Consider the following 922,746-nt stretch of genomic DNA (forward strand, 5'->3'; position numbering starts at 1 on the left):
ACCAGTTGTTACAAATCCGAAAAAAGCATCTCAAGCACTTCGAAAAGTAGTAAGTGAAATGGAAAGGCGATATGAGTTATTTTCTCATACAGGTACTAGAAATATTGAGGCTTATAATGAATTAATACGCCAAAATAACAATATGTTGGATGCGAAACAACCTCTATTACCATTTATTGTCGTCATTGTCGATGAGCTTGCAGACTTAATGATGGTAGCTTCAAGTGATGTTGAAGATTCAATAACTCGTTTAGCACAAATGGCTAGAGCGGCTGGTATTCATTTAATAATCGCAACACAAAGACCATCAGTTGATGTTATTACTGGTGTTATTAAAGCAAATATTCCTTCACGAATCGCCTTTAGTGTTTCTTCGCAAACAGATTCTAGAACCATTTTAGATTCAGGCGGTGCTGAGAAGCTTTTAGGTAGAGGAGATATGCTTTATCAACCAATCGGAGCTTCCAAACCAACTCGTGTACAAGGTGCTTTCTTATCAGATGATGAGGTTGAGCGTGTTGTAGAATTTACAATTTCACAGCAAAAAGCACAATACCAAGAGGAAATGATGGTAAAAGAAGAGAAAGATGGAAAGACTGAAGTAGATGATGAACTGTATAATGAAGCAGTTGAATTAGTTACAAATATGCAATCTGCATCAGTTTCTTTACTACAAAGAAGATTTCGGCATTGGTTACACAAGAGCAGCGAGATTAATTGATGCAATGGAAGATAATGGAATCGTTGGCCCTTATGAAGGAAGTAAACCAAGAGAGGTATTAGTTAGTAAACCAACAGAAGATGAACAAGCGTCATCATAATCTTTTGAAAATTTGCTCGAACTTTATTGACAGTTTTAGACAAGAAATGCTATTATTTTCTTCAGATAGATGTAAGTCCTCATATAAATTCGACATTATGGGTCGAAAGTTTCTACATTGCAACCGGTATTTGCAATACTATGGGGAAAAAGCATTATTATGGAGAAAATGAGATCGTATACTAGAATCATTGACTCTTATAATCTAGCTTTTTCACTGTGTGAAACTGGGGGATTATAAGAGTCTTTTTTATGTGTATTAAAGGGGAATCCTTACATTTCGACAAATGTATTAAAGCGTTTACAAAAAATATACAGAAAGTATTGAAAAGATTTAAAAATAACAGTATAGTAAAGAAGGATTATACGACAGAGGTCTAACAACTGATGTCTGAAATCCAAGTTTGGGGGATGGAACATGAAAATTAAAACAGACTCCAGGTTACTCTATCTCCAAGTGATGGATCGAATAAAACAAGATATAGATAATGGAATTTATTTGCCACATCATAAGTTACCTTCAGAGTATGAGTTGTCTAAGATATTTGGAGTAAGTAGAGCAACGTTGCGAGAAGCATTAAGGGTATTAGAAGAAGAAAATATTTTGGTTCGAAGACATGGAGTAGGTACTTTTGTAAAACCGAAACCGATCTTTAGGACAGGCATCGAACAATTGAATAGTGTTTCTGAAATGATTGTTGATGCAGGTAAGGAGCCTGGTACAATCTTTTTATCTTCTAAACTATTAGTTCCTACTAAAGAAGATTTAAATAATTTCAATATTACTGAAGATGATCGTATTCACGTCGTTGAACGCATACGTACTGCAAATGAGGAACCGGTTGTTTATTGTATAGATAAACTACCTACTAATTATTTCAAACAAGTACCTTCATTTGAAGATCATTCATTTTTTTCATATATCAAAAAAGTGACAGGTCGAAACATAGAATACTCAAGTGCAAGAATTGAACCAATTGGTTATCACGATAAAGTATCACCTTTACTACAGTGTGAACCAGAAGTATCACTTTTATTAATTGAACAGCTACATTTTGATGATTTAAATCGAGCTGTACTTCATTCTTACAATTATTTTAGAGCGGACCAGTTTAGTTTTAACGTTTTGCGTAAAAGAAATTAACTGCATATACAAAAGTAATTTAAGAGAAAATAAAAAAGGCTGGTATTTCTAAAAAAAACTGAAAATTTCATAAAAAAATTATTAGGGAGGTGGATCGTTAAGTAAACGATTATATACCAAGCTAGTACAAATGTAAATAAATTTAAGGGGGCAAAATTTATGAAGTTAAAAAAAGCTGGTCTTATTCTTTCAATGGCTTTAGCTGCAGGTACAATTTTAGGCGCTTGTGGTAAAGATGGAGGAAAAGATGTAGAAGGCGCATTTAAAGTAGGTATGGTAACAGACTCAGGTACAATTGACGATAAGTCATTTAACCAAGGTACTTGGGAAGGTATTAAAGCTGGAGCTAAAGATTTAAGCTTCAATGAGAAAAAAGATACAAAATACTTAAAGCCATCTGGAAGTACTGAAGCAGACTACTTAAAAGAAATTGGTAACTTACACGATGCTGGTTTCAAATTCATCGTAACGCCTGGTTTCAAATTCGAAACAGCAATTTTTAAAGCGCAAGATAAATATAAAGATGACAAATTCGTTATCATCGATGGAACTCCACACTCTGGTGATTTCAAACCTGTAGTTAAAGATAACACAGTTTCAATTTTCTTCGCTGAGCATGAAGCTGGTTACTTAGCAGGTATTGCAACTGCAGTTCAATTAAAAACTGGTGATGTTGGATTTATTGGTGGTATGGAAATTCCTGCAGTTCAAAAATTTAACTGGGGATTCCAACAAGGTGTTAAATATGCAAACGAAAACCTTGGAACTAGTATCTCTTTAAAAGCTCAAAACGTAATTTATCAAGGAAGCTTTGATAACGTAGCTGCTGGACAACAAATTGCTGCTCAAATGTATGACCGTGGTGTTAAAGCGATCTTTACTGCTGCTGGTGGTGTAGGTATTGGTGCAATCACAGAATCTAAAGCTCGTGCAAAAGCTGGTAAAGAAGCTTGGGTTATCGGTGTAGACGTTGACCAATATTCTGAAGGTATCTACGAAGGCAACAAATCAACAATTTTAACTTCTGCTATGAAGGATGTTTCTAAAGCAGCTTCTGATATGATGAAAGCTGAAAAAGACGGAAAATTCCCTGGTGGACAAACTTTAATTTTCGATGCTAAAAACGATGGTATTGGTTTACCAAAAGAAAATCCAAACTTAAGCAAAGAAACTTTAACAAAAGTTGAAGAAGTATTTGGAAAAATTAAGTCTGGTGAAATCGTTGTAGCGAGTGAAAAAGGCGATTTAATCAAGTAATTTTTAAAATGATTCGATTCATTGAATAGTTAAAAGAAGAAGCATAAGGAAAGGAATTCCACCTTTTTGTATGCTTCTTCTACAACTTTCAAGGAACATCATGCCTTAATCAAATGTAAGCACTTAATATGGTAAAGTTTACTTTTGATTAGGGCATGAGTAGTGGGTGAGTGAGAGACCCTCCCTAAAAAATATAAAATAGGTAAATATTTCGAACTCAAATAAAAACGTATTAGTGAATAAATGATTTCGTAATATAAAAAGGAGGAAAATTATGGAATATGTAGTGGAAATGTTAAATATAACAAAAGAATTTCCTGGAATTATAGCGAATGACAATATTACACTACGATTAAAAAAAGGTGAAGTTCACGCTCTATTAGGAGAAAATGGAGCTGGAAAATCAACTTTAATGTCCGTCCTTTTTGGTATGTATACTCCTGAAAAAGGTACGATCAAAGTAAGAGGGAAAGAAGTTAAAATCGCTAACCCGAATGTTGCAAATGAACTTGGAATCGGAATGGTTCATCAACATTTTAAACTTGTTGCAAACTTTACAGTTACTGAAAATATTATTTTAGGTCTTGAACCAAAAAAAGGTCTAGTCGTTGATATTAAAACTGCAGCTAAACGTATTGAAGAATTATCTAAAACTTACGGTTTAAACGTAGACCCGTATGCGAAAATTGAAGACATTTCTGTTGGGATGCAACAAAGGGTAGAAATTCTGAAAACGTTATATCGTAATGCAGAAGTTTTAATCTTAGACGAACCAACAGCAGTACTTACGCCTCAAGAAATTCAAGAATTAATGAACATCATTAAAAATTTAATTAATGAAGGCAAATCAATCATAATCATTACTCATAAATTAAAAGAAATTAAAGCTGTTGCTGATCAATGTACTGTTATTCGTCACGGTAAATATATCGGTACTGTAGATGTTAAACAAACTTCTGAGTCTGAAATGGCATCTATGATGGTCGGACGTCAGGTATCTTTTAAAGTTGATAAACAAGCTGCAACTCCTGGTGAAGTTGTACTAGATGTAAATAACTTAAGTGTTAAAAACAATAAAAAAGTACTAGGTCTTAAAAATGCTTCACTTCAAGTACGTGCAGGTGAAATTGTTGGTATTGCTGGTGTAGAAGGCAATGGCCAATCTGAACTTGTAGAAGCGATTACTGGTTTAAGACCGATTGAAGAAGGAACGATTCTTCTAAAAGGACAAGATATTACAAAAAATAGTATCCGTGAAAGAATTCATAATGGAATTGCGCATATCCCAGAAGATAGACAAAAAAGAGGTCTTGTTTTGGAATATACGATAGAAGAAAATGTTGTTTTAGAAATTTATAATCAAGAGCCATATTCTAAATTTGGTATTTTAGATAAAGCTGCAATTGCCAAACATGCAAAGAAAATTATTGAAGAGTTTGATGTTCGTTCAGGTGAAGGAGCTAAAACAGTTGTAGAATCAATGTCTGGTGGTAATCAGCAAAAAGCAATTATTGGTCGTGAAATTGAGCTACAACCAGAATTATTAATTGCATGTCAACCAACTCGTGGATTAGATGTAGGTTCAATCGAGTACATTCATAAAAGATTAATTGAACAAAGAGATAGTGGAAAAGCTGTTCTACTAATTTCTTTAGAGCTTGATGAAGTCTTAAATCTTTCTGACCGTATTGCAATTGTAAATGGTGGGGAAATCATTGACATTGTAGATGCAAAAAATACGAATGAAGATGAATTAGGACTTATGATGGCAGGTATAAAGAGGGGTGAAGGGGCATGAAAAAGGACGGAATCATTTCTTTAATTGCCATTTTATTAGGATTAATTGCTGGTGCAATTCTAATTGCAGTAACTGGTAATGATCCAATTGAAGGATTTACGTATTTATTCCAAGGTGGTTTACAGAATTCTGAACGTATCGGTAATACATTAGCTACAGCTACACCATTAATTTTAGCCGGTCTTTCTGTTGCATTCGCATTTAGAACTGGTCTATTTAATATCGGTGCTGCTGGACAAATGTTATTTGGTGGATTTTGTGCAACTGCTATTGGATTGACACTAGATTTACCATCAATCGTTATTGTTCCTTTAATGGTTATTGTTGGATTTTTAGCAGGTGCTTTATGGGCATTTATCCCAGGTCTTTTAAAAGCTAAATTTAATGTTCATGAAGTTGTTTCTACAATCATGATGAACTGGATTGCTTATTGGACAATTTACTATTTAGTTCCTCAGTATTTTAAAGGTAATACTGAAACTGAATCAAAAAATCTTCCAGATAGTGCTACATTAAAAATGCACTGGTTATCTGATTTATTCGGTGGATCATATATAAACTTTGGTCTATTCCTTGCAGCTATTATGGTAATTGTTATTGCATTTATCATTAATCGTACTGTACTAGGTTATGAATTAAAAGCAGTAGGTTATAATCGTAGTGCAGCAGAATACGCAGGTATTTCTGTAAATCGTAACGTAATCTTATCAATGATGATTTCAGGTGGATTAGCAGGACTTGCAGGGGTTGTTCAATATGCAGGTAATGCTTCAACAATCCAAATTGGTATTTTACCATCTGTAGGATTTGATGGAATTGCTGTTGCTTTATTAGGTATGAACACACCGATCGGTGTTTTCTTCTCAGCAATATTCTTTGGTCTTTTATACTCTGGTAAAGGTTTTATGAGTGCAATGACTGCAATTCCACCAGAGATTGCTGATGTTATTATTGCAATCATTATTTATTTCGCTGCGACTAGTGTCTTAATTAAAAAGGTAACGGATTACTTCGGTAAGAAACGTAAGTATAAAAAAGAAGCAGTTGAAAGCAATGTTGGAGAGAAGGTGAAATAAGGCAATGGATACTATCATACAAATTTTCCCATATGCGATTGCCTATACGATTCCTTTATTAATCGTAGCGTTAGGTGGACTATTTTCTGAACGAAGCGGTGTTGTAAATATCGGATTAGAAGGTCTTATGGTTGTTGGTGGCTTTGCAAGCGCATTAACAATTTCAAAATTACAAGAAACAAACCCAGGTGAAGCTTGGGTAATCTGGGTAGGTCTTTTAGTTGCAGTTATTGCAGGTGCCTTATTCTCATTATTACACGCATTTGCTAGTATTAATTTAAATGCAGACCAAGTTATCAGTGGGATCGCAATCAATATGATTGCGGGTGCATTAACAATATTCTTAGCTAGAAATTTAACTGGATCAGGTAATATTCGTGTGAACGGGTTGGATCGTGGAGATGTTTCATTCTTAAGTGAAATTCCTATAATCGGTGACCTATTCTTTAAAAATGCTTACGCAACAACATGGTTAGTATTACTTATTCTAATTGTTAGTACTTTTGTTATTTATAAAACAAGATTTGGTTTACGTTTACGTGCTTGTGGTGAATATCCTCAAGCAGCAGATGCAGCTGGTATTAATGTTTATCGCATTCGTTATTTAGGCGTTATCATTTCTGGTGCATTTTCAGGCTTAGGGGGAGCAATCATTTTAGTAACATATTCTGGTGAGTTTACTGGAAGTGTTGCCGGCTTAGGTTTCCTTGCAATCGCCGCATTAATCTTTGGTCAGTGGAAGCCACTGGGTATTCTTGCAGCAACATTATTCTTTGGTGTTGCAACAACAGTTGCAAACGTTTCGCAAGTAATTCCAAGCTTGGCACAAATTCCACCACTAGCATTAAAGTTATTCCCATACGTAGTAACACTTATTGCGTTAGTTATCTTCTCTAAATCATCTCAAGCACCAAAATCTGTTGGTGTTGCTTATGAAAAAGGGAAACGTTAATATATTCTCGGGGAAGCTTCCTGTCAGCAGGAAGCTTCTTTTTTGTATGTAAATTTTTAGAAGTTAACAAATGTAGTTTTCATATCTACGTTATTCCGAATAAAGACACACCAACTCCGTCTAAAATGGCTAGTCTTTCGCCAGGAATCAATACTTTAATTTTAGAAATTTGGGTAAACTAAGCTGTAGGTTTAATTTTTGGTAAAATTAGAGATACAATGAAGATATTGGAAATAAATATATATAAACACTTTTTGACTAAGGAGGGTTTTTAAGTGAATTTGCTACAGTATAAAAACAGTGAAATAAATGGGATTAAGCTACATGTCATCACAACAGAAAAATTTAAAACAAATTCTATCACATTAAAAGTTCGAGGAAAGCTTGAAGAAGAAACAATTTCTTACAGAGGTATCTTACCTTATGTTTTACAAAGTGGAACTCAGGAGCTTCCTACAAATGGTGAAATTCGTAGAAAGCTTGAAGAATTGTATGGAGCAACGTTTTTTGTAGATGTCTCAAAAAAAGGTGACTCTCATGTCATGTCTTTTTCCATTGATATTGCAAATGAAAAATACCTTTCAAATCAAAGTACACTATTAAATGAAGCAATTGCTCTTATATCATCGATCTGGCAAAATCCTTATTTGGAAAATGGAAGCTTTTCTTCAAAGCATCTTGAAACTCAAAAGCGCAGTCAAATCCAACGAATTCAATCAATTAATGATGATAAGCTTAAATATGCAAATCAGCGTCTAGTAGAAGAAATGTTTAAAAACGATCCGTATGCTCTATTAGCGAATGGTAAAACAGAAGCCGTTAAATCAATTACGGCAGAAGAGCTTTATCAATATTATCAAACATCATTACAACAGGATTTAATTGATTTATATATCGTTGGGGATGTTTCATTCGAACAATGCCAAGCACTTGTTGAGGAAAACTTCAAAAATACAAGTGCTGAACAAAAAGGTTTTGATACAGTTAAAGCTAGTGCAATTGAATCTCCTCAAGAAGTTATCGAAGAGCAGAAATTAAATCAAGCAAAATTACATATCGGATATACAACAGATGTATCAATTCAAGATCCAGAATATTTTGCTCTGCAAGTATTTAATGGATTATTTGGTGGATATTCACATTCAAAGCTATTTATCAATGTTCGTGAAAAAAATAGCTTAGCTTATTATGCTGCATCACGATTTGAAAGCCATAAGTCGATTCTAATGGTGATGTCAGGTATTGCAAACGAAAATTACGAAAAAGCAACGACGATTATTGCCGAGCAGCTAGAGGAAATGCGAAAAGGTAATTTCACAGAGGAAGAAATTGCACAGACAAAATTAGTCATTAAAAATAGTCTTTTAGAAGGTATGGATACTGCTTATGGCATTATCGAAACACTATTTAATGACCACGCAGGCGGTAATGAGCGTGCAATAGAAGAATGGATACCAGCGATTGAAAAAGTTACAAGAGAAGAAATTATTCAAGTTGCAAATAAAATCAAACTTCATACAACATACTTCTTAAAAGGTCAGGAGGGAGCATAATGGAAAAGCAATATTTTGAACAACTCAATGAAACACTTTATTTTGAGGAGATGGACAATGGATTAAAAGTCTATATACTCCCGAAACAAGGGTACAACAAAACCTATGCTACCTTTACGACCAAGTATGGTTCAATTGATTCTGAATTTATCCCACTTGGAAAAGATGAGAAGTTAGTTGTTCCAGACGGAATTGCTCATTTTTTAGAGCATAAGCTTTTCGAGAAAAAAGATGGAGACGTATTCCAAGTTTTTAGTAAACAAGGAGCATCTTCTAATGCATTTACTAGCTTTACAAGAACTGCATATTTATTTTCAGCAACGAATAATGTTGACCAAAATTTAATTACCTTATTAGACTTTGTGCAAGATCCATATTTCTCCGACCAAAGCGTAGAAAAAGAAAAAGGGATCATTGGTCAGGAAATTAAAATGTACGAAGATAATCCAGACTGGAGACAATACTTTGGAATGATTGCGTCTCTATACGGAAAACATCCAGTTAGAACAGACATAGCTGGAACTGTAGAATCTATTTCTAACATTACAAAAGAATTATTATATACTTGCTATGAAACGTTCTACCATCCAAGTAATATGCTGTTTTTCGTCGTAGGACCTGTTGATCCTGAAAAAACAATGTCTCTTATTAAAGAAAATCAAAACAAAAAAACATTTAAAGATGCAAATGAAATAAAAAGGTTCTTCCCGGAAGAAACAGCAAGTTCAGCAGAAAAGAAGAAAGTGTTACATATGAATGTTCAATCTTCCAAAGTTTTAGTCGGTGTAAAGGATTTTAATGCGCCGAAAAAAGGTCCAGAATTATTGAAACATGAGCTGACTGTTTCTTTATTACTCGATTATTTATTTGGAAAAGGATCAAATACGTATCAAGAAATGTACGAAGAAGGCCTAATAGATGACACGTTCTCGTATGATTACTCGGCAGAGAATGGATTTGCATTTGCGATCATCGGTGGAGACTCGACTTCACCAGAAAAACTATCAGCAAAAATCAAAGAAGTCCTATTAGATACAAATTCACTTCAATGGGAAAAAGAAATCGTAGATCGAGTTGTGAAAAAGAAAATAGGTGGATTTTTACGTTCACTTAATTCACCAGAATATATCGCAAATCAATTTACAAGATATGCATTCTTAGATATGAATTTATTTGACATCGTAAGTGTGCTACAATCTATTACAGTAGAGGACTTAAAATTAAGTGTTAGTCATTTAATAAATGAAGACTATATGAGTGAATTCTTCGTACTTCCTCATTAAACTAGAAGGCATCCTTTATAGGATGCCTTTTATTTGAAAAAAGGAAGGCGTTTGCTTTGCTCCGACAAGAACTAGCCGAAGACTAATAAAGGTGGTTTTTATCTTTGGTTTTCGCTAAAAACGGGCTTTTGGCAGTAAAACTCCAAGTTCTTATGTCCCTATCGTTAATTTATAGAAGTCTTACAATTGGAGAAAATAAAATGAGAAAAAGAATTTTGGTTATTGGGGCAAGTGGAGATATAGGACTAGCGATATCTCAAAAATGTATTGAAGAAAATTATGATTTGATTGCACATTACAATCGGAATGATCAAAGTGTCAAAAAGATAGTAGAACTAGCAAAAGAGAATGAAGTTGATTGTCAAATTGTCCAAGCAGATTTATCAAATGAATTAGGTGTTAATGATCTGTTATCAAAAATAGATAATCACTCTAAAATAGATTCAATAATTTATGCGTCTGGACAATCTATTTTTGGATTAATTACGGATGCTAGCGATGATGAAATTGATAAAATGACACAATTACATATTAAAAGCTTGATTAAACTAGTAAATCATTTTATTCCAGAAATGGTTTCAAAAAAAACAGGTAGTATTGTTGTTATTTCTTCTATTTGGGGTCAAATTGGTGCATCATGTGAAGTTTTATATTCTACTACAAAAGGTGCTCAAAATGCTTATGTAATGGCATTAGCAAAAGAGCTAGGACCAAGTGGGATTCGTGTGAACGCTGTTGCACCTGGTGCTGTAAAAACGAATATGTTACAGACGTTTAGTGAGGAAGAATTACAAAGTATTGCAGAGGAAATTCCATTGAATAGATTAGCCATTCCAAACGAAATAGCCAATACCGTTACATTTCTTATTTCCGAACAATCTTCCTACATAACTGGTCAGATTCTAGGAGTAAATGGTGGGTGGCATACTGCCTAGTAAATTTAAGTCTTGAAAGTTTGCTAATTCACATATTTTACCTTTTCTATTAGGGTAAAATCGTTTATTATAAAAGGTAGAGTAAAAGTAGTTATAATAAGGGGGTATAAGTATGCAGTTAGTTGAATGGTACTTTGAGTATGAAATACATAAGAATCGCCCTGGACTACTTGGAGATATTGCTTCACTTATTGGTATGTTAGGGATTAATATATTAACGATTAACGGTGTTGCTACAATGAAACGTGGAATGCTACTTGGTTGTGATAATGATGATCAAATTACTAGATTTGAATCAATTTTAAATACAATGGACAATATAACAATAATTAAACTAAGAAAACCGACACTTAGAGATCGTTTAGCGGTTAGGCATGGTACATATATTCAACGCGATGAAGATGATAAAAAAACATTTAGATTCGTTCGTGATGACCTAGGTATGTTAGTTGATTTTATGGCTGAGTTATTTAAGATGCCAGGACATAAGCTAATCGGAATTAGAGGAATGCCACGTGTTGGGAAAACCGAATCAATAGTAGCGGCAAGCGTTTGTGCAAATAAGCGTTGGTTATTCGTATCTTCAACGCTAATAAAGCAAACTTTAAGAAGTCAATTAATAGAAGATGAGTATAATTCAGAAAATGTATTTATTATAGATGGAATACTATCTCATAGAAGAGCAAATGAGCAACATTGGCAATTGGTTCGTGAAATCATGGCGATGCCTTCTGTAAAAGTAGTAGAGCATCCTGACGTATTTGTACAACAGACTGAATATTCATTAGAAGATTTTGATTACATAATAGAACTAAGAAATGATGAAAACGAAGAAATTAAATATGAACTAGTAGACCAAAATAAAGATGGACACAACTCGTTCTCAATGTTTGATTTTTAAAGTTAGTTGGGGTGTAAATTGTGACAGAATTAGGAAAAATATTACGAGAAGCTAGAGAAGCTAAAGGTTTATCGATCGATGATGTGCAAGAATTAACAAAGATACAAAAACGCTATTTAGAAGCGATTGAAGAAGGTAACTATGAAATATTACCTGGACAGTTTTATGTGCGTGCTTTTATACGTCAATATGCAGAAACAGTAAATGTTGATGTCTCGAATTTCTTAGTGGAAAAACCGACAGTAGAAGACGCTGAAGAAGGTTCAATTCAAGCAGAAGAAGTTAAACATGAGGAAATACCTACACGTTCTTCAAAGCTTAAAGAACCATTAGGTGTAAATGTGAAGTCATCACGCGTGATGGATTATTTACCAAAAATATTAATTGCCATTCTTATTATAGGCATTTGTATTCTAATTTACGTGATGTTCCCAACGAAAGATAACAAAAACAATTCTGCAAATACAAATCAATCTAATGCAAATTCAGAAATCGAAAAACCTGACAATAATGCTTTAGATGAAACAAATAAAGATGATGAAGCAACAAACGAAGATACGAAAGATGATGTTACTCAGGATGAAGAAAATCAAACTGAAGAAACAACACAAAAAATTACTGTAGATTCGGCTGAAGGTAAATATACAACTGTTTCATTAACTGGAACTGATGTATTTAAACTAGAAGTAATTGGTGCTACTGGCGATGTGTATTTAGGGATTAAAAATAAAGCTGGGTCGTCACTGTTCGCAGGTATGATCAATGAATCTAAAAATCAAACTTTTGATTTTACCGATGAAGAAGAAGTAACATTAAATATTGGTGCAACACAGGCTGTTGAATTAAGAATCAACGATGAAGTATTTGAGTTTCCTGTAAGTCCATCGGAATCTGTACACCAATATATTACGATTAAAAATTTAAAAATGAATCAATAGTCATCTTCAAGATGGCTTTTATTCATTTCTCATAAATTAGCTTCATTTTTTAGAAAGTTTTGGAGGTTTTTACCATGAATTTACCAAATAAGATTACAGTATCAAGGGTATGCTTAATACCACTATTTATGATTGTTGTGTTAATTGACTTCGGATGGGGGAATGTTACTTTACTAGGTGACTCTATACCAGTTAATCATCTTGTAGGGGCGGCTATCTTTATTCTAGCATCCGTTACTGATTTTATAGATGGTCATTTTGCACGTAAGTATAACTTAGTAACAAACTTTGGGAAGTTTTTAGACCCTCTTGCAGATAAGTTACTTGTTTCTTCTGCTTTAATTATTTTAACTGATTTTCATTACGTACCAGCATGGATCACAATAGTGATTATTAGTAGAGAATTTGCTGTAACTGGATTAAGAATGATTTTAGCTGGTTCTGGAGAAGTTCATGCTGCAGCAATGCTAGGGAAAATCAAAACTTGGGCACAAATTGTTGCGATATCTGCCTACTTCTTACATGATTTCCCATTAAACTTCTTACCGTTTTCAATTGCTGATGTATCTCTTTGGGTTGCACTATTCTATACAGTGTATTCTGGTTGGGATTACTTCTATAAAAATAGAGAAGTTCTTATTAAATCAATGTAACATGTATTAATAGGAGGAAATGATATGAAAAAGGCTGAAATTATTGCGGTTGGAACCGAGCTTCTCTTAGGTCAAATTGCGAATACAAATGCTCAATTTTTAGCTAAACAATTGTCTACACTTGGTTATCACCATCATTTCCAAACTGTTGTAGGAGACAATGCTGAACGATTGAAGCATGTGTTAGATGTTGCTACAACACGCAGTGATCTTATCATATTAACAGGTGGGCTAGGTCCAACTAAAGATGATCTAACAAAAGAAGTTGTCGCTGAATTTCTAACCGAAACATTGGTCATTCATGAACCTTCGTTGCAATTTATAGAACAATATTTCATAAAAGTTAACCGACCGATGACTGAGAATAATAAAAAACAAGCTTTAGTTATTAATAACGCACATGTTCTAATGAATCATAATGGAATGGCTCCAGGGATGGTTTACGAAGGTGAAAATAAACAATTCGTACTGTTACCAGGTCCCCCAAAAGAAATGATTCCAATGGTAGAAAATGAGTTAATTCCTTATTTCTTAAAAGGAAAGGAAACTAACACAATTGTATCAAAAGAACTTAAGTTCTTTGGCATTGGCGAGTCTATTTTAGAGACGAAGATTATTGATTTGCTTGAAAATCAGTCGAACCCAACGATCGCTCCATTAGCGAGTGAGGGTGAAGTTATGCTTAGAGTTACTGCAAGTGCTGAGGATGAAGTTGCTGCTAATAAATTGATTGAACAAGCTGAACATCAAATTCGAGAACGAGTTGGACAATTTATATATGGCTCAAATGGAGATAATCTGTTTATCGTCCTTTCAAAAAAATTAAAAGAACACAATCTATCAATTTCAGCTGCTGAAAGCTTAACAGGTGGATTGTTTAGTAAAAGAATGACAGATATTCCAGGTAATTCGTCAATCTTTAAAGGAAGTATTGTTTGTTATTCAAATGAAGTGAAACAAAATCTATTAAATGTGCCTAAAGAATTACTAGAAAAAGAAGGTGCAGTAAGTATAGAGTGTGCTAAGTCGTTAGTTGAAAACATTCAAAGTGTCTCACGTAGTGATGTTTCAATAAGTTTTACTGGGGAAGCTGGACCAATTGCAAGTGAGGAAGTACCAGTAGGTAAGGTTTATATTGGTATAAAAATTGCTGATTCTCCAGCTATTGTCAAAGAATTCCAATTTAGCGGTAGTAGAGAACAAATTAGGCTATCTAGCGTAAAAAATGGAGCAAGTCTATTAGTGAAATTAATTGATGAAAGTCAAGACTTATAAATTATAACTGTATATTTTATAATAAGAAAGCTCGGTTAAATTGGCCGAGTTTTTTAATTTTCACATACTTAATTTAATAGATTTTTAGTTTTATAGGCGATAAAATACGAAACAAGCGTTTCTATTCCGAGAAATTCTTGTTTAAATACAAAAAATATCGAATAAATGTTCTATTTTTTTGTTGGCAAACGAACAAAAAACAGTTATGATAGATTTATAAGATATATAAATGGATGTAATTTGAGGAGGAAAACAAATGAGTGATCGTCAAGCTGCTTTAGAAATGGCTTTAAAACAAATAGAAAAACAATTTGGTAAAGGTTCAATTATGAAGCTTGGAGAGCAAACTGATCGCCAAATTTCAACTATTTCTAGTGGATCGTTAGCACTAGATGTTGCTTTAGGTGTAGGTGGCTATCCTAGAGGTCGTATTATTGAAATTTATGGCCCTGAGAGTTCAGGTAAAACAACTGTAGCGCTTCACGCTATTGCAGAGGTTCAAGCTCAAGGTGGACAAGCGGCATTTATTGATGCTGAGCATGCATTAGATCCTATTTATGCGCAAAAGTTAGGCGTTAATATTGATGAATTATTATTATCTCAACCAGATACAGGGGAACAAGCACTTGAAATTGCTGAAGCACTAGTTCGAAGTGGTGCAATTGATATTATTGTTGTCGATTCAGTAGCAGCTTTAGTTCCAAAAGCTGAAATTGAAGGTGAAATGGGAGATGCTCACGTTGGTTTACAAGCTCGATTAATGTCACAAGCATTACGTAAGCTTTCTGGTGCAATCAATAAATCAAAAACAATTACAATCTTTATTAACCAAATTCGTGAAAAAGTAGGGGTAATGTTCGGAAACCCTGAAACAACACCAGGTGGACGTGCCTTAAAATTCTATTCATCTGTACGTTTAGAAGTGCGTCGTGCTGAACAATTAAAACAAGGTAATGATATTGTTGGTAACAAAACGAAAATTAAAGTTGTTAAAAATAAAGTAGCTCCTCCGTTCAGACAAGCAGAAGTGGATATTATGTACGGAGAAGGGATTTCTAAAGAAGGAGAAATTCTAGATATCGGTTCTGATTTAGATATCGTTCTTAAGAGCGGTGCTTGGTATTCATATAACGAGGAACGACTTGGACAAGGTCGTGAAAATGCTAAGCAGTTCTTAAAAGAAAATAAAGATATTCGTGATACTGTTAAAGCATCTATTCGTGAGCACTATAATTTAGATAAGCCAGTAACTGTACCTGATGAAGAAGAGGATCAATTTTCTTTATTAGATGAGTAAGCTTTTATAACGATGAATTAAATAAATAATGTATCTTAATAGTTAGTCGTTTAATTTAGTAAAAAGCGGGTGCTTCCAATCAGCACTCGCTTTTTTTGATAGCTTTTTGGATTTGAAACTAGATGGTGAAGTTACTTGCTACTGAAGACTCATTTTAGTAGTAGGAGTCTCGCTAATAAGCTTGGTTGTGATTTCATACAATCTAGCAAATGAAAGGATAGATTTTAAATTATATTGAATAAAAAAAGACGAATATTTTTCAATATATTTTTCTTTTATAGTATAAAATTTTAAATTCTATGTATGAAATCTAGTAAAAATGTAATAAATATTGATAAATCAAGCAAGTAAGCAGGTTACAAGGCTTGACATCATTTGGTAAGAGATTTAATATTTAAGTGTATATTCTAAAAAAATATTACTTTGAAATGAAAATTGAATTTTAATGTGCTGTATGTTGATGCAATTTATTAATACAATATACCAGCCGACAAAAATGAAACTAATTAAATAGCAAGAGGAGGTGAAATCATGGGTGCACAAGAAATAATTTGGATCATCTTCGTATTGCTTGCTCTCGGAGTCGGTTACGTTGTTGGATTTTTTGTTCGTAAGTCCATTGCAGAAGCTAAAATTAATGGCGCAACTAATCATGCAAATCAAATTATTGAAGATGCTAAACGTGATTCAGAATCGATTAAAAAAGAAGCTTTATTGGAAGCAAAGGACGAAATCTTTAAAATTCGTACAGATGCAGAAAACGAAATTCGAGATCGTCGTAGTGAAATACAGAAGCAAGAAAATCGTTTGATGCAAAAAGAAGAGAATCTTGACCGTAAAGATGATGGACTTTCTAAACGTGAGTCTGTACTTGAAAGAAAAGAGGAATCTCTTGTTTTAAAACAACAGCAAGTAGAAGAACTGGAAAGCAAGATAGAGGCATTAATTGCTGCTCAGCAAGAAGAGTTAGAACGTATTTCTAGCTTAAATCGTGAAGAAGCAAGACAGTTAATTCTTTCTAAAGTCGAAAATGAGCTATCCCATGAAACAGCAATTTTAGTAAAAGAAACAGAAGCTCGTGCAAAAGAAGAAGCTGATAAGAAAGCGAAGGATATCTTATCATTAGCAATCCAGCGTTGTGCTGCAGACCATGTTGCCGAGACAACAGTATCTGTAGTAAATCTTCCAAATGATGAAATGAAAGGTCGTATTATCGGTCGTGAAGGTCGAAACATACGTACTTTAGAAACATTAACAGGTATTGATTTAATTATTGATGATACACCTGAAGCTGTTATTTTATCAGGTTTTGATCCAATTCGTCGTGAAACTGCGAGAATTGCATTAGATAAGTTAGTACAAGATGGTCGAATCCATCCTGCTAGAATTGAAGAAATGGTTGAAAAATCTAGACGTGAAGTAGATGAGTACATACGTGAAGTCGGTGAACAAACTACTTTTGAAGTTGGCGTTCATGGAATTCACCCAGACTTAATTAAAATATTAGGTCGTCTGAAATTTAGAACTAGTTATGGTCAAAATGTGTTAAAACACTCAATGGAAGTTGCAAATCTAGCGGGTCTAATGGCAGCTGAGCTTGGCGAAGATGCTAAATTAGCTAAACGCGCAGGATTACTTCATGATATTGGTAAAGCAATTGACCATGAAGTAGAAGGTAGCCACGTTGAAATCGGTGTTGAATTAGCGACCAAGTATAAAGAACATCCAGTAGTTATTAATAGTATCGCATCACACCACGGTGATACTGCTCCTACATCAATTATTGCTGTATTAGTAGCAGCTGCTGATGCATTATCTGCAGCTAGACCTGGTGCAAGAAGCGAAACATTAGAAAACTATATTCGTCGATTAGAAAAGCTTGAAGAAATTTCTGAATCGTATGAAGGTGTTGAAAAGTCATTCGCTATTCAAGCTGGCCGTGAAGTACGAATCATGGTGAAACCGGATACGATTGATGATTTACAAGCTCATAGATTAGCAAGAGATATAAGAAAACGTATAGAAGATGAACTGGATTATCCTGGACATATCAAAGTTACGGTTATTCGTGAAACTCGCGCTGTTGAGTATGCAAAATAAAGTGGCAATTGCCACTTTATTTTCTTTTATGTGAAATAATTGGAGCTCCAACTAAACAATCTGATCTTTATCATGGATGAAAGATTTAGATTGTGCTAGTAAAGGAGCTTTTCATATTTTTGGGTAATATATAGGTAAGATATTTGTATGTTCTATAAAAAGAATATGCAAATTTGGAAGGATGTAAGAAGATGAGAATTTTGTTTATTGGTGATGTAGTAGGTTCAAATGGTAGAGATATGGTAAAGACTCATTTACAGTCTTTAAAAAGAAATTTTAGTCCTTCAGTAACGATAATAAATGGGGAAAATGCAGCACACGGTAAGGGAATTACAGAGAAAATTTATCGTGAATTTTTAGAATTAGGAGCTCAAGCAGTTACGCTTGGTAACCATGCATGGGATAAAAAAGAAATATTTGAATTTATTGATAACGCAAAGTATCTTGTAAGACCTGCAAATTATCCGGAAGGAACACCAGGAAATGGTTTAGTATTTTTAAACTTCAATGATGTTGAGATTGCAGTAATAAATTTACAAGGAAGAACATTCCTACCTGCAATCGATTGCCCGTTTAAAAAGGCAGATGAGTTAATTAAAATTGCAAAGAAAAGAACAAATATCATTTTTGTTGATTTCCATGCGGAAGCTACAAGTGAGAAAATTGCAATGGGATGGTATTTAGATGGTCGTGTAACGGCGGTAGTAGGTACACATACACATGTTCAAACAGCAGATGAAAGAGTATTACCTGAAGGAACTGCATTTATAACTGATGTTGGAATGACTGGTCCATATGATGGTGTGCTTGGCGTTACTAAGGAAGCAGTCTTAAAGAAATTCTTAACGAATCTTCCAGTACGCTTTGAAGTGGATGAAGGAAGAGGCCAGCTAAGTGGTGTAATCATTGAATTAGATAAGAATTCTGGAAGAGCAAAATCAATCAAACGTATCCAAATTAATGATGATCATCAAGCGTTATTATCTTAATTAAAAGAATAGTAAAAATTTTTAAAAAACTTTAAAAAATTAGCAGGAATATCTTCTTGTTATCAAGAATAGTTTTTATTGTACACAATAATAGCTTTTTTAGTAACAAGGAGGATCTAGGAATGGAAATATTAAAAGTTTCAGCAAAATCAAACCCTAATTCTGTAGCAGGAGCACTTGCAGGTGTATTAAGAGAGCGTGGCTCGGCAGAGATTCAAGCAATCGGCGCTGGTGCATTAAACCAAGCTGTGAAAGCAGTTGCAATTGCAAGAGGATTTGTAGCACCAAGCGGAGTGGATTTAATTTGTATCCCTGCATTTACAGATATTCAAATCGATGGGGAAGAGCGAACAGCGATCAAATTAATCGTTGAACCTCGTTAATAATAACAACCTGTAAGCAACATGCGAGCAGGTTGTTTTATTTTGCATTTCTATAAAAAAACATTCTCGTTATGACGAATATGATAGAATAGTGTAAAAAGTCTAATAAATCGGAAGGAAGTTACGATATGAAAATATTTGATGCACATTGTGACGTATTGATGAAACTATTAGAAAAGCCTTCAATCAATTTTCATAATGGTGAGAATCTGCAAGTTTCAGTAGAGAAATTAAAACAAGGAAATAGCAAAGTACAATGCTATGCAATTTATATTCCTGAAAGTATACATAAATTAATCAAATTTGATGCAGCTTTGCAATGTGTTACTCTTTTTTATGAAAAAATTGCAACTTCTGAGAATAATATTAAAGTAATTCGGACAAAAGAAGATGAGGCGACTTTACTATCACATGAAATGGGTGCAATTTTAACGTTAGAAGGTTGTGACGCATTATTAGGTGATATTAATCGATTAAAAATTCTTCACCGTCTAGGCGTACGTAGCGTCGGATTAGTGTGGAATTTTGCTAATGAAGCAGCAGATGGTATTCTTGAGGAACGAAATGGTGGTCTAACGAATTTTGGAAGAAGTGTAGTTCATTACTTAAATGAGCATAATATGTGGTGTGATCTTTCTCATTGTAGTGAAGCAGCTTTTTGGGACGCATTTCATCAAGCGAAATATCCAACTGCTACACATTCAAATGCAAAATCAATTTGTAAAAACCCAAGAAACTTAAATGATGAGCAATTAAAAGCAATGTTTAGTCGAAATGCAATAGTAGGTATTAATTTTTATCCTCCATTTGTTGTAGATGAAGGTACTGCAACAATTTCTGATTTGATTAAGCATATTGATTATATGTGTGCACTTGGTGGCGAAAAATGTATTGCGATGGGCTCTGATTTTGATGGAATCGAAATTCATCCAACGAATTTACATCACGTTGGACAATATCAAAATCTTACAAATGAACTCCTTAAATTTTATACTGAAGAACAAGTAAAAGGCTTTATGTACAACAATTATTCATCCTATATTCATTTTAAATAATGGGTTATTTGTTCAGAATAATAAAAATATAAAAATTATAGGAATAATTTGTGCTAAAATCATTGATTTTTTTGAATATAAGGTCTAGAATTGAAAGCGAATTAACTCATATCAAAAGATATGTTTTAAATCGCTTTCATTCTTTTTATAAAAAAATGAATGATATGCAAATATGCAATATTTTAATTTTTAATTTACTACGAATGAGGGCATTCAAAGGGGTGTAGGAAATGATAGAACAACTTTCATGGAAAGTTGGAGGACAACAGGGTGAAGGTATCGAAAGTACAGGAGAAATTTTTGCAATTGCGTTAAACCGTTTAGGTTATTATTTATACGGTTACCGCCATTTCTCTTCACGTATTAAAGGTGGTCACACAAATAATAAAATTCGTGTAAGTACAACTGAAGTTCGTGCAATTTCAGATGACTTAGATATTTTAGTAGCCTTTGACCAAGAAACGATCGATGTGAACTTTTATGAATTACGCAAAGGCGGTATCGTAATCGCTGATGCTAAATTTAATCCAACAATTCCAGATTCAACGGATGTAACACTTTATTCAATTCCATTTACAGACTTAGCAACTGAACTAGGTACTTCATTAATGAAAAACATGGTTGCAGTTGGGGCATCAAGTGCAATTTTAGGTTTATCTATTGATGTATTTAGAGAAGTAGTTGATGAAATTTTCGGTAAAAAAGGTCAACAAATTGTAGAGAAAAACATTGAAGCAATCGCACGCGGAGCAGAAGAAATGAGAGAAATGCTTGGCGTTAATGTAAATAAAATGCAATTATCTAGCGCAGACGGTAAAAAACGTATGTTCTTAATCGGAAATGATGCAATCGCAATGGGTGCACTTGCTGGTGGTTCACGTTTTATGGCAGCGTATCCAATTACTCCTGCTTCTGAGATTATGGAATACTTAATTAAAAAATTACCTAAGTTCGGTGGAGCTGTTATTCAGACTGAAGATGAGATTGCTGCATGTACAATGGCGATTGGTGCAAACTACGCTGGTGTACGTACACTAACTGCATCTGCAGGTCCTGGTCTATCATTAATGATGGAAGCAATTGGTCTTTCAGGTATTACTGAAGTTCCATTAGTAATCGTTGATACACAACGTGGTGGTCCAAGTACTGGTCTTCCTACAAAACAAGAACAATCAGATTTAATGGCTATGATCTACGGTACTCACGGTGAGATTCCTAAAGTAGTAATCGCTCCAAGTACAGTAGAAGAAGCATTCTACGATATGGTGGAAGCGTTTAACGTAGCTGAAGAATATCAAGTTCCTGTTATCTTAATCACAGACTTACAGTTATCTTTAGGTAAACAAACAGTAGAACCACTTCAATTTGATAAAGTTCAAATTCGTCGCGGTAAGTTTGATTACAACATGGAGCTTCCTGTATCTGAGAATAAAGAATACTTCAAACGTTATGAAGTGACAGAAGATGGCGTTTCTCCACGTGTAGTACCAGGTATGAAAGGTGGAATCCACCACGTAACTGGTGTTGAGCATGATGAAACTGGTAAGCCTTCTGAATCACCAATTAATCGTAATCAACAAATGGATAAACGTATGCGTAAGTTAAATAACCTACGTTTCCCTAACCCTGTATTAGTAAATGCAAAACATGAAGATGCTGATGTATTATTAGTAGGCTTCAACTCAACTCGTGGTGCTATAGAAGAAGCTATGGTACGTTTAGAGCAAGATGGTATTAAAGTTAACCATGCTCATATTCGTTTAATTCACCCATTCCCAACAGCAGAGCTTTTACCAGAACTGAAAAAAGCTAAACGAGTAATCGTTGTTGAGAATAATGCTACAGGTCAATTAACAAGCATCATTAAAATGAACTGTGGTCATGCAGAAAAGATTTCAAGCTTATTAAAATATGATGGAAATCCTTTCCTACCAAAAGAAATTTACAACACTTGTAAGGAAGGAGTTGTTCTAAATGGCAACATTTAAAGAATTTCGTAATAACGTTAAACCAAACTGGTGTCCTGGATGTGGAGATTTCTCTGTACAAGCTTCAATTCAACGTGCAGCAGCAAATGTTGGTTTAGAACCGGATAACCTTGCAGTTGTATCTGGTATCGGATGTTCTGGTCGTATCTCAGGATATATTAATTCTTACGGTTTACATGGTATTCATGGTCGTTCACTTCCAATTGCACAAGGTGTAAAAATGGCTAACCGTGATCTAACTGTTATCGCTTCTGGTGGTGACGGAGATGGATTCGCAATTGGTTTAGGTCATACAATCCATGCAATTCGTCGTAACATCGACATTACTTATATCGTAATGGATAACCAAATTTACGGATTAACAAAAGGTCAAACATCACCTCGTAGTGATGTAGGCTTCAAAACGAAGAGTACTCCACAAGGTTCAGTTGAATCAGCACTTTCTGTAATGGAAATGGCGTTAACTGCTGGTGGAACTTTCGTTGCACAAAGTTTCTCTAGTGACTTAAAAGAATTAACTTCATTAATCGAGCAAGGTATCCAACACAAAGGATTTTCTTTAATCAACGTATTTAGCCCATGTGTTACTTACAATAAAGTAAACACTTATGATTGGTTTAAAGAAAACCTAGTGAAGCTTTCTGATGTTGAAGGATATGATCCATCAAATAAAGAAATGGCTATGCAAACATTAATGCAAAATAAAGGTTTAGTAACTGGACTTATCTACCAAAACAAAGAACAAAAATCTTACCAAGAATTAATTTCTGGTTACAGTGAAGAACCACTAGTAGAATCTGATCTACAATTAGAAAAAGATCAATTCGAAAAATTAGTTGCTGAATTTATGTAATATAAAAAACTCCTCATTTTTGAGGAGTTTTTTGTTTTGATTCCATATTAATTGAATATGGATTTCAGTTTCTTTAAATAGTATTCAGCTATGATAGCTTTTATTTTTTATATTAATTAACATTAATTTAATTTCATAAAAAAGAATTAAATAAATCATTATTTAATACCCAAAATGAAAGCGGTTTAAAGTGAATTGTTTTTAGATAAAATTTTTTTAAGATAATACTTGCTGATTAGACCTTTCTTTTTGCGTCACGTAGATTGTATATTGTAGAATAACGTTATATACTAGAGTAATGTGTAATGTTGCGATGAAAGGAGATTGTTAAATGAATGAACAACAACGCCTTCAAGGCACTAATATAAATAATTCAAAAGATCAAACTGATAAAGATTATAGTAAGTACTTTGAAAAAGTTTATCAAGCTCCTTCCTTAGCTGATGCAAAACGTCGTGGTAAGGAAGAAGTAATGTATGATAGAGGCTTTGAAATACCAGAGGAAATGAGAAATTCAGGTGCTGGTAAAAAGTTTTTAATTCGTACTTACGGGTGTCAAATGAATGAGCATGATACAGAAGTTATGGCCGGAATCTTAACAACGATGGGATATGAAGTAGCAACTTCTGTGGAAGATGCAGATATTATTCTTTTAAATACTTGTGCGATTCGTGAAAATGCAGAAAACAAAGTATTTGGAGAGATTGGACACTTAAAACCACTTAAACTTCAAAGACCTGATTTATTAATCGGAATTTGTGGCTGTATGTCACAAGAGGAAGCTGTAGTAAATCGTATTCTTCAAAAACATTCTTTCATAGATATGGTTTTTGGTACTCACAATATTCATAGACTACCATTTATCATTCAAGAAGCTATGTTTAGTAAAGAAATGGTTATTGAAGTATGGTCAAAAGAAGGGGACGTAATTGAGAACCTTCCAAAAGTTCGTCGTGGCGAAATAAAAGCTTGGGTTAATATAATGTATGGTTGTGACAAGTTCTGTACGTACTGTATCGTACCTTATACGCGCGGTAAAGAGCGAAGTCGTAAACCAGAAGATATTATTAATGAAGTACGCGAACTTGCTCGTTTAGGCTACAAAGAAGTAACACTTTTAGGGCAGAATGTTAATGCATATGGTAAAGACCTTGAGGATGGGAAATACGGACTTGGCCATTTAATGGATGAAATCCGTAAAATTGGTATTCCCCGTGTTCGCTTTACGACAAGTCATCCTCGGGATTTTGATGATCATTTAATTGAAGTATTAGCTAAAGGTGGCAATTTAATGCCACATATTCACTTACCTGTTCAATCAGGTAGTTCAGAAATACTTAAATTAATGTCACGTAAATATGATCGTGAACATTATCTTGGTTTAGTGAAAAAGTTAAAAACTGCAATGCCAAATATCTCGTTTACAACAGATATCATTGTAGGTTTTCCAAATGAAACTGATGAACAATTTGAAGAAACAATGACTTTATATGAAGAAGTAGGTTTCGATTTAGCATTCACGTTTATTTATTCACCGCGTGAAGGTACTCCAGCTGCGAAAATGATTGATAATGTACCAGAGCATGTAAAAAAAGAGCGTTTACAACGTTTAAATGCTGTTGTTAATCAAAAAGCAAATGAGTTTAATAAACGATTTGAAGGTCAAATTCTTGAAGTATTAGTTGAAGGTGAAAGTAAGAAAAATCCTGATGTACTTGCAGGCTATTCTCCTTACAATAAACTTGTTAATTTCAAAGGTCCAAAATCAATTGTTGGTCAAATCGTAAAAGTTAAAGTTACAAATGCTAAAACATGGTCATTAGACGGTGAATTAGTAGAAGAATCAGTAGAAGAACCAGTAGAGGTGAGATAATGGGAAAATTTACAAAAGAAGATATCGTTGCACGTGCTAAAGAATTAGCTGTCATGATTTCTGAAACAGAAGAAGTAGACTTTTTTAAACGAGCTGAAGCTCAAATTAATGAAAGCCAAACAGTTAAAACACATATAGAACAAATTAAATCATTACAAAAACAAGCAGTAAACCTTGAGCATTGGGGCAAGAAAGAAGCATTGAAAAAAGTGGAACAAGAGCTTGAAGAGCTTAATGTACAATTAGAATCAATTCCGATTGTTCAAGAATTTCAATCTTCTCAAGTAGAAGTAAATGATTTACTTCAACTAATTGCACACACAATTTCTAACGGTGTAACAGATGAAATTATTAAATCTACTGGTGGAAACTTATTAAGTGGTGAAACTGGTTCAAAAATTGCAAGCAATGCTGGCTCAAGCTGCTCAACAGATAGCTGCAGTCATTAATAAAAAGACACAACGTGCAATCTAATGAAATTGCTGTTGTGTCTTTTTTTGTTAAAATTCTTGTCCAAATACTATATTTATATTTCATATTCACTAAATTGATTGAATACACTTTGAAAAATCTCCTCTAACATTTCAAAATCATATTCTAAACGATGACTTTATAGTCAAACTATTTTTCTTCACAGTTTTCTTGTGAATTCTTCGAAAATACATTTTAAAATCTGTTTAAAACATAGACGTGATGCGATATCATCATAATTTTTTATGATTATTTTTTAATTTCTTTAATAAACAGTCAACTTTATTGGGCACTCGTCATACAATTTATCATCACATGTTTTTTTAACTTGTATAAAAGAATTTTCATGTCATTAACACATTCCGCTAATGTCACGCATAGAATGAAATGAAAATGGAACGAGGAGGGTCACACCTATGTCTGAATACAGAGAGATCATAACGAAGGCAGTCGTAGGAAAGGGCAAGAAATACAATAGAAGCACTCATACAATCACACCAAGTCACACACCATCAAGTATACTAGGCTGCTGGGTTATTAATCATGTATATGATGCTAAAAAAGTAAAAGAAGGAGTAGAGGTATCAGGTAAATATGATATCAATATTTGGTACTCCTATAGTGACAATACGAGAACAGAGGTTGTACAAGAATCAGTAAAGTATCATGAACTGGTGAAATTAAAGTACAGAGATGATAATTATACTGGAGAAGATTGTGAAGTAATTGCAAAGTCATTAAAACATCCAAATTGCTTAGATGCAGTTATCTCACCAAATGGCAATCGCTTTATCGTTACTGTCGAAAAAGAGGTATTAGTTGAAGTAGTAGGTGAAACAAAAGTGGTTGTTGTCGTAGCTCCAGATGGTGCATACGACGGTGAAGATTTCTATGAATTAGATGATGAATTTGAAGATTTAGATCCAGATTTTATTTTAGATGGCGAAGAAGAATAAACAAGGCTAGGAAGGTGACACTTCCTAGCTTTTTTATTGTTCAAAATAAAAGAAACATTTAACTTTTGCGAGTAAGTTATCAAAAAGCCTTCGCCAAAATGTGATATAATATGCAAAGAATGTTTTGATGGAGAGGATAGTATAGTATGGCAACTTATACGCCTATGATAGAGCAATATTTAAATATAAAGAAACATTACCAAGATGCTTTTTTATTTTTTAGACTTGGTGATTTTTATGAAATGTTTTTTGAAGATGCAATTAAAGCATCTAGAGTTTTAGAAATTACGTTGACTGGACGTGCAGGTGGATCGGAAGAGAAAATACCGATGTGTGGGGTACCATATCACTCTGCAGCAGGTTATATAGAACAATTAGTAGAAAAAGGATATAAAGTAGCAATTTGTGAGCAAGTAGAAGATCCATCTGTTGCAAAAGGTGTTGTTCGCCGTGAGGTTGTTCAACTAATTACACCGGGCACTCAAATGGAAGGAAGAACAATTGAAGAAAAACAAAATCATTATATTTCCTCGTTGATGGAATTTACACCTACATCTTACGGGTTAGTTTGGATTGACCTTACGACTGGTGAAGGAAATGCAATGTTATTAAAAGGGTCATTAGATGAGGCGGTATTAAAGATCGCTGCTACTGGTACGAAAGAGGTCGTTGTTGCTGATCAGTTTTCAATGAAGGCCATTCAAACTCTTGAAAAAAGTTTTTCAATTACGGTGTCGATTGAAACAAATGATATGTTAACTGAAGAGTTTACAAATGTAGTCAAAACAATTGAACGAGTTGAACTTCAAAAAGCAACTGCAAGATTATTAAACTATTTATCAAAAACGCAAAAACGTACGCTTTCGCACTTACAACCAATCATTGTTATCCATCAACATGACTTTTTAAATATGGATATGTATTCAATGAGAAATCTAGAATTAGTTGAAACGCAACGTTCTAAAAATAAACAAGGATCATTGAATTGGTTATTAGATGAAACAAAAACGGCAATGGGTGGACGTTTACTGAAAAAGTGGATTCAAAGACCGTTGGTAGATGTTAAACAAATAGAAAAACGCTTAACCCTTGTTGAACTATTTAATGAAAATTACTTTGTACGTGAAGATATCAAAGAACTATTAAAAGGTGTTTATGATTTAGAAAGATTAGCTGGAAAGGTTTCATTTGGTAATGTGAATGCGAGAGATTTATTACAACTAAAACGTTCACTTCAAAATATTCCAGCGATCAAAGAAACACTAAAAATGATTGATCATGATGAAATTCATTCGTTACTAAACCAAATTGACACTTGTGATGAACTAGAGGAGCTTTTAGAATCATCGATTGTAGAAGATGCGCCTTTATCGATTAAAGAAGGTAATATTATTAAAGATGAATTTCATAAAACACTTGATGAATATCGTTTTATTAGTAAAAATGGGAAAAACTGGCTAATGGAGCTAGAACAACGTGAGCGAGACATTACAGGAATAAAGTCACTTAAAATAGGCTATAATCGTATTTTTGGTTATTTTATAGAAGTAACAAGGTCTAATCTGTCGCAGCTACCAGAAGGGCGATATGAGCGCAAGCAAACACTAGCCAATGCTGAACGGTTTATAACAGAAGAATTAAAAGAAAAGGAAACATTAATTCTTGAAGCAGAAGAGAAAATGATTGGTTTAGAATACGAATTATTTATCTCGATTCGTGAGCAAGTAAAGCAATATTTAACAAGACTACAAAAACTTGGACAAGTTATTAGTCAAATAGATGTTTTACAAAGTTTTTCAGTCATTAGTGAGAAATATGGATATGTAAAACCAACATTTACAACTAAACGTGAATATATGGTTACAAATGGACGCCATCCCGTTGTAGAACGCGTTTTATCCGATACTGAATATATTCCAAATGATACAAACTTGGATGAATTAACACATCAATTATTAATCACTGGGCCAAACATGGCTGGTAAAAGTACGTACATGAAGCAAGTTGCAGTCATTAGTATCATGGCTCAAATTGGATGCTTTGTACCAGTTGAGTCTGCAAAGTTACCGATCTTTGATCAGATATTTACACGTATTGGCGCAGCGGATGACTTAATTTCAGGTCAAAGTACATTTATGGTTGAAATGCTAGAAGCCAACTTTGCAATTACAAATGCGACTGAAAATAGTTTAATATTATTTGACGAGATTGGAAGAGGTACATCAACTTATGATGGAATGGCATTAGCGCAATCGATGATTGAATATATTCATGATCATATTGGTGCGAAAACTTTATTCTCGACACATTACCATGAACTAACTGTATTAGCAGAACAATTAGTACATTTAAAAAATATTCATGTAGCTGCCAAAGAACAAGATGGGAAAGTCTTATTCCTTCATAAAATATTTGAAGGAGCTGCAGATCAAAGCTATGGTATTCATGTTGCAGAGCTTGCAAACCTTCCTAAAGATGTCATCTCTAGAGCTAAGGAGCTATTAAATGACTTAGAATCAAATGAGAGACCGATTATAAAAGAAGAACCAAAAAAACAAGCTAATCTTTCTAGTGAAATAGTGAGAGAAGTTAATCAAAATGATCAAACACCTGTGGAATTGAATGATGATTCCAACGCACAGTTAAGCTTTTTTGATGTAGAGAAACCGAAAATGAAAGAAATGAAAAAAGATCATCCTGTTATTGATCAGTTGAAAAAGGTAAATTTATTAGAATTGAATCCAATGGAAGCATTTAATTTATTATATGAACTACAAAAAGAAGTAAAGAAATAATAGTAAGGCCGTAAGGGGCCTTTCTTTTTATTTTTGGAAAGGAGGAAACGTATGTCTAAAATTAAAAAATTGGATGAAATCCTTGCCAATCAAATTGCAGCAGGTGAAGTTGTTGAACGTCCTGCATCTGTTGTAAAGGAATTGCTTGAAAATTCAATTGATGCAAAAAGTACACGTATTTCAATAGAAATAAATGATGGTGGACTCTCTAGAATTTTCATTAGTGATAATGGAGAAGGGATGTCAAAAGAAGATAGCATTCTCGCTTTTGAACGTCATGCAACCAGTAAAATAAAAAATGAAAATGACCTATTTCGAATTCGAACACTAGGATTTCGTGGGGAAGCATTACCTAGTATTGCATCAGTTAGTTATGTGACTGTTAAAACATCAACAACTGATGGTCCAGGTATTGAAACTGTTCTGAAAGGTGGCATTTTACAATCCCAAAAAGAAATTGCTAAATCAACAGGAACAAGTATAGATGTTTCTAATTTATTTTTTAATACACCGGCTCGCTTGAAATATATGAGAACAGTCCAAACTGAATTAAGTAATGTGACTGATGTGGTTTACAGACTTGCACTAGCTAATCCAGCTATTGCAATTGATTTAAAACATAATGATAAATACATGTTTAGAAGTAATGGGAATGGAGATGCAAAGCAAATCCTAGCATCATTATACGGACTGCAAATTGCTAAGAACATGGTTCACTTTGAAGCGGAATCATTAGATTTTCAAGTAGATGGTTACTTATCGATGCCTGAATATACTCGAGCTTCAAGAAACTATTTATCAATCTATGTAAATGGTCGATATGTTAAACATTATGGTGTTAATAAAGCAATTTCTGAAGGGTATCATACATTACTTCCAATTGGTAGATTTCCTATTGTCGCACTTTTTATTAAAATGGATCCTCAATTAGTAGATGTAAACGTCCATCCTACAAAGCAAGAAGTACGCTTTAGTAAGGAAGAGCAATTATATACTTTAATCAGAGAAAGTATCCAAAAAGTATTTAGAAGTAGATCGTTAATTCCAGAAATAACAAGATCAGCACCCAAAGAAAAGGTTTTAAGTGAACAATCTACATTTGCTTTTGAACATACTACGAAAGATGATGTAGAAAAGAGCATGCCGTTTTCATTACAAAATGATTCTATGAAACGTTCTAACCAGCAATCAGAAAAGATATTTGAGGAATCATCAAGTAGTCCTGACACAAATGATTTCATTGAATCAGAAAGTCAGGCTGATTATGAAAGCCAATATTTTCAATCGTTTTATTCGAATGAAAACGATAATGGTGAACTTAAAAGTGATGAGATACAAAGTAAAACTGAGGAAACAACTGTCTTCATTAGTAATGAACTTGAGATAGAAGAAGTACAACAGATTGATCAATTACCACCTCTTTATCCAATCGGACAAATGCATGGTACGTATATTGTTGCTCAAAATGAAAATGGATTGTATTTGGTTGATCAACATGCTGCACAGGAACGAATTTATTATGAATATTTTAAAGAAAAAATTGGTGAAATTGCAGCGGAATTACAAACCTTATTAATCCCAATTACATTCGATGTCTCTCCGGAACAAGCAATTCTGTTAGATCAATATACTGAAGAACTAAGAGAAGTTGGTTTGTTTATTGAGAAATTTGGTAGCAATAGCTATGTAATTAGAGAACATCCAAATTGGTTTCCACAAGGACAAGAAGAAACATTAATTGATGAGATGATCCAAGAGTTATTAAAACGCGGGACAATTAATATTAAAAAACTTCGTGAAGAAAAAGCAATCATGATGAGTTGTAAAGCTTCAATTAAGGCGAATCAATTTATCACGAATGATGAAATATTTAGATTGCTAGAAACACTAAGAAAATCAACAAATCCTTTTACTTGCCCACATGGCAGACCAATTGTTATTCATTTTAGTTCGTATGAGCTTGAAAAAATGTTTAAGCGCGTAATGTAAAACGACTCAAGATATTGAGTCGTTTTTTTTTATAAATAACTTGAGTAAGGAAGCATCATTTCTATTTGCATATTTAATATCTACATTATTTCCATGCATCATTGTTTTGTCAAAACCTGTTTGATATACTAAATTTTGTCAGACTATTTTTAAATAGAGGGGTACATTTTAAATGATTAATAAAATTGGTAAAGTTACATTATATGTACAAGATCAAGAAGCAGCGAAGGATTTTTGGATAAATAAAGTTGGCTTCGTATTAAAATATGAGATGCCAATGGGTCCAAATGCTAAGTGGATTGAAGTTGGTCCAAGTGAAAGTGAATTTACAACATTAGTTTTATATTCAAAATCATCAATGGAACAACATAAACCGGAAAAGGTAGCACATCCATCTGTTTTATTCAGTACGAGTGATGTTGAATCAGCTTATAAACAAATGCAAGACAATGGTGTAAAAGTTGACGAAATGTTAAGAATGCCATTTGGAACGATGTTTTCATTTTATGATCAAGACGGAAATGATTATATATTAAGAGAAGACAAATAACATTATTCATTATAAAAGATACATACAAAAAAGAGTTGCCTATCTGAATTGGCAACTCTTTTTATATGTTAAATTAGTTTTTCAAAATTAACACGTTTATTTAAGTAATACATAATAGGAATACCGATTACCATGACAACAAATTCTCCAACAGCAGTTGTTAAATATGTGAGTGGGAAAGGTAATCCATATGCTAATTTTAGTTCAATCGCAATTAGGAACATTGAAGCGGTAAAGATGATTGTATTCACGATCATACGTGGAATGATGCCTTTGATCAATTTTGAAGTGATGATTGTAATGAACAATGAAATAACAGTTTGTCCGACTCCAAAGATTAAATCATAAGCAACTATTGGTGAATAGAAAAAGTTGGCAAGAATAACGCCTACCACAATTCCTATGAAATATTTTTTATTAAATACAATTAGGTGGTTAAATATTTCTGAAAGACGGAATTGTATATTCGAAAATCCGAATGGTTGTACAAAAAAGGTAACTGCAATATATAAAGCAGCAAAAACGCCGTTTATCGCAATCGTTTTTAATTTCATATTATTTCTCCTTAGTTCTTTTTCGTGGGAGGGTTACGAACCACGTAATTTAACAAACAAGAATTTATTTTATCTGTATGTATAGTATACGTCAAGGGCTAAATGAATTAATTATTAGTAAAAACAAGATTTTCTATTAATAAATGAATGTGTTTTATGGTATATTTAAATAATGTATATTATTAATTTTTTATGTAAGTGAGAGGAATGAAGGTATGACCAAAAGTAATAACCCTTATATATTAGTTTTTTGGGGTTTCAATATGTGATATTATCGGGTTTACCAAAAAAAATTATCGCCCTTATGATTCGAACCCAGGTAGTGTGAAAGTTTCATTTGGTGGCGTTTGCAGAAATATTGCAGAAAATATGGCGAAAATCGGATTAAATACAAAATTTATTTCAGTCGTTGGGAACGATATGAATGGAATGAATATGATCGAACATTCCAAAAAAATTAGTATGGATATGAGTGAAAGCTTAATCATTGAAGGAGAAGCTACTCCAACTTATTTAGCTATTTTAGATGAAAGTGGCGAAATGGTTTCCGCAGTAGTAGATTTAACAATCACTAACAATTTTACAAAAGAATTTATTCTTTCGAAAGCCGACGTTATTCGTGGTGCTGACTATATGGTAGTCGATGCAGATAATCCAAGCACACTTCAATTTTTATTATCAGAATTTCATCAAGAAACAAAGTTTATTCTTGATCCAGTCTCTGCTGCAAAGGCTTGCAAAATTAAGGATACGATTCAATATTTTCATACAGTTAAACCGAATCGACATGAAGCGGAAGTATTATGTGGTTTTGAAATTGTTTCGATTTCTGATGTTAGAAAAGCTGGTGAATATTTTAGGCAAAAAGGTGTCAAAAATGTATTTATTAGTTTAGATGCGGAAGGAATCTATTATCATAATGGTGTAGAAGAAGGCATTTTAAAGGCCAAAGGAGTTTCTGTAGTGAATGTCACAGGAGCAGGAGATGCACTTGTTGCTGGAATCGGATATGGCTATATGAATCAAATGAGTATGGCTGATACAGTTAAATATGCTGTGACTATGTCATCGATTGCTATTTCACATGTTGATACAATAAATCCTAAAATGTGCACGGATTATGTTTTAGAACATATGAACGAATTAGAGTGGGAACATACTTCATTTTAATTGAAATTACCTCATCTTACACCTCATAGAAAACGAACATCCAGAAGTGAGTTTCAATACGCTTATATAACAAAAAAATACCCTTGCGACTATGCAAGGGTATTTCTAATTTAATTTTCATTTTTCAGCTTCAAATTTAGGGCGTTTGCTTGTTGAATCGTGTTTGAATCTAATCTAATATCACCAGGAGAATTTGCTTTTCCGATAATATATCCCTCAAATGATGCACCTACAAACTCAAAAATATGCTTAAACTGTAAAATGAGCGGTAATGCTTTTAAACTTGGATTATCTCCACCAACGATGACGACATACATTTTTTTTGTTTTCATTTTTTTTGCAAAATGTAATTCTTTATCTCTTAAGCTTTGAGACCAGCGATCAATAAAATTTTTCATATGTCCACTCATGCCATACCAATATAAAGGAGTCGAAAAGATAATAGTATCATGTTCGAGCATTTCCTTACTAATTTGCTCATAGTCATCATCAACAGGTTGAAAACCTAATTCCGCATGTCTTTGATCATTGATTGGTCTTATGTTTTTTGTTCGTAATTGAACCTCCGAGACTGAAATACCCTCTGTAATCATTTTTGTTAGTTGCTCTGTATTTCCATTTTCTCTAGAACTACCGTGAATAATAAACATGTTTATTTCACTCCATTTCCTTCAGGTACTTACATATATTTCCTAATTGATATTATGAACTAAATAAGAAGTAGAATAAAGTAATGTAGCTTAAAGATTGTAAACAAAGTTAAATTTTTGAATAATATAAAACGACAGAAATTTCATTTAATTTATTTTTTTTTGAAGGAATTACAAAAAAGATGTAGAACTTCTTGTATTAGTTGCTACTATAAAAAAATATAAAATGTATCATTGACGGATTCAAATATTCATATAGTAGTAAAGGTTGTTTGTTAGAAAAAGGAGGAATGTCCATATCATCATAAATGATACTCTTTTGAATAATCATACAATGAATATGTTTTTTTTATGTAGTTTATTTGTTTTGTAAGCGTTTACTTAAGGTTTGTACATAGTTTTTTTCTTCACAAAAATCGTAATTTATAGGAGGAAATCAAAATGAAACAAAATGAATTAACACAAGCAAAAAATAGCTATGATATTTTTCCGGTTCAAGAAGTGCATCATTTAGAAATGTATGTGGGTAATGCTAAACAAACAGCTTATTTTTTTGCGAACACTTTTGGATTTACACCAATCGCTTATTCAGGATTAGAAACAAAAGTACGTGACAAAGTTTCTTATGTTTTAAAACAAGGTAGCATTCGTCTTGTGATTACAGGAACTTTAAAAGAAGATTCAAAAATTGCTGAATTTGTAAAAAAACACGGTGATGGCGTTAAAGATATCGCATTAATCGTAGATGATATCGAAAAAGCGTATCAAGGTGCTGTTAGTAGAGGCGCTATTAAAATCTTACCTCCAACTGAAATTAGTGATGAGTATGGTACAGTGAAAAAAGCTGTAATCGGTACTTATGGCGATACAATCCATACATTAATTGAGAAAAAAGACTATAAAGGTGTATTCTTACCAGGATTTAAGGCATCGTGCGTTTACAATCCCTGTAAATGAAACAGGTTTAGTTGCTGTAGATCACGTTGTTGGAAATGTTGAAAAAATGGAAGAGTGGGTATCTTATTATGAAAATGTAATGGGATTCCAATCAATGATTCATTTTGACGATGATGATATCAGTACTGAATATTCTGCACTAATGTCTAAAGTTATGACAAATGGAAGCCGTATCAAATTCCCAATTAACGAGCCTGCTGAAGGCAAACGCAAATCACAAATTCAAGAGTATTTAGACTATAACAATGGACCTGGTGTTCAGCATTTAGCTCTTTTAACTGAAGACATTGTTGATACTGTTACAAAGCTAAGAGCATTAGGTGTTGAATTCTTAAAAACGCCAGATTCATATTATGATATGTTAACAGAACGCGTAGGCAAAATTGATGAAGATATTGAAAAGCTAAGAGAATTAAAGATTTTAGTAGACCGTGATGATGAAGGCTACTTATTACAAATTTTCACTCGTCCAATCGTTGATCGCCCAACATTATTTATTGAAATTATTCAACGTAAAGGTGCTAAAGGTTTCGGTGATGGAAACTTTAAAGCCTTATTTGAATCGATTGAGCGTGAACAAGCAATGCGAGGAAATCTATAAGGGGTTGTCACAATGGAAATTAGACCGGATACTTTACCATGGCAAGATGCTTATAAGCTATTAATTGGTTCAGTTTTACCACGTCCAATTGCTTTTGTGTCAACAAAGAATACTGAAGGTGTAGCGAATGTTGCACCTTTTAGTTTCTTTACAGCAATTTGTGCTGATCCAATGCTAGTTTGCTTTGCTCCAATGATTAGAGGAACAGATGGAGATAAAAAAGATACACTAAAGAATATCGAAAGCACAAAAGAATTTATCATTAATATTGTGAGTGAAGAAATTTGCGAACAAGTAAATCAAGCTGCAACTGATTTTGCTTATGGAGTAGATGAATTCGAAATGGTTGGACTTACAAAAATTGATGGTATAACTGTGAATGTTCCAAGAGTGAAGGAAAGTTTAGTAGGTCTAGAATGTGAACTTTTTGAGTTATTACATTTTGGTGAAAACAAAGGTGCTGGTAGTTTAGTAATTGGTAAAGTTGTCAATGTTCATATTAATGATGAATTATATGAAAATGGCAAAATCAATACTGAAAAATTAAATCCAGTTGGACGTTTGGCTGGTCACTCATATACAAAAGCAATTACAGACACATTTGCGATTGAGAGAAAAAGGTGAATTATGAAATTTATTACATTTTTATATGAAGGAAAAGAAAAAGCAGGAATATTAGTAGATGACCAGGTGCTTGATATAAATAAATTAAGCAATGGCAAAATACCATCCGATTTACTATCTATTCTAGAAAACTATGATGAATATAAAAATGATATTGCTGAATTAACAGGAGCAGGAATTCCACTTTCTTCTGTTGAATTGCGATCACCACTTCCAAAGCCGTCTAGTATACGTGATTTTTATGCATTTGAGGAACATGTTAAAACATCTCGAGGTAGACGAGGTTTAGAGATGATTCCTGAATGGTATGAAGTACCAGTATTCTATTTCACTAATCATAGAGCGGTAATTGGACCAGAGGATAGTGTATTTATTCCCTCTAATTGTAAGCGAATGGATTATGAACTAGAAATTGCTTGTATTATCAAAAAAGCAGGAAGTAATATCTCAGTTGAAGAAGCAGATGATTATATTTTAGGATACACAATTATGAATGACTGGAGTGCTAGGGATCTTCAAGCACATGAAATGAAGGTCGGTTTAGGTCCATCTAAGGGTAAGGATTTTGCAACATCACTTGGGCCATGGATTGTAACCAAAGATGAAATTGAACAATATAGAAAGAATAAAAGCTACGATTTGCAGATGACTGCCACAATAAACGGAAAGGTCATTTCTAGTGGTAATTTTTCTTCAATCTATTACTCATTTTCAGAATTAATTTCACATGCATCAAAAAATGTCACCTTATATCCTGGGGATGTAATCGGATCAGGAACAGTTGGTACAGGGTGCATTTTAGAGCTAGGTGAAGAGAAGCATAGATGGTTAGAAGATGGAGATGAGGTAGAACTTCATATCACCGGTTTAGGAAAGCTAAGAAATATCGTTAGAAAGTGAGGGGAAGATATTGTATTATCGCACTTTAGGTAAAGTACCAAGAAAAAGGCATATTCAATTTAAAAAAGAAGATGGAACACTATTTAGAGAACAGGTAATGGGGACAAAAGGATTTTCCGGTACTCAATCCATTTTGTATCATCACCATATGCCTACATCAGTAAGTGAAACTTCATTTTACAAATCACTTAATATCGAGTTTGAAGAGCAATCCTCTTTACAACATCGTCATATTAGAACAAATAATATTGAGAAGACTGGCGATGCATTAGAAGGAAGAATGTATGTTTTAGGTAATTCAGACCTATTAATCGCTGTTTGTAATGTTACGGTAGAAAGCCAATATTTTTATCGCAACGGTGAAGGTGATGAAATGTTATTCGTACATTACGGCACTGGTGAACTTCAAACGATGTTTGGAACAATTAGGTACCGAAAAGGTGATTATTTAATGATTCCGATTGGGACAATATACAAGCTTGTGCCAACTTCGGATACAAAATTATTAATTGTTGAGTCAAACTCTCAACTTACAACGCCAAGACGCTATCGTAATGAATATGGACAAATGCTTGAGCATAGCCCATTTTGTGAGCGTGATTTTAGAGGACCTGAAACTTTAGAGACATTTGATGAAAAAGGTGAATTTACAGTATTAACGAGAGCGAGAGGAAATTTATATAAACATGTATTAACACATCATCCATTTGATGTAGTTGGTTGGGATGGTTATTTATATCCATGGGCATTTAATATTGAGGATTTTGAACCAATTACTGGTCGAATTCACCAACCACCTCCTGTCCATCAAACATTTGAAGGACATAATTTTGTCGTTTGCTCATTCGTTCCAAGATTATACGATTACCATCCAGAAGCAATTCCTGCGCCTTATGTCCATAGTAACGTAAATAGCGACGAAGTACTTTACTATGTAGAAGGTAATTTTATGAGTAGAAAAGGGATTGAACAAGAATCAATCACTCTTCATCCGTCTGGTATTCCACATGGACCTCATCCAGGAAAAACTGAAGGAAGTATTGGCAAAAAAGAAACATTAGAACTAGCAGTTATGATTGATACATTTAAACCACTTTATGTCGTGAAGGATGCTCATGCCTATGAGGATCCAGCTTATATGAGTAGTTGGATAGAAAAGTAGAGTCTTATGATTCTACTTTTTATTTAGAAAAGCGAAAGCAAGCTCATCCAGTTCTGAAGGGAATATCTCCATATATCTGAATAAGTGGTGGTTTATCCACTTCAAAGAAATATGGAATATTACCGAAGAGCTAGCTTGTGGAGCTAGACCGAATGAAAGGCGAAAACAAGCTCGTCCAACTCTGCAGGGTGGATCTACATCTTTCTAGAAGATTCCCGAAGAGATAACATATAAAACTAATTTTTAGAAAACTCTAGCAAATAAAACTAGATAAACGACATATGAATATGATAAACTAGCAACATTATACAAAAAATTTGAATATGAAAAGGAGATTTTTGCATGTATGTGAAACCACAAATTTTGACACTTCAAGCTTATAAACCAGGAAAACCTAGTGAAGTAGTCATGAGAGAATATGGTCTCGATAAAGTTGTAAAACTTGCTTCAAATGAAAATCCGTTTGGTTGTTCTCCTAAAGTATTTGAAGAATTAAGAAATGTAGTCAGTAAATTTGCCATTTATCCTGATGGTGCAACAGAGGTTTTAAGTGAAAAAGTAGCAAATTTTCTTGGAGTAGCTCCTAATCAATTAATCTTCGGAAGCGGTGCTGATGAAGTCATTCAAATGATTAGTAGAGCCTTACTTACAAAAGAACATAATATTGTACAAGCTGCTTTAACTTTCTCACAATATTCACATCACGCAGTAATTGAAGGAGCAGAAGTTAGAAGTGTACCACTTGTAAATGGCGTACATGATTTAGATGAAATGCTTGAACAAGTTGATCAAAACACGAAAATAGTATGGATTTGTAATCCAAATAACCCAACAGGTACATACATTCATACACGCCAATTAACAGCGTTTTTAGAAAATGTCCCATCATCAACATTTGTTGTAGTTGATGAAGCGTACTTTGAATATGTATCTGCTTCAGATTATCCTAAAACAATCTCATTATTAAATAAATATGAGAATTTAGTTGTCTTACGTACTTTTTCAAAAGCATACGGCCTAGCATCTTTCCGAATCGGATATGGTGTAGCAAATAGTAAGCTAATCGAAGAAATTAATATTGCTAGATTACCGTTTAACACTTCTATGGTTGCACAAGTTGCAGCAATAGCTTCATTAGAGGATCAAGTATTCATTCAAAATTGCGTACAGCAAAACAAAAAAGGTATGGAGCAATATACTGCATTTTTTGATGCATATGGCATTGAATACTATCCATCTCAAGCTAACTTTATCTACATCCCAGTTTCAAATAGCCAAGAAATCTTTACTCAACTAGAATCAAAAGGATATATTATTCGCGCATTCCCGAACGGAATCCGCATTACAATTGGAACTGCAGCGGAAAATGAAGGATTAATTTTACACTTAAAAGCGATCCTAACAGACAAGTCTGCTATTAAATAAGAACTCAACTTCTCTAAACCAATAATGTATTAGGTTGATTAAAAGAACAAAAATATAATTTAATAATTAATTTGAAGACCAAATCGAGTATGATTTGGTCTTTTTGTTATTTTGACTATAACTATAATAAGACACAGAACTTCACATTCGAATTAAAAATTCATAGACAGTATTTTAAGAAGTATATTTTGATTTATTCAATTTATATTGATTTCTAAATTAAAAAAGATATCCAGGTGTGCAATCACAAAAATTGAAAAAAGTAGATTTGCACTTTTTAAGTGTTTATGAATGCTAGGAGTATAAAGATAGTTTTTCTTAGAGTCCACCCAATATCACAAAATGATTCGAACGGAAGGTGCTCGTCTCCTGTGAGAGTAGCGGGACAGCTGGCGCCGAGGAAGCTCAGCGCACGCCCCACGGAAAGCGAGCATCCTGGAGTGGAAATCAACGCATTCTCTATTTTTCAGGCACCTCTTTAATTAAAATTTGATACGAAAGGAGTATTGATACTATTAAAGGAATATTTTACCAAAAGTAGAATGTTTAATTTAGGAGGGATAAAATGTCTAGTAATTTAATAATCATTTTAATATTGTTAGCAAACATACTATGCGTAAATTTAATTGCATTTTTTATTTATAGAAAATCAAAGAATCTATACCTAGCAGCATTGATCATCTTTGTTCTTGCATGTATTTTAGCGATTGTTGAAGGAATCATCGCTGTGATGATTATTCAAGATGGCTTCGCATTTTTCTTCGGATTAAATGTCGTTGGTTATTGTTTAATGATCAATAGTATAATTGTTTTTCTTTTGGCAATTTTAATGTCAATTGTTAAATTTTTTAAAAGACTAAATTAAGTAAATATTACTGAACAAGTGGTGTGGAGTTGCGATTGCAGCTCCTTTTGAACGTTAATTGGGTATGAAATATACGTACAAAACATAAAGACTTATAATATTCCAAATTATTACAAAAAAGGGTATTATTCTATCTTTGTAGTATTATTTATGATGGGAAAAAAATCCATTAGTATATTAGTAGAGTAAATCGTTTTTACGATCCTGAGATCTGACTAATAGAATAAAAGGAGAAAAGATGGTGATTCGTGTTTTAAATTGAGTTCAAATTGAAAAGAAGATTTCTAAAAAAGCATTTGTATAGAAAACAATAAGTAACTATGAAAATATTTTTTATAAGTTTTGAAAGGTAGGAAAAAAAGATGGCAAAAGAGTATCGTTCACGAGAAGAACGTAAACGAATGGAAAAGCCTTCAAAAGGAACTCCTAAAAAACGAGAAGGTTTATTAAAGAAAATAATCCTCATCATTTTAACATGTGGTTTAGTAGGCTTATTAGGCGTTGTTGGTACATTTTACTACTTAATTAGTGATGCACCTAAATTAGATACAAAGAAGCTTCAAGTTCCTTTATCATCAACTATATTAGATAAAGATGGAAATGTAATTGCTGAATTAGGAAAAGAGCGTCGTACGAAAGTTTCTTATAGTGAGATTCCTAAAGTTGTAGAAGATGCGTTTCTTGCGACAGAAGATATACGTTTTTATAAGCATAAAGGTGTAGACACTCGCCGTGTCGTTGGTGCTGTTTTAGCAAACATTACTGGCGGGTTTGGTTCTCAAGGTGGTAGTACCATTACCCAACAGGTCGTAAAAAATTCATTTTTATCACCAGAAAAAACGATCAAACGTAAGGTACAAGAATGGTATTTAGCATTCCAATTAGAACAAAAATATTCAAAACATCAAATTTTGGAACTGTATTTAAATAAGGTTTATTTTTCAAACGGTTTAAAAGGTCAAGGTGTATATGGAATTGCAAAAGCAAGTGAACGATATTTTAGTAAGGACTTATCAGAAATTACATTACCTGAGGCAGCAACTTTAGCAGGGATGGTACAAAGTCCAAATAACTTTAATCCTGCTAAGCATCCTAAGGCATCTGAAAATAGAAGAAATATTGTTCTTAGCCAAATGAAGAAATACGGATATATTACAGAGGATCAATTTACACAATCAAAAGCGATTCCTATGGAGAAGTTAATCAAAGTCCAAGAAGATGAAAGTGTAAAGTATCATTCATTTTTAGACGTTGTCATTGATGAAGTAGAAAAAAATGGAGATGCAAATGTTTATACAGACGGATTAATAATTGAAACGACGCTAGATACTAAGGCCCAAGATAAGGCTGATGAAATCATTAATCGCGGAAAAGAATTTTATCCAAGTGATGAGTTTCAAACAGGATTTGTATTAACTGATACGAAGACAGGGGAAATCAAGGCAGTTGGAGCTGGTAGAAATACAACATCAGGTGGTTTAAATTTTTCAACAGATATAAAAAGACAACCTGGGTCTACGATCAAACCAGTTTTAGATTATGGACCAGCAATTCAAAATTTAAAATGGTCAACAAATCACCAAATTGTTGATGAGCCTTATCAATATTCTGATGGAACACCAATTAGAAACTCTGACAAAAATTACAAAGGGCAAATATCAATCCGTGAGGCTCTTACAAGATCAAGGAATATACCGGCTTTAAAAACAATTCAAGAAGTTGGCTTAGATCGTTCACGTGAATTTGGTAATGGGCTTGGTTTTAATTTCGAAAAAGATACATTTTACGAGTCTCATTCAATCGGTGGATTTACTGGTGTGTCCGCAATGGAAATGGCTGGAGCTTACGCTGCATTTGGTAATGGTGGAGTGTATATCAAACCACATGCAGTAACAAGAATCATTTATCAAGATAAAACAGAAAAAGTGTTAACACCAGAACCAAAGCAGGCTATGAGTGATTACACTGCATATATGATTACAGATATGCTTAGAGATGTTGTTAAATCGCCAAGTGGAACAGGTGGTTTGGCAAATATTCCTGGGCTTGATATGGTCGGAAAAACAGGTACAACAAATTATCCAGATGATGTAAAAGCTAAATATGGTTTTCCATCAAATGCTACACGAGATAGTTGGTTTGTTGGCTATACGCCAGATGTAACAGTGTCTGTTTGGACGGGCTATGAAAAAAATAAAAAAGACCATTACTTAGGACAAAGTTCTGTAAAAATTGCCAAATATATCGCAAAAGATATGTTACAAGAAACAGCAAATTCATCTTCAAAATTCCAAAAGCCAGATTCAGTAGTGGAAATTCGTGATGAATTGTTTATTAAAGGTGAAAAAATGGATGAGGTTCCTAAAGATGAATTATTGGAACCAGCACAAAAAGTTACTTCAAAATTTGATGAAACAACAGGAAATATTTTATTGAATTGGCAATATCCATCAGACTTATTACCATCAACTACATTTGAAGTAAGTTATGAAGCAAATAAAGTTGCAGGACAAACGCAAAAAGTTCAAGGAACTACAGCAACCATTTCTGGAATTGTGCCAGGAGATATTGTAAAAATTAAAATAGTTGCAACTAGTGAAGAAGGAAAGAGTAATCCTGTAACAATTACTGTAGATTTAACATCGGCAGTAGAACCAACTACCCCAACAGATGATGACACTCAAACTGGTGATGACAATGGTAGTGGGGATAATGACGACACAGAAGATGATAATGATGGTATAGATAATGGAAATGGTACTGACGATGGAAATGAGGATGATAATGGTGATCCGATAACGCCAGAGACTACAGATCCAAATAAACCTACTGTACCTACAAACCCAACAAAACCAACAAAACCACAAGAAAATGGTGGCATTAAAAATTCAACATCATTTTACTTAGATTCAGAAATGAATACAAAAAATTTCAGGGTTTTATCATAATAGAATAATAATATTGAAAAAAAGGATAGGAATGCAGGAGTGTTATCTGCATTTCTATCCTTTTTTGTAACTCAAATGACCACATATACAACTATATTTTTTTGAGTCCTTCTTACTAAACTGAATTATTTTATAGATATATATATATCAACTTGACTATTATTCGGATCAATTGAACGTTCATCATATAATTCAAAGTCCGTTGTAAATGCTCTTTTATTTGTTTTGGACCATTCCCATATATGTTGCCAAGCTTCGACGACCACTTCTTGAACGGGTCCTTTTCTTGTGGTAAATACAATATATTGATTAGGTTCAATCGTATAATTTTTCATTCCATCAGGAATCTGTTCAATATTACTTACTTCTGCTCCAATGGCAAAAGAATATAAACCATTTTCATCAGTTTCATAATTTGTGTAGAGTGCTAGAATGGTTGCGTTCTTTTTTACTTTGAATTTGGTTTGCTAATTGATTTGAATAAAATTTTTCCCACTGTTTAGGGATTAAAGCATTTTCACTCATTTCAATTTGATTTGTTGTTGTAACAAAGTCACCAATGAAAAACATGGGTTCATTTTTTATGAATACTCTTTCAGTTGTAGTCATCATATAATTCCTCCGATTGGAAAATTTTCTCAATAAAAAGAGTTCGTGATTCTTGTCTTGAATCCCTTTAATTTAAACGGTTTTTGATCTCTTGATTTGAGAAATAGGCAAAAGGTAGTTTTTTAAATATTTAATAAAATAAAATGAAAAGGATTGACAATCCAAACATAATTCTTTAATATTTAAAAAAATGATAACAAGAAGGAGACATAACTATGTTTTTCGCACGCACGATAAATGGGTTACAACATCATCATCCACCCAGGGTTTGAATCTATGGACAAAAATTGACCGTAGATACAAGCCCTCTTCGTGTTACGAAAAAGGTGCTTGTGTCGTGCCAGAAGGCCATGCAGGCATTAACCTGTATGGCCTTTTTATTTTTCCGGAAAGGGGTAGTGAGAAAGTGAATGGGAAATTATTACAAGCTTTGAAAAGCTACGAGTATAAGCGAAAAATGGAAGATTACGTTATAGATCGTGGATATATACCTTTCGAACCTCAAGTCTTCGAGGAATTTGAACATTTTGCCATTCAGAATCCGCGACTACCACGTGAAGAACTAGTCGTTTTACTTTCAGGCAAACAGCAAATTCTTTTATTAAGACCAGATATTACGAGTGCATTAATGAAAGAAATATATCCGATCGCCTTAAAAGAAGAAAAATGTAAGATTTTTTATCAATCAATCGTTTATAGAAACAATGAAGAAGGGATCAAAGAGATCAATCAATTTGGAATAGAGAATTTTGGTGAAATAAATGATTCTACTGAAATTGAAATCATTGTAATGGCAATAGATTTATTAAGTAAACAACCTTTTATTTTGGAAATAGGGCATACAGGGTTTTTAGAAGGATTATTTAATGAATGTGATCTTTCAAAAGAACAAAAAAACTTAGTCAAACGACTTATTTACTTGAAAAATTCAGATGAATTAAAAATATGGTCTGAAAAAACAATTCTTCCAAAAGAAGTAAAGCGTGTCCTAAACGAATTATTTAATTTACAAGGAAAGGGGAAAGAAATAAGTTCGTTGCTAACCAGTTGTATTTTAAACAAGCAAATGAATGAAGCAGTACATAAAATTTTACGATTACAAGAAATAAGTCCAAATATACATGTTGATTTTTCGATAATAAATGAACTTGATTATTATGATGGAATTGTGTTTAAAGGATATTATGATCGACTAAATAAAGAGGTATTAAGGGGCGGACGCTACAAAGTGATTTCTGAAGATTCGGAAAAAACGATGGATGCAATTGGATTTTCGATTGATACGAATGCTTGGATAGAATGTCAGGAGGTGGCATACAAATGAAATGGCTCATCATTGCGGTTGCAAAGGGGAGATTGGAAGACGAAGTAAAAAAGATACTAGCTCAAGCTGGACTTGGCAATGTAATTGATTCCGACTCAAGAAAATTAATTTTTGAAGATGATATAAATCGAACTAGATACTTGGTCGTCAAGCCAGTAGACGTGGCTACTTACGTTGAAAGTGGTGTTGCTGATTTAGGATTCGTTGGAAAAGATGTTTTATTAGAACAAGAAAAGGACGTTTATGAACTGATGGATTTAGAATTCGGTAAATGTATATTTGCTGCAGCAGGGTTTCCAAACACTTTGATTGATAAGGGTGAAGAACCATTAAGGATTGCGACAAAATATCCAAATATCACGACAAATTATTTTCGAGATCGTCAAAAAATAGAATTAATCTATTTAAATGGTTCAGTTGAGCTTGCACCAATCGTTGGTCTATCTGACATCATTGTAGATTTAGTTGAAACAGGTAGTACTTTAAAAGCAAATGGTTTAGTCATCTTAGAGGAAATGATGACAATCAGTGCTAGAGTTATCTCAAATCGAGTTAGTTATCGATTTCAACATGATCGGATACAACAATTTTTAGACGAAGTGAAGAAAGGGAAGATGGTGTATGCTGGAAATTCTATCAATTGAACAAAAAAGCGAAAAGCTTAATCAAATTCTACATAGAACGGTTCTTCCAACGGCTCAGATTGAAAAAAGAGTTGAAGAAATTCTTTCAGATGTGAAAGAAAACGGAGATGCTGCAATTCGTAAATATTCCATCATGTTTGATGAAGTAAACTTAGAAACTTTTGAAGTATCTGAGGAAGAAATATCACAAGCATTGAATGAGATAAATGATGAATTAATGGAAGCACTACTTGCTGCAAAAGAAAATATAGAACGGTACCACGAAAAACAATTACAAACAGGTTACAAAATCGAAAATGAAATATCATCAATTCAACAAATTATTAATCCAATTGAAAGAGTAGGAATTTATATCCCAGGAGGTAAAGCAGCGTATCCTTCAACCGTTCTAATGAACGCGATCCCTGCAAAAATTGCTGGAGTAAATGAAATCGTCATTGTAACGCCTCCAAATAAAGAAGGTAAAATTAAAAGTTCAATTCTAGTTGCAGCGAAATTAGCTGGGGTTTCAAAAGTATTAAAAATAGGTGGTGCTCATGCAATTGGAGCACTAGCCTATGGGACTGAAATGATTCAAAAAGTCGATAAAATTGTCGGTCCTGGAAACTTATATGTAGCTTTGGCTAAGAAAAATGTTTCTGGAATTGTTGGTATTGATATGGTTGCTGGTCCTACTGAAGTGGTTATTTTAGCAGATGAACATGCAAATGAAAGATTTATCGCTGCAGATTTAATGGCGCAAGCTGAGCATGATGAAATGGCATCAAGTATTGTGATTACTACGTCAAATGAATTAGCTGAGAAAATCCAACAAGCATCATATGACTTAATAGAAGAACAACCACGTAAAGAAATCATTCAAAAAGCCTTTGAAAACTATGGGGCGATCATAAAAGTCAATTCAATAGAAGAAGGGCTCAAACTTGTAAATAAAATTTCACCAGAGCACGTTGAAATTTTACTTAAGAATTCAGAAGAATATGTGACAAAGATTAAAAATGCTGGGGCAATTTTTGTAGGAGAGTATACACCAGAACCTGTAGGTGATTATTATGCGGGAACGAATCATACATTGCCTACAAGTGGAACAGCTAGATTTACGTCACCATTGTCGGTTAATGACTTCCAAAAGAAAACATCAGTTGTTCATTACAGTAAGGAAGCACTAAAAGATGCTAGAAATTATATTGAGACAATTGCAAATGAAGAAGGATTATATGGACATAAAAAAGCAATCAGTATCCGTTTTGAGGAGGAATGAAATTGAGAATAGCTAATATTTCAAGACAAACAAAAGAGACGAATATATATTTAAAATTGAATTTGGACGGAGACGGTAATAGTAATATTTATACTGGAATTGGTTTTTTAGATCATATGTTGACGTTATTTTGCTTTCACAGCGGGGTCGATATGGAACTTAATTGTGTTGGAGACCTAGACGTCGATGATCACCATACAACAGAGGATGTAGGGATTACAATCGGGAAAGCATTGTTGGAGTCACTTGGTGAGAAAATTGGGATTAATCGTTATGGATCTAGCTATATCCCAATGGATGAAACTTTAGCAAGAGTAGTGATCGATTTTAGTGGGAGACCCTATCTTGTTTACAATGCCCGATTAGAGCGAGAGAGAGTCGGGACAATGGATACTCAAAATATGAAAGAATTTTTTAAAGCACTAAGTTCAGAAGCTAAAATGAATTGCCATATGGAAGTTTTATATGGGGATAACGACCATCATAAAATCGAGGCATTATTTAAAGCTTTTGGCAGAGCGGTTAAACAGGCAATTGAAGTCAATTCTACTAAATTACCTTCCACGAAAGGACTGCTCTAAAATGAATATCATAATCGATTATGGCGTTGGAAATTTAGATTCATTAAAAAGAGCATGTGAAGAAGTAGATTTCCAAGTGGTTGTTAGTAATAAAGTTGAGGATATCAAACATGCTTCTTCTATAATTCTACCTGGTGTAGGTGCTTATGAGGCAGCTATGAAGGAATTAAATAATCTTAACTTAGTAGACATGATTATAGAAAAAGCAAACAATGGAATACCAATTTTAGGAATCTGTCTTGGCATGCAATTATTATATGAATTTAGTGATGAGAATGGTGGATTTGAAGGACTGGGGCTTCTTAGAGGTACAGTTAAACAAATACCTAATTTTGTGAAGGTTCCACATATGGGATGGAATAAATTATTCTTTAACAAAAACATAAATCTATTAAAGTACGTAAATGAAGAAGAGTATGTATATTTTGTTCACTCATATTATGTAGCTTCTACAAATGAGGAAGTAGTAGCTTTTAGTGATTATGGTGTGAAAATCCCAGCAATTGTGAATCAAACTAATATAGTAGGTATGCAATTTCATCCAGAAAAAAGTAGTGAGACGGGGTTAAATCTATTAAAAGCATTTAAGGAGCTGTGTTTATATGATTCTATTTCCAGCAATTGATTTGAAGGATGGTAAATGTGTACGTTTAGAACAGGGTGATTTTTCAAAACAAGAGATTTATAGTCGTTCTCCTTTAGAGGTTGCATTGGCATTTGAAAAAGTTGGGGCAACTGTACTTCATATTGTTGATTTAGATGGGGCAAGAACTGGTGAAAGACGAAATGCCTCAATCGTTAGAGACATAGTAGAAAATACGAATTTAGACATTCAATTAGGCGGCGGTATCCGTTCCTTAGAAACAATATCATTTTGGTTGGAGCTTGGAATTAAAAACGTGATATTAGGAACAATTGCAATCGAAAATATGAACATTGTAAAGGAAGCAGTGGAACGCTACGGGGAACGAATCATTGTCGGAGTTGATGCAAAGAACTCATTTGTTGCAACTAATGGCTGGGAAAAAGCTACTGCTCAAAATAGCTTTGAATTCTGTAAAAAACTTGAAAAATTAGGTGTGAAATCAGTCGTTTATACAGATATAGCGAAGGACGGAATGCTTAGTGGACCAAATATAGAAGCATATAAAAAGCTGTCTAGTGAAACGAATTTACAGATTATTGCATCCGGAGGAGTAAGCTCAATTGATGATTTACTATCACTTCAAAAACTACATCTTTATGGGGCAATTTCAGGTAAGGCTTTGTATGAGAAGAAGTTTTCTTTAGAGGAGGCGCTAAGATGCTTGCAAGAAGAATCATACCTTGCTTAGATGTTCGAAATGGGCGAGTAGTAAAGGGGAAGCAATTTTCAAGCATTCAGGATGTTGACTCTCCTACAAAGCTAGGGAGATTTTATAGTGATCACGGAGCGGATGAACTTGTTTTTTACGATATAACTGCTTCAAATGAAGAGAGAAATATTTCATTACAATTCGTTTCAGATGTAGCAAAAGAATTGAGAATTCCCGTTTTGTGTTGGTGGTGGCGTTCGAACAATTGATGATTTTACAATGCTTTTAAGAAATGGTGCTGACAAAGTGTCGATTAATTCTTCGGCAGTTATGGATCCAGATTTAATTAAGGAAGCATCGGATCGATTCGGTTCTCAATGCGTCGTCTTATCAATCGACGCGAAGAAAAATAATGCTGGCGTATATAAGGTATATATAAATGGTGGTCGAAAAGAGACGGATTTAGAAGTAGTTGAATGGGCTAAACGCGGAGTTGAACTTGGTGCAGGAGAAATTGTCATCAATAGTATCAATGAAGACGGAATGAAATCTGGCTATGATATAGAGCTATTACAAAAAATAACAAGTACAGTCAACGTTCCAGTCATCGCATCTGGTGGAGCTGGGAAACTAAATGATTTTTATGAAGCTATTGAAGAAGCAAATGTAGATGGTGTTTTAGCAGCGTCCGTATTTCACTTTGGTGAGATTCAAATAAGCGATCTAAAAGATTATTTAAATAAGAAAGGTATTTCTATTCGATTATAGGGGGAGTAGTATATGTTTCAGATTCATAACATTCAATTTAATGAAAAAGGATTAGTTCCGGCAATTGTCCAAGATGTTAAAACAAAAGACGTATTAATGCTTGCATATATGAATGAAGTATCGATTCAACAAACTTTACAGACAGGATATGCAACATATTATAGTAGAAGTCGTCAAAAACTTTGGGTAAAAGGTGAAACATCTGGAAATCGACAGGCAGTAAAATCTATCGCATATGATTGTGATCAGGACACGATTTTAATGCAAGTAGAGCAAAATGGTGTAGCTTGCCATACAGGAAACTGGAGCTGCTTTCATGAAAAGACTGATGTAAGTAGCTCTGATGTGAAATATAATCTAAATATCTTAAATGAACTGTATCAAACAATCGTTAATCGAAAATCAAATCCTGTTGAAGGTTCTTATACTACATACTTGTTTGATAAAGGTATTGATAAAATTCTAAAAAAAGTAGGAGAAGAATCGAGTGAAGTAATCATAGGTGCAAAAAACGATGATACGAATGAACTTGTATATGAAATAAGTGACTTAGTTTATCACGTAATGGTACTAATGGTTGAAAAAGGTGTGAGGCTGGACGAAATTAAAGAAGCGCTAGTAAATAGAAGAGAGAAGGTTCGCTCTTGAAGATTGATGGTCATACGCATACCCATTATTGTCCACATGGAAGTGGTGACAATGTTGAATTAATGATTCAAAAAGCAATAGAATTAGGTTTTGACGAATATCATATCACCGAACACTCTCCAATTCCTTCGTCATTTAAAAGCAGTTTGCAACCATTGGAAGTTATCGATACTTTAGCAATGAATGAGGGAGAAGTAGATGGTTATGTAAAAGAAATGATCGCCTTAAAAGGAAAATATAAAGATAGAATAACAGTAAAAGTTGGTTTTGAATTAGATTACTTACCCATGGATACAGAGTGGACAAAACATTTTCTGAATGAATATGGAAAATACTGTGATACGGGCGTATTATCTGTGCATTTTTTAGAAGGAATAGATGGTTGGCGTTGTATTGACTATCAAGCAGAGGATACACTTGAAGGACTAGTAAACTATTATGGTAGTACCGAAGATTTCCAATTAGCTTATTATGAAATTGTAAAGCAATCAATTTTAGTAGATTTAGGTCAATATAAGCCAAAAAGAATTGGTCATATGACTTTATGTAATAAATTTAAACAATTTCTACAGTGTGAGGAAACGAACGAAATAAAACAGAATCAAATCGATATCTTACATCTAATCAAACAAGAACAATATGAACTGGATGTAAATACTGCTGGATTATTTAAACCATATTGTGGGGAAACATATCCTCCAATTAATGTAATTGAATATGCAAGACAATTAAGAATTCCCCTCGTTTACGGTTCTGATTCTCATGGTGTGAAGGATATTGGTAGAGGTTATGAAATGGATAATTTAGTGTAATGATAAAAACAGCCGATCCTAAAGTGGTCGCCTGTTTTTTGTTTTGCGCTATGATCTTACATATATGAATGAACAAATGTCGTTTCTAAAAATGAAATACATGATTTAATAAACAACATACTAAACGTAAGAACAAACATAGTGAACAAGGAAATTAAACTTTAAATGCCGAAATAAATAGTAAGAAGAATTTATTCTACAATATAAATTTGTAAATTTGAAAGAAGGATTATCGCATGGCAGAAACATATAAAATGAAAGTTTCCAATCAACATTTACATGCTTCATTTAGTAAAGATTACGAACCAATTATGACAATACGTTCTGGAGATTCTATTGAATTTAATACGATTGATATAGGCTGGGGAATTAATGAAAAAAGCGGGGAAAGAATTCGTTATCAATCAAGGGAACAAGAAGAAGCCTGGGGCCATCCAATGGTGGGGCCTATTTATATTCAAGATGCAAAACCTGGTATGACACTCGAGGTGAAAATAAATAAAATAATAACAGGCTGGTACGGTTGGAATTGTGCTGGAGGTAAAATAAACTGGCAAAATAATGTTTTAAATATAGCAGAGTCACCTGAAGTAACATTAAATTGGACGATAAATGAAGAAAACAAAACCGCGAAAACACATGTGAAAGATCAAGAATTTACTGTTCCACTTAAACCATTTTTAGGTGTATTGAGTACATCGCCAAGTGAATCAGGTATTCATTCAACCATCCCGCCAAGATACTGTGGTGGAAATATTGATTGTAAGGAATTAGTTGAGGGAAGTACAGTTTATCTTCCTATTACTGTAGAAGGGGCACTGTTTTCTGCTGGAGATGGACATGCAGCCCAAGGAGATGGTGAAGTTTCTGGTCAAGCGATTGAATCTCCTTTTGACCAAGTAAATCTTACACTGACAGTTATTAAAGACTTACAATTGAAAATGCCTCGAGCAAATACTCCATTAGGTTGGATTACTTTTGGTTTTGATGAGGATTTAAACATTGCTACAGAAATAGCTTTAGAAGGAATGATTGAGTTAATGCAGGAAATCTACCAGATAGAAAAAACGGAAGCAGTTGCTTTAGCGAGTGTATGTGTAGATCTTAAAATTACCCAAATTGTTAATCAAGTAAAAGGCGTTCATGCAATTTTGCCACATAATCATCTTTTTTCATCGTCTGTAGACAAAAGTAAAGAGTAGAAAAAGGTGCGTTTCTGTCTTTAACAGGAGCGCACTTTTCCATCATAAGTAAAATAGTATACAAGGTAAGATCAAACAGACAATATACCATTTAGTATTGGAGGCAACAGAGTTGAGTCAGCTAAATTCTTTATTTCGAAAAAGGATTGGGTTTACAGAAAGTAACAAAATATCATTCTCTGACTTAGAACATATCCTAACGAAAACTGCATTTAACATACCATTTGAAAATATATGCATTATTAATAAAAATTCAAGTGAGATCACAAAGGATAGCTTGATTCAGAAAATTTTATTAAAAAATGAGGGTGGTCTTTGTTATGAACTAAATGCCATTTTGTACCTCTTCTTAATCGAAAATGGTTTTAAGGCGAGTCTTGTAAGTGGAGTTGTTTATGATCCTGTAAAGTCTGAATACCAAAATATTGGAAGAACACATGTTACGATTCTTTTATCACATGAAGATCAAACATATTTAATTGATACGGGTTTTGGAGCGAATTTACCTTTAAAGCCAGTGCCATTAAATGGGGATATAGTCATTTCTCATAATGGAGAATTTCGTATAAAAAAAGAAAAAACAGCAAATGGCGACTATATTTTGGAAATCAAATTAAAACATAAAGATATTGACTGGAGAATTGGTTACGCGTTTGATTCAGAGAAAACGATCGATGAGATTTCAGATTTAAATGAGATTCAAACGATTATCAAAGAACACGAGAAGTCTCCATTTAATAAGAATCCGTTAATCACAAAACTATCAAATGAAGGCAATATGACATTAACAAATACTTCATTTACTCAATGGAAAAATGGCACAGTTTTGAAAGAAGATATTGATAATGAGAAATTTAAAGAGTTGATGAAGAAGATTTTTAATCATAAAGAATAGAGTTTTGAGTTACAGGGGTTGCATAGGCAACCTTTTCAATTTTGTAAGGAATGCAAAAAAAAGATATTGACTATATTTTTTTGGGTTGGCAATTTTCCTAATAACTGTTATTCTAATTAAGCGAAAAATTAGAAATGGGGGAATTTTCATGCAAATTATACAACAATCAAATCAAGAAGAAACTGACTATATTAGACAGAAAGTTATTGAATATAACATGTCTAAACTCCCAGAAAAACTATTGAAGCCAGTCGAAAAAGTAAGTTTCATCCTTAAAGATGAACATGAAGCGATCCTTGGAGGTATCACCGGTACGATTAAATATAATCATTTACATGTTGATTTTTTATGGGTAGATGAATCCCAACGTGGAACTGGTTATGGAAGGAATTTATTACATAAAATTGAAGAGCTTGCAAAAGAGAAAAAATGTAAATTGATTGTACTAGATTCATTTAGCTTTCAGGCACCGGAATTTTATAAAAAACATGGATATAAACAATTCGGCGTATTAAATGATTATCCAGAAGGGTTTAGTCAGCATTTTTTTGAAAAGAGATTAAATGACGAATAATTGTAAGAATCTGTTTTACAGTTTAATAATTTAATAGAGAAACGAAGGTAGAATAATAATGGAATTACTAAAATTTCACAAAAACATTAAGATTCGACTACTCGAATCTTTTTTGAGTTCAGCAATTGGAAGTATGATTTTTCCCTTTATGGCAATTTATTTATCTAAACATTTTGGTGTGAAATTAGCTGGATTACTTTTACTAGTTAATGTATTTATCGGGATTGCAATGAACTTTTTCGGAGGTTATTTTTCAGATCAATTTGGTCGAAAAAAAACGATGGTCTTTGCAGAAACATTAAGATTATTTGCTTTCGTAGCGATGATGTTCTGTAATTCGCCATGGTTTTTTTCTCCAATCATTACATTTTTCATGATGACTGTTAATAGTATTTGTTGGGGATTAGCAGGACCTGCAAATCAAGCAATGTTAATTGATGTTAGTAAACCTGAAGAACGAAAACTGATGTATTCTATTATGTATTGGTCAAATAACTTATCAATTGCAATTGGTGGAATTATGGGAGGCTTTTTATTCAAAACGTATTTATTTGAACTATTATTGGCTCTTTCAATTGCATCATTTATAACATGGTTTTTAATTACATTTTTCGTTGATGAAAGTATGAAAACACAAAAATCTGAGATGAAAACAATTAGACTGCATGTGAATAAAATGTTTTCGAATTACCGGGATGTATTTCAAGATAAGCTCTTTATTCTTTATGTTATGGCTGGTTTACTTGTCCTTTCAATGGAATTTCAATTAACAAATTATATTAGTATTCGAATAACAAATGAATTCCAAACACAGCAATTGATGGATTGGCATTTTGGAGGAATCGAAATGATTGGATTCCTACGAACTGAAAATACAATTCTTGTAGTGATTATGGCATTATTTGCTACAAAAATTGTAAAGAAAATGAATGATCAACAAACACTTATTTGGAGTTGCGTGGTATTTGTATTTGGGTATGCAATCATTTCATATAGTAATTCTATTTGGTTACTATTTGCTGCGATGTTTGTAGCAACAGTAGCAGAAGTGTTACGTGTCCCTGTACAACAAAACTATATGGCTCATTTACCTTTAGAAGAAACAAGAAGTTCTTATATGGCCGTTGCTGGTTTAACGTTCAACTTAGCTATGCTAATCTGTTCGATAACAGTTGCAATTAGTGCATATTTATCTAGTTTTGCAACATCACTTTTTCTAACAAGCTTAGGTGTTATTGGTATCATTATTTTTGTTCGCATCATACCAGCATTAGAGCGACGTGTAAATGGAGAAACAATATATGTTCCAAGTAAGTCAGTCGAGAACAATGCTTAAAAATCTAATTGAAGTTTTATGTTACTGAGTTGCTATAGGCAACTCTTTTTTTGTAGGTTTTGGAAGAAGATTTTGTAGAGTTGGTATTGGATAGTAGGGTTTTCTTGGCATTTGTCGTTTTTTAGTAAATGAAAAGAACTAAATAAATCATTTTAATGCCAACTAAATATGTTAAAATATGGAAAAGGGTTAAAGGTGTGAGGATATTGAAAGAATTGAGATACATAACAATTAGTTCACTATTCCTTCTGGCGATTTTACCATTATCTTTAGTTGGTTATTTTTTTGCAGTGCATAATGAATCTTTATTTTTTATTTATGAATGGCTACTTTCAATCATTATTGCTGGTGTTTTCATCTTAGCAATTATTGGGATTGTAAAAATTCAGAGTAAATTAAAATGGATTTCAATCTCGATCCTTGCTTTTATGATTCAATTTTCAGTTCTTAGTTTATTTTTAGGACCTTTTACAAAATATCCTTTATTTATTCTATATTATTTTATTGCTGCGTTTGCTTTTGTTCTATTTATTTTAGCAATTAGAAAAGTAGACAAATTTAAGTTCATCCCAATTATTTTTACTGTTTTATCGATTATATTAACGCTTTATATGATTTTGCTAAATAATTTATGGGGTAAGGATTTAAGCTAAGCAATTAGAAATGGAAAATAAAAAAGAGTAAAAAAATGATTAAATGAACAAATTAATTTGGTGAAAATAACATCAATAAATGATCAAACCTGAACAAATTTTGGAGGCAATTAAAATGGGCAAAGTATGGGCAAAGTAATACGTTTTGAATTTCAAGTTCCAAATCCAGTAGAAGCGATCGAGTTTTATTCTAAAAGCTTTGGATGGACATTTGAAAAGATGACTGGACCGGTGGATTATTGGTTTATTACAACTGGGGAGAGTCAAAGGCAAGGTATTGATGGTGGAATGATGAAATCACCAGACGGAGCAACAAGAACAACGAATTCGATAGAAGTACCATCAGTAGATGAATATATTAAAAAGGTAATAAATAATGGGGGACAAATTGTCGTTCCTAAAACTGCGATGCCTAATATGGGATACTTTGCTTACTGTTTAGATAATCAAGGACTATTATTTGGAGTATCTGAGGTCAACCCAGAAGCTAAGTAAGAAATTGTATGGTTAAGAGTTGAAACAAAAAACGACTGATTTCAGTCGTTTTTTACTTTTTAATAATGTCTTTCACTCTTCCAACTTGGCCGTCTTCTAACCTAACTTTAATGCCATGTGGATGAGAAGGAGATTTTGTTAAAATGTCTTTGACGATTCCAGACGTTAGTTTACCTGTACGTTGGTCTTGTTTTAAAACAATTTGAACTTGATCTCCAACTTGAATATTAGTACGAATTTGTCCGTTCATTATACGCCCATACGTTTGCGTTGATTATTTGGCTTTTTCGTAATTTGATTTTTTTTCGTCATATCTTTAACAGCATTTAATCCTGTATTACCTGAGGATTGCTGTTGTTTCTTACTCGCAAGTTTTTGTTTCATTAGTTCTTGCAAACTAACTTTCTTTGGTTCATTGATATTTTCACTCATTTAATGTTTCCTCCAATTATATCTTACTTTTATAATGACTTGTTGAAGGAAAATAAGCAAGTCCGTTTGAAGAGAATACATAAAATATAATTTTTAGCTTTGTTTTTCTTTGTTTTTTTCATGAAACTCTTCCATTTTTTTACTTTTTGAATAAGCTGATTCTTCAGAATGTCCAAATTGATCAACTGATGATTTTTGTGGTCCTTTATTTGTATGTCCTTTTGCCATTTCAAATCCCTCCTTTTTACTTATTATGTGCTACATTGTCATTTCTTATTTTGAATAAACTTTCTATAGATATGGAAATCTAATCATGAATACAGGTTAAGGAGGAGAAGAAATGACTAGTAGAAATGGAAGTAAAGGTAGCAAAAATCAAAACGCACCAGAATTACACGGACAAGCTACACAAAGTGGAGATAATAACAAAGGTACAGATTATCGTTCTAAAAAAGGTAGTAAATCAAAAGTTGAATTACACTAAAAAGACGCCATCAGACTGTTGACAAACGCTCGCTTTCTTGGTTGTTTGGCCTGTCTGCGGTGCTCATTACCGTCGAAGGTAACTTCGCCCCTCGCCTGGCTTTACGCCTCGAAAGGCATGCGTTTTCAATCAGTCTGAATCTCTAATTTTTATACATTGTCTACACACAGAGACGCCCTTTTAGGGCGTCTCTGTGTGTAGACGGCGTTGTAAAAAAGTGAGTTCAATGGAATTTTTTTTAATAAAAAGCGCTCCAAAATACTGGAAGCGCAGTTTAATTATGTCTATTTCATTATTCTTTAAAACTAAAGCCCTCTTCGTCTAAATATTCAGCGGCTTCACCATAGCTATTGAATGTGCCATCAAGATTTTCACCAGCATATACATTCCACATATCCATTTCTGAAACTAGCTTTAAAGTCTGTCCACTTGTATTCACCCATAATTCTTCTACTTCTTCTTCGTCTTCTTCAAAATTAGGTTCAAACGATAATTTATCGATTGATTTTGTAATAATAGAGCGCAGTTCATCTTCACTGAAATCTCTAATATTAACCATGCCTTTGTCGTTAGTTCTATAACCTTTTATTCCTTCTGCATATACAAAACCATTCCCATTCGGATGTAAATGGAAGACTACATTCTTTTTTTCTGTTACACTTTCTTCGTACTGAAAATTTATACGACCAAGTGATACAGGTTTTTTTGTTAATTCTGGGAATGATTCGATAATTTCAAGTTTTTGTTCGTAAGTTAGCATATTGCCTCCAAAAATTAATGTTATTTTTATATGTTTTGTGAGTATCGTAACAAATATAACAAAAATGTATAAAAAAAGACATCTAAATGTCACATTTTATGCGTCATTAATTTGGTAGAATAAGACTGCTAATCAAAAGGTGCATAGTATCCTTTTCGTCTTATACTCAGAAATAATACAATTTATTATACATAGTAGGTGATCAACATGACAGTAAAGCAACAATTTATTAATAAGGAATTTTATAAAACGTTTTTAAATGATAGTGATAAACAACCGATTGCTCAATTAGCAAACTTATTTAGAACGCCTGATGAAGAAATCGACCTTTCATCAGTTCGCTTTGCACAAGGTGAAGTATACTTTGAAAATAAGGATTTTGAGACAGCAGTTTTTAAATGGGAAAAAGTTGAAAATCAATATAAAGATTGGGCGCAGAAAAATATTGCAGACTCTTATTACGAGGTTGGTGCATTCGATACAGCCGAAAAGCTATATAGAGATGTGAAAACTGAAAGTAGAACGTTAACTTCGGAAATTTTTCTTCAATTATTTTCATTGTACATTGATATTTCAAATTATGAAGAAGCAGATCGTATTATTAAACAAGCAGTAAAATATAATCCTGATTATCCAAATGTGACGAAAATCGCTCGTAAATTTTATGAAAAAAACCATGATTGGAACAGTGCGGTTGATTTAGCTTCAAATGAATCGATTCGTACAGAAGATTTAAAATGGTTTATCGTTTTAAGAGAATACATAGAAAACGGTGCAACAAAAGAAATGTCACCAAGTTATTTTATGGGGGCATTATTATCATTAGCAAAAGTTGATTTAGAGCATTTTGAACTGATGGTTGAAGCGCTTTGGAATTGTTACAGAGAAAGATCTGAATATGTAAACTGGTTACAAACATTTAATGAAATGTTATTCCAAATTAATGTAGAAACAGGGATTAAATGGAAACGACTACCTTTCATTTACTCAAATACTTATAAAGAATTAATTGAAAGTAATTATTTAGTAGCACAACTAGAAGAAATGATGCCAAGTTTCTTAACGAATTGGTTAAGAATTACTGATTTTGATGGGGCAGTTTTAGCAACAACTGCTACGCTAGCATGGGACCGTTTATTCCCAGGCAGATTAGATTATCAAATTGTTGTGGATGCTGAAATGGCATTTGAACAATTACAACAAACGCCTGATTGCTTTGAAAATGGAAAAGAATTATTTGAAAATATTCTACAGTGGGCATTAATAAATGAAATTGAAGTTGGCAATCGTTTTGTTTGGTGGACGAACCAATTAACAAACTTTGATCAAACAACGATGCTAGTAGCTGGAACAATTGGAAATGGAAAATCATCATTTGTCAATTCACTTTTAGGTGAGAAAATGATGGGTTCATCAACAACAATGCCAGTTTTATTTGAGCAAAGTGTTGATACGAACATTACAGTGTATTCGAAAGAAGGGGAAACTGCCCTTGCTGAATATGCAGACTTCTATGATTTAACAACTGTAGAAAATGAATTGTTAAAAGGCGATGAGTTAGTTCATTATCAATTATCGAATCCTTTCTTACAAAAACACAAAATCTCAATTATTGATACGCCAGGTATTGATGGAAATGATTTAAATACAAAAGCACTGCTTCAATCAGTGAAGCTTGCTGATCGTCTTGTTTATGTGTTAAATGCAACTGCTCCTTATACAGAAACTGAAAGATCATTATTGATTACGATTCAGAAACAATTACCGACATTACCGATTCATTTCATTTTAAATAAAATGGACTCAATTTATAGTAATGATGAAGTTGATCGTGTTCATGCTGAAATTGAAGAGAAAATTAAGTTAGATTTCCCAACTGCGAAAGTTCTACCTTATTCTTCAATCTACAGTAATCAAGATCAATTTAGTGAACTTGAAAGTTTCATTGAAGCGAATGTATTATCAACAACTGCAAACTCTAAACAATCAGAGAAATTATTATTAGCAGTTCGTAAGTTAATTAATTTCTTATTAGAAAAACGTGTTGAAAAAGAAAATGAATTACATGCAAATGTTCAATGGAACGAAGTATTAGATGAAAAATTAAACGGCTTACTTCACTCTTTAAAAGATAAAGAGATGGAACATGCGCAAACTATTTCAAGCACATATCGTGAGCTAAAAGATGAAATAAAATATGATTTAAAGCTAAGCATTCCTGCTATGTTAAAAGAATGCAAAGAGTTAATTAAAGAAGACAGTGATTTTAATTCAATCCTAGAAACTTTAAATGAAGAGATGAATAATCGAATTCAAGAATATGTAAGACAATCAACATTGCCAAAGTTAAATACTGCACTTCAAAATTGGATTAGAGAATCTGGTTCTTTACTCGAAGGCACTCAAAGCTATTTAGCTGATATGTGCGATTCATTAAACTCGTACATTGGAAGTGAACAGTTAAGACTTGAATGTGATTTTAAAGTATTAGATGACTGGCGCCGTGATGCAGATCGTATGACAAGTATGATTCAATTAGATGAGATGAATATTTTATTGAACTCTTCACCATCACAGTTCTTGTTAAAAAGCTCAGGCTTAATACTAGGTCTATTACCTCAAAACAAATCAAAACTTGTTGCTCAATATCAGAAATATGTTGATAACGTTAATTATGATGAAGTATCTTCATTGGTATCGACTAGATTCTTTTTACAGTTTGAAATGTTTGAAAAAACTTTACCAAGAGACTTATCAATGTTCTTACAATTACCATATGAACATTTATATGAATTAGTAGATCAAACAAGAGAATCAATTTCAAATTATGTAGCAACACTTGATGAAATGAAAGCAAATCCAAGTGGATACTTTGATCCAATCACTTTCTATACAGTTCGATTAAGACAACTAGAATTTTTAACTTTACGCAAATAATATAAAAGAGTGTACCAAATAGGTACACTCTTTTTGTAAGTTATTCATCCTCAGTGTCTTCTTCATATGGAACATAAACGACGATTGTTTGGTAACCTTCCTTCACTTTTACTTGACCTCCATAAGGGATGTCGTGAATGATGATGCTTCCTTTTTGGTCAATCGAAAAATGTGCAATTTTATCATGATCTTCATCTAATAATACTATTTCATGATCATTTCCTAGAATTCTTACGCCGTCATTACAATCAACTTGTATTTTCCAATTTCCTAGTTTACTTAATAAGAAATGTTTCATCGTTTTTTTCTCCTATTTTGATCTTTAATAGTTACGCGTATAAATGAAGTGAATTTAGAAGAATCATGAAATAAAGTAGTGATCTTAATAAAATGTAAAACGCTGATTTAACAGCGTTCTATTTGATTTGTATATTATTTTTATTCATTATTATTTCGGAATATTCCAGTCTTGGTATTTCTTCATTGCTTTACGCGCGATAAAAAATCCAGCTACTAGTATGATTAACCAGATGATAATTAAGACAGAGTTACCGATAATGAATACTGTAGTATTTTTGAATCCTGTTGAGATATTTTTAAGATTGTCCTTAAATTTAGCAGTAATTCGGTCACTTACTGTTTTAGGTGGAGTAGTATCTGTTATTTCCGCTACTTCAGTAACAGAAAGATTGATCGTACTATAATTAATTAATGAATCGTACGTCTTTATTGTTGTTGTTAAACTTTCAATTTCATATCGAACGGTTGAAAGTTCTTTTTCAAGCTCTATGATATCACTTAACGAACCTGATTTTTTCAATAAGTTTAGTAGTCTTTCTTCTTGTATTTTTAAAGATTTTATTCTAGTTTCAGTATCAAAGTATTGGTTTGAAATATCTTCAGTTGAAATCGATTTAGAAGTCACATTTCCAATCGTGTTTATTTTAGATAAATAAGCATTTAGTTTATTAGTAGGAATTCGTAAAGTATATTGGGCAGTTCTTGAAGGGAAATCATCAATATTGTCTTCATTATATTTTTCAAGTATTGACGTACCAGTTATATGATTAGACTCGATATAACCATTAAACTCACTGACAGATTTTTCAAGTGTATCGATCGTTTTTTCGAATTTTTTTGTTTCAATCTCAAGATTAGCGGTTTTAATTAATTTACGTACGATTGCTGTTGTTGGTTTAGTACCTTCCTTAGCATCACTTTGATCGACAGTTTGTAGTTCTGCTTCTTGATGTGAAGATTTATCCAATTGCATAGATTTTTCACTTTCAATACCAGTCGAATTTGAACAAGCAGATACAAGAGAAATGACAAGGAGAAACAAACCAATTTTTTTAAAAACTTGTAAGTAATTCACCATTCATATTCACCTCTTTTATTTAATCGAACCTTTTTCATGTGTGACATTCTAAATATTGTTAAAATTTTCTAATTCAATCAACTATATCATAAGTAATCTATACTTCAAATAATGTAAGGAGCTTATCTAGGACTTTAGTTAGAAAAAAATAAATATTTTGACTATTAAATCGAAATATGACAAAATAATGAAAACTAAATAGTGGGAATAGGTGTGAATGTTTAATCGCAAGTATTAAACATTTGCTTAAAAGGGAAGTTTGGTGAAATTCCAACACGGTCCCGCCACTGTAATTGAGGAGTAAATAAATACATACCACTTATCTATTGATAGGGAAGGTTTTTATTTACGATGATCCAAAAGTCAGGAGACCTGCCTATTCTAACGACGCTGTTCGACCTACGAGAGATAGGGAGGTGCCTTATGTATTGGAAACTAACATGTAAGTATTCTGTTCATTTGTGTTTTCCTACTTAAGAGCATTTTTATCTCTATTAGATAAAAATGCTTTTTTATTTTCAAAAAAGGGAGTGTTTTATATGGTAAACATAAGTAATCTAGGATACCCAAGAATTGGTGAAAACCGTGAATGGAAGAAGACATTAGAGTCATTTTGGAAAGGAAATATCACAGAAAATCAATTTGAGAGCGAAATGAGGTCAATTAGACTTCAGTCAATCGAAAAGCAGCTTCGTTTAGGGATCGAGATTATTCCTGTAAATGATTTTACGTACTATGATCATGTTTTAGATTTTGCAACAATGTTTGGCTGGATTCCTACTCGTTTTGGAGACCTGTCTGAGCAACCTTCTTTGCATACATATTTTGCATTAGCTAGAGGGAATAAAGACCTAGTAGCATGTGAAATGACTAAATGGTTTAATACGAACTATCACTATATAGTCCCAGAATATCAATATGATCGTAAATCAAAATTATTATATAATAAACCACTAGCGTCATTCCTAGAAGTAAAAAATGAATTAGGTATCATAACGAAACCTGTTATTTTAGGTATTTATACGTTCACTCAGCTTTCAAAAGGATATAAAAAAGAAGATAAATATGCTGTCGTAAAAGAGTTATTACCGGTTTATATTCAAATGCTAAAAGAACTAGAAGATGCTGGAGTAGAATGGGTACAAATTGATGAGCCTGCTTTTGTGTTAGAAGAAACGAATGAAGATTTTCAGTTGATAAAAGAAATTTATTCTGAAATATGTGAGGCTCTTCCATCATTATCAATTATGCTTCAAACATATTTTGAAGGTGTTGAACAATATCATGAGCTGATCACAATCCCTGTTAAAGGAATTGGATTAGACTTTGTACATGGTAGAGAAGAAAATGTAAATGCATTGAAGAAATATGGATTTCCAGAAGATAAGGTATTAGCGTGCGGAATTGTGAATGGGAGAAATATTTGGAGGAACGATTTAGAAGAATCAATTCAATTGATCGAAACACTAAAATCACATATTCAACCAAAGGATTGGTGGATTCAACCTTCTTGTAGCTTATTGCATGTCCCAGTCACAAAGAAAAAAGAAGATTCATTAGAACCTACCGTACTTGCTGCATTAGCTTTTGCAGATGAAAAAATAGAAGAGTTAGTCGTGTTAAGGAAAGCATTAGAGTTTGGTAGTGATGCCGTAAAACAAGAAATTGAAAAAGTAAAACAAAGCTTCGAACATCTAAATAAACTAAATACCAAGTCAAATGACATAAGAAGTTTAAGTGAAGAAGATTTTAATAGAGCAATACCTTTTAAAGAACGATATCAGTTCCAAAAGGAAGCTTTGAATTTACCATTATTACCTACAACAACAATTGGTAGTTTCCCACAGACAAAAGAAATCAAAATTGCTAGACAACAATGGAGAAAAGGAGAGCTTTCAGAATCCGACTATCGTCATCAAATAAAATTGAAAATTAAGGAATGGATTGAACTTCAAGAATCGTTAGACTTAGATGTATTGGTACATGGAGAATATGAACGAACTGATATGGTAGAATATTTCGGTGAAAAGTTAAAAGGTTTTGCCTTTACTAAAAACGCATGGGTTCAATCATATGGTTCAAGATGTGTTAAACCACCGATTATACATAGTCGTGTAGAATTTATGAAACAAATGACTGTCGATGAGACTAGCTATGCACAAAGTTTAACGAAAAAGCCTGTGAAGGGGATGTTAACAGGTCCTGTAACCATTTTGAACTGGTCATTTGTTCGTGAAGATCATGCAAAGGAAGATATTGCAAATGAAATTGCGCTTGCTTTAAGAAAAGAAATAAAGGCACTTGAAGAATCGGGTATCTCTATTATCCAAGTAGATGAACCAGCGATTCGTGAAGGTTTACCACTGAAAAAACGAAACTGGGAAGCGTATTTAAACTGGGTTACTCGTGCATTTCGCTTAACTACAGCAGGGGTTCAAAAAAAGACCCAAATTCATACCCATATGTGTTATAGCAGTTTTTCTGACATAATGGATGCGGTCATTGAACTAGACGCAGATGTTATATCAATTGAACATGCAAGAAGTCACGAAGAGTTTTCTTCCTACTTAGCTGAAAACCCGTATCCATTAGGTATTGGTTTAGGGGTGTATGATATTCATAGCCCACGTGTTCCATCGGTTCAAGAAATGGAGCAAAATATAGTTGGTTCTTTAAAAGTGTGTGATATTCAACAATTTTGGATCAACCCAGATTGCGGATTAAAAACACGAGATGAAAAAGAGGTTATTCAAGCTCTTTCTAATATGGTGATTTCAGCAAAGAAAGTACGCGAACACTATTATTCAATTCTTTCGTAATAGCACGAAAAGTCATGGTAGAACATAAAGTATAAGTGTAAATCGAGATGCATGAATGACAAAATTTAGTGATATATTAAAAATTAAGTATTGAAATGTACTGAAAAGTAAGCTACTATTTAATTAATATTTTGAAGGAGGCATCAAATTTAGACACTATGTACATGATCCGATAACTTTTAAGCTAATTAATTTTATAGCAAAAAAAGTACTCTGCCTGAAATCAGAGAAATTGGATTAGTCTGTCTATATTTAGTGCCGTGAATATTAAATAACGTACCATATGAAATGTATATATCGTGGTTTTATTTAATCGCACCTTTTTTAGGCATACATGTATTAGTTTTTTCAATAAACTAATACCATTAACGATTCGTCCATTTACACACAGGCAGATGCTTGTGTGTTTTTTATTTTTTAAGCCCTGTTACAGTTCACTTTCGGTGTTGAACTATTCGTAAATTTTTACTAAAAATGAAAACAGGGCCATCTTTTAAATCGGATGGAGTGATTTGTATGTTTATTATAAAAGCAAATAACGTAAGTATTGAATTAAATGGTTTACTGATCTTTGAAAATGGAAACTTAGACATTAAAGAAGGCGAACGAGTTGCATTAATCGGAGAGAACGGTATTGGAAAAACAACTTTTATTAATGCATTGATGGGTAGATTACCAATTCAAAAAGGGAGTCTGCAAATTGAGTTTAAAAAAGATGAAATTGGCTGGCTATTAACTGATGAGAATGAAACTGAGCAGATGACAGCAAAAGAGGTAGTAGAGTCTGCTGATGAAAAGCTTTTCTTTATTAAAAGAAAGATAGATCAATTATCAAAAGATTTGTCGAGTGAACAGATCTTAAATGAATTTAATCAATATTTAAGTGAGTATCTTGAATTGAATGGATATGAGTGGGAATCAACGATTGAACAATCACTTAAAAAATTTCAATTACCGCAATCAGTATGGGAGATTCCTTATTCTCATTTAAGTGGTGGTCAGAAAACAAAAGTTAAATTAGCTAAAATTATGTTGAAGCAACCAAGACTATTAATCATGGATGAACCTACGAACCATTTAGATAGTGAGTCAATTGACTGGTTAACAAATTGGCTAAAATCTTATAGGGGCACAGTGCTATTTATATCTCATGAAAGGCAGTTTATTGATGATGTTGCAACAAAAACTGTTGAATTAACTGAAAATGGAACATATAAGTATAACGGTGGTTATTCTGAGTATAAAAAGCAAAAAGAACATGAAAGAATAACGAATCAAGCGTTATACGACAAACAAGAGGCAGAGAAGAAAAAATTAATTGAAACAATTAATCAATATAAACAATGGTTCTCGCAGTCACATAATGCAGCAAGTGAACGTGATCCATTTGCGAAGAAAAAAGCGGGTAAAAATGCATTACGATTTAAGTCTAAAGAAAAGGATTTAGAAAGACTTGAGCAACGTAAAGTTGATAAACCAAAAGAAATAAAATCCATTTCAGCTATTTTTGAAAGTGAGTCATTTACAGCAAAACATATGATTTCGTTTCATCAAGTCAACTTTGGATATGAAACTGAGAAGAATATTTTTGAGCAGTTAAACTTTATATTGAATCGAGAAGATCGTTTAGCTGTCATTGGAAAAAACGGATCTGGTAAAACAACATTTTTAAAATTATTAACTGGATTGTTAGAGCCTAATGAAGGGTCTGTACGTCATAATCCTCAATTGAAAATAGGGTATTTTATGCAAGAGCTTGAAACACTTAATGAAGATACTACGATTTTAGATGAAATATTATCTCTTCCAAATATGACTGAAACGGAAGCAAGAACGATTCTTGCATGTTTCTTGTTTAGAAAAGAAGATGTATATAAAAAAATAGGTCAGTTAAGCATGGGAGAAAAATGTAGGGTTGCTTTTGTGAAACTTTATTTTTCTGATTCAAATTTACTTGTTTTAGACGAGCCAACAAATTATTTAGATATTCATACTAGGGAAAGAATTGAGGAAGCATTAGCGGTTTACCATGGTGCAGTTGTAGTCGTTTCACACGATCCATTTCTACTAAAGAAAGTATCAAATCGTGTAGTCCATATAGAAAAGGGTACTTTTTATGAATTTAAAGGTTCATATGTGGAATGGAATGGAAGGCAATCAATTACAAACGATCAACAGAGCTTGTTAAATGACCGTACAAGACTCGAACTTGAAATATCAGCAATGATCGCTGAGGAACTTGAAAGTGAAGATGAACATTCTTTCCAACTATCAAAAATTGTTGCACTAAAACAGCAACTTGCAGACATTGAGTTGAAATTGAAAAGTGTATAGTTAAACTAAGCCAAATTAAAAAAGTGTGTTTCACCCTAATGGTGGAAACACACTTTTTTTATACACTTGGTAAAGTAAATCCTTCACCAAATACGTCACGTACATCATGGATGACAACAAAAGCCTTTGAGTCGATACCATGAATAATTTTCTTTAATTCAAATAGCTCTTGCTTATTAATAATGATATAGAGCGTTTCTTTTCGTTCACCTGTAAAGTGACCTTTCGCTGGAAAAATGGTAACGCCACGGTTCATGTCATTCGATACCAAAACTGCTATTTCATCTGCTTTGTCCGAAATGACAGTAATCGCTTTTTTAGGGTTCAGACCTTCAATTATATAATCAATTACCTTAATTCCTATATAAATAGAAATAAGTGTATACATTGTTTTTTCAAATCCTATTACAAAATAACCACCTGAAACAACGATTAAATCAAATGCTAAAAGTGTTTTACTAATACTCCATCCGAAGTATTGATGAAAAATCTGGGCAATGACAGTAGTGCCGCCAGTTGTACCCCCAGAACGAAAAACGATACCTAAACCAAGGCCGATGAATATTCCTGCAAAAATAGTTCCTAATAATGTTTCCTTCGTTGGAACACCTAAACCTTCAGTTAAGCGTATAAATAAAGAACTTGCTACGATTGAGATGATTGTATAGAGGATAAGTTGTTTTTTTAATAACTTATATCCAATGATCAAAAGTGTGGCATTTAATATAAACATGACGATACCAGGTGACCATTCAAAAAGGTAATAAGTAATCATCGTAATTCCTATAAATCCACCTTCTGCTAATTTATTAGGAATCGCAAAGAAGTTAATTCCGATTGCAAAGATCGCTGAGCCGATTAATAGTCCAATTATTTCAATGATGTATTTACGCAACTTTACCCCTCATTTTTTAAAAAATTTTAATCATAACTATTATTCTATCTAAACCAATTCATTGAAGCAAAATATTTTTAATTAAATAGATTTCTAGTCATATGATTGTATACGCTTTCATATTTTTGTATAGACAAGCTATATAAGGAGGAATGGAAAATGGTATATGCAACGCCTGGAAAAACTGGTTCATTAATTACGTTTAAAAATCGTTATGATAATTTTATTGGTGGTGAATGGGTTCGACCTGTACGTGAACAATATTTTGGTAATGTAACGCCAGTAACTGGACAAGTATTTTGTGAGGTTGCTAGATCAACTGAAGAAGATATTGAACTTGCATTAAATGCAGCACATCGTGCAAAGGATAAATGGGGCAGAACAAGTGTTACAGAGAGGTCTAATCTTCTACATAAAATTGCAGATCGTATGGAAGAAAATAAGGAATATTTGGCTGTTGCGGAAACTTGGGAAAACGGTAAACCAGTAAGAGAAACACTTGCTGCCGATATTCCATTAGCAATTGATCACTTCCGTTATTTTGCAGGCTGTATTAGATCACAAGAAGGATCACTCGGTGAAATCGACGGAGATACAGTTGCGTATCACTATAAGGAGCCATTAGGAGTAGTAGGTCAAATTATTCCTTGGAACTTCCCAATTTTGATGGCGGTTTGGAAGCTTGCTCCAGCTTTAGCAGCAGGGAATTGTGTTGTATTAAAGCCAGCGGAACAAACACCAACTTCAATCCTAGTATTAATTGAATTGATTCAAGATTTATTACCAACTGGTGTAGTCAATGTTGTGAATGGATTTGGGCTTGAAGCTGGTAAACCGTTAGCATCAAGTAATCGTATTGCAAAAATTGCTTTCACTGGTGAGACATCAACTGGTCGCTTAATCATGGAATATGCTTCGAAAAATCTAATTCCAGTTACGCTAGAACTAGGTGGTAAATCACCAAATATCTTCTTTGAAGACGTAATGGATAATGAAGAATTCTTTGATAAAGCACTTGAAGGCTTTACGATGTTTGCGTTAAATCAAGGTGAAGTATGTACATGTCCATCTAGGGCATTGATTCATGAATCGATTTATGAAGAATTTATGGACAAAGCGGTTAATCGAGTAAAAGCTATTAAGCAAGGTAATCCACTAAATCCTGAAACGATGATTGGATCGCAAGCATCACAGGAGCAACTAAATAAAATTCTTTCTTATTTTGAAATCGGTAAAAATGAAGGCGCAGAAGTATTGGTTGGTGGTAGCAGAAATGTTCTAGAAGGAGAACTTCGTGACGGATATTATGTGAATCCAACAATCTTCAAAGGAAGAAATGATATGAGAGTTTTCCAAGAAGAAATTTTTGGTCCAGTTGTTTCTGTTACGACATTTAAAACGAAGGAAGAAGCGTTGCAAATCGCAAATGATACTTCTTACGGTTTAGGTGCAGGGGTATGGACTCGTGATATGGATACTGCTTACAGATTTGGACGACATGTAGAGGCAGGTCGAGTATGGGTTAACTGCTATCATGCATATCCAGCACATGCGGCATTTGGCGGTTACAAAAACTCTGGCGTCGGCCGTGAGAATCATAAAATGATGTTAGATCATTACCAAAATACAAAAAATATGTTGGTAAGCTATTCACCAAGTAAACTAGGATTCTTTTAAGAAAAGAAACACCTTAGCGTTTTTTAGCTAAGGTGTTTTAGTTTGTGACTTTATAGCATGATTATTTCTTAAACGCATTCAAAATGCGTAAAATGTCTAAGAATAAATTAATAAAGTTTAAATATAGGTCAAATACCGCCGCAGGAACATCTTTCTCAGTAAATGTATCTTTTTTCATACGAGAAACATCATATAGAATGTAACCAGAGAAGATTACAACTCCGACCCAAGCTAGTACAAGGTAAAATAAATCAGATCCAATGAACATTCCTACGATGCTCACTAGAATTAAAGCTAGTAGTGAGAAAAATAGAATACCTCCTAAGAAAGTAAAGTCTTTCTTTGTGAAGTATGTGTATAAGAACAGGCCACCAAATAATGCAGATGTAATACCAAATGCAACGATGACCATCATAGCACCCATTGAATCAACATAGTAATCGATAACTGGATAAATACTGATACCCATTAACAAGGTAAACAGGTAAACAAGCCACATAGGTAATACCATTCCGTAGGCACTTAAGCCTTTACGTCGTTTCTTTCCACTACCAAAAATGGACTTTAGAAGTAGTGCAATTAAAACAATTAGAGGAATAAATCCAATTGCCATTGCTATACCTGGTGGAATAAAGAATCCACCTAAACCTGTACCAATAAATGAGATTAATAAGGCAAAAAAGAACCTTGGTAGTACGTGTGTTGTAATTAACGATTTTCCTACTTGCATAAAAAAATAACTCCCCCTTTATTATCCCTACTATAGCATGATTATGCTGTTCTGAGTAAAATTTGACGTGTAGTTTTTATAATTGTTTAAAAGATTAGTAGTACATAATTCTTTACGTACGTTTTAGTATCTTTTATTAAAAAAGGAGTAAAGTTAAAATTATTTATACGAATCAAAATAAAAAATTGAAGCCTGAATCTAAGCGGATTCTGACATTTTATTCAAGAGACTTCCTTTAAAATGTTAATAAGAGTCGGAGGTGTTACTATGTGGATTGGAGTATCGTGCTTAATCTTGTTTGTAGGGGTGATTTCGACCATGCAAATATTGTTGAATAGAAATTGGAAATGTATCTATACCGCTTATGGTTATCAAAACTATTTTAAAATCATCGGACAATTAAAACAAAAGGGAATTGCCTATAAAACAAAAATACCTATGAATCTAAGAGTAGGGCGATATTTTGACAATACACAGTACGATATATATGTTAAAAAAGAACTAGAACATAAAGCAATAGAAGCGTTACATCATCAATAATCAAATTTTTTGTATCATTCCTTCATATGTAAATTGATATAAAAACTAAATAAATGTATGATAAATTCATTGGTGTTGATTTTAATTAACTTTAGAAACAAGGGGATTGGATATGGATATCAGAATTAATAAGGAGTTTGTTCTTAATACTGCTAAACAATTACTTGAGTTTAATAGTCCTAGCGGATTTTGTTTTGAAATTATGGAGTTAATTCAGTCTTGGACAAAAAGTTTAGGTTATCAGTTTGAGACAACGAACAAAGGCTGTGGAGTTATTACAATTCCAGGTAAAAGCAATGATCAAGTAGTTGGTTTATCTGCTCATGTTGATACATTAGGTGCTATGGTTCGCTCTGTAACTGCAAAAGGTACGTTGAAATTTACTGTAATTGGTGGTCCAATTGTTCCAACGTTAGATGGCGAGTATTGTCAAATAAGGACTCGTGATGGCAAAATTTACAGCGGAACGTTTTTATCAACAAGTCCATCAATTCATGTGTTTGAAGATAGTAAAACAAAAAAACGCGACCCTGAAAATATGGAAGTTAGAATAGATGAATGTGTAAAAAATAAAGAAGATGTGGTCAATTTAGGCATTGGACCTGGTGATTTTATATTCTTCGATCCAAAAACAACGATTACGGAAAGTGGATTTATTAAATCTCGTTTTATTGACGATAAGGCAAGTGTTGCTTGTTTATTAGGCTTATTAGAACTGTTTAAAAGAGAAAATATTGTTCCAACTTATACGACAAAATTATTTATTTCTACTTATGAAGAGGTAGGACATGGCTCATCGTATATTCCTTCTGATATAACAGAGTTAATTTCTGTTGATATGGGATGTATCGGAGATGATTTAAGTTGTACAGAGTATGACGTTTCAATCTGTGCGAAAGATTCAGGCGGCCCATATGATTATAATATGACAACTGATTTAGTCAATTTAGCAAAACAAAATGACTTAAATTATGCTGTTGATATTTATCCAATGTATGGATCAGATACAGTTGCAGCACTTCGTGGGGGTCAAGATATAAGGGGCGCATTAATTGGTCCTGGTGTGCATGCCTCTCATGGTATGGAACGTACACATTATCAAGCAATGGAAAATACAATGAAATTATTGTATTTATATGTTACAAAGTAAATAGAGTCAAAGCTGTTTAGAGGATATTCTCAAACAGCTTTTTTTGTGGCTAAAAAATTATGAGTTATCATTACAAAAAAAAGACAATGTATGCTATTGCATAATGTCTTTTCGCTATATTTCATACTAGTAAAATATTAATAAGTCAGACGCTGAACGCCGTTTAAATCATTGTCATTTCTTAGAACACCATTTGCATTGATCTTCTTCAAGGTAAATGTAAAAAAATAAGCAGAGAGCGCATCATCACGTTTATTTTCTTTTAGCAAATCTAACAGTAATTGTTTCGTCCCAGCTCCAACTACGCCATCGACATTTAATTCATGATTTTGTTGGAATACTCGAACTGCAAAATCCGTTCCTTCTGCAAAATAGCCATCAATCCCATTAGTGGAATAACCAAGTTTTGTAAGAGTTTCTTGAAGCCATTCAACCTCACTTCCAACACTACCAAGTTTTAAACTAGTTGGGATATCATTCGGTTTTGTGACAACGATACTTCCTGAATCATCATTAAATAGTTGATTAGCCACCGCTATGTCATTAAAGGATTTATTAGATGACGTAATGAAAACAGTCGTATTTTTTTGTACGTGATCAAACAACCACTCGACTTCTTCATCATACATTCTGACGCATCCACTGCTTGCATAAGTCCCAATTGAAGCTGGGTTACTATTTCCATGGATCGCATAGGTTGTACCCCATGTCCCTCTTGCGTTTAATCCTAACCAGCGATTTCCTAATGGATTACGTGGGTCACCACCAGGAATATTCTCTTTATAATAAGGCCTGTTTACAATTTTGTTCACTATTTTAAACTTGCCTTCAGGAGTTAAATCTTGGCTCCTCCCAGTAGCAACTTTAAATTCTTTTACTAGCTTACCATTTTCATAAAATGCTAGTCTATTAATCGCCTTATTGATAATAATCAACTGAGAAACTTGTTTTTCTTCGGCAAATGCCTGAACAAAGTTGGAACATAAAAAACATAAAATAATCAAACTAAACAAAAAAACGCGCTTAAACAATTTTTTCCCCCCAACAAAATAATAAATAAGTAACCTTAATATCTTATGTACGTATGGCTTGTCCTATATAGTGAAACTTTGAAAATGAGAAAAAAGATAGAGGGAAATAGTAAAATTATGTAACAGTACTAAATATAAAGATGTTATTTCTTATAATTGATTCATTCCTTGTTGATATGTAAATAAAACTTTAAAAATGTTGAAATAAGAATCAATTATTTGTATAACTTAACTATGAACATGAATTGAAGGGGATTAAAATTTGAGAGCAACTATTAAAGATGTAGCAAAACTTGCAGGTGTGAGCGTTGCATCTATTTCCAGATATTTAAATAACAAAGGATATATTAGTGATGTTACGAAGGAGAAAATTAAACAAGCAATTCATGAATTGAATTATCAGCCAAATGAAGTTGCTCGTGCATTATTTAAAAGACAGACAAAAACAATTGGTGTCATCATTCCTAATATACGAATTTACTTTTTTGCTGAATTAGTTAATTATATTGAATACTTCGCAAGTAAAATAGGATTTCGCATAATGCTTTGCAATACGGATTATTCTTCTGAAAGAGAAAAAGAGTATTTAGAAATGCTTAAAAATCATCAAATAGATGGCATTATACTAGCTAGTCACACATTACCCGTTGAAAAATATAAGAGTCTACAACTTCCAGTCGTTTCGATTGATCGTTATTTAGATGATACGATACCACTCATAACAAGTGATAATGAGCTTGGAGGAAAACTTGCAGCAGAAAAATTATATCAATCTGGTTGTAGAAAAGTTGGGTATTTTGGGCTAATGAATGATAAACAAAATGTAACAACCATTAGGTATGAATCTTTTAAAAAGTATTGTGATGAGTTTGGATTAGAAGTAATTGCAGAACAACCAGAATATAAGAAAGATATCAACGGACAAAAACATTCTGATTTAGAATTAGTTAGAAATTATTTGGCATCACATAAGAAGCTTGAAGGATTATTTACCGTAGATCCATTAGCATTGGCAGCAATAAGAGTTTGCCAAGAAAACGGAGTAAAGATTCCTACAGATTTTCAAATTATTGGATATGATGATTTAGCTTTTGCAGAAATGACTTTTCCTTCAATCACAACGATAAAACAACCGATTTCGCAACAGGCTGAACATGCCATTTCTAAACTATTACAATTAATGAATGGAGAAGAGGTTCCTAGTCGAACAATTTTACCAGTAGAATTAATTGAACGTGAATCAACAATAAATATTTAATAAGGGTTGCAAATCGAATGTAACTTGTTAAAATAAGATATGTAACCGGTTACCTATTGTTTCATAAGATGGGTAATCAATATATAAATTAAACCAAATTGTGCATACGGTTGCTCTGTGGGAACTAAAAAGTGAAACCGTTTGCAAGTTAAGGGTAAAGGAGATGGAATTATGCTTGAAAATTCTAGTTTTTCAGTTAAACCTGAATTATTTTCAGAAGCAAGTCAATTAATTGATGTACTACAAATTCAACAGATTACAACCTACTCAAAAGAAAAAAATACATGTGTGTTTACTGTTAACAAAGGAAATATCACAGTAGAGTTTCCAAGACCTGATATCGTAAGACTAACTGTTAACCATACAAGTGAAAATTTCACGCACCATAATAGCTCAATCGAAACATATGAAGGCTCTGAGTTTACAATCAGAGAAACTGAAGAACATGTTTTAATGCAAACAACAGAAGTAGAATTTTTTCTACATAAACAAAATTGTAAATTTATTATTAAAACTGCTAAAGGCGAAGTTTACAGTAATGGTTTTTATTTGACTGAAGAAGGTACGATTTCTCTAATCGGAGCCCAAGAAAATGAATTTATTTACGGACTTGGAGAGAAAAGTGGTTGGTTAAATAAAAAAGGTGAGCGTTTATCAATGTGGAATACGGATGTTTTTGCACCTCATACACCAGATATTAGCGAGTTGTATGAATCAATTCCTACTTACTTATCATTTACACCGAATTATTCTTTTGGTTGTTTTTTAAATAATACAGGCCGTACCATTTTTGATTTTAAAAATCGCAAGGAAGAGCACAAATTAGAAACTGAAACAGGCATCATTGATCTGTTTATCTACACTGGACCATCGATGAAAGAAGTACTTGAACAACATACCTTTATAACTGGACGTCCATATCTTCCACCTAAATGGGCACTTGGATATCATCAATCAAGACATAGCTATCAAAATGAAGAGGAATTAAAGTATATTGTTGATTCTTTTGAGGAGCTAGAAATTCCAGTAGATGCAGTTTTCTTAGACATCTTATATATGGACGGATACAGAGTATTTACGTTTGATAAAGAACGTTTCCCAAATTATGAGACATATCTTCCTCAATTACTTGAAAAAGGAATTCATATTGTTCCAATCGTAGATCCAGGCGTGAAAGTTGCTGGACAATATGATGTTTTCATAGATGGCGTCGTAAAAGATGCATTCACTAAAATGCCAGATAAATCACTTTATATTGGTGATGTATGGCCAGGGAAAAGTGCTTTACCAGACTTTAGTCAGCAAAAAGTAAAAGACTGGTGGGGAGAATTACACGAGTTTTATACAAAGCTAGGTATAAAAGGAATTTGGAATGACATGAATGAGCCAGCCATATTCAATGAATCAAAAACGATGGATTTAGATGCTGTTCATGACAATGATGGAAATCCAATTAGTCATAAAGAATATCACAATTTATATGGTTATGAGATGAGTAAAGCTACTTCAATCGGCATTCAAAAATTAACAAATGAACGTCCATTTGTACTAACTAGAGCAGGATATGCAGGCATTCAAAAATATGCAGCTGTTTGGACAGGTGATAATCGTAGTTTTTGGGAGCATTTAGCGATGACGATTCCAATGTGCTTAAATCTTGGATTATCTGGTGTTACATTCTCAGGCCCAGATGTGGGCGGATTTATGAATGATACAGAAGCAGAGTTGTTGACTCGTTGGATTCAAATGGGGACATTTTTACCGTACTTTAGAAATCATTGTTCAATTGGTATGGATCGACAAGAACCTTGGGTTTTCGAAGAGAAATTTACAGATATAAATAGAGATTATATTCAAATGCGTTACGAATGGATGCCGTATCTATATCAACAATTTATTGAAGCAGAAAAAACAGGTTTACCAGTTATGCGTCCATTAGTACTTGAATATCCAACAGATCAACGTACATTTGACATGAATGATGAATATTTAGTAGGAGAAAATCTATTAGTTGCTCCGATTGTTACACGCTCAGCGAGATCTCGTTCGGTTTATTTACCAGAGGGTATTTGGTACGATTACTGGACTGATCAAGTATTTGAAGGTGGAAAAGATAGTTTAATTGATGCGCCACTAGATAAAATACCATTATTTTTGAAAGCAGGAAGTATTATTCCTTTAACAAATAAAAAGAAAAAAGCGAATCAAAAAGATGATGAACTTTACTTACATTTGTATTCTCAAGAAACTGGAAATGTAAAAACAATCATTTACGAAGACGATGGACTTACAATGAATTATCAAACAGGTGAACGCTTTGAATTACATGTAAATGTAGATTTTAATCATGAAAATGTAAACGTTAAGCTAGAAAGTAAAGGAGATTTTAAACCTAGCTGGAATAAAATCACGGTCTTTTTACATGGAAACAAATAGAGAATTACGCATCGAAGGTCATTTAGAATTCGAGACAAGATCAGGTAAGGAGCTAATGTAATGGAGAAAAAATGGTGGCATAATAGCGTCGTTTATCAAATATATCCAAGAAGTTTTATGGATAGTAATCAAGATGGGATAGGCGACTTAAACGGTATTATTGAAAAGCTTGATTACTTAAAATTATTAGGAATAGATGTTATATGGTTGAGTCCAGTATATAAATCACCTAATGATGATAATGGCTATGACATTAGTGATTATTGTGACATTATGGAAGAATTCGGAACGATGGAAGATATGGACCTACTAATTTCTGAAGCAAATGATAAAGGAATTAAAATTGTAATGGATTTAGTGGTCAACCACACTTCCGATGAGCATCCATGGTTTATTGAATCTCGAAAAAGTAAAGATAATCCTTATCGCGATTATTATGTTTGGCGAGATCCTGTTCAAAATGCAGAACCAAATGGTCTACAATCAGTTTTTAGTGGTAGTGCCTGGGAATTTGATGAAGAGACTGGTCAATATTTTCTTCACTTATTTAGTAAGAGACAGCCTGATTTAAATTGGGAAAATCCGAAGGTTCATGAAGAAGTATATAATATGATGAATTTTTGGTTAGATAAAGGCATTGGTGGTTTCCGCATGGACGTTATTGATTTAATCGGAAAGCTACCAGATCAAGAGATTACCGGGAATGGTCCTAAACTACATCAATATTTACAAGAAATGAACTCAAAAACGTTTGGAAATCATGATGTTTTAACTGTTGGAGAAACTTGGGGTGCAACTCCGGAAATTGCAAAATTATATTCTGATCCAGAACGTAATGAATTAAGTATGGTCTTTCAATTTGAGCATATTAGTTTAGATCAACAAGAAGGGAAAGAAAAGTGGGATTTAAAACCACTAAATCTACTTGATTTAAAAGCTGTATTCAATAAATGGCAAACACAGTTAGATGGCAAAGCTTGGAATAGCTTATTTTGGAATAACCATGATTTACCTCGTATCGTTTCTAGATGGGGAAATGATCAGGAGTACCGAAAAGAAAGTGCGAAGATGCTAGCAACAATCCTTCACTTAATGCAAGGTACACCTTATATTTATCAGGGTGAAGAAATTGGTATGACAAATGTTCGATTTGATAAAATAACTGATTATGATGATATTGAAACTCGTAATATGTATCATGATCGTATTTCAAAAGGATATTCTCATGAAGAAATAATGGAATCTATTTATACTAAAGGAAGAGATAATGCACGTACGCCAATGCAATGGAGCGAAAGTGAGCATGGCGGTTTTACGAGCGGAACACCGTGGCTTTCATTGAATCCTAATTATAAAGAAATTAATGTGTCAGAATCGATCAAAGACCAATCCTCTATTTTTCACCATTACCGCAAGCTAATCGAACTAAGAAAACAACTTCCAGTCATTGTTTACGGTTCATTTGACATGTTAGCAGCGGATGATGAAAATGTATTTGCTTATACACGTGAGTTAGAAGATGAAAAACTGTTGATCGTAGCTAACTTTACAAGTAATAAAACAAGCTTCCATTATACAGAACAATATGAAGATGCAACAATTTTACTAAGTAACTATGAAGAATCTGGCCTACAGCTCGACTCAATTAACCTTAGACCATATGAAGCGATTGTCTATAAAATAAAATTGTAAATAAATTAAAAATTGTTTGACATTTATTTTGTTAGTCGTATATGATGTTATTATCAAATAAAAAAGGAGGTAGGTTGAAATGATGATTGTAACAATTAAAGCTAAAAAACACTACAAGTTAATAATGAACATGAACCCTATCTCTGCGCAGGACGGACCACGTTAAAACGAATTATTTAGTGACAATCTAGCCATGGGTTTATATTCCCCATGGCTTTTTTGTGCCTAAAATAAGCTAATGTTTATTTTGGTACAGAAGATTTTTTATGGCCATGGGGTATGGAAAATATTCCCATGGCTTTTTTTGTCAAAATTGTGGAGGGTTGCGTAGAGAATAGGTTGATTGATACAAAGGAGGTACAAGAGTGTTACGAATTTTAAAATATGTTTATAGACACAAATTATCATTATTTATTGGATCTTTATCAATGCTACTAGTAATTGGGGTAGACCACTTAATCCCATACTTACAAATGGTATTGGTAGATGATGGAATTATTAAAAAAGACGGATCGGTGATTCTTCCAATCATTGGTGGAATTTTAGCGATTACATTAATCAAGTCAGTTCTTGGATATGTAAAAGAATATTTATATGATTTAGTTGGCGCAAAAGTTCATGAAGATATTAAGAACGAAATGTTCCAACATATTCAAAGCTTCGAGTTTAAATACTTTGATTCTATGAATACAGGTGAATTACTTTCGAGAATCGGTGAAGATGTAGAGAATATTTGGCAAACAATAGGTTTTGGTTTGCGATTATTCGTAGAAAACATCATCTATTTTGTTGCTAGTACAATTATTTTATTTATTATTGATTGGAGATTAGCTCTGATTTGTTTAGCAATTATGATTCCAATCGGATATATGGGTACAAGGTTAAATCGATTATTAAATGCAGGATACGGTAAGATTAGTGACCATACTGCTGAAATTAATACAACTGCTCAACAAAATATCGCTGGGGTAAGATTAGTAAAAGCCTTTGCACGAGAAAAACATGAAACATTGAAATTTTTAAAAATGAATCGTGGTTACTATGATTTAAATATGGCTCAAGCGAAAACAATGCGTAAATACTTTCCTTCAATTGAGTTTTTAACAAATATTGCATTAGTTGCTATGATCATTGTTGGAGGATATTTCGTACTTCAAGATACGATGACACTTGGTGAGTTAGTTGCATTTAGTGGTTATATTTGGAACTTAATTTGGCCAATGAGAATGCTAGGTTGGTTGACAGATATTCTTTCTAAAAACCAAGCATCTGCTAAGAAGATTTTTGAAATTTTAGATCGTAAAACAGAAATTAAAAATAAACCTGACGCTTATACACCAAGTCTTGTTGACGGTTCAGTGGAGTATAAAAATGTTAGTTTTAAATATAATGATGAAATGGTCTTAAAAAATATTAATCTATATATTCCAAGTGGAAGTAAAGTAGCGATTATGGGTACAACAGGAGCGGGTAAGTCATCAATCCTACACTTAATTGGACGTTCTTATGATGTGGCAGAGGGAGAATTATTAGTAGACGGGGTTAATGTGAAAGATTTTAACTTAACTAGCCTTCGTACAAATATGTCACTAGTATCACAAGATACATTTTTATTCTCTGACACGATTGAAAACAATATTAAACTAGGAAATCCTGAAGCAACAATGGATGAAATTCGAGAAGCTTGCCGTATTGCATGCTGTTTAGATTTCATTGAAGAGCTTGAAGAAGGATTTAGTACAGAAATTGGAGAGCGTGGAATCGGATTATCAGGTGGACAAAAACAAAGGATTTCAATTGCACGTGCTCTATTACGTAAAGCACCGATTCTAGTACTTGATGATGCAACTTCTGCATTAGATATGGAAACAGAATATGAATTATTACACAACTTAAATAAACGTTTTTCTCATAGTACAACATTTATTATTGCACACCGTATTTCGGCAGTTAAAAATGCTGATATTATTTTGTTTGTTGAAAATGGAGAAATTATTGAAAAAGGAAATCATAAAGAATTACTTGCTCTTAAAGGAAAATATTATGAAGTATATGAGGAGCAGTTTAAAGATTTTGAAACAGTAGAAAGCGGGGTGGTCTAATGGCACAGAATACTATTAATCGTGATGAAGACCAACTGAATCGTAGTAAAGTCGAGATTATTCTCAGACTTGGAACTTATTTACAACCTTATAAATTTAAAACCTTTATTGTTATATGTTTAATGTTATTTGTAATGATCGTTGGTATCTTAAACCCGTACTTATTGAAAGTAGCAATTGATACGAATATCAAAAATAATGATGTAAAAGGTCTTATGGTGATCGGCGGCGTTTTACTTGTATTAAATTACTTAGCAATGATGTCATCAAGAATTCGATGGACAATGATAAGTTCTGTTACAAACAACATCTTGGTGAATATTCGTCATGAACTATACACACATATTCAAAAACTATCATTTACATTTTTTGATAATCGCCCAGTTGGTAAAATTTTAGCTCGTGTAATGGGTGATGTTAACGCACTTCAAAACTTATTTAACCAAAGTATCCAGACTTTAATTCCAGAATTATTAAGTTTAGTCTGCGTTACGGTTGTGATGTTTATTTTAAATGTGAAGTTAGCTTTAGCGTCTGTTTTAATTCTTCCTTTTCTTGCAGCAGCAATGTTCTACATTGAAACTCGTGCTAGGAAGAGATGGGATGTATATCGTAAAAAACGATCAAATCTAATCGCTTTTATTCATGAAGATTTTTCAGGAATCAAAGTTGTTCAGTCATTTGCAAAAGAAAAGGATAAAGAAAAAGATTTTAAGGAAAAAGTTTCTGAACTAATGGGAGCATTCATGAAAGCAGTTAAACTAAATGACTTTTTCTGGCCTTTAGTTGAACTTTCTTGGGGAGTAGGAACAGTAGTTGTATTCTACGTTGGTTACAAACTAGTAATGAGCAAAGAAATTGAAGTAGGTACGTTAATTGCCTTTTCAATGTACATCGGAATGTTTTGGCGTCCAATTATGAACTTATCAAACTTCTATAATACTTTAATTTCAAACTTTTCTGCGGCCGATCGTATTTTTGATATTATGGATATTGATCCTGATATCATAAGTCAAGAAAATGCACAACCAATTGGCCATATTAATGGAGAAGTTAGATTTAATAACGTCACATTCGGATATGATGAAAATTCAACAGTCTTACGAAATGTTAATTTCACAATCAATCCTGGTGAAAAAATCGCCCTAGTTGGAGCAACTGGTGCTGGTAAAACAACGATTGTTTCCTTACTAAGTCGTTTTCTACGATCCAACAAATGGTGAGATATTAGTAGATGGAAAAAATATTAAAAATGTAGATTTAGAGTCATATAGAAGTCAAATGGGAATCATGCTTCAAGATACATTCTTATTTTCTACATCAATCATGGAAAATATCAGATATGGTAAATTAGATGCAACAGATGAAGAAGTTATTGCTGCAGCAAAAGCTGTTCATGCCCACGACTTCATTATGAAAATGGAAAATGGTTATGATACAGACGTAAATGAACGAGGTTCAAGACTTTCTTTAGGTCAAAGACAATTAATTTCATTTGCAAGAGCACTACTTGCCAATCCGCGAATTTTAATTCTAGATGAAGCAACATCTAATATTGATACACATACAGAAAAGCTTGTACAAAATGGTATTGAAACATTATTAGAAGGAAGAACTTCATTTGTCATTGCACACCGACTATCGACAATTCGTGATTGCGACAAAATCATGGTAATTGGTAATGGAAATGTTGAAGAAAGTGGTACTCACGAACAATTACTACAATTAAAAGGCCACTACTATAAACTATACATGGCACAATATAGCTTCATTAACGATGGAGCATAAAATGAAAAGAGCAGATCCCTTTGATTTGCTCTTTTTCTTTTTTTATTCGTATTAACATATTTTAAAGGATTTTGATTCTCATAAGTAGAATATGGATTTGAGCAAAGGAGAGAGTGAAATATGATTACAAATCAATCAACTAATAAAATACAACAAAATTTACAAATAGATAAAACAGAAAGATTAAACCCTTTGTATAAGTATGTTGAAGATATAAAATACAAAATTAAAGCTTCAGCTAGTGCAGTATATGTGATACAAGAAAATAAGGTAATAGGAGAATGGTATTTTGGTTTATGTCCTCTTACAAGTCGTGAAATCGTAGAAGCTTCTCGATTTAATATATATTCTGCTCGTAAAAGTTATATAGGATTGGCAGTTGCTATTCTTATAAATGATAAGAAAATTCTTAATCTAGATGATGAAGTAAGAAATTATTTAGAAGAAATAGATGAGGTTATTTGTAATGGGATTACATTACGTCATTTGGTAACTCATAGTCATGGATTAAGATTTGAGAAAGACAAATTTGTGAAAGTTGCTGCCCCAGGAACCATTTGGGAATATAATGATGCTGGCCTTGTTTTATTATATAGTATAATTAAGAGAGTTTCAGGTAAGGATGTAAATCAAATTATTAGAGAATATGTATTTGAACCATTAGGATTTACTGAGTCTGGCTGGGAAATCACAAATAATAATAATCTTGTAGCAGATATTTTTGAGTCATTTGAAAATCCTAAAGTTAGATTAGATGATCCAACTGGATTCGAAAGAAATTTATATGTCAGTGCAAGGGAACTTGCACATTGGGGCTATTTACATCTCAACAAAGGTAATTTAAATGGTAAGCAGATCTTACCCAAAAAATTATTTGAATTAACAACAACAACTCATACTCCAAAAGAAATGATTAATACACACCAAAATGGATTTTTTTGGTTCAAGAACGAAAATCAATATATTGAAAGTGAACTGGGGGAAGATGTTCCACCAAAATCCTACCAAATTTTAGGGGCTTCTGGTTGTGCATGCTTAGTAATGCCCGAATATAATGCTGTAGCAGTAAGAATGTACAATAAGAGAGGAAATCCTGATGGATATGATTATTTAAGAGATATAAAAAACTTTGGTAATTTAGTAAGTACTTTATTGAAATAAAGAGAGTGAATTTAACTAAGATAGACTACTACTTAAGTAGTCTCTTTTTTTTTTGTAGAGGTAGAACATAGTAATTGAAAAATTCATGATCAAATAAATGATAAAATAGCAATCTATGAAAGATATGTTTTAATACCAACTAGAAATATGAATAAGTAATCAGTAAAGGGAACACTAAAATGAGGTGTTTTCTATGATACGATTTATTTGGTTAATGTTAGTTGTTCTTTTAATTATTCCCCAATCAGCAAAAGCCCTAACTGATGATTACGTAAAAGTATCAAGTTTAGACAAGGAAAATATAACCTTGTATGCTAAAAAAGGTGGGGGCATGTATAAGGAATTTAAAATATATTTTAAAGGTGAAACATACTTTAGACCTTTCTGGATGAATGTAACAAATCCTACTTATGCACCCAAAATTTTCTACGAAGATATTAACAAAGACTCAATGAAAGAGTTAATCATTACTTTAACCAAAGGCTATGGTACAGGTGTATTAGACGAAGAGGTATATGTTTACAGATATACCAACGGATTGATAGACGAACTTGTTGATAATCCAATCGCTATCATTTATAAAAATGTTAAAACAAAGTTAACCACTGAAAAAGCCGAAGTTAAGATCGGAGATAAAGTAACCACTGTTGATACGAAATCGATTGAACCATCACATCTTTTTGAAGATATAGGTTTTGGGGGGATAATTGATTATGAAGTAATTAACAAACGTCTGATGGTAAGAGTAGCTGGCCAAATCACACCAGCAATGTTTATTGGAGATATAATAATTGTATATGAACATCGAGATAAAATGTATCAAGTGAAAACAATTGAATATATACCATACAACGCTGAAGAAAAAAATCCTTTTTATGGTCCACTAGAATTCATTTCTGGAGCGATGAAATGAATAAAAATAACTCTGATAATAGGCTTCTTAATCAATTAATTAAGAACAGACATTTAATAGTAATATTAATATTTATTATCATAATCATCACAAATATTGTCTGTAAAAATAAAGTGTTTGGGTTTGAAGATATCATTACTATTCTTGGTTTTATATGTGTTTTATTCATAATTATTTTGTCTAAAAAGTATAGTCATAATAAGTAAAAAAGTTGAACTAAGTAGACTACTTCGGTGGTCTTTTTTGGTTTCTTTACTAAAAGATTTTTTTATTTTAAAGACAGAAGTTGATTACAACGGAAGGTGCGAGACCCCGCAGGCGTGCCGATGAGGCTCAACTTTCGCCCCACGGAAAGGGAGCACAACCTGGAGTTGTAATCAACTAACGCATTCTCAATTTATAACAAAGGCTTTGATCTGCATGGTTAGTTTTTTATGTTTCTCTTAAAAATATTTGTTATGTTTAAACATTCTTATTGAATATACATTAATAAAACATTAAGGAGGTCTGTTTATGGCAATTGTTTCAATTTATACTGTAGGAAGACTTAAACACCCGTATGACCACCCAGCCTCTCGTGATTTTTATCGAGTAGGCAATGATGTATTTCGTCAGGCAATTAAATCAGGACAACTCATAGAGGACTTTTCTCCAATCGGGGTCACAATCCCTGAAGAAATCAAAAAAGGTGAGGGAGAGCCTGCCATTACACTAACGGTGTGGAGCAGTCTTCAATCTTTATTCAAATTTACATATTCGGGTAATCATATGCAAGCGTTAAAAGATCGAAACAAATGGATGGAGTCTTATCAAGATAAACATCAACCATATGTTGTGTGGTGGTCTGAGAATTTGAATGATGTATCTTGGGCAGAAGCTTTTAAGCGTTACGATTATTTCATACAAAATGGACCATCGCCTTTTGCGTTTAATTTTAAGAATGCATTTGATGAAAAGGGCGAACCATTCTTGATAAAGTAGTAGGGGAGTTATTTATATCATATAGTCCATTTTATGAAAGACTACTTTGATTTAAGAAGGATTGAAGGTATTATTTTTTGTGTTCGTTGATAAATAATAATGGATAGTCTAATGTAAATTAAACATATTTTACGTAATGTTTTTGCAGTTCAGTAGCATAAGAAAAGGATATTAAATAATACAAGATTTGAGTATAATTGAATAAAATACAAATATGTTACTAGTAAGAAGGATTTACATAGGCATTAAATAGAAACTCCTGCTTAAAGAAGGACAAGTTAAATTGAACGAATGCATGCATTGGTTGAAAGAGGAAGACTATTTAAAATTAAAAGTTAATATAATTGCAGGGGGATGTTATGGGTTTATTTGGGGGAAGTAGTAAAGGGATTCGTTTTGAGGCGTTTGGTACAAGTCATTTAATTGTAATAGGTTTATTAGTACTGTGTATGATAGGTTTATATATAGGTAGAAATAAATTAAAAGAATTGAATCTAAGAAAAGTAGAGTTTGGATTTGCTTGTTTACTTATTGTGGCTGATCTTTTATATAATATATGGATGGTAAAAAATGATATATGGAGAACGAGTGATTCGTTACCATTGCAATTATGTAGTATAAGCTTATATTTAGTCATCTTATTATTGTTAACAAGAAATAAGCTAGTTTATGAGATAGTATTGTTCACTGGAATTTTAGGTGCGATGCAAGCAGTTTTAACACCGTATTTATTCTTTGATTTTCCACATTTTAGATTTATACATTTCTTTGGAACACATAGTTTAATTATATTAGTGCCATTATATTTTACATGGGTAATAGGCTATCGCCCGACGATCTATTCTATCGGTAAGGTATTTTTGTTTTTAAATATCCTTATGCCATTTATTATGTTAGTCAATAAAAAGACTGACGGAAATTATATGTTCTTAGGTGGAAAACCTGAAACAAAAAGTGTGTTGAATTATTTAGGGGAATACCCGTATTATATCGTTTCGTTAGAAGGCGTATTATTAGTACTGAGTTTATTATTATGGGTAGGATTACGTGAGAAGAGTAAGAAATTACGTAAAGAAACAGAAATTAGTATGTAGTATGTTTTGAATGAATGAATGAATGAATCAATAGAATCAAGATCCTACAAAGTGATATTGGAAAAAGGATAGTATGACAGAATAAATATCTGCCATTACTATCTTTTTTTTTGTACTATTGAATTGATTCTTATCTAAAGTTTTTAGAATAAGATCATTGTTTATAGTTGTGAAATGGGTAAATTAATGATTAGTTATTGCTACACAATAAAAGGATAATCACGACAGAACTCTTCTCTTGAAATTTGGTTAATTATAGATGAAAACTCAATTGAAAATAGATAAACAAAATTAGTTTTAAAAATAATAAAAAAAGAATTTACAAAATTTTGTTTCAATGATATCCTCAAAAATGAACGGAGGTTCACGAATGCAAATCTTAAAAGAAGATATTAAGAATCGAATTATTGCTGCAGCTCTGGAGGAGTTTAAGGAACAAGGGTATCTCGGAGCTTCCATTAGAAATATCGCAAGTAATGCAGGCATTGCTTTAGGTACTATATACAAATATTTTAAGAATAAGGAAGACCTTTTTAATTCTTTAGTAGAACCAGTTTATAATGATGTGCTACTGACGCTTAAAGATTCCATTGATAGTAGTATTAACCCAATCTGTACAGTAATAGATATTAAAGATGTCATTTTAGATATTTTTAAAGTGAAAAATAAAGAACTATTAATTCTCTTTGATAAGAGTAAAGGCTCAAAGTTTGAAAACTTTAAAGAAGAGATGATCTCAGTCATACATATTATTCTTCAAAAGGAGTTAATGCAGCAATTGAAAGAAAGGGATATTGAGGTTAAAGATCCATTTATTTGCTACGTTCTCTCGACGACCTTGCTTGAAGGAGTTTATACTCTGTTAAGAACTCAGGAAGACGGAGTTAGAATAAGTATCTTAGTTGACCAGTTAATTCATATCATTTTTACGGATATTGAAAAGCGATTTGAAGAAATGTCTCACATCTTTTGATGTGACTATTCTTTGTCTATTAGTGAACTAATGTTCATTATTGTATTAATTTGTATAGCCATTACTTAAGTAAGAATTCAAATAACTAAAATGTATAACTTTTTTTTACCTATTGGTGAACAATTGTTCATTTTTAAACAAATGCAAAATAGTCATTTACTAATTTATAAAAATAGGAGGCTTCAAATGAGAAAGATTTTAAAATTCCGTTGGATTATATTTTCAATCTGGATTGTTTCAACAGTTTTATTAACAGTTTTTCAACCAGATATAAATGAAATTCTTAGACAAAGAGGGCAAGGAGAGTTAAGTAATGACAATCCTTCCAAAATAGCGAACTCAATTTTAAGCAAAATGAGTACGGTCAAGGGGAATAATGAATTAATTGTCTTTTACGACGAGAATAAATTATCAACAGAAGACATGAATCAGATTGAATCAGGAATCAAAGCGATTCAAAACAATAAGGAAGAGCTTGGGGTCGATGAGATTATTGATCCATTTAGTATACCTGATGCAAAAAGCTCTTTAACCTCAAAAGATGGAACTACTTTATTAGTATCTTTCAAGCTTAATATTAATGGAAGAGACATAGATGAAATAAAAAAAGAATTTAATAATAAGCTAGAAAAAGTAAAAGTCACTTACTATTTAACAGGAGAAGACTTTATTAATGATGATTATACAAAAGTATCGATCGCAGGAGTAGATAAGAGTGGAGCATTAACGATTATCTTTATTCTTGTTGTATTAATCATTATGTTCCGTTCGATTGTGACTCCATTAGTATCCTTACTTGCAGTTGGTATATCTTATCTGTGTTCGATGGGAATTGCTGCTCAGCTGATTGAAAAGCTTCATTTTCCAATAACAAGTCTTACACAGCTACTCCTTATTTTAATTTTATTTGGTGTAGGAACGGATTATAATATATTACTATTTAACCGATTTAAAGAGGAATTAAGTAAAGGCTATTCAGTTGATGATGCCATCGTGAATACGTTTAAAACAGCAGGTAAAACCATTTTTTATAGTATTCTTACAGTTTTTATTGCCTTTGTAAGTTTAAGCTTTGCAAAGTTTTCAATCTATCAATCAGGTACAGTTGTTGCAATTGGAACGGCTATTTTCCTTTTAGAAATACTAACGTTTACGCCAATTTTAATGAAAGTACTTGGTAATAAACTATTTTGGCCATCAAAAGGTGCTTCAGGTCATGGAGAAAATAAATTATGGGCTAAACTAACGTCGGTTTCTGTTAAATATCCTGTGCTTGCTACACTAGTAATTCTTGCTATTACGGTACCTTCAATACTTTTTAATACACAAAAACTAACATTTGATACTTTGAAGGAATTAGGTGATTCGACGCCAGCTTCAAAAGGATTTAATATTGTAGCTGAGCATTTTGATAAAGGTCAGGCGATGCCGACCACAATTGCAATTGAAAGTAAAAATCCAATGGATTCTAATGAGTATTTAGCGGTAATTGACAATCTTACAGAAGAAATTAAAGACATAAAAGGTGTTAAAAAAGTATCCAGTGTAACGCAACCAACTGCTGAGCAAATTGAAGATTTTTATATAAGCAGTCAAACAGAAGCTGTTACAAATGGAATGGATGCTACAAAAGATGGTGTGAACAAGATTAGTAATGGGTTAAACCAGATGAGCTCTAGTTTAACAACACCGGACTTCTCAAGTGTGAATGATCTTGTAAAGGGCACTGGAGGAATCCAAACAGGACTTGGTAGTATTAGCGAAGGACTAACAAAAATTGATAATGGAATCATACAGGGGGCGGATGGTGCTGCTGGGATCAGTGATGGCATTGGCAAAGTAAAAGTAGGCATAGAAACAATTAGCAGTAAAACGAATGAGGTTGCGAATGGGCTGTCGAGTCTTCAAATTGGTTATACAAAATTAAGAGATGGATATGAAGGTATCGAGCAACAACTACCAATGTTGCAACAGAGCCTTGGAGGAATGAATCAGTTAATCGATGTACTTGGTGAAAAGTATCCAGATCAATTAGCTTCTGATGAACAATATAAAACTCTTAAAGAATCTGGTAACTCGTTAGCCACTGGATTAGCTCAGGTTAATGGCGGAATTTTGGAGTTAGGTAAAAACTACGACACATTAAATGCTAATTTTAAGAAAGCGAATGATGGATTAAAACAACTTGCCTCTGCTCAAAAACAGATGGTAAGTGGATTGGATGAGTTACAAAAAGGTGCAGCATCACTTTCAGATGGGTTAAAGCAAGGTAGTGCTGGACAGAAAACGATTATCTCTAGTATGGCACAATTGAATTCCGGCGTTGAAAAAATAAAAAATGGTCAAGAGCAGCTTAATGACGGTTTATCAAAGCTTTCTGGTGGAATGGGTCAGCTTAAAGGTGGAATCGATAAAAGTGGTAACGGACTTGATGATATTGCAGAGGGACTTGGTAAGACAAACAACTACTTGACGCAATTAACAGATTATAAAACGTTTTTTATACCGAAAGACGCATTAATAAATAGTGATTTTAAGAAATCAATGGACAATTACATGTCTCGAGACAGAAAAATTGCAAAAATTACAGTTGTTTTAAATGACGATCCTTATTCTGCAAATGCACTAAAAACGATAGAGAAGATTAACAATACATTATCTTCTGGCCTAAAAGGAACAGTTCTATCTGATGCGAAATTTGGAACTGGAGGTCCAAGTTCGAATACAAATGATATGAATAAGGTCCTAAAAAGTGATTTAGACCGAACGAAAGTCATTATTTTAATAAGTGTATTTCTAGTACTGGTTTTAGTCATCAGAAATATTTGGATTCCACTTTATATTGTTGGATCATTAATCGGGTCTTATTATATAGGGATGAATGCAATGAACTTTGTTGTATATGATGTGCTTAAATTAGATGGCATTTCTTCATTTGCTCCATTTTTCGCATTCATCATTATTGTCGCTATGGGAGTAGATTATAGTATCTTCCTTATGATGAGATACCAGGAATATCCTGATCTTTCGCCTAAAGATGCTATTGTGGAAGCTTCCAAACATATCGGCGGAGTAGTAATCTCTGCAGGAATAATTCTTGCAGGTACGTTTGCTACGCTTATACCTTCAGGTTTGTCACTATTAATTGAATTAGGAACAGCCGTAATCGTAGGGATTGCAGCGCTGTGCTTGGTATTCTTGCCAATATTTGTACCTGCACTGATTGCGATACCAGACTTTTTGTCTAAACTTCGATTGAATAAAAAGAATGATGAAGGTTTACAAATAAAAGACGTTCAAAATTTGTAATCTAGATCATTTACAAATAATGAGGAGACAGGTGTTGTTATGTGACAATGCCTGTTTCTTTTTTCTTGAAGAAAATGGACTAAATATATAAAATTATCAAACACTTTTTAATTTTGTCACATAAGTTCGTGACAAATACCAATATTCATTTCATTGTTTTGTAAGTGTAAGCGTTTTAATATTTAACTATAAAGATGAATGGGGGGAAAAAATTGAGTATAGAAAAAGGAAATAACATAAAAGTAAAAATTCAAAGATTCGGTAGTTTTTTAAGTGGAATGGTAATGCCAAATATAGGGGCATTCATAGCATGGGGATTAATTACTGCAATGTTTATTCCAACAGGCTGGATACCAAATGAAAAATTAGCAGAATTAGTTGGTCCAATGATTACTTACTTATTGCCATTACTGATTGGTTTTACTGGTGGAAGAATGGTCCACGATATTAGAGGTGGAGTTGTTGGAGCTATCGCAACAATGGGGGTAATTGTCGGTGCAGAAATGCCTATGTTCTTAGGGGCAATGGTTATGGGACCTCTTGGAGGATTGTGTATCAAAAAGTTTGACCAAGTGATCCAAGGAAAAGTTAAGTCAGGATTTGAGATGTTAGTGAATAACTTCTCAGCAGGTATTTTAGGAGCAATTTTAGCAATCATTGGTTTAATAGGTGTAAATCCTGTTGTGTCAACTCTTACGGAATTATTAGCTAATGGTGTAGATTCCATGGTAAAAGCAAATGTCATTCCATTAGCAAATATTTTTATTGAACCAGCAAAAATTTTATTTTTAAATAATGCAATTAATCATGGAATCTTAAGTCCAATTGGTCTTGAACAAGCAAAATCAGTTGGAAAATCTCTCTTATTCTTATTAGAAGCAAATCCTGGACCAGGTTTAGGCGTTTTATTAGCATATACGATATTTGGCAAAGGTGCTGCAAAACAAACAGCACCTGGTGCAGTTATTATTCATTTTTTAGGCGGGATTCATGAGATTTATTTCCCATATATCCTAATGAAGCCAATCTTACTTTTATCAGTTATTGCAGGTGGTATAGCAGGTACATTTACATTTAACATTTTAGGCGCAGGTCTAGTAGCAGCAGCTTCTCCGGGAAGTATAATTGCAATATTAGCAATGGCTCCTAAAGGTGGGTACTTACCAATCCTTGCAGGTGTAATTGTAGCAGCAGCCGTTTCATTTATCATTTCTGCAGTCATCTTAAAAGCATCTAAGTCAGCAGTATCAGATGAAGATTTGGAGGCAGCGGCTCAAAAGACAAGTGACTTAAAAGGGAAAGAAAGCAAAGTAGCTAATCTAATTCAAATTGAGAAAGAAGTAGCAAGCTCTCTAGTTGTTGATAAGGAAGTAAAGAAAATTATTTTTGCCTGTGATGCTGGAATGGGCTCTAGTGCAATGGGGGCTTCTATTTTACGAAAAAAAGTAAAAACAGTTGGATTAGATGTAGAGGTTACAAATGTAGCAATCAATAATCTTCCAAATGATGTAGATATTGTTATAACGCATAAAGATTTAACAGATCGAGCAAAAAGTAAGGTTCCAAATGCAGTTCATTTATCTGTAGAAAACTTCTTGAACAGTCCAAAGTATGATGAGTTGGTGAATTCTTTGATAAAATAAATAAAAAAAGATTAATAGAGGTATGTATGTATATTTCAGCTAGAGAAAGAGAAATCATTCACTTGATATTAGAGAATCCGAATGGAATCAACGTTCATGAGATTGCAGCGCAGATACATGTTAGTAGTCGTACCGTACATCGAGAATTAAAAGGAATTGAAAAGATTGTTGAAGCTCATCAACTTCATTTTAAGAAAGTATCGGGAATTGGAATGACGATAGAGGGAACTCATGAGCAGAAAAATGAGCTTCAAATTACAATCTTGAAAAGCGGCCAAGAGTTTACGCAAAAAGAAAGACAGGAATTAATTCTCTGTGCCTTATTGAAAGAACCAGAATCTATTAAATTAAGTTCATTGGCAAATGATCTACATGTCACTGTTGCTACAGTTAGTAATGATCTGAATAGAGTGGAAGAATGGTTAAAGGCGTTCGATTTAAATCTTATTAGAAAAAAAGGTTACGGTATTGCCTTACAAGGATCTGAAAGAAGAAAAAGAAAGGCATTTGGCCATCTAATCGCACAGCAATTAAATGAATATGAGTTTCTATCTGTAGTAGAAGATGAGTTTGAGGCGAGTAATAGACTATCAAATGAACTATTAGAAATTATTAAACTTGAAAAACTCACTATGATTGGAAAAATGATTCGTGATATTGAACAACGATTGCCATACTCCTTAGCTGACAATGCATTTATGACTTTTACAATCCATTTATCATTAGCCATTGAAAGAATTATTCTAGGCGAAGTCATTGAAATAGACCAAGATGTACTAGAAGAGTTGAAAATGTCTAAAGAATTTCTTATTGCCGGTCAGATTGCTACTGAATTAGAAGAAGTGTTTAAAATTCATATTCCAGTTGCAGAAAAAGGCTATATTACGATGCATTTGTTAGGTGCGAGGCTACGCCATGAGAAAAATGATTGGTTAGAGGAAAGTGATACAGAGATTGTAGAAGGTTCAAAAAAGTTAATACAATATGTATCGAAACAGCTTGATATAGACTTTGAGAAAGACGCTGCTTTATTTGAAGGTCTAATAACGCATATTGAACCAGCTATTTATCGTATTCAAAAAAAATTAGAAGCTAACAATCCTTTAGCAAGTCAAATTCAAAAGGATTATCCTGTCCTGTTTAACCTCATTCAAGAAGGGTTAAAATTAGCATTTCCAGCTGTTTCTTTCCCAAAAGAAGAAATTGCTTATCTAGTATTGCACTTTGGATCATCACATGTAGTCTATGAAAATAGTAAAGAGGTTAGAGCGCTAGTATTATGCTCTAGTGGAATCGGTTCATCAAAAATGTTAGCAAGTCGAATAAAAAAAGAGATTAAAGAAATAACAGACATTGACGTATCATCATTAGCAAACTTAAAGAATATTCAATTGGGACAATACGATATTATTTTATCGACTGTTGATATGCCTGGTTTTTCAAAAAACTATATTACAGTAAATCCTTTATTGACAAAAGAAGAAGTAGAACAAATTCGTGAAGAAATAAAACGTATTTCTCTAACGACTGAAGCAGCTTTATTAAAGAAAATTCAACATAAAAAGCATCAAAAACCAAGAATACAGGAAACCACAGAAACAATAAAACAAAAGATGGAACTAGTACATCAATATACAGAAACTGTACTTCACATTTTGAATACCTTTGAAACGATTTCTTTACCGTTTATTCCAACGTCATCTATTTTATTATTAGAAGTTTGCAAGCAAGTAAATATGAGAGGACTAATCGGTGATTATTTTGAGGTATCTAATGAACTAATGGAGAGAGAAAAGAAAGGTGGACTTGGAATACCTGGAACAGGTATAGCTTTATATCATTGTCGATCTGAATATGTGATGAAACCAGTATTCTTGTCCTTTCAACTTCATGAATCAATGTTTGTAAAAGCAATGGATCAGTCAACAGTTAAAATCAATTCATTGTTATTATTACTCGCTCCAGTAGATATACAAATGGGGCAATTAGAGGTGCTAAGTACAATCAGTTCAGCAATTATTGAAGATGAAAAATCAATAAAAATATTTTCGTCAAATAACTATAGTGATATTTATGAAACTCTAAGCAAAGTATTGTATGAAAACTTACAGAAAAAAATTTAAGAATTGAGGGATTTTGATGATCCAGACCGTATTACCAACAGATAATATTTTATTGAATGTAGAAGCAAAAACTAGTGAAGAGGCAATCCGATTAGCTGGAAGTGTTTTAGTAAAAAACGGCTACGTTGAAGAAACCTACATTGAAAAGATGATTGAAAGAGAACAATCCTTAACAACTTATATGGGGAATTATATTGCGATTCCCCACGGTACAGAGGAATCAAAGGAAGAAGTTATTACATCAGGAATATCAGTCCTACAAATTCCAAATGGAGTAGATTTTGGGAATGGAAATATTGTAAAAGTTGTTTTTGGAATAGCTGGAAAAAACAATGAACACCTTGATATATTATCTCAAATCGCGATTCTTTGTTCAGAGGAAGAAAATGTCGATAAGTTAATTGCTGCTTCATCAAAAGAAGAACTAATCAACATGTTTAGTGAGGTGGAGTAAGATGTTAGCAATACACTTTGGTGCTGGAAATATCGGTAGAGGTTTTATCGGTCAATTATTGCACAATGCAGGATATGAGATTTGTTTTGTTGATGTAAATGAAGAAATTATTAACGAACTAAATAAGAAGAAATCTTACACAGTCATATTAGCGGATTGCACACAAGAAAAAATAAAGATTACGAATGTAAGAGGGATTAATAGTCTTAAAGATCCTCAAGAAGTGACTAAAATTATCGCCAAAGCTGATATTGTCACTACAGCAGTAGGACCAACAATCCTTCCAAAAATAGCAAAGCTAATTGCAGATGGACTAATAGAGAGAGAGACTAATCTAGAAAAACCTTTAAATATTATTGCATGTGAAAATATGATAGGTGGCAGCAGTTATTTAAGAGATGAAGTGTATAAATATATGACATTTTCTCAGAAAGAAAAAACTGACCAATCAGTTTGTTTCCCTGATGCAGCCGTAGATAGAATCGTTCCAATTCAAAGCCATGATGATGCTTTATTAGTTGCAGTGGAACCGTTTTATGAGTGGGTTATCGAAAAGTCGAAAATGAAAGGTGATATCCCTGTGATTAATGGGGTAACTTATGTAGATGATTTACTACCGTATATTGAAAGAAAGCTATTCACTGTAAATACAGGTCATGCAGCAACTGCCTATCTAGGAAATTATTATGGTATTCAAACAATTAAAGACGCCATAGCTAATGAAAATATTAGACATATAGTTAGCCAAATCATGAAAGAAACTGGTGCATTATTAGTAAAGAAATATCATTTCGATCCCGAAGAACACAATTTATACATTGAAAAAATATTAAATAGATTCGAAAATGAATACATTTCAGATGAAGTAACTCGTGTAGCACGTTCACCAATTCGTAAATTAGGAGCAAATGACCGTTTTATAAAACCAGCAAGAGAGTTAATGGAGTTTGGAAAACAACCTAAATATTTAGCTAAAGCAATTGCTGTTGCAATGTCATATAAAAATAACGATGATCAAGAAGCGATTGAACTACAAAGTTACCTTAAGGATCATTCTGTGGAACAGTTGCTTGTTAAATATTCAGAATTATCAGACTTTAAAGAGTTGATTAACTTAATTATTAAGGAATATGTTCAAATAGAAAAAGACTTATATATTCAAATGTAATAATTTTACTAAATCAAAATTTACTTATAACCTATTCTTTTATTACAGGAAAAAAAGCTGCTTACATGCAGCTTTTTTTGTTATAAAAGGCACTTAGTAATAAAGACTCAATTTTTATCTCATTACTGATTGATGAAGGTAATGAATTTAAAATATAGAAGATTAGATAGGACTAGATTTCATATGTATAAGGGAGAATGATAGCGATGAAAAAGAAATTATTGGTTTTAGGTGCTGCATCGATTCTGTTATTGACAAGTCCATCTGTAAGTTTTTTTAATGAAAAGGCTTATTCTGCAACATCAAGAACTATTATTCCAGGAGCACATGATGTAAAAGTTACGCAGTTTGATGGTGTAAGTGGCAATTGGCTTACAACAAAAAATCCAATTCAATATAATGCTGCGATTGAGTTTGGAAACCTGGGATTAACGCCATATAACTGGGGAAATAAAGATGCAGGAACTGGTTGGTATAAAATGTATAAACCTGCAGAAGTAAAGGGTACTCAAATTAATGGTATGTTTGAAGATTCAAAGTTTTTAATTCGTGTTCCTGAAAATTGGAATGGGAAATTGGTTGTTGCAGGAATCCCAGCGACTCGAAGTGAAACCGCAACAGATTTATTATTTAGTGATTATGTCCTAGCAAAAGGATATGCATTTGCAGCTTCAGATAAGGGAACACAAGGTGAAGTTGACCCATTAGATTCTTTAGCAAAATCTAAAAATGCATTATCGGATGAAGAAGATAGTGTTGCAGAATGGAATAAAAGATTCCGAGAAGTGACAAAAGCTGCTCAAAAATATTTAATTGAAAATCATGCAGACAAACTAATTGATAAAAATGATAAGCATAATCCAGCAAGTAAACTCGTTCACAAAAAACATAAAATACCAACGTATGCGATGGGAATTTCAAACGGTGGATATGTAGTCCGTTACGCTCTTGAAAATGATGGGAAAAAGAAAACCGGAGAACCAGCTTTGTATGATGGAGGAATCGATTGGGAAGGCGTTCTATGGAGAGCGAATGAACCTAATTTAATAAGTTCCTTAACACCAGTCGTAAATAATGCCGAAAAAGCATTGTATGGAACAGGTACTGAAAAAGAAGAGGCAATTCAAGAAATGTATAATTCAGGATTACCGAAAGGCTCTGAACAACTATGGAATTATCATGATCAAATTTATTGGTTTATTACATTAAATATTTATCGTGATGAGTTTGATCCGAGCGCAGAAAATCGTATCCCATGGAAAAATTATTTGAACTTTACAAACGGCCTTAGAGACCGACAATATGATTGGATTTTTAACAACTATAACTATCAATCTCGTCCATCATCAGTGAAAGAAAACGTCAAGAAAATAGAAAATACTGGAGATATAAATGTACCTTTAATTAGCCTAACTGGTTCACTTGATACACTTATTTTTCCATCAGTCCATGCAACACCCTATGAAAAATTGGTAAAAGAATCAGGAAAAGCCAAAAATCATCGTCTTTATACGATTGAAAAAGCCAACCACGTTGACAGTCTTGTTTGGAACGCAGCTACCGACCAAAAGAAAGAGCTACAACCACTTCTCCCTTATGTTTATCAATCTTTTGATTTACTTGAAGAATGGGTAGAAAAGAAAAAACAACCACCAAACAGCAAATCAATACCAGTACCTTCTAATTCTACGAGAGTGATTGATTTAAAAACTGGACATGAAGTCGAACCTTTAACGACAGAGAAAAAGTAAATTATTAATAGAATACTATTAAAAAAGTTAAATAATAGAAGAGCATGTTTTATGAATCTTTATTAAAACATGCTCTTCTTGTTAACACCTAAGATAGTTATACAAGGTTTAATAGTAATTTAATCAAGTGGTTGAATGTATCCTTTTTTAAAATTTTTGATCAATATAAGTTTATAGAAGCAAATATTCAAGAATATCCGACTTTTTATAATGAATATCTCTTACATGAAAAAATAAGAATTTATATTTTGCATAACTTATTTCTAGAAAAAAGTTATAGAACTTAAACATACAATTACTTAGGAGCTGAATTTGATTCAGCTCCTATTTTATTATCAGGCGAGATAGTTAAGGAGGAAAAGTATATTATTAATAGAATTAAATTATTAATATAATTCTAAGGAGATAATTAATGAGTTACATTATGGATTTAAGAAAAGTAATTGGTAGTCGTCCTATTATCATGACTGGTGCAAATGTTATTCTATTGGATCAAAATAATAGATTGTTATTGCAACTAAGAAAAGATAATAACTCATGGGGATTACCAGGTGGTTCATTAGAAATGGGAGAGACTTTGGAAGAAGCAGCAATAAGGGAATTAAAAGAAGAAACTGGTTTAACAGCAGTATCACTTAAACTATTTAATGTTTTTTCTGGGGAAGAATTTTATTACAAATATCCTCATGGTGATGAGGTATATAATGTAATTTCAACTTATATATGTACGGAATATCAAGGGAAAATGGAAATAGAAGAAAGCGAAGTGCAAGAATTGCGTTTTTTTAACTTAAATGACATTCCGTCAAATATTAGTCCACCTGAACTACCGATAATTAGGTTGTTTATTGATTCCATATTAAAGAACTAATGCATTCTAAAAATAATTAATCTAAGGAGCTCATTTCAGCTCCTTATTTATTATTTTGCATATATCGATTAAAAAAAGGACGAAATAATTTTGAATTATAAGAGGTGGGGAAATGTATAGTTCAGAAGAAAGAGAATTGTATTTTATCAGTCTAGTAAACAAGCTAAAGCAGTCAGTCTCAATAGAGGGAATCATCCAATTAGGTTCAGGTGTGACTGGATATAGAGACAAGTATTCTGATATAGATTTAATGGTCTCAACAGCAGTTGCTGTAGAAAGTGCAAAAGAAATTATTATTCAGACTCTTGAAGAGCTAGGTTCATTTTTTATTAAAGAGGTAACACTTCAAGAAGGAATATATTTGCTAATTGCTTTTCTGAAAAATGGACTTGAATTAAATGTTTCAGTTTTAGCAACAAACGATTTAAATGTGAAATCACCCTTATGGAAAATTGTTTTTGACCGATCAGGTCTGGTGGAAAGAAAAATGATTGATGAACACCGCCAGTTTATAGAAAAACCCATAAAATATAAAATTGATAATGACATTGTATTCAAATTTTTGTACTTTCGAAAGAAATGTAACATCGAGGTAAAAAGGAATAACATAATCTATGCACTGCAAATGCTAGAGGAAATGAGAAAGCTTACACTAATAGTCCAAGCTTTCAATGAAGAAAAAAAACTCCATCAATTTAAAGCTTATGAAACATTAGAGTCAAATTTTATTAACTCATTTTTGGATACTTATCCAAAAAATACTACGAAAGAAGCTGTCATCGAATCAGCAGATGAGATAAAAGATTTATTTTTCTTTATCTTGAAAGAAAGTCCATTTAAACCGAATGATGAAAATTATCATTTGCTGATGAATGAGTAATATAAAAGGGGAAAGAAATATGCAGTATTTTATTGGTATCGTACCTCCAGAAGACATAAAGATAAGAATATTAAAATTCCAACAACAATGGAAAAATAATGATCTTTTCAATGTTGTTGAGCCACATATTACAGTAAAGGCTCAAGGGGGATTAACCTCAGACAAAGATTGGTTAACAAAAGTGAAAATAGTATGTAAAAGTTTTTCATCATTTCACGTATCATTAAATGAACCAAAATACTTTGGAGAGAGTGTGCTTTATTTAAGTGTAGATTCAGAAAATATTTATGAATTGCACCGAGAAATTGTGAACGTAGTTGCTCCAGAGCATAATTTAATTAAAAAGTATATGGAGTTAGAGGATTATGTACCACATCTTACATTAGGACAAACAAACTTTGGATTAACAAGTACGGAATTAAAAGATATGGATGAAAATGCGGGTAGAGAATTAAGTCCTTATCCGACATTCGAGGTTAATTTTATTAGAGTATATCAAGAAGTTGAAGCAAACAAATACATAAAACATTTAGATATTCATTTACAAAATAGTTTATAAATTATTCAAATACAAAATGATAAAAGGGGGACGCCAAAATAATAAAACCTTCAGTTATCTTAGGGGTATTTTCAGGTTTGATCAGTATGATCTTGTGGGTCATTTTAACCTATTTTAATCCTTACTCAAATGTTAAAGAAATAGGTGTAAGTATAAGTACACTATTTTTGTTGTTACTTCCTGCCTGTTTAATGATTTATGCATCCTTAAATTCCAAGAAAAGTTTTATGTTATTTGCTTTTATTTGGTCGATCCCATTTAGTTTCTATTTTGCAATGACACCTGGAATATTTGCCATATTTGGAATCACCAGTCTGAGCTATTTAATTAGTTATTTCTTTATAAGAATAGAAAATAATCATTTATCAACCACTTCCAAAACGTAAATAGGGAGCTGTTTTCACAGCTCCTAAGACATTATATAATTCATTTTAGAGTTAGTTTTAAACCCTAATATCCTAACATCTTACATGTTTACGTTTAAACCCCTTCAAACCTCTATCTAGATCCTTTTGAATATTTTGAGAAGCATGGAGGATACCGTTCTTTTTGTTTTCACGCTTGATTTCGATTGGTCCTATTTCCATAGCGGTTTCTACTGCTTTATCATGTTGTGGTATATATGAAATAGCGACTGTGTATACAAAATTATTCATTGCCGATTTTGTTCGATCAGGAGAATCTAGTATCGTGTTTTTTACTAAATCAAGCATATCTGAAATCTTACTAGCACTGAATTCCGTGTCTGGGCGATTACCTAATAGCCAGCAGTAACAGCTCCAACCCGCTGACATTTTTAGTTCTTCTCCACTTGCAATCCACTTATCTGCAACTTCTTGAGCAATATCGGTTTCTGCTAAGGTTACAGCAACTACATAGTCAGATAGCATATAGAAATATGCAGTATCAATCCATCGCTCAAAATCTGTTTCTGTCATGACCATTGGATCGGCAATGACTCCCGCAAAATACATGGCATCGTAGTTCCCGGTATCATAAAGCTGATCAGCTAAAGGTTGGTTTTTCTTTATTTTCCTTGAAAGTGGCTTCATTGCGCCTGTAGCTACTCCAAAAAGTGGTTCATGTGCACCATTACTTATGTAAGTTTTTTTTGTACGTTCTTTACCGAGTGCCTCCAATTCCTGCATAACTATTTCAAAATCCATCTTTTTGTACATCCTTTCTAAACTATTACCTATTTTATTTACATATATTTTATCATTTCTTTTTTAACTATTCTGCATGTTAATACAAAAATGATCTAATAGGAGAATTAATTGAAATGATACCAAAATTATGTGGCACAAGTCCTGAGCAGTTAAGTGTGCAGAATTAAGGAAGTTAAATCTTTGAAATCATGACAGGATTTAAAAGTGATCTGTTCTGTTTAATACGCTACGAAAGTATATTTATAGATAATGAGAAAGTAAACATACCTATACTTCCTTATATGATATTAACTCCATTTAATAGGGGTAATGATAAAGGAGAATTATGATGGTAAAAAGAGTATTATATTTTGGAGATTTTGGCATAGATGATACGGTCGCACTGACTTATGCCCATCTGACAGAGGAAATCGAGGTAATTGGAATTGTTGCAGACTATGGAAATGTTCCAAAAGAGGAAACGGTTCGAAATGTACGTTTTTTACTGAAAAGCGTTGGGAAAGAATATATAAAAGTATTTGGTGGCGCTGATAAACCAATGACAGCAAAGGGAGCAACCTTTTATCCTGAAGTTCACGGACAATTTGGCCTAGGACCAATTCAACCACAATTGGGGATTACAAAGTTCGAGAATTTCTTTGATATCATTGAGTTGATTGAGGAATACAAAAATGAAATTATCATTGTAAATACTGGAAGGTTAACCTCATTGGCAACTTTATTTCTCTTATATGAAGAAACAATGAAAAATGTCCATTCTTATTATATTATGGGTGGTGCTTTTCTGTATCCAGGCAATGTTACGCCAATAGCAGAAGCTAATTTTTATGGGGATCCAATTGCTGCTAATATTGTGATGAAATACGCAAAAAATCTATCTATTTATCCATTAAATGTAACCCAAACTGCTATTGTTACACCTGAAATGGTCAATTATATTCATTCAAAAGGTAAAACTAAGTTTTTAAAGACTTTACTAGATTATTATTATTATCAATTTTATCAAAAAATGGTACCTGGTATAAAAGGAAGTCCTGTCCATGATGCTTTAACGATGATTGGAATCAAGCGAGATGATATTTTTTCATATTTCTCTTCTTCAGTATTAGTTAACACGGTTGAAGAAAATAGAGGACAAAGTATCGGTGACTTTCGAGTTACGACAAAACCAGATACATTCGGAAATCGTCCAAAACATAGAATTGCTGTTGGTTACAATTACGAGAAATTCTATAAAGAATTTATGACTGTTATGACCGGTGAACAATTTTAAAACATATATAACGGGTTACCATGGAGAGGAATACAATAATCTATCTTTAAAACTATCTAAATTAATAAATATTCATTTAATTTAGAAAATACAGAAAATACCTTTACTTCAATTTTCAAAGTGCTAAGATAGACTTGTATATTCCTAAATAAGGAGGAAAGTAGAATGTCAAAACGTCCAATTACCGCAGAGGATTTATGTAAATTTAAATTTGTTGGAGATCCCCAATTATCCCCTAAGAAAGATAAGCTTGCCTATGTTTTAACACATGTTGATCAAGAAAAAGATGGGTACTATTCATTTATCTACATAACTGATTTAAAAGGGGAAGGTCGCAAGTTTACTTCTCATTATGTAATAGAGAGTTTAGTAAAAGATACATCACCAAAGTGGTCACCTGATGGATCAAAGCTTGCATTTCGTTCTAATCGGACTGGAAAAAATCAAGTTTGGCTTTTACATATTGATGGTGGTGAAGCAATCCAATTGACAGACGTTAAGCAAGGAATTAGTGATTTTACATGGTCACCAGATGGAAATCAGCTTGCACTTACGATCAATGGAGTATTCAAACTTTCAAACGAAGAAGAGAAGAAGGAAGAAAAAAGTGATGTAAAGGTAATTACTAGACTTCGATATAAAGGTGATGGAGCTGGTATCTATAGTGATGAACATAAGCATGTGTATTTATTTGATATCGAGTCAAAGGCTTATCGGAAGATTACAGATGGGGAGCATGATTTTTCACAACCTCGTTTTACCCCTGATGGGAAAAGCGTATTCTATATTGGTACGAAAGCAGAAGATAAAGAGTGGGGTTACCTTCCTGCGATATGGAAGTTTGATATTGACTCAAAAGAGGAGACACTCTTCTATCAAGCAAATGGATTCATTATGGCACCTTCACTTTCACCAGACGGAAAATGGCTAGCTGTTGTTGGGCATGCTCGCGGTGAAAGAAGTCAGGGGAATGCGAATGTTCTACTGTTTTCTATTGAGACGGGTGAATTGACAAATTTAACAGAAACATTTGATTACACAGTTGGAAATCTTGTTGGTGTTGATGCAAAGTATGATACAGCAGAGCAACGACTTATTTGGGACCAGGCTAGCTGTGCTATTTACTTTAATGCAACCGTTGGTGGAGATTGTCAGTTATTTAGTGTGAATTTGGATGGTGAAGTTTCATCTCCACTTTCTCCAAATGATTCAGTCGTTACTTCATATGATATCGTAAATGATGACAAAGCTTTACTTGTCCTTGCTACTCCTCATTCTCCAGGAGACCTGGTTACTCAAGATTTACATAATATGAATAAATTTAGTAAATTAACTGATTGGAATCAAGAACTTTTTGCGGAAGTATTTTTAAGTTCTCCTGAAAATTTCCAATACAAAAGTACAGATAATAAGGAAATTGAAGGTTGGATTCTGAAGCCTTATGGTTTTGAAGAAGGAAAAAAATATCCATTGATCCTTCAAATTCATGGTGGACCCGCAACAGCTTATGGAAATGGATTACATCATGAAATGCAATTAATGGCTTCTAAAGGATATGTAGTACTATATACGAACCCAAGAGGAAGTCAAGGCTATGGCCATGAGTTTGTTAATGCTGTTATAGGTGATTACGGTGGCATGGATTATGAAGATATAATGGCGGGTCTAGATTATGGCTTAGAAAACTATGACTACATCGACCATGATAATTTATTTGTGACAGGTGGCAGTTACGGTGGATACATGACCAACGTGATTGTTACACGTACAAATCGCTTTAAAGCAGCTGTTACGCAACGTAGTATTTGTAATTGGCATAGCTTCTACGGTACAAGTGATATTGGCTTCTTCTTCACAGAATGGCAGCATGGACATGCTGATTTATGGGACAATGCGAATAAGCTTTTAGAGATATCACCACTTCATCATGCACGTAATGTGAAAACACCGATCCTAATCATGCACAGTGAACAAGACTTACGCTGTCCAATGGAGCAAGCAGAACAATGGTATGTTGCTCTAAAACGTCTAGGAGTTGAAACAAAACTAATACGTTTCCCGGATGAAAATCATGATCTTTCTCGCTCTGGAAAACCAAAACACCGCTTAGAACGCTTGCAGCATTTAATCGGATGGTTTGATGAACGTCGCAATTAAACTTGATAAGTATTAAAAAAAAAGCAACAACTCGCTTGGGTTGTTGCTTTTTTAGTTGAAAGTTAATTAAAGTTAAGGGAAAGTATTCGGTGTTATAATGAGACAATAATGAAAATAAGTAATATTACTTTTGACTACTCCAATAAGTAGCTTATTATTTTTTCCTTATTTTGTAACATGCTATATAGTATAAAACAAAAGATAAAGATAGAAGAATTTTAAATTAAACTACATACATTAATAAAAAAAACTTTTGACCCCGTATCTTTTTATCCTTCTTGAAACGTTAATAGGATAGAGAGTGTGATAAAGGAGTGAACATGAATGTCTAGTAAGCTTGGCCTGCACAGCATAGAAAAGGGAATTCAGGATGAAAGGTCTGAGGAATATTATTGGATGGAACACTATCCAAAATTGCAGCGGTATTGCCGTTTTCTCACTCAAAATGAATGGGATGGTGACGATATCGCACAGGAAACATTTTTTAAAGCAGTAAAGTACTATGAACGTGAAAAAATGACTTCAGCTTTATTAAATAAAATTGCTTACAATCATTGGATTGATACTTTACGTAAAAGAAAAGATGAAACAATTAGTCCTGATATCGATCATTCGCAAACTGTAGTAAATGATCAATTCGCAGATAAAATGAATAGTGTGGATCTTCTACTTCAGCATTTTACGCCAAAACAAGCAGTAATCTTCTTTCTAAAAGAAGCATTTCAATATCAATCAAAGGAAATTGCTGATATTTTAGATACATCAGAAATGGCAATAAAATCTAGCCTACATCGTGCAAAAAAGCGATTAGAAAAAACAAATAAAGAAGAACAATCCCTTTCTGTTGAATATTTCTGGGATATTGAAGACCGCGAACAGCTGGATAAACTTTTTCATGAAGCGTTGGAAGTTCAGGATCCTACTGTTCTAATCCAAGCTATTCCTTCTTTAGATTGTATTGTTGAAAGTCCTAAAATGTTATTACGTAACTTCCAAGCATGTCGAACTCAAACTCCTTCAAGCACTCTCTGTATGGCAGCATAGCCAATTAAAGCTTTTAAGGAGGATTTATAAATGAGTACAATTCCTTATGTTATTGAAAATTCTAGTCGTGGTGAACGTTCATATGATATTTATTCCCGTTTGTTAAAAGATCGAATTATTATTATTGGCGATGAAATTAATGACCATGTTGCAAATAGTGTTGTGGCGCAATTATTATTTTTAGCTGCTGATGATCCTGATAAAGAAATTTCTCTGTATATAAATAGCCCTGGAGGATCGACCTCAGCAGGATTTGCCATTTATGATACAATGCAATATATTAAGCCAGAAATTAAAACAATTTGTACAGGAATGGCTGCCTCATTTGGTGCAATGCTTTTGCTAGCAGGAACGAAAGGTAAACGATACGCTCTTCCAAACAGTGAAATCATGATTCACCAACCATTAGGAGGGGCAAGAGGCCAGGCAACAGAAATTGAAATATCTGCACGTCGAATATTAAAGTTACGTGAGCATCTTAATCAGATCATTGCCGACAGAACAGGTCAACCAGTTGAAAAGGTTGCCAAGGATACAGATAGAGACTACTTCATGAGCGCAGAAGAAGCAAAAGAATACGGAATTATTGATGAGATTCTTTATCCAAAGAATTAACTAATTTTATAATAGGGTTTTAAAACTAAGAAGGTTAGCAATGCTAACCTTTTTTTTAATGCTTAAATGGAAAGCTTTTAGATAGGTAGTTAAAAACTTTTAAAGATGTGTGTAATAAAATTGAACAACGGCGTTTATTTCAGAAATTAATAGTAGCTAGCCGTTTTAGTTTAAAAAGGTACCACTAAGTCACTTTAAAGTAACAAACTAATAAACTAAACATAGAATATTAGTGGATTAGGACAATCATTCTTAAGAAAACAATCGTTACATAGGGAGGGTAGCTATGAGCATTGAAATTTTTTCGCTGGCACCGACTTCTTTTCAGGTGTTGAAAGCAGGGGAATCAAATCCTAAAAAAGTTAAGCGAATTATTTATGGACAAGCTACATCCGACGCAAATGGTGTAGCGACATTATATTTTACAGATAATGGATTAGCGAGTGGTACTCCATTATTAACAACAATCGATTATGCAGTAGCAAGTGTATATTCCACAAATCCTTCAATTATCGCAAGGCCAAGAGTGCAAATGCGTGAGAAAAATGTTTCTGGAAAATTTGTTTCTGCAAATGTCACGAATATTAGTGGTGTTACCGTTCTAGGAATTAATGTATTAGGATCAGAAAATCCAATGAGCGGTGTTCTTGTAGATTTTATGATATTAGGTAGTTTTAATAGTTAGTAGTAAGAGACTAAAAGAGAAATTCAATTAGTTAGATGAATACGTGTGAGACACAGAGGTGACTCTTTTTCTTTATTGTCTCATATGACAGAATATTATAAAAATGTTAAAATTAGTGAAAAAACAAAAAGAGGAAAAATATGTTAAAATCTACAGTTATTCAATCCATTCTATTTTCATTGATGGTTCATCTCATTATTTTATTAATAAATATAAAATTAGTATTAAGTCTATTTCAACCAAAATATAACCCCGGTTTTGGTTTTCAGGATAGTTATTTTGTTGTATATCATGGAATCTTTGAAAATCTTCCGGTAGTTGGAATTATTATTGGATTGACTATTACTTTTATTTTCATTGCGATCGTTTATATTATTATTAAAAGGTTATGTAATTTTATTTTGAGGTTAGTAGCTTAACAGACTATTAGATGATTTAAAGTGAATTACAGAGAAACAAATAGAATGACCAGGCAATGAATCGTAGGTTTTTCAAAATTTGTTGAAACGCAAGCAGACAATCAAATTTATAAAAAGGATAAAAGGTGTAGTAATAATGCCAATGCGTCTTTATGAAAATGGCGAGTTTCCAAAATATATTAAGAAATAATGGACTTCAAAAAGTTGTCATCCACGAGGTGGAAAATGGATATGGTGTAGGCGCATCATTTCATGTTTTTGAGTGTTCTACCCATTAAGTGAATGTGATTGGTTTAATTTTAAAAAGTAAAGACTGCAGATTGCAGTCTTTCTTTGATTTGGAGTACGAATGTTAAAAAATAAAAAATGAAAGGTACCATTTGAATGTGTACTTTTCGGGTATGAAAATGGTAAATACTTCAAATACTTCCTTTAAAGGTTTATTTAATATCACTTTTCATTTTCTAAAACATGGCACAATCGTACAGGCAGTCAGAAAGGGCGAAAACAAATGCATTGGTATGAAAAACTGAATCAATATTTTCCCATAGAAGAAATGAAATCAAGGGAGCACATGGAAACTTTATTAAAAGATCGGTCAGATATTTACCATAAGGATGAGGGCCCGCATCATGTTCTTATGTATGCGGAACTTGATGATTTTGTATTTATTGATTATTTATTTGTTTCCAAGGATGCACGCGGACAGGGTTTGGGTAATAAACTACTTGATCAGCTAAAAAAGAAAGGCAAACCGATTATTTTAGAAGTAGAGCCGGTTAATTATGATGATACTGATACAGAAAAGAGACTGCGTTTTTATAAAAGAGAAGGATTTGAGCATGCCCAATCAATTGGATATAGTAGACGATCACTCGCAACGCAAGAAATAAATTCAATGGAGATCTTATATTGGTCACCTAATAATGAGAGTGAAGATCTCATTTATAACGCCATGAAAAAAACATACAACATGATTCACACGTACAGAGACACGCATTTTTACGGTGAATCCTATCAGCCTGTTCATGAAGTACTTACCTTTAATGAAAATAAAGAAGGTCAAAACATGTTAGAAGACATATAAGTCTAATAATAGTATTTTAGAAAATAGAATATAACAACCGGAAAGTAAGCCAATGGAGTTTCACACTCACTTGGCTTTTTGTATTTTAACTTGGTTCAATATATAAAATTATATCAATGTGACAAAAGTTTTTTAGGTTCTGCTTCTTAAACATACACCATTCAATTATTAGATAGGAAGGAATTGGAAAATTTATGCAGAAGTATTCTGATATAAAATATTCGGGGGGAATTTGATGTCAAATATAACTTTGTTTGCAATTGGGGCGATATTATTGAGCGTTATAGATTATTCAATGTTTCATTTTGAAAGCAAAGGGTGGAAATGGTTAAAAAAAAGAACTAAAATACAAAAGGTTGGTTTATATAGTACTGTTTTTATAGTGTTAATCCTACTGAATTATGTAACTTCTTAATAAATTAATCTAAACTTGGATAATAAAGTTTCTTTTTAATTTTTTCAGATAAGTAGTAATAACTGATACCGTTCATTGCTAATATATTCCATTTTAAAAGTGAACATATATATTCCTTTTTAAAAATGATAAATTGGTTATAATTGTAACTTTTAAAATAGGGGATTTTAATATGTTAAAGGCAAAAATTGGAATTATTTTATGTTCAATCATTGTATGTGTCTATTCATATCAATTTATGACACAAAATTCAGATGCTGATATTTATGGCAATGATAAAGAGTCAATTATAAAATCAATACAACTAAGTGAGCGAGGTATGAATCAAGAAGACATTGAAATTTTAAAAATTATAGATATAAAGAATAATCGGATATTTCCTTATCTTTATAATAATAAGCCTGGTTTCATTCATTTTACGAAAAGAATTTCAGGAAACTACTTAATATCAGATTACGATAATCATTCAGATAGTTCATTGGAAGCTTATGTACTTGATATAGAGAGCGATGATTCAAATCAGTTGTTATTAATAGTAAGTAATGAAGCAAATGACAAATCGAAATTAAAAGTAACAGTAGATAATCGTACAATTGTAAAAGCATTAAAAATAGGTGAGAAAAACTTTTCAATTTCTAAGATACCTCGTTCGAAACATGACAGTTATAGTTTTAAATTAATAGATTGAACTAATTTGGACAGCAATAGTGGGGAATAAAAATACTATTTCTTACTGGTATTTTAATTGATGAACAAAGAACAAAGTAAAAGGCTATAGTGTATTATTAATCACTAAGGAAAAATGAAAATAGGAGAAATCATTCCTAATCAAAAATCTTTTAAAGAAAAATTTAAACTAATAGTTCATATTACGAACATACTGGTAATTATTTCTAAGTTGAACATTGAAAAAGACCCGTGGAATCTCCACGAGTCTGTTTTTATTTAATAGACTTTTACAATTGTACTAGCGCTTTTGTTTTTTGCACTGTCGATTGCATATACTGTTAGCTTCGAGTTTTTTTGTTGTTTGGCAACTTTAATTCGAACATTCCCTTTTGAATCGGCTTTTGCTTTTCCAAGGTATTTCGAACCTCGGTACACATAAACAGTTGAATACTTTTCTGCTTTCCCTGTGATCACTGTTGTTTTGTTCGTAACTTTGTTCACCACTGGCTTTGCCGGCGCGATTTTATCTAGCACCTTCAAACTAGTTGGAGCACTTTGAACATCATTCTTTTCAGCAATGATTTGGACGGTTTTTCCTGCTGTTTGTTTTGCAATCGAAATGGCAAATGTTCCATCCGCTAACGCTATTTTTTCCCCAATTGTTTTTGTACCGACTTTTACGGTAACCTTGGCATTTGGGAGGGTTTTCCCTTTTATACTAGTATGTGAATTCCAGATTGGACTCACAACAGGTGAAGCAATATAGTTTATATTAGAGACGACGAACGTTTTCGTCGTTTGATTACCTGCTAAATCTACTGCGATGAAGGAAACAGTTCCGTTATTGTTCACTGAGAACGTTGCATTCCCTGTGTTTACTTCTGTTCCGTCTGGTAGTACAATTTTTGCAATCCCAGATGCGTCACTTGCTTTTACTGTTAATAAGACATCATTCTTTGTCGGTTCAGTCGTACTTGGAACGATATCAAGTGTTGGACGCGTGGTATCAATGTTTGTAATCGTTACATCTTTTTCAGTAACATTTCCGTAATAATCGGTTGCGACAAAATGGTATGTTCCATTTTGTGAAACAGAGTAGGTCGACGTGTCGCCACGAACGATTTGATTATTTGGTAAACGAATTGAATCAATTCCGACATTATCGGTTGCCGTAGCGGTAATGGTCACCGGTTTGTTTGTTAATTCGTTTGTACTTTTTGTTAGTTCGAGTGCTGGACTATAGTAATCATTTACCGATTGATATATTTCAGCAGAACGTTCATATGCGATGGTTGACCCCTTACTTCTTGTCAGCACTTTAAAATGGAAAGTTCCTTTTCGTGTTGGAACCCATGTCAAGTTCGCTGTTTGACTGTATCCTTGAAGCACTTTCCATATACCGTTTTCTTCAATTAAAAATTGATATTCTGGATCTTGTCCACCTGTTGCACTTGCAGTAAACACATAAGATTTTGGTTCGTTTTGCGTATCTGCATAAAGTGTCACATTTGTAATCGCTGGCATTTTGGTTTTGAATGAAAAGGTGTAAGACGATTGTAAAGGTTCGTTTAAATACCCTGTTAGGGCATTTTGCTGAATGGTTAAAGTATAATTTGTCAAGGTATCCAGTTTCTCTGGTTGAATCAGTAAATAGCCATGATCACTTTCCGCTTCAAACGGTACATTGCCGTTTGGTCCTGTTAGTGTGATGCCATTAAAATCAGCAATTCTTACCGTTTGTGGAAATTTTAGCATGAACAATGAGTTCACTGGTACACCTGTCATACCGTTTGTAAGTTTCGGCGGTGTGGTAGATAACTCCGTATCGATATCAATAACCGCACTATCACTTAACGCAAAAGGTGCTGGTTTAATCTCTTTAACATACTCAAGAAAATATTTGTCTTTTTCATCACTGTACACCACTATTAGCCCGTTGTTCTGGAATGCTAATTTCTCGGGATAGATCTCGTCTTTTAGCGTATATAATAACTCATCTGTATTGTAGGTAAAGACATCGATTCCGCCATATGCATTCGCTGCGAATGTTAACTGATTTTCTAAACTAAATGCGAAATCATTGTAATCTTCGCCCATTCCAAGCGAGTATTGCATGTCTCCTGCTTGAAGTGGTGTAAGATCAAAAACGCCCCCGTGATGGTTGTATAGATGTAACCCATCAGGAGTGATATTTGATTCTTCTTCGAGGTCGTAATCCCCATGATAAGGAGAATCATATGAATTGATTATTTGTCCTTTGTCCACTTCAAACGCTTGAATATCTCTTGGCGAAACAGTTGTATCAATTGTATAAAGTTTAGAATTTTCTTTACTATAAAAAATTGATGATTGGGCATATAAACTGTAGTAGAAATTTGGTGTCGTGATTTCATTAAAATCATCCAAATGATAGACTTTCAATTTCACCCATTGGCCCGAACCAGGCGTGATATAGAGATACCCATCTTTGTCAATTGCAATGTCAAACGGATCGACATTCACATTGACGCTTTTTGTTAATGTCAGTGACTGACGGTTGATGACTGCGATTCCGCCATTTCCACCACTGTATGCGTTATGAGAGACTTTTTGGAGTGTGGCATACACATTGTCTCCATATATTTCCACATGCTCGGATGGAAACGGCAATGCGATTGGTTTGATAACCCCAGTCTCATAATTGACTGCGTATAAATTTTTACTGCCTGTTTTGGTTAGATAAACGATCGGATAATCTGGATCGGCTACCATATCACTTGGAGAAAATCCAATTGGAATTGGACTTGTTGCTGCTTTTACTGATTTGTCGAGCATCTTGATTGGCAATAGACTGCTAATTACAAGACTAAACATCAGTAAAATGATGTTAAATTTCTTCATGTTCTTCCCCCTATTCTAAACGTGGTCTTCTTTCTCCATCGACCATCTATTATTCTAGCATAAGGGTGTTGTTTAAAACATAAGAAAAGAGCCATTGAATATGTTAATAAATGGAAACGTGTTGTGGCTTTTTTTTCAAATATTTGGCAAAGAAGTTAATTCAACAGAAATAGGCTACATCTATATGTAGTCTATTATTTATTGTGTATAATGTTAGTTGAACAAAAAGGAAAATTTTGGATAAAAATAGAATTCTTCTAATAGAAAGTTTTTAAGTATATGAGGTGAATTAGTTGGAATCTATTTTTAAAGAAATTGTACAAATTATGCATCACGATTATTCTGGTTTTAAAGACAAAAAAGGCTGGGATAACCCTGAACACTTTTTACAGAAAATTAAAGATTTAAAAGTGAATAATAAACTAACTAAGGAATCCTTTACTGAGATTGTTAAGGACTATTTATTAGATTTCAAGGATCAGCACGTATACTTCTTACAGAACGATGCAGTTAAAACTAGAAAAAAAGAAATTGGTTTTCAAGTACGCCGATATGATGATAGATTGTATGTAACTGAGCTTAGTAGTGAAAATAGGCTAAAATGCGGTATGTTCTTCAAATCTTTAGAAGGCTTAACAGTTCCTGAATTGGTTGAATTACATAAAAGATTGTTGTTCGATGAATCTGCCGAACGGGAAAATTGGACGCCCATCCTTTCTTTATATAAGTATGGGGAAATTGAAGATTTAAATGGTAATCAAAGATTTTTTCAATTTAACTTATATGAAAAACCTCCCTATTCTCCTACGTATTCAGTTAGGTCAATATCTGAGAATATTTTAAAAATGACGATGACAGATTTTATGGATCCTGAAGCAATTTCAAATATGTTAAAAGAAAATCATAATTTACTAGAATCAACTGAGCAGTGGATTATCGATGTTCGAACAAATTACGGAGGTAGTGATGCTAGTTTTTATCCACTTCTTACTTATGTAATGCCTGAAGAAGGGGTGGATCTGGAAGATTCAGAAGAGAAGATGCTATTCAATTGTACGAATGAAAACACAAAACGCCAATTGATTGAACTTGATAGAGACATAGAAAATACTCAAGATAAACAAACACTATTATTTTTAAATGTCATGAGGAAAGAATGGGAAAGAAATAAAGGAAAAGGGTTTGTAGAATTTAATTTTGAAGAACTGTTTTCTTCGACTATTTTCAAAGGGAAAAAAACACCCAATAAGATCGTTATATTAACAGATTGTATGTGTGGTAGTTCAGGAGACTCCTTTGTAGAGATTTGCAAGCAATCTAGCAAGGTAACCGTTATTGGAAGACCAACAAAAGGATTAAATGATTATACCAATTTAGTTAGTATGAAATGGAATAATGAATTTGAATTACTGTATCCTACTTCCCGATTATCACGAATTGACAATGGGAAAGGAATGTCAGGAATAGGGATTCAACCAGATATTTATATTCCATGGAGTCCTAAGCATATAGAAGATGATATTGATTTAAAAACTGCAATTTCAATGTTAACTTCATTAGGTGTGTAAAATAACGAAGAAAGTTAACATATCTTGTGAACGCATGCATTAACAAATAGAGGTTAATCATTTCATGATCCTCTACTTTATGAAAAAGCACTAATTAACTGTAAAAAAGAATAATAGAATGAAGGTGTGTGAAAAGCTTTAAAATTGAGGGGGTACAGATGAGACGATTAAATAAGTTTTTAGTATTATTTATCTTATTGCTATTTCTATTAGTAGGTTGTCGATCTAATCTACTAGGTGGTCAAGCAGTCATTGATTGGATTGACTTCGTGAAATGGGATGGTATACAGTACGAAGGAATCCGTTCGGGTATTTTAGCTGATGAGCAGTTCATTGGTGAAAAAATAGGGGAAGTAAAGTTTAAAGTAGCAGACAATGTCACGAATTCGGGGTACAAGATCAAAAATGGAGATGCTGCATTTCATGAGAAAGGAACAGAAATTTATTCAATTGAAGGTAACCCTGACTTACTCGCATTAAAAGACAAGAATACTATAAATGGATATAGCGTTTATTATGCAAGAGATAAAACTAACTATCGATGGCATTTTAAGAATGTACCAATTGAAAAAGTGAATGCGATAGAAATCTATCAAGGTTATGCACCTAATTCGAAAATGATTACGGAGATACAAGATACAGGCAAATTAAATGCTTTCCTAAAAATTTTGAGTAGTAGTAAAGAAAATCCAAATTTCATACATGAAGAAACAATAGGTGACCCTGCATATTTTGAAATTATTTTATATACAGGCGAACCAATAGCTTATCAGTTTGATATGCAATTTGACGGGGAAACTTATTTCTGGCATCCAGGGAATACATCTATATTATCAAGTGAGTTTGAAGCATTTATTCCAAACTAATATTCAGTATTCTTTGTTCACCTTACACATGCTTTAGTAGGATTAGACATATGTAAATAAGCAGGTTATATATTCTTCTAAAATGATTGTTTTTTAATCTTCCTCTCCTTATATTATTGTCAATGCTAAACGATCTGACAGGGAAGATCAAAAGCTCATTGTTTCATCCAACTAGAATATGAATATAATAATCAATCTAAATCTAAAAAAGGTGGATTTAAAATGGATAAAAGAGTTCAATTTGACTTTGAAAACGAGTTTACTAATGGTGGAGGCTTACAAGGACAGGATTTTCGTCTTGATATTGACGGAGATGACATTTCTGACGAAGAGTTAGCCAAATATATAGTTGAAGATATGAGATTGCTAATGGTTGGCGAAGTTAGAATACTTAACAAAAAAATAATTAATGAAAAACATAAGAGAATACAGACCGATGAGAGCTTTGATAAATAAGTAGAATTTAAGATAGAGACTGTCTAAATTTAGCAGTCTTTTTCTTATTCATTTTTAAAAGTCCACTTTTTAAAAAGGTTGTTAATGTTCGGATTTGAAACATTAAACATTATTCCTTCATTCGATTTTATTTATAAAGCGAACATATGATCACTGTTTGTGGTAAAATATAATAAAAAAGGAGTGTACTCAGAATGGAAAATATGATAAAAGTATCTGTACGTTCGCTAGTTGAGTACGCTCATAAAAGCGGAAGTATTGATATAGGGTATCAAAATACTGTTTCATTAGTAGATGGAACAAAAGCACATCAAAAAATTCAAAATTTATATAATGAGTCAGATTTTAAGGAAAGAATGACTTCTGGAACAATTAAATATGAAGATTTAACGTTTCAAATAGAAGGTCGATGTGATGGTCTCTTGTTTAGAAATGAAAAATATATAATAGAAGAAATAAAATCAACTGCAAAAGATCTAAGTTTATATCATGAAAACTCTTATCCCGTTCATTGGGCACAAGCAAAAGTTTATGGTTATCTTATTTGTAAAGAATTAAATCTTGAATATATATCGATCCAGCTAACGTATGTAAATATTCATACTGAAGTGAAAAAGAGGTTTTTATTAGCCTTTTCTCAGCAAGAATTGTACGAGTTCGTTCAAAATGTGTTCAAAATTTATTACCCATTTGCTAAATGGAAATACGATCACATCGAAAAACGGAATGATTCTATAAAAGAATTGAGATTTCCATTTCCATCCTTTAGAAATGGTCAAAGAAAGTTAGCGGGAGCTGTTTATCAATCGATACAAGATGGAAATAATTTATTTGCTGTCGCTCCGACAGGAATTGGAAAAACAGTTTCTACTATTTTTCCAGCAGTGAAAGCAATTGGTGATGCCACAACGAATCGGTTATTTTATTTAACGTCTAAAACAATCACTCGTACAGTTGCAGAAGAAGCATTTGGCCGGATGACAAAACAAGGTTTATGTATGTCATGTACAACACTAACAGCCAAAGATAAAATATGTTTCAAAGAAGAAACAATTTGTGACAAGGATTATTGTGAGTTTGCAAATGGCTATTATGATCGAATTAATGAAGCTGTGTTAGATATTTTATCTAATGAAAAATTGCTAAGTCGAGAGAAGATAGAAGCATATGCAAGAAAACATACAGTTTGTCCTTTTGAATATTCACTAGATTTAACAAATACAGCAGATGCGATTATTTGTGATGTGAATTATATATTTGATCCAAGAGTATCACTTAAAAGATTATTCGATGAACATAAACGAAATTCAGTTTTATTAATAGATGAGGCGCATAATCTTGTTGATCGCGCTAGAGACATGTATTCTTCAAGTTTATATAAGTCAAAGTTTCTTGAATTAAAAAGGCAATATAAAGGAATAAATGTATCACTAGTTGAGAGTGTGAGTATTATCAATCAATCCTTCATTAATCTTCGAAAAAAATGGCAAGATCAAAAAATGCCAGTCTGGGGTAATTTAGATGAAGAATTTGTTGATTTAATAAGGAAGTTTGTAGAGATTGCAGAATTAAGTCTACCAGATGAAGATGATCCTGAACGTAAGCAATTGTTGTTAGATACATATTTTGAATCCCAAAATTTTGTAAAGATTGTTAGTTACTATGATGAAAAATATGTTTCGTATTTAGAAATGTTTAAAAGTGAAGTTCAAATGAAACTATTTTGCATTGATCCATCAACAATTGTAAATGATGTGATCAAAAAATTTCACTCTACAATTTATTTTTCAGCAACGTTAACACCTCTTCAATATTTTCAAGATATGCTTGGTGATATTGAACGTGATTATACAATAAAAATAGACTCACCATTTTCAAAAGAACAGTTAAAGGTTGATGTAAATCCGATTTCAACAAGATTTAATGACCGTTCAAAAACATTAGACCAATTAGTATCATCTATTTATGAGAATATTAGCGCTAAAAAAGGCAATTATTTAGTTTTTTTTCCATCTTATCAGTATTTGAGCCAAAGTGTTGAATTGTTTACTGAGAAGTATGGAGAAGTCGAAATAATTATCCAAGAAAATAGTATGACTGAAGAGGAACGAGAAGATTTTTTACTTAAATTTGATCAAAATAATGCAGAAACACTTGTAGGATTTGCTGTACTTGGTGGAATCTTTTCAGAAGGAATCGACTTAAAAGGTGATCGATTAAATGGAGTAGTAGTTGTTGGTGTAGGCTTACCACAGCTTTGTTTAGAAAGAAATATTTTAAGAGATCATTTTAATGAAGTTGGTAAAAACGGTTATTATTATTCATATGTGTTCCCTGGGCTGAATAAAGTAATGCAAGCTGGTGGACGTGTCATACGTTCTGAAGAAGATGAAGGTACATTATTATTAATCGATGATCGATATCAAAGTATGCTTTATCAAAATTTAATGCCTGACGAATGGAAATAAGTAGGTAATAATGCATTAAAAAATAAAAAATTCAAATAATGATTGATAATTGTCAGATTTATTAATATACTTGTAATTATAAAATTAAATATTCTTATCAAGAGCGGTGGAGGGACTGGCCCGACGAAACCCGGCAACTCTAGTTTTATACTAGAAAGTGCTAAATCCTGCAGGTATAAACCTGGAAGATAAGGACGATATGTTTATTTTGAGACATAACCACTTCTTATTTTTTAGGAAGTGGTTTTTTGTTTTGAATTGTAGAAGGCGTTCGCTCAGCAACGAGAAACATTAGATGAAGATCAAAAAAGGTTGTTTTAAAACCTTTACTGAGATTTTGGCTAATGACCCCTCGAGCTGCTAACGTCTGGAACTAGACAGTTTGATAAATGGAGGATTTCAATATGACAAATACGAATGTGGTTTCAAAATCGAAACAAAAATCAATTGAGACGGTTGCAGTACATGGTAGTAAAGGATATGATCCATTAACAGGTGCAATAAGTTACCCAATTTATCAATCAGCAACATTTAAACATGAGGGACTTCACCAATCAACCGGATATGATTATGCTCGTTTACAAAACCCTACTCGAGAAGAAGTTGAAAACACAGTAGCAAAATTAGAAAATGCAGAGTTTGGAGTAGCATTTTCTACAGGTAATGCTGCTGTCACTGCAGTACTTAGTTTATTTAAAAAAGGCGATCACGTAATTGTTTCTGATGACTTATATGGTGGTACATATCGATTATTTGAAGAAATTTATTCGCCGTATGGGATTGAGCATAATTTTGTTGATACTACGGAAATTGATAATATTCTAGACACTATTAAAGAAAACACAAGAGGTATTTTTATTGAAACACCTTCAAATCCAATGATGAAAGTTACTGATTTAAAACGAGTTGTTGAAATTGCCAAAGAACGAAATATCGTTGTGATCGTTGATAATACTTTTTTAACGCCGTATTTCTTTAGACCAATCGAATTAGGAGCAGATATCGTTGTTCATAGTGGTACGAAATATTTAGGTGGTCATAATGATACTTTAGCGGGATTTGTAGTGACAAACTCGGAGAAAACAAATGAAAGAATTCGCTTTTATCAAAAATCAACAGGCGCTACTTTAGCTCCATTTGATTCATGGCTTATTTTAAGAGGAATTAAAACATTACATGTAAGAATGGAATATTGTCAAAGAAATGCGATTACTCTTGCAGAGTTTCTAGAAAATCACCCAAATGTAACAGACGTATTTTACGTAGGACTTCCAAATCACAAAGGATATTCAATTATAAAAGAACAAGCAAGTGGCTTTGGCGCGATGATCTCGTTTAAAGTGAAAAATGTAAGTATTGTAGAAAAAGTGCTTAGCAGTGTAAAAGTCATAACATTTGCTGAAAGTTTAGGTGGGGTAGAGTCACTGATTACTTACCCACATACACAAACTCATTCAGAAATGCCAGAGGATTTTAAAAGAAAACTTGGTCTAGATGACCATACATTAAGATTGTCTGTTGGTATAGAACATATAGATGATTTACTAATCGATTTAGAGAATGCATTAGGGTGATGAATATGAAATTTGGTACGAAATTAATTCATAATGGTAATGAAGTTGACCCTTATACAGGTGCTTTAAGCATTCCGATTTATCAAGCATCAACTTTCCATCAACCCAATATTGAAAATATAGGTAAATATGATTATGCAAGAAGTGGAAATCCGACGAGAGAAGCTTTAGAAAGTACGATTGCTCAATTAGAAAACGGCGTTAGAGGATTTGCTTTTTCATCAGGAATGGCAGCTATTTCCTCAGTTCTCTCTCTTTTTTCAGCAGGAGATCATATTGTTATTTGTGAAGATGTTTATGGAGGAACGTTTCGTATAGCGACTAAAGTATTCAATCGATTTGGAATTGAATTTACATTTGTTGATGCATCAGAAATTAGTGAAATTGAATCAGCAATCAAGTCAAATACAAAGGGACTGTATTTAGAAACGCCTTCAAACCCATTGCTGAAAATTACTGATTTAAGGGAAGCAATTAAGATTGCGAAAAGAAATGATGTAATTGTAATTGTTGATAATAGTTTTCTGTCACCTTATTTCCAAAAACCTTTAGATTTGGGTGCTGATATCGTCGTTCATAGTGCGACGAAATTTATCGCAGGACATAGCGATGTAATTGGTGGTTTAGCGGTTGTTAAATCTGAAGAGTTGGCAAGAGATTTATACACTATACAAAATTCATTTGGTGCTGTTTTAGGTCCACAGGATTGTTGGTTAACATTAAGAGGTCTGAAAACATTAAAAGTTCGGATGGATGTATATGAACAAACCGCACAGAAATTAGCAAATTGGTTATTAACAAATGAATGTGTTGAAGAGGTATACTATCCAGGTCTGAAAGAACATCCAGGACATGATATACATTTTGAGCAAGCAAGTGGTGGGGGAGCGGTATTGTCATTTACTTTAAAAACAATTGATCAAACAATTCGTTTTTTACAAAAAGTAGAAAATGTCGCAGTAGCAGTGTCTCTTGGTGGCGTAGAAACAATTGTTTCTTATCCTGTGAAGATGTCACATGCAGCAATTCCAAAGGATGTTAGAGAAAGACTTGGTGTGAAGGATACATTAGTTCGTGTTTCAGTTGGTTTAGAGGATGTTGAGGATTTAATTGAAAGTTTCCAAAAAGCATTAAGATAAAGGAAGAAGTATGGAATAAACATTATTCCATACTTTTTTTGATTTATCAAATAACGGATGAAAACGTAATGGAAATTACTAATATATGTAAAAAATTGTATATAAATTATTTATTAACGAATATTTAGTAATGAAAATATAAAAATGTTCGTATTTTTACTTGAAACCGTTTCATAATGATGGTATTCTATTTTAGGTTGATCAGAACTTAACTTAAAATTAAAAAAACTCAGACCTTAAATGGGGGTATAAATATATGTATGATGTTATAGTGGTTGGAGCAGGTCCAGCAGGAGTATTTACTTGTTATGAATTAACGTTAAAAATGCCGAACGCAAAAATTTTATTAGTCGATAAAGGTCATGATATATACGCAAGACATTGTCCAATTCTACAAAAGAAAATTGAAAAATGTCCGCCAGCAGCAGGTAAAAAAGATTTTTCTGGTTGTTTACCAGCATGTTCAATCACAAATGGTTTTGGTGGAGCAGGCGCATACTCAGATGGTAAATTTAATATCACTAGTGAATTTGGTGGTTGGATGACTGACTACTTATCACCTTCTGATGTAGTAGACTTAATTAAATATGTAGACGATATCAATTTACAACATGGTGCAACAGAGTCAATTACAGATCCACTTACTGATGAAGTAAGAGATATTGAAAGACGTGGTTACGCTGCAGGATTAAAATTATTACGTGCTCAAGTTAGACACTTAGGTACAGAACAAAATCTTGAGATTTTAAAAAGCATATTTGAATACTTAAAGACGAAAATTGATATGAAATATAAAACAGAAGTTGAAGATTTAATTACTGAAAAAGTAGATGGTTCTCATGTTGTTAAAGGAATCAAATTAAAAAATGGTGAAGAACTTTCAGCTGAGAAAGTTGTCATTGTACCAGGTCGAGACGGATCAAAATGGTTAACAGAAGTAATGAAAAAACGTCGTCTAAAAATGACTACAAACCAAGTAGATATTGGTGTACGTGTAGAAACTTCTGATATTGTAATGGAAGAGATCAATAAGCATTTATATGAAGGTAAATTCGTATTTAATACATCAGTGGGGACAAAAGTCAGAACATTCTGTAGTAATCCGTCAGGTCATGTTGTAGTCGAAAACCATTCGGGTATTATGACAGCTAATGGTCACGCATATAAAGATCCTAAGCTTGGAAGTCCGAATACTAACTTTGCACTTTTAGTATCTCACCAATTCTCAGAGCCATTTGATAAACCAAATGAATATGCTCACGAGGTTTCAAGATTGGCTAACATGCTTTCACATGGTGGCGTTATCGTTCAAAAATATGGTGATATTTTAAAAGGAAGACGCTCTACAGAAAAACGAATTAAAGAAGGCTTCTTAGAGCCAACATTAAAAGAAGCTGTACCTGGTGATTTAGGGCTAGTCTTACCTTATAATACAATGAAGAGCTTAATTGAAATGGTAGAAGCATTAAACCAAGTAACACCTGGTATTGCATCAGAACACACATTATTTTATGGTGTTGAAGCAAAATTCTACTCAGCTCGTCCAAAATTAAATGAACACTTTGAGAGCGAAATCTCTGGTCTTTACTTAGGTGGAGACGGAGCAGGAGTTACTCGAGGTCTTGCACAAGCCAGTGCATGTGGTGTGTGGATTGCACGTGATATCGTAAAAAAAGCAAATGTAAAAGAAAAAGAATTAGTATCAGTTTAATCATCAAAAAATAAAACCTCTAATGAAAATAAACATTAGAGGTTTTATTTGCGATTAGGGGGTATTTGGAAATTTATGTTAAAATATAAAGAGAAGAATATTAATTCTTGTTCCGTTTACGGGCAGTTTAATTGCGTATGCTGTTCATAAAATGAGGTGATGAAATGAACAATCAGTGGAACGGGTTGATATATAAACTTTGGTCCCCTGTATACGATAAGTTTTTTAACACAGGGCTATTTCTCAAAGCACGAAAAGAGATATTTCAAGAAAAGCAATTTGCTAGAAATCAAAAACTACTATTCGTTGGAGTTGGAACAGGGGCAGATTTGGAACTGATTGATCACAATGGATTGGAAATTATAGCAATTGACCATTCTGATGATATGCTTAAAATGGCTAGAGATAAATTTAAAGACTCTTCAATACAATTCATTAAAATGGATGCTCAAGCTATGGATTTTAGTAATAGTCGTTTTGATGTAGTTATAGCAAGTCTTGTGTTATCGGTTGTTCCAGATGCAGATAAGTGCCTTAAAGAGATGTTGAGAGTTTTGAAGCCAAATGGAGAAGTTATCATATTTGATAAATTTACACCAAAAGATAAAGTACTTTCTCCTTTAAAAAAAGCAATTAGACCGTTCATTAAATTATTAGGTACTGACATAGGGATTAACTTTGAAAAATTGTGTGAGAAAAATAAAGATACTTTATCTGTTAAAGAAAATAATCCAGTAATGTTTAATGGTATGTACAGAAAGATTATCCTCAGCAAAATTAACGCTTGACGATAATCTTAAAGAAGGCTTTTATAAAAATAAAACTTATACAAAGTAAAGCTCAGAGTCATATAAATACTCTGAGCTTTTTTCGTTGTTGTTTACTGTGAAATAAAATGTAATTTTATATTTTAGTTTTATCCATAGTAACAGAGTTACTAATTCAAATTAGTTCTCTTTTTATATTTTTTATCTTCTAATACGAATTTCCAATTCTTGTAATTTATTTGTTAAGTTATCTTCATTAATACTTAACTTTAAGTCCTCAAATGTATAATCTTCAAAATGAGGAATATCAATCATGATTGCTGATAATTCTTTACTAATAATGGTTGAATCTTTACCGGCAATTAATTTCTTTTTATAACGATTAAATTTAGGATCTAGATTTTCCATATTTTCATATAGTTCTTCAACTGATTGATATTGTTGAATTAATGGAATAGCTGATTTTTCACCAACACCAGGGCATCCAGGAATATTATCACTTGAATCTCCTAATAACGCTTTTACATCAACCCATTGTTTAGGATGAATTCCATAATCATTGTTAAAATGCTCGATAGAATAAATGATTTCACCTGTTTTTTGGGCGATTATTTGAGAAGTATGTTCATTTAATAATTGTAGTAAGTCTCGATCGTTACTATAAATATAGCATTTATTTTGAATCGAATGACTCCATTTATTAGAAAGAGTACCGATTAAGTCATCTGCTTCATATGGTGACATTTCTAATTGGGCAATACCTATTTCTTCTAAAACTGTCTTTAAAGTCAAAAATTGCTCAATAAGTGGCGTCGGTAGTTCTCCGCGAGTAGCTTTGTAAAAATCATACTTGATTCTACGATCAGTTTCTTCTCTTTTTACATCCCAAGTAATTGCTACATGACTAACTTCATGTTCACGAATCAGGCTAAATAATTTTGGAATAAACACGCGTAATGCGTTTGTATATACACCGTCTTTTGTTTTAGAAAGCTGATCATCACTTCTGCCATAAGATGTAGCAAAATAGCCTCTACTTAACAAATTGAAACCATCAATTAATAATAAAGTATGATTATCCATATTTTTATATCCACCTATAAGTTTATATTTTCATATAAGAATCATAGCATATTACATCTTAAAAGATAACATTACGATTGATTTCATAAGATTAAATATATTTTATTAATAAAATTGTAACAAAAATATTGAATTTTCTGTTTATTATTCTTTTAACTTTTACTATAATGGAGATTATATAAAATTTTGAACCCAATAAATTGCAAAGGGAAGGTAGTAAAATGGAAAAAGTAAAAAGCACAGTCAAGATCGAAGAAATTTTAGTAGCTTATAATACGTTAAAAGAGGTAACAAACAAAACTCCTTTGCAGATTAGTGACATGCTAAGTGAAAAATATGATAGTCATGTGTATTTAAAAAGAGAGGATTTACAGATCATTCGATCTTTTAAGCTTCGAGGTGCCTATTATAAAATTAGTAATTTAACCGAAGCTCAAAGACTAAATGGCGTCGTTTGTGCTAGTGCAGGGAATCATGCACAAGGAGTAGCTTATACATGTAATCAACTTCAAGTACATGCCAAAATTTTTATGCCAACAACAACTCCTAATCAAAAAGTATCACAAGTGAAATTCTTCGGTGGTGCTTTTGTAGAAGTTATTTTAGTTGGTGATACGTTTGATATAGCAAATCAAAATGCTCAAGACTACTGTGACGAACAAAACATGACGTTTATTCATCCATTTGATGATTTAGATGTAATTGCTGGACAAGGAACAGTAGCAGTTGAAATATTAAATGAGATTGATCGACCTGTTGACTATTTATTTGTTGCAATTGGAGGCGGTGGATTAAGCGCCGGTGTTGGAACTTACATAAAAGGAATTAGTCCTTCAACAAAAATCATTGGTGTTGAACCACTCGGTGCTGCGTCAATGGCAGAATCAATATCTAATGGGCAAGTCGTAAAGCTTCCAACAATTGAAAAATTTGTAGATGGTGCTGCCGTAGGGCAAGTTGGGTATATGACGTATGAGATATGTAAGGAAGTGTTAGATCAAGTTGTTGCTGTTCCTGAAGGAGAAATATGCACAACAATTTTAGAACTTTACAATAAAAATGCAATCATCGCTGAACCAGCAGGTGCACTTTCTGTTGCAGCTTTGGAACTATTTAAAGACGAAATAAAGGGTAAAAATGTAGTTTGTATAGTAAGTGGAGGAAATAATGATATTGATCGCTTACAGGAAATAAAAGAGCGCTCCTTAATTCATGAAGGCTTGAAGCATTATTTTATTATCAATTTCCCACAGCGTTCTGGGGCATTACGTGAATTTCTTGATCAAGTATTAGGACCAAATGATGACATTACAAGATTTGAATACACAAAGAAGAATAATAAAGACAATGGTCCCGCTTTAGTTGGGATTGAATTGGCATCAAAATCTGATTACGCTGCATTATTAGATCGAATGAATTTGCATGGCATTCAGTTCATGGAAATAAACAATAATCCTACACTGTTTAATTTACTAATATAATATTTAAGGGGAAGCTGAATGGAAATCCATTCAGCTTTTTTTAGTGTTTAATAATCTTAATGTTCTGAATAAAATATCAATTGTTCGGAAAAATCTGTTGTTAATACTAAGAAAAACAATAAATATAAAAAAAGTTGATTTATTTCTTATAAATTTAGACAAAAGTATTCCTAATGTTAGTTCTCCGATTTATAATTGTATTCGGAACGCCTCGAGAAAACGGTTTACAAGTTGATTTTTATTTTAGGTTATACAGAAATTTGGAAAATAAATAAGCGCTTTATTCATTATTTTTTTATATTTAAATTAATTAAGTATAAAATAAACAAAAAAGAGGCTAATCCTAACAATTAAACTAAAAAATAAATGAATCAATTACGATGAAGGAGCTGGTAATATGTCAAGTAAGACATTAGAAGCATTTTTAACTCCACAATTACAAGAGTTAAAAGAGAAAGGGCTCTACAACGAGATTAACCCACTTCAAGGATCTAATGAATCGAAAATTAAAATTGAAGGCAAAACATTTATTAATTTATCTTCAAACAATTACTTAGGCTTTGCTACTGAACCACGTTTAATAAAAGCTGCATTAGATGCTACTGAAAAATACGGCGTTGGAGCAGGTGCTGTTCGTACAATAAATGGTACGATGGATATTCATGATGAATTAGAAAAAACAATTGCTAAGTTTAAGAAAACAGAAGCTGCTATCGCTTTCCAATCAGGGTTTAATTGTAATATGGGTGCAATTTCAGCAGTAATGAGTAAAAAAGATGCAATCCTTTCTGATGAATTAAATCACGCTTCAATTATTGATGGTTGCCGACTTTCTGGTGCAAAAATCATTCGAGTAAAACACCAAGATATGGATGATTTACGAGAGAAAGCAAGAGAAGCAACTACAAGTGGACAGTATGAAAAAGTAATGTACATAGCAGATGGCGTTTTTTCAATGGATGGAGATGTAGCAAATATTCCTGAAATCGTAAAAATTGCAGAAGAATTCGGTTTAATTACATATATAGATGATGCTCATGGTTCTGGCGTTATGGGCAATGGAGCCGGAACAGTAAAACATTTTGGTCTATCAGATAAAATTGATTTCCAAATCGGTACACTTTCTAAAGCAGTAGGAGTAGTTGGTGGATATGTTGCGGGGTCACAACAATTAATTGACTGGTTAAAAGTTCGTGCTCGTCCGTTTTTATTCTCAACTTCTTTAACACCTGCAGCAGCTGCGGCATGTATTGAAGCTATTCGAATCATGTCAGAAGAGCCAGAGACTATCGAAAAACTATGGGAAAATGGCAATTATTTAAAAGCAGGTCTATCAAAACTTGGATTTAACATTGGAGATTCGGAAACACCAATTACTCCATGTATTATCGGGGATGAAAACCTTACTCAAACATTCTCTAAACGTTTATATGAAGAAGGAGTATATGCTAAATCAATCGTTTTCCCAACAGTTCCACTTGGTACAGGACGAATTCGTAATATGCCGACTGCAGCTCATACGAAAGAAATGCTTGATGAAGTATTAGCGATTTATGAAAAAGTTGGACGCGAACTAAACGTAATTCAATAACATATACAATAATATTACTAGTTGTTTATCATAGTTAAAGGTGGAGTAAGTGAATGAAAAAAATATTAATTACAGGTTGTTTAGGCCAAATTGGTTCAGAATTAACCACCCGTCTAAGACAAGAATACGGAATTGATAATGTAATCGCAACGGATATCCGTCGTATTGAAGGAAGTCCGATTACTGAAACAGGTCTTTTTGAGATATTAGATGTGATGGATCAAGATAAAATGTTGGAAATTGCTAAAAAATATGAAGTTGATACATTCATCCATTTAGCTGCATTATTATCTGCAGTTGCCGAAGCGAAACCGAAATTAGCTTGGGACTTAAACATGGGTGGCTTAGTGAATGCATTGGAAGTTTCAAGAGAATTAGGATTAAAATTCTTTACGCCAAGTTCAATCGGTGCATTTGGACCAAGTACACCAAAAGATCAAACACCACAAGACACAATTCAACGCCCAACAACTATGTATGGTGTAACTAAGGTAGCTGGAGAATTACTATGTGATTATTACTTTGAAAAATTCGGAGTTGATACACGTGGGGTTAGATTCCCAGGATTAATTTCTTATGATACAGTTCCAGGTGGTGGAACGACTGATTATGCTGTTGATATTTACTATGAAGCATTAAAACATAAAAAATATACTTCATTTATTTCTGCAGGAACTTATATGGATATGATGTATATGCCAGATGCAATCGAGGCTATTATTAAATTAATGGAAGCAGATCCTAAAAAATTAAAGCACCGAAATGCTTTCAATATTACGGCAATGTCATTTGAACCAACAGAAATTGCGGCTGCAATTCAAAAGAAAATACCTGATTTTACAATCGACTTTGATGTAGATCCGATTAGACAAGGAATTGCTAATTCTTGGCCAAATTCAATCGACTGTTCTGCTGCAAAAGAAGAATGGGGCTTTGATCCAAAATTTGATTTAGATAAAATGACTGAAGATATGTTAGAAAAATTAGCAGTGAAATTATCTGCAAACGAAGTAATTTCTTAATTAAATGTTTGTTAAAAGAAGGAGAAACTGTTCTCCTTCTTTTTTTATGTCTCGAATGGTTTGTCCGGTTTTGAAGCAAACTGAATGTATATGCTATTTTTTGGTAAATAAAAAATGATGAAAGGGTGTATTTCGTGTCGTCAATTTCAGAAAAAAATCTTTCATTAACGATTAAAGATATTAAAAATGCACGTGAAGTTTTAAGTGGTAATGTACGGACGACTCCATTAGTAAAATCTTTTTATATGACTGCAAAAACCGGTGGAGAAGTGTATTTAAAATTAGAAAACATGCAATTAACAGGTTCATTTAAATTTCGAGGTGCCTATAACAAAATTAAACATTTGAAATTAGAAGAAAAAGAACATGGTATCATTGCTTGCTCAGCAGGAAATCATGCGCAAGGAATTGCATTATCTTCAAAATTACTAAACGTGAAAAGTAAAATTGTCATGCCCGCAACAGCTCCAAGAGCAAAAGTTGAAGCTACTGAGGGGTATGGGTCAAATATTGTTTTATATGGTGAGACCTTTGATGACGCAAAAGAAGAGTGTGCAAGAATTAGAAGTGAAACTGGAGAAACATTCATACACCCATTTGATGACTTATATGTGATGGCAGGTCAAGGAACGATTGGCTTAGAAATTTTAGACGAGCTTTGGGATGTTGACACAGTTATTGTTCCAATCGGCGGTGGAGGAATGATTGCTGGGATTGCAGTAGCGTTAAAGTCGTTTAATCCTTCAATAAAGATTATTGGTGTACAAGCGGAAAATGTTCATGGAATGAAAGCTTCTGTTGATGCAGGTGAGATCGTTAGTCATTATGTTGCACCGACAATCGCAGATGGGTGTGCAGTTAAGGTACCTGGTAAAATGACGTTTGAAATAGTAAAAGAACTTGTAGATGATATTGTCATAGTAAGTGAAGATGAACTTGAAGTAGCAATGAAAGACTTACTTCAACGAGGGAAAGTTGTAGTAGAAGGAGCCGGCGCATTAGCAACGGCTGCATTACTTTCTGGGAAAGTTGAGCGATATGTTAAAGACAAAAAAGTAGTTGCAATCATTTCTGGAGGAAATGTTGATTTAGAAAGAATATCTAGCGTTTGTGAACATTTCTTTGGGAACGAGATTAAATAAAATTTTAGTAGTCAAACGAGAAGAGGGATTAGATGACTGAACAAGCTTTAAAAAAAGAAATGGGTTTTCTTGCAGCGTTAACTACTGTAATTGGAACAGTAATTGGAGCAGGGGTATTCTTTAAAGCGACAGCCGTTTATGGTTCAACTGGTTCAGCAAGTCTAGGATTACTAGCATGGTTGTTAGGTGGAATTATTACGATATGTGCAGGATTGTCAGGAGCAGAATTAGCCGCTGCGATCCCAAAAACAGGAGGCATGATGGCCTATTTAAAGCATACATATGGAGACCTTACAGCATTCTTATTAGGTTGGGCACTAACAATCATTTATTTTCCTGCAAATATTGCGGCTCTTTCAATCATTTTTGGCACACAAGCAGTAACGATTTTTGGATTGAGTGCGGATGAACATAAATTTAAGGTCACTATCGTAGCGGTTATAGTTGCAGCATTCATTACTTTTATGAATTTTTTAGGAGCAAAAACAGCAGGTGGAATACAAACCATTTTTACGATTTGTAAGCTTATACCATTGATTATTTTAATTATCTTTGGCTTTCTACACAAAGGAACTGTACCATTTCAATTATTTCCAATCGAATCAGGAACTGACCAATCTTTTTTGACAGCATTAGGTTCAGGACTACTAGCAACGATGTTTGCTTACGATGGATGGATACATGTTGGAAATATTGCAGGAGAAATGAAAAATCCAAAACGAGATTTACCAAAAGCAATTGTTTTTGGTTTGTCAGCTGTAATGGTCGTTTATTTATTAATTAATATTGCCTTTTTAATGGTAATGACTGCAGATCAACTAGCAGCAACAACAACTCCCGCATCAGAGGTTTCTAAAATATTGTTCGGACAAATAGGAGGGAAAATCGTATCCATCGGTATTTTAATTTCTGTATTTGGAACAATTAATGGATACACGATGACTGGAATGCGAATTCCATATGTGATGGCTCGCGAACATAAATTACCTTTTAGTACATGGTTTGGTAAACTTACAGAAACCGGTGCACCTTCTAATGCAGGATTGTTTATTTTATTAGTAGCGATTATTATGATGTTACTAGGTGGGTTTGAAGTATTAACGGATATGCTTGTGTTTGTAATTTGGATTTTCTATACGATGACATTTATTGCAGTTATCATTTTACGTAAAAGAGAACCAAATTTAAACAGACCATACAAAGTACCTTTCTTTCCGGTTGTCATCCTAGTAGCGATCATTGGAGGGGTATTTATCGTAGTCAATACTTTATTCACTCAAACCATGTTGGCTGTTTATGGGATTGTATTAACATTAATTGGATTACCAATTTATTATTCGTTGCGTAATAAGCATTTAAAATCTGTGGATTAAAATACAAAAAAGCTGAGTATAATCTCAGCTTTTTATTTTGTCATCCAAAGTATAAATGTTGGAAAACGATTCGCCCATGCAATTTCGTTATGTTTAGCATTTTCTTCAATGACAAATTTCATATCATCTTTTAATTGACCCAAAGTGAGGAATAAATCATTTAGTTCAATTGAATCAGAAACATAAACATTTGTGCCAGATATGTCATCATTACTTCCTTCATTTCTACCAATGTCTAAATAGATTTTCGAAGATGTTTGCTCGAAATGGTCTTTCAAGAATTGAAATAGTTCTTCCTTTGCAAACCACGCTGCAGTTGAAAATGCTCCGATTTTCGTAAAAATGTTAGGGTATAAAAATCCGGCAACTAATGAGATGACAGCTCCCATCGAGCTTCCTGCAATGATTGTATTTTCTTTATTAGTGTTTGTTCGGTAATGTTCATCAATATAAGCCTTAACAGTTTTAACTAGGAATTCTACATATTGAAAACCTTCACCGCCAGCTGACGTTTCTTCTCCAAAAAATTGACTCAAATTAGAATTGACCCAAGGAGAGTATTCGTCAAGTCGTTTGCGGCTTTGTTCTTCAAGATTACAATCAATCCCGACTACAATATATCCTTTTATCTGATTAGATATTTGAAGTGCATTTAGTGTTTCTGGCACTTTCCAATGATGTCCATATGATGAAGTTTTCGGATCAAATAGATTTTGAGCATCATGCATATAGATTACATCATATGTTTTCATTTTATCTGCATCATAGTCTAAAGGTAAAAATACTCTGATTGTTTTCATTCGATCCAATTCTGGACTATATATTTCAAAAATCTCTAATTGATTCATTGAATGCCTTCTTTCTTCTTTATTTGGATTGGTCTTTTAGATGGAAAAACTGATAAGACATCACCAATCCAGCTATTAATAATAGCAGTGCAACGATAGGGGGGAGAAGATGGATAAAATCTGTGTATCCTATTAAAATATGAACACCAATTGCTGTGATAAAGGCTGGTAAACTACCAAAAAGTAATGTCCACCAAATCCATCTCTTCCCTTGTTGAAATCCCCATAAAGAAATCATTAAAACGAGTAATCCAACACTAACAAGTGATCCACCAAAACCAGCCCGGTCATGTGAAATAACAGGAATTAAATTCAGGTTGAATTGATCAATTTGTGATGGACTTATACATAAATAAGCTAAATCTGTTTCAACAAATGTAGTCGTCATGCCGATTATAGAGATGATGCTGCCTCCTATTAAAAGAGCGAAACCTAGTATAATAAAAGCGAGCTGACCTATTAAACTATTTTTCCAACATCGATGATTATGTAAATTTTGTGAGTTTGGCTTCCTCTTTAGTTTTCGCGTTTTTTTATATCCAATCAGAAAAGGTGGTAATAAAAATAACCAAAATAATGCATGCAACCAATCGAAATACTGAAAACCAATAAAAAGGAATATCGCCATAAAACCAATAATGGCACTAATATTAGAGGCTTTAGTAGCCCAATGATAGCCTGGACGGATTCCAAATCTTGCTAGTGACATAAATAGAATTCCTCCGGACATGATCGTACCTGATAGAGTCATCCGGTCATGTGACATAAATGGTAGAATCCTATTATTAAACTGGATAATGCTCTCTTTATTTGTATTTAAAAAATATTCATCATATGGAAGAATAATAGTTGTTAAACTAATCAATAATGCAATTAAACCACCAACAAACATGATGAACCCAAATAAGAAATACCAATTCCAATCCTTGTTATGCTGGATTGGTTGATCTTTACGATGGAGAATTGCTTCGTTTATTCGTTTAGGAAGTCCTGGACCACTTAAAACATACCCATGAGATAAAAATACTAGTTTTGCACCTGCCTCTAACAATTCAACTGCATCAATTGGTTCAGAAATTCCCCCAGAAGTGAAAATTGGTTTGTCATAGCCGTTTGCGTGTAATTGATTAATCGCCTGAATGAGCAACTGTTTATTTTCTACATCCGATAAAAGTGGATCACTTTGTATCATGATTGAGTCAAACAGCTTGTTCATTTCTTCAAATGATAAATCAGCTAATGAACCCACATCAATCGAGAGACAAATTGGTTTTGAAGCTAGCCATGAATTTTTATCGTATTGTTTTAATAGAGTAAGATCAACAACATAAACATCTACAAATTTTGAAATTTGAGAATCTATTAATTGAAATTCATCTACTGTACATTGAACTTTTGCAATTAAAGGATGTGTTTTTTTAACCTTTGAAAGTTTTTGAATCGTTTCTTGTAAACCTAGTGTTTCTTCTAGATGAAAATCTTTTAAAAGATTTTGCTTTAATTGAATGTTTGGTGTTGGATGAAATTCTGGATTCACTGTAATAGGCCCAATTTCAATGCAACCAAACCCTAAATTCATAAATGCATTTGTTCCATTAAGTAATGGGTCAATGGAAGCAGATAAACCAACTGAATTCTCGAATATAATAGAATGTATTTCTTGTTCTAATATTTCATCAGTTTTCATATGTCCTAAAAATTCTATTAATTTAGTTCCAAGTGGGTTTGAAGAAATGAATCCCATACTCTGATGAATAAATTCTCGAGATCTTTTAGCAGGAAGATTTGATAATAAAGGTTTAAACAATGTGTGATAAGACCAATCTGGCATAATTGACTCCTCATTTTTCTAGTTGTTATTAATAACAGTTTAATTTGAAGTTGATGATAATTAAATAGAAATGTTCAAAAATAATATATTTCATGGTTATTATTTAGAAAATTACAAACATGTGATATTTCATAGACTCCTGGAATGAAAGTAAGTGGAGCAATGTATTTATTAATACGAAATATGTTCTTTTTCTTATTTAACTAAATGCAGATAAATTGAATAAGGAAATCAAAAAAATTACCAATATTTAGTATTAAATGACCTAATTCATGTTACGATTTATGAAAAAGAGGATGTGATGAATAAATTGCAAAAACTAATACTAATTTTCATGTTGATTTCATCACTACTTTCCGTTGAAAGTTGTAGTAATAATGAAGATAAGTTAATTCGAAAAATTGCTTATGAAAGTATGACAAGCTCTTTAACAGAAGGTATCAGTAATAAAAATGGAGTAGTTAAAAAAATAGAAACTTTACCAGAAAATGCAACCATTACAGATGAGAATTATGATAAAAATAGTATATATTCTGTCACTTTTAAAAATGATTACATTGAGGATGATATTGTAATTTTTATAGATGCAAAAAACAATAAAAAGATCGGGGTGGTAATGATTAAATGATTCTTGTTCAACTAACGAGAGCGTTAGTTTGATAATATGACCGACAATTTAGTTCTTCCTTTTTTATTTTGCTATCTATAATTCAGAAGAAAATATACCAAAGTTAGATAAACTAAGAATGATTTGGAGTTTTTTAATCATTAAAAATAATTCTTTTCAGCACGTACTTCATTACTGTAAAATAATGGGAATATTTTAAGTTGAAAGCTTATTTAAAAGGGGGAAGAACTATGATCAGAAGATTAACTCAAAATGATCATGAGGCTTGTTTTAATTTATTAAAGCCTAGAAGTGCTGAAAATTTATTTATAATTGGTGATATTGAGGCATACGGATATAACCAAGAATTTCAAAAAGTTTGGGGAGAGTTTAACGATCGTGGCGAACTTGTTGCTGTGTTGTTAAAATATCAAGAAAACTATATACCATATGCATCAAATTCATTTAACGCTGAAGGATTTGCAGAGATTATATCAAATGATCCTAATTTTAAATTCTTGTCTGGGCTAAAGGAAATCACTGGAAAAATTGAGCCATACTTAAACAAACAATTAAAAACAAAAAGACAAACATATTACGCTAAGTGTGCAAAATTAACTTCGATTAAAAATAATCTTACCAATGTCGAGCAGGCATCTCCCCAAGATGCAGAAGCTCTTGTAGAATTATTAAACTCTGTTCCAGAATTTAATGATTCTATCATTACAGTAGAAAGAAAACGTCGAACTTTGAGTGATGGTACCTCACGTTCATTTTTTATTAAGGAAGACGAAAAAATGGTATCAACAGCTTCAACTGCAGCAGAAAATTCTTTGTCAGCAATGGTTATAGCGGTCGCTACGCTAGAAAACTACAAGAAGAGGGGATATGCAACAAAGTGCATGCTTGTGCTTTGTAATCAACTTTTACAAGAAGGTAAAGAACTATGTTTGTTCTATGATAATCCTTCAGCAGGAGCAATTTATAAGAGAATAGGATTTGAAGATATTGGTTATTGGATGATGTATACATATATTTAAAAGAAGTGTCTGGAGATTACTAAAAGTACAACACACGAAATTTAATAAACGAATAAAATTAATAAGATTATAGGTTTAAAATTCACCTTATTCAACTAAAGAGAGTTTCATTAGATCATTATTTAAAGTTTTCGAGAGGGGAAATTATATGAATCCAATTTTATTAGATGTTCCGTTACAAATAGAAACAGACAGACTAATTCTTCGAGCACCACTTCAAGCTGGTGAAGGGAATGTAGTAAACCAAGCTATAGAGGATTCAATTAGTGAGTTAAAGCAATGGTTACATTTATTCCAGTCAATTCCTACTGTTGAAGAAATGGAAATTCTCCTTAGAAATGCCCATATAGATTTTTTGAAAAGAGAAAGCTTTCGCTATCTTATCTATCATAAGGGTACTAATGAATTTATTGGAACTGCTAGCCTTCACGGAATTAATTGGAAGATTTCTAAATGTGAAATTGGATATTGGATTAACACGAAATTTAGTGGCAATGGATATATGACAGAAGCAGTAAGTGAGTTAACAAACTTTGGCTTTCAGCTTCTCAAATTTAGAAGGATTGAAATACGATGTGAATCTAAAAATACTAAAAGTCGTTCGATCCCTGAAAAACTAGGTTTTGAGCTTGAAGGGATATTACGAAATGAAGATCTTTCAGCTGACGGTAAAACACTAACTGATACCTGCATCTATGCAAAGGTAAATTAGACTAAATTTTAATTTATCAGATCATAAGTGGATTACCATATTATTAAACTAAAAACATGAGATTGTTGAATAACAATTGGATTCAGATGAAGATTTTATAATATGACATGTAAAAGCTGAATTATCTCATGTAAAAGATATAACGAATCATCATTGATTATTAATAAAATGGTTCACTTAAATGCCAATATCATCATAAGGTGAGAAAAAAATGTCATTTGAACGCATATTTTTAATGTTTTTGTCATAATACTGTAAATCCAGGTAAATACCCATGTAACTTTAGGATGATAAAATCATAAAAAAGGTTTTATCGGAGGGTAATTTTTAAATGAAAAAGATTATAGCATCATTTGTAGTGACGGGAGTGTTATTGTCAAATCCATTGATAAGTAATGCAGCATTAGGTGATCGTACGTTAAAAAGGGGAATGACCCATACAGAAGTAAAACAATTACAAGAAGTTTTAAAGAAAAAAGGGTTTTTTAATACAAATTCAACTACCTATTTTGGAACAGTCACTAAAGGTGCAGTCATAAAGTTTCAAAAAAGCAAAGGCTTAAAGCCTGACGGTATTGTAGGTAAGAATACATATAAAGCATTGGGCGTTAAAAATCAGATTCAACCTGCTAAAGTGGGTTCAACCAATAAATCTACAGTAATAGTTAAAAAAAGCAAAAAGTATTTAAATGTACCATATGTATGGGGAGGGAGTACGCCAAAAGGTTTTGATTGCAGCGGGTTCATAAAATACGTTTTCGACGAAAGTACTGATGTCAATTTACCTAGAACGGTATCGGAAATATATAAAAAGGGGAAAAGGGTTTCCAATCCAGAAGTTGGAGATCTGGTCTTTTTTGAAACCTATAAACCTGGTGCTTCACATGCGGGTATTTATATCGGAGGTAATCAGTTCATACACAGCTCCTCATCAAAAGGTGTAACGATTTCCTCTTTGGAAAATATTTATTGGGAAAAAAGATACTTAGGAGCGAAAGAAATGTAAAAAAGCTAAAGAACAGTTATTTTATAAATAAACTGTCTTTATAGTTTTGGAACATAGAAGGTTCTTCATTAATGAAGAACCTTCACTTTTTTTATTGTAGTATATGGCAGTTAAGTTTATTAAGGTGATTGATTGGTATATGCCACAAAATATATCTATTAAATTAGGGTGAACAACGTAAATAACCTTAATGCTATTGACTTCAATTTGTGAATAGATGTTTTACTAACAGAAATTTCCATAAAAGTATATGCCATTTATGGTGACAGGGTAGATGCAACCGCCATTGCCAACGCCGGTAAACATCGAAGCCAAAATCATCACACCTAAATCATCTGAAAAACTATCTTTGGCGGACATTGCTCCATGGAGAGCGAAGGAAGAAAGTCCGAAATGATTCGTGATGTATACAAGCAAGATGTGCCAAAAGGAATGGAGGAGCTCGTCGGTTCAAAGCTGCTTCATTTATTTTCGGATGCAAAGATTGAAGAGGATATGGCTGTAACCGTATTAATCTTTGAGAAACCGATTGTGTAATTCAACTTTTTATTTTATCTATTTGTATTCTATTCGAATAAAACAGTTTGTCAGTGCTTATTTCTTAATAAACCATTGAGACAAAGCATGCGTTAGTTGTATAAATAGGAAAACGACTGTCCAATTTAAGGACAGTCAGGTTTTTGGAATATTCTTCTAGTAAATCTATTCGTAGTTTAGTATTATCTCTCTCCAATCAATCATAAAATGAATAACTCATATTTATTTTGATTTTTGGAGGGTACTATGAACAAAACTATTTTATGGTTACGAGAATATGCTGATGAGATAAAACGTGGCTTAATTGGCGGATTTACTATTTTTGGTCTCGCTACTATTTTTTTTACAACTGATTCATCAATTGAACCAAGTAATAATGCTTGTTTAAAATGGAAATATAACAATTACGAAAAGATTTATATTTGTTCAATTTATAAGACGGATGAGTTACAAACAGTTCCATATGGATCAATTATTAGTTCGGATCGTAAATAGATAAAGGTAAACTAACAACAAGAATTAATAAACATCTTAGCATTGGAGTAACGCTAAGCTTTAGTTCTACAATGATTAACTGCTTTTGCAGTTCTTTTTTTATTTTACAAATTGGCAGTTATTGCAATAAATAACCTCGATTAGAAAATATAAGGCTTGTGGCAAATGACATACATAGAACTATCCAGAACTTCGGCTCATTGCATTTTATCTTTTTTTATATTTCATGAAAGTAGAATAAACAGCACTTATTTAAAAATGTAGTTGACACTCTCAACTGTAAATAATAAAATTACAGTATACTCATTAAAATTGAGTATAGAGTTTAATTTGATTTGATAATACATTATTATTTTTTATCAGAACTGTAATTATATTTATTACATTTTAAATATAAGGAGTGTGTAAAAGAATGGTAAATCTATATGTCACACCAAGCTGTACATCATGTCGCAAAGCAAAAGCATGGCTAGATGAACATCATATTGAGTATAATGTTAAAAATATTATGAATGAATCACTTACACTTGAGGAGATTAAATCTATTCTTCGCATGACAGAAACTGGTACGGAAGAGATTATATCGAATAAATCAAAAACGTATCAGGAATTAAATATAAATATTGAATCGCTCCCGCTTAATGAATTATATAAATTAATAATAAATAATCCCAAAATGATACGTATGCCAATCATTCAAGATGAAAAAAGATTACAGGTTGGTTATAATGAGGATGAAATTCGTAGTTTTCTTCCTCGTAAGCTAAGAACAATCTCATACAATAAATTACAAAAAGCAGCTAATTAATAAATAACTTTGATAAAATAAAAATGTCAGTAATCTTGACAAACAATACTGTAACACATAGTATTACAGTACTAATTAATATAACCAAAGATTTAAAGAAAATTTTTAGGAGGCAGGCCATGAACAGTGATTTCACACTTGCCATTCATAGTTTAACTTATCTTGCGCTGCAGCCGGACCGGATGTCTACAAGTGATGCAATATCAGTGAGTGCCTGTGTTCATCCAGTACGTATTCGTAAAGTGCTTAGTTTGTTAAAAAAGCATGGATTTATAAAATCGAAAGAAGGAACTGGTGGTGGATTTATATTTGCCTCAGATTTAAATGAAGTGAATCTATGGGATATTTATATGATCACCTCAGAGGGGGCATTGCAGCCTAAGTGCCCCGAATCAAATGAAAAATGTCTTGTTGGGGCAAATATGCAAAATGTTCTGTTTAATATTTTCATAGGTGCAGAAGAACATCTTGGTGGATATCTAAAGCAATTCACTATTAAGGACATTGTCGATCATATTAAATTTGAGAAGTGAGTAAAAAGTGGAGGCTAAGCCTTCTTGTAATCAAAATGTAATAAAAAATATTACAGTTATATTTAAACACTGTTATGGCAACAAGTTTTATTAATCTAAATCAGAAGGTGGAAAAAATGAACTTAAATAATGAAACTATTTTAAAAACAGGGGACTGGATTAAAGGTAAATCAGTGGATGGAGAATTAGTAATAGGTTATATTGAATCACTTACTATTCTTAATGAAATAGTTAAGGTAAATGTAATAACTTCAGATAATAAAGCGACGATTGGGAAAACGATTCAAATGAGAAATAAAAACGTAAAGAAAATGCCCGATTCGAAAGTGATAAACAAAGAACAGATTAGCTTTCTAATTGACTTGGCCCTCTCAACGGGGGATGAGGATTGGTTTAATGAGCTATCTTCTCAGTTAAACTCAATGAGGGAACTCGTTAATGGCATTAAATAAGGATTAGTATGCCTTGTTATTCTAAGGAAAACATTTATAGTAATACGCAAGACCTCATTATTATAGATGGTTTCGAATCGATGATAATGTATATAAAAACAAGTTCAAAAAACTAAAATAGTAAAAAACTTATTAAACTAATGCATGCGTTAGTTGTAAAACAAGAAATGGAAAGGCTGTTAGCAGCCTTTTTATTGTGTTAATTGGCAGTTTTGAATTAGGAACAACTTCTCAATTAAATATTGGAAATTTAGGAGCACATAATTTATATTCGAGTTTAGGCTTTATTGATCATGGTGACAGATTTGGTAAAGAAATGGCGGTAGTTTTAGTTATTTTGAATAACAAATAAATATTCCTATGTAACTAACGCATGTGATTGTTACATAAGAAAACTATAAAAAACGATTTCCATATATGGGCATCGTTTTTTTTGTTCGTCTCGATTTACTTTCTCAATATTGCAGGGAATACAACAATAGTATATTGTTTTTTGTACAATAGTTCGTCAACTTAAACGATTAAACTAATTTGTGGAGGAATTTAATTGAATGAATAAACATGACCAACTAAATACAATTAAAGAGGATTTCATAAATTGTCAAAAAGTGCTATTGGCGATTGGAGATGAAACTCGTCAATCAATCTTATTAGTGTTAATGGGTACCGATTGTCAATCAGGATTGCGTGTAGGTGAAATCACTAGGCAAACACATCTTTCTCGTCCTGCTGTGTCACATCATCTAAGAATCTTACGAGATGCGGGTGTAATTTTAATGCGAAAAGAAGGGACAAAAAATTTTTATTTTATTGATGTACGTACAAAATTAGGTTTATTAAAAGATCTTGTGAAACATATCGAAGAGTTAATGCAAAAATTTTATTGAAATGAATTTATATGGAGGGATAGGAAATGAAAGCAATGGTTATTGAACGGTATGGGAAAACGCCGATGCGTATGGTGGAAATGCCGTTACCGGACATAGGGGAAAATGAAGTACTTGCAGAAATACATGCAGCTAGTATTAATCCTGTTGATTTTAAGATACGCGATGGAAAAGTGAAATTGTTACTAAAATATAAAATGCCGCTTATCCTTGGGAATGACTTTTCTGGTGTAGTGGTGAAGGTTGGTGCTAAAGTAACTCGTTTTAATGTTGGGGATGAAATTTATGGACGTCCTCGTAAAGAGAAAATGGGCACATTTGCTGAATATATTGCAGTTCATGAAGATGATATAGCGTTAAAACCTAAAAATTTGAGCTTTGAGGAAGCAGCATCAATTCCACTCGTTGGATTAACCTCATATCAAGCCTTGCATGACATCCTTCAAATTCAGAAAGGACATAAGATTTTGATTCATGCTGGATCTGGCGGTGTCGGTACGTTTGCTATTCAGCTCGCAAAACTAATGGGTGCTACTGTTGTAACTACAGCAAGTTCAAAAGGGACGGATTTGGTAAAATCTCTAGGTGCAGATGAAGTTATCAATTACAAAAATACAAAATTTGAAGAAAAATTGAAAAATTATGATGCGGTATTTGATACACTTGGGGGAGAGACACTCGAAAAATCATTTAGTGTTATAAAAAAAGGTGGGAAAATTGTTTCCGTTTCAGGATTGCCAAACGCTCGGTTTGCAAAGGTATATGGTTCAGGATTTTTAAAAACAATCTTATTTTCAGCAGCAAGCTATAAACTTACTATGCTTGAAAAAAAGTATAATGTTCAATATTCGTTTTTGTTTATGAAGCCAAGTGGCGATCAATTACGTATTATTTCAAACTATATTGAATCAGGTAAAATTAAACCCATAATTGATAAAGTTTTTTCTTTTAAAGATGCTCAAAAGGCGATGGAATATTCGGAATTAGGAAGAGCTAAAGGGAAAATAATTTTAAAAATTAGATAGTTAGCAAATTCTTCAATATCCAAGTTTGATGTAAGTTATGAACTGGGAACAAGGTTTAAGGAGATCGATCTAATGAAAAAAGTGTTAAAAAGATAAGTCCTAATGGAACTAACTCATGCATCAGTGCAATAAGAAAAAAAAGATCCTTCACAATAAGGATTTTTTTGTGTTAATTAATACAATTAGTTAAGAACTTTTTTCTTTTTCTGTTAAGAATATTATTGCTCAAACCTTAGTTGCATATAAAAAAGCATAAAATACCTAATTTAGGTCATTTTAAGCTTTTTGTATGTTTTATAATATTACTTATTTTAATACTAACTCTGCACTTACTGGGTTATGGTCACTATTCTCAAAACCTAAATCATGTCCTTTTACATTTTTAACTGTAATATTAGGAGAAACTAAGAATCCATCAATAATGGCTTGGAAATTTCGCCCCTCTTTATAGGGAAAGTCATTTGAACGAGATGTAGGAATCGTTTTATCTGTAACCCATTGGAAGCCTTCTGGTTTAAATGTAGAAGGAAAGATTTGTAGCCAATCAGGCCATTTTTCTGTTGATTCAAATATGGTAGGGTCTGTTGTTGGAATTTCGTGATTCCAATCTCCACCTAAAATAAAATAGTTTCCTTTTTTTATTTCTTTCTCTAGGTAAGTTGATAAATACTTCAATTGTTGCTTACGAACTTTTCCACCTTTATCATAAGCTGATAAATGAAGGTGGATTAGGATCAGATCTTTTCCGTTTTCTACTGGTATTCTACTTTCAATAAAAGCACGATCTAATTCAAATTGTTGTCGAGGCCAACTTTCTTGACCTGCTAGTTTATATCGATGGCTATTTTTAATGTTGAACTTAGATAAAGTCAATAAACCACTATTTGCTGAACCCATTGGGCGCAATATTGGAACAGGAACCCAAGGGACTTGATAATTTACTGCAAATGTATTACTGTAGTCTGGTAATTTTTTTGTAAGGTAGTTTACTTCGTTAATATGATAGCTACGAGAAGAGTTCATATCAATCTCTTGAATTAAATTAATATCAGATTCTTCATTTTTAATAAATGAAGTAATTGCCTTTAAATTTGTCGATGTTTGCTTTTTACTACTAGACCTAGACATCGTTCCGCCATCCATAAAAAAGTCCTGGTTTTTATCTAATCCTGCATATCCGATATTAAATGTAGTAATCGAAAATGGTACCCCTTTTTTTAAAACCTGTTCTTTATTTTTTTTGATAGTAAGCGGTATTACTTCAGATGGCTTATAATCTGTAAAAGTTACATATGCTAAAAAACCGGCAAATAGTAATGTAAAAATAAGAATTAAATACATAACTCCTTTTAAAGTTTTTACAATCATTGAATTTCCCCCTGATACATCTCTATGTAAAAAAAATTTAAATCCAGTTTAAAAGAACCTCTTTTTCCATTAACGTGCAGCCCAAGCTTCTATTTCAATTTTAATGTCAGGATTAGCTAACGCAGTGACGTAGGCTAATGTTGTAGCAGGCGGATTTCCATTATGGAATTCATTCCATTTTTCAATATAAAATGTACGGTCAATCGTTTCAGTTAACCAAAAATTAATTTTAAAGATATTTTTTACATCAACATCTTCACTCTCAAGTATAGCTTTAATATTTTCTAATGCATTTGCAAACTGATTTTCAATATCTTTAGGTAAAATTCCATCTTTGTCATTGCCGATTTGTCCAGATAATACTATTAAGTCAGCTTCTTTTGGTATTACAGTTACATGATGATATGCAGCAATTGGCGGTGAAACATTATTAGGATTAGCTTTCTTGATTTCCATTGTAAATCTCCTCTAACATTATGATTTTGTTTATTTATATTATACTAATTTTTGAACATTCTATAAATTACCAATCTAGGAAACTTTGATGAAATACGTTATGTCATTAATTGGTGTGTACGTTCCAAATTTTACGTTATTATAAATAATGTGATATATTTCACAAATATTTGGAGTTTTTGTATAAATATGGTATAACTAAAGTAAGTTAAGTATTTAAAAAAATGATAAAGGGTATAATGCAATAGGTTGTATAGAAAGGCGTATATGTGATTACAATGGTAAATATGCAAAAAGTAATAGTCATCGTAGGACCTACTGCTGTAGGAAAAACTAAATTAAGTATTGAATTAGCAAAAGCTATTAATGGTGAGATTATAAATGGAGATGCAACACAAGTATATAAAGAATTGGATATAGGAGCTGCTAAAATTTCCGAATCAGAAATGGAAGGTATTCCACATCATTTAATTGATTTTCTAGATCCAAAAGCTTCTTTTACAGTTGCAGACTTTCAAACATTAGCACGTGAAAAAATAGATGAAATTACAAAAAGAGGGAAAACACCGATTATCGTTGGTGGTACTGGTTTATATATTCAAAGCGTTCTAACGAATTATGAATTTGCAGAGCAAGAAGGCGATGAACACCTTCGAAATCAACTTGAAGGTTTTGCAATGGTTAAAGGAAATCGAGCATTGCATGATCAGTTAAAAGAGGTTGACCCAGAAAGTGCTAAACAAATACATATGAATAATGTTAGAAGAGTGATTCGAGCGATTGAAGTTTTTAAATTAACAGGTCAAAAATTTTCGGATACGGCTTTTAACAAAGAACCGGAATATTTATATGATGCTATAATGATTGGTTTATCAATGGACCGAGAATTACTTTACAGTCGAATTAATTTAAGAGTGGATATGATGATGGATGCTGGCTTATTGAATGAAGCAAAAATGCTTTATGAAAAGGGTATTCAAAATTGTCAATCTGTTCAAGCAATTGGATATAAGGAGCTTTATGATTATTTTGATGGTATTCTAACTGAGGATGAAGCCATTAATTTAATCAAACAAAGTTCTAGAAGATATGCAAAAAGACAAATGACATGGTTTAGAAATAAAATGAACATTCATTGGTTTAATATGGATGAACATAATTTTAATATAAAAAAACAGGAAATTTTCGCTCTACTTGAAGGAAAGGGTTATTTTATCTCGAATAAATATAGGTAGAGGTAGAAGAGGAGGAAAAGGACATGAAAACATCAATCAATATTCAAGATCAGTTCTTAAACCAATTGCGTAAAGACAATCTAGCAGTCACAGTATTTTTACTAAATGGTTTCCAAATTAAAGGGAAAGTAAAAAGCTTTGATAACTTCACGGTATTGTTAGATGTAGAAGGAAAACAACAATTAATTTATAAACACGCAATTTCAACATTTGTACCTTCAAAAAACGTACAAATTGAAATGTAATATAAATTGTACAAAAAAGAGCATTGATCCTATGGTCAATGCTTTTATTTGTTGATTCCAGGATTTTGTTTAAAATCGAAAAATAGTTTTGATCGCCTCGCTCAATATTTTTATTAATTTATGAACAATAGAGTGATAACATTATTATGTAAACTAAAAAATGACAGGGGGGCAATGGGTGTATATTCCAAAAGAATTTAAAGAAGAAGATATGAAGCAAATGATTAAGGAAATAAAACAAGCAGGATTTGGTATTTTACTATCTAATAGTCAAGATCAAGGAAATAGAATTGCTGCTACACATTTACCATTTATCGTTCAAGAAGAGTTAGATAAATTATATTTGATTACCCATTTGGCAAAACCGAATCCTCAATGGAAGACATTAGAAGGGGAAGAATGTTTAGTCATTTTCCAAGGGCCACATGCATACGTTTCTGCATCTTGGTATGAGGAAAAGAATACGGTGTCTACATGGAATTACACTGCGATTCATGTTTATGGGAAAGTAAGTGTTATTAATGAAGTGAATAAAATGAGAGAAATCGTCTTACATACTACTGATTATTTCGAAAAAGACTTTGCTGAAAAATGGCAATATGAAGAACACCAAGAATATGTTGAAAAATTATTATCTGGCATTGTGTGTTTGAAAATCGAAGTAACTGAATGTCTTGGAAAGAAGAAATTAAGTCAAAATCATTCATTTGATCGAAGAGAAAAAGTAATTTCTGCATTAGAAAATGAAAAGAAATACCAATCAAAAGAAATTGCAAAATTAATGAAAGAAAGACTTTAATGTTGAAAAAGAGTTATGAATATACAGATGGTAAAAGTACCATTTGATATTCGTAACTCTTTTTATTAGTTTATTAATTTGTCGTCTTCTAAATATTGAAAGTATCGCTTTAATGATACTGACGTTTTAAATCCAACTAATTGTTTAATTTCTTCTAATTGCAGACCTTCTTTCATTTTCCGAAGAATAAACGTATTACGAAGGTGCTGCGAACATAAACCTTTCCTAAGTCCTGCTCTTTTCACTTCAAGTCTTAACATTTTTTGAAAAGCAATTTCAGTAAGTGCTTTCGGGGAATCATCATCATAGACCCAGTGAAAAGTCATACGGTTAAAATCAAATGCCACAAAAAGTGGATGAGTTGAATGGTAATGAGGTCTTACTGGCTCTGGAATCGTTACAAAATATTGATACAAGCGGATGCGATCTTCCTTTTCTAAACGAATTAACCTCTTTATGCCATCTTTACTATGTACAGTTAATTCATTTTGCGCAAAATTTATATCTCTCATTTGGAGGTCGATACATTCTTTCAACGATAATCCATAATAGAGCATAAGTCGAATCATAATATCATTTCGATCCATTAAATAAGGTCTTGCTTTTAACTGTTTGTCTGATAAATCTGTTGTTGACTTGAGAATATAAAGTAATTGTTTTTCTTCATTTTCCGAAATAAAATCGTCCATAGAAAGGGCTCGAGATGGTCCAGCAGAATAGTTTGTGAAGGGAATAATGTTTTGAAAGGATGGATCATTTAATTGTAAGAACTTATAAAACTGATTTAATACAACATAAATCCGATGCATTGTCTTTTCGTTATAATGACGATCAGTTATTAAATATTGAAAGTATTCATTAAAATGGCTAATAGTAAGTGCATCAAGGCTTATCTCTTTTTTTCTAAAATATCGAAAACAATCTTCTAAATCATAACAATAGCGTTTAATTGTAGATTCTTTCCTACCTTTACTATTTAAGTGAGAGGCAAATTGCAAGATGACATCTTTACTGTTTATCTTTAATTGATTTGTCAACGTCAAATGGATCAACTCTTCTCTTTTTGCTTTATTATAACAAATTAAGTGGAACAATTAGTAAAGTTTAGAAAACTTATCCAATAAATCTCATTGTTTGAGAGAATAATTGTCTTGAAATGTAATTTTCATACATATAATAGTAAAAACGTAAATAGGAAATTTCTCGGGAAAGCGCAAAAAACGATACTTTATGAGTTGTTTCGAGAAAATATCATAAACAAAATCAGATGTTGTCGGCAGAATAAAGAGAGGTGTCATGTTTGGAGCAACCTATTCGTTTGAAGGATAACGGTCAAATAAATGTTGTGCTAAATACAATGAAAAGAGGAGAGGTTTCTCCAAATTCTATCGTTGAAACAGTTCAAAAGCCTAAACATGAATTATTGGTTGAAATTGATGAACAACTAAGACATTTAATTGGAATGGAAGAAATTAAAACAATGATTCATGAATATATATGCTTGGATTTATATTAATAAAAAAAGGGAAGAATTGAATTTAAAGGCTGAAAAACAAGTGTTGCATATGCTGTTCAAGGGAAATCCAGGAACAGGTAAAACTACCGTTGCGAGAATCATCGGTCAATTATTTCTTAAAATGGGCGTTCTTTCAAAAGGACATTTAATAGAGGCAGAAAGAGCGGATTTGGTTGGAGAGTATATTGGACATACTGCTCAAAAAACACGTGATTTAGTCAAAAAAGCAAATGGTGGAATCCTATTTATTGATGAAGCATATTCGTTAGGCCGAGGCGGAGAAAAGGACTTTGGCAAGGAAGCGATTGATACGCTTGTAAAGCATATGGAGGATAAACATGGAGACTTTGTATTAATATTAGCCGGTTATTCTTCTGAAATGGACTATTTTTTAAGTCTCAATCCAGGGTTAAAATCAAGATTCCCTTTTATATTAGAATTCCAAGATTATAATGTAAAAGAATTAATGGATATTTCCAAAAAGATGTTTGTTGATCGAGAATATATTTTATCTCGAGAAGCAGAATTTCGTTTAAGGGATTTTATTTCAAAAGCAAAACTTGAGAACCGACAGCATTTTAGTAATGGTCGTTTCGTTCGAAATATAGTTGAAAAATCAATACGATCTCAAGCAACAAGATTGGTTTTAGAATCTGAATTTAATCGTGAAATCCTAATGAGAATTGAAGAAAAAGATTTAACGGTTAGCGATAAAAAAGAAAGTATTTAGTTAATATAAGAGGCAATTAACTAAAAGAATTTGCTTTTATAATTTGAAACTATAAAGACATCAGTTGATGACAACGGTAGGTGCGGGAACGGTGAGCCCCCACAGAAAGGGAGCATCCTGGAGTTGTAAAACACATTTTTACATTACTATAAACTTAGAAATAACTCATATTAAAAAGACAGTCACCACTAAAGGTGACTGTCTGTGTTTACACTAGTATTTTGAAAGTTAGATCGTTTTGGTAAACTCCATTTATAATGTACTGACAGTAGTCTCAATATAAATATTGCAAAAAATAAAATTAATTGTTGAAGATTACCCGTTATAAACTCATTTCCAATTAATACACCGACAATAATTGCCCAAAATGCATATACTTCTGAATGTAATACCATTGGTTTTCTTTTTGCAAGTAAATCACGAACGATTCCGCCACCAATCCCTGTTAAAACTGCAGCAACAATGACTGCGCTAACAGGTAGGCTTAATTCCATAGCGTAGTTCGCACCTAAAATAGCAAAAGCTGATAATCCAATTGAATCAAAAAGTATTTCTAATTTTTTGAACGGTTTAATTGAAAGATGTGGAAAGAAAAATATGATTGTCATAGCAATAAGTGCTATCGTAAAATTGGTTGTTTGATTCCATAAAAAGTTAATTGGATAACCTATTAATAAATTACGAAGCGCACCGCCTCCAAAGGCAGTAGCAAAGCCCAATATATAAACGCCGAATAAATCGTAATCTTCTTCCATAGCAACGACCGCACCACTTAAGGCGAAGGAAATAGTTCCAATAATACTAAAAAGTTCCCATGTTTCCAAGAAGCAATTCCCCCGATAGAATAAATAGATGAAAATTAATCCAGATATCATTATAATAAAGAGACAGTTAAGAGTAAAGAACAATTATTAGTTTGACAATTGTTTACAGAAAGAAGGAATTTTGTGTCTAATGAATCGAGAGAAAGAGCCATATTAGTTGGATGTCAGCTTCAAAATGTAGATGACGAAAGATTCCACTATTCGATGGAGGAATTAGCATCATTAACGAAAACTGCAAATGGAGAAGTTGTTCTTGTAACTTCTCAAAAAAGAACTAAATATCATTCAGCTTTATACATAGGTACTGGTAAGGTAGAAGAATTAGAAGCGGCAATTGAAGAGCTAGAGCCTGAAGTCGTTATTTTTAATAATGAATTAACGCCTTCTCAAATTCGCAATCTTTCAGCCAGATTAGGTACAAGAGTAATCGACCGTACACAACTTATTTTAGATATCTTTGCACAAAGAGCCAAAACGAAAGAAGGTAAACTTCAAGTAGAATTAGCTCAGCTTCAATATTTAATGCCTAGATTAGTTGGGCAAGGGACAGAGCTTTCTCGTCTTGGTGGTGGGATTGGAACAAGAGGTCCTGGTGAAACGAAACTAGAATCGGATCGTCGTCATATACGAAAACGAATCGATGATATCAAGCAGCAATTAAAAGTTGTTGTGGAACATAGAAAAAGATACCGTGAACGTCGTAAGAAAAATGAAATGTTTCATATTTCATTAGTCGGATATACAAATGCAGGTAAATCGACTTTATTTAATCGACTAACGAAATCAGATGTTTATGAACAAGATTTACTTTTTGCTACATTAGATCCAACAACTCGTAAATTTGTCTTATCAAACGGGATGACAACATTACTTACAGATACAGTAGGATTTATTCAAGATTTACCGACTTCTTTAATTGCAGCATTTCGTTCAACTTTAGAAGAAGCAACAGAAGCAGATTTTATTTTACACGTTGTTGATGCGTCACATGAGAATTATAAAAGCCATGAGATCACAGTTTCTAAATTATTAAACGATTTAGATGTTAAAAATATTCCAATTCTCACAGTTTATAATAAAATCGATCAAGTACATGAGGACTTCGTTCCTTCTCCTCTTGAAGGTTTTATCGAAATGAGTGCACTAAGTGAAAATGATCTTGAAAAACTTCGCCTTAGAATTGAATCAGATTGCAAGCAATATATGGAGTACTATGAGGCTTTTGTTCCAGCAACTGAAGGCAAGCTAATACATGATATGAAAAAACTTACATTAATCGATGATATTACATTTGATGAAGAAAATGAAATTTATCAGTTAACAGGTTACGTGTTTAAAGAACACTCAATATATGACACAGTAAAAAGATATCGAAATTATAAGGAGCAATAATCGAATGCTAGAATTTTTAACACATGGGGAAAAACTTGCACCATTAGTAGCAGACGTAGAAAAAATGATTTCAGAACGTCATAAAGAAATAGATGAGGTTATTGAGTATAACCAATTTAGAGTATTACAAAGTTTCCGTAAGCATAAGGTAAGTGATAGTCATTTTATCCCAACAACTGGTTATGGATATGACGATATCGGGAGAGATACATTAGAAGAAATTTTCGCTGATGTTTTAGGAGGAGAAGCTGGTTTAGTAAGACCTCAAATCATTTCTGGTACACATGCTATTTCTACTGCGCTTTTTGGTGTGCTTAGACCTGGTGATGAATTACTTTATATCACAGGGAAACCTTATGATACACTTGAAGAAATTGTTGGAATTCGTGGTGAAAGTGGAAATGGATCATTAAAGGATTTCGGGATTGGTTACGAAGCAATTGATTTAGTTAATGATCGTCGAATCAACTACGAAAAAGTAGCCAATAAAATGACAAGTAAAACAAAGGTAATTGGGATCCAAAGATCAAAAGGGTATGGCACTCGTCCATCTTTTACAATTGAACAAATTAAGGAAATGATTTTATTTGTAAAAGAAATCGATCCAAATGTAATTGTATTTGTAGATAATTGTTATGGTGAATTTGTAGAAAAGCTAGAGCCATGTCATGTTGGAGCTGATTTAATGGCGGGATCACTAATCAAAAATCCTGGTGGGGGATTAGCTAAAACAGGTGGTTATATTGTTGGGAGGAAAGACCTAGTCGAAAAATGTGGCTATCGTTTAACTTCTCCAGGTATCGGTAGAGAAGCCGGCGCATCACTATATGCATTACAGGACATGTATCATGGCTTCTTTATGGCTCCACATATCACTGGTCAAGCATTAAAAGGAGCTATATTTACAGCGGCATTTTTAGAAAAGCTAGGAATGAATACAAATCCTTCATGGGATGCTACAAGGACAGATTTAATTCAATCTGTTCAATTTGATGATAAAGATAAAATGATTGCATTCTGCCAAGCAATACAAGCAGCTTCGCCAATCAATGCACACTTTACACCTACTGCAAACTATATGCCGGGATATGAGGATGATGTTATTATGGCAGCAGGTACGTTTATTCAAGGTGCAAGTATCGAACTGACTGCTGATGGTCCAATTAGACCTCCGTATATTGCCTATGTACAAGGTGGCTTAACCTATGCACATGTTAAAATTGCGATTTGTTCTGCAGTTAATTCTTTAATCGAGAAAGAATTATTAATGATGAAATAAATATAAACAGCCCATTCTCCCTTTTGAAGAATGGGTTGTTTTTTTATGAAAATAAATGGGGGGCATACTTTCATAAGTTTGTTTCAAAGGGTTAAACTTTATATTTAGTATCTTACATAAGAATTCTTAATTTTTCCTTAACTGATATAAAAGAGTTGATTTGTAAACAGACTTGTCAATTTTCATAGATTATGACAGTATAGAGAAGATTAATTAACGCTGAATTGTTCTATTTAATGATATATTTATTTAATTACCGGAGGACTTGAAACTATGTTAGAATTACCAAATTGCCCAAAATGCCAGTCTCAATATACATATGAGGATGGAAGTTTATTAATTTGTCCTGAATGTGGCCATGAGTGGACTCTTGATCAAGCAAATGAAAATGATGAAGTGAGAGTTGTGAAAGATTCGAATGGAAATGTATTAAATGATGGAGATTCAGTAACTGTCATCAAGGACTTAAAAGTAAAGGGTACTTCATTAGTCGTGAAAATCGGAACAAAAGTAAAAAGCATTCGTTTAGTAGAAGGTGACCATGACATTGATTGCAAAATCGAAGGATTCGGTGCAATGAAATTAAAATCTGAGTTTGTTAAGAAGATATAAGGATAATCAGACTGAAATAAGACCACTTTAAGTGGTCTTATTTTTTATGAATCTTTACGCTATATTTTTATGTTCGTGAGACTTTTTTCTACTTCTAGTTAAGATAAGTAAAGCTAATATAGAAAAGAAAATTGGTCCTGCAATCATCCAAATAGTCGAGTTGTAATCTCCGTCAATCATTGGTTGGATGATTGTAAAAAAGTTTGCAAATCCAACGACTAAAATGACAAGGATACTTGCAAATAAAGCTGAAGAGTAAGATTTAAAAATTTCAAATGGTTTTTCAATCTGTTCATTCTTCTTAAACATTGGATAGGCTATGCCTAAAAAGATATAAGGTAGAGTCATTGAGACGTTTGTCATTAATGTTAATTTATTAAAAAATGAAGATGCACCTTCTCCTCCAAATGAAGTTAGAAGAATGATCATTGCGACGATTGAAAATTGTACCCACATTGCATTGACTGGCATGCCAATTCGATTCGTTTCTGATAATTTTGAAGGCCATAAATACTTCGGTGTACCTTTAATAATTGTTTTCAATGGAGCATAAATAAGTGTGAAAAACGCACCTGTATATGCAAAAAACATTGATAATCCTGTTATTCTTGCAAACCAAGTTCCAACTAAATCTGCTGTTCCAGTTGAGAGGTTTAAAGCATTTCCAAATTCTAAGCCTAAATTATACATTAACACATAGGTTATGTTTCCTAAATTAGTCGTTTCTGCACTTAATGCGCTTGTCCAGTTGATAAAAATACCACACAGGAAAATCCCAAGCGAATACCCGATCGAAATAATAATAGCCGAAATTGTAATTCCTTTAGGGAAGTTTCGTTCAGCATTTTCTGTTTGATCTACTAATCCACCGATTGCTTCTAACCCTCCATAAGCAAAAATAGCAAAAACAACAAATGATAAAACAGCTAACGTCGAAAGATAATTAGGATTTGGAGAATGTGTGAAAGCTGAAAAGTCATTGATTGGTTGCGCCAATTTTCCGCCATTTAATATAAAAATGATAAGACTTGTAATCAATAACACTAAATTTAATGAGGTAACGGCGACTCCACCAATAGATGTCACTTTACTAATTTTTTCGATTCCTTTTGATGCGAAAAATGTAACGATAAACATCCATAGTAAAGCTAATAGACCGATAGACTGAGTCGATGAAAGACCAAGAATTGATAAATTTTGTGTTCGGTCTGCCCCAAAAATAAACGTGGACAATGGAATCCACACCTTCGAAGCAACGCTAACCATCCAAATGACATAAGAGGAAAACCACATAAATGTCCCGATAAATGCAAATCTTGGACCGACTGAATCTGACATCCACGTATAAATCCCGCCTTCAGATTTTTTATATGCAGCACCAAATTCTGCCATCATAAAAGCGAAGGGGATAAAGAATGTAATTGCAGAAATTAAATACCATGGAATTGCGCTATATCCCATCAAATAAAATGCGGTTGGAATATTGGCAAATCCATAAACAGAAGTAAACACCATTAAAATTAAACCAAGTAACGAAAGTTTTTTACTCAGGGAGAATCACCTCAAAAGTACAAATTGTCCTGAAAGATATAGGAGTAAGCTTATTTTCTTCAAAAAAATTGAAAAAATACAAAGAGGGCATGTGAATAGAGAAAAGAAAGTGCTTATTAAAAGAGTTCGAAAAGAAGTGGAAAAATAAAAAAGGGAATAAGTTCAAGATCATTTCGACCTTAAACCTTTTCCCGAATTTTAACGTACAATTTTTTTATTAGCCTTGTGTTACTTGCTCTTCATAAATTGGTACCCATCCTTCAGTAGTAACAAACAGTCTAACTGCTACAACTTTGCGATCTTCAGCTAGCGTGAAGTAATGGCGTACATTTGGTGGTACTGAAATTAAGTCACCAGGGTTTAGGTTAACATGGAAGAACCCTTCGTTACCTTCAATGATAAAAGTACCATGACCACTTACAATAAAGCGCACTTCATCGTCAGTATGGTGATGCTCACGATTGAAATTCTTTAACAACTCATCCAAGTTTGGAGTTGCATCTGAAAGTGAAATGATATCACTTGCTAAATAGCCGCGACGAGTTGAAATACGATCAATTTCAGTTTTAAAAGTTGCAAGAATTGAAGATTTTTTCTTCATCAGAAAGAATGAATTTTTCTCTTAAAGATGGATCTAATTGTTCAATATTCCAGTTTTCATAAATAACACCTTGTTCTTCTAAATAAGACGTAACCTCAACATCATTTGTAATGTGAAAATCCTTTTTCTCTACCCAAATATTTGCCATTTTTTATTCCTCCATTAGATTCAATTTTTTATCAAAAGATTATTTAAACTTCCTTGTAATGCATATTGAAATAAAAATTCATAAGCCTCTAAGTGTTTTTTTGCTTCAAAAGCTGAAGTACCCCAAACTGTAATTCCATGATTATGGATGAGAACAGCTCCATGATCATTTTTAATATGAGGTAGAAATTCCTCTGCTAAAGTAGGGATATGAGCATGGTTTTTGATAATCGGAATCGTTATTTCCTCATCTTCCTCCCATAAACCTAAAGCCTTGATAATTTCAATTCCTGAAAATGATAATTCTTTTTGCGCAGGAAAATCCTTTGTGATCAGATTGTTTGCGATTGTATGAACATGTAAAACACAAGTCGCATTAGTGTGCAAATAGATTAATCGATGCAAAATGCTTTCTGCAGATGGTTTTTTCGTTTCATCCCAAATGGATTGATCAAATTCGTTTAAAAGTAAAAAGTCATCATACATATGTTTTGTTTTATCTTTTCCGCTTGTCGTGACTAAGAAATTTAAAGGTGCATCATTTACCTTGATTGATAAATTACCACTCGTACCTAAAAACCAGTCTCTTTTTGCAAGAGTTTGTTTTATATCACGAATTTCATCGTAACGTTTGAAAAATTCCTTCAAACTAAAACCTCCTTGTGTAACGCCGTTTGAATATCATGAAAATTTGTAAAGGGAATATAAGGTAGACTTAATTCCTCACATTTTTCTATTAAGAAGTCTCTTGCAAAAATTAAGTTCGCCTCTTTAGCAATTTGTAAATCGGTAATGGAATCACCAATTACAATAATGAAATCATCTGAACTACTAAACTTTCTCATAACTGAGGGCTTACACATACCACAATCATTTGAACAATGCGTATCACAAGAATGATCCCAATGGATGATCACGTTTTCGCCCGAAAAATCAGTTCGATTACATAACACATCCGAAGAGGGGAGGTAGTCAGCTAAAATGGGATGAACAAAAAAGTCTAAACCCCCACTTACAACCTTTAAATCATAATCGCTTTGTTTCACAAATTGAATGAAATCTTGAAAACCCTCTCTAATCTTCGTACTTTCTGTAACAAACTTAGTCATTTCTTCTTTTTTTGATGAAGGGATTGTAGAAAACATTTTTTCTACGCCTTCACGAATCGATATTTTTCCGCTTAAAACATCTGATGTTAAGACTTTTGCTGATGGTGAAGCGAATTGCTTAATTAAAGTTACGATGTTATCGCCTTCAGTGATTGTTCCATCAAAGTCACAAAATATTTTTATTGCCATTCTTTTACCCCCATAGTTGCAAAGCCTTTTGAAGTGAAGTGTCTGGAAGTGCATATTCATTTAATTTAATTCCAGAAAGTGTTGCGGTAATAGCTTCTCTAAATGCATTCCCTCCGCCAATCGGACCATCTGGATGCCCATGAATTCCACCGCCTGCATTTATAACTTGGTCAATTCCGAAATCTTGAATTAAACTTGGAACTAAACCTGGATGAATACCAGCGGATGGAACCGGGAATGTTTCTTTTAACCCATTTTGTACCGTAAGATTTTCTGCAATTTTTAATACAGTTTCTTTTTGTAAAGCAACAGACCCGTAAGGAGAAGGGAATAAGCTAAAGTCTGCTCCAGCAACACGTAATAATTTCCCTAATAATAAACCTGCATCAATCCCGTAAATAGGGGAAGCACTAAACGCTCCCGATACAGCAGGATGTGCCATGATCGGTATTTGAATTGATGGATCCTCGGCTAAACTTTGAAGAACATCAATTCCATATGAGAAAACATTTAATAAGAATACATCAGCACCAGCTTCTGCAGCTTGTTTTGCTTTTTCTTTTAATTCGTATGTACGACCAGTTAAATTAACCGCATATAAGGTTTTATGACCAGTTTTTTCATACACTTGCTGTAAGACTTTTTTACCTTGCGTAACTCGTTCTGTTAATGAAGTCACTGTATCAAATAAAATTTCATCGTCTTTAATTAGATCTACTCCACCTAATGCTTGTTTTTTTAATTCCTCTGAAATGTATTGTATATCTCTACCGATCACTGATTTGAAAATACTCATCAATAACGGACGATCATACACATCAATTTTTTCTCTGATCCCACTGATCCCAAATTTTGGTCCTGGGAATTGCTTTAAAATATCATCAGTAAAATTCAAGTCTACTAATTTAATTTCTCCATCAAGTGATAATTTTCCAAAAACAGTAGTTAAGATTGCTGGAATATCCAATGAAAAATTTAAACTAGGATAATAGATTTCTATAAAGCCTTTTGTTGGTCTATGACCAAAGTATTCGGTAATATTGTCTTCACATTCGACTTCACGAATTGAAAGTACCTTACCTTTATGTTTTTGTAATTGAATTTGATCATTTTGAGGCAAAGATGTCCAAGAACCAACTGTCAATCCAAGTGCTATGGACTCTGCTTTTTTTTCTAAATGATGATTTTTGTCATAAACCTGGTACGTTGCAATTACACCACTCATTTCATGACCTCCTCGGGTAATTAGTGAATAAAAAACAAAAAACCTCTCACAAGGAGAGGTATACCTACACCTTATCTGTCAGCAAAATGCTGCGAGAATTAGCACCGTGCTATGCAATATAGCCGGTTGCCGGGTTTCATCGGGCTCGGTCCCTCCACCTACTCTGAATAAAGTAAATATTTAATTTTGAATTTTTAACATAATCGCATTATTTCACGAACAATTGGAATTGTCAAACATTAATTGTTTAAAAATATCTCAAGATTTTTTAAACGTGAAATGGCTTCTTCTAATCTACTAGTGTCAGTCAACAGACCAACTCTAACGTAGCCTTCTCCAAATTCACCGAAACCATTACCAGGCGCAACAGCAATATGAGCCTTTTCTAGTAATAGATCTGCAAATTCGGATGATGTAAATCCATTTGGTACTTTAAGCCAAGCGAAAAATGAACCAGCAGGGGCAGTTACATTCCATCCGATTTCTCGGCAACCATTGATGAAAATATTTCTTCTTTCTTCGTAAAGCGATAATAATTCTTTCACACTATCCTGTGATTCAGTTAATGCAGCAGCGGCTGCTTCTTGAATTGCAGGAAATAAACTAACATAAAGATGGTCTTGCAATAAATTAATCGCTGAAACCACTTCTTTATTTCCAACGGCAAAACCAACTCGCCAACCTGCCATATTATAAGTTTTAGAAAGTGTGTAAATTTCAATACCACACTCCTTTGAATCAGGAGTTTGTAAAAAACTGATTGGCTTTTTACCATCAAATCCAAAGGCTCCATAAGCGAAATCATGGCAAACTGTTATTTGATTATTTTTTGCTAATTGAACCGTTTCTTCAAAAAATTCTGATGTAGCAACTGCACCAGTAGGATTATTAGGATAATTTATAAATAATATTTTACTAGCTTCTAAAACTTCTTGAGGAATCTTTTGATAGTCTGGTAAGAAATGATTTTCCTCAATCAACGGTAAAGTATATGGTACTGTTTTTGAAAGGGCAATTCCTGATAAATAGTCAGGATATCCTGGATCTGGAACTAAAATTGTATCGCCTTCATCACATAAACATAATGGCAATTCAACTAAACCTGCTTTTCCACCAAATAAAATGGCAACTTCTTCCTCAGGATCTAGATCAACATCATACTCGCGTTTATAAAAATCAACGATTGCTTGTTTTAAACTGCTAATTCCTCGAAATGGAGAGTATTTATGAGTAATAGGATTTTCTACTGAATTTTGTAGAGCTTTTATAATATGATTTGGCGTTGGTTGGTCTGGATTTCCTTGACCAAGATTAATAACATCATGACCATTTTTAATAGACTCATTTACCTTCATAACGAGAGAGGCAAAGAATTGCTTTGGTAGATTTTCTAATAATTTACTAGGTTTCAAGTTCATCACTCCAAAAAAATATAGTTCATTGATTTGTATGACTACAAGACTTACATTTCAAACAATGAATATTGCAATAACTTTCACCATCATATATGCTCATTTTAAAAATGTCTATAAAATTTAGAATAGGGTGAATATAAATTGATTAAGATTGCATGTATACAATCAGACGTTGTTTTAGGGGATTCTATTACTAATTTCATGAAGATGAAAGGCAAAATCATTGAGGCAATTAATCAACATGCAACAGTAATTGTGTTGCCTGAACTGTGGACGACCGGATATTGTTTAGAAGAAATTACGAAGCATACAGGTCAACAGGAATCTATTATTTCTGAACTTCAAACGATTGCTCGAAATAATCAAGTGACAATCATAAGTGGTTCATTTCCAATTGAGCGTGAACATGGCGTGACAAATACATTAATCGTGATAAACAATCAAGGTGATGTGGTGAAAGAATATGACAAAGTCCATTTGTTCCAGTTGATGAACGAGCACCACTATTTACAGTCTGGAACTGACAATGGTTTATTTACCATCGATGGCTTAGAGGTAGCTGGATTTGTTTGTTATGATTTACGTTTTCCGGAATGGATTCAAACTCATGCTGTAAATGGTGCAAAGGTTTTGTTTTTTGTTGCTGAATGGCCTATTCAAAGAATGGAGCATTGGGAAACTTTATTAAAAGCTCGTGCAATAGAAAACCAATGCTATGTAGTCGCATGTAATCGTGTTGGGAAAGATTTAGCGAATACATTTGGTGGAGGCTCGGTGCTGATTGATCCTTGGGGTGAAGTTTTAGTGAAAGGTTCTACCGAAGAAGAAATTATTTATGGAGAAATCGACCGAGGAAAAGTAGAGGAAATCCGCAATACCATCCCAATTTTTGAAGACAGAAAAGATGGAATTTATAAAAGTTTCAAAAAAAAACGTTTGACAAACTAAAAAATAATCATCTACAATACGGTTATAAAATTTAATATGCGAACTCTTATTTCGAGTAGGCGGAGGGATTTGGCCCGATGATGCCCAGCAACCGACCATAATACCATTGTGAAATGGGGCGTGAATATACGCCTGAGCTTAAATGCTCAGTAAGGCACGGTGCTAATTCCAACAGAAAAGAAATTTTCTGGTAGATAAGAGACGAAAGCCAATTTCCGATTGCCCCTTTTCGTCTCGAGAAGGGGCTTTTTATATTGTAAATTTTAAGGGGGATGAATAGTAATGACTGTCATTCAGAAGAAAGAATATAGACCTTTAACAGAGGCAACATCAATCACTTACTTACAAAAATTGGGTTATTTTACAAATCAAATATGTGAAAGTGTTGAAATTGGGGACGGAAATTTAAACTTAGTTTTTAAAGTAAGACCTGTTGGTCAAGAGCAAGGATTAATTATTAAGCAAGCATTACCATATGCAAAAGTAGTTGGAGAAAGTTGGCCACTAACATTAAAAAGAGCAACAATCGAAAGTAATGCAACAAAAATTTATAATGATTTAATTCCAAATCTAGTTCCGAAAATATTTGCACATGATGAAGAACAAGCAGTAACTGTTATGGAAGACCTTTCTCATTTACAAATCTTACGTAAAGGATTAATCGAAAAGAAAAGCTTTCCATTTTTTGCAGAACACATCGGTGAGTTTTTAGCAAATTCATTATTTTTCACTTCTGATTTCGGAACGACGCCTGCCAAAAAGAAGGAGCTAGAGCTTACTTTTAATAATCCTGAGCTATGCGATATAACGGAAGATCTAGTATATACGGATCCATTTTTTAATAGCGAGACAAATAGTTTTGAAGAGGAACTACTAGAAGATGTTCAAGCTTTATGGAACGATAAAGTGCTACAACTTGAAGCTGCAAAACTGAAACTTGATTTCTTATCAAAAAAAGAAGCATTATTACACGGTGATTTACATACAGGCAGTATATTTACATCAGCAACTGAAACAAAAGTAATCGATCCAGAGTTCGCATTCGTTGGCCCAATTGGATTTGATTTAGGGCAAATTCAAGCAAATCTATTATTCCAAATATTTAGTAGAACTGAGCAAAAAGAAGAAATACTTGATCAGCTTGTTACGATTGAAAAAGTTTTCAATGAAACATTTATCAGGCTATGGGAAGAGCATAGTGTAAGACCGTTTAACCAAGTCGAACTTATAAAAGAAAAGCTTGAAGGATATTGGATTGATGCAATTGGCGTAATTGGTTGTGAATGTATTAGACGTTCGATTGGTTTAGCACACGTAGAGGATATTGATTCGCTTGAACTAGACCGTAAAATTGCAATTAAAAAAGAGATCCTCGCGTTTGGGGCGAATTGCATAAAGAATAGATTTACTATTGGCAATATTAAAAATTTAATTTCTGATTGGAGCAACAAATCATGACTACATTACAGCAAATACCTGAATCATTACAATGGAACGGTGAAATTTTAAATATTCTTGACCAAACAAAATTACCACTAGAAATTGTTTATATAGAAGCAACCTCATTACAAGATGTGAGAGAAGCGATTGTAAAGCTACAAGTGAGAGGAGCTCCTGCGATTGGATTGGCAGCTGCTTATGGCTTATATCTAGGCGTGCGTGACATTGAAACAGACAAAGTAGAAGAATTTCGCGAGCAGTCAAGACGATTTGCTGATGAATTAATTAGTGCAAGACCAACTGCAGTAAATTTAGCTTGGGCTGTAGAAAAGCTTCTTCAACTTAGCTTGGATGCACAGTCAGTAGCAGAAGCGAAATTCATCATTATAGAAGAAGCGATTAAATTACATTTAGCTGACGAAGCTACGTGTAAAGAAATTGGAGAAAATGCATTAACACTTTTACATGATGGTGCTGCTGTATTGACACATTGCAATGCAGGTAGTATTGCAACAAGTCGATATGGAACCGCACTTGCTCCGCTTCATTTAGCAAAAGAAAAGGGTTGGGAAATTTCAGCGTTTGCTACTGAAACTAGACCAGTCTTTCAAGGAGCGAGGTTAACATCATGGGAATTAAAGCAAAGTGGCATTCCTGTAACGCTTTTAACAGATAATATGGTCGGCTATTTATTACAAAATAAAAAAGTTGATGCCATTATCGTCGGTGCTGACAGAATTACGGCAAATGGTGATACGGCAAATAAAATTGGGACATTACAATTAGCAATTTTAGCAAATTATTATCAAATCCCATTTTATGTAGCAGCGCCACTTTCAACTATTGATGTTTCTATTGAAACAGGCAAAGAAATTGTGATTGAACAACGTGATCGTAGCGAGGTAACAAATATTGGAGATTTACAAATCGCTCCAGATGGTATTGATGTCTTAAATCCGGCATTTGATGTTACGCCAAATGAATTAATTACGGCAATTATTACAGAAAAAGGAATCGTAACAAGTAATTATCGCGAGACATTTTTACGATGGGGGAATGAAGAATGAGAAAAATCATTGCAACTTTATCAATTGCATCAATCTTATTGACAGCCTGTGGGAATGAGCAAAATGCAGTTTCGAATCAAAAGTCACAAGTGACAAGTACAACTGAGAAAGAAACAAATACAACAAATACTGCTGCTGAAATTCCAGCAGCAGTAAATAAAAAATTAAAAATTGCTTTAGTAATGGAATTCTCAATCGGAACATTCTCATCGCAATACATTGATGGAGTTAAAAGACAGGTAGAGAAATTTGGTGGAGAAGTTCAAGTATACAATGCAGATAATGATTTAGCGAAAATGGCTGCAAATTTAGATACAGCAGTTAATGCAAAGGTAGATGGCATTTTAATCGATCACGGTCGTAAAGAAACATTAGAAAAAGGTGTGAAAAAAGCACTAGAAGCGGGTATACCTGTTGTTTCATTTGACAGTGATTTAAATCTTCCTGGTGTAACAGTTATTGACCAAGATGATTATAGTCTTGCTTGGAAAAGCTTAAAATGTCTAGCTGAAGATTTAAATGGTAAAGGTAAAATCGCAACAATTTGGGTTGGTGGATTTACACCGATGGATCGTAGAAAAGTAATGATTGAAGCGTTCTATAAACGATACCCAGCTATTAAAGAGGTTGCTAGATTTGGAAAAGCTAGTAGTAATACAATGTTGGATACGCAAGCACAAGTTGAAGCGCTTTTAAAGAAATACCCTAAAGGCGAACTAGATGCCATTTTTGCAACATGGGATGAGTTTGCAAAGGGTGCAACTAAAGCAATTCAACAAGCAGGTCGTACTGAAATAAAAGTATATGGTATTGACTTAAGTGATGAAGATTTACAGTTGATTCAACAACCAGATTCTCCATGGGTTGCATCAGCTGCAAGTGATCCAGGAGAAATTGGAGAAGTTCAATCTAGATTCCTATATCAAAAAATAGCAGGTGAAGAAACACCAGACATATATTCATTGGAACCTAAATTAATAGAAAAAGAGGATTTACCAAGTACTCAGGTTAAGGTGAGTGACTTAAGTAAATATAGTAAAAATTGGACACCAACATCAGCTGCAACATCACCTTGGATGGAGCAATTTGAGAAAGGGAAATAAACATGACTATTCAACTAGAAAACGTATCTTTTAGTTATGGAGACACAGAAGTACTAAGAGAAATCAATTTGAATGTCGAATCTGGTAAAGTAGTTGGATTTGCTGGGTTAAATGGTGCTGGTAAAAGTACTTTATTAAAGCTATTTGCAAAACGTCACTTACCTACAAGTGGAACGATTTCATGGAATGAATCAAGCTCAGTGGCATATGTCCCTCAGGAAGTAGATGAGGGACTAGTGCAAGGGTTAACAGTCATCGAAAATTTAATGCTTGCGATTCACCGTGAAAATAAACATGTATTTTTTTCGAAAAAGAAGAGTATAGAGTACGCGACTAAAAAATTAACTAGTTGGAACCTATCATTACCTTATTTAAAGACAGTTAATGATTGTTCTATTTATGAAAAACAACTGATTTTAATCGCAAAAGCTTTATTAAATGATGCATCGCTGTTTTTATTTGATGAACCAACTTCTTCATTAGGAAAAAGTGAAAAAGAACAATTCTTCTCATTTTTAAAGGTGCTTAAAAAACAAGGAAAATCAATTGTTGTTATTTTACACTCAATTGAAGAGATCTTGTCACACTGTGATGAAGTAGTCGTTTTAAAAAATGGTGAAATCAATCAGCAATCTCAGGCTAAGATTCTTTCAAAAGAAATAATCGTAGAGAAAATGTCTTCGTCTACATTTTCTTTTAATAAGAAGAGAAAGTTCCAAGATGAACTTGCTTATCAGTTTCATAATATCAATCTTGTTGATTCTAAACCTTCTATTAATATAGAAATAAAAAAAGGTGAAGTTATTGTTATCTATGGAGCGAATGGAAATAAAAAATCTACCCTAGCAAAAACGCTTTGGGGAGATAAAAAATCATACGATTTGATCAAAGAAAATAAAACTGTTTCAATTCATTCTCCAATCAGTGCTAATAAACAAGGGATTGCGTTTGTGCCGGAAGACAGAAGAAAAGAAGGAATCTTTCTTCATCATACAATTCGTGAAAATGTATCAATTCATGAACATGGTTGGATTAAGAAAAATCTCGAGGTCGTGAAAACAAACTCTTTTATTCAGTCATTAAGTATTTTTCCAAAAGACACTGAAAAAGAAGTGATTCATTTGAGTGGTGGAAACCAGCAAAAGGTTAGCATCGCAAAGTGGATAACACCAAATACACGCTGTCTAATTTTAGATGAACCATTAAAAGGTGTAGATATTTACGCAAAACAACATATTTTCCAATTTATTGACGATTTTTGTTCAAATGGAGGATGTGTTTTCTATTTTACAAATGACATTGAGGAAGCAAATGTTATTGGTGATAAACACTTTACCATCGTGCAAGGTGAATTATTGGAGGGAATCAAGTGACACAGTGGGCCCAAACACAAGGTAAAAGGATCGTTTTAGATTTTGGAGCAATTTGGCTTCTACTTCTTGTTATTGTATTTTTTTCAATGACATCTAGTTCATTCTTATCTTATAGTAATATCTCAGATATTTTAAGATCAATTTCAATCGTTACCTTATTAGCGATCGGTGTAACGTTTAGCTTAATTATTGACGGTTTAGATTTATCAGTCGGATCAACAGCAAGTATAAGTACGGTTTCGGCAGCATATTGTTTAATCGTTTTAAGACAGGAATTATGGGTTACATTACTCATAGCAATTGTCATTGGATTAATCATTGGACTTGCGAATGGTTTATTCATTACAAAAGGGAAATTACCAGATTTATTAGTGACATTGGCGATGATGTATGTAGTTAATGGATTACAATTAACATTAACAAAAGGTTCTTCTATATATGAAGGCATGACGTTTAATAATGAAGTAACAACTGGGCATTTTATTCCATCCTTCTTATATTTGGGGCAAGGGTCTTTATTTAATATTCCTGTGGCTGTCATCATCATGGCTGTATGTATTCTAATTTCTCATTTGTTTTTAGAGAAAACAACATGGGGTCGTGTATTTTTCTTTATTGGTGGAAATAAAACTGCTGCTCATTTATCGGCAATGCCAGTTAATAAATATCGTGTATATGCTTATGTAATTAGTGGATTATTTGCCGCATTAGGTGGGATTTTACTTGCGAGCCGCGTAGGTACTGGGCAAGTTTCAGCAGGTACACCTTTATTAATGGATAGCATTACAGCGGCGTATATTGGAATTGCGATGTTTGGTAAAGGGAAACCTAATATTGTTGGGACATTTTTAGGTGCGTGTTTAATGGGAATCTTATTAAATGGATTTACGATGTTAAATGTTCCTTATTTTGCTCAAGATATTATTAAAGGTACTTTATTAATAGGTGCCATTTTCCTTGCCAAAAAAAACAATTAATTATTTAGAAAGAATCTCCCTAAACAGGAGATTTTTTTTATTTTAATAGTAGAAATTAAGCAGAAATAGCATAGAATAAAAAAATTATACTTTTCATGTTAGATTTCCTAACATTGTGTTGACACTTTTTCTGACATGGAATAAAATACTATTAGATGAACGAAAGGAGCACTGCTATGAATGATCAAGTAAGACGCTCAACGCCACTTTTTCCGATTGGAATAGTCATTTCGTTAACTGAATTATCAGCAAGACAAATTAGATATTATGAAGAACATGATTTAATTCATCCAGCTCGTACTGAAAGTAAACGTAGATTATATTCATTTAACGATGTAGATCGATTATTAGAAATAAAAAAATTTATCGAACAAGGTTTAAACTTAGCAGGAATTAAAGAAGTGCTACAACTTAAAGCTCAAGATCCATCAAAAGAGACTGTTGTTCAGCAAGTGATTGTTGAAAAATCGATTTCAGATGAACAGCTTAGAAAGATGTTACGCCAGGAGTTATATCAAACTGGTAAGCTAGGCAAAACATCACTAAGACAGGGAGATATGTCGAGATTCTTTCATTAAATTATTATTTAAAACTGGTTTTTTCTGACTTTTATATTTATACAGGGGGAAATATAAATGAAAAAAGAGACGATTTTAAACAGTGTTGAAGAACATGGTCTTGAATTTGTTCAATTATTTTTCACGGATGTGGAAGGGGTATTCAAGCATTTAGAATTACCGATTACACAAATCGAAAAAGTACTGAATAATGAAATCATGTTTGATGGTTCAAGTATTAATGGTTTCACAAAAATTGAAGCAAGTGACATGATGTTATTTCCAGACTTCAGTACATGGAAAGTTGATACAGATGAAAAAGTTGGATTATTTATTTGTGACGTCTATTACCCAGATGGAACTCCATTTGAAGGTGACCCTCGAAATGTTTTAAGACGTGCAATTGATCATGCGACTGAACAAGGCTTTTCTTCATTTAATGTAGGACCAGAGCCAGAGTTCTTCTTATTTAATAAAGAAGGAAATAATTTAGTACCAAATGATAATGGTGGATATTTTGATGTTGCCCCACTAGATAAAACTGTAGCGATTCGCCGTGAGATAACAAAATCACTTCAACGTTTAGGTTTAGAAGTAGAGGCGTTACATCATGAAGTTGCGATCGGACAACATGAAATTGACTGGAAATATGCACCAGGCTTACAAACTGCTGATAATATTCAATTATTTAAATATACAGTTAGAAAAATTGTTGAAAATCACGGTTTAGTGGCAACATTTATGCCAAAACCTATTTTTGGAGAAAATGGTTCAGGTATGCATTGTCATATGAGCTTAGGAAATGATAATGGTAATGCCTTTTATGATGAAAATGATGCAATTGGATTATCAGAAACAGCACGTCAATTTATTGCAGGTGTATTAACACATGCTCGTGCCAATGCTTCAGTTACAAATCCAACTGTTAATTCATATAAGCGATTAGTACCAGGCTATGAAGCACCAGTTTATGTAGCGTGGTCTCGCAGTAACCGTACTTGTACAATTCGTATTCCAGCTGCTCGCGGAGCAGGTACTCGAATTGAAGTACGTAATCCAGATCCATCTGCAAATCCATACTTAGCTTTAGCTGTTTTATTATCTGCAGGTTTAGATGGAATTAAGCGACAATTAACTCCTCCAATTGAACGAGCTGAAAATCTATATTTAATGGATGATGTAACTCGTAAATCGGAGGGAATTGATACTTTACCAGGTAGTTTACAAGAAGCATATTCAGAATTAGAAAACAGTGAATTTTTACAGCAAGTATTAGGAAAACACGTTTATTATTCATTCCTACAAAACAAAAAAGATGAGTGGGATGCATATCGTTTACGTGTATCAGAATGGGAAAAAGAAACATATTTAAACTGCTAGACACTAAAAATTTAAATAAAAAAATAGAAAAGTGGGAAATTTCTACTTTTCTATTTTATAGTGTGTTAGACTAATTTTGTTTGATACATACGAAAGGGGAACTTTAATAATGGCTAAGTTTACAAAGGAAGATATTTTCAGAATTTCAAAGGAAGAAAATGTTAAATACATACGTCTTCAATTTACAGATTTACTAGGAATTATCAAAAACGTTGAGATTCCTGTAAGTCAGCTTGAAAAAGCATTAGACAACAAAATGATGTTCGACGGTTCATCAATCGAAGGGTTTGTTCGTATTGAAGAATCAGATATGTATTTATTCCCTGATTTAGATACTTGGGTTGTATTCCCTTGGACTGCTGAAAAAGGAAAAGTAGCTCGTTTAATCTGTGATATATATAATCCAGATGGCACTCCATTCGAAGGAGATCCTCGTAATAACTTAAAACGTATGTTAAAAGAAATGGAAGCTTTAGGTTTCACAGATTTCAACTTAGGACCTGAGCCAGAATTCTTCTTATTCAAATTAGACGAAAAAGGAGAACCAACACTTGAATTAAATGATAGTGGCGGTTACTTCGACTTAGCACCAACAGACTTAGGTGAAAACTGTCGTCGTGATATCGTTCTTGAGCTAGAAGAAATGGGCTTCGAAATTGAAGCATCTCACCATGAAGTAGCGCCTGGACAACACGAAATTGATTTCAAATATGCTGGTGCAATCAAAGCATGTGACGATATTCAAACATTCAAATTAGTTGTAAAAACAATCGCTCGTAAACATGGTTTACACGCAACATTCATGCCAAAACCATTATTCGGTGTAAACGGTTCTGGAATGCACTGTAACTTATCATTATTTACAAATGGCAAAAATGCATTTTATGATGAGTCTGGAGAGCAAGGCTTAAGTGAAACAGCTCGTCACTTTATCGCTGGTATCTTAAAGCATGCACCAAACTTTACAGCTGTAACAAACCCAACTGTAAACTCATATAAACGATTAGTACCAGGTTACGAAGCTCCTTGTTACGTAGCATGGTCTGCAAGAAACCGTAGTCCACTAATCCGTATTCCTGCATCACGTGGATTAAGCACACGTGTAGAAGTACGCTCAGTTGACCCAGCAGCTAACCCATACTTAGCATTATCAGTATTATTAGCAGCAGGATTAGACGGAATCAAAAACAAATTAGAAGCTCCAGCTCCAGTAGATCGCAATATCTACGTAATGTCTAAAGAAGAACGCGAAGAAGTTGGTATCATCGACCTTCCAGCAACTTTAGCAGCGGCACTTGAGCTATTAAAAACAGACGAAGTAATCGTAAACGCTTTAGGTGAACACCTATTTGAACACTTCGTTGAAGCAAAAGAAATCGAATGGGACATCTTCCGTACTCAAGTTCACCCTTGGGAACGTGACCAATACATGTCAGTATATTAATAAAATCACCCCTTGACGCTGAAGCGTTGAGGGGTTTTTATTTTGGTCAGAACTTATAGGGGAGGTGGAGGAGTTGATATGATCAAAAAATTTTATTTAGATAGTATTCATAATTTTTTAAAGAATCCTGATTAATTTTGTCACTAAAATGTGAATACACATCAGAATTAATTGTAATACTTGATTACTTTGGATGATGTAGTTCATCATATTGTTGAGATTAAAGCAGATTGGTCAAAGAGATTGGAAAAGAAGAACCTTAAGGCAATGTGTCATGGATGTCATAACAGACAAAATAACCTAACTAAATAAAATTGAAATGAGGCTAATATACCTAATTCTAGTTTTATTATTAGGTATATGTAGTTTAATAGAATACTAAATATCGACATACTTATCCATTTTTTGCTACTATTATATAAGTTTATAACCTTAGTTATAAATAAGGCATCTTAGAAAGAGGTAAGATTGATGACAAAAAGGCTTAAATTATTTATTGCTACAGTATTTACATTAACTATGTTTGTAGGAATCGCAGGTAATGCAGAAGCTAGTACATCTCAGGCAAGTTACAAACTAACAGCATACAATAGTAAAGGAAAAAAAGTTAATGTAAATGCACCGAAGGGATTAGTCGTGACTTGGTACAAAACCGGTTGGTACAAAGGTACATATAAATACGCGAACTATACTAAGAAAAATGGTAAATGGGTAAAGGGAACTAAATCTGCTACTATATTTGTCCAATCTAGTAAAGTTAAAAAATATACGACCACTACAAATAAGTGGATTAAAACAACAAAAGAAATAAAAAAGGCATACTTGAAAGTTGATCCAAATAATTATTCCTATTGTGTAGGTGATGATTCCGGTTACGGTTGTGATGATATAATTACAGTCTCAAAAGGTTCAAATGTTTATAAGAGTAAGAATAATAATGACTTCTTATATGCTCAAGATTCAAAAGGTAAAAACATTAAGGTAATTATAAATAATAATTATGATGCTTATGCAGAGTTTGTATATAACGATCCAGAAAAGAATAGTTTAAATAACGATTTTGATAATGATGGTATAGCAAACGTCCTTGACAAAGATATGGATGGAGACGGAATAGATAATTTCGGAAATTACAATTACAACGGAGAATATTATGACTTTGAAGAAGATTATGATATTGATGGAAATGGAATAGAAGATAACGAAGAGTATGTTGCAGGCTATCCTTCAATACTATCTTCACCTTGGGTAGTTGTTGATGCTTGGGTAGATACTGGCGATGGCGGTGGATACTTCGATGATAGTAGTGTAATTTCATATACTGATTACGACTACAAAAAAGTTACAACCAGCACTTCTAAGATTTCTGAATCTACTCAGGCTTACACTAAGGTTTATGTACCACCAGCTAAAAATGGCATCACCTTAGCTGAATTCAATAAGATTAAAACAGGTATGACTTACCAACAAGTGGTTCAAATCATTGGCGAAAACGGTACTTTGGATGCTTCTTCTTCTGGATATGGTACTACAATCAAAGTTTATTCTTGGAGTCAAAAAAACAGTACTTATGGTGGTTCAGCCTCGATTTTATTCGAGAATAATAAAGTACAATCAAAATCTCAAGCAGGATTAAAATAAAAATAATAAAAAAGGAATCTCAAGTGAAGTGAACCCAAAAAGTTAGACATATGGTTTTTATGCAGCTAATGAGGATTGGACTCTGTATTGTACAGGGGACAATCCTTTTCGTTTTATCTTAATACGTTCATGGTTGTAATAGTGAATATATTCAAGTAACTTCTCAATAAACTGATCCATACTACTAAATTCTTCATTGAATAGTAATTCAGACTTTAATAAGCCAAAGAAGTTTTCAATGACTGCGTTATCTAAACAATTCCCTTTACGAGACATACTTTGTTCAATCTCTAGTTGTTTTGCTGCAGTTGGATTTTTCTTCATCGCGTATGGAAGGTGTCTGGACAACATCAGTTTCTGAAGAAACACATGATGATGCGTCAATGGCTTACAAGCCATGCGTTATTTCATTTTCGCCTTCTATTTATATAAAGATAAATACTATATTATTTCTGTTATAATATTTGATATATAAAGACATCATGGGGGAATAAATTTTGGAAAAAGTTATTAGAAAAGGCTTCTTTTATGGCTTTTTGATTGGTATTGCAATTGCAATTTTATTTATTAAACATTATGAAATCATTACAACGACTGATGGAAATGAGATCAATTATTTAAAAGTATTTGATTACTTTGTAGTAATTTTAAAGCGTGGGATAGTAAGTTCATTTTTTGGAGCATTACTTGCTTTAATTATTTATAAACTAAATGATTCTTTAACATTGTCTAAAAAAATGAAAATTGGAGCAATTATTTTTGGTATAGCCGTGGTTGGACCACTTATTCAGTATTTAATGTCTTTAAGAATAGATGAAATGATACTGTTCAACTAACGCATGTTTTAGTTAAATATCAGTCCGACTCTTTAATCGATTTTATTATTGTGCTAAATGAAAGGAAAGTTAAGAAACAATAGAAGATTATTACAAAAAGTGAGGAGACAAGTATTTGTCAATTTTGAAGAAATTAGTAGTTGTTTTAGCAATTGTAGTCGTTATTTTATTGATAGGATTTAAACCTTTTATGAAGCTAAACCCACCATTAGAAAGTGGTACAATTGGTTGGACTAAGGATAGACATGGAGTAGTTATTGCTATAGGTAATACAGGTTTGAAAAAAATAAAGATTACAAATGTATTAGTTAATAACAATGAACGCCCTTTAAATGCGAAAATCCAAGAAAGTAATCCACTTCAACCACTAATTATTACAGATTCACTCAATGAAGAAAAAAAATATGGTTTTAAGGATATTGATTCTTTAATGATTGAACAAAACACATCACCATCTGATAGTTTGGAAAAAGTAAACAATGGCACTGCAACAAAAAAAGATAAAACATATGGACTTTATGTTGTACAAAATAAATCCATACATAAAGTAATTATTAAATATCGTTATATGGGAATTCTTTTTCTGAAAGAAATTACAGTTGGGTGACATTAGAATATATATTTTATTGCAGCTAAAGCTTATATTAATTCATTACCACTAAATAAAAAGGATCCTTTTTATATAAGGAGGGACTTTATTTGTTAAGGAATATTTGTTTAATATTTTGTTTGTTATCCTTCATTCCACTGGCTATTGGTTGTTCAAAAATAGAATCTACTGTAAATGAGGAGTTCGAAGTGCCTCATAGTTTTGATGTTCCTAGCGAATATAACCATGCTAAAGTGTTTCTAGATTCAATAACAAAACAGGGAATAAGGATTACAGAAATAAATAATTCTAATATGATGGCTCTTTTCCAAACTAATTATAATTATGCAATGTCTGTAAAGAGTGAGAGTGGGAATTTTGTATTAATTCATCTTGAAAATAAAAATGGTAAAGAATTCAACATTGAAAACAAAGAATCGGTTGATGGTAGATTTAAGTATTTAATTAACAAAAATGGTGAATCAGTTCGATTATATGATTCAAATTCAAAAACTTATTTTAATAAAAATGATGAATACATTACGATAACGCAATCAAAAGAATTAAATAAAATATTAAAGAAAGTTATAGAGTAACAAACCAGGATTAAATAGAAAAAGACTGATTCATAAAATTATGAATGAGTCTTTTTTGCTGTATTCGAATTAAAAAGAACATTCATCTAGTGTAATCCACTGATTAGAGAGGATCTACTAGACAATCTATTATTATTAGTTTTTATAAAATCAAATTCATATTTTAAGTTTTTTATCTCGGATACTTTTAGAAAGTTTTGCAAGAATAATCAATATGTATTCTAATCCAGTTTTATATGTCAAAATAAAGCGCTTGCATTTTTTGAAATAAATTATATAATACTTGTATACAAGTATACTAGTATTAACAAGAGGGTGAACAAATGAAAGAATCAAACCAATATTTATATCCTGCAAAATGGCTTTCAAAAGCTTCAGCTGGAGATCGCGTAACATATGAGTTAAGAATGCAGATTATTTCAGGGTTGATTGAAAGCGGTACCACTTTATCAGAGAATAAACTGGCTGCCGATTTTGAGGTGAGTCGTTCACCAATTCGAGAAGCATTAAAAACACTAGCATCTGAAAATTTAATTCGTTTAGAGCGAATGGGTGCAGTTGTCATTGGATTAACAGATAAAGAAATTGAAGAAATTTATGATGTCCGATTACTGATCGAAACGTTTGTATTTGAGCGATTAGTTAAATTAGATACGAAAGAATTAGTAATGGAACTGAGTAAAATTCTTGAAATGATGAAAGTAGCTATAAAATATCGAGATGCAGATGAGTTTTCATTTCAGGATGTATTATTTCATGAAACAATTATTCGTGCGATTAGTCATTCATACATTACGATGATCTGGAATAATGCGAAACCGGTAATGGAAGCGTTTATTCTTTTATCAATGCGTGTTCGTTTCGAGGAACGATACGAGGACTTTCCACGCATAGTTGAGAATCATCAACTTTATATTGAAGCAATCGCTACAAAGAATAGAGACCTTATGATTCAATCATTACATCAAAACTTTGATGATGTTCAAGGAAAAGTAGAAGACCTTTGGAGGTCACAACAAATGCTTTCTAAAGGAGTAGACCAGGAATAATGAATAGTTATATGTTAGGGTTAGACATCGGTACGACAAGCACAAAAGCCGTGTTATTTAGTAAAAAAGGCAAAGTTATTCAACAAGAGAATATCGGTTACCCACTCTACACACCTGATATTTCGACAGCTGAACAAGACCCTGAAGAGATCTTTTCAGCAGTCATACAAGCGATTTCTAGAATCATGAAACAACATCCGCAAAAAGAAATTTCGTTTATTTCTTTTAGCAGTGCAATGCATAGCATGATTGTTATGGATGATAATGATCAGCCGCTAACGCCTTGTATTACATGGGCAGATAATCGCAGTGAAGCCTGGACGCATAAAATTAAAGATGAATTGAATGGTCATGAAATCTATAAACGAACAGGAACGCCGATTCACCCAATGTCGCCTTTAAGCAAGATTACTTGGATTGTGAATGAACGACCAGAGATTGCGATCAAAGCAAAAAAATATATCGGGATTAAAGAATATATATTTAAAAAGTTATTTGACCAATATGTTGTTGATCATTCACTTGCTTCAGCTATGGGGATGATGAATCTTAAAACACTAGATTGGGATGAGGAAGCCTTAAAGATTTCGGGAATCACTACTGAGCAACTATCAAATCTTGTATCTACAACTGATATTTTTACGAACTGTAATCCCGATATGGCTAAACAAATGGGGATTGATCCACAAACTCCTTTTGTAATTGGTGCAAGTGATGGCGTACTTTCTAATCTTGGAGTGAATGCGATTCGAAAAGGAGAAATTGCAGTCACAATAGGGACAAGTGGGGCAATTAGAACAATTATTGACCAACCACAAACTGATGAAAAAGGCCGAATATTTTGCTACGCATTAACGGAAAAACATTGGGTCATTGGAGGGCCAGTAAACAATGGTGGGATGGTTTTTCGTTGGATTCGAGATGAATTTGCCGCGTCAGAAGTAGAAACTGCAAAAAGATTAGGTATTGATCCGTATGAAGTACTGACAAAGATCGCTGAAGGTGTAAAACCAGGGGCTGATGGGTTATTATTTCATCCTTACTTAGCGGGTGAACGTGCACCATTATGGAATCCTGACGTCCGCGGCTCGTTCTTCGGTTTGACGATGGCTCATAAGAAGGAACATATGATTCGCTCTGCTCTAGAAGGAGTAATTTACAATTTATATACGGTATTTTTAGCTTTAATTGAATGCATGGAAGGTCCGGTTACTCGAATTCAAGCAACAGGTGGATTCGCAAGGTCAGATGTGTGGCGTCAGATGATGTCAGATATTTTTGACCTAGAAGTAGTCGTACCAGAAAGCTATGAAAGTTCTTGTCTAGGTGCTTGCATTTTAGGACTGTATGCAACAGGGGAAATTGAATCTTTTGAAGTTGTTTCTGATATGGTCGGTAGTACTCACAAACATTTGCCTAAGGAAGAAGCAGTAGCTGAGTACAGACAGTTACTGCCAATCTTTATCAACTTATCAAGAGTATTAGAAGCAGATTATACAAGGATTGCTAATTATCAAAGAGGTTTAATTAATAAAAATAAATAAATTTTCGGGGGGAAATATCATGCCATTAGTAATAGTAGCATTAGGAATTGTAGCATTACTTATTTTAATCATGGGGTTAAGATTAAATACGTTTATTTCATTAATTATTGTTTCATTTGGTGTAGCTTTAGCACTTGGAATGAAACCAGACGATATTGTGACTACAATTGAAGCTGGTTTAGGTGCAACACTTGGTCATTTAGCATTAATCTTCGGACTTGGTGCAATGCTTGGTAAGTTGATTGCAGATTCTGGTGGCGCACAACGTATTGCAATGACGCTTGTTAATAAATTTGGTGAAAAAAATATTCAATGGGCAGTAGTTGCTGCTTCATTCATTATCGGTGTCGCTTTATTCTTCGAAGTGGGATTAGTATTATTGATCCCAATTGTATTTGCAATTTCAAAACAACTAAAAGTTTCTATTCTATATCTTGGAATTCCAATGGCGGCTGCTTTATCTGTAACTCATGGTTTCTTACCGCCACACCCAGGTCCAACTGTAATTGCTGGGGAATATGGAGCAAATATTGGTGAAGTATTACTTTACGGTTTTATTATTGCGATTCCAACTGTGATTATCGCTGGTCCTTTATTTACAAAGCTTGCTAAAAAACTAGTACCTGCTTCCTTCACTAAAATGGGAAATATTGCCTCTTTGGGTGAACAGAAAACATTTAAACTTGAAGAAACTCCTGGATTTGGAATTAGTGTATTTACCGCTTTACTACCTGTTATTTTAATGTCAATAGCAACAATTATTAATTTACTACAAAAAACAATTGGATTTGATGATTCTGGCTTAATAGTGGCGATCCGCTTTATTGGTAATGCCGGTACTGCTATGGTGATTTCATTACTAGTTGCAATTTATACAATGGGATTGGCTAGAAAGATACCAATTAAAGAAGTGATGGATTCTTGCACAACAGCAATTACACATATTGGTATGATGCTCTTAATTATCGGAGGCGGCGGTGCCTTCAAACAAGTATTAATTAATGGCGGTGTAGGTGACTATGTAGCTGAGTTATTCAATGGCACTTCATTATCACCGATTTTACTAGCATGGATCATCGCTGCAATTTTACGTATATCATTAGGATCTGCTACTGTTGCAGCTTTAACAACTGCTGGGTTAGTTATCCCAATGTTAGGTCAATCAGATGTAAACCTTGCTTTAGTCGTTCTTGCAACAGGTGCTGGTAGTTTAATAGCTTCACATGTTAATGATGCAGGTTTCTGGATGTTTAAAGAGTATTTTGGTTTAAGTATGAAAGAAACATTTTCAACTTGGACATTACTAGAAACAATTATTTCAGTTTGTGGATTAGGATTTATTTTATTACTAAGTTTATTCGTGTAAAGTTAAAACTCAAAACGCCTTAGCCCTTTAATTTTGAAGGGCTAAGGTTTTTTTATTTTTACTGAAGAAGTTTATTGTTCCAAAACTTAATATAATTTTTCTTATTTTTATAAATTGTGAGGTCTCATAATGATATCTTAAAATAAATTTTCTTAAGGATGGAATTAACGCTTTCACTAGTCCAACAACATTCGACAACTCCGTCGGTCTTTATAGTGGTAAATGAAAGGATAATTGAAAAAGGATATTTAACATTTAGATTGAAAAGTTATAGAAAGAATATCATTTGAAAGAGGGAGAAATATGTTAAGGAATGAATTAATTTCAGAAATAGCTAATAGAATCTTAAATTTAAAATTGCCACATCCTATTAGAGTAGGTGTTAGTGGGATAACAGCTTCCGGAAAAACAACACTTGCGAATGAACTGATGGCGGAACTTCAAATTAGAAATATGGATGTGGTTAGGACAAGTATAGATAATTTCCATAATCAGAGAACGGTACGATATAGACAAGGAAAGGAATCAGCAATTGGATATTATGAAGATGCCCACGATTACAATACATTTAAGGGTAAACTTCTAATTCCTTTAGGTCCAGGGGGAAACCTTCATTATCAAACAATTTCTTTAGATTTAGACAAAGACGAATTTGTAAGGTCAGAATCAAAAGTAGCTAAAAAAGATTCGATATTTATTATTGATGGTACTTTCCTTTTCAAAAAGGATCTTAGCAATCATTTTGATTTTAAAATATTTGTTAATACAGATTTTGAGATAGCGAGAAAAAGAGGGGCCAGTAGAGAAGAAGGAAATTTTGGTGGTTATGATAAAGCAGAAGAAATGTTTATTAATAGGTATCACGCTGCCTCTAGAATGTATTTAGAGGAACATTTACCTAAACTAACAGCGGATGTCGTCATTAATAATGATGATTTAGAAAATCCATATTTTGTTTAAAAGAATTTTCCAATTTAAATTGAAAAAAGTAAATAGAAAATATTGTACCATAACCTATAATTTTAAGCTGTATGTTGGTAAAATAAAAAAGATCAACAACTATAGATTGCACATATGGGATGAGGTACTGAATGGAATTTTTGATAAAAGGTATTAAACAAAGTAGAACTATCTATCTATTAATTTTTTTAATAATTATGGCTTTACTTGCAATATTTGGAAATAGTTTTGGTGTTTTATTTGTAATTGCTAACTGCTCGGTTTTGTTTCTAATAGCAGTATTATTTAATAAAGCTAAAATATCGGGAAATCGAAAGTTTAAAGTAATTAGCCAAATAATTATAGCAATGTATAGTGTTTTTCTATTTTCTTTTTTCTTAATAGAATCTATCATCATTTTAGAGGCTAAAGCAAGTAATAAGGATGATTTTAAAAATGTCGACTTTGTTATAATACTTGGGGCTGGACTCCATGGGGACATTCCCTCGAAGACTCTTGAAACTAGATTAGAAGCAGGAAAACAATTTTTGTTAAAGAAAAACAATCTACCAGTAATTGTTTCAGGTGGTCAAGGTGAAGGGGAAACGATTTCTGAAGCTAAGGCTATGGGAAGGTATTTAACCAATAAAGGAATTGCAGAAAACCGAATATATTATGAAAGTGAATCAACTACAACATATGAAAATCTTAAATATTCAAAAGAGATCATTAATCAATTAGGTGTTACAGAACCAACAGTATTAATTGTCACAAATGATTACCACATAGTAAGGGCTAAAATGATTGCTAAAGAGTTAGGTTTAGAGAGTTATGGTTTAGGCGGAAAATCTCCTATGCTAGTTAGAATAAATTATTTCATTCGAGAGTACTTCGGCATTGTCAAAACAATAATAAATCAATATTTATAAATTTAATTTATAGTGTTACCTTATTTGAAACATTAAAATGAGGTGTTTTATTAAGAAAGATGTATTGTGGTAGTATTTATTAATCTTATTATTTGGAACATTATTAGGTTATTTTGGTTTACCCACCATACAACGCATTATTCATTTTTAATGTAAGTATTGATCAAGAAAGATTAATATAATCACCAACAAATGCACACTAAGTTAAAAATTATGATAGAAGCGCAAGATTTTTGAAAAAAGGAAAGAGTAAAAAATGAAAAAGATAACAGTTTACTTGGGATTATTGCTGAATTTGGTTTTGGTAGCGGCATCGTACATATTTAATATGGGTTGGTTAAGAGTATTTGCCTTAATTGTATTTGTACCTTATACAATCGCACTTACTATTTTTAATTGCATATATATATCGATGTGTTTTAAAACTGAATTTACTATTAAGAATACCAAACCTATAATATTAACAAATTTGTTTTATTTACTTGCAAATTTAGTTCTTCCCGATTTTGGAGATGTTGAAGGATCTTATATTATTTTTGGAAGAATAGAGAACGTCCCAGATTACTTCATGCTTTTATCACTTATTTGTTTAATTGCACATGTAGTATTTCTTATACTTTGTTTTAAAGAAATGAATAAAATGAGAAAAATTCAAAAAGAATATCTTATAAACGGAGAACAACTCCAAAGTGCAAAAACGTCTTCAAATAAAATAATTGGAACAGTCATCACGATTGTTGTGATTTCACTGATTGGTTATAAGATCTATCAATTAGGTGACGAGGATGATAGGAAAGCAAAGAAAATTGAAAATTTAAATGAAGCGATTCGGAATAATAATATCAAACAAGTTAAAAGGGTTATCGAATCTGGGATTAATTTGAACAGTACCGATACAGCCCCTTATCAAGAGGGGATAACTTTCCCTGAAAGTCCCCTATATGTTGCGTGTGGTAAATCAAATCTAAAAATAGTTAAACTACTTTTGGAAAATGGTGCAAAACCAGTTCAAGTAAAAGGGACGGCTAATTCGCCTTTATCAGAAGTATTTGCTTCTTATAATAAAAATGATTTAGAATTAACGAAATTGTTGATTAAATACGGTGCAGATATAAACTATGTTGAGAAAATGACTGGTGCAACGCCTGAAGGAATGATGCCTATTTTGGAACTTGCTTATTCTCAACCGGATAGTATGAGTTCGATTCCAAAGAGTGAGGCAAATGAAGGAGTTCTTGAAATTTTTAGATTCTTAGACACTTTACCTAATACCAACTTTAAGGTCAGTACAATTGACGGAAATGTCTTAACAATGGCAGCCCGTCAAAATAATTTACCTTTGTTAAAATATCTAGTAGAGGAAAAGAAAATGGATATAAATCTAAAAGATAAAAAGGACTACTCAGCACTTTATTATGCAGCATGGTCTACAGAAAGTGTAGAAATGGTTGAATATTTGCTCGCAAAAGGTGCTGATAAGACGATTGAGTCCAATGGCAAAACACCATATGACGCTGCTTCTGAAGTTTCTTCTAGGCGTTCAATGGATTTACTAAAGTTAGAAAAACAATAATAAAAATATTGCCTTCCATCGTGAGCATTGGTGGTATCATTGCAATAATTATAGGAATTTTTCTATATAAATTTTTTACTAGTTCATCTTGTTTTTCCTTAAATTTTTAAAATGCATTTTTATTGGAATAATTAGAGTAAAGGGTAAAAAATAGCAAAAAACGGGTTTGAAAAGTGCACTTTTCGGCCCGTTTTTTTGTTCAATTTTTTAGATTAGATTCGTTATAATTCTATTTTAAATTCATTTTCTTTAGAGCTTGCTTTTTTGTCTCATCAACGAGCGGAAGCATTTTTTTCATCTTTAACTTTTTTTCTTCCGGAAGTCTATCGAGTAAAGCTCTCATCTTCTCTACTAACTCTGGCTTTAAATAATTACTTTCATTCATTCGGATCAACTCCAATATTTTTAATAATTGGTCGGCACTGATATTTTTGTTTAATGACATAATTGCTTTCAGCTGTTCAAGTTCATTACGCAGCTTTTCCTTTAACTTTATCTGTTCATTTATGATATCGAGTTGAGCTTGAACTACAAGTATTGGATCGTAATTAGTATCTACAAGAAAGTTAAATATTTCTTCTAATGAGAGTCCTAGTTGCTTTAGAGATAAAATCTGCTGAAGTTTTGTTGCATCAACCTTTGTGTAAAGCCTATGACCAGCATCGGTAAATTCAGATGGCACTAATAGACCTATTTGGTGGTAATGGTGCAGAGTTCTTACTGTTATGCCACACTGGCTTGCAAGCTCACCAATTTTCCAAGAGGTTTTTGGCATACTTTCACCTCATTTCATACGATTTGTTTGTCGACAAGTAAATTATATAACCTGACGTTACGTTAGTTGCAATAGGAGTATCAAATTATTTTTTTATTAGTTTTCCTTTTTAACAATTTCAGCTATAAACTACACTGTGACTTAATCAGATGACGATTTAATTGGATAAGTGTAGTTCTTATGTAATTAACTTTGGGTATGGTTCAAGGACCTATTTAGTTGGTTTTTTATTGCCTAAAGTCATATGTTCAATAAGTGCATTAATTTGTTCTATAAAAAGGATTATTCATTTTCATTATTTAATATCTATAAAATAGGACTAATGTTGTGGGAGTGTTTCTAATTATGAAAGTAATAGAAAAAAGAAAGAAACTTAGAACTAGTCATAAAGTAGCCTTATTTATTATTATTTTATTGATTGTTGTAAATTTCACCAATATAGGAAGTTCAGTAAACAAACTTTTTGTTCAAAACACGAAAAAAGAATCAGAAGTTACTAAAACTTTAACTCAAGACGAAATGAGTCTTATTAGAGAAAAACAATGGTATGGCCTAGCAATTAAATATAATAAATCGAATACACAATGGCTTCATAAAGAAATTACCAGTGGATCAATGACTTTATTGAATGACTATTCTTTTATGTTGAATCATCCTGAATATGATTCAGTAAAGATACAATTTATCGTAACCAAATACAAAGTTGATGGGAAAATAGTTGAGTTTATTAGTGAAAGTAGAATAACCCAAGTTCATTCAAAAAGTGGCTGGAAAGATAAATAAAAATTAAAAATGTGAATGGAATTATTAGTGAGAGGAAATGGAATAAATGTAATGAAAGAAAGGATTAAAACTTACCTTTTCATATGTAACACAATCTAAGTCGCAAATGCGACTCTTTTTATTGGCAGATCATACTAAGTTCCATCAAAGGCAGCATTATAAAGCTTTAACACTTGAATCAATAGATACTATTATTACAAATCAAGAAATACCTAATGATTTAAATAACATGATGATAGAACACGGCGTTGAAGTAATCTTGGCAAATCAAGATGAAAAATAGGGGGAATTATTTTGGTAACATCTATTATTTTTGATATTGATGGCACAATTTTGGATACAGAGCAAATTGTACTTAAATCTTTACAAAAGGTTTTAAAGGATGAACTAAATAAAGAGTTTCAATTACATGAATTAAGATTTGCCTTAGGAATTCCAGGTAAAGAAACTTTGAAGAAATTAAACATAACTAATATAGAAGAAGTTCATCCAAAATGGTCTAAAGCTGAATTAGATTTTTTACATGAAGTTACCGTATTTGAAGAAATAGAAGAAGTTATAAAAGAATTATCACTTAGAAAATTAAAACTTGGAATCGTTACATCGAAAACTAAAAATGATCTAAAAGACGGATTCGAACCATTTGGATTAAATGGTTACTTTGGACATATAATTTGTGCATGTGATACTGTTAAGCATAAACCGAATCCTGATCCATTACTAGCTTGTTTAGAAATATTAGATGTACCAAATGATAGTGCAATATACATTGGGGATTCTATATACGACATGCATTGTGCAAAAAGTGCTGGCGTAAAATTCGCACTTGCATTATGGGGATCAAAGACATCGGAAGGCTTTGAAAAAGCTGATTTTGTATTAAGCAAGCCTATGGATATATTAAATTTAGTTTGATAGAGTTAAACTTAAAAGTATTTTCTAAGAGAAGCAAAAAAAAGTCGGTCCTTAACAAAGTGATAGTAGTTGCTAAAAAGAATACCAATAAAGCATTCAATCAGTGGGTCAAGAAGCTAATGCAATTCGAACACATGAAAAAAGCAAATGGCTCAGGATAATGCTGAGCCGTTTGCTTTTTTATCACCTGGTTATGACTTTCGGTTAGGCAGCACTGCCAACATCGGGTGATACTCTGTTGTCATGATACCAGCAATTACGGCTGGATCTTTGGCGATCAGTTTTGGGACTTCATTTTCAACTTCAATGATAGCAATTCCATGAGGTGAAGTAGGATTTCGAACAGGACCGAAGACAAGAGCAATCCCTTGGTTTTGCTTTTCCGTCCAATAGGCAATATGTTTTCCCATGATAGTTCGCTCTTCATATGACATGTCTTGTTGAAAAGTTGTTCTTGGGGGAGTAGATTTTAGTATAAAGTGCAATTTACCTGATTGATGCATTTGGGCGTTGTCTGACATTCTAAGTTACCTCCAAGATTATTGAATTTCAATAGTGACATTTAACTTCAATTATTTCACAAATCATCCACAAAAACAAAGTTCCTACCTAAGTGACATTTCGATTCAAAATTGAAAAGGATTATTAGCAAGATGGGAGAAATTTGTTTATAACAAAAACTCTTGATAACATAAACGAACGCCATCAAAATCTTGTTTTTGAAGTAGAACGTGGAGAGAATGGGTAGGGATTATTGGGTAGATTAGACAGATTTATCTATGGATGTAAATTCATGAAAAGGAAGTTATCAGTTGTATTACGAAATGGTTAATTTTGTGAGAAATACTTCATGTTTTTCATTACACATGGTAGAATTTTTACATTCTCAGATTTGGGAGAGTGGTTATGTTGAATAATGGAAATTCACGTGCAACATTTAGAGCAAAAAGAAAAAAAAACAAATTGATTTTAACTGGATCAATTGCAATAGGTATTATACTGATTGTATTTGTTACATATTCGATTTTTTCATCTAATGATAACAATGCATCCCAGGAAAGTACTCAAGCCTCAACCGAAAATCAGGAAAAGCCAACGGGAGAGAATTCTACAGAAGATGAAACTGAAACAAATGAGGACACAGCATCTGAAGATCAAACTCAAATTGATCAATCAAGTAGTGAGACAGTGTCTGGAGATTTTACATCGGATAGCTCTCAGTCAAATTCAACTATTGCTCCGGAAACGCCGGAACAAACAGGAATGCAGCATGTTACAAACTATGATTCTAGTTCTCAAGATTGGCAGGATATGCTACAGACAATCTCAACATCCACTGGAATAGATCAAAATAATATGACTGTTTGGTTTTTGGGGAGCGATAAAAGCAACCCAGGAGGTTCAGTTGGGACTGTCTCTGCAAAAGAAAAAGGCTCACAAAAATATCGTGTGTTTCTTGAATGGAATGGCACTGGTTATATAGCAACAAAAATTGAAACTGCTTCATAAAAAGAAGATAGGAAGTAACTATTGAACAAAGGCTGTCGAGTATATCTCGGCAGCCTATTTATTTCATTTATTTTTTTGTCGGTTTTAGTTTAGGGTTGCGAATTTATTTGAATCAAAATATTAGAGTCTGTTATGGAATCAACTTTTAATGAGTGGATTCTCGCTTTTAGATGATTCACAATAACCATATCTGCAATACCATCAATATAGATTAATACAACTTTTGTTTTTGAAATTTCCACAACAGATAACTTAATCATTTTTAAGCGAGGACTTCTGACTCTTCATCTAATCAATGAGACATTAGTGTGAAGTGCCTCATTAAATGAATTATGTGGCCCATTTATGACAGTTTCTGATTCAAACTGTGCTATTTTTTATTGACTTTATCGATTAGAAGAAAGGAATTAAGTGTAAGGGATTATTTGATCTTGTTTTTATAATGAAAAGAATAGAAGGATTATTAACTAAATTGAGTTATTATAGTTAAGTAAAGATATAGTTTTTAATTTCTACTAGACAATTTACTTTTTTAAAAATTAAGTTTACCAACTTGTGTTAGTTTAAGATGACGGAGTTGATTAATCGTTTATTTTTGAGAAGTATGAAGAAAGGAGATCAAAATGAAGAAGATAGATGAATACTTTGAAACTGCAATGGAAGCCTGGGGAATGATGCAAAAAACTTCAGATGATGAAGGTGCAGAATGGGCAGAAAGATTTGAGCGCTATTTTTATGAGTTTATTGATGAATTGAAAAGATGGTGGGAAACCCTAGATCCAAAACCATTGAATATTGAGGAAGCTGAAGAGGTACCCGAAATAAAAAAATGGATGGAGCAAATTCCAGCACCAGTACAAATAAATTTCTTAACAGAATTAGAAGATATAATAGATGGAATAGATACGGTACGTTTTGATTAACGGTTCAGCAGTTTAACATAAGATACTTGTGCTTTTCTATTACACTTCATCAAATTTTTTGTATCAACTCATTTTATCATTATAAAATGAGTTGATTTGAATTTATACAATTTTGGAGGATTAAAATGTTTAACGGTGAAACAGTATTTGCTACAGATGGAATTATGCTTTTTTATGTTTACTTTCCAGTGTTATTAAAGTTTGTGATTCTTTGCATTGGTATTTACTTTATAACTAAAATCATTAAATTTATGAATGCAAAAATAAATTTAGACAAAGAAAGAAATGAAAAAATTGATGAATTAATTAAAATAGTAAGTAAAGATAGAAGTGAAATTTAAGAGCTTAATACATAAATAGGTAGAATTAATTATAATTCTTTTAATGGATTCACGTCTTACAAAGATCCACTATTTAATTAATATATTTAGAAAGCAATCCATAAAAAACCTAAGTCTTTGAACGAATTGGAATAGATAAATGAAAAAAGTAACCCTGTACGAATGCTAAAGGGTTACTTTTTTTCATTTATTGCAAATTCATTATGAAATCTCTTAAAAGTGTCTAATAAACAGGTGTACAATATTTCATAAAATTAGGATGCTTTCCCATAGTAATTTGATTATACAATTCGCGTATCTGTTTTGTATGTGGTCCTTCTTGTCCGTATCCAATCATTCTTCGATCAATTTCAATAATTGGTTTAATGCCAATTGCTGTTCCTGTAAAAAAGACTTCGTCAGCCGAATATAGTTCAGTTCTAGAAATGCTTTGTTCCTTAACCGTCATGTTAAAAATATTTTCTGCTAAAGTCATTACAGTTTCACGAGTGATACCTGCCAATATGTCATCAGATAGTGGAGGCGTAATAAGTTGATTATTACGTACCAAAAATATATTTTCACCTGGACCTTCACTTACATTTCCTTCCTCAGTTAAGAAAATAGCTTCATCATAACCATTTAAAATAGCCCCGGCTGTTGCTAATGCCGAATTCATATATCCACCAGTTGTTTTCGATTGAGGAGGAATCATATTGCTTCCATTTCTAATCCAAGATGAAATACAAACTTTTAGCTCTTTTTGAGGTAGATAGTGACTAATCGTTTCATAGATCATCACTCGGTTATAAGCATCAGTTAAATTAGGCCTCAGTGTATTGCTCCCTTTAAAGCAGATTGGGCGTATATACGTATCTTCTCGTATATTGTTTAAACGTAATAATTGAATCGTCCACTCAGCTAATTGCGTAGGTGAAAAGGGGATATCCATATGTATTGACCTGCCTGAGTGGAAAAAGCGTACGTAATGATCATATAATCGAAAAACAAATAATTGTTGCTGCTCTTCATTCCAAAAAGCACGGATTCCTTCAAAAAATCCTAATCCGTAGTTTAAACCTTTATTTCTCAAACTAATAGAAGTTGTTGATTCATCTAGAAATTGCCCTTGATCAAATATATAGGCTATATAAATCACCACTTTCAGCTATGTACTTTAATAAAAGTTTATTTAAGATTCATGTAAAGAATGCTATAGGATGAACGTTAAAGTTATTTTTACTAGAAATAGACTGTACTTAAAATACATATACTGTCAACGAGATGCGAAGCTAAAAAATAGAATAATACGAAATATCAGTTCTTAATATTTGGTCTTTAGAGCTTTTTACGTTTATAATAATATTAAAATATAATTAAAAATAAATTAAAAAAATTTAACTAGTATTAGTAATTAATTAAGTAAGAGAATGTAAAGGGAGTGAAAATGTGGAAAATAAGTGGGAAGTTGCAATTGATTCACTCTCAAAGATAACAGTTTTTTCGAATCCAAACAATGAACCTGTAACAATTAGTGGTGATTCTGATGATTTAAAGTGTATCGGTGTGGGAACTGATGCGGCAGTCTTTCAATCAGTTTTAGCTCCAGAGTATGCATTTAAGGTTTATGCAAAAGATAAAGTACATAAAATAAAAGTTGAAGAAAATATATATCATATGATCGGGGACTCGCCATTTTTCTCAAGATGTTATGCATCAAATGATCATTTCCTTGTTTTAAGTTATGAGGATGGGAAAACGCTATTTGACTGCCTTTTACTCGGTATTCACGTTCCACAACAGGTGATAGATGATGTGGAAGCTGCTAGAGAAATAGTACGAAAAAAAGGGCTGAATCCACGTGATATACATTTGAAAAATATATTATTACAAAATGGAAGAGCAAAAATTCTGGATATATCAGAGTATAATCAACCCGGCAATGATTTTAGGTGGGAGCATTTGAAAAAAGCTTATGACGATTACTATCACTTAATTGATGGGAATAGTGTACCATTTTGGGTCTTAGAAACCATTCGAAAGTGGTATAACCATCGGAATAAGTACTTTGCATCTTACGAGGAGTTTATGAAAATAGTTTTGAAACTTACTTCTTTTAAAAAGTAAAAATTAAAAAACTTGATACAAAATAGTTTTTTTATGAATGAGTTACCTATGGTAACTCATTTTTTATTTTTTAATATGCAGGGTTGTAATAGTAGAAAATAGAATGTAAAAGATAGTACGAAGGAACAATTCATTCTCTTTAAAAAATTTGTACATGGTGAAATGTACTTTCGATTAACGTTAATTCAAGATAATTTTGAAGAAGAGTAAGTAGAACATTTTTGTTAAAATAATGGAGGAAAATTTATGTATCATCAAAAACGAATCAGAGATTATGGTGTGAAAATAGGAAAATTAGAAACTGGTAAACAAAACGCTATTTCTGACGTTGAAGGGGTTACGGTTGGTCATGTTACGCTCAGTGACGGGGACATTCAAACAGGTGTAACAGCAATCCTTCCTCACCAAGGGAATATTTTTAAGGAAAAATTAATCGCTTCAACACATATCATAAATGGATTTGGTAAAACGATGGGATCAATCCAAATAAATGAATTAGGCACATTAGAAACACCAATTATTTTAACAAATACCTTAAGCATTGGTACAGCTGCAGATGCATTAATCGAATACATGCTTAATCATAATCCGGAAATAGGAAGAACGACGGGAACTGTTAATCCAATTGTTTGCGAATGTAATGACATGCATTTAAATGATGTTCGAGCTAGACATATTACAAAAAATCATGTGATAGAAGCCTTAAGCAATACATCAACAAATGTTACAGAGGGTACAGTTGGAGCAGGTACTGGAATGCTTTGTTATTCATTAAAAGGTGGTATTGGTACATCTTCAAGACTCATGAATATGGAACATGGGACTTATACAATGGGTGTCTTGGTATTAACTAATTTTGGTATTTTGAGTGATTTAAAAGTAAATGGAAAGGCTGTTGGCGAAGAATTAAGTAATGCAATTCAAAAATCACGAGAGGAACAAGACAAAGGATCGATTATTATCATAGTAGGAACTGATCTTCCAGTGTCAGAAAGGCAGCTAAATAGAATCATAAAAAGAGCGATTACAGGGCTTTCGCGTACGGGTTCAATTATAACAACTGGTAGTGGAGAAGTAGTCATTGGATTTTCAACTGCTACTAAAATTCCACATGAGAAAACCACTCATTGTATTTCAATTCCAGTTATCCATGAAGATGATATTGATTTAGCCTTTAGAGCAATTGGAGAAGCTACTGAAGAGGCTGTTTTGAACTCTTTAGTAACAGCAACACATGTTGTTGGAAGAGATGGAAATGAAAGACCAGCTTTTAAGGATTTATTATCTGTGCACAATATTCACTTAATCTAGAAATCATTCAATTACCGAACTTAATTATATTTTAAAACTTTCAAAAGGAGGGAAGATATGTTTATATCAGTTACGAGATTACATTTAAGAGGAAAAAGAATGTTACCACTATTTTTTTTACATACATTTCAATCAAATCAGCAATTAAAAAAATCAGAGGGCTTAATACATTCTTCAGTAAGAAATGAGAATTTATTGACATACTGGACTTTAACAGTTTGGGAAAATAAAGAATTTATGAAAAAATACCGAAATAACGGGAATCATTTAAAAGCTATGAAAATATCAAGAAACATTGCAGATGAATTAGAGAAAATAAATTGGGAAAATGAAAATGAAAAAATTCCTAATTGGAAGGAATGTATGGAACAATTACATCAACATTATGGAAGATAAGTGTATCGTCTTTACCTATAGTATAAAACATAAAACCCTTGAAACCATTAGGTCCAAGGGTTTTTGTCATTAGGTCAAAAAATATTGAATAATTTTAAATATGGAGTTGTTCTAAATTCGTTATGATCTACACTATCAAAAATATCGAATCTAGGAATATGAAGTATATTGGCTGCTTCTTGTTCATCAATATCCAGGTCATTCATTATGTTCGTTATTTTAGAATCTAATCTATATCCCAATTTTTTCAACTCCTTTCATTAATACATTTTTGACAATAAATTTTTATTGAATACAAATTTAAATGAATTGTCATGATTTTTTCATGTGGTTGAAATGAAAGTCCATTATTCTAAACATTAAATAGGATCAAGGAATAGGTTAATACCAACTTAAAATTTTTTCAAAAATATTTTTTGAGACTATTTCTGAATGGACACATTTTGAAGGATGCATTAATAAAATAGAATATATTCAAATAAAGGAGGGGTGTAGGATGTTTGAAATCTATAATGTAGCAGTCATTCCACTCATCATAGGAATCGTAGAATTATTTAAAAGAGGCGGGTTACCAGCAAAATACGCTCCATTTGTAAGTGTATTCTTTGGCTTACTCTTTGGCATCTTTTATATAGCAAGTAATATTAAAGAGGGTATTGTAGTAGGGTTAATGATAGGATTATCAGCTACTGGACTATATAGTGGTACAAAAAATGTAATCAATAAACCAGAAGAAAAGTAAGTCAGCAGCCAATTTGGTTGCTTTTTTTATTAGGTAATTCTTTTAAAGATATCATTCTTAAATAAGAGAAAATTTGTTTTAAATCTGTGATGATTGTGAAAAAATGATAAGTAGATTACTATTAAATAAATAAGTGTATTGTTAAAAAAGGAGTTTATACATGGCGAATAATTTATCACATATTGAAAAAAGTGAATTAACGAAATATATCCCACCTAAAGGGGAATTTACAAAATTTTTATCTGATGAAGACTATTTAGAAAAAGGTCAATTGTGGGGACTATTTAATAAGAATCCAAAACATGAATTTTTATTTAAAGGGCAGGATTATCAAAGAATCGTTAAAATTGTCGGTTATGAGACGTACGGTGTCACTGCTGAGTACCATACAATCATTATTGAATTTGAAGATGGAAATTTATCGAGCATTCACCCAGCGTATTTAAAAGAAATGCAGTCTCCAAATTTCAAAAAGGTCTATATAGTTGATGAAAATGCAATCAAACCTACTGAAATAAAGAGTGAAAATCCTAAGCCAAAAGAAACGAAAAGTACAACTACTACGAAGGCTTCAAAAGAGAAAAAAGAAACAGTAACAATTGTTCTTCCAACAGAAAAATCTCACTTCAATGGTACTGTTAAGGAGTTTTCAACAAAATATAATCACTTTAATGATAGTGAAGAAGAAATTGTTATTTGGGAAAATGTCATTGTAAAAGGCGATACCGAATTAACGATTGGTGAAGCTTGGTGCTCACTTAGTAAATCCTTGAAAGCAGCTGAATTAGAAGTTGGAAATTCTTATCAATTTGATGGTAAAATTGTTGATAAAAAATTAAATAAAGAAGTGAAATATAAGTTGAATAATCCTTCAAAAGTAGCAAAACTTTCATAAAATAAACCGCTGAACATTTTTAAATGTATTCAGCGGTTTTATTATGTAAATAAATTAAGCTACTTCCTTTGATTCTATTTTTCTTTGTTTGAGTAGAAAAATAGCTAGACCAATTAAAATAATAGAAATTCCAATTCCTTGCTGTAAGGAAATGATTTCATCCAAAATAAAGTAAGCCAGGATACACGTTCCAATTGTCTCCCCTAAAATACTCATTGAGATCACAGTAGTACTTAACCATTTTAAAAGCCAATTAAAAATGGTTTGACCTAAGATTGTGGCAATAAATGCGATACCGACAAATGACCACCATGTTTGTTTTGAGTAATTGAAGAAGGGGTCATGTAGTGAAATTGCATAAATACATAAGAATAAAGCGCTACTTGCATAACCAATAATTGAATATGGTACAAGTGAAAGTGTCTTACGAAAATGTTGACCAACAAAGAAATAAGCAGTAATGACACCAGCAGCAATAAAAGCTAAAATATCACCTAACAAAGCTTGGCCACTAATCTGAAAATCTTGCCATCCAATAACAATACTTCCGGCAATTGCAACAACACAACCGATTATAGCTCCTAAACTAAAGCGTTCCTTAAATAAAAAATAGCCACCAACCATTGAAAAAAGTGGCTGTAAAGTTACAATAACGGTCGAACTTGCTACAGAAGTGTAATGTAGTGATTCAAACCATAATGCATAATGGGTGGCTAAAAATAATCCAGATAATAACCCGAGACCCCATTGTTTTTTTGACAAGGATTTCAATTCCTGTTGGTTCTTTTTGCTTCCTATTAAAAAAGGTAATAGAATCAATGCTGCAAAAAGCATCCGATAAAATGCGGTAATCGAGGCTGGTGCATCTGCTAATTTCACAAAGATTGCAGAAGTAGATAGTGCAAATACAGCAAAAAATAAAAAGGCATATGATATAAGTGGTGATTTCAAACGGTTCCCCCCAATTAGTGTTCGTTTACAAGTTTACTATTAAATTAGTATAGAATATTTATAGAATTTAAAAAAGTATTGTATAAATTAGTACGACGATCATCTTTATTTTTTTATTGCATGTATTTAAATGCTTTTTATGTAATTATGTACAAAAAACCCTAATACTGTTTTTAGTAATAGGGAATTGTTTTAACAATACTTGTTATATAATCTATGATTGAAATCATCATTGAATGACGACACCAGTTCCAATTGTAACTCTGGATGATAAATCTAGTACATCACGATTTTGCATTCTGATACAACCATGAGAAACATCATGACCAATTGAAGCGGGATCATTTGTTCCATGGATGCCGTAATGTGGTCTTGAAAGTCCCATCCATAATACCCCAAAAGGTCCACCTGGATTTGGGTCCTTATTAATGATTGTATATGTGCCAGCTGGTGTTGGTGTCACCATTTTACCAACGCCAATCGGGTATGTTTTTAAAAGTTGGCTTCCATCAAAAAGTTTTAGTTGATGTCGAGACGTAGATATATGAATCCAAATGCCCAAATTGATCAACTCCATTTTTCATTAGTATATGAAGTCAAATAGGCATGTGTTCACTTATAAAATGGTGTACCGATAATCTATAAGCAAAACAAAAAGCCTACTTGGATTTTAGGCTCTTGATGTTTTATAGTAACAATAGTAGAAATTGTTAGTTCGTGATATTTAACTTTTTCAAATAAAGATAAAACCAATAGGCGATTGTAAAAGGAATTACATAAGACAAAATCGTCCAATATATACTCCATCCATTTCCGTAATTTACATTTTCGGCAATCAGGTAACCATATTCCAGAGCTGTTGTAAGTAATGACAGAACGATAATCAATACATAAGGATGTTTGTATTTCTTGATAAAGTAAATTAAATAGCATCCTAATACAGGATAGAGTCCAATATTAAAAGGCATCTCGGATAATGGGTGATCAAATGGCTGTACTTTCCAAAGTTCAAAATAGATTCCAATATCATTAATTGTATATGCAAGAAAAGTTCCAAATGGAGCGATAAGAACTAAAAGAGTTTTATCTTTAAGGTTTAAATGAAATATAAAAATAATCCATGGAATTACAAATCCAACGATCCAATTTAATGCCATACGTTCTCATTTCCTTTTTATTTTATCTTTACCTTTTTTGTATATATTTAAACTTTGGAGATGAGTATTCATAAAGGGAAGCTATTTTTTGAGTTTGGTAATATTCAAAATTGCGTTAAGGCTTCATTGGACTTTTTACCAATAGGGTAAATATACACGCTTCTTCTTATAATATGACTTATTCTATTTAGAGAGTTAATAGAGTAGTAGAGTATAAGAAAAATCATGAATTGAAAAAAAACAAAAAGGATATGAATTGAATGGAAATTAGACTAGCTACAATACTTGATATAAAAGAAATCATGTTTATTGAAGAAGAAGTCATAAAAAGCAATTGTAGGGAAGCTGAGATTAGACATTCAATAATACAAAATAGATGCGTAGTAGGTTGTATTGATGAAAGGATCTTTGGATTTCTTATCTATCATCATCACTTTTTTGGCCAATTTTTTGTTGAGTTAGTTATTGTGAGTCCAAGGTTGAGACGTAATGGAGTTGCAAAGAGCTTATTAAGATATATAGAAGAAAACTGTCAAACTAGTAAAATATTTTCATCTACAAATCAATCGAATCAGCCAATGAAAGAAGTATTTAAAACGCTAGGTTATGTAGAAAGTGGGGTTATTAACAATTTAGATGAAGATGATCCAGAAATTATCTTCGTAAAATTTATTTAATGAATCAGTTAAAATAGGAAAATAAGTAGGTTTGTAAGACTACTTATTTTCTTTTAAATCTCCAATAGTGAATTCAAAATAAGGTTCATCTTGATTTGAGTCTTCAAAATATTTTGTTCCTTTATCAATAAAACCTACATTTTTAAGGATCTTTAAGGAGCCAACATTTTTAACGTCACAAGAAGCGGTAATCAGTTTGACGCTACCGTGATGTATAGCAAGGTCTAGACATGCTTTAACAGCTTCGGTTGCATATCCTTGACCCCATGAGTTTTTATTAAAATGGTAAATTAATTCTACAGTGTCCATATTCCCAGAAATATTAAATCCTGCTGCACCAATAATACAACCTGAATTTTTTTCTTCCACTGCATAAACCGATAAACCTGTCTTTTCGTGGCACTTGCGATATCCGAGTATGATTTGGGATAATAATTCCTCAGTCGTAGCACCACTGCAAAGGGCCATAACATCTTCATCACCCCAAAAGGATTTCGTTGATTCAAGATGTTCATCTTCAAATATTCGTAGCATTAATCGTTTCGTTTCATAAAGAACAGTCATCACTAAGATCCCTTCACTTATTATTGAAATGAATGTATTCCTTTTAATAATTCTTCTAAACATGTCAAAACTCCTATTATTTGAAACAATAAGATGAATAAATAAATGAAAGTTTTAGAAAACTTTTATTGCTTTTATTCTATTAATCTATGTGAAATGAATAGAATGTATAAAAACTCCAATCATATTTGGGGAGGAGAGGGCTAGGTTATGGATTTTAAAAAGGAATTCATTTTAAAAACAAAAGAAATTTATAAAGAGACAGTATCAGAGAATCATGCTTATCATAAACTTTGTAATAAATTCGAATCATATTTTACTGATTTGAAAGAGTCCTTAAAGAAAGAAATAGAAGCAGCTAATGGTGAGTTAGATATAATGATTGATGAACTTGCGTATACAAAAGTAGTATTTTTCAATAGAGAGTTGGAAATTAAAATTGATGAACCATTAATTGAAGTACTTGTTAAGTATTATGATGAAATTACGAATGAGAATATAGAAAAAACGATTGATATAATTGAATATAAAGATGGTGCATATAATAGTCAGGTGTTTCAATCTCCAATTACAAGAAATATCATTGATAATTATTTAGCTGTAGCTTTCCGTGAAGATTTAGAAAAAAATGCATCAAAAAAGGAGTATTAGGGGAGTTAAAAGTTAAATTTAAAAAATTGACAATTAAAACAAAGAGCCTGGATTACCAAGCTCTTATTTTTTTTGATTAAGTTTAAAGATTCTTTACGTTAAACCTTAAAACTGTTTTTAGTTTTTCTGAAGGTGTTTTTCGAGCGTCTGAAATATAGATTTCTTTATGTGTTTTTTCAAGTCTTTCTAAGTTGTTTTGAGAACAAAATTGTTCCATTAAAGCAAAAGTAGCCGGTTCAAGATCATAACTTCCATTATGCATAGCTTGGACACATAGACCTTCTGTTATTGTTTCAAAACCTACTTTATCTATCTCAAGTTGGGACTTTTTTTCTTTAACACTATTAACGGCAATCTCAAAAACTTCTTGTGTTACAAAATCAGGTTGTCTGATCATTAATTTGTAGACGAGATGGTCTTTATTTAAATAATCCAATTTTCTTCCTTTTTCATCTAAATCCCAGAATCCTTCCAATGGAAATACAGTATATTCATAATAACCATCAGGCATAATTCCTTTTTTTGGCATCATTCTTACGGCATAAGACAATGAATATAAAGCTTCAATACACTTTGTGAACTGTTCAGAATTGGGATTACCTGTTCCATTAATTGTGAAATATTTCATTGCTGGTAGATCAATAACCTCAGGATAATTTTTAGGTAGATAAATTTCTTTTAAATGTTTTCTCCATTCAAACTTACTCATAATTAACCCCTTAGTATGATAAATTCGTATCTATGTGAGATATGTAAAGATAATAAAGAGGCAATCACAGATTATGTCATTGCCTCCAAATTAATTAATGATATGTACGGTATACGCCAATAACTTTACCTAAAATAGATACTTGTTTTAGTAAGATAGGTAGTAGAGCGTCGTTTTCTGGTTGTAGTCTGAAATGATCACTTTCTTTATAGAAGCGTTTAACAGTTGCCTCGCTATCTTCTGTCATAGCTACAACAATTTCTCCATTTTCAGCAGTAAACTGTTTTTTAACAATTACTAGATCACCATTTAAAATTCCTGCATTCATCATACTGTCACCTTCAACTCGAAGCATAAAGACTTGTTCATTTGCAGGTGCAACACTAGTTGGTAAAGGAAAATACTCTTCAACATTCTCAACTGCAGTAATAGGGATACCGGCAGTAACTTTCCCAATTACAGGAATATTCATTATGTCGCTATATATTTCACTGTAAACAGCTTGAGCTTCATTTACAACAGGGCTACTATCTCCAAGAATTTCAATAGCACGTGGCTTAGTTGGGTCTCGGCGAATAAATCCCTTTTGTTCTAATCTTTCTAAATGTCCATGAACAGTAGAACTAGAAGCTAGTCCAACAGCTTCAGCAATTTCTCGAACTGAAGGCGGATAACCTTTAACTTTTACTTCATCTTTAATATACGCTAGAATTTCAGCTTGTCTTTTAGATAACTTATTCACGTAAATTTCCCCCTAACCTGTAAAGTAGATAATACGTTCCTCTTTATTTTTTTAATTATATCATGATAGGATAATATATACAAACGTTAGTTCGTTTTTTTCGGAAAGTAGTTTTCATGTTCGTATGGGGGTATCAACTAATGAATGCAATTATCTATGCAAGAGTAAGTACAGCTAAGGATTCACAAGAAACATCACTGCAAAGACAAATAGTTGAGCTGTCTGAACTAAGTGAGCGGATGGGAATGTGTATTCTTAAAACAATAAGCGAACAAGCAAGCGGTTATGTTGTTGAAAGAGATGGTTTAATAGAATTATTTGAATCCATTAAAGAAAATAAAGTAGAAGCTTTATTAATTCAAGATGAAACTCGTCTTGGCCGTGGACATGCTAGAATAGCCATTTTGCACTTCTTAAAAAAAGAGGGGATCAAGCTTTTTACATCATCTCAAAATGGTGAATTTCAATTAAGTGAAAGTGATGAAATGGTGCTTGAGATTTTAAGTATTGTAGAAGAATATCAAAGAAAAATACATAATATGAAAATAAAACGAGGTATGAGAAAAGCTGTTGAAAATGGTTATAAACCCGAAAGAAACCTAGAGGGTAGCATAAATGGTGGGGGACGAGAGAAGAAAGAATTGCCAATTACTGAAATCGTTCGTTTGCGTCAAAATAATCTAACATTTGAGGAAATTGCAGCTACTTTAAGAGGATTTGGCTATGATGTTTCTAAAGCAACGGTTAATAGAAGATATAATGAGTACATTGGTGAAATTTCAAAGATTGAAAGCTAAGCAATTTTAATGTAAGATATGATAATTGAATTGAAATAATTGAATCATTCAAGTGAGAGGAGAAGGTAAGATGGTTTCACCTAAAACTTTAAATAGGATCAATGAATTATCAAAAAAGTCTAAAGCTGAAGGATTAACTCCGGATGAAAAAATAGAGCAAGAAAAATTAAGAAAAGAATATTTAGCTGATTTTCGTTCTCGTATGGTAGATGAATTAACTTCTATTAAAATAGTAGACGAGAAAGGTAACGATATTACACCTGCAAAGTTAAAAATTGCAAAAGCAATTCGAAAAAGAAATTTACACTAAGCGGAAATATTTATTTCTGCTTTTTTTCTATTTTATGACAAGAATTTCTAAAAATTGTTAAAACTAAGTGATAGTTATTGTAATAAATCATACGAAACTATATGATAATATTTATGAATAAGCTAAAGGAGCGAAATTTATGTCTAATAATATTGAACAATTAGCAATTAATACGATTCGTACTTTATCAATTGATGCGATCGAAAAATCAAACTCAGGTCACCCTGGAATGCCTATGGGTGCAGCACCAATGGCATATGCATTATTTGCAAAGTTTATGAATCACAATCCAAAAAATGCAAAATGGTTTAACAGAGACCGATTTGTGTTATCAGCAGGTCATGGTTCAATGTTACTTTATAGCATGCTTCATTTATCAGGATATGAAGTTTCTATAGAAGATATTAAAAACTTCCGTCAGTGGGGTAGTAACACGCCAGGTCATCCAGAATTTGGACATACACATGGAGTAGAAGCAACAACTGGACCACTAGGACAAGGTATTTCAATGGCAGTTGGTATTGCATTAGCAGAACGTCATTTAGCTGGTACATATAATAAAGAAGATTTAAATGTTGTAGATCATTTTACATATTCAATTTGTGGTGATGGAGATTTAATGGAAGGCGTTTCAGCTGAAGCAGCTTCATTAGCTGGTCACTTAGGATTAGGAAGATTAGTCGTTCTTTACGATTCAAACGATATTTCTTTAGATGGTGAGTTAAATCGCTCTTTCTCTGAAAGTGTTGAAGATCGTTATAAAGCATATGGTTGGCAAGTTATTCGTGTAGAAGATGGAAATAATTTAGATGAAATTAACGCTGCTGTTCAAAAAGCACAGCAAGAATTATCTCGTCCAACTTTAATTGAAGTAAAAACGACGATCGGTTATGGTTCTCCTAATAAATCGGGTAAATCTAAATCTCACGGTGAGCCACTAGGTAAAGAAGAAACCCTTTTAACAAAGCAAGCTTATGCATGGGGATATGAAAATGCGTTCCATGTACCAGAAGAAGTTTATGCTCACTTTAATAACGTAATTGTTGAAGCTGGTGCGAAAAAAGAAGCAGAATGGAATGCTACATTTGCTAAATATGAAGAAAAATATCCAGAACTTGCAGCTCAATTAAAGAATGCAATTGAAGGTAATATTTCAACTAATTTAGAAGATGCACTTCCAAAATATGAATTAGGTAAGAAAATTGCGACTCGTTCTTCATCAGGTGAAGCAATCAATGCAATCGCGAACGTATTACCAAGCTTCTTTGGTGGTTCAGCTGACTTAGCTGGTTCTAATAAAACATATATGAACGGTAAAGGTGACTTTACAAGAGAAAGCTATGATGGGCGTAATATTTGGTTTGGTGTACGTGAATTTGCAATGGGAGCTGCATTAAACGGAATGGCGCTTCACGGTGGACTAAACGTATTTGGAGCTACTTTCTTTGTATTCTCTGATTACTTAAAACCAGCAATTCGTCTTGCTGCTTTAATGAACTTACCTGTAACTTATGTATTCACTCATGACAGTATTGCTGTTGGTGAAGATGGACCAACTCATGAGCCAGTAGAGCAATTAGCTTCATTTAGATCAATGCCAAACATTAATGTAATTCGTCCAGCAGATGGAAACGAAAGTTCAGCTGCATGGAAAATTGCTGTTGAGGCAAAAGATACACCAACTATGTTAGTTCTATCTCGTCAAGATTTACCTGTTTTAGAAGGTACGACATCTGATGTGTACGAGAAAGTATCTAAAGGTGCTTATGTAGTTTCACCTGCTAAACAAGATAATGTTGATGTAATTTTAATTGGTGCAGGTAGTGAAGTTCAATTAGCTGTAGGTGCACAAGAAAAATTAGCTGCTCAAGGAATTTCAGCATCAGTTGTATCAATGCCTTCAATGGATTTATTTGAGAAACAATCTGAAGAATACAAACAATCAGTTCTTCCAAAAGAAGTGACTAAACGTGTCGCTGTTGAAATGGGTTCTTCATTTGGATGGCATAAGTATGTTGGATTCGAAGGAGAAGTACTTGCAATCGATACTTTCGGTGCTTCAGCTCCAGGTGGATTATTAATGGAGAAATTTGGCTTCACTGTTGATCATGTTGTTGAAGCTGCAAAAAAAGTTTTAGGCTAATAGGTCAAATAAATTAAAAATGTAAACGAAAAAATAATATTCGACAAAACTAGTTGATATTCTATTCCTTAAAAAGACAAATATTTCAGGTGAAATTCTATATAATTTCCTTACAGATAGTTGTTAGGAGTGGACAAGTTATGAGAGAATATAAAATATATTTAATAAGTGAACCACTTTCTATAGAATTTTATGGAAGAGAGCATAAAATATATCAACTAGTGAACGAATATTACTACTCGTCAAAAGAATTGAGAAAAATAATTGAAAAACAATTACAATATATTACAGAACCAATACCTTTATTTGAGCTACACACATTTATTCGCAAAAATAATCCTTATCAAATCTACTTTCATGAAGAAACCGGAGAGTATCTTCTAGAACTAGCTGACGGTGCAAAAGCGCAGCTAAAAATGAATCCAGGTGAATTAATTTTGTATGCAAATGGCAGCTTAGATGCTGAAACGATCTTCTTTGAACTCTTAAGGAAATTTCGCTCTACATTTATTGCAATAGATGTAAAGGATGAAAGATTTGGCTGGCTAAGACCAATTGCGTACCAAAAGTATATTTAATAAGATAAAAATGCATAATGCTCTTGTATTAATAGGTTTGTTTTAGTAAAATTGTTCTAGATGATTTTAAGGAGGAAGCAATAAATATGTGGTTATATATTCTAGTCGGAGTACTAGCATTAGTTGCTGGTGTAGCGATTGGATTTTTCATAGCTCGTCAATATACAATGAACTATTTAAAGAAAAATCCACCAATTAATGAACAAATGTTAAAAGTAATGATGGCACAAATGGGTCAAAAACCTTCACAAAAGAAAATTAATCAAATGATGAAGGCTATGAACAACCAAAAGTAATGAGTCTTATTGCTAGAATAGAGAACATTCTTCTTGTAAGACATGATCAAAATTGCAATAATATCTTATCAATCACAAACAACTAATCCAAAACCACTTTTCATTGGTAATGATCCAATGGAGAGTGGTTTTTTTAGTTGTTTTTTACATATGTCATCACTCTACTTCATTTTCCAAAGCACAATCATTCCTTTTCTCTCTTGAATAAGATGTTTTGAAAAGGGAGTGAGTAGCTTGAATTGGAAACCAATCATTTTTATTCTCGTATCAGTGGTATTATTGTTTTCTATAATCTTCGGGGTAATGAGCAGTAAAGAAGATTCGTCTCGAAATCATGAAAAACAGGAGCAAATAGATCCTTCTACTAAATCTTTTTATTGGGGAGTTGACTCTGCATCAAATATAACTAACCAATTTTTAACTTGTGTGAAAAAAGAGTTTGGAACACCTGAGGTTTGGGGTAGATATCTTGGCACGAAAGAAGACGTTTCTAAAGGAATTACTAAAAAAGAAGCAGCTTTATTACATTCAAAGAAAATAAAAATCTTATTAATCAATAATCAATTTGTGTCAGCAACAGGGTACAAAAACGGTATAAAGCAGGCACAAGTCGGTGGGAAGCTAGCTAGTGCTTTAGATGTACCAAAAGGAACAGCAATATTTGCAGATATTGAACCAATTTATGAAGTCGATGCTGAGTTTATAAAAGGGTATTATGATGAGATGAAAAAGATGGGATATGTATCAGGCATCTATGGTGTGTTTGACAATGGGCAAGATTTATCGAAGGCATATAAACAAGCAGCAAAAGAACATCGCAGATTAAGTAAAGAAACGATTTTATGGACTGCATTTCCACAACGAGGTATAACGTCAAAAACAAAAGCACCAGAGTTTTTAGCTGGTGGACCAAGTGACTCTAAAATTTATGGTTGGCAATATGGATTAGATGCAACTGATTGTAATATTGATACAAATTTATTTAAAGGTGATCTAATCAAATTTCTATGGTAGTTTATCTATCTCTTGAAAAATGCACAAGCAGTGAACTGTTTGTGCATTTTTTAAATTCTTTCTTTGAACAATTTTTTTTATGTTATAATTGACCCTTAACTGTAAAGTATTCATAATATTTGTTAAAATCAAACTATGTGTTAATTACGGGGGTGAGGAAATGTCAGTCTTTAAAGATTTACTATGGTTTTTTAAACAAGAAAAAAGAAGTTATATCTGGGGTATATCTCTACTAATTATTGTTGCATTATTAGAGCTTTTACCTCCGAAAGTCATTGGTTATGTTATCGACGAAATGATAAAAAAATCACTTAGTGGCAAGACATTATTCTTCTGGGTAGGATTAATTTTCGTAAATGGACTACTACTTTATTTATTTCGATTTTTGTGGAGAAGATTAATTTTTGGCTCTTCATTAAAATTAGCAAAACAACTTAGAGATAATTTATATCATCACTTTACAAAAATGTCGCCAACTTTTTATCAAAAAAATCGTATTGGAGATTTAATGGCTCATGCGACTAATGATGTTCAAGCTGTTCGAGAAACGGCTGGTGCGGGTATTTTAACTTTTGTTGACTCGATTATACTAGGTGGATCTGTGTTAGTCATGATGGCAGTCTCAATTAGTTGGAAACTTACTTTAATTAGTTTATTACCACTACCAATCATGGCCATTTTAACGCAATACTATGGAAAACTATTACATCAAAGATTTCATTTAGCGCAAGAAGCTTTTTCTGAATTAAATAATAAAGTACAAGAAAGCATGAGTGGTTTAAAAGTAATAAGAAGTTTAGGGCAAGCAAAAGAAGATATTGGTGCTTTTAAAAATCAAGCCGACGTAGTTGTTAAAAACAATATGAAGGTTGCACGAATTGATGCCTTATTTGATCCGACTATTATGCTTGTTGTTTCAATTTCATACTTAATTTCGATTGTTTATGGTTCAAGATTAGTTATTTCAGATGACATTACAATTGGACAATTAATCACCTTTGTTACATATTTAGGAATTTTAATTTGGCCTATGCTTGCAATAGGTTGGTTATTCAATATTGTTGAAAGAGGGAGAGCTTCTTATGATCGTATTCGCTCTTTATTAAGTATTGAAGCTGAGATTAAAGATTCCGACCAAGCGTTACAAAAACTTGCGATGGGAGAAATACACTATGCAATCGATTCATTTACATATAATGAGGAATCCAATTTTAAGTTAAGTGATATTCATTTTCGTGTAAAAGAAGGTCAAACGATTGGTATTGTTGGAAAAACAGGGCAAGGGAAGACGACATTATTAAAATTATTGTTAAGAGAATATGATGTTAATCAAGGAAGAATTTCAGTGGGCGATATGAATATTAAAAATGTGAGTTTACATGCATTAAGAGAGCATATCGGATATGTACCTCAGGAGCATTTTTTATTTTCAAGTACCGTAAAAGAAAATATTGCTTTTAGTTTTACAAATGCATCAGATGAAGATGTTTATAAAGCTTCTGAAATAGCAAATATCCACAATGATATATTAGATTTTCCAGAAGGTTATCAAACAGTGGTTGGAGAACGAGGTGTTTCTCTTTCTGGCGGACAGAAACAAAGAATTTCAATTGCTCGATCATTAATTAAAAATCCAAACATTTTAATTTTGGATGATTGTTTATCGGCAGTAGATGCAAAAACAGAAGAGAAAATACTTCGATCATTAAAAGATGAGCGTGATGGGAAAACAACCTTTATTACTTCTCATCGCATGAGTGCTGTAATGCATAGTGATTTAATTATTGTACTAGATGAAGGTAAAATCATTCAGCGTGGTAAACATGAGGAATTAGTTCAAATTGATGGTTGGTATAAGGAAATGTTTGAAAGACAGCAATTAGAAGAACTTGTTCAGCAAGGAGGGAGATAAATGGAACAAGAAATAGATATTTCAAGGCAAAAGAAAGACTTATTTCGTTTACTTTCATTTTTAAAAAAATATAAAGTTCTACTTTTCTTCGCATTTGTATTTTTATTCCTTGCAACTGCTTGTGAAATGTACGGACCAATATTAGTGAAGAGATTTTTAGATGATCATTTAATGAAACAGTACTTTCCAAAAGATACAATTCTTATGTTGTTTTCTGTATACGTTGTATTAATGATTGGAAAAATTGTTTTATCTTATCTTCAATTATTAATGTTTCAACAAATTGCTTTTAAAGTAGTTCAAGATATTCGTATGAAGGTTTATGAACATGTTCACTCGTTAGCCTTCTCATTCTTTGATAAAACACCAATTGGAAGCATAGTCTCTAGAATTACGAATGATACAGAAGCAATTAAGGATTTTTACGTAAGTGTCTTAGCAACATTTATTCAGCAAATCGTCTTTTTAGTCGGGATTATCATTGCGATGTATAGTTTGGATGTAAAACTTGCTTCAATTTGTTTAGGTTTAGTGTTTATTGTTTATTTTGTGATCCTCACATATCGTAAGAAGAGTTTTCCATTTTTTATGGAAACTAGAGGGCAGTTAAGTAATTTAAATGCAAAGCTGAATGAGCATTTGCAAGGTATGTCGATCATTCAAGCATTTAATCAACAAAAGCGACTTCAAAGTGAATTTGAACATATAAACGAGTCACATTACCAAGCAGGCGTTAAAACTATCAGACTAGATTCATTATTTTTAAGACCAGCAACTGATTTAATTTACACAATCGGTATTATGTTTGTTTTAAGCTTTTTTGGGATTGCTTCATTTAGTAACCCTGTTGAAATTGGAACTGTTTATGCATTTGTTAGTTATTTGGAAAGATTTTTTGAACCAATCACACAAATGATGATGAAGCTTTCATTACTTCAACAAGCAGTTGTTTCTTCTGCAAGGGTATTTGATTTAATGGATGAAGAGCAAAAAGCACCAGTACAAGAAGGTTCGAATTCACCGAAAATAGTAGAAGGTAGTATTGATTTTAAAAATGTTTCTTTTGCATATGATGGTGTGCATAATGTCATTCATGATTTGTCTTTTTCTGTTTTACCAGGGCAATCAGTTGCTTTTGTAGGTCATACTGGAAGTGGAAAATCAACAATCATGAACTTATTATTACGCTTTTATGATGTGAAAAATGGAGAAATAAGAATCGACGATCAAAAACTATCTTCTTTTCAAGAAAGTGAATTACGTTCTAATATCGGATTAGTTTTGCAAGACCCTTACTTATTCGTAGGAGACATTAAAGGGAATATTTCAATGTATAATGACGCCATTAGCGAAATGGAAATGAAAGAAGCAGCGGAATTAGTAAGAGCAAATGAATTTATTGAAAAATTACCAAATGGTTATGATGAGGCAGTAGTCGAACGAGGTTCAACCTTATCTAGTGGTCAGAGACAGTTAATTACTTTTGCTAGAACGATAGCAGCGAAACCAACTATTTTAATCCTTGATGAAGCAACAGCAAATATTGATAGTGAAACGGAAGAAGCCATCCAAACTGCATTAACAGCAATGAGAAAAGGAAGAACGACAGTCATAATTGCACACCGTTTATCTACGATCCAAGATGTTGATTGTATTTATGTTCTCCATAAAGGAAGAATAGTAGAATCAGGAAACCATCAAGAACTGCTTGCTAAGCAAGGGTTATATTACAATATGTATTTACTTCAAAATAAAGGGTCACTTCAATTAGCAGAGTAAAAGTAAGTAGTTTAATAGATATGCTAGAAATGAATTAAGTACATCACTTTTCAAAAGTGGTGTATTTTTTTTGAAGTAATTTAGGTTCGAATAGCATTGGAGAAAAATTCATTTTTTTGTAATATTCTTTCTTGCATTTTTATAATTGAAAACGATATAATTAAATTATGAAACGTCGTTCCACGATACGGAACACAACGCAAACGTATTGGAGTGTGGTGATAAAAAAACAAAATTATTCAATTTTCACAGTTTGATAAATGTTGATAAAGATGTAACCGTTTTATTTTTGGTTGTTTCACTTAATAGAATTACCCTTTTTTAAGGGTGAAATAAAAGGAGATGGAAATTTTGGAAATAAGATACTCAACACATCCGGATCACGCGAAAACATTTAATACTGAAGAAATTCGAAAGCACTATCTAATTGAAGAGTTATTTGTCCCTGGAGAAATCAAGCTTGTCTATTCGATGGAGGACCGAACGATTACTGGTGGAATTACCCCAATAAATGAAATCATCTCTCTTGTAGGATATGACCAAATCAAAGCAGCTTACTTCTTAGAGCGAAGAGAAGTTGGGATATTCAATGTGGGTGGATCAGGGAAAATTACTGTTGATGGTGAAATCTATGAAATGGATAATAAGGATTGCTTATATGTAGGATTAGGAAAGAAAGAGTTATTATTCTCGAGTGACTCTAATGAAAATCCAGCAAAATATTATTTATTCTCTGCACCTGCTCATAAAGAGTATCCGACCCAACAAGTTGCGTTTAAGGATATTGAAGGAGAGCGCTTAGGGTCACTTGAAAATGCAAATGACCGAGTGATTCGCCGAATGATACATAATGAAGGGATTCAAAGCTGTCAGGTTGTGATGGGAATGACACAATTAAATACGGGTAGTGTTTGGAATTCAATGCCGACTCATACGCATGACCGCAGAATGGAAGTGTATCTATACATTGATTTAGATGAAAATGCGAGAATGTTTCATATGATGGGCGAACCAACAGAAACACGACATATAGTCATGAAAAATGAACAGGCTGTTATTTCACCTCCGTGGTCCATTCATTGTGGAACTGCAACTAGCAATTATACATTTATTTGGGCGATGGCAGGAGAGAACAAAACCTATAATGACATGGACCAGGTCGCAATGGATCAGTTGAGATAGATAAATTTATAGATTACTAGTTTCATACAAAGATTGATAAGTTAATGAAACTTTTAAAGTTCAGTATAAGTATAAATTCAAATTGAGAACAAGGAGTGCATTGGAAATGAGTTTAGACAATTTTTCATTGGATTATTTTGCCTTAAATGAAAAGGTAGCAATTGTAACTGGAGGTAATACAGGTCTTGGCCAAGGCTACGCAGTTGCACTGGCAAAGGCAGGAGCAGAACTCTTTATTGTTTCACATGATTCTTCTTGGGATGAAACGAGAGAACTAATTGAAGGTACTGGAAGGAAAGTTCACTTTTTTCAAGTAGACCTTACAGTTAGAGATAATATAAAAAAAATCGTAGACGAGTGTTTAACGGTATTCGGTAAAATCGATATTCTAGTAAATAACGCAGGAACAATCCGCAGGACACCTTTACTTGAGTATAAAGCAGAAGATTGGGATGCAGTCATGGATATTAACTTGAATGCTGTATATTTTTTAAGTCAAGAGGTTGCTAGAGTAATGGCAAAACAGGAAAGCGGTAAAATTATTAATATCGGCTCGATGCTGTCTTTCCAAGGTGGTAAATTTATCCCGCCATATACTGCGAGTAAACATGGAGTTGCTGGTCTTACAAAAGCATTTGCAAATGAATTAGGACAATATAATATTCAAACGAATGCCATTGCTCCAGGTTATATTGCTACAGCGAATACTGCACCGATTCGTGCTGATGAACAAAGGAATGCAGAAATTCTCTCTCGGATTCCAGCTGGAAGATGGGCTTCGCCTTCTGATTTAATGGGTGTTGTCGTTTTCTTAGCAAGTAAAGCATCAGACTATATGAATGGGCATATACTTGCCGTCGATGGCGGATGGTTAGCACGTTAAAATAAAAATAACTTTTAGATGAGTTGATTTCTATAATTAATAGATTGTAAGACTAATAAGAGAAGCCAATTGCTAAAGCAATTAAAAATGGGAAGATCCATCAAGAAAATATGTTTTTCATTACATTCATTAAGGAACTACACTTGTACGTTTTATTACGAAACAAAACTCATGTGTCAATTTCGTTTGCTTGAATTACCAAATATAAAGAAAAGGTAAGGTGTGCAATGATGAAAATCTTGAAGACGATTGAAAAGATTCCAGGGGGGCTAATGTTGGTTCCTTTATTCTTAGGTGCGATTATTCACACTCTAGCTCCAAAATCAGGTGAATATTTCGGTTCATTTACAAATGGGTTAATGACCGGTACAGTGCCGATTTTAGCAGTTTGGTTTTTCTGTATGGGTGCGGGTATTAATATTAAAGCAACAGGAACGGTATTAAGAAAATCGGGTACACTTGTCATAACAAAAATAGCGGTTGCATGGGTTGTAGCGATCGTTGCTTCCTTATTTATCCCTGATGGAGGTATCCAAACTGGATTTTTTGCAGGATTTTCAGTACTTGCTTTGATAGCAGCTATGGATATGACGAACGGTGGGCTGTATGCTTCCATCATGCAGCAGTATGGGACGAAAGAAGAGGCAGGGGCTTTTGTCTTAATGTCACTTGAATCAGGTCCACTTGTAACAATGTTAATACTTGGTACAACTGGATTAGCTGCTTTTGAACCGCATGTTTTTGTAGGAGCTGTATTACCTTTCTTAATTGGTTTTATACTAGGAAATCTAGATCACGATTTACGAGATTTCTTCAGTAAAGCAACACATACGATGATACCATTCTTTGGTTTCGCCTTAGGGAACTCTATCGATTTGACCGTTATTGCGAAAACAGGTGTAGCAGGAATTGTCCTTGGCATTCTTGTAATTGTTGTAACAGGTATTCCATTAATGCTTGCAGATAAATATATTGGTGGTGGAAATGGTACAGCAGGTCTTGCTGCTTCAAGTACGGCTGGTGCTGCAGTTGCAAACCCAATGATCATTGCCCAAATGAAGCCGGAATTTCTTCCTGTAGCCGAATCTGCAACCGCTTTAGTTGCTGCATCTATCATTGTTACATCGATTTTGGTTCCTATCCTCACAGCTTATTTTTCACAATATATGACTAAAAAGAATGGACAGACACCAACAAAAAAGCAAAGTGCAACTGCAATATAAATAATATATTAGCTTGGTTTATTTTTTGAATTAGTCTAGCATTCAATAATGTATTGATCTATTTACATGTATACTAGCATACTACCAATTATTAACTGAATTTTTAAAAAGTATCTAATTTGATCTTTCTAAGATTATGAAAAGAGTTTTTATAGACTAAGAGATACATATAGCAGGGGTTATTTTATAAGGAGGATTGAAATGAGCAGAATTATTACTGGTGGAGAACCGATGGCTCTGTTTGTAGCGGATCGAGTTGGTTCTCTAGAAGAGGCTGAGCATTTTAATAGGTTTGTTGCAGGAGCAGAGGTAAATTTCTCAATCGGAATGTCTCGTTTAGGACATCAAGTTACTTATATTTCACAATTGGGAAATGATCCATTTGGCAAATATATTGAAAAATTTCTTCAACACAATGGAATTGATACATCGAAAGTAACTTTTGATTCAAATTACCAAACAGGTATGCAGTGGAAACAAAAAGTATTAGAAGGCGATCCAGAAGTGTTTTCCGATCGAAAAAACTCTGCAGCCTCTCATATGGGAACTGAAAAAATCTCAAATTTTGACTGGACTGGTTATAATCATATTCATTTGACAGGAATTCTACCATCGCTATCCTCTAGTTGTAGAGATTTGGTTTACGAACTTATGAATGAAGCTCGAAAAAAAGGTGTACAAATTTCATATGACCCTAATTTACGACCAGGACTTTGGAGTGACAAACAGGAAATGGTTCAAGTGATTAATGATTTAGCCTGTTTAGCTGATATTGTACTTCCAGGAGTTAATGAAGGACAATTACTATCTGGAAGAAAAGATGTCCATGAAATAGCTGATTACTATCATGCAAAAGGTGTAAAAACAGTAGTGATCAAACTTGGGGCAAGTGGTGCATTTACAAGTTCAGAAGGAGTGCAATTCTTTACTGAAGGTTTTCCTGTTGAGAAAGTAGTCGATACTGTAGGTGCTGGAGATGGTTTTGCGGTTGGGGTAGTAAGTGCGATCTTAGAAGGTCTTCCACTTAAGGAAGCAGCAAGACGTGGTGCGGCAATCGGTGCATTAGCTGTCATGACTCCAGGAGATAATGATGGTTTACCAAGTAGGGAAGTACTTAATACATTTATGGAAAAACATATATCTACTTTGAAATAAATAAAAGAATTCTCTAAAGATTGGCTTTAGAGAATTCTTTTTAAATCAACTTCCTATGTACCCAAGGTTTCTTGATATGTCTAGAGAGCAACGCTTCATCTTTTCTATTAATGTTTCGCTTATAAATTCCATCGTAACACGGTTTGTTGGACCTGAAACACTAAAACTTGCTATGATTTTTCCTTTGTGATTAAAGATTGGAAAAGCGATACATCTCAGAAACGTTTCATTTTCAGCATTATCTAATCCATAGCCTTGTATTTTTACCATTTCTATTTCTTCTAAAAATTTTTCTTTCGAAGTAATCGTGGTAGGTGTCTTAGGCGTAAAGTCTATATTTGAAATGATTTCTTCAAAATGGTTTTGGTCCATATCTGAAAGCAAAACCTTACCAACGGCTGTACTATACATTGGTGCCCGACTTCCAATACGGGAAAACATTCGGATTGTCTGGTTACTTTCAATTTTATCAATATAAATAACTTGACCACTATCTTCTATACATAAGTGAACAGTCTCATTGACTTCTTGAGATAACTTTTCTAGATATTGTTTCGCTATGTTCACAATGTTCGAGTTGTTTAATAGGTTTCTAGAAAGAAAAAGAACTTGTAATCCAAGTTTATACTTATCAGTTTCTAAATCTTTCACCACATAATTCATATTCGATAAAGTAGCTAAAAGTCTATGTATGGTACTTTTTGTTAAACCGACTTGCTCTGATAATCGTGCAATTGATATACCATCTGGATACTCAGATAGTTTGTTTAATATAGTTAACGCTCTTTCGAGTGATTGAACATTAGAGATAGGATTCACCTTCTTACATTGAATGTGGGGTCTCATTTTGAAACGCCGTTCTAATATATGATACGACAAGGTGAAAGTTTTGTAAAACGAATAAAAAGAATGAGAACAGTGTGAAAGGATCGATAAAGTAAGCATGTTTTCCTCAATTTATCTTATTCAAAACTAGTAAACTTTTAAATCAACTATAAATAGATAGGGGAGTTTGACGGATATGATGAACAAACAAAATATATTATCAAAAATTACTGAATGTGGGGTTGTAGCAGTAATAAGGGCAAATTCAAAAGATGAGGCAATCAAAATCTGTGATGCTTGTGTGGAAGGCGGAATCAAAGGAATAGAGGTTACGTTTACAGTACAAGGGGCTGATGAAGTAATTAAGAAGTTAGCTACTTCTTACCAAAATAATCCGAATGTAGTCATTGGAGCAGGTACAGTTCTTGATTCGACTACTGCAAGAATTGCAATTTTAGCAGGTGCTCAGTTCATCGTTAGTCCGGCATTTGATCTTCAAACAGCTCGATTATGTAATTTATATCAAATTCCTTATATGCCCGGATGTATGACGATTACGGAAATGAAAGATGCACTAGAAGCAGGAGTAGATATTGTGAAATTATTCCCTGGTAACGCATTCGGACCTGAGATCGTGAAGGCGATAAAAGCCCCGTTACCACAAGTAAATATTATGCCAACGGGTGGAGTAGATTTAGGAAATATTGAAGAATGGATACAGAACGGTTGTGTGGCTGTTGGAGTTGGTGGAAACTTAATTGCCCCTGCAAAGACAGGTGATTTTGAACAAATAACAATCATTGCCAAGCAATATGTTCAGAAGGTCCAAGTTTCTCGAGGTCAGAATACAGCGGATGTTGAAATAGGTATGGGAGTAGGTCAATAAAGATACTTTCAAAATCAAAGTTCAATCTATGTTTTAAAAACTTTTTTCTAAAAATGAATAGGAGGGAAATTTGATGCAAACGAGTTTAAAAGACACGACTAAATTATATAATGGTGTGGAAATGCCTTGGATAGGATTAGGTGTATTTAAAGTGAATGACGGTGAAGAAGTCGTACAGTCTGTGAAAGCTGCTTTAAGCAATGGGTATAAAAGTATTGATACAGCGGCTATATACGGAAATGAAGAAGGTGTTGGTCAGGCTATTAAAGATAGCAATATCCCCCGTGAAGAGTTGTTTATTACAACAAAACTTTGGAATTCCGATCAAGGATATGAATCCACTTTAAATGCTTTTGAAACAAGTATTCAAAAACTAGGTTTAGATTACCTGGACTTATATTTAATCCATTGGCCAGGAAAGGATAAATATAAGGAGACATGGAAGGCATTTGAAAAGCTATATAAAGATGGACGTGTGCGTGCAATTGGAGTTAGTAACTTCCAAATTCACCATTTAGAGGATCTAATGAGTTCTTCAGAAATTAAACCGATGGTAAATCAAGTTGAATATCATCCACATTTAACACAAAGTGAACTTCTTTCTTTTTGTAAAAAAGAAGGAATTCAGCTTGAAGCGTGGTCACCGTTAAAACAAGGGCAACTGTTAAAGGATCCAACACTTGAAGAAATTGCTCGTAAATATAATAAGTCAGTTGCTCAAGTTATTCTGCGTTGGGATTTACAAAACGGAGTTGTCACAATTCCAAAGTCGATTAAAGAACATAGAATCATTGAAAACGCTAATATTTTTGATTTTTATTTAGAAGATGAAGATATGGAACGAATCAGTGGATTAAACATCGATAGTCGTGCCGGTTCACATCCTGATACGATGAGTATCGGCTTTTAATCAAAAAAACTTCCAACCTTTTAATGGCTGGAAGTTTTTTTCTATATATTTTGATATTTAAAGTGGCAGAAACTGATTATGATTACTTGACGAAGTACCTGGAATGAAAATTAACAGTCTTTTTTTACAGAGCATAATTATTAAATAAAATATAATTTCATAATAAGTACAGTCCCAATCGAACCAAATACAACAAATATTATATGCAATCTAAGTATTGATAGAATAATAGCAACAATCCCACCTATAAGACCGACACTCATATTTCCTTTTTCTACTGTTAATATACCTGGGAAGATAAGTGCGCCTAATGCTGCGTATGGAACACCTTTTAACCACGATGTAACCCAGTTTGGAAATTGAACTCGATCTACAATAAATACAGGGAGTATTCTAGGGATCATAGTGACTAAACACATTCCAAGAACAAGAAGAAATACGATCATTTTTTGTCTTCTCCTTTCATTAAAACGATAGCTAGTAAACTTGCTATTATTGATGCTAATATAAGTGACCAGCCTTGACTTAATAGTTGTGAAAATGAAAAGTTTAATAGCATACTCACAAATACAATGATGCAAGCACGCCAATTCGTTCTAACTGCTGGAGTTAATAGTCCAATAAACATCGCATATAATGATATTCCCATGCTTTCACTAATTACTTTAGGGATAAGTGTAGAAAAAACAACGCCTAATAAAGTACCAGAAATCCATGTTACATAAGCAATTGTATGTAAAGTGATTAAGTATATGGAGGATTGGCTTCCCGAATTTGTTTTATTACCAAGTGTTGTTACTGCAAAGTTTTCATCAGTTAATGTAATAGATAAATAGATTTTATGCCAAAAAGGCAAATTTTTGAATTGATTGTTAAAAGACAAGCTCATGACGAAATTCCTAAAATTTAAAATGAGTGTAGCAATATATATTTGAACCAAACTAATGCCAGCAATATACATTGATAAACCCATAAATTGACTTGCACCTGCATAGACAAGTGCACTAAAAGAAAGAGTATTTAGTATGTCAATCTCAGATTGTTTTGCAATTAATCCAAATGTAAATGCAACTGGTAAATAGCCAATAATTAAAGGTACAGCTGCTAAAAAGCCTTCTTTCACTTCTTTACTTCGATTCATTTTTTCAGGTGTACTTTTTGTTTGCTGAAGTAATGTTGACATATAAATCTCCTTTCATAGAGTTGTGGAGTTGATTTGTAAAATACCTATCCTAAAGTTCAAAGTCAGGAAGGGTACACATCAGTGCCAAGTCTATTAAATTATATTTGAACTATTATTCGACAAAAATTCTTTTCTTCCTTTAATGAGTGTATTTAAAATTAACATTATCATATGATTATACTATAATGTTATGTAGAATGTTTAAATGAGAAAGGGAGTTTGTTAATGGGGGACTTAAATATTGGTATTGCATTCGGAGCAGGATTTCTTTCCTTTATTTCTCCTTGCTGTTTACCAATTTATCCAGCGTTTTTATCATATATTACTGGGGTATCTTTAGGTGATTTAAAAAGTGAGAATAGAATACATAAAAGCAAAACGTTATTACATACGTTATTCTTTCTATTAGGTTTCTCAATTATTTTTATCGTGTTAGGATTTAGTACGTCCTTCATTGGATCATTTTTTATGCGCTATCAAGATTTTATTCGCCAAATAGGGGCAATATTAATTGTATTTTTAGGATTGGTTGTAACGGGGATCTTTCAACCGAAGTTCTTAATGAATAACCGTCAATTTCAATTTTCGAAACGACCAAGTGGTTATTTAGGTACGATGTTAATTGGTTTAGCCTTTGCTGCGGGTTGGACACCTTGTACTGGTCCAATTTTAACATCTGTTTTTGCTTTGGCTGTTAGTAATCCAAGTTCTAGTCTATTTTATATGCTAGCTTATACACTTGGGTTTTCGATTCCTTTTTTTGTCCTTTCCTTTTATTTAGGCTCATTAAATTGGATTAAAAAATACTCACATAAAATTGTCGTTTTCGGTGGATATATTATGATTCTAATGGGGATTATGTTATATTTTGATTGGCTGACAAAAATTACAATTTATTTTACGAGATTTACCGGTGGGTTTACTGGGTTTTAATCAATTGGTGTTGAATTGTAATCTTAAAATATATAGGTTATAGTTAAAGTATATTCTGATATTCTCTAATACAGGGGGCTTAGTAGTGGCAAGGATTTTAATCGTAGATGATTCTTTATTCATTCGTACGAAAATTGGAGAAGTTGTTAAAAACGCTGGTTATGATGTAATAGGATTTGCGTCAAACGGGGAAGAAGCCGTCAAATTTTATTCGCAACTAAAACCAGATCTTATGTTACTCGACATCACGATGCCACTAAAAGATGGATTAACTGCACTAAAAGAAATTAAAGAAAATCACCATGATGCAAAAATTATCATGTTATCTGCAATGACGCAAGATAATGTAGTTAATGAAGCACTTCAATACGGTGCATTAGATTTTATTGAAAAACCAGTGCATGATCTTCAAATTATCACAGCACTAGAGAGAATATTTAGTCTTCAAGATTGAAATAAAAAGGTAGTGAAGAAATGAGTAAGGATATGAGTATTATAGTAAGTACTGTCATAGCGACAGTAATGGCTCTAGGTGTGATTGTTGTCCGCTTAAAAGCTGCGAAGAAACCAACAAATTTAAGAAAAATTATATTACCACCATTTTTCATGAGTACTGGGGCACTGATGTATATCGTTCCAGAGTTCAGATTAAATGGATCTGAAATACTTGAGGCAGTTTGTATCGGAATGTTTTTTTCATTATTTTTAATTAAAACGTCGAAGTTTGAAATTGTAGAAAATGAAATTTATTTAAAAAGATCAAAATCATTCGTATTTATCTTACTTGGTTTATTAATTGTTCGTATTATTATGAAGCTTTATTTAAGTTCAAGTATCGATGTAGGTCAATTGAGCGGAATGTTTTTCTTACTTGCATTCTCAATGATTGTTCCGTGGCGTTTAGCGATGTATAAATCTTATACAAAAATGAGAAGACAGCTTCCATCAAATACAATTATTACATGAAAAAAGTGTACCTTTAAGGTACACTTTTTATTTTGCTAGTAAATGTTGATACTCAGTAAAATCGATTTCTTTTTTCTTTAAGGTTTTTACTAAAAATGCATGATCCCTTTTAGGAGTTGCCTTAATATAACCTTCAATAATTAAACCTTGTGTAATTTGTGTAGCGTTAGCAATGAGCGCTAATTCACCAATCTTACCTGCAATTTTGTCTCGAGCAACATCTCTAAATAATGAAGGGACTGGTTTTACAAGTTCTTCTAATAACTCCTTTTGCTCAGTAGACCATAAATGTCTTGTTTGTTGTAAGTATTCATCTTGCCAATCTAAAATGGATTTGCCATCTTCTTTTGGAAGTCTTTTTAAAAACTTTCTGAACATGAAGTAGCCACCAATTGACATCATTCCTAATAAGAAAATTGTCCAAATGACAATCATTATTTGCGACCAAACCGAAAACATATGTATCCTCCTTGTTTCCATTAAACAATAAACATATCACTATTATAGTAAGAAAATGAGGGAACTATCAAGCAAGTACGAGTGATTTTGTCAAAAAATGACCATTTTTTTTAGGGTACTAGTTTCATTTTGGGGATTTGATACATATAGTAGAAAAAACAATTAAAAAAGTCGTAGAGGAGGCGAACGATTGTGGAACAGGCGAAATTCTCTTCTCACTTTACTTTTCTGAGTGTTTTATTCTATATGGCCGCATGTTCACTGCTTCTAATCTTTCTGTACAAGTTGATATCATTATTAGTTGGAACTGCGAATGAGTATACAGGGTATTTACAGATGGGGGTAGTAATCGTTGTATTAATGATTACTGCATATCGGTTGATAAAAAGCGATATAGTGATCAACCAGGATGAAATAGTCATTCATAAAGGATTCGTTTCTTTAAAAGTAAAAATAAAAGATATTACAGAAATTAAACAATTAGTTGAGGTTTATGGTAGAAATAAGGAATTAATTACATTATTAATTCACATTAACGAATCAGTTCAGCCGATTTTACTAACGCTTGAAAATCCCAAAGGATTTATTAAGGAAATATTGAAACATAGTTCGGATATTAAATTTGATGAGGAATTAATTATTCTTGTTAATAAAAACAATATGTAAAAACGAAATAAAAGCCAAGTTTCTAAATTGAAACTTGGCTTTTAACATGAGATTATTCACTTACTTCTAGTTTATTTAATTGAATTTCTAAAAGCTTTTGATCAATATTTTCCCCAATACAAACTAATCTTTTAGGGAGCTTCATTAACTCCTTTTCATAGGTAACGAGTCCATTTGAATATTGGACATTATATAATAATGGATCGCCTTTAAATGAAACATAGCCTTTCATACGAAATAAATTACACGGAGCATTTCTAAGAAATTCTTCAAATTGTTGTTTATCATAAGAATGATTTTGTTCATGAGTGTAGGTTTTGATTTTTAATGATGTATTTACATCAAATTTTTCATGATCGATTGTCGTTTCTGAAAAGCTTAGTTTCGATAAAAAATCATTAACATTCGTATTTTCAATGATTATATTTGGATTGATTGATTTTATTTCAAGTAACACATGATCTTTTTCGTCGGTAGATAAATTTTGTAAACGATTAATAAATAATAAATTACTATATGAAATCTGTTGAATGAGTAAATATCTAATTGTAGGACTTAATTCATTTTTAGTTAACCAACGTGAAGCATCGACAGTAGATAAAACGCCTTTAATCACGAGGGATTCTACAGTTTGAGCTGAGGTACAAGCATCAACTACATCTATTGTATTTGCGACCCCAGTTGTTTCAATATAAATACAATCAAGTTCATTATTTTGTACTAAGGATAACAGTTGTATCTCAAGTTGATCTTTCATGGTACAACAAACACAGCCGTTTAGTAACTCTTTTAAGCGAACGTCCTCGGGCACTTCATTAGAGTCAATTGAGATTTTACCTATTTCATTCATCACAACTGCTATTTTACGATTATTTGCTAGCTCTGTTTGTAAGCATTGTTTTAATAATGTTGTTTTTCCGCTCCCTAAAAAACCTGTTAAAATAATGATTTCTGTTTTTTTCAAAAAAATATCTTCCTTTCGAGATAAATATGTCTAAATTATGTCTAAATAATCGTTTTATATATTTCTATTACAAAGTTATAAATAGTTGGCTTTATCTACTTTATGATACAATAATATACATTACAAAAGTAGGGGGAGCTTAGTAGTAATGAAAAAAAAGAATAATAATCAAACATTCGCCATTTCTGTTTTTGTTGGCATTATACTCTTACTAGGAGCATTGTTTTATGTCTCTAAAGTTCAAGATAAAAAAGCAGAAGAATCATATCCGACAATTTCTGGTGTGAATGACGTAAAAGTGGACGGGTTTAATACAAAAGACCAGCCAACGATTGGAAATAAAAATGCTAAAATTGAAGTTGTAGAATTTGGTGATTATAAATGTCCAATTTGTGCTGACTGGACGAGAATTGTTTTTCCTGATATTAAATCAGAATATATCGATAAAGGTTTAATTTCTTTTTCATTTATCAATTATCCATTTATCGCTAAAGATTCAAATTTAGCGGCATTAGCATCTGAAGTAGTCTATAGCTATGACAAGGATGCTTTTTGGAAATTCCAAGAAGAGATTTATGCAAAGCAAGAGGATGAAACGAAAACTTGGGCAACAAAAGAGAAGTTAACTGAACTTGCAAAATCTGTAATGCCTGATTTAGATGAAGAGAAGTTTAAAAAAGACTTATATAAAAAAGAAGCAATGAGCCAAGTATCTAGTGATGTTGCAATCGGTAATCATTACGGGGTTCAAGGTACGCCAACAGTATTTGTAAACGGGAAGGCAACTGCTGATCCAAGTTTAGAGTCAATTAAAGCTGCAATTGATGCAGAATTAAATAAATAAAGTAATGAAAGGTATGCGAATAACGCATACCTTTTTCGTTTGATGACAAATTATAAAAATCAAGGAATTCATTCAGTCAGTCTAAAAAGGTAAAAACCCATACCTTTATTTATAGTTTTTTCTTTACGCGAGCATCAGCGGCAGCAGAACGCTCCTGTGCTTGAATATCATTTTGATCTGCTAATTCCTCTGAGTATTCTACATCCAGTCCATCTGGTTCAACATATCGGTTAAATTTGTTGTTAATATTTTCTTTATTCTTCATATTTAATACCCTCCGCAAAATATTAATTTATTTACATGTCATGATGACTATGTTTTTTCTGCCTAGTATGGTTTTGGTTCTTTACTTTATGAGAACCGCTTAATGGTTTTGGTTGTCCACTTTCATTTTCAATCGCACTGTTTCGGCGTACTGATTTATTTGCCATTATTGTCACCTGCCTTCAATAATAGCTTTAGTTCTAAATGAAAAAATATGCTACTATGTAAAATTTACTAAATTTCAAATGAAAGCGTTTTAATCAATTTTACTTATAATTTTCAATAACATTTTTCATATATATAAAATACATATAACAAAGGGGGAGAGTTGGTTTCATATATATAATCTTCAAACTGCTTTTATATTAGTAAATATGAAAGTGAAACCATGTAAAAATAATGACAATCAATTATTTGAAGAAATATGGTATAGCCTATAATAATAGAATATTAGTTCAAAACTTTTGTTTGTCTGACTCTTTTTATGTATGAAACAAGTAATTTAACCAATACTAGTAGTAGTCAAAATGAAAGAGGAGACTGATTATGCAAGCTTTAACTATTTGTCTCATATATTCCGGTATTATCGTACTCTATTTTTTGATTAGAAAACTTCAATATAATAAGAGGCAAAAAAATGTAGTTAATTTTTACCAATACTATAACCGAAAAAATAATGAAGTTAATAAAGATACAAAAGGAACTGGGGAGATTATATATCTAATCCCACCAAAGTCGATAGATAAGAAAATATTCCCACGTCATAAAGATGATGTAGATTAATTTTTATGATTGTTTTTGTGATAAAATAATAAAGAAAAAGTAGCAAGCAATCTCAAAGTATTGAAATTGCTTGTTTTTTTTGCTTGGCTTATTGTCTTTTCTTTGTTTTTTTATTGTTTAATTTATAATCTGCTGAAAGTGGCTCTTGTGCAGTTTCTTCATTAAAACCAGCTGCTTTTCCTTGCTCGAGTGAGGCAGATCTACCACTACCAACATTATTCTTACGTCTTGACATCATAATCCCTCCTTTTCACATTTATTAGTGTTACCTTTTTTTTTCGGAATACGCGAAATTTGTCATTGATATTTGGTCATAAGTTTTACTTATTAGAAATGATAAGTTACTTGTTATTTACTTATGATATACATTGTAATAAGATATTATTGTAAGGTATTGAAAAGTTTGGATATAAAATAAATTCAGACATTTTATGCTTAATAGGGGGAAGAAACATGGGGAAAAATGACGTTTTTCAATCACGTTCGACTTTTACTGCGAACGGCAAAACTTATCATTATTATCGCTTAAAAGCAATTGAGGAAGCTGGTGTTGCCAAAATTGGCAAATTACCTTATTCAATCAAGGTATTATTAGAGTCAGTTCTTCGTCAAGTAGATGGCAGAGTAATTAAAAAAGAACATGTTGAAAACTTAGCAAAATGGGGAACAACTGAACTACAAGATGTAGATGTTCCTTTCAAACCATCACGAGTAATCTTACAAGATTTTACTGGTGTTCCTGCTGTTGTAGATTTAGCTTCTTTAAGAAAAGCTATGGCAGATATGGGTGGAGATCCAGAAGTAATTAATCCTGAAATTCCAGTTGATCTTGTTATTGACCACTCAGTAATGGTAGATAAAGCTGGTACGTTGGATTCACTTGATTTTAATATGGATTTAGAATTTTCACGTAATGAAGAGCGTTACCAATTCTTAAGCTGGGCTCAAAAAGCATTCAATAACTATCGTGCTGTGCCACCAGCAACAGGTATCGTTCACCAAGTTAACTTAGAATATTTAGCAAATGTTGTTCATGCACTTCAAAATGAAGATGGTGAAATCGTTGCATTCCCAGATACATTAGTAGGTACTGACTCTCATACAACAATGATCAATGGTATTGGTGTATTAGGTTGGGGTGTAGGTGGTATTGAAGCTGAAGCAGGTATGCTTGGCCAACCATCATATTTCCCAGTACCTGAAGTAATTGGGGTTAAATTAACTGGTTCACTTCCAAGTGGAACTACTGCAACTGATGTAGCTTTAAAAGTTACTGAAGTTTTACGTAAAAAAGGTGTAGTTAATAAATTTGTTGAGTTCTTTGGCCCAGGTTTACAAAGCATGCCTTTAGCAGACCGTGCAACAATTGCGAACATGGCTCCTGAATATGGTGCTACATGTGGTTTCTTCCCAGTTGATGGCGAAGCATTAAACTACTTACGTTTAACAGGTCGTCCAGAAGAGCAAGTTGAATTAGTTGAAGCGTACTGCAAAGCAAATGACTTATTCTATACACCTGATTTAGAAGATCCAACTTTCAGTTCATTAGTAGAAATTAATCTTTCTGAAATTGAAACAAACCTTTCTGGTCCAAAACGTCCACAAGATTTAATTCCACTTTCTGAAATGAAAAAATCTTTCCAAGAAGCTGTTGCTGCGCCAATGGGTAATGCAGGTTTCGGATTAACGAAAGATGTTTTAGATAAAGAAGTTGCAGTTAAATTTGAAAATGGTACTGAAACAACATTTAAAACAGGTGCTGTTGCAATCGCTGCGATCACAAGTTGTACAAATACATCAAATCCTTACGTAATGTTAGGTGCTGGTTTAGTTGCGAAAAAAGCAGTTGAAAAAGGATTAACAGTTCCTGCTTATGTAAAAACTTCATTAGCTCCTGGTTCTAAAGTTGTTAGTGGATATTTACAAGAAGCTGGCTTAATTCCTTTCATGAACCAATTAGGATTTAACATTGTAGGTTATGGATGTACTACATGTATTGGTAACTCTGGTCCTTTAGCTCCTGAAATGGAATCTGCAATCGCTGAACATGATATGTTAGTAACATCTGTACTTTCAGGTAACCGTAACTTTGAAGGACGTATTCATCCTCAAGTTAAAGGTAACTACTTAGCATCACCACCATTAGTAGTTGCTTATGCATTAGCTGGAAATGTAAATATTGACTTCTCTGTTGAGCCAATCGGACAAGATCAAGATGGTAACGATGTATTCTTAAAAGATATCTGGCCAACATCTGCTGAAGTTCAAGAAGTTGTTGCTGCAACAGTTACTCCTGAATTATTCAAGAAAGAATATGAAAGAGTATTTGAAGACAACAAGCGTTGGAACGAAATTCAAACAACTGATGATTCTCTATACAAATGGGATAGTGAATCAACATATATTGCAAACCCACCATTCTTTGAAGGTTTATCAAAAGAGCCAGGTGAAGTTAAACCATTAGCTGGATTAAAAATTATTGGTAAATTTGGTGATTCTGTTACAACTGACCATATTTCACCAGCAGGTTCAATTGGTAAATCAACTCCTGCAGGTCTTTACCTACAAAGCAAAGGTGTAAATCCAATTGACTTTAACTCATATGGTTCTCGTCGAGGAAACCATGATGTAATGATGCGTGGTACTTTTGCAAACATCCGTATCCGTAATCAAATTGCACCAGGCACAGAAGGTGGATACACAACTTACTGGCCAACTGGTGAAATTATGTCAATTTATGATGCAGCAATGCGTTATAAAGAAGATGGAACAGGTTTAATGATTTTAGCAGGAAATGACTATGGTATGGGAAGTTCTCGTGACTGGGCAGCAAAAGGAACAAACCTATTAGGTATTAAAACTGTTCTAGCTGAAAGTTTCGAACGTATCCACCGTAGTAATCTTGTATTAATGGGTGTTCTACCGCTTCAATTTAAAGATGGCGAAAATGCTGCAACATACGAATTAACTGGAAAAGAATTATTTGCAGTTAATGTTGATGAAAATGTTAAACCACGTGATCTTGTAAAAGTAACTGCTACAAGAGAAGATGGAACAACAGTAGAATTTGATGTAGTAGCTCGCTTCGATAGTGAAGTTGAAATTGACTACTACCGTCATGGTGGAATTCTTCAAATGGTACTACGTGATAAATTAAATGGTTCTAAAGTAACTCATTAATTTTCATCATAAAAAGCACAGTCTTTATGACTGTGCTTTTTTTCTTTATAAAGGGTATCCTAAGAAAACTTCTTTTTGAAATTTGTTTTTTCTATATTTTATGGTTAAATAGAGTTAGTTCATTAAAAGGGTGATTACAATCATGAAAAAAATCATACCATTACTACTATTAGTAATAGCTTTAGGGTATTCAATTTTTCAATTAACTGAAAAAAAGCAAGAAGAAAAGAAAGTTAGTAAAAATGATTCTTATATTACTTCAATTCAAAAAATGGGTGTTCAAGTTGGTCAACAGGCTCCAGATATTGAGCTCATGACATTGGATCAAAAGAAAGTGAAGCTATCGTCATATAAAGGGAAAAAAGTTATATTAAATTACTGGGCAACTTGGTGCCCACCTTGTCAGGATGAAATTCCAGTTCTTGAAAAATTTTATCAGAAAAATAAAAGTGATATCGTTATATTAGGAGTCGCCGATTTTATTGGTGAAAAAAAGGATCTTAATTTTGTAAACAATTTCGTAAAAAAAAATAATATGCATTATCAAATTTTACTTGATGAAAAAGGCGATAATTTTCGAAAGTACGGGGTTATTTCAATACCGACTACATTCTTTATCAACCCAAGTGGTGAAGTGATTTATAAGCAAATTGGACCTTTAACTGAAAAACAATTAAATCAATTTCTAAAATAATAAAATTCAATTAACTAAACTGTAAGAAAACTCTTTTTTTTGGCAATACTATTTAAAAAGAAGAGGTGATTAATTTGCGTAAGAAAAGACATAAATCGTTTCAAGAATTAATTTTAGAAAATAAAAACTCTCTGTTAAACGATCAAGAAGCTTTAAATAAAATATATGACAGACTTGAAGAACGCCTGGAAAGAAAGGCTAAAGCAGAGTAATGAAATAGAATTCAAAGAGTAGAGAAGGGGAACCTTCTCTTTTTCATTTTTGTTATTTTTAACTCGGTGTTTTTTTATTTCTAAAATACATATTTAAAGTAAGAAAACTCATACTATCGCTAGGAGGCGATAATATGGGAAATCCTAAAAAACATCCTCAAGACTTTGTTCCAAATCATATTGGAACACAAAATAAAGCTGCAGGTGGAAATAAAGGGAAGCAAATGCAGTACAAAGACCCAACTGGGAAACAACCAATCGTAGATAATGGCTAAATAAGAACTATAAAATAATCGGAGGGATTTTAACATGGAATTTAAACCGAATCCAGATGATCGTAGTGATAACGCAAGTAAAATTCAAAATGCAATTAACAACACAAGAGAAAATATGAAGGAAGCAGAAGCTTCAATGAAATTTGGAAATGAACAAGATCGTCAAAATGCTTTAGCAAAAAATGAACGTCGTGAGGAAGCGTTAGCTGCCCTACAAAGTGAATTAAAGGACGAACAAGCATTTAATGATGCAAATGACTGATTAAAAAAATGCTAGGTATTATGAGTATATCTCATTGATACCTAGCATTTATTTATCCTCTTTTGACAATATTAAAATTTGCTTGAAGTAATTCCCAATTTTGGATGAATGGTAAGCCAAGCTTCCAATAAGAGATTCCTCTAATATTTTCTTCTTTTATCAAATTAAATTTGGCTTGGATTGATCTAGCATCCTCAAACCAAACTTCATGTTTTTGACCATTTGACTCTGTATAACGGAAATAAGGAGCCCTAGCTTTTGTATCAAAGAATATTTCGTTTGTCATTTGGATGGCTAAATTAGTTGCTCCTTCAGCACTAAGGGCTTTAGCCATAGTTCCTTGTTTAAATGGAACTTTCCAATCAAAACCGTATAAATTTTGTCCCATCATTATTTTTGCAGGGCTAATGACCGTTTTTGCATAATTAATAACCCTACGGACTTGGTCAATTGGAGAAACCGCCATTGGTGGACCGCCTTGCCAGCCCCAGTCATATGTCATGATGACTACAAAATCGACAACTTTTCCTATACCAGCATAATCATGTGCTTCATAATATCTACCTTTTTGATTTGAACTAGTTTTTGGAACTAATGTTGCACTTAAAATAATTCCCTGAGGTAGTCTTGATTTAAGTTTTGATAAAAAATTAATGTAAGCAACACGGTCTGTTGCAGCTACATCTTCAAAATCTACGTTAACATCTCTAAAACCATATTTATTACATGTAGCAATTATATTATTGATTAAAGTATCTTGAACTGCCTGACTTTGTAATATATCTGTTGCAAGACTTGTTGAAAAGTTTCCTGCTTCTAAATTAGAAACAACCATCATGTAAATATTTCGGTTTTCTTTCGCGATTTGAGGGATATTACCAATTGTTGGCTCTGTCAAAGACCCATCTCTTTTCGCATCAAAACTAAAATGCGCTAAGTATGTTAAAAATTTACCTTCATTCCGAGCGGCTTCTTCTAAAGCAGGTCTGATTGGATTAGAAGTTGGTTGTAAATAGCCAATAGATTCAACATTTCTCTTTTTTCTTGGTGGTAAATTTAATTTTTGTCCAACATGTAAGGTTGCGTACGGACTGATTCCACTATAAGTAGCGATTTGATTTCCTCTAACACCATAAGTTAAGCCAAGCTCGTATAAATTATCTCCAGGTTGAACAAAATATTCATTTCCAGTTGTAGGTACTACAAGCGCTTGACCTTTAATTATTTTATAAGGGGCAGTTAGGGCATTTGAGTTAATGAGTGCTTGCCTGTCAACTCCATAAAAGTCGGCAATACTCATTACAGTTTCGCCGCTTTTAACCACGTGAATTTGCATTTCGTCTATCTCCTTTCACAGGAATGATGAATTACGCTATTAAAAAATATATGCCGATTTTAAGGAAATAGAAGAGGGGGTCTAAAAAACAAGGATTATGGATATAGAATAAAGGAAGAAAAAACCTGGCCAAGGGACCAGGTTTATAAGAAATATTATTTTTTCGTTTCGTTACTTTCATTTTGTGGAAGTGGGAACTGAATAATATTTGAATCACTACCAGAAACAGTAGGAAGTTTACCATCCCATTTTTCTGCTTTCTTATATTCAATTAATTCCTTAGTAAGTGATTGTTGTAGTACTTTATTTGATTTTGCCTGTCCTTGTGCACGAATGAGCTGTGAATCAGCATCTGCCTGCGCTTCTACTTTCTTCTTTTGAGCTTCTATTTTTGCTGTTTCTAATTCGATTTTCTTACGATCGTTTATTTGAGCTGCTTGAACACGTGCATCGATTGCTTCCTGAGTTTTTTCATCTGGTTTTGGTGTACCTAATGTCAGATTCTCAACAAAGAAGCCAAGCACCTTCACATCGTCCTTATAAAGTGTTTCAATATCTGCTGAAGCATTACTTGATTTTTCACCATATAACTGAAGAACGGTGTATTTTGAAACTGCAATTCGAGCTGCATCTTGCAGTCTTTTCTTTAAATATGTATCTTCAATTTCTTCAATGGCAATTGGTCCAAACTCATTAAACATTGGAACAACCTTCGATGGATCAATTTTATATGTATAAGATAAGTCCATTTCAATTCGCTTTCCATCGGAAGTAGCAAGTGCAACGTCTTTATATTCGACTGTACGTAAACGAATCGGATATTCAGTGACCTTGTCAAATAAACCTACAAAGTTCCATCCTTGTGATAATGTATTTTTTTGTATTCCACCATTAGGAGAATAAACTACCCCTACATAACCTGGTGTTATTTTTTCAATAAATAATGCAGGTATTGCCACAGCAGAAAGAAGTGCAATTCCAGCAATCATCCCACCAATTACTTTTTTCGTAAAAAATGATTTTTTTTGCTCCATTGGTTGAACATTCATTCTCTATTTTCCTCCTCGTCCTTTAATATGTTTTTAACTTTTGCTGACTTTTCTCCAATTTTTTGAAAAGTAGGAGATAGGATGAGCCAGATACCAAATAAAAAAAGAAGGATGATCAAGATTGAACCTATAATAATTTTCAAGAATGAGACCTCCCTTAATTGTTACATACATTATATCATCTACGGGTTACGCAAAGTTTAAAATAGAACAAAAATTAATTTTTTGGTAAAGTATTCTATAGAAGAATATGAGGTGAGTATGATGATTATTTCAGAAAAAAAGGTTGAAGTTAGATATGCAGAAACAGACGCGATGGGTGTCGTATATCATGCGAATTATTTAGTATGGTTTGAGATTGGACGAACTGCACTAATAAAGGAATTAGGATTTAATTATGCTGACATGGAAGCACAAGGAGTAATATCTCCTGTCATTGATTTGAATGTATCGTATAAAAAAAGTTTACGATATGGTCAAAGTCCAACAATTAAAACAAAAATAAAATCACTCGGTCCGCTCAAAGTTATTTATGAATATGAGATATTAAATGAAGAAGATGAAATCTGTTGTATCGGAAGCTCTACACATGTTTTAGTATCTAAGGATACTTTCAGACCAATCAAATTTAAAAAATCCTTCCCCGACTGGTATGATGCATACGAAAAGGCGATGGGATAAATGTAAAAAAAGGTAGAAGGATAAAAACCTTCTACCTTTTCATTTAAAACACTCATGCTTCTAATAGGAACTCGTCTTCATCTTCATCCCTTACTAAATACTCTTTCTTATTAAGCGTTATCGTTGCTTGTATACTTTCAACAAGCAATATGACAGCTGTAATAAGATGCATAATCCACGCTAATGGAGAAATGTATTCAATAAAAAGAGTAATTAAACCTGCAATAGAACCAATTGTAAATTGGCCATGGTTTCTAGCAAGGTACAATGTGATTAAGTAAACAATTCCTAAAATGAGAGGAAGAATACTAGCAGAAATTAAGACAAGAAAGCGGCCGAATGTCGGCATTCCAAAAAATAATTCAAACCCGAATGAACACCATTTTAACGCGGAAAAGTAAACAAACGGATGATATTTCATGATAGCCTCCTATAAACTGCATCCTACCCTTCATTACAATATCATCTACATAATAATCAATGATAAAACTTGTATATTTTCCCAAATAGTATGAAATAGAGAACAAAAAAACCTTACTATTTGTAAGGTATTATTTAAAGAATAAAATTTTTATTTCTTTTTGCTAAGAAAAGATACTTTTGGTTCTGTTTTATTGATAATTCTTGTAATATTTGCACGGTGACGATATACAACAAAGATTGTTAATACAATCATAATAATAAATAATAGATGTTCGCCAGCAAAGTATGCTCCAATTGTACCTGCTATTGCTGATAACATTGATGTAAGTGATACATATTTTGTAATTTTTAAGCAGCAAATAAAGAAAATTAAAAGTGCTAAAAACAAAATTGGTGATGCAAATAATAACAATCCAGCGGATGTAGCAACGGCTTTTCCACCTCTAAAACCTGCGAAAATAGGATACATATGCCCAATAACAGCAAATAAACCAACTAATAATGGATTGAACCAGTCTGGGCCTGAATAATGAAATAAAACTGGTAATGATGCCGCTAGTGTACCTTTTAATATATCTCCAAGTGTTACAATAATTCCAGCCTTTTTACCTAGCGTACGAAATGTATTCGTACCGCCTAAATTTCCACTTCCATGTTGACGAATATCTACTCCGTAAAAGGATTTTCCTATAACTAATCCGAACGGAATTGAGCCTATTAAATAGGCTAGTACAATGATGAACAAGCTCATTTTCTAGCTCCTTTACAAACAAAATAAATATAAGTGCATTTTCCCTTCATTTTATCACAAGTTGAATTGAATAAATAGATTTTTGAAATGTACGTCATAAATCTTTTTCAAAGTCTTCTGTTCGAAATGTTTCAAATAATTATGATAACATGGTAATATATCTCAAAATATAAATGGAAGTGAAAATAAATGAGCTCAACTGTTTTATTAATTGAAGATGAAAAAAGGTTAAGGGAGATTGTTAAAGATTATTTTCATAATGAAGATTTTATTGTAATTGAAGCAGCTGATGGTGAGGAAGGAATTAAAAAGTTTAATGAACATGAAATTGATTTAATTATCTTAGATCTGATGCTGCCAAAAATTGATGGTCTAGAAGTGTGTAAGTATATAAGAGAGAAATCAAATCTTCCAATTATCATGTTAACAGCTAAATCTGAGGAAGAAGACCAATTACTAGGGTTTGAAATGGGTACTGACGAATATGTTACAAAGCCCTTTAGTCCCAAAATACTGGTTGCAAAAGCGAAAAGTGTTCTAAGACGAACATTGGAAATGAAAGAGGAAGATTCTGATGCAAAAACGATTTGCGGAATCACGATCAATACCTCTTCAAGATTAGCTTATATAAATGGAGAACAACTTCATTTAACTCATAAGGAATTCGAATTATTAGCGTATTTAATTGAAAATAAAGGCATCGTTCTAACGCGAGATCAATTATTAAATAATATTTGGGGTTTTGATTATGTTGGAGATGGTCGTACAGTCGATACACATATCAAAAAACTTCGTCACAAAATAGGAGAGAAGGCAAAACATATTACAACCGTTATACGAGTTGGCTATAAGTTTGAGGAGTAAAGGATGAAAAAGAGTATTGTAAGAAAGCTTTTTTTATCAATCACTGTTTTGTTAATTGTGTTTTTAATGATTGTGTTCGTTGGACAGTCAGTTTTTCTACAAGGATTTTATACGAAAAAGAAAATTGATATAGTCTCTGAAGAATTAAAGGAATTTGTTCATACATATGAAAAAGGAAACTTATCTGACAAACAGTTTCAAAATGAATTAACAAGATTCTTTACCAAATATAATACTTCTTTGGCGGTATTAGATCGTAAAGGTATTTTAAAAGCTGAGAATAATTTTGATTTAACAGTACAGACAACAACAGGTAAAAAAGTATATGTACCTTTAAATAATTTACTGTATTCTGATCAAATTGAAGAAATTTTAAGTTTGAGAATTAGAGAGAATGAGAATATCGTCATTAGAGGATATATAGAAGATGACTATTTTATTCCAATGTATATTAAAACTAAATTTGGTGAATGGAAGGAAGAAAATCCTTCAGCTAATCCTGTAAAATTGTCTACACAAAATAATGATTTGAATGACTTAATCAATATTGAGATAAAGGGTAAAGTTGTCGATTTACATTTACCATTAGCAAATCAGTATTCGTATTCAGCTCAAATGAACTCGTTAATGCAAGCAATCACAGAATGGACAAAGAGTAATGAAGACTTTTCTAATTATACAGTAAAAGACTATCCTCTTACGTTTAATTATTTAGATAAAGTAAATGGATTAGACAATAAAGTCTTGATATATCCTTTAAAAACTGAGCAAGGATATAATGAGGTCATATTTGCCATGACATCACTTCAACCCGTAAACGAGGCGATGTATGTATTAAAAGATTTTTATTTATACGCATTTATGATTGGTTTGTTACTCATTATTGTCGTTTCATTTTATTACTCTAAAGTCATTACAAAACCATTACTTAAATTGAATGCTGTGACGAATCAATTAGCGAAGTTAAATTTTAATGAGAAAATAAACATACAGTCAGAGGATGAGATAGGAGAACTGTCAAAATCAATTAATACATTGTCTGAAAATCTTGCATTGACGATCGATAATCTACAGCAGGCAAATGAAAGATTAATAAAAGATATTGAAAAAGAAAAACAGCTTGAACAAACTAGAAAAGAATTTATAAGTGGTGTATCTCATGAGCTAAAAACACCGTTAAGTATTGTACAAAGTTATGCAGAAGGTTTAAAAGATGGATTAAACATTGAGAAAAATGGTTATTATGCAGATGTAATACTAGAAGAAGTAGATCGTATGAATGATTTAGTAGTAGATATGTTGGAACTATCGAAACTGCAATCTGGTACTTATAAGCTGAAAAGTGAACCTTTCTTAATTGTAGAGTCTGCCCTAAATGTGATAAATAGAATTTGTGATCATAAAAAAACGCATAATGGATGTAAACTGATTTCTAATTTAGAAGAAGATACACTTGTTAGTGGTGAAAAAAGAAGAATTGAGCAAGTCCTAATTAATATCCTTTCGAATGCAATCCATTATGGTAAACCTGGAAGTGATATTATTGTGAACTTAAAAGATGATCATGATCGTATAAACATTTCTATTTTTAATGAAGGAAATCCAATCCCAGCTGACAAGATTGATAAAATTTGGGATCGTTTTTATCGAATTGATGAATCTAGAAATAGGCAAAGTGGTGGAACGGGTTTAGGTTTAGCCATTGTAAAAACAATAGTAGATTTACATCATTCAAAAATTAACGTCCATAATAAAGAAGATGGAGTAGAATTTTCATTTTTTCTAAAAAAATTCCAAAATAGTTAAAAAAGTTCACAGTAAATACACATTGCTAGGGTAAATTAATATCAAGATAATTTATTACATATTGGAGGCAATAAATATGGGATATTATGATGAAACAGATTTAAGAAATGATAATCATGATCATAACAATAAACGATATAACAAAGGCAGAAGAGGCGGATCACATGTATTAACAGGTTTTATTGGTGCAGTAATTGGAGCTGTAACGATTTCACTTGTTTCTCCCAATTTAATTAATACAACAAACGAATCTGAAATTGGAAATGAAAACCAAACTCCAGCACAAGTCATTAACGTATCACGCGAAGATGTTACTTCAACAATTCAAACTGCTCGTAAATTTGTAGTTGGTGTTAATAATTATCAATCTTCAAATCCTTTTTCAATGGACACTCAAGAAGCTGGTTCTGGCTCTGGGGTAATCTATAAAAAGGTCGGAAATAAAGCATTAGTTGCAACAAATAACCATGTTGTATCAGGTGCAAAACAACTAAAGGTGAAAATGGCCGATGGTAAATTAGTGGATGCTAAACTAGTTGGAACTGATGAATTATTAGATCTAGCTGTCGTAGCTATAGATGCTAAATATGTTACAAATGTTGCTAATTTAGGAGATTCTGAAAAAATTAATGTAGGTGAAACAGCGATCGCAATCGGGAATCCACTTGGGTTTTTAGAAAGCACCGTAACACAAGGTATTGTAAGTAGTAAAGCGCGTGAAATCCCACAAGATATTGATGGTGATGGAGTAGCAGATTACCAAACACAAGTTATTCAAACTGATGCAGCAATTAATCCAGGTAATAGCGGTGGTGCATTAATTAATGCGAAGGGTGAGTTAATCGGTATTAACTCGAGTAAAATAGCAGAGCAATCAGTTGAAGGGATTGGTTTTGCAATTCCAATTAATATAGCAAAACCGGTTTTTGACCAGCTAGAAAAATTCGGCGAAGTAACACGTCCAGTAATGGGAGTAGGGTTAAAAGCTTTAGAAGAAATCCCACAATTTAATATTGAAGAATCTCTAAAATTACCTGAATCTGTTACGAGAGGTGCAGTAGTAACTCATGTAGATCCAGGAACTCCTGCTGCGAAAGTGGGGTTACAACAATTAGACGTCATTGTCGAATTAGATGATCAACCAATTGAAGATGTAATTGCAATTAGAGAATACTTATATTCTCATAAAAAAGTCGGCGATAAATTAAAAGTAACTTTCTACCGCGATGGTAAAAAACAAGATTTAACTTTGACACTAGCATCAAGTAATTGACAGGAAATTTTTTACAAAATAAGATGAATATATAACGAATAAGCGAAGAGATTGCTCTTTTCGCTTATTTATGTAAATGAAAGGGTGATTAGATAATGAGTAAATACCCATCTAGAGAAGAAATAGGCCAAATTCTAAAAAACAGTAAAGTTATTGCAGTTGTTGGACTTTCAGCGGATTCCTCTAAAACGTCTTACATGGTAAGTAAAGCAATGCAAGACGCTGGTTATAAAATCATCCCAGTCAATCCTACAGTTGACACTGTGTTAGGAGAAAAAGCAGTACCAAGTTTATTAGATCTTAAAGAAAAAGTAGATATTGTAAATGTTTTTAGAAGACCAGAGCATCTTTTGCCGGTTGCTGAGGATTTTCTAAAAATAGATTGTGATGTGTTCTTTGCACAACTAGGTATAGAAAATGAAGAAGCTTATGAATTACTAAAAGCTAATGGCAAAACAGTTATTATGAATCGTTGTATTAAAGTAGAACATGCTATGACAAGATAGAACGAAAACTCACTTTAACCCAGTGAGTTCAGACTATAGACAAACGCTCGCTTTCTTCGTTGTTTCGTCTGTCTGCGGTGCTCATTACCGTCTAAGGTAACTCCGCTCCTCACCAGCCTTTACGCCTCGAAAGACAAGCGTTTTCAATTAGTCTGAATATCTATTTTTTAATATTTTGTCTACTATGAACTCACTGTAACCCAGTGAGTTTTTAGTTTCTAAAGAGAAAATACGATGAAATTAGAAAGATTAAAAAATTTTAACTATTTAAAAAAATTCCGATAAAAAAAGGACAATTTAACTATTTTTTTGAACAACGACTTGTAAGTTAACGAAAAAACCATTAACATGAACGATTAGAAGAAACATTTTAATCCGGTATATGATATAATGGAACGGATGTTCTTATGTAAGGTGTAATATGGAAAGGAGAAATGGTGTTGGCAAAGAATGAAACAGCATATAACGAAGATGCGATACAGGTACTGGAAGGTTTAGAAGCAGTACGTAAACGTCCAGGAATGTACATTGGTAGCACAGATAGTAGAGGTCTACACCATTTAGTTTACGAAATCGTAGATAATTCCGTAGATGAAGCGTTAGCGGGTCACGGAACTCAAATAGATGTGATTATACATAAAGATAATAGCTTAACTGTAAGAGACCATGGTCGAGGAATGCCAACTGGAATGCATAAAATGGGTAAACCTACCCCAGAAGTCATTTTAACTGTTTTGCATGCAGGTGGAAAATTCGGACAAGGCGGCTATAAAACAAGTGGTGGTTTACACGGTGTTGGTGCTTCAGTTGTTAATGCATTATCAGAATGGCTTGTTGTAGAAATCCATCGTGATGGATCTATTTTTAAACAACGATTTGAAAATGGTGGTAAACCAGTTACTTCATTAGAAATCGTTGGAAAATCAAAAAAAACTGGTACAAACATTTCATTTAAACCAGACCCAACAATATTTAGTACAACTAACTATAATTTTGATACGCTATGTGAGCGTTTAAGAGAATCTGCATTCCTATTAAAAGGATTAAAAATTACAATTAAAGATGAACGTCACGATGCATTCGAAGAGTTTTATTATGAAAACGGTATCGAAGCGTTTGTTAGCTACTTAAATGAAGGAAAAGAAACGATCCATCCGGTTGTATTCTTTGATGGTATTCAAAATAAAATCGAGGTTGAATTTTCTTTTCAGTTCAATGATGGATACTCCGAAACAATGCTATCCTTTGTAAACAATGTTCGAACAAAAGATGGAGGAACTCACGAGGTTGGTGCAAAAACTGCACTTACAAGAGCATTTAATGAGTATGCTAGAAAAGTTAATATCTTAAAAGAAAAAGATAAAAACCTTGAAGGCGCGGATATTCGTGAAGGATTAGCGGCAATCGTTTCGGTGAGAATTCCAGAAGAGCTACTTCAATTCGAAGGACAAACGAAAGGGAAGCTAGGAACTAGTGAGGCGAGATCTGCTGTAGACTCAGTTGTATCTGATCAACTTGCATATTTCTTAGAAGAAAATCCAGATATTGCAACTTCACTTGTGCGAAAAGCTGTAAAAGCTTTTCAAGCTAGAGAAGCGGCTAGGAAAGCACGTGAAGAAGCGAGAAGTGGCAAAAAAAGAAAACGTTCTGAAACTTCATTAAGCGGGAAGTTAACGCCTGCTCAATCGCGAAATCCTCAAAAAAATGAGCTTTACCTAGTTGAGGGTGACTCAGCTGGTGGAAGTGCGAAGCAAGGACGAGATCGTCGTTTTCAAGCGATTCTACCTTTACGTGGAAAAGTTATCAATACAGAAAAAGCAAAACTAGCTGATATCATGAAAAATGAAGAGATTAATACAATCATTCATGCAATTGGTGCAGGAGTAGGCTCTGACTTTGAAATAGATGATGTGAATTACGACAAAATTGTCATCATGACCGATGCGGATACTGATGGAGCACATATTCAAGTGCTTTTACTGACATTCTTTTATCGCTATATGAAACCTCTGGTTGAAGCAGGTAAGGTTTACATCGCGCTTCCACCTTTATATAAAGTGAGCAAAGGATCAGGTAAAAAAGAAGTAATCGAATATGCATGGTCTGAAGTAGACTTACAAGATGCTATTAAGAAGGTTGGTAAAGGATATACTTTACAACGATATAAAGGTCTTGGTGAGATGAATGCCGACCAACTTTGGGATACAACTATGGACCCAGTTACGAGAACGCTTATTCGTGTGAAAATTGACGATGCGGCTAGAGCAGATCGTCGAGTCACTACGCTAATGGGTGATAAAGTTGAGCCAAGACGTAAGTGGATTGAATCAAATGTTGTGTTTGATTTAGATGAAGAAGATAAAATTTTAAATAACGAACAAGTTGAGGTCGAATCAGAAGGGAGCGAAGACTGATGGTATCATCAGAAAAGTTATATAATATCCCTTTAGAAGATATTTTAGGTGATCGTTTTGGACGATACAGTAAATACATTATTCAAGAACGTGCATTACCTGATGCTAGAGATGGCTTAAAACCAGTTCAAAGACGTATTTTATACTCTATGTTTTATGAAGGAAACTTACAAGATAAGCCTTACCGTAAATCAGCAAAAACTGTTGGTAATGTAATCGGTAATTACCACCCTCACGGGGACACATCAGTATATGATGCAATGGTACGCTTAAGTCAGGATTGGAAATTAAGAAATGTATTAGTTCAAATGCATGGTAATAACGGAAGTATTGATGGGGATCCACCAGCTGCAATGCGTTATACCGAAGCTAGATTATCTGCGATTGCTAGTGAACTATTACGTGATATTGATAAGGAAACAGTTGAATTTGTTCCGAACTTTGATGACACAAGTATGGAACCGGTTGTTCTTCCTTCAATGTTCCCTAATTTATTAGTGAATGGAAGCACAGGGATCTCTGCAGGTTACGCAACAGAAATACCTTCACATCATCTTGGAGAGGTAATTGATGCGACAATTATGAGAATTGATCGTAAAAATTGCTCTGTTGATGATCTAATGACTGTTATTCATGGTCCAGATTTCCCAACAGGTGGGATTATTCAAGGTGTCGATGGCATTAGAAAAGCGTATGAAACAGGTAAAGGTAAAATTATTATTAGAAGCCGTGTACATACGGAAGATATACGTGGTGGGAAACAAGCATTAATCATTACTGAAATTCCTGCTGAGGTTAATAAAGCAAATTTAGTAAAAAAGATAGATGAAGTCCGACTTGATCGAAAAGTCGATGGCATTACAGAGGTTCGTGATGAGACTGATCGCACAGGACTACGCATTGTTATCGAATTGAAAAAAGATGCGAATAATGAAGCGATTTTAAATTATTTATATAAAAATACTGAACTTCAAATTCCATATAACTTTAATATGGTTGCGATTTACAATCGTACGCCAAAGCAAATGTCATTACCTGCTATTTTAGACGCGTATATTGAGCACCAAAAAGAAGTTGTTACGAATCGTTCAAAGTATGATTTGCGAAAAGCAAAAGCTAGAGCACATGTTGTAGAAGGGTTAATGAAAGCTTTATCTATACTTGATCAAGTTATTTCGACTATTCGTTCTGCAAACGATAAACGTGATGCTAAAGATAAATTAATAGCTCAGTATAGCTTTACTGAACAACAAGCTGAAGCAATTGTAATGTTACAGTTATATCGATTAACGAATACAGATATCACTGCACTTCAAGAAGAAGCAGCGGAGTTAAACAAGAAAATAGAGCAATTAGAAACAATTTTAAATAGTGAAACAAAGCTTTTAACAGTTATTAAAACAGATTTAAAGAAAATTAAACAAACATATGCTGATGATCGTCGTTCTACGATTGAAGGTGAAATTGAAGAAATTAAAATTGTAAGAGAAGACATTATTGCACAAGAAGATGTCATTATCACCGTTACAAGCGAAGGATATGTTAAACGTACAACTCCAAGGTCATATTCTGCCTCAAATGGTAAGGATTATGGAATGAAAGAAGGAGATCGTTTAATTTATCAAAAAGAAAGTACTACGACAGATACTTTAATCTTGTTTACTTCAAAAGGGAATTATTTATATTTACCAATACATGAAATGCAAGATATCAGATGGAAAGACATGGGACAACATATAGCCAATATCATTCCAATTGAACGTGATGAAGCTATTCTTTCTGCAACGATTGTAAATAATTTTGAAGAGAATAAAGATTTTATATTATTTGTAACGAAAAATGGTATCGTGAAACGTACAAGTATTAGCCAATTAAAGGTGCAGAGATATTCTAAACCACTTGTTGGAATGTCGATCAAGAATGATGATGCATTAATTTATGCAGGGGTTTCCGGTGAGACAGACCGCGTTTTACTAGCAACAAGTAATGGTTATACACTGTTATTTAAAGTAGACGAAATTAGTGTCCAAGGTTTAAGAGCTGGTGGCGTTAAAGGAATTAATTTAAAAGATGAAGATTATGTCGTTTCAGCTGATATCGTTTCAGAATCGGTAAAAGATATATTCTGTGCCACTCATCGAGCAGCAGTAAAGAAAATGAAATTAGATACAATACCTCAAAGTTCAAGAGGAACTAGAGGTGCAAAAATCATTAGAGATTTGAAAAACAATCCTCACCAGTTAATTGGTGTTTATACGATTAACGAGAATGATATGTTTGCAATTTTAAGTAAATCAGGTCAATTTGAAATGGTCGATCCTACAGGTATTCGTCATAGTGATCAATATAGTAACGGATCATTTATTATGGATACAGATGAAGCAGGAGAAATTAAAACAATCATTCGCTACAAAAAAGAAGAAAATAACTAAAAAAAAACCTATTCCATAAATCTGGAATAGGTTTTTTTGTCGGAAATTGTCGTATAAAAGAAAAATTATTCTTTAAGAGCAAAATACTTGAAAATAGCGATTAAATATGGCTTTTCAATAGCTAGAATTTATAGAAAATAGGAGATTTTTGACTATTAAATGGTAATATATTCCTAAAATAACAAGCAATCGACAGAATTGTCGAAATATTTTGAACCAAAAGAACTTGTTTAATACAAAAATTTCGCTTACTATTTTCTTAAGTATTTGAAATTTTCTAAAAAATAAGTTATTAAGGGGGAAGTACATAATGGTATTGAAAAAAGGTTTTGCAATTTTAACATCTGCATCATTAGCGGCGGGAATTTTAGCTGGTTGTAACAATGGCGGTGAGAAAGATGGAAATACAGTTATCAAAATTGCAACAAATACACCACTTTCTGGTAATAGTGCAATTTTAGGTGATTCAATTAAACTAGGCGCACAATTAGCTTTAGATGATCAAAAGGCAGCATTTAAAAAATTAGGATTTGATTTGAAGCTTGTTCCTTATGATGATCAAGGAGATCCGAAAAAAGGTGTAGCAAATGCTGAGCAATTAGGAGCTGATAAAGCAATTTTAGGTGTTGTTGGACACTTAAACTCAGGTGTTGCGATCCCAGCTTCAGTAAAATATGAAAAGGATCATCTTGTAATGGTTTCACCTTCAAATACTGCTAATGAAGTAACAGATCGTGGATTAAGCGTAGTTAACCGTATCTGTGCTCGTGATGACTTCCAAGGACCTGCTGGAGCAGAGTTCGCAGTTAATGAGTTAAAAGCTAAAAAAATCTTTATCATTCAAGATAAAACTGCTTATGGTACTGGTTTAGCAAACGAATTTAAAGCTGCTGCTGAGAAATTAGGTGCTGAAATTCTTGGAGAAGAAGGTATTTCAGTTGGCGATAAAGACTTTAACGGAGTATTAAACAACGTTAAAGCAAAAAATCCTGATCTAGTATTCTTCGGTGGTCTATACGCTGAAGGTGGAATTCTATTAAAACAAGCTCGTGATAAAGAATTAAATATGCCATTCATGGGTGGAGATGGAATGGACTCTTCAGGCTTAGTAGACATCGCTGGAGATGCTGTTAAAAACTTCTACTACACTTCAGTAGCTGGAGATACATTAAAAACTGATAATGGTAAAAAATTCGCAGAAGACTATAAAGCGAAATTCAAGAAAAACATTGAGTCTTTCTCTTCTTACGGATATGATTCAGCTGGCGTATTATTAGAAGGTTTAAAAGACGCAATTGAAAATAGCGATGGTAAAACTCCATCTCGTGAAGATGTAGCTGCTGCTGTTCGTGCAATTCAAGATTATAAAGGTGTAGTAACAGAAGTTGGCTTTGATGATAAAGGGGACAACAAATTCGCTAAAGTATTCATCTATACATTTAAAGAAGCTAAATACCCTGGTACTCAAGTAGGCGAAGTTACTAAATAATTAGTAAAGCTAGCGCCTTAATATACCTCCGATCAGCCGAAAGCAATGATTAATTGCAAACGACGATGTAGGTTGAAGGATGTTAGTGAAAGAAAAGAGTATCTCGTATATCGTGATACTCTTTTTCTCTAAATATCGTAAAAAACATGTCAGTTTTTGAACATCGAAATAACGAATATTACTATCTATAGGAGGGTACGTACATGAATGAAATAATCCATACACTGCCTCAAGTATTAATTGATGGACTTGTCTTAGGGGCTGTTTATGCAATTGTTGCACTAGGATACACAATGGTTTATGGAATACTCGAATTGATTAACTTTGCCCATGGTGAAATATTTATGGCAGGTGCATTTATTGGTACAGCAGTATTAATCACTTTTACTGGACTTGGTTTTTTAAGTAGTTTACCAGCTATATTATTATTAGCAATTGTATTAATTATCGCTTCTGTATTAACAGGTTTCCTCGGTATGGGAATCGAGCGTGTCGCATATCGACCACTACGTAAAGCACCAAAACTAATTACATTAATTACAGCAATCGGTATTTCATTCTTATTACAAGATATCGTTCGTTTTATTGCTGAATTAAAAGAAGGAAATTACATTATTACTGGTCCATCACTATTTGCTGGACAACATCAAATTAAAACTAGTTCTATATTATCCTCATTTGGAAATGCCCAAATAAAATCAGCATCGATCATTATCCTTGTTGTTGCAGTTGTAATGATGATTTCATTAGATTACTTCATCAATAAAACAAAATGGGGAACAGCAATGCGAGCAGTAGCACAAGACCGTGAAACTGCATCATTAATGTCAGTGAATGTTAATAAAGTTATCTCTTTAACATTTTTCCTTGGCTCTGCATTAGGTGGGGCAACGGGTGTTCTTTTTGCTTTACAGTACAATACAATCGATCCTTATATCGGATTTATTTTAGGGTTAAAAGCATTTACAGCAGCTGTATTAGGTGGAATTGGAAATATTCGTGGTGCAATGGTCGGCGGATTTTTAATTGGTATTATTGAAATGTTTGCAGCGGCAAATTTATCAACGATTACACATGGTATTTTCCCTTCAGAGTATAAAGATGTATTTGCGTTTGGTATTTTAATTCTAGTCCTAATCTTTAAGCCAGAAGGTTTATTCGGTAAACCAGTGGCAGAGAAAGTGTAGGTGGATCATATGAATAATTTATTTGCACAAGTAAAACAGTCAAATAAGCTACAAGCAATATTCTTAACTTCCTATATCGTTGTAACAGTATTAGGTCTGTTCCTTTTACAAGAATCTGTAACTGCATTTTTATTAATCTTATTTTCACTTTTTCTATTATATAAAACAAACTTTCCAGTAAAGCTGAAATGGAGTCTGGGCATTCTGATTCTTACACTTGTAATGCCATTTGCAGCCTCACAAGGCTCTGCATTTGAATCATATATGGGTGTTGCAACGCTAGTTGGAATTTATGTAGCCATGGCACTTGGATTAAATGTAGTAGTTGGACTTGCTGGATTATTAGATTTAGGATTCGTAGCATTTTTTGCGATTGGCTCTTATACTTATGCAATTTTTTCAACAAATCAAGTACAGAATTTCTTGAAATTAGATTTCTTACCATTCTCTGGAAGTTCATTTTGGGTTTTCATCATTATTGGTGGGATTATCGCAGCGATTGCAGGTGTTTTATTAGGAATTCCAGTACTTCGTGTAAAAGGGGATTATTTAGCAATCGTTACACTTGGGTTTGGTGAAATTATTCGTATTGTCTTTAATAACTTAGATAAACCGGTAAATATTACAGGTGGAGCACAAGGTATTTCTTCAATTCCATCACCAACAATATTTGGTTATGTAATTAGTGATTCAAGTCAGTTCTATTATGTAGTACTTGTCGTACTTGCGGTTGTTATTTTAGGGGTTACAAGATTACAAGACTCCAAGCTTGGACGCTCTTGGCAAGCAGTTCGTGAAAATGAAATTGCTGCACAAGCTTCAGGTATTCACTTAGTTAGAACGAAATTAATCGCGTTTGCAATCGGTGCATCGTTTTCAGGAATGATGGGAGTTGTATTCGCAGCGAAACAAATGTTCATCGATCCAACAAACTTTACTTTACTAGAGTCAATTACAATTCTAGTTATGGTAATTCTTGGAGGAATGGGTAGTGTACCTGGCGTAATTTTAGGAGCTTCACTTGTTACAATTCTAAACTTACAAGTTTTAACAGAAGTAACCAATTATTTAAATCAATTAACATTAGATGGAGTACTAAATATTCCATCTGCACTTTCTCCTTCTAAAATGCAACGAATGATATTTGGTTTAATCTTAATTTTAGTCGCAATCTTTAGGCCGCAAGGTTTATTACCTGCCAGAAATAAGGTTGTTCCAAAAGAAGATGTAGTAGATGAAACAGTTATAGATGAAAACCAAAGTTCAGTTTCAGTTTAGGAGAGGAGGCAAACAAAAATGTTAAAAACAAATAATTTAACGAAAAGTTTCGGTGGATTAACTGCTGTAAATAATGTAAATATCGAAATTCAAAAAGGTTCAATTACCGCGGTAATCGGTCCAAATGGAGCAGGTAAAACAACATTTTTTAATATGATTACGGGTGTATATACACCAACAAGCGGAGAAATTCTTCTAGGAGAAGAGAGTTTAGTCGGATTGAAGCCGCACGCAGTGTCTAAAAAAGGAATTGCTCGTACGTTTCAAAATATTCGACTTTTTAGTAGTATGACTGCGTTAGAAAACGTGATGGTGGGAATGCATCAACACTTAAAATACGGTGTAATTTCAACACTATTCCATTTACCTGGCTATAAAAAAGCTGAAAAAGCTGCAATGAAAGAAGCTTATAAATGGTTAGAATATGTAGGTCTTAGCGATGTTTATAATGAAGAATCTTCTAGTCTTTCTTATGGAGCACAAAGACGTTTAGAAATCGCACGTGCACTAGCTTCAAAGCCAAGTATTCTACTTTTAGATGAACCAGCAGCTGGTATGAATCCAAAAGAAACAAAAGAACTAACAGATCTAATTTATCAAATGCGAGATGATTTAAATTTAACAATCGTTCTGATTGAGCATGATATGAAGCTAGTAATGGAAATTTCTGAATATCTTTTCGTTTTAGATCATGGTGAAAAGATTGCGGAAGGAAAACCACTAGAAATCAGAAATAACCAAAAAGTAATCGAAGCATATCTTGGAAAAAGTGCAGTGACTACTGCATAGTGAAAGGAGTAAAAAAAATGACGCTATTACAATTAAAAGAAATTAACTCTTTTTACGGTGGTATTCAAGCACTGAAAAATATTAATATTGATGTAAATGAAGGTGAAATCGTTACGTTAATTGGAAGTAATGGTGCTGGAAAATCTACTACATTAAAAACGATAAGTGGTCAAGTGAAACCAAAAACTGGAGAGCTAATTTATAAAGGTGAGAATATTGTAAAACTACAATCTCATGAAATTGCCTTGAAGGGGATTGCTCATGTACCTGAGGGAAGAAGAATCTTTTCTAAATTGACTGTAAAAGAAAATTTAGAAATGGGTGCTTTCTCAGTAAAAGATAAAAAACTAATAGCTGCCAGAATGGAAATGGCGTTTGATTATTTTCCAAGACTGAAAGAACGTATTAACCAAAAAGGTGGTACGATGAGTGGTGGAGAACAACAAATGCTTGCAATTGGTAGGGCATTAATGATGGGACCTTCACTTTTAATGCTAGATGAACCATCAATGGGACTTGCGCCGATCATTGTTGAACAAATATTTGAGATCATCGAGCAATTAAACAAGCAAGGGATGACGATTTTATTAGTTGAACAAAACGCCTACCAAGCATTACAGATTGCACATCGTGGATATGTAATTCAAACAGGAGAAATCCAAATGGTTGGTGAAGGTAAAACATTAATGAATAACGAAGAAATTAAGAAAGCCTACTTAGCATAAAAAAAGTGCCATTTGTATTGATTACAAATGGCACTTTTTTTGATCATTATTTGTTAGCAATAAATTCCGCAATTTTCGCTTGAACATCTACAGATGATTGATTAATAGAAGATTGTAATGTCTCTTCTAGTAAACTACGATTTTTATAATAGTTTTCTTGATTGCTATTATAATAGTACTTCACTGCTTCTAAATCTGAGAAAAACTCTTTTCCAAGCTTTAGAAGAAATGTTACTGGAAGTTTTTCAATCGTGATATTTCCTTTTTGTTCAGAAATTTCATTTACCGTACTATTTGAAGTTGAAATCATTTCATCGTTTAATTCTTGTACTAAGATTTGTTCGAATCCTTTTATTTTATTATTTCTCTTATTTACGATTCGTTTTTTGTTCGTTTTTAATAAACGAATGGAATGATGTTTATCAAGCAAAACTGCTGATCGTTTCTTTTTCTTAAAAAATATGCTGCTACTCAAAACTAGCACTCCCTTCTTCAGAAAATAGGTATATTTTTAAAACAACTTTTCTATCATACCAATTAATCAGAATACTGTAAAGATATTATCTTTACATGAATGATTCTCGTTAAATATTCAAAAAATTCATGGTATTATTTCATTAAGAAAAGATAATAATAATGTTTGACGGAATAGTTGTCACTTTGATAAACTAAGACCATATTATTATTACATAAGTTATAACGTTGATGGAAAGAAGTAACTAAAGCAATATTTGCATAGCGAATTGAGGACGGTGGAAGCTCAATCAAAACCTTTAGTGAAAGGCATTCTTGAGTTATGTTTGAAAGTGGACAATTTCTAAAATTGTCAACTAGGGTGGAACCGCGGGTGCATATACAGCTCTCGTCCCTAGGCAGAAAATGCCTAAGGATGAGAGCTTTTTTATTTTCATTCTTGCATTTTCAAATAGAATCGAATGAAAAATGGAGGCAAAAAAAATGTCAGAAAAGTCTATGGAAGTCATTGTAAGTCATGCAAAGCATCGTGGATTTGTTTTTCCAGGATCAGAAATTTATGGTGGATTAGCAAATACTTGGGACTATGGTCCATTAGGAATTGAATTAAAAAACAATGTTAAAAAAGCTTGGTGGAAAAAATTTGTTCAGCAAAGTCCATATAATGTTGGTTTAGATGCTGCAATCTTAATGAACCCACGTACTTGGGAAGCTTCTGGTCATATTGGTAATTTTAATGACCCGATGATTGATTGTAAAAATTGTAAGGCTCGTCACCGTGCTGATAAATTAATTGAAAATGCACTTGATGAAAAAGGTATGGAAATTATCGTTGATGGGCTACCATTTACTGAGATGGCTAAGTTAATTCAAGAACATAACATAGCTTGTCCAGATTGCGGAAGTCATGATTTTACTGATATTCGTCAATTTAATTTAATGTTTAAAACTTTCCAAGGTGTTACTGAATCAAGTACAAATGAAATTTTCTTACGCCCAGAAACAGCACAAGGTATTTTCGTTAACTTTAAAAATGTTCAACGTACGATGAGAAAGAAAGTACCATTTGGTATTGCTCAAATCGGTAAAAGTTTCCGTAACGAAATTACACCAGGAAATTTCACGTTCCGTACTCGTGAATTTGAACAAATGGAACTTGAATTCTTCTGTAAGCCAGGTGAAGAGCTTGAGTGGTTTACGTATTGGAAAGAAACTGCTAATAAGTGGTTATTATCATTAGGTATGAAAGAAGATAATCTTCGTTTAAGAGACCATAGTGAAGATGAATTATCACATTATAGTAATGCGACAACAGATTTCGAATACAAATTCCCATTTGGTTGGGGCGAGCTATGGGGTGTAGCATCTCGTACAGATTATGATTTAAAACAGCATATGGAGTTTTCAACTGAAGACTTTACGTACCATGATCCAATTACGAATGAAAAATATGTTCCTTATTGTATTGAGCCATCATTAGGTGCTGACCGTGTTACTTTAGCATTTTTAATTGATGCTTATGAGGAAGAGGCATTAGAAGATGGAACTTCTCGTACTGTTATGAGATTACATCCGGCATTAGCGCCATATAAAGCGGCAATTTTACCTTTATCAAAAAAATTATCTGAAAATGCACAAGAAGTATTTGCAGCTTTAGCTGAAGATTTCAATGTAGATTTCGATGAAACTGGTTCAATTGGTAAACGTTACCGTCGTCAAGATGAAATTGGTACGCCATTCTGTATCACTTACGATTTTGAGTCAATTGAAGATGGAAAAGTAACTGTTCGTGATCGTGATACAATGGAACAAACACGTGTGGCAATTAGTGAACTTCAATCATTCTTAGCAAACAAAATTAAGTTTTAATACTTTTTTAGAAAATAGGTGTCCTTTTGGACATCTTTTTTCATATATTTTAATAAAGCTTGTTTAAATTTTCATTAAAATACTAAAAATGGTAAAATCAATGTATAAAAAACAAGGAGGAGTTTCGATGGGGAGTTCGAATCCGATTTTAAATTCTGAACAATTAACAAAGGCTAGGCATTCAGAAAAAGCGATGACATTGGGTGGAACGATTCGTAAAGCGTTAATTGCATTAATCATGCTAATCGCTACTGCTGGATACTCTTATTATTTAACAGTAACGGGTACTTTAAGTCCTAAGGTGTTTATTGGTTGTTTAATTTTTGCTTTTATAATCGGTTTAGTAACAAGCTTTTCACCTAGAATTGCTCCGATTACAACACCTATTTATGCTGCTGTTGAAGGGATATTAATAGGAAATATTTCAGCTGTATATGAAGCAACTTACGGAATGATTGTTTTACAGGCTGCATTATTAACAATTGCTATTATTGCTGGTACATTAATTTGCTACGCAACTGGCATCGTGAAAGTTACACATCGATTTAGATCAATTGTAATTGGTTTAACATTTGGCGTATTAATATTTTACTTACTAACAATGATTCTACAACTATTCCATGTACCAGTTCCATTTATGCATCAATCTGGTACGATTGGCTTAATAGTAAGTTTAGCAATCTTAATCATTGCATCACTTAATCTATTTTTAGACTTTGATTTGATCACATCTAGCATAAAACATGGTGCACCTAAACATTTCGAATGGTATTGTGCATTTGGTCTATTAGTTACTGTCATTTGGATTTATGTTGAAGCGTTAAGATTTCTATCAAGACTTAGAAATTAACATATTTAGCTAAAAACCTTACTCTGTGATGGAAGTAAGGTTTTTTCTACATAAGATTTAAAGCACCAAATTTTGTTAGAAAGTAGGGTTATACAATGAGTAAGAAAAAATTTGAAGTATTAGAACATGAAACAATTAATGATTGTTTAAAGAGAATGGAAGCAGAAGGGTATACGCCAGTTAAAAGAATGGAAGTTCCAATTTTTTCAGAGCAAATGATTAATGGTAAAATTGAAATTGAACCTTCAGGTAGAAAAATCGTATTTGAAGGAAAGATTAATAAATAGATGAATAAAATTAGTAAAATTATGGAAAAGTAACCTTATATGAATTAAATGAGGTGAAAATATGTCTAAATTAGCATGTCCACGCTGTAAAACAAATAAAACGAGATTTTATTTAATCGAACAACACCCAAAGGCTGTAAAATTAAATGCACAAAGCGGTGATATTGAACAAGAAGAATATATCTCAGGTGGGCTAGACCCATTTTATGTGCCTTATAAAGGGCCTGAATACTTAGTTCAATGTGGTGCATGTGGTGTCATTGAACAAAGTGTATTATTTGAGAAGGCTGCAGATTCTATGTAGTAATATGATTTCCTAATTATAAAATTAAAAAAATAGTGAAAGAAGACATTGAACAACAATTCAATGTCTTTTTTCTTATGTAGATATATGTGAGAAATTAGAAAGACTAACTTTATTACAGAGTATTTACGATTAAAATTTTAAACCCGTTAATAATACGTATGAAACTCAAGAACCGATACAGAAATAGTCATATTCACTTTCTATCTTTGAAGAAACTAATAGATTTTTGGATATTAGGAATACTAATCATGACGATATTGAAGAGTGAGGAATTCTATGAAAAAGATTGTTTTATTGTTATTTTTACTAGTTATTACGTGTCAGCCTTCAAAGGTTTTTGCTCAGAAAAAAATACCAATCCTCATTTATCATTCCATTGATGAATTTACGGGACATGGTGTTGAGGATCTTTATGTGCATCCTAAAGAATTTGAAAAACAAATGTTGTATTTAAAGCAACATGGTTTCACTTTATTAACTTTTGAAGATTGGAAGAATCGGAATAAAGTAAAGAAACCGATTTTCATTACTTTTGATGACGGTTATAAAAATAATTTAAATGCTTTTTCGATATTTCAAAAATTAAAGGATGATCAATTTAAACCAACTGGAACGCTTTTTGTGATTTCTGATTATATTGATTGGTCAAATAGGTTGTCAAAATCAGATTTGAAAAAGATGGTTGATTCGGGCATGTTTTCAATTCAATCTCATACTGCAACCCATCCAAATTTAACAAAAATAACAAATTATGAATATGAATTAAATGAATCGAAAAAGAAAATACAAGCCATTACGAATAAACCCGTCATTGCTTTAGCGTATCCTTATAGTTTGTACGATAAAAAAGTTATTGAAGAAACCAAGAAGTACTATAAGTATGGAATTACAACGATTCCAGAACTTTACGTAGAAAAAGGAAAGAAAGATGAAAACTATTTATTACCTCGTATTTATATTAAGTATTCTACAACTATAGATGAGTTTGCTAAAATTGTGGAATAATCTACAAACTCAGGCGATTACTAATTGTAATCGTTTTTTTTGTATAGAATTTCGATTGTGATTTTCTGAAAATAACCAATATTCATAAGTATATGGTAAAATTTGTATATACATAACATTTGTGAAGTAGAATTTTGACCTAAGTAAATAAATATTAATGAAAATGGAGTGATTTGATGACTTTTCCAATATTAGAAACGAACCGTTTATTGTTAGTAGAAATAGAAGACAAACACCTTGATGAGGTCTATCAAATTTTTTCTAATGAAGATGTTACAAAATATTATGGGATGAGTCCTTTTACAAATGAATCCCAAGCAAAAGTAATGATTGAATCTTTCAGAATTAGGTTTGAAAATAAACAAGGAATGCGTTGGGGAATCGTTGAGAAGGATTCAAATCATTTGATTGGGACGATAGGATTAAACAATTTAATCCTATCAGGAAAGAGAACGGAAATCGGTTATGATTTACTTCCAACTTATTGGGGTAAAGGTATTATGTCAGAGGCCATTAATGAAGTCATTACATATTGCTTTCAGACGCTATTATTATTCCGTATCGGGGCAGTTATTTTTCCTAAGAATATTGCGTCTTCTAAAGTAATTGAAAAATTCGGCTTTCAAAAGGAAGGACTTTTAAGGGGCTATATTTATCAAAATGAAGATTCACATGATGTATTCGTCTATTCATTACTGAAGTCGGATTGGGAAAATGAATGAACTTAAATTAATCTAAGGATGAATGGATTCGTTCACAAAAAATAAAAAAATAAGAAGGTAAGATGTAAAGGTGAATAAAATGAAAAATGAACATTATTTAAAAAAGCAGCTTGAAATTATCAGAGAAAATGATTATATGATTCCAAAAAATGAAAGTTATTATGAAATCGCAAAACAAATGTTAGATCACATTGGTTCTGTTAATCCATATTTACGAGACGATTTAATTTATTCAACGTTTTCTAAGTGGATTAAAAATGATGTATTTATGGCCGATGAATTAAGAGAATTTTTACAGGTTAGTATAGATGATGAACATTTATTGTTTGGATTAGGTGAAACGAATACGGATTCAGTTTTTACAAGAGCATTTTCTGTATTAATCATAGCGGCTATTTTACTGAAGCATAATGAAAAACAATTCATTCCAATCGAAGAGTTAGAACTTGTAAAGGAGAACGTATTTTTATTTGCGAAAAGTGAAAATGATGTCCGTGGTTATGTTGAAGAAAAAGGCTGGGCTCATTCAGTAGCTCATTTAGCTGATTGCTTAGATGAACTTGCAAAATGTAATGACTTAAACGAAAATGATCTAAGAACAATATTAGAACTAATCTTATTTAGAGCGATGGAAGCTCAAAATGTGTTTGATTGTGAAGAAGATGAAAGATTAGTAACAGCAGCTAATTCAATTTTAAAACGTAATGTATTATCTAGTGAAGAAATATGTAAGTGGATTGAACAATTCCAGAAAGTTAACAAAACTGGTGATTATATGACTGACTATTATATAAAAATAAATGCTAAGCATTTTTTACGTAGCCTATATTTTAGAGTTGATTTCCAAGATGAAGCATTTAAGGAGACGGTCACAAGTATTTTGTTAAAACTAAATAGGTATACTTCATGATTTAAAAGAGGGGGATTACAGGTGATTAAAGCAATTATTTTTGACTTTGATGGTCTAATTATTGATACAGAATCTGTGTGGTTTGCGGCATATAAAGAAGTTTTGGTAGATTACGAGATACAATTAACACTTGATAAATTCTCAGAAGTCGTTGGAACGCATGATGATGTACTATTTTCATATATTGAAGAAAATAGTTCAATTCCATTTGATAAAGAAATTTTAGAAAGTAAAGTCTCGGCGTTAGTGCAGGTGAAATTAGGAGAACCTGTCTTGAGAGAAAGTGTTGAAGACTATTTAAAAGCGGCAAAACAAACAGGACTAAAAATTGGCTTGGCATCTAGTTCTTCTCGAGCATGGGTTGAAGGATTTCTAAAGCAAATGAATATATACGATTATTTTGAAGTAATTAAAACAAAAGAAGATGTATTGGACATAAAGCCAGATCCCGAGCTATATTTGAAAGCAATTGAAGCATTAGGTATAGATGCAACAGAAGCAATTGCATTTGAGGATTCACTAAATGGTTTACTAGCAGCTCGTAAGGCTGGGTTACATTGCGTAATCGTTCCAAACAGTGTGACAGCTAATTTAGTTTTTGAAGATTATAGTCTTCGTCTATCTTCAATGGCTGAAAAGTCGCTTGAAGATGTCATCAATCATCTATCTATAATAGAATAGTATTAAAATCATTATTATCAATTTTTATAGTTTGCATTCACACAAAAGCCATTTCTACTTATTAGAAATGGTTTTTTGTATGGATTGTCACTCATTTGAATATAAGTATATTAAACGAAGATAGATTTATAGATTTTTTTATTGAATATTCAGAATTTATTTTGTATGATGTAATTACAACATACCGACTGGTTAGTATCTTAATGTATGTTTTATTTTTTTGACATTGATCCATACACAATTTTACTTTAGCGTTTTTTATTTCGTAATTAGGAGGTTATTGGAATGCACGTAAAAGAATTGTTTGACTTAACTGGTAAAGTGGCAATTGTGACTGGTGGTGGTAGAGGTCTTGGCGAGCAGATTGCGAAAGGCTTCGCTGAAGCAGGTGCAAACGTTGTTTTGTGTTCTAGGAATGAAAATGCTTGTAAAGAAGTAAGTGAAGAATTGAAAAGCATAGGTGTTGAAGCACTAGCTATTAGATGTGATGTTACAAACCCTGAAGATGTTCAAAATGTAGTCAATCAAACGAAAGAAAAATTTGGCAGAATTGATATATTAGTCAATAATAGTGGTGCTTCTTGGGGTGCGCCTGCTGAAGATATGCCGTTAGAGGCTTGGCATAAAGTATTAAATGTGAATGTGACTGGGACATTTATTATGTCTCAAGCAGTAGGAAAAATCATGCTTGATCAAAACAGTGGCAAAATCATAAACATTGCTTCTGTTGCAGGATTGCAAGGTACAAATCCAAAATATTTAGATGCAGTTGGCTATAGTGCAAGTAAAGGAGCAGTTGTTAATTTAACAAGAGATTTGGCAGTCAAATGGGGCTCGCGTGGTGTTCATGTAAATGCGATTGCACCTGGTTTCTTTCCAACTAAGATGTCAAAAGATGTGATCGCACATGGTGGTGAGGAAATCTTAGAGGGAACACCATTGAGAAAGTTCGGATCTGAAAATGATTTAAAAGGGGCTGCACTATTTTTAGCTGCACCAGCTTCAGACTTTGTGACAGGAGCAATTTTAGTAGTAGATGGTGGTTCTTCAGTTATGTAATTTGTTGAGATTTCTTGGTAAAAAAGGAGTTTAATAATGACAAAAATTCATTTATTAATGAAAAAAGAAGAAATGAATCAACAAAAACTAAGCGGGAATAAAACGGTTGTTGTTTTCGATATTTTACTAGCTACCTCTACAATAACTGCCACGTTGGAATTTGGAGCAAAAGAAGTAATTCCTGTACTAAATGGAAAAGAAGCAGTAGAAATATCAGAAGGAATAAAAAATAATGAAGTGATTTTAATTGGAGAATATAATGGTGCAACTTTAGACGGTTTTCATTCGCCTAATCCTTTAGCGCTAAGAAGTGTAGTAAACGGCAAAACAATCATATTATCTACTACAAATGGAACAATCGCACTTAAAAATGCACAGGCTGCGAAAAAAGTGTATGCGGCTTCGATTCTGAACAGTAACTCTGTTGTAAATCATATTCGTCAAACGTATGATGATGAAACAATTGTTTTAGTTTGTGCAGGATCATTTGGCCATTTTAATATGGAAGACTTTTATGGAGCGGGTTATTTTATAGATTGTCTTATAAGTGAATCGATTCAATTAGAGATGACTGATGCTTCCTTAGCCGCATTACATTTTTATAGAAGTTTTAAAGGGAAAGAGCTTGAGATATTAGCAGAATCTAGAGTTGGTAAAATGATGATGAACTTTGGTTTTGAAGCAGAACTTCATTTTGTAAGCCAAAAAAGTATATTTAACGTTGTACCGATGTTAGAAAATGGAAAAAGGATAGTGGATGTGAAACTTTCTGAGAAAACTGCTTTTTAATATATTTCTCTAGAAGAAGATTAGTAATGAAATAAACTACATACCAACTAGTTAGTATGAAGGGGATGAGTAAATGGATTTTTTATATTCATCAAAAGTACAAGAGTTTCAGAACAAATTGAAAACATTTATGGATCAGTATGTTTACCCAAATGAGCAATTATATGAAGAACAATTGAATCAACAAGAAACAAGATGGAGTGATGTGCCTCCAATAATTGAAGAATTAAAGGCTAAGGCTAAACAAGAAGGGCTTTGGAATTTATTTCTACCGGATAGCAACTACGGGGCAGGGTTAACAAATTTAGAATATGCTCCATTATGTGAAATTATGGGACGTTCATTAATTGGACCAGAAGTATTTAATTGTAGTGCACCAGACACTGGGAATATGGAAGTTTTAGAGAGATATGGAACAGAAGAACAAAAAGAAAGATGGCTTACACCTTTACTATCAGGTGAGATTCGTTCGTGTTTTTCAATGACTGAGCCTGATGTTGCTTCATCCGATGCTACAAATATTGAAGCGAGCATTCAAAATGAAGGTGATTATTATATCATTAATGCGAGAAAATGGTGGTCTTCAGGAGCAGGGGATCCGCGTTGCAAACTTGCGATTGTAATGGGAAAAACAAATCCTGAAGCAAACCGACATGAACAACAGTCTATGATTCTTGTTCCATTAAATACACCAGGTGTAAAGATTGAAAGAATGCTACCAGTTTTCGGATATGATCATGCACCACATGGTCATGCAGAAATTACTTTCACAAATGTAAAAGTTCCAAAAAGTAATATGATTTGGGGTGAAGGTAAAGGCTTTGCTATTGCACAAGGACGATTAGGTCCAGGACGAATTCATCACTGTATGAGATTGATTGGTGCAGCTGAACGAGCACTTGAAGAATTATGTAAGCGCGTTCAAAGTCGTATTGCTTTTGGAAAACCAATAGCCAATCAAGGTGTGATTCAAGAATGGATTGCAAACTCTAGAATTGAAATTGAGCAAGCTAGATTACTAACATTAAAGGCTGCATATATGATGGATACAGTCGGCAATAAAGCTGCAAAAGCGGAGATTGCGATGATTAAAGTAGTAGCTCCTTCAATGGCCCTTAATGTGATTGATCGTGCGATACAAGCGTTTGGTGCAGCAGGTGTATCAAATGACTTTACTCTAGCAGCGCAATGGGCGAATGCAAGAACATTACGATTAGCTGATGGACCAGATGAAGTACACCGAGCACAGATAGCTAAACTTGAACTACGAAAATACCAAACATCTAATCAATTTGTATCGGTTGAAAAATAGAGATGATGGGTGATAAAACATGAGATTAAAGGATAAGGTCTCAATCATAACTGGTGGTGGAGGAGGAATCGGTCGATCTACTGCTATCAGGTTCGCAAAAGAAGGTTCAAAGATTGTCATAGCTGATCGAAATGAAATAACTGGGGAAGAAACTGCTCGACTCATTAGGGAGCAAAATGGGAATGCAATTTTTGTTCAAACAGATGTAAGTGACAAAAATAGCGTTAAAAACTTGATAAGCGTAACTGTAGAGGAATATGGTGGACTTGATATTTTGTTTAATAACGCAGGGGTTGGTAACTCTGAGGTTCGGAGTGTAGATTTAGAAGAAGATGAATGGGATTCTGTCATAGATATTAACTTAAAAAGTGTATTTTTAGGAATTAAATATGCTGTGCCTGAATTAATCAAATCAGGAAATGGCGTAATCATTAATACTTCAAGCTTACTAGGTTTAAAAGGTAGAAAACTAGTCAGTGCGTATAATGCGTCTAAAGGTGGGGTTGTATTATTAACTCAAAATGCCGCTTTAGAGTATGGAAAATATCAAATTAGAGTTAATGCTATAGCCCCAGGTGTAATTGATACAAATATTATTGATATGTGGAAAAAAGATGAGCGAAAATGGCCGATTATTTCTAAAGCAAATGCACTTGGAAGAGTCGGGAATCCAGATGAAGTTGCAGCTGTCGCGTTATTTTTAGCGTCTGATGAAGCCTCTTTTATAACAGGTGTTACACTACCTGTTGATGGTGGGGGATTAATATTTTAAGGTTTACATGTTTCATGTAATGAATAGATTTTTATAACATTGGAGGGTATAAAATGAATTCGAATAAAATATGGTATTCCCACTATCCACAGCATATTGCACCAGAAATCACAATTCCAGACAAAACAATTCCTCAAATCTTACAAGATACTGTTTCAAAATATCCTAATCATACAAGTATTACTTTCTATCATAAGAAGATGTCATTTAAAGACGTTCAAAACGCTGTAACGGCATTCGCCTCATCATTACAAAAAAACGGTATCCAAAAAGGCGATCGAGTAGCCATAATGTTGCCAAATTGTCCTCAATATGTCATTTCTTTCTATGGAATTTTATCGGCAGGTGCAATCGTAACTCAGGTAAATCCTATGAGTGTAGCACGAGAACTCAAGCATTTGTTAAATGATTCTGAATCAGAAACAATGATTGTATTAGGGAGTCTTTATCCACTAGTAAAGGCTATTTTACCTGAAACAAAGCTACGTAAGGTTATTGTCGTCAATTTAACCCAAACAAAAGAAGGTTTTGATAGTCATACAACATTCGAAAACTTTTTAACTGAAGGAAATGGAATTGTACTACCTGTTTCAATTGATCCAAGTGAAGACGTCGCCGTACTTCAGTACACAGGTGGTACGACAGGGAGATCCAAAGGTGTTATGCTTACTCATCGTAATTTATTAGCAAATGTAATGCAATCTCAAGAATTCTTTAAAGGCAGTATTGAGATTGCAAAGGAGCGGAGTTTAACGGTTATTCCGTTTTTCCATGTCTACGGTATGAACATAAGTATGAATCTTTCAATTCTAATGGCAAATGAAATGATCATCCTTCCACGTTTTGACGTCATGGAGGTTTTAACAACAATAAAAAATGAACAACCAACGCTTTTTCCTGGTGTACCTACAATGTATGTTGCAATTATTAATCATCCAGATGCAGAAAATTATGGAATTGACTGTATTAAAGTTTGCAATAGTGGAAGTGCACCAATGCCTGTAGAATTGATTCATCAATTTGAAAAGAAAACGGGCGCAAAAATATTGGAAGGTTACGGATTAACAGAAGCATCGCCAACTACACATTGTAATCCGGCATTTGCAGAACGTAAACCGGGTACAGTTGGTTTTGGACTACCTTCGACTGATTATAAAATTGTAGACCTAGCAACAGGTACGGTGGAAGTTCCAGTAGGTGAAGTTGGAGAATTAATTGTAAAAGGTCCACAAGTCATGAAAGGATATTGGAATATGCCTGAGGAGACAGCTCATACGTTAAAAGATGGATGGTTATTTACAGGGGATATTTCACGAATTGACGATGAAGGATATCTTTCAATTGTTGACCGCAAAAAAGACATGATTATTGCAAGTGGGTATAATATTTATCCACGAGAAATAGAAGAAATCTTATATGAACACCCGAGTGTACAAGAAGCAGTAGTCATAGGTGTACCTGATACTTATAGAGGTGAAACTGTAAAAGCTGTCATCGTACTAAAAGTAGGTGAAAATACATCTGAGGATGAGATTCTACAATATTGCCAATGTAATCTTTCATCTTATAAGGTACCGAGTATGATTGAATTTCGAGATCAATTACCAAAAACAAATGTTGGAAAAATATTACGTAGAGCACTGAGAGAAACCGAAAATTCTAAAACAGTATAATGTACGAAATCGGACAGTATTAAAAGTAAAGAAGATTCTGTATTTTAAACTTTCACGAGAATAGATTATGGTATAATTCAAGTGATATTTTTTTAGATTGTGAGGATTTCCAATGAAAGAGAAAATTACAGAACACTCAATACAATTATTTGATAAAAAAGGATTTACAGTCACTTCCATTCAGGATATCGTCGAATCTATTGGCGTAACGAAAGGTACTTTCTATTATTACTTCTCGAGTAAAGAGGAGCTTCTGATGGAAATTCACCTTCGTTATATTGATGATTTATTAACGAAGCAAATGAAAATACTTGATGAACATGGCAAAAGCTTTAAAGAAAAATTGTTTAGTATCATTCATTTATCAATACTAGATATCAAAAAACAAGGTGCAAGTGCAAAAGTATTTTTCAGGGAAATGCGACACTTAAGTCCTGAAAGTTTGGATAAAATTAATCCAAAGAGGGATCAATATCGATTTAATATTGAAAACCTATTAAATGAAGGAATTGCAAGCGGAGAATTAAGACCAAGTTTGAATGTGCCAATTGTTACCTTTGGTATTTTAGGTATTACAAATTGGAGCTATCAATGGTTTAATCCTGATGGTTCAATTGATGATCATCAATTAGCAGAAATTTTTACTGAAATGGTTTTTAAAGGTATAGAAGTTTAGTTGTAGGAGAGTTCCTCTCTCCTACTTTACTTAAATGTATTACATACCGACTAGTTAGTATTTCCTTTTTGAATCATAGACTAATAAAAAAGTAGGGATAAAAATGGAAAAATTAACAATCACGACTAGATTTTGTGAAACAGATGCCCTTGGTCACATAAACAATACGAGCTACTTCATTTATTTGGAAGAAGCACGGATCAAGTTTTTTCAACAACTAGGATATGGAATGAATCTACAAGACTGGAATTTCATTTTGGCTTCGACGAAATGTGATTTCCTTAGTCAAGGCTACTTTAATCAAAAACTAGTAATCTCTACTTATATCTCCAAAATAGGGAGTAAAAGCTTTCAACTTGAGCATGACATTACTTGTGATGAAACGAATGTATTCATTGCCAAAGCAAATGCAATCATCGTGTATTTTAATTTCAAGGAACAACGAAGTGAAAATATACCAGACCTATTTCGAGCTCAATTAGAAAATCATTTAGAAGTTAAATAATAAAAATAGATACATAGGAGGAGTAAGATGGCGGAGAGAGTAGAATCTGAAACAATACAGATTCGTAAAGGCGAAGAATTAAATCTACCAGTATTGCTGGAATTCCTAAAAAAACACATAAATGATTTGCCTAATGAACAGTTGAGTGTTCGGCAGTTTTCAGCGGGTCATTCAAATCTTACCTATTTATTGAAAGTCGGAGAATGGGAAGCAGTTCTTAGACGTCCACCTCTTGGTCCCGTTGCACCAAAAGCTCATGATATGAGCAGGGAATTTCGAATTTTATCAGAGATTCATCCACATTATTCTATCGCTCCAAAACCTATTCTATATTCAGAAAACGAAACAATTGTTGGTAGTCCATTTTTTATGATGGAGAGGAAAAAAGGTGAAGTTTTTGATACTGCATTTCCTGACCACTTAAATGTAACAAAAGAAGATTGTCGCAAAATCTCCAATGTAATGGTTGAAAAACTCGTTGAGCTGCATTCGATTGATTATCAAAAAACAAATTTATTAGAAATCAGTAAACCAACTAATTTCATGGAACGACAAGTTCATGGATGGATTACTAGATATAACAGAGCGAAAACAAGTGATATTTTGGAAGTTGAACAGCTGATGAAGTGGCTTGAAAAAAATGTTCCACATCATCACGACGCAGCAATTATCCATTATGATTACAAGTTAAATAATTCAATGTTTAATCAGGATTTATCAGAAATGGTGGGTCTATTTGATTGGGAAATGACAACGATTGGTGATCCACTTGCTGATTTAGGTGTTGCGATGAGCTATTGGATACAAGAAGATGATCCAGATCTGTTGAAATATGGACTGGGTAAACCTTCAGTAACAATTCATAAAGGTTTTATGACAAGAGCAGAATTCATAGAAGCCTACGCTATAAAAAGTGGTAGAGATGTTTCAAACATAAATTTTTACCTTGCATTTGCATATTTTAAACTTGCTGTCATTGTCCAACAAATTTATTATCGATTTAAAATGGGGCAAACAAATGATCAACGTTTTACAAAATTTGAACAGTTTGCTAAGTCACTAATCACATTGGGGCATCAAGTCACGTTCCCCAATCAAAATATGCTATAAGGAGAATGAAACATATGAACGAGTCTTTATTAATTGAAATACAAGATCGTATCTTATTTTTAACATTAAACAGACCTGAATCCTTAAATTCTTTTAATCTAGAGATGTTAACAGGAATCACGAATTCTATTTTAGAAGCTGAGAATAATCCGGAAATTAAAGTAATCGTCATTTCAGGAGCTGGTCGTTCATTTTGCGCAGGTGGAGATGTAAAAACAATGGGAAACACGAATGCCTCTGATGTGTATGAACATATTGGCGTATTAAACAAATGTATAAAAGCAATTAAAGATTCACATAAACCAGTTATTGCGTCAATTCACGGTTTCGCAGCTGGTGCAGGTTTTAATTTGGCGCTAGCATGTGATCTGATTTTTGCTTCAGATGATAGTAAATTTGCCTTAAGCTTCTCACAAGTTGGTCTTATTTCAGACGGTGGTGGCTCATACTTTTTGCCTCAATTAATTGGACCACACTTGGCAAAGCAATTTTTCTTTAGTGGAGAAGCAGTTTCTGCAGAAAGAATGGCTCAATTAGGCATAGTTAACTTTTTAGTTCCCACAAAAAATTTGAAAGAAGAAACAGTTAAATATGCTAATAAATTAGCGGGTGGTCCTGGAAAAGCATTTGGCATGATGAAAAAACTAATCGATCAATCTTTCACATCAAATTTAGATGAAATACTTGAAAAGGAACGAATGATTCAAACTTTAATGGTTGCAACAGAAGATCACCATGAAGGAGTCCTCGCATTTAAAGAAAAACGTAAACCTGTCTTTACAGGTAAATAAACTATTGGAGGGGTTAAAATGAAAGCGATTCAATTTAAACAATTCGGTGGTCCTGATGTATTAGAACGAGTTGAATTAGAAAGACCAGTACCAAAAGGTAGAGAAGTATTAATTGAAGTTCATGCATCTGCTGTCAATTATGCTGATACAGCTAGAAGAGAAGGACAGTACGTTGTCAAAACAAATTTGCCATATGTTCCGGGTGCAGAAGTAGCTGGCTATGTTGTGGAAGTAGGCGAAAATGTAACGAAAGTAAAACCAGGTGACCGAGTTGTGACTATTATGGAGTCGGGTGGTTACGCAGAGTATGCAATTTCTGATGAAAGATCCATTATTCCTATTCCTGCTGAGTTGGATTTTAAAGTAGCAGCAGCTTTGCCTGTTCAAGGACTTAGTGCGTATCATATTTTAAAAACAATGGGTATGCTTCAACCAGGTGAAACTGTGCTCATTCACGCAGCAGCTGGTGGTGTCGGGACATTAGCAGTTCAGCTGGCTAAACTGTTTGGCGCTGGAAAAGTGATCGCAACAGCTAGTACAAGTGAGAAACTACAACTTGCGAAAGAAATGGGTGCAGATGTACTAATTAACTATACAGAAGATGATTGGGAAGAAAAAGTGCTTGATGCTACAAATGGTAAAGGTGTAGATGTTGCACTTGAGATGGCTGGTGGAGATGTGTTTTATAAGACTTTAAAATGTCTAGCATACTTTGGCAGACTAGTAATTTATGGTGTTGCTAGTGGGCAACAAAGTAAGTTTTATCCTTCTTCTTTAATGGCAAAAAATCAATCGGTGATTGGGTTCTTCTTACCACCACTTATGAGAAGAGTAGAATTAATAAATCATAGTTTAAAAGAATTGTTTACCTACTTAGCAGAAGGAAAAATTCAAGTAACAATTGGAGAAGTATTCCCATTAAGCGAAGCAGCCAATGTACATACACTTATGCAAGCAAGAAAAACAGTTGGAAAAGTTATTTTAGAGCCTAAAAAATAAATATTCTATAGATGTTATGCATGATTACATCTATAAAAACAAATGGAACGGAGGAAATTGAGAATGCATTTACGTTTAACAGATGAACAAAGAATGATTCAAAAAACGATTCGCAAATTTGTTGAAAAAGAATTAATTCCTCTAGAAAATGAAGTATTACGTAATGAAAGAGAAGGGCGACCTAGTTTATCTCCTGAAGTCATTAAAGAGCTGCAATTAAAAGCAAAGCAAGCAGGATTTTGGGGAATTAATACACCAGAAGAGTATGGTGGCGCGGATTTAGGTCAAATGATGTTAGCGATTGTCTATATGGAAATTTCAAAAACATTTGTTCCGTTTACATTTGGAGGCTTTGCAGATAATATCCTGTTTTATGCAAATGAAGAACAAAAGAAAAAGTACTTAATTCCAACAATAAATGGTGAAAAGAAATCATGCTTTGCAATGACAGAGCCAAATGCTGGTTCTGATACGCAAAATATTAGAATGACCGCTGTAAAAGATGGTTCTGAATATATTTTAAATGGCGAAAAAACGTTTATTACAGGTGGGAATGAAGCTGATTTTGTAATGGTAATTGCCATAACAGATAAAGAAAAACATCAAGCAACTGCAGGTCGAAGTGGCGTAACTTGCTTTATTGTAGATCGTGAAATGGGTTGGAAATCGGAATACATTCATACAATGGGCGAATGGGGACCAGCTGGATTGGTTTTTGATAATGTGCGTGTACCCGAGGAAAATATCTTAGGTGAATTAAATGGAGGATACAATCTAGGTCTTGAGTGGATTGGCTTTGCGAGATGGATTGTTGGCGCACGTGCTGTTGGTGCAGCTGAGCGGCTGTTACAAATGGCAATAGATTACTCAAAGGAAAGAGAAACATTTGGAAAACCGATTGCTGAACGCCAAGCAATTCAATGGCAAATTGCAGACTCAGCAGTAGAAATTGAAGCTGCAAGATGGCTAGTATTAAATGCAGCATTTACTTTAGATCAAGGTGAAGATAATCGCCATTTAGCTTCTATCGCTAAACTATATGGATCAAATATGGGAAATAAGGTTGTAGACCGTGTGCTTCAAATTCATGGAGGTATTGGTTATACGAGAGAATTACCAATTGAAAGATGGTACCGTGAAGCGAGATTATGGAGAATTTATGATGGAACAGATGAAATTCAACGATTAATCATTTCTAGAAATCTATTAAAAGGTCATGTGAAAGTAGGCCAGTTTGTTTAATTTTATAAAGGAGGGATCAATGAATGGCTGGTAGATTTGAAGGGAAAGTTGCATTTGTAACTGGTGGAAGTCGAGGTATTGGCAAAGCGATTGTGGGATTATTTGCAAGTGAAGGTGCAAAAGTGGCAATCATTGATATAAATGATGACGCGTTAAAACAAACGGCCGAAGAATTTAAACAATTCGAGATTTATACGAAGCGAGTAAATGTTGTAGATGGAAGTGAAGTCCAAACAGCAATAAAGGAAGTTTTTGATACTTATGGAGCCATTGATATTGTTGTAAATAATGCTGGGGTAATTCGAGATAATTTATTATTTAAAATGACAGATTCAGATTGGGATACGGTAATGGATGTTCATTTAAAAGGATCTTTTAATGTAGTTCGTGCTGCTCAAGAGTACATGGTTAAACAAAAATATGGTCGCATCATCAATATTTCATCAACTTCAGCACTTGGAAATCGAGGTCAAGCGAATTACGCAACAGCAAAAGCTGGGCTACAAGGTCTAACAAAAACACTAGCAATAGAGCTTGGTAAATATGGAATTACTACAAATGCAGTTGCCCCCGGATTTATTGAAACGGAGATGACAAGAGAGACGGCGAGTCGCATTGGTATTTCATTTGAACAATTAATAGAAGCAAGTTTAAGTCAAATTCCAGCTGGAAGAAGTGGAAAGCCCGAAGATATTGCAAATGCAGTAGCATTTTTTGCGGATGAAAAATCTTCTTACGTAAATGGTCAGGTACTATATGTAGCAGGTGGACCAAAAGCGTAAATTCTATTGAAAGAGGTGACAGTGATGTTCAAAGCTTTTATTGGAAAACGCTCAAAAGGTGTGGAAAATATAGTTGAACGAGGAGCGGTGAAAAAGTTTGCTGAAGCAATTGGAGATCAAAATCCAATCTATGTGGATATCGAATTTGGAAAAAAATCTAGATACAAACAAAATATAGCTCCTCCGACTTTTCCGAGAGTATTAGACTATGGAATGATTGAAGACTTCCATTTACCTAATGTTGGTTTAATACACGGGGAACAGTCATTTCATTATGAAAGGCCGTTATTAGTTGGCGAAAAAATTACTTGTTATACTGAAATTAAAGATTATTACGAAAAAAAGGGAAATCATGGTTTTATGGGATTTTTAGTCGTTTCTGATGTCGGAGAAGATGAAAGTGGTCAAGTCATATTTCAATCTAATGCAGTTGTCATCATTACAGAAGAAGTAAGGAAGGTGCTAACTGTATGTCAATCTTAACCGAACTTAAGCCTGGCGACACACTAAATTCAGTTACTTTAGAGCCAGTTACAAGAATGGATTTAATTAAATATGCTGGCGCATCCGGTGATTTTAACCCGATCCATACGATTGATGAAGAAGCTAAAAAAGCAGGTCTACCTGGAATCATTGCTCATGGAATGTGGACAATGGGAAATTTATCTAAACTTTTTTCAGATTATATTGAAAATGGATTCATTGAAGATTACACAATCCGCTTTAAAAACATGGTCTTTTTAGAGGACATCATTACATTAAATGCAGTACTAACAGATATCGACGGTAATAGAATGCATTTTTCAGTAAATGCGACTAACCAAAAGAATCAAAAAGTTATAGAAGGAAAAATCATATTCAAACAATTTTAGAAATTAGTTAATAAAGAATTGTCTAATGTTTGAAGGAATCAATAGAATTGGAGATGCTATTCGATGATGAATAAGCATCTCTTTTGTTTTGTTAGAATTTTTATAAAATGTAAACCGTAAAAGTTAAAAATTTTGTAAAGAGTTGCTTGGTTTTACATCGTTGGATATGATTAAGATATAAGTTAAGTGATGTTTTTTTATTCTAAAAGAATTAGTTTAAAGAGTATCATTTTTAAAATTATTTTTTATGTAAGGAGTGAATGAAATGGAAGTTTTTGCTGAGTATTTAGAAAAAATTGAGAATCCGATTCATCGGGAACGAACGGAAAAAGTTTTGACTTGGGTGATTAATAAATTTCCTAACTTAATGCCTAAAATTGCATGGAACCAACCAATGTTTACCGATCATGATACATATATTATTGGCTTTAGCGTATCTAAACAACATTTAGCTGTTGCCCCTGAAACAGTAGGGATCAATCATTTTTCTGATGAAATTGTACAAGCTGGCTATGATCACACAAAGCAATTGGTGCGCATCCCGTGGGGAAGTGAAGTTGATTACAAATTAATTGAGAAAATGATCGAGTTTAATATTTTAGATAAGAAAGACTGTTCAACTTTTTGGAGGAAATAAAATATCCGATTTAAAAAAGATGAAAAAACTAAATAAAAAACCTCTCTAAATTCCAGATTGTTAAGGAATTACATGAGAGGTTTTTTTATATCGTGCTTTTCGAAAAATATTTCCGCGTATCTTCACGAATTTGCGTAGGAATGACATTCTCTAGCTCTTTGTTTAACCACGAAAGTGTTTTTTCACGTAAATATTCATGCATTTTCTCTTCTGCTGAAAGCATAACTAAATTGATTGTACATGATGTGCCAGGCGTACAGCCTTTTTCTCTATATAAATATCCATTATCTTTAATGTTCTTACATTGAAATATAGGCTTTGATCCTTCAACTGCTTCAATTACATCCCAAAAAGAAATTTCTTCAGGAGATTTAGAGAGTTTAAATCCACCCTTCACTCCAGGAACTGAACTGACAATCCCAGCTTTAGATAGCTTACTAAAAATCTTTGAAAGATACGTTTCAGAAACACCTTGAAAAGATGATAAATCTTTTATTCCAATTGGAGAATCATCAGGATTATCAATTAAATAGACGAGGCAGTGAAGTGCATACTCAACTCCAACGCTATACTGCATTAAGACACCTTCTTTATTAATGAGATTATATAAATTAATCTTAGATATGTTTTATTTCTTTGTCAAACAAGTAAGATTGACAGTTACATGATGATTGACATAATCAAATTAATAGCATAATATAGATATTGTTAATCGGCGATTACAATTGTCGCTAATTATAATTGAAAACAATTTATCATTTAATACTTAAAAATTTTGGGGGTCATTTAATTGGAAAAACGAGTAGATTACTATAGTCTTGCACCAGAAGCAATTAAAATTATGATGGAAATGGAAAAGTATACGAAAACCTCAAGTATTGACCGTACACTACGAGAACTAGTAAAAATTCGTGCTTCTCAGCTAAATGGTTGTGCATATTGTATTAACATGCATACTACTGAAGCAAGAAAAATGGGTGAAACGGAGCAACGATTATATTGTATAAGTGCTTGGAATGATTGCACATTCTACACAGATTCAGAAAAAGTAGCTCTAGAATTAACAGAACATGTTACATTGATTCCGAATAAAGGTGTACCTGAAGCATTATATGATCGTATTCGAAACCACTTTAGCGAAAAAGAATATGTAGATCTTGTGATTTTAATCAATCAAATTAATAGTTGGAATAGAATCTCTATTGCTATGGGGAATAAAGCAACAACTGAATAAATTATTAACTCGACGAAGTCTATAGAGTTCGCCAAAAATAGTTAAAAAAGCATCCGAATCCGAATAAACCTATTTGGATGCTTTATTTTTAAGTTTGAAAATTGATGTTGTGTGCGGTCAATATAAATAAAGGTATTGAATCTCACTTGTTGAATATACATAGTTGAACAATTTTACCTTTATTGAGGTGGATAAAATGAAAAAATGGATTTTATTAATATGCGGCACTTTTTTACTGGTTTTGTCATTTTGGACTTTATATTATGCTTATACTCCGAAAGTAGGACAAATTGGTAATGGACCTAATGATAAATTAGTTTGGTTACAATCCATAACTCAATTTCTTTCAGGAATAAGCGCATTATTTTTAGCTTTTAATATGAGAAAAAATAGTAAAATTAATTGAACCAAGCAACATACTTTAGAGAAACAAAATTATGTGTCGCATTTGCGACTTTTTTTATTGGAATGAATAATTGATAAAAAGATATAAAAATAAGTTTCTAATATGTTCATTCAAGAGTATTTTTATTGTAAATACAACAAAAATAATATAAATTTAAAATGTATACTTTTATTGTATATGCAACAAAAAAGATTAGGAAATGTAAATAATTGCAAGGAATAAAAATGAATACATAAAGGAGAGACATATTTAAATGAATATAAATATAAAAAGATGCAATATAGTTGATTCACACATACTTCAAGAAATTGGTTATGAAACATTTAATGAAACTTTTAAGAATCTAAATTCAATTGAAAATATGAATGTATACTTGGAGAAAGCATTTAACATAGAACAAGTTGAAAAAGAGTTAGCTAATACTTCATCGCAATTCTATTTTATTATGATTGATAAAATAGTCGCTGGTTATTTAAAGGTCAATACGAATGATGCTCAGTCTGAAGAGATGGGTGATGAATCACTTGAAATCGAGAGGATTTATATAAAGAAGGATTTTCAAAAACATGGCCTTGGTAAATATTTGCTAAATAAAGCTTTAGAAATTGCAGAGGAACTAAATAAAAGTAAAATCTGGTTAGGCGTATGGGAAAAAAATGAAAATGCAATTGCTTTTTACAAGAAAATGGGTTTTGTTCAAACTGGAACTCACTCTTTCTACATGGGTGATGAAGAACAAATAGACTTTATCATGACAAAAACATTAAATTAACTTATTTTAATGGAGAAGGGGAACAAACACTTTTGTCATTTGAGAATAATGAAAAAATCAAATCATAGGTTCATTCAATAGACTGCTTTTGCGGTCTTTTTGTTTTTTTACTAGGGTCTGTTAAAAAAGAATGGTGATTTCCATTTCAGGTACTTCGCTTTCCAAGGGGCGTGACGACCTTGAGCCTCCGGGGACTCAAGTTTCCCGCATTTCCCATAGGAGTAGGAGTCTTCGCACCTTCCATTCCAATTACACTAGAACCGACTATTCTCTTTTCATACTCTTAATATAATTAGCTAAAATAAAAAATTAGTATTAACAGAGACTTTTAGTAAAAAAGTGTTTAGTAGACAGCAAATGCGAAAGAAATAATGTTAAGATATAGTAAGAAATATGCGATATTTTTTAGGGAGAAAAAGAATGGAAATTTACATAAAAAACTTTAAAAATAGATTATTTAAAGTGAGAATTAAACAAATCGATATAATAAAGAAAATATTGAGCGGTTTAATGATCATTTATTTGATTTACTCATTTACGGCTGAGGAAGTTCATCATATAATCAAAGGCTTATTTTATCTTTTATTTGCAACGATTAGTTTATTAAATAGTCTAGAAAATAAAATATTAAAAAAGAAAGAAACGAATGATTTTGATGCCTGGCTATTAGGAGGCGTTTTGTTTTTTATCATTGGAATAATTGAAATCTTTGATTGGTAATGAAATACTCTCACTAAACCTCTTAAACTATATGCAAGTTTAATGAGGAATTGCTATGTTATTATTCTACTAGAGAAATAAATGAGGTAAACTTATGAAAAAAAAATTAATCATTTTTATATGTATAATCGGAATCATAGGAATCGGGTATTATTTACTATTCCCATTCCATTTTCCATTTAAAAATGGGTATAATATCGAGATTATAAATGATACGGGAAAAAATATAACAGGATTATCACTTACAAATGTTAATGTAGAAAATAAGATTCCAATCATATTAGATGGGGATGAATATAAATTTAAGAATGTAACTACAACTGGATTTTATAATTTAGAATATAAAGATCATAATGGGGACCTGCAAACGATTCCAATAGTTGGATTTGAAGAGAAAGGTTCATTAGGTGAAGCAGTAGTAACACTAGAATCTATAAATGAGAATGGAATAATCGAATCAGATCTTTCGACAGAGCTGAGAGTTGAATTAATATTAAAATAATTAAAAACAAATATGAGCCTCATATGTTCTTATTTATTTCATTAAACTTTGGAGAGTAAAACTATGTTAAAAGTAATAAGAATAACAATTGGAACGATAGCTGCTTCATTAGCTATTTATTCATTAATAACTCAAAACTTTCTTCTGAATCCATATATGCTTTTCTTTTTAGGGGGAATGTTTTTAGTAATGTACATTCAAGAAAGAGGAAAATCAAATTCAATAATGTATATACTTGTGGCTGGGTTTAATATATTTGTTTCTATTTTTACGAGCTTATTTAACTAAATCATGCAAAGTGTTCCATGAAAGGCTACTTCGGTAGTCTATTTTTTTGAGCTAGCAGACACTTACTTTAATAAGTAAAGGATATTTTAGTATTTCATTGAATCTAAGATAGTAGTAATTTATTTAATACAGTCAATTCAGTTCATATTTTACTTTTTAGCTAAAAATTAAAATAGAATGTAATCGGTATAGAGTGTTATGGGAATTGGTTTATTAAGAACAACATTTATAACAATTTTTAGGAGGGGAATCATGAGCGAGTTCAGTGAAAGCTACCATCTTTTTTCAAATGAATTTAAAGATGGTATTGACCTGTTAAAACGTTGCTTTGTTCGTGGATTTGTATATCCAGAACGTAAAAATTGGGTCACAATTATTCCAAATGGAAAAATGTTTAAGGTAAATAGAAGAATAATCAATAATAACAAAGGTGTTTTAGTACATTTAATTTATGCGGAGGACCACGGTTGGTCTTTATCAATATATGATGGTAGGAAAAGGAGCTTTCATTATGAATGTAGTTGGGAAGAAGACTTAGAAATAAACCAAGATGGATATCACAGAGAGCGCTTAGTTGAATTAATAAATGCTAACCCAAATAAAGTCAGAACCGTAACACTTTTAGATATAACGCAGATATTTTATGTTTCTGACATTGAAGAACTATTTGAGAAGAATCCAGTAACTCAAATAGCATATTTACTTGGATTGGAATATTTCACATGGATTTCCTACAATTACGTTCAAAAAGATTATAAAGAAAACCCAAATGAAATCAAAAATAAAGGTATTCGCATAGTTAATAATTGGATACCTTTTTAATTACAAAGCTCAGTCAATTGAAGAGCTGATCAAGAAAGGCTAAGGGTAAAATAAGTGAAAAAGTTTAAGCGTAATAATATAATCCTTCTATTAATTGGTATCTTGATATCTGTATTGTTTTGCTATTATCAAAACAATGCCATCGAATTGAATGATACAACTATTCAATCCCGTGAAGTTCCAAAACAATTTAATAACTTTAAAATGATTCAATTATCAGATCTACATGGAAAAGAATTCGGTAAAGAGCAAAATAATTTAATAAGAAAAATAAAAAATGAAAAGCCAGATATAATCTTATTTACTGGTGATTTAATTGACTCTAAACATTATGTAGAAAAATATAGTTTAATCCTAATGGGAAAAATAGTTAAAATTGCACCTGTCTATTTTGTAACTGGAAATCATGAATATTGGTCAGGAAAATATGAAGGATTAGAAAGTAAATTGGAAAGTTTAGGCGTCAAAGTGTTAAAAAATGAAGGAGTGGTTATAGAACGTTCTGGTGGGAAAATACAACTCCTAGGAATTGATGACCCAGCTAACATATCTGAAAATGAATATTTAACAGAACAACAAAGAGCAGACGTCAATATAAAAAAGTCACTTATATCTATTAAGCATGATATTGAATTTAAAGTATTATTATCGCATAGACCCGAATTGTTTTCGTTGTATTCAAGTTATGATTTTGATGTAGTTCTTACAGGACATGCTCATGGTGGTCAAATTAGAATTCCATTTATAGGCGGGGTTATCGCACCAAACCAAGGAGTCTTGCCAAAGTATACTTCTGGACAATATAAAAGTGAGAATACAACGATGATTGTTAACAGGGGACTAGGAAATAGTATTATTCCACAGAGAATATTTAATAGACCTGAGATCGTCGTATTAACTTTGAAAAGTAAATAAACGATAAGACATTAGTTATAAATAGTTCGTAAAATATAGAGTTGCTAATGGCAGCTCTTTTTAGTTGGCAATTTACTGATAAAAGGATTTAATAAGTTTATACTTAATTTATTGAAAAACCATAAAAGAAGGTACATAGTTGAATAAAAATCATCTAACCGTCTAAAATAAAATTGACACGACACTTTTTGGTGTCCTATAATAAAGACACCGTAGGGTGTCCGATAAAAAGGAGAGGGTGATTTTGAGCGAGAAAAATCAAGAGCGTGATGTTTATGTAGCAATCGCTGATCCAACAAGGCGTAAAATACTTCGTTTATTGGCAGAAGTTGATGAATTACCTCTTCACGAATTAACTCCTCAATTTCAAATGGGGCGTACCGCTGTTTCAAAACATCTGTCGATCCTAAAAGAAGCTGGTCTAGTTGCTGATCGTAAAGTAGGAAGAGAAACACGTTATCGATTAAATGCAGCACCATTAGAAGAAATTAAAGATTGGATATCTTTTTACGAAGGATTCTGGAAAAAAAGTTTTGGTAAACTAAATAGTATATTGGAGGAAAAAAAATGAAATCAGATGTGTCATTAGAATATAAATTTACAAATTCAATTGAACAGGTGTGGAATGCTTTAACTGATTCGGATACACTTGCAAAATGGATCATGGAAAATGACTTTAAACCGGTTTTAGGACATAAATTTCAATTTCGTACAGAGCCAAATGAATGGTGGAATGGAATTGTAGATTGTGAAGTATTAGAAGTTGAAAAGCCTCATAAATTATCTTACATTTGGTCAAGTGCTGGAGAAACTACTACAGTTACATGGACTTTAAAAGAAGTTACAGATGGGACAGTCCAATTAAATCTAGATCAAACTGGATTTAGTGAAGAAACAAAAGCACGCGTTGGAGCAATTGAGGGTGCTAAACATGCTTGGTCGAATATGGGGAATCAACTAGAAAAAGTATTAGCTTAAACTGTAAATTCTTTCATAATCAAATTTATCTGAAGTAACAATTTGCACTAAGTTATTTGTTTGATGAAGTATAAAAGGGTTAAACATATTTGTTTTTAATATATGTTTAACCCTTTTTTTATTTTTATGTTGTAAATTTTTAATAAAGTTAGATACGAATTAAAAATAAGTTGGATTTACCATTCATTTGGTTCGTAATTTAACTCTCTAAATAATTGTGTTTTTTCTTTCTTTGTTAAGTCTCTCCATTGACCAATTGGTAAATTGTTCAGATGAATATTCATGATACGAGTTCGTTGAAGTCGAAATACTTCATAACCTAGTGCTTCACACATACGACGAATTTGACGATTTAATCCCTGCGTTAAGATGATTTGAAAGTCATATTTTGAAAGTTGTTTTACTTCACAAGGTAATGTTTTTGTTCCTAAAATTTTGACTCCCGCTGCCATTTCTTGTAAGAAGGTAGGCGTGATTGGTTTATCAACTGAGACGATGTATTCTTTTTCATGCTTATTCTCAGCTCGTAAAATTTCGTTAACTATATCACCATCGTTTGTTAGTAGAATTAAGCCCTCAGAGTCTTTATCTAGTCGACCTATATTAAAAATCCGTAGAGGATGATTTACTAAGTCAACAATATTTCCTTTTACACCTTTTTCTGTAGTACTAGTTATACCAACAGGTTTATTTAATGCAATGTAAACATTATTTCGAGCTAATCGAATATGTTCTCCATTTACAATTACCTCATCACCGGGTTCAACTTGGCTCCCGATTTTTGCAACTTTACCGTTTATTTTAACTCTACCTTCACTGATTAATTTATCCGCAGCACGTCTAGATGCTTTTCCGGATTCACTAATGAATTTATTTAAACGAATGATCAACAACCCCTTAATGCTAAATTATATTTTCAGAATAACATATATGTAATGATTATTAAAAAAGAAGTTCTAAAATGCTGGAAATTATTAATTAAATTCTTACTTTTATCAATATTTTTAGAAATGCATCATTGAATTTTACTATATAATTATTTTCTATTTACACATACTAAATAAAAAAATGAAATAGGTGAGTGTAAATGGATCTTTCTTTTGATAAGCTTTTAGAACAATTTGACTTAAAGAAAAACGAACATCAACGCAACATGCACAAAATTAATAAAAGAATTGATGAAATAGAATCACATATGGATAGTATGAAAAAACAATTGCATAGTTTCGATCATCAAATAGAAAGTCTTGAAAAAGATATAAAGTCCACATTATCATTAATCAATCGCGAAGAATTTTCAAATAGTCACGAGGAACATCATAAACAAAACGAAGAACAAATTCATAAAGAAAAAAAGAATCGTCATCATAAAAATGAACAACATCATAAAGAACAGCATAAATGGGCAGAAAGCATACTACATAATGTAGAAGAATATGCCTCGAATATATTTAAAAATGGAAACGAAGATGATCACCGAAAAAATCAAAACGATCAAAATCATCAGAGCAGAACAAGTAAAAATGCTAAGAAACGTAAAAATGATTCAGAATTGAATCCAATGCCAAATATTATCACTGAACAATATTCAGCTAGTATCTCAAATCATCAGCCGAATACAGCTAATATAGGTAATCAAATTGGAACAAATTCATATGATGAAAGCTTTTTAGCTCAGAGTTATATACAAGACTCATTTGAACAAATAAACCAAGAACATACTTTAACTCAGTCTACATCTAATGCAAATAATAACGACCAAACTATTCAAAAAGATATAAATCAATTAGAGCAAAATTATGAAGATTTATCGATTGACGATTGGGAAGATAAAACAACAAACTTATCGATGTCGGAGTGGTTTGAAGTAGATCCTAGAACGGAAAGATAAAATAAATAACATTAATTCTTAATGTAAGCCGTTCTCTTTTGGAGTTTCGAAGGGCTAATATCATATATAGTATTTTTAATAGCAGAGTAATTCACTTATGAATTAGCTCTGCCTTTTTATTGATTAAATATGTTTTTATGAGGAATTTTTAGTGGAAAATATATAATTCTCCTGCAAAATAGCAACTAGTTCCTATTTTGTGTGCGATTTCATTGGCAAATTAATTTAACTTATTTGAACTTATTTAAACAAAAAAACGAAACATCGGGTGTGCATTTTGGATTGAAGTTGGCGAAAAAATGCCTTATGACGGAATAAAATTAAAAAACCTATTAAATGAACTGTGCCAAAAGGGACGGTTCATTTGATAGGTTTTATTTTTTTAGAGGGGAAATGAAATTGTTATAAAAATATCTTTCCCATTTAGCGATCAAACCGTTCCCATTTAGACCGCTTTGTATTTCAATTTCATGTTTTTTATGAAATTCTGCTACTTGTTTATTGTGTTTTTTATGCCACTTGTGAAGAACTGATAGTTTCATTTTTATCCCTCCTACGATTAATAACATAATTATATCTCAATGATTAGCAATCAAAAAGTTATATTAACCACAAATTTTTGACATAAATGACAAAAGGTGATGAAATTTTAATGGAAATAAAAAGTAGCTTGAAAGTATGTAAATTCGACTCCATTTTTAAAGTTAAAATGCCTACTATTATAGTTATGCGTACTCCAAAAGAGAACGTCTTATTCATAATCGGAGTAATGTTTTATGAAGTATTTTGAAAAAGAGCCTAATCAAGAAGGACTAAATTCATTTTTGTGGAAATTAAGAGAGTGACGTAATTTAAAATAGAAGGTGAAAAATTTGTTATCAAAAGACCAATTGTTAAATATAAAAGAATTACAAAAGGCTTGTGAGAGCTATGATCAAATTAAGTTAAAATTAAATTGGGATATGCTTAGAAATCGCAATAGTGATGTTAAAGAAGATTTCTTTTATTATGAAGAGAATCAATTAGTTGGGTTCTTAGGTAAATATTACTTTGGTAGTAAAGTAGAAATATGTGGAATGGTCCATCCAAAATATAGAAGAAAAGGAATTTTTACGTCATTACTTCGTGAAGGTCTTGAAAGTAGCAGTAATGCAACGACAATCTTATTGAATGCTCCAGCAGCATCTATGACAGCACAAGAGTTCATTAAAACTCAGAAATGTGACTATTCTTTCTCAGAATACCAAATGGTTTGGAAGGATCAAGAAGTACAAGCTTTTGAACCGATTATTAAGCTATCAGATGCGACACAAGAAGATTTTGAATTGATTTCAAGAATAGATGTAGAGTCCTTTGGTTTTGAAGAAAAAGATGCTCAAACATACAATGCGCGAGTTTTAAATGAGCCTAATCGTAAATGTTACATAATAGAAGTAAATGATGAAAAAATCGGAAAACTGAGTGTCCAAAGAGAACATCAAGAAAGCTGGATTTACGGTTTTGCGATTTTACCAAAATTTCAAGGATTTGGATATGGTAAAAATACTTTGTTACAAATTATAGAACAAGAAAACAAAACAGGAAATGAGATACATTTAGAAGTTGCATTAGAAAATAAAAACGCAAAAAAATTATATACAAGTTGTGGCTTTGAGCAATATGACACGCAAGACTACTATCAATATTAATGGAAAAAGGAATGTGTAAACCACATTCTTTTTTAGATTGGAGTAAGAATTATGTTAAATAAAAACTGTTCAAGATGTGATAAATTTACATCAGTATTAGAAAATGGAAGACAATTTAGTGATGAATTTCTTTGTTATGATTGACTAAACAAAGCGATTCAAAATAAAGAAGTGGAAATGCCGAATCATCATTTTCAACATCCATTGCTAACTACATTAAGTTAATTAAAAACACGCTACTTAATCGGTACGATACTAATTACAATATTTTCTGGTAGTATGATTAACTCGTCTTCTATTGGGTCGAGTGTTCAAGTATCAGGGACAGTTGGAATCGCTATGCTTGGAGCGATCTTTCAATCTGTGTTTATCTATTTCATTATAAAGGGATTCATATTATTAATAGAGACTGTTTTGAAAATTTATAAAAAGTTATGAATCATCATGATATAATTTTAACAATACAAAATATCAAGTATCAGTAAGAAAGAGGAGTAGCCTAAATGAGATTATCAGCAATTGAGGCAGCAAAGAAGTTTATTCAAACGGAATTCCCAGATTGTTTAGGTGCAATTTTAAGTGGTAGTGTTGCGATCGGTAAAGAAACAGCCACGTCAGATTTAGATATTGTCGTATTTCAAAAAGAAGTGAATGCATATCGAGAATCTGTGATGAAATATGATTGGATGATTGAAGTGTTTGTATACGATTTAGAGTCATATAAACCATTTTTTGATAGCGATGTGAAGAGAGCGAGACCGACATTGCCACGTATGCTAGCTGAAGGTATGGTGATAATGCAACATCCAGAATTAGAAAAAGTAGTTCAATACGCTAAAGAAACGATGTTAGGTGGTCCACCTAAATGGGATGAAAAAACGATAGAATTTCATCAATACTTTTTATCAGATCTAATTGATGATTTTATAGGTTCAGAACACATAAATGAATCTATTTGTATTGCAACTACATTATTAGATAAGTTACACGAATTTATTTTAAGGACAAATCAGCATTGGGTGGGTTCTTCAAAATGGGTTTATCGAGAAATGGAGCATTTTAATCCATACTTAACAAAAGAAATATTTCAAGCATTTCATAACTATTTTCAAACAGGAGAAAAGAGTGGAATTATTAAAATAGCTGAATCTGCATTGGAACCTTTTGGAGGTAAACGATTTGAGGGTTTCCAGTTAGGAAAATAATTAATGCTGCTTTAAATTTCATTCATAATCGAACTTTTTATATGTTAAACTAAGGAATGAAATATATGGTAAAGGGTGAATACTTTGGAGAAAATTCGTGGTTTTGAGATAGCAAAAGGTTTTGAAAAGGAAGGCGTTAATTTGCCTAAGAGAGCGACAACTCACGCTGCTGGTTACGATATTGAAAGTATTGAAGATACAATTATTCAACCAAATGAATTTAAGTTAGTAGGAACTGGTGTAAAAGCATATATGCAAAGAGATGAATTCCTTGCATTATACGTACGCTCTTCAACACCATTAAAAAAGGGTTTATTAAAAGGTAATGGAGTAGGGGTCATTGATTCGGATTATTATAGCAATCCATCAAATGATGGGCATATCATGATGCAACTTTTAAATGTTACAAATGAACCTGTCATTATTCAAAAAGGTGAGAGAATCGGACAAGCAGTTTTCCAAAAGTTTTTATTAACTGACGATGATATTGCTGGTGAAGAAAGAACAAGCGGATTCGGTAGCACAGGTAAATAAAAAAAGCACTCGAAATTTTCGAGTGCTTTTTGTTTTGAAATTAGTCTAACATTTTTGCAAGTTTTGGTGATAAAGCTAGTAAGATTAAGCCTGCAACGATTGCTGCTCCACCTACTGCTAAGAATACTTGTAACATACCAAGAGTAGTTGTAAATGCAGCTAGTTGACCACCAACTAAGTTTGCAATGAAACTTGATGATAACCATACACCCATTAATAATGAAGCAAGTTTAACTGGTGCATAACGAGATACTGCTGATAAACCAACTGGTGAAAGTACTAATTCAGCAATTGTATGGAAGAAATATGTCATAACCATGAACATCATGTTTGCTTTTACAGTGATATGCTTTGGATCAGAACCTGTTTTCATAACTGCCATAATTGTGAATGCGAAACCAACACCTAAAAGGATTAGACCCATTGCCATTTTCGCTGGAACGCTAATGTTTTTACCATTTTTCGCCATTTTAATCCAGATCGCAGAAAGAACTGGAGCGAAAAGCATAATGAATAATGGGTTAACAGATTGGAACCATGCAGATGGTACTGGGAAGCTACCAACATTAAGATCTAAGAAACGTTCAGTATATAGCGTTAATGATGAACCAGCTTGTTCAAATCCAGCCCAGAAAAATACTACGAATGCAGCTAAGATAAAGATAACAGTCGTACGTTGTTTTTCTTTTTTTGTAAGAGGTACATCCTTAACTGAAGCGGTATTACCCTCTTTAACAACTTTAGCATTAGGTTTTGTACCTAAATCACCAAGATATTTTGAAGCTAATAAATTGAAAATAATTTGACCAATAATCATACCGATCGCAGCTGCTAAGAAACCATAACGGTAACCGAATAAATCATCACCAGCAGCATTTTTAGACATAAATAAAGTTTGTGCTAAATAACCAGTAACAAGTGGAGCAAAGAATGCACCTAAGTTGATACCCATGTAGAAGATTGTAAATGCACCATCACGACGTGGGTCATCTCCTTCATAAAGTTCACCAACAATTGTTGAGATATTTGGCTTGAAGAAACCATTACCGATAATCATTAAAATCAATCCAAGGTATAAACCAGTTGAAGAATGTATACCGAATAATGCGATATTACCAACTGCCATGATGATACCACCAATAGTAATAGCAGTACGTTTAGCAAGGAAATTATCTGTTATCCAACCACCGATAATTGGTGTGAAATATACTAGACCAGTAAATAATCCGTAAAGTTGTAAAGCCCAAGCATCTTTAAATCCAAGTCCACCTTGAACTACTGATGTTGTCAAATAAAGAACTAATAGTGCACGCATTCCATAATAACTAAAGCGTTCCCAAGCCTCTGTTGCAAATAATAAGTAAAGGCCAGGCGGGTGTTTCGTTTTTTGTTGTTGCTCATTTGATGATACGTTTTGAGTCGCTACGCTCATTTTAATTCCTCCCTCTTAAGTGCTATTCTGTGTCGTTTTGTGTTTGAATATTTATTGTCGCAAATTCATACACTATTCTGTCAATTTGGTGTAAAAAATAATTTATATTCTACAAATTTCGACAATTCTACCTAAAAAAAGATGATCTTCATATCTAAACAGAATCATACAGACAAAATTCATTTGTTTGAATTGTGTAAAAATATGGATAATAAATACTTTTGTAGTATAACACGAAACAACGCAACACTGTAAAGTATTTTGTATTGTCAGACAAGTCTTGCAATACTGATTTTTCATACAAAAATATATGTGTATCAGTGCTTTTTCATTTGAAAAAGGCAAAACATGTCTAATCTAAAAGACCTATATTTAAATAATAATAAGTTTTTGAAATATTTCAAGGGTTTTCTTAATTTTGTTATCTTAGATTAATAATTTTTAATAAAAGTAAATAATTGGAAATGTCGGAATTTGTTGAATTATATAATAAGTATTTATTCTGTTTTAATATTCAATTAATTCATATGGACGATTTTCTAAAATTTGGATATACTAATAGTAATTTTAATGAAACGGAGTGATGTTATATGGGAAATTCAATTAGTTTACTAAATAAGAAAGCAATTACAAGGGGACAAGAAATGAAGTAATGCTTCATTATTGTCCTTACACTTAGGAGGACAAAATGAATTTAGAACAATTAGGCTGGAAAGATGTGTTCGGAGAAAAAGAACAATCAACTGTAGTGGCTCGTGTGATTTCTGAACAAAGACAAATTTACAAATTACATGATGGAGAAAATGAATGGATCGGAGAAGTTTCTGGTAAATTTCAATTTCAAGCAAAAGTCAAAAGTGATTATCCATCGGTAGGAGATTGGGTGGTCATTGAACCTCTAAAAGGTGAAAATAAAGCAATTATTCAAAAAGTATTACCTAGAATGAGCCAATTTTCAAGACAATCAGCAGGCGACAAGACGGAAGAACAGGTTGTTGCGGCTAATATCGATTATGTATTTTTAGTCATGGCATTAAATAATGACTTTAATATAAGAAGATTAGAACGTTATTTGTTAGTAGCATATGAAAGTGGTGCGAATCCAATTATCGTTCTAACGAAAAAAGATTTATGTGACGATCTTCCTTCAAGAATTGCAGAGGTTGATGAGATTGCATTCGGTGTCCCCGTTTATACGGTAAACAGTACAAACGGGGAAGGAATTGAAGAAGTTAAAAATCTTGTTTCAGAAGGGAAAACGGTATCCCTTTTAGGTTCTTCTGGTGTCGGTAAATCAACATTATTAAATGCATTAATAGGTGAATCGAAACAAATCACACAGAATGTTCGTGAAGGTGATGATCGAGGTAAGCATACAACGACCCATCGTGAATTATTCTTCTTACCTACTGGTGGAATGGTGATTGATACACCAGGTATGCGAGAACTTCAATTATGGGGTGGCGAAGACCATTTAAGCTCAACTTTTTCTGATGTAGATGAGTTAGCGAAATCGTGTAAATTTTCCGATTGTACTCATGAAAAAGAACCTGGATGTGCAGTTAATGAAGCCATTTCAAATGGTCTGTTAGACGCTCAAAGATTAACAAGTTATCGTAAATTAATGAGAGAATTGGCATATGCCGAAAGAAAACAAGATGCTTCATTAGCAAGGATTGAAAAAGACAAGTGGAAAAAAATGCATAAGATGATGAATACGAAATCTTATAAATAAAAGAAGAGTATGCTACTCTTCTTTTTCTTTTGGAAAGACTCTGCTATTTAATCAGATAGATTTTTACAAATTTTTCTCAGACTTTAGACCGAGAAAAAACAATACTTAAGGTTGTTAACGATTTAATCAAAAATAGATAAACTACATATTACAAGCGTTACTAACAATTTGCTTTCAGTTGTTATTAACAAGTTACGTTTAGTGAATAGAGGAGAGCAATATGAAGCATTTAGAGCATTTAAGACGATTGTCTAGCAATGAGTTAATTGGAATATTATTTATCATTGCAGGTATAGGGCTTTTATTTGATTTGTTTTTGAATCCATTTGCAATTATTGCAGCAGGAGTCGGTATATATTTAATTCAATATGGTGCAAAAAAACGAAAAGTATATCCGTCAACTTCAGCAAATATTGCATTTTTTGGTGGGATTATTTTATTTATAAGCAATGTATTTCAACTGAAGTCTATTTTAGGTGTTTTAGCATTTATTGTGATTTATATAGGTTATTTAATTTTCATTAACTCAAAATTAAATGAAAAAATTGTAATTCCACTCACACAAGAGAAAACAAGTTCAGGTGTATTTGAAGCGAAATCATTAATTTCAAATCGATTTTTTTCAAATATTCGAATGAAAAATGATACGACATTTGAATTAGATGATGTTGATTATTATTTTGGTATTGGTGATATTGAGATTGATTTAACAGATTCCTTTATACCTGAAGGCGAAACTGTTTTAGCAATCAATGGTTTGATTGGAAACATCAATTTATATGTTCCATATGATGTAGATTTAACTTTTCATCATGCAACTTTATTTGGAAAAGTTAATATCTTAAAAAATGAGTTAAAAGGTTTTAATAAAAATTGCAAATTTACTACGAATGATTATAAAGAGGCATCAAGAAAATTAAAAATCATTACCTCATTAGCAGTTGGAAAAATAGAGGTGACAAACAGATGAAAGTAGATAAGGGAATATTTTTATCAATCTGCATGGCATCTCTGACGTCCAGCGCATTAATCTGTGGTATTGTTTATTATTTCATTGATCAAACGCTATTTGATAAATTAATGATTTATAAAGTAGGGAAATTATCATTATTATTAATTATTTTTATCGCGATTCTAATCATTGCGATTGTGTATAGTACAGCAGTTCTTAGTACAATTCGTCATAATGAGAAAGCACTATTAACAGGGATGATTAAAGCAGAAAACGGTACTTATCATAAGGATTACAATCATTCTATTCGTTCTATTGAAAATGATATCGAATCAAATCTCCTAAAAATATCTAAACAGATTGAAGATTCAAGAAAAACTGTGCAAAAATTAGTTGATGAAAAGAAATTAATTGAATCACAAACAATTGAGGATGTTGTAACAAAAGAAAGGCATAGATTAGCAAGAGAGTTACACGATTCAGTAAGCCAACAGTTATTTGCGATATCGATGATGATTTCTGCAATTAATGAACTAGGCGATACAACCTATCAGGAACAATTACGATATATTGAAAAAATGGCTGTAAACGCACAATCTGAGATGCGAGCTTTATTACTTCATTTAAGACCAGTCCAATTAGAAGGGAAAAGCTTAAAGGAAGGTGTAGAAAAGCTACTAGCTGATTTAACAAATCGTCAGGCTCTCCACTTAAAATGGAAAATAGATGATATCTCACTGTCAAAAGGTGTTGAAGATCATTTATTTAGAATTATACAAGAAGCTTTATCAAATACGCTTAGACATGCAAATGCGAAGACTTTTGAAATAAGAATTAGAAGTATTGAAGATTTTGTGTTAGTACGAATGATTGACGATGGAATCGGTTTTGATATTGAAAAACGTAAAACAGGTTCTTACGGTATTCAGTCTATTAGTGAACGTGCCTCTGAAATTGGAGGTACTGCAAAAATTGTTAGTATTCCAAATCGAGGGACTCAAATTGAAGTCAAAGTTCCAGTAATTGAATAGAGGTGCAAAAAAAGTGATAAAAGTAGTATTAGTTGATGACCACGAAATGGTACGAATGGGTGTCTCTACATATTTGAGTACGCAAAACGATATTGAAGTAGTTGGTCAAGCAAGTAATGGAAAAGAAGGAATTGAGCTAGTATTAAACACGAAACCGGATATTATTCTAATGGATTTAGTAATGGAAGTAATGGATGGGATTGAAGCGACTAAACAAATTATCGCAAAATGGCCAGATGCTAAGATTATTATCGTTACGAGTTTTATTGATGATGAAAATGTATACCCAGCAATCGACGCTGGTGCGATCAGTTATATGCTAAAAACATCAAGAGCAAGTGATATCGCAAATGCTATTCGTACAACTCATAATGGCGGTTCAGTACTTGAGCCTGTCGTAACTGGTAAAATGATGAATCGCATGAGAAAATCGTCCCATCGAGAATTGCATGATGATTTAACAGCAAGAGAGCAAGAAGTTCTTCATTTGATGACTGAAGGGAAATCAAATCAAGAAATAGCAGATGCACTATTTGTGTCATTAAAAACAGTCAAAACACATGTCAGTAACATTCTAACAAAATTAGAAGTAGTTGATCGTACTCAAGCTGTTATTTATGCATTTAGACATGGAATCGTTGAACAGAAATAAAATAATGTAAATCTGAAAAAGGGGCTGTCTCAAAAGAGACGGCCCTATATTTTTGAATGTCTTAGTAATCTCTTTTGAGAATTTCGTAGATTTCCACTCCAGGATGCTCGCTTTTAAGTGGGGCGTGGACGAATAAGTCAAAAAACTTCTTTACAATTCAATTCTTTTAAGAAAACTTATAAAAAAACATTTAAATAGTTCTTATTTAGAATTTGAATTTTTTTAGTGAAATACAGTTTTATAAATTTTGGTTATGGATCAGAAATGGTAAGATAGAATAATGAGTTTACAAAACGTTAAGGAGGAGAAACACATTTGGTTCGAACATTAAATCATAAAAAAATTAAAGAAATGTGTGGTGAAGTCTCCTTCAAACGAGGAGAATCTTTTTTTCGCGCTAATAAAGTAATATTTAAAAAATTTAATATACATGAAAGTTTTGCAATTGTAAAAGGTACTGAAGATTTTGAAGTAAGTATTAAAAGTAACGATAAAGATATGTTGCAAACATCATGTAGTTGTCCATCACTTGCATCGTATCATAGAGATTGTCAGCATATCGCTGCAGTTTTAATTGCAATGTGTGAGCATCTACAAAAAGGGACAACTCCGAACTTAAATAGTAATTTAACTGATTATGAAACATCAAACTCAGATCTTACAGATGGATTTGTTAAGTTATTCAACGGAAAAAAATCAAGTCGATCAAGTCGAAAGCAACGTCTTTTTGAAACAAGACAAATCATCAATGCAGAGTTTACGTTACAAGTTATTCCTTTGCAAAATGGAAGTCATATATGTGGGATTCAAGTAAATATTGGCCATTCGAAAGTGGGAAATATACGAGAGTTTTTGGAAAATGTAAAAATTGGACATGCCTCGGAAATTTCAAAATCGTTTACATATGATCCAAATCTACATTGCCTATTAAGAGAGACAGATGATGTTGTCCAACTATTGGTACAATTAATGGACGATGAAAAATCGTTTTTGGAGCATATTCATGATCAAACATTTACTAAAAATCATCATGACACATTATTCATTCCAACAACGTCATGGGAACAATTAGTCAATTCATTATTACATGTTCCAATTGTAAAATTGGTTACCCAGGACAAGTCATATTATGAACTGCACATTGCATCACATTTGCTGCCTTTACAGTTTGATATTATTGAAGCCAACAAAAAAGACTTCCAATTAAATGTGTATGGTTTGGAAGATGTCATATTACTGAATTCTTATTCTTACGTACTCACGAAGGGGAAGTTCTACCGACTGAAAAGTGAAGACTTCATAAGATTAACGGATTTAAAAGAGATGTTACATATTTCGGGAACGACCATCATCCCGATTCCTACTAAGCAAATTAAATTCTTTATGGATACAGTCATACCAGGCTTGAAGAGATTAGGAGAAGTCCAAATTTCCGAAGCATTTTTAAGGCAATTCGATAGGCCCCCGTTAGTTGCGAAATTATATTTAGATCGTGTGAAAAATCGCTTACTTGCAGGGCTAGATTTTCATTACGACCATATTTTAATAAATCCATTAGATCATCGCGATTTTATTAATCATTCGAATGTAACGAGAGATGAGGAAAAGGAATATGAAATATTACAATTAATGGAAGAATGTTCATTTTCAAAAACTGATGGTGGGTATTATTTGCATAATGAAGAATTAGAATACGAGTTTTTACATCATAAAATCCCAAAGCTAGAGAAACTTGTACAAATTCATGCTACGACTGCTGTGAGAAATCGAATATTTAGAGGTAATACATTTCCTAAAATAAATGTAAAAGTGAAAAAAGAACGAACGAATTGGTTAGAGTTTACATTTAAAATGGATGGTATCTCTGAAAATGAAATACGTGAAGTTATTACGGCTTTAAAAGAGAAAAGAAAATATTATAGATTAAAAAATGGGACTTTATTTACACTTGAAACGAGAGAATTTGCAGAAATTCAACGCTTCTTAAAAGAGGTTCCGAGCCAAGAAGAAGATTTGATCACTGGTTTGAATTTACCAATAGTGAGAGGGCTTCAACTAATTGATTCCGAAGATAATCCAAATTCATTTGAACTAGAAAAGTCTTTCCATGAGTTTTTAGATCAAATTCAAAATCCTGGAAACATTGATATTCAAATACCTGATCGTGTTAAACCGATTTTAAGAGATTATCAAAAACATGGCTATAAGTGGATGAAAACATTGGCTAATTATGGATTCGGTGGGATTTTAGCTGATGATATGGGATTAGGTAAAACTTTGCAAAGTATTTCTTATATTTTATCGATACTTCCAGAAGTACGAAACAAGAAACTACCTGTACTTGTCGTGTGTCCATCTTCTTTGACTTATAATTGGCTAAGTGAATTTTATAAATTTGCACCAAATATAAAATCAGTTGTATTGGATGGTAAAAAGAGCGATCGAATGAAGCTACAAGAGGATGTTTCGACAGTTGATGTTGTCATTACTTCTTATCCTTTGTTAAGAAAAGATATAAAATGGTTTGAAAAACAAACATTTCACACAGTATTTTTTGACGAGGCTCAAAACTTTAAAAATCCATTAACACAAACTGCAAGAGCTGTTAAAAAGCTTCAGGCAAATTATCGTTTTGGGCTAACTGGAACTCCAGTAGAAAACTCACTTGAAGAGCTTTGGTCAATTTATCATGTGGTCTTTCCTGAGCTGTTTCAAGGTTTAAAAGAATATAGCAATTTAACAAAAAAGACGATAGCACGGAGAATTCGCCCATTTTTATTAAGAAGAATGAAAGAAGATGTGCTTAAAGAGTTACCTGAAAAGGTAGAGATGATTGAATCAGAGGAATTATTACCTGAACAGAAAAAACTATATGCAGCTTATTTAGCCAAGCTACGTCAAGAAACATTAAAGCATTTAGATAAAGATAAATCGTTTGGAAAAACACGGATTCGAATACTTGCTGGCATCACAAGGTTAAGGCAAATATGCTGTCATCCTGCATTATTTATTGAAGGATACAAAGGGAGTTCTGCAAAATTTGAGCAGCTCCTGCAAATTATTGAAGAATCAAAACATGCTAATAGAAGAGTATTAATTTTTTCCCAATTTACGAAAATGCTTGAAATGATCGGAAGGGAATTATCGATCAATGGAGACGAATTTTTCTATCTCGATGGAAGTACAAGCTCTGAGAAGCGATTAGAGATGTGTAATCGATTTAATGATGGTGAATGTGATTTCTTTTTAATTTCACTAAAAGCTGGTGGAGTGGGGTTAAATTTAACCGGGGCAAATACGGTAGTCTTATACGATCTATGGTGGAATCCAGCAGTAGAGCAACAGGCCGCGGATCGTGCTTACCGCATCGGACAGAAAAATGATGTGCAAGTCATTAAACTAGTTGCCCGAGGAACAATTGAAGAAAAAATGAATGAACTTCAATCTAAGAAAAAAGAATTGGTTGAAGAGATCATTGACTCAGATGACAAAGTATCTTCTACTTTAACTGAAGAAGATATTAGAGAAATATTAATGATGTAACCTACCGCTCTTTAATTTAGAGCGGTATTTTTGAATATACTCTTTTCTATCACAATTAGTTTCAATCTATCCATTCTGAAAAATTGAAATGCGAGTATATTAGAATGAAGCCTTATTTATATATGATTTTTTTTGAGAATGAAATTGAAGGGAGAATGTTAGATGGCCATCAATCGGAAATTTACAAATGTTTCAGCAGGCGTACCTGGTCCAAAAGGTGCCAAATTAATCGAATTACGAAATCAATATGTACCAAATGGTGTTGGTAATAATACTCCCGTTTTTGTTGAAAAAGCTCATGGTTCAATTATAGAAGATGTTGATGGAAATAGATTATTAGATTTCGCAGGTGCAATTGGTACTCTGAATGTAGGCCATACTCCAGAACTTGTGGTACAAGCGATAAAACAACAAGCTGATCAATTCATTCATTCTTGCTTTCATGTTGGAATGTATAAACCTTATATTGATTTAGCGAAGAAACTTTCTAACATAACACCAGGTCATTTTTCGAAAAAGACGATTTTATTAAATAGTGGGGCAGAAGCTGTTGAAAATGCAGTCAAAATTGCAAGAAAATACACAGGACGTTCCGGAATCGTTTCATTTACAAGAGGTTTTCATGGTCGTACATTATTAGGAATGTCATTAACAAGTAAAGTAAAACCGTATAAATACAAAATGGGCCCATTTGCACCGGCTACATATAAAGCACAATTTCCTTATTTAGCAAATCGTCCAAATGGTTTGACTGAGGAAGAGTATATTGATTTTTGTATTCATCAATTTAACGATTTTCTTTTAACTGAGGTATCACCTGATGAAATTGCTGCTGTGATCATGGAGCCTGTTCAAGGTGAGGGTGGATTTATTGTTCCACCTAAACGTTTTGTGAAAGAAATATATGATATCTGTAAAAAAAATGGAATTTTATTTATTGCAGATGAAATTCAAACTGGTTTTGGGCGAACTGGTGAGTTATTTGCTTCGACCTATTTTGAAATAGAACCTGATCTCATTACAATGTCTAAATCAATTGCTGCAGGTGTACCGATTAGTGCAGTTACTGGACGTTCTGAAATAATGGACGCACCGTCGCCGGGTGAAATTGGTGGAACATATGGTGGAAGCCCATTAGGTTGTGTTGCAGCACTTGAGGTGATTGAGCAAATTGAAAAAGAAAGACTTTGGGAAAGAGCAAATACGATTGGCACGATAATTAAGAAGTGCTTTAACGAATTGAAAGAAGAACTACCAATTATATATGATGTCCGAGGGCTTGGAGCAATGGTAGGAATTGAGTTTGTTGATCCGATAACTCGTCAACCAGCTAAAGAACTGGTAGCTGCTCTAACAAAGACTTGTTATGAAAATGGATTAATCATATTAAGTGCAGGTGTTCATAGTAATGTCCTTCGTTTTTTAACTCCTTTAATCATTTCTGATGAAGAGCTAAATGAAGGTCTTGACATACTAAAATTTTCTTTACAACAAGTGATTGGAAAGCATAAAACCGAGGTGAAATAAATTGAGGAAGAAACTATATATAAATGGTAAATGGATAGATGGAATCAATCATGTCGATTTAATCACACCACACTCAGATGTGTTGTTAGCTGAAATCCCTTTAGCAACTTTGGACCAATTAGAAGAAGCAATCATGTCTGCCAAAAACGCAAGAGATGAAATGGAAAAACTGACCGCATTTGAACGAAGTATGATTTTAGAGCAATTAGTGGAGCAATTTAAAGCAAACCGCAGTAGATTAGCAGAGATTCTTGCCTTGGAAGCTGCAAAGCCTTTAAAAGCAGCTTTAGGAGAGATTGATCGAACCATTGCAACATATAAAATTGCAGCAGAGGAAGCGAAAAGAATATATGGTGAAACTTTACCTTTAGATGCAGTGGCTGGGGGAGAAGGAAGAATCACATATACTGTTAGGGAACCAATCGGCGTAATTGGAGCGATAACACCGTTTAACTTCCCATTTAATTTAGTTGCTCATAAGGTAGGACCTGCAATCGCAGCTGGAAATACAATCGTATTGAAACCCGCAAGCCAAACGCCTTTATCAGCTTACGCATTAGCTGAAATGCTTGATCAAACGGATTTACCTAAAGGAGCATTTAATTTAGTTACTGGAAAAGGTTCTGAAATTGGAGATGCACTCGTTAAACATGCAGATGTGAAAGCAATTACTTTTACGGGAAGTCCTGAAGTAGGTATTTCATTAAAAAGTAAAGCAGGTTTAAAAAAAGTTACACTTGAACTAGGATCTAATTCTGCATTAATCATTGACGAAGGCGTAAAGTTATCAGATGAATTAATCAATCGCTGCGTATGGGGAGCCTTCATTTATAATGGTCAGGTTTGTATTTCATTACAGCGCATCTATGTACACGAATCACTTACGGAAGAATTCCTAAGTAAAATGAAAATAGCTGTTGAAAAATTAATCGTTGGTTCTCCACTTGACTTAAAAACTGATATCAGCGCATTAATTTCAAAGAAAGATGTTTTTAGAATTGATCAATGGGTGAAAAATTCATTAGAAGATGGTGCTAGATTAATAACAGGTGGGAACGTGATCAGTGAACGAATTTATTCACCAACAATCTTAGCGAACGTGAGCAATACTTGTGAAGTATCTTGTAATGAAGTATTCGGTCCAGTTGTAACAGTTAACTCGTTTAAGGACTTTGATGAAGCTATTGATGAAGTAAATAATAGTAGATATGGTTTGCAAGCAGGAATCTTTACTGAAAATCTACAACGTGCACTATATGCAACAAAGAAATTGCATGTAGGTGGCGTACTCGTTAATGATGTACCGACTTTTCGAGTTGATTTAATGCCATATGGTGGAGTGAAAGAAAGCGGATATGGTAGAGAAGGCATTAAATATGCAATTCAAGAAATGACTGAAATGAAATTAATCTCGATTAAAATGTAATTTTATGATGTGAAATGTTTATGTAAAGACGTACCAATATAAATTGGTATGTCTTTTTATTTTTTAGTAATTTAATAATGAAAACATATCCAAAACATTCTGAATTATATGTTATATTGAGTATAGATGTTTATACTTTAAAGTAATAAGGAATAAATTGTTTAGATGAGAGGATAGGTATTTTAATGGACCAGTTGAAAGGTTACTATTGGACAATCTTTGAAGTTTTTTTAGCATTACTCACTGGATCAATAACAACGAATGTAATCATTAGACAACTATATGCAATCAATGATGTTCAATTTTTAGGAAACATAAGTGTGATATGGTTCAGTGTTAGTTTTATGATCTACGGGCTTGAATCACTGATCAGATTACTAATATGGAAGAATTCAGAACAATTAAAGAAGAGAATAAGAGGATACTTTTTTGGGGCAGTTTTTTTTATTTCAATTATTATACTAATAATTCCGATATTGAAAGGTGAAATTCCATATTAAAAGGAGCATAAAAAATGGAAATCAAGAGATTAACAATTGATAATCTAGATGAATTTATGGAATTAAGAAGTGAAGGTTTAACATTATCGCCTGAAGCATTTGGTGAAAGTTTAGTAGAGTATACAACTAAGACATACGATCAACATAAAGCGAACTTTCCTAAAACAGATGATAACTTTATTATAGGAGCATTTGAAAATAGTAAGCTTGTAGGAGTTGTAGGTTTTTTTCAAAAGCGAGCTGAAAAGATGAAGCATAAAGGCGCGATCTGGGGAATGTATATTACACCTAGCCAAAGAGGAACTGGTTTAGGAAAAAAATTACTTCAATTTGCAATTGATCAAGCGATTTTAATTGAAGACATTTTACAAATTGAATTAGCAGTAATTTCTTCAAATATTCCTGCCAAAAAGTTATATGAGTCATTAGATTTTGTGAGCTTTGGAGTTGAAAAAAGAGCGATTTTTGTAGATGGTGTTTTCTACGACGAAGATCATATGGTAAAAGTTATTAAATAAATAGATTTAGTTTTTAAGTAAAAAAGTGAAGTAGATTACTATTATCTACTTCACTTTTTCTGTTATTTTAATATTTTCTTAATGACTATTGTATTTTTTATTAAATATTTATTTGAAAATTAAAAGTATTGAATGATACAAACAAATAGTAATGCAAATAGAATTGAGGGTAGCATATTACCGATTTTTATTTTCATAACACCTAGAGAGTTTAATCCTAGTGCAAGTAATAAGATGCCGCCAGTCCCTGAAATTTCAGCAATAATGGCATTTAATAAATGCTGTGTTACTAGATTAGGAACAAATGAAGCAAAAATGGCGATGAAGCCTTGATATAAAAATACCGGTAAAAATGAAAATAAAACACCAACGCCAAGAGTAGAAGTTAAAATGATGGAAAGAAATCCATCCATTAAGGATTTTGTATATAGAATTTCATGATTGTGTCGAAGTCCACTATCAAGTGCTCCTAAAATCGCCATCGCACCAACACAGAAAAGTAATGTAGAAGTTACAAAACCTTTAGAAATTGAACCTTCATTTTTCGTTTTTACTTTACTTTCAATAAATTGCCCTAGTTTATCTAATTTCCCCTCAATATCAAGCCACTCACCAACTACAGCGCCTAAAGCTAAACTGAAAATGACGATTAATACTTGATTGGTTTTCATTGCGAGGCTGATCCCCAACACAATAATGACAAGAGAAATTGATTGCGTAACTAAATTTTTCATCCGTTCTGGAATTCTTTTAATAAATAAACCTAGTAATGAACCAATAATAATTGCGGTTGCATTCACAATTGAACCTAGTAATACCATGATAATCCCCTTTAATCTCTATTTTATCCTATGCTCTGTTAACAGATTAAACAGAGCATATTTTTATTATTAATCAATTTTTAAGACAATTTTGCCGATATTTAAATTTTTTTCCATTCGATTATGAGCCTCGTTTACTTCGTTCCAACTAACAATTGTATCAATAACTGGTTTTATTTTTTTAGATGCAAGGAAAGGTAAGACATGCTTACTGAATTGACTTGTTAAATAAATTTTTTGATCAAGTGTTTGTGAACGAAGTGTACTTCCGATTATAGAGATTCTTTTCATTAGTAATGGTAGTAGATTGAATTCGTTAATCTTTGAGCCACTCATTGTTCCGATTAGAATTAACCGACCATTCGTATTTAATGATTGAATGTTTTGATGGAAATAATCTGCGCCAACGAAATCTAAAATTAAATCTACACCTTTACCATTTGTTATTTTTTCAATTTCTGTTTGGAAATTTTGATTTTTATAATTAATGGCATGGTTTGCTCCTAATTGTAAACAGGCATCTAATTTTTCCTTTGTTCCTGCTGTGACGATTGAATTTGCACCAAATTCTTTCGCAAGCTGAATTGCCGCAGTTCCTACACCGCTGGCCCCAGCATGAATTAATACTGTTTCTTTTTCTTTTAATCGACCAAGTTCAAATACATTTAAATATGCTGTTAAAAAAACTTCAGGAATGGCTGCTGCTTCTTCCAAAGTCATATCGTCTGGAATTGGAATAGCAAGTTGTGATGGTAGAGAAACATACTCAGCATAACCGCCTCCTGGTAATAAACCACATACTCTGTCTCCAATTTTCCAGTTCGTTACATTTTTTCCAATTTCTTCGATTATGCCTGCCATCTCTAAACCTAATATTGGCGAAGCACCTGGAGGAACAGGGTATTTTCCATATTTTTGAAGAATATCTGCTCTATTTAAGGCCGTTGCATGAACTTTAATGAGAAGTTCATCATCACGGGTCGTAGGCTTTATGTCATTTCCAATAAATAATTCTTTTGAATCCACATTTACTTGAACTGCTCTCATTGTCAAAACCTTCCTTTATTTAATGATGAATACATCATACAACATATAGAGGAGAAAGAATATTTTAAAAACTCCAAGAAAATATCATCTGACGAAAATGATTGATAGAGAATTTATTTAATTTATTTGAAAAACTAGTGTATGATTGTTTAATTACGAATAAATACTTTTGGAATTTAAAACAAATTAGGTGAAAGATATGCAAGTGAAACATATTAACGATGTGAAAGAATTAATAAAAGAATGGCAAATCGCGTTGGAGGCAGAGCGGAATTTCTTAAAATTTCATGGCGGTAGAGGGCATTTATTAACAAAAGGTACGCCGCTATATGATATAGGACAAAGTACAGTGGTATTATTTACTGTCTATTCTGAGGTGTTTGTTCCGGATGGAACTCCAGTCCGCATAAAAATTGAAAACCAAGATTATCAAGGCGAAATCCTTTCTAGTAAAGGGTTGCAATTAGAAATAAAAATAAATGAAAATCTTAAGGCGAACATTCCATACGCAGAATTGTTTAGTGAACCTTGGGAATTGCTAGATCAATTAATAGAAAGACTTGATGAAATAAAAGATTATCGAGATAAACAAAAACGAATTATGAGACTAATGAATGCAAATTCAAAGCCAAAGCATCTTGAAAAATTAAAAAAAGGTAGTTCGGTTCAAAAGGAATGTATTTATCGTTCGTTCTATAATGCAACGACCTATATTTGGGGGCCACCAGGTACTGGTAAATCCTATAATTTGACGAATATGATTTTAAAGCATTATGAAAAGAATAAATCAGTACTAGTCATTGCTCATTCAAATGCTGCTGTTGATGTTTTAATGAAAAATGTGATTGCACAGCTTGAAGAAACTGCCAAATGGAAGAGTGGAGATATTGTCCGTTATGGATATACAAAGGATGAAGTACTCCTACAACATGATGATATTCTCTCATCTAAGCTTGTAGAGGTAGAGGATCAGTCAGTTCAAATAGAGTTAGAAAATTTGGACGATCGAAAATCAGCAATGATAAGAAAAGCGAAAAGAGGAGTCGCTTCAAGAGGTGACTTAAACGAGTTAAGTAAGATCCAAAATAAACTGAACAAGCTTCGTGGTGAGATTCGTGAAAAAGAAAAAGAATTGATTGATCAAGCAAAGGTAGTAGGTACTACATTATCAAAGTGTTCAATTGACCCTTTAATCTATTTGCGACAATTTGATTTGGTCATTGTTGATGAAATTAGTATGGCTTATACACCACAGATTGCCTTTGCAGCAACATTAGGAAAGAGAATCGTAGTATGTGGGGATTTCAAACAATTACCACCAATTGCAACTTGTTATCAAAATCAATATGTAAAAAAATGGCTTCAGGAAGATTTATTTCATCATGCGGGGATCGTGCAAAAAATTAATAATGGGGAAAGTTTAGAAAATCTAGTTCTCCTGAACAAACAAAGAAGGATGCATCCGAATATTTCAGGATTTACGAATAAAGAAATCTACCATTCTTTAGTATTTGATCACCCAACTGTTAAAAAGAGGGAAGAGATTTCAAAACATCGCCCATTTCCTATGAAAGCAAATTGTTTAGTGAACGCGCAGTTTTTCAACACATATGCTCTAAAAGATACAAATACTAACTCTAGATACAATTTAGGCTCAGCAATAATCGCCACACAATGTATGCTCACAAGTATAATAGATGGAGTTGAGTCAATTGGCGTTGTAACGCCGTATAGAGCTCAATCAAAACTATTAACAGAACTGCATAAAGATACAATTAGGAAAACAAAATATAAAGATTTGCCAATTCAAATTGCAACAGTTCATCGGTTTCAAGGTTCAGAAAGTGATGTAATCATATTTGATACCGTAGATACAAAGCCACAATATTCTCCAGGATATATCTTAACGGACCAAAATAGTGATCGATTAATAAATGTGGCATTAACGAGGGCAAAAGGAAAATTTATTCACATAACAGATATTCCATTTATGAAGAACAAGACAAGTCTTGAGAAAACAGTTCGTAAATTGATTGAATATCAAATTGAGCAGGAATATAAAATAGAAAAAAATGAATTTAAAAAAGTCTTTTCACATAGTATTTCAAAAAGATTGAGGTTCTTTCCAAATGATCAATCTGAGTGGAACGAGGAATTTATAAATGATCTTCGAAATATCAAGAAAAATCTAACTGTATCAATGCCGAATTTGTCTTCAATGTCTAATGAATTTCGAAAACTATTGAATGAAATTGACGTTCCGATCACCTTCATTAGTGAGTCTAGCTATGAAAACCAAAAAAATTGGAAATTTATCCATAAAGAATTTGTTCAACCACTCATTATTATAGATAATGAAATCCTTTGGTATGGACACCCTTACTGTCACCATACGATGAATCAGTCTATATTTACTGCTAGATTAAATAGTCCCAATACAATAAGAACATTAAAAGGATTTATAGATTATTAACATTACATGGATTGTACTCCATGTAATTTTTTTATTCTTTTACATTGATTTTTAGCATAAATTAGTAAAAAATTGCATCGGGATTGGTGTATATATACTCGAACGGACTGTCTTTGCGAAACTTGTCTATACGTGCTCTTTACTTGGATTTGATGTACTTATACAAATTAAATTGCTAAGTAGTCAAATCGAAGGAAATTCTAGTAGCTATTAAATCTATGAGATTAGTACAAGTTTTAAAACATTTAATGATTTTCACAATTAACAGTGATTTGCCAAAACCAAATCATCGACTATTTTTACAACATACAAAGGAGATAAGGGGTGTTTCCTATGAAAAGCAGTTATTGGCAAAATTGGTCTGGTAGTGTGAAGTTTAATCCACAACATATTTTTACACCAACTTCAATCGAAGAAGTTGTAGCGATCGTAAAAAAAGCAAATATAGAAAATAAGAAAATAAGAGTAGTAGGTTCACGTCACTCCTTTACCCCGCTAATATCAACAACTGATTTCCTCGTCTCTCTTGACCAATTACAAGGTGTCATTTCAATAGATATAGAAAAACAAATTGCTGAAGTATGGGCAGGAACAAAACTAGAAAGACTTGGGCAAGAATTATACGAGTCTGGTTTTGCCCAGGAAAATTTAGGCGATATTAATGTTCAATCTATTGCTGGAGCATTATTAACAGGTACACATGGTACTGGTGTACAGCATGGAATTTTAGCCACACAAATTGAAGAATTAACGGTTGTTTTACCTAATGGTGAAGTGTTAGTTTGTTCGAAAATAAAGAATATAGATCTATATAAAGCAATCGGTGTTTCACTAGGTTTACTTGGGATTGTAGTAAAAATGAAAATTAGAATTAAACCTGCTACTACATATCGTTATGAAAGTAAAAAAATTCAAACAGTAGATTTATATCATCGCATTGAAGAAATGAAGAATGAAAATGAGCATTTTGAATTTTATATGTTTCCTTACTCAAAAAATATACAAGTAAAACTGATGAATGAAACTAGAACAAAGAATTATTCTTTTAAGTTCGAAAAATGGAAAGTAGCAACCATTGAAAATAAAGCATTTTGGTTTTTAAGTGAAATTAGTAGAAATATTCCTAAAACTAGTAGGATGATTAGTAGATTAAGTGCCAAGAGTGTACCAAATTCTAGAATGATAGGACCTAGTTTTCAACTATTTTCTACAGTTCGAAATGTAAAATTTAATGAAATGGAATACAGTATTCCAAAGGTCCATATGGTTGATGCAACGAAAGAGATTCAAGAAGAAATTATAAAAAATAAATTCAATGTACATTTTCCAATTGAATGTAGATTTGTGAAAGCAGATCATTTTATGATTAGTCCTGCATCAGCACGTGACTCTGCTTATATTGCCATTCATATGTATAAAGGAATGCCACATCAGGATTATTTCTATCGAATTGAAGAAATTCTTCAAAGCTATGGTGGACGTCCACACTGGGGAAAAATGCATAACATGACATTAGTACAATTGGAGAAGTTATACCCTCATTTATCGCAATTCCTTGAAATTAGAAGTAAACTAGATCAAAAAAACGTATTTGTAAATGCATATTTAGGGAAGTTATTTAATATAGGATCATGTATTAATGACAGGAGGTTTTGACTTTCTGTCATTTTTTAATGAAATTTTCATTGAAAATTATTATCACTTATAATATGATGTTAGATGATAATGGTTTTCAATACATTTATAAAATCATAAAGAGTATGATTCATTTTGGAGGAAAAAAATGATGAAGAAGCAAACAACTTTGATCGCACTTTCAATTGCAACAAGCCTTATGGTAGCAGGGTGCTCACAAAAAACTGAAGAAACTAGTAAAGTTCAAAAGGATAAAAATGTTGTAGAAAAAGTAAAGCTAGATACTGAGATTAATAGTTATCGTGACTTTGTCGTTTCACAAACAGAAGAATTCGTAAAATCAACTCAACTATTCGTTAATGCAATCAATGCAGGTGATATAGAAGAAGCAAAACGTTTATATCCAATTAGCAGATCTTATTTTGAAAGAATAGAGCCAGTTGCAGAATCTTTTGGTGATTTAGATCCAAAAATTGATGCTCGTGAAGGTGATGTACCAGCTGAAGAGTGGACTGGTTTCCATAAAATTGAACAAGTATTATGGGTAGATAAAACAACAAAAGGTCTAGAAAAATATACGAAGCAATTAATGACCGATGCTAATTATTTACGTGCGAAAGTAGAAACAGTTGAAATTGATCCAGTTCTATTTGTGACAGGCCCTGTAGAATTATTAAATGAAGTTTCTTCTTCAAAAGTTACTGGTGAGGAAGAACGCTATTCACATACAGACTTAGCTGATTTTGCAGCAAACGTAGAAGGCTCACATAAAGTAATTGAATTAGTTTTACCTAAATTAAAGGAAAAAGATGCTGAGTTAGCGACTACTATTGATGACCGCTTTAAAGAATTAATGACATCATTGGATTCATATAAAAATGGTGAACAATATATCGATTACACGAAGTTAAAAGAAGATGAAGTGAAAAAATTAGCACAACAAGTTGATGCGCTTGCTGAACCAATCTCTCAAGTTGGCTCAACATTAGGAGTAAACTAATATGTCAAATTTAGAAACGAATAAAGTTTCAAGACGTGATGCACTTAAGTTAATAGGTGTAGGTGGGGCGGGATTATTAATTGGTGCAACTGGAATAGTGGCTGCAACTGATAAAGTTACAAATTTCTTTACACCAAATAAGGTGGATGCAAGTGAACTTCTTCCATTTTATGGTGAGCACCAACAAGGGATTACGACGCCTGCTCAAGACTTTATGTACTTAGCATCATTTCAACTAGAAACGACATCAAAAAATGAGATAAAGACTTTATTTAAAAAATGGACAGAAGCGGCAGCTACACTTAGTGAAGGAAAAGAGATTGGAGATTCAGATGTACTGTCATCACCTCCAGCAGATACTGGAGAAGCAATTGGACTTCAACCGATGAAACTGACTTTCACATTTGGTGTAGGACCTAGTTTCTTCGATAAATTATCAATACAATCAAAACGCCCAAGCCAATTAAAAGATTTGCCACATTTCCCAGGAGACGATTTAAGAGAAGAGTGGAATGGTGGAGATATTGCTGTTCAAGTTTGTGCGAATGATCAACAAGTTGCATTTCATGGCCTTCGTAATTTAATTCGAATTGGCCGCGGCATTGTATCTTTAAAATGGATGCAACATGGATTTCAACGTTCACAGGGTTCGGATCCATCTGGAAGCACTCCAAGAAATTTAATGGGCTTTAAAGATGGTACTGCAAATCCAAATACGAAAGATAAAGATGAAATGAATAAGCATGTTTGGATTCAAAATGATAATACACCAACATGGTTAGCTGGTGGATCTTATTTAGTGGCACGTAGAATTCGTATTCGTGTTGAGGAATGGGATCGTAGTACTTTAAATGACCAAGAAGCAACGTTTGGACGTCATCGTCAATCTGGTGCACCACTTGGCGAAAAGGACGAATTTGCAGAATTGAATGTAAAGAAAAAAGATTCAAATGGTAATTTAATGATTCCCGCAGATTCTCATGTTGCCTTAGCTAGAGGGAATGGTAAAGTGAAAATCTTAAGAAGATCTTATTCTTATACTGATGGATTAGATATTCAAACAGGAAAACTAGATGCAGGATTATTATTTGTTAGTTTCCAACAAGATATTGAGAAGCAATTCATACCTTTACAAGAAAAATTAGCGAAAATGGACTTATTAAATGAATATATTGAACATAATGGAAGTGCTGTCTTTGCATGTTTTGGTGGTGTAAAGAAAGGCAGCTATATCGGAGAAGGTTTAATCTAGGTGACAACAATGAAGAAAATAACAACGCTTTTCATAACTTTACTATTTATCTTTTTTATGAATAGTCCAATTCAGAAAACATTTGCTGAAACAGATGTCCAAGAACAAGTACTTTCACATATTGGGAATTCCTTAACTGAAGTTAAGAACGGGGAAAAAGATAAAGTGAAAGCAGATTTACAATCGATCAAAAGTTTAATTGAAAATGAAAAGAAAACCGATCAATTAAATAAGCTTGTAAATCATGCTCTTGAAGATTTAGAAAGTAATGATATCACAGCTATTAATGAAGATATCCGTGAAATTGCTTTTGAGACCGAAAATTGGATAAAAAATACGAATGTAACGAAAGATTTATCTCAAATTGATATAAAGAAACTAACATTCCATCTTGAAAAAGTGCAGTCTTATTCAACTGATTCAAATTGGGTAGAAGCAAAAAAACAATATAAATTATTCGAGGTTGAATGGTATAAAATTGAGAATGATTTAAGAAAAGCGAATGCTGGTTTCTACGGTGCAATTGAAGCAAATATGATCACGACTAGATCTGCTTTATTTTCATCTGAGCAGGACAGTAAGAAAGTAACAAGTAGCTTAACAAAATTAATTGATGTTTTAAATCATCCAACAACTGATTCAAATAAAGAGGTAAGTATCGAGAAAGCAATTGGAATAATTGATCAAACGATTGAGTATATCAATTCAGATGAAACAAAAAAAGCACAAAATGCATTTACAGAGTTCGTTCAGGATTGGCCTTATGTAGAGGTTGTTGTTCAAGCTAATTCAATGGAACTGTACAAACAAATTGAAAATGATACAACAATCGCTTTATCACAAATATCCGACAAACCAAACTCTAATCAAACGATGAAAACATTAAAACAGATTCAGACAAACTTAAATATGGCTACTGAGAAAAATTCGTACTCAATGTTTGATGCTGGTACAATTGTTTTTCGTGAAGGCTTAGAGGCGTTGATTATTATATCTGCGTTACTTGCACTAGTTTCAAAAAATAATCAAGTCGCTGCTCGTAAATGGATCTTCATTGGTGGAGCCTTTGGGGTTCTTGCAAGCTTAGTTGCGGGTGCATTATTCCAGTTCTTATTATCTAAAATTTCCGCGGGTATCAGTAATCAATTAATTGAAGGTGTTTCCGGTTTAATTGCCGTTGTCTTCATGTTAACAGTTGGACTTTGGTTGCATAAACAATCAAATCAAAAAGAGTATGGAAAAACAATGAAAGAAAAGGCGCAAGCTGCTTTAGCTGGCGGTGGAATTCTATCAATTAGTTTACTATCATTTTTTGCAGTATTTAGAGAAGGCGCAGAGACTGTAGTATTCTACATAGGGATGAGTTCATCAATCTCAATGAAAGAATTATTTATTGGATTTGCTGGTGGTATATTGATTCTAAGTATAATCGGTTTCATCCTATTGAAAGGAAGTAAACTAATACCACTAAAACCATTTTTCTTAATTGCAAGTTTATGTATTTACTATTTAACGTTTAAATTTATTGGACAAAGTATTCATGCACTACAAGGGATTGGTTACTTACCAAACCACATGTCTACAAAACTTCCAACTATACCAAAAATAGGGATTTACCCTTCATTTGAAAGTGCAATTCCACAAATCATGTTATTACTATTTGTGATCTGGTTGTTTGTTGGAACAAAGATCGTTAGTAAAAAACAATCGATTTCAGCATAGTAGGTTCTAATTTGATGAGAACAACATAAGAAAATGGCAGCTAATGAATATTGGTTGCCATTTTTTTATTTATAATTTTACAAAAACTACCATGAATACGTGTAGAATAATAAAAATAGGTATAGTAAAATTCAAAAGTAGAAACAATTCTTAAAAAGATTAGATAAGGATATTTTGATAGATAACATGTTGGAAACAATGTTTGTAGAAATCCAAAATCCAAGAGTTGAGGTATAGTTAAGTAATTATTAAAATTGATAGAAGAATTAATGAGAGGTGTTTTATGACAGAAAGAAAATTACATCCAAAAGTAGATGCATTTTTAAGTAAGGCCAAAAATTGGCAAGAAGAATTTGAAAATTTGAGAAGAATCGTTCTTGATTGTAATCTGACAGAAGAATTTAAGTGGATGCATCCTTGCTACACATTTGAAGATAAAAATATAGTGTTAATACATGGATTTAAAGAGTATTGTGCGCTTTTATTTCATAAAGGTGCCTTATTAAAGGATGAAAAGGGGATTTTAATTCAACAAACGGAGAATGTACAGTCGGCTCGCCAAATTAGATTCACCAATGTTCAACAAATAATTGATATGGAAGAAATCTTGAAAGCATATATTTATGAAGCCATAGAAGTTGAGAAATCTGGATTGGAAGTCGAGTTTAAAAAAAATACGGAATACATAGTTCCTGAAGAATTTCAAGTGAAATTAGATGAAATGCCTGAATTGAAAACTGCTTTTGAAGAATTAACGCCTGGCCGTCAGAGAGCATATCTTCTTTATTTTGCTGCACCCAAACAATCTAAAACAAGAGTATCAAGAGTAGAAAAATATATACCGCAAATCCTTGATGGAAAAGGTTTAAAAGATTAGGTTGCTAGAACCTTTGATAAATTAACAAAAATGAAGGGACCTTTTTAGGTCCTTTCATGTTGATTAAACGAATATACACATCAAAATATCATCCAAATATTCATGATCATTTATTTTATATTCTTTCACTTTACGTCCTTCTTCAACAAACCCCAAACTTTTATATAATGTAATAGCTCTTGTATTTGTAGCAAACACCGCTAAACTAACTTTTTCAATAAATGGATTCTTCTTAGCCCATATTAGTAATTCTTCTAATAATAATCTTCCAATCCCTGCGTTTCGCATATCTTTTTTTACCATAATTCCTAATGAACCAGTGTGTGATAAACGTTTTCGATTTTGTGTGTTGAAACAAATCCATCCAATGATCTCACCATTTACTTCGGCTACTAACAAAGTTTCTCTTTCATTTTCCAGCGTATTTTTAACCCATTCTTGTTGTTCTTCTACAGTTTTATTAAATTCTTCAGATACCGAAATAAAATATTGGCCTTCAGCAACAACTTCTCGTTGAATATCTAATAGCGCAGCTGAATCCTCGATACGAGCTGTGCGAATAATTGATTTTTGTAGCTTGTTTTCAGACAATGATTTTCATCCTTTCAAAACAGTTGTTAATCTAACATTCAACAGGAAGGGAATATAACCTTCTTTTGTTTTAAAATCATAAAAAATTGATTTAGAAACATAAATAAATTCTGAGTTTTATGTTGATTGAAACATGATCTAGTATGAAGTTTATCTAACTATAAGTATGAACATTAAAAATTTACCAAATTTGAGCTAAAATATTTAAAATAAATATTAAAAGCGATATGATAAAGTATAAGAAAAAATGTAGTTATACATAAAAATATTATGCAAACTAAATCGTTTGAAGGAGGATATACAAATGCTACAAAAAGCAACATTTGCAGGTGGTTGTTTCTGGTGTATGGTAACACCATTTGAAGACCTACCTGGCATACACGGTATTGTATCGGGGTATATGGGAGGACACTTAGAAAATCCAACATATGAAGAAGTTAAAAAAGGTAGTACTGGACACTATGAAGTAGTTCAAATTACGTTTGAAGATGAAGTATTTCCTTATCAGAAATTATTAGATCTATTTTGGCCACAAATTGATCCAACAGATGCAGATGGTCAGTTCCAAGATCGAGGTCCTCAATATCGAGCAGCAATTTTTGTTCATAATGAATCTCAACTTGCAGAAGCTACAGCTTCAAAGGAAGAGCTAATTGCAGGTTCACGTTTTAAAAAGCCGATCGTAACAGAAATTTTACAAGCATCAACATTTTATGAGGCTGAGGAATATCACCAAGATTATCATAAGAAAAATCCAAAGCACTATAAAGAAGATCGTGCGATGTCTGGTAGAGATGAGTTCATTAACGAAAATTGGAAATAATTTGAAAATTAGAAGCTCATTTGGGCTTCTATTATTTTAAGAATATTCATTTGAAAAAATTGAAAGGAGATAGCAATTATGGAATTAAAACAGACGAATAGAAAGTATGTTACTGTTGGATTATTGGTAGCGGTAACGTTAGCGGCAATTGAAGGCACAATCATTACGACTGCTACTCCTACAATTACGTCAGATCTTTCAGGTGTCAATTTAATGAGTTGGATTTTTGCAGCCTATATGTTGGCTATGACTGTAACAACCCCAATTTATGGGAAGTTATCTGACTTATATGGCCGTAAAAATTTATTAATTTTCGGAATACTAATGTTCGTGTTAGGTTCAATTTTATGTGGTTTTGCACAGAATATGGGTCAGTTAATAACGTTTAGAGCTATTCAAGGAATAGGTGCTGGGGCAGCATTACCACTTACAATGACAGTAATTGGCGATCTATATCCATATCAAGAGCGTGCTAAGGTTCAAGGATTTATTAGTGCTGTATGGGCTGTATCAAGTGTAATAGGACCTTTAGTTGGTGGCTTTTTTGTAGATTTTATATCATGGCGATTTATCTTCTTTATTAATATTCCATTTGGTATATTGTCTACTTATATATTGTGGAAATTCTATCATCAAAAAGTTGAACAAACAAAAAGAATTTCGATTGATTACTTAGGTACAATTTTATTTATCATCAGTACATTATCTGTTTTATATGCTTTAGTAGTAGGGGGAGAGCAGGGGGATTGGAGTTCTCCTAATCTAATATTTCTATTTAGTATTGCCATTATTTTCTTTGTACTTTTCCTTTATGTTGAAACGAAAGCAATTGAACCGTTATTACCTTTATCACTATTTAAGATTCAAAATTTAGTCGTCACATATGCTGCGATGTTTGTTGCACATGCATTACTAATTGGAATCGAAGTGTATTTACCAGTATATAATCAAAGTGTATTTGGAAAAAGTGCCACAGAGTCTGGTTTAATGTTAATACCATTATCTTTTTCCTGGACAATTGGCTCATTCTTGTCTGGACGACTGATTAAACAGCTGTCAGCAAAACAAATCATTTTATTTGGTACTTTCTTTTGTATGATTGGTTCTTTAGGTTTATATGGACTGCATAGTGTAGAATTTTTTGTTTATGTATGTAATGCCTTTCTAGGATTAGGTTTTGGGTTATCATTTCCAATTTATATGATCATCATTTCTTCTGCTGTTGAAACAAACCAAAGAGGAATTGCAATTGGTGCAAATTCGTTTCTGAATACATTTAGTCAGACAATTACAGTCGCGATCTTAGGGACAATTTTTACCCTAAAGGCTTCTAGCATTTTAAATGGGCAAAAATTAGTTTTGGGTGCACATAGTCAATCTGGAGAACATGTAGTATCAGATTCTATTAAAAATGCAGTTACTGCAGGATTTCAAACAATTACCCTTTTAATGGCAATTTTTAGTGTACTCACATTTATTTTTGTATTATTTTTACCTAAAATGCATTCCGAAGAAAAGAAAGTTGAAGTGGCTCAATAATAAATAAAGAAAGCTGGGAAATTATGAACTCAACCATGAAAGGGATATTATATGGCGTATTTGCCTATGTCTTATGGGGCATCCTACCAATTTATTGGAAGCTTGTGCAGGATATTGCACCTTTTGAAATATTAACACACCGAATCATGTGGTCATTTGTAACGTTATTGATTTTTATATTTTTAATTAGAAAAGGAACAGAATTTAAAGAAACTTGGAAACAAGTAATTGGAAATAAAAAAGTCTTATTTTCAATGATTTTGGTTTCATTGTTAATCAGTACAAATTGGTTACTTTATATTTGGGCAGTAAACTCAAATCATATTTTAGATGCTAGCTTAGGGTACTATATTAATCCTTTAGTTAGTATTATACTTGGCGTAATTGTGTTAAAAGAAAAATTGTCGTTTTGGCAAATTTTTTCAGTTTGTCTCGCAACAATCGGTGTGGGTGGGGTATTTAACGATCACTTCTGGTACATTGCCAATCATCGCGATCTGTTTATCTTTAACGTTTGCTTTTTACGGACTTTTAAAGAAAATATTAAAAATAGAAGCATTTTTTAGTTTAACAATTGAAACTTTATTAATTTTCCCGGTAGCACTTATTTATTTCATATTCTTATCGGCAAATGGAGATGCAGGATTCATTAAGAGTGCTCCAATTGAGCAATTACTATTGGTCGGTGCAGGTTTCGTAACAATTTTACCTTTATTATTTTTTGGAAAAGCAACAGAATTAATTCCATACACTTATGTAGGTTTCTTACAGTTTATCTCGCCTACAATTAGCTTGTTAATTGGTGTATTATTATACGGTGAAAGCTTTACTAGTACTGATATGATTTCATTTTCATTTATATGGGTAGCATGTTTATTCTTCTCTATTTCAAATACGCCATTTATGAAATCTATTGAGCAAAAATTTAAAAAGCAAAACAAAAAACAATCGATGTCAGCATAAAGCTTGTTTTATGCGTTTGAATGCATTGAAAGGAGTACCAATGTCTGGAACTAAAACGAATGCAATGAGAATATTAGATTCAAAAAAAGTACAATATCAAACTTTTTCATACGAAATAACTGATGGAAAGATTGATGGCGTATCTGTTGCAAATAAAATTGGGAAAGAACCAGAAATGGTGTATAAAACATTAGTGTCTATTACGCCGTCTAAATCAATTTATGTATTTGTCATTCCGGTAGAAAAAGAGTTAGATTTAAAATTAGCGGCAAAAGTAGCGGGAGAAAAAAAGCTGGAATTATTACCAGTAAAAGATTTGCTAACCAACACCGGATATGTTCGTGGAGGATGTTCTCCAATCGGAATGAAAAAGCAATTTCCAACGATTATTGAACAATCTGCGGACCAATTAAGTGAGATTATTGTTAGTGGTGGAAAGATAGGTATACAACTTCAACTGAATGTGAATGATTTAATACAAACAACTCGAAGCAAACTAGCAAAAGTTGCAAAATGACTGAAGTTTTGAGGGATCTAAAAATGAACTATTTTTATTGTTATTTAATCATTGTAAATATACTATCTTATACAGTAATGGGTATCGATAAATACCGTGCACGACGAAAACTTTGGAGAATTCCTGAACGGATCTTGTTTTTATTAGCGATTATCGGTGGATCAATCGGATCGATTTTAGCCATGTACTATTTTCGTCATAAAACAAAGCATCCAAAATTTGTCTTTGGATACTGGATTATTTTATTTATCCAATGTGTTTTGTACTTCTTCTTTTTCTAATTTCTTTCGGATAGTCTCCTATTAATTGTACAAAATATTTTTATAACAATTAGTAAGGAGGCGATAGTAATGGGACGTGGAAAAGGCGGCAGAACAAATAATGCTGGGCAAAAACAACCTAATTATGAGGATAAGTCAAATTTAGCTGAATCTAAAAAAAATAAAGCTCAACAGTAAAAAAGAGTGCCTGTTATCATTTCTTTGATTACAGGCTTTCTTTATTGGAAGTGGGGAAATGAAATGAAAAAAGAATGGTTTGCAAGATTAAATGGACTTGGTGTTAATGAAGTTTCAAATGAGAATATGACAATCTACTTTATAAATGAAGAAAACGTAGATGAAGCGGTGAAAGATTTAAGTAGAAAAGTGAAATGGGATGAAAATTGGTTAATCATTGGGTTCGAAGATGAAACTGATGATGTCATATTTATCAACCAGTTAACTGGAGAAATTTGTACTGCGTATGAGTTTGAAAAAAGTTGGGAAGTAGTCTCTTTATTTTCAAGTGTAAATGAGTTTTTAAAAGCTTATGGATATTAAAATTAGAAAAAGATGAATACTTATGACAGTATTCATCTTTTTTATTAGACTGATATATTTTGTGTGTCTTTTAATGCTTCTGCTTGTTTGTATTTTTTCTCATTTACATATAATTTACTGATAATCATCAATGAGACAGCACCAAATATTAGTACCATATATCGTAGTCCAATTGTATCTAAAAACAGTCCAGTGCTTAATAATACAACTTGAAACATAACTCGTTCATACATACTTCTAAATGAAAAAAGTCTACCATGATATGTCTTGTCAATTGATGTTTGGAATAGGGTAGATGAAACAGGGAAGAAACATCCAACTGCTAATCCGAAAAGTGAAAATGAAACAATTGGCATCCAGTGAATATTTGCAAAAAATAGTGTTAAATGAGCAATTGCCACCATTGTTGTGAAAAAATATAATAACCCTGTATTTGAGAACTTCTTAGTTAATCGTTTAATGATAAATGCACCGAGCATAAACGATATACCTTCAAATGTATAAATAAGTCCTTTTATAGAATCATTATGTTGTAAATCACTGATCTCAATTACCATTAAATTAAATCCGCCAATAAATAAAAGAGGGATAATATTTAATATAATTAAATTTAAAACACCTGGTGTACTTCGGATTAAACGGAAGATTTCTGTAAAGCCTTCTTTTTGTTTCGGATTATTTACTTTTACATCTGATGATACTTGAACCTTCGATTGTTCTTCAAATCGCAAGAAGAAAGTCATAATAAAAAGAAATGCATAAGCTAGCATACTAATTCCATAAACATTCGTTAAACTTGTTGCGACAACTAAAATGCCACCAATTGAAGTGCCGGCAATTCGAGCAATTGTTGAAATATTCATATGTATCCCATTTAAGGATAACAATTGATCTTCTTTCACAATAAGTGGAATAACCGCTTGAAGCGCTGGAAAATAAAATGCCGCCGATATTTGTAAACATACTAAAAATAAAACCATAAAAATAATATTTTCATAATGAATTGCAATAAACATGATGATTGTACTTAATGTTCGACCAAGTCCACTAATTAATAATATTTTTTTCTTTGAATATTGATCAATTAATCGACCAGCTAATGGACCAACAATTACACCTGCAAGTAATCCAAAAAAGAGAATAAGAGATTTAAAGAAATCGGAAGGGACATGCTGTTGCATAAAATCAAGATTCCCAATTATTCCAACCCATAATCCGATTCCAGCTCCAAATTCTCCGATTAGAACAATCCAAACGTTACGGTTTCTCCACATTTATAAAAAACCTCTTTTTCTAAGAATATTTCTAAGACTTTAGCTATTATCTCAAATAAAGGATAAAAAAACTATTAAAAAAATTAAAATTTTTTTAAAAAAAGAAGCCTTTTTGGCTTCAATAACTGTGTGTTGTGTAGTACAAAATTTGATTTTCACACTGATAAAAAACGTTTATTTTGAGTAGTACACCTACCTAAGTAGTAGAGAAAAATTCGTTTTTAGTATAGATTCCCGGGTATTCATTATAAAGGCTTTTATTCTTCTATCTCATATTCGAGATTATGTAACAGTAAATTAGTTGCTTCTTTTAATTTAGAAGAAGAATCAAATGTAGCTTGTGCTTGCTGTGCATTTCCTCCACCTTTGCCATCGATTTGAGAAAGGATAGTTTTAATGACATTCCCACAATGTAAATCACTGCCTGTTTGATTCAAAAATAATAGTCTATTGTCTTTTAAACTTGTAAAAATAATAATCGAAGGCAGTTTGTTTTGAATTATTTTTGTTAGTAATTGTAAATCCTTCATGTCTTCTTCAGTAAATGATTGAAATATAATCCCATTTTTAGCGTTTACTAAACATTCGTTAGAGATCGAATCAAAAATTAACGCTTTTAGACGATCAATTTCTTTTTGAGCTTCCCTTAATTCGGAAATGGTTTGTTCAATTTTATCTTTTATTTGCTCTGAATTTGTATTAAATAATTGATTGATGCTTGATACTATTTGATTTGTTTTTTGAAATTCTTCAAGTGCACGATTCCCACATTTAAAATGAAGGCGGGTAGCTTGTCTGACTTTTTCAGTTTTCATCAACTTTAGCAAACCAATTTCACCTGTTTGTTTGACATGTGTACCACAGCAAGCTGAAACATCAGTACCTGTTATTTCTACAATTCGTATATCCTCATCATTTACCTTTGGTAATTTTCGTAGGTTAAGGGTATGTAGTTGATCCTTTTTGACGAAATATGTTTTAATCTCGTTATTTTGGATAATTTTTTGGTAAACTGCTAGCTCAATCTGGATTAATTGATTTGATGTCAGACTAGGTGTATCCAAATCGATTGTGACCGTATCTTTACCAAGATGGAAACTGATCGTTGGAATATCATACAATTCTATAATCGCAGCAGATAGAAGATGCTGGCCACTATGGTGTTGCATATGATCAAGTCTTCTATCCCAATCAATGATACATTTCACTGTATCGTTTTTCGGCTTTTCTCTTAAAACGTGAACGACTTGAGTGTCATGATCAATACATTCGATTAATTCTATTCCGTCAATTGTCCCAGAATCAGATGGTTGACCACCACTTTCAGGGTAAAATGCAGAATCTTCTAATTTAATATGGTAAAGTCCATCTATTTCTTGTATATCAACGATGGAAGTTGTCCATTCTTTCAATGTGGACTGTTCATAATATAGTTTTTGTGCCATAATCTTACCTCGTTATTTTTACTTTAAGATTATTATATAGAGTGTTTGTGAAAAACAAAAATATTTACTATAAAAATTAGTTTCAGAATATTTAAACTTTTCACCGTATAACAAGTAAGTCTGATAGAAAGGTTTTAATTTTACTAAAAAATATGGTATTGTTAAGAGTAGAGCAAAAGAGAGTTGGAGGAAAACAATGATTACACTTAGTAATGTTAGTTTGCGTTTTGCGGACAGAAAATTATTTGATGACGTTAATATAAAATTTACACCGGGAAATTGTTACGGATTAATCGGTGCAAATGGTGCAGGTAAATCTACGCTAATTAAAATCTTATCAGGAGATATCGAACCATCAACAGGTGATGTAATTATAACGCCAGGTGAGCGTTTAGCAGTTTTGAAACAGAACCAATTCGAATATGAAGAATTTGAAGTACTTCAAACTGTTATTATGGGTCATACTCGTCTGTATGAGGTCATGAAGGAAAAAGATGCTATTTATATGAAAGAAGATTTTACCGAAGAAGATGGCATGAAAGCGGCAGAACTTGAAGGTGAATTCGCAGAATTAAATGGTTGGGAAGCAGAATCCGAAGCTGCTATTTTATTAAAAGGCTTAGGGATCACGGAAGCACTTCATGATAAAAAAATGAGTGAATTACAAGCAGGCGAAAAAGTAAAAGTATTACTTGCTCAAGCGCTTTTTGGACAACCAGATATTCTTTTATTAGATGAGCCTACGAATAACTTAGATTTAAAAGCTGTACAATGGTTAGAAAATTTCTTAATCAATTTTGAAAATACTGTTATTGTTGTATCACATGACCGTCATTTCTTAAATCAAGTTTGTACTCATATGGCTGACCTTGATTTTGGTAAAGTTCAACTTTATGTTGGTAACTATGATTTCTGGTACGAGTCAAGCCAATTAGCTCAGAGATTAATGGGTGACGCTAACAAAAAGAAAGAAGAAAAAATTAAAGAACTTCAAAGCTTTATTGCACGATTTAGTTCAAATGCATCAAAAGCAAAACAAGCTACTTCACGTAAAAAACTTTTAGATAAAATTACACTTGATGATATTCGTCCGTCATCTCGTCGTTATCCTTTCGTTGGTTTTACACCTGAAAGAGAAGTAGGTAATGATTTATTAACGGTTGAAGGAATTTCTAAAACAATTGACGGTGAAAAAGTTCTTGATAATGTTCGTTTTACTGTAAATAAAGGCGATAAAATTGCTTTTGTCGGTAAAAATGACGTTGCAATTACGACACTATTTAAAATATTAATGGGTGAAATGGAGCCAGACACAGGTTCATTTAAATGGGGTATTACAACTTCACAGGCGTTCTTCCCAAAAGATAACTCGGAGTTCTTCCAAAATAGTGAACTTAACCTAATTGAATGGTTACGACAATTTTCACCTCAAGAGACGAATCTGAAAGCTTCCTACGTGGCTTCTTAGGTCGTATGTTATTCTCTGGAGAAGAAGTAATGAAAAAAGCTTCAGTTCTTTCTGGGGGAGAAAAAGTTCGTTGTATGTTATCAAAAATGATGCTAAGTGGAGCAAATGTACTAGTACTAGATGATCCAACAAACCATTTAGACCTTGAATCAATCACAGCTCTAAATGATGGATTAATTGCATTTAAAGGAACTGCTTTATTCACATCACATGACCACCAGTTCATTCAAACAATCGCTAACCGCATCATCGAAGTAACACCAAACGGCTTAGTTGACAAAGAATGCACATACGATGAATTCTTAGAGAACACAGAATTACAAAAACAAGTAGAATCATTATATAAAAAATAATATTAATACTATTGATCTCTTTCTTTATAGATTCAGTTAAAGGGTACAGTAGTTAAAGGACCAAGTCACTTATGATTTGGTCCTTTTGTTTTTATAATGAAAACACCAAGTTAATTATTAATTAAATCGAGATAAACATTTTTCGGGAAGTCAATTTCATATGTCAGTAAGTTAGAATTAGTACTTTATTGAGTGTAAGACTGTATATTTGTTTATAGTATTAAACGGAAAGGTAAAGAAGTACTTGCGAGGCATGTGCCCAAAGACAAGGGATGATCCATCGATTTTTTAATATAAGGGTTGTTGAGACAAGGTATAAAAAAGTATCTTTTTAATATTAAGCATTATAGTTTATTTAAAACAGGCAGTATTAATAAGATTTCACTTAGAATACACTTATTTACTCACAAAGATTGAAACGGAAGGATGCTCGACTCCTATGGGAGTTGCGGGACAGCTGATATCCCACAGGCGTGAATGCGCCGAGGAGGCTCAGCGCCAGCCCCATGGAAAGCGAGCATCCTGAAGTGGAAATCAACAAATTCTCATATTTAAGGCTTATTAGAGAATGAATTGTTTACTACTTTTCACTTCTTTTACGATTTGATAAACTATAACAAAAAGGAGGAGTAACTATGACAAATGAAGATAAAAACAAATTTTTTCAAAAATATCTCAAAAATGCCTCTTCCTATCTTGGAAATAAAGAAAAGTCGTCTGATTTACTAAAAAAAGCAATGAAATTAGCACCAAAGAAAAAGGGTGCACTAGGTGATGCTTGGGAAAAAGTCATTTTATTTATCGATTTATTTAAAGCCTATATTAACGGTAGCTATAGAGATATTTCTACTAAGTCAATATTAACAGTTATAGCCGCTTTACTTTATTTTGTAAGCCCGATTGACGCTATGCCCGATTTTCTGGTTGGATTGGGACTTTTGGATGATGCAACAATTCTAGCCTTCACATTTAAACAATTAAACACTGACATTGAGAAATTTAAAATTTGGAAAAATAAAAAACAAGAGGAAAATGAACTACTTGATAAAGAAGATTGATCATTTTATTAATAATTAATAAATTATGTCGATAAACGTTATATAACCATTTAGTAAATTTTTTTCTAAGGAAGGATGTATAGCGTGCTATCAATAGGAGATACGGTCTTTATCGAAGAAAAGATCGATGATCAAATAATATATTATAAATCAAGACTTGTAGATATACTTGACCAACAGCTTCATTTAGATATACCAATTAATGAAATGACAGGTAGAAATGCTATATTTACGAGAAATTCAAAGTTTAAAATTTTATTTCTAACTAAAAGATTAGAACTTTATACCTGTAACTTAACATATATCCAATCTTTACATGAAACTGTTCCTGTAATGGTTTTTAATAAACCGAATGAAAATGAATTGGTAAAAGAGCAAAGAAGAAGATTCTTTCGCATACCATCTACAACTGAAATCACAGTACTTCCAATTGAAGAAGAGTTTACACCAATAAAATCTTTATCACAGGACATCAGTGCTGGAGGGGTTGCGATTCATATTCCAAAGTCAATTCCATTAAAAGTAAACCAGAATGTTGTCTTATTAATGAATTTACAATTCGAAAATTCCTTAAACGAAGAAGTTAAAGTTGAATCAACAATTGTAAGAATACATGAGGCAGAATCAAATGAAATGCAGTTAATTTCATTAATGTATGGTAAATTGACTAGTCAAGATAGACAAAAAATTGTAAAATACACGATGGAACAACAACGATTACAAATACAATCATTGAAATACGATTAATAAACGAAAAGGTTGTCATATTGACAACCTTTTCTTAATGAGGATAAACTCATATAAATTAATAATTTGTACGATTTTCATCGTTAATCCACACGATAAATGGATTTTCCTTATCATTTACCGGAATGAATATTTGTTCACTCGGAATTGAGCGATCTTCATATGGTAAGGATAATTCATTATAAATATGTGCATCATCAAAACCGATTGCAGCTGCCTCTTTTTTTGTGAAAAAATAATAAATTTTAGAGATTCTAGACCAATATGCTGCACTAAGACACATGGGACATGGTTCACAACTAGTGTATAAAACAGAATCCTTTAGCGTAAAGGTTTTGATATTTAAACAGGCATCTCTAATTGCTTGCACCTCAGCATGAGCAGTTGGATCATTTAAGGTTGTCACACTGTTTACGCCAGCTCCAATAATTTTACCATCTTTGACAATTATTGCTCCAAAAGGCCCACCATTTTTATTTAATAAATTTTCATAAGCAAGTCTTACGCTAAGTTTTATCCAATCAGTGTGTTTCATTCACAACACCACCGTTCATAGTCAAATGTTTAATCATTTTATGAACTAAAAAGTGTAAATATGACAACTCAATTCACGAGGAATGTCGAATTGTTTACAATCAAAAATAGAGGGAATTTAGTAGTTTGTTTAGAATTAAGTAAACGCTTACAAAAATGTATTCTAAGGGTGTGTTTGTATTGAATAACTACGGAAATAATGTTCAATTTCAAGTTTATAGTAGTGGTAGAAAGAGTGACCTTCCTGTTTCTTTTGAAGAAATGGAACAATTAGCACATGAACAATTAGATGAAAGCTCATTTTATTATATAGCTGGTGGAGCGGGTAAAGAACGCTCAATGAAGGAAAATAGATTAGCATTTGATCAATGGAAAATCGTACCTAGAATGTTACGAAATGTATCTGAGAGAGAGATCAGTGTAAGTTTATTTGGAAAAACCTATCAATCACCAATATTATTTGCTCCGATTGGTGTTCAGACGATTGCACATCCAAACGGGGAATTAGAGGCAGCAGAAGCAGCAGCAGCTTTAAAGATCCCTTATATCGCGAGTACTGCAACAAGTTTTTCTTTAGAGAAAATTGCAGATGTATTGGGTGATTCACCAAAATGGTTCCAATTGTATTGGAGTAATGATATGGACATAACTGCAAGTATGGTCAAACGTGCGGAAAAATGTGGTTATGAAGCAATTGTCGTAACACTAGATACGCCAATGATGGGTTGGAGAGAAAAAGATATTGAAAATGCGTATTTACCTTTTTTACTTGGACAAGGAATCGCAAATTACTTAGAGGATCCAGTTTTTTGTTCAAGATTAAATGTATCTCCTAAAGAAGATATTGAATCAGCTATTTTGCTTTGGACGCGATTGTTTGGAAATCCTGCACTTACATGGGATGATTTAGCGTTTCTTCGAAAGCAAACGAACTTACCAATTTTACTGAAAGGTATTTTGCATAAAGAAGATGCAAAACAAGCATATGAAAGTGGAATGGACGGAATTATCGTTTCAAATCACGGAGGAAGACAGGTAGATGGAACGATAAGTTCTTTAGACGCTTTAGAAATGATTAGTAAAGAGTTAAAAGGGAAAATACCAATTTTATTTGATAGTGGAATTAGAAGAGGAGCTGATGTTTATAAAGCTTTAGCGCTTGGAGCCGACGCAGTTTTAATTGGCCGTCCGTTTATGTATGGATTAGCGCTTGGAGGTAAAGATGGTGTCATGCAAGTTATGAAAAATATCATAGCCGACTTTGATCTGACAATGGCATTATCAGGACAAAGGAGTATAAGTGAATTGAACGCATCCTTACTAATCAAAGAATTGAATCAATCATAATTACAAGAAATAGAAGAAAAAGTCCTAATTAACTTTTTTAGTTAACTAGGACTTTTATTATGCTACATTTTTAACATTTGGTTTTGAATTATTTTTACTTTTCATGGAAGCACCAATCGTAAACCCAATTAAACCAGGAATGATCCATCCAAAACCATTACTTTGCATAGGAATATAAGCTAATATGTCAGAAAGAATTCCATTTAAAAATGTATGATTAATCATTTCTATGAAACTATATAAACCTACAAAACCGATTGTCATCACATAAACAGAGCGATGATTAAATGGAATTTTATCATGTATTAACCCCAGAACAATTAATGCAATGGCCATTGGATATAACAATCCAAGTACAGGAACTGAAACTTTTAAAATTTGAGTTAGACCAAGATTCGCAACAAAGGCACTAATCGCACATAATAAAACTACCCATTTAAGATAAGTTAATTTTGGAAAGATACTTGCAAAATATTGTGCGCATGAAGTAATTAGACCAATGCAAACACTTAAGCATGCAAGTGTAAAAATAAGACCTAAAACAATTGTACCACTATTACCAAATAACTGATGTAGTACTGTACTTAATACAATCGCACCGTTATCAACAGTACCAGTAATCTCAGTAGAAGCACCTAAATATGCAATGATTAAATAAGTAAAGGTTAGCAGAATGCCACAAATGATTCCAAATATCGCTAAGTATTTAACTTGCAATTTCTGATTAGTAATCTCTTTACCTTTAAAAATTGTAACAAACACTATACCGTATATTAATGCAGCAATTGCATCCATTGTTTGATAACCATCTAAAAATCCTTGTGAAATCGGATGATGCCTATAGACAGATGTAGCTTCATTAAAGCTTGATAGATCAGTAAACAAAGCTTTAATAAATACAATAATGATTAATATAAGCAATGATGGCGTTAAAATTTTGCCAAACCTGTCTATTAATTTTGAAGGAGATTTCGCAAACCAATACACAATACTAAAAAATACAATGGTATAAATCATTAAACCGATTGGTGATGATTCGATTGAATTTGATAGAAATGGTTTGATACTCATTTCATAAGCTAAACTCCCTGCACGAGGAATAGCAAGTCCTGGTCCAATTGATAGATAAATAGCTAATGGGAAAAGTAAAGCAAAAATCGGATGTACCCTGTTCACTAATGTATCGAATGAACCTGATTTCGCAATTGCAATAAATGCCAATACGGCAAGTCCTGCATCTGAAATAATGAAGCCAGCAACTGCTTGCCAAACATTCTCCCCAGCAGTTTGTCCTAAATATGCAGGAAAGATTAGGTTTCCTGCACCAAATAACATTGAAAATAGCATAAAACCCATGAATAAAATTTCTTTTTTAGATAAAGAATTCAAACAATTCACCTCGATCTATAGTTGCAAATAAAAAGTAGATTTCATTCTATCAAATATATTTTCCAATTACTATACTAAAATAAAAAATTCAATTAATATACAAGAAATTTTTAAAATTTATGTTACTATGTCCAATTTTTATGGATAAGTAGCATAAGTAAACTTGTCCTTAAACTATATATTTAGTAAGTATAAAGTTTGGGAGGACAACAATGATTGAATTTCAAGAGATATCGTATAAACATTCAAATGGCAAATATGCAGTTTCAGATTTATCATTTACGATTGAAAAGGGAGAATGTGTAGTATTAATTGGTCCAAGTGGGTGCGGTAAAACGACGACAGTTAAATTATTAAACAGATTGCTGAATCCTACTGATGGTGTGATTTTGTTTAATAATGAAAATATAGTTGATACAGATATTTATGAATTAAGGAGAGATTTCGGCTATGTCATGCAACAAATCGCATTGTTTCCACATTTTACAGTTGAAGAAAATATATCGATTGTACCTCAATTGAAAAAGTGGGATAAAAATCGGATCAAAGAGCGGGTCGACGAATTATTGGAATTAGTTAATTTAGTACCTGAGGAATTTAAGCAAAGATCTGTTGCAGACTTGTCAGGGGGTCAGCAACAAAGAGTAGGGGTTGCAAGAGCGTTGGCTGCAAATCCAAGTGTGTTATTAATGGATGAACCTTTTAGTGCATTAGACCCGGTGACACGTGAACAATTACAAAAGGAATTAAAGTTATTAAAGGATAAAATTAAGAAAACAATTTTATTCGTTACACATGATTTAGATGAGGCATTTTATATTGGAGATCGAATTGGCATCATGCATAATGGTGAACTTGTTCAAATTGGGACAAAGGAAGAATTGATTAATCAACCTAAAAACCAATTTGTTGAACAATTTATTCGTCGTTATAGGGAAAATAATGTAGTTGAAGGAGGAGTCTCATTATGATTCTCACTTCATTTTTAGATACATTTGGTAATCGAAAAGAGCAATTGGCTACTGCTTTGATTGAACATGTTCAATTATCACTTTTGTCATTAATAATTGCGATTGTAGTTGCTGTCCCAATTGGTATATATTTATCAAGAAAGCAAATTTTATCAGAATACGTAATAGGCAGTACAGCAATCATCCAAACAATTCCTTCGTTAGCTTTATTAGGTATATTAATTCCGTTAGTTGGTATTGGAAAAGTTCCTGCTGTTATTGCATTAAGTGTATACGCTCTTTTACCGATATTACGAAATACATATACCGGGATCAAGGAGATTGATCCAATCTTGTTGGAAGCGGCTACTGGACTAGGAATGAAGAATTCTCAAAGACTAGTAAAAGTGGAGTTACCATTAGCCTTACCTGTTATTATGGCAGGGGTCCGTACTTCCATGGTTTTAATCGTTGGAACAGCAACGATTGCTGCACTCATTGGAGCAGGTGGATTAGGCAGTTTGATTTTACTTGGTATTGATCGAAATGATATGAATTTAATTATAATTGGCGCAATTCCAGCTGCCATTTTAGCAATATTTTTTGATTTCTTGTTAAGAATACTTGAAAAATCAAGTTTTAAAAGTTTTTCATTACGAATGGTTACGACTGGTTTTATCATATTAGCATTATGTATCTCACCAATAACGATCCAAGCTTGGAATAAAACTGATATTGTGATCGCTGGTAAATTAGGGGCAGAACCGGAAATCATTATGAACATGTATAAGCTAATGATTGAAAATGAAACAAACTTAAAGGTTGAAGTTAAACCTAATTTTGGAAAAACTACATTTGTTTTTAATGCGCTGAAAAATGGAGATATAGACATATATCCTGAATACACAGGTACAGTAGTATCTACATTTTTAAAAGAAAAGGCTGTTAGTAATAATGCTAGTGAAGTTTATGAGCAATCTAAAAATGGTTTAGTTAAAAAATATAATATGAGTTATTTAGCCCCGATGAAATTTAACGATACTTATGCTTTAGCAATGCCAGAAAAAGTAGCTGATCAGTTTGGTATCGAAACGATATCTGATGCAGTCAAATATGCGAATCAATTAAAAGCAGGATTTACATTAGAATTTTCAGATCGAGAAGATGGTTATCTCGGTTTAAAAAAGCTGTATGGTTTAAAGTTGCCAAATTTAAAGACAATGGAACCAAAATTACGCTATCAAGCAATTCAATCAGGTGATATTTCAATAATAGATGCATATTCAACAGATAGTGAGTTAGATAGTTACGATATGAAAGTATTAAAAGATGATAAAGAATTATTTCCGCCGTATCAATGTGCACCACTTCTAAGAAGTGAAACAATTGAAAAATATCCAATGATTGAAAAAGTACTGAATAAATTACAAAATAAAATTAGTGATAATGAGATGAGAAACATGAATTATCAAGTCATTGTAGATGGAAAAACTGCAGAAAGTGTTGCGAAAGAGTTCTTAAAAAGTGAAGGATTATTACAATAAATGATTAAAAAAAGGGGATGTTCAAAAATGAACATCCCTTTTTATTATGATGATATAGGAAAAACTACTTATTAATCATTATAAGCTCCAGTTAACATTTCACTGACAAAGGAATCAATTTCCCATTCTTTAGATGATGTTTCAACAAAAAAGTCGTTTGTAGGTGATTTTTGATTTTTCATTTGAAAATCAAAATGATTACTCATTACCTTTAATACTTCATTGATTTCATTGATCGTTCCATTAATGTGTAAAGTAGCCATTTTTATCCCTCCGTTAATTAACTGAAAATTCTGTGTAAAGTAAACTTATAATAAATTATTTCTCTTATAGTTTCAAGGGTAGTTTTTTGTCGAAAAGTTATTTTAAAAAAATGTAAAGGTTTTCATTGTTGATATATCAGTATTTGTACCACTTGTGAATAATTTATGAATTTTAAATTTTCAAAAAACTTGTTGATTAATTTATTGGATTGGCATAAAGTAAGTACTAATAATTTTAACTCTACTTTAGGAGGATTTAACGTGACAGCCCAACAGATTTATTTAAACGGTGAGTTTGTACAAAAACATGAAGCAAAAGTATCTGTATATGATCACGGGTATCTATATGGAGATGGGGTATTTGAAGGAATACGAGTTTATGAAGGAAATGTATTTCGTTTAAGAGAGCATTTAGTTCGATTATACGAATCTGCAAAATCTATTTTGCTAACAATCCCGTATTCTATTGAAGAGTTAACTGAGATTATTGTAGAAACAGTTAATCGTAATCATTTACATAGTGGATATATTCGACTCGTCGTTTCTAGAGGAGAGGGAAACCTCGGTTTGGATCCTGACTCTTGTCCAAAACCAAATATAGTCGTAATCGCAGAACAATTAGCATTGTTCCCAGATGAACTATATAAAAATGGGATTGATATTGTAACAGTTCCTACTAGAAGAAATAGAAGTGATGTATTAAATCCTCAAATTAAATCATTAAACTACTTAAATAATATATTAGTAAAAATTGAAGCTAAACTAGCAGGGGTGCAAGAAGCACTTATGTTAAATGATCAAGGTTATGTAGCTGAAGGTTCTGGAGATAATGTATTTATTATCAAAGGAAATAAGCTATTGACACCACCAAGCTCAGCAGGAGCATTAGAAGGAATTACTAGAAATGCCATCATGGAATTAGGTGAAACATTAGGTTTTATCGTTGAAGAAAAGTTATTTACTAGACATGATGTCTATGTAGCCGATGAAGTCTTTTTAACAGGTACAGCCGCTGAAGTAATTGCTGTTTCTAAAGTTGATGGTCGTGTGATTGGAACTGGTAAACCCGGAGAACATACAAATCGTTTATTAAAAGCATTTCGTCAATTAGTAGTAGAAGATGGAGAAAAAATTTACGTAAAACAAGGGTGATACAATTTGCGAAGTGACATGATAAAAAAAGGTATTGATCGAGCACCACATAGAAGCTTACTGTTAGCAGCTGGTGTGAAGGAAGAAGATTTTCATAAACCGTTTATAGCAATCTGTAATTCATATATTGATATTGTACCAGGTCATATTCATTTAAGAGAAATGGCAGATGTAGTAAAGAAGGCCATTAGGGACGCTGGTGGAGTACCATTTGAGTTTAATACAATTGGCGTTGATGATGGGATCGCGATGGGACATATCGGAATGAGATATTCTCTTCCAAGTCGTGAAATTATAGCAGATGCTGCTGAAACAGTCATAAATGCACATTGGTTCGATGGCGTATTTTATATGCCAAACTGCGATAAAATTACACCAGGTATGTTAATGGCAGCTGTTCGTACGAATGTACCAGCAGTTTTCGTATCAGGTGGCCCAATGGCTGGTGGCTTATCAAAAGATGGTAAAGCATTATCACTTGCCTCAGTATTTGAAGGCGTTGGTGCATTTAAATCTGGAAAAATGAGCGTAGAAGAATTATTGGATATTGAAAAATCTGCATGTCCTACATGTGGTTCATGTTCTGGAATGTTCACTGCAAATTCAATGAATTGCATTATGGAAATGCTTGGTGTAGCGCTCCCATACAATGGAACGATTCTAGCAACTAGTGAAGAACGACATGATTTAATTCGAGAAGCAGCAGTTCATTTAATGGATTGTGTTAAAAATGATATAAAACCAAGAGATATTATTACAAAAGAAGCGATTGATGATGCTTTCGCTTTAGATATGGCAATGGGGGGTTCAACCAACACAGTACTTCATTTAATGGCAATCGCAAACGAAGCTGGTATTGAGTACGACATGAAGGATATTAATGAGGTTGCTAGGAGAGTACCGTATTTATCAAAAATAAGTCCAGCATCGCATTACTCAATGCATGATGTTCACTTAGCTGGCGGTGTACCAGCAATTATCAAAGAGTTAACGACAATACCTGGTGCGATTCATAGCGAAAGAATCACAATCACAGGTAAATCATTACTTGAAAATGTAGAAGATGCTTTCATTTTAAATAGTGAAGTTATCCGAAAAAAGGAAAATCCATATAGTCAAACTGGTGGATTATCAATCTTACATGGAAATTTAGCACCAGATGGATCAGTTATAAAGGTTGGTGGTGTCGATCCTTCAATTCAAGTTTTTATTGGAGAAGCGATTTGTTTCGATTCTCATGATGAAGCGGTTGATGCAATTGATCAAGGTCTAGTAAAAGAAGGTCATGTAGTCGTTATTCGATATGAAGGACCAAAAGGTGGTCCAGGAATGCCAGAAATGCTTGCCCCGACTTCATCAATTGTAGGAAGAGGTCTTGGCACAAGTGTAGCATTAATTACTGATGGAAGATTTTCAGGCGCAACACGAGGAATTGCAATTGGTCATATTTCACCGGAAGCAGCAGAAGGTGGTCCAATTGCTTATGTTAAAGACGGCGATGAAATCATCATCGATTTATTATCAAGAAGTATTACTTTATCCGTTTCAAGTGAAGAATTGGATGAAAGAAAGAAATCATTCATCCTCCCAGAACCAAAAGTTAAAACAGGATATTTAGCAAGATATGCAAAGCTTGTTACTTCCGCTAATACAGGTGGAATTTTAAAAATATAATGAAAGCAATGAAAGAGAAAAGTAGTTATGTCAAGGATCTTCAGAGAGTCGGTGGCTGGTGAGAACCGATGACCTTGTCTAATGAAACTCACTCTTGAGTGCCAGACTGAAATATTTTTAAGTAAGTCTGGACGTTGGCAACGTTATCGCCAGATTTTGGTTATCCAAAATCCCAAAGTTAGGTTTTTTAACCTAAGAAGAAGGGTGGTACCGCGAAAAGTCTTTCGCCCCTTCAGCATCTGCTGAAGTGTGGAGTCATGGCTTTTTTTTTATTGGAAAAACAAAGGAAAAATTAGGAGGGGAAAATGAAAATGAGTCATCATTCGATGAAAACTCTACCGAAACAAATTTCCGGTGCAAATTTATTAATTCAAGCTCTGAAAGAAGAAAATGTGGAACTAATTTTTGGTTATCCAGGAGGTGCAGTTTTACCTCTATATGATGCACTTTATGACGCTGACATTGTGCATATTTTAGCAAGACATGAACAAGGTGCAATTCATGCAGCTGAAGGATTTGCAAGAGTAAGTGGTCGAGTAGGAGTGGTGATTGCAACTAGTGGTCCTGGAGCAACGAATGTCGTAACAGGATTAGCAGATGCGATGATGGATTCTTTACCGCTAGTCGTATTTACTGGTCAAGTTGCAACAAGTGTAATCGGTACTGATGCCTTTCAAGAAGCAGATGTAATTGGTATAACAATGCCAGTTACAAAACATAACTATCAAATTAGAAATGTTGAAGATATACCTCAAATCGTAAAAGAAGCCTTTCATATCGCTTCAACAGGAAGAACTGGTCCAGTCGTTGTTGACTTACCAAAAAACATGATGGTTGAGTTAGGCTCAATGAAAGAAAAAGTTGAAGTCAATTTACCAGGATATCAGCCAACATACGAGCCGAATTTTATTCAAATTACAAAATTACTACAAGCAATTGAAGTGGCAGAAAAACCAGTAGTTTTAGCAGGAGCAGGTGTTTTACATGCTGATGCATCGAAAGAATTTACTGAATTCATAAAAAAATATAATCTACCAGTTGTTCATACATTACTTGGACTAGGCGGATACCCAGCGAATGAAGAGTTATTTTTAGGGATGGGTGGAATGCACGGAACGTATACAGCAAATATGGCAATGTATGAAAGTGACTTACTCATCAATATTGGAGCTAGATTTGATGACCGTTTAACTGGGAATTTAGATCATTTTGCCAAAAATGCGGTAGTTGCCCATATTGATATAGATCCAGCTGAAATCAATAAAGTAATCCATACTAACATCCCAATTGTAGGATGTGCGAAAGAGGTCTTGAAGGTTTTATTGAAGCAAAAAGGTGGCAAAGAAAATCATAGTGATTGGTTGAACTTACTAAAAAATAGAAAAGAAGCATTTCCTTATCGTTTTGAAGAGAGTGATGAATTAATCAAACCGCAAACTGTCTTATCACAGTTACACAAAATGACAGACGGAAATGCAATCATCTCAACAGATGTAGGTCAACATCAAATGTGGGCAGCACAATATTACCCATTAGAAAAACCGCATAAATGGATTACATCAGGTGGTCTTGGAACAATGGGATTTGGATTACCAGCAGCGATTGGTGCACAATTCGCCCACCCAGAAGAATTGGTTGTTGCTATTGTTGGTGATGCTGGATTTCAAATGACATTGCAAGAGCTAAGTATTATGAAGGAACACAATTTACCAGTGAAAGTCCTTATTCTAAATAATGCTGCACTAGGTATGGTTAGACAGTGGCAATCTGCCTTTTATAATGAACGCTTCTCTAGTTCTCTAATTGACTGTCAACCTGATTTTGCGAAACTTGCCGAGGCATATGGAATTAAAGGAATCACAATTACGAAGCCTGATTTATTGGAAACACAATTAAAAGAAGCAATCGAATATGATGGTCCGGTTTTAATTGATTGTCGAATCCATCAAGGAGAAATTGTTACACCAATGGTTCCACCAGGTAAAGGGATTCATGAGATGGAAGGGGTGAAATAATGAAACGTGTTATTACTTCAACTGTTCTAAACAACAGTGGTGTTTTAAATCGTATTACAGGTGTTATATCACGAAGAAGATTTAATATTGAAAGCATTTCTGTAGGTCATACAGAGCAAGATCATATTTCAAGAATTACATTCGTTGTACATGTTGAAGATTTACAGCAAGTCGAACAGTTAATTAAGCAGCTTCATAAGCAAATTGATGTGATAAAAGTAGCTGATATAACTGAAGATTCAGTGATTGCTAGAGAATTAGCATTAATTAAAGTCAGTACAAATGCTAATACAAGAAACGAGATTTATAGCTTAATTGAACCGTTTCGCGCCTCAGTTATTGATGTGAGTCGAGATCAAATTGTTGTTCAAGTTACAGGGAATTCAGAAAAAGTTGAAGCATTAATTGAGCTATTAAGACCGTTTGAAGTGAAGGAAATCGCCCGAACTGGTGTTACAGCATTTACTAGATCTGCTAAACATAAGGAGCATGCTCAAAAGCTACTCTCTTATTAAAAATAAAAATTAAAAAACTAAAAAATTATTTGGAGGTAATGGAAAATGGCTAAAGTTTATTATGGTGAGGATGTAAAACAAAACGTGTTAGTAGGTAAAACAGTTGCAGTAATTGGATATGGATCACAAGGTCATGCTCATGCATTAAATTTACATGAAAATGGACATAAAGTAGTAGTTGGTTGTCGACCTGGAAAGTCTTGGGATGCTGCAGTAAATGACGGTTTACATGTTACGACAGTTTCAGAGGCTGCAAAAGTTGCTGATGTAGTAATGGTTCTATTACCAGATGAGCATCAACCAGCAGTCTATGAAAATGAAATTGCTCCATATCTACAAAGTGGTAATGCATTAGCTTTTGCCCACGGATTCAACGTACATTTTGATCAAATTGTCCCACCTGCAGATGTAGATGTATTCCTAGTTGCTCCTAAAGGTCCTGGACATTTAGTACGACGCACTTTTGTTGATGGTGCAGCAGTTCCAGCATTATTTGCTATTTATCAAGATGTAACCGGAGAAGCAAAAGAAGTGGCACTTTCTTATGCTGATGGCATTGGATCAACTAGGGCTGGTGTATTAGAAACGACATTTAAAGAAGAAACAGAAACAGACCTTTTCGGTGAACAAGCAGTTCTTTGTGGTGGTGTTACGTCGCTTGTAAAATCTGGATTTGAAACATTAGTTGAAGCAGGATATCAGCCAGAGGTTGCATATTTCGAGTGTTTACATGAATTGAAACTAATTGTTGACTTAATGTACGAAGGCGGAATGAGCTATATGCGTTACTCAATCTCAGATACAGCACAGTGGGGTGACTTTGTTTCTGGACCAAGAGTAGTAGCGGATGAGTCAAAAGCAGCAATGAAAGACATTCTTGCAGAAATCCAAGATGGAACATTTGCGAAAGGATGGATTAATGAAAATAAAAATGGTAGACCAGTATTTAATAAAGTGAATGAAAGCGAAAAGCATCATCAATTAGAAGAAGTGGGCGAAAAATTACGTGCAATGATGCCATTTATCCAAAGAAAAGAAAAAGTCGAGGTGAAATAACTATTATGAGTAAAATTCAGTTTCTTGATACAACATTACGTGATGGCGAACAATCTCCTGGGGTTAATTTAAATCGATTTGAAAAGCTCGAAATTGCGAGACAGCTCGAGGCTTTAGGTGTTGATATCATTGAGGCTGGTTTTGCTGCTTCATCGGAAGGTGATTTTTTAGGAGTACAAGAGATTGCGAGACAGATTCGATCTGTCTCCATCTCAAGCCTTTCTCGAGCTAAGGATTCCGATATTCGAACAGCATGGGATGCCCTAAAAAAGGCTGCAGAACCAAGACTTCATATTTTCCTAGCTACAAGTGATATTCATATGAAACATAAATTGAATTTAACTAGAAGCGAAGTTTTGGAGACTGCTAAACATTGTGTCCAACTTGCAAAATCTTTCTTTCCAAAAGTCCAAATTTCCGCAGAGGATGCCTGTCGTAGTGATCGCGCTTTTCTTGCTGAATTTGTTGAAACAGCAATTCAGGCAGGTGCAGATGTAATCAATATTCCAGATACGGTAGGATATATCAATCCATCTGAATACTATGATTTATTTAAATTTTTACAAGAAAATGTACCTTCATATGACAGAGCAATCTTCTCATGTCATTGTCATGACGATCTTGGTATGGCAGTTGCAAACTCTCTAGCTGCAATTCAGGCAGGCGTTGAACAAGTAGAATGTACTGTAAATGGAATTGGAGAAAGAGCAGGAAATGCTGCATTAGAAGAAATTGCTGTCGCACTACATATTCGAGAAGATGTATATCGAAAAAATACCAATTTACGTTTACATGAAATTACGAAAACAAGTGAACTTGTTAGTCGTCTAACTGGTATGGTTGTCCAGAAAAATAAAGCAATTGTTGGTTCTAATGCATTTGCACATGAATCAGGCATTCATCAAGATGGCGTATTAAAAGAACCAACAACTTATGAAATTATTCCACCAGCTCTAATAGGACTTTCAACAAATTCATTAGTATTAGGAAAACATTCGGGGCGTCATGCATTTACTGATCGATTAAATGGACTTGGATACGAATTTTCCACTGAGATTATTAACGAAGCATTCATTCAATTTAAAGCATTAACAGATAAAAAGAAAGACATTACCGATGAAGATTTAATGAGAATTATTAGTAAATGGAGCGATAAGGAGGTTTTAAAATGAATGTAAACATTGCGTGTCTTGAAGGTGATGGAATAGGTCCAGAAATTATGGCTTCAGCAATTGAGGTGTTAAATACAATTGCAGAAACTTTTAATCATCAATTTACATTTTCTCATAATTTATTTGGTGGTCATGCAATTGATGAAACAGGAACTGCATTACCAAATGACACATTACAAAATTGCTTAGCTGCAGACGCTGTACTACTTGCAGCTGTCGGCGGCCCTAAATGGGACCATGGGGTTGAACGCCCTGAAAGTGGGTTACTTCGTTTAAGAAAAGAACTAAACTTATTTGCAAACATTCGTCCAGTAGATGTGTACGATGAGCTGATTAATTATTCGCCTTTAAAATCTGATCGAGTAAAGGATGTAAGCTTTGTAGTCGTACGTGAGTTAACAGGTGGAATTTATTTTTCAACACCACGTTTCCATACTGAAAATGAGGCGACTGATACACTATCTTACTCAAGAGAAGAAATTGAAAGAATCGTAGAGTATGCTTTTAGTTTAGCAAAAACTAGAAAAGGGAAATTAACATCTGTAGATAAGGCAAATGTTTTAGAATCTAGTAAACTTTGGCGAAAAGTCGTCAATGAGTTGAGTAAAAAACATCCAGAAGTCGAAGTAGAACACGTTTTAGTAGATGCCGCTGCAATGGAAATTATACGTAATCCAAGGCGTTTCGATGTGATTGTTACTGAAAATTTATTTGGTGATATTTTAAGTGATGAAGCGTCGATGATTACTGGTTCCTTAGGAATGCTACCATCAGCAAGTCGTTCAGGAAACGGTCCTTCGTTATATGAGCCAATCCACGGCTCAGCTCCAGATATTGCCGGATTAAATAAGGCGAATCCGATTGCAATGTTAAAATCTGTATCTATGATGTTACGAGATTTTAACTTACATGAAGAATCAAAATCTATTGAATCAGCAATTGTAAAAACTTTTAATAATGGCTATTTGACTAGTGATTTAGGCGGAGATACAACTACAACTGAATTTACAAAGCATGTTATTTCATACATTGAAGCATTTGCAGTAGGAGGAGTTAACCGATGAAAAAGACGTTATTTGATAAGCTATGGGAACAGCATATCGTTACTGGAGATGAAGGTAAACCACAACTCCTTTATATCGATTTACATTTAGTACATGAAGTAACTTCTCCCCAAGCATTCGAAGGGTTAAGATTATCAAACCGTAAAGTTAGAAGACCTGATTTAACATTTGCAACGATGGATCATAATGTGCCAACAGAAAATCAATTAGTCATAACTGATATGATCGCAAAGCAACAAATGGATACATTACGTAATAATTGCAAAGAATTTAATATTCCTTTAGCCGATATTACTGATGAAGAGCAAGGAATTGTCCACGTAATTGGCCCTGAGCTTGGATTAACACAGCCAGGAAAAACAATTGTATGTGGTGATAGCCATACTTCAACACATGGTGCATTTGGCGCACTTGCTTTTGGTATTGGTACCAGTGAGGTAGAGCATGTTTTAGCTACCCAAACTTTATGGCAAGTTAAACCTAAATCGATGGGTGTTTGTTTAGAAGGGAATCTTCCAAAAGGTGTTTATGCGAAGGACATCATCTTACACTTATTAGCTACTTACGGTGTATCAATGGGAACAGGACATGTAATTGAATTTTATGGAGAAGCAATTTCCAATATGTCAATGGAAGAGCGAATGACAATATGTAACATGGCCATTGAAGGTGGAGCGAAGGCAGGACTTGTTGCACCAGATCAAAAGACTTTTGAGTATTTAAAAGATAGAAGATATACAGGTAATTCATATAATGAAAGATTAGTTGAATGGAAAAAACTATATACTGACAAAGGCGCAAATTTTGATAAAGAAATCTTCGTTGATGTATCTACTCTTGCACCTTATGTAACATGGGGAACAAATCCTGGTATGGGTGTAAGAATTGATGAAGCTCTTCCTACAATTAACGATGAAAATGATGAAAGAGCATATGAATATATGGGCTTACAACCTGAAATTACACCAAAAGAGATTCCAGTACAACATGTCTTTATTGGTTCTTGTACAAATTCAAGATTATCAGATTTAGAAGAAGCGGCTGATTATATTAAAGGTAAAAAGGTTAATCCAAACGTCCGAGCTCTTGTCGTACCTGGATCTAAACAAGTACGAAACGCAGCAATGAAGCAAGGTTTGCACACAATCTTTATAGAAGCGGGATTTGAGTGGAGAGAAGCTGGTTGTTCCATGTGTTTAGCAATGAATCCAGACCAAGTACCTGCAGGAGAACACTGTGCTTCTACATCGAATCGTAATTTTGAAGGAAGACAAGGAAAAGGTGCTAGAACACACTTAGTGAGTCCAGTAATGGCTGCAGCAGCGGCAGTACATGGTCATTTTATCGACATTCGAAAGGAGCAAACAAATGAAACCGTTACGTACGCATAAAGGAAGCACTGTATCAATTATGTTAGATAATATCGATACTGACCAAATTATCCCAAAACAATACTTAAAGCGAATTGAGCGGACAGGATTTGGAGAATTCTTGTTTGACGAATGGCGATATCATGACGATCGTAGCCCTAATCAATCATTTGTATTAAATAATGAAGAAAGAAAGAATGCTACGATATTAATTAGTGGACATAACTTCGGCTGCGGATCCTCTAGGGAACACGCACCTTGGGCTTTACATGATTACGGTTTTACAATCGTTATTGCTGGAAGTTTTGCAGATATTTTTTATAATAATTGCATTAAAAATGGCATGCTTCCAATTGTATTAGATGATGCAATTCGTCAAAAACTTGTCACACTAAAAGGTGACCAAGAAATAGAAATTGATCTAGAACATCAGCTAGTAAAAACGCCATTTGGGGACTATGAATTTACAATTGATTCAGTTTGGAAAGATAAATTACTAAATGGATTAGATGATATTGCCATTACAATGCAATATGAAGATAAAATTGAACAATATGAATCAGTAAGAGTATAAGGTAAAGGCAAAACATTTTCTTAGGAAAGTGTTTTGTCTTTTTTTATCGTTTTATATAAGTAACAGGAAGAGGAATTGGAAAATATTTTTTATGTTAATTGGTATGATGAGCAAATTTACAAATTACTTTAATAGAATGTAAAAAGAAGGATTATCCTACTTCTGAAAAGAATTATGATGATATATTTTCATATTTAGATAATTACTTAGGTGTATAATATGTAAGACAATCTTAAAAAGTAAATAATAGTTTTATAAAATTAATGTTTTAATGAGAGGGGTTTACAATGAACATTCATGTTATTGTTGATAGTTCGGCAGATTTACCAGATGAATTGGTACAGCAAAATGATATTGCAGTCATTCCTCTGAGAATCTACGATGAATTGGAAAAGGAGTATACTGATCGGATCACTTTAAATCCTACGGAACTATTATCGCGAATGAAAAATGGAGAGCGCTTTTCATCTTCATTACCCTCTTATGATGCAATATACGATGCTTTGATTCGCAATTGTGAAGATGGGAATGCAACTTTCTATTTAGCTTGTTCTAGTGATTTATCAGGAACTTATAATTTTGCCCAGTTAGTAAAATTAGATATTCTAGAAAAGTATCCAAATGCAATAATAGAAATAATTGATACACGATCAGTTTCATTAGGAATCGGGGTTTTAGTAGTTGATTTGCTAAAAAATATTCATAATGGAGATACCCTCGATGAACTCATTCAAAAATTAAATGAAAAGATTCAAAAAATAAATCATATTTTCACATTAGAGGATTTGCAGTACCTAATAAGAGGCGGAAGAATAGGAAAGTTTGCTGGATTCTTTGGTGGAATGTTAAATATAAACCCAATCATGGAAGTAGCAGAAGGGAAATTTAAACCGTTAGAAAAAGTACGTGGACGAAAAAAAGCACTAAATCGAATCATTGAAATTATGAAACTTCGAAAAAGTGACCAGCAACATGAAGCCGTCGGTATTGTTTATGGAGATCAGGATGAGTTAGTATTAAATTTTATAGAACAGTTACAGAAAACAATCGGTAACCAGAAGCTAATGATCAATTCAGTAGGCTCTGCAGTCGGGGTACATACAGGCCCAAGTGCTTTAGGGATATTCTTTTTATCAAAATAGTATTTTACTAATTTTTAAAATACTAAATTCTGTTTAAAATTTCATTTACTGTAACCAATGCTCATTCAATATTTGAGCATTTTTTTATGACGAAATTAGAAATTTCAATTACCGTAATTAGATGAATTAAATGAAAACCAAAATAAGTTTGCAACACTTTTAGTACCATGTAATAATATAAGGTATAAATAATATGTTAAAGGGGTTCTATAATGAAAGTAAAGATTATTACTGATAGTGCTGCGGATTTAACGAAAGAACTTTACGAGCGATATGACATCGATGTCATTCCCATTAGAGTATTTGATGAAGAGGGTAATGAATACTTTGACGGTGTGACATTAGAACCGGAGAAGCTTTTAAATGATATGAAAGAAGGTAAAGTTTTTAAAACCTCGTTACCATCATATGAATCAATTCGTACAACTTTTGAAAAGTATGCAAAATTAAATATTCCAGTAGTACATCTATCTTTAACTTCTGAACTATCAGGAACCCATCAATCAATGGTTTTAGTAAAAAATGAATTGTTAGAAGAATATCCAGAATGGGATATTGATATTATTGATACAAAGTGCGGTGCATTAGGTCAAGGATTGGTCGTGATTGAAGTTGCAAAAATGGCTCAAGAAAATGCAACAAAACATGCGATTATTGATTATGCAATAATGGCTTCTAGACATATGGAACATATTGTAACAGTTGAAGATCTTCAATATTTTGTAAGAGGTGGTCGTGTTAGTAAGTTTCAAGGATTTATAGGTGGGCTTTTAAATATTAAGCCGATTTTACATTTAAAAGACGGAATCCTAACACCGATTGAAAAAGCAAGAGGTACTAAAAAAGCAATGGAACGACTTGTCTCAATTATGGAAGAAAGAGGCAGTGACCTGCAAAATCAATTAATCGGGATTACTCACGGTAATAATATTGAAGGTGCAAACTTGTTGAAGGATATGATTAATCAACGTTATGGTTGCGAAGAATTTGTCATTACAACAATTGGCGCAACAGTGGGTGCACATGCGGGGCCTGGAACCCTTGCCGTTTTTTTCTTAAATAAAGACTTTGCATGAAACTTTCGTCCAACTATTTGATAAGATGGTAAAGAAAACTAATTCTTTATCATCTTTTTTTATTGGCTTGTTTTGGTTTAATTTTGATATATAGTTGATTAATAAAAAATAAAACTCATAGGAGTGATTGTATTGAAAGCATACGTATTGAGAGAGACGAATGGTCCAGAGTCATTAAAATTAGAAGATTTTGATCTAGGAACAATCAAACCAAATGAAGTTTGTATTAAACTAAAAGCATCTTCTTTAAATAGAAGAGACTATTTTATTACACATGGCATGTATCCTGGAATGAGCTTACCTTCAATTTTAGGTTCTGATGGAGCAGGAGAAATTGTCGAAGTTGGCGAAGAAGTAAATGAACTATCTGTGGGTGATGAAGTCATTATTAATCCAAGTCTAAATTGGGGCGAACGAGATGATATTTGTTCAGAGCAATTTAATGTGCTTGGTATGCCTCAAAATGGAACATTTGCAGAATTCATTATTGTACATAAAGAAAATGTGAAGAAAAAACCAAGTTATTTGAGTTGGTCTGAAGCGGCAGCTATTCCTCTTGCAGCTTTAACGGCCTATCGTGCATTATTTACACGAGGTGGATTAACAGAAACAGATACAGTTTTAATTCCGGGAATCGGTAGTGGTGTGGCATTATATGCTTTACAAATTGCTGCTTCACATGGAGCGAATGTGATTGTAACCTCTAGTAGTGATGAGAAAATCGAAAAAGCAAAAAAACTTGGCGCAGTTGCGGGATTTAATTATAAGGATCAAGATTGGTTCAAAAAATTAAGAAAAGAAATAGGTATGGTAAATTTAACAATTGATGGTGTAGGTGGCGAATCCTTTAATCGATTAATTGATGTCACAGCTCAAGGTGGAAGAATCGTAAGTTATGGTGCAACAAACGGAGTAGTACCCAATACTGTGTTGCCTAAAATATTCTTTAAAAATATGGATATTAGAGGCACAACAATGGGTAGTCCAAGAGAATTTGAACAGATGTTAGCATTTTTTGAAAAACATAATATAAAACCAGTAATTGACTCCGTATATTCTTTCTCGGATTTACAGAAAGCTTTAATACATATGGGTGAGGGTCATCAATTTGGTAAAATTGCTATTGAGTTCTCTTTATAAATTTAAAAAAGAACTGAATCATTTTCAGTTCTTTTTTTATGGTACATTCATTAAATGAATACTCAATCATAAGATATTAACAAATTTAAAATTTGTAATATTTAGTATTTTGTGTAATGTAAGCGTTTTACTTTTACTTTTGAATAGGAGGCTATTTTATGAAACAATTTTACTTAACAAGAGAGCATGAAATCTTTCGCACGTCTCTTAGAAAATTTTTACAAAAAGAAGCGGTACCATATTACGAAGAGTGGGAAGCAAATCGGATAGTCCCAAGGGAATTCTGGCTAAAATTAGGTAATGAAGGTTTCCTTTGTCCATATATTGATGAAGAATATGGTGGTTTAAACACTGACTTTGGCTACTCCGTAATCATTATCGAAGAACTGGAAAAGGTCGGATCAAGTTTAGTTGGCGTTTCTCTTCATAATGATATTGTTGTTCCTTATATCGACGCGTATGGTAATGACCAACAAAAAAAGGAATGGCTTCCAAAATGTATTTCAGGGGAATATATAACTGCAATAGCGATGACAGAACCAGGAGCTGGATCTGACTTAGCTAATATAAAAACGACTGCCATTAAACAAGGTGATCACTATATAGTTAATGGTGAAAAAACATTTATCACAAATGGGATTCATTCGGATTTAGTTATCATTGCAGTAAAAACAGATACTTCAATTCAGCCTGCATATAAAGGAATCAGCTTACTAGTAGTCGAAAAGGATACAATTGGATTTTCAAGAGGTAAAAAATTAAATAAAGTAGGACTTCATAGTCAAGACACTGCAGAATTAATTTTCCAAGATGCAAAAGTTCCAGTTAACAAATCTTTTAGGTGAAGAAGGAAAAGGTTTTTATTATCTAATGGATAAATTACAGCAGGAACGTTTAGTTGTAGCACTAGAAGCTTTAGTTTCATCCGAAGAAATGGTGAAAGTTACTACTGAGTATGTTAAAAATAGAAAAGCATTTGGAAAGTCAATCGGACAATTTCAAAACACGCAATTTAAGCTAGTAGAGCTAGCAACTGAAATTGAAATCGGTCGGACTTTTATTGAGCGTCTTATTATGGAACATATGGAAGGTAAAGATATTGTGAAGCAAGTATCCATGGCAAAGTGGTGGATCACTGATTTAGGCAAAAAAGTTGCTTCAGAATGCCTACAATTACATGGTGGATATGGTTATATGGAAGAATACGAGATTGCTAGACGTTTTAGAGACATTCAAGTTATGTCTATTTACGCTGGAACAAATGAAATAATGAAAACGATCATCGCAAAAAATATGGGATTAAACTAAACATTACGATATAAAGGAGAAAAATGATGAGAGAAGTAGTGATTGTTGACGCACTGAGAACACCAATTGGAAAAAGAGGCGGGATCTTTAGTGAAACAAGATCCGATGATTTAGCTGCATTAGTATTGAAAGAGCTTGTAACTAGAAACGAATTTAATCAAAAAGAAATAGATGATGTAATTATGGGTTGCGTTACGCAAGTTGGCGAACAAGCTGGGGATATAGCGAGAGTCGCATCATTAGTAGCAGGTCTACCGATTGAAGTTCCAGGTGTAACGATTGATCGTCAATGTGGATCAAGTCAACAAGCGGTGCACTTTGCATCACAAGCAATTTTAAGTGGTGATATGGATATCGTCATCGCAGCTGGTGTTGAAAGTATGACTCGTGTACCGATGTTTTCTAATTTAAAAGGTTCAAATTGGAATGAAAAATTAGAAGAAAAGTTTGGTGTATTCAATCAAGGAATTTCTGCTGAAAGAATGAATGAGAAATGGAATGTAAGTCGTGAAGAACAGGATGAATTTGCTTTTAATAGTCATCAAAAAGCCTTGAAAGCACAAAATAAAGGCTATTTTGAAAGTGAAATCATTCCTGTTGATGTAAAAGATAAAGAAAATGAAATGGTTACAGTTATGAAAGATGAAGGTCCAAGAGAAAACTCTTCAGTTGAAAAACTAGGAACTTTAAAACCGGTATTCAAAGAAGATGGATCTATTACTGCTGGTAACGCGAGTCAAATTAGTGATGGCGCAGCAGGTTTATTACTTATGAGTAAAGAAAAAGCATTGGCGTTAGGGTTTAAACCTAAATTTAGAATTATTGGCAGATCTGTTGTAGGGTCAGATCCAACTTTAATGTTAACTGGACCAATACAGGCTACAAGTAAGGTGCTTCAAAAAAGTGGTTTAACAATCGATCAAATTGATCTATTTGAAATAAACGAAGCATTTGCGACAGTGCCATTAGTGTGGCAAAAGGAATTCAAAGTTCCATTTGAAAAGCTAAATATGTTTGGAGGCGCAATTGCACTAGGACATCCATTAGGTGCGAGTGGAGCAAGGGTAATGGTTACTTTATGTAATGCACTTGAAAAAACAGGTGGTAGATTTGGCCTACAAGCAATTTGTGAAGGTCACGGAATGGCAAATGCAACAATTATTGAAAGATTAGATTAATAGAATGGAGGAATTGAAATGAAAATACAAGACTGTCGAGCAATTGTGACTGGTGGAGCTTCTGGTTTAGGTGAGGCAACTGTCACAACAATTGTAGAAAATGGTGGTAAAGCTGTTATTTTTGATTTATCTGAGGAAAGAGCAAATCAGTTGATTGAAAAATTGGGTGCGGAACATGTTTTATTTGTGAAAACAGACGTCACTTCAGAGGAAAGTATTCGAGCAGCCATCGAGAAAATCCAAAGTGACTTTGGCCCAGTTAATACATTAGTAAATTGTGCAGGTATTGTAATTGGTGAAAAGGTCATCAAAAAAGAGGGAATTCATGCACTTGATTCATTTCAAAAAATCATCAATGTTAACTTAGTCGGAACATTTAATGCAATCCGATTAGTAAGTGATTATATGAACCAAAACGAGCCAAATGAATTTGGTGAAAGAGGTATTATTATTAATACAGCCTCTGTTGCAGCATTTGATGGACAAATTGGTCAGGCAGCCTACAGTGCATCAAAAGCAGGTGTTGTTGGTATGACTTTACCTATTGCTAGGGAATTAGCAAGATATGGCATAAGAGTTATGAGTATTGCACCTGGTATATTTGAAACACCAATGTTTGATGTTTTACCAGAAAAAGCAAGAGAATCATTAGGTAATATGGTTCCATTTCCTTCGCGTCTTGGTAAACCATCGGAATATGCTCATTTAGCGAAAAGTATCATTGAAAATCCAATGTTAAATGGTGAAGTAATCAGACTAGATGGTGCAATTAGAATGCAACCGAAGTAAACATTAGAAAGAAATAAAAAATCTTTGGATAATATAACCAATTTTTTCAAAAAATACTTTATATCCTGTAAAAGATTAGAGGAATTTGATGAAAAAGTTATTTAGATTTTTGAAAGTTTTATTGTTAACAATTTTTAGTTTACTAATCATATTACTGGCATTACATGAAATTGAAATGCATTTCGCAATGAAGAAAAATATAAATGCAGACAAACCAGTAAAGTATCCAATTGGTAATAGTGATTTATCAGTTTATACGAATGGTAAAAAATTTTATAGGCAATTATTTACCGATATTCAAAATGCAAAACAAGCTGTACATATATACTTTTTTTCAGTTTCCAATGATGCAATCTCTCATCAATTTTTAGATATTTTAAAAGAGAAAAGTGATGAAGGGATACCAGTTTACTATGGTGTCGATCGACTAGGTGGATTATTATTATCGAACAAAGAAAAAAAAGAATTAAAGGCACATGGTGTCCACTTTACATATTTTAATGAACCGACACTTAATTACTTTTTTTCATCATTCAATCATAGAAACCATCGTAGAATGACAATTATTGATGGTGAAATCGGTTATATTGGTGGCTTCAATATAGGGAAGAAGTATATCAGTGAAAATAAGAAACTAAAGCATTGGGAAGATGTACAGCTTCGTCTTGTTGGTAACGGTGTGAAAGGGTTGGAGGATCAATTTGTCACTGATTGGAGAAGGAACTCACCGCAAAAAATTAGCCCTATGAATATAACTTCTACAATCGGTAAAAGTGAACACCAATTCGTTTCATATACGAAACTTGGCATTCAAGATGAATATGTAAAACTATTTAAAAATGCTAAACAATCGATTACGATATTCTCACCTTACTTTATCCCAAATAATAAAGTGATTTGGGATACTTTACTCGAAGCGTCAAAAAGAGGAGTAGATGTCAAAATTTTATATTCCCATAAATCTGATGCGATCTTAGTTGAGCAAGCAGCAATAAAATATATCAGACAAGCAATCAAGCAAGGTATTCAAGTTTATGGGTATAAACCAGGCATATTTCACGGTAAGGTAATGAAAATTGATGATTCTCTACTTATGATTGGAACGACAAATTTTGATTCTCGCTCATTTCATTTAACAGATGAAATAAATTGTTATATTTATGATCAAGAATTTATTAAATCAGTTGAACCAAAACTACTAAATGAATTTAATCAATCATTCCAAATCACTGAGGCATATCTAAATAACAGATCCTGGAAAGACCGTATGAAGGAACGAATAGCGAATATAGTGGAGTTTTATTTATAAAAATGAAAATTTTATTTTGAAATGTTCTTTATATCACATAATTGAATATATAAAAATAATACTAATTGATTAATCATTTAAAATGGTTAATCTTTTTTATTTTTTAAAATTAATAAAAATTCAATTGATTTTATATTTATTCATAATTATAATGAAAAATATAAATTTAAATCAAAGGGGAAAAAAGATGAAAGTAGGTATTGTAGGTGCAAGTGGTTATAGTGGTCTTGAATTGATTCGTATACTACATATGCATCCTAATATAGAAGAATTGAATTTTTATGCATTGACAAGTAATGCTAATGACATATCTGATATTTACCCTCATTTAAAATCGATTGTGAAAGGGCCAATACAGAAATGGGTTTCAAATCAATCGATAAACGAGAATCATATCATTTTTTTAGCCACTCCACATGGCGTTAGTAGTGAAATTGTTATGAATATAAGTGATGAAAATGTGAAAATTATTGATCTTTCAGGTGATTTTCGCTTGAAAGAAGAGCAGAAATACAATAAATGGTATAAATCGAATCATCCTTGTTTTTCTAAGACATCTAATTTTACATATGGGTTGGCAGAATGGAATAAAGAAGAGATAAAAACATCAAATTTTATCGCCAATCCAGGATGTTATCCAACTGCTTCAATATTAGCAATTGCTCCTCTTTTAAAGGAAAACCTAATTGTTGAAAATTCAATTATTATTGATGCAAAATCAGGCATATCAGGGGCTGGAAAGGGTTCAAATGAAGTTACTCATTTTACAAATAGAAATGATAATTTCACAGCGTATAAAATTCATGATCATCAACACATTCCTGAAATTGAACAATTCTTATCAATGATCAATCAGAAAGAAAATTATATAACGTTCACTCCCCATTTAGCCCCAATGACTAGGGGAATAATGGCCACAGTATATTCAACTGCAAGAGAAATGATTTCTAATAAGGAATTACAAGCGTTGTATAAAGAAATGTATAAAGATTCATATTTTATTAGAATAAGAGATTCAATTCCATGTACAAAGGATGTTTATGGATCTAATTTTTGTGATATCTATCCAGCATTTGATGAGCGAACGAACAGAATAACTATAATTTCTGTTATTGATAATTTAATAAAGGGAGCGGCAGGGCAGGCGATTCAAAATATGAACATTATGCTTGGTTTACCAGAAGAAACTGGTTTAACGTTTACGCCTATATTCCCATAAGGAGCGAGTGGAATTGATAACTAAAGTGAAAAAAATTAAAAAAATTAACGGTACAATCACAACGCCAAAAGGTTTTTTTGCCTCTGGTGTTCATGCAGGATTTCGTTATAAAAGAATGGATTTAGGCGTCATATATTCTGATAAACCATCGTCAGTGGCTGCTGTATATACGCAAAATTTATTCCCAGCTGCTCCGATTTCTATTACGAAACAAAGCATTGCGTATAACAATACACTTCAAGCCGTGCTAGTGAATAGTGGTTGTGCAAATGCATGTACTGGTAAAAAAGGTGAAGATGATGCTTATCAAATGAGATTATGGTGCGCAGAACATTTTGATTTACCAGAACATTTAGTTGGGATCGCTTCAACAGGTGTAATTGGAGAATTCCTAAGTATGGAAAAAATGAATAATGGCATCAAAAAACTATCAATTGGTAATCAAACTGAAGATGGTGAAAACTTTGGTAATGCTATATTAACAACTGATACAGTCTCAAAGCATACTTGCTATGAAGTTCTTGTGAATGGGAAAACTGTTACGATTGCTGGTACGGCAAAAGGCTCTGGCATGATTCATCCAAACATGGCCACTATGCTAGGGTTTATTACGACGGACGCAACGATTAATTCAGAAGTATTACAAAGTTTATTAAAAAAAGTAACTGATAAAACGTTTAATCAAATTACAGTAGATGGCGATACGTCTACAAATGATATGGTTCTAGTTTTAGCCAATGGTGCTAGCCAACATGAACCCTTAACAGAAGATCATTCAGATTGGGAAAACTTTGAAGCAGCTTTTCAACTAGTTTGTGAGGATTTAGCGAAAAAAATTGCTAGAGATGGTGAAGGAGCAACAAAACTAATTGAGGTAAATGTAAATGGCGCATCAAACACAAAAATGGCCAATATCATTGCAAAAACAATTGTAGGATCCAATTTAGTTAAAACGGCTGTTTATGGTGAAGACGCAAATTGGGGAAGAATAATTGGTGCAATTGGTTATAGTGGACTAAAAGGGGAATATAATCAGATTGATATTTCAATAAATGGCGTAACAGTTTTATATAATAGCAAACCTGTAGCGTTTAATGAAGCTGAAGCCAAGGCGGCTTTACAATCAGAAATTGTCTATATCGATGTTCACTTACATGATGGAAATGAAAGCGGAACAGCATGGGGCTGCGACTTAACATACGATTATGTCAAAATAAACGCTAGTTATCGAACGTAAGGAGGAAGAATATGGGGATTGTTGTCATCAAACTAGGTGGGAGTTTAATACAAGGTTTATCAAATACTTTCTTTGAACATATTAATCTACTACAACGAAATGGTAAAAAAGTAATCATTGTACACGGTGGAGGTCCATTAATTAATAATTTACTATTAAAATTTTCAATTCCTGTTGAGATGGAAGACGGGCTTCGTAAAACATCAAATGAAGTTTTAGAAGTAGTTGAATATGCGTTGAATGGGAAAACAAATAAAGATTTAGTCATTATGTGTAATCAATTTAATTTATCTGCGATCGGGCTTTCAGGCTGTGACAATCTTCTTTTAGAAGCTTCATTATATGATAAAGGAAAATTAGGTTGGGTTGGAGAAGTAGAGAATGTAAATACAACTTTACTAGAATTACTACTAACAAATGATTATCTTCCTGTCATCTCTCCAATTGGTGTTGATAAGATTGGTCAAAAGTATAATATTAATGCTGACTTAGCTGCGAAAAGTATTGCAAAAGCATTAAATGCTGAAGTACTTTGCTATGTAACGAATACAAATGGCGTTTTAAATAGTGAAGGTAAAAGTATAGAAAAGATTACGAAAGATCAAGTTCAAGCCTTAATTGAAAGTAAAACAATTACTGACGGGATGATTCCGAAAGTGCAAAGTGCATTAGAAGCATTGGATGAAGTGCAATCAGTAGCGATTGTGGGAGAAAACTTTCTAAATGAAGATGGATCAATGAATGGAACTGTGTTTACAAAAGGAGTTGTTTTTAGTGAGTAATTTATTTCCAACCTACCAAAGAAAAGATATTCATTTTGTAAAAGGAAATGGTTCCTATTTAATTGATGATCAAAATAAACATTATCTAGATTTTTTAAGTGGAATTGCTGTTTGTAATTTAGGTCATTGTCACCCAAAAATAGTAAGTGCATTACATAATCAAATAGAATCACTTTGGCATGTTTCAAACATTTTTACAATCAATAAACAAGAAGAAGTAGCTAAACTACTTTGTAAATCCTTTAAAAATGCTCTAGCATTTTTTTGTAATAGCGGGACTGAAGCAAATGAAGCTGCTATTAAATTAGCACGAAAATATACAGGGAAATCCCATATCATCAGCTTTAAACAAAGCTTCCATGGAAGGACGTTCGGTTCGATGGCTGCAACTGGTCAATCAAAAATTCACGAAGGCTACGGAGAAATGTTGAATGGATTTAGTTATGTACCATTTAATGATTTAGAGGCACTTCAAGCAGAAATAACTGAAAATACAGGTGCAATCATTTTAGAAGTCATTCAAGGTGAAGGTGGTGTAATCGTTGGTGAAGAAGGCTTTTTTGAAGGCATTGCAGCTCTTTGTGAAAAGTATGAACTATTACTCATTGTTGATGAAGTACAAACCGGAATTGGCAGAACAGGGACAATGTTTGCCTATGAACAAACACCATTAAAGCCTGATATCATTACGTTAGCAAAAGGATTAGGGAATGGGATTCCAGTCGGTGCTTTAATTGGCGATAAAAAATTAGCATCTGCATTTTCATATGGGTCACACGGATCGACATTCGGTGGTAACTATTTAGCAATGACAAGTGCTTATGAGACAGTAAATATTATCAATCAAAAAGAGTTTTTGGCGACTGTAAAAGAAAAAGGTGATTATTTAAAAAATAAGTTAACTGAAATCAAAGAACAGTTTCCAATTGTAGAGGACATACGTGGAAAAGGATTAATGATTGGGATCGAATGCAATCAACTTGTTAGTCTACTTGTCGATCAGCTATTAGCGAAGGGACTAATCGTTGGAACTGCAGGACCTAACACACTAAGATTATTGCCGCCATTAACAACTTCCTACGAGGAAATAGACGAAGCAGTTTACTATCTGAAAGAAGTTATGGCACAATTTTGTATAAATAAGGAACAGGTTATATAACTAAACAGGCTTTGTAAAGGCATTTAGGCCATTGCAAGCCTTTTTTCTGTTCGTGTAAAAATATATTGAAAATTTTACCAAATTCAAACATAATGGAATAACCACTGTATTTGGAGGGATGAAAATGTATCATATTCGAGTAAGAGCTTGTGCTTTAATCATTGAAAAGGATTCAGTTTTATTAATTGAGTTTACTGACCAAGATGGGGTTCACTTTAACTTGCCTGCTGGAGGAACTGAACCAGGTGAAACTATCGTAGACGCTGTAAAAAGAGAAGCATTCGAGGAAGCTGGCGTCGAAGTTGAAGTAGGCGAGCTTGTTTTTGTATCAGAAAATGCTCCACATATGACAGGTCGAACACATGAACCCCACGGATTAAGTTTAATGTTCAGATGTTATTTGAAAGAGGGATCAAAACCTACGATGCCAATTAATCCTGACCCAAATCAATCAGGCGTGCGATGGGTTCCTTTATCTGAATTAAACGATATTGTTTTATTTCCAAATATCAAAGAATACATTATTGATTATGCAAAAGGACAATATGTTAATAATCGACTAATCGAGGAATATGCTTTAAAGGAACAACTAATTTAATAGTTTTACAATATCAAGAAGGTAAGTAGGTGACAGTATGATTGAAGTAAAGGATTTAAAGAAGCATTACCGGATTCTAAAGAGGGACCCTGGTTTAAGAGGATTCATCAAAGCTTTGTTTAAACCCGTTTATGAAATAAAAACAGCTGTAAAAGATATTAATTTCCATATTAGCGAAGGGGAAATTGTTGGCTATATTGGTTCAAACGGGGCCGGGAAATCAACAACCATTAAAATGATTAGTGGTGTGCTTACACCTGATGAAGGGTCAATCACTGTAAATGGAATTGTACCTTATAAAGATCGTATGAATAACGCTTATACAATTGGTGCAGTATTTGGTCAACGAACACAGCTATATTGGGATATTCCCGTGCAAGAGTCATTTGAGTTATTAAAACATGTTTATGAGATATCTGAACAAGATTACCAGAAAAATATCGCATTATTTAAGGAAATCTTAGATTTAGAACCGTTATTACATATTCCTGTTAGACAACTTTCTTTAGGTCAAAAAATGCGTTGTGAATTAGCGGCTGCCTTTCTACATAATCCGAAAATAGTATATCTTGATGAGCCTACTATTGGATTAGATGTTGTTGTAAAGGAAAAAATTCGTCAGTTTATTAAGGATATGAACCGTGTATATAAAACGACCATTATTTTAACGACACATGATATGCAAGATATTGAAGAATTATGTAATCGAATTATTGTGATCGATCAAGGGACAATCATGTTCGATGGTCTGTTAGAACAATTAAAAAAAGGTGTTACTTATAACCGAATGATTCAAATCGAAATTGATAAGCAACAAAATTTCCAACTACCAAGTAATTTATCAAATCATATAAAGGTAGAAAAAATTGAAGGACAACAAAATAGTTTTCTTCTAGCATTCAATAGTGCAAACGTATCCGCAACAGATATTATTCAAGAAATCATGTCACATTATACGATTCAGGATTTTACATTAACAGAACCTGGGATTGAAGCAATTGTGAAAGAGATATATGAAAGAGGTGCTAGTTCATGGTCAAATACTGGGAACTAGCGAAATCACAAATGAAGGTAGATTCTGCCTATACAGCTTGGTACTGGGCTGAAACTTGTTCGGCAATTTTAAGACTTTTAATCACTTATTATTTTTGGCTTGCAGTCTATGAAAATAATGAATCAATTAAAGGAATCGGTTTTCAGTCAATGCTAACCTATATCGTCGTAGCAATGATTATCGAACAATATGTATCGGGGTGTTGGAGATGGTCTGGCAAGACAAATAAAAGATGGAAGTATCGTTCTGGAGCTATTAAAACCATATCATATGTTAAATAAAATGATAGCATTAGATATAGGTTCAAAAATCAGTTCATTTTTCCGTGCAACATTGCCAATAATTGCAATCGCTTTCTTATTTTTATCGCTATCATTTCCTACTAATATATTAATTTATTTATACTTCATCATCAGCTTTGCACTAGGTGTATTAATAGGTGCTCAAATTGATTTAATGATTGGAATTGTTGCCTTTTGGACAGTAAATGTTTGGGGCGTCAGAGTCCTAAGGGAAGCAATTATTAAGTTCTTCTCTGGGGCATTAATTCCGTTAAGCTTATTTCCAAATTGGTTCCAAGATGTAAGTCAATTCTTGCCATTTCAGGCAATGGTATATATCCCTACGGCTATTTTTACTGGTCAAATACATGATACAAATCAAATCATATATTCAATTGGACTTCAAATTTTTTGGTTAATTAGCATGTATGCACTGCTACGATTCCTATGGTCAATTGCCATTCGTAAAATTACAATATTTGGAGGTTAGTCATGAAAAACTTTATACGATATATCAAACTATATCTCCATTATGCTAGTAAACATATAAAAGTAATGCTTGAATACCGAGTAGATTTTTTGATCGGCATGTTTTCAACGATTATCCAACAAGGAATTAGCATTATATTTTTGAAGATTATATTTAGCAATATTCAAGTATTAAAAGGGTGGACTTTTTATGAAATCCTATTTATATTTGCGATCGCATTTTTAGGGAGATCGATTCATCACATCTTTTTTGATAACTTATGGACATTAGGTTGGCAATATATACGGTCTGGTAACTTCGAAAGACTTTTACTAAGACCAGTCAATCCATTATTTCAAGTTATTTCAGAGCGGTTTCAACAAGACGGTTTTGGTCAATTTATAATTGGAATTATTATATTACTTTATTCTACTAGTCATATAGGAATAAATTGGGGGATTACTGAAATCGGTATGCTAATCCTATTTATCATTTCAAGTGGAATGATATTTGTAGCAATTAATTTATTTTTTATAACTTTTTCGTTTTGGATGGTTGATAGTTTGCCAATTGTTGTATCGGTTTTCGGATTAAGTGAATTTGCGCGTTATCCAGTAACGATCTATCATAAATCAATTACTTTAGTAATTACGTGGATCATACCATATGGATTTACAGCGTTTTATCCCGCAAATTACTTTTTAGATGCGCATGGCGTTTCCATTTTAGCAATTATTACGCCTTTGATCGCAATTATTAGTTTTGTTGTAGCATATAAGTTTTGGAATTTTGGTGTAAAACATTATGAAAGCACTGGTCATTAATCATGCATTGCATCAATCGAAAAAGGAGAACGTATGATTCAATTACCTTCAAAATTTGTCAAAGCAATTACTGATATACATAAGGAAAAAGGAGAGGAGTGGTTAGCAAATTTTGATCATTTAATTGCTCATTGTGAAGAACGATGGAAGATGAAAATTATGCCGCCTTTTGATTTATCGTATAACTTTGTTGCTCCTGTTAAAGCTGATGATGGTACAGATTTAGTTATTAAGCTTACTGTTCCAAATGAAGAATTCCTTTCTGAAGTTACTGCATTGAAGGAATTTAATGGCAAAGGAATGGTATCATTAATCGATAGCGATCTTGAAAAGGGAATACTCATTTTAGAAAGATTGATTCCAGGTGAAACTTTGGTTTCAATAAAAAATGAAGACGAAGCAGTTTTAATTGCAGCAAGTATTATGAAAAAGTTATGGAAACTAGCTCCAAAAAACAGTAATTTGCAGTCAATTATTCATCGTCAAAATAGCATAATGAGGATTTCACAGCAAAATCCAAAAGGAATCGGTCCAATTAAGATCCAAACAATTCAGGAAGCTGTAGATATATTCAAAGAGCTTGTAAATACTCAAACCGATCTTTACTTACTACATGGTGATTTACATCATTATAATATTTTACATACAAGTAAAGATACATGGTTGGCGATTGATCCAAAAGGTTTAATTGGAGAAAGAGAATACGATACAATTCAATTTTTATTAAATAACCTTGAAAACAAAGATATCCATACTGTCATCGACAAAAGAGTTAATTTACTTGTTGATCAATTGGCATTAGATAAAAAAAGACTTTTATTATGGGGATTTGCTCATGCAGTTTTATCTACTTGCTGGTTTTTGGAAGATGAGGGTACTTATAATGAACATTTTTATAAAGCAATTTTAGTATTTAAAGAGTTATACTCTAAATATTACTTGGATTGAAACAAATTAAAGATAATCACTAAATGAAAGTGTCTCATTAGTCAATTTTATGACAATGAGGCACCTTTTTTTATACTTTTGAAGATGCAAAAAACAAACCGATTTGATTTTCAAACAATAAAAATGTTATAAATATAAATAAAAATTTATTGTGAAACGATAAATTATATGGTAAATTCAAAATGAAAATAAATAAGTGAGGTGCTTTTATGAAACAAGTGTCAACGCTCTTTTTAAAGATAGCGGTCGTTCTTATTGGTATTCCAGTTCTTGCTTTATGTATATTTGTGGTGCCAGAAATCGCAAAATTTGCAGTGGAATTGTATCCAAACATGTCTTATCTCAAATATCTCGTTTTTATAGATTTGTATGTTGGCGCGATTCCTTTTTACTTTGCTCTAGTTCAAGCTTTTAAATTGTTAATTTATATTGATAAGAACAAAGCGTTCTCGGAATTATCTGTACGTGCATTAAAAAATATAAAGTCATGTGCAATCGCAATTAGTACGATCATTGCATTAGGAATGCCAATCTACTATCTCATCGCTGAGAAAGACGATGCACCAGGTATCATATTAATTGGGTTGGTCATTATATTTGCTTCTATGGTGATTGCAGTATTTGCAGCAGTTCTTCAGAGGCTTTTACAAGAAGCCATAGATATAAAATCTGAAAATGACTTAATAGTCTGAGGTGAATAATATGGCAATTATAATCAATATCGATGTGATGCTAGCAAAGAGGAAAATGAGTGTTACAGAACTTGCAGACAGAGTTGGAATTACGATGGCGAATCTTTCTATATTGAAAAACGGCAAGGCGAAAGCAATTCGGTTTTCAACTTTAGAAGCAATTTGCAAATCATTAGAATGTCAGCCCGGGGATATTTTAGAGTATCAAACTGAAGAGAATTCTGAAAATACTTAGAATTACTGCTTCTAGGATAACTTATTTTTTAAAATAGAGTGTTTATCGTTGGAACAAAAAATTAAAACGCTTGGATTATAATATTATCCAAGCGTTTCATAAGGGAAATTAATTTTTAATTTACGTCATTACGTTCTCAATTAAACCATAACCCCAAAATCCTAATAGGGATAAACAACTAGCAAGTAAGATATAAGCAATAAATATTTGCCATTTTTTACGATTACTTGTTACGTAATAAGTTTCAAGCGTTTCTTTTTCCTTTAACAAAGGTTGGATTTTATTTTTTCTTATTACATCAATTTTTTGATCAATATGACTACGCCACTCACTATCTGTATGGTCGTTTCTTATATCAACTGATCTAATTATATTGTTAATATAATGTCTTTCTTTATGAAGTTCATGTTCTAGTTTTTGCTGATCTTCAAAAATAGGAAAGAAAAAGCTGTCTTTTACGTGAATATCATATTGATAGTTAAATATTCCAAATTCAAATTGCTTAATCGTATGTTCGTAAAGCTTTATTTTTTCGTTTATCACTTTTAATGTAAATGTTTCTCTTATGCGTTTAATAAACGTTATGATGCCTAAGAAAATAATATAAAATGCGATAAAGTTAGGGTAGTAAAACACATATACAAACATCAACATAATACCAATAAACCAAAATATTGGAGGTAATACACTTAAAATTCTTCCTCCATCAAGTGGTGAAATTGGAATTAAATTAAATAGGTTCAGAATACAACCAAGCGCAATAACCAAACCAAAGAACTCATTATGTGTGTAGTGATATAAAGGAATTGCAGGAAGAATTGAAATCAGACCAAACAGTGGTCCACCAAAAGCAACATAACTTTCTGTAACAGCATCCTTTGGCATTTCCTTTAAGGAAATAACTGCACCTACGAAAGGGATAAAAAAGGCAGGGGAAGTTGGTAAACCTTTTCTTTTAGCGGCAATTAAATGCCCACCTTCATGACAAATTAACAAATATAATATCGCAAATGCAAAATACCAACCAAATGTTAATCCATAAGTAAATAGAAAGAAAATCATGCTTAAAAACGACATAAACTTAGCAGCTTTTAATAAGGGCAAAATCAGTTTTAATTTTGCACCGATAAAAGCGAGTACTATTCCAATTTTAGCAGCATTCTTTTTCGTTTTTTGACTAATAATTGGTTGTGACATACACTTCACCTTCTAACATAATAAGATATAATTTTTTTAAAATTATAATATTATATATTAAAAAATTGTTAAATTAAAAGAAAATAGGGATTCTTTCATGAAAACTAAAACTAGATTTTTAAATTACTTTTTAGTATTAATAGAATTTACTGTTCAAGAAGCACTTTCTTGTCTTTTTCCTGTACTAATATTTGCTACATTAGCAATATCAAAGCTCGTATCAATTCCATATTTACCTAGATATGATTTTATTTTTATCGTTTGCCTATTGATACAAATAGCGTTTATCATGACAAAATTTGAAACGAAAAAGGAATTTTTGATGATTTGTATTTTCCATCTAATTGGATTAATACTTGAAATCTTTAAAGTACGAATGGGATCTTGGTCGTATCCAGAGCATTCGTATCTAAAAATTATGGATGTTCCGATTTATAGTGGATTTATGTATGCAAGTGTGGGAAGTTATATTTGCCAGGCTTGGAAAAGGATGCATATTCAATTATTAAATTATCCAAACCCGATCGTCGTTTTATTATTTGGCAGCCTTATATATTTAAACTTTTTTACCCATCATTATTTTTACGATCTGAGATGGCTTTTCATTCTGATTCTACCATTTATATTTTTCAAAACGACGGTGCAATTTAAAGTGAAAACGACCATATTACGAATGCATTTAGTCCTCTCGTTTTTCTTAATAGGATTATTCATTTGGATTGCTGAAAATATAGCCACATTTTTTGGGGCATGGAAATACCCGGATCAACATGCCCATTGGCAAATCGTCCACGTTGGTAAAATTAGTTCTTGGTTTTTACTAGTCATTGTCAGTTTTATTATTGTAGCGTTTAGTCAGAAGATTACCCACAATCAGACACATGAAGTATCTAGTAGTAGGTAAAATCAAAAAATTGCATAGCCCTCTATTTAGTAGAGGGTTATTTTAATGAAATTTCTTTAAAAAAGGGTCTAATAAATGGTATGATTTACTATAAAATAAACAGTGGTATGCTAAATGTAAAACCAATCAAGGAGTAGAAATGATGAAAACAACTTCAACAGTTCAACTTGAACAATCCATCGGAAAGTTACGTAAAGTGGTAGATGTACTAAACAAGACAATTAAAGAAACTTCATCCGAACAAGTAGCAAATGAAACCATCCGACTAAAAGAGGAACTGAAAACCATCACAGATACGCTTTTACAAATTAAAAAGCGCGAAAACGAAGAATAATGAAACCTATAGAGGTACACAAAAAAGGATCTTAGTGGAAGATTCTTTTTTTCTTTTTGAACTTACGAATGAATTAGATGTTTTGACTTTACGTCAAATTCAAGAACCAGATGGTAAACAAAAATGGTTCTAACAATATAGCCATTAATCTATTTGTTATATTTACCAATGGGTTTGATTAAATGGCCATATTGTTGAACAAGGAAAGTGAAACTTTATTGTCGAAATAAGTTTAATAGATAAATGATTTGATCAATATAAAAGGAGTGAATGAAATAAGAAGGATTTGTCATCAATGCCAAACTGAAATGATAGAAGAATATAAAGTAACTGTTGAAGGTGAGTTGAACAGTATTAATATTAGAAAGAATTGACTAATAGAATCATAGAAACATTTTTGTTTTTATTGATTAGAATAGAATGTATAGGAGTATCATTATGGAAATTTCTTTGGTAAGACACGGGAAATCAATATGGACTGAAAATAAAGCAATTACCTCTAAAGAGTTTAAAGATTGGGTTCTAAAATATGATTTGACTGGCGTATTTGAAGAGGAGATATATCCGACTGAAACTATAAAAAAGATAACCACAGCTAAAGTAATCATTACAAGTGATTTAGAAAGGTCAATAAAATCAGCAGAGTTTTTAAAACCAAATTGCGTAACATATTTAGATCAGTTGTTTCGTGAAACAGAGGTACCATTTCCTAACATAAACTTCTTGGGACTAAAATTGAAACCTAGAGTTTGGGCAGTGATATTACGATGCATATGGTTGGTTGGATATTCAAGGGAATGCGAATCTCTAAGTGCTGCTAAAATTAGAGCAGAAAGGGCTTCAAAGATTTTAATTAAATTTGCACAAGAGCACAATAATATTGTTTTAATAGGACATGGATTTTTTAATATATTAATTGCGAAAGAACTTCAAAAAATAGGTTGGAAATCCAATAAAAAACCAAGCTCTAAACACTGGCAATCTAATACATATTCAATGAACAATTAAAATATAGAACTAATACCTATTATCTGCGCTTATGGGAATTTTTAAGATTTTATGTTGAAATTTGTAATAAAATACCGAATTTTAAAACTTGCTGTAAATAATTGCCATATTATAATAGTAAACATACAAAACCAAATAATTATTAAATTCGTTTAAAGTAATCGGGAAAAGTAGGGTGAAAATACTTTGGAAATATATGAACAAAAATTAGAAAAGAAGCCTAGTATTGCAATGAAAATCGTGAATTATAATGATTTGTACTTAGTCTTCTTGCTTCCTTTATTAGGTTTTATATTAGGAGAAGCATTATTTAGAGGGAGTTTAGTTGAATTTTCTAATTGGTTAATTAACAGATCAAAGGAAGGGATGCTAAATTATTTTTTACTATTTGGGATCACAAATCTATTTTACTTTTTAAATAAAAAGGCTTATGTATTTTTGGGTTTTTTAACAATTCTAATTACCTCCTTGGTTGGTTATGTAAGTGGTGTTAAGGTGGATATTAGGGGTGAACCTTTATTACCAACTGATTTTTCTCTTGGGAGAGAGGCGGCAGATATTACAAAATACTTGAATATCGAAAATCTATACATAGTCTTATCAACGTTCGGAGCATTATTATTAATTGGAATTGTGTTAACTATTATGGTAAAGAACGAAAAATATAATGTACCAAAAAGACTTGGTATAACAATATTTTCTATTATTACTTTGCTTGCGATTATATATGATAGACCTATTCCAATTACGGAAAATCTAGGAATTGAAACCATTACATGGGATCAAAAAATGCATTCAAATCAAAATGGTTATGTTTTGGGTTTTGCACTAGATGCTAGATGGTTGAATATAAAAGAACCATCTCATTATTCGAAAAATAACGTAGAAAAAATATTAAATAAATATGAAAATAATACGAATGGTCAGGTTGAAAAGAAACCTAATATTATTTTTTTACAAAGTGAAGCATTTTGGGACCCTACTCTGATGGGGAAAGAATACTTTAGTAAAGACCCAATTCCGTATTTTCATTCTCTTCAAAAAACAGCTACAAGTGGTACAATGATATCTCCAGTATATGGTGGAGGAACGGTAAACACTGAGTTTGAAGCAATAACTGGGTTATCTACTCAAATACTACCAAACGGAGCAATTGCTTTTGCACAATATGTTCATCAGCCTGTCTATTCAGTTCCAACTGTTTTAAATCAAATTGGATATAAAACTACTGGTATTCACACCTATAATTCTTGGTTCTATAGAAGGAATGAAGTGTATAAAGATCTTGGATTTAATAATTTTATTGGACAAGAGTTCTTCTTGAATCCTGAGCATCGTAGAGAATTTATTGCAGATAATGAGTTGTCTAATCGAATTGCAAAAGAAATCAAATCATCAAATAGTAAAGATTATATTTATGCGGTTTCAATGGAAAATCACGGACCATATTCTTTAGATAAAAATAATGAAAATGCAATTAAAGTTAATAAAGAATTATCTAAAGAATCAAAGGATACATTGGAAACTTATACACAAACACTTTCTGATGTTGATAAAGCTCTTAAATTACTTATAGACAAACTAAAAGAAATTGATGAACCAACAATTCTTGTCTTTTACGGAGACCACTTACCAATGTTAGGTCAAGATTTTCAAGTTTATAAAGAAATGGAATTCTATAAAGATGTATCTACATATAAGGGATATAATAAAATGCACAGTGTTCCTGCGATTGTATGGTCAAACTTCTTACCAAAACAAAAAGATTTTCGTTTAAGTGCAAATATGTTACCATCATATGTTTTAGATCTAGTAAATTTAAACAATGATAGATTCTATTCCTTTATGAGTGATATGAGACAACATGGACAAGCAGTAACTACAATCCCTTCTTTTGCGAAAAATGAAAATCAAAATCAAAAATGGATTGATAAATACAAGTTACTTCAATATGACATATTATTTGGTAGCAAATTTTTTGATAAGAATAAGCTATTAAATAAAAATGAAGACTTTTATTTTGGTTCTGAACCATTAAAAATTAATAAGGTATTACCAAGTGTTGTGTCTAAAGATTTAGACAATCAACAATTACTACTTCAGGGTGAAAACTTCAGTTCATTTACTAAAGCTTATCTTGGAGATAAAGGTCTTAAAACGACAGTGATAGATGAGAAAAACCTAAAAGTAAATATTCCTAAAGGAATTTTAAATGAGGGTAAAGTAGTCGAATTAACCTTAATAATTTCTGATTCGATGGATAAAGAGTTATTAAAATCTAATAAATTCCCACTAAAATTAGTATCGAGCAGTGACTATAAAACTACTATTGAAGCACAGTCAAAAAGTGTTGATTTAAATAAAGTTTCGTGGGAAGTTTTCTTAGAACCTGAAAAATATACAATTGTTAGAGCTAATATTGGCGAATCTGATGTTCCATATGAGTTTTCTTTGAACGGTGTAACGTTTAAAGATAAGTTTGCTGATTCAATGGATAAAGAAGGATTATCTGATCTTTATCCAAATGGGTATCTTTACGTAAGTATTAACAAAGATAAACTTTTTCAGAATGGCACAAATTTAACACCTGATAGACTACAAGAATTTTTCAAAGTCAATAATGCGACATTAAAACTTCTAAAATAAGCTAATTTCAGGCTGATGAAAGCCATCTTGATGTTATCTTTTAGTTATGATATTTGAGAAATTAGTGTTTAAGAGAAATGGAATAATTTAATAATTCAAAAAAAGATTTACTTTTCAGAGATTTTTAAAAAGATGAAAATTGTATTTGAAGGTCTGTTTTCACAGACCTTTTTTTGTATAGTACTATAAAATTTAAAAGTTAAATGAGAGCGAGCTTTTTATTTAAAAGCGAAATAATGATTTTACATAGCCTTATTCTGATTTAAGTAATTTTGTCTCAATTAGTCGTATCAAATTTTGAATGTCCTGCTTAGTTGCAGGCTGTGAGAATGACTTCAATTTATATCCAATTTGCCCATTCGCTTCTAATGACGCCCAAGCTACATCGTCAATTGAGGTTATACCTAACTGGTGTAAACGCATTTTTAGATTATCTGTCGTGATACGAGCCTTCTTCATATTTTCTATATTTAAGATCCCATCTTCAATAACGATAATTGGTTTGCCATTTAGTAATAATCCTATTGAATTGAATTTTAATTTAAGAAACTGAAACACAAATACTGTAAGGATAAGTATAGAAGCAACACCAAAACTTGTCCAAATACCCTTATTTTCAATTGGACGACTTAGTAATGGACCAATTGTACTCATTAAAACAAGTTCTGAAACCGTCAATTTAGAAATAGAGCTTCTTCCAGCTATTCTTAATAAAAGTGTTCCCATGATAATAATTAGCACTGCTTTACAAACAATGTCAAGTTGCATATAATCATCCTTTTTAACTTAATTTTCCAAAGTGATTACTAAATATTCATTAATATTGACAGGGTGAGGGTAGTATTTGTTTTCTAGTATTAAGACAATTAGTAGGAACAAGAAGGGATAATGCTAGAACAGAATTAACTGATGAATATGTAGAAATAGATCTTAAAACTGCATTATTGGCGGGCATTATCCTATGGTGGAATAAGAATGGTCTTCAATATAGTTCAGAATATATTAATAATCAGATTTATCTAATGTACAGAGTACAATAATCCTATAATTTTATTGTGGCTCTTTTAAATATTAGATAGGTTAAGCTGATGTCATGATTATCAGTGGGACTCACTATGTACTGAAATTTATTCAAAAGCCCGAATTGGTAGAAAAATTGAACAAGGAATTAATAAATGAATAAAGAATCTAAAATATAAAAGTAAAAATTAAAAATGGAAATTTCTTGTGGTACCAATTGGGTTAAACGAAATTCTAAATAGCATTAGAAGTATTGAACAGTATCAAATTTTGTTTATTTTTCTAACAAAGTGGCAACTAGTCTAAATGAAGTTGTCTTGATTGATAGAAATCATTCATATTATAAAAAAATCCTCTGTTAAAGAGGATTTTTCTTTTGCAATCTAATCTATATTATTCAGGGAAAGTTAACATATAGTTAGACTTTAAATTCTTATTACTTTCGGTCATCACGATCTCTTCTTCTTAATCCTAATAATCCAGCTAATCCTAATAATCCAATCCAACCCCAATCAGTATCGTCATCATCGTCAACATTAGCAGGATTAGTAACAGGTGTTGGGTTGTATCGGTTATTCATATTATTGTTTGAGTATCTATCGCTGTCTGCTGAAGCATTATTAGTTAAAAATGATAGCGATAATAATAAAGATAAGAAACCTAAACATAACTTTTTCATTTATTTCACCACCTTTTATGTAGAGTCAATGCAATTATATTTTTAGATATTTGTTTAAAATAATTCATGGCAAAATAATCCAATAGCTTAACGATTAAGTATAATTCGCATATTTTGTTAAATAATAGAATTAGTACCTATTCCAACAAAGGAGAATAGTATGAATCTAATAACGAAGGGAAGTCAGATTTTAATGGGCATTTTAAGTGGTAATCCTCAAGATGAGCCTTTACATTATGGAGAAGTATTTGGATTATGGACCGCGTTATCAGTTGCAAAAGGAGCACTTGATGGGTATCAAGTCTATATAAACCATACTGGTGATCAGGAATTAAAAGCTTTTTTAAAACAAGTAATTGAAACATCAATTAAGCCATCAATCAAAGAACTAGAAGAAGTATTATTACATAATGATATTGCGGTTCCTCCAACTCCAGCAGAACGACCAGAAGCTGATCTAGAACAAATTCCTGTTGGCGCAAGATTTCAAGATGCTCAAATAGCATATATGGTAGCTGCTGACATTGCAGCCGGTGTTGTAGCAAGTAGTCAAGGGATGAGTCAATCAATTCGTGAAGATGTTGGTTTATTATATGGACAAATGGGCGCCAAAAAAGCCAAGGATGGTGCAGTACTATTACAAATGATGAAAAATAAAGGCTGGCTAGTTCCACCACCACTTCATCATGAAACCAAACAACAATAAAACTAATAAAGTCCACTGAATAATCAGTGGACTTTATTAGTTGCTTCCCCTCTGAAATTCTAGATTAAAATTTAAAAGAGGAAGTTAGCAAGTTCGTTAGCTGTACAACATGATCGACTATAATGTCGATTTTTTTGCGTTAAATTCTAGTTTAGTTTAAGAAGGACTAAACATCGGCACATCCAGCCGCTTATTGCAACTTCGAGTTCCGTTACCTTAGAACCACAATATTTTTAAACACCACTCACCTAAAGAATCGGACAAACATAAAATGAGTAGACAAGCAATATTTATTTTGCATTCAACAAACAGTAAATTAAAACGAGACGAAGAAATAATTTTTGAGACAACGCTTGTAAATAATGCTACAAACAACTTAATGACATAATAAGAAACAGTCTACGCCAATTAAATGTAGTTGAAGGCAAGCAATACTCGGAATTAATTATTCATAGGGGGAATTAAATGAAAATTACGATTGATCCAGGGCATGGAGGGAGCGATTCGGGAGCAGCTGCGAACGGATTAAAGGAAAAAGATATTGTCTTAAATGTAGCAAAGAAACTAAAGTCTATCCTAATGAACGACTATGAAAATGTAAGTATACAAATGACAAGAGACTCAGACGTTTTTGTTGAATTAAATAAAAGAGCGGACTTAGCTAATGATTGGGGTGCAAATTATTTTGTTTCAATTCATGTAAATGCAGGTGGAGGACATGGTTTCGAAAGTTATATTTACAATGGGAATGTCTCAAGCAATACGATTAATTATCGCTCAATCATTCATGATGAAATTACTTCACAGCTAGGATTTTATGACCGAGGAAAGAAGGAAGCTAATTTTGCGGTACTTAGAGAAACAAATATGCCCGCAATCTTACTTGAAAATTTATTCATTGATAACAAAGAAGATGCGAATTGGTTAAAAAGTGATGAGAATTTAAAAAGATTATCGATCGCAACAGCGGAAGGCATTGCAAAAGCATTGAAATTAAAAAAGAAAACATCAACAGACACAAAAACAGGTTATTATCAAGTGGTTACAGGCTCATTTGAAGAAAAAGCAAATGCGGAAAAAAGAGTAGAGGAATTAAAAAAAGCAGGTTTCGATTCTTTCATAGAGTATCAAAAAAAATAAGTAGAAATAAGTAGTTTATAAGAAGAATCACAATGAGATAATTATATTATACAAAGCCGCTCTTCACTAATATAAGCGTTAGAGCGCCTTTGATTTATCGTTGTTGCTATTAATGATAAACATAACATGAACACAATTTAAGCAATACTTCAATTAAGAAGGAAGTAAGTCTATTTAATTGAATTGGTGTTATAAAAAGAATCATAAAAATGTGGGAATTAAGTAAATCCAAGTGACTCCAAATTTATTTTTTCTCCATTTTCGTCACAAATAAAATAATAGTTTAAAAGGTTTTATTCAAGTTGTATCACGTCATATATTCTACTATGAATATAAATACCATGAGGATGTGTTTAGTTTGAATCCTATTAAATTACTTAAACCAGTTTCTAATCGATGGACGGTTTTAATATCATTTGCTTCACTAGCTGGAATTAGTCAAATGCTTTGGCTGAATTTTGCCCCTTTAATATCTTATTTAAAGTCTCATTACAATGTATCGGAAACAGATATTAATTGGCTCCTAACTGTGTTTCCTCTTATTTATATATTACTCTCAATCCATTCAGGCAAAGTAATTGATCGTAAGGGATATAGGTACAGTATATTAATTGGTGGAATCTTTATGTCAGTTTTTGCATGTCTACGAGTTTTCGATTCTAGTTTTTCAATTTTACTAATAGGACAAATCGGTATTGCGATTGGACAGCCTTACATACTAAATGCGATTTCGAGATTAGTTGTTGATTGGTTTCCTAAAAATCAACAAGCTACTGCAACAGGGGTAGGGACTGTAGGAATGTTTATTGGAATGGCATTCGCATTAGCGACTACACCTTATTTAGTAAATCACTTTGGATTTCAACAATCATTAATCATTATGGCATTTCTTACAATCATTTCAACACTTTTTTTCTTCTTTGTTGGCAGTCCAAATCAAACTCCAGTACAAGAAACTGATATCATTCCTAGTTTTCGTAACCAATTCACATTGTTTAAAAATAAGCAGTTCATTCTACTAAATATCATCTCATTTTTGGGTTTAGGTGTTTTTAATGGATTAACCTCTTGGATTGAACAAATTTTAAAACCATATGGTGTTTCTTCTGAACAAGCTGGTTTAGTAGGTGGTTCATTAATTATTGGTGGAATCATCGGATCGATTATTATACCAATACTCTCAGATCTAGTTGGTAAGAGAAAACCGTTCATATTATGTACAATCATTTTCCCATTACTTCTAACTTATCCTATTTGTACAAGAGGTCATTTACCGATCCTTCTGATACTTGGTAGTATGCTAGGATTCTTTTTCTTACCTGCTTTTCCATTATTACTTTCAGTTACAGAAGAGCTAGTAGGTGAAAGACAATCTGGAGCAGCGACAAGTCTTTTATTAATGGCCGGGAATCTTGGTGCAGTTATTGTCATTGCGGCAATGCAAATTGTGAAAGGGGATCACTCTACTTGGATTCATTCAGTTTATTTCGTTTTGATACTGCTTTTCATTTGTTGTGTCCTTACAATTTACTTAAAAGAAAAACCGATTATATTTGATGAACAATATAATCGTGAAATATAGAAAAGGATAAAAAAATGAATCTCTACCTCATATCCATCTAAGATAAAGCAATTAAAAATTTTTATGTTATCAAAAAGGAAGTCATTCCGCTCGAAAAATATGGTAAAATTTGGTTAAAACCTACAAAGATGCGATTTTGAATTATTCTCGGAGGTACTTAGTTTGAAAAAAACATATTTAATAGTGATTGCAGTATCAGTTCTTGCTATATTTTTATTCGGTTTTCAATATGGAAAAAGAATTTATGAAAAACCTACTAGAGAGATAACGGTAGGAATAAACAAGTCAAATAAAAACAGGAATGTGATAGAGTTTAAACAGGTGAAATTGGACAATCAATCGACAATTGATAAATTGGAATTAATCTTTTTGTTCAGTAATGATATTGATAAACCAAGTAATGATTTAGGCAATTACGATGTTCAATTATCGTTCAAGAATGGTAAGAAAAGTGTTAGTTCATATAGTTTTAATATTTGGTTCACAAAAGAAGGAGATTCAATCATTCAAATGAACGGAATAAACAGGCAGCAGTATAGAAGTTTGGATAAAAATAATACAAATTCATTAAAAGAGATCATAAAATATAAAAATTAATTATTTATTTTCATTCATGTTTTAGGGAGGTGTAAGTTGCAAAAGGCAATTGTAGTTTATTTATTCCGAAAAAAAGAATCACTTAAATGAGATAAATCAACTTCTTCAAGAGGGATGGAAAGTATTATCTCAGTGTAATGGTGGATCGCTACCCATGATATATTCACTTGTTATAGTAGAGAAAAATTAGGGGACTCTATTAATCTAACAAGAAAAAAAACGAATCTCTAATGAATAGTATTAAGAAAAATAACTAAACGAGGTCAAAAAATATGTATCTATTTTTATTTATTATCCTTTTTACAATTATAGGATATTTACTAATATGGTTACCTCCAGCAATTGGTGGAGGTATTGCTTTTGGGATTTTTATAGGTCTATTAAGTAGAGGCGTATATTATTTATATAATATTAATAAGAGAATCTCCAAAGCGTTACCTACAGAAAAAGAATTAGAGCTTGAGGATTTCATGAAAGAGATAAAGAAATATTAGAATGAAAACTAAAGAGTGAGTTTGATTAAGAAAGGACTACAAAAATGTAGTCCTTTCTTATATTTACAGTACAAATTTACGATTGGTTTTACAGAAGTATAACAAAAATCACAAAAAACACCGTTCAACAAAAAGAAAATCAACTAAACTAACTTTTTCATTTTCCTAAAAAAATGATAAACTAGCTTAAGCATAAACTATCTACGAAAACATAATAAGGAATGAACAGAAAATGAATATTTATAATGTGATTGAAAGCATTGCCAATGGTAGACAAGCTAAAAATATTGCATTTGTGTATGAAGGCGTGAGTTCAACTTATGATGAATTAATTTTGCAAACAAATCGTTTTGCTAAAGAATTAAATAGAAATATTAATAAAGATGACAAGGTTGCTATTTTACTTGGAAACTCACCAGAGTTCATTCAGGCTTATTTAGCAGTTTTAAAGCTTGGGGCAATTGCAGTACCTTTAAATCCTGCATTTACTGAGCATGAATTAATTTATATTTTAAATGATGCGAATGTTAAGCTTGTTATTACAAAAGAAGATCAACAAGATAAATTATTGAGTGTAAAAGGTTCTTGTCCAATATGTGAACATGTCATTGCAATTGAACAAGTAAACCAACAAATAATTAGTAATGATTCATATATTAGTCCTATTTTAGGTGAAAATGATCCTGCTGTTATTTTGTATACTTCGGGGACAACTGGAAATCCGAAGGGGGCAGTCATTACCCATCGTAATATGATAGAAAATGTGAATGATTTTTCTTCGATGATCGAATTAGATGAATCTGATAAGATGATTGCGGTACTTCCTATGTTTCACTCTTTTTGCTTAACAATTTGTGTAAACATGATTTTGTTAAATGGAGCGACTACAATCATCGTGCCAAAGTTCAATCCAATTGTTTTAGTTGACACCATAAAAAATGAAAAAGCCACGTTAATTGCAGCTGTACCAACAATTTATAATTATATAAATCAATTATCTAACGTCTCATCTGATGATTTTACAAGTTTAAGAGCTTGTATTTCAGGTGGTTCATCAATTCCGATTGAGTTACTTCAATCATTACAAGATAAATTTAAGTTAAATATGCTAGAAGGATATGGTTTATCAGAAACATCACCCGTTTTAACATTTAATCCTTATGGCGGACTTTGTAAGCCTGGTTCAGTTGGAGTTGATTTACCAAGTGTCAAAACAAAAATCTTCAACGAAAAAGGCGAGGAAGTTTTAGTTGGTGAAATTGGAGAGGTAGTAGCAAAAGGACCAAATGTAATGATGGGTTATTACAATAAGATAGAAGAAACTGAAAAAGCTTTTACAAATGGCTGGTTCAAAACAGGCGATCTCGGTAAGAAAGATGAAGATGGATATTTATTTTTATTAGATCGAAAAAAAGACGTAATTATTACGAATGGATATAATGTGTATCCAAGAGAAATTGAAGAACAATTATATAAGCATCCTAATATTATTGAAGCAGCCGTTGTCGGCAAGCCTGATTTAGTAGTAGGGGAAATTGTTTGCGCGTATCTCGTAGTGAATCAAGAGATAAAAGAGGAAGAGATTAAAAACTTCTGTCAGAAATATTTAATCCATTATAAAGTTCCAAAGCAAATCTATTTTATTAATGAGTTACCTAAAAATAGTACAGGGAAAATTTTAAAAAGAAGCCTTTGATAAAGCTGATTGAAAATCGCAGAAATAATGGACCTGCGATTTTTTTTAGAATAATAATCTGAAAATATTGAAGTTTAGTAATTATTAGCATATACTTGAGATAGATAATAGTTTATTAGAGATTAAGCATAAGAGGTAATAGCACATGGCAGAGCAAAGTCTACGAATTGGTCGAACAGCAATGATGCTTGCTTTGACTGAAGAAGAAGAACTAATTAATCTGAATGAAAATGTCGTTTGGTGTGTTGGTAAGGTTGGTACAATGGATTCACAAAAAATTGTAGCTGCAATTGAAACCGCTGCCAAACAGAATGGTGTAATAAATGGGGCTTTGTATAGAGAAGTTCATTCGTTATATCATGCAATTTTAGAAGCAATTCAAGGTGTCACAAGAGGTCATTTGCAGTTAGGTGGCGTACTCAGAACAGTTGGTCTTCGATTTGCTGTCGTTAGAGGAAAACCTTATAAAAATGCGAATGAAGGTGACTGGATTGCTGTCGCTTTATACGGTACAATCGGTGCGCCGATCAAAGGATCTGAGCATGAATCTGCCGGTCTTGGTATCAATCATATTTAAATGCCCATAGTTTATTAGAGATTATAGGGGGCTATGTTTCGTAAATGATTATTTACGTTGCATAGCCTCTTTCTGCGTTTTTTAACCAAATTTGGAGGTGCTAAGAATGGTGACGTTAACTGGTAATAGTTTAACAATGGATCAGATGAAACGAATTTTATTTGAAAATGTTTATGTGCAAGCAAGTGAAGACAGCTTACATGCTGTAAAAAAATGCAGAGAAAAAGTAGAACAAATCGTTGATAATGGCGAGGTTGTTTATGGGATTACAACTGGTTTCGGTAAATTTAGTGATGTATTTATTGCAAAGGAAAATGTTTCTGCACTTCAATATAATTTGATCGCATCGCATGCTTGTGGAGTTGGCGAGCCATTCCCTGAGTTAGTTTCAAGAGCGATGTTAGTTCTTCGAGCAAATACAATGTTAAAAGGCCATTCTGGTGTGCGTTTAATTGTTGTTGAAAAATTACTTTCATTAATTAATGCTCATATTCATCCTGTGATTCCATCTCAAGGATCACTTGGAGCTAGTGGAGATTTAGCACCATTATCACACTTAGCACTAGTTTTACTTGGTGAAGGTGAGGTTTTCTATAAAGGAAACCGAATGGACACAAAAGATGCATTAGAAAAAGAAGGAATTTTACCGATTACTTTAGAAGCTAAAGAAGGGTTAGCTCTAATAAATGGTACACAAGCAATGACAGCGATGGGCATTTTAACGTATATCGAGGGTGAGGAACTTGCTTACCAAAGTGAATTAATTTCTTCGATTACATTTGAAGCTCTACAAGGAATTACAGATGTATTTGATGAAAGAATTCATTTTGCTCGTGGATTTAAGGAACAAATCCAAGTAGCTGAGCGCTATCGAAATATTTTATCGACTAGTCAGTTAACAACAAAGCAAGGTGAAATTCGTGTGCAAGATGCTTATACATTAAGATGTATTCCTCAAGTTCATGGAGCAAGCTGGCAAGTACTTAATTATGTGAAAGAAAAATTAGAAATAGAAATGAATGCAGCCACTGATAATCCATTATTATTTGGTGATGATGTGTTTTCAGGTGGGAACTTCCACGGTCAGCCAATCGCATTTGCAATGGACTTCTTCAAACTAGGTATCGCAGAATTAGCAAATATCTCTGAACGTAGAATTGAGAGATTAGTTAATCCTCAATTAAACGATTTACCTGCATTTTTAAGTCCAGAGCCTGGTTTACAATCTGGTGCTATGATCATGCAGTATGTAGCAGCTGCTTTAGTTTCTGAAAATAAAACGTTAGCACATCCAGCAAGTGTAGATTCAATTCCTTCATCAGCAAACCAAGAAGACCATGTAAGTATGGGAACAATTGGGGCACGTCACGCTTATCAAATTCTGCAAAATGCAAGAAGAGTATTAGCAATTGAATGTATTTGTGCAATGCAAGGTGTTGAGTATAAAGGCGTTGAAAAAATGTCTGTCATCACACGTAGATTTATGGAAGATGCACGTAAAACTGTACCTTCAATTACAAAGGATCGTGTGTTTTCAACTGATATTGAAAAATTAACTAGTTATTTAAAAGAAAATTTCGTCTCAGATCGCTTTGTAGGACAAAAACAAATATAAAAAAGGTGGGTAATCAAATGGAACTGATTAAAGGAGCACTAAAAGCACCAACAGGAACTGAATTAAATACAAAAGGTTGGGTTCAAGAAGCAGCACTTCGCATGTTATTAAATAACTTAGATGAGGAAGTAGCAGAAAGACCAGAAGATTTAGTTGTTTATGGTGGTATTGGGAAAGCAGCAAGAAACTGGGAAAGCTTCGATGCAATTGTTGAGTCATTAAAAAAATTAGAGAACGATGAAACTTTATTAGTTCAATCTGGTAAACCGGTCGCAATTTTTAAATCACATGAAGATGCACCACGTGTATTATTAGCTAATTCAAACTTAGTACCAAAATGGGCTACTTGGGAGCATTTCCGTGAATTAGATGAAAAAGGATTAATGATGTATGGTCAAATGACAGCAGGAAGTTGGATTTACATTGGAACACAAGGAATTCTTCAAGGAACTTACGAGACATTTGGAGAAGCAGCTAAACAACATTTCGGTGGAAGCTTAAAAGGTACAATCACATTAACTGCTGGACTTGGCGGTATGGGCGGAGCACAACCACTAGCAGTAACAATGAATGGAGGAGTTGTCATTGGTATTGATGTTGATGAAACGAGAATTCAACGTCGTATCGATACAAGATATTGTGATGTTCTAACTCATTCATTAGAAGAGGCTTTACAACTTGCAACTGACGCTAAAAATGAAGGAAAAGCTCTTGCAATCGGTTTAGTTGGTAATGCAGCTGAAATTTTACCAGAATTAGTAGCACGTAACTTTTTACCAGATTTAATTACTGACCAAACTTCAGCTCATGATCCATTAAATGGTTATTTACCAATTGGAATGACGATGGAAGAAGCAAAAACACTTCGTATAGAAAATCCAGATGAATTGATTAAACAAGCTAAACATAGTATGGCTGTACACGTTGAAGCAATGTTAGCAATGCAACAACGTGGAGCAATTACTTTTGATTATGGTAATAATATCCGTCAGGTTGCATTTGATGAAGGCGTTAAAAATGCATTTGATTTCCCAGGCTTTGTACCTGCATTTATTCGTCCATTATTCTGTGAAGGAAAAGGACCTTTCCGTTGGGTAGCTCTTTCTGGAGATCCAGAAGATATTTACAAAACAGATGAAGTCATTCTTCGTGAGTTTGCAGATAACGAACACTTATGTAACTGGATTCGTATGGCGCGTGAAAAGGTTGCATTCCAAGGTTTACCATCTCGTATCTGTTGGTTAGGATACGGTGAGCGTGCTAAATTCGGAAAAATCATTAATGAAATGGTTAAAAATGGTGAGTTAAAAGCGCCTATCGTAATTGGTCGTGACCACTTAGACTGTGGTTCGGTAGCTTCTCCAAACCGTGAAACTGAAAGTATGAAAGACGGCAGTGACGCTGTAGCTGACTGGCCAATTCTGAATGCACTAATTAATGGAGTAAATGGCGCTAGCTGGGTAAGTGTACATCACGGTGGTGGTGTTGGAATGGGTTACTCTTTACATGCTGGTATGGTGATAGTAGCAGATGGAACTGATGCAGCTGCAAAACGTATCGAAAGAGTATTAACATCAGATCCAGGAATGGGTGTTGTTCGTCACGTTGATGCTGGTTATGATTTAGCAGTTGAAACGGCGAAAGAAAAAGGCGTAAATATCCCAATGATGAAGTAGGTGTAAAGAATGAAAGCAGATATATTATTAACGAATATTGGTCAGCTTGTGACAATGGATCACGGTGACGGTCCAGTTCGTGGTAAAGAGATGAATGTAATACCCGTAATAGAGAACGCAGAAATTGCTTGGAAAGATGGTCAAATTATTTATATTGGTCAAATGAATGAAACTAAAATTGATGCTAATGAAGTAATTGATTGTCAAGGCAAATTAGTATCGCCTGGATTAGTTGATCCTCATACTCACGTGGTCTTTGGAGGATCACGTGAGCATGAAGTAAGCTTAAAATTACAAGGTGCATCTTACTTAGAAATATTAGAAATGGGTGGAGGTATTCACTCGACTGTTAGTCAAACAAAGTTGGCAACTCATGAAGAACTGAAACAAAAAACAATTCAACATTTAAATCGTATGCTTTCCTATGGTGTTACGACTGTTGAAGCAAAAAGTGGTTATGGTCTTGATGAGGAAACTGAATTTAAACAATTAAAGGTTGCGAAAGAATTACAATCTGAGCATGATATAGATATTGTTTCTACGTTTCTAGGTGCCCATGCCGTACCAAAAGATTATAAAGGAAATGAAGAAGCATTTTTAGAGAAGATGTTATCTCTACTAGATCAAATTAAAGAAGAAGAGCTGGCAGAGTTCGTTGATATTTTCGCAGAAACTGGCGTGTTTTCCGTTGAACAATCAAGAGAATTTCTTTTAAAAGCAAAAGAAAAAGGATTCTTAGTCAAAATTCATGCAGATGAAATTGATCCACTTGGCGGAACAGAAATGGCAACAGAAATTGGGGCGACTTCAGCTGATCATTTATGTGGCGCATCATCTAAAGGTGTAGAAATGCTTGGTGATAGTAATTCGATTGCAGTTATTTTACCAGGTACAACTTTCTATTTAAACAAACCTGAATTTGCACCAGCTAGAGCAATGATCGATCAAAATGCTGCTGTTTCATTGGCTACTGACTTTAATCCTGGAAGTTGTCCGACAGAGAATTTACAATTAATCATGACCATTGCTATGTTAAAGTTAAAAATGACACCCGAAGAGATATGGAATGCGGTAACGATTAATTCTTCATATGCAATTAATCGTGGTGAACAAGCTGGTAAACTAAAAGTTGGACGTAAAGCTGATGTTGTTATTTGGAATGCACCAAATTATACTTATGTACCATATCATTTTGGTGTAAATCATGTAGAATCAGTGTTTAAGAATGGAAAGTTAGTCGTAAATAGAGGTGTATATGATGTCTCTATCACATCTTAAAAAAGCAGGAGATGCAGTTTTCGTTGATTCATCTGTTACAAAAGCTAATGAAATAGTCACTGCTTGGGATGGAAAAGATGCACATAATTTTTCAATCATAGGCGTTCCATTATCTAAAACATCAATTAGTCATTCGGGAGCTAGCTTTGCTCCCGCATCTATACGTAAAATGCTAAGTAGCTATAGTACGTATCATATTGAAGATGGAATTGACTTGAAAACGTTACGTGTTACAGATTTTGGCGATATCACGATGCATGTCACTGATTTTGAGGAATCTAGAAATCGTATTAAATCGACGATTGCTGAATTATTGAACCAATTTAAAGATACTATGCCGATTATTTTAGGTGGGGATCACGGGATTAGCTTTCCAAGCATCGCTGCTTTTACAGAAGCTAGGGGGAAAATTGGGGTCATTCAGTTTGATGCGCATCACGATTTAAGAAATATAAATGATGGTGGCAGGTCAAACGGAACACCATTTCGCAGTTTAATAGATGAAGGTATATTAAATGGTGAACATTTAATTCAAATTGGTTTGCGTAATTTTTCAAATAGTGCTCCTTATACTGAGTTTGGAATCAATCATGGTGTCACAATTTATACAATGCGTGATGTACGTGATTTGGGTATTCAAAAAATTATGATTGATTGTATAAATCGTTTATCACAGGAAGTTGATGCTATTTATATTAGTCTCGATATGGATGTGTTAGATCAGGCTTTTGCACCAGGCTGTCCAGCAATTGGCCCTGGTGGAATGGATAGTCAGACGCTGATTGATGGAATATGTTATCTAGCATCACATCCAAAAGTTTGTGGGATGGATATTGTAGAATTAGATCCTACAATTGATTTCCGTGATATGACAAGCCGAATTGCTGCACATGTCATATTGAATTTTCTTGTTGAAAAAGTTAAATTGAATCGATAAATAAAAGCTCGTAAACAATAAAAATTGTTTACGAGTTTTTTATTATGTCTAACAAACGTTCACATATTCCTAACGAAAATGGTTTTTTCATTCATGATTTTTCTATGATTAACATAGATTTGTAATGGAGTGTGATCATTTTGAAGTATTCAATTAGCTTAAACTCGGCATTTAAAGCTTTACTCACTGTAATAGGGGTTAATATATTACTAGTTATCGTTTTATTTTCCTTGGGTTATTTTCTAGATATTCTTCCTGCTTTTACCTTGTTTGGCTATAAAATTATTGTGTTCCCTTTGAGTCTTTTTGTATTTATATTAAGCTTGGTATCTGAAATTAAAGTGAAGAATAAGAGATTGGTTGACATTGAAGGTGAATCTAGTGAAAAGAAAAGTAGGATGGATAAATACCATCATACTTAAATCTTGAAAGATTTGAGGTGAAACTGTTGAACCTCGAGGAAGAAGTTATTCAAAATTTAAATGAGCGCATAAATTTATTAAGAAAAGATCAGAATACAGATGGGTCTTGGGAATATTGTTTTGAAGGGTCGATTATGACAGATTGCTTTATGTTAATTCTTTTAAGTGATTTAGCATTATTAGATAAAGAAAAAGAATTATGTGAAAATATTGCAAAACGTTTGATCAAGTTACAAGAAGAAAATGGCTCATGGAAATTATATGAAGATGAAAAAAATGGGAATCTATCCGCGACTGTTCAAGCATATGCTGCATTATTAGTCTCTAACACATTAGAAAAAGATCATCCTAATATGAAGAAAGCAGAAAAATTTATACTCTCAAATGGTGGGCTGGGAAAAGTACATTTTATGACAAAAATGATTCTAGCGATACATGGATTCATTCAATATCCAACATTCTTTCATTTTCCGATGAGCTATTTTCTGCTCCCAGACAATTTTCCTCTCAGTTTATTTGAACTAAGTAGTTATGCCCGAGTTCATTTAATTCCAATGATTTTATGTATTAATAAACGATTTATTATTAAATCTAATCATCCAATTAATCTAGATCATTTACATGCTACTAAAGAGATCGAGTGGTTTGACGATGAGAGAAATTCATTTTTTCACTTTTTAGTAGAAGAGGGTAAGAAGCTTGCCTCATATCCACTATATTTTCATGATAAAGGATATGAAAAAGCTGAAAAATTTATATTAGAAAGAATTGAAACAAACGGTACATTTTATAGCTACGCTAGTTCAACATATTATATGATATACGCATTACTAGCTCTTGGATATGAAACTAACTCAAATGAAATTCAACAAGCATTAAGTGGTTTAATCTCACTTTCATTTGAAACCGAAGATGGTATTCATATTCAAAATTCTCCCTCACAGGTTTGGGATACAGCGTTACTTTCCTATGCATTACAAGAAGCAGGCGTTTCCCCGACAGATACTTTAATTAAAAAATCCGTTGATTATTTAAATAAAAAACAGCAAATCTTAAAAGGTGATTGGTCGAAGCATGCAAAGAAAATCAGTCCTGGAGGTTGGGGATTTTCAGAAGTAAATTCATTTATTCCAGATAATGATGATACAAGTGCAGCATTAAGGGCATTAACAAGAAGTGCTATCTCAGACTCAACCCAACTTGAAAAATGGCAAAAAGGGATTCAGTTTTTATTGGGCTTACAAAATCATGATGGTGGTTGGGGCGCATTTGAAAAAAATGTAACAAATAAATGGTTAACTTATTTACCAATAGAAAATGCCAAGGATGCCATCATTGACCCATCGACGGCAGATTTAACAGGTCGTGTTTTAGAATTTATTGGAAACTATACAACAATTGATCGAAATGATGAACAAGTTAAAAAGGCGAGCGAGTGGATATTTGAGCACCAAGAAAAAAATGGTAGCTGGTATGGTAGATGGGGAATTTGTTATATTTATGGAACATGGGCTGCTATCACTGGACTACGATCAATCGGAATACCGAAGAATCATGAAGCAATTCAAAAAGCTGCTAAATGGCTTATCAGTGCGCAAAATGATGATGGAGGTTGGGGAGAGTCTGGTTATTCGGCTGTAAAGCAAAGATATGTACCGCTAAAGTATAGTACTCCTAGTCAAACAGCATGGGCTATTGATGCCTTATTAACGATTGTAGATAAAGAAGATAAAGCGATAAAAAGAGGGATTCAATATTTACTGGCTCAAAAAGATAAAACAAAAAAAGAAGTAATGTATCCAACAGGTCTCGGTTTACCAGGTGGTTTTTATATTCATTATCATAGTTATCAACATATATATCCATTACTCGCATTAGCGCATTATGTTCAAAAATAATTTTATTATGTATATAGTTTCAGTTTTTTATCAAATAATATTATTATGTAAACTAAGTGATTCGAAAAATAATAAAATATGTCTATTTTTCAAATTTTCATAAAATATGTTTCTTTAATTGGTTAAGTATAGTAAACTATTCATATTAAAAATAACTGAATATTCCTTATCGAGAGTGGTGGAGGGACTGGCCCTTTGAAACCCGGCAACTTTAGCTTTAGCTAAAAAGTGCTAAATCCAGCATGTTTTTAACATGAGAGATAAGGCGTGGATTGTAGATAACGTCATTCTTTCATTTTAGAAAGAATGGCGTTTTTATTTTTGTATGTAAGGGAAGTGATCAAGTGGGACTGTTGGAAAAATTGAATAATGGAATTGTATTAGGTGATGGAGCTATGGGGACTCTATTATATTCTGGGGGATTACATAGTTGCTTTGAAGAACTAAACATTACTGAACGAGATCGAATTATCCATATTCATGAACAATATATTAATGCTGGTGCGGAGGTCATTCAAACAAATTCATACGGAGCTAATGCTGGGAAATTAAGACAGCATGGATTGGAAAAATTAGTTAAACAAATCAATCAAATGGCCGTCAGAAATGCAAGAGAAGCATCTAAAGGAAAAGCACTCATACTAGGTGGTATTGGTGGTATGAAATACATTGGGTCAACCTTTGCAACACCGTTAGAAAGAGAAATCATGTTGTTAGAGCAGGCATCTGCCTTACTTGAAGAAGGTGTTGATGGAATCATGCTTGAGACCTTTTATGATGAACATGAATTATATGATGCTGTTACCTTACTTAGAGAGCGCACAGACATTCCAATCATTGCACAGGTGACTTTACAAGAAATCGGTGTGATGCAAAGCGGTCAATATATTGAAAAAATCCTCCCTAAATTAGTAGATTTAGGAGCGGATGTAGTCGGAATCAATTGTCATTTAGGTCCACTTCATATGATTGAATCTTTAAATACGGTTGCATTACCGAAAAAGGGATTTTTATCGGCATTTCCAAACTCAGGTCTTCCTTTGTATGAAGAAGGTAAATATGTATATAAATCAAATCCAGAATATTTTGAAGATATGGCAAAACCTTTTATTGAACAAGGCGTTCGTTTAATTGGCGGTTGTTGTGGTACAACACCCGCACACATTGCCGCATTACGCAATAAAATAGATAATTTAAAGCCTGTCACAAAAAAAGAAGTCAACAATCGAATGATTACAATAAAAATACCAAAGCAGCCAGAACAAAAAAATGTAACGCTAGCAGAGAAAGCAAGACAAAGAACTACTATTATTGCTGAGCTGGATCCACCGAAAACTTTACAAACTAGACGATTTTTTGAAGGGGCAAAGGCTTTAAATAACGCAGGAGTAGATGCAATTACATTAGCTGATAACCCGTTAGCTTCACCAAGGATTTCAAATGTAGCCATTGCGTCAATGTTACAACGATTAAATATTCCTGTTCTTACACATTTAACTTGCCGAGATCGAAATATGATTGGTCTTCAATCACATTTAATGGGACTGTCGACTTTAGGTTTAAATGAAGTATTAGCCATTACTGGTGACCCTGCAAGAGTAGGTGACTTCCCTGGTGCCACATCGGTATATGATGTGGCCTCGTTTGAACTTATTCGCATGATCAAAGAAATGAATGAAGGTAGACTATATTCCGGAAAAAGTTTAGGAAACGGTACGAGATTTTCTGTAGCCGCTGCATTTAATCCAAATGTTAGGAAAATGGATGCTGCTATTAAAAGACTAGAAAAGAAGGTTGAAGCGGGTGCAGATTACTTTTTAACCCAGCCTGTCTATGATTTAGAAACAATCGATCGTTTGTATGAATCTACGAGACATATCAATCAGCCAATTTTTATTGGCATCATGCCACTAATTAGTAAAAAGAATGCTGACTTTATTCATTATGAAGTACCAGGAATTACCTTGACAGATGAAGTTAGAAATCGAATTGATATCAATGATCCTTTATTAGCAATAGAAGAAGGTAAAAACATCGCAAAAGAACTTGTAGATTATGCAATTGATAAGTTTAATGGAATCTATTTGATTACTCCATTCTTAAAATATGAAATTACTGAAGAACTAATCCAATACACTAAAACTCGTAAAAAAGAGGAGATTCAATTATGAAAGCATTAGAGGCAGCATTAAAAGAACGTATTCTACTCCTAGATGGAGCAATGGGAACGATGATTCAACAACGAAATTTACAAGCTGAAGATTTTGGTGGTGAAGAACTAGAAGGGTGTAATGAATATTTAGTTGTCACTCGTCCAGATATCATTCAAGAAATCCATGAAGAATATATACTAGCTGGTTCAGATATTATTGAGACAAACACATTTGGAGCTACAAATATCGTTTTATCTGATTACAATTTACAGCATTTAGATATCGAATTAAATGAAAAAGCTGCTAAGATTGCGAAAGCTGCAGTAGAATCTTCTGGGAAAAATGTGTTTATAGCTGGTGCAATGGGCCCAACGACAAAAGCAATTAGTGTCACTGGTGGCGTTACGTTTGAGGAATTAATTACTGCATATTTCCGTCAGGCTATTGGACTATTAAATGGTGGTGTCGACTTATTATTAGTTGAAACATGTCAAGATATGAGAAATGTTAAAGCTGCGTGTATTGGAATTAGTAATGCATTTAAAGAGTTAGATAAAACAATTCCAGTAATGATTTCAGGCACGATCGAACCGATGGGTACAACACTTGCTGGTCAAACAATTGATGCGTTTTATTTAGCGATTGAGCACATTTCGCCAATTTCTATCGGGTTAAACTGTGCAACTGGTCCTGAATTTATGCGAGACCACGTGAGGTCATTATCTGAGTTATCTGAAACTTATGTATCTTGTTATCCTAATGCAGGACTACCTGATGAGGATGGACATTATCATGAGTCACCGGAATCATTAGCATACAAAGTACGTGATTTTGCCGAACAAGGTTGGGTCAATATTTTAGGTGGTTGTTGTGGCACAACACCTGAACACATTAAAGCAATGAAAGAAGCTATTACAGGAATCAAACCTCGTCAATTAAAAAAGAGAACAGATCATGCAGTAAGTGGTTTAGAATCTCTTATTTATGATGATAGTATGAGACCTTTATTCGTTGGTGAAAGAACGAATGTTATTGGCTCAAGAAAATTTAAGAATTTAATAGCTGATGGAAAATATGAAGAAGCAGCAGAAATTGCAAGAGCACAAGTTAAAAAAGGTGCACATGTCATCGATGTTTGTATGGCTGATCCTGACCGTGAAGAATTAGATGATATGGAGAATTTTCTAAAACAACTGGTGAATAAAATAAAGGTTCCAATTATGATTGACTCGACTGATGAAAAAGTAATTGAACTCGCATTAACGTATATACAAGGTAAAGCAATTATAAACTCTATTAATTTAGAAGATGCTGAAGAACGATTTGAAAAAATCTGTCCTTTAATCCATAAGTATGGTGCTGCAGTTGTCGTCGGAACGATTGATGAAGATGGAATGGCAGTATCAGCGGAACGTAAATTGGAAATCGCAAAACGTAGTTATCAATTATTAACTGAAAAGTATCATATTCGACCTTCAGATATCATTTTTGATCCACTTGTTTTTCCAGTAGGAACTGGAGATGTTCAATACATCGGTTCTGCAAAAGCGACGATTGAAGGAATACGTCTGATTAAAGAAGCACTACCTGAGTGTTTAACCATTTTAGGATTAAGTAATATCTCATTTGGTCTTCCAAATAGTGGGCGTGAAGTATTAAACGCAGTCTTTTTGTACCATTCAACGAAAGCTGGTTTAGACTATGCCATTGTGAACACCGAAAAATTAGAAAGATTTGCATCAATACCGCAAGTCGAACGTGAATTAGCAGAAGATTTACTATTTAATACTTCTCAAGAAACATTAGATCGATTTGTAGAACATTTTCGTCTTTCAATAAAGAAGGAAGAAAAACCAAAGGAACAATTACCTGTTGAAGAAAGACTTGCAGCATGTATTATAGAGGGTTCGAAGCAAGGGTTAATTGATGATTTGCAATTTTGTATTGATCGTGGTGATTCACCATTAAATATTATCAATGGACCATTGATGAAAGGTATGGACGAAGTTGGAAGACTATTTAACAATAATGAACTAATCGTTGCTGAAGTACTACAAAGTGCTGAAGTTATGAAGGCTTCTGTAACATATTTGGAACAATTTATGGAAGTAACTGAGAGTTCTCGTAAAGGTAAAGTGATACTGGCAACTGTTAAAGGTGATGTTCATGATATTGGGAAGAATTTAGTAGATATTATTCTAACCAACAATGGGTTTGAAGTCATTAATTTAGGAATCAATATTCGACCTGACGATTTAATAACCCAAATTCGTAAAAATGAACCAGACATTATTGGCTTATCAGGTTTATTAGTCAAATCCGCGCAACAAATGGTGATTACTGCTGGGGATTTAAAAAATGCCGGTATCGATACTCCTATTTTAGTAGGCGGTGCAGCACTAACTAGAAAGTTTACAGATAATCGTATTCAACCAATCTATGATGGTTTAGTTGTTTATTCGAATGATGCGATGACTGGATTAGATTTAGCAAATAAAATCGTAAATCCAGTTGAGCGTCAAAGTTTAATAGATAACAAAAAGGTAATAAATAATGAAAATCAATTCATAGAATTACCGCAAGTTGAAATCAATACAACTAGATCAAACATTCAACCGTCTGACTGTCTAGTTCCTTCTTCATTAAAGAAGACTGTCATTAAAAATATTCCAGTCTCACAAGTTGCTCCATTTATTAACTATCAAATGTTGATTGGTCACCATTTAGGTGTAAAAGGTAAATGGGAAAAACAAGAAAGAGGTCAGGAATTATATGAATTAGTTCAGGAATTATTAAGAGATGGAAATGAATATTTTGACTGTCAAGTAATCTATCAATTCTTCCCTGCGCAAAGTGAAGGAAACGATGTGGTAATCTATGATTCTATTACTTCAAAACCGATTGAACGTTTTCAATTTCCTCGTCAAAGAAAAGAGCCTGGTCTTTGTATTAGTGATTTCTTAAACCCAGTCGGTGAAAAAATGGACTATGTTGGATTTTTCTCTGTTACATCAGGTCCGAGGGTGAGAAATATTGCTGAAAGATGGAAAGAAGAAGGAGAATATTTAAAAAGTCATGTTTTATTTTCCCTAGCTTTAGAGCTAGCAGAAGGACTTGCAGAAAAAACGCATATGTTAATGAGAGAAAAATGGGGATTCCCAGATGCAGCTGATTTTACAATGCAGGACCGTTTTAAGGCAAAATATCAAGGAATCAGAGTTTCGTTCGGATATCCAGCATGTCCAAATTTAGAGGATCAAGACAAATTATTTAAGTTAATTAATCCAAATGAAATCGGTATTAATCTGACTGAAGGCTTTATGATGCTACCTGAAGCATCAGTAACAGCAATGGTATTCTCACATAAAGACGGAAGATACTTCTCAGTGTAACAAAATAGAATACTGTAATATGCACCAAAAACATGATCATTTGGCAGTAAATAGAAATGATTTGATATCTATTTCTGCCAAATATTTATGTATTCTACATTAGGAGCGATTAAAAATGCCAATTATTATAAGTAAGGATTTACCTGCTACTGAAGTGTTATCTAAAGAGAATGTATTTTATATGACGAAAGAACGCGCTGAAACTCAAGATATCCGTCCTTTAAATATTGGTATATTAAACTTAATGCCAACAAAAATAGAAACTGAAACGCAAATATTACGGTTAATCGCAAATTCTCCATTACAAGTAGATGTTGAATTAATTGGTACAGAATCATACAAGCCTAAAAATATTTCAGAGGAACATGTCACAAGTTTTTATAAAACACTTACGCAAGTTAAAGATACGAAATATGACGGATTTATCATAACCGGTGCCCCAGTTGAAACATTAGAATTTGAAGATGTTGACTATTGGTCTGAATTAAAAGAAATTATGGATTATACAAAGGAAAATGTCACCTCAACTTTACATATATGTTGGGGAGCACAAGCCGGTTTATATCATCATTATGGTATACCTAAATACGATTTAGAGCACAAGATGTTTGGTGTTTTTCCACATACTTTAGAAGACCGATTTGTAAAACTTGTACGAGGGTTTGATGACCAGTACTATGTTCCACATTCCCGTCATACTGAAATTAAAAGAGAGGATATTGATAAAGTAAGTGGATTAAAGATTTTAAGTATGTCTCAAGAAGCTGGTGTTCATTTAGTTTCAAGTGAGGATGGAAAACAAATATTTGCAACTGGTCATAGTGAGTACTGTGAGAACACATTAAAAAATGAGTATGAAAGAGATCGAAAAAGAGGGGTAGCAATTCAAGTCCCTAAAAATTATTATGAAAATGACGACCCTACAAACCCACCAATTGTCCGTTGGAGAAGTCATGGTAATCTATTATTCTCAAATTGGTTAAATTACTATGTTTATCAGGAAACGCCATATTCATTGTAATTCAATTAAACATTTCACAAAAATTTCAAATAAAAGGAAAAATTGTTAGAAAATTTAAAATTATCATTGCTATTTTCATAAAACATTACCATAATGGTAATTATATCTAAAATTAAAACGGAGGAGTTTTCATGAAGAACTGTATTTCTATCGGTTTATTAGGACTAGGAACTGTTGGTAGTGGGGTTGTCAAAATTGTTGAAGCCCACCAAGATCGCTTAGCTCATCAAATTGGTTGTTCTGTCGAGGTTAAAAAAGTATTAGTAAAGAATCTTGAGAAGGAAAGAGCAATTACGATTCATAAAGACTTGTTAACGACAGATGCGACAGAAATATTAGATGATGCTGATGTTGATGTTGTCGTTGAAGTAATGGGTGGAATCGAAGACGCTAGAAGATACATTCTCCATGCTCTTCGAAATAAAAAACATGTTGTAACGGCAAATAAAGACTTAATGGCTTTATATGGCACTGAGTTATTACGTGTAGCAAATGAAAATAAATGTGATCTATTTTATGAAGCAAGCGTAGCAGGTGGAATTCCGATTATCCGTAGTTTAGTAGATGGATTAGCAGCGGACCGTGTGACGAAACTAATGGGGATCGTAAATGGTACGACTAACTTCATTTTAACAAAAATGAGCAATGAAGGTAGACCATACGAAGATGTATTAAAAGAAGCACAAGATCTTGGCTTTGCAGAATCAGATCCAACTTCTGATGTTGAAGGACTTGATGCAGCAAGAAAAATGACAATTCTTTCGAAACTCGGTTTCTCAATGGATGTTGAACTTGAAGATGTTCAAGTTAGAGGAATTAGTTCAGTATCTGCAGAGGATATTGATTATGCAAGATATTTTGGTTATACAATGAAGCTAATCGGCTATGCAAAAAGAAGCGAAAATAGAATTGAAGTTAGTGTTGGACCTACTTTAATCTCTCATAGTCATCCATTAGCATCAGTTAGTAATGAATTTAATGCAGTTTATGTATATGGAGAAGCAGTAGGAGAAACGATGTTTTACGGACCAGGCGCAGGAAGTTTACCAACAGCAACTGCAATCGTATCTGACTTAGTTGCTGTTATGAAAAACATGCGTTTAGGTGTAAATGGAACAAGCGCTGTTTTACCGCAATATCCTAAAGAATTAAAAGATGATCATGAAATTCACTTTAAATCATTTTTCCGATTTACAGTTCAGGATCAGTTAGGATCGTTTGCAAAAATAACTTCTTTATTTACTGAGTGTGATATTAGTTTTGAGAAAATCATTCAAGTTCCTTTAAAACATCAAGGATTAGCTGAAATTATTTTAGTGACTCATCAAGCTTCAAGTGCTGCATTCAAGAAAGTAATTCGTGATTTAGAAGCATCAGATGTTGTAGATGAAGTTCGAAGTTATTATCGAATTGCAGGTGAAGAATGAGATGTATAAAGGGTTAATCAATCGATATACAGAGTTTTTACCAGTTAGTGAAAATACACCACAACTAACTTTAAATGAAGGAAATACACCATTACTTTATTTACCTACTTTATCTAATGAATGGGGTATTGAGCTTTATGTAAAATTAGAAGGGTTAAATCCGACTGGATCATTCAAAGATCGCGGTATGGTGATGGCAGTCGCAAAAGCAAAGGAAGAGGGTAGTACTGCAATTATTTGTGCTTCTACTGGTAATACATCAGCAGCAGCTGCAGCCTATGCAGCAAGAGCGGGCATGAAATGTATCGTTATTATTCCAAATGGTAAAATTGCTTACGGAAAATTAGCGCAAGCTGTCATGTATGGTGCACATATTATTAGTATTGATGGAAACTTTGATCATGCATTACAGATGGTCCGAAAAATAAGTGAAACCGAACCAATTACATTAGTTAATTCTGTAAACCCATATCGAATTGAAGGACAAAAAACTGCAGCATTTGAATTATGTGAACAATTAGAGGCAGCGCCAGATGTTTTAGCTATTCCGGTTGGAAATGCGGGGAATATTACTGCTTATTGGAAAGGTTTCCTTGAATACAATCAAGCAAAAGGGTACTCTTTACCTAAAATGCATGGGTTCCAGGCAGAAGGGGCAGCACCAATTGTTAATAATCAAAAAGTTGAAAATCCTGAAACAATCGCCACAGCCATTCGAATTGGAAATCCAGCGAGTTGGAAGCAAGCTGTCAATGCGATCAATCAGTCTGAAGGAAAAATCGATAGCGTTTCAGACGATGACATACTTGAAGCTTATAAATTGATTGCTTCTAAAGAAGGCGTTTTTGCTGAACCTGGTTCATGTGCAAGTATAGCTGGTGTTTATAAACACCTTCAAAATGGATTGATTAAACGTGGATCAAAAGTAGTTGCAATTTTAACAGGAAATGGGTTGAAAGATCCTGATATTGCGATTCAATCGAATCAAATTGAACCAATTTTATTACCAAATGACCAAAAAATAGTAGCAGAGCATTTACAAGGTGTGGTAACAGTATGAAAAAACTTTTTGACATCACAGTCCCTGCCAGTACAGCCAATGTAGGGCCTGGATTTGATTCAATTGGAATAGCTTTGGGAAGATTTTTAAATATTGAAGTTTATGAACATGATTCGTTCAGCTGTGAGGCGGACGGTGATTATTTAACAGGTATTCCGACTGATGAATCCAATTTGATTTTTCAGACTGCATTTGATGTTGCAAAACAATTCCATAAAGATTTACCTGCTTGCCATTTAAAGCTTAAGAGTAATATTCCACTAACAAGAGGTCTTGGGAGTAGTGCTTCAGCTATTATCGGTGGTATTTTATTAGCGAATGAATTATGTCATCTAAACTTAGGCTTAGATGACCAACTTTCGATTGCAACATCGATGGAAGGGCATATGGACAATGTTGGCGCATCAATTTATGGTGGATTGGTAATTGGAACTTATATTGATGAAAAGGCTTATATTCAACATTCAACAATAAATAATGTTTCAGTCATTGCAATTATCCCGACCTATGAATTAGAAACTAAACATGCTAGAAATATTTTACCGAAAGAAATCCCACATAAAGATGCAATTTTATCTAGTAGCTTTAGTAATTTACTCGTTGCTGCATTGTTAAGTGAAAATTGGAAACTTGCAGGAGATATGATGAAACGGGATTTATTTCACGAACCATATCGCAGTAAAATCGTAAAAGAATTAGAAATATTAAAAAACCATAAACTTCCACAATATGTTTATGGCCACGTGTTAAGTGGTGCAGGACCAACAATACTAGCATTTGTAGATAAAGAATATTGTCAAAATGCCAAAGAATTTTTTGGAAATTTATTCCCGAACTATGAAGTAAGCGAAATTACTATTGAAAATAACGGTGCAAAGGTAGAACATTCTATCCATGTGAAATAATAAAACCACTCATTTATGCATTGCAACCCATCTGTAGCCAACTAACAGTAAGGTGCAGTACACATAAATGAGTGGTTTTATTTGTTTTGCTTCTTATTATATTGATCAGCTAGTAATTGTTTCACTTGATTATATGTTAATCCTGAATTTGCATTTTGTTTTTTTACCTCTTCAATATCAGTTCCAGTTATCGTTAATTTCTTATCTTCCAATAAAATCAGCTCCAAAACATTAGATGTATTCAGTTTATTATGTAGTATAGTTTGCATAATTATTCTGATACTATAGTTGAGTAATCCATCGGAGGTAGAAAATTGTCTTTTTTATTTAGTGATCATTCTTTAACTTTTTTTGACTGGATGTTAAGAGCAACTATAGGATTTATTTTTATGTTATTTAGTGTGAAAATATTAGGGCAAAGAACGATTTCGCAAATGAGACTGCTGGATTTTGTTGTTGTCCTTATCGTAGGCAATATCATTGCACATCCTTTATCAGATGAACATTTATCATTAACAGATTCTTTTATTTCAATTGGTGTTTTAGTCATCTTATATTTAATTTGTAATTATTTAACGTTTAGATCAAATAAGTTTAAACATTTTGTGAATCCCCATCCATTGCATCTAATTTCTAATGGAAAGATTCAATATCAGAATTTAAAAAAAGCACGAATTACCATTGATGAATTACTTTCAGAGCTTAGAAAGGAAAAAATTGATGATCCGAAGAAGGTTGCTTTGGCATGTTGGGAAGCTGGTGGTTTTATTTCAACATTTTTATATCCGAAATATGAGCACCCAACAAGAGAGGACCTTCAAATAAAAGAGAAACCATTTCACTTTAATCAACCGATTATTAAAGATGGTACAATTGAACAAGAAGTTTTGACAAAAATGAACAAGGATTCAAGTTGGTTAATCGCAGAATTAAAACATACATATCATGTTCAAATCAATGAAATATTACTAGCAACTTTAAATGAAAATGATAAGATAGATATATATTTATATAAATAAAATCGAGGTTGTTTTCATGTTCGAAGTGCTACTTAGAGTATGCGGTTTTGTAATTGGAATGATTTTTAGATTCATAGCAGAGATACTTATTGAATTCATTTTTCACTTTTTATTTGAAAAACTGTTTGGAAAATTATTTGAGAAGCTTGGTTGTCCAATTAAAAACAAAAATGAAGAGTTAGTCTTAGGACGAATAGCTGTACTTGAAGCTGAGCCATGGTTTGAACCATATAAAATTTATTCGGTTGAAATGGCTCAAAGGATCAGTATTCGAACTTACATTCTAAAATGTAATATGAATGAAATTCTTTCAAATGAAGAAAAACGGATTGAATTTTTAAATGAACTAGATCGCAAGCTGTTTGATCTGAATAAAAATGGATTAAGAACAAGAAAAACGAGCCAATACTAGTGGCTCGTTTTTTTTATTTCTTATATACTTTTACCGTTACTGTTTTAACTCCCCAATTAAGGGCTTTTTTCTGATTTGGGATAAATACGTCGATTTTGTTTCCTTTAAGTGCGCCACCAGTATCGCCTGCAATAGCGTAACCGTAGCCTTCAACATAAACCTTTGAGCCTAATGGAATAACTTTAGGGTCAACAGAAATAACTTTTAAATCAGGATTCTTTTTTAAATTTAATCCTGTTGCTGTTTTACCACTGCAACCTTTACAGCTGCCAGTATAAGCAGACGCTTTCATTTTTAACACTTTAACAGGTTTTGCAGTTGTTGAAGTTGTTTTCGTAGTTGTACTTTTCTTAGCTGGTTTAATTTGTAGTACTTGATTAATATTTATACGGTCTGATTTCAATTTGTTCCAATATTTTAATTGAGAAACAGTTACCTTATGCTTTTTTGAAATTTGCGATAAAGTATCACCAGACTTAACCTTGTAAGAGTAAGCATATGTATGATTTGTAAATCCCATTGTTAGAAAAACAGTAGTAACAAAACATGTTATCATTTTTTTCATATTTTTCGCTCCTGTCTATTTCTATGTTTCATACTTTACCATGGAAATGTGACAGTGAGATTTCAATAGTTTTTAGATTATATTACAATTATGTTACTTTTGACATATTAGAAATAAAAGGAGGAGAGTGTCAATAGCCTTACTGATTCGACATACTGGATAAAATAAATCAAATAATTATAACGAGTTGGAGGATTAGACTAAATATTTAGAATAATGTATAATGTAGAATGTAAATACATAATCAATAAAGGTGGGATAGCATGTCAACGAATACGTATTCATTAACGTGGGATTTAGATGTATTTTTTAAAGGCGGGAGCGAGTCTTCAGAATTTGCACAATACATAGAAGAGATTAGTAGTTTATTAGAAAATCTTGAACACCAAGTTACACAATTTACTGCACCAAAAAGTAGTAATGAAGTAAAAGAATTACATAATATTATTGTTAATATTCAAGCAGTTGGAAAGAAATTATCACAAGCTAGCGGTTTCGTAAGTTGCTTACAAGCACAAAACATGGCCGATCAAAAAGCGAATTTGCTTCGTGGAACTTTAACTGCATTATTTGCGAAGTTCTCTACGACTTTAACTATGTTCCATGATCAATTAACAAAAGTAAATGATACTGTGTGGACTGAAATTTTAGAAAGTGACGATTTTAAAGAAATTTCATTTGTGTTAAACGAACGTCGTCAAAACGCAAAAGAATTATTATCGGTAGAACAGGAGTCGTTAATTACAGCCCTTTCAGTAGATGGTTACCATGGTTGGGGTCAAATGTACGACACTGTAGTAGGAAAAATGCAAATCGAGCATGATGGAAAATCATTATCTGTTGGTCAAGCATCAAATCTGTTTTCAGCTAAAGATCGAAATGTTAGACAGGAGATTTTTGGTAAATGGGAAGAAACATGGAGTAGTGAAGCAGATTACTTTGCAAAAATCTTAAACCATTTAGCCGGATTCCGTTTAAACGTTTACGGACAAAGAGGATGGGATAATGTTTTAAGAGAGCCACTTTCAATTAATCGAATGAGTCAAGAAACACTTGATGCAATGTGGGGAGCGATTATTGACAATAAAGCTCCATTTGTTGAATATTTACAACGAAAAGCAAAATTATTAGGTGTAGAGAAATTAAGCTGGTATGATTTAGATGCTCCAGTAGCAGATACAGATTCTAGCGTTTCTTATTCTGAAGGTGCAGAATTTATTTTAGATCAATTCAAACATTTCGGTGATGAATTAACTGATTTTACGAAAATGGCTTTTGAAGATTCATGGATTGAAGCTGAAGACCGTTCTGGAAAACGTCCAGGCGGATTCTGTACTGGATTCCCTGAGAGCAGTCAATCTCGTATTTTTATGACTTTCTCTGGTACTGCTTCTAATGTTTCAACTTTAGCACATGAACTAGGTCACGCATTCCATTCATATGCAATGAGGGACGTTCATACGCTGAATAGGTATTATGCGATGAATGTAGCAGAAACAGCGTCAACTTTTGCAGAGATGATTGTTGCTGATGCAGCAGTAAAAAATGCTGGCACTAATGAGGAACGCTTAGCATTATTAGAAGATAAAGTACAACGTAGTGTTGCATTCTATATGAATATTCACGCACGTTTCTTATTTGAAACACGTTTTTATGAAGAACGTAAAAATGGCATTGTTAGCAAAAATAGAATCAATGAATTAATGGAAGAAGCACAAAAAGAGGCATATTGCGGAGCTTTAGAAGAATACCATCCACATTTCTGGGCATCAAAGCTTCATTTCTATATTACTGGCGTACCATTCTATAACTTCCCTTATACGTTTGGATACTTATTCTCATTAGGTATTTATGCAAAGGCGTTAGAAGAAGGTAAAAGCTACGAACAGAAATATATCGCTCTTTTAAAAGATACAGCATCTATGACAGTTGAAGAATTAGCACAAAAACATTTAGGTGTGGATTTAACAAAACGCGATTTCTGGGAAAGTGCAGTAAAACTTTCATTGAAAGACGTTGAAGAATTCTTATCCCTTACTTAAATGATATCTTTTTGGAGAAGAGAACTCGTTTTATTACGAGTTCTTTTCCTGTTTGTACTGCTTTTATTAAAAATAGATAAGAAAACACGGAGGGGTTTTAATGTTTGCCTCTTTAGTCAGGGAGTGACTAATGATGAAAAGTTTAACGTTTTTAAAACCATATCGCCTTACAATGGGGGCTGCGATATTTTTTCTACTAGTCGAATTAATTGTAGAATTATATCAACCATATATTCTATCGAAAATTATTGATAAAGGGATCTTAAACAATGACTTGTCCTACGTTACAAAATGGGGCTTGGTCATGCTTGTGCTATCTGTTGTCGCGTTTATAGGCGGCGTTTTGAATACATTTTATTCAACACATGTTAGTCAAAGCTTTGCGTTTGGACTACGTAAGTCATTATTTGAAAAGGTCCAAACTTTTTCATTTACAACCTTTAATTTTTTACCGACATCTTCCTTAATTACAAGACTCACAAATGATGTAACTCAGCTACAGAATACTGTGTTTATGAGTTTAAGAATAATCCTAAGAGCCCCGCTCATGGTAGTGGGTAGTGTTGTAATGGCACTTATATTAGATTGGAAACTTTCGTTTGTTTTATTTTTTATATTGCCATTGTTATTTTTCTTTTTAAATTGGATGGTTCAAAAAGGTAGAGAACTGTTTAAGAGGGTACAAGAAAACGTAGATTCAGTGAATAGTGTATTACGAGAAAATCTAATGGGAATGAAGCTAATCAAAGCATTTGTAAGAAATGATTTTGAAGACGAAAGATTTCAAGTGATTAACAATAATTTAAAAAGAAAAACTGCAACTGCACTTAAAACAATGGAAGTGACAATGCCTGTTCTATTACTTTTTATGAATGCTTCAATTTTAGTCGTACTGTGGTATGGAAATAGTAAAGTTCATTCTAATCAATCTAATATTGGTGAGATTGTTGCGATCGTTAACTATATATCAAGAATTACTTCTACATTTTCTGTATTTTCTTTTATCATCATGGCTTTTTCAAGAGCTAGAGCATCTTCAGAGCGAATTGAAGAAGTACTTTCAATCGAAGAAGACTTTATTGAAAAGAATGAAGGAAATAAACTAAGAAATCGAATTGAAGGAAAAGTTCAATTTCATGATGTTTCATTTCAATATCCAAATACAGAAAATAATGTATTACAAGATATCTCTTTTGTTGCATATCCGAAAACTTCAATTGCGATTCTAGGTTCTACCGGAGCTGGGAAAACCTCATTATTTCAATTAATTCCGCGTTTATATGATGTAAGCGCTGGGACTATTTTGATTGATGATCAAGATATTCGTAAAATGAATAGTAAGGAGCTACGCGGTCAAATTGGTTATGTACCTCAAGAAGCATTATTATTTACAGGAACGATTAAAGAGAATTTATTAATGGGTAGAGAAACTGCTTCAGATGAAGATGTTTATACCGCTGCAAAACACGCTCAAATTCATGAAACAATACTTTCATTCCCTAATGGTTATGAAAGTAAAATTGGGCAAAAGGGTGTTAATTTATCTGGTGGACAAAAGCAAAGACTTGCTATTGCAAGAGCATTATTAAGAAAACCTAGTCTTCTATTACTCGATGATAGTACTAGTGCGTTAGATTTAAAAACAGAAGCAAAATTAATTCAATCATTAAAGGAATATGATTGTACTATATTTATCATCACGCAAAAAATCAGTTCTGCTAAAAATGCAGATAAAATATTGATTATTGATGATGGATGCTTAGTTAAAGAAGGTACGCATGATTCACTGCTGGAATCTTCTAAGCTGTATAAAGCAATTTATTATTCACAATACGGAAGGGAGGAAATTCCGAATGCTAAAGGAGCTAACTAAACCTTTCCGATATAAACATATTCCGTTACAACTAAAGAAAAATGAAAAGGAAAAATCGAGAGCAAGAAATGTTACTGGTACATTAAAAAGAATATGGAGCTATTTATCATTCATGAAGGCAAAACTAAGTCTAGTTTTGTTATTAGTTTTAATAAGTTCTGTATTAGGTTTGCTTGGACCGGTATTAGTTGGATATGCAATCGATCATTTCATCATAAAAAATAATTTACATGGTTTAAGTATGTTGATTGTTTCGCTTATTTTTATTTATCTTGGATATTCAGCATCTTTATTTCTTCAAAACTATTGGATGATTGAAATTGCTCAAAATACAGTTAATAAAATGAGAACAGAGCTATTTAAACAATTTCATAAATTACCAATATCATTTTTTGAAAAAAGACAGCATGGTGAATTAATGAGTCGCGTAACAAATGACTTGGAGAATGTAAGCTCAACTTTAAACAGTTCTGTGATTCAAATTTTCTCCAGTGTACTGACTTTAGTTGGTACAGTTTCAGTCATGATCTATTACAGTCCGCTCTTAACTTTATTAACACTATCAATTGTACCTATATTAGTAGTCGGAATTAAATGGATTACAAATCGAACTGGACAATTATATAAGATTCAACAAAGAAATTTAGGTGAAATGAACGGGTTTATCGAAGAAACAATTTCTGGTCAGAGAATTATTAAAACCTTCTCTCAAGAAGATAAAATGATTCGTGATTTCCAAATTAAAAATGAAAAACTAAAAACGTCAGGATTTTGGGCGTTGATTTTTGCAGGTTTCATTCCAAAGTTCATGAATGTATTAAATAATGCAAGCTTTGCAATAATAGCAGGTATTGGTGGATATTTTGCATTCAAAGACATTATTTCAATCGGAACTATTGTTATTTTTACTGAGTATTCAAGACAATTCACGAGACCATTAAATGATTTATCGAACCAATTTAATACGTTACTTTCTGCAATTGCAGGAGCAGAACGTGTATTTTCAATTCTTGATGAGGATGTTGAAGCGATCGATGAAACAAATATTATCGATCATCGTAAAATAATTAAAGGTGAAGTTGAGTTTAAGAATGTATGTTTTTCTTATGGAAAAGATAGTAATACTCTAACAGAAGTCTCATTTAAAGCAAACTCAGGAGAGACAATTGCCTTAATTGGACCTACTGGTGCTGGAAAAACAACGGTCGTAAATTTACTTTCGCGCTTTTATACAATCAATAGTGGTGATATACTCATAGATGGTGTGAAAATTGAAAATTATTCAAGGAAGAATTTGCGTGAACAAATGGCGTTTGTTCTTCAAGACTCATTTTTATTTAAAGGTACTATTCGTGAAAATATTCGATATGGTCGCCTAAATGCTTCAGATGAGGAAGTAGAAGAAGCTGCAAAACTAGCAAATGCCCATAATTTTATCACCAAAACTCCTAATGGATATGATACAATTTTACAGCAAGATGACGGACAAATTAGTCAAGGGCAAAAGCAACTTCTCTCTATTGCAAGAGCCATATTAGCAAATCCTGCAATATTAATTTTAGACGAAGCGACAAGTAGTATTGATACAATTACAGAAATTAAAATTCAAGAAGCATTGCTAAGATTAATGGAAGGTCGAACTAGCTTTGTCATTGCACATCGATTAAATACTATAAAAAATGCTAATCAAATTCTAGTTTTACAAGACGGAATGTGTGTAGAGAGAGGGACACATGACGAATTACTAAATCAACAAGGATTTTACTATGAATTAGTGAATCATCAAGGGATGAATGAAGATCAGCATATACAATAAAGGGTGGAAATATGGACTACAATTCATTTAAAGAAATTATTCACGGTAGAAGAAGTATTCGTAAATATACTGATCAGCCAGTTTCAAATGAAATCATTGAAGAGATTATTGATTGTGCACGCTATGCTCCAAGTGACACAAACTCACAAACATGGGAATTTATTATTATTAAAAACACTGATAAAATTAAAAAGATTGAAGAAATGACATGGGATTCTTTGCATGAAGTCGCTGAAAAAGCGAAGGAAAAAGGATTAGAAAAAGAAGGGAAGCTATTAGTTCGTTCTTTTGGTCCATATGCAACAGCGTTTCGTGAAGCACCAGTTTTAATTATTTGTTTAGCAACACCATACGAGTCTAAGTTCCGTACAAAAATCTTTGATCCTATTGGATTTGTTGAACCAGAGGTTTGGACGGAAGAAGGTATTAAAAGCAGTTGTTTAGCATCACAAAATTTAATGCTAGCAGCTCATGCATTAGGATTAGGCACTTGCCCAATGACAGGTCCAGTTTTATTAGCACAAGATAAGCTAAGAGATTATTTAGATATTCCAGAAGATCGTGAAATAAATATGGTCATCTCATTAGGTTATCCTTCTGAAGCTGCTAAAAAATTAGCACGTAAAGAAGTAGCTGATATTATTCGTTACGTTGAATAAATATTTATATTATTGAAAGAGAAGATGAATTCTTCTCTTTTTTTTGTTGTTTTTTCATATCAATTACAAAGAAAATGGTATTTTGGAATAATATTACAATTGAATTTATATTTACACATATGTATAATGATTCGAGTGAAATATAAATTATAGATTTTGTTATTTGAAAGGTGTTAACAACATGGGTCAATCAAAAAAATTAGGTGTACTAGCCTTATCATTTCTAAGCATAAATTCAATACTTGGGTTGCGAAATATTGCATTTGCTTCGACAATTGGACCATCTGCCATGTTTTATTGGATTATTGCAGCAATTATCTACTTTATACCACTTGGTTTAATTGTTGCAGAATTATCAACTACTTATCCAAATCAAGGTGGAATGGGAGTATGGGTTCGTAAAGCTTTTGGTGAAAAAGCTTCATTTTTATGTTCATGGTTCTTTTGGATCGCAAATTTTACGTACTATCCATCACTTTTATTAACGACTACAATTGCAATTGCATATGGAATCAATCAACCAGGCATCGCAAATAATCCTATGAAAACAGCAATCATATCAAGTATTATATTTTGGATTGTCACATTACTTACATTAAAAGGGACTAAGATGAGTGGGAGACTAGCTTCAATCGGAGCACCATTAGGTGTATTAGTTCCAGCTATTTTAATTTTCGGATTCGGAATTTACAGTATGCTCAGCGGGGAAACAAGTGCGACTAACTTTACAAGTGAAACAATTATGCCAAACAATTTATCATTTGGAGCAATCATGTTTTTATCTACATTAATGTTTGGTTTTTCTGGCGCCGAAATGCTTGGAACAATTGCAGGTAATGTAAAAAATCCTCAAAAAACATTTCCTAGAGCAATCTTGATTACATCAATTATTATTGCGACAGTTTATATACTTGCAACGATCGCTTTCCAATTTGTCATTACAATTTCATCAGACCAAACAGCTACGGCATTGTATTTATTCGCTGATAAGATCACGAATCAATTTGGACTTAGCTTCTCATTATCTCAGATTTTAGGTATTTGTTTTGTTTTAGCATTTGTCGGGTCACTTTCATTTTTAATATTAAACCCAAGTGTAATGATTGCGGAAAGTGCGAAGGAAGTTTTATCTAAAAATCTATTGAAAAAAAATAAAGATGGAATGCCAGCCACTCTTGTGAAGGGCCAGGCGATTGCAGTAACGCTAATCTTATTACTATCGGCATTTGTACCTAGTGTATCTTCTGCTTTAAATATGTTAATTTTAATGTCAACTCTAGCATTTTTTATTCCTTATGTGTTCTTAATCAGTGCATATATCAAGCTTAGAATGACGGAAAAAAATATTGAAAGACCATTTAAAATAAAAAACAACAAAATTGCCATTACGGTTGCTTTAGTTGGGATGCTATCTGTTGTAGGTACAATTTTATTAACGTTAATTCCTGCACCTAGTACGACATTATTAGAATATTTACCAATTGTATTAGGTCCTGTACTATTTGGTTGTATTGGATTTATTTTATATAGAAATGGAAATTTAGCTAAAAATAAAAATAAGAATTAGAAAAAACACCCAAATTAGTTATTAATTTGGGTGTTTTTTGATTGTATTACAACAAAGAATCTAGTTCATCTACTAATGAACCAACATATTCAACCGCTTCTTTAATTGGGGCACTAGTTGTCAAATCTACCCCAGCCATTTTCAATAATTCTTCTGGTTTTTTTGATCCTCCAGCTTTTAAGACTTCTATCCATGCATCAATGACAGGTTTGCCTTCACTAGTAATTCTTCTTGAAATTGCAGTAGATGCAGTTAATCCCGCAGAATATGTGTAAGGATATAATCCCATATAATAATGAGGTTGGCGCATCCAAGTTAAACTTGCCCCTTCATCAATGACGACAGAGTCACCCCAGAATTCTTTTAACACATTTCCTTTTACTTCGCAGAATGTATTAGCAGTTAAAGGAGTGCCTTTTTCAGCTAGTTCATAAATTCTTCTTTGGAATTCACCCTCCAACAGGTGCGTAACAAAATTATGATAGTAAGTACCTAGTAATTGTAGGATGACCCAACGTTTCATTTGTGGATCATTAGTATTTTTAAGTAAATACTGACCTAATAACATTTCATTAAATGTAGAAGGAGCTTCAATAAAATACATAGAAGGGCGTGTATTTACTACTCTTTGATATTTATTTGCATAATAAAAGTGTCCCGCGTGACCAAGTTCATGAGCTAACACAAAGGCATTACGCATATGGTCTTGCCAGCTAATTAAAATGTATGGATGAACACCATATGGGCTTGAGCAAAATGCACCTGTAGATTTCCCAACATTATCGGAATAATCAATCCAGCGCTCATCAAATGCTTTTTCCATAATAGATAAATATTCAGGACCCATAACTTCTAAAGATTTTAGTATGGTTTCTTTTGCATCTTCATATGTAGTACTTGGATTAAAATCTACATCTAAAGGCGCTTTTAAATCATAAAAATGTAAAGTATCAAGTCCAAGTTGTTTTTTCTTTAAATTTGCGAGTTTACGCATATGAGGGGCTAATTCATTGAAAATAACAGATAATTGGTTTTGATACATTTCTAAAGTTATTTTATGGGATTTTAATAACATATGAGTTACGCTCTCATATTTGCGTAACTTACTTAAAGCAACTTGTTTCTTTACTTCTGTAGCATATACAGCTGCATATGTATTTTTATATTGGTTTAATGTTTTTGTGAAAGATTGATACGCTTCTTTTCGTACAGTATGATTTGGAGAAAATTCATATAAATTTTCAAACATAGCAAAGGAGTTTTGTAATTCTTTACCATTTTCATCTACAAAAGAATCAAACGTTAAATCTGCTGCTTTGCTTGTTTGATAAATACGGTATGGTGCAGAAGTAACTTCGCCTAGTGCAGCTAATGCTTCTTCTGTTTCAGGAAGTAATTGATGTGGTTTTGACTCTAGAATTTCCTCAACAGCTAATTTGAAAACTTCTAATTCTTTTTCTTCATTTAAGTATGTCTCAAATAATGCCTTATCTAAATGTAAAAGTTCTGATTTAATAAATGTTAAGGCCGTATTTACTTTTGTGTTTAATGCAGAATATTGAAGGCTATCTGATTGGTTTTGAGAATTTGTACCATCCTCAGACTGACGGAGACTTACATAAGTACCTGTTCTTACTAATTTAAGCATAATAGATTCATATGCTAATAGCGTATTAACCAAACTATTTGCCGATGAAATAACTGATCCTTTAAAAGCAGTTATTTCAACTAAATCTTTCTCTATGTCTTCTAATGCATCAAGCCATTCCAAACGCGTTTGGAATAAATCTTCAAGCTTCCAGGTCATTTCAGTAGGTACTTCTGAACGATTAAGGCGTTTTTCTAATGTTTTTTCCATCAAATTTCCTCCTCAAAAAAGTATTCTTACGAGTCTATTATACTTTAATAAATGGACAACCTGTGTAAAATTATTCGATAAAATAGAAAATTTAAATAACTTTTTGTGCATCTTTTGTCATAATTTTGGTAGAATTAAAGGTGCCTGTTTCACAATTGTAACAATTTGTCATTTTTTTAAAGATTGTTAGAAAGGAGTTAGTTACCATATGAACAAGAAATTTAGTATTATACTATTCATGTCGTTTGCGATATTGGGACTTACTGCATGTACAATTAAAAAGCCACCTAAAAATTTACAAATTCAAGCAAGTGGAACTTTTGATGAGAAAACATTTACGTTTCAAGTAACTTCTTCTCTTCCAAAAAATGCAAAATTAGATTTTATCATCAAGGATCAAGATAGTAAAAAATCAGTTTATGAAACTACTTTAGTTACGGACGAAAAAGGGGCCGTGGATAAAAGAATAGCTTTTGTTGTTGGTAAGCAAAATTTAGAAGGTCTGATCCTTTATAAACCTGAAAAACAAACAAAAGATATTCAATCGATATATGGTAAATATGGTCAAAATATTAGAAACAATGCTTTTGGTTATCAAATAGAAAAAAAGGATCATGAAAACTATTCTTATATAAAGTTATATGGGACTTTTATAAAGTATGGCAGTCTCCTTAAAGGAGGAGATGTTTACTTTGGTGAAAAACCTCTAAAAATAGAAATAGGAGGGTAGATGCACAACCTTTTTGAATAGATTGTGTAAACGAATATGATACAAACTAGTAAATTAATAACAAAACATATCATTCAATTTTTGCTAACGATTGTAGGAATTGGATTCATCACTGCTTTATCATTTAGTCTTTTTTTACCTAAAGGTGAGCGGTTATCGGAGTTATGGAATCAATTACAAATATTTTTCTGGAGCTTTTTTTATTTTAAAGATTTAGAAGTAATCATGAATGTACAAGAGTTAATCTATGTACCATTTTATACTGTTTTGAAGAAACCTTATGTCTACTCTTTAACAATCTTATTTGCTGCGTTTATTTGTTCAATCATCGCTGCTTTACTACTTTCTTACATTACATACATGGCCCCTATAGTTGTGAAAAAAATAATTCATAGTTTACTATTTTTCCTTCAATCAGTACCAGATGTTGTGATGATTGCAGGCTTACAAATAGTTTTATTTTGGATTTTCAATAAAACAGGTGTCATGATTATTGATCCAGTAGCGGGCCTTGAAAGTAACGTTTATATACTGCCAATTTTCGTAGTTTCTATCATTCCAACAATCCAATTATTTCAAATGATTTACTTATCAATTAATGAAGAAGAAATAAGAGAATATGTAGAGTATGCAAGAGCAAAAGGTTTATCGAAATCTTGGGTTTTAGTAAGACATATATTACGAAACGTAACAATTACTTTATTAACTAATACGAAATTAATTTTTTGGGTGATTATTTCTAATCTATTTATTGTAGAGTTTTTATTAAACATGAAAGGGTATTTTTCATTTTTATTTAAAAATATGAGCTCCCCAGAAATATTTTTTATGTCACTTGTTTTACTTTTTATTCCTTTCTTTATATTAGACTTAATCTTTAAATATATCGTTAACCGATTGAGAGGAGTAAGTGAGTTTATATGAAAAAATTGAAACAAAACTTACCAATAATGATTGGTTGTTTTATGATTATCGGCTTAGTCGCATTTAGTTTTATATATACTTACTTTATTAAAGATACATTAAAGCCACCACCAACATTTCTTTACAATGATGAAGGAAAAATGATTGGCACATACGGATATCCGCCAAGTTTAACCTATCCATTTGGCGTTGATCGTTTTGGTAGAGATGTATTTTGGATGGTAGTAGATGGTGCAAAATATACAATTGCAATTGCATTAGTTGTAGCCATTATTCGTGTTGTATTCGGTATTTTATTTGGAATATTTTATGGATTTACAGGAAAGAAATTTGAAACAATCGTTAATCCATTCATCAACGCATTTCGATTCGTACCTGCTGTAATAATCGTTCTTCCAATTTTTCAAATGCTACAATTTGGAGTAGGTGGAAATCAGTTTAGAATAATCTCCCTTCAAATATTATTAATATCTTTTATTGCGATACCGATTTTAACTAGTACGATCGGTGACGAGGTAAAGGAATTTTTGAAAAATGATTTTATCTTAAGCTCAAAAGTTATTGGTGCGGGTAATATGTGGTTAAGAAGAAAGCATGTATTTCCATTTCTTCGTACAAGAATCTTATTACTTTTCGTCCAACAAACGATTCAAGTACTATTCTTATTAACACAATTAGGTGTTTTTAGATTGTTTATTGGTGGAGCAGTTACATTATTTATAGACGATGGCGATGGAAGAGATATGTCAAAGGCTAATGAATGGGCAGCAATGATTGGAAGTAATTTCTTTGAACTATCAATTGATCCGTGGGTCATTATTGGACCAAGTATCGCATTTATCGTAACGATATTTGCTTTTAATTTAATTAAATTAGGTATTGAAAGAATGATTCATAAACAACAAGTTCCAACTAAACAATTTAAACATCATTCTGTTAAGGATTTTGGTTCATTGAATGATTTCGATTTTGTTAACAATACTGATGGGAAAACCGATTTATTGGAGAAAGACCAATCTTCGTTTGTATTATCAAAGTAAAAAACAGCGATTATTCGCTGTTTTTTGTGGTTCTTTTTATTAAGTTTAATGCAATAAAGTATTGTAGCTTTGTTGTCTGTACATAGCATTGTAATGGAACAACTATTGTACACAGTATTAAATAAGCAATTTTAATTATGCGAAAAACCAGTTCCTTCAAATTATGAACGATGAATACTTTGGTCAGAGATAGTGTTTTAAAATAGAGTTGGAGTTGGAGGAGAACAATGGTAAAAAGTAATATCTCTTAAAGAAACCGAATAATGATTCCATCTACCGCCAAAAAATCGATAGCCATAAACTCTTGATTCTGCAATAGTCGTTAAATAAAACCAAAAATTGTCTCCGTTTCTTAGCCACAAATACGTGAAACGATACAAACAATTTTGAAGACCCCAGGGATTTGGGGGATAGGGTGGATGTTGTCCATATACCATAATTCGTGGTTCCCTCCTTATGAAAACTGACTTATTACAGTGTATTCTCGGGGTTAAAGTTATATGAAATTGATAAAGGGTTGGGTAAATATACAAATTTAGAGTCGTATTGCTTTTACAATGAAAACTTGAACAGTTAAAAAAACATGCAATATTCGAAATGCAAGAAATCTGATTAAATTTAAGCATGTTTAGAAATACTTAGATGATTTAGGGGATACTATAAAATATTAACAGTAAGTGAGGTAAATCATGGAGAAAAAATGGTTCACTGAGAAAGAACTTGAAGATTACTCAAACAAAGGGATTTTGTCTGATAAAGTAGTTAAAGAATTGCGTGAATTAAAAGAAAAGGATCAAAAGAAAAAATCATCTAAGAATCCTTAGATAATTAGTTCTTTACTAGGTGATTGTTGTAATACATTTAGAGGATTATCATTTGATAGTCCTCTTTTTTATTAAAAAGGACTATTTGACTGTAAAAAAGAATTATAAAAAAAGGTGCGTGAAAAATTACATTTTATGAGAGGTTGAGATTCGTGAAAGTACACGATTGTCCAAAGTGTAATACTTATAGTGGAGTATGTATGAAAGTCATCAAAAATGCTCCAACTTTTTCGGAAGAGCTATTTAAGTGCACTAATGTACCTGGAGCGGTAACTGGTCGGAAATGAATTTTTCGTGAGGTTAAATTGCCCGAGATTCCAGGCGGGATATCGAACACTGACGTCGAACCAATTTTTGATTATTATGTACTTCTTTCAGATCAAATTAGAATTACATATTCAGGAGGATACTGCCCTCATTGTGGTGGAAGTGATCCTTTTTTGGGGTATAACGTTATAAACGATTTCTAAGTATGAAATAAATATTGAATAAAAAATAGGAGCCCTTTTTATGAAGAATAAGAAATTAATTTTATTTTTTTGTCTATTAATAGTTGTTGTATTTTCAAGTTATCTATATAAACATCAAACGGATACAGTAGAGGTAAGAATTGAAAAATCAAATCAGTTTACTGAGGATGAAATAAATACGGCAATAAAAACTGTGAAAGAAAGATTTAAGTATTTTAAGGGATGCCAGCTTATAGATATTTGGTTTTCAGAGAAAGAATCAAACGCTATAACCGAAGATTATATGAAATATGGTAGAGGTTCTGAAAATGGTGTAAAAGAAGAAAATGTAATTGTTTTGTTATCTAATTTTATGGTTGATTCTTCAGGTGGTGATGGAAGTTTCGAGCCAAATTCAACTCAGTCTGATTGGAGCTGGACTCTAATTAGGGATAGCAAAAATGATAAATGGCAAGTTGATTCTTGGGGATATTAATCATTCTCCTTTAATAAAAAAATCTTTCTATTTAATCTAATGCCTGCTTTGGAACAACAACGAAAACGATTTCTAAAATTGATTGGAGTGAAAATGAATGCGAATTGAACATGTAGCTATTTGGGTAAATGATTTGGAAAATATGAAGTCGTTTTATGAAACATATTTTGATTGTAAGTCAAACAATAAATATCATAATATTGAAAAGAAGTTTGAATCCTATTTTCTAACTTTTAAGTCAGGTGCAAGATTAGAAATTATGCGTAAAGTAGGTATTGATCAATCAAATCAACAAAATCAATTAGGGTGGGCTCATTTAGCTATCTCTTTAGGAAGTATGGACTCTGTTAATCATATGACAGCTAGATTAAAAAACGAAGGTTACTCTATTGTGAGCGGTCCACGTGTCACTGGAGATGGATACTTTGAGAGTGTAATAGAAGACCCAGAAGGAAATTTGATAGAATTGACTATTTAATGAAACTAAAGTTAGCCTTAATTGAACAAGAACATACAAATTGCAATGATTAATAGCTACTTTAGTATTTAAAAATAGTATTAAAATGGTATAATAAAGTAAAAAATGTGGGGTATATATTTTGATTGGAGATATAATTTATCAGTTATTTGTATTACTTGTTCTTATTTTTTTAATTGTCGCTATTGTATTATTTGTACGTTCCTTAAAGAAACGTAACAACCAATTAAAGCGTATAGAAGATAAGCTGGATAAATTATCTGAACAAAAATCGAATAGACTAGACTAGACTCATTGAGCTGACGCATAAGTTAGCAAACTATGAATCTAGGATTCCTAGGCAGTGAAAAACAAGGATTAGTCTTTCATTCATTCTGAATAATAAGCAGACTTAAGGTTCTTCAATTGGAAGAATCTTTTTTGTTCTATATTTTTTCAATCAGACATGAACTTATTGCCCAATGACATATACTCTATGGGTTTGTTCACAAAAGCGACAAAAATTTATGCAGTAAACTAGATTAGCAAAATAGATATAAAGGAAAATAATAGAAAAAACCGAATATAGTACAGTATTAACTAATCGAGGTGATCATTATATGAGTGATAATGAAAAATATGAAGACTGGTTAGATGAAATTGTGAAGCGTCATGAAAAAGAAGGTGGATTTGACAATTTACCTGGAATTGGAAAACCTTTATCAAAAGAACATTTAAAAGATGACTTATTAACAACTGTCATTAAAAGGTCAGGATATAAACCAGATTGGTTATCTAAGCAGAAAAAAATATTTGATAAGCTTGAACATATTGTTTCGCAGATTAAGTCAGAAGAACACTCTTCAATTATTTCAAAATTAATAAATGAAGTGAATTATGAAATCAAACAATATAATTTGAGCTGTCCGTTTGCGATGCAAAAAAATTATGTGACCAGAGAAAATATTGAACATCAACTTGTGTTTTGGAAATAGTTGAATATACCATATGGAAAAGGAAGATTGAAATGAACGAACAAATGTATCAATTAAATAGTTTAATCAATTGGTATAAATCATTACCCTTGAATGATTTAGAGTTAATGAATAAACCAATTGCTGAAGGCAAATTCTCAGTGAAAGAAATTATTGCTCATCTTTATAGATGGGATGAATTTTTACTGAACGTTGGTATTCCTTCAATTATAGAAAGTGGCAAAATAGATTTTCCGAATTTTCATGACTATAATCATGAATCTGCAAAACTAGTATCAGAAAAAGGAATCGAAGAAGTCATAACTCAAGCGATAAAAACTAGAGAAAATCTCGTAAAATGTTTCAATGATTATCAGGAATTTGCACAAAAAGAAATTAGCATGAATGGTAAAACACATATTCCTAATACAGATCTGCATTTTACGTTTTACTACTTAATTGAAGATTTTAGTGAGCATGATCAGCATCATAAAAAGCAAATCGAGGATTTTTTACATATTCAAAGTTCAACTCAAAAAATTGATACGTAAGAATTGCTATGACCGACGGAAGTACCGCTAAACGCTTAGCGAAAATGGAAGTAAATTAAGTTGATGAAGCTGATTTAGAAAATTGGTAGTCAATTGTAAAAGGGTACTTGGTAAGGTTGATTAGATATTTATATAGTATTAGGTGAAGATTATGAAGAGAGAAAGAGTGATTTTTGTATTAATCATCTGTATTTTGTTTCTTACGTATGTTCCGAGTATACTAGCAAGCTCAACTGTCATTTTACGCGAAGAAAAAGCAGGTGGATATCAGTATCAAATTACACAGGAACAAAAGGAATATAGATGGAAGATAGGTCACAAAGAAAATGTGTTTTTCATAATAGAAAGTAAAGAAAATGCTGATTATTTAGATCGTTTTAGAAGAACGGTTAATGATCTTAGTTTGCAAAAATTAGAATTTATTCTTAGTATTTCTTATTTAGTTTTGATTATCGTTAGTATAATCTTGGGAAAAAGAAAGTATAAACAGATTCCTTCTGGTCCGATGTTATTTTTCATTTGTTTAATTATGATCACGCTTTTACATTCTGTGAATACATTTTATGATTTATATGACACATACAATAATGCAAATTATTATTTTCACAGTCTTCTAAATATTAAAGGGGCAATTATAAAGTAAATTTTTGTAATGAACTAATTAAAAGATAAAATAAAAGCTCAGAATTTCTAAAAAATTCTGAGCTTTATTTATGTATGATTATCATACTATTATTATATTTTTCCACAGTTTTTATTTGTTCTTACTGCCTTTCCAATCCTTTAACATCGCTAAGTCTATTTCTTCTATTAATTCTTCAGTTCCATCTTCCATAACGTATTTAACAGTTACATCCTTGTTATTACTGATCGCATACCAAAACCTTTTATTGCCTTTTACTTGAATGATTTTAGCTTGTTCTTGTCCTGCATAAACTTTTTTTATCGTTTCGTCACTTATCGCACCAGAATATATATAAGGTACATTATTCATAGAAGACCATTTATGAGGAGTATCCCATTCTGATCCTCTTGTTTGTTTCCAGTTCCAATGACCATTTATTTTCTCAAAGTAACCAATGAATATTTGTTCTCCTTGGAGATTATTCTCAAGAAATATGGCAATCGCATCGTCTGGATGTACAACATTTAGTTCATGATGAATAAGAGAGTAAGAATAATTTACATCTTCATCATAATTTTTTTTATTTTCCTCCATTTTCTTCTGAAAAAAGTCTTCAAAAGATTGATTGTTAGAACAGGCTACTAATAATGAAAAGCAAACGATTAGTATCATCATTCCAAACCTTTTAATAATATCACCTCCGAATTCAATTAATCATTCATACATTTATATCCTGAATTTCGATTATAAGCTACTTTTACTTTTTATATTTTAACATATATTTCCAATTGATCATGTGTTTTAACTTCTCAATACAATATTGACTGAATCAGTTTTAGTATAATGTAAATTAGCTATATTCCTGCAAACTATTTAGGCAATGAATTTGGAATCTGATGTAATGATTAATTATTTCACTTAAAAAACTTATTAAACTTAAGCTGTTTAAGTTTTGTTATGGATATTTCATGATTTATCTAATATAATAGAAAGCAAGAAATATTTAAGGGGCAGTAGTCTATGTATCAAGAACAAAGGTTAACTTTGATAAAAAAGTATTTGTCTTCTCATAAAAGTATTTCATTAGAAGAGATTTGCGAAATGCTTAGTGTTTCAAAGGATACAGCAAGAAGAGATCTTGTTAAACTCGAGGAACGTGAAGAAATAATTAGAATCAAAGGTGGAGCGACAATTCCATCAGCAAATAAGAATTTAATCGATTATAAAGAACGAAAAGTGACAGTAAGTAAGGAGCGAATTGCTCAGAGCGCTTCTTTTCTAATAAACGATCATTATGATTTATTGATCGATGCATCTTCAACTGGTGCACTTATGGCTAAATTCATGGAAAACAAGCAAGTTAATGTGATTACTAATTCTATTGATATTGTTGATTTGTTAGGGGAGTATACTGATATTCCAACTTTTTTACTTCCAGGAAAATTCAATAGAAAAAATAGGAATCTAACTGGACCTAGAACGATTGAAACACTAAATGACTTTATATGGTGGATCAGCTATTTATCGGTGCTTGTGGTATTAGCGCTGAAGGAGCAACTTCACCTGATGAGGAAGAAGCCTTCTTAAAGAAGAAAATGATTAGCCGTGCACGACAAGTTATTTTATTAGCTGATCGTTCAAAGTTTGAAAAAACATTTCTACACAAGGTTTGTGATATTACAGATTTTGATGTCATTATTACAGATACACAACCGGATGATACTGTGATGAAAAAGATCATAGAAAATAATATACATTTAATTGTTACAGAACTAGAAGGAGAGAGTGAATAAGATGAAAAAAATTAATGTTGGTTTAGTTGGGTATGGCCTTTCAGGAGCTACTTTTCATGCACCATTGTTAAGTGTTTTAGAGGAATTCAAAGTGTTAAAAGTTGTTAGTTCTAATAAGGAAAAAGTTCTACAAGATTTGAGCGACGTTGAAGTAGTGAAAAGTTTAAATGAGGTTCTTGAGGATCAAGCGATAGATTTAGTCGTAATTACAACACCAAGTGGTTTGCATTATGAAATGGCTAAACAGAGTTTAATTGCCGGTAAACATGTTATTTTGGAGAAGCCAATGGTAGTAGAAACTCAGGAGGCAGAGGATCTAATCAAAATTGCCGAAGAAAAGAATCTACTTTTAAGTGTTTATCATAACAGAAGATGGGATAATGATTATTTAACGGTGAAGAAGCTAGTGAGTGAAGGTGTGCTTGGAGAGATTAATACATACCAGGTTCATTTTGATCGATTTAGACCAGAGGTAAGGGATAGATGGAGAGAAAAACAAGGTCCTGGATCAGGTACTTTGTATGATTTAGGTTCACATTTAATAGATCAAGCCTTACAACTATTTGGAATGCCAAAATTTATATTAGCAGATGTAATTGCCCAAAGAGAAAATGGCGAAACGGATGATTATTTCCACCTTACTTTAGGATATGAGAAGCTAAGAGTTATTTTACATTCTGGATCAATCGTTCCGAGTAATGGACCGCGTTTCCAGGTTCATGGAAGCAAAGGTAGCTTTATTAAGTACGGGCTTGATGGACAAGAAGATGCACTTAAATCTGGTAAAAAGCCTATAAATGATTCATGGGGAGCGGATGATCCTCAATTTTACGGTAAGCTCAATACAATTGACGGAGAACAAGTGAAGTCGGAAACAATTGAAACCGTACATGGTTCTTATTTAACGTACTATAAAAAAATTGCCGAAAGCATTAATGTTGGAAAAAGTGTACCAGTTTCTGGACAAGAAGGTTTATTAGTAATAAAAATCATTGAGGCTGCCCAAAAAAGTAGTTTAGAAAAAAAAGCAATCTATTTAGATTAAATTGTTTTTCAAGGAGCGTTTACTGTGGAAAATACCAATATTCAAGAGAAACTTGACCTCATTAAAAGTCAGGAAGAAAAACTAGTTTTTAAGCGTTTTTCTAATGAAGATGCACTAGAAATCGGCTTATCGATCATTGAAGCTAGTAAAAAACTCAATAAAGCTGTATCAATTAATATCGTGAAGAATGGGCAAACAATTTTCCATCACGCTATGGATGCTACAACTCCGGACCAAGATGAATGGATTAAGAAGAAAACAAATGTAGTTTTCCGACACCATCACAGTTCATATTATATGCGACTTTATAACGAGATGAAAAACAGATCATACTTTGAATTTTATTCTGTTAGTCCGTTTGACTATGCTATACATGGTGGGGCATTTCCAATTACGATTGAAGGAACAGGTGTCATTGGTGTTATAACAGTTTCTGGCTTGTCCCAGGAAGAAGACCATGGATTGATCGTCGAGGCATTTACCAAATTTCTAACTGAAACTTCCCAACTTTAAATTAATATTTTAAATTCAAGAGTTGCTACCTACGAGTAGCTCTTTTTTTTGCAAAAAAAATAGAGGTTTTTCCTCTTATACGTGCTAACTTTATAATCCTCCTAGAGCTTTTATTGTTGCAGCACCAACAATCCCATCTACGTTTAAATGATGATCTTTTTGAAATCTGCGTACGGCTTGGTCTGTGTGATATCCAAATATACCATCAATGCCTTTTGTACTATACCCGAGAGATGTTAGTTTTTTCTGTAGGGATTTTACGGTTGTTCCACGATTCCCCAGTTTTAATATTCCTACATTTGTAGAAGGTATAGAAGGATTTGTGTTAGTACCAGTTACCTTATAACCATTTGCTTTAGCAATTGTGTTAAAGGCTTTTGTAGATGTTGTTATCACAACAGTCGTATTTACTTTAATTCTAGCAAATAGCCATTCTACTTCATTATCATACATCCGAATACAACCAGAGCTAACATATTTCCCGATTGAACTAGGGTTATTGTTTCCATGAATAGCATATGTTGTACCCCATGTTCCTCGAGCATTTAACCCAAGCCAACGGTTACCAAGTGGATTTCGAGGATCGCCGCCCGGAATACCTTCTTTATAGTACGGCCTATTTACAATTTTATTTACAATTTTAAACCTTCCTTCAGGAGTGTAGGATGGTTTTCTACCAGTGGCTACTTTAAATACTTTAATGAATGTCCCGTTTTCATAATATGCAAGCTGGTTCGTTGATTTATTAATGATTACAAATTGACTTACAGCAGCTTTACTAGATTTTATTCCTATGCTAAAGAATATTAAACAAGTCAAAATCAACAACGTAAAAAATTTTCTAATCAATCGCCTTCCTCCCCATAGAATCTTAATGATGATGATCATTTAATCCTATGTTTGAAGAAGTTGTCTCTGTTACAGTTTTTTACAAATGTTAAATATTGTTAACTCTTTACGCGATTAAAAAAAGATTAATATCAAAAGTTATTTAGAATGAAAACTGTATTTATTAATGTTTGAAAGGGAAATACATTTCTTTTGTAGAATATTGCAACAATACATTTTTTTGAAAGGTTTTGATAAAATTGAAGACTTTACTTTTAACAGGATTTGAACCTTTTTTAAACTTTCCGATCAATCCAACAGAAGATATTGTAAAAGAACTGGATGGACAATCTATTGGTCAGTATAAAATTATTGGTAAAATATTACCTGTAGATTTTCAATCTGCTGGAGATCTTCTCATTAAGTTATATCATGAAATCAATCCAAATGCAGTCGTTTCTTTGGGCTTAGCTGGTGGCCGTTTTAAAATTACACCTGAACGAATTGCTATTAATTGTAATGATGGTGCAGAAGATAATCAAGGAAATAAATTTATAGGTAAAAAAATCGATGAAGAAGGACCAGATGGCTTATTTTCAACATTACCTGTACAAGCAATTGTTGATTATTTAAATGAAAAAAAATTTCCAGCAGAAGTTTCGAATTCAGCTGGAACCTATTTATGCAATAACGTAATGTATCAATTGCTTAATGAATTAAAGAATAAAGAAATCTCAATTCCAAGTGGCTTTATTCATATTCCAGCTTCACATGAATTAGCAGTTTTACAGAAAAACTTACCTAGCTGGTCACAATCTGATTTAGTAAATGCAATCAAGCTAGCGTTAAAAGTTATTAGTACAAATGAAGAAAATTAATCTATCAATTCATCCTGTTGGATGTTCTGGTATTGTATGTTATGTGGGGGATTCAATTTCAGACGAAACGAATGATTTGGTACATGTGATCTCACTCCACATTATAAATAAAATGGGGCATAAATTTACTGGAGTTGTTCCTTCTTATCATTCCGTTACTATGTTTTATGACTCGATTACATATTCATTTTTCGAAATAAAGAAAGAAGTTGAAACGCAAATACTTTATTTGCAAACTATAAATCTTAAACAGAAGAAAACAATATATGAAATTCCTGTTTGTTATGGATTACAATATGGTCCAGATATCGAGAATGTTATGAATCATCGTCATATTTCAATGAATGAAGTGATTCAGATGCATCAGGAAAGCTTATATCGAATTTATATGATTGGGTTTTTGCCTGGTTTTCCATATCTTGGAGGACTAAACCCAAAATTAGCTACGCCTAGGTTGAAAAAGCCTAAACTTGTTCGGCAAGGGGCTGTTGGAATTGCAGGGGACCAAACAGGAATATATCCGTTTGAATCGCCCGGTGGTTGGAATATTATTGGTCAAACCCCAGTCACTATCTTTTCAATTAATCGTGATGATACGATATTGTTTCAATCAGGTAGTTTCTTACGATTTAAATCAATTAATGAAATCGAATATGCAGAAATAGAAAAATCTATTAAAGAAGGTTCATTTTCGCTCAAGAAGGAAGTGCTCGAAGTTGATGAGAATTGATTTGAATAGCGATATTGGTGAAAGTTTTGGACGGTATCAAATAGATGATGAAGGGATCATGCCTCATATTTCATCAGCAAATATTGCATGTGGCTTTCATGCCGGAGATCCATTTACTATGTATGAAACGGTTAAGCTTGCAAAAAAATATAATATTTCAATTGGGGCACATCCAAGTTTTCCAGATTTACTTGGTTTTGGACGCAGAGAAATGAATTTTACAGAAGATGAGGTTTATCAATTAGTACTTTATCAAATAGGTGCTTTGTATTCAGTTTGTAAAGCTCATAAAATGGATTTACATCATGTAAAGCCTCATGGGGCTTTATACAATATGGCAGCAAAAAATAGTAAACTAGCATTAGCAATCACAAAAGCGATAAAAACTTTTGATTCTTCTTTAATTTTATATGGACTTTCAAATAGTAAATTAATAGAAGCAGCAATTGAAATGAATATCCCATATGCTTCTGAAGTATTTGCAGATCGTACATATCAAGAAGATGGGTTACTTGTCGATCGGAGTCTGCCATTGTCAGTGCATATGAGTACGAAAGAGGCAGTAGAACAAGCAATTCAAATGATAACTACGAATACAGTTACAACAATATCAGGGAAAATAATTACATTAGATGCTGATACAATTTGCTTACATAGTGATTCAGTTATCGGGGCGGAGTTAGCAACTGAATTGCGAAAGAGTTTTCATCAACATCAAATTGATGTCAAAACTGTTGGAGAGTAATGATATTGATTTCTTTATTTGAAGTGTTAAAGGTCGGAGTACTAGTTACAATCCAAGACATGGGCAGAAAGAATTTTAGACATATGGGCATACCAGTTTCCGGGGCTATGGATCAATTAGCTTATCAATGTGGTAATTTATTGCTTGGGAACAAACGTGATGTTGCGAGTATTGAAGTTGCCATGGGTGGTACGATTTTAAAAGTTTGTCATGATGTGGATGTCGTTATTACAGGAGCGGATTTATCACCTACAATTAATGGACAAACAATTCCGATGTATCGAGTGATTCGATTGAAACAAAATGATATCTTAACTTTTCATGGCGCTAAAAGTGGCGTTTACGCTTATATTGCAGTGCCAGATGGTATTTGTAGTAAAGTAGATTTTGAGAGCCAATCTTCTTATGTACTTGCAAAGTTAGGTACTGACATTCTTAAAGGTATGATAATTCATGGGTACCATAATGAAAAAACGGGATTTAATCGGCCTAAATTATGAATGGCAACCAAACTACTCAACTAAAAAAGTGGTTCACTATATAAAGAGTAGTCATTTTAACTTGTTACCAGCTGATTTAATCAATGAATTGTCTACTAATTTATTAATAGGAACAAGCAATAGAATGGGCATGTATTTAAGTACGAATAAAAAGATTAATCAAGAATTTAATGCCAATATAATTTCAGAGGGTACGACTTTTGGAACAATTCAAATCTTACCGAGCGGGCAGCCAATCATTCTACTCGCTGATTGTCAAACGACTGGTGGATATGTGACATTAGGTACGATTATTCACTCTGATTTAACAATTTTATCTCAAGCAAAGCAAGGCGATTACATTAATTTAGTTGCAATAGATATAGAGTGTGCGAGAAATCGAAATATTGAGTATGAAAGATTTCTAAGGCATTTACTATTAGAAAGGCAAAACATAATAAAGGAGAGATCTTCATGAAAGAAATATTAACAACTTTATTTCATGCCGCTGAGACTGGAGACTATCAATTAGTAGACAAGCTATTAAGTGAGCAACCATTACTAGTGAATAAGGAAAATGAAAATGGTTTAACACTATTAGGCATTGCAGCACATTTTGGACAAATTGAAGTTGTAAAAAATTTATTGTCACATGGTGCAGAAATCAATGCAATTTCACATTCGAAAATTTCATTCATCCCACAAAATACGGCACTACACGCCGCAATTGCAGGGGCTAAATCAATTGAAACGATAGAGTATCTACTATTAAACGGAGCAGATTGTAATAACAAAGATAGTGAAGGACATACACCTTTACATATCGCAGCGTTCGAAGGAAATGTTTCAATAGCAAAACTGTTAATAGAAAATGGCGCAAAAATATATAAAAGCAATGCTGGTAAAACACCTTTCCAAATTGCTGAAGAACGTAATCTTACTGAATTTATTCATTATTTATCACAAGCGGTTAACTAAAAAAAAGCCTTTGTTTAATGTGGATTTTAAAAAAAACAAATTTCTGTTTATATATGAGTTAATAAACAAAAAGTGTTGTGATCGCTGTATTGTCACAACACTTTTTGTTATGATGATATAAAAGTTATGTAAAAGAGGAATTGTTTTGAGGATAAATGTTTTTATTAGTGCATCAGGATATTGTTCAAGACGCGCAGCAGAAAGGCTTGTTGCAGCTGGTGATGTTAAAATAAATGGTGTTCTTGCGGAAAAGAATAGTATGGTTGATCATCAAGATATTGTAGAAATAAATGGTGAAGTGATCCAATTATCAAACGAAAAGGATTATATCATATTAAACAAACCAGTTGGTATCACATGTACAGGTTTACATACTGTAGAAGGAAATATAATAGATTTTGTTAATTATCCGAAAAGATTGTTTCCGGTTGGAAGGCTCGATAAAGATTCAGAGGGTCTAATTATCCTTACAAACGATGGACCTATAGCTCATAAAATCCTACATAGTGAAAACGGGCATGAAAAGGAATATATCGTAACGGTTGATAAGCCATTTGATCATGAATTTTTAATAGGAATGTCTGATGGGGTGCCAATAGGTGATATCATAACAAAAAAGTGTGATGTGACGAGAGTGGATGAATGTACATTTCGTATTGTTTTAACACAAGGATTAAACCGTCAAATTCGTAAAATGGCTAAGCATTTCGGATATAAAGTAGTAAAACTGAAGAGAATTCGAATTATGAACATTCATTTAGAGAATCTAGAAGTTGGAAAATGGAGATCTCTATCAGATATAGAATTAAAATTGCTTATAAATCAATTGAAAGAGGAAGAAATGAATGAAAATCTTAATTGATGCAGATGGATGTCCAGTTGTAAATGAAACGATACAAATTGCAAAAGAGTTTAATGTCCCAGTACTTTTACTATGTGATACTGCGCATATTATGCAAAGAGAAGGGGCAGAAACAATCATCATTTCACAAGGTGCAGATGCTGTTGATTTTGCGTTAGTTAATAGAGTAACAAAAGGTGATGTAATTATTACGCAAGATTATGGACTAGCTGCTATGGTTTTATCAAAGCAAGCATATGTATTAAATCAAAATGGTCATCAATATACGAATGAAAACATTGATTCACTCCTTCATTCACGTTATGTTTCAAAGAAAATTCGTAATGCAGGTGGAAGAGTTAAAGGACCTAAAAAACGTCAAAAAGAAGATAATACAAATTTTGAAATTGGTTTAAGAAAAATTTTAACGACGATTACAATGTAGTACAATAAAGTGAAGGAATAAAATCTACAAAAGAGGAGGAACGCATGTTAACTATAGCAAGGAAGAACTTAAAGGAATATTTCGGATATGATCATTTTAGAAAAGGACAAGAACAAATTATTGAAAGAGTTTTGTCTGGTCAACACACGGCTGGCATAATGCCGACGGGTGGAGGGAAATCAATTTGTTACCAAATTCCAGCGACCATACTCCAAGGAGTTACCCTCGTCATTTCTCCACTAATCTCTTTAATGAAAGACCAAGTTGATTCCCTACACCAAGTAGGAATACCATCCACTTTTATCAATAGTTCACTTTCATATCATGAGGTAAATGAAAGATTGATGGATTTAAGCATCGGAGAATATAAAATTCTATATATTGCACCAGAACGACTTGAATCTGAAAGTTTTATCGATCAGTTAAAGCAATTGCCTATTAAACTAGTGGCAGTAGATGAAGCACATTGTATATCATCATGGGGGCACGATTTTAGACCAAGTTATTTAAGAATTAAAGATTTAATTTCTAAATTACCGTCTAATCCTACAATACTTGCCCTAACTGCAACGGCTACCCCACAAGTAAAATCTGATATTTGTAGACAATTAGGCGTTGACGAGGAAAGTGCAATTATCACAGGATTTGGAAGAGAAAATCTGTCATTTAAAGTCATTAGAGGACAAAATAGACTTGATTATATTTCTAATTATGTAAAAAAGAATAAAAATGAAGCTGGAATTATTTATGCTGCCACTAGAAAAGAAGTTGATAAAGTAACAGAACAATTGAAAAAACTTGGTGTGTCAGTTGGAAGATATCATGCAGGTTTAAGTGATGGCGAAAGAACAAGACAACAAGATGCATTTCTTCAGGATGATATAAATGTCATTGTAGCAACAAATGCGTTTGGCATGGGTATTGATAAATCTAATGTGAGATACGTGATTCATTATCAAATGCCTAAAAACATGGAAAGTTACTATCAAGAGGCAGGAAGAGCAGGGCGAGATGGATTAGAAAGTGAATGTATTTTACTTTTTAATGCGCAAGATGTACAAATCCAAAGATTTTTAATTGAGCAGTCAACTCATGATTTTAATAGAGAAAAACAAGAAATTCAAAAACTACAATCAATGAAGGATTACAGTTACTTAGAAACATGTTTACAAGCTTTTATTCTTCACTATTTTGGAGATCAAACTGATCAAAACTGTGGAAAATGTAGTAATTGTATCGATCAACGTTCTTCTATTGATATTACAAAAGATGCTCAGATCGTCTTATCATGTATTATCAGAATGGGTGAACGATTTGGAAAAACAATGGTTGCTTCAGTATTAACTGGCTCGTCAAATAAAAAATTGCTAGACTTTAACTTCCAGACATTATCAACTTATGGACTGTTAAAAAATCGTACGTTAAAAAATGTAGGAGACTTAATTGACTTTTTAACGTCAGAACAATATATAGGTGTAACCGATGGTAAATTTCCCTTATTAAATGTAACAAATAGGGGGAGAGAAGTGCTTTTAAATAAAGTTCAAGTAATGAAAAAAGAAGATATTATTGTCGAAGCAACTTCTACAAACAGTGAGTTATTTGAACAATTACGTGCATTGCGTAAAGAGATTGCCACAGAATTAGGTGTTCCACCATTTGTTATTTTTTCTGATAGCACTTTGCGAGATTTATGTAAGTTATTGCCTGAAACAGACGAAGAATTTTTAGAAGCGAAAGGTGTAGGGCTTCAAAAGCAGCAACGATTTGGTAAGCAATTTATCGAATTAATTCAGGCATATAAGGCAGCAAACCAAATTGAACAATCAGTTAAACCTTCCATTTCTTCAATGAAGGACAAGATACCTTCACATGAAATTTCATATGATTTATATAAAGAAGGTTTAAATATTAAAGAAATCGCTAAACAAAGAGGATTAAATCCAGTAACGATTGAAAGCCATATTCTTCAAGGTGCAGTGGAGGATACGACTTTTGAATGGGGCGAAATTTTACCAAATGATATAGAGGAAGAGATAAATGCCGCGATTAAATTGGTAGGAAGCGAAAAGTTAAAACCAATCAAAGAAGAGCTTAATGCTGATATAAGTTATTTCATGATCAAAGCGGCAATTATGAAGGCTGGAATTTAAAGTTAGGTCCAATAAATTTAAACAAAAAAGAGCTTCCACTATTGGAAGCTCTTTTACATACTAGAAAATTTAATTTAAAAATTCCAGACTAGTAATTTTTAATGATTTATTGCAGAAAAAAACAGAACATATATTCTGGTATTCTATCATTCTTTATGGTAAAATTAGGTAGAGTAGAGTTGTGGTAGGTGCCTTTCTTCGGTTGAAGGGAGGTGATATGGTGACTGGTTATGAGATTGCAACACTAGTGATCCAAAGTATTGGAATAACATCAACTGTAATCTTAAGTGTAATCGGTATCGTCGTTTCTTTGAATAAAAGAAAATAACCACCCTACCCCTCGAATGGATGTGGTGGCTATATTCACTAGGTCCGAGGAAGCAACTTTACAATTACTACTCGGAAGGAGATGTGTATGCAGCACATCTCTTTTTAGTATATTCTTAATGACTATATTATAGTACTTTTAGTATAATTTGACAATGAAGTTGTCTTTCTTTTTACTTAATTCTGATCAATTTGCAATCTTTTTTGAGGAATTACTAACTTCTTTTTTAGTAGAATTGAGTAACATGATTAATGCGATTCCTAAAAAAGTAAGGAAAATTCCAACGATTTGAAGAGGGGTTGGCTTAAAGCCAGTTATCACGGTATCTAGTACAATCGCTACTGCAGGATCTAAAAATGTAAGGACAGCAATTGTATTTGCAGGAAGAAATCGAATATTCCCAAAAAATAAAGCATAAATCACGCCAGTATGTACGAATCCAATAATTAATATAAAAGTCCAATTTTCCATATGTAGGTTTTGGAAAGCACTAAATTTTACAAAAGGGAGAAGTAAAATAAAGCCTAGTGTAGTTTGTAAGAGTGTCGTAAAATATGCACTTGTTTGAGTGATTCCTTTATTAACAATCATTAAAAAGCCATAAAAAATTGCAGCAAGAAATGCCCAAATTACACCAGAAGAAAGAAGTGTTTTAAAAGTAAAATCTGAGTTGATACCTGATAGTAGGATTGATCCAATAAAACTACTAAAAACACCAAGTAGTGGTATCAGTGTTATCTTTTCTTTAAAAATTAGGCTTCCCACTAAGAATAATATGACAGGTGCTAAATAATAGATGGAGATCGAAATTGTCACTGATAAATTTTCAAATGATTTAAATAAGAAAACCCAATTACAAAGTAGTAAGACACCACTAAAAAGTGATAGAGAAATATCTTTTTTATGATAGACTTCGTTTTTATATAAGCCAGATAAAAACCAAACTAAAAATAAAAAAATACTGGCAAATATACATCGTATAAATACTAAATCAATTGCTTTAAGTCCCGTTTTTGGGGCAATAAATCCAATAGTACCAAAAATAGCCATTGCGATGATAATACTAATCGTTGCTTTCTTGTTGTCCTCTTGTTTTGTCATAACATCACCTTCTTAAATTAAATATTCTGTCAAATAAGTATAATAGAAAATATGATGAAGTATCAATTATAAAAAAGTAACTCCTTGTTTTTGTTCAAATCTTATTTTATAAAAATGCTAGCACGCCTAGTACGAAATATCCTATGAACACGAGAAATATAATGGAAAGTAGTGTTAAAGAGATTTTTTTCCAAACACCTTCACTATAAAACGCAGATATAGCCGAAAGTAGAAATAAGATAAATATTGTTATATATGCAAATGCATGATTTATATACTTGCCTTGTATGGACAATACGAAAAGTATGTCTGCTAAAAGAAAGAGAATTGAAAGTTTCCCTAAATGCTTCTTCATATGATTCCTCCATTTTTTTCCATCTTTAACTATCTATATTCAATATTGAGATTTAAACAACCTTTATATTATTTAAATTCAAGTAATATCATGACAAAGTAACTTATTTTAAAATAGAAAAATGGCAATTCAAAAATCTTCTTTTATAATATTAATATAAGATTCCTAGAAGGATTTTAAGAAAAGTTGTCGAAACATAATCTTGTACATCATCATAATATAGTGAGGAGAATTATATTGAATATTGTAGTAGTAAATGGTTCACCAAGAGCAATTGGAAGAACTGGTATATTAACAAAACAACTTGTGAATGTTTTTAATTTTTCATTAGTAGATTTATCTTTAGGTGAATTACCTTTATATAATGGTGAAGCTGAACAAAAAGAATTAGATGTTGTAAAATCAATTCGAAATACATTAATTCAAGCAGATGGAATTGTGTTATGTACACCTGAGTATAATAATGCAATGAGCGGCACATTAAAAAATTTAATCGAACTATTTGGTTCTGAACCTTTTAAGAAAAAGCCGATTGCTTTATTGGCAGTTGCTGGTGGAGGAAAAGGTGGCATTAACGCGCTTAATAATGCAAGAATAGTAGTAAGAGGTGTTTATGGAAATGCAATTCCAAAACAACTAGTTTTAGATCCGCTTGATTTCATTGAAAATGATTTCTCAGTGAAAGAGGATGCTTTTACAAAAGTTACTGAAGTGATTGATGAATTAAAAGAATATGTACAAAAAGAAATTTTATATAAAGAATTTTTAGAATCAAAAAGCTTCTAATTAAAATGGCCCTCTACTAGTCAACTCTAGTTTAGGGCCATTCATTATAATATAGTATTTATTCCATATTGAAAGATTTATCATTTACATTACGAATTGGGAAATTTACTTTATAACGAACCGCAATAATTCTAATAAGTGTTGTAATAACGAAACAAATATAAAGTGATGATAATTTTGAGAAAATTTCATTCGTTAACAGAATGGATACAGAGCCTACAATTGCTGCAATTGCATAGATTTCTTTTTGGAAAACAAGTGGTATTTCCCTTGCGAACACATCTCTCATAATTCCACCACCGATTCCAGTGATTAAACCCATTGAAACAATTAAGAATGCTCCTTTTAATCCATGGTCAATTGCAGAATACGCACCGACCGCTGTAAATACACCAAGTCCAATTGCATCTGTTAATATTAAAGTAGTTTGAAACTGTAATGTACGTTGATAAAATAACCATGTTAAAATAGAAATGACAGTACTTACAATAAAATATTGAGGCTTTACGAATACGTTAGGCACGGATTGACCTAAAATGATATCTCGAATTAATCCTCCACCTAAAGCTGTACATGCAGCTAAAAAAACAACACCAAATAAATCCAATTTCTTTTGAATTCCGACTAAAGTACCAGAGATACTAGCCGCTATAATTCCTGCATATACAAAAACCTCGATTAAAATCATTCTTCTCTATCCCCTAACAAACAATTTCATAAGACTCATTTTAACAACATGAAGTTTCTATTACAATATTAAAATAGTTTTGAAAACGCTTCATTTTAAAAAAAATTTTCGTCAAAGAAAATAACAGCAAAATAACTGATTAACATACAATATTTATTTGAACAGGAGAGAGCAAAAATGAGTAATATAACAAACAAAAATGATGTTTCAACAGTTTTTTATCAAGAATTAGAAGAAATTATGAAACGATATAAAATTATTGGATGTCAAGCAGTGTCTGTATATAAAGAACAAGTTATTTGGTCTGATTCCTTTGGTGATCGGGACGTCGAAAACATGCAATCAGTATCAGAAAATACGATGTTTAGAATTGCATCAATCTCAAAGTTATTTACTGCAACTGCAATCATGCAACTTTTTGAAAGACAACAATTAACATTGGATAGTGATATTAGTGACTATCTTGGTTTTGAAGTAAGAAATCCAAAGCATCCAAATTTAATTATAACGTTAAAGCAACTATTAACTCACACATCTTCACTTACGTCAGACGAAGAATCTAACAGTATTTATGCAAAATTCATTAAAGATGGTCAGGCCAGTCCTAGTGTAAGTCTTAAAGAACTATTAGTACCAGGGGGAAAATACTATACTCCTCAAATTTGGGGAGATTGGCAGCCGGGGACATCTTCAAATTGGGTATATTCTAATATTGGTGCGATCATATGTGGAGCAATTATTGAACAAGTTTCAGGAAATCGATTCGATTCTTTTATTCAGCAAAATATATTTAAAACTCTAGGTATGGAAAATGTTGCTTTTTCTTATGCTGGAATGAAAAAGGACCATGAATTCGGCAATTTATATGTAAAAGATGAAAATACGAAAAAATATATGGTTACAATTCAAGACGCAACTGTAACTAAATTTAATATCGATTCTTTGAAAAATTATATACCTGGAACGCATGGTGGTTTATTTGAACCACAGGGAGGGTTACGTACTACTGCATTTGAGTTAAGTAAGTTTTTACGAGCACTAATGAATGGAGAATTTAATGGAACAAGTTTGCTTAAGGAAGAAACATTGAATATGATGAAATCAGTACACTGGATGAGAGAAGAGGAGAAACACTTTTTCTCGAAGATGGGTTTAGGTCTTCATATTAGCCATGACTTCTTATCGGATTATAAAGAAATGATTGGTCATGCTGGTGAGGCATATGGTCTGATTAGTAATCTATTTTGGAATGAAGAAAAGAAGTTTGGGATGATCTTTATATTAAACGGAGCAAGTATCAATCTTCAAAACAATAGTAGGTTAGATGTTGAAAAAGAATTAGCTGAAGTAATTTTTAAACATACAATTAAACAGTATATTGATTAATAAATTAGTTTATATAATACATTGAATTTAATTAAATTCTCTTAGTTTAAGTGTTATCCAAATTTTTGATTCTGGAAGTTAGATAAGGTAATCTGACTTCCTATTTTTATTTGAAAAAAACTTCATTTGCACTAGCTAATTAATAACAGGGGAAAAATGAAAGGCTTGAGCAAGAAGGTGGATTTAATCAGAAAATATTGTTAAAAAAAGATTGTGAATAATGTAATATATTGTTACAATACAAGACATAACAAATATGATTTTAGAGAACTCCAATTGTAATTTTATCAATTTATGAGCAAATCTAAAAATACCATATGGAAGTGGGGAAAACTGTGAGAATCGTAACCGTTGGAGATAATTGCATGGACGTATATCAAAATAGAGGTGAGGCTTACCCTGGAGGAAATCCGGTTAATGTAAGTGTGTATTTAAAGGATTTGGGTGTAGATTCGGCATATATAGGATGGGTAGGTACTGATGCCTACGGTGATGAAATGATAAAAGCAATTCAAAGTAGAGGTGTGGACGCTTCATTTGTTTCTAAAAAAGAAGGTAGTACAGCCATAACATATGTTGAATTAGTTAATAATGATCGTCAGTTTGGACAATATGATGAAGGAGTTATGGCAGATTTTACGCTAACAGCAAAAGAGATTGATTATATAGAAACATTCCAACTAGTACATGCAGGTATATGGGGGCATGTAGATCCATTTTTATCAATTTTTAAGGAAAGAGGAATACAAACTTCATTCGATTTCTCCGATCAGTTACATCACGAACTAGTTAAAACATTACCACGCTATGTTGATTATTCATTTTTCTCATATACGAATGACGATTCATATATAAGAGAGTTTTTAAAGGAAGTTTTCAATTTAGGTTCAAAAGTTGTTGTGGCTACTTTAGGGGAAAATGGTTCTTTAGCCTTTGATGGTAAACAATTTTATAAATGCGATGTCGTTAAAGGAAATGTTGTTGATACAATGGGAGCGGGAGATTCATTTATTTCAGGATTCCTTTTTGGTCGTTTAACAGGGAATGAAATGAATGAATGTTTACAAATAGGATCAGAAACAGCCGCAAAAACAATCAGTTATTTTGGTGCATGGTGACGAGAACAAGTTATCGATGTATAATCAATCTATAAATGACTAGATTGGAAAAGGATGAAGATAAATGAAATTAAATTCTTCAACTACCCAGCCTTTATATATGCAGATTAGACAGATGCTCCAAGATGATATAAAGGAAGGCAAGTATAAACCAGAAGAACAAATTCCTACAGAAGCTGAGCTTTGTGAATTTTATAATGTGAGTCGTATTACAATCAGAAAAGCAATTGAAGAATTAGTAAGAGAAGGTTCATTGACCCGAATTCCTCGCAGGGGGACTTTTGTGACAAATCAGAAATTTCATAATGAATTGATTTCTGTAAGTGGATTTTCAGAGTTTAGCCATCAATTAGGTATGATCCCTAATTCACGAATTCTGAAAAGTGAAATCATTGAAGCATCTTATGAGGTAGCGAATCGCCTAAACATAGAAGAGGGTAGTCCAGTATTAGAATTAGAAAGGTTAATGTATGTAAATGATTATCCGCTATTTTATGATATTGCATACTATTCGTTACTACGTTTTCCAAATTTAGAACAGAAAATTGCGAAAGATGAATCTACATATAAAATTCTATCAAATGAATATCAAACAGAAATCGTTGCGAACGATAAAATAATTGATGTGATCGGTGCAACAACAGAGTATGCTAAATTATTAGATTGCGATATTGGTTCTAATCTTTATAAAATTGTAAAGATTGCTTTTGATTCGAATGATGAACCAGTGCATCTTTCTACTTTTGTTTGTGAAACAAAAAAAGTAAACTTAACGGTTCATCGAGCAAGATAATACATAATCATAAAGCGAAATGAAGGATAGCTAATAGTGGCTATCCTTTTTGTATCTACTAATTTTTTTAATAAGGAAGTTATTTATTCAACTTTTCTTTTTCTTTTAAGTTAATATAGAGAAGTATGCTAAAAAAAAAGCCAGCTTCAATTGCACTAGTCATTCTGCTAGTTATTTTAGTTTCATTAAAACCGAATAATATATGGCATAAGGAATACAATCCTGTAAGGACGATGATCCATCGCAAAAATATTTTCTTCATTAATGAGTACTTCCATTCAAATTAAATAAAAAATAAGACGTCCAATTCAATTGAGAATAAAACGTCTTATTTTACTTATGCTATATCTTTTGCAAGTTTAATCTTTTGATTTTGTAATTGAATTAAGCGGTAAGTTAATGTAATTGCCGATACTGATAAACCAACAATTAGCCCGATCCAGTATCCTTTTGCGCCTAATTCAGTGTTTTTTAAAACATAACCAACCGGAAGGGCAATGATCCAATAGGCTAAAATCATCATTAACAATGTTACATTTACATCTTTATAACCTCTTAATGCACCTTGAATTGGCGCAGCGAATGCATCAAATAATTGGAACATAATCGCAAATATTAAAAAACCTCCAGCCAACGCTTGAACTGACGAATCATTTGTATATAAACCAGCTACATCATATCTAAAGAAGTAGATAATAATACCAAAGAATGAAGCAATTAATAAAGCCATGACTAAACCGATCTTACTGTATTCCTTGGCATTTTGAAATTGCTTTGCACCGACCTCATATCCCACCGCTATTGTTAATGCCATTGAGATACTAAGTGGGACCATATACAACATACTGGCAAAATTCATTGCTACGGTGTGAGCAGCAATTGTTTCTGTATCAAATTCACTTAATAATAATGTAACAACCGCAAATACACTTACTTCAAAAAAGATACTTAAACCAATTGGTATGCCAAGCTTTAAAATACTTTTCCAAGTGGCAATTGAAACTGGAACAAAATTCTTAAAAATACGGAAGGATTTAAAAGGTTCTTTTGAATGAATAATATAAGTAGCTAAACCAAAAATGATCCAATACGTAATTGCAGATGCAACACCAGAGCCGACACCACCAAGTCGTGGTAAACCAGCCTTACCAAAAATGAGGAAATAATTTAAAATGACATTAATCGGAACAGACAAAATCGTAATAATCATAGTCGTTCTCGTTTTACCTAAGCCATCAATAAATTGACGAAGAACAGTGTATAAAAATAATGGTAAAATTCCAAATGATAAAGAAAAAATAAAATGAAGTGCAACTCGATGAACTTTCGGTTCTAGATTCATATGATTTAAGATTGGTTGAATTGAAAACATTCCAACTAAAATAATGAAAATTGCAAGAAATCCTGCTAAATAAAGAGCTTGCATAACTAGCGGAGCAATTTTATTGTCTTCCTTTGCGCCATTCAAATTAGCTACCATTGTAGTGACAGCGACTAATATTCCAGTAAGACCAGTACTAATTGGAGTCCAAATACTAACACCTATTGCAACACCAGCTAAATCTTGTGGGCTACTATTACCCGACATAATCGTATCAAAAAATGACATCGAAAATAATGTCACTTGAGTTACAAGGATTGGGAGTAGTAGTGTGAAAAAGTGAGATATTTTTCCCTTTTTTGTCGTATTCATTTGATCGACCTCCTAAACAAACACTTTTACAATTGTATCATGTTTTGGTTTAATTGCTATAAGTAAATCTTGTTTATAAATTAACTTAGAACAGAAAGTTGGAATTGAATTGAAAAATCAAGTAATCGTAATTACTGGAGCAGGAAGTGGACTAGGTGCTTCACTTGCAAAAAAATATTCTGAAATTGGCGCACATATTTGTTTATTAGGACGTACTGAAAATAAATTAAAAGATATAGGAAGAGAATTACCAAACAATTATTCGATTCATACTGTTGATATTTCAAAATTAAGTGATGTGAAAAGAGTATTTGATTCAATCACTCAAACGTATGGACAAATTGATTTATTATTTAACAATGCTGGAGTAGGATCATTTGATTTAGCAGAAGAATTAAGTGAAGAAGATATACATAACATGATTGATATAAATTTAAAAGGTACGATTTTTTGTTCACAGGAAGTTCTTAAACAAATGAAAAAACAAAATAGTGGTACGATTGTTAATATCGTTTCAACAGCAGGTTTAATTGGAAAGGCGACAGAATCAGTTTATTGCGCTAGCAAATTTGGCGTAAAGGGATTCACAGAAAGTTTAGTTGTTGAATTAACTGGGACACCTATTTCTGTTTTTGCTGCTTATATGGGTGGAATGAATACAGATTTCTGGTCAGGAATTTTTGATCAAGATAAAACATCTAAAATGATGAATCCAGACGATATTGCTGAAATTATTATGGATAATATTAAACCACGTAAAAACATTGCAATCCCTGAAATCATTATAAAAAATGTAAAATAATTTAATAGAATGCCTACCTTTCCATAAACTATTAAGGATTCCAAAGCCTAAATAGATGAAGGAGAAAGGTAAATGAAAAAATCTAAACCAGCAAAAAGTGAAGTAAATAGTCATCAAAATTTAGATGAACTTTTGCTTGAGGATCTTAATACAGCGGACGATATTCCGATTGAATGGCTGCCAAAAGATGAGCCAATTACGAAAACAATGTCATATAAAAATTCAGAGTAATATCTAGTATAGAATAGTCAATTTGGCTATTCTTTTTTTTGTTGATATGGTATTATTATTGAAGCGTTTTAAGTAATACCCAAATATTTCTATACAGTTTTTACGATTTAATGATTTGGTATTATATACGTACATAAAAATAATGAAGAATCCAACATAATAATATGAACAAGGTAGGAGAATTTCGATGGAAAAAGTTCTTGTTTTCGGACATAAAAACCCAGATACAGATACAATTTGCTCAGCAATTGCTTATGCTGAGTTAAAAAAAGCATTAGGCGTAGATGCAGAAGCAATCCGTTTAGGAGTTGTAAGTGCTGAAACTCAATATGCTCTAGATACATTTAAATCAGACGCGCCTCGTTTAGTAGAAAAAGTGGCTATAGAAACGAACCAAGTTATATTAGTCGACCATAACGAGCGTCAACAAAGTGCTGATGATATCGAACAAGTTCGTGTACTTGAAGTAATCGATCATCACCGTATTGCAAATTTTGAAACAAGCGATCCACTTTACTATCGTTGCGAACCAGTTGGTTGTACTGCGACAATTTTAAATAAATTGTATAAAGAAAATAATGTATCAATTAAGAAAGAAGTTGCAGGATTAATGCTTTCTGCTATCATTTCTGATACTTTATTATTCAAATCACCAACTTGTACAGATCAAGATATTGCTGCAGCAAAAGAATTAGCTGAAATTGCTGGAGTTAATGCGGATGAATACGGTTTAGAAATGTTAAAAGCAGGTGCTAACCTTGCAGACAAATCAATCGAGACATTAGTATCTTTAGATTCTAAAGAATTCCAAATGGGTAATTATAAAGTTGAAATTGCTCAAGTAAATGCAGTTGATACTAATGACGTACTTGCTCGTCAACAAGAATTAGAATCAGTTCTTGAAAGCATTGTTTCTAACAAAGGATTAGATTTATTCTTATTTGTCGTAACTGATATCTTAACAAATGATTCAATTGCAGTTGTAAAAGGTACTGCAACAAATGCAGTAGAAAAAGCTTACAATGTTACTTTAGAAAATAATACAGCTCTATTAAAAGGAGTTGTATCTCGTAAAAAACAAATCGTACCAGTGTTAACTGATACATTTAATACTCTTTAATTATTAACAACAAAGTCTTTTGTGGGCTTTGTTGTTTTTATAACCATTGAATTTCCACTTATTGAGGTATTTACATCCATGAAGAATTTATTTCATAAAATAATTGCAGCACTTACATCTGCACTTTTATGTAGCTTATTATTTGCTCCAATTTATATGATTGCTTTATATGTTAGCAGTATCGTTTATATAGTAATTGGAATCAGTTGGTCATATTTAGTGGATTTGTTAGTAAAAGTTTTAAGAATTAATACTAAATATGTATTTCAATTTTTAATGTATGTAGTGGCAGCAATTATTTTAGATCTATTATTAAACCTAAGAGATTTTAATCCTCAATCAGCACTTACAACACTTTCCATTTCTGTGCCTGCATCACTACTTTATTTGCATGTATTACTTTTTGTTAATAAATACTTAAGCAAGAAAAAGAGTACTTAAGACTCATTAACGATATAGGGGGAAGAACGATGGAGAAGCTACAATATCCGATTGGAAGATTTTCAGAACCAACAGACTATACAAAGGAAGTTCGGATAGAATGTATTGAAATCTTAAAAAATGCACCGAAAGAATTTGCAGACCTTATTTATTCTCTTACAACGGAGGAACTAAATACACCATATCGTGATGGTGGTTGGAATCCAAAACAAATCATACATCATGTTGCTGATAGTCATATGAATAGTATCATTCGTATAAAGTTAGCTTTAACTGAAGATAACCCTACAATAAAGCCTTATGACGAAAATGCTTGGATTACGCTAAGTGATTCAAATATTGATGTAGAAAGTTCCCTTAAAATTCTTGAAGGTGTACACAAACGCTATGTTAATTTGATTGAATCTTTAAAAGAAGATCAATTCAAACGAACAGTTTTTCATCCTGAAAGTAAAATAACGATGAGTGTAGATTATCTAGTTGCATTATATGCATGGCATAGTAAGCATCATTTAGGTCATATAAAGATCGTTAAAGGAATCGATACTAATTAAAAAAATATATTTACTTTCAAAACAATAAAACCAAACGATCCAATATTTGATAAGGTGTGAATTGTTATTAAGTTATTGTTTATTTGTAGTAAAAACAAGTGGAGAAGTCCTACTGCAGAGAAAATATTTCATCTTCGAAATGATTTTGAAGCAAGGTCTGCTGGAACTGAAAATGGAGCAAGAATTAAAATAACTGCAGGCCATATTGGTTGGGCAGACATCATCTTTGTCATGGAAAAGAAGCATATGAGAAGAATTAGAGATAAATTCGGAAATTTATTAGATGGTAAAAAAATCGTGAATCTTGATATTCCTGATGATTACCAATTTATGGATGAAGAATTGATTGATATACTTGAAGTTCGGGTAGCTGAACAGATTCAATTCGATTAATAAAAATCCCCCACAATATATAAGTGGGGGATTTGTCTTTTTATGTATAAAAAAGTGAACTCAATAAGTAGATCGCAATAGTCCAAATAATGATTGCAGATATTTTATTAATCATAACCATGATTTTACCTGTTTGATCAAATTTGCCTACTATTCTTCCAGCAATAGCAAGCGAAGCAAACCAAATCCAAGAAACAAGAATACATGTGAAAGCAAATATGAATTTTTCTGTTCCTTCATATTGTAATGAATTTGTACCAATGATCCCAATTGTATCCAATATGGCATGTGGATTTAAAAGTGAAACTGAGGTAGCAAAAAGAATTTGTTTTCTGATTGGAAACGAAGCCTGATTTGACTCAATCGTACTTTCCTTACTTTTCCAAGTTTGCCAACCCATATAAAGTAAAAATAAGATTCCAAATACAAGTAAGGCAGTTTTTAAATAGGGTGACGCTAAAATTAATACAGATACACCAGTTACAGACAGCGTAATTAAAATAGTGTCACAAATCGAGGCAGTAATCACTACTGGTAAGGCATTGATAATTTTCTTACTACTTGCACCTTGCTGAAAAATAAATACATTCTGTACGCCCAATGGTAAAATTAACCCAAATGCTAATAATACCCCATGTAAAATTGTTTGTAGCATGTAATCACCTACTTATTTATTTAGCACTGTATTAACAGAACTGTTTATTAAAATTGAATACTTTGTTATTTATTGACTAACAATGTCTATTTTTGGGAAGGATAGTAAGAAACTGTTAAAGGAAGTGATGAGTATGTCTCAACAATTTGATAATAATACACCTGATTATTTAAATTTGGCAAATGACCCTGCATTATCTCTTCATGAACTCTCTTATCATTATGATATGAGTTTTAATGATATAGCTGAAGTAAGAGGTATATCAGTAGAAGAATTAATGAACTATTATCAAACAAATACTTCTCACGATGCTTTGTTTTATTTTGAATAACTAAAGAAGATCAGCTGAGCCAATTTATTTTGGTTTAGCTTTTTTTAATGCAAAGAAAAAATCAGGTAAACTCATTATATTGAATAAAAAGTAAGAAAACTATAAAATTTTAAAAAATGTAAAAAACTATGTGAGAAAGTCTAATAATTATACGAAGTATGTTTTAGATAGAAAAAAGAGGTGAGAGGATGAATGATGAACAAATCATATCCGCCATTAGGAGTCAGAATCAAGAAGGATTAACTTTTCTAATTCAGCAAATGCAGCGTAATGTTTACGCGTTATGCTATAAAATACTTGGGCATATTGCAATGAAGGAAGATTTAGAAGAAATTGTTTCAGATGTTTTTGTCTCTGTTTGGGAAAATATTGGTGATTATGATATGAATAAAGCTTCATTAAAAACATGGGTTTATATCATTGCAAAGTATAAAGCTCTTGATTGGAAACGCAGAGCAGAAAAGAAGTTAGAATTGACTGTACTGAATGAAGCAGTTTCAAAAGTAACTAGTACAGACTATCAAATTGTTGAAATTGAAATAGATATCAAAGAATTTATTAAAACTCTAAATGATATAGATAGACAATTATTATTAAGACGATGTTTTTTTGATGAAGATTTAGAAAAAATTGCACTAGATTTACAGACTACTAGAAAAGCTTTAGATACTCGCATATGGAGAATCAGGAAAAATCTAAAAGAATTTTTCACGAAGGAAGGAGGCACTAAACTTGAAAGAAATAGAAAAGTTAACAAATGATTACATAAATACTGAGCAGGGGTTTAAGGAATTAGAAGAGATTCTGTCAGAAATTGAAATAGATCATAAAGCATTAGTAAACATTGAGAATAAAGTTTTGAAAAAAATAAATGTTAGACAAAATAGATCTGATAAGATTAAACGTAAAATGTTGCTTTTATCAGCAGCGGCAATTTTATTGATCAGTACTGTTTCGTATCAAAAAGATACATTTCGTGCATGGGCAAGTGAATATTTCTCTTATTTACCGATGTTTAATAAACCATTTGATCATAAAATAGATAGTCCTATATATGAATTTGATCGTTATATTGGTGACCATAAAAATATAAAAATTAATAACTTAGCTTTCAATAGTGAGTTACCATATTTTGAAATTGAGTATGAGTATAAAACTAAAAACAAAATCGAAGGTGAAGGTTTTAATGAACTATTTAAATATTGGAATTCTTTAGATGTATATATAAAAATTAATAACAAGAAATATGAATTAGAACGAGAAACATATGGAATACAAGGTGATGGTTTAGTATTAGATCAACTAAAATTAAAATCAAAAATTAACAGAATTGAAAAGCCAATTTCAAATAAAATACAATTTATAATAGATAAAAACACTTATACATTAAAATTAAAAGAGTTGGAAAAAGTTTTTATTCCTAATAAAAGTGATGTAAATAAAAATATCATGTTAAAAACAATGGTAAGAAAAGAAAATGATCATTTATATATTAATTATCTAACAGAGAAAGAAATATCTCCATATAGTTATAAGCCTTCTATAGCATATTTAACTGATTCATCGGGGAAAAAGGTTTACTTGAACTCAAATGAAAACAGCTCTACGGTTAGGTATAAGTTTAAAGCTAGTACAAAAAAATTAGATTTGAAAACACTATCTCTAGTTACACCATCAGTTTTAAGAATGGAAGCTTATGAAAACCTGACCTGGGACATACCGATTCCAATGAAAAATGAAGAAGAAATATTACTTCCAGAATTAATAATTCCAAATTCAAATATTAAGATAAAAGGTGCAAGAGTAAAAAGGACAAATTTGGAAGGAGATTCATTAGTAATCGTCATGCCAAAACAAGATAAAAATGAAAATCGATGGTTATTAGATCTAAATATGAATTTAGTAGGAGACAAACAGTTTGGTGGTATCTCTGCAGAAAGTTCAGGTCCAAGCAACGGACATTTTGAACCAGATGAATATATAATTCAATTAAAAGAGACGAATAAAAAATCAATAAAAATAAACATTAGTGGTGCAACAGTCGTTGAAAACGGTCCATGGAAAACGGACCTATCAAATATAGAATAATTGATAGAGGATGATTAGAAGTTAAGTCAAAGTTAAGGTTTAACTTTGACTTTGACTTAACTTCATAATCTTCTATGCAAAGTATTTTAGTTCATTTCAGTTTATATCTCCAGTTATTACTCTTCATCCATCTTCCACGTGGATATTCAAAGTCACACTGACCAATCAAAGAGAAATGAAGCTTTCGACAAACAGCATTTGATGCAAAATTGTGTATTGACGGAAATGCATGTAGAAAGTGATGTTTTGAATTCCGTTTAAGGATGGCCATTGCTTTTTCGACTGCTAAGGTTGCAATTCCATTACCTTGATATTCTGGTAGAACATTCCATCCCATTTCATATATGGTTTCGTTTCGCCATACTTTTTCCCAATAACCAACACTTCCAACTATTAATTGAAGCGGTTGAATCATTATGGTAAACATTTGGCCTTTTTTTTGTGCACCTAACTCAAGATAAAGATTGTGTCGTGATAAAATATGCTCATTTGATTCAGGTCCTCCGAGATATTTCATCATATTAGGTGTATTTAATAAATAGAGTAAGTGTAGATCAGAGCTTGTCCAAGGAACAATCTGAATTGATGAAGCGTTTATCCGAATCGTCAATTTTTCACCTCATTAAAGGATTAGGCCTGTATTTTTTCGTATATTAGAATATTATTCTGAAATTGATGGAAATTGTTAGTTAAAATACACAAATAATCATATTATGTAAACTAATTAGTGATATGATGAAAATGTTTAGAAATATTTTAGGTGGTTAAAACTGTCATAAGTAAGCCAAATAAATGATGAATGTCTAGAAGAAGAAACAAGGAGGGTATCATGAGTAATAAAAAAATTCCAGTTGGTGTCTCAAATAGACACATACATCTAACAAAAGAACACTTACAAATTTTGTTTGGAGAAGGCTATGAATTAAATGTGTGGAAAGACCTATCGCAGCCTGGACAATATGCAGCAGAGGAAAAGGTTGATGTTGTAGGAAATAAAGGTACATTATCTGGTGTACGGGTATTAGGACCAGTAAGAAATGAAACGCAAATTGAAGTGTCTATTACAGATTCATTCAAGTTAGGTGTAAAAGTTCCTTTAAGAAATTCAGGTGATATTGCGAATACTGCGGGATGTAAAATAGTTGGACCAAAAGGTGAAGTAACAATTGAAAAAGGTTTAATCGTAGCAGCAAGGCATATCCATATGCATACGAAAGACGCAGCAGAGTTTGGAGTTTCGGACAAAGATTTTGTAAAAGTGAAAGTAGAAGGCGATCGTGGACTAATTTTTGAAAACGTGCTTGTAAGAGTAAATGAACAATTTGCTCTAGAGATGCATGTAGATGTTGATGAAGGAAATGCAGCGGGTATTACAAAAGATACAAAAGTAGAAATAATCTGATTCGCTTTTTCATTGTTTAAAAAGGTTTTAGAGATCATACTGAATAGCTATAAAAATTTATGAACTGTAAACGCGCTTTAAAATACTAGCAAGCCAAACAAATTGTTAATCTAATTTTCTATATGAAAGCCTAGGGAATTCCCTAGGCTTTCATACTATTAATGGAATTTTTACAGAAAAACGACAACAATTAATATTCCTCTTCATCCCACACATTACTTGCATGTTGATTTCGATTCATCATTTTCGATAAATATAATTCAGTCGTTTGAATACTTTCATGACCAAGACTACGACTAACTTGATAAATGCTTGCACCTTTTTCAATTGAGCGACATGCGTAATGATGTCTGAAAAAGTGAGGGCTTATATTATTCGTGTCATTCCGTTCTGTAACAAATGGCAGATTTGAACTTTTCACCATATCAACTACAAAATTTGATAAATATTTAAAAGAGTAATGTAGATTCATTTTATTGGGGAATAGGGGACTGGAATCTGTTTTACTGATTTGATTTGATAAGCCTCGACGATCTCTTAATCTGCATAAATCAAGATAAACATGATGTAATATTTTCACTTCGCGCTTTTTATTTCCTTTTCCAATAATTTGTAACCAATATCCATTTGTATCTTTTGAAATATTACCCCATTTTGCTTCAGAAAGTTCTCGAATCCTCATCCCAGTTGTGGCTAAAAGTTTAATTAAAGTAGATTTCAATATATTACTTTTATAAAAGTCTAACAATGCCTTTACTTCGGATTCTTCTAAATCGCGGTTTGGTAAATCATCTTTTGTAATTTTCGCATCTAAAATCCGAGTATATAGTGCTTCTTGAATATAATTTGAATCAAATAAAAATCTGAAAAAACTTTTTAAAATAACTAGTTTTCTGGATAGAGTAGTTACTCGATATACTTGTTTCTTTTGACCATATTGATAGGTTGAAAGCCACTGTTGATAAGCTTCAATATGTCTTTGCTTTAAATTCTTTAACAGAGAAGTTTCATGGTAAATCTCTACATCGTTACGAATAAAATCTTCACTTTGTTTTAGATACTTATAAAATTGGATTAATTCTCTTATGTATTCCATTTTCGTACTTTGTTTTCTTTGCTTTGAGGTTTGGATATCTTTCCGTTGATGAACGTAATAGTAGATCATTTCTAAATCAGAAAAACCATCAAAAAATGAGCGGTTATGTTTTTCATTTTCAAATTTTGCTTGTATAAGAGCAAGATGGTGCGTTTCATCTAACAATTGATCTATTATGTGCGTGTCGTCATTTGTAGTAGTAAGTACTGATGTTTTAATGGAAGGATTAACCGGTAACATGCATTCACCTCCTAATAGTTATATAGAATCTTAAAGTCAGTATGTATTTGACAGTATTTTATCAATTAGAAAACCAAGTTTATTGTTTATTAATTATATTATATACTTTTCATTTTAAATAGAAAAATACAATATTATTCTATTTAAATAAAACTTTGTATTATTTATTATTACTAAATATATATACGGAATGTTAAGGTGTGGAACAACTAAGTAATAATTTGTTGAATATATATGATATAATAGAAGGAAATAAGCTGTAAATGATAAAAGGAAGGTACATACCATGTCTGAAAATGTACAATTCGAAAGAGAAGTTTTGACGACAAATGAAGCTGTAGAAATACTTGGTTTGTCTAAGCAAACGATATATAATTATGTGAAAAATGGTAAACTGAAACTAGTTTATGAGGATTGGCAAATAGATGGTACGATGAAATTTTATCGCGATGAGATTGATAGATTGCAGTCTACTGAAAAAAGACCAACAGGAATGACAGTATTAGAGGCAACTAATCAATTAGGAGTATCAAAAGCAACGATCCATCAATATATAAAAACAGGGAAACTATCATCCGAAAAAGTATTTATTAAGGGGAGAAATACGTCATTTATCCCTTCAGATGAAGTTTATAAACTTCAATCTATATTTCTAAGTAATCAAAATAGAAAAAGATACTTTTCAAAGGACCTATTATACTGTTTATTTGGGTTATATTTAAAAAGGGATTCAAATGAAAAAGCAAGAATTATTGAATTAAATGAAGCTGGAGATTGTGTAGCAAAAACAAATATGGGTGAATTTCTAAACCAAGAGGAGCTTATAGAACGTGGCTTTTATAGAGCGTATGAGCTGAAGCAGGTTAAACATAGTACAAAGAGGGGAAATATTGTTTTTCGTTTTCCTTTTCCTCAATCAATCAATGCGCCTATTTTTAATTTAATCGATACATTTTATCAAAAAATTGGGGTTCAAAATATGAATCTATATATTGATGGAAACACAATTATTGCAGAGTTAAAACCGGTTAAATTACAATATCAAGCTGATCGTTTAGAGCAAGATTTTGAAATCCTACAAAATTGTTTGCAGGATGGGAAATTATCTTCTAGACCAGGATTAATTATTTTTTCAAGTAATCAAGAACAATTAACCACATTTGTAGAAGATTCTATGAAAGCGAAAATAAAGCAAATTGCTTTAAATCACCAGTTAGGTATTGAAGAAGTCACAGAAAAATTGATCCGTTTAGGTTTAGCTGAGTATGAAAAAAAACTAGACTTTTCGTAAGTATTTTATAGAGTAATGAATGTATGATATTACGTTAAATTCAATCTCGATGCGTCTGATAGGTCATTTTAGATTATTCTGAAATTTATTGAGTTAGGAGATAAAATATGAAATCACGTTTAATTGACTTAAGAAGTGATACGGTTTCACAACCTACTGATGAAATGAGACAGGCAATGTTTCATGCAGAGGTTGGAGATGATGTTTATAGTGATGATCCAACTGTTCAAAAACTAGAAAAACTAGCGGCATCTATGATTGGTAAAGAGGCTGCACTTTTTGTCCCTAGTGGCACATTTGGAAATCAATTGGCTTTATTTACACATTGCGATCGTGGAACTGAGGTAATATTAGGTGAGGACTGTCATATATTCGAACATGAAGTAGGAGCGTCTTCAATTATTGCGGGTGTACATTTACGAACTCTTCAAACTGTTTCAGGGAAAATGGACCTTCAAAAAATAAAACAGTCAATTCGTCCTGAAGATTTGCATTTTCCCGAAACTTCTTTAATTTGTTTAGAAAATGCATACTCCAATGGCGCTGTAGTTGATATTGATTATATGAAAGAAGTATATTGGATTGCCAAAGAAAAAAATATACCAATCCATTTAGATGGCGCAAGAGTTTTTAATGCGGCAACATATTTAGGCACTGATGTGAAAGAAATCACCCAGTATAGTGACAGTGTAATGTTTTGTTTATCGAAAGGTTTATGTGCTCCAGTTGGTTCAATATTAGCAGGAAGTACTGAATTTATTGAAAAAGCGAAGAAAAAGCGTAAATTATTAGGCGGCGGGTGGAGACAGTCTGGATTCCTAGCTGCAGCTGGAATTATAGCTCTAGAGAAAATGACGACTAGATTACATGAAGATCATGAAAATGCTATTTATTTAGCTAATGGATTAAAAGAAATTCCAGGTTTAAAAGTAGATTCAACAAATAATCATATTAATTTAGTATTCTTTCAAATTGAAAGTACGAATAGAACTCCAGAAGAAATTGAACAAATATTTAAAGAAAATGATATTACGATCTTTGCACCTGATGAAAATGGGAGTATGAGATTTGCAACACATTACTGGGTTACGAAACAAGACATTGATAAAGTCATTAAGCTAATGCAAAGTATTTTAATAGATGAGTAAATAAAAACATAAAAAAAAGAGAGTGGGTTACTCTCTTTTTTATAGTTTTTTGTTTTTTAAAATCCATCTTCAGATGCAGTGAATGGTATGTTTAATCTTTGTTCAACTCGACGTAAGCGTTGATTCAACCTATTTAAACGGAATGTATGACGCTCTGAAGTTTGTTGAAGTCGATTAACAGTTTCATTTAATTGATTTACGCGTCTTTCTAATTCATTAACGCGTCTAGTAAGATTTTGAATTTGCTGTGGTTGTCTTTCTATATCATATTGATCTTCCCAAGTTGCATGTGAGTATTGATTATATTGAGGTTGTTGATAAACCGTCTGCGGATTATACGGATAGTAATTAGGATACTGATACATATAAAAGTCGCTCCTTCCTTTTTCGGTAATACAAAATACAATATGTAGTCAAAATGCGGAAGGAAACGGCTAATGCCTAAGCGAATTTTTTCATTAAGAAAGGAAGTAACATATTTTCTTGAAAATTTTGTTGTGTAACAATCTGAAACAATAGAAAATTATTATATTCTAATTAAAATTAATAATATATATTTACTTTGGTGGTGAATGTTATAACTTATATAAAACGATTAAATAAGTGGTTGTTTAATAAAAAGGAAATGGATGTAAGTTATTTAATATTGTTTAGCATTTTTTTCTTATTAATTCAAATTACTAGTGAGAGGAAATTCGTTCATTGGTATTATGATATTATCTATATAATTATAAAAGTAACAATCGGCGTTTTTATCTTAAAAATTTGTGATAGGTTTCTTGAAAAACTCTTAGGTAAATACAATAAACCTGTGAAATTTAGATATTACGCGCTTGTCTTGTTTGTATTATGTATTATCAGTTCATTTATCAATTATTAAAAAAAGAGCCATTAGGCTCTTTTATTTTTGTTTAATCTTATCAATGACATGGTGAATTTCATCAGGTTTTAAAAATTCAATAGGGGAGAAGCCCTTTTCAAATTGTAGAGTATCGGCTTCTAACATAACAACATAGCGACCATTTACTTTTGCGATGTGTAAATTTTCTCCAAAGTCTGCTAGCATTCCTTTTATTGAAAAATGATCAGCCTTAAATGCTAATTCAATTTCAGGTGTATGTTCTACGATTTGTGCAGCTGCTTCTATTACTTCTTCGGAAGAGAAATGCTCTTGAATTTCTCGCTTAGGGCTTGCTGCCCAAACCTCCATTGCAGCTTCAAATTGTTGTCTTTCTTCACTTTCTTCTTCAAATACCTCGTCGATTCGGTCATAAACCATCGTCATAACTTGTGACTTTACGATTTCTGGCATAGATTCAGCGTATGAAACAAATTTTAAGAAGTCCTCAAAATAACGAGCGTGAGATGCTTGATGAATTTTTAATTCACTTTCAGATAATAAACCTAATTCTTCCATGTATGGATATTGAATCGATTTCATATTTTTCGTTGTAATCGCCATTTCTACCGTTTTGATTAAAGTAGATTCATCTGAAATGGAAGCAACTTTCGGTTCAAAATCGCATTTTAATACAAAAACAATCGGATCATCGTAATACTTTCTTAATTTTGCTTGTATCACTAAGAATGCTCCACCACGAACTGCACTCGTATCTACATAATTAATAACTAATGTCTCATTGGCAGCTTTAAATTCTTCAGTAGTTTTTGCATGACGTATTCTTTGAAATAAATTATAATTTGGATTCGAATCTAGCGAATGATTTTCTTCTACGATAAAATGTCCTAATTTAGTCGGAACTGTATCATTTTTAGCGTGTCGTTCAACTTTTCGATTAACGATTCGAGCAAGCTCCCCGTCTAAAAAGCCTTTTAAAGCACTTTCTTCATACATATTCTCATCTATTGTTTGAAAATGTTTATAGCGTTTATCAGATTGATCTCCTTTACCTTCAACTGTTACTACATAAAATGATAGAAATGTTATTTCAAAATCCAATAAAATCACCTTTTTCTTTATTCTGTATTTAAGTATAGATAGGTGACTCACTTCAGTCAATGTGAAGATAGTGCGAATTTACATAAGTGAATTAAGCTATTTGTAAAACAATCGAAATTTAATTCATTAAGACAAAAAGCCCTCACATTATGGTAAAATAGAGTATATAATTAATTGAGACGTCTATTTGCAATCATAATTACTGAGATGTGTTATGTCACATCTCTTTTTTCTGTAATTGGGGGAAGTAAGTCAAAGAAAAGGGGTATGAGAGATTGAAAATTGAAAGAATTGCTACCATTTCACTAATCATAGTAACACTACTCTGGGGGACAACATTTGTTGTCGTACAAAATGCAATTGAGTTTGTAGAACCGTTCACGTTTAATGCATTTCGTTTCATCCTAGCAACTTTAATCCTTTTACCCTTTCTATTAAGAAGAAAACAAAAGAATGGTATCACATTAAAACAGGTTCTTATCACTAGTGGAATCGGATTTATGTTGTTTTCAGGTTATTTACTACAAACTTTTGGACTTATTTATACAACATCTTCTAAATCAGGGTTTATTACAGGCTTATGTGTTGTATTAGTTCCAGTATTTTTATATGTATTTTACCGCGAACGTTCAAATTGGGCGACAGTAATCGCATGTTTCATTGCTCTTTTTGGATTAAGCTTTTTAACATTAGGTAATCGTTTGTCAGTTAATATCGGTGATGTTTTAACACTTTTTGGTGCAATTGCATTTGCCATTCATATCATTTTAACTGGTAAATTTACGAAACAAATGGACGCACTTACATTTACAACGATTCAACTAGCAACAGTTGGTATTTTTAGTACAATCTCAGCATTTATTTTTGAACTTCCTAAAACACCTTTATCAAAGGAACTATTTACAAACTCAACATTTATATTCGCGGTAATCGTAACTGCTATTTTCTGTACAAGTATAGCGTTTTGGGTTCAAATGTTTGCACAAAAACATATCTCATCTACAAAAGCAGCTCTTATTTTCATATTAGAACCTGTTTTTGCTGCTATTACTGCAGTAGTATTTGGAGGAGAAACTTTAACTTCACATACTCTAATTGGTGGAACATTTATCGTTGGTGGTATGTTATTATCTGAAGTTCCGATGCCAAAACGAGCAAAAAATGTAAAAGAAGAAGCAATTTATAAAGAAATGTAGAAAAAAATGTAAAAATGGGTATTGGCCTCATTGACAGATGTTATAACTTAACGTATTATATTTTTAAATTAATAAACGACTTAGAAAAGGAATAGTAAGTTTAACAGCTTTTTTAGAGAGGGAATGGGTGGTGAAAATTCCTAAAGTATGTAAACTGAACCAGCCTTGGAGTCACTGTACCGAACTAGAGTAGGCTACAGCGGTTTTCCCGTTAAAGATGTTAAGAGATTATGTAGCAATTTACATAATAAGTAGGGTGGTAACGCCATGGATGGTCCCTTTAGGTCATTCATGGCGTTTTTTATTTATCTTACTTATCATTTTCATTTCTACATAATAATTAGGGTGGTAACGCCGAGAATGGTCCCTTTCGATTATTCTCGGTGTTTTTTTGTATAAAAAATTTGATAAGGGGTAGAAAACATGAGTACAAAAAAATTTGTAGAAGCGATTACAGATATGGATGTTGATTTTTCACAATGGTATACAGACATCGTAAAAAAAGCCGAATTAGTAGACTATTCAAGCGTAAAAGGGTGTATGATTTTAAGACCATACGGTTATGCGATATGGGAGAACATCCAAAAAGAATTAGATACACAATTTAAACAAACTGATCACGAAAATGTATATATGCCAATGTTTATACCAAAGTCATTATTACAAAAAGAGGCTGATCATGTCGAAGGTTTTGCACCAGAATTAGCTTGGGTTACACATGGTGGACATGATGAATTAGCAGAGCCACTTGCGGTTCGTCCAACCTCAGAAACATTATTTTGTGAACATTATTCGAAGGTCATTGAGAGCTATAATGATCTTCCAAAACTATATAACCAATGGTGTTCTGTGGTACGTTGGGAAAAGACAACAAGACCATTCTTAAGAACAACTGAGTTTTTATGGCAAGAAGGGCATACAGCTCATGCAACTGCTGAGGAAGCACAAGAAGAAACAATTCAAATGCTAAACGTTTATGCAGATTTCTTAGAAAACTTTTTAGCTATTCCAGTTATAAAAGGCCAAAAAACAGAAAAAGAAAAATTTGCAGGAGCAAAGGCAACATATACAATTGAGAGTTTAATGCATGACGGAAAAGCACTTCAAAGTGGTACATCACATAACTTTGGAGATGGATTTGCAAAAGCTTTTAACATCCAATACACAGATAAAAATTCTAAAAGACAATATGTTCACCAAACTTCATGGGGGATGACTACTAGGGTAATCGGTGCACTAATCATGGTACATGGTGATAACAGTGGATTAGTTTTACCACCAAAAGTAGCACCAACACAAGTAATGGTTATTCCAATCGCACAACATAAAGATGGCGTAATAGAAAAAGCGAAAGAGCTACAAAAACGAATTTCCAAAGTTGCACGCGTGAAAATCGATATTTCTGATAAAATGCCAGGTTGGAAATTTAATGAATATGAAATGAAAGGGATCCCAGTTCGCGTTGAAATTGGACCAAAAGATATCGAAAAAAACCAAGCGGTAATAGTAAGAAGAGATACACGTGAAAAAATTTTCGTATCATTAGATTCTTTAGAAGAAACAATCACAACAATATTAGAAGAAATCCAACAATCTTTATATGAAAAAGCACTAAAAAATCGAACTGAAAAAACATACAAAGCAACAACATTTAACGAACTAAAACAATTAAGCGATGACAAACAAGGCTTCATTAAAGCAATGTGGTGTAAAGAATTAGCATGTGAAGAAAAAATTAAAGAAGAGGCTGGATTAACTTCAAGATGTATGCCATTTGAACAAGAGCAAATCTCTGAAGAGTGTGTATGCTGCGGTAAGAAAACAGAAACAATGGTTTATTGGGGTAAGGCATATTAAAAAGAAAAAACACGAATCGATTGATTCGTGTTTTTCTTTTTTCAGCCTCCAGGTAAAATACGATTACTTAAAGGATATACATAATCATTTTCATATTTTGAAAGTGAGGCAGTTGAACTTGAACTTGATTCATTTGATAAGAATGTAAATGAAGTTACTATTACTGATAAGGCTACAATTAAAATTAATTTTTTCATTCTTAGTCCTCCAATGTATAGTTAATTTGATAAATACTTAAAAAATCTAGTAAAGATTGCCCATCATTTTTAGAAATCAAATATTGAATATATTCTTTTGATAAAGGAACGAAAAATTCTCTATTTTTGACTTCATATAAATATGGTAAAACACTATCTTTTAAATAACTAAAATATAATAATTCATCATTATTTAACTTATAGTGGTATAAAGAAAATAACAGTAAATAATAATCTAAGTTTTTAATTTTAGCTTCTTCTATACCTTCTTTAATAATCCCTTTAATAGTGATTTCATCTGCCAAATTTCCTGTATATAGACATCGCATATAGCCAAAAAGAGCAGTTAGATAGTTTACATTTTCTTTTGGTGCTAAAGTCAGGGCGCGTTCGTAAAAATTGCGTGCTTCACTATATTTCTTAAATTTATATAGTTGATAAGCAAAGTTATGTAATAAAAACGCTTCCCTTTCTTGATCTTTTATGATTCTAACTGAGTCTAATAAGTTTTCATATCTCGATTCAATTTCGCTGAAAAGAAGATGTGTTTCTTCTTCAAGAAGTATTAAAGCAATCGTTTCTGTGTCTAGTAATCTTTGATAATTATTTGTATAAACAAAAAATTCCTTTGCTTTTTGACAATGATGATATGAAGAAATATGTGCGTTTAAATGACAATATGCTAGTGCAAGGTGGTAATGAATTTCAGGATTATTATATGATTCTAAAGATACCTTTTTTAAAAACTCAATTGACTTATGTAGTTCATATGTCTGTATATAGTATATGCCAAGAGTATGATTTAGTAAATTCTTCTCAAGTTGGGGTATTTTTTGATTTTGAATTTCTTTTGAGAATAATATTTTTTTTGCATCTTCTAATTGGTGATCTAGTAGTAATTGTCTAGTTTTTATTAATAAATATCGAATATGTAAGGGTGTAATGTAATTAAATTCTTGCTTTTCAAGTTCACTTAAAATGGCATGAGCTTTTTCTTTATCTTGAAAAATAATCAGTTTTTGTAAGGATTCAAGCATCTTTTCAACCTTTTGAAGCATCCCAATTTCTTCATCAATATCAAATCCCATTCGAGCGCAAAGTAGGGAAATAGTTTCATCAGAAACTTCAGTAAGACCTCTTTCAATTTTACTTAAATGAGTCTTCGAACAGATTCCATGACCAAGTTCTTCTTGTGTGAGTCCTTTTTTTTGACGAAAATATTGAATAATTGATCCTTTATCGAACATATATTCCACTCCAAAACCCCAATTTACAGAAATTTAATTCTATTTTAGTCTAATTATTAATAAAAGTCATGAGCTATTTGTATATTTTTCTACAAAAATATCGTTTTTTCGCCAATATTCATAATATTTTAGGTTGAAACGTATATAAATAGATTAATATGACTAAATATTCAGTATCTAATTTGTTTTACGAAGGAGGATTTTTAATGGAAAATCTAGTCGAAGCAAAAAAACATATACTAATTATAGGTACATCTAATTATTCCTCTAAATTTAGTGAGATACAATCTACTATTCGAACTAGTGTAATTTGTAGAGCATCTGAGCTACCGTTTTTACATAGAGCGCATTGTCATGAGTCAATTATTGTGATGAAGGATGATTCTACCCCAGAAATGTGGATAGAATATGCAAAGAATCTTCATAGATTAAATCCAATTCACCATGTTTCTTCTTTTGAAGAATTGGATCAAGATAAAGCATGTACAATCGCATCAGCACTTAATATTCAATTTCATCATCCAAGTACAATTGATTGGGTTAATAATAAATATAAAATGAGAAAAAGATTAGAGGCTTTACAGTTTGAAGACATTCCTTGTGAACTTATCCAATCAGTAGAGGAAATTAAAACATTTGCTACTAAAGTAGGTTATCCATTAATATTAAAGCCATCAAAAGGGAAAGCAAGTACAGGTATTTCCGTTATTTATACGGAAGACGACATAGAGGAAGCAATGGAGTTTTCCGAATTAGCTGCAGCTCCTCGTCTTGATTATTCGACTCTAATGGTTGAACCCCTTTTAGTTGGACAAGAATTTAGCGTTGAAGTAATTTCGGAAAATGGTGAACATTTTATGATTGGTATTGTAGAAAAGCATGTAGACCAAGATAGCAAGGTTGAGATTGGTCATGTTTTTCCAGCAGATTTACCACTTCATATCGAAAATAAAATTAAGCAATATACATTCAAATTTTTAGATGCATTAAATATTGAATATGGTATTACACACACAGATATCATTTATACAATTGATGGACCTAAAATCATTGAAACACAATTAAGACCACCTAGTGATAAATTACCAGAATTAATTTATGATTCAATAGGAATTGATTGCATTCAATATTTAGTGGAACAAGAAGCAGGGATATCAATAAAAGAAAAGTTAGTAAATCATTTAAATTCAGTGAATGAAGAAAGGAAAACCTCCGCAATTTGGTATTCTTTTGTTAATTTTGATGGAGTCCTTGAAACAATTCAAAATAAAGATGAAATTAAAAATATGGAAGGGGTTGCTGAATTCAGTCAGCTCATTTCAGATGGAATTCATGTTAGTAAACTGAAAAGCTCATATTCTAGAATCGCCTTTGTTAGAACTATTCATTCTCACGCAGATCAGGCCTTACTAACAGCTCAAAAAGCCATTAAGAATCTATTAATGTTTTTAAGTGTTCGAGGCATCGTTCGCTAAATTAAAATTAAGTGAAAATCAGAAGATATAATTTTATTAAATGATCTTAAAAGTCTTATCTATTTATATAGGTAGGGCTTTTCATTTATTGCAAAATAAGGTGGATAACGTATTTTCAATTAAATAAATCATCAAATTAAAATCAAATCTTGTGTATGGATAGAGGAAGGACATTATTGTTCTTCCCTTTTTGCGATTTATTATTTTAGAAAAGGATTAAGCTCATTTTCCCTTATAGAACGAATGAATGCATTAGTTGAAGATTATGAGTTGCTGCTAATAAGCGGCTTTTTTTATTGATCCAAAGTAATCCGAAATTTGAGGATTTATCTGATGAGAATTAACAACAAAGAAATTTGTTTACGCTAATCATTTTTTCTGGATCTAAATAAATTGATTTTTTTCCTAGTTTAATTAAAAAACCTAATAATGAATACAGGTGTTATAATTTAGTTACATCTAGTAAGTAAATCACGGAGGCTTTATGAAAAAAACTATATTTATTATCTCACTGTTTATCGGTGCTTTTTGTTTAGGACTATCTGATGCACCATCTTATGTATTTGGACTCTTTTATGTTGGAGTTTTACTCTCATTTTTTTGGACTATTTATTATCCATTTTATTTTTCAAAAAACTTAACAAGCATTGAACGTTATCTGAGCAAGCAATCCAAAAAATCAATCCTTTATTTTCTTTACTCAGTTACAAACCATATGCACGATGAGATCGAACATTCGTATCATTATATTATGAATAAGCGAATGAATCCCTCAAAAAAAGCCGTTTATCAAGTTGTTTATGGCTTTTCAAAAAAAGATATGCAATTTATTAAAGAAAGAATTGATTTCATTAAAGTACCTGAGTGGAATTCATATTATAAAACACTACTTTTTATTGAAGAAAATGAATTAGAGAAAGCAAAAGTAACAAAGGATTCAATGCGTTCACATAAATTTAAAAATGTACTTGAGTTCGAACTTTTACTGAAGGAAAACAAACTTGAAGAAGCGAAAACATTATTATCTCATTTGATTTCAAATACAAGAGGTTTTCATTATTACATGTTATCAAAACGATATGAAGAAACATTTGAGGTGAAGGGAATAGTATAATCATGCTAAATGGGACGGTATATCTGTCTCTTTTTTTTAATAGAAAGAGAGGATGGTGAAATGATAAAAGTATCACTTGAATCATCATTTAATAGAGCCGATTGGAAAAATATCTCTATAATAAAAATAAATGATAACTTGTTAAACATGTTAAAAAGACATTGGTATTTCTATATTCAATGTCTCATTTAGTACATATGATAGATTCTCTCTGTTATTTGTACTGTAATATACATGATAATAAGTCAATTTATGGTAAAATAAAGTGAACACTGTTTTATAAGGAGAATTCCAATGTATTTAACAATAGAAGAAACTGCAGAATATTTATCGCTTGATGTAGCTTATATTAAACAATTAATTCAAGCCAAGAAAATAAGAGCAGTTCATGATGGTGAACAATTTTTAATTTATAAAGAACAATTTAATAATCATTTAGATCAAATAGAAAAAATGAAAAAAATGATTGCAGATTATTATAACGAACCAATACCTGAAGATCCAGATATTAAAGATGAAGACTAATGTTATAAGGAATTGTCAATTTGCTTATTGTTTCTTATTTAAGTTTTCTTGAGCCATTCTGACTAACTCTTTAACCATGTTTCCACCAATTCGGCCACCAACTTTGCCGTTTTGTTCGGATGTCAGATTACCATTATAACCATTAACTAGAGGAACCCCAACTTCTTTGGCAGCCTCAAATTTAGCATTTTCAGGACTAGTTGTATTCATTACTTTAGCTTTTAGTGAATCTAGTGCTTTTCTTGATTCTGGCACTAAGATTTTATTTCTTCTACTCATATTCGTTCACTCCTTTTTTATATATTGCCCTTTATTCATTTTTTAACTTGTGGAAATAATTACTAGTAAAAAGGGTATGTTACATAAAGAAGGTTTTAATATTAATAAATTTGTGTACATAAGGAGATAAAAAAATGAAATCATTTAATGTGACTTTTCACAAAGAAGACAATGTAGACAATATGCAAATCCAAAAACTGAATGATGAAGAGTACCATAGTGCAACTGTAGGTGGCACTAGACATTTATTTGAAATTGATACAAATATTGGCTTTTTTGTGTTTTTTGATGCAGAAGATAAAGATGGCAATGTATCCCACTTACTACTTCAATTTGAAGAAGAAGAAGAGGAGCCTGTTGCTTGTTATTCGTTTGCAATGAAGGATTACTATGAATTTATGGCACTTTATTTAAATGATTTAGAATTTATTGATGAAACCGAAGATCAAGAAGAAGTTGAACTAGAAGAGTCAAATTCTATACATCGTTTAGTACATTTATTATTTCACATCATAGAAGAAGGTAATGATTTAGAAGTATAATGATGCATATAAATGAATATACTTCCAAAAAATAGGGGGTTTATATATTTAAATTAGTATATTTATCCAGTAAAAGAACTCTTTTCCATAAAAGGGTTCTTTTTTTATTCTTTTCAAAAAATTATGTTAAAATTACAATAAGTAAAAAGAGAGAGAAGGAGTTGGCGAAATGGAAATACAAAAAATATTAGTAACTAGTAAATTACATCATAAATTAAAAACGTTAATAGAATCTTTTGATATACCAAAAGAGTTTCGTTTTTTACCTGAAGATCAGGTTTCGAAAGAAGACTATGAATGGGCTGATACATTTGTTGGTTTTAGGCCAACTCCAAACTTTGAATTTGGAAATATTAAATGGGTTCACTCTTTAGCAGCTGGTGTTGATAGTTTTATGAAACTAGACTGGAATAAAGACGTATTACTTACTCGTACAATTGATGTTTTCGGTCCGAAAATGAGTCAGTATTGTTTAAGTTACATATTACAAGATGCTCAATTACATGAACAGTTTTCTAATCTACAAAGAGAACGTAAATGGGAGTTCCATATACCTAAATCATTAGAAGAACAAAAAGTTGTCATTTATGGTACAGGTGAAATTGGTGGATATATTGGGAAAACGCTATCCTCTTTAGGTATGAAGGTGTATGGTGTATCGATGAGCGGGGAACAAAAACCAAATTTTGAAAAAGTTGTAACTTTACATAATGCTCATACGATTTTAGAGCAAACGGATTGGGTAATTGGAGTTCTTCCATCTACTAATGAAACACAAAGTATCATAAATGAATCTACTTATATGAATTTAAATGGAGCGGGATTCATTAATGTTGGAAGAGGAGCAACAGTATCTGATGTTGATCTATTGAATGCCTTACAGAGTGGAAATGTAAGAAAGGCTATTTTAGATGTTTTTAGTATTGAACCATTACCAGCATCATCAGAATTATGGGAAATGCCGAATGTAACAATTACGCCACATATTTCAGCGGTAACACTTCCAATCGATGGTGTAAAATGTTTTGTTGATACATTATCAAAACTAGAAAATGGAGAGACTGTAAAAAATAAAGTCGTCATTGATAAAGGTTATTAATTTTTCCATTTTTATCAAATCATGGTAATATATGAATGCATCAAGTTCTTTACCCTGAAAGGAGATAGAAGAAAATGGCAATAATAGATGTTTCGATTGTTCCTATTGGCACAGAAACGCCAAGTGTTAGTGCTTATGTGGCAAATATTCATAAGGTTTTAGAAAAGTATAATGGTGAGGTTAAGTATCAATTAACTCCGATGAATACGATTATTGAAGGAGAATTACCATTGCTTCTTCAAGTTGTTCAAGAGATGCATGAAGTACCTTTTGAAAATGGTATTTCACGAGTTGCTACTACAATCCGAATCGATGATCGAAGAGACAAAAAGAGTACAATGGAAGGTAAGTTAGCATCTGTACAAGCTAAACTTGATCAAAATTAATCAAAAAAGTGACTTTACAACCTAAATTTGTAAAGTCACTTTTTTAGATTAAATAAATTTGACCTATTGAAAATTGAAGAATGAATTGTTAAACTAAACTAAATAGTCAGTTTAATTCATAAAAATGTAAGGAGCTAGATTTAATGCCTAAGGTTTCTGATGATTACAAAGAACGCAAAAGAGAAAGTTTATTAGAAAGCGCCTTAAAATGCTTTGGAGAGAAAGGCTTCCATTCAACAACAATGGATGATATAGTTGCATATTCTAAAACAAGTAAAGGTCTTATTTATAACTATTTTAAGAGTAAAGAAGAACTATATTTAGAATTAATGCAAGAACGTACAAAACTTACATTTGAAAGAATTAATGAACATTTTAAAAACTGTGAAACGGCAACTGAAAAAATGAGAGAGCTTTTCAAGATGTATCGCGAAATAACACTGACTGAAGAATGGCGTCATTTAATTCGAGTGCACATGGAGTTTTGGATCAATTCTGCAAGGCATGAAAATCTTCAGAACATTATGCTTGATCGATATAAAAAACAATATTTACAATTTATGAATGAAATTATAGAACAAGGTAAGAAATCAGGAGAATTTAAAAAAGAAATCCAAGCTGAACTTGTTTCCAGCATTTTTTGGGCATATATCGATGGAATATGTCTTCATTATTCTGTTGTTGAAGAAGATGTATTGTATAAGCAACAATTTAAACAAACTGAAGAAATGATTATGAACTATATATTAACCAAATAAGTAAAATTTAGGTAGTGAAGTTTTAACTTTGCTACCTAAAAAATAAAATAAAGAAAACTGAAAATTTAGTATGTTAAAATTTATTATTTGACATACAATGTTTATTAGATGAAATAAACTTAACAGTCAGTTTTATATTAAAGGAGGCGATCTAAGTGAATTCGGTTCAAGTGAAATTCATTTATTTAGCATTACATTGTTAATTAGTTGAGTATTTGATAAGGGTGAAGGGGATACAATGGGGAAAAAAGTATATTTTTTATACACGAAGGCCTTTTCAGACATTGGAAATATGATGGAATTAGTTGTGATGAATGCTGTCATATATTCTATGACCAAAAGTACTACATGGTTGGCAGCAATCTTAGCACTTCGAGTATGTGGTGGAATCATCACAAGCTTATTTTCAGGGGTAATAGCTGATCGATATAATAGACGGAAATTAATGATATTTAGTGATATTACAAGAGGAATATGTATTTTAATTCTTTGCTTTTTTCCTTCACCTACCATGTTTGCAGTAATTGCATTTACATTAGGAGCTTTGGGAAGTTTCTTCACAGTTAGTTTCAGTGCTGAAATCCCACAAATATTTGGCGAAGAAAAAATATTACAAGTAAATGCTTTTATTTCTAGATTGGCTGCAATTAGTATGGTAATTGGATTTTTAGGATCTGCACTATTGTCTACTGTTGTAGATTACAGAGTTATCATAGGCATTGATGCTTTTTCCTATTTCTTATCAGCATATGTTCTATTTTTCTTTAAATGGGAAAATAGTGTAAAAAATAGCGGTAATTCAAATTGGAAGCAATGGATGATCGATTTGAAGGAAGTTAAAAACTATGTGTTTTTAAGACCACTACTTTTATTAGTTTTTATTGTTTTCTTATGTCAAACGTTTACAGCTAGCTCTCATAATGTTGGTGTACCAATCTTGGCTGAAGAGCTTAGTGCAGACCATATTACTTTATACCAAGGTTTAATTTGGGGCATATGGGGGATCGGTGGAATCATTTCAACTTGGTTAATCCCTAAATTTGTTTGGCTAAAAAAACACTTTTTAGTTATCTACTTTGGTACTTCGATTTTAATGTCTACAGGATTTATCTTATTTTTATCTACAAAGTTACTAGCATTTATCTTATTTTTTGCTTTCTTCACAGGACTGTTTGATGCTGCTGCAGGGACGTACTTTTCATCAATGATTCAACAAACTGAAAACAAAATAAGAGGAAGAATATTTGGCGTAACGAATCTATTAAATAGACTCGGATTTACACTTGGATTTGTGGCATCTTCTCTATTATTAAAAGTTTTAACAATGCCTCATCTTGTGTGGTTATTTCACGGAAGTATGATTATGATTATTCTAGTTATCTCGATTATTCTATTTTCAAAAAAAATGTTTCACTTTGATCATGATCCTAAACTAAAACAAGAGGTTGAACTAGTTGTTAGTAAATAAAATCTGAAATTAGGGGTGCTCTTTAAATGGAAACAAATATTAAGAATGACTTAACAAAAACTGATTTAGAAAATATAAAGTACATCAGATGCTCCGAAGTAGATATTGATTTTGTATACAAAGCTTTTACAATCGGATTTTCTGATTATATCGTAAAGTTCGAATTAACAAAGGAACAATTTGTTGCCAATTTTTTTGGCCCAGAAGGGAATCATTTAGAACATTCTTTTGTTGCGATTCATGAAAACGAAGCTGTTGGGGTCATTTTGGGTGGTATCAAAGACTATGAAAATATGAAAACAATGAGATGTGGTACACTGGCAATAAGTCCAAATTATCGAGGAAAAGGTGTAAGTCAAAAGCTATTTGATTTACATAAAGCTGAAGCTAAAAAACATGGATGCAAACAATTATTCCTTGAGGTAATTGTAGGAAATGATCGAGCAATACAGTTTTATAAGAATTTAGGTTATGAAAAAATCTATGATATTTCTTATTTTAGTAAAAAAGATTTATCAGATTTTGAACAATTAAATCCAACTTCAGCGTGTGAAGTTCATCAAATTGAATTCAATTCATTTACTCAAATTGTTAATAAATGGAACTATCATATTAATTGGCAAAATGATGTTGAATATTTAGAAAAAGCACCTAATGTTACTTACTTCGAGGCGAATATTGACCAGCAAATTGTAGGTGCCATAGCTGTGCATGGTAGTGGTAAAATCAGTTTCTTATATGTAGATCAAAATTATAGAAATCAAAAAATTGCTACGAAACTATTACAAACAGCATTTTTACATTTAGAATGTAAAGCATTCTCAACTGGTTTTCCAAATAATAGTCATTTAGAAGGTTTTTTAACATCATTAGGTTTTCAAAAAGAAAAATTGGCTCAATATGAAATGTATAAGAGATTAGTATAGGAAAGAAAAAGGCTAGTGATCGTAATTGTATGTTTGCCTAGTTAGTTGAACTTGCTCATAATAATACTTCACTTCGTACACTAAATAGTATGGAGGTGAAATATTATGTATCAAAATCGATATAATTTTGAACAAACATATGGTCCAACAGCAACACATCTACAACATCAAGATGAAAGATTCTTTTTCTTTCCATTTTTACTTGGAGCTGCAGCTTTTGGGGCATTTAGACCATGGGGTTGGTGGGGGCCATGGGGCTATCCGTATTATCGTCCTTGGGGTTACTGGGGAAGACCTAGATGGGGATATTGGGGAAGACCTTGGTAAACGAAAAAAAAGTAAATGCCACATTGCTGTGGCATTTTTTTTTATGTTTCTTTATTTTATTAAAATATGGATAAAAAAAGGACTGATTAATGAAGCAAAAATTGCACTCAATGTCATTGTGATTGAACTGATTGCTTGTTCAACCTCTCCATATTCAGCTGCTTTTGCTGTACCAATCCCGTGTGAGGCTAGGCCGTATCCAACTCCAATCGCTATTGGGTGATTAATTTTAAGAAGTGATAGCAGATAAGGTCCAAATATAGCCCCTGAGATTCCTGCAATCATGACATACACAACAGTGAGGGAAGGGATTCCGCCAATAATTGAAGTAATGCTCATTGCAACTGGTGTCGTGACAGACTTAGCTGCTAAAGATAAAATTACACTTTGCTTTAAGCCTAACCAGATCGACAAACAGACACCAGAAATGAAACCAATAAATGTTCCAGAAAGTACACTGATAAAAATAGATAAAAAATGAGTCTTTAAACGCTCTTTATGCTCGAATAATGGATATGCAAATGATACGACTGCAGGTCCTAGCATTATATTAATCCATTTACCACCATTCATATAACTTTCATATGAAACGTGAAAACTACTTAAAATAACAATAATGACAAAAGTAGATGTCGTAATAGGGACAAGTAAAGGAAAAGAAACATGTGAATATAGTTTTTTTGCTAATAAGTACAAAATGATCGTGATCGCGATAAACAGTATACTATTTGCCATCAAATTCACTCCTTACTAGCTGTTCCTTATTCTGCTCTTTTCGAGAAGAAAGAAAGAAACTTAATGTAGAGGAAAAAACCATTGTTACAATTGTACTGATTAAGACAATCACTATTGAAATGAGTCCTGAACCATTTAATAAAGAAGAATATTGAATGATACCTACTGTAGCTGGAATGAAAAATAACGTTAAATGCTTATTTAAAAAATTACTTCCTTCTCGAACCCATTTATCTTTAAAAATAGGGATATTCAATAAGCAAAATAAAATAAACATACCAATTATGCTACCGGGGATCATTAAATGAAATTTGTTTTGTATAGTAATTCCGATAAAGTTTAAACAGTAAAGGAAAGCGATTTGAACGATTATATAAGCATACTTCATATTCAACATCCTTTTTTGCCTAATTTGTTCTATGAAAATAATAATCTATATATTGTACATTAAAAGACTTGGAATTGTAACAATTTAGAGTTGTTTTCACAAAAAATGCATGTTTTCTAAAAACGGTTTATAATAGATTTATTAAAAAATATAAGGGAAGTTGTAAAAATGAATTCTTTTGTCGCTTTTGATTTTGAAACAGCCAATTATAATCGTCATAGTATTTGTGCGGCGGGTTTTGTATTTGTAGAAAACGGGGTCATTGTTGATCAAATCTACTCCTTAATAAATCCTGAAGAAGAATTTTATTCTATGAATATTTCAATTCATGGAATCCGTCCACATGATGTAGAAGATGCTCCTACTTTCCCAGAATTTTATCGTTCAATACAAGATAAACTGTCAGGAAAAACGTTAGTAGCTCATAACTTACCATTTGATGGATATGCATTAAAGGATAATTTATCTCGATATGGTATTCCGTCCGTTGAAAATAATTTATTATGCTCACTACAATTAGCTAAAAAAGTTTTACCGAAACAAAGTCGATATTCATTAGATGTATTATCTAATCAATTTGGGATTATGTTAGAAAACCATCACCATGCTTTAGCTGATGCAGAAGCTTGTGCAAGAATTTTCTTACATCTTACGAAGAGAAATGAAATAATTAGCTTAGAAGATTTATATGAAAAAACGAATATATACTTTGGTCATATCAACCGATTTGAATATAGATCATCACTAGTGAAACCGAAGAAACGCAAATTGGAGAAGAAAGTATGAAATTTATATCTTGGAACGTAAATGGAATTAGAGCTTGTGTACAAAAGGGATTTCTCGATTATTTTAAAGAACAAGATGCTGATATATTTTGTATTCAAGAAACGAAATGCCAAGAAGATCAGATTACACTTGATTTTGAAGGGTATCATCAATATTGGCATTCCGCAATTAAAAAAGGATATTCTGGAACTGCAATTTTTTCCAAACACAAACCTGTAAATGTATCTTATGGTTTTAATGGAAAAGAAGAAGACATTGAAGGACGTGTATTAACGTTAGAGTTCGATACTTTTTATATGGTGAATGTTTACACACCTAATTCTCAAAGAGATTTGGCTCGATTACCTTTTCGTTTAAGCTGGGAAGATGAGTTTAGTGGATATTTAAAAAAACTCGATGCTCATAAACCTGTGATATTATGTGGTGATCTGAATGTTGCACATCATGAAATTGATCTTGCCAACCCAAAATCTAATAGTAAAAATTCAGGATTCACACAAGAAGAACGTGGTAAAATGACAACACTACTTGAAAATGGCTTTACTGATTCATTCAGATATATGAATCCAACAAAAGAAGGATCATATACTTGGTGGTCATATATGAATAAGGTTAGAGAAAGAAACATTGGTTGGCGAATTGACTACTTCATCATTTCGAATAGACTTCAAACTAATTTACTTAATTCTGAAATACATTCAAATATAATGGGTAGTGATCATTGTCCAATTATATTAACTTTAGACGATCATCTAATTAAATAAGCTGTACAATTTAAAGGAAAGCTCATATTTTATATAGAGCTTTTTTTATTTAGTGGCTCTAGTATTGTATTAAAAAATGGCTCAAGTAGAAAAATACACTCCCCTCTAAAATGCTAACATCTAGGTGTGAAACTTTTTATAAGGGCCAATTAATAGTAGGTCTTGCAAATTAAAAAGGAAAAACTACAAACATATCGAAGTTAACGATAAGGTGGTCTAAAAATGAGTTATAAATGGATAGAATGGGCAATGAAAATTCAATCGATTTCAAAAAATGGATTAGCTTTCTCTAAGGATGTATTTGATATTGAGCGATACGAGCAATTACAAAAACTGAGTGCTGAAATTTTGTCTGAATATAGTGAGTTGGAAATGGAATCAGTATTAAATTTATTTCATCAAGAAAAGGGATACCAAACGCCAAAAGTAGATGTGAGAGGTGTTGTATTTAAAGACAATCAAATCCTACTAGTTCGAGAAAAAAATGACAAAAAATGGTCCTTACCTGGTGGATTTTGTGATGTTGGTTTATCATCTTCTGAAAACATTGTAAAAGAAATAAAAGAAGAATCAGGATACGAAGTAAAAGCAAAAAAATTGCTTGCAATACTTGATATGAATAAACATCCACATCCACCGCAAGCCTATCATTACTATAAAATATTCATTCAATGTGACATAATCGGTGGAGAATCAAAAATAGGGATTGAAACACAAGAAATAGACTTTTTTGCTGAACATGCATTACCAAAACTATCATTAAGTAGAGTAACAGAATCTCAAATTTATTTACTCTTTGAATATTTGAGGGATCCAAATAAAGAAACCATATTTGATTAGAAGGAGACAGAATTTGAATAGTCATACGTCAATATTTAAAGAATTAGAAAATGAAATTAAAAAAGAACGAATTTCATCATGTATTGTTTATAAGGAAAGTGAAATTTCATTTCAATATTATAAAAATTTAAAGAGTGAGTCTAAGTTATTTAAAATTAATTCAGTTACAAAAAGTATTTTATCAATTTTAATTGGGATCGCAATTGATAAAGGTATCATTGAGAGTGTTCAAACACCGATTTCCGTATATTTCCCTACGATTGATCAAAGTAAAAAGGATATTACGATTGAACATTTATTAACTATGACTGCTGGTTATGAATGGCCCGAATGGGGAGCATGGAATGGAAGACCTTTTCCAATGATCAATAGTATGAACTGGGTTAATTATATTTTAGAGAAAAATATCGTTGCTAAACCCGGAGAAAAAATGAACTATGATTCAGGGGCTTCTCAACTTTTAAGTGCAATATTACAAAAAGCGACTAAAAGTAAACTATCGGTTTTTGCAGAGAACATGCTATTTAAGCCTTTAGGGATTCATGAATATCTTTGGCATGAAGATTCAAAAGGCATTAATATTGGTGGATTTGGATTAAGTTTGGCAACAATAGATATGTTAAAAATTGGGATTTTAATGATGCAAAAAGGTGTTTGGTTAGGCAAACAATTGGTTTCTAGTGAATGGGTAGAGCAATCAACTACTGTGAAATTTCATACGTATGATCATGTTGGTTCATATGGATACCATTGGTGGGTTTTATTAAACGATGAACTAAAAATAAATAATCCTCCAATCTTTTTTGCAATGGGATATGGAGGTCAATATATTATCGTTTCACCTGAGCAAAAATTAGTGGTTGTGTTTAGTTGTGCAAAGTATATCGACTCATTTATACCTTTGAAGTTATACCGGAAATATTTTAGCGATAAGAGTAAGACAAGTTAGTTTTAATTGAAGAAATAGTAAACTAATTTTTTATGCAGATATTGGAAATAGGAATTTACAACATAAATGTCGAATTAAATCTAAAAGAAATAAATTAAGCCAAATGTTGAATTGTTCTTTGAAAGGATGACTTCAAATGTTTTTAGTAAGAGAAGATTTTAAAACGTTTATAAAAAAATATCCAATCATTACGATTATGGTTAGTATCTGTTCAATATTAGCATTACTAACTACAACTGCCGGAGGATATACTACGGAAAATATATTAAAATTTGGTGGATATCAATACGATTTAGTACAACAAGGTGAATTTTGGAGACTATTAACATATGCATTTATGCATGGAAACTACACTCATTTTTTTATGAATATGACCTTCATGATTATTCTTGGAAGGCCATTAGAAAGTGCTCTAGGCTCTGTTAAATTTTTATTCTTTTATATGGTAGCAGCTTTGTTAACAGGGATCATTCTTCATTTAGTCTATTCATCAAATATTGTCAGCTCAGGATCCTCAGGTGTTGGATATGGATTTTTAGGAATTTATCTTTTCATCATTTTATTTCGTAAGAACATGCTCTTACTTGATGACCGAAAGTTTATCTTAACATTTATTGCAATCGGTTTAATTTCTTCATTTATTATTCCTTCATCTAGCTTAACAGGACATTTAGCTGGTATGGTAATAGGGTTTATGATTTCACCATTTCTATTAAATAAAACTTCGACATTTAAGCAGTCATTGAATGTGTAGCAAACATTTAAAATTGAATTGTTATAAAACAAAAAACAAATGGGTTAATGAAATATTTAACTCATTTGTTTTTATTTTTATTAAAAGTTAAAAACGTCTGTAATGCGATCAGCTTTTTGACGATTTCTACATAATTGATAAATTTGTTGAAAGAAATCCTCAACATTTTCTTTTGTTTCAGGTAATGGGATTTCAACGAAAAGGGAACCAAAAACTTGTTTGAAGTAAGCTTTTCGTTCAGCGTTTTTCCCATCACGTTTAAGAGGATTATACTTCCAAACTAAATGGTCTTTTCCGTTCATATTTTTTACCTCTCTAATTTCAGCCGCAGTTGTTGATTTATTTCCAACGTAAATGACAAGATAAAACTGATCATTCCGATGCCAATCAATCAATAATAAATAATAATTTTCTTCCTCAATTTTTTGTAAATGATATGCTGCAATAACAGGCTTGCCATTAGCCCATTGCTGAAAATTCATTAATGTATTGAAATTCGTTTCAATTTTTTGGATTTCATATAATGACTGATTTGATTTCATCCAATCGTCGATTTGGTTTGCGATATGTAATGCAAATTGTTTATCCATACAAATACCTCAATCTATTTTTATCTTTTCATTTTATCAATACGATCATATTTAGAAAAGTTTGAATTCCTGTATTTACTAAATAATCTTGATTAATTTGACTTCAAATCATTGAAACATTTACCATCAATAAAATATGAACTATTAAACCATATTATTAATGATTTATTGATGTAGAGGGAGGAAAAAAATAATGGCACGTGGGAAACATTTTAATCATAAGAAAAAAGGTCATGAACCTACGCATCCACAAGGTTCACTTGTAGAACCAGAGGATCGTAAACACGAAGATCGTGAAGAAGACTATATTGTAACAGAAGAAGCGTTTAAAAACCGAATTCAGTAAATATGAAATTGAACTCTAAAAAAGATTAGAGTTCAATTTTTGTTTGTATGAAAATATTTATTATTGAAAGTCCAATAAATCCAGGATTTTATCTTTTCCAATGGCTTGAATTAAAATAGGGAGCGGTGGACCACTTGGACTGTTTAATATAAGTCTATATACCAAAGTAAAGAACTGTTTTTGGTTTGCTTTCATTATTTTTTTGTCGTGATGCTGACAAATAGCGTATATTTTTTGCATCAATTGCGCGTCTGAATTATTAGTAAGTTCAATATATTCCTGCAGTTGATGAATCCAATTTCTTTGTTCATCATTTAAAGTTTGGAATAAGTCAGAAGCTTTATTTTGATTAACAATCATATTTTTAATAGGGTAGCAATGTTTAATCCAATATTCAGCTCTAGTACTAATTTTTTTTATCGTTTGAATATCGTATTTCTCTCCATTTTTTTCAAGGATGTTTCGAAGTAATTGAACATTATAATTTACTAATGGGAGTACACTTGCTATTAGACTAAATTTTGGAAGACGACTTAATGTTTTATTAGAATGAGATAGCTCTAAAGCGTATTTTAAATCTTCATCTTCTAGTGAGCGATTTAGATTATTCACAATATATCTTTCATATTCTGTATAGTTTTTAAGAACATCTTCGTCTGTACCTATATTAAAAGCAGTAGAAGGTTTATACTTTGCAAACATAAACAGAATAACTTCTGGTATATAGATTTTTAATAATTCATTAGGTGTTATGTTATTTCCGGTAGAACTGGACATTTTTCCATTTTGGCCTTTAATACCAATGAATTCATATGGTGTATAATCTGGTGCTTCGAAATGAAAAATCCTTTTAGCTATTTCTTTTGAAACATTATAGCTACCAGTCTCCGAAGAATGATCTCTACCACCGGGCTCAAATATAACATCCTCCATCATCCACCTCATTGGCCAGTCTACTTTCCAATTCAATTTAATATTGTTTGCTTCCATAATTTTAATTTGATGTTGAAAACCACATAAACATCCATACTTAATTTCTTCTTGTTCTTCTTCAAAAAGAATAATTTTTGTATTATCTTTGCCGCATTTATTACAATAAATTGTAATAGGGTAAAATGCATCTCTATCCTGATTAGAAGACTGACTAGTTTTAAATTCCATTAGAATATCGTAAATTTCTTTTCTTTGATTCAATGCATGAAGGATTTGTTTATTATATTTCCCTGAAGTGTAAGCACTATGTTGATAAATAAATTCAATATCTATACCAAAAACTTTTAATGAATCCTCAAATTCGGCTTCAAAGTGCTCTGCGTAAGAATGATGACATCCAAACGGATCGGGGATATTAACATATGATTTACCAATATATTGCAAAAACTCAGGGTCTACGTTATTAGGAACTTTTCTAAATCGATCAAAATCATCCCAAGAAAAAATGAATCTTGTCTTTTTTCCTAAATCTTGTAAAGCTTTCACCACAAAATAAGTAGTTAATACTTCTCTGAAATTCCCGATGTGAACAGAGCCAGAAGGACTTATACCAGAAGCACAAACGAATGTTTCTTTATTTGGATATTTATTAATTAATTCCGTTGCAATTTTATATGCCCAATGCATAAAGCCACCTCAATTTTCAATTTTTTTATGATTAAAAAAGCAAATAAAAAACTCTCACCCCCAAGATTATTCATCTTGAGGACGAGAGTTGTTAACTTCGTGGTACCACCTCAGTTTGTTAATATGTTGCCATATCAACCTCATTTAGGTACGGCAAAATGCTTATACCCTATCTCTATAACGGGAGATCCCGTCGTACCATCCCTAAGATCGAAGCTTACCAACTTAGTTCAATACGAGGCTCAAAGTCTTTTTTCAATTAGATTGTCAATCCTCCATTTCAGCAACCGGAGGTCTCTGTAAGTGACAATTCTAAATTACTTTTCTTATCATAGCCTTATTCAAAATATTAATTTTTATTATAATAATTAAAAGATTAAATATTGTCAATTAAATTTTATGTAGAATAAGATAAATATCTACATATATTTGGAGGTGAAAAAATGAGTAACGTAGGCGAGGAGCTAATTATAACAGGCGCATGGTTTTTGTTATTTGGAACAGTGACCTCAGCTGTAGGCGTTACAAGTAAAAATATAATTGGCACGAACTTTGGAAAGAAATTGTTTGCGAAGGGAAATGCAATCGAGGCATTTGGAAATTCAATTCAGTCAGTTGGTAGGGAAAAATTAATAAAAAGTGAAAGTGGTAATAATGATCACCTATTAACGATTATGTTAGGAAGTTGGATTCAAGCTGCAGGAAATGCAACAAATACACTTGCAACAGAATTAGAAATCAGTGGATTAATTGAACAAGGGGAAAAATTAAACGCTTTAGGGAGTGTGATTCAATCAATAGGTGCTTCATTTGAAGCAAAGGGTGCTAGACAAGAAGAGGGTGTATTAGTTAAATTTGAAGTTTTCGGAAATGAATTAATTGCAATAGGTGCTATGATTGATGGTATAGGGAATCTAGCACTTCTAAATCAAAATGATGCAATTGGAGAACAGCTTTTATTTTTTGGTAGTTGGGTACAAGTTTTAGGCTCAATTCTAATCGTTATTGCTGTAACCAATTCAATTGAGTCAGAAGTGGATACTAAGACAACTCGTTATGGTTATTACCCAAAATAATATGAGTATAAGTTTATCAATAATGAGAAATGTAACAATAAATATAGAAAATTTGAAAGTTAATACTTGTTAGGAATACCTTTAAATGTTTTACTTTAAATAAAAAAACATTTTTTTATTCATTTAAGCAATTTTATGAGAAAATAAAATTATTAAAAGAAAACAGAGGTAAAAAGTATGAATGTAAAAATAATAACTGATAGTGCGGCTGATTTGCCTAAAGAAGTATTAGAACAATATCAAATTGATGTGATTCCGTTACGTGTTTATTCTGAGGATGAAAAAGAATATTTAGATGGTGAGACGTTAAATTCAGCGACTTTATTTTCAGAACATGCGTAATGGAAAAGTATTTAAAACATCTTTGCCATCATACGATCGTATACATAGTACATTTATTAAATATGCAAAAGAGAATGTTCCTTGTATTTATTTAGCATTCTCATCTGAACTATCAGGTACATATCAATCAACAGTTATGGTGAAAAATGAAATTGTTGAAGAATTTCCCGAATTTGATTTAGATATCGTTGATACAAAATGTGCATCAATAGGACAGGGCTTAGCTGCAGTTAAGGCTGCAATCCTTGCAAATGAAGGTAAGAATAAAGAGGAAATAATGACTCAAATTCATTACTCTATCAACCATATTGAACACATTTTCACTGTAGATGACTTACAATATTTAGTACGTGGTGGACGTGTAAGTAAAGTTGCTGGTTTTGTTGGTAATTTATTAAATATCAAACCGATTCTTCATGTTGAAGATGGGAAATTAATTCCATTAGAAAAAATAAGAGGATCAAAAAAGGTTTTAAAAAGAATGCTTGAAATAATGGAGTCTAGAGGCGTAAATTTATCAAATCAATTGATTGGTATTTCCCATGGTGATGACATTGAAAGAGCAACAGAACTAAAAAATGCAATGAGTGAGATGTTTGGATGTAAAGATTTTATTATCCATTCGATTGGTTCGGCAGTTGGCGCACATGCTGGCCCAGGAACGTTAGCAATATTTTTCATGAATTCTGACAATAACTAACATAAAATTATATGCAATTGACCAATTTCGTTGAACTTAAATGAAATTGGTTGTTTTTTGTCGAAAATATTCCCAATATTCTGAAAATATTCCCCGGACAATAATTCATACATAATTACCTTAAAAAAAGTAAATAGTATTTATGTAATCTTTACAAATACGATTTGATGGGGTGAAAAAGAATGTCAATTTTAGATAATTGGGATCAATGGAAAGATTTTTTAGGAAATCGTTTAGATGCTTCAAATGAAAAAGGTCTAGCTGACGGAGCTGTTTCTGAAATGGCTTATCGCCTAGGAGATTATTTGGCAAATGAAGTAGATCCTAAAAATCCAGAAGAGCAGGTGCTTAAGGATTTATGGACAGTTGCTGATGAACAAGAGCAACATACAATTGCAAATTTAATGATTAAATATGTAAAAAATAAATAATATTTCTTATATAAGATAATATAGTAAACAATAGCCCTGTAATTTTTTACAGGGGCTTTTTATTTTTTTAATGAAAATAATATAGAGGAAACATCCTTCAAGTAATAAAAAATAATGACTATATTAATTGTTTAAATTTACAAAAAATACTCTTGAACAAAACTAACTATTCTTATATACTGTACTTTGTTCGAGAACACTTTTTGTTGTTTACTTTTACCGTTTAATTTTGTATGATTAATTTTCTGTTTTGCATTTTTAGAAAACAACAGTTCATATTCAATTCATAAATCTATGGTAAAGTACTTCAGAACTATTATGAGTCATTATTTTTTAGCAATTATATTAGGGGAAATGGGGTTGGCATATGAATAAGCAAAATGAGGCTGTAGAAACGCCTTTTAATATCAAAACAATTATCGGACCAGTTATGGCGGTAATTATTGGTATGATCATGGTTATATTAGATAGTACTGTGGTAAACGTAGCTATGCCAGGTATTGTAGAGTATTTCAAATCTGATTTGGATACAATGCAATGGACGATCACTGGTTATACATTAGCACTATCTGCAGTTATTCCATTAGCAGGATGGATGTCAGATCGCTTTGGCGCAAAGCGAATCTTTTTAATCACAATTTTATTTTTTACAATCGGTTCAGTGTTATGTTCAGTTGCACAGTCGCCTGAACAATTAATTCTTTATCGTATCATTCAAGGACTAGGTGGAGGTATGGTTGCACCAATTGGTATGGCAATTATTTTCCGTTTAGCTCCTCCAGATAAAATGGGTTCAATCATGGGAATGCTTGGTATTCCAATGCTATTAGCTCCAGCTTTAGGACCAGTTATTTCAGGTTGGTTTGTTGAATTCTCGACTTGGCACTGGATTTTCTTAATTAATTTACCAATAGGAATTATTGCGTTAATCGTTGGTATGAAATATTTACCAAATTTCGAAACAAAAACTGTTCCTTCACTTGATAAATTTGGTATTATCCTTGCTCCAATTGCATTTTCAATGTTAGCTTATGGTGTTAGTGAAAGCTCTACAAGCTGGACATCTAAAGAGACATTAACAGGTTTAATTGTAGGTGGAGTAGCCTTATTATTATTTATCGTTGTTGAATTAAGACAAAAACAACCACTACTTGAACTAAGAGTGTTTAAGTCTTCTGATTTTACTAGAAGTATCTTAATTACATGGATCATGCAAATCGCATTATTTGGTTCATTCTTAATTGTTCCTTTATATTTACAAACTGTAAAAGGCTATGGCGCTTTTGAAACAGGTTTAATTATGCTTCCGCAAGCTGTTGCATCTGCTTTAATGATGCCAATCGGTGGAAAATTATATGATAAAGTTGGTGCAAGACCACTTGCATTAGTTGGATTAACAGTAATAACAGGTGCTCTATATTTATTCTCAACAATTACACTTGATTCAACAAATGTCTTTATTATTCTTACACTTGCAATGATGGGTGCTGGAATGGGTATTTCAATGATGGCAATCAATACTCACGTATTACAATCTGCTCCAAGACATTTAGTAAGTCGCGTTACATCTTTAACATCAGCAGCACAACAAGTAATGGTATCTTTTGCAGTAGCAGGTATGGCGGGATTCTTAACATCAAGTACAAAGGATTATATGACTAAAATCGCAAATCCTTTAGAAGCGATGATTTCTGCATACGGAGATACATTCTTACTAGCAGCAGGAATTGCTTTAGCAGGTGCTGTACTATCAATTATTTTACGTAAACCAGTAGTGAGTGATATTGATCAAGGTGAACTTGATGAAGAAGCAAAATCAAGCATGATGGTTGGACATTAATTAATATTATAAACAGAAGCTTATACGAGCTTCTGTTTTTTTATATTGAACTAAAACATGTAATTTATAGAACATGAATTTGTAATGAAAATGACCTCATTTTGTAAACATTAATTATGTATAATGAAAGCTCTACAACTAAGATCATATACATATTGGAGCGATCGTATGAAAAAACGAATATTGAAAGCATCATTAGCATTATCAATTTTCACTGGTGGGTTATTAAACGTAAATATGATACCTTCTAGTATTCAAACTGTTGAAGCGGCTACTATTAAAGGTACTGTAACTGCTACTACTTTAAATATCAGAAGTGGACCTAGCACAAATTATAGGGTCGTTGCCACAATTAAAAAAGGTGCAACAGTAAGTATCACAAGTAGTAAGACAGGCTGGTATAAAATAACTGTTGGTACGAAAACAGGATGGGTTTCAAGTAAATATATCAGAAAGTCCACAAGTAGAATTGCATCATCAACCGTAAATCATATGAAAACGCTTGGTACTTCTAAGCAACTAATTATTGTAACTGCAGATAATGAAAGTACTAGAAATGTTGTGATTGAGACATTCGAAAAATACGATAGCGGTTGGAAAAAACGTAATACATTTTCAGGCGTTATTGGGAAAAACGGTATGATTTCTAGTAAACATGAAGGCGATTATGAAACGCCAGAAGGAAAATATACGATAACAACAGCATTTGGTAGACAGGTTAATCCAGGAACAAAATTACCTTATCGAAAAATAACAGCTGATGATGTGTGGGTAGATGATTCCAAAAGTACACTTTATAATACTTGGCAATCAGCTTCTAAAAACAATGGAAGATGGAATAGCGCGGAAAAGATGAATATTTCTCTTTATGATTATGGATTTGTGATCAACTACAATGTATCAAGAACACCTGGTAAAGGAAGTGCTATATTCTTTCACATAGCCGGTTCTTCTGGATATACAGCTGGTTGTACTGCTACTTCAAAAACAAATGTTATTTCTATCTTAAAATGGCTAGATCCACTTAAAAAACCAATTATTATTCAAACGCCATTTAATAAAGTAACAAATTATTAACTTAAAGATACTGATCAATTAATGGTCAGTATTTTTTTGTGCACTAATCCATAATGATAATAATTTGAGATGAAAACACGGCGAGATGCTAATGCGAAGTAATAGCTAGATGGTGAATAGTTCCATCAGGATGATGTTGAGAATTTTTCGTTTATTAAGTAAACTTTTTAAAGTCTGTTTAAAGATGAAAAAATTCGATATACTTATTTTGAATTTTCAAAGTATAATAAAAAAACTAGGATTAATTGATTTTTAACATTAGAGGTGATTACATGGTACATAATTTTATAGAATTTGAAACTGAACGATTAAAAATAAGAAGATTTAAAGATGAAGATTTGGAATACTTTTATCGATATCGAGCAAATCCTGATGTCGCAAAATATCAAGGTTGGCAAGACTATTCATACGAACAAGCAATTTCATTTATTGAAAAACAAAAAATAGCGATCGCAAACATTCCAGACACATGGGTACAAGTTGCGATTGAACTTAAAGATCATGGAAGACTTATAGGAGATTTTGGTATCCATACGCTAAAGTTACCGTTAAATTCAATTGAGATTGGTTTTACATTAGATCCACAATTTCAAAATCAAGGCTATGCTACAGAAGCATTAAATGGACTTGTAAATCATGCATTTACCGTTTTACATAAAGAAAAAATTCAAGCGATTGCTGTTGAACAAAATGACTCTTCAATCAAACTTTTAAAAAGAACAGGCTTTCGTCAGGTAAAAAAAATAGAAAATAGTCCTTTTAAAGGTCAATTAGTGAATGAGTTTGTCTTCGAATTGACAAAAAATGGTTGGGTAGGGTAGGAGATGAAAAGTAACAATGAATTTTTTAAAAGGTGCAGTATATTTATCATTAGCTGCCAGTATATGGGGAATGACGTATGTTGTAAGTAAAGTCGTATTAAATCATATTTCTCCATGGCTTTTACTGGAAATGAGGTTTTTATTAGCGCTAATTGCCATAGGAATTATTTGTAACATTCAAAAATCATGGAAAATAGATAAGAAAGACTTATTACCAATTGCAATGATTGGTTTAGTTGGCTACTCAGGTTCAATTGGTCTTCAATTTATCGGTACAAAGCTTTCAGGAGCAGCTATGGGATCTTTAATAACTTCAGCTTCACCTGCATTGATTTCATTTTTTGCATTTCTCATTTTAAAAGAGAAAATAAATAATCGTAAAATCATTTCATTAGTGTTAGCGACTATAGGTGTCATCGTAGTGATAGGAATTCCAACAGGAAATACAGATTACGGAGCTTATTATGGTAATATCATTTTATTTGGAGCTGCTATAACTTGGGCTTTATACACGGTTTTAAGTAAAGCACAAACGAAAAAATATTCTTCTTTAACGGTTACAACATGGGCAACTGTATTTGGTGTAATTTTTACAATTCCTTTTACAGTAGTTGAACAAGTTCAAAATCCTAGTTCATTATCGCTTAATTTTTGGATTTGGATGGGAGTAATATTTTTAGGAACAATTTCTACAGCAGGGGCATTTTATTTGTGGAATAAAGGATTTGAATTCATTGATACATCTACGGGGTCATTGTTTTTCTTTTTCCAACCACTTATTGGGACAGTTTTTGGCTTTTTCTTATTGGATGAATCGATAAAAACTTCATTTTATGTAGGCAGTTTATTAATCATATTAGCTGTTTATTTATCGATAAAGGAGCCTAAAAATCTATCAACTATAAATTATTCTTCTAAAAAGGCATAAAAAAGTGGCTGAATGATTCAGCCACTTTTTTTTATTATTCAGGAGCGATTTCATTATTAACATCAAGTGCTTCTACAAGTTCAAGCTCTTCATGGCGTTCTTGGAATCGATTAAAAGTAAATTCATTTGCAAATAAGAATAACGGACGTTCAAAGCGGTCATATACAAGCATGTTACGCATATCTTGATACTTTTTTAAGCCTTTTACATCATCTGTTTTTACCCAACGTGCAATATTATAATCAACATGATCTTTACGAATATCAGAACCATACTCATTTTTTAATCTGTACTCAAAGACTTCAAATTGAAGTTGACCTACTGCACCAAGTATAACTTCATTAAATTCATTTTTATAAACTTGAATAGCACCTTCTTGGGCTAATTGCTCGACACCTTTATGGAAGTGCTTAGACTTTAATGAGTTTACCGGGCTTACGCGTAAGAATAATTCAGGTGGGAAGGTTGGTAATGGCTCAAAGAATAATTTTTGTTTGCCAGCCGTAATTGTGTCACCTATTTGATATGTCCCTGAATCATAAATACCAATTACATCCCCAGCATATGCTTTATCAACAGTCTCACGATCATTTGCCATTAATTGCGTAGATTGACTCAGTTTGATTTGTTTACCAGTACGAGAGAGCATTACGTTCATTCCACGTTCGAATACACCAGAACAAATACGTACAAATGCAATTCGGTCACGGTGGGCCGGATTCATATTAGCTTGGATTTTAAAAATAAAGCCACTAAACGTTTCATCTGTTGGATTCACTTCACCATTAATCGTTTTACGTGGACCAGGAGCAGGTGACATATCTAAGAAATGATTTAAAAATGGTGTAACACCAAAATCAACTAATGCCGTACCAAAAAATACAGGTGTTAATTCACCAGATTGTACCAATTCAATATTAAATTCATTCCCAGCACCTTCTAATAGATCAACTTCATCTCTTAAGTTTTCTAGATTTGTCGATTCTAAATGAGCTTCTAATTCTGGTCCATGAACACCATCTTTTCCAAGCTTAATGACTTCATCTTTTCTGAATAGATGAACTTCATTTTCAAGACGATCATATACACCCTCAAATTGCATACCACTACCAATTGGCCATGTTACAGCGACTGAAGGCATTCCAAGAACTTCTTCAAGTTCCTCCATTAATTCTAATGGATCCTTTGCTTGTCGATCCAATTTGTTCATGAATGTAAAAATCGGAATTCCACGCATACGACATACTTGGAAAAGCTTTTTCGTTTGAGCCTCGATACCTTTAGCAGCATCAATTACCATCACTGCACTATCAACAGAAGTTAGTACACGGTATGTATCCTCACCGAAATCATTATGACCTGGTGTATCCATAATTGAGACCATTTTTTCATCGTATTCAAATTGCATAACTGAAGAAGTAACAGAAATCCCACGTTGTTTTTCAATTTCCATCCAGTCAGATTTTGCATATTTAGAGTTTTTTTGTGCTTTTACAGTACCAGCTTCTCGAATTGCTCCACCATGTAAAAGTAATTTTTCAGTTAACGTTGTTTTACCAGCATCCGGGTGAGAAATGATTCCAAAAATACGGCGCTTAGCAACTTGGTTGATTAAATCTTTATTAGCCATCTATTATAAAGTCCTTTCTAAAAACAAAAATAGTAAGTTAATTATTTCACATCTTTTCTATTATACAAGAATTACTCTCTTGATGAAACAACATAGTAAAAAAGTTATAGTACCTTCATTATGTCCAAATAGTTCGTAAATGAAAGACTAGCTTCCAATAAAAGGTAATTTTACATGTCATATGGAATAAATAATTTATAAAATCAAGTTAGATAGATGGAGGACTAAATGAAAATAAAATCTATATTCATCGTTAGTTTAATCCTTTTAGTTATTGGATTTATTGATTTTAATACTCGAGGTTTTCATCAAAATAAATGTGGTCAACATATGAAAAGAACAAAATGTGCGATACCAGAAATTTCTCCAGAAGCTGTAAAAGCAGAAAAAATAGCTAATGCTGATTTAAGAAGTCATGAAAGAATAGATTTAACGAATGATGATGCGAAAGGAAACGTTCAGAAAACATTCGTATCAAAGGATATTGCTAGATTAGTAAACGATCAATATGATGGAAATGAAGTTTTTAAAGTGACATATAGTACAAAAAATGAAGAAATATTAGGCGATATTGTGGTTTATGTTGACGCTGAATCATTTAAGGTGATTGGAAGAGGAATTCGTGAATGAGTGAATTAGTATACAGCCTATAAAATAACAGAAGGTAGTGAAATTTATGAAATTCGAGAAATTTAAATATAAAAGACCTAGTATTGATAAATTGGAGCATGATTTAATCCATCTCCTTAATCAATTTAAGCAGTCAAAGGATATTGAAGAATTAAGTAATATAATTAGCAAAATAAATCAGTTAAGATCAAATTTCGAAAGTATGATGAACTTTGCATATTTACAATTTATGAGAAATACAAGCGATTCTTTTTATTCCGAGGAACAAAAATTTTATGATGAATCAAATCCTACATATCAAAATTTGCTAAACGATTATTTTAGGAAGCTTGTGAACTGTGAATATAGAAACCAATTAGAAGTGATGTGGGGTAAACAATTCTTTTCTCTTGCAGAACTACAAACCAAAACAATCTCTACAAATATGATTGAAGATTTAGTGATGGAAAATAAATTAGTAAGTCAATATACGAAACTTATTTCTTCTGCAAGAATAAAATTCCTTTCGAAAGAGATGAATTTAACTCAAGTAAGAGCATATTCACAAAATACAAATAGAGAATTAAGAAAACAAGCAGTTAATGCTAGGTATGGATTTTATGAGGAGCATGAAGAAGAACTAGATCAAATTTTCCATAATTTAGTTAAAAAGAGAACTGAAATTGCACAAAAGCTAGGATACAAAAATTTTATAGAACTAGGTTATGCACGCATGCTAAGGATTGGTTATGATTCAGAAATGATTCGTATTTTTAGAAAGCAAGTTAAAGATGTAATCGTTCCTTTATTAATAGAATTGAAAGAAAATCAGAGAAATCGTTTAAACATTGAAACGTTACGTTATTATGATTTGGATATTCTATTTGATGATGGAAACCCAGAACCTAAAGGAAATGTCAAATGGATTCTAAATGAATTTCAACATGTGTTTAAAGAGATTTCACCTGAAACTGCGGAATTTTATCAATTCATGGTATCAAATAATTTTTTAGATGTAGAGACAAGAAATGATAAAGCGAGAGCGGGCTTTTGTACATATATTGCTGAATGTAAATCCCCTTATATTTTTGCAAATTTCAACGGAACTTCCGATGATGTTCGGGTATTTCTTCATGAAGCTGGCCATGCATTTCAACTTTATACTAGTCGAAATTTAGAATTAGTTGACTATCATTATCCTACTTATGAAGCGTGTGAAATTTTTTCAATGAGTATGGAGTTGTTCGGATGGAAATCGCTAAATCGTATTTTTGGTGAAGAAACAAATAAATATAAATATCTACACCTACATGAAGCACTCGACTGGTTAGTATATTGTGTTGCTGTTGACGAGTTTCAACATATTGTTTATGAAAATCCAGAACTGACTCCAAATGAACGAAAAGAAAAGTGGAGGAATGTTGAAAAAGAATATTTACCTTTTCGCAATTATGAGGGGAAATGATTATTTAGAAAAAGGTGGGTATTGGCAGCAACAGACACTTATATATAAAACACCTTTTTACTTTATTGATTATGCATTAGCTCAAGTTTGTGCCTTGCAATTTTGGAAACGATTTAAAGCGAATGAGGATGAAGCCTTCTCTAAATTTCTTACAATTTGTAGAGCTGGAGGTAGCAATTCGTTTTTAACGATATTAGAAGAATCCAACCTGATTTCTCCATTTAAATACGGTTGTTTAGAATCGATCCTTCCGATTATAAAAAATGAATTAGTTAATATTGAATTTAATATGAATTTGAAGTAATTGAAAGTGAAAAACACATTTTAAATATAATTGTATTTATTAATGGGCGTAATTTCTAGTATACTAGTAGTATATTAAATAAATTTGAGGTGAATACAGTGGAGTACACAAGCTTGAAATAAAAAAATCATAAAAGTTAAAGTGAGGACACTGTATTGAGTACAAAACCAAAATTAATATTAGTTGAGGGATTACCTGGATTTGGTAAATCAACGACTGCACGATTAGTATATAACATTTTAAAAGAACAGAATGTAGAAGCTGAATTGTTCTTAGAAGGTGATGTAAATCATCCTGCTGACTTTGAAGGAGTAGCGTTCTTTACGAAGTCAGAAATGGAACAATTATTATTAAAACATGAGCTACAAGATGAAATGATAAAACATCATATGGAAGAATATGAATCTGTTTTTTTAATTCCATATCAAAAACTACAGCACAAATTAGGTTTAGAACTAACACCTGAATTATTAGATTCATTCATGAAAAAGGATATATATGAATTACCACTTGAACAAAATCAATATTTGATCGAAAAAAGATGGCAAGCTTTTGCTGAACAAGCAAAAAAAAGTGATAAAGTAACTATTTTTGAATGCTGTTTTATTCAAAATCCAATAACAATTGGAATGATTAAATATAATGTAAGCAAAGAAAAAGTGATCCATTATATAAAATCTTTAGAAAATGCAATTGAAGCACTAGACCCACTGTTACTTTATGTAAGGCAAGATGATTTGAAATTTTCATTCAATAAGGCTATAAATGAAAGACCAAAAGAATGGTTTGATGGATTTGTAAATTATTATGTAAATCAAGCATTTGGAAGTGAACATGATTTTAACGGATTAGAGGGAACAATAAAAATTCTTGAGGCAAGAAAACAGCTTGAAGTTAACATTTTAGAAGAACTAAGTTTAGAAAAGGAAGTTGTCAATAATTCTAACTATGATCTTGAAAGTTATCAATCTACTTTAGAGAATCTTATTCGTATATATTTTTAATAAAATTAGGCCCTACTTCTTTTTGAAGTAGGGCTTTTATATTTTTCAATAGCACCAAGCCAGTCTAATAAATCTATTTTCTACTTGAAAATAGATTTTATATTTAGGCGTACTTTTTAGAAATACTTTACATATCATTTATTAGGTAGTATAGTTAGTTACATAAGTAACTAACTAAACAACTAACAAGTAAAGGAAGCTGCTAATGAAACCAACATTAGATGAATCTCAGCCAATATTTCACCAAATTGCCGTTTTAATTATGGATGAAATTATTGACGGTAGAATTAAGGAGGAGGAGCAAGTTCCTTCAACAAATGAATTATCACGTTTTTATAATATTAATCCTGCAACAGCTAGAAAGGGACTCCAAGCATTGGTTGACAAGGAAATTATTTATAAACAAAGAGGTGTTGGAATGTTTGTTTCTAAAGGAGCAAAAGAGAAATTAATCATTCAGCGAAAAGAGCAATTTTATGATGAATATGTCGCTCCTTTACTAAAGGAAGCAAATCGTATTCATCTTGATGAACAAATGGTAATTGAATTGATAAAAAAAAAAATGGATTTAAAATAGGGGGAGTAAGGATTGATCCAAATTAAAAATTTGACTTATGGTTATCAACAGACACCGGTTTTATCAAATTTTAATTTACACGAAACTGAACCAAACATTATTGGTCTATGGGGAAGAAATGGATCTGGGAAGACAACTTTAATGAGTTTACTTGCGGGACACTATAAACCATTAGAAGGTCAATTAAATGTATTAGGTCAAGAACCATATAATAATTTAGCCGCATTAGAAAATATTTGTTATATTCAAGAAAATCATCCTTTTGGTCAAAATTGGAAAATTGAAGACGTATGTAAATTTGGTCGCTATTTTCATCCGAATTGGAACCAAGAGTTTGCTGAAAAACTAATCGATTTATTTGAGCTACCATATAAGAAAAAAATCACTAAATTTTCAAAAGGAATGAAAACTGCTACACAAATCATTTTAGGTTTAGCAAGTAATGCGCAAATTACAATTCTTGATGAGCCTACAAATGGGTTGGATGCAGTAAAACGAAAAATATTTTATGATGCATTATTAGAGAGTTATGAAGAACAACCACGTTTATTTTTAATCTCTACTCATCATATTGAAGAAATTCAGCCACTTTGCGAATCACTCATTGTGCTTCAAGATGGAAAAGTTTTATTCCATGAACAAATGGAAGATATGAGAGAAAAAGGTGTTATTTTATCAGGTAATAGTGAATTGATCGAACAGGTTACTTTTAATACAAGAATAATCGAAACATCTAAAATCAGTTCCACGCTAAAAGTGATGCTCGATGAAAATTATTCTAATCACTGGAAAACAATCGCTTCGGAACATGATTTAACAATTGAAAAAGCTAGTTTACAAGATTATTTAATTAATGTTACGGATAGAAAGATTGAGGTGAAATCATGAGTTCAATTAAGGGTACTTATCAATTAATATTTGATGACTTACGTTGGTATTTTATGTTATTTTCCACAATTACATTAGGATTATCGGTCATTTATCTCTCAATTAGTGTTATGTATAATATTCCATCAGGAACTGAAGCTGCTTTATTTGGGCCAACTTTTGGAGGGATTTGTACATTTGCTGTCGCGGGTTTAGTGATTCCAATTCAGGTTGCTATTGGACTAGGTAGTACAAGGGTACAATTTTTAAAGTCATATAATGTGATGGCTTATCTTATGGTTGTAGCTAGTATTACATTTTTAAATCTTTTATATTTAATAATGAACTTTTTATTTGATAAAGGTATTAATAAATTTCACTTTTTTCATGCTGGTGAATGGTATTCAACAAATTATCATTTTTTCTCATATTATTGGATTGATTTAATGATTGGATTTTTCATTCTTGGGATATCATCTCTAATTGCAGTTCTGATCAGAAGATTAGGTGTATTAAATTTTTTAATTTTACTAGTAGGTATCAGTATCATAATTACCTTATCTTCAATTACTGGATATATATCAACAATCTTTGGTTGGATCTTAGAAAATAATGTATTAATGACATTTACTATTTTAGGTATTGTTGGAATGATACTACAGTCCTTAACATTCCCAATGATGAAAAATGCACCATTAAAAATGAAAAGTAGAGCGTAAAACTAAAAAAGTATGCCAATTAAGGCATACTTTTTCTTATACAAATTACGAACTTACTTAGTAGAATAGGATTCTAACATATCAATAAAATTCTCGATTTGTACATAAAGGATCGTATCAATTTTACTAATTCAGTTAATTTTCTGTATAATCAAATTATACTAAACAATAGGAGAATCAATTATGTCATTTACAATTAAACCAATTGCTTATGTGAAAAATTCTAGACAAGAAATAGAAGACGATCATTGGGGTTCTATCATTTCCGAAATTGAATTAGTTGAAGAGGTTAGTGAATTAGCTTTAAGTGGGATTACCGATTTTTCACACTTAGAGATAATTTTTTATTTTGATAAAGTCTCTGATGATAAAATTCAATATAATGCTAGACATCCAAGGAATAATCCAAGTTATCCAAAAGTTGGGATATTTTCTCAAAGAGGGAAAAACCGTCCAAATAAATTAGGCTTAACGTCTGTTGAACTTTTGAGTCAAAATGAGCGCACAATTACTGTCAAGGGATTGGATGCAATCAATGGAACACCGATTATTGATATAAAACCAATTATGAAAGAATTTCTTCCAAAAGGAGTAATAAAACAACCAAATTGGTCAACTGAATTAATGGAGAAATATTGGGATTAAATGATTTATTTAGTAAAAGAGAAGTCACTGGATACTGAAGTGACTTCTCTTTTAGTAACTGATCCTATATTTCTAATGGACGTAAACTAGCTTCAATTTCAGCTCTTTTTGGCTCTAAAAAAGGAGGAAGAGCTAGCTGTTCTCCTAAAGATTCAATTGTTTCATCAACTGCAAATCCAGGAGTATCAGTTGATAATTCAAATAAAATATTGTTCGGTTCTCTAAAATATAGTGCTTTAAAGTAATATCTTTCGACTTTTCCAGAATTTATGTAACCTAATGATGTAATCTTTTCAGCCCACTTATTAAATTCATCTTCATTTGGCACGCGAAATGCAACATGATGAACACTACCTCGTCCAGGTCTTTCTCTAGGTAAATCTGGGCGACTTTCTACATGTACTTCTGCGCCAGAACCACCAATTCCAGTTGCCAATACGTCAATATTAGGTTGATTTTCAGAAGGAGATGGATATGTACCAATATGTCTGAAACCTAAAACTTCGGTTAACGTCTTTAATGTAGGCGCAGAATCCTTGACTGTTAAGGTTACAGGTCCTAATCCTACGATTCCATGCTCGAGAGGAATATCTGTTTGATTCCATGGAATTCCAGCTGGAACACCTGATTCTCCATTATCTGCAACTAAAATAAGTCTTGTTCCTTCATAATCCTGAAAGGCTAGTGTATTACGATTTGCTCTTTTACTGATTTCTTCATGACGAATCCCTAACAGATTGAATCGACTCTTCCAATAATGTAATGATTCTGTTGACTGTACGCGTAATGATGTTGTTGAAATACTAGTATGACCATGATATGTATTACCTAATCCAGGAATGTCAAAAAAGGTTATTTCTGTCCCTGGATTTCCTTTCGCGTCCCCATAAAACAAGTGATAGCTAGACGTATTATCTTGATTTACAGTCTTCTTAACAAGTCTCATACCTAAAACTTTTGTATAAAATTCAAAGTTTTTTTCTGCTTTTCCAGTAAGTAATGATACATGATGTATTCCCAATAATTCCATCTTCATCAGTCCTTTATGAATTTATATACTTATTTTACGCTTTGTCATGTTGAAATGCTAATGCGATGTTATGTTCTTTAAAGTAAACCTAAATTTAAAAAGATATACAAAATGCAATATGATCAAAAAATTGAATTGTAAATAGGGGTATGTATGTTACACTTTAATTAATTTAAAATTCAAAATATTATTTTAGTTAATACGTATTCTAGGAGGAATAGCGATGTATTTAGGATATTTTTTAATACTTTTGTCAGCGACAGCATTTGGTTTGATGCCTATTTTTGCAATTTATTCATATGACCATCAAGTTAGTGTAAATACATTGTTATTTCTACGATTCTCATTTGCTTCGATCATCTTTTTTAGTTATCTATTTATGAAGAAAGGATTTGTTTCAATCACGAAGAAACAATTTTTCACATTTTTTCTTCTAGGTAGCGTACTATATACTTTACAATCTAGTTTTTATTTTAGTTCGATTAAGTACATACCCGCATCTTTAGCTGCATTGATTTTATACTTATATCCTGTTTTTGTTGCAATTCTTTCATTTTTTGTTAATAAAGAAAAACTAACAAAATTTATGGTTATTTCTATGATTATTTCACTTTTTGGTATTCTTTTAGTTTTAGGAACGCCAACAGACCATATGAATATATTTGGCATTTCACTAGCACTGGGTGCTGCAATTGTTTACTCAATTTATATTATTGTAGGTGGTAGAGTGACATTACAAGTGCCACCTTTAGTGACAAGTGCGTTTATAGCTTTGTTTGCCGCAATTTCCTTTTTAATTGTTGGTTTTAGTACTAATACACTTCAATTTCATTTTAGTATTGTTGGATGGTTATCAATTCTTTGCATTTCAATCATTTCGAGCGTCATTTCAATGGCATCTTTTTTTGCAGGCATTAAATTAATAGGACCTACAAAAAGTGCAATATTAAGTATGGTGGAACCAGTTATTACGATTATTTTTTCTACTATTCTTTTAAATGAAAACATGAAATTATTACAATTAATGGGTGGTGCGATTGTTTTACTTGGTGCTGCCTTAGTAGTCATTACAAGCGAAAAGAAAAAATTGATAGAGAATAAAATGGAAAATCATTTGCAATATGATATGATGAATAATGGAAAATAAATTATTCAATAAAATACGAAGTAGTGAGCTGCAAATGCGGCTCTTTTTTGTTTGAAAAGGAGTCATTGACATGTTCAAAATAAAGTTAAAAAACGATCTGATTGTAAACGTTCGGGAAGCTTCTAAGGATGACGCGCAATCGATCATTGATTTTTATAATATTGTCGGAGGAGAAACGAATTTTCTATCTTTTGGCGAAAATGAATTTAAGAGAGATCTTGAAGAATATAAAACATTTTTAACGAATTCAAAAGAACAACAGAATACGATCATTCTATTAGTTTCATTAAATGAACAAATCATCAGCATTGCGTCGATTCATTCTAGTCAAGCAGCACGTACAAAGCATGTTGGAACATTAGGCATTGTTATTAAAAAGGAATATTGGGGATTACAATTAGGAAATAGTTTAATGGAATACCTTATTGAATGGTCCAAACAAAATGCCATCACGAGGAAAATTCAATTGACTTGTAATGAAGAAAATTCAAAAGCCATTCGTTTATATAAAAAACTAGGTTTTGAGATTGAAGGAATTATTAAAGAAGATACATTTATTGATAGACGATACTATCATACTGTCTTAATGGGATTGTTTCTATAAAAGCTTATTTGTACTTTATTTCGTACAAGTTGTTTATTAATGTTTTTATGAGAAGGGATTGTTCTTATATTGAAGTTGTCTTCAGTTATGAATTTGAATTTTCCATTAGGAACAATGTCCTTGAACAGCTATATTGAATGTAAATAGGTGCTAAAAATGATAAAAGATTTATTTTTAAATTTTTCGTTATTCATATTTTTCTTGTTTGGCTTTCATCGACTTCAAAGTATATTACGCCAAAAATTGCCAAATAAGTTTCATATTGTAGTAGGTATGATACATGGTATTTTCGGCATTATCTTAATTTTGTTTGGAATTCATGTATTTGAAATTAATATCTTAGATTTTAGACAACTCGCTATTATATCAGCAGCGTATTTCGGTGGCTTTAGAGCAGCTATCATAACTGGTATGATCATAGTAGCCTTTCGTATGTCATACTTCGGAATTAATGAAGGGTCGATTTTTGCATTCATTACTATTTCCATTAATGTGATCATGAGTGGATTCATTTCGAAGTTAGTAAAAAATTACTGGTTTAAATGGATTTATATGATTCTATGCGTAATAATTCTAAGTAGTTCATTCTTCTTTTATCAGCATATAAAATATTCACATCAACTTTTCCCTATCATGCCAATATGTGAAAGTTTTATTTTGATTGGTAGTCTATTTATAGCTGTGTTTATCAGCTTTTTAAATAGAAATGAAGAAATAAAGCTTGCATTAAAAGAAAGTGAAGAAAGATATAGAAGTTTAATTGAAACATCACCAGATGGGATTTTAGTTCATAAAAACGGTATCATCATGTTAGCGAATGAAAAAGCAGGAACATTATTAGGTACTGAAAAATCAAAAGACTTAATCGGTCTCAACATATTTCATTTATTAGATCCGAATCTAGCATCAAAATCATTTGATAGCTTTGAAATATTTAGTCAATTTCGAAATACTATTGTACAAAAAGATACTAAATTTACCCGTCTAGATGGAAAAGCAGTAGATCTATCATTCTCCGAGTCTAATATTATATATGAAACTATAGAAGCGACGATGGTCGTATTTAGAGATATATCTGAGCAAAAAAACACAGAAAGAAAACTACAACAAGCTAATAAATTACTTCATCAACTTTCTATTTCCGATGGTCTAACAGGGATACCTAACAGACGTTATTTTGAAGAGATGTATAAATTAAAATGGAAAGAGGCGCAAGCATCACAAAAACCATTATCTCTAATCATTTTTGATATAGACTTTTTTAAAAAGTTTAATGATTCATATGGTCATTTAGAAGGAGATAAGTGTTTAAAAATTGTTGCGAATACAGTCTCTAAAACATTAGATGTAACTTCAGATTTCTGTGCACGATTTGGCGGTGAAGAATTCATCGGAATATGTGATACAAATGAAAAGGGAGCATACATTATAGCTGAAAAGATACGGAAAAGTGTATTAGACCTTAAAATTCCAAATATGAACTCTGGTGTTAATCAATTCGTTACAATTAGTATGGGTGTCGTGTCAGTGGTTCCTAACTTATCGATGAAAATGGAAGATGCAATTGATTACGCAGATAAAGCATTGTATACAGCTAAATTAAATGGAAGAAATCAAGTTCATTTTTATCATATCGACAATGAAATATTTATTTAATACTAAAAAAAAATCCTTGTGAGCTATAGGCACAAGGATTTTTTATAGTTTTTAGAAACAAGTAAACGATCTAATACGGTTTGTATCAATTCCAAAGTATGACCAGAAAAATCCGAACCATCTAAAACCTGCAACTGATCTACGTCCTACAAATGTCGGGAAAAACCAAAAAGCTTCGCCATTATTTAGCCATACATAAGTATTTCTAAAACGACAACCTGCAATTGCTCCCGGATCTACTGCAAATAAACTTGCACTTGTTTGTTGGGGTACAAAAGATGGTGGAGGGGACGTTGGTGCACCATGTTGCCCGCCGCCCGGCTGACCTGGAAACCCACCCGGTTGACCTGGAAACCCGCCAGGTTGGCCTGGAAACCCACCTGGTTGACCAGGAAACACTCTATATTGTGGATAATAATCCATTCATATCAACTCCTTCGTTATCAATCTTTATAAAGTATGAGGAATTGGGTGTGATTGTTTGGGCGAATGGTTAAATAACTATGTTTTAAATTCATATTCGTAAAAAAGTAACTAATTATTGAAAATAAATTTGATTACAATCAAGATATTAGTTATTAGTCAATGAAACTTTTGAGTTAATTCAATTTATGGAGGTAAAATTCAATGATTAAAGTAGTTCTATTTGATTTAGATGGTACACTTCTAAATCGTCAAGCATCACTGATCAAATTTATTAATGATCAATATGAAAGGTTTAAAAAATATTTTTCACATATTTCAATAGATAAATATCGTACAAGATTTATTGAATTAGATGATAGAGGGTATGTATGGAAAGATCAAGTTTATAAACAATTATTAGCAGAATTCGATATTAAAGGTGTGAAGTTTGAAGATTTATTAGAAGATTACTTGCATAATTTTCAACATTTCTGTGAACCATTTCCGAATCTTTTTGAAATGTTACAGGAATTAAAGCAAAAATCATATAGATTAGGACTCATTACAAATGGAAAAGAACAATTTCAAATGGATAATCTGAAGGCGTTAGGGTTAGAAACTCATTTTCCAATTATTTTAATTTCAGAAAAAGAAGGATTAAGCAAACCAAATCCAATCTTGTTTCATCGTGCGCTTACATTTTTTGATGTACTACCGGAAGAGGCAGTTTATATTGGTGATCATCCTGAAAATGATTACAATGGTGGTAAAAATGCTGGTATGAAAGTGATTTGGAAAAAAGATACTTACTGGAAAGACTTTCAAGCTGAATTTTTGGTTGATGATTTATTAGAAATTCCAATAATCATTGAGCAGTTTTCATAAATTTGTTTAAATATATTAAACTAAGCTGAGAAATTTTGAATCATTTATTACATAATAATATATAAAATAAGTCTTAAACGGCTCCTATAAAAATAGTAATTAAGATTTATATCAAAATGATGTCAGAACATAATTAAAAGGTTTTCTGACCAGGGAGAAAACAAAAAATAAAATGAGTTAGGATAACTATTACAAAAATTAGTTGTCTTAATTTATTGAGTTTTATAGTGTTCCTAACAATATAGAAATTAAATTAACATGCCAAATAGTAACTTTTTTAAAAAACAACAATATAAGTCTGCTCGACTCCTGTGGGAATAGCGGGAAGTCTGAGACCCCGGAGGCGTGCCGAGGAGGCTCAGATCTCGCCCCACGGAAAGCGAGCAGCCTGGAGTGGAAATCAACACAGTCATCTCTAACCAAATAAGTAAGAAATTATATACTCTAAAATAAAAGAGGCTTCTCATGTCAAATTGACTTCGTGATAGCTTTTTTTTTAGTGGTTATTTAATTGTTATTTTAATTTAATAGTGCAGATTTAAGAATTACTTAAGATTTATATAAGGTCCATTTAATTTTTTATGATTAAGATTTACAATAGTTTTAAGACATTTACTTGAAAAATATTGAAACATGAAAGTTGGTTGTAAATTGTCAATACGTAAACGCTTAATATTTTCAAACATTGCAATGATTGTTATCCCAATTATAACCTTTATTCTTTTGCAAATAATCTTGGACATATTTTACTTCAATTCTTTTGATCCAACAGACAGTGTGCAACGGACACATGCATTTTATTTTTTCCGTTTTGGTATCATTATCCCAATCTTTGCCATTACGAATGCTTTACTGTCTTATTTTGTATCAAAAAGTATCATTAAACCAATTACAGGCTTGAATGATGCTGCAAGAAAAATTCGAGAGGGTAATCTAGATTTTCAAATGGAGCCTTATCGTAAGGATGAAATCGGTCAACTAGCACAAAGTTTTGAATTAATGAGAAAAAGCCTAAAAGAATCCTCTGAATTACAACAAAAGTATGAAGAAAATCGAAAAGAATTAATTGCAAATATATCACATGATCTTAAAACGCCTATGACTTCAATTAAAGGATATGTAGAAGGAATTCAAGATGGTATTGCGAATACACCAGAGAAAATGGAAAGATATATCCAAACAATTCATACTAAAACTTTACACATGGATCATTTAATTGATGAACTTTTCTTATATTCGAAATTAGATTTAAAGCGTGTACCATTTCATTTTGAAGATGTAAATATCCATCATTATTTATTAGATCGTATAGAAGAGTTACAGTTTGATTTAGACAATATTCAAGTCATGATTACTTATGAAAATGTTAGCAAACATAATGACATTTTCGTGATGATGGAAAGAGAACAATTTAAGCGAGTATTTACTAATGTCATCCAAAATAGTTTAAAATATATGGATAAGTCAGAAAAGAATATATCGATAAAATTAATTGAAGAAAATGAAAAAGTGATTATTGAATGTACGGACAATGGAAAAGGAATTTCTGAAGAAGTTTTACCTTATATTTTTGATCAATTTTATCGTGTTGATCAGTCTAGAAATGCAATAAGTGGTGGGTCCGGACTTGGACTTGCAATTGTAAAACGAATAATTGAAGAACATGGTGGACAAGTATGGGCAGAAAGTGAAGAAGGTGTTTATACAAGTATTTATCTTACATTAAATAAGGTTACTGGTATTAAGGAGATAGTATGAACAGAATTTTAATCATAGAAGATGACCAAAGTATTGCTGAGCTTCAAAGAGATTATTTAGAAATTGAAGGAATGATAGTTGAAATTGAGACGAATGGTCAAAATGGTTTAAATAAAGCCCTTCATGAACAGTTTGACCTTATATTATTAGATATCATGCTTCCAGATCTAAACGGGTATGAAATATGTAAAAAACTTCGTGAAAGTAAAGAAATTCCAATTTTAATGGTTTCTGCTAAAACTGATGATATTGATAAAATACGAGGCTTTGGTTTAGGTGCTGATGACTTTATTGTCAAACCATTTAGTCCAAGTGAGTTAGTAGCTAGAGTAAAGGCACATCTATCAAGATATAATCGTTTAGTTCAAAAAGATCAAAATGACAACCAATTACAGGTTGGGGGATTATTGATCAATCAGCAGTCACGAAAAATTTTCGTTGAAGGTGAGGAAAAAATCTTTACGACAAAAGAATTCAATTTACTAACGTTTCTTGCTTCAAATCCGAATCAAGTGTTTAGTAAAGATCATTTATTTGATCGGATATGGGGGTTTGATTCGATTGGGGATAATTCAACAGTGACAGTACATATTCGAAAGATCCGAGAAAAAATTGAAAATGATCCTTCAAATCCAGATTATATTGAAACCGTATGGGGTGCAGGATATCGGTTCAAATCAAATATGTAAAACCGCTAAACAACAAGTTTGGCGGTTTTTTTATATTAAAATATATTTTTTATTATGAAAGTAACTGAGTTAATTTAAGGAAAATTTAAGGATTTAATAATAGTTGTTTTATATTTATTGATTATGATTTGAGACATAAAGATTAGTTAATGGAGGAATAAAGATGACTAAAAAGAAAATAAATTTAACTAAAAAAAATATTTTAGTAAGTATACACGTAATTGCATTTTGCGCTTGGTTTGGAGCAACATTGAGTCTTATTTTACTAGGCTTTTACTTGAAAAATGCAGAAAACGGAAGTCAATTAATCTATACATTATCAAGCATGCATATCATCGATGAAACATTATTAAAATTTCCTGCACTTGCTACACTCATTACTGGAATATTATTATCTATTTGGACCCAGTGGGGACTGGTTAAATATTATTGGGTCGTGATTAAACTTGTTTTAACGATTTTAATTATTCTTTTGGGGATCTTTTTTATAAATGATTGGTTTGCAATATTAATTAAATACGCTAATCAGCTTGGAATAGATGCGTTATCCTCTAATGACTTTAAGACATCTTGGTTATCTATTATTATTACAGGTATATTTAACTTAACTTGCATGACTGTAATGACCATTGTTACGTACTTTAAACCATTTGGTAAAATTAAAAAGAATAAGAAATTGGAAATGATTAAATCATGATCAACATGTGGCAATACTTTTAGAAGTATTGCTTTTTTATTTCCATTAATTTTTGATATGCACTTTTTAATTTTAATTTAATAGCATAAATATGAGGAAAATATAAAAAATTATATTGTGTCACTAAATGTATAAATTTTGAAAACGATTATGGGCAATATGACATTTGTCATATCTAACATATGACGCCTGCTACTACCATTGTATATTCTAACTATTTATAATTAGGATTACATCTTAAAACTAAGTATTGAATTAAGAAAGGAAATAGTAAATGTCACAACAACAAAATCAAAAGAATTTGCGAAAACAAATTATCCCTTATGAAAAATCAAATTTAAAAGCTAGTGTATGGCAAATGATTAACACCTTTGTACCATTTATTATTTTATGGATACTTGCTTATAAAAGTTTATCCACTTCAATTTTTTTAACATTGATTTTTGATTTAGCTGCAGCCTTATTTTTAATTAGAATCTTTATTATTTTTCATGATTGTTGTCATCAATCATTCTTTAAAAACAAGACAGCTAATAAAATTTTAGGAACCATTACAGGAATTGTTACTTTATTTCCTTTTAGTCAATGGAAGCATAGTCATTCAATTCATCATGCAACGAGTAGTAACTTAGATAAACGAGGCGTTGGTGATATGTGGGTTTTAACTGTAGAAGAGTATGTTTCAGCATCTGTTTGGACGAAGCTTGCATATAGACTATATCGTAACCCATTGATTATGTTTGGATTTGGACCAATTTACATTGTACTCATTACAAATCGTTTTAACGCAAAAAATGCAAAATTAAAAGAGCGATTAAACACTTATATAACAAATATTGCCATCGTAGGATTATCAGCGTTATTTTGTTGGCAAATCGGATGGGAAAACTTTTTAATCATTCAAGGGCCTATCTTTTTCGTAAGTGCAGCACTTGGAATATGGTTGTTCTATGTACAGCATCAATTCGAGGATTCTTACTTTGAAGAAGACGAAAATTGGGATTATGTTAAAGCAGCAGTTGAAGGAAGTTCATTTTATAAGCTTCCGAAATTATTGCAATGGTTAACTGGAAATATTGGTTATCACCATGTGCATCATTTAAGTCCTAGAGTTCCAAATTATCACTTAGAGGATGTTCATAATAACACATTACCATTACAAAACGTTCCAACAATTACACTGAAAACAAGTCTATCATCTTTAAAATTCCGATTATGGGATCAGGAAAATAAAAAATTTATAAGCTTTAAAGAGTTAAAAGCAATGTATAATGTAAATCGCGAAAGTTCAGACTCTGTCTGAGCTTTTGATTTATGTCTTTCAATCAATAAACTTAAACAAAACGAACAGTCTGGAATTATGTTAAAATTAAAAATGATTCAATTTTTTATTTCTAAAAAAAGAGGACAACTTCATGTTAAAAAGATATTTCATTTTTTTAAAAAGTACTGGAATTTCTCCATATATTTGGACTGTTTTAAGTATCTTGCCATTTTATTTTATATTTCTTTCATCTCCCTCGACAATTGAAATTGTTTTTGGCGTCATACTAACGGTATCATTTTTTGTTTTATATAGAATCGCATATATTTCAAAAGGCTGGTCAATTTATTTATGGTCAAGCATTTTGATTAGTATTTCAATCATTATGACAATTCAATTTAGTTATGTATACTTTGCTTTTTTTAACGCTTATTTAATCGGTAATAAGAAAAACCGCGTTACTTTTTTAACTTTATATATTATTCACCTAGTAATCACAACAATTTCTATCAACCTTACAATTATATTTCAAGAAGATTTTATGATTAAACAATTACCATTTGTTGTCATCACTTGGATCAGTGTTATTTTATTGCCTTTTAGTATTCATAGTCGAAATGAAAGAGGCCAATTAGAAGAAAAACTGGTAGATGCCAATAAAAGAATTTCTGAACTCGTAAAGTTAGAGGAGAGACAAAGAATCGCGAGAGATTTACATGACACTCTTGGTCAGCGACTTTCCTTAATAGGACTTAAAAGTGATTTAGCACGCAAATTGATTACAAAAGATCCTGAACAAGCACAAAATGAAATAAGAGATGTACAGCAAACTGCAAGAACAGCATTAAATGAAGTTCGGAAGATAGTATCTCAAATGCGAGGTATTCGAATTAAAGATGAGATCATAAGAGTGAAGCAGATTTTATTAGCAGCTCAAATCGAATTTGAATGTGATGAAGAGTTAACGCTTACGAAAGTATCACTTTTAACTGAAAATATTGTGAGTATGTGTTTAAAAGAAGCTGTTACAAATGTAGTGAAACATAGTAAAGCAACAAACTGTTCAATTTCTTTACATCAAACTAACCATGAACTAATCATCAGCGTTAAGGATAATGGAATAGGATGTACAACAAAGGATAATTTCACAAAAGGCTATGGTCTGATTGGAATGAGAGAAAGACTTGAGTTTGTAAACGGTACTCTAGATGTCATGAATCAAAATGGGACAACTATTATAATGAAAGTACCAATTGATGTAAAACAGATTGAAAAGGAGTAGCTTAAATGATTCGAATAGTGATAGCTGAAGATCAGCGAATGCTGTTAGGGGCCTTAGGTTCTTTGCTAAATTTAGAAGACGATATGGAAGTTGTTGGAAAAGCATCTGATGGAGAACAAGCCATTTCACTTGTAAGTCAATTGCAACCTGATATTTGCATTATGGATATTGAAATGCCAAATAAAACTGGACTTGAAGCAGCAGAAGAATTAAAAAAATTTGATTGTAAAGTCATTATATTAACAACTTTTGCCCGTTCTGGATATTTTCAAAGAGCATTAAAAGCCGGTGTAAAAGGTTATTTGCTGAAAGATAGCCCAAGCGAAGAATTAGCAAGCTCGATACGTAGTATTATGAATGGGAAACGAATTTATGCTCCTGAATTAATGGACGATGTTTATAGTGAGGGGAATCCTTTAACAGAACGCGAGATAGAGGTATTAAACCTTGTAGCAGACGGAAAAAACACTAAGGAAATTGCTGATGAATTAAGCTTGAAAACTGGCACCGTACGAAACTATATATCAATGATTTTAGATAAATTAGAAGTTAAAAATAGAATTGAAGCCATTAAACAATCAAAAGAAAAAGGTTGGTTTAAATAATATCAGACTATCCGATAAACTCGTTATCGAACAGTCTGACTTTCTATACTTTCATACTTGTATAAAAAATGAAGCGATTCAATTAAGAATCGCTTTTTTTATTTTCAACATGATCATTGTAAACTTTTAAAAAATAAATCTAGTTCAGCATTAAATTTATCCGTTTCTTCTAAGAATAATAAATGACTACTATTGTAAAAAGGGACAAACTTAGCGCCTTTTATTTTACTTTGTATATATTCACCTGCAGCTAATGGAAAAAAACCAGCGCTACCAAAGCAAATTAAGGTTGGGACATTTACATTTTCCAGTGTTTCACGATAATCTACTGCAGTTTGATTAAATACGATTGTACTTGCGATTGAAGCAGGCAATCGGTTCATTTCTTCTAAAATCCATTTATGATCATCCGGATCAGGTTTTTCTTTAAACATCCCGTATATAAATTCACTATTAAAGGTATGTTGATCTTCTTGAATAGATTGCATAACATTTTTTAAAATATTGAAATCAAAAGCGCCAAATTCCCAATCTGGCCATATAAAATCTGACGCAGATTGGTCAACAATCGTTAAAGCTTTAATTTGTTTTGTTCCAAACTGATTTACATAATCCCAAAGTACAAACGCACCCATCGACCATCCAACTAATATAACATCTTTTAATTGTAATTTATCAATAAAGTATTTAAGATCCCTAGCATATTGAGCTACAGTGTGACCATCCATAACATGTGTTGACTGTCCGTGAGCACGTAAATCAAGTGTAATGACTCGATAATTTTCTTTAAAATAGGGTACTTGTTTATAGAAAAATTTACTACTCATCATCACACCATGTATAAAAATGACCGGTTGACCTTCACCAAACTCTTCATAATGAAGTTTCGTATTTGCGTTAATTTCAATATAAGGCATGAAATGACCCCCATAATTCGAATTATATTCATTTTCTATTCATTCATAATTTATTACAAATGAAAATAGATAATGCCTAAAGTAAAAGGTGAAAAGGGGAAATAACGAAACAAAAAAGGGCAGTGGAGCATTAAGTCTCACTAACCCTTAGGAAGTATTTATTTCATTGGTTTTAAAGCGTTGTAACGATCAGCTGCTTTTTGATCGTCAGTCTTTTTAAAGTCATAGTTATAAATAGCACCTTCAAAGTCACCATACATCGGATTTGGAAGTTGAATATATTTAGTACCTAAATCTTTTGCAATTTTATCAACATTATTGTAACGAGTATTTAAATCTGCTTTATAGAAAATATCAGAAAGATCGTTTGCATTGTCACCAATTAACATTACAATTTCATGCGTTTTCGCAATCTCTTGTTGTCTCGGTCCTTTTTGAGATGTTGTTGATTTTAATAATATGTGCTTTTCATCTACATTAGGTAATCCATGTAATTTCATATTTTTAACTGTATCAGCACGTTCTGCTTCTGTTCGGTTAGAAACGTAATAAATATCTACTTTTAATTTTTTTGCTGTTAGTAAGAAATCCTTCGCTCCTGGAATCAATTCCGCTTTAGCCATATGAATCCATTCATCCCAACCTTCAGGATATGCAACATTATTTTTAATTGTCCATGCAGTGTGAGGAGAGTTGTCTAATACTGTTTCATCAATATCTAATACAACTGCAGCAGGTTTAACTTTTTTCTTATTTTTCTTATCCTTAGCAATCTTCTTAACCATTGTTTCTGCAAGCTCTTCTTTTGCTACATTGTACGATTGAATTTGCAATGCCTTATTTTCTGCAGATGTTTGGAACCAGTTTGTAGCCATTACTAAGTGTTCTTGTGTACTTTTTTGCAAATCCGCACGACTAATATTTATTCCTGCAAGAGACCCAACGGCAAATGCAGCAACGATTGAAGCTGAAACTAATGTTTTTTTCATGATATTCTCCTTTTGAAAAGTTTATTTTATTAGAAACGTTTTTACGTCACCAATCTAAATAAAATGATAAGCGCTTTTATTTTTTCAAAAACTTAAGAAAAAAAGTCGTAAAATCGACAGATATTCCCAACGTTGTTTTTTCCAAAATCCTACAAAATATACAAATTTACTATTCACTATAGGAATTTTTTTAAAAAAATATCATTTACTATTAAACTAATTAATGTTAATATTGAAAAAATTATTTTGCGATGAAGAGAAGAGTAGATAAATGATTTCTTTGCAGAGAGCTCCGTAAGCTGAAAAGGAGTAAGAATGATTTATTGAAGCAAGTCTCTGAGCTTCACATTGGAATCAGAATTTCTAGAGGATAATGTGACAGGTGCTCCTGTTATAGAGCGTAGGTATTATATATTAAAATACCTAAAGAGGTTAATATGGTGACATATTGACAAACTGGGGTGGTACCGCGACTTTCAAATCTCGTCCCCAAGACAACGGTCTTGGAGGTGAGATTTTTTTTGTTGGGAAGTTTTCATTCTTTTACAAATTAAGTCAGGGGGTATATGATGTTTAAAAGTAATTATTTCAATAAACAGAAGTCCATTTTTATTTTGTTATCAAGCATTGGACTGTCAAATATAGGTGCATGGATTTATTTCATCGCACTTAATTTAATTATTCTTGATACAGCTTCTTCAGCATTTGCTGTCTCAATATTATATATTTTAAAACCATTAGCTACTTTATTTACTAATTTTTGGAGCGGTAGCATGATTGATCGAATAAATAAACGAAAAATCATGATTACTCTAGATATTATTAGAGGACTATTGATCATCATCTTACCTCTGATTTCATCCTTGTGGTTTCTTTATATTATTGTTTTCTTTATTAATATGGCTGGAGAAATTTTTTATCAAGCATCGATGATTTATATGACCAAGTTTGTACCAGAAGGAAAAAGGCAACGATTTAACTCATTTCGTAGTTTAGTAGGTTCTGGTGCATTTGTAATTGGTCCATCAGTTGCAGGTTTACTTTTTATGATGGGTTCACCAGCTTTTGCAATTATCATAAATGGTATGACATTAATTTTGTCTGGCGTATTAACTTTCTTCTTACCAAATATTGAGAAGGAAGAAAAGCAAGGTTTCTCGAATACAAAATTTGGGTTCAAAATACTAAGAAAAGATTGGCATCTAGTTATTACATATTGCAAATCACAAATGAAAATGGTGTACATATTTATACTTTTTTACTTTATTATCATCATGACAACAACAGTTGATTCACTTGAAGTAGCTTTTTCAAAAGAAGTGTTGAATCTATCAAATACAAAATACGGCTTTCTAGTAAGTATAGCTGGAGTAGGATTTGTAATTGGGTCTGTTGTTAATTCAGTTTTTGCGAATCGATGCGACTCTAGCAAATTAATAGGTTATGGATCTATATTTTTATCCTTTGGTTATCTCATTTACTCATTTTCAAATGAGTTTAAAATTGCTTCGTTAGGATTCTTTTTACTTTCATTTGCGCTATCTTTCGCAAATACTGGATTTGATACGTACTACCAAAAACAAATACCTGTCGAAATAATGGGAAGAGTTGGTAGTCTATTTGGTATTTTACAAGCATTTTTCATCATAATTTTTACAATCTTATTTGGATCCTTAACAAATAGTATTTCTTTACAAAAAATCGTCATCGGTGCTTCAATCTTTTTATTTTTAATTTCAGTGATCTTACTTTTAATGATTCTATTTTTTGCTGAGAAAAGATTAATAAAAACGAGAATGACTTATTTCCCAAAGAAAAAAAACTATCTGTAATTTACGTGTGACATGTTTATGTTGTTCAGAAATCTGATTAATTAGAAAAATGAATAATTTATGTTATTATTATAATTTCTAGTATTAATTTAATAAAAAATATTTATATTTTAGGAGAGTATAATAATGAAAAAAGTATTATTGTTTGTTTATGACTCTTTTGCAGAGTTTGAAATCTCAATATTAATTACATGTTTAAGGGGCAAAGGAATACAATTAGAAACTTTTTCAATAAATACTAATGATATACCGATTATTTCTGCAGGGAATTTAAAAATTTTAACAGACCATTCGATTAAAAATATTAATAGTAATGATTATGAAGCTTTATTAATACCAGGAGGCTCACCATATCCTTTATTAGAAAATGAATTACTACTTTCGTTAATAAGAGATTTTTATACTAACAATAAAATGATTGGTGCAATATGTGGTGGTCCAGCATTATTAGGAGCAGCGGGCATTTTAAATGAAATAAGCTACACAGCCTCTCTTTCCAAAGAAGATACAGAGTACACAGACGTGTTAAATTGGACAAATAAACGGGAAGATTATCTTGTGATAGATCAAAATGTTATTACAGCAACAGGCTCAAATTATTTAAAATTTGCTGAAGAAGTGTTGCGTGCACTTGGAACAATTTCAGAAGATGATAAAGAGCCATTAAAATACTTTGCAGTTCCTTCAATAAATTAAAAGAGACGATTCTTAATTGGAATCGTTTTTTTACTTTAATATTCATTATATTTATACGTAATTATATTGCTGTAACGTAAGAGGCTGATGACTATAAAAGATATCTCAACCACAATTGCCGATCTAAAAAGAAACTTGCCATACACGCCATTAATACAATCAATTTAAGATAAGAAAGTAAAAGTCATTTTTTAAAAGGAATAAAAAGTTAAAGAATAATGTTTTCATGGTAAAATATGGTGAAGATTGCATTCTTTATCTGTTTGAGTAAAATGTGAACAAAGATTGGTACAAACTGATTTACTTATAACTATTTGAGTCTTAATTATAATGCGATGAATATTATTCAGGTCTGCTCAAATTAATAACAATTTTTTAGTGGGGAGATAATTTTATGCCGATTTTATGGGGAGTAATAGCAGGTGTGTTAACTTTTATATTCTCGAAAAACCATTCATTTCAACCAATATTTATTACAAATATATTATTAGGAATAATTGTAGGACTGTTATTTGAGCGTAGAAATTTGGAGAAGTAATACGATAAAATAATCATTCTATACAAAAATTAGGAGAAATACATATGAAAATATTAGTAACTGGCGGAACTGGTTATATAGGAAGTACTGTGTGTTATGCATTAATTGATAACGGACATATTCCAGTCATTTTAGACAAAAATAATCGCTCGGATTTTACTTTTGACAAAATTTTTTATCAAGGAGATATTTCAGATAAGGAGTTACTGAAGAAAATTATTACCGATCATCCAGATATAGATTTTACAATTCATCTGGCAGCGATGACGGTTGTTCCTGACTCTGTTAAGGATCCAAGTGATTATTATACAGAAAATGTGACAAAATCAATTGCTTTATTTACAAACTTAAAAGAATTTGGGTATCACAAAATCGTTTATAGCTCATCTGCATCTATTTATGACGATCCAATTGATTTGGTCGTAACAGAAGAATCACCATTAAACCCAAGAAGTCCCTATGCTAGAACTAAGTTTATGACTGAGATGATTCTCGAAGACTTTTGCTATGCATATGGTCTTAGTGGGATGTCATTGCGATATTTCAACCCAATAGGTGCAGATCCGAAAATGCGTACTGGTGCAACAATCAAATTTCCTTCTCATTTACTAGGTAAGTTATTAAAATCCGTATCAGATGAAGGGGAAGTATTTAAGATTACAGGTACGAATTGGCCAACAAAAGATGGTACAGGCATAAGAGACTATATTCATATTTGGGATTTAGCGATGGCTCATGTAAAAGCTGTTGAAAACTTTGAGAATGCATTTGAACTTTCAGATGAACCTCAAAAACCGTATCTCGTCTTAAATATTGGAAGAGGCGATGGGATAACAGTAAAGGAATTTATTTCTATTTTTGAAAATGTATACGGAAAAACAATCGAAAAAATTGAAACTGAACCTAGATTAGGTGACGTTGCTGGGGCTTTTGCAAATGTTGAAAAAGTAAATAAACTATTAAATTGGTCTGCGTCATTATCAATAGAAGAAGGCGTAAAAGATGCGATGAAATGGAATGAACAAAGAAATCATAAGTAATTTTACTATCGCCTAATAAAATTGGCGTTATTTGTTATTCGATAGTTTTTAATGTTCGGGGGATATAAATTTGCTACATATTTATTTAACAAGACATGGTGAAACAGAGTGGAATATTCAAAATCGATTACAAGGATGGAAGGATTCTCCTTTAACTTCAAAGGGTATCAATGATGCGAAGGCACTCAGTCAAAAAATCTCAGCAATTCGTTTTCAGTCTATTTATTCAAGTCCAAGTATGAGGGCTTTGAATACTGCAAAAATCTTATCAGGAGAAAATGATATTCCGATCTTCCTCGATGAAAATTTAAGAGAAATAAATTTTGGTGATTGGGAAGGAAAAACGAAATCTGAAATTACTGAACGATTTGAAAAAGAGTTTTCATCACTATGGGAATCTCCAAGTGCGTATAACCACCTACCTCATAATGGAGAAAGCCTAAAGAATGTAAGAAAAAGAGTTGAAGAAGTATTAAAAAACATTATTGAAACAAATAAAGACGGAAATGTTTTAATCGTTACTCATGCAGTCATCGTTGCGACTATTATTGCATACTTTAAAAACTCGCCTATTGAAAAACTTTGGGATATCCCATTTGTACATGGTACTTGTTTAACCCATATAGAAATAGATGTTGAAAATGAGCTTTTAAACCTTAAATTACTTTGCGACACGGCACATTTACAAGAAAGCTAGTAATTTAAAAACACCCCAAAACATAAATAACGGGTTCGGTTTGAGAGTACAAAAGAGTAAGCAATACATTAAATAGCAGTCCAATTAGCAACTTAAATGGACTGCTTCTTTTTATTAATATAAAATGGGTTATTGGCAAATTGAAGGTTATATATGCACTTGTCAATCAGGTGCAAATTTAATTATGATTCCAGTTGCTAATTGTGTTTTTGTGCTTCAAAACCGAACCCGTTAAAAAATAAATTAGCGGTGTTTTTTTATAAATTATATCGTTTTATAAGATTTCATAGTATCATCTTGTTTATTTGCTTCCTTATCAATTACTTTTATTAATAAAATCATAACAATCACATAGATTACATCAAGAAAATACATCATGAGTTCCATATAGGTTGTTTGTAACATCATACCTAACATAGCTCCCATCATTCCGCCCATTATTCCTGCCGTTATACCTTCTAGAGCTGCCATTTGTGAAATTGGCCTTCCAGTTAAAAAACCGATTGACATGCCAATCATGACTGAAATAATAGTAGGAATGGACAAATCTGTTGATTGAAGCATGATTCCTAAGACTGTACCAATTGTAACACTAGCCATCATCGAATTCGTCATACTAGCCATTTTACCTACCGTGCATGAAAGTTTATTTTTCTTTTTAGTTGAGACAATGATGACATAACTAGATAATAGTACTGTTAATATAATACTCGCCCATTCCAGCACTTAAATCATTCCCTTCTAGTGAGGTAATCCTTGGTGAATTAGAGAAAAATAAGAATCGTTTATTATTTTTTTGATTCAACTCATTAATATGAGCATGAAATGTAAGTATGAATAAAAAGAAAAAAAGATAGTAATTTTAATAATACTATCTTTAACCTATACTATTAATCTACAACTATATAAGCAATCATCGGAGCGGAATCTTCAGTTGTTGAGTGGGTATCACAAACTAATCGATAAGTACCTTCTTTTTTAAACTGCACCGCAACTTCTGTTGTTTCGCCTTTCTTTACTACCCCAGAAACATTAGTACCTTCTATATGAAAATGATGTTCCATACCATTAATTCCATGCAATTTTAAAACAACTCTTTGATTCTCCTCAACATTGATCGTCCCAGGATCCCAGCGATAAGCCTCAATTTCTGAACCATTATTAAGTTTGGTAGAAAATTCACCTGTAACCATATGTATTTCAACAGTTTCTAATGGTTTTTCTTTTGCTGTAGTCTCTACGGTTTTAGGGAATAAATAATACAAGGCACTTAAACCTATTACAATGAAAACAAAGCTAAAAAGAAGCCATTTTTTCTTAATGACAACAAAATGCATAATAGTTCCTCCTAATCAATTCTTTTTAATAGAATATGCAAAAGGGATGGAGAACTTGTCTAATAAAAAGGCTCTGTTAATATTAATTGTTGATTTTAACTTAATATCTTAAGAGTATGAAAAGAGAATAGCCTGTTCAAGCGTAATCGGAATAGAAGGTGCGAAGACTTCTATGGGAGTTGCGTGAAACTTGAGACCCCGGAGGCCAAGCAAGGTAGGAATGCTAAATCGTAACGCATGCATGATCCACATCGTGTGGACCCTCGGGCTCAGGGTCGTCACGCCCCATGGAAAGCGTAGTACCTGGAATGGAAATCAACATTCTTTTTTTAACAGATCCATTTAAAAAGAAAATTATGCATGTCTATAAGAAATATTATATTTTTACATGTTTACTATTTAAAGATTATTAAATAGTCACATAATAATATATAATGAGAATGTAGTCATCTAAATTACGGAGGGATACGATGTTTAAAAAAGTATTAGCAAGACTTGGGATTGGCGCTGCAACAGTAAATACTATTATACATACAAAGGATTTATATCCAGGTAAACAAGTTGAAGGAATAGTAGAAATCAATGGTGGATCAGTAGCTCAAGAGATTAATCATATCGCACTTAAATTAAAAGCTTACGCTAAAAAGAAAAGTGGAGACGGTGAAGTTTCAGTAAAGATTCAATTACATGAAGAACGTGTTAGTGGTAAATTAACAATAGAAGCAAATGAACAAAAATCAATTCCATTTTCATTCCAATTACCATACTATGCACCAATTACAATTGGACATGGGCAAGTATGGATTGAGACGGATTTAGATATTGATCTAAGTTTTGATCCGACAGATGTCGACTATTTAAAAATATATGCACATGAAGAGTTATCAAATTTTGTTGAAGCATTTAAATTGTTAGGCTTCAGGTTACGCCAAGTAGAAGTAGAAGCACAGGATGGCCGTTTCTATCAAGAATGGGAATTCGTTCCAAACTCAAAAAGAGAATGGCGCTTCGATGAAATCGAGTGCATGATCGAACCGAATAAAGATGGTTTATTCATGAGAGTTGCTGTAGACAAAGCAGGTTCACACCGCGGTTTGGCTGGTCTATTACAAGAATCTTTAGGCTTAGACGAAAAGAAAACTGCACTAACATTTACAAATACTCAGCTAAAAGATGCACATTCAGTAGCATCTACTTTAAGAGCTTTCTTACAACAATATAATTAAGCATTAAATGATTTAATAATAAAATAACAAACAAAATGGCAACTAATTTAGTTGTCATTTTTTATTGATAAAATTATTTTTTTGCATCAAACTTTAAAGATGGCCCGGAGATTTTATGGAATGAGCAAAAAGATATCACTTCGCCGATATTTATAAGCGAAATTTGGATTCTAATTTAAAAAAATTACGAAAAGACCAATTGGGAGATTATTCTACTCTTTGAATATTTAGTTCATAAATATGTTCTATGATTTATTGTTAAATAACTCTATTCATTAAGTTCGTTTTACACTACAATTAAAATAATAATTGGATAAATTTTACAAATTTCTAGGAGAATCTTGATGAATTCAAACGTAAGAACATTTAAATTTATATCTGGTGGTTTTGAAGCAATTTTAGGGATACCGATCCTTGGTGCTTCAATCGTAATTGGATTTGGCTGGTTTCCACTTGTAATAGCATTAATCATTCATATAATTACGTTAGTATTAGCAAAAAAAGCTGGTTTAACGGCATATGGGAATATTTTTGGGATCATTACTTCTTGTTTAGCATGGATTCCTGGGCTTGGTTGAATTTTACATGTGCTATCTGCAGTATTTATCCTAATTGGCGCATTCCTACAAAAGTCCAAATAAAAGCCAGTACATTAGATTAACTATTAAGTATGTACAATCGAAATACTATTATGTCTTTAGAAGTACAGAAAGTAGGGATATATTGGTTTTTTTCTTGTTTAGTATCTTTTTAATCCTTTTTGTATTAGGTATTCTATTATTGGTAAAAGGATTAATTTTAAAAGGAATATTATTTTTAATTGCTAGTATAATTTTCTTAATTTTTACCATTTTGTATTATGAACGTAGAAGAAAACAAAAACATAAGTATAAGAAAGATTGTGATTGTAGTGATGCTTTTATTCCAGATTGCGATGTATTAGATTGCAACCTTCGCAAAGGCAATTTAGACTGTACACCAGATTGCGACTGTAGTCCTGATTGTTCAAATTAGTGGGTGATATAAATGATTTTATTCCAATGGATACCATGTCATCGTAGAATAGATCGTTCGATCAAAATATCCAATTATACATTCCCACTTTGTGCTAGATGCTCTGGCATAGTTATGGGCTATTTATTACTACCTTTATTATTTTTACAATCACATTATTTAAAGTGGTGGTTAATTCCATCACTAATGATTCCACTTCTTATTGATGGTTTTACGCAAAAATGGAAGTGGAGAGAAAGTAATAATAGTTTACGAATCATCACTGGCATATTATTTGGAATTGCTCAGTGTATATTAATTGTTAAAACTGTTATATTCCTATTGAAGTATCTTTCATAAAAACCTTACTCATAGCATAAAGGATAAAGAGAATTAGCCGTGAATTGTTTTCCTTTTGATTGGTTAAAGTAATCTTTAGATGCTAGTAAGGAGGTTATGAAATGGAAGATACACATGAGTTTGTTGAAAAACTCCATGAAAGACAAAAGAAAGACCAAAAAAATAAAGAACATCAAGGTAATGGTACACCTAATGAGAAGTTACCAACTAAACAACACGGAACAAATAAATAATCTAAAGACTGTTGAAAACGCGCGTTTCTTCGTTGCTTCGCCTACTTGAGGTGCTGAGGTGTTCATTACTGTCAAAGGTAACTCCGCTCCTCATCAGGCTACAGAGCTGCTTAAGACATGCGTTTTCAATCAGTCTGAATCTCTTGAATTTTAGACTTTGTACATAAACTACAGCCATGACATAATAGTCATGGTTTTTTAATTGCATGAACCATAAGGTTGTTGATCAAAAAAAGTATTTGAACATAAAAATTTTAATAAAAAAGAAGACTAAAAATAGTCTTCTTTTTTCGATTTATCCATTACCATCTGTGGGCCTTAGCATTACTTTTTAAGATGATTGTATTTTGTGAAATCATCGTATGTCCATTAACTTGAGACTTCGCATGCTTTGGTCTTGTCCAGTTATGGTAGAACTTCTGAGATTGTGGATCCAAATGATTTTTTAATGTCATGTTTGATTCACCTCTAATGAAGTATTGGATATCTCTGATATTCTAATGAATATCATCATTAGTATTTGATTTATTTACAAATTAATGCAGAAAGTATTAAAGAAGTTTCAACTCTTATAATAGAATCATTTAGAAGTTTGTAGTCATTTTGTATTGGCTATTGAAAAAAAATTGGTGAGCTTAAAAATTGAAAAAAGGATTTCCACTTTATAATATGTAATAGGATATACTTTTTTGAATCAGTATTTAACGATTTATTTATTATTAATAGAAAATGAATAATATTTAAAAAATTTAATAGTTAAGTATGTGAAAAGAGGATAAAATTTAGTAGGATTAATTTAATAAGTTTGTGAAAAAGGGGTGATAAGAGATGGATATTCAAAATGAATTACTTCAATTTAAAATGGATATAGGTATTAAAAAACCAGAGAATATTGTGAATAAAACCGTGAAATGTCCATTTTGTGATCGAGAAAATTTAACAGATATATTAGATACTTCTGGGTCAATCATTTATCTAAAAAATAAATTTCCAACACTAGAAGATACATTACAAACAGTGATCATTGAAACTGATGATTGTGATGGAGATATTTCTAAATATTCGCAAAGTCATATGAACGAGCTTTTAAATTTTGCTGTTCAAAAATGGGAAGAAATGGAGAAAACGGAAGAATTTAAATCTGTCATTTTTTATAAAAATCATGGTCCACTATCTGGTGGTACATTAAATCATCCTCATATGCAAATTGTTGGTTTAAAAAACATTGATTATAAGAAAAAGATTACGGATATCTATTTTGAAGGAATTAAAATTTTTTTAAAAGAGGGCGTGGAATTAAATATTTCTACTCATCCAATGATGGGTTTTAGAGAATTTAATATCATTATTGAAGATCGTTCTTATTTATCTGAAATGGCTGTGCTCTTACAAATCGTTACACATTATTTATTAAACAATTTTTATAATGGTTTAAATAGTTATAATTTATTTTTTTATAAATGGAATGGGAAAATCATTTGTAAAGTAATTCCACGTTTTGTCGTTTCTCCATTATTTATTGGATACTCGATTTCACAAGTTACCAATCAATTGGATGTACATAAAAACCAAATTTTAAAACTTTATAAAGCTGAATTATTTCAGATAAGTCATTAAAAAAGATGTTTACAATTTTTGTAAACACCTTTTTATTTTAGGCTCTGTTATAATAGAATATTGATTTTCATTACAGTTACATCGCTTTAAAAGAGCCTTATTTTATAATTGGTTTTTGATGTCGTTAATTTGTTCAAGATGGCGTTTTTCATGTAACCCTATAAATGGAATCCATTGCTTTAAATTTACTTGACCAAAAGCAGGGTGAGGAAATCCTTTGTCCTCAAGATAATGATCCTTTGTTTCTTCTACAAACATATGTAAAGCATTTCTTGAATTCGTTAATTTTTGCTTCATTTCTTCTAAAGTCACAAATTTGTTAGTAGGCACGAAATAGGTTGGTGCATTAAATTTAAGCGTTCGATCTAAGGTTAAATGGATTGGTTTTTCTGAAATTTCTTCAGAAGGTGCTGTGTTAAATGTTTTTGTCATCATTTTTACTAGTCCAGCTTCCATTAGATATAAATGATCTAATACTTGCATAATTGACCATTGATCGTCATTCACTTTTTTATTTAACTGATCATTTGATAATTCTTCAACAGCCTCAAAAAGTTCGTTTCGAATTTGAATATTTTCTTTCATTGTTATACCCTCATTTCATTTATTGAAAATCTATAAGTCTAAAAAATAGAACGGATAAAAATAAATGGCTAAAAATAAACCAAATACATTCATCTATATTTCTATATGTACGTTTGCTTCAAAATATATTAAGCCATTACATTGATGATCGATTTTACATTAAACTCTGTTTTATATGTAATGATTCGATATGAGAGTTAAAGTGTCTTGATAGTAACTAACGGACTTAAAGTGTTTGAATTTAGACTAAACCTAGATATATCTTAACAAGATTAGTTTATAAATTTTGTAAAAAAATGTCATAAAAAACTTTATTTACCACAAATATATGATGAAAATTTTAGACAATTTACAAGGTTGAATGAATTTGAACGGAAATGAAAGTTTTTGAAAGATTTTGATTGTATTTTTGATTTTTCTACTTTATACTAAACATATCGAAAGGATGATTCATATGTTAACACCTGAAAGACAACAGCTAATTATTGACATGGTGAAGGAACACGGAGTCGTAAAGTTACGAGATATTGTAGAAGCTACAAACACTTCAGAATCAACCATCCGTCGTGATTTAATTGAACTTGAATCCTTACAATTATTAAAAAGGGTACATGGTGGAGCAGCATCTTTAAATAGTAAAGCAACTGAGTTAAGCATGACAGAAAAAACAACCAAAAACGTTCAAAATAAAAAATTAATTGCATCATTAGCAATGTCCCAAATAAATGAAGGTGATTGCATTTATTTGGATGCAGGAAGTACTACATTTGAAATGATCCCTTTGCTTAAAGGCTTAGATGTTACTGTAGTCACAAATGGTTTAATGCATGTCGAAGCTTTATTTGAAAATGAAGTAACAGCCTATCTTTTAGGTGGAAAAATGAAAGGGCATACAAAAGCATTGATCGGTAATATGGCCGCTGAGAATCTTCAAAGTTTTCGTTTTGATAAATGTTTTATTGGAACAAATGGCGTTCATCCGAAGTATGGCTACACAACGCCAGATCCAGAAGAGGCATTTGTGAAGAAAACTGCCATTTCTTTTTCAGAAAAAAAGTATATTCTAGCTGATTATAGTAAGTTTTCAGAAACGTCATTCGCAAAAATCGCCGATATACATGAAGCAACTCTGATCACGGATGAACTAGATGAAGAACTAACTAGCACATATGAGAAATTTACAACATTAATAAAGGTAGTGAAATAAATGATTTATACTGTAACACTTAATCCATCAATTGATTACATCGTAAATGTTGATAATTTTCAAATAGATTCAATCAATCGTATGATCAGTGACCAAAAGTTCCCTGGTGGGAAAGGAATTAATGTATCTAGAGTTTTAAAAAGACTTGATGTAACTAGTATTGCTTTTGGATTTATCGGTGGGTTTACTGGTGATTTTATTGAAAATGTATTAAAAAGTGAAAGTGTATTATCAGATTTTGTAAGAGTAGCAGGTGACTCACGTATCAATATTAAATTGAAGTCGCAATTTGAAACCGAAATAAATGGTCAAGGTCCCACAATATCAGAGCAAAATTCAACTGATTTCTTCAAAAAATTAGAACAGATACAACCAGGAGACTATTTAATTCTAGCCGGAAACATACCGAGTTCATTAGAATCTAATCTATATGAAAAAATTGCAAAATGGGGAAATGAAAAAGGTGTAAATATAGTTGTTGATGCAAGTGGTAAAGCATTATTAGATGTTGTAAAACATAAGCCATTTTTTATCAAACCAAATCATCACGAACTTGGAGAATTATTTGACGTTACAATATCAACTGTTGAAGAAGCAATTCCATATGGTAAAAAACTCCTTGAGTTAGGTGCAAAAAATGTAGGTATATCTCTAGCTGGAATGGGCGCTATTCTCATGACAGAAAAAGATATATATGTATCAAATGTACCAAAAGGAGAAGTTATTAATTCTGTTGGTGCTGGAGACTCACTAGTTGCTGGTTTTATTGGGACTTACGTTAAAACAAACGATAAAGTGACAGCCTTCAAAACAGCAGTTGCTGCAGGAAGTGCAACGGCCTTTTCATCAGATTTAACAAATAGAGATAAGATTGAAGAACTAATCGATCAAGTGAAAATCGAAAAGAGATAAGGTGGGAGAGATAATGAGAATAACAGATTTATTAAAAATTGATACGGTTCTCATCAATTTACAATCTGCAAATAAAACATCAGTCATAAATGAATTAGCAGATGTATTATATGAAACGAACCGTTTACATGATAAAAAACAATTCATTGAAGCAATTTTAACTCGTGAAGCTCAAAGTACAACTGGTATTGGCGAAGGAATTGCAATTCCACATGCTAAGACTTCTGCAGTTAAAACACCGGCAATTGTATTTGGTCGCTCAAACTCTGGTATTGATTATGATTCATTAGATGGTCAACCTGCGCATTTGTTTTTTATGATTGCTGCAAGTGAAGGAGCAAATAATGCTCATTTAGAAACTTTATCACGTTTATCTACATTATTAATGGATGAAGCATTGCGAAGTTCATTATTTGGTGCAGCAGACGCAGAGGAAGTTATTGCATTAATTAATGAGAAGGAAGATGCGATTAATAAGGATGAAGAGGTGTTTTCCTCTTATTCTAAAAAACCGCTTATTCTTGCAGTAACTGCTTGTCCTACTGGTATCGCACATACGTATATGGCAGCAGATGCACTAAAAGCAAAAGGAAGAGAATTAAATATAGATATTAAGGTTGAAACAAATGGATCTACAGGTGTGAAAAATGAATTAACTTCAGATGAAATTAGAAAAGCGACTGCCATTATTATCGCAGCTGATAAAAATGTTGATGTCAATCGCTTTGAAGGTAAACATGTTATTCAAGTACCTGTAGCAGAAGGGATTCGTAAGCCGAAAGAATTGATTGAACGTGCAATGAAACAAGATGCACCAATTTTCAAAGGAACAGATAAAGGAAAAAGTGATGAATCCTCTAAGGAAAAGGGATCAGGAATTTACAAACACTTAATGAATGGTGTTAGTAATATGCTACCATTTGTAGTAAGTGGTGGAATTCTCATTGCACTAGCTTTTGCATTTGGTGGAATTCATACAAAAGGACCTATTGCAGAATTATTAATGAAAATTGGTGGGGCAGGCGCATTCAGTTTCTTAGTACCAATTCTTGCAGGTTTTATTGCAAGCTCGATTGCTGATCGTCCAGGGTTTGCACCTGGTGTTGTTGGAGGATTTTTAGCAGCTAATGCTGGTGCTGGATTCTTAGGTGGTTTAGTTGCTGGTTTCCTGGCAGGTTATGTCGTTATTGGATTGCGTAAACTATTTTCAAAGCTACCAGAAACACTCGAAGGTATGAAACCAGTTTTACTTTATCCAGTGTTTGGATTACTAATCACAGGTGTATTAATGGAACTTGTTGTAAATCCGCCAGTTACATTTTTAAATACTGCTTTAACAGATTGGTTAAGTAGTTTGAGTGGTGGAAACGCTATTTTACTAGGTTTAATTTTAGGTGGAATGATGGCAGTTGATATGGGTGGACCAATCAACAAAGCTGCATTTACATTCGGAATTGCTGCAATTTCTGCACAAAATTTCGGACCACATGCAGCAGTTATGGCAGGCGGTATGGTACCACCATTAGGGATCGCTTTAGCGACAACTATTTTCAAATCAAAGTTTACAGAATTAGAACGTAAATCTGGAGTGACTAACTATATCATGGGGATATCATTCATTACAGAAGGAGCAATCCCATTCGCAGCAGCAGATCCGATTAGAGTGATTGTCAGTTCTGTAATCGGTTCATCGATTGCTGGTGGTCTAGCTATGGCATTTGGTATTACTTTACCAGCACCACATGGCGGGGCATTTGTCATTCCTTTAGTGAATAAACCTTTCATGTATTTATTAGCTATATTAATAGGTTCTGCAATCACAGCTCTTATACTTGGTATTTGGAAAAAGAAAGTTGAACAAAATTAGGTTGATTTCGAAAAGGAATATCAGCACTGTTAATCGAAAATACCATTACTCAATTAGCAACAAGACTAACCAAAAAGTAAGAATATGATAAAGAAAAGAAAAACGATTCTATCATTTAGGTAGAATCGTTTTTTTTATACAAAATTAGTTAGATTGTACGAAGTCTCGCATGTATAATACATTCTATTTAACATAAAATATATTTACTGTATTTGAGGTATCAATGAGGAGTCATTCATTTATGAGCGGAAATAATAACAATCCTGTAAACCGATCTGGCTCTCATAAGGGGCATAAAAATATATCAATCAAGCTTGAAGAAAATATTGATAATATTAAAAAATCTCTTTTACATTCTAGTGATTTGATCGTTAGAAATTTAGAGTTTGCAAATAGAAAAATAGGGATCATTTTTATTGATACCCTTATTAAGGGTGAGGTTCTTGAGTCTCAAATAATCCAACAAATCATCCAAAATCCCCAAAAAACAATTGAGGAAACTGTATCAATTAAAGATATTAAAACCTCTAGTTCTTTTGATGAAATTGTCGTAGCCCTTGTAAAAGGAAATGCCGTCATTTTTACTGATCATGACGGTACCGCTATTATATTAAACATTGCATTGTTGGAAGGTCGTTCGATAGAGCAACCTGATACTGAACAAGTTTTACGCGGCGCACAGGATGGATTTATTGAGACCTTAGAAACAAATATTAACCTTTTGAGAAGAAGAATAAACAATCCGAATTTAGTTGTAAAATATGTAACTCTTGGGAGGGAATCTGATACTAGTTTAGCAATCGTATATGTTGATTCAATTGCTAACGATGAATTAGTAAAAGAAGTTGAGCGGAGAATTTCTTATATTGATGTTGATTATGTCAGTAACATAGAGGAGTATATTGAAGATAATTCATTCTCTCCATTTCCCCAACTGTTAACGACATCAAGACCAGACCGTGTGTCAGCAAATTTGATGGATGGAAGGGTAGCGATTATAACTGATGGTAACCCATCCGTTCTTGTCATGCCGATCACCTTCTTTTCTTTTTATCAGACAACTGATGATTATAACAGTAGATGGATGATGGTCTCATTTTTTCGATTTATGAGGATGTTGAGCTTTATCATTTCAATCTCTCTGCCAGCCCTTTATATTGCTTTAGTTTCCTACCATTTTGAAATCATACCGATTGAATTAGTTTCTAATGTAAAGAGTTCATTAGAATATATTCCTTTTCCACCTTTAATTGAGGCATTGAGTATGCAAATCACGCTCGAATTACTAAGAGAGTCTGCCATTCGTTTACCTAGTCCCATTTCACAAACACTTGGTGTAGTAGGTGGACTAGTAATTGGTACTGCAGTCGTTGAAGCTAATTTAATTTCTAATACTATGCTTGTTGTTATTTCAATAACTGCTATTTCATCGTTTGCAGCACCTGATAGCGAAATGGGTACTTCAGTTAGATTATTAGGTTTTCCGCTAATGTTTGCAGCTGCAATTATTGGTTTAATTGGGATTGTATTTGGATTAATGATTATTTTAATTCATCTGTGTAAACTTGAATCATTTGGAACTCCATATTTTGCACCTTTTGCTCCACTTAGACGAAAAGATTTAAAGGATACAATTTACCGGGTGCCAATGTGGAAAATGACAGATCGACCACGTTCAGCCTTGCCAAAAAAATTAAGAAGTGCAAAAAATCCAAGAGGTTGGAAACAGAATGAATAATAAAAAATTACTTTCTAAATCACAACTTATGTTTTTTATTTTACAATCCCAGATTGGTGTTGGTCTGCTTTCACTCCCATATGTGGTTCATTTGCATGCGAAAAATGATGGGTGGATATCAGTCATAATTGCAGGTATGATCGTATTTGTTTTCATGTTCATCATGTGGGCATTAGGTAAACGTTTTCCGAACGATACAATATACGAGTATTCAAATAAAATTGTAGGGAAGTATGTAGGGACAGTCATTTCATTCTTTTATGCGCTTAATTTTTTTATCATTTCAATATTTGTAGTGACCATTACAGTTAGTATTTTAAAGAAATGGATTTTAACGTTTACACCTCCATATGTCATTATTCTTTGTATAGTTGGTACTGGTGTATATTTAGCGAGGGAAAACTTGAAAGTAATCGGTAGATTTTATACTTTTGTATCTATTCTAATTTTTTTCTTAGTGTTTTTAGAATTACTTTCATACAAAGATGCAAATTATAGATATTTGTTTCCTATTGGACAAGCTGGTTTTAAAAATATCATGATTGGTTCTCACGATTCCTTAACAGCAATGTTAGGTTTTGAATCATTATTAGTTATCTATCCTTTTGTGAAAGGTAATGCTAAAGACATATTAAAAAATTCAACAATCGCAATTACTTTCGTAACTCTTTTATATACATTTTTTTTAATAACTAGTTATGTTGTTTTTAGTCCAGAAGAAATAAAGATTGTATCTGAACCTATTTTATATATGTTAAAGGCATTATCATATGAAGTAGTGGAACGACTTGACTTAATATTTCTATCAATTTGGGTCGTTCCAATCATAACGTCATTTGTTACTTATTTACATATTGCGAGTGTTGGCATGGAAAAGATTTTTAAACAGTCCAATCATAAAAAAGTAACTTTAGTGTTAGGGATCCTCATTATGATCATTTCAGTCTTTATCCCACAAGAAGAACAAATAATAGAGAAATTTAACATACTCGTCTCATATTCTAGTTATATTTTTATTGCTATTATTCCTTTAATATTATTGATTGTGTCGATTATTCGGAAAAAGAAGGGGCAAAGTCAACTATATGAAAATTAAATTGTGCATATTATTTCTTTGTTGTCTCTTATTTTTGACTAGTTGTTGGGATCAAAGATTGTTAAGTCAATCTAAGCTTGTTTACGGTGTTGGGGCTGACCTCGAAAAAGATGGAAAATTAATGGTAACAGCTGTTATCCAAACAATCGCTCAAACAAGTAAAGGAACAAGTGAACCAGTTTTGACAAATGTAATCGTCAGTTCCTTAGCAAATACACTTTCCGATTCAAGAACAAAAATTATGAAGAAAATCTCAGGAGAATATGCTACTAGTAAAGCTAGAGTATTATTATTTCATGAAGATTTAGCAAAGGAAGACTTATATCCTGTATTAGATATTATTTATCGTGACCCTAGAAGCTCTTTAGGAGCTAAAGTAGTGATTAGTAAAGACAAAGCAGCCGATATATTAAATCTAAGAGTAGTCGAAGAATCTCTAATAAGTGAAGAAATACTAGAAATTGTCACAACCGCTGAAACTTCTACCCTAGTTCCTGAAGAAAATGTTCAATCTATTTGCCCTTCATTGTTTGATCCTGGTGAAGATATCACACTACCTTATTTAGGCAAATCGAATGACAAAATGATTGATGTATATGGCATAGCTTTATTTAATGGACGAAAATATACTGGTTATAATCTATATGATGAAGAACCTACAGTATTATTATTGATGAAGAATGAAATGAAAAAATATGCAAAATTCACTTTAGAAGTAAATCCTAAAGAAAAAGATGAGAGAAATCGTTTTATCTCAGTTCAGGTGAAAAGTAATAAAGTGAAAAAAGAATTAAAGATCAATAAAAATAATGACATTAAAGCTGAGTTTAATCTAAATATAAAAGTAGAAGCACTTGAATATCCAAAAGATAATCTTGCAGATCAAAAAGAGATTAAAAGATTGAATAAAGAAATTTCTAAACAGTTAACGAAAAAAGCTGAGAAATTAATTAAAACACTACAGTTAGCAAATTGTGACGCTTTTGGAATTGGAAGGGAATTAATTGCATTTCATCCAAAAGTATGGAAATCATTAGATTGGGAAAAGGCTTATCCTAAAATTTCCATCAAACCAAATATAAAAGTGGAGATAATTGGTTCGGGAATTATTGAATAAAAGGATACTTAATTAAACGAAAAAATAAATCACTCTAAATTTTTCTTCAGAAAGTATTTAATATGTAAGCGCTCATTTTATTGAGTGCTTTTTTATTTGTATTTTAATAAAATCTCAATATAACAAATAATGGATAGAATTCTGTATCTCCAAGTCAAGACGAAGTAATCATGAATCCTACACAAAGAGTAACAAATACAAATACGTATTACAGAACTGTAAGAAACATTCACCCAACAGAAGTCGAAAATATTAATAGAACAGTTATTCGTAATGAAAATTATTATCCAGTATATAATTCTGATGTAAATGAAACAGTTGTGAAAAATTATGACTGCGGAAGTGATTTAAATTCAAACAATTGTCGAAGAGTAGGATCTGAAAAACAATGGTAATACCAACAACGGTTCTTCAAACAGCAATAATAAGAGTAAAAATAATAGTAATAACATTCGTAGACACAGAAACTTACTAATGTTAAAAAGCATTCACAATTGTGGATGCTTTTTCTATCTGTCTGTAGAATAACTAAAAAAGCTAAGAGATTCAGACTGATTAAAATCGCTTGTCTTTCAAGGCGCAGTAGCCAGATGAGTAGGAGAGTTATTTTTGACGGTAATGAACTCCAAAAAGCAAGCGAAGCAAGGTGAAAGCGAGTTGTTGCCACCAGTCTGAATGGGCTATTTCTTCTGTTTTAGATAAAAAACCTCTGATTGAAAATCACCTTTTCGTTTTGCGATTTTTTTATTTGGCCCGTTAAATTCGGGTGGCAAAGGAATGCCATGATACATTAGTTCATCACCATGAAAAAAACGGTCTAATTGCTCAACATAATAAAGATAGTCTTTTTCTAGGCCAGTTAATTTTAAATATTGATATTTTTGAGGATTAGGAGTCGCTAATACTTTATACCAGCCAACTAATGCTTCATCTCTTTCTTTACTTACGATCATCCATGAGGTTTCATTTCCTTTAAAAGGGCTTGCTATTCGGTAAAAATCGCCATTTTGGATAAGTGACTGATGTCTTTTATAGAATCCTATTTGATTCTTTATTGTAGTTTTTTCAAGTTCACTTAATGTTGTTGGGTCTAATTCATAGCCAAATGTACCAAATAATGCTACATTCCCCCGAGTTTTCAAAGAAGAATGACGTAAAGTTTGATGATTTGGACTAGTTGAAACATGAGAACCAATACTACTGAGCGGATAAGCAAAAGAACTGCCATATTGAATCTTTAGTCTTTCTATCGGATCCGTGTCGTCACTAGCCCAAGCTTGAGGTGCGTAATATAATAACCCGGCATCGAATCTTCCACCGCCGCCTGCACAGGATTCAATCAATATATGCGGAAAATTCGTATGTAATCGTTCATATAATCCATAAACACCAAGTATATATCTGTGAAAAAACTCATCTTGCTGATCATAAGCCAAATGTAATGAATAAGCTTCTGTAATATTTCGATTCATATCCCATTTAATATATGATAAATTTGTTTCTTCAATGATACTAGCGATTTGATAATATATAGCATCTACAATCTCTTTTCTTGAAAAATCTAACACAAGCTGATTCCTTCCTAATGAGTTAGGGCGGTTTGGTGTGTTGATAGCAAAATTAGGTTGATTATGATATAACTCACTTTTTGGACTGATCATTTCAGGTTCAAACCATAAACCAAACTGTAATCCTATACGATTTAATTCGCTTATAAAATGCTGTATACCGTTTGGAAATTTACTTTTATTTGTAAACCAATCTCCTAATGAAGAGGTCGCATCATTCCTATTCCCAAACCACCCATCATCTAGTACAAATAATTCAATTCCTAACTCTTTTGATGCTTCTGCAATCTCAAGTAGTTTTTTCTCATTAAAATGAAAATAAGTCGCTTCCCAATTGTTTAGTAAAATCGGCCGACTTACTTCCTTCCAAACACCTCGAATTAAATATTTTCGATATAAATCATGATAAGTTTGACTCATGCCATTTAATCCACTATTTGAATGAACCATTACAACTTCTGGTGATTGAAAATGCTCATTCGAGTTTAGCTTCCACTTAAAACGAAATGGGTGAATCCCCATCGTAACCCTTAAACAATCAAATTGATCAACCTCAGCTTGGGCAATAAAATTTGAACTATATATAAAATTGAAGCTAAAAACTTCTCCCTGCATTTCATTTGCATCAGGTCTTACAAATGCAAGAAAAGGGTTATGTTGATGGGAACTTGCTCCCCGTAAGCTAGAGATTGATTGAATGCCAGTTTCTAATCGTCGTTCTTTTACATAGCGTTCCCTTGCCCAAGCTCCGCTTAACTGAACCATGCTAAAGTCTTTATCTGGAAAGTCTACTGAAGTACTCATGAACCGTTCCAAAAAAAACGGATTCTTACCCTTATTGCAAATATAAGCACTCCTTGTAATCACACGTAAGTCTTTAAAGATTGTATAGGAAAGAATCAACTCGGCCGCTAAAACAGTATCCTCAAGGACAATTTGAATGGTTTCTGCATCTTCTTCATTTTCTGTATACGTTGAAGGTAATCCCTCCAAGATAGGTTTACCTTTCGTAATAATATGATATTTATAGATAAAGTTTGAAATATGACTTCCATTTTCCCCAATAATGCTCAAAGCTGGTTCACGATAATCTGTCGTTCCATAAACAGGGTATTCCTGTCTCAATGTTTCTAAACTAAAAGCACGGTCTCCTTCAATATGAGAAGAATAGGTGTTTGGATATAATTGTTGATTGATATTTGACAAATTAGTACATTCATTGAGCGCATCGCCAAAATACAAGGAACCAAGATGACCATTTTTCATCACAAAAAATATATAGCTTATTTGACCATTTGTTAAATGAAACTGTTTTTCTTTTTCATCAACAATAATCATGTTGATCACTCCCATTCGGATTTACAGGGTCTAATCGTTTTTAAGTTTCGTACTTCATTTTATGCTTTACATTTCATAGAATTCTAGAAATCAACTATGTTTAATGAAAGCGAATGGATACAGTTCCAACAATTATGGGACATAAAAAAATATAAAATTTAATACTATGTTAATAATCTAATAAACGAAGTCATCTAACAGCAGAATTTGAAACTCATTATTTCTTTCGTGAAACGGGTCATAATTTAGTTTAGTAAAGGGAGAAATGAAAATGAAAAAGGTCAAAAAAGCGATCATACCAGCTGCTGGGTTTGGAACTCGGTTTCTACCTGCAACCAAGGCAATGCCAAAAGAAATGCTTCCAATTGTAAATAGACCAACCATACAATATATAGTTGAAGAAGCGATTGAAGCAGGAATTGAAGATATTATCATAGTAACTGGAAAAGGAAAAAGGGCGATAGAAGATCATTTTGACCATGTGTTCGAATTAGAACAAAATCTGTTTGACAAGGGAAAGGATGGTTTACTTCAACAAGTACTTAAATCATCTAAAATGGCAGATATACATTATATTCGCCAAAAAGAACCAAAGGGACTAGGCCATGCAGTATGGTGTGCTAGAAAGTTCATAGGGGATGAACCGTTCGCGGTATTATTAGGTGACGATATTGTTGAGTCAACTACTCCTTGTATTAAACAATTAATAGATCAGTTTCAACAAGTTGGTTCATCTATTATAGGTGTAAAACCTGTAGCTGCATCTGAAACATACAGATACGGAATAATAGATCCGTCACGGAAGGAAAATGAGTTATATAAAATAAAAAATTTAATTGAAAAACCATTTCCAGGTCAGGCACCTTCAAATTTAGCAATTATGGGGCGTTATGTATTAACACATGAAATATTCGGCTTTTTAGAAAACTTAGAAGAGGGCACAAATGGCGAAATTCAATTAACTGACGCACTTCAAAGATTAAATACGATACAAGATATTTACGCCTACGAATTTCATGGAACTCGATATGATGTAGGGGAAATATTTGGCTTTATTACAACGAATATAGAATTTGCGATGCGCCATAAAGACTTGAATAAGCCATTATTACAATACTTACAAAATTTAGTTCAAAAGGTTGAACAACCAAAAGTGAAACGATTTAAGAAAAGAGGAACGATTGAGAAGTTTGATCGAATCTAATGACATCATCTTGTTTGCACAATGCATTCAAGATGTTTTTTATTTTCAGATCTTTTGAAACTAATTATTAGTAATGATTGGAAGTAATCTTGGGCAAGATAACAGAAATAAAATGCTGTTTACATACATTTATATAGTTTATAAAAGATTTTTTCATCTTAATGTTAAAGGTTGTGTGGTGAATACTGATGAATTTTTGGAAGCAATGGAGTGTTGAAAAGCGGCATATCTTCTTGGCGATAACTCTATTAATTTTATTTGTATCACCTCTTTTTATATTAGGTGAAAATGCTCATATAAGAATTCATGATAATTTAGATTCCAATATTGCCTGGTATAAAACATTAAATAACAGCGGTACTTTATTTGGAAATATTAATGACGTCGTTCCGCAAGTGATCAATGGCCTTCCAAGAAATGCTTATGGAACAGAGTTTAGTGGGATTCAATGGCTTCATGCCATATTCCCTTCAATGCTTGCTTATGCTTTATCTCAAACAATTTCGAGAGTTTTTGCATTCATTGGAATGTATAAACTTCTAGTAGATCACTTTATCCCATCAAAGGACGGCTATTTAATCCGAATCTGGGTTTCGCTAGCATTTGCACTCACACCATTTTGGCCATCAGGAATGCTGAGTACACTTGGAATGCCTTTAGCACTTTGGGCATTTTTAAATATTAGAAGCGGCAAAAATACGTTTAAAGAATGGCTAACAATTATTTTATTACCTTTTTATTCAAGCTTTGTTTTAGGTTTTTTCTTTTTCTTAGTAGCAGTAAGTTTTATATGGGTAAGAGATTTATTCATTAAAAAGAGGATAAATTGGACGTTTTTAACTAGTATCGTATGCATGACATTCATATATTTAGCGATCGAATATCGACTCGTCTATTCGTTACTTTTTCCTGATGAGCCTACTAGCAGAAATGAATTTTTCAGTTCGGTTCTAGGATTTCGCCGAACGATGCGATTAGTCTTTAAGAACTACATAGTTGGCCATACTCATGTATTAGCTCTACATACGCTTGTTATACTTCCGTTTTCATTTATTGTACTCATGATGAATAGAGGAGAAAAGAAAAGTAGATATGCAAAAAAATTTATGTTTTTATTTGTTCTCAATATCTTGCTATCAGTATGGTATGCCTTTTGGTTTTTTAAAGGATGGGAACCTTTAAAAGAACAATTTCAATTATTAAATACATTCAATTTTGCAAGATTTCATTTTCTCAGACCAATGGTGATCTATCTAATGTTTGCTATAGGTTGTTATTTGTTATGGCAAAAAGGGAAGATTGGACAATATTTTGTAAAGCTTTGTCTGTTCGTACAGTTGATTGTAGTGATCACATCCAATGAAGAAATCGTTTATCGTGCTTATGGTTCACCAAATTTCAAACAATTCTATGCTGAAAAACAATTTAAAAAGATAGAGGAGTATATTGGAAAACCGAAAGCAGATTACAGGGTAGCTAGTATTGGGCTTCATCCTGCAATTTCACAATATAATGGGTTTTATACAATTGATACATATAATAATTTTTATCCGTTAAAATATAAACATCAATTCAGAAACATCATTGCGACAGAATTAGATAAGAGTCCAAAACTAGAAAGATATTTCGATCAATGGGGAGGAAGATGTTATATTTTTGTAGCTGAGCTTGGAAAAAAATACGATTATGAGAAAGACTCAAATATAGAAGTGAAGAATCTACAATTGAATACAAGAGTATTTAAAAATATGGGTGGGAAATATATCTTTTCAGCAGTGCCAATCAAAAATGCGTCACAAAATGGGATGAAATTAATGAAAACTTTCGATGATCAACAATCTGCTTGGAAAATTTACCTCTATGAAGTAATTTAACAGCTATGAAGGAAGTGTTTATGTGATAAAACCGGTTTTAACAATTGTAGTTCCTTGCTTTAATGAAGAGGAAGTCTTTTCTGAAACGGCTATTCAATTGTCAACTCTTCTAAAAAGTTTAATCACTCAAAATGAAATTTCAATGAGAAGTAGTATCCTTTTTGTAGATGATGGAAGTAAGGATCACACTTGGAATTTAATTTTATCTGAAAACAAACTAAATCCTATTGTTAAAGGTTTAAAATTAGCTAGAAATGTAGGTCATCAAAATGCATTATTAGCTGGACTTGAAGTTGCAAGTAAACAATCGGATTGTATTGTATCAATCGACGCTGATTTACAAGATGATATATCTATCATACATACATTTCTTCAGAAGTTTAAAGAAGGAAATGATATAGTTTATGGGGTTAGAGATTGTAGAAAAACAGATACATATTTCAAAAGAACAACTGCATTAGGGTTTTATCATTTCATGGATAAAATAGGGATAAAATTAGTCCCTAATCATGCAGATTATCGTCTTTTAAGTAAACGCGCACTTAATGAGTTATTAAAATATAAAGAAACAAATTTATTTTTGAGAGGTTTAATTCCGTTGATTGGTTTTCAATCTTGCACTGTATATTATGATCGAAAAGAACGCTTTGCTGGAGTATCCAAATATCCTCTGAAAAAAATGCTCTCATTTGCTTTTGACGGTATCACATCATTCAGTGTTACACCAATTCGTTTTGTTACCTTCATTGGTTTTTTATCTTTAATTATTAGTGCGATGGCAGGTGGATATTCTTTCGTACAAGCAATTTTAGGAAATACAAAATCAGGTTGGACTTCATTAATGATTTCAATTTGGTTTGTAGGTGGGATTCAATTATTGGGTATTGGAATTATCGGAGAATATATCGGTAAAATCTATCAAGAAGTGAAAAGACGACCGAAATATGCAATCGAAAAAGATATCTATTCATTTAATGAAACGAAAATGCATAATCGCAAACCAAATATTAATGTATATTTAGATCGGATACATCATGAAATTAAAAAGCGCCCTAGATATGCAATTAATAGTAATCTTGTTTCCGGGTCACAAAATCTCTTAAGTAAAGTGGAAATAAAGAGGAGTAAATAATGAACTTTACTTTTGTGCGATTTTTAATTGTTGGATTGATTAATACGTTTGTTGGACTAACAATCATGTATGTACTATATCACTTAGCAAATCAATCATACTGGTTATCCACTTTTATCGGAAATTCTGTCGGTGCTGTCGTTAGCTTTATTTTAAATCGAAGCTTTACTTTTAAATTTAATGGTTCCATTCAAAAAAGTATCATTAAGTTTTTGCTCGTAATTCTATGCTGTTATTTTATCTCGTATCACTTAGGAACACTTTTAGTTGATTGGTCGATGAAAGAAATGGACTATGCAATTTCTTTTCAAACAGATCTTGCAATCTTATTAAGTACTGCGATTTACACAATCACAAACTATATCTGTCAAAAACAATTCGTATTTCGATTTGAAGAAAATAAAAAACAATTAAATTGAATGATGAAAAACCTTCCTTTTGTGTAGATGGAAATTCACTAAAAGAAGGTTTTTTTGATTTATATAGAATGCCTTAGTTGATTACAACACCAGGAGCTCCCTTTGCATGGGGATTGAGTTGAGCCCCTTCGGCTCGCCCGGGACCTTAGCCTTCCCGTATCACCCACAGGAGTCTCGCGCCTTACGTTAAAATTAACTTCTGTCTTTTGAAGTACAAAAATAAGTGAAATAATCTTTTTGAAAAACAAATAAAAATAACACGGTCTTATTTAAGAGTATTACTCATTAGATGAAAAAGGAATGACTAATAATCCCCGTATTAAATCAAACGGATTAAAACGAAAAAATTACCTCCGAGGAGAAATATATTTTCATGGATATTTTTTTAAGGAGAATTTTAAATTATGCTAAAAGGTAAAAGAGTCTTAGTCTATATGGTTTTTTATTATTTTAATACTAATCAGTCAAACGCTATTACGGCATTGGAAGATATCAATGTTAAAAAACTTGATGTAATTAAACAACTTGAATCCCCCGATCAAAAAACATAAAATAACTATTTATTAAGCGGAGGGGTATTCATGAAATCAGATTATAGTTATATAGCGCAATTGAGTTCTAAAGATAAGAAGGAAAAGGAAAGATTCATTTTGTGGTTACCTGGCAACCTTTTAGTATCAAATGGATCAATAATAATGAGATATTGGTAAATCAAAAACAAATTAATATCAATAGTAAGCACTATTTTTTTAGAAATACGTAACTCTTGTCTAAGTTTTAACTAATTGAACTATTTCATAGTTTATGAAAAAATTTGCTACCACGGCAGCCATTTTTTATTTAGTTAGCAACTTAGTATTAGGTGGCAATTTTATAGTGCAAGTAATGTTATAATATAGTGAAATAAAAAGGATTAGTATTTGTATTTCCATAAGAATTATTTTTGCATTGGAGTTAATAAAAATAGTATTTTAGTAGTTTTTTATAGTTAAGGGGTATTAATATGAAGAAGAAAATTAGTATTGGTTGGGTAATTGTAATTTTATTTACTTTTTATTTAATTACAAGTTTTGTTGACGAAGATACTTTCGAAGAATACTTATCACGTGAGAAAAATATCTATTCAGATGGAGAAAGTCATATTCATGGGTGGTTTGGTCCAGAAGGAAAACTAGTTTGGCAATCCTCAGCAGTACAAGACGCATTTTTTTATAGTAAATATTCTTATACATTTTACAAAGAAGGTAATGAAGAAATAGAAGTTTCAGCAATAAAAATTCTTGGGATTTGGTTTGATCTCACAAAAAGTAATCAGTAAGGTCCGAATTAAATTTATATACAACTAGGAGACAACCACATGATTTATCTCAAATATTTTATTTATCAATATTTAATTTACTTTACATTTATTCTAATAAATTATATCTCGGATCCATACATAAGTAGTCCGTTTACATATGTAGATTTAATAACAATATTAATTCTTTCTCCCATTTATATTCTTTTCGGAACTATCGTCTTTAAATACTATGATTTTTTTAAAGCAATAGGAAAACGAAGGAAAACTATGTTGTCAATACTAGCATGTTTATCAGCAATTATATCAGTACTATTAATCAAATTTATGTAACTAACTAGTTAATTAAACAACATGGAGAAAAGTATAAAAAGAATAAAGCAAATGGTATGTGTTAATTAATCGAACCCGAGTCGCGAAATGTGGCTCTTTTTTTTCGAAATGCAGGATAAATAATAAATGTAGATAAATATATTAGTATGAGGAAATTTACCCATGGATACAGTGGTATTCCATTTATGAAACCCCAACCTTGAAGTATGTGAATTTATATTTTTAATGAAGCAGTTATATAAATTAATAGCTGAACCTGTCCAAGGTAAAGTCCCAAAATGACTTTCTTAAATTGACAAATCTATGGATTCTTTATAAAAGTAATTATCTGAATTTTATGAAAATAATATATAAAGGTGATTTAACAGGATGAATTAAAAGAAAGGATTGATGGAATGGAACAAGATTATCTATATTATAAGAAAATATTTGAGAATACAGCAAAGCCATTTGGGTATGTTGATTTTGATTTATTAGATGAAAACATTGAAAGAATTGTTTCAGCAGCATCACATAAAAACATTCGAATTGCGACGAAATCGATTCGAAGTGTTTTTATCATTAAATATATTTTGAAGAAGCATGAATTGTTTCAAGGTGTGATGTGTTTTACGGCAAATGAAGCAATGTATTTGTTAAACGAAGGAATTGAAGATATATTAATCGGCTATCCAATTTGGGATTCAGAAGCTGTGGCGAAAATTTGTCTGTTAAATCAACAAGGAAAAATGATTACGTTAATGATAGACTCTGTCGAACATGTAAAGCACCTTAACAAAATTGCTCAAATGTATAACGTTTCACTCCCTCTATGTCTAGACATCGATATGTCACTTGATGTTCCTGGTCTTCATTTCGGTGTATGGCGTTCACCTGTTCGAACTGTAGAAGATGCAAAAGTAGTTGTTGAGGAAATTATGTCGTCCTCGTCAGTAAGTTTAGTAGGTGTGATGGGATATGAGGCACAAATTGCTGGGGTAGGAGACCAATATCCTAAGAAAACTGCAAAAAATAAAATAATTACAATACTAAAAAAGCAATCAATTAAGCAACTTGCTGAGAAACGAGCGTCGACGATTCAAATGATTCAAAACTTCGGGATTTCGCTTCAATTTGTGAATGGTGGCGGGACTGGAAGTTTACATTCAACAACAAATGAGAATGTGGTAACGGAAGTAACTGTCGGCTCAGGTTTTTTCTCTCCAGGGTTATTTGACAACTATCGGGATTTTCAGTACAAACCAGCTGCAGGTTTTGCGATTGAAATTGTTCGCAAACCGGATGCCCATCTATATACATGTGCTGGAGGCGGATATATTGCATCTGGAGCAGTTGGAACAGATAAGTTACCAAAGCCATATTTACCAGAAAACGCTCAATTAATGTCACTTGAAGGTGCGGGAGAAGTGCAGACACCGATTGTTTACCGAGGAACAAATACGTTAATGCTCGGTGATCCAATATTTTTAAGACATGCAAAAGCTGGTGAGCTATGCGAGCGGTTTAATCATCTTTATTGTGTTTCTAATGGTGAAATTGTTAATAAAGTAACAACTTATCGGGGGGATGGACTATGCTTTCTTTAAAGGAAAATCAAAAAATATGGCAAAACTGGTATGGTATTGTTCAAAGTAAACCGTCACATATCGTATATTTAACTAGTGTTGAAGAAGTTGTTTCATTAGTAAAACGTTGTAATAAAGAAGGGGTGCGTTGCCAATGTTAATTGATAACTTAGAAAATGGACAAGAGCGTAGCTCTCATTAGTTAACGAAACCGTTTAAAAATAATAGATATGTTTAGTAATAGAATGGATATAATAGACAAATTTAATTAAAAAATATATAAAAATATATCTTAATATAATATATATTTGACATTGATTTTATGAAAATTATTGAATATACTAAATATTAATTATAAATTACAGGCAATGAAGAGAAAAAGTAAAATGAAGTTGTTTTATACAGAGAGCTTCAGTAGCTGAAAAGAAGCGAAAACACACATTTGAACAATGGTCTCTGAGCTTCGTACTGAACATACTTTTTGTATAAGTAGGCTACGGCGAGTTTTGACACTCGTTATCAAAGTCACAGTATAAGAGTAATATTAGCATTTTTTACTCCGTACTTGTAAAGGCAAATGGTGTAAATCATTTGTAAAATAAGGTGGTACCACGTGGAAATTCAAACCTCGTCCTTAACTATTACAGTTAAGGGTGAGGTTTTTTTGTAATTAGCTTAATTTTAGGAGGTATTATTTATGAGTATTTTTATCGGAGGTGCTTGGGCTTATGCTAACGGCTCATTACATCTTGGGCATATTTCAAGTTTGTTACCTGGAGATATTCTAGCGAGATATTACCGTATAAAAGGAGAAAAGGTTTTGTATGTATCAGGTAGTGATTGCAATGGTACACCTATTACAATCAGAGCAAAACAAGATGGTGTTTCTCCCAAAGAAATCGCGGATCGTTATCACTATGAATTTTTAGAGTGTTTTACAAAATTAGGATTCTCATATGATATCTATACAAGAACAGATACAAAACATCATCATGAAATCGTTCAACAAATATTTCTAGATTTACTTGAGAAGGGACTTATTTACAAAAAAGAAATTGAACAAACATATTGTGAATATGATCAACAATTTTTACCGGATCGATATGTAGAAGGCATATGTCCCAATTGCGGGGCAAAAGCACGTGGAGATCAATGTGATCACTGTTCAGCAGTGTTAGAACCGCTTGAATTGCTTGAAAGAAAGTGTAAAATTTGTAGCCAACCTCCGATAAAACGACTGACTGAGCATTTTTACTTCGCATTAAGCTCATTCCAAACGGTATTGGAAAACTATACTCAAGATGCAGAAAAGAGGAATCTTTGGAGAGAGAATGCCATTTCACTTACGAAGCGTTACTTAAAAGAAGGTTTGATAGATCGTGCAGTTTCTAGAGACCTGCCTATCGGTGTCAGTGTTCCAGTGGAAGGATATGAAGATAAAAAAATTTATGTTTGGATTGAGGCGGTTTCTGGATATTACACAGCAACTAAGTTATGGGCAAAAGAAACAAAGAATGACGACTCAACATTTTGGAACTCTTCTGTTACATCCTATTATGTTCACGGAAAAGATAATATACCATTTCATTCTATTATATGGCCTGGAATTCTTTCCGGTCTTGGAAAAGAATCATTACCAACACATATTGTTTCAAACGAGTATTTGACTTTAGAAAAAAAGAAATTGTCTACGAGTAAAAATTGGGCTGTTTGGGTTCCAGATATTTTAGAAAGATACAATCCAGATTCAATACGCTATTTCTTAACAATTAACGCACCTGAAAGTCGTGATGCAGATTTTTCTTGGAAAGAGTTTATTTATAGTCATAATGGTGAATTATTAGGTGCGTATGGCAACTTTGTAAATCGGACACTAAAATTTATTCAAAAATCATTTAACGGTATGATCCCTGAAAAAGTCATTTCTCCTACTATTCAAGATAAAGTTAATCTTTTATACGATGAAGTAGGTCATTGTATTGAAACTACTACTTTCAAACATGCATTAGAAAAAATTTTCGAGTTAATTAGATTCTCAAATAAATACTTTGATGACCAACAACCTTGGAAACAGGTAAATGAAGATACGGAGTCTTGTAAAGAAACGCTTGCAAATTGTATCTATTTAATTGCCAATTTAGCACATATGCTAAATCCGTTCCTACCTTTTTCAAGTAGTAAGGTAAAGGGCATGATCAATTCAACATCAGAAACAGATTGGAGACCATTTTTAGTTAAATCGCAATATTTGTCAAATGTTGAACCATTATTTGAAAGAATAGATACTCTTAAGATAGAAAAAGAGTTTGAGAGATTAACTAAGCAATCTGAATAAAAAATTACTTTTCGAAAAGATCTTTCAAAAGAACTCTTCTTTTTGTCGTTAAAAAGCGATTCAAACAATCATAAAACATAGTATAGCCTAATCAATGATAGGGTACGAATAAAAGGATACTAGTAAACTGAATAAATCCAAAAATTGGATAAGGAGTTAGTGTGAAAATGAAAAATATGAAAAGTATGGTCAAACCTGACTCTCATAATATTATGGCCCCAAAAACAGTCGGGCAGTATTTGTTTGATTGCTTGAAGTTGGAGGGCGTCACTGAAATATTCGGCGTCGCAGGAGATTATAATTTTACATTGCTAGATACTTTGGAGAGTTATAATGGAATCAAGTTTATTGAAGGCCGCAACGAACTAAACTCAGGTTATGCTTCTGATGGCTACGCAAGAATGAAAGGTATTTCTGCACTCATTACAACCTTTGGGGTTGGTGAACTAAGCGCTTGTAATCCGATCGCGGGTGCTTTCAGTGAGCATATTCCTATTATTCACATTGTTGGTTCGCCTCCAGAAAAAGATCAAAAAGAGCACAAGCTCATGCACCACACTTTAATGGATGGGAATTTTGATGTTTTTCGTAAGATGTATGAGCAGATAACTGCCTATAGTGCAGTACTAACTCCAGAGAATGCGATGATTGAGATTCCTGCTGCTATTCGAGTTGCTAAAGAAAAGAAACAACCAGTATACCTCGTAGTGGCAGATGATTTAGTAGCGAAGCCGATTATGGTCCGAGAAGTGCCATTATTGCCGCCAAGAACCTCCGACACGCAAACTCTTCAAGCTGCGGTGGAACAAGTCCGTCAACTACTAGAGCATTCTAGTAGTCCAGTGATCCTGGTGGATGTAAAATCAATGCGTTTTGGTCTTCAAAATGCAGTTCTACAGCTGGCGGACACATTGAATGTACCTGTTGCGTCAATGCTGTTCGGAAAAGGGGCATTTGATGAAACCCATCCAAATTATATTGGCATATACTTAGGCTCTTTTGGATCTACTGAAGTGCAAAGTATAGTAGAAAATTCAGATTGTATCATTGCGTTAGGGTTGGTATGGGCAGATGTCAACACCGCGAGTTATACAGCAAAACTAAATTCATTAAATACTGTCGATGTTCAACCAGACTTTGTAAAGGTCGGTAAAGCGTTGTATCCGAACATACTTGCTGAAGATATGCTTAATGCTGTGAAAAATATAGGATACAAAGGTCAAGGATTATTAAAAAAAGTGGATTTCCCTTATAATCTGAAAAAAATAAATACGGATGAGCTTCTTATGGCAGCTGGATATTATCCAATTTTTCAACAGATGCTGAAAAAAGACGATATCCTGATTGTCGAGACCGGTACGTTTTATAATGGCATGGCGGAGGTAAGACTACCGAGCAATGTTACATATATTGGGCAAGGCGGCTGGGGGTCTATCGGATATGCAACACCTTCGTCTTTTGGTGCCAACATCGCGGCACCAGAACGCCGAGTACTGCTGTTTACAGGCGATGGCTCACTTCAGCTAACTGCCCAAGAAATTAGCTCTATGCTTTATTACGGCTGTAAACCTATTATCTTCGTCTTGAATAATAATGGTTATACTATTGAAAAATATTTAAATGTGAAAACAAAGGATCAAATGTATAACAATATACCTCAGTGGTCTTACACAAAACTGGCTGAAGCCTTTGGAGGGAATGCGTTTACTACAATTGTTCGAACAAATGGGGAGCTTGAGCAAGCTATAAACCAAGCAGATATAGAATGTGCCGAAAGACTATGTATTATCGAAATGATCGTCGAGGATTCGATGGACGCACCCGAAAATATGAAAAGAATGCGTAATTATATGCTAAAACAATAAATGCAAAAAGCCAGAAATAATAAAGTCAGAGTTATGATTTTAATATATATAAACAATCGTTAAAAAGTAGGATTCATTAATAATTAATGATTCCTACTTTTTATGTTTGTTCAACTAAGTGTTTTTAGTACAGTTTAGTAAACTTCAAAAATCACTTTAGAGGGAATATCATGCATCGGAGAGAATTAACATATTATGGAAATAATAGCCTTTTTTAGAGCGACTATTTATTATTTTGTTGCATTAAGTTTGTTGATACTTATTTAAATGAAATGCTTCATTTAAAGTTGAGTATCAGTAAGGCAATTCAACGATGTTTTAATATGGGAAACTATAAACAAATTAGGAGTTGAAGTGAATGGAGCAATTTTTATTCAATCAGTTAGCTTTTGTAAGAAATCAAACTTTGAACCTACTAGACGGAGTTTCAGAAGAAATGGCTGATCGAATTCCAGAGGGATTCAGAAATACAATTCGTTGGAATGTAGGGCATATCTATGTTGTTGTAGAAAGATTTGCGTTTCAATACTTAGGGCTTCCACAAAATTTACCAGAAGGTTTCAAGGAACAATTTGAATACGGTACTTCACCTTTAAATACCCACGAATATAGAGTACCTACTCTATCGGAGTTAGAAGAACTTCTTAAAGCACAACAAATTCGAATTCAAGAAACTCTTTCAGATCGAGTAGACGAAAAAATAATCCCACCGTATACCACTTCGGCAGGAATGAAATTGGAGACACCAAAAGAATTTCTAACGTTCAATTTATATCACGAAGGAATGCATTTAACCATTATTAAACTTTATAAAAAGCTTTTATCATGTTGATTAAGCTAAAAAATTGAATAAGTATATCCTAATTGAGGATATTTTATAGCTCTCAATTTGCTTTTGTATAATTCAAATTTGGAATAATGAAGCACGACCTTAGGCTATACAATTGAAGACAATTAAAATATTTAGAGAAAAATAAAGGGAAATCGTATATTCATATATAATTTAATATAAAGGCAGTTTGTATAGAATTTCTTTATTCTTTAAATCACTTAACCTTTCAACATAGGTTGCTTAAAGAAGCAAATTACAAAAAGGAGTGGTAAAGATGAATTTTCACATTTTATCGGAAGAGAAAGAAACTCAAAATATTCATTATTACTGTATCGCTACTGAAAGTCATCGATACGACTTTGCGATTATCTTTTCAGGGAATTTTCTAGGTAAAGCCATGGTTGTTTCTATTCAAAGCGAACGCATGGTGTTAATTTGCAGGGATGATATTAAACATCCTGAACATTGGGTAGAAAAACTTGGTATTAATCCAGAAGACGTCCCAGTTCTTGAACAATTTTTCCACAGCATCTTGGGACAACAGATTTTTACCGACCAATATTAATTTATTTGAGTCTCCGATGTATTTGGAGACTCTTTATTTTGAACGGATTGAATGAGTAAGTTATATAAAATTTGGCAAAATTGCTTTACGATCATCATTCAAAGGAGCGGTTAGAAAAAATGAATAAATATAGTCTATTTTCGTTTATATTTTTAGGTATCTTTATTATATTGGCCTACTCAATAATTAGTAGTGAATTTGCTCACTCTGGTAGAATACAAATCCTTACAATAATTTTAATGCCCGTTATTGGTTTATTAATAGGATTAAAAGGGAAGAAGGGTATCTTAAAATGGGTACCAATCATACTTAACTTTTTTTCAATTTGTTCAATTATTCTTCTATTTCTACTTGCTAATGGGATTGGAGAAAAATAGTATCATGTGAATTTTTAGGTATCTATTACTTATAAGTGTTGGAAAAATAAATATATTTTTTTGTTTAGAGTTAAAGGAGTAATCGTTATGACAAATTATTCTTCATTTGAATTTTATGATGATGAACATATACTAACTTATGTTTATGAACTGAATTGGCATCTACCAAAAGATATACAATTAGAGAGTATGGATATTCTTTTCCATCTTCCAACAGATAAGGTTGATCTACTTATACCTAAATATAGTAAGGCTTGTTGGGAAAATGCAGTAGCTGTTATTAAGAATATAGGCTATCCAAGAAACGAAAAAGCTTTACCAAAATTAGCAGAGCAATTGCAGGATAGAAACTGGCCCGGGACTTTAGAGGGGATTTAAGTATTTAGGGAATTAGGTAAAGAAATTAGTACTAAATATATAGAAATAGAATGCGAAAAAGCAGTCAAAGAAAATGACGACGATTGGTGTGAACACTTATTTTTTGCGTGTGATCGTTTAGATATAATAGAATTAGACTTTCAAAATAGTACTACATATAATAACTTAAAAGAATTAGCAGAATCCCTTGAGTAGCCCCTTTTATAAATTAAAAATAACTTGTTTAACTAGCGCGTGAGATAGTTTAATAAAGTAACGTATAACATATAAATAGTTCAACAGTTTTGATTCTAATGAAAAAGCGTTAAGGAGAGAAATAAATGAGTATAAAAGAAGGTTTTATTGACGTAACAGGGGGGAAGGTTTGGTATCAGATCCATGAAAAAAACACAAATTCCACACCAGTAATTGTTTTACATGGTGGGCCAGGTTCCTCACATTATGCATTACAGGGATTGCAAAAACTAGCAGAGGAACGTCCAGTTATATTTTATGATCAGTTGGGATGTGGGAAGTCTGACCGTCCAACAGATACTACTTTATGGAATATTGATCGGTTTGTTGAAGAATTAGGGCAAATCCGTGAGGCACTTTCACTTGATGAATTTCACATTTTAGGTCACTCTTGGGGGACAACCCTTGCTGCAGCATATTATTTATCCAAACCAGACGGTGTGAAGAGTATCATCTTTTCAAGTCCTTGTTTGAGTGCTCCACTTTGGGCTGAGGATCAAGATAAAAATCGAAAACTGCTTCCTCTTGAGGTTCAACAAACTTTAAAAAATTGTGAAGAAAATGGAACAACTGATTCTGAAGAGTACAAGAATGCTACAGCGGTATTTAATAAGCATTTCGTTTATAGACTCGAGCCGAACCCGGAATTTATAAAAAATGGTGCACATTTAAGAAATAGGGAAGTATACAATATTATGTGGGGACCATCTGAGTTTCACGTGACCGGTAATTTAAAGGATTTTGACTGTACTTCGAAATTAAAGGATATTCATGTTCCAACGATCTATACTTGTGGTCGTTTTGATGAAGCAACTCCTGAATCAACTAAATATTTCAGTACACTTACACCAAATGGAAAATTCCATGTATTTGAGCAGAGTGCACATATGCCTTACTTAGAAGAACCGGAAGAGTATTTACGAGTGATTGGAAACTTTATGAATGATGTTGATGTAAAAGGTCAAAAATAATCCTCATTGTCGTTCATAAAGCTTTTTTAAATACTAATACATTTGTCGTTTAGCAATAGTAGCAATAAGCTAGTTAGGAGAAACTAAAATGATTCAATCAATTGTACATATAGCCTTAGTTGTAAAAGATTATGATGAAGCTATAAATTTTTATACTAAGAAGCTAAACTTTCAATTAATAGAAGATACATACCAGCCTGAACAAGATAAGAGATGGGTAGTAGTATCACCTCCGGGTTCAAATGGTACTACAATATTACTAGCAAAAGCATCTAAACCAGAGCAAGAGTCTTTTATAGGGAACCAAGCAGGAGGAAGAGTTTTCCTCTTTCTAGGTACAGATGATTTTTGGAGAGATTATAACGAAATGACTTCAAGAGGCATTGAATTTGTAAGAGAACCCAAAACACACGATTACGGTACTGTAGCAGTATTTAAGGATTTATACGGAAATTTGTGGGATTTAATACAGTTCTCAGAAAATCATCCTTTCGCAAAAAGGATTTATTAAGATTTATTTTTCCACTTTTTCAACATAAAAATAGCATGAGTTTTTTACATATACATAATTTATTAATTTAGTTGGAAATCAAAGCTGCTTAATTAGCAGCTTTTTTTATGGTTTATATGCCGTTTTTAGCAAACGAATCTATATTTTATTAAGGCATAAAAAGTTAACAAAAAAATAGATTGTAATTGAGGTGATAACTTGAGAGAAAATAAAGGATCAAACGCCTATTCTAATAATCCTTCTTGCTGTTTTGAACCTTTCATAAGTCCAAACCCAATAACTTCATATAATCCTATTCAACATTATCCTACTATTGATCAAACTGCTTTTGTAAGTCAGTTTACGAGTGTTATAGGTGATGTAACGCTTAGAAACAATGTGTATGTGGCTCCTAATGTAACAATACGTGCTGATGAAGGAACACCTTTTTATATAGGTTCTCACACAAATATCCAGGATCGAGTCATTCTGCATGGTTTAGCAAATAAAAAAATTTCAGTTGAAGGAAGAAAATTTTCAATCTTCATTGGTAATGAAGTGAGCATAGCCCATGGAGCTCTTATTCATGGTCCATGTTATATCGCTGACAAAGTATTTGTTGGTTTTAATGCAATTGTATATACCGCGATTGTCGGAAGTGGAGCATTTATATCCTACAATGCGGTAGTAACAACGGTGTCACAATTCCTGCAAATACATTTGTGCCACCTGGAACAGTTATTGATTCTCAAGAAAAAGCTGACGCACTATCTCAGGTACCTAGTGATAGTAATGAATTTGCTATTGCAGTTCAACAAGTCAATCAGGAATTACCCGCATCTTATCACTTGCTAATTGGAAGAAATCGTTGCTCTTGTGGAATGGCATATAACCATAACTAAGTAAGAAATCTATCTTAGATCGATACTTCTATTAAATTACTAAACATTTAACGCATGTTTTATAGAAAAATAATGGGCTACTTCGGTAGTCCGTTTATTATTTTTAGATTCTTTATAAAGATTGTTGCTTATAGAATTAGAATCTCTTAAGTCAGAAGTTGTAATCAACTAACGCGTACTTTATTTGCAAAAATGGATAAGTAAACGGACATTTTTTAACAAGGGATATAATCATTTATGTCGAATATACAATAAATGTAATATTTTGGAAATTTTAGAAGGAGGAATTGCAATGCTAAGTTTTTTAGGAGGACTTTTGTTTTTAATTCCCGTACTGATCATAGCTGCAATTGGTGGTGTAGCTTATTTTTTTTGGATCAGATATCGTTACCGAACGGCAAAATCAAATCAAGCATTAATTATTACAGGTCCGAAATTAGGTGATCCTGAGAAAGAAACGAATATTTTTACAGACCAAGAAGGACGATCAATGAAAATTATTAGAGGTGGTGGATACCGTTTAAGACGTTTCCAAACTTCAACACCTGTTAATCTGACATCCTTTCAATTAAAGTTATCAACGCCAAGAGTCTATACAAATGGTGGTGTACCAATTGTTGCAGATGCAGTAGCAATGGTTAAGGTAGCGGATACTTTAAATGGGATCGCAAACTATGCAGAACAATTTTTAGGTAAGAAACAAGAAGAAATTGAAGCAGAAATTATTGAAGTTCTTGGAAGTAATCTACGTGCGATTCTTTCTAAAATGACGGTAGAAGATATTAATAGTAACCGAGAAAAATTTAATCAAGATGTATCTGAAGTTGCACAAAAGCAGCTTGATTTAATGGGATTTAAAATTACATCATTAGGTCTAACAGATTTACGTGACGCTGATGAGGAGAATGGATACTTAGAAAACTTAGGTAGACCACGAATCGCTGAAGTTCGTAAATTGGCAGAAATCGCTGAAGCAAATAGTGAACGTGAAACTCGTATACATAAAGCACAAACCGATCAAGAGGCAAAAGAAGAAGAATACAAACGTCAAATTGCAATCGCAGAATCAAAAAAGGAAAAAGATATAAAAGACGCAGCCTTCATGGAAGAAACCGAACGTGCTCGTGCAAAATCAGAACAGTCTTATGAACTTGAAAAAGCAAAACTAGCAAAAGAAGTAAAAGAAGAAGAATTATCACTAAAATTCCTAGAGCGTGAACGTGCTGTTAGGCTAGAAGAAGAGGAAAGTAAAGTACGTAAAACAAAAGCAGATGCAGAATATTATGAAACAACTCGTAAAGCAGAAGCTGAGGCACGTAAAGCTGAGATTGATGGGGAAGCAAAAGCCAAAATTCGTAAAGCAGAAGGTTCAGCTGAGGCGGACGTTATTCGTGAACGTGGTAAAGCAGAAGCTGAAGCACGTAAGTTATTAGCTGAAGCGATGGAAAAACATGGTGAGGTCATTATCACAGAAAAGTTAATTGAGATGCTCCCTATTTTTGCAGAAAAAATTGCTCAACCTCTTAATAATATCGAATCGGTTAAAATTATCGATTCAGGTAACGGTCAAGGGATCCCATCTTTTGGCAAGAGCATTACAAAAACAATGGTTGAAATGCAAGAGCCATTAAAAGAAATGACAGGTATTGATATAGCTGAATTGATCAAGTCATATGCATCCAAGACGAATGGCTATAAAAATCAAGGCGCTGTCACTGTTTTACCTGAACAAAGTATAGAAAATAGCAAGTCTGATGGAACTAATACTATCGAATAACTATTATTTTTATAGAGTAGCCAACGGCTACTCTTTTTTTGAAGTAATTTTTATATGTGTTAAATTAGTAATGAAAAAATTGAACAACATATACGTTCGTAAAATAGATGAGATTTAAGGAAAATGAGGACAAAACATGGATGGAAAAGTAATTATTGAGGATTACTCACAGCAATGGGCTTTAGAATATAAAAAAGAAGAAACAAAGATTAGAAATGTTTTAGGTGAAACTTTAATTCAAATTGAACATATTGGAAGTACCTCAATTGAGAACCTAGGATCAAAACCCATAATTGATATGATGTGTGGAGTAAAACATATAAATGCAATCCAAGACTTTATTAATTCATTTGCTGAAATTGGATACGAATTCGTTTGGCATGAGGAGTTTCCCGAAAGGCGTTTTTTTAGAAAAGGTGAATATAGAGCAGGAACACACCACCTTCATATCTATGAATTTGAAAGTGACTTTTGGATAAATAATATTTTATTTAGAGATTATTTGAGAAAGCATCCTGATGTACGTAACGAGTACTATCATTTAAAAATAAAATTAGCTGAAAAATATCCAAATGATAGAGTTTCATATACAAACGGAAAAAATGAATTTATAAAATGCATTGTTAAAAAGTCTAGAAAACTAAAGGAGACATAATGATGAATACTAAAATAACAGAATTTGAATTTCAAGAAATAATTCACAGACGAAGTAAAGGTGAAATAGACTTTCCTCAATTCTTAGATGAATTGTCTCAAAGAGGCATAAACGAATATGAAATAGACGTTGCAACTGGTCAATCTACTTATAAGAGAGTCAATTCAGAATTTAAAACAGATTCACAAATAAACTTAGCGATCTCAAATCAATTTGATAGAAATAAAGTATTAGAGGCAATTGCTAACATTTCACAACCTTTTTTAGAATTCTTAAAAGAGATTGCGGAGGCAGGAATTGTAAGCTATCGTGTCTGTATTCCTGAGAAAAAGGTTACATATTTCGGTATTGGTGAAGAAAAAATTGATGAGTCGCTAAATATATGAAATAATTCTTAAGCCAATTATAGAAATGTAATTGGAGAGGTGTTTTAGTGAATATGATCTTAATAAGGGAGAAAAACTCCAGATTATTGAGAGTATTGTAATCTAATTAAAACAGGGAATATAGACGAATGACAGTTTTAAAGTAGCTATCATCATCAGTAAAAAAATAGTTTAACATTAGAACTAATTAATTGACAATTAAAAAAAAATAAACTATTATCACTTTATTAATAAAAAAGTTTTGAATTTATATTTTTCTTCTTATCTAGAGAGGTGGAGGGACTGGCCCTTTGAAGCCTCGGCAGCAGGTTCTTATGAATACTGTGCCAATTCCAACAAGCAAATGCTTGAAAGATGAGAAGAGGGTTTTTAAACTCTCTTCTTTGGAGGAGAGTTTTTTATTTTGAGTATAATTCCAACTTAGTAGATAGGTAAACTTAGTGATGTTAAAAATAAGGGAGAGAGTCTAGATGAAATATGGTTTTTGGTTGCCGATTTTTGGAGGCTGGTTACGAAATGTAGACGATGAAAATATGCCGCCAACTTATGAATATGCAAAAGATGTTATTCAATCAGCTGAAAAATGGGGCTACTCAACTACTTTAATAGCTGAATTATATTTAAATGATATTAAGGGACCAGAGCATGACTCTCTTGAAGCTTGGTCTACAGCAGCAGCACTTGCAGCGGTGACGGAAAAAATAGAAATTATGACGGCGATTCGCCCTGGGTTTCATAATCCAGCTGTAGCAGCAAAAATGGCAGCAAATATTGATCGAATCAGTAACGGACGATTTACATTAAACGTTGTATCTGCTTGGTGGGCAGACGAAGCACGTCAATATGGTGGTATTTTTACAGAACATGATGAACGTTATGCTCGGACCGAAGAGTTTATTGATGTACTAAAAGGTTTATGGACAGAAGAAACCTTTAATTATTCTGGCCAATTTTACGACTTGAAAGACACGAAGCTTGCTCCAAAGCCTGTTCAAAGACCTAACCCGATTTTATATGCAGGTGGTGAAAGTGAAAAAGGCAAGCAAACCATTGCAGAAAAATGTGATGCATATGTAATGCATGGTGGAACTGTTGAAGAGATCGAGCGAAAAATAGCAGATATGAAAGCCCGACGTGAACAAACTGATAATGTACCATTCAGTTCTTTTGGAATGGCTGCGTATGTAATTTGCCGTGATACTGAAGAAGAGGCAAAAGCTGAGCTTGAAAAAATCACAAAGGTGAAGGATTCAAGCGGATATGCTGGCTTTAAAGACTTCACTACAAAGTCACAATTAGAGCAACAAATCCAATTACAGGATTACTCGGTGTCTAACCGAGGTCTACGCCCAAATTTAGTAGGAACTCCAGATCAAATTGCAAATCGAATTTTACAATATGAAGAAACTGGCTTAGACTTATTATTATTACAATTTTCTCCTCAACTTGAGGAAATGGAACGATTTTCAAAACAAATTATGCCATTAGTTGAACAAAAACGTAGTTTAATAAAGAACTAGAAAGGGGTCGTAAAATGAGTAAAATATATGTAATTCATGAAAATAGTGAGTGGACAGTCCATTTAACAAAAAGATTGGAGGAACTTGGTGTTCCATATGAAGAGTGGCATTTAGACGAAGGAACTTTAGATTTATCTACCGAACCACCAGAAGGTATTTTTTATAGCAGAATGAGTGCTTCTTCACACACACGTGATCACCGTTTTGCGGCTGAATTTACTGCGCAAGTATTAGCTTGGCTTGAAGCTCATGGACGTACGGTGTTAAATGGAACGAATGCATTAAAACTAGAGGTTAGTAAGGTTTTGCAATACTTAGAATTAAACAAGTATGGTGTTAAGACGCCAAAAACAATTGCAGCGGTCGGAAAAGAAAACATTTTGAAGGCAGCTGAAAGCTTTGCAGGACAGTCATTTATTACGAAGCATAATCGTGCAGGTAAAGGATTAGGTGTTCAATTATTTCATAATATCGAAGCATTAAAAGCTTATGTGGAAGGAACTACTTTCGAAGAACCAGTCGATGGCATTACCCTAATTCAAGAATACATACTGTCTCCTGAAAGCTATATAACTCGTTGTGAGTTTGTCGGAGGAAACTTTGTATACGCTGTAAAGGTTGATACTTCGGAAGGTTTTGAACTTTGCCCAGCGGACGTATGCCAAATTGGCGATCTATTCTGTCCGGTTGGAGAAGAAGTAGAAGAGAAACCTAAGTTCCAAATTATTGAAGGATTTGAAGATGAAATTTTAAATAAATATAAAGACGTTTTAGTTAATAATAATATTCAAGTAGCTGGAATTGAATTTATCAGAAATGCTGAAGGAACAATATTTACTTATGATATCAATACAAACACGAACTATAATTCTGATGCAGAAGCAAAAGCTGGAAAATATGGCATGCTTGAATTAGCTTTATTTTTAAAGAAAACATTAGAAGAAAACTACACTACAACAAAAGCTTAATTTGATGTAATTACAAAAACATAATAAAATCTATTTAAGAAGGAATTTCACTGTTGAAATTCCTTTTTTGTTACATATTAATGAATGATTCATCTTATGTTTTTAAACTATTAAATAAAAAATATAATAAATTGTTTGATTTGATTAAGAAATGTCCTGAAAATAAGCGGGATGTTTTACCTGAAGGTTTTAAAAATAGTATTCATTGGCAACTTGGTCATATTCTTTAGTCTACTGAAAACCATGTGCTTCGGCTTTCTGAGCAAAAGAAGGTTCTACCAGAAAGCTATCATACATTCATTGCATATGGTACAAAACCACTTGATTGGAAAGAAGAACCACCTACATGGGATTTATTAATTGAACAGTTGAAAGGAATAGCTTGATTATATACATGTAGCTATGTATGGTAAACTTCATATTGATGTTAAAAAGAATTTTTAGAAGCAAATACAATTGAAGATTTACTAATTAATAATGTATCACATGTTTCCGAGCATCTATGTATCATATTTAGCATGATAAAAGTTTTAAATAAATAAAAAGCAAGAGTAATGTACTCTTGCTTTTTTAATGGCTTGCATTTAGACTCTCTGCCATCATCAAATCGTATTGGTAAGCAGCCTTCGCCAATTCATATCTAACTTTTTTTCCTGCTTCAACATAGAACGATTCCTTCACAAGACCAGATAAAGAGAATCGGTTACCTCTGAAATCCACATTCAGTTCAGTAATTTGGTTGAATCTGAAACTTTCCACAGGAACACCGTTTTCATCCAGTAACAAGTACTCACCATATTTCTCGTTACAAGTTTTTGCAACTTCTTCTAGCACCTTGAATGCTTCATCTGGATTTTGCCTATAATTGAGGACAAGACTCTCGTTCACACGTCGCATCCCACGGTTTCCGTTTTGAAGCTCCGTGATATTACTATAAGAGACAGTATATAGGTAACCATCATATTGGCGGATTTTCAAGAAGCGCATACTAATTTCCTCAATTTTCCCCTGACGGTTTCCGTTAATGATCACATAGTCACCATGATGAATTTGTCGCTCAAGCAAATATGTTAGACCCATTATATAATCACGAATGATATGCTGGAAGATTAAAGCCACGGCACCTGCCACAACGAAAGAACCAGTAATAAACTTGCCAAGTTCGATGAAATCACTAATCACATAAAGTAAGAAGAATATCCATCCAAATACTTTTGTAACCTGTTTAGCGAAATGCATGATTGTCTCTTCACGCTTTTCATCTAACAAGCTAGTTTTATCAAAGAAAAGCTTGATCGATTTTCGGATTAAATATACTGTGAATATAATCAGCAGTGCCACAGCTAAAATTCTTACGGGCAACTGATCGAACAGTTCTAAAAACATATTATCAACTCCCACTTTTTTCAATATACCATAGAAATGTGGATAAGGAGAAAGACCTTTCTTACCAAAAGTACAAAATAATAGTTTTACTTAAATCAGTTAATCTATTGATACTCTAATAATATCAAGCTACATCATAATTTTGTAACATATTTTGTCTGTTTAATCAGATAATCAGTTAGGGGAAGCGTTAGAAATAAAATATAATTTCTATTATACTGGTATCTTATTAAACACGTTTTCATAGAAATTGTAGTAGGAAATTTTAGATATTTAGGTGTTGAACATGCTAATAAGACTTTTTAATGAATCTAAACGGTCTACTAAAATTACTCTTTTGACAGTGTCTACTCTAAAACTAGTTGGTGGTATCATTAAGATTATTCTTTAATTTCAGGCGTTGTGACCTGAATTTTCATATTCGAAATAAGTTTCAATGGGCTGCTTCGGTAGTCCTTTATTTTTTTGCTAAAAGGATTCATCAGAATTATATGGAATTTAAATTAAATAAAAAATAATTAGGAATTTTGGGGTGATATAAAAACAAATCGAGGAGCATTTGAGATTTTTACAAAAGGAAGTGGAGAACCAATACGTATTACTCATTTATATAGTGAATTTAATGAATTAGGTAATTATTTTGCAGATGTATTCATTGAAGAATTTACAGTTTACTTAATTAATTTAAAAGAAGCAGGTAACTCATGCAAGGTAATGAAGGACGAAGAATTAAGCATGCGAGAGACTTGTTTAGATTTAAAAGATATTAGAATTGCGCTTGGCCTTGAAAGATGGATCTATGCAGGTAATTATTAGTAGTAGGAGCCACTGCTACTAATAAATATATGGTCCATGAGAAAAGTATGTATTGCCCTAAAAGTCCACTAAATCATAAATTAAAAGAGATATTTGCCGTTTTGAAATCACCCAAGAAAAAAGACATGCGAACAAAGAATGGACTGATTTGTCTTTATATAATGTTGAAAAGCGTGAGGAATAAGGAATATTTTTCAAAACCGAGTAGTGGTAAAGTCGTACAAAGAAGATTAGATTATTTTTCTTTTTGTGATTTACCGAAATATGACATATTAACTGAACTTACTAAAGTAAAAGTGCCTATTTTTGTTTATTGTGGAAGGTATGATGCACAATGCCCATTATATTTTTCTGAAGAAATAAATGAGAACTTAATAGAATCAAAACTATATATTTATGAGCGCAGTAACCACTTACCATTTTTAGAAGGAAAAGAACAATTCATTGAAATGGTTTCTGACTTTAAAAAACTTGTATTAAATGTTACTAATTGAAAGTTCACAAAAGTAAAAAATTAGTTAAGAGTTGGAGGTGTTCGATATTCATCAAAACGAATTGAAAGTAGTAGTAGGGGCTGGTGCATTTAACAATAATCCTGGTTGGATACAAACTCAGGAAGATGAACTTAACTTATTAGAAGCATCTACTTGGGAAAATAAGTATAAACATAACTCAATATCAGCAATCTTGGCTGAGCATGTTTGGGAGCATCTTACTTTTGAAGAAGGTGTTGAAGCAGCTAAAATATGTTATAAATTTTTGAAATCATCGGGACATATTCGTTGTGCTGTACCAGATGCTTTTTTTCCAGATGAAACCTATCAAAATATCGTGAAAGTAGGGGGACCCGGACCGAAAGACCATCCTGCTGCAAGTCATAAAATCGTTCATAACTATAAAACATTAACTCAAATGTTTGAAAATGCTGGATTTGAAGTTATATTACTTGAATATTGTGATGAAAGTGGAAAATTTTACTATAGTGAGTGGGATGCGAATGATGGTGTGATATATCGTTCAAAAAGGTATGATGCTAGAAATCAAGGGGATCAACTTGGCTTTCCGTCGCTAATAGTCGATGCGATTAAACGATAAGTAATCAATGTGAGACTAAGACTATTATTCTCCTCCATCACCGCCATCATCACCATCGTCACTTTCATCGTTCTCAGCATTGTCTTTACTACCATCAAAAATATCATTGATTCGATCTATCAGATTTTTCTTCTGATCTTCATTTTCAATCAAATGATGTCCATTTAAGAAACTCTCAATTGTATATATTTTAACTGCTTGTTTTTTGTATTTTGAAACAAGAGTAAGACTTATAATGATAATCATAAGTAAAATTAACATGATTAAAGATATTTCTATTATGTTCAAAACAGTTCACACCCTTTACTTGTCCTTTTTTTAGAATATGAATTATCTATATTTTAAATGACATTTTCTTAGTGATACTAATAGTTTCTTTATTGTAAAACTAGAAGTATTTATAATTAATTTATAGTTTGTAAGAGAGAAGATATTAACCTTATAATTGGCGGTATCGGAATCTTAACAAGTACTATTTTATTCGGAATGACAGTTATTCCATCAACAGGAAAATCGTTAAGTGGAGTAGCATTAGAAAACGACCATTCGTTTTATTTAATTGGAACAGCATTATTTAACAATTCATTTATTTCGATAATAATCAGTTTAGTATTCCTGTTTGTTGGCATATGGTATTTAATTAAAGGAATTAAAGAGCATTATAATTTCAGCTAATGAATGGATTTGTTGTATAGCCTGAGTCACAGTCGGGGCTTTTTTTTGTGATTTAACTAGATTCTGGAGCTAAGTAACTACTTCTAATAGTAATCAATAATTAATCATTGTTTACATTTGAAGTAGTGAGTAGTTTGATTGGCAGTATGGCATCAATTATTGTAATGATTAACAGAAAAGTATAGGTAATAAACGAAAAAATAAAAATCCTTCTAAATAAAGAAGGATTTTTATTTTTAATCCACCGTCTGTAATTTTATCAAATAACAAATATATAAACACATAAGAAATGCGCCAAACTACCAAGCATGATAAATATATGAAATATTTCATGGAATCCCCAATTTTTAAATGATAAAAATTTAGGTTTTAGACCATAAATTACACCACCTAAAGTATAGAAAATCCCGCCTAAAATGAGTACTGCTAACCCTTTAAAACTAATTGCATCAGCTAGGGGTACTGATGCGATAATGATTACCCATCCTAAAGCAATGTATAGTGATGTAGATAACCATCTTGGGCAGTTAAACCAAATTAATTTAAATAAGATCCCACATAATGCAATAAAGACCACGATTGAAAACATAATCCAACCTGTTAAACCGTTTAAACTAATTAAACAAAAAGGTGCATACGTACCTGCAATTAATACAAAGATCATAGAATGATCCATACGTCTTAGGAAGGCAATCACCTTATCGTTCGCTAATACCATATGATACGTTGTGGATGCCGCGTATAAGAGAATCATGCTTACACCAAAAACTACAACTGCTGATATATGTAAAACAGTTCCCCCAGTAAAAATGGTTTTGAATAACATTGCAATTAATCCACAAAGTGACAGGACAGCCCCAACTAAATGAGTTAGGGAATTGATTGGTTCACGCATATAATTCTCCATGTTTTTCTCCTCCAACTATGTTATGTAGTATTGATAACTACATACTACGTTATCACTGATTACATAACGTAGTCAAGTGTTTGAATTGGAAAATTTTTATGTTAAAATATACTTACTTATGAAAATAAATAAACAGAGGTTACTATGATAAAAATTAATGACTTAATAGAAAAACTAGATTTAGATAAAAAAATAGAATTGGAAGATATACCTGAAATTGATCTATATATGGATCAGGTTATTCAACTATTTGATAATAAGTTTGCGAAAACGGATTCGGAAGAAAAAATCCTAACCAAAACGATGATTAATAATTATGCTAAAGCAAAGTTACTGTTTCCAATTAAAAATAAGAAGTACACGAAGAAACATATCATTTTAATTAGTTTGATCTATCATTTAAAAGGTGCATTATCAATTAATGACATAAAAGATACATTAAATGGACTTAACAAAAAAATACATGAAGAAGACGATTTAAATATAGATGATTTATATAATAGCTTTTTAGAAATTAACGAAAAAAATGTTACAAATTTCAAAACCGATTTACATTCAAGAGTTAATGATGTTAGCAGTCTTTTAAATGAATCTGACCAGAAAGACTTAGAATATTTTGAGCAATTATTATGTATAGCTTCATTTGTTAATATTAGCAATTTATATAAGAACGCTGCAGAAAAGTTAGTGGCAGAAATCCAATTTAAAGATAAATGATGCAATAATAAGAACCAGTAGCAAAAGATTGCTATTGGTTTTTTTGTATGAAAGATAACAGATTATTATCGATATGTTGCTCTTTCATTCATAGTTTCAACTTCTTATATGACTTAGCGGTTATAATATAACGACAGGATAAAGTAATTGATTGGAACGGATGATTTCAAAATTTTGGAAATTAAATGCGGACTGTTAAAAAAGATTCAATCAATTTCTTAATGAGCATTAGGAGGTTAACAAAATGAATCATAAAATTTACTGGACATTATTGACACATAGAGACTGGAAAATATATATAGCGGCAACAGAAGAAGGATTATGTTTTGTTGGGTCTTTAAATCAATCCTTTGATGAACTGAAAGAATGGGCAAAAAAGCGTTTTCGTAACGTAGAACTGATTGAAAATAATGATGTTTTACAAAACTATTCAGAAGAAATCATAGAATTTTTAAAAGGGGATCGACAACAATTTTCAATTCCAATGGACTTTCAAGGTACACAATTTCAATTGGAAGTATGGAACGCTTTAAACAACATTCAATATGGTGAGACAAAAACATACAAGGATATAGCCGATATGATCAACAATCCAAAAGCAGTTCGTGCAGTTGGAACTGCAATCGGTAAAAATCCATTATTGATTATGATTCCATGTCATCGTGTAATTGGTAAGAATGGTACACTTACCGGCTATCGGGGTGGATTAGCTATGAAGAAGATGCTCTTAAAAATGGAACAGCAATATAAATCTGTTTAAATATTTTCAATGAGATATAAGATGAAATAAAAACAGTAGAACCATCTGTTCCTATTGTAAGAAGCTTAAATATATTAACATAAAAACAAAACAGACCATTGTTCAATTGGTCTGTTTTTCGTTATCTTTCCCAAATCTGCTTTTTTTGATAATTGTTCCCTAATATCACTACTTTATTTATATCTTTATAATTTCCTTCTATACTAATTTTTCCATCTTTAATCGATTTACCATATTCATTAACTAGTGCTCCTCGGAATTTGAGATATACAATATGATTTTTATAAGTTTTGTCTATACCACTAATCATGATTCCGCTCTTAGGGTTTGATGCATGGAGATCAATTACATTCTCAGTAACTTCGACTTTATTAATCAATAAAAAATTTGTATCTTGAGTGATGCCCCGGAAAAAATTGAAATAGATAAAAATTGATAAAATGAATATAACAGATGCAATGACAAAAATTATTTTTCTACCCATTTTTCAAACCCTTCCCATCCCTAGAATATTAAATTGATACATTCTATTAATTTATAGAAAATCCTTTCTTAAAATCACTAAAATTTGGTATTTTTAAGTTAGACATATTTTAATTTCTTACTTAAAACATTTTTTTGAATGGAGTTGTATCATGATGCCGGAAGTTAAGATTATGCAAAGTGATAAAGAAATCATGCTTACTTTTCATACAGTTAAACAACTAAGACCTCATTTAGATCAAACTGAATACATTACTAAAATCAGACGTTTAATGGAAAGACATGATTATACATTAATAGCGGTCGTTGATGAAAATGAAGTAATGGCTGTGGCAGGTTATAGAATAACTGAATCATTAGCATGGGATCAATACTTATATGTTGATGATTTCATTACAAACGAAAGCAACCGAAAAAATGGATATGCTCAAATATTATGGAATTGGTTAATTGCAGAAGCCTTGAAAAAAGGATGTAAACAATTCCATTTAGATTCAGGTGTAAATAGATTTGATGCTCACCGTTTTTACCTTAAGAATGGTTTAGACATTACATGTCATCATTTTCAAAAGAATATTGACTGATTTGTTTTTTTATGCAATTTTAGTATTCTCTGCATACAGTCATGACGATTTTTCCTAAATTTAGTATTGTCATCATTCAGTGATATACTTAATTCAAACAGCAATAGGAGGCAATAAATAAATGGTTGAAAAAAATTCAAAACGGCTTGCAAATCTATCTTTGTTGGTTGCATCAACTGGATTTGTCGCAACAATGCCGTTTCAAGCAAAAATCATTCAAATATTATCAGGAGGGTTTGAAGCTGCACTAGTAGGGGGACTTGCCGATTGGTTCGCTGTTACAGCAATGTTTAGACACCCACTTAATATACCAATCCCACATACAGCTTTACTTCCTAAAAATAGAGCTAAAATCACTGAAGGTATTTTGTCTTCACTGAATAATCAATGGCTTAGTAAAGAAAGTTTAATTGAAAAAGTAAATGAACAAAAATGGATTGAAAAAGGTGTAGATTCTTTTGAAAATATGCTAAATGATGAAGAGTCTAAAGAAAAAATCATATCTTCCATACAAGAATTTGGCTCTTCATTTCAAAAGGAATCAATAGAAAGAATCATTCAAGATGCATTACATACAACCCTTAAATCTATATCAAGCGAAAAAATTTGGAGCAATGTGATCGACAAGATTTTCCAAAACGAGTGGGATGAAAAAACATATGAATTTTTAATTGATAAAATTGAAGATTATGTAAAAATGCCACATATAAAAGAAGTGATTGGAAGAGAAATCATTCAATTTATTGAAAGAAAATTCTTTATGATTAAAGCTTTTCTACCAATGATTGGCGAAGAAAAGATTATTGAATTTATTCATAATGGATTACTTGATTTATTAATTGAATTAAAAAATCCAGAAAGTGATCGACGTAAAACAATCCTTTCATTTATTCGAATTGAAGCTGAGAAAAGTAAAACAAATGAAAATGTTATAAGACAATTAGATGAATGGAAAAATAGTGGGGCTACCTATGCAATACAAGAAGTTACAAATTGGATTCAAAATAAATTAGCAGATCGTGCGTATATATTGAAAACATTGCTGCGTTTACTTGAGTTTATTAAAAAATCTGGTTGGGTAAATAAAATAGACATTAGCTTTAAAAAAATCTTAAATCAATTAATTGAGAAATATCACTATAAAATTGGCGAATTAGTCCGAATGAATATCGAAAAATTATCTACAGAAGAAATTACAGATTTATTAGAAAACAAGATTGGAAAAGATATTACTTGGATTCGTGTAAATGGAGCAGTATGTGGGTTTATAATTGGGATTATTTTATCTACAATACAAATCATCTTCAAATGACCTTTTAAAAAAGAGAGACATTTGGTCGGAATAATATATTTTAAAACCGAATCATTTTAAAGCCTTGGGTAACTTTACATAGTTATTCAAGGCTTTTTTGATATATGTTGAAAAAATATCATCCAAATTCTTGAATTTTAAGCATTTTATTGGTAACTAAAATTTTTTTCTTGTATTATAGGGAGTGTGAAAAAATATTTTTCGAGAATAAATGACAAATACCTTTCTCAAAGATATATATTTACATTGAAATCCTTCTGACTAAATTAAACGGATCAACCCTTCATTAAAATAGGATTTTTCAGTACTTTTAATCAAAGAATTTCAGATACATTTTTAAAATTTAATATATAACCGAACTTTTTATGTCTTTAAAAAGATAATAGATAAATAGATTAAAAGGTTCGAACTTAGGGGGTTTAGTAATGGATTCTATGTCATTTGTATTATTTGGAGGTACAGGTGATTTAGCAAAACGAAAAATTTATCCTGCTTTATATAATTTATTTATTGATCAGAAAATGCCAAAATCATTTTCAATAATTGGACTCGGTCGAAAAGAGATTTCAGATAAAGAGTTTCAGCTACAAGTGAAACAATCACTACAGACATTTTCTAGACGTGAATTAGAAAGTGATGAAAAAACTGAGGCTTTTCTCGAATCAATCCGTTATCATCAATTAGATATTACAAAAAAAGAAGGATTTCTTGATTTGTTAAACCTTGTAAAAAAACGCGAACTTGAATTAAATATTCCTGAAAACAGATTATTTTACTTATCTGTAGCTCCTGAATTATTTGAAACAATCGCATTTAAAATTAAAGATAGTGGCTTAGGCACAACTAAAGGATGGAAACGTCTAATCATCGAAAAACCGTTTGGACGTGACTTAAAATCTGCAAGAGATTTAAATGAGAAATTAAGTAAATCTTTTAACGAAGATGAAATATATAGAATTGACCATTACTTAGGTAAACCAATGGTTCAAAATTTAGAAGCATTAGAATTAGCGAACCCAGTCCTTCAGGCATTGTGGAATAATAAATTTATTGCAAATGTCCAAATCACTGCAAGTGAAACTGTTGGGGTGGAAGAAAGAGCTGGTTATTATGATAATGCCGGTGCAATTCGTGATATGTTCCAAAATCATATGCTTCAGTTATTAATGATGACTGCAATGCACTTACCAAAAAATGTTACAACAGATGAAGTGCGTACAGAAAAACGTAAAGTTTTAGAAGCACTTAGACCGATGACAAAAGATGAAGTTACATCTCATGTTGTACGTGGTCAATATGCATCAGGGGAACAAAATGGTAAAAAGCTTATAGGATACAAACAAGAGCCTGGAATTGATATTTCATCTCAGAATGATACATTTGTAGCTGCTCGATTATGGATTGATAACTCTTTCTGGAAGGGTATACCATTTTATATTCGTACAGGTAAACGTTTAAAAGAAAAATCGACGCGTATTGTGTTTGAATTTAAAAACCCTATGCAAGATGATCTATATAAAAAGAGAAATGAATTAGTTGGACCAAATCTTTTAGTAATTGAGATCAATCCAAGCGAAAGAGTTTCATTCTATTTAAATAGTAAAAACATTGATGGGAAAATTGAACCGGTTCGTGCAGATTATTTAGCAAATGCCACTGACCAACCAGAAGCTTACGAATTACTAGTACATGATGCAATTCGTGGAGATGCGAAGTTTTTTGCACACTGGAAAGAAGTAGAATTAGCTTGGCAATTTGTCCAACCAATTCTAGAGGCATTTGAAGAAAATTTAACACCACTTCATTCATATAAAGCTGGTTTATTTGGCCCCGATGCATCTAGTCAATTATTGGCTGAAGATGGATTTAAATGGTGGCTTGACTCGGATTCAGAAGAATCTGATCTTAGTGAAAATAAGAAACTAAAAAGGAGTATCTAAAAATGAATACAACTATTGATACTTTAGCAATTAACACAATTCGAACATTATCAATCGATGCGATTAACGCAGCAAACTCGGGACACCCTGGACTTCCTATGGGTGCAGCACCAATGGCATATGCTCTTTGGGCAAATCATTTAAAACACAATCCAAAGAGTTCTAAATGGTTTGACCGCGACCGTTTTGTACTTTCAGCAGGACATGGTTCTAGTATGTTATACAGCTTGCTACACGTAGCAGGTTATGATGTATCGATCCAAGATTTAAAGGATTTCCGCAAACTAAATAGTAAAACACCTGGTCATCCTGAATTTGGACATACTGATGGAGTTGAAGCTACAACAGGTCCATTAGGACAAGGTATAGCAACAGCTGTAGGTATGGCAATGGCAGAAGCTCATTTAGCTGCTAAATTTAATAAGGACAGCCATTCAATTATTGATCATCACACTTATGCACTAGTTGGTGATGGCGATTTAATGGAGGGTGTTGCTTATGAAGCAATGTCACTTGCGGGTCATATGAAGCTTGGTAAATTAGTTGTGCTTTATGATTCAAATGATATTTCTTTAGATGGTACATTAAATCTTTCGTACTCAGAAGATATGCAAAAAAGAGCAGAATCATTTAATTGGCACTACTTACGTGTTGAGAATGGTAATGATCAAGAAGAGATTTCAAAAGCAATTGAGCTTGCGAAACAAAACACTAGCCAACCAACTATTATTGAAATCAGAACGATTATCGGTTTCGGTAGTCCAAAAGTTGCTGGAACTAATAAAGCACATGGTGCACCACTTGGTATCGAAGAAGCGAAAGAAACGAAGAAAGCTTATGGATGGAACTATAATGAAAATTTTTATGTTCCAGAAGAAGTTAAACAGCATTTTAGCGAGATACAAATTAAAGGTAGTCAGTTAGAATCTGAATGGAATCAATTATTTAATCAATATCGTGAGGCTTATCCAGAATTAGCTGCTGAATTAGAAAAAGCAATTAATGGAGAAGTTCTGATCGATGCTGATGGTATTTTAACGTTTGATCCTCAAAAAACGGTTTCTACACGTGTAGCAAGTGGTGAAGCAATTAATCACTACATAAAATCAGTGCCTGAAATTTTTGGAGGAAGCGCAGATTTATCTCATTCTACTATGACAGATATTAAAGATGAGAGTAAATTTGCTGTTGAATCTTATGCAGGCCGCAATATTTACTTTGGTGTTCGTGAGCATGCAATGGGTGCAGCTGCAAATGGTATGGCTTTACATGGCGCTGTAAAACCTTTCGTAAGTACATTCTTTGTATTTAATGATTATTTACGTCCATCAATTCGTTTAGCAGCATTACAAAAATTACCTGTAACTTATGTATTTACGCATGATTCAATTGCCGTTGGAGAAGATGGTCCAACACATGAGCCAGTTGAACATTTAGCAGCATTACGTGCAATCCCAGGTTTAACAGTCATTCGTCCATCGGATGCAAATGAAACATCAAATGCTTGGGCATATGCATTACAAAATACTGAAGGACCAATCGCATTAGTGTTAAGTCGTCAAAACTTACCAGTATTTGAAGAAACAGCTAAAAATATTGATAATCTTTCAAAAGGTGCTTATGTTTTAACTGAAACTAATAACAAACCAGACTTAATTTTAATTGCAACTGGTTCAGAAGTAGCACTTGCAGTTGATAGCAAAACTGAGTTAGAAAAAGAAAATATATCAGTTAGAATCGTTGCAATGCCAAGTTGGGAATTATTTGAAAAACAATCAGATGAGTATAAAGAATCTGTCCTTCCATCAGACAATACAAATCGTATTTCAATTGAAATGGGAATTTCTCTAGGATGGGAACGATTTGTTGGTTTCAAAGGCAAAAAAATCTCAATCGAAACATTTGGTGCATCAGGTACTGGAAATGAAGTAATGGAACTATTTGGTTTCAGTACAAAAAATGTTGTAAATATTAGTAAAAGTTTATTAAATTCTTGATTTAATGCAATCAAAAAAGTATTTTGATACTTTTGTCATAAAATTATGTACTTAGTGAAAAACATATATAGATACATGGATGATTTAGGAGGATAACGTAATGAAAGTAGGATTAGTTGGATTAGGGAAAATGGGTTTAAACTTAGGTCAAAATTTAATGGACAACAACCATGAAGTCGTTGCTTTTGACGTAAATGCTAGCGCTGTAGAAGAAATGAATAAACTTGGCGCTACAGGCGTAACAAGCTTAGAGGATTTAGTAAAAAATTTAGATACTCCAAGAATTCTTTGGATCATGGTTCCACACGCTGTTGTTGATTCAGTTATTAATGAAGTAAAACCTTTCTTAAGTGAAGGCGATATTGTCATTGAAGCTGGAAACTCTCACTATAAAGAATCAATCAGACGTTATGATGAATTAAAAGAATTCGGTATCCGTTTCATGGATGCAGGTACATCAGGTGGTATGGAAGGCGCACGAAATGGTGCTTGCTATATGATTGGTGGAGATCAAGAAGCTTGGGATATCGTAGAACCAATCTTCAAAGATACTGCTGTAGAAAATGGTTACTTATATGCTGGTAAAGTTGGTAGTGGTCATTTCCTAAAAATGGTTCATAACGGTATTGAATACGGAATGATGGCTGCAATTGGTGAAGGTTTTGAAGTATTAGAGAAAAGTGACTTCGACTACGATTATGAAAAAGTAGCGAAAGTTTGGAACAATGGTTCAGTTATTCGTTCATGGTTAATGGAATTAACTGAAAATGCATTCTCTAAAGATGCCAATTTAGATGAGATTAGAGGGGTTATGCATTCTTCAGGTGAAGGTAAATGGACAATTGAAACTGCATTAGATTTACAAGCAGCTACTCCGGTAATTGCAATGTCATTATTAATGCGTTACCGTTCATTAGACAATGATACATTCACTGGTAAAGTTGTTGCAGCACTTCGTAATGAATTTGGTGGCCACGCAGTTGAAAAGAAATAAATAAGCGTTACAATATAAATATAAAAAATAATTATTTTTTGGAGGAAGACAAACATGAAATTTTTTATCGATACAGCTAACGTAGTTGATATTCAAAAAGCTTATAAAATGGGCGTATTATCTGGAGTTACAACAAACCCTTCATTAGTAGCAAAAGAAGGCGTGAAATTTGAAGATCGAATTGAAGAAATTTTAAAATTAGTACCGGAAGTAGAATCAGTATCTGCTGAGGTTACACCGAATGCTGTATCTGCTGAAGAAATGATGGCTGAAGCAGATGAATTAATCAAAATTAACGGAGGAGATAAAAACATCACAATCAAACTTCCGATGACACTTGCTGGATTAGAAGCTTGCCGTTACTTAACTAAAAAAGGTGTAAAAACAAACGTTACATTAATTTTCACTGTAAACCAAGCATTATTAGCTGCTAGAGCTGGTGCAACTTATGTATCTCCATTCTTAGGTCGCTTAGACGATATCTCTGAAGATGGTGTATTATTAGTTGCTAAAATTGCTGAGTTATTCCGTGTTCATAACTTAGATACTCAAATCATCGCAGCATCAGTACGTCACCCAGATCACGTTACTCGTGTTGCATTGGCAGGTGCACATATCGCTACTATTCCATATAGCGTAATTGAGCAACTTTCTAAACACCCATTAACTGATCAAGGAATTGAAAAATTCGCTGCAGATTGGGAAAAAGCACCTAAACTTTAATCGCAAAGCTTACCAAGCTGATTAAGTAAAAAATAAATAGATCAATTATAAAAGACCCCCTTTGTCTGTGATACTGTTTTAGGCTGTAGCTATGATTAAGGGGGTTTTTAAAATAGATTAACCATTTCCATAAAATGAAAAATACAACATTTTGAGGAGGAGTAGAAATGCAAACAACTAACAGTAAATTTCTAGGTTATATTGGGACTTATACCAAAGGGGAAAGTAAAGGGATTTATCGTTTTACACTCGATACGAACGCAGAAAGAATTATAGATGTTGCACCAGCCGCTACATTGGAAAATCCTACATATGTAACAATAAGTAAAGACAATAAAAACCTTTATTCGGTCGTGAAAGAAGGAGATAAAGGTGGTGTAACTGCATTTTCAATTCATGAGGATAGCGGGGATCTTGTGAAAATTAATTCACAATTCTCAGAAGGCGCATCTCCATGTCATGTAAGTGTTAATGAAGAAAATCATGTTGTCGTAACAGCTAACTACCACAAAGGTACAATTGAATCCTTTGAAGTTAACGGACAAGTAAATCCAGTTACTTCAACAATGCAGCATATTGGTACTGGACCTAATCAATCAAGACAAGAAAAACCACATGCTCATTATTCAGGGTTTTCTCCAGATGAAAAATTTGTACTTGCAGTAGACTTAGGAACAGATGAAATTAATACATATAAATTAGATAACAGTACTTTAACAAAATCATCTTCTTTAAACGTAAAACCAGGAAGTGGCCCAAGACATTTAACATTCCATCCAAATGGTCAATATGCTTATGTAATGACAGAGTTAAGTTCAGAAGTAATTGTATTATCATATAACAAGGAAGACGGTAGCTTTACTGAACTACAATATATTTCAACAATTCCAGCTGATTTTACTGAAAATAACCAAGGTAGCGCTATTCATATTTCAAATGATGGCCATTTTGTCTATGCAGGAAACCGTGGACATAATAGTATAGCTGTGTTTAGTGTAAATCAAGACAATGGTAAACTAGAATTAGTTGAAATAGTTTCATCCGAAGGAAACTGGCCACGTGATTTTGTATTAGATCCTACTGAAAATTATGTTATCGCATCAAATGAAATCTCTGGTAATCTTGTTCTATTTGCTAGGGATCACCACACAGGAAAATTAACAGTCATACATTCAGATGTACTTGTACCAGAACCTGTTTGTGTAAAATTCCTTCATGTTACTAAATAATAAGGCAGGTTATAAAATGGATTTTAAAATTACTGATTCTGCAAAAGAAAAGTTAAAGAATATAGAAGACCATCAAATATTACTATTAGAATTTGATCGTGGTAGTTGTGATGTTGTAAATAACATTTATCAAATCCAAGTGATCAATAAAAGACCATGCGGACCTAATGAAAAATTAATTACGGGTGACGGTATTGAATTTATGGTTAACTTACATTTTGAAGATGTTTACGAAAATCAGTTAGTCATTGATTATGTAAATGGTTCTTTTGTATTCAAAAATAAAAACCAAATTTTCAATAATAGAATAGGTCTTCATGTAGTAAGAGAAAATTGAGATGAACTTTAGTTCATCTTTTTTATATTTTTCAATAACTATGTTGACAAAGTGATAAATTTAGATTAATATTATCTCGAAGTCAAGATAAATTGAGTGAGGTGAAAATTGATAAAAATAGATGAAACTTATATTGTGCAATCATAATTAGATTAAGAATTAATGGTTTCAAATTTTTTTAATACATTATCTCAAATTAGAGATACTTTAATTATAACTAAAACAAAAGAGGAGAATGAAAATTATGTTAGTAGGTTTAGGATTATTAATCATCCGTTTAGTGATAGGGGTTTCTTTTATTGGTCACGGTGCACAGAAATTATTTGGAATGTTTGGTGGGTATGGATTAAAAGGTACTGGTCAGTGGATGGAATCGATTGGCTTGAAACCAGGGGTACAAATGGCATTTTTTGCTGGGTTAAGTGAATTACTAGGTGGTATTTTATTTGCAACAGGTTTATTAACACCATTAGCAGCATTATTAATTGCTGGTGCAATGTTCGTAGCAATTGTAAAAGTACATGGCCCAAACGGTTTTTGGTCAACTCAAAATGGATATGAATTAAACTTAATTATTTTAGCAGTTGTAATTGGGGTAGCCCTAACAGGTCCTGGTGCTTATGCAATTGATGCTTTGATTTTTTAATCGCTTAGAAGCAAAAAGCCTATTCTTATTGACTTTACAATGAAAATACTCTAAAATAATCTCGAATTAAAGATTTTGTAATGAGAGGTGAAATATATGTTGAATGATCAGTATAATCAAAGCCGATCGCTACAATTATTCTCTGAAATTTGTAAAACAAATAGATATATAACAGATGCTGCTATTGAACATATTAAGTTATTTGGTTTGAATTTAACAGAATTTGCAGTTTTAGAATTACTTTTTCATAAAGGTGATACACCAATTCAACATATTGGTAAAAGAATATTAATTTCCAGCGGTAATATGACATATGTTCTTGATAAATTAGAGGCCAAGGGATTCATAAAACGATTACCTTGTCCAAAAGATCGTAGAGTAACTTACGCCGTCTTAACTGATGAAGGTCGTCATTTAATTAGTTCCATTTTCCCTGAGCATGAACAAATGATTGATCAATTGTTTTCTCATATCAATAAAACAGAAAAAGAAATGCTCATATATCTATTGAAAAAAATGGGACTGAACCAGGATGTTTAAGCTCACTTAGTAATGAAATTTCATAAATAAAAATGATATATTTGCAATGATTAGTCTGTATCAAAAAAACTGCCTTCTGGCAGTTTTTTTGTTTAATAGCGTATTTTAAGTATAATGAAATGATATCAAGAAGACTGTATAAATTTTTTGTATTAGCGTGAACAAAAGCAATTAAAACAAAAGATAGATGAAAGGATTTGAACAATGAGAACTAAATTTATTGATAAAGTAGTTATAATCACTGGAGGCGCAAACGGTATAGGCGAAGGGATTGCAAAAGCGTTCGGACAAGAAGGTGCAATTGTTTGTATTGCCGATCTTGATGATGAAAAAGGGAAGTATGTTCAACAACAAATAGAAAGGGATGGGGGAAAAGCTTCATTTTTTAAAACGAATGTTAAGCAAGAAGTAGATTTAAAAAATCTCATCCAATACGTTATGAATACTTATGGAAAGATTGATATTTTAATTAATAATGCAGGAATCGCTAAGTTCAAACCATTATTTGAATTAAGTATCCAAGAATTTGATGATGTAATACATACAAACTTAAGAAGTGTATTTATTGCTTCCAGAGAAGCAGCAAAAGTAATGACTAATGGAGGTAGTATCATTAATATGGCATCTACAAGAGCAATAATGTCTGAACCAAACTCAGAGTCTTATGCCGCTTCAAAAGGTGGAATTGTATCACTAACTCATTCCTTAGCCGCGTCACTTCAGACCTATAATATTACAGTGAATTGTATCAGTCCAGGCTGGATAGAGTTTAATAATTATGATGACTTAAAAGAAAAAGATCATGTACAACATTGGTCTAATCGTGTTGGAAAACCTGCAGACATCGCAAAAGCATGTCTTTATTTAGCAGATCCCGATAACAATTTTATTAATGGTCAAAATATCATCGTTGATGGTGGTATGACACGAAAAATGATTTATGAAGAATAGTCTCAATAGACAAGTCGGTTGACAAACCAAATAGAAGATTGTTTAATAAAAAAAGACCAATTGTTCTTTTTTTAGCGGAAAGAGGTGAATGCATGTGAACAAAGGTGAACGAACAAAGAATTATATAATTGAACAATCATCTTCTCTTTTTAATATGCAAGGGTATAAAACAACCTCTATTTCAGACATCATGAATGCTACCGGTTTAAAAAAAGGTGGAATATATAATCATTTTGAAAACAAGGAATCTTTGGCTGAAGCTTCATTTTTACACTCAATGAATACATTAAAAGAACATTATATTCATGCGGTGTCTGAAAAAAATACTGCATATGAACAATTTGATGAATTTATTAATGTATTTAACACATTATTACACGATCAAATCATCCGAGGTGGATGCCCTTTAATGAACGCTGCAATTGAAGCAGATGATTCAATGATCGAATTTGAAGATACAATTAAAGACGGATTTGATGGGTTAATCCTGTTAATTGCTAACATTATCCAATATGGGCAAGTTCGTAATGAAATTAATAAAGATATTCATCCAGATGAAATGGCGGTCTTTATTCTTTCTTCATTAGAAGGTTCGTTAGCTTTAAATCGATTAAACAGAGACAAGAAGTATTTGGATATGATTATTAAGCAGCTAAAAAAGATGTTATTTTAATTTCTATTAACTATTCTTACATTTTGTATTTTAAGGAGGATTCATATGAGCAAAAGAGTTGTAGTTACTGGTTATGGAGTTGTTTCACCTTTAGGTAATGATGTGGACACTTTATGGAATCATATTAAAGCATCAAAATCAGGCATTAATAAAGTTGAATTCGAAGGATATGAAGACATCACAACAAAAATTGGTGGAGCTATCAAAGATTTCTCACCTGAAAATTACTTTGAAAAGAAGGAATTAGGAAAATACGATAAATTTGTACAATATGCATATGCAGCATCAAGACAAGCTTTAGATCAGGCAAATTTAAATATCGAAAAACTTGATCCTAATAGATTAGGTATTTTTATTGGTTCAGGTATCGGTGGTATTGATACTGTTCTAGAAAATCATCAAACACTTTTGGATAAAGGACCTAGAAAAGTATCACCGTTTATGGTACCTATGATGATTATCAACATGGCTGTAGGGATTATTTCTATTAAAACTGGTTTTAAAGGTACAAGCTTTTCTCCAGTTTCTGCTTGTGCAACTGGTAATCACGCAATTGGAGAAGCCTTTTTAAATATTCGTCATGGTTACTCAGATGCTATTTTAGCAGGGGGATCAGAAGCATCGATTAATCCATTAGCTTATGCTGGATTTTCAAGAATGAGAGCAATGTCAACAAATAATGATGAACCAATGAAAGCTAGCAGACCTTTTGATAAAAATCGAGACGGCTTTGTCATGTCTGAAGGCTCTGGTATTTTGTTATTAGAAGAATATGAGCATGCTAAAAAAAGAGGGGCAACCATTCTAGGAGAAATCGTTGGATATGGTTCAACAACTGATGCTTTTCATATTACGTCACCTGACTTTCACGGTGCAGAGCGCGCAATGAAGCTAGCATTAGAATTAGCTCAAATTGACCCAACTAAGATAGATTATATCAACGCACATGGAACGAGTACCCCTGAAGGAGATAAATCTGAAACAAAAGCAATTAAAAGTGTGTTTGGTGAACATGCATATCATCTAAAAGTAAGCTCAACAAAGTCGATGACCGGCCATCTGTTTGGTGCAGCTGGGGGAATAGAAGCAATTATTACCTTAAAGAGTATATTGGAAAATATCATTCCACCTACGATCAATTATGAGTTTCCAGATGAAGAATGTGATCTAGACTATGTACCAAATAAAGCTATACAAGCTGAAGTAAACTATGCGATTTCAAATGGCTTTGGTTTTGGTGGACATAATGCTGTACTTGTTTTTAAAAAGTTTGATCAATAAATTTCAAAAAAGATGACTGATCGTCATCTTTTTTTATGTCGGTTTTTTAAACAGATAGTATTTACTCACTTTCATCACGTATATTTTTACAATTCAAGAGGTTGTCTAGCTTTATTGTGTAATAATATATAAATATAACGAATAAGCACCTAAAATTCCCCTTACAGAGGATATAGAGTGGCAGATTTCAGAAGGATATAACCTTATGATGAACTATAAAATTTTAGACACAAATGCCACTGTTAAAATTCCAATGGGTACAAATTCTAATGTTATTAAAGATAAAAGCATACTAATGGAAGAAGGTCATGTTGACGAAAAGTCTGACTACACCATTGATTATTACGCTAAAGGAAAAGGCATGATTAAAACAGAATTTTATAATAGTGACGATACAATTAACCAAGTACAGGAACTTTACAACGATAAAGGGATTGTACCAAAACAAATTGAAGATTGAAAAAGTAGTAAAAAATAATATTAACACTTTAGAGGCCCCTACGAGAGCTTCTAAGGTGTTTTTTCAATTCTAACTTTATTACGAGTTGATGAAACAGATATTTATCCAATTCTAATAAAAAACGTAAGCATTACTTCATAAGCAGGAAGTTATGCTTTTTTTATTGAAGTAAGTTAGATAGAGTGTCTGATTGTTAAAAAATTAAATAAGAGAGAAGAGATAAATTGAATATCAGAAAAGCAGAGTTAAAAGATATAGAACGATTAATTAAAATGAGATGGGATTTTACTGTTGAATATGATGAACGAGGAAAGATCACTGACTCAGAATTTATTCGTTTCCACAAGGAGTGTAAAAACTTCTTGGTTGATGCGCTGAATGGTCAACGATGGATAATTTGGATCGCTGAAGTAAACGGAGAAATTGTATCACATATATACTTAGAACTAATTCAAAAAGTACCACGCCCAGGAAGGATTACGAATCCATTTGTATATATGACGAATGTTTATACAGAAAAAAAATACAGAGGTAAGGGTATTGGAAGTAAGCTAATATCACAAATAAATAACTGGTCATTGGAAATGAAATACGAATTCATTATGGTTTGGCCAAGTGAAGAAAGTATTGAGTTTTATAAAGCAAATGGTTATAAAAACTGTAACGAACCACTTGAATTTGTATTTGAGTAGGTCAAAAAATATGTTCCGGTTAAATAAAAGAAAGACTGTTACTATTTAACAGTCTTTTTAAGTACATATCAATATCTTATTTTGAATAAATCCTTATTCAACCGAAACCTTTAATTTTACATCAACATTATTTCGTAAAGCTTTTGAATAAGGACAAAAACCATGAGCTTCTTTCACTAGCTCCACAGCAACATCTTGAGGCACGCCTTTAATATGCGCGTTTAATGTGACAGCTAAAGAAAAAGGACTTTCTGTTTCATCTTTTAAAAGACTAACTTCTGCAGTGATTGATGATTCAATTCTATGCTTATTTTTCTTCGCAATGAAATTGAGAGCACCATCAAAACATGCAGAGTATCCAGCGGCAAATAATTGTTCTGGGGTTGAACCAGTCTTCTTATTTAGAGCTGAAGGCATCGTAAGCTGTAAGTCAATTAATCCATCATCAGATTTCACATGCCCTTCACGACCACCGGAAGCTGTGGCTCTTGACGTAAATAATACAACCATTTATTTTCACCTCATCTAAAAATATGTAAAAGTGCATAACAATATTATTGTTTTATGCTGTTTAAACTATTCTTATGAATTAAATTTAAATTGGTTTCTTCGTAATTAATTGTTTCTTTTATAAAATGATTATAACGACGCAAAGTTTCCTTTATGCATATTAAAAAGGGAAGATAGCTATCTTTTAAAAATTTATCTATGATTGCAAAAAAAGGCGTATTTTGGACGCCCCTTTATAAATTAAATTTCAACACTTACCTATATCAATTACATTTTATCTGCAACTCTTACATTCATACGATTAAAGATAAACTTTAATAAATAAGGAACCGCAATAAAAATAAATAATGTTCTAAATAGTTGATAACACATAATAACTGACATATCACCGTGTGCTTCTTTTGCAATGATCGCCATTTGATCCATTCCACCAGGAGAAAGACTTAGCATTGAAGTGACAGTATTCATAGAATGTAAATGCGTTAATAAAATGCTTAATCCAAAGGAAAATGTCAATAAGACAATACCACTGCCAATTGCTAAAATTGATATCTTTAATTTATTTTTCATATTTTCAGGTTTCAATAAAAGCCCAATATATCCACCTATCATCAATTGAGAACAATCAAGAATGAATGATGGGAGTGTATGACCATGTAATCCTGATAAATTTAATATGATAGTAGCAAGCATTGGTCCCAATAAAAAAGCGGTAGGAAAATTAATACGTTTACCTAAAAATGCAAAAAGTGTACAAACAACTACAAATACAATAATATTTGGAAATAAATCACTTAGGTTAGCAGAATTTTGAACTGAGCTAGTAAGAGAATTATCTATATGAATATCAAATAAAGGGCTAAAAATAAATAAAGGGACTGTAAAGATGATCATCATTAATCTAGATATTTGTAGAAACGTTACAACCGTAATATCTACATCTTCTAATTCTTCAGCCAAAGTGATCATCTGACTTAATCCACCTGGTATACTTCCTATTAAAATGGTTGGAAATGGAATACCAGATAGCTTTGAAATGACGATTGATATAATCAATGTAAATAGTAATAAAAGGAGAGTCATTAATATCATAGAAGTTATCTGTTGACCAATTTGAACAAAAGTTGCACTAGTAAAAGAGAGTCCGATTGTATATCCTACGATAATCATTGCCGAATCTCGAAGTTTACTTGGCCAATAAAGTTTTTCTTTGAAAAATTTTGCCCAGATAAAAACAAATAACATCGGGCCAAGTAGCCACGGAATAGGGAGATGTATCACATTAAATAATAAACCACCAATGATCGCAATCTTTAATGTAGCTAAAAATAGCGTCCCTTTTCTTTGAAATAATGTTTTTACAATCATAAGAATCACTTCTTTTCATTTTATTAAATTTTAATGTTGAGTAATTGTATAGATTTTTAAGACTTTATTATTATATAACTATCATTATTGACCTTAATTTCTTTGTATGCAAGAAAAAAATATTATGTATAACCTATAATAGATTGTATACTTATTCATAATATCCTTATAAATTGTGTAATCAATTGAAAAGGATAGTGTTAACCGTGTAAGGTTATATTAATGAAAGGCATCATCGTAACTTTATGAACTAAAACCTTACATAATTTAATAGGAAAGGACTAATTCAAGTGGCTAAACAACAAATTGGTGTGATTGGTTTAGCAGTAATGGGGAAAAATCTAGCGTTTAATATCGAAAGCCGTGGTTTTTCTATTTCTGTGTATAATCGATCTTCAGAAAAAACAGAAGAGTTCTTAAAAGAAGCAGAAGGCAAAAATGTCGTAGGAGCCTTTTCAATCGAAGAGTTCGTACAGTCATTAGAAGTTCCTCGTAAAATTTTAATTATGGTTAAAGCTGGTGCGCCAACAGATTCAACGATTGATGCATTACTTCCTTATCTTGAAAAAGGCGATATTTTAATTGATGGTGGAAATACATATTATAAAGATACACAAAGACGAAATAAAAAATTATCAGATAGTGGCATTCATTTTATTGGAACAGGTGTTTCTGGCGGAGAAGAGGGTGCATTAAGAGGCCCATCAATCATGCCAGGTGGACAAAAAGAAGCTTTTGAAATTGTAAAGCCAATCTTTGAAGCAATATCTGCAAAAGTAAATAATGAACCTTGTACAACATATATCGGTCCAGACGGAGCAGGGCATTACGTTAAAATGGTACACAATGGAATCGAATACGGAGATATGCAATTAATCTCAGAAGCTTACTTTTTATTAAAAAATGTTCTAGGTCTAACAGCACAAGAGCTACACAATGTATTTAGTGATTGGAATAAAGGCGAATTAGATAGTTATTTAATCGAAATCACTGCCGACATCTTCACAAAAACAGATGACGAAACTGGAAAGCCATTAGTGGATGTTATCCTTGACAAGGCAGGTCAAAAAGGTACCGGAAAATGGACAAGTCAAAGTACATTAGATTTAGGTGTACCATTATCCATTATTACTGAATCAGTATTTGCTCGTTTTATTTCTGCGATGAAAGAAGAGAGAGTGAAGGCGAGCGAACTATTATCTGGGCCTTCCAATTACAAATTTAGTGGTGATAGAGAACAATTAATCGAGGATGTAAGAAAAGCACTTTATATGAGCAAGATTTGTTCTTATGCACAAGGATTTGCTCAATTAAGAGCTGCTTCTGATGAGTATAAATGGGACTTACAATATGGGGATATCGCAATGATCTTCCGCGGTGGATGTATCATTAGAGCGGCTTTCCTACAAAAAATTAAAGAAGCATACGATCTTGATGGCAAATTAGCAAACCTAATGCTTGATCCGTATTTTAAAGAAATTGTTGAAAGTTACCAAGTAGCTTTACGTAAAATTAGTGTGGTTGCGATTGAAGCAGGAGTAGCAATTCCTTGTTTCTCGGCTGCATTAGCATATTATGATAGCTATCGAACAGCTAATTTACCTGCAAATCTAATTCAGGCACAACGTGATTACTTCGGTGCACATACTTACGAACGCACAGATAAAGAAGGAAAATTCCATACTCAGTGGACTTAATCAATCAGATTAATTTACAAACCGAACCCTTGTATCATTACAAGGGTTCGGTTTGTATTCATTGGACCAATATAACGCTTGTCATTCGAGAGGCAAAGCCAGATGAGGAGCGGAGTTACCTTTGAAGGTAATGAGCACCGCAATCAGGCCAAGCAACGTAGTATGCGAACTTCTGGCAGGCAGTCTGAAACCCTTGTAAATTTACAAGGGTTTTTAGTTTATCTATCTTTATTATCATTTAAAAGATCTGAAACTGGCCACCAATTATGTCCATCTGTTGCTAGTAAAGAATCAGATTCTTTTGGTCCCATTGATCCTGATTCATAAGTTGTTAATGGGGCAAGATTATTTGTCCATGCTTGAGAAATGACATCAACAAAACTCCAAGAATATTTTACTTCATCCCAATGGGTAAAATTCGTTCCATCACCTAACATACAATCATAGATTAGTCTTTCATATGCTTCAGGGGTATTTATGCAGTCAACACAATTATTATTAAAAGTTAATTGTATTGGTTTTGTGTAACTTTCGGCATCTGATCTCTTAGCATTTAATTGTAGTGTAATGCCTTCGTCTGGTTGAATATGTATGATCAGTAGATTTGGTGTCATTTGCTCTTTCGTATTATAGTACAAATTCATAGGAATATCAGAAAATTGAACGATAATTTTAGTAGATTTTAGTGCCATACGTTTTCCAGTTCTGATATAAAAAGGGACACCGGCCCATCTGAAATTATCAATGAAAAGTTTACCTGCTACAAATGTTTCTGTCTGCGAGTTCGGATCAACATTATCCTCATCTCGATATGAAGGAACTTGATTACCTTGTACTGTACCTTCAACATATTGACCGCGAACAAAGTAATTTTTAATTTCATTTTCATCAATTTTACGAAGTGCTTTAAAAACCTTTACTTTTTCACTACGTATTTCCTCTGTAGTTAGTTTGATTGGTGGCTCCATTGCAAGTAATGATACGATTTGTAACATATGATTTTGCAGCATATCCTTTAAAGCACCTGAATTTTCGTAGTATCTTCCTCGATCTTCAACGCCTAAAACTTCACTTGACGTAATTTGTATATTGGATATAAAACCGATTATTCCAAAGAGGTTCAAACATTGCATTTGCAAACCGAATGACTTCAATATTTTGAACCATTTCCTTACCTAAATAATGATCAATTCGATAAATTTGATTCTCAGTAAATGCTTCTCTAATTTCTTTGTTTAATTCAATAGCACTAGGTAAATCATGTCCGAATGGTTTCTCTATTACAAGTCTACTCCAACCATTAGTATTCGTTAAGCCTTGTTCTTTTAGCTGTTTGGCAATTGTACCAAAGAATTCTGGTGCCATTGCTAAATAGAAAATTCGATTCCCTGGAATAGAATAATGGCCATCCAAATTCGTTAGTAGAGTACCTAGTTCTAAGTAAGAAGATGGTTCTAAAACATCAAATTGATGATAGTAAAAATGAGAAAGGAAGCTATCTATATCATTTTGACTTTGATCAGAAGTTTGAATTGATTTCATAACTGTTTCTCGAAATTCATGATTTGACCAAGGTCTGCGCCCAACACCAACTACAGCAAAATCTTCATCAATTTTTTGACTCAAAAACAGTCTATAAATTGAAATAAATAATTTTCTTTTTGCAAGATCTCCAGTTGCACCAAAAATAACGATCACAGCTTTAGGACGATTTTCTGTACTTTTCAATGATTTTACCTCACTTCTTAAACATAAATTACTAACTTATTTTAGTAATAATCAATAGTGATTATTCAATTGATATGAATTCTACATAAAAAATTGTCATATTTTAACTAAAAACAAAATTGATTATCAAAAAATAAATAATTTTGCTTATTTTCTTAAATTAATCATAAACAATACATGTTCAAACGTAAACAGGGTGAATTCCTTATTTTTCCGATTTTTATAGAATTATTGTTCCAGATAAAGCAGCTTAATTTCATGATATATATGGCTTAATATTATTTCATAAAAATGAACATTAGAAAATTTTTGAACATTCATTTGGAAATAAAAAATTATGATATATGGATTAATTATAGATATGATAAGGGTTATAGAATTAATTATTTCCATTTTATTGGTAAATGCTTGAAAGTTGAAATCGTAATGATTTCTGTTATACTAATTTTTATATAACTTTTTCTAATGCATTTTTAACAATTTTCAATTCATTGTGAGTGATGGGTAATTTAAAGTTCCATCGTTTACAGAGGAAGCCATTGCAGAATGCCAAATACCATTAAGAAGGAAAACTTCATTGGTTTTATTTCTTGGTATCCACTCTATGACTAAAATCTTGTAAAAAAGGGGGACTTTTAAAAATGAAAAAAATTGGATTAGCTTGGCAAATTTTAATTGGACTAGTATTAGGGATTATCGTAGGTGCCATATTTTTTGGTAACCCAAATGTAGCTAGTTACTTACAACCAATCGGAGACATTTTTCTTAGATTAATTAAAATGATCGTTATACCGATTGTCATTTCTAGTATTATTGTTGGTGTCGCAAGTGTAGGAGATACAAAAAAACTTGGTCGCCTTGGCGGTAAAACAATTATCTACTTTGAAATTATTACAACAATCGCTATTATTATTGGTCTATTCGTTGCAAATATATTCCATCCTGGTTCTGGAGTGGACATGGGCGCACTTCAAAAAACGGATATTAATAGCTATGTTGAAACTGCATCTGAAGTAAAAAGTCATGGGTTTGCCGATACGTTTGTAAATATTGTACCAAGCAATATTTTTGCTGCGTTCGTTGAAGGAAATATGTTAGCTATTATTTTCTTCTCAGTATTATTTGGTCTTGGATTAACTGCAGTAGGTGAAAGAGGAAAACCAGTTCTTGCATTTTTCCAAGGAACAGCAGATACAATGTTCTATATTACGAATCAAATCATGAAGTTTGCTCCATTTGGAGTATTTGCATTAATAGGTGTAACTGTTTCTAAATTTGGATTAGAATCACTAATCCCACTTGGGAAATTAGTCATTACTGTTTATGGGACGATGGCATTTTTCATTGTAGTAGTACTAGGATTAATTGCTAAAATGGTTGGTGTAAATATTTTCAACTTTATCAAGATGATTAAAGATGAATTACTTTTAGCATATTCAACTGCAAGTTCTGAAACAGTATTACCTAGAATTATGGAAAAAGTTGAAAAATTTGGTGTACCAAAAGCGATTTCATCTTTCGTTATCCCAACAGGGTATTCATTTAATTTAGACGGTTCTACCTTATACCAAGCATTAGCTGCTGTATTTATCGCACAAATGTATGGTATCCAATTATCAATTACTGAACAAATTTCACTAATGCTAGTACTTATGGTTACTTCAAAAGGTATTGCAGGTGTTCCTGGCGTATCATTTGTCGTACTATTAGCTACATTAGGAACTGTTGGCATTCCAGTAGAGGGCTTAGCATTTATTGCGGGTATTGACCGTATTCTTGATATGGCAAGAACAGCAGTTAACGTTGTTGGTAACTCATTAGCAGCTGTCGTAATTGCGAAATGGGAAGGGGAATTTACTCCTAATTCAGAAAACGCAAAGAAAATTGCATAAAATAGTTTACAAAAAAGAAGAAGCTCATCGAAGCTTCTTCTTTTTTTGTAACAGTAATTGTTCAAAGTAGATCAGTCTATATATAAACCTCACGAAAATTTGACCTTTAAACAATTTGAAGGAAATAACGTTAGAAAAATTGAATATACCTATAAATGCGCATTGATTTTTTAGTTTATTCATAATAATGTGCGGAAAACAAGTTTGAATTATGATTCTATGCTTCATAGTGTCATGTAAAAAAATAGAGATATAGGGGGCTTTTTAATGAAACGTAGTTTATTAAAAACTGCAGCTTTAACATTAGGTCTAACCGCTATGCTCGGATTTAATCAAACAACACATGCCGCAACGATTACGCATAAAATTAAAAAAGGAGATACTTTATATTCAATTGCCAAAAAATATCAGACTACCGTCGCTGCACTAAAGAAATTAAATAGACTACAATCAGACAAAATATATGCTGGTAAAACTCTCATCATTAGTAAGGATTTAAATTACGATGCAATGAATGTGAAAGTCAAACTACAGACAAAAACTGGGTTTTCTTTCGGACTAGAGGAACCTGGTAAATACATTTTGCTATATAATAAAAACGGATATTATTTTACACGAATTGAAGTATTAGATGCCAATGCAAAAATAAGTGATGTAAAAGCAAATTCAAAACTGTATCTTTCATCTACTGGAAAAGTGACTGAATTAAAAACAGATGTGGGGGTCCCATTTTATAAAAATGCGTACTTCTTTTTACACGCTCATAATGCAAAATTCCAACAAAATATTGTCGTTAAAAGAGTGGATGGAAAACTAGTGAGATTCACAATACATTTTGAAAACAAGGAAGCTTCAGAGGGGATTACGCCACAGATGATCGAAATGCTACAAACGATTAAATTTAACTAAATTGGATTGATAGAAAGATGTAAAAGGACATTCTTTTACATCTTTTTTTTTGTTAAAGAAGGTTATACCTATAATATATAGAATATTCTTACTTATACTTTTTATCTAATTTTGAAAGCGGATACTCATGTAAATGCTAACTTATAAGGAGGATAAGATGACAAATTTATTAGATGTAACAATCGGTAAACTTTTAGAGGAAAAAGTAAACTTGCATCCTGAACATGAAGCAGTGGTTTATGCTGACAGAGGATTGAGAATGACTTATGAACAATTTGATAACCATTGTCGAAAAGTAGCTAAAGGTCTAATGAATCTTGGCATTCAGAAAGGTGATCATGTTGCAGTTTGGTCATCAAATACTCCTGAATGGTTAACAACACAATTTGCGACAGGAAAAATGGGCGCTGTACTTGTTACAGTCAATACAAATTACCGTACATCTGAATTAGAGTATTTATTGAAACAATCCGATTCGACAACAATCATTTTAATGGACCAATTTAAAGACTCTTCCTATATCGATATGCTATACGAAATTGTACCAGAATTAAAGAATTCGATTCCTGGTGAATTGAATAGTACTCGTCTTCCATTTTTAAGAAATGTAATTGTATTAGGAAATGAAAAATATCCTGGTACATTCTCATGGGAAGACATAATGAAACAAGCAAAATTCGTGTCTGATCATGAATTGAACGAAAGAATGGATTCTTTACATCCTCATGATGTCATTAATATGCAATATACCTCGGGCACAACAGGCTTCCCGAAAGGCGTAATGCTAACACATTCAAATATTGTAAATAACGGCTTTAATATTGCAAATTGTATGAAGCTAACGAAAGAAGATCGCCTTTGCATTCCAGTTCCATTTTTTCATTGCTTTGGATGTGTTTTAGGAACAATGGCTTGTGTCTCCGTTGGTGCGACAATGGTACCAGTTCAAGAATTTCATCCAAAGAAAGTACTGCAAACCGTTCAGGACGAAAAATGTACTGGCTTACACGGTGTTCCGACTATGTTTATCGCAGAATTAAATGAGCCAGACTTTTCTAGCTATGACTTATCTAGTTTAAGAACTGGTATCATGGCTGGATCAAATTGTCCAATAGAGGTTATGAAGGCTGTAATCGAAAAAATGGGTGCCACTGAAATAACAATCGCTTATGGTCAAACAGAATCCTCACCAGTCATCACACAAACACGTACAGATGATCCAATTGAATTAAAGGTAGAGTCTGTAGGGAGAGCACTTCCTAATGTTGAAGTCAAAATTGTTGAGCCTGGAACTACAAATGAAGTTCCAAGGGGAGTACAAGGTGAATTATGCACTAGAGGTTATCATGTGATGAAAGGCTATTATAAAAATGAAAGTGCAACAAAAGAAGCGATAGATGCAGAAGGTTGGTTACATACTGGTGATTTAGCAATTATGGATGAAAATGGTTACTGCAAAGTTACTGGTCGATTAAAAGACATGATTATCCGTGGCGGTGAAAATATTTATCCCCGTGAAATTGAGGAATTTTTATACACTCATCCGTCAGTTCTAGATGTGCAAGTAGTTGGAGTACCCGATCAAGTTTATGGTGAAGAGGTTATGGCATGGATTTCCAAAAGAAGGAGTATCCATTAGCAAAGCAGAAATCCAAGCTTATTGCAAAGGGAAAATATCAAAACATAAAATACCTAAATATATAGATTTTGTTGATACATATCCAATGACAGCTTCAGGAAAAATTCAAAAGTTTCGTTTAAGAGAACTAGCTGTAGAAAATACTCAATCAAATTTAATGTAAATAAATAGAAAAAACAAAGTTAGTAGTTTATAGCTTTGTTTTTTTATTTGTTAACAGGAAAAGTTTGTAAAATCCTAGAAACTATAAAGAAAAACTATTTAAGGAGTTTAATGATGAATAATAAACACATCAAAATCGATAGCTTAGAAGTTGAAAAATTAAATATCGTTGATAAAAATGGTAATGTAAAGTTGTCACTTTTTAATAATGACCACATACCACCTGGAATCATGAATAACAAAGTCTTTTTAAATCATAGAAAAAATGATCCTTGCTCTGGCCTGATGTTTTATAACAATGATGGCGATGAGGTTGGTGGACTAATATATGGAAATGAAGTTGATGAAGAGGGGAATTATCAGGCAATAGCTTCACTTACTTTTGATCAATATAAACAAGATCAAGTTGTACAAATGCATTACACTGATCATAATGGTGATAAGCAATACGGTTTTTCGGTATACGATCGACCAAGTACCCCACTTCCAGAAATGATAGAAAAACATAAAGAAATTCAAAATAAAGTAATGGATGAAAAAAATAAAGAAGAAGAAATTGAAAACCTTTGGAGCGGTAATGTCGAACGAGCCTTTATGGGGAAAAGTAAAAATGGTGATGTATCTGTTAAATTAATGGATCGTAATGGGAATCCACGTATACGATTAGCAATTGATGAATTTGATGTTCCATGTATGGAATTTTTAGATGAGAAAGGAAATGTAATATATAAATTGCCACCAGAATTGTAAAGTTTATATATAAAATATGTAATTTTTTTAGATTAACTTATTGTTTAAGCTAAAATTAATAAAGCAAACTAAAAAATTTTAGAAGGTACTTAATGAATGATATGAAAATAAAAAACAAATTTATATTATTAATAGAATTATTTCTTGTTTCAACTAAGTTAGGCCTTACTTCATTTGGAGGACCCGTTGCGCATTTAGCTTACTTTCATGAAGAATATGTGCGTAAAAAAAAGTGGTTGGATGAACAATCGTATGCAGATTTAATTGCACTTAGTCAATTTTTACCTGGTCCAGCAAGTAGTCAAGTTGGGATTGGAATTGGTGTTATACGCGCTGGGATTTTTGGAGGAATTGTTTCATTTATTGGATTTACCTTTCCATCTGTCATATTACTAATCTTATTTGCGAAATTTTTGCAGCATTCTGCGCTCATTCATACCGGTTGGATACATGGATTAAAAATTGTAGCAGTCTCAATCGTTGCTCATGCAATTTTAGCTATGTCGGAAAAACTAACACCAGATTTAAAAACGAAATCTGTTGCTTTGTTTTCAATAATTGTTACACTTCTTTGGACTTCGGAATTCTCTCAAATCGTGATCATCTTGCTGTCTGGAATCATTGGTTTATTTTTATTCAAAAAAAGTCCATCTGAAAACAAAACAAACATGAATATAAAAGTCTCAAAACGTTTTGCTCTAGTTTGTTTAACTTTATTTTTTCTATTATTCTTACTTTTACCTATACTAAATAAATCTACTACTCTGCCTTGGGTTGATCTGTTCGATCGTTTTTATCGAACAGGAGGCTTAGTATTTGGTGGAGGGCATGTTGTTTTACCGTTACTTCAGCAAGAATTTGTACAACAAGGACTAATTAACAAAGAAACCTTTTTTGCAGGATATGGCGCAACGCAAGCTGTCCCTGGACCATTATTTACATTTGCAGCATATTTAGGAGCTGTATTAAATGGATGGAAGGGTGGATTAATAGCAACTTTCGCAATATTTCTCCCAGCTTTTCTACTTATTTTAGGTTCTTTACCATTTTGGAATACATTAAGGAGAAATAATAGAATTTCAAGCGCATTAATTTGCATAAATGCTGCAGTAGTAGGGATCTTAATAGCATCATTTTACGAACCAATTTTGACAAGCACCATTTTAAATCCAATGGACTTTGTATTTGCTGCAATTTTGTTTAGTATGATTTCACATTGGAAACTAGCTACCTGGATAGTTGTTTTAACTGGTGTTGCGGGAGGATTCTTTTTTTTCTAGCATTCGACAAAGATGATATCCGAAAAAATGAAGACGTTCACAGCATGATTAGTTGCTTAACTCAGACAATATAAAAAGTAGGATCCTGAATGAACCTACTTTTTTATTTATTGATATGATGTTTAACCTCATTAATAAAACTCTTAGCCGAACTTGATAATTTATTTGAACCAGAGTAAATTACCCAAAAGTCAGTATAAATAAAATCTGGATCTTTAATAGGGATGATTCTTAATTGTCCACTTAATACCTCTGGGTAATCTCTAATCGTAATATCATGTATATATGTGAAAACTTGACTTTCTCTAATCATTTCAATTAGAGTCAAAGTTCTATTCGATTTTAATATGATTTCATTTTTATATCGCTTAACCATTTCACTAAAATGTTTATTCGTTAGACTATACAGAACTACTTTTTGATTTAATAAATGATTAGCATTTACATAATCTAAATCAAAAAGGGGAGAGTCTTTACCTACAAGAATACAGGCATATCCTTTATGCAAAAAATCTATTTCAATTTTTGTTTCCTTGTCAAATTCACTTTTGAGGGCAGGCAAAAATGCTAAATCATATCGATCTTTATTAAAATTTTTTAGTAAACTGATTGAATTTTGTTCTTCTATTTGAAAGGTAACTTCATTATTTTCATTAGAAAATTTTTTAAGAACATCGTGTAAAACATAAGTAAATGTTGGAGCACAAGTAATTTTTAAATGTTTCTTATTCAATCTTTTTATTGTTGTTAAATCATCTTTTAATTCCTTTAGATTATTGAGAATATCAATCGATTTTTCATATACAACAAATCCTTCTGTAGTTAGAGTGACTCCAATTCGTGAACGGTTAAATATCGAAATACCAAGCTCTTTTTCTAATTGAGACACGCTTTGGCTAATTCCCGAAGGTGAGATATGTAATTTATCCGCTGCTCTTGTAATTGATTTCTCATCTGCAACACTTACAATATATTCCAATTGTTCGAAATTCATTTTTTCCCCCTGTGTTTAAATTTTAAACAGTTTATGTTATTTTTCAACTTTATTACTCTAAAACTTTATCATAAAATCTTTGATAATAGTAAAAAGTGTTTAATTTATGAAACGAAAACATGTATTTTAAGTATTACTTAATACTAAAATTACAATCGCTAAATATATTTTATTAAAAAAACAATGTACAATAATACATGTTCAGCAACTTAAAGTAAGTTTAATAAATATGTATACATCCCTTTCAACATAAAGAGAAGATTGAATACAACTAAGATGGGAATGAAAAAATTGTTAGCAAATAAAGTAAATAGTAATCAAAAGAATAAAACAATTATTTTTGTAGAAAATTCACTTTTTGTTTCCGGTATATGCACTATTTTAGAACATCACCAAATGATCGTTAAAAAGGAAGAGTTAGACCATCTATATTTACTTGATCAAAATGATACAATTTCTATTTGTCATGTTAAAAATGAAGAAATGGAAAAAAAAGCTCAAAATATTAAGCTTAGAGACAATGCTACAAATATTATTATTATCAAAAATAATTTAGAATATAAAGAAATTGTGCGATTATTACACATTGGTGTAAATGGTATTTGTTTAACTGACATAGATGAACATTATTTGATTCAAGTAGTCACTCAAGTACGTAATGGACATTTCTTTTTAGATCATCGCCTGACTCATGATGTCATTCAAGAAAACATCCGTTTAGTTGAAAAATCGAATCAAGGTGTACCATTAGATGAAACTTCTCTGAAAAAGATATTAACAAAAAGAGAAATTGAAATTCTAAAACTGTTAGGAAAAGGTTATTCTAATATACAAATTGGTAGTGAACTATTTATTTCAAATAAAACAGTGAAAAACCACGTTTCAAACATCATTCATAAATTGCAAGTTCAAGATCGTTTAAATGCAGTCATTAAAGCTGTTCAAAACAATTGGATCCGTATTTGTTAGGTATTTTATACTGAATTTATGTTTAAGTTTTAGCTCTTAATATTTTACCCATTCAGAAAATTCAATTTATAATAGTTACAACCGCTCGATTTGTTACTGAGCGGTTATTTTATATTCACGTGAAATTGAAATAGATAATAAATTCATTGATTAACATAGAGTTAGGCAGATATAATGGTTTTTATGAAGTCGGGACGATATCCATTTTGCGAGATATTAATGAACTTTGAAAACAAAATGTAAGTGAGGTTTAAATATGGTAGCTTATTTTAAGCAACAGTGGTTATCGAACGTACGAGGGGATGTTCTTTCAGGAATTGTTATTGCATTAGCATTAATTCCAGAGTCTATTGGGTTTTCAATTATTGCTGGAGTTAATCCAATGGTTGGTTTATATGCATCGGTTTGTATTGCCGTCGTCATTTCATTTGTTGGTGGTCGACCAGCAATGATTTCAGCTGCCACTGGGGCGATGGCATTAGTTTTAGTTGGGCTAGTAAGAAAACATGGCATAGAATATATGCTTGCAGCTACGATCTTAACTGGAGTAATCCAAATATTATTAGGATTTTTAGGAATTGGAAAATTAGTAAAATTTATACCACGTTCAGTAATGACTGGATTTGTAAATTCTCTTTCAATCTTAGTATTCACTGCACAATTACCATATTTCGTTGGTGAATCTTGGCAGATGTACGCAATGGTAGTAGGAGGATTAGTTATAATCTATATATTTCCAAAAATAACTAAGGCCATACCGTCTTCATTAGTAGTAATTATCATTATAAGTGTCATTGCAATCACTACTGGAAGCGACGTACGAACAGTAGGAGATATGGGAAATATAAAAGGTGCTTTACCAAGTTTTATTTTACCTAATGTACCAATCTCATTTGAAACATTTTCAATCATCTTACCATACGCAATATCACTTGCTTTAGTTGGTTTAATTGAATCATTGCTTACTGCACAAATTCTTGATGAACTGACAGATACTTCGAGTAATAAAAATCAAGAGAGCAAAGGTCAAGGTATTGCAAATATTGTAAATGGATTATTTGGTGGGATGGCTGGATGTGCAATGATCGGACAATCTGTCATTAATGTCAAATCAGGAGGCCGTGGTCGATTATCAACCTTTATTGCGGGAAGTTTTTTGATGTTTTTGATTATCGTATTAAATAAGTTAGTCGTTCAAATTCCTTTAGCGGCACTTGTATCAGTTATGGTATTTGTTTCAATTAGTACGTTTGATTGGGCTTCATTAAAAAATCTATTAAAATTACCTAAAACAGATGCTGCTGTTATGGTCATTACAGTAGGAGTTGTGGTCTCAACTCATAATTTAGCGATTGGTGTAATTGTTGGTATTGTATTAAGTACGATTTTCTTTGCAGCAAAAATTTCAAAAGTAAAAGTGACATCAAAGAAGATAAATTCAAGTAATACACGTATTTATTCTGTGGAAGGTCAACTATTTTTTGCATCTGTAACAGATTTTGTGAGTGCAATTGATTATAAAGATAATGTAGAAACTGTTGAAATTGATTTATCTCATGCTCATGTTTGGGATGAATCTGGAGTTTCTGCTATAGATAAAATTATATTAAAGCTTCATGAAAACGGAATTAATACAAAAATAATTGGATTAAATGGATCAAGTAAGTCAATTATTGATTCAATAGGAGTGTACAATAAGCCAGGCGCATTAAAGCGTACAATGAATCATTAACTGTCAGATTCACATAGTCTTTGTACATTGTCAACCAACATAAGGCTTCTTCTAAATGAAGGAGCTTTTTTAACTGTTTTCAAGAAATGAACGTCTGTTAATTAATAAAAGTAGTAAAAATATAGTAGAATTAAGTGACAAAAAAAGGAGGAAGTTAGTTTGGAGAAAGTTTACCAAGAATTAATTAAAAACCGTATCTATTTCGGCGGTGCAAATGATGTATCTGAAATGATGGAAAATGAAAAGGCAGATGTAGTGTTTGATTTACGAGTAAAAGAATATGACGTAGACTCAAATATTAATCGTGTACATACGCCAATAGTAGATGAACAAGAACACCAAGCTGAGTCTTTAAAGAATGCTTTACAACAAGTGAAAGATGCATATGAAAACAATAAAAAAGTATATTTTCATTGTGGTGGGGGAAATACGCGTGCAGGAACTGTTGCAATCGGTACATTACTTGCTTTAGGTCAAGCGAAAACAATTGAAGAAGCGGAAGAAATGGTTCGCTCAATTCGTCCATCAATTAAATTTAAACCTGATATGAAGAGTTCATTAAAGGAGATCTTTCCAGAATCATAAATACATATTTTAAAAATAAATAGTAAAGAAATCCAATTTAATGTACTAAAAAAAGATGACTTTATGGTGTCATCTTTTTTTTTGTAATATAGTAATATATCCCTAAATTAACTCTCAATTTAACATTATTTTCTATCTGAAGAAAAAGCCCCATAAAAGTATTGGTGTAATTAAAAATGTGTAAAGTAAAAATTGAAGGATTATAATGGGCGCAATTTCTTTAAAATCATCTGCCCAGAATTTCGCAATTCCAGCAGTAAACGCTAATTCTAATAGAGGACCAAATACGATTAACCATTTCATTTTATATTTCTTCTCCCATTCAATAGTTGTTTGACGTAAAATTGAAATATAAAATTTTTATATTGTTTCCGTCATTAATAAGTAGATTTTCAAAATAAAATTATACTACGATACAGTATAATATACTTTTTAGTACAAATTTTCAACAAATTTGGTGAAATTCCCGAATAATAAATCAGCAGTATATTTTAATGTTTACATAAAATTTGTTTGTAGAAAAAAGGGCGTGAGGTTTGTTTTGGGAGATTCAAGGAGAGCATTACTAAGACAGCCATCGTTCGTGAAGTTTTGGGGATCACGAATGCTGTCTTCATCATCTTTTCAAATGTTATCTGTTGCAATTGGATGGCAAATGTATTCTTTAACTCATGATGCATTTAGTCTTGGCTTAGTTGGACTGGCACAATTCGTTCCGATGGTATTACTAACTTTAGTTGTCGGTCAAGTTGCAGACCGCTTTGATCGGAGAAGAATCGTTTATTTATGTCAAATCATAGAAGCCTGTGTTGCAGGACTTCTCCTTTATGGTAATCTTTTTGGTTGGCTTGGCCGTGAACAAATTTTGCTAGCTGCAATGGTCCTAGGTGCATGCCGTGCATTTGAAGGTCCATCGTCTGCTGCACTTTTACCACAATTAGTACCAAAATCTATTTTGCAAAAAGCAATTGCACTTAGTACATCAGCTGGTCAAACAGCTCAAATATTAGGTCCATCAATTGGTGGATTACTATATGCATTAGGTCCTACTTACGTTTACAGTACTGCAACAGCTTCTTTACTTGTTGCCACTATACTTACTTGGACAATTCAGTCTAAGAAAATTGAGAGAACTTCTGAACCTGTAACATTAAGTTCTATTTTTTTAGGTCTGGTTTTTGTACGCCGACATCCAATCATATTAGGTACAATTTCGCTTGATTTATTCGCAGTACTTCTTGGTGGAGCAACTGCACTTTTACCAATTTTTGCACAAGATATCCTTAAAACTGGGCCTTTCGGATTAGGACTAATGAGAACAGCACCTGCAGTTGGAGCATTACTTATGTCGATTGTATTAGCTAATTTCCCATTAAAAAAAGCAATTGGACTAAAGCTTTTTGCCGCTTTAGGTGTCTTTGGATTGGCTACCATGTTATTTGCACTATCAACAAATCTTTATTTATCATTATTTGCACTATTAGTGATTGGGGCATCGGACGTAGTCAGTGTCGTCATCCGATCTTCACTTGTTCAACTGCAAACTCCGGATGAAATGAGGGGAAGAGTAAACGCGGTGAATTCTCTCTTTATTGGAACTTCCAATCAACTTGGCGAATTTGAATCAGGAACTTTAGCAGGGTTAATGGGGGCAGTACCAGCTGCTTTAATAGGGGGCATCGGTACCGTAATCGTAGCCGGACTTTGGATGTATTTATTTCCTTCACTTAGAAAAATCAGATCTCTTTCAGACAGTTAAATTCAACAAAAGGACTGTTTGGACTTCACTCCAACTGTTAGAAACAACTAACAATTGGAGGTGTATTCCATTAAATGGTTCTTTTTTAATTACTATGACCAATATAAATCATTTTGGAATAGGGCGCACACAAGCTTGTCTGGCAGTAAATACAAGAATGGGTAAATCAGAGGAAATAGCAAATGTTGCATTTTCCTTGCTTCTGATCAATCAAGTTTTGTAAATGGAACAGTTATTACTGCAGATGCGGGTTGGACTGCTTATTAAGCTATTTAGTATTAATTTAAAAAGATTGAGTCGTTACTACTCAATCTTTTTTTATTACAATTTATTAAACGATCTTGGCTCAAATTTTAAAATGTAACATATATATTGTAAAATACAGGTAAGATGAGAGGAGATGAATTGATTGAAAGAATCTTTATTGCAAGAAATACATGAGTTTTCATTATGGGGGGAGCATGCAGATCATTTTGAATATTTAGCAAGTGGTAAAGATGGTAATGTTTATACTCGTGACGACCTTGTGATCAAAGTGTTTAAGGAAGATGGCAAAAGTCGTGATGATGGAATGAAGCTACATCGCCTCGAAAACAGTATTTATTATCCACAAGTTGAAGCATATACAAATGACTTTATGGTAAGTGAACGAATTTACGGTGATACTTTTTATCATCTGGTAGGACATGATGATGAGCTACGAATTCGATATGAAAATGAAATACAAGAAGCAATGCTTGATGCGCATCTGGTTGGACTTGATGCATTCGATTTACATAATCACAATATCATGTTAACGAGCAATGGCGAAATTCGGATCGTGGATGTAGGAAGATTTGGTACTGAAACGACTACGCTTCAATTTGGTATCTTCCGAAAATTATTTGGAAGCAGTTCAGATCGTCATCATCGCAAACATCGACGTCATCGTCATCATTCATCGTCTTCAAACCATCATCATCGCCATCATCATAGACACTCACATTCACATTCATATTCTCGACGATCATATTCATCGTCTTAATCATGCTTACAAGCGATTTTTCAATATTAAATTGAAAATCGCTTTTTTATTAACTTTCAAAAAATTTGAAATTAAGTATAATAATTCTTATATCATGAAAGTATTGCGAGGTGAAAATATAATGCAAATCAAGAGAGATGACTTAACTGGTAAAGAAGTGATTCAATTAATTGGTGAACATCTTCAAGGAATGGCCCAAAATTCACCACCTGAAAGTATTCATGCATTAAACATTGAGGGATTAAAAAAACCTGAAATTACTTTTTGGAGTGCATGGGAAAAAGGGCAATTACTAGGGTGTGGAGCACTGAAAGAACTTGATCAATTCCATGGAGAAATCAAATCTATGCGTACATCATCATTACACTTACGAAAAGGTGTTGCAAAGACTGTACTTCAATTCATTATTAACGAAGCAAAGAACAGAGGGTATAAGCGTGTTAGTTTAGAAACCGGTTCTATGGACGCATTTGCACCTGCAAGAAAACTGTACTTAAACTTCGGATTTAAATATTGTGGGCCATTTTCTGATTATATCGAGGATCCAAACAGTGTATTTATGACAATGAAATTATAATTTCATATATTTTCACTAAAGACCAACTAATGAATGTTGGTTTTTTGATTTCAAAATAATGTAATTCATGTTACTGTTTATAGATATCATTAACATATTGATAGGAGACTACTGAATGATTTTACATATTATTGAAAATGAAGAATGGTTCAAAGCTAAAGAATTAGGGATTTATATGCCTCCGAGTTTAAAAGTTGAGGGATTTATTCACTGTTCTACAATTGAACAATCAATTGAAGTCGCTAATCTTTTCTTTGAGGGATTTAAAAATTTACTTATACTTTGTATCGACCCAGCTAAGTTAGAATCGAAATACGTTTATGAAGATTTAATTCAATCTGGTAAGCTATATCCTCATATCTATGGACCATTAAACTTGGATGCTGTCATTAAAGTTGTTGAATTCCCAGTAAGTAGCAATGGGAAATTTACTGATTTACCAGAAGACATTCAATTACTATTAAATAAATGATGAATCACATGTCTGTAATGACCAAGGTCTCTTTAGTAGAAGTTTGGATTTAGATTCCTTTAGAATATGTATATGAATCACTAAGTACATACTAATAGGAGGCTTCACTTTGAATATCCATCTTAATACGAAACTTTGTCAGTTATTCAACATTCGTTATCCTATTTTCTTAGCGGGAATGGCAGGTGGACCTGGCACTGTAAAATTAGCTGCAGCAGTTTCTAATGCAGGTGGTCTTGGAACTATTGGAGCTGCTTATATGGAACCGAATGATATAAGAGCTGCAATTCATGAAATCCGCAAATTAACAAAGCATCCTTTTGCTGTGAATTTATTTACCACCAGTAATTCTGATCCTGCTACTGAAATAAATATAGTACAAAGTGAACTAAATAAATTTAGAAAAGTACTGGGCATTCCATTAGCAAAAGAGGAGAGTATAACATCAACTTCTCATTTTGATGAGCAGTTTGCCATATTAGTAGATGAAAAAGTACCTGTTATTAGTACTGCTTTTGGATTACTTTCAAAAAACATGATCGAACAAGCAAAATCATTAGGGATTCAAATAGTGTCAATGGTAACATCTGTTCAAGAAGCACTGCTTGCAGAACAAGCAGGTTGCGATGCAATTGTGGCGCAGGGGACAGAGGCAGGCGGACATAGAGGAACCTTTAACGTTAATGACAAACCAATGGGAAACAATATCGGTACAATTTCATTAGTTCCGCAAATCGTTGACCAAGTAAACATTCCTGTAATTGCTTCAGGTGGCATTATGGATGGGCGTGGTTTAGTTGCTGCACTTGTTCTTGGGGCACAAGGTGTTCAAATGGGCACTCGTTTTTTAACCTCAATCGAATCTGGTGCGCATAGTTCCTATCAAGAAAAACTTTTACAAAGTACGGAAGAAAGTACTGTTATCACAAATTCATTTTCAGGTCGTGCAGCTAGGGGAATTAAAAATGAATTTATAGCGCACTGGGAAAATATAAATATCAAACCACAACCGTTTCCGATCCAAAATACAATGACAAGAGATATAAGAAATGCAGCTGCTTTGCAAAATAATACAGATTATATGTCTTTATGGGCAGGACAAGGATTAAGAATGCTTACTAGTGGACAGGGTGCTGAGGAAATAATAGAAGAAATTCTTGAAGAGGCAAGAGCCATACTTTCTTAATACTAATATAAAAAAAACGGAGTGTGACAACCTCACACTCCGTTTTTTATTTATTTTTACGCAAGACGTTTTTCCATTTCATCAAACTGTTCTTCAATTTTTCTACTATGGTTTGAAGTAAGGAGACTAACGATCATAACAGCAATTAAGCTAAAGAAGAAGCCAGGTACCATTTCGTATAAATTGATTGCTTCTTTAATCGCATCTACACTAATCCAAATCATAACTGTTAAAGCACCAACAACCATACCTGCAAGTGCGCCCCAACGAGTCATTCGTTTCCAGAATAAGCTTAATAGAATCGCAGGTCCAAATGCTGCTCCAAAGCCTGCCCATGCATTTCCAACAAGATTTAGAATTGTGTCATTTGGAGTTAATGATAATAGAAGTGATACGATTGCAACGATTAATACAGCTAATCTACCAATACGAACAAGGTCTTTATCACTCGCATTCTTTTTACCAAAAATACGATATAGATCTTCAGTTAATGCACTTGCTGTTACTAAAAGCTGTGAAGAAATCGTACTCATAATCGCAGCAAGAATTGCAGATAACAAGAATCCTGTAATTAATGGATGGAATAACACTTCAGAGAAATAAATAAAAATTGTTTCAGGATCTTCTAAAGTTAAATTATTAACTGAAATATAAGCAATTCCTATTAATCCTGTAAAAATTGCGCCAACGATCGTAAAAATCATCCAACTCATTCCAATTCGACGAGCAGGTTTTAATTCTTTTACAGTCGAAATTGCCATAAATCGTACAATAATATGAGGTTGTCCAAAATAACCTAAGCCCCATGCAAGCAATGAAACGATTCCAATAAATGAAGTACCAGTAAAAATATTTAATAGTTTCGGGTCGATACTTTTAATTTCATCGAATACAGGCTTAACACCACCAACATCCATAAAGGCAACTAATGGTACTAATATAAGCGCAATAAACATAATCAGACCTTGAACAAAGTCCGTTAAACTTACTGCTAAAAACCCACCAAATAGTGTATAAGCAATAACAACACCAGCAGTAACAAATAGTCCAACTTTATAATCAATTCCAAAAGCAGATTCGAATAATGTTCCACCAGATACAAAACCTGCTGAGCAATACAATGTAAAGAAAATGATAATAACAATTGCTGAAACAATTCTTAAGATTCTACTAGTATCTTGGAATCTTTTTTCAAAATAATTTGGAATCGTGATTGAGTTATCCGCTACCTCAGTAAAAACTCTTAAACGAGGTGCTAACAGTAAATAGTTTAAATAAGCTCCGATTGTAAGACCAATCGCGATCCAAGCAGAAGAAATCCCAGTTGCATACATCGCTCCTGGTAAACCCATTAACATCCAACCGCTCATATCTGCTGCACCTGCTGAGAGTGCAGTTACAGCTGGTCCAAGTCCGCGGTCACCTAGCATGTACTCTGATAAACTATCAGTGGACTTTTTGTAAGCGTAAACTCCAATTGCTAGCATAAAAATAAAATAAATAGAGATCGATATAATTACTTGAATGTCCATGATATACCTCCGTTTTTCTATGAAGTTTTAAAAGTATCACCGAAAAATAATTTCTTTCAAAAAATAAACATTTTTTACTGATAGAAACATTCTTTCTTTGATATCAAACTATCTTATTATAATATGCTGAAAATTTCAATTACTTTTTTCAAAAGAAAAATCTATTATAAAGAAAAAATGGAGGATAGTAGGAACGATAATAGCCATTAATCAATGCAGAAATTCTATTAAAGTTTGATTTAAAAAAAGCTTTTTTTTCATTCCAAAACTTTCGACCGACTTTCATTAATTCTTAAAATATGTTACAAATCAATATGATAATAGTAATTTCGAGTAACCAATTCTTGAAGAAGGTGAATTAATGGCAAATAAAGCAATTGATGCAATGAACGAAGAAGTAGATTTAGCAGAAAATCAAAAAAAAATCTATAAAAGAACACTAATCATCGTATGTATCTCACAAATTTTTGGAGGTGCTGGTCTTGCTGCTGGTGTTACAGTTGGTGCACTTCTTGCACAGCAAATGCTTGAATCGGATTCAGTTACAGGATTACCAGCTGCATTATTTACTTTAGGTTCTGCAATCGCAGCATTATTAGTAGGCAGACTTTCCCAGCGTTTTGGTCGTCGTATAGGTCTTACAGCAGGTTTTATCACTGGTGGTTTTGGGGCAATCGGAGTTGTGATCGCAGCCATTACAAATAATATTTTTATATTATTACCTTCATTACTAGTTTACGGAGCAGGAACTGCAACCAACTTGCAAGCTCGATATGCTGGTACTGACTTAGCTAATAAGAACCAGAGAGCTACTGCAATCAGTATTGCAATGGTTTCAACAACATTTGGTGCGGTAGCAGGACCAAGTTTAGTTGGTGTTATGGGCAATTTTGCAAATTCAATAGGAGTGCCTGCACTTGCAGGACCTTTCATTCTCTCCTCAATAGCATTTATATTAGCTGGTTTAGTTGTTTACATCATGCTCCGTCCTGATCCGCTCATTTTTGCAAGATTCATAGAATCTAATAAGCAGGAAAATGAAGTGATAGAAGACAACAAGTCGCACGCATTAGAATCAAATAATAAACGAGGAATATTTGTTGGTGCTTCTATTATGGTATTAACTCAGATTGTGATGGTTGCTATCATGACTATGACCCCAGTACATATGAAGCATCATGGACATAGTTTAAGTGATGTTGGTGTAGTCATTGGTTTCCATATTGGTTCAATGTATCTTCCATCACTTGTAACTGGAATTCTTGTAGATAAGATTGGAAGAATTGCCATGTCAATCGCCGCTGGAATTACCTTACTATTTGCAGGTTTATTAGCAGCAATGGCACCAAGTGATTCTATGGTATTCTTAATTATTGCACTATCTTTATTAGGTTTAGGATGGAACTTTGGATTAATTAGCGGTACTGCACAGATCATTGATTCAACAAACTCTTCAACTCGTGCAAAAACGCAAGGATTGATTGATGTTTTTATTGCATTAGCAGGAGCTACGGGAGGGGCAATGTCAGGCATGGTTGTCGCAAATTCAAGTTATGCAACACTTGCCTTAGCTGGTGGTACGCTATCACTTTTATTAATTCCTGTTGTCATTTGGTCTCGTTATGGAAAGGAAGAAAAAGATGTTAGCAATTTATATAATGATAAACAAGTGGAATCTTAAAATAAATTCCCAAAAACAAGATATAACCAAAAAGTGAGCAGTTTTTTTGCTTACTTTTTATTTTTCAAAAACATATGTGAAAAACTTCACAAAATGTTCACGAAGTAGAAATTGTTTTATGAATTTAATATGTTACATTTTACTTGTAAGAACGAAGCACATCAAAATAAAAGGTGGTAATGATATGTTCTTAATTATTGGATTCTGCACAATGCTTTTGTTATATTTAATTGCAATTATTACACTTTTAGTAGTGACATTTAAACAAGGCCCTCAAGAAATCAATCTTAAACATATTAAGGAAATTGCTAAAGCATCATAATAGATATATTTATAAAAACCCAATTACTAAGGTAGTTGGGTTTTTATATTTGTATTAAATAAAAAATTAATGAAAAAATTTAAAATGTATTTTATATAAAAATATTGGGCTTTTATAAAAATTCACTTGAACATAAGTCACAAATCCTTCATAAATAGAATATGAACAGAGAAAATAATCTTGAATCATCTGAAATAAGTTTTTAAAAATAGATCATGTTGATTTGGATTGAAAGGAGTGTGTACCAGATGAAAAGACATACTATCAAAAAAACTGCAATCTGGGCATTAATTTTTACACCTTTTGTCATCTTCATCTTACCAATATTAGTTGGCTTGATCTTAACACATCCTAAAAGAAGGAAAACTGAGGAAACACCTGCTGATTATGGATTAGCCTATGATGAGGTTGAATTTAAAAGTGATTTTCAAGCCGTTACAATAAGAGGATGGTGGATTCCTTCTAAAATACCTACTACTAATACGGTCATTACTGCACATGGTTATACTGATGAGCGTAGTCAAAAAACGATTCAATCGTTACGTCTTATTCAAAAACTACATGACACTAACGTTAATGTACTTATGTTTGATTTTCGAAATAGTGGAAAATCAGGTGGTCGTAGTACAGGAATAGGTTATTACGAGCAACATGACTTATCAGCTGCAGTTGATTTTGTACTAAAATCAAAAGGGCAATCATCAGTTATTTTGTTAGGATGGAGTATGGGGGCTGCTACAAGTTTACTCGTTGGAAGTCGACATCCTTTTGTGAAAGGTGTTATAGCTGACAGTCCGTTCCATGACTTACAAACCTATTTGGAAGAAAATTTAAATGTTTGGTCAAAACTTCCGAAAAAGCCATTTACACCAATTATTATACAATCGATGAAACACTTATTACGTATAGACCCGAAAACAGTTTCTCCGATTTTAGAAGTCCAAAAAGGTCACAACACAAGCTACTTGCTTATTCACGGTAAAAATGACGAACGCGTACCATTTACTAGTAGCCAATTAATTTTAGCGCAAATTCCAAAAGAAAGCGAAAAAACAATTTGGTTGACAGACTATGGACATATAACTTCATATCAAGAAGAACCAAAAGAATACGAACAAAAGATTTTAGAATTTATTAAAAATACGTTTACTAGTGATGAGGATGCACATTAATAATTAAGTCAATAGTAATATGGATACAGTTAATTAAGTGAAGTCTTGTATAAAATACAAGGCTTTTTATGATGATTTTTTTTAGAAATTCCGGCTAACTGAATTGTCTTTTAGTACTTTGTCTTAGTTAACATTCTAATAACTACGTTTTTGTCCAACATATTCTAAATCCGTACGGTAAATTAATTTACTGTATTTTTTTTTTGAAGTTTTAGGAAATACTTTTATTTGTTGATTTAACAGCTTTTTTTCATTGTTATGATACGAAGAAATGAGATTATTTTCTAGTCGTAAATTTTCTTTATAAGCATAAAACTTTCATTCACTTTAGGAATGAAGTAAATTTACATTAAAATAATGGGAAACCAAAAGGCAGGTAATGAGAATGAATCATTTATTTACACCATTTAAAATAAAAGGGTTACAATTAAAAAATAGAGTAGTTATGCCTCCAATGTGTCAATATTCAGTTACAAACAAAGATGGAATTGCAACTGATTGGCATTACACTCATTATGTGAGTAGAGCAATAGGCGGAGCTGGGTTAATTATTATTGAAATGACAGATGTAGAACCAGATGGTCGAATTTCTGATTTTGATTTAGGATTATGGTCAGATGATCAAATTCCTGCTTTAAAACGAATCGTTGAAGCATGTCAACAACACGGAGCAAAAGTCGGTATTCAAATTGCTCATGCAGGACGTAAAGCTGTAGATGCACAAGTTCCTGTTTCTTCATCTGCAATTCCTTTCGATGAAAAATCAAAAACACCAAAAGAACTGACAACACAAGAAGTAAAGGATATGGTTGAAAAGTTCCGTTTAGCTGTAGAACGCGCAGTCAAAATCGGTGTAGACACGATTGAATTACATGGTGCACATGGTTACTTAATCCATCAATTTCAGTCTCCATTAACAAATCGTAGATCAGATGAGTACGGAAAGGATTTAACTCTTTTCGGTAAAGAAGTCATTGAGGCTGCAAAAAGTGTGATGCCAGAAGAAATGCCTTTAATTATGCGTATTTCTGCCATTGAATATGTAGAAGGTGGATATGGAATTGATCATAGTATTGATTTTTCTAAAGAATATCAAAATGCAGGAGTAGATATTTTTCATGTAAGTTCTGGTGGTGAAGGGCAAATTGCTGCTCACGGCAGACCTGGCACACATGTAGCATATCAAGTACCACTTGCAAGAGAAATTAAACAAGCTCTAAATGTGCCTGTCATTGCAGTTGGAAGATTAGACGAGCCAAGCCTTGCAAATGCTGTAGTTGGCAATGATGACGCTGACCTTGTTGCAGTAGGTAGAGGGATGTTGAGAAATCCTTATTGGACATTAGAAGCTGCTTCTAAGTTAAATAAGGAGACAATTATTCCAAGACAATACACTACTGGATTTTAAAATAATTAGTAATCCAAGTTATAAGACAAATTAGGCTATTTTCCTACGAATGATTAATTCATGAAAGGAAAATAATAAACTTGGATACATATATAAAAATAGAAGTATGATAATCCTCGCTATTTAGTGAGGATTATTTATTAGAACTTCTATATTGTATTTAAGGAGATCTGTTAATGAAGAAATATAACATACCGGTTGAAGCAGCATTAGAGGTAATTGGCGGGAAATGGAAAGTCGTGATATTGTGCCATCTAAAGCTAGGAACACGGAGAACAAGTGAATTAAAACGAGCAATGCCAGGTATAACTCAAAAAATGCTCACACAACAACTTAGAGAACTTGAAGAAGACGGAATCATAAATCGTACTGTATATAATCAAATACCGCCTAAAGTTGAATATTCTTTATCAGACTATGGAGTCAGCTTGAATGAAATCTTACATTCATTATGTGTATGGGGAGAAAGTCATATCATAAAAAAATACGGAAATAAAGATGATGTATTAGAAGTAAGTATTCTTAATGAATAGTAAAGATGGTAGGGATTCCCTACCTTTTTTCTTTTATTCGGTTAAGGTTCCTAAAAATAATTCAAAAATTTTTTAAAAGGTTTTTTCTTTTATACGCTTAATTTTATCATTCAATTGATTCTAAAAATATTAATAATTAATCGATATTATCATTTATACCTATTTAGTTCTTAAGTAACTAAAATGTGCCTTAAGAACAGATGGGTTACTACCGCACTTGAAAGTACGTTCTTCTTTTCTTTTTCACATTATTTCATAATACCAATATAGAGAGTCATCACTTTTAAGAAATACGTAATAGTCGACAAGTGAGATCTCAATATAAACATTAATGAAATAGCTTATTAAGTCTATAAAGACTTGTAATATATTTTATAGGAGGATTATGATGAAACATATATTTGAAGGAAAATTAGGTTTTGGTACTGCACCACTTGGTAATATGTTCCGAAATATTCCAGAAGAAGAAGCACTTGCGACTGTAGATGCAGCATGGAACAATGGAATACGTTATTTTGATACCGCTCCGTTTTATGGAGCAGGACTAGCTGAGATTAGACTAGGTGAAGCATTGTCAAAATATAGTCGAGATGAATTCGTATTAAGCACGAAAGTGGGTCGCTTAATTTTAGACGAACTAGAGGATCCATCAACACGTGATTTAGGTGAAAAAGGTGGATTATTCGAATTTGGACGTAAAAATAAGATGATAAATGACTACAGTGCCGACGCGACGTTACGTTCAATCGAGCAAAGTTTGAACCGATTAAAAACTGATCGATTAGACATTGTCTATGTTCATGATATTGCACAGGACTTCTATGGAGACGAATGGCTATCACAATTTGAAATAGCTCGAACTGGAGCATTTCGCGTTTTGACACAATTACGTGAAGAAGGCGTGATTAAAGCTTGGGGTCTTGGCGTGAATAAAGTAGAGCCAATTGAACTTGCTTTAGAACTTGACGAAACAAAGCCAGACATTAGCTTATTAGCTGGCCGTTACACTTTATTAGATCATGATCGTTCTCTTCAACGATTAATGCCAACTGCAGCAAAGGAAAATGTTGATATTGTTATCGGTGGTCCATACAGTTCAGGCATCCTAGCTGGTGGTACTCATTTCGAGTATCAGAAAGCATCACCTGACATTATTTCAAAAGTTGAAAAAATTAAGGGTATTGCAACCCGCCACAATATCAGCGTAAAGGCAGCTGCGCTACAATTTTCGTTAGCCAATCCAGCGGTGGCTGCTGTCATTCCAGGAGCAAGTCGTCCGGAGCGAATTATCGAGGATCAAGCTGCATTAAATGAAGTAATTCCTGCTGAGTTTTGGATGGAAATGCGCGATCAAAAACTAGTTGCTGAAAACGCACCACTTCCAACAGACGCTATAAGGGAGATATGAAAATGGCAAACACAACATTAACAATCATCATTTCCGCATCACCCGAAAATGTATGGAAATTAATCGGTGGCTTTAATTCACTTCCAGATTGGCTACCATATATCCCTAACAGTGAATTAAGTGAAGGTGGACGCGTAAGACATCTTGCAAATCCTAATGGAGATGTAATAGTGGAACGTCTTGAAGTGTTCAATGACAAAGATCAATTCTACACATACTCAATTTTGGAAGCACCATTTCCAGTAACTAACTATCAATCAACATTACGTGTTCGTGAACATAATGGTAGTAAAGAAACCTTAGTTGAGTGGTCTGGTAGCTTCACTCCTATTGGGGTGAATGAGGAAGAGGTTACATCATTATTTTATGGGATTTACAAAGATGGACTTGAAGCATTAAAATCTGCATTTTCAGCTTAAATCTACATAAAAAAGCTAACATTTTGTTGGCTTTTTTATGATTACCTAAAGAATAGGAGCAATATCCAGCTATAAATAAAAAAACTCATACTTAATTCGCAGCAAAATAATACGAAATATCCTAAATAAAAGAGCCTATGATATCATTTTTTAAACTTGTCCAAGGAACATTGAACCATTTTCGTTTATATTGAATGATCGCAATTAAATTATGAGAATTTTATGATATAATCTGTGGTAATATTTACTAATTAGTTGGAGGTTTTATGGAAGAGAGAAGATCTAGAGTTTTTATTGGTTCATCTAGGGAAGCCATGCCATATGTTGACGCAGTACAATATCATCTAAGTTATTTTGCAGAGGTAACACCTTGGAATTCTGCCTTTACGACTAATAAATATACGATGGAAGACTTAGAAAAACAGCTAGATCAAAATGATTATGGAGTCTTTATATGTTCTCCGGATGATGTCATTACTATTAGAGGCAATAAATGTCTAATTACTCGAGATAATACTTTGTTTGAAATGGGCTTGTTTTGGGGGAAACTACGCAGAGGTCGAGTATTTTTTTTAATCCCTAATAAAACAAAGAAAATTCAGGTCGAAGAAGAACTGAAACTGTTAGATTTTCATTTTCTTTCTGATTTAGTTGGCATAAATCATCTTACTTATGAAATAAGAGATATAGTAAACCATAAAGCTGCAGTAAGAGTAGCCTGCGGTGAAATTGCTGAAATTATTCAACAAAGCGGTCCATTTGTTGACTATAAAGAACTTTATGAACAAGCAACTCTTAGAATCAGTGCATTAAACGTTGCTTCAAAATTTTCTGCAGATATTGCAATAAAACTGATGAAAACAAGTCCTGAACATATTCATGAATACATAGTTGAAACGCTAAAGCCAAAGTATGGTGTTCCAAGAGGCTTCGAACTAACCGATATAGGTTTTTGGAAAAGGGAAGGTTCAGAAGGATTAAGACATATTGTTGGAGAAATACCAAGTGAACAATTTCATGAGTTTAATGTGAATGATGGTATCGAGGAAGATTCTGGTGAGCGAATTCTAGTAGTAGATAGTTATTTGAAGAGCAATATACTGTTCTTGTTAACAAGAGATAACTTGTATAAAAGTTATTTAATATGTTATCCTATGGGTACAGAGGGCGTATTAACGGTTACAATCACCGCTACTGATGATGAAGCAGAATTAAAAGATGAGGAACTGGATCTTTTAATAGTAGCGAATTCAAGACTAATGAGTACAATCGATTATCTATTTGGAGGTGGTTCTAAATGACAAGATATATTGATTTCAAAGACGTGAAAAAAATGGTTTCTAAAAAGGATTTAACGAAACATGTAAAACTAGTAGGTGTAAAAGCAACCGCCGATGTAAAAGGGAAAACCCAAGTAGGCAAAGTTGTATATAGACAAAAAGCAGATTACAGCGTTCCTTTTGAAAACAATGCATAAACGGATCAGATAATTTTAACACTTTAACAATTAGTTAAAGTGTTTTTTGTATAAAGATAAATTGACCACTCAGGAATTAATGATTTTAAAAACAAAACTCCAATTGATTCATTTGCAAATTTTTTTAGTGATTTGATGATATTTTGTAACAAGATTGACTCCATATTTTAATGGTTTGCTACATTCTTGTATAGTAACATTTAGTTAAGGAGTTGAGTTGGTTGAAAAAGAAACCTAAAAAAGTGTATGTTACACATAAACTGCATCAAGAAAGTATGAATAAGTTAGATCAGCTTTCCCAACTAACTGGTACAACTATGGCAGAACTGTTGGAACAAATGATCAATGAAAAATACGCCAATCATTTAAGTAATACAGGTGTAAAACAGATTTTTAGTGATGATAAGGTAAATGAAACCTCTTTAGATGAAGAATTTGACCAGGAACTAAAAGATGATGAAAAGCGTTGGAAGAACGCAAATACTGGGTTAGATGAATTCAATCAAAGAATGGAATATTGGAAGAACGAAGAGAAGATGAAAAACAGTATGCAAGCCGAAAAATTTAAGAAAAAACTAGATGATTGGGCAAAAGAATGGGAACGTTATTTTAGAGACTATTCATTTTCTATAAAAGAAAATCATACATATCAATATAAATACTTCAATCCAAAAGATGGTGCAGAAGTTTGGAAGAAGCATATGAGACAATATACAAAACTGTGGCATCCAGATTATGCCCTAAATGAAGGAAATCCTCAAAAATTCGGTGAAATGAAAGCTGAGTATGATATACTTACGGGCAAAATACCAACTGAAGAATACAGTTTATAATAGTAGTGCTGTAGCTAGAGCTACAACTTTTCTAGTCTACGAAAGAAATCATTTTGTAAACTTCTACATTTAATTGATACTAGAAACAAAAAAATCAACTATTTTACTGAGTCCACATACATAAAAATCGTTAAATTTTGTAAAATGGAATGTTTTAAATATGAAAAGTAATTCACTCATCATTGGTGCTTCTATCATCATAGACTTTTTTAATATTAAATTGAGAAAAAAAGATTCACCTATATCAAATAAAGAATGAAATACAAAGATACAAAAACACATACATATGATAAAAATAAAGGACTACTACGGTAGTTCTTTTTTTGTTATTCAAACTACCATCTCGAAAAAAAAGATGGATTTCTATAATAGCTACTCATTTTATTATTGAAAATATGTATTTCCATCAAAATAAGCTAATAAAATATAAATAGTAAAGCGCTTACATAATTTTCTTAATTGCATTTACAATCTTTGAGTAAGGTTTAGCATTATCTATTTCTCAAATCAATATATTTTTTTGAATAGATATTACTAAAAATCTGCTAGAACCTCATCAAATTCAATAACATCCAAAGCATGAATGCTCATTTATGAAAAAAAGAACGCAAATGGAGAGGGGCTAATTTATATGAAGAAAAAACAGATTGAGACGATGTTAATTCATGAAGGCTATGAATCAAGTGAGTACCAAGGTAGTTTAACACCACCGTTATTTCAGACATCCACTTTTACTTTTCCTACTGCACATCATGGGGAACAAAGTTTTAGTGGAGAGAGTAATGGTTATATTTATTCAAGGCTAGGGAATCCAACTGTGCATATTTTAGAGGAACGAATGGCTACTTTGGAAGAAGGTGAAGCTGCGCTTGCTTTTGGGTCTGGTATGGCCGCAGTTTCGACTACTTTGTTTTCATTAATCAGAGCTGGAGATCATATTGTTTGTTCAAAAGGTATATACGGATGTACATTTGGATTATTAGAAATGTTGGAAAATAGGTTTGGTGTGCAACATGATTTTTGCAATATGTCGACTGAAGAAGACCTAATTGAAGTAATCCAAGAAAATACAAAGGTTATATTTATTGAGACCCCAATTAATCCTACTATGAAACTCATTGATATTGAGAAGGTTGTAGCAGTAGCCAAGAAAAAGAACATTAAAGTAGTCGTTGATAATACATTTTGTTCACCATATTTACAAAATCCATTAAGTCTTGGCTGTGATATTGTGTTGCATAGTGCAACGAAATATATTGGCGGACATGGTGATGTCATAGCAGGAATCGTTGTGTGTAAAACAAAAGAACTGGCTGATGCGATGTTACCTGTTAGGAAGGACACAGGTGGCATAATGTCTCCGTTTGATGCATGGTTATTACTTCGTGGATTAAAAACTTTAGCAGTTCGAATGGAACGCCATTGTGATAATGCAGAAAAAGTTTTTGCATTTTTACAATCGCATCCAATTGTGAAAGAAGTATACTATCCGGGGGATTCAAATCATCCAGACTACTACATTTCTAAAAAGCAAATGAGAAAAGGTGGAGGCGTCATCGCTTTTACGGTGCATGGTTCGAAGGATGAAACACAAGAAATCCTCAATCACCTAAAGATGATTAAAATTGCAGTAAGTCTTGGTGATACAGAGACTTTAATTCAACATCCAGCTACAATGACACATTCTGTTGTGCCAAAAAAATTACAGCAAAAAATGGGGATTACAGATAATATGATTCGTATGTCAGTCGGTTTAGAAGCATGGGAGGATATTGTGGACGACCTTCAACAAGCATTTGCTAATACAACAAAACAAAAAATTTAAAAGGCTGAACCTCAGCCTTTTTTTATGTAACTCTAATATAAGAGAGATATTTATACAGTAATGATAACTTTACCTTGAGCGTGGCCTTGTTCAAAATACTTGAAAGCCTCAGGTACTTCACTTAATTTATAACAGCGATCAATAATGGGTTTTATTTTGTCATCTTCAATAAGTTCTTTCAAAAAAATTAAATCTTTTTGATTTGCCCTTTGTAACATGCTACTCATTTTCTTATTCCCAGTTAGTGAAATCAAAGGACCGAACACCATCGCTTCGGTTAATTGAGCTCCAGAACCTCCTACCATTACATAATTGCCATTGGGATTAAGTGCTCGCTTATAAGTTGATATTGATTGGTAGCCGTTAACAGCAATGATTAAATCATAACGCTCTTTTAATTCTTTAAAATCTTTCATTTTATAGTCAATTGTAAAGTCTGCACCGATTGATTGTAAAATATCTATATTTCTTGTACTACACACACCAGTTACTTCAGCTCCAAATGCTTTCGCAATCTGTACTGCAAAAGTACCTACACCACCAGAAGCACCATTTATTAATACCTTCTGTCCCGACTGAATCTTACCTTTATTTTTAATAGCCTGTAATGCTGTAACTCCTGCCATAGGAACAGCTGCTGCTTCCTCAAAAGACAAATTTACTGGTTTGAATGCCAAAACATTTTCGGGTACAGTTACGTATTCGGCAAAACCTCCCCAACCACAAGTTGATAAGTCTCCAAACACTTCATCTCCTGGTTGGAAGTGCTTAACATCTTTGCCGACAGCTTCAACTAAACCTGCTATATCTCCACCAGGTATAGCGTATTTTGGTTTGAGAATACCAAAAGCAATTCGAGCTAAAAAAGGTTCACCTTTTAAAAGTACAAGATTACCATAATTTATGGAGGTTGCTTTTATTTTTACAAGTACTTGATTGGATTTTGGAATTGGTTTTTCTACTTCTGAAAGTTCAAGTACGTCAGGTGAACCATATTTCTTACAAACAATAGCCTTCAAATTTATTCCTCCTCATTTCAGTAAATTGAAATCATACTGGCAAAAGACTAAATAATGAATCAAGTAGCTATCGTTTTAATGATGAAAACAAAACTAGGCACATTTTACTTGAACTCTGATTATTTTAGATTCTTACCTACCTTCTAAAGTTATATTTATATTACTGGCAAGTATGACAAATTCGAACTAATGAAATAACATATATATTCAAAAAAGAGGAAAGCAGAGGCTATTTTTAATAGATTGAGAGGGTAAAATGAACATTCATTTTATGAAAAAATTGGGGGAGAATATGAAAAAAGCTATTATTCTTTATATCCTAGTAATTATACTGTTCACCAGCTTCACGACAATATTTATTTATAAAAAAATCCAAAAATCAACTCCATCAAGGCAAATTCAAATAGGGTATATGATATCGAACAATATGGATCAGATTGAGTTCAAAAAGATTATTACAGATGTCAAAGATCAAAATGCAGTTGATTATATCGAAGGAATCTTTTAGGGATCAGATCATATTACTAGCCCAAATGTAGATCATAATCACCCGGATGCAGTTTTAATCATCAACAGTCCTAGACAAGGAACGAGGATACTTAATTCTATGATTTGGTTTACTGATAATGGTGTGATAATTGGGGTGAATAACGGCTACAATATAATAGATTTTAGAATACTTGAAAAATCGGAAGTAAAATACTTTAAAAGTATTATCAGTTATAAAAATAATGAATGTAAAAGAAATTCACATTATTTGTTTCATTACTGACCATCAAAAAACGATAGGGGAGACTTAAGATGGCAAAAATATATGAAAGAAAAAGCTAACTTTACTTTCATTAGCTTTTTCTTAATCTTTGAGGTATACGTAGACTAAGTGTTATGTCCACCACATTTGACCGACAGATTCTTTTACAATAAGCGGTTTCAAATTTTCGACTGCCTTTGTAAATCCTTCATTAATAGACATTAATCCATCTTCATGTTCGATGCTAACTACATAGTCATAACCATAAAGTCGTAGAGTACTGATCATATCTGCCCAAGTTTTTTGATCATGACCAAAGCCAACTGTTCTAAAATACCAGGCACGGTCGCGCATTTCTGAATAGTCCGTCATGTCTGTGAGTCCATTTCGATTCATGTTCTGCTGGTCAATAATCGTATCCTTTGCATGGAAATGATGAATGGCATTTTCGCGGCCAAGAATTTTTATTGCTTCAATTGGATCAATTCCTTGCCACCACATATGACTAGGATCAAGGTTAGCTCCAATTGCAGGGCCGCAAGCTTCTCTTAATCGTAACATTGTCGCTGGTGTATGAACGGAAAATCCTCCATGTAGCTCTAAACCGATTTTTACATTGTGTGCTATTGCTAAATTATTTTTTTCTTTCCAATATGGAATTAATTTTTCTTCCCATTGCCATTTCAAAATTTCTTGGAAATCATGTGGCCATGCAGTTACTGGCCAGTTAGGGTAAAGCGCATTTTCGTGATCACCAGGACAGCCAGAAAAAGTATTTACGACAGAAACTTCTAATTGGGAAGCAAGGCGTATTGTTTTCTCTAAAAGATCGTCAGCTGGCTTTGCAATTTTTTTCTGTGGGTGAAGGGGGTTTGCATGACAACTTAAAGCACTAATGATTAATCCATAGTCAGTTATTTTTTGCTTAAATTTTTTTATATTAGATTCATTATTTAATAGCTCATCAATTTGACAATGCGCATCACCAGGGTATCCTCCTGTGCCTAACTCAATAGCCTCTACACCTTTAGAAGAAACATAGTTCAACATGTCATCAAAACTTCGATCGGAGAATAAAACTGTAAAGACACCTAATTTCAATGCAAATTCCCTCCTTAACTATTATTGTCAGAATATACTGTTATGTAATCCGTTACATTTCTAACATATAGAAATTTTTCACGTAAATCAATAGTTTTATTTAGTTTAAAATATTTTATTGACAGATAATTCAGAACATATTAACATGAAAATGTAATCGATTTCAGAAGGTTACTTACAGTGATTTTACAGAAGGTAGGATAAAAAGATGGCAAACATCCAACAGGTTGCTAAACAAGCAGGAGTTTCTGTAGCAACAGTTTCAAGAGTATTAAACGGACAAAATACAGTTTCCTCTAAAACAAGAATTAAAGTAGAAGAAGCCATTCATAAATTAAATTATGAACCAAGTATCTTAGGGAGAAATTTAAGAAACTCCGAAAGTCGAATTATCTTAATTTTAATTCCTACGATCTCTAACCCATTTTATTTGGACATTATCAAAGGGATTGAAAATATTGCAATCAGCCAAAATTATAATATTTTACTTTGTGAGACGGATTCAAATCCTGAGAAAGAGAATATTTATTTTGATCTAGTTAGAAAAAAGATGGCGGATGGAATTATTTCAATGGATCCTGCTGTTAATGTAGACACATTAAAAAAGCTAGCAGAAAATCATGCCATTATTCAATGTAGTGAATATGGAGAGGACAGTGGTATTCCTTATGTAACGATTGATAATGAGGAAGCTTCTTATCGAGCAGTGAAACATTTAATTAAAATTGGTCACTCAAAAATTGCCCTCATGAACTCTGATGAAAAATATTTATATGCAAGACAACGAAAAAAAGGCTATCAAAAAGCATTAGAAGAGCACGGGATTTCCGTAAATGCTGAATATATCATTCACACTCAGCATTTAGGATTCGAGTACGGCCAGCAAGCAATGAAAAAAATATTAAACATAGAAGATCGACCGACTGCCGTATTTGCAGTATCTGACCTTTTAGCAATTGGTGCATTAAAAGAAATCAATAGCAATGGGCTACATGTTCCAAATGATATTGCAGTAGTTGGTTTTGATAAAATTGATTTTTCAAATATGACAAACCCTACTCTTACAACGATTGCACAACCAATGCATAAGATGGGAACGATTGCAGCGAAAATGTTAATTGATCAGATTAAAGGTGAAAAGGTTGAAAGTATCATTTTGGATCATGAATTAGTAATTCGTGAGTCTACTTCGGGTTAAATCGATGTAAGGTCAGCGCTCTGTTATTAAAAGAGGTTAATAGTAGAGCGCTGACCTTAAATGTAATCGATTACATAAAAGGGGAGTTTATTAAACAAATACTAAGGGGTGAATGGTTTTGAGAAAATTACTAGTGGCTGGAATGTCTTTAGTAACAGTATTTGGATTGGTAGCTTGTAATGATAAAGGCAGTAGTGTTGGTGGAAAAGAAGATGATAAGTTGAAAATCGGTATTTCTTTACCATCTGCAACACATGGTTGGATGGGTGCATTAATTGATAGTGCTGAAAAACAAGCAAAGGAACTAAAAGAAAGTGATGGTATTGAGTATGTAATGACCAATGCAACAGATCCAAACAAACAAGCAAACGATGTAGATGATTTAATAGCACAAGATGTAGATGTTATTGTCATGCTTCCAATTGAGTCTGCTGCACTTACTCCAGTTGGTCAAAAAATAAAAGATGCAGGTATTCCTTTAGTCATAGTAGATCGCGAGTTAGAAAATGATGCCGCTACAGTTGTTGTAAAAGGAGACAATGAAGGGATTGGCGTTAACGCCGGTAAATACTTTGTAGAAAAATTAAATGGCAAAGGGAAAGTAGTTGAAATTACAGGACCACCAAGTTCAGTTACAGAGCAACGAGGTTCTGGTTTTAAAGAAGCAATGGAAGCTGCTGGTGGTATTGACGTAATTGCTTCACAAAGTGGCGATTTTTCTACTGAAAAATCATTAGAGGTTATGCAAAATATTTTACAAGCGCACCCACATATTGATGCGGTTTTCACACAGGACGATGGCATGGCACTAGGTGTACTTCAAGCAATAAAAGAAGCAGGGCGTAAAGATATCAAATTCATCACAGGTGCCGGTGGTGGTAAGGCTGTATTTGATAACATGAAGGAAGACGGTTTAATTACGGCAACATTCTTATATTCGCCAACGATGGTCGCTGATGCAGTAAAAATTGCAGCAGATATCGCACAAGGTAATGAACCAGAAGAAAATATGATTGTAAAAGAAGCGACGCAAGTTACTAAAGATAATGTTGAAGAGTATTATAACCCAGATTCAAAATTCTAAATAACAAATAGGAAATACAATAATTGTCGATACAGATATTGTATTTCCTATTTTCCTATAAAGGAGGGATCAAGCCTTGTCTACGAATCCTTTAATGACAATGAACAATATTGAAAAATCATTTAACGGTAACCAGGTATTAAAAAATGTTTCATTTCAAGTTGAGAAAGGTGAGATTCATGCATTATTAGGAGAAAATGGAGCGGGAAAATCAACATTAATGAATATTCTTGGTGGCGTTCATCAACCTGATCATGGATCAATTCAGATCAATGGCATTGATAGTAAAATGCTGAATCCAAGAGTATCTCAGGAACATGGAATTAGCTTTATACACCAAGAATTAAATGTAGTCTCTGATCTAAGAGTCTATGAAAATATGTTTTTAGGTTCTGAACTTCGCAACAAAATAGGTTTTTTAAAAGTAGATGAAATGTGTAGCAAAACTAGTGAGATATTAGCAAAACTAGGCGTTGACATCAATCCTAAAGAATATGTTAGAAACCTTGATACCTCTTATAAACAATTGATAGAAATATCAAAAGCACTATTACATAAATCCACTCTTATTATAATGGATGAACCTACAGCATCCTTAGCAGAGCATGAAGTAAATCGATTATTTGCATTAATGAAAAACCTAAAGAATTCTGGTGTTTCTATCATTTATATTTCTCATAAGCTTAAAGAAATAAAAGAAATCTGCGACCGTTATACTGTATTACGTGATGGAGAAGTTGTTGGGACTGGACGTATTGAAAATGAAAACTTAGATTCAATCACAAAACTTATGGTAGGAAAATCTATTTCAGAAGATCGAATCGTTCAAAAAGGGACATTTGGTCCTGTATTATTAGAAGTTAAAAACTTAACCAGTCAAAGATTATTTAAAGATATCACTTTTTCAGTTCGAAAGGGCGAAATTGTAGGTTTTACTGGTTTAGCTGGTGATGGTAGAACTGAACTTTTTGAAAGCCTATTTGGTTATCGAAAAAAATACACTGGTGAGATCCGAATCAATAACCAGTTGGTAAAAATAGATCATCCACGTAAAGCATTAGAAGCTGGTATGGGACTTGTTCCAAAAGATCGTAAAGAAAATGCAATCATAAAAGACTTAAGTGTGATTCATAATATGAGTCTTTCTTCTATAGGGCATTTTGAAAATGTAGGGTTCATCCAAGAAAAGCTTGAAAAAGAGAAATTCGAATTTTATAAAAATCAATTAAACATCAAAGTACACAACCCACGAATTACAATTGACAAGTTAAGTGGTGGGAATCAACAAAAAGTGATTATTGCTAAATGGCTTGAAGTAAATACAGATATTATCATTTTTGATAACCCAACTCAAGGGATTGATGTAGGAGCTAAACAAGAGATTTATCATCATATCGTTTCACTAGCTGAACAAGGTAAAGCTGTTGTCATTCTTTCATCAGAAGCCCCAGAGGTATTAAAAATTTGTCATAACATTAATGTTATGTATCAAGGAGAAATAACTGCTAGATTCAATGGAGAAGAAGCTACTGAAGATGAAATTATGAGTTATGCAACCGGCTCGAAAAGGGAGGTCGAAAATATTGGCTAATGTCGTGTTAAATGAAAATAATCCTCAAACTTCAAATGCAAAAAATCGCCTCTCTTGGCTTTGGTCAGAGTATAGCGTCATCATTGCTTTTTTAATTATTTTTATCGCAGCCTCAATTATGAATCCTAGATTTATTGATATGAATAACCAACTCAATATTTTAATGCAAGTTTCAATCATAGGAATTGTTGCATTAGGAATGACGATTGTCATGCTTTCAGGTGGAATCGACTTATCTGTTGGCTCAGTACTAGTATTAGTCGGTGTTTGTACGGTGTTAGCTTTAAATGCAACTGGTAGCATATTAATAGCAATCGTAACTGCACTTTTAGTAGGTTCATTCGCTGGATTTTTAAATGGATTAATGGTTTCAAAAGGAAGAATTGCCTCATTCATTGCTACATTAGGGATGATGGCGGCAGCTCGTTCAATCGCCTTGTATATAACTGAGGGCGGTAGTATTTCTGGAAAAGTAACTGGATTTACTGCAATCGCAAATAATAATTTAGGTATGATTGATTACCCGATTATCATTTTCTTCTTTATGACCGCACTTGTTTATATATTAATGCAAAAGACTCGATTTGGAAGATATGTGTATGCAATCGGAAGTAACGAAAAAGCTGCACTTCTGTCTGCTATTAGAGTCAATCGTGTTAAAATTGGCGTTTATAGTTTGGCAGGCTTATTAGTCAGTGTAGCTGCAATCATTGAAGCATCTAGATTAAATTCTGTTTCTTCTTCAAGTACAGGGGTTCAATATGAATTAGATGCAATCACTGCAGTTATTATTGGTGGTACAAGAATGACTGGTGGCCGAGGTAAGATTATTGGTACATTTTTTGGTGTTTTAATTTTAGGTATCTTAAATAATATGATGAATTTAATGAACGTCTCTCCACATCTTCAAGGATTTGTAAAAGGATTAATCATCATCATTGCAGTTGTATTCCAAAAGAAAGAGTAGGAGGCGTAGCTAAATATGAAAGTAGGTATTATCGGATGTGGTTCAATTGCTAAATTTCGTCATGCCCCAGAATATAAAGCCAATAAATTTGTGAAAGAAATCTTATTTTACGACCGAAATATCGAAAGAGCAGAGAATTTAGCGCGCAAGTTTGATGGACGAACAACTCAATCTATAGAAGAATTATTAGCGGATCCTTCTATCGATATGATCAGTGATTGTTCCTCCAATGAACAGCATCATTTAATTACTACAAAAGCTCTACTAAGTGGAAAGCATGTTTTATGTGAAAAGCCGATATCACTTACAATTGAACATGCTAAAGAAATAGTAGACGCCCAAAAGTTATCTGGGAAAAAATTGATGGTAGATCATAATCAACGCTTTACACGTGCACATCAAAAAGCAAAAGAAATCATCCTGTCGAATGAATTGGGAAAAGTTCTAACCTTTAGAACGACATTTGGACACGCAGGACCAGAACATTGGGGTGTAAATAAATCAAATTCTACATGGTTCTTTAAAAAAGAGCGTTCAGGTCTTGGGGTTGCTGGAGATTTAGGAATTCATAAAGTTGATTTAATACATTACTTACTAGATGATGAAATAGCATCTGTAAGTGCATTTCAAGGGGCACTAGATAAGGTGAATGAAAACGGAGAACCAATCGAGGTTTGCGATAATATTGTTTGCAGTTTAAAAACAAAAAAAGGACGTTTAGGTACCGCATCATTCTCGTGGACTTATTATGGAGAAGAAGACAATAGTACAATTATCTACTGCGAAAAAGGGATCATTAAAATATACCATAGTAATGAATATCAAATTGAGGTCATTACAAAAGATGGCGAGAAGGTGTTTTATCAACTAGAAAATATACAAACAAATGATAACCAAACAACAAGTGGTGTAATTGATGCTTTTATTAAATGTATACAGCTTGATGAGGACCCACTTGTGACAGGTGAAGATGCGCTTTCTTCACTTAAAGTAATTTTAGGTATTATTGAAGCCGCCGAATCAAATAGTGTAGTTACAATATAACAAAAGTGTCATTACGTGAACGGACAGATAGATATGAAAATAAACTCATCCAGTTTAATGGTTGAGTTTATTTTTTGTATGGAATACAATCTTTATTCAAATTCTAATAAGGGTAATATTTTGACTATCGAATTACATTTACTACTTTGAACCTTGGAGGCTAGAAAATGGAATACTATAATGTTTTTGGCAATAAAAAAGAGCTAGAAGTAAATGAAGGTGAGCGTGTAGAAATTATTCTGAGAAGTGATCAATATTGCATTAATGATGAAGAACCACTTTATCATTCTGGAATCCTCAATGAAATCGTCTATGGTAAAGATGCAAAAGGTGGTTCAGAACCAGTAGGAATACAGGTTACATTTGATAAAGATACTGTCTACAATGACGGAGAAAAAGAATTTATTTCTTTTGATGCAATTGAAGAAGTCTTTAGTAAAAAGTATGAAATCGTAGGATATGCAATGTTAAACGAGGGACTTAGCTTAAGTGTAAAAGGAAAGAGTGTAGGTAAAGTCATTAATTTTGACTATATTAATGGAAATTTAATTCCCGTATCAACTCAAGAAGACAATGGTTCAGTAAAAAATACAATTTCAGAGGAAGATACTGAATTAATCCGAGACATCATGCGTTATGGAACACCTCAAAAGTTTTCTCATTATGTACTTACTAAGTCTAGATGATAAATAGAAAAGGGACCGTCCAGATAGGACGGTTCTTTTTTGTTCCAAACTTAAAACCATAGTATCCAGTTTTTAAAAATCCTAACTCCTAGCATTTAACTTCATTATCATATTCTACAAAAAAATAACTTATATTTTGTGAACAATTAATGTCAACAATATTTTTCTTTTTACCTAAGACAACGGTAAATGAAGTAATATCTAATATATGTTTTGTCACGTTATAATCAGTTTTGTGCTATCACAATAAATCTTTAAAGGAGTATTAATTATGAAAATTTCGAGACTTACTTTCATCACTGTGTTTGTATTTTCAAGTTTGGTAGGAGTAAATCACTCTTATGCCGCAGGAGAAGAATCATCAGGTAGTTCAAGGGCTGCCATTACATTTACTTCCGGATCAGGACCAGTAGAACCAAGTAACCCAACGAATCCAACCAATCCACTATTCCCAGGAGGTCCAACTGATCCAACTGACGTACCAACTGGTAATACGGGTCCTTTAACTTTAGACTATGTTTCATCAGTAGAGTTTGGTTCGCATGAAATCTCAAATAAAACTGTAGAATATTCATCTACATCAAAAAAACCATTTATTCAAGTATCTGATCGAAGAGGAACAGGTGCAGGATGGTCAGTTATTGCAATAGCTAGTAAGTTTTCAAATGGAACAACTGATTCTTTACCAGGAGCTGTTTTATCATTTAAAAATGCTACAGTCAATTCAATCGGAACAGGCATTTCACCGATAGCAGTACAAACAGTTGCCTTAAGTACTGATGGAAATACTGCATCACCAGTTGTATCATCATCTACAGGTACTGGATTAGGAACTTGGTTAACGAGTTGGCTTGGTGCAAATCCAGATGTAAATGATGGAGAACTAAATAATAATGTAACACTAACAATTCCTGCGGGTTCTGCAACCGTTGGAAATCATGAAGCTACTATTACATGGACTTTAACAGATGCACCTGGAGTGTATAGAGAAAAGTAATCTTATTTATTAATAAAAATCCAATGAAGAGGGCCTATAAAAAGACCCTCTATTTTTTTACTAAATATAAAAGGGGTAGAAATATGAACATGAAACGTGAATTCGTACTATTCTTATTATCAGCTGTTATGTTCGTTTCTTTATGTATTCCTTCATCAGTACAAGCTTCGCCAAATATAGTCGATTTCTCAGTTCAAGCGAAGATACCAGAAAATCAAATTGATAAGACGAAATCTTATTTTGATTTAAAAATGGATCCAGGACAACTTCAAGTTGTAGAGATTGAAGTTTTTAATAACAACAGTACAAAAATTGAAACATTTATTGCAGATGTCACTTTTGCAACAACAAATGATAATGGTCTAATTGATTATTCTCCTAAAAGCGTTAAAAAAGTAGATCAAAGTTTAAAATTTCCAATTGTAGACCTTGTAAATGAACCTCATAAAGAAATTGTCATTCCTCCAGGTAAATCAAAAACTATTACATTCACTTTTAAAATGCCTAATCAGAAATTTAATGGAGTACTTTTAGGATCAATCCATTTTAAAAAGAAGATAGATAAAATAGAAACTAAAAAAACATCAGAATCGATTCAAATTAGTAATCAATATGCTTATGTTATTGGTGTCAAATTGACTGAAACAATAAAAAAAGTAAATCCAGAGTTGCACCTTCTAAGAATCAAGCCCAAATTAGTCAATTATCATACTGCAATTACAGCCAATATCCAAAATAGTGAACCAACTATAGTTCAAGGCATGAAAATCGAAGCAAAAATTTTTAAAGATGGTTCAAATGAAATTTTATATAGTTCGAATAAAACAGGATTAAGTATGGCGCCAAATTCAAATTTTGATTATGCAATTGATTTAAAAAATAATCAAATTCAACCTGGAATATATCGTTTAAAAATGAAAGCAATCATTGGAGACCAAATTTGGGTATGGGATGAAGTATTTAAAATTGGAAACGAAGCAAAAGAATTAAATAATAAAGCAGTTGAAATAAAGCAAAATTATTTCTGGTTGTATTTTAGTGTCGGAATCTTTTTAACTTTAGTATTGAGTATCCTTTTTTTCTTTATTGCAAAAAAAGGGAGAAGGAAAGAATAGATCCTTAAAAATCATCGTTCTTATTTAAAAGGCTTAACTTAATTTTTCAGTATTTAGGAGAAGCGTTAAAATGATATTAAAAAAAATAAAAAATCTAAAGCCAAGAAATTTAACTTTCAAGTTATTCATCACAATCATTCTAATCACTTCGAATCATTTAATACCCTTACATTCATTAGCCGAAACAAACCTAAAGGAAGTGAATAATAAACTAGTTCTAACGCTACCCCCTTTAAAAGGGGAAGAATTAATAAGAGATGCATATTTTGTCGATACAACAAATGGTAATAGAACATTTACGAATGTAACTTATTCAAATTCACTCTTATCAGCAGCATTTGCTGGACAATCAATGTTAAAACCAAATAGTGGTTATGCATATTTACCTATAATAGGCCCTTATTCTTTTGTAACTGTAGAAAATGGAAGAGATTATTTGTTTAATTTCTGGGATGCTATCACCGGATCAGCTAATAGTGCTGTAGATGCAGCAACTACTATTTCAACAGTTATAGGTGAAACTTATCAAGTTACATTTCCATATAAACATACCATTCTAAATGAAAGAGGTGGAGAAACACAGGATATTGAATGGGGAATATATGCCTCTAATCAAGTAATCCTAGTGAATAGTAAAAAGGCTATTGCAAGCTCTGAAACAGGCAATATAACTTTTCAATTCAAAGCTACTACATCAACAACTTATGTAACGATGGGATTCAAATCAACAAGTTCATTTACTAGTAATGGTGATATACGTACTCTTGAAATTAGAGGAGCAAGTGTTAAGTCAATAAAAAAAACGATTCAAGAAATTTTTCCTGATCCAAATTTATCACTTGTTATTGCCAATTATTTAGGTTTACAAGTAACCAGTAAGGTAAGTGAGGAACAATTAGCATCGATTATCAATTTAGATCATGCTAGTGGTAAGAACATTGTAAATTTAAGTGGTGTGGAATATTTGTCCAACCTAAAAAGTGCAAATTTATCGCAAAATCAAATCAGCGATGTAAGTCCATTATCAGGATTAATCAATCTAAAGAATGTAAATCTGGCAAGTAATAAAATTAATGATGCTAGTCCATTAGTTCATTTATTGAATTTAACTTTATGTAATCTATCTGACCAAAAAATAGTGTTAAGTCAAGGGACGATCAGAATACCTACCACTTATTACTTAAAAAATCCTGATGGTAGCACACCTGGTTTAAACTGGAGCTATGGAACTGGAAGGTTTGAAAATAACCAAATTACTTGGAGTTCTCCAGGAGATAATAAACTAACATGGAATACAATAGTAACAATCGGACAAGCAATTACAACTTTCTCCGGACAAATATCGCAATATACAAAAGGCTTTCTAGCGTTTCAAACCGTACCTGAAACAATTAGTTTTCAGACATCAACAATTACCTCAAACGAAACCTTAATTCAAAGGAATGAGTCTATTTGGAATATGAAAGTTTCATCGGACCTACCTGGTAGTAAATGGATTCTAACCGCTTCAATAGAAAAACCTTTAACTAAAGTTGATGATCCGACAAAAGTGTTAACAAATGCAATTGTGTACGTTGATCAAAATGGGACGGTTCCTTTAAGCCGGTCACCATTAAAAGTATTTGAACACGTTACGGATACAAACCCAGTTACTTCTGTAAAGTGGGATGCAGATAAAGGGATTTTATTGAAACCTGATATGAATGAAGTAATGATTGGAACCTATACTACAGATATTAATTGGACTTTAATTGATGCTCCATAAGTCTTTTTAAAACTCCTTTAGCCTAAGGCAGGGGAGTTTTTTCGATCATAACAATATTCAGTAAAGGGTAGGGTATTTCTATAATTTTTGAGCATGAACTAAAACGACTAATTTGAACGATTTAATTCTAATTAATTTGTGAATCTTTTTTTAGCGATATTAAGCAACTTTACGCATTTACTTTTTATTCTATTAATTGAATTATCGTAGAATATGATTCAAATTTTCATTGCAAATGTGCACATTGTTTAAAAATAATTGTTATTCCACCATGGCTTTCTTAATAAATATCTACATTCATTTTGTTTAATATGATTTCTTTATTAATGTGATTTATTTCACAAGCAATACATTTACCGTTTGCAAAGGTGAAAAGTGCTAGTGTAGAGATTCTGATATCATGCTAAATTAGTAAGTGTTAAGGGGACACACAAACAAATAATGTGTTAAACCAAGAACAAAACAAAAGTAAATTAATTAAATTAATGGGGGAATATATAAATGAAAAAATTAATGACTTTATCTGTTTTGGTTAGGAACTAACGTAGGGGCAGTTGATGCAGCATCAAAAACTAAAAGTAATTACACATATGTAAACTATAAAGGAAAGGTAACTGCAAAAACTTTAAATGTTCGTTCAGGGTTCGGTTCAAAATATAAAGTTGTTGGCACCTTATCAAAAGGCAAAACAGTAAAGGTGACACGTAAATCAACTCAGTGGGTATATATTACTTCCGGTAAAACAAAAGGTTGGGCTATGGTTAAGTATATAAAAAAATCGTCTACTTCAAAACCAACAACTAAACCTACTACTCAAACATTGCCAACAACTAAACCAACAACACAAACAGTTCCAACTAATAAACAATCAAGTTCAAATACAAACTCATCTTCATTATCAGCATTTGAAACGAAAGTTGTTGAGCTAACAAATGTTGAACGTTCAAAAGCAGGCTTAAAACCATTTAAAATAAATAATGAATTATCAAAAGTATCTTGTATCAAATCACAAGATATGACAGATAAAAATTATTTTGATCATAACAGTCCAACTTATGGTTCTCCATTCGATATGATGAAAAAATTTGGTATTTCATACAAAACTGCGGCAGAGAACATCGCTAAGGGTCAGAAAACACCTGAAGAAGTCGTAAAAGCATGGATGAATAGTTCAGGTCATCGAGCAAATATTTTAAACAGTAATTTAGATCAAATTGGAGTTGGATTTGATTCGCGTTCAAATGCATGGACACAAATGTTTATTTCTCAATAAAAACAAGGTAAAAGGAAAACGAGTATATAATAAGGAGAGTTACAATGAATGGATAACTTTAATTATATCTGTGATGAATTCAATTTTATAGAATTTGATGATGATCAGATTCAAGAAGAGGTAAAAATTGATAAATAAACTTGAAAGGTAAAATAAACAATTCTGTGTCACATATAAAAAATTATACATGGAAGCCACTTCGATAACGCGCGGCTTTTAGAGGAAGGATATCTGATAAGACGGAGTTACTTTTTAAAAGAATATGTATAGCTAAGCAGGCAAAAGAACATAAGCTAGCGAGAGTTATTCTAAAGGCACATTATATGTGCCTATTTTTTTTTATGATCGGTACTCGAATGAAATAAAATAGAAATTTGGTTTATATCCCGTTGTGTGAGAGTTGGATCAATAATAATAACTGGATGGGTTGTATTAATATCTAATTGAAAGTCTGCAATGATAAATTCAATAGGAAGTTTATCTAAGTTTTGTGGCTCAAAATCACCTTGTTTAGGCTGAAGAATATTCATTTTATGACCGAATTCCTTTATCAGTTTTGTGGAAATATATCGATAAACTGCCGGACCATTACTTGTTAGTAATAATATATTTTGTTTCACCATATCATATTTAATTTTTGTTGCTTGGATATTCAATGTTACTTTAGCAACACCGTCTTTTGTAAGTTCAGGAAATGACCTTTCATTTGTCCATTCGAACAAAATGTTTCTTACTTGATTAAATAATTCAGGATAATTCTCATTAGTATATCGATCCAATGGATAAGAAGGCTCTATTTTTTCAATCGAGTATAAAACTAGTGAGTATCTTTTAAATTGACTTTGAAATGTATAAAGAAAATCTTCATCATTAAGTAATGGTATTCCTAATTTTTTTTCTAGTCTTTCTACCAGCTGATACATGTCATTATAGTAAGTGGTTTTTTTATTATAAAATAGTGTTAAAAATTCAGATAATTCGGTTTCATCAAAGCTATAATAAGGTAACGTAGTAATAGATAATGTAAATGCAATTCTTTCATTTAATGAAATATTAACATTAAACTCATTTTCTATTTCATTACAAATTACATCTGAGATTTTAAAGAAATGAGAATCAGCAATTCTTTTTCTTGTTTCACTATTTAAGTTTAGATCAATTTCATTTTTGATCCGGTATAACATCGTAGCAAGGAAATATATATATTTGTTTGTCGTCGCAGGATATATAAATAATTTATATTTATCAGTCGTAGTTGTAACAATTTCTTTCAACTTTGAAAATGAGATGTTCTCGAAAGGCCAATTATCTAAGGTGTGGGCAGTGTGATCATTTAATACATCTAACATATCACAGCATAATAATCGTATATCAAATTCTCTTCCGATAATTTGAAGTGGTCCACGCTTCAGTTGCAAATTATAAGAATTAAGTAAAGCTTCAACACGTCCTAGTAACTTATAAATTGCTTGTTCTTGAGCATAAAGAGCTGATGCTAAACCACTTATATTTTTTATTTGTTTAAATTGAATGTACAGTATTGCTCTAAATGTTACTGAATTTCTTACAAATATTGAGCGAATTTCATTAATAGATGCTGAAATAGGTTTTTTTATATAAATGCCTTTACCTTTAATTGTTTCAATTTCCCATCCGTTTGGTAAATCTAAGTTTATTGATTGTATATCATTCCGTATCGTTTTTTCAGTACAAGATAATTGACTTGCCAATTCCTCTGATGTGTACCACTTATCGTTACTACTTAATATATTGATGATTTGTAGTCTTCGCTTAGTTGATTTATCCATTTAACACCCTCACTTTAAATGAGTCCTTAGCTTATAATCTAATTGTATCGTTTTGACAAAGGGTTTTAAAATACAAACTGAGCAATTCTAAATTTCCAAATACAAAAATGATAGGCTAATTTGACAAACCTTATTATTTGATATTTTATACGATCTATACGTACATTGGATTGTTTCGAATAGCAATAACATCAAGGAAAACATAATGTTTTATAACAATAGGATAAGAAGTTTATGAATTAAATAATGCATAAACAAATTTTGTACAAAAGAGTTTTACAAGAGCCTAGAATACAGACAATTATGAAACGTTCTTCATAGGAGTAAGTAATCTTGAACTTTTTTATTGAATCAACTGTGAGAACGGTTCAATTAGAAGGGTTCTTCGATATAAGCCTAGAATGATATAGAAGACATATTCTTAGCGAGAGACAAATTTAATGAACAAGAAAAAATGGTTTCGAACATATATCTGTTATTTGGGATTGTCACTCGAATCTTATTTTGTTAGATTAGAAATGTTATCAATTTATGAAGTTTTAAAAAATTGAATGGAGAGATGTAAATGTCATATATCGTTGATTTTAAAAATGTGTCTACAATTGGTTTAGAGTCATCACCTGTTGTAGAAGCACTTGCTGGCTTACGTGCTCACGAAGCACGATACTTTATGACCAAATACAAACATGAGTTTACGGTTGTACCAGCTAGCGAAAGTCAAGAGACACTTGATTATGTAAACCAAATATTAAAAGAGCGCGATATCGAGTTTGCAGCTAAGCCTTTAGAAACGTCACGTTTTCAAGTGGAAAATATTAAATTTGCTTATGTCTTTTATGAAGACGGTCTTGCGATTAATGTCATGTATACGGTTGATGACCCAAAGAAGCGTGCTGTTGGCTTTAAGCTTTCTGAGGGGATGGAAATACCAAAAGAGCTAGAAGAAAAGTTTAAGTTTGCTAGACAGAAATCTAAACTAGCTGGGACAATTCGTGGATCATATTTTGTCATTAAAGGCGAATATTAAATAAAACCTAAATTAATGGTTATGAAGCGGCGATCAAGTTTTTGATCTCCGCTTTTTTAAATGTTTGGTTATTTGTTGAATATTATTTTAAATATTAAACAAGTAAGTGGGTTAACAAATGATTTTGAAAGGAAAAAACTGATGTACGGTGAACCAAACTATCTGTCATTGAATATTTTTAGTGCCAGGTTACCTATCAATTAATAACCACTAAAAAACATCTTCAGAATGGAATTATTTACCATAAAAGTATTTTTAATTATCGAAATTTTTTCAAAATTATACTATACTTGAGATAATGATTCCAATAGGCAGCATGTTCTTTATATGGAGGATGAAAAGTGTACTTTTAAATTACCTTGTATTGTAAAACTGAAGTTTAGTGATTATTTTGCTTCTAACCACTTACAATTCAATTTGTATTCATTACAATTTTTATTAAATGAGTCTGTCAACGAAGAAGAATTTAAAGTAACTATTTATTATATTTAAATACTCCTTGAACATATCTCTAGTCGGAATCGAACGACGAAATCAAAATTTACTATACTAACAATCTACTAAACTTTAAGGAGGAGTAAAAAAGTGGTCAATGAAAAAATGCATCCTGAAATCAATAATATCATTACAAATATCGAAAAAGTTATGATTGGTAAAAGAAATGTAGTCGAACTAAGTTTGGTAGCCCTTCTTACAGGGGGGCATGTTTTATTGGAAGATGTTCCGGGTGTTGGGAAAACAATGATGGTAAAATCACTTGCCAAATCCGTTAATGCAAATTTCCGTAGAATTCAATTTACCCCAGACTTGTTGCCTTCTGATGTAACGGGGGTTTCTATTTATAATCCAAAAGAGATGGAGTTTCAGTTCCATCCAGGACCATTAATGGGGCATATTATCCTGGCTGATGAAATTAACCGAACATCTCCAAAAACTCAGTCTGCACTATTAGAAGGATTGGAAGAAGCTAGTATAACAATTGATGGGAAAACCTATGAACTACCGAAGCCCTTTTTTGTTATGGCGACACAAAATCCAATTGAATATGAAGGTACATATCCTCTTCCTGAAGCACAGCTAGATCGATTTTTGCTAAAGATTACAATGGGATATCCAACTATAGATGAAGAATTAGAAATATTGAATAGGCACCAAAATATCCCTCCAATTGATCAGTTAAAACCAGTCATCGACATTGATGATTTATTATCACTTCAGAAGGAAATGAAGAATGTTTTTATCGATGAATCCATTAAGCATTATATTGTGAGTATTGTTAATAGTACGAGACTGGACAAAAATGTGTATTTGGGTGCAAGCCCAAGAGGTTCACTCGCACTAATGAAAGCGGGACAAGCTTATGCATTCATGTATGGACGTGATTACGTTTTACCTGATGATATTCAATTTCTTGCACCATTTGTATTGTCCCACAGAATTATTTTAAATTCAGAATCAAAATTTGAAGGAATTACTGCTGAAAGAATTATTAAAAATATTGTTAAAAATATTTCTGTACCTGTTCAAAGGAAAGTGAAATTATAATGAAAATGCAATTACGTGTCCTCAATAAAGCCAGGAAATATCTATTGTTATTTCTAATACCATTACTATTTTTGTATGCCTTGTTTCAAGGAGGATTTGTAAGTTGGTTTTTATTCTATAGTTGCCTACCGGTTATCTTATACTGTGTAGCATTATCATTTTATCCTTTGGAAAATCTGAAAGTGACTAGAGAGCTTCCTAAAAACGTTTTCAAAGTCGGTGATCCGATAAAAGTTATATTAACCGTAAAAAAGTCATTTTTTTTACCAGTATTTTATTTTGTAATTGAAGAAAATTTCTCAAATAATTTACATCCTAATGATCAGCAAGGATTCACAAAGGAGCTAATTTTAACTGGTTTTAAAAAGGAATGTTCCTTTGATTATATAATTCCTAAATTACCTCGAGGAGAGTACTTTATAAATTCCTTATCAATAAAGATTGGTGACCCACTTGGTATTTTTGAATCGAAAATAAAATTCAACAATATTAATAGGTTCGTAGTATTTCCTCAGTATTCGGAGCTTTATTATCGTGCACTTGAGCATCAGAATAATCAAGGCTCGACAATTTCAAGTCATCACTACCAGCGGGATATATCCATGGCTGTTGGAATAAGAGAATATCGCTCTGGAGACCGGTTTTCCTGGATTAATTGGAAAGCTTCTGCGAAACGAAATGAGATGATGACAAAAGAATTTGAAGAATTACAATCAAATGACCTGTTTGTCATAATGGATTGTGCTCAAAATGAACTTTTTGAATCAATTGTCTCGTTTACTGCATCTTTTCTGCATACTGTACTGAAAAAAGGTATTCAAGTTGGACTTTTAACAAATAACAAAAAACGAGATTCCTTTCCAATTAGAGGGGGAGAAGGGCATTTCCAAAAGCTTTTATACCACCTTGCAAAAATAGAGGCAAATAATACTTCACCAATTGAGATGGTTTTAGAAAATGAAATTAGATTCATTCAACAAAATGTATCTTATATCTTAATAACCACCAATTTATCGAAAAATTTGGTCGAAAAAGCTAGTTTTATTAAAAATAGAGAAGGCTCATTTACAATGTTTGTCATTAAGGCACAGTCAATGGTCGTATCAGAAAGTGAAAAATCACTCATATCAATCGCCAATGCACGCGGGGTGAAAACAATCATTGTACGTGAAGGTAATTTTAATGCAGCCTTTACAGGGGGAGATTTACGATGATAAAAAGTAATTTCACCTTATTTTTGTTGTATACATATGGCTGTTTGCTGTTATTGGATTGGGTAAGGCCTATTGAACAATTAACCACTACTTATCATATGAAAATTTTCATGTTTTACATGTTAATCGTTTTTACATTATCTTTTTTTAAAGTAAAAAAAATCCTACAATGGCTTATAAACTTATTTTTAGTTTTAGTCTTTGTTAATCGATTCCATTACGATTTAGGTTTCTTTCAATTTAAATGGATATTCATTTTCATTTCGCATATAGTTGAAAACATGATTTGGCTTGTAACTGGCCAATTAAATGAATTGACTTATGAATTTAAGACATTTTTATTCTTACTTTTTCTTTCTATAATCGCCTATTCTATCAATTTCTTTTTAAATCGCAATTGGTTATTTTACTTATTACTTTTGACTGTTATATATATTTCTATATTAGATTCGTTTACTGCCTACGAAGCCAAATTTGCTATTGTTCGAACTGTTTTACTTGCTTTTACAATTATGGGGCTTTTAACTTTTGACAATCTAATGGCAAAGGGAAGAGTTCATTATTATTCAGAATATGTAAAAAAATGGATGATTCCACTCGTTAGTATAATCACTCTTTTTGTTCTAATTGGAACTTTAGCTCCTAAGCCTTCACCAATCTGGTCTTTCCAAAATTGGTCTTTCCCAGGATCAAAACAGGATGCCAATGGTGTTTCTGGTGGAGGAACAAAGTCGGTTGGTTACGACACCGATGATTCAATACTAGGTGGACCAGTAAAGAGTAATGAAGACCCAGTTTTTCAATATGAATCTAATCAAAGAACATACTGGAAAATGGAGACTAAAGATACCTATACAGGTCGAGGTTGGGTTGATTCTGCATCGACGCAGCGTCCTATGAAAAAAGAAGATTTTGTCAAGTTAAATAGTTATTCTGATGCGATTGAAACAAAAATTGAAACAGCAAAAATCACAATCGATGATAACTACCAATATAACTATATTATGTATCCAGAAGGAATTAATAAAGTAGTAAACATCCTACCATATGAATCCGGTATAAATGTTTTCAAAGTTGATACAACTATTGACAGAATAAGCTATTTCAAAAAAGATAGCATTCCAGTAATTCCAGCCAAGCTTGAAGTAGAATATGAAATACCCAGATATAAATTAGAAGATTTAATTAAAACAGTAAAACTTGATTCAAATTTGATTAATGCTGTCTTTTACCAAAATTATACTCAATTACCAGCAAATTTACCTAAGAGAATAGGTGAGTTGGCGCAGCAAATAACAAAAGAAAAAACAAATTGGTATGACAAAGCGAAAGCAATAGAGAATTACTTTGATAAAGAAGAATACAAATATACTCAAAAGAATGTAGCTTTTCCAGGTCCGAATGTTGATTATGTCGACCAATTTTTATTTGACACAAAAACTGGTTATTGTAATAATTTTTCATCATCGATGGCAGTTATGCTTAGAACACTAGGGATACCGACACGTTGGGTTAAAGGATTCACTGGCGGGAATTTTGCTAACAACAGTAAAGAAGACTCATCAAAACAAATTTACGAAGTGACTGTAAACAATGCTCACTCATGGGTTGAGGTATTTTTACCAAATCAAGGATGGGTGGCATTTGAACCAACTAAAGGCTTTTCGAATGAACCCATTATCAATACCAGCAGCGATAACTCATCAACTACCGAACAGCAAGAATTACCTACAAATGCAATTAAAAATAAACCGAAGCCTGACCTAGAAGTAGCAGGTGAAGAATCAAAAAAAATTGAAAAAACAAATGTCTTTTCTAGTCTTTGGAATAAGATTAAACTCTCAATTAAAAGTGATTGGAAAAAGATGATTCTTTATTTAGGATTAATCATTTCTATTGTAGGTATCATATATTTAAATCGGAGAAAATGGCTCAAATACTATTTCATGTACATTTACCGTTTTAGTAAGAAGGAAAATCGACTAGAATCAGCTTACCTAACATTATTACGTCAATTAGCTCGTTACGGATTAAAGCGTAACGAAAACGAAACACTTAGAACTTATGCAAAATATATCGATTCTCTTTTTACTACAAATGAAATGACCGAATTAACTACGTATTATGAACAATACTTGTATCAACAAGCTAGCCAGGAAGAACATTGGGAGAAATGCTTAAAATTATGGAAGAGTTTGATGAAAAGGACGATTTAAAATTTAAGAAAAGTTTTAAATTCGGGTTAAAGAAATGCTATAGTTAAATCATATAGCGAAAACTTTATATAAAAAAAACAAAAAAAAGCTAACAAATTTGTTAGCTTTTTTTGTTTTTTTTAATACTTTTTCCAAATCTTTATCTCATCTTTATCTCATTAAGATATAATTCTATCCGAGCAGAATTATTTATCAAAAGATAATTACTCGATTATGGAAAGAAGTGAGTACTTGAACATCCGTCAATGATAAAATAACGATGGTTGGGTTGCAGCATTTTTCTTATTACCTAGTTTGATAGTTTTTTCCCTTTTCTATCTGATTCCATTTGTAAAGGGTACGATCTATTCATTTAAAGATGGAGCGGTTGGTGGTTCATTCGTTGGGGGGATTGGTTTCGCTGCATCCATTCTATATATGGCACCAACGTAGTTATTGATTTTTGGATTTTTAAAAAAATATTTAATCAAAGGAATACAGTTATCAGGACCCAAAGATTAATAGATACATCACTAATTAATAAAATTCCATGTTGGATAAAATATAAGTATGGGAGAGCATAGAAAGTGAGCGTGTAGATAACATGAAATACAAAATCTTAATCGTAGAAGATGAAACGATTTTACGTGAAATAGTGAAAGATTATTTAGTAAATGAAGGTCACGAAGTAATTGAAGCGATTGATGGTGAACAAGCATTGGAATTGTTTCTAGAACAAGAATTTCATCTCATTATTCTTGATATCATGTTGCCAAAAGTGGATGGATGGGCAGTTTGTAGAAGAATACGTAAAACTTCCAATGTACCAATCATCATGTTAACAGCACGGGTGGATGAAGATGATACACTACTTGGATTTGAGTTGGGTGCCGATGATTATGTTACAAAACCTTATAGTCCTCCAATTTTGCTGGCAAGAGTTAAACGTTTGCTTGAAAGTAGATATAAAACCAATGAGACTTCAAAAGATACATTATCTAAACATGGCATATCAGTGGATTTTTCTTCACGGAGAGTCCAAGTAGATGGTGAAAATATTAATTTAACCCATACTGAATTTGAAATATTAACTTATTTAATGCAAAACCAGGGCATCGTGATTACAAGGGAACAACTCGTACAAAAGGTTTGGGGCTACGACTACAACGGTGATGATCGAACAATTAATACACATATACGAAATTTACGGACGAAATTAGGTAGTAAATCAAAAATGATTTCAACGATCATTCGAACAGGTTATAAGTTTGAGGAAACTGTATGAAATTTGGGATCGTCTTAAAATTGTTTTTATTAACAACAACTTTGTGTTTGCTTATCACTGGTTCCATTTATATTGGACAAACAATCTTTTTTAAACAATACTATGCAAATCGAAAAGTAAATGATCTGAAATCAAGTATCAAATCATTTGAGAAACAATATCTTATAAGCGAAGGTAATGTCCAAGCAATCCAGCAATTAGAGCAAGACTTTTATCGTGCACAAAATACATGGATTACAATATTAGATCAAAATGGGAATATAAAAACCGCAAATGATTATTATGCACAAATTAAGATAGAAGGAGATAAAAAGAATCCAAAACAAATATTAAAGATACCGCTGTATCATTTAATAAAAACCGAAGATATGTTAAAAGATCCTCCTACCATTTCAAAAGGTGAGTCTGTTGATCTTTTTACGATTGAAAAAAATAATAAAATGATCCCATTCTATCTATATTCTTTACAGACTAATTCAGATTGGGTAAATCAGCTTATTTGGACAAACATTGATAAGGAGATTCAATCTGATAGTAAAAAATTTAATCTAAAACAGAAAATGGAGTTAACCCAAAAATATAATACTAATTTTAGAATCAATAGATTAAAGGGAATCATACAAGATGTACGAATTCCTAATCGGAATGATGTATCAAGCATCATATATACTAATAGTTTATTAATGGTTCGAATTAATGAGTTCCAAACAAGCTTAATCTTTGATGATAAAAACAAATACACAACTTTTAAAACGCTTGATTATGAACAAAATGGAATCAAATATAAATTGTTTATCGATCCAATCAAAAATAAAAATGGTGAAATATCTTATATTTTTTCAATGGCGTCCTTACAACCAGTAGACGAAGCAGTACAAATGGTAAAAGATTATTTTGTCTATATCATTGCGTTTGTTTTACTTCTGACAATTTTAGCGTCTATTTACTATTCATTCAAAATAGCGAGACCATTATTAAGAATTAACGATACAACTAGAAAAATTGCGCACTTAGATTTTTCGGAACGAATTAAATATCATTCGAAAGATGAAATAGGCGATTTATCTCAGAATATTAATTTGCTTTCAAATACACTCCATTCTCATATCTCTCAATTAAAGCAAGATATCGAGAAAGAAAAACAATTAGAAAATACAAGAAAAGAATTCATTTCAGGTGTTTCACATGAATTGAAGACCCCACTCAGTATTATGAAAAGTTGTATTTCAATCTTAAAAGACGGTGTTGCTAGTCATAAGAAGGACTACTATTTCGAGGCGATGGAAAAAGAAGTCGACAAGATGGATTTATTAATTGTTGATATGCTTGAATTAGCAAAATATGAGTCTGGAACTTATAAAATGAAAATGGAAACATTTTTTATTGATATAGTAATTAATCAGATCTGTCGTCAATTATCTATAGAAATTGAAAAAAAGGAACTTACTATTCATAAAGATTTAGTGTCAATCGAAGTATTCGCAAATCAACATCGAATTGAACAAGTCATTACGAACTATATGACAAATGCGATCCGTTATACGCCAAATCATGAACATATCTATATATCAACGACAATAGAGGATGAACTAGTGAAAGTTTGCGTCGAAAATAAAGGATCACATATTCCAAATGAGAAATTAGATAAGGTTTGGGACCGTTTTTATCGTGGTGATACGTCTCGACATCGTTCAGAAGGTAGTACTGGGTTAGGACTTGCCATTTCGAAAAATATATTAGAACTACATGGTGCGCAGTACGGGGTCATGAATACATCGGATGGCGTATTATTCTACTTTTATTTAAATAAAAATTAACAAAAATGTGTTTGAGAAAATTACCTATACTGTTTTTTGTTGGATCGCCCTTTTAACAAGGGCGATTTTTTATTTCAAGCTAACGCTCTAGAATTAACCTACCATTTATTATGTTGAAATTTTTATCAATCTTTTAAAAACGTAATTGGAAACGCAAAGGTTTTTTGAGGGCAGACATCAGCGGAAAATGTGGAAGAGACCTACTTAAACGAGTAGAAAAAAACTTTTGGAGACCATTCAAAAATGGTCTCCTTTTATATGTCTAGAAATATTAACAACCAGTTTTGGGTCTTTTTTTCATTTTATATCAATCTTTATTGATACTTCATCTCATCTTCATCTAATCTTTATTTTGAACCGTTATCTTTATTGTAATGATATTCAAGAAGTGGAGAGTGCGGTGAAAGAGAGATGAAATCCCATAAAAGAAAGCAAAAAAGGATGATAAAAAGAGCGATTGTAAGTTTATGTGCGGTCTTTCTTATATTCTCACTCATTTACCATTTAATTGGTAAATTGAAAGAATTTGCAGTTGAGAATGTAGCAAAAAGTGCAGAAAGCGAACAGGTACAAATAAAGAGCTCTAAAAACAGTGTCAAACAATCAACTGCTAAGAAATCAGAGGTCGGGGAACTAATTAAACCAAAAGAAAATAATCAAAAGTCAAATCTTCTAGAGCAACAAAACAAAATCAATCAATCAAAAAACAGGCAACCAATTAAACAAGATCAGAAAGTAGTCTATCTGACATTTGATGATGGACCGAGTGCATTGACAAACCAAATCCTTGATGTACTTAACAGGGAAAAAATACATGCGACTTTCTTTATGATTGGTAAAAACTTGTATGACCATCAAGAGGCTGTAAAAAGAGCAGTTCAAGAGGGGAATTATATTGCCGCTCACAGTATGACTCATAACTATAACCGATTATACAAACAAGGTTTTTTTGTTTCAGAAATGGAACAAACATTATCAATTCTCAATCATTTGACAGGTGAAAATACTCGTTTAGTTCGTGCACCATATGGTTCGAGACCAGGTTTGAGTATAAAACTTCGGAATGATTCAGTTAAAGCAGGATTGAAAATATGGGATTGGAATGTAGATACACATGATTGGGAGAACACTGCTAACGCTTCGACAGTTGTTAATGAAGTGAAGAAGCAAGCAACCAAAAATAATGAAGTCATTTTACTACACGAAAAACAAGCAACGTTGGATGCACTGCCTGAAATTATTAGCTATTTAAGAGTAAAAGGATATGCATTTAAGGTATATAACCCAAACGAACATTTTTCATTAAATTTTTGGAATGATCGACGTCTTTGAATCTTCATTTCATCTTTTTCTAAAGTTGATTTTGTCTTCATTAACAAGAATTATACTATTTAATATCTAAAAGATAGATAGAAAACTTAGGGGGAAAATTCTATGAATCGAAAGAAAAAAAAGAAGATGAGAAACTTCTTATTTTTAATTATATTAATGATATTAGTAGGTTTAATCATTAAACTTAAAGATAATGGACTAATAAATAATAAAGAAAATTCAGCACACGCATCAACTGAAAATAGAAATAAAAAAAATACATCTTCGGAAAAGTTATTAACTGGAAAAACAATTGTCATAGATGCAGGTCATGGTGGAAAAGATATAGGAGCAAGTGGACAAAGGGGAGCAATTGAAAAAGACCTAACATTATCAATGGCTAAAAATATACAAAATGAATTAAATAATCGAACTGGTGCTACGGTTATCTTAACCCGTGATGATGATGTAAAAATATCACTTGCTGACCGAGTGAAAATTTCTGAAGAAAGTAATGCAGATCTATTTCTTAGTATTCACTTCGATGCTTTTTTTACAAATGAAGTTGAAGGTATAACAAGTTACTATAATAAAAAGTCGGACGAGCCATTAGCAGCATTAATTCATGATTATATTTTTAAAAATGGCTTAGATGCAAGAGATCGTGGTGTAAGTTTAGGAGATTACTATGTTTTAAGAGAAAACACAAGACCATCAATCTTATTAGAACTTGGTTATATTTCAAATTCAACTGATGAAGCGCGTATGACTTCAGATGAATTTCAAACAAATACAACAACTTCTATTGTTGATGGGATCATTGATTATTTAAAATAGAAATAATTCTAATCATTTAATGTGTATAAATAGGATGTATAAACGAGAGCATTAGCTGAAGATCAAGTGATGCTTCTGTGACTCATTTATTGTTTCACCAAGAGAAGGCATATCAGTAGAAGAAGGTACTCGAAGGTAATAGAAGATGGTATAAGAATTAATACTATAAATATGAAATAATGTAGGTTTCAAAATGCTCAATATTATTTTTCCAGGTTTAGTTTTATTTATTTTAGTCGCAGTTTTTGCAATATTTTATAGATTCGCTGAAAAAATTAAAAGGTCATAATTTGAAATAAATTTAAAATCCCTAGAAGTGTTGTAATGTCAACGCTTATAGGGATTTTTTTATCGCTCTTTAAGAAACGACTTGGTCAACTGTTGTAAATTTTAAACGTTAATAAATAACTAGATCTACAAAGATTGAGAATCCCTTTTTATTTCTGAACCCTCCATTTGTGACGGGACTTTTAAAGAAATTTATGGAAATTTCTTATAAAATTAATAGTTTTTTAAGAAATTGTTTAGAGGGAGTTCATCATTAAATATTAATATAGTTTAAGACAGGAGGAACAAAGTTACCTAGGGGGGAAAATTCTTAAGTACTTTCATTCAAGCCATTTTTATTTAAAAGAGATTAAACAAATTTTGTTAAAAGTAGGAACAAAATAATTATGATAGGATTCAAACGATACAAATGTACTCTATCAATTAATTATAAAATGATAAATTAAATTTGGAGTGGAGGATTTATATGACATTTTCTACAAATAAAAGAAACAAATTATTGACTACTCTTGCTGCTACTGCAATGTTGGTGACAATTGTAACACCAGCTTCTGCGGACAAAATGAATACGCTTCAAACTGCAAAAGTAAAGGTAAACAATTACTACAAACTATCTATCAGTACTGTTTCAGATGTTCAGAATTCTGCAAAGATCAAAACAGCTACTTTAAATTATTTGAATAAGAGCTTGACTATTAAGAAATATGCAAACGAAAAAGCTTATTTAATCAAAAAGGTAGAGGCTAAATCACATGCGATTAATAAATATTACAAAAATAATCTTTTAGAAACAAAAGGACAGAAAATGTCTAATATTCTAAGTAGTACAGATTGGCAAGGTACGAGAGTATATGATAAAAATCACCAGGACTTAACAAAGGAGAATGCAAATTTTATTGGCCTTGCAAAATATGATGTGAAATCAGGAAGATATGAATTTTTTGATGCTAAGACAGGTATTAGTCGTGGAGACACGGGAACTTTTTTTATTACAAATGATGGTAAGAAGAGAATACTAGTTTCAGAATCATTAAAATATCAAGCAGTTGTCGATATGATAGAACTGAATAAAGATGTTTTTACTTATAAAAGAATAGGAAAAGATGCTAATGGCAACGAAGTAGAGGTATTCGTTGAACATGTTCCATTTAAAGGAAAAAATCTTTCTTTTACTAGACCGGACAAACAGTTAGATACTACGACGGGCAACATTATTAATAACCTTGATGGGGATATTATTTTAGGTAACACTCTTTGGAACGGAACAAAAGTGTTAGATGAAAACGGTAATGATATAACAATGTATAATACTAATTTTATTAGTCTAGCTAAATATGATAACAAGTCTAATAAATATGAGTTTTTTAATCTAGCAACAGGTAAAAGCCGTGGTGATTACGGATATTTCGATGTAGTTCACGAAAATAAAATAAGAGCCCATATATCTATTGGTGATTATAAGTATGGAGCGGTTCTTGAAATTACAGAACTAAATAAAAATAAATTTACTTATAAACGAACTGGTAAAGACAAAGAAGGTAAAGACATTACTGTATTCGTTGAACATGAACCTTATACAGGTCAATATAAGCCAAATTTTAGTTTTTAAAAGTTTTCATTAAACCCTAAGACTATGCTTAACTGTGAATGAGAAATCAGGAAACATTTCAAATTTGATCATTAGCTTATTCATATATTTAATCCCAAAAAGCCATTCCACACATGGAGTGGTTTTTTTGATGTAGTAAAGGTAGAAGAACTTAGTTGAAGTTCACGAAGACTGTTTATCAGTCATATTTAAATTTGTAATTTGTATTTAACAAAAAGAATTAATTAGAAGGTTCTTCGGTGAATATACACTTCATAGCGATGTTTGAATATGATGGGTATACATGAAGATTAATACTTGATGTTGAAAGGAGGTTTTTTATGAATCAATTTACGGGGATGCCCATTCAACAAAGTGATACAGGGCGGTATGATAGTATTGTAAGAATGATCATTCAACAGATAAATGAGGATCCGACGGTATATGCAAATCGATCTACCTATGAATTTGAACATTTGTTGCGAAGGAATATTATTTTAAGTGCAAGAGCGATGTATCAAAGTAGAGTGAGGTTTGAAGTATTTGCAAGATCTCGATGTAATCCAAGGTACTGGCATTTAATGAGAAACGGAGGATTCCTATTGAGGGAAGGTGTAAGACCTTCAGATGCGATTAAAGATATTTACTATAACGGTCCATATTATGCATTTGAATGTGCAACGGGAATGGTCATTATCATTTACAATGCCGTCCTAAATCTTATAGGCGAATCCTTATTTAATCAAATCTTTCAAAACATCTATTTATACGGCTGGCATGCTGATCCTGACCTCGGTATAAATTCATATTATGAGCGTTTTCTTCCTGGTGATATCGTCTATTTTAATAATCCAGATTTTAATCCGTTTACCCCTGAGTGGAGAGGAGAAAATGCGGTTGTTTTAGGAGATGGTACGTATTTTGGACATGGTTTAGGAATATTAACAGCGGAACAAATAATTTATGTCCTAAATAAAATGAGAAGACCAAGAGCATATCGGTCAGCCTACCTGACTAATTTAGTGACAAGACCGAATTTTAATCATTTGGCTGAATTAGCGAATTGGCAACGAGATTATTCAGTTAATAAAAATAAGAGTATAGTTGACCCTCATAACGAAAATTCGATTTCATATGAACAATATAAGTACTTGTTAAATAATAAGTAAATTACATGACCTTTAGATAAATAAGTTCTAACATAGTGTAATAATTAACGCAAAAAACCTTTTTGAGAAGGTTTTTTTGTTTTTCTTGTTTAACAAAAGAAAGCATTAGTTAAATAACATGATCGACGATTTTGTCGGTCTTTTTTTATTTACTAAATGGAAGTTTACTTTCTGTGGTTCTTTATTAATGATATAAAAGTCCACATACTATACACGTAAGCTTTTTAGGGTATTCAAATATCGGAACTTCTTTATCTGGCAGTTAATCTTATAAGATATATTTTATTTGGAACAATAGAATGTGGTTGTTTTCCTCAATACTAAACAATGAGAGGAGCTATTCGAATTGAAAACAATTAAAATGGTAAGTTTGCTTATTTTAGTAAGTAGCATATTACTAATTGCTTGTCATAACGAGACTTCTAATGAGAAAAATGTAGCAAAGAAAGAAACGGTTGAAAAAGAAACTGTAAAAAAAGAAGCACCCGCTAAAACAATCAATACGACAGATGCAGTATTCGACTATTTCGCTCAGAATGGTATTAATATTACTGATCAAACAGAACAACTTTTCTTGGATGAGATTAAAGCTGTTTATGGATATGGTTTTACCGCGAATGGAATAGAGAGTGAATTGTATCAATTTAGGAATTCAGAAGACCTTGATGTAGCTAAAAATGGTTTTATTAAAGATGGGACTGACGCTCAGCAACTTTACACTAATGGGCCGTTTTTACTTGGTGTATATGGTGATAATCATAAATTAGTTGATATGTTCAAACAAATGAAATAATGAATATTATCGGAAGTGAGTACCTTTAGTAGTGATTCGCTTCACTTTTTTCTAGTGTACATAATATATATTCAGTTCGACGAGTATTTTAATTATATGGTCAAAAGGGTAGTTTTTGGTTCAGTATCGATAATTATTAGGAGCATCCTTAATATTTATGTTCAATTATTGTATGAACATAATACTATACAATTGTTACCTTTACTCTAAATTTTAAACCAACATAAATAACAAAAATTTAAGACCCTTGTGTTTAAATTTTTATTAAATATCATCCTTAGAGTAAAAATATACCCCTATCCTTGAAAAGGGTAGTGGCCGCTGGTCAAGTTCAGTTGGGATCATACATTTGTGAAGGTTCAAACCTAAGTTTATCAAGGGTTTGGGCTTTTTTCTTGTTTTTTATTATTTTTTTTGGTCCAGTTTTGTTAAGGTATTTTTCAGGCAATTAGTTATTTGAACCGATCATATTGTGAAATGTTTCACTTAAACTAAATGGCAGTATAGTTTAAGTGAAGGGATTCACAAGTAGGTACATAATTTAATATTTGTACCCCATAAATTCATTCGTGTTTTTCTACGAATAAAGGAAGTGAGTAATGTGCAAGACCATTTTTTTAAGTCCTAATTTAAAAGAATTTACTATAATGCTCATGACGTTGTTTTCCACTTAGTTCGGCGTAAATACGTGTAGTTTCACTTTTTTCATGACCTAATAAACTTTGGATTACTTCAAGGGGAGCACCATTATCCATTAAATGAGTTGCATAACTGTGTCTAAGTTGATGTGGTGAAATTTCTTTATTAAACTCGGAACGTAAAGAAACATTTTTTATGATATATCGTGTTTGCGCGATACTTAATCTATGTGGTGCTCTATCTGTTACAAATAATGCGGTATCTTTGTCTTTTCTCTCATTTAAATATCTATTTAACCAAATTTCCGATCGAACATTGAAGTAAACTTCTCTTTCCTTATCACCTTTCCCTCGTACAATAACAGAGTTATTAGACCAATTTATATCACTTCTATTAATTAATACAATTTCACCGATCCTACATCCTGATGAATACATAAATTCAATTAATGCATGTTCTTTAGCAGTTTGACATGCTTCACGAAGGTGTTCTATTTCTTTTTCAGTTAAGAACTTAGGGATTCGAGTTCCTGATTTCGGTTCTTTTAGTTTTGAAGTAGGATTTCTTTGGATTATACCTTCTTCATGCACCCAACGAAAAAATGATTTAATAAAACGAATACGATGTCCTAAACTTGCGGGCTTTAAGGTTGGACCGACCTTTGCTAGATACTGTTTCAACCCATCAGTAGTAATTTGGTCAATTTCGATATCACCAAAATGTTTAATTAATAGATTTGCTTGAATCTGATACGCTTGTAATGTAATTAACGAATATCCTTCGATTAATTTATCATTATAGTAACTTTGCCAAGTAGATGATAATAACATTAGTAATTTCCCTCCAATAATACTTTCATATAAATATTATTAACGAAAATCTAGATTAAAAGCCCTTGTGAATAACCCATTGCGCCTTTTTATTTAATAAGTATTTGGTGGTTAAGTAGAACAAGAAGCAATGGAAAAAATAATAATATTACAATAAGATGTCTTATTTATAAAATATTGATTAAGATGCTTTTGTTGATTATTGTAAACTGGTTATAGAGGGCAGTATACGATGATTAATGGTTTACTCACGATGTTTCAATTTTTGTATACATTCGCATGGAATATCGATTTTTTAATTACACAGAAATACTATTTTAATAGAGGTGCTATTACTAACGTTTTTTATAAATAAATTTGAAAACATAGTAATATAGTTGGATTTTGTAGAAAAATGTTAATTTTTGTAAAAATATGTTATATAGTATAAAAGTAGTGAAAATTTTTAATATTTCCGTAAAAAGGCAAACTTTCTGAAAGGGAAGGACGCAAAGTCACAGGTCTAAATCAGTATTGCTGATATGATGGCTGGGTTACCGTAGAACTATACGACAACACGAACACTCCTTTTGAACCGTTCTATTCACCTAGCTTTGCATGGTTATTTTACGGTTTGAAAGGAGTTTTTTTGCGGTAAATACTAAATGATTTTAGAATGCTGTTTTAGAAATTTGTATAAGGAGATAATCATGAGTGGTTCTCAAATTTTTACTTAGTGACGTTTTTTGTTAAAGAGATAAGTCATTCATTTTCTTTCAATTCATAGCCTTTAGCAATTTGTTCGTAGTTAAATTGAGTATGATTAATTATGAAGTAGCAGAGTATAATTCTTGTTTTTGATAAACTGGAACATTTGGTACTCAAAAATGAAGAGAAGTATTCCCCTTGTTATAAAATTTGGCGTAAATAATTTATCTATTTAATGTAAAATTTAAAGGAATTTATATAATTTTAGGAGCGATTAATATGAAAAAGAAACTTGCTTTCCTTATGTCATTAATGACTACAATTTTAATATTTGGCTTGTTCCCTTCTATGACTTCACAAGCAAAGCAGCCAAGTTATTTAATGGATGTGAAAAAAGATTACTTATATGGTGGACCTGGTGAAACCTCGGTTTACCATACTTATTCGTTTGTAGGTAAAGACACAACTGGTAAATTTAAAGGATTCAATAATTGGAAACAAACATTTGTTTACCCAGATCAAACTATTGAATATACACATTATGAAAAAGAAACAAACAAAGGTTTATTTAATGATAATAATATTGCTCTTCCATACCCGATAAAAAAAGGAGCAAGTTGGACTGTAAACGGGAAAAAGTATTCGATTTCATCAATTAATAAGACGATAAAAGTACCTGCTGGCACATTTAAAAATGTAATTGAAGTAAAAAATTGTGACTGATCTTGGTTCTGCATATCGTTACTACGCACAAAATGTAGGTTTAATTATGACTTTTGCTGAAGGTAGAATAATGAGTGAATTAAAAGAAGTTAAGGCTAAAAAATAATCTTAAAACAATAGTACAAATGATAAACATATTTTATAAAATCCGAAAAGGCAAACTCGTTGTGAAGCGAGGACGCAAAGTCATGGGTCCCTAGTTGGATCGCCAGACCACCGAAGTTGGCACTTTTATTATTACTGTCGCACACTTTGGTGTGCGATTTTTTTGTGTTCGGAAAAGAGGGAGAGGTGGAATTGAAGTATTTAACAGAGTTGAGAAATTTGTTTTTGGTATGCGTGACATCACATCTACCTAATTCAATTTCTCATCCAGTATGAAAGACATTATATAACATGGCTAGCTCTTCAATAGCTGCAGTTATAAATGAGGTAATTACAACAGGTTTACTCTCCAAAGCGCTACTACATCTACGATAAGGACAGATGATCCGGTCAAATCAATTACTCCTATGTTTAACTCAATGACTGTTACAGAAATTTCAGTGGAAATATCAGTTTTTAAATCAATTATATGGTTTTGGATGGAAGAAAAAATAAGGTAAAAGAGAAAATGCACAAGCAGTAAATTTTCATTTTATTTAGATTAAGGAGAAAGTATGAAGCAATTTAATTTTAAAGAAAAAATAATGAAGCAAAGGAAAAAGATTGTAGCTTTATTGTTGTCATTCGCACTAGTTGTTCAACCAACATTATTTGGGGCGCATTCTGTTTATGCAGAATTAAAAAAAGAGACTTCTAGAAAAGTAGACTTCTCAAGACCAGAAAAGGTGACAAAAACTACGACACAGAAGTCTTTGAGAACAAAACCAAATAGAGAACCTAAGGTAGAGAAGGAAAAGAATACTCCAAAAGGTAAACTAATCAAAGTCAAAAAATTTAGTAAAACATATCAAGTGTCTAAAGATAAGTTCATTACACAATTTTCAGCTGAGCCAAATACGTATAAAACTAAAAATGGTGAAGAACGTATCATTGATAATACATTAAAGAAAAATTTTGAATTATTTGGTAAAACATTTTATGAAAATACTGAGAATGAATTTAAAGTAAAATTACCTCAAAAAATGGATGGAAAAGATGGGGTAGCTCTTACTCAAAATGGCGACACAATTGAATTAATTCCTCAAGGAGGAGATTTAAGTCGTTCGGCCGTAAACAAAAATATGATTCTTTACACTGATGTGTATCCTGGAGTGGATTATCAATACACAGTAAAGAACATGGGTATAAAAGAAGATATTATTTTAAATAAATTTGTGAACCAATATCAGTTCAATTATGAATTGAAAGCTGATGGTTATAGCGCTACTGAGCAAGAAGGACAGATACTTCTCACTAAGATGGGGGAAAAGGAACCTCGTTTTACTTTATCAGCTCCAATCATGGTTGATGCTGCTGGTGAGGAAAGTATTTCGGTTCGTTTAGTTTTAAAGGAGAAAAAAGGTAAACAAATCATAACTGTAAAATGTGATGAAGAATGGTTAGCTTTTCCTAGCCGTACTTACCCAGTTACGATTGATCCTGATATTATTACTGTTCCAAAATCTAGTATTGGTTTATATGGTGCGGAACAAGGTACTCCAGATTTAGTTGTAGGGGATAATGGCTATCCATACGCAGGTTATGATGATGGAATTGTATCGAAAAACATAGCAAATTCCGGAATAGCTCATCGCCTAACTCGTACATACGTTGATGTTAATTATGATTTTTCTTCAATTCCTAAAGAATCGACTATTAGCAAAGCAACCTTCAGCTTAAGTAATCTCACCTCGTGGAGTGATGGTAAAACAGTATTTGGACTATATACGGTTGATAAACCTTGGAATTCATCGATTACTTGGGATACTCAAACAGGACTTCCGAGTACTTTTGTCGATTCTAGAAAAGTTAGTTCACAAATTGACCAATATATGAACTTTGATGTAACTAGTACTGTTAATGATTGGATCCAGGGAATTCAAAAAAATAATGGGTTTGTAGTGAAATCAATGCCGGAGTCGAATAATACACAGGCTGAGGTATTCAATAACCGTTCGTCGTCTGAAGGACCAAAATTAACAATTGAATGGTCTGTTCTTAATCCAGTTGATCCAGACTATGATTTAAAGGATCTAACTGTTGATTTACATCCGATTACAGAAAATGATATTCCGAAATTCAAGCAAGGGTTTGATGGTGTGTTTGTTAGTGGGAAAGCTACACCAAAGGCAAAAATTTCATACAACATTACAGATGGAGCAGATAAAAATACAGAGGGTGGCGTTAGCTATAAATATCCTGACAGTAGTATCCTAAAAACTCAATTTTCAAAGGGAACAAAATATAAGGAAAATGAAAATAACTGGCAAAGTGATGATGTTTATAAAAACCTACAATTTAACAAGCGTTATCAAGTAACAGTAGATGCCACAATTGATAACAAAACAGTTACTAAAAAAAGTGATTCATTTTTAATTTATAAAGTGGACAAAGTGGATGTATTACCTTCACTTGCCAAGTATTATGGTGTGCCACTAAAAACGATTCTAAAAGATAATGACATACAAGATAATTTAATTACAATTGGAAATACATTGTTTATTCGAAATCCAAAAACGACGATTGCATATACAAGAGGTAAGTTGACAGACGATCAAAAACGTCAAATTGATGGAGCGTTAATGGGCAGAGGTTTACATTGTATGTTTGGATTTGAGCCTATCAATTTGAATACAGGTAATTTCTTTGCAGAGCACACAGATATAACGATTCCGGATTTAGGTGGAGACTTCAGTATTTCAAGAGTTTACAATTCAAAAGGTGATACGAACTCTTTATTCGGACGAAACTGGTCGTTTGAATATGAACAAAGAGTTACTCCAAATGAAGATGGTTCGATGAATTATCTTCGTGCTGATGGAAGTATTCTTGTCTTTAAGAAAGATGGAAATGAGTTTAAAGCGCCAGCTGGTTATACTTACACATTAAAGAAGCATAAAGATTCAAATGATAAAATCACATGGAAAATTAAAAATCGTGAACAGAAGGTGTATGAATTCGATTCATACGGTATCCTTGTTAGCGTAACTGATATACGTGGATATAAAACAAAAATTAATTATGATGAAAATTATACGTTAAAAGACATCATTTCACCAAGTGGTCGTGAATTTAAGTTTACGACTGATGAACAAGGTAGAGTGTTTTCAATTCTACTACCAAACGGTGGAACGCTTCAGTATAACTATGATGCTGATGGAAATCTAACTAATTTTATTGATACATTAGGAAAAACAGTCCGTTATGTGTATGACGATAATGGCAATATGACGGAATGGTATGACCAAAATAACGAGCGTGTAGTTAAGAATACTTACGATGCAGATGGTCGAGTGACCGAGCAAATGAATCCAAACAATGAAGTAGTAAAACTAGCTTATTCAACTGGAAAAACAGTAACTACTGATGCAGAAAGTAATGTCACTAAATATCAATATGATGAAACATATCGAACAACTAAAATTGAACAACCAGATGGACAAATCATTGAAAAAGAGTATAACGATAAAAATCAAGAGACGACAAATATAGATGAGTTAGGTAATAAAATTGAGTATACGTACGATGAAAACGGAAATATCTTAACAGAAACACGTTCAGACGGTAAGGTGCGTACTTATTCATATAATGATATGAACCTACCTACTAAAATTGTAGACTTTGATGGGACGACGATTGAATCTGAATATAACGAAGTTGGCGATTTAATAAAAACGATTTATTCAGATGGTACAGAAGATTTAAATGAATACGATGATCTACATCGATTAGTAAAGCAAATTGATGCAAATGGAAATGAAACGAAGTATGCATATGAAGGTTCGAACTTGTCATCAATTACGGATGCTAATGGACATAAAGAATCATTTGCCTATAATAATATGAACCAATTAGTATCAAAAACTGATGCAAACGGTGAAATGACTCGATTTATGTATAACAAAAATGGCGTTAAAATTGGGGAGCAAGCACCTGATGGAGGCTATACTGAATATATTTTTGATGATGCAGGAAATAACACATCAATTATTGACTCGAAAAACAACGTAACAACGTTTGAATATGACAAACAAGGCAATTTAATTAAGGTAATTGATCCAGAAGGAAGTATCACCACATTTACTTATGATGGTAATGACCAAGAAATTAGTAGAACGGATGCAGCTGGTCATAAATGGCAGTTTCAATACGATGAGCGTGGACGTAAATCGGTTGAGATTGATCCAGAGGGTGGCGTTACAAAGTTTCTTTATGATGAAAAAGGACAATTAATCGAAACAATCGATCCAAAGGGGTATTCTACAAAAATAAAATATGATGAAGTTTTAAGCTTACCAGTTGAGGAAATCGATAAATTAGGTGGAAAAACGACATATCGTTATGATGATGCAGGTCATCTTTTAGAGAAAACAAATCCAGATGGAACAAAAGCAACCTATGAATATAATCGTAATGGTCAAGTGTCGAGCTTTACAAGTGAAAATGGGGTAACGACAACCTTAACATACGACAAAGTACAAAATATCATTCAATCAACAGATTCGATTGGAAGAACGTTTAAGTACACATATGATAAAGTGTATAACTTAATCGAAACAATTGATCCACTTGGACAAAAAGCGACTTATGAATATGACGAGATGAATCGACAAATTCAATCGACCAATGAAGGTGGGCAATTAACAAAATACTCATATGATGCGATGGGGCAACTTACCTCTATAAAAAATGCATTAGGACTGGAAACGAAAAAAGTTTACGATAAAAATGGAAACGTCATTCAAGAAACAGATGCAAAAGGCAATCAAATTTCATATGAATATGATCAAATGGACCGAGTGTTAAGCACGAAGGATGCGCTTGGTAACATTACACAATACAAATACAATAATACAGAAGATTTAACGGAAGAAATTGATGCCTTAGGTGGAAAAACTAGTTATATTTATAACGGTTTAAAGCAACCAACAAAGGTGACGGATGCAAATGGTAAAAGCTATCAATTAGTTTATGATTTAGCAGGAAATAATACTGAGATTATAGATGCAGCAGGAAATAAAACTGTTATGCGTTATGATGCGAACAGTAATTTAATTGAAAAAGTTGATCCAGCTGGTTTAAAAACGAATTATACATACGATAGTATGGGGCGCGTTTTAACCGAAAAAGATAATGCAGGGAACAGTCAAACGAATCATTATGATCAGTTCGGTCGACTTGTACAAGTGACAGATGCAATAGGTGGAGTCGTAAAAAATGCATATGATAAAGTAGGTAGACTCATCTCCACTACTGGTACAGATGGAAATGTTACTACTTATAGATATGATGATCTTGATCGACTAATTTCTACGACAGATGCAGAAAACAAAACGACGAATTTTAAATATGATGAAATTGGGAATCTCATTACGAAAACTGAAGCAGATGGAGCGATCTATTTCTATGCCTATGACAAAATAAATCGACTGGTAAAAGAAACGAATCCACTTCAGGCTGTAGAGAATTACCAATATGATGAGAATAACAATCTTATAAACTCAACTGATGCAAAAGGTGTTCAAACATCATATAAATATGACGTGTTAAATAATCTAATTGGTAAAATTGATGGTAGAGGTAACGAAACAGCTTATACATATGATGAGCTAAATCGTTTGATAGCAATAAAGCATCCAGAAGGTGGAACAGATGAATATCGCTATGATTCTGTATCGAATGTTACAAAAGAGAAGGATGCAGTTGGTCAGATTATTGAGCACCAATACGATGCAATCGGTAATCGCATAAAGACGATTTCTCCAAAAGGTGGCATTACGCAATACAGCTACAATAAACACAATGATTTAATTGAAGAAACAGACGCACTTGGAAACAAAACAAAATACGAATATGACTTAAATCAACAAGTTAAAAAGAAAGTGCAAGCAAATGGTGGAGAATACACTTACTCATATGACTTACTTCAACGTTTAACGAATGTTAAATCACCACTTGGCTATGTTCAAAGCTTTACTTATGATAGTCGTGGCGATCTTGTAAAAGAATCTGATAACATGGATCGTGTAACAAATTATCAATATGACATGATGCATCGATTAATTGAGTCAACGAATCCTCTTGGTAAGAAGACTTCTTATTCTTACGACCAAAATGGAAACCTTGCTAGTGTTGTTAATCCGCTAGGGTACAAGAAAAGCTATGGTTATGACCAAATTAATCGATTAATTAGTGAAACAGATCCAGAAGGAAAAGTCACAAAAATGGAATACGACCTCGTTGGAAATTTAACGAGTGTGACAAAACCTGGGCAACGTACAACAACGTATCAGTACGATAAGAACTACAATGTAACAAACGTCATAACACCAATGGGCTTTGAAAGTAAGACATACTATGATAAAAACAATCGTGTAGAGTCTGAAATCAATGCTTTAGGCGAAACAACTCAAACTCAATATGACGCAAAAGGACGTATAACAAAAGAAATCGATGCTGCCAATGAATCAATGACATATGATTATGATTCAACGGACAACATTGTTAAAACAACGGATAAGAATGGACTTGCAACGAGCTTTGTATATGATCAGCTGAACCGATTAACATCTGTGACTGATGCAGTTGGCCGCAATACAAACTATGGATATGATTCGATGGGGAACCTTACATCAGTTACTGATGCAGATGGAAAAGGTACTCAGTACACTTATAATTTAATGGGCCAAATGACATCATCAAGTCAAGTTGGTCGTGGTGAAAAATATTCTTATGACATCATGGGGAACTTGAAAGAGACCATTCAACCAAACGGAAATGTTATTAGGTATGATTACGATAAGTTAAACCAATTAGTTGAAAAAAGCTATGAAAGCAAGAAGAAAGAAGATCCTGTTCAATATACTTATAACGGTATTGGTGAACGTGTTTCAATGGTCGATGAATCAGGTAAAACTCAATACAAGCATAATAAACTTGGACAAGTTACTGAAGTCGTTCAAGGCGACGGTAAAAAAGTTCAATATCAGTATGATGATGCTGACAGATTAGCTAAAATTGTATACGCTGACGGCAAAATTGTGAGCTATTCATATGATCTAGATGACCGTTTAACCGAAGTAACTGGACGAAATGGTGAAATTACAAGTTATGAATACGATGCATTAGACCGACCAATTAAAACAAAACGTCCGAATGGATCAGAAACAAGTTATACGTACGATAAACAAGGAAATATAAAGGAATTAATTAATAAAGATAGTAACGGTGAAATATTATCTCGTTTCAACTATTCGTACGATCCAAGTGGTCGAATTATTAATGAAATTGCAAAGCAAAAAGATCATGAAGTAAAACGTTCATTTGAGTACAATCGTTCAGGAGAAATAGAAAAGTTTATTGAAGTAGAGGAAGACCAAACTACTACGTATACTTACAGCTATGATCAATCTGGTAATCGAGTTAAACTAGTTGAACATCGTGAAACAATCGATGGCGACAACCCGCCAGATAAAATTAAGACTTACACTTATAACAATTCGAACCAATTAATAGAAGAAAACAGTAAAGCAACAGGAAAATTAACATACACATATGATGCAAATGGAAACCTGATTAAAAAATCAGGAAAGAAACTAGCACAAACATATGAATATACGGTAGAAAACAGATTAAAGGCAATTGAAAATGAAGGTACTTTACTACTAGCTATTTCATATGATGGCGACGGTAACCGTATTTTCCAAATTAGTAGAAAAGACTTCCAAGGAAATGCAAATCCTGACAAGCCAACAGAGCCATCAGAACCAGGGGAAGACGGGTCAGAAACAGACATCGACGATACGATTTGTGAAGACAACAAAGGTAACAACGGTAACCACAACGGAAGTGAGAATGGCAACGGCAATAACGCAGGTGGAAACGGCGAGAACAACAACGGAAACGGAAACGGAAACGGAAACGGAAACGGCAATGGAAATGGTAACAATGGAAACGGCAATTCCGGTGGTAATAATGGGAATGGAAATGGAAAAAACTCAAGTAAAAGTACAATAGGAGATAGTAACAAACAAAACAGTAACGGTAACAGCAAAAAAATTGCGTTAACTAGTAATGACAACAATGGGAACGGCAACAACTCAGGTGGAAATAATAACGGAAATAACGGCAACCACAACGGAAATGGGAACGGAAACGGTAACAAAAATTGTAATAACAATGGCAACAACGGTAACCATTATGGAAACGACAAAGACAAAGATAACAACGCAAGTGAAAAAAATAATGGCAACCATAATGGAGCAGAAAATGGCAATGGCAACAACGGTAACCACAACGGTAACAAAAATGATAAAGGTAATAGTTCAGAAAACACTGATTCAAAAGACAACTCATCAACAGAAGATACAACTGACATAGTCATTCCAGATAGTAAGACAACAGGAATTGACAAGAATGTGTATGAGATAACGAACTATGTCAACGATGTAAATCGCATGTATACGCAACAACTAATGACATATGATGGTGAAGGAAATATAAAAAATGCCTTCGTATATGGCAATAATGATGAGCGTTTGACAAGAGAAAAAGTTCAAAATGACAGCGAAACCCAATCTGGGCACCGATCAATTGATACGTATTTATACGATGGTAGAGGAAGTGTCTCACAAGTAACAAATGAGCAAAGTATAATCGTAGGCAATCAACAATATCGTTACGACTCATTCGGAAATATGATCCAAAATAAACCAGAAAAGGACATTATTTTTGGTTATAATGGAGAAGAATATGACCCAACTACAGATACACAATACTTACGAGCAAGACACTATGATGTGGGAATGGGCCGATTTATTAGTAAGGATACGTATTTAGGTAATACGGAAGATCCATTATCAAGAAACTTGTATGCTTATACGAAAAATGATCCTGTTAATCAGAAGGATCCGAGTGGGAATGTATCAACAAATGAAGACGGCTCATCAAAAAAAGGGGCTCAAAAGGACAAAAACTACAATCAAAATGCGATTTCGTCAAGTGTAGCTGCTAAGCAAACATTGAAGGATGTTCAAATTCAACTGACTCGTCTTGGATATTTGGGCTCAAATGGTAAAAAACTTATAGCTGATGGAATAGATGGTCCGAATACTCAATTTGCTGTAAAAGCATTCCAAAAGAATGCAGGATTAACAGTAGATGGAAAAGCTGGTCCAAAAACGAAGGCAAAATTATTTGGGACCAGACCACCAAAAGCTCAAACTAAGAAACAACAAAGCTATACCAGTCAGAAGGTAAAAGAAGCAGAAAAAAATAGTACGCAACCAACATGTGATTCGAAGGATATTGACAAATTGTTATCTAAGCTAGAAAAATGCTCCACTAATCTTAAAAAATTAAGAGATATAGGTGCAACTGGTGCAGCAAAATGGGCTAATAATGGCCGAAATATAACTGCAGAATACGATGACGAGACAAAGGTATTTTATGGTCTTGTGAAGAAATTAAGTAAGATCACAGATCAGATGAATTCTAACCAAAAGACCAAATTTAATAAATACAAAAAATACACTCCGTTTCCAACAATGAAATGGAACTCTTCAAAGGGTCATAGTTTGTTAGATGTTTTAGGGTTGATTCCTGGAGTTGGTGAAATTCCGGATGGAATAAATGCTTCGTGGTATTACCTTGAAGGTGACAAAAAAAATGCGGTTTTATCTGCTTCTGGAATGGTACCAATTGCTGGATGGATATCTACAGGTGGTAAATATATCGTTAAATATGGCGATGAAATAGTAGAAATCGAAAAGGACTTGTTAAAAGGAGGAGACACAGGTAAGAGTACGGGTGGTAGTGCACCTGCGCTGTATGATATTACATTTGCATTGAAACAGCTTTTGAAAGGTGGGAAGGTAAATGTTTCTGACCTTGAAAGAATGATACCAAAGGGAACACCAAATACTTTTAAACCATCCTCAACTATTGAAAAAGGATACAAGTATAACTTTTCAATAAATGGGAAAAAAATCGAAATAAAATGGCATTCACCAGATTTGGAAGCCGCAGCAAAACATCCAGGTAGTAACTCAGGAAGTAAGTGGACAGCTCAGATAAGGATGGGGAAAAATCAATTATTGGGATTAGATGGAAAGTTTTATAATAGAGCAAACAATCTTACACATATACCTGTAGAAGGAGTAAAATAATGTTAGAATTTTACGAACAATTGCCAGACTATATGAGTAGTGATGATTTGGAAATATTATTTAATAATTTTTTATGTTTTGTTGATTTAAATGAACACGATCTAGAAGAAGCTTTAGAGTCTCTATGGGAGTTGGCAGATAGACAATGGCATACCTTCAAATTATTAAAATCGGATATTAAAATTAAAGTGGAGGATTGGTTAATTTCTACAATTGATTTTAATTCTGTTGAGATTATAGGGTGGATTATAGGGATAATTGGTCATTTAGGACTCGAAAGGGCTTTTGATATTTTGTGTAAAGCACTTAAAGGGGACTTAACAGATGAAGTGAGAAACCGTATAGAGGGAGCTATTAATGAGTACGGAGAAAATGTTCAAAATCCTTTTTCAGGAATGTGAAAAATAAGATTATAAAGTGTCGTAGAATCGGTGCTAGTCATTTTTTGAAAAGTGAATAAAATGTTGAGAAAGCTGGGGATATTATTAGATCCTCGGCTTTTTCTGTAGTGACCACAAGTAAATTTTAGAATGTAATTAGGATAAAAAACAAAGTATAATAGATTACCTCCACCTTCTTCACCAAATGGTATAAAAGAATTCTGGAAAAGAAACTTATGTAATGTTCTTCAACTAACTGGTGCGTTAGTTGCGCAAAAAGTGCTGCTTTTGGCAGCACTTTTTTTTATTTTTATCGGTAAGATAATTCAATATGCTTTGTGTTAGAATTAGTGAATTAGAGTAAAAGGAGAGTAATTATGAAAGATATTTTAATGTTGGTTATTTTCTTTGTGATAACGATTTATATAACATTCAAAAATAGAAACTTATTAAAAGGGCTAACTAAACTCCAAATCTCAGGTGTACTGATTTCATATCTTTTTACCTTCGCTTTAGCTTTTGTTTGTATATATTACGGTGTTAATTGGTTAGCAGGTTTCTTTAAAAGTATTATTTTAAAGTTGATTATTAAAATCATTGTAATTTACATAGTACTCGCAGTCAGTGTAAATATTTTAAACAAATTAACAATAAAGATTACTAAAGGAATTCCTACTAAAAACTAGAAAATTAATAAAATTGTTATTAAACTAACTGGCGCGTTAGTTGAACAGCTTGAGTCACAGAAGTGGCTCATTTTTTATTGGTTAATAATTTCTAATTCAACTAAATTATTATCAGCTGAAAAAGCATTAAAAAGACTGTTTGGATAGTAGTCACTTTTAGTATCTAATAACCATCATGTTAATTTAACAGGTCCATTCATTAAGTGGTCATCTGATTTTTTATTTAATACATGTTTTTATTGAATGTTTAATTCAGCATATGCACTAAGATTAGTATCAATTTATAACAGAATTTTTTTGTATAGGCTTCAGCTAGTTACAGAAATAGATATAAAGAATATATATAGTATTTGGCAATCTGCTTTTCAATCATTTGGAGGTGGTTATAATAGGTATTTTAACAAATTTAATTGGAAAACAAATTTGTGTAAACTTAATGGGAGACAAGCCTTTCGAAGGAATACTTACTGATGAAGGGCAGAATATAATAGTCTTATTCAATGGACAAGACTATTATTATATATCATTATCTCATGTTCATAAGTTAGGCATTGATAGAATGTCCAATGAAAAAATAGCTAACCCTAATGTGGATACATTCATGAAAGATAGTGAAGATATCTCTTTGCGAACAGTACTATCGAATGTGAAAAGAAACTATGTAGAAATTAAAGTTAAAAGAAATTTAACTTTTCATGGGTACATTTTGCAAGTGTTAAACGACTATTTAGTTTTTTATTCCCCTTTATTTAAAACTATGTATATTTCTTTAGCTCATATAAAATGGGTAAGACTCTATAATCAAGAAAGAAATCCTTATAATTTAAGTAATGAAACTTTTCCTTTTAAACCGATAAACGGATCAGTAGAGTTAACTCTTCGCGAACAATTAGAATTAATACAAGGAACTATTATTGTAATTGATGGTGGAATTGATACTTTAAAAATTGGTCTACTTAAAAAGGTAGATGATAATATGGTTGAAATTGTACAAGCTAATGGAGAAATTTCTCTAATTGGACTAGTTCATATTAAATCAGTACATGTAATATAGAAAAACCAAAAAAGAAGAAAAGAAATTTAGTAATTAATCTAACTTTTTTGCATATAAATTAATGCCTTCAATTAAGGCTGGATAAGGATAGCTCTTGAGTCCCCCAACTGACTCAGGAGCTTTATATTATTTTACATTTTACTTTTTAAAAAAACTATATGTTATTTAAAATAAAATAAATAACAATTCAACGCAACTAACTGGCACGTTAGTTGAATAACATAGTTACAATTGCAATGACAGCTTTAGTTTTACAGTGATAGGCTACTTCGGTAGTCTTTTTTTAATGGGAAAAGGGGATTTTTACTAAATTATTGAATATAAAAGTAGAACCATTAAATATATTAGAAATAATATGGTTTCTTAATTAGAGGAGGATAATTATTTGACACTATTTGGATATTTATTTTGGGGAATAGGGATTTTTGCAATCGCACTAGGTTTCTTTATGCAAAAAAAGTATGGTACAAAAGCGCCTGTTAAAAATGAGAAAGATATAATGAATGAAGAAATTGCAAGAAATACTCATAGTAATGATCGTCCGAGGATTTGAAGTCATTACTGAAATAGATAAATCCTTATTCAATTAACTGGCCCGTTAGTTAAACTTCAAGAGGCTGTTCTACATCCTTTTTATTTTCAAACTGGCAGTATTGTTAATGAATAAATATGATATTATCAGAATATCTCAAATAAAAAGGTGATTAAAGATGAGTTATAAGATATTAGTAATAATAACTTTTTTTACTATATTAGGATTAATAATTTGTTTTATAAAATCTATTAAAAAAGATGTATTATGGTTGTTTTTATTCGTCCTATTACTTGGAACAATATTTGGTTATTTTGGTTTACCTACAATAGAACGCACTTTTAATTTTTAATCCAAGTTTTTATAGGCGGTTAAAAGCATGAATTCTGAGAGACTTAAAGAATATATATTATCATCAGAAGAAGTTTTAGACACTGAAGCCATTAAAGAAGTAGAGCATTACTATAATCAAGGTGAATACGAAATGGCTTTTGAAGGATTACTTATTGAACTTATCCAGATTAGAAAATATCCAAAGAGATTCATATTTAATGATTGGAAAGAACTCAGTGAAGTTTACAACATAGAAAATGAATCTGTATTTGATGAATCTATTTGGCCGAAGTTTTTGAAGTGGGGTATCGATTATTCTAAACAATAGTTATTGAACTAACTGGCGCGTTAGTTGAAGATTACGAGTTGCTTGCAGCTCGTTTTTTATTGTCAGTAAATAGGATAATAGTGAAATAAGAACACTGTGAATTAGTGGATATATAATTTAAAAATTGACTTATGTAACTTTCGACTAAATAAGGGAGTGAAGTTGTGAATGCAAAATGAGCTAAAGCAAATAATCAAAGAAATAATAGCACCTCTGTTTAAGCAAAATGGCTTTAAAAAGAAAGCAAATAACTTCGCAAAGATTTTTCCGGAATTTGCATGGACAGTTAACATCCAGTCCTCCAAGTGGAATTCAGAGGATGAAGTGGAGTTCACCATTAACACAGGAATATATAATGAAAAATTATTTCGAGCAATAAACGAATGGGAACCGTCGAATTTTCCAATGGAAGTAGAATCTGTATTAAGGATTCGAATTAATGAATTAAAAAATTCATCACAGAATTGGTATAAACTCTCTAAGGCTACCAATTTAGATGAAGTAAAAAAGCAGGTTGAAAAAGACATACAAAACGTGATTCTTCCGTATTTTGAACAATTTAAAACTATAGAAGATGTCATTAGGGGATTAGAAAATAAAGAGGAACTTGGATTATATGAAAATCCGCATTACCTGACAATTCTATATGAAATATACGGTGAGCATGATAGAGCCCAAAGAAGAATAAATGAAGTATATGCAAAAACAAAAGATCATTTACAAAAGGAATTCATAATTGAACTTGCTAATAGGTTAGGATTAAACGTTAATTGATTTAAATGTTCTAATTTCCTTGTACAACTAACTGGCGCGTTAGTTATATTAATACATCGATTTTACAGAGTTTCTATCCCAAAAATAGAAATTATATTAATTTAGACTACTTACTAGACGACTTGTTTTTAATTTGGGGGTAAATATTATGTCAGAAACATTAGAACTTAAAATAGAAAATATTATAAAAAGTTTCAAACATAGAGTTTCTACACTTCATGAGGAATATAAAAAGGAGCTACAATTTGAGATAGAAACGAACTTAAATATGGTAGATTTAACTGTATTAGGTTGGCAGGGAAATTATGACTTAGAGATATCTGCTTATTATGAAGTAAAAGAGTTTAACATAAACGAAGTTGAAGTGATAGAACATAAAATTGTAGAAAATATAATATTCAATAAATCTTCTGATTTAAAAATGATAAGGAATTTGGCTAAACAAGTTGCAATCATAATAAAAGAAAATCACGGATTCGAATGTGATATTGATGAATTTATTAATTAATTGAATTTACCTTAGAATATCCTATAACAGAAAAGCGTCTTCTACTAGGATCAATTAAACTAACTGGCGCTTTAGTTACTAAGCTTTAGAGCAGATAAATAATGGAAATGGTGGGGTTAAGATTGGATAAAAATTTCCATAAACAAAATTTAAGCGAATTTTTTGATTCTGGTGTAGGTTTAGATTTCTATATTAAATCAAGGTATTCTGGAAAGCATATAAAGTTTAGAGAAGAATTAAAGGGCTTTCTTTGCAAAAGTGAGGAATATTGGCAAAGATATAAAGCAAATGGCCCTAGAGAGAAGTTTGATTTACTTTTAGGCTTAGATCAATACGGTGATAAAGATTTTAACAGACAAGAGATTATGGAGTTAATAAACATTTGTAATGGTTTAACAGAAAAATACAATTCTGATACCGTAGATGACCAAAAAGTAAGATACTTTTCAATGAAGTTGAAGGAGTTATGTGAAGAAGCACTCCAAGGGAATAATATAGTAGAAGCCTTAGGAGATTAAGAAAATTTTATACCTTATTGAACTAACTGGCGCGTTAGTTCAATATCGAGAGTCACAAATGTGGCTCTTTAATTGTTTCAATACTTGGCAGAACTAACTGGCGCGTTAGTTGCATAAAAGTTTATATTTTATGATATGATTAACTTCTTATAACAACATAGATTGGTGAGAAGTATGGAGCAAATAGCAGTATTAATATTATTTTTAGGTGTTTTAAAACTAATTGACATTCAGCTGAAAAATCAAAAAACATTTGAGAAGATATCAGAACAATTACAGAAGATATCAGAACAATTGGAGAAATAATTGAACTAATGTCTGTTTTAGCTGATTAGCGTAAGGACTTTTACAGTCCTTTTTTTGTTTGGTAGTAAACAAAGAGGTGTTTTTATATAAATAACGAACTAATTTAATTACTAAGTAAAAGGAGATAATTATGTTGAAGTTTGTTGGTTTACTTTTTTTAGCCATCTTAATTTTTGCAGTTGGGATTATAACACCAATAAATGATTTAATTACAGTCCCGTTGTCACTGATAATTTTTACTGTATCAGTTTCTATGTTATTTAGAAAAAGAAATAGTAGTTATTAAACTAACTGGCGCGTTTGTTGAACAACGATAGGCTGCTACGGCAGTCTGTTTTTTTATTGGGGCCAACTGGCAGTTAAGTGGAATATAAGCACATAGAAAATTTCATTATTAAATGATAAGGTAATTACGAATTATCAATTTATATGTAAGGGTAAAAGGTGAAACAAGAATGGTTGATTACTACGGTGAACTATGTGCAAGAATGTATGAAAGAAATAAGTCAATTGCAGAAGGAAGGGAACTCGATTTTTTCCTTTCTTTTGTGAAAGACAAAAACATGAAGGTGCTTGAACCAATGTGTGGAAATGGACGAATGCTGATTCCATTCATGCAAGAAGGTATAGATATTGAGGGGTTTGATATTTCGGATGACATGCTGAAATTATGTAAAGAGAAATGTGCAAAATTAAATCTTAATCCGAATATTTTTAATGATAAAATTGAGGAATTCAAAAGCGATAAAAAATATGATTTAATTATGATTCCGTTCGGTTCATTTTCTCTACTACCAGATCACTTGGTAGACGAGAGTTTAGAAAACTTGAAATCGATGTTAAAGAATGATGGGAAATTACTTTTAACGATTATAACCAAAAAGAGTGAACCAGAAGACGTTCTTGATTGGGTTCAAACGAATTGTATACAGTTTAATAATGAATCTATCGTTGAATCTAAAAAAGTCCACTTTGATGAAGAAAATAAAATGTTACATACGAAGTTAAAATATGAATTGATGCATGAAAACATAGTTATTAAGACTGAAATAATGGATTTTCCAATGCGTCTTTATGAAAATGATGAATTTATAAATACACTTAAAAATAATGAGCTTCATAATGTTGTTATTCATGAAGTAGTAAATGGATATGGAACAGGAACTTCTTTTACCGTTTATGAGTGTACCATCTAATAGATATTCATATACAACTAATGAGGGAGAATGATATTGAAGATCGATGATAAAGAAGTATTTTCAATTAAGCAAATTAGCTTTTATTCTTTTATTTCATTTTTGAATTATTATTTTTTAATTGTGTTAATTGCTATTATATATGATGTAAGCGAACAATTAGATGGTGGTCCAGCATCAATGACAGCCGTAGCATTCGGGCCATTTTTAGCTATTATTCTAGCTATAATAACGTATTTTTTATTTTTAACATTTAAGAACAAAGGTAACTTAAAGTTATTAGAAATAGGGATACTAATTCACCTTATTTTAATCTTTGTAAATATAGCTATTATACTAATAAGTCTCTTGAGTAATTAGTTATATACTATTGTTGAACTAACGCATGCGTTAGTTCAACAACATGAGTTGCTTCGGCGACTCTTTTTTTATTTAAGAACTATGTTTCTATTAAGAATATAGATGATAAAATAAAAGAACAGATGATTAGGAAGGATGAAAAAATGGTAGGTAAAAATGTGTTAATTACTAGTGGTGGATGTATAGAAAAGTGGGATAAAGTCCGTGGTCATACAAACTTAGCTAAAGGAACTATAGGTAAGATTATAGCTGAAGAATTATTAGCAAAAGGGGCAAATGTTACATATTTACATGGTTACTTTACTGCAAAACCTTTAGTTAAAGACAATCAAAACCTTCATCTAGAAAGTTTTGAAGGTATTTTAGAACTTCAAGATAAGATGAAGAATATAATATTAAACCAAAAAATAGATGTTGTCATCATGGCAGCTGCTGGTTCAGATTGGATAGTAGATAAGATGGTAAATCAAGAAGGAGAAATATTATCTCAGGATGGAAAAATCTCAAGCGATAATCCACCGATTATCCATTTGAAGAAGGCTCCAAAAGTGTTAAAGCAAATTAAAAAGTGGGACCAAGATGTGCTTCTAGTTGGTTTTAAGCTTGAAAGTAACCTAGATAAAAATTCACTTATTGAAAGAGCAAAAATTAGAATGAAAACCTCTAATGCTAACTACATGATAGCTAATTCATCAGACTCACTATACTCAACGAAAGCAACACATTACATAATAAATAAGAATCATGATATAACCGAATGTTCTAGTAAAGTAGAAACAGCAAAAATCCTTGTACAATCTATTGTTCAAGCATTTGCTAAAGAAGAATCAGCAAATTAGGGCTCTTATAATTTACAAGAAGAAAATGTTATTAGTTTTGAATCTTTATTCAACTACCTGATTCGTTTGTTGAAAAACATGATCACAATTTGAAATTGCATTAAACAGTAATAAACACTATTAGGATAATAAGAATTATTTTATAGTGAAAAAAAGGATTTCATTAAAAAAAATAGAATAATACGTGAACAAGCCCTCCCCCAAGGCCCTTGTAAAACATCATTTTGTTTATTAGCGTGCATATGTTGAAAAATGCCAACCCATATAATAGGACTGGGGTTGGTGTTTTTTATACAATCATATTAAAAGTTGTATAGAGGTAAGTGATCAAGTAGTTTTTTGTTTAGGAGGTAAACTATGAAATTTGTACATGTTTTTGGACCACAAGCGGTTGGTAAAATGACAGTTGGTCAGGAGCTAGCTAAAATAACTGATTTGAAACTTTTTCATAACCATATGACGATTGACTTGGTTAGTCATTTTTTTGATTACAGTACAGAAGAAGGTAAAAGATTAGTAAATTTGTTTCGCCAGAAGATATTTGAAGAGGTTTCAATGAGTAATTTGTATGGAATGATTTTCACTTATGTCTGGATGTTTGATATGGAATCGGATTGGGAATATGTTAAACAACTATCTCAGCTTTTTGAGTCCAGGGGTGGCACTGTTTACTATGTAGAGTTAGAGGCTGACTTAGAGGAGAGACTTGAGCGAAATCGAACTCCAAATAGACTTGAACATAAGCCTAAAAAACGAGATATTGAATGGTCTGAAAATGACTTAAAACGAACAATGGAGAAACATAGATTAAATTCCTTAGAAGGTGAAATCAATTTCTCAAACTATATCAAGATTAACAATACAAACTTAAGTGCAGAAGAAGTAGCAAATATAGTTAAGGAAAAATTTCATTTATAAGTGCTGGAATTGAAGTGTTATTAACTTGGCAATTAATCAGTTTTAGGATATTTCTTATTGAACTAACTGGCGCGTTAGATGAAGATCATGAGTCACAGAAGTGGCTCATTTTTTATTAATTTCAAGGAATTTCCTATTTTCAATCGAATATATAAAATATAATTTACTAATATGTTGCGATTGGTGGTAAGGTCATGAATTTCTTTCGAATTTATGGAATTTGGTTATTTAAAAGTTCTAAGAAAGATTTAATTAATTTTTTGCTTTCACTATTTTTTATACCAATTCTATTGATAATTGAAACAAAGTTAATAAATAATAGGCTATATTTTACTGTAATAGTGATTCTTATAGCTTTGAATCTCTTTAGAATACTTGAAGATATCCTAAAAAAAATGTTTAAAGAAATTAATAAAGAAATTTCTCAACTTTATTTTTTCATTTTAGCAATGATTTCTGTCATTTCAGTATGTATTATTTATTTCTTATTCAACTAACTGGCGCTTTAGTTGAATTATGGTTGGTGCCTTTCCCCAATTCAGAGTATAAATATTTAGAGGTGAATGTATGGAAAACAAATTAAAAAAGCAATTAGAACTTCTTAAAAACTCTGTTTTGAGCGAAGATTTTGTTGATATCGCTTATGAAATTACAGAAGAGATTGAAGGATATGAGGAGGCAATTGATGCAGTCGATCCTATCCTGTTACTTATTGAGCAGAATCCTAATATCGATTTTGGTTCACCAGGTCCGTTGGTGCATTTTGTTGAACAATTTTTTGGAAAAGGCTATGAACAAAAGTTGGTTCAATCAATTCAGAGGTGCCCGACTTCACATACGGTTTGGATGCTAAATCGAATCATAAATGGTGTTGAGGGTGAGGGTAAGATTTACTACATAGATATTTTACAAAATGTCCTGAAGCATCCCAATGTCAGTAATGATTTGAGTTCTTTTACTAAAGATTTATTATCATTACACGTATAATTAATTCAACTAACTGGCGCTTTAGTTGAACAAAGATAGACTACTTCGGTGGTCTATTTTTTTGTTGTATTTAATGGCAGCATAATTGAAGAAGGATTATAGTCTCTACTAACCGAATAATTGATATAAAATATAACTCAATAAAGGGTTAGCTTTGATCTAAATAAATAGATTTAAAGGGTGATTTGTATAGAATTTCTATCAGAGGAAATATTGTTTGCATTAATTGACAAAGAACTTCCGATATTTGATAAAAAATTTAAAACAATAGATTTTCGAAATAATGGATTTTCAAATGAAGAAAGGATATTAAATAGAATTATATTTGAAAATTGTCGATTTGATTATCTTGATTTAGGATTTGTGACCTTCGAAAATAGCGTAACATTTAAGCATTGTGTGATTAAAAATGGATTTTTTCATTCAGTACATTTTAAAGGTGATTTAATTATTGAAAACTGTATTTTTGAAAAAGAAACAGATTTTAGATGTGGTGAGATCTATTCCTCGTTTACTTTATTAAAAACAACCTTTAATGAATATGTTAATTTTTTTGATACTTTTTTCAATGGAAAATCAGAAATAGTTGATTGTAAATTCAGACAAGGGACTAACCTTTTATCATGGAGGGGAGCATTTAAAGCTAACCCTACGATTATAGGTAACATTGGTAATTTAGATGTGGATTTAAATAAATAAATAAAGTTAAATCTTATTCAACTAACTGGCGCATTAGTTAAACAAGGGTGGACTACTTCGGTAGTCTATTTTTTGTGATAACGAGTAGGATCAGTTGAAGAAGGACTTAAAAAAAAAATGCAGAATTATACTAAAATAAAATATTATATTTTAGGGAGAGTTTTCATGTCAAATATTACTTGGTTCCTGTTAGGGGCGATAGTGTTGAGTGTAATTGATTATATGATGTTTCATTATGAAAGCAAAAGATGGAAATGGTTTAAAAAAAGAACTAGGATTCAAAAAGTTAGTTTTATATTTTACTGTTTTTATAGCATTACTCGTACTTAACTATGTAACTTCTTAATAAATCCATATTCAACTAACTGGCGCGTTAGTTCTATAAAATTAGCATATAGGAAAACTTAGAAAGGTTGGATTCCCATGTTAATAAGAGAGGCGAGACTAACTGATTCCAAAGAGATAGCCAGATTATCACTGCAGCATGGTTATGAAGTATCCGAAACGGAAGTTTTGAAACGAATGGAGAAATTACTATTAAATGATGATAATGCAATTTATGTAATTGAGGTAAATAGCAATGAAATTTCTAGTTGGATTCATATACACGGAAGACATTTAATCGGGGTAAATCCATTCGCAGAAATTGGTGGTTTAGTAGTTGATCAAAGTCATCGTAGAAACGGAAACGGTGAAAAGTTAATGCGTAAATGTGAAGATTGGGCAAGGAAAAAAGGTTATCAAGAGATGCGAGTAAGATCTGGTGGCCAGAGAAAAGAAGCACATGAATTTTATAAAAGTATCGGTTATAAGAATTCTAAATGGCAAGAAGTATTTACTTTAAGTCTCAAAGAGTAGTTCTTATTCCACTAACTGGCGCGTTAGTTGAAAATTCAGAAGTCGATGATGTTCGACTCCTGTTTAATTATTGGCAGTTTAGTTCAGTAACTACTGATTACAAATATGTTGATGCGTAAGTCTACATTATTGATACGCTGGGAAAATGTTAAGATAACTAATTTTAGTATTCAATAGAAATTTGAAGTTTTGTATTTACTTATCGAAGTAATAATAGACAAGGTGCAATTCAGATGAATTGCACCTTGTCTATTATTATTGAACTTAACTTTCGAGTATGATCTTAGAACCATGAATTTACGACTTTTAACGCTTTATTATACTTAGCGATATATGACGTAGCTTTTCCTGTTCGTTCATAACCACCAACACCTTTATTGTAAGCACTTAAAATGGCTTCTGTTAATTTTACGCCACGATATCCTTTTGCTTTATACTTCTTTTGTAAAGAAGAAAGCATATATGTACCCCATTTGATATTAATGTAAGGATCTGTTGGTTTGTTTGCAGTGTGTAGAGTTTTGGCCAGACTTTTATGGTTTACTTTTGCAATTTGGAAGTAACCGTAGCTTTCATTATTTCGAGCGTTTGCATGAAAATTACTTACTTTCTATTTTAATGATTGCAAGTGCCGATCGATATGATAACCCACGTTGTTTACACAGATTATATAAATACTCTTGGTGAGCTTTTGGTAATGGCACTTTCGAATTATATTTAAATGCTGTATTAGTATTTGCTGATACATGTAATGTAGAAAATGAAGTGAGACTTAAAATTAGTAAACATACTGTAAGGAACCCCTTTATGATAGTGGTAAAAGGGAAATTTATGTAGGTTCTGTTCATGATGGTTCCTTTCTATTCTGCTTTTATTTAACTTTTATTCAATTTATCACATTTAACTTTGATATGGATCAATAACATCATCTATTTATGGCTTTGTAATGAAAATATCATCTTGCAATATTTTTGTAATAAAACAAATAGAATTAATAGATTTTGACAAAATTAAGCTAAATGTTGGCAGAACACTATAAAATATATGAATGTATCTAGCAAAGATTTACGACGGGATAATTTATAGTTTTGATATGATATAGTAAGTTTTCTTTATTGAACAAACTGGCGCGTGTGTTGAAACCCCTAATAACATGTGAAAATAATTAAAAGGATGGAAGTTATAAATGAATGATGTGGTCGACTTAATTGATTCAAACAAACCTGGAGTTACGGATTTAGATATAAAGTCTGCAGAAGTACAATTAGCTGTTGTATTCCCTATTCAATACAAGGAACTTTTTAAACTAACTAATAATGCACAGATAGGTGAATGGAGACTGTTTCCTATTAAAGATCCAAAGAACTTAAAGAGAACCTGGGATGATATTGTAAGACAAAATCAAGAAGTAAGAGATGAAGGAATGGAAGATGAATTTATGTCCATAGGTGAAGATGGATCAGGAGATAAATTATGTCTTAAAGTAGTCAACGGGAAAATGGAAGATGAAATTTATCTATGGGATCACGAGACCACAGAGGTTGATAAAATTACTTCTAATTTAAAAGAATTTATTATAATTAATGCTGAAGATATAGATGAAGAATTTGATGATGAGTAACATCAATCTTCTTCAACTAACTGGCGCTTTAGTTAAAGAACATGATCCTAAAGGAGAAAAAAATTTGAAGAATAGACAAAAACTTCAACCTTTAAGAATATCAACTGGTTGGGAAGTAACATATAATACATTTTTAGAATTAGACCCTTCAAATATAAATAATGATGAAGAGTGGTTAATGAATTTTACTGAAAGTTTATTTCAAGCAATTCATAAGCGTAGGAATATATTAATTGATTTAGGCTGGTACCCTGAAGGTGATCCTAAAGGTAATTTTGGAATAGAACTAATAAAAAATTATGAATGGGGAAAACCTTTAGAATCATTTAGTTCGAAAGATAAAGATAAAGTTGTAGAAAAGCTCGAATTATTAATGTTGATGGTTGCAGAAGGAGATATTTGCTAGGATTCAGTTAGATTTGAAAAAACTAGTTTTTGAACTAACTGGCGCGTTAGTTGAACACCTTGAGTTACTAATGGTAACTCATTTTTTTTTTGAAATAATGTCTGTTCAGTTCAATAAGATTCAATGATAAAATTATAATAGAAGTTTTCTAAACTACATAGATTAGGCGGAAATAATAATGAAACTACCAATTTTCAAGTACAAAGCGATCATTCATATCATTTTTATTTTATTATTATTGTTGATGCTCTTTAAATATATTTCATTCAATATATTTAACATAATACTGCTAGTGTATTTAAACCTTTTAATTATAAATAGTAAGCAATGGAAAAAGAAATCAATAATTTATTTTAATGTTACCTTAATACTGTTTATATATTTTATGCAATATTATTAAACGGCTTGAAGTCATAGCGATAGAATATTTCTTATTCAACTAACTGGCGCGTTAGTTGTAGTACACGATCGACTTGTTTAGTCGATTTTTTTTATTGTGCAAATTAGCAGTTTAGTTGATTATATAGTTAGTGTATATTAATTTCGAATTTTACCAATAAAAATTAGTTGCATTGGAGGGATTTATTTGAATGAATTAATCTTAGATACTGTATTATTTTCAAAAGTGGCATCTAAACTAGAGACATACGAAATATTTGATGCAGATTGGAAAGACGAGTATGGACTAGTAGTGATTTTAAAAGAAAAAAAGAAGTTTATGCTCTTCTTTAATGATGAAATTTTTCTTTCACTAAACATTAAGATAGACTTTCCAATTGTAAGGTGGGTTGATAATAATACAATTATTATTGTCGATACTAGAGACGATTCTAATAAGGATAATGTTTTTATTTTAAACTTAGATGGTATAGTAATAGATTCTTTTAATTGTGGAGATGGAGTTGAAGATGTCGATGTAGGTGAGGAAGGTATTTGGATCAGTTACTTTGATGAAGGTGTCTTTGGAAATGGAATATCGACAGAGGGTTTAGTATTATTCAGTTTGAATGGTAAAATCATTTTTAGGTATCATTCAGACTTATTGAATAGGCCACCTATAGATGATTGTTATGCGATTACTAAAGGAAGGGGATCATCCATTTGGTTATTCCCATATTCTGAATTCCCTTTGATACAACTTTACCCTGAATCAAGAGAAATAAAAACTTATAAAGTCCCACCAAAATTACGAGGTTCTAATGCTATTTGTATTAGAGGTAAATATGCTTACTTTTATGGTAGGTATGATTCAAGCGGTGAGCTTTTTTGTTGGGAAATTGGAAAGAAAAAACTCGAAAAGATAGGGAATATTAATGGGATTATAAGAGGGATTAGTAATGGAGAAAGAAACCATTTCATTTCTATATCTGATGAAAATATAAAATTACATAGGATAATTATAGATGATGAATTCAATTTTTCTTAATACCTCACCTTGAAAACTGGCTATTAAATTAAAATATTGATTTGCATATAATGAGTTGCAATGGCAGCTCTTTTTCCTTTTGGAATTTATGTTTATTATTCTTATAGAAGTATAAGTTATCACTCGTTCAACTAACTGGCGCGTTAGTTGAATGGCTGTTTTACTGATTGATAGAGGGAGTATTTATGAATGAATTAAAGGTATATGAAGTAATAGTTGGTAAAAAGCACGAAGTTGTCTTATGCAAGAACAAAGAAATTGCTAGTTATTGGGTTAGAGATAAACTTGGTTTAAGTAAGGAACAGATGGCGATTATTAAAGTTTTGGAGATACCTAATGAAAAGAAGGTTACGATAAAGGATTACGGAGAAGCAACGATAAAGGAATTAATTGAGTTAACATATCAAGAGGATAGGTTTTCTAAGGTTCCTAGGATACTATGTTGGAAAAATCCGGATGATGACCTTTATGAATGTAGGCTCTCCAAATTTGAGTTACCTGAATCTGAATAATATTAAAAATTGGATAAATTGCTGTTCAACTAACTGGCGCGTTAGTTGAACAAAAGTAGGAGCCTATAATTGGCTCCTACTTTACTATTTAGAAGGTTAATTGATACAGAAAAGTATATAAAAAGATACAATATTTGAATATAATTTAAAGTAAAAACTGTTCTGAATGAACTAATACAAAAATAGGAGTTTATATCAATGCCTTTAACTTTTGCACATCCAGCAGCCGTATTGCCATTTTCAAGAAAAAGCAGATATATTAATTTTTCTGCAATGGTTTTAGGAAGTATGGCTCCAGATTTTGAATATTTTTTAAGAGGTCAACCGATTGGGGAAGTTGGGCATACCTTTACAGGGTTTATTTTTTATAATCTACCTTTAGTTTCATTAATTTACCTTATTTATCATTTATTTGTACATCAACCATTAATGAATCATTTACCGGTTTTCCTACAAGATAATTATTCAAATAGATTGGAATCTAAAAATACTTTAAAATTAGTGGTATTTATTTATTCTGCTATATTTGGCATGTTTACTCATATAGCCTGGGATTCTTTTACTCATATAAATGGGTATATGGTTTTGATGTTTCCGGCAGTATTTACTAACACTTATAACATCTATGGGTTTAACATACCTTTATATAAATTTTTACAGCATGGAAGTACACTATTTGGAATTATTTCAATTGTTTGTTATATGTATTTCAGGGCATTATTTCAGAGACAAAAAAATTCTACAATTTATACTAGGAATAAACTCATTTTTTGGTTAATCCTTATTCTTTTAACAATATTTTTTGTATTTCTCTGGTATCTAATCGACGATGTTTCGATTTTAAGTTATGGAATAGTTGTTGTTAGAATAATCGATTCCTCTTTAATTAGTTTATTATTAGTTTCATTATTCTTAAAGTATGTAAAAAGAAAGAATAATTAGATGAACCACAAAATATTGAAATAATTAGCTTATTAAATTAGGTCTTATTCAACTAACTGGCGCGTTAGTTCAACAAAAGTAAGTAATAACTACAGTTTAGAATGTAGAAATTTGATTAGTAATATTTGGGGTGTTTGAAAAATGTCATTATTAAAGAAATATGGAAATTGGGTTTCCAAAATTATTGCTAGAAGATATGATCTAGCTGAATTACTAGCTTTGGGAATTTTTTTTCCTTCGCTTTTCGTCGGAACTAAATTTCTTCTTCACAAGTATTCTTTCATGAATACTTTATTAGTTGTGTTTTTGGTCATAAATCTCTTTATATTATCATTAAACTTGTTGAGGAGAATTTTGGGTAAATTTAATATTAAAATACCAAAGTGGATGAGTGCTATTCCGGTTACTATTGTTATTATTTTTATTATTTTTGAAGATTTCATATAAAAGGATGTTTCCGTTGTTTCAAGAAATAAACTTGCTGTTGTTCAACTAACTGGCGCGTTTCTTGAATAACTGGCTGCCACAAATTAATAGTAAGTATAATTGTGGTATAAAGGGAGTTGGTATTGATGTCACAAAATATTGATTTTCAATATAAATATAAAAATGGTGATACCTGGGCCTCAGGCTTCATTAATATTGATAGCAATAAATTTGAATTCGTATGTTCCTATTTATTTGAAAATCCCTTAGAGGATTTACTAAATTGTGTTTATCAGTTAGTACCGAATCTATCCGCTTTTCCAAGGAAACAAATTGATTTTACAATGTTAGATGAACCACTTGAATACAGATGGGAATTCAAAATGATCGACGATAGGAACGTACATATTAGTATTTATTTAAAAAATTATGATTTGAAAACAAAAAAAGTATTTGAAGACAAATGCAAACTAAACAATTTAATTAGGGCTTTTGTTCAATGCATTAATAGTAATCTTGAATTAAAATCTAATGAAAATATTGAAAGACTTTATAGAGAATTTAACCTTCATCTGAAAAACCACTAAAATACATTCTTATGCAACTAACTGGCGCGTTAGTTACATATCACAAGTATCTATTAGAAGGTGGAAAGTTGAAAAGTATAGAACAAATCAATGTACTTAATTTGTTTCACGATGGCACTATTACTCAACTTATAGAACGTACTAAAACGATATCAATGGAAATCGAGATCGAGTATTTAGCAGAGTTAATTAATAAAAATTTTAAATCTATTATATGTGAGTTTATAAATTACGAGGAAATTAACTTCAAATTTTGGGAAGAGAATAATTTTACTGTAATTGATTCAGAGTTGCTGAAAAAGTATGAGTTGGAAATCATAGAAGCAGAAGAAATAGATAATAAAGTAGTTTTAAAGTGTTTAAGTAACTTAAATACTGGTGGTAACTTCTATATACAAACAGAAACCATAAAAATTTATGAACAAGAAAAGCAAGAAATTTCAATTAGTAAACTTGCAGAAGTAAGCCATCAATATTGGAACACTATATAAGAATTTATTCAACTAACTGGCGCGTTAGTTGAATTTAGAATTCGTATTTTTTATTATAATTCACCTAGAGTAGTTCAACAAAAGGAGTATTCATCATGTTTGTATATATAGAACTGTTTGTAACAGTAGTTATAATCCTATTATTAACATTTTTCTTCTACTTTTCTTATAAAATTATAAGAGGAAAAAAGACAATTAATTCTTGGATTACATTGATTGGATTATCTGCGTTTATCTATATTATTATTTGGCAGGTGTTAATTGAACTTGGAGTTGTTCGACCATGAGAATGTTATTGAACTAACTGGCGCGTTAATTGAAATACAAGAGGCTACTTTGGTAGCCTTTTTAATATGTAAAATGGATAAACGATTATGGTTTTAAATTAAAAAAATCATTAATTTACTCGATATATAATTAAAAGGAATTTTACTATTGTGAATAAAAGCGTTGAGAGCGTTGAGATAATTCCGGTTTGAATGCAAAGTTATTAACTATTCAGGAAAATGAATACAGAAAGGATAAATGAAATTAAATGAAAAAAAATAAATCACTATTGATAGTCATCATTTCATCTAGTGTATAATTAATAATTTCTCCCTTCTTACCAGGGACTATTATGTACTACACTTCACTTTGGGAGAACAAAGTAGATGATTTTGATACTTATAAAGACGATTTCCAGACTGTAGCGAACGTGGCTTATCGTGAATTTAACAAAGGTCAAATGATGAAATCTTATATAAAGGTAAATGAGAATCCTGATGGAACAGTCTATTTAGAGTATATATATGTGAACACTGAAGATTACGTTGAAGTAAAGATGAGCCAAAAAGAGCAAGAATCTCTGGAGAATATTGTAGCAAATGCTTTTCATCAAAGTGATGGTAGGTGGTTATCCTTAATAAGAGTTTATAAAAACCAAGTACAATTTGAAATCGAAAATGGTCGATATTCATTGGTATACAGAAAAGATAGGTATAAACCTAAATATTTAACAAAATCGTATACAAAAAGAACCTTTAAGATAAAGAAAATATCAGATCACTGGTATCATGCAAGGGTCGTAGAGGATTAAAAGCCGATTTGATTTCTCTCTTTAGCCAAAAATTAAATGATTTTCCTATTGAACTAACTGGCGCATTAGTTGGATTATATTAGGAATATATTTTGTTCATTATTAATTACAGTTATAAGAAATAGAGGGGAAATATGAAACCTGAGAGGCTTAATGAATATATAATTTCATCAGAAGAAGTATTAGATACTGAAGCCATTAAAGAAGTAAGGCATTATTATAATCAAGGTGAATACGAAATGGCTTTTGAAGGTTTACTTATTGAACTTATACAGATTAGAAAATATCCAAAAGGATTCATATTTCACGATTGGAAAGGGCTCGGTGAAGTATACAACCTAAATAATGAATCTGTATTTGATGCATCTATTTGGTCGAAGTTTTTGAAGTGGGGTAATGATTATTTTAATTAAGGGTTATTGAACTAACTGGCGCAATAGTAGTAAATGATCATTATACGATCATCCTCTATTTTGCTAAATAGCAGGATTATTGAACAGGGGCATATAATTATAGATAAACAATAAATAGACAGGATGTGAATAAATGGAACAAGCTGGTTTCTATTGGGTAGGACTTGTCTTTTGGGGATTAATTGGTACTGGATTGTTTCTTTTGGCATTGGGGCTTTGGAAAAAATCTTGGAAGTCTTTTCTAGTGAGTGGAATGGCGTTATTTCTTCCAATGTTATATTTCGGTGGTGCGAATAATTGGTTTAGATTACTTGCGCTTCTCCCTGTAATTCCTTTCGCACTAGCTTTTTACACAAAAAAAGAATTTAAGAATACTAAATATTGAGTGGAGTATTATTCAACTAACTGCGCAATAGCTTAGTAACTTGATCGACTTTGTAGTCGATTTTTTAATTACACAAATAGAAGAATAGTTGAACAACAATGATAGGAAATTAAAAATTTAGGATGAAATAAATAAGAATCTATGGTTTTAAATTATCCATAAAGGCGGTGGGCAAAATTTCTAATCCTAAACATTCTTTATCTGCTGGTGCAGTTGTCTTAAATGAAGAAGGTAAAATCTTGCTAATTAAAGGTCCTCGTAGAGGGTGGGAATTTCCAGGTGGGCTAATCGAAATCGGTGAAACTATTCATGATGGCGTTATTAGAGAAGTAAAAGAAGAAACTGGGATTGATATCGAAGTAATCAAGTTTTGTGGTATTTATCATAATTTAAAATCGAATGTTTGCGCGACATGTTGGTTAGGGAAAGCAATCGGTGGAGAAATGCAAACTAGTAGTGAGAGTTTAGAGGTAGGTTTCTTTACACTAGAAGAGGCATTAGAAATGATCACATGGTCAAATTTCAAAGAAAGAATTCTAAAAATACTAAATGAAGATGAACACCCTTTTTATGTCGCGTTTTAATAAATTTTATGCAACTAACTGGCGCTTTAGTTGAACAACGTTAGACTGCTTCGGTAGTCTAATTTTTATTATCCTAAATGACTTTAGTTGAATAAGGAATGTTATAATTTAATTAAATTGTTTAAATGAATTATAGAGAGCTATATATGGGGTAGAGGAAAGTAAATGAAAAAAAGATTAGTAAAATATTCCTTAGTTGTCACACTCTTTTTAATCTCAATTGGAGTATATGGATGGTACCGCTATGTGAATCGAGATGTAATTACAGTTGGGGACTTCAAAACGGAAAAAGAAACAATGCTAGTTAATAATTATGGGTATCAACATGAATCGAGTGTTATAGTAAAAAATCCTACTGTTTCAAGTGAGGAGTCTTGTAAAATTCTGAAAGGTAAGGATTTCTATACAGAATTAAATAAGTTTCGTTCTTATTTACAGAATAATGGTGCAAAATTCGATGATACGATCTTAACAGGTAATTATGAACTTACAACACGTTCATTTACTATCGAGATTGGATTTAGAGAAGATGAACAAGCATATTACTACATATGGTTTTACTTTGATCCTAACAATCGATTAACAGCTATCACTACTAATGGAATGGTAGGTATGGGTGTGGGTGAGAGAATCGAGCGTGAACGAGAAATTCGTGGATATGAAACAATTGACTATTATAATTTTGAAACTAAAAATGAAGGGGAAGCATTGAGTTTTTCATTACAAACGGATGAGTTTTTCAATTATTTGTCTAAGTATTCAAATGAAACACCGTTTCAATTTGTTTCCTTTATGAAGAAAGAGTTGAAACCTAAATCAAAAGCTAGCAAGGGATTTAGGTTACGGTTTTGGGAACCTTTATTTTTTATTGATTCTAGCGTTTTGGAGTCAAAATCAAATGAAGAACTTTGATTATCCGCTATTCAAGATATATTTCTTATTGAACTAACTGGCGCGTTAGCTCAATAAAAACTAAGGCAAAAGAAATAAGGTGGAAATAATGCTAGATACTAACCAAGTAAGAAAACTAATAGAAGAACGTTCTAACCATGATATGAATGATCCTAAAATATACGAATATTGGGATAGAATAACAGAATTACTTAGTATTAATGTGATTGAAACAATCAACTATCTTAATAGTTGTTCGGAAAAAGAAATTTATTGGATTAGTGAAATTTTTGAAGACATTTCAGCTAAAGTGAGTAGCATTGATTATATAGAATGCTTAAAGAAATTAGATAAGAAATATCCAAATCTAATGTTATCAAAAGATATTAAGATTGCTGAAGAATGGATGTAGGTTAATTAGATATTGCTTATGCAACTAACTGGCGCTATAGTTGAAGAAATTATTTAAGAGTCGAAAGTGATCGACTCTTTTTTTGTATTTAGCTATTTTTTAGCTTTGTATTTAAAATAGAATCATAAATGTTTTTAAAATTCTTTATATATAAGTATTAAAACCGTATGATTTTATTAGTTAATGATTTTATATAAAGTAAGGAGATATTCAAACCATATGTCTAAAAAAACGATTGTTTTTACTGGTGGAGGTTCGGCTGGACATGTTACACCCAATATTGCAATTATTAACGAGTTAAATAAAAATGATTGGGAAATTAAGTATATAGGCTCTAAAAAAGGAATTGAAAAAGAACTTATAAAAAAGTTGGAAATACCTTATTTTGGAATATCTAGCGGAAAATTAAGACGTTATATTGATATTGAAAATGTAATTGACCTATTTAGAGTAATTAAAGGCTGCGTAGATGCGAGGAGAGTTTTAAAAAAATTAAATCCAAATTTACTATTTTCAAAAGGTGGTTTCGTATCTGTTCCAGTAATAATTGCAGCAAGTTCACTTAAAATCCCAATATTTATTCATGAAAGTGATATGACTCCTGGTCTAGCAAATAAAATTTCACAACGTTTTGCTACAAAGATTTTTACATCATTTGAAGAAGCAAGAAATCATTTTCCAAAAAGCAAAACAACAGTAATTGGTTCACCTATTAGAAAAGAATTATTAAATGGGTCTAAGGAACAAGGAATTGAATTTCTAAATTTTAATAGTTTCAAACCAATTATCACAATCATGGGTGGGAGCTTAGGTGCTAAGAAAATAAATGAAACAGTAAGAAATTCATTAAATGAACTAACGAAGAATTATCAAATCGTACATCTATGTGGTAAAGGCAATATTGATGGTAGTTTACTTGGTAGACAAAGCTATGCTCAGTTTGAATATGTACATGAAGAATTAGCAGATATTATAGCTGCATCTAGTATGATAATAACTAGAGGTGGCTCAAATGCCATTTTTGAATTCTTAGCATTGAATAAGCCTATGTTGATTATTCCTCTTACTAAAAATCAAAGTAGAGGGGATCAAATATTAAATGCTAAATCATTTGAAGAAAAAGGTTTTGCTATGATGCTAGAGGAAGAAAATTTAACAGACAACTCACTTCTTAATGCACTCGAAACACTAACAAGAAATCGCGAAATGTTTATCACTACAATGAAAAAATCAAATCAAAGTAAAGCTCTAGATGTGTTAATCACTGAAATTAACAAAATAAAATAGCTTTAGAATTAATATAATTTGCTTCTTCAACTAACTGGCGCGTTAGTTGAGTGACAAAGCAGCAAATGGCTGCTTTTTTATTTATGTATTTGTCAGTTTAATAAATAATTTACAAAAGAAGGAAAAATTTCCCTTCAGTTAGAAATGAATATACTTGGAATAAATTTTTATAGGGAGAATTTTTAATTATGATAAAACGAAAAGTTGTCATATACACTATAATTGCAATTTCTATATGCATCAGTGCTTTTTATTTTTTTAGCACTAATCAGACAAACTCCATTACTGCATTGGAAGATGTCAATGTCAAAAATCTTGATGTAATTCAACAACTTGAATCTCCAGACGAGAAACATAAACTAACTATTTATTTAACTGGTGGAGTATTTATGAAGTCTGATTATAGTTATATTGGTCAATTGAGTTCTAAAGATAAGAAGGAAAAAGAAAAGTTCATATTGTGGTTACCTGGCGAACCTTTTATTATTAAATGGATCAATAATAAAGAAATATTGGTGAATCAGAAACAAATAAATATCAACAGTGAAAACTATGATTTTAGAAATATGTAAAGTCTTATACAAATAACGATCAGAGTTAGTTGTATATGAAATAGGGGCTGATCATCATTCAGCTCCTATTTTCAGTGTCTGGTAGTATAGTTGAAGAAGATACCAGAAATTTTGGGAGGAAAATAGTTTATGAACACGTTTATTTATATGGTGAGACACGGTGATTCGCCAAAAGAGGGAAATGAAAGAACAAGAGGATTATCTGAGAAAGGGCATTTAGATGCTCAAAAAGTAACTGAGATATTGAAAGATGAAGAAATAGATGCTGTTGTTTCGAGTCCATACATTCGTTCAATTTTAACTGTTGAACAATTAGCTCAACAAATTGGACAAGATGTTTTAGTGTTTGAAGATTTAAGGGAGAGAAAATTTACTTCTGAAGACAAGCGTATTTCTGATAACGAATTGGATCCATTGTTGGAAAAATCTTTTTCAGGTCCTAATTTTGCGTTAGAAGGTGGAGAATCTAATGCCGATTGCCAAAAAAGAGCTGTAAAAGTTTTAAAAGAACTATTAAATAACTATAAGAGTAAGAAAGTAGTTGTAGGTACACATGGTGCTGTTATGACTTTAATGATGAGATATTACAATAGCGACTATGACTTAAACTTCTTATATAGCACATCTAAACCAGATATTTATAGAATGGAATTCAACGATCAAGAATTAGTGAGTGTTCACAGGTTATGGGCTGCGAATAAAGGAGTTATCCAATAAAGTATGCTCAATAATTCATGGATTTTTATATTTACCTTATGCAACTAACTGGCGCGTTAGTTCAACAAGATCACGAGTCGCAAATGCGGCTTTTTTTATTCGACTAAATGGCAGGAAGGTTAAATAAGAAGGACTATTTATAGTCATATAGAATAACTAAAAGGCTACGGAGTTAATTTGAGAGATTATATGGAGATGAACTAAATGGATGAAATTTTAAAAGTCGATATGCTGAATAGTGACTTGTTTAAGATAATAAACGGTGCGCCTGAACATATAAACATTGAAGAGAAGGAAACAGTGAATAACAATAAAAACTCTGAAATTGAATTGAAAAATTTAATTAATCTCAGTATTAAAAGGCAAGTTAATCGGATTGGTGTTTTAATTAACAAATCTTCAAAACATTATTTGAATTATTCTAAGCTATTACTTAATCTTGGATTTGAACGATATGCTTCTAAAGTTGAAGTATTAAGATCATTGCAAGATATCAGTGAGGAAAATTCTAAGTATGAATGGCGCTCCATCGGAAACAAAACCCTTTCTGAAGATGAATTCAAAATGCTATGGAAACAATGTATGAGTGGTTCTGAGAATAGGACATCTTCACTCTCAATGGAGGAACATCTAGATTCTGTAAAAAGCCTATTGGGGTCAAATTGGAAAAATTCTTGTATAGCTATATACGAGCGAAATAAACCCATTGGCATATCTATTCCTCATATAGAGCCTGGAACAATAGACGAGGGTAGATTATATTATTTTGGTCTATTACCTCAAGAGAGGGGTAAAGGTAGGAGTGTTCAATTTCACTATCATTCTTTGTGGGTTTTAAGAAAAATGGGTGCGACCTTTTATATAGGAAGCACACATGAGACAAATATTAAAATGCAAAATGTGTTTTATAAAAATAATTGTTCAATTAAGTCACATACTGAATCATATTATAAATATTTATAATAAGACAAAGAAAAGCCTTATTGAACTAACTGGCGCTTTAGTTAAATAAAACGAGTTACTTAAGGTACCTCGTTTTTTAATGAGAAACAAACAGTATAGTCTAATAAAAAACAATGATAAACTTAATAAAGATTAACCTAATAATACATAGTAGAGGGATAATGTTTTATGCAAAAATTTATATGTGATGAATGCCAAGAAGTAATTCCCCAAAAAAATATTTATAAAGCATTGTTTACTAAAGAATTGACTTTATCTTGTCCTAATTGTATAGCAAAATTTAAAGTTAAAGAAAGATCTGTTTGGATAACTGGATTCATGTTACTTCTCGTATCAAGTTTAAGTGGAAGTATTTTAAATCATATTTTGAATGTAGATTTTATAACTTACTTGATTGCAATGCCTTTGATATTTGTTTTTATGGTAATTTGTTCAACGTTCTTTGTGTATTTTAAAAAAATTTCTTAGTAAATTAGATATAATTTTAATTCTTTATTAAACTCACTGGCGCGTTAGTTCTATAGATCATGAGTCGCTTACGGATTATTATGATATAATTTGCATAAAAGGAATACCAATAATTCAAAACGAATTAATAAATTTATATTAATTTGTGGAGGGAATAATAATGTTTTTATATATTTTTTTAATAGCATTGGTTGTTGTTAGTTTTGGTTATCTTCTTATTGATTTAATAAAAAGAGTAAAGTCTTACTTTAAAAAACAAGAAGAACAGTTAGATAAAATAATTGAACTCCTTCAAAATAAAGATCAAAACATTTAATCATTTTAATTTTGTAGCAATTCAACTAACGGATGCATTAGTTGAAGATCAATAGCAGCCATGGGCTGCTTTTATTTATGTATAAGGCAGATTAGTAGCACAAGGAAAAGGGATTTTTGGAATTCTATGGAATATAAATAGGGTGATTAACAATGAGAGAATTAAGGAAATATTTTTTTATTTTAAAGGAGATTTCTCATGAAAATAGGAGACAAACAAAGAGAAATTCAATCAAAATATAGAAAAACCATGCGTGAAAAGAAAGAAAAACCAGATAAAAATGGGATTATTTTTGTTGTCATATTGATGTTGTTGTTTATATGTAATTTATTATTTAAAGGCTTTTAACAATAATGAAGCTAATGCATGCTTTAGTTCAAAAACTTAATCTACGATTTTGAGGGAATTATTATGCTAAAATTTATTAATGGGGTTCTATTAGTTTTTTCAATATTATTTTTTCAAGGTTGCACCAATCTTGATGAAAAAAATGTAGAAAAAATATCAATGAATGAACCTAAATATTACGCAAATATAAATGAACAAGGAAGCTCTCGAAACTGGGAAGTTTCTATTTACTCTGATGAAATTGAAAAATTAATGAAAGTAAAAATACAATATATTGGTAGTGATAAGGAATTAACAAACGTAAGTATAAAAAGTGTTGGTTTTAAAGTATTGCATCCAACAGTGGAAAACAGTAATGAACCAGTATATTTCGAAGAATTCCATTTATTGAAAGAAAACCCATTTGAATTTCGTTGGTATGATTTAGATTAAATCATTTGTGATGAAATAAATTGATAGCAAACATATTTAAGGTTGATAGGGGAGTATATGAATAATATCTTTTCGTTTAAGTTGGTTGTAATACTTCAGATTCTCATAGTAGGTACCTTGTTTTTATTTAACTATTTAAGTCCTAATTTTAAATATTCATATAACATTTACATAAGCATAATTGGAAGCTTTCCAATATTTGTTTACTTAACAAAAAGAGGTTCAAAATATAATTGGCAGATTTTAATTCTTAGTATTTTAGGGACGGTATTAACATTAACTGTATTACCTGTGGTTATTGTTATTGTATTATTTTTTTTATATTAAGAAGATTTTTATGTATTTAAAAGTTAGCTAATACAACTAACGAGCTGCTTATATGCAGCTTTTTTAATTGGTGTAACTAGGAGATTAGTTGAATAAGGATATGTAATAAAAAACAGAATTAATTAGTTTCAACAGCAGGAAAAAATTCCCTTTTTGTTGAAGTGTAATATCTTAGTTGTTAAATATTACAGGGAGATAAATTACATAACATGAAAAAAGAAAAAATAATTTTATACTCAATTATTTCAATTGTAGTTTCTGCTTGTATCGGTTTTGTTTATTTTTTCAATTCAAAACAAACAAATTCTATTAGCGATTTGAAAAACGTAAATGTTGCAAAACTTGATAAAATAGAAGAACTTGAATCTCCTAACAAAAAACAGAAACTAACAATATACTTAGCTGGGGGCGTATTATTAAAGTCGGACTATAGTTATATTGGTCAATTAACCTCAAAAGATAATAAGAAAAAAGGTAAATTTATATTGTGGTTATCTTCAGAACCTTACAATGTTCGTTGGATCAATAATAAAGAGATTTTGGTTAATGAAAAACAAATTAATATTAATAGTGAAATTTATGATTTTAGAAACATGTAAGTTCATGGTTAAAATAAATCGAATTGTTTTATGTATTTTGTTGGTAGCTTTATTTTTGTCAGGATGTAGTTCAGCAAGTCGAGTAGAAGTAATGAAAGAAGTTAAAACAACAGATTTATCTAATGAAAATATTGATGATATAAAACTAAGTATGCATTTTAAAGATAAAAGTTTTGTTGATCGTTATGGACAATTCGAAGCTCACCCTGATAATAAACAATATACAAGGAATTACGACCAATATTGGAATGAAGATATTATTATGAGTGTTGAAAGAGAAACAGGTGAAATTTTACAAGTTACGACTTTACAAGATAATGTTCATTCTTCAACTGATAAAGGAATTAGAAGTGGAACAACAATTAAAAATGTAATATCAACATATGGCGAAAATTACTATAAAGATGAAGACCAAGAACAATCAATTTATGTGATTGGTTATGTAGACCAAAAAAAAAATTTGGATCTTGCATTTACACACCTTAATGGGAAAGTTATAAGTATTAGTTTAAGCTATGCTTTTGATAGGTTGAAATGGGAAAAGTAATTTCACATCAAAAAATCCAGCAAATGAATAACATAAAACAAAAAAGTTTATTCCATATTGAACTAACTGGCGCGTTAGTTAAACAACAATGGCTGCTTCGGCAGTCTTTTTTAATTGGACAAACGGGCAGATCGAATAAGGAATAAAACAATATTGGTAAATTATGTTATATTTGGTGAGTGGTTAATAATTATTTGGAGTCGTGGTTCAATGAAATTATTTATGAAAATTGTCTTAACTTTAGCATTTTGTCTTTATCTTGTAATCCTTACAAATCAAATACTATTTAAATATGTTTCTCCATCAGAAATAATCAGTCATTTTAATTTTAACAATAATGATAATCGTTGGCATGGACATAATTTTATTCCTTTAAAAACTATTATTTATTATTTATTTTTAGCTGACATAAATTTAAATATAAGGATTACAAACTTAGTTGGAAACATTATAGGTTTTGTACCTTTTGGTTTCATCCTTCCAATACTATTGAAAAGGTTCAAAAATTTTAAAGTTATCGTAATTGCATCTTTTAGTTTAAGTTTAACTTATGAAGTAATTCAGCTATTATTTGACATTGGAAGTTTTGACATTGATGATTTAATTTTAAATACTTTTGGAGGGTTATTAGGTTATATACCAATTAAACTCATTCAATTAATAAATAATTCAAGGAAAAACCATCTAAAAATAACTACTGATTTATAAAAAAACATGATTAAACTTATTCAATTAACTGGCGCGTTAGTTACGTAACCTAAAGGAGCTGATTTAATGATCAGTTCCTTTTTCAATGATATGCGGTATAGTTCAATAGTGTATGATTGGGATATCAGTAATTAAAGTAAGAGTTTATTATGAACGACCAACCACTAGAGTTTTTTCGTGCAAAGTAAAATATCTGTTTGGAAGGAATAAATTGCAAGATTCATTAGAGGATAAATATATTAAAGGGGAATTAGAAATGAACTATATCAAACAGCTACTTATAGCTGTGTGTCTAAATGTTATAATCTTGTGGGGATTGACAGCCTTTTTCCCATATACAGGTCTAGGTAGAATCATAGCTTTCCCACTAATTTTTGTGATAAATATGATTATCGCTACGATGGGGTGTATAGTTACAAGATTTTTAAATGTGGTCCATAAAGGACTTGTATGGGCAATTATTGTAGTGTTAAGCATAATTGTCGCTATTTGGCTATTTCCGCAGGATTCTGGTATCTCTGTAATTGTTAAAATTATTGATTGGATAAAAGGGAATTTATAGGAAGTTTTAAATATATTTATGTAACTAACTGGCGCATTAGTTCATTAACATAAAGAGGATGATCATTAATTGATCATCCTCTTTGTCACTTTTTAGCATTTACTTGATGAAGGAAAGGACTATTAGCCTTTTTAATTGAATAGCTATAAGTAGACAAGATGTGTGATGGATTGTAAAGATTTCAAATTGAGAGGAGTTATTACATGTATAAATGGATAACTTTAACTATACTGTTTCTTATTATAAATATCACGGGTTGTTCATCAAATGATGGTATGAAAGGAGATAAGCCTCCAAAAGTCATGATTCAGATCGGTAAGCAAACTTATGAAACGAAGCTAGGGACTTATTGCTGGAATACAAAAAACAAAGGGAGATGCGTTGATACAGCTGGACCAGTTGAATTATTAAAAGATAAAAAACCTATTGAAGTGAGACCCGGCGTAGATGTCACTTTCGTGATGAATTATAATCCAAAACCAAATGAGATACATGTAACTCAGAAGAACAATAATACAGATGTTGAAGTCGTATTAGAAAAGAATCGTTTTACTGCGCCTACAAATAAAGGGATCTATTATTATTATTACGGAGTATGGTGGATGGATAAAAAGAAAGAACAAGTTTCAAACGGAGATGCCTTTTACGCCTTTGCTTTAGAGGTAAAATAGGACAGGAGTAAATGTTCCTTATGTAACTAACTGGCGCGTTAGTTGAACAACATGATCGGCTGTATGGCCGATTTTTTTATTGTGCAAAATGGCAATTTAGTTGAAAAAGGAATGATATAATCTATATAAATTAAGATGTTTTATTAAAGAGGTAATAATATGGAAATCGTATATATAGATAGGTACGTAGAAATATTTAAAAAAGCTAGTAAGTATTACTTGCGTACAGATTCTGGTGGTATGGTTAGTTGGTTAATTGAATTTGAGATAACCAAGGAAGATGTGGAAAAGATTCAAGCTAATCCCGAGGAGACATATCAAGTACTGTTAAAATATGATGGTAAAGGAAAACGTGTGACTGAGTAACTTTTAATCGTCTTTAGTGTGTTATTAAACTAACTGGCGCTTTAGTTAAACAATAAAAAGAGGAAGATCAATTTTCGATCATCCTCTTTTTTACTATATTGCAGACTAGTTCAACAAGGCGATACTTTATCAATAATAATAATTAGTTTAGTATTAATTTATTAAAAAGTATTTGGAGGCAATCCAATGAGTAAAGGTTTTGAATGCAAATATTGTGGAAAATTCCATGATGAGTTACCGATGAGTTATGGAAGCTCTGTACCTGATTATGTGTTTATGATATTCCAGAAGAAGAGCAAGAAAATCGTGTTGAGATGAACGATGATTTATGTATAATTGATGATAAATATTTTTTTATTCGTGGAAATATTGAAATTCCTGTTATAGATGCAGATCAAACATTTATTTGGGATGTTTGGGTATCATTAAGCGAAGAGAATTTTAATAAAACAACTGATTTTTGGGAGGATCCTCTTAGAGAAGAGAAGTTGGAACCAATGTTTGGATGGCTATCGACAGATATTACTTGTTATCCAGAAACAATAAATCTAAAAACAATGGTACATACTCGGACAGTTGGCTTGCGTCCAATTATTGAGTTAGAACCCACTAAACACCCACTAGCAGTAGAGCAAAGTAAAGGTATATCTGTGGAGCGAATTATACAAATCGCAAAAGAATTATGCCAATCAAAAGAACAAGACTAATCTTCCTTATCTAACTAACTGGCGCTTTAGTTGAATAAGCTCAGAGTCGCAAATGCGGCTTTTTTTATTAATTTTGGATGTTTAGCTCAATTAGAAAAGCTGATAAACTAAAAGAACTAATGTTAGAAAGGGTATGTGAAATGACTATAGTGAATTATCTTGGATGCAATTTTAAGGTGCCTTTTAGTGAGGAAGATAGCGATGATAAAATTTTGATTTATGAAGAATTCCAAGATGAAGCAGCTATTGAAAATGTAAAAAAGCACTTTTCAACTAAGTTTGTTTATCAATTTTTAACTGATAGTGGTTCAGGTATTTGGTTTAATAATAACTATATGAGAGAGTATCCAAAGAGCAATTCAGAATCACAACAAAGTTTCCAAGCGCTTTGTCAGTTTATATATTCTTATCTCAAAGAAGGAGATTATTGTGAGTTATATATATGTTGGTCTGGTGACGAGGAAGAGGATAGAAATTTCAAATTAGATCAAAGCATAATCTTAAATAAGTTTGATATCAATAAAATTCAAATTTACGAGAAAACATTATTTGTAATAAAAAAATAATTATGCAACTAACTGGCGCATTACTTCAATAGCAGGAAGTAATGCTTATTAATTGAATATGAATGGTATAGAGACAAGTTTTAAGAGGTGATTGAAAGTGCAAAAAGCGACGATAAATTTATACGTCGATGATTTAAGAGACTGTCCTGATGGGTATATCATAGCAAGAAACATAGAGGAAGCCATTTATTATCTAAGGAATTATAATGTTCATATTCTTTCTCTTGATCATGATTTAGGTGAGGACGGAGAAGGAAATTTACTACCAACAGGCTATGACCTTGTTAAGTATATTTGTGAAAATGGATTACGTGCCGAGAAAATATACCTTCATACTGATAATGGTGTTGGTAGACAAAATATGTTTCAAACACTTAAAGGTGCTTAAAAAAGAGGCTTCATAGATAATGATATTGAGATTTATCATTATTCAATTACGGTTAACAAATACACAAAGTGATTGAATGTTCTTATTCAACTAACTGGCGCGTTAGTTCAAAATCTAGAGTCGCAGATGTGGCTCTTTTTTTGTTTCACTATTTGGCAGTTTAGTACGATAAGAGGTTTATTACTACATAGGTTGAATATAGTTTATTGAGGAGGAGGAGTTTTTGAAAAAAACAATAATCTGCTTAGGTATTTTGTTATTTATAAGTATCGGAAGTAATGTTTATATTTATATAAAATTAAAACCTGAAGATATTTCTACACAATTAACACATATAAAACCAACCACTCATTTCTCTTATATAGCAACATTTAGTAAAGAAGATAAACGTAAATACTTAAATTTTTTAAGAGTCGGCAGTTCTAATGAATTAAAAGGATTGACTCCTACACAGATATTATTAATCTATTTTGATATGGTAGAAAAGGATAATATCAATGGTATATATAATTTAACATCTAAAGATGAAATGCTCCCTACGAGAGAGAATTTTGACAATGCATATACATCTACTAATGGTCCCTATAATAATTCAAAAATAGATGCATTAATATATCGAAACTATAATAAAACTGAAGAAACTTATGAGAATGATAAGGCAAGTGCGACAATAAGTATTAATACTGGTAAATATAGCACTGGCACAGCCTATAGTTTCAAAAGAAATCAAGATGGTATTTGGCAAATTGAATTGTCACATATGTTCGAAGTAAGTAAAAGTAACTAATACCTTATGTAACTAACTGGCGCGTTTAGTTGAACAACAAAAAGAGGATGATCACTATTCGATCATGCTCTTTTTGTTAAATGGCAGTTTGGTTTAATAAGGGATGTTATAATATTAGTAACAAATTTAATAGAAGAGGTCTATTTGAATTGATAATAAGGATTTTAGCATTTATAGCAATGGTTTACTTTGAATATGAATTTTTTGCTATGATAGCGGAATATTTTTACCCAAACTTACCATTAGAATTGTTACTTATAGTTCCCTTTATAATAGTAGTATTTGTAACTTATCTTAAGGTTTTTCCCGAAAAGAATAAGTATAAAAATTTCTAAATGAACTTCAACTAACTGGCGCGTTAGTTGCATATGTCTTGATTCATAGATATATTTTTAATGTATTATTTGTTCCTTGAATAATCATAAAGGAGAACTAAGATGGCAACGTATGAAAGAAAAATGATGGATAATTCTTTGAGAAATGTTGTAATTCCTTATTTAAGAGAACAAGGTTTTAAAGGATCGTTACCTCATTTTAGAAGAATGAATGAAACAAACATCGATTTAATTACTTTTCAATTTAATAAATGGGGTGGCTCATTTGTGGTCGAATTAACGAGCTGTTCAATTGAAGGGGTAACAACATCTTGGGGAGAGTATATTCCACCTAGCAAAGTTACAGCTCATGATATAAACAAGCGATTTAGATTAGGTGCAAAATCAATCAAGGATGATCCTTGGTTTGTGTTTGAGAACGCAAAATCAGAAGAAGAATTTGAAAAAGTTGCTACAACTGTATTAGAACTTTTAAATCTTACAGACCGTTCTTGGATTACTAATCAATTGAATAATAAGGGTGGTAACAATCCTTTTTTTAGTTCTCTTACAAGGATATTTAATAAGTCAAATAAAAAATGAGATTAATAATAATTATGTATCTATTCAACTAACTGGCGCGTTAGTTGAAGATCAATAAAGGCTGTTTTGCAGCCTTTTTATTATGGAAACTGGCAGTTTAGTGGAATAAGATTATGATAAAATAAAACCATCATATAATTCGAATGGGTGATAAAATGTCCGATTATAAATTAACTAAAGGTTTTGTAGATAATCAAATATTTCAAGAGTTTGATGAACAAAAGGGAATAAGCCTTTTCAATCATTCAGCGAATTGCTGTTCAATTGATGATTTTTTATCTATCGCATACACTCTATGCCCAGATATAGTTGAAATAAATGGGTATATTTTCATCTCAGAGTTATTTGATGCAGAAGGTGAAGAGGCATTTGAGAAGGTTAAACGACTTGAAAAGCAATTTAATGGTGAGAAACCTAAAATAGAGCAATGGGTTAATAGCAGAAGTATAGGTGATTTTTTTATCGGCAGTTATACTAAATCAATGGAAAATCACAAAATAATTGATGAATTTGCCAAGGTGTTAGTTTCTTATTGGACAAGAAGAGTAAGAGAATTGTTCCCAAATAGAAATTTTGTTGTTGAAACAGGGCATGAGATGATGGGAGAGTTAGGTCTTACTCTAACAATGTACGAGAAACTGTAAATGTAGAATAAATTATTAAACTAATTCAACTAACGAGCACGTTAGTTAAATTAAAGATTTAAAAAACATATGAAAAGTGGTATTAATGATGATTACTGAAATGAATATTGCGTGTCATATATATGGAGATAATTTTTCTCCTAATAAAGTAGAACAATTAACTGGACTTACTCTTAGCAAAAAAATTGAAATAGGGGACATAACAGCAATAGGAGTATACAAAGGTAAACCTTCTCATTATGGTGATTGTGTGTTATATCCTCCTGAAAATCACAAACAATCAGAAGATTACGGATTACTATGGCTTGCGGAGAATTTATCCAAACATCTTGAATTAATTAGAAAGTGCGGAGCAGAGAATATCGAGGTCGTAATAGGCGTGTTTTATGATGGGCAGTGTAATTTTGTTTTAGATTCAAAGGCTATTAACATTATTGGTGGGTTAGGGTTCCCTTTACAAATAAGTTGTTACGATAGTTATTGAACTAATGAGCAAGTTAGTTGCATAAGATCACGAGTCGCATATGCGGCTTTTTTTATTGAACAAACTGTCATTTTAGTTGAACAAGAACGATTTCTTTTCGGTATAAAATACTAACATAATCGCTCTAAATGTAACTCTATAATGTATAATAAATTTACTTAAACATAGAAAGTTGGTACTTAATTGAGTAAATTTATTCTATATTTATTTTGTATTACCTTTACATGGCATATCATTCATTTAATATATAGGAATTGGGGACATTTTAATTTAGAAAAACTAGGATATGATTCACTAACAATAATCGTTGATTTAGTCTTTATATGGCTCATACTTAAAACAAAAAAGCCTAGAAAAAATTTAACTAAGTTTGAGCATTTTCATAGTGAAGCCTTTGATGCTGAAACAAGAAAAGAATTTGAGAAAGCAATTCAAATTAGAAATGAAGGTTTGAAATTACCAACACTAAATGTTCTGCAACGTGCAGATTTACATGTAGGTAATGGTGGTACATATATTAATATAAAAGATTATAAAAATGCTACTAACTGCTTTGATAAAGCTTTTGAACTAATTAAACATGAGAAAGTTCCATACGATAAACAATATATCGAAATTATTGAAAGCTATGTAAAAGCTAATAGAAAAGAAGATGCTATTAAATTGGTTGAAGAATTGTTGGATAGACAATCCTATAATAAAAAATTCAAAAGGTTACAACCTGTAAAAGATAAATTACTTATGTAATTAATGGATACCGTTTAAATGGTTTTTATACGAATAACAAAAGCTTTTTGATAAAGAACTTGTTTCTACTTATAAAACTAACTGGCGCGTTAGTTGTATAACGATGGACTGCTTCGGCAGTTCTTTTTTTATGCACTAAATGGAAGTTTGGTTCAATAAGGATGTGGTAAAATTAAGTTATAAAAGTAATGGGGGTATTTGGATGGAAATTAATACTTTACGTAGCGAATTAATCAATGATTTGGAAATGAACATTAGTTCGAATGAGTTAAACACATGGTTTAAAAACATTGAATTAGATTTGATTAATGATAACGAATTAATAATTTATGCTGAAAATGAATTTGCATCTGATTGGATTCGAATGAAATACTCTAATCATATTCAAAGTTCTATTGATAAAATCTTAGAAAAAAATGTGATAAATAAAGTAACTATCAAGTGTTCAGAAAAAGTTACTAATTGAACTAACGAGATAGTTAGTTGAACAAAAAGGCTACCGTTGGTAGCAATTTGTCAGTCTAGTTCAATAAGAGATGATATAATTTAATGTAAATCATATTAAAAAAGGTGAAATTAATGAATGAATATATATCATCAGGAGCTATTATTGCACAAATTCTTGGAATCGTGATTGTAATAATTACTGCGATATTCTATAACAAAAAAAGTCACGAAAAGGCAAAAAAAAGAGGAAGTACATATATTACTGTTGATCTCTTCTTGATGCTTCCATGGTATATAGGTAAAATTATATTTTTATTAATGGGTATATCCTTTATCATATTACCGATATTTTCTTTATAAAAATCGAATTCCTTATGTAACTAACTGGCGCGTTAGTTGAATGAATTCAGGAGTCAATGTTGATCTACTTCTATATAAGTATTTGGACGGAATTTTAATGGATATTTTATATTCATAAATAATTATATTTCTGTTAGAATAGTTTTATCTTAATTTAGATATAAAGTTGAATGGGGAAAGCTTTATACCTAAATTAAATTAGCGTTGGAGGATTAAATGAACACTATTTTACCTTTTCTTTGTGCATTAGTTATTATTGGATTAGCTATTTTTAGTTTAATTATTTTAATGAAAAACACTAGTAAAAAACGATTTACTAAAATTAAAGAGTTAGAACAAAGAATTAATGATTTAGAAAATAAAAAATAAATTTCTAAACCAACTAGCTAGCGTGTTAGTTGAACAGTGAGAGTAGCCAATGGCTGTTCTTTTTTATTTAAATATATGGCAGTACTTCTTCAACTAACTGGCGCGTTAGTTGAAGATCACGAGTTGTTAGCAACTCGTTTTTTTTATGAAATAAATGGCAGTATAGCTCAATAAAGATTTATCATATTTTAATGGAAAGACACGTGTTACAATCAATATTGTACTTCCAAAAACATTTCAACAATGAATTTACAGGGGGAAAATTAAATGTTCAAATACATAGGATTAAGTACTATTTTTTCAGTATTATTTAGTTTCATTTTTTGTTTAATAACCATGCCAGAGGGAGATATTTTTAGCTCCTATGTATTTAATAGTATATTTTTTGGAGTTATTATTGGGATTCTTCTATTCAATAATAAAAGGGGATTAAAGTAATGAAAAAATATTTACCAATTGTACTTCTAATATTAGTCATGTTAACAGGCTGTAATTCTGATAGCGTCTACACACCTCCATATGATGGGAAAAATTTAGTTATTGGTGTTATAGGTAATTTTCCGAAAGTAAGAGAAGATAATGTGAAATTCAAAAAAATCAATTTTAATAAAATAGAAGAAGAGAAAAATCTTTCTTCTAAATTTGATGCCATTTTCATTATGAAGGAACATCTCTCCGAAGCTGCCAATAATAGATATGCAGCAGTATATAAAAATTCTGGTATCCCATTTTTCTTTATAGAGTCCAAAAAATCATATTTAGCATTTGTAAATGAGCAATTCTCCTACGAAAGTGCGCCTGATTTAGGTGACCCAACTTATGCAACTGGTATTTATCATTTTGGCAAAGGCAAATATCAATACTGTGGATATGGACTTTATAATGACAAGGTAAATGAAAATAACATTAAGGATGTGTACTCGCGTATATTTACTACAACCGAGTCTGGTAAATGTTATTGAGTTGTTAGTTATTCATTAAAATGAAGAAATGCGATTTATTAAAAAATTAATAATTGTACTTCAACTAACTGGCGCGTTAGTTGAAGAACAAAAAGACAGCTTCGGCGGTCTTTTTTATTTTGGTAATGGGCAGTACCTTTGAATATAGAGTATAATGATTTGTGTCGCATAAAAATAAGGCTTCTAGGAGAATGAAAAATGGGTAATTTTAATTTAATAAATGCGTTGATAGACTTGGCAATTTTATTTTTAATAGGATATGCAATCTTTAAGATTGTAAAAAAAATTAAGGGATTTTCAAATAAAAAGATGAATGAATTAGAAAAGAGAATTAGCGATTTAGAGAAAAAATAAAATGCTTATTGAGCTAACGAAGAGCGTTAGTTATACATAAAGAAAAGCCGCAAATTTAGCGGTTTTTTTATTGTGATTTTAAATTACACAGAGATATTAATTGGTGAATCATAAACTAAGAGGAATATTGAAAAAACATCATAGTTACTACAGTTCAGGAGGATTTATGAAAAAATTTTACTTTTTAACATTAATAATTGTTTGCATTTTAAATTCTGCATGTTCACTCACAAAGAATGATAAGCAGGCCAAAGAATTAGAGGTTAATCAATTATCAAAAATAAAGGATTGGGATATCAAAATTTTACCCAGGTATGATCATAAAAAATGGGTTTATGATACAAAAATAAAATATTTAGGGGAAAGACCTGCTAATTTATCTCTAATTAACTACGATTCAACCGAAATTACTTATAATGAAGTACAACCTTCACAAGTTTTAGAAACATTTGGAAGTTTCGACTATAAAAGTAGTGTTTACTCTAGAAAGAATAATAATCTAATTTTTAAATTAAAGTGGAGTGAGGGGAACAAAATATTTTCTGATGTTGCAGAATTCAAAGTAGAAAGCAAGAATTAATGGTATTACATATTAAACTAACTGGCGCGTTAGTTAAAGATCAAGCAGCAATGGCTGCTTTTTTATTTACGTATTTGGTAGGACTGTTGAATAAGAAAAGGAAAAAAATGTTGGGCATTGAATATAGTGTAAAGAGGTTTTTTGAGACATAGGAATATACTCAATATACTTAGCAATTGAAACAAATTGGCATAGAAAGAGTGATAAGTATGCAATGCCCAAAGAAATATTGTTTCCACTGGGTTGAAGAAGGAGATATTCACTTGCCTTTTGTGATTTCAGATATAAAAAAGGCTATGAAAATGGCTAATAAAGCAATACCAGCAAAAGAAGGATATTGTGGATGTTCTTTCGGTAGTTGCATCAGAAACAGTAATGACCCAACTAACAATGATTGGTACGAACCTCATGAAATAGAACTTGAGAAAGATAGACTACCTTTAGATCACTTCAAACACTAAAAAATTAGGATGATACAAATGTTACGAAATGTAGAGATTAAGGTTGATTTGGATTCTTTAAATAAGTCTATTAATATAACTGGAATAATCTATTTTGAAATCGATTTTCACAGATATTATCCAGATGAATATTGGTCAGATTTTGTAGTAATCATTTTATCTTGGTGGATTAAATCAATGAAGGCATTGATATTGTCGAAAAAAGGAAGAACCTATGAATTTGACTTTATGGATGGATCACCAGTTGTATTAGCAAAGAAAATTAGCAATGAAGAAATTGAATTAAGTTGTTATGATGAGGATATTGTAATTTGTAACATTAAACAACTTAGAGATTCTTTACTTTCAACCTCTAAAAAAGTGTTAAGAGATATCGAAAGGAAAAAATGGGAAAGTGATGAAATTGAAGAGTTGCGTAGTTTAACAATATCATTAGAAAGATACCCATTTTAAATTTATCTGTTATCCAACTAACTGGCGCGTTAGTTGAAGATCACGAGTCACATTTGTGGCTCTTTTTATTGTGCGTATCAGGCAGGAAAGTTTAATAAGTAAAGGAATATTTGAATGACTTATGGAATAAATAGTAAGAGTTTAAATTCTTATTATTTTACTTAAAAGGTTGTGAATAAAATGATTTTAATTATTCCTATTATAGCTATTGCATTTTTCATTTTTGTTATAAATATTATATCTAGCAAAAAAACTTTGAAGAGAGTTTTTTTATACATTTCATTAATATGCTTAATTGTTTTATTGTTCAGCATCTTTGGTGTGGGGCGCTGGGCAGGAATGGGGATAGGAATTTGTACTATGCTAGCTTATTTAGGTATTTCTATCGGATTTATAATAACCGCATTATTCCAAAAAAAAAATGAAACCATCTCTAAATAATTATAATTTTCATATTTCAAAAGGTATGTAACTAACTGGCGGGTTAGTTGAAAAACATGAGTCACAAAGTGGCTAATTTTTAGTGTAGTAGCAGTTTAATTGAATTAGGATAATTTGTAATTCTCCGATTGACAGTTACTGTACATTTTTATTTGACGAATTTGGCGGCTGGATTCAGAATGGAAAAAACGAATAAGCACCTTGAAGAAGAATAGCCTAAATGGAAGGTAGTATTTTCTATTCTATGGGGGATTATATAATGAATAATAAAAGAATTATATGGTTATTTGTTACGGTTATATTAATATGGTTTGTAATACATTTTTATCAAAATCAAAAATTTTCGGTAAATATTTATTCCAGTAACTTAAGTAAAGAAATAAAACAGAATATCAATTACGCTCATGGAACTAGAAATCCATTAGTGAAAGAGGTACAAGTATTAAAAGTAGTTACATTAGACGATAGCAATATTGCTTTAGCATTTAGTAAATATGATGGGGAGTATGGTAGAACACGTTTAATCGAAGGACCAAATGGTAAGTATCAAATAAAAGGTTCAGTTTGGAGAAATAGATTGGATCCTGCTGTGGTCGAATCGTTTAACACAAATAAAGGAAGATACCAAGTTATTATGGGTAATAATGAAAATGGTGAAATTGATACGATAGAATTAAGGGCTTATACTTTTAATAATAGCAATAGAGAATATTCGGATCACACTACGACACTAGTAGTTCCAAAGCAAGATGCCTATATCATATATAAAAAAATCCCAACTGATAAACATCTTAAAAACTTTATGGGTGATATCGAATTTGTTTGTAAAAATAAACAAGGAAAAGTCATTTTTCCAATTCAATAACTTCTTATTTGCAACTAAAAAATATCAATATCAAGTCTATTAGTATTAACTGGCGCGTTAGTTGTTCAGTGATTTAAATGAGTTGCTGAGCAACTCTTATTTTTTTGATTTAAGCGAAATAATTAAAAGGTAAAATTATTTAATACTCGAATATAAGGTATTAAATAGGGATTATTTGAGGTTTATTAATGAAATTACTTTTAAATAAGTATGCACGAAGTATCTTTAAAAGGATTATTGGAGCGTACAAACATTCAATACTTCTGCTACTTTTAATTATTTCATTTTTTAATTATTGGTCACTTTTTTTTATAATTGGAATAATAAAAGAGACAATAACAAATTATGTTGAAAAACACGGAATCGGGATTGCATTTTTGGAAGGACTATTCTATGGATGGATCGGTTCTTTTGTTTTACTGGTTTTACACCATTTCGTTTTAAAGTATTGGTTGATTCACCGGAAAATAAAAAGTGCAGTATTTTATATATTAATACAAACATGTTATTTCATTCTTCTAGTATTATTTCTTGTATATGCATTTATGTTTTAGATTTTTGAGATTTCTTATGTAACTAACTGGCGCGTTAGTAAGATAAGATCACGAGTCGCAAATTGCGACTTTTTTTATTATAACGGGCAGTTAAGTCCAAAAAAGGATTTCTTATATAAAGGATTATACAACCTTTACATTTAATATATTTATTTAGGACTATATTTGTAAGGAGTGTATATAGTTATGGCTGTAGTTGAAAAGGAAAAACGGAAAAGTTTTAGGGGTCTTATTGTATTTTTGGTTATTGGGGTTATTATTCTAGCTGTAAACCTTCCTAAAATACAAAATTTTTATAGCGAAAGAACTGCTCAAAAAACAAAAGAAGTGTCTACTATTACAAGAAACTTGAATTTAAATCAATTGATATCACTAGAAAGTTCTCAAATCCAACTTTCCAAAAAATATGATACTAGAATAACTGAATGGTTACATGATGAAATTCATGATGGTGCAAGAGCGATGATAGATCATACCGCATATTTAAGCCATAACCCAGAATACGATTCTGCGAAAATTCAATTTTCATTAGTTAAGTATACTATTGATGGTAAAACAGTAGCTTTCTTGACTAACGGAAAGATAATTCAAGTACATTCAGAAAGTGGTTGGAAAGATAAATAATTTATAAGTAAATTAAAATTCCTTATGCAACTAACTGGCGCGTTAGTTGTACAAGATCATGAGTCGCGGATGCGGCTTTTTTTATTGAAGTAATTATCACTTCAGTTAAACAAGCATTTTACAAAATATACCGCTATCCAAAATTTTCTAACACTATTACACTTATAAAGTATTAACTAAGAAAGAGGATTTATATATGAAAAATATTGTTTGTGCTATGTATATTTTATTTGGACTAATAATTGTAACTTTAACGTATTTTAATAATTTTGAAGGGCCTATTTTATTAAGAGGAGTAGGGTGGATATTATCTATTGTAGGGATACTTCTTCAGCTTTCCCAGTACGTAGAATCATATTTTAATCCAACTGAAAAGAAACAAAGTTAAAATAAGAAAGACAACCATATCCAAACTTTTATTTTCGAATACTATATATCTAATGTAAAGTTAGTTGAAAAAATCTGGACTACTTCCGAGTTTTACTGATAGTTTCGTAAATCATAGGATATTCCTATAAACACTTTCTAACAGATACGAATTGGAGAGATAGAAATGAATTTTTTTGAACTACTCGGATGCTTTGCTGTCTTTTACATATTAAGATATTTTTTGGACTCTAAGTATAAAAAACTGAAAAGAATAAAGTTGTTATTGATATAGTTATTACTACATTTTTAGCTTTTATGATTTCAACTGGAATACATTATTTGTTCAACTAACTGGCGCGTTAGTTATATAGAAAATGTGGGTGCCTTGGCACCTTTTTTTTATTTTTAGTAGTAATTAAAGGGATGTTAAACTTTATTGAGAAATATTACTATAAATAAATATTTTTGGAGGATATTAATGCAGTATTTTATTGGAATAGTAGCACCAGATGAATATATGGAAAGAACTATAAATTTTCAAAAACAATGGGGAAATAACTCTCTAACAGATGTAGTTGAACCACATATTACAATAAAAGCACAAGGTGGTTTAACACCTGATAAAGGTTGGGTAAGTCTAGTTGAAAAAGTTTGTGAAGAATTTCCGTCTTTCGAAGTATCACTAAAAAAACATAATTTTTTTGGGGATAGTGTACTTTTTCTAAGTGTAGAATCTACGGAGATACATAAATTACATAATAAAATTGTTAAAGCAGTTTCCCCTTCAGAAGAATTAATTAATAAATATTTAGAACTTGGAGACTATGTACCACACTTAACATTAGGACAAACAAATTTTGGATTAACAAGTGAGGAATTAAAGGAAATGGCTAAAAAAGCTGAACATGAATTAACACCTTATCCTACATTTAAGGTGGATTTTTTAAGGGTGTATCAAGAGATAGAAACTAATAAATACGTAAAATACTTGGATATTCCTTTAAAGAATCAAAGTTAAACTTTAAAACCTTATTTAACTAACTGGCGCGTTAGTTGAACTACATTAGGCTGCTTCAGCAGTCTTTTTAATTGGACTAATGTGCAGATTAGTTTTAAAAGGAATTTATGCTAAAATATAGAAAAAACAGGAAATTAACTAATACAGTCATTGAATAAGATAAAAGTCGCATTTGCGGCTTTTTTTATTTGTGGATATAGAGACAGGCAACAATATATTTCATTAAATAATTTATTGAAACTTTTTTTGATAATTTAAACTCTAATAGTAGAGGAGGGGTGAAAATGGAGGATACTCAATTAGTTAAACTTGCTAAAAATGGTGATACAAATGCATTTGAACAACTACTGATGAAGCATAGAGAACAATTATATAGAACTGCATTTTTATATGTTGGCAATCGTGAAGATGCTTTAGATGTCGTACAAGAAACGGCTTACCGAAGCTTCGAATCTATTGGCAAGTTGAAAAATGAATCTTTCTTTCTAACTTGGATAACGAGAATCTTAATCAATTGCTCAAACGCAATTATCAAAAAGAGACAAATACAGGAGCCAATTGAAGAAGTTGTTTTGTACGTAAATGATAATACAAATGAGAAAATCGAAATGAAAGAAGTCATCGATAAACTCCAAGAAAATTATCAAACTGCCATTATTTTATTTTACTACCACGATTATTCTATTAAACACATTGCTGAAACAATGCAAATCCCTGAGAATACGGTTAAAACATATCTAAGTCGTGGTCGAAAAGTTTTAAGGAAATTAATTGAAGGAGCTAATACAAATGAACAAACAAACATTTCGTGAACATGTTGATAGTATTGAAATTCCTCAAGAGGATGTGATAAAAGCGATTAAAATTGGTGTAAATCGAGCAAAAACAGCTCCAACTTTACAAGGTGTAATAAAAGGAAAAAAACTAATAACGAGCATTGCAATAGCAGCCAGTTTGTTACTTACATCAAGTTTTATTGTACCCGCGTTTTCTCATGCATTAGCTGATACACCGTTGATTGGAAGCTTCTATGAAACGTTTAATCAACTCATTGGCAGAAATTTAGATCAACAAAAGCTGGTCACAAAATTAAATCAATCGTCTACATACCAAGGAATTGATGTGAAAATTAAAGGTGCATATTACGACGGTAATGTGATAGGTTTTAAATTCAATATAAATGGCGATGTAGTAAAAAGTGACGACGGAAGATATTACGTAATGTACAAATTGTTTGGAGGAGATACTTCCATTGATGATAGCATTGAAATTACTGAAATAAAAAAATCGAAAAATGGATTTTCAGGCAATATACAATTCTATAATTTCTCTAAAGAAGTATTAAAAAGCATGGATGTTCCATTATCGTTTACAAAGATTGGAGAGAAAGAAGGTAATTGGGATTTTAATGTACCGATTCAACAAATTCAAGCAACAGAGTTTTTAGTAAAAGGAGTCGAAGGTAAAAATGAAAAGGATAACATATCATTAAAAGTAATGTCTATTTTATACGGAAAAGCGTCTACAGTAATTAACTATCAAGTTACTTATCCAACTTCGAAAAATTTTAAAACTTATCAATTAGATGTATCTAATTCAGGTGGAAAAGAAATTGATGTTTTAAGTGACGGAGTGGTACAAAAGAATGAAAAGACCTCTATGTTGACGGTAGAAAGACGTGCTGTCATACCTCAAGTCTTGAATGAAAAATATAGTGAGATATTTGTGAAACCAACGGTTCTTCAAGAAAATTTTTAATGAAGTCGAATTTAAACCTGTAATGATTCAATTGAAAAAATAAAAAGGTTTTAAAATTCTTTCTTCAACTAACTGGCGCGATAGTTAAACAAGATCTAAAATAATTAAAGGATGATTTAATAGTGAACTATAAAAAAGTAGCTTGGTGTCCTATTTGTGAACAAGGTTGGGTAGAGATAGTAAAAGATGTTGAAACCAATGAACTATTTGTAATGTGTGATGAATGCGAGAATGAGTGGAATCAACCATCAGAGGTTAAATCTTTTACAGCAAGAACGGAAAATAACGCTAATCGTGTTACTACACCAACAGATGAAGAGATTAAGAGCGTCAATTGGGAGAAATACATTATTAATAACTAATATATAATTTTACAGAGATTAATTAACTAACTGGCGCGTTAGTTGTAAAGGTAAGACTTTTCTGGAAAGAAAATAAAATTTTTATAGAGCTGTTTTTATAGAAATTAAAAACCCTTATTCTTAGTTCGAATAAGGGTTTTATCTATGGTCTTTTTGAATTAATAACTAAAAGCTATTTTTATTAAACAAATCGCTATGATAACTAACGAAATTGTTTTTATAACCTCTAATTTATTATTATTTTTTATGAAATTAACTACTAAATCAGTTGGATTTACCATTCTATTTGCTCCTAAATCTTTTTTTATTCATATATCATGTTTCATCTTTATTATAAGTGGAATTTTCTATTGACTCAAATTAATATATTTTCTCTAAGGGATATCACATTCAGGTCTGTTCCTTTATTAAACTAACTGGCGCGTTAGTTACATAATTTGTAATTGCACTATGTCTTGGTTAAGAAACAATAATTTATGCGGTCTGATGCTTTAAAGGAGATAATTTAGTATGACTAAAAAAGAGTTGAGAGAGCTGTTACTGAAAAAAAATGTACCAGAATCAACGTACCTACTTGATGGAAAGTTATATCCAGATAGATTCGAATTGTCCAAGAATGATCAAAATATATGGGAAGTCTATTATTGTGATGAGCGTGGGAATAAGCACGATTTGAAAACGTTTATTACTGAAGAAGATGCTTGCGACTACTTCTATGAATATATAAGCAATGATTCCTATATGTCTCAATTTTTAAATTAACCGTACAATATAAAACAGACAAATTGATGAAACTTCTTATTTAACTAACTGGCGCGTTAGTTATACAAAAGTAAAGGCTGTTTTGCAGCCTTTTTATTATGCAAACGTGGTGGATGGTTGAAACAGGATAAAAGACTAAATTAAAGAATATATATTAATTGTAGCAAAATATATGAGAATTTGAAGGGGGAAACCATGTATTCAGTTCTATTTTTCGCAGTTGCAATTGTAATTGTAATTTTGATAATGCTAAATAGAAAGAATAAAAAGGTGGTATTATCACTGATAGTAATCTTAATTCTATTGCTCTTAGGTGGTCTTTTAATTGTAAGGGATATTGTTCAAAATTTTGGTCCTTAAAAAGTTTCAGAAGGGAAACATTCCGTACCCTTTTCAATGTAAAATATAAGAACTCCTCAAATAAAATAAAATTCTAATGCAACTAACTGGCGCGTTAGATCAACAAGAGATTTTCTGTAACATTGAATGTTCTGACAAATTGTGGTAAAGTGTTAAGAAATTAGAGGTGATAATTGTGTTTTTTATTAAAAGACTTATTATTGTAACTCAACTTCATCATCATAAAAATTAGCCTTGCTATTCGATTTAAAAATCGTATATAGGAAGGCTATTAATAGTTAAACCGCATTGATTGAGTATAGAAAACTTAGTCTAGTGCGGTTTTTTGTTTTTTAATTAATCATTATTGGAGGTAACAAAATGAAAAAAATGGACTATCAAAATGTAAAAGGAACACAAGATTTTTTACCAGAAGCAGAAGTTATTAGAAGAAAAATAAGACGGACCTTAGAAGATGTTTTTATTCAATATGGATGTAAACCTATAGAAACACCTATTTTAAATTATTCGGAACTTCTTTCCTCAAAGTATGGTGGTGGTGCTGAGATTTTAGAAGAAATGTATAGTTTAACTGATAGAGGAGAAAGGGATTTGGCATTACGATATGATCTTACGATACCATTTGCAAAAGTAGTGGCAATGAATCCAACACTTAGAATGCCCTTTAAACGATATGAAATAGGTAAAGTGTTTCGGGACGGTCCGATAAAAACGGGTAGATTTCGAGAATTTACACAATGTGATGTAGATGTTGTTGGAGTCGAATCACAAATCGCAGAAGCAGAATTGATGGAGATGGCAATTGAAGCATTTAAAAAACTTGAATTAGAAGTAGTTATACAGTTTAACAATCGTAAATTACTCGTTGGGTTGTTAGAGTTATTTGACACTCCAATTGAAAAAATAAATGAAGTCGTTTTAACACTAGACAAGCTGGAGAAGATAGGGCTCGAAGGAGTTGAATCAGAACTTAAAGAAAAAGATTTATCTATAAAAACCGTTAATCTGATTAAAGAATTAATGGAGAATGCTTTGAATGAAAACATACAATATTTTGAACGGTATTCTAAGGATAATAAAACTCTTCAAGAAGGTATTCAAGAACTTAAGGAACTATCTTCCTATTTAAAGTATTTAAATTTAGAAGGTAAGTGTAAATTTAATCCATTCTTAGCAAGGGGATTAGAGATTTATACAGGCACAATCTATGAAATTTTCCTCTCAAATCAGACCATTAAATCAAGTATTGGTAGTGGCGGTAGGTATGATAATGCTATAAGGGGTCTAATTGGAACGGATCAGACATTTTCAACTGTGGGTATTTCTTTTGGTTTAGATGTAATATATACTGCCATGAATTTATTGGATAAAGTATTTACAGACGAATCAAATGTTGATTATTATGTAATTCCACTTAATGCTCAGAAAGAAGGTCTTGTAGTTGCCAGTTACTTAAGACAAAAAGGAAATAACGTAGAATTAGAAATGGGAAATAAAAAATTAAGTAAAGCATTGGATCGTGCAAATAAAGAGAATATTCGTCAAGTAGTAATCATCGGTGAAAATGAAGTTAAAAATAATCATTATAAAATAAAGGACATGGTATCAGGTGATGAGAAAATAGAATCTTTCATATTCAACACGAACTAAATTCCTTATGTAACTAACTGGCGCGTTAGTTGTATATAATGAAGGTTGCTTTGGTCGTCTTTTTTAATCGTGCTAATGTAGTATGGTTATATAGAAAAAGGAATATCTACTGTTTAAAACGAATAATTACATTATTAATTTGTGGAGGAATTGTAATGTTTTTATATATGTTTTTAATAGTTTTAGTGGTTATTAGTATTGGTTATGGTCTAATTAATTTAATAAAAAGAATTTCCTCTTACTTTAAAAGACAAGAAGAACAACTAGATAAAATAATTGAACTACTTCAAAATAAGGAAAATTAAATTTTAGATTTATTATCCTTGTTCAACTAACTGGCGATTTAGTTGAATTAATATAGGGAGCTGATGATCAACTCCTATTTCGCAAAAAAAGATAAATATATAGTGTAATAACCAAGAAAAAATTACTAATAAGAACTTTGGAGGTCAACTTTGTATAGAAATTTAATAGGTCTTATATTTATCTTATTTTTAATTGTAATATCTGTTTATGGTTTTATAACGAAACAATTCATAGTAATGATGCCATATTTAATATTAATAATAGGGATCGCATTATTTTTATTGGGGTTGATTGAAAAAAATAAGCTTCTAGCACGCAGTTTATATTTTGCATCAATGATGGGGATTATTGTTTCAACTTTAAAGATCTTATACAACTAACTGGCGCGTTAGTTGAACTACACAATCGGCTGAAAAGTCGATTTTTCTTATTTTACTATTGGCGGATTAGTTGGATAAGAGAAGGACTCTTTGGAATTAGATTGAATATAAATTAGTAAGAAATTCACTAATATAAACTGGTATATTAAATGATTTTTCAGGAGACAGAGGGAGTATATAATATGGTTTTAATTATATTAATAATTTGGTTGTCAGCAATTTTATTTTTTATATTATTTATAAAGATGCTAAAAAATATAATAGCTAAAAAAGAGAATAAGTTACTTGAAAATATTAACGCTGTTTTATTTTCAATCATTTTCCTGATGTTATTATGGGCGTGTTTGGGTGGTATTGAGTATTAAGATTAAGAGTACTTTTTATTATGTGTTATTCAACTAACTGGCGCTTTAGTTAAATAACAAATAGAGGATGATCAATTAATGATTGTCCTCTATTTTGCTAAAGAGCAGGAATGTGTAATAAGAAAGTAGTAATTCTTTAATGCACATTCTTTAATGCATAGTAGACTTATACTGGGTCAACAATGATTGGCATAGTCATCTGGTATTTTTTAATATTTTGAAGTTATTACACTTAAACTAATTTACGCATCCTAAAATGATAAAAATAATTCCCCTTTAATATGATTACGAATTAAGGTAATATCACTATAATAGTTTAGGTATTATTTTTTACGTCCAACCAGAGTATATCAGCTGCTTTTCGTCTTCTGAATATGCTTAAAATCAGACCTACTGCAATCATCTCCAACAATATATGTGAGCCTCCAAAGCTCATGAATGGCATGGCTACACCAGGTAAAGGTGATAAGCCCAGGTTTGTCAGGATGCTTAGTATAAATTGGCTTGCAAAGGTTACTGCCAACCCTATAGCCAGCATTTTACCATAAATGAAATTAACGCTTTTCGTAGCACTCAATATTCTCCAAATAAAAAACACAACCAATACGAAAGCAATAATCGCGGCTAACCAGCCAAATGAATAGATGATGTAAGTGAAAATAAAATCTGAATGTACTTCAGAAATTAAATTTGGGGTTAGATTAAGACTATTTCCAATAAAATCAGATGCGCCTAATTTTTTAATATCCTTGGTATCGATCGATGTATAATTTTGAGATCGAACCAACAGGTTGAAGATTGGCCATATAGAGGCAGCTCCTGCGAATGCTATTGCTTGTTTAAGACTGGCTCTAGATCCAAACATAGTGGCTGTGCAGCCAATAATACAAATGATAGAAGTTGCTATGGCACTTGTTGTTAATAACAATAAGATAGGTAATGCCAGAATACCTACTCCAAGCCAAGATTTTCGAGAGTCATTCCAATTCCAAGAATGAAAGATTCCAGCAAAGGACATAACCAAGAGAAAAGGAGTAATCTCGGTAAAATTAATATTGGCAAAACCTAAGTTTAAAAAAGGAACACCATCGACTCTAACACCAAAAAGAACAGCTATTAATAGTATTAGGACCGTTCCCGCATATAGGGGTTTGGAGAACTTTAATAACTTTCTATAATCAAACGTAGACAAGCTTAGCATCAGCAGAATTCCTAACAAGTAAAAAATAAGACTTTTATTAAATACTTTCATATCCTGAATCTCTGTAAAAGTAGAATGAAATTGTAAATAATACATTACTAGTAATCCAAACAGTGAAGCTATCATTACTGGAAGAATGGTTTTGGTATCCATTGAGGCTTTATGGGTCTCGTTAAGCTGCTTACCAAGCACCTTTACATCTCCCATACGAGCTAATGCTTGATCGATAGCCTCTTCTTCTGAGAGTCCAGCAAGCAAGGCTTCCTCTCTAAGTGTCTGAAGATGATCACTTATTTCAAGTTTTATACTAGAGTGAACATCTTTATTTCTTATTTGTTTACACAATTCTTTAATATATTCTTCAAAATCGTTTTCTAATCCCATACGATTTTCTCTCCTTTCAACACTTCGTCCACTGCAGTCTTAAAGATTGACCATTCTTCTTTTTTTTCCTTTATAAATTCCTTACCTTTTCCATTGATATTATAATATTTTCTCTTTCTCTTCCCGTGGCCTTCTTCCCAATAAGAAATAATCAGTCCTTTATCTTCAAGGATGTGCAGTATGGGATAAATCGTTCCTTCTTTTAAACTAAAAATTCCCTCAGACTTCATTTCCAACTCTTTAATAATTTCATAGCCATACATTGGTTTTGAATTAAGTAGGCTTAAAATAAGAGTAGTGGTACTACCTTTTAGTAACTCTTTACTAATCTTCATAACAGTCTCCCTCCAATACATACTATTTCTATGCATAGTAATCCTAGGTGTATGTTATATTACATATTTATGTGTGTCAATACTTTTGATACAGCTTGTTGATTCTAACAAGTGTAATTTAGTAGAATCTACTCTAATCACAAGGAAATTAACCGCTTTATCAAAAATCATTCTCCCAGATCGGTGAACACCATTTGTATCATATTTATATTTAAGTATCTTAAGTACTAAAGGGAATTAGATGAAACTGATATAAATTTATTTGTATAATCTTCGAGGTTTAAACGATTGTTATGATTAGTGCATTACTTCAACTGAAAACATATAAAATAGATTATGAAGACAATGTATTTAAGAAGTAATATTCAACTAACTGGCGCGTTAGTTGAACAACTATGGGCTACTTTGGTAGTCCATTTTTTTTGTGTTAAAAGGCAGGATGGTTGAACAAGGAGAATAATTAAAATTAGCGAAATAGGTATAGATAAACTGATTATTAAGGAGCTATCAATATGCAGAAATGGTAAACACTTAGTTCGGAATATCTATTCAAACCTGCTTTTGGAAATTTAAGAAAAGATAGTTGTGAATTACCAGATGGAAATATTATAGATGATTATTATGTAAACGAATATTCAAATTGGGTAAATGCTATTGTGATAACAAAGGAGAATCAAATTTTACTGGTTAAACAATATAGATACGCTGGACAGGACTTCTTTTTAGAAATCCCAGCAGGTAAGCCAGAAGAAAGTGAAACCTATGAAGAAGCTATTTTACGAGAAGTAAGAGAAGAGACTGGATATATTACAAAAACTGAACCCATTTTATTAGGAGAGTTCTTTATTAATCCTGCTACACAAAATAATAAAGTAATTTCATATTTAATTGAAAGTGCCTATCAAGCTTTTGAACAGGAACTGGATCCTACTGAATTTATTGAATTCAAATTAGTAAATGTAGATGATATTTACTCTAAAATAAAAAGTGGTGAAATAAATCAACTTTTTACAGTGAGTGCGTTCTACTTAGCTATGCCACATTTAAGTAAAATACTAAACTTACAATTCAACTAACTGGCGCGTTAGTTGGTGATCATGAGCAACCAATAGCTGAGGGAGTAATGAAGCTAAATGAAAAAAATCAGACTTTTATATAGAATATAAATGTTACCCTTTGTGGGTTTATGATGAAAACGGTGAACTTCTTGACAATGACTTAGTTGAAGAGTTAAGAAGTGAAAAAGAAATAGATGAAATGCTTTTGGAGATTCAAAGAGTATATGATTCATTGTTTATTGATGATTCTACAACTTTTGAATATAAAGGCTTTGCTGACGATTCATTAAAAACATCATACATAGAGAAAATAGAAAATCTTTTAATTTTATTAAAAGAAAAATTAGAAGAAAGATATATTATTGAAAATGATATTGCCATATAGAGCAATTATGCAACTAACTGGCGCGTTAGTTGAAAATTGAGAAGTCGATGATGTTCGACTCCTGTTTAATTATTGGCAGTTTAGTTCAGTAACTACTGGTTACAAATATGTTGATGCGAAAGTCTACATTATTGATACGCCGGGAAAATGTTAAGATAACTAATTTTAGTATTCAATAGAAATTTGAAGTTTTGTAAATACTTATCGAAGTAATAATAGACAAGGTGCAATTCATCTGAATTGCACCTTGTCTATTATTATTGAACTTAATCTTTGAGTATGATATTAGAACCATGAATTTACGACTTTTAACGCTTTATTATACTTAGCGATATATGACGTAGCTTTTCCTGTTCGTTCATAACCACCAACACCTTTATTGTAAGCACTTAAAATGGCTTCTGTTAATTTTACGCCACGATATCCTTTTGCTTTATACTTCTTTTGTAAAGTAGAAAGCATATATGTACCCCATTTGATATTAATGTAAGGATCAGTTGGTTTGTTTGCAGTGTGTAGAGTTTTGGCCAGACTTTTATGGTTTACTTTTGCAATTTGGAAGTAACCGTAGCTTTCATTATTTCGAGCGTTTGCATGAAAATTACTTTCTATTTTAATGATTGCAAGTGCAGATCGATATGATAACCCACGTTGTTTACACAGATTATATAAATACTCTTGGTGAGCTTTTGGTAATGGCACTTTCGAATTATATTTAAATGCTGTATTAGTATTTGCTGATACATGTAATGTAGAAAATGAAGTGAGACTTAAAATTAGTAAACATACTGTAAGGAACCCCTTTATGATAGTGGTAAAAGGGAAATTTATGTAGGTTCTATTCATGATGGTTCCTTTCTATTCTGCTTTTATTTAACTTTTATTCAATTTATCACATTTAACTTTGATATGGATCAATAACATCATCTATTTATGGCTTTGTAATGAAAATATCATCTTGCAATATCTTTGTAATAAAACAAATAGAATTAATAGATTTTGACAAAATTAAGCTAAATGTTGGCAGAACACTATAAAATATATGAATGTATCGAGCATAGATTTACAACGGGATAATTTATAGTTTTGATATGATATAGTAAGTTTTCTTTATTGAACAAACTGGCGCGTTAGTTGAACAACGATAGGCTTCTACGGGCAGCCTATTTTTTGTTTTAACTGGTAGTATTGCTGAATATGGAATTGTTATAATGTAATTAATATATTTTAAGAATAGAGGTCTATTTTCATTGATAATAAGGATATTTGCATTCATAGCAATGGTTTACATAGAATTTAAGTTTTTTAATTGGATCTCAGAATATTTTTATCCTAATCCACCAATAGAAATTTTATTAATAGTAATACTTGTAATTGTAATTTTTATCACATATCTCAAGGTTTATCCTGGAAAGAATAAATTTAAAAATTACTAAGTGTTCTTAAACTAACTGGCGCTTTAGTTACATTACTTATGATGAGGTGAACCATACCATAAGTAAGTGAGGTTTTTGGCAAAGAACTAATAGGAACAGAATAATCATGTAAAAAGAACCATCTTCTATTCAACTTTGGAAATCAAAAGAGAAGACAATATAGGAGTTTGTAAAAGAATATAAAAGAAAGAGGGGGAAGCATGGTAAAAGAAAGATACAGAGGAGTGGAGTACTACGAAGGGCCGGATTTGGCAAAAGGATATATGCTAGATAAGGCTAAAGAAGTTTATGAGGAGCTATCAATAGGTCATGCAATAAAGAATATCAATGAAGCACTAGAATTATATATTATTAACCAGTATGTGAAGGACAATACGCTTCTATTATATCTTGGTGAAGATAAAGAGGAATGGCTTAAAGAAAAAAATAGAATAGCTAATTCGTCAGTCGGTAAATATATCATATTTAAGCAATATCAACTAGTAATGAAACATGACGTGGAATTAAGAGAATATATGCTTATTTACCCGGAAGGAAGTACAAATTTACTTTTGGATAAATATTTATTAAAGCATAGGGACGAACGAGAAAAATCCTATTTGCCACAATCGTTAACTGTAGAAGATAAAGAGCAAATTATTAATACCTATCTAGATCTCAATAAGCCTAATTTAAATTACACTAGGCTTCTTAGTAATGTACAGAATACGAAAGAGTTTGCTCTTGATGCTAGAGTTAAACTGAAAGCAAAAAGAGTAAGTGAAAGACTTGAAAGTGAACTCTTTAAAGATGGTAGTGGACTTGGAACGGATATAGTAGTCGAGTTCAAAGAAAATGTAGAGGGTACTGTAAAGCAACATTTCACATTAAGTAAAGTAGGAACAGAAGTTGATAAAAAATGGTTAGAATCAAATCTTGATAACCCAACGTTATTGAACAATTTTATTTACATATTCGAGTTTGTAAATAAGGATATGGTTTCTAAGTTTCCATATAATGAAATATATGCAAGTGTTTTTGAAAGATTTGGTTTTACTCATGAGAAAGAATATAAGACCTGTACAGCTTTCTCAATGAGAGAATCTTTATCCTTAGCACAAATGCATGTTTATTGTTCATTTTTAAGGAGTAAAAACAAAAATATAGAATCAATAATTGAATGGTTCTTCAATGCTTATCTAAAAGAGGAATTCTATATTGAGGACTTCAACATTAAGCTACCACCAACAGATAATCCGAATTTTGAAAAGTGCAAATCTATATTTCCAACTATTGAAAGTATAATTAAGAAATATAGGTTTTATTTAGAGGATGGTTACATTGATGAAGAGCTTCTTCAAATGGAAAGCAAGCCTTTACCATTTTCGGAATGTCCAAGCATGACAAATGACAGATACCTCTACATAGCACCAAATAATGATGAGGCTAGAATTTTAAAGAATGTTATGTTTTCTGACCAAAGTAATATTACTTATTTCCCTAAATATGGTGATAGTCAATATAATACGCTTATTGAAAGGTTGGAAGCTGATAAGCTGTATTTACAAGATATAGAAGATTATCAAAAACCGTCTTTAGATTGGCTTGTTGAATATAATTATGTAACGGTAATCGACGGTAATGAAATAGTGTTGGTAAATAGGAATCGAACATTAATATATTATTATATATATAATAACGGTGTAGTTGTACCAAGTAAACTTTCTGAAAATCTAAAGCAAGAAGTTGATAAGCTATTGAATGAAGGAGCTTTAATTGCTGAAAATACATTATTAACAAGGCATGAAGCCGATTATATAGATTTCTATCTGAATAAAAGTAATTTTATCAATGGGTATGACTTGAGGAACAAGTATTTACATGGTACATCTTCTGGTCATGATAATGAAAATGAGCATTATATGAGTTATTTGCATGCGCTTAGAATACTAATAACGATTTTGATAAAGATAAATGATGATCTTTGCACAACGAAGGTTGAGAGTGATTAATATAAAAACAGAAAGAAACGATCCATGTCCTTGGAGCCACAAAACTACCTAAGAACTTTTTGAGTGTATCGAAGACAACAGAAGGAGATTAAAATATAAAATTAAAATTTCTTATTGAACTAACTGGCGCCTTTGTTGAACAGTAAGAGTTACAAGGTAACTCTTTTGTCTTTCGTAATGGTGATAAAAAAAGAAACATATTTCTTAATGAAATATGTTCATTTTTTTTGTTAGTTGCAATTTTATACAATGAAAACTGGAAAATCCTTCTAGTAAATAATTTAAAATAAGTGATAAAATTTAGTTAGTAAGTAATTGGAATTATGAAATTTATAAAAATAATTTTATGAAAAGGGTGAGAATTACAATGAAAAAATTAATGAAAACAAAGATGGTTATATTCAAAGTGTAACTGTGAAATATACAATTAGTCCCACTTGTTCTAAATTTAAACGAGCTGAAACTAACACTGTATTGTTTAATGGATTTGGCGATAAGGTCAATATTCAACCACTAACTGCTGAAGAAATCTCTCAATAAAGAAAAATCTTCTTATATTGTTGATTAACATTTAACAATCCATTAGCAAGATCTGCTTTATATTGAATTTTTTTTACGTAATTTAAGTCTAATGCAGGAAATGAAGCTTCTATGGAAATTCTGTTTTCCTTTAAAGTTTTGTCATATGCAACTTTGTAAGTTTTAAGGACAGTTTCCTGTTTAGGTACAATAACTTTAGGTTTTGTAGCAGCTGAAGCTGGAATAACTCCACCTATTAATAGACTAGTAGATACGAACAGAGCAGGAATAAATTTTCTCATTTTGACACCCCTTTAATGTATATATAAACATTATCGGCTAGTTATTGTTATATTTTTCCTTTTTTCTAGATTAAGACTTCCTTTTAAACTTCTTTTGTCATTAAAAAGGCGTATGTGAAAAACAATAATCCAAACTTAAAAAGGTTAGGTATAATAATGATAGAAGGTGATATAAATGGAGAAATTATGCGGTAAATGTTCAAAAGAAACAGGTATGACCAAAGAAGAGCGTTACGAACTTGCGAAGTCACGAATACCAAATACAGTTTATACTTGTACCAACTGTAAAGAAGAGCATTCGTTAGAAATAAAGTTACAAGTAGAACCTATTAAAACTACGGGTGAAACGTCGAAAAAAGACAACAAATAGAACAGTTACTGTTTGAATTTTTCTAAGTAAAAAACTTGTTCTAAAAGTATTGCTTAAGCGTGGGGGCTAGTCCCCCACATTTTTATTACTTCATTTTTCTCTATTATTAGTACAAAAATACGTTTACTTCTTAAGCTTTTTCCGAATAATCTTTTTATTGATTTGTAATATTGGAAATAAGGTAAGGAGAATGACAATTTAATTGTAAATTCTAGTAAACTAAAGTATTATATCCATATAAGTACATACTAAATTACGGGAAGCCCCCGAAACATTCAGTAATAAGATTAATTTCTTATTATATTGTTTCTGGGGCTTTTTTAAGGAGAAATAGGAAAATGAAGAAAATACATAAAATATTAATTAGTCTAGTTTTGCTTTTATCAGTGGGGATTGGAACATATTTATTAATTGGAAATAAAGTTACTGAAGCTAAGACACCTTATAAAGAGATAACTCAAAAACAACTACAAGAAAAAATATCCAATAATGAAAAAACGATTGTTTATTACTACAAAAAGGACTGCCAGTATTGTAAACAAGCAAGTCCTTTAATAAAAAACTCGGTTAAAGCATTCAAAGCTGATATTTATCAAATAGAAGTAGATAAATATGATGGAATTTGGGAGGAGCGCAATATGGTGGGAACTCCTACAATTGTTTACTATAAAGGTGGATATGAGATTTCTAGACTAGAAGGAGTAAAAACTCAAGAAATGTATAATCGTTGGTTTAGTGCAATGAAAAAAGTAAACTAAAACTTATTCTAAAAGTTAGCCAAGTTTTAAATTCGTATCTATATTATAATTATTTAATATAGGGGGAGTAAGATTGAAAACTATCACGAGGCAATTTAACAGATTATTCGAAGAAAGAATTAAACTAATTGTAATTATTCAGCTAATTTTAGTAATTCCAGTTGTGACTTATGCGGTTTATACCCGGTCATCAGATATCAATCGTTTACATGAAGGAATATTTTATTTAATGGTTGCATTTGTTCACTTCTAAATGTAATTGAAAATATAATTTTGAGAAAGAAAGGTACTAGTATTATTTGGTCGATTCCAACAGTACTTTTTGTAATTATAGGTATTGATAATTTATTAGATATTTAAAAAGTAACCCCCGAGGACTATGCCCACGGGGGTTTTATTATTCCAGTCGGCGGAAAAACTTCGGACTAATTTGCTTACGAGTGCCAAAGTGTATAATTTCTTCGATAAATTTATAGAGGAATTCAATAATTATTTTAAACCATTATGTTTTTTTTATTTTTCATACGCTTTTTTAATTCTTCTATGGTTAAATATGCTCCGTTTTCTTTTCGATGCAACATTGCATGGCAGTTAGGGCAAACTGGTATTAAGTCATGTTCTGGATCCACAATATAACCTTTTTTTATTTCACTAAGCGGTATAATGTGATGTACGTGAATAAAGTCTTTACCGACTATACCATACGTACTTTCAAAGTCTATTTTACAAACTTGACATTGTACGCCATGAGCATCTATGCATTCTTTACGAACTTTGGAGTTACGTTCATATCTATTTACTAAAATCGTTTTACTGTGTCCTTCTTCTAATCCATCAGAGATTTCTTCTGGGTAATATTCTGCTGTTAGATCAATTTGAAAAAAAGGCATAATATAATCCCGTAGTTCTCCATTAATCTTTTCTGGACCTTGAATTTTGCTATTCAAACCATTTTCACGTAAATTTTTAAACGATAGTTCATCGGTGTCAACCGTATCTATCAATCGAACACGTGTATAATTCGATACTTTCATTTGCTGTAATTTACTTTTATCTTTCCAATACTTAGCATCATAGTCAAAAACATGATCTTTTACCAAACCTTCTATAACCTCAACTTTAAAGCGTACTTTGTGAATACCCTTAGAGACATATATAAATAAGATATCGCCATTTTCAAAATTACAGAACGTCTCCAATCTAAAACTTCATATTCACTAAATGCACCTACTACATCAAATTCTTCTGGATTAGCTGGAATCAACCAAACACGACGAGCATTATGATGTCCTCTTTCTTCAAGCTCTTTACGTCGGTTTAAGGCAATTTCTGCAGGAGCAATAAAACTATATTCGTCCCCTTTTATATCATAGGTAATATGATATACATAGCCACGTTCAATATAATCAAAACACTTAGATTTCGTAATCTTTAGATGTTCTGATAAGAATTTTGCTGCTTCCTGAATATTTTTAGCTTCAAATAAAAGATCATCATTTTTTCTAATAGTTATTGGGCTCATATGTTATAGAATATATCCTTCATTTTACAATATTGATGTGCCTAATACGTTGGCAAAGTTATAATACTTTGAAGTTACTAAAATGGACACAGTATTTTAATGATTTTTTCACATTTTTTTAGATAAATTTTTAATATACCTCCGATTAGTTTTAAAAGGAGGTAAGCACATGTTAAATTGTTATGACGAAAATGTATTAGTTGAGACTTGTTTATGTGGGTGTAATAAAATAATAGAAACCGAGTATTTTATTATTACTAGATCGAGAGACACTAAAGAGCTTGTGCTAAATGTTGCTGATATAAGTTCAAATTTTATTACTTTCGATGAAATTATTATAAAAATATTACCAATCCAATTATTAAAGTGGAGAAGTACAATAGAGTTAATTAAATCATCATATCCATTTTCTGAGCCAAATACTGTCGAGCGAAATGTATTAAGAAACGAACTTATTAACTTGATTTTAGATAAAGAATAAATATTTTTGCAAAATTAGTAGTCATCTTTAAAGGAAGATGATATATTTAACTTATATTTTATGGTATTTTTTTCTAGCAATCCTTATTGGATTAGCATGTGACCGAGTAATCAAAAAGCATTCTTTGGAATGAATTTTACACACTATCCGTGTGTCATTTTCTTTCTAAAGAGTGCTTTTTTTAGTTTTATTTAGAAAAGGAGAATGAACAATGAGTAAACCCGTAACACTATCTGAATTTTTTGGGTATGAAGGAAATGCAACTGAAATGATGAATACGATGGGTGAAAGAAGTTTATTTAACAACAAATCTTATTGTGTTCAAGTTGTATTACCAAATGGAGCAAAACGCTATTTACGGTGTCTTGGCAAAACAAAAGAAAAAGCTCTTAAAGTAGCTGTTACTTTTGTTAAGTCAATAGAGATCAACGAGGGAAAACAAGTCTACTGGAGATTTACAGGAGATAATCTTTTCCACTTAGGAACGAATTTAGAAGCATATAAAGCTTTTAAAAACGATAATGGTTGGAGAGGTAAATTGAAGAAAGTATTTGAATATCTCTTTGTTGAAGAGATTGATGAATGAGAGGGGAACAAGACCAATTGGTTTTGTTCCTTTTTTTATTTTAAAAGGAGAGAAGTAGATGAAAAACGACATTAAACAATCATTTGCAGCAAAGTTTATGCAACTGAATAAGTGGGTTAGTCAACTTGAATATCGATTAACTGCTTTATTAAGTAAAAAACATACTTGTTCTGCATGCAATAAGAAGCATTCACTTCTTGAAATTGATTGCATTGGTGACTATTTATATTGTCCGAAATGTATTCAACTTCATCCAATGTTTAATGACCAAAATTAAGAAAACAGGGAGAAAAATAAATGAGTAATTATTTATTAGCAAGAGAGGAATTTGCATTTTACGGTCGAGAAGATGTTTCTCTTATTAATCTTCTTAGATTGATTATAGGGGATAAATCTGAAGAACTAGTGGCAAAATTATCTGAGTTCAGTATAAGAAAGTTAGGTCAGATATCAGTTAATGAATTTGAAGAATTAGGTTTAACAAAACTTAATGCAAATCGTTTATGTGCTGCATTTGCCTTAGCTTATCAATACGCTAAAAATTCAACAACTTTAAGCCAAATTAAATCACCAGATGATGCGTATGAAGCTTTAAAGCCATTAAGTTTAGAAGAACAAGAACATTTTGTCTGTCTATACTTAAACACTAAAAATGAGATTCTTTCAAGAAAAACCATTTTTATCGGTTCTCTAAATGCCAGTATCGTTCATCCGAGAGAAGTAATGAAGGAAGGACTAAGAGTGAGTGCTGCTAGTATCATACTCTCACATAATCACCCTTCAGGTGATCCTACACCTTCAAAAGAAGATATTGAAGTAACGAAACGTCTTAATGAATGTGGAAAAATTATGGGTATCGAAATATTAGACCACATTATTTTAGGACATAACCGTTATCTGAGTTTAAAAGAAAAAGGATATTTATGAGGTGATAAAATGAAAAACATATTAAATTTCTGTAGATAGCGTGAGCGCAAAATATTGTGATTACGCGAATATGACATGATTTATTAATAACTATTAGGTAGAGAATTTAAAATTAAGGGAGAGAAAAAACGATGAATATTAACAAAGTGATTTTAAACGGTAGATTAACAAAGGAAATTGTCTTAAGACATACTGATAACAATAACGCAGTCTGTACATTTACTATTGCATCAAATCGTCCACAAAAGACGAATGGTGAGAGTGAAGCTGATTTTATCCAATGTGTAGCGTTTAAAAAGAATGCTGAGAATATGTCAAAATTCCTTCGAAAAGGTTCTAAAGTTTGCGTAGTTGGTAGATTAACTACAAGAACTTATGATGACTCTACAGGAAAGAAACAATATGTGACTGAAGTTATTGTAAATGAGGTAGAGTTCCTTGATCCAATTAATAGTGACTCTTCAAACAATAATTTAAGAGAACAAAATAATAATTCGGGTAACCCAAATACTCAATCAGAACCATTTGGAGGTTCTACTGAATATACGGAAAAGATGCCTTGGGAAATGTAAATAACAAAAATTAGAGTGTTCCAAATTAGGAGCACTCTTTTTATTAATCGAAAAAGAGAGGTAATAATATTTCGAGAGTAATGAATAAAATCGAAAGTGGTTTCTATGCTACGCCATTAGTTTAAGGAGATACCTTAGCAAAGTGATATTGTGCTAAGACTTAATAAGAAACTTCTGGCAATTGAGGTGAAAAGCTATAGAGTTTCTTCATCTTCTGCCACTGAAGCAAATATAAATTCAATAATTAAAGATACAAATAAGATGATTATTGCTCCACTTAAACAGGTTCATGATAGGGATAAAGATTTGATAACTATAGGACATGAATCACTTAAAGGAATTGATGAAATATATCTAATGATAGTCAACCAGGGGCATTTCCCTACCCTTAAACCATATGAAGATATGATTGAAAGCAGTCTTACGAGTCATTTTTCAGTACCAATAACAGATTATTACCACCTTGATATAGAAGAATTTGAAATGCTTTTATGCTTATTAAACGGAAGAGACCTATATTTAACGTATTAGACAATAAAAGTTCAAGTCGTAATAAATATTTACCTTTTAAAGTATTTATTAATAATAACTCATATAATCTAAAGGATAATAGTTTACTTAAAGATAGATTTCAAAATACAATTGATGAAATTGGTAGTATGCTTTTTAATGATTTTAGAGTTGATGTAGACTTATTTTAAAAGTAATATTTTTTCTTAATAAATTAATTGTGAGCTTTAGTTCAGTAAAATGGTCGACGATTCGTCGGTCATTTTTTATTTAAATAAACTTAAATAAGTTGAACAAGGATTATTTAATATCGCTGGCTAATATGTACTTATATACGCTCTTCTTAAAGATTTTAATGAAAATATAGAGGGAGAATTTATGAGTGCAACAATTAAAATTATAACGATGTATTTTAATTGTTAGATGACTTATTAAGTGAACCAAAAGAATTTTGGGAGAGATTCTACGAAAAAGAGATAAAGAAATTCCTTTTTTAAAGTAAAAGGTCCTGATGAAAATCCAGTTGAATACTTTGATATTCTTAACGTTCCAAAAAAGGTATTAGAAATTGGATGTGGTCATGGAAGAAATGCTATTTATATGTCTAAAAAGGGCTGTAACATTGATGCTTTGGATATTTCAATGCAATTGAATGGGCTAGAGAAAGAGCTGAAGTAGAGAAAGTAAAAATAAACTTTCACTGTTAATCATTATTTGATTTTACTTATGAACCGAATTCATATGATTTTATTTATGATTGTGGCATGTAAGTTACATCATTTAGCTCCACAAGAAGATTAACTTATCTAAAAATTATAAAAAATGCGCTTAAGCCAATTGGACATTTTGGTTTAGTTTGTTTTAATACTAAAGGTGCGCTTGTAACAACAGATTGGGAAATGTATAAGTCTGGAAGCTTAAATAGAGGTAATGGTTATTATGAAGAGCGACTTAAAGATATTTTTAATGATGACTTTAACTTTATAAATTTTAGAGAGATGAAAAAATAGATCAGCCAAATGAGATGTTTGGTGAAGATTTTTTATGGGTAAATAGTTAATGTACTAACTTTTGCGTTAATTACTTAGTTTAATATAGAAATAGAAGCTATATCCAATTAATAAGTGTATTTATCGGCTTTTTAACCTACTTTGGAATCGTATTATGTCATAAATTTTTAATTACTTACGAACCTAAAAAATGAAGTAAATAATTTCAATGGGTGAATCTAAATCAATATAATTAAATTCATTACCTTATTTAAAAGTATATAAAATACTTGAGTGGAAATAATAGTACAAATATGATAATTATTTTTAAAAATAGATACAAAATGTGTCAAAAACATAAAAAACATTAAACTTTTTGAAATACTTGTGTTACAATACTTATAATTGGAGGTGTCTATTTTGCATAATACAATTGTTCGTGTACAACAAATAGAAATTATTAATTTTAAAAATGTTGAAACTGGTACAATTATGTTTCCAAGTTTTTTGAAACAAGACCGTTCAAATAATAAGGCAGAAATATTGGGATTGTATGGTCAAAATGGTTCCGGAAAAACTGCTCTTGTTGATGCTATGTGGCTTTTAAAGATGGCATTAACTGGGGAAAAGCTCCCATCAACTACGATTGATTATATTTTACAGAATTCACCAACTTCAGAATTAAGATTTATATTTAATATAGAAAATCAAGAAGAAAAATATCTGGTTTACTATGATATCGAGTTGAGTAAGTTTGAAGAAGATAAGTTTAAAATTTCAAAAGAAAACCTATCATTTAAAAGGTTTTATAACGGTGAATGGAAAAGTAAAGCAGGAATTATTGAATATGATTCAAATTCAGATATCATTTTTAAGCCAATTAAAAATTTCAAGCTCTTAACTGCAAATAATTCTAATAATCATATAGAATTAGGTGTATCAAAAAAATTAGCTGAGAAAAATATCACTTCTTTTATATTCAGTTCTGAAACGGAAGAGATTATCAAAAACAGTAAATCATTTAAGGAATATTCCAATATTATTATGGCCCTTAAATATTATGCTAATTTGAACTTGTTTATTTTTAAGAATGATCATACTGGTATTATAAACATGAACTTATTTATTCCATTAAGTTTTAGAATTAGTGATAAAACTAGTGTTACTCAAGGAGACTTAGTCATTGAGTTAGCAAATCCATCTGTAGTCCCAGAACATATCTATAACGTAGCAAAAAAAGTAATCAATCAGATGAATATTGTATTGGAAACCCTTATACCTGGTCTAAATATTGATATTAAAAATCATGGTAAACAGCTAATTAAAGATGGTTCAGAGGGGATAAGAATTGAACTAATTTCTGTCAGAGGAAAGTTTTGTATACCTTTAAAATATGAATCAGAAGGAATAAAAAAGATTATTTCAATACTAAGTACACTCATAGCATTATTTAACAATCCGTCTGTTTGTATGGTTGTTGATGAATTTGATGCAGGAATCTTTGAATATCTTTTAGGTGAAATATTACAAATAATAAATGACAGTGGAAAAGGACAACTGATATTTACATCTCATAACTTGAGACCTTTAGAGATGTTGGATACAAATTCATTAGTTTTTACAACTACTAATCCCCAAAATAGATATCTAAGATTTGCACATGTTAAAAGTAATAATAACTTACGAAACCTATATTATAGAAGCATTAACCTTGGTGGACAAAAAGAAAATATTTACGAGGAAACTAATAGTTTTGAAATCGGTCGCGCTTTCAGAGTTGCTGGGAGGGTGATTGATGAAAACTAAGAAAGTTATATTATTTATTGTTGAAGGGATTTCTGACCAGACATCTCTTGGTCTTATTCTTTCAAAATTAATTAAGAACGAAAATGTAAGATTTCATATTGTAAACGGGGATATTACCTCAGATAGAAATACTACTGTAACTAACGCTATTAATAAGGTTAATTCAGAAATTAGTAGTTTTCTAAGCCGTAATTATTTAAAAAAGACAGACATACTACAAGTCATCCATTTAGTAGATACAGATGGAGCTTTTGTACAAGAAAATTATATACAAGAAGAAGACGTTGAAGGTTTTATCTATTCAACTGAATTTATTAAAGCAAGAAGAATTGAAAATGTCCTGCAACGTAATAAGAAAAAGAGCGCTATAATCAATAGGTTGTGGAGTTGTTCTGAGATTTCAAAAATTCCATATTCCATGTACTACTTTTCATGTAATTTAGAACATGTATTACATAATGAATGTAACATGGATGACAGTAAAAAAGAGGATGTTGCAGGTGAGTTTGCAGATCAATTTTATGGAATTGAAGAAGAGTTTATTGAATTTATTAGAAATGATGAATTCGCTGTCCCAGGTGATTATAAAGAAACTTGGGACTTTATTAAAAAGGAAAATAATTCATTGAAAAGGCATTGTAATTTTCACTTATTCTTTCAATGAAATAATTGATATTTTAGTAAGTATTAAATTAACATTCTGATTAAAGTTCAAAAAGATTAATTGAGATTCTAAGGTTTGGGATAATTGTATAGTTTGTTGAAAAAAATATATTTTAATTTAAAAGCAGAAGAATGTTTACATAATTTTTTGCCCTGTACACATACTCGTAATTTTAAGTTATAAGAACGACTTTGATAAGTTGTTGAATATTTTATCAGTTTATTAGAGACAGAATTATAAATTTGATTCTGTCTTTAAATTTATAGATAAATTAAATCCAGAAGTACTTCTAAAGTTTGCAAATGAGGTGTAGTAAATTAATGTTACTTTCGGCAATAAAAAAATATTCTTATTGAACTAACTGGCGCAATTCTTGAATTGGAATTGCGCCTTTTACAGTGCAATGGACACTACTAAACTTTATTGGAATTTAACACTACATACTTCACACTAAGTGTCTACTGTAATTAAAGTAATATTGTAATATACTATTATATATACGTTTACAATGTTAATTTATGTTTTATTCAAAGATCTCTAGAATGTTCAGTAAAGAATACTATAAGGAGTCCTAAAATGAAAAAGAAAATAAACTATTTAATCTTACTTTTAACTGCCATCTTAATAGTTGGCTGTTCTAACGTAGGAGATGTATCGAATACTGATGGGAAAGCTGATTCACAAGAAGTAACTACAAAAAATAGTGAAAAAGAAAAAACTACGACTGAAGAACAAGTGGTAGAGGAAACATCGACTGGATCAAAAGATCAATTGTTTAAAGGGTACAAACTAATAGAAGTGGATGGTGCTGATTTGTCTGGACATCGCGAACCTAAAGTCGTAGTTGACATTGGTTTTGGTGACCGTGAGTATTGGTCCTTTACGAATGAACACGGGCAAGTAGTCCGTGTCATTGCTGACGAAATCGTTCTACAAGACCATCGTATCGAACATGTAACATCGTCTGGAAGATACTACGCTGATGAAGCAAAAGTTCCTGGTGTAGAAAGAGCAGATTTAGATGAAGGGCATATCATTGCAGATTCTCTTGGAGGGGTATCGAATGCTTACAATATTACTCCACAAGAAAGTACGCTTAACCGACATGGTGATCAAGCATATATGGAAGATGCCATTCGTAAAGCTGGTGGGGCTACTAAATTTGAAGCAATCATCTCATATCCTAATACGGAAACCCAGATTCCTTCTCATTATAAGTACACGTACACTTTAAAAGGGAATAAGATTGTAGATGAGTTTGATAATGGAAACCCTGATAAGATAAATAAATCTCTAGGCTTAACTGAGAGTAAATCAACTAACTCAAATAAGTCAACTAGTTCTAATAAGTCGAATGCAGCTAAAGATATTTCTAGTGTTGATACAGATGGTAATGGACAAGTGACGATTAGAGAAGCAAAAGCAGCTGGTTATAGCATGCCAATAACGAGTGATCACTGGTTATATCCATATATGGATGATCGAGATGGTGATGGTTTAGTAGGTGAATAAATGGAGGGTACCTCAAGAAAAAAATGCTTATATTCAATTTGAAAAAAGTGGAGTGTAAGCCCTTATATAGATATCGCATGCTTAGTTGAATATTTAATGGACTTTTAAGCTCAATCCAGCAACAAGTATGTTATTCGGTGTCAATCAATATGGCTAGAGGATTTGCAAGAGAGATAAAAAAACATCTAGAAAAATACAATATACTTATAGTGATAAAATATCCTAAAATATAATTTATTTTAGGATATTATTATTTTTCTTATCCTGCTCATAATTTTATCATAATCTAGGATATCTGGAGTCGTTTCTTTAGTTAGTTGATTTACTCTAAGTGGTTTTTCAATCAGAAACCTCTTATGGTATATAATATAGCTCCTTTTAAAACCTTACTCATAAAATATAAATCTGATAATCCACCAATAAGTGCACCAACTACAGGAATTGCTTTTTTTTCCAACTTCCTTACTTAAACTACTATCAATCTGTTCTAGTATTTTATTAAAAACAGTTTTCTTTAGTCCTTTTTGTCCAGCATCTCTGAACGCCTTTTCCGCAGCCTTATGACTTAATGCACGAATTTAAAACAAATAACAGTTCAGCTCCACACATTTTAGCCATCTCTTTGTAAGAAAGGGAACTTAAAAATTTTTTAAGACTAGCTAAGTTAGGAGTTAAAACCATTCTTACCTAGTAAACATGCTATATCATCTGTTTGAGAACTATTTGGAAAAAGACATTGCATAGTAATACTGGAAGCTATTTCTAGTTCTCGAGGATCTTCTTTAGTATCATCCCCATACATCAATGCTAGGTTTTGAACAGCTGCTATATTAAACGGAATACAAGGTAGACCAAACACTCCAGTACCTGCTCCCTCTAGTAAAGCCATGGATTTGTCTTTCCATTTTTCTTTAGCTAGTATTTTTTCCATTTCGTAACTTCTTAATCTACATATCCCATCGAATTCTAAGCTTCTATTATTAAGTGAAAGTTTAGAAACTACACTTTGCTTGTTTAGAGTCATATTTGCAGCCGTTTCTTGCAATACGCCAAATCCTTTGCCCGCAGCCTCTATTGTTTTAAGGAATAGTTTTGTTTCAGAAATATTGTTTATTGACTTGTCTAATACTTCTTTAACAGGTGCAGGAGTGAAATTTGAAAAATAAGACTTTCCATTTGTTACACCTTTTTAAATTTTAGATGGTTCATAAATTTCTCATATTCATCAGTTTATTTTTCCATTATTTTATTTTCTTTATTATCCAAAATTGAATAATCCACCGTTGTACCTCTTTCTAAGTAACTACATTAGTTGAAATTAGTTATTATAGTAAATTCTTAAGTTTATATTTAAAATTATTTGAATTGTAAAATCATCAATTACCTTTTAAACAAAAACATTGTCAAAAATATATGTAAAATGTATAATTTTTTATATATTATTTTTTTAGTATTTTTGCAGTCATTTTTTTGATTCGCAGTTGACCGAGTAATTACGAAGCCTTTGGGTTTATTTTGCACACCACCAGTGTGTCTAGAATAAGCTCAAAGGCTTTTTTGCGTTTGATGAGTGAAGAAAGGAAGAGATAATTCAGTATTTATGCTGAAATTGTCTCTTTATATATATATCAAGAGAAATTGAGAGGTGAAAAGATTAATGAAAAAAAAGGTTGGAAAGAAAAGAAAGCAGAACAAAAAGAAAAAATTGAACAACTCTGTAAACAGTTAGCAGAAGGAGTAGAGAATTTTGAGTATTCACCGGAGTTTTACTGCCATCTTAAAAATGAAAGCATTAATGTCGAATTACTCATTTAAAAATCTTCTACTTGCAAAAAGTCAAATGCCTGATGTTACATTTCTTGCATCTTTTAAACGTTGGAAATAACTAGGACATTATGTAAAAAAGGGAGCATCTTCAATTCGTATCTTTGAACCTGTATTTAGAAACGACATGAAAAACGAAGATGAAAAATTATTTGACGATTATTATGATGAAACTGTTTTGAAAGGTTTCTATCCAGTTCTAGTATTTCAAGTAAGTCAATTGCGACCGTAAAGGTATCTAAAAAGATAGAACAAATTACATTGAGAGCAAAATAATTACTTGCAAATATTGATATGGGAGTTCAAAAGAAAGCTACTTTATTTGAACAATTGATTAACTGGATTAATCAATTTGTTAATGAAAAAGCAACTCTTAATGTATTTAATCGTAAGGTAACTTAATTTGTAAATTTATTGAAGGTGGAGAGTTAAAGGGTCTTGTCTTCACAGATGTGGTATTAAATGTGGATTTAGTTGAAGCATTTTGAATTGATTATATTGATGAAGGTCAACTGTTAGCATAACTAACTATCCTGAACGTCAATACAATCAAATGATTGAAGCAGCAATTATAGAAGCTCCACAAACTAAGTCGACTCGACGTAGTAAGATAGTCCCGATTGATAGGCAATTAGCATGTGAATTATTTTTAGGAGAGATAAAAAGATGATATTAAAATTAGTCTGTATTTTAATCATAAGTTTATTAGGTAAAAAGTTGCACAATGTAATAATGGACAAACTACACCGTAAATCAACTAAAGATGACCGAATTTTAGTATTAGAAATAGCTGAATATCTTCAAAAAGAACATCAACAAATAGTAACAAATTTGGAGAAAGAACCGATAAAAAAGATTGTGGTTCAAGAAGCCTGTATTCAAGGAACAGATGCTGAACTCTTTTATGAGAACCTCATAAATGAAGTTGAGTCGTTGTTCGATATTGAAGAAGAGGAACTCCCTGCTGTTACTGAGTTAATCCATGAAAAGGAAACATGGATAGCAAGAGTGAAGGATGTTGCATTTAGTAATGTAATGTTTGAAGTTGAAGATAGGATTTTAACAATTGATTTGGGTAAAAAAGCTAATGAATTACTTAACAATGATGTAGTGATGTTAGATGTTTTGGTTAATGTTGAGGACTTCACTGTAATTGATCTACATCATTTATTTAAAACGAGCGCTGATTATTGCATTCTAGATGAAAATTATGCATCTTTGGTAATCTAGTAATTTAGTAAAATAGCATGACTTTTTAAAAGTCGTGCTATCTTTAAAGGGTATGTTTTACTTACTTACAAACGTATTTTTTAAAGGTGAAATAGGAGGTAGGTTATATGTTTTAATTGTCGAAATTTATAAAAAATATAAAAAAAGACGGATTAATTGGAAAAAATAGTGAAAAAGTTATAAATATTTTATATAATCGTAATAGTATGAAAGAGGTGCATTTAAATGATATTAAGAGATTTACAAATTTCTAATACAGTTAAAGAAATTAAAAAATTTAAGCAAAGCGTTAACAAAATTTATTTAAGGTACTCCAATAAAACAATTGAACCATACTTCCACATCAAGCCTACTGGTCCAATCGATGTTATCTCAGATGAAGAGTATTATGAAAATCTTGAAGATAACTTAAGCTTTATGATGTATAGTTGGTTAAATCCTATTATCAAACAATCAGATCACTGTTTCGAAGGTGTGCTTCAAGTTGATGGTGATGGAAACATTGAAACTGACGAAATTCCACTTGAATTAATACTAAAAGTACCAGACAACAACAATTTAAATTTTTTCAAACGTAACTTAAGCAAACTACTTCTTCTAGAACAATTCATCACGAAAGTTACCTTCAAAGGCCATAAAAAAAGGCTATCTGCAATGAACATCCATCTAAGAATAAATGCCAAACAAATTACCAAACTACTAAAAACTAAAGAATGTAATCAAGCACTTGTTCGAGACTGGCTTGCTAATATAGAAGAGTTAAATGAATTAACAAGTCGTTTTTACGCAATTGAAGGATCAATCCCTGTAGCAAACGGAAAAATAACTCTTCAACTTAAAGAAATTACTGTAACATGTCATCATTCATTAAATGGTGAGAGTGATCAAGAATGAATCTCCAATTAAACTCTATTAATACGAACTTATTAATTGTAAACCCATTAACTGGTGGGGAACTAAATAGTAACGATATAAAAATAGAGGAACGTGATTTCACTCAAGATATATCAGTGTTTGAAAAACTACTCAACAATTTGGCACCACAAGGCATTGATTCACTGATGTTGTATTTATCCATACTTTTTGTTTTATCATTGCTTGTGATGTGCTTTGCTATCATTACAAAAAACGGTCAGTGGACTAAAACAAGTACGAACTGGTTAAAAGGTAGTTTCATTACACTATTAACTATTAAAATTGTTCCTTTGCTTGTTTTTACTATGACGGTTAACGGTATAAAACCATTTCTGAACGATACAGTTGGATTTATTCAAATGGTTGGTTATTACACAGCTATCGGAATGATACTAGCTGGTATGTTCATACATTTACTTTACATGCTTATTGATCACCCAGAATATCAGAGATGGAGTAAACGTTTAGTAATGTTTGCTATATTACTAACATTCTTTTCAGAAGTTGGAACAATATTCTTCAAATTCACTTAATACATATAAACGGAGGTGGACTCAGATGAGAGATGTAATCGATCAAAATAAACGAGTTAGAAATGAGAAAATTAGCTGCTTACAGTGCGGACTTTTTGATTCAAATACAAATAAATGTGGTGTTTTCCAAATTGAAACATCTAGTAAAGTAACAAAATGTCATCTTTATAAGGAAAGTACTTTGTTAGATGAACTTGACTGCATGGTAGATAAGGATGAACAATACCCACTAGTACCGTCATTTACACCTGGTATTCCAAATTTGATTTGGTACATCTCTCCGGAGAAGACCTTTGGATGTTGGATTATCAATCAATATAAAAAAAGATTCTTTCTAACAAGTGAAGAAGTATCTCGTGAAAAAGTTCTAACGGGTATTTATCATTCAATTACACCATTACATAAACACCAATCAAGTGACACATTACAATCTCATTTAGCTTGGCTTATAAATGAAAACGGTGAGGGTCGTTACGTTTTAATTAATAAATATAATGAGATTGTTTATATAAAATAACTCATGAGGGATAGATAAATGCCAAAAATTTTATTGATCGGTGAGCAAGAAAATACTGATGCCCTAGTAACTATTTCAAGCATAATGAAAATGTATAGCTCCATAGAAATTGATAATATCAACAATATGGAGATATATAGTAAAGTTTTAGCTAATTATGATCTAGTAGTACTATGGTTCTGTATATCTCCAGATTTAAAGGTAATAGAAAAAATTTCAAGTATCACTGAAAAAACACTAATCATCGCATCTGTTTATACGAAAGAAGAAATGATAGAAGTTTTAAGTTATCCATTACGTGGTATGATTACCAGTGATTTTACATTGAAGGAATTAATTTACAAAATTGAAACGATATTAGATGGTGGTTATTCAATTTATGATGGGGCAATTCAATATCTATTAAATAATCATTATAAAACTTTAGTTGCAGCTCAAAGGCCAGTTGATTTACTTACAAGAAGAGAGTGGGAGGTCTTGGAGCAGGTAGCAAAAGGACTTAAAAATGAACAAGTTGCAGAGGAACTAAGTTTAAGTAAAGGGACTGTTTCTATGTACATGAACAAAATAATAAAAAAATTAGAAGTTAAAAATAAGGCAGGAGCAGTTGCACTTGCCATAAATAATAACTGGATTAACGTTTAGACAATTAGATGATTTTTTAGAAATAAAAGATCGTCGGTTTTTTACGTTGCAAAAAGTTAAATAAACGATATAATTTAATTGTTATTAAATATGTTACTTTGAAAAATCAAACGAACGGGAGGTTAAGAAAATGAAAAAAACAAAAGTTGCTATTATTGGAGGAAGCCAGGAACGTTCTTTAAAACAATTTGGATCAAAACATGGAATGGAAATAATTTTTCATGATGGAATTTGTAAAAAAGGAAAAGGACGCCGACGTAAAGAATTTGAAAAAATGATTAAAAAAGCTGATTGTGTTGTGATTCAAAAAGGTGCAATTAGTCACCAAAGCATGGAAGATGCAAAAGATGTATGTAAAGAATTAAATAAGCCACTCGCTTTTAATCAAGGTTTCGGAGTAACAAGTGCAATTCAAAAAGCAATTGAATTAGTAGAATACGAGGCTGCATGAAAGGAAGAAGTACAAAATGAAATTTAAATATTTAGTAATTATCGCTGTTATATTAGGTGCAATTTTTAATATAAAAGACTAATTTTCTGCGACAGGTAATTATGATGAAGGGAAAAATATAACTTCTAATACACAAACTAGTACTAATATTGAACCAGGTGCAAAATACCGAGCAAAGGTAAACCGCCAAGTTGATGACACAAGTAAGATCGTTTTAATTGATAAAAATAATAAGACGATTTCCGATGAATATACACTTAGAATACTTAATATTGATACACCAGAAACTAAAAAACCAAATTCACCAGTTCAACCATTTGGCCCTGAAGTAATTAAATATGCTCATAATCTATAAGATGGAAAAATAGTTACGATTGAAGTGTCAGAAAAGACTAACCCTGTCGATAAATATAATAGATAGTTGGGAAATCTATACATAAATGGAAAAATGTATGAAGAACTATTGGTAAAAAAAGGGTTGCAAAAGTCGCTTATTTATATAAACCGGATACAAAATATGCTTCTAATTTATATAAAGCACAAAATACTGCTAAAAATAAAAAAATAGGTATTTGGAGTATTAAAGGTTACGCGATACAACATGAACGTCATTAAGCAAAAATAGATAAATAAATAAGAATTATCAAATGGGGTATGAATTCATGAAATCTACAGGAATAGTAAGAAATATGGATGAATTAGGACGTGTAGTTTTGCCAAAAGAATTAAGGAGAACAATGCATATTAATGAGAAGGATCCACTCGAAATATTTGTCCAGGAAGACCAAATCATACTAAAAAAATATGAACCCTATAACGCTTGTATGATTACAGGGGAAATATCAAAAGAAAATATTGAGCTTGCAGATGGCAAGATTATTTTAAGTAAGATTGGTGCAAAGATGTTAATGGAAGAATTAGAGAATTATAAGGATCTAGGAATTTTAATATGAAGTCTCTATGATGGACGGGAGAATAAACATGAGAAAGCATTACATATTAGCAATATTATTTATAGTGCTATTTTGTAGCATTAAACCTTTAACAAGTCATGCTTACAATGGATATCGATTACAAGGTCAAAACTATGGAACCTTCGACTATAGAGATGTCGCACCTATGATTAATGCTAAAAAAGGGTATATGATTGTTAGATTAGGTACTACTGAAACTTGGTATGGGAAACAAGATTTTGTTTCGAAAAAATATTATAAATTAAGTGGCATTTACAAAATGAACTATGATGGGTTATATACATTTGAATTTTACGTTAATAATCAATTAGTTCAATCAATGTCTTATTACAACACGCAGCCATCAAAAATCATTAAGGTTGTTAATGGAAAACCAATTTATGAAAAGGTAAAAGTTAAATTATAAATAATTTTCAATAAAGAAAAAGGGATAGTTTAGATGACAAGGGGAAGTACAATTAATAGTAATAATAATTTAGAAATTATATTTGAAATCGAAGGTAAACAGTTTAATTTAGAATTAACTCAAAAAGATATGAAAGAACTAAATATGTGGCAATCAGCAATAGAAAATAGGAGAAAATAAGTGAAAAAAGAAACGTGTAATGATTACACGTTTCTTTTTTTATCAAATCAATGTTTACCTTCTATTAATTCATTTTGATCAATTGCATACTTTGTACTGATGTCTATTTTATCATCAATAATTACGTAGCCATATTTAACAAGTAATCTTGAATAATCAATTAAGAACTCTATATTTTCCTCTTGTGACAAATTAATCTCAATATCATTAGAAGACTCATCCAAATCCAAAGATATGTGATAAATATTTTCTTTTGTTAATAAATTAAATCCTACGCCATCGGAAATTTCTAAGTAGAAGTTAGAATGAATGATAGTCTATATTCCTGTATCTTCAAAAATAATACATCCATATTTACTAAATAAGTGACTAATTTCTTGTTTAAATAAACTTATTTTATCGTTTACATTATCACTTTTTTTAAAGAGATAACTGCTGGTTACAGAAATTCCTATTTCCTAGAAACCATTATTATCCTCGGCCTTTCGTAGTAGGTTTAATTCAACTTCATTCATTTCATTTTTCAATATCATTAGAATTCTCCCTTTTAAAATGATTCTTTGTTTTTCCAGATAAGTCATAATGTTTACACTTAGTTTGTTTGTCTAAATAGAGCATCGTGGTCTTGATAGATTCGTGTCCCAAAGATTGCTGTATTCTAAATAGGTCAACTCCTTGTTCTGCACTATATATAGCATAAAAATGTCTCAAAAAATGTGGTGTGAAGATCCCGTTTCTTACATTTAAATATAAAATATCAAACCCAGTATACTTAAACCCCTCCTTAAAAATTATGGAAGGGAGTTGAAATGTAAACATTCCCCCAAATCTTTTTCAGGAAATTTTAAAAAACTATACGATTTTCTCTAATTTTATTCCATTTTTCCATTCTATTATCCAAATAACAACATTTAAATTAATTAATTTATATTATTGTGTAAAAATTTATGATAAATCTTGATACACAATTCCCCCCATACTACTAATAGTCAATTCAAGTTATAATTTTTTCAACAACGAGTGATTTTGTCTAAAAATTACATATAAATTTGCTTTTTTTACATCTAGTAAAAATGAATGAATATGGAGGTTAGAAAAATGAAGGGGATAAAGGGCAAATTTTTACAAGCCACATCTGTGCTTGCTTTAACCAGTAGTAGTATTTTAGGAACTGCAATGTTTGTACAAAAACCAGCTCATGCAATTACGAATGAAGCTGAAAATATTCTTAAATTACTTACGGATGAACAAAGAGCAGCATTGCAGCAATTAAATTTTTCAGAAGTAAAGACTGGATTACGTTTATCTGATGATATCAATTTAACGAGTGATGAAAAAGTATCAGTAATCGTTGAATTCAAGGAACTTCCTGCAAAAGTGGCACAATTAGAAAAAGCTACGAAAGGCGAAACAATCTCTTTAGAGAAAGCAAAAGAAAATGTAGAAAAGTCACACGCTCAGTTTAAAAAAGATTTACAAGAAAAAAGTGTATCAAAAGCGAAATCTAGTACAGAGAATTTTGAGATTACACATACATACCAGAATGCATTTAATGGCGTTTCTATGACACTTCCTGCAAACCAAATTAATGATTTGTTAAAACTAGATTCGGTTAAAGCAGTATATAGTGATTCAATTGTTCAATTAAAACCACCAATTGAAATAGTAGAAGATAAGGAGCAATCAAAAGTTGATAGTTTACCTTTTTTAAAGATTGATAAGTTGCACAAAGAAGGTTACACAGGAAAAAATATAAAAATTGGTGTAATTGACACAGGTATTGATTATAACCATCCGGACTTAAAAGATGCCTACAAAGGTGGTTTTGATTTTGTAGATAATGATAGCGATCCTATGGAAGCTACATATGACCAATGGAAAGCCTCAAAAAAATCTGAATTTTTAAATGGGAACTCGTATTACACTTCTCACGGAACACATGTGTCAGGAACAATTGCAGGTAGAGCGAAAAACAATTCTGACTATAAAGTTATGGGGGTAGCCCCTGATTCCGACCTTTATGTATACCGGGTATTGGGTCCTTATGGTTCGGGTACGAATTCTGCTGTAATTGCCGGCATTGATCGATCAGTGGCAGATGGAATGAATGTAATTAATCTTTCTTTAGGTGCAACACTAAACAATCCATTGGAAGCAACTAGTTTAGCTGTCGATAATGCAGTATTAAGCGGTGTGACTGCAGTTGTCGCAGCAGGAAACGCTGGTGATAAAATGTACACATTAGGCTCTCCAGGTGCTGCAGCACTTGCATTAACTGTTGGAGCAAGTTCTGTTGCTACTAAGGTTACGACATTTGCAAGTAACTTTGTCGTTAATGATATTAACACTGAAAGTACCTTACAATTAATGACAAAAACATGGACAGATGATTTTTCTAGCATGTCTGGAAAAACATTTGATATTGTAAATGTAGGCGAAGGCGGGGTAACAGATTATACAGGAAAATATGTTCAAGGTAAGATTGCATTTGTAGCTCGTGGTACATATGCACTTATCGATAAAATGAAATATGCAAAGCAGAATGGTGCAGTAGGGGTAATCATTTACAACAACAATTCTTCTGAAGGACAGATCCCATATTATTTAGGAGAAAGTAATGATAATATCCCAGTATTTTCAATGACAAATAAAGATGGTTTGGCAGTAAACGATTTATTTACTAATGGGACTCCGACAGTTATGTTAGGTAATATCGGTGAAAGCGAAATTCCAGGTGATGATTTAGCTAGTTTTAGCTCCAGAGGACCATCTGGGACATTATATGATATAAAGCCTGAAGTTACTGCACCAGGTGTTGATGTTTTATCAACAGTACCTTCATATATCAATAATAAAGTTGATTTCACAGATTATTCTTCTGCATACCAACGAATGTCTGGAACATCAATGGCATCACCACATGTAGCTGGAATTGCAGCATTACTTTTACAAGCGCATCCAGATTATACTCCTGCAGATGTGAAATCTATTTTAATGAACACAGCAGATCCGTTAAGAAAAAAGTATAGTGTGTTTGCAGTAGGAGCAGGAAGAGTAGATCCTTTTGAAGCAATTTATTCACGTATCGAATTAGCTGTTCAAGATACAACTCCATATTTTGAAAATAATGAAAAAGTAATAATTAATGAGCAAACTGGTGGCCTTAGCTACGGTTTTATACCTAGTGATAAAAATGATATCTCGAAAACTACTAATATGCTAATCACAAATCATACCGATAAAATGCAAAAATATAATATTTCGGTAGAGTATAGTGTTGGTACTCAAGGATCTTTAGATGCAAATGAAAATGGGGTAAATATAACAGTTCCTAGAGATGCAAAAATGAAAAAGAATAGTCAAGAAACAATCCCTGCAATACTTTTCATTCCATCAACTGCACAAAAAGGAACGTATGAAGGTTATATTCATATTGTGAATGAAAAGGACCCAGATGACAATTATCAAATTCCATTTGGCTTCCGCCTAGTAGAAGAAGGATTCGAATATTTCAAAGTTCATTCACCAAGTATCTCTACGAATCGTGCAACCAATCCTTACAGTGTTAAGGCATCAGATTTAGATTTTAAATTAAATTCACCAATGAAAACATTGGACTTTATATTGGTAGATTCGAAAACTAATAAAGATTTGGGTCTTATTAGGTCTGTTGATATTTCTAGTGCGGCAATTGATACAGACTATTACGTTCAACAAGGTTTTAGTGGAAGATATTTTCCGTTTACAGGAAATGTGAAGAAACCGATTGGTTATACATCAATTTTAGCCACTGACGGTTTATACAAAATTAAAGTCATTGGTACAAATCTTGATAGCAAACTATTTTCAAAAACAGACAAAGTTTGCATTGATAATAACCGTCCAAACTTCACTTTAGATGATACAAATGCTCTACCTAAAGGAAATCTACCGTTTGTTGAACTAGCACCTGGTCAAAAATCAGTTTCATTATCTGGTAGTGTTTATGATAGTGAAGCGAACGAAATGGAAACAAATGGTATGAATGTAAACCAAACGACAAATAAAATTTGGTATGGACCTAATTCTCCAGCCTTTAGTATTCCTACCGATACAAATGGTAAGTTTTCGAAAGAAATATATGTAGATAATCCGAATGCAGTTTATATGCTTCAATACACTGGCGCAGATAGAGCTGGTAATTCAGCAAATGCTAAAGTGATTTATTATATAAAAGCTGGAACACAATATATTTATGCGAAACCAAATAAAGAATCCTTTACGATGGGGGATCAAGTAACGTACACATTCTATGCTCATGGTTTACAAAATGCAAAAGATTTAACACTTAAATTTGATTATACATCTAGATATTTTAATTCAGTTTTATTTAGTAAAAACAAGGCTTTTTCAGATGAAATACAGTTTACTGCTACATCAACTGGGACTACTAGTAAATTAAATACAATCAATATTAAGGCACCTGGAGATGGTTTAATAGGTGATATGCCTTTATTTGATATGGAAGTAAATACGAATGCAAATGAATATGTAAATGTAAACTCAATGTTATTCTCTATCACATCATCTTCATATAAGGATCTTACTGGAAAAACTGTTAACCCATTTACTCAAATTGGTTTACTACCAAGTTATCCAGCATATTCAACATCTACCGCAAAAATCAATGCTGCAGGATTGTTAAATGCGAACGGCAGTTTTAATTTTACGATCGATTATACGACCATAGATGCACAAGCAAAAGTACAAGATTCCAAAGGTCAATTGTACAATGGTGATATTCAAAAAAATGGAAACATCGTTTTTAATAAACTGCCAATTACGGAGCAGTTATATACAGTTATCATTGATGTTCCTGGGCATTTTACTACTTACACACCGATGGAAATTGGTAGAAAGGATCGAGATATTTTTATAGGTGAAAATATTTCTTATCCAACAGTAAGAGAAAATGCAGGTGATATAAATAAAGACAATGTAATAGATATTTATGATGTGATTTTACTAGAACAATTTTGGGGTACAAATAACCGTAATACTGATATTAACTATGACGGTTTAGTGGATACAAAGGATTTTAAGTTACTTGAAGCAAATTATTTAAAAGAGAATGATTATGTATTAGACACTCCTACTGGTGTTAAAGAGTTTAATGGAAAAACGATTGAATCGATTAAGAAAATGTTGGGTGTAAATTAGTATTTGAGAACCTACGAACTAGATAGGATCTCATAGTGTGGAAAAATAACTTAGATATAAGTATCTGATTTTAGAAAAAATTCCCTTTGTAGAAAAATAATTACAAGGGGGATTTTTTATGTATTACTATCAAGAAAATTTTTACAACAACGTGAAATGACGTATGAATTCACATACGTCATATTCTTTATTTTTCAAGGATCCTGAGCGTTTTTTATTGTAGGATCAAGAACTAGGGCAACTAGGGCTCGATAATTACTTTAAAATGAATTTTTATTTCTCCATGTAAGTGCTACATTATGTTTACGCTTCGCTTGTTTATCTAAATAAAGCATAGTAGTTTTAATCGATTCATGCCCTAGTGATTGCTGTATTCTAAATACATCTGCACCTTGTTCAGCACTATATATAGCATAAAAATGTCTCAAAAAATGTGGTGTGATGATCCCGTTTCTTCCATTTAAATATAAAAAATCAAACCCAGTTCTTGAAAGAACCTTAGTTAAGTATTTACTTAAATATGAAGGTCCGAATTTCTTATTATTAAATGAAGTAAATAGTGGTGAATCGTCTAACGGATTCAATTCAATTGGTAACTGCCTACGTTTTCTATAATTAATAATTGCATCAAATACATATGGAAAAATATAGACTTCTCTCTCTTTATTCCTTTTCCCTTTTACCTTAAGCCAGTATTCCCCATTTTCATATGTTAAATCTTTAAATTTAGCGTCAGTTAGTTCTCGAATACGGATTCCTGTAGTTGCTAATAATATTATTAAACCATATTGGATTGGCGCATCTTTATAGAATTCTAATATCTTTTGTACTTCCATATAGGTCATATCCCGATTTGGTAGATCATCCCTGTGTACATTGCTTGATAGCAGTCCATCGCAGAGGTTTTCTTTCGTATATCCAACCGAATATATAAATTTAAAGAATGCTTTTAATATTACAGTTTTCCTTGCTAATGTTGTTACTTTATAGGGCTTTTTATCTCTTCCAAGAGAAGCAGTTGCAATAAATTCTTGATAAGCTTCAATATGTCTTTTTTGTAAGAATTTGATTGCTAATGCATCCTCTTCAATTTTAAGGATATTTGAATTTTTATGTAGGGTTGTAACAAACTGAAGTAGCTCTCTTAAATATTCTCTTTTTGTTTCGTCCGTCCGAACCTTTTTAATATCCTTTTTTTGATGAACAAAATAATAGATCATCTGCAAATCATTAAATCCAGCAAATGAATTAAGATTTTCTTCCTCATTCATATATTTTTGCTGTTTAAGTATATAGAAGTTAGACTCATCCAAAAATAGTTTTACCTTATTAGATAACGATGTATTTTGAATAACTTGTACTTCGTACATGAATTCACCTCAAATTCGATATTTATTATAAGTCTATCTAATAATTTTTCTTAGTTATCTTCATAAATGGAAAAATATGTATCTATCTATAAATTAACTAAACTACAAACTTATGTTCTATAAAATAGAAAGAAATAGTTTAATTAAAACAAAATTAACTAAATAGATTAATAGAATCGAAATAAGCTTACTAATCTATAAGTTAGTCTAAAAATAGATTATTTGTATCCATACTTATTAAGTATATAGAACAACTTATTTACAATGGATTCTATCCATAATTAATATACTTAACAAAAATAATAATTATCTATTATATTAAATTTGAAATAATAGTATAGATAAATTTAATTAATGTGTTTCCATAATATGTATATTTATAATATAATTAACTTACTTCAAGTAAAACAAGCATAGATAGAAAAATACAAATCTATGGGGGTTAATTAAAATGGAACAATTAGATATTTTTGGACAACATCAATCAGGGGATCCTTTATTTGCAACATTAGCGGGATTAAAAAAATCAGAACATACAACAATCCATTCTAAGTTAGGGGAAATATTGGTACAGTATAACCAATTTGGTAAATATCAATATCAAGTAAATGAAGAAGATGGGGTATGCAGCAGTTTGGAAGATATTTATGCTGTAATAAAATCTTTTGTAAATCAAATTGTAATTATAGAGGAAGATGAATTAAGCAATGGATGATAATAAATTGTTAAGTACAAAAGAAGTAGCTTCATTATTAAGTATCGCGCCTATTACTGTTCACAGTTATGTAAGACAAGGTAAATTAAAACCTTTGTACCAGGACAAATGGCAATCCGATAAAACTTTACTATTTAAAATAGAAGAAGTTGAAAAACTTAAAGCAGTAATGATAAAACCAGAAGGAATGACAACTGGAGAAGTAGCAAAAGCGTTAGATGTTCATATATCAACGGTTAATAAGTGGGTTAAAAGCGGAGAACTACCAGCAGAGAAAAAGTTTTATAAGGGTTTAGAAAAATATTTTATTTCTCTAGAAGACTTTGAAGTATTAAAGAATACATATGAAAAGCAAGAACGTAATCCTATTTGGACAAAGGATCGTCAGTTTGCTTTGTTTCAATCATTTATTAATGACGAAACTGGTGAATTTGCTAGGCTTATTAATATAGAAGAAAAAGAAGAGTTATTATCCGTAGATGGCCGAAGAATTCTATTAGAAGACGCTATAAATGCAGGCTTTAAAGCAAAATACCAATTAAATGAACTAGACTACATTACACAACGTGGAACGGCTACTTTTAGGTTACCAGTTCAATTAAATGCTATTGCGAATTTAGGTTTTCGTGGGATCGATTTCTTCTATATGTATGTGGGTCCTAAAAATGTAAAAGTTTCTTATTCTGAACAACACTTAGAAATTGAAGTTAAGCCGGTAATGATTAAACTAATTAGTGAGCTACAGGGGCAATTTAGTGAAGAACTAAATCTGTTACAAAGAGTTGTTGTAAATGGAGATGCTCAAATAAGGCATAATGGATTTCTAATATCCAGTGATATAGAAAAAATAAACTTCCATGTCACTAATAAACAAAAGAGCAAGTTAAGAGATCTAGCGAAAACTGAAGGAATGTCTTTAGATGACTTTATCCGAACAATTGTTGAAAAACACATAAACGAATTATAAATTAAGAGGAAAAAGGGGGTATCATTAATGTTAGATACTAAATTAATAGATGCACTCGATGAATACAACAAAAACGCTGAACCAGGTGAAATTTATTATATTAGTGAATGTGAAGAGTGCGGGCAGTCTATATTTAGAGAACTAGTGATTCCAGAAAAGGATTACCATAGTATTGCATGCCTATGTGGGAAAGCAATTGAATAAGCATAAAAAACCAACAATAACACGACAAGATCTGTTAATTATTGTTGGTTTTTTATTTCAGTCTATAATTATGCAAGTTGTTTTTGTTTACGAAGTGAAGTACTTCTTTTAAAATTATCGAATGAAAAATATAAAAGAAGGTTAATACAATGGCCAAAGTAATTGAATTATATCCAGGTGATATACAATACAAAGCGTGTTCGTGTGAAGAGTGTTTAGAAAATAAAAAGGAAACAAAAGAATTTTATATACGATTTAACGAAATCTATTCACAAAAATTATTAAACGACAAAAAGCTCCCGAACCAGTTGGGAAATTCAGGAGCTTCTTCATCACCTCTAACGGGTAAGGCTTAATAAAGTATATGTAAAATTTAAAACCTTTGTTCATAATTTGTTATTTATTATAGCAATTCTATTGAATCTCTAGATAAATTACTCGAAAAGTAATCTAAATAGTATGGAAGACTAGTTATCTTCAGGTGTAATTAAGTTATTACAAATATAATTACAACATTCGTTTTCTGAAATTACAAATACCCCTGTTTAATGGGTGAACGGCTAATGTCAATAACACTAAACAGGAGTAATAATCGAATGTAGTAAGAGGGAATTTCCTTAGCTACAGCACTAGTTTAAACAAATTTTGGATACTTTAAACAAAAATACCCCTGTTACATTGGGAAATTAGTAACAGGGGTAACAAAGAGAGAAGGATACACGGAGGTATACCTTAACTGTAGTATTTACAATTATAAATGGGATATACAAAAAAGCCTGCTAAACCAATAGGGTATGATTTAACAGGGACGATTTTGAGAGGTTGGTATGACCTTACCAACATTAATAGTATATCAAATTTTTAATAAGTTATTCACATGGAATATGGATAAAGTTGTAGATACATCATAGGAGGAATTTAATTGGGAATTTTAGATATTAACCACAATTTTTGTAGGTTGTAAATTATTTGATGTTATTTCTTGGAGTTGGTGGTTAGTTCTATTACCAGAAATGATTGCAATAACAATTTATATTATCTGGTTTACAATCGTTTATGTTTTGACGAATAGAGTAACTAAAAAAGTTTATAAGGAGTTTCTAAAAGATTTCTGGTGATTAAAATAAAGCCTTGTTAACTATTCGTAGTGTAGGAACCGTAAGTTAACAAGGCTATGAAAAAGAGATGAATTCGCAATGACAGGTGCGTATTCAGTTATTTAATATTACCTGTTTATAGAAAGATATTCGTATATGTCAAAATCAGTATAATTAGCTCCGGTGGTTTTATAGAAGTCGGAGAAATGGACTTGGAGGGAATAAAATGAAACAAGTTTGGTTTTATAAGATTTGTAGGAGGCTGAATCGGAAATATATCGCTTAAAATAATTGAGAGGAGTATATAGACGGAAATGAGTAAACTTACTGACTAAGAACGGTTAGCTATCATTAAAAATACAAAATTAGACTATATGTTATGTAGAACTAACCTTAAGTATCATTGAAATTGTTAATTATCCAAGCTGAAGAGTTCCACCGATTAAAAAAACTGAATGATTAGGATATAAAGAGAGCTAGTTGACAAGATAGGAGTGTGTCGATTGGGATTATTTAATCAATTTCATGAAATAGCAGATGACATTGAAGCACTTCGTTTTAAATTAAATGAATTTGAAATAGAATACAAATTTCTTTTAAGAAATCTTGAAATAAACAAAACCAAAATTAAAAAAACGCTGAAATACTACAATAAAGATCGTGCGGCTGGTGGACCTGTGCCAAACTCACTAGAAGAATTAGTTTTTAAAAGGGGATAAGCTTGTAGAAAAAATTGATGCAACTAAAGAATTAATTGATGGATAAAATAAATATCTTATTAGACATTAAATTAAAATTAGAAAAGTCGACTACACTAGTAGATAGAATTCGATTTTTAAGAGATGAGTTAGGATACTCATTAATAAAAGTGTCTGAGTTAACTGGATATTGTTATCAACACATAAAGAATGTAAATAGTAAAATGAAAGAAAATACTTAATAGTAGCATTTGTAGTACTTTTCGATTGACTTTCATGTGATATATTAATACCATGCAGTAACAGTATTTGAACAGTTATAACTACTACATCATAATCTTAAAGGAACTCCACTTTGTTGGCTTATTTTTTATTTTTCATTTGAATACTTCAAATCAATTAAGGTGAAAATAAAGTAAATATGATTGAGGTGGGGTATTATGGAACATAGCACTAATTCAGAAAAAGAAGAGATTGTTTTTAATAAAATAAAGAATGGTAATCTTGAACAAGGTTTAAAAAGTGAAAAATCCAAAAGTAATAAAAAAATATATGTTTTTGATAAAGCTACTCGAGATTTTTTTGGTGAAAGATAATAGTGATTTTTTTATTTCTTTAGCTTAAAATTAGTGTCAACTTTTTTAACTTCTGAATATGATTTTGAGTCTCCAGTTAAATAGACGCATCACCTTTCGAAATTAACCAATAAATTTAGACTAACTCATGTTAGTCTTTTTTATTAAAATTTATTGTATTTTAGTTGTATGTAAAAAATGTGTTATAGAAGGAATTTTATTATTCGAAATACAAAAAAAATATATTCACTCCTTTCTTCATAATGTAAGTCAAGTCATTTATAGCAAGTCATTTATAGCAAGTCATAACATTATTAACATCCACCTCCGTGGGTGTTTTTGTTTTACAATAAAATTGTATACAATATGTATTTGAAAAAGAGGTATTTTGCCACATTTGTTGAATAATTAATTGATGAAAGGACGTGACGAAAGTGAAAATAAAGGATAACTCTCTTTCAATTGAAGAAGTTGATTTAAATTATATTAAACAGTTAAAACTTAATAGAAGAAAAATTTTAGATTTTTTTAAAAGTAAGTGTCGTTTATCTGATGTTACTTTTGATCAAATACAAGAACTAAACGTGTGTGAAGAATGTGAACGAAATTATCGAGAAGAAATCAAAATTATACGAGAAGTTTTCGAACTTCCTAAGTTATTTAAAGTTTAATCTAGAGACATTATCTTTATTAAAATCACTTCATATTATAAGTTGTTGCATTTAACAATTTGTTATTGGATAGCCTTTTAAAAAATATAATATTTTTTTATATGATGTGGTTTTGACTGAAAGGAGTTTTTTAAATTGCTTGAATTAGCAAGTTATAGATACGAAGAAACAATGGTATTAAACGGGCTTGATATTAAAGTTATCATTACTAAACAACCTTTTGCGGAGAAATACTTTGCAATAGCTTATTATAAAAATGATGAAAAAAGTGAAAGTATCTTTTTTCAGACAGCAACTTCTAGTTTCAAAGGTAATGCTAAAAATAAAGCAATTAGGTCATTAATAGATCTAACTCCATTTCAAGAGTTAATTTGAAAAGAATTGTATCAATTATTTTAGATGTTTTAGCAATTAAAAGTGCAGGTTATACTTTTAGTTTTGTCACACGCATGTTGATTTTTTTGTACGATTATTTAAGAACTAGGTTTGATGATAACTACCAAGACGGGGCATTGTATCTTTTTGGGGCATCATATGTGAATGAAATTAACTCTATGTAATATTTAGTTACACAGAATTGGTTATTAATCTTTACTTAAACTATCGTTTTATTAAGTTAATTATTTGTTTGGAGAATAAAACAATTAAGCAATTAAAGTAAAAAAACTTAGATTTCCAAAACGAACTTAAATATAAAATTATTATGTATAAACTACTACTCGAAATTAGTTTACATAATATATATTATAGGAAGTTGATGATAAAACAAGAAAATCCGTCTCAATTCATAAGTATTCTTAGAGTTTTGAGACGGATTAGAATTTTATTTGATTTTAAGTTTTTTTATTAAATTTAATTAATCTATAATTTATAGTGATTTTTATCTGGTTTCAAATTTAATTTTTATTAATCCAATTATTATACCTTTGTTTACTATCTATGGATACTAATTCCATAATATCTTAATTCGTTCATCATTTAATTCATCTCAATCATTTTTGCTATTACTTTAATCAAATCATTTATGATGATCTTTTCGTATCCAGATTCTTATATTATTTTAATTTGCTAAATCTAATTAATCTGAATTTTATACCTAATTAATCCATTATATTTATTCTTTTATAACTGTACAAATTTTATTAACAGTTTATTTCGTTTTAAATTCAACTTTACATTACATATTGATCATTTTACATTCATTTTTTTGCAAAACAATTTGTAAGTATGCTGTACTATAATTAACGATCAGTCTCTCTATATGAAATACCTAAATATCGGTCTGTACTTGGTTCGAATTCTACATTTACAAATACCCCAAATTCTCTATTCCCGCTCTTTACTCTTAACCATAATTTAAACTTCTCTACCGCTACATTTGTTGATTTCCATTCTCTACCTATATGTAAGTAATCAATTATATCTGCTTGTGGATATTGCTCCTTTGTTTTCTCTACTGCAATTTTCCCCCATTTTGCATATGGAGGTTCATAAACAGGCGTTGCATTTACATTTACAGGAGACATTTTAAACATGATTGAAAATAAAACTGAAAAAATAAGGATAAGCTTAAATCGTTTTTTCATCTGATCTCCTCCTCTTCTCTTTTCCATACTATTTAACTGCTCCCTCTAATCTATTCACTGATCTCTACGACAAAAAATATCATTTTTTACTGTTTCTGTTAATAAAAAGAAATTATTTACAAATAGTAAGTTTAAATGCTTTTTAAGGAGGACTTATTTTGCAAAAAAAATATAAAATTAAAGCAGCTTTCATAATCTTTTGCATAATATGCTTGTCATTTTTAATGGTAAACACGTATTTACCTAAAGATGAAGTAAACGCTTTTACTAGCCAAGTACTGACTAGAGGATCCACTGGACAGGATGTAAAAGAGCTTCAGTCACGTTTGAAATTTATCGGCTTTTTTAAAGGAAAAGTTGATGGCGTGTTTGGCTGGGGTACTTATTGGTCATTAAGGACTTTCCAGAAGGAATTTGGAATGAAGGTTGATGGTGTAGCTGGACCTAAGCTAAAAGAAAAATTAGTAAAGGCTACAAAGAATTATAAAGCTTCGGGCACGGCATCCAATACGAATACTAAGCAATCTAACAATATCGTCAGTAAAATAACGAAAACGAGTAATAGCTCAAATAAAAATAATAATAATAAGAAACAAGTGGAAAACGCGCCGAATGGTTATACAAACAATGATATAAAATTGATGGCAAATGCTGTTTATGGTGAATCTCGTGGCGAACCTTATATTGGTCAAGTCGCAGTAGCAGCGGTTATTTTAAATCGCCTAAGCAGTTCATCTTTCCCAAATTCAATTTCTGGTATCATTTATCAGCCTGGTGCATTCACAGCAGTTGCAGATGGTCAAATTAACTTAACACCCAATGCTAACGCTAAAAAAGCAGTACTTGATGCAATCAATGGCTGGGATCCAACTACTGGATGTATTTATTACTATAATCCTAAAACTGCAACAAATAAATGGATTCGAAATCGTCCTAAAATCTTAACGATTGGTGAACATATTTTTTGCAAATAAACTAAATTGAGGTGTATGTATGAAAAACGCTATCATAATTGGAGCTTTGTCTGTCGCCTTAATTGGTACAGGCTACTGGGGATATACAAGACATCGTGATCTTCAAGAAATGAATAATCAAGCAGAAAATAGTTATCAAAGAGCATTTAATGAATTAACTTATGATGTTGATTTATTACATGATAAGATCGGTGCAACACTTGCGATGAATTCTAAGGCCTCCCTATCCCCTGCACTTGCAGATGTATGGAGATTATCGATTGAGTCCAAATCAGATATCGCACAATTACCATTGAAATTTTTACCCTTTGATAAAACACAAGCTTTTTTAACGAAAATAGCAAATTTCAGTTACAGAACAGCAGTTCGGGACTTAGAAAAAGAACCGTTAACTGATGAAGAATATAACACCCTTAAAGCCATCTATAAAAAATCAGAAAGTGTTCAAGATGGTCTTCGGAATGTTCAGTCCGATATTATAGATAATAACCTAAGTTGGATTGATGTACAGACTGTATCCGCTGAAAAAGAAGCGCCAAGAGATAATGTGATTATCAATGGTTTTAAACATGTTGAGCAAACCAAATCGACAGTTGATCAAGATTTTGGACCTACCTTCACTACTGGACCTGAGCAGTCAAAAGAGTTAAAAGAGCTTAAAGGTAAAAAAATCACAGAGAGTGAAGCGAAAAAAATCGCAAAATCCTACTTCCCTATTAAAAATTATAAAGATATTGCTGTAAATAAGAGTTTAGATGGAAGTAGTGAGCCCTTCTATTCTGTTTCAATGGATCATAAAAATCCAAAAGCTGATTCTTATATGGAAATAACTGAAACGGGTGGTCACCCATTATTTTTTATTACGAATAGAGATATTAAAAAGCAGCAAATTAGTCTTGAAGATGCTGGTAAAAGTGGCGCAAATTACTTAAAGAAACAAAAATATATGGATATGGAAATATACGATAGCACTCAATACGATACAATTGGCGTATTTCAATTTGTTAAAACTGTTAATGATGTTCGTATATACCCTGAATCAATCCAACTAAAAGTTGCGTTGGATAATGGGAAAGTTATCGGTTTTAATGCGAAATCTTACGTAGTTTCAAACCATAAACGCAACATACCAACACCTAAATTAACAAAAGTACAGGCACGCAAAAAAGTTAATCCAAATGTAAAAGTACAAGAGGAAAGATTAGCGATCCTTCTAAATGACTTTAATAAAGAAGTACTATGTTATGAATTTATTGGTACTTTAGACAATGATACTTATGATATTTATGTAAACGCATTGACTGGTGGTGAGGAAAAAGTTAAGAAATTATAAACTTAAAAAGATGCTTAGAGGTCATATGCTCTAAGCATCTTTTTCTACTTTACGTAACTCAATTTTCTCATATGTAGGAAAAACAAATCATTCCATATCTATATTAACAGTACAATATACATTGAGGAGTGTGGTTTCATGTTCGTTACATTATCTAAAATTAAATTCAATTCATTAAGTGATGCTGATTTATGTTGGGCTTGTATAGAACCTTCTATCCTTGCTTATAAACAATCTAAAGGAATAGACTTTACAGAGTCTCATTATAGAAATCTTTCCAAAGGACAACAAGCACTATTTATGTATACCGTTTATTTTAAGCATGCATTAAGCTCTAAAGAAGAGTTTTATTGGTGGACAGTACATTTATTAATGTTTAGAAATGCATGGACAGAGCTTAAGAAGGCACTAAAATTCTTTAATGATCAAGCAATGATTCCACATTTAGAACAGTTTATCTCTCATATACAATCATGGGATATAGATGGTGAAAATCCATCACTTTCACTTTTAAAGAAAGATCTTGTTTTGCAGTCAATGGTCGTATCTTCATTTAATGCAGCCCAAAAGCTATCACAACAAACAACAAGCTCAATCAGTAATTATATCCGCCATCATGTAAATGAGTTTATTCAATTGAAAAATGAAATTGATTAAAACACGTGTAAATATTGAAGAATCACTATACTAACGCCAAGGATGACAACATAATAACCAAATACATTAAGTGATTGTTTCTTTAATAAGTTGATCATCCAGTTAATTGCTAGATATCCAAATAAAGCAGAAGCTAATGTACCAATAAAAAGTGGGAAAAATGATATTTGCTCTACCTTGCCTCCTAATACATCTTTACCTTGTAAAATGATTCCACCAAGAATTGCTGGAGTTGAAAGTAAGAACGAAAAATATGCTGCACTTTTCCGCTCCATCCCTTTAAACAATGCAGCGGCAATTGTAAGCCCGGAGCGTGATACTGCTGGAAAAATGGCAAGTGCTTGGAATGAACCAATAAATAGTGCATCTTTCCAAGTTAACTCTTCCATTGTTTTTGTACCCTTTCGCTTTTTATCTGCAATAAACAAAATAATGCCAGTAAAAATAAATTCCCAGCCTATTGTTTTTCCAGAAACTGAAATTGCATCAAAGAAGTCTTTAAATAATAAACCAACGACTACAGCAGGTAATGTACCGACAACTAACAATAACGTTAATTTAGAAAATGGTTTCTTGATTAGCTGCTTCCATTCATTTTGATAAAATACAAACACCGCTAATAACGTACCAATATGCATAAGTGTATCTAATAATAACCCCGCTTCATCAAGTCCAAATAAATGTCGCCCAATATACAAATGACCTGTACTACTGATTGGAAGAAATTCAGTAAGTCCTTGGATTATTCCTAAAATAAATGCTTCAATACTAGACATTTACGTTTCCCCTTTCAACTAAACTAGTAAAGTATATGCTGGGATTAAGTAATCTTGTCCAAAACTCATTTATTTTGTGTATCTATAAACGATTCATTCCCTTTTAAATAAGCATCATTTCAAATGCTTCTGTATGTAGCAATGTCTAAAAAATAGATATTTAGACTGATTGAAAACGCTTGTCTTTCGAGGCGTGAAGATTGGTGAGGAGCGGAGTTACCATAGACGGTAATGAGCACCGCAGACAGGCGAAACGACGAAGAAAATGAGCGTTTCTCAACAGTCTGAAAGCATCATTTCGGATGCTTTTTGTTTTTCATGACTGAAAATAGTTTACTAGTTGGATCTATTGTTAATTCGTTCACGATGTACTGAGTAGCATGTTGAAGTCTTTGTTCATCAATTGACGTAAAGATTCCTAGTTGGGTCAATAATGATAAAATATCCTCTGTTGCGACCATCTGATTTTTTTCATTTGAAGGAAATAGTCCACCATAACCTCCATTTGAGCTATCAAAGCGATGAATTCCATAAGCCAAAGATGTATAAACATTTGAAATTGCACGACCGTAAGTATTATAAAACTGCATTGAACAACGATCTGATGGGACTGTTTTCAATAAATCTTCTAAGAATAGTTGAATTTGTGGAGGAGTGGCCTTACCAACGGAATCTACAAAGGAGATTTCATCAATAGCAATGTCTAAAAGTTGATTAGCTAATTTAATTGTTTTTTGAATACTTATATTCCCTTCAAATGGGCAACCAAATACGGTTGTAATATAGACTCTAGTACTTTTCTTATGGTCTTTACACTCATTTACCATTTTCTTTATTTCTTGAACAGTTTGTTGAATAGTCGTTTCTTTTGTAAAATGATTATAAGTTTCACTACTAGAGATAAACATATTTACTTGATCTGCATCAACAACAAAAGCTCTTGTCAATCCGCGCTTATTAGGGATTAAGACGCTGTAATGGCAGCTTTCTTTCTTTTTTAGCTTTAAAACTAATTCCGCTGCATCATTGTAATCTTTTTTAGCATTTGTCCTTATAAAGGAAGACACTTCAATATTAGGTACACCACTTTCGGCAAGTAAATGAATCCAATTGAGTTTTTGTTCATTGGTTAAGTGTAGGTTATTTTGTAATTGTAATCTTGGTCCAATCTCATTTAAAACGACAGCTTGTGGAAGCTTCAATAGTATCTACTCCTAAATTAGAAATTTTGAATTAAAAACAGAACTATTACACTACTTCTAATGACTGCAGATACAAAGTCTTGTTTCAAATACTCTTCCTTTAATATAAGTGAGAAAATGGAATTTTATGATATTACAATTCTAGTAAATTATGAAAATGAAGGAAATTCTCATGTTTAACTGCTATTAATATATTTTCTAACATTAGGATACAAAAAAAGAAGACCACTTTTGTGGCCTCCCTTAAACTAATAATCTTTTAAAATTATAATTATAAAACTTTACTTAAGAAACTCTTCGTACGTTCATGCTTTGGAAAATCGAAAATTTGTACCGGTTCGTTTTCTTCAACAATATAGCCTTGATCCATAAATATGACACGATCTCCGACTTCACGAGCGAATCCCATTTCATGCGTAACGATAACCATCGTCATACCTTCTTTTGCTAGCTGCTTCATTACTTCTAATACTTCGCCTACCATTTCTGGATCAAGTGCTGAAGTAGGTTCATCAAATAACATAATTTTTGGTTCCATAGCAAGAGCTCTTGCTATCGCAACACGCTGTTTTTGACCACCTGATAATGAATCTGGATAAATGCTAGCTTTATCTGCTAGTCCAACTTTCTTTAAAAGCGCTAAAGCTTTTTCTTTTGCAGCTTCCTTTGAAGTATTTCGAACTTTTGTTGGTGCTAACATAATATTTTCTAATACTGTAAGATGAGGAAATAAATTAAAGTGTTGAAATACCATACCAACTTCTGTACGAATTTTGTTTATATTCGTTTTCTTATCTGTAATATCAACACCTTCAATTAACACACTACCATCAGTAATCGTCTCTAATATATTTAAACATCGTAGAAAAGTTGATTTACCAGAACCAGAAGGCCCGATGACAACGACTACTTCTTTATGTTTAATCGTAATACTTATATCTTTTAAAACTTCTAACGCACCAAATGATTTTTTTAATTTATCTACTTTTATCATCCTGTTGTCAGCCTTCTTTCAATACGATTTAATACTGCGCTTAACGATAACGTTAATATTAAGTAAATGAATGCTGCCATTAAATATGGCTCCCAAACAATATAGTATTGACCATTCATTGCACGGCTCCAATACATGATTTCTGGTGTTGCGATAATTGCAGCAATAGAAGACTCCTTGATTAATACAACAAATTCATTACCAAGTGGTGGAATCATTCTTTTAATCGCTTGAGGTAAGATTACATATCTCATGGCTTGTACATGTGTCATACCAAGTGATCTAGAAGCTTCCATTTGTCCCTTATCAATTGACTGGATACCTGCTCGGAAAATTTCAGCAATATACGCTGCAGCGTTTAAAGATAATGCGATAATTGCAGCGGCAATTGGATTCGTCTCTCCTATAAAGTAAGGTACTACACCAAAATGAATTAATAGAATTTGAACGAATAATGGTGTTCCTCGGAAGAAGTTGATATACCATACAAATGGTAAAGCTAACCATTTATTCGATTGCATTTTTCCTAATCCGATAAATAAACCAATAATTGTACCTAATACGATTCCCGCTAAAGATAGGGCAATTGTTAATAAAGTACCTTTCCAGAAAAATGGCAAATATTCTACGATTACATCCCAATTAAATCCCATCTAAATTCTTCCCCCAACTATCTAAAATTGCGTAACACAGGTGAGGTTACGCAATTTTTAGATTTCTATTTATTTTGTTCAGCTTTTAACGTTTCAAGATCAGGTTCAGTACCAAAATGTTCTTTATAAATTTCTTCATAAGTGCCATTCTCAACAACTTCTTTTACTGCTTTATCTAATTTCTCTTTATATTTACTTCCTTTAGGTAACATTAAGCCGTAAAACTCTGCAGCAAAGCTATCTTTATCTTCAATTACAACTAATTTTTCATTCGGATTATTTTTTGCATATGTTTCTACTACTGCATTATCAGCAACTACAGCATCTGCTCCGCCACTTTTTAATTCAAGAATTGCTAGATTGTTATTTTCGAATTTTTTAACATCCTTACTGTTTTTACCTAATAATGATTCAACTGCTTCTTGACCAGTTGTTCCATTTTGTACTGCTACGACTTTCCCTTTAAGATCTTCTGCAGATTGGATATCACTGCCTTCAGGTACTAAAATCTTATTTGTTGAAAGGAAGTAAGGAACAGTAAAATCATATTTAATTTTACGATCATCATTGATTGTAATAGAGGACATTCCAATATCAGCTAGCTTGTCTCCAACTTCTGCGAATAATGGGTCCCAACCAACGTTTACAATATCAATTTTCAACCCAGCTTCTTTTGCAACTGCGTTTGTAAAATCAACATCGAATCCGACGATTTTACCTTTATCAAGATATTCAAATGGTGCATAAGCAGCATCTGTAACAACTCTTAAAGGTTTTTGATTTTCAGTACCACTTGTTTTTGAATCTTTTCCGCAAGCAGATAGAATCAGTGCTGTTGAAACAGCAAAAGCAAAAGACATTTTTTTAAAGTTCCTCATTTAAATTCCCCCTATGTAATACTATCTTTTATAAATTTACTGATTTAATTAAATATATTGAAAATTTACTATATTTAGACTTTAAATAATTATATCTGTTCTTGTTTATTTATGCAATACCATGTCAAAGATTGTTAAACACTACTATATTAATAGTAAATACATACAAAAAAGCAGTTCTTTAAGAACTGCTTTTAAAAAATAGAATAGTAAATTTGCTTTATTATTTCATTCTAAAAACTTCACCGCGTGGGATAAATGGTAGTCTTGCACCTTGTGGCATAACAAAGGCATGTTCTCTTTTAATAGAAAGACGATCACAATATCCATCAGTAATAATGAGAATCGGGCCGTTTTTTGGGAAATCTTTTGCACTTTCAATCATATCAATACCAGGTTGAAGGATTGTACCACCTCTACCTTTTATTTTGACCTTTTCTAGTAAGGTTTCTGGATGTAAGTATCCTTCATCGTGTGAGGTAGCATCACAAAAAATGACTCTGACTAATGGTACATCTCTAGCAATACTATAGCTTGCTATTGTTCCAAGAGCCTTACCTAGCAATACACGATCCATGGAACCTGAAGTATCTACAATGACAGCAAACGTTCTTTCGCTTTGATCCCCACTTTGGTTTATCCACCTAGGTCTAGCAATATTAGGCGTGGATGCTTGCCTTCTACTTTGCCTACTATAGGTTCTTACTTTTTCAATTGGATGAAACATTCTATCAAACCATTTCGCAAGTTCAACATCCCATGGAATCGGTGGCTGGCTTAAACTTTTAATCTCTTCAACCAAACCAAGTGGAAGATATCCTCGATCTTGTATTTGATGATAATTTAAACCTTGAGCTAATGCTCTACGGTAAAATTCATCTAAATCCATTCCTACATTTCCATCCCAAAAGTCAGGTGATTTTGTTTCAATGATGTCACCAACACCAATTCCTTTAAATGTTTTTAGCTTACGATAGATTCTTAAGTCAGCGGCAATTCTATCATAAATTGTTTCAGCGGATAGTCCTTTTAATTCGGGATCATATAAACCACCAACATGAGGCATATCTCCGACTTTCATTTCAATTAACCAACTATTAATTACATAGTCACATGCTACATTCCATAAATAAGGATCTCTTCCTTGTCTTCTTGTTGCGTGACTTAATCCTGCGTGTAATAATTCATGAGCCATTAGAAACTTCATTTCCTCATCCGTTAATTGGACAGATGAATTAATATAGATTTCCTTTGTATTTACACTGATCGCTCCAACTGAAATATCCATTCTAGTACAAAGTATCGCGTCTTCAATAATCTCAAAATCACTTGCTAATGCACCAAGTAAAGGAAATGAACTCATAAACCATGTCTTTGCTTTTTGAGCTTGAGTTGCTACAGTAGACCCATCTAATGACGTATCAATTCCACCTGCAACCCTTACTGCACTTTGTACGGCCATTGACATTCCCTTCGCCAACAAAGTAGGATAATCAACTTTGCGATAATAATAGTGAGAGCTACCTTTATTTAGAATTAAAAAATCTGATTTCGCTTTTCGAGTACTATATTTTTTTAAGTTTTGCGGAATACCTTCTTGGATAAATCTTTCATATAGCTTCTCTTCAGAAGGAATCGATTCATAAATGGGCTCATTAAATTCAATCGGTGGTTTTCCAAATTTTAATTCGCTTAAAAATTTAGTAATAAAACAGTCACATGCAATATTCCATGCTTCAGGGTTTTCCATTTTTTTGTTATGCGATAAGCCTAAATGCAATAAGCAATGTGCAATAATGTAGGACCACTCATCTTTAGAACCTTTTTTCTCATTATTTAAATATATATCACCAGCACTTGTAACGTATCCCCATGAATCTTCATGTAATGATTTGACAGCTACATGAATGACTGAAAAAATCGGAGCGAAAAGTGGATGATGTTCTACAATTTTTAACCCTTTATCAATATTTAGTTCATTGTTTTTTATTTTGTCACTATGTTTCTTATTCAATTAAACATCAACCTTTTTAGCCGCTAAGCGCGGAAGATCTCTAATCACTTCTAGCATAAACCAACCTGGGAGTACTTCACCTTTTTGCTCTGAAACTACCATTTGAGCAATTTCTAAACTAATTGTAGACAATTCTTTGATTAAATCTTTCGCACGAAATGCTAGTTGCTTGTAATTTGATTGATTTTGAATTGTAGCTTGATCCTTTGGTAGTTCTTTTAAAAGCTGTGCTCTAAAAGATTGTGCCAAAAAATATAATAAATCGCGTTCAGCAGGATTATCTGGCCATCTCAATTCGCCATTTATAATTTTATTTAAATCATATTGACGTTGTATTTGTTTAATAAATGCTTTAAATTGAACAGCAATATGAGGCGTCAAGCATGCACTAGCAATTACATCCAATATTTGCTCATTCAATGATGAACCATATTCATGTAAACAATCACTTAACATATGCCATGAGCGAGGTGTTGAAAATGGTTCCTCTGTTTTTGGTGTTTCACTCCATAAATGATCTGGTCTCATTTGAATGTATTCAATGACATAATGATGGATCTCATTTTCATAAGCCCACTCTAACCAATCTTTATGTGAAGCTCTTAATTGAATGTGGACCATTCGATTAATTAACGCTGATGACATCGTTTTGACAATTGCATTATCTTGCGTTCTATTTCCTGCACCTATGACAATAGAGCCTTTCGGTAAATGATATTCTCCAATTCTTCGTTCTTGAATCAGACTATAGAATGCTTTTTGTACTTCATGAGAACATGCATTCAACTCATCTAAAAATAGACAATAAGGTTCGTCTCTTGCAATTTGTTTAGGGGGACAAAAGACACTTTTTCCATCTTCAATTTTCGGTACACCAATAATATCCTCAGGTGCAAGTTGGCTACCTAATAAAGAGACACAATCCATCCCTAATTCAGCAGCAAAATTCTCTACAATAGAGGACTTACCAATCCCAGGTGCTCCCCAAATAAAAACAGGGCGTACTGGCGCGACATTTAATAAAAAATCATATAATTGTTTTTGAGTAACACTTGCAACACTATTCAAATAACAACTTCCTTTCAATCTCTCTAGTTATTTATGTTTGTTTTAGAAAGTATATTTAACCATATGAAAATAATGTTCTCATAGATCTGTCTAATAATCTTTTATTATAGCATTACTAATAATTGACTTACCCACTTTATTTAGATTTCAATTAAAGAATCATAGTAAAAACGACTGTCCAAAATGGTGCAGCCGTTTCCGTTATTCTAGTATCATATTAAATAATTGGATTAAAACTCAAATTTTACTGGTCTTAAAAATAAATTCACTAATGTTTCTTTAGTATCTTTTTCTTCAAATAATATTTCATATAATGCAGAACTAATAGGGAGTTCGACGTCATATTTAATCGACAGCTCTTTTAATGCCTTTACCGTTGAAACACCTTCTGCTAATTTCTCGAATTTTTCACCTTGAGCGTAGGCTTGACCAAATTTACGATTATGACTATGCTCTGAAAATAATGTAGCTTCATAGTCTCCGAGATGACTTAACCCATAAATGGTAATATCATTTCCTCCCATTGCTCTGACAAGGCGAGAAATTTCTCTGGTACCTCGAGCCATAAGGGAGCCTTTTAAACTACTATACTGTAGTCCATCTAACATGCCTGCTGCGATCCCCATAACATTTTTTGTAGCCGCTCCAATTTCATTTCCAATAAGATCTTGTCCATAATAAAATCGAATTAAATCACTATTAAAAGCATTAACAATCTCTTTTGTTACTTCAATATTCTCTGAGCTAATGACCATACAATTCGGTATATCATTCACAAAATCCTGCACATGTCCTGGTCCTACCCATATAGCAACATTCACGTGTTTATCGAGTTCTTCACTAAAAACTTGAGTTAATCTTTTTCCACTATTTGCTTCGATGCCTTTCATACATAAAATGAACGTTTTTCCTTGAATACCACTTAAAGCATGTAATTGTTTTGCAAATGAACGCAACTCTTGTGCACTAATAGATATAATAATTATGTCTGCAAATGAAATAGCTGTTTCTAAGGAATTGGTTAATTCAATCGTATCTGGGATAGAAAGGTAAGTATTCTTACGATCAACTTGTAATAAGTGATAATTTCTTGAGTTTTCTCTACCCCATAACATAACCTGGTGACCAACTTTATTGATATACCATGCTATAAAAGTACCCCAACGTCCACAGCCTAAAACTGATATATTCATATAGATTCACTCTCCGATTTTCATTAGGAAATCTAGCTAAGATATTCTCTTTAAATATCTTTCTACATAGTTTAAATTTACTTCGACAAATAATTCTCTGCTTCCTGCTTTTAATGTATTACTAGTGCGATCACTTTCATAATTCAGATATTTAAACCACTTTTCAAATGAAAAAACCTTGAGAGAATTCAAAACACACGAGTCGTGTGAATAAATAACCCAAGGTCTTTTTAATTCTCCAACCAACTGCTATCGAAAGTCAATTAAAGAACAGCAATTAGATTTAGAGTATGCTATTTTTTATATTGTTATTGACTAACTGTAACTGCTTCAGGAGTTGTTGTGACTTTTAGACCGCTCTTTGTGACGACATCAAGTGAGATATAATATGTCCCGTCTGGGAGATCGGTCTTAGGTGCCCATTGAGTTCTTAGCGAATGTTCATTATTCACTTCAAACGAATCCACCAAATCTCCATTACTATTTTTAATATTGACTGTCCAGTCTACTCGGTTAGAAGCATAACTAATAATATTTGCTGGATTGTCTTTGTTCACTTCGGTTACTGGATCTATATAGTAAAATGAGATAACCATATATTCATTTATAAAAGATGGATCTCCCCAAACTGTGTAACCTTGGTTATAAGCGTAGTCAGCACCCAACACCACTACACTCTTCGGTTCTTCATTTACAATGATTGATGTTTGCCCTCTTTGTAGTTCAATAAACTGACCATTGCACCAAATAATCCCCATATTATAACCACTTCCGTTTGTTGTATCTTCTGCTTTGAAAGAAATTTCATATTTACCATCTTTTGGTTTTACTTGAATATCCGATACTGTTGGAGCAATTGAATCTACTTTTATCGGCAATTTTACTTCCTGAGGTTTAGCATTTTCATAATCTAATGTAGTCTTTATAACATATTTGTAATCGCCATCAGGTACAATATTGCCATTTTGATCTTTCATATCCCACATATATCCGCCGTACATATAGTCTCCATATACCATAATGTTTTTTCGGAATTTCCATGGCTTGCCTGTGTATTCACTAAAGTCACCTAGATATTGAATCTTATTTTCATTTTTGTCTTCTATATACATTTCTGTTTTTTGTAAATTACGTAATGTAGTGAATGTAGCATAAGCACCATTTATAAACATATTCGGTGACACAGCTATATGATTAACATCAAATCTACCTGTTTCTGGATCGTACCCCATAGGGTAACGTTCAGACAATTCATCCCAAAGTGCCGTATACCCTAAAAATGCATCCTTATCCCATGCAGCTGGGTCAATATTTTGAGGGTCATCCCATTCCCCGTAAAAGCCCATATATGGAACTGTTAAAGTTACTGCTTTATCTTTATCTGATGGAACAAGTCTTACAAACCCTTCTACAAAACTATTTTTCTTTAATGTATGTGGCAATGATAAATCTACAGTAATGCTTTTAGTTTGACCAGGTTTAATTTTTATAATAGTCCCACCTGTGTCAGACACTTTTTTATCATTTACTTTTACTTCAGCACCTGTAACACGTTTACTAGTTAATGTTAAATATTCTTTGGAATCCAATTTACCATCATTATCTAAATCAAATTCTTTCACTTCAGTTTGATCTGTCATGATATCAACAAAAACATTGTATACTAGATCTTTTTTATCTTTATCTTTGTCTTTGTCTTTGTCTTTGTCTTTGTCTTTAGGATTGTCAAAAGCTTCAAGCTCTAATTTGAAGCTTGTTTTTCCATTCAAAATTTCTTTTAAAGCAACTGCTCCAGCTTGTTCAAGTGGGGTATCTTTTCTAGTAATGATCGCAGGTGTATTAATAGCATTTTGAATCTGCATTAAACCAGATCCTTGAACACGCGGCGAATAAGGAACTTTGTTGTTTGTTCGTGGGTCCATAACTAAGTTTGCAGTATTCATTAAAGCCAATTTTGCTTTCAAGGCTGTATTTTTTGAATGTGGTAATCCTTTTTCATATAAAGCTTGTAATAATAATGCTGAACCTCCAGCTACATGAGGTGTTGCCATTGAAGTACCACTCATAATCTCATAATCGTTGCCTGGAACTGTCGAGTAAATACTACCACCTGGTGCGGAAAGTTCCGGTTTAAAATCTAAGGTATGAGGAGATCCAATTGATGAAAATTCAGACATTGTATTTTTATTTGAATTATCTACCCAAGTTCCTTTTGATAAATGCATCTTTACAACTTGACCACTTGTCAACTTACTTACTATTGCATCTCCAGGAACCTTTCCAGTAGTTGCTACCGGGATTGAGTATGGACTTAACCCTAAGTAAGTATAATCCTCCATATCATTATTGTTGCTAGGTGGAATGATGATTAGAGCTTTGGCACCTTTTCTCTGGGCATCATATTGAATTGAGGAATAATAGCTATATGTATCTAAAAGTTTCACTACTACAATTTTACCGTTTACGTCTTTGCCATTATAATCAGAAGCATTCGTTCCTTCTCCAACATAGACCATTTCATAATCTTCTCCAGGTGTTAAAAACTTGGATAATTTAAAGTTATAGGAAGATGGGAATTGAGTTTGATCTTGAAACGGTAACTGAATACCATTTGTTTCTGCTAATGTATTTAAATGAATTTTTGTATTTTCATATGATGCGACTGATATAGCGTAAGGACTGACAGATGGTTCACCAACTATCCCGATGTCAGGATTTTCTGCATATGGTTTTAAAGATGAAGATATTAATCCATTTTTTGTACTGTAAGATGCGTTACCACTAGCAACTACAACAAGGGAACCTTGCTCAGTTGCTTGACGGATTGTTTTTTGAATTGGGTCATTTTCCTCTCCAATATAGCCTGCATCAGTACCTAAACTCATGTTGATGACGTCTGCACCCATTGTGACTGCATGTTCAATTCCTGCGATGATATCATCTTCATATGCAGCACTACTATAATCAGAAAATACTTTTTCTGCTAATAATTGAACACCAGGTGCAATACCCTGTACTCCATCATTTGCCTCATCACCATTTGCTCCAACAGTACCAGCTACATGAGTACCATGGGAACTACCAGATCCACCTGGAATGACATCTGTATCATCATCTGCCCAATCATATCCTGTTGGGACTTTTTCGCTATACCAAACATCGTTAACAGCGGTTTCAGAAAATTTTTCTTTTAAGAAGGCTTGAGTTAATTTTAATTTTTGTTTGCCTTTATCAGTCAATTTCATATCTTTATGTGTATAATCAATTCCAGAGTCAATAATTGCAACTAGTAATCCTTCACCCTCATATCCATATTGATTCCACACTTTTTGAGCTTGTACTAATTCCTTACTTGCTCCCATAGAAGGTTTAAATGTTCTTGCAATATGTACATCTAATACACCAGGAATTGAATGTATTTCATTTAAATTCTGAAACTCTGTTTCTAAACTGAAACCATTAAACCCTTCATAAAAACGTTGCTTAAGCTTATTTGTAGATTTTGATTTACCACTAGTTATTTGATTAAATACTTGATCCTGTTTTTGTTTAAATAATTCTTTTTTACTTTTTGTTGATTTTTCAACATCTGAAGGTTCCTCGATTTCTACAATTACTCGGACTTTTTCATTCGGCTGATAGGCTTTAACTAATCCTTTATCTTTTAGGTTTTTGTAACCTAATGGATCCTTATCATTACCAGCGGAAGATTTTGTTTTATCTAAAAGTATTTGCCTCCCTTGTTTAACAATTTCTTCGATAGATGGTGATGATACAGTGTTGTTTTCAGGAGTTTCAGCAATAACAGTAAATGGTGAGAATATCATAGATGTCAAAGTAGCAGTAGCAAGTACCTTTAAGGACTTGTTTTTAAAGTGCTTCATTCATTCCTCTCCTCTCGAATATGCAGTTAAAAATGTGCTCCAGAATCATCTGTAGCAATGTATAGCTCAATAGAACAGTAAAACTACAAAAACTGAATGAATGATAGTGAGAACGTGCTCTTACGTTATACTTTTGAATTCGTCTTTAAGCAGTAAAATGAGCACTATAAGGAAAAAATAATAGTATATGAGAAGAATGTTTGATGAAATCATTAAAGGGGATAGGAAATGTTCAATAATATGTAAATCAAGTAGTTTTACATATTCATATTTTACTTGTCTACTGTATGACAGTAAATTGGGGGAATTACCTTTAAAAGCTACTTATAATTGGCATGGTTATTCTGTCGAAAATATGACATTCATTATTTTTTTAAGTAGAAATCCCTATGAAATTTCACCTTTTAGAATGATTTAATTAAGATGTATGTTTTAGAGTTTATATAAACTTGGGGGAACTAGGTCTTTATCATTAGATATTTTTCGATTGAGAATAACATAAATTTTTGACTAAACATCTCCAGCAAACGAAACTACTATATGTAAATTGAAAAGGAATTTTTCAACATTATTCTTTAATTGAGACAAAATTAAAAGAGCAAACATAGAATGTGTTTACTCTTTTTTTACAACTATTTTTCTAAGAAGTAGGTTGATCTAACATCCATATTTAATTTCGATATTGTCATTATTTCCAGCAATAATAGCGACATCACACATATTCACAAAAAGCCCATTCTCAACAACACCTGGAATCATATTTAAGCTAATCGTTAAGTCTTCTGGGTTTTCAATCCTTTTCATATAGCAGTCTAAAATGTAATTTCCATTATCTGTAATAAAAGGTGTATTATTTTTCTGACGAAGAATTGGATTGATTGGTCCTATTTTATCAAGTTGTTTTTTTGTCAATTCCCATCCAAATGGTACGACCTCTATCGGTAAAGGGAACATCCCAAGTGACTGAACATACTTTGATTCATCTGCAACAATAATAAATTTCTCAGAAATGGACGCAATCATTTTCTCTCGTAATAAAGCTCCACCGCCACCTTTGATCAATGCTAATTTAGGATTCACTTCATCAGCACCATCAATCGCTAGATCCACTTTACTTAACACAGAAAGATCCACTAATGGTATTCCTAATTTAATTGCTAGTTGTTCAGTATCTTTTGAAGTAGGTACGCCTTTAATTTTTAATCCATCTTTTATTCGTTCTCCAAGTTTTAAAATGGTCCAATAAACAGTTGAACCAGTTCCTAGCCCAACTATCATATCATCTTCAACAAATTCAACTGCCTTTTCGCCTGCTAGTTTTTTACTGTCCATTTACACACTCCTAGAAAGGTCATTAGTATCTTTAATACATTTTACTAAAACTTTCCTTATTACTTCAAATAAACTAAAGATAAATTTTTGAAATCTTAAAGATAAATATGTTATTAATATCTCTGCGTTACTTTTTTTAAGTAGTAAGTTTGTATTTTTCCTTCTTTATAGAATACCCCTTAACAAATAATCCCAAATAGACAAAGGAAGTTCCAAACATTACGATCAGACCTATATAAATACTCATTAATGTAGGGTTTATATATGCACCTAAAATAATGCTTGAGCGGGCTATTAAATCTGCACCTGTATAAGAAATATTAGATAGTGCAGAGTAAGATCCTCTTTTATCCGCTGGAATCATATTTGCCTGTAATGTATTCAATATTGGTGAATACATTAGTTCACCTATTGTCGCAACGAGATTAAAAATGATCAGTATGTATAATGTATTTGCAGAAGTAATCGTTGCATATCCGAATCCATAAAGTATCAGTCCAAATAGTAATACTTTCTGCTTTTTAATTCGGTCAGTAATTTTATTTATGAAAAAAGTAAATGTAACGACTAAAAGCATATTTTCTATATTTAATAAACTTAACATTTGTACACCAGTGATTTGGAAGTTTTCGAGCTGAATTGATTTAAATGTTTCAGATAATCGAACTCCAATATAATTATTTAAAGTAAACTCTGCTGCAACAATAAATACGGTCCCAATTACTACTTTCACAAATGATTGATCTAAAAGTGCTGACTTATAGTTTTGGATAATATCTAAAATGAAATGATTTTTTTGTTTTTCTAGACGGATTTTATTCTCATCAATAAGCCATATTTTATATGCAATTGGAAGCATTATAGATGTTAACGTAAGTAAAGTAAAGAGTAGTAATTTGTGGTTTGAATATAATAATCCACCTAATGCCGTTCCAATCGCCATTGATAAATTAACTAGCCAATAATCAATTGAATAAACTAGTTTTCGATTCTCAGCTGTGGTTGAATCAATAATAATGGCATTCATAGCTGGTCGTCCAATGCTACTTGAAATGATAAAAACTATGTACGCAGTAGAAAAGAGCCCAATGTTATGGTTATTAGCCAATAAACTAATCGTCATGAATAAAAACATGATTGCACTCAGTGAAGATGATATTAATAGTAAGTTTTTACGCGAAAATCGATCCGATACATAACCCCCAATTAAATTGACTAAAAAGCTAATCAAGACTGTAAATATTAAATATAACCCAGCCCATACTTTATTCATTTCATGTGTAAAATACAATGCCATAAAAGGCATTACTGCTGATGTAACCGTTCGATTAAAAAATGATGTAAATAAACGAACTTTAATATTTCGTGGATAATCTTTCCAATTCATATTGTCTGCCTCCTCTTTCTCTTGTATATTAATCTAGACATCATAACTTAAAAACGGACAATCCAAATGATTATGTCCACTTTTATATTTGGGAGACGTGGATGGATAATAATTTATTAACCTTATGGCAACAAGTACCATCAGGTAGTATTAAACAACAAGAAATTGCTGAAATTCTTGGATTAAGTACTAAGCAAGTTACACGGAATCTTCAAAAATGGGAAAAAGATGGCTGGCTTTCTTTTGAATCAGGTCATGGAAGGGGGAATTTATCAAGGCTATCTTGGTTAAAAAATGTAGAGGAAGATTTCGAAATAGCTTTATTGAAAATGATCGATGAGCAACCCATTGAAACAATCAGTAAATACTTAATTTATAACTGGTCATATAATAGTAAGTTACGATTAATGAATAAATTTCGTTCTAAATTCGGTTTTAATCAAAAACATACTGAGCTCGATACACTTGTCATACCTAAAAAGTACCCTTTTTTAACGATCCATCCTTTAGAAGCAGCAGATTTATTTAGTGCAAATATGGTTTCAAATATATATAATCGTTTGGTTTTTGTTGACAATACTAATCTTGTTTATTCTGAGCTTGCACATAGCTGGGATTTGATGGATACAAAGCTTAGATTATATTTAAAAAAGGATATAAAGTTTCATGATGGTTCACTTTTACATGCAAAGGATGTTATAGACTGTTTAAATAGACTTCGATTTCACGAAAATTTTAGAGATTTATGGGAACCTATTACTGAAATTTCTTATGTTTCCACATATATACTTGATATTCATTTTCCTGAAGGCTGTAGTTATTGTTTGCAAATGCTAGGTACAATGAATGCTAGTATTTATAAAGAAAATAATGGCCAAGTAATAGGAACTGGTTGTTTTTATATAGGAGAAGATAATATGAATAAAACATCTTTAATGGCCTTTAAAGATTATTTTCAGGAAAGACCATTATTAGATGTAGTAGAATTTGTCCGTGTTCCTGAGGACTTTAAAATAATATATCGTTCTGGAACTAATAATGAGGAGAACTCTACATTTCAAGTTGAAAGCGATTCAGGCTTTGGTGTCGTTTTGATGAATACATTTCGGAACTCAGCTATACAGAATAAAGAAGTACGTGATTATGTGCACCATGTAATCGCAAAGTATCGTCATGAAATCAACGAAATAGACCCTCGCATAAAATCTAATGATCAAAGTTGTTTAATTGGACAAACACAATATTATGAAATTCCAAATATAAAATGTCCTAAATTTACTGAACCGTTAATTTTAAGGGGAATCAATTTTACGAAGAAGACGACCCTATGGCTAAAAAGAATTCTAGAAAAAGAAGGCGTTCCAATTAAAATAAAGTGGCTTTCATTTTCAGATAGTCTCAATCAAAATGAAAATAATGATGCTGATTTTTTCATTCATAGTGAAATATTTGAAATGAATCAGAATTTTTCATTCTTCTATTTTCTTAAAAATGGCTATTCTCCATTAGTTGAAATCATCAAAAACAATGATACCCTATTAAACTATTTAAAAGAATACCGCCATACACCATTTGAAAATTGGACAACGTTAAATGTAAAAATAGAAAAAGCTCTTTTTGAAGCTTCAATTATGATTCCATTATATTATGAGAAGCGTTATATTCCATTTGCTACAGACTTGATGAATATTGAAATCAAACATTTCGGTTATGTAGATTTTTCTAAACTTTGGGTTCGCCCAAGGCAAAACTAAAAAAAAGGCCATTCTCCTACAATAAGGGGTATGGCCTTTTAAATGTCAGAAAAGAATTAGAACAATTTACTTTGGTCATTTTTCAATAAGAGATAGCCTTTTGTTACTTTGCCAGCTAGTATATACTAGTTGCCTTACCATTACAGTAACATCCTCATTCTTTCCTGTTCAAAGTCTCCAGTATTTTATCTATTTTAGCTTCTAAACGTTGTATTTCAAACTTTTTCTTTCTATTTTCTAAAAACAACCAAACAATAATGGCAATAAATAATAGTGGCTTTAAAAAAATAAGAATTAGAAAAATATAATCTCCTGGGAACATTACTTTCATCCTCCTGTTAAATTATTTAGGTTTAGGTGTAAAATACTCGGTTACGATTAAATCTATCATGATATAAAGTTATTACTGTGTTAATAAACAGATGAAATTAGCCTTTTTTTATTTTTCAATAATTAGAAACTTTTGTTAGTTTCACTGCACTAAATACTCTTTCATTAAACAAAATCTCAAAAGTTAATAGTCTATAGTTCTTTTATTTAATTGAACATCAATAGTCGAAAAGTATCAAATAAATTTTTAACTTTTCTGAAAAAAGGCTTCAGAAAATTAATGTGATATAATTTTTCTAATTTTTAAAATTTGTTTTGAAAGTTGGTGGAGCAAGTGGAAAAGGAAGTAAATTTGAAGAAAAATATTGGCTTTTTCGTATCAACATCTCTAGTAATCGGCACAGTAATTGGTTCTGGTATTTTCATGAAACCAGGAGTGGTACTGTCATCAACAGCTAATTCCACAATGGCTCTTTTAGCTTGGATTATTGGCGGAATTATTACACTCGCGAGTGGTTTAACAATCGCTGAGGTAAGTGTAAAAATTCCAAAAACGGGTGGATTATATGCCTATATTGAAGAAGTTTATGGCGAGATGTGGGGCTTTTTATGTGGATGGGTTCAAACCTTAGTATATGGTCCTGCAGTAATGGGCGCACTTAGCCTATATTTTGGATCGTTACTTGCAGATTTCTTAGGATTTGACGATAGTAGTAAAGTTCTTATTGGTATTCTAACGATTATTTTATTAGGATCATTAAATTTACTTGGTACACATTTTGGTGGATTTATCCAAACAATTTCCACAGTAGGAAAACTTGTACCGATTATTCTTATTGCTGTATTTGGTATTTTCCAAGGTGATGTAACAGTCTTTAATGCTGACAGCGGAAGTACGACGCAAACGATTAGTATGGGTGCAGCTGTATTAGCAACACTATGGGCATATGATGGTTGGATGAACGTAGGGTTTATGGCTGGCGAAATGAAGAATCCATCAAAAACTTTGCCTAGAGCAATTATTTCTGGAATTCTGATTGTTATTATAGCTTACTTATCTGTAAATATAGCGATGCTTCATTTATTACCTGCCAAAGAAATTGTTGAATTAGGACCAAATGCCGCAACTGCAGCTGCAACATCAGTATTTGGTAATTTTGGTGGTAAACTTCTTGCAATTGGTATTTTAGTATCAATCTTTGGATGTTTAAATGGTAAAATTCTTACATTCCCACGTATTACTTATGCTATGGCTGAGAGAAAAATGATTCCGGGTGCAAAGTTTTTATCAAGCATTCATCCTAAATTTAATACACCTGTTGGATCAACAATCATTCAAATACTTATCGCTTTAGCAATGATGATTTTTTGGAATCCTGACCGTTTATCTGATATGGCAATTTTCGCTGTATTTTTATTTTATGGTCTGGCGTTTAGTGCAATTTTCATTTTACGTAAAAATGAGAATAACGATAAAACTTTATATAAAGTACCTTTATATCCTTTAACGCCAATCGTTGCAATCGTTGGTACACTTTATATAATTGTTAGTACTTTAATTAACTCACCAGTAGATGCACTGATTTCAATTGGGATCGCAATTATTGGTTTACCAGTTTATTTTAAATTAAAAAGCAATTATAAAAATGAACAAAAGAGTAAGGCAAGCTAATCTTTCTAAAATGTAAGCAATTATAAATCTTAAGCCCCTTCAAACATTATTTTTGAGGGGGCTTTTCTTGTTTTATAGTGTTCTAGTTTATTTGTTTTCATTCGTTTTTTTATTTAATATAACCCATTCTATGATGATTACATTTATGATTAAACCTACCCAAATATTTACATTTAACACTTCTTCTACCATTTGCTCTCTACCCCCTGGCAAAGAAAAACCATTTAACAAATAGTAGGCTAAAAGTAAGATTGGTACCGTTAACCTTCCACTTACAGCTACTAAGGTAACAGCAAAACTACGAATCATCCATTTTCTATGTTCAGAATACTTTCTTTGTTTAGCCGTTACATATCCCTTTACAGTTGTAAATATCCAAATAATCGTTAATGCAATAAACGATGTTGCCTTTGCAAAATTATCAATATATAAAATAATAACAAAAGCAAGTAGCCCACTTAATATCACACTGCTTATATAAACTTTTCCAATTATACGGTGTAGCTTAGGTTTATCATTTCTGAACTGAGCATTTAATTGAAGAAAACCCGTTAGTAAGGCAATCGTTGCAAAGAATATATGTAGGATCAGTGTAGGATATTGAATTGATGAAGAATCAATTTGTATTCTACTATTAGTAGGATTTATTGTTAAATAAGGTGTTATAAAAGGAATCATAACCCCAATAGATACGATGAGTAATACCCACCAGCATTTTTTAGATTTCATGCGATATTCCCCTTTCATTGTTCGATACTTTCATACTATAAAACTATTATGAACTCTTCATGAACAAAAATATTTAATTTTAAATTACTTGAAATATACTCTTTTAAAAATACATTTTAAATTATATACATCTTAGCTTACCTACTTATGCGATCGTTAAGTTTCCTTCCTTCAATCTGTGCGTCAGAAGGTTCTTCCCAATCCAGAGACTGACGTTAGTGATAGGCGTCTTGCACCCACTACAAAAACAACTTTCTATATATTTGCTATTCTGATGTAATCTCTTGTGGTAAAACAAACAGACCATACCCAATATTGGTATGGTCTCTTTTGCATAATTAATATTTTAGACAACGTGAAACTGATTAAGTTTACGTATTTGCAATTTTTGTCATTTATCAATATTCAACTTTACGATAATATCTTCTTAGCTCTAATGGATGATTTCTTTCACGCTCAAGATAAACGCTTATTCGGCTCAAGATCGCCCAGTTGATACTCACGGCAAAATGTTTTCTAAATTCTTTGCTAATCCCATCAAGTGTAAAGTCCTTTGTATCTATAATCGTTAAGTTGTTTGTAATTTTTTCAGCAAATCTCTCTACTCGATCTACTAATGGCCTTGTTTCATCTTCACCTTTTAATAAAATTACACTTGTATCTTCCACAACTAGTTCAAGCGTTCCATGGAAAAACTCAGCGGCATGAATAGACTTTGCATGGATCCATTGCATTTCTTCTAGTATACACATCGCATATGAATAAGTGTTTCCCCACAAGTTTCCTGAACCAACCATCATATGGTATTCTGTGTCTTTATGTTTAATCGCAAAGTCCTCTGCTTTTTGATCGAATGACTTAACTGCGCTTAGAATCGCTTGCGGGAGCAAAGATACTTCTTTCGTAAATTGTTCATATTGAGGAAACTCATTATTGTTATACATAAAGCGGAAAATAAACATATAGAGAAGCATGAAGAATGTATCAAAAGAATGTTTTTCTGAACCTGTTGTGATGCAAAAATCTACCATTTTTGTTAATGGAGTATTTGGCTCAGCTACTAAAGCAATCGTAGTAGCACCCTTTTGACGACAATACTCAACAGCCGCAATCGTATCTTCAGTTGTTCCAGATACTGATGTAAAAATACAAACAGAATCTTCACTTAAATGTTTATGATTCATTACAATAAATTCTGCAGCAATTTCCGCGTGAACATGAATAGTAGACTGCGATTTTAATATGTATTCATAAGGATACATCATAGCGATTGTTCCACCGGCACCAATCAAGAAAATATTACTGTAACCTTTATGACAAATGTGATCAACAATTTCTTCTATTTGGCTTTGAAATGATAGACCTTCTTTTTCTACCAACTTTACAAATAACTCTTCATCAAATTTTAACATAAGCTTTTCCTCCTTAAATTGAATCGTTTATTGTATGATCCTTATGATTTTTAACATTTACTCCATATTTTTTTTCCCAGTAAAAATAGACTGGTAGGCCTGTTGCGATGACAATAAATGCTGCAATCATACCTTGTATAGGTGCCCAAGTAAAAGTTCCCCAAGCAAGCCATGATGCGCCAAGAATAGCCAATATTGTGGTAACTCTCCAAACCGGCATACGATAAATTGGTTTATAATCTTCTCTCTTACGGCATTTGTATACCGCTACAAAATCCATAATATTAATCATTAATTGAGTAAGTGTGAAATATCCGAGTAATGTAGTTAAATTACTAGCACACACAAGAATACAGGCATATAGTACTTGAACGATGATTGAAAAGCTTGGCGTTTCATATTTTGGATGAACTTGAGCAAAACGTTTAAAAAATAGCCCGTCCTTAGCCATTGCATATTCCAATCGAGGCTGAAACATAATGCAAGAGCTTAATGATCCTAAAATAACAATGATTGCTGTTACAGCTACAAATGACGATGCAATATCTGATAAACCAGGGATATACTTAATGGCCTCTGAAACAGCTGCATTTGTGCTCATTAAATTTTCAAAAGGCATTAGGCCAATAATACAAACAGCAAGAAGTGTATACAAAATCATGACAATGAATACAGAACTAATTAAAGCGCGAGGTAGTACTTTACCTGGATTTTTAAATTCTCCAGCCATAAAACAAATGGCCGCCATTCCTGTGTAAGCCCAAGTAGTCGCAGATACACCACCGATTAAACTTGTTTCCACTTCGCCAGTTGTTGGGGTATAAAAATAGTTTCCAGTATTCATGTACATAAATCCTAAAAAAATAACAATTAAAAAAGGAATGATTTTAATCGCAGTAATGATTACTTGAAAAATACCCGCTACCTTTACACTTCGATAATGAATAGAAGTAATGATGAGAATAATAGCTATTCCTAATAATTTACCTGCCATTCCAGAGAAAAATGGAAAAAAGGTAGAAACATAAGAAACAATCGCTAAAGCCATAATGGCAATTGAAGGTGGATCCAAGGCCCAAAATGCCGCCCAACCATAAAGGAATGCTAGCGGTCTCCATCCCGCTTTATTCAAATACACGTAACCGCTTCCGTTTTCAGGATAAGCTGTCGATAATTCAGCTAATACCATAACTTGAGGAATTGCAATAATTCCACCGATGATCCAAGCTAAAATAGCGATTGAAGGTGTTCCAGAAGCTTTTGCAACATCTCCAGACGAGACAAAAATACCTGAACCTACAGTTGTTCCAACAGCAATAGCTAAAGCAGACCAAAAACCCAGTTTTCGCGTAAGCGTGCCTTTACTCATATTGAGTTCCTCCCAATTTAAATTACAAGATTCGTAAACTCGTATAATCTAATACGCATTTAAAAATTGGTTGCCGTATTGTATGATATGAAGAATTGTTTCGATGTTTAGCAAAGTATTACATTTTTATGGCCAAGCTTTTTCTAAAAGGCAAAACTAATTCTTTACTATTTAATCCATAATTTCACATTCCTTTCATAGAATCTTTATTTGTTATGTCTTGTATTATAATAAATTATAACAATAAATACAATTAGAATATTTAAAATATTTTACATTCACTGCACCTTTCAGTGAAAAACAAATAAACCTTGATAATCCAAATTGAATGATCAAGGTTTTTAAAAAATTATTTTTTAATGAAAAAATATAATCAGCTCACTCACGGCGAGATGAATTATGTTTATCTCATTTTACGACAATAGATATTTCAGAGTATCCATGATTTGTCTTATGAACTTCAATAACCGCTGGCATTGCGTCTTTTACATCTTGAACGTGTGAAATAACACCAATTAATCGACCAGACTTTTGGAGTTGGATCAGTGTGTCAATTGCTTTTGCAAGTAACTCATCGTCCAATGAACCGAAACCTTCGTCAATAAACAATGTATCAATTGAAACGCCACCTTTATGAGCCTGGATAATATCCGCCATACCAAGTGCTAAACAAAGTGAAGCATTAAACTGTTCGCCCCCTGATAAGGTTTTAACATCTCTTGCAAGACCAGTATATGAATCATACACTTCCAGTCCTAATCCACTTTGTTTTCTTCCTTTTTCAACTGAATCTTTTCTTTGTAATTGGAATTGTCCATTTGACAGATGATCCAAGCGTACATTGGCAGACTCAATAATTTGCTCAAAGTAGTCTAAAAGTACATAACGTTCAAATGAAATCATTTTTTCATTATCACCTTTAGTAACTTTATAAAGATCATTTAATCCTGCCAATTTCTTTTCTGTTTTCACGTACTCTTCCTGATATGTTTGTAAGTCTATACGTAATTGTGATAATCGTTTAGATAATTCTTGAATTCGAATGATATCATTTAAAATATGATCGGCTTGTTGAGCGATTAATTGCAACGATTGCCTTAATTCATTCTCATCGATTTTTTCTTTTGATTGCACTTGTTTTTCGAGAATGTCTCTTTCAGTTATTAATCTCTGACTATTTTCTTCATACTTTGAAATGTCATGTTGATATTCATCAATAAACTGAATTAATTCAATGGCAATCAAAAACTCTTCTTCATGACTAAACTGATAATCACTCAATTTTTCTTTATAGGAATTCTGTGAAATTTTGATTTCAGTAGTTAGGCGATTTATTTCATGTTCAAGATGAGAACAAGTTGTTTCTTTAATTGTTTTTTGTTCTGAAAGTCGTTTGTAACTTCCTTCAATTTCTAATATTTCTGATTGAAGTTCTTGTATATTTTTTTCGTATTTTTTTACATCTTGATTCCACGCTTCATAAGTTCTAGTCGTTTCAGGTAACATCGTTTCAATTTGAACTTTTTCAACTTTTAGTTCATTGATTTTTGTTGAGCACTCTGATACAACATTACCTAATTCAGTTGCCTTTATTGTTAAACTTTCAATAAATTGCTCTTTTTCTTTTAAAGCTTTTTGAATTTTTTCAAAGGATTCTTTTCGTTCTGAAATACTTGATAAATTCGCATCAATCTCTTTAAATTCATTAGCTAATAAAAGGAGACCTTCATTTGAAAATTCAAAAATTCCATATTCCTCGATAAACGATTGTTGATCAAGTTGAATTGTATTTTCTAAATTTTTAATTTCACCATTCTTTGTTGCTAATTGATTTTGTAATCTAGTTACTTCAGCTTTTAATACCTCAACTTCATGTTCATTTACATCGCCTGCAAATTTTGCAATTGAAGGGTGGTGGGTACTTCCACAAACTGGACACTCTTCTTGGTCTTTTAAATCCTTTGCTAAATATGCTGCTCTTTGTTGCAACATGTTCATTTCTAAACTATTCAATTTAGTCACACGTTCTTTTATAATGGCATCATTAACATCATAATCTTTTAACTTTCCATCTAAATCGTTTTTTGCAAAGACAATTCGTTTTGCGAAGCCACCTTTTTGATGTATTTGCTGTTTCAACAGTGTGATTTGATTCCACTGTTCATAAATACCTTCAAATTTAATAAACTCATTTTTTAATTGATAAAGCTCTTCATTTTCTTTCGTTATTTGATCTCGAAGTTTTTGTCCATCTAATTCAAGTTGCTTTAACTGTTTGGTTTTCATTACATAAATCTCTTCAAGTTTTTGATAGTTCACTATACTATCTTTCAGTTCTAATAATTGACTATAACGATGTTCAAAATTTGATAACTCCTTATTTTTTTCAGGAAGTGTATCAACTTTTAATGAAATCGTTTCGATTAATTGAAAGATTTCGGTTAACGAATGCTGTTCTTTTTGTAAATTTTCTTTAGCTTGTACAATCAAATCGTTCAGCTTGGCAAGTTCATTCTTTTGTGGCAGTACCTTTTCTGCTCTAGTAGCCATTGATAATTTTGATTTCTTTTGATTAATTTCTTCTTGTTGATCATTTAATAATGTGATCAATTCGGTTAACTCTTGTAATCTGTCAATGTTTTTATTATGCGTTTCAGCAGCATATAATTTTTGTTGGAGAACTTCTTTTTGAGCTTTTTGTATCTTTTCTTTCTCTTCAAGTTGCTTTATTTCTTCGTCAATTGTTGAAATATGTTCACCTAAAATTTCATTAACGATATGAATGTTTATTTGAGCATCCTCAGTAATATTAATACCTTTTTCTAATAGCAAATCTTCTATCGTTTCTAATTTAATGACAATTTTTTGCTTTAGATTTCTAAAATTTGATTCCATTTTAGATCTTGCAATTCCAATTGTATCTTTCACTTTATCGAATAATTCGGTTTTAAAGATTTTACGTAAAATCTCTTCTTTTTCCTTCGTATCGGAAACTAATAATTTCCGAAATTCACCTTGAGGGAGTAGAACAATTTGTTTAAATTGATCTGCATTAATCCCCAGTAATTCCTCAACCTTTTTATTAACAATCGTAGTTTTATTAAATTCTTGACAGTAAGGAACTTTTTCACTATTTTCGATTTTATAAAACTCTATTTTGTCACCTGTGATACCTTTATTTTGTTTCTTTTGATGACCTTTTTGCCTAAAGATATTGTAGTGCTTTCCTTTCAGTTCAAATGTTAAGTCAACACTTGTATACACTTCATCATCTGCAAAATGGCTTCGTAATAAAGTTTGGTCGTTTCGGTTTTCACCACTCGCTTCACCATATAGTGCAAAACAAATACCATCAAATATTGTTGTTTTACCTGCTCCGGTCGGACCAGTAATCGCAAATAATCCTTTTTCATTTAATTGATTAAAATCTACATGGATTTTGTCCTTGTATGGACCAAATGCATGTAAAATAACTTCTAATGGTCTCATTCTTATTCTCCCTTTACAAAAATATCATGTAGTATTTCTTTCATAAATTCTTCATTTTCTTCACTTAATTCATCATTTGTCATTTCTTTATAAAATGATTGATATAGCTCAAGTTGATTTTTTGATTGTTTTTCAACATATTTTGTTACTTTCAATCGTGCTCTCAGTATTAATCCTCTTTCTACTGACATGCATAGCATTCGGATAAACCGTTCGGATTTGTTCCATCGGTTGAACGACCATATGCTCATCGGTCAATTTTACGAAAACATAATCTTCATTGATTGGTTGCTTCCTTATTTCTTCTATTGTTCCTTCAACAGTTCTCAAATCACGCTTAGGATTAAAGTCTCTTTTGGTTACAGATACTTCACCGTCACCATTTAACTCAACAATTAAACATCCTTTTTTATGGTTTTCCTCAGAAAGAGAGTACTTTAAAGGAGATCCTGAATATCGAATAGATTGATTTCCAACATAATGCGCACGATGTAAGTGACCCAATGCTGTGTAATTGAAATGTTGGAAATTATGGTGAGATACGTATTCTGCACCACCAATTGCTAAAGTACGTTCGCCTTCAGTTTCTTCATCAGATGGCTGTCCATTATTCGTGACAAATGCATGTCCGACAAAAACATTTCTTGCAGAAGAATCTAATTCTTCATCTCTTATTTTATTTATGATTGCTTTCATCGCATCATCATGTGAGTGGATATCATCATTTTGTAATACATAACGTACAATACTTGGTTCTACATAAGGAATTAAATAAAAATGAACTTCACCAAATTCATCGTTCATTATGACCTTCTTAAAAGGGGTTTGAAATTTCCCAACAATATGAAGGCCTTCTTTTTCCATAAAACTGCTTCCAAATTCAACTCGTTCAGCACTATCATGATTTCCAGCAATAGCTAGTATCGGTGTGTTTAATTCTATAACAATTTGATGTAATACTTCGTTTAATAATTCAATGGCTTCAGTTGGAGATATACTCTTATCATATAAATCGCCAGCAATAATCACTGCATCTGGATTTTCTTCTTCAATGATATTAATAAATTCTTTTAAAATATATCGTTGATCTTCTGTCATATGAACACCATGAACAATTTTTCCAAGGTGCCAATCCGCTGTATGAATAAATTTCATTTTTTACACCTCATTTGAACTTCTAGTTTACTCTATTTTACATCAACATACGAACGTTTGTATGCTTTTTTCATTTAGAATTTAAAAATTGGAATATAGCGGTTAAAATAATTGAAATACTATAAGTTATCATTCAAAATATAATTATTAGATTCTAGGGAGGCCATTATGGAAAAAATTATTGATGTAAAAAAATATGAGGAAGTTATTAGTAGTGAAAAGCCTGTAGTCGTAAAATTCTATGCTACATGGTGCCCAGATTGTTCACGTCTTGATGCGTTTGTTGGAGAAGTAATTGAAGAGCATCCATCGTTTGAATGGTATACGATGGATCGAGATGAGTTCCCAGAAATCGCTAGTGAACAACAAGTTATGGGAATTCCTAGCTTACTTGTTTATCAAAATGGAGAAAAAATTGGTCACTTACATAGTGCCAATGCTAAAACGCCAGAACAAGTTGAAGAATTTTTAACGAAATTCGAGTAATTCAGTAAAATAGGAATAGAAATTACCTAAAAAACCTGCTCTTATCGTAAGTGCAGGTTTTTTTACATGAATATAGGCAATTTGGACTTGAATAGATGCATATACATCACTTGAGGTGGTGTAATATGCTAAACATGATAGAAGATGTTGTTAGATTTCCAGAAAAAATAATAGGCGGTAGATCGATTACTCGAGTCTTTAAAACATTCCCATATAAAATTTACCAAGCAAATTCTGTTTTAAGTGGTATAGATTATGGATTTTCAGACCAGGAAGGAATGTTCTTTAGAACGACAATTGATACGTACGCTAAAAATCAAATCACCTTATGAAGTGCATGTCGTCATAACATTTGGATATCGTTCTAGAGAGTTTGATAAAGCAACTGACGCGACGATTAGATATACATTATTTTTACAACAAGGATATTGTCCTTTTGGATGTTATCCATAAAAGATCTTTATAAAATTTATGTTTTGTATAATCAATTTAAAAAACACCCTAGTTGGAATATAGATAAACTATATAACAAATAAGGTGTTTAAAATTTAAATTTGTTTACATTCATGTAAAAAGATAAATACATTTTTACAAATGCTATACCATACATATCCTACTAACCATCCTGCAACAATATCCGAAAAATGGTGAACGTGTAAATAAATTCTACTAAATGATATTAATAAAATAATGGCTAAAGCGGTTATTTGAATGATTTTTCTTTGTTTTAATAAATTAGTATCTAAGATGATCAAGATGAAACTTAAAGTTAAGAAAAAGCTTGTTGCCATTACAGCATGACCACTTGGAAAACTAAATCCGTTCTCAACATAATACATTGCTGATGGACGTGGCCGTTCAAAGATACCTTTGATGATTTGAACTACTAATCTTGCAGTAAGCAAAGTGATTAATAAGTAAATTCCTGTCCATATACGTTTACGAATAATAGAAAAAATTAATAAAACTACAGCAAAACTTAGATACATTTTAGAAGAACCAAAGTCTCTTAAAAAATAACAAAATGAATCTAGCGAATCTGAGCGCACCGAAACAAAAAAATCGAACAGTGCATCGTCAATTGCTTTGACCATACTCGTTTCATAAATCAAACCTAACAAAACAAATAAAAAAATTGCAGTAAAAACGGTTATCCAATTATTTTTTTTCATAAACTCCTCCTACTAAAAATAGATAGGTCTCCCGCTTGTACTATTAAATACAAAGAGAAAAACGACGAGAGCACCCGTCGCCACTTTCATGACTATTCATCTTCTTCGTCAATTTCATCAATCATACATTTTTCCAATAAGTATTCAAAAGTAATATCGGCCAATTCTTCAATTTCCTCTTCTTCAGGCACATATCCTCGCTGAATGAGCTGTTGATAGAAAAATTCTGCAATTTCTTCCGTATCAATCACTACTTCAATTTCTTTCACTAGCATCACCCCTTACTAGTTAATATGTTCAAAATGAGAAAATATGAAAAAAACCTTTCCAAGCACCTAAATTATTAATATGTAACCTTTAGCATAATACAACAATGACAAGCATATATTCAAATAAAACATGTTAAAGGAGAATGATGTAAATGTTAAAAGTGGACAAGCAATCAAACTCAAGCTTAAAAATGAAAGAATTAATGTTTAATGAAGAATTATTTGAAGCAACTGTAGAAAAATTTACATCTGTTATCTTTTTCATTTTAATAGGGTTAGGCATACCTTTTATGATTCATATAATTCTACAATTATTGTAGAATATCCTCTCTCAATTTGTTTTCTTTTCTGAAAATTTATTTAAATTTTTTAAAACAAGATCCATCACGATTTTATATTCCTCATCTTGAAAAATAGAATATAGAACAGCATAATCATTATATATATCTAATAGCCCATCTATAATTTCTAATTTCGTTGTCTTATTTCTATTTTTATTAAAATCATTCATTGAACGAAGCTTTTCTAAATCTAATTTTGTAATCCCATTTTTATCATTTCTAAGTTTTTTTAGAATTGTATTTGCAGTTTGTGCTGTCGCAATTAAGGTTAAATCAGTCTCATCTGCTTCTAACCATTCACCATCTGTTATACGGGCAAGTTCATAGATTGTGTCTTCCCAAGCATCATTTTTATAACGCCAAACCTCTGTACGATAACCAACAATACGAAAAATCTCTTTTTCATATCCATTCACCTGAACTAAATCCCCAAAAGAAAATGAATAATTTACCTCAATCCACTCTTTTTCAAGTTTTTTGCCATCATATTCATTCAGAAGCTGAAGAGTATTTTCAACATACAAACCATCATGATTATTCACTTCGTAAACAAATATGCCGTCCATCAGTTTGATATTTGTAATCTTACCGACAGTCCCATATAACGTTATCACGACAATATCATCTACGTTATATTTAGGTTGTTTTTTCTTTGTCATCCTCTTTAACCTCCTTTTACATCCGTCGTGGCTCATACGTTTTTACTGTATACTATGCAAAAGCACAATAATTGTCTGTCATTTTCCAATCAAATAAAAAAAGGGAATAGCCTATTTTGAAAAGTGGAAGCGACTAGCTCTGCCCCGACAAGCATAAGGCGAAGATCAGTGAAAGTTGCTTTTTAACTTTCATGAGATTTGACTTATGACTCGCGGGGCAAGTCGCTGGGACTAGACATTTGAAAAGTGGAGGCGACTGTTCAGCTCCGACAAGCATAAGGCGAAAGCGAAATTTAACCAAATAAAAAAGATACAACAATTGTTGTATCTTAATTTTCTTCTTCCTCATATAAATTCCAAGCTTGATCAAAGACGCTCATTGGCATGTTAAAAGTGCCGTCTAATTCTAAATATGAGCTAATTCCATCATAGTCAAATGCTTGTTTTGGAAAGGAGTGATCATTAAAAAGATGATCTGCAAATAATCCAATATCTGTTGGTACTTTATAGTTTCTATGTTTCATCATGTAATGGTAAAATGACTTTTTCATGATTTTCCCTCAATCGTTTCTCATATTTATAAATTAAAAATACTAGTTATATGACGAGAAGTCAAAATAATTTCTTTTTAATAATCTTGGTTGCTTCATTAATTCTTCAAATGAAACAGAAACTGGAAGTAATTCAGTAGAAATTAGTAATAATTGATCTTCTATTGTTTTTACTAGATCTTCTTTTTGATAAGTAAATTTACATTTTTCACAATAAAATGACGGAACATTCGTTATTGTGATTGCGCGGGAGCCATCAGGTAACTCCCAATGAACAACAGCTTTCAATTCTTCTAGATTATCCTCCTGACACCAGTCACATTTTAACGCATTATTCGTCATTCTTTTCACTTCCATCCATTTTTTGAATTTGAGCTTTAAATTTTTTTTCCTTTAGTTCATCTCGTTTTTCTCGTTTATTTTTTAAAGAACTATGTGTTGGGTCTTCCTGATACTGCTCTCTTTTTTTCATTCGATCTAAATCTTTTGGAATGAGACTTTGCACTTGATCTGTCATAATACTCGCAATCCCTACTTTAGCTGCCTTTTGTAAATAATCAGGATACACAAGTGAGAAATAATCTTCAGCTGTATCTTCTGTATAATTTTCTGGCTCTGGATATGAGGTAATGACTCCTTCAAAATTTCTTAAAACAGTTTTTTTACTACTTTGTGAAACAATATAATTTGGTTGAAGTGAAATTTTCCCACCGCCACCAGGGGCATCAACTACAAAAGTAGGTACTGCATAACCTGACGTATGGCCTCTTAATCCTTCAATTATTTCTAGTCCTTTTGCAACTGGTGCTCTAAAATGACCAATTCCTTCAGACAAATCACACTGATAAATATAATAAGGTCTCACACGAATTTTTACTAAATCGTGCATTAGTTTTTTCATGATCGGTACACTGTCATTTATGCCAGTAAGAATAACAGCTTGGTTTCCTACGGGAACACCTGCGTTTACTAACATTTCACATGCTTTTTTAGCTTCTTCCGTGATTTCAATGCTCGTATTAAAGTGAGTATTTAACCACACAGGATGATATTTTTTTAGAATTTCACATAAATTCTCAGTAATACGTTGAGGGAACACTACTGGTGCTCTAGTTCCAATTCTGATAATTTCAACATGCTCGATTGCTCTTAAATTTTTTAATATATACTCTAAAATATTGTCATTTATTAATAATCCATCTCCACCCGAAATAAGAACATCTCTTATTTCTGAATTTTGACGTATATAAGATATTGCATCATCAAGTTGTTTTTTTGGTACACCCATTCCGATCTGACCCGAAAAACGTCTTCTTGTACAGTAACGACAATACATAGAACATTGATTTGTTACTAAAAATAGAACGCGATCTGGATAACGATGAGTTAACCCAGGCACTGGACTATCATCATCTTCTCCAAGTGGATCCTCTGCATCATATTTCGTTTTATTTAACTCTTTTCCAATCGGAACAGATTGCATACGAATTGGACATCGTGGATCTGTTGGATTCATCAAAGACGCATAATAAGGTGTAATGTTTAAAGGAATGGTTTTTGTTGAAATTCTAACGCCTTCTTCTTCGTCCTTTGTTAAATCAATAACTTGTTTTAAGTCATCTAAAGTCCGCACAGTATTCGTAAGCTGCCAAAGCCAATCATTCCATTGTTCATCTGTTACATCTTTCCATAGAGGTATGTCTTTCCAATGCCTTTGTGGTTTATAAAGTTGATTTTTCACATAAGGTCCTCCTTTTAATCATTGTAGGACAGTCATTTAAAATTCAGAAGATTACTAGTTATATACCTACTTATTTATATGCATTTTATAAATAGAAGGTGAAAGGGCTCTACTAACTATAAGGGAATAGTAAAAGTAAAAAACGAAACCGACTAACGATTTGTTAGTCGGTTCCTGTGGCTGACGCTCAATGTTTTTTAGTATTTTACAAATGTTGCACCGATGATAATTAACAGAATAAATAAAACTACGATTAACGCGAATCCTCCGCCGCATCCACCGCAAGCGCCACCATAATATGGAGAATAACCTTTCATGAGTATTGCCTCCTTCACATAGGTAATGAGATAGTACACTTATAACTTATGTAATTTCCCCAATTTTGTTCTAGACAGATGCCCAATTTAGATATGAGTCTAGTTTCAATCGTAAGTAATTTACCTCATTTACAAATACAGACAGTGACTCTAAAAGAAAAAAGACTCTTTCTAGGAGTCTTTTTTCTAATCTAATTATGGATAAATAAAGGGATAAATTGAAAAGTGTTTACATTAAATAAACCTTTAGTTGTAATTTTGATGCTTGGTATGACTGGTAAAGCAAGAAATGATAATGTTAAAAATGCATTAAAATTATTATTTGGACGAATCTGCAATAGTGCATTTTCGATTAAATTTAATCCATGTTCGACTTCTTCAGCTGAATTTAGACTAATCAATCCACCAATTGGTAGTGATAATTTAGCTAGTATTTGTCCGTTTGCGACAACTACTATTCCACCATTCATTTCCTTTACAGTTTTGACTGCCAAGTACATATCTTCATCGTTCATTCCAGCAACAATCAATTGATGTGAATCATGTGCAATCGTAGTTGCAATCGCACCTTCCCTTAAATTTAAACCTTTAACGATGCCTAATCCAATTTCTTTTTCAGAATGGTACCGGTCAATAACAGCGATTTTACATAAATTTTCTTTTACACTAGCAGTAAATTGTTGATCATCAGCGTTTGCTATTTTTTCCACTATATGGCTAGTTACAATACTTTTTGGATTGATTTCAATGATGTTTGCGTAACTCATTCCATCACAACTAATCATAAAATCTTCTAATCTAATATCACCTAAACTTATGGATGTAGAAATATGATTTTTAGTTTCTTTTTGTACAGTTGACTCGATTAATTTCTGGTTTGAAACGATAAATTGATCTTTGATCCACACATCAGTAATGTCCACTTTTTCTATATCATTTATGAAAACAAAATTGGCTTCATAACCTGGTGCAATCGCACCTTTCTGTTTAAGGCCATAGCATTGAGCGGGATTAAAAGTTGCCATAGCGTAAGCAGTAATAGGTGAAATTCCAAATGCGATTGCTGTACGAATACAAAAATCAATTGAACCTTCTTTATAAAGATCATCTAAATGCTTGTCATCTGTACAATACATAATCCGGTTTGAATTATTTTCATTGACTGCAGGTAGTAAATCAATTAAATTTCTCGCTGCAGAACCTTCTCTTAGTGCAACATACATCCCTGCACGAAGTCTAGCTAATACTTCATTTACAGTTGTGCATTCATGATCTGTTAGGATTCCACTATAAGCATACGTATTGATTTCATTCTTACCGAGGCCAGCTAAATGACCATCAATCGGTTTTTGATATTTATAAGCTAATTGAATTTTATCCATCATTTGTTTTTCCATTGACATGACTGAAGGATAATCCATTACTTCGGCTAAACCAAGTACTCTAGGGTGCTTCATAAACGCCTCTAAATGTTCAGCATATAAAACTGCTCCACCACGTTCTAGTGATGTTGCAGGAACACACGAAGGTAACATAACTCTAACATCAAGTGGTAAATTTTCAGATTCATCTAGCATAAATTGAATCCCTTCAACACCTGATACGTTTGCTATTTCATGTGGATCTGTGATAACTGTTGTCACACCATGCGGCAAGATTGTTCTAGCATATTCTCTAGGTGTAACCATTGAAGATTCTATATGAACATGTGAGTCGATGAAACCTGGAGAAATGTATTTCCCTTTCGCATCAATGACTACTTTTCCTTCATAATCACCAATACCCACAATAATCCCGTTTGTCACAGCTATAGATTCCTCAATAATTTCTTTTGTAAAAACATTCAGAATTTTTCCGTTAATAATTAAAAAATCCGCTTTTTCAGCTTTTATAGAAGCTTTCATTTCATGTAAGTTCATTTTACTCCTCCTAAAATTAGGAGAGAATATGTTATGTCATATCTCTCGTAGTCAAACTATGCGGCAGTTTGGTAGAAACTCTTGGACCGTTTATTTCCAAAATTATACGAGCGCATTAAGAAACACCTAAAAACAATCAGTGTAAGAACTTAATTAGCCTATATTTAGTTGTCTGTAAAAAACTATATTAAAAGTATTCTATTAAATTATGACTATAAAAATCAATGACTATTTTCATAAAGAAAAATAAAAAATAATTCATAATTTTCTCGTTATTGAATACGATTTTACATGCGAGGGCTATAAAGGGAGGTATCATTTTGAAGGAAGGAAAACAGAATGAAAATGATTCACTGAATTCATTAAAAAACGTCCAATCTTCTGACTTTCATCATCTTCTAACTAACTTTTTACATCAATATTATGAAAAACAAAGCAATTTTGTTCAAAAAATTAACGCTATTACGCTTCAGAAAATTGAAGATATTAATATGGAGAAAATAAAACAAAAATCGTTTGCTAGATTTTTGAATGTCGTTCCAACTATGTCTACATTTCATATCTTTCTTGATGGATTGCAAATTACAGATTTATCTTATAAAAACGCTTCAAATTATTTTGAACTTTCTTCAGGGAACCATCAAATTGACATATATGATTCGAATAATTTAACTCAACCTTTACAGACTGAAACACTTCTTCTTGAAAAAACTCGTTATTACACTATTGCACTGACATATCAATTAAACCAGTTAAGCATTTTACAAATAGTTGATGACCCATATTTACCAATGAATGAAACAAAAATTCGTTTTACTCACCTTGCTAACATAGCTCCTCAACTTGATTTAGCAGTTAAACAAGGTGAAGGTGATGTTGTCTTTTCAAATGTTTCTTACAAAGAAACATCTGACTATCTTTCATTAACACCTATGACAGTCAATTTGGAACTTCGATTATCGGGAACAAAGTCAATCCTCTATCCTTTATATAAATCAACATTTCAAAAAAATAAGATTTATGATATTATCTCAATCGGATTGATGAATGAGGATACAGCATTTGAGGTATTGATGTTAAAATAAAAAAACTCGGTTATATAACCGAGTTTTTTATGGTCTCTTTGGTAGTGTTATGTAAAATGTGGTCCATTGATCATCTGATAAGCATTTTATTTCGCCTTCATGTTTTTCGATTATTTGCTTGCATACAAATAAACCAATACCTGTACCATGATTTTTTGTGGTTACAAATGGTTCAAATATCGTTAATATATTTTCCTCGTTTATTTTAGGACCATTGTTACGAATTTGAATGACAACTTTATCTCCAATATCTGCTACTTGATATTGGATAATTTTTTGACCTTTATTTTCGGACAGCGCATCAATTGAATTCATAAAAATGTTTAATAATACTTGACGCAATTCATTTCTGAAGCCTGGTATATAAATAGTTTGTGTTAAACCTTCTTGTAAGACCACATTTGAATTCACAATACTTGGATATAGAAATTCTGTGATATCTTTGAAAAGATCGTTAATCAAGAAGTATTCTACAACCTGATCATGTTCTTTTTTGGAAACATGAAGAAATTGATCAATTCTAAAGTTCAATTGATGTAATTCATGATCTATAATATCTAAATATTTTAATTGTGGATGATCTACTCGTAAGAGTTTCACAAAACCAATGATTGATGTGAGCGGATTCCTAAACTCATGTACAAAACTAGCTGACATTTGCCCTAGAATTGTTAGTCTTTCCTTATGTGTCTCATCGATAAATTGTTTTTTTCTTCAATGTCCTGAGTTATTATGTATGAATATCTTTTGACAGTATAATATATAAATTGATCAAATACATAATTGATTTTATCAATTAAAGGTTGTACTTCTCCAATATTCTCACCAAAGGCGGATAAATGTTTGAATAATTCACTTCTACCTAAATTCGAATTATATACAAATTCTCCTATGTTCGCGATTGCTTGCGCTCGTTCTTCAGCAATTTTAAAAGCCAAATCTTGAATTTGTGCTTCATCGATCTTTTCTTCTAAATATAATAAAGTGAAATCAATCAATTTTGTTCCATTAATGATAATTTCAGATTTAAAAGGATCATGATCGCTAATCAACGCTTCTGAGACCCAATTTTTAACTAGCGTAGGCATGTTGTCTTTAATAAAAGAACTATACCTACTTTCGATTGTCATATCAATAAGGAACACCTCCAAGTAAATACATTATTAATTAAATAGTAACAAATTTTTAAAAATTCGTTAAGTAAAAATTACAAAAAATGTCGAATTAGTAATATGGTTGTATTCTTATGCGACAATATTACATTTTTTTTTAATATATCACTGATTTTATCATACTTTATAACCATTAAATATATACAAAATTGTCAATAATGAGCAAGGAAGAATACGATACAATTAGATACAATAAAGAAAAGAAAGAAGGAAGGGTTAAAAAAATGGCTGGAAATAATGTTGAAGATTATTTGATAAAAGGAATTTATGGTGAAAAGCAAATAAAAATTGAAGAACGAAATGTTTTTTTAGGTACCATTCGAGAAAGAGTCGAGATCGCACTTACAACAAGCCAAGTAATGGCAAATTCGATTTATTCTCAAATTGAGGTTAATTTCTCAAATAAGAGTCTAACTTTATTATTGAATGGCACTCTTCCATACACAGCTATTTCAAAATATATTAAATTAGCTAAAAAAACAAACCTTCCCTTCTCTCTCGTTAATAATTTACCAACTCCAACTCCGATAGGATTAGTTCTTGCACATAAAAATGCGGTTGATAAAAATGAAATTTTCATTAAGGACGAATTATATCATTCAACGCAGTTTTAATATTACGGTACGTGAAATTTATTATCAGAATAAACAAAAAGCGCAATAGATTTAATTAATCAGTTGCGCTATTTTCATTTGTTTGTTGATTTTTAATAGTATCTTTCGTTATTTCTATCGATTTAATATAATGTCCGTCTATTTTAAGAATTTTAAATGTATAAGGATGAACTTTTATTGTATCCCCTTCTTGCACTTCGAAATTCTCAGTTAAGATCCAGCCACCAATTGTATCAACATCTGTATCATCAATATCTAAATTAAATACATCGTTTACTTCACTGATTAGAACTTTACCTGCTATAGTATATTTATTTTCATTTACTTTAAAAATCTCTTCTTTTTCATCTACATCAAATTCATCTCGAATTTCACCGACAATTTCTTCTAGTATGTCTTCTACTGTTACTAATCCAGAAGTTCCACCATATTCATCAACGAGAATTGACATATGAATATGCTCTCTTTGCATTTTGACAAGTAAGTCATGCACTGAAATTGACTCAATCACTTGAATTATGGGTCTAATATACTGTTCGAGCGTTTTTACTTCAGGTTCACCTTTATGTAATACGAAATCAGTAAAAACGTCTTTAAAATTAATGAGTCCAATAACATGATCTTTATCGCCATCAACAACTGGAAATCGCGTGTACTTTTCTAAACTCATAAATTGAATATTTTCATGAAAAGGAACTTTCATATCAATTGCAACCATCTCTGTTCTTGGAACCATTATCTCTTTGGCAACACGCATATTAAAATCGAAAATATTATTTACATATTTATATTCGGATGAATTAATTTCACCACTCTCATAGCTTTCAGAGAGTAAAATTCTTAATTCTTCCTCTGAATGAGCTACTTCATGCTCACTTGCAGGCGGAATTCCGAATAATTTCAAGACAAGTCTTGCTGAATTATTGAATAGCCAAATGAATGGATACGTAATTTTATAAAATAAAATCAATGGTGGTGCAAATAGTAAAATTACTTCCTCTGCTTTTTGGATGGCGACAGTTTTTGGAGCCAACTCTCCCACCACAACATGAATAAAAGTAATGAATCCAAACGCAATTAAAAAAGTTATTGTTTCACTTACTGTTGCAGGAAGATTTAATTGATCAATCACCGGATGTAATAATTTATCAATCGTAGGTTCACCTAACCAACCTAAACCTAAACTAGTAACTGTAATGCCTAATTGACATGCAGATAAATATTCATCAAGATGAGAAATCACTCTTTTTACTGCTTGCGCTTTTTTATTTCCTTCACCTATTAATTGATCAATTCGTGAACTACGAATTCTAACAATCGCAAATTCAGATGCCACAAAAAAAGCAGTAAAGGCAATTAATAAAACAACTAATAATAATTTAGTACCTATATCCGACAACTATTTCATCCCTCCAATTGGAAGTAGAAAACACTCTTCTTACAACTTATTTTATTACAGGTTTAACTTAGTATATTCAGATATAGGACTTGTTATCAAAATTTTTTGTAGCTTCAAATTTCGACCATTCATTTCATAATGTACGTATTATAAGAACTTTTGACGAGCAGGCACTAGTTTTGTCAATTGTGAAGGACATTTTAAGTACAAAAAGAATGTTAAGTATATAAACCATTTAGAGGAGGAACGAAAATGTATACAACTTCTCAAGTAGCTGAGCAGCTTCAATTAACTAATAAAAAAGTTTTATTATTTTCAAAAAAAGGGAAGCTTAATGTAGAGAAATCGTCTAATGGTACGTATTTATTCACAGAAGATCAAATGATGCAAATAAAAGAAATTTACGAAGCTTCAATCCAGCCTATTGAACCAAAACAAAATGATCTAGTTAACACATCACACATCATTGAATTAAGTCAAAAATTAGAAAAAATAGAAGAAAAACTTGAAACTAAAGCAAATGAAGTCGTTTCAGTTCAAATTTTAGAACACCGTAGAGAAATTGAAGATTTAAAAAAATTAGTTAGTAAGCTTGGAGACGAAGTACTTCAATTAAATGAAAACATTAGTACATTAAAAACGGAATTAGAAGATCAAAAGAAGATTGTTGCATTTAAGCCGAAAAAAAGATTTGCAATTTTATCAATTTTTGGTGTGTAATGATTGAATTTGCAACAAATCTTTACTTGTATATAGTTTTTAATATTTTAAAACGTAGGAGAACGTCTTCTACGTTTTTTTACATACTTCTGGATTCAGTTGGTGAAAATAATTTTTAGGATGAAAGGAGGAATAACAATGAACAAAAATGCTCGTCAATACACAGAGGATGCAACTTCAGCTTTAAAACATGCGGTAGAAAATCTACAGTCAGCACTTGAAACAGTTGAAAAACCACATAATCATGAATTAATTGAACAAGCACTTCAGGCATGTCAAAATGCGTACAATCATACAAACAGTACTGCATCAGTGCTTGCACAAGAATAAGGTAATGCAAAAAAACTCAGGTTCATAAACCTGAGTTCTTTTTTACTTATCATAATACATTAAAATTTCTTTAAACTCATTTGAGTATTTTAATAATTTAATTGCATGTTTGATATCCAGTAAAAAAGGTACGGCAATAATATTTTCATTAATATCAAAGTATTCATCGATCGGCAATATTTTAAATCCGACACTCCTTGCAAACATGTACAATCTTTTATTAATCGTACCTATATACCAATCAGCATTCGTTTGGTTTGCATGGTCATAACAAGCTAATAAGATTTGTTTAAAAAACCCTTTCCCCCTATTTTCACGATTGATTAGTAATTTACTAATTTCATAGATTTCTTCGTTTTGAATATATTTAATATACTTATTATCTGTAAAATTATAATAATACTCGTTATTATTTTTATTATTTACATCATATTTATCAAATTCGATTGTCCCAATTAGTTTCTTCTCTGTATCACAGATTCCATATCGCATTACATCATTCGTTCTTTTTAAGAAAGGTATTTCGTTTTCTTCACAAAAATCTCCCCAAAGCTCATCAAATAATAAGTTCTCTTCTTTTGTATGAATAATACGAAACACAATAACCCCATCCTTGTATATAATTGTTAGATTAACAATTTATTAAAAAATCCCATTTTTAATATCTTAACAAAATATTCTAATATTTGTAAACGCATACATTTATATTTTTGTATAAATTTCACAATAAATTTACGATTGTCCGATTAATGATCTCTAATAATTCTTTTTCACCGATTAGCTCATAATGATCCTCACCTTTTTTCTTTGGATAAAACTGAATATATGTTCCACATCCAGCTTCTAGAACCTTTCGGTGAACATTACTGCCAGGATATAAACAAATTACTTCTTGAATCGGTTTTCTGACATATGAAAGCTTGCCATTTACACGTTCTACATATTTTAAACCCCAATATTTATACATCTGTTCCATCGCTTTTGTATTTCCAACCGGTTGAAAAATATTAAACATAGGACTATATTTAATCTCAAAAATAATTGAACCTGCAAATTCAGCAGACTTTTTTTTATAAAAATCTAGTCGGATATCTGGTTTTTTTGACTCTTCTCCGCTAAAAAAATTAGTACCTTTTAATAATGAGACTTGAGGACTACCTTCAATAATCTCATTGTATACCAAATCTATAACCCAATCTTTATTTTCCAGCTTTACATTCGCTCCATCCATTAATTCATCATCTTTAATATGCATTAATATTTGTTCATCTAATGGGTCATTTGGATTATTAAATCCCATTTTTAAAAAGATAGAACAAATCGAGAAATAAACAAAATACTCATATAATAAAAAAGTTGGTTTATAAACTGGCAATAACATTTGTTTTTTTCCATATTCTTTCACTTTTTTATCAAATAAGCTTAATGAATGGATAAAATTTAAAAATACTTTGGAAGGACTTGTCGGATACTTCGAAGTGTGCGTGTCTGATGTAATTCGAAAAATACCAAGCGTATACTCTCTAAAATATACTTCATATAAACTTTCAAGTGATGATGTAATTCTATTTTTTTCCGTGACACTTATTTTTAATTTATCTAATTCCATTTCTTTTAATAATTTTGATTGACGATATTTTGCTTTTTCTCTTTCAGTGATTGATCCATTTCCTACTACATTTTGCATCATTTTTTCGATATCTTGGACTTGAAAATCGATTTGTTCCATTTTCTTTGTATCTTTCACCAACTCATATTTTACAAATGCTAATAATGTTTCAATGGTTAAAATGAATTTCCTTACTTTATTTTTTGCATATTTAATTTCATCTATATAGTTTTCCTCTAATAAAACAGGCTGCATTGTTAAATTAGTAGCATTCGATATGGCGGGATGCATCAAATTCCATCTTAAAGTAGTAAAATCGAGCTTTTTCACTTTTCTTTGTAATTCATATTCTTTTTTCTGTTTCCGCTTCAACTTGCTTTTAAACTGCTGTATTGCCACTAATAATCTTTCTTCATTTGCTTCAATAAACCGAATGATTGGCCAAAAATACATCGTACCATTTTGAGTTAAAGTTGCTGATGACTTTTTAAAATACTGTGAATCATTCATGATTCCGTTTATTTGTTGATTCAAATTTTCATGCATCCACTCTAGCTGGTCATATTCTAGATTCTTTGGGATAATTTTGACCATTCCAAAGTAACGTTGTTCCTGGTATTTAATACAAAACTCATAATATCCACATCTCCATGGATATGCATTTTCCGTTTTTCCATGTTCGTAAATTAAAATTTTTCTATTTTCATTTGTAAATATATATTGCTGATCATCTAAATTTTCCTGTTGAAAATGATATAAATTATTCCAAATAAATGTTACTTTTCCGTCAAATTCTCCTTCTATTTGGAAAAAAAATCGTTTTAATTCTTGGATCTCATACGTAAATAAATAGGCATCCTTAGATTTCGATGTTAATGTATTTAATTGTATTTTATCCTCTTTTCCTCTAGTTCCTATTCTAATTGACAATAAAAATGGTAAATAGATTGCTTCATTACTAATTTCTGTAACCGCAATGTTAGTTGACATATCCATCAATCTCCAATTGCTTTCTCTTCTTTTTCAGTTCATGAATGGAATGTTCAAAATCCGAAACTTTTCGTCCAAGGTTTGATTGCATTAATGAAATTAAAATTCCTTCTTGTTCATTATTTTCACCTGTTCCAATTAATTCCTCTAAGTTTGCCAGTAAGCCACGGACCTTCGTTAACACCCGCTGTTTGACAAATAGATCTATCGCTTCTTTTCTTTCAAATTGATTATGCGAAGGAAGATTTGGGATGTTAACTAAATAATTGGATAAATCTTTAATCATACGTGGTGAAATAATTCTTTCACTTAGTGACTGTTCAATTACATTATTAAACTCATCAAAAAAACTAAGTTCATCTTTTGTTAGTTCCAGAGAACTAGATGTATAATTTGTCCAGTCATTATATAATTCGGCGTTTATATAAACTTGTGGTACAGACTCATATATATTTTCTTGTTTCATTCTTTCATAATAATTAACGAATGAAGTTGATCGGAGTGAAATAATATTAACACGGTCAAGTAATCTTAATGAAAATTCACTCGAAGTTTCATCAAAATTTACTGTTCCAACAAATATAATATTGTTTCCTATTTTTACTTTTGGCTTATAGAATTGATTAATAACAACATTGTGATCATGAAATAAGGTGATGACTCGTTTTTCTATAGGCATTTCAAGAATCGAAAGAAATTTACTAAACCAATGCTCAATTTGAGATAAATTCATCTCATCAAATATGACCATATACATACGATGTGGGAATTGTTCTGCTTCAATTAGTAATTTTGTTAATCCAGTCTCTGAATCTATATATATTCCAGTTGATGGATTCAAATAGCCTAATAGATCATAATGTTCCCTGTAAGAAGGGGTGATTGGCACAAAAAGTAATTCCTTACTAAATTCTAGACCTAGTGTCTCTCCATAAATTCTTGCTAATTGTGACTTACCAGTTCCACTTACGCCACCTAATATGGTTAATGCTTGGAACTTACAGCAAATATGAAAATTAATAATATCTTTCTTTTCATATAATAATCCTTGTTGTAAACAATTTTGATAAAAGCGTTCAATAAATGCATTTTCACTTTGATCAATTGTCCATTCAATTGGAAATGTCTGCTTTTCTTGATAATCTTGTGTATAAATTAATTCTTTACATTCTTTTTTATAATTCTTTTTCAATTCTTCCCAATGTTTTTCCGGGATAAAATAGATTAAATGATTAGAATGGATAAACGAATTATTTAGTTCTTCTACCTCATATTCTTGGTAAGTAACTTGATTTTGTTTTTCTAAATAACTAATATCGTTCATCATAGACTTTAAAAATAGATTTCCATATAGTCTGTTGTCGTAATATACAAATTCTGGTTGATCGAAATCATTATAATACTTAGGCAAATGAATCGGTAAAGAGCCTTTAATCAGGCGATTTTCTACTTCTTCACGTTTTCCTTCACCTCGTAATTCAATAACCGGTAATAATGAATAAGTTGTGTCTCTCTTTCCGTCATAAAAGTCCACAATATCAACCGTAATGACTTCATTTGCATATTCAAGGCGAAACATAACTAGTTTTGTGTCAAAAATCTTCTTTAATCCTGCTATAATTTCATCTTTTTTCTTATTTTTAATGAGAGGCTTTATTTTACTTTCATTATTTTTATTTGCTGTTGTTCCTACAAAGAGTACTTCTTGTGTTGAAAAACTTACTTTTAATTTTTGTGGTATTGGTGATAAACATTCAACATAAAATCGGATATAATCCTCGTCTTCATAGTACAATAAAGTTTGCTTCTCATTATCTACTATTCTTTCAGTAACGATTTTTCCCAAAAATAAAAAGTTATGCATTTTTTTAGCTAATTTCTGGGTCAATGCGCGTTTTAATTTCAAGGTCATTTCCCCCACTTTCCGACATTCCTCATTCATTTTACGTTGCTTTCTCGTAATTTATGAATATTCACTTATTTTTCTATATTGATTGGCTTGTACTATAACTGATCATAAAATTTTATTAAAAAGGCAAATAATATTGCACCGGACCTTTTCTACTAGATTATGTTAAGCTGCATTATTAAAGAAAAACTGCCCCCCAACATTTAACAATTGGGGGGCAGTTCAATTATCTATATCATTTTTTGGTAATAAACAATGTCTAACCACTCATCAAATTTCTGACCAGCTTTTTTGATATGTCCTACTTTTTGAAAATCTAATTTTTCATGTAATTTTTCGCTTACTTCATTCCCACTTGTAATACATGAGATAATTGTATGATGACCTAAATCTTTAGCAATTTTTATGATTTCTTCCATTAATTTTTTTGCAAGCCCTTTACGTCTATGCTCTGGGTGTATATAAACAGATAATTCAACTGTATGCTTATAAGCATCCTTTTCTTTAAATTGAGTCAGTGAACAATAGCCAGTAACAAAGTCATTCTCTTTTGAAACAATGACAGGGTATAGCTGTGAATGATGATTAAACCAACCTAACATCTCATCAACGGTCTTTACATTTGTATCAAAAGTTGCAGTTGTGTGGAGTATTGCATCATTATAAATTGTTAGTATTTCTTTAACATCCTCTGCAGTAGCGAATTCGACTGTTGTACTCATTTATAAACCTCATTTCAATTAGATCGTTTAACACTATTTTACCTTGAAACAAAAATAAAATCAGTTATTATCTGTATCATCTCCATATACATGCACAGGGTTTGAGTAAATTTCATATACTGCGATAGTCAAACCGTAAGGAGGTATGGATATGAGTGAAAAAGAAAAAAACACTCCAGAAGAAAAACAAAATCAGTCAGTAGACTTTCAACATTATTTAAAAAAGGTGGACGAATTAATTGATCATTCACCTATTCGTGGTTTATTTGATGAAATTGATAAATTCTTCCACAAGCATGGTGTATTTTCCTCAATAGGCGTTGATATTATCGAAAACGGGGACGAATTAGTCATTCAAGCAAGTCTGCCTGGCGTTAGTAAAGAACAGATTTATATGGATATTGAAGGTACAATCTTAACGATTGGTTTGAAAAATGATGCGACTCAAGAAATAAAAGATGACCAATTAAATTATTCATTTAAAAAATATTCATATAGTCAGTCTCAACGTATTGTAAAGCTACCGTTCCCTATAAACGCAACAACTGCTACTGCAAGCTATGAAAATGGTATGTTAGTGATTAAAGGTCAAAAACTTCCAGAATACCAAAAACAAATCTTTTTAGATTAATTAAATATGCCCATAAAAAAGAACACCAATCATAAAAATGGTGTTCTTTTTTGCTTTAATTTTTCCAAGGTGAGAATCTTTATTGTGTTTTATTTAGTTAACTTTTCAATATCTGATAAAATATCATCAAATGGAACGTTGCTTACACCGCTATATTCTTTTACAATTTTGCCTTTTTGATCAATCAGATAAAATTTTGTACCATGGATTACTTGAGAGTTATTTTCTGGTTTTTTAACGATCGTTTTAAAGTTTTCAGATGCGAATGACTCGATATCTGCTTGAGAATAACCAGTTAAAAAATGCCAGCTTGATAAGTCTGCATTAAATTTTTCGGAATAAGTTTTTAGCGCTTCAGGCGTATCTACTTCAGGGTCAATACTGAATGATACAAAATCAACATCTAAGTTTTTTTCAGCAGCCTTTGATTGTAATTTAGCCATATTTGCAGTCATTGGCGGACAAACTGTTTCACAGCTAGTGAAGATCATATTACTGACCCAAACTTTCCCTTTTAAGTCATCCGTACCAAAGGATTTACCTTCTTGATTTGTGTATGTAAATTTTTCTAAATCCCAATTTAATGGATTTTCAATTTTATTTCCACATCCACTTAAGAATGCTAAGCAAAGCACTAAGATCAGTGGCATCGTTACTAAATACTTTTTCATCTAATATCCCCCTAGGTCGCGTTGTACTTGTTTATTGTAACAAATGCTTATCCTCCTTTCTAACAATTTAGACGTATTTACATAATTTTTTAAGAATTTGTGTAAGAAATTTTACAAACCAAATGTAGAATGGTACATATGAACAAATAATCTTCTAGAGTGGATTTCAAAATGTATTTGAAATGAGTTGGCGGGTCATCAAAAATCTTATTGGATTGAATATTACATTTGTCCCAGCTCAACATTGGACAAAAAGAACTTTATCTGATGCACATTGTTCACATTGGGGAGGATTTGTTTTCGAAACGAAAGATGAATGCATTTTATTATGCTGGGGATTTGGATATTTTTCAGGCTTTAAAGAAATAGGAAAAAGATTTCAGGTAGATACGGCATTACTGCCAATAGGTCCATACGAACCCGAATGGTTTATGAAGCACGACTATATGTCTCCTGAGGAAGCAGTAACTGCTTTTCTAGATCTGAATGCCAATCAATTTATACCGATGCACTATGGTACATTTAAATTAGCAGATGATATACCACAAGAAGCAATTGATAGATTAATAAATGCTTGAAAAGAAAATCAAATCGCTGAAGATCAATTAAAAATTGCACTACTTGGTGAAACAATTTTTCCATTGATCAATTCAAATATAAAAAAGAAGAAGCCTCATTTTAGACTTCTTTAAACGTTTACAAATTTATTCGGTATAAAAGACGAATCCAATTGCACCTTCACCAGTATGTGTACTAATAACCGGCGTAGTATAACCAGGTTCAGGAATATTAAAACTCGTAAATTTTTGAACAGATTCTTTTAATGAATTTGCTAATTCTGGTGCTTCGGCGTGTAAAATTCCAACACCACTTACCGTTTTCCCATTCGTATCTTGCTCGAAGTATTTCGTTAAGGTTTTTACTACTTGCGAATGATTTCGAACTTTTCCAACTGGTGAATAAACACCACCCTCTAATGAAGCAATTGGTTTAATACTTAATAAAGAACCAAGAAATGCTTTACCTTTTCCAATTCTTCCGCCCTTAACTAAATGATCAAGTGTATCTACCATAATATATAAGTAAGTGTTTTCTTTGATTTTTGTAAGTCTTGATACTATTTCTTCAACACTTGCATTTTGATTTGCCATTTTCGCGGCTTCAACAACTTGAAATGCCATTGCTTGTGTAATAAATGCAGAATCAATAACAGTTACATCACCATCAACCATATTAGCTGCAGCACAAGCAGTTGAATATGTTCCACTCATTCCACTTGTTAAATGGATTGATATGACTTTACTCCCATCTGCAGTTAATTTCTCATATGTTTCTACAAATTTACCGACCGCTGGCTGTGATGTTTTTGGCAACTCATTTGATTTTTTCATTTCTTGAATAAATTGCTTTGGAGATATGTCAATACCATCCAAATAAGTTTCACCATTTATTTGTATTGATAATGGAATAACATTTATATGTAAATTTTCAATTTCTTCTTTTAATAAATCTGCGGTAGAATCAGTAACAATTTTAATTTTTGACATTTATACATCTCTCTTTTCCATCATTCTCATAATCCTAAAAAAGTAATTATCATTTTTTCAAAGTAATTTCATTATAACATTATTAATTTAACAAAACATTAATTATTAAGGTGAAGAATAGTACATCCTAATCAATTGTTACAAATTTTTGTCTTAATTGAGTGGAGTAGCAAAAAAAAATCTAGTACTTTTGACTTGATTTATTAGTTACTACTGATAACTCTTAGAATATTCCATTTGATCAACACATGTAAACCAGTAAGCAGATAGTCTTATAATTTTTGTTAATCTAAATGGACTATAGCCTTTCTGCAGCTACCAGCTGATTTTTGCACCTTCCATTGTTAATCAAATTCTGTCTTTAAAGTCACAAATTAACATTAATCAATTATAAAAAACCTTAAAAAATAAAAAAACTCGGTAAAATACCGAGTTTCGATCATTTATTTGCTAGATTTTTTGTCGTCTTTGTCTTCTAATAAATCATTTGTAAGTCCTTGAGTTGAACGCTTAAATTCTTTAAGAGTTTCCCCAAATGCTTTACCGATCTCAGGTAGTTTTTTTGGACCAAATATTATTAAAGCTAATACTAAAATTAATATTAAACCTGGAACACCTATGTTAGCCATTATTTTCCCCCAACTTCCATCCACGAATAAAAAGTAAGTACTTTTTGCCTTACTTTCCTTATATAGTAATATTGTCAAAAATATCGTCGTTCGTCAAATCATTTTATAAAAAATTAAACATTTATAATAATATTTGCTGATTTAGTTTACATAATATTATTATTTGGTGTAAAATTTGGATATTTAATAAAAGTCGAATTACAGACTTTTTTCGAATTGTCTATACTCTTCTTCAGTACCTGGCACTGTTAGTTTACCCTCTAGAATTTGGTCTTTATACAAATTAACTTTTTTTAAAATGCTATCTTCAATATTATCCTTAGCTTTAACAAGTTTAATGCCGTCCTCATTGAGTCCATAGAGTAATGTTTTACCACCTTGGAACTGATGATTTTTTGATTGAATTGAAACATCATATACTACTTTATCGAAACGTTTGACGACCGAAATGAGTGTAACATTTTCTGGTAATCCTAGTTGATATTGGTCTTGGTCTACACCAATCACCCAAACATCCTGCTTTTGCTCTTTCTTTCGATTTTTTGCTTCTTTAAAAACACCTATTCCTGTTGATCCTGCTGCTTGAAAAATTATATCTACACCTTGATTAAAAAGATTAGCAGCTATTTTAGTTCCAATTTTGGGTTGTTCATATGTTTTTGCATTTTTAGTAAATACTTCAACATGTTGATCGGTCATTTTCACACCAGAGAGAAAACCATATTTAAAACGATTAATCGAATCGTTATTACTACCACCAATAAAACCTACTTTTTTCGTTTTCGTTTTCATTGCTGCAATCACTCCCGCTAAAAAACTACCCTCATTTTCTTTAAAGAGGATGCTAACCGTATTTGGTTGATAAACTTTTGAATCAATGATTGCAAAATTGGTATGATTATATTTTTTTGAAACACTGTTTACAGCATAATCTATGTTATAGCCTGTTCCAAAAATTAGTTGATAATCTTTTTTCGCTAATTTTCTCAAATTTTTTTCAAGTTTATATTCACTAGTAGAATCAATTTTTTGGTATTCTTTTTTTACATTTATATTTTCTTCTTTTGCAAATTTGCTTATGCCTTCTTCCATAAATGCTTGATTAAAATATTGATCATCTATTCCATAAGTATTTGAAACAAATCCTATATTATAGTTTTCTTTTGATGTATTTTTATCATCACATGCAGAGATAGTGACTGCAAATAAAGTTATTACTACTAATGCAGTCCTCCATCTATTCATTACCCTTCACCTCATTTTTTCGTAATATTTATAGTATGAATACGAAAATCATGTTTTATGTAAAAAAATAGTAGGAATCAGTGACTTGTCAAACGAAGTCTCAGTTTCCTACTTTATTATTTCTTTATTCAAATGTTCCTTTTACTAATAATTCCCCATTTTGTAGCATGACTCTACCTTTTGAAATAACCGTTTCTATTTCTAAAGTCTTTTTATTTAGGAAGACAAGATCAGCATCATAACCTTCATTGATTTGTCCTTTATTTTGTAATTTTAAAATTCTAGCCGGATTACTCGTTATAACCTTTAACGCTTCCTCTATTGGTATTCCTTCGATAATAATAGCGTCTTTTACCTCTTGATATAAACTATTTACTCTACCAATCTTCATGCCGCGTAATACACCATTTTCATCGAAATCGGGTAGACTGGCTTGGCCATCTGAAGTAAATGTTATTTGCTCAATATTTACACCACTATTTAACATACGTTTTAATCCAACGCTACATTTTACTTCTCCATTTTCAATGAAGTGTGGAATTGTGCTCGTTGTAAAATCAACGTATCCTCCTTTTTTGGCGTATTGTATACCTGCTTCAAATAAATAGCTATTTCTATTAATATGTGTTGGATAAAACTGAGTAATTGGTAATTCAGTTTCGTCAATGATCTCTTCAATCATAGAAAGCATTGCTTTACTATCTCCAATATGTAAATTTACGACACCTGATTTACCAGATAGTAAGCCCCCATTTCGCGCCTCAGCTGCTATTCTAGCCAATTCATGCTTCGTAGGCTGCGAAGATCTATGATCAGAAATAGCTATTTCTCCTACCCCTATTATTTTATCAATTAATATAATATCTTCTTCAATTTTAGAGAAAAGTGTTTTCACAGGTGTTTGGTAAGAGCCAGTATAAACAAATGAAGTAATACCTTCCTCTTCTAAAGCTCGACATTTTGCTAAAAGACTAGGCATTGTTCGGGTTGTCCCATCGGTTCCAAGAACGCCAATTACGGTCGTAATCCCACTTTTAATACAATCTGAAAGTAATAGCTCCGGTGTTCTAGTTTTAAATCCACCTTCACCGCCTCCACCTATTAAATGAACATGTGAATCGATAAAGCCAGGCACAATATAACAATTTGATGCATCCAATATTTGTAGAGGCAATGATGTATTTTCAAGTACTAATTTTTTTTGTATAAATGCAATTTTATCATTGGAAACTAAAATATCTTGCTCGCCTTTTGCTGTCGGTGAGTAAACTTCACCATTTTTTATTAGAATCATACCATCCTCCAAAATGTTATAATCGTTTGATTTTAGGTTATCATATTTAAATGATAAAATGTTAGATATTCAGTCGGGCAACTACTAGTAACCATGGCTAATTTGAAGAAACTTTTTATCATATTTGTTATAGGAGGCTATTTTATGAAGAGAGAACTGAAAGAAGAAATAGCAAATGCAATCACTCATGGTATTGGCGCAATATTAAGTATTCCCGCATTGATTTTATTAATCATAAAAGCAATTAATTATGGAAGTGCTTGGCATATTGTTTCCTTTACGATTTTTGGAGCAACTATGCTTTTACTCTATATTTGTTCTACACTTCTTCATAGCATTCGTCATCCTAATATGGTAAGGATTTTTACAATATTAGACCACTCTGCTATTTATTTATTAATTGCTGGCACATATACGCCTTTTTTACTAGTTACATTGAGAGGTACAATAGGCTGGACATTATTTACAATCATTTGGACATTAGCTGTTTCAGGTGTCTTTTTTAAATTTATTTTTGTTAATCGATTTGAATTAATGTCAACAATCGTCTACTTAATAATGGGCTGGCTCATCATTTTTGCAATTAAACCAATTTATTATGGGATAACAGGTGATGGATTTTTCTATTTATTATTAGGTGGATTATTATATTCGGTAGGTTCTGTCTTTTTTCTCGCAAAAAAAATACCCTATAGTCATGCAATTTGGCATCTTTTTGTCTTATTAGGAAGTGCATCGATGTATATATGTGTGTTTAAGTTTGTAGTTTAAAAGAGGCAGTTTTCGTATTATATTGCTAATTAAGAGTGCGTAAGTCTTTTTTTATTCTAAAAGGAATCCTTTTATATAGAAAAGCGTCAAAAAACTCATTCTAAATAAATGGGTTCCTTTTATTAGTAGATAATATAAATAATTTAGGAGATGCAATTCCCAGTTGAATTAGCATCTCCTTATTTTTTTCTTTTCAATAATTATGAAAGTAACGAGAAAACTTACTATGAATTGGCGATGCCAATCTTATATTAATTTATAAACAAAATTCGCTTTTTCAACTATTTTCACTGCATGTTTTACTAACTGAGCAGCAAGTAATTCAAGCATTAAATAGTTTCGATCCCGACTCCAAAATCAGGGAATTCACTTAATTTTGGTATGGTCTAATATGTTTCTATTTCTCTTCCTAAGTTAATTATACCATGTAAAAAAAAGTTAATATAGACTGTTTATTAGCATTTTCTACTGCTAAAATCAATAGAACATTAATGGTTAGGAGAGATGATGAATGAGTTCTTTGGTTATCGATTTTCAAGAGATTGAAAATAAACAGCTTTTGCTCGTTGGTGGTAAAGGGTTAAATTTAGGGGAATTATCAAAAATCCCTGGAATAAAAGTGCCAGTAGGATTTTGTATAACAACCGTAGGATATCAAAATGCCATCGAACAAAACGTAACGTATCGTGCTTTGTTGGATCAATTATCATCGCTAACATTAGAAGATCGGGATCAAATTAGTGATTTCAGCAGTCAGATTCGACAAGTCATTATGGAAATAGAGATTCCCTCAAATGTTGTGAATGAAGTTACTCACTATCTCTCCCAATATGGTGAAGAGTATGCTTATGCAGTGCGATCTAGTGCAACAGCTGAAGATTTACCACATGCCTCATTCGCTGGACAACAAGACACCTATTTAAATATCATCGGTAAAGAAGCAATCTTGCAGCATATCAGCAAATGTTGGGCTTCCCTATTTACAGACCGTGCGGTAATCTACAGAATGCAAAACGGATTTGACCACAAACAAGTATATTTATCGGTTATCGTCCAAAGGATGGTTTTCCCAAAGGCTTCAGGCATTTTATTTACCGCTGATCCAATTACTTCTAGCCGAAAACTACTTTCAATCGATGCCAGTTTTGGGCTAGGTGAAGCATTGGTCTCAGGACTGGTATCTGCGGATTGTTATAAAGTACAGCAAGATGAAATCGTCAGTAAGATGATCTCAACTAAAAAGTTGGCCATCTATGCTAAAGAAGAAGGTGGAACAGAGACAAAGTGGATCTCGCCTGATCTCCAAAAGTCTCAAACACTTACTGAATCACAAATTTTGCAACTTGCACGGTTAGGAAGACAGATTGAAGCTTATTTTGGTTGCCCACAAGATATTGAGTGGTGCTTGGTTGATGATACATTTTATATTGTACAAAGTCGGCCAATCACTACTTTATATCCAATCCCTGAACCTAGTGATCAAGAAAATCATGTTTATGTATCTGTCGGCCACCAACAAATGATGACAGACCCCTTAAAACCTTTGGGAATGTCAATATACGAGTTAACATCTTTTGGACCGAGGTTTAAAGCTGGTGGAAGAATGTTTGTTGATGTCACACATATGCTAGCTACACCTGGCAACAGAGATAAGTTTTTAGATACCATGGGACACCATGATCCGCTCATGAAAGACGCACTTATGACCATAGTAAAGCGAAATGATTTCATAAAATCTTTACCAAATAAAAAGCAAGAACAGAGTTCCAATAAAAATGTTCCTCCCTCTGATTCACAAGTACCATTCGAAAATAATCCGACCATAGTTTCTGAATTGATTAATAAGAATCAAGCATCGGTAGAAGAATTAAAGCAAAACATCCAAATGAAATCAGGAACAGATTTATTAGAATTTATAAAAGAGGACATTCAACAATTAAAGAAGATATTATTTGATCCACAAAGTACAGCTGTATTTATGGCTGCTATAAATGCCTCAACTTGGATTAATGAAAAAATGAACGATTGGTTAGGTGAAAAAAACGTAGCAGATACGCTTTCACAATCTGTACCAAACAATATTACTTCAGAAATGGGTTTAGCATTATTAGATGTTGCAGATGTGATTCGTCCTTATCCAGAAGTAATTGATTATTTACATGATGTAAAAGATGATACGTTCTTGGATGAATTGATTAGGTTTGAAGGTGGACAAAAAATCCAAGAAGCTATTTTTGCTTATTTGAATAAATACGGAATGCGTTGTAGTGGAGAAATTGATATTTCTAAAACACGTTGGAGTGAAAAACCAATAATACTCGTACCTATGATTCTTAATAACATCAAAAACTTTGAGCCTAATACTAGTAAACGGATATTTGAGCAAGGACGACAGGAAGCTTTGGAAAAAGAACAGGAGTTAATAGAACGATTGAAGCAATTACCAGATGGTGATTTAAAAGCTAAAGAGACAAAAGAAAAAATCAGCCTGATCCGGAATTTCATCGGTTATCGCGAATATCCAAAATACGGTATGATTAATCGCTACTTTGTATATAAACAATCTATACTGAAGGAAGCAAACAAACTCTTACACAACAATGTAATTCATGAAATAGAAGATATATTCTATCTCACTCTTGAAGAACTTCAAGAAGTCGTACGCACAAATAAACTGGATTATCAAATCATCAACAAACGAAAAGATGAGTATACATTATTTGAAAAACTAACTCCCCCTCGTGTAATCACATCCGATGGTGAAATCATTACTGGTGCTTACAAACGAGAAAACCTCCCAGACAAAGCGATTGTTGGTCTACCAGTTTCTTCTGGTATAATTGAAGGACGTGCACGTGTCATTTTAAACATGGAAGATGCTGATTTAAAGGATGGAGATATTTTAGTCACCACATTTACTGACCCTAGTTGGACACCATTGTTTGTGTCGATAAAAGGACTCGTCACAGAAGTTGGTGGACTAATGACCCATGGAGCAGTGATCGCACGTGAATATGGATTACCAGCAGTTGTTGGAGTAGAAAATGCCGCTAAAGTGATAAAAGACGGTCAACAAATTCGTGTGAATGGTACAGATGGGTATATCGAAATACTGTAAGTGCTAAGAAAATACAGAATATATTAGTCGCACCGTTCTAATGTATTCTATTACTGTATATGTTTCTTTTAAAAAGAACTGAGTATCAGAAATAAAAGGCATTGCCAGTTGGCAATGCCTTTATTTCTTAAATCAAAAATTTAGCTATATTGCTAAATCTATTGAAAAATGTTTTTACTTTTAATTTTTTCACTCAAGCGAACAGGAAGTAAATATAGGTATTTTTAATATTGTTCGATTATATCTTTAATATAGTTTGTTAGTTCCTTTGCATCTTTCATACCGATTTGTTCAGGATAAACAGGTGGGAAAACTTTCAAAGTAACATTAGCGGGTTTGATTCTATTACCATTTGCCTCTAAAATATTGTAAGTTCCTTCGATTCTAATAGGGATAACAGGTACACCTGATTTTGTAGCTAGATGAAGGCTACCAGATTTAAATTCACCCATTTGACTCCCTTTACTTCTTGTACCTTCAGGGAAAATGACTAATGAATGACCATTTTTCAGTTTTTCTACACCGTCTTTTATCGCCATTAATGATTGTCTACGATCACTTCTATCCATAAAAACGCAATGCATTTGTTCCATCCAACCTGGAACGATTGGTAATTTAGTTATTTCCATTTTTGCAATAAAGCCGATCGGCTTGTTTAAATACCCTAATAGTAAAGGAATATCAAAATTACTCTGATGATTACTTACAAATAAAACTGACTGATCCTTTGGGATATTTTCTAATCCTTCTACCGTAACTTTACTCCCTGTGCATCCGATCATCATCTTTCCAAAATAATCAGGGAATTGGTGCATTTTACGATCTCTTTCATGTACAGGTAACTCTTTTGGTAATTTTTTAACTGCCGGTAATTTAAGCTTAGCCTCTATAACACCAGCGACGATACGCGTTGCAGCATATAATGTGCGAAACATATGATTCCTCCGTAAATTGAATATGTTAATTATTATACAAAATGCACTTACACTTGAAAAGTATTTACCATTTTATACTGAATTTACGTTCTAAAAATAAAAAAAGGAATCGGCTTTTTCAGCCAATTCCCTTTAATTAAATTATCTTTAGTTTGAAACTTTAACTGCACTAAATTCTCTTGCTACTACTTTAGCTTTTTCGATTGCGTCAGCTTTAATATCAGCTGCTTTGTCTGGCATAGCTGCCATTCCTTCTACGAAAAGAGTAGTTACATCAGACACACCAACGAAGTTTAAAGCATTTTTTAAGAATGAGCTACTGAAGTCGATTGCTGCTCCAGGACCTTCTGAATAAACACCGCCACTAGCTTGAATGTGTAATGCTTTTTTGTTTTCTAATAATCCGATTGGACCATTTTCAGTATATTTAAAAGTTTGGCCAGCAACAGTAAAGTTGTCGATAAAGTTTTTCACAACAGCTGGGAAACCAAAGTTCCATAATGGTGTTACGAATACATATTCGTCAGCTTGTGAGAATAACTCAAGATTTTTCCCCATTGCCGCAATCTTTGCTTGCTGTTCAGCACTTAGATCTTCAAAAGAAGTACCGCTTCCTAATTTACCCCATGCATCTAAAACAGATCCATCAATCATTGGAACATTTTCTTTAAATAAGTCAAAGTGAACAACCTCATTTGTAGGATTCACTTGTTTGTATTCGTTAATAAATGCTTCCCCAACAGATAGCCCAAATGAATTTTCAATCGCATTTGGATTTGCAGTAATGTAAAGTAATTTTGTCATATTATTCTTCCTCTCAGTTTCATTTATCTTTAATTCGAGATATAATACAGAAAATAAAGGGATGTTTAAATCCCTTATCCTCATAATAATATCTTTAATTCAAGATGTCAACAGTTTTTCATAAACAAAATATGTAAACTTTATTTTTGATTTTTCATCAATTTGTTCTTCAGATCTTGATTTGATAATCCATTCATTTCTGTCGAACTCAGGAAAGAAAGTATCACCTTCAAATTGGTGGTGAATTTCAGTTATATATAATGTATCAAAATAGGGAAAAGCCATTTTAAATAATTCTGCCCCACCAATTATAAATAGAACTTCTTCTTTATGTTCGTTCAAATATTCTTCTAGATTATTTATAACTGTTACACCTTCCGCTGCGTAATCTGGCTGTCTTGTAACTACGACATTTTTACGATTTGGAAGTGGTCGTCCAATTGATTCATATGTTTTTCTACCCATGATAATCGTATGGCCAGTTGTTATTTGTTTAAAGTACTTCAATTCCTGAGGTAAATGCCAAGGTAAATCATTATGAATACCTATGACATTTCCTTCACTCATAGCAACAATTGCAGCAATCATACACTAACAACCCCTTTAATAGCCGGGTGTGAATCGTAATCTTCTAAAGTAAAATCTTCAAATGTAAAATCAAAAATATTTTTGATTTCAGGGTTTATCTTCATTTTTGGTAAGCTCTTTGGCTCTCTAGTTAGTTGTAAATTTATTTGTTCAAGGTGATTCGTGTAAATATGTGCATCACCAAATGTATGAACAAAATCACCTAATTCTAAATCACATACTTGCGCAATCATCATCGTTAAAAGAGCGTAAGAAGCAATATTAAATGGCACACCTAGAAAAATATCCGCAGAACGTTGATATAGTTGACATGAAAGCTTGCCATTGTTTACATAAAATTGAAAGAAACAATGACACGGTGCTAAAGCCATTTTATCCAGCTCACCAACATTCCAAGCTGACACTATTAGTCTTCTTGAATCAGGATTCGTTTTAATTTGTTCAATTACTTCTGATATTTGGTCGGTTGTTGTTCCATCAATCGATTGCCATGATCTCCATTGGTGACCATAGACTGGGCCTAATTCTCCGTTTTCATCAGCCCACTCATTCCAGATTCTCACACCATTTTCTTGCAAATAGCGAATATTGGTTTCACCTTTCAAAAACCATAATAACTCATGAATGATTGATTTTAAATGAACCTTTTTTGTAGTGACTAACGGAAAGCCTTCTTGGAGGTTAAAACGCATTTGATAACCGAATGTACTTATTGTACCAGTTCCAGTTCGGTCTGTTTTTGTCATTCCATTATCTAGTACATGTTTACATAATTCTAAGTATTGCTTCATATTGACCCTCCTAAGCTTTTTAACTTTCGACGAACTATATATATTTTAAAGGTTTCCAAAGCTTTTTTCTAATCATTTTTCAATATAACCAAAATGAAATTCAGAAGTTTTTCTGATCAATTGCGTAAATCCATATTTTTTAAAACGTTCGCTTTTAAAATGATCCTTTAAAACTACTCGTTTTCTTGCTACTCTTTTCGCTTGTTCGATAACTTCATATGTTAAATCATCATAGTTTGCTAGCAGTTTTAGCCCAGCAATTCCGCTTGAAGCTTCAATATTCGATTCAAACATCGGGTCAAAATAGACAACATCAAACGAATCATCTGCTAAATTTGCCAAATAACTTTTATAATCGATATTTTCAACAATAATTCGATTGGTTATTTTTGTCCAATCTGAGATATTTTGTTGATTTGTTTGAAGTCCTTTTGAAGTCAAATATGCAATAATTGGACTTTTTTCTAGTCCTACTACCACACCAGAATCTCCTACCACAAAACTCCCTACAATACTATCTGAAGCCATCCCTAGCGTACAATCGAGTAATGAGTCACCCTTTAATAATAAACTAGCATCACAAAAAGGATCATGTTCTCCTTTTATGAGTCTTCTAATTCTAAAAACTGAAGAATTAGGATGGAAGAAAAATGGTGCAGTTTGTCCATTTTCATACCATTCTAGTCTCTTCTTCCCTACGACAAGTATTGGTTCGTTCCATTTATCGTAAAGTTCTTCTAAGCTAAATTCTTTTCTAGCTACTGTTTTACTATGCAAATCTGTTGCAATTTCCTGTGCTTGTTTCGTTAGTAATGAAGTTGGTCTTAGGCAAGTTGTTACGATCATATGTCTCCTTACATTAAGAAAAAAGAGGAAAATTCCTCTTTTTACATTTGGCTAAATATTGATTGAATTCTTGCTTTAATGTCTTCTGGACTAGAACCTTCAATCTGTTCTCTTGGGATGAAACCTACTACTTCTTTACCTTTGAAAACTGCCATTGAAGGTGAAGATGGTGCAAAATCAGCTAAGTATTCTCTTAGTGTAGAAGTTGCTTCTTTATCTTGTCCAGCAAAAACAGTCATTGCATGTGCTGGTTTTTTTTCTGAGTCTATAAGCGCTTGAACTGCAGATGGTCTTGCTAATCCAGCTGCACATCCACAAACAGAATTAATGACGAAAAAAGCTGTATCCTCTAAATTATTCATAAATGATTCTACTTCTTCACTTGAAGTTAATTCAGTAAAACCGTTTGAAGTTAATTCTTCCCTCATTGGTTTTACAATACCTTTCATATACTCATCATATGCATTCATTGTTTTATTCCCCTTTATTGTTTTCTGATTTCATTTTTTCTGTCATTTGTTTCCAAACTGATCCTAAAGCTTCTTCACCATTCTCTATTCGATGTAAAGCAAGCTGAACTTGTAATTTCACTTCAAATTCTGGATCATCTAGCGCTTCTTTCAAAGCTGGAATAGCACTTTCATCTCCCACTTCAAATAAAAACATTGCTGCACGCCATCTTACTAATTTACTAGGATCTTTTAAAGCTTCAATCATAGCAGGTGTAGCCTCTTCAAATCCTAAATCAGACAAACAGTCTCCTGCTATGCGTCTAACACCTACAGCTTTATCCTTTAATGCCTCATATAAATAAGGTAAGACTAATTCTGATTTTATCATACCTAGATATGCTGTTGCTAACCTTCTGATTGAAACATGCTCATCTTTTAAGGCGATTTCTAGAAGTGGCAAATCTTCAATTGTTGGATTCACCTTAACAAACCGTGCATATCTCTTTTTCCAGTCAGTTTCACTAAAAATATCCATCGTAAAGGGCTCGAATTTTGGAGCTTCAATGTTTTCTTTCACTGCCGTTTCACTATTCATAACTTCATTTACAATTGTTTGTATGTCTTGTTCTGTGTGAGTAGCTGTTAATTCGTCAATTATTTCTTTTTCAATCGTAGACAACTCTCCATATCGAATGCCATAGTCTACCCATTGTCTTTCAAATACGACATTTGATGCCGCTGAAGTAAGCTTCATGATTGCTTCTTTATAAAATGGTGGTAATGCAGCTCTTTGTTCTTCTCCATTTACAATTAGTTTTAATTGCATAGGGATATTATGATACATTTGTACGAATACTTGAACTTCTCCAAAATGAGAATCAATTTGATGATCATCCTCAATTTTTGTGTCATTCAATTCTTCACCAAATACATTGCGTACTTGTTGTAATATATTTTGCCAGTTTGCATTTGATTTTCTATCGATTGCTAAAAAATCAGATACATGATATACACTTTTAACGCCGTCAATCGATAATATATCTTTAATAATTGCTGGTGCCTTATCTACATTATCTAAGGAATAATGATTTCTACTACCAGATGGTAATTCTTCATCTAGTAACACCTTCATCGTATTTGGACTAGGTGTTGGTTCAATTGATTTAATCTTCATCGTGATCTCCTCTTCTTGTTTTCATTATCATCATCTTATCAAAAAGAGGAGAAACTCACTATTGTAATGCATTCACAAATTTTTCAAATTCAGAAGCATTTGAATTGCTTACATTTTGAGCTTTCTCATCAAATTGACTAGTTAATAGGTGAACATTTTCAGCAACTACATCAGTTACAAAAACTTGTTTATCCTGCTCGTTAACATAACTTGAAGTTTTCAGTATTCCTTCAACTGATACTTCCATTCCCTTTTTACCTTTTTTAACAACATATTCTGCTGTCTGACCCCATAACTTAATAGAAACATAATTCGTTTTGTTTCTTTTCATATGTGCATTGTAAGTAGTTGTAGCGATACTAATAAAAGTTGATTTCTTTCCAGTATTAGTAGTTTGTAACATTGGTGCTTTTGTTAATCTTCCTAAAATGACAACATGATTAATCATTATGACCATCTCCTTTTTTTACTACAATACACTTTTCAACGTAAAGCGTAAAAACATGGAAATGGACTTTTATATTATATTATTTAACAAATTTTACAATTTAAAAGTAAAAAGCAAATCTGTTAAAGACAATTGGCATTTCAAAAATCAATATTTCACCTTATTTCAAACTTTCTACTAGATCACTTAAAACGGACCATCGCTCCATTTTATTTTCTAGTTTTCCTTCTTTTTCTTCAATTTCCTTTGACAGTTTAAAAGCTTCTTCAAAGTTTGAACCGACCTCTAACAACTTTTCATTTAGACTTTCGATCTCACTTTCTAAGTTCTCAATATCAGATTCAATACTATCCCATTCTTTTTGCTCTTGATATGTTAAGCGCTTTTTCTTCTGTTCTTTTTGATACACTGGTTTTTCAACTATTGCTTTTTCTAATTGAATTTCTTTTGATTCAATTGTTTTACGTTCTAAATATTCAGTATAGCTCTCTAACGTTGAAGAAACTTTCCCATTTCCATCAAAAATAAGTAGTTTATTTGTGACTTTATCTAAGAAATATCGATCATGGGAAACCGTTACAACAACCCCATTAAAGTTTTCGATATAATCTTCAAGTACTGTTAATGTATCAATATCTAAATCATTTGTTGGTTCGTCTAGTAATAATACATTCGGTGCTGTCATTAATAGTTTTAATAAATATAGCCTTCTTTTTTCTCCACCAGAAAGCTTACCAATTTGAACACCATGAGAATGAGTTGGAAAAAGAAATGTTTCTAACATTTGTGATGCAGAAATTGTTTTACCGTCCGGTGTATAAATAACTTCTGCTTCTTCCTTAATATAATCAATTACTCTCATTGTTGGTGATTGAACCTCTTGAATTTGAGAATAGTATGCTACTTTTACTGTTTGACCTGTTTCTATCTCACCATCATCAACTTTTTCTTTACCAATTAACATTTTTAGTAGCGTTGTTTTACCTGCACCGTTTTCACCAATAATACCAATATGGTCATTTTGAGTTAATAATAGATTAAAATGATCTAAGATCTTCTTCTCGCCATAGGATTTACTAACATCCTTAAACTCAACAACCTTTTTCCCTAATCGCGTTTGCTTAAAGTTCATTTCTAATTCAACTTGCTCTTGTTGACCCATTTTACCTGATAAGTCTTCAAATCTTTGAATTCTAGCTTTTTGTTTAGTTGTTCTTGCTTTTGCACCTCTGCGCATCCAAGCAAGCTCTCTTCTAAATAAGTTGTTTCTTTTCTCATTTGTTGCAGCTTCCTGTTCTTCTCTAGCCGCTCTTTGTTCAATATAGTACTGATAGTTTCCTTCATAGCGATAGATATTACCATTCGATAACTCTAAAAGAGCAGTTGTCACTTCGTCTAAGAAATAACGATCATGTGTTACGAATAAAACAGCATTTTGAAGTCTCTTGATGTATTCCTGTAAAAATACAATACATTCATAGTCTAAATGGTTTGTAGGTTCGTCTAGTATCAGTAAATCACAGGGATGAATTAAAGCTTTTGCTAGTGCTACTCTTTTTTTCTGACCACCAGAAAGTAAGGTTACATCTAGGTTTAAATCGTTTAAACCAAGTTTAGATAAGATCGTTTTTGCATTTGCTTCTAAATCCCACGCATTTTTCGAATCCATTTCTGCCTGCAAAGTTATTAACTCATTTTGTAATGTATCATTTACTGGATCAGCCTGTAGTTTTTGAAGCGTTTTTTCATAATTTTTTACTAAAATCATGATTTTATCTTCACTTTCAAAAACTGCCTCTAAAATGGTTTGGTTTTTATTAAAATCCTCGTGCTGTGGTAAATAACTAATGACATAATCTTTCGGTTTAATAATTTTCCCGTCATCTGCTGATTCTGTACCTGCAATAATTTTTAATAAGCTTGACTTACCGGTTCCATTAACACCTAATAATCCGATTTTTTGCCCTTCACTTACGGTAAATGAAATTTCATTAAATAAGGTTTTTTCGCCGTACGTTTTCATTAAATTTTCAACACTTAATATTTTCATTTTGTAAAATTCCACTCTTTCATAAATTGTTCAATGAAATTCTCCACGTATGAATGTCTTTCTTTTGCCATCTCATAAGCACTGGGCGTATTCATTAATTCTTTTAATTTTAATATCTTTTCATAAAAATGGTGAAGTGACGAACTTTGATCACTTCTATATTCTTCCAAAGTCATATTTTCTCTAATTTCAAAGTTTGGATTAAACATGCTACGATTCTTTTTTCCACCATACGCGAATGTTCTCGCAACTCCAATTGCACCAATTGCATCTAGTCGATCTGCATCTTGGACAATCTTTCCTTCAAGTGTATTTGGTATGACGCCATTTCCACCTTTAAATGAAATGTTTTCTATTATGTAAATAATTTCTTTGACTTGATCACTATTTTGTAAAAGATTAGAGAGTGTTTCAACTAATTGCTCCTTCTGACTAATTAGGTCAGTGTGAAGCTTATCATCAATCACATCGTGTACGAGTGCTGCACATTCAACGATAAATTCATCTGCTTTTTCTCTTCGAGCTAAGTGTACAGCTAAATTTCTAACACGGTCGATATGATACCAATCATGACCACTACTATCTCCGTTATGTATATTTCGAACATAATTTTCTAAATTGGAAATAATTTGTTGCTGATTCATTCTTTGTCCTCCCAAGAATAGACTAGAGTTATTATAACATTTTTCTTCGAATGAAAAACAATGAGAGTATGATTCTAGTACGATAAATGTGCGATAAAAAACCTCCACATAAATATGTGAAGGCATTTTTTTATGCTTTTAATAATTTCTCAACTGTTGCTTTCATATCCTGTGGGTTTGTTTGTGGAGCTACTCTCTCAACAACTTCACCATTTTTATCAATAATAAATTTTGTGAAATTCCATTTGATTGATTTTAGTCCCATGATCCCAGGAGCGTTTTTACTTAAATATTTAAAAAGTGGGTCCGCATTTTCTCCATTCACATCTACTTTCCCAAAGATTGGAAAAGTTACACCATAGTTCAATTCACAAAAGCTTTGAATTTCTTCATTTGAACCTGGTTCTTGATTCATAAATTGATTACATGGAAATCCAATTACAACAAGTCCTTCATTTTTATATTCTTCATAAAGTGCTTGAAGATCTTTATATTGAGGAGTGTATCCACATTTACTTGCAGTATTTACTACGATGACAACTTGATCTTTATAATTTGATAAAGGTATTAATTGTCCCTTACTATCCTTTACTTGAAAATCATAGATACTCACTATACATTCCTCCTATTTCCATTTACTTTTATAGTAATTTTTTTCCAACTAAATGTCTAATTTTAAAGTCTTATTTTAAAAATTTCTTTAATCTATTATAGTTAAGATATAAATTTGTACTCTCTACACCATTTTTACATATGAAATTGGAGGAATGAAAATGAAAAAAATAGGCGAACTGACATATTTAATAGATCTATATGATCTTTCTTATCCGAATCGAACAGGCAGTTATGTCATACTTTCAGAAGAAATTACGTTAATTGAAACAAGTGCTAGTCCGTCACATGAACACTTATTAAATGGACTAAACGAATTAAACATTCCACTTGAAAAAGTTAAACATTTGATTGTGACACATATTCATTTAGATCATTCTGGTGGAGCAGGCTTATTAATGGAGAAATGTCCAAATGCTACCCTCTATGTTCACCCAAAAGGAGCACCCCATTTAGAAAATCCAACTAAGTTAATAGCAAGTGCAAAACAAGTTTATGGAGAAGATTTCGACCGCTTATTTGATCCAATCCTTCCAGTGGACCAAAGTAAAATCTATTCAGTCCAAAACGGCGAGGAGCTTATGATTGGAAAGAATCATAAACTGTCATTTTTATATACGCCTGGCCATGCAAATCATCACATTTCAATCTTTGATCATGATAGTAAATATATGTATACAGGTGATACAATTGGGATTTATTATCCACAGTTAGAAAATGAAATTGGACCGTTTGTCTTACCATCAACCTCACCTAACCAATTTTCATACGACTTAATGATTGAATCTCTAAATTTAATTAAATCATACAAACCAGATGCCATTTGTTTCGGTCATTATGGCTTATCGAATCAAACACAGTTTATCTATGAAACAATTCCTTCTTATCTAGATTTTTTTATGAATAAAACAACTACAATTATTGAACAACATCCACATTTAACATTCTATGAGAAAAGTACATATTTGAGTAATGCTTTATTTGAAGAGATTAAACAAGAATTAATTAGCAAAAACATTCAAGCTGATCATCCTGTGTTTAACATCATGAAATTAGATATAGAAGTTTCAGCAATGGGACTAATTCTTTCAGTTGAAAAAAATATAAAAAGAAATTAAAGGTTACATTGACTGTTTTAAAGACCATTTCGTAATCGACTTGGTCTTTTATATTTGAATTTCCCTTGCAAAATGATTTTTTACTTTATAAAAAAAAGCGTGTGTTCATACACACGCCTTTAAATATATTATTATTTTGTTTGGACATCATGTTCTTAAAATGTAGATACTATATTATTTATGTTTTTTAAACTTTTTTACATTATTTTTAGAGCTTTTATTTGTCGGCAATTTCTTGTTATTTTCGATTCCTACTTTATCTTCTACTTTTTCAGACATTTCAACTTTTCGTACTTCACCATGTGTAACAGATAATTGTTCGAAAAATAACTTTTGTGTTCCTCTTAGTGTAAATAGATGTTTCTTTTCACGAGGAGTTACTAAATTAATAACAGTACCTTGGTTCCCCATTCTACCAACACGACCGCTACGATGAGTATATTGTTCAACCTTTTCAGGTACATCTAATGTAACGACATACGGTAAGTCTTGAAGATCGATACCTCTTGCAGATACGTCAGTTGAAAATAACAGCGATGTTTTCCCTGATTGAAGGTCTTTTAATACTTTACTTCGTTCCATTTTACCTAATTTCGAATGAAGCACTGCTGTTTTTATCCCTCTGAAGTTTAATTTTGAAGCATAGCCTTCTAATTTAAATGGATCATTACTAAATACAAGTGCTTTCATATTTTCAATTGATCCAATTCTTCTTAGTAATTCTAATTTTTCTCTTTCTTCACAAGGAATAAATCCGTGCATAATATTACCTTCAAGACTTTGATCTATAGTTATTTCAGTTAAGTTCGTACTTTGTTCTTTTGCAAACTGCATCGCTTGAGGAGTAATTGTAGCTGAAAAGAATAATAATTGACGATCTTTTAATGTTGCTTTTACAATTTGAGGAAGGTCTTTTTGATCGTCTGTCTTAATTAATTCATCAACTTCATCAAATACAATCTTTTTAACGCCATGCATTTTAAGTTTCTTCAACTTAATCAGCTGCGAAATTCTTCCTGGAGAGCCTACTATAATTTTCGGCTTTTGTTTAAGCTTCTCAACTTGGCGTTTAACATCAGCGCCACCAACAATTGAAGCTACTTTTATATTTGTATTTTGAGTGTAGTCTTGCACAACTTGGAAAATTTGCATTACCAACTCACGAGTTGGCGCCATAATGACCACTTGAGGATTTTCCTCATTCTCATCAATTAGTTTAAGTAATGGTAATACATACGCAAGGGTTTTACCTGTACCAGTTGGCGATTGTACAACAACATCTTTTCCTTCTAAAATTGCCGGAATCGCCTTTTCCTGGACAGAAGTCCATTTAGTAATATTACTTTCTTTTATTTTTAAAATTGTTTTTTCTGTTAACTGAAAATGTTCCATTTAAATCTCCTTTAATATTTCTCATCAAACCATTGTAACATTATTTCCGTAATATGTATCAATTCTTCTAATTGATCAAATTCATCTTCTGTAATTTTATTGATAAATTTAATGATTAACGATGTTTCTGTTTTATTTTTCTCAAAAAATGATTGTTTAATGTTATGAAAAACGTTGAATTGTTGTGCTGTGTGATTTTGCAGTAGCATTAAGCTTCTTTGTAGGATTTCAGCCTCTATTTCTTTATTGAAAAAAAATGTTTGTTCTACATAACAACCAACATCTTCGCTAGAAGTTAACAATTCCGAGTATAAATCTTTAGCAGTTGCTGCTAAAGTGAATTTACAGCTAACATTGCTTTTCAAATTATTCTTCTTATACGTAATCGAAAATTCACGATTCATTTTCGATAAATTCATAAAGTCATCTCTATCGATAATGAGATAGTCTCCGTCTAAATCCTTATCATATAAGATTCCTTCAACAATCACTTTCATATTATCAAATGCTGTTGGATCAAACATAAATATTTCCCCTTTACATAAGAAAGAGGATATCCAGTAAATTGGTATCCTCTACCTCTTTTTTAAAAATTAGGTTCTGTTTGAAACAATGTTAATTTCCGTTTCTGGATACTAGCTTTCCATGAGGGGAGAGCAATTAACGGAACCAAAAATTAAAATAATCCTAAAGCTCGGCCATTTTCATCAACATCCATGTTTAATGCAGCAGGTTTTTTTGGTAGCCCTGGCATTGTTAGTACATTTCCTGTTAAAGCAACAATAAAACCTGCTCCAATAGACGCCTTTAATTCTCTAACTTCTACCTTAAACCCAGATGGTCTTCCTAATGCTTGAGGCTGATCAGACAAAGAATATTGAGTCTTCGCCATACAAATTGGAAGATTTCCCCAACCGTTTTCATTAAATTCTTGAATTTGTTTTTTTGCTTTTGTAGATAAATTAATCCCGTCAGCACCATATACTTCCTTCACTATTTTCGTGATTTTAGTTTCAATAGAATCATTTAAATTGTATAAATATTGAAATGGCTCTTTCGGGTTTTTAAGTAATGAAACAAGTGTCTCGGCAAGTGAAACGCCACCTAATCCACCATGTTCCCATACTTCTGTTAGTACAACATCTATATTGTTTTCCCTGCCCCACTGTTGAATAAAACTAATTTCTTCTTCGGAATCAGTTATGAATTTATTAACAGCAACAACAACAGGGACATTAAATTTTCGAATCGTTTCAACATGCTTTTCTAAATTACAAATTCCTTCTTTAATCGCACTAACATTTTCAGTCGCAAGTTCAGTTTTATGTACGCCACCATGCATTTTTAAAGCTCTTATTGTAGCTACTACTACAACTGCATCAGGAGTAACACCTAGCGCTCTTGTTTTAATATTTAAGAATTTCTCCGCACCTAAATCTGCTCCAAAACCTGCTTCTGTTATGACATAATCACCTAATTTTGATGCCATCTTCGTTGCGATTACACTATTACATCCATGAGCTATATTGGCAAATGGACCGCCATGAATAATTGCAGGTGTATGTTCAATTGTTTGTACAAGATTTGGTTTAATTGCGTCTTTTAACAATAATGTTAAAGCGCCTTGAACATTCAAATCTCCAACAGTTACTGGTCTTTTTTCATTAGTATAAGCAACAACTATGCGTTTTAGACGAGCTTTCAGATCTTGAATATCAGAAGCTAAACATAAAACAGCCATAATTTCAGAGGCTACAGTTATATCAAATCCATCTTCTCTTGGTACCCCTTCAGTAGGTCCACCAAGGCCGATTATAATATTTCTTAATGCACGATCGTTTAAATCCACAACACGTTTCCAAGTAATTCTTCTGATATCAATATCAAGTTCATTGCCTTGTTGTATATGGTTATCAATAAAAGCTGCAAGTGCATTATTTGCTGTTGTAATTGCGTGAATGTCACCATTAAAATGCAAGTTGATATCATCCATTGGTAAAACTTGAGAATATCCTCCTCCAGTTGCCCCTCCTTTTACACCCATTGTAGGTCCTAATGAAGGTTCACGTAATGCAACAATCGCTTTTTTCCCAATTTTATGAAAAGCTTGTGCTAATCCAACAGTTACAGTTGATTTCCCTTCACCTGCTGGTGTCGGATTGATTGATGTAACTAATATTAACTTTCCATCTACATTATTTTTTAATCGTTCTAATACTGATAATGATAATTTTGCTTTATAATGTCCGTAATTTTCAACATCATCCTCAAATAAATCTAAATCCTTTGTAATATCTGATATTTTTTTCATTTTTGATTCAAATGCAATTTCTAAATCTGACTTGCTCATTAAATCATCTCCATTAACTCTTCTTCGATATCCAAATTATAGCATGATTTGACACTTTTTTCATTTTATCATGATCCATTCAAAAATAGCGTTTGATGTTTGAATTAGTAATTCTTTCTACTTATCAAAGATCCGCTTAGATGCATACTAAATGTAAGGCTTAAAAGAAGGGAGTGGAATTATGTATCGTCATAAAAAAAATAAATTGAATAAACGAAATCATACATTTTCAGATGATCATAATGAAGAATACAGTACAGAATTCTATCCTACTAGGAATATTTACTATAGTGATACAGATTCTGAATCAAAAACGTATCTTTGGAAATTAGTTATTGGATATACCGCTCTATTTTTTTCACTATTTTCATTATTTTTAATGCCTGTTTTATTTGGTTTAATCGGTATTGTTCTAGGAATATATACTGTTACCAAAGGTCACTCAACCTTAGGTTATACTGCAATTGGATTTGGTCTCTTTTCGGTGGTCGTATCCATTTTCTACAATTTACTCTTTGTCTTAAGTGCAATTTTATAGCATAAAAAAGAGGATTCAAATGAATCCTCTTTTAAGACTGGCTTTATATCTATTTTTTTATAATTGACTATATATTGAATAAAGGATTCTGAGGAATCCTTTTTATACTTCAACAACGCTCCACTCATCATCTTTTTTAGAGTAAGTTAAGTTTGCAAAATGATTTGTTATTTCTTTATATTCTTCTACATTTTCTAACACTTCATCAACACCAGAGTAAAAATCAACGCGGAAAATAGGTATTTCAATTACCTTTCTATTTTCAACTCTTTCACTTATATCTATTATTAATCCATCCTCCATTAGAGGAAATAGTGTTAGCATAAGTTTTAGATTGATTGGTGTAATGGCTTTCGAACGTTGAAAAATGTTTAAACTTCTACGTTGAAGATGAGACATTTTATATGAAATAACATTACACAACATAATGATAAAATCATTCATCCGTTTATAATAAACTTTTTGGTACATACCATCACTTATACTCATATAAGCAAATGAGTTATTTAATCGTGGGATAAATGGTTTATTTAATGGTTCTTTTTTATGAGCAAGATATAAAAGTTCTGCAATTTCTTTAGGCTCAAGTTCATCTAAGTCTGCTAATTCTTCGAAATCGATCCAACAAAGTTCATCATTTTCGGTTTGATCTAATATAAATTGATTTATATAATCTTTTTCAACATAAAAAAAAGAAGAATTCAGATTAAAATCTGACCATTGTACATCATGTTTTAATAAAAGAATATTTTGAAGTGGAAATGGCAGCCCTTGTACAAATTCTTTATAATTTATGCCAGAAGTAATAAAGCAATGATTATGCTTATCACCATAAATATAGATAATCTCCTTTACCGAATCAATTCCTGCCAACGAAAATGCCACCTTTAATTTTTTTCTTTATCATATCATATTTTATTGGATAATTATCATTGAATATGAAAAAATAGATTCTTTTTACCTACAAAAATTACTAATATTTGTCAATTTTTTAAAATAAAATGATTTTTTTCTAGTAATTAGACAGGAGGTCTACATAAATCAGTTGTTTTTGTTTGAATTGGTTCTTTTGTTACAGATTGAATGCTCCAAACTCCATCGTCGTTTGAAAAGTTGAACTTTACTAAAGTATAGGGTGGATTTTGTTGTGGTTTATATGCGACCAATTGAATTGTTGCTCCAAAAACATAAGTACCATTATATTTTTTTTTGATACTTGTAATTGCTGCACAATTATATTTTTCACCTGGTCCAAACATTTTGAACAATTCCTTATTAATTGTTGGAAATAAAATCGATAATACTGCATCTTCAAGAACTTCATTTTGCGCAGTCACTGCATATGTAGGTTTTGAATTTAAAAATAATAAGAAAACAAATAATATAATTATTTTTTTCTTCATATACTGACCTCCATTACATAGATTTTTGATTTACATACATTCTATTCTTTACAATTTTGAAAAGGTTATGTTACAACTTTCTAAATATAAAGGATGTTTGATCTACTTCTGATGGAGATTGTTTCAGTGTGCAGTGAGCTCAGAAAAATTCTATAAATTACTAAAACAAAAGGTTTTGTAAAAGAATGATGATTTCCATTCCAGGTACTTCGTTACCATAGGGCGTGACCATGATCCTCATTTGGCAAGCCTGAGGGTTCTCAAGTTTCTCCCATTCTCACATAGAAGTCTTCGCACCTACCATTCCAATCACTTTCAGAAACAATTCATCTTTTTTTATACTCTAATTGTAATTAGCTAAATTCAACAATTTATTTAAAAAAAGCCAACAAAAAAAAAGAAAACTGCTTAGATTACTAAACAGTTTTCTAGTCTAATCATTTTTTTGTCTGCTCTTCTACAACTACTTCTTCTACTTCTTCTACTTCTTCATTTTTGAATTCTTCGCTAGATTCAACTGCGCTCGACTCTATAGCTTCATCTTCAACCTCAAATTCTTCTTCAAGAATCATTTCCTCTACTTCAACGTTGTCATCCTCAAGAATCATTTCTTCTTTTACAAGTTCATCCGTATTTTCTTTCTGTAAATCTGTTGTCTCAACGATATTCTTTTGCGTTGGTTCAATGATTTCATTTTGATTAATAGATTGTTCAGAAACAAAATCAAGACTAACTTTCTCGCTTGATTCATCGATAATAAACTGACTGATTACTTGATCTAATTGGCCAGCAAGTTCTGTTAATAGAACTGCACTTGATGCTACATCATCCATCGTTGCACTTTGTTCTTCTACTGAAGCTGCCGTTTGTTGAACACCAGCAACGCTTTCCTCTGTTACAGCTGCAACTTGTTCAATAAATTTCATTAATTCCATGCTACCGTCTTGCATTGTAAATAATGTAGTAGCAATCTCTTGAATTTCTAAGTTCATATTTTCTACTCGGCTATTAATACCATTAAACGTTTCACCAGTAGCTTCGATTGATTGTGTTCCTTTTTCAACTTCTTTAAATCCTGCATTTAGAGAAGTTGCCATTGTAGTCGCTTCTGTTTGGATTGATTGTACGATTGACGTAATATCCTGAACAGATAATTTAACACCTTCAGCTAATCTTCGAACTTCTTCTGCAACAACCGCAAATCCTCTACCTGCTTCGCCTGCTCTAGCAGCTTCAATTGAAGCATTTAAAGCTAATAAATTCGTCTGGTCTGCAATATCACGAATAACTTTAATTACTTTTGAAATTGATTTTGCGTGAGATACTAGCTGTTCCACGTTTTCAACTGAACCTTTTACTACATCATGAATGATTGTCATTTGTTGTAATGATTCATTCATTTGCTTATAACCAAGGCTTGTTCGATCTTGAACTTCATTTGAAGCTCCTTTTAATGTTTCACCTGCTTGTCCAGCAACAGACATTTTATCATTGAAATCACTCATCATTTCAGCCATTTGATTTGAAGAATCAGCCTGAATACCAGATCCAGTTGCTAATTCTTGCATTGTAGCTGCAATTTGCTGTGAACCTTTTTGAACATCTGAAGCTGATTGCGTTAATTCATTACTACGTTCGTTCATTTCAGTAGAAACATTATTCATTTGTTTAACAATACGTAGTAGATTTTCTTTTACTTTATTCGTCGCACTAGATAGTAAAGCAATTTCATCCTTACCTTCGAACACTTCATTTTCTACTGCTAAGTTTCCTTCTGAAATTTCATTAATAGAATGTAATACCTTATTCATTTTTCCATTGATTAATCGATTAGCAACATATAAAGCTATGCTTGAAAGTAGTGCACTAATTAGAACAGCTAAAACTAAAACTGATTTAACAGTTTTGATTGCACCTTGAACTTTATCATCAACTTTACTATTTTTCTTCTCTAAAATATTGATAATTTTACTAGAAATCCCATCAATATATTTTTGTGTACCGTATGCTTGTTGAACAAGCAATTTTACATATGAATCATCACGTTCATTAGCTGCTGGTACGATTTTCTTCTCTAAAATATCATTCATTAATGTATTATATTCCACTACATCACCAATAGATTTTTTGATTTCTTTATCATCGATTGTTTTAGTTGCTTTTTTAATTGATTTTAAAAACGCTTCATCAATCGCACGATAGCTGTCTAGTGATGCTTGATCTTTAAACGTAGCATATGCAGATAATGCTACATACTTTTTATAAAAGGTTGATGATAATTTTTCAGCCATTAATGCTTGCTGATTAATTTGATTTGCATTTTTATATTCCGTATGTATTGAGTTTAATAACCCAAATGTTAATGCTGATGAGACAACAAATACAGAAATTGTTCCGATCGTCACAATTCCATATTTCCCACTTATTCGAATATCTTTAAAACGAATCATTACAGAAAACCCCTTTATTATATATTTAATTTTCAAAAAATAATATGTAAATTTATCTATGTCATTTTCCTTTTGAATCAATTAAGTACTTTGTTTAAACATATATCCTTCTTTTTGTAAGTAGTTAACAATTCCGTCATGGATTGCTTCAGCGATTAAAGTTAATTGTTCATTTGAGCTTAAATACGCTTGATCTTTTTTTGAATCTATGAAACCTAACTCTGTAAGTACAGCTGGCATTGAATTATCTCTGATCACTTGAAAATTACCATGATGAACTCCTCGGTCAGATAAATCCCAAGCCTGTAGCATTTCTTTTTGAATAGAAGCTGCTAATAACTGACTTTCTGCTATGAACGGATTTTTACCGGTATTACCATAGTAATACGTTTCAGAACCACCACCGTTTGCACCACTGCCTGAATTTACGTGAATGCTTACAAATAAAATTGCTTTATTTTGCTTAGCAATTTTAACTCTTTCACCTAAATCCAAGAAAACATCTGATTCTCTAGTTAGAACTACTTGAACATTTGAGAACTCAAAGGATTCCCTTATTTTCAATGCAGTATCTAATGTAATGTTCTTTTCATTAAGCTCCTTAAAATGTGTTCCTGGGTCCTTGCCACCATGTCCTGCATCAATCGCAACCACGATGGTTTTATCAATTGAATTCGATTTAGTAGAAATGTAATCATTACTTACAAACCCGACCAATTTTTTATACTTAATTTTTGACCAATTTGTATATTTTGTTATTAATCCTAGTTCTTCACCCTTTAAAACTGTGCCAATTATACTAGAAGATACAGATTGTTCTGCTCTGATATTTAATTTATCGGCTAATACATAGACTTTTTTTACTAAATTTTCAGTATCATCTTTATTTTCATTATTTTTTTGAGGTGAATCTACCTTTTTCACATATTTACTTGAAATAAACTCTTTGCCATTATTAGAAGTAATTTGTACCCAGTCTGAATTAAATTGCCTACCTTCAAGTTGCTCATTCTGATTTACTACTTTTATGATTGGATGAGATGTTGAAGGTCCTAATCGCATATTGACTTTATTTGCATTTGTTTTATAAACATTTTTTTCAAATGAAAATGTAATTGATTTTGATAAAAATCCAATTTTCCCATTAAATTTTGCAAGAATTACATTACCTATTTTTGTGATCACCGTATAACTTTTTTTCTTTGGAATCTCAATGATGTGTTGAAAGTTGGAGGATGGTCCTTCGGTAAGGAATAGTGTACTGTCTGAGGTGATTGATTGACCTGATGCATTGTGTTGATTCTTTTGAAACTGCTTGATAAATCTAGCAAAAAGAACTGCAGCTGTTTTCTTCTTCAAGTTAGTATTTTTCGTAACATAACTTATTTCTTCTTTTGTCATTACATTTTCTAATTCGATTAATTGATTTAATTGCGTTTCACTTAATTTTTCATAACCATTTAACTGATATAAAATTGACATCATTTCAAAATAAGATAACTGTTTCTTTAAACTTCCACTTTTTTCCCATTTTTGATAAATAGCGTTTAATTTCAACTCTTTTATAACTAGCTTCGTTTTTTGATCATCTGAAATTGACTTTGAACGTAAATTCTTTTTCTCATCATATGTAAAGTATTGAAGCCAACTTATAAACTCATTATTCGTAATGGTACCCTCTATATTTATATCCTTTGGTAAAATTTTACCTTTTTGCAAATAAAAAAGTTGGTCTTTCTCATCTGTAAATATATTAGGTTGTTTTATAGCGGCATTTACAGAATTCGAAATGAATAAAACACTACTGATCAAAAATATGATAAGGATTTTTAAACTCCTCATGTTTATGTCTCCTTTTGTCTAATTCTGTATATATTTATCATATAAGAAAGAAACATATATTGGAAGATTAATATAATAATATTTAAAAAATTAAATCTATTTATACATTTAGTTTACATAATATTATTATTTGGTATTACCTAAAATTGAATCACTCATAAACATTTTAAGTTCACTAAAAAAAGCAACTAATTAAAAATTAATTAGTCGCTTTTTTTTAGTGTTCCATTATTTATATTTTCGAATTTTTCTTCACTCTGCTGTTTTATTAATTATTGGCTTTCGCGGCATTCCAATAGTATTCACTCAAAATATCCGAAAGTAAATCAATGGTTCGATAAAGCTCAGGTAATGTATTATCAACTCCACCTACTTCAATTAATAATGAATTAGGAGATAAATCTTGGTTATAAACACCATTACCTTGTTTATAGTTTTTACTATAAATCCCTCTAGTTAATCCTTTATTAACTTTCTTAATTTCATTGTTAATTGCTTTGGCGAATTCTAAATTCTTTTTGTAATTTTTGTTTTCAACGCCAACAACAAAGTAGAGTTTAGCGTATTTTTCGCCATCAATATCAATTGTTGTTACTTTTCTTCTTTGATCGTCTCTGTGTATATCAATTAAATAATCTAAATTCTTATCTTGAGCAATTGCTTCTTGCACAACAAGTCGAGACATTTTATAAGATGAGCCCCAAGTCCAATCCCTTTTTGATAATTCAGATCCAATATTTGTTTTATCATCAACAGCACCAATACCAGCAGCTTCCAAATTCTTTTTCAAACGCTCACCTAGTAAACTTACATTTACTTTTGGTGATGATGCTTGGTTTGGAGTCTTTGCCCCAGGAATTAGCGGTAGGAATGATTCCCAGCTATGTGAATGATAGATAAAAAACACATCTCCATCAGTTGTTTTACTAGGTGGCTTAGTTGGTTTCATCGGTTCATTAACTGGATCTTTTACATCTGGATCCTGATTGATTTCATTAATTGTCAAACTAGATTCAATTGGTAAATTCGTAAAATCTGTCCCCTCTCCGGCGACTAATATATTATTTTCAAATTTAGTCATACTTGAGATTTCGTGAACTAAAAGACTTTTTGGATCATAAAGTCTGATATTTGTGACGAACGAAAATAAAATATTACTGATAGGTTGTCCACTCTTTGATAATTCGTTTCCTAATTTGAAATGACCATTTTCATACTCAAATGCTTTGATAAATCCTTCATAGCTCATTTTTTCAAACCATTGATGTATGTAGTATGATTTTGTATTTTTCATTGATGTAACAAAAAGACTTGCGACTAAAAATAACAAGACAATGCCAACGAAGACACTTGCCGTAACTCGTTTCAGATTAATTGATTTTATATAGATTGCTTGTCTCATTCAATCACCTCTATTAAATATTATGTACAAGCTCTATCTAATAGAATGAAAATTTCTATTAAAAAAAGAGGTGTCTTAATAGACACCTTTCTGAAAGAATGACATAAATTATATTTAACCGTAACAATCTAGACTAAAATACTAAAATGTTCTTCTGCAACGAGAAAAGTTTGTTGTTGGATTTGCTATACAACTATTTTCAGCTGCACGCAATTGGCGTTCGCAGAAAGAGCTTGGTGATACAGAGTCATTACGATTACGATCATGATCACGATCACGATCTCTATCTTTATGACAGCCACAGTCCTCGTCATCTTTTCTATTGCATGGTTTACGTACAGTTACCCACTCTCTATCATCTCTTACTGGCTCAGTACGTCGTCTGTTACAACCACCACAAAATCCCCACATGTAAAAACACCTCTATAATTATTTTATTGTACATACTTAACATACGTTGAGATGGTGGTTTATGAATGTGTACATACCTATATATGAACAAGTTTTTTTGCACAATTAGGCATGTTCATTACTAAATGATGATTTAGGTACAAAACAACCCCTTAAAAGATGCATAAAATTAGTAAGAACACTCATTTCGGTACGTGAAATTAAACTTTATTAGTTGTATATCTTTAAAATTCAATTTTTCAAAAAAAAAATGGGCTATTTGCCCATTTTATTTATTTCTGTATACATATTGATTTTTAGGAGGATCAATCATTTTAGTTTCAGTTACTTCAATGTACGGAATGTTTACTTTAAATGGTTGATAGTACATTTCTTTTATGACACCTGTTGCTTCAACCCATTGGTCATTGTCAAACGACTGATGGTCAGGCAGATTTATTAATAATCCGTATACACCTGAATCTGCCACACAATGGATGATACCAAATCTGAATAAGAATAATTGGTTTTCATTTAAACCTTTTTCCTTATAAATAAAACCTTTAAACGTAATCTTCTTGCCGATAAAATGGCCAGGTTCATCATAAAGTACTTCCATCCCTTTTAAGAAATCCTGATCATTTAAAACAATATGATCCTTGTTTATATATTCCTTTGATTCTTTATCAATTAATTTCTGGTATCCTTCTTGACCGTAATAAATACTTAAATCTGGTTTTAAATATTGTCTTTGCATAAACGGGTCGTTGTTATCTGGTTCAGAAACTGGAAAATGGAATCCTTTTGCTTGAACAATCGTAGAATCTAAACTTGCAATTGGCAGGAAAATCCCTGTTATTAATGGAAACAAAAATATAAACCCATTTAAAACTTTTCTGATTCCTTTTGACTCTTTATGAACATGACCGTGGTCACATGTATGATTACATACATGATCATGGTCGTGATCTTGATCTGATGTTTTAAATGTATGAATAACTTGAATGATTGTTAAAAATGCAAAGAGAATTCCCGCAGTTAATGATAAATATGAGTATTTCATATTGATATATTTTGAGATACTACCTGTAATATGCATTTGCATTAAGAAAAATGTAAAACCTAATAATACATATGCTCTTGCCATATAGATTCTCCCTTATATTAAAATTGTCACAATAAATGTTAAGATTGCAGCTAGTCCGATAATAGTTAAAACATATTTACTTTTAAAGTGTTGAAATAACATTAAAGTATTTTTAATGTCTACCATTGGTCCAAAAACCATAAATGCTACAATCGAATTGATAGAAAATGTACTTTGGAATGAAGATGCAACAAACGCGTCTGCCTCAGAACAAAGTGATAATATAAATGCAAGTAGCATCATAACAATTATACTTGTAACTGGACCATTTCCAATTTTCATTAATGTCGATGTCGGTATAAATGTTTGGACAAAAGCAGCGATTAATGCGCCTAAAATTAAAAATTTTCCCATTGAGAAAAACTCTTCAATCGCATGTACACACACATTCCATAACTTTCTTTTAACCGGCATTGTATGATTGACCGGAATTGATTCTATATCATGCTTTAGTGGGTTCTCAATTTTAAGATACGATAAGATGATGCCGATTATATAAGCTACTATCATTGCAGCTCCAGCTCGATAGATTACGAGTTCAATATTATTCCCAAAGGCGATAAATGTTGCGAATAGTACAATAGGATTTATGATAGGACCAGTTAACATAAAAGCAACTGCCACATAATGTGGAACGCCTTTTTTTATTAATCTACTAACAATCGGAACGATACCACATTCACAACCTGGGAAAATAAATCCTAATAAAATTGCCACAAAAACAGCACCAAATCTGTTCTTAGGAATGATTTTTGATAACATTTCTTCTGTTATAAAAATTTGAATGATCCCTGAAATGAAGACACCAATTAAAATAAATGGCAATGCTTCAACTACGATTGAAATAAAAATAGTGTTCATTTGTAAAAATGAATGATATAAATTCGAAGTCATGTTCTCACCCCATTTTACTAAAAATTAAACTCACAAAACCTCCCTAAAAACAGGTCGGTCATGTGAGTTAAAAATACCTTTTTTTCCAAAATATAAATGCTATTGTTGAAGATAATAACGCTGAGATTCCAATAACAATCGGAAAAGCATGTGGAATTTTTGCTAAAGGTATGTGTACATTCATTCCAAAGAAACTAGAAACCATCGTTGGAATTGATAAGATAATTGTAATTGAAGTTAAGAACTTCATGACAATGTTTAAATTATTCGAAATAACAGATGCAAAAGTATTCATCATACCACTTAAGATATTGCTATAAACTTCTGCCATCTCAATAGCCTGTTTATTTTCAATGATTACATCTTCTAATAAGTCTTCATCATCTTCATACATTTTTAACACATTACCTTTAAGAATTTTTTGCATCACAATTTTATTTGCTTTAAGTGATGTCGTAAAGTATACAAGACTTTTTTCAAGATTTAGCATTGTAAATAATTCTTGATTTCTCGTTGACTGATGTAATTCAGCTTCAATTTCATTGGTTTTTCGATTAATTTGTTTAAGGTAACGCAGATAGTAAGTTGAAGATGTATGCAAGAGCTGCAGTGCAAAACGAGTCTTCTTAAATGTAAAAAATCCTTTAACCTTTTGATATATAAATCGCTCGAAAATTGGATTCTCACTTAAACAAATCGTTACAAACGTATTAGAAGATATAATCATCCCGATTGGAATTGTATCAAAAATTGTATTTCCAGTATCATCATGAGCTACTATTGGAATGTCCACGATAATAAGAGTATGTTCTCCTTCAATTTCAATCCTTGAACGTTCCTCGTCATCAAGAGGGTCTTTAATGAAGTCTAAATCTAAGTCTAATTTTTGGACTAAAAATTGAATCTCTTGTTCGCTTGGATTAATCGCATTGATCCAGCAACCTTTTTCAATTGTATCGACTTGATTTAATTTTCCCCCTGCATCAGATACGTAAAAATTTAACATATATACTCACCTCTAATTCTAAAACAACACATCACATTACTAGCATACGAAACATTCATGCTTGTTTCAACCTTTATTATAAAGAAAGCGGTTTTTCTAATAATCAGTTTTATTTGGAAATTTTTACTAATAAATAATATTATATACAAAATTAATTAGAACGAAAAAGGTCACTAATAGTGACCTTTTTCTTAGTATCCATTTTGATACAAATGATTCATTTCAGTGATATCATTTACATATTCATATAACTTTGCCTGACTTTCGAGCTCTTCTTTTGTATTTTTAGAAAAGTCTCCAGAAGTTAATTGTTCTTGAACACTTGAAAGTGTATTATTTACATCGTTTTTAACATCCTCATAATTCATTGAATGCATAAAATAAACTCATCCTTTCTACATTAAGTTTTTCTATTATATGTAGAAACAGGACAAACCACTCATCATATTATTTATTTTTATTAGATATTAGTTTCTTAATTAAGAAATAAACGACAAATAAAGCAAACGCAATTGCAATAAGCATTGGTGTATAAGGTGCTAAAACTTCTTTAGCCGTATCCCAATTTCTACCCAGTTTTTCTCCTACTAGTACAAAGAAAATTGACCAAGGTATGATTGCCAATACTGTATATATGGTAAATTGACTGATTGGCATTTTCGCAAGGCCTGCAGGAATTGAAATAGCATGTCTTACTACTGGAATAAACCTTGCTGTAAATACTACACCAACACCATATTTTGAAAACCATTTTTCTGCCAAATCAATATGATGCTTGTTAATCAGTATGTATTTCCCATATTTTTCAATAATTGGTCTTCCACCATAGTACCCGATCCAATATAAAAATAATTGGGCAATTGTCCCGCCTATCACTCCAGCAATGATTGCTCCTATAAAATTGATATGACCTTCCGCTACAAGATATCCAGCATATGCCAGTACAATTTCACTTGGTATAACTTCAATCATTAAACCTAATGCCACGCCAAAATAGCCTAATGACGCAAAGAACTCTAATATTTGATGTATGATTTCAGTCAAAAGCTACTCTCCTCTCGAATACAACTTGTACTATCAAGATAATACAAAGGAAACTGATTTATGTCAAAATTTACAAAAAAAGGACCACTTATAAAGTGGCCCTCTCATTTAAAAATTAGTTTTTGATTTCAACGTATTTGTAAGTGTAGTCAGCACCGAAGTTGTGGTTGATTAAACCTTTAACTTTTGGTTGTTGTACATATGCAATTGCACGTTGGTAAATCGGAAGAATAGCAGCTTGATCTTGAACTAAGATTTTTTCAGCAGCTAAGAACGCTTCTTCACGTTTTTCTGGGTTTGTTAAGTATTCTCCACCAGCTTGAGCGATTAATTTATCGTACTCAGCGTTAGAGAATGACATTTGGTTGAATGAAGAAGGAGTGATGAACATATCAAAGAACGTCATTGGATCTTTGTAGTCAGGTCCCCATCCACCGAATGAGATATCATAATCTTTAGCAGTTTCTAAGTCTAATTTTTGACCAAATGGAACTGTTTTGATGCTAATAGACAATCCTGGTAAGTTCTTTTGGAATTCACCTTGAAGGTACTCAGAGATTTTTTTGTTAACATCGCTATCAGAACCTAATAGTTCTAATTTAACTTCTTTTTTACCGATTTCTTTTAATCCTTGTTCCCAAGCTGATTTAGCTGCATCTGCATCAAATGTTACTAAATCGCCAGAAGCTTTACGGAAGTCTTCACCTTTAGCTGTTAAGAATTCAGCTGGAGCTAAACCTGTTAAAGGAGCAGAACCGTTGTTTAAGATTACACTTGTAATTGCTTCACGATCGAAAGCTTTGTTTAAAGCTTGACGGATGTTTACATTTTTAAGAGCTGGATTCTTAGACTCGTTTACACGTAAGAAGAATACTGTTGGCTCTAAGAATGAATCGAAGTTAGGATCTTCTCTGAATTTATCAACGAACTCAGCACTTAAAGTGATACGATCAACTTCTCCTCTTTCGTATAAGTTAACTTTTGGTTGCTCATCAAGAACAATGTTAAAGTTGATTTCTTTTAATTTAACTGCATCAGCATCATAGTAATCATCGTTTTTCACTAATTGGTAGCTAGTGTTATGTTTCCATTCGCTTAATTCAAATGGACCATTGAAGATTAATTTATCAGCTTCAAGAGCGTAATCTTTACCTTGAGCTTCAACGAACTTTTTGTTTAATGGTAAGAAAGTTGGGAACGTTACTAAAGAATCAAAGTAAGGAATCGCTTTTGCTAAAACAACTTCTAAAGTTTTATCATCAATAGCTTTAACACCTAACGTGTCAACTTTTGCTTTACCAGAAGTTACAGCTTCACCATTTTTAAGTGAGTTCATCATGAAAGCATACTCGCCACCAGTTTTAGGGTCAGCAGCACGTTTCCAAGCATACTCGAAATCGCCAGCAGTTACTGGATCACCGTTTGTCCATTTTGCATCACGAAGGTGGAAAGTATAAGTTAATTTATCATCTGAAATGTCTACGCTTTCAGCGATACCTGGTTTAACTTCATCATTTTCACCTAATACATTTAAACCTTCCATAATGTTAGCTAAAACGTTGAAAGATTCAGCATCAGTAGTTGTACCAGAATCAAGACCTGGAAGTTCTGCAGGACCGATTAAGTTAAGAACCTGTGGTAATTTTTTGTCTGAGTTTTTTGCAGTGTCTTTTTCATCTTTACCTGAATTACAAGCAGTTAAAAGCATGCTTACAGCAACAGATAGAGATAAAAAATAAGAAACCTTCTTTTTCATTTGTTTGCCTCCCCAATAAAAATAGTACAATTAGACTTAAAAACTATTAAAATATTCGAACAATTTATTGTATGAATTTTTAATAATCTTTAATATACTCTTATTTTACATAACTTTTAGAAAATATCAACAAAAAATCGACATTTTTTTCAAAAAAATTAATAAATTTAACATAATAGTTTAATTTTTTGTTAGTTTTCACACATTTTTTTCCATTTTTTTGTATAATTCCTCATTCAATTTAATAAAAATGTATTTACCTCCTCGATAAAATTTGGCCAGTTAAAGAAGATTCGTGAATATATCGATAAAGTCTACTTGTATTATCGAGACGTAGAATTGTATCAATCCTCTCACCTTGGTCATATGGGAATGAAGTCTTTATTATGTTCATATGTCTCAGATTTTATCTCAATATCTTATTAACCAACTTTAAATATTAACATGCCATATAATAAGATAAGCTCCCCTATTTTATATATAAATAATCATTTCCTTTTATTACAAAATTTTAATTGGGACGATTCTAGGTCTACTCTATTAATGCAAAAAAAGAGAAGGGGATCCCCTTCTCTTTTGAAAATATTAGTTTTCGTTAGTTGCCCATTTGTAAGAGAAATCCCCACCAAATTTGTGAGCAATGATACCTTTAACTGAATCTTTTTGTAAGTATGCACGTCCACGTTGATAGATTGGTGAGATACCAGCTTCGTCCATGATTACTTTCTCAGCTTGTACCATGTAATCCCAACGTTTTTGAGGATCTACTTCTTTTTTCGCATCATTTACTAATTGATCATACTTAGGGTTTTTGTAATCCATTTCATTGAATGCACTGTTTGATATGAACATATCAATAAATGTCATTGGATCTGGATAATCCGGTCCCCATCCAGAGAATGAGAAGTCATACTCTAATTTTTTCTCTTGATCAAGTTTGATTTCAAATGGTTGTGGTGCAACAGTAATTTTTAAACCTGGAAGATTCTTAGAAAGTTCTCCAGCGATATATTCAGCTGCTTTCTTTCTAGTTGTATCATCATAAGAAAGCATTTTTAATTCAAAGCTATCTTTACCTAATTCTTTTTTCGCTTCAGCCCATAATTTTTGCGCTTCTTCTACATTGTATTTGTTGAAGTCGCCATTGTGCTCACGGAAGTCTTTTCCGTCTGGACCTTTTACCCATTCAGAAGGAACTAACCAATTAGCTGGTTTTGATCCATCGTTTAAGATTGCAGTCGTAATCGCTTCTTTGTCATAAGCTAAGTCAAACGCTTTACGAACTTTATCGTTTTTGAATAGATCTAATTTTTGATTGAAACGGAAGAATACTAAACGAGCATCTAATTGTGTTTGGTATTCAGGATCGTCTTTATATTTATCAACGAATTCTGAATCTAACATTACTTTATCAATGTCGCCATTTTCGTATAAGTTAACAGCTGCAGAAGTATCTTTTACAACATTGTATTTGATTTCAGATAATTTTACAGTGTCTTTGTCCCAATAACTATCATTTTTAGTTAATGTAAAGCTTTCAGCATGTTTCCATTCGCTTAATGTAAATGGTCCATCATATAATTGAGTATCAGCTTCTAGACCGTATTGGTCACCTTGAGACTCAACGAAAGCTTGATTTTGTGGTAAGTAAGTACCAAAAGTTGTTAACTGTAAGAAATAAGGTGTAGCTTGTTCTAATGTAACTTGTAAAGTTTTATCATCGATCGCTTTAACACCAAGTTGGTCAGTTGGTAATTTACCATTGAAAATTTGTTCAGCATTTTTTACATAGTATAAAATGAATGAGTACTCAGAAGCAGTTTTAGGATCTACTGCACGTTGCCAAGAGTAAACGAAATCATTAGCTGTTACTGGCTCACCATTAGACCAATTCGCATCACGTAAATGGAATGTGTATGTTAAACCATCATCACTGATTTCAGTTTCATCTTTTTTAGCGATTCCATCAACAACTTCATCGCCTTCACCTAAACGAAGTAACCCTTCGTTTACGTTATTTAATACTTCAAATGACATTGCATCAGTAGTTTTTGCAGAATCCATTGATGGAATCTCAGTAGTAGTAGTAAGTTTAAGAGTTTGTTTCTTGTCCTTTTTTGGTTCATTTGATGTTGTTTCTGTGTCTTTGCCACAAGCTGCTAGCACTGTGCTTAGTACTAAAAGACTTGTGACTGTTGTCGCTAATCTACGCTTCATTCGAGCACCTCCATAGTTTAGTGATTATCCCCTCTGTTTTTCTTATTTTTCTGAATAATCACTTATTACTTTTTCAATATACTACACATTTTTCAGAAAAAAAAGTATTTTTTTAATATTTAATTTAATTTTTATAAAAAAATTGCGATTTTTTAGTTAATTCAGCTTATTTCTCTTGTTTTGAAACATAGTAAAATATGCTTGTGTCATTATTCACAATATAATATTTATTATAATCTTAAATACAAACTTAAAAATCTTATAAATATTTCTAAAACGTGAACATAAAATTTATAAGTTTCCATTCTTACTAATTTTTGGGGTATAATAGACTTTATTTTATTATTATTTAATTCAATTTTAGGAAGTGAAATTATGATTAAACGAAGTATTCCAAACCTTTTTACGCTTGGTAATTTGTATTGTGGATTCCTTTCGATTGGTTTCGCTGCAGATGGTCAAGTGAGAAATGCAGCAATTCTTATACTAATCGGAATGATGCTTGATAGTATGGATGGCCGTTTAGCTAGGGTTTTAGGTGTACAAACACAATTAGGAAAGGAGCTTGATTCTTTAGCTGATATCGTAACCTTTGGTGCTGCCCCTTCATATTTAGTTTATTGCACTCAATTCTCAAATGAGGGTTTACTAGGGCTTGCGATTGCAGGATTATTCCCATTATTTGGAGCTTATCGATTAGCACGATTCAACGTAACACCAATCGCTACTTCGTTAAAATATTTTACTGGTGTTCCCATAACTGCTGCTGGTGGATTAGTCGCATTTTTAACATTATTTGGTGATCGTATCCCGCAAATTGTCATGATCACAATATTTATTGCACTAGCCTTTTTAATGGTTAGTAAAATTAAAATTCCTAGTTTTAAAGATATTCCAATCCCGAAATATGGCACTCTCGTTACATTATTTTTAGGTTATGCTCTCTATTTAGTATGGCATGCAAAAAAAGAACAATGGCCATTTTTCATATACATTGCTATACCATTGTACATATTTTTTATATTTTTCCAGTTCATTAAAAGTAAAAAGAAACATTCTGGTCAACAAAATCAAAAACCTCGAAGATTTCGTTTAAAACGTAAATCATAAACAAAAAGTATGTTGAACGTATCCAAGTGATACGAGTTAACATACTTTTTTTACTATGATCAATATTCCAACTGATAAATATATTTCTTGCAAATTAATTACAAGTGTTTTATAATAACAAAGTATTAAATCGTACCAATTACGTTTTATCACATTTAACTACTAATTTAGCCTATTATCTCACTTAGGTTACATAGAGGTTAATTTTTTTTGAAGTATAAAAAGGAATGATTACGTATTAAACCAGAGATAATTTCATTTAACTCGTTTAATTTTTATACTCATAACAAATTACTAAATAGAGTTCTTACATAGGGGAGAGATCAATTTGAAATTTACTAAATTAGCAATGATTACATTGCTGTTATCAGGTGCCGTTCTATCAGGTTGTAATCAAGAAAATACTGTAAATGATAAAAATAAAAATCATCTTACAATTTATACAACAATTTTCCCACTAATGGATTTTGCGAAAAAAATAGGCGGAAAATATGTTGATGTTACATCTATATATCCTGCAGGAGTAGATACTCATGATTTTGAGCCTACATCCAAACAAATCGTAAAGATCGCTAATGCTGACCTATTTATTTATAACGGTGCAGGTATGGAACCTTTTGCAGAGAAAATAAATGAAACATTAAAAAATAATGATGTTGCCATTCTTGAAGCTTCTAAAAATATCGAATACATTCATTCTAGCGAAGAGCATCAAAAAGATGAACATGATCACGAAGGGGAACATCATGATGTTGACCCACATGTTTGGTTGGATCCTACTCTTGCAAAGATAGAAGCAGAAAATATTAAAACTGAATTAACGAAACTAATGCCAAAAAACAAGCAATATTTTGAAGATAACTTCAACAAAATTGAAGGACAATTCGATGAACTTGATAACGAACTAAAAAGTTTGATTCTTCACTCCGAGCGCAAGGATATTGTCGTTTCTCATGCTGCTTATGGGTATTGGGAAAACCGTTACGGAATCGAACAAATCCCAATTACTGGTCTATCACCTTCTCAAGAGCCATCTCAAAAAGAACTGAAAAAAGTAGTTGATTTCACAAGAGAACATAATGTCAAATATATTTTATTTGAAACCTTTGCTACACCTAAGGTTGCTTCAGTCGTAAAAGATGAAACAAATGCAGAGATTTTAAGATTGAATCACTTAGCTACAGTTTCGGAAGAAGATTTAAAAAATAAGAAAGACTATTTTGACTTAATGAAAGAAAATATTCAAATTTTAGATAAGACATTAAACAATAAATAAAAGGACCCTAAGGTCCTTTTTTTATCCAGCTTTATAATCATCCATTAAAAGATCTGGTCTTTTTTTCATTTCTTTAAACATCACTTCGAACAAATATGCCCCTGTTAAAGCCAATAAAGCAATGATAATAAATGTTAATTTATAGCCTATTAAACCTGCTAAAGGTATTGTCAATGGCGCAATTGTTCTTCCGACTGACCATCTTAGCCCCGCTGCCGCAAAATATTGCCCTCTTTGGTTTTCAGGTGCAATTTTCGCTATAAATGCATTTTGTATTCCTACGACTAAAATCTCACCTAATGTAAAGATTGCCATAGCAATAAATATGACATATGCAGAGATTGTAAAACCAAATAATAGCATTGAAAATGCATAACAAATAGATGAGATAAGGAATAACATTCTTTCGTTAAATTTGTTAGTAAACTTAGTGATGATAACAGTAAATAATGCTACAATCAAGCCATTTTCGGCGATTGTCCAACTAAATAATGTTTCACTATTTGTTTTTAAGATAAAATCCCCAAATGAAAATAAAGTTTGAACCGGAATCGATTCTTTTATATAAACAGCCAATAATAAATCTAATTGTGTAAAAGTTTGAGAGATTAATATACCAGCGAAAACAAATAAAAAGAATACTTTATCAGTAAAAATAACGCGATAATTTTTAATTTGTTTCATGACTACTTTTGAAACACTTTCTTCCTTCTCTCTATTTTCATCTACCGGTAAAGACTCTTTTATCAAAAAGGTAATCATAAGTGCAACTGCTAAGAAAATAATAGAAGATGCAGTAAATAATTCAAATCTTGCTGTAAAGAATAATAATCCACCAATAATAGGACCAATCACTACATTGATATTAATCATCGTATAAAATACAGCGAAAACTAAATTTCTTTCATCTTTATCTTTAACTGTATCTGCGACCATTGCCGAACTTGCAGGCATATATAGCATTTGTGTAATACTGATAATTGCAAATCCAATAAAAGTAAGCCAAGGTGATTCTAAAATTGCTGAATTTGCAATTGTTATTAAGACTATTCCAGCCGTTTGAATATAAGATGAAATCACCATCATCCGTTTTCTCCCGTACGTATCAGCCAAATAACCACCGATCAGATTTGCAAAAACACCAACAGCTTGTGAACACATTAATAGTACCCCTGCTGTCACTTTTCCTAATTCTTCTGAAAAGTAAATCGATAAAAAAGGTAAATACATCCAGAAAAATAAGCCAAAGAAAAATTCAGCGACAAGTCGAACTTTCATATTGAAATTCCATTTAAGAATATTCATTGTAACCCGTCCCCCTTCTAACTTACTCACTTTAACACAATATAAAAAGCTGGTAAATTGTAATATTTGACTTTCATTTCAAAACATCGAATTCTTTTCCATTCTCATCATTCATAAAGATAAATTAGTAGAGCATGTCTAATTTATCAAAATCAAACATACAATTTAGTACTACTTTTAGGAGGACTTCCTATGAAACTCAATATGAATAAAGATGTTCGGAACATTGCATTTACTTATGTTGGCACTGTGATTGGAGCAGGATTTGCAACAGGAAAAGAGATCGTAGAGTTCTTTTCAATAAATGGGGTATATGGGGCATTTGGTATATTATTTGCCACTATTTTATTTTGTTGGTTTGGAACGAAAATTATGGAGATTGCACATACATATCAATTAAAGTCGGCCCAGCAATTTAATGTATTACTGTTTGGCGAACTTGGTGGAAATATCATAAATGGTCTTTTATTTTTTGTGTTATTAGGGGTTACAAGTGTCATGCTTTCGGGGGCAGGTGCAGTATTCAAAAACTACTTACACTTTCATTCATTTATCGGTTCAATTCTATTTATCTTTCTTACTTTTATGGTCTTAAGAAAAGGAACAAGTGGATTATTTAGCTTAAACAACACTGTGGTACCAATCATGTGTGCTTTTATCGTTGCAGTGTTTATTAATTCTTATTTACCATTTTCTTTTAGTGACTTTAACGTAAATAATATGCTGCCTTCATTAAATGTTCTTAATCTATCAGTTTTTACTAAACCAATTACATATGTATGCTTAAATATGGCATTAGCCCAAGCTGTATTAGTACCGATTGGATCAGAATGCAAAGACAAATCTTCTATTATAAGTGGTGGAATATTAGGTGGCCTTATATTAGGAATTATCCTCTTACTGATTCATTTAAACGTATCTAAAGTGGTAAATTTCCACCAATATGAAATTCCCATGGTTGAAGTAATTAAACAGATCCATCCAGTATTTTATTACTTTTTTCTAATGGTGATCTTAGCTGAAATCTTTACGACTTTAGTTGGGAATGTATACGGAATGTCGAGACAGATTAGTTCAATCATCCGATTAAATAACGATTTAGTTGTCATTTTAATCCTAATTTGTTGTCTATTTATTAGTGTCATTGGGTATGGCCCGTTATTAACATTCTTATATCCTTTAATAGGTTGGATTAGTTTTTTTATCATTTTGACTTTATTGAAACCGAAAAATAAGTCTTCTTAGTCACAGTCATCACATACTTCATAGTACAAGCCGAATTCAATATGTAATGATGGTTTCCATTCAATCTTAAACATTCTACTTTGCCATCTTTCAATTACAAATTGAATTGAACATTCATCTTCATCATTAATCAATACCATTTGATGTACTTGTAAACTTTTAACTGTAAATCGGTTCACATTTTCTACAAACCAATCAATTGTTAATTCGTCATATTCATTTAAAATAAATTTTACATAAGTACTCGGTTGCTTCTCCAAGTCCGCTTCACTAAATATCCCCTCATCAGTTACGATGATGGCATATTCATCTTTATCATTTTTATGTAATTTTAATTGAAAAGTATTTTCTAAAAAACAAATCATGATCTCACCTTCTAAGTTTGTATTTGTTGATAGTTTAACATGATGATGGGTAATCAATAAAGGAATAAGGGATTTAAAGTTTATCAAAAAGAAATAGGGTAGCTCATCATACAGTTGTATTTTGAGTACCCTATTTCATATTTATTCTCTCTTCGACAATTTTTGTATTTATTCCCTATTCATTATTAGGAGTTCAATTTTAATAAAATCGTAGCATTCAAAATTCATGATTGATTTTTCGAAGTATGCAGAAAGATAATCTTTCCTTCTTCAGAAAATTTTAAAGAAGCATCAAATTGATTTCCATCTTTAACAAAACCTTGAATGACTTCTGTTGGCTCTTTTGATAATAATTGCTTCATAATCGTTTTCGTGATATTTTTGCCTAATATTTTCTTTGAAATTGTAACGGAACACTTTGTTTTCTTGTAATTATCGCACCCGTAAAAAGTACCTTTATCTACTAGTTTCCCATCACATTTAATACATTTACCTACACTCGAGGATTTCTTATTACTACCAAATTTGGCGCTTTTCATTTCATCTATACGATAATCTGAAAAGTTCCATTGAGATTCATTTTGAAAAGCATCATGAATTATTTTCTCTGTTAGCTTTTTTGCTTGATCCATAAAATCAATGCTACTTGCTTTACCGTCACCAATCTCACTTAATCTCTGCTCCCATTTAGCAGTCATTTCAGGAGATGTTAAAATATTTTCGCCAAGTGCATAAATAATTAACTTTCCTTTATCAGTTGCATAAACTTGATTTTTCTTAACGTCGATATACTTTCTATTTTTTAAAGTCCCAATAATCCCCGCTCTGGTTGCTTCAGTACCAAGACCTTCTGTTTTATTTAAAATTTTCGTTAACTCTGGGTTTTCTATATGTTTACCAGCTGATTTCATTAAAGTAATCAATTGCCCTTCTGTATATCTTTTAGGAGGTTGCGTTTTCTTCTCTTTCACTTCAACTTTCTTTACAATACCTTGATCCCCTGTTAAAACAATAGGCAGATTTTGTTCGTCTGTATTTTTTTCCTTTGATTTTTCAAAAATTACTTTTCTCCATCCTTCTTGAATTAAGGTTTTTCCTTTAGATACAAAGCTTGCACGTTGGTCAACAAGTGTATGAATAGTCGTATAATCAAATATTGCACTTTCATAGTGAGCACTAATTAATCGATTGACAATTAATTCATATATTTTTTGTTCCTCATCGTTTAATTTATTCATAGAAGGTACTTGTTCTGTTGGTATAATCGCATAGTGGTCAGTCACTTTTTTTTCGTTTACATAGCGACTATTATTTAGAATCGAAGGATTCGGTAACGGAAAAAATCCTTGAAACTGCTCAATATTTTGTATTTTCTTAAGAATATCAGGCAGCATTAATGCCTCTTCTTTCGTTATAAAACTTGAATCTGACCTTGGATATGAAATAATTCCTTTAACATAAAGTTTTTGCGCTATTTCTAACGTTTTCTGAGGTGAAAATTTAAATTTAGCATTTGCGTCTGCTTGTAATGAAGATAAATTATATAAAAAAGGCGGATGAAATTCTTTTCGTTCCTGCTCAATTTCAGTTATATGAGCTTCTTTTTCGACACAAAACGTTGCAATTTTTTCTGCTAAATCTTTTGTTTTAATTTTCGAGTCTTGATCTTTATGCCATTTACCAAAAAACTTATCTTTTCCAAATTGAAATGTCGCAAATACTTCCCAAAATGGTTCTGATTGGAATTTTTCAATTTCAAGTTCTCTTTTTACAATCAATGCTAAAGTAGGTGTTTGTACTCTGCCAAGTGAAAATACATCTTGAATCCCTTTCTTTTGAAGATGCAATGAATATACACGTGATGCATTCATCCCTACAAGCCAATCTGCACAGGCACGACTGTATGCTTCAAAAAATAAATTCTTTGTCTCACCTTCATCTAATAGTTGACTGAATCCTTTTCTCACAGCATTTTCTGTTAAGGAAGAAATCCAGAGTCGTTTCATTGGTTTTTTATTTCCTGCAAGATTTAATATTAGTCTGACGATATGCTCTCCTTCACGCTCACAGTCTCCTGCAAGTATGATTTCACTCACTTCATCTGTATGGACTAAATTCTTAATGATGGAAAATTGATCATATTTTCCTTTTGTTACTTTATGCTGAAAACGATTCGGTATTATTGGTAGAGTCGTAAGTGACCATTTTTTCCATTTTTCATCATACTCTTCTGGAGATAACAGCTCACATAAGTGACCAATTGCCCAAGTTAAGTAAGCCCCCTTAGGGAAAAACTCATTTGGTTGAATGATTAAATAGCCCTTTTTCTTTTGAAATTGAAATGGTGCAGCTAGTTTTAATCCTTGATCAGGCTTCTCCGCTATAATTAATTTCATGTTAATCCTCACATTTAAACAATTTTATCTATCTATTTATATCATCACATTATTATATAACGTATTAATCACATGGAAAATAAAAAAAGTGTTTTGTGGTCCAATGAGGAAATTAAATTAGGGGTTAATGATCAATGGAATCCCCATCATTAAAAGGGAATTCCATCATTAAAAATTGTTAGTAATTACTCACAAGCAGGATTTCTAGGGATTTGTTTAAATTCTACTTCTTCTATTAATTTAACTCTTCTGATTACAATAAATACAAAATTTGATGTCCAAATATATTGCGGGAATCCTGTCTCATCTAACTTTACTGCTTGAAAGTGATCGTCCATCATTTCTTCAAATCGTTCCTGTGTAAGTGCTTCATTCTCAAATTGAAAGTTAATCCAGTTACAATGTATCATAGGTCATCTCTCCATCTCTTTTAGCATGTCTACTGATCAAAATCCATTTACAATTATCATTATAATCAATCTTAAATACTTTGTGAATAATTTCACATATAATTAATATTTTCAAGCGAAACTTATGTCGAAATAATGTATATTGTGTACAAATTAAGTCGTTAAGCGCTTACTTGACTTCTATTTCTAATAGTTGTATATTAATTTCAACATTTATTAAGTCTTAATAAACTAAATAAATGCAAATTTTTACGCGCTTTCATGTGCAATGTTTTAGGAGGAAAAGAAGTATGCAAGGTAAAGTAAAATGGTTTAACAATGAAAAAGGATTTGGCTTTATCGAAGTTGAAGGTGGAGATGATGTATTCGTACATTTCTCAGCTATCCAAAACGATGGATTCAAATCATTAGACGAAGGCCAAGAAGTTTCTTTTGACATCGTTGAAGGTAACCGCGGACCTCAAGCTGCTAACGTAGTAAAGATCTAATACAACTTTGACTACATAAAGGACTGATTATTTCAGTCCTTTTTTTATATTAATAATAAATAATTCAAAAAACTTACAGTCGAATGTTTAAGATTTAGATTTTCTTAACACTAATTGCCAAGTAACTCCAAAACAATCAGTAACCCAGGTTACCTTACTAAAATCATTCATTTCTACTGGACCCATGAGTACTTGGCCATCAACCTTCAATCCTTCAAAAATTAAATCGAACTCAGCATCGTCATTGCATTCTATGTAAAATGAAACAGCCCAAGTAAAAGCAGGACAAGATTCCTTTTCCATATCCAATACCATAAAAGACTGTCCTAAAATTTCAATGATGCCATTCAGGATTTTTCCCTCTACACCTCTGTCTTCTTTCGTAAATCTTCGAAGTGAGACGATTTTTGAATTCGGAAAAATACGAACATAATAATTCATTGCTTCTTCCGCATTCCCGCAAAATGTAAGAAATGGCGTAATTCTTTGCTTTGATATATACGGTATGACTTGTTCTGCTGACATTTGATAGCCTCCAAACATTTATTATTACCTCATTATAAAACTTAAATTTTCTTCTGTAAAAGAACTAAAAAATTTCTACTTTATTTAGCTTATTTGATAACAGAAAATTCTACTTCATATATAAATGAATCTCTCATGTTTTGGGAATAATACGAAGTGAAATAAGGAGGTATTATATGTCAGATTTTAATAATTTTGAACAAGTTGAAATGAAAGTGAAAGCTGCACAAAAATTAGTTGGATATGCAACAATGAGTATGGATCAACAACAATTAACAGACGCTACAGATGCGATTACTCAAGCAAGAAGTCAACTTGAGAAAATGAAGTCTCTTGCAACTGATTTAGATGAAGAATTTTTAATCAGACAAGAAGAAGAATTAACTCAAGTTGAACAACAACTTAGAGAAGCACAAATTTAATCAATTAAAAAAGAAGGTACAGAAACTGTACCTTCTTTTTATGTTAGTTGTTTGCCGATATTCTTTATTTTTTCTCCAACTGTACAATTCTGAATACAAAAGGATTGAGCAAATTTTTGACTATGTTCTTTACGGAAAGTTTTATAAACAAAACAACCTTCACAATAATTTTTTAATAAACTATCAATTTCTTCTAAGATTATTTTTCGTTCCATCAATTTCACCTCTTCAAGTGACTTCAATCGTACTTTCTATTTTATTCCCTTTTAAAGCACTAGTTGCAAGATTATGTGCTTCTTTATTATCATTTCTCTTTAATAATTCAAACTGCAAGGTCAATTTATTCTGTTTACATTTTTTCTCAATTCGGTTGATAAATCTCTCGTGCTGTTCTTCATAACAAGGCCAGTCACCACTGATTTGATTCATGACCACTTGAGAATCTCCTTTTACAGAAATCAGTTGTCCCGTAATATTCATTTCTTCTAATAAGAATATTGCATTTTCTAATGCAGCAAATTCAGCTTCATTATTTGTTGATAAACCAGTTAATTTTTCATTAAATCGTTTCCGGAAATTCTTCCCATTTTGTTGAAAATATAAGCTGACTCCTACTCCTGAAATTCCTGTTGCAATATCAAATCCTCCATCAAAATAAATGACGATATCATGAGGTTCATCTTCTAATTCTTTTAAATATTTAATAACTTGTTTCTTTGTCCATTGTGAGTCAAATTGATCTAAAAAAATAATTTCTTTCGTACGACCAGTACTCTCGAAGTCTTCTGCCAATAATAGTGCCTCTTTTGTTTCCAACCAGTCCGTAGCTAATGTAATTTGATATTTTTTTTTCGTTATATACTTCCAAATAATCTTAAGTTTCATTTTACTCACCTTTCTTAGAGAGTAGTCTATATTCATTATTACTTCTCTAAAACGACTGAATTTATATATATTTATAATAAAAAAGTATCGTAAATATTAGATAATTTGAACTATCTTTTTTTCTTAAATCGTTTTAAGTTTTCATTTTTTTGAATATATACTAAAATGATGATATAAAACTTCGGAGGTTAACTATGATTGAAGTCTATATTGACGGGGCTTCCAAAGGAAATCCTGGTCCATCTGGGGCAGGCGTTTTCATTAAAGGGATAAAAGAACCTGTCTTTTTAAGTATTCCATTAGAATCAATGTCAAATCATGAAGCTGAATTCCATGCATTACTGATTGCACTTGAATATTGTGTTAAAAATGATCTTACAATGGTTTCCTTTCGAACTGACTCTAAAATTGTTGAACAGAGTATTGATAAGGAATATTCAAAGAATGAAATATTTATTCCCTTATTAGAAAAATCGCTACTGTTAATTAATCAGCTCGATCTGTTCTTCATTAAATGGATTCCATCAAATTTAAATAAAGTTGCTGATGAGCTTGCTCGTAAAGCCATTAAATAAAAAGGGATGTTTTTTATGAAAAATAAAATGATTGCTTTTACCTCATTATTAATTGTTTCCTTCTTTTGGGGCTCTTCCTTTTTTATTGTCAAAGAATCTCTTACTATTGTACAACCATTTACATTTAATGCAATCCGTTTTATTGTTGCTGCAATTATTCTATTTTTTGTACAAACTTTATCTGAAAGAAAAAGAGACAAAAGATTTCATGAAAAAGCTGGATATGTTTTTCCAGGTATATTAATAGGATTATTTTTGTTCCTCGGTTATGTTTTTCAAACTTATGGTTTACAACATACGACGATCTCTAATGCTGGCTTTATCGTAGGCATTAGTGTAGTAGTCGTACCACTTCTTCTGTTTTTTAAATATAATAAAAAACCAACAATGCCTGAAACAATTAGAGCTGTTATCGCTTTATGTGGCTTACTCTTTATTACGATTACAAATAATACTTCTCATTTTAATTTTGGTGATTTTATTACATTCTTTAGCGCCATTGCATTTGCACTTCATATTATTTATTCTACCATTTATGCTCCAAGTTATAATTCACTAAAATTAACTACAATACAGATTGCGTTTGTAGGGCTTGCCTCTTGGACATTTGCATTAGTATTTGAAGATTGGCAAGTTATATTTAACCAAGAGTTATGGACTAATAAATTCTTTATTTTCTCGATTTTGTTTACTGCACTGTTTTGTACAGCACTTGCCTTTTTTATTCAAATGTTTGCTCAAAGAACAATCAGTGCAACAGAAGTTGGTATAATACTCGCAACTGAACCAGTCTTTGCTGCAATTGCAGGATATTATTATGGTGGCGAGAGACTAACAGAGATCGGCTTAATAGGTTGTATCCTCATTTTGGCTTCAATTATTTTAACACAGCTAAAATTGAAAAAACATAAACACGAACAATATAAAGATGAAAAAACCATTCACAAAATGTGAATGGTTTTTTTTCCCGCAAATGCCGTTATTCCTTTTATGTCTAAGTAAACCGAAACTCTAAGGTGGATGTCCTCACAAGTAACTTTCATCCTCCTAAAATAGGCACGATGTTGTTACTTAAATATCGGTCTTCCTGTCTACTCTCATTGGTTTAAGACATAAACTGACAACGCACACAGCAGGGTTGTTAATTAATTTGTATCCTTATTCTATACTATACTTTATTATTTTGCAACTTATAAATCGACCTTATTCACGACATTTTCTTCGTATGAAATCCAATCACTAAAACTGCCTGCATAGAGCTTTACATTTGGATATTCGGCTTCAATTAAACCTAAATAATTTACACAACCAGTCACGCCTGAACCACAGTATACAATTGTTTCTTTGTCTTTTGAAAAATGTTTATAATGATTCTGTAACTCTTCTTTTGATTTGATTCGTCCATTTTTTTCATTTATAACATCTTTCCAAAATGAATGCTTTGCACCTGGAATATGGCCGGCAATCCGATCAATTGGTTCAACCTCACCTTTATAGCGAATATATTCTCTTGAATCGATTAAGTTTACGTTATCATTAAATTGCTTTTCTTTCACATCAGAAATGAAACTAACCATATGATCGTTTATATTCGCCTCAAATTTCTTTGGTGTGACATTAGCAATTTCTTCTGTCACTTCAAATCCATTTTCGATCCATTCTTTATACCCACCATTTAATACAAATGTAAATTGATGTCCAACTAGGCGACATAAAAACCAACATCTAGCTGCGTTATCTAAGAATCCGTCATCATAACAAATCACAATTGTATTTTGATCTATTCCTAATTTACCTAATAATTCACTAAAGTCATTTACGTCAGGTAAAGGATGTCTTCCACCATGTTTTTGGACTTCACTTGATAAATCATTTTTCAAATCAACAAATCTAGCATGAGGAATATGATTTTTCACATATGCTTTGTAGCCATAGCTTGAATCAGCTAATTGAAATCGACAATCTAAAAAAACAACATTTGGATGTAATCGTAATGTATTTGCCAGATTCGTATCAATAAAATATTTCAATGTATTTGGCCACCTTTATTTAGATCAGATTTTTAAACAATTTTAAAACATCTTCTTGGACAACATTTTCATCTAAGTTATTTGTAGCTTCAATTGATTGTTCAATATCACTTTCAACTTGCTGCTCACATTTATTAAATAAAGATGTAAGTGTATCAACATATTGACCATTATAATGATTGATAAAAATTTGCTCCATGCTTGTAAGGTAGGTTTTTAATGGTGTTTTTAATTGGGAAATACACTCATCAATCATATTTTCTTTCATATTTTCAACAAAAAAGCTTTTTGGATTTTTATAGTAAGACTTTAAATTTTCAAAGCTGTTCACATCAAAGAATTGATCTGGCTTATCAAGCTGAATCGTTTTTAAATCAGGCACCTCATTTTTTTGTACAATAAATTCTGTTTGAACAGAATGAATTTCTTCAATTAAACGATTCTGAGTACTGTTGATTTCATTCATTAAGAACTTCTCTAAACGATAACCTGTAATTCTCAATTCTTTCATAATTTCTTCTAGAACTTCATAGATAAATTCACGAATTTTTGTAATAACTAATTGCTTACTATTTTTCGTTGAATGATTGAAAATGCTTGGATTAAAGAAATACGGGAATAAATCTCTCATACGATATTCAATACGCTTTTCGATGAAAAATAATAATTGTTCATTTTCCTTCTCAAATGACCTTGGTAATGAAGATGGAAGAGTATTTTTATTGATTGTGTGAACTTGATTTCGAATTGTGTTAAGTTCAGATAAAAATTGATCCTTTTCAACCTTTATTCTTTCAATACGTTTGATCGTATCAATTAGAATCTTCTCAATCACCAACAGATCGTTTATAAAGGTTTTAAACACTTCATTCGCAATTTCATATTGGAAATAGTTTTGAATTTTATCATTCAGTTTTCTGTAATTTCCTTCAAGATCCAAACCAATTGGTGAAGTGTTGTAGCCTTTCATTTGAAGCATACTTGATACTGGAAATACTGATGGGAAACGAACCCCTAGCTTCGTTAGCTGATTAATAAAGAAGTTTTGCACGATTGTAATTTCTTCTGCATCCTTCGCTAAATCAGACGCATTTAATACAAAATATACTTTATCGCTATCAAAGCTTTCTCTCATTCGCCCAATCTGCATTAAGAATGATTCGTCTTGTCTTGTAAATGCGTGTTGGTAATGGGCTACATATAAAATTAAATCAGCTTTTTTCAAGTAATCAAAAGCAAGCTCCGTATGACGTGAGTGGATACTGTTTCCGCCAGGTGTATCAACTAATACAATTCCATTTAGTGTTAATTCACAATCATAATAAACAGTACTCTCTTTTACAAAACAAGCTCTAACTTCTTCACTAATCACGCGAACGTATTCATCTATTTGATATGTTTGTGTCGTACCTAATAAATGACTCATTTCCTCATAATTATGACAAACGCTTTCTGCATAGATGAGTGCATCCGTTGGAACTTTTTCTTTCTGTTGTGTAATAACAACTTTTAGCGTTTGAATCCATTCTTTACCATTACTGTCAATTCCCCATTTTTTGAAAAAATCAAGAAACTCTTCCTGTAATGTTTCAAATGATTTATACGTAACTTCTGCCGTCTTATTAGCTGAATCTACTGTTGACTTTTTTATTTTACATATTGCTGCTGTTGTTGGATGCGGAGATACCGGTAGTACTCGATTCCCCAATAAAGTATTAATGTATGACGTTTTACCAGAGCTAAATGCACCGAATAATGCAATTGTATATTCATTTGATTTAATCTGATTTCTTTTTTCGATTAAAACATCAATTTTACTTTTTATATATTTATTTTCAGCAAGCTTACTAAGTAAAAGATCGGCAACTTCATATTTTGATTGAATTTCTTCATTTGAATATTTAACAGCATCAATTTGATCTGTATTAGTTCTCTCATCATTTTCCACTACGAACTGAGTCTCATCTTTTAATATATCTTTTTTGATTAATTCACTTACAGACATACGAATTGGTAAAATATTTGTTATATTACCCGATAGAACTTGATTATGTTCTAAAATCTCTCTTATATCTTGAATAGATTGGATGAGTTGATGATTCTTCAAATCAATTGTTTCTAATTCTCTAACTTTTTGACCCATCTCATCTTTCTTTATATTTAGTTCCTTTAAACGTTTTTCGCTTAGACTTAATAGTTCTATTATCACTGATTGAATAAATTCATTAATCGCTTTACGATAGACCGCTTTAATTCCGTCACTGACTTCTTTCGTATATTGTAATAGGTAGTTGCCACTAATATTAATTAATTGAGTCGGTTTTGGGCATAGCGTCATTTCAGAAATGTTAGGCTCTAGAATATGATCATGTTGACTCAAATCAATGTTAATCTCTTCAATACGATTTACCGCAGATTTAGCGGCTTCTTTAATAAAATATTCAATTTGTTTTTCTGTAAGCTCTTTCACTTTACTAATAAATTGTTGTTTTGCATTATCTGAAGCCATTTCAAGTTTTTTTCGTGATTGAAAAAAACCTTTATTTAGTAAAGCAATTTCTGATTCAAGATAGTTTGAAGCTAAGTCCCTCATTTCAAAGGGTGTAATGTTTGAATTAGTTAATACTTGTTGAGTTGTTTGTGAACAATCTTCTTCAAATTGAACTTTTACATTGTTTAATACAGATATTTCAGTCAATATCTCATTGTACTCTTCCTTATATAGTGGAAAATTTTCATCCAATTCGATTTGTTCATTTTCAAGATGTTGCATTTGTTCTTTCATTATGGTTTTAAAACTTGAAGAATCATGCTCAATTTGCATGGTTTCTTGTTGTTTATATAAATTGTTCAGAAAACCTATAAAAGATTGATATTCATTATTTTGTACTGATTTGTCTCTCGTCGATAAATAAAAAATCGTTAATTTTTCTAAACCTTGTTTCTTTAAATTGCTAATGACGCCATCCTTAAATGCTTCGAAGGTTAATTCAGTTTCATCATGCTTATCAATGCAAGTAATGACTAAACAAACTCGATCATTTTTTTCAATTAATGAATGAATAAAATCAATATTTGTTTTTGAATGGACGTGTTGATAATCCATTAAATAAAAAATACAATCTGCTAAATGAATGACAGAATTAGTTGCATCTAAGTGGTCTACATCTGTCGAATCAATTCCTGGTGTATCAATTAATACAACTCCTTCAGGAATCTTAAATGATTCTTGGCTCCATTCTAATTCAATAATTGAAGAGCTATCTTTAGCAAGCTTCTTTAAATCTTCAACTTCAATTTCATCTTCAATTTGATACATGTCACCATTTTTTAACGTAATTAATAAATCATTCTGACCGTTTTTCAATTTTACGACGTTTGCACTTGTTGGAATTGGGCTTGTAGGAAGCTTTTCAACTTGTAATAAATCATTTAACAATGAAGACTTACCAGCTGAAAAATGTCCACAAAAAACATAATAACTTTCTTTATTTTGTATTTTGTAAGCTAACTTTTTTAATTGGAATAATTCCTTCGAATTTTCTTGATTCGTTAATAATTCGATTCCTGAAGAAACCTTATTTATTAAATCCCCTCTGTTAACCTTAGTATTTTGCAACGTGATTTCCCCATTTCATATCAAACTCAAATAAACCCTAAAATTATTTTATCTGTATATATATTAATTGGGAAGAAGAATGTATAGGCTATTTCATTAAAAATAAAAAAACTAGGTAACATCACCTAGTTTTGAACTTGTTTTAGCACATATTTAGTTAAGCCAAAATATAAAAGAATAGTTGCAGACACAAATCCAATAACCATTGACGCCCAACACCTTTCGAAGTTGATAATGATTTTCATTCTATATTAATAATAACAAATAAAAGATTGATGTCAATGGTTTATTTAACTGAATATAATAGCGCTTTATTTTCTTCCTTTATTCTTACTTTTAAAAGCATGAAATTACAGATTGAAAAAATAACCGCTGTAATATAAGCATGAAAAAGTAATGGTATGATGATCAATTCCATTGTGACAATCAGATAATTTGGATGCTTAATATATTTATATAAGCCCTTTTTCACTAACTTTTCTGATGGTAATACAATAATCTTTGTATTCCATCGTTCTCCCAAAGTAGAAATTACCCATACTCTTGCTAACTGAAGAATAATGAAAATAATGAATATAGATGGTAAAAATCCGATTTCTATAACTTGTAGAAAAGTATTCTCTATTATTATTGAGATGAAAAATGTGCTATGTAATATAATAAAATATTTATAATGCTCTTTTCCAAATTCAATTGCACCGCGTTTTTTTAATTTCTTTTCATTTTTTTTCGCAATAAACACTTCTGCTAATCTTTGAAAAATGATAAACACAAATAATATCTTTAACATTAGCATTCAACCCATTTCAAAAGTGAGAGTTCTGAGCTAAATCCAGGACCTAATGCGCATAATAAACCATGTTCGTTTTTCTTTCCTAATTTCATATATTCTTTTAAAACAAACAGAACAGTACAGGAAGACATATTTCCATATTTTTTTAATATATCCAGCGAAATCCTTGTCTTTGATTCATCAATTTCAAGTGAATCGACATAGGCATCCAATACTTTTTTACCACCAGGATGTGCAATAAAATGTGATACGTCATTCAATAATATATTATTTACACTTAAAAAATTTGTTACGACTGGCTCTAACCAATTTTTTATAATTGATGGAATATCTCTTGAAAAAATAACAAAAAGTCCTTCATTCCGAACATCCCATCCCATAACATCTAATGAGTTTGGCATCAGAGTTGAATGTGTTTGCTCAATATTTGGAAGTGCAGCGTGAATTGTTCGTTCCTTCAATTTGCTTTCATCACCAATTACCAATACCGTTGCTGCGCCATCTGCAAAAAGAGATGTTCCGATAATATTGCTTTTGGATAAATCGTCTTTTTGAAATGTTAAACTACAAAGTTCTACTGCGATTAGTAAAATATTAGACTCAGGATGTGCTTTACAATAGTCAAAAGCTCGAGCTATTCCGCTTGCTCCACCAGCACACCCTAATCCCCAAATTGGTATTCTCTTAATTGTTGATTTGAATGGTAAGATATTCGCAATATGTGCATCAATTGTAGGAGTAGATATTCCAGTAGACGAAACAAAAATGATCCCATCAATTTCATCAATTGAAATCTCTGTAGATAAAAACTCTTTATTATCCAAACAATCTTTTAATGCATCTAAAGAAAGTTGAATTGCTGTCTCAACATACATTTGGTTCTTTTCTTCAAAACTGTGAGTCTCGCCATACCATGACAATTCTTTAGAAAGATATCTCGACTGAATTTCTCCATTTTGAAATACAGATAAAAGTCTGTCGATTGATGGGTATTTGCTTAAAAATAATTCTCTAACAAATGGGACAATGTTTTCTTGATTTATTTTATGTTCAGGAACAGCTGTTCCAACAGATAAGATTAAAGGCATAATTTACCATCCTTTCTACTTCTTACCTTTTGTAATATAAGGAAATTTTATGCAAAAAAAAACAATTCAAGGATTCATCCATTTTAATGAACGAATACCACCTGAATTGTCTAAACGTTTCAAAGGAGTTTTTATTTCTATGTTGTGCAAATTAAGTATAACTGATTTGATCTTTTCATTCAGTGATCAATTATTTCCAATTTATTATTGGCAGGATGATAAGCGTTATTTACTAACTAAATAACTATCCGGCTACAAATTCATGCAAAACATTTTAAGAAAGACTTGCTTCTGATTCCATATTCTGCTCGGAAAAAGATAATTCATATAAATTTGCGTATTTGTTCTCAAGGTATTCAATATAGTATTGAACATTTAATTCTTCACCAGTTACATCTTTTAATAGTTCTTGAGGTGTTTTTGTTGCTCCATATTGATGAATATTTATTTTTAACCAATTCAGTATCGAATGAAAATCATTAGATTCTATTAATTCATTTACAGTTGGTAAATCTTTTTCCATTGTTGCTTTTATTTGTGCTGCATACATTGCACCTAGGGCATAAGTTGGAAAATATCCAAAGAGTCCCATAGACCAATGAACGTCTTGTAAAACACCTTCACGATTTGTAGGCGGGATGATTCCAAGATATTCTTCCATTTTTTTATTCCAAATTGTTGGTAAATCCTTCACTTGGATTAGCCCATCTAATAAGTCCTTTTCAATTTCATAACGTAACATAATATGAAGTGGGTATGTTAATTCATCAGCTTCAATCCGAATATATGATGGTTTACTGTGATTAATCGCTTTGTAGAAATCCTCTAGACTTACATCATCTAACACTCCATTTAATTGTTTCGTAAGTTTAGAATAATTACCCTTCCAAAATTCAAAGCTTTGTCCAATCATTTTTTCATATAAAAGTGATTGAGATTCGTGAATTCCTAGCGAAGCACCTTGGGCAATCGGTAATCCTTCTAAGCTTTTTGAAATGTTTTGCTCATACAATGCATGACCACATTCATGAATTGTACTAAATAGCGCTTTAGCAAAATAATCCTCATGATATTTTGTCGTTACCCGAACATCACCAAGGTTTATATTTGTAGCAAAAGGATGTGATGTTTCATCTAAACGACCAGAGTTAAAATCGTAACCAAGTGTAGTTAAAAAATCTTCACAAATTTCTCTTTGCTTTTGTTTTGATACATTTGCTTTCATTTCTTCTCTTTCATGACATACCTGGTTCATATTGTTTCAAATATGTATCGTACTTTGAATCATCATAACCTAAATACTCTACAAACTTTCGTTTATACTCAATTATTTCTGTTAAATATGGTTCGAATTTTGAAAAGTTATTTTCTGTTTTTGCTTCTGCCCATACACTCTCAGATTCTGCTTGGCATTTTACATATGCTTCATATTCTTCAACAGGTATTTTTGTATTATGATCAAATTCTCTTCTCAAGAACTCAACTGTTTTCTCAACTTCTAAAGTACACTTTCCAGCTTGGATCGCTTCCTCTAGTGTAATTAAATAATGTTCCATTTCTTTTGATGTACTCATTTTAAAAACATCTGATGATAGTTGACTAATAACATTTGAACGTTGACGAACTGCGTTTTTAGGTGCACCGGTTCTAAGATCCCAATAAAGAACACTAATTGCTTCTTGCATGTTTAATATTTTCTTAACATAAGCCAAAAACGAAGCTTCATACTCTTTCAAACTCATAAAAACACCCACCTTTACATTTTCAAATAATTCAGTCAAATAAATAGTAACATAAAAAACGATTACTCAATTGGAAGAAATATCGACAAAAATGATGTAGTTTTCTTTAAATTATGATCTGGATACTCAATTTATATATAGAACATACTAGGATTAGTAATCCGTTTTCTTCTAAGAAATCCCTCACAAGCTTCGAATCATTTCACCTACATATTTTACAAATTAAATCTTTTTTAATATTCCTTGACAGGAATATTCCTCATGAGGTATATTTCAAATATGAATTCGACTTTGATCGCACTTGCAGAACCAAAAAGATTACAGATTGTTGAACTATTACGTGACGGACCACTTTCAGTTGGAGAAATAGCTGAAAAGTTGGATCTTAAGCAACCTCAAGTTTCTAAACATCTCCGCGTTCTTAGTGAAGCTGGTCTTGTAGAAGTTCAACCAATTGCCAATCGAAGAATTTATAAACTTAGACCTCAACCGCTTAAAGAGATGGATTCGTGGATTGAAACCTTTCGTCACGTTTGGGAAGAAAAGTTGGATCGATTGGATGAATATTTAAAAAAGTTACAAGGTAAATAACGGTATTTATTTGCAGCAATTTTGATACTAGCGCTTTTAATATCAAACTATTAGAAAGGATGTTTAGTTTTAACTATTAAAGGAGGAAAAAGATGAGTCATGTAACTGATGGACAATTAAATTTAGAAGACAGACAAATTACAATTAATCGCGAGTTTGATGCCCCAAGAGATCTAGTATTTAGCGCTTTTACTGATCCAAATCATATCGGGAAATGGTGGGGACCTAATGGATTTACAATCACAACACATGAAATGGATGTAAGACCAGGAGGAACTTGGACTTTTATCATGCATGGTCCTGATGGAGTTGATTATCCAAATCAAATTCAATATATAGAGGTTGTAAAACCGGAAAAACTTGTTTATAAACACGGTTCAGGCGAGGAAAATGATCCTGGGTCATTTGAAGTAACAGTTTCATTTGTGGAAAAAGAAGGCAAAACCTTACTTACTATGTGTTCTTTATTTGCTTCAACCGAAGAGCGCAATAATGTCATTCAATTTGGTGCAATTGAAGGTGGCAAACAGACTTTAGATCGCCTTGCAAGCCATATATCAAAATTATAAAAAAAAAATACTAGCTTACGTCATTTTAATAAAATTTTAGGAGGAATTAATGATGAATAAAAACCAATTTAAAGTAGAAAAAAATGAACTTGTGATTACGCGTGTGTTAGATGCACCTCGTGAATTAGTTTTTAAAGTTTGGTCTGAAAAAGATCATTTAAGAAACTGGTGGGGCCCTACGGGTCTAGAGCTTAAAGTTGAATCACTAGATTTCAGACCAGGTGGAAAATTTCACTATAGCATGAGTTCACCTGAAGGATTTGAAATGTGGGGACTTTTTGTATACGGTGAAATCGTAAAACCTGAAAAAATTGTATTTGTAAATTCGTTCTCTGATAAAGATGGTAATATTACTAATTCACCGTTTCCTCAAATGGGGCCATGGCCTTTAGAGGTTCATAACACTTTAACGCTTGAAGAGAATGATGGTAAGACCACTCTTACATTAAGAGGTTACCCAATAAATGCAACTGAAGAAGAAATAAAGTCGTACGAGGCTGGACATGAGTCAATGAAGCAAGGTTTCGGTGGCACATTCAAACAACTGGAAGAATATTTAGCAAAAGTTTCATTATAAAATCAAAATAACCACTTAGTTTTATTAGTACTATATCTACAATCTGGGACCACTTCCTTTTGGAAATGGTTCTTTTTTTGTAATTTTTGTTTATACTGAAGATTTTTTTATCGCTAATCACCTGTTTTACACCTGCGATATCACCACACCAGTAAGCCGTTGATCAGCATTTGCAAGTAAAACCAATTTTTCGACCTCTACTTCACAGAATTCTGGAAGCTTAAACTGTGTAAAGTTTTCAAATGGTACTCCTCATTTATTCAACCTGAACGCCTGCTTAACCACCGGTTGTTTCTGAAAAACAAAAAAACTCCATCAATTTAAAATTTTAGTAAACTAATAGTTTTTAAATTAATGATTTCATGAGCTTCCATTGCCTCGTGGAATGACACCCTTTCTGTTGTGTTACGCACCTTTTTTAAAGCTCGCGTATATGTAATATCACCATTCGCATGGTTTGTTATGCTCTAATTTGGATTCAAAAATATTGAAAAGCATTTAGGAAATGAGTGAATAAGAAGAATCGTAAAAACAGAAGATAGTGTGGATGTTTATATTAGGAGGACAAAAATGAAAAGAACTTTAGGGCTTCATGAAAATTTAGAATTACATGAATTAATTAATGTCAATAGTCTATGCCTTACTAAATTAGCAACAATGAGTGAAATTGCTCAAGATTTGGATCTACAAACAATTCTATTAGATGATGCGAAATATGGTCATGAACATATACAGCGTTTAAAAGAATTCCTATCGTATATTGGTGAAGGTGAACAGTCATGACTAATATCTTACAATCTTTAGCTGTCATGGGCGAATTGACAGATTAAGTTATGCCACTGATTTATTAATTACTTCAAAATCAGGTGTTAGGATTCTCGTTTCATTCAAATCCTATATGCAAGTTTTACGTCAGCTGTATGATTATCTATTTCTTGTTATTATACTCTTTTGTGATCTCAGCTTTCCGGAAATAAAAAAAAAGACCTTAATGGTCTTTTTTATTACTATTCAACTTATGATTAGCCAATAAACGGAATCGCTGAATATGAAATAATATTACGATCACGATATGTTTGTGTAATCACATCACTCTTAGTACTTAAAATACCATTTTGTAATATGACTGGTTTAAAACCTCTTTCCATTGCTCCATTATAAGTGAAAAGTACACAATGCTCTGCAGCAAATCCTGCAATAATCACTAAGTTAATTCCTTGGTCACGTAACACCTGTTCCAATTCTGTTTCCCAAAATGCATTAGAATGTACTTTCTGAATAAAAATATCTTCTTGCTCTACTTTAATTTCTGGAATTATTGATATGGAATCATCATGAAGATCACTTGCGCCCTCAACGTCTTGAATATGTATAACTACATTATTTTTTTCACGAATCTTCTCTGCAACATAATTAATGTATTCACAAGCGCCATCAACATTCATCACTTCTTTTTGATCATTTAGTAAATTTTTTTGCATGTCTATAATTAAAAAGCCTATTTTCATTGTTTTCCCCCTATTAAATCTTAGATTTAGCTTAAAAACCTCTTTAGGAAATATATTCCTTATCTTTAAAAGAAAACCTTTAATTTTTTCTAAATTAAATTGACATTTTATATAGAACAATTCGATTAGAAATTAAAAAAGCCCCAATCGCAATAGCGATCGGGACCTATATTTATCTATTAAATTTTCATTTAATTTTTAGCAGGAACATTAATACCTAGCTGTAATAATCCATTTCCTTCTTCTAATTTAGAGTATCCTAGGGAAATTGTATGAGAAATTAATAAATCATAAATTTCTGATTCAGTAATTCGCTCATTATTTTCAGCTTCATATTGATGAATCAATAAAGCAATTGCTCCAGATACATGCGGTGTTGCCATAGATGTCCCGGAGAGAGAAGCATATTGATTTCTTGGATACGTGGAAAGAATTTTTTCCCCTGGTGCTACTAAATCAACCTCGTCATTTGTATTACTAAAATAGGATAAACGCTTTTGAAGATTGACTGACCCTACTTCAACCACTTCTTGGTAAGCACCAGGATAGCTATATTCACTAGTTTCTCCGCTGCCATCACCTTCATTACCCGCTGCGCATACGACTACAATGTTTTGCTCTACTGCTTTTTGAATTGCTTCATGTAAACCAAAATCATCTTCTGGACTTCCCAATGACATTGAAATTACTCGAACAGATTCTCCGTTACAGCCTTTCCAAGTTGTTGCATATTCAATCGCCTGGGTTACAGCTTCTACACTACCTTCCCCTCGACCATTTAGTACTTTCAAAACGAGTAGCTTTACTTTTGGTGCAACGCCAACTACACCTTGTCCATTTTGAGTGGCACCAATTGTACCGCATACATGTGTCCCATGACCATTATTGTCTAAAAATACGTTCGGATCTCCGCCATAGTCTTCGGTAAAGTTATACCCGCCAATAATACGGTCCTGTAAATCTGAGTGGTCTGTTTGACAGCCAGTATCAATCACTGCAACAACCACTTCTTCTCCTTGAAACCCTTTTTCCCAGATAGATTCAGCTTCGATTAAACGGACACCAACAGGTATTTCTTTAGTACGCCCTTTAACTTCTTCCAATTTGTAAGGAATTAACCTAAACTTGGACATGCTTATCCACTCCTTTTTGGGTTTTTACATAAGGATCATATTCTTTGAGGTTTATTCTTATATTCTCTTCTCATCCAATATTTCCCTTTTAAATTCGCGATCTTATTACCCTTTTCATAACAAATGACTCTTTTATCATAGAGTCTTTTTAGTGGTAATGATTATTGTCCTATCATTTGTAAAACCCATTTATCACTTTTGTATCAGTATGTTTACCATTTATAACTAAATGAAAAATAATATAAAAAAGGGACTAACTAACAGCCCCATGTAATTTATGCGAAACGACAATTAGTAGACTTGAGTTCAAACGAAATAATAGATTTTCCTAAACATATTGAATATTGTAAGTACACTTCATCACTCCGTTTGGATAAAGTTTCATTTCTTTTAAATCTAATGTAAGAGTTGACTTTTCATGACCAAATAATGATGTACCCTCTCCGACAATTATTGGATTAATTTTAAGTACCAATTGATCAATCAGTTTATGTTTCAGCAACGAACCGGCCAATTCTCCTCCACCACATAGCCACAATTTACCGCTTTTTTGTTGTTTTAGATTTTCAATAAAAGAAATCGCGTTTCCTTTTACTAATTCTACCTCTTCATTTGATTCAAACTGTAATGAATTTGAGAAAATATAATGCTTTAAGCCTTTATAGCCAGGTTCTCCTGGTTTCGCTCCAAATTGAAATCCAAACTCATATGTTTTTGTCCCCATTAATACAGCATCATATTGTTTTATATCTGCTAAAAAATCAGGTACATGTTCTCCTTCAAATAAAAAGAGAGAATTTTGTATATCACCTTCAAGCATACCCTTGTCTGATATAAAATTATCTATTGATACAGCAACATGGTAAATTAATTCAGCCATTATAGACTCACCCTCCAAAAATTGAATTACTTAATTACTACATTTAATGGATTTCAATCCAAAATTATTCGCTTTTTGGTTAAGTATTCTACTAATAATACGCTATTATGGTCTTCGTAAAAAAAGAGCCGATCTAGGATCGACTCTTTTTCATTCAAAATCTGATTACGATTATACTAATTTATAAAGCTTAGAATATTTCTCTTCCAGGTAATCAATAAAGTATTTCACGTTTAAATCTTCACCTGTTATATCGATTAGTAATTCTGATGGTTTTTTCAATTTTCCATATTGATGAATATGTAAGGTAAGCCAATTTACGATTTGGTGCAGTTCACCACTTTTTAGAAGTTGTTCATAATTTGGTAAATCTTGTTTCATTTTATGTTTAAATTGGGCAGCATACATTGCTCCTAGCGCATATGATGGGAAATATCCGAAGTCACCACCAGACCAATGCACATCTTGAAGTACTCCTTCACGATTATTAGCAGGAACGATCCCTAAGTATTTCTCCATTTTTTCATTCCAAACCTTTGGTAAATCTTTAACTTGTAAATCACCATCAAAAAGTTCTTTTTCAATTTCATATCGAACCATTATATGAAGTGGGTATGTACATTCATCTGCTTCAATTCTAATATAAGATGGTTCACTATGGTTGATTGCTTGATAGAACTCTTCAACAGTCAAATCTTTAAAGAAATCACCTGTTTGCGCTTTTAATTCTTCATATTGCGTTTCCCAAAATTCTAAACTTCTTCCAATCATATTTTCAAAAAATAGTGATTGTGATTCATGGATTCCCATTGATGCCCCAGAACATAATGGTGTTCCAATTAAATTAGCTGATAGATTTTGTTCATAAAGTGCGTGGCCACATTCATGAATCGTACCAAATAAAGCACTCATAAAATTATCTTCAATGTATTTTGTAGTAACTCGTACATCACCTGGGTTTAATGTAATTTGAAACGGGTGTACTGTTTCGTCCAACCGTCCTGATTGAAAATTATATCCTAATTTACGTAATACGTTTTCACTAACTTCTTTTTGGATATCTTTAGAAATTGGTTGAAATAATTCATCTCTTTGAAGTGAAACACCAGAATTTGAAATTTTTGAAACTAGTGGCACTAGACTTTCTCGTACTTTACTAAATACTTCATCAAGCTTTTTCGTCGTCATTCCAGGCTCATAAAAGTTAAGTAATGTATCATACTTTTTGTCTGTATAACCCCAGTACTCTATAAATTTCTTTTTCATTTCAACTATCTTCTCTAAATATGGCTGAAATGTTAAGAAATCCCCCGAATCTTTCGCTTCTTCCCATGCTGATTCACTTAAAGCACATAATTTAACATATTCTGCATATTCATTTTTTGGAATTTTACAGTTTAAATCATATTCTTTTCTGCATTCTTTAACTGATTTCTCTAAAATTTCACTTAAACGTCCTGTACCAATTTCACTTTCAAGACGTGTCAAATATTGTTCCATTTTTTCTGAAGTCGTCATCTCAAATACTTCTGAAGAAAGTTGACTAATTACATTTGAGCGCTGCTCTGCTCCATTTTTTGGTGCGCCTGTACGTAAATCCCAATACATAACATTAATGGCTTCATTATAATTTTCAATTTTCTTTAAATAGTCAGTAAACTCTTCTTGTACTAAATGTAATTCCATTTTTCTCCCTCTTTTCAATGAACTTGATATTTTCACTATCATTCTATCATATTTATGACTAAATTCTTCCAATTTTTATCTAGGACATTTGTAATTCATTTATAGTACAATGTGTTTTAGGTGAGGTGTTCGTATGAGAATTTTATTATTAGGTGCAACTGGAAGAGTCGGAAAACAAATCCTTGATTTATTATTAGAAGAGAATTATGAAGTAACAGTATTGGTAAGAGATCAACAAAAACTTACAATTCAACATCCATTACTGAATATATTTCAAGGTGATGTATTACAATCAGAGGATTTAAGAAAATCTATTGAAGGAATTGATGGCGTTATTTCAGCGTTAAATACTAACGAAAATGAAACCCTATCAAAATCAATGCAAATACTTGTTCCGCTTCTTGAAGAATTTCATATTCAGCGTATTGTTACAATCGGTACAGCAGGAATTTTACAATCTAGAGTTGAACCAAATACTCTACGATATTTAAGTTCTGAATCAAAACGAAAGTCAAAAACCGCAGCTAGCGATCATGAAAAAGTATTTCATTTATTAAATGGAAGTAGACTGAATTGGACAATTGTTTGTCCAACGTATTTACCCGATGGTCCTACTACCAAAAACTATAGAGTTAGTGAAAATTTCTTACCAGCAGATGGAAAAAGTATTTCAACAGGTGATACGGCTCACTTCGTCGTGAAGGAGTTTTTTGAAGAAAAATTTATTCAGTATAGGGTTGGTATTTGTTATTAATACAAAAAAAGCTAGCGATTGCTAGCTTTTTATTATTGGCTCTATTGGTAAACTTTTTAAAACTTTATCATAAGTCTCTTTTTGTAAATCATTTTCTAAAAATAGAATAATTTTACCACGATCTTCATGACTACGAATTAGTCGACCGATCCCTTGTCGTAATCTAAGTAGCATATATGGTTCATCGATTTCTGTATATGGGTTAGCTGTATTTTGTCGTTTTGATTGGAACACTGGATCATTTGGCGGGAATGGTAATGAATGGATAATTACCTGGCTTAATGATTCCCCTTGAATATCTAGTCCTTCCCACAGATGAACTGCACATAGTGAAGCTGTCTGATTTTCTTGGAACTTTTGAACGATCGAGCTAATTTCTTCCTCCCCCTCAAAATAAAGAGGGAATTGTAAATTTTCATGTTCGATTAATGTCTTGAATTGTTTCATCTCTTTTGAAGAATTAAACAAGACTAAAGAGCTACCGTTATTATTTTTTAAAGCTTCAATAATGGTACGGTTTTTCTGATCTGTTTCATTTTGGTCAATTCTATTTAATTCAATTTTCATTTGTTCTTCATAATCAAATGGAGAATTAACAGAAAAAGATAAATAATCTTTAATACCTAAACTATTTGCGATATATTCAAACGAACTATTTTGTGAAAGTGTCGCTGATGAGAATAGAATTGGCATTTTTTGTTGGAATACTTTCTCTTGTAATAACTCATTAACAGCTTTTGGCATAATAACAAGCGTTAACTCATTTTGATTATATTCAATCCATTGTATTGCAGATGATTCATTTATAAATAAATTCAAACAACGCTCTACATCATCTAAATGTTCATCAACAATATTTAATTGATACTCATCAATTGTATACATTTCACTTTCAAAAACTAATTCATCTCCGATTTTGCTGATTTGAGCTTTTAGTCGTTTTGCTAATGACAATAATTGATTGTTCATGTTCAATTGATAACGTTTAGATCCTTCAACTTCTACACTGTTATTATCCAATTCGTAAAAGAATTGATCATATGTTTCCAAAGTATCTTCCAATAATTCTTGGAAGCTCTCTCTCGTACCAGATTGCATTAAGAATGAAAGAAACGTATTTAAGGTTTCTTGTTGTAATCTGTATGTTAATGATTTTTGACTAGCAAACTCTAGTAAATGTCCTTCGTCAAATACGACACAGCTAGGATTTGGTAGTAGTGGTAACTGACCTTCACGTTTTCTTGAATCGACAGTCCAAATATGTTCCATATAAAACTCTTGAGAACATACAATTAAATCAGTTGCTTTACGATAGTGTTCTCTTGAAAGAGTTTGTCCACAACGGTGCCTTTGATCACATGTTGAACAATCTTGGAAATAGTCATAAGAAATCGTGTCCCACTCTTCATCAGTTAACTCTTTATATTCAGTTCTATCTCCATATGGCGTAAATGTTTGTAATGTACCATAATCGTTAACAAAACTTGGTAAGTTATCGTACACTGCCAATACTTGATCTGATGTCTCATCTTCAGTTCGCTGAATATCTAGCTTCTTCAGACATAAATAATTCGTTGTTGATTTTGCTAATCGAACATCAATTGCTAAATTTAAAGCATTAGATAATTTTTCAATATCACCATTTTTTTTAACAAGCTGTTCAATTAAAGATTCATCTGCACACGCGATAATTGCAGGCTTCCCAGTATATCTTGCATAGCATAAGCAGTATAGTAAATAAACAAATGTTTTACCTGTTCCAACACCTGCTTCAGCAAAAATAACCTTCTTTTCTTTAAAAGCACGTTCGACTTGATACGCCATAAAAATTTGTTCATCTCTTAATTCATAACCAGCATCTGGTAATAGATCGTAAAAAACATCTCCAATCCATTCTCCAAGCTTGTCTATAAATGAATCTTGCTTCCCTACCTCAAAAGGTAATTTTGATGTTGTACTCATTGCTACCCCCAAAATGTTAATTAAAAAGAAAAAAGTTCTCTATGAGAACTTTACATTCACTAATTTATTTGTTGTTACATTGATGTTAAAAAATAGTCTCTAATGGCTATCATACAAAATATTTACTAAAAGTACAATAATACTCTCTAAATATAAAGAAAGAGCTAATTTTTTGTTTTCAATTTTAAATTCAAGTTTCTAATAATTGATTTAACAGGATTTGAGACTTTAATCCTTCTTCTCCATCAATTTCAGGTTTTTGGTCATTTTGAACACAGTCAATAAAATGATTAATACAATCTTCAAAGCCTCTTTGCTTTAAAGTAGTATCCCATGAAAGAGCAGTTGAAATCGAAAGTTGGTTATTTGATTCAGTCTCCATTGTATTCATGTTCTTTACACGAATAATAGCCCCTTCTGTTACTAATTCTAATTTTTCTAAATTTGTACCAGCTTTACGATGCATCTCAGTAAAAATCGGAACATTTAATTCAGATTTAAATAAATGACCAGCGTAAATAAGATTGTTTTCATTATTTACATTTATTGTGGAATCAATAACATTCAAATCTCCATTTGCTAACCACCTAGCAGTATCTACTAAATGAAGATAATCATCTAACATCGTGAATTCATATGAATTAGGACCGATGCTATCCATTCTATGCTTTTCAAAACGGATTGAAGCAATATTCTTTGCTTGCTCTTTTGCAGCTACATACATAGGTGCGAACCTTCTATTAAATCCTACCATTAATTTTCGATCATGTTTGATCGCTAACTCCACTAATTTTTCAGATTCTTCAATATTAGCAGCTAATGGCTTATCAACATATACTTCTTTCCCTAAAGTTAATAGGAAAGAAACGATCTCAAAATGTGTGCTAGTTGAGCTATGAACAAATACTGCATCACATTGATCAGCAAGTGTTTGTAGACTACTAAAATCTTGAATACGATATTGTGAACAAATCGATTTGCGCTTATCCTCACTTGGTGAAAAAGCACCTTCAAATCTCCAGTTTGTTTCTTTCGCTAGTATCGGCAAATACGCTTTTTGAGCAATATTCCCTAAGCCGACCATACCAATGCGTGGTTTCTTCATATATCTCATCCCTTTAAACATTTTTCATTTCACTTAATGTCATTTTAACAAAATTATCTTAATACTGTTTAGATAAACTCTCATAACCTACATAAAAATTAGAAATGAACTAGGTGATGTTGGGAAAACTATTAAATATGTCCAACAAATAATATTGTATAGGAGATGATTGATTGTATTTGTATTCATTGATTCAATCGAATTTTGACACAAATGATGATTTAAGTGTAGTAAGGGATCTTTATTTACTACAACATGAGAATCACTTTACTAGTGATGAATTCCATGACATGGTAACCAGCTATAAAAGTACTGCGGAAACAAATTGGCATGTAGCTCATCTTCTTGAAAAAAATCATGGTTTTAGAATCGTTCCATCAATCAATTTATAAAATTACATTCATTTTTGTTTATTAAAAAAGTACTAATTAGTTTTTTAATTAGTACTTTTTTCCATTTCATTATTCAACATTTCTAGGTGGACGTTTCCCAAAGTATTGGTAATAATCCGTTTTAATAAAACCGTTAAACAATTTACGTTTTTTAGTTGCAGGTTTACCGTAAAATTGTTCAAAGCCTTCATGACTAGTTAAAACATAAACCGACCATGTGTCTAGTTTCGTGTAAACTTGACCCATATCAGCATATAATTTTTCAACATATGGACGATCATTTAAACGTTCGCCATATGGTGGATTTGTGACAACATAACCATAGTCTAATCTAGTCGTAAAATCCTTTACTTGCATTTGTTTAAATGAGATTGAGTCTGCTAGTCCGATTTCATCAGCATTTGCTTTAGACACATTAATCATTCTATGGTCAATGTCTGAACCAATTATTTCTAATTTTTGATCATAATTTGCCATATCATCTGCTTCTTGTCTTGCTTCGTTCCAACGTTTTTTACCAATCCAGTGCCATTCCTCCGAAGCAAAGCTTCTAAAAGAACCTGGAGCAATATTTTGACCAATTAATGCAGCCTCAATTGGAATTGTTCCAGAACCACAAAATGGATCAACAAATGGTAAATCAGCATTCCAGTTCGTTAATAAAATTAATGAAGCTGCAAGTGTTTCCTTTAATGGTGCTTCACCTTGTTCAACGCGATATCCTCTTTTATGTAATCCTTCACGGCCTGTTGTATCAATAGTTAAAGTTACAATATCTTTTAAGATAGAAACCTCTACTCGGAATAATGGTCCATCCTCTATTAGCATTCCTTGTACATTTTGAATCGTTTTTAATTTATCAACTATGGCTTTTTTTACAATCGCTTGACAATCCGAAACTGAAAATAATTTCGATTTTTGGGATTTACCAGTAACAGGGAATTGTCCATTTCTAGGAATAAACATATGCCAAGGTAATGCTTTTGTTTTCTCGAATAATTCATCAAAAGATGTTGCTTTAAATTCACCAACTCGCAGCTTTACTCGATCCGCTGTTCTTAACCATAGATTTGCTTTAACGATACCATCTTCATCAGCCTTAAATAAAACGCGGCCATTTTCCACCTGTACATCTTCAAATCCTAAGCTTTTAACTTCTCTTGCAACTAATGCCTCAATTCCCATAGCAGCTGTTGCAATCAGTGTATATTTAGTCAATTTTTTCACCTATCTCACTCAAAAAGAATGAACTTTTCTATTTTTATTTTCCATATCTTCATTATGAACAAAACGCGTCAAAATTACAAAAAACTCTCCAAGGATTAGAGAGTTTTAAACAGTTTCATCATTTCATATGTTCTGTAAGCCATGTTCTGTTCCTTAGTACTGCAAACGGCTCTCGCCTCGTACGTAAAGGTGGTAATCATCTATCTACAGAAATACTCTGTCCCTTTCTAAGTTCAATTCCTTCGAAAGGATTCCCCTACCATAATTTGGGTTTCTCGCTCGTGGGGTTTACCGCGTTCCACTCCTCTCATTTCTTCGAGGACTACGTCACTGTGGCACTTTAAAGGTAGTAGAACCATATCCATAAAGGACTTAGGTCCGTTCCCTGCCGTTAGCTTTACCAGCTACCCTATCTTATGACTTCGATAGGCACGAACACTACAGCCATCTCAGGTCTGTGCGAGCATGGACTTTCCTCAACAACGTCAAGCGTTGCAGCGATTACCCGAACATAATGAAACGAACATTATCTAGTATAGTAAATTCTAGTTTAGATTGCAATGCTTTCTTACATAATCAGTTTAGTAAAAATTATTCGAATAGTTTACTACCAAAAACATGCTTCTCTAAATTAGATAATCTTTTTAATACATCCGTATTCGTATTGTTAAATGGCGAAGGAGTTGGAGTCGTATTTTTTTGATCTTCTAATAATTTTTTATACTTTGCATTTTCTTGTTGTAGGGCTACTATTTGATTTTGAAACGATTCATAATCTTTAATAATTGTATCTAAGTATTGGTCAACCTCTTCTTGATTATATCCACGCATTGAAACTTTGAACTCTTTGTTTAGGATATCTTTTATACTTAGTTTTATTTTTGTTGATTCCATGTGTGTCACCCCAAAACATTTAGAAATATTTACCTTCTATTTTTTCAGAGACTTAATAAATTGTCAATTATCTATTCTATATTTCCCTATAATCATTCGCATCATTCTCAATAAATTCCTCTGCAATCACTTGTAAATCATCAAAAGTTACTAGATCAATCGAATATTGATATAATTCTTTTTTCCTAATCGCTAAGTCATACAAATATTTAGGCGAACCTTCTTTTTCTGTGTCATATAAAAGGATACAACCTTCACTTTTACTAATTAAAAATTCATTTTTAGCTTTTAACTGTGCTGGTGATTCATATGGCTTTCTTGATATTGAATCTACATGATCTGCCTGAGCTAATATTTCCTCATAATAAAGTTTGTTTGCTTCATTCCAGTTTTTATCCTGGTCTTCATATGGTGTGAAAATTCCTAACTGTAAGTGAGGATATTCAAGTTGTAGTTCAAAAACAACCTCCGCTGCCCATAATTCAATTCCCATTTGACCAGAAATGATAATCCATTCCAAACCATCGTCCATGTAAGTAAGAATTTTGTTTTTTATTGCTTTTTTTATGTATTTTACTGCGTCATGTTTATTTGATGAAATGCCTAATTCAAAAGATTTATATCCTGAAACTAGTAATACTCTCATATGACCTCACAAGAAATCAGGAAGAACAAAATGCTCTTCCCTCGTTATTTGTATTCTTTTCAATATGCACTTTAAAAAAATAATCTTCTTAACTCAATCTAATTATATTTCTACTTACGACATCTATTGTAAATGCAGGATAAATTATTGGAGTAACAAAATAATTGTTAAGATGATCATTAGAACCGAAATTGTGGAAACCATTTTAATAGCTTGTACGATCATTACTGTTCTCTCGAGGAAAATAATATCCGATTTAATCTTAGATGTATATAAATTAATTTGTGTCGGAAATAATGCCTTGTAAGTAAGTAGTTTTCTTTATTATGTTAAAAAGTTCACTTTCTATTACGTTATCTTGAAATGTACGTAACTTTTGATTTCTATGAAAGAATTACATATAATGCTTGTTTAAAACTAGTAAAGATAATAAACGTTAATGTTAAAGTAATAAAAAATAAAAAAAGAATTTTGTTTTTCAATCTTTTTCGCTCCAATATATTAAAGTATCTAAAATGTCAACAGATTTAATTTTAAAAGGTTTGAACAAAATTCACAACTATTAATTTAACGTAAATAAAAGTTTAAATATTTTGACATTTGTAATAAAAATCTACCGTTGCCGATTACACCTTATTCCTATAAAATAAGTATGAAATCGTTTTATTTACCAATTAAATGTAAATACACAGCTATACGAGGAGTAAAACATGATTAACAAAAATTCACCAGTTCCAATTTACCATCAACTATTAGAATATATAAAATCAAAAATTACATCTGGAGAATATCCAGCCGATGAATTAATTCCTTCTGAAAGAGAGTTTTCTGAAAAATTCCAGATATCTAGAATGACTGTAAGACAAGCTTTAAATAACCTTGTTCAAGAAGGTTTCGTATATCGTCAAAAAGGCAAAGGTACATTTGTTAGTCGTCAAAAAGTAGAAAAACGAATTAGTAGATTAAATAGCTACACAGAAGAAATGATTGAAAGAGGATTAAAACCAAGTAGCAAATTAATTGAATTTGAAATTATAAAAACAGATTCTTCATTAGCAAATATATTAAAAATAACCGAAAATGATCCTATTTATAAAATTAAAAGAGTCCGTCTAGCTGATTTAAAGCCGATGTCCATTGAAAGCATTTATGTGTCATGTGAATTAGCTCCTAACTTAAATCAAACTGTACTTGAAAAATCTTTTTATGAATATGTGAATTCAAATATTCCTGATCCAATTCAATATGCAGATCAATCTATTCAAGCAAGATTAGCAAGTGAAGAAGAAGCAAAACTGCTTGAAATATCACCAAATTCTCCTGTGTTATCTATTGATCGTACAACTTACTTGAGAAGTGGAAAAGTTCTTCAACATGAATTGACTGTGTATCGTGCTGATCGTTATAAGCTAGTACATTCTCTTTTTAGAAATGACTAAAGCCAGGAGTTATCCTGGCTTTTTTTATTTGAAGAAAAATCCAATTTGCTTGAAAAGTCCTCCAACTTGATTCACGGTATTCATCATTTGTCCTGCTGTACTCATCATTTTGGGTACATCATAGGATCCAGAGGAATTCTTAAATTGATTTAAAATAGAAGAAAATTGAAACGATTGACCGTTACTATTTTGTTGGTTTAATTGTTTTGGTTGTGTTGGATAAGGAGTACTTGGTGCAAACATAGAAGGTGGTGAAAACGGTCCCCCTTGCATCATTTGCCCATATTGTTGGTGTTGTGGTTGTTGTTGAGTGAAATTAGGAAATTGTGTCTGAAAATTTTGGTCACCATAAGGGTTTGAATACAATTGAAAATTAGAATAATTTGTCGCTGGCTGTTGCCCATACCCTGGAAAACCGCTCTCTAAGGGTGTAGCATAAGGCTGGCTAGGATATAGTCCCGCAGGATTTTGCATCAAATGTGGCTGCTCTTGAGTATATTCAGGCGGTGATGCAAACATAGTACCTTGTTCTGGATAATCATGTTGTTGTATTTCTTCCACCTGGTTCATAGCCTGAAATGTTTGAGTCTCGCTTGTAGGAGCCGTTTCCATCATTTGCATAGTTTGTTGAACTTCTGTTGTTTGTATTTGGTTTTGAGAATATGGTTGAATCATATTCCCATAATACCGTTGAATCATTTCGTTTTGCTGTTGGTTTAAATCATATGGATTAAATGTCCCATTATGATAATAATGGTCATTTAATTGATGTTGATTTCGAAACCATTCAAAACTGTTATCAACGTGATTTGGAGGAAACATTTGATGTCTCATTTTTCTCACACCCAATATATTTATTCTTTTAGTATTTGTATGATGTAATTGCCTAAATTGTTACAATCTAAAAAATCTGATAGCTACTTTTTTTGTCATTTACTGTCGGAAGTTTAAATTTTTAAAAAAATTTAAATCTTGAGTATTTATGGTACATTTTATGTAATAAAAACAAGTTTTTATTACATTTAATGTTGGAGGGGTAATAATGACATTGCTAGAATTGAAGAACAAGTTTATTTCTTTAAAAAGTTTTGAACCAACTGATCTTAATCAATTAATGGATTTCTTACAACAAAATTACCTGAATGGTGAAGTTACGTTTCAACATTATAGAGCATTAATTAGAGAACTTGAATTGTCTGGTGCAAATAAACCTAATTGATTGACCATTAAAATTAAATATAAATAAAGAGATACCCGTTCACGTAAATCGTAGATGGGTATCTCTTTATTTTATTTATAAGATTATTTGTTAAATAAACGCTAACTTTCTTCCTAATAATGGTGTAGAAATCCATCCTCCACCTTGACTTGCTTGATTAACTTTTTTTTCAAAATGGTGAAGATGTACTGTAGTAGACTGAACCTTATTTAAAAGTGAATTTTTTTCTTCTTCACATTTTTGACTCATTCTAGAAGCTAAAGAGTGTTCAATAAATTCAACCTCATTTAAAAATTCATCAATTGCTCGAAAAAATTCTTCTTTTTGAATTACCTCCATACAGTTCAACTCCTCTTCATCTTTTGTACACCAATTTTCCTATAATACAAGTATTCAACGAGTAAAACTTCACCTCCTTCTACGTTGACAAAACTAGTACTTTTTCGCTAAACAAAGTGAATTTTTCCATTTTCCTCTTCATATTCGACAAAAAGAATTGTATCTAATAACTGTTTTGGGAAAGTTATAAATGGGAGGTGTTACATATGGCAAAAAATAAAAATGTTAAAAAGAAGAAACAAGAAAAAAGTAAATCTCAAGGAACTGGTAATCCGAAAATTGAAGGACCAAATTTCCCTGCAACATAAGCTGTGCAGATTAATTTGTAGTCCGACAGGCATAATACCAATTCGGATAAGGTTTTCATTAGCTAACATCTGACTTGGACTTATGACCTCGTAGAAAAGATGTAAACAAAAAGAAGTTAGCATGTATTTGCTAACTTCTTTTATTGGAACAATGATTTCATTTTTAATAGTGACATCATCAGCTCTTGTTTCATTAAAAACGTTTCTTTAAATTTATATTGATCAGAATAATGCTCTTTCTTATACCATTCCTGTTGGAAAACAGTAGAATTATACCAGTCAAATGATTTTGTTCTTTTATGAGGGATTATAGGATATACGTCCCTTAATTTCGGATTATTTGATTTTGCGAATCCCACTATTTCTTCATAATCATTTCTACTTCCAGAATGAGTTACTTGTTTTGCAAATTCGCAAAAATGATGGTGTAGATCCTCATGAAATAATATTGAATATAATTGTTTTCCTATTTGGATCCTCTTATTAATTTCTTGAAACTGAAAAATGGACATACCATATACTTCTCCTAATAAATTGGGAAAAATCACGCTACTTAATTTCAATTGTTCTTGTAGTTTATACGAGAAGGTATCAAACACTTCATGTTTAAAATACTCATCTTGGATAACGGGTTTTTCAATCATATTTTGTTCATTAATAATGAGTGAATAAACCAATCGTACATGATCGCGATTTGTCCAATATTTCTCCCACTCAATTTCCATAAAACTTGAGACGGAAAAATGCTTGAGTAAATAAAATAATGGTTTATTTTGTTTTACAGAGAACTCAAATAATAATAACTGAGGAAAAGCATCAGAAAAAATGATCCAATTAGCCCTTTCGTATGTTAAATATAATTGCTTTCTTTGTTTTAGACTTAGTCCATTAATAAATTTTGGATTTTCTAGATCCGTCATGTTATAGCCTGCATTACGAGATACCATACTTGCTAATAAAGACCATTGAATAGAATTCATTCTGAAATAATAATTTTGATATGCAATCGTCCTTGAAATATTATCACTGTTATTTCGAATCGTTTCGTGCTTGATCAATTCAATTAATTCATTTTCATTTCGATTTACACTATGTTCTTTTCTTCTTTGTTTTATATATTCCTTCCAGCTATCGTGTTGCAGGATCATTTGATCACCTCTGCATTCATGGTTATTTATACACGAACGTCTGTTTTGTGCTATAATACATTTGTATGTATTTTAAGGCGGAGTTGGTTTAAATGACAATAAAATATCCTAATCGAAAAAATAATATTCTAAAAAACAATGAATTCATTTCTAAATCAGGAAATACTTATAGTAATCGAGGAATGTCTCTTGAGGAAGATTTAAATGCCACTAATACGTATTATTTAGCAAATAATATCGCAAACATACATAAAAAACCAACACCAGTACAAATAGTAAAAGTAGATTATCCAAAAAGAAGTGCAGCAGTTATTCGAGAGGCCTATTTTAAGCAAGCATCAACTACTGATTACAATGGCATTTATAAAGGAAAGTATATTGACTTTGAAGCAAAAGAAACTAACAACAAGACTAGTTTCCCTTTACAAAATTTCCACTTACACCAGATTCAACATATGGAAAATGTGATGATTCACGGTGGAATATCGTTTGTCATAATAAAATTTTCATTATATAATGAAATTTATTTTATGAAAGCTTCCGATATTCTAACCTTTTGGCAAAGGCAGCAACAAGGCGGAAGAAAGTCAATATCTATAGAAGAATGCAGACAGTTTGGAACATTGCTTAAAACTAGTTACCCCATTATTGTTCCTTACTTAAATTGTATTGATGAACTTTATTAAACTTAATATGATTTATTGACATCAAGATTAAGGTTCATTTTTGAAAGGCAGGAGAAATTAAGATGGCAAAAGAATATCGTTCACGAGAAGAACGTAAACGTATGGAGAAGCCTACTAAAGGTACGACAAAGAAACGTGAAGGTTTATGGAAAAAAATCACTTTATCAATATTGACAGTTGCAGTCATTTGTATACTTGCTGGTGTCGGTGGTTTTTATTATTTAGTTAGTGGCGCACCAGATTTAGATGAATCAAAATTAAAAGATCCACTATCCTCAACAGTATTAGATAAAGATGGGAATGTATTTGCTGAATTGGGGACTGAACAAAGAACTAAAATTTCATATAATGAGATTCCAACAGTGGTTCAAGATGCTTTTATCGCGACTGAAGATGTTCGATTCTTTAAGCATAAAGGTGTAGATATTCGCCGTGTGTTCGGTGCAGTTTTAGCTAATATTACTGGTGGATTTGGTTCTCAAGGTGGTAGTACTATTACGCAACAAGTTGTAAAAAATTCATTTTTATCACCTGAAAAAACAATTAAACGTAAAGTACAAGAATGGTATTTAGCATTTCAATTAGAACAGAAGTATTCTAAACAACAGATTTTAGAAATGTATTTAAATAAAGTTTATTTCTCAAACGGTCTAAATGGTCGTGGTGTTTATGGTATTGCAAAAGCAAGTGAAACTTATTTTAGTAAAGACTTGTCTAAAATTACATTACCCGAAGCAGCAATACTAGCTGGTATGGTTCAAAGTCCAAATAACTTTAACCCAGCTAAGCACCCTGCTGCATCTGAAAACAGAAGAAATATTGTACTAAGCCAAATGAAAAAGTATAAATATATTTCAGAAGAGGAATATACGAAGGCAAAAGCAGTTTCAATGAAAAGTATAGTTAAGGTGTCGCAACCAGAACGTACTAAGTATCAGGCATTTTTAGATGTAGTAATTGATGAAGTAGAAAAAAATGGCGATGCAAATGTATATACTGATGGGTTAACAATTGAAACAACGATAGATCCAAAAGCACAACAAAAAGCTGATGAAATTATCAATCGCGGTAAAGAGTTTTATCCAAGTGATGAATTTCAAACTGGTTTCGTTTTAACAGATACGAAAACTGGTGAAATTCGAGCAGTTGGAGCAGGAAGAAATACAACAACTGGCGGAATCAACTTCGCCAAAGATATCAAAAGACAGCCGGGTTCTTCAATCAAACCAATCTTAGATTATGGCCCTGCTATCCAATATTTAAAATGGTCCACTTTCCATCAAATAGTTGATGAGCCTTATCAGTATTCTGAAGGTGTTCCTATTAGCAACTGGGATAAACGATATAAAGGAAAAATTTCAATTAGATATGCATTAGCAGATTCAAGAAACATTCCTGCATTAAAAACAATGCAAGAAGTAGGATTAGACCGCTCTCGTGAGTTTGGAGTTGGATTAGGGCTAGACTTACCAAAAGATATTTATGAATCATACTCTATCGGAGGATTTACAGGCGTGTCTCCAATGGAAATGGCTGGTGCTTATGCAGCCTTTGGTAATGGTGGGGTTTATATTAAACCTCATGCAGTTACAAAGATCATTTATCAAGATAAAACAGAAAAAGTATTAACACCTGAACCAAAGCAAGCAATGAGTGATTATACTGCTTATATGGTTACAGACATGCTACGTGATGTTGTTAAATCCCCTCTTGGTACAGGTGGTAGAGCAAACGTCCCTGGCTTAGACATGGCGGGTAAAACAGGTACAACAAATTATCCAACTGAAGTTAAACAAAAGTATGGCTTCCCTGATAATGCAACTCGTGATAGTTGGTTTGTTGGTTTTTCACCTGACGTAACTGTTTCTGTTTGGACAGGATATGAGAAAAATAAAAAAGATCATTATTTAGGTAAATCATCTACAAATATTGCAAAATACATCGCAAGAGATATGCTAGCTGCTACTGGAGATATGAATTCTAAATTCGAAAAACCAAGTTCAGTAGTTGAAAATCGTGATGAGTTATATATTAAAGGCGAAAAAATGGATGATATTCCACAAGATATAAAACTAGATCCTGTAAAAAATGTAGCGGCAAATTATGATCCAGTTACAAGTAATATTTCTTTAAACTGGCAATACGCTCCTGAGTTACTTCCTTCGACTTCGTTTGAAGTAAGTTATGATGTTAATGGCAAAAAAGCACAACCACAAAAAATACAAGGAACTGCAACAAGTATTAACGGAATTGTTCCTGGTGATATTGTAAAAATTTCGATTGTCGCAACAAGTGATGTAGGTAAGAGTAATCCAGTTACAGTAACTGTTGATTTATCAACTACTGAGGAACCTGTCACTCCGCCTGATGAAGGTAATAATGGCAATGGCAATGGTAATGGTAACGGTAATGGTAATGGCAACGATAATGGTAACGGTAATGGTAACGGTAATGGTAACGGTAATGGAGATGGTGGCGACGGTGATACTGATGAAGATGGTAATCCAGTAATACCTGATCCTACTAAACCGACTGATAATAATGGCATTATTACAAATCCAACATCATATAATACTTCAAATTATCGGTATAACAAGATTACAGCATAAAAAAAACTCCTCATTTTGAGGAGTTTTTTTATGCTGACAAAGTACAAAAGTTTAGAGATTCATTCTGAAAAACCTCCTCATTTTGAGGAGGTTATTTTTTGTTTATAATACAATTTTTCTAATTCTGTATATAGACCAGATAATTGAATAAATGAGTGGTAGTGATCTGGTTGCTTAATAACAAAACTAATTCTTTCGTTCAAGTTAATCGGTTTAATTGTTAATGAGTCTAATTCATTTAACAAGTCATTTATATTCGTTAAAATTTTACCGTTTAACCAAGTAGTAATCGAGATAAAGTTGGCTAAACCTCTTAGCATGGGTTCTAATGCTGCTTTACGATTACGTAACCTAAAATAACCTGTCAGTAGATCAGATTCCTCTTTCCATTGCAAAAACATTTCTTGAATGATTTTATCACGAACTTCTTGGGAGCCTATGGAGCTTTCTTCTAATAGGTGAAGACTTTCGAAGGAAAAAGGTTTATTTTTTATCATGATTGAATCTTGCTCTATCTCATTATTACCTTCCATATAAAATGGCGGATTTAGTAAATTTTCATGAATTCTACTCATACTGCTTTCTTCACTTTCATTCGTTTTTTACCTTCTCTACAAATATCAAGAAGAGGACAAGTTTCACACCCGGGTCTTTGCGCCTTGCAATGATAACGACCAAAGAAAATTAATCGATGATGTGTGACTCCCCACTCTTCTTTTGGTACTTTGTTCATTAATGTCTGTTCAACTTCTAGTACAGAGTCCTTCCATCGACAAATTCCCAAGCGTTTAGAAACACGCTCAACATGAGTATCTACAGCTATTGCTGGGATATTAAACGCTACAGACATAACTACATTAGCAGTCTTTCTACCTACCCCAGGTAATTTGACTAACTCGTCCCTTGTTCTTGGTACTTCACCATTAAATTCAGTAAGAATCATGTCACTAAGCTTTTGTATATTTTTTGCTTTATTACGAAAAAGTCCAATTGATCTAATGTCATTTTGCAGTTCTTCTAATGTAACATCTAAATAATCTTGAGGTGTTTTATATTTCTCAAAAAGTGTTTTTGTTACTTTATTTACTAATACATCTGTACACTGGGCTGATAAAGCAACCGCAATAACTAGTTCAAACGGGTTTTTATGATTTAGTTCACAATGTGCATCCGGGAACATATCACCCATTGTATTTAAAACCTCGGAAATTTGTTGTTTGTTTAACATTCCTACACTCCTTACTAACAAAAGCGAGGAGCATGTCCTCGCTTTACTTTTCTAGCCAATTATAAAAAGGAATAGCTCCTGTGTATTTTGTTTCAGCTTGCTCTTTGTTTTGAGATTGTGGATCTTTTTTTCTAAAATGCTTACTGTAACTAATGGCTTGTTCAACTTGTTTAATACCATTCTTTTTCCATTCAAAAAGAATTCGATCTATATAGCGAAAGTTTAACTTACCACTGATTACTGCTTCTTTTAAAGCAGCTTTAATTAATTTTTCGTCATGCTCATCTTGATCCATCCACATAGTTAATGTTTCAATTTCAAATGGAGATAACAGTCTACCAAATTCTTTTTCAAATACTGCATAAGTAGATTCTTCATTTTGCTCAATTATTGACTGAATAGGATTTGTTAGTTCTATACTCGGCTGTTTTTCTTCTGTTGATTCAATCAATTTTATCCATAAAGGTGTTAAAGAATATGCTTCTGAACGTAAATTTCTTTCATCTTTTTGTTCAACGATTTCTATTAAACCCTTTTTTAATAACTGACGTATGACTTCCATACATTTTTGATCGTTTAATGACATAATCTCTGCTAATTGAGAAGGTGTTGGAAAAGTATGACCTTTTTGTTGAAAAGAAAAAATTTGTAGAATCATGACTAGCTCTTCTTCATTCATGTTTAATGAAGCGTATTTACTAAGTAGAATATTTGGAATACTTAAGTTTCCAAATTCAATCCAATTTATAATGCTATTATTATTCACTTCGAACACCTCTAGCATAGTATAGCATGTTTACATATTAGAAATAAACTGTAATGAATCTCCAATTCAGTGAAAAAGAAAAAGAGGTATGAGAACCATACCTCTTCATTAGTTTATCTAATATCTCTTTAAAAAACCATCTAAAAATCGATTTATTATGGGTATAAACGGTTTAATAGACGTGGGAATGGAATAGCTTCACGAACGTGTTCAACGCCTGATAACCATGCTACTGTACGTTCTAAGCCTAGACCAAATCCTGAGTGAGGAACTGAACCATATTGACGAAGTTCCATGTACCATTTGTAAGCATCTGAAGTTAGACCATGCTCTTCACAACGTTTAGCTAATAATTCATAATCATCAATACGTTCTGAACCACCAATAATTTCTCCATATCCTTCAGGAGCAATTAAATCCGCACATAGTACTACTTCTGGATTTGTTGGATCTGGTTTCATATAGAATGATTTAATTTTCGCTGGATAATGTGTAATGAATACCGGCTTATCAAAGCTTTCTGCAATTGCAGTTTCATGTGGCGCACCGAAATCATCCCCCCATGCAATATCGTCAAATCCTTTTTCATTTAAGAACTTAATTGCATCATCATAAGAAATTCTTGGGAATGGTGCTTTAATATTTTCTAATTTCGCAACGTCGCGTCCTAATGTCTTTAACTCTAATTGACAATTTTTTAGAACAGATTGCGCTAAATGAGAAACATAATTTTCTTGAACGACTAAGTTATCTTCGTGATCCATGAATGCCATTTCTGGTTCAATCATCCAAAACTCAATTAAATGGCGACGTGTTTTAGATTTTTCTGCACGGAAAGTAGGTCCAAATGAAAATACTTTTCCAAGTGCCATTGCAGCTGCTTCCATATAAAGCTGACCACTTTGAGAAAGATATGCATCTTCATCGAAGTATTTCGTATGGAACAATTCTGTTGTACCTTCTGGTGCACTTCCAGTTAAGATTGGTGGATCAACCTTAACAAATCCATTTTCATTAAAGAACTCATAAGTAGCACGAATAATTTCATTACGAATTTTCATTACAGCGTGCTGTCTACGAGAACGTAACCATAAGTGACGGTTATCCATTAAAAATTCTGTACCATGCTCCTTTGGTGTAATTGGAAAATCTACAGATTCATGGATTACTTCTACATCCGTTACATTTAACTCAAATCCTAATGGAGAACGCTCATCTTTACGTACTGTACCTGTAACATAAAGAGAAGTTTCTTGTGTTAATGCTTTTGCTTTTTGGAAAATTTCTTCTCCAACTTCTTCTTTCACTACAACCCCTTGAATGAAACCTGAACCGTCTCGTAGTTGTAAAAATGCGATTTTTCCGCTTGAACGTTTATTTGCTAACCAAGCTCCGATTGTAACTGATTGATCAACATATTTATGTACTTGTGATATTGTTGTTTTCAAAAATAACCCTCCAAAACATATGTATAAATAATGTAAATATTCCTATAAACATATTCATTATACCCTTCAAATCTCTCTATATCAACGTTATCTGATAAAATATGACAGAAAGATTCGCGGGTGGATATAAAAAAGTAAAATATTTTTAACTTTTGATTCCACTTAAAAAGATAAAAGCTAAGCATTTGCTTAGCTTTTATCAAGTCTTAGCTCAGATGAGGAACAGAATTTTCTTCAGTATCTCACCTTATAAAAAGCAACGATAAAACCTGTGCTTGTAAAATACAGACCAAAAATTAGCTAGGGATACTCGCTTTCATAAATTGCTCAATACGTTCTAACGCTTTATCCAATTGTTCTTGTGATGTTGCATAAGATAAGCGTATATTTTCAGGTGAGCCAAAACCAGATCCAGGAATAACAGCTACACTTGCTTTTTCAAGTAATTCTGTCACAAATTCATCAACATTATTGAATCCTGCCATTTTAGCGGCTTCTGTAACATTTGGGAATAAATAAAATGCACCATTTGGTTTTACGCATGTGAAACCTGGAATCGTTACAAGTCTCTCATATGTTTTATTTAAACGATCTTCGAATGCTACTCTCATTTCTTCAACAGGAGCATCTCCCATTTCATAGGCTTTAATTGTAGCAATTTGTGCCATTGTTGTTGGATTTGATGTTGAATGACTAGCAAGATTTGTCATCGCGTTAATTATTTCTTTATTACCAACTGCATATCCAATTCTCCATCCCGTCATTGAGTGAGACTTTGATACACCATTAATAATAATTGTTTGCTCTTTTAATTCAGTGCTTAATTGTGCGATTGATACATGTTTTGCACCATCGTATACTAATTTTTCATATATCTCATCAGAAACGATTAAAATATCATGTTTTAAACAAACTTCACCAATTTCTCTTAATTCTTGTTCAGTATAAATCATACCAGTAGGATTACTTGGTGAGTTTATGATAATTGCCTTCGTATTTTCAGTAATTGCTGCCTCGATTTGTTTAGGCGTTACTTTAAATTGTTGATGCTCGTAACCTTCAATAAATACAGGTACACCTTCAGCAAGAATGACTTGTTCAGGATAACTTACCCAATAAGGAGTTGGAATAATCACTTCATTGCCTGGGTCTAAAATTGCTTGAAACAATGTATACAGTGCATGTTTTGCACCATTCGTTACAACAACTTCAGCCGGTGAATAGCTTATTCCTTGATCCTTTTGTAATTTATCACAAATTGCTTTTCGAAGTGTAGGAAGACCATTTGATGGCGTATACTTTGTTTGGCCGCTCATCATTGCTGCGTATGCTTCTTCAATAATTGCAGTTGGAGTATTAAAGTCAGGTTCTCCTGCCCCTAAACCAATTACATCGATCCCTCTATCTTTCATTTCCTTTGCTTTTGCTGTAATAGCTAGTGTTGTCGATGGTGTTAACGCGCTTACTCTTTTTGCTAGTTTCATCATTACTTCCCCCTAGATACTATAACGTTTTAAAAGCTCACCATTTTCAAAAGCAGCATAATAAAAATTAAAACGCCCTTGTTTATCTATATATACTACTTCCCATAATGGAATTTTGTTCTCTATTCCTAACTTAACTTTATGTATTTCTTTTGGGTCTCTTTCATTCGTTACTTTTTCTATAATTTCTTGCTTTGTTAAACCTTCACTTTTTTTCCTAGCGATAATATTTCCATCCTGTACCCAAGCAATTATTTCATTATTTGTATCATCTTTACCTGTTAAAACAATAGCTTGTTCTTTACCATGATAGTAATCAGTACTAGCAACAGTTTTTAAATAGCCTTGTTTAACTGCAAGCTCTTCTGCTTTCTTTTTATCATCATTTAAAGGCGATAAAGAAGACTGGTAAGTTGATATAAAAAATAAAGCTAGAAATACGATGCCTAATCCAAGGATGATTAACCATTTTTTCATATATACCTCATTTAAGTTCGATAAATTGTAAACACTGCGTTTTCTGGATTTTCTTTATCAAGTGCAAGACCAAACATTAAATCCTGTTCTTTTAATGTTCGATTTAAACTATCAACAATTTTATAAAGTTCCTTTGTATATTCAATCTTTGTTGTTGATAACACTTCAATCTTTGTATTCATGTTGCTCCTCCTAAAAATGTATATGGATATACATCACAATATTGTCATTATACCACACGAAATAACTGATTCCCCTATATTCTCATGCTAATTGTTTAAAAATGTCTAAAAATCGTTTAATAGTTCATCAATTGTATTTATTTTGATTTTATTTCCAGGAATAAGCTTCAAAAATTCTTCTCCATAATTTGCATTGATAATACGATTATCCAATACAAATAACGACCCTTGATCTTTTTCATTACGAATTAAACGTCCATAGCCTTGTCTAAATTTAAATACAGCGAGTGGTAGAGCTAAATTCGAAAACGAATTTTCACCAGCTTTCTTTATTAAATTTGATTTTGCAATAAACATAGGTTTTTCAGGATTCGTAAAAGGCAAGCGTACAATGATTAAACAATCTAATTCTTCATTTGGTAGGTCAATTCCTTCCCAAAATGTGTTTGTACCTAATAAAATTGTTTGTTTTGTTTGTAGAAATTGTTTAATTAGTCTTTGTTTGCCTCCTTGGGAGAAACCTTGTGCTAAAACTGTAGCTTGAATTGAAATTGTCGAATCCACCAAATGATCATAGGTCTGTTTTAATAAGTCAAAAGCTGTAAATAAAACTAATGTTCTACCTTTTATTTTATTTGCTATTTTACTGATTGCATTTGCGGTTTGGAAAGCATATTCTTCTAAGGATATATCTTTAATCCCTTTTAAATCAGTAGGTATATATACCTTCATACCTTGTTGAAAATCTAATGGAACAGGATAGATTTTTTCAATCACATTCTCTTCAGGTAATCCAAGGGTTGACTTCATATAAGTAAATGTATTTTTTAAACTCATTGTTGCAGATGTAAATATAATTGAATCACGTTCTTTAATTAAAAACTTGTTAATTAAGTCTGCATTGTTTACTTTTTCACTATATAACATTGTCGTATGGAATGAACCCTTTGATTCCGTATCCATCCATCTAATAAACTGCTCGTTTTGATCGAATAGGATTTCTTGTAATCCATTTTTCATCAAATATAATTGATCAATAATCATTTTAAATTCATTGATCATTGCTTTTTGAAATGAATTAGCTTTTAAATCACTAGTCAGTTTAAAGTATTGCCCACATTCTTTAAATAAAGAATTATTCGTTTGGACTAATCGATTTGCACACTCAATAATGACTTTCCAGTTTTGGCTAGAAGTATTATTACCATTTAACGTAATAGATTGTCTTATATTGTCTTTATCAAATTCATTTTGCTTCGATAAGATAAAATCTCTCAGTAACCTGAATAGTTCATCTGATTCGTATTTTATTTCTTTTATGAAATGATCTATTTTTTTCCACCATTTCACTCTATTTTCGTTTAATTCATCAAGTTTATATAATCGATGAACAAGTTCGTTTCCATCTGATGTACTTAATCTGCTTAAATATTGATAATATTTTAAGCATGAAAATGTGGTCCCAAAAGTTTTCGATGATGTTTCTTCTAGCGAATGCGCCTCATCAATTACAATGGTTTTAACTGAGTTTAATAAATGTTCTTTATTTTTTAATGTTGATAATAAATAAGCATGATTTGTAATGATTAAATCAGCAAGCATCAATTGATTTTTTGCCCTTTGATAAAAACATTTATGAAACCAAGGATTTGACCTTTTATTTTCACTTTCATCATTGCAGCATACACGTTCCCATAAATGAATTCCACCAGATGGCAAAGAAAGCTCGTCTAGTTCTCCACTTTCTGTTTCAGTTAGCCAAACACAAATCATTGCTTTCGATAAAATACTATCATAATTATCATCAAATTCATCAATCACATATTCAAATTTTTGCAAACAAAGATAATTCTTTTTGCTTTGGATTGAAGCCACTTTTAATTGAAAAGGTAATAATGTTTCAACTGTTGGCAAATGTTTTTTTGTAATTTGTTTTTGCAATGAAATTGTACTCGTACTAATGACGACCTGCTTACCAAATTGTTTTGAGAAAAAAGCTGACGGAATTAAATAACCAAAGGTTTTACCTACACCTGTGCTTGCCTCAGATAAAAGAATCTTTTTAGATTGAAAGGCTTCAAATACATCCTGCATATAGGAAATCTGCTCTTCTCTTTTATGAAAAGTGGGCATTTCAACTTCCATTCGCTGGTTTAAGTCGTGCTCCAAGTATTCTTTAAACTCAACAAAGTCCTCTTCTTCTTGAGGTAAGCTGAAATTACTTTTTTTAATCGCGACTCTTCTAAATTCTTCAATATTTTCTTCTTTTATTGTAGACTCTGATTTTTTATGTATTAAATCTGAAATATAGTATGTAATGTCACTTTTAAAGCTTTTACTTAAGTTTTCAAGAATTTTTAATGAAGCATATGGTAAACTTTCAAGCTTATTAAGTAAGATTGTTAACAATTCTGCCGTTACTTCAGCATCACTATCAGCTTGATGTGGATTTTCATGTTCAATTTGAAAGACTTTTGCTAAATCTGACAGCTTATAGCTTGATAATGTCGGATATAATATTCTAGTCAATTCAACTGTATCTATTGATAAAGGATGGATCTTTGGGAGTCCAACCCGTTCGAATTCTTTTTGTAAAAATGTTAAATCAAAATGAACATTATGAGCTACAAAGTATGCATCCTCAAAAATTGGATATAATTCTTCTGCGATTTGTTCAAATTGTGGTGCATGTGACACCATATCTTTATGTATTCCGGTTAACTCACTGATAAAGGTTGGAATTTCAATAAGCGGATTGATAAAACTAGAAAACTGCTCTATTACTTCTCCGTTCTCAAGTACAAAGGCTGCAATTTGAATAATTCGATCTTGACCTCTACTGTTGTTACCTGTCGTTTCTAGGTCAACTACAACAAACTTATTCATTTTTTGCCACCTCCATTTTCTCTATTGTGATTATTTTGCATAAAACAAATTAAACAATACAAAAAAATCCCCTAAAAAGAGGGGATTTCCATTACTTAATTGTCCCTGCTATTTCTTTACCAATCATTTCGACAATTTCATTGTTATCGTTTAAAATTGCAATATTTGGTACATGCTGATCAAGCTTTTCTTCTTCAACTTGACCGTAAGCGATTATGATTACTTTGTCGCCTTCTTGAACAAGTCTAGCTGCAGCACCGTTTAAACAAATGACTCCACTTCCACGTTTTCCTGGGATTACGTAAGTTTCAAGTCGAGCACCATTATTGTTATTTACAATTTGTACTTTTTCATTTTCACGAACATCCACTGCATCCATTAAATTTTCATCAATTGTAATGCTACCAACATAATTTAAATTTGCTTCAGTAACAGTCGCTCTATGAAGTTTTGCTCTCATCATTGTACGAATCATCTATTTTTCCCCCTACATACGATCAAATATCAACGATTATATTATCAATTAATCGAGCATTTGAAAATTTCACAGCAATTGCTATGATGATTTTTCCATTGATTGTATCTATTTTTTCTAAATTAGGATATGAATAAATATTTATATAATCAATCGTGCCAGACGTTTCTGTTTTTATTGTTTGAGCAATTTGTTCAATTAGTAGCTCAACATTATGTTCTCCATTTTTAATATCCTCTACAGCATTTTGTAAGCTTTTATATAAGGATGGAGCTTCTAAACGTTCTTTTTCACTTAAATAAATATTTCTAGAACTTTTTGCTAACCCATCTTCTTCTCTTACAGTTGGAATTGCATTTAAAGTTACTGGAATATTATAATCTTCAATCAAGCCTTCAATTACTGCAACTTGTTGAGCATCCTTTAACCCAAAATAAACATCGTCTGGACCAACAATATTAAACAACTTAGTAACGACTAATGCTACTCCGTCAAAGTGACCTGGTCTCTTTTCACCACAAAGTACATCAACACGCTTCGTTACCTTCATTGTAGATTTTAATTCATTTGGGTACATTTCATCAACTGTTGGATAAAATAGGTAATCTACCCCAGCATTGCTTGCGATTTTTTCATCTCTTTCAAAGTCTCTTGGATATTGATCGAAATCTTCATTTGGTCCAAATTGAGTAGGATTCACAAATATACTTAATACAACTATGTCATTTTTTCTTCTAGCTTCTTTTAACAAAGTTACATGGCCTTCATGAAGATAACCCATTGTTGGAACAAATCCGATTGTTTGACTATTTCGCTGAGATTTCAGTTCATCTTGTAAATCTTTTATTTTATGAAAAACCTTCATTGCGAACTTCCCCCGTATAATGCCTTTAACTGTTCTTCTTTCATAGTGAAAGAATGTTTATCATCTGGAAACTGTTTAGCTTTTACTTCTTGAACATAAGATGCAATTGCATTTTCGATTGTCGTCGAAACATTAGCATATTGTTTAACAAACTTTGCTACCTTACCAACACCATATGTTATTAAGTCATGATAAACAAGGACTTGACCATCACATTCAACTCCAGCACCGATCCCAATGGTTGGAATTGATAAATCATGAGTTATATCTTTTGCAATTTGTTTTGGAATACATTCTAACACAATTGCAAATGCACCTGCTTCTTCACATTTTTTTGCATCATTAAACAATTTCATTGCACTTTCGGAATCTCGAGCTTGAACTTTATAACCACCTAAAACTCCTACTGACTGAGGCGTTAAACCTAGGTGAGCAACTACAGGAACACCAGCAGCTGTTAATGCTTTAATGACTTCTAATACATGTTCATCCGCACCTTCAAGCTTTACAGCATGTGCATTTCCTTCTTGCATAATTCTGCATGCACTTCTTAATGCTTCCTCTTTTGAAACATGATAAGACATAAACGGCATATCAGTTACAATGAAAGTATTTTTTGCTCCTCTTTTTACAGCTTTAGAATGATGGATCATGTCATCAACTGTGACTTTAATTGTTGAATCATATCCTAATACCACATTGCCAAGTGAATCTCCTACTAAAATCATATCCACTTCACTTTTTTCAGCTAATAAAGCTGATGGATAATCGTAAGCTGTAATCATTACGATTGAATCCTTGTTTTCCTTCATTGATACAAAATCCTTCGTTGTTTTCATCTCGTTTCCTCCTTTTGAATGAAGAGGAAATGGGGGCTACAATAAAAAACCTTTGCTCAGGAAAGAACAAAGGAAAATTGTAAACCATCTCATTCCTCTGTCCCAGTCCAATAATGGATCAAGGCAGACACATTTTTATGATAAAAGGTAATGCTTGGTGTAGTTCCTATTAGGATACCACCCATTTCAATCCATATTATAACAATTTATCGAGAAAACGACTAGAATTATTTATTAAATGATATATCTGCCGAATATATCGTATGGACTATACCAGCTGGATCTTCAATTAAAAGTTGACCTTCATCAGTGATACCAATTGCTTGACCGATGATTTCTTCAGTTAAAGTCGTCGCTTTTATTTGCTTACCTAATGAGATCGCATAGCTTTCCCATAGAATTTTTATCGGTTTAAAACCTTTTTCTAGGAAAATTTCATAATACTTTTCAAATTCAGCCAGAATGACTTGAATTAATTTAGCACGCAAAAATGGTTGTCCTTTTTCAATTCTTAATGAAGTTGCAATATCTGAAAGCTCTAAAGGATAGTCGCTCTCAACTTGATTTACATTAATCCCAATCCCAATAACGACACTTTTAATACAGTCTGCATCACCTTGCATCTCTGTTAAGATCCCGCAAACCTTTTTCTTATTTATTAATAAATCATTTGGCCATTTTATATTTGGATGAATTCCCGTTACTTTTTCAATCGCCGATGCAATCGCAACCGCTGTCAGCAAAGTAAGTTGTGGGGCAACTCTAGGTGAGATTGAAGGTCTTAAAATCAAACTCATTGCAATTGCTTTGCCATCTGATGTGACCCAATTTCTTTGTAGTCTGCCACGACCTTTTAATTGTCTCTCAGCAACCACGATTGTACCTTCTGGCGCATCATTCATTACCAATTCATTGGCAATAATTTGAGTAGAATTAACTTCTTCTTGATAGACTATTTGTCGACCAATTTTTTTAGTTTCTAACCCGAGTTGGATATCTGTAGAAGTCATTCGGTCAGATTTACCAATAATTTTGTATCCAACTTTACGAACAGCTTCTACTTCAATGCCTTCTTCTTGTAGCTCTTTCATGTATTTCCAAATTGCGGTACGTGAAATTCCTAATTTATCACTTAAATATTGTCCTGATAAATACCTGTCATGATTTTCCGTGAATAGTTGTATAATTTGTTCTTTTACTTTTGATGCCACGTTTGAAACCACTCCTTTATCGCAGGTTGGTTATTGGTTAATTTTTGTTCTACAATTAGCATTTCGATTTCACTAATCACTTCTTTTAACCATGGTCCAGCTTTTTCATTTGTCCATTTTAATAAATCATTACCTGTAAAACATAATTCAGCTTTTGAATGAATTGGTAAATGTTTGAATTGCTCAGTCAATGATTGTTCAGTTCTTCTATTAGCAATATTCCCTAAAACGCTTTGTAATCGCTCATACTTTATTGCATATTCTAATCCAGTATTGTATAAATTCGAATGACTCCACTCTAACTCTTCATTTTTCAACAATAAATATAACTTCATAATTTGTTTCATTCGTTCATTCGACATTTTCCAATTGCGGAGAATAGACTCTGGTTGATCAAACTTTCCAGTCAATAAAATCAATGCCCAGAATTCTTCGATTGTCTTCAAATTTTCGAAAGGCAATGTTTGTATTTCCGTAAAAATTTGTTTGCCATCTTGAAAGTTCGGTAGATGCTCAATCAAGTTCGTATCAATACATAATTGAATGGCTTTCTTTGGTGATTTTCCAGTTAGTAATTTTTCAAATTCTACACTGATTCGTTCAGTCGCAATTTTTTCAATTAATGAACAATTAGATTGAATGGCAAGAAACGTATCATTATGCATTGCAAAGTCAAGCTGGCTGACAAAACGAATTCCCCTCATCATCCGTAGGGCATCCTCATAAAATCTTTCGTCAGCATTACCTACAGCTTGTATTAATTTCTGATTGATTGCTTCTTCTCCTTTAAAAGGATCAATATAATTTTCATCAACGTCCATTGCAATTGCATTCATCGTAAAATCTCTTCGTTTTAAATCTTCAAGGATTGATTTTACATAAATAACTTCCGAAGGTCTTCTATAGTCTTCATAAGTTGATTCCGTGCGAAATGTAGTAATTTCATACGATTCATTCTGTTCAATGACTAAAACTGTGCCATGTTGTAGACCAGTTGGCACAGTTTTTGAGAAAATACTCATTACCTCTTCTGGTAGTGCGGAAGTTGCAATATCGATATCACCAATTTCCTTGTTTAGTAATTTATCTCTTACACAACCTCCGACAAAATACGCTTCAAATCCATTTTCGATTAGTTTTGTTAAGATCGGCTTTGCATTTTTAAATATATTCATGGTCAATTCAGCCCTAATAAATCCTTATAGATTGATAAATATTGTGAAAGAATCTGAGATGAATGGAATCGTTCCTTTACTAGTTCAATTGCGCGCTTAGAAATTTTCTGGTGCAATTCTTCATCTTTTAATAAATTTAGAGTGTGATACGTAATTTGTTCAATATCTCCTAAATCACAAAGATAACCATTCTCACCATGTTCAATCACTTCAGGAATTCCACCGATTCTTGTACCGATACAAGGTACGCCGCATGCCATTGCTTCTAAAAGTACAAGACCAAAGCTTTCTTTTGATGATAATAATAGTTTCACATCACTCATCGATAATAATTCTTCAACATTTTCTTGTTTCCCTAAAAATAAAACATCTTTTTCTATGCCAAGTTCATTTACTAATTTACATAACACTGAAAGTTCTGGTCCATCACCAACTAATAGAAGTTTCGCAGGCATTTCTTTTCGAACTAAATTAAAAACATCTACAACATCTTTTGTTCGCTTTACTTGTCTAAAATTAGAAATATGAATAATGACTTTTTCATGTTCTTCTATTCCGTATTCAGCCTTTAATGCCCGACAATTCCGTTTATAGTAAACTCTTTCATCGATGAAATTGTAAACCGTTTTAATATCCTTATCCGGACTAACAAGTTCATTTGTTTGACGTATTAAATCGTTCGAAACAGCAGTAACTGCATCAGACTTCTCAATTCCAAATTTAATTAATTCTGTTAAAGATGGATCGTAGCCTAGTACGGTAATATCCGTTCCGTGTAAAGTTGTAACAATCTTCACCTCATGATGAATCATTTGTTTTGCTAAAAAAGCACAAACTGCATGTGGAATTGCATAATGAACATGTAGAATATCTAATTTTTCACGATTTGCAACTTCTGCCATTTTACTAGCTAAAGCTAAATCATACGGAGGGTACTGGAATACTGAGTATTGATTTACTTCTACAGCATGATAGTAAATATTTGGATTTACTTTATTTAATCGAAAAGGCATACTTGATGAAATAAAATGAATCTCATGTCCTTGCTCCGCTAATAATTTACCTAGTTCAGTAGCGATAACCCCAGAACCACCAACAGTAGGATAACATGTGATCCCAATTTTTAACTTCATTTTATCTCTCCTAATAATCTTCTCTGTATTCGTTCTTAAAGAAGCCAATCAGCATTTAGTAAAAGAGGTTTTTTACTCATAAACCCTTCACCATATGAAATACCTACTTCTTTTCCAATCATCTTTTCTCTAGCTATCACACTATTTACATAGTCATTTGTTAAAGGCGTTACAACACCAGATTCACCAGGTGTAAATTGACTTTCATATGCTTCTAAAGCCAATTGTTTATCATTAATTGTTTCTGAAATATCAACAATAAAATCCGGTTTGTGGAAGCCATTAATCATGTATTGGAATACATTTTTGACTTTATGGGCTTCATAATTTAAAGATGAACTGTATTTTCGAATGCCCGCAGAAAAAACTGCTTCTTCAATTATTTTTGTACAATTACCATGATCTGGATGACGATCAATTTCATATGGAGAAAAAACAATACTTGGTTTTGTCATTCGAATTAATTGAACGACTTCCTTAATTGCACCTTCATGTAAATAAAGTCCTCTATCGGGTAATGACAAATTGAAACGTTTTTTAACCCCTAGTACTTCATCTGCTTTTTCCGCTTCTTTTCTTCTTGTTGTTGTATCACCGTTTGATGAAAGTTCTGCTTCAGTTAAATCACAGATTGCTACTTTATATCCTAACTTTGTTAGTTTCGCAATTGTCCCAGCCATCCCTATTTCAACATCATCAGGATGAGCACCAAATGCTAACACATCAAAATAATCCAATTTTATTCACTCACTTCCAAACTAACTTAATATTTTCCAGTTGTCTTTACTGTAATTGTTAGTCGCAATAGGTATTTGGTAACATGACATAGTTATACGTAAACCAGGATCAAGAGCTTAAGTTCTCATTGAATATAGAATGAAGAAAATTGCACATCAATCCATAATATTTTCTAAGCCATATACAAGTTCAGAAAGCTTCATAACCTCTTCAATTGAAACCTTCACACCGGACATGAAGGATGCTCTATTCATAGAATCATGACGGACTGTTAATAATTGGCCGTCTCCTCCAAATAAAACTTGTTGATGAGCAACTAACCCAGGCAATCTTACACTATGTACTCTCATGCCATTCATTTCTGCTCCTCTTGCTCCTTTTTCAGTTTCAACTTCATTTGGATGACCTTGTCGTTTATATTCTCGTGCTTCCTCGATCATTTGTACAGTTTTTAGTGCTGTTCCAGAAGGTGCATCTAATTTTTGATCATGATGAAGCTCAATGATTTCGATGTCTTTAAAATATTTAGCAGCCATTGCAGAGAACTTCATCATTAAAATCGCACCAATTGCAAAATTCGGCGCAATAATACAGCCTAAACCATTTTGAGAAGCTAGCTCTTTTAATTCAGCTAACTCATCATTCGTAAAACCTGTCGTACCAATAACAGGTCGGATACCGTTTTTCAATGATAAAAACGCATGTTTTTTGCCAATTTCAGGCGTAGTTAAGTCAACTAAAACATCAAATTTCTCATTTTCAATACATTCTTCTAACGTTTCATATACAGCTGCTTCGCCTTGATACCCAGGATAAAACTGTTGAATAGTCCCACCGCCATACTTATAATCAACTGCTGCAATAAGCTCAAAATGCTCAGTTCTTTCGATTAACTGAAGTGCTTCAGTACCCATCTTTCCTCTTGGTCCTGCCAAAACAACGCGAATTACTTTCTCCATACGATTCAATCCTTCCTTGTCCAACGATCTTTATCCCGAGTATTAAATTTTTCCATAACCATATCATGGGCTTCTTGTAAATCGATATTTAAACTATTTGCCAAGCAAATCATTACGAATAATACATCGCCTAGCTCTTCTTCAATAAGTTTTTCTTTTTCTGTACTCTTTTTTGGTTTTTCACCATATGTATGATTAATTTCTCTAGCTAATTCACCCATTTCTTCAGTTAAACGTGCCATCATTGCTAAAGGACTAAAATAACCTTCTTTAAATTGTCCAATATATGTATCTACTTCATTTTGCATTTCTTTCATCGTTTTTTCGTGCATACTAATATCAACTCCTCAACTAAATCTTATCGAAATGACCACATTTTGACAAATTATATATTATTTTACTTGAAAAAAATACAAGATAAGATAAAAATAAGAGTTTAGGGTGATTTTAATTAGTATGGAGGAAGTTTATGATTTTTAATTTGAAGTTACGTAACATCTTTTTTATTCTTTTAGGCTCTGCAATTTTTTCTTTTGGTATTTTGAATATTAATATTCCAAACAACCTAGCTGAAGGTGGATTCACAGGAATTAACTTAATTCTTTTAGCAGAGTTTCATATTCCTGTATGGATTTCAAATTTAGCGTTAAATATTCCATTATTTTTTATTGGATGGAGATTACTTGGAACAGTTACAATGCTATATACAATTATTGGAACAGTTGCAGTTTCATTTTTCTTAAAATTATTTGAGAAATTCCCATTTACAATTGATGTACATGGAGATTTAATGTTAGCTTCATTATTTGCTGGTGTATTTATCGGAGTTGGACTTGGAATCATTTTTCGTTTCGGTGGTACAACAGGCGGTGTTGATATAATTGCACGTCTAGCCTATAAATACAAAGGCATTAATATGGGTAAAACAATGTTTGTTTTCGACTTTGTCGTTATCACATTATCTTTATTAACCTATTTAAAAGCTTATGAAGCAATGTATACATTAGTTGCTGTATTCGTTGGAGCAAGAATTATTGACTTCATGCAAGAAGGAGCTTATGCTGCACGAGGAGCTAATATTATTTCAGATAAAAATGATCTGATTGCTGCCCGTATTATGAAGGAGATGGAACGTGGAGCGACTTACTTAAAAGGTACTGGTACATTTACTGGTGAAAGTAAAGATGTTTTATTCTGTGTCGTTCCAAAAAATGAATTAGTGCATTTAAAAAATATTATTCAAGATATTGACCCTCATGCTTTTGTTGCTGTGACAGAAGTTCACGATGTTTTGGGTGAAGGCTTTACACTTGATGAAAATAAAGTTCCAATTCAACCATAAAAAAAAGAGGTTCTTAGCAATTGCCTAAGAACCTCTTTTTGCATTAATCTTCGTCGTTTTGCATTCCTGTATAGATTAATACTAAACGTAATAATTCCATCACTGCTACCGCAGCTGCTGCTACATATGTTAATGCTGCTGCATTTAATACACGTTTTGCATATACATTTTCGTTCGAATTAATAATCCCACTTGTTGTCAGTTGCGTTAATGCTCGGCTTGATGCGTTAAATTCAACTGGTAAAGTTACAACTTGGAATAATACACCAAGTGCTAAAAGGAGAATACCTACTAATAACATCCCTGATGCCTGCGAAAAGATCCCAATTAAGATAAAGATCCAAGAAAAGTTTGAGCTGAAATTTGCAACAGGTACTAAAGAATGTCGAAATCTTAAGAAGCCATAATCTTTTGCATCTTGGATTGCATGACCTACTTCGTGCGCTGCAACTGCAGTACCTGCAACAGTATGCCCATGATAATTCGCTGATGATAATCGAACTACTTTGGCACGCGGATCATAGTGATCTGATAAATATCCACGAGTTTCTTCTACTGCCACATTAAATAATCCATTATCATTTAATATTTTTCTTGCTACCTCTGCACCTGACATGCCTGATGTAGAGCTTACTTTTGCATATTTATTAAATGTAGATTTCACTTTAAATTGTGCATAAATCGGTATGATTAACACAATAAGAAAGTAAATTAAAAAACCCATTACTATTCCTCCAAAGAAAGATATTTTAGGATATTGTAATGATTAAACGAGAAATTTGTCAATCATTATGCTCTCTTTGCTTCTTGTTTTTATTGCGTTCTCCTATATATTTTCTCCAACCTACATAACAAAGAGTACCGACAATAATACCACCTATTGTAAACAATGTCCAAAATGTTGCTGGTGGAAATATTGAGTTTCCTTGTTCAAAAATCATTAATAACTCAGTTTGAGTTTGGTCTAATTTTTGACTAAATGCAGGTAAAGCTTCTTTGTTTACACGATAGTCATCTAAAAATGAAACGAGGGAATTGATTTTCTTTACTTCATCATACGAGAGATCACTTAATAAACTTGGATATATAATCTCAAATTGGTGTAAAAATTGATTCAGTTGAATATCATATGCTTCTGTATTGCCTCTTTCAAACGCTGAATCCATATTATGTAAAGGTGTCATTACTGCATTTTTCATTTCTTTCCACATGGGCTGAACGGACGTTTCCCTAGCGTCAATTAATAGTCTTAATCCAAGTACTTTTGCAATTTTTTCTTGTGAATCACTGGCATCATTTTCTAATGATTGCAAAGCATTTTGGAATGTAACTGAAATTGTTTCTAAATCTTTTGGTGTAAAATCCTTATTCTTTTTTGCATTTTCCATATACTTTACTTCAAATTGTTCAATGAGATTTGCACTATGAACATAATCACCTTCTTGAACTAAAGATAGTGATTTTTCTATTAAAGTTGTTTCTGAATCTATTTTAGCTAAACCTTTTTGATGATTAAATGAAAAGAAAATAAAAAAAATGCTGATTCCCACTATTAATTTTTTCATCAAATCCCTCCCTCATAACTACTAATAATTATGAGAGAACGGACAAGAATAGAACTGATCAGATCGAAGCTCTATTTTTAAAAATTAACTGGAAATAAGCAATTAATATCACAAATATTGATAACCAAAAAGTAAATAAAGCAATCCAATCTATGTAAAATCCAAGCTTATGATATGTAGGCATTGTTCCAAATACATAATCAAATATTATATCTTGTAAAATCCATATACTAGCAAGCGCTAATTGCCATCTCTTTACTTTAAACATAGGGGCATAGAGAATCGCTTGTAGTGCCATGCAACCATGGGAGAAGATTAACATATAAGCAATCTGATCAAGACCACCTTCAATATATAAAACAGCTCCATTCATGGCAACTGCCCAAATACCATATTTAACTAAACTTACATAAGCTAGTGCTTCTATTAATCCATTTCGTTTTTTTAAAATCCATAATAATAAAACAAAACAAAAAAAGAGAGATGCTGTTGGGCTATCTGGAACAACAATTCGGAGCCAGCTCGGTGTCTCAATTAATTGAGATTGGTACCAGTAATAGCCATAGATTGTTCCAAGTACATTTACTATGAACAAGGCAATTAAACTCGAACGTAGCCTCATTAAACTGTAAAGAATGTTCACATTCACACTTCACTTTCATTTGTACTTTATGACCATACTTATTTTATAACACAAAGTTCACAATTCCAATGACAAAAGACCTATCGGACATGTTACTATTTCAGTATAAGTTATGTATTAAAAAAAGAGTCGAAAATTCGACTCTTCTTTATTATTCAGCTGCTTGACCAGCTTTTGAAACAAATTCAGCTAGGATTTTCAGTTCTTCATCAGTACCTTTAAATACGCCAGCTGGCATTGCTTTTTGACCGTTTCTTGCAATTTTTGCAATTTCTTCAGGTTTTAAACCATTGTTTTGAAGACTTGGCGCTGCCGCTCCACCCTCAAGGTTATCACCATGACATGAAACACATGTATTCTTTTGTAATAACTTATATGCAGGATCTTCTTTATTCAGTTCAACAAAGGCACGGATTTTACCTTGCTCTTTTTGTTTTTTCCAATCATGGTGAGCTGTTGCTTCCCATGTTAAATAAATAACCCCTGCAAATCCAAGTAACATAAAGCCAGTTGCTAAAGGACGTTTAGAAGGTCTTCTTTCTGTACTACGGTCTAAAAATGGCGCTAATAATAAGCCACCAAACGCTAGACCAGGAATTACGAAAGCACCTAATACGTTATAGTCACCTGAAGCAAAGCTATATTTTAAGAATTGATATAAGAATAAGAAATACCAGTCTGGTAATGGTGTATAACCAGTATCAGTTGGATCTGCAACCCTCTCAAGTGGAGATGGATGTGCAATTGTTAATGTTAAGAATCCAGCTAAGAAAACTGCTCCTACCATCCATTCTTTTAATAAGAAGTTTGGCCAGAAAGCTTCAGTTTTACCAGGATACTCAGAATAATCTTTTGGAATATTTGCTTTACGACCTGCCATTGCAGGTACACGTGAGTCACCTACAAATTTCATTCCTTTACCGCGATGCATGTTCTCCCTCCTTTATTCGACACACTTTAGTCTGTAACTAAAGCCCATGCACTAAATCTTATAGTGGACCTGAAATACCTTGCTTACGAATGATTAAGAAATGCGCACCCATAAGAGCAAGTAAAGCACCAGGTAAGAAGAATACATGAATTGCGAAGAAACGAGTAAGTGTTTGTGCACCAATGATTTCCGGATGACCTGCAATTAACGTTTTTACTTGCTTACCAATAAATGGTGTTTGTTCAGCAATTTGCAGACCTACTTTTGTCGCAAATAATGCTTTCATATCCCAAGGTAATAAATATCCAGTAAAGCCTAATCCAAGCATTACGAAGAAAATTAAAACCCCTACAATCCAGTTAAGCTCACGAGGCTTTTTATATGCGCCTTGGAAGAATACACGTAAAGTATGTAAGAACATCATAACAATTACTAAACTTGCACCCCAGTGATGCATACCACGAACAATTTGTCCGTATGCAACGTTGTTTTGTAAGTAATAAACAGATTCCCATGCATTTTTAATATCCGGAACATAATACATTGTTAAGAACATTCCAGATAAAATTTGAATTACTGTAACGAAAAATGTTAACCCACCAAAGCAATATACGAATGCTGAAAAATGATGTGCTGGATTAACGTGTTCTGGTACTTCGTGATCAGCGATATCTCTCCACAGAGGTGTAATTTCTAATCGCTCATCTACCCAGTCGTAAATTTTGTTTAACACGATTATTTTCCTCCTTGTGGTAACGCTTTACCAAGATAAAAAGCATCTTTTTCCACTTTTACTTGATATTGATCTAGTGGTGCAAGTGGTGGTGTTCCTTTGATATTTTGACCGCTTTTTTCGTAACGACCACCATGACATGGACAGAAAAATTGATTTGGATGTTCTTTGTTGTCATTCCAACCTACTGTACAGCCTAAGTGCTTACAAACAGGTGATAATGCAACAATGTCTCCATTTTCGTCCTTGTAAACCCATGCAGAATGAGGAGCATCAGATTTTACCCAACCATCAACTTGCTTAACTTTAAAGTCAAATCGTTTTGGTTCATTTGTTAAATCTTTCAGTAATCCTACCTGCACTAATGATCCAGCTTCTTCTTTTTGTAAAACTGGGTCAATTGCAAAGCGTGCTAATGGCATTAGCATTCCTGCAGCCATGAAACCGCCTACACCAGTTAACGTGTAGTTTAAGAACTGGCGTCTTGAAACCTTTTCACTCATGAAAATTCCCCCCTCTATCACAAGTACTCCTGTACGGACAACAGCTATAATAATAAAACTAGGACACTTTCATAATATAATAACAAATTTAGAAGGTCAATAATATCCTAATAATAATCATATTAATAATGTTGTTTTTATTTTTATCCCCATATTTTAGAAAATAATGCATTTAAATGCGTTAATTGTTTATCAACAATTACTCTTTGCGTAGTCTCATCTAAATTATTAATGTTTAATGCTGGTAACCAAATTAATGTTTCGTTAAACTCAGCATTTAATTGTTTCCAATCATAATCACATGTCAAATAAAAAACATGTTTCATTCCGCTTTGGATAAACTCTTGATGCCACTCATTTAAACGGTCTAATTTGTTGTTTTCCCCTAATAAATAAGTAAATTCTGGAGCGATTACAACTCTACCTTTATATGTACGTTCAATTTCTGATGTAAGTATAATTAGATCCTCACGTTGCTCTGCAAGACTGATCTGATCCTTATGTAAAGATACAGGACATAGTGGCACAATCATTGTATCTATGTATTGTTGATGTGCTAAAACCTGTTCTAAATCACTTGTCGTCCATTTCATTTTGCTTCCTTCTTCCTATTTGAAAATACCTTAAACATAATTGTGAAATTTTTGTGAACAAATATCTAATTTCCATTTAACCATATAATACTATTTTAAGAAAGAAAAAAAGCCCTCAAAAAATGAGGACTTTCGGTTGATCAATTCTTTAAGTAATTAACGTTTTTAATTGGTTTGTTAATTCCTGAAACCTTTTTGCATCTTGTTGATCTAAGGCTTCATCAATCAGTCTCATTAAACGATCTCTTTGGAAATTTATTAATGAATCAGAAAGGAGCTTTTCAGCGATCACCCGATCTTTTTCATTGCTGTTTAAGTTTTTTGGTAAATGAGGATTCTCTTCTAAAACTGAAACAAACATTGGATATTGAAAAGAAGATTTGAAATTCAATTGGATATAAATATCTTCATCCCTATTCAGGCGAATATCATGAAATGACTTTTCTGCATCTGTCGTCATTACATTTTGTTTATAAAAATGGAATGGCACTTCTTTCACACAGTTTGTCGACATCACTAATCCTCTTGGACAATACTTAGACTGTTCTACAAAATGAACTTTTTTCATTAAGTAATCATGGCTCATTAAATAATTTAAGATCCAAACACATTCTCTTTGCTTAAGTTGAAAATTACTTAAAAACCATTTCACAAAATCCTTCTTCTCGTTCACAGATACAGGGGTTGCCATTTTATAAATCCCTCCTCTGTCCATCATATTTGTCCCCTTTTTGGCGAATAAAGAATATTACATAATTTCATTTATTCTGTCAAGACGTTCCCTTACTTCTTCCTGCAGGTATTCATCATCCTGAAGTTTTAAATATACCTCTTTCGCTTCCTGAATTAAGCCTTCTTCAAATAACAAATCTCCGAATTCCTTTAGGAAGGAAATTTCTTGGTTAAAGTCATTATATGCTAAGCGATATTGATTTAATGCCAATTCATATTTTTCAATTCCGTAATATGCTTTTCCTAAGTCCCAATTAAAATGAGGATCAGAAGCACCGTGCTCTATTGCCAAATCAATGGTACCAATAATTTCATCAAAATCTTCTTCTTCAAATAAAATCCCTACTAATAATTGAACTGCCTCAATTAATGATGGATCATAAATTAGCGCTTCTTGTAAGTGTTTTTTACTTGAATTTAAATCTTTTAATTTACGAGCTAACTTGGCAGCTGACATAAGGCATTCTACATTTGTTTCATCCACCAATAAAGCTTTTTGTAAAATATCGTAGCCTTCTTGATATTGTCCTTCTACGTCAAAAGCTTTACTTAACCATAAATGAGCTACTAAGTACTCTGGGTCAAAGAAAATAGCTTCCTCGAAAATAGGGATACATGCTGCATAACGCTCTGCTTGAAACAATGTAATACCATAACCCAATAATGTATGAAAGTCTTTTGATTGTTCGATCCCTTTTTCATAAAAAGGAATTGCTTCTTCCCATTCACCTTCTGCACTTAAGCTTTCTGCTAATCGTAACTCTTTACTTACGCCATTTACTTCAATATCTTGATTCATTAGCTTTTCGTAGAAAGGAATTGCCTTTTTATAATCATACTTACTAAAGTAATATTCTCCTAATGCAAAATCTACAACTGGTTCATTCGGTAATATTCTTTTTGCTTCAAATAATTTTTGTTCGGCAACTTCATCAAGCCCTTGAACTTGATATAAATCTGCCATTAAAAGTAAAGCTTGAACTTTTGTTTCATTATTTTCGTTTATAGTCAGTAAAATTTCAAGAGCTTCATCTTCTAAATCAAGGTCCAATAGTAGTTCTGCATAAATAATTTTTAATTCTTCATCGTCATCATATAAATACACTAGATCTTCAATAATATTTTTTGCTTCATCAAGTAATCCTAATGATTGAAAAAGAATTGCAGCTTCGTATTTTTCTTCATCATTTGCATTTTTTACACTATTTTTTAAAACTTCTAATCCTTTTTCAGTTTGACCATTTTCAATAAGCTGAACAGCTTCATAAATATTACTCATTAAAACACCTCTTAATCCGAACTTCTTACTTTAATAATTTTTGTAATTGCTCTTTAAAATTAGGGAAAGATACTGCTATACACTCTGTGTTTTCAATAAAAGTTTCACCATCTGCAAGTAGAGATGCGACTGATAACATCATTCCCATTCTATGATCGCCGTGAGAGGCTACATTTGCGCCATTTAAAGCTTTATTACTTCCTTGTATAATCATACCATCTTTTGTCGCTTCAATGCTTACTCCAAGTTTTGTTAGTTCTGTAACGACTGTTTGAATTCGATCTGTTTCTTTCACTCTTAACTCTTCAGCATCTTTAATAATCGTTTCACCTTCAGCTTGAGAGGCAGCTAAAGCCAAGATTGGTAATTCATCAATACAAGTCGGTATTTCTTCACCACCGATTATTGTACCTTTTAATTTTGCTGATTTTACTCGTAGATCAGCAATAGGTTCACCATTTACTACTTTTTCATTTTCTAATGTAATATCCGCACCCATTCTATCTAGAACTGTTAAAATTCCAATACGTGTTGGATTAACCCCAACATTTTTTAATAAAATTTCACTATTAGGAATAATTGAACCAGCTACTAGGAAAAATGCAGCCGAAGATATATCACCTGGTACAGTCACATTCGCAGCTTGTAATTGTTGACCGCCTGTAATAGAAACAGTATTTCCACTAACTTCTAATTCACAACCAAAAGCCTTTAACATTCTTTCAGTATGATCTCGAGATTTTTCCGGTTCGGAGACGATCGTTGTACCTTCTGCAAATAAACCTGCTAATAAAATTGAAGATTTTACTTGTGCACTTGAAACAGGTGATTCATATGAAATTCCTTTTAACTGGCCACCTCTAATTGAAATCGGTGTATATGTAGCATCAACACGTCCATCAATTTGTGAGCCCATCATTTTTAAAGGTTTTGTCACTCGTTTCATCGGTCTCTTTCCAATAGATTCGTCACCAATGATTACTGAATGAAACGGTAATCCACTTATGATTCCCATTAATAGTCTTGCTGTTGTACCTGAGTTTCCAACATCTAATACCGATTCTGATTCTTTCAGTCCTTCAATACCATTACCATAGACAAGTACTTCATCCTTTTGAACGTCAATATGTACGCCTAGTTTTCGGAAGCAATCGATTGTACTTAAACAATCTTCCCCTAATAAAAAGTTCGTAACTTTAGTCACCCCAGTTGCTAATGAACCAAACATGATTGCTCTATGAGAGATTGACTTATCTCCAGGAATTGTAACTTCACCAACTAAACTGACTTTATGATTTGAATGTGAATTGTTCATTTTAGACACCTTTTAATACCTTTCTATATGTTATTTACATTCCATTTTTATGGTTTCAAACCTTTTTTTTCAAGAAAAATCTGTTCGACTAATTACCCTAAATTATTCAATAAATTTGCGGAAATATATTTACTTACTTTCGCTTATGAAAAGTTCTTTAGAAAAAGAAAATGATATTTTGATTGATTGTCGTATCAAAACATCATTTCCTATTAAAATTATTTAGTTAACATCGTAAGAAAACGATTCAATTGTTCTTTAATGACATGTTCATCTAATTCACATAAAATTGGTTTTCCGAAATCTTTTAATAGTACATAATTTATTTTTAAATCAATGTTTTTCTTATCTTGTTTCATTAATTGAATGATCGATTCTGTTTCTAAATCCATGTAAAAAGGATAATTAAGTTGTTTAAACCATTGCACCAGTTCCTGAAACGATAAGTCTACTTCAAATAACTTTTCACTCATATATACCGCAAAAAGCGTTCCAAATGCAATTGCTTCGCCGTGAGTTGTTTTTGAATATCCAAAATACGCTTCTATTGCATGTCCCAGTGTATGACCCAAATTTAAATAAGCACGAATCCCACTTTCTCTTTCATCTTTTGAAACAATTTGATTTTTCACCTGAATTCCCATTAAAACGCATTGTTCAATTACATGCTGATCAAGGTTTTCAAGATGATGTATCTGATTCATTAACCAAGAAATATTGTCTTTTGATGAAATCAGTGCTTCTTTAATGATTTCAGCAAACCCAGAACGCCATTCCTTGATCGGTAAAGACTGTAAAAAGTTAAGTTCATATAGTACAAGCTCAGGCTGATAAAACGCTCCAACAATATTTTTAGCTGCTGGTAGATTGATCGCTACTTTACCACCGATCGCGCTATCATGAGCTAGTAGAGTTGTAGGCATTTGAACGAATCGTATGCCTCGCATATATGTTGCTGCAACAAATCCTGCTAGGTCTCCAACGACGCCTCCGCCTAATGCAATGATTAAACTATTACGATCCAATTTACTTTCAAAACATTTCGCTAAACACTTTTCATAGTAAGTGAAACTTTTACTTTGTTCACCACTAGGAATAATATATTCATCGAAATTTGATATCTGTTTTTTAACTTCTTCTAAATAATAAGGTGCAACATGATCATCAGTAATGATCAATATTTTCGATACTTTCGGTGAAAAACCTTCAATCATAGACTGTAAGCCACTTAATATACCAAATCCAATACAAACATTGTATTGTTTAGAGCTTGTATTGACTGCGATGACTTCCATTAAAATTTCCTCGCATACTCACGGTACTCTTCAATATTTCCTTTTAAACGGTCTAATTGATCAGACTCAAATTGCTCAATAATTGCTTTTGCAACCTCCCAAGCAACAATGTGTTCAGCCACGACCGAAGCTGCAGGTACAGCACAGCTATCAGAACGTTCGATACTTGCTTCATAAATTTCTTTCGTCTCGATATCTACTGTTTTTAATGGCTTGTACAATGTCGGGATCGGCTTCATAACAGCGCGTACGACAATCGGCATTCCAGTAGTCATACCACCTTCGAAACCACCTGCGTTATTTGAATGACGGTAATACCCTTTCTCTTCAGAAAAAGCAATTTCGTCATGTACTTCACTTCCAGGGACTGATCCAGCTTTAAAGCCAATTCCAAATTCTACACCTTTAAATGCATTAATACTAACAATTGCTCCGGCTATTTTAGAGTCTAGTTTACGATCATAATGAACATAGCTTCCGACTCCTGGTGGCATACCTTCTACAACAACTTCTACAATACCACCTAATGAATCTCCATTTTGTTTCGCTTCATCTATTAACTGTTTCATCTGTTCAGTCGCATCTTGATCGATACATCTTACTTCAGAATCCTCAGCTTTCTTATGTAAATCTGCTACATTTTGATATTCCGTTTCTTTTGCTTTTACTCCACCAATTTCAATTACGTGGCTAGCAATTGTAATGCCCAATTCTGATAATAGTTTCTTGGCAACAGCACCTGCTGCTACACGAACTGTTGTTTCACGAGCAGAGGAACGTTCTAATACATTACGAACATCCCTAAATCCATATTTTATCGCACCATTTAAATCTGCATGACCTGGTCTAGGTTTAGTAATACTTCTTTTACCTTCATAATCTAAATTTTCTAGAGGCTCTGCACCCATAATATTAGTCCAGTGAGTGAAGTCCTTATTTTCGACAACCAATGCGATTGGCGAACCTAATGTATAGCCATGTCGAACACCACTTGTAATTTGTGCAGTATCTTTTTCAATCTGCATTCTTCGACCTCTACCATAGCCACCTTGACGTCTACGAAGTTCAACATTAATTTCTTCTGATAATATTGGTAAACCCGCTGGAACGCCTTCAATTATCGTAGTTAATTGGGGACCATGCGATTCACCTGCTGTTAAATAACGCATTCCATCACCTTCTATTTATGTAAGATTTAAAATTATTAGTTACTACTATATCACAACCTAATCTTAAATTAATATAAAAAAAGAACCATAAAATGGTTCTTATCACGATTTTTTATAAAAAAATGTTTCATTTGATGTAAAAGAATACTTTTCTGCATGAAAAATTTGTTCTGTACTCCCTACAAATAATATTCCATTTTGATTCAATGAATTTGAGAAATTTGTATAGATATCAACTTTAGCTTCTTCAGTAAAGTATATTAGAACATTTCTACAAACGATGACATCAACATTTTTTTCATAAGCATCTAATAGTAAATTATGTTTTTTGAATTGAATTTGTTTTTTTAATTCGTCACTTACTTGATAGATTGTTCCCTCGTGTTTGAAATATTTCGCTAATAAATCTTTGGGTACATCTTTAATAGCTTTTTCATTATACACACCAATTTTAGCCTTTGATAAGACATTCTCATCGAGGTCGGTTGCAATAATTTGAAATTGACTTGGCTTTAAATATTTTAATAATATCATTGCAAGTGTATATGGTTCTTCACCAGTAGAGCACGCAGCACTCCATATTTTTAATTTGCTATTATTTTTCAATAAAGGTGGTAGAATGTTTTTTTCGAAAACGTCCCATCGATTAGGATTTCGGAAAAATTCAGAAACATTAATCGTCATACGATCTAAGAATTCATAATAAAGTTCTTTATCTTTCTCCATGCCTTTAAAAAAATCGACAAATGATCGAAATCCCTTTTTCTCATATAAAGATTTTAATCTTCTTTTCATTTGCGATTCTTTATACAAGTATAAGTCAATCCCAGATTTCTTTTTTACTAAATTAATAAAATCAATATAATCGTCCATAATATTCCCCTACTATTTATTTAAAGATTCTGTTAAAAAAGAACGTTTGATTTCCATTCCAATTTCTCTCGAATTGGCTATTCTCTTTTCATACTCTTGATGTATTTAGCTAAAATTAACAATAAATATAATCAGAGCCAATTTAAAAAAGCCAGCAAATATCTGCTGGCTTTATCTTATCATATAAATATTAGGATTAGTATACCCACTCTTTAATTAACTTTGAATATTCGATTAACTCTTCTTCTTTAAAGAAAATTCCAATTTCACGCTCAGCGCTAGCTGGTGAATCAGAACCGTGAATAATGTTTTTACCTACTGTTGCAGCATATTCGCCACGAATAGTTCCTGGTGCTGAATCTTTAGGATTAGTTGCACCCATCATTTGACGTGCGGTAGCGATTACATTTTCACCTTCCCAAACCATAGCAAATACAGGGCTTGAAGTGATGAAATCTACTAATTCTCCAAAGAATGGACGCTCTTTATGCTCAACATAGTGAGTTTCTGCTTGTTCTTTTGATACTTGCATTAATTTTGCGCCTACTAATTGGAAACCTTTTTTCTCGAAACGAGATACGATTTCTCCGATTAAATTACGTTGTACTCCATCAGGTTTTACCATTAAATAAGTTCTTTCCATCATGCTCGACCCCTCTAGTTCAATTATGTATAAACAATACAGTAGAATAGTATCATCTATTTCCAAAATTATCAATAGTTAAAAATCTTATTATTTTAGAAAAATTGGAATCGCTTACAGATGAGTAAGGAGTAGGAATGAAAACTTTTTATAAATAGGCTCCTACTATTCGTTAGTATCATACTATAAATCTTATGTAAAACAATATACAAAGCCAAAAGAGGCAGTTACAAAATGCAATAGCATTTCTTGGCTGCCTCTAATTCTTTCTATTACCGATATTTTTAGCAATTAAGATTAACATTTCTTTTGCTTCAAAATCTGGCAATGTTTCAATGCATTTTAATGATTTATTTAAATATTCTTCACTGATTCTTCTCGCTTCTTTAATATAGCTACTTTTACGTATTTGATTGATCAGAGGTTTGACTTTTTCCGGATTGATTCCTTCATAGATTGAAGTAATTTTATCCTTTAGCGATTGATCTTGCATAGCAAGAAGTACAGGTAATGTAATATTTCCTTGAATTAAATCACTACCAGCAGGTTTACCCAATTCTTTTTCTGATGCCGTGAAATCTAAAATATCATCCATTATTTGATATGACATTCCTAAATAATAGCCGTAATCTCTTAAGGATTTTTGAATTGATGCAGATGCACCCGATGCAATTGCTCCTATTTCACAACTTGCAGAAATTAATAATGCCGTTTTTCGTTTAATTCTTCTCAAATAGCACTTTAAATTTTGTTCAAAATTATATTTATCCTTGATTTGCTCTATTTCACCTAAGCAAATTTCTAGAATTGTATTTGACAATTTTTGATGTGCTTCTGGTATCTCAATTTCAGACATGCACTCTAGTGCTTTTGCAAAAAGGAAATCTCCGGCGTACATTGCAACTCGATTATCATATGTAGAGTTGATTGTAGGTTTACCTCTTCTTAGACTAGCTTCATCTATTACATCATCATGGACTAATGATGCCATATGAATGATTTCTAAAGTTGCCGCTACATGTTTAATAGATTGAAGGTTATATTGTCCAAATTTAGCACTAAGTAATACAAATAATGGCCTAATTCGTTTCCCACCTGATTGAAGTAGCTGTAAAGAAGCATCTTTCAATATAGGCTGAGATGAATTGACAGTTTGATGAAGTGTATATTCAATCTCGTTTATATCTTTTTTTAAATAAGAATACTTCCATTTAACCTTCATTCCGTTCACCTTACTATTCATTCCAATTTATAACTTACAATGTTAATTTTTCGGTTTTTTACCTAAATGCATTGCTGCAACACCAAATGTAAATGGTTTTATTTGAATATTTTCTAAACCAGCTTTCTCAAATAGCTTTGCAAGCTCCTTCATTCCTGGGAACGTACTTGCACTTTCTTGTAACCAAGAGTATTCTTTAAAACTTTTTGCAAACAGTTTCCCAAATATCGGCATGATAAATTTAAAATACGCTTTGTAAACGTGCTTAATTCCAAAAGTAGTAGGCTGAGAAGTTTCAAGACAGACAACAATTCCACCAGGTTTCACAACTCTTGTCATTTCTTTTAAAACTTGGTAATAATCAGGGACATTACGTAATCCGAATCCAATCGTCACAACATCAAATAAATTGTCCTCAAAAGGTAATTCCATTGCATTACCATGAATTAAAGATACTTGAGTCAATTGTTGTTTTTGAACCTTTTCTTCACCAATTGAAAGCATATTTTTACTAAAATCTAGTCCAAAAACTTTTCCATCTTTTCCAACTGCATCTGCTAATGCAATAGTCCATTCACCTGTTCCACAGCAAACGTCAAGCGCTTTCATGCCTTTTTGGACATTCATGATTCGCATCGTCTGCTTTCTCCAAGCAATATGACGTTGAAAACTAATAATTCCATTCATTTTATCATACTTGTTATATATTTTTTCAAACACATCATGGACGCGTTCTTCTTTTGATTGAGTCATGTAAACCCCCACTAAACTAATTACAACTTCTTGACTGTTATTAATTTTGTAATTGTAAGATTATTTTTGATATTTCATCAAGTAATTGATTTTTTTCTGTTTGAACACCTTGTAAAGATCCTAAATGCTTAATAAAATCAGAATCCTCACCATCTTTAATATGTTGACTCTCCTGATTTAATCTTGTGATTAAACATTTATTTTCGATTTTTTTGATTGATTCTGTTGAACCAATATAATTTGCAAAATGAACAAGTATCGTTGATTCAATCACTGTAATACATCTTAGTAATTCTTCTAATGAAGTAAATTTATGATGCACTAAATTAATTTTTTGCTCATTCATTTCTTTAACCGCATATGAAAGCTCTTTTATTAAACGAATTTCACCAGTACTAGATAAAGCCTCGTAGTAAAGTCCGCTGTAGAAATCCCCTTCTAGAACAGTCAATTGTTTCTTTTCTCTATCTTGAGGTGTACCTTCGTATGTAGACACCAATTCATGAGTATCAAGTGCAATTTGATGAATCATCAATGCTTTGCAATAATGAATAATCTTCTCTTTTGCAAAATGGTGCTGATTCATTAATTCTATTAGAATCGTCACTTTCACTTCATCGATTGTAGGTGGTAAGAGGTGTTTATTCAAATACGGATGCTTTATTGCATTTAATATTTGTGTTTTTACTTCGTTTGTTAACTGTTCAACGTTACTCATTATTTCCATCCAATCCATTAATTACTAACTTGTACTATTATACCATAAGAGTATTGTATGGTATAAACTGATTCACTTCTAATGTTAATGAATGCTTTTAAAAAAAGCAGGAAGACCTGCTTTTTTTAATTGATGTTAGTTTTTTGAATGAATCATAGAAAGAATTTCGTTTCTACCTTGTACATCTTCTTTTAATGAACCACGTACAGCAGTCGTAACAGTTTTTGAACCAGGCTTTCTAACGCCACGCATTGACATACACATATGCTCTGCTTCAACAACTACCATTGCACCATGAGGCTCTAATACCTCCATAATTGCGTCAACAACTGATGAAGTAATACGCTCTTGTAATTGTGGACGTTTAGCGATTGTTTCAACTGTACGAGCTAATTTACTTAATCCAGTTACTCTACCATTTCTAGGAATATAAGCAACATGAGCTACCCCGTAAAATGGTAATAAGTGATGTTCACACATAGAATGGAAAGGGATGTCTTTTACTAATACCAATTCCTCATGATCTTCACCGAATACTTTATGTAAATGTTCCTTCTCATCTTGATGCATACCAGAAAAAACTTCTGCATACATTTTCGCTACTCGCTTAGGTGTTTCAAAAATACCTTCACGATTTGGATCGTCACCAATAGCCTCAAGAATTTGGCGAACTGCTTGTTCAATTTGTTCTAAGTTTACTTCTTTCATTAACTGATCCCCCATGCATAAAAAAAATTCTAATATTCATTTCTATCAGATTTGTTTATTTTAACATATTTCTTTTTTTATAAGCAAAAAAAAGAAGGATGCAATATAAGCATCCTTCTATTTCGCTTAAATTATGTAATTATTTTACAGCATCCTTAAGCGCTTTACCAGGTTTGAAAGCTGGAACTTTACTTGCAGCGATTTCGATTTCTTCGCCTGTTTGTGGATTACGTCCTTTACGAGCCGCACGCTCACGTACTTCAAAGTTACCAAAGCCGATTAATTGTACTTTATCCCCGTTTTGTAACGCACCAAGAATTGATTCGAATACAGCGTCAACTGCTAAAGTAGCTTGTTTTTTTGTTAATTCACCAGCTTCAGCAACTGCATTGATTAAGTCTGTTTTGTTCATGTCTTTCACCTCCTCCCAAAAAAGTTATAATTTAAGTCTTATTTTCATTAGTGACCAAAATTCAATTTTTTATACAACAAATACCAATAATTTCATTGTCATGCCTTATATTATACGATTCTATCGCATATTTCAATATGTTTTAGAAGAAAATGTTGGAATTCCTCGAAAAAAATAGTAACTTTTCTGAAAAGTAGATAGAACTTTGTGATATTTACAAAAAAAATGTTAAAAAAGAGATAAAACACTTGATTTTTATAGGTTTTTACATACAAAAAAAATCAGATGGATGTGTCTCCATCTGATTCATCAATGATCAAAGGATAATCGCAATTAAACCGCCACTACCTTCGTTAATAATTCTTTCTAAAGTTTCTTTCAATTTATATCTCGCATTTTCTGGCATCAACGATAATTTTGCTTGAATACCTTCACGCACGATCGAACTTAACGAACGACCGAAGATATCTGAGTTCCAAATTGAAAGTGGATTATCTTCAAAATCTTGCATTAAATATTTAACAAGCTCTTCACTTTGCTTCTCAGTACCGATAATCGGCTCAAAAGTTGATTCAACATCTACTTTAATCATATGGATAGAAGGTGCAACAGCTTTTAATTTTACGCCGAATCTCGAACCATGTCGAATGATTTCAGGCTCATCTAAGCTCATATCTAATAGCGAAGGTGCTGCAATACCGTAGCCCGTTTGTTTGACCATTTTTAACGCATCTGCTACTTGATCATACTCTTGCTTCGCATGAGCAAAATCCTGCATTAGCTCTAATAAATGATCCTTACCACGGATTTCAACTCCAACAACTTCTTTTAAAACTTGATCATATAATTCATCTGGAGCTGATAAATCAATTTCTGCTACACCTTGCCCCATATCAATTCCAGCAAGTTGTGCATATTGGATAAATTCATAATCAGTAAATTGACCGACTACATAATCAACATCTCTTAGACGTTTAATGTCTTTTACCGTTTCTTGGATTGCTTCTTGGTAACTTTGACGTAACCAATGGTTTTCTTTTAATACAAGTACCCAGCTTGGTAAATTCACATTAACCTCTAGTACTGGGAATTCATATAATGCTTCTCTTAACACGTTCATTACATCGCCTTCGCGCATTGCTTCTACACTTAGCGCAATAACAGGTATGTCGTATTTTTGGGAAAGCTCTTGTCTTAAGCTTTCCGTATTTGGATGATAAGGTTGTGAAGAATTAATGACCATAATGAACGGTTTTCCAACTTCTTTTAACTCTTCTACAACTCGTTCTTCAGCCTCAATATAATCATATCTTGCAATCTCACCAATCGTACCGTCAGTCGTTACAACCACTCCAATTGTAGAGTGTTCCTGAATTACTTTTCTAGTGCCAATTTCTGCTGCTTCATTAAACGGAATTGGTTCTTCATACCATGGTGTACTAATCATTCTTGGACCATTTTCATCTTCATAGCCTTTAGCACCAGGTACGCTATAACCTACGCAGTCTACTAAACGAATATTTACATCTAAACCATCTGCTACATGGATTTTTACACCTTGATTTGGTACGAATTTTGGTTCAGTTGTCATAATTGTTTTACCAGCAGCACTTTGAGGAAGTTCATCATGTGCTCTAGCACGATCCGCTTCATTTTGAATATTTGGAATAACAACTGCTTCCATAAATCTTTTAATAAATGTTGATTTACCAGTACGAACAGCACCTACTACACCTAAGTAAATATCTCCTCCAGTGCGCTCGGCAATGTCTTTAAAAATATCTATCTTTTCCATGTGTTCCCCTCCCGATTTATCAATACATGGGAATAATTGACTTGAAGTAGTATGCCTATGACAATATCATTCTATGATGTTGTCCTAGAGAGTTATGACAAGATTTTTTAATTTTTCATATCATTTTTTTAGGAAGAAATAAAAAAATCCTTCGATAAAATGTATTCTTTTATCAAAGGATTATGATTTTATTTATTTAATTTTGTTCTAAAAATACCGGTTGTCCATCTTTAATCGTATACGGTAATGAATAAGCTGGTAAAATTGGTGAATCTTTTACTAAGATTTGACGGATATCTTCACCGTTTTTCATTTTCTTAGCATCATTTATTTTTTCAAATAAATCGATTGAGTAATCCACGTAAAATTCTCCATCATTACCCATGACGATTGGTAAGTTTTTTTGACTATATGGACTTGTCACAAATGGTTCTTCTTTAAAGCCCATCTTTTTGTAGTTTAGTAGGAATACACCTTTACCTAATGTTTCTTTTATTGGAGGGTAAGCATTTTTATCTTTATAAACTTGTACTCGCAAAGAAACATCTCTTATTTTTTCCGCAATACGAAGGTCAATTAGTTTAACAGTAGGATTCGTTTCCGCATCTATTAAAACATATTGATAAACCCCTCCATTTTCATAAGCATTGCCGGGGGCATCACTTATATAGCTAGGAATTAATTTTGTAAAATCGACTGGGTATTTTAAATATATTGGCGTATTCATATCTTTATTTTTAATTGGTAATAGTCCATTATTATTTTCTTTAAATTTATTAACAGCAGTTTGGACTGACTGCAATTGATCTTCATATGGAATTTGATTTTGTGCCAGTTGATCGTCTGGATATAAACATCCACTTAATGTACTAACCAAAAAGCACATACATACGATAAAAAGTAGCTTCTTCATGTTAATCCCCTTATTAGTAATTAGCTAGGCCAGCTCAAAACAACATATGCTATTAATAAACCAGAAATGATTAATGACATATAAGCTAAAAATGCCGTAACCACTTTAAAAAATTTTATTTTAATCCAGTTTCTACTTAAGTAAATTAATAAAATTGATAGAATCATTAATCCCATTCCTACGAATGCGCTTATTTCAGTATTCATCTTAGTCCCCCTATGTAATTTCTCACATTACTATAGTAACAAAATAGTTTCTTGATTTAAATCAAATTCTACATTTGATATTCCTTGATTCATAAAAAGCATTTTAAAAAATTCAACTAGCTTGTCCTTTCATTCTTAAAAAAAGAAAGAAAAAGTTCTTCACTTCTTCTTTCCTTGAAGCAAATTGGGGCACTTGCTTCACTTCGACTAACACCCAACCAGAATACATCCGGTAAAAGTCATTCTATATTATGCATAATATATAGATTATGCACTCAATACATCGCAGAGAATGAGCCCAATTATTTTTGTTTAAACATATTCGTTAAAGATTGAAAATCTAGAGGCATATTATTTGTTACAATCGCTTGAACAATTTTATCTTCTTTATCTTTCGTCACTTGGCGACCAGTCATTGCCGCAATTTGACGTACAAGTTTACGAACAGTAGCCTCATCTTTGAAATTAGCATCTTTAACTGAATCAGCAACTTTAAAAATATCTGTTTTACTTACATTTGCCTTTTTTTCAATTTTATCAAAGAAACCATTTTGATTATTTGACACTATTCAAACCTCCTTCTTCGCTATACACCATATGCTATGCAAAAAAATAGAAATGGTGAAACGCCTAAAGAGGCTATAAGATAAAAAGCATTAAAAACGTTGTTTTTAATGCTTTCAATAATTATTTCGTCAAATCACTAATAAAATTTGAAGTACTCTCGCCCTCATGTCTCTTATCACGATTCATTAGCGCATCTACCCCAAGCTTAGGGTTTTTTCCTTCAAATAATACAGCATATAATTCATTTACGATCGGCATTTCAACTTTTGCTTGTTTAGCTAGTTGATAGGCTGCTTTTGTCGTTCGCACACCTTCTACTACCATGCCCATATTCTCTAACACTTGATCTAATGAATGGCCTTTGCCTAATAAATTACCAGCACGCCAATTTCGGCTATGTACACTTGTACAAGTTACAATTAGATCTCCCATACCAGTTAAACCAGCAAAAGTTTGAGGATTAGCCCCCATCTCTTTACCAAGACGTATGATTTCGGCTAAACCTCTTGTCATTAATGCTGCTTTTGCATTATCACCATATCCAAGCCCATCTGTAATTCCTGCTGCCAAAGCAATAATATTTTTTAATGCCCCACCAATTTCTACACCAATTACATCTTCATTTGTGTAAACACGGAAATAGCCATTTGAAAATAACTCTTGTACCGCTCTAGCTTCTTCCATATTGGCTGAAGCAGAAGTAACAGTAGTTGGGTGTCTCAATGCAACTTCTTCGGCATGACTTGGACCAGATAAAACGACAACTGACCCTAAATTCTTTTCATCAATCTCTTCAGAAATCATTTCTGAAATACGTTTAGATGAATCGGGTTCAATCCCCTTACTAGCATGGATGATCGTAACTTTATTTTTCAAAATAGGATTTAATTTTTGACATACTTCTCTAATCGCTTTTGTTGGTACAACTAGTAATATATATTTAGCATCCTCGACTGCTTCATTTAATTCAACAGTCGCTTTTAATGAGTGTGGTAATTCAATTTCTGGTAAATATCGCTTATTCGTATGGAATTCATTTATCTCATTAATTAATTCAGATTTATTTCCCCACAAAGTAACAGAATGTCCATTATCTGCTAAGACCATGGCTAAGGCAGTTCCCCAACTACCCGCGCCTAGAACAGCTATTTTTTTTGTCATACAAACACTCACTTTCAAAAATCAGATTCAAAAATATTATTATTTTTTGTTCAACTTATGCACGTGCACGACCAATAATTTTAATTGGAGAACCTTCAAAATCAAATGCATCACGAATTCGATTTTCAAGGAAACGTTCGTAACTAAAGTGAAGTAATTCTGGGTCATTTACGAATACAACAAATGTTGGTGGCTTAATTGCAACCTGTGTTGCATAATACACACGAAGTCTTTGACCATTATGTGTTGGTGTTGGATTCATCGCAATCGCATCCATAATGACATCATTTAGTACATTTGTTGGTACACGTAAGCTATGACTTTCACAAGCTTTATTAATCATTGGTAATAAAGTTTGAGTTCTCTTACGTGTTTTAGCTGATAAGAATACTATTGGAGCATAATCTAAGAATTGGAAATGAGCGCGAATATTTTCTTCAAACTCTTTCATTGTCTTTTCATCTTTTTCAACAGCATCCCATTTATTAACGACGATTACAACCGATCTACCTGCTTCATGAGCATAACCAGCAATTTTCTTGTCTTGCTCAATAATTCCTTCTTCACCATCTAAAACAACTAAAACAACATCAGATCGCTCGATCGCACGTAAAGCTCTAAGTACACTATACTTTTCTGTACTTTCATATACTTTACCTTTTTTCCTCATACCCGCTGTATCAATAATGACATAATCTTGTCCATCTTTTGTGTACGGCGTATCAACTGCATCACGAGTCGTACCTGCAACATTACTTACAATAACGCGCTCTTGACCTAATAAAGCATTTACTAAAGATGATTTACCAACATTTGGACGTCCAATTAAACTAAATTTAATTGTTTCTTCATCATAGTTTTCTTGTTCTTTATCTGGAAAATGTCCGATTACTTCATCAAGTAAATCCCCAAGACCTAATCCATGAGAACCTGAAATAGGATAAACTTCTCCAAATCCTAACGCATAGAAGTCATAAATGTCGCTGCGCATTTCAGGGTTATCTACTTTGTTGACAGCTAACACTACTGGCTTTTTAGTTTTGTATAAAATTTTCGCTACTTCTTCATCAGCCGCAGTAACGCCTTCACGACCGTTTGTTAGAAAAACAATAACATCTGCTTCATCCATCGCAATTTCAGCTTGTTGACGTATTTGCTCTAAAAATGGCTCATCACCAATATCAATTCCACCTGTATCGATTAAGCTGAATTCTTGATTCAACCATTCTGCTGAGCTATAAATACGATCTCGAGTAACTCCAGGTATATCTTCTACAATCGAAATTCTTTCTCCCACGATTCTATTAAAGATAGTTGATTTCCCAACATTGGGACGACCAACTATTGCAACTGTCGGTTTAGACATTTAATTCATCCTTCCTAGCATAACTATGAACCATTTAATTCTTAATAAATGTTTTTAGTTTTCATCTTCTATATAATTTATTTAAATAACTTATCTATTTTAACAAAAAATGTGAAAAAAGACCAATTTTCATCAATTTTTTACTAATTTTCCACTTTTCAAATTCTTTTTAGAAAAATTTAAAGACAATAATCTTAAAGAAGTTATGAGTAAAATGGCAAAAAATAATGAATCAAGCCATGATAAATCACCTATTATATATTGAACTTTTATTGATCGATACGTAAAAAAATTGAAGACTTCACCTTGTATTAGTCCTATTATAAGCAGTCTGATTCTTTCGATGTAATGATTACTTAAAAATATTGCCAATACAGTTGTCATTAAAGAAATTGAAAAAAATTCATTTATAAAATAACTCGCTGGGTCATAAATCGCGAGTATACTCATGCTACAATAAGACATCCCGATAATGAGTCCTTTAAAAAAATGCATGAATTGTTCACTAAACTTTAACTTACTTACATCGTAACTAATCATAAATATTGACAAAAGAAATGCTACATTCATTTGAAAATTAAACAATTCGAATGCAAACGTAGAACAACAAATCATACAAAACAAAACACCTAATTTTAAAAATTTCTCATTCAAACGATCTTTCGTTCTTAAATAAAATAATATAATAGTCCAAATTGAAAATAGAAAATAAAAACCTTGCACACAAAGACCTCCTACATATACTTAGATTCGACATTTCTACATGAAAATAATCAATCTTTCAATAAAGTGAATAAGAAGTTTCAATAAAAACGAACCTATAAATGAATCGTTTGGAGGTGAAACCTTTGGGAAAAGATCGACAAGAAAAGAAACTAAGACAATCAAGAAGAGTAGAATCTGACCGAGATCAAAGCATCCACAACAAGGGTGCAACAAGACTCGACACACCAGAAGAAGCAAGAGAAATAAATCAGCATAACTAACGAAAAGTGGAGGCGACTGGTCTGCTCCGACAAGCATAAGACTAACACCAATAAAGGTGCTTTTTACCTTTAATGGGGTTTGGCTTATGACCTCGAGGAGCTAGGAGCCGGAACTGGACACTAGAAATGTGGAAGGCGTTCGTTCTGCCCCGACAAGCATAAGCCAAAAACCAATAAAGGTGCTTTTTACCTTTAGTGGGTTTTGGCTTATGACTCGAGGGGCAAACGCCTGGAACTAGACAGTTAGAAAAGTGGAGGCGGCTGGTTAGCGACAAGCATAAGGCGAGCACGGTTAAAGGCTGCCTTTTAACCTTTACTTTGGATTGACTTATGGCCTCGAGAAGCCAGAACCTGAAACAAGAAAAGTTGAAGACGTTCGTTTTGCCCCGACAAGCATTAGGCGGAGAATCAAAAAAATGGCCTTTGACTTAAACTGATCCTTAGAAGAAAGTAGTCTACAAAAAAATCCTTTAGCAATAAATGCTAAAGGATTTTTTCTTGATTATTTTTTAAATTTATTTAATTTGTCACCAAGTAGTTCACTTAGTTGGAATCCACTATTTTCACTTGGTTGAATATATTTAGAGATTTCTTCTTGAAGCTCGGCTTCGCCAGCTTCTTTAATACTTAATGAAAGTCTCTTTTCACTTTGATTAATTTCTAACACTTTTACTTTTACTTCTTGACCAACTGTTAGTACTTCATTTGGATTCTTAATATGCTTATCAGCAATTTGAGAAACGTGTACTAATCCTTCAATACCTTCTTGAACTTCAACGAATGCACCAAAGTTTGTTAATCTTCTTACTGTTCCTTCAACAACTGCGCCCGTACTAATTTTTCTATTTAATTGATCCCATGGACCTGGTTGGATTGCTTTCATAGATAAAGCAATGCGATTTGTTTCCGTGTCAATTGAAAGTACTTTAACTTTCACTGTATCTCCAACAGCTACTGCTTCTTCAGGCTTAGAAATTCGGTTGTGTGACATTTGAGATACGTGAACCAAACCATCTACTCCACCGATATTTACAAATGCACCAAAGTTCGTTAATCTTTCTACTTTTCCTTCAATCACTTGACCAACTTGAATTGAAGAATATGCTTTACGTCTGTTTTCAACTTCATTTAATTGTTCAACTGCTTTGTGTGATAAAATGACACGATTTTTTTCGCGATCTACTTCTTCTACCACTACTTCTAGAGATTGCCCTTTAAATGCAGCTAAATCTTCAACGAATTTTTTTGAAACTAGCGAAGCTGGGATGAATCCACGTACACCCACATCTGCAATAAGTCCACCATTTACTTGCTCTGTAATGATAACTTCAAATACTTCTTTACTTGCTAATTTTTCATTTAAAACATCCCATGCTTTTTCTGAATCAACAGCACGTTTTGAAAACACAACAGTATCTTCTTCTACTTTAATTACTTTTAATTCAACTTCTTGTCCAACTGTTAATACTTCATTTACATTTTCAATATGTACATTAGAAATTTCTTTTATAGGAAGAATACCATCCGTTTTACCACCAAAACCTACAATTGCTTGCTTATCTTCAATTTGTTCAACCACGCATGAGATAATTTCCCCAACCTCTGGCATTACTTTTTCAACCATATCATATTCCTCCTTATTTTTGAAAACGGTTAGACCTTTTATGTATTGTCCTCTTTTACCTTCTACTAAATAGGTAGAAAAGTCAAGGAATGTGTTGAATAATTCATCTAAATATTATTTGTTTTTTCTTTAACAATCGACAATATTTCTTCGACAACGTCATTTATACTTTTTGATGTTGAATCCAATGAAACTGCATCGTCAGCTTTTTTAAGCGGAGATACTTCTCGTTCCGAATCAATTTTGTCTCTAGTTGCAATTTCCTCTTTTAAAACGTCTAAGTTGCTTTCAAAACCATTTTTTAGATTTTCAATATGTCTTCTTTGTGCTCTTTCATCAACAGAAGCAATCATAAATATTTTCACTTCCGCATTCACTAAAACATGTGTCCCGATATCACGTCCATCCATTACAACGCCACCATCAACTCCATATTCTCGTTGTAAATCGACCATTTTTTCACGAACTAAACTATGCTTTGCAACAAAAGATACATTTCTAGTAACCTCTGGTGTACGAATTGCTTCAGAAACATCAGTTTGATCAATATACACTTTTTGCACACCATTTTCTGGTACAAGCTTAATTGTCATTTTAGATAGTAATAGAGATAATTCTTTTTCATTATTTACATCAACATCGTTTTGAATTGCTTTTAAAGTTAGCGCTCGATACATTGCGCCTGTGTCTATGTAAATATAACCCAATTGTTTTGCTACTATTTTTGCAACTGTACTTTTACCGGCAGCTGCTGGTCCGTCTATAGCGATACTTATTTTTTTACTCATATGTCCTCCTACATAAAAAAATTGCTAATTAATATAGCAACTTTGTCTTAGCATGTCCTAAAAATATGTTTTCAAATAAAAAAAAACAGGCATCCCTGCTTTTTTATCTTACCATATGAAGCGATTGAATTCATCTTATTTTACCAATTTCACTATATACTTCTCTTGTTACATCTTTTGCCTTTTGTGTAACACCTTCATATAATTCAATTTTCGTTAAATAAACAGAAAGTCTAGGAAAGGACAATAGATATTGACTGAGTACTAAACATAATAATTGAATGATAATCAACTTTAAAAGGATTCTTTCTACTCTTTTCATTGTAATTCATACCTTTTTAATTACCATTATGATTGTATATAGTAAATTTTATACACAATTTCAACAAATATTAATTTTTCATTCCTTTTCTTCGATGCTTTAATTGTTGATCAAATGAAAACTGTATTAAATCCTGTCTTTGAATAGATGTTAAACCATCAAACTCAAGTGAAACCCTTTGTTTCCCATCTACGACTTGACTGTTTACTCGAATGATATGTGCCTTTGTTTTGACATATCGATGAGTCTCACCTTCGAAAGGTAAAACCAACCAAATATCGATTGTCTTACCGATAATAAAATCATTTTCCTGAGGTGCAAGGATTGCTATTCCACCAGCACTAATGTCTAGGCTTGTTGTTGTAAACGGTTTAAAATCGTCAAATAAAGGATGAACTGCTACGTCAACTATACTTGGCACACGAACATAACGTCTTCTCTGCGCTTTTTCTAAAGAGTCATTACCTGGAAATGACATGATAATAACCGGAATCTCAATTTTCTTTCTTCCAATGATTGAAGTATAGAAAGTAAATACATTTTGCTCTTTTGTCACTATATATGCTTTTAATTTTTGATCATTTAATAAGAAAGATGTTTTACCTGTCGCTTCATCAAAAGGGTAGTCTATATATAATTCTTCATTTCTTACTTCTACGATTTTTGATTTATAACGCTTGACATCTTTTGCATCAATGTCTTCTAAAATTAGTACATCCCCTACATTTAGCATTAGACCCTCCCAAACAATGTTCACATAATTGATTTTTGTGACGAAAGTCGTCATTCTTCAATGGTATATATTACTAGTATAAAGCATGAAATTGAGTAAGTATATGTAGTTTTTTCACAATTACGAAATCTTTTAATTGCTCAAATAGTACTAAATCCACAAAGTAATTTCCTTGCAATAGTTCTTTTTCACTAAAAATGCATTTTACATATCGTTTTTTACTTTTTAAGGTCCTAAAAACAAAAAAAGGAAACGTAATTAGCACGTTCCCTTTTTTAGACTGAGTTTTTTGAGTTATTTATGGAATCCTTCATGAATGTTATTTACATCTGAAGCTAGCATGACTGTCAGTTTAATTCTGGCTTTCTTACTGTCATAATCTTTTCCTAGTATTACGCCTTTATTAACTAAATCGTATGCACTACCAAAATAATCATATGTAGGGTATACTTCGCCTTCTTCAGAGCTTGTAGTAATAATAACTTTTACCCCTTTTTTGACTGCTGCTTCAATTTCTTCAGTCATATGAGGTGAAACTTGTCCTCTACCTACTCCTTCTAAAATAATACCTTTTGCACCATTTTCAACTGATGCTTTTACAAGATATCCTTTAGCTTCTATGTAACATTTAATAATATCAACTTGAGGTAATTCTTTTGTTATTTTGTATTTGTCTTGTATAACTGGCTTTTGATAGATATGAACTTTGTCATTATCAATAATCCCTAGATAACCAAAACCAAATACGTTGAACCCTTGAATATTTGAAGCATGTTCTTTTTTAACATATTTTGCTGTAAATATTCGCTCATTAAATACGACAACTGTGCCGATATTTTTTGAAGACTCATCAGATGCTGTATAGATCGCATGCCTTAAGTTTATAAATGCGTCTGTCCCTAATTCACCAGGAGATCTTTGAGATCCTGTAATTACGACAGGTCTTTCATCATCTACAGTTAAATCTAAAAAATAAGCTGTTTCTTCGAGTGTATCAGTTCCATGTGTAACGACAATACCATCAACTGATTCATCATTAAAATACTCTTCAATCTTTTGTTGAAGCAAAATCCAATGATTAAAACTTATATGCATACTTGGAACTTGGAAAAATGAATCAACTATGATATTGATATCATTCGGTAATTTAAGCATTTCAGCTATTTCTTGTCCAGATAATGCACCAGAATCTAATTTACCAGACTGTGCATTCGGTTTACTTGCAATCGTACCACCTGTTGTAATTAGAACGACTTTTTTCATTTTTCACACCCCGTTTCACAGGAATTATAACATCTAAAAATTATTGAAGTAAATAGGAATCAACAATTCTCATCAATAATTAGGAACCAACAAAAAAAAGTAGCCTAAACTACGCTTTTTTAATTAATTGATTATCTATTAGAAATGATATTCTTCGCAATTAAATCACCGTGGAAACGGCCGTTTTCAATGAAAATTTCATTCGCATTATTCCCAGCAGCTATTACACCAGCGATATAGATCCCTTCAATATTTGTTTCCATTGTTTCTGGATTAAATGTTGGACGACCTGTCGAATCATCTACACCTACTCCCATACTTTTAATTAAAGAGTGATCTGGATGGTATCCAGTCATTGCGTAAACAAAATCATTGTCAATTTCATATATGTCACCTAATTGCTCATATGTCACTGACTTTTCTTTTATTTCTATAATATTCGCTTGAAACTTCATATCAATCGTTTCTGATCGAACAAGGGCCTCAAATTCTGGTAATACCCAAGGCTTAATACTCGGAGAATATGAATTACCTCGATACAATACAGTTACTTCAGCACCACATTTTTCAAGTTCTAACGCAGCGTCTACACTTGAGTTTTTCCCACCAACAATGACTACTTTTTGATTAAAATGCTTATGTCCTTCGAAAAAGTAATGTGAAACTTTCTCAAGCTCTTCACCAGGAATTGATAAATAATTTGGTTGATCATAATACCCTGTGGCCACGACTACTGCATTAGCCTGATACTGTTTTTGTTCTCCACTTTTTGTAATTGACTCAATTAGAAAATCCTTATTTTTTGTAACCTTTAATACTTCCTCGAAAGAATGAATTGAAACCTTATTTCTTTTTACGACATCTCTATAATAGGCTAGAGCTTGATGTTTTTTCGGTTTTCTACCTTCAATAATAAAGGGGATATTTCCTACTTCTAATTTTTCACTAGTACTAAAAAATGTTTGATGTGTAGGGAACCGACTGAGTGTATGAACTATATTTCCTTTTTCGATAATCAGTGCTTTGATTCCTTGATTTTTCAAAGACAAATATGTCGCAATCCCACAAGGGCCTCCACCTATAATTAGCACTTCAACTTTTTCCATTTTAAACAACTCCATTAAACTCGGTCTTGGTTTATCTACACTCTATTTTACCGATATTATCCGTTTTGTCTAATAATTGATAAAATAAAAAAACAAGATGGAAATCCATCTTGTTTTGATTTTAGATTATACCCAACCTCTGAATCTACTTGCTTCAGCCATTTTACGAGCACCAACCATGTAAGCCGCTAATCGCATATTTACTTTACGGTTTACACTTGTTTCGTAAATATTATTGAATGAGCGTACCATTACTTTTTCAAGTCTTTCTTCTACTTCTTCTTCTGTCCAGTAATAACCTTGGTTATTTTGAACCCATTCAAAGTAAGAAACAGTTACGCCACCAGCACTAGCTAAAACGTCTGGAACTAATAAAATATCACGTTCAGTTAATATTTTAGTTGCTTCAAGAGTTGTAGGTCCATTAGCTGCTTCAACTACAATACTAGCTTTAATATTGTGAGCATTCTCTTTTGTGATTTGGTTTTCAATTGCCGCTGGAACTAAAATATCACAATCTAACTCTAATAACTCTTTATTTGAAATTGTATTATTAAATAATTTTGTAATTGTACCGAAGCTATCTCTACGGTCTAATAAGTATTCAATATCTAATCCTTTTGGATCATGAAGTGCACCGTATGCATCTGAAATACCGATAACTTTTGCACCTGCATCATGCATAAATTTAGCTAAGAAGCTTCCTGCATTACCAAAACCTTGGATGACAACTCGTGCGCCTTCTAAGTTGATTCCTCTACGTTTTGCTGCTTCACGGATTACAATCGTTACACCTTTAGCAGTTGCAGTTTCACGACCGTGAGAACCACCAAGTACTAATGGTTTACCAGTAATGAAACCTGGTGAGTTAAATTCATCAATTCTTGAATACTCATCCATCATCCAAGCCATGATTTGAGAATTTGTAAATACGTCTGGAGCTGGAATATCTTTAGTTGGTCCAACGATTTGACTAATCGCACGAACATATCCACGACTAAGTCTTTCTAATTCACGGAAAGACATATCACGTGGGTCACAAATAATTCCACCTTTACCTCCACCATAAGGTAAATCAACAATACCACATTTTAAGCTCATCCAAATTGAAAGAGCCTTTACTTCATTTTCAGTTACATTTGGATGGAAACGAATTCCACCTTTTGTAGGTCCAACTGCATCATTATGTTGAGCTCTGTAACCAGTGAAAATTTTCACTTGTCCATCATCCATACGGACAGGTATTTTCACAGTCATCATTCGAACTGGTTCTTTTAGTAATTCGTACATTTCATTTGAATATCCAAGTTTCTCTAACGCTTCTTTAATAACGACCTGAGTCGGCGCTAGCACATCTAAATGTTCTTCAGTGTTGCTATTTTTCTCTGTAGATTTCTCGGCAACCATTGTAAACCCCCTAGAAATTTGAACTATGAAAAATTATTCGTTCATTCTGAAATTAGTATACAACTTTCCATCCCTTTTTGAAAGTTATAAACACATAGAAAACAAAATATAATAATACTCTAATGTAAGCGTTTTCTACCGTCATTATACTCCTCTTTTTAACGTTTGAAAAGAATAGTTTAACAATTAATACAATATATTTAAAAATAATTTACAAAACAAAAAACCTCTCAAAAAATTTTTTAATGAGAGGTCTTTTTTTCCACGAAATAAAAATGCAGTTGTTCGATAGCATTTTCTGAAATTAGTTCTTTTCCATATTCAATAATGCGATAAATCGTTCTCGTAGAAGGATTACCGTATTCAGCTAAAATTGCGTAAAATGTTTCTCGGTCAAGACGACCTAATTCATGTTCTTCAAATTTTATATAAAATGTATTTTCGAAGGAAAAAAGTCTTCCACCAGAAACATCACAAGAAACTAATTTTTCAGAAAGTAGGATTAGATCATCTAATGTAGAAAACTCGTACAATATATGTTCACTTTCATCAAGGATTACTTCCATTGAGATAAAATCATCTTGAAATTCTTCTTCCTCTTCTAAAATTTCATCTGATTTCGTCACAATGACAACCATTCCTTGTGCTTGTAGTGAAAATACTTCAACAGATACTTTGCCATCCACTTCAAAACCTAATTCTACGCTAGCTTCATGCATCATATCTTGAAAAAGCTGTTGAACTTTTGGTGCATTGTACCATAAATCTTCTTTTGTTAATCCTCGTTCTGATAAATCATCAGATGTAAGAAAAACTTTAATTTTATTGTAGTTCAACCGTTCCAACCTCATGAACTAGCCTCCTTGCTGCATTAACCATAGTACAGTTTATGTTTTTATATAATTTTGGTGATTCTAAAGTAGAAAATCATTTATAATTAAAATTCTGCTTTAACCACTCGTCCCAGTTTGATTGTGCGTTACCTACATAGAATTCTTGAATAGAATCCAAAATTGGACTCTCACATGTTGATACGGCATATCCGCCGATACCAATAATGACATTTGGCTTAATTTTTTTAATTGTAATTGCAAAATCAATTGTTTTCTTTAAATTCTCTTTTAATGTACAAGAAATAATAAAACCTGCTGGATCCACTTCTTCAATTACTTGAGCTAAATCTGCTGAATCAATTGAAGCACCTAAGTAGATTACTTGAAACCCAATTCTTCTTAAGTAAATTGTAAAAATTAGTAAACCAAGTTCATGTTTTTCATCCGGTCCACATACTGCGATCAGTTTCGGCAAATGTTTATTATTTGGGAGATTCTGATAAATCATCCCTAATCTTGTACGTAAAAACGATGTTGCAAAATGTTCATGGGCACTAGTAATCTCACCATTTCTCCATTTATCGCCAATAATAATAAATACTTTCGCAATGATTTTAAATAAGACCTTATCCACAGAATATAAACTAAATGCTTCATTTATATAATTGTGCGCTTCTCCTTCTTCAAAGGACGATAACGCTAATACAATTTGATTTACTAAGTGATCAGACTGAAGATCTTCAGTAAAACTCTTATCATTACTTGATTTATGTTCTTTTGTTTCGAATAAATTTATTGCTTGTCCGATCGTAAATCCTTCATTCACCTTCTGAACAAGCCATTTTAAAATATAAACATGCTCCTCAGTATACAATCGATGTCCCGCTTCATTTCTAACTGGACTAATAATATTGTATCGTCTTTCCCAAGCTCTTAATGTTCCTGGCAAAATACCTACTAAGTTTGAGATTGCTTTAATATTATATTTTCCTATTTGGGCCAATTTTGATTTCCTCCAGTATAGCTACATGAAGCCAAAGTACTATTACAACAATACTTTAAAGTTAATAAATGTAATAGTTTTTTGCTTCAAAAGTCCTTTTTCATTGTTCAGCTCCAAATATATCGTTTTCTGATTACGATTTACATGATCTTGACTTCTTTCAAACAGATAAACTTGAATACTTTCATATTGTTTTTCTAAGCTATTTTTTACTTCTGTAAAACTGGTCAATATATTAATATTTTCACTATTTATATTTTCAAGGGCATAATCGATGTGATCTCGATTCGTACCAACATCGTCCAAACCTATAATAGAAAAATTTGTACCATTCTCAGTTTCAAACAAAGCATTAGTATTTTCTAAAATCGTCACTTTGCAATCTAATAATAGTGCATTTAAGTCTCTATAATTCCCTTTATAATCTTCAGAACTCCATAAATAATATGTAGGAGCTAAAGAAGAGAGGAATTGAATATCTTCTTCAAGATAAGTTTTTGACCTTTTTTTTGAATATCCACTTAACATAATAATCGTATTATTCGTACACATTCTTTCAAGATCCGCTCTTTTTATACGATAATCACCTATATTTGTAAGCCAAATCAACTGAATTTTTTCTAAAGTCAAATCAGTATGGTTCAGTTGTATCTCTCTATTTTCAATTCTAATATCATTTTTTCTCGATTTTATTATTAATAAAAAAATGATTGCAACAAAACAAATAAAACTAACAAATACGAATACTATTTGATTTCCCCCCTGTAACATAACCACAACTTTGCCAAATTGATCAAACAGTCGCTAACAAGTCCTTGGCTACTTCGGACTTAAACAAATTCTCATTATAAAGTCAAAAATTGAACCATTAAAGCTTCTGTTTAATTTTTCTATGGATCGCAACTGCAAATACTTTCTACTATTATACAAAAACTCTACTAAATTGAAAAATATATGAAACGATAGAAAAGCTTACGTCAACTTGTCATTCAAGGACATAAGCTTTTCTTTATTAGCTATTTTCATTTTTTTATTTATTTAAATCTACATTTAATGGAATTTTTAATACTTGTCCAGGTGTAACTTCTATATCTTTTAAGTTATTTTCATCTTGAATAATTTCTTCACCATTACGGTTCTTATAATATTTCATAGAAATTGTAAACAGTGTTTCTCCCTCTTGGACGACGTGCTTAATTTCTTTTACACCTACTGATTCATCAGGAACTGCTGGAATTTGATGATTTTTGTCCTCATTTGTTTCTGTAGGCTTTTCGCTTTCATTTTTAATTGTTTGTTCTTCTTGAGGTTGATTATTCTCTGGTGTCGAAGTAATTTTTACTTTTTCAAATTTATTTGAAGGGATAAATAAACCACCTTTATTTGAAAAAATCCCATCATATTTATATTGAACTAGAGCTACTACTCCAATTGGTAATAAGATAAACAGAAACACAAGTGCAGTGATTAAAGGATATTTAATTTTCCACCAAGGTCTTCTCTCATCTTCTTTTTTTTGAATTGATTTACTTCTTGGTGGCAAATTTAACATATCTACTGTCGGTGTCTCATCAATGCCTTTTTTCGATTTGTATTTTCTTTTCAAACCACCAATCTGTATTTCTTCTCGATCTTTTCTACTCATTTCTCTTCTTCACTTTCTAGACTAAATTTCATATATAAACCTAATACATAATCAAGGATAAAATGTGTAATAAAAACAGCTAAAATATTTTCAGTGATTAAATATAAATAGCCAATAAAAAAGCTTTCTAATAAAACAATCACAAATAATACAGGTTTTTTTACATATCGAAAATGAACTAATGCAAAAATAACGGACGCCAAAATGATTCCAAATTTTGTTTGGACAAATCCTCTAAAAAATACTTCTTCAGATAAAGCAATTAAAACACATAGGATAGTCATTTCAAACACAGATAATGACGTAAAAAACTTTTTATTAAATCCACCATCATCTAAAAATCTTTCAGGTACTGTATAGTTTAATAATACATTAAGTAAAACTAATACAATTCCACCACCAATCCCAAAGATGAATGTTTTAAGGCTCAAAAAAGTTGATTGTTCTTCTACAAAATCATCAAATCCAATAAAAAATCCAATACAGATGATTGCGATTAATAAAATGATTAATTGCGTACCATACACACTCTTTTTTAGATTTTTAATAGATATATTTTGTCGACTTAATTCATTTTCCATATCAGTTGTTCCTCACAGACCTAATTTTTTTCTTAGATCTTCCTCCCAAGAATATGTATAAACATCATCTTTACTTTTATTACTTACACTTGAAAAATACTGTTCAAATGAAAATCCACAAAGATTACAACAATTGATAGGTCTACTCGTTAAGGACTCGTTAAAAACTGAAAGATAGTTTTCACGATAACAAGTCGTTGAAGCTAGAAAATCCTTCATAGATTTTAGCTTTATATATTTCACATTTCTTCTTTCATTGATCATTCTTTCTAATTCTTTTAAAAAGTGCATGTTCATTCTATCAGTGAACAATTGATTATCTTCAATTATATTCGATTTATTCAATTCATTAAATAACGTCTGCCATTGAATATCACTAAACTGAAAAGTTGCTTTCCAATTCGCGATCAAGTGGTCTGTTAAAAGAATAATTGACTCATTTAACTTTTTTACATACGAGAAAAACGATTCTAGTTGAAACATTGAAAGTAATTCGTCTTCAATTAAGCGTAAAGGTAAGTCATGATCATTTTCACTTACAAATAAAATCGCCACACTAGGTTCACCATCTCTACCAGCTCTGCCAATTTCCTGTAGATAATTTTCAATATTTGAAGGATATCCTAAATGAATGACAAATCTTACATTCGGCTTATTTATCCCCATACCAAATGCACTTGTACAAACGATTAAATCTATCTGATTTTGAATAAATTGCTGTTGAATTAGTATTCTTTGTTCTTGATCCATTCCACCATGATAATAAGCGACGCGACAATTCATTGACTCATTCACAATACGTGAAATGTTCTCACACATCGATCTCGTACCACAATATATGATACCGGGACCGTTTAAATGTTTTACATAATATATTAATTGTTTAATTTTTTCTTCTTCTGACTCTATATGTTCTATATGAATTGCAATATTTTCACGATTAACCGATTCAATATATGTTTGTACAAAATCAAGCTTCAAGGTTGAAATGATTTCATTTCTTACATTTTCTGTTGCGGTTGCGGTCAACGCCAATACAGTTGGATTTTGTAACCGCTCTTTAATTTCACCAAGAGCTCTATACTCTGGTCTAAAATCATGACCCCATTGAGATATACAATGTGCTTCGTCAACTACAAATAACGAAACTGTCACTTGAGAAAGCTTTTGAATTAAAAATTGATTTTGTAGCATTTCAGGTGATACAAAAATGTATTTATAGGATTGTAAATTTTGTAAAAGATGTTTTTTCTGTTCAAAACTTCGAAAACTATTTAACGCAATAACTCTTTTTTCACCAAAAGCCCTTAATTGTTCAACTTGGTCTTCCATTAAAGATAAAAGTGGTGAGACAATGACAACTAAGCCTGGTAGTAGTAATCCAGCAAACTGATACAATAAAGATTTCCCACCACCTGTAGGTAACATAGCAAGAACATCTTTTTGATGAATCAAGTCTTTGATTATATCATGTTGATTTTTTCGAAATGATTCATATCCAAACTTCTCTTTTAGCAATTGTTTTAAATCCATTTTTGATCACCCATTCTTGCAAGAGTAATACGAATTTGGAAATACGTGACTTCATTTAAAAGTGCTTCCTTTATATCTTTTAATTTTCTAGTCTGTAACTCCTCTATTTTGCTTTTAATTTTGCTATACTCTTCCTTACTAATAAATCGATTAATTGATATCAACTCATCACTTAACACACATTCAACAATATGGTCCTCGATAGTACTTATTTTCAAATGACGGATCGCTGCAATTTCTTTAATTGATTTACCAGCTTCAAGTAAACGTTTCGTTTCAATCGAAGTATTTGTAATATTGGAGCTAATACTCCCTTTTAAAAATCGACTTAGCAATGGATATTTTGCTATTTGTTCAGTCAAAATAGTAAGCAAATGATGCATTGCATTAATAGATTGAATATATATTAACTCTTCACTTTTATTTTCTTCAGACGCAATTTGTTCAATTGTCATTCCATAAGTATTTGCTCCAGATAACCGTTTCACAATAATTGAGGCATCTTCAAACTGTAGTTGCTGTAATATATGTTTTAATTCTGTATGAAAATGTATCACTAAATCTTTTTTACTCCCTTTAGCACTTAATAATTCATTCTTCACCCAATCTTGCACTTCATTTTCTTGCTGAACAGCTCTAAAATATTTAATATTTTGATTGATGTTTGAGATGGTTTGAAAAAAAAGTGAAAGTCTTTTCCAAAAGATTTTTTGTACACTGGCAAATCTTAACCCATTAATATATTGAAAATTATGAAATTGACATTTTACATTTTGTAAATAATTTGAACCTCTATGACTTACTCGATAAATATTATTACCTTCAGTTTTTTCAAGATATCCTTTTTCCTTTAAACCTTTTACTAAATCCTGCATATCTTGTTGAGTAAGGAAATGGTAAAGACCAAAAAAATTTGTCACTTGATAAAAATGACTATCCTGAATGATCTGTGCACTTTGCTTTCCTTTTAATAAGTAAGTAATACCCTGTATTGTTCGCTCACTATTATATCGATTGATTAAAAATAATACGACTTCTTCTAGTATCGTTAATTTATTCATCCTAATCCTCTCGAACAAAAATTGTATAATATATTTGAATATTTTTATGCGTGACAAAATTTTAGTATAAAATATTCAAGACTATTTGTAATGATAGTTTTAATTTCTTCTAGCTTATCATATGTATCAATATCCGAACCATTTTAATATGATAAAAATACTTAATTATTTTATCTTTTTAATCTTCATTTCTCTATTTTTGCAAAACCTGTTACAATTATATTGAAAAGTTTCGGAAACCGTTTTAAAATATTTACAGGTACATTACAAAAATAGTATCTGTAATTAAAACAGGGAATAATTTGGGAGGTCAACACAATGGCAAAATATACAATCGTTGATAAAGACACTTGTATCGCTTGTGGCGCATGTGGCGCTGCTGCACCAGATATCTATGACTATGATGATGAGGGGATTGCATACGTTACTTTAGATGATAACCAAGGTATTGTTGAAATTCCAGACGTGTTATTAGATGACATGATGGACGCATTTGAAGGATGTCCAACAGACTCAATTAAAGTAGCTGACGAATCATTCGATGGCGATGCTTTAAAATTCGAATAGTAAAAACAACGACGATGTAAATCGTCGTTTTTTTATTTTCTCTTAAAAATACTTACTGTTTAATGTTGATTTATAAATACCTGTATTAAAAGATTGTTATTTGTATATATGGTTAAAGTAGATATTATTAATCGAGCCTTGCTTAGCACTTGTAAGAGTTGCGAGTCAGCTTGACTAAAAAAGATTCTGTTTTTATTTTAAGAAGTTGAATATATGCACTTATGGAAAGTTCGTTTTTAATTATAATAAGTTGCATCCATGCCCTTTGATCTGATTCTATTTTCATTTTAACAAGTTGATTGGAACGGAAGGTGCTCGCGACTCCTATGGGAAATGCGGGAAGGCTGAGACCCAACAGACGCGATAGGAAGGCATGCTAAAACCACGACGTCCTGTCGTAACGCATACATAACCCACATCCTGTGCCAAGAGGCTCAGCGCCCTCCCCATGGAAAGTGAGCATCCTGGAGTGTAATTCAACACGCTTCTTTTTACAGAACATAAAAAAAGTACCTACAAATTATGTAGGTACTTTCATCTATTTATACGTTATGAGCATTGACTCTTTGATTTAACCACACGATTAATTTAGGGAATAGTACTAATGTAAGAATCATAATTAGTAACCCTTTTAATGCATTAAACGGCATAATCGCAGTAACAATTACCTCATTCGGTAAACTAAAATTCATAAAATAAGCATAAGCAGGTAATAAAACAAAATAATTTAAAACACTTAAGATCCCTGTCATCACAACTGTTCCAATGACTAATCCTAAAGTTAAACCTTTAATTGAACGATACTTTCTAAAGAAATATGACGCAGGTAAAATATATAATACCCCCGCACTGAAGTTTGCAAACTCCCCAATCGGTACGCCAGTCATGCTTCCCACAATAATATAATGAAGGATGTTTTTGATTAATTCTACTAAAACCCCTGCAACTGGTCCAAAAATAATTGCACCAATTAATGCTGGTACCTCACTAAAATCAATTTGTAGCCATACTGGAAATGTTGGAAGTGGAAAATCTAACAACATCAATAAATATGAAATACTGCTCAGCATTGCCACCACTACCATTTTTAAAACTTTGTTGTTACGTTGTTGCATAATTACCTCTCTCCTTTTTCCCGATCATACCAAGAAAAATGAAAGGTTCGCTTACTTAGACAAGTGTGATTATGCGAATTTATTTAATTGTTAAAAAATAAGAATCAATAAAAGCTAAATGTCGGCAAAAATCACTTAGAAATACAAAATCCCCTATACATAAATGATAGGGGAGAAATTTCAGTACGCCAAATAAGCGTTCAAAAAGGTAAATTTTTTGAACTTGCGAACCTCCATCTTCTCCCATCCAGACTATACTGTCGGCTCTAGAATCGCACTAGATCCTGCCCAAATTACAGGCTCGCGGGCTTATAAGCTAAGCTTAATCACCGCCGGTGGGGAATTTCACCCCGCCCCGAAGATAGATCGAATATTAAATTACAACTTAATGTTACTAAATTAAATACAGTTTGTAAATAAAAAAAGTTTTTCCCTATTTTGCATATTTAAGTTAATGCATTAATTAAGTTATCCTGACAAAAACTTACCATTTCCTCATCATGATTTTCGTTTGCAAACAATATTAAGATGACTGTTGTATAGATCGATTTAAATTGCGCTAGCAGCTTTGACTCACTTGAAATATTTCCGTAAATCTCATAAAAACTGTCTCTTTTATCACTTGGAATGATACTAAATACAATTGATAAATCTAGTTCACGTTGACCAATATGAGCATCTCCCCAATCAATTATACCTTCTAAAGCATTGTCATCATTCACAATCATATTTTTGAAATGCAAATCACCATGCACTAAAACCAAAGGATTTTTTGGAATAATTTCTTGTAAATTGGCTATATATTGATTGATCATCATTTCATTTGGAAGTAATTTTTGTTTGATTGCATCTTCTACATATTTTAAAAATTGAGGTTTTCTATATTTAATATCTAACCTTTTTAACTCATCATGAGGTAATTTTAAATGAGAAAATGTAGAAAGTGGAATTGAATGTATTTGTTTAAGGATTTTTGCTAATGGCTCGATCATGTTAATTCGTTCTTGCCTGTTTAATCGCATCGGTGGTTTGCCTTTTATGACATTATATCCTAAAAATGGCCAAGGATATTTTTCAGAAGGTTGCCCGAATATGAACGGGATGGTCGTTTGAAAACTAATATAATCTTTTATGAAAGGTAGCAGCTGTTTTTCAACCTCTAATATGGCTACTGCAATCTCTCTTCTTGGAAACCTTAAAAGGATTTCGTCGTTAAGGATATATACTGTATTATCAAAGCCTTCGCCAATCTGTTCAATACTTTTGATTGCTAAGTTTGGAAATTGTTCATTTAGTATTTGTTTGACAACATCACTTTGAATTACATTTGTTGGATCCCATACATTTGCCAAAATTGTCACCTCCTATTTTAGTATTTGCTCTCTTAACATAAAAATAGAACTTTTCATATCATATCACTTACTCTAATAATACTAAGTGAATGATTCTATGAAAAGTTCCTATAAACAGACCATTAATTTGAAAATTGTAAATGTGGTTTAAAGTTTTCGAGTTGGAGTTTATAACCAATTCCCCAAACAGTTTTTATACTTAAATTCATTTCATATTGCTTTAATTTTTTTCTTAATCGATTTAAATGAGTATCAACCATTCGATCATCGTCAACATGTTCGTAACTCCATACTATTTTTACTAATTCAGAACGGGTTACAACAATATCCTGTCTACTAACAAGAAGCCATAATATTGAAAATTCTTTACGCGTAAAACTAAGCTCGCGTTCCTCATAATGAATTTTGTATGTAAGTTTATTCATGACCAAGTTACCGAAACGAATTGTATCAGCTTCTTTAAATTCATTCACAATATGATGCTTTAAGTGAACTTGTAATTTGCATTTCAGTATGTCTAAATTCAACGGAAAATCAACAATATCATCTGCGCCAGAGGAATAATAATTTATCTTTTGATGATCAGTTAAATCCGATGAACAAATAATTAATATCGTGTTCAAACTTTCTCGTAGTTGTCTACAAAGTTCAACACTATCTACATTTTGTAATGAAGCACTAAGAATGATAATATTAGGTTTCCAATCAATCGCCTTTACTAAACCCTGTAATCCATTTGGATAAGATTGAATAGTAAACATCTCTTGGAAGTAATTCATAATTTCGATGCTTAATTCATGGTTCTCATGAACAACTAACATTCTTTTTTCCACTTCGAACTCCTCCGTCAAATTCGAATGCTCATCTAGCACGAACATTCTTGCGCAATTTTTAATTTAATTTTAACTTAATTCAACGGATAATGACAAGCTACGTACTGACCTTCTCCTGATTTTGTAAAGATTGGTTCTACTTCTTTACATTTTGGTTGTACGTAAGGACATCTTGTATGGAAACGGCAGCCACTAGGTGGATTAATTGGACTAGGTACGTCTCCCTCAAGAATAATCTTTTCTTTATCACGCAATCTTGGATTTGGAATAGGATTTGCTGATATTAGCGCTTTCGTATATGGGTGTTTTGGATTTTCAAAAAGTGAATCAGAATCTGCTAACTCTACCATCTTCCCTAAATACATAACGCCAACTCGATTACTAATATGACGAACAATATTTAGTCCGTGTGAGACGAATAAATATGTTAGTCCAAATTCCTCTTGTAGCTCTTCTAATAAGTTTACAACCTGTGATTGGATTGAAACATCTAGTGCTGAAACCGGCTCATCTAAAACAATTAATTTTGGATTTAAAGCTAGTGCCCTTGCAATCCCTATACGTTGTCTTTGCCCACCACTAAATTCATGAGGATATCTTCTCATGTGGAATGAACTCAGACCTACTAATTCTAATAACTCTTTTACCCTTTTTTCACGAGCTACTGAATCATTCATTCCGTGGATTTTTAATACTCGTGCAATTGTTTCACCAACACTTAATCTTGGGTTTAATGACGAAAATGGATCTTGGAAAATTAATTGCATATCTCGGCGTTTTTCTCTCAGTTCCTGAGAATTTAGAGAAAATAAATCAATCCCATCAAATTCAACTGAACCACTAGTAGCTTCTAATAATCTTAATAAGATTCTTCCAGTAGTTGATTTTCCACAACCACTTTCACCCACAAGGCCGAATGTTTCACCTTTATAAATATCAAATGATACGCCGTCAACCGCTTTTACATGAGCCTGTACTTTACCAAACAATCCACCTTTAATCGGGAAGTGCATTTTGATGTCATTTACTTTTAAAAGAATATCTTGATCAGTTTTCAAGTTAGTTACTTCGATTTTATCAGTTTTTTCTAAAAAACTATTCACCATTTTTACGCCTCCCAACGATCAGTGTATTTCCAGCAACGTACAACTTCATCATCGCTAATTGATTGAATTTCAGGCATTTCCTCATGACATAAAGCCGTTGCGTATTCACAACGAGGTGCAAATCGACATCCTTTAGGTAGATTTAATGGATTTGGAACAACTCCATCGATTGCATAAAGTTTCCCACTTCGTTTTTCTACACTTGGCATAGAACGTAGTAGACCTTCTGTATATGGATGTTTTGGATTTTCAAATATTGTAAAAATATCACCTTGTTCAACTACTTGTCCTGAATACATAACAACAACTCGGTCTGCCATTTCAGCAACTACACCTAAATCATGCGTTATTAACATAATCGACATATTTGTTTCTTTTTTTAATTTTTTCATCAGTGCTAATATTTGATTTTGAATTGTTACATCTAAAGCAGTAGTAGGTTCATCGGCAATTAAAACTTCCGGATTACATGCAAGTGCAATGGCAATCATTACACGCTGTCTCATCCCACCACTTAATTCATGTGGATATTGATTAAGTCTTCTTTCTGGTTCGGGAATCCCAACTAAATTCAATAAACGAATTACTTCTTTTTTCGCTTCATTTTTTGTTAGTTTTTGATGAAGAATGATAGATTCCATAATTTGATCGCCAATTTTATAAACTGGATTAAGTGAAGTCATTGGCTCTTGGAAAATCATCGAAATTTGATTCCCACGAATTTGTCGCATTTCTTTTTCAGTTTTATCTAAAAGGCTTTCATTATGAAAATGAATGTCACCAGCTTCAATTCTACCTGGAGGACTTGGTATTAATCCCATAATTGATAATGAAGTAACACTTTTTCCACTTCCAGATTCTCCAACGATTGCTAGTGTTTCGCCCTTCCTAATTTCAAAGCTTACTCCATCAATTGCTGGTACGACACCATCTTCAGTATAAAAATATGTTTTTAAATTCTCTACAGATACGATTGTTTCAGTTTTAAAAGTAGTTGTCATCACGTAATCCTCCTATTGCTTCATGCGTGGATCAAGAGCGTCACGTAATCCATCACCAATAAAATTCACACATAAAACAGTTACAATGATAAAGAATGCTGGTGGAATAATCGTCCAAGTTTGATCAACGATTGATGTTAAATCTTGCGCCGAAGTTAACATATTGCCCCAACTAGGTTTTGGCTGTTGAATTCCTAACCCTAAAAAGCTAAGTGATGCTTCAGCTAAAATATTTGCAGCAATATCTAAAGTTGCAATGACAATAATCGGTGCAACTGCATTTGGAAGAATATGATAAAAGATAATACTAGTACTTTTTTCACCAGTTGCTCTGGCTGCTTCAATATAATCTCGTCTTTTTAACGATAAAATTTCTCCACGAACAATCCTTGCCATACTAGTCCAACCTACTATACTTAAAACAAATACAGTCGACCATAATGATGGAACTACTAATGAAGCAACAATTAATAATAAGAAGAAAGTTGGAATCGACTGGATCGCATCGATAATACGCATCATTGTATTATCTACAAACCCACCAAAAAATCCAGCTATCGCTCCATAAATAACACCTATTGAAACAGTACAAATCATCGCCAAAATCGCTACCGATAATGAGATTCTAGCCCCATAGAATGAGCGAGACATAACATCCCCACCCATTGCATCTGTACCAAAAGGATATTTTTTACTAGGTTTTAAACTTGAATCTAAAATATCAAATACTTCAGGTTTATGTGGAGATAAAAATGGAGCAAATATTGCCATTAATACTATTAATACAAAAATGATTAATCCTATTACTGCCAATCTATTTTTCTTGTATCGTTTCCAGATGACAGCTGCTCTACTTTCAATTTTCATTTCTTTTTCAATATTCTGATTATTCAACGTTGGATCTATCGCTGGATTTGGTATACTCATCGTCTGCTACTCCTCTCTATTTCTTACCAAAAGTAATTCTTGGATCAATGATTGCATATAGAATGTCTGCGATTAAATTAGCTATTACGACTAATACAGCTGCAATTAAAGTAGTACCCATGATTACTTGATAATCACGAATAAAGATGGCATTAATCGATAATCTTCCCATACCAGGCCATGCAAATAATTGTTCAATAAACAGTGCTCCTCCAAACAAGTTCGGTAACTGTAATGCGATAATCGTAATAATTGGAATTAATGCATTACGTAGAGCATGTTTAAAAATTACTTTTCTCTCAGATAATCCTTTCGCTCTCGCAGTTCGAACATAGTCTTGCTTTATAACCTCTAGCATACTAGAACGCATAAATCTCGATTTTGTTGCAATGAGACCAAAAGCTAGTGTAATCGCTGGCAGTGCTAAGTGATGTAAACGGTCTTTAATATCAAAATGTTCATACACTTCTCTCATACCAGAAACCGGGAACCATCCTAGTTTAATAGAGAAAAATAAAATAACAAGAATTGCTATGAAAAATTGCGGTATGGCGATTCCTAAGAAAGCATAAGACGTAAAGAAATAATCTAGCTTCGAATATTGTTTTACTGCCGAATAAACACCGATCGGAATAGCAATTAAAATTGAAAGTACAATTGCTGTACTCATTAAGGTTAATGTTGCAGGAATTTTATCAACTATTTTCTTTGTTACAGGCTGACCATCTTCAAAAGAATAGCCAAGGTCACCATCAGTGACAAACAATTTTAACCATTTATAATATTGAACATAAATAGGTTGATCTAGACCTAGTTTCTCTTCAATCAATTCTTTTTGAACATTCGAACCAGCATCTGAGGCCTCTGGATTTTCATACATTGCTGTAGGATCTCCTGGAGCTAATGTCATAAGGGCAAAAGAAATTACTGTAATGATAAACAACAAAGGCACTGATTGAAGCGTTCTTTTTACAATATATTGAAACATGTTTACCCCCCTAAAATAACAAAGTAGTTTACTAGAAAGATAGCCGCAAGCGACAAGTAGACGCAAACGGCCATCTCAATTTGAACTTTAATTTCTATTACTTACGTTTTTTAGCGTCTTTCCAGTACCAATCGATTAAGCTGAACTTATCGTTAGAGATTGATGGCTCAATTCCACCTAAGTCTTCATCATAACCCATCGTTAATTTTGGATGGTAAGTCCAGATTAAGATTTCATGATCAGACATGTATTTGTGTAATTCTTGGTAAATTTTAATACGTTTTTCACGGTTTTCTTCTTGTTTATATTGCTCTAATAATCTATCAATTGTCTTATCGTCAACACGGTTACGGTTTGATAAGCCAGGATTTGCTTTTGTTGGAATACCTGAAGAATGGAAGAATTGATAGTGGTCAACGTTAGCGTCATAACCACTCCATCCTAATGCGAAGCAATCTAATTCCCCAGCAGCATATTTATCTAAGAAAATAGACCATTCGTAAGCACGTGGTGTTACTTTAATTCCTAATTTAGCCCAGTTTTGTTGAGCTAGTAAAGCTACTGCTTCACGAGTTTTATTTCCATTGTTATAAGCAAACTCGATTTTTACTGCTTTACCATCTTTATCGTATAATGTGTTTCCACGTTTTTCATAACCAATTTCTTTTAACAATGCAGCAGCTTTTTTCACATCATAAGGAAGTGGTTTTACACTGTCATTATTTTGTGGAATTTTTGGATGCATTGGACCACTACCTTGGTAAGCACGTCCTAATTGAATTTTAGAAACAATTGACTTACGATCTAAACCATAAGCTAATGCTTCACGGAATTTTTCGTTATTCCATGGTTTAACCGCTTCGTTAAATCCGATAAAGTCAAAACGTCCTTGGTCATAAGACTTAGTTGTTGTATCTTTATCCTTTTTAACTTGTGCTAATAATTTTGGTGTAAGAGACTCTACGTAGTCTACATCACCTTTGATTAAGTTAAGTGCTTCTACGTTCGCATCAGGTAATACTTTTGTAATAACTTCGTTTAAATATGGACGACCTTCAAAATAGTTTTTATTAGCAGTTACTACGATACGCTCATTTGATTTCCACTCTTTAAATTTGAATGGGCCTGTACCGATTGGATTACGATGGATTTTATTATTTTTGTTATAATCATCTACACCTTTAGGGAATTGGTGTTTTGGCATAATTGGTGCTGCTGCCACTGTATTTTCAAGGAATAAAACATCCTTTTCTTTTAACGTAATTTGGAATGAATAATCATTGATTAGTTTTGTAGATTTTACTGCATCAAATAATGAAGCGTAATGGTTCTCAGCTTTTGGATTCATGAACATATCATAAGAGAACTTTACATCTTTTGCAGTGAATGGCTTGCCATCATGCCACTTTACACCTTTACGAATTGTGAAAGTATATGTTAAGCCGCTTTTTTTCCAGCTAGTTGCTAGTGCTGGAGCTACTGCACCACTTTTATTTAATGTAAGTAATCCATCATATACCATACTTGTAATATCAATTGAAGCAGAGTCAGACGAATTAAGTGGCGTTAAGCTTACTGCATCAGCGAAAGTTGAAATAACAACTTTCCCACCAACTTTTTTAGAATCGAAACCTTTACGTACAGATGCTGCGTCTGAATGTAATCCCGGTAAACCAGCTAATACTACTGTTGCAGCAAGAGCTGTTGATACGAATTTACTTTTAACGTTTTTCATACCTATTTTCCTCCTCTTATTCGATTAAATTAGTTAATTTGCTGCAGGTTTTTCTGCTTTTACATTTGCAACGGTAATCTTTCCTTCTGGAGAAACTTCAACAGAAGCAGTTAATTTATAACCATCTGCAATTAGTTTAACTAGATCTGAAGTTGATGAAACGCCTGTTTTACCATCCTTCGTCACATTTACAACGACTGCTTCATCTGCAGTTAATGTTAAGTTTTCAAGTGCGACTTCAGAGAAATCAAATACATAGTCACCAGTTGCAGTTACTGTTAAGCCAGTATCTGTCAGTTTTGCAATCGAAGCGTTTAATGCAGTTACTTGGTCATTCGTATAGTTTGTATAAACTGAACCAAAATAACTTACACCAGCAGCTGCATAGCCAGTAAATTCACGGAAAGTGAAATCTTTGTCTGGATTACTCGGTAAGTTACTTACAACAAAGTTAAGATCAACTTCTAATGCTGTTGTCCCAACAGTAATTTTACCGTTTGAATAACCAAGATCACCTTCATAAGAATAAAGACCAGCACCACTTACGAAAGCAACTTTGCCTGCTTTATCAAAAATCACTTCCACTGCTGTTCCAAGTCCTAATGCATCTGTATCAGTAGCTTGATCATCAATGAATAATGAAGCATTAGATGAAAGCTTGTAAGTTTTTACTCCACTATCACTTTTTACAGTAATCGATGTTGGAGTTGAACCTACAACTACACCATTTAAATCTCTATAAACATCTTTAGCTTGTAAGAACTTGTCTACTGCAACAGCAGCAGCTTCTTTCGTTACAACAGCATTAAGATTTGTATCAATAGATAGTACCCCTTTACGTTCTAAGAAGAATAAGAAATCAACAGGACGGTTTGACCAGCTAGTTTTGAATCCAAGACCACTTGCAAGTACTTTTGATAATTCAGCGTAAGTTAAGCCCTTCTTAGGTAAGAATTCACCTTTTTTTGTTAATTTAAAGTAACCTTTACTTACTAACTTTGCAGCATTTGCATTTTTTGTATCTTTAACTTTTACTGATTTAGAAGGAGCTTTACCAAGATATACTAATTTAGCTGCTAAGTCAGCAAATTCTCCTCTTGTAAAACCTTTTTCTGGATTAAAATCAGAACCTTTGTTAACTAAATAACCTAAAGAAACTAATTTCGTAATTGACATTTCACTATCTAAACCTGAAACATCATCAAACGATGCTGCATATGTAGACACACTACCTAATAAAAGTGTAGAAGCTACCACGCCTGAAACAACCAGTTTGCGTAAATCCTTCATTCTAAATACCTCCCCATTCTCTTAACGATACCGATCATATTAGAACTAAAATAATTTGTATATTAGTAGTTTACATACCCCCTCAAGCAGAATAGAAAGAAATATCAGAAAATATAAATATTTCTAACAAATTTATAACACAAAAATACTAATATGAAACTGACAAAAATCTAACATATTTTTAACAAAATTCAAAATATTATAAAAATAGTCGTTTTTTTCATAATTTTCTACTAATTTTTATAAATTTTTTGTGACAAATAGGTTAAAAGTCATAAAAAAAATATGAAAAAAATTACAAAAATCAGTAATTTCTTTCATATTTCATAATATTCAATATTAAAATTTAAGAAGTTTTCAGTAAAAATATTCAATAAATTATTATATTAAACTAATTATTTAAAGCTGTTTTAATCTCTTTTATACTTTTACCCGCCACAAACTCTTCAAATTTTTCCTTATTACCACCAATAAACAAAAGACCAATCGTTAACACAAATACAACAACTAACAAACATCTTCTCATCAAATCAAACATAAAATAAATCCTCCTAAATAGAAAAGTGGAAGCGCCTCGTTCAGCCCCGACTAGCATAAGAACAAGAACAATTGAATGTGCCTTTTACATGAGCTTTTTACACTTTTTACATTCAATAGTACTTTGGCAAGTTGCATTTATATTAATAGTCATTGACCGATCATTTGCCTAGTCCATGATTAACTGCAACTTATAAATATTTTGGAACATATAAATAGAATCACTTTATTCAGTAGTCTTTTCATATGTAGTCCTTCAAATTTATTTCATACTCAACCATTCTATGTCAGAAAATAAATTTTAGTACAAAAAAAATAGTTATTAATTAGAGAACCCTTCAAACCATTCTAATTAACAACTATTTATTCTAACTTTATTTTTTATTTGTCCTAAATACGATTGCGCCTCTTTCATATTCTATATCTTTAATGTTCAATCGAGTGTTAATTACTCTAGCTAGTGCAAAAAAATAATCTGATAGGCGATTCAAATATAGAAAAACTGGCACATGGATTGTTTCTTGTTTCATCAATGATACGACGTTTCGTTCAGCACGTCTTGTAACCGCTCTAGCTTGATGAATAATTGCAGCCGCTTTTGAACCACCTGGTAAGATAAATTTTTCAAGGGGTGGTGTTGCATCCATATATTCATCTATCAGTTTTTCAAGATCTTCAACCATTTTTTCTGTTGTTTTAAATGGAATACCTTCTTTCACAACCGCTAAATCTCCACCACAATCGAATAATTCGTGTTGTATTTTTTGTAAGCTTTCATACAAGTCTTTAGTATCTTCTGAGTCTAAATAAGTCATAGCATATCCAACGATTGTATTAACCTCATCAATCGTGCCATAAGATTCCACTCTTAAATGATCTTTATCTACTCGTTTACCAACTAAGCTTGTTTGACCTTTATCACCAGTTTTAGTATAAATCTTCATGAAACTTCCTCCTTGACTTAAATTTTGTTCTTTCATAGAAATTGAATCTGGATCTACTTCATAAACTTTTTAAATCTATTAAAATAAAATTTTTTATCATTTATAAAAGAGAATAGATATTTAAGCATAATTACTTTTATAAACAATCACTTTTTTATTCGTATTAGGATTATTCATAATTTGAAAAGAAGTCCCGTAAAGCTCTTCAAGTATTTCTTCAGTTAAAACATCTTCCGTTTTGCCTTCACAAAATGATGTACCATCTTTTAGCGCTAATATTCTATCACAATATAAACTCGCCAAATTTAAATCGTGAAAAACCGTTACCACTGTTTTTTCTTCATTTACTTGTAATTCTTTTAATAAATCTAATATTTTAATAGTGTGCATTAGGTCCAAATGATTGCTTGGTTCATCTAAAAATATGTATGGCGTTTCTTGCGCAAAAGCTTGTGCTAAAAATACTCTTTGTCGCTCACCACCGCTAATTTCACTAATAAATTTTTGCTTCATATTATTTGTACTTGTCATTAATAACGCATTACTAACTGCCTTATCATCTTGATCAGTCCAAGTAGGAAATAGCGAGGCTGAATGTGCGATTCTTCCAAGTTTAACAGTTTCGTTTACTTCATATGAAAAAGTATAAGAATTTTGTTGTGATAAGACGGCGATTTTTTTGGCGATTTCTTTATTAGTCATCTTTGTTATATATTCTCCGTCAATCATCACATCCCCTGTTAACGGTTTCAAGAGTCCGCACAGAATATGTAAAAATGTAGACTTTCCACTACCGTTTGGTCCAATTATACCTAACCATTCACCTTCATTGATGGAATAAGAAAGATCCTTTACGTCTTTTTGAATCCCATTATATGAATATGAGATTTGATTACAATTGATCATAGTTTCCCTCTATTTCTTTTTGAGTTGAAGTAAAATAATTGCAAAGATAGGTGCACCAATTAAAGATGTAATAACACCTATTGGTAGTTCTCTTGGAGCTAATATGACCCTAGAAATAATGTCAGAGCCTATTAAAAAGATTGCTCCGTTTATCATTGATAATGGAAGTAGCTTTCTATGTAACGATCCTACGATTGCTCTTGTATAATGCGGAACGACTAATCCCACAAAACCAATTGTACCCGATACTGCTACAGCTGCACCTGATAAAATACTACCTGTAAATAATATTAAATAAGTAACTTTTGTAACATTAATCCCTAAATGTATTGCATTTGTACTACCAAATGTCATTGCATCTAGCTGTCTATTTTGGCTAAATAAAATGAGAAAGGATAAAATTAAAAAAGGTAATAGTGTGATTGAATACTGTATACCTCTTCCTCCGATATTCCCCATTAACCAGCCGATTACAGAGCGCAATTCATTATCTGAAAATGTAATAAATAATGATAATAAGGCCGAACAAAATGAGCTAATAATGATACCACCTAAAATAAGTGTTTCAACATTCAATGATCGATCTAATTTTCTTACAAAAACAATCAATAGTAATAGTGTAAAAAAACCAAAAAGAATACTGACTACAGGTAATGTAAAATAAGTTACGATTGGTAAGCTAATCTGAAAATACAAGACAAAAACTGCCCCTACAGATGCCCCTGAGGAAACACCTAGTGTAAAAGGATCAGCTAATGGATTCTTTAATATGCCTTGAAAGGCAACTCCTGCTAATGAGAGACACGCTCCCACTAAACCTGCTAATAATACGCGAGGAACTCTTATATTCATGACAATCGTTTGAATATCATCAGGGACGAAATTCGTTTTAAAAAACGCATCTGAAAAGCTTTTAATAATAGAATAAAAGGGGATCGATGTTGATCCTATCGAAACCCCTAAAATAAATAATAACAATAAAACAAATGATGGAAGTAAAAATATATTCTTATTTAAAAACCTCTGGATAAACCGCCTTAGCAATTTCTTCTACTCCTTCAACAAGTCTTGGACCAGGTCTTGATGTTGTATCTGCATTAATATCAAAAACTCGTTTATTTTTAATTGCATTTACAGATGTCCAATTTTTTCTTTCTAAAACAACTTTCTCTAAATCAGGAACATAATCACCATATGTAGTTAATATAACATCTGGGTTAGCCTTAATTGCAGACTCTTCACTATACATTACCCAGCCTTTTTCTTTTTCTGCAACGTTTTTCGCATGAATAATTGAAATCATTTCATTAAGAAACGTTCCATTTCCTGCCGTGTATATTTCAGGAGGTCCTGAAATTTCTAACCAAACTAATGGATTCGTGCCAATATTAGCAGTTTTATCGCTGATTTTCTCTAACTTTTCTTTCATATCACTTACAACTTTTTTTGATTCATCAAGTTTTCCAGTGATCTGACCAATTTCTTTAATTGTATCATATACGTCATTTATTGATTCAGCATTTTTCACAACAAACACTGTAATCCCAGCTTGTTTTAATTGTTCTAAACCATCTGCGGATATACCTAGGCTAGATTCATGAGCTAATACTAAATCTGGTTGAAGTGAAATGATTTTCTCAATGTTATAAGTCATATCAGCATTATTTCCACCAACCTTGTCGATCCCTTTCACTTCCTTAGGATAGTTATCAAAGTCAGTTACACCAATCACGTTTTTTCCTTTTCCAATTGAGAACAAGATTTCTGTATTACTTGGTATTAATGAGATAATCTTTTTAGGCTCTTCTTTAATCTCAATTTCTTTATCAGTAGAATCTTTAACTGTTAAAGGAAATTGTGCAACTTCAGTTTTTGGTACATTTGTTTCTTTTTGTGCTGTTTCACTGTTGCACCCAAATAAACCTAAACATAATAATACGACAAACAAACTTGATACGATTTTCTTCATATTTCTCCCCCTAGTATGTTGGAAAGCAAAAAAAACCCCATTCATATTATTGAACGGGGGTCGAAACAACATAATAATACAAGTAAAACTTGCAACTGCTGCTTCAAATTCTCACTCCCCGAAGAATTGAAAACGGATGAATTTAGCAGGTCTACTGACTTTGCTTCAACCTACTCCGACCTTCCCATTCCAATGGAACAGTGGTTTGTTCGTTTCGTCCACATTACAGTTGCGGGGACAGTTCTGGACTTTACCAGATTCCCTATTATGCGATTATCGCACTAAATTCATCAATATTTCATTATATTAATCGTAAAGTATAATAAGTGAGAATTCAATTATTTTATTTAATTGTTTTATATGAAACAAGATTACTCTACAACTTTTTCATTTATTCGTATAAAATGTGGTATTTTCACTTTAAATGTCGTACCTTGCCCTATTTCGCTGAATACTTGAATAGAACCGCCATGAGCGTTAACGATATTCTTAACAATCGATAAACCAAGGCCTGTTCCACTCTTACCTCTAGTTCGTGCTTTATCGGCTTTATAAAACCTTTCAAACACAAATGGTAAATCTTCGGTAGAAATACCAGCACCTGAATCAATGAATTCAAAAATAGTCTCTTCACTATTTTGCGAAACAGAAACGATGATTCTACCATTTTCATTGGAATGTGTAATGGCATTTACTATTAAATTTGTAAAGACTTGTTCCATTCGATCTTCATCGATCAAAACAGTAACTTGTTTAATATCATCTAATTCACCAAAAAGTGAAACGTTCTTCTCTCTTGCTAGCGCTTTAAATTTTCGAATAATACGATCTACAAAGGGAATGACTGGTACTGGTTCACGATTTAATTCGGTAAAACCATTTTCCATCCGCGCAAGGTCTAATAAATCATTTACTAATCTACTCATCCTTAATGATTCATCGTATATAATTTGTGACAGCTCCTGCATCTCTTCTTTAGACTCTGCAACGCCATCAACAATTGCTTCACTGTAGCCTTGTAATAATGAGATTGGTGTCCTTAACTCGTGAGATACATTTGCAATAAAATCTTTTCTCATTTTTTCTAATCGTCTTTGTTCTGTTACATCTCGAATAACTGCAACAACACCGCGGATATTTGTTTGATTGTATAATGGTGACATCACAATTTGCCAATTTCCTTGGTCTAAATTCAATTCAATAAATTGCTTCTTTTCGCTTTCCACTACTAGTTTATATAAATCTAATAAGTCTTTTGTCAAAACTAGTTCTGAATCCTTCTCAAGTTCATCATCATTTAACATTTTTAAAAATCGTTCAGCCGGTGGATTAGTCGTGACAATTCTACCTTCATTGTTGATCGATATAACTCCGTCTACCATACTCGTAATGATATTTGATACTTTCTCTTTTTCTTGTTTTAACGCATTCATATTAAAGTTTAACTTCTTACTCATTTTATTAAAAGAATAAGCAAGTTCACCAATCTCATCATTTGAGTGAATCGGAACTTTTGCATCAAAATTTCCGGAAGTCATATCACCGACCACTTCTTTCATTTTTCTAAGAGGCGCAGTAATTTTAGATGAAAGGAAAAATGAGAAGAAAGTCGTTAAAACAATCCCGATTGAAGCAGCAAGTAAAACAAAATTTGTTGTTTGATGAATCATCCCTTTAACTGGCTGCAATGATTGATACATATAGACAGCACCATGATGGTTTTGATCCTTTATTGCTATACCAACTACTAGCTTTTCTCTTTCGCTATTCTTACCGTATACGAGGCGCTTACTAACATCTTCTTTGTATTCAATCGTTCTATTTAAAACATGATCTTTTTGAATTTCTTCAAAGGGTAATTCTTGAATGCCGTATTTATTATTTGAGTACCAAGGTTCTTCATCTTCAATAGAAATGATCACTCTCGAATAACGATTTACAATATTATTAGATAAGTACTCAACATCTGAAATTGATTGGCCTTTCTCGATTAACCCAGCTATTTTCGTTGCATCATCTTTCATATTTTGTACTTGAAGATCAATATAAAATTTCTCAAAGAATCCTATGAGTACAAATGTTAAAAATGACAATACAAGCGAAACTAGTAATATAATTGTAAGCCAGAGCTTACCAACTAAACTTCTTAAAATCATTACTCCTGACCTACCTCAAATTTATAGCCTACACCCCAAACAGTTACGATCATTTTAGCCGCATCTTCAGAGCATTTACTAAGTTTTTCACGTAATCGTTTTACGTGTGTATCAACAGTACGTAGGTCTCCAAAGAAATCATATTGCCATACTGATTTTAACAATGTCTCACGGTCAAACACTTTATCTGGTGATTTTGCTAAAAATAATAACAGTTCATATTCTTTAGGTGTTAAGCTAACTTCTTCACCTTCAACGATTACTTTATGAGCATCATTATCAATCGTTAAATGCGTGAAAACCACTACATCTTTTGCAGAAGAATTGTCCGAGGTGAAAACTGGCATATTTGATGAACGTCTTAATAAAGCTTTTACCCTAAGTACTACTTCACGCGGGCTAAATGGTTTAATAATATAATCATCTGTACCTACTTCAAATCCTTGAACACGATTTGTTTCTTCACCTTTTGCAGTAAGCATAATAACCGGTGTCGTTTTAACTTTTCTTAACTCTCTACAGACTTCAATTCCATCTATTTTAGGCATCATTAAATCTAACAGTATAAGTGAGTAATCATTTTTTAACGCTAATTCTAACGCATCCTCACCATTGTCTGCTTCATCAATCATGTATCCATCACGCTCTAAGTACATTTTTAATAAACGTCTAATTCGATCTTCATCATCTACAATTAATATTTTTATGTTTTGGTCCATTTTAATTAAACCCCCTTTACATAATTTTACATAATAAAAATTGTATATTCTAGTCCAATTTGTGAACATTTTTACATAATTCTATGAACTTATTATTTCCATCAAGTTCATAATTAAAGCAAAAAAGACAGAATAAAGTAAACTAGCATACTTTAGTCTGTCTTTAATTATAATACATTCAATTTCAGTCGTACTTATTCGAATGTCATCCGCTTATCATTTAAGCGTATGAATGTAGTCCAGCAATGATTAAGTTAACAGCAATTAGGTTGAACATGATGATTGCAAAACCAATTACAGCCAACCAAGCTGATTTTTCCCCTTGCCAGTTACGTTTAAAACGTAGGTGCAAGAATACTGCGTAGAATAACCATGTAATTAATGCCCAGTCCTCTTTTGGATCCCAGCTCCAAAATCTTGTCCAAGCAATTTGAGCCCAAATCATCGCAAAGATTAATCCACCTAAAGTAAAGACAGGGAAACCAATTGCTACCGCACGATATCCAATTTCATCTAATAAATCACTATCAACCTTTTGAACGAAAGGTTGTAAAAATGCGCCAATTCGCTTTCTAATGATTAATCTCATCACTAGATAAAGCGCAATCCCTGCAAAAATTGACCAAATAACTGTATTTAATTTTTTCGCATTGATTAAAGCAGGCATTTCGGCTAATGCTTCAAATTTACCTTCAGTTGTTAATTCACCTTTATGTGGACCAACAAGCGATGGTAAATTATAAATCATTTCCTCTTTTACACCGTCTTTATTAATCCAATTGTATTTCGCTTCGTAACCTGATGCATTAAATGCAGTTGAAATTAGAATGAATGCTACAACAGTTACTAAGAAGTATAAGACAGCTTCAAGCCAAAAAGTTTTCTTCGTAGACTTTGACTGATTAATATTTTTTATCAAATAAATTAAACCAGTTATAAAACTAATAGCTAAAATCGCTTCACCTAAAGCAGCAGTTGTTACGTGAATATGTAACCAGTAACTTTTTAATGAAGGAACTAACGGTTTAATCTCATGTGGGAACACAGTTGCATAAGCAATAATAATAATTGCAATTGGTAATGCAAATAATCCAATAATATTTAAGCGGTAAATGAAATGGATCAGAATGAATGCTAAAATTAACATCATTCCAAAGAATGTAATAAACTCAAATAGATTACTTACAGGTGCATGACCCGCTGCAATCCATCTTGTAATAAAATAAGTGATTTGTAATAAAAACCCTAAAATAGTGATTGATATTCCTATCGTAGCCCATCTATTAGGTCCATGATCGTTTACTTTCAACGAGCCACCAAAAAAGAAAGTAGCTACGATGTAACATATAAACGAAATAAATAAGAAATTACTACTTAGCTCGTACATATTTTCCCCCTATTAAACACTTTTTTCAGATTGTTGATCGATTGGCAATTCAATCTTAGTGTCTCCCAACACTTTTTTCAACTCTTGTTTTAAACCATAATAGTTTTTATTTGTAAATGCTGCAATCCAAATTTCCCCATCTTGATTTTGGATCCAAACTCTTCGATGATACCAGTACATACCTTGGATTACACCAATCATAAAGATTATTCCTCCAATGCCTAGTAACCAAAGTGTTAAATCTTTGCGAACTGTTAAACCAGTCGAATCTTTCGTTTCAATACCAGCAAACGTCATTTTATATTTATTTACACCATCTGGCTCAATGTTTTGTTTAATTGCAACGAATGCTACTTCACCTTTTGGCGTCTCTGGTGTCGTCATTTTAAATACAAATGCCGGATTATTTGGTTTTCTTGTTTTTGTATCAGGAACACCATCTGAATTGAAATAAAAGTCAGGAAAATAGTTTCTTAGCTCTACTTTGTATCCATTCTTTAAATCATAAACTTCTTTTGGATTTTGTAAGTCTACTTTTAATGGACCTAATTTCTTACCAGTTTTTTTATCTTCAAGTGTAAATAAAAATGCACTAAACTCTCCAATTTTATAGTCCACTTGATATAAAGCAAAATTTTGGAATTTTAAAGGTTCATTTACTCGTATATTATAATCTTTTACTTTTGTTAGTTTTGGCTCTTCACCAGGAATTAAATTCCCTTGACGTTTATATAATGTTACGTCAGCTTGATAATTTTTTGGAATTTTATCATTTCCAAAACGTTCAATTGCTTCTTCGTAAACTTTTCCTTCAGTATTCTTATTATAAGTTTCCATATGGAAGTCATTTAGCTTAATATAATAATTTTGATTCGTCCCAACGATTGGCTTTAATTCGCCTTCTTGAACCCATAGTGCTTTATCTAAATACATTCCAGGCACATATCTTAACATTACGCCAATTAAGAAAATGATTAATCCAATATGGTTAACATAAGGACCCCACCGAGAAAATCTACCTTTTTCAGCAAGTATATTGCCGTTTTCTTCACGAATTTTATAACGCTTCTTTAATAGATTTTTCTTTGCTTTTTCAATTTCCTCAGTGATGTTTTCCACTTTCGATGTTCCAAACATTCTTTGTCTCTTTAAAAAGCCGGGATGTCTAGTAACCGTTTGCTTATTCAAAGCTTTATAAAGTGGAACAATACGATCTAAACTACAAATTACTAGTGATATTCCAATTGAAGCTACTAGTAACATGAACCACCAAGAGTTGAATGTATTATCTAGTCCAATAAAGTCATAGATTTTACCGAATGTACCATACTCATCTTGGTAATAAGTTGTTGGATCTGCAGTTGGTGGAAGTAAATCTCTCTGAGGAAAAATTGTTCCAAGTGCAGCAGCTATCAATGTAATGACAATAATGACTACAGCAACTTTTACGGAAGAAAAAAACGTCCAAACTTTATCAATAAAAGTTTGATTGTTTACAATCGAGCGTCGTGCTGTACCCTCATATTTCATATCAAGTAGGTCAGTAGCGGTTTCATCCTGCGGCTTCCCACAAGATTCACAGATTACTGTTCCAACATGATTCAAATGTCCACATTCACATTTAAAAGTCTCCATATCTTTTCCCCTAACTCATTTTACAGCATCATTTTGGTAATATTTCTTTAATATAATTTTCAAAAGAAGTTGATGTCATTTGACCAGTTACAATTCTTTTTACTTTTCCATCAGGACTTACAAAAAATGTAGTCGGTAATGGATTCACACCATAAATGTTTAAAATCTCTTGATCTTTATCAATCGCAATCGGGAATGTAAGTTTATAATCGCTTACAAATTTTTTCACGGAAAACTCTGACTCATCTGCATTTAACGCAAATAATTCAATACCTTGATCTTTATACTTTTGATATAACTCATTCATAAAAGGCATTTCACGTTTACAAGGCTCACACCAAGTACCCCAAAAGTTAACGATGACACCTTTTCCTTTCTGCTCAGAAAGTGTAAATTTTTCTTCAGAATTCAGTTCAGTTAATGCAAAGTTAGGTGCAGTACTCCCTTTGCTTACCACTTCATCTTCCTTAAAGAAATTTATGTAAAAAGTATAACCGATTGCAGCAACCATAATTAAAAGGATTAGTGTACGAATTAACGTTCTATTTTTTTTCATATAAGCAGTTCCTCCCATATGTAAGAATATCATTATTTCCTATTCTTGAATAGAAATATGAAGGTAGGAAACAAAAGACTAAATATTCTAACATCTATTCAACAGTATTGTTTTCACGCAAGAAAAAACTCGGCATTGGCCGAGTCTTTTTGTTAACGTGGCTTTGCTGAAGCCATCGCTCTTAATTGTTTTACCTCATGTGGTGATAACTCTCTTGCATCACCAGCAGTTAATCCAGATAAATCTAAGAACGCATAACGCTCACGTTTTAACTTCATAACAGGAGTTCCGATCGCCTCAAGCATTCTTTTTACTTGACGGTTCCTACCTTCATGAATGACCAATCTAATGATTGCAGTGTTTTTCTTCTTATCAAGTGATATCATTTTTACTTGAGCTGGAGCTGTTTTTCCATCTTCTAGTACTATTCCACGTTCTAATTTACGCAACTGCTCTTTTGTTGGGATTCCTTTTACTTTCGCAATATATTCTTTATCAATTTCATACTTAGGATGTTGTAGTAAATTCGAGAATTCACCATCATTCGTTAAAAGAATAATTCCTGATGTATCGTAATCCAATCTGCCTATTGGAAAAATTCGTTGCGGAATCATTGGAAAGAAATCCGTTACGACTTTTCTACCTTTATCATCAGACACACTAGAAATGACGCCAGATGGTTTATATAAAATAAAGTATACTGGTTCTTCTTTATCGATTGGAACTTCATCCACTTCAACTTTATCGTTACTAGTAACCTTTACACCAAGTTCAGTAACAATTTGACCATTTACTTTAACTTTTCCTTCTTTAATTAATTCTTCTGCTTTACGTCGAGAAGCAATCCCGGCTCTAGCAATAACCTTTTGCAATCTTTCCATTCGCTCAATTCACCTCTTCAACCATCATACAGATTTATACGACTGAATACAAGTTGAAAAGTGTAAAAAGCTTGTCCCAGCTCTAAAGGGATTCATTCATAAACTTTAAACGAAGAAAAAATCAACGTTCTTAGGGCTTTGATAAATCAACAATTTATTTTATAAATTAGGCAATCAACAAATATGTTTCGTTTTGCACCACCTAAATGTCTTATTTCAGAAAAGAATCCAAATCTCAGTTTTCAACTCTATCACTTTACGAATATTTTAGGAAAGGTTACATATAATTTACTAGATTTGCAGAAATGAGGTATTTAAAATGAACTTAACATTAAAACACCCTTCAGCATTTGATCGTGCAAAGGTCATTTCCCCTGGAAGTGTTCTAATCACTAAGAAGCATGAAACGGTTTATATGCTTGTATATGAGGAGAATGAAGAGGAATATCCTTATGTACTTGTTTCATTGTCAGATGCTAGATTAGTTCAAAATTACGATATTATGCCTACCTTAGGTGATATAGAAGACTGGATTGGCGAAATTACTATGGTAACCCAAAAAAATAAACTCTCCATTACAATTCAAGCAAATTATTAATCAATAGTTTATTCAAACAATAAGGTGTCAATACTATATCTATTAATATAAAAAGGAGAATACATTATGAATTATTCTTTTAATCCATCAATAAAATATAATTCAGTTGGGTCGTTTAAACTAGGCGATGTATTTTTTACTTCTCATAAACCTTCGAAAGCATACAAGTTAATCTATGACTCTACAGAAACAAATTATCCCTATATCCTATTATGTTTAGATGATGCAATTTCTATCCAAAGTTTTGATGAAATACCTACGATTGAAGATATTGAAGAAAATATTGGTGAAATCAAATTTACAGTACCTAAAGAAAAATTACTGCTTGTCATCAATTAAAAAGTTTTTCTTAAATAAAAAAACGCCATCTATTACCTCACTTTCTAAATGTTAGTTATGTCTAACATTTAGAAAGTGAGGTAAATTATTGATGACGTTTTATGTTTTTTTATTTACATATTTACATTAAGCAAAGACACTTGCTAGTTTTTCGTCTGTTTGTTCGCTCCAATATTTCAACCACTTTTTAGCACCTTCAAGATCATGAAGTTTCGCTTGACCACATTGTAGTTCATTTGCAGCTGGTACTTCTTCAACTTGAATTCCTAATTCAGCTGTTTTACTTAATAATGCGATTACGTCTGAAATCGACGGTTCTCCCGCAATAATTAAATAGAAGCCTGTTTGGCAACCCATTGGTGATAAATCGATGATTTTGAATGGTTCACCTGCTGGCACTGCTTCTCTAACATTTAAAGCTAATAAATGCTCTAATGTATGAATTGTAGCAGGCTGTAACGCTTGTTTGTTTGGTTGGCAAAAACGGATATCATATTTCGTTACAACTCCATCTGTACCAACTTGGTGTGTTCCACAATGTCTAATATACGGTGCAACTACTTTTGTATGATCTAATTCAAAACTTTCTACTGATGGCATATTTATTTCCTCCTAAAAAATCTCTCTATAGTTTTGTTGCTTCTACAATCCAAACAAAATCATTAAACTGTTGGAAACTGACTGAAAATCCATTTTTTTCGAAATGAGAACGAATAACTGGTATTAATGGATAATATTCTCTTTTCAAGTCATCTCTTAAATCGATGAAATTAGCTTGGTCTGCCTTTGTAATTTCATTTTGAAAAGCTTCCTCTGTTTGAAACATCGTATCTGCAAAAATAATTTTTCCGTTTACTGGTAACAATGAATGATATAGTTTAATAGCTTCATATTTTTCATCATCCGTTAAATGATGAAAAACATAAGAACTAACAATTGTATCAATTTGTTGAGTTGGTTTTGGAAATTCAATTAAATCTCCATCATGAATGACAACATTTTCACCTAATTTTTTAGAGGCGATTAGTCTCATTTCTGGTGATGGTTCAATCGGAAATACTTGTTTATTTGAATCGATTAAAAGCTTTGTTAAATTACCAGTACCAATTCCAAATTCAAGTACATTTTCCCCACTTCGTTTTACAATTTCATCTAAAATTTCATCATAACGTCGGAATACTTCTTTATACTCTGCATCCTGACCTTGAACGAATGAATCATAACTTTCAGCCCAACCTGTGAATACATCTAAAAATTCTCTTCCCATTTATCTCACCCTTGATGTTTCAAATATTAACGCCTGTTCTAAGTCTTCTTTTAAATCCTCTAAATCTTCAAGTCCAATTGATAAACGAATTAATTCATCGGAGATACCTGATGCTAATCGTTTTTCTCTTGGAATAGAAGCATGCGTCATTTTTGAAGGAATCCCTACCAGACTTTCAACTGCTCCTAAGCTTTCCGCTAATGTAAACCATTTTAATTTCCCTACAAATACTTCAGGATCTAAACCTTCTTGTAGTTCAAATGATAGCATTCCACCAAAACCACTACTTTGTTGTTTCGCTAACTCGTGATTTGGATGCGTATCTAAACCTGGATAAAATACTTTATTTACATTTGGATGTGCATTTAGTAATTTAGCAATTTCATGAGTGTTTCTTTCATGCTCTTCCATTCTAATTCCTAATGTTTTAATTCCACGTTGCAATAACCAGCTGTCATTTGGACCAAGCACGCCGCCGATTGAATTTTGATAAAATCCAATTTCTTCAGCAAGTTCTACGTTATTTGTCACAACAATTCCTGCTACAACATCACTATGGCCACCTAAATATTTCGTTCCACTATGAACGACAATATCAGCTCCAAGTGTTAATGGCTGTTGCCAGTATGGTGTTGCAAATGTGTTATCTACAACCGTTAATACATTATATTCTTTTGCAATTTTTGATACACCTTTGATATCTGTAATTTTCAACAATGGATTACTTGGTGATTCAATAAAGATTGCTTTCGTGTTTGGTGAAATAACTTCTTCAACTAGTGCTAAGTTACTTGTATCCACAAATGTTGCAGAAATGCCTAAGTTTGATAATACTTTTGTTAATAAGCGATACGTACCACCATATACATCATCACCAACGAC

Annotated in this window: 924 protein-coding genes, 2 other RNA genes, 26 pseudogenes, 13 riboswitches and 6 other annotated features (2 of these 971 cut by a window edge); of the genes and pseudogenes, 658 read left to right on the top strand and 294 right to left on the bottom strand. The window is 32.1% G+C overall.

The features are described from left to right. The 26 genes and pseudogenes from ABID96_RS07485 to ABID96_RS07610 form a co-directional block, all read left to right on the top strand. Positions 1-821: pseudogene (locus ABID96_RS07485) on the top strand (DNA translocase FtsK); it begins 1,568 nt to the left of the window's first position. A 59-nt stretch (positions 822-880) separates the two neighbouring features. After that, positions 881-982, top strand: a riboswitch (purine riboswitch). Between the two features lie 256 nt (positions 983-1,238). After that, the gene (locus ABID96_RS07490; RefSeq protein ID WP_087998492.1) at positions 1,239-1,964 is read left to right on the top strand and encodes a GntR family transcriptional regulator; all 726 of its coding nucleotides are present in this window, start codon (positions 1,239-1,241) and stop codon (positions 1,962-1,964) included. A 159-nt stretch (positions 1,965-2,123) separates the two neighbouring features. Continuing rightward, positions 2,124-3,221, top strand: a complete 1,098-nt coding sequence (locus ABID96_RS07495) for a BMP family lipoprotein (protein ID WP_192601465.1) — start codon at positions 2,124-2,126, stop codon at positions 3,219-3,221. A 274-nt stretch (positions 3,222-3,495) separates the two neighbouring features. After that, positions 3,496-5,019 carry an ABC transporter ATP-binding protein gene (locus ABID96_RS07500; protein ID WP_192601466.1) on the top strand — a complete coding sequence of 508 codons (1,524 nt, stop codon included), beginning with the start codon at positions 3,496-3,498 and terminating at the stop codon, positions 5,017-5,019. After that, positions 5,016-6,095: an ABC transporter permease gene (locus tag ABID96_RS07505; protein WP_192601467.1), complete on the top strand. Its 1,080-nt coding sequence runs from the start codon at positions 5,016-5,018 to the stop codon at positions 6,093-6,095. The genes ABID96_RS07500 and ABID96_RS07505 overlap by 4 nt, the downstream gene beginning before the upstream one ends. 4 nt (positions 6,096-6,099) lie before the next feature. Further along, on the top strand, positions 6,100-7,047 hold the full coding sequence (locus tag ABID96_RS07510) for an ABC transporter permease (RefSeq protein WP_192601468.1): 948 nt from the start codon (positions 6,100-6,102) through the stop codon (positions 7,045-7,047). 275 nt (positions 7,048-7,322) lie between these two features. After that, positions 7,323-8,600, top strand: coding sequence for an EF-P 5-aminopentanol modification-associated protein YfmF (gene yfmF / locus ABID96_RS07515; protein WP_192601469.1), 1,278 nt, complete (start codon positions 7,323-7,325; stop codon positions 8,598-8,600). Next, the gene (gene yfmH, locus ABID96_RS07520) at positions 8,600-9,883 is read left to right on the top strand and encodes an EF-P 5-aminopentanol modification-associated protein YfmH (protein WP_192601470.1); all 1,284 of its coding nucleotides are present in this window, start codon (positions 8,600-8,602) and stop codon (positions 9,881-9,883) included. The genes yfmF and yfmH overlap by 1 nt, the downstream gene beginning before the upstream one ends. A 200-nt stretch (positions 9,884-10,083) precedes the next feature. After that, positions 10,084-10,818 (top strand): elongation factor P 5-aminopentanone reductase, encoded by a 735-nt coding sequence (gene ymfI / locus ABID96_RS07525; protein ID WP_192601471.1) that lies wholly within the window; start codon positions 10,084-10,086, stop codon positions 10,816-10,818. Positions 10,819-10,930: 112 nt separating this feature from the next. Further along, positions 10,931-11,719, top strand: coding sequence for a DUF3388 domain-containing protein (locus ABID96_RS07530; RefSeq protein WP_192601472.1), 789 nt, complete (start codon positions 10,931-10,933; stop codon positions 11,717-11,719). Positions 11,720-11,739: 20 nt separating this feature from the next. Continuing rightward, the gene (locus ABID96_RS07535; RefSeq protein ID WP_192601473.1) at positions 11,740-12,657 is read left to right on the top strand and encodes a helix-turn-helix domain-containing protein; all 918 of its coding nucleotides are present in this window, start codon (positions 11,740-11,742) and stop codon (positions 12,655-12,657) included. Positions 12,658-12,731: 74 nt separating this feature from the next. Continuing rightward, positions 12,732-13,310, top strand: a complete 579-nt coding sequence (gene pgsA, locus ABID96_RS07540; protein WP_087998482.1) for a CDP-diacylglycerol--glycerol-3-phosphate 3-phosphatidyltransferase — start codon at positions 12,732-12,734, stop codon at positions 13,308-13,310. A 24-nt stretch (positions 13,311-13,334) separates the two neighbouring features. Continuing rightward, positions 13,335-14,585 carry a competence/damage-inducible protein A gene (locus ABID96_RS07545; protein ID WP_192601474.1) on the top strand — a complete coding sequence of 417 codons (1,251 nt, stop codon included), beginning with the start codon at positions 13,335-13,337 and terminating at the stop codon, positions 14,583-14,585. A gap of 256 nt (positions 14,586-14,841) precedes the next feature. After that, complete coding sequence (gene recA / locus ABID96_RS07550; protein WP_192601475.1) at positions 14,842-15,882, top strand: recombinase RecA; 1,041 nt, start codon at positions 14,842-14,844, stop codon at positions 15,880-15,882. A gap of 531 nt (positions 15,883-16,413) precedes the next feature. After that, positions 16,414-17,982: a ribonuclease Y gene (gene rny, locus ABID96_RS07555; RefSeq protein ID WP_087998479.1), complete on the top strand. Its 1,569-nt coding sequence runs from the start codon at positions 16,414-16,416 to the stop codon at positions 17,980-17,982. Between the two features lie 191 nt (positions 17,983-18,173). Further along, positions 18,174-18,971 carry a TIGR00282 family metallophosphoesterase gene (locus ABID96_RS07560; RefSeq protein WP_087998478.1) on the top strand — a complete coding sequence of 266 codons (798 nt, stop codon included), beginning with the start codon at positions 18,174-18,176 and terminating at the stop codon, positions 18,969-18,971. Positions 18,972-19,093: 122 nt separating this feature from the next. Next, complete coding sequence (gene spoVS / locus ABID96_RS07565) at positions 19,094-19,354, top strand: stage V sporulation protein SpoVS (RefSeq protein ID WP_044893696.1); 261 nt, start codon at positions 19,094-19,096, stop codon at positions 19,352-19,354. 128 nt (positions 19,355-19,482) lie between these two features. Beyond that, on the top strand, positions 19,483-20,409 hold the full coding sequence (locus ABID96_RS07570) for a dipeptidase (protein WP_192601476.1): 927 nt from the start codon (positions 19,483-19,485) through the stop codon (positions 20,407-20,409). A 230-nt stretch (positions 20,410-20,639) separates the two neighbouring features. Next, positions 20,640-22,397, top strand: coding sequence for a 2-oxoacid:acceptor oxidoreductase subunit alpha (locus ABID96_RS07575; RefSeq protein WP_192601477.1), 1,758 nt, complete (start codon positions 20,640-20,642; stop codon positions 22,395-22,397). Beyond that, the gene (locus ABID96_RS07580; protein ID WP_087998475.1) at positions 22,384-23,250 is read left to right on the top strand and encodes a 2-oxoacid:ferredoxin oxidoreductase subunit beta; all 867 of its coding nucleotides are present in this window, start codon (positions 22,384-22,386) and stop codon (positions 23,248-23,250) included. The genes ABID96_RS07575 and ABID96_RS07580 overlap by 14 nt, the downstream gene beginning before the upstream one ends. A 331-nt stretch (positions 23,251-23,581) precedes the next feature. Then, a complete protein-coding gene (miaB, locus tag ABID96_RS07585; protein WP_192601478.1) occupies positions 23,582-25,123 on the top strand; it encodes a tRNA (N6-isopentenyl adenosine(37)-C2)-methylthiotransferase MiaB in 1,542 nt (513 codons plus the stop codon). Then, entirely contained in the window at positions 25,123-25,572 is a 450-nt protein-coding gene (locus tag ABID96_RS07590) for a YlbF/YmcA family competence regulator (protein WP_192601479.1), read from the top strand. Before miaB ends, ABID96_RS07590 begins: the two co-directional genes overlap by 1 nt. 438 nt (positions 25,573-26,010) lie before the next feature. Then, positions 26,011-26,550: an outer spore coat protein CotE gene (gene cotE, locus ABID96_RS07595; protein ID WP_192601480.1), complete on the top strand. Its 540-nt coding sequence runs from the start codon at positions 26,011-26,013 to the stop codon at positions 26,548-26,550. Between the two features lie 146 nt (positions 26,551-26,696). Further along, positions 26,697-29,345, top strand: a complete 2,649-nt coding sequence (gene mutS / locus ABID96_RS07600) for a DNA mismatch repair protein MutS (RefSeq protein WP_192601481.1) — start codon at positions 26,697-26,699, stop codon at positions 29,343-29,345. A 51-nt stretch (positions 29,346-29,396) separates the two neighbouring features. After that, the gene (mutL, locus tag ABID96_RS07605; RefSeq protein ID WP_192601482.1) at positions 29,397-31,334 is read left to right on the top strand and encodes a DNA mismatch repair endonuclease MutL; all 1,938 of its coding nucleotides are present in this window, start codon (positions 29,397-29,399) and stop codon (positions 31,332-31,334) included. A 172-nt stretch (positions 31,335-31,506) separates the two neighbouring features. Then, complete coding sequence (locus ABID96_RS07610) at positions 31,507-31,884, top strand: VOC family protein (protein ID WP_192601483.1); 378 nt, start codon at positions 31,507-31,509, stop codon at positions 31,882-31,884. A gap of 68 nt (positions 31,885-31,952) precedes the next feature. Here the strand turns inward: ABID96_RS07610 and ABID96_RS07615 are convergent, their stop codons facing one another. Next, positions 31,953-32,438, bottom strand: coding sequence for a QueT transporter family protein (locus ABID96_RS07615; protein ID WP_192601484.1), 486 nt, complete (start codon positions 32,436-32,438; stop codon positions 31,953-31,955). A 5-nt stretch (positions 32,439-32,443) separates the two neighbouring features. Then, positions 32,444-32,488, bottom strand: a riboswitch (PreQ1 riboswitch). A 211-nt stretch (positions 32,489-32,699) separates the two neighbouring features. On the opposite strand from ABID96_RS07615, the gene ABID96_RS07620 reads away from it, so the two are divergent. Continuing rightward, a complete protein-coding gene (locus ABID96_RS07620) occupies positions 32,700-33,608 on the top strand; it encodes a carbohydrate kinase family protein (protein WP_377897043.1) in 909 nt (302 codons plus the stop codon). A 110-nt stretch (positions 33,609-33,718) separates the two neighbouring features. Here the strand turns inward: ABID96_RS07620 and ABID96_RS07625 are convergent, their stop codons facing one another. Continuing rightward, entirely contained in the window at positions 33,719-34,258 is a 540-nt protein-coding gene (locus ABID96_RS07625) for a flavodoxin family protein (protein WP_192601486.1), read from the bottom strand. A 441-nt stretch (positions 34,259-34,699) separates the two neighbouring features. Between ABID96_RS07625 and hppD the strand changes: the two are divergent. From hppD to ABID96_RS07660, 7 genes and pseudogenes are all read left to right on the top strand, one after another. Further along, positions 34,700-35,816 (top strand): annotated as a pseudogene (gene hppD, locus ABID96_RS07630) (4-hydroxyphenylpyruvate dioxygenase). A 12-nt stretch (positions 35,817-35,828) separates the two neighbouring features. Then, the gene (locus tag ABID96_RS07635) at positions 35,829-36,440 is read left to right on the top strand and encodes a flavin reductase family protein (protein WP_192601488.1); all 612 of its coding nucleotides are present in this window, start codon (positions 35,829-35,831) and stop codon (positions 36,438-36,440) included. A 3-nt stretch (positions 36,441-36,443) separates the two neighbouring features. Next, a complete protein-coding gene (locus tag ABID96_RS07640) occupies positions 36,444-37,340 on the top strand; it encodes a fumarylacetoacetate hydrolase family protein (RefSeq protein WP_192601489.1) in 897 nt (298 codons plus the stop codon). A 10-nt stretch (positions 37,341-37,350) separates the two neighbouring features. After that, complete coding sequence (locus ABID96_RS07645) at positions 37,351-38,502, top strand: homogentisate 1,2-dioxygenase (protein WP_192601490.1); 1,152 nt, start codon at positions 37,351-37,353, stop codon at positions 38,500-38,502. A gap of 342 nt (positions 38,503-38,844) precedes the next feature. Beyond that, entirely contained in the window at positions 38,845-39,927 is a 1,083-nt protein-coding gene (gene hisC, locus ABID96_RS07650) for a histidinol-phosphate transaminase (RefSeq protein WP_192601491.1), read from the top strand. A 565-nt stretch (positions 39,928-40,492) separates the two neighbouring features. After that, positions 40,493-40,792, top strand: coding sequence for a 3-isopropylmalate dehydrogenase (locus tag ABID96_RS07655; RefSeq protein WP_192601492.1), 300 nt, complete (start codon positions 40,493-40,495; stop codon positions 40,790-40,792). Between the two features lie 362 nt (positions 40,793-41,154). Beyond that, complete coding sequence (locus ABID96_RS07660; RefSeq protein WP_192601493.1) at positions 41,155-43,740, top strand: transglycosylase domain-containing protein; 2,586 nt, start codon at positions 41,155-41,157, stop codon at positions 43,738-43,740. 125 nt (positions 43,741-43,865) lie between these two features. On the opposite strand, the pseudogene ABID96_RS07665 reads toward ABID96_RS07660, so the two are convergent. After that, positions 43,866-44,349, bottom strand: a pseudogene (locus ABID96_RS07665) (GyrI-like domain-containing protein). 406 nt (positions 44,350-44,755) lie between these two features. Between ABID96_RS07665 and ABID96_RS07670 the strand changes: the two are divergent. From ABID96_RS07670 to ABID96_RS07740, 16 genes are all read left to right on the top strand, one after another. After that, on the top strand, positions 44,756-45,673 hold the full coding sequence (locus ABID96_RS07670) for an ATP phosphoribosyltransferase regulatory subunit (protein WP_192601494.1): 918 nt from the start codon (positions 44,756-44,758) through the stop codon (positions 45,671-45,673). After that, positions 45,670-46,317: an ATP phosphoribosyltransferase gene (gene hisG / locus ABID96_RS07675; protein ID WP_192601495.1), complete on the top strand. Its 648-nt coding sequence runs from the start codon at positions 45,670-45,672 to the stop codon at positions 46,315-46,317. Before ABID96_RS07670 ends, hisG begins: the two co-directional genes overlap by 4 nt. Beyond that, positions 46,298-47,578: a histidinol dehydrogenase gene (hisD, locus tag ABID96_RS07680; protein ID WP_483301337.1), complete on the top strand. Its 1,281-nt coding sequence runs from the start codon at positions 46,298-46,300 to the stop codon at positions 47,576-47,578. Before hisG ends, hisD begins: the two co-directional genes overlap by 20 nt. Positions 47,579-47,580: 2 nt before the next feature. Then, a complete protein-coding gene (hisB, locus tag ABID96_RS07685; protein WP_192601497.1) occupies positions 47,581-48,159 on the top strand; it encodes an imidazoleglycerol-phosphate dehydratase HisB in 579 nt (192 codons plus the stop codon). Between the two features lies 1 nt (position 48,160). Continuing rightward, positions 48,161-48,784, top strand: a complete 624-nt coding sequence (gene hisH / locus ABID96_RS07690; RefSeq protein WP_192601498.1) for an imidazole glycerol phosphate synthase subunit HisH — start codon at positions 48,161-48,163, stop codon at positions 48,782-48,784. Next, positions 48,762-49,493 (top strand): 1-(5-phosphoribosyl)-5-[(5-phosphoribosylamino)methylideneamino]imidazole-4-carboxamide isomerase, encoded by a 732-nt coding sequence (gene hisA / locus ABID96_RS07695; RefSeq protein WP_192601499.1) that lies wholly within the window; start codon positions 48,762-48,764, stop codon positions 49,491-49,493. The genes hisH and hisA overlap by 23 nt, the downstream gene beginning before the upstream one ends. Next, positions 49,463-49,723 carry a HisA/HisF-related TIM barrel protein gene (locus ABID96_RS20790; RefSeq protein WP_483300705.1) on the top strand — a complete coding sequence of 87 codons (261 nt, stop codon included), beginning with the start codon at positions 49,463-49,465 and terminating at the stop codon, positions 49,721-49,723. Before hisA ends, ABID96_RS20790 begins: the two co-directional genes overlap by 31 nt. 10 nt (positions 49,724-49,733) lie before the next feature. Then, the gene (gene hisF, locus ABID96_RS20795; protein ID WP_483300707.1) at positions 49,734-50,222 is read left to right on the top strand and encodes an imidazole glycerol phosphate synthase subunit HisF; all 489 of its coding nucleotides are present in this window, start codon (positions 49,734-49,736) and stop codon (positions 50,220-50,222) included. A gap of 12 nt (positions 50,223-50,234) precedes the next feature. Then, positions 50,235-50,870, top strand: a complete 636-nt coding sequence (hisIE, locus tag ABID96_RS07705; protein ID WP_192601501.1) for a bifunctional phosphoribosyl-AMP cyclohydrolase/phosphoribosyl-ATP diphosphatase HisIE — start codon at positions 50,235-50,237, stop codon at positions 50,868-50,870. Further along, complete coding sequence (gene hisJ / locus ABID96_RS07710; RefSeq protein WP_192601502.1) at positions 50,867-51,682, top strand: histidinol-phosphatase HisJ; 816 nt, start codon at positions 50,867-50,869, stop codon at positions 51,680-51,682. The genes hisIE and hisJ overlap by 4 nt, the downstream gene beginning before the upstream one ends. A 236-nt stretch (positions 51,683-51,918) precedes the next feature. Then, positions 51,919-52,884, top strand: coding sequence for an acetamidase/formamidase family protein (locus ABID96_RS07715; protein ID WP_192601503.1), 966 nt, complete (start codon positions 51,919-51,921; stop codon positions 52,882-52,884). Positions 52,885-52,996: 112 nt separating this feature from the next. Next, positions 52,997-53,779: an arylamine N-acetyltransferase family protein gene (locus tag ABID96_RS07720; RefSeq protein ID WP_192601504.1), complete on the top strand. Its 783-nt coding sequence runs from the start codon at positions 52,997-52,999 to the stop codon at positions 53,777-53,779. A gap of 148 nt (positions 53,780-53,927) precedes the next feature. Beyond that, positions 53,928-54,353 (top strand): GNAT family N-acetyltransferase, encoded by a 426-nt coding sequence (locus ABID96_RS07725; RefSeq protein ID WP_192601505.1) that lies wholly within the window; start codon positions 53,928-53,930, stop codon positions 54,351-54,353. A gap of 58 nt (positions 54,354-54,411) precedes the next feature. After that, entirely contained in the window at positions 54,412-55,689 is a 1,278-nt protein-coding gene (locus ABID96_RS07730) for an MDR family MFS transporter (RefSeq protein WP_192601506.1), read from the top strand. A gap of 197 nt (positions 55,690-55,886) precedes the next feature. Beyond that, positions 55,887-56,342 carry a hypothetical protein gene (locus tag ABID96_RS07735; RefSeq protein WP_377896795.1) on the top strand — a complete coding sequence of 152 codons (456 nt, stop codon included), beginning with the start codon at positions 55,887-55,889 and terminating at the stop codon, positions 56,340-56,342. 126 nt (positions 56,343-56,468) lie between these two features. Next, complete coding sequence (locus ABID96_RS07740) at positions 56,469-56,837, top strand: VOC family protein (protein ID WP_192601508.1); 369 nt, start codon at positions 56,469-56,471, stop codon at positions 56,835-56,837. Positions 56,838-56,889: 52 nt separating this feature from the next. Here the strand turns inward: ABID96_RS07740 and ABID96_RS07745 are convergent, their stop codons facing one another. From ABID96_RS07745 to ABID96_RS07755, 3 genes are all read right to left on the bottom strand, one after another. Next, entirely contained in the window at positions 56,890-57,087 is a 198-nt protein-coding gene (locus ABID96_RS07745; RefSeq protein ID WP_192601509.1) for a YwbE family protein, read from the bottom strand. Further along, the gene (locus tag ABID96_RS07750; RefSeq protein ID WP_087998441.1) at positions 57,087-57,269 is read right to left on the bottom strand and encodes a hypothetical protein; all 183 of its coding nucleotides are present in this window, start codon (positions 57,267-57,269) and stop codon (positions 57,087-57,089) included. The genes ABID96_RS07745 and ABID96_RS07750 overlap by 1 nt, the downstream gene beginning before the upstream one ends. Before the next feature lie 93 nt (positions 57,270-57,362). Beyond that, positions 57,363-57,497 carry a hypothetical protein gene (locus ABID96_RS07755; RefSeq protein ID WP_377896796.1) on the bottom strand — a complete coding sequence of 45 codons (135 nt, stop codon included), beginning with the start codon at positions 57,495-57,497 and terminating at the stop codon, positions 57,363-57,365. A gap of 112 nt (positions 57,498-57,609) precedes the next feature. On the opposite strand from ABID96_RS07755, the gene ABID96_RS07760 reads away from it, so the two are divergent. Then, positions 57,610-57,753, top strand: a complete 144-nt coding sequence (locus ABID96_RS07760) for an imidazoleglycerol-phosphate dehydratase (RefSeq protein ID WP_087998440.1) — start codon at positions 57,610-57,612, stop codon at positions 57,751-57,753. Positions 57,754-58,045: 292 nt separating this feature from the next. Here the strand turns inward: ABID96_RS07760 and ABID96_RS07765 are convergent, their stop codons facing one another. Continuing rightward, positions 58,046-58,513: a hypothetical protein gene (locus ABID96_RS07765; protein WP_192601510.1), complete on the bottom strand. Its 468-nt coding sequence runs from the start codon at positions 58,511-58,513 to the stop codon at positions 58,046-58,048. Positions 58,514-58,720: 207 nt separating this feature from the next. Here ABID96_RS07765 and ABID96_RS07770 point away from each other — a divergent pair, with 207 nt between their 5' ends. After that, the gene (locus ABID96_RS07770) at positions 58,721-61,450 is read left to right on the top strand and encodes a dynamin family protein (RefSeq protein WP_192601511.1); all 2,730 of its coding nucleotides are present in this window, start codon (positions 58,721-58,723) and stop codon (positions 61,448-61,450) included. Between the two features lie 40 nt (positions 61,451-61,490). Here the strand turns inward: ABID96_RS07770 and ABID96_RS07775 are convergent, their stop codons facing one another. Next, complete coding sequence (locus tag ABID96_RS07775) at positions 61,491-61,748, bottom strand: hypothetical protein (RefSeq protein WP_192601512.1); 258 nt, start codon at positions 61,746-61,748, stop codon at positions 61,491-61,493. Between the two features lie 150 nt (positions 61,749-61,898). Continuing rightward, the gene (locus tag ABID96_RS07780) at positions 61,899-62,828 is read right to left on the bottom strand and encodes a DUF4349 domain-containing protein (RefSeq protein ID WP_192601513.1); all 930 of its coding nucleotides are present in this window, start codon (positions 62,826-62,828) and stop codon (positions 61,899-61,901) included. Positions 62,829-63,020: 192 nt separating this feature from the next. Beyond that, positions 63,021-63,222, top strand: a riboswitch (cobalamin riboswitch). A gap of 145 nt (positions 63,223-63,367) precedes the next feature. On the opposite strand from ABID96_RS07780, the gene metE reads away from it, so the two are divergent. Beyond that, positions 63,368-65,647, top strand: coding sequence for a 5-methyltetrahydropteroyltriglutamate--homocysteine S-methyltransferase (metE, locus tag ABID96_RS07785; protein WP_192601514.1), 2,280 nt, complete (start codon positions 63,368-63,370; stop codon positions 65,645-65,647). Between the two features lie 516 nt (positions 65,648-66,163). Next, the gene (gene abc-f, locus ABID96_RS07790) at positions 66,164-67,981 is read left to right on the top strand and encodes a ribosomal protection-like ABC-F family protein (protein WP_192601515.1); all 1,818 of its coding nucleotides are present in this window, start codon (positions 66,164-66,166) and stop codon (positions 67,979-67,981) included. A 58-nt stretch (positions 67,982-68,039) separates the two neighbouring features. Here the strand turns inward: abc-f and ABID96_RS07795 are convergent, their stop codons facing one another. Continuing rightward, positions 68,040-68,876: a YitT family protein gene (locus tag ABID96_RS07795; protein WP_192601516.1), complete on the bottom strand. Its 837-nt coding sequence runs from the start codon at positions 68,874-68,876 to the stop codon at positions 68,040-68,042. Positions 68,877-69,035: 159 nt separating this feature from the next. Between ABID96_RS07795 and exaC the strand changes: the two genes are divergently transcribed. Continuing rightward, positions 69,036-70,553 (top strand): acetaldehyde dehydrogenase ExaC, encoded by a 1,518-nt coding sequence (gene exaC / locus ABID96_RS07800; RefSeq protein WP_192601517.1) that lies wholly within the window; start codon positions 69,036-69,038, stop codon positions 70,551-70,553. Positions 70,554-70,614: 61 nt separating this feature from the next. On the opposite strand, the gene ABID96_RS07805 is transcribed toward exaC, so the two are convergent. Then, complete coding sequence (locus ABID96_RS07805) at positions 70,615-71,283, bottom strand: Bax inhibitor-1/YccA family protein (RefSeq protein ID WP_087998431.1); 669 nt, start codon at positions 71,281-71,283, stop codon at positions 70,615-70,617. A 267-nt stretch (positions 71,284-71,550) separates the two neighbouring features. Between ABID96_RS07805 and ABID96_RS07810 the strand changes: the two genes are divergently transcribed. Beyond that, positions 71,551-71,823 carry a hypothetical protein gene (locus tag ABID96_RS07810; protein ID WP_192601518.1) on the top strand — a complete coding sequence of 91 codons (273 nt, stop codon included), beginning with the start codon at positions 71,551-71,553 and terminating at the stop codon, positions 71,821-71,823. Positions 71,824-71,935: 112 nt separating this feature from the next. Then, a complete protein-coding gene (locus ABID96_RS07815) occupies positions 71,936-72,973 on the top strand; it encodes a M42 family metallopeptidase (RefSeq protein ID WP_192601519.1) in 1,038 nt (345 codons plus the stop codon). A 137-nt stretch (positions 72,974-73,110) separates the two neighbouring features. Here ABID96_RS07815 and ABID96_RS07820 read toward each other — a convergent pair whose 3' ends face one another. Beyond that, positions 73,111-74,004 carry a L,D-transpeptidase family protein gene (locus tag ABID96_RS07820; protein ID WP_192601520.1) on the bottom strand — a complete coding sequence of 298 codons (894 nt, stop codon included), beginning with the start codon at positions 74,002-74,004 and terminating at the stop codon, positions 73,111-73,113. Positions 74,005-74,266: 262 nt separating this feature from the next. On the opposite strand from ABID96_RS07820, the gene ABID96_RS07825 reads away from it, so the two are divergent. From ABID96_RS07825 to ABID96_RS07925, 21 genes are all read left to right on the top strand, one after another. Then, complete coding sequence (locus ABID96_RS07825) at positions 74,267-75,262, top strand: LacI family DNA-binding transcriptional regulator (protein WP_087998427.1); 996 nt, start codon at positions 74,267-74,269, stop codon at positions 75,260-75,262. A gap of 171 nt (positions 75,263-75,433) precedes the next feature. Further along, positions 75,434-77,698 carry a glycoside hydrolase family 31 protein gene (locus tag ABID96_RS07830; RefSeq protein ID WP_377896797.1) on the top strand — a complete coding sequence of 755 codons (2,265 nt, stop codon included), beginning with the start codon at positions 75,434-75,436 and terminating at the stop codon, positions 77,696-77,698. 60 nt (positions 77,699-77,758) lie between these two features. After that, positions 77,759-79,390: a glycoside hydrolase family 13 protein gene (locus tag ABID96_RS07835; RefSeq protein WP_192601522.1), complete on the top strand. Its 1,632-nt coding sequence runs from the start codon at positions 77,759-77,761 to the stop codon at positions 79,388-79,390. A 365-nt stretch (positions 79,391-79,755) separates the two neighbouring features. Further along, complete coding sequence (locus tag ABID96_RS07840) at positions 79,756-81,492, top strand: ABC transporter ATP-binding protein (protein ID WP_192601523.1); 1,737 nt, start codon at positions 79,756-79,758, stop codon at positions 81,490-81,492. Beyond that, the gene (locus ABID96_RS07845; RefSeq protein ID WP_377896798.1) at positions 81,492-82,715 is read left to right on the top strand and encodes an ABC transporter ATP-binding protein; all 1,224 of its coding nucleotides are present in this window, start codon (positions 81,492-81,494) and stop codon (positions 82,713-82,715) included. Before ABID96_RS07840 ends, ABID96_RS07845 begins: the two co-directional genes overlap by 1 nt. Positions 82,716-82,737: 22 nt before the next feature. Continuing rightward, positions 82,738-83,280, top strand: coding sequence for an ABC transporter ATP-binding protein (locus ABID96_RS07850; protein ID WP_377897044.1), 543 nt, complete (start codon positions 82,738-82,740; stop codon positions 83,278-83,280). A 120-nt stretch (positions 83,281-83,400) separates the two neighbouring features. Beyond that, positions 83,401-84,441 (top strand): serine hydrolase domain-containing protein, encoded by a 1,041-nt coding sequence (locus ABID96_RS07855; protein WP_192601525.1) that lies wholly within the window; start codon positions 83,401-83,403, stop codon positions 84,439-84,441. Between the two features lie 193 nt (positions 84,442-84,634). Further along, positions 84,635-85,354: a hypothetical protein gene (locus ABID96_RS07860; RefSeq protein ID WP_192601526.1), complete on the top strand. Its 720-nt coding sequence runs from the start codon at positions 84,635-84,637 to the stop codon at positions 85,352-85,354. A 513-nt stretch (positions 85,355-85,867) separates the two neighbouring features. Then, positions 85,868-86,335 (top strand): DUF3291 domain-containing protein, encoded by a 468-nt coding sequence (locus tag ABID96_RS07865; protein WP_192601527.1) that lies wholly within the window; start codon positions 85,868-85,870, stop codon positions 86,333-86,335. Positions 86,336-86,694: 359 nt separating this feature from the next. Next, positions 86,695-87,429, top strand: coding sequence for a YwaF family protein (locus ABID96_RS07870; protein WP_192601528.1), 735 nt, complete (start codon positions 86,695-86,697; stop codon positions 87,427-87,429). Positions 87,430-87,799: 370 nt separating this feature from the next. Beyond that, complete coding sequence (locus tag ABID96_RS07875; RefSeq protein WP_192601529.1) at positions 87,800-88,402, top strand: TetR/AcrR family transcriptional regulator; 603 nt, start codon at positions 87,800-87,802, stop codon at positions 88,400-88,402. A gap of 186 nt (positions 88,403-88,588) precedes the next feature. Then, positions 88,589-91,711, top strand: coding sequence for an MMPL family transporter (locus ABID96_RS07880; RefSeq protein ID WP_192601530.1), 3,123 nt, complete (start codon positions 88,589-88,591; stop codon positions 91,709-91,711). Between the two features lie 278 nt (positions 91,712-91,989). Next, positions 91,990-93,354, top strand: coding sequence for a PTS mannitol transporter subunit IIBC (locus tag ABID96_RS07885; RefSeq protein ID WP_483301339.1), 1,365 nt, complete (start codon positions 91,990-91,992; stop codon positions 93,352-93,354). A gap of 26 nt (positions 93,355-93,380) precedes the next feature. Further along, positions 93,381-95,477, top strand: coding sequence for a BglG family transcription antiterminator (locus ABID96_RS07890; RefSeq protein WP_192601532.1), 2,097 nt, complete (start codon positions 93,381-93,383; stop codon positions 95,475-95,477). A 16-nt stretch (positions 95,478-95,493) separates the two neighbouring features. Then, complete coding sequence (locus tag ABID96_RS07895; protein ID WP_192601533.1) at positions 95,494-95,931, top strand: PTS mannitol transporter subunit IIA; 438 nt, start codon at positions 95,494-95,496, stop codon at positions 95,929-95,931. Position 95,932: 1 nt separating this feature from the next. Continuing rightward, positions 95,933-97,099, top strand: coding sequence for a mannitol-1-phosphate 5-dehydrogenase (locus ABID96_RS07900; RefSeq protein WP_192601534.1), 1,167 nt, complete (start codon positions 95,933-95,935; stop codon positions 97,097-97,099). A 206-nt stretch (positions 97,100-97,305) separates the two neighbouring features. Continuing rightward, positions 97,306-98,850: an alpha/beta hydrolase gene (locus tag ABID96_RS07905; RefSeq protein ID WP_483300718.1), complete on the top strand. Its 1,545-nt coding sequence runs from the start codon at positions 97,306-97,308 to the stop codon at positions 98,848-98,850. Positions 98,851-98,972: 122 nt separating this feature from the next. Beyond that, positions 98,973-99,137 (top strand): YxiJ family protein, encoded by a 165-nt coding sequence (locus tag ABID96_RS07910; protein ID WP_377897047.1) that lies wholly within the window; start codon positions 98,973-98,975, stop codon positions 99,135-99,137. Between the two features lie 125 nt (positions 99,138-99,262). Next, positions 99,263-99,721 carry an NUDIX hydrolase gene (locus tag ABID96_RS07915; protein WP_192601536.1) on the top strand — a complete coding sequence of 153 codons (459 nt, stop codon included), beginning with the start codon at positions 99,263-99,265 and terminating at the stop codon, positions 99,719-99,721. Positions 99,722-99,833: 112 nt separating this feature from the next. Continuing rightward, positions 99,834-100,601 carry a hypothetical protein gene (locus ABID96_RS07920; RefSeq protein ID WP_192601537.1) on the top strand — a complete coding sequence of 256 codons (768 nt, stop codon included), beginning with the start codon at positions 99,834-99,836 and terminating at the stop codon, positions 100,599-100,601. Positions 100,602-100,620: 19 nt separating this feature from the next. Further along, entirely contained in the window at positions 100,621-101,160 is a 540-nt protein-coding gene (locus ABID96_RS07925; RefSeq protein WP_192601538.1) for a 2'-5' RNA ligase family protein, read from the top strand. 458 nt (positions 101,161-101,618) lie between these two features. Here the strand turns inward: ABID96_RS07925 and ABID96_RS07930 are convergent, their stop codons facing one another. After that, positions 101,619-102,326 (bottom strand): DNA alkylation repair protein, encoded by a 708-nt coding sequence (locus ABID96_RS07930; protein WP_192601539.1) that lies wholly within the window; start codon positions 102,324-102,326, stop codon positions 101,619-101,621. A 331-nt stretch (positions 102,327-102,657) separates the two neighbouring features. Here ABID96_RS07930 and ABID96_RS07935 point away from each other — a divergent pair, with 331 nt between their 5' ends. From ABID96_RS07935 to ABID96_RS07975, 9 genes are all read left to right on the top strand, one after another. Further along, entirely contained in the window at positions 102,658-103,602 is a 945-nt protein-coding gene (locus ABID96_RS07935; RefSeq protein ID WP_192601540.1) for a nucleoside hydrolase, read from the top strand. A gap of 165 nt (positions 103,603-103,767) precedes the next feature. Further along, a complete protein-coding gene (locus ABID96_RS07940; RefSeq protein ID WP_192601541.1) occupies positions 103,768-105,759 on the top strand; it encodes a S9 family peptidase in 1,992 nt (663 codons plus the stop codon). A 324-nt stretch (positions 105,760-106,083) separates the two neighbouring features. After that, entirely contained in the window at positions 106,084-106,803 is a 720-nt protein-coding gene (locus ABID96_RS07945; protein WP_192601542.1) for a sigma-70 family RNA polymerase sigma factor, read from the top strand. 30 nt (positions 106,804-106,833) lie between these two features. Further along, positions 106,834-107,418 carry an ATP-dependent Clp endopeptidase proteolytic subunit ClpP gene (gene clpP / locus ABID96_RS07950; protein ID WP_192601543.1) on the top strand — a complete coding sequence of 195 codons (585 nt, stop codon included), beginning with the start codon at positions 106,834-106,836 and terminating at the stop codon, positions 107,416-107,418. A 286-nt stretch (positions 107,419-107,704) separates the two neighbouring features. Continuing rightward, positions 107,705-108,103 (top strand): hypothetical protein, encoded by a 399-nt coding sequence (locus ABID96_RS07955; protein ID WP_192601544.1) that lies wholly within the window; start codon positions 107,705-107,707, stop codon positions 108,101-108,103. 140 nt (positions 108,104-108,243) lie between these two features. Further along, on the top strand, positions 108,244-108,522 hold the full coding sequence (locus ABID96_RS07960; RefSeq protein ID WP_192601545.1) for a hypothetical protein: 279 nt from the start codon (positions 108,244-108,246) through the stop codon (positions 108,520-108,522). Positions 108,523-109,033: 511 nt separating this feature from the next. After that, positions 109,034-109,609 (top strand): GNAT family N-acetyltransferase, encoded by a 576-nt coding sequence (locus ABID96_RS07965; protein WP_192601546.1) that lies wholly within the window; start codon positions 109,034-109,036, stop codon positions 109,607-109,609. A 235-nt stretch (positions 109,610-109,844) separates the two neighbouring features. Further along, positions 109,845-110,024: a hypothetical protein gene (locus ABID96_RS07970; protein ID WP_192601547.1), complete on the top strand. Its 180-nt coding sequence runs from the start codon at positions 109,845-109,847 to the stop codon at positions 110,022-110,024. A gap of 172 nt (positions 110,025-110,196) precedes the next feature. After that, positions 110,197-110,712 (top strand): hypothetical protein, encoded by a 516-nt coding sequence (locus tag ABID96_RS07975; protein ID WP_192601548.1) that lies wholly within the window; start codon positions 110,197-110,199, stop codon positions 110,710-110,712. A gap of 257 nt (positions 110,713-110,969) precedes the next feature. On the opposite strand, the gene ABID96_RS07980 is transcribed toward ABID96_RS07975, so the two are convergent. Further along, entirely contained in the window at positions 110,970-113,573 is a 2,604-nt protein-coding gene (locus ABID96_RS07980; RefSeq protein ID WP_192601549.1) for an Ig-like domain-containing protein, read from the bottom strand. 293 nt (positions 113,574-113,866) lie between these two features. Here ABID96_RS07980 and ABID96_RS07985 point away from each other — a divergent pair, with 293 nt between their 5' ends. The 8 genes from ABID96_RS07985 (at position 113,867) to ABID96_RS08020 (ending at position 124,143) form a co-directional block, all read left to right on the top strand. Next, on the top strand, positions 113,867-115,141 hold the full coding sequence (locus ABID96_RS07985; RefSeq protein ID WP_192601550.1) for a S41 family peptidase: 1,275 nt from the start codon (positions 113,867-113,869) through the stop codon (positions 115,139-115,141). A 158-nt stretch (positions 115,142-115,299) separates the two neighbouring features. Then, positions 115,300-116,007 carry a hypothetical protein gene (locus ABID96_RS07990; protein WP_192601551.1) on the top strand — a complete coding sequence of 236 codons (708 nt, stop codon included), beginning with the start codon at positions 115,300-115,302 and terminating at the stop codon, positions 116,005-116,007. A gap of 222 nt (positions 116,008-116,229) precedes the next feature. Then, positions 116,230-116,463 carry a cyclase gene (locus ABID96_RS07995; protein ID WP_192601552.1) on the top strand — a complete coding sequence of 78 codons (234 nt, stop codon included), beginning with the start codon at positions 116,230-116,232 and terminating at the stop codon, positions 116,461-116,463. A gap of 194 nt (positions 116,464-116,657) precedes the next feature. Further along, positions 116,658-118,931, top strand: coding sequence for an ATP-dependent DNA helicase (locus ABID96_RS08000; RefSeq protein WP_192601553.1), 2,274 nt, complete (start codon positions 116,658-116,660; stop codon positions 118,929-118,931). Positions 118,932-119,022: 91 nt separating this feature from the next. Then, a riboswitch (SAM riboswitch) is annotated at positions 119,023-119,126 on the top strand. A gap of 209 nt (positions 119,127-119,335) precedes the next feature. Next, entirely contained in the window at positions 119,336-120,505 is a 1,170-nt protein-coding gene (locus ABID96_RS08005) for a trans-sulfuration enzyme family protein (RefSeq protein ID WP_192601554.1), read from the top strand. 5 nt (positions 120,506-120,510) lie between these two features. Continuing rightward, positions 120,511-121,644: a trans-sulfuration enzyme family protein gene (locus ABID96_RS08010; RefSeq protein ID WP_192601555.1), complete on the top strand. Its 1,134-nt coding sequence runs from the start codon at positions 120,511-120,513 to the stop codon at positions 121,642-121,644. 256 nt (positions 121,645-121,900) lie between these two features. Continuing rightward, entirely contained in the window at positions 121,901-123,355 is a 1,455-nt protein-coding gene (locus ABID96_RS08015) for an NAD(P)/FAD-dependent oxidoreductase (protein ID WP_192601556.1), read from the top strand. 164 nt (positions 123,356-123,519) lie between these two features. Beyond that, complete coding sequence (locus ABID96_RS08020; RefSeq protein WP_192601557.1) at positions 123,520-124,143, top strand: class I SAM-dependent methyltransferase; 624 nt, start codon at positions 123,520-123,522, stop codon at positions 124,141-124,143. Positions 124,144-124,323: 180 nt separating this feature from the next. On the opposite strand, the gene ABID96_RS08025 is transcribed toward ABID96_RS08020, so the two are convergent. Then, the gene (locus ABID96_RS08025; protein WP_192601558.1) at positions 124,324-125,205 is read right to left on the bottom strand and encodes a 5'-3' exonuclease; all 882 of its coding nucleotides are present in this window, start codon (positions 125,203-125,205) and stop codon (positions 124,324-124,326) included. 221 nt (positions 125,206-125,426) lie between these two features. Here ABID96_RS08025 and ilvA point away from each other — a divergent pair, with 221 nt between their 5' ends. From ilvA to ABID96_RS08050, 5 genes are all read left to right on the top strand, one after another. Further along, positions 125,427-126,686 carry a threonine ammonia-lyase IlvA gene (gene ilvA / locus ABID96_RS08030; protein ID WP_192601559.1) on the top strand — a complete coding sequence of 420 codons (1,260 nt, stop codon included), beginning with the start codon at positions 125,427-125,429 and terminating at the stop codon, positions 126,684-126,686. Positions 126,687-127,083: 397 nt separating this feature from the next. Next, positions 127,084-128,277: a glycine C-acetyltransferase gene (locus tag ABID96_RS08035; protein ID WP_192601560.1), complete on the top strand. Its 1,194-nt coding sequence runs from the start codon at positions 127,084-127,086 to the stop codon at positions 128,275-128,277. A 53-nt stretch (positions 128,278-128,330) separates the two neighbouring features. Then, positions 128,331-129,299, top strand: a complete 969-nt coding sequence (locus ABID96_RS08040) for an L-threonine 3-dehydrogenase (RefSeq protein ID WP_192601561.1) — start codon at positions 128,331-128,333, stop codon at positions 129,297-129,299. Positions 129,300-129,442: 143 nt separating this feature from the next. Beyond that, complete coding sequence (gene tdcB / locus ABID96_RS08045; protein WP_192602045.1) at positions 129,443-130,441, top strand: bifunctional threonine ammonia-lyase/L-serine ammonia-lyase TdcB; 999 nt, start codon at positions 129,443-129,445, stop codon at positions 130,439-130,441. A 32-nt stretch (positions 130,442-130,473) separates the two neighbouring features. Further along, complete coding sequence (locus ABID96_RS08050; protein ID WP_192601562.1) at positions 130,474-131,814, top strand: APC family permease; 1,341 nt, start codon at positions 130,474-130,476, stop codon at positions 131,812-131,814. A 32-nt stretch (positions 131,815-131,846) separates the two neighbouring features. On the opposite strand, the gene ABID96_RS08055 is transcribed toward ABID96_RS08050, so the two are convergent. Continuing rightward, on the bottom strand, positions 131,847-132,662 hold the full coding sequence (locus ABID96_RS08055) for an alpha/beta hydrolase (RefSeq protein ID WP_192601563.1): 816 nt from the start codon (positions 132,660-132,662) through the stop codon (positions 131,847-131,849). 19 nt (positions 132,663-132,681) lie between these two features. After that, a complete protein-coding gene (locus tag ABID96_RS08060; protein ID WP_192601564.1) occupies positions 132,682-134,493 on the bottom strand; it encodes a dihydroorotate dehydrogenase in 1,812 nt (603 codons plus the stop codon). Positions 134,494-134,794: 301 nt separating this feature from the next. Here ABID96_RS08060 and ABID96_RS08065 point away from each other — a divergent pair, with 301 nt between their 5' ends. The 13 genes and pseudogenes from ABID96_RS08065 to ABID96_RS08125 all read left to right on the top strand — a co-directional run bounded on the left by ABID96_RS08065 (position 134,795) and on the right by ABID96_RS08125 (position 142,595). After that, positions 134,795-135,121 (top strand): hypothetical protein, encoded by a 327-nt coding sequence (locus ABID96_RS08065; RefSeq protein WP_192601565.1) that lies wholly within the window; start codon positions 134,795-134,797, stop codon positions 135,119-135,121. A 230-nt stretch (positions 135,122-135,351) separates the two neighbouring features. After that, positions 135,352-136,140, top strand: coding sequence for a GNAT family N-acetyltransferase (locus ABID96_RS08070; protein WP_192601566.1), 789 nt, complete (start codon positions 135,352-135,354; stop codon positions 136,138-136,140). Between the two features lie 148 nt (positions 136,141-136,288). Next, entirely contained in the window at positions 136,289-136,852 is a 564-nt protein-coding gene (locus ABID96_RS08075) for a GNAT family N-acetyltransferase (protein ID WP_192601567.1), read from the top strand. A gap of 331 nt (positions 136,853-137,183) precedes the next feature. After that, positions 137,184-137,858 (top strand): C40 family peptidase, encoded by a 675-nt coding sequence (locus tag ABID96_RS08080; RefSeq protein ID WP_192601568.1) that lies wholly within the window; start codon positions 137,184-137,186, stop codon positions 137,856-137,858. Between the two features lie 274 nt (positions 137,859-138,132). Then, a complete protein-coding gene (locus tag ABID96_RS08085; protein ID WP_377897089.1) occupies positions 138,133-138,255 on the top strand; it encodes a hypothetical protein in 123 nt (40 codons plus the stop codon). Then, positions 138,243-138,395 (top strand): annotated as a pseudogene (locus ABID96_RS08090) (Na-translocating system protein MpsC family protein); the annotation flags it as partial. The gene ABID96_RS08085 and the pseudogene ABID96_RS08090, both read left to right, overlap by 13 nt. Before the next feature lie 246 nt (positions 138,396-138,641). Next, positions 138,642-138,890: a hypothetical protein gene (locus tag ABID96_RS08095; protein WP_192601570.1), complete on the top strand. Its 249-nt coding sequence runs from the start codon at positions 138,642-138,644 to the stop codon at positions 138,888-138,890. 412 nt (positions 138,891-139,302) lie between these two features. Then, complete coding sequence (spxA, locus tag ABID96_RS08100; protein WP_192601571.1) at positions 139,303-139,698, top strand: transcriptional regulator SpxA; 396 nt, start codon at positions 139,303-139,305, stop codon at positions 139,696-139,698. Positions 139,699-139,817: 119 nt separating this feature from the next. Beyond that, entirely contained in the window at positions 139,818-140,231 is a 414-nt protein-coding gene (locus tag ABID96_RS08105; protein WP_192601572.1) for an RrF2 family transcriptional regulator, read from the top strand. Positions 140,232-140,347: 116 nt separating this feature from the next. Further along, the gene (locus ABID96_RS08110) at positions 140,348-140,683 is read left to right on the top strand and encodes an IDEAL domain-containing protein (RefSeq protein ID WP_192601573.1); all 336 of its coding nucleotides are present in this window, start codon (positions 140,348-140,350) and stop codon (positions 140,681-140,683) included. Positions 140,684-140,930: 247 nt separating this feature from the next. Beyond that, positions 140,931-141,035, top strand: a pseudogene (locus ABID96_RS08115) (GNAT family N-acetyltransferase); the annotation flags it as partial. 199 nt (positions 141,036-141,234) lie between these two features. Beyond that, positions 141,235-141,570 (top strand): ArsR/SmtB family transcription factor, encoded by a 336-nt coding sequence (locus ABID96_RS08120; RefSeq protein ID WP_192601574.1) that lies wholly within the window; start codon positions 141,235-141,237, stop codon positions 141,568-141,570. Positions 141,571-141,596: 26 nt separating this feature from the next. Beyond that, on the top strand, positions 141,597-142,595 hold the full coding sequence (locus tag ABID96_RS08125) for an NADP-dependent oxidoreductase (protein WP_192601575.1): 999 nt from the start codon (positions 141,597-141,599) through the stop codon (positions 142,593-142,595). 306 nt (positions 142,596-142,901) lie between these two features. On the opposite strand, the gene ABID96_RS08130 is transcribed toward ABID96_RS08125, so the two are convergent. Both ABID96_RS08130 and ABID96_RS08135 read right to left on the bottom strand, forming a co-directional pair. Then, positions 142,902-143,960: an endonuclease/exonuclease/phosphatase family protein gene (locus ABID96_RS08130; protein ID WP_192602046.1), complete on the bottom strand. Its 1,059-nt coding sequence runs from the start codon at positions 143,958-143,960 to the stop codon at positions 142,902-142,904. Positions 143,961-144,032: 72 nt separating this feature from the next. Then, positions 144,033-144,419, bottom strand: a complete 387-nt coding sequence (locus tag ABID96_RS08135; protein WP_087998356.1) for a RidA family protein — start codon at positions 144,417-144,419, stop codon at positions 144,033-144,035. Positions 144,420-144,691: 272 nt separating this feature from the next. On the opposite strand from ABID96_RS08135, the gene miaA reads away from it, so the two are divergent. The 3 genes from miaA (at position 144,692) to ABID96_RS08150 (ending at position 146,698) form a co-directional block, all read left to right on the top strand. Then, complete coding sequence (gene miaA, locus ABID96_RS08140) at positions 144,692-145,654, top strand: tRNA (adenosine(37)-N6)-dimethylallyltransferase MiaA (RefSeq protein ID WP_483301342.1); 963 nt, start codon at positions 144,692-144,694, stop codon at positions 145,652-145,654. Between the two features lie 23 nt (positions 145,655-145,677). Then, positions 145,678-145,899 (top strand): RNA chaperone Hfq, encoded by a 222-nt coding sequence (hfq, locus tag ABID96_RS08145; RefSeq protein WP_056470298.1) that lies wholly within the window; start codon positions 145,678-145,680, stop codon positions 145,897-145,899. Positions 145,900-146,077: 178 nt separating this feature from the next. Continuing rightward, complete coding sequence (locus ABID96_RS08150; RefSeq protein ID WP_192601576.1) at positions 146,078-146,698, top strand: FMN-binding negative transcriptional regulator; 621 nt, start codon at positions 146,078-146,080, stop codon at positions 146,696-146,698. Between the two features lie 65 nt (positions 146,699-146,763). On the opposite strand, the gene ABID96_RS08155 is transcribed toward ABID96_RS08150, so the two are convergent. Continuing rightward, positions 146,764-147,741, bottom strand: coding sequence for a tyrosine-type recombinase/integrase (locus ABID96_RS08155; protein WP_377896801.1), 978 nt, complete (start codon positions 147,739-147,741; stop codon positions 146,764-146,766). Between the two features lie 257 nt (positions 147,742-147,998). On the opposite strand from ABID96_RS08155, the pseudogene spoVK reads away from it, so the two are divergent. Continuing rightward, positions 147,999-148,944: pseudogene (gene spoVK, locus ABID96_RS08160) on the top strand (stage V sporulation protein K). 188 nt (positions 148,945-149,132) lie between these two features. Here spoVK and ABID96_RS08165 read toward each other — a convergent pair. After that, the gene (locus ABID96_RS08165; RefSeq protein WP_377896802.1) at positions 149,133-149,768 is read right to left on the bottom strand and encodes a trimeric intracellular cation channel family protein; all 636 of its coding nucleotides are present in this window, start codon (positions 149,766-149,768) and stop codon (positions 149,133-149,135) included. Between the two features lie 123 nt (positions 149,769-149,891). Between ABID96_RS08165 and hflX the strand changes: the two genes are divergently transcribed. The 3 genes from hflX to ABID96_RS08180 all read left to right on the top strand — a co-directional run bounded on the left by hflX (position 149,892) and on the right by ABID96_RS08180 (position 153,051). Continuing rightward, positions 149,892-151,160 carry a GTPase HflX gene (gene hflX / locus ABID96_RS08170; protein ID WP_192601579.1) on the top strand — a complete coding sequence of 423 codons (1,269 nt, stop codon included), beginning with the start codon at positions 149,892-149,894 and terminating at the stop codon, positions 151,158-151,160. A gap of 4 nt (positions 151,161-151,164) precedes the next feature. Then, a complete protein-coding gene (locus ABID96_RS08175) occupies positions 151,165-152,439 on the top strand; it encodes a methionine gamma-lyase family protein (protein ID WP_192601580.1) in 1,275 nt (424 codons plus the stop codon). 273 nt (positions 152,440-152,712) lie between these two features. Beyond that, positions 152,713-153,051, top strand: coding sequence for a zinc ribbon domain-containing protein YjdM (locus tag ABID96_RS08180; protein ID WP_192601581.1), 339 nt, complete (start codon positions 152,713-152,715; stop codon positions 153,049-153,051). Positions 153,052-153,105: 54 nt separating this feature from the next. Here ABID96_RS08180 and yjeM read toward each other — a convergent pair whose 3' ends face one another. The 6 genes and pseudogenes from yjeM to ABID96_RS08210 all read right to left on the bottom strand — a co-directional run bounded on the left by yjeM (position 153,106) and on the right by ABID96_RS08210 (position 159,294). Next, complete coding sequence (gene yjeM, locus ABID96_RS08185; protein ID WP_377897048.1) at positions 153,106-154,602, bottom strand: glutamate/gamma-aminobutyrate family transporter YjeM; 1,497 nt, start codon at positions 154,600-154,602, stop codon at positions 153,106-153,108. Positions 154,603-154,819: 217 nt separating this feature from the next. Beyond that, a pseudogene (locus ABID96_RS08190) lies at positions 154,820-155,351 on the bottom strand (cupin domain-containing protein). 20 nt (positions 155,352-155,371) lie between these two features. Continuing rightward, positions 155,372-155,998 (bottom strand): methylthioribulose 1-phosphate dehydratase, encoded by a 627-nt coding sequence (locus ABID96_RS08195; RefSeq protein ID WP_192601584.1) that lies wholly within the window; start codon positions 155,996-155,998, stop codon positions 155,372-155,374. Further along, positions 155,995-156,648, bottom strand: coding sequence for a 2-hydroxy-3-keto-5-methylthiopentenyl-1-phosphate phosphatase (locus ABID96_RS08200; RefSeq protein WP_192601585.1), 654 nt, complete (start codon positions 156,646-156,648; stop codon positions 155,995-155,997). Before ABID96_RS08200 ends, ABID96_RS08195 begins: the two co-directional genes overlap by 4 nt. A 4-nt stretch (positions 156,649-156,652) precedes the next feature. Continuing rightward, entirely contained in the window at positions 156,653-157,873 is a 1,221-nt protein-coding gene (gene mtnW / locus ABID96_RS08205) for a 2,3-diketo-5-methylthiopentyl-1-phosphate enolase (protein WP_192601586.1), read from the bottom strand. Positions 157,874-157,941: 68 nt separating this feature from the next. Then, positions 157,942-158,047: riboswitch (SAM riboswitch) on the bottom strand. Positions 158,048-158,112: 65 nt separating this feature from the next. Next, a complete protein-coding gene (locus tag ABID96_RS08210) occupies positions 158,113-159,294 on the bottom strand; it encodes an aminotransferase class I/II-fold pyridoxal phosphate-dependent enzyme (protein ID WP_483300733.1) in 1,182 nt (393 codons plus the stop codon). A 138-nt stretch (positions 159,295-159,432) separates the two neighbouring features. Here ABID96_RS08210 and ABID96_RS08215 point away from each other — a divergent pair, with 138 nt between their 5' ends. The 11 genes from ABID96_RS08215 to ABID96_RS08265 all read left to right on the top strand — a co-directional run bounded on the left by ABID96_RS08215 (position 159,433) and on the right by ABID96_RS08265 (position 171,218). Then, positions 159,433-160,236 (top strand): carbon-nitrogen family hydrolase, encoded by an 804-nt coding sequence (locus tag ABID96_RS08215; RefSeq protein ID WP_192602049.1) that lies wholly within the window; start codon positions 159,433-159,435, stop codon positions 160,234-160,236. Between the two features lie 43 nt (positions 160,237-160,279). Beyond that, a riboswitch (SAM riboswitch) is annotated at positions 160,280-160,437 on the top strand. 81 nt (positions 160,438-160,518) lie between these two features. Further along, the gene (gene mtnK / locus ABID96_RS08220; RefSeq protein WP_192601588.1) at positions 160,519-161,694 is read left to right on the top strand and encodes an S-methyl-5-thioribose kinase; all 1,176 of its coding nucleotides are present in this window, start codon (positions 160,519-160,521) and stop codon (positions 161,692-161,694) included. Beyond that, complete coding sequence (mtnA, locus tag ABID96_RS08225) at positions 161,691-162,743, top strand: S-methyl-5-thioribose-1-phosphate isomerase (protein WP_192601589.1); 1,053 nt, start codon at positions 161,691-161,693, stop codon at positions 162,741-162,743. Before mtnK ends, mtnA begins: the two co-directional genes overlap by 4 nt. Further along, on the top strand, positions 162,740-163,846 hold the full coding sequence (locus tag ABID96_RS08230; RefSeq protein WP_192601590.1) for a sugar ABC transporter substrate-binding protein: 1,107 nt from the start codon (positions 162,740-162,742) through the stop codon (positions 163,844-163,846). Before mtnA ends, ABID96_RS08230 begins: the two co-directional genes overlap by 4 nt. Positions 163,847-163,848: 2 nt before the next feature. Then, the gene (locus ABID96_RS08235; RefSeq protein WP_192601591.1) at positions 163,849-165,219 is read left to right on the top strand and encodes an ATP-binding cassette domain-containing protein; all 1,371 of its coding nucleotides are present in this window, start codon (positions 163,849-163,851) and stop codon (positions 165,217-165,219) included. An 86-nt stretch (positions 165,220-165,305) separates the two neighbouring features. Beyond that, positions 165,306-166,196, top strand: coding sequence for an ABC transporter permease (locus ABID96_RS08240; protein WP_192602050.1), 891 nt, complete (start codon positions 165,306-165,308; stop codon positions 166,194-166,196). Positions 166,197-166,372: 176 nt separating this feature from the next. Continuing rightward, positions 166,373-166,774 carry a MerR family transcriptional regulator gene (locus ABID96_RS08245; RefSeq protein ID WP_087998339.1) on the top strand — a complete coding sequence of 134 codons (402 nt, stop codon included), beginning with the start codon at positions 166,373-166,375 and terminating at the stop codon, positions 166,772-166,774. 57 nt (positions 166,775-166,831) lie between these two features. Further along, positions 166,832-168,133 (top strand): glutamine synthetase family protein, encoded by a 1,302-nt coding sequence (locus tag ABID96_RS08250; RefSeq protein WP_192601592.1) that lies wholly within the window; start codon positions 166,832-166,834, stop codon positions 168,131-168,133. A 109-nt stretch (positions 168,134-168,242) separates the two neighbouring features. After that, complete coding sequence (glnA, locus tag ABID96_RS08255) at positions 168,243-169,577, top strand: type I glutamate--ammonia ligase (RefSeq protein ID WP_192601593.1); 1,335 nt, start codon at positions 168,243-168,245, stop codon at positions 169,575-169,577. Positions 169,578-169,766: 189 nt separating this feature from the next. After that, the gene (locus ABID96_RS08260; RefSeq protein WP_377897049.1) at positions 169,767-169,889 is read left to right on the top strand and encodes an HNH endonuclease; all 123 of its coding nucleotides are present in this window, start codon (positions 169,767-169,769) and stop codon (positions 169,887-169,889) included. 159 nt (positions 169,890-170,048) lie between these two features. Continuing rightward, positions 170,049-171,218: a DUF3862 domain-containing protein gene (locus tag ABID96_RS08265; protein ID WP_192601595.1), complete on the top strand. Its 1,170-nt coding sequence runs from the start codon at positions 170,049-170,051 to the stop codon at positions 171,216-171,218. Between the two features lie 57 nt (positions 171,219-171,275). On the opposite strand, the pseudogene ABID96_RS08270 reads toward ABID96_RS08265, so the two are convergent. Next, positions 171,276-171,506: pseudogene (locus tag ABID96_RS08270) on the bottom strand (transposase); the annotation flags it as partial. 209 nt (positions 171,507-171,715) lie between these two features. Between ABID96_RS08270 and ABID96_RS08275 the strand changes: the two are divergent. From ABID96_RS08275 to ABID96_RS08315, 9 genes are all read left to right on the top strand, one after another. Continuing rightward, positions 171,716-172,054 carry a hypothetical protein gene (locus ABID96_RS08275; protein ID WP_192601596.1) on the top strand — a complete coding sequence of 113 codons (339 nt, stop codon included), beginning with the start codon at positions 171,716-171,718 and terminating at the stop codon, positions 172,052-172,054. A 115-nt stretch (positions 172,055-172,169) separates the two neighbouring features. Further along, positions 172,170-172,661, top strand: coding sequence for a hypothetical protein (locus ABID96_RS08280; RefSeq protein ID WP_192601597.1), 492 nt, complete (start codon positions 172,170-172,172; stop codon positions 172,659-172,661). 92 nt (positions 172,662-172,753) lie between these two features. Then, positions 172,754-173,239 (top strand): hypothetical protein, encoded by a 486-nt coding sequence (locus ABID96_RS08285; protein ID WP_192601598.1) that lies wholly within the window; start codon positions 172,754-172,756, stop codon positions 173,237-173,239. A gap of 323 nt (positions 173,240-173,562) precedes the next feature. After that, positions 173,563-174,288: a GntR family transcriptional regulator gene (locus ABID96_RS08290; RefSeq protein WP_192601599.1), complete on the top strand. Its 726-nt coding sequence runs from the start codon at positions 173,563-173,565 to the stop codon at positions 174,286-174,288. Beyond that, entirely contained in the window at positions 174,288-175,832 is a 1,545-nt protein-coding gene (gene gntK / locus ABID96_RS08295) for a gluconokinase (RefSeq protein WP_192601600.1), read from the top strand. Before ABID96_RS08290 ends, gntK begins: the two co-directional genes overlap by 1 nt. A 19-nt stretch (positions 175,833-175,851) precedes the next feature. Beyond that, on the top strand, positions 175,852-177,198 hold the full coding sequence (locus tag ABID96_RS08300) for a GntP family permease (protein ID WP_192601601.1): 1,347 nt from the start codon (positions 175,852-175,854) through the stop codon (positions 177,196-177,198). Positions 177,199-177,501: 303 nt separating this feature from the next. Continuing rightward, a complete protein-coding gene (locus tag ABID96_RS08305) occupies positions 177,502-178,158 on the top strand; it encodes a nucleoside/nucleotide kinase family protein (protein WP_192601602.1) in 657 nt (218 codons plus the stop codon). Between the two features lie 131 nt (positions 178,159-178,289). After that, positions 178,290-179,066 (top strand): YdcF family protein, encoded by a 777-nt coding sequence (locus ABID96_RS08310; RefSeq protein ID WP_192601603.1) that lies wholly within the window; start codon positions 178,290-178,292, stop codon positions 179,064-179,066. Between the two features lie 256 nt (positions 179,067-179,322). Then, positions 179,323-180,639, top strand: a complete 1,317-nt coding sequence (locus ABID96_RS08315; protein ID WP_192601604.1) for an ankyrin repeat domain-containing protein — start codon at positions 179,323-179,325, stop codon at positions 180,637-180,639. Between the two features lie 229 nt (positions 180,640-180,868). Here ABID96_RS08315 and ABID96_RS08320 read toward each other — a convergent pair whose 3' ends face one another. Beyond that, positions 180,869-181,414 (bottom strand): MerR family transcriptional regulator, encoded by a 546-nt coding sequence (locus tag ABID96_RS08320; RefSeq protein ID WP_192601605.1) that lies wholly within the window; start codon positions 181,412-181,414, stop codon positions 180,869-180,871. Between the two features lie 345 nt (positions 181,415-181,759). On the opposite strand from ABID96_RS08320, the gene ABID96_RS08325 reads away from it, so the two are divergent. The 3 genes from ABID96_RS08325 to ABID96_RS08335 all read left to right on the top strand — a co-directional run bounded on the left by ABID96_RS08325 (position 181,760) and on the right by ABID96_RS08335 (position 183,112). Further along, entirely contained in the window at positions 181,760-182,197 is a 438-nt protein-coding gene (locus ABID96_RS08325) for a hypothetical protein (RefSeq protein ID WP_192601606.1), read from the top strand. A 121-nt stretch (positions 182,198-182,318) separates the two neighbouring features. Beyond that, on the top strand, positions 182,319-182,480 hold the full coding sequence (locus tag ABID96_RS08330) for a hypothetical protein (RefSeq protein WP_377896805.1): 162 nt from the start codon (positions 182,319-182,321) through the stop codon (positions 182,478-182,480). Positions 182,481-182,491: 11 nt separating this feature from the next. Then, positions 182,492-183,112, top strand: coding sequence for an HAD family hydrolase (locus ABID96_RS08335; protein WP_192601608.1), 621 nt, complete (start codon positions 182,492-182,494; stop codon positions 183,110-183,112). A gap of 191 nt (positions 183,113-183,303) precedes the next feature. On the opposite strand, the gene ABID96_RS08340 is transcribed toward ABID96_RS08335, so the two are convergent. Next, positions 183,304-183,633 (bottom strand): YciI family protein, encoded by a 330-nt coding sequence (locus ABID96_RS08340; RefSeq protein WP_192601609.1) that lies wholly within the window; start codon positions 183,631-183,633, stop codon positions 183,304-183,306. Positions 183,634-184,018: 385 nt separating this feature from the next. Here ABID96_RS08340 and ABID96_RS08345 point away from each other — a divergent pair, with 385 nt between their 5' ends. Then, positions 184,019-184,621 (top strand): YrrS family protein, encoded by a 603-nt coding sequence (locus tag ABID96_RS08345; RefSeq protein WP_192601610.1) that lies wholly within the window; start codon positions 184,019-184,021, stop codon positions 184,619-184,621. 89 nt (positions 184,622-184,710) lie between these two features. On the opposite strand, the pseudogene ABID96_RS08350 reads toward ABID96_RS08345, so the two are convergent. Continuing rightward, positions 184,711-184,893, bottom strand: a pseudogene (locus tag ABID96_RS08350) (spore germination protein); the annotation flags it as partial. Between the two features lie 351 nt (positions 184,894-185,244). Between ABID96_RS08350 and ABID96_RS08355 the strand changes: the two are divergent. Both ABID96_RS08355 and ABID96_RS08360 read left to right on the top strand, forming a co-directional pair. After that, the gene (locus tag ABID96_RS08355) at positions 185,245-185,544 is read left to right on the top strand and encodes a hypothetical protein (RefSeq protein ID WP_192601612.1); all 300 of its coding nucleotides are present in this window, start codon (positions 185,245-185,247) and stop codon (positions 185,542-185,544) included. 125 nt (positions 185,545-185,669) lie between these two features. Beyond that, a complete protein-coding gene (locus ABID96_RS08360) occupies positions 185,670-185,885 on the top strand; it encodes a hypothetical protein (protein WP_192601613.1) in 216 nt (71 codons plus the stop codon). A 223-nt stretch (positions 185,886-186,108) separates the two neighbouring features. Here the strand turns inward: ABID96_RS08360 and ABID96_RS08365 are convergent, their stop codons facing one another. Next, on the bottom strand, positions 186,109-187,023 hold the full coding sequence (locus ABID96_RS08365; protein WP_377896806.1) for a branched-chain amino acid transaminase: 915 nt from the start codon (positions 187,021-187,023) through the stop codon (positions 186,109-186,111). A 290-nt stretch (positions 187,024-187,313) separates the two neighbouring features. Here ABID96_RS08365 and ABID96_RS08370 point away from each other — a divergent pair, with 290 nt between their 5' ends. From ABID96_RS08370 to ABID96_RS08380, 3 genes are all read left to right on the top strand, one after another. Then, the gene (locus ABID96_RS08370; RefSeq protein ID WP_192601614.1) at positions 187,314-187,991 is read left to right on the top strand and encodes a serine/threonine protein kinase; all 678 of its coding nucleotides are present in this window, start codon (positions 187,314-187,316) and stop codon (positions 187,989-187,991) included. Between the two features lie 246 nt (positions 187,992-188,237). Beyond that, positions 188,238-189,302, top strand: coding sequence for a DmpA family aminopeptidase (locus ABID96_RS08375; protein ID WP_192601615.1), 1,065 nt, complete (start codon positions 188,238-188,240; stop codon positions 189,300-189,302). A gap of 57 nt (positions 189,303-189,359) precedes the next feature. Further along, positions 189,360-189,698 (top strand): hypothetical protein, encoded by a 339-nt coding sequence (locus ABID96_RS08380; RefSeq protein WP_192601616.1) that lies wholly within the window; start codon positions 189,360-189,362, stop codon positions 189,696-189,698. Positions 189,699-189,772: 74 nt separating this feature from the next. Here ABID96_RS08380 and ABID96_RS08385 read toward each other — a convergent pair whose 3' ends face one another. Beyond that, complete coding sequence (locus tag ABID96_RS08385) at positions 189,773-189,940, bottom strand: hypothetical protein (protein ID WP_192601617.1); 168 nt, start codon at positions 189,938-189,940, stop codon at positions 189,773-189,775. Positions 189,941-190,194: 254 nt separating this feature from the next. On the opposite strand from ABID96_RS08385, the gene ABID96_RS08390 reads away from it, so the two are divergent. Together ABID96_RS08390 and ABID96_RS08395 are read left to right on the top strand one after the other, a co-directional pair. Next, positions 190,195-190,440 carry a hypothetical protein gene (locus tag ABID96_RS08390; RefSeq protein WP_087998307.1) on the top strand — a complete coding sequence of 82 codons (246 nt, stop codon included), beginning with the start codon at positions 190,195-190,197 and terminating at the stop codon, positions 190,438-190,440. A gap of 160 nt (positions 190,441-190,600) precedes the next feature. Continuing rightward, positions 190,601-191,335 carry a hypothetical protein gene (locus ABID96_RS08395; RefSeq protein WP_192601618.1) on the top strand — a complete coding sequence of 245 codons (735 nt, stop codon included), beginning with the start codon at positions 190,601-190,603 and terminating at the stop codon, positions 191,333-191,335. 54 nt (positions 191,336-191,389) lie between these two features. Here ABID96_RS08395 and ABID96_RS08400 read toward each other — a convergent pair whose 3' ends face one another. The 3 genes from ABID96_RS08400 to ABID96_RS08410 form a co-directional block, all read right to left on the bottom strand. Then, positions 191,390-192,286, bottom strand: coding sequence for a DMT family transporter (locus ABID96_RS08400; RefSeq protein WP_192601619.1), 897 nt, complete (start codon positions 192,284-192,286; stop codon positions 191,390-191,392). 229 nt (positions 192,287-192,515) lie between these two features. After that, positions 192,516-192,848: a L,D-transpeptidase gene (locus ABID96_RS08405; protein WP_192601620.1), complete on the bottom strand. Its 333-nt coding sequence runs from the start codon at positions 192,846-192,848 to the stop codon at positions 192,516-192,518. Positions 192,849-192,996: 148 nt separating this feature from the next. After that, positions 192,997-193,443 carry a hypothetical protein gene (locus ABID96_RS08410; RefSeq protein WP_192601621.1) on the bottom strand — a complete coding sequence of 149 codons (447 nt, stop codon included), beginning with the start codon at positions 193,441-193,443 and terminating at the stop codon, positions 192,997-192,999. Between the two features lie 260 nt (positions 193,444-193,703). On the opposite strand from ABID96_RS08410, the gene ABID96_RS08415 reads away from it, so the two are divergent. Further along, a complete protein-coding gene (locus tag ABID96_RS08415) occupies positions 193,704-194,120 on the top strand; it encodes a GNAT family N-acetyltransferase (RefSeq protein ID WP_192601622.1) in 417 nt (138 codons plus the stop codon). 39 nt (positions 194,121-194,159) lie between these two features. On the opposite strand, the gene ABID96_RS08420 is transcribed toward ABID96_RS08415, so the two are convergent. Continuing rightward, entirely contained in the window at positions 194,160-194,747 is a 588-nt protein-coding gene (locus ABID96_RS08420) for a GNAT family N-acetyltransferase (RefSeq protein WP_192601623.1), read from the bottom strand. Between the two features lie 147 nt (positions 194,748-194,894). On the opposite strand from ABID96_RS08420, the gene ABID96_RS08425 reads away from it, so the two are divergent. Beyond that, complete coding sequence (locus tag ABID96_RS08425; protein ID WP_192601624.1) at positions 194,895-195,335, top strand: hypothetical protein; 441 nt, start codon at positions 194,895-194,897, stop codon at positions 195,333-195,335. Between the two features lie 82 nt (positions 195,336-195,417). Here the strand turns inward: ABID96_RS08425 and ABID96_RS08430 are convergent, their stop codons facing one another. Both ABID96_RS08430 and lexA read right to left on the bottom strand, forming a co-directional pair. After that, positions 195,418-196,044, bottom strand: coding sequence for a GyrI-like domain-containing protein (locus ABID96_RS08430; protein ID WP_192601625.1), 627 nt, complete (start codon positions 196,042-196,044; stop codon positions 195,418-195,420). Between the two features lie 94 nt (positions 196,045-196,138). After that, positions 196,139-196,786: a transcriptional repressor LexA gene (gene lexA, locus ABID96_RS08435; protein WP_192601626.1), complete on the bottom strand. Its 648-nt coding sequence runs from the start codon at positions 196,784-196,786 to the stop codon at positions 196,139-196,141. A 140-nt stretch (positions 196,787-196,926) separates the two neighbouring features. Here lexA and ABID96_RS08440 point away from each other — a divergent pair, with 140 nt between their 5' ends. From ABID96_RS08440 to ABID96_RS08495, 12 genes are all read left to right on the top strand, one after another. After that, positions 196,927-197,583 (top strand): YneB family resolvase-like protein, encoded by a 657-nt coding sequence (locus ABID96_RS08440; RefSeq protein WP_192601627.1) that lies wholly within the window; start codon positions 196,927-196,929, stop codon positions 197,581-197,583. Between the two features lie 70 nt (positions 197,584-197,653). Beyond that, positions 197,654-197,893: a DUF896 domain-containing protein gene (locus ABID96_RS08445; RefSeq protein ID WP_087998296.1), complete on the top strand. Its 240-nt coding sequence runs from the start codon at positions 197,654-197,656 to the stop codon at positions 197,891-197,893. Between the two features lie 139 nt (positions 197,894-198,032). Then, on the top strand, positions 198,033-200,036 hold the full coding sequence (gene tkt / locus ABID96_RS08450; protein ID WP_192601628.1) for a transketolase: 2,004 nt from the start codon (positions 198,033-198,035) through the stop codon (positions 200,034-200,036). A gap of 140 nt (positions 200,037-200,176) precedes the next feature. Next, a complete protein-coding gene (gene sirA, locus ABID96_RS08455) occupies positions 200,177-200,614 on the top strand; it encodes a sporulation inhibitor of replication protein SirA (protein ID WP_087998294.1) in 438 nt (145 codons plus the stop codon). Between the two features lie 80 nt (positions 200,615-200,694). Continuing rightward, positions 200,695-200,910: a YneF family protein gene (locus tag ABID96_RS08460; RefSeq protein ID WP_087998293.1), complete on the top strand. Its 216-nt coding sequence runs from the start codon at positions 200,695-200,697 to the stop codon at positions 200,908-200,910. Between the two features lie 225 nt (positions 200,911-201,135). Then, entirely contained in the window at positions 201,136-201,924 is a 789-nt protein-coding gene (locus ABID96_RS08465) for a glycoside hydrolase domain-containing protein (protein WP_377896807.1), read from the top strand. Between the two features lie 160 nt (positions 201,925-202,084). Then, complete coding sequence (locus tag ABID96_RS08470) at positions 202,085-203,836, top strand: ABC transporter transmembrane domain-containing protein (protein WP_192601629.1); 1,752 nt, start codon at positions 202,085-202,087, stop codon at positions 203,834-203,836. Beyond that, positions 203,837-205,615, top strand: a complete 1,779-nt coding sequence (locus ABID96_RS08475; RefSeq protein ID WP_192601630.1) for an ABC transporter ATP-binding protein — start codon at positions 203,837-203,839, stop codon at positions 205,613-205,615. A 351-nt stretch (positions 205,616-205,966) separates the two neighbouring features. Next, positions 205,967-206,797 carry a 5-dehydro-4-deoxy-D-glucuronate isomerase gene (gene kduI / locus ABID96_RS08480; RefSeq protein WP_192601631.1) on the top strand — a complete coding sequence of 277 codons (831 nt, stop codon included), beginning with the start codon at positions 205,967-205,969 and terminating at the stop codon, positions 206,795-206,797. 106 nt (positions 206,798-206,903) lie between these two features. Continuing rightward, on the top strand, positions 206,904-207,680 hold the full coding sequence (gene kduD / locus ABID96_RS08485) for a 2-dehydro-3-deoxy-D-gluconate 5-dehydrogenase KduD (RefSeq protein ID WP_192601632.1): 777 nt from the start codon (positions 206,904-206,906) through the stop codon (positions 207,678-207,680). 230 nt (positions 207,681-207,910) lie between these two features. Further along, positions 207,911-208,903 (top strand): 2-keto-3-deoxygluconate transporter, encoded by a 993-nt coding sequence (gene kdgT / locus ABID96_RS08490; protein WP_192601633.1) that lies wholly within the window; start codon positions 207,911-207,913, stop codon positions 208,901-208,903. Positions 208,904-209,104: 201 nt separating this feature from the next. Beyond that, positions 209,105-210,058: a sugar kinase gene (locus ABID96_RS08495; RefSeq protein ID WP_192601634.1), complete on the top strand. Its 954-nt coding sequence runs from the start codon at positions 209,105-209,107 to the stop codon at positions 210,056-210,058. A gap of 45 nt (positions 210,059-210,103) precedes the next feature. Here ABID96_RS08495 and ABID96_RS08500 read toward each other — a convergent pair whose 3' ends face one another. After that, complete coding sequence (locus tag ABID96_RS08500) at positions 210,104-210,904, bottom strand: IclR family transcriptional regulator (protein WP_377896808.1); 801 nt, start codon at positions 210,902-210,904, stop codon at positions 210,104-210,106. A gap of 178 nt (positions 210,905-211,082) precedes the next feature. On the opposite strand from ABID96_RS08500, the gene ABID96_RS08505 reads away from it, so the two are divergent. Further along, positions 211,083-211,769: a bifunctional 4-hydroxy-2-oxoglutarate aldolase/2-dehydro-3-deoxy-phosphogluconate aldolase gene (locus ABID96_RS08505; RefSeq protein WP_192602055.1), complete on the top strand. Its 687-nt coding sequence runs from the start codon at positions 211,083-211,085 to the stop codon at positions 211,767-211,769. A 73-nt stretch (positions 211,770-211,842) separates the two neighbouring features. Next, on the top strand, positions 211,843-212,679 hold the full coding sequence (locus tag ABID96_RS08510; protein WP_192601635.1) for an aldo/keto reductase: 837 nt from the start codon (positions 211,843-211,845) through the stop codon (positions 212,677-212,679). 140 nt (positions 212,680-212,819) lie between these two features. Here the strand turns inward: ABID96_RS08510 and ABID96_RS08515 are convergent, their stop codons facing one another. Further along, on the bottom strand, positions 212,820-213,125 hold the full coding sequence (locus ABID96_RS08515) for an AzlD domain-containing protein (protein ID WP_192601636.1): 306 nt from the start codon (positions 213,123-213,125) through the stop codon (positions 212,820-212,822). Further along, a complete protein-coding gene (locus ABID96_RS08520) occupies positions 213,122-213,862 on the bottom strand; it encodes an AzlC family ABC transporter permease (protein ID WP_192601637.1) in 741 nt (246 codons plus the stop codon). Before ABID96_RS08520 ends, ABID96_RS08515 begins: the two co-directional genes overlap by 4 nt. Positions 213,863-214,087: 225 nt before the next feature. Here ABID96_RS08520 and ABID96_RS08525 point away from each other — a divergent pair, with 225 nt between their 5' ends. The 3 genes from ABID96_RS08525 to ABID96_RS08535 all read left to right on the top strand — a co-directional run bounded on the left by ABID96_RS08525 (position 214,088) and on the right by ABID96_RS08535 (position 215,761). Then, a complete protein-coding gene (locus tag ABID96_RS08525) occupies positions 214,088-214,795 on the top strand; it encodes a cytochrome c biogenesis CcdA family protein (protein ID WP_087998283.1) in 708 nt (235 codons plus the stop codon). 85 nt (positions 214,796-214,880) lie between these two features. Further along, the gene (locus ABID96_RS08530; protein ID WP_087998282.1) at positions 214,881-215,249 is read left to right on the top strand and encodes a response regulator; all 369 of its coding nucleotides are present in this window, start codon (positions 214,881-214,883) and stop codon (positions 215,247-215,249) included. Positions 215,250-215,281: 32 nt separating this feature from the next. After that, entirely contained in the window at positions 215,282-215,761 is a 480-nt protein-coding gene (locus tag ABID96_RS08535; protein ID WP_087998602.1) for a CcdC family protein, read from the top strand. A 27-nt stretch (positions 215,762-215,788) separates the two neighbouring features. Here ABID96_RS08535 and ABID96_RS08540 read toward each other — a convergent pair whose 3' ends face one another. Continuing rightward, positions 215,789-216,220 carry a DUF2621 family protein gene (locus ABID96_RS08540; protein WP_087998281.1) on the bottom strand — a complete coding sequence of 144 codons (432 nt, stop codon included), beginning with the start codon at positions 216,218-216,220 and terminating at the stop codon, positions 215,789-215,791. Positions 216,221-216,412: 192 nt separating this feature from the next. Between ABID96_RS08540 and ABID96_RS08545 the strand changes: the two genes are divergently transcribed. Further along, positions 216,413-216,886 carry a hypothetical protein gene (locus tag ABID96_RS08545; RefSeq protein ID WP_192601638.1) on the top strand — a complete coding sequence of 158 codons (474 nt, stop codon included), beginning with the start codon at positions 216,413-216,415 and terminating at the stop codon, positions 216,884-216,886. 52 nt (positions 216,887-216,938) lie between these two features. Here ABID96_RS08545 and ABID96_RS08550 read toward each other — a convergent pair whose 3' ends face one another. Then, positions 216,939-217,850, bottom strand: a complete 912-nt coding sequence (locus ABID96_RS08550; protein ID WP_192601639.1) for a CobW family GTP-binding protein — start codon at positions 217,848-217,850, stop codon at positions 216,939-216,941. 148 nt (positions 217,851-217,998) lie between these two features. On the opposite strand from ABID96_RS08550, the gene ABID96_RS08555 reads away from it, so the two are divergent. Further along, a complete protein-coding gene (locus ABID96_RS08555) occupies positions 217,999-218,694 on the top strand; it encodes a DsbA family protein (RefSeq protein WP_192601640.1) in 696 nt (231 codons plus the stop codon). A 109-nt stretch (positions 218,695-218,803) separates the two neighbouring features. On the opposite strand, the gene ABID96_RS08560 is transcribed toward ABID96_RS08555, so the two are convergent. Together ABID96_RS08560 and ABID96_RS08565 are read right to left on the bottom strand one after the other, a co-directional pair. Beyond that, positions 218,804-218,959 carry a YfhD family protein gene (locus ABID96_RS08560; RefSeq protein WP_087998277.1) on the bottom strand — a complete coding sequence of 52 codons (156 nt, stop codon included), beginning with the start codon at positions 218,957-218,959 and terminating at the stop codon, positions 218,804-218,806. Between the two features lie 31 nt (positions 218,960-218,990). Beyond that, positions 218,991-219,125: a small acid-soluble spore protein P gene (locus ABID96_RS08565; protein WP_087998276.1), complete on the bottom strand. Its 135-nt coding sequence runs from the start codon at positions 219,123-219,125 to the stop codon at positions 218,991-218,993. A gap of 379 nt (positions 219,126-219,504) precedes the next feature. Between ABID96_RS08565 and ABID96_RS08570 the strand changes: the two genes are divergently transcribed. Then, positions 219,505-219,741 (top strand): hypothetical protein, encoded by a 237-nt coding sequence (locus tag ABID96_RS08570; protein ID WP_087998275.1) that lies wholly within the window; start codon positions 219,505-219,507, stop codon positions 219,739-219,741. A gap of 88 nt (positions 219,742-219,829) precedes the next feature. Here ABID96_RS08570 and sspO read toward each other — a convergent pair whose 3' ends face one another. Next, complete coding sequence (gene sspO / locus ABID96_RS08575; RefSeq protein WP_308464600.1) at positions 219,830-219,976, bottom strand: small acid-soluble spore protein O; 147 nt, start codon at positions 219,974-219,976, stop codon at positions 219,830-219,832. Positions 219,977-220,194: 218 nt separating this feature from the next. Between sspO and acnA the strand changes: the two genes are divergently transcribed. The 5 genes from acnA to tlp all read left to right on the top strand — a co-directional run bounded on the left by acnA (position 220,195) and on the right by tlp (position 224,364). Beyond that, entirely contained in the window at positions 220,195-222,921 is a 2,727-nt protein-coding gene (gene acnA / locus ABID96_RS08580; protein WP_192601641.1) for an aconitate hydratase AcnA, read from the top strand. A gap of 142 nt (positions 222,922-223,063) precedes the next feature. Beyond that, positions 223,064-223,615, top strand: coding sequence for a TlpA family protein disulfide reductase (locus tag ABID96_RS08585; protein WP_192601642.1), 552 nt, complete (start codon positions 223,064-223,066; stop codon positions 223,613-223,615). Between the two features lie 74 nt (positions 223,616-223,689). After that, complete coding sequence (locus tag ABID96_RS08590; protein WP_087998271.1) at positions 223,690-223,827, top strand: FbpB family small basic protein; 138 nt, start codon at positions 223,690-223,692, stop codon at positions 223,825-223,827. A 134-nt stretch (positions 223,828-223,961) separates the two neighbouring features. Further along, positions 223,962-224,102, top strand: coding sequence for an acid-soluble spore protein N (locus ABID96_RS08595; RefSeq protein WP_192601643.1), 141 nt, complete (start codon positions 223,962-223,964; stop codon positions 224,100-224,102). Positions 224,103-224,136: 34 nt separating this feature from the next. After that, positions 224,137-224,364, top strand: a complete 228-nt coding sequence (gene tlp / locus ABID96_RS08600) for a small acid-soluble spore protein Tlp (RefSeq protein ID WP_192601644.1) — start codon at positions 224,137-224,139, stop codon at positions 224,362-224,364. A 52-nt stretch (positions 224,365-224,416) separates the two neighbouring features. On the opposite strand, the gene ABID96_RS08605 is transcribed toward tlp, so the two are convergent. The 3 genes from ABID96_RS08605 to ABID96_RS08615 form a co-directional block, all read right to left on the bottom strand. Beyond that, entirely contained in the window at positions 224,417-225,700 is a 1,284-nt protein-coding gene (locus tag ABID96_RS08605) for a glycosyl hydrolase family 18 protein (protein WP_192601645.1), read from the bottom strand. Between the two features lie 155 nt (positions 225,701-225,855). Then, on the bottom strand, positions 225,856-226,734 hold the full coding sequence (locus ABID96_RS08610; RefSeq protein WP_371870396.1) for a prohibitin family protein: 879 nt from the start codon (positions 226,732-226,734) through the stop codon (positions 225,856-225,858). Positions 226,735-226,745: 11 nt separating this feature from the next. Then, a complete protein-coding gene (locus ABID96_RS08615; protein WP_192601646.1) occupies positions 226,746-226,892 on the bottom strand; it encodes a hypothetical protein in 147 nt (48 codons plus the stop codon). A 121-nt stretch (positions 226,893-227,013) separates the two neighbouring features. Here ABID96_RS08615 and ABID96_RS08620 point away from each other — a divergent pair, with 121 nt between their 5' ends. Continuing rightward, complete coding sequence (locus tag ABID96_RS08620) at positions 227,014-227,430, top strand: acyl-CoA thioesterase (RefSeq protein WP_192601647.1); 417 nt, start codon at positions 227,014-227,016, stop codon at positions 227,428-227,430. A 52-nt stretch (positions 227,431-227,482) separates the two neighbouring features. On the opposite strand, the gene ABID96_RS08625 is transcribed toward ABID96_RS08620, so the two are convergent. Beyond that, positions 227,483-227,851: a hypothetical protein gene (locus ABID96_RS08625; protein ID WP_192601648.1), complete on the bottom strand. Its 369-nt coding sequence runs from the start codon at positions 227,849-227,851 to the stop codon at positions 227,483-227,485. Between the two features lie 150 nt (positions 227,852-228,001). Continuing rightward, entirely contained in the window at positions 228,002-228,604 is a 603-nt protein-coding gene (plsY, locus tag ABID96_RS08630) for a glycerol-3-phosphate 1-O-acyltransferase PlsY (RefSeq protein WP_192601649.1), read from the bottom strand. 189 nt (positions 228,605-228,793) lie between these two features. Here plsY and ABID96_RS08635 point away from each other — a divergent pair, with 189 nt between their 5' ends. From ABID96_RS08635 to ABID96_RS08685, 11 genes are all read left to right on the top strand, one after another. After that, positions 228,794-229,468: a response regulator transcription factor gene (locus tag ABID96_RS08635; RefSeq protein ID WP_192601650.1), complete on the top strand. Its 675-nt coding sequence runs from the start codon at positions 228,794-228,796 to the stop codon at positions 229,466-229,468. Between the two features lie 3 nt (positions 229,469-229,471). Beyond that, positions 229,472-231,274: a sensor histidine kinase gene (locus ABID96_RS08640; protein WP_192601651.1), complete on the top strand. Its 1,803-nt coding sequence runs from the start codon at positions 229,472-229,474 to the stop codon at positions 231,272-231,274. A gap of 76 nt (positions 231,275-231,350) precedes the next feature. After that, positions 231,351-232,547: a S1C family serine protease gene (locus tag ABID96_RS08645; protein ID WP_192601652.1), complete on the top strand. Its 1,197-nt coding sequence runs from the start codon at positions 231,351-231,353 to the stop codon at positions 232,545-232,547. A 95-nt stretch (positions 232,548-232,642) separates the two neighbouring features. Beyond that, complete coding sequence (locus ABID96_RS08650; RefSeq protein WP_371870377.1) at positions 232,643-233,053, top strand: CoA-binding protein; 411 nt, start codon at positions 232,643-232,645, stop codon at positions 233,051-233,053. Positions 233,054-233,493: 440 nt separating this feature from the next. Beyond that, positions 233,494-235,467, top strand: a complete 1,974-nt coding sequence (parE, locus tag ABID96_RS08655; protein WP_377896809.1) for a DNA topoisomerase IV subunit B — start codon at positions 233,494-233,496, stop codon at positions 235,465-235,467. Beyond that, positions 235,467-237,899 (top strand): DNA topoisomerase IV subunit A, encoded by a 2,433-nt coding sequence (parC, locus tag ABID96_RS08660; protein ID WP_192601654.1) that lies wholly within the window; start codon positions 235,467-235,469, stop codon positions 237,897-237,899. The genes parE and parC overlap by 1 nt, the downstream gene beginning before the upstream one ends. A gap of 310 nt (positions 237,900-238,209) precedes the next feature. After that, entirely contained in the window at positions 238,210-239,388 is a 1,179-nt protein-coding gene (locus ABID96_RS08665; RefSeq protein WP_192601655.1) for a branched-chain amino acid ABC transporter substrate-binding protein, read from the top strand. Positions 239,389-239,591: 203 nt separating this feature from the next. Further along, the gene (locus ABID96_RS08670; protein ID WP_192601656.1) at positions 239,592-240,575 is read left to right on the top strand and encodes a branched-chain amino acid ABC transporter permease; all 984 of its coding nucleotides are present in this window, start codon (positions 239,592-239,594) and stop codon (positions 240,573-240,575) included. Positions 240,576-240,584: 9 nt separating this feature from the next. Continuing rightward, entirely contained in the window at positions 240,585-241,853 is a 1,269-nt protein-coding gene (locus ABID96_RS08675; RefSeq protein ID WP_192601657.1) for an ABC transporter permease subunit, read from the top strand. 18 nt (positions 241,854-241,871) lie between these two features. Then, a complete protein-coding gene (locus tag ABID96_RS08680; RefSeq protein WP_192601658.1) occupies positions 241,872-242,642 on the top strand; it encodes an ABC transporter ATP-binding protein in 771 nt (256 codons plus the stop codon). Positions 242,643-242,659: 17 nt separating this feature from the next. Next, on the top strand, positions 242,660-243,367 hold the full coding sequence (locus ABID96_RS08685; protein ID WP_087998254.1) for an ABC transporter ATP-binding protein: 708 nt from the start codon (positions 242,660-242,662) through the stop codon (positions 243,365-243,367). Between the two features lie 46 nt (positions 243,368-243,413). On the opposite strand, the gene ABID96_RS08690 is transcribed toward ABID96_RS08685, so the two are convergent. Beyond that, a complete protein-coding gene (locus ABID96_RS08690; RefSeq protein ID WP_192601659.1) occupies positions 243,414-243,842 on the bottom strand; it encodes a hypothetical protein in 429 nt (142 codons plus the stop codon). 218 nt (positions 243,843-244,060) lie between these two features. Beyond that, positions 244,061-244,240: a binding site (T-box leader), on the top strand. 84 nt (positions 244,241-244,324) lie between these two features. On the opposite strand from ABID96_RS08690, the gene ABID96_RS08695 reads away from it, so the two are divergent. The 23 genes from ABID96_RS08695 to ABID96_RS08805 all read left to right on the top strand — a co-directional run bounded on the left by ABID96_RS08695 (position 244,325) and on the right by ABID96_RS08805 (position 263,691). After that, positions 244,325-245,710 (top strand): glycine--tRNA ligase, encoded by a 1,386-nt coding sequence (locus ABID96_RS08695; protein ID WP_087998252.1) that lies wholly within the window; start codon positions 244,325-244,327, stop codon positions 245,708-245,710. A gap of 127 nt (positions 245,711-245,837) precedes the next feature. Continuing rightward, entirely contained in the window at positions 245,838-246,560 is a 723-nt protein-coding gene (locus tag ABID96_RS08700) for a Bax inhibitor-1/YccA family protein (protein ID WP_192601660.1), read from the top strand. Between the two features lie 95 nt (positions 246,561-246,655). Next, positions 246,656-246,847 (top strand): NETI motif-containing protein, encoded by a 192-nt coding sequence (locus ABID96_RS08705; RefSeq protein ID WP_087998250.1) that lies wholly within the window; start codon positions 246,656-246,658, stop codon positions 246,845-246,847. A gap of 61 nt (positions 246,848-246,908) precedes the next feature. Continuing rightward, complete coding sequence (locus ABID96_RS08710; protein WP_087998249.1) at positions 246,909-247,151, top strand: DNA alkylation repair protein; 243 nt, start codon at positions 246,909-246,911, stop codon at positions 247,149-247,151. Between the two features lie 279 nt (positions 247,152-247,430). Continuing rightward, on the top strand, positions 247,431-248,159 hold the full coding sequence (locus ABID96_RS08715) for a polysaccharide deacetylase family protein (protein ID WP_192601661.1): 729 nt from the start codon (positions 247,431-247,433) through the stop codon (positions 248,157-248,159). Between the two features lie 176 nt (positions 248,160-248,335). Continuing rightward, the gene (locus tag ABID96_RS08720) at positions 248,336-248,881 is read left to right on the top strand and encodes a GNAT family N-acetyltransferase (protein ID WP_192601662.1); all 546 of its coding nucleotides are present in this window, start codon (positions 248,336-248,338) and stop codon (positions 248,879-248,881) included. 79 nt (positions 248,882-248,960) lie between these two features. Next, on the top strand, positions 248,961-249,791 hold the full coding sequence (locus ABID96_RS08725; RefSeq protein WP_192601663.1) for a DUF2785 domain-containing protein: 831 nt from the start codon (positions 248,961-248,963) through the stop codon (positions 249,789-249,791). A gap of 24 nt (positions 249,792-249,815) precedes the next feature. Further along, complete coding sequence (locus ABID96_RS08730) at positions 249,816-250,472, top strand: HAD family hydrolase (RefSeq protein WP_192602056.1); 657 nt, start codon at positions 249,816-249,818, stop codon at positions 250,470-250,472. Positions 250,473-250,757: 285 nt separating this feature from the next. Next, entirely contained in the window at positions 250,758-251,531 is a 774-nt protein-coding gene (locus ABID96_RS08735; RefSeq protein ID WP_192601664.1) for an SDR family oxidoreductase, read from the top strand. A gap of 36 nt (positions 251,532-251,567) precedes the next feature. After that, a complete protein-coding gene (locus ABID96_RS08740) occupies positions 251,568-252,320 on the top strand; it encodes a 2-phosphosulfolactate phosphatase (protein WP_377896810.1) in 753 nt (250 codons plus the stop codon). 73 nt (positions 252,321-252,393) lie between these two features. Further along, positions 252,394-253,632 carry an acyl-CoA dehydrogenase gene (locus ABID96_RS08745; protein ID WP_192601665.1) on the top strand — a complete coding sequence of 413 codons (1,239 nt, stop codon included), beginning with the start codon at positions 252,394-252,396 and terminating at the stop codon, positions 253,630-253,632. Between the two features lie 19 nt (positions 253,633-253,651). After that, positions 253,652-254,404: an SDR family NAD(P)-dependent oxidoreductase gene (locus ABID96_RS08750; protein ID WP_192601666.1), complete on the top strand. Its 753-nt coding sequence runs from the start codon at positions 253,652-253,654 to the stop codon at positions 254,402-254,404. A gap of 53 nt (positions 254,405-254,457) precedes the next feature. Next, positions 254,458-256,077 carry a long-chain-fatty-acid--CoA ligase gene (locus tag ABID96_RS08755; protein WP_192601667.1) on the top strand — a complete coding sequence of 540 codons (1,620 nt, stop codon included), beginning with the start codon at positions 254,458-254,460 and terminating at the stop codon, positions 256,075-256,077. A gap of 112 nt (positions 256,078-256,189) precedes the next feature. After that, on the top strand, positions 256,190-256,753 hold the full coding sequence (locus ABID96_RS08760) for a TetR/AcrR family transcriptional regulator (protein WP_192601668.1): 564 nt from the start codon (positions 256,190-256,192) through the stop codon (positions 256,751-256,753). Positions 256,754-256,856: 103 nt separating this feature from the next. Then, on the top strand, positions 256,857-257,258 hold the full coding sequence (locus ABID96_RS08765) for an acyl-CoA thioesterase (protein ID WP_192601669.1): 402 nt from the start codon (positions 256,857-256,859) through the stop codon (positions 257,256-257,258). 27 nt (positions 257,259-257,285) lie between these two features. After that, entirely contained in the window at positions 257,286-258,368 is a 1,083-nt protein-coding gene (locus tag ABID96_RS08770) for a phosphotransferase family protein (RefSeq protein WP_192601670.1), read from the top strand. 5 nt (positions 258,369-258,373) lie between these two features. After that, positions 258,374-259,159: an enoyl-CoA hydratase/isomerase family protein gene (locus tag ABID96_RS08775; protein WP_483300761.1), complete on the top strand. Its 786-nt coding sequence runs from the start codon at positions 258,374-258,376 to the stop codon at positions 259,157-259,159. Between the two features lie 18 nt (positions 259,160-259,177). Then, positions 259,178-260,158 (top strand): quinone oxidoreductase family protein, encoded by a 981-nt coding sequence (locus ABID96_RS08780; protein WP_192601672.1) that lies wholly within the window; start codon positions 259,178-259,180, stop codon positions 260,156-260,158. 63 nt (positions 260,159-260,221) lie between these two features. Then, positions 260,222-261,400, top strand: coding sequence for an acyl-CoA dehydrogenase family protein (locus ABID96_RS08785; protein WP_087998234.1), 1,179 nt, complete (start codon positions 260,222-260,224; stop codon positions 261,398-261,400). 23 nt (positions 261,401-261,423) lie between these two features. Continuing rightward, entirely contained in the window at positions 261,424-262,182 is a 759-nt protein-coding gene (gene fabG / locus ABID96_RS08790) for a 3-oxoacyl-ACP reductase FabG (protein ID WP_192601673.1), read from the top strand. Positions 262,183-262,206: 24 nt separating this feature from the next. Continuing rightward, positions 262,207-262,665, top strand: coding sequence for a MaoC family dehydratase N-terminal domain-containing protein (locus ABID96_RS08795; RefSeq protein WP_192601674.1), 459 nt, complete (start codon positions 262,207-262,209; stop codon positions 262,663-262,665). Next, positions 262,653-263,054 (top strand): MaoC/PaaZ C-terminal domain-containing protein, encoded by a 402-nt coding sequence (locus ABID96_RS08800; RefSeq protein ID WP_192601675.1) that lies wholly within the window; start codon positions 262,653-262,655, stop codon positions 263,052-263,054. Before ABID96_RS08795 ends, ABID96_RS08800 begins: the two co-directional genes overlap by 13 nt. A gap of 265 nt (positions 263,055-263,319) precedes the next feature. Then, positions 263,320-263,691 (top strand): iron chaperone, encoded by a 372-nt coding sequence (locus ABID96_RS08805; protein ID WP_192601676.1) that lies wholly within the window; start codon positions 263,320-263,322, stop codon positions 263,689-263,691. Between the two features lie 85 nt (positions 263,692-263,776). Here ABID96_RS08805 and ABID96_RS08810 read toward each other — a convergent pair whose 3' ends face one another. Continuing rightward, positions 263,777-264,268: an RrF2 family transcriptional regulator gene (locus ABID96_RS08810; RefSeq protein ID WP_192601677.1), complete on the bottom strand. Its 492-nt coding sequence runs from the start codon at positions 264,266-264,268 to the stop codon at positions 263,777-263,779. 213 nt (positions 264,269-264,481) lie between these two features. Between ABID96_RS08810 and ABID96_RS08815 the strand changes: the two genes are divergently transcribed. From ABID96_RS08815 to ABID96_RS08860, 10 genes are all read left to right on the top strand, one after another. After that, the gene (locus tag ABID96_RS08815; RefSeq protein ID WP_192601678.1) at positions 264,482-264,925 is read left to right on the top strand and encodes a carboxymuconolactone decarboxylase family protein; all 444 of its coding nucleotides are present in this window, start codon (positions 264,482-264,484) and stop codon (positions 264,923-264,925) included. 196 nt (positions 264,926-265,121) lie between these two features. Further along, on the top strand, positions 265,122-265,331 hold the full coding sequence (locus ABID96_RS08820) for a hypothetical protein (protein ID WP_192601679.1): 210 nt from the start codon (positions 265,122-265,124) through the stop codon (positions 265,329-265,331). A gap of 253 nt (positions 265,332-265,584) precedes the next feature. After that, on the top strand, positions 265,585-266,103 hold the full coding sequence (gene paiA, locus ABID96_RS08825) for a spermidine/spermine N(1)-acetyltransferase (RefSeq protein WP_192601680.1): 519 nt from the start codon (positions 265,585-265,587) through the stop codon (positions 266,101-266,103). A 420-nt stretch (positions 266,104-266,523) separates the two neighbouring features. Next, positions 266,524-266,823, top strand: a complete 300-nt coding sequence (locus ABID96_RS08830) for a hypothetical protein (protein ID WP_192601681.1) — start codon at positions 266,524-266,526, stop codon at positions 266,821-266,823. 94 nt (positions 266,824-266,917) lie between these two features. After that, entirely contained in the window at positions 266,918-267,325 is a 408-nt protein-coding gene (locus ABID96_RS08835) for a hypothetical protein (protein WP_192601682.1), read from the top strand. A 63-nt stretch (positions 267,326-267,388) separates the two neighbouring features. Beyond that, complete coding sequence (locus ABID96_RS08840; RefSeq protein ID WP_192601683.1) at positions 267,389-267,613, top strand: hypothetical protein; 225 nt, start codon at positions 267,389-267,391, stop codon at positions 267,611-267,613. Between the two features lie 252 nt (positions 267,614-267,865). Then, a complete protein-coding gene (locus ABID96_RS08845; protein WP_192601684.1) occupies positions 267,866-268,435 on the top strand; it encodes a hypothetical protein in 570 nt (189 codons plus the stop codon). Between the two features lie 54 nt (positions 268,436-268,489). After that, positions 268,490-269,350, top strand: coding sequence for a metallophosphoesterase (locus tag ABID96_RS08850; RefSeq protein WP_377896811.1), 861 nt, complete (start codon positions 268,490-268,492; stop codon positions 269,348-269,350). A 244-nt stretch (positions 269,351-269,594) separates the two neighbouring features. Continuing rightward, entirely contained in the window at positions 269,595-269,921 is a 327-nt protein-coding gene (locus ABID96_RS08855) for an ArsR/SmtB family transcription factor (protein WP_192601685.1), read from the top strand. Further along, the gene (locus ABID96_RS08860) at positions 269,918-270,328 is read left to right on the top strand and encodes an SRPBCC family protein (protein ID WP_192601686.1); all 411 of its coding nucleotides are present in this window, start codon (positions 269,918-269,920) and stop codon (positions 270,326-270,328) included. Before ABID96_RS08855 ends, ABID96_RS08860 begins: the two co-directional genes overlap by 4 nt. Positions 270,329-270,504: 176 nt before the next feature. On the opposite strand, the gene rluF is transcribed toward ABID96_RS08860, so the two are convergent. After that, positions 270,505-271,221, bottom strand: a complete 717-nt coding sequence (gene rluF / locus ABID96_RS08865; protein ID WP_192601687.1) for a 23S rRNA pseudouridine(2604) synthase RluF — start codon at positions 271,219-271,221, stop codon at positions 270,505-270,507. 194 nt (positions 271,222-271,415) lie between these two features. Here rluF and ABID96_RS08870 point away from each other — a divergent pair, with 194 nt between their 5' ends. Then, on the top strand, positions 271,416-272,219 hold the full coding sequence (locus tag ABID96_RS08870) for a hypothetical protein (RefSeq protein ID WP_192601688.1): 804 nt from the start codon (positions 271,416-271,418) through the stop codon (positions 272,217-272,219). A 374-nt stretch (positions 272,220-272,593) separates the two neighbouring features. Here the strand turns inward: ABID96_RS08870 and ABID96_RS08875 are convergent, their stop codons facing one another. Next, complete coding sequence (locus tag ABID96_RS08875; RefSeq protein ID WP_192601689.1) at positions 272,594-272,761, bottom strand: hypothetical protein; 168 nt, start codon at positions 272,759-272,761, stop codon at positions 272,594-272,596. Positions 272,762-273,091: 330 nt separating this feature from the next. On the opposite strand from ABID96_RS08875, the gene ABID96_RS08880 reads away from it, so the two are divergent. The 4 genes from ABID96_RS08880 (at position 273,092) to ABID96_RS08895 (ending at position 275,646) form a co-directional block, all read left to right on the top strand. Beyond that, positions 273,092-273,907, top strand: a complete 816-nt coding sequence (locus ABID96_RS08880; RefSeq protein WP_192601690.1) for a GNAT family N-acetyltransferase — start codon at positions 273,092-273,094, stop codon at positions 273,905-273,907. Between the two features lie 243 nt (positions 273,908-274,150). Beyond that, positions 274,151-274,345 (top strand): DUF3980 domain-containing protein, encoded by a 195-nt coding sequence (locus tag ABID96_RS08885; RefSeq protein ID WP_377897050.1) that lies wholly within the window; start codon positions 274,151-274,153, stop codon positions 274,343-274,345. Positions 274,346-274,410: 65 nt separating this feature from the next. After that, positions 274,411-275,112 (top strand): nucleotidyltransferase domain-containing protein, encoded by a 702-nt coding sequence (locus tag ABID96_RS08890; protein WP_192601691.1) that lies wholly within the window; start codon positions 274,411-274,413, stop codon positions 275,110-275,112. Positions 275,113-275,196: 84 nt separating this feature from the next. Further along, positions 275,197-275,646, top strand: coding sequence for a dCTP deaminase domain-containing protein (locus tag ABID96_RS08895; RefSeq protein ID WP_192601692.1), 450 nt, complete (start codon positions 275,197-275,199; stop codon positions 275,644-275,646). Between the two features lie 40 nt (positions 275,647-275,686). Here the strand turns inward: ABID96_RS08895 and ABID96_RS08900 are convergent, their stop codons facing one another. After that, positions 275,687-277,078 (bottom strand): peptide MFS transporter, encoded by a 1,392-nt coding sequence (locus ABID96_RS08900; protein WP_192601693.1) that lies wholly within the window; start codon positions 277,076-277,078, stop codon positions 275,687-275,689. Positions 277,079-277,766: 688 nt separating this feature from the next. Between ABID96_RS08900 and rsgA the strand changes: the two genes are divergently transcribed. The 9 genes from rsgA (at position 277,767) to ABID96_RS08945 (ending at position 288,962) form a co-directional block, all read left to right on the top strand. Continuing rightward, on the top strand, positions 277,767-278,813 hold the full coding sequence (gene rsgA, locus ABID96_RS08905) for a ribosome small subunit-dependent GTPase A (RefSeq protein ID WP_192601694.1): 1,047 nt from the start codon (positions 277,767-277,769) through the stop codon (positions 278,811-278,813). A gap of 220 nt (positions 278,814-279,033) precedes the next feature. Then, positions 279,034-279,783, top strand: a complete 750-nt coding sequence (gene liaF / locus ABID96_RS08910) for a cell wall-active antibiotics response protein LiaF (RefSeq protein WP_192601695.1) — start codon at positions 279,034-279,036, stop codon at positions 279,781-279,783. Continuing rightward, positions 279,780-280,796, top strand: a complete 1,017-nt coding sequence (locus tag ABID96_RS08915; RefSeq protein WP_192601696.1) for a sensor histidine kinase — start codon at positions 279,780-279,782, stop codon at positions 280,794-280,796. Before liaF ends, ABID96_RS08915 begins: the two co-directional genes overlap by 4 nt. 13 nt (positions 280,797-280,809) lie before the next feature. After that, on the top strand, positions 280,810-281,448 hold the full coding sequence (locus tag ABID96_RS08920) for a response regulator transcription factor (RefSeq protein WP_192601697.1): 639 nt from the start codon (positions 280,810-280,812) through the stop codon (positions 281,446-281,448). Positions 281,449-281,799: 351 nt separating this feature from the next. Then, positions 281,800-284,991, top strand: a complete 3,192-nt coding sequence (locus ABID96_RS08925) for a DEAD/DEAH box helicase (RefSeq protein ID WP_483301346.1) — start codon at positions 281,800-281,802, stop codon at positions 284,989-284,991. A gap of 162 nt (positions 284,992-285,153) precedes the next feature. After that, complete coding sequence (gabT, locus tag ABID96_RS08930) at positions 285,154-286,518, top strand: 4-aminobutyrate--2-oxoglutarate transaminase (protein WP_192601699.1); 1,365 nt, start codon at positions 285,154-285,156, stop codon at positions 286,516-286,518. Position 286,519: 1 nt separating this feature from the next. After that, positions 286,520-287,944, top strand: coding sequence for an aldehyde dehydrogenase family protein (locus tag ABID96_RS08935; protein WP_192601700.1), 1,425 nt, complete (start codon positions 286,520-286,522; stop codon positions 287,942-287,944). Positions 287,945-288,129: 185 nt separating this feature from the next. After that, entirely contained in the window at positions 288,130-288,444 is a 315-nt protein-coding gene (locus ABID96_RS08940) for a hypothetical protein (protein WP_192601701.1), read from the top strand. A gap of 14 nt (positions 288,445-288,458) precedes the next feature. After that, positions 288,459-288,962, top strand: coding sequence for a GNAT family N-acetyltransferase (locus tag ABID96_RS08945; protein WP_192601702.1), 504 nt, complete (start codon positions 288,459-288,461; stop codon positions 288,960-288,962). A gap of 119 nt (positions 288,963-289,081) precedes the next feature. On the opposite strand, the gene ABID96_RS08950 is transcribed toward ABID96_RS08945, so the two are convergent. Together ABID96_RS08950 and ABID96_RS08955 are read right to left on the bottom strand one after the other, a co-directional pair. After that, positions 289,082-289,783, bottom strand: coding sequence for a DUF554 domain-containing protein (locus tag ABID96_RS08950; RefSeq protein WP_192601703.1), 702 nt, complete (start codon positions 289,781-289,783; stop codon positions 289,082-289,084). Positions 289,784-289,852: 69 nt separating this feature from the next. Next, positions 289,853-290,830 carry an NAD(P)H-quinone oxidoreductase gene (locus tag ABID96_RS08955; RefSeq protein ID WP_192601704.1) on the bottom strand — a complete coding sequence of 326 codons (978 nt, stop codon included), beginning with the start codon at positions 290,828-290,830 and terminating at the stop codon, positions 289,853-289,855. A 199-nt stretch (positions 290,831-291,029) separates the two neighbouring features. Here ABID96_RS08955 and ABID96_RS08960 point away from each other — a divergent pair, with 199 nt between their 5' ends. From ABID96_RS08960 to ABID96_RS08985, 6 genes are all read left to right on the top strand, one after another. Further along, positions 291,030-293,303 carry an AAA domain-containing protein gene (locus tag ABID96_RS08960; protein WP_192601705.1) on the top strand — a complete coding sequence of 758 codons (2,274 nt, stop codon included), beginning with the start codon at positions 291,030-291,032 and terminating at the stop codon, positions 293,301-293,303. 324 nt (positions 293,304-293,627) lie between these two features. After that, positions 293,628-294,959, top strand: a complete 1,332-nt coding sequence (locus tag ABID96_RS08965; RefSeq protein ID WP_483300772.1) for a D-arabinono-1,4-lactone oxidase — start codon at positions 293,628-293,630, stop codon at positions 294,957-294,959. Positions 294,960-295,089: 130 nt separating this feature from the next. Next, positions 295,090-295,938: an iron uptake system protein EfeO gene (efeO, locus tag ABID96_RS08970; protein WP_087998600.1), complete on the top strand. Its 849-nt coding sequence runs from the start codon at positions 295,090-295,092 to the stop codon at positions 295,936-295,938. A gap of 1 nt (position 295,939) precedes the next feature. Further along, positions 295,940-297,190 (top strand): iron uptake transporter deferrochelatase/peroxidase subunit, encoded by a 1,251-nt coding sequence (efeB, locus tag ABID96_RS08975; RefSeq protein WP_192601707.1) that lies wholly within the window; start codon positions 295,940-295,942, stop codon positions 297,188-297,190. Between the two features lie 9 nt (positions 297,191-297,199). Continuing rightward, entirely contained in the window at positions 297,200-298,912 is a 1,713-nt protein-coding gene (locus ABID96_RS08980; RefSeq protein ID WP_192601708.1) for an FTR1 family iron permease, read from the top strand. A gap of 283 nt (positions 298,913-299,195) precedes the next feature. Then, positions 299,196-299,789 carry a YdeI/OmpD-associated family protein gene (locus tag ABID96_RS08985; protein WP_192601709.1) on the top strand — a complete coding sequence of 198 codons (594 nt, stop codon included), beginning with the start codon at positions 299,196-299,198 and terminating at the stop codon, positions 299,787-299,789. A 63-nt stretch (positions 299,790-299,852) separates the two neighbouring features. On the opposite strand, the gene ABID96_RS08990 is transcribed toward ABID96_RS08985, so the two are convergent. Beyond that, the gene (locus ABID96_RS08990) at positions 299,853-300,380 is read right to left on the bottom strand and encodes a GNAT family N-acetyltransferase (protein ID WP_377896814.1); all 528 of its coding nucleotides are present in this window, start codon (positions 300,378-300,380) and stop codon (positions 299,853-299,855) included. 304 nt (positions 300,381-300,684) lie between these two features. On the opposite strand from ABID96_RS08990, the gene msrA reads away from it, so the two are divergent. From msrA to ABID96_RS09025, 7 genes are all read left to right on the top strand, one after another. Next, a complete protein-coding gene (gene msrA, locus ABID96_RS08995) occupies positions 300,685-301,203 on the top strand; it encodes a peptide-methionine (S)-S-oxide reductase MsrA (RefSeq protein WP_192601710.1) in 519 nt (172 codons plus the stop codon). 78 nt (positions 301,204-301,281) lie between these two features. Continuing rightward, entirely contained in the window at positions 301,282-302,742 is a 1,461-nt protein-coding gene (locus ABID96_RS09000; protein WP_192601711.1) for an MDR family MFS transporter, read from the top strand. Between the two features lie 35 nt (positions 302,743-302,777). Beyond that, a complete protein-coding gene (gene rarD, locus ABID96_RS09005; protein WP_377897051.1) occupies positions 302,778-303,308 on the top strand; it encodes an EamA family transporter RarD in 531 nt (176 codons plus the stop codon). After that, on the top strand, positions 303,193-303,705 hold the full coding sequence (locus tag ABID96_RS09010) for an EamA family transporter (protein ID WP_377896815.1): 513 nt from the start codon (positions 303,193-303,195) through the stop codon (positions 303,703-303,705). The genes rarD and ABID96_RS09010 overlap by 116 nt, the downstream gene beginning before the upstream one ends. A gap of 40 nt (positions 303,706-303,745) precedes the next feature. Beyond that, positions 303,746-304,222: a Cys-tRNA(Pro) deacylase gene (ybaK, locus tag ABID96_RS09015; protein WP_192601713.1), complete on the top strand. Its 477-nt coding sequence runs from the start codon at positions 303,746-303,748 to the stop codon at positions 304,220-304,222. Between the two features lie 23 nt (positions 304,223-304,245). Beyond that, entirely contained in the window at positions 304,246-304,503 is a 258-nt protein-coding gene (locus ABID96_RS09020) for a DUF1294 domain-containing protein (RefSeq protein ID WP_087998193.1), read from the top strand. 240 nt (positions 304,504-304,743) lie between these two features. After that, positions 304,744-305,043 carry a hypothetical protein gene (locus tag ABID96_RS09025; RefSeq protein WP_192601714.1) on the top strand — a complete coding sequence of 100 codons (300 nt, stop codon included), beginning with the start codon at positions 304,744-304,746 and terminating at the stop codon, positions 305,041-305,043. 44 nt (positions 305,044-305,087) lie between these two features. On the opposite strand, the gene ABID96_RS09030 is transcribed toward ABID96_RS09025, so the two are convergent. Together ABID96_RS09030 and ABID96_RS09035 are read right to left on the bottom strand one after the other, a co-directional pair. Beyond that, on the bottom strand, positions 305,088-306,317 hold the full coding sequence (locus ABID96_RS09030) for an MFS transporter (protein ID WP_192601715.1): 1,230 nt from the start codon (positions 306,315-306,317) through the stop codon (positions 305,088-305,090). A gap of 257 nt (positions 306,318-306,574) precedes the next feature. Further along, complete coding sequence (locus ABID96_RS09035; RefSeq protein ID WP_192601716.1) at positions 306,575-307,762, bottom strand: alanyl-tRNA editing protein; 1,188 nt, start codon at positions 307,760-307,762, stop codon at positions 306,575-306,577. 196 nt (positions 307,763-307,958) lie between these two features. On the opposite strand from ABID96_RS09035, the pseudogene ABID96_RS09040 reads away from it, so the two are divergent. The 3 genes and pseudogenes from ABID96_RS09040 to ABID96_RS09050 all read left to right on the top strand — a co-directional run bounded on the left by ABID96_RS09040 (position 307,959) and on the right by ABID96_RS09050 (position 311,388). After that, a pseudogene (locus tag ABID96_RS09040) lies at positions 307,959-309,583 on the top strand (ABC-F family ATP-binding cassette domain-containing protein). A gap of 635 nt (positions 309,584-310,218) precedes the next feature. Next, positions 310,219-310,641: a YkvA family protein gene (locus ABID96_RS09045; protein ID WP_087998188.1), complete on the top strand. Its 423-nt coding sequence runs from the start codon at positions 310,219-310,221 to the stop codon at positions 310,639-310,641. 84 nt (positions 310,642-310,725) lie between these two features. Beyond that, entirely contained in the window at positions 310,726-311,388 is a 663-nt protein-coding gene (locus ABID96_RS09050; RefSeq protein ID WP_192601717.1) for a flagellar brake protein, read from the top strand. A gap of 58 nt (positions 311,389-311,446) precedes the next feature. On the opposite strand, the gene ABID96_RS09055 is transcribed toward ABID96_RS09050, so the two are convergent. Then, on the bottom strand, positions 311,447-311,923 hold the full coding sequence (locus ABID96_RS09055; RefSeq protein ID WP_192601718.1) for a nucleoside deaminase: 477 nt from the start codon (positions 311,921-311,923) through the stop codon (positions 311,447-311,449). A 179-nt stretch (positions 311,924-312,102) separates the two neighbouring features. Between ABID96_RS09055 and ABID96_RS09060 the strand changes: the two genes are divergently transcribed. Next, positions 312,103-313,269, top strand: coding sequence for an alpha-hydroxy-acid oxidizing protein (locus ABID96_RS09060; protein WP_192601719.1), 1,167 nt, complete (start codon positions 312,103-312,105; stop codon positions 313,267-313,269). Between the two features lie 57 nt (positions 313,270-313,326). Here the strand turns inward: ABID96_RS09060 and brnQ are convergent, their stop codons facing one another. Continuing rightward, complete coding sequence (gene brnQ / locus ABID96_RS09065; RefSeq protein WP_192601720.1) at positions 313,327-314,658, bottom strand: branched-chain amino acid transport system II carrier protein; 1,332 nt, start codon at positions 314,656-314,658, stop codon at positions 313,327-313,329. A gap of 212 nt (positions 314,659-314,870) precedes the next feature. Between brnQ and ABID96_RS09070 the strand changes: the two genes are divergently transcribed. Then, positions 314,871-315,629, top strand: coding sequence for an ATP-binding cassette domain-containing protein (locus ABID96_RS09070; protein WP_192601721.1), 759 nt, complete (start codon positions 314,871-314,873; stop codon positions 315,627-315,629). Continuing rightward, on the top strand, positions 315,626-317,152 hold the full coding sequence (locus ABID96_RS09075; protein WP_192601722.1) for an ABC transporter permease/substrate-binding protein: 1,527 nt from the start codon (positions 315,626-315,628) through the stop codon (positions 317,150-317,152). The genes ABID96_RS09070 and ABID96_RS09075 overlap by 4 nt, the downstream gene beginning before the upstream one ends. Positions 317,153-317,223: 71 nt before the next feature. Here the strand turns inward: ABID96_RS09075 and ABID96_RS09080 are convergent, their stop codons facing one another. Beyond that, complete coding sequence (locus tag ABID96_RS09080; RefSeq protein WP_087998181.1) at positions 317,224-317,415, bottom strand: hypothetical protein; 192 nt, start codon at positions 317,413-317,415, stop codon at positions 317,224-317,226. Between the two features lie 261 nt (positions 317,416-317,676). On the opposite strand from ABID96_RS09080, the gene ilvE reads away from it, so the two are divergent. The 28 genes and pseudogenes from ilvE to ABID96_RS09220 all read left to right on the top strand — a co-directional run bounded on the left by ilvE (position 317,677) and on the right by ABID96_RS09220 (position 345,447). After that, positions 317,677-318,567, top strand: a complete 891-nt coding sequence (gene ilvE / locus ABID96_RS09085) for a branched-chain-amino-acid transaminase (protein WP_192601723.1) — start codon at positions 317,677-317,679, stop codon at positions 318,565-318,567. 6 nt (positions 318,568-318,573) lie between these two features. Further along, positions 318,574-320,241 (top strand): dihydroxy-acid dehydratase, encoded by a 1,668-nt coding sequence (gene ilvD, locus ABID96_RS09090; protein WP_192601724.1) that lies wholly within the window; start codon positions 318,574-318,576, stop codon positions 320,239-320,241. Beyond that, positions 320,241-320,476: a binding site (T-box leader), on the top strand. Its footprint overlaps the gene before it by 1 nt. Before the next feature lie 76 nt (positions 320,477-320,552). Then, entirely contained in the window at positions 320,553-322,256 is a 1,704-nt protein-coding gene (ilvB, locus tag ABID96_RS09095) for an acetolactate synthase large subunit (protein ID WP_192602061.1), read from the top strand. Further along, a complete protein-coding gene (gene ilvN / locus ABID96_RS09100) occupies positions 322,256-322,771 on the top strand; it encodes an acetolactate synthase small subunit (RefSeq protein ID WP_087998177.1) in 516 nt (171 codons plus the stop codon). The genes ilvB and ilvN overlap by 1 nt, the downstream gene beginning before the upstream one ends. 45 nt (positions 322,772-322,816) lie before the next feature. Continuing rightward, complete coding sequence (gene ilvC / locus ABID96_RS09105) at positions 322,817-323,827, top strand: ketol-acid reductoisomerase (protein WP_192601725.1); 1,011 nt, start codon at positions 322,817-322,819, stop codon at positions 323,825-323,827. 5 nt (positions 323,828-323,832) lie between these two features. Continuing rightward, positions 323,833-324,966: pseudogene (locus tag ABID96_RS09110) on the top strand (2-isopropylmalate synthase); the annotation flags it as partial. 29 nt (positions 324,967-324,995) lie between these two features. Continuing rightward, positions 324,996-326,063, top strand: a complete 1,068-nt coding sequence (leuB, locus tag ABID96_RS09115; protein ID WP_192601727.1) for a 3-isopropylmalate dehydrogenase — start codon at positions 324,996-324,998, stop codon at positions 326,061-326,063. Then, positions 326,060-327,454, top strand: a complete 1,395-nt coding sequence (leuC, locus tag ABID96_RS09120) for a 3-isopropylmalate dehydratase large subunit (protein ID WP_192601728.1) — start codon at positions 326,060-326,062, stop codon at positions 327,452-327,454. The genes leuB and leuC overlap by 4 nt, the downstream gene beginning before the upstream one ends. Then, on the top strand, positions 327,432-328,007 hold the full coding sequence (gene leuD / locus ABID96_RS09125) for a 3-isopropylmalate dehydratase small subunit (RefSeq protein ID WP_192601729.1): 576 nt from the start codon (positions 327,432-327,434) through the stop codon (positions 328,005-328,007). Before leuC ends, leuD begins: the two co-directional genes overlap by 23 nt. A 287-nt stretch (positions 328,008-328,294) precedes the next feature. Continuing rightward, positions 328,295-329,149: a DegV family protein gene (locus ABID96_RS09130; protein ID WP_192601730.1), complete on the top strand. Its 855-nt coding sequence runs from the start codon at positions 328,295-328,297 to the stop codon at positions 329,147-329,149. A 212-nt stretch (positions 329,150-329,361) separates the two neighbouring features. Then, the gene (locus ABID96_RS09135) at positions 329,362-330,225 is read left to right on the top strand and encodes a DegV family protein (protein WP_087998169.1); all 864 of its coding nucleotides are present in this window, start codon (positions 329,362-329,364) and stop codon (positions 330,223-330,225) included. Between the two features lie 132 nt (positions 330,226-330,357). After that, a complete protein-coding gene (locus ABID96_RS09140) occupies positions 330,358-331,365 on the top strand; it encodes a zinc-dependent alcohol dehydrogenase family protein (RefSeq protein WP_192601731.1) in 1,008 nt (335 codons plus the stop codon). A gap of 158 nt (positions 331,366-331,523) precedes the next feature. After that, positions 331,524-332,673 (top strand): annotated as a pseudogene (locus ABID96_RS09145) (acyl-CoA dehydrogenase family protein). A gap of 26 nt (positions 332,674-332,699) precedes the next feature. Beyond that, positions 332,700-333,851, top strand: coding sequence for a thiolase family protein (locus ABID96_RS09150; RefSeq protein WP_192601733.1), 1,152 nt, complete (start codon positions 332,700-332,702; stop codon positions 333,849-333,851). 18 nt (positions 333,852-333,869) lie between these two features. Next, complete coding sequence (locus tag ABID96_RS09155) at positions 333,870-334,640, top strand: 3-hydroxyacyl-CoA dehydrogenase (protein WP_192601734.1); 771 nt, start codon at positions 333,870-333,872, stop codon at positions 334,638-334,640. An 88-nt stretch (positions 334,641-334,728) separates the two neighbouring features. Beyond that, positions 334,729-335,949 (top strand): phospholipase D-like domain-containing protein, encoded by a 1,221-nt coding sequence (locus ABID96_RS09160; RefSeq protein WP_377896816.1) that lies wholly within the window; start codon positions 334,729-334,731, stop codon positions 335,947-335,949. 187 nt (positions 335,950-336,136) lie between these two features. Then, positions 336,137-337,168 carry an N-acetyl-gamma-glutamyl-phosphate reductase gene (gene argC / locus ABID96_RS09165; RefSeq protein ID WP_192601735.1) on the top strand — a complete coding sequence of 344 codons (1,032 nt, stop codon included), beginning with the start codon at positions 336,137-336,139 and terminating at the stop codon, positions 337,166-337,168. 13 nt (positions 337,169-337,181) lie between these two features. Continuing rightward, complete coding sequence (gene argJ, locus ABID96_RS09170) at positions 337,182-338,405, top strand: bifunctional ornithine acetyltransferase/N-acetylglutamate synthase (RefSeq protein WP_377896817.1); 1,224 nt, start codon at positions 337,182-337,184, stop codon at positions 338,403-338,405. A gap of 11 nt (positions 338,406-338,416) precedes the next feature. Then, positions 338,417-339,187, top strand: a complete 771-nt coding sequence (argB, locus tag ABID96_RS09175; RefSeq protein ID WP_192601736.1) for an acetylglutamate kinase — start codon at positions 338,417-338,419, stop codon at positions 339,185-339,187. After that, a complete protein-coding gene (locus ABID96_RS09180; protein WP_192601737.1) occupies positions 339,147-340,346 on the top strand; it encodes an acetylornithine transaminase in 1,200 nt (399 codons plus the stop codon). The genes argB and ABID96_RS09180 overlap by 41 nt, the downstream gene beginning before the upstream one ends. Positions 340,347-340,470: 124 nt before the next feature. Next, positions 340,471-340,944 (top strand): NUDIX domain-containing protein, encoded by a 474-nt coding sequence (locus ABID96_RS09185; RefSeq protein ID WP_192601738.1) that lies wholly within the window; start codon positions 340,471-340,473, stop codon positions 340,942-340,944. 37 nt (positions 340,945-340,981) lie between these two features. Beyond that, a complete protein-coding gene (locus ABID96_RS09190; RefSeq protein ID WP_192601739.1) occupies positions 340,982-341,998 on the top strand; it encodes an ABC transporter ATP-binding protein in 1,017 nt (338 codons plus the stop codon). After that, positions 341,977-342,279 carry a hypothetical protein gene (locus ABID96_RS09195; RefSeq protein WP_377896818.1) on the top strand — a complete coding sequence of 101 codons (303 nt, stop codon included), beginning with the start codon at positions 341,977-341,979 and terminating at the stop codon, positions 342,277-342,279. The genes ABID96_RS09190 and ABID96_RS09195 overlap by 22 nt, the downstream gene beginning before the upstream one ends. Further along, complete coding sequence (locus tag ABID96_RS09200) at positions 342,269-342,769, top strand: ABC transporter permease (protein ID WP_377897053.1); 501 nt, start codon at positions 342,269-342,271, stop codon at positions 342,767-342,769. The genes ABID96_RS09195 and ABID96_RS09200 overlap by 11 nt, the downstream gene beginning before the upstream one ends. 2 nt (positions 342,770-342,771) lie before the next feature. Further along, positions 342,772-343,572: an ABC transporter permease gene (locus ABID96_RS09205; RefSeq protein ID WP_192601741.1), complete on the top strand. Its 801-nt coding sequence runs from the start codon at positions 342,772-342,774 to the stop codon at positions 343,570-343,572. Between the two features lie 33 nt (positions 343,573-343,605). After that, positions 343,606-344,520: an aminoglycoside phosphotransferase family protein gene (locus tag ABID96_RS09210; protein ID WP_192601742.1), complete on the top strand. Its 915-nt coding sequence runs from the start codon at positions 343,606-343,608 to the stop codon at positions 344,518-344,520. Positions 344,521-344,729: 209 nt separating this feature from the next. Then, complete coding sequence (locus ABID96_RS09215; protein WP_087998155.1) at positions 344,730-345,212, top strand: DUF2975 domain-containing protein; 483 nt, start codon at positions 344,730-344,732, stop codon at positions 345,210-345,212. Positions 345,213-345,222: 10 nt separating this feature from the next. Continuing rightward, the gene (locus ABID96_RS09220) at positions 345,223-345,447 is read left to right on the top strand and encodes a helix-turn-helix domain-containing protein (RefSeq protein ID WP_192601743.1); all 225 of its coding nucleotides are present in this window, start codon (positions 345,223-345,225) and stop codon (positions 345,445-345,447) included. Positions 345,448-345,567: 120 nt separating this feature from the next. Here the strand turns inward: ABID96_RS09220 and ABID96_RS09225 are convergent, their stop codons facing one another. Beyond that, on the bottom strand, positions 345,568-346,644 hold the full coding sequence (locus ABID96_RS09225; protein WP_192601744.1) for a site-2 protease family protein: 1,077 nt from the start codon (positions 346,642-346,644) through the stop codon (positions 345,568-345,570). A gap of 97 nt (positions 346,645-346,741) precedes the next feature. Here ABID96_RS09225 and ABID96_RS09230 point away from each other — a divergent pair, with 97 nt between their 5' ends. From ABID96_RS09230 to ABID96_RS09245, 4 genes are all read left to right on the top strand, one after another. After that, positions 346,742-347,548, top strand: a complete 807-nt coding sequence (locus ABID96_RS09230; RefSeq protein WP_192601745.1) for a DUF817 domain-containing protein — start codon at positions 346,742-346,744, stop codon at positions 347,546-347,548. Positions 347,549-347,690: 142 nt separating this feature from the next. Continuing rightward, a complete protein-coding gene (locus ABID96_RS09235; protein ID WP_192601746.1) occupies positions 347,691-347,882 on the top strand; it encodes a hypothetical protein in 192 nt (63 codons plus the stop codon). 438 nt (positions 347,883-348,320) lie between these two features. Next, on the top strand, positions 348,321-348,890 hold the full coding sequence (locus ABID96_RS09240) for a histidine phosphatase family protein (protein ID WP_192601747.1): 570 nt from the start codon (positions 348,321-348,323) through the stop codon (positions 348,888-348,890). A 186-nt stretch (positions 348,891-349,076) separates the two neighbouring features. Further along, complete coding sequence (locus tag ABID96_RS09245) at positions 349,077-351,536, top strand: LTA synthase family protein (RefSeq protein ID WP_192601748.1); 2,460 nt, start codon at positions 349,077-349,079, stop codon at positions 351,534-351,536. A gap of 252 nt (positions 351,537-351,788) precedes the next feature. On the opposite strand, the gene ABID96_RS09250 is transcribed toward ABID96_RS09245, so the two are convergent. Beyond that, positions 351,789-352,304, bottom strand: coding sequence for a DUF421 domain-containing protein (locus ABID96_RS09250; protein ID WP_192601749.1), 516 nt, complete (start codon positions 352,302-352,304; stop codon positions 351,789-351,791). 688 nt (positions 352,305-352,992) lie between these two features. Further along, on the bottom strand, positions 352,993-353,235 hold the full coding sequence (locus tag ABID96_RS09255; protein WP_192601750.1) for a WGxxGxxG family protein: 243 nt from the start codon (positions 353,233-353,235) through the stop codon (positions 352,993-352,995). 193 nt (positions 353,236-353,428) lie between these two features. On the opposite strand from ABID96_RS09255, the gene ABID96_RS09260 reads away from it, so the two are divergent. From ABID96_RS09260 to thrB, 19 genes are all read left to right on the top strand, one after another. Next, the gene (locus tag ABID96_RS09260) at positions 353,429-353,941 is read left to right on the top strand and encodes a DUF3231 family protein (protein ID WP_192602064.1); all 513 of its coding nucleotides are present in this window, start codon (positions 353,429-353,431) and stop codon (positions 353,939-353,941) included. Between the two features lie 465 nt (positions 353,942-354,406). Beyond that, positions 354,407-355,081, top strand: coding sequence for an N-acetylmuramoyl-L-alanine amidase (locus ABID96_RS09265; protein WP_192601751.1), 675 nt, complete (start codon positions 354,407-354,409; stop codon positions 355,079-355,081). 358 nt (positions 355,082-355,439) lie between these two features. Next, positions 355,440-356,663: an MFS transporter gene (locus tag ABID96_RS09270; RefSeq protein WP_192601752.1), complete on the top strand. Its 1,224-nt coding sequence runs from the start codon at positions 355,440-355,442 to the stop codon at positions 356,661-356,663. A 162-nt stretch (positions 356,664-356,825) separates the two neighbouring features. Then, the gene (locus ABID96_RS09275) at positions 356,826-357,260 is read left to right on the top strand and encodes a hypothetical protein (protein WP_192601753.1); all 435 of its coding nucleotides are present in this window, start codon (positions 356,826-356,828) and stop codon (positions 357,258-357,260) included. Positions 357,261-357,532: 272 nt separating this feature from the next. Next, complete coding sequence (locus tag ABID96_RS09280; RefSeq protein WP_192601754.1) at positions 357,533-357,754, top strand: hypothetical protein; 222 nt, start codon at positions 357,533-357,535, stop codon at positions 357,752-357,754. A 232-nt stretch (positions 357,755-357,986) separates the two neighbouring features. After that, entirely contained in the window at positions 357,987-359,450 is a 1,464-nt protein-coding gene (locus ABID96_RS09285) for a long-chain-fatty-acid--CoA ligase (RefSeq protein ID WP_192601755.1), read from the top strand. 145 nt (positions 359,451-359,595) lie between these two features. Then, a complete protein-coding gene (hutP, locus tag ABID96_RS09290) occupies positions 359,596-360,027 on the top strand; it encodes a histidine utilization transcription antiterminator HutP (protein WP_087998142.1) in 432 nt (143 codons plus the stop codon). Positions 360,028-360,133: 106 nt separating this feature from the next. Continuing rightward, complete coding sequence (hutH, locus tag ABID96_RS09295) at positions 360,134-361,642, top strand: histidine ammonia-lyase (protein WP_192601756.1); 1,509 nt, start codon at positions 360,134-360,136, stop codon at positions 361,640-361,642. A gap of 17 nt (positions 361,643-361,659) precedes the next feature. Continuing rightward, positions 361,660-363,318 (top strand): urocanate hydratase, encoded by a 1,659-nt coding sequence (hutU, locus tag ABID96_RS09300; protein WP_192601757.1) that lies wholly within the window; start codon positions 361,660-361,662, stop codon positions 363,316-363,318. A gap of 9 nt (positions 363,319-363,327) precedes the next feature. Then, complete coding sequence (gene hutI / locus ABID96_RS09305) at positions 363,328-364,596, top strand: imidazolonepropionase (protein WP_192601758.1); 1,269 nt, start codon at positions 363,328-363,330, stop codon at positions 364,594-364,596. Next, the gene (gene hutG, locus ABID96_RS09310) at positions 364,574-365,533 is read left to right on the top strand and encodes a formimidoylglutamase (protein WP_483300787.1); all 960 of its coding nucleotides are present in this window, start codon (positions 364,574-364,576) and stop codon (positions 365,531-365,533) included. Before hutI ends, hutG begins: the two co-directional genes overlap by 23 nt. A 140-nt stretch (positions 365,534-365,673) precedes the next feature. Continuing rightward, the gene (locus ABID96_RS09315; RefSeq protein WP_192601760.1) at positions 365,674-365,955 is read left to right on the top strand and encodes a hypothetical protein; all 282 of its coding nucleotides are present in this window, start codon (positions 365,674-365,676) and stop codon (positions 365,953-365,955) included. Between the two features lie 26 nt (positions 365,956-365,981). Then, complete coding sequence (gene shc, locus ABID96_RS09320; RefSeq protein WP_192601761.1) at positions 365,982-367,853, top strand: squalene--hopene cyclase; 1,872 nt, start codon at positions 365,982-365,984, stop codon at positions 367,851-367,853. Between the two features lie 163 nt (positions 367,854-368,016). Then, a riboswitch (SAM riboswitch) is annotated at positions 368,017-368,120 on the top strand. 77 nt (positions 368,121-368,197) lie between these two features. Then, positions 368,198-370,024, top strand: a complete 1,827-nt coding sequence (locus tag ABID96_RS09325; RefSeq protein WP_192601762.1) for a bifunctional homocysteine S-methyltransferase/methylenetetrahydrofolate reductase — start codon at positions 368,198-368,200, stop codon at positions 370,022-370,024. Further along, complete coding sequence (gene metH / locus ABID96_RS09330; protein WP_192601763.1) at positions 370,021-373,398, top strand: methionine synthase; 3,378 nt, start codon at positions 370,021-370,023, stop codon at positions 373,396-373,398. Before ABID96_RS09325 ends, metH begins: the two co-directional genes overlap by 4 nt. Positions 373,399-373,513: 115 nt before the next feature. Beyond that, a complete protein-coding gene (gene metA / locus ABID96_RS09335; RefSeq protein ID WP_192601764.1) occupies positions 373,514-374,419 on the top strand; it encodes a homoserine O-acetyltransferase MetA in 906 nt (301 codons plus the stop codon). A 131-nt stretch (positions 374,420-374,550) separates the two neighbouring features. Next, positions 374,551-375,846 (top strand): homoserine dehydrogenase, encoded by a 1,296-nt coding sequence (locus tag ABID96_RS09340; RefSeq protein ID WP_192601765.1) that lies wholly within the window; start codon positions 374,551-374,553, stop codon positions 375,844-375,846. Position 375,847: 1 nt separating this feature from the next. Continuing rightward, positions 375,848-376,906, top strand: a complete 1,059-nt coding sequence (gene thrC, locus ABID96_RS09345) for a threonine synthase (RefSeq protein ID WP_192602065.1) — start codon at positions 375,848-375,850, stop codon at positions 376,904-376,906. After that, positions 376,903-377,811 carry a homoserine kinase gene (thrB, locus tag ABID96_RS09350; protein WP_192601766.1) on the top strand — a complete coding sequence of 303 codons (909 nt, stop codon included), beginning with the start codon at positions 376,903-376,905 and terminating at the stop codon, positions 377,809-377,811. The genes thrC and thrB overlap by 4 nt, the downstream gene beginning before the upstream one ends. Positions 377,812-377,888: 77 nt before the next feature. Here the strand turns inward: thrB and ABID96_RS09355 are convergent, their stop codons facing one another. Beyond that, positions 377,889-378,023: a hypothetical protein gene (locus ABID96_RS09355; protein WP_377897090.1), complete on the bottom strand. Its 135-nt coding sequence runs from the start codon at positions 378,021-378,023 to the stop codon at positions 377,889-377,891. Positions 378,024-378,125: 102 nt separating this feature from the next. Between ABID96_RS09355 and ABID96_RS09360 the strand changes: the two genes are divergently transcribed. Then, positions 378,126-378,830, top strand: coding sequence for a DUF421 domain-containing protein (locus ABID96_RS09360; protein WP_377896820.1), 705 nt, complete (start codon positions 378,126-378,128; stop codon positions 378,828-378,830). Between the two features lie 16 nt (positions 378,831-378,846). Beyond that, on the top strand, positions 378,847-379,242 hold the full coding sequence (locus tag ABID96_RS09365; RefSeq protein WP_192601768.1) for a hypothetical protein: 396 nt from the start codon (positions 378,847-378,849) through the stop codon (positions 379,240-379,242). 13 nt (positions 379,243-379,255) lie between these two features. Here the strand turns inward: ABID96_RS09365 and ABID96_RS09370 are convergent, their stop codons facing one another. After that, a complete protein-coding gene (locus tag ABID96_RS09370; protein ID WP_192601769.1) occupies positions 379,256-379,807 on the bottom strand; it encodes a 3D domain-containing protein in 552 nt (183 codons plus the stop codon). 263 nt (positions 379,808-380,070) lie between these two features. Here ABID96_RS09370 and ABID96_RS09375 point away from each other — a divergent pair, with 263 nt between their 5' ends. From ABID96_RS09375 to ABID96_RS09395, 5 genes are all read left to right on the top strand, one after another. Next, the gene (locus ABID96_RS09375; protein WP_192601770.1) at positions 380,071-381,849 is read left to right on the top strand and encodes a M3 family oligoendopeptidase; all 1,779 of its coding nucleotides are present in this window, start codon (positions 380,071-380,073) and stop codon (positions 381,847-381,849) included. Positions 381,850-381,979: 130 nt separating this feature from the next. Then, positions 381,980-383,722 carry an ABC transporter ATP-binding protein gene (locus ABID96_RS09380; RefSeq protein ID WP_192601771.1) on the top strand — a complete coding sequence of 581 codons (1,743 nt, stop codon included), beginning with the start codon at positions 381,980-381,982 and terminating at the stop codon, positions 383,720-383,722. Next, on the top strand, positions 383,703-385,538 hold the full coding sequence (locus ABID96_RS09385; protein ID WP_192601772.1) for an ABC transporter ATP-binding protein: 1,836 nt from the start codon (positions 383,703-383,705) through the stop codon (positions 385,536-385,538). Before ABID96_RS09380 ends, ABID96_RS09385 begins: the two co-directional genes overlap by 20 nt. Before the next feature lie 11 nt (positions 385,539-385,549). Next, positions 385,550-386,197 (top strand): nitroreductase family protein, encoded by a 648-nt coding sequence (locus tag ABID96_RS09390; RefSeq protein ID WP_192601773.1) that lies wholly within the window; start codon positions 385,550-385,552, stop codon positions 386,195-386,197. 181 nt (positions 386,198-386,378) lie between these two features. Then, the gene (locus ABID96_RS09395) at positions 386,379-387,764 is read left to right on the top strand and encodes an amino acid permease (RefSeq protein ID WP_192601774.1); all 1,386 of its coding nucleotides are present in this window, start codon (positions 386,379-386,381) and stop codon (positions 387,762-387,764) included. 46 nt (positions 387,765-387,810) lie between these two features. Here ABID96_RS09395 and pepF read toward each other — a convergent pair whose 3' ends face one another. Continuing rightward, positions 387,811-389,622 carry an oligoendopeptidase F gene (pepF, locus tag ABID96_RS09400; protein WP_192601775.1) on the bottom strand — a complete coding sequence of 604 codons (1,812 nt, stop codon included), beginning with the start codon at positions 389,620-389,622 and terminating at the stop codon, positions 387,811-387,813. A gap of 208 nt (positions 389,623-389,830) precedes the next feature. On the opposite strand from pepF, the gene ABID96_RS09405 reads away from it, so the two are divergent. The 10 genes from ABID96_RS09405 to ABID96_RS09450 all read left to right on the top strand — a co-directional run bounded on the left by ABID96_RS09405 (position 389,831) and on the right by ABID96_RS09450 (position 396,710). After that, positions 389,831-390,352 (top strand): hypothetical protein, encoded by a 522-nt coding sequence (locus ABID96_RS09405; protein ID WP_192601776.1) that lies wholly within the window; start codon positions 389,831-389,833, stop codon positions 390,350-390,352. Positions 390,353-390,388: 36 nt separating this feature from the next. Continuing rightward, on the top strand, positions 390,389-391,276 hold the full coding sequence (locus tag ABID96_RS09410) for an ABC transporter permease subunit (RefSeq protein WP_192601777.1): 888 nt from the start codon (positions 390,389-390,391) through the stop codon (positions 391,274-391,276). Further along, complete coding sequence (locus ABID96_RS09415; protein WP_192601778.1) at positions 391,273-392,316, top strand: ABC transporter permease; 1,044 nt, start codon at positions 391,273-391,275, stop codon at positions 392,314-392,316. The genes ABID96_RS09410 and ABID96_RS09415 overlap by 4 nt, the downstream gene beginning before the upstream one ends. Positions 392,317-393,005: 689 nt before the next feature. Beyond that, a complete protein-coding gene (locus tag ABID96_RS09420; protein ID WP_377896821.1) occupies positions 393,006-393,140 on the top strand; it encodes a hypothetical protein in 135 nt (44 codons plus the stop codon). Positions 393,141-393,650: 510 nt separating this feature from the next. Beyond that, a complete protein-coding gene (locus ABID96_RS09425; protein ID WP_192601779.1) occupies positions 393,651-394,085 on the top strand; it encodes a DUF4829 domain-containing protein in 435 nt (144 codons plus the stop codon). A 97-nt stretch (positions 394,086-394,182) separates the two neighbouring features. Further along, positions 394,183-394,563 (top strand): VOC family protein, encoded by a 381-nt coding sequence (locus ABID96_RS09430; RefSeq protein ID WP_192601780.1) that lies wholly within the window; start codon positions 394,183-394,185, stop codon positions 394,561-394,563. Positions 394,564-394,684: 121 nt separating this feature from the next. Further along, positions 394,685-394,852 (top strand): DUF4083 family protein, encoded by a 168-nt coding sequence (locus ABID96_RS09435; RefSeq protein ID WP_377896822.1) that lies wholly within the window; start codon positions 394,685-394,687, stop codon positions 394,850-394,852. 310 nt (positions 394,853-395,162) lie between these two features. After that, positions 395,163-395,537 carry a DnaJ family domain-containing protein gene (locus ABID96_RS09440; protein ID WP_192601781.1) on the top strand — a complete coding sequence of 125 codons (375 nt, stop codon included), beginning with the start codon at positions 395,163-395,165 and terminating at the stop codon, positions 395,535-395,537. Positions 395,538-395,569: 32 nt separating this feature from the next. After that, a complete protein-coding gene (locus ABID96_RS09445) occupies positions 395,570-396,067 on the top strand; it encodes a DinB family protein (protein WP_192601782.1) in 498 nt (165 codons plus the stop codon). A 151-nt stretch (positions 396,068-396,218) separates the two neighbouring features. Further along, entirely contained in the window at positions 396,219-396,710 is a 492-nt protein-coding gene (locus ABID96_RS09450) for a geobacillin-26 family protein (RefSeq protein WP_192601783.1), read from the top strand. A gap of 111 nt (positions 396,711-396,821) precedes the next feature. On the opposite strand, the gene ABID96_RS09455 is transcribed toward ABID96_RS09450, so the two are convergent. Beyond that, complete coding sequence (locus ABID96_RS09455) at positions 396,822-397,367, bottom strand: hypothetical protein (RefSeq protein WP_377896823.1); 546 nt, start codon at positions 397,365-397,367, stop codon at positions 396,822-396,824. A 345-nt stretch (positions 397,368-397,712) separates the two neighbouring features. On the opposite strand from ABID96_RS09455, the gene ABID96_RS09460 reads away from it, so the two are divergent. The 4 genes from ABID96_RS09460 to ABID96_RS09475 are packed head-to-tail and all read left to right on the top strand — an operon-like array spanning position 397,713 to position 400,043. Beyond that, on the top strand, positions 397,713-398,279 hold the full coding sequence (locus tag ABID96_RS09460; RefSeq protein ID WP_377896824.1) for a DeoR/GlpR family DNA-binding transcription regulator: 567 nt from the start codon (positions 397,713-397,715) through the stop codon (positions 398,277-398,279). After that, the gene (locus ABID96_RS09465) at positions 398,198-398,485 is read left to right on the top strand and encodes a DeoR/GlpR family DNA-binding transcription regulator (protein WP_377896825.1); all 288 of its coding nucleotides are present in this window, start codon (positions 398,198-398,200) and stop codon (positions 398,483-398,485) included. Before ABID96_RS09460 ends, ABID96_RS09465 begins: the two co-directional genes overlap by 82 nt. 1 nt (position 398,486) lies before the next feature. After that, on the top strand, positions 398,487-399,530 hold the full coding sequence (locus tag ABID96_RS09470; protein ID WP_192601785.1) for an oxidoreductase: 1,044 nt from the start codon (positions 398,487-398,489) through the stop codon (positions 399,528-399,530). Positions 399,531-399,554: 24 nt separating this feature from the next. After that, the gene (locus ABID96_RS09475) at positions 399,555-400,043 is read left to right on the top strand and encodes a heme-degrading domain-containing protein (protein ID WP_192601786.1); all 489 of its coding nucleotides are present in this window, start codon (positions 399,555-399,557) and stop codon (positions 400,041-400,043) included. A 90-nt stretch (positions 400,044-400,133) separates the two neighbouring features. On the opposite strand, the gene ABID96_RS09480 is transcribed toward ABID96_RS09475, so the two are convergent. After that, positions 400,134-400,892, bottom strand: a complete 759-nt coding sequence (locus ABID96_RS09480; protein WP_377896826.1) for a L,D-transpeptidase family protein — start codon at positions 400,890-400,892, stop codon at positions 400,134-400,136. 239 nt (positions 400,893-401,131) lie between these two features. On the opposite strand from ABID96_RS09480, the gene ABID96_RS09485 reads away from it, so the two are divergent. From ABID96_RS09485 to recQ, 9 genes are all read left to right on the top strand, one after another. Beyond that, a complete protein-coding gene (locus ABID96_RS09485; protein WP_192601788.1) occupies positions 401,132-401,749 on the top strand; it encodes a pyroglutamyl-peptidase I in 618 nt (205 codons plus the stop codon). Further along, complete coding sequence (gene pxpB / locus ABID96_RS09490) at positions 401,736-402,479, top strand: 5-oxoprolinase subunit PxpB (RefSeq protein WP_192601789.1); 744 nt, start codon at positions 401,736-401,738, stop codon at positions 402,477-402,479. The genes ABID96_RS09485 and pxpB overlap by 14 nt, the downstream gene beginning before the upstream one ends. Next, the gene (locus ABID96_RS09495; RefSeq protein ID WP_192602069.1) at positions 402,469-403,224 is read left to right on the top strand and encodes a LamB/YcsF family protein; all 756 of its coding nucleotides are present in this window, start codon (positions 402,469-402,471) and stop codon (positions 403,222-403,224) included. The genes pxpB and ABID96_RS09495 overlap by 11 nt, the downstream gene beginning before the upstream one ends. Positions 403,225-403,229: 5 nt before the next feature. Then, positions 403,230-403,724, top strand: a complete 495-nt coding sequence (locus ABID96_RS09500; RefSeq protein ID WP_377896828.1) for a 5-oxoprolinase subunit C family protein — start codon at positions 403,230-403,232, stop codon at positions 403,722-403,724. Then, entirely contained in the window at positions 403,690-404,181 is a 492-nt protein-coding gene (locus tag ABID96_RS09505) for a 5-oxoprolinase subunit C family protein (protein WP_377896829.1), read from the top strand. The genes ABID96_RS09500 and ABID96_RS09505 overlap by 35 nt, the downstream gene beginning before the upstream one ends. Continuing rightward, entirely contained in the window at positions 404,178-404,681 is a 504-nt protein-coding gene (locus ABID96_RS09510; RefSeq protein WP_192601791.1) for an ankyrin repeat domain-containing protein, read from the top strand. The genes ABID96_RS09505 and ABID96_RS09510 overlap by 4 nt, the downstream gene beginning before the upstream one ends. Before the next feature lie 145 nt (positions 404,682-404,826). Next, entirely contained in the window at positions 404,827-405,543 is a 717-nt protein-coding gene (locus ABID96_RS09515; RefSeq protein ID WP_192601792.1) for a pseudouridine synthase, read from the top strand. Beyond that, the gene (locus ABID96_RS09520; RefSeq protein WP_192601793.1) at positions 405,527-405,967 is read left to right on the top strand and encodes a YaiI/YqxD family protein; all 441 of its coding nucleotides are present in this window, start codon (positions 405,527-405,529) and stop codon (positions 405,965-405,967) included. The genes ABID96_RS09515 and ABID96_RS09520 overlap by 17 nt, the downstream gene beginning before the upstream one ends. A 44-nt stretch (positions 405,968-406,011) precedes the next feature. Beyond that, complete coding sequence (gene recQ, locus ABID96_RS09525) at positions 406,012-408,120, top strand: DNA helicase RecQ (protein WP_192601794.1); 2,109 nt, start codon at positions 406,012-406,014, stop codon at positions 408,118-408,120. A gap of 514 nt (positions 408,121-408,634) precedes the next feature. Here the strand turns inward: recQ and ABID96_RS09530 are convergent. Both ABID96_RS09530 and ABID96_RS09535 read right to left on the bottom strand, forming a co-directional pair. Beyond that, positions 408,635-409,549 (bottom strand): DMT family transporter, encoded by a 915-nt coding sequence (locus ABID96_RS09530; protein ID WP_192601795.1) that lies wholly within the window; start codon positions 409,547-409,549, stop codon positions 408,635-408,637. 106 nt (positions 409,550-409,655) lie between these two features. After that, on the bottom strand, positions 409,656-409,904 hold the full coding sequence (locus tag ABID96_RS09535; RefSeq protein ID WP_192601796.1) for a hypothetical protein: 249 nt from the start codon (positions 409,902-409,904) through the stop codon (positions 409,656-409,658). Between the two features lie 237 nt (positions 409,905-410,141). Between ABID96_RS09535 and ABID96_RS09540 the strand changes: the two genes are divergently transcribed. Then, positions 410,142-410,690: an NADPH-dependent FMN reductase gene (locus ABID96_RS09540; protein ID WP_192601797.1), complete on the top strand. Its 549-nt coding sequence runs from the start codon at positions 410,142-410,144 to the stop codon at positions 410,688-410,690. 58 nt (positions 410,691-410,748) lie between these two features. Here ABID96_RS09540 and ABID96_RS09545 read toward each other — a convergent pair whose 3' ends face one another. Then, on the bottom strand, positions 410,749-411,378 hold the full coding sequence (locus tag ABID96_RS09545) for a trimeric intracellular cation channel family protein (RefSeq protein WP_192601798.1): 630 nt from the start codon (positions 411,376-411,378) through the stop codon (positions 410,749-410,751). Positions 411,379-411,555: 177 nt separating this feature from the next. On the opposite strand from ABID96_RS09545, the gene ABID96_RS09550 reads away from it, so the two are divergent. The 3 genes from ABID96_RS09550 to ABID96_RS09560 all read left to right on the top strand — a co-directional run bounded on the left by ABID96_RS09550 (position 411,556) and on the right by ABID96_RS09560 (position 414,675). Then, complete coding sequence (locus ABID96_RS09550) at positions 411,556-412,764, top strand: serine hydrolase domain-containing protein (protein ID WP_192601799.1); 1,209 nt, start codon at positions 411,556-411,558, stop codon at positions 412,762-412,764. A gap of 335 nt (positions 412,765-413,099) precedes the next feature. Continuing rightward, the gene (frlD, locus tag ABID96_RS09555) at positions 413,100-413,882 is read left to right on the top strand and encodes a fructoselysine 6-kinase (RefSeq protein WP_192601800.1); all 783 of its coding nucleotides are present in this window, start codon (positions 413,100-413,102) and stop codon (positions 413,880-413,882) included. A gap of 64 nt (positions 413,883-413,946) precedes the next feature. After that, positions 413,947-414,675 carry a GntR family transcriptional regulator gene (locus ABID96_RS09560; RefSeq protein WP_192601801.1) on the top strand — a complete coding sequence of 243 codons (729 nt, stop codon included), beginning with the start codon at positions 413,947-413,949 and terminating at the stop codon, positions 414,673-414,675. Positions 414,676-415,012: 337 nt separating this feature from the next. Here the strand turns inward: ABID96_RS09560 and ABID96_RS09565 are convergent, their stop codons facing one another. Continuing rightward, entirely contained in the window at positions 415,013-416,368 is a 1,356-nt protein-coding gene (locus ABID96_RS09565) for an MATE family efflux transporter (RefSeq protein WP_192601802.1), read from the bottom strand. Positions 416,369-416,477: 109 nt separating this feature from the next. Between ABID96_RS09565 and ABID96_RS09570 the strand changes: the two genes are divergently transcribed. The 6 genes from ABID96_RS09570 to ABID96_RS09595 all read left to right on the top strand — a co-directional run bounded on the left by ABID96_RS09570 (position 416,478) and on the right by ABID96_RS09595 (position 419,909). Beyond that, positions 416,478-417,170, top strand: a complete 693-nt coding sequence (locus ABID96_RS09570; protein WP_192601803.1) for an SDR family oxidoreductase — start codon at positions 416,478-416,480, stop codon at positions 417,168-417,170. Between the two features lie 72 nt (positions 417,171-417,242). Next, positions 417,243-417,401: a hypothetical protein gene (locus tag ABID96_RS09575; protein ID WP_192601804.1), complete on the top strand. Its 159-nt coding sequence runs from the start codon at positions 417,243-417,245 to the stop codon at positions 417,399-417,401. 187 nt (positions 417,402-417,588) lie between these two features. Further along, positions 417,589-418,521 (top strand): manganese-dependent inorganic pyrophosphatase, encoded by a 933-nt coding sequence (locus tag ABID96_RS09580; protein ID WP_192601805.1) that lies wholly within the window; start codon positions 417,589-417,591, stop codon positions 418,519-418,521. Positions 418,522-418,599: 78 nt separating this feature from the next. Beyond that, entirely contained in the window at positions 418,600-418,962 is a 363-nt protein-coding gene (locus ABID96_RS09585; RefSeq protein WP_192601806.1) for a hypothetical protein, read from the top strand. A gap of 29 nt (positions 418,963-418,991) precedes the next feature. After that, the gene (locus ABID96_RS09590) at positions 418,992-419,516 is read left to right on the top strand and encodes a YfiT family bacillithiol transferase (protein WP_192601807.1); all 525 of its coding nucleotides are present in this window, start codon (positions 418,992-418,994) and stop codon (positions 419,514-419,516) included. A gap of 66 nt (positions 419,517-419,582) precedes the next feature. Then, positions 419,583-419,909 carry a low molecular weight protein tyrosine phosphatase family protein gene (locus tag ABID96_RS09595; protein WP_192602070.1) on the top strand — a complete coding sequence of 109 codons (327 nt, stop codon included), beginning with the start codon at positions 419,583-419,585 and terminating at the stop codon, positions 419,907-419,909. Between the two features lie 40 nt (positions 419,910-419,949). Here ABID96_RS09595 and ABID96_RS09600 read toward each other — a convergent pair whose 3' ends face one another. After that, on the bottom strand, positions 419,950-420,564 hold the full coding sequence (locus ABID96_RS09600; protein ID WP_192601808.1) for a LysE/ArgO family amino acid transporter: 615 nt from the start codon (positions 420,562-420,564) through the stop codon (positions 419,950-419,952). A gap of 133 nt (positions 420,565-420,697) precedes the next feature. Between ABID96_RS09600 and ABID96_RS09605 the strand changes: the two genes are divergently transcribed. From ABID96_RS09605 to ABID96_RS09615, 3 genes are all read left to right on the top strand, one after another. After that, a complete protein-coding gene (locus ABID96_RS09605) occupies positions 420,698-420,895 on the top strand; it encodes a hypothetical protein (protein ID WP_192601809.1) in 198 nt (65 codons plus the stop codon). A 188-nt stretch (positions 420,896-421,083) separates the two neighbouring features. Continuing rightward, positions 421,084-421,656 carry a sigma-70 family RNA polymerase sigma factor gene (locus tag ABID96_RS09610; RefSeq protein WP_192601810.1) on the top strand — a complete coding sequence of 191 codons (573 nt, stop codon included), beginning with the start codon at positions 421,084-421,086 and terminating at the stop codon, positions 421,654-421,656. Further along, complete coding sequence (locus tag ABID96_RS09615) at positions 421,628-422,983, top strand: hypothetical protein (RefSeq protein ID WP_192601811.1); 1,356 nt, start codon at positions 421,628-421,630, stop codon at positions 422,981-422,983. The genes ABID96_RS09610 and ABID96_RS09615 overlap by 29 nt, the downstream gene beginning before the upstream one ends. 91 nt (positions 422,984-423,074) lie before the next feature. Here ABID96_RS09615 and ABID96_RS09620 read toward each other — a convergent pair whose 3' ends face one another. Continuing rightward, a complete protein-coding gene (locus tag ABID96_RS09620) occupies positions 423,075-423,593 on the bottom strand; it encodes a GNAT family N-acetyltransferase (RefSeq protein ID WP_192601812.1) in 519 nt (172 codons plus the stop codon). A 219-nt stretch (positions 423,594-423,812) separates the two neighbouring features. Here ABID96_RS09620 and pduL point away from each other — a divergent pair, with 219 nt between their 5' ends. Then, complete coding sequence (gene pduL / locus ABID96_RS09625; protein ID WP_192601813.1) at positions 423,813-424,385, top strand: phosphate propanoyltransferase; 573 nt, start codon at positions 423,813-423,815, stop codon at positions 424,383-424,385. Between the two features lie 190 nt (positions 424,386-424,575). Here the strand turns inward: pduL and ABID96_RS09630 are convergent, their stop codons facing one another. Then, complete coding sequence (locus ABID96_RS09630; protein ID WP_192601814.1) at positions 424,576-425,721, bottom strand: tyrosine-type recombinase/integrase; 1,146 nt, start codon at positions 425,719-425,721, stop codon at positions 424,576-424,578. A 286-nt stretch (positions 425,722-426,007) separates the two neighbouring features. On the opposite strand from ABID96_RS09630, the gene ABID96_RS09635 reads away from it, so the two are divergent. Further along, on the top strand, positions 426,008-427,012 hold the full coding sequence (locus ABID96_RS09635) for a helix-turn-helix domain-containing protein (protein ID WP_192601815.1): 1,005 nt from the start codon (positions 426,008-426,010) through the stop codon (positions 427,010-427,012). A gap of 107 nt (positions 427,013-427,119) precedes the next feature. After that, a complete protein-coding gene (gene ltaE, locus ABID96_RS09640; protein WP_192601816.1) occupies positions 427,120-428,160 on the top strand; it encodes a low-specificity L-threonine aldolase in 1,041 nt (346 codons plus the stop codon). 56 nt (positions 428,161-428,216) lie between these two features. On the opposite strand, the gene ABID96_RS09645 is transcribed toward ltaE, so the two are convergent. Beyond that, positions 428,217-428,525 carry a hypothetical protein gene (locus ABID96_RS09645; protein WP_192601817.1) on the bottom strand — a complete coding sequence of 103 codons (309 nt, stop codon included), beginning with the start codon at positions 428,523-428,525 and terminating at the stop codon, positions 428,217-428,219. A gap of 536 nt (positions 428,526-429,061) precedes the next feature. Further along, entirely contained in the window at positions 429,062-430,120 is a 1,059-nt protein-coding gene (locus ABID96_RS09650; protein WP_192601818.1) for a DUF3900 domain-containing protein, read from the bottom strand. A gap of 275 nt (positions 430,121-430,395) precedes the next feature. Here ABID96_RS09650 and ABID96_RS09655 point away from each other — a divergent pair, with 275 nt between their 5' ends. Both ABID96_RS09655 and proS read left to right on the top strand, forming a co-directional pair. Further along, positions 430,396-431,316, top strand: coding sequence for a DMT family transporter (locus ABID96_RS09655; RefSeq protein WP_192601819.1), 921 nt, complete (start codon positions 430,396-430,398; stop codon positions 431,314-431,316). 72 nt (positions 431,317-431,388) lie between these two features. Further along, positions 431,389-431,599 (top strand) — a binding site (T-box leader). 140 nt (positions 431,600-431,739) lie between these two features. After that, positions 431,740-433,173, top strand: a complete 1,434-nt coding sequence (gene proS / locus ABID96_RS09660) for a proline--tRNA ligase (RefSeq protein ID WP_192601820.1) — start codon at positions 431,740-431,742, stop codon at positions 433,171-433,173. 41 nt (positions 433,174-433,214) lie between these two features. Here the strand turns inward: proS and ABID96_RS09665 are convergent, their stop codons facing one another. After that, positions 433,215-433,370: a hypothetical protein gene (locus ABID96_RS09665; RefSeq protein ID WP_192601821.1), complete on the bottom strand. Its 156-nt coding sequence runs from the start codon at positions 433,368-433,370 to the stop codon at positions 433,215-433,217. Between the two features lie 2 nt (positions 433,371-433,372). Then, the gene (locus ABID96_RS09670) at positions 433,373-434,617 is read right to left on the bottom strand and encodes a helix-turn-helix domain-containing protein (protein ID WP_192601822.1); all 1,245 of its coding nucleotides are present in this window, start codon (positions 434,615-434,617) and stop codon (positions 433,373-433,375) included. A 206-nt stretch (positions 434,618-434,823) separates the two neighbouring features. Here ABID96_RS09670 and ABID96_RS09675 point away from each other — a divergent pair, with 206 nt between their 5' ends. From ABID96_RS09675 to ABID96_RS09685, 3 genes are all read left to right on the top strand, one after another. Beyond that, the gene (locus ABID96_RS09675) at positions 434,824-436,092 is read left to right on the top strand and encodes an ATP-grasp domain-containing protein (protein WP_192601823.1); all 1,269 of its coding nucleotides are present in this window, start codon (positions 434,824-434,826) and stop codon (positions 436,090-436,092) included. A 484-nt stretch (positions 436,093-436,576) separates the two neighbouring features. Beyond that, a complete protein-coding gene (locus ABID96_RS09680) occupies positions 436,577-437,206 on the top strand; it encodes a hypothetical protein (RefSeq protein ID WP_192601824.1) in 630 nt (209 codons plus the stop codon). A 294-nt stretch (positions 437,207-437,500) separates the two neighbouring features. Then, positions 437,501-437,731, top strand: a complete 231-nt coding sequence (locus ABID96_RS09685; protein WP_192601825.1) for an excisionase family DNA-binding protein — start codon at positions 437,501-437,503, stop codon at positions 437,729-437,731. Between the two features lie 24 nt (positions 437,732-437,755). On the opposite strand, the gene ABID96_RS09690 is transcribed toward ABID96_RS09685, so the two are convergent. Next, positions 437,756-438,010, bottom strand: a complete 255-nt coding sequence (locus ABID96_RS09690) for an alpha/beta-type small acid-soluble spore protein (protein WP_087998062.1) — start codon at positions 438,008-438,010, stop codon at positions 437,756-437,758. A 134-nt stretch (positions 438,011-438,144) separates the two neighbouring features. Between ABID96_RS09690 and ABID96_RS09695 the strand changes: the two genes are divergently transcribed. From ABID96_RS09695 to ABID96_RS09725, 7 genes are all read left to right on the top strand, one after another. Then, positions 438,145-438,552, top strand: coding sequence for a cytosolic protein (locus tag ABID96_RS09695; protein WP_192601826.1), 408 nt, complete (start codon positions 438,145-438,147; stop codon positions 438,550-438,552). A 169-nt stretch (positions 438,553-438,721) separates the two neighbouring features. Beyond that, on the top strand, positions 438,722-439,651 hold the full coding sequence (locus tag ABID96_RS09700) for a D-2-hydroxyacid dehydrogenase (RefSeq protein ID WP_192601827.1): 930 nt from the start codon (positions 438,722-438,724) through the stop codon (positions 439,649-439,651). A 74-nt stretch (positions 439,652-439,725) separates the two neighbouring features. After that, positions 439,726-440,037, top strand: coding sequence for an MTH1187 family thiamine-binding protein (locus ABID96_RS09705; protein WP_192601828.1), 312 nt, complete (start codon positions 439,726-439,728; stop codon positions 440,035-440,037). Positions 440,038-440,180: 143 nt separating this feature from the next. Continuing rightward, on the top strand, positions 440,181-440,795 hold the full coding sequence (locus ABID96_RS09710) for a TetR/AcrR family transcriptional regulator (RefSeq protein WP_192601829.1): 615 nt from the start codon (positions 440,181-440,183) through the stop codon (positions 440,793-440,795). 238 nt (positions 440,796-441,033) lie between these two features. Next, complete coding sequence (locus ABID96_RS09715; RefSeq protein WP_192601830.1) at positions 441,034-442,263, top strand: MFS transporter; 1,230 nt, start codon at positions 441,034-441,036, stop codon at positions 442,261-442,263. Positions 442,264-442,289: 26 nt separating this feature from the next. Next, positions 442,290-443,189: a GNAT family N-acetyltransferase gene (locus ABID96_RS09720; protein ID WP_192601831.1), complete on the top strand. Its 900-nt coding sequence runs from the start codon at positions 442,290-442,292 to the stop codon at positions 443,187-443,189. 105 nt (positions 443,190-443,294) lie between these two features. Continuing rightward, positions 443,295-443,516, top strand: a complete 222-nt coding sequence (locus ABID96_RS09725; RefSeq protein ID WP_087998055.1) for a hypothetical protein — start codon at positions 443,295-443,297, stop codon at positions 443,514-443,516. Positions 443,517-443,567: 51 nt separating this feature from the next. Here the strand turns inward: ABID96_RS09725 and ABID96_RS09730 are convergent, their stop codons facing one another. Together ABID96_RS09730 and ABID96_RS09735 are read right to left on the bottom strand one after the other, a co-directional pair. Further along, entirely contained in the window at positions 443,568-444,251 is a 684-nt protein-coding gene (locus tag ABID96_RS09730) for an LrgB family protein (RefSeq protein ID WP_192601832.1), read from the bottom strand. Beyond that, positions 444,241-444,639, bottom strand: coding sequence for a CidA/LrgA family protein (locus tag ABID96_RS09735; protein ID WP_192601833.1), 399 nt, complete (start codon positions 444,637-444,639; stop codon positions 444,241-444,243). The genes ABID96_RS09730 and ABID96_RS09735 overlap by 11 nt, the downstream gene beginning before the upstream one ends. 168 nt (positions 444,640-444,807) lie before the next feature. Here ABID96_RS09735 and ABID96_RS09740 point away from each other — a divergent pair, with 168 nt between their 5' ends. The 5 genes from ABID96_RS09740 to ABID96_RS09760 all read left to right on the top strand — a co-directional run bounded on the left by ABID96_RS09740 (position 444,808) and on the right by ABID96_RS09760 (position 448,732). Next, positions 444,808-445,425 (top strand): 3'-5' exonuclease, encoded by a 618-nt coding sequence (locus ABID96_RS09740; protein ID WP_192601834.1) that lies wholly within the window; start codon positions 444,808-444,810, stop codon positions 445,423-445,425. Beyond that, positions 445,422-446,189 (top strand): exodeoxyribonuclease III, encoded by a 768-nt coding sequence (locus ABID96_RS09745; RefSeq protein WP_192601835.1) that lies wholly within the window; start codon positions 445,422-445,424, stop codon positions 446,187-446,189. The genes ABID96_RS09740 and ABID96_RS09745 overlap by 4 nt, the downstream gene beginning before the upstream one ends. A 222-nt stretch (positions 446,190-446,411) precedes the next feature. Continuing rightward, positions 446,412-447,029, top strand: coding sequence for an NUDIX hydrolase (locus ABID96_RS09750; protein WP_192601836.1), 618 nt, complete (start codon positions 446,412-446,414; stop codon positions 447,027-447,029). Between the two features lie 13 nt (positions 447,030-447,042). Next, positions 447,043-447,978: a serine hydrolase domain-containing protein gene (locus tag ABID96_RS09755; RefSeq protein ID WP_192601837.1), complete on the top strand. Its 936-nt coding sequence runs from the start codon at positions 447,043-447,045 to the stop codon at positions 447,976-447,978. Between the two features lie 136 nt (positions 447,979-448,114). After that, positions 448,115-448,732: a rhomboid family intramembrane serine protease gene (locus ABID96_RS09760; protein ID WP_192601838.1), complete on the top strand. Its 618-nt coding sequence runs from the start codon at positions 448,115-448,117 to the stop codon at positions 448,730-448,732. Positions 448,733-448,812: 80 nt separating this feature from the next. Here the strand turns inward: ABID96_RS09760 and ABID96_RS09765 are convergent, their stop codons facing one another. Beyond that, positions 448,813-449,322, bottom strand: a complete 510-nt coding sequence (locus ABID96_RS09765; RefSeq protein ID WP_192601839.1) for a hypothetical protein — start codon at positions 449,320-449,322, stop codon at positions 448,813-448,815. 193 nt (positions 449,323-449,515) lie between these two features. Between ABID96_RS09765 and ABID96_RS09770 the strand changes: the two genes are divergently transcribed. Further along, the gene (locus ABID96_RS09770; protein ID WP_192601840.1) at positions 449,516-449,668 is read left to right on the top strand and encodes a hypothetical protein; all 153 of its coding nucleotides are present in this window, start codon (positions 449,516-449,518) and stop codon (positions 449,666-449,668) included. Positions 449,669-449,728: 60 nt separating this feature from the next. On the opposite strand, the gene lysS is transcribed toward ABID96_RS09770, so the two are convergent. Then, entirely contained in the window at positions 449,729-451,288 is a 1,560-nt protein-coding gene (gene lysS, locus ABID96_RS09775; protein ID WP_192601841.1) for a lysine--tRNA ligase, read from the bottom strand. Positions 451,289-451,362: 74 nt separating this feature from the next. Then, positions 451,363-451,630 (bottom strand) — a binding site (T-box leader). Positions 451,631-451,731: 101 nt separating this feature from the next. On the opposite strand from lysS, the gene ABID96_RS09780 reads away from it, so the two are divergent. From ABID96_RS09780 to ABID96_RS09810, 7 genes and pseudogenes are all read left to right on the top strand, one after another. Beyond that, a complete protein-coding gene (locus tag ABID96_RS09780; RefSeq protein WP_192601842.1) occupies positions 451,732-452,364 on the top strand; it encodes a DUF6944 family repetitive protein in 633 nt (210 codons plus the stop codon). A 177-nt stretch (positions 452,365-452,541) separates the two neighbouring features. Then, positions 452,542-453,406: pseudogene (locus ABID96_RS09785) on the top strand (DegV family protein). 182 nt (positions 453,407-453,588) lie between these two features. Beyond that, on the top strand, positions 453,589-453,837 hold the full coding sequence (locus ABID96_RS09790; RefSeq protein WP_087998043.1) for a DUF3243 domain-containing protein: 249 nt from the start codon (positions 453,589-453,591) through the stop codon (positions 453,835-453,837). Between the two features lie 367 nt (positions 453,838-454,204). After that, entirely contained in the window at positions 454,205-455,677 is a 1,473-nt protein-coding gene (locus ABID96_RS09795) for a DHA2 family efflux MFS transporter permease subunit (protein ID WP_192601844.1), read from the top strand. A 168-nt stretch (positions 455,678-455,845) separates the two neighbouring features. Further along, on the top strand, positions 455,846-456,754 hold the full coding sequence (locus ABID96_RS09800) for an SH3 domain-containing protein (RefSeq protein ID WP_192601845.1): 909 nt from the start codon (positions 455,846-455,848) through the stop codon (positions 456,752-456,754). A gap of 272 nt (positions 456,755-457,026) precedes the next feature. Continuing rightward, entirely contained in the window at positions 457,027-457,575 is a 549-nt protein-coding gene (locus ABID96_RS09805; RefSeq protein WP_192601846.1) for a GNAT family N-acetyltransferase, read from the top strand. Positions 457,576-457,591: 16 nt separating this feature from the next. After that, on the top strand, positions 457,592-458,503 hold the full coding sequence (locus ABID96_RS09810; protein WP_192601847.1) for a DMT family transporter: 912 nt from the start codon (positions 457,592-457,594) through the stop codon (positions 458,501-458,503). A gap of 34 nt (positions 458,504-458,537) precedes the next feature. Here ABID96_RS09810 and ABID96_RS09815 read toward each other — a convergent pair whose 3' ends face one another. After that, complete coding sequence (locus tag ABID96_RS09815; RefSeq protein WP_192601848.1) at positions 458,538-460,133, bottom strand: peptide chain release factor 3; 1,596 nt, start codon at positions 460,131-460,133, stop codon at positions 458,538-458,540. A 228-nt stretch (positions 460,134-460,361) separates the two neighbouring features. Here ABID96_RS09815 and ABID96_RS09820 point away from each other — a divergent pair, with 228 nt between their 5' ends. The 8 genes from ABID96_RS09820 to ABID96_RS09855 all read left to right on the top strand — a co-directional run bounded on the left by ABID96_RS09820 (position 460,362) and on the right by ABID96_RS09855 (position 466,323). Next, positions 460,362-460,763 (top strand): hypothetical protein, encoded by a 402-nt coding sequence (locus tag ABID96_RS09820; RefSeq protein WP_192601849.1) that lies wholly within the window; start codon positions 460,362-460,364, stop codon positions 460,761-460,763. Positions 460,764-460,809: 46 nt separating this feature from the next. Then, entirely contained in the window at positions 460,810-462,207 is a 1,398-nt protein-coding gene (locus ABID96_RS09825; protein ID WP_377896831.1) for a M3 family oligoendopeptidase, read from the top strand. After that, on the top strand, positions 462,164-462,511 hold the full coding sequence (locus tag ABID96_RS09830) for a hypothetical protein (RefSeq protein WP_377896832.1): 348 nt from the start codon (positions 462,164-462,166) through the stop codon (positions 462,509-462,511). Before ABID96_RS09825 ends, ABID96_RS09830 begins: the two co-directional genes overlap by 44 nt. Before the next feature lie 155 nt (positions 462,512-462,666). Next, positions 462,667-463,515: a P-loop NTPase family protein gene (locus tag ABID96_RS09835; RefSeq protein WP_192601851.1), complete on the top strand. Its 849-nt coding sequence runs from the start codon at positions 462,667-462,669 to the stop codon at positions 463,513-463,515. Between the two features lie 205 nt (positions 463,516-463,720). Beyond that, positions 463,721-464,092 carry a GntR family transcriptional regulator gene (locus ABID96_RS09840; RefSeq protein WP_192601852.1) on the top strand — a complete coding sequence of 124 codons (372 nt, stop codon included), beginning with the start codon at positions 463,721-463,723 and terminating at the stop codon, positions 464,090-464,092. 12 nt (positions 464,093-464,104) lie between these two features. Further along, positions 464,105-464,980, top strand: coding sequence for an ATP-binding cassette domain-containing protein (locus tag ABID96_RS09845; RefSeq protein ID WP_192601853.1), 876 nt, complete (start codon positions 464,105-464,107; stop codon positions 464,978-464,980). Further along, complete coding sequence (locus ABID96_RS09850; protein WP_192601854.1) at positions 464,977-465,678, top strand: hypothetical protein; 702 nt, start codon at positions 464,977-464,979, stop codon at positions 465,676-465,678. The genes ABID96_RS09845 and ABID96_RS09850 overlap by 4 nt, the downstream gene beginning before the upstream one ends. Positions 465,679-465,861: 183 nt before the next feature. Beyond that, positions 465,862-466,323, top strand: coding sequence for an SAM-dependent methyltransferase (locus ABID96_RS09855; protein WP_192601855.1), 462 nt, complete (start codon positions 465,862-465,864; stop codon positions 466,321-466,323). A 64-nt stretch (positions 466,324-466,387) separates the two neighbouring features. On the opposite strand, the gene ABID96_RS09860 is transcribed toward ABID96_RS09855, so the two are convergent. Next, a complete protein-coding gene (locus ABID96_RS09860) occupies positions 466,388-467,353 on the bottom strand; it encodes a ring-cleaving dioxygenase (RefSeq protein WP_192601856.1) in 966 nt (321 codons plus the stop codon). 223 nt (positions 467,354-467,576) lie between these two features. Here ABID96_RS09860 and ABID96_RS09865 point away from each other — a divergent pair, with 223 nt between their 5' ends. The 3 genes from ABID96_RS09865 to ABID96_RS09875 all read left to right on the top strand — a co-directional run bounded on the left by ABID96_RS09865 (position 467,577) and on the right by ABID96_RS09875 (position 470,760). After that, a complete protein-coding gene (locus tag ABID96_RS09865; protein ID WP_192601857.1) occupies positions 467,577-468,500 on the top strand; it encodes a DMT family transporter in 924 nt (307 codons plus the stop codon). A gap of 70 nt (positions 468,501-468,570) precedes the next feature. Next, on the top strand, positions 468,571-469,104 hold the full coding sequence (locus ABID96_RS09870; protein ID WP_192601858.1) for a GNAT family N-acetyltransferase: 534 nt from the start codon (positions 468,571-468,573) through the stop codon (positions 469,102-469,104). Between the two features lie 156 nt (positions 469,105-469,260). Beyond that, positions 469,261-470,760, top strand: a complete 1,500-nt coding sequence (locus ABID96_RS09875; RefSeq protein ID WP_192601859.1) for a diguanylate cyclase — start codon at positions 469,261-469,263, stop codon at positions 470,758-470,760. A 51-nt stretch (positions 470,761-470,811) separates the two neighbouring features. Here ABID96_RS09875 and ABID96_RS09880 read toward each other — a convergent pair whose 3' ends face one another. After that, the gene (locus tag ABID96_RS09880) at positions 470,812-471,183 is read right to left on the bottom strand and encodes a collagen-like protein (protein ID WP_192601860.1); all 372 of its coding nucleotides are present in this window, start codon (positions 471,181-471,183) and stop codon (positions 470,812-470,814) included. Positions 471,184-471,387: 204 nt separating this feature from the next. Between ABID96_RS09880 and ABID96_RS09885 the strand changes: the two genes are divergently transcribed. The 8 genes and pseudogenes from ABID96_RS09885 to ABID96_RS09915 all read left to right on the top strand — a co-directional run bounded on the left by ABID96_RS09885 (position 471,388) and on the right by ABID96_RS09915 (position 478,345). Continuing rightward, positions 471,388-472,050, top strand: a complete 663-nt coding sequence (locus ABID96_RS09885) for an HAD family hydrolase (RefSeq protein WP_192601861.1) — start codon at positions 471,388-471,390, stop codon at positions 472,048-472,050. A gap of 846 nt (positions 472,051-472,896) precedes the next feature. Continuing rightward, positions 472,897-473,383 (top strand): annotated as a pseudogene (locus ABID96_RS20800) (sensor histidine kinase); the annotation flags it as partial. Between the two features lie 80 nt (positions 473,384-473,463). After that, a pseudogene (locus ABID96_RS20805) lies at positions 473,464-473,808 on the top strand (sensor histidine kinase); the annotation flags it as partial. Then, positions 473,805-474,497 carry a response regulator transcription factor gene (locus ABID96_RS09895; protein ID WP_192601863.1) on the top strand — a complete coding sequence of 231 codons (693 nt, stop codon included), beginning with the start codon at positions 473,805-473,807 and terminating at the stop codon, positions 474,495-474,497. The pseudogene ABID96_RS20805 and the gene ABID96_RS09895, both read left to right, overlap by 4 nt. A gap of 163 nt (positions 474,498-474,660) precedes the next feature. Beyond that, entirely contained in the window at positions 474,661-475,194 is a 534-nt protein-coding gene (locus ABID96_RS09900) for a hypothetical protein (protein ID WP_192601864.1), read from the top strand. A 274-nt stretch (positions 475,195-475,468) separates the two neighbouring features. After that, positions 475,469-476,497 carry a Delta(5) desaturase DesA gene (desA, locus tag ABID96_RS09905; protein ID WP_192601865.1) on the top strand — a complete coding sequence of 343 codons (1,029 nt, stop codon included), beginning with the start codon at positions 475,469-475,471 and terminating at the stop codon, positions 476,495-476,497. 112 nt (positions 476,498-476,609) lie between these two features. Then, the gene (locus tag ABID96_RS09910; RefSeq protein ID WP_192601866.1) at positions 476,610-477,740 is read left to right on the top strand and encodes a sensor histidine kinase; all 1,131 of its coding nucleotides are present in this window, start codon (positions 476,610-476,612) and stop codon (positions 477,738-477,740) included. A 5-nt stretch (positions 477,741-477,745) separates the two neighbouring features. Continuing rightward, entirely contained in the window at positions 477,746-478,345 is a 600-nt protein-coding gene (locus ABID96_RS09915) for a response regulator transcription factor (protein WP_192601867.1), read from the top strand. Positions 478,346-478,458: 113 nt separating this feature from the next. On the opposite strand, the gene ABID96_RS09920 is transcribed toward ABID96_RS09915, so the two are convergent. Both ABID96_RS09920 and ABID96_RS09925 read right to left on the bottom strand, forming a co-directional pair. Continuing rightward, positions 478,459-479,262: an alpha/beta fold hydrolase gene (locus ABID96_RS09920; protein WP_192601868.1), complete on the bottom strand. Its 804-nt coding sequence runs from the start codon at positions 479,260-479,262 to the stop codon at positions 478,459-478,461. Positions 479,263-479,420: 158 nt separating this feature from the next. Then, on the bottom strand, positions 479,421-480,251 hold the full coding sequence (locus tag ABID96_RS09925) for a 5'-nucleotidase, lipoprotein e(P4) family (RefSeq protein ID WP_192601869.1): 831 nt from the start codon (positions 480,249-480,251) through the stop codon (positions 479,421-479,423). 242 nt (positions 480,252-480,493) lie between these two features. After that, positions 480,494-480,745: a binding site (T-box leader), on the top strand. A gap of 75 nt (positions 480,746-480,820) precedes the next feature. Between ABID96_RS09925 and ABID96_RS09930 the strand changes: the two genes are divergently transcribed. From ABID96_RS09930 to ABID96_RS09950, 5 genes are all read left to right on the top strand, one after another. Beyond that, a complete protein-coding gene (locus tag ABID96_RS09930; protein WP_192601870.1) occupies positions 480,821-482,083 on the top strand; it encodes an MFS transporter in 1,263 nt (420 codons plus the stop codon). 126 nt (positions 482,084-482,209) lie between these two features. Next, positions 482,210-482,779, top strand: coding sequence for a DJ-1/PfpI family protein (locus ABID96_RS09935; protein WP_192601871.1), 570 nt, complete (start codon positions 482,210-482,212; stop codon positions 482,777-482,779). 394 nt (positions 482,780-483,173) lie between these two features. Beyond that, complete coding sequence (locus ABID96_RS09940) at positions 483,174-483,317, top strand: hypothetical protein (RefSeq protein ID WP_192601872.1); 144 nt, start codon at positions 483,174-483,176, stop codon at positions 483,315-483,317. Between the two features lie 44 nt (positions 483,318-483,361). Continuing rightward, positions 483,362-484,357 (top strand): UDP-glucose 4-epimerase GalE, encoded by a 996-nt coding sequence (gene galE, locus ABID96_RS09945; protein ID WP_192601873.1) that lies wholly within the window; start codon positions 483,362-483,364, stop codon positions 484,355-484,357. A gap of 70 nt (positions 484,358-484,427) precedes the next feature. After that, entirely contained in the window at positions 484,428-485,054 is a 627-nt protein-coding gene (locus ABID96_RS09950) for a histidine phosphatase family protein (protein WP_192601874.1), read from the top strand. A gap of 264 nt (positions 485,055-485,318) precedes the next feature. On the opposite strand, the gene ABID96_RS09955 is transcribed toward ABID96_RS09950, so the two are convergent. Then, a complete protein-coding gene (locus ABID96_RS09955; RefSeq protein WP_192601875.1) occupies positions 485,319-485,780 on the bottom strand; it encodes a hypothetical protein in 462 nt (153 codons plus the stop codon). 164 nt (positions 485,781-485,944) lie between these two features. Then, complete coding sequence (locus tag ABID96_RS09960; RefSeq protein ID WP_192601876.1) at positions 485,945-486,391, bottom strand: cupredoxin domain-containing protein; 447 nt, start codon at positions 486,389-486,391, stop codon at positions 485,945-485,947. 470 nt (positions 486,392-486,861) lie between these two features. Between ABID96_RS09960 and ABID96_RS09965 the strand changes: the two genes are divergently transcribed. From ABID96_RS09965 to ABID96_RS09985, 5 genes and pseudogenes are all read left to right on the top strand, one after another. Next, complete coding sequence (locus ABID96_RS09965; protein ID WP_192601877.1) at positions 486,862-487,617, top strand: sporulation protein; 756 nt, start codon at positions 486,862-486,864, stop codon at positions 487,615-487,617. 98 nt (positions 487,618-487,715) lie between these two features. Further along, positions 487,716-487,796, top strand: a pseudogene (locus ABID96_RS09970) (hypothetical protein); the annotation flags it as partial. Positions 487,797-487,961: 165 nt separating this feature from the next. Then, the gene (locus ABID96_RS09975; protein ID WP_192601878.1) at positions 487,962-488,195 is read left to right on the top strand and encodes a hypothetical protein; all 234 of its coding nucleotides are present in this window, start codon (positions 487,962-487,964) and stop codon (positions 488,193-488,195) included. 448 nt (positions 488,196-488,643) lie between these two features. Continuing rightward, positions 488,644-488,970, top strand: coding sequence for a DUF2085 domain-containing protein (locus tag ABID96_RS09980; RefSeq protein ID WP_192601879.1), 327 nt, complete (start codon positions 488,644-488,646; stop codon positions 488,968-488,970). Positions 488,971-489,071: 101 nt separating this feature from the next. Continuing rightward, entirely contained in the window at positions 489,072-489,203 is a 132-nt protein-coding gene (locus ABID96_RS09985; protein WP_087998004.1) for a DUF4023 domain-containing protein, read from the top strand. 302 nt (positions 489,204-489,505) lie between these two features. Here ABID96_RS09985 and ABID96_RS09990 read toward each other — a convergent pair whose 3' ends face one another. Further along, a complete protein-coding gene (locus tag ABID96_RS09990; protein ID WP_087998003.1) occupies positions 489,506-489,658 on the bottom strand; it encodes a YpzG family protein in 153 nt (50 codons plus the stop codon). Positions 489,659-490,037: 379 nt separating this feature from the next. On the opposite strand from ABID96_RS09990, the gene ABID96_RS09995 reads away from it, so the two are divergent. Next, positions 490,038-490,820: a DUF4931 domain-containing protein gene (locus ABID96_RS09995; RefSeq protein WP_483301350.1), complete on the top strand. Its 783-nt coding sequence runs from the start codon at positions 490,038-490,040 to the stop codon at positions 490,818-490,820. A 102-nt stretch (positions 490,821-490,922) separates the two neighbouring features. Here the strand turns inward: ABID96_RS09995 and ABID96_RS10000 are convergent, their stop codons facing one another. Next, the gene (locus tag ABID96_RS10000; protein ID WP_192601881.1) at positions 490,923-491,405 is read right to left on the bottom strand and encodes a DinB family protein; all 483 of its coding nucleotides are present in this window, start codon (positions 491,403-491,405) and stop codon (positions 490,923-490,925) included. A 454-nt stretch (positions 491,406-491,859) separates the two neighbouring features. On the opposite strand from ABID96_RS10000, the gene ABID96_RS10005 reads away from it, so the two are divergent. The 7 genes from ABID96_RS10005 to ABID96_RS10035 all read left to right on the top strand — a co-directional run bounded on the left by ABID96_RS10005 (position 491,860) and on the right by ABID96_RS10035 (position 499,737). Beyond that, positions 491,860-492,612, top strand: a complete 753-nt coding sequence (locus tag ABID96_RS10005) for a DeoR/GlpR family DNA-binding transcription regulator (RefSeq protein ID WP_192601882.1) — start codon at positions 491,860-491,862, stop codon at positions 492,610-492,612. Continuing rightward, complete coding sequence (gene pfkB / locus ABID96_RS10010) at positions 492,613-493,524, top strand: 1-phosphofructokinase (protein WP_192601883.1); 912 nt, start codon at positions 492,613-492,615, stop codon at positions 493,522-493,524. Between the two features lie 13 nt (positions 493,525-493,537). After that, complete coding sequence (locus tag ABID96_RS10015; protein WP_192601884.1) at positions 493,538-495,391, top strand: PTS fructose transporter subunit IIABC; 1,854 nt, start codon at positions 493,538-493,540, stop codon at positions 495,389-495,391. A gap of 241 nt (positions 495,392-495,632) precedes the next feature. Then, positions 495,633-497,129, top strand: a complete 1,497-nt coding sequence (locus ABID96_RS10020; RefSeq protein WP_192601885.1) for a spore germination protein — start codon at positions 495,633-495,635, stop codon at positions 497,127-497,129. Beyond that, positions 497,122-498,225, top strand: coding sequence for a GerAB/ArcD/ProY family transporter (locus ABID96_RS10025; protein ID WP_192601886.1), 1,104 nt, complete (start codon positions 497,122-497,124; stop codon positions 498,223-498,225). Before ABID96_RS10020 ends, ABID96_RS10025 begins: the two co-directional genes overlap by 8 nt. Further along, positions 498,215-499,342, top strand: a complete 1,128-nt coding sequence (locus ABID96_RS10030; protein WP_192601887.1) for a Ger(x)C family spore germination protein — start codon at positions 498,215-498,217, stop codon at positions 499,340-499,342. The genes ABID96_RS10025 and ABID96_RS10030 overlap by 11 nt, the downstream gene beginning before the upstream one ends. 170 nt (positions 499,343-499,512) lie before the next feature. Then, the gene (locus ABID96_RS10035; protein ID WP_192601888.1) at positions 499,513-499,737 is read left to right on the top strand and encodes a CotD family spore coat protein; all 225 of its coding nucleotides are present in this window, start codon (positions 499,513-499,515) and stop codon (positions 499,735-499,737) included. A 285-nt stretch (positions 499,738-500,022) separates the two neighbouring features. On the opposite strand, the gene ABID96_RS10040 is transcribed toward ABID96_RS10035, so the two are convergent. Then, entirely contained in the window at positions 500,023-502,248 is a 2,226-nt protein-coding gene (locus ABID96_RS10040; protein ID WP_377896833.1) for an alpha-galactosidase, read from the bottom strand. A gap of 271 nt (positions 502,249-502,519) precedes the next feature. Here ABID96_RS10040 and galU point away from each other — a divergent pair, with 271 nt between their 5' ends. From galU to ABID96_RS10150, 22 genes and pseudogenes are all read left to right on the top strand, one after another. After that, the gene (gene galU / locus ABID96_RS10045; protein WP_192601890.1) at positions 502,520-503,452 is read left to right on the top strand and encodes a UTP--glucose-1-phosphate uridylyltransferase GalU; all 933 of its coding nucleotides are present in this window, start codon (positions 502,520-502,522) and stop codon (positions 503,450-503,452) included. Positions 503,453-503,640: 188 nt separating this feature from the next. After that, positions 503,641-505,326: a DUF6044 family protein gene (locus tag ABID96_RS10050; RefSeq protein ID WP_192601891.1), complete on the top strand. Its 1,686-nt coding sequence runs from the start codon at positions 503,641-503,643 to the stop codon at positions 505,324-505,326. Positions 505,327-505,348: 22 nt separating this feature from the next. Then, positions 505,349-506,296: pseudogene (locus ABID96_RS10055) on the top strand (glycosyltransferase family 2 protein); the annotation flags it as partial. Positions 506,297-506,457: 161 nt separating this feature from the next. Then, positions 506,458-506,877, top strand: coding sequence for a GtrA family protein (locus tag ABID96_RS10060; RefSeq protein ID WP_192601893.1), 420 nt, complete (start codon positions 506,458-506,460; stop codon positions 506,875-506,877). A gap of 1,003 nt (positions 506,878-507,880) precedes the next feature. Next, positions 507,881-508,195 (top strand): hypothetical protein, encoded by a 315-nt coding sequence (locus tag ABID96_RS10065; RefSeq protein WP_192601894.1) that lies wholly within the window; start codon positions 507,881-507,883, stop codon positions 508,193-508,195. Between the two features lie 707 nt (positions 508,196-508,902). After that, positions 508,903-510,093 (top strand): amino acid deaminase/aldolase, encoded by a 1,191-nt coding sequence (locus ABID96_RS10070; protein ID WP_192601895.1) that lies wholly within the window; start codon positions 508,903-508,905, stop codon positions 510,091-510,093. Next, entirely contained in the window at positions 510,081-510,233 is a 153-nt protein-coding gene (locus ABID96_RS10075; protein WP_192601896.1) for a hypothetical protein, read from the top strand. The genes ABID96_RS10070 and ABID96_RS10075 overlap by 13 nt, the downstream gene beginning before the upstream one ends. Positions 510,234-510,431: 198 nt before the next feature. After that, positions 510,432-510,711: a binding site (T-box leader), on the top strand. Between the two features lie 58 nt (positions 510,712-510,769). Beyond that, on the top strand, positions 510,770-512,407 hold the full coding sequence (metG, locus tag ABID96_RS10080; protein ID WP_192601897.1) for a methionine--tRNA ligase: 1,638 nt from the start codon (positions 510,770-510,772) through the stop codon (positions 512,405-512,407). A 167-nt stretch (positions 512,408-512,574) separates the two neighbouring features. Beyond that, complete coding sequence (locus ABID96_RS10085; RefSeq protein ID WP_192601898.1) at positions 512,575-514,272, top strand: alpha-keto acid decarboxylase family protein; 1,698 nt, start codon at positions 512,575-512,577, stop codon at positions 514,270-514,272. Between the two features lie 358 nt (positions 514,273-514,630). Beyond that, positions 514,631-515,104, top strand: a complete 474-nt coding sequence (locus tag ABID96_RS10090) for a DinB family protein (protein ID WP_192601899.1) — start codon at positions 514,631-514,633, stop codon at positions 515,102-515,104. Positions 515,105-515,378: 274 nt separating this feature from the next. Next, positions 515,379-515,669, top strand: a complete 291-nt coding sequence (locus ABID96_RS10095; RefSeq protein ID WP_192601900.1) for an SAV0927 family protein — start codon at positions 515,379-515,381, stop codon at positions 515,667-515,669. A gap of 119 nt (positions 515,670-515,788) precedes the next feature. Next, positions 515,789-516,046 (top strand): hypothetical protein, encoded by a 258-nt coding sequence (locus tag ABID96_RS10100; protein ID WP_192601901.1) that lies wholly within the window; start codon positions 515,789-515,791, stop codon positions 516,044-516,046. 87 nt (positions 516,047-516,133) lie between these two features. Then, positions 516,134-516,424: a hypothetical protein gene (locus ABID96_RS10105; RefSeq protein WP_377896834.1), complete on the top strand. Its 291-nt coding sequence runs from the start codon at positions 516,134-516,136 to the stop codon at positions 516,422-516,424. A 320-nt stretch (positions 516,425-516,744) separates the two neighbouring features. Next, entirely contained in the window at positions 516,745-517,629 is an 885-nt protein-coding gene (locus ABID96_RS10110) for a proline iminopeptidase-family hydrolase (RefSeq protein ID WP_192601902.1), read from the top strand. A gap of 88 nt (positions 517,630-517,717) precedes the next feature. Beyond that, positions 517,718-518,140 (top strand): VOC family protein, encoded by a 423-nt coding sequence (locus ABID96_RS10115; RefSeq protein WP_192601903.1) that lies wholly within the window; start codon positions 517,718-517,720, stop codon positions 518,138-518,140. 198 nt (positions 518,141-518,338) lie between these two features. Then, positions 518,339-518,974 carry an LbetaH domain-containing protein gene (locus ABID96_RS10120; RefSeq protein ID WP_377896835.1) on the top strand — a complete coding sequence of 212 codons (636 nt, stop codon included), beginning with the start codon at positions 518,339-518,341 and terminating at the stop codon, positions 518,972-518,974. 339 nt (positions 518,975-519,313) lie between these two features. Then, positions 519,314-520,798, top strand: coding sequence for a flotillin family protein (locus ABID96_RS10125; protein ID WP_377896836.1), 1,485 nt, complete (start codon positions 519,314-519,316; stop codon positions 520,796-520,798). Between the two features lie 136 nt (positions 520,799-520,934). Beyond that, a complete protein-coding gene (locus ABID96_RS10130; protein ID WP_192601904.1) occupies positions 520,935-521,453 on the top strand; it encodes a GrpB family protein in 519 nt (172 codons plus the stop codon). Positions 521,454-521,455: 2 nt separating this feature from the next. Further along, positions 521,456-521,839 carry a DUF1398 family protein gene (locus tag ABID96_RS10135; RefSeq protein ID WP_192601905.1) on the top strand — a complete coding sequence of 128 codons (384 nt, stop codon included), beginning with the start codon at positions 521,456-521,458 and terminating at the stop codon, positions 521,837-521,839. A gap of 258 nt (positions 521,840-522,097) precedes the next feature. Beyond that, positions 522,098-522,200, top strand: a riboswitch (SAM riboswitch). A gap of 109 nt (positions 522,201-522,309) precedes the next feature. Next, positions 522,310-523,359 carry an LLM class flavin-dependent oxidoreductase gene (locus ABID96_RS10140; RefSeq protein WP_192601906.1) on the top strand — a complete coding sequence of 350 codons (1,050 nt, stop codon included), beginning with the start codon at positions 522,310-522,312 and terminating at the stop codon, positions 523,357-523,359. A 14-nt stretch (positions 523,360-523,373) separates the two neighbouring features. Further along, a complete protein-coding gene (locus ABID96_RS10145; RefSeq protein ID WP_192601907.1) occupies positions 523,374-524,327 on the top strand; it encodes an ATP-grasp domain-containing protein in 954 nt (317 codons plus the stop codon). Between the two features lie 245 nt (positions 524,328-524,572). After that, positions 524,573-524,713 carry a hypothetical protein gene (locus ABID96_RS10150; RefSeq protein WP_377896837.1) on the top strand — a complete coding sequence of 47 codons (141 nt, stop codon included), beginning with the start codon at positions 524,573-524,575 and terminating at the stop codon, positions 524,711-524,713. 184 nt (positions 524,714-524,897) lie between these two features. Here ABID96_RS10150 and ABID96_RS10155 read toward each other — a convergent pair whose 3' ends face one another. Continuing rightward, positions 524,898-525,713 (bottom strand): mechanosensitive ion channel family protein, encoded by an 816-nt coding sequence (locus tag ABID96_RS10155; RefSeq protein ID WP_192601908.1) that lies wholly within the window; start codon positions 525,711-525,713, stop codon positions 524,898-524,900. 863 nt (positions 525,714-526,576) lie between these two features. Here ABID96_RS10155 and ABID96_RS10160 point away from each other — a divergent pair. Then, a complete protein-coding gene (locus ABID96_RS10160; RefSeq protein WP_377896838.1) occupies positions 526,577-527,023 on the top strand; it encodes an alpha/beta fold hydrolase in 447 nt (148 codons plus the stop codon). Between the two features lie 37 nt (positions 527,024-527,060). Then, a complete protein-coding gene (locus ABID96_RS10165; protein ID WP_192601909.1) occupies positions 527,061-527,624 on the top strand; it encodes a class I SAM-dependent methyltransferase in 564 nt (187 codons plus the stop codon). Positions 527,625-527,648: 24 nt separating this feature from the next. On the opposite strand, the gene ABID96_RS10170 is transcribed toward ABID96_RS10165, so the two are convergent. Together ABID96_RS10170 and trhA (ABID96_RS10175) are read right to left on the bottom strand one after the other, a co-directional pair. After that, entirely contained in the window at positions 527,649-527,912 is a 264-nt protein-coding gene (locus tag ABID96_RS10170; RefSeq protein WP_192601910.1) for a hypothetical protein, read from the bottom strand. Between the two features lie 646 nt (positions 527,913-528,558). Continuing rightward, positions 528,559-529,206, bottom strand: coding sequence for a PAQR family membrane homeostasis protein TrhA (gene trhA / locus ABID96_RS10175; protein WP_192601911.1), 648 nt, complete (start codon positions 529,204-529,206; stop codon positions 528,559-528,561). A gap of 144 nt (positions 529,207-529,350) precedes the next feature. On the opposite strand from trhA (ABID96_RS10175), the gene ABID96_RS10180 reads away from it, so the two are divergent. After that, on the top strand, positions 529,351-529,923 hold the full coding sequence (locus ABID96_RS10180; protein WP_192601912.1) for a DUF1836 domain-containing protein: 573 nt from the start codon (positions 529,351-529,353) through the stop codon (positions 529,921-529,923). A gap of 244 nt (positions 529,924-530,167) precedes the next feature. Then, entirely contained in the window at positions 530,168-530,683 is a 516-nt protein-coding gene (locus tag ABID96_RS10185) for a methylated-DNA--[protein]-cysteine S-methyltransferase (protein ID WP_192601913.1), read from the top strand. Between the two features lie 121 nt (positions 530,684-530,804). Here ABID96_RS10185 and ABID96_RS10190 read toward each other — a convergent pair whose 3' ends face one another. Beyond that, a complete protein-coding gene (locus ABID96_RS10190; RefSeq protein WP_192601914.1) occupies positions 530,805-531,167 on the bottom strand; it encodes a hypothetical protein in 363 nt (120 codons plus the stop codon). Between the two features lie 154 nt (positions 531,168-531,321). On the opposite strand from ABID96_RS10190, the gene ABID96_RS10195 reads away from it, so the two are divergent. From ABID96_RS10195 to ABID96_RS10265, 15 genes are all read left to right on the top strand, one after another. Further along, the gene (locus tag ABID96_RS10195; RefSeq protein ID WP_377896839.1) at positions 531,322-531,750 is read left to right on the top strand and encodes a GNAT family N-acetyltransferase; all 429 of its coding nucleotides are present in this window, start codon (positions 531,322-531,324) and stop codon (positions 531,748-531,750) included. Between the two features lie 121 nt (positions 531,751-531,871). Then, positions 531,872-533,062 carry a DUF445 domain-containing protein gene (locus tag ABID96_RS10200; RefSeq protein WP_192601916.1) on the top strand — a complete coding sequence of 397 codons (1,191 nt, stop codon included), beginning with the start codon at positions 531,872-531,874 and terminating at the stop codon, positions 533,060-533,062. Between the two features lie 425 nt (positions 533,063-533,487). Next, positions 533,488-535,002: a glucose-6-phosphate dehydrogenase gene (gene zwf, locus ABID96_RS10205; RefSeq protein WP_192601917.1), complete on the top strand. Its 1,515-nt coding sequence runs from the start codon at positions 533,488-533,490 to the stop codon at positions 535,000-535,002. Between the two features lie 2 nt (positions 535,003-535,004). Then, positions 535,005-536,999, top strand: coding sequence for a transketolase (gene tkt / locus ABID96_RS10210; RefSeq protein ID WP_192601918.1), 1,995 nt, complete (start codon positions 535,005-535,007; stop codon positions 536,997-536,999). 100 nt (positions 537,000-537,099) lie between these two features. After that, positions 537,100-537,993, top strand: a complete 894-nt coding sequence (gene gnd, locus ABID96_RS10215; protein WP_192601919.1) for a phosphogluconate dehydrogenase (NAD(+)-dependent, decarboxylating) — start codon at positions 537,100-537,102, stop codon at positions 537,991-537,993. Positions 537,994-538,047: 54 nt separating this feature from the next. Beyond that, a complete protein-coding gene (gene fsa, locus ABID96_RS10220; RefSeq protein ID WP_192601920.1) occupies positions 538,048-538,716 on the top strand; it encodes a fructose-6-phosphate aldolase in 669 nt (222 codons plus the stop codon). 167 nt (positions 538,717-538,883) lie between these two features. After that, a complete protein-coding gene (locus tag ABID96_RS10225) occupies positions 538,884-539,945 on the top strand; it encodes a lactonase family protein (protein ID WP_192601921.1) in 1,062 nt (353 codons plus the stop codon). A 16-nt stretch (positions 539,946-539,961) separates the two neighbouring features. Then, positions 539,962-540,282, top strand: coding sequence for an iron-sulfur cluster biosynthesis family protein (locus ABID96_RS10230; RefSeq protein ID WP_192601922.1), 321 nt, complete (start codon positions 539,962-539,964; stop codon positions 540,280-540,282). 244 nt (positions 540,283-540,526) lie between these two features. Further along, a complete protein-coding gene (locus tag ABID96_RS10235) occupies positions 540,527-540,928 on the top strand; it encodes a DoxX family protein (protein ID WP_192601923.1) in 402 nt (133 codons plus the stop codon). 96 nt (positions 540,929-541,024) lie between these two features. Continuing rightward, positions 541,025-541,468: a MarR family winged helix-turn-helix transcriptional regulator gene (locus tag ABID96_RS10240; protein ID WP_192601924.1), complete on the top strand. Its 444-nt coding sequence runs from the start codon at positions 541,025-541,027 to the stop codon at positions 541,466-541,468. 204 nt (positions 541,469-541,672) lie between these two features. Then, positions 541,673-542,419, top strand: a complete 747-nt coding sequence (locus ABID96_RS10245) for an SDR family NAD(P)-dependent oxidoreductase (protein ID WP_192601925.1) — start codon at positions 541,673-541,675, stop codon at positions 542,417-542,419. A 94-nt stretch (positions 542,420-542,513) separates the two neighbouring features. Continuing rightward, positions 542,514-543,092, top strand: coding sequence for a TetR/AcrR family transcriptional regulator (locus tag ABID96_RS10250; RefSeq protein WP_192601926.1), 579 nt, complete (start codon positions 542,514-542,516; stop codon positions 543,090-543,092). A 45-nt stretch (positions 543,093-543,137) separates the two neighbouring features. Further along, positions 543,138-544,373 carry a beta-ketoacyl-ACP synthase II gene (fabF, locus tag ABID96_RS10255; protein WP_192601927.1) on the top strand — a complete coding sequence of 412 codons (1,236 nt, stop codon included), beginning with the start codon at positions 543,138-543,140 and terminating at the stop codon, positions 544,371-544,373. Positions 544,374-544,578: 205 nt separating this feature from the next. Further along, positions 544,579-544,833, top strand: a complete 255-nt coding sequence (locus tag ABID96_RS10260; RefSeq protein ID WP_192601928.1) for a hypothetical protein — start codon at positions 544,579-544,581, stop codon at positions 544,831-544,833. A 224-nt stretch (positions 544,834-545,057) separates the two neighbouring features. Beyond that, complete coding sequence (locus ABID96_RS10265) at positions 545,058-545,525, top strand: GNAT family N-acetyltransferase (protein ID WP_192601929.1); 468 nt, start codon at positions 545,058-545,060, stop codon at positions 545,523-545,525. A 93-nt stretch (positions 545,526-545,618) separates the two neighbouring features. Here ABID96_RS10265 and ABID96_RS10270 read toward each other — a convergent pair whose 3' ends face one another. Beyond that, on the bottom strand, positions 545,619-546,035 hold the full coding sequence (locus ABID96_RS10270) for an organic hydroperoxide resistance protein (RefSeq protein ID WP_192601930.1): 417 nt from the start codon (positions 546,033-546,035) through the stop codon (positions 545,619-545,621). A gap of 267 nt (positions 546,036-546,302) precedes the next feature. Continuing rightward, on the bottom strand, positions 546,303-547,403 hold the full coding sequence (locus ABID96_RS10275) for an AbrB family transcriptional regulator (protein WP_192601931.1): 1,101 nt from the start codon (positions 547,401-547,403) through the stop codon (positions 546,303-546,305). Positions 547,404-547,693: 290 nt separating this feature from the next. Here ABID96_RS10275 and gndA point away from each other — a divergent pair, with 290 nt between their 5' ends. After that, a complete protein-coding gene (gene gndA / locus ABID96_RS10280) occupies positions 547,694-549,100 on the top strand; it encodes an NADP-dependent phosphogluconate dehydrogenase (protein WP_192601932.1) in 1,407 nt (468 codons plus the stop codon). A 218-nt stretch (positions 549,101-549,318) separates the two neighbouring features. On the opposite strand, the pseudogene zwf (ABID96_RS10285) reads toward gndA, so the two are convergent. After that, positions 549,319-550,828: pseudogene (zwf, locus tag ABID96_RS10285) on the bottom strand (glucose-6-phosphate dehydrogenase). Between the two features lie 641 nt (positions 550,829-551,469). Between zwf (ABID96_RS10285) and ABID96_RS10290 the strand changes: the two are divergent. The 5 genes and pseudogenes from ABID96_RS10290 (at position 551,470) to ABID96_RS10310 (ending at position 557,460) form a co-directional block, all read left to right on the top strand. After that, complete coding sequence (locus ABID96_RS10290; RefSeq protein WP_192601934.1) at positions 551,470-552,720, top strand: cation:dicarboxylate symporter family transporter; 1,251 nt, start codon at positions 551,470-551,472, stop codon at positions 552,718-552,720. A gap of 267 nt (positions 552,721-552,987) precedes the next feature. Next, complete coding sequence (locus ABID96_RS10295; RefSeq protein ID WP_192601935.1) at positions 552,988-553,629, top strand: LysM peptidoglycan-binding domain-containing protein; 642 nt, start codon at positions 552,988-552,990, stop codon at positions 553,627-553,629. A gap of 157 nt (positions 553,630-553,786) precedes the next feature. After that, positions 553,787-555,431 (top strand): annotated as a pseudogene (locus ABID96_RS10300) (AMP-binding protein). Between the two features lie 113 nt (positions 555,432-555,544). Then, the gene (locus ABID96_RS10305; RefSeq protein ID WP_377896841.1) at positions 555,545-556,180 is read left to right on the top strand and encodes a hypothetical protein; all 636 of its coding nucleotides are present in this window, start codon (positions 555,545-555,547) and stop codon (positions 556,178-556,180) included. A 101-nt stretch (positions 556,181-556,281) separates the two neighbouring features. Beyond that, entirely contained in the window at positions 556,282-557,460 is a 1,179-nt protein-coding gene (locus tag ABID96_RS10310; protein WP_483301352.1) for a chromate transporter, read from the top strand. A gap of 103 nt (positions 557,461-557,563) precedes the next feature. Here ABID96_RS10310 and ABID96_RS10315 read toward each other — a convergent pair whose 3' ends face one another. Beyond that, a complete protein-coding gene (locus ABID96_RS10315; protein WP_192601938.1) occupies positions 557,564-558,454 on the bottom strand; it encodes a LysR family transcriptional regulator in 891 nt (296 codons plus the stop codon). Between the two features lie 282 nt (positions 558,455-558,736). On the opposite strand from ABID96_RS10315, the gene ABID96_RS10320 reads away from it, so the two are divergent. From ABID96_RS10320 to ABID96_RS10330, 3 genes are all read left to right on the top strand, one after another. Then, the gene (locus tag ABID96_RS10320; RefSeq protein ID WP_192601939.1) at positions 558,737-559,423 is read left to right on the top strand and encodes a response regulator transcription factor; all 687 of its coding nucleotides are present in this window, start codon (positions 558,737-558,739) and stop codon (positions 559,421-559,423) included. A gap of 256 nt (positions 559,424-559,679) precedes the next feature. After that, a complete protein-coding gene (locus ABID96_RS10325) occupies positions 559,680-561,155 on the top strand; it encodes a SulP family inorganic anion transporter (RefSeq protein WP_192601940.1) in 1,476 nt (491 codons plus the stop codon). Between the two features lie 159 nt (positions 561,156-561,314). Beyond that, positions 561,315-561,740, top strand: coding sequence for a protein-tyrosine phosphatase family protein (locus tag ABID96_RS10330; protein WP_192601941.1), 426 nt, complete (start codon positions 561,315-561,317; stop codon positions 561,738-561,740). 132 nt (positions 561,741-561,872) lie between these two features. On the opposite strand, the gene ABID96_RS10335 is transcribed toward ABID96_RS10330, so the two are convergent. Beyond that, entirely contained in the window at positions 561,873-562,043 is a 171-nt protein-coding gene (locus ABID96_RS10335) for a hypothetical protein (protein WP_192601942.1), read from the bottom strand. A 226-nt stretch (positions 562,044-562,269) separates the two neighbouring features. On the opposite strand from ABID96_RS10335, the gene ABID96_RS10340 reads away from it, so the two are divergent. The 6 genes and pseudogenes from ABID96_RS10340 to ABID96_RS10365 all read left to right on the top strand — a co-directional run bounded on the left by ABID96_RS10340 (position 562,270) and on the right by ABID96_RS10365 (position 566,758). Further along, a complete protein-coding gene (locus tag ABID96_RS10340; RefSeq protein ID WP_377896842.1) occupies positions 562,270-563,499 on the top strand; it encodes an MFS transporter in 1,230 nt (409 codons plus the stop codon). A gap of 106 nt (positions 563,500-563,605) precedes the next feature. Then, positions 563,606-563,766 (top strand): annotated as a pseudogene (locus ABID96_RS10345) (SDR family oxidoreductase); the annotation flags it as partial. Positions 563,767-563,908: 142 nt separating this feature from the next. Then, positions 563,909-564,523: a serine/threonine-protein kinase gene (locus ABID96_RS10350; RefSeq protein ID WP_192601944.1), complete on the top strand. Its 615-nt coding sequence runs from the start codon at positions 563,909-563,911 to the stop codon at positions 564,521-564,523. A 121-nt stretch (positions 564,524-564,644) separates the two neighbouring features. Beyond that, the gene (locus ABID96_RS10355; protein WP_192601945.1) at positions 564,645-565,100 is read left to right on the top strand and encodes a GNAT family N-acetyltransferase; all 456 of its coding nucleotides are present in this window, start codon (positions 564,645-564,647) and stop codon (positions 565,098-565,100) included. Positions 565,101-565,215: 115 nt separating this feature from the next. Next, complete coding sequence (locus tag ABID96_RS10360; protein WP_192601946.1) at positions 565,216-565,572, top strand: DUF952 domain-containing protein; 357 nt, start codon at positions 565,216-565,218, stop codon at positions 565,570-565,572. 109 nt (positions 565,573-565,681) lie between these two features. Further along, positions 565,682-566,758, top strand: coding sequence for an NAD(P)H-dependent flavin oxidoreductase (locus ABID96_RS10365; RefSeq protein WP_192601947.1), 1,077 nt, complete (start codon positions 565,682-565,684; stop codon positions 566,756-566,758). A gap of 56 nt (positions 566,759-566,814) precedes the next feature. Here ABID96_RS10365 and putP read toward each other — a convergent pair whose 3' ends face one another. Next, the gene (gene putP, locus ABID96_RS10370) at positions 566,815-568,290 is read right to left on the bottom strand and encodes a sodium/proline symporter PutP (protein WP_192601948.1); all 1,476 of its coding nucleotides are present in this window, start codon (positions 568,288-568,290) and stop codon (positions 566,815-566,817) included. Between the two features lie 361 nt (positions 568,291-568,651). On the opposite strand from putP, the gene ABID96_RS10375 reads away from it, so the two are divergent. The 11 genes from ABID96_RS10375 (at position 568,652) to megL (ending at position 579,368) form a co-directional block, all read left to right on the top strand. Then, positions 568,652-569,971 carry an MFS transporter gene (locus tag ABID96_RS10375; protein ID WP_192601949.1) on the top strand — a complete coding sequence of 440 codons (1,320 nt, stop codon included), beginning with the start codon at positions 568,652-568,654 and terminating at the stop codon, positions 569,969-569,971. Between the two features lie 184 nt (positions 569,972-570,155). After that, positions 570,156-570,293 (top strand): hypothetical protein, encoded by a 138-nt coding sequence (locus ABID96_RS10380; protein ID WP_192601950.1) that lies wholly within the window; start codon positions 570,156-570,158, stop codon positions 570,291-570,293. 248 nt (positions 570,294-570,541) lie between these two features. Next, on the top strand, positions 570,542-571,465 hold the full coding sequence (locus ABID96_RS10385; protein ID WP_192601951.1) for an alpha/beta hydrolase: 924 nt from the start codon (positions 570,542-570,544) through the stop codon (positions 571,463-571,465). Positions 571,466-571,850: 385 nt separating this feature from the next. Next, entirely contained in the window at positions 571,851-572,873 is a 1,023-nt protein-coding gene (locus ABID96_RS10390; protein WP_192601952.1) for an NADH:flavin oxidoreductase/NADH oxidase, read from the top strand. Positions 572,874-573,043: 170 nt separating this feature from the next. Beyond that, positions 573,044-573,406, top strand: a complete 363-nt coding sequence (locus ABID96_RS10395; protein WP_087997825.1) for a winged helix-turn-helix transcriptional regulator — start codon at positions 573,044-573,046, stop codon at positions 573,404-573,406. A gap of 388 nt (positions 573,407-573,794) precedes the next feature. After that, complete coding sequence (locus tag ABID96_RS10400; RefSeq protein WP_192601953.1) at positions 573,795-574,814, top strand: aldo/keto reductase; 1,020 nt, start codon at positions 573,795-573,797, stop codon at positions 574,812-574,814. Further along, on the top strand, positions 574,811-575,233 hold the full coding sequence (locus tag ABID96_RS10405) for an SRPBCC family protein (protein ID WP_192601954.1): 423 nt from the start codon (positions 574,811-574,813) through the stop codon (positions 575,231-575,233). Before ABID96_RS10400 ends, ABID96_RS10405 begins: the two co-directional genes overlap by 4 nt. 266 nt (positions 575,234-575,499) lie before the next feature. Then, positions 575,500-576,534 (top strand): TIR domain-containing protein, encoded by a 1,035-nt coding sequence (locus ABID96_RS10410; RefSeq protein WP_192601955.1) that lies wholly within the window; start codon positions 575,500-575,502, stop codon positions 576,532-576,534. Then, positions 576,531-576,710, top strand: a complete 180-nt coding sequence (locus ABID96_RS10415; protein ID WP_087997820.1) for a hypothetical protein — start codon at positions 576,531-576,533, stop codon at positions 576,708-576,710. Before ABID96_RS10410 ends, ABID96_RS10415 begins: the two co-directional genes overlap by 4 nt. A gap of 221 nt (positions 576,711-576,931) precedes the next feature. Beyond that, positions 576,932-577,543: a hypothetical protein gene (locus ABID96_RS10420; protein WP_192601956.1), complete on the top strand. Its 612-nt coding sequence runs from the start codon at positions 576,932-576,934 to the stop codon at positions 577,541-577,543. A gap of 631 nt (positions 577,544-578,174) precedes the next feature. Beyond that, positions 578,175-579,368, top strand: coding sequence for a methionine gamma-lyase (megL, locus tag ABID96_RS10425; protein WP_192601957.1), 1,194 nt, complete (start codon positions 578,175-578,177; stop codon positions 579,366-579,368). Positions 579,369-579,418: 50 nt separating this feature from the next. On the opposite strand, the gene ABID96_RS10430 is transcribed toward megL, so the two are convergent. Further along, a complete protein-coding gene (locus ABID96_RS10430) occupies positions 579,419-580,387 on the bottom strand; it encodes an NAD(P)-dependent alcohol dehydrogenase (RefSeq protein WP_192601958.1) in 969 nt (322 codons plus the stop codon). A 292-nt stretch (positions 580,388-580,679) separates the two neighbouring features. On the opposite strand from ABID96_RS10430, the gene ABID96_RS10435 reads away from it, so the two are divergent. After that, positions 580,680-580,895 carry a hypothetical protein gene (locus ABID96_RS10435; protein ID WP_192601959.1) on the top strand — a complete coding sequence of 72 codons (216 nt, stop codon included), beginning with the start codon at positions 580,680-580,682 and terminating at the stop codon, positions 580,893-580,895. Positions 580,896-581,270: 375 nt separating this feature from the next. Here ABID96_RS10435 and ABID96_RS10440 read toward each other — a convergent pair whose 3' ends face one another. Then, positions 581,271-582,239: a sugar phosphate isomerase/epimerase family protein gene (locus ABID96_RS10440; protein ID WP_192601960.1), complete on the bottom strand. Its 969-nt coding sequence runs from the start codon at positions 582,237-582,239 to the stop codon at positions 581,271-581,273. 208 nt (positions 582,240-582,447) lie between these two features. Here ABID96_RS10440 and ABID96_RS10445 point away from each other — a divergent pair, with 208 nt between their 5' ends. The 11 genes and pseudogenes from ABID96_RS10445 to ABID96_RS10495 all read left to right on the top strand — a co-directional run. Further along, complete coding sequence (locus ABID96_RS10445; protein ID WP_192601961.1) at positions 582,448-583,437, top strand: LacI family DNA-binding transcriptional regulator; 990 nt, start codon at positions 582,448-582,450, stop codon at positions 583,435-583,437. 112 nt (positions 583,438-583,549) lie between these two features. Continuing rightward, positions 583,550-584,521, top strand: a complete 972-nt coding sequence (locus ABID96_RS10450) for a substrate-binding domain-containing protein (RefSeq protein ID WP_377896845.1) — start codon at positions 583,550-583,552, stop codon at positions 584,519-584,521. Positions 584,522-584,597: 76 nt separating this feature from the next. Further along, entirely contained in the window at positions 584,598-586,112 is a 1,515-nt protein-coding gene (locus ABID96_RS10455; RefSeq protein ID WP_192601963.1) for a sugar ABC transporter ATP-binding protein, read from the top strand. Continuing rightward, positions 586,105-587,079 (top strand): ABC transporter permease, encoded by a 975-nt coding sequence (locus ABID96_RS10460; RefSeq protein WP_192601964.1) that lies wholly within the window; start codon positions 586,105-586,107, stop codon positions 587,077-587,079. Before ABID96_RS10455 ends, ABID96_RS10460 begins: the two co-directional genes overlap by 8 nt. Positions 587,080-587,094: 15 nt before the next feature. After that, positions 587,095-588,123, top strand: a complete 1,029-nt coding sequence (locus ABID96_RS10465; protein ID WP_192601965.1) for a Gfo/Idh/MocA family protein — start codon at positions 587,095-587,097, stop codon at positions 588,121-588,123. Positions 588,124-588,290: 167 nt separating this feature from the next. Next, positions 588,291-588,809 (top strand): hypothetical protein, encoded by a 519-nt coding sequence (locus tag ABID96_RS10470; RefSeq protein ID WP_192601966.1) that lies wholly within the window; start codon positions 588,291-588,293, stop codon positions 588,807-588,809. A gap of 271 nt (positions 588,810-589,080) precedes the next feature. Continuing rightward, positions 589,081-589,806 carry a WxL domain-containing protein gene (locus ABID96_RS10475; RefSeq protein WP_192601967.1) on the top strand — a complete coding sequence of 242 codons (726 nt, stop codon included), beginning with the start codon at positions 589,081-589,083 and terminating at the stop codon, positions 589,804-589,806. Positions 589,807-589,889: 83 nt separating this feature from the next. Continuing rightward, complete coding sequence (locus ABID96_RS10480; protein ID WP_192601968.1) at positions 589,890-590,921, top strand: WxLIP family cell surface protein; 1,032 nt, start codon at positions 589,890-589,892, stop codon at positions 590,919-590,921. 70 nt (positions 590,922-590,991) lie between these two features. Beyond that, positions 590,992-592,686: a leucine-rich repeat domain-containing protein gene (locus ABID96_RS10485; protein WP_192601969.1), complete on the top strand. Its 1,695-nt coding sequence runs from the start codon at positions 590,992-590,994 to the stop codon at positions 592,684-592,686. A 523-nt stretch (positions 592,687-593,209) separates the two neighbouring features. After that, positions 593,210-593,446, top strand: a pseudogene (locus ABID96_RS10490) (SH3 domain-containing protein); the annotation flags it as partial. 126 nt (positions 593,447-593,572) lie between these two features. Next, positions 593,573-593,959: pseudogene (locus ABID96_RS10495) on the top strand (CAP domain-containing protein); the annotation flags it as partial. Positions 593,960-594,288: 329 nt separating this feature from the next. Here the strand turns inward: ABID96_RS10495 and ABID96_RS10500 are convergent. Then, the gene (locus ABID96_RS10500; RefSeq protein ID WP_192601971.1) at positions 594,289-595,767 is read right to left on the bottom strand and encodes a BglG family transcription antiterminator; all 1,479 of its coding nucleotides are present in this window, start codon (positions 595,765-595,767) and stop codon (positions 594,289-594,291) included. 565 nt (positions 595,768-596,332) lie between these two features. Here ABID96_RS10500 and ABID96_RS10505 point away from each other — a divergent pair. The 11 genes from ABID96_RS10505 (at position 596,333) to ABID96_RS10560 (ending at position 610,836) form a co-directional block, all read left to right on the top strand. Continuing rightward, complete coding sequence (locus ABID96_RS10505; RefSeq protein ID WP_192601972.1) at positions 596,333-596,794, top strand: phage tail protein; 462 nt, start codon at positions 596,333-596,335, stop codon at positions 596,792-596,794. A gap of 600 nt (positions 596,795-597,394) precedes the next feature. Beyond that, positions 597,395-598,339 (top strand): AAA family ATPase, encoded by a 945-nt coding sequence (locus ABID96_RS10510; protein WP_192602071.1) that lies wholly within the window; start codon positions 597,395-597,397, stop codon positions 598,337-598,339. 182 nt (positions 598,340-598,521) lie between these two features. Beyond that, entirely contained in the window at positions 598,522-599,553 is a 1,032-nt protein-coding gene (locus ABID96_RS10515; protein ID WP_377896847.1) for a DUF58 domain-containing protein, read from the top strand. Then, positions 599,550-601,769, top strand: a complete 2,220-nt coding sequence (locus ABID96_RS10520) for a transglutaminase TgpA family protein (protein WP_192601974.1) — start codon at positions 599,550-599,552, stop codon at positions 601,767-601,769. The genes ABID96_RS10515 and ABID96_RS10520 overlap by 4 nt, the downstream gene beginning before the upstream one ends. A gap of 583 nt (positions 601,770-602,352) precedes the next feature. Next, positions 602,353-603,033, top strand: a complete 681-nt coding sequence (locus ABID96_RS10530) for a response regulator transcription factor (RefSeq protein WP_192601975.1) — start codon at positions 602,353-602,355, stop codon at positions 603,031-603,033. Continuing rightward, on the top strand, positions 603,030-604,850 hold the full coding sequence (locus ABID96_RS10535; protein ID WP_192601976.1) for a sensor histidine kinase: 1,821 nt from the start codon (positions 603,030-603,032) through the stop codon (positions 604,848-604,850). Before ABID96_RS10530 ends, ABID96_RS10535 begins: the two co-directional genes overlap by 4 nt. A 411-nt stretch (positions 604,851-605,261) precedes the next feature. Further along, on the top strand, positions 605,262-606,182 hold the full coding sequence (locus tag ABID96_RS10540) for a polysaccharide deacetylase family protein (protein WP_192601977.1): 921 nt from the start codon (positions 605,262-605,264) through the stop codon (positions 606,180-606,182). A 102-nt stretch (positions 606,183-606,284) separates the two neighbouring features. Further along, positions 606,285-606,998: an N-acetylmuramoyl-L-alanine amidase family protein gene (locus tag ABID96_RS10545; protein WP_377896848.1), complete on the top strand. Its 714-nt coding sequence runs from the start codon at positions 606,285-606,287 to the stop codon at positions 606,996-606,998. A 754-nt stretch (positions 606,999-607,752) separates the two neighbouring features. Further along, the gene (locus ABID96_RS10550) at positions 607,753-608,895 is read left to right on the top strand and encodes a DUF4822 domain-containing protein (RefSeq protein ID WP_377896849.1); all 1,143 of its coding nucleotides are present in this window, start codon (positions 607,753-607,755) and stop codon (positions 608,893-608,895) included. 320 nt (positions 608,896-609,215) lie between these two features. Continuing rightward, positions 609,216-610,043 carry a protein-glutamine gamma-glutamyltransferase gene (locus ABID96_RS10555; protein WP_192601978.1) on the top strand — a complete coding sequence of 276 codons (828 nt, stop codon included), beginning with the start codon at positions 609,216-609,218 and terminating at the stop codon, positions 610,041-610,043. 346 nt (positions 610,044-610,389) lie between these two features. Then, positions 610,390-610,836, top strand: a complete 447-nt coding sequence (locus ABID96_RS10560; RefSeq protein WP_192601979.1) for a hypothetical protein — start codon at positions 610,390-610,392, stop codon at positions 610,834-610,836. 629 nt (positions 610,837-611,465) lie between these two features. On the opposite strand, the gene ABID96_RS10565 is transcribed toward ABID96_RS10560, so the two are convergent. Continuing rightward, positions 611,466-612,305 (bottom strand): tyrosine-type recombinase/integrase, encoded by an 840-nt coding sequence (locus tag ABID96_RS10565; RefSeq protein WP_192601980.1) that lies wholly within the window; start codon positions 612,303-612,305, stop codon positions 611,466-611,468. A 453-nt stretch (positions 612,306-612,758) separates the two neighbouring features. Next, a riboswitch (cyclic di-GMP riboswitch) is annotated at positions 612,759-612,846 on the top strand. A gap of 425 nt (positions 612,847-613,271) precedes the next feature. Here ABID96_RS10565 and ABID96_RS10570 point away from each other — a divergent pair. The 18 genes from ABID96_RS10570 to ABID96_RS10655 all read left to right on the top strand — a co-directional run bounded on the left by ABID96_RS10570 (position 613,272) and on the right by ABID96_RS10655 (position 635,301). Further along, positions 613,272-613,715, top strand: coding sequence for a hypothetical protein (locus tag ABID96_RS10570; RefSeq protein ID WP_377896850.1), 444 nt, complete (start codon positions 613,272-613,274; stop codon positions 613,713-613,715). 145 nt (positions 613,716-613,860) lie between these two features. Next, positions 613,861-613,936: riboswitch (cyclic di-GMP riboswitch) on the top strand. Positions 613,937-614,374: 438 nt separating this feature from the next. Beyond that, positions 614,375-624,025 carry a DNRLRE domain-containing protein gene (locus ABID96_RS10575; protein WP_192601982.1) on the top strand — a complete coding sequence of 3,217 codons (9,651 nt, stop codon included), beginning with the start codon at positions 614,375-614,377 and terminating at the stop codon, positions 624,023-624,025. Beyond that, positions 624,025-624,426, top strand: coding sequence for a hypothetical protein (locus tag ABID96_RS10580; protein WP_192601983.1), 402 nt, complete (start codon positions 624,025-624,027; stop codon positions 624,424-624,426). Before ABID96_RS10575 ends, ABID96_RS10580 begins: the two co-directional genes overlap by 1 nt. Positions 624,427-624,782: 356 nt before the next feature. Further along, positions 624,783-625,091, top strand: coding sequence for a hypothetical protein (locus tag ABID96_RS10585; protein WP_192601984.1), 309 nt, complete (start codon positions 624,783-624,785; stop codon positions 625,089-625,091). Positions 625,092-625,527: 436 nt separating this feature from the next. Beyond that, entirely contained in the window at positions 625,528-626,145 is a 618-nt protein-coding gene (locus tag ABID96_RS10590; RefSeq protein ID WP_192601985.1) for a DUF2642 domain-containing protein, read from the top strand. A 385-nt stretch (positions 626,146-626,530) separates the two neighbouring features. Beyond that, the gene (locus ABID96_RS10595) at positions 626,531-626,698 is read left to right on the top strand and encodes a hypothetical protein (protein ID WP_192601986.1); all 168 of its coding nucleotides are present in this window, start codon (positions 626,531-626,533) and stop codon (positions 626,696-626,698) included. A gap of 358 nt (positions 626,699-627,056) precedes the next feature. After that, the gene (locus ABID96_RS10600) at positions 627,057-627,338 is read left to right on the top strand and encodes a hypothetical protein (RefSeq protein ID WP_192601987.1); all 282 of its coding nucleotides are present in this window, start codon (positions 627,057-627,059) and stop codon (positions 627,336-627,338) included. A 168-nt stretch (positions 627,339-627,506) separates the two neighbouring features. After that, positions 627,507-628,112, top strand: a complete 606-nt coding sequence (locus ABID96_RS10605) for a DUF4304 domain-containing protein (RefSeq protein WP_087999103.1) — start codon at positions 627,507-627,509, stop codon at positions 628,110-628,112. Positions 628,113-628,260: 148 nt separating this feature from the next. After that, a complete protein-coding gene (locus tag ABID96_RS10610) occupies positions 628,261-628,620 on the top strand; it encodes a hypothetical protein (protein WP_192601988.1) in 360 nt (119 codons plus the stop codon). Positions 628,621-628,742: 122 nt separating this feature from the next. Continuing rightward, positions 628,743-629,138: a hypothetical protein gene (locus ABID96_RS10615; protein WP_192601989.1), complete on the top strand. Its 396-nt coding sequence runs from the start codon at positions 628,743-628,745 to the stop codon at positions 629,136-629,138. 174 nt (positions 629,139-629,312) lie between these two features. After that, complete coding sequence (locus ABID96_RS10620; protein WP_377896851.1) at positions 629,313-629,444, top strand: hypothetical protein; 132 nt, start codon at positions 629,313-629,315, stop codon at positions 629,442-629,444. A 455-nt stretch (positions 629,445-629,899) separates the two neighbouring features. Continuing rightward, positions 629,900-630,640 (top strand): class I SAM-dependent methyltransferase, encoded by a 741-nt coding sequence (locus ABID96_RS10625; protein WP_192601990.1) that lies wholly within the window; start codon positions 629,900-629,902, stop codon positions 630,638-630,640. A gap of 36 nt (positions 630,641-630,676) precedes the next feature. Continuing rightward, positions 630,677-631,000 (top strand): hypothetical protein, encoded by a 324-nt coding sequence (locus ABID96_RS10630; protein WP_192601991.1) that lies wholly within the window; start codon positions 630,677-630,679, stop codon positions 630,998-631,000. Positions 631,001-631,143: 143 nt separating this feature from the next. Beyond that, positions 631,144-631,839 carry a phosphopantothenoylcysteine decarboxylase domain-containing protein gene (locus ABID96_RS10635; RefSeq protein ID WP_192601992.1) on the top strand — a complete coding sequence of 232 codons (696 nt, stop codon included), beginning with the start codon at positions 631,144-631,146 and terminating at the stop codon, positions 631,837-631,839. A gap of 357 nt (positions 631,840-632,196) precedes the next feature. Further along, positions 632,197-632,757 carry an AAA family ATPase gene (locus tag ABID96_RS10640; protein ID WP_192601993.1) on the top strand — a complete coding sequence of 187 codons (561 nt, stop codon included), beginning with the start codon at positions 632,197-632,199 and terminating at the stop codon, positions 632,755-632,757. A gap of 567 nt (positions 632,758-633,324) precedes the next feature. Further along, complete coding sequence (locus tag ABID96_RS10645) at positions 633,325-633,744, top strand: hypothetical protein (protein ID WP_377896852.1); 420 nt, start codon at positions 633,325-633,327, stop codon at positions 633,742-633,744. Between the two features lie 213 nt (positions 633,745-633,957). Further along, positions 633,958-634,443 (top strand): pentapeptide repeat-containing protein, encoded by a 486-nt coding sequence (locus ABID96_RS10650; protein ID WP_377896853.1) that lies wholly within the window; start codon positions 633,958-633,960, stop codon positions 634,441-634,443. A 423-nt stretch (positions 634,444-634,866) separates the two neighbouring features. Beyond that, positions 634,867-635,301: a GNAT family N-acetyltransferase gene (locus ABID96_RS10655; protein ID WP_192604581.1), complete on the top strand. Its 435-nt coding sequence runs from the start codon at positions 634,867-634,869 to the stop codon at positions 635,299-635,301. A gap of 283 nt (positions 635,302-635,584) precedes the next feature. Here ABID96_RS10655 and ABID96_RS10660 read toward each other — a convergent pair whose 3' ends face one another. Then, complete coding sequence (locus tag ABID96_RS10660; RefSeq protein ID WP_377897054.1) at positions 635,585-635,854, bottom strand: transglycosylase SLT domain-containing protein; 270 nt, start codon at positions 635,852-635,854, stop codon at positions 635,585-635,587. Between the two features lie 633 nt (positions 635,855-636,487). Between ABID96_RS10660 and ABID96_RS10665 the strand changes: the two genes are divergently transcribed. From ABID96_RS10665 to ABID96_RS10940, 56 genes and pseudogenes are all read left to right on the top strand, one after another. After that, positions 636,488-636,922 (top strand): SMI1/KNR4 family protein, encoded by a 435-nt coding sequence (locus tag ABID96_RS10665; protein WP_192604582.1) that lies wholly within the window; start codon positions 636,488-636,490, stop codon positions 636,920-636,922. Beyond that, entirely contained in the window at positions 636,915-637,328 is a 414-nt protein-coding gene (locus tag ABID96_RS10670) for a hypothetical protein (RefSeq protein WP_192604583.1), read from the top strand. The genes ABID96_RS10665 and ABID96_RS10670 overlap by 8 nt, the downstream gene beginning before the upstream one ends. A gap of 586 nt (positions 637,329-637,914) precedes the next feature. Beyond that, entirely contained in the window at positions 637,915-638,754 is an 840-nt protein-coding gene (locus tag ABID96_RS10675) for a TetR family transcriptional regulator (RefSeq protein ID WP_192604584.1), read from the top strand. Between the two features lie 185 nt (positions 638,755-638,939). Then, positions 638,940-639,266: a hypothetical protein gene (locus ABID96_RS10680; RefSeq protein WP_192604585.1), complete on the top strand. Its 327-nt coding sequence runs from the start codon at positions 638,940-638,942 to the stop codon at positions 639,264-639,266. 198 nt (positions 639,267-639,464) lie between these two features. Continuing rightward, the gene (locus ABID96_RS10685; protein ID WP_192604586.1) at positions 639,465-640,208 is read left to right on the top strand and encodes a DUF4184 family protein; all 744 of its coding nucleotides are present in this window, start codon (positions 639,465-639,467) and stop codon (positions 640,206-640,208) included. Positions 640,209-640,780: 572 nt separating this feature from the next. Next, the gene (locus tag ABID96_RS10690) at positions 640,781-641,221 is read left to right on the top strand and encodes a hypothetical protein (protein ID WP_377896854.1); all 441 of its coding nucleotides are present in this window, start codon (positions 640,781-640,783) and stop codon (positions 641,219-641,221) included. 68 nt (positions 641,222-641,289) lie between these two features. Continuing rightward, on the top strand, positions 641,290-641,712 hold the full coding sequence (locus ABID96_RS10695) for a hypothetical protein (protein ID WP_192604578.1): 423 nt from the start codon (positions 641,290-641,292) through the stop codon (positions 641,710-641,712). Positions 641,713-641,807: 95 nt separating this feature from the next. Beyond that, on the top strand, positions 641,808-641,999 hold the full coding sequence (locus ABID96_RS10700) for a hypothetical protein (protein ID WP_192604577.1): 192 nt from the start codon (positions 641,808-641,810) through the stop codon (positions 641,997-641,999). Between the two features lie 332 nt (positions 642,000-642,331). Continuing rightward, positions 642,332-642,790, top strand: coding sequence for a hypothetical protein (locus tag ABID96_RS10705; RefSeq protein WP_192604576.1), 459 nt, complete (start codon positions 642,332-642,334; stop codon positions 642,788-642,790). 134 nt (positions 642,791-642,924) lie between these two features. After that, a complete protein-coding gene (locus tag ABID96_RS10710; protein ID WP_192604575.1) occupies positions 642,925-643,203 on the top strand; it encodes a hypothetical protein in 279 nt (92 codons plus the stop codon). 133 nt (positions 643,204-643,336) lie between these two features. Next, on the top strand, positions 643,337-643,588 hold the full coding sequence (locus ABID96_RS10715; RefSeq protein ID WP_192604574.1) for a hypothetical protein: 252 nt from the start codon (positions 643,337-643,339) through the stop codon (positions 643,586-643,588). A 176-nt stretch (positions 643,589-643,764) separates the two neighbouring features. Continuing rightward, the gene (locus ABID96_RS10720) at positions 643,765-644,172 is read left to right on the top strand and encodes an NUDIX hydrolase (protein ID WP_192604579.1); all 408 of its coding nucleotides are present in this window, start codon (positions 643,765-643,767) and stop codon (positions 644,170-644,172) included. A gap of 165 nt (positions 644,173-644,337) precedes the next feature. Further along, the gene (locus tag ABID96_RS10725; RefSeq protein ID WP_192604573.1) at positions 644,338-645,084 is read left to right on the top strand and encodes a hypothetical protein; all 747 of its coding nucleotides are present in this window, start codon (positions 644,338-644,340) and stop codon (positions 645,082-645,084) included. Between the two features lie 88 nt (positions 645,085-645,172). Beyond that, on the top strand, positions 645,173-645,475 hold the full coding sequence (locus tag ABID96_RS10730; RefSeq protein WP_192604572.1) for a hypothetical protein: 303 nt from the start codon (positions 645,173-645,175) through the stop codon (positions 645,473-645,475). 219 nt (positions 645,476-645,694) lie between these two features. Next, entirely contained in the window at positions 645,695-646,762 is a 1,068-nt protein-coding gene (locus tag ABID96_RS10735; protein ID WP_192604571.1) for an undecaprenyldiphospho-muramoylpentapeptide beta-N-acetylglucosaminyltransferase, read from the top strand. Positions 646,763-646,950: 188 nt separating this feature from the next. Next, a complete protein-coding gene (locus tag ABID96_RS10740; RefSeq protein ID WP_192604570.1) occupies positions 646,951-647,334 on the top strand; it encodes a DUF5412 family protein in 384 nt (127 codons plus the stop codon). Positions 647,335-647,463: 129 nt separating this feature from the next. Beyond that, entirely contained in the window at positions 647,464-648,051 is a 588-nt protein-coding gene (locus tag ABID96_RS10745; protein WP_192604569.1) for a histidine phosphatase family protein, read from the top strand. Between the two features lie 204 nt (positions 648,052-648,255). Next, positions 648,256-649,014 carry a GNAT family N-acetyltransferase gene (locus tag ABID96_RS10750; RefSeq protein ID WP_192604568.1) on the top strand — a complete coding sequence of 253 codons (759 nt, stop codon included), beginning with the start codon at positions 648,256-648,258 and terminating at the stop codon, positions 649,012-649,014. A gap of 168 nt (positions 649,015-649,182) precedes the next feature. Further along, positions 649,183-649,482 carry a TIGR04104 family putative zinc finger protein gene (locus tag ABID96_RS10755; protein ID WP_192604567.1) on the top strand — a complete coding sequence of 100 codons (300 nt, stop codon included), beginning with the start codon at positions 649,183-649,185 and terminating at the stop codon, positions 649,480-649,482. 160 nt (positions 649,483-649,642) lie between these two features. After that, positions 649,643-649,798, top strand: coding sequence for a hypothetical protein (locus ABID96_RS10760; protein WP_192604566.1), 156 nt, complete (start codon positions 649,643-649,645; stop codon positions 649,796-649,798). Between the two features lie 198 nt (positions 649,799-649,996). Beyond that, positions 649,997-650,146, top strand: coding sequence for a hypothetical protein (locus ABID96_RS10765; RefSeq protein ID WP_192604580.1), 150 nt, complete (start codon positions 649,997-649,999; stop codon positions 650,144-650,146). Positions 650,147-650,209: 63 nt separating this feature from the next. After that, positions 650,210-650,578 carry a hypothetical protein gene (locus tag ABID96_RS10770; protein ID WP_192604565.1) on the top strand — a complete coding sequence of 123 codons (369 nt, stop codon included), beginning with the start codon at positions 650,210-650,212 and terminating at the stop codon, positions 650,576-650,578. Between the two features lie 536 nt (positions 650,579-651,114). Then, on the top strand, positions 651,115-651,504 hold the full coding sequence (locus ABID96_RS10775) for a DUF5412 family protein (protein WP_192604564.1): 390 nt from the start codon (positions 651,115-651,117) through the stop codon (positions 651,502-651,504). Continuing rightward, positions 651,452-652,051, top strand: a complete 600-nt coding sequence (locus ABID96_RS10780) for a hypothetical protein (protein ID WP_192604563.1) — start codon at positions 651,452-651,454, stop codon at positions 652,049-652,051. Before ABID96_RS10775 ends, ABID96_RS10780 begins: the two co-directional genes overlap by 53 nt. 210 nt (positions 652,052-652,261) lie before the next feature. Beyond that, positions 652,262-652,759: a VanZ family protein gene (locus ABID96_RS10785; RefSeq protein ID WP_192604561.1), complete on the top strand. Its 498-nt coding sequence runs from the start codon at positions 652,262-652,264 to the stop codon at positions 652,757-652,759. 211 nt (positions 652,760-652,970) lie between these two features. After that, on the top strand, positions 652,971-653,321 hold the full coding sequence (locus ABID96_RS10790) for a hypothetical protein (RefSeq protein WP_192604560.1): 351 nt from the start codon (positions 652,971-652,973) through the stop codon (positions 653,319-653,321). A gap of 203 nt (positions 653,322-653,524) precedes the next feature. After that, the gene (locus tag ABID96_RS10795) at positions 653,525-653,992 is read left to right on the top strand and encodes a hypothetical protein (RefSeq protein ID WP_192604559.1); all 468 of its coding nucleotides are present in this window, start codon (positions 653,525-653,527) and stop codon (positions 653,990-653,992) included. A 159-nt stretch (positions 653,993-654,151) separates the two neighbouring features. Then, positions 654,152-654,358, top strand: a complete 207-nt coding sequence (locus ABID96_RS10800; protein WP_192604558.1) for a hypothetical protein — start codon at positions 654,152-654,154, stop codon at positions 654,356-654,358. 186 nt (positions 654,359-654,544) lie between these two features. Then, a pseudogene (locus tag ABID96_RS10805) lies at positions 654,545-655,065 on the top strand (DUF2199 domain-containing protein). A gap of 140 nt (positions 655,066-655,205) precedes the next feature. Beyond that, a complete protein-coding gene (locus tag ABID96_RS10810; RefSeq protein WP_192604381.1) occupies positions 655,206-655,631 on the top strand; it encodes a hypothetical protein in 426 nt (141 codons plus the stop codon). Between the two features lie 97 nt (positions 655,632-655,728). Then, positions 655,729-656,019 (top strand): cyclic-phosphate processing receiver domain-containing protein, encoded by a 291-nt coding sequence (locus ABID96_RS10815; protein WP_377896855.1) that lies wholly within the window; start codon positions 655,729-655,731, stop codon positions 656,017-656,019. 223 nt (positions 656,020-656,242) lie between these two features. Then, complete coding sequence (locus tag ABID96_RS10820; RefSeq protein ID WP_192604382.1) at positions 656,243-656,806, top strand: hypothetical protein; 564 nt, start codon at positions 656,243-656,245, stop codon at positions 656,804-656,806. 437 nt (positions 656,807-657,243) lie between these two features. Next, positions 657,244-657,723: a DUF4304 domain-containing protein gene (locus tag ABID96_RS10825; protein ID WP_192604383.1), complete on the top strand. Its 480-nt coding sequence runs from the start codon at positions 657,244-657,246 to the stop codon at positions 657,721-657,723. A gap of 155 nt (positions 657,724-657,878) precedes the next feature. Next, entirely contained in the window at positions 657,879-658,367 is a 489-nt protein-coding gene (locus ABID96_RS10830; protein WP_192604384.1) for a hypothetical protein, read from the top strand. Between the two features lie 88 nt (positions 658,368-658,455). Beyond that, positions 658,456-658,851, top strand: a complete 396-nt coding sequence (locus tag ABID96_RS10835; RefSeq protein WP_192604385.1) for a hypothetical protein — start codon at positions 658,456-658,458, stop codon at positions 658,849-658,851. Between the two features lie 183 nt (positions 658,852-659,034). Then, a complete protein-coding gene (locus tag ABID96_RS10840) occupies positions 659,035-659,598 on the top strand; it encodes a tetratricopeptide repeat protein (protein WP_192604386.1) in 564 nt (187 codons plus the stop codon). 202 nt (positions 659,599-659,800) lie between these two features. Next, positions 659,801-660,064 (top strand): DnaA N-terminal domain-containing protein, encoded by a 264-nt coding sequence (locus ABID96_RS10845; RefSeq protein ID WP_192604387.1) that lies wholly within the window; start codon positions 659,801-659,803, stop codon positions 660,062-660,064. Positions 660,065-660,177: 113 nt separating this feature from the next. Further along, positions 660,178-660,405: a hypothetical protein gene (locus ABID96_RS10850; protein ID WP_377896856.1), complete on the top strand. Its 228-nt coding sequence runs from the start codon at positions 660,178-660,180 to the stop codon at positions 660,403-660,405. Between the two features lie 216 nt (positions 660,406-660,621). After that, positions 660,622-660,774, top strand: coding sequence for a hypothetical protein (locus tag ABID96_RS10855; protein ID WP_192604388.1), 153 nt, complete (start codon positions 660,622-660,624; stop codon positions 660,772-660,774). Between the two features lie 437 nt (positions 660,775-661,211). After that, the gene (locus tag ABID96_RS10860; RefSeq protein WP_192604389.1) at positions 661,212-661,736 is read left to right on the top strand and encodes a hypothetical protein; all 525 of its coding nucleotides are present in this window, start codon (positions 661,212-661,214) and stop codon (positions 661,734-661,736) included. Between the two features lie 198 nt (positions 661,737-661,934). Beyond that, positions 661,935-662,090, top strand: a complete 156-nt coding sequence (locus ABID96_RS10865; RefSeq protein ID WP_192604390.1) for a hypothetical protein — start codon at positions 661,935-661,937, stop codon at positions 662,088-662,090. A 166-nt stretch (positions 662,091-662,256) separates the two neighbouring features. Beyond that, positions 662,257-662,670: a hypothetical protein gene (locus ABID96_RS10870; RefSeq protein ID WP_192604391.1), complete on the top strand. Its 414-nt coding sequence runs from the start codon at positions 662,257-662,259 to the stop codon at positions 662,668-662,670. 209 nt (positions 662,671-662,879) lie between these two features. Further along, the gene (locus ABID96_RS10875) at positions 662,880-663,131 is read left to right on the top strand and encodes a hypothetical protein (RefSeq protein ID WP_192604392.1); all 252 of its coding nucleotides are present in this window, start codon (positions 662,880-662,882) and stop codon (positions 663,129-663,131) included. An 18-nt stretch (positions 663,132-663,149) separates the two neighbouring features. After that, complete coding sequence (locus ABID96_RS10880; protein WP_192604393.1) at positions 663,150-663,584, top strand: hypothetical protein; 435 nt, start codon at positions 663,150-663,152, stop codon at positions 663,582-663,584. A 180-nt stretch (positions 663,585-663,764) separates the two neighbouring features. Next, the gene (locus tag ABID96_RS10885) at positions 663,765-664,025 is read left to right on the top strand and encodes a YesK family protein (RefSeq protein WP_192604394.1); all 261 of its coding nucleotides are present in this window, start codon (positions 663,765-663,767) and stop codon (positions 664,023-664,025) included. Positions 664,026-664,284: 259 nt separating this feature from the next. Next, the gene (locus tag ABID96_RS10890) at positions 664,285-664,890 is read left to right on the top strand and encodes a hypothetical protein (RefSeq protein ID WP_192604395.1); all 606 of its coding nucleotides are present in this window, start codon (positions 664,285-664,287) and stop codon (positions 664,888-664,890) included. 740 nt (positions 664,891-665,630) lie between these two features. After that, positions 665,631-666,068: a hypothetical protein gene (locus ABID96_RS10895; RefSeq protein WP_192604396.1), complete on the top strand. Its 438-nt coding sequence runs from the start codon at positions 665,631-665,633 to the stop codon at positions 666,066-666,068. Between the two features lie 196 nt (positions 666,069-666,264). Next, positions 666,265-666,456, top strand: coding sequence for a hypothetical protein (locus ABID96_RS10900; protein WP_192604397.1), 192 nt, complete (start codon positions 666,265-666,267; stop codon positions 666,454-666,456). 459 nt (positions 666,457-666,915) lie between these two features. Next, complete coding sequence (locus ABID96_RS10905) at positions 666,916-667,455, top strand: 2'-5' RNA ligase family protein (protein WP_192604398.1); 540 nt, start codon at positions 666,916-666,918, stop codon at positions 667,453-667,455. 284 nt (positions 667,456-667,739) lie between these two features. Then, a complete protein-coding gene (locus tag ABID96_RS10910; protein WP_192604399.1) occupies positions 667,740-668,267 on the top strand; it encodes a sigma-70 family RNA polymerase sigma factor in 528 nt (175 codons plus the stop codon). Continuing rightward, a complete protein-coding gene (locus ABID96_RS10915) occupies positions 668,245-669,213 on the top strand; it encodes a DUF4179 domain-containing protein (RefSeq protein WP_377896857.1) in 969 nt (322 codons plus the stop codon). The genes ABID96_RS10910 and ABID96_RS10915 overlap by 23 nt, the downstream gene beginning before the upstream one ends. A 122-nt stretch (positions 669,214-669,335) precedes the next feature. Beyond that, entirely contained in the window at positions 669,336-669,575 is a 240-nt protein-coding gene (locus ABID96_RS10920; RefSeq protein WP_192604401.1) for a hypothetical protein, read from the top strand. 510 nt (positions 669,576-670,085) lie between these two features. Beyond that, positions 670,086-670,337 carry a hypothetical protein gene (locus ABID96_RS10925; protein WP_192604402.1) on the top strand — a complete coding sequence of 84 codons (252 nt, stop codon included), beginning with the start codon at positions 670,086-670,088 and terminating at the stop codon, positions 670,335-670,337. A 195-nt stretch (positions 670,338-670,532) separates the two neighbouring features. Next, positions 670,533-670,697, top strand: a complete 165-nt coding sequence (locus ABID96_RS10930; protein ID WP_377896859.1) for a hypothetical protein — start codon at positions 670,533-670,535, stop codon at positions 670,695-670,697. Positions 670,698-671,057: 360 nt separating this feature from the next. Beyond that, on the top strand, positions 671,058-672,347 hold the full coding sequence (locus ABID96_RS10935; protein WP_192604403.1) for a histidine--tRNA ligase: 1,290 nt from the start codon (positions 671,058-671,060) through the stop codon (positions 672,345-672,347). Between the two features lie 155 nt (positions 672,348-672,502). Continuing rightward, positions 672,503-672,652 (top strand): hypothetical protein, encoded by a 150-nt coding sequence (locus ABID96_RS10940; protein WP_192604404.1) that lies wholly within the window; start codon positions 672,503-672,505, stop codon positions 672,650-672,652. A 1,062-nt stretch (positions 672,653-673,714) separates the two neighbouring features. Here ABID96_RS10940 and ABID96_RS10945 read toward each other — a convergent pair. Together ABID96_RS10945 and ABID96_RS10950 are read right to left on the bottom strand one after the other, a co-directional pair. Further along, positions 673,715-674,983, bottom strand: a complete 1,269-nt coding sequence (locus tag ABID96_RS10945; RefSeq protein WP_192604405.1) for an FtsW/RodA/SpoVE family cell cycle protein — start codon at positions 674,981-674,983, stop codon at positions 673,715-673,717. After that, complete coding sequence (locus ABID96_RS10950; protein ID WP_192604060.1) at positions 674,974-675,318, bottom strand: PadR family transcriptional regulator; 345 nt, start codon at positions 675,316-675,318, stop codon at positions 674,974-674,976. The genes ABID96_RS10945 and ABID96_RS10950 overlap by 10 nt, the downstream gene beginning before the upstream one ends. Before the next feature lie 656 nt (positions 675,319-675,974). Between ABID96_RS10950 and ABID96_RS10955 the strand changes: the two genes are divergently transcribed. Continuing rightward, positions 675,975-676,394, top strand: a complete 420-nt coding sequence (locus tag ABID96_RS10955) for an NUDIX hydrolase (protein WP_377896861.1) — start codon at positions 675,975-675,977, stop codon at positions 676,392-676,394. Between the two features lie 100 nt (positions 676,395-676,494). Further along, on the top strand, positions 676,495-676,761 hold the full coding sequence (locus ABID96_RS10960; RefSeq protein WP_377896862.1) for a hypothetical protein: 267 nt from the start codon (positions 676,495-676,497) through the stop codon (positions 676,759-676,761). Positions 676,762-677,046: 285 nt separating this feature from the next. On the opposite strand, the gene ABID96_RS10965 is transcribed toward ABID96_RS10960, so the two are convergent. Continuing rightward, a complete protein-coding gene (locus tag ABID96_RS10965) occupies positions 677,047-677,607 on the bottom strand; it encodes a transglycosylase SLT domain-containing protein (RefSeq protein WP_192604061.1) in 561 nt (186 codons plus the stop codon). Positions 677,608-678,397: 790 nt separating this feature from the next. On the opposite strand from ABID96_RS10965, the gene ABID96_RS10970 reads away from it, so the two are divergent. Next, complete coding sequence (locus ABID96_RS10970) at positions 678,398-680,188, top strand: hypothetical protein (protein WP_192604062.1); 1,791 nt, start codon at positions 678,398-678,400, stop codon at positions 680,186-680,188. 533 nt (positions 680,189-680,721) lie between these two features. Here ABID96_RS10970 and ABID96_RS10975 read toward each other — a convergent pair. Next, entirely contained in the window at positions 680,722-681,009 is a 288-nt protein-coding gene (locus ABID96_RS10975) for a hypothetical protein (RefSeq protein WP_192604063.1), read from the bottom strand. Between the two features lie 175 nt (positions 681,010-681,184). On the opposite strand from ABID96_RS10975, the gene ABID96_RS10980 reads away from it, so the two are divergent. From ABID96_RS10980 to ABID96_RS10990, 3 genes are all read left to right on the top strand, one after another. Further along, on the top strand, positions 681,185-681,379 hold the full coding sequence (locus tag ABID96_RS10980; RefSeq protein ID WP_192604064.1) for a CXXC motif containing zinc binding protein: 195 nt from the start codon (positions 681,185-681,187) through the stop codon (positions 681,377-681,379). A gap of 338 nt (positions 681,380-681,717) precedes the next feature. Then, positions 681,718-682,137, top strand: coding sequence for a thioredoxin family protein (locus tag ABID96_RS10985; RefSeq protein WP_192604065.1), 420 nt, complete (start codon positions 681,718-681,720; stop codon positions 682,135-682,137). A 73-nt stretch (positions 682,138-682,210) separates the two neighbouring features. Continuing rightward, positions 682,211-682,390, top strand: a complete 180-nt coding sequence (locus ABID96_RS10990) for a hypothetical protein (protein ID WP_192604066.1) — start codon at positions 682,211-682,213, stop codon at positions 682,388-682,390. Positions 682,391-682,631: 241 nt separating this feature from the next. On the opposite strand, the gene ABID96_RS10995 is transcribed toward ABID96_RS10990, so the two are convergent. Both ABID96_RS10995 and ABID96_RS11000 read right to left on the bottom strand, forming a co-directional pair. Continuing rightward, positions 682,632-683,237, bottom strand: coding sequence for an HNH endonuclease (locus ABID96_RS10995; RefSeq protein WP_377896863.1), 606 nt, complete (start codon positions 683,235-683,237; stop codon positions 682,632-682,634). 5 nt (positions 683,238-683,242) lie between these two features. After that, positions 683,243-683,659: a hypothetical protein gene (locus ABID96_RS11000; protein ID WP_377896864.1), complete on the bottom strand. Its 417-nt coding sequence runs from the start codon at positions 683,657-683,659 to the stop codon at positions 683,243-683,245. A gap of 169 nt (positions 683,660-683,828) precedes the next feature. Here ABID96_RS11000 and ABID96_RS11005 point away from each other — a divergent pair, with 169 nt between their 5' ends. The 10 genes from ABID96_RS11005 (at position 683,829) to ABID96_RS11050 (ending at position 691,706) form a co-directional block, all read left to right on the top strand. Then, positions 683,829-684,140 (top strand): hypothetical protein, encoded by a 312-nt coding sequence (locus tag ABID96_RS11005; protein WP_192604067.1) that lies wholly within the window; start codon positions 683,829-683,831, stop codon positions 684,138-684,140. A 211-nt stretch (positions 684,141-684,351) separates the two neighbouring features. Further along, complete coding sequence (locus ABID96_RS11010) at positions 684,352-684,726, top strand: DUF6018 family natural product bioysynthesis protein (RefSeq protein ID WP_192604068.1); 375 nt, start codon at positions 684,352-684,354, stop codon at positions 684,724-684,726. Positions 684,727-684,784: 58 nt separating this feature from the next. Further along, a complete protein-coding gene (locus ABID96_RS11015; protein ID WP_192604069.1) occupies positions 684,785-685,003 on the top strand; it encodes a hypothetical protein in 219 nt (72 codons plus the stop codon). 20 nt (positions 685,004-685,023) lie between these two features. Beyond that, on the top strand, positions 685,024-685,653 hold the full coding sequence (radC, locus tag ABID96_RS11020) for a RadC family protein (RefSeq protein WP_192604070.1): 630 nt from the start codon (positions 685,024-685,026) through the stop codon (positions 685,651-685,653). Between the two features lie 131 nt (positions 685,654-685,784). Beyond that, positions 685,785-686,225, top strand: a complete 441-nt coding sequence (locus ABID96_RS11025) for a single-stranded DNA-binding protein (protein ID WP_192604071.1) — start codon at positions 685,785-685,787, stop codon at positions 686,223-686,225. A gap of 306 nt (positions 686,226-686,531) precedes the next feature. Beyond that, positions 686,532-686,756, top strand: coding sequence for a hypothetical protein (locus ABID96_RS11030; RefSeq protein ID WP_192604072.1), 225 nt, complete (start codon positions 686,532-686,534; stop codon positions 686,754-686,756). A 546-nt stretch (positions 686,757-687,302) separates the two neighbouring features. Continuing rightward, positions 687,303-687,413 carry a hypothetical protein gene (locus ABID96_RS11035; protein WP_377897055.1) on the top strand — a complete coding sequence of 37 codons (111 nt, stop codon included), beginning with the start codon at positions 687,303-687,305 and terminating at the stop codon, positions 687,411-687,413. 731 nt (positions 687,414-688,144) lie between these two features. Then, positions 688,145-689,530 carry an AAA family ATPase gene (locus ABID96_RS11040; protein WP_192604073.1) on the top strand — a complete coding sequence of 462 codons (1,386 nt, stop codon included), beginning with the start codon at positions 688,145-688,147 and terminating at the stop codon, positions 689,528-689,530. Then, complete coding sequence (locus ABID96_RS11045) at positions 689,520-690,194, top strand: hypothetical protein (protein ID WP_192604074.1); 675 nt, start codon at positions 689,520-689,522, stop codon at positions 690,192-690,194. Before ABID96_RS11040 ends, ABID96_RS11045 begins: the two co-directional genes overlap by 11 nt. A gap of 576 nt (positions 690,195-690,770) precedes the next feature. Next, positions 690,771-691,706, top strand: a complete 936-nt coding sequence (locus ABID96_RS11050; protein WP_192604075.1) for a DNA/RNA non-specific endonuclease — start codon at positions 690,771-690,773, stop codon at positions 691,704-691,706. 664 nt (positions 691,707-692,370) lie between these two features. Here ABID96_RS11050 and ABID96_RS11055 read toward each other — a convergent pair. Further along, complete coding sequence (locus ABID96_RS11055) at positions 692,371-692,751, bottom strand: hypothetical protein (RefSeq protein ID WP_192604076.1); 381 nt, start codon at positions 692,749-692,751, stop codon at positions 692,371-692,373. 702 nt (positions 692,752-693,453) lie between these two features. Here ABID96_RS11055 and ABID96_RS11060 point away from each other — a divergent pair. The 12 genes from ABID96_RS11060 (at position 693,454) to ABID96_RS11115 (ending at position 699,381) form a co-directional block, all read left to right on the top strand. Beyond that, on the top strand, positions 693,454-693,591 hold the full coding sequence (locus ABID96_RS11060) for a hypothetical protein (RefSeq protein WP_192604077.1): 138 nt from the start codon (positions 693,454-693,456) through the stop codon (positions 693,589-693,591). A gap of 656 nt (positions 693,592-694,247) precedes the next feature. Further along, positions 694,248-694,760 (top strand): hypothetical protein, encoded by a 513-nt coding sequence (locus ABID96_RS11065; protein ID WP_377896865.1) that lies wholly within the window; start codon positions 694,248-694,250, stop codon positions 694,758-694,760. A gap of 225 nt (positions 694,761-694,985) precedes the next feature. After that, on the top strand, positions 694,986-695,654 hold the full coding sequence (locus ABID96_RS11070; protein WP_192604079.1) for a hypothetical protein: 669 nt from the start codon (positions 694,986-694,988) through the stop codon (positions 695,652-695,654). After that, the gene (locus ABID96_RS11075; protein WP_192604080.1) at positions 695,651-696,208 is read left to right on the top strand and encodes a hypothetical protein; all 558 of its coding nucleotides are present in this window, start codon (positions 695,651-695,653) and stop codon (positions 696,206-696,208) included. The genes ABID96_RS11070 and ABID96_RS11075 overlap by 4 nt, the downstream gene beginning before the upstream one ends. Before the next feature lie 25 nt (positions 696,209-696,233). Then, positions 696,234-696,725 carry a hypothetical protein gene (locus tag ABID96_RS11080; RefSeq protein ID WP_192604081.1) on the top strand — a complete coding sequence of 164 codons (492 nt, stop codon included), beginning with the start codon at positions 696,234-696,236 and terminating at the stop codon, positions 696,723-696,725. Positions 696,726-696,743: 18 nt separating this feature from the next. Then, complete coding sequence (locus tag ABID96_RS11085; RefSeq protein ID WP_192604082.1) at positions 696,744-697,370, top strand: response regulator transcription factor; 627 nt, start codon at positions 696,744-696,746, stop codon at positions 697,368-697,370. Positions 697,371-697,500: 130 nt separating this feature from the next. Next, positions 697,501-697,821, top strand: coding sequence for a DUF2325 domain-containing protein (locus tag ABID96_RS11090; protein ID WP_192604083.1), 321 nt, complete (start codon positions 697,501-697,503; stop codon positions 697,819-697,821). Positions 697,822-698,083: 262 nt separating this feature from the next. Further along, positions 698,084-698,176, top strand: a complete 93-nt coding sequence (locus ABID96_RS11095; protein WP_377897056.1) for a thermonuclease family protein — start codon at positions 698,084-698,086, stop codon at positions 698,174-698,176. A 107-nt stretch (positions 698,177-698,283) separates the two neighbouring features. Further along, positions 698,284-698,436, top strand: coding sequence for a thermonuclease family protein (locus tag ABID96_RS11100; protein ID WP_192604139.1), 153 nt, complete (start codon positions 698,284-698,286; stop codon positions 698,434-698,436). A 47-nt stretch (positions 698,437-698,483) separates the two neighbouring features. Then, entirely contained in the window at positions 698,484-698,774 is a 291-nt protein-coding gene (locus ABID96_RS11105; protein WP_192604084.1) for an AbrB/MazE/SpoVT family DNA-binding domain-containing protein, read from the top strand. A gap of 28 nt (positions 698,775-698,802) precedes the next feature. Beyond that, positions 698,803-699,201: a hypothetical protein gene (locus ABID96_RS11110; RefSeq protein WP_192604085.1), complete on the top strand. Its 399-nt coding sequence runs from the start codon at positions 698,803-698,805 to the stop codon at positions 699,199-699,201. A 33-nt stretch (positions 699,202-699,234) separates the two neighbouring features. After that, entirely contained in the window at positions 699,235-699,381 is a 147-nt protein-coding gene (locus tag ABID96_RS11115; protein WP_192604086.1) for a hypothetical protein, read from the top strand. Between the two features lie 47 nt (positions 699,382-699,428). Here ABID96_RS11115 and ABID96_RS11120 read toward each other — a convergent pair whose 3' ends face one another. Together ABID96_RS11120 and ABID96_RS11125 are read right to left on the bottom strand one after the other, a co-directional pair. Beyond that, the gene (locus tag ABID96_RS11120; RefSeq protein ID WP_192604087.1) at positions 699,429-699,572 is read right to left on the bottom strand and encodes a hypothetical protein; all 144 of its coding nucleotides are present in this window, start codon (positions 699,570-699,572) and stop codon (positions 699,429-699,431) included. Between the two features lie 325 nt (positions 699,573-699,897). Continuing rightward, positions 699,898-700,200: a tyrosine-type recombinase/integrase gene (locus ABID96_RS11125; RefSeq protein WP_192604088.1), complete on the bottom strand. Its 303-nt coding sequence runs from the start codon at positions 700,198-700,200 to the stop codon at positions 699,898-699,900. A 279-nt stretch (positions 700,201-700,479) separates the two neighbouring features. Here ABID96_RS11125 and ABID96_RS11130 point away from each other — a divergent pair, with 279 nt between their 5' ends. Continuing rightward, entirely contained in the window at positions 700,480-704,580 is a 4,101-nt protein-coding gene (locus ABID96_RS11130) for a S8 family serine peptidase (RefSeq protein ID WP_192604089.1), read from the top strand. Positions 704,581-704,840: 260 nt separating this feature from the next. Here ABID96_RS11130 and ABID96_RS11135 read toward each other — a convergent pair whose 3' ends face one another. Further along, on the bottom strand, positions 704,841-705,950 hold the full coding sequence (locus tag ABID96_RS11135) for a tyrosine-type recombinase/integrase (RefSeq protein ID WP_192604090.1): 1,110 nt from the start codon (positions 705,948-705,950) through the stop codon (positions 704,841-704,843). A 451-nt stretch (positions 705,951-706,401) separates the two neighbouring features. Here ABID96_RS11135 and ABID96_RS11140 point away from each other — a divergent pair, with 451 nt between their 5' ends. From ABID96_RS11140 to ABID96_RS11180, 9 genes are all read left to right on the top strand, one after another. Further along, a complete protein-coding gene (locus ABID96_RS11140) occupies positions 706,402-706,665 on the top strand; it encodes a hypothetical protein (RefSeq protein ID WP_192604091.1) in 264 nt (87 codons plus the stop codon). Beyond that, positions 706,658-707,632 carry a helix-turn-helix domain-containing protein gene (locus ABID96_RS11145; protein ID WP_192604092.1) on the top strand — a complete coding sequence of 325 codons (975 nt, stop codon included), beginning with the start codon at positions 706,658-706,660 and terminating at the stop codon, positions 707,630-707,632. Before ABID96_RS11140 ends, ABID96_RS11145 begins: the two co-directional genes overlap by 8 nt. A 27-nt stretch (positions 707,633-707,659) precedes the next feature. Then, complete coding sequence (locus tag ABID96_RS11150) at positions 707,660-707,836, top strand: hypothetical protein (RefSeq protein ID WP_192604093.1); 177 nt, start codon at positions 707,660-707,662, stop codon at positions 707,834-707,836. A gap of 149 nt (positions 707,837-707,985) precedes the next feature. Further along, positions 707,986-708,192: a hypothetical protein gene (locus tag ABID96_RS11155; RefSeq protein WP_192604094.1), complete on the top strand. Its 207-nt coding sequence runs from the start codon at positions 707,986-707,988 to the stop codon at positions 708,190-708,192. A gap of 1,244 nt (positions 708,193-709,436) precedes the next feature. Continuing rightward, a complete protein-coding gene (locus ABID96_RS11160) occupies positions 709,437-709,652 on the top strand; it encodes a hypothetical protein (protein WP_192604095.1) in 216 nt (71 codons plus the stop codon). A 38-nt stretch (positions 709,653-709,690) separates the two neighbouring features. After that, positions 709,691-709,873 carry a hypothetical protein gene (locus tag ABID96_RS11165; protein WP_192604096.1) on the top strand — a complete coding sequence of 61 codons (183 nt, stop codon included), beginning with the start codon at positions 709,691-709,693 and terminating at the stop codon, positions 709,871-709,873. Positions 709,874-710,071: 198 nt separating this feature from the next. Continuing rightward, positions 710,072-710,227: a hypothetical protein gene (locus tag ABID96_RS11170; RefSeq protein ID WP_192604097.1), complete on the top strand. Its 156-nt coding sequence runs from the start codon at positions 710,072-710,074 to the stop codon at positions 710,225-710,227. A gap of 413 nt (positions 710,228-710,640) precedes the next feature. Further along, complete coding sequence (locus ABID96_RS11175) at positions 710,641-710,877, top strand: hypothetical protein (protein WP_192604098.1); 237 nt, start codon at positions 710,641-710,643, stop codon at positions 710,875-710,877. 135 nt (positions 710,878-711,012) lie between these two features. Next, positions 711,013-711,252: a hypothetical protein gene (locus tag ABID96_RS11180; RefSeq protein WP_192604099.1), complete on the top strand. Its 240-nt coding sequence runs from the start codon at positions 711,013-711,015 to the stop codon at positions 711,250-711,252. A gap of 866 nt (positions 711,253-712,118) precedes the next feature. Here ABID96_RS11180 and ABID96_RS11185 read toward each other — a convergent pair. Continuing rightward, entirely contained in the window at positions 712,119-712,463 is a 345-nt protein-coding gene (locus tag ABID96_RS11185) for a DUF3889 domain-containing protein (protein ID WP_192602123.1), read from the bottom strand. Between the two features lie 224 nt (positions 712,464-712,687). On the opposite strand from ABID96_RS11185, the gene sleB reads away from it, so the two are divergent. From sleB to ABID96_RS11200, 3 genes are all read left to right on the top strand, one after another. After that, positions 712,688-713,437: a spore cortex-lytic enzyme gene (gene sleB / locus ABID96_RS11190; protein WP_483301356.1), complete on the top strand. Its 750-nt coding sequence runs from the start codon at positions 712,688-712,690 to the stop codon at positions 713,435-713,437. A gap of 19 nt (positions 713,438-713,456) precedes the next feature. Beyond that, positions 713,457-714,770, top strand: a complete 1,314-nt coding sequence (gene ypeB / locus ABID96_RS11195) for a germination protein YpeB (protein WP_192602125.1) — start codon at positions 713,457-713,459, stop codon at positions 714,768-714,770. Positions 714,771-714,908: 138 nt separating this feature from the next. Next, positions 714,909-715,427: a hypothetical protein gene (locus ABID96_RS11200; protein WP_192602126.1), complete on the top strand. Its 519-nt coding sequence runs from the start codon at positions 714,909-714,911 to the stop codon at positions 715,425-715,427. Here ABID96_RS11200 and ABID96_RS11205 read toward each other — a convergent pair. The 11 genes from ABID96_RS11205 to ABID96_RS11255 all read right to left on the bottom strand — a co-directional run bounded on the left by ABID96_RS11205 (position 715,424) and on the right by ABID96_RS11255 (position 730,808). Next, positions 715,424-716,203 (bottom strand): undecaprenyl-diphosphate phosphatase, encoded by a 780-nt coding sequence (locus ABID96_RS11205; RefSeq protein WP_087997731.1) that lies wholly within the window; start codon positions 716,201-716,203, stop codon positions 715,424-715,426. The two genes, ABID96_RS11200 and ABID96_RS11205, sit on opposite strands and share 4 nt — an antisense overlap. Positions 716,204-716,496: 293 nt before the next feature. Next, entirely contained in the window at positions 716,497-717,405 is a 909-nt protein-coding gene (locus ABID96_RS11210; protein WP_192602127.1) for a hydroxymethylglutaryl-CoA lyase, read from the bottom strand. A 271-nt stretch (positions 717,406-717,676) separates the two neighbouring features. Then, positions 717,677-718,399 carry an amino acid ABC transporter ATP-binding protein gene (locus tag ABID96_RS11215; RefSeq protein WP_192602128.1) on the bottom strand — a complete coding sequence of 241 codons (723 nt, stop codon included), beginning with the start codon at positions 718,397-718,399 and terminating at the stop codon, positions 717,677-717,679. After that, a complete protein-coding gene (locus tag ABID96_RS11220; protein WP_192602129.1) occupies positions 718,396-719,052 on the bottom strand; it encodes an amino acid ABC transporter permease in 657 nt (218 codons plus the stop codon). Before ABID96_RS11220 ends, ABID96_RS11215 begins: the two co-directional genes overlap by 4 nt. A gap of 65 nt (positions 719,053-719,117) precedes the next feature. Next, positions 719,118-719,930: a basic amino acid ABC transporter substrate-binding protein gene (locus ABID96_RS11225; RefSeq protein ID WP_192602130.1), complete on the bottom strand. Its 813-nt coding sequence runs from the start codon at positions 719,928-719,930 to the stop codon at positions 719,118-719,120. Between the two features lie 223 nt (positions 719,931-720,153). Then, the gene (locus ABID96_RS11230) at positions 720,154-721,944 is read right to left on the bottom strand and encodes a DUF2201 family putative metallopeptidase (protein WP_192602131.1); all 1,791 of its coding nucleotides are present in this window, start codon (positions 721,942-721,944) and stop codon (positions 720,154-720,156) included. Further along, positions 721,945-723,012 carry an AAA family ATPase gene (locus tag ABID96_RS11235; RefSeq protein WP_192602132.1) on the bottom strand — a complete coding sequence of 356 codons (1,068 nt, stop codon included), beginning with the start codon at positions 723,010-723,012 and terminating at the stop codon, positions 721,945-721,947. Positions 723,013-723,242: 230 nt separating this feature from the next. Beyond that, positions 723,243-724,205 carry an NAD(P)H-dependent glycerol-3-phosphate dehydrogenase gene (locus ABID96_RS11240; protein ID WP_192602133.1) on the bottom strand — a complete coding sequence of 321 codons (963 nt, stop codon included), beginning with the start codon at positions 724,203-724,205 and terminating at the stop codon, positions 723,243-723,245. A gap of 308 nt (positions 724,206-724,513) precedes the next feature. Further along, entirely contained in the window at positions 724,514-728,089 is a 3,576-nt protein-coding gene (locus ABID96_RS11245; protein ID WP_192602134.1) for a S8 family serine peptidase, read from the bottom strand. 657 nt (positions 728,090-728,746) lie between these two features. Then, positions 728,747-729,421: a ribose-5-phosphate isomerase RpiA gene (rpiA, locus tag ABID96_RS11250; protein WP_192602135.1), complete on the bottom strand. Its 675-nt coding sequence runs from the start codon at positions 729,419-729,421 to the stop codon at positions 728,747-728,749. Between the two features lie 136 nt (positions 729,422-729,557). Further along, a complete protein-coding gene (locus tag ABID96_RS11255; protein WP_192602136.1) occupies positions 729,558-730,808 on the bottom strand; it encodes an MDR family MFS transporter in 1,251 nt (416 codons plus the stop codon). Between the two features lie 101 nt (positions 730,809-730,909). Between ABID96_RS11255 and ABID96_RS11260 the strand changes: the two genes are divergently transcribed. Further along, positions 730,910-732,562, top strand: a complete 1,653-nt coding sequence (locus ABID96_RS11260) for an ABC transporter substrate-binding protein (protein WP_192602137.1) — start codon at positions 730,910-730,912, stop codon at positions 732,560-732,562. Between the two features lie 154 nt (positions 732,563-732,716). On the opposite strand, the gene ABID96_RS11265 is transcribed toward ABID96_RS11260, so the two are convergent. Further along, positions 732,717-732,884: a hypothetical protein gene (locus tag ABID96_RS11265; RefSeq protein ID WP_192602138.1), complete on the bottom strand. Its 168-nt coding sequence runs from the start codon at positions 732,882-732,884 to the stop codon at positions 732,717-732,719. Positions 732,885-733,226: 342 nt separating this feature from the next. Here ABID96_RS11265 and ABID96_RS11270 point away from each other — a divergent pair, with 342 nt between their 5' ends. Continuing rightward, positions 733,227-734,564 carry an APC family permease gene (locus ABID96_RS11270; RefSeq protein WP_192602139.1) on the top strand — a complete coding sequence of 446 codons (1,338 nt, stop codon included), beginning with the start codon at positions 733,227-733,229 and terminating at the stop codon, positions 734,562-734,564. Positions 734,565-734,651: 87 nt separating this feature from the next. Here the strand turns inward: ABID96_RS11270 and ABID96_RS11275 are convergent, their stop codons facing one another. From ABID96_RS11275 to ABID96_RS11295, 5 genes and pseudogenes are all read right to left on the bottom strand, one after another. Continuing rightward, a complete protein-coding gene (locus ABID96_RS11275) occupies positions 734,652-735,293 on the bottom strand; it encodes a DUF2306 domain-containing protein (protein WP_192602140.1) in 642 nt (213 codons plus the stop codon). A 398-nt stretch (positions 735,294-735,691) separates the two neighbouring features. Continuing rightward, positions 735,692-736,705: an SIS domain-containing protein gene (locus ABID96_RS11280; protein WP_192602141.1), complete on the bottom strand. Its 1,014-nt coding sequence runs from the start codon at positions 736,703-736,705 to the stop codon at positions 735,692-735,694. A gap of 13 nt (positions 736,706-736,718) precedes the next feature. Further along, entirely contained in the window at positions 736,719-738,074 is a 1,356-nt protein-coding gene (locus tag ABID96_RS11285) for an amino acid permease (protein ID WP_192602142.1), read from the bottom strand. A gap of 408 nt (positions 738,075-738,482) precedes the next feature. Next, positions 738,483-741,563 (bottom strand): AAA family ATPase, encoded by a 3,081-nt coding sequence (locus ABID96_RS11290; RefSeq protein ID WP_192602143.1) that lies wholly within the window; start codon positions 741,561-741,563, stop codon positions 738,483-738,485. 2 nt (positions 741,564-741,565) lie between these two features. Then, positions 741,566-742,718 (bottom strand): annotated as a pseudogene (locus tag ABID96_RS11295) (exonuclease SbcCD subunit D). 168 nt (positions 742,719-742,886) lie between these two features. On the opposite strand from ABID96_RS11295, the gene ABID96_RS11300 reads away from it, so the two are divergent. Beyond that, positions 742,887-743,204: a thioredoxin family protein gene (locus ABID96_RS11300; RefSeq protein ID WP_087997716.1), complete on the top strand. Its 318-nt coding sequence runs from the start codon at positions 742,887-742,889 to the stop codon at positions 743,202-743,204. Between the two features lie 125 nt (positions 743,205-743,329). Next, complete coding sequence (locus tag ABID96_RS11305; protein WP_192602145.1) at positions 743,330-743,536, top strand: hypothetical protein; 207 nt, start codon at positions 743,330-743,332, stop codon at positions 743,534-743,536. Positions 743,537-743,752: 216 nt separating this feature from the next. On the opposite strand, the gene ABID96_RS11310 is transcribed toward ABID96_RS11305, so the two are convergent. After that, positions 743,753-744,376 (bottom strand): phosphatase PAP2 family protein, encoded by a 624-nt coding sequence (locus ABID96_RS11310; protein WP_192602146.1) that lies wholly within the window; start codon positions 744,374-744,376, stop codon positions 743,753-743,755. A gap of 92 nt (positions 744,377-744,468) precedes the next feature. Further along, positions 744,469-744,645: a YozD family protein gene (locus ABID96_RS11315; RefSeq protein WP_087997714.1), complete on the bottom strand. Its 177-nt coding sequence runs from the start codon at positions 744,643-744,645 to the stop codon at positions 744,469-744,471. Between the two features lie 152 nt (positions 744,646-744,797). Here ABID96_RS11315 and ABID96_RS11320 point away from each other — a divergent pair, with 152 nt between their 5' ends. Next, entirely contained in the window at positions 744,798-744,965 is a 168-nt protein-coding gene (locus ABID96_RS11320; protein ID WP_158093123.1) for a hypothetical protein, read from the top strand. A gap of 11 nt (positions 744,966-744,976) precedes the next feature. On the opposite strand, the gene ABID96_RS11325 is transcribed toward ABID96_RS11320, so the two are convergent. The 6 genes from ABID96_RS11325 to ade form a co-directional block, all read right to left on the bottom strand. Continuing rightward, complete coding sequence (locus ABID96_RS11325; RefSeq protein ID WP_087997713.1) at positions 744,977-745,645, bottom strand: hypothetical protein; 669 nt, start codon at positions 745,643-745,645, stop codon at positions 744,977-744,979. Between the two features lie 329 nt (positions 745,646-745,974). Further along, positions 745,975-746,196, bottom strand: coding sequence for a YozE family protein (locus tag ABID96_RS11330; RefSeq protein WP_192602147.1), 222 nt, complete (start codon positions 746,194-746,196; stop codon positions 745,975-745,977). Positions 746,197-746,238: 42 nt separating this feature from the next. Beyond that, a complete protein-coding gene (locus ABID96_RS11335; RefSeq protein ID WP_192602148.1) occupies positions 746,239-746,538 on the bottom strand; it encodes a YokU family protein in 300 nt (99 codons plus the stop codon). After that, the gene (gene kamA, locus ABID96_RS11340) at positions 746,528-747,937 is read right to left on the bottom strand and encodes a lysine 2,3-aminomutase (protein ID WP_087999525.1); all 1,410 of its coding nucleotides are present in this window, start codon (positions 747,935-747,937) and stop codon (positions 746,528-746,530) included. Before kamA ends, ABID96_RS11335 begins: the two co-directional genes overlap by 11 nt. A 197-nt stretch (positions 747,938-748,134) precedes the next feature. Continuing rightward, complete coding sequence (locus ABID96_RS11345) at positions 748,135-748,254, bottom strand: YjcZ family sporulation protein (protein ID WP_087999524.1); 120 nt, start codon at positions 748,252-748,254, stop codon at positions 748,135-748,137. A 191-nt stretch (positions 748,255-748,445) separates the two neighbouring features. Beyond that, positions 748,446-750,173, bottom strand: a complete 1,728-nt coding sequence (ade, locus tag ABID96_RS11350; protein ID WP_192602149.1) for an adenine deaminase — start codon at positions 750,171-750,173, stop codon at positions 748,446-748,448. Positions 750,174-750,201: 28 nt separating this feature from the next. Then, positions 750,202-750,303: riboswitch (purine riboswitch) on the bottom strand. 190 nt (positions 750,304-750,493) lie between these two features. Here ade and ABID96_RS11355 point away from each other — a divergent pair. Beyond that, on the top strand, positions 750,494-751,258 hold the full coding sequence (locus ABID96_RS11355) for a DUF4397 domain-containing protein (RefSeq protein WP_192602150.1): 765 nt from the start codon (positions 750,494-750,496) through the stop codon (positions 751,256-751,258). Positions 751,259-751,285: 27 nt separating this feature from the next. On the opposite strand, the pseudogene ABID96_RS11360 reads toward ABID96_RS11355, so the two are convergent. Further along, positions 751,286-752,388: pseudogene (locus ABID96_RS11360) on the bottom strand (histidine kinase N-terminal domain-containing protein). A 266-nt stretch (positions 752,389-752,654) separates the two neighbouring features. On the opposite strand from ABID96_RS11360, the gene ABID96_RS11365 reads away from it, so the two are divergent. Then, the gene (locus ABID96_RS11365; RefSeq protein ID WP_192602151.1) at positions 752,655-753,044 is read left to right on the top strand and encodes a DUF1694 domain-containing protein; all 390 of its coding nucleotides are present in this window, start codon (positions 752,655-752,657) and stop codon (positions 753,042-753,044) included. A gap of 55 nt (positions 753,045-753,099) precedes the next feature. Here the strand turns inward: ABID96_RS11365 and ABID96_RS11370 are convergent, their stop codons facing one another. After that, a complete protein-coding gene (locus ABID96_RS11370; protein WP_377896866.1) occupies positions 753,100-754,443 on the bottom strand; it encodes a hemolysin family protein in 1,344 nt (447 codons plus the stop codon). A 252-nt stretch (positions 754,444-754,695) separates the two neighbouring features. Between ABID96_RS11370 and ABID96_RS11375 the strand changes: the two genes are divergently transcribed. Together ABID96_RS11375 and ABID96_RS11380 are read left to right on the top strand one after the other, a co-directional pair. Then, positions 754,696-755,163, top strand: coding sequence for a MerR family transcriptional regulator (locus ABID96_RS11375; RefSeq protein ID WP_192602152.1), 468 nt, complete (start codon positions 754,696-754,698; stop codon positions 755,161-755,163). Positions 755,164-755,301: 138 nt separating this feature from the next. Next, entirely contained in the window at positions 755,302-755,493 is a 192-nt protein-coding gene (locus ABID96_RS11380; protein ID WP_192602153.1) for a hypothetical protein, read from the top strand. A 42-nt stretch (positions 755,494-755,535) separates the two neighbouring features. Here the strand turns inward: ABID96_RS11380 and ABID96_RS11385 are convergent, their stop codons facing one another. The 4 genes from ABID96_RS11385 to ABID96_RS11400 form a co-directional block, all read right to left on the bottom strand. After that, the gene (locus tag ABID96_RS11385) at positions 755,536-756,093 is read right to left on the bottom strand and encodes a hypothetical protein (protein ID WP_087999517.1); all 558 of its coding nucleotides are present in this window, start codon (positions 756,091-756,093) and stop codon (positions 755,536-755,538) included. 121 nt (positions 756,094-756,214) lie between these two features. Beyond that, positions 756,215-758,092, bottom strand: a complete 1,878-nt coding sequence (locus tag ABID96_RS11390; protein WP_192602154.1) for a hypothetical protein — start codon at positions 758,090-758,092, stop codon at positions 756,215-756,217. Beyond that, a complete protein-coding gene (locus tag ABID96_RS11395; RefSeq protein WP_192602155.1) occupies positions 758,082-759,998 on the bottom strand; it encodes a hypothetical protein in 1,917 nt (638 codons plus the stop codon). Before ABID96_RS11395 ends, ABID96_RS11390 begins: the two co-directional genes overlap by 11 nt. A 233-nt stretch (positions 759,999-760,231) precedes the next feature. After that, positions 760,232-760,723, bottom strand: coding sequence for a GNAT family N-acetyltransferase (locus ABID96_RS11400; RefSeq protein WP_192602156.1), 492 nt, complete (start codon positions 760,721-760,723; stop codon positions 760,232-760,234). A 151-nt stretch (positions 760,724-760,874) separates the two neighbouring features. Here ABID96_RS11400 and ABID96_RS11405 point away from each other — a divergent pair, with 151 nt between their 5' ends. Beyond that, positions 760,875-761,354, top strand: coding sequence for an Hsp20/alpha crystallin family protein (locus ABID96_RS11405; RefSeq protein WP_192602157.1), 480 nt, complete (start codon positions 760,875-760,877; stop codon positions 761,352-761,354). An 89-nt stretch (positions 761,355-761,443) separates the two neighbouring features. On the opposite strand, the gene ABID96_RS11410 is transcribed toward ABID96_RS11405, so the two are convergent. Next, positions 761,444-762,025, bottom strand: coding sequence for an SCO family protein (locus tag ABID96_RS11410; protein WP_192602158.1), 582 nt, complete (start codon positions 762,023-762,025; stop codon positions 761,444-761,446). Between the two features lie 182 nt (positions 762,026-762,207). Between ABID96_RS11410 and ABID96_RS11415 the strand changes: the two genes are divergently transcribed. Then, entirely contained in the window at positions 762,208-762,603 is a 396-nt protein-coding gene (locus ABID96_RS11415) for an MBL fold metallo-hydrolase (protein ID WP_377896867.1), read from the top strand. Between the two features lie 126 nt (positions 762,604-762,729). On the opposite strand, the gene ABID96_RS11420 is transcribed toward ABID96_RS11415, so the two are convergent. The 4 genes from ABID96_RS11420 to iadA all read right to left on the bottom strand — a co-directional run bounded on the left by ABID96_RS11420 (position 762,730) and on the right by iadA (position 766,740). Beyond that, entirely contained in the window at positions 762,730-763,572 is an 843-nt protein-coding gene (locus tag ABID96_RS11420) for a DegV family protein (RefSeq protein ID WP_192602159.1), read from the bottom strand. 443 nt (positions 763,573-764,015) lie between these two features. Then, positions 764,016-764,204, bottom strand: coding sequence for a twin-arginine translocase TatA/TatE family subunit (gene tatA, locus ABID96_RS11425; protein WP_087999578.1), 189 nt, complete (start codon positions 764,202-764,204; stop codon positions 764,016-764,018). Between the two features lie 195 nt (positions 764,205-764,399). After that, positions 764,400-765,446: a BMP family lipoprotein gene (locus ABID96_RS11430; RefSeq protein ID WP_192602160.1), complete on the bottom strand. Its 1,047-nt coding sequence runs from the start codon at positions 765,444-765,446 to the stop codon at positions 764,400-764,402. A gap of 124 nt (positions 765,447-765,570) precedes the next feature. Beyond that, on the bottom strand, positions 765,571-766,740 hold the full coding sequence (iadA, locus tag ABID96_RS11435; protein WP_192602161.1) for a beta-aspartyl-peptidase: 1,170 nt from the start codon (positions 766,738-766,740) through the stop codon (positions 765,571-765,573). Between the two features lie 144 nt (positions 766,741-766,884). Between iadA and trhA (ABID96_RS11440) the strand changes: the two genes are divergently transcribed. Then, on the top strand, positions 766,885-767,511 hold the full coding sequence (trhA, locus tag ABID96_RS11440) for a PAQR family membrane homeostasis protein TrhA (protein WP_192602162.1): 627 nt from the start codon (positions 766,885-766,887) through the stop codon (positions 767,509-767,511). A 511-nt stretch (positions 767,512-768,022) separates the two neighbouring features. Then, positions 768,023-770,629, top strand: a complete 2,607-nt coding sequence (ppsA, locus tag ABID96_RS11445) for a phosphoenolpyruvate synthase (protein WP_192602163.1) — start codon at positions 768,023-768,025, stop codon at positions 770,627-770,629. A 224-nt stretch (positions 770,630-770,853) separates the two neighbouring features. On the opposite strand, the gene ABID96_RS11450 is transcribed toward ppsA, so the two are convergent. The 11 genes from ABID96_RS11450 to ABID96_RS11500 form a co-directional block, all read right to left on the bottom strand. Then, a complete protein-coding gene (locus ABID96_RS11450) occupies positions 770,854-771,564 on the bottom strand; it encodes a lysophospholipid acyltransferase family protein (RefSeq protein ID WP_192602164.1) in 711 nt (236 codons plus the stop codon). 147 nt (positions 771,565-771,711) lie between these two features. Beyond that, positions 771,712-772,368, bottom strand: a complete 657-nt coding sequence (locus ABID96_RS11455) for an FMN-dependent NADH-azoreductase (RefSeq protein WP_192602165.1) — start codon at positions 772,366-772,368, stop codon at positions 771,712-771,714. Positions 772,369-772,467: 99 nt separating this feature from the next. Continuing rightward, positions 772,468-772,956 carry a dihydrofolate reductase gene (locus ABID96_RS11460; RefSeq protein WP_192602166.1) on the bottom strand — a complete coding sequence of 163 codons (489 nt, stop codon included), beginning with the start codon at positions 772,954-772,956 and terminating at the stop codon, positions 772,468-772,470. Beyond that, positions 772,953-773,747 (bottom strand): thymidylate synthase, encoded by a 795-nt coding sequence (locus ABID96_RS11465; protein ID WP_192602167.1) that lies wholly within the window; start codon positions 773,745-773,747, stop codon positions 772,953-772,955. Before ABID96_RS11465 ends, ABID96_RS11460 begins: the two co-directional genes overlap by 4 nt. Before the next feature lie 72 nt (positions 773,748-773,819). After that, a complete protein-coding gene (locus ABID96_RS11470) occupies positions 773,820-774,593 on the bottom strand; it encodes a class I SAM-dependent methyltransferase (protein WP_192602168.1) in 774 nt (257 codons plus the stop codon). A 41-nt stretch (positions 774,594-774,634) separates the two neighbouring features. Then, positions 774,635-775,063 carry a BrxA/BrxB family bacilliredoxin gene (locus ABID96_RS11475; RefSeq protein WP_192602169.1) on the bottom strand — a complete coding sequence of 143 codons (429 nt, stop codon included), beginning with the start codon at positions 775,061-775,063 and terminating at the stop codon, positions 774,635-774,637. A 4-nt stretch (positions 775,064-775,067) separates the two neighbouring features. Then, positions 775,068-776,219 (bottom strand): conserved virulence factor C family protein, encoded by a 1,152-nt coding sequence (locus ABID96_RS11480; protein WP_192602170.1) that lies wholly within the window; start codon positions 776,217-776,219, stop codon positions 775,068-775,070. A gap of 58 nt (positions 776,220-776,277) precedes the next feature. Further along, positions 776,278-776,667: a single-stranded DNA-binding protein gene (locus ABID96_RS11485; RefSeq protein WP_192602171.1), complete on the bottom strand. Its 390-nt coding sequence runs from the start codon at positions 776,665-776,667 to the stop codon at positions 776,278-776,280. 160 nt (positions 776,668-776,827) lie between these two features. Continuing rightward, entirely contained in the window at positions 776,828-778,717 is a 1,890-nt protein-coding gene (locus ABID96_RS11490; protein WP_192602172.1) for an ABC-F family ATP-binding cassette domain-containing protein, read from the bottom strand. Further along, positions 778,714-779,361 (bottom strand): HD domain-containing protein, encoded by a 648-nt coding sequence (locus ABID96_RS11495; RefSeq protein ID WP_192602173.1) that lies wholly within the window; start codon positions 779,359-779,361, stop codon positions 778,714-778,716. The genes ABID96_RS11490 and ABID96_RS11495 overlap by 4 nt, the downstream gene beginning before the upstream one ends. A gap of 130 nt (positions 779,362-779,491) precedes the next feature. Next, a complete protein-coding gene (locus ABID96_RS11500; protein ID WP_087999496.1) occupies positions 779,492-779,974 on the bottom strand; it encodes a glutathione peroxidase in 483 nt (160 codons plus the stop codon). 160 nt (positions 779,975-780,134) lie between these two features. On the opposite strand from ABID96_RS11500, the gene ABID96_RS11505 reads away from it, so the two are divergent. After that, positions 780,135-781,091, top strand: coding sequence for an MBL fold metallo-hydrolase (locus tag ABID96_RS11505; RefSeq protein ID WP_192602174.1), 957 nt, complete (start codon positions 780,135-780,137; stop codon positions 781,089-781,091). 174 nt (positions 781,092-781,265) lie between these two features. Here ABID96_RS11505 and ABID96_RS11510 read toward each other — a convergent pair whose 3' ends face one another. From ABID96_RS11510 to ABID96_RS11520, 3 genes are all read right to left on the bottom strand, one after another. Then, positions 781,266-782,483 (bottom strand): DEAD/DEAH box helicase, encoded by a 1,218-nt coding sequence (locus ABID96_RS11510; protein ID WP_192602175.1) that lies wholly within the window; start codon positions 782,481-782,483, stop codon positions 781,266-781,268. Positions 782,484-782,494: 11 nt separating this feature from the next. After that, positions 782,495-783,007: a hypothetical protein gene (locus ABID96_RS11515; protein WP_192602176.1), complete on the bottom strand. Its 513-nt coding sequence runs from the start codon at positions 783,005-783,007 to the stop codon at positions 782,495-782,497. Positions 783,008-783,159: 152 nt separating this feature from the next. Further along, the gene (locus ABID96_RS11520) at positions 783,160-784,833 is read right to left on the bottom strand and encodes a formate--tetrahydrofolate ligase (RefSeq protein ID WP_192602177.1); all 1,674 of its coding nucleotides are present in this window, start codon (positions 784,831-784,833) and stop codon (positions 783,160-783,162) included. A 181-nt stretch (positions 784,834-785,014) separates the two neighbouring features. Between ABID96_RS11520 and ABID96_RS11525 the strand changes: the two genes are divergently transcribed. Beyond that, the gene (locus ABID96_RS11525; RefSeq protein WP_087999491.1) at positions 785,015-785,371 is read left to right on the top strand and encodes a permease; all 357 of its coding nucleotides are present in this window, start codon (positions 785,015-785,017) and stop codon (positions 785,369-785,371) included. A 102-nt stretch (positions 785,372-785,473) separates the two neighbouring features. Here the strand turns inward: ABID96_RS11525 and ABID96_RS11530 are convergent, their stop codons facing one another. The 13 genes from ABID96_RS11530 to ABID96_RS11590 form a co-directional block, all read right to left on the bottom strand. Next, positions 785,474-786,244, bottom strand: a complete 771-nt coding sequence (locus ABID96_RS11530; protein WP_087999490.1) for an oxalate:formate antiporter — start codon at positions 786,242-786,244, stop codon at positions 785,474-785,476. Positions 786,245-786,390: 146 nt separating this feature from the next. Beyond that, positions 786,391-786,774 (bottom strand): DUF3888 domain-containing protein, encoded by a 384-nt coding sequence (locus ABID96_RS11535; RefSeq protein WP_192602179.1) that lies wholly within the window; start codon positions 786,772-786,774, stop codon positions 786,391-786,393. 437 nt (positions 786,775-787,211) lie between these two features. Beyond that, positions 787,212-789,224, bottom strand: a complete 2,013-nt coding sequence (locus ABID96_RS11540; protein ID WP_192602180.1) for a methyl-accepting chemotaxis protein — start codon at positions 789,222-789,224, stop codon at positions 787,212-787,214. Between the two features lie 81 nt (positions 789,225-789,305). Next, on the bottom strand, positions 789,306-791,066 hold the full coding sequence (locus tag ABID96_RS11545; protein ID WP_192602181.1) for an N-acetylmuramoyl-L-alanine amidase family protein: 1,761 nt from the start codon (positions 791,064-791,066) through the stop codon (positions 789,306-789,308). 268 nt (positions 791,067-791,334) lie between these two features. Then, positions 791,335-792,468, bottom strand: a complete 1,134-nt coding sequence (spoIIP, locus tag ABID96_RS11550; RefSeq protein ID WP_192602182.1) for a stage II sporulation protein P — start codon at positions 792,466-792,468, stop codon at positions 791,335-791,337. A 141-nt stretch (positions 792,469-792,609) separates the two neighbouring features. Beyond that, entirely contained in the window at positions 792,610-792,879 is a 270-nt protein-coding gene (locus tag ABID96_RS11555) for a hypothetical protein (protein ID WP_192602183.1), read from the bottom strand. Between the two features lie 268 nt (positions 792,880-793,147). Continuing rightward, entirely contained in the window at positions 793,148-794,005 is an 858-nt protein-coding gene (locus ABID96_RS11560; protein WP_192602184.1) for a TIGR03943 family putative permease subunit, read from the bottom strand. A gap of 12 nt (positions 794,006-794,017) precedes the next feature. Beyond that, positions 794,018-794,899 carry a permease gene (locus ABID96_RS11565; protein WP_192602185.1) on the bottom strand — a complete coding sequence of 294 codons (882 nt, stop codon included), beginning with the start codon at positions 794,897-794,899 and terminating at the stop codon, positions 794,018-794,020. A gap of 67 nt (positions 794,900-794,966) precedes the next feature. Beyond that, positions 794,967-795,905 (bottom strand): magnesium transporter CorA family protein, encoded by a 939-nt coding sequence (locus ABID96_RS11570; protein WP_087999482.1) that lies wholly within the window; start codon positions 795,903-795,905, stop codon positions 794,967-794,969. Positions 795,906-796,096: 191 nt separating this feature from the next. Beyond that, the gene (locus ABID96_RS11575) at positions 796,097-796,282 is read right to left on the bottom strand and encodes a hypothetical protein (RefSeq protein WP_192602186.1); all 186 of its coding nucleotides are present in this window, start codon (positions 796,280-796,282) and stop codon (positions 796,097-796,099) included. A gap of 70 nt (positions 796,283-796,352) precedes the next feature. Continuing rightward, positions 796,353-796,949: an undecaprenyl phosphate transporter UptA gene (uptA, locus tag ABID96_RS11580; RefSeq protein ID WP_377896869.1), complete on the bottom strand. Its 597-nt coding sequence runs from the start codon at positions 796,947-796,949 to the stop codon at positions 796,353-796,355. A gap of 115 nt (positions 796,950-797,064) precedes the next feature. After that, positions 797,065-798,705: a peptide ABC transporter substrate-binding protein gene (locus tag ABID96_RS11585; RefSeq protein ID WP_192602187.1), complete on the bottom strand. Its 1,641-nt coding sequence runs from the start codon at positions 798,703-798,705 to the stop codon at positions 797,065-797,067. 585 nt (positions 798,706-799,290) lie between these two features. Beyond that, positions 799,291-800,922, bottom strand: coding sequence for a peptide ABC transporter substrate-binding protein (locus ABID96_RS11590; protein ID WP_192602188.1), 1,632 nt, complete (start codon positions 800,920-800,922; stop codon positions 799,291-799,293). Positions 800,923-801,297: 375 nt separating this feature from the next. On the opposite strand from ABID96_RS11590, the gene pssA reads away from it, so the two are divergent. Next, on the top strand, positions 801,298-802,032 hold the full coding sequence (gene pssA, locus ABID96_RS11595) for a CDP-diacylglycerol--serine O-phosphatidyltransferase (RefSeq protein WP_192602189.1): 735 nt from the start codon (positions 801,298-801,300) through the stop codon (positions 802,030-802,032). A gap of 349 nt (positions 802,033-802,381) precedes the next feature. Further along, entirely contained in the window at positions 802,382-803,308 is a 927-nt protein-coding gene (locus tag ABID96_RS11600) for a metal ABC transporter substrate-binding protein (protein ID WP_192603130.1), read from the top strand. A 21-nt stretch (positions 803,309-803,329) separates the two neighbouring features. On the opposite strand, the gene ABID96_RS11605 is transcribed toward ABID96_RS11600, so the two are convergent. Then, positions 803,330-804,613, bottom strand: a complete 1,284-nt coding sequence (locus ABID96_RS11605) for an MDR family MFS transporter (protein ID WP_192602190.1) — start codon at positions 804,611-804,613, stop codon at positions 803,330-803,332. A gap of 192 nt (positions 804,614-804,805) precedes the next feature. On the opposite strand from ABID96_RS11605, the gene ABID96_RS11610 reads away from it, so the two are divergent. Beyond that, positions 804,806-805,858 (top strand): YkvI family membrane protein, encoded by a 1,053-nt coding sequence (locus tag ABID96_RS11610; RefSeq protein WP_192602191.1) that lies wholly within the window; start codon positions 804,806-804,808, stop codon positions 805,856-805,858. Here the strand turns inward: ABID96_RS11610 and ABID96_RS11615 are convergent. The 3 genes from ABID96_RS11615 to ABID96_RS11625 all read right to left on the bottom strand — a co-directional run bounded on the left by ABID96_RS11615 (position 805,855) and on the right by ABID96_RS11625 (position 809,029). Beyond that, positions 805,855-806,223, bottom strand: a complete 369-nt coding sequence (locus ABID96_RS11615) for a DUF3979 family protein (protein WP_192602192.1) — start codon at positions 806,221-806,223, stop codon at positions 805,855-805,857. The two genes, ABID96_RS11610 and ABID96_RS11615, sit on opposite strands and share 4 nt — an antisense overlap. 224 nt (positions 806,224-806,447) lie before the next feature. Then, complete coding sequence (locus tag ABID96_RS11620; RefSeq protein WP_192602193.1) at positions 806,448-808,619, bottom strand: DNA topoisomerase III; 2,172 nt, start codon at positions 808,617-808,619, stop codon at positions 806,448-806,450. A gap of 185 nt (positions 808,620-808,804) precedes the next feature. Next, positions 808,805-809,029 (bottom strand): hypothetical protein, encoded by a 225-nt coding sequence (locus ABID96_RS11625; protein WP_087999472.1) that lies wholly within the window; start codon positions 809,027-809,029, stop codon positions 808,805-808,807. 290 nt (positions 809,030-809,319) lie between these two features. On the opposite strand from ABID96_RS11625, the gene cspD reads away from it, so the two are divergent. After that, a complete protein-coding gene (cspD, locus tag ABID96_RS11630) occupies positions 809,320-809,517 on the top strand; it encodes a cold-shock protein CspD (RefSeq protein ID WP_087999471.1) in 198 nt (65 codons plus the stop codon). An 87-nt stretch (positions 809,518-809,604) separates the two neighbouring features. On the opposite strand, the gene ABID96_RS11635 is transcribed toward cspD, so the two are convergent. Further along, positions 809,605-810,042 (bottom strand): VOC family protein, encoded by a 438-nt coding sequence (locus ABID96_RS11635; protein ID WP_377896870.1) that lies wholly within the window; start codon positions 810,040-810,042, stop codon positions 809,605-809,607. Positions 810,043-810,218: 176 nt separating this feature from the next. On the opposite strand from ABID96_RS11635, the gene ABID96_RS11640 reads away from it, so the two are divergent. Then, complete coding sequence (locus ABID96_RS11640; protein ID WP_087999470.1) at positions 810,219-810,464, top strand: DUF2564 family protein; 246 nt, start codon at positions 810,219-810,221, stop codon at positions 810,462-810,464. A gap of 38 nt (positions 810,465-810,502) precedes the next feature. Here ABID96_RS11640 and ABID96_RS11645 read toward each other — a convergent pair whose 3' ends face one another. Together ABID96_RS11645 and ABID96_RS11650 are read right to left on the bottom strand one after the other, a co-directional pair. Next, positions 810,503-810,679: a zinc-finger domain-containing protein gene (locus tag ABID96_RS11645; protein WP_192602194.1), complete on the bottom strand. Its 177-nt coding sequence runs from the start codon at positions 810,677-810,679 to the stop codon at positions 810,503-810,505. Positions 810,680-810,692: 13 nt separating this feature from the next. Then, entirely contained in the window at positions 810,693-811,349 is a 657-nt protein-coding gene (locus tag ABID96_RS11650) for a reverse transcriptase-like protein (RefSeq protein ID WP_192602195.1), read from the bottom strand. Between the two features lie 194 nt (positions 811,350-811,543). Here ABID96_RS11650 and ABID96_RS11655 point away from each other — a divergent pair, with 194 nt between their 5' ends. Both ABID96_RS11655 and ABID96_RS11660 read left to right on the top strand, forming a co-directional pair. Next, complete coding sequence (locus ABID96_RS11655) at positions 811,544-811,924, top strand: reverse transcriptase-like protein (protein ID WP_087999467.1); 381 nt, start codon at positions 811,544-811,546, stop codon at positions 811,922-811,924. Positions 811,925-811,939: 15 nt separating this feature from the next. Beyond that, entirely contained in the window at positions 811,940-812,878 is a 939-nt protein-coding gene (locus ABID96_RS11660) for a DMT family transporter (RefSeq protein WP_192602196.1), read from the top strand. A 6-nt stretch (positions 812,879-812,884) separates the two neighbouring features. Here ABID96_RS11660 and ssrS read toward each other — a convergent pair. The 5 genes from ssrS to ABID96_RS11685 all read right to left on the bottom strand — a co-directional run bounded on the left by ssrS (position 812,885) and on the right by ABID96_RS11685 (position 819,454). Next, positions 812,885-813,066: non-coding RNA, 6S RNA (ssrS, locus tag ABID96_RS11665), on the bottom strand. Between the two features lie 48 nt (positions 813,067-813,114). Then, a complete protein-coding gene (locus tag ABID96_RS11670) occupies positions 813,115-813,954 on the bottom strand; it encodes a sulfurtransferase (protein ID WP_377896871.1) in 840 nt (279 codons plus the stop codon). Between the two features lie 19 nt (positions 813,955-813,973). Further along, positions 813,974-817,573 (bottom strand): dynamin family protein, encoded by a 3,600-nt coding sequence (locus ABID96_RS11675; protein ID WP_192602197.1) that lies wholly within the window; start codon positions 817,571-817,573, stop codon positions 813,974-813,976. Between the two features lie 286 nt (positions 817,574-817,859). Beyond that, complete coding sequence (locus ABID96_RS11680; protein ID WP_377896872.1) at positions 817,860-818,363, bottom strand: isoprenylcysteine carboxyl methyltransferase family protein; 504 nt, start codon at positions 818,361-818,363, stop codon at positions 817,860-817,862. Beyond that, positions 818,363-819,454, bottom strand: coding sequence for a type III polyketide synthase (locus tag ABID96_RS11685; protein WP_192602199.1), 1,092 nt, complete (start codon positions 819,452-819,454; stop codon positions 818,363-818,365). The genes ABID96_RS11680 and ABID96_RS11685 overlap by 1 nt, the downstream gene beginning before the upstream one ends. 49 nt (positions 819,455-819,503) lie before the next feature. On the opposite strand from ABID96_RS11685, the gene ABID96_RS11690 reads away from it, so the two are divergent. After that, a complete protein-coding gene (locus ABID96_RS11690; RefSeq protein WP_192602200.1) occupies positions 819,504-819,698 on the top strand; it encodes a hypothetical protein in 195 nt (64 codons plus the stop codon). A gap of 30 nt (positions 819,699-819,728) precedes the next feature. Here ABID96_RS11690 and ABID96_RS11695 read toward each other — a convergent pair. After that, a pseudogene (locus ABID96_RS11695) lies at positions 819,729-821,196 on the bottom strand (carboxypeptidase M32). 279 nt (positions 821,197-821,475) lie between these two features. Here ABID96_RS11695 and ABID96_RS11700 point away from each other — a divergent pair. The 4 genes from ABID96_RS11700 (at position 821,476) to ABID96_RS11715 (ending at position 823,716) form a co-directional block, all read left to right on the top strand. After that, a complete protein-coding gene (locus tag ABID96_RS11700; RefSeq protein WP_192602201.1) occupies positions 821,476-821,787 on the top strand; it encodes an ArsR/SmtB family transcription factor in 312 nt (103 codons plus the stop codon). Between the two features lie 92 nt (positions 821,788-821,879). Continuing rightward, positions 821,880-822,356 carry an SRPBCC family protein gene (locus ABID96_RS11705; RefSeq protein ID WP_192602202.1) on the top strand — a complete coding sequence of 159 codons (477 nt, stop codon included), beginning with the start codon at positions 821,880-821,882 and terminating at the stop codon, positions 822,354-822,356. Between the two features lie 52 nt (positions 822,357-822,408). Further along, on the top strand, positions 822,409-822,933 hold the full coding sequence (locus ABID96_RS11710) for an SRPBCC family protein (RefSeq protein WP_377896874.1): 525 nt from the start codon (positions 822,409-822,411) through the stop codon (positions 822,931-822,933). Between the two features lie 570 nt (positions 822,934-823,503). Next, positions 823,504-823,716: a hypothetical protein gene (locus tag ABID96_RS11715; RefSeq protein ID WP_192602204.1), complete on the top strand. Its 213-nt coding sequence runs from the start codon at positions 823,504-823,506 to the stop codon at positions 823,714-823,716. Positions 823,717-823,955: 239 nt separating this feature from the next. On the opposite strand, the gene ABID96_RS11720 is transcribed toward ABID96_RS11715, so the two are convergent. The 4 genes from ABID96_RS11720 to ABID96_RS11735 all read right to left on the bottom strand — a co-directional run bounded on the left by ABID96_RS11720 (position 823,956) and on the right by ABID96_RS11735 (position 828,140). Beyond that, positions 823,956-824,441, bottom strand: a complete 486-nt coding sequence (locus ABID96_RS11720) for a cysteine hydrolase family protein (RefSeq protein WP_192602205.1) — start codon at positions 824,439-824,441, stop codon at positions 823,956-823,958. 191 nt (positions 824,442-824,632) lie between these two features. Beyond that, positions 824,633-825,574, bottom strand: a complete 942-nt coding sequence (locus ABID96_RS11725; protein WP_192602206.1) for a S8 family peptidase — start codon at positions 825,572-825,574, stop codon at positions 824,633-824,635. A 328-nt stretch (positions 825,575-825,902) separates the two neighbouring features. Next, entirely contained in the window at positions 825,903-826,454 is a 552-nt protein-coding gene (locus ABID96_RS11730) for a dihydrofolate reductase family protein (RefSeq protein WP_192602207.1), read from the bottom strand. Positions 826,455-826,625: 171 nt separating this feature from the next. Beyond that, a complete protein-coding gene (locus tag ABID96_RS11735; RefSeq protein WP_192602208.1) occupies positions 826,626-828,140 on the bottom strand; it encodes a carboxypeptidase M32 in 1,515 nt (504 codons plus the stop codon). Positions 828,141-828,273: 133 nt separating this feature from the next. Here ABID96_RS11735 and ABID96_RS11740 point away from each other — a divergent pair, with 133 nt between their 5' ends. Beyond that, entirely contained in the window at positions 828,274-828,894 is a 621-nt protein-coding gene (locus ABID96_RS11740) for an NAD(P)-dependent oxidoreductase (protein ID WP_192602209.1), read from the top strand. A 21-nt stretch (positions 828,895-828,915) separates the two neighbouring features. Here ABID96_RS11740 and ABID96_RS11745 read toward each other — a convergent pair whose 3' ends face one another. Both ABID96_RS11745 and ABID96_RS11750 read right to left on the bottom strand, forming a co-directional pair. Continuing rightward, positions 828,916-830,856, bottom strand: coding sequence for an ATP-dependent DNA helicase (locus ABID96_RS11745; RefSeq protein WP_192602210.1), 1,941 nt, complete (start codon positions 830,854-830,856; stop codon positions 828,916-828,918). 190 nt (positions 830,857-831,046) lie between these two features. Next, complete coding sequence (locus tag ABID96_RS11750) at positions 831,047-831,961, bottom strand: Gfo/Idh/MocA family protein (RefSeq protein WP_192602211.1); 915 nt, start codon at positions 831,959-831,961, stop codon at positions 831,047-831,049. Positions 831,962-832,134: 173 nt separating this feature from the next. On the opposite strand from ABID96_RS11750, the gene ABID96_RS11755 reads away from it, so the two are divergent. Further along, positions 832,135-832,353 carry a hypothetical protein gene (locus tag ABID96_RS11755; protein WP_087999449.1) on the top strand — a complete coding sequence of 73 codons (219 nt, stop codon included), beginning with the start codon at positions 832,135-832,137 and terminating at the stop codon, positions 832,351-832,353. Between the two features lie 69 nt (positions 832,354-832,422). Here the strand turns inward: ABID96_RS11755 and ABID96_RS11760 are convergent, their stop codons facing one another. The 4 genes from ABID96_RS11760 to ABID96_RS11775 all read right to left on the bottom strand — a co-directional run bounded on the left by ABID96_RS11760 (position 832,423) and on the right by ABID96_RS11775 (position 835,120). Then, positions 832,423-833,571 carry a THUMP domain-containing class I SAM-dependent RNA methyltransferase gene (locus tag ABID96_RS11760; protein ID WP_192603133.1) on the bottom strand — a complete coding sequence of 383 codons (1,149 nt, stop codon included), beginning with the start codon at positions 833,569-833,571 and terminating at the stop codon, positions 832,423-832,425. A 139-nt stretch (positions 833,572-833,710) separates the two neighbouring features. Further along, positions 833,711-834,093, bottom strand: an RNA gene (rnpB, locus tag ABID96_RS11765) — RNase P RNA component class B. A gap of 78 nt (positions 834,094-834,171) precedes the next feature. Continuing rightward, positions 834,172-834,474, bottom strand: coding sequence for a cell division regulator GpsB (gene gpsB, locus ABID96_RS11770; protein WP_087999447.1), 303 nt, complete (start codon positions 834,472-834,474; stop codon positions 834,172-834,174). Positions 834,475-834,550: 76 nt separating this feature from the next. After that, on the bottom strand, positions 834,551-835,120 hold the full coding sequence (locus tag ABID96_RS11775; RefSeq protein WP_192602212.1) for an SLOG family protein: 570 nt from the start codon (positions 835,118-835,120) through the stop codon (positions 834,551-834,553). Between the two features lie 710 nt (positions 835,121-835,830). Here ABID96_RS11775 and ABID96_RS11780 point away from each other — a divergent pair. Continuing rightward, positions 835,831-836,559 (top strand): GntR family transcriptional regulator, encoded by a 729-nt coding sequence (locus ABID96_RS11780; protein ID WP_192602213.1) that lies wholly within the window; start codon positions 835,831-835,833, stop codon positions 836,557-836,559. A gap of 24 nt (positions 836,560-836,583) precedes the next feature. Here ABID96_RS11780 and ABID96_RS11785 read toward each other — a convergent pair whose 3' ends face one another. After that, a complete protein-coding gene (locus tag ABID96_RS11785) occupies positions 836,584-837,393 on the bottom strand; it encodes a YppG family protein (RefSeq protein WP_377896875.1) in 810 nt (269 codons plus the stop codon). A 208-nt stretch (positions 837,394-837,601) separates the two neighbouring features. On the opposite strand from ABID96_RS11785, the gene yppF reads away from it, so the two are divergent. After that, positions 837,602-837,778: a YppF family protein gene (gene yppF / locus ABID96_RS11790; protein ID WP_192602214.1), complete on the top strand. Its 177-nt coding sequence runs from the start codon at positions 837,602-837,604 to the stop codon at positions 837,776-837,778. A 90-nt stretch (positions 837,779-837,868) separates the two neighbouring features. On the opposite strand, the gene ABID96_RS11795 is transcribed toward yppF, so the two are convergent. After that, positions 837,869-838,117, bottom strand: coding sequence for a hypothetical protein (locus tag ABID96_RS11795; RefSeq protein ID WP_087999443.1), 249 nt, complete (start codon positions 838,115-838,117; stop codon positions 837,869-837,871). 448 nt (positions 838,118-838,565) lie between these two features. After that, positions 838,566-839,573, bottom strand: a complete 1,008-nt coding sequence (locus ABID96_RS11800) for a DUF2515 family protein (protein WP_192602215.1) — start codon at positions 839,571-839,573, stop codon at positions 838,566-838,568. A gap of 92 nt (positions 839,574-839,665) precedes the next feature. On the opposite strand from ABID96_RS11800, the gene recU reads away from it, so the two are divergent. Together recU and ABID96_RS11810 are read left to right on the top strand one after the other, a co-directional pair. Then, the gene (gene recU / locus ABID96_RS11805) at positions 839,666-840,259 is read left to right on the top strand and encodes a Holliday junction resolvase RecU (RefSeq protein ID WP_087999441.1); all 594 of its coding nucleotides are present in this window, start codon (positions 839,666-839,668) and stop codon (positions 840,257-840,259) included. Between the two features lie 62 nt (positions 840,260-840,321). Further along, on the top strand, positions 840,322-842,868 hold the full coding sequence (locus ABID96_RS11810; protein ID WP_192602216.1) for a transglycosylase domain-containing protein: 2,547 nt from the start codon (positions 840,322-840,324) through the stop codon (positions 842,866-842,868). A gap of 77 nt (positions 842,869-842,945) precedes the next feature. Here the strand turns inward: ABID96_RS11810 and ABID96_RS11815 are convergent, their stop codons facing one another. The 17 genes from ABID96_RS11815 to ABID96_RS11895 all read right to left on the bottom strand — a co-directional run bounded on the left by ABID96_RS11815 (position 842,946) and on the right by ABID96_RS11895 (position 859,066). Then, positions 842,946-843,443, bottom strand: a complete 498-nt coding sequence (locus ABID96_RS11815; protein WP_192602217.1) for a YpoC family protein — start codon at positions 843,441-843,443, stop codon at positions 842,946-842,948. Beyond that, the gene (gene nth / locus ABID96_RS11820; protein ID WP_192602218.1) at positions 843,440-844,096 is read right to left on the bottom strand and encodes an endonuclease III; all 657 of its coding nucleotides are present in this window, start codon (positions 844,094-844,096) and stop codon (positions 843,440-843,442) included. Before nth ends, ABID96_RS11815 begins: the two co-directional genes overlap by 4 nt. A gap of 43 nt (positions 844,097-844,139) precedes the next feature. Next, positions 844,140-844,862 (bottom strand): DnaD domain protein, encoded by a 723-nt coding sequence (locus tag ABID96_RS11825; RefSeq protein WP_377896876.1) that lies wholly within the window; start codon positions 844,860-844,862, stop codon positions 844,140-844,142. A 155-nt stretch (positions 844,863-845,017) separates the two neighbouring features. Beyond that, positions 845,018-846,310: an asparagine--tRNA ligase gene (gene asnS, locus ABID96_RS11830; protein WP_192602220.1), complete on the bottom strand. Its 1,293-nt coding sequence runs from the start codon at positions 846,308-846,310 to the stop codon at positions 845,018-845,020. A gap of 296 nt (positions 846,311-846,606) precedes the next feature. After that, positions 846,607-847,794 carry a pyridoxal phosphate-dependent aminotransferase gene (locus ABID96_RS11835; protein WP_192602221.1) on the bottom strand — a complete coding sequence of 396 codons (1,188 nt, stop codon included), beginning with the start codon at positions 847,792-847,794 and terminating at the stop codon, positions 846,607-846,609. 12 nt (positions 847,795-847,806) lie between these two features. Further along, the gene (locus ABID96_RS11840; protein ID WP_192602222.1) at positions 847,807-848,271 is read right to left on the bottom strand and encodes a cell wall elongation regulator TseB-like domain-containing protein; all 465 of its coding nucleotides are present in this window, start codon (positions 848,269-848,271) and stop codon (positions 847,807-847,809) included. An 11-nt stretch (positions 848,272-848,282) separates the two neighbouring features. Continuing rightward, a complete protein-coding gene (locus ABID96_RS11845; RefSeq protein ID WP_192602223.1) occupies positions 848,283-848,453 on the bottom strand; it encodes a YpmA family protein in 171 nt (56 codons plus the stop codon). Positions 848,454-848,558: 105 nt separating this feature from the next. Next, complete coding sequence (gene dinG, locus ABID96_RS11850; protein WP_192602224.1) at positions 848,559-851,339, bottom strand: ATP-dependent DNA helicase DinG; 2,781 nt, start codon at positions 851,337-851,339, stop codon at positions 848,559-848,561. 91 nt (positions 851,340-851,430) lie between these two features. Then, the gene (gene panD / locus ABID96_RS11855; RefSeq protein ID WP_192602225.1) at positions 851,431-851,814 is read right to left on the bottom strand and encodes an aspartate 1-decarboxylase; all 384 of its coding nucleotides are present in this window, start codon (positions 851,812-851,814) and stop codon (positions 851,431-851,433) included. A gap of 22 nt (positions 851,815-851,836) precedes the next feature. Next, a complete protein-coding gene (panC, locus tag ABID96_RS11860) occupies positions 851,837-852,679 on the bottom strand; it encodes a pantoate--beta-alanine ligase (protein ID WP_192602226.1) in 843 nt (280 codons plus the stop codon). After that, complete coding sequence (panB, locus tag ABID96_RS11865) at positions 852,676-853,518, bottom strand: 3-methyl-2-oxobutanoate hydroxymethyltransferase (protein ID WP_192602227.1); 843 nt, start codon at positions 853,516-853,518, stop codon at positions 852,676-852,678. Before panB ends, panC begins: the two co-directional genes overlap by 4 nt. A 227-nt stretch (positions 853,519-853,745) precedes the next feature. Continuing rightward, positions 853,746-854,729: a biotin--[acetyl-CoA-carboxylase] ligase gene (locus ABID96_RS11870; RefSeq protein ID WP_192602228.1), complete on the bottom strand. Its 984-nt coding sequence runs from the start codon at positions 854,727-854,729 to the stop codon at positions 853,746-853,748. Then, the gene (locus ABID96_RS11875; protein WP_192602229.1) at positions 854,714-855,904 is read right to left on the bottom strand and encodes a CCA tRNA nucleotidyltransferase; all 1,191 of its coding nucleotides are present in this window, start codon (positions 855,902-855,904) and stop codon (positions 854,714-854,716) included. Before ABID96_RS11875 ends, ABID96_RS11870 begins: the two co-directional genes overlap by 16 nt. Positions 855,905-855,906: 2 nt before the next feature. Continuing rightward, positions 855,907-857,037 (bottom strand): N-acetyl-alpha-D-glucosaminyl L-malate synthase BshA, encoded by a 1,131-nt coding sequence (bshA, locus tag ABID96_RS11880; RefSeq protein ID WP_192602230.1) that lies wholly within the window; start codon positions 857,035-857,037, stop codon positions 855,907-855,909. Between the two features lie 35 nt (positions 857,038-857,072). Next, the gene (gene bshB1 / locus ABID96_RS11885) at positions 857,073-857,774 is read right to left on the bottom strand and encodes a bacillithiol biosynthesis deacetylase BshB1 (protein ID WP_192602231.1); all 702 of its coding nucleotides are present in this window, start codon (positions 857,772-857,774) and stop codon (positions 857,073-857,075) included. A gap of 156 nt (positions 857,775-857,930) precedes the next feature. Next, on the bottom strand, positions 857,931-858,734 hold the full coding sequence (gene dapB / locus ABID96_RS11890; RefSeq protein ID WP_192602232.1) for a 4-hydroxy-tetrahydrodipicolinate reductase: 804 nt from the start codon (positions 858,732-858,734) through the stop codon (positions 857,931-857,933). Between the two features lie 5 nt (positions 858,735-858,739). Next, positions 858,740-859,066, bottom strand: coding sequence for a nucleotide pyrophosphohydrolase (locus ABID96_RS11895; RefSeq protein ID WP_192602233.1), 327 nt, complete (start codon positions 859,064-859,066; stop codon positions 858,740-858,742). 137 nt (positions 859,067-859,203) lie between these two features. Between ABID96_RS11895 and ABID96_RS11900 the strand changes: the two genes are divergently transcribed. Beyond that, positions 859,204-860,076: a YitT family protein gene (locus tag ABID96_RS11900; RefSeq protein WP_192602234.1), complete on the top strand. Its 873-nt coding sequence runs from the start codon at positions 859,204-859,206 to the stop codon at positions 860,074-860,076. Between the two features lie 43 nt (positions 860,077-860,119). Here the strand turns inward: ABID96_RS11900 and ABID96_RS11905 are convergent, their stop codons facing one another. From ABID96_RS11905 to ABID96_RS12030, 26 genes are all read right to left on the bottom strand, one after another. After that, on the bottom strand, positions 860,120-860,800 hold the full coding sequence (locus ABID96_RS11905; protein ID WP_192602235.1) for a zinc metallopeptidase: 681 nt from the start codon (positions 860,798-860,800) through the stop codon (positions 860,120-860,122). Positions 860,801-860,858: 58 nt separating this feature from the next. Continuing rightward, complete coding sequence (locus tag ABID96_RS11910) at positions 860,859-861,641, bottom strand: sporulation protein YpjB (protein WP_192602236.1); 783 nt, start codon at positions 861,639-861,641, stop codon at positions 860,859-860,861. A gap of 58 nt (positions 861,642-861,699) precedes the next feature. Continuing rightward, the gene (locus ABID96_RS11915; RefSeq protein WP_192602237.1) at positions 861,700-862,284 is read right to left on the bottom strand and encodes a DUF1405 domain-containing protein; all 585 of its coding nucleotides are present in this window, start codon (positions 862,282-862,284) and stop codon (positions 861,700-861,702) included. 151 nt (positions 862,285-862,435) lie between these two features. Next, a complete protein-coding gene (locus tag ABID96_RS11920; RefSeq protein WP_192602238.1) occupies positions 862,436-863,215 on the bottom strand; it encodes a menaquinol-cytochrome c reductase cytochrome b/c subunit in 780 nt (259 codons plus the stop codon). Positions 863,216-863,273: 58 nt separating this feature from the next. After that, entirely contained in the window at positions 863,274-863,948 is a 675-nt protein-coding gene (gene qcrB, locus ABID96_RS11925) for a menaquinol-cytochrome c reductase cytochrome b subunit (protein WP_087999418.1), read from the bottom strand. A 2-nt stretch (positions 863,949-863,950) separates the two neighbouring features. Further along, positions 863,951-864,451, bottom strand: coding sequence for a QcrA and Rieske domain-containing protein (locus tag ABID96_RS11930; RefSeq protein WP_192602239.1), 501 nt, complete (start codon positions 864,449-864,451; stop codon positions 863,951-863,953). A 143-nt stretch (positions 864,452-864,594) separates the two neighbouring features. Then, positions 864,595-865,044, bottom strand: coding sequence for a DUF2487 family protein (locus ABID96_RS11935; RefSeq protein WP_192602240.1), 450 nt, complete (start codon positions 865,042-865,044; stop codon positions 864,595-864,597). Between the two features lie 148 nt (positions 865,045-865,192). After that, positions 865,193-865,735 carry a ReoY family proteolytic degradation factor gene (locus ABID96_RS11940; RefSeq protein ID WP_192602241.1) on the bottom strand — a complete coding sequence of 181 codons (543 nt, stop codon included), beginning with the start codon at positions 865,733-865,735 and terminating at the stop codon, positions 865,193-865,195. A 57-nt stretch (positions 865,736-865,792) separates the two neighbouring features. Then, a complete protein-coding gene (locus ABID96_RS11945; RefSeq protein WP_192602242.1) occupies positions 865,793-867,055 on the bottom strand; it encodes a tetratricopeptide repeat protein in 1,263 nt (420 codons plus the stop codon). 25 nt (positions 867,056-867,080) lie between these two features. After that, the gene (aroA, locus tag ABID96_RS11950; RefSeq protein ID WP_192602243.1) at positions 867,081-868,370 is read right to left on the bottom strand and encodes a 3-phosphoshikimate 1-carboxyvinyltransferase; all 1,290 of its coding nucleotides are present in this window, start codon (positions 868,368-868,370) and stop codon (positions 867,081-867,083) included. A gap of 218 nt (positions 868,371-868,588) precedes the next feature. After that, positions 868,589-869,665, bottom strand: coding sequence for a 3-dehydroquinate synthase (aroB, locus tag ABID96_RS11955; RefSeq protein WP_192602244.1), 1,077 nt, complete (start codon positions 869,663-869,665; stop codon positions 868,589-868,591). Continuing rightward, positions 869,665-870,834, bottom strand: coding sequence for a chorismate synthase (aroC, locus tag ABID96_RS11960; protein WP_192602245.1), 1,170 nt, complete (start codon positions 870,832-870,834; stop codon positions 869,665-869,667). Before aroC ends, aroB begins: the two co-directional genes overlap by 1 nt. 102 nt (positions 870,835-870,936) lie before the next feature. Then, a complete protein-coding gene (locus ABID96_RS11965) occupies positions 870,937-871,707 on the bottom strand; it encodes a CheR family methyltransferase (RefSeq protein ID WP_087999411.1) in 771 nt (256 codons plus the stop codon). A gap of 196 nt (positions 871,708-871,903) precedes the next feature. Further along, complete coding sequence (gene ndk / locus ABID96_RS11970) at positions 871,904-872,350, bottom strand: nucleoside-diphosphate kinase (RefSeq protein WP_087999410.1); 447 nt, start codon at positions 872,348-872,350, stop codon at positions 871,904-871,906. A gap of 259 nt (positions 872,351-872,609) precedes the next feature. Beyond that, entirely contained in the window at positions 872,610-873,572 is a 963-nt protein-coding gene (gene hepT / locus ABID96_RS11975) for a heptaprenyl diphosphate synthase component II (RefSeq protein WP_192602246.1), read from the bottom strand. 42 nt (positions 873,573-873,614) lie between these two features. Then, on the bottom strand, positions 873,615-874,325 hold the full coding sequence (locus ABID96_RS11980; RefSeq protein WP_192602247.1) for a demethylmenaquinone methyltransferase: 711 nt from the start codon (positions 874,323-874,325) through the stop codon (positions 873,615-873,617). Positions 874,326-874,365: 40 nt separating this feature from the next. After that, positions 874,366-875,043 carry a heptaprenyl diphosphate synthase component 1 gene (locus ABID96_RS11985; protein WP_192602248.1) on the bottom strand — a complete coding sequence of 226 codons (678 nt, stop codon included), beginning with the start codon at positions 875,041-875,043 and terminating at the stop codon, positions 874,366-874,368. 135 nt (positions 875,044-875,178) lie between these two features. Next, positions 875,179-875,751 (bottom strand): GTP cyclohydrolase I FolE, encoded by a 573-nt coding sequence (folE, locus tag ABID96_RS11990; protein ID WP_087999406.1) that lies wholly within the window; start codon positions 875,749-875,751, stop codon positions 875,179-875,181. Between the two features lie 139 nt (positions 875,752-875,890). After that, a complete protein-coding gene (locus ABID96_RS11995) occupies positions 875,891-876,163 on the bottom strand; it encodes an HU family DNA-binding protein (protein WP_056466694.1) in 273 nt (90 codons plus the stop codon). A 316-nt stretch (positions 876,164-876,479) separates the two neighbouring features. Next, the gene (gene spoIVA / locus ABID96_RS12000; RefSeq protein ID WP_087999405.1) at positions 876,480-877,958 is read right to left on the bottom strand and encodes a stage IV sporulation protein A; all 1,479 of its coding nucleotides are present in this window, start codon (positions 877,956-877,958) and stop codon (positions 876,480-876,482) included. A gap of 196 nt (positions 877,959-878,154) precedes the next feature. Next, positions 878,155-878,871 carry an LptM family lipoprotein gene (locus ABID96_RS12005; protein WP_192602249.1) on the bottom strand — a complete coding sequence of 239 codons (717 nt, stop codon included), beginning with the start codon at positions 878,869-878,871 and terminating at the stop codon, positions 878,155-878,157. A 20-nt stretch (positions 878,872-878,891) separates the two neighbouring features. Next, positions 878,892-879,077: a DUF2768 domain-containing protein gene (locus ABID96_RS12010; RefSeq protein WP_192602250.1), complete on the bottom strand. Its 186-nt coding sequence runs from the start codon at positions 879,075-879,077 to the stop codon at positions 878,892-878,894. Between the two features lie 302 nt (positions 879,078-879,379). Continuing rightward, positions 879,380-879,643 carry a stage VI sporulation protein F gene (locus tag ABID96_RS12015; protein WP_087999402.1) on the bottom strand — a complete coding sequence of 88 codons (264 nt, stop codon included), beginning with the start codon at positions 879,641-879,643 and terminating at the stop codon, positions 879,380-879,382. 121 nt (positions 879,644-879,764) lie between these two features. After that, positions 879,765-880,805, bottom strand: a complete 1,041-nt coding sequence (locus ABID96_RS12020) for an NAD(P)H-dependent glycerol-3-phosphate dehydrogenase (protein WP_192602251.1) — start codon at positions 880,803-880,805, stop codon at positions 879,765-879,767. 55 nt (positions 880,806-880,860) lie between these two features. Further along, positions 880,861-882,171, bottom strand: coding sequence for a ribosome biogenesis GTPase Der (der, locus tag ABID96_RS12025; RefSeq protein WP_192602252.1), 1,311 nt, complete (start codon positions 882,169-882,171; stop codon positions 880,861-880,863). A gap of 132 nt (positions 882,172-882,303) precedes the next feature. Beyond that, positions 882,304-882,894, bottom strand: a complete 591-nt coding sequence (locus ABID96_RS12030) for a YphA family membrane protein (protein ID WP_192602253.1) — start codon at positions 882,892-882,894, stop codon at positions 882,304-882,306. Between the two features lie 125 nt (positions 882,895-883,019). Here ABID96_RS12030 and ABID96_RS12035 point away from each other — a divergent pair, with 125 nt between their 5' ends. Then, positions 883,020-883,157 (top strand): YpzI family protein, encoded by a 138-nt coding sequence (locus ABID96_RS12035; RefSeq protein WP_087999398.1) that lies wholly within the window; start codon positions 883,020-883,022, stop codon positions 883,155-883,157. 502 nt (positions 883,158-883,659) lie between these two features. Here the strand turns inward: ABID96_RS12035 and rpsA are convergent. The 14 genes from rpsA to ABID96_RS12105 all read right to left on the bottom strand — a co-directional run bounded on the left by rpsA (position 883,660) and on the right by ABID96_RS12105 (position 897,056). Beyond that, positions 883,660-884,781, bottom strand: coding sequence for a 30S ribosomal protein S1 (gene rpsA, locus ABID96_RS12040; protein ID WP_192602254.1), 1,122 nt, complete (start codon positions 884,779-884,781; stop codon positions 883,660-883,662). Positions 884,782-884,888: 107 nt separating this feature from the next. After that, a complete protein-coding gene (cmk, locus tag ABID96_RS12045; RefSeq protein WP_087999396.1) occupies positions 884,889-885,569 on the bottom strand; it encodes a (d)CMP kinase in 681 nt (226 codons plus the stop codon). Positions 885,570-885,699: 130 nt separating this feature from the next. Then, positions 885,700-885,891 carry a DUF5359 family protein gene (locus ABID96_RS12050; protein ID WP_377896878.1) on the bottom strand — a complete coding sequence of 64 codons (192 nt, stop codon included), beginning with the start codon at positions 885,889-885,891 and terminating at the stop codon, positions 885,700-885,702. A 70-nt stretch (positions 885,892-885,961) separates the two neighbouring features. Further along, positions 885,962-886,624, bottom strand: a complete 663-nt coding sequence (locus ABID96_RS12055; protein ID WP_192602255.1) for a flagellar brake protein — start codon at positions 886,622-886,624, stop codon at positions 885,962-885,964. Positions 886,625-886,918: 294 nt separating this feature from the next. Next, positions 886,919-887,887: an asparaginase gene (locus ABID96_RS12060; protein ID WP_192602256.1), complete on the bottom strand. Its 969-nt coding sequence runs from the start codon at positions 887,885-887,887 to the stop codon at positions 886,919-886,921. Positions 887,888-888,018: 131 nt separating this feature from the next. Next, positions 888,019-888,993: a YpdA family putative bacillithiol disulfide reductase gene (locus ABID96_RS12065; RefSeq protein WP_192602257.1), complete on the bottom strand. Its 975-nt coding sequence runs from the start codon at positions 888,991-888,993 to the stop codon at positions 888,019-888,021. Between the two features lie 126 nt (positions 888,994-889,119). Then, positions 889,120-890,400 carry a Glu/Leu/Phe/Val family dehydrogenase gene (locus ABID96_RS12070; protein ID WP_192602258.1) on the bottom strand — a complete coding sequence of 427 codons (1,281 nt, stop codon included), beginning with the start codon at positions 890,398-890,400 and terminating at the stop codon, positions 889,120-889,122. 242 nt (positions 890,401-890,642) lie between these two features. Continuing rightward, positions 890,643-891,251 (bottom strand): genetic competence negative regulator, encoded by a 609-nt coding sequence (locus tag ABID96_RS12075; RefSeq protein WP_087999390.1) that lies wholly within the window; start codon positions 891,249-891,251, stop codon positions 890,643-890,645. Between the two features lie 76 nt (positions 891,252-891,327). Further along, complete coding sequence (locus ABID96_RS12080; protein WP_192602259.1) at positions 891,328-892,236, bottom strand: MerR family transcriptional regulator; 909 nt, start codon at positions 892,234-892,236, stop codon at positions 891,328-891,330. Positions 892,237-892,278: 42 nt separating this feature from the next. Beyond that, a complete protein-coding gene (locus ABID96_RS12085) occupies positions 892,279-893,007 on the bottom strand; it encodes a hypothetical protein (RefSeq protein WP_192602260.1) in 729 nt (242 codons plus the stop codon). A 259-nt stretch (positions 893,008-893,266) separates the two neighbouring features. Next, the gene (locus tag ABID96_RS12090) at positions 893,267-893,881 is read right to left on the bottom strand and encodes a LysM peptidoglycan-binding domain-containing protein (RefSeq protein WP_192602261.1); all 615 of its coding nucleotides are present in this window, start codon (positions 893,879-893,881) and stop codon (positions 893,267-893,269) included. Then, positions 893,878-894,462, bottom strand: a complete 585-nt coding sequence (locus ABID96_RS12095) for a CPBP family intramembrane glutamic endopeptidase (protein WP_192602262.1) — start codon at positions 894,460-894,462, stop codon at positions 893,878-893,880. The genes ABID96_RS12090 and ABID96_RS12095 overlap by 4 nt, the downstream gene beginning before the upstream one ends. A gap of 12 nt (positions 894,463-894,474) precedes the next feature. Beyond that, the gene (locus tag ABID96_RS12100) at positions 894,475-895,995 is read right to left on the bottom strand and encodes a RecQ family ATP-dependent DNA helicase (protein ID WP_192602263.1); all 1,521 of its coding nucleotides are present in this window, start codon (positions 895,993-895,995) and stop codon (positions 894,475-894,477) included. Further along, positions 895,986-897,056 carry a YpbB family protein gene (locus tag ABID96_RS12105; RefSeq protein ID WP_192602264.1) on the bottom strand — a complete coding sequence of 357 codons (1,071 nt, stop codon included), beginning with the start codon at positions 897,054-897,056 and terminating at the stop codon, positions 895,986-895,988. The genes ABID96_RS12100 and ABID96_RS12105 overlap by 10 nt, the downstream gene beginning before the upstream one ends. Positions 897,057-897,374: 318 nt before the next feature. On the opposite strand from ABID96_RS12105, the gene ABID96_RS12110 reads away from it, so the two are divergent. Next, positions 897,375-897,623: a ferredoxin gene (locus tag ABID96_RS12110; RefSeq protein WP_087999383.1), complete on the top strand. Its 249-nt coding sequence runs from the start codon at positions 897,375-897,377 to the stop codon at positions 897,621-897,623. Between the two features lie 542 nt (positions 897,624-898,165). Here the strand turns inward: ABID96_RS12110 and ABID96_RS12115 are convergent. The 20 genes from ABID96_RS12115 to rluB all read right to left on the bottom strand — a co-directional run bounded on the left by ABID96_RS12115 (position 898,166) and on the right by rluB (position 919,660). Continuing rightward, a complete protein-coding gene (locus ABID96_RS12115) occupies positions 898,166-898,738 on the bottom strand; it encodes an ECF transporter S component (protein ID WP_192602265.1) in 573 nt (190 codons plus the stop codon). A 231-nt stretch (positions 898,739-898,969) separates the two neighbouring features. Then, a riboswitch (FMN riboswitch) is annotated at positions 898,970-899,105 on the bottom strand. A 79-nt stretch (positions 899,106-899,184) separates the two neighbouring features. Continuing rightward, complete coding sequence (locus ABID96_RS12120) at positions 899,185-900,090, bottom strand: phosphotransferase (RefSeq protein ID WP_192602266.1); 906 nt, start codon at positions 900,088-900,090, stop codon at positions 899,185-899,187. A gap of 122 nt (positions 900,091-900,212) precedes the next feature. After that, on the bottom strand, positions 900,213-900,923 hold the full coding sequence (locus ABID96_RS12125) for a response regulator transcription factor (RefSeq protein ID WP_087999380.1): 711 nt from the start codon (positions 900,921-900,923) through the stop codon (positions 900,213-900,215). Positions 900,924-900,997: 74 nt separating this feature from the next. Further along, the gene (locus ABID96_RS12130; protein WP_192603135.1) at positions 900,998-901,936 is read right to left on the bottom strand and encodes an ABC transporter ATP-binding protein; all 939 of its coding nucleotides are present in this window, start codon (positions 901,934-901,936) and stop codon (positions 900,998-901,000) included. 95 nt (positions 901,937-902,031) lie between these two features. Then, positions 902,032-903,030, bottom strand: a complete 999-nt coding sequence (locus ABID96_RS12135) for an ABC transporter ATP-binding protein (protein WP_192602267.1) — start codon at positions 903,028-903,030, stop codon at positions 902,032-902,034. A gap of 12 nt (positions 903,031-903,042) precedes the next feature. Next, the gene (gene opp4C / locus ABID96_RS12140; protein WP_192602268.1) at positions 903,043-903,957 is read right to left on the bottom strand and encodes an oligopeptide ABC transporter permease; all 915 of its coding nucleotides are present in this window, start codon (positions 903,955-903,957) and stop codon (positions 903,043-903,045) included. A 16-nt stretch (positions 903,958-903,973) separates the two neighbouring features. Further along, the gene (locus ABID96_RS12145; RefSeq protein ID WP_192602269.1) at positions 903,974-904,945 is read right to left on the bottom strand and encodes an ABC transporter permease; all 972 of its coding nucleotides are present in this window, start codon (positions 904,943-904,945) and stop codon (positions 903,974-903,976) included. A gap of 97 nt (positions 904,946-905,042) precedes the next feature. Then, a complete protein-coding gene (locus tag ABID96_RS12150) occupies positions 905,043-906,680 on the bottom strand; it encodes an ABC transporter substrate-binding protein (protein WP_192602270.1) in 1,638 nt (545 codons plus the stop codon). 33 nt (positions 906,681-906,713) lie between these two features. Beyond that, positions 906,714-907,970 carry an S-layer homology domain-containing protein gene (locus tag ABID96_RS12155; protein WP_192602271.1) on the bottom strand — a complete coding sequence of 419 codons (1,257 nt, stop codon included), beginning with the start codon at positions 907,968-907,970 and terminating at the stop codon, positions 906,714-906,716. Between the two features lie 391 nt (positions 907,971-908,361). Then, entirely contained in the window at positions 908,362-908,508 is a 147-nt protein-coding gene (locus tag ABID96_RS12160) for a hypothetical protein (protein WP_192602272.1), read from the bottom strand. A gap of 373 nt (positions 908,509-908,881) precedes the next feature. After that, entirely contained in the window at positions 908,882-909,451 is a 570-nt protein-coding gene (locus ABID96_RS12165) for a cob(I)yrinic acid a,c-diamide adenosyltransferase (RefSeq protein ID WP_192602273.1), read from the bottom strand. Positions 909,452-909,571: 120 nt separating this feature from the next. Further along, entirely contained in the window at positions 909,572-910,357 is a 786-nt protein-coding gene (locus ABID96_RS12170) for an ABC transporter ATP-binding protein (RefSeq protein WP_192602274.1), read from the bottom strand. A gap of 9 nt (positions 910,358-910,366) precedes the next feature. Beyond that, positions 910,367-911,401 (bottom strand): FecCD family ABC transporter permease, encoded by a 1,035-nt coding sequence (locus tag ABID96_RS12175; protein ID WP_192602275.1) that lies wholly within the window; start codon positions 911,399-911,401, stop codon positions 910,367-910,369. Beyond that, the gene (locus tag ABID96_RS12180; RefSeq protein ID WP_192602276.1) at positions 911,367-912,326 is read right to left on the bottom strand and encodes an ABC transporter substrate-binding protein; all 960 of its coding nucleotides are present in this window, start codon (positions 912,324-912,326) and stop codon (positions 911,367-911,369) included. The genes ABID96_RS12175 and ABID96_RS12180 overlap by 35 nt, the downstream gene beginning before the upstream one ends. Positions 912,327-912,453: 127 nt before the next feature. Further along, a riboswitch (cobalamin riboswitch) is annotated at positions 912,454-912,627 on the bottom strand. A gap of 70 nt (positions 912,628-912,697) precedes the next feature. Beyond that, on the bottom strand, positions 912,698-914,482 hold the full coding sequence (locus tag ABID96_RS12185; RefSeq protein ID WP_192602277.1) for an ATP-binding protein: 1,785 nt from the start codon (positions 914,480-914,482) through the stop codon (positions 912,698-912,700). After that, a complete protein-coding gene (locus tag ABID96_RS12190) occupies positions 914,482-915,201 on the bottom strand; it encodes a response regulator transcription factor (RefSeq protein ID WP_192602278.1) in 720 nt (239 codons plus the stop codon). The genes ABID96_RS12185 and ABID96_RS12190 overlap by 1 nt, the downstream gene beginning before the upstream one ends. A gap of 220 nt (positions 915,202-915,421) precedes the next feature. Next, a complete protein-coding gene (gene ccsB / locus ABID96_RS12195; protein ID WP_192602279.1) occupies positions 915,422-916,588 on the bottom strand; it encodes a c-type cytochrome biogenesis protein CcsB in 1,167 nt (388 codons plus the stop codon). 12 nt (positions 916,589-916,600) lie between these two features. Continuing rightward, a complete protein-coding gene (gene resB, locus ABID96_RS12200) occupies positions 916,601-918,223 on the bottom strand; it encodes a cytochrome c biogenesis protein ResB (RefSeq protein WP_192602280.1) in 1,623 nt (540 codons plus the stop codon). 28 nt (positions 918,224-918,251) lie between these two features. Then, the gene (resA, locus tag ABID96_RS12205) at positions 918,252-918,779 is read right to left on the bottom strand and encodes a thiol-disulfide oxidoreductase ResA (protein ID WP_192602281.1); all 528 of its coding nucleotides are present in this window, start codon (positions 918,777-918,779) and stop codon (positions 918,252-918,254) included. Positions 918,780-918,931: 152 nt separating this feature from the next. After that, positions 918,932-919,660 (bottom strand): 23S rRNA pseudouridine(2605) synthase RluB, encoded by a 729-nt coding sequence (rluB, locus tag ABID96_RS12210; protein ID WP_087999364.1) that lies wholly within the window; start codon positions 919,658-919,660, stop codon positions 918,932-918,934. Positions 919,661-919,979: 319 nt separating this feature from the next. Here rluB and ABID96_RS12215 point away from each other — a divergent pair, with 319 nt between their 5' ends. Further along, entirely contained in the window at positions 919,980-920,258 is a 279-nt protein-coding gene (locus tag ABID96_RS12215; protein WP_192602282.1) for a hypothetical protein, read from the top strand. Between the two features lie 66 nt (positions 920,259-920,324). Then, complete coding sequence (locus ABID96_RS12220) at positions 920,325-920,597, top strand: hypothetical protein (RefSeq protein WP_235821399.1); 273 nt, start codon at positions 920,325-920,327, stop codon at positions 920,595-920,597. Between the two features lie 126 nt (positions 920,598-920,723). Here ABID96_RS12220 and ABID96_RS12225 read toward each other — a convergent pair whose 3' ends face one another. The 3 genes in view from ABID96_RS12225 to ABID96_RS12235 are tightly spaced (at most 25 nt apart) and all read right to left on the bottom strand, a layout consistent with a single transcriptional unit that may run on beyond the window. Then, the gene (locus ABID96_RS12225; RefSeq protein ID WP_192602283.1) at positions 920,724-921,197 is read right to left on the bottom strand and encodes an S-ribosylhomocysteine lyase; all 474 of its coding nucleotides are present in this window, start codon (positions 921,195-921,197) and stop codon (positions 920,724-920,726) included. A gap of 25 nt (positions 921,198-921,222) precedes the next feature. Continuing rightward, positions 921,223-921,864, bottom strand: a complete 642-nt coding sequence (locus ABID96_RS12230; protein WP_192602284.1) for a class I SAM-dependent methyltransferase — start codon at positions 921,862-921,864, stop codon at positions 921,223-921,225. Then, on the bottom strand, positions 921,865-922,746 hold the 3' portion of the coding sequence (locus ABID96_RS12235; RefSeq protein WP_192602285.1) for a bifunctional cystathionine gamma-lyase/homocysteine desulfhydrase. The gene runs 273 nt beyond the window's last position; only the last 882 of its 1,155 coding nucleotides appear in the window; the start codon falls outside the window, past its right edge — the gene reads right to left on this strand; its stop codon occupies positions 921,865-921,867.

Origin of the sequence: Gottfriedia sp. OAE603 (genome assembly GCF_040543965.1) — a bacterium.
GTDB lineage: Bacteria > Bacillota > Bacilli > Bacillales > Bacillaceae_G > Gottfriedia > Gottfriedia solisilvae.

Coding starts and splice junctions, on each gene's coding strand:
- ABID96_RS09465 (WP_377896825.1), top strand. CDS start 398,198: ATGGTGGATCAGCTATTTATCGGTGCTTGTGGTATTAGCGCTGAAGGA.
- ABID96_RS07635 (WP_192601488.1), top strand. CDS start 35,829: ATGGAAATTAGACCGGATACTTTACCATGGCAAGATGCTTATAAGCTA.
- ABID96_RS10755 (WP_192604567.1), top strand. CDS start 649,183: ATGCAAAAATTTATATGTGATGAATGCCAAGAAGTAATTCCCCAAAAA.
- ABID96_RS11495 (WP_192602173.1), bottom strand. CDS start 779,361: ATGAATCAGCAACAAATTATTTCCAATTTAGAAAATTATGTTCGAAAT.
- ABID96_RS09865 (WP_192601857.1), top strand. CDS start 467,577: ATGTATTTAGGATATTTTTTAATACTTTTGTCAGCGACAGCATTTGGT.
- ABID96_RS08870 (WP_192601688.1), top strand. CDS start 271,416: ATGGATCTTTCTTTTGATAAGCTTTTAGAACAATTTGACTTAAAGAAA.
- ppsA (WP_192602163.1), top strand. CDS start 768,023: ATGAGTTCTTTGGTTATCGATTTTCAAGAGATTGAAAATAAACAGCTT.
- der (WP_192602252.1), bottom strand. CDS start 882,171: ATGTCTAAACCGACAGTTGCAATAGTTGGTCGTCCCAATGTTGGGAAA.
- ABID96_RS11745 (WP_192602210.1), bottom strand. CDS start 830,856: ATGAGTACAACATCAAAATTACCTTTTGAGGTAGGGAAGCAAGATTCA.
- ABID96_RS07975 (WP_192601548.1), top strand. CDS start 110,197: ATGTTAAAGGCAAAAATTGGAATTATTTTATGTTCAATCATTGTATGT.
- ilvA (WP_192601559.1), top strand. CDS start 125,427: ATGGAAAAAGTAAAAAGCACAGTCAAGATCGAAGAAATTTTAGTAGCT.
- ABID96_RS10290 (WP_192601934.1), top strand. CDS start 551,470: ATGAAAAAAATTGGATTAGCTTGGCAAATTTTAATTGGACTAGTATTA.
- pssA (WP_192602189.1), top strand. CDS start 801,298: ATGATTAAACGAAGTATTCCAAACCTTTTTACGCTTGGTAATTTGTAT.
- ABID96_RS11555 (WP_192602183.1), bottom strand. CDS start 792,879: ATGTGGGGATTTTGTGGTGGTTGTAACAGACGACGTACTGAGCCAGTA.
- ABID96_RS11330 (WP_192602147.1), bottom strand. CDS start 746,196: ATGAAAAAGTCATTTTACCATTACATGATGAAACATAGAAACTATAAA.
- ABID96_RS10550 (WP_377896849.1), top strand. CDS start 607,753: ATGACATTTTCTACAAATAAAAGAAACAAATTATTGACTACTCTTGCT.
- galU (WP_192601890.1), top strand. CDS start 502,520: ATGAAAAAGGTCAAAAAAGCGATCATACCAGCTGCTGGGTTTGGAACT.
- ABID96_RS11025 (WP_192604071.1), top strand. CDS start 685,785: ATGAATATTAACAAAGTGATTTTAAACGGTAGATTAACAAAGGAAATT.
- gntK (WP_192601600.1), top strand. CDS start 174,288: ATGAATAGTTATATGTTAGGGTTAGACATCGGTACGACAAGCACAAAA.
- ABID96_RS11740 (WP_192602209.1), top strand. CDS start 828,274: ATGAGAATTTTATTATTAGGTGCAACTGGAAGAGTCGGAAAACAAATC.
- ABID96_RS07805 (WP_087998431.1), bottom strand. CDS start 71,283: ATGCAAGTAGGAAAATCGTTAATTACAACACACGTACTACCAAGGTTC.
- ABID96_RS11140 (WP_192604091.1), top strand. CDS start 706,402: ATGGAACAATTAGATATTTTTGGACAACATCAATCAGGGGATCCTTTA.
- ABID96_RS11430 (WP_192602160.1), bottom strand. CDS start 765,446: ATGAATAGATGGAGGACTGCATTAGTAGTAATAACTTTATTTGCAGTC.
- ABID96_RS11910 (WP_192602236.1), bottom strand. CDS start 861,641: ATGAAAAAATTAATAGTGGGAATCAGCATTTTTTTTATTTTCTTTTCA.
- ABID96_RS09070 (WP_192601721.1), top strand. CDS start 314,871: ATGATTGAATTTCAAGAGATATCGTATAAACATTCAAATGGCAAATAT.
- ABID96_RS09605 (WP_192601809.1), top strand. CDS start 420,698: ATGTCTCAACAATTTGATAATAATACACCTGATTATTTAAATTTGGCA.
- ABID96_RS08345 (WP_192601610.1), top strand. CDS start 184,019: ATGTTGAATAATGGAAATTCACGTGCAACATTTAGAGCAAAAAGAAAA.
- ABID96_RS11690 (WP_192602200.1), top strand. CDS start 819,504: ATGCAAAAAAAAACAATTCAAGGATTCATCCATTTTAATGAACGAATA.
- ABID96_RS10145 (WP_192601907.1), top strand. CDS start 523,374: ATGAGTAAAATATATGTAATTCATGAAAATAGTGAGTGGACAGTCCAT.
- ABID96_RS09930 (WP_192601870.1), top strand. CDS start 480,821: ATGTTTAAAAGTAATTATTTCAATAAACAGAAGTCCATTTTTATTTTG.
- ABID96_RS09850 (WP_192601854.1), top strand. CDS start 464,977: ATGAGTTCAATTAAGGGTACTTATCAATTAATATTTGATGACTTACGT.
- ABID96_RS10500 (WP_192601971.1), bottom strand. CDS start 595,767: ATGGATAAATCAACTAAGCGAAGACTACAAATCATCAATATATTAAGT.
- ABID96_RS08750 (WP_192601666.1), top strand. CDS start 253,652: ATGAGATTAAAGGATAAGGTCTCAATCATAACTGGTGGTGGAGGAGGA.
- ABID96_RS07810 (WP_192601518.1), top strand. CDS start 71,551: ATGTGGATTGGAGTATCGTGCTTAATCTTGTTTGTAGGGGTGATTTCG.
- panD (WP_192602225.1), bottom strand. CDS start 851,814: ATGATTCGTACAATGATGAGAGCAAAACTTCATAGAGCGACTGTTACT.
- ABID96_RS07730 (WP_192601506.1), top strand. CDS start 54,412: ATGGAATTACTAAAATTTCACAAAAACATTAAGATTCGACTACTCGAA.
- ABID96_RS10335 (WP_192601942.1), bottom strand. CDS start 562,043: ATGAAATGGTTAATCGTATTTGGTCCTCTATTAGAATTAGCGTTTACT.
- ABID96_RS09415 (WP_192601778.1), top strand. CDS start 391,273: ATGAAAAAATTGAAACAAAACTTACCAATAATGATTGGTTGTTTTATG.
- mtnK (WP_192601588.1), top strand. CDS start 160,519: ATGACTGTCATTCAGAAGAAAGAATATAGACCTTTAACAGAGGCAACA.
- aroA (WP_192602243.1), bottom strand. CDS start 868,370: ATGAACAATTCACATTCAAATCATAAAGTCAGTTTAGTTGGTGAAGTT.
- ABID96_RS09690 (WP_087998062.1), bottom strand. CDS start 438,010: ATGAGTAGAAGAAATAAAATCTTAGTGCCAGAATCAAGAAAAGCACTA.
- ABID96_RS10730 (WP_192604572.1), top strand. CDS start 645,173: ATGCTAGATACTAACCAAGTAAGAAAACTAATAGAAGAACGTTCTAAC.
- ABID96_RS09025 (WP_192601714.1), top strand. CDS start 304,744: ATGAAAAAAGAATGGTTTGCAAGATTAAATGGACTTGGTGTTAATGAA.
- ABID96_RS11220 (WP_192602129.1), bottom strand. CDS start 719,052: ATGGGATTTAATTGGGATGTAATCGTAGAATATTTGCCATTTTTCTGG.
- ABID96_RS08720 (WP_192601662.1), top strand. CDS start 248,336: ATGACTTTTCCAATATTAGAAACGAACCGTTTATTGTTAGTAGAAATA.
- ABID96_RS08560 (WP_087998277.1), bottom strand. CDS start 218,959: ATGAAGAATAAAGAAAATATTAACAACAAATTTAACCGATATGTTGAA.
- ABID96_RS12050 (WP_377896878.1), bottom strand. CDS start 885,891: ATGAAAAGAGTAGAAAGAATCCTTTTAAAGTTGATTATCATTCAATTA.
- ABID96_RS12150 (WP_192602270.1), bottom strand. CDS start 906,680: ATGAAAAACGTTAAAAGTAAATTCGTATCAACAGCTCTTGCTGCAACA.
- thrB (WP_192601766.1), top strand. CDS start 376,903: ATGAAAAAACTTTTTGACATCACAGTCCCTGCCAGTACAGCCAATGTA.
- ABID96_RS09495 (WP_192602069.1), top strand. CDS start 402,469: ATGAGAATTGATTTGAATAGCGATATTGGTGAAAGTTTTGGACGGTAT.
- mutS (WP_192601481.1), top strand. CDS start 26,697: ATGGCAACTTATACGCCTATGATAGAGCAATATTTAAATATAAAGAAA.
- ABID96_RS12005 (WP_192602249.1), bottom strand. CDS start 878,871: ATGAAGAAGCTACTTTTTATCGTATGTATGTGCTTTTTGGTTAGTACA.
- ABID96_RS12055 (WP_192602255.1), bottom strand. CDS start 886,624: ATGCTAAATGTAGGGGATGTACTAATTTTAGAAGACATTGATGCAAAA.
- ABID96_RS11815 (WP_192602217.1), bottom strand. CDS start 843,443: ATGAGTAGAATTCATGAAAATTTACTAAATCCGCCATTTTATATGGAA.
- ABID96_RS10645 (WP_377896852.1), top strand. CDS start 633,325: ATGGAAAACAAATTAAAAAAGCAATTAGAACTTCTTAAAAACTCTGTT.
- ABID96_RS09900 (WP_192601864.1), top strand. CDS start 474,661: ATGACTAAAAAGAAAATAAATTTAACTAAAAAAAATATTTTAGTAAGT.
- ABID96_RS11930 (WP_192602239.1), bottom strand. CDS start 864,451: ATGAGTGAAAAGGTTTCAAGACGCCAGTTCTTAAACTACACGTTAACT.
- ABID96_RS07750 (WP_087998441.1), bottom strand. CDS start 57,269: ATGAGTGAAAATATCAATGAACCAAAGAAAGTTAGTTTGCAAGAACTA.
- ABID96_RS11780 (WP_192602213.1), top strand. CDS start 835,831: ATGATTAACAAAAATTCACCAGTTCCAATTTACCATCAACTATTAGAA.
- ABID96_RS10190 (WP_192601914.1), bottom strand. CDS start 531,167: ATGGGTAGAAAAATAATTTTTGTCATTGCATCTGTTATATTCATTTTA.
- ABID96_RS08075 (WP_192601567.1), top strand. CDS start 136,289: ATGAATCCAATTTTATTAGATGTTCCGTTACAAATAGAAACAGACAGA.
- ABID96_RS09730 (WP_192601832.1), bottom strand. CDS start 444,251: ATGGCAAATAGTATACTGTTTATCGCGATCACGATCATTTTGTACTTA.
- ABID96_RS10180 (WP_192601912.1), top strand. CDS start 529,351: ATGATAAAAATTAATGACTTAATAGAAAAACTAGATTTAGATAAAAAA.
- ABID96_RS10590 (WP_192601985.1), top strand. CDS start 625,528: ATGGGAGACAAGCCTTTCGAAGGAATACTTACTGATGAAGGGCAGAAT.
- ABID96_RS10885 (WP_192604394.1), top strand. CDS start 663,765: ATGATTTTAATTATTCCTATTATAGCTATTGCATTTTTCATTTTTGTT.
- ABID96_RS11845 (WP_192602223.1), bottom strand. CDS start 848,453: ATGAATACAAAGATTGAAGTGTTATCAACAACAAAGATTGAATATACA.
- ABID96_RS07960 (WP_192601545.1), top strand. CDS start 108,244: ATGTTAAAATCTACAGTTATTCAATCCATTCTATTTTCATTGATGGTT.
- rarD (WP_377897051.1), top strand. CDS start 302,778: ATGAAAGGGATATTATATGGCGTATTTGCCTATGTCTTATGGGGCATC.
- efeO (WP_087998600.1), top strand. CDS start 295,090: ATGAAGAAGCAAACAACTTTGATCGCACTTTCAATTGCAACAAGCCTT.
- ABID96_RS08760 (WP_192601668.1), top strand. CDS start 256,190: ATGAAAGAGAAAATTACAGAACACTCAATACAATTATTTGATAAAAAA.
- ABID96_RS11415 (WP_377896867.1), top strand. CDS start 762,208: ATGAGTTGGCGGGTCATCAAAAATCTTATTGGATTGAATATTACATTT.
- ltaE (WP_192601816.1), top strand. CDS start 427,120: ATGAAATCACGTTTAATTGACTTAAGAAGTGATACGGTTTCACAACCT.
- hisA (WP_192601499.1), top strand. CDS start 48,762: ATGATTCTATTTCCAGCAATTGATTTGAAGGATGGTAAATGTGTACGT.
- hepT (WP_192602246.1), bottom strand. CDS start 873,572: ATGAAGGTTAAATGGAAGTATTCTTATTTAAAAAAAGATATAAACGAG.
- ybaK (WP_192601713.1), top strand. CDS start 303,746: ATGTCTGGAACTAAAACGAATGCAATGAGAATATTAGATTCAAAAAAA.
- ABID96_RS12090 (WP_192602261.1), bottom strand. CDS start 893,881: ATGAGTAGAAAAGATCGAGAAGAAATACAGATTGGTGGTTTGAAAAGA.
- ABID96_RS09410 (WP_192601777.1), top strand. CDS start 390,389: ATGATACAAACTAGTAAATTAATAACAAAACATATCATTCAATTTTTG.
- trhA (WP_192602162.1), top strand. CDS start 766,885: ATGAAGAGAGAACTGAAAGAAGAAATAGCAAATGCAATCACTCATGGT.
- ABID96_RS08785 (WP_087998234.1), top strand. CDS start 260,222: ATGCATTTACGTTTAACAGATGAACAAAGAATGATTCAAAAAACGATT.
- ABID96_RS11645 (WP_192602194.1), bottom strand. CDS start 810,679: ATGGAACGAAAAATAATCTTAGAAGAAATTGATAGTTTATTAAAAAAT.
- abc-f (WP_192601515.1), top strand. CDS start 66,164: ATGTTTATTATAAAAGCAAATAACGTAAGTATTGAATTAAATGGTTTA.
- ABID96_RS08200 (WP_192601585.1), bottom strand. CDS start 156,648: ATGGCAATAAAAATATTTTGTGACTTTGATGGAACAATCACTGAAGGC.
- ABID96_RS09710 (WP_192601829.1), top strand. CDS start 440,181: ATGCCTAAGGTTTCTGATGATTACAAAGAACGCAAAAGAGAAAGTTTA.
- ABID96_RS09980 (WP_192601879.1), top strand. CDS start 488,644: ATGATTTTATTCCAATGGATACCATGTCATCGTAGAATAGATCGTTCG.
- parC (WP_192601654.1), top strand. CDS start 235,467: ATGGTATCATCAGAAAAGTTATATAATATCCCTTTAGAAGATATTTTA.
- ABID96_RS07505 (WP_192601467.1), top strand. CDS start 5,016: ATGAAAAAGGACGGAATCATTTCTTTAATTGCCATTTTATTAGGATTA.
- ABID96_RS11080 (WP_192604081.1), top strand. CDS start 696,234: ATGAGAGATGTAATCGATCAAAATAAACGAGTTAGAAATGAGAAAATT.
- ABID96_RS10670 (WP_192604583.1), top strand. CDS start 636,915: ATGAGTAACATCAATCTTCTTCAACTAACTGGCGCTTTAGTTAAAGAA.
- ABID96_RS07570 (WP_192601476.1), top strand. CDS start 19,483: ATGAAAATATTTGATGCACATTGTGACGTATTGATGAAACTATTAGAA.
- ABID96_RS08610 (WP_371870396.1), bottom strand. CDS start 226,734: ATGGAGCAAAAAAAATCATTTTTTACGAAAAAAGTAATTGGTGGGATG.
- ABID96_RS10540 (WP_192601977.1), top strand. CDS start 605,262: ATGAAATCCCATAAAAGAAAGCAAAAAAGGATGATAAAAAGAGCGATT.
- ABID96_RS08685 (WP_087998254.1), top strand. CDS start 242,660: ATGACGCTATTACAATTAAAAGAAATTAACTCTTTTTACGGTGGTATT.
- ABID96_RS08650 (WP_371870377.1), top strand. CDS start 232,643: ATGAGTAAATACCCATCTAGAGAAGAAATAGGCCAAATTCTAAAAAAC.
- ABID96_RS10825 (WP_192604383.1), top strand. CDS start 657,244: ATGGCAACGTATGAAAGAAAAATGATGGATAATTCTTTGAGAAATGTT.
- ABID96_RS09810 (WP_192601847.1), top strand. CDS start 457,592: ATGAATTTTTTAAAAGGTGCAGTATATTTATCATTAGCTGCCAGTATA.
- thrC (WP_192602065.1), top strand. CDS start 375,848: ATGTATAAAGGGTTAATCAATCGATATACAGAGTTTTTACCAGTTAGT.
- ABID96_RS09875 (WP_192601859.1), top strand. CDS start 469,261: ATGATAAAAGATTTATTTTTAAATTTTTCGTTATTCATATTTTTCTTG.
- exaC (WP_192601517.1), top strand. CDS start 69,036: ATGGTATATGCAACGCCTGGAAAAACTGGTTCATTAATTACGTTTAAA.
- ABID96_RS08695 (WP_087998252.1), top strand. CDS start 244,325: ATGTCAGAAAAGTCTATGGAAGTCATTGTAAGTCATGCAAAGCATCGT.
- ABID96_RS07955 (WP_192601544.1), top strand. CDS start 107,705: ATGAGCATTGAAATTTTTTCGCTGGCACCGACTTCTTTTCAGGTGTTG.
- ABID96_RS11935 (WP_192602240.1), bottom strand. CDS start 865,044: ATGAAATGGACGACAAGTGATTTAGAACAGGTTTTAGCACATCAACAA.
- ABID96_RS08015 (WP_192601556.1), top strand. CDS start 121,901: ATGTATGATGTTATAGTGGTTGGAGCAGGTCCAGCAGGAGTATTTACT.
- ABID96_RS10810 (WP_192604381.1), top strand. CDS start 655,206: ATGACTATAGTGAATTATCTTGGATGCAATTTTAAGGTGCCTTTTAGT.
- ABID96_RS10775 (WP_192604564.1), top strand. CDS start 651,115: ATGAAAAAAGAAAAAATAATTTTATACTCAATTATTTCAATTGTAGTT.
- ABID96_RS11460 (WP_192602166.1), bottom strand. CDS start 772,956: ATGATTGCTGCAATTGTTGCTATGAGTGAAGGAAATGTCATAGGTATT.
- ABID96_RS11620 (WP_192602193.1), bottom strand. CDS start 808,619: ATGAAATTAATTATAGCGGAGAAGCCTGATCAAGGATTAAAACTAGCT.
- ABID96_RS10930 (WP_377896859.1), top strand. CDS start 670,533: ATGTATTCAGTTCTATTTTTCGCAGTTGCAATTGTAATTGTAATTTTG.
- ABID96_RS08715 (WP_192601661.1), top strand. CDS start 247,431: ATGAAAAAGATTGTTTTATTGTTATTTTTACTAGTTATTACGTGTCAG.
- ABID96_RS07830 (WP_377896797.1), top strand. CDS start 75,434: ATGCTTGAAAATTCTAGTTTTTCAGTTAAACCTGAATTATTTTCAGAA.
- ABID96_RS07970 (WP_192601547.1), top strand. CDS start 109,845: ATGTCAAATATAACTTTGTTTGCAATTGGGGCGATATTATTGAGCGTT.
- metH (WP_192601763.1), top strand. CDS start 370,021: ATGAAAGCATTAGAGGCAGCATTAAAAGAACGTATTCTACTCCTAGAT.
- ABID96_RS10185 (WP_192601913.1), top strand. CDS start 530,168: ATGAATCATAAAATTTACTGGACATTATTGACACATAGAGACTGGAAA.
- ABID96_RS11015 (WP_192604069.1), top strand. CDS start 684,785: ATGAAAAACGACATTAAACAATCATTTGCAGCAAAGTTTATGCAACTG.
- ABID96_RS09985 (WP_087998004.1), top strand. CDS start 489,072: ATGGAAGATACACATGAGTTTGTTGAAAAACTCCATGAAAGACAAAAG.
- ABID96_RS10855 (WP_192604388.1), top strand. CDS start 660,622: ATGAACACTATTTTACCTTTTCTTTGTGCATTAGTTATTATTGGATTA.
- rpsA (WP_192602254.1), bottom strand. CDS start 884,781: ATGGTTGAAAAAGTAATGCCAGAGGTTGGGGAAATTATCTCATGCGTG.
- ABID96_RS07905 (WP_483300718.1), top strand. CDS start 97,306: ATGAAAAAGAAATTATTGGTTTTAGGTGCTGCATCGATTCTGTTATTG.
- ABID96_RS09610 (WP_192601810.1), top strand. CDS start 421,084: ATGAATGATGAACAAATCATATCCGCCATTAGGAGTCAGAATCAAGAA.
- hutU (WP_192601757.1), top strand. CDS start 361,660: ATGGAACTGATTAAAGGAGCACTAAAAGCACCAACAGGAACTGAATTA.
- ABID96_RS09675 (WP_192601823.1), top strand. CDS start 434,824: ATGGAAAATCTAGTCGAAGCAAAAAAACATATACTAATTATAGGTACA.
- ABID96_RS11510 (WP_192602175.1), bottom strand. CDS start 782,483: ATGGAACATTTTCAGTTAACAGAAAAAACAATTTTAAAAATAAAAGAA.
- ABID96_RS08620 (WP_192601647.1), top strand. CDS start 227,014: ATGATTATTTCAGAAAAAAAGGTTGAAGTTAGATATGCAGAAACAGAC.
- ABID96_RS10835 (WP_192604385.1), top strand. CDS start 658,456: ATGATTACTGAAATGAATATTGCGTGTCATATATATGGAGATAATTTT.
- ABID96_RS10060 (WP_192601893.1), top strand. CDS start 506,458: ATGAACTTTACTTTTGTGCGATTTTTAATTGTTGGATTGATTAATACG.
- ABID96_RS08105 (WP_192601572.1), top strand. CDS start 139,818: ATGAACAGTGATTTCACACTTGCCATTCATAGTTTAACTTATCTTGCG.
- ABID96_RS08020 (WP_192601557.1), top strand. CDS start 123,520: ATGAACAATCAGTGGAACGGGTTGATATATAAACTTTGGTCCCCTGTA.
- aroB (WP_192602244.1), bottom strand. CDS start 869,665: ATGGAAGTCATCGCAGTCAATACAAGCTCTAAACAATACAATGTTTGT.
- ABID96_RS09735 (WP_192601833.1), bottom strand. CDS start 444,639: ATGAAGTATGCTTATATAATCGTTCAAATCGCTTTCCTTTACTGTTTA.
- ABID96_RS08890 (WP_192601691.1), top strand. CDS start 274,411: ATGAGATTATCAGCAATTGAGGCAGCAAAGAAGTTTATTCAAACGGAA.
- ABID96_RS12230 (WP_192602284.1), bottom strand. CDS start 921,864: ATGGGAAGAGAATTTTTAGATGTATTCACAGGTTGGGCTGAAAGTTAT.
- ABID96_RS09430 (WP_192601780.1), top strand. CDS start 394,183: ATGCGAATTGAACATGTAGCTATTTGGGTAAATGATTTGGAAAATATG.
- ABID96_RS10535 (WP_192601976.1), top strand. CDS start 603,030: ATGAAATTTGGGATCGTCTTAAAATTGTTTTTATTAACAACAACTTTG.
- ABID96_RS10640 (WP_192601993.1), top strand. CDS start 632,197: ATGAAATTTGTACATGTTTTTGGACCACAAGCGGTTGGTAAAATGACA.
- ABID96_RS10260 (WP_192601928.1), top strand. CDS start 544,579: ATGATGAACTATAAAATTTTAGACACAAATGCCACTGTTAAAATTCCA.
- ABID96_RS08290 (WP_192601599.1), top strand. CDS start 173,563: ATGAAAGAATCAAACCAATATTTATATCCTGCAAAATGGCTTTCAAAA.
- ABID96_RS07895 (WP_192601533.1), top strand. CDS start 95,494: ATGATCCAGACCGTATTACCAACAGATAATATTTTATTGAATGTAGAA.
- ABID96_RS10445 (WP_192601961.1), top strand. CDS start 582,448: ATGGCAAACATCCAACAGGTTGCTAAACAAGCAGGAGTTTCTGTAGCA.
- ABID96_RS08680 (WP_192601658.1), top strand. CDS start 241,872: ATGTTAAAAACAAATAATTTAACGAAAAGTTTCGGTGGATTAACTGCT.
- ABID96_RS11725 (WP_192602206.1), bottom strand. CDS start 825,574: ATGTCCAAGTTTAGGTTAATTCCTTACAAATTGGAAGAAGTTAAAGGG.
- ABID96_RS09230 (WP_192601745.1), top strand. CDS start 346,742: ATGAAAACTAAAACTAGATTTTTAAATTACTTTTTAGTATTAATAGAA.
- ABID96_RS09130 (WP_192601730.1), top strand. CDS start 328,295: ATGAACATTCATGTTATTGTTGATAGTTCGGCAGATTTACCAGATGAA.
- ABID96_RS09195 (WP_377896818.1), top strand. CDS start 341,977: ATGGTCAAATACTGGGAACTAGCGAAATCACAAATGAAGGTAGATTCT.
- ABID96_RS07770 (WP_192601511.1), top strand. CDS start 58,721: ATGACAGTAAAGCAACAATTTATTAATAAGGAATTTTATAAAACGTTT.
- ABID96_RS10785 (WP_192604561.1), top strand. CDS start 652,262: ATGAAATTATTTATGAAAATTGTCTTAACTTTAGCATTTTGTCTTTAT.
- ABID96_RS11525 (WP_087999491.1), top strand. CDS start 785,015: ATGTATCGTCATAAAAAAAATAAATTGAATAAACGAAATCATACATTT.
- paiA (WP_192601680.1), top strand. CDS start 265,585: ATGAATATAAATATAAAAAGATGCAATATAGTTGATTCACACATACTT.
- ABID96_RS09910 (WP_192601866.1), top strand. CDS start 476,610: ATGTTAAAAAGATATTTCATTTTTTTAAAAAGTACTGGAATTTCTCCA.
- hisF (WP_483300707.1), top strand. CDS start 49,734: ATGCTTTTAAGAAATGGTGCTGACAAAGTGTCGATTAATTCTTCGGCA.
- ABID96_RS08445 (WP_087998296.1), top strand. CDS start 197,654: ATGGTTTCACCTAAAACTTTAAATAGGATCAATGAATTATCAAAAAAG.
- ABID96_RS10545 (WP_377896848.1), top strand. CDS start 606,285: ATGAATCGAAAGAAAAAAAAGAAGATGAGAAACTTCTTATTTTTAATT.
- ABID96_RS10580 (WP_192601983.1), top strand. CDS start 624,025: ATGTTAGAATTTTACGAACAATTGCCAGACTATATGAGTAGTGATGAT.
- ABID96_RS09915 (WP_192601867.1), top strand. CDS start 477,746: ATGATTCGAATAGTGATAGCTGAAGATCAGCGAATGCTGTTAGGGGCC.
- kduD (WP_192601632.1), top strand. CDS start 206,904: ATGAGTTTAGACAATTTTTCATTGGATTATTTTGCCTTAAATGAAAAG.
- fsa (WP_192601920.1), top strand. CDS start 538,048: ATGAAATTTTTTATCGATACAGCTAACGTAGTTGATATTCAAAAAGCT.
- ABID96_RS11075 (WP_192604080.1), top strand. CDS start 695,651: ATGAATCTCCAATTAAACTCTATTAATACGAACTTATTAATTGTAAAC.
- cspD (WP_087999471.1), top strand. CDS start 809,320: ATGCAAGGTAAAGTAAAATGGTTTAACAATGAAAAAGGATTTGGCTTT.
- ABID96_RS11400 (WP_192602156.1), bottom strand. CDS start 760,723: ATGAGTACAACAGTCGAATTCGCTACTGCAGAGGATGTTAAAGAAATA.
- ABID96_RS08805 (WP_192601676.1), top strand. CDS start 263,320: ATGGAAGTTTTTGCTGAGTATTTAGAAAAAATTGAGAATCCGATTCAT.
- opp4C (WP_192602268.1), bottom strand. CDS start 903,957: ATGAGTATACCAAATCCAGCGATAGATCCAACGTTGAATAATCAGAAT.
- ABID96_RS10065 (WP_192601894.1), top strand. CDS start 507,881: ATGAAGAAGAAAATTAGTATTGGTTGGGTAATTGTAATTTTATTTACT.
- ABID96_RS09720 (WP_192601831.1), top strand. CDS start 442,290: ATGGAAACAAATATTAAGAATGACTTAACAAAAACTGATTTAGAAAAT.
- ABID96_RS08240 (WP_192602050.1), top strand. CDS start 165,306: ATGACATCTAGTTCATTCTTATCTTATAGTAATATCTCAGATATTTTA.
- ABID96_RS10900 (WP_192604397.1), top strand. CDS start 666,265: ATGAAAAATATTGTTTGTGCTATGTATATTTTATTTGGACTAATAATT.
- fabG (WP_192601673.1), top strand. CDS start 261,424: ATGGCTGGTAGATTTGAAGGGAAAGTTGCATTTGTAACTGGTGGAAGT.
- iadA (WP_192602161.1), bottom strand. CDS start 766,740: ATGATTCTAATAAAAAATGGTGAAGTTTACTCACCGACAGCAAAAGGC.
- ABID96_RS07560 (WP_087998478.1), top strand. CDS start 18,174: ATGAGAATTTTGTTTATTGGTGATGTAGTAGGTTCAAATGGTAGAGAT.
- ABID96_RS10705 (WP_192604576.1), top strand. CDS start 642,332: ATGTACTACACTTCACTTTGGGAGAACAAAGTAGATGATTTTGATACT.
- ABID96_RS09990 (WP_087998003.1), bottom strand. CDS start 489,658: ATGACATTAAAAAATCATTTGGATCCACAATCTCAGAAGTTCTACCAT.
- ABID96_RS07530 (WP_192601472.1), top strand. CDS start 10,931: ATGCAGTTAGTTGAATGGTACTTTGAGTATGAAATACATAAGAATCGC.
- ABID96_RS09960 (WP_192601876.1), bottom strand. CDS start 486,391: ATGCATTTTGTTGTCATTAAGAAAAAATGGCTTCTTTTTAGCTTTGTT.
- ABID96_RS12135 (WP_192602267.1), bottom strand. CDS start 903,030: ATGACAACTACTTTTAAAACTGAAACAATCGTATCTGTAGAGAATTTA.
- ABID96_RS11290 (WP_192602143.1), bottom strand. CDS start 741,563: ATGAGACCATTAGAAGTTATTTTACATGCATTTGGTCCATACAAGGAC.
- ABID96_RS10015 (WP_192601884.1), top strand. CDS start 493,538: ATGAGAATAACAGATTTATTAAAAATTGATACGGTTCTCATCAATTTA.
- ABID96_RS08955 (WP_192601704.1), bottom strand. CDS start 290,830: ATGAGAGCAGTTCAAGTAAATGTGGATTCAAAAGAATTATTTATTGGA.
- ABID96_RS09445 (WP_192601782.1), top strand. CDS start 395,570: ATGAACGAACAAATGTATCAATTAAATAGTTTAATCAATTGGTATAAA.
- ABID96_RS10655 (WP_192604581.1), top strand. CDS start 634,867: ATGTTAATAAGAGAGGCGAGACTAACTGATTCCAAAGAGATAGCCAGA.
- ABID96_RS10575 (WP_192601982.1), top strand. CDS start 614,375: ATGAAGCAATTTAATTTTAAAGAAAAAATAATGAAGCAAAGGAAAAAG.
- ABID96_RS07755 (WP_377896796.1), bottom strand. CDS start 57,497: ATGGCAAAAGGACATACAAATAAAGGACCACAAAAATCATCAGTTGAT.
- cmk (WP_087999396.1), bottom strand. CDS start 885,569: ATGAGTAAAAAAATAAGTATCGCTATAGACGGACCAGCAGCTGCCGGT.
- ABID96_RS12130 (WP_192603135.1), bottom strand. CDS start 901,936: ATGCACTTCCCGATTAAAGGTGGATTGTTTGGTAAAGTACAGGCTCAT.
- ABID96_RS10390 (WP_192601952.1), top strand. CDS start 571,851: ATGAATCATTTATTTACACCATTTAAAATAAAAGGGTTACAATTAAAA.
- ABID96_RS08250 (WP_192601592.1), top strand. CDS start 166,832: ATGAAAAAAGAGACGATTTTAAACAGTGTTGAAGAACATGGTCTTGAA.
- ABID96_RS11920 (WP_192602238.1), bottom strand. CDS start 863,215: ATGCATCGCGGTAAAGGAATGAAATTTGTAGGTGACTCACGTGTACCT.
- ABID96_RS09455 (WP_377896823.1), bottom strand. CDS start 397,367: ATGATGATACTAATCGTTTGCTTTTCATTATTAGTAGCCTGTTCTAAC.
- sleB (WP_483301356.1), top strand. CDS start 712,688: ATGGTAAACACGTATTTACCTAAAGATGAAGTAAACGCTTTTACTAGC.
- ABID96_RS09030 (WP_192601715.1), bottom strand. CDS start 306,317: ATGTGGAGAAACCGTAACGTTTGGATTGTTCTAATCGGAGAATTTGGA.
- ABID96_RS07575 (WP_192601477.1), top strand. CDS start 20,640: ATGATAGAACAACTTTCATGGAAAGTTGGAGGACAACAGGGTGAAGGT.
- ABID96_RS10050 (WP_192601891.1), top strand. CDS start 503,641: ATGAATTTTTGGAAGCAATGGAGTGTTGAAAAGCGGCATATCTTCTTG.
- ABID96_RS09700 (WP_192601827.1), top strand. CDS start 438,722: ATGGAAATACAAAAAATATTAGTAACTAGTAAATTACATCATAAATTA.
- hisIE (WP_192601501.1), top strand. CDS start 50,235: ATGTTTCAGATTCATAACATTCAATTTAATGAAAAAGGATTAGTTCCG.
- ABID96_RS08000 (WP_192601553.1), top strand. CDS start 116,658: ATGGAAAATATGATAAAAGTATCTGTACGTTCGCTAGTTGAGTACGCT.
- hfq (WP_056470298.1), top strand. CDS start 145,678: ATGAAAACATCAATCAATATTCAAGATCAGTTCTTAAACCAATTGCGT.
- ABID96_RS11420 (WP_192602159.1), bottom strand. CDS start 763,572: ATGTCAAAAATTAAAATTGTTACTGATTCTACCGCAGATTTATTAAAA.
- ABID96_RS11005 (WP_192604067.1), top strand. CDS start 683,829: ATGTTAAATTGTTATGACGAAAATGTATTAGTTGAGACTTGTTTATGT.
- glnA (WP_192601593.1), top strand. CDS start 168,243: ATGGCTAAGTTTACAAAGGAAGATATTTTCAGAATTTCAAAGGAAGAA.
- ABID96_RS11485 (WP_192602171.1), bottom strand. CDS start 776,667: ATGATTAATCATGTTGTCATTTTAGGAAGATTAACAAAAGCACCAATG.
- ABID96_RS10570 (WP_377896850.1), top strand. CDS start 613,272: ATGAAAAAGAAACTTGCTTTCCTTATGTCATTAATGACTACAATTTTA.
- ABID96_RS09860 (WP_192601856.1), bottom strand. CDS start 467,353: ATGGAATTATTGGGAATACATCATGTATCATTACTTACTGGAAAAGCA.
- ABID96_RS12170 (WP_192602274.1), bottom strand. CDS start 910,357: ATGATCAATTGTAATCAAATCTCATATTCATATAATGGGATTCAAAAA.
- ABID96_RS09035 (WP_192601716.1), bottom strand. CDS start 307,762: ATGGCACAAAAACTATATTATGAACAGTCCACATTGAAAGAATGGACA.
- ABID96_RS10740 (WP_192604570.1), top strand. CDS start 646,951: ATGATAAAACGAAAAGTTGTCATATACACTATAATTGCAATTTCTATA.
- ABID96_RS08175 (WP_192601580.1), top strand. CDS start 151,165: ATGCTAGAATTTTTAACACATGGGGAAAAACTTGCACCATTAGTAGCA.
- ABID96_RS07725 (WP_192601505.1), top strand. CDS start 53,928: ATGCAAATTATACAACAATCAAATCAAGAAGAAACTGACTATATTAGA.
- ABID96_RS08835 (WP_192601682.1), top strand. CDS start 266,918: ATGAAAAAAAAATTAATCATTTTTATATGTATAATCGGAATCATAGGA.
- ABID96_RS08985 (WP_192601709.1), top strand. CDS start 299,196: ATGACAGAAAGAAAATTACATCCAAAAGTAGATGCATTTTTAAGTAAG.
- ABID96_RS08635 (WP_192601650.1), top strand. CDS start 228,794: ATGAGCTCAACTGTTTTATTAATTGAAGATGAAAAAAGGTTAAGGGAG.
- ABID96_RS08710 (WP_087998249.1), top strand. CDS start 246,909: ATGTCTAAATTAGCATGTCCACGCTGTAAAACAAATAAAACGAGATTT.
- putP (WP_192601948.1), bottom strand. CDS start 568,290: ATGGACATTCAAGTAATTATATCGATCTCTATTTATTTTATTTTTATG.
- gabT (WP_192601699.1), top strand. CDS start 285,154: ATGGCCATCAATCGGAAATTTACAAATGTTTCAGCAGGCGTACCTGGT.
- ABID96_RS07900 (WP_192601534.1), top strand. CDS start 95,933: ATGTTAGCAATACACTTTGGTGCTGGAAATATCGGTAGAGGTTTTATC.
- ABID96_RS11940 (WP_192602241.1), bottom strand. CDS start 865,735: ATGGCAACCCCTGTATCTGTGAACGAGAAGAAGGATTTTGTGAAATGG.
- ABID96_RS09055 (WP_192601718.1), bottom strand. CDS start 311,923: ATGAAACACACTGATTGGATAAAACTTAGCGTAAGACTTGCTTATGAA.
- rpiA (WP_192602135.1), bottom strand. CDS start 729,421: ATGGACAGTAAAAAACTAGCAGGCGAAAAGGCAGTTGAATTTGTTGAA.
- ABID96_RS07625 (WP_192601486.1), bottom strand. CDS start 34,258: ATGTTTATTATTCACGGTAGTTCTAGAGAAAATGGAAATACAGAGCAA.
- ABID96_RS08500 (WP_377896808.1), bottom strand. CDS start 210,904: ATGAGACCCCACATTCAATGTAAGAAGGTGAATCCTATCTCTAATGTT.
- ABID96_RS11375 (WP_192602152.1), top strand. CDS start 754,696: ATGTATACAACTTCTCAAGTAGCTGAGCAGCTTCAATTAACTAATAAA.
- ABID96_RS11170 (WP_192604097.1), top strand. CDS start 710,072: ATGGAACATAGCACTAATTCAGAAAAAGAAGAGATTGTTTTTAATAAA.
- desA (WP_192601865.1), top strand. CDS start 475,469: ATGTCACAACAACAAAATCAAAAGAATTTGCGAAAACAAATTATCCCT.
- miaB (WP_192601478.1), top strand. CDS start 23,582: ATGAATGAACAACAACGCCTTCAAGGCACTAATATAAATAATTCAAAA.
- ABID96_RS11575 (WP_192602186.1), bottom strand. CDS start 796,282: ATGCATTCAATGAATTATGAGGATGTTAAAAACGATGTAAATAATACA.
- ABID96_RS08625 (WP_192601648.1), bottom strand. CDS start 227,851: ATGAAATATCATCCGTTTGTTTACTTTTCCGCGTTAAAATGGTGTTCA.
- ABID96_RS09405 (WP_192601776.1), top strand. CDS start 389,831: ATGAACAAGAAATTTAGTATTATACTATTCATGTCGTTTGCGATATTG.
- ABID96_RS10945 (WP_192604405.1), bottom strand. CDS start 674,983: ATGGGATTAGAAAACGATTTTGAAGAATATATTAAAGAATTGTGTAAA.
- ABID96_RS12185 (WP_192602277.1), bottom strand. CDS start 914,482: ATGATTTTAAGAAGTTTAGTTGGTAAGCTCTGGCTTACAATTATATTA.
- ABID96_RS11545 (WP_192602181.1), bottom strand. CDS start 791,066: ATGAGGAGTTTAAAAATCCTTATCATATTTTTGATCAGTAGTGTTTTA.
- ABID96_RS11390 (WP_192602154.1), bottom strand. CDS start 758,092: ATGTCAACTAACATTGCGGTTACAGAAATTAGTAATGAAGCAATCTAT.
- proS (WP_192601820.1), top strand. CDS start 431,740: ATGAGTACAAAAAAATTTGTAGAAGCGATTACAGATATGGATGTTGAT.
- ABID96_RS08420 (WP_192601623.1), bottom strand. CDS start 194,747: ATGTTTAGAAGAATTATTAAAAGGAATACATTCATTTCAATAATAAGT.
- ABID96_RS08055 (WP_192601563.1), bottom strand. CDS start 132,662: ATGAATCAATTAGAGATTTTTGAAATATATAGTCCAGAATTGGATCGA.
- ABID96_RS11085 (WP_192604082.1), top strand. CDS start 696,744: ATGCCAAAAATTTTATTGATCGGTGAGCAAGAAAATACTGATGCCCTA.
- ABID96_RS10240 (WP_192601924.1), top strand. CDS start 541,025: ATGTTGAATGATCAGTATAATCAAAGCCGATCGCTACAATTATTCTCT.
- ABID96_RS11285 (WP_192602142.1), bottom strand. CDS start 738,074: ATGAGTAAAGGCACGCTTACGCGAAAACTGGGTTTTTGGTCTGCTTTA.
- ABID96_RS10000 (WP_192601881.1), bottom strand. CDS start 491,405: ATGAAAGAAAATATTCAAATTCGAAACGAACTTTTTGAGGCTGTTGAA.
- ABID96_RS08380 (WP_192601616.1), top strand. CDS start 189,360: ATGTTTATATCAGTTACGAGATTACATTTAAGAGGAAAAAGAATGTTA.
- ndk (WP_087999410.1), bottom strand. CDS start 872,350: ATGGAAAGAACTTATTTAATGGTAAAACCTGATGGAGTACAACGTAAT.
- ABID96_RS08245 (WP_087998339.1), top strand. CDS start 166,373: ATGAATGATCAAGTAAGACGCTCAACGCCACTTTTTCCGATTGGAATA.
- ABID96_RS07945 (WP_192601542.1), top strand. CDS start 106,084: ATGTCTAGTAAGCTTGGCCTGCACAGCATAGAAAAGGGAATTCAGGAT.
- ABID96_RS08915 (WP_192601696.1), top strand. CDS start 279,780: ATGAAAGTAGATAAGGGAATATTTTTATCAATCTGCATGGCATCTCTG.
- ABID96_RS10160 (WP_377896838.1), top strand. CDS start 526,577: ATGTATTGCCCTAAAAGTCCACTAAATCATAAATTAAAAGAGATATTT.
- ABID96_RS08745 (WP_192601665.1), top strand. CDS start 252,394: ATGGATTTTTTATATTCATCAAAAGTACAAGAGTTTCAGAACAAATTG.
- ABID96_RS10380 (WP_192601950.1), top strand. CDS start 570,156: ATGTTCTTAATTATTGGATTCTGCACAATGCTTTTGTTATATTTAATT.
- ABID96_RS11775 (WP_192602212.1), bottom strand. CDS start 835,120: ATGAGAGTATTACTAGTTTCAGGATATAAATCTTTTGAATTAGGCATT.
- ABID96_RS08585 (WP_192601642.1), top strand. CDS start 223,064: ATGAAAAAAATCATACCATTACTACTATTAGTAATAGCTTTAGGGTAT.
- ABID96_RS12070 (WP_192602258.1), bottom strand. CDS start 890,400: ATGGTTGCCGAGAAATCTACAGAGAAAAATAGCAACACTGAAGAACAT.
- ABID96_RS10100 (WP_192601901.1), top strand. CDS start 515,789: ATGAATAAATATAGTCTATTTTCGTTTATATTTTTAGGTATCTTTATT.
- ABID96_RS09420 (WP_377896821.1), top strand. CDS start 393,006: ATGGAGAAAAAATGGTTCACTGAGAAAGAACTTGAAGATTACTCAAAC.
- ABID96_RS11875 (WP_192602229.1), bottom strand. CDS start 855,904: ATGAATATATTTAAAAATGCAAAGCCGATCTTAACAAAACTAATCGAA.
- ABID96_RS10360 (WP_192601946.1), top strand. CDS start 565,216: ATGATTTTACATATTATTGAAAATGAAGAATGGTTCAAAGCTAAAGAA.
- ABID96_RS08390 (WP_087998307.1), top strand. CDS start 190,195: ATGTTTGAAATCTATAATGTAGCAGTCATTCCACTCATCATAGGAATC.
- ABID96_RS11900 (WP_192602234.1), top strand. CDS start 859,204: ATGATTTTTAATTTGAAGTTACGTAACATCTTTTTTATTCTTTTAGGC.
- ABID96_RS10475 (WP_192601967.1), top strand. CDS start 589,081: ATGAAAATTTCGAGACTTACTTTCATCACTGTGTTTGTATTTTCAAGT.
- ABID96_RS09935 (WP_192601871.1), top strand. CDS start 482,210: ATGAAAAAAGTATTATTGTTTGTTTATGACTCTTTTGCAGAGTTTGAA.
- ABID96_RS10555 (WP_192601978.1), top strand. CDS start 609,216: ATGAATCAATTTACGGGGATGCCCATTCAACAAAGTGATACAGGGCGG.
- ABID96_RS09020 (WP_087998193.1), top strand. CDS start 304,246: ATGAACTATTTTTATTGTTATTTAATCATTGTAAATATACTATCTTAT.
- ABID96_RS11730 (WP_192602207.1), bottom strand. CDS start 826,454: ATGGCTGAATTAATTTACCATGTTGCTGTATCAATAGATAATTTTATA.
- ABID96_RS08315 (WP_192601604.1), top strand. CDS start 179,323: ATGAAAAAGATAACAGTTTACTTGGGATTATTGCTGAATTTGGTTTTG.
- ABID96_RS09215 (WP_087998155.1), top strand. CDS start 344,730: ATGAAACAAGTGTCAACGCTCTTTTTAAAGATAGCGGTCGTTCTTATT.
- ABID96_RS11000 (WP_377896864.1), bottom strand. CDS start 683,659: ATGAGCCCAATAACTATTAGAAAAAATGATGATCTTTTATTTGAAGCT.
- hisG (WP_192601495.1), top strand. CDS start 45,670: ATGAAATGGCTCATCATTGCGGTTGCAAAGGGGAGATTGGAAGACGAA.
- ABID96_RS08305 (WP_192601602.1), top strand. CDS start 177,502: ATGTTAAGGAATGAATTAATTTCAGAAATAGCTAATAGAATCTTAAAT.
- hutP (WP_087998142.1), top strand. CDS start 359,596: ATGGCAGAGCAAAGTCTACGAATTGGTCGAACAGCAATGATGCTTGCT.
- ABID96_RS10520 (WP_192601974.1), top strand. CDS start 599,550: ATGATAAAAAGTAATTTCACCTTATTTTTGTTGTATACATATGGCTGT.
- ABID96_RS11320 (WP_158093123.1), top strand. CDS start 744,798: ATGTTAAAAGTGGACAAGCAATCAAACTCAAGCTTAAAAATGAAAGAA.
- ABID96_RS10480 (WP_192601968.1), top strand. CDS start 589,890: ATGAACATGAAACGTGAATTCGTACTATTCTTATTATCAGCTGTTATG.
- ABID96_RS11735 (WP_192602208.1), bottom strand. CDS start 828,140: ATGGAATTACATTTAGTACAAGAAGAGTTTACTGACTATTTAAAGAAA.
- ABID96_RS07740 (WP_192601508.1), top strand. CDS start 56,469: ATGGGCAAAGTAATACGTTTTGAATTTCAAGTTCCAAATCCAGTAGAA.
- ABID96_RS11200 (WP_192602126.1), top strand. CDS start 714,909: ATGTTCGTTACATTATCTAAAATTAAATTCAATTCATTAAGTGATGCT.
- ABID96_RS09185 (WP_192601738.1), top strand. CDS start 340,471: ATGTATCATATTCGAGTAAGAGCTTGTGCTTTAATCATTGAAAAGGAT.
- ABID96_RS12145 (WP_192602269.1), bottom strand. CDS start 904,945: ATGTTTCAATATATTGTAAAAAGAACGCTTCAATCAGTGCCTTTGTTG.
- ABID96_RS10860 (WP_192604389.1), top strand. CDS start 661,212: ATGAAAAAATATTTACCAATTGTACTTCTAATATTAGTCATGTTAACA.
- ABID96_RS09470 (WP_192601785.1), top strand. CDS start 398,487: ATGAAAAAAATTAATGTTGGTTTAGTTGGGTATGGCCTTTCAGGAGCT.
- mtnW (WP_192601586.1), bottom strand. CDS start 157,873: ATGAGTGGTGTAATTGCAACGTACCAGGTTTATGACAAAAATCATCAT.
- recU (WP_087999441.1), top strand. CDS start 839,666: ATGACAATAAAATATCCTAATCGAAAAAATAATATTCTAAAAAACAAT.
- ABID96_RS11010 (WP_192604068.1), top strand. CDS start 684,352: ATGAGTAAACCCGTAACACTATCTGAATTTTTTGGGTATGAAGGAAAT.
- ABID96_RS11540 (WP_192602180.1), bottom strand. CDS start 789,224: ATGATTCGTTTTAAAGATATTCGAATAAGTGGGAAATATGGAATTGTG.
- ABID96_RS11605 (WP_192602190.1), bottom strand. CDS start 804,613: ATGAATATTCTTAAATGGAATTTCAATATGAAAGTTCGACTTGTCGCT.
- ABID96_RS08675 (WP_192601657.1), top strand. CDS start 240,585: ATGAATAATTTATTTGCACAAGTAAAACAGTCAAATAAGCTACAAGCA.
- ABID96_RS09150 (WP_192601733.1), top strand. CDS start 332,700: ATGAGAGAAGTAGTGATTGTTGACGCACTGAGAACACCAATTGGAAAA.
- ABID96_RS08065 (WP_192601565.1), top strand. CDS start 134,795: ATGAATAAATTGCAAAAACTAATACTAATTTTCATGTTGATTTCATCA.
- hutG (WP_483300787.1), top strand. CDS start 364,574: ATGATGTCTCTATCACATCTTAAAAAAGCAGGAGATGCAGTTTTCGTT.
- ABID96_RS07495 (WP_192601465.1), top strand. CDS start 2,124: ATGAAGTTAAAAAAAGCTGGTCTTATTCTTTCAATGGCTTTAGCTGCA.
- ymfI (WP_192601471.1), top strand. CDS start 10,084: ATGAGAAAAAGAATTTTGGTTATTGGGGCAAGTGGAGATATAGGACTA.
- ABID96_RS10605 (WP_087999103.1), top strand. CDS start 627,507: ATGCAAAATGAGCTAAAGCAAATAATCAAAGAAATAATAGCACCTCTG.
- ABID96_RS07640 (WP_192601489.1), top strand. CDS start 36,444: ATGAAATTTATTACATTTTTATATGAAGGAAAAGAAAAAGCAGGAATA.
- ABID96_RS07935 (WP_192601540.1), top strand. CDS start 102,658: ATGGTAAAAAGAGTATTATATTTTGGAGATTTTGGCATAGATGATACG.
- ABID96_RS07875 (WP_192601529.1), top strand. CDS start 87,800: ATGCAAATCTTAAAAGAAGATATTAAGAATCGAATTATTGCTGCAGCT.
- ABID96_RS11245 (WP_192602134.1), bottom strand. CDS start 728,089: ATGAAGCACTTTAAAAACAAGTCCTTAAAGGTACTTGCTACTGCTACT.
- ABID96_RS11560 (WP_192602184.1), bottom strand. CDS start 794,005: ATGGCAAGAGCATATGTATTATTAGGTTTTACATTTTTCTTAATGCAA.
- ABID96_RS08515 (WP_192601636.1), bottom strand. CDS start 213,125: ATGATCGTATTTCTTCTTGTTCTTGGAATGTGTTTAGTCACTATGATC.
- ABID96_RS10700 (WP_192604577.1), top strand. CDS start 641,808: ATGTTTGTATATATAGAACTGTTTGTAACAGTAGTTATAATCCTATTA.
- resB (WP_192602280.1), bottom strand. CDS start 918,223: ATGGAGACTTTTAAATGTGAATGTGGACATTTGAATCATGTTGGAACA.
- ABID96_RS09870 (WP_192601858.1), top strand. CDS start 468,571: ATGTTCAAAATAAAGTTAAAAAACGATCTGATTGTAAACGTTCGGGAA.
- ABID96_RS10385 (WP_192601951.1), top strand. CDS start 570,542: ATGAAAAGACATACTATCAAAAAAACTGCAATCTGGGCATTAATTTTT.
- ABID96_RS09815 (WP_192601848.1), bottom strand. CDS start 460,133: ATGGCTAATAAAGATTTAATCAACCAAGTTGCTAAGCGCCGTATTTTT.
- argB (WP_192601736.1), top strand. CDS start 338,417: ATGGGGATTGTTGTCATCAAACTAGGTGGGAGTTTAATACAAGGTTTA.
- ABID96_RS12110 (WP_087999383.1), top strand. CDS start 897,375: ATGGCAAAATATACAATCGTTGATAAAGACACTTGTATCGCTTGTGGC.
- ypeB (WP_192602125.1), top strand. CDS start 713,457: ATGAAAAACGCTATCATAATTGGAGCTTTGTCTGTCGCCTTAATTGGT.
- ABID96_RS08070 (WP_192601566.1), top strand. CDS start 135,352: ATGATCAGAAGATTAACTCAAAATGATCATGAGGCTTGTTTTAATTTA.
- ABID96_RS09280 (WP_192601754.1), top strand. CDS start 357,533: ATGTATCTATTTTTATTTATTATCCTTTTTACAATTATAGGATATTTA.
- ABID96_RS07920 (WP_192601537.1), top strand. CDS start 99,834: ATGTATAGTTCAGAAGAAAGAGAATTGTATTTTATCAGTCTAGTAAAC.
- ABID96_RS08535 (WP_087998602.1), top strand. CDS start 215,282: ATGAGTATTATAGTAAGTACTGTCATAGCGACAGTAATGGCTCTAGGT.
- ABID96_RS10275 (WP_192601931.1), bottom strand. CDS start 547,403: ATGATTGTAAAAACATTATTTCAAAGAAAAGGGACGCTATTTTTAGCT.
- ABID96_RS08900 (WP_192601693.1), bottom strand. CDS start 277,078: ATGAGCGTAGCGACTCAAAACGTATCATCAAATGAGCAACAACAAAAA.
- ABID96_RS11300 (WP_087997716.1), top strand. CDS start 742,887: ATGGAAAAAATTATTGATGTAAAAAAATATGAGGAAGTTATTAGTAGT.
- spxA (WP_192601571.1), top strand. CDS start 139,303: ATGGTAAATCTATATGTCACACCAAGCTGTACATCATGTCGCAAAGCA.
- hutH (WP_192601756.1), top strand. CDS start 360,134: ATGGTGACGTTAACTGGTAATAGTTTAACAATGGATCAGATGAAACGA.
- ABID96_RS08960 (WP_192601705.1), top strand. CDS start 291,030: ATGCAAGTGAAACATATTAACGATGTGAAAGAATTAATAAAAGAATGG.
- ABID96_RS09425 (WP_192601779.1), top strand. CDS start 393,651: ATGAAGAATAAGAAATTAATTTTATTTTTTTGTCTATTAATAGTTGTT.
- ABID96_RS11490 (WP_192602172.1), bottom strand. CDS start 778,717: ATGAAAATATTAAGTGTTGAAAATTTAATGAAAACGTACGGCGAAAAA.
- ABID96_RS08300 (WP_192601601.1), top strand. CDS start 175,852: ATGCCATTAGTAATAGTAGCATTAGGAATTGTAGCATTACTTATTTTA.
- ABID96_RS11840 (WP_192602222.1), bottom strand. CDS start 848,271: ATGAAAAAATGGTTAATCATCCTTGGATTAGGCATCGTATTTCTAGCT.
- ABID96_RS09390 (WP_192601773.1), top strand. CDS start 385,550: ATGGACTACAATTCATTTAAAGAAATTATTCACGGTAGAAGAAGTATT.
- ABID96_RS08135 (WP_087998356.1), bottom strand. CDS start 144,419: ATGGAAATCAAGAAAGCTAATCCTAATAATGTTTCACCGCCAATTGCT.
- ABID96_RS09580 (WP_192601805.1), top strand. CDS start 417,589: ATGGAAAAAGTTCTTGTTTTCGGACATAAAAACCCAGATACAGATACA.
- ABID96_RS07940 (WP_192601541.1), top strand. CDS start 103,768: ATGTCAAAACGTCCAATTACCGCAGAGGATTTATGTAAATTTAAATTT.
- ABID96_RS10155 (WP_192601908.1), bottom strand. CDS start 525,713: ATGTTTTTAGAACTGTTCGATCAGTTGCCCGTAAGAATTTTAGCTGTG.
- kdgT (WP_192601633.1), top strand. CDS start 207,911: ATGAAAATCTTGAAGACGATTGAAAAGATTCCAGGGGGGCTAATGTTG.
- gpsB (WP_087999447.1), bottom strand. CDS start 834,474: ATGGAATCAACAAAAATAAAACTAAGTATAAAAGATATCCTAAACAAA.
- ABID96_RS07655 (WP_192601492.1), top strand. CDS start 40,493: ATGTCTAGTAATTTAATAATCATTTTAATATTGTTAGCAAACATACTA.
- ABID96_RS09370 (WP_192601769.1), bottom strand. CDS start 379,807: ATGAAAAAAATGATAACATGTTTTGTTACTACTGTTTTTCTAACAATG.
- ABID96_RS09045 (WP_087998188.1), top strand. CDS start 310,219: ATGACAAATGAAGATAAAAACAAATTTTTTCAAAAATATCTCAAAAAT.
- pfkB (WP_192601883.1), top strand. CDS start 492,613: ATGATTTATACTGTAACACTTAATCCATCAATTGATTACATCGTAAAT.
- ABID96_RS11275 (WP_192602140.1), bottom strand. CDS start 735,293: ATGAAATCTAAAAAATGCTGGTGGGTATTACTCATCGTATCTATTGGG.
- gnd (WP_192601919.1), top strand. CDS start 537,100: ATGAAAGTAGGATTAGTTGGATTAGGGAAAATGGGTTTAAACTTAGGT.
- ABID96_RS11050 (WP_192604075.1), top strand. CDS start 690,771: ATGAAAAAGAAAATAAACTATTTAATCTTACTTTTAACTGCCATCTTA.
- ABID96_RS10950 (WP_192604060.1), bottom strand. CDS start 675,318: ATGAAGATTAGTAAAGAGTTACTAAAAGGTAGTACCACTACTCTTATT.
- ABID96_RS08430 (WP_192601625.1), bottom strand. CDS start 196,044: ATGAGTAAGTTTGAATGGAGAAAACATTTAAAAGAAATTTATCTACCT.
- radC (WP_192604070.1), top strand. CDS start 685,024: ATGAGTAATTATTTATTAGCAAGAGAGGAATTTGCATTTTACGGTCGA.
- ABID96_RS10410 (WP_192601955.1), top strand. CDS start 575,500: ATGGAAGAGAGAAGATCTAGAGTTTTTATTGGTTCATCTAGGGAAGCC.
- resA (WP_192602281.1), bottom strand. CDS start 918,779: ATGAAAAAAAATAGAACGTTAATTCGTACACTAATCCTTTTAATTATG.
- ABID96_RS10975 (WP_192604063.1), bottom strand. CDS start 681,009: ATGAGAAAATTTATTCCTGCTCTGTTCGTATCTACTAGTCTATTAATA.
- ABID96_RS08670 (WP_192601656.1), top strand. CDS start 239,592: ATGAATGAAATAATCCATACACTGCCTCAAGTATTAATTGATGGACTT.
- ABID96_RS09250 (WP_192601749.1), bottom strand. CDS start 352,304: ATGCAACTTGACATTGTTTGTAAAGCAGTGCTAATTATTATCATGGGA.
- ABID96_RS10125 (WP_377896836.1), top strand. CDS start 519,314: ATGCTAAGTTTTTTAGGAGGACTTTTGTTTTTAATTCCCGTACTGATC.
- ABID96_RS09075 (WP_192601722.1), top strand. CDS start 315,626: ATGATTCTCACTTCATTTTTAGATACATTTGGTAATCGAAAAGAGCAA.
- ABID96_RS07815 (WP_192601519.1), top strand. CDS start 71,936: ATGGATATCAGAATTAATAAGGAGTTTGTTCTTAATACTGCTAAACAA.
- ABID96_RS11650 (WP_192602195.1), bottom strand. CDS start 811,349: ATGAAACTTAAGATTATTTGGAAGTATATAACGAAAAAAAAATATCAA.
- ABID96_RS11565 (WP_192602185.1), bottom strand. CDS start 794,899: ATGACTTCGAATTTATATCATTCATTTTTACAAATGAACACTATTTTT.
- ABID96_RS11465 (WP_192602167.1), bottom strand. CDS start 773,747: ATGAAGCAATACTTAGAATTATGTAAACATGTACTAGATAATGGAATG.
- ABID96_RS11985 (WP_192602248.1), bottom strand. CDS start 875,043: ATGAGTAACGTTGAACAGTTAACAAACGAAGTAAAAACACAAATATTA.
- ABID96_RS11155 (WP_192604094.1), top strand. CDS start 707,986: ATGGCCAAAGTAATTGAATTATATCCAGGTGATATACAATACAAAGCG.
- ABID96_RS10040 (WP_377896833.1), bottom strand. CDS start 502,248: ATGATTATTGTTGATGAAAAAGAAAAACAGTTTCATTTAACAAATGGT.
- ABID96_RS09745 (WP_192601835.1), top strand. CDS start 445,422: ATGAAATTTATATCTTGGAACGTAAATGGAATTAGAGCTTGTGTACAA.
- fabF (WP_192601927.1), top strand. CDS start 543,138: ATGAGCAAAAGAGTTGTAGTTACTGGTTATGGAGTTGTTTCACCTTTA.
- ABID96_RS08355 (WP_192601612.1), top strand. CDS start 185,245: ATGAAGAAGATAGATGAATACTTTGAAACTGCAATGGAAGCCTGGGGA.
- ABID96_RS11135 (WP_192604090.1), bottom strand. CDS start 705,950: ATGTACGAAGTACAAGTTATTCAAAATACATCGTTATCTAATAAGGTA.
- ABID96_RS08735 (WP_192601664.1), top strand. CDS start 250,758: ATGCACGTAAAAGAATTGTTTGACTTAACTGGTAAAGTGGCAATTGTG.
- ABID96_RS08415 (WP_192601622.1), top strand. CDS start 193,704: ATGGAAATTAGACTAGCTACAATACTTGATATAAAAGAAATCATGTTT.
- ABID96_RS11705 (WP_192602202.1), top strand. CDS start 821,880: ATGAGTCATGTAACTGATGGACAATTAAATTTAGAAGACAGACAAATT.
- aroC (WP_192602245.1), bottom strand. CDS start 870,834: ATGCGTTATTTAACAGCAGGTGAATCGCATGGTCCCCAATTAACTACG.
- ABID96_RS09395 (WP_192601774.1), top strand. CDS start 386,379: ATGGGTCAATCAAAAAAATTAGGTGTACTAGCCTTATCATTTCTAAGC.
- ABID96_RS08050 (WP_192601562.1), top strand. CDS start 130,474: ATGACTGAACAAGCTTTAAAAAAAGAAATGGGTTTTCTTGCAGCGTTA.
- ABID96_RS07660 (WP_192601493.1), top strand. CDS start 41,155: ATGGCAAAAGAGTATCGTTCACGAGAAGAACGTAAACGAATGGAAAAG.
- ABID96_RS11795 (WP_087999443.1), bottom strand. CDS start 838,117: ATGGAGGTAATTCAAAAAGAAGAATTTTTTCGAGCAATTGATGAATTT.
- ABID96_RS08125 (WP_192601575.1), top strand. CDS start 141,597: ATGAAAGCAATGGTTATTGAACGGTATGGGAAAACGCCGATGCGTATG.
- ABID96_RS10880 (WP_192604393.1), top strand. CDS start 663,150: ATGTTACGAAATGTAGAGATTAAGGTTGATTTGGATTCTTTAAATAAG.
- ABID96_RS10875 (WP_192604392.1), top strand. CDS start 662,880: ATGCAATGCCCAAAGAAATATTGTTTCCACTGGGTTGAAGAAGGAGAT.
- nth (WP_192602218.1), bottom strand. CDS start 844,096: ATGTTAAACAAACAACAAATTTCCGAGGTTTTAAATACAATGGGTGAT.
- ABID96_RS08005 (WP_192601554.1), top strand. CDS start 119,336: ATGACAAATACGAATGTGGTTTCAAAATCGAAACAAAAATCAATTGAG.
- ABID96_RS10225 (WP_192601921.1), top strand. CDS start 538,884: ATGCAAACAACTAACAGTAAATTTCTAGGTTATATTGGGACTTATACC.
- ABID96_RS09240 (WP_192601747.1), top strand. CDS start 348,321: ATGGAAATTTCTTTGGTAAGACACGGGAAATCAATATGGACTGAAAAT.
- ABID96_RS10415 (WP_087997820.1), top strand. CDS start 576,531: ATGACAAGATATATTGATTTCAAAGACGTGAAAAAAATGGTTTCTAAA.
- rluB (WP_087999364.1), bottom strand. CDS start 919,660: ATGGAAAGATTGCAAAAGGTTATTGCTAGAGCCGGGATTGCTTCTCGA.
- ABID96_RS08120 (WP_192601574.1), top strand. CDS start 141,235: ATGAATAAACATGACCAACTAAATACAATTAAAGAGGATTTCATAAAT.
- ABID96_RS12010 (WP_192602250.1), bottom strand. CDS start 879,077: ATGAATACTGAAATAAGCGCATTCGTAGGAATGGGATTAATGATTCTA.
- ABID96_RS10405 (WP_192601954.1), top strand. CDS start 574,811: ATGAAAATGGCAAACACAACATTAACAATCATCATTTCCGCATCACCC.
- cotE (WP_192601480.1), top strand. CDS start 26,011: ATGTCTGAATACAGAGAGATCATAACGAAGGCAGTCGTAGGAAAGGGC.
- ABID96_RS07865 (WP_192601527.1), top strand. CDS start 85,868: ATGGCAATTGTTTCAATTTATACTGTAGGAAGACTTAAACACCCGTAT.
- ABID96_RS07965 (WP_192601546.1), top strand. CDS start 109,034: ATGCATTGGTATGAAAAACTGAATCAATATTTTCCCATAGAAGAAATG.
- ABID96_RS11710 (WP_377896874.1), top strand. CDS start 822,409: ATGAATAAAAACCAATTTAAAGTAGAAAAAAATGAACTTGTGATTACG.
- ABID96_RS10090 (WP_192601899.1), top strand. CDS start 514,631: ATGGAGCAATTTTTATTCAATCAGTTAGCTTTTGTAAGAAATCAAACT.
- ABID96_RS09840 (WP_192601852.1), top strand. CDS start 463,721: ATGAAACCAACATTAGATGAATCTCAGCCAATATTTCACCAAATTGCC.
- ABID96_RS11700 (WP_192602201.1), top strand. CDS start 821,476: ATGAATTCGACTTTGATCGCACTTGCAGAACCAAAAAGATTACAGATT.
- ABID96_RS10745 (WP_192604569.1), top strand. CDS start 647,464: ATGAACACGTTTATTTATATGGTGAGACACGGTGATTCGCCAAAAGAG.
- hisH (WP_192601498.1), top strand. CDS start 48,161: ATGAATATCATAATCGATTATGGCGTTGGAAATTTAGATTCATTAAAA.
- ABID96_RS07860 (WP_192601526.1), top strand. CDS start 84,635: ATGATACGATTTATTTGGTTAATGTTAGTTGTTCTTTTAATTATTCCC.
- hutI (WP_192601758.1), top strand. CDS start 363,328: ATGAAAGCAGATATATTATTAACGAATATTGGTCAGCTTGTGACAATG.
- ABID96_RS10910 (WP_192604399.1), top strand. CDS start 667,740: ATGGAGGATACTCAATTAGTTAAACTTGCTAAAAATGGTGATACAAAT.
- ABID96_RS10140 (WP_192601906.1), top strand. CDS start 522,310: ATGAAATATGGTTTTTGGTTGCCGATTTTTGGAGGCTGGTTACGAAAT.
- ABID96_RS11590 (WP_192602188.1), bottom strand. CDS start 800,922: ATGAAGCGTAGATTAGCGACAACAGTCACAAGTCTTTTAGTACTAAGC.
- ccsB (WP_192602279.1), bottom strand. CDS start 916,588: ATGTACGAGCTAAGTAGTAATTTCTTATTTATTTCGTTTATATGTTAC.
- ABID96_RS08010 (WP_192601555.1), top strand. CDS start 120,511: ATGAAATTTGGTACGAAATTAATTCATAATGGTAATGAAGTTGACCCT.
- ABID96_RS08095 (WP_192601570.1), top strand. CDS start 138,642: ATGAACAAAACTATTTTATGGTTACGAGAATATGCTGATGAGATAAAA.
- ABID96_RS09225 (WP_192601744.1), bottom strand. CDS start 346,644: ATGTCACAACCAATTATTAGTCAAAAAACGAAAAAGAATGCTGCTAAA.
- ABID96_RS09770 (WP_192601840.1), top strand. CDS start 449,516: ATGGCACGTGGGAAACATTTTAATCATAAGAAAAAAGGTCATGAACCT.
- ABID96_RS08180 (WP_192601581.1), top strand. CDS start 152,713: ATGTTAGAATTACCAAATTGCCCAAAATGCCAGTCTCAATATACATAT.
- ABID96_RS09260 (WP_192602064.1), top strand. CDS start 353,429: ATGGGCATTTTAAGTGGTAATCCTCAAGATGAGCCTTTACATTATGGA.
- ABID96_RS11895 (WP_192602233.1), bottom strand. CDS start 859,066: ATGCACGAAAAAACGATGAAAGAAATGCAAAATGAAGTAGATACATAT.
- ABID96_RS11655 (WP_087999467.1), top strand. CDS start 811,544: ATGATTGAAGTCTATATTGACGGGGCTTCCAAAGGAAATCCTGGTCCA.
- ABID96_RS08340 (WP_192601609.1), bottom strand. CDS start 183,633: ATGTCAGACAACGCCCAAATGCATCAATCAGGTAAATTGCACTTTATA.
- ABID96_RS11165 (WP_192604096.1), top strand. CDS start 709,691: ATGGATAAAATAAATATCTTATTAGACATTAAATTAAAATTAGAAAAG.
- ABID96_RS10925 (WP_192604402.1), top strand. CDS start 670,086: ATGACTAAAAAAGAGTTGAGAGAGCTGTTACTGAAAAAAAATGTACCA.
- ABID96_RS11720 (WP_192602205.1), bottom strand. CDS start 824,441: ATGAAAATAGGCTTTTTAATTATAGACATGCAAAAAAATTTACTAAAT.
- ABID96_RS10105 (WP_377896834.1), top strand. CDS start 516,134: ATGACAAATTATTCTTCATTTGAATTTTATGATGATGAACATATACTA.
- ABID96_RS09805 (WP_192601846.1), top strand. CDS start 457,027: ATGGTACATAATTTTATAGAATTTGAAACTGAACGATTAAAAATAAGA.
- ABID96_RS09460 (WP_377896824.1), top strand. CDS start 397,713: ATGTATCAAGAACAAAGGTTAACTTTGATAAAAAAGTATTTGTCTTCT.
- ABID96_RS09135 (WP_087998169.1), top strand. CDS start 329,362: ATGAAAGTAAAGATTATTACTGATAGTGCTGCGGATTTAACGAAAGAA.
- ABID96_RS12220 (WP_235821399.1), top strand. CDS start 920,325: ATGAATTATTCTTTTAATCCATCAATAAAATATAATTCAGTTGGGTCG.
- ABID96_RS11615 (WP_192602192.1), bottom strand. CDS start 806,223: ATGATTTGTTTTTTAGAAAATACTTTTCAATTAAAATTACATAAAAAT.
- ABID96_RS11905 (WP_192602235.1), bottom strand. CDS start 860,800: ATGGGTTTTTTAATTTACTTTCTTATTGTGTTAATCATACCGATTTAT.
- ABID96_RS10985 (WP_192604065.1), top strand. CDS start 681,718: ATGAAGAAAATACATAAAATATTAATTAGTCTAGTTTTGCTTTTATCA.
- ABID96_RS11470 (WP_192602168.1), bottom strand. CDS start 774,593: ATGATCGTAACAACTTGCCTAAGACCAACTTCATTACTAACGAAACAA.
- argC (WP_192601735.1), top strand. CDS start 336,137: ATGAAAGTAGGTATTGTAGGTGCAAGTGGTTATAGTGGTCTTGAATTG.
- ABID96_RS10665 (WP_192604582.1), top strand. CDS start 636,488: ATGAATGATGTGGTCGACTTAATTGATTCAAACAAACCTGGAGTTACG.
- ABID96_RS11335 (WP_192602148.1), bottom strand. CDS start 746,538: ATGACGAATAATGCGTTAAAATGTGACTGGTGTCAGGAGGATAATCTA.
- ABID96_RS11090 (WP_192604083.1), top strand. CDS start 697,501: ATGAAAAAAACAAAAGTTGCTATTATTGGAGGAAGCCAGGAACGTTCT.
- ABID96_RS07760 (WP_087998440.1), top strand. CDS start 57,610: ATGACTAGTAGAAATGGAAGTAAAGGTAGCAAAAATCAAAACGCACCA.
- plsY (WP_192601649.1), bottom strand. CDS start 228,604: ATGAGCTTGTTCATCATTGTACTAGCCTATTTAATAGGCTCAATTCCG.
- ABID96_RS08875 (WP_192601689.1), bottom strand. CDS start 272,761: ATGAAACTATCAGTTCTTCACAAGTGGCATAAAAAACACAATAAACAA.
- ABID96_RS10750 (WP_192604568.1), top strand. CDS start 648,256: ATGGATGAAATTTTAAAAGTCGATATGCTGAATAGTGACTTGTTTAAG.
- ABID96_RS09340 (WP_192601765.1), top strand. CDS start 374,551: ATGAAGAACTGTATTTCTATCGGTTTATTAGGACTAGGAACTGTTGGT.
- ABID96_RS10710 (WP_192604575.1), top strand. CDS start 642,925: ATGAAACCTGAGAGGCTTAATGAATATATAATTTCATCAGAAGAAGTA.
- yppF (WP_192602214.1), top strand. CDS start 837,602: ATGACATTGCTAGAATTGAAGAACAAGTTTATTTCTTTAAAAAGTTTT.
- ABID96_RS12020 (WP_192602251.1), bottom strand. CDS start 880,805: ATGACAAAAAAAATAGCTGTTCTAGGCGCGGGTAGTTGGGGAACTGCC.
- pgsA (WP_087998482.1), top strand. CDS start 12,732: ATGAATTTACCAAATAAGATTACAGTATCAAGGGTATGCTTAATACCA.
- ABID96_RS09235 (WP_192601746.1), top strand. CDS start 347,691: ATGAAAACAACTTCAACAGTTCAACTTGAACAATCCATCGGAAAGTTA.
- ABID96_RS09600 (WP_192601808.1), bottom strand. CDS start 420,564: ATGCTACAAACAATTTTACATGGGGTATTATTAGCATTTGGGTTAATT.
- ABID96_RS10270 (WP_192601930.1), bottom strand. CDS start 546,035: ATGGTTGTATTATTTACGTCAAGAGCCACAGCTTCCGGTGGTCGTGAA.
- ABID96_RS11625 (WP_087999472.1), bottom strand. CDS start 809,029: ATGATACATTGTAACTGGATTAACTTTCAATTTGAGAATGAAGCACTT.
- galE (WP_192601873.1), top strand. CDS start 483,362: ATGAAAATATTAGTAACTGGCGGAACTGGTTATATAGGAAGTACTGTG.
- ABID96_RS11345 (WP_087999524.1), bottom strand. CDS start 748,254: ATGAAAGGTTATTCTCCATATTATGGTGGCGCTTGCGGTGGATGCGGC.
- ABID96_RS08395 (WP_192601618.1), top strand. CDS start 190,601: ATGGCGAATAATTTATCACATATTGAAAAAAGTGAATTAACGAAATAT.
- ABID96_RS12180 (WP_192602276.1), bottom strand. CDS start 912,326: ATGAAGAAAATCGTATCAAGTTTGTTTGTCGTATTATTATGTTTAGGT.
- ABID96_RS08495 (WP_192601634.1), top strand. CDS start 209,105: ATGAGCAGAATTATTACTGGTGGAGAACCGATGGCTCTGTTTGTAGCG.
- ABID96_RS12105 (WP_192602264.1), bottom strand. CDS start 897,056: ATGAATAAATTAACGATACTAGAAGAAGTCGTATTATTTTTAATCAAT.
- ABID96_RS10230 (WP_192601922.1), top strand. CDS start 539,962: ATGGATTTTAAAATTACTGATTCTGCAAAAGAAAAGTTAAAGAATATA.
- ABID96_RS11475 (WP_192602169.1), bottom strand. CDS start 775,063: ATGAATGCATATGATGAGTATATGAAAGGTATTGTAAAACCAATGAGG.
- ABID96_RS09380 (WP_192601771.1), top strand. CDS start 381,980: ATGATGAAAAGTTTAACGTTTTTAAAACCATATCGCCTTACAATGGGG.
- ABID96_RS08770 (WP_192601670.1), top strand. CDS start 257,286: ATGGCGGAGAGAGTAGAATCTGAAACAATACAGATTCGTAAAGGCGAA.
- ABID96_RS08475 (WP_192601630.1), top strand. CDS start 203,837: ATGGAACAAGAAATAGATATTTCAAGGCAAAAGAAAGACTTATTTCGT.
- ABID96_RS08080 (WP_192601568.1), top strand. CDS start 137,184: ATGAAAAAGATTATAGCATCATTTGTAGTGACGGGAGTGTTATTGTCA.
- ABID96_RS07890 (WP_192601532.1), top strand. CDS start 93,381: ATGTATATTTCAGCTAGAGAAAGAGAAATCATTCACTTGATATTAGAG.
- ABID96_RS10235 (WP_192601923.1), top strand. CDS start 540,527: ATGTTAGTAGGTTTAGGATTATTAATCATCCGTTTAGTGATAGGGGTT.
- ABID96_RS08565 (WP_087998276.1), bottom strand. CDS start 219,125: ATGGCAAATAAATCAGTACGCCGAAACAGTGCGATTGAAAATGAAAGT.
- ABID96_RS07835 (WP_192601522.1), top strand. CDS start 77,759: ATGGAGAAAAAATGGTGGCATAATAGCGTCGTTTATCAAATATATCCA.
- ABID96_RS09645 (WP_192601817.1), bottom strand. CDS start 428,525: ATGTATCAGTATCCTAATTACTATCCGTATAATCCGCAGACGGTTTAT.
- ABID96_RS08085 (WP_377897089.1), top strand. CDS start 138,133: ATGCAACCGCCATTGCCAACGCCGGTAAACATCGAAGCCAAAATCATC.
- ABID96_RS10450 (WP_377896845.1), top strand. CDS start 583,550: ATGGTTTTGAGAAAATTACTAGTGGCTGGAATGTCTTTAGTAACAGTA.
- sspO (WP_308464600.1), bottom strand. CDS start 219,976: ATGTCAAGACGTAAGAATAATGTTGGTAGTGGTAGATCTGCCTCACTC.
- ABID96_RS11685 (WP_192602199.1), bottom strand. CDS start 819,454: ATGCCTTTAATCTTATCTGTTGGAACAGCTGTTCCTGAACATAAAATA.
- ABID96_RS11635 (WP_377896870.1), bottom strand. CDS start 810,042: ATGTCAGCAGAACAAGTCATACCGTATATATCAAAGCAAAGAATTACG.
- ABID96_RS10685 (WP_192604586.1), top strand. CDS start 639,465: ATGCCTTTAACTTTTGCACATCCAGCAGCCGTATTGCCATTTTCAAGA.
- ABID96_RS10310 (WP_483301352.1), top strand. CDS start 556,282: ATGAAAATAAAAAACAAATTTATATTATTAATAGAATTATTTCTTGTT.
- ABID96_RS08035 (WP_192601560.1), top strand. CDS start 127,084: ATGTCAAGTAAGACATTAGAAGCATTTTTAACTCCACAATTACAAGAG.
- ade (WP_192602149.1), bottom strand. CDS start 750,173: ATGAACTTACATGAAATGAAAGCTTCTATAAAAGCTGAAAAAGCGGAT.
- sirA (WP_087998294.1), top strand. CDS start 200,177: ATGAGAGAATATAAAATATATTTAATAAGTGAACCACTTTCTATAGAA.
- ABID96_RS08520 (WP_192601637.1), bottom strand. CDS start 213,862: ATGTCAACATTACTTCAGCAAACAAAAAGTACACCTGAAAAAATGAAT.
- ABID96_RS11610 (WP_192602191.1), top strand. CDS start 804,806: ATGAAACTCAATATGAATAAAGATGTTCGGAACATTGCATTTACTTAT.
- ABID96_RS08440 (WP_192601627.1), top strand. CDS start 196,927: ATGAATGCAATTATCTATGCAAGAGTAAGTACAGCTAAGGATTCACAA.
- ABID96_RS09375 (WP_192601770.1), top strand. CDS start 380,071: ATGTCAACGAATACGTATTCATTAACGTGGGATTTAGATGTATTTTTT.
- ABID96_RS09385 (WP_192601772.1), top strand. CDS start 383,703: ATGCTAAAGGAGCTAACTAAACCTTTCCGATATAAACATATTCCGTTA.
- ABID96_RS11640 (WP_087999470.1), top strand. CDS start 810,219: ATGTCAGATTTTAATAATTTTGAACAAGTTGAAATGAAAGTGAAAGCT.
- ABID96_RS11965 (WP_087999411.1), bottom strand. CDS start 871,707: ATGGACGATTATATTGATTTTATTAATTTAGTAAAAAAGAAATCTGGG.
- ABID96_RS08230 (WP_192601590.1), top strand. CDS start 162,740: ATGAGAAAAATCATTGCAACTTTATCAATTGCATCAATCTTATTGACA.
- ABID96_RS07510 (WP_192601468.1), top strand. CDS start 6,100: ATGGATACTATCATACAAATTTTCCCATATGCGATTGCCTATACGATT.
- ABID96_RS09575 (WP_192601804.1), top strand. CDS start 417,243: ATGAAAAAATCTAAACCAGCAAAAAGTGAAGTAAATAGTCATCAAAAT.
- ABID96_RS12065 (WP_192602257.1), bottom strand. CDS start 888,993: ATGGAAAAAGTTGAAGTGCTAATTATAGGTGGAGGCCCTTGTGGGATT.
- ABID96_RS11600 (WP_192603130.1), top strand. CDS start 802,382: ATGATTACATTGCTGTTATCAGGTGCCGTTCTATCAGGTTGTAATCAA.
- ABID96_RS11535 (WP_192602179.1), bottom strand. CDS start 786,774: ATGAAGAAAAAAATAATTATATTATTTGTTTTCTTATTATTTTTAAAT.
- ABID96_RS10195 (WP_377896839.1), top strand. CDS start 531,322: ATGCCGGAAGTTAAGATTATGCAAAGTGATAAAGAAATCATGCTTACT.
- ABID96_RS07930 (WP_192601539.1), bottom strand. CDS start 102,326: ATGGATTTTGAAATAGTTATGCAGGAATTGGAGGCACTCGGTAAAGAA.
- ABID96_RS11045 (WP_192604074.1), top strand. CDS start 689,520: ATGAAAACTAAGAAAGTTATATTATTTATTGTTGAAGGGATTTCTGAC.
- ABID96_RS12215 (WP_192602282.1), top strand. CDS start 919,980: ATGAACTTAACATTAAAACACCCTTCAGCATTTGATCGTGCAAAGGTC.
- metG (WP_192601897.1), top strand. CDS start 510,770: ATGAGTATTTTTATCGGAGGTGCTTGGGCTTATGCTAACGGCTCATTA.
- ABID96_RS11380 (WP_192602153.1), top strand. CDS start 755,302: ATGAACAAAAATGCTCGTCAATACACAGAGGATGCAACTTCAGCTTTA.
- ABID96_RS07615 (WP_192601484.1), bottom strand. CDS start 32,438: ATGAAATTAAAAACGATTGCGATAAACGGCGTTTTTGCTGCTTTATAT.
- ABID96_RS09695 (WP_192601826.1), top strand. CDS start 438,145: ATGAAATCATTTAATGTGACTTTTCACAAAGAAGACAATGTAGACAAT.
- ABID96_RS10780 (WP_192604563.1), top strand. CDS start 651,452: ATGAAAAACAAATTAATATTAATAGTGAAATTTATGATTTTAGAAACA.
- ABID96_RS07715 (WP_192601503.1), top strand. CDS start 51,919: ATGGCAGAAACATATAAAATGAAAGTTTCCAATCAACATTTACATGCT.
- ABID96_RS10620 (WP_377896851.1), top strand. CDS start 629,313: ATGGAGCAAATAGCAGTATTAATATTATTTTTAGGTGTTTTAAAACTA.
- ABID96_RS07745 (WP_192601509.1), bottom strand. CDS start 57,087: ATGAACGGACAAATTCGTACTAATATTCAAGTTGGAGATCAAGTTCAA.
- ABID96_RS11105 (WP_192604084.1), top strand. CDS start 698,484: ATGAAATCTACAGGAATAGTAAGAAATATGGATGAATTAGGACGTGTA.
- ABID96_RS08540 (WP_087998281.1), bottom strand. CDS start 216,220: ATGTTTTCGGTTTGGTCGCAAATAATGATTGTCATTTGGACAATTTTC.
- ABID96_RS09560 (WP_192601801.1), top strand. CDS start 413,947: ATGAAATTAAATTCTTCAACTACCCAGCCTTTATATATGCAGATTAGA.
- ABID96_RS09885 (WP_192601861.1), top strand. CDS start 471,388: ATGATTAAAGTAGTTCTATTTGATTTAGATGGTACACTTCTAAATCGT.
- ABID96_RS10795 (WP_192604559.1), top strand. CDS start 653,525: ATGTATAAATGGATAACTTTAACTATACTGTTTCTTATTATAAATATC.
- ABID96_RS11405 (WP_192602157.1), top strand. CDS start 760,875: ATGAGTGAAAAAGAAAAAAACACTCCAGAAGAAAAACAAAATCAGTCA.
- ABID96_RS08525 (WP_087998283.1), top strand. CDS start 214,088: ATGGGGGACTTAAATATTGGTATTGCATTCGGAGCAGGATTTCTTTCC.
- trhA (WP_192601911.1), bottom strand. CDS start 529,206: ATGGAGAATTATATGCGTGAACCAATCAATTCCCTAACTCATTTAGTT.
- ABID96_RS10025 (WP_192601886.1), top strand. CDS start 497,122: ATGAATAATAAAAAATTACTTTCTAAATCACAACTTATGTTTTTTATT.
- ABID96_RS08950 (WP_192601703.1), bottom strand. CDS start 289,783: ATGGTATTACTAGGTTCAATTGTGAATGCAACCGCAATTATTATTGGT.
- ABID96_RS09220 (WP_192601743.1), top strand. CDS start 345,223: ATGGCAATTATAATCAATATCGATGTGATGCTAGCAAAGAGGAAAATG.
- ABID96_RS08410 (WP_192601621.1), bottom strand. CDS start 193,443: ATGGCATTAAATTGGATCGTTGGATTTGTAATTCCATGGATTATTTTT.
- ABID96_RS07885 (WP_483301339.1), top strand. CDS start 91,990: ATGGTAATGCCAAATATAGGGGCATTCATAGCATGGGGATTAATTACT.
- ABID96_RS09680 (WP_192601824.1), top strand. CDS start 436,577: ATGAAAAAAACTATATTTATTATCTCACTGTTTATCGGTGCTTTTTGT.
- ABID96_RS10965 (WP_192604061.1), bottom strand. CDS start 677,607: ATGAATAGAACCTACATAAATTTCCCTTTTACCACTATCATAAAGGGG.
- ABID96_RS09265 (WP_192601751.1), top strand. CDS start 354,407: ATGAAAATTACGATTGATCCAGGGCATGGAGGGAGCGATTCGGGAGCA.
- ABID96_RS10845 (WP_192604387.1), top strand. CDS start 659,801: ATGGAAATTAATACTTTACGTAGCGAATTAATCAATGATTTGGAAATG.
- ABID96_RS09565 (WP_192601802.1), bottom strand. CDS start 416,368: ATGAATACGACAAAAAAGGGAAAAATATCTCACTTTTTCACACTACTA.
- ABID96_RS09550 (WP_192601799.1), top strand. CDS start 411,556: ATGAGTAATATAACAAACAAAAATGATGTTTCAACAGTTTTTTATCAA.
- ABID96_RS08265 (WP_192601595.1), top strand. CDS start 170,049: ATGACAAAAAGGCTTAAATTATTTATTGCTACAGTATTTACATTAACT.
- ABID96_RS07880 (WP_192601530.1), top strand. CDS start 88,589: ATGAGAAAGATTTTAAAATTCCGTTGGATTATATTTTCAATCTGGATT.
- ABID96_RS10725 (WP_192604573.1), top strand. CDS start 644,338: ATGAAAAAAAGATTAGTAAAATATTCCTTAGTTGTCACACTCTTTTTA.
- ABID96_RS11130 (WP_192604089.1), top strand. CDS start 700,480: ATGAAGGGGATAAAGGGCAAATTTTTACAAGCCACATCTGTGCTTGCT.
- ABID96_RS09080 (WP_087998181.1), bottom strand. CDS start 317,415: ATGGCTACTTTACACATTAATGGAACGATCAATGAAATCAATGAAGTA.
- ABID96_RS11480 (WP_192602170.1), bottom strand. CDS start 776,219: ATGAAGATTAAATCAATTGAACCAACACCTAGTCCAAATACGATGAAG.
- ABID96_RS11680 (WP_377896872.1), bottom strand. CDS start 818,363: ATGTTAAAGATATTATTTGTGTTTATCATTTTTCAAAGATTAGCAGAA.
- ABID96_RS09285 (WP_192601755.1), top strand. CDS start 357,987: ATGAATATTTATAATGTGATTGAAAGCATTGCCAATGGTAGACAAGCT.
- lysS (WP_192601841.1), bottom strand. CDS start 451,288: ATGCATTGGGCATATAAAATTGCAACGGAATTAATTAATAAATATCCA.
- ABID96_RS11365 (WP_192602151.1), top strand. CDS start 752,655: ATGGCTGGAAATAATGTTGAAGATTATTTGATAAAAGGAATTTATGGT.
- ABID96_RS07500 (WP_192601466.1), top strand. CDS start 3,496: ATGGAATATGTAGTGGAAATGTTAAATATAACAAAAGAATTTCCTGGA.
- ABID96_RS10770 (WP_192604565.1), top strand. CDS start 650,210: ATGCTAAAATTTATTAATGGGGTTCTATTAGTTTTTTCAATATTATTT.
- ABID96_RS12190 (WP_192602278.1), bottom strand. CDS start 915,201: ATGGACCAAAACATAAAAATATTAATTGTAGATGATGAAGATCGAATT.
- rsgA (WP_192601694.1), top strand. CDS start 277,767: ATGAATTTAGAACAATTAGGCTGGAAAGATGTGTTCGGAGAAAAAGAA.
- ABID96_RS10325 (WP_192601940.1), top strand. CDS start 559,680: ATGGTAGCTTATTTTAAGCAACAGTGGTTATCGAACGTACGAGGGGAT.
- ABID96_RS12115 (WP_192602265.1), bottom strand. CDS start 898,738: ATGCAACAACGTAACAACAAAGTTTTAAAAATGGTAGTGGTGGCAATG.
- ABID96_RS10435 (WP_192601959.1), top strand. CDS start 580,680: ATGAAAAAAGCTATTATTCTTTATATCCTAGTAATTATACTGTTCACC.
- ABID96_RS08595 (WP_192601643.1), top strand. CDS start 223,962: ATGGGAAATCCTAAAAAACATCCTCAAGACTTTGTTCCAAATCATATT.
- ABID96_RS09800 (WP_192601845.1), top strand. CDS start 455,846: ATGAAAAAACGAATATTGAAAGCATCATTAGCATTATCAATTTTCACT.
- ABID96_RS08705 (WP_087998250.1), top strand. CDS start 246,656: ATGAGTAAGAAAAAATTTGAAGTATTAGAACATGAAACAATTAATGAT.
- ABID96_RS12095 (WP_192602262.1), bottom strand. CDS start 894,462: ATGGAAAATGAATTAAGTCGACAAAATATATCTATTAAAAATCTAAAA.
- leuD (WP_192601729.1), top strand. CDS start 327,432: ATGAAACCGTTACGTACGCATAAAGGAAGCACTGTATCAATTATGTTA.
- ABID96_RS12160 (WP_192602272.1), bottom strand. CDS start 908,508: ATGTTTGATTTGATGAGAAGATGTTTGTTAGTTGTTGTATTTGTGTTA.
- ABID96_RS10935 (WP_192604403.1), top strand. CDS start 671,058: ATGAAAAAAATGGACTATCAAAATGTAAAAGGAACACAAGATTTTTTA.
- mtnA (WP_192601589.1), top strand. CDS start 161,691: ATGACTACATTACAGCAAATACCTGAATCATTACAATGGAACGGTGAA.
- ABID96_RS09880 (WP_192601860.1), bottom strand. CDS start 471,183: ATGGATTATTATCCACAATATAGAGTGTTTCCTGGTCAACCAGGTGGG.
- ABID96_RS09440 (WP_192601781.1), top strand. CDS start 395,163: ATGAGTGATAATGAAAAATATGAAGACTGGTTAGATGAAATTGTGAAG.
- ilvC (WP_192601725.1), top strand. CDS start 322,817: ATGGCTAAAGTTTATTATGGTGAGGATGTAAAACAAAACGTGTTAGTA.
- ABID96_RS08830 (WP_192601681.1), top strand. CDS start 266,524: ATGGAAATTTACATAAAAAACTTTAAAAATAGATTATTTAAAGTGAGA.
- ABID96_RS09630 (WP_192601814.1), bottom strand. CDS start 425,721: ATGTTACCGGTTAATCCTTCCATTAAAACATCAGTACTTACTACTACA.
- ABID96_RS12155 (WP_192602271.1), bottom strand. CDS start 907,970: ATGAAGGATTTACGCAAACTGGTTGTTTCAGGCGTGGTAGCTTCTACA.
- ABID96_RS07990 (WP_192601551.1), top strand. CDS start 115,300: ATGAGACGATTAAATAAGTTTTTAGTATTATTTATCTTATTGCTATTT.
- ABID96_RS08375 (WP_192601615.1), top strand. CDS start 188,238: ATGTATCATCAAAAACGAATCAGAGATTATGGTGTGAAAATAGGAAAA.
- ABID96_RS10020 (WP_192601885.1), top strand. CDS start 495,633: ATGAGCGGAAATAATAACAATCCTGTAAACCGATCTGGCTCTCATAAG.
- ABID96_RS07490 (WP_087998492.1), top strand. CDS start 1,239: ATGAAAATTAAAACAGACTCCAGGTTACTCTATCTCCAAGTGATGGAT.
- ABID96_RS08860 (WP_192601686.1), top strand. CDS start 269,918: ATGAAATCAGATGTGTCATTAGAATATAAATTTACAAATTCAATTGAA.
- ABID96_RS08235 (WP_192601591.1), top strand. CDS start 163,849: ATGACTATTCAACTAGAAAACGTATCTTTTAGTTATGGAGACACAGAA.
- ABID96_RS10970 (WP_192604062.1), top strand. CDS start 678,398: ATGGTAAAAGAAAGATACAGAGGAGTGGAGTACTACGAAGGGCCGGAT.
- ABID96_RS11505 (WP_192602174.1), top strand. CDS start 780,135: ATGAAAAAAATAGGCGAACTGACATATTTAATAGATCTATATGATCTT.
- ABID96_RS08700 (WP_192601660.1), top strand. CDS start 245,838: ATGGGGAGTTCGAATCCGATTTTAAATTCTGAACAATTAACAAAGGCT.
- ABID96_RS11750 (WP_192602211.1), bottom strand. CDS start 831,961: ATGAAGAAACCACGCATTGGTATGGTCGGCTTAGGGAATATTGCTCAA.
- ABID96_RS10295 (WP_192601935.1), top strand. CDS start 552,988: ATGAAACGTAGTTTATTAAAAACTGCAGCTTTAACATTAGGTCTAACC.
- ABID96_RS11240 (WP_192602133.1), bottom strand. CDS start 724,205: ATGAATATATCAGTTTTAGGCTGTGGACGTTGGGGTACTTTTATAGCA.
- clpP (WP_192601543.1), top strand. CDS start 106,834: ATGAGTACAATTCCTTATGTTATTGAAAATTCTAGTCGTGGTGAACGT.
- ABID96_RS10625 (WP_192601990.1), top strand. CDS start 629,900: ATGGTTGATTACTACGGTGAACTATGTGCAAGAATGTATGAAAGAAAT.
- tlp (WP_192601644.1), top strand. CDS start 224,137: ATGGAATTTAAACCGAATCCAGATGATCGTAGTGATAACGCAAGTAAA.
- ABID96_RS09895 (WP_192601863.1), top strand. CDS start 473,805: ATGAACAGAATTTTAATCATAGAAGATGACCAAAGTATTGCTGAGCTT.
- ABID96_RS08040 (WP_192601561.1), top strand. CDS start 128,331: ATGAAAAAAATATTAATTACAGGTTGTTTAGGCCAAATTGGTTCAGAA.
- ABID96_RS09975 (WP_192601878.1), top strand. CDS start 487,962: ATGAATTCAAACGTAAGAACATTTAAATTTATATCTGGTGGTTTTGAA.
- ABID96_RS10465 (WP_192601965.1), top strand. CDS start 587,095: ATGAAAGTAGGTATTATCGGATGTGGTTCAATTGCTAAATTTCGTCAT.
- ABID96_RS10940 (WP_192604404.1), top strand. CDS start 672,503: ATGTTTTTATATATGTTTTTAATAGTTTTAGTGGTTATTAGTATTGGT.
- ABID96_RS09000 (WP_192601711.1), top strand. CDS start 301,282: ATGGAATTAAAACAGACGAATAGAAAGTATGTTACTGTTGGATTATTG.
- ABID96_RS09795 (WP_192601844.1), top strand. CDS start 454,205: ATGAATAAGCAAAATGAGGCTGTAGAAACGCCTTTTAATATCAAAACA.
- ABID96_RS11455 (WP_192602165.1), bottom strand. CDS start 772,368: ATGACAAAATTACTTTACATTACTGCAAATCCAAATGCGATTGAAAAT.
- ABID96_RS07590 (WP_192601479.1), top strand. CDS start 25,123: ATGGGAAAATTTACAAAAGAAGATATCGTTGCACGTGCTAAAGAATTA.
- ABID96_RS09520 (WP_192601793.1), top strand. CDS start 405,527: ATGAAAATCTTAATTGATGCAGATGGATGTCCAGTTGTAAATGAAACG.
- ABID96_RS09855 (WP_192601855.1), top strand. CDS start 465,862: ATGTCATTTACAATTAAACCAATTGCTTATGTGAAAAATTCTAGACAA.
- ABID96_RS10355 (WP_192601945.1), top strand. CDS start 564,645: ATGCAAATCAAGAGAGATGACTTAACTGGTAAAGAAGTGATTCAATTA.
- ABID96_RS10890 (WP_192604395.1), top strand. CDS start 664,285: ATGAATAATAAAAGAATTATATGGTTATTTGTTACGGTTATATTAATA.
- ABID96_RS10980 (WP_192604064.1), top strand. CDS start 681,185: ATGGAGAAATTATGCGGTAAATGTTCAAAAGAAACAGGTATGACCAAA.
- ABID96_RS11450 (WP_192602164.1), bottom strand. CDS start 771,564: ATGTTTCGCACATTATATGCTGCAACGCGTATCGTCGCTGGTGTTATA.
- ABID96_RS09155 (WP_192601734.1), top strand. CDS start 333,870: ATGAAAATACAAGACTGTCGAGCAATTGTGACTGGTGGAGCTTCTGGT.
- ABID96_RS08425 (WP_192601624.1), top strand. CDS start 194,895: ATGGATTTTAAAAAGGAATTCATTTTAAAAACAAAAGAAATTTATAAA.
- ABID96_RS10760 (WP_192604566.1), top strand. CDS start 649,643: ATGTTTTTATATATTTTTTTAATAGCATTGGTTGTTGTTAGTTTTGGT.
- ABID96_RS08570 (WP_087998275.1), top strand. CDS start 219,505: ATGCAAGCTTTAACTATTTGTCTCATATATTCCGGTATTATCGTACTC.
- yfmH (WP_192601470.1), top strand. CDS start 8,600: ATGGAAAAGCAATATTTTGAACAACTCAATGAAACACTTTATTTTGAG.
- ABID96_RS10915 (WP_377896857.1), top strand. CDS start 668,245: ATGAACAAACAAACATTTCGTGAACATGTTGATAGTATTGAAATTCCT.
- recA (WP_192601475.1), top strand. CDS start 14,842: ATGAGTGATCGTCAAGCTGCTTTAGAAATGGCTTTAAAACAAATAGAA.
- ABID96_RS09705 (WP_192601828.1), top strand. CDS start 439,726: ATGGCAATAATAGATGTTTCGATTGTTCCTATTGGCACAGAAACGCCA.
- ABID96_RS12085 (WP_192602260.1), bottom strand. CDS start 893,007: ATGTTACAGGGGGGAAATCAAATAGTATTCGTATTTGTTAGTTTTATT.
- spoIIP (WP_192602182.1), bottom strand. CDS start 792,468: ATGAGACAAGCAATCTATATAAAATCAATTAATCTGAAACGAGTTACG.
- ABID96_RS11215 (WP_192602128.1), bottom strand. CDS start 718,399: ATGATAAAAGTAGATAAATTAAAAAAATCATTTGGTGCGTTAGAAGTT.
- ABID96_RS09180 (WP_192601737.1), top strand. CDS start 339,147: ATGGAACTGTGTTTACAAAAGGAGTTGTTTTTAGTGAGTAATTTATTT.
- ABID96_RS09535 (WP_192601796.1), bottom strand. CDS start 409,904: ATGAAGAAGCATTTAGGGAAACTTTCAATTCTCTTTCTTTTAGCAGAC.
- ABID96_RS10130 (WP_192601904.1), top strand. CDS start 520,935: ATGGATGGAAAAGTAATTATTGAGGATTACTCACAGCAATGGGCTTTA.
- ABID96_RS08780 (WP_192601672.1), top strand. CDS start 259,178: ATGAAAGCGATTCAATTTAAACAATTCGGTGGTCCTGATGTATTAGAA.
- ABID96_RS11255 (WP_192602136.1), bottom strand. CDS start 730,808: ATGAATTGGAAAGATTATCCACGAAATATTAAAGTTCGTTTATTTACA.
- metA (WP_192601764.1), top strand. CDS start 373,514: ATGCCAATTATTATAAGTAAGGATTTACCTGCTACTGAAGTGTTATCT.
- leuB (WP_192601727.1), top strand. CDS start 324,996: ATGAATGTAAACATTGCGTGTCTTGAAGGTGATGGAATAGGTCCAGAA.
- ABID96_RS11515 (WP_192602176.1), bottom strand. CDS start 783,007: ATGTTTGATCCAACAGCATTTGATAATATGAAAGTGATTGTTGAAGGA.
- ABID96_RS10315 (WP_192601938.1), bottom strand. CDS start 558,454: ATGAATTTCGAACAATTGGAATATATTGTAAGTGTTGCAGATGAGAAA.
- ABID96_RS10585 (WP_192601984.1), top strand. CDS start 624,783: ATGAAAGATATTTTAATGTTGGTTATTTTCTTTGTGATAACGATTTAT.
- ABID96_RS09510 (WP_192601791.1), top strand. CDS start 404,178: ATGAAAGAAATATTAACAACTTTATTTCATGCCGCTGAGACTGGAGAC.
- ABID96_RS08605 (WP_192601645.1), bottom strand. CDS start 225,700: ATGCAAATTCACGTGGTTAAAAGCGGCGAAACTGTAATGAGTATTGCC.
- ABID96_RS10200 (WP_192601916.1), top strand. CDS start 531,872: ATGGTTGAAAAAAATTCAAAACGGCTTGCAAATCTATCTTTGTTGGTT.
- ABID96_RS07545 (WP_192601474.1), top strand. CDS start 13,335: ATGAAAAAGGCTGAAATTATTGCGGTTGGAACCGAGCTTCTCTTAGGT.
- ABID96_RS09820 (WP_192601849.1), top strand. CDS start 460,362: ATGAAAATAAAATCTATATTCATCGTTAGTTTAATCCTTTTAGTTATT.
- pduL (WP_192601813.1), top strand. CDS start 423,813: ATGAGTAATAAAAAAATTCCAGTTGGTGTCTCAAATAGACACATACAT.
- ABID96_RS08310 (WP_192601603.1), top strand. CDS start 178,290: ATGGAATTTTTGATAAAAGGTATTAAACAAAGTAGAACTATCTATCTA.
- ABID96_RS10510 (WP_192602071.1), top strand. CDS start 597,395: ATGCATCCTGAAATCAATAATATCATTACAAATATCGAAAAAGTTATG.
- ABID96_RS08645 (WP_192601652.1), top strand. CDS start 231,351: ATGGGATATTATGATGAAACAGATTTAAGAAATGATAATCATGATCAT.
- ABID96_RS10115 (WP_192601903.1), top strand. CDS start 517,718: ATGATTCAATCAATTGTACATATAGCCTTAGTTGTAAAAGATTATGAT.
- tkt (WP_192601918.1), top strand. CDS start 535,005: ATGAATACAACTATTGATACTTTAGCAATTAACACAATTCGAACATTA.
- ABID96_RS10850 (WP_377896856.1), top strand. CDS start 660,178: ATGAATGAATATATATCATCAGGAGCTATTATTGCACAAATTCTTGGA.
- ABID96_RS09925 (WP_192601869.1), bottom strand. CDS start 480,251: ATGAAAAAAACATTAGTTTCAGCTTCAATCGTTGCTGCATTTGCCGTT.
- ABID96_RS10735 (WP_192604571.1), top strand. CDS start 645,695: ATGTCTAAAAAAACGATTGTTTTTACTGGTGGAGGTTCGGCTGGACAT.
- ABID96_RS09255 (WP_192601750.1), bottom strand. CDS start 353,235: ATGAAAAAGTTATGTTTAGGTTTCTTATCTTTATTATTATCGCTATCA.
- ABID96_RS11660 (WP_192602196.1), top strand. CDS start 811,940: ATGAAAAATAAAATGATTGCTTTTACCTCATTATTAATTGTTTCCTTC.
- ABID96_RS08740 (WP_377896810.1), top strand. CDS start 251,568: ATGACAAAAATTCATTTATTAATGAAAAAAGAAGAAATGAATCAACAA.
- ABID96_RS07980 (WP_192601549.1), bottom strand. CDS start 113,573: ATGAAGAAATTTAACATCATTTTACTGATGTTTAGTCTTGTAATTAGC.
- ABID96_RS11410 (WP_192602158.1), bottom strand. CDS start 762,025: ATGAAAAAGTATTTAGTAACGATGCCACTGATCTTAGTGCTTTGCTTA.
- ABID96_RS08980 (WP_192601708.1), top strand. CDS start 297,200: ATGAAGAAAATAACAACGCTTTTCATAACTTTACTATTTATCTTTTTT.
- ABID96_RS10085 (WP_192601898.1), top strand. CDS start 512,575: ATGAAAAATATGAAAAGTATGGTCAAACCTGACTCTCATAATATTATG.
- ABID96_RS10830 (WP_192604384.1), top strand. CDS start 657,879: ATGTCCGATTATAAATTAACTAAAGGTTTTGTAGATAATCAAATATTT.
- dinG (WP_192602224.1), bottom strand. CDS start 851,339: ATGAATAAGTTTGTTGTAGTTGACCTAGAAACGACAGGTAACAACAGT.
- rny (WP_087998479.1), top strand. CDS start 16,414: ATGGGTGCACAAGAAATAATTTGGATCATCTTCGTATTGCTTGCTCTC.
- ABID96_RS12165 (WP_192602273.1), bottom strand. CDS start 909,451: ATGAAGATTTATACTAAAACTGGTGATAAAGGTCAAACAAGCTTAGTT.
- ABID96_RS11265 (WP_192602138.1), bottom strand. CDS start 732,884: ATGTTCCCAGGAGATTATATTTTTCTAATTCTTATTTTTTTAAAGCCA.
- ABID96_RS11260 (WP_192602137.1), top strand. CDS start 730,910: ATGGATAATAATTTATTAACCTTATGGCAACAAGTACCATCAGGTAGT.
- ABID96_RS11145 (WP_192604092.1), top strand. CDS start 706,658: ATGGATGATAATAAATTGTTAAGTACAAAAGAAGTAGCTTCATTATTA.
- tkt (WP_192601628.1), top strand. CDS start 198,033: ATGTCTAATAATATTGAACAATTAGCAATTAATACGATTCGTACTTTA.
- ABID96_RS10135 (WP_192601905.1), top strand. CDS start 521,456: ATGAATACTAAAATAACAGAATTTGAATTTCAAGAAATAATTCACAGA.
- ABID96_RS09740 (WP_192601834.1), top strand. CDS start 444,808: ATGAATTCTTTTGTCGCTTTTGATTTTGAAACAGCCAATTATAATCGT.
- ABID96_RS10110 (WP_192601902.1), top strand. CDS start 516,745: ATGAGTATAAAAGAAGGTTTTATTGACGTAACAGGGGGGAAGGTTTGG.
- ABID96_RS11945 (WP_192602242.1), bottom strand. CDS start 867,055: ATGAGTAATATTTATGAAGCTGTTCAGCTTATTGAAAATGGTCAAACT.
- ABID96_RS09665 (WP_192601821.1), bottom strand. CDS start 433,370: ATGAAAAAATTAATTTTAATTGTAGCCTTATCAGTAATAGTAACTTCA.
- ABID96_RS10635 (WP_192601992.1), top strand. CDS start 631,144: ATGGTAGGTAAAAATGTGTTAATTACTAGTGGTGGATGTATAGAAAAG.
- ABID96_RS11980 (WP_192602247.1), bottom strand. CDS start 874,325: ATGACTCAATCAAAAGAAGAACGCGTCCATGATGTGTTTGAAAAAATA.
- ABID96_RS09190 (WP_192601739.1), top strand. CDS start 340,982: ATGATTGAAGTAAAGGATTTAAAGAAGCATTACCGGATTCTAAAGAGG.
- ABID96_RS10030 (WP_192601887.1), top strand. CDS start 498,215: ATGAAAATTAAATTGTGCATATTATTTCTTTGTTGTCTCTTATTTTTG.
- panC (WP_192602226.1), bottom strand. CDS start 852,679: ATGAAGGTTTTTCATAAAATAAAAGATTTACAAGATGAACTGAAATCT.
- ABID96_RS20790 (WP_483300705.1), top strand. CDS start 49,463: ATGCTTGCAAGAAGAATCATACCTTGCTTAGATGTTCGAAATGGGCGA.
- ilvN (WP_087998177.1), top strand. CDS start 322,256: ATGAAACGTGTTATTACTTCAACTGTTCTAAACAACAGTGGTGTTTTA.
- ABID96_RS09965 (WP_192601877.1), top strand. CDS start 486,862: ATGTTTAAAAAAGTATTAGCAAGACTTGGGATTGGCGCTGCAACAGTA.
- ABID96_RS08360 (WP_192601613.1), top strand. CDS start 185,670: ATGTTTAACGGTGAAACAGTATTTGCTACAGATGGAATTATGCTTTTT.
- ABID96_RS10505 (WP_192601972.1), top strand. CDS start 596,333: ATGTCATATATCGTTGATTTTAAAAATGTGTCTACAATTGGTTTAGAG.
- ABID96_RS09725 (WP_087998055.1), top strand. CDS start 443,295: ATGTATCAAAATCGATATAATTTTGAACAAACATATGGTCCAACAGCA.
- folE (WP_087999406.1), bottom strand. CDS start 875,751: ATGAAAGAAGTAAACTTAGAACAAATTGAACAAGCAGTTCGCCAAATT.
- ABID96_RS08795 (WP_192601674.1), top strand. CDS start 262,207: ATGTTCAAAGCTTTTATTGGAAAACGCTCAAAAGGTGTGGAAAATATA.
- ABID96_RS08940 (WP_192601701.1), top strand. CDS start 288,130: ATGGACCAGTTGAAAGGTTACTATTGGACAATCTTTGAAGTTTTTTTA.
- ABID96_RS11585 (WP_192602187.1), bottom strand. CDS start 798,705: ATGAAAAAGAAGGTTTCTTATTTTTTATCTCTATCTGTTGCTGTAAGC.
- ABID96_RS08755 (WP_192601667.1), top strand. CDS start 254,458: ATGAATTCGAATAAAATATGGTATTCCCACTATCCACAGCATATTGCA.
- ABID96_RS09530 (WP_192601795.1), bottom strand. CDS start 409,549: ATGACAAAACAAGAGGACAACAAGAAAGCAACGATTAGTATTATCATC.
- ABID96_RS09750 (WP_192601836.1), top strand. CDS start 446,412: ATGAGTTATAAATGGATAGAATGGGCAATGAAAATTCAATCGATTTCA.
- ABID96_RS10470 (WP_192601966.1), top strand. CDS start 588,291: ATGGAATACTATAATGTTTTTGGCAATAAAAAAGAGCTAGAAGTAAAT.
- ABID96_RS08810 (WP_192601677.1), bottom strand. CDS start 264,268: ATGCAGTATAGCGTTGGAGTTGAGTATGCACTTCACTGCCTCGTCTAT.
- recQ (WP_192601794.1), top strand. CDS start 406,012: ATGTTAACTATAGCAAGGAAGAACTTAAAGGAATATTTCGGATATGAT.
- ABID96_RS08505 (WP_192602055.1), top strand. CDS start 211,083: ATGAACAAACAAAATATATTATCAAAAATTACTGAATGTGGGGTTGTA.
- ABID96_RS11810 (WP_192602216.1), top strand. CDS start 840,322: ATGGCAAAAGAATATCGTTCACGAGAAGAACGTAAACGTATGGAGAAG.
- ABID96_RS07870 (WP_192601528.1), top strand. CDS start 86,695: ATGGGTTTATTTGGGGGAAGTAGTAAAGGGATTCGTTTTGAGGCGTTT.
- ABID96_RS11800 (WP_192602215.1), bottom strand. CDS start 839,573: ATGATCCTGCAACACGATAGCTGGAAGGAATATATAAAACAAAGAAGA.
- bshA (WP_192602230.1), bottom strand. CDS start 857,037: ATGAAGTTAAAAATTGGGATCACATGTTATCCTACTGTTGGTGGTTCT.
- ABID96_RS09765 (WP_192601839.1), bottom strand. CDS start 449,322: ATGGATAAACAATTTGCATTACATATCGCAAACCAAATCGACGATTGG.
- ABID96_RS10485 (WP_192601969.1), top strand. CDS start 590,992: ATGATATTAAAAAAAATAAAAAATCTAAAGCCAAGAAATTTAACTTTC.
- ABID96_RS08555 (WP_192601640.1), top strand. CDS start 217,999: ATGAAAAAAAAGAATAATAATCAAACATTCGCCATTTCTGTTTTTGTT.
- ABID96_RS09825 (WP_377896831.1), top strand. CDS start 460,810: ATGAAATTCGAGAAATTTAAATATAAAAGACCTAGTATTGATAAATTG.
- ABID96_RS07775 (WP_192601512.1), bottom strand. CDS start 61,748: ATGAAACATTTCTTATTAAGTAAACTAGGAAATTGGAAAATACAAGTT.
- ABID96_RS08110 (WP_192601573.1), top strand. CDS start 140,348: ATGAACTTAAATAATGAAACTATTTTAAAAACAGGGGACTGGATTAAA.
- ABID96_RS07925 (WP_192601538.1), top strand. CDS start 100,621: ATGCAGTATTTTATTGGTATCGTACCTCCAGAAGACATAAAGATAAGA.
- ABID96_RS09670 (WP_192601822.1), bottom strand. CDS start 434,617: ATGTTCGATAAAGGATCAATTATTCAATATTTTCGTCAAAAAAAAGGA.
- ABID96_RS11225 (WP_192602130.1), bottom strand. CDS start 719,930: ATGAGGAACTTTAAAAAAATGTCTTTTGCTTTTGCTGTTTCAACAGCA.
- ABID96_RS09505 (WP_377896829.1), top strand. CDS start 403,690: ATGAAAAAACGGGATTTAATCGGCCTAAATTATGAATGGCAACCAAAC.
- ABID96_RS08320 (WP_192601605.1), bottom strand. CDS start 181,414: ATGCCAAAAACCTCTTGGAAAATTGGTGAGCTTGCAAGCCAGTGTGGC.
- pxpB (WP_192601789.1), top strand. CDS start 401,736: ATGAAGAAAATTAATCTATCAATTCATCCTGTTGGATGTTCTGGTATT.
- ABID96_RS07580 (WP_087998475.1), top strand. CDS start 22,384: ATGGCAACATTTAAAGAATTTCGTAATAACGTTAAACCAAACTGGTGT.
- ABID96_RS10905 (WP_192604398.1), top strand. CDS start 666,916: ATGCAGTATTTTATTGGAATAGTAGCACCAGATGAATATATGGAAAGA.
- ABID96_RS10305 (WP_377896841.1), top strand. CDS start 555,545: ATGAATAATAAACACATCAAAATCGATAGCTTAGAAGTTGAAAAATTA.
- ABID96_RS11835 (WP_192602221.1), bottom strand. CDS start 847,794: ATGAAACTAGCAAAAAGAGTAAGCGCGTTAACACCATCGACAACACTA.
- ABID96_RS09160 (WP_377896816.1), top strand. CDS start 334,729: ATGAAAAAGTTATTTAGATTTTTGAAAGTTTTATTGTTAACAATTTTT.
- ABID96_RS11570 (WP_087999482.1), bottom strand. CDS start 795,905: ATGTTAAATTTTTACGTATCTGATGCAGGGGGAAAATTAAATCAAGTC.
- ABID96_RS07855 (WP_192601525.1), top strand. CDS start 83,401: ATGATTACAAATCAATCAACTAATAAAATACAACAAAATTTACAAATA.
- ABID96_RS11310 (WP_192602146.1), bottom strand. CDS start 744,376: ATGAAAAAAAATAATTGGATAACCGTTTTTACTGCAATTTTTTTATTT.
- ABID96_RS10870 (WP_192604391.1), top strand. CDS start 662,257: ATGAAAAAATTTTACTTTTTAACATTAATAATTGTTTGCATTTTAAAT.
- ABID96_RS09790 (WP_087998043.1), top strand. CDS start 453,589: ATGTCAATTTTAGATAATTGGGATCAATGGAAAGATTTTTTAGGAAAT.
- ABID96_RS10095 (WP_192601900.1), top strand. CDS start 515,379: ATGAATTTTCACATTTTATCGGAAGAGAAAGAAACTCAAAATATTCAT.
- ABID96_RS08800 (WP_192601675.1), top strand. CDS start 262,653: ATGTCAATCTTAACCGAACTTAAGCCTGGCGACACACTAAATTCAGTT.
- ABID96_RS08325 (WP_192601606.1), top strand. CDS start 181,760: ATGAAAGTAATAGAAAAAAGAAAGAAACTTAGAACTAGTCATAAAGTA.
- ABID96_RS10005 (WP_192601882.1), top strand. CDS start 491,860: ATGTTAACACCTGAAAGACAACAGCTAATTATTGACATGGTGAAGGAA.
- ABID96_RS09715 (WP_192601830.1), top strand. CDS start 441,034: ATGGGGAAAAAAGTATATTTTTTATACACGAAGGCCTTTTCAGACATT.
- ABID96_RS09210 (WP_192601742.1), top strand. CDS start 343,606: ATGATTCAATTACCTTCAAAATTTGTCAAAGCAATTACTGATATACAT.
- ABID96_RS10400 (WP_192601953.1), top strand. CDS start 573,795: ATGAAACATATATTTGAAGGAAAATTAGGTTTTGGTACTGCACCACTT.
- ABID96_RS11185 (WP_192602123.1), bottom strand. CDS start 712,463: ATGAAAAAACGATTTAAGCTTATCCTTATTTTTTCAGTTTTATTTTCA.
- metE (WP_192601514.1), top strand. CDS start 63,368: ATGGTAAACATAAGTAATCTAGGATACCCAAGAATTGGTGAAAACCGT.
- megL (WP_192601957.1), top strand. CDS start 578,175: ATGAAGAAAAAACAGATTGAGACGATGTTAATTCATGAAGGCTATGAA.
- ABID96_RS08925 (WP_483301346.1), top strand. CDS start 281,800: ATGTGTGGTGAAGTCTCCTTCAAACGAGGAGAATCTTTTTTTCGCGCT.
- ABID96_RS09365 (WP_192601768.1), top strand. CDS start 378,847: ATGTTCGAAGTGCTACTTAGAGTATGCGGTTTTGTAATTGGAATGATT.
- ABID96_RS11070 (WP_192604079.1), top strand. CDS start 694,986: ATGATATTAAGAGATTTACAAATTTCTAATACAGTTAAAGAAATTAAA.
- ABID96_RS10895 (WP_192604396.1), top strand. CDS start 665,631: ATGGCTGTAGTTGAAAAGGAAAAACGGAAAAGTTTTAGGGGTCTTATT.
- dapB (WP_192602232.1), bottom strand. CDS start 858,734: ATGGAGAAAGTAATTCGCGTTGTTTTGGCAGGACCAAGAGGAAAGATG.
- ABID96_RS11995 (WP_056466694.1), bottom strand. CDS start 876,163: ATGAACAAAACAGACTTAATCAATGCAGTTGCTGAAGCTGGTGAATTA.
- ABID96_RS08510 (WP_192601635.1), top strand. CDS start 211,843: ATGCAAACGAGTTTAAAAGACACGACTAAATTATATAATGGTGTGGAA.
- ABID96_RS09205 (WP_192601741.1), top strand. CDS start 342,772: ATGAAAAACTTTATACGATATATCAAACTATATCTCCATTATGCTAGT.
- ABID96_RS09940 (WP_192601872.1), top strand. CDS start 483,174: ATGCCGATTTTATGGGGAGTAATAGCAGGTGTGTTAACTTTTATATTC.
- ABID96_RS09450 (WP_192601783.1), top strand. CDS start 396,219: ATGAAGAGAGAAAGAGTGATTTTTGTATTAATCATCTGTATTTTGTTT.
- ABID96_RS08725 (WP_192601663.1), top strand. CDS start 248,961: ATGAAAAATGAACATTATTTAAAAAAGCAGCTTGAAATTATCAGAGAA.
- ABID96_RS10075 (WP_192601896.1), top strand. CDS start 510,081: ATGCTTTCTTTAAAGGAAAATCAAAAAATATGGCAAAACTGGTATGGT.
- ABID96_RS11205 (WP_087997731.1), bottom strand. CDS start 716,203: ATGTCTAGTATTGAAGCATTTATTTTAGGAATAATCCAAGGACTTACT.
- ABID96_RS10320 (WP_192601939.1), top strand. CDS start 558,737: ATGAAAAAATTGTTAGCAAATAAAGTAAATAGTAATCAAAAGAATAAA.
- ABID96_RS10530 (WP_192601975.1), top strand. CDS start 602,353: ATGAAATACAAAATCTTAATCGTAGAAGATGAAACGATTTTACGTGAA.
- ABID96_RS11110 (WP_192604085.1), top strand. CDS start 698,803: ATGAGAAAGCATTACATATTAGCAATATTATTTATAGTGCTATTTTGT.
- ABID96_RS07995 (WP_192601552.1), top strand. CDS start 116,230: ATGGATAAAAGAGTTCAATTTGACTTTGAAAACGAGTTTACTAATGGT.
- ABID96_RS10600 (WP_192601987.1), top strand. CDS start 627,057: ATGAATTCTGAGAGACTTAAAGAATATATATTATCATCAGAAGAAGTT.
- ABID96_RS09780 (WP_192601842.1), top strand. CDS start 451,732: ATGAGTAACGTAGGCGAGGAGCTAATTATAACAGGCGCATGGTTTTTG.
- mutL (WP_192601482.1), top strand. CDS start 29,397: ATGTCTAAAATTAAAAAATTGGATGAAATCCTTGCCAATCAAATTGCA.
- ABID96_RS07780 (WP_192601513.1), bottom strand. CDS start 62,828: ATGGTGAATTACTTACAAGTTTTTAAAAAAATTGGTTTGTTTCTCCTT.
- ABID96_RS08945 (WP_192601702.1), top strand. CDS start 288,459: ATGGAAATCAAGAGATTAACAATTGATAATCTAGATGAATTTATGGAA.
- spoIVA (WP_087999405.1), bottom strand. CDS start 877,958: ATGGAAAAGATAGATATTTTTAAAGACATTGCCGAGCGCACTGGAGGA.
- ABID96_RS07845 (WP_377896798.1), top strand. CDS start 81,492: ATGGCACAGAATACTATTAATCGTGATGAAGACCAACTGAATCGTAGT.
- ABID96_RS08025 (WP_192601558.1), bottom strand. CDS start 125,205: ATGGATAATCATACTTTATTATTAATTGATGGTTTCAATTTGTTAAGT.
- ABID96_RS09200 (WP_377897053.1), top strand. CDS start 342,269: ATGTTAAATAAAATGATAGCATTAGATATAGGTTCAAAAATCAGTTCA.
- ABID96_RS07765 (WP_192601510.1), bottom strand. CDS start 58,513: ATGCTAACTTACGAACAAAAACTTGAAATTATCGAATCATTCCCAGAA.
- hisC (WP_192601491.1), top strand. CDS start 38,845: ATGTATGTGAAACCACAAATTTTGACACTTCAAGCTTATAAACCAGGA.
- ABID96_RS09545 (WP_192601798.1), bottom strand. CDS start 411,378: ATGATTTTAATCGAGGTTTTTGTATATGCAGGAATTATAGCGGCTAGT.
- ABID96_RS08820 (WP_192601679.1), top strand. CDS start 265,122: ATGAAAAAATGGATTTTATTAATATGCGGCACTTTTTTACTGGTTTTG.
- ABID96_RS10070 (WP_192601895.1), top strand. CDS start 508,903: ATGGAACAAGATTATCTATATTATAAGAAAATATTTGAGAATACAGCA.
- ABID96_RS10690 (WP_377896854.1), top strand. CDS start 640,781: ATGTCACAAAATATTGATTTTCAATATAAATATAAAAATGGTGATACC.
- ABID96_RS12075 (WP_087999390.1), bottom strand. CDS start 891,251: ATGAGGTTGGAACGGTTGAACTACAATAAAATTAAAGTTTTTCTTACA.
- ABID96_RS10800 (WP_192604558.1), top strand. CDS start 654,152: ATGGAAATCGTATATATAGATAGGTACGTAGAAATATTTAAAAAAGCT.
- pepF (WP_192601775.1), bottom strand. CDS start 389,622: ATGGAAAAAACATTAGAAAAACGCCTTAATCGTTCAGAAGTACCTACT.
- ABID96_RS11305 (WP_192602145.1), top strand. CDS start 743,330: ATGCTAAACATGATAGAAGATGTTGTTAGATTTCCAGAAAAAATAATA.
- ABID96_RS09920 (WP_192601868.1), bottom strand. CDS start 479,262: ATGCCTTATATTGAAATTAACGCAAATACGAAACTTCATTATGAAGAG.
- ABID96_RS10565 (WP_192601980.1), bottom strand. CDS start 612,305: ATGTTATTATCATCTACTTGGCAAAGTTACTATAATGATAAATTAATC.
- ilvB (WP_192602061.1), top strand. CDS start 320,553: ATGAGTCATCATTCGATGAAAACTCTACCGAAACAAATTTCCGGTGCA.
- ABID96_RS11520 (WP_192602177.1), bottom strand. CDS start 784,833: ATGAGCAAGTCAGATTTAGAAATTGCATTTGAATCAAAAATGAAAAAA.
- efeB (WP_192601707.1), top strand. CDS start 295,940: ATGTCAAATTTAGAAACGAATAAAGTTTCAAGACGTGATGCACTTAAG.
- ABID96_RS11150 (WP_192604093.1), top strand. CDS start 707,660: ATGTTAGATACTAAATTAATAGATGCACTCGATGAATACAACAAAAAC.
- ABID96_RS10035 (WP_192601888.1), top strand. CDS start 499,513: ATGAATCCTACACAAAGAGTAACAAATACAAATACGTATTACAGAACT.
- ABID96_RS12100 (WP_192602263.1), bottom strand. CDS start 895,995: ATGGATTTAAAACAATTGCTAAAAGAGAAGTTTGGATATGAATCATTT.
- ABID96_RS09590 (WP_192601807.1), top strand. CDS start 418,992: ATGGAGAAGCTACAATATCCGATTGGAAGATTTTCAGAACCAACAGAC.
- ABID96_RS08765 (WP_192601669.1), top strand. CDS start 256,857: ATGGAAAAATTAACAATCACGACTAGATTTTGTGAAACAGATGCCCTT.
- panB (WP_192602227.1), bottom strand. CDS start 853,518: ATGAAAACAACGAAGGATTTTGTATCAATGAAGGAAAACAAGGATTCA.
- ABID96_RS12225 (WP_192602283.1), bottom strand. CDS start 921,197: ATGCCATCAGTAGAAAGTTTTGAATTAGATCATACAAAAGTAGTTGCA.
- ABID96_RS08060 (WP_192601564.1), bottom strand. CDS start 134,493: ATGCCAGATTGGTCTTATCACACATTGTTTAAACCTTTATTATCAAAT.
- ABID96_RS10765 (WP_192604580.1), top strand. CDS start 649,997: ATGAAAATAGGAGACAAACAAAGAGAAATTCAATCAAAATATAGAAAA.
- ABID96_RS08640 (WP_192601651.1), top strand. CDS start 229,472: ATGAAAAAGAGTATTGTAAGAAAGCTTTTTTTATCAATCACTGTTTTG.
- ABID96_RS10865 (WP_192604390.1), top strand. CDS start 661,935: ATGGGTAATTTTAATTTAATAAATGCGTTGATAGACTTGGCAATTTTA.
- ABID96_RS09585 (WP_192601806.1), top strand. CDS start 418,600: ATGAAGAATTTATTTCATAAAATAATTGCAGCACTTACATCTGCACTT.
- ABID96_RS08840 (WP_192601683.1), top strand. CDS start 267,389: ATGTTAAAAGTAATAAGAATAACAATTGGAACGATAGCTGCTTCATTA.
- ABID96_RS08470 (WP_192601629.1), top strand. CDS start 202,085: ATGTCAGTCTTTAAAGATTTACTATGGTTTTTTAAACAAGAAAAAAGA.
- zwf (WP_192601917.1), top strand. CDS start 533,488: ATGGATTCTATGTCATTTGTATTATTTGGAGGTACAGGTGATTTAGCA.
- ABID96_RS12060 (WP_192602256.1), bottom strand. CDS start 887,887: ATGAAAAAAGTCGTTCTAATTACAACAGGTGGTACGATTGCAAGTAAA.
- ABID96_RS10375 (WP_192601949.1), top strand. CDS start 568,652: ATGGCAAATAAAGCAATTGATGCAATGAACGAAGAAGTAGATTTAGCA.
- leuC (WP_192601728.1), top strand. CDS start 326,060: ATGAAAAAGACGTTATTTGATAAGCTATGGGAACAGCATATCGTTACT.
- ABID96_RS08775 (WP_483300761.1), top strand. CDS start 258,374: ATGAAACATATGAACGAGTCTTTATTAATTGAAATACAAGATCGTATC.
- ABID96_RS10245 (WP_192601925.1), top strand. CDS start 541,673: ATGAGAACTAAATTTATTGATAAAGTAGTTATAATCACTGGAGGCGCA.
- ABID96_RS11125 (WP_192604088.1), bottom strand. CDS start 700,200: ATGTTTACATTTCAACTCCCTTCCATAATTTTTAAGGAGGGGTTTAAG.
- spoVS (WP_044893696.1), top strand. CDS start 19,094: ATGGAAATATTAAAAGTTTCAGCAAAATCAAACCCTAATTCTGTAGCA.
- ABID96_RS10715 (WP_192604574.1), top strand. CDS start 643,337: ATGGAACAAGCTGGTTTCTATTGGGTAGGACTTGTCTTTTGGGGATTA.
- ABID96_RS09760 (WP_192601838.1), top strand. CDS start 448,115: ATGTTTTTAGTAAGAGAAGATTTTAAAACGTTTATAAAAAAATATCCA.
- ABID96_RS11325 (WP_087997713.1), bottom strand. CDS start 745,645: ATGACAAAGAAAAAACAACCTAAATATAACGTAGATGATATTGTCGTG.
- ABID96_RS10610 (WP_192601988.1), top strand. CDS start 628,261: ATGTCAGAAACATTAGAACTTAAAATAGAAAATATTATAAAAAGTTTC.
- ABID96_RS09635 (WP_192601815.1), top strand. CDS start 426,008: ATGTCTGAAAATGTACAATTCGAAAGAGAAGTTTTGACGACAAATGAA.
- ABID96_RS11715 (WP_192602204.1), top strand. CDS start 823,504: ATGAAAAGAACTTTAGGGCTTCATGAAAATTTAGAATTACATGAATTA.
- liaF (WP_192601695.1), top strand. CDS start 279,034: ATGAAGCATTTAGAGCATTTAAGACGATTGTCTAGCAATGAGTTAATT.
- ABID96_RS10680 (WP_192604585.1), top strand. CDS start 638,940: ATGAATGAATTAAAGGTATATGAAGTAATAGTTGGTAAAAAGCACGAA.
- ABID96_RS11785 (WP_377896875.1), bottom strand. CDS start 837,393: ATGAGACATCAAATGTTTCCTCCAAATCACGTTGATAACAGTTTTGAA.
- ABID96_RS07610 (WP_192601483.1), top strand. CDS start 31,507: ATGATTAATAAAATTGGTAAAGTTACATTATATGTACAAGATCAAGAA.
- ABID96_RS08665 (WP_192601655.1), top strand. CDS start 238,210: ATGGTATTGAAAAAAGGTTTTGCAATTTTAACATCTGCATCATTAGCG.
- ABID96_RS11280 (WP_192602141.1), bottom strand. CDS start 736,705: ATGTTAAAATTTGATGAAGAGTTATTTGTAAAGTTGGTAGAAAAAGAA.
- msrA (WP_192601710.1), top strand. CDS start 300,685: ATGCTACAAAAAGCAACATTTGCAGGTGGTTGTTTCTGGTGTATGGTA.
- ABID96_RS09685 (WP_192601825.1), top strand. CDS start 437,501: ATGTATTTAACAATAGAAGAAACTGCAGAATATTTATCGCTTGATGTA.
- ABID96_RS08845 (WP_192601684.1), top strand. CDS start 267,866: ATGAGCGAGTTCAGTGAAAGCTACCATCTTTTTTCAAATGAATTTAAA.
- ABID96_RS07915 (WP_192601536.1), top strand. CDS start 99,263: ATGAGTTACATTATGGATTTAAGAAAAGTAATTGGTAGTCGTCCTATT.
- acnA (WP_192601641.1), top strand. CDS start 220,195: ATGGGGAAAAATGACGTTTTTCAATCACGTTCGACTTTTACTGCGAAC.
- ABID96_RS11115 (WP_192604086.1), top strand. CDS start 699,235: ATGACAAGGGGAAGTACAATTAATAGTAATAATAATTTAGAAATTATA.